The following is a 905746-nucleotide window of genomic DNA, read 5'->3' as shown; positions in this document are numbered from 1 at the left end:
CCGCCATCGGGTGGCCGTCGATGTCCAGCACCCGACCGCACAAGGTGCGCGCGGCCTCGATGCGCTCGCGCGGCAGGCGCAGCATGAGCGGCGTGCGCCGGGACAGGTGCAGCAGCCCCTCGCCCGGGTCCTCGGGTCGGTACCAGCCGTTGCCGGAGGCCGCCGGATGCACCGTATGGATGCCCGCGCGCGGCTCCTTGTCCAACCACGGCAAGGCGGTCAGCACCGCGCGGCTGAGTGCGTGCGCATGATCCACGGGCAACGTCCGGCATTCGATGCGAAATACCAGATCAACGACGTCGGGGGCGTATGCCGGGGCGCCGTCCTCCTCGATTTCGTCTTGCCAGAGCATGCGCGCCTAGGCCGCCACACCGACATCGACGCGTTCGTAGTAGCGCGCCCGATACATTCGGCGCACGCGCCCCTCCGCCGCGTCGTCCTCGAACGCGCTGCGGTTGTGCAGCACGTTGTTGCACACGATGCCCTCCCCGGCGCGCAGCGTGTACCGAAACCGATGGGGAAGCCCCTCGTCGCTCAGGATGCCCTGCAAGAAAGCCACGGCCGAGCGGGTCTGCGCGTCGTCGCGCCATGCGACCGAATGGCGCCGGGCCGTATACCGCATGTGCAACGCGCCGCGTTCATCGACCGAGAAGACGGGCCCGCTGCGCGCCGGGCGCAGCACCCGACCGTCCTGTTCGTGCGCCGGTATGGTCATCGCGCGCGGGTGCATCAGCGCCGCGACCAGCGCGGGGTCGTGGTCGCGCAGCCACAAATAGGCGAGTTCGGGGTCGAGCAGCGCGTTGTCACCGCCGGTGGCGGCGGGCTCGACGCAGAACATGATCAGGCCGCGGACCTGGCGCGCCGCGGTGTTGTAGTAGCCGTCGGTATGCCAACTCAAGGCACGCCGGGTATAGGGGATGAACTCGGGCCCGCCCGCCTCGTCCCGCGCCGACAATAGGCTGACGCCGTCCTCCCCCGCCTGGGGATTGCGATCCAGGCGGCGCAAGCCGAGCTGGCTTCCCAGCGCGCGCACCAGCGTTTGGTCCAGGGGATGGTCAGGGGGCAGGCGAACCACAGCCACGTTCGTCTTCGCGAGCAGTGCGCCCAGCGCGCGCCGCTCGCCGACGCTCACCCGCCACGCATCGTGCACCGGCACAGTGATATCCGCCGCACGCGCCGGGTAGCGGCGCAGCTTCGCCTCGCGCCAGCGCCGGTAGGCACGCTCGTCGTCCAAATCGAACGGGCCGCCGTGCCGCTGCCGGACGGCGGCTGTGTGCTTCGTTGCCGTGGCCATCCTCCCTCGCTCCCGGTGTGTCGACGGCGGTCGCCGCGCGTGTCGCGGCAACGCTGGACCAGCGCCGCAGGGAAGTCGCCCGACCGCTCAACTGGGATGTCTGACGCGATAGTTTAGTGTCAGCGCCGACGCAGGCTCATATCCCATTGTGGGTAATCCCCTGCCGACCTCGAACATCCCTTAGGTAGGGTGTTCGCCGTGCACCGCTGTTCATAGACTTCCATGAACGAACCACTGCGTCGACACGCCATGAAGGCGTGTCTCAGGGCACCGGCCGGGCCGCCGCATGAATGCGATCGATCCTGGTGCGCGGGGCCCACCGTTGATCGTCCCGGCTCGCGTTGACCGGACCCTATCTCAACAAGGAGTTTAGCCATGGCGAAGAAAGTCCACGAAACGCCCATGCTGGACGAGCTGGAGAACGGCCCCTGGCCCAGCTTCATTTCCGGCATCAAGCGCCTGCGTGATCAGCATCCCGACGAACGCATCCAAAGCGTCGCCAACTCGCTCCTGGGTCAGCTCGAGCACTCCTATGAAACCCGTAAGGGCTACTGGAAGGGCGGCACGGTCAGCGTATACGGCTACGGCGGCGGCATTATCCCGCGCTTCTCGGAAGTCGGCGCGGCCTTCCCCGAATCCAAAGAATTCCACACCCTGCGCGTGCAGCCGCCGGCCGGCAATTTCTACACCACCGACATGCTCCGCCAGCTCGGCGAAAGCTGGGAGAAGTGGGGTTCGGGGCTGGTGACCTTCCACGGCCAGACCGGCAACATCATGTTCATCGGCACCACCACCGAGAACACCCAGCACTTCTTCGACGAGATCAACGAGTACGGCTGGGACCTCGGCGGCGCCGGCCCCTGCGTGCGCACCGGCATGTCCTGCGTGGGCGCGGCGCGCTGCGAGCAGTCCTGCTGCAATGAGCACTCCATACACCGCTCGCTGCTGAACCGCTTCACCGACGATGTGCACCGCCCGGCGCTGCCCTACAAATTCAAGTTCAAGGTGTCGGGTTGCCCAAACGACTGCGTGAACTCCATCGAACGCTCCGACTTCGCCATCATCGGCACCTGGCGCGACGCGATGAAGATCGACCAGGACGAGGTCAAGGCATACGTGGCGCGCAAGGGTCGACAGTACGTGATCGACAACGTCACCACGCGCTGCCCCACCAACTGCATGACCCTGAACGACGACGACACCCTCACCGTCGACGACCACGATTGTGTGCGCTGCATGCACTGCCTGAACGTCATGCCCACCGCGCTCTCGCCTGGCGACGACAAGGGCATCACCGTGCTGATTGGCGGCAAGCGCACCCTCAAGATCGGCGACCTGATGGGCACCGTAGTCGTGCCCTTCATGAAGATGGAGACCGAAGAGGACTACCAGCGCCTCACCGAGATGGCCGAGAACATCATCGACTTCTGGGCGGAGAACGGCCTCGAGCATGAGCGCTGCGGTGAAATGATCGAGCGCATCGGTCTGGTCAATTTCCTCGAGGGCATCGGCGTGGACGTCGACCCGCACATGGTTTCCCATCCGCGCCAAAGCTCCTACGTGCGCACCGACGGCTGGGACGAACAGGCCGAAGAATGGTACCGGCGCAAACTGGAAGCGAAACAGCAGGCGTCCGTCTGAGATCCTGCACCCGGCGCCTGAGACAGAACGATAGGAGGCAGCACCCATGGCATTAGCGGATATGCGTACCCCGATTGAGTCCGGCTGTCCGGACGGCTTCCAGTACATGCACCCCGTGATGCGGCGCAACTATGGGCAGTGGAAGTATCACGACCATCCGCGCCCCGGTGTGCTGCGCCACGTCTCCCACCACGGCGACCAGATCTGGACCGTGAAGGCCGGCACGCAGCGCATCCTGGACGTGTTCACGCTACGCAAGCTGTGCGACATCGGCGACAAGTACGCCGAGGGTTACGTACGTTTCACCATCCGGTCCAACATCGAGTACATGGTCTCCGACGGCGCCAAGGTAGAGCCGCTGGTGAAGGCGCTCGAGGATGCCGGCTTTGTGGTGGGCGGTACCGCCAACTCGGTGAGCATGATCTCGCACACGCAAGGCTGGCTGCACTGCGACATCCCCGGCACCGACGCCTCCGGCGTGGTGAAGGCGATGATGGACGAACTGATCGACGAGTTCCGCACCTGCCGCATGCCCAACCGCGTGCACATCACCACCTCCTGCTGCCAGATCAACTGCGGCGGCCAGGGCGACATTGCCATCAACGTGCAGCACACCAAGCCACCCAAGATCAATCACGACCTGGTGTCCAACGTCTGCGAGCGCCCATCCGTGGTGGCGCGCTGCCCGGTGGCGGCGATCCGCCCCGCGCTGGTCAACGGCAAGCCCTCGCTGGAAGTGGACGAGAAGAAGTGCATCTGCTGCGGCGCCTGCTATCCGCCCTGCCCGCCGATGCAGATCAACGACCCCGAGCACACCAAGTTGGCCATCTGGGTCGGCGGCAACCACTCCAACGCCCGCGGCAAGCCGACCTTCCAGAAACTGGTCGCCGCCGGCATCCCGAACAATCCGCCGCGTTGGCCGGAGGCCACCGCGATCGTCAAGCGCATCCTCAAGGCCTATCAGGAGGGTGCGCGCGATTGGGAGCGCGTCAACGACTGGATCGAGCGCATCGGCTGGCCGCGGTTCTTCGAGGTCACCGGGCTGCCGTTCACCACCTACCACGTCGACAACTGGCGCGGGGCGCGCAGCAGCCTCAACGCCTCGACCCATATCCGTTTCTAGAGCGGGGGCGCCATGAAGTTCGGGATACTGGTCAACGAGGGTCCGTACACCCACCAGGCCTCGGATACTGCCTATCAGTTCACCAAGGCCGCCCTCGAGAAGGGTCACGAGATCTTCCGCGTTTTCTTCTACAACGACGGCGTTTACAACGGCTCCCGCTATGGCGTTCCGCCGCAGGACGATCGGAACCTCAGCGTTCTGTGGTCCGAGCTCGCCGCCGCGCACAATCTGGATATGGTGGTGTGCGTCGCCGCCGCCCAGCGTCGAGGCATTCTCGATGAGAGCGAGGCGAAGCGCCATGGCAAGGACGGCAACAATATCGCCCCTGGGTTTCGCATCTCCGGGCTGGGGCAGCTCATCGAAGCGGGCATACAGGCCGACCGACTGGTCGTGTTCGGCGATTAGCACAACTTAGGGGGAATCATGGCAGAACCCTGGGAGGAAGAGGACGGCGGACCGGTCAAGCGGTTCCTGTACGTCAACCGCAAGGCGCCCTACGGCACGATCTACGCCCTTGAATCGCTGGAGGTCGTGCTCATCGCGGCCGCGTTTGATCAGGACGTCAGCCTGCTGTTCCTGGACGACGGCGTCTACCAGCTCAAGAAGGGCCAGGAGACGGGCGGCATCGGCATGAAGAATTTCTCACCCACTTACCGGGCGCTGGAAGGTTACGACGTCGAGAAGCTCTACGTAGCGAAGGACTCCCTCACGCAGCGCGGGCTGACGCCGGAGGATCTGGTGGTTCCGGTCGAGGTGGTGACCCGGGAGCAGATCGTGGAGCTGATGGAACAGCAGGACGTCGTACTCAGCTTTTGAGGGAGATCCGTCATGACCATGCTGCACACAATCAATAAGTCGCCCTTCGAGCGCAACGCGCTCGGTACCTGCCTCGCGCACGCCGCCGAGGGGAGTGCCATTTTGCTCATCGAGGACGGCGTCTATGCCGCCTGCAAAGACAACGCACTGCAAGACAAGATGAGCGAGGCCGCCAAACGCTTCCGGCTCTTCGTGCTCGAGCCGGACGTGCGTGCGCGCGGCATGAGCCGGGAGCACATCATGGAAGGGATCAAGCCCGTGGATTACGGCGGCTTCGTGGACTTGGTCGCGGAGCACGACAACGTGCAGGCCTGGTTGTAAGGGGCGGCTCGTCCCCCGAGGTCCACTTTTACCGAGGAGAACGTACGATGGCGATTGAAGTGAATGGCAGAACCCTCGAGACCGACGAGGAAGGCTACCTGGCCAATCTGAGCGACTGGGATGCCGAGATCGCAGCGGAGATGGCCAAGCAGGATGGCTGCGATCTCTCCGACAATCACTGGGAGGTCATCAACTTCCTGCGTGAGTACTACGACGAGTATCAGATCGCTCCCGCGGTACGCGTATTGACCAAGGCCATCGGCAAGAAACTAGGTCCCGACAAGGGCAACAGCAAGTACCTCTACGAGCTGTTCCCTTACGGGCCCGCGAAGCAGGCGTGCAAATACGCGGGCCTGCCCAAGCCGACCGGCTGCGTGTAGCGTCACGGGCCGGGCTCTCGCGCCCGGCCCGCTTTTCCGTGAGTCTCCAAAGGGGACAGCGATGTCGTACCTGAGCGTTTTCTACGCGGTGCTGTTCTATCTGGCTACGCTGGTATTCGTGGCCGGCGTCGGGTATCGCATCTTTCTCTACGCCCGCACGCCGGCGCCGTTGAAGATCCCGACCACGCCCGCGCCGACCACGCGCCGCGGTGTCGCGCTGCGCATGCTTCGCGAGGTGACGCTGTTCTCCAGCCTGTTCAAGGCGAACAAATGGATCTGGCTGTTCGGCTGGCTGTTCCACGCCGCCCTGCTCCTGGTGCTGCTGCGCCATCTGCGCTATTTCCAGGAGCCGGTCTGGACCTGGGTCGTGTGGATCCAGCCATTCGGCATCTATGCCGCGTGGGCCATGCTCATCGGGCTGTTCGGCCTGTGGGCGCGGCGCATCCTGGTGGATCGTGTGCGCTACATCTCCTCGCCGTCCGATCACCTCATGCTTGGCCTCTTGGTCGCCATCGGCGTGAGCGGGGTGCTCATGAAGTACGTATGGCACACCGATATCGTGGCGCTCAAGGCCTTCACGCTGGGCCTGATGTACTTCGACTGGCAGCCCCTGCCCGCCGACGCGATGCTGCTCATCCATCTCACCCTGGTCGCCGCGCTGATGATCGTGTTTCCGTTTAGCAAGCTGCTGCACGCACCCGGGGTGTTCTTCAGCCCGACCCGTAACCAGGTCGACAACCCACGCGAGCGACGCCACCTCGCACCCTGGGCCGCCCGTCTGCAGTCGGGCGATGGTAGCTGAGCGCAGCGCGACGATACGGAGGAAAGGCCGTGGCTGATTTCGACGTCCCCGAATTGAAGGAGTACCCGGTCATCCCGCCCGTGCGCGTGGGGATGATGGCGCACAGCAAGCCGTACGTCGCCAAACCCGACTTCCAGACCCCGCTCGGCTTTCCCGGCGAGCTGGTCGAGAACTGGGAGCAGGTCGCGGTCGAGAAGATGGGGGAACTGGTCGGCAAGTACCGCGGCCTGCGGGTGTTCCTGGACTCGTGCGTGAAGTGCGGCGCCTGCACCGACAAGTGCCACTACTTCCTCGGCAGCTCCGACCCCAAGAACATGCCGGTGGCGCGTCAGGATCTGTTCCGCTCTGTCTACCGCCGTTACTACACCGTGGCGGGCAAGTACTTCCCCAAGCTCGTCGGGGCACGGGACATGACCAAGGAGGTGCTGGACGATTGGTACAGCTACTTCCACCAATGCTCCCAGTGCCGGCGCTGCTCGGTATTCTGCCCCTACGGCATCGACACGGCGGAAATCTCCATGGCCGCGCGCGAGATCATGGACACCGTCGGGCAGGGCCAGAAGTACTGCAACGAGATCATCGGCAAGGTGTTCAAGATCGGCAACAACCTCGGCCTGCCGGAGCCCGCGCTGCGGGATACCCTCGAGGGCCTCGAGGAAGAGGTCAAAGAGGATACCGGCGTCGACGTGCGCTTTCCCCTGGACGAGAAGGGCGCCGAGGTGTTGTTGGTCACGCCCTCGGCCGATTTCTTCGCCGAACCGCACGTGGATGGCCTCATCGGTTACGCCAAGGTGCTGCACCAGGCGGGCATCAGTTGGACGCTCAGCTCGCACGCCTCCGAAGCGGCCAACTTCGGCATGTTCATCGGCAGCTACGACAATATGCGCAAGCTCGCGCTGCGCATCCGTCAGGCGGCGCTGGACCTTGGCGTCAAGCGCATCGTATTCGGCGAGTGCGGCCACGCGTGGCGGGTGGCATACAGCTTCCTCAACACCTTGGCGGGACCGTTCGACTTCCTGGATCCCCGCTACCCGGTGCCGCAGCATATCTGCGAGGTCACCTACGATCTGATCCAACGCGGCGCGCTGACGCTCGACAAGTCGGCCAACGACCACCGCGTGCTCACCTATCACGACTCCTGCAATGTCGCGCGCGCCTCGCGTATGGGCGACAAGCCCGGCGGCCAGTTCGACATTCCGCGCGCCATCATCCGCGCCGCCTGCAATCACTTTCACGACATGCCGGCGGACACCATCGGCGAGAGCACGTTTTGCTGCGGCGGCGGCGGCGGCCTGCTGACCGATGACCTGATCGAACTGCGGGTCAAGGGTGCCATGCCGCGTATGGAGGCGCTCAAGCATGTCGTGGAACAGCATCAGGTGACCCATCTGGCCGCCATCTGCGCCATCTGCAAGAGCCAGTTCAGCAAGGTGCTGCCCTATTACGGATTCACCATGGACCAGATCGTCAGCGTGCACCAACTGGTGAGCGATGCGATCGTACTGGGCCCCAAAGACTGAGTGACCGCGCGCCGCGCCGCGGCGCCCTGCACAGGAGAATAGGTATGGCAACGTCGCCAGAGGACATGCAAGAAAAGAAACTGACCTTCCGGCGTTTCAAAGACGGCGATCACCGCGTCAAGCGCTGGCAGGAGCAGATTTTCGAGGCTGACCACTCGCACAAGTGCCCCACCTACGTGCACCGGACGCCGCCTTGCCAGGGCAGCTGCCCCTCGGGGGAGGATATCCGCGGCTGGCTGGACATCGTGCGCGGTATCGAGAAGCCCGCAGGCGACATGAGTTGGCAGGAATACGCCTTCCGCCGCTCCACGGATGCCAATCCGTTCCCCTCCATCATGGGCCGTGTGTGCCCCGCGCCTTGCGAGGCGGGCTGCAACCGCAACCAGGTGGACGACAAAGTCGGCATCAACGCGGTGGAACAGTTCATCGGCGACCATGCCCTCGCCCACAACTTCGCCTTCTCGCCCGCCGAACAATCCACCGGCAGGAAGGTGGCCATCATCGGCGGCGGCCCCGCCGGCCTGGCCGCGGCGTACCAGCTGCGCCGCCGCGGCCACGCGTGCACCGTGTTCGACGAACGGGCCGAGCTGGGCGGCATGATGCGCTACGGCATCCCCGGCTATCGCACGCCCCGCAACGTGCTCGCGGGCGAGATCAAGCGCATCCTCGACATGGACGTGGAAACCCGCTTGGGCGTGCGCGTCGGCCGGGATGTCCATATCGAGGACATCGAGCAGGAGTTCGACGCCGTGCTGTGGGCGGTGGGCACCTGGTCCGGCCGTCCCCTGCCGGTGCCCGGTGCCGACGCGCCCAACTGCCTGACCGGCGTCGCCTTCCTGGAGGCCTTCAATCAGGGCCGCCTGAAGCTCGTGTCCGAGAAGGTGGTGGTCATCGGCGGCGGCGACACCTCCATCGACGTGGCCTCCGTGGCGCGGCGCCTGGGCCATATCACCAACATCACCGAGAGCGACCGGCCCGAGTACGTGGTCATGAGCCACGCCGCGCACGACGTGGCCGCATCGGCCACGCGCAACGGCGCCAAGGTCATGCTGATCTCGCGCGCGCCGGTGCACAACATGACCGCCGCCGAGCACGAGGTGCAGGACGCGCTGCGCGAGGGCGTCGACGTGCAGGGCTGCCTGAGCCCGGTGGAAGTCATCAAGGACGAGAACGGCCGGGCCAAGGCGCTGCGCGTGATCCGCCTGCAGGAGGACGGCAGCACCCCGATCGAGGGTTCGGAGTTCGACATCGAGGCCGACCTCATCGTGGCGGCCATCGGTCAGAGCGGAGACCTCGTCGGCCTGGAGGCCCTGAACAATGGCCGCGGCCTGATCGACGCCGACGCCCACTATCAGGTGAAGGGCCGCCCCGGTCACTTCGCGGCCGGCGACATCGTGCGCCCGCATCTGCTCACCACCGCCATCGGCCAGGCCTCGGTGGCGGTCGACAGCATCTGCCATTACCTGGACAACAAAGACCTCGGCAAGCGGCCCAAGGTCGACAAACACCACTTCAACCTCCTCTCCAAGCTGCGCGAAGCCGGCCTGGAGCCCGAGTCCTACGATCATTCCCAAGCCTGGGGCACCAACGAGGCGAAGTTCGCGGTGCACAATTACGAGGACCGCTCCAAGCACGAGATCATCCCGTCGGACAAGCTGTTCCTGGGCCACTTTGGCTACGAGGCCCGCCTCAAGCGCACCGAGATTCCCATCATCGGCGACGCCGTCCTCGGCAACTTCGAGGAGCGCATGAAGGGCCTGGACGATCAGCAGGCGGTGACCGAGGCCAAACGCTGCATGAGCTGCGGCATGTGCTTCGAATGCGACAACTGCGTGGTCTACTGCCCACAGGATGCGGTGCATCGGGTCCCCAAGAGCGAGCGCACCATGGGCCGTTACGTGTATACCGACTACGCCCGCTGCATCGGCTGCCACATCTGCGCGGACGTTTGCCCGACGGGTTACATCGACATGGCATTGGGCGAGTAGCCCGTGCCGCGCGCCGCCTGCCTCGGGCGCGTAAAACAAACGGGAGGAAGCGAGACCGATGAAATCCTGGATCACCAAGATCGTCATCGGGGTGCTGGCGGCGGGTGTCGTACTCGCGACCGCCACCGCCCAAAGCCGCGTGACCCTGCCCGAGCTGCCGCCGGCGGCCGGAGAGGAGTGCGTGGAGCCGACGGACGTGATGCGCCGCGACCACCCGAAGTTCCTGTTGCACATCCGCGACGAGACGGTGCACGGCGGCATCCGCGGCGCGCGCCACAGCTTGGTGGAGTGCATCGATTGCCACGTGCAGCCGGTGGGCGGCAACGAGCCGCCGCGCTACAGCGATCCCCAGCATTTCTGCGCCAGTTGCCACGTATTCACGGGGGTGCGTGTGGACTGCTTTCAGTGCCACGCCGACCGGCCCGCGCGCGCCACCTATTTCCACAAACTCTCAGGGCACCGTCACCACATGGGCGACGGCACGCTGAGCGCGGCGGAACTGAAACTGCTCGCCGAGCAAGGAGAGAGCCATGAGTGATCAAGCGCATGATGGCGCGCGCCGCAAGTTTCTGGGGACGGCGGCCGCCGCCGCGGCGCTCGCCGCGGCGCCGGGCGTTTTCTTCTGGCAGGGCGTAGCGCGCGCGCGCGGCACCGACGGCGCCTCGTCCGAGGTGCGCTGGGGGATGCTCATCGACACCACCCAGTGCGCCAAAGGCTGCGACGCCTGCGTGCGCGCGTGCAATGAGGAGCACGGCATCACCAGCACCGGGCGCCCCACCACCGACGCGCAGTGGATACGCAAACTCGACGTACGCGACCCCGCCACCGGCCACGCCCACTCGCTGCCCATGATGTGCCAGCACTGCGAACAACCGCCCTGCGTGGACGTGTGCCCCACGGGCGCCTCCTTCAAGCGCGCCGACGGCATCGTGCTGGTCGACAAACACATTTGCATCGGCTGCCGTTACTGCATGATGGCCTGCCCCTACCATGCCCGCTCCTTTATCCACGAGCCGCTGCAAGACCAGCTCCCGCATGCGCCGCGCGGCAAGGGCACGGTGGAGAGCTGCACGATGTGCGTGCACCGGGTGGATGAAGGCCGCGTTCCCGCGTGCAAGGAGGCCTGCCAGGAAGCCGGTTACGGGGCCATTGTGTTCGGCAACCTGCACGACCCCGAGAGCGAGATTGCCCAGCGACTCGCGAAGGAAGGCGGCACCAAGGTGCGCGCCGATTTGCGACTCAACCAAGGCGTGCGCTACCGCGGGCTGACCTGAGCGAGGCCTCATTTCGATGCGAGACGAAGACTTCCGGGAGATCGAGGGGCGCAGCCCCGCCTATTACGCCCTGCTCCTCGGCCTGGGCGCGCTGGCCGCCGTGGGCTTGGCCGCCGCCTTGTACGTGTGGAACGTGGGACACTACGTGACCGGCATGAACAACCGCGTCGTGTGGGGCACGCCGCACGTGTTCGCGATCTTCCTGATCGTCGCCGCCTCCGGCGCGCTCAACGTGGCCTCGGTCGCCTCCGTCTTCGGGCGCACGGCATACAAGCCGCTCAGCCGCCTGTCGGCCCTGCTCGCCATCGCACTGCTGGTGGGAGGCCTGGTGATCCTGGTGCTGGACCTCGGGCGACCCGATCGCCTCATCATCGCCATGACCTATTACAACTTCCGCTCGATCTTCGCCTGGAACATCTTCCTGTACACCGGCTTCATCGCCATCGCGGCGGTGTACCTGTGGATGATGATGGAGCGGCGCATGAATGCCTATGCCAAGCCCGTGGGCTTGCTGGCCTTTGTCTGGCGCCTGGTGCTCACCACGGGCACCGGCTCCATTTTCGGCTTTCTGGTGGCGCGCCAGGCCTACGACGCCGCCATCATGGGCCCGATGTTTGTGATCATGTCGTTCGCCTTCGGCACGGCGGTTTTCCTGCTGGTGCTGCTGGCGGCTGCCCGCGGCACGGGCATCCCGCTCGGCGATGACCTGCTGCGCCGGCTGAAGAACTTGCTCGCGCTGTTCGTGGCGGCCGTGCTGTACTTCGTGCTGATCTACCACCTCACCAACCTCTACGGCGCCCAGCACCACGGCATCGAGCGCTTCCTGCTGGTGGACGGCGGGGTGTACCCGGCGCTGTTCTGGGGCGTGCAGATCCTGCTCGGCAGCGTGCTACCGCTGGCGCTGTTGTTCCACCCGCGCCTGTCGCGCCTGCGCGGCGTCATCGCCGCGGCGGCAGGGCTGGTGATCGTGGGCGGCTTCGCCCAGCTTTACGTGCTCATCATCGGCGGCCAGGCCTACCCGATGCCGCTGTTCCCGGGGCGCGAGGAGTCGAGCAGCTATTTCGACGGCGTGCTCGCCAGTTACGCACCGAGCTGGCCCGAGATCGCGCTGGGCGTGGGCGGCGTCGCCTTCGCGCTGCTCATCGTCGCGTTGGCGATCAAGGTGCTGCGCTTCCTGCCGACCACAATGGCCGACGCGCATGCGCTGCCGCAGCAGGCGCAGGGCGCCGTAGACGCCGCGACCGCTTGATCATCGCATCGCCGGAGCGCCCCGCCGCGGCGCCCGGCCCATGAGGCAAATGCATGGCCCACGTACTGCTGTCCGCGGCACACAAATCGTCGGGTAAGACCACTCTGGCCATCGGTGCCACCCGGGCGCTGGCCGCCCGCGGGTGCCCGGTGCAGCCGTTCAAGAAGGGGCCGGACTACATCGACCCCATCTGGCTGGGCCGCGCGGCGCATCGCCCCTGCTACAACCTCGATTTCAACACCATGAGCGGGGCCGAACTGCACGCTCTGTTCGCCGCGCGCCTGCATGCGCACGGCGACGCGCTGGGCCTGATCGAGGGCAACAAGGGGCTGCACGACGGCGTCGCCCTGGACGGCAGCAACAGCAATGCGGCGTTGGCCGCGCTGCTGGATGCGCCGGTGGCGCTGGTGGTCGACGCGCGCGGCATGACGCGCGGCGTGGCGCCGCTGGTGCTCGGCTTCCAGGCCTTCGACGCGCGCGTGCGTATCGGCGGCGTGATCCTCAACCGCGTCGGCGGCCCGCGCCACGAGGGCAAGCTGCGCGCCGCGCTCGCGCATTACACCAACATCCCGGTGCTGGGCGCCCTGCCCCAGGACCCCGCGCTCAGCATCGAGGAGCGCCACCTCGGCCTGGTGCCCGGCAACGAGGACGGCGCCGCCGAAGCGCGCATCCGCACCCTGGCACAGCGCGTGGCCGAACACGTTGACCTGGACGCGCTGTGCGCCCTGGCCGCCACCGCCCGCGCACCTGAGCAGGCCGCCGCGCACGCGCGGACGGCTGCGCCCGCGCCGCGCGTGCGCATCGGCATCCTGCGCGACAGCGCTTTCGGTTTCTATTATCCGGACGACCTCGAGGCGCTGGCCGAGGGGGGCGCCGAGATCGTCCCCATCGACAGCCTGCACGACGCGCGCCTGCCGCCGCTGGACGGCCTGTTCGTCGGCGGCGGCTTTCCCGAGACGCACATGCACGCGCTGCAGGCCAACGCGGCGCTGCGCCACGCGGTGCGCGCGGCCATCGAGGGGGGGCTGCCTGCCTACGCCGAGTGCGGCGGGCTCATGTATCTGTGCCGCAGCCTGCGTTGGGGCGAGCGGCGCGCCGAGATGGTCGGCGTGATCCCCGCCGAGGCGGTGATGCACTCGCGCCCGCAGGGGCGCGGCTACGTGCGCCTGCAGGAGAGCGCGCAACATCCCTGGCCTGGCGCCGCCGCGGCAGGCACCGAGATCGCGGCGCACGAGTTCCACTACTCGCGCCTGGAGGGTCTGCCCGAGGGCCTGGATTACGCCTACCGGGTGCTGCGCGGCACCGGCATCGCGGCGCAGCAGGACGGGCTCGTGATCGGCAAGCTGTTGGCGAATTACGCGCACCTGCGCCACAGTGCGGCCTATCCCTGGACGCAACGCTTTCTCGCCTTCGTGCGCGCGCAGCGCATCAAGGCACCCGACCGACCCGGTCCCACGACGCAGGTAATGGAGGGCAGCGCATGATCACCGTCACCCCACGTGCGGCGGAGCAGATCCGCGCCAACGCGCACGAGAACCGTCTGGAGGGCATACCGCTGCGCATCGCCGCGAAGCGCCTGGAGGACGGCGGCATTCACTACGGCATGGGCTTCGACGACCAGGGCCGCGAGGAGGACACGGTGTTCCGCTCCGAGGGCATCGAACTCGTGATCGCACCGGTGAGCATTGACCTGTTGAGCGGCACAGTGCTGGACTACGTGGAGATGGAGCCGGGCGAATTCCGTTTCATCTTCCTCAATCCGAATGACCCCAACTTCTCCCCCCCGCAAGAGGATGCGGCCTCCTGAGCGATCGGCGGCGATGGACAGCGCCCACTACGACCTGATCGTCATCGGCAGCGGCCCCGGCGGTTACAAGGCGGCCATGACCGCCGTGCGTCAGGGCGCGCGCGTGGCCCTGGTGGAACGCGGACGGCCCGGCGGCAATTGCCTGAACCACGGCTGCATCCCCAAGAAGACCCTGCTTTACCTCGCGCAGCTCATGGAAGACGTGGACGCGCTCAACGGTCGCGGCCTCGTGGGACGGCCGCGCGGCGACTTCGCTGCGGCACTGGCGCACAAGGACGCCGTCGTGACCGGCATCCGCGAGCAACTTCCCGCTTGGCTGCGACGCCTGGGCATCGTGCTGCACCGCGGGCATGCGCGTTTTCTGGCGCCCGAGCTACTGGAGGTGCTGCCGGTCGACGGCAACCACGTACGTCGTCTGGCCGCGCCGCGCGTGATCCTCGCCACCGGGGCCACCGTGCGCGGACATCCCGGCAGTCGCGTCGACGGGCGACGCATCCTCGACTCACAGCACCTGTTCGCCCGTCGCCGCCCCCTTCCGCGCCGTGCCGTGTGCATCGGCGGCGGCGCGATCGGCGCCGAGAGCGCTTTCCTGCTGCACCAATTCGGTACCCGCGTGACGGTCGTCGAGCGGAGTGAACGCCTACTCGACAAGCCCTGCATACCGGAGCGCGCCAGCCGCATGCTGGCCCGCAAGTTCCACCGCCTGGGCATCGAAGTGATCACCGGCGTCGGGGTGCGCGGTTGCGAGACCGGCGACGAAGGTGTCGCCGTGCTGCTCGATGACGGGCGCCAGTTGGCGTTTGACGAAGCCCTGGTCGCAGTTGGGCGCACCCCCAATACGCGCGGCCTGGCGCTCGATAAGGCCGGCGTGGCGCTGGACGATGAGGGCTTCATCGTCACCAATGAATATTTGGAGTCCACGGCCGCCGGCATTTACGCCGTCGGGGACGTCAAGCGCGGCCCGATGACGGCCAACGCCGCTTTGCACGACGGCAAACTCGCCGCGACCAATGCGCTGCAGGGCAACGCCATCACCCGCAACTACAATCGCGTGCCGATCGTCATCGATTCGGCGCTGGAGATCGCTGCGGTAGGCCTGACGGAAGAGCGCGCCGAGGCGGCGGGCTTCGAACCCGAGGTGGCACGCGCTAACTTGGCAGGCTCCGCCAAGGCCCGTGGGCGAAACGATGTGGAAGGTCTGCTCGAAGTCGTGCACGATGGAGAAACCGGTCAGATGCTGGGCGGTTGCATCGTAGGACCGGAAGCGGGCGAGCAAATCCAAATGCTGACTGCCGCCTGTCAGTCGCGACAAGGGCTGTGGTTCCTAAAGGAGCTCAACTATAGCCACCCCTCGTGGTGTGAGGAATTGGAGAACGCGGTCGACCCCTATACGGCCGAGTTTCTCCAATCCGGCCGAGAACTGTTCCGCCCCGGCATTTACGCCACGCGCGATTAGTGCGGAAAAACACGCAACTACGCCACTCTTCTGTTGTATGCTCGTAAAACCGATGGAACGGAGGGGGAGTTCCACCGGCACCGCCCCGCAGTGGTTGCTGGCCCCCTCGTGGCCTCGCCGGTCCGCTGGCCGGCGTCCTGCTGCGCGCTGTCGCGCGCGGTGGAGGTGACATGATCATGGTCCCCAAAGAGCAGCCCCAACGGCGCAGCGACGGCCGAGAGCTTGGCACCTGGATGATTCCGCCTGCCTCCGGTTGGCGGCATAAAGGCGGCGGCATCAGCGACAGTCGCCTGTTCCTGCCGTTGCTGGGCATCGCGCTCGCGCTCCTCCTCCTTGGCGGCGCCGGTCTGACCCAGAGCGGCGTCTCGACCCTTTACGTCATCGTCAACCTCGCGCTCATGTCGGCGGGGCTCGGGTGCGTGGCGCTGCTCACGCGGCTAATGCGGCGCGAACTCTTTCTACCGCTCGCCCACCTGCGCAATTGGGCGCTGCGCCTGCGCGGCGGCAACCTTGCCGCGCGCATTCCGGTGCCCGCACGCGGCGAGTTCGCCCAACTCGCGCACGATATCAATGAACTCAGCGAAGCCCTGCAGGTCCTGTCGCGCGACATGGAGGGCAAGGTGCGCGCCCAAACCGAACGGATCGCACACAAGACCGCGTCGCTGAAGATTCTGTACGACGTCGCCGCCAGCATTAATGGTTACCGCGATCTGGATGAGTTGCTCGAACGGTTTCTGCATGTGCTGAAAGACGTCACTGGCGCCCGCGCGGGCACCGTGCGCCTGCTCACGGACGACGCGCAGTTGCGCATGGTCGCCAGCACGGGTTTACCCGCGTTCGTGCTGGAGAGCGAGCGCCTGGTCCCGGTGGACCGCTGTTTGTGCGGCAGCGCGCTGGTGCACGGAGAAGTGTGCGGCACGAAGGCGACCGGTTGTGAGCGCTTCGTCGGCCAACCCATGTTCGACACGCCGGAGGTCGAGGTCATCGCGGTCCCCTTGGTGTACCGGGGACGCAAACTCGGCATCTACAATCTGTTCGTCGATGCGCCCGGGTTGGCGGGGGGCGAGGATTCCAAGGACCTGCTAACCACCATCGGCCAGCACCTCGGTATGGCCATCGAGAAGGCGCGTCTGGACGAGGAAGCGCGCCGCCTGGCGATACTCGAGGAACGGACACAACTTGGGCACGAGCTGCACGACTCTCTCGCGCAGACCCTGGCGAGCCTGCGCTTCCAGGCGGGGGCCCTGGAGGAGGCGCTGGACGGCCATCCCGCGCTCGACGAGGCGCGACAGATGCGAAACGGCGTGCAAGAAGCATATACCGAACTGCGCAGCTTGATCGCGCATTTCCGCTGCCCGGTCGACCAGCGTGGTCTACTCCCGGCCTTGGAGCAGTTGGTCGCCGGCTTTCGCACCAAGACCGGCATCGCCGTCTTCGTGCAGAGCGAATGGAATGACCTAAAACTACCGCCGGAACTCGAGCTGCAGGTGTTGCGCGTTGCGCAGGAGGCGCTATGCAACGTGCGCGCGCACAGCCAGGCGCGCAACGTTCGTATCCTGCTCAGCCGGGAGGCGCAGGGCATCTGCCAGATGCTGGTGGAGGATGACGGCGTCGGACTGACACTGACCGAGGAGAAGCCGTGCGTCGAAAGCAGCACCGGCGAACATATCGGCTTCAGCGTAATGAAGGAGCGGGCGCAGCGTCTCGGCGGCACACTCAGCATCGATAGCGAACCGGGTGAGGGCACACGGGTGTTGCTCACTTTTCGGGAGCCTCCGCCGCCGTCGCTGGCCGCCGCCGCTCCATAGGGGGAGAGCGTCATGCGTGTTTTGCTGATCGACGACCACGTACTTTTCCGCGCCGGCCTGCAAGGCCTGCTCGAGCGGCGCGGCATCGTGGTTTGCGGCGCGGCGGGCGACGGGCGCACCGGCCAGGACATGGCGACCCAACTCAGTCCCGACGTCATCCTGCTGGACCTGCGCATGCCGGACATGAGCGGCCTGCAGGTGCTGCGCAACCTGCGCAGCGCGGGTTTCACGACGCCGATTGTGATGCTCACGACCAGCGACGACGAGCGCGACCTGGTGCTGGCCCTGCGCAACGGCGCGCAAGGTTACCTGCTCAAGGACATGCAGCCGCAGGACCTCGTCGACCGCCTGCACGACATCCTCGCGGGCAAGACCGTGGTAGCGCCGGATCTGACCGGCGCCCTGGCGCGGATCATCCAAAGCGGCGAGGCGCCGTCGCGGGAACCGACGTCACCCTTCGCGGCCCTCACGCCGCGCGAAACCGAAATTCTTCACCATCTCGCCGACGGCCAGAGCAACAAGGTCATCGCGCGGGAACTCGGCATCTCGGATGGCACGGTGAAGCTCCACGTGAAGGCGATCCTACGTAAGCTGTGCGTGCATTCGCGAGTGGAAGCCGCGGTGCTCGCCGTGGAGCGCGGCCTCGCCCGCCATGGCTGACGATCCCGGCCGGGCGCTGCGCTTCAGCGAACTGGTTCAGGAGTGCGAGCGGCAGGTGCGGGAGATCTTCCCCTGGGACCTGCTCGAGCGCCGCGAGGCAGGGCTCGATGCACTGTTGCTCGACGTACGTGAACCGGCCGAATTCGAGGCCATGCACGTCGCAGGGTCGATCAACGTGCCGCGGGGCATCCTGGAGAGCGCCTGCGAGTACGGCTACGAGGAAACGCGACCCGAACTGGTGGAGGCCCGCCAACGTGACGTGGTGGTGCTCTGCCGGTCGGGCAAGCGCAGCGTGTTGGCTGCCCACGTGTTGGGCCGGATGGGTTACCTGCAGGTGGTGTCGCTGAAGACGGGTCTGCGCGGGTGGCACGAGTACGAACAGCCGCTGGTGACGCCCGATGGGCGGGTGGTGGACGAAGCCGCGGCAGAGGCGTACTTCACGCCGCGTCTGACGCCAGAGCAGCTGGGTTCATCCCGTCGTCAGACGTAGTGCTTGCGATCCCGGCGACGGCGCCCGGCCTTTTGCACCACCACGCCCATGATCGCTTCGACGCCCGGTACCTCCACCGCGTCATATTGCGCGTTCAGGGGGGCCAGAACGTAGCGCCCGTCGGGACGGCGCAACTGGCGTAGCACGTACTCTTCGGCATGTTGCGCCACCACGTACGCCCCGTCCTCGATGATCCCGCCGGGGTCAACGATGATGATGGCCCCGTGCTCGAACTCGGGGAGCATGCTATCGCCCAGGACCTGCAGGGCGAAGGGCTCGGCTGCTGAACATCCGCCTTGCATAAAGCTCCTTCAACCGCGCGCGCTAAAGATTGGCCGCCTGATCGTCCGCGAGCCCGTCCACGCCCTCGGCCACGCCCTCCTCGCCCAAGGGCTCGAACCAAGCCAAGCGGTTGTGCAGGCGGACGACGTCGCCGACGATGATGAGTGTGGGGGGCTCCACCGATTCGCGGCGCACCAGGGCGGCGAGCGTGTCCAGCGTCCCCACCAGGACGCGCTGGTTCTGCGTGGTGCCCTGCTGCACCAGCGCCGCCGGTGTGGCGGCCGGCAGGCCGTGCGCCACCAGTTCTCGACAGATCGACGTGAGGCCGTGCAGCCCCATGTAGAACACGACCGTCTGATTGGGCTGCGCCAGCGCGGGCCAGTTCAGGTCCACGCTGCCGTCCTTGAGGTGTCCCGTGACGAACACGCAGGCCTGGGCGTGATCCCGATGGGTGAGCGGGATGCCCGCGTAAGCGGCACAACCCGCCGCGGCCGTGATGCCCGGCACCACCTGAAACGGTATCCCTTGCTCCATCAGCGTGGCGATTTCTTCGCCCCCGCGCCCGAATATAAACGGATCGCCGCCCTTTAAGCGCAGCACCCGCTTGCCCTCGCGCGCGAGGCGCACCAACAGCTGGTTGATGGACTCCTGCGGCAGCGCGTGATTGTTCCGCTCCTTGCCGGCGTAGACCAGCTCGGCGTCGCGACGCACCAGGTCCATGATGGCGGGCGCCACGAGCCGGTCATACACGACCACGTCGGCCTGCTGCATCAGACGCAGGGCGCGGAAGGTAAGCAGATCGGGGTCACCGGGTCCGGCGCCCACGAGATAAACCTCGCCGCCGCTGACCTCGCCCGCCGCCACCGCCTGCTCCAAGGCACGGCGCGCGGCCTGATCCTTGCCCGCGAACAGCAACTCAGCGACCCGGCCCTCCAGCACCTGCTCCCAGAAGTAGCGCCGCTGCTCGGTGCTCGGAAAGCGGCGTTTGACCTGTTCGCGAAAGCCGTCGACCAAGCGGGCGAGCCGCCCGAAACCGGCCGGAATGTAGCTCTCCAGACGCGTGCGTAGCAGCCGCGCCAGCACCGGCGAGGCCCCGCCCGTGGAGACAGCGATCTGTACCGGCGAGCGATCGATGATGGACGGCATGATGAAGCCGCACAGGTCGGGGCGGTCTACCACGTTGACCGGCAAGTTGCGCGCCTGGGCGAGTTGCGAGACGCGCCGGTTGACGATCTCCTGATCGGTGGCCGCGATGACCAGAGCGCGGTCATCCAGATCCGCGGCCTGGAACTCGCGACCTAGATGTTCGATGAGCCCCTGCGCCGCCCACTCGGCAAGCTCGCGACCGAGTTCGGGGGCGACCACGGTCACCGCAGCGCCGGCCTTGCGCAACAAACTCACCTTGCGTGCGGCGACGTTGCCTCCGCCGACCACCAAGCAAGAGCGGCCCCGGATATTGACGAAGATGGGCAGGAAGTCCATTCGGAATGCCCTCAGGAGATTCTTTCACGTTAGTGCAGCGCAAATCGGCCGGCGGGGGTATATCCCCCATGGCTAGACCCGCCTATCCCTTATAGGCAGGTGTCGCCGCCGGCGCGGTCGGCGACGGCGCCCATCGCGGCGAGCAGTTCGTCGAGTTCTCCCTCTACGCTCAGCTCCACCAGTTCGTCGTAGCCGCCCACATGGCGCTCGCCGATGAAGATTTGCGGGACGGTGTCGCGCCCGGTGAGCGCTTCCATCTCCGTATAGCGCCGCCCGTCCTCGGCGACGTCGATCCTCTCGATGGTCGCCACGCCTTTGCGCGTCAACAGACGTTCAGCACGCTGGCAGAACGGACAGGTGGGTATGAGGTAGATGCGGATGGCGGCCATGACGCGACCCCGATTCGTGGGCGGACGACCAAAAACGTAGCAGCCGCTCGGCCGCGGCCCCATATCGCCTTGGGGGTACACCTCACGGGTGCGCCTGGGAGGCGGCCGTGAGATCGAGTCGCTCGAACGAAGGCTTCAGCCAGCGCGCCACCAAATGTTGGGCGTAGCGCTCCAGTCCGTGCGTGGGCGCCCCCTTCTGGAGCAGGGTGACCCACAGATCGGTCTTCACCTGCGTCGGCGTGTAATGGCGCGCCAGCAGCGCCACATTGTTCCGGTCGGCGGGGCGCACGGTCGGCATCGCGAAAGCCGTCGACTGCAGGGTATCGAAGCGCAGGCTGGCGAACACGGGGCGCAACTTGCGCAGCACTTCGTCGCGCACCACGCGGGTGGCGAGCCACCCCACCTCCTCCGCGTAGGCCATCAGGTCCGCGTCGACGCCACCCTGCGCGCGGAAGTAGCCCAAGGCCGGGTAGTACCCGAATTGGTGGGCCTCTGCATACGCGTGGACCTCGCGCGCCAGCGCCGCCCCCAAAGCGCTGGGCGGCGTGGCGAGGTGGGCCGCCAAATCCGACTCCGCCACGGTCACGCGCATGGACAAGGCCACCTGCGCGAAGTGCAGGTTCGGCATCTCAGCGCGCCCCCTGCAGGCACGCCATACGCGCCAGCAAGGGCGCGATGACCGGTTGGAGCTTGCGGCGCAACAGGGAACCCACCGCGTCCGTGCGCGCCAGGATCGGGGCGACGGCGCGCTCGCCGGCGCAGCCGAGGGTCAGCATGGCGGCGAGCGGGTCGCGCAGGGCGGGCACCGCGTCCAGCACGGCGACCAACTCGGGCGGTGGCGCGCGACACAAGGCCTCGGCCGCAAGAGCGACCTGCGCCAGCCCCGCCGCAGGGTCGGGCCGATCGCCGCCCGGCCACGGCGCCGCGGCGCCAAAGAAGCGGCCGATGGCGTCCAACAAGGCCACCGCCACGTCAGGGTCCCCGACGCGTTGCAATGCTTGCTCCGTCACGTGCAGGAAGGCCTGCCCGGGTGCATCGAGACTCCGACCCAGGCCCCGGGCATAGGGGTCGCCGCCGTCGCACAGGGGCGCGAGGCGCTGGCGCAATGCCGCCCAGTCGGGGTGCGGGGGGCGCGTTGCCGGCAGTGTCTCCGGTCGCGCCGCGAGAAAACCCACCTGACAGGCCACCCGATGCCTCCCTCCCTGCCAAAGGCGTAAGTGCACCTCGGGTTCCACGCCATCGGCCGCCAGCACCAGGCGCACGGTGTCCATGGCGGCGCGCGGCTCCTCCTCGAAGGGGAGGTACTCAAGCAGGTAGCGCGCCAGCACCGGCGCCATGGCGCTCGTCGCCACGCGGCGGGTGGCCAGCATGCGACGCGCGTTCTCCGGGCTGGGGCATGCCCACCACGCGCGCCGCGCGAGTTCCTCGGTCAGCCCGGGGGCGTGCACCACCGCCACCACCGCTTCGGGCTCACCCAACAGCAGCAGACGTTCCAGGATGCCGTCGCGCGCCTGGCCCATGCGCGTCCAGCGGCGCAGAAACACCGGGTAGCCGCCCGGCGAACCCAGCACCTGACTGGAGAGGAGTTCGCGCACCGCCCGCAGATACTCGTCGCTGCGGCCGCTGGGATGGAGTTCGACAGCGGCCGCGCCGCGCGCGGTCAAGGCCTCCACCCGCATCGCCGGCTCGTCGATGCGCACGGCCTGCGGCGCCTGGGTGAGCAACACCTGCAGGCGCAGTGCATCGTCATCGCGCAGCGCTACCGGCATCGTCGCCCGTCAGTTGAGTTGCACACGCTGCCCCCAGGGAACGGCGGCCTTACCCTTCACCAGCCAGACCACGGGGTAGTCCGGCGCGGCGGCGGGAAACTCACCCAGCGCGTCGGTGAAATAGATCAGCAACTCCGGCCGCAGGTCCTGGCGCTCCACCCACTCGAACACGGGCGTGAAGCGCGTGCCGCCTCCGCGCGGCACCAACGGCGGCGTCTGCAGCGGCTCCCAGGGCTCGACGTGCCAGGGCCCGTGCGGGGCCAGCGCCGCGTCGCACAGCAGCAGGGTGACCCGCGCGCGCATCTGGCCCTTGATGGCCTCCACTTCGCCGAGAAATTCGCGCAGCAGGGCGTCGTCGATCGACCCGCTGCTGTCCACCGCCACCACCATGTCGATCTGCGGGCTGCGCAGGCTCGGGAAGATGGCCTCGCCGCCGCGCCGGTTGGAGGGTCGGCTGTAGCTGTAGTCGTCGCGCGCGGTGGCGCTCACGAAGCGGGCCAGCAAGGCACGCCAGGGCACCCGCGGCTGCAGCACCGAACCCGCGAGTTCGGCCAGCGAGCCGTGCAGCTTGCCCGCCAGTGCCGCCTGCTGCGCCGCGCTGGTCAGCCGCTGGCGCCACTGCGCCTCCAGCGCCTCGCGCTCCTGCGCCGACAGCGGCGGCGGGCGCGGCACCTCGCCCTCGCCCTCGGGCTGCTGCCCCTCGGACTCGCTCTCCGAGCCCTCGGCCAGGTGGTCGTCCATGGGCTCCTCGTCCTCCAGATGGAGCACGTAGGGGTAGATCTCTTCGGCGCTCATCCCGGCGAAGCTCTGCTCCACCAGCGCCCCCGGCGGCGGCTCCAGGCCCTCCTCGAGCAGCAGCATGTTGACGGCGTACTCGCAGGCCAGATCCCAGCGCTGCTTGATGCGATGGCCGCGGCGCGCGAAGTGCGCCAAGCCGCAGTGCAAGGCCTGCTGCGCCAGCACGAACTGCGCCTGGCGCGCGTCGAGCGCGGCGATGTACTCGGGCTTGTAGAAGATACGCCGCGCATCGGTGCCGGCCGACTTGCACCAGGGCGCCGCCACCAGCGGCAGGCGCAGCACCAGTGCGCCGAGAAAGGGGCGCTCCAGAATCAGACGCGTGCGCGCGGCGCCCAGCTTGGCGTCGACCTCAGTCGGGTCCATGCCACCTCCATGTCTGCCCCTCGGCGGCGGGCCGCCGCCCTCAAGGCTCGTAAATCATCAGGTCGGCGACCGTGTCGGCCCAGGCGGAGAACTGCGGCAGCTCGAACAGCGCTGCGCCAATGGCGCGGTGCATATCGGCCACCAACATGACGCCCATCTCGCGCTGCGGGAAGCGCTGGGCGAAGTCCAGGATGTGCCCATGCACGCGCGCCGCCTCCGGCCGGGCGCTGGCCCGACGCGCGTAACCCACCAGGGCGGTCGCCACGGCGTACTGCAGGTCCAGCGACTCGGGGGCGGGCACCGGCTCGCCGCGGGCGATCGCCGCGGGGTCGGGCATGTGCTCCAGGTTGGTCAGAAAGGCGTGCAACTCGAGCCCCGTCGAGGCGCCCAGGCATGCCTGCAAGGCGCTCAGCAGCAGGTCCGGCTGCCCGCCGAACTTCTGCAAGGCATTGTGGGCAAACTCCCAGGACCGCGGGGTGGGAAAGGCGAGCGGATTGCGCGCCGGGTCGAACTCGTACAGCAGTTCGGGCCGAAAGCGCAGGAAGCCGATGATGCGCGCGTCGATGCCTCGCTCGTACGCCCAGGCGACCCAGTCGTCCAGGTGCACCTCCACCTCATAGTGTGAGAAGCGGTTGGCGAGCGGTGCCGGCATGACGTAGGTGACCCCGCGGTCGCCCTGGCGGTTGCCCGCCGCGAAAATCGCCCAGCCGTCCGGCACCCGATACGCACCCAGGCGTCGGTCGAGGATCAACTGGTAGGCGGCGGCGGAGACGCTGGGCGGCGCGGAGGTGATTTCGTCCAAAAACAGGATACCCTCGGCCCCGTGACGCTCCGCGTCCGGCAACATGGCCGGGATCGCCCACTCCACGCACTCACCGCTGCGAAAGGGGATGCCGCGCAGGTCACTCGGCTCCAATTGCGAGAGGCGAATGTCGATGACCGGCAAGTCGTGGCGCGCGCCGACCTGTGCCACCATCTGCGACTTCCCGACCCCCGGCCCGCCCCACAACATGACCGGCGTATGGTGCCCGCTGCGCGTGCTGCGGAACTCCTCCTCCAGGACCGTCTGTAAGTGTGCCGGACGCATCGTCAATCCTCGGCCGGTGGCGGGGTACGGCAGCTCGGCGCCGTCATTCCTGCAGACCCGCGAGGTCGAACCAGCGCTGCGCCTCGTCCGGATCCTGCTCGACGCCATCGCCCTGCTGGTAAAGCTGCCCGAGCGCGATCTGCGAGCCGGCCAGCCCCTGCTCCGCGGCGCGCCGGAACCACTGCGCCGCCGCACCGGGGTCGCGCGCGATGCCCTCGCCGATGAGATGGATGAAACCCATGCCGTGCTGCGCCAGGGCATGGCCCTGCTCGGCGGCGCGGCGCATCCACAGCAACGCCCGCGCCGGGTCACGCGTCACCCCCAGCCCGTTCTGGTACAGGATGGCCACACGGTGCTGCGCGTCGGCATCGCCCTGTTCCGCCAGGGGCGAGAGCAACTGCATGGCGCGCGAGAAGTGCTTCGCCTCGAACGCGGCCATACCGCTTTGGAAGTTCATTACCACATCGGACACGCAGCTCCCTCCACACGCCTAAGGGGTTCCAATACCATATTAGGAATAGGGGGCTACAGGTGCCTATATCCCCTATGGGTAAGCGCCCGCCCCAGAGTGGCACGGCGAACGTGGCTACCCCGATGGGGATATAAGCCGCCCCCGGCGCTCTGCGTATACTCTGGAAGCGCCGAGGAATTCTCGGAACCGCCGACACGGGAAGCGCGGCGCAGGTTCGTCGCAGCTACCGTGGCAACCCAGGCCGCGCGCAATTCGTGCAGGGCAGGAGCCATCTACCGCGGGGACTGTGAGCATGTTGACCAGCGTTACCGACGACGTGCAGGCGTCGCTGATCCTACGCAAGTGCATTCAAAAGGTCGCAACCGGCCCCGAGTACAGCAAGGACCTCAGCGTCGAGGAAGCGCAGGCCGCAATGGCGCTGGCGCTGACGGGGCGCGCCGACCCCGTGCAGTTGGGTGTATTCCTCATTGCCCTGCGTATGAAGCGCGAGACGAACGAGGAGAACATCGGCGTCTTGCGCGCCCTGCGCGCGACCTGCGTCCAGGTGCAGGCGCCGGTCGACGAGGTGTTCGACGTGGCCGACCCCTACGACGGCTTCGCCCGTGGGCTGCCGGTCTCCCCCTTCCTGCCCGCACTGCTCGCCGCATGCGGCGTGCCGGCAATTTGCCACGGCCTGGAGAGTGTCGGCCCGAAGTACGGCACCACGACGCGGCAGGTGCTGCGCGCCGCCGGTGCGGACGTGGACCTCAGCCCCGAACGCGCCGCCGCGCGACTGGCAGACCAGGGCTGGGCCTACCTCGATCAACGGGCTTTTCACCCCGCGCTGCACGACTTGGTCGGTCTGCGCGAACGCATCGTCAAGCGCACCTGCCTCACCACGTTAGAGGTGCTGCTGGGTCCGGTGCGGGGGAAGAAGCGGACCCATCTGCTCACCGGTTTCGTGCACAAGGCCTATCCGCCGGTATACGCGTCCATGGCGCGGGAGGCAGGCTTTGACACCGCGCTCATCGTGCGCGGGGCCGAAGGCGGGGTCATCCCCTCGCTCCAACAGCCCGCCGCGGTGCACTACTACCATGACGCCGGGCCCCAGCAGTTGATGAAGGCCAGCGCCATACAGCTTGGCATCCACCGCGACACACGCGCCGTCCCCCTGCCGCCGGATTTGCCGCTCGCGGCGCGCCCCGGCGACGAGATCGCGAACGCCGTCGACAGTCACGCGGCGGCGGCCGCGGCGGCCGAGGTCGGTCTCGCGGCGCTTGGCGGGGCCGAGGGGCCCGCGCGTGACAGCCTCGTCTATGCCGGCGCGCTGTGCCTGCACCATCTGCGCCGCCACGAGTCGCTCCCCGCCGCGGCCGACGCGGTGCGCAAGGTGCTGGACACGGGCAGCGCGCTGACACGTTTCCGGAGTTGATCCGGGCTCACACTCAAGACTGTTGACACCACGAGGGAGAACGCAGGATGAAGCAGGATTACTACAGCGCCGTGACCCAGATGGAACAGATGGGCGTTGATCCGGAGTACATCATGGGTTGGCAGTGCGGGTTTCTGCTTAACCCGAAACGCGAGGAGCAGCGGGTAACCGAACCCTATGAGGCGGGCTACCAGGACGGCAAGCAGCACAGCCTCGACAACATGGGGTCCTGGGCCAAGAGCGCCTAACGGACCCTCGCGTTCGGGCGGGCGGACCCCGGGTCGATCCGCCGTGGCAGGGACTAGGCGCCGGCCGGCATGACGTCGCGCAAGGCCTTGCGCAGCGTCTGCAGCGCCTCCGGCACCTCGATCGCCATGACCTGATCGAGTATCCAGCGATTGTCCCGGGGCCCCATCACCTCGGTGATGCAGGCGCCGAGGTAACGGTTGAAGGCGAAGCCGGGTTCACCGTCGCCGAAGGGCAGTTCGGCATACTCGCTCATGCGTGCATTGAGCCGCTCGGCCATGGCCTGCCGGTGGTCGCCGGGGCCGAGGGCGTCGCGCAGATTGTCGTGCCAGATGTTCAGCAGGCGCTGGGCCACGGCGCCGATAAAGCGCTCGCGCTCGGCGACACTCAAGCGCTCGAAGGTGAGCCGATCCACGACATGGAGCAGATAGGCCACCAATTCGCCGATGACATCCAGGCGCTGACGCTGCGTGTCGGTCTGAAACCCTTCGTTTTCCAGGTTGAGCACGGCGTTGCAGGCGATGCGCCAGATGATGAAGCCGAGCACACTCGCCTGTTCCTCCGGCGAGCGCTCTTTATCCTTACGATTCCATCGACTGCGGATGCGCATCGTTTCACGCCCTACCCCGCCTTTGCAGACTCGTATCAAAGCACTGTGACCGCGCGAGGGCAAGCCGGCCTCGCTCGCCGCCCTCCCGGCCGCATGCTAGCCTTGAAGACCATGACCGAGTAATCCACTCAGGTATCCCGTGTGCCTACCTTAGCAGCGCCCGCCCCCACCGCGCGGCACCTTCCCGATCCGCAGCTCGATCGTCTGCGCGCCGCGGTGCAGGAGAATTGCGACATCGCCGACGCCCGCCACGCGGGCGACTACACCTTGTGTGTCTATCTGCTCAAGATGCGCGAGTTCTACCGCTGGGAGCACGGCTATGCCTACACCGCGCGACTCCCCACGGATGCATTGACGGATTGGTTGTCCGCGCGCGAAGCGCGCTGGGACGGCCTCGCGCAGCGGGACTTCGGCCGGCTGCCGTGGGGTGAGGAGGAGTTGGACCCTTTCGACACCGCGCAGATCAACGACATCGTGCGCGGCCACGGGCTGGTGTATAGCGGCGGACTGGGCGTGCGCGGCCGGCCGCACTTCTTCTTGGCGCGCCTGCTGGAGCGGCGCGTGTATCGCGGACACACCGTGCTGATCGCGGGCGAGGAATACGCGCGCGATCTCGCCGCACCGCCGGCGATGACGCTGGGAGACAGCGTATTCGTGTGCCGCGAATCCCTGCAGCGCATGATCTGGGAGCGGTTTGAGGAATGGCGCTGGAACCGGCCCGATACACCCATGGGGCGTGCCCTGTCCGCCTACGATTTCGAAGAGCGGCCGGAGCAGGCCCTGGCGCAGATGACCGCGCACGAGACGAACACCGTGTTGTGGCACGAACTCGGCGAACTCGCCGCGGGCGCGCAGTTGGGAGAGGGCTGGAACGAGATGCTCGCGGTGACGGCCGGCACGCCCGCGGAGTTGTTCGGGCGCGCGGTGCGCGACCACCTGGCGGACTGCCTGGTTACCCTGCCGGCACTCATCGACGACACGGATAGCCCCAGCGCGCTGCACTTCTTCGTGGGCAATCTCGGGGGCATGCGCAAGCACGTGTTTCCCGCACTGCGTGAAGGCTATGACACCTGGGTGCAGCGCGGCACCACGACCCGTCTGCGCGAGATCGCCGAGCGCGGTGCGGCGCACTGGCGCGCCGTGGGCGCGGAGATGCTCGCCATCCATGAAGCCGGGGGCGGCGATCGCCTACCCCGTCTGGAAGCCTTGATCGACGCGCGCAGGCTGTAACAGAATCCGATCAGGGAGCCTTATCTGCGAGTTCCTTACGCGTCCGCCTGCCCGCGCTCCGCGAGGCAGCCGTTGACACCTAGCCTCAGCACGAGGGCCGCGACCATGTTCCAGCCCGACAGCGCGCGGGCCGCTATGGGCCGTATCCGCGAGGTCAAGCCCGGTAGTTTCCTGTTCGAGAAACGCGACGCCCTGAGCGCCGCCCTCTGCCGGGACGCGATTGCGCGCTTCGAGGCCGCGCCCCAAGAGCAGTACCCGGGGCGCATCGGGCAACTCGCGCAGCAGGACCGCTCCATCAAGCGCTCGACCGACCTGGTGGTCAGCGGCAAGCCGCACTGGCGCGACCTCGACCGCGCCTTGTTCCGCTCGTTGGGCGAAGCCGTGCTGGAATTTCGCGAGGCCTTCCCGTTTTTCAAAGGTCCGTTCAAGGACATGGGCTACGGCATCCAGCGCACGCTGCCCGGCGAGCACTATCACTGGCACATCGACGGCGGCAGTCATGAATTCAGTCACCGCCAGTTGGTCGCGCTCTGGTATCTCAATGACGTGCCCGGACCGGGTGGTGAGACGGAGTTTTTGTATCAACAGGTGAGTATCAAACCGGAGCAGGGCAAGCTGCTGCTGTTTCCGCCGTTCTGGACCCACGAGCATCGCGGCGTGACCTTGCAAACGGGCGTCAAGTACATCGCCACCACCTGGGTGGTGTTCGCCTAATCGGCGCGCCTCAACGGCTCGACGGCAGCGCCCGCAGCACCCCGTCCCAGAATTCCAGCCGCGCCTCGATGGCGCGCGCCGCGGCCGCCTCCGCCTCGGCGAGTCGTTGCGCGTCGCCTTCGCACAGGTGCTCGAGCAGGCGCAGCGACAGCGGCGCATGGAAATCCTCGTCGAGGTGGACGTGCCGCTGGAGGTAGTAGTGAAAGGTCGGCGCCTGCCGCTCCTGCACGGCCATCTCGCGCAGGAAGGCGCGGAACATGTTGGGGATCACGTGCTCGCGCCCCAGTGCGAGCGCGGCGGCCACCATGTGCGGCTTGTCCGCCTCGATGAAGTCGAAGGTCGTAGCAGTGAAGCGGCGCGAGGCGGGCGGCACGGACGGATGTTCCAGCGCCGCGCGCAGCCCCTGGGCACGCACACGTTCGACAAAGGCGCGCGCGCCGGCCGTGTCCGCGCCCACTTCGCGCATGGCGCCGAGATAGAGTTCAAAGTGGCTGCTGAATCCGGCCTGGTCCGGCGTACCCGGCGCGCCCTGGTCGGACTCCTCCTCCAGCACGAGCTCGTTGATGAAGCGCTGCACCGCAGGATCGCTTCCCGGCGTCCACGGCCAGCGCGCGGGCGCCACCTGGTGCTGCAGATACTTGATGAGGGACATGAAATCCCACACCGAATAGACGTGCTGCTCCATGAAGCAGCGCAGATCCTCCAGGCTGCGTACCGCCGCGTACACGGGATGCTGATCCAGGCGCGTGCGCAGCGCGCGAATGCCCTCGACGTTGAAGGTTGGCATGATCGGGCATACTCCGCAGGGGCGCGGCCGCGACGCCCCTAAGTGAATTCTGTTCGTCCTTTTCCCATATGCACCCGCGCGCGATCCGCTAGGGCTCCCAATCGAAACGCGGCAGCTTCTCGAACGCGCGGCGCAGGCCCTCGTTCCAGCGCTTTTGCAGTGACTTGTAATACGGCGAGGTGAGCTTGAGGGTCATGCGGCGCGCGAGCGTGAGCGCATCCTTCTCGTACAGCGCGAGCTCCAGCGGCGGACCTACGGAAATGTTACTGCGCATGGTGGAGTCGAGCGACACCAGCGCGCAGCGCGCCGCGTCCTCGAGTGCCGTGTCGGGCGTAATGATGCGGTCCAGGATCGGTTTGCCGTACTTGGTCTCGCCGATCTGCAGAAACGGCGTCTCGACCGAAGTCGCGATGTAGTTGCCCTGGGGATAGATCAGGAACAGGTCGTGCGGCTGCCCGGCGATCTGCCCCCCGAGGAGGAAACTCGCCTCCCCGGGAATACGCGCCTTGGCAAGCGCCTCGGCGTGCTCGCGCTGCACGCGCTGGCTGAGCGCCCCGACGTAATGCGCCGCGTCGAACAGGTACTCGACCGTGCGCAGGCTTTGCGCCGCGTCCGGGTGCGCCATGTCGCGCTCGATCAGGTTAACCACCGCCTGGGTGGTCGCCAGGCTCCCCGCCGAGAGCAGCACGAACAGGCGCTCGCCCGGCACCTCGAACACGTGCATCTTGCCGTAGGTGGTCACATAGTCCACTCCCGCATGGCTGCGCGAGTCGGACGCGAACACTAGGCCTTGGCTAAGCTTTACGGCGACGCAATAGGTCATGGGCGGCTCCGGCGGGAGTGGCGGAGGCGTATGGTACACTCCACGGCGAAAAGATGAACAACCGCGGGGGCTGTCATTGCCCACCGCCGCAGGACATGGCATGCCCATCCAGTGGAAGGACTACGACAGTAACGGATTTTACGACGAGCTGATGCGCGGCGGCGGGCGGCCGCGCCCGGCGGCGCGCGCGGTGGCACGCTACCTCGCGCAGCTCGACGATGACGAACTCGCCGCGCGCCGCGCCGCCTCCGAGCTCGCCATCCGCGTGATGGGCATCACCTTCACGGTGTACTCCGAGCAGGAGGGCTCCATCGACCGCGCTTGGCCCTTCGACCTCATCCCGCGCATCATCCCGAGCGACGAGTGGGCCCGCACCGAGGCCGGGCTCAAACAGCGCGTGCAGGCGCTCAATCTCTTCATCGACGACCTCTATCACGAGCAGCGCATCCTGCGCGACGGCATCGTGCCGCCGGACCTCATCCTCAACTCGCGTAACTTCCGTCCGCAATGCGTCGGCGTTAGCCCGCCGCTCGGCATCTGGGCCCACGTGTGCGGCTCGGACCTGGTGCGCGGCGCGGACGGCACGCTGTACGTGCTGGAGGACAACCTGCGGGTGCCTTCCGGGGTGTCCTACCTGCTGGAGAACCGCCTGGTGATGAAGCGGGTGTTCCCCGAGCTGTTCGAGGAGCACACCATTCTGCCGGTGGACGACTATCCCTCGCAGCTCTACGACACGCTGGCCTCGCTGTCGCCCGAGCCCAAGGAGCACCCCGAGGTGGTGGTGCTCACGCCGGGGATCTACAACTCGGCCTATTTCGAGCACGCCTACCTCGCGCAACAGATGGGCGCCGAGCTGGTCGAGGGCTCGGATCTCTTCGTGGACGACGACGATGTGGTCTATATGCGCACCATCGCCGGTCCGCAACGCGTGGACGTCATCTACCGGCGCGTAGACGACCTGTTTCTCGACCCCGAGGCCTTCAACCCCGATTCCATGTTGGGCGTGCCGGGCCTGATGCGGGCTTGGAAGAACGGCACCGTCGCGCTCGCCAACGCGCCCGGCGCCGGCGTCGCCGACGACAAGGTGATCTATGCCTACGTGCCGCAGATCATCCGCTACTATCTCGGCGAAGACCCGCTGATCGAGAACGTCGAGACCTTCGTCTGCCTGGACGATCAGCAGCGCGAGCACGTGCTCGCCAACCTCGACAAGCTGGTGATCAAGCCCGCCAACGAGTCGGGCGGCTACGGCATGCTGATGGGCCCGCAAGCGAGTCGCGCCGAGCGCGAACGCTTCGCCGAGCACATCAAGAAAGACCCGCGTAATTACATCGCCCAGCCGCTGATCGCCCTCTCCACCTGCCCCACACTGATCGACAAGCGCGTCGAGCCGCGCCACGTCGACCTGCGCCCGTTCATCCTCTCCGGCCAGCAGACCTACGTCACCACCGGGGGCCTCACCCGGGTCGCGCTGCGCGCCGGCTCCTACGTGGTGAACTCCTCGCAGGGCGGCGGCAGCAAGGACACCTGGATCGTCGAGGTGGGCGGCTGATGCTCTCGCGGGTCGCCGAACACCTGTACTGGATGGCGCGCTACGCCGAACGCGCGGAGAACAGCGCGCGCCTGGTGAATGTGAACACCCACCTGCTGCTCGACCTGCCGCGCGGCACGCGCTTCGGCTGGGAGCCGCTGATCGACATCACCGGCAACGACGCCCTGTTCAACGAGCTGTATCCCTCGCACGACGAGCGCAGCGTGGTGAAGTTCTTGCTCGCCGACACGCGCCATCCCGGCGCGCTGTTGAACTCACTGCAGCAGGCCCGCGAGAACGCGCGCACCGTGCGCGACATCATCCCGCGCGAAGCCTGGGAGCAGGTCAACGACCTCTACCTCAGCACCAAGGCTCAGCTACCGCAGGCCTTGGCGCGAGCGCGCCGCTATGACTTCCTGAAGGGCGTGATCAGCGGCGTGCAGCTACTCACGGGCCTGCTCGCCGGCACCATGAGCCACGACGCGGGCTACAGCTTCATCCGCCTGGGCCGCAACCTCGAGCGCGGCGACATGACCACGCGCATCATCGACGTGCGTTCGGCAACCCTGCTGCCGGAGGCCGGCGGCGAGTTGCCGCCCTTCGAGAGCATCCAGTGGATGAGCGTGCTGAAGTCCTTGAGCGCCTATCAAATGTACCGGCGCCTGCAGCAGGTGCGGGTGCAGCGCGGGCCGGTGCTGAACTTCCTCTTGCAGGACCGCGCCTTCCCGCGCGCCTTCTATCACTGCCTGTGCGAGGTGCAGGGCTGCCTGCAGGACCTGCCGCAGGGCGAGCCCGCGCTGCGGGTGGTCACCCACCTGCAGCGCGTGGTGCGCGACGCCAACCCCGAACACCTCGACCAGCAGGCACTGCACGCCCTCATGGATACCTTGCAGCTGGGGCTCGGCGACGTGCACGAGCAGATTCGGCAGCGGTACTTTATTGGAAGGTCTGAATGAATCCATCCTGGATTCCTCAGACCACGCGAAGCGAAAAGCGCGGTTTCCGCTTCGCTTCATGATCGGCGGCTGCACGCCGCCAATCATGGCGCCACATCCCTGTGGCGCGGGAAGGTCTGAATGAATCCATCCCTCGATTTCTCAGACCACGCGAAGCGAAAAGCGCGGTTTCCGCTTCGCTTCATGATCGGCGGCTGCACGCCGCCAATCATGGCGCCACATCCCTGTGGCGCGGGAAGGTCTGAATGAATCCATCCCTCGATTTCTCAGACCACGCGAAGCGAAAAGCGCGGTTTCCGCTTCGCTTCATGATCGGCGGCTGCACGCCGCCAATCATGGCGCCACATCCCTGTCGCACGAAGAGGACTTCCCCTGCCGCCGATGTTCGCCCGACCTGTCGGGCGGCCCGCCGCGCACCGCCTACTTGATCCAACTGAGCTTGTAGAGATCCAGGCGGCGATCGCTGATGTTGCGCACACTGCCGTGCAGGCGCAGTTCCTTGAGCTTGTCGAGATCGAGGTCGACGATCAGCGTCTGCTCGGTGCCGGGCGTCGCCTCGGCAACGATGGCGTCGTGCGGAAAGGCGAAGTCCGAGGGGGTGAACACCGCCGCCTGTGAATACTGGATGTCCATGTTCTCCACGCGCGGCAGGTTGCCCACGCTGCCGGCGATCACCACATAGCACTCGTTCTCGATGGCCCGCGCCTGGGCGCAGCGGCGTACGCGCAGGTAGGCGTTCTTGGTGTCGGTCCAGAAAGGCACGAACAGAATCTTCATGCCCTTGTCCGCCAGCAGCCGACTGAGCTCGGGGAACTCCACGTCGTAGCAGATCAAGATGCCGATCCGGCCCACGTCGGTCTCGAAGGTCACCAGTTTATCGCCGCCCGACAGCCCCCAGTAGCTCGCTTCGTCGGGGGTGATATGCAGCTTGTACTGCGCATCGGAGGTGCCGTCGCGCCGACACAGGAACGAGACGTTGTACAGCACGTTGTCGCGATACTCGGGCATCGAGCCGGCGACGATGTTGATGTTGTAGGCGAGCGCGAGTTTGACCATCTCCTCGCGCAGGCGATCGGTGTAACCGGCCAGGCCGCGGATGGCCTCGGGCGGGTTGTCCTGATTGAACTGGGTCATCAGCGGCGCGTTGAAGTACTCGGGGAACAGCACGAAGTCGGCGTTGTAGCCCGACACGGCGTCGACGAAGAACTCCATCTGCTGGAGCATGTCCTCGATGGTCTGCACGCTGCGCATCTGCAGCTGGACGGCGCCCACCCGCACCACGGTCTTCGCACCGCCGATCAGCTTGCCCTGATCGTCGTAATAGATATTGATCCACTCGAGCAGCGTGGCGTAGGCGCCGGAGGCCTTGTCTTCGGGCATGTAGCCCTTGATCACCTTGCGCACGTGGAACTCGTTGGCGAGCTGGAAAGACAGCACCGGATCGTAGATCTCCTGACGCTTGACCCGCTCGATGTACTGCTGGGGCGTCAGGTCGTCCTGGTAGGCCTTGTAGCCCGGGATACGCCCACCGGCCACGATGGCGCGCAGGTTGAGATTCTGGCACAGCTCCTTGCGCGCGTCGTACAAGCGGCGCCCCAGGCGCAGGCCTCGATAGTCCGGGTGCACGAATACGTCCACCCCGTACAGCGTGTCGCCGGTCGGATCGTGCGTGGTCAGGTAGCCGTCGCCGGTGATCTGCCGGTAGGTGTGCTTGTCGCCGTAACGGGCGTAGTCGACGATCACGCTGAAGGCGGCCGCCACCACCTTGCCGTTGTCCTCGATGCAGATCTGCCCTTCGGGGAAGCGCGCGAGTTGCGAGACGAACTGCTCGCGCTGCCAGGCCCCGCCCATGCCGGCATACACGCGGTCCATGATCTCGCGGATGTCGTCGTAATCGCTCAGGCGCATGTTGCGCGTCTGCAGGTGGTGTTCGGTCATGATGTCCTCAACTGTCACTCCGGTCAGATGGTACGCCAAGCGCCCGCCACACGGGCGGCGAGGGCAGGGCCGCCTCGCCGCTGAGCGGACCGTTGGTGTACAGTGGCTTCTATATTAAGCAGAAGGTGCCCCGCGGGCCGACGCCCGTCGCGCGCAACCCCCTACCGGAGGGCAGCCGCCATGGAGCTGCGTCAAAAGCTGTTTCTCGTGCTTGGCCTGATGGCGGTCGTGCCGCTGCTGTTCCTCTTGTTCAGCGTAGTGGATCGGGTGGAACGCCAGCTCGAGCAACAGGCCTCCGTGGAGATACACGAGCGCCTCGCCATGCTCTCTCGCGAGGTCACCACCCTGCTCGAGACTCAGAAGGCCGTGGCATTGGCGCTCGGCGAAGTACCCGAGGTGCGGGGCTACGGCGCGAGTTGGCCCGCCTCGGGCGGCGATGGCCAGCGCCTCGCGGAGTTCTTCCTGCGCTACCAGCATCAGATGCCGAGCATCCAGGCGCTGCGCTTCATCGACGCCGAGGGCAAGACCCGCGTCAAGGTGAAGGAGGGTCACCAGGAACCCACGCCGCACCGGGACGCACGCGGCGTGCCCTACGTGGAGGATCTGCAGGGTCGTCCCTTCCTCACCCATGCCATGCTGCCGGGCGTGAGCGTGGGCCTCTCCGACTTCGAGCTCGGCAAGGCACCGGGCGAGGCCGATTTCTGTCCGTCGATGGTCCGCTACACCGTGCCGCTGCGCGATGCCGGCGGCGACCTGCTCGGTATGCTGGTGGTCAACATGTGGGGCCGGCAGGTCGACGCGACGGTCCAGGCCTCGGTGAGCGGCCATCCGGGCGAGGCCTACATGGTCGAGATCAGCGAGGACCCGGCGCGCGACGGCATTTACCTCTACCACCAGAACGACGCGCGGCGCTTCGCCAACCAGCTCGGCACCGAGTACCGCTTTGCGCGTGACGTGGGCGAGACGCTGTGGAACCGCATGCGCGCCGACACCGGCGCCGGCACCCTGCGCACCGACGACGGGCGCATGCTGTTCTACCGTCATTACACCCCCGATCCGGCGCGCCCGGCCGGGCGCTGGCTGCTCGTGATCGAGGCCGAGCGCAGCGACGTCATCGCCCCGGTGGCGGCCCTGCGCCAGTGGATCTGGGGCCTGATGGCGGCGGTCCTGATCCTGGCCCTGCTCAGTGCCCGCTGGGTAGCGGCGCGCCTCGCGCGCCCGGTGCACGAACTGGCGGACATGATCATCCGTTACGCCGACGGCGATCACCGCGTGCGCTACCGCGACCGGCGCCGCGACGAGGTGGGCAGCGCGGGACGCGCCTTCAACTATTTGGCGCAGAACCTGGAACAGGCCGAACGGGGGCGCGAGGAAGCCGAACGGGTCGCGCGCCAGGCCGAACGCCTCGCCTCGGTGGGCGAACTGGCCGCCGGCATCGGCCATGAGATCAACAACCCACTGATGAACATCATGTCGCTGGCCGCGCTGGTGCAGGAGTCACTACCGGAGGACGCCGCGGAAGCCCGCGAGGATCTGCGCCTGCTGCAGGCCGAAGGCCAACGCTGCGCCCGCATCGTGCAGGGCATCCTCAATTTCGCCCGCGAGAACCCGCCCAGCTACCAGTGCTTCGATATAGCGGCCCTGCTGGAGGAGACGGCCGCGCTGCTGCGCCACCGCCTGGAGGCGGCACGCGTGCACCTGAAGCTCGACGTACAGGGGGCGCCTTTGCGCCTCGAGGGCGACCCCAACCAGCTGCAACAGGCGCTGGTTAACCTGCTCCTGAACGCGGTGCAGGCCTCGCCCGCCAACTCCTTCATTACGATGCGGGCGGCACGCGAGGACGCGCACCTGCGGGTGGACATCCTCGACAACGGCCCGGGCATCGCGCGCGAGGACATGGCACGGGTATTCGACCCCTTCTTCTCCACCAAGACCGACAGCGGCGGCACCGGACTCGGCCTGTCGGTGAGCTACGGCATCGTTAAGAGGCACGGCGGGGAGATCGTGCTGGCGAACCGCGACCACGGGGGCCTGCGCGCCAGCATCGAGCTGCCGGTTGCCGCCACGGCAGCGTCGCCCGCTTCGGAGGTACGCCATGCCGGCTGAAGGGCCACGCATCCTGCTCGTCGACGACGACCCGGTCACCGGCATCGTCATGCAACGCCAGTGCGCCCGCGCAGGGTATCACTGCCGCGTGTTTCAGAGCGCGCAAGCGGCCCTGGATGCATTCGCCGCCGAGCGCGCCGACCTCCTGGTGACCGACCTGCGCATGCCGCACATGAACGGCTTCGAGTTTCTGGAGCGGGTGCGCGCCGTCGATCCGGACGTGCCGATCCTCGTCATGACCGGCTATTCGTCCATCGAAACCGCCGTCGAATCCATGAAGCGCGGCGCCAACGACTTCATCAAGAAACCGTTCAACTTCGCGGAGTTGAACGTGATGATCGAACGCACGCTGCAGGCAAAGCGCGCCAGGGGACAGGGGGCCGGCCAGACGGCGACGGCGCAGCGGACCGACCGCTACCACATGATCGGCCAGGCTCCTGCGATGCAGCGCCTGTTTCACGCCATCGAGCGGGTGGCGCCCACCCAGTGCCCTGTATTGATCACCGGGGAGGCGGGCACCGGCAAGACGCTGGTGGCCGGCGCGCTGCACGCGCATGGCGCACGGCCCGACGGCCCCTTCGTCGCGCTCGATTGCGGCGCCGTACCCCGCTCGCTGATCGAGAGCGAACTGTTCGGTCATGAGCGCGGGGCCCTGCCCGGCGCGCAGCAGCGCAAGGCGGGAGTGTTGGAGCAGGCGAGCGGCGGCACGCTGTTTTTGGATGAGATCGCCGCGCTGCCCGCTACGCTACAGGCCGCGCTAGCGCGCGCCATCGAAACGCAGCGGCTTACGCGCCTGGGGGCGCGCGCGCCGGTGGCTATCGATGTGCGCATCGTCGGCGCCTGCAATCGGGACTTGTGGGACTTGGCCGCCGTGCGGGCGACCGATCAACTCGACCACCAGCTGTACCGCCTGCTGGATCGGGTGCGCATTGACGTGCCCGCGCTGCAGGAGCGGCGCGAAGATATCCCTGCCCTGGTACAGCATTTCGTCGAGCACTTCGCGGCACGCTACAACCGGCAGGTGCGCGGCTTCGACGCGGCCTCCCTCCAGCGGCTTTGCGCCCACGCATGGCCCGGCAACGTGCGCGAACTGCGCACGGCTGTGGAACGCTGCGTGATCCTCGCCGCGGGCACCGAACTGGCTTGGCCCGCCGGCGGGCAAGACACCGACGGTCCCGGACAGATCGTGTTCCCTGAGGACAACTTCCCCTCGCTGGACGAGATCGAGCGCCAGTACATCGAGCACGTGCTGGAGCGGGCCGGGGGGAAGAAGACCCGCGCCGCGCGCATCCTGGAGATCAACAAAACCACACTATGGCGCAAGTTGCGCCGCAATCAGCCGGACTCTTGACCGGCGGTCAGCGGGTGCAAATTGCACCCGGATCGCCCTCTTGAATGGCGACAACAATAACCATAACAAGTTGATTTCTAGGCGCTCGTTATTCTTCTTGCGCAGAATTCGGAAGCTTGCTACTAAGAATGACATGCTGGTTCCACAGCATGAACATAACCATATAAAGACGTACCCCAAAAGGACGGAGGATACACCCATGTCGAGCATCGCTAAGAAGTTGGCCGCAATCGCCACCGCAGGCTTTCTCGCCCTCGGTCTGGCCGCTTGCGCCGCGCCCCAAGCCCAAGACCGCGGCGCCGCCGCCAACGGCTACCAGAAGCAGAAGGCGGTCTATCACATCAATGACGCGGAGAACGCCTTCGCCGGTCTGCGTAACATTCAGAACCACCTGAACGCGGTGGGCGACGAGAACGCCGACATCGTGGTCGTCACTCACGGCCGCGGCATCGACTTCCTGCTCAGCGACTGGGCCGACAGCCAGGGCCGCTCCCTGGGCGATCCGGTGCACGAACTGGCCTCGCGCGGCGTGGAGTTCAAGATCTGCAACAACACCCTGGTGGGCCGCCAGATCGACGCCAACCGCATCAACCTCAACGCCGAGGTCGTGCCCTCCGGCGTGGCGAGCGTGTCCGAGTACCAGCACCTGGGCTACACCTACGTGAAGCCGTAAGGTCGCTCGATCGCGGCACGAAAAGCGCCGGCGCAAGTCGGCGCTTTTTTTGTGGGGAGCGGACAGGAAGGTGCGGCGCGGACGCCACCGCCCGCGCGTCAGTATCCCGCGAGGGGGTCCAGATAGTCGCCCACCCGCGTCGGCACGCCCTCGAAACAGGCGCGATAGGCGTCACTCTGCATCACCGCCTGCTGAGAGCGGAAGTTCTCGATGTCGATAGTCACCGCCTCGCCCTCGAACCGCCCTTCGCAGAATTCGTAGACGCGCCGCGCGGAGGCGTCGAACTGGCGAAACGCGCGCAACGCGCCGTTGTGGGCAAACAGGTTTATCAGGGTCTGCACCGGCGCGTTGCGGAAATAGGGCAGAAAGCCGGCGTAGTAATTGCGCTCCAGCACGCCCGCCTCGTCGTACACATTGACGTGCACGGCGTGGACCTTGTCCGGGTTCTCACGCTCCCACTGGATCCAGGTGAGCAATGCACCCGAGTCGGCATCGTAGAAGCGTAGCTCGCGATAATATTCGGGATCGCCATTGGGCCCGCCGTAGCCGCCGATCCGCTCTTCGGCGCGCACCGCGCGCCCCTGCAGGACGCGTTCGTGCAGCGCGTGGACGTCCTCCGCGAAGGCATTCCAGATACGCACCTGCTCGGGGTCCGCCCGCAGGTGGGTGCCGCCGGGGAAGCTCTGCGACCACGCCGGCGCCGACAGCGCGGCGCCCAAAGCCCCGGTCAGCGTCCAGACACAAAGGCGCGCGAGCTTGTCGCCTCGGCCCGCGCTCATTTCTGGTACTTCTGTTTCCATTCCTCGTAGGGCATGCCATACACGATCTGACGTGCCTGTTCGTAATCGAGCTCGACCCCCTGCTCCTCGGCGGCGGCCTTGTACCACTTGGAGAGGCAGTTGCGGCAGAAGCCGGCCAGGTTCATCAGGTCAATGTTCTGCACGTCCTTGCGCTCGCGCAGATGCTCGACCAAGCGCCGAAAGGCGGCGGCCTCGAGTTGGGTGCGGGTTTGATCGTCCATCGTTCACTCCTCAACGCATCAACAACACCAAGCCCGGAAGCGGGCGATCGGTCAGGATGCGGTCCACTTCTGCAGCGCGGCGATGAGCGCGCGCGCCTGATCGTCGCTCGATATGTTGAACTTCGACTTTTGGGTGTACACGCCGTTGCGCTTCTGATAACGGCGAATGGTGTACCGCGACGGACCGTACTCGTTGCTCTGCCGGTCGAGGTCCTGGTATTTGAAGATGACCGTCGCCCACGCCCCTTTGGTCAGGATGACCTTGTCCAGTTCTTTAACCAGTTCCACACCGTCTTCGCTGTACGCGACCGTCAAAGCCTCCGCATCGGATGCCATCACTTCCTCGCTTTGTTTTGATGAAAATCGCTTGGACACACCCGGGGCGCCTCCGGTGCCCCCGGAGACTCGCCGGCGGGTGCGGCTCACCCCGCACCAGACCGGCCTTGCGCCGTCCCCCGTCGCAAGGCCTCACCCGCACATCGAACACGCACGTGTTTGATGTGGCGTAGCCGCGCCCGGATTAGGGGGGCGGGGCGTTGAAAAGGCAGGTCGGCTTTTTCAGTATCCTGTCAGAGCTTGCAGACTTCCAGCTCCAACGCGGCGGCGCGCTCCAGACAACCCGCGTTGGAGACCACCGCCACACTCGCCTGCTCGGGGCGCAGATAGGTCTCGCCCACGCGCCGCAGGTCGTCCAGGCTCACCGCCAGTATGCGTTTGCGGAACTGCTGCAAACGCTCCGACGTGCGTCCGTAGAGTTTGTTGTGGAAGGCCTGCTTGGCCTCGCCGGCGGGCGAGCCCGGCTTGTCGAAACTGCCGATCACGCCGAGCACCGCCTCCTCCAGCGCGCGCGGCTCGTGGCGGGCGCTGAGCAGCCACTCGATCGAGCGGTCGAAGTCGGCCAAGGTCTCCTCCAGGCGAGGATCGCGATAGGAGAAGAAGCGGAACGCCGCGCTGTCCGAATCCTGTCCCGCCCCGCCGCCGTAGGCGCCGCCCTGCTCGCGGATCGCGCGGTGCAGAAAACCGTTGCGCAGGAACACCCCGAGCACCGCCAGCGCGGCGGCGTCCGGGTGCTCCATCGGCACCGTCGGGTAGGCCTTGGCGCAGAAGTTGACCTGCGTGGACGTAGACCAGAACTGACGCACGGGGTTACGCACCCCGGGCAAGGCCAACGCCTGAAAGGCGACCGCGCCCGCGGGCGCGTCGGCCCAACGCGCGGCGAGCCCTTGCGCCAACGCCTCGCCGCGCTCTGCCTCGCCCACCAGCAGGAACTGACGCGGGGCGGCCAGCACGCGCTCGTGCAAGCGCTCGAAGCGCTCCACCAGGCGCGCCACGCCGCCCTCGGCATCGAGTTCGGCATCCAGCGCCCGCAGCGCGCGAATACCCTCCAGCCCGCGCACGCGATGGGCGAACGCGGCGGTGGGGCTCATGCCGCTCGCCGCCGCCTTCATGGCGAGCGCGTGGCCGTTGCCGGTGATGCTGCGCTCCCGCGCCTCGCGCCGCTGCGCCATCAGCTCGCGGATGCGCCGGTGCTCATCGAAACGCACCTGCTCGAGCGTCTCCCGCATCAAGTCCGATAGCGCGTCGGCATTGCGCGCCAGCGCCTTGCCGGACAACACGAAGTAACCCTTGACCCGCTGTTCGTCGTCCACCGCGCCGCGCACGGTGGCGCGGGCACCGAGGCCGCCGGTCACCGCAAAGTGCAGCGACTGGGTCTCCAGGTAATCGCGCCCGCCCGAACCCACCTCGGTCAGGGAGGCGGTGTAATGGGTCAGCACCTCCAGCAGGTCGTCCTCCAGCTCGGGCAGCTCGATCACCAGATCCTGGTACACCAGTCCATTGGTGCCCTGCCCGTAGAAGGTCAGCGGCACGGGCTTCTCGCCCACCACGCGCCCCTCGGGAATGGCAAGCTCCGGCGGCACGTCCTCCAGGCCGACCTTGGGCAGTACGCCCGGGTCGTCGTGCTGTTCCTGGCGCGCCTTGAGTTCCTGCGCGCGATTCACCACAAACGCGCGCTCGGCCTCGCTTAGGCGCGCCTTGCGCGCCGCCAAGCGCTGGGCGACCGCCTGCTCGGCACGCGTCCCCATCTCGGCGTCGGGCTTGAGCGTCAGGCGCACGCGGTGCGGGTTGTCCAGCAGCCGCTCGCGCACCAGCCGCTGCACGAAATCGGGCTCCCGCACCTGCTCGCGCAAGCGCTCGAGCACGGGATCGAGGTTCAGCACCGCGACCGGATCGCCGCGGTGAATGCCGGCCGACAGGCCGGTCAGGATGAGGTGCAACCCGTACGGGTAGCTGCCGCCGGTGATCTCGCGCTGGCTCAACTCCAACTGGTGCAGGGCCGCGTCGAGCCGGTCCTGCGGCACGCCGTGTTCGGCCACCTCGCGCAGCACCTCGAGCACCAACTGCTCGAGCGCCTCGGCGCGTTCGGGGCGCGAGCCTTCCAGGCCGCACATGAGGCTCATCTCGCGGTTGGAGTCTTCCACCCCACAGAGCGGCGAGGGTGCGCGCCCAAGCTCGGTGGTCTCCAGCGCACGGCGCAGCGGCGAGGCGCTATTGTCCAGCAGCACACTGGAGAGCAGGTGCGCCTTGAGCATCTCCTCCAGGTCGGTGCTCGGGCCGAGCAGCCAGCCGAGCACGATATGGGTCTTGTCCCCTTCCGCGCCGTCCTCGGCCGGATAGCTCTCCTCCACGTTCACCGGCGCGTAATAGCGCTTTTCGTCGGGCACGGCGAGGTGCGTCTCCAGCCGCTCGAAGCGGTGCAAGGCGCGCTCTTCGAAGTGCGCCTGATGCTCGGCCGCCGGGATATCGCCGTAGGTCATGAACACCGCGTTGGAGGGGTGGTAATGCGTGCGGTAGAAGGCCTTCAGCGCCGCGTAGCTGAGATCGGGGATGTGGTCCGGCTCGCCGCCGCTGTTGTAGTGATACGTGGTGGTCGGAAACAGGTATTTGGTGAACGTGTGCCACAGGACGCTCGCCGGCGAGCTCATCGCGCCCTTCATCTCGTTGTACACCACGCCGCGGTAGACCAGGGGCGTAGTCGGATCGTCCGGCTGCTCGAACTCCAGGCGATGGCCCTCCTGCGCGAAGTCGAGCTCGTGCAGGCGCGAGAAGAACACCGCGTCCAGGTAGACGTCGAGCAGATTATTGAAGTCCTTGCGGTTCTTGCTCGCGAAGGGATAGGCCGTCCAGTCGCTGCTGGTGAAGGCATTCATGAAGGTGTTCAGCGAGCGGCGGATCATCATGAAGAACGGATCGCGCACCGGGTAGCGCTCGCTGCCGCACAGCACCGTGTGCTCGAGGATGTGAGCGACCCCGGTGGAGTCCTGCGGCATGGTGCGCAGCGCGACCAGAAACACGTTCTCGTCATTGTCCGCCGCGAGGTGGTAGTGGACCGCGCCAGTGTTGCGGTGCCGATACTCCTCGACCGCCAGATTGAGGGACTCGATACGCTCGGCACGCACGAACTCGAAGGCGGGATGGGCTTGGGTCGCTGCGGCCTGTGGCGCGCGGCGCAGGGTCTGCGCCGATTCCTTGCTCATGACGATGGTACCTTTGGTCGTCCAGGGGCTGACGCGCCGCCTCACCCCTCGGGGGAACGACGCGCCCATCGGGCCATTATAGAGGCCGCGGCCCGGCCTCGACACCGGGGAATGGCGCCCGCGGCATCTGGTCCCCTGCAGGGTACTGGCGCTATAGTGTCCGTTTGCGTCGGGCTTACTCGGGGTGAGCACCCCAAGTACCGGAGTCCCGACACGTTAACGACGGACGCGGAGCGAGCATGAGCGAACTGCAACTATCCCTACAATTGGTGCGCAAGGTGCAGGAGGCCGTGGTGAGCGCCGACGAGCGCGCCAAGGACCCCATGATCGCCGTGCAATACGTCGCTGCGGTCATGGGCTTCATGGTCGGACGCCTGGACCTGCCCGCGGAGGCTCAGCGCGAGACCATCGAGCAACTTGGCGACTTCGCGCAGCACGTGGCCGAACAGAGTCAGCCCAAACAGGCGCCGCCCGAATCGGCCTTCGGCGTGTGGCGCCCGGGCGATAACTGATATAAGTCCGAATAAGCCCCTCCTGGGCTTCTCGGACCACGCGACGCGAAAAACGTGGTTCTCCCGTCGCTTCGTCGTCAACGGCTACGCCGTTGGCGACGGCGGAGCCGCGCGCGGGCTGATCCGACCTTAGGCGCCGTCCAGCCCGCGTACCAGCTCGAGCACCTGGGCCGCATGCCCGTGCGCCTTCACGCCGTAGAGGGCATGACGCACGACGCCGTCCTTGTCGATGATGAAGGTCGAGCGCAACACCCCCATCCTCTTCACCCCGTCCTTTTCCTTCTCGCGCCATACGTCGTAGAGGGTGCAGGCCTCGAGGTCGGCATCCGAGAGCAGCTGCACGGACAAGCCATGCTTCTCGCGGAAGGCGTCGTGGCTGATGGGGTCGTCGGGACTGACGCCGAGCACCACCGTATCCAGGCGGTCGAAGTCGTCGATGAGATTGGAGAAGTCGATCGCCTCCAGGGTACAGCCGGAGGTGTCGTCCTTCGGATAGAAGTAGAGCACAACGTGCTTGGTTCCGCGGAACTTGGTCAGGGGGACCAAGCGCATGTCCGCATCGGGGAGTTCGAATTCGGGGGCGGCTTGCCCGTTCTCCAGCATAGGCGTGTCACCTGTTCCTGATGGTGGGGCGCGGCGAACGCCGCGCCTGTGCCGCCGGATGGTAAGCGATTGGGCGAGAGAATCAAGCGCCCTAAGAAAGGTCTGAATGAATCCATCCGGGATTCCTCGGACCACGCGTAGGGAAAGGCGTGGTTTTCGCGACGCTTCGTGCGCCACGGCCGGTGGCCGTGGCGCACGGCGGCACTGTTGGAGGGGCTGAATCCATCCATACCGGATGGCTCAGACCGCGCGGCACATGCCTGTGCCGCGGGTAACCGTAACCTTGAATGGATCAGGGCTTCCGGACGCGCTTGCCGGTGGCGCGGGCCCGGCGTTATGACGGCTTGCCTCGGCGCCTCAGGGCAACTCGAGCACGAAGCGCTCGCCAAGGGCGCCGCGCACCTCGTCGAGGGTGGGCACGCGTGCCCACTGCGGATCCATCCACTGCATGCAGCGCACGCGGGCGAACTCGGGCTGCTCGGCCGAGTCGAGTTCCAGCACCACGATCTCGATGCGCGAGGTCAGTGCGCCGCCGCCGGCGAACGCGCCGAGCCCTGCGACCATCACCGGCTGCTCGCCATGCTGCACCTGATCCCATTCGTAGCGCACCCGCGCGACGCGGAACTCGCCCGGCTGGAGCGTGTGAGCCTGTTCCCGCGCCCCATCCAGCTCGAGGCGGCAGTGGGTCTGGTACTGGTTGATGCGCCAATAGCTACGCGTCTCGCCGCCCTGGATATGCAGCCGCGTGTCGCCGGCGGGAAAGGTGAGCGGCTCGCGCAGCGTCAGGGTCGCGCCCTCGAGCACGTCCATCTCGCGCGTGGTCAGCGCCTGACAGGCGCTCAGCAACCACACGCTCAGCAGAGAGAGGAATAGCCAACGACGCTTCATAGCGATATCACCGAGCCAGAGAGGATGGCGCAGTATACGACCGCGGGACGGCGGCTTGCGAGCCGCCCATTACACCAACATGATGAGCAGCAGCACGAACAACACCACGAATGCGATGGGAACCAGAACACCCATCCAGTCACGCTCCTGGGCCTCGCTGCTCTGCTTGAACACGGCCTTGATACCCGGCCCGAACCACAGCAAAACCAGTAGCACGAGCACGCCCAGCAACAATTGCTCCCACAGCGCCAACCCCATCGTTCAGTCCCCCCGCCGTCGCGCGAGCAACAGGCCGTCGGCCAACGGCAGGAGACTGGTATCCACCCGCGCATCGTCGCGCACCTTGCGGTTCAGGGCGCGGATGGCCGCCGTGTCGGCATCCTCGACGCTCGGGTCGGCGACGCTGCCGCCCCACAGCACGTTGTCGACCGCGATCAAGCCGCCGGGGCGTACCAGGGCGAGGCAGTGCTCGTAATACGTGTCGTAGGACGCCTTGTCGGCGTCGATGAAGGCGAGATCGTAGCGCCCCTCCTCACCCAGGTCCCGCAGCTCCCGCAGCGTCTCGGCCGCGGGCCCCAGACGCAGCTCGACCCGCTCGCCGACGCCCGCCTGCTGCCAGTAACGGCGCGCCACCGCGGTCCACTCGTCGCTCAGGTCGCAGGTCACGACGCGGCCCTCGCCGGGCAGCGCCAGCGCCATCCACAGGGCGCTGTAGCCGGTGAAGGTGCCGATCTCGAGCACCCGTCGCGCGCTGAGCAGGCGCACCAGCAGCGCGAGAAACTGGCCTTGCTCGGGCGCGATCTGCATGTCGGCCATGGGGTCGCGCGCGGTCTCCTCGCGCAGTTCGGCCAGTAGCGGGGGCTCGCGCAGGGAGGCATCGAGCAGATAGGTGTACAGCCTGTCGTCCAGGCCCAGGGTACGGCGTGACATGGGGGCTATCCGTTGGCGTTGTCGTTCAGTTTAGCAAGCGCGGTTTCGTCCGCGGGAAGCGCCGGTCCGAGCACGGGGAAGCAGGCGTCGATGGGGCCATCGAGGCGCTGCGGGCGATGAATGCCGTAGCCCTGGGCAAAGTCCGCGCCGAGTTCGCGCAGGCGCAACAGCACGCGCTCGTCTTCCACGTACTCGGCAATGGTGCCGATGTTCATGATTCGGCCGATGCGAATGATGCCCTCCACGATGGCGTGGTCGACAGGGTCGGTGAGCATGTCGCGCACGAAGCTGCCGTCGATCTTGAGGTAGTCGACTTCCAGCTCCCGCAAGTAGCCAAACGAGGACATGCCGCTGCCGAAGTCGTCCAAGGCGAAGCGGCACCCGCGCGCGCGCAGGCCGCGGATCAACTCCAAGGCGCGCTCGAAGTTGGCGATGGCGGCGGTTTCCGTGATCTCGAAGCACAGCTGTTCGGGGGCCACGCCGGCCGCTTCGATCTCGTCGTAGATGAAGGTCAGCAGCCGATCGTCCGTCAAGGATTGACCCGAGAGGTTGATGGCCAGGTGCAGGCCGGGATCGCGGTGGGCGCGCAGGTGCGCGAGGGTCGCGCGGATCACCCAGCGGTCCACCGCGGGCATCAGGTTGTAGCGCTCGGCCGCGGGCAGAAATGCCAACGGCGGAATGAGCGAGCCGTCGCCGTCGCGCATACGCAGCAGCACCTCGTAATGACAGCGCTGCCCCGCCCGCTCGGCAATGGGCGCGATGGCCTGATAGTACAAACAAAAGCCGTCCCCCCTGAGCGCATGGCCGATCCGCTCCACCCAACGCATCTCGCCGCGGCGGCGCACCAGGGCGACGTCGTTCTCGTCGCTGGTGACATAGACACGATTGCGGCCGAGGTCTTTCGCGAGGTAGCAGGCGGCATCCGCCGCGCTCATGATCGCGGCAGGCGACTCGCTGTCGGGAAGCAGGGGAACCACACCGATGCTGACCCCCACTTCAAGCACCTTGTCGCGCCAAACGAAGCGATAATCGGCAATCACCTGACGACAGGTTTCGGCGATCTCCTTGGCGCGCGCCAGGGGGCAGTGCTCGAGCAGCAGGCCGAACTCGTCGCCGCCGAGGCGCGCAAGCATGTCGTCGGCGCGGAGGCTCTCCTGCAGGCGCTTGGTAAGCGCGCGCAACAGTTCGTCGCCGGCGGCATGACCGCAGCTGTCGTTGATCAGCTTGAAGCGGTCGAGATCGAAATAGAGCACGGCGTGCTGCTCGCCTTCCTGGCGCGCCTGCGCCAGGAGCTCCCGCAGCCGCGCGTCGAACTGGCGCCGGTTGGCCAGCCCCGTCAGCGCGTCGTGGGTAGCCGCCCAGGTCAACTGGCGCGCGAGCTCCTCGGTCTTGCTGACGTCGCGGAACACCAGCAGGGCGCCGATCGGTCGGCCGCGCGGGTCGCGCAGCGGCGCCGTGCCCTGTTCGATGGGCAGCCGCCTGCCGTCCCGTGCGCGCAGCCAAGCGTGTTCGGTCAACCCGACCACCGGCCCGTCCGGCATGCTCTCGAGATGCGAGCCGAGCGGCGAGCCCAGCGGGCGGCCCCGCTCATCCTCGATGCGGAAGACCTCCTCCAGCGCCCGTCCACGGGCGAAGGTCGCGCTCCATCCGGTGAGCGCCTGCGCCATGGGATTGAGGTATTCGATGCGCCCCCACGTATCGGCAGTAATCACCCCGTCCCCGATCGCGTGCAGGGTCACTTCGGCACGCTCCTTCTCGCGCGCAAGCTCCGCCTCCACGTCGGCCGTGCGGCGCATGACGTAGTATCCGATGAGGACGCCCAACACAAGCACCGCGAGCCCCACCACCTGCATGAAGGCGCGGGCGTAACGGTAGGCCTCCTCGGCCTCACCGACCGCTGCAGCCGCCGATTGGCTCTGGTAGGCCAGCAGTTCATGTAACACAGCCAGCACATCGTTCTGGGCCGGAATGGCGGCGTGGATGAGACGTTCGCGTGCGGGTTCCTCACGACCGGCCAGCACCAACTCGAGTACCTCCTCCTGGATCCGGGTGCCCCGCATCACGAGCCGGCGCGTCTCCTCCAGCAGAGCCGCCTCCGCCTCGCTAAGCGTAAGCTCGCGGAGCGCATCGCGCGCGACCATGAAGTCGGATGCCATCTGACCGAAACGCTGCAGGCCCGCCTCCCGATCGAACGGGTCGGCAGTGATGGCCAGGTGATGCAGGATGATCGAGCGCTCGCGGGCGGCGTTTTGCATGCCGGTGACCAACGCGATCTTCACGTTGTGCTCGTTGACCACCACGTCCATACGCTCGTAGATCGCCTGCATGCGGCTCAGCCCGATGGAGCCGAGGGCAACCGTAAGCGCCAGAACCAAACCAAAGCCGACCGCAATCAGGTGGCGCGAGTCCTGGATGGCCATGTCGTTATCCTTTTGGCGGCCCAATATCCGCCCTCGCAGCGGGGCGGTACGTCTCACACCAATACCGTGCCTGTGCCGCCTCGTCAACTGACCGAAGAGGCGGCGGCGGACCGACCGCTACAGCTGCCCGAGCGCCACCAGGACGACGACCATCAGCAGGAACGCCGCGATCACGCCGCCGGGCATGTAGCCCCAGCGCGCGCTGTAGGGCCACATGGGCAGGGCGCCGAGCAGCACGAGAACCAAGGCGACGATCAACAGCAACCCGACATCCATTCTTCTTTTTCCGTTGTCTCGATGAAGCGAGCGAACCAAGGGGGCGACAGCGCCGCCCCCATCGCCGCAGGGCGGTCAGTGTGCCTGGGTCGGCGGCGAACCGCTGTCGGCACCGAGTTCGCGGCGGGCCTCGTCGGCACCCGCGGCGCCGGCTTCCTCCACCACGTTCTGCACCTTCTCCACCTGCTCCTCGCCGAACGCCTTGGCACGTTCGCGCCATTGGTCGGCTGCATCGCCCATCAGCTCATCCTCCTGACGCGAGGCCGGCAGCGCCGCACCCAAGGCGGCGCCAGCGGCGACGCCCAGCAGCCCGAGCAATAACGGCTGCTCCTGAAACAGGTGCTCGATGCCTTGGCGCGCCCGCATGCCCTGGCCGCGCATCTCCTCGCGCCAGCGGGTGGCTTGATCGCGCGCCTGGTGCAGACCCCGCCGCCCGCGCTGCCCCACGTCCTCCAGCGTGTGGCGCAGATCCTCACCGGCCTGCTGGGCGCGTTCGCCCAGTTCGCCAACCTGTTCGCCCATGCGCGTGCCCAGCTCACCGGCGCGCTCGCCCATGTCGCCCATCTTCTCGCCCGTGCCGCCGGAGGCCTTGCCCCAACTGCGGGTGACGCCCGCCCCGGTGTAGCCGCCCTGGTCCGCGCGGCTCGCCAACGCCAGCCAGCCCATGCTGAGGCCGAGCATGGCCACCGGCAGAGGGTTGCGCTTCACCGATTCGCCGAGCTGGGTGAAATAGTCGCCGGGGCCGTCGCGCAGGTAATGCAGAGCTTCGTCGAGCACTTGCCCGGGCGAGAGCTTGCGCTGAATGGCGTCCAGAGTTTCGTGCATCTCGGCACGGGTGTGGGAGATCTCCGCTTCGATCTCGGCCGCGCTGCGACCGTTGCCGTTGCTCTTCATCGCACGTGCTCCTTGGCCAGGTCGGCGTCACGGCGCAGCGACGCTTCCGTGCGCCGCGGTTCCAAACGCTCGGCGCTGAGGTTGCGCCGCCCCTTGGTCAGCATGCCGATACCGATGGCAAGCACCACCAGCCCGACGATCAACGGCGCGACCCACGGCTGCTCAAACCCGACCCAGACATGCAGTCCCGCCGTGAGCGCCCACAGCAACACAAGGAAACCGGCGTAGGCGACGAACGCGCCCGCCGCCATCGAGGTGACGCCGCGTTGGGCCTGCTCGACCTTCTCGGAGATTTCAACCTTGGCGAGTTCCACCTCCTTGCGCACCAGCGCGAAGGTCTCGTCGCTGAGGTCGGTAAATAGCGTCGCGAAGGACTTATCTTCCTTCATCGGTACCTCCCGGAGTCTTGCTGGTTGATGTGCCGCTGGGTCCGCGACGGGGCTTGCCCGCCGCCTCGGAGGCGCGACCGGCGGGCCGGGCCTCGCTGGCGCCCGGCCGCGGCAGTTCGTCCCGCTTGCCCGCGCGCTCCGTTGGCAACGGCGCACCGGGCGGCTGGCTGCTGGCGTGATGGCTGGCTTGATGGCCGCGGGACTGTGGGCCGTGGGACTGATGGGCGCCGGACCGTTCGGGCCCATGGCCTGCGCCACTTCCCCGCATAGCCTGATCCTGGCGGCTGCTCTTCAGAAACCGCGACAGCATCAAACCTGCCGCCACGGCACCGCCGATGAACATTGCCGGCTGCCGACGAGCGTAGTCCTGCGCCTGGTGCAACAGGCTCTCGCCGCTACGCCCTTCGAGATTCTCCGCGAGGTGGTCGAGGCCCTGTGCGGCGCGTTCCACGTAGCTCGACAGGGGACGGTGCTCCTGCTCACCCAACTGCTGCGCCGTGCGGTGCAGCGCGTCGGCCAAACCGTGCACCTCGCGGGCCACCACGCCCTTCTGCTCATCGACCAGGGCGCGCGCCTGTTGGGACGCCTGCTGCCCGATGCGCTCGGCCTGCTCGCGCATCTCGCGACCGGCGGCCTCGGCGCCGGAATCGGCCTGTTGGGGATGAGGGTGGGCGCGGGCAGCGCGCATCTGGACGTCGGTATCGGTCTCGGGGGAGGCGCCGCCGCCCTCGAGTCCTCGGGGCGAACGACTGCTGCCGGACTCCGGGGGGCGCCCGGGTCCGTGTGGGGATTGTGCCATCCAAGCACCTCCTTGTGCTTTGGGAGCGTGTGGCCGGCGGCGCGCCGACAGCGCGCCCCCGGCCTCGACGTGCCGCGATGCCCTGCGGCAGGCATCGGCCGCGCGGTAGAACCGCTTGGCGTGAACCGGAGGTCCGACGCCGGTGGGACATCCTTGTCCCGCGGTCATGCTAGGCCGTATGCCGTTAGCTGGTTATAGGAGAGGGATGGGGGGGTGTCAAAAACACGACGAACCTCAGGAGGGCACGGCGAGCGGCATCACCACGATACCGAGGAAATTCTGCAGAAAGTGCATCACCATGGGCGCGACCAGGCTGCCACGCCAGAGGTACACCAGGGCGAGCACGGCGCCCACCGCGCCGATGGTGACCACGCCGGCACCACCTTGATAACCGTGACCCAGCGCGAAGATGATCGAGCCCACGATGACCGCTCCGACCGGGCTCCCCAGCACCACCCGCAGGCGCAACAGCAGATAGCCGCGGAACACCACCTCCTCGGCGATCGCCACCACCACCAGGAACACCAGCGCCAGCAGCATCTCCTCCGGGCCCACCGGCACCAGAAACGAGGGCGGCGCGTCCAGGCCGCTGAGCCCGGCCTCGCGCAGCAGGGCCTCCAGCAGCGCGGCGCCCACGTACATCGGCGCAAACAGCAGCACCCCCCACTGGACCTCGCGCCAATAGCGGCCGAAGCGCAGCCCCAGGGCCGCCAGCGGCTCGCCGCGCCAGCGCACCAGCCCGACCGCCACGGCCAGCAACACCGACTGCAGCACGATGGTATGCAGCGCCACTGTGGTGAAGGTGAGCTCGCTCGGGCGCAGCAACACCATCATCGCGGCCACCACGGGGAAGATCACCAGGAGAAACAGCAGCAGTTCGCCAAGCTGGCTCAAGCGACTGCCGCGCGCGTGCTTGCCCATGTCGAAGGTGTTCATACGGCGGCGGCGCCCTCCGAGCGCGCGAATGTGCAATGTGGGATGAAGGTCTTGCTCGAACGAACGATAGCAGAGGGAGGCCCGTGATATTCTGCGCAGCCTCCGGGGAGGATAAGCAGCATGTCCAAGATCAACATCCCGAGCCCGACCCAGGCCGACCTCACACACGACGCCCGCACTGCCCGTGGGACCCGCCGCCGCTGGGTGGGGCTGCGCCGGTGGCGTGTGCTCCTGCTCGCGGCGGTATTGGCCGCGGCGGCCCTGCCCCTGCTGCTGCAGGGGTGCGGCACCAGCGCCAAGCTGCCGCCTCAGGGCAAGGGCGAGCCGGTGCTCCACCGCGATTACGCCATCATGCCGGACAGCTACGAACTGCCCTTGGCCACCTGGCGCCCGCAGGGGGCGCCCACGGCCGTGGTGCTCGCCCTGCACGGCTTCAACGATTATCACAACGCGTTCCGCAATGTGGGGCCGCACCTCGCCCAATACGGCGCCATCACCTACGCGTATGATCAGCGCGGCTTCGGTGCCACCGCCACGCGCGGCGAATGGGCTGGCACCGAGGCCCTGGTCTACGACGCGCAGCAGATGATCGGCCTGTTGCAGGTCGAGTACCCCGATCTGCCGCTGTTCGTGATGGGCGAGAGCATGGGCGGCGCGGTGCTCATCACCACGCTGAGCCGTGCGGACGCGCCCGACGTGGACGGCGCCATCCTGATCGCGCCGGCGGTGTGGGCGCGTACTACCATGAACCCCTTCCAGCGCGCCGCCCTGTGGGTGGTCTCCCGCCTGCTGCCCGAACGCGAGGTGACCGGGCGCGGACTGAGCATCACCCCGTCGGACAATATCGCCATGCTGCGCGAGCAGGGCCGCGACCCGCTGGTCATCAAGCAGACCCGCATCGACGCCCTCAACGGCATCGTGACGCTGATGGACGAAGCGCTGGCCTCCGCGCGCAAGCTCAAGGCACCGGCGTTGATCCTGTATGGCGCGCGCGACGAGATCATCCCCAAGCGCCCGACCTGTCACATGATCGCCACGCTTCCGCGCGATCCGGGACCGCGCTGGCGCCTGGCCTACTACCCCGACGGCTACCACATGCTCACGCGCGACCTGCAGGGGCCCGTGGTGCTGGAGGACATCGGGGCCTGGATCGGCGACCCGGGCTCACCGCTGCCCTCCGGCCAGGAAGCGGCGGACGGCGGTTCCCCCACCTTCTGCTGAACGGCGGCGCGTTGCGGCGCGCAGACATCGCGTGTATACGTCAAACAGGGGCCGGCGCCGCGCCCGCCCCTCCGCGCCGCCCGATGTTGAGCGCGCGAGCACCGCGACGGCAGTCTGGGGGGAGATCATGCCGCAACCGCCGAACCTCGAGCACTTGCTGGAACGCCTGCGCCGTCAGGCCGCCGACGAGGGGGCCGAGGAGGCGCTGCCGGCGCCCTCCACCGCCATGCCGGAACAGGAGCTGACCTGCACCGGCCGTGTGGCCGATCTCGACACCGTCCAGCTGCAGCACGCCCAGGCCGCGCACAGCCGCCGCCTCGCCGAACGTGCCCGCCACGCCCTGCACCGCCATGCCCTGGGCCGTTACGGGGAGTGCGAAGGCTGCGGCGAAGCCATCGAACCGGCGCGGCTCGAGGCCGACCCGGCCGCCACCACCTGCACCGCGTGCGCACGTGAGGCCGAGCGCCGCATGCGCCGCGGGAGAGCGCATTGAACCTCCCGGACGACCTGCTGCCGGGCGGCCTGCTGTGGTGGGCCCATCTGCTGTTTCTGCCCATCCTGCTGTTCGCGGCACGCTATGCGCCCTGGCACTTGCTCCAGGCCGGTTTCCGGCAGAACGTGTTCCTGGCCGCCTGCGTGGCGCTCATGCTGTTGTGGAGCCTGAGCGCCGGCATGACGCCGGGGCTGCAATTCCATTACCTCGGCGCCACCGTGATGGTTCTCATGTTCGGCTGGCACCTGGCGATCGTCGGCCTGACGCTGGTGCTGGCGGGTGTGACGCTGTTTGGGCAGAGCGGGGTGGAAACCTTCTCGCTGAACGCGCTGCTGATGGCGGTGGTGCCCGCCACGGTCAGCCTGCTGGTCCTGCGTGTGGTGGAGCGGTGGCTCCCTACGCACTTCTTCGTGTACGTCTACCTGTGCGGCTTCGGTGCCGCCGTGCTCGCCATGGGCGCGACCGTGGCACTGGTGATCGGCACCCTCCACTGGGCGGGCGTGTACGAACTCGGCCGCATCGGCTACGAGTACGGCGTGTACGTGCCGCTCATGGTGCTCACGGAAGGCTTCTTCAACGGCATGTTGATCACCGCGCTGGTGGTATACCGGCCCGACTGGGTGATCACCTTCGACGACGCGCGCTACATCGAAGGCAAGTAGCGGAGGCGTCGCGTCGCGACGCGCGACGCCCCCGGCGACCTACTGCATCGCGTGCACGATACGCTCGCCGAATGCCTTCAGATCATCCGGCTTGCGGCTGGTGATGAGGTTACCGTCCACCACCACCTGCTCGTCCACCCAGCGCGCGCCGGCATTCTCGAGGTCCTTGCGCAGCGTGGGCCAGCTGGTCATCTGCTTACCCTCGGCCACGCCCGCATCGATCAGCAGCCACGGTCCGTGACAAATGGCGGCCAGCGGCTTACCGCTTTGTGCGAAGCGGCGCACGAAGCTGACCGCCGCCTCGCTCAGGCGCAGCATGTCGGGGTTGGCCACCCCGCCCGGCAGCACCAGCGCATCGTAGTCCTCCGGCGCGGCTTCGCCGACGTGACGGTCGGCCTGAAAGGTCTGATCGGGCGTCAGGTGATCGAAGCCCTGGATCTGCTCGCCGCTGCCCTTGGGAGATAGCACCTCCACCGCGGCCCCCAGCGCCTCGAAGGTCTCGCGTGGGCGGGTGTACTCAACCTCCTACACGCCGTCGGTGAACAGCATCGCCACGCGCTTGCCCTGCAGGCTTCGCTCCATCGTGCACCTCCTTGTGTGATTCGACGAATCGCTTAGTGCCCGCCCTCCATGGCGAGATGCGGCGCGGCGGGCATAAACCGCCCCGCCCGCACGTCCAGTAAGGCTAGAAGCCGGTAGGGCGAGAAGAAAGCGCCCGAACACTTGCGCCTCCCGGCGCACCCACCCAGACTGCGCCTATGCGCCGAGTACATCGCGGCGTCCTGCTGACCGGGGCGGCTGTCGTGGCCGTGGGCACCCTCGCCGCCTGCGGCGCGGTGCAGCACACGCCGCTGTTGCCCGCCGTGCAGGAGCCGGCACTGAACGAAGCCGACGTCGTGATGCGCGACGGGGTCGCACTGCCGCTGCGGGTATGGCAGCCCGCGGGTGCGCCGCGCGCGGTGCTGCTCGGCCTGCACGGCTTCAACGATCACGCCCGCGCCTACGCCCCCACCGGGGAATACCTCGCCCGCCATGGCATCATCACCTATGCCTACGATCAACGCGGCTTCGGCGCCGCGCCGTTCCGCGGGTTGTGGACCGACCACCGCCGCCTGGCGGCCGATGCGCGCACGGTGATCGACCTGCTGCGCGCGCGCCATCCGGGGCTGCCGGTGTACCTGATGGGCGAGAGCATGGGCGGCGCGGTGGCACTGATCAGCGCCACCGAGCAGCAGGCGTCGGTGGACGGCCTGGTGCTGGCGGCGCCGGCCGTGTGGGGCCGCGCCAGCATGAACCCGCTGCAGCGCCTGCTGCTCGGTACGCTGGTGCGCGTTGCGCCGGGCCTGACCGTGACCGGCGCGGGGCTGCGCATCACGGCGTCGGACAACGCCGAGATGCTGCAGGCCCTGCGCGACGATCCCCTGATCATCCGCCGCACGCGGGTCGACGCCATTCATGGCATGGTGAACCTGATGGACGCCGCGGCGGCGAGCGCGGCGCAGCTAAACCTGCCGACCCTGATCCTGTACGGCGCGCGCGACGAGATCATCCCGCCCGGCCCGACCTGCCACTTCCTGCGCGCGCTGCCCGCCCACACCCCCGCGCGCCTTGCGTTCTATCCCGAGGGCTACCATCTGCTGACACGAGACCTGCAGGCCGAGGTCGTGCTGGCGGACATCGCGCACTGGCTGTTGCGGGCCGACGCCCCGCTGCCCTCCGGCCTGGAACTGGACCCGCCGCGCTGGACCGAGGCTCTGTGCTGAGATGTACGCCCGCCACAAGCTGATCAACACCCTGCAGTCGCTACTGCTGCTCGGCGGCATGGGCGCGCTGCTGGCCGCGGTGGGCTGGCTGCTCGGCGGCGAGCTGTTCATGCTGTGGATGGTGGTGATGGGGGTGCTGCTGGTGGGCTTCTCGCCGCGCGTCCCGCCGGCCCTGATCATGCGCCTGCATGGGGCCCATGCGCTGTCGCCCTGGGAGGCACCGCGGCTGCACGCCCTCAGCGAGGAACTGGCGCGCCGCGCGGCACTGCCGGCGCCGCCCACGCTCTATTACCTGCCGAGCGCCGCCATCAACGCCTTCACCGTGGGTCCGCGCGAGGAAGCGGCCATCGGCGTGACCGACGGCCTGCTGCGCCACCTCACGCTGCGCGAGCTGACCGGCGTGCTGGCCCACGAGATCAGCCACGTGCGCCACAACGACACTTGGGTGATGGGCCTCGCCGATCAAGTCATGCGCATCACCGGGCTGCTGTCGCTCATCGGCCAGTTGCTGGTGGTGGCCAACATCCCGCTGCTGCTGCTGGGCGAGGCGCACATTCCGTGGCTCGCGGTGCTGCTGCTGGTATTCGCCCCCACGCTGAGCGCGCTGCTGCAACTGGCGTTGTCGCGTGCCCGCGAGTTCGATGCCGACCTCGGGGCGGTGGAACTGACCGGCGACCCGCACGGCCTGGCCGCCGCGCTGCACAAACTGGAGCACCAGACACGCGGACTCGCGGCGATGCTGCGTCGCAGCCGGGGAGACCCGGTGCCCGCCATCCTGCGCACGCATCCCGCCACAGGCAAGCGCATCGAGCGGTTGCTGGCGATGGCGCCGCCACCGCCGACTACGTGGGTGGAGACCGGGGACGTGCCCGTGCGCATGTCGCCGCGGCTGCGCGAGCTGCCACGGCTGCGCCGTCGGCCGTGGCTTTGGCCCTGAGGCGCGACGGGGACGGGCAGCCGTCCGCGTTAGGCCGTCCGAATAGAAAACGGGGGCCGGCGGCCCCCGCTCGTTGTGAGATGGTCGGCGGCTAGTGAATCTCGCCGCGCCAGGCGCCGGTCGCGCCACGCTCCTCGACCATCTTCTTGAACTCCTCGAGATCGCTGTGCACGCGCCGGCCGGTCATGCCCATGGCATCACCCACATTCTCCATCATGCCCTCGGGCTCGTACTCCATCTCGACGTGCACGCGCGTGGTGGTGTCGTTCATCGGCTCGAAGGTGACGATCCCGCCATTCTTCTGGCCCTTGATGCTGCGCCAGGCGATGCGCTGGTCGGGCACCTGCTCGATGATCTCCGCGTCCCACTCCACCTCCTTGCCGGCGACCTTGGCGCGCCAATGCAAGTGCTTGTCGTCCACCTGTCGAACCTCTTCGACATCGCCCATGAATTTGGGGAAGTCTTCAAACTGCGTCCATTGGTTGTATGCGGTGGTGACCGGCACATTGACCTCAATGGAATCGCGAACAGTCGACATCGTTAACCTCCTTGTCGTGAGCCCGCCGAGCGGGCAATCGGGGATCTAGTATCAGAACTTCGGGCCCATCCTTGGGCCCGGAGCAGCCTCGCGAGTAAGCTGAGGCGCATACGTCTTCGACTCAAAGTCTAGGCCATCGGTCGCATATTGCAGGCGGCCGCGTCAGGGCCGGGCGGCCTGTTCCGCCGTGCCTGCACGCACACCGGGCTTGTCGATGATCTGCACGGTGCTCGCCTGGGGACCATCCTCGCCCATGAACTCCACGAAGCGCACCTGCGTGCCCACCGCCAAACGCGTGTAGTCGTCGTGCAAGACCGCGTTGCGGTGGAAATAAATGTCGCGGCCGTCGGGCGTTTTCAGAAAGCCGTAGTCCTGGTCGGGAAACAGGCGCGCGACCAGCGCGACCGGTTCATCGTGCACCTTCACCTCGTGCCGCCGTGTGGCGACCGCGCGTTTGATCTGACGCTCCATGGCCTCGAACGCGTCGCGGATCACGGTGCGCAGTTCGATCTCCTGGTCGACGCGCACCGGCTCGGCCACGGCGACCAGATCCTTGCGCGACGGCAGCGTGATCTCGACGCGCACGTGGTAAGGCTTGCCGCTGTGCTGATGGCGGTGCGGCAGTTCCACCGCGACGCGGCAGCCGATCACACCGCCGCCGGCATAGCGCTCCATGCGCTCCACCTGCCGGCGGATGAAGGCCTCCGCCCATTCGGAACGGTCCACGCCGTGAAAGCTGATCTCCAGCGGTACCTGCATGCTCTCCTCCTAAGTCCATCCCTTGTCTTCCGCCCGAACGTCGCATCGACGCGCGTCGCCACGGGCGGACGCGCCAGGCGTCAGTGCCAAGATGACGTTCGGATCACGGCCCTCGAGGCGGTCGTACAAAGCGCTGTAACGATACATGTGGTCGAAGTCTTCCAGCATGCCGAAGCGGTAGACGGCCGCCATCTTCTCGTCCGGCTCGTTCATCGCCACCGCAGCGGTCACTTCGATCGCGACCTGCTCGAAGCCGAGCGTGGTTTCCAAGGGCGACTGATCGGGCGGCAGCAGCCAGTTGACCAGCGTCTGTTGATGCTGCTCGGTGCGCCGCACCCGCGCCAGATGCGGACGCAGGACTTTGTTCATGCGGGCGCAGGCGTGGGAAAAGCGCAGTGCCTCGGACTCGATGCCGTTCATGAGGATGATGCGTACGCGCGTAAACGCGTCGTCATCGAGTTTGCTGATGGGTTGGCGGACCATGTCCCGCCAAGTGAATTTCTGCCGATCCAGCGGCGTCCCTTTCTCTTTCCAAATATCCAGGGCCATAGCGATCTTCCTCCTTGAAGAAAGCGATGCGACCCCCGGCCGGGTTGTCGAAATGTGCGCGCGCCGTAAAGGCTAGACCACGTTCGGTGCGTCGTAGAGGGCGCGCCGCATAGAATTTTGCGATCCCGCGGCCAACCCACGGCGGGGCGCGGACTTGGCGCGCGCACCTCTGCCGCGGCTGGAGCAGCGCCCGCTAAGGGTGCGCTTGTAGGAGATTATCCAGCATGCGTTCGGCCAACTGACTCGGCAGCGTGAAGTGGCCATGCTCGGGCAGCAGGTGCAGCTTGGCGTGCGGCAGGCGCGCCGCGAGGCGCTGGGCATGATGGGCCGGGACGGTCACGTCGCGCGCCCCGTGCCACAGGGTGACGGGCACCTGCACATCCTCAGGCGCGAAACCCCAGGGGCGCGCGTACACCAAGAGGTCGCGCAGCGGCCCGCCCGCCCCCTGACGCACGCCCTCGCGTACCGCCTCGCACAGCAGGGCGCGCAATGTCGGCTCGCGCAGCGCCGCCTTATCCCCGGCCGGGCCGCCCCAGGTCATCAGCCGCAGCAGCGCCGGGGGGTGGCGTCGCGCGAGCGGCACGAACAACACCGCCAGCACCGCGTGCAGCAGCCAGGGCGCGTAGCGTGCCAGCAGCAGGCCCGCGCGGCCGAGCCACATCATGCCGCGGGTGTGCGCGAGCCTTTCCACCTGACCCATGCCGCACACCAGCACCGCGTGCTCGACGCGCGGACCGAGCCGCGCCGCGCAGGCCAACGCATACGGGCCGCCGCCGGAGATGCCGATCAGGGTGAAGCGTTCGACGCCGAGCCGGTCGGCGGCGTGGGCCACGTCCGCCGGCCAATCCACCAGACGCCGCTGCGGCAATGGGTCCGACAGGCCGTAGCCGGGGCGTTCCAAGGCAAGCAGGCGCAGACCGCGTTCCGCCGCCGCCTCGTGCGCCCAGCGCGCCTCCAAGCGGGAGCCGGGCAGACCGTGACAATAGAGCACGGGACGGCCCCGCGGATCGCCGTAGTCCGCGTAGCCCAGCCGGCGCCCGTCCGGCAACGTCAGGGTCGCGTTGCTCACGTCGCGGCGAGCAGCGCCTGCACCAGGTCGCGCCACTCCTCGTCCGGCGGACGGGTGCCCGGCGCACGCTGCGCGCGCGCATACCAGTAGGCGGCGTTGGCGCTGTCGCCTTCTTTACGGTGCAGGTAGGCATGCACCCAGGCCCCGGCGCGGCTGTCATCCGCTTGGGCCAGACGGTGGGCCGCGGCCCAGTCATCCTGCGCGTCGTACCACAGCGCCTGCAGCGCCGGGGTGAGCCCCGCCGGCGGCCGCTCGGCCACCAGACTGGCGTGAAAACGCTCGTAATCCATATTCTCGCCTCGCCATTTTGTTGTGCCGACGCCTGCGCCGGTCTCTTGCCTAAAGGGTATCAAGCGTTTCGAGCGGCATCAGGCGCCGGGGCCGAACCACCACGTGGTCAACTGCTAGAATCGGCCATCATGTCGCGATCAGTTCCCCAGCAGGCATCCGCGCCCGAGCACTGTCGGCTGCACACGCCGCACGGCCCGAAGGCGCCGGTATGGCGTTACATGAACTTCGCCAAGCTGATGTTCCTGTTCGAGTCGCGCGCGATGTTCTTCCCTTACAGCGAGGCATTTACCGACGTCATGGATGGGCGCCCGGCCGGTCTCGGCGATCACCTGCCCCGGCGCGCGGTCAGCAGCTGGCACATGAGCCCGCACGAATCGGAGGCCATGTGGCGGCTGTACAGCCCGCCCGAGGAGGCGGTGGCCCTGCATTCCACGTGGGGCCGGCTGCGCGAGGTGCTGCCCGCGTGCGTGCGCATCCACACCGTGCGCTACGCCGACCAGGCCGATCCGGCATGCCTGGCGCACGAGCCGCTGTACCACTACTTCATCAAGCGCCGGGCGTTCGAGCACGAGAAGGAGTTGCGCGCGGTGGTGGAGGAGCCGTGTCCGGCGGAGCGTGCCGGGGAAGCCCGGCACAGCGAGGCGGGCTGGTTGGTGCCGGTGGACCTGGAACACCTGATCACGCAGGTGTACGTCTCACCTACCGCCGCCGACTGGTACTACGAGCTGGTGCAGCGCCTCAGCGCACGCTATGGCCTGCAGTGCCCGGTGGAGCGCTCGGCACTCACCGGCACGTTACGCGCCTGAGCGGTACGCGCGCCGCCTCCGACTGCACCTCCCGCACCAGGGCGTCCAGACGCCGGTAGTGCGAGCCGGGCCAGTAGACCCGTCCGCAGCCCCGGCAGCGGGTGAACGCGCCATGCACGGCCGCCACTTGCGGCGGCAGCCGGTCCGCCACCGCCGCCTTACTCACCCCGTCCAGGGTTCCATTGCAGCGCAGACAGCGCGTGAAGGGCGCAACCTGTGGCCCGAGGTCGTAACGGCGCACGACCTCCAGCAACTGCTCGCGCGGGCGCTGCGCACGCACGTAGGCGCCGTGGGCGACGACGCGGTGCATCAAAAGATTGCGGTCGCGGGTCAGCAACACGCGTCCCTGCGCGGCGGCCAGGCGCGCCAGCGCGGCGTCGCCGGCCTCGGGCGGCAGCAGGGTATCGAAGCCCAGCAGGCGCAGGTGATTGGCCAAGCGGCCGAGGTGAGCATCGGCCGCGAACGCGGGGGGACGGGCGAGCGGCGGGTGCAGCAGCGCCCGCGCGTCGGGGTGGGCGTCCACGTAGGGATAAACATCCAACACCGCGTCCGCGCCCGGATGCCAGTCCCATCCGCGCGCCGCGCGCTCGACGCACAGGGCACCGATCTCGGTGTGGGGGATGCCGAGCGCCTCCAGTCGGTGCTTGAGGGCGTCGCCTGGACGCCAGTCGAGTGAAAACGGATCAGGGCGGCGGCCGACGAAGGCGCGCAGCGCGCCGTGGACGTGCAGCTCGAGGCGCCGCACGTCTCCCACCCTAACGCCCCGGCGGCGGCTCCAGCGCCTCGGCCAGCGCGCTGTAGTCTTCGTCGCCCAGTCCGCGCTCCAGGGCGTCCAGCAGCAAGGTGCGCACGCCATCCAGGCCCGCCGTGCCGAGCCCCGAGCCCGCCGCGGCGCGGCGGAACAGGTCCACGTCCTTGAGCAGGTGGCGGGTGGGGAAATTGGGATTGGTGAAGTCGCGGTTGAGGATGCGGTTCAGCTTTTTGTCGAAAGTGGGCGCGTACAACGCGCTGCCGCGCAGCACCTCCATGAACGTATCGACCGACACGCCCTCGCGCTGCACGAAGCGCAGACTGAGCGCGAAGCTGGCGGTGAGGCCGGCAATGAGCTGATTGAGAGACAGTTTGAGCGCGGCGGCATGACCGACCTCGCCGATGTGCCGCGGCTCGGGGCCGAACGTCGACAGCAGCGGCTTCCACTGCGCGTACAGCGCCCGCGTCGCACCGACCATCACGATCAGCGTGCCGTCGCGCGCCTCGGGGATGCTGCCCAGCACCGGCGCCTCGAGGTAATACGCGCCCGCCTGTTCGAAGTCGATGGCGAGGTCCCGACTCTCACCCGGCCCCACCGTGCCCATCTGGATCAACGTGCGCCCCCGCAACGCGTCGCTGCCCGGTTCACTCAGCAGGCAGTCGCGCACGGCCGCGGCGTCGGTCAACATCAGGATGGCGCAGTCGGCCTCGCGCACCGCCTCCAGCGGGCGTCCGCACACCGTGGCCCCCGCCGCACCGAGGTCCCGCGCGCGCGCGGCGGTGCGGTTGTACACGCACACCTCGTGCCCGGCGTGCAGCAAGCGGCGCGCGAGCGGCGCGCCCATCAGCCCGGTGCCCAGTACGGCGACTCGCATGGCGTAGTATCCTCACTCGTAATGCATCGTGGGCCGCAGCATAGGTAGCGGGCGCGGCAGTGTCAAAAAGCCCCCGCGGCAGGAGACAGCATGGTTCGTCAGGACGCTTTCACGCTCGACACGCGCGGGCGCGGCACGCAGGACATCACCGCGGCGGTGCGCGAGCGCGTGCGCGCGAGCGGCATCCGGACCGGGCTGTGTCACGTGTTCGTGCACCACACCAGCGCCTCGCTGATGTTGTGCGAGAACGCCGACCCGACCGTGCGCCGCGACCTCGAGGCCTTCATGGCGCGCACCGCGCCGGACGGCGACCCGGCGTTCCAGCACGACGACGAAGGCCCGGACGATATGCCCGCGCACGTGCGCACGCTGCTCACCGGCAGCGACGTCAGCGTGCCGATCGGGGGCGGCGACTTGGCGCTCGGCACCTGGCAGGGCATCTTCCTGTGGGAGCACCGCCACGCCGGCCATCGGCGTCGCGTCACCGTCACCGTGATCGGCGACTAGCCGGCGCGGCTTCCTCGGGCGGCGGATCCTCGGTGGCCGCGGCCCCCTGGGGGACGTCCTCCTCGCCGCTGGTCTCGGCCCCGGCCTCGGTGTCCATGTCGTCGCCGAGCGCATCCTCCACGTAGAGCATCTTGATCAGCACCATCAGCGTCACCAGCACCGGGGTCGCGAGCAGCAGTCCGAGGATGCCGGCCCACAGGGCCATCACCAACTGGAACACCAACAACAGCGCCGGCGGCACCGACACGATCCGCCGCTCGACCAGGGGCGTGATGATGTAGCCCTCCAAGTTCTGCACCGCAATGTACAGGCCGACCACCCACAGCGCGGTGATGGGGTCTTCGGCCAGGCCGAGCAGGATGGCGGGGATGGCCGCCACGATCGGTCCCAGCGTAGGAACGAAGGTCAGCGCGCCCGATAGCAGTCCCAGCGTACCTGCCATGGGCACCCCGAGCAGCAGCAGCCCGATCCAGGTGAGCACACCCACAATGGTCATGGTCATCAGGCGCGCGAGCAGCCACCACTGCAGGATCCAGCGCAGCGCCAGCAGCACCTCGCAGGCCCGCGCGCGCCGCGGGCGGGGCACCAGGTGCAGTATCCCCTGCGTATAGAGGCGGGGCTCGATGCTGAGGTAGATACCGGTGAAGAGAATAATGAAGAAACCCACCACGGCACCGATCAGGGTGGAGAAGATGCCGGTGAGATGCGTAACCACGTCCTCGGGCACCAGCGCGGCGCCGGCTTCCTCGCCGCGCTCCATCAGCCCCTGCAGCCAATCGATCTCGGCAAGGCGCTCGGACACCCCTTCCCAGGCCTCGGGAAGATTCTGAATCAGATCGATCGTGCCCTGCACCATCGCGGGGCCCCAGGCCGCCAGGGTGCCGCCCACCGCCCCGACGATCCCCAACAGTACCAGCGCCAGCGCCCAACCGGGGGACGCCGGCGTATAGTCGGCCACCAGGTCGGCCAGTCCGCGCAGGAGGATGGCCACCAGCACACCCGCAAACACCAGCAGCAACACCTCGGTCAGAAAGTGCAGGAACACGAACGCCAGCAGCGCGCCGGCGCCGATCGCAATCGCCACCAGCATGCGTCTGACAAACTGAATTTCCCGCCCTTGCATGAGCGGCAGTGTAGTCCGGCGGGGCACGCGCCGCCGTCGGAGCGGCGGCGGGCGGATCGGGGCGCTGGTCTATAGTTAGCCCTGAGTGCGCCGATTGAGCGGCGCAGCCGTGTCGAGAAAACAGGGAGGTTTTCTATGAGCGACGACCGCAGCAAAATCCAGGGCGAGGGCGACCGCGAGTCGGCCCGTAAGTACAACGAGGACACCGAGCGCTTCGCCAAGTCCGGCAAGGTGGACGAGGCGGCCAAGGAAGCCGCTTCGGTCAGCGAGGAACAGAAGCAGGATATCCGCAAGGCCGAGGAAGAGGCCAAGCAGCATTCGAAGGAAGACGATCCCCAGCTCAAGCGGGACTACGACAAGCCGACCCACTAGCGGACGGCTGCACGGCCACCTTTTCACAGGGCCGCCGAACGAGGCGGCGCGTAACGCGCCGTCCGTTCCCTCCTCCGGCGCCGCCGCGCCGCGCATGCCATGGATCTCACACGCCGCCGCTTTCTAACCTCCAGTACCGGGCTACTCGCCGCCGGGGGGTTGGCCGGCCTGTCCGCGCCCCTCGCGCGCGCGGCCGAGCGCGCGGCGGCCGGCGACTGGTCCGACTTCCAGCAGCGATTCAATGTCGACCACGAGCTCATCAACCTCGCCGGCATGCTGCTCGCGCCCCACCCGGCCGCCGTGCGCGCCGAGATCGACCGCCAGCGCGAAGCCCTGGATCGCAATCCGCCGGAGCACGTCGATGCCGAACGCTGGAACGCCGAGCACGCCGCCCGCCGCGCCGCCGCCCGCTATCTCGGCGGGCGGCGCGCGGACATCGCGCTCACCGAGAGCACCACCATGGGGATCGCTCTCGCGTACAACGGTATCCGCGTCGAAGCCGCGCAGGAACTGCTCACCAGCGAACAGGACTATTACGCGACGCACAAGGCGCTGGAGTACAAGCAACGGCGCAGCGGCGCCGCGTTGCGCACCTATCCGCTGTACGAGGACAGCGCCGACGTGCGTGAGGAGGCGCTCGTCGCACGGGTGGTCGGAGAGATCCGGCCCGAGACCCGCCTCCTCGCGCTAACCTGGGTGCATTCGCTGTCGGGGCTCAAACTGCCGGTGGCGCGCATCGGCGCCGAGGTGGCGGCGCTCAACGAGGGGCGCGCGGCCGACGAGCGCGTGCTGGTGTGCGTGGACGGCGTGCACGCCCTCGGTGTGGAGGACTTCCACCTCGAGGATCTGAACTGCGACTTCTTCTTCGCCGGGACCCACAAATGGCTGTTCGGGCCTCGCGGCACGGGCATCCTGTGGGGCCACCCGCGCAGCCAGGAGGCGCTGACGCCCACCATCCCCACCTTCACCGCGGACGGCACCTGGGGCGGCGAGATGACGCCCGGGGGCTTCAAGGCCTTCGAACACGTGTGGGCGCTGCCTGCGGCGTTCGAGCTGCATACGCGCCTCGGCAAGGCAAACGTGCAGGCGCGCATTCACGCCCTCAACCGGCGCCTGAAAGAAGGTCTCGCGGACATGGCGCACGTCGTGCTGCGCACGCCCATGGACGAGGCGCTGTCGGCCGGCATCACCTGCTTCGACGTAAACGGCATGGATGCCGAAGACGTGGTCGACCACCTGCGCACGCGGCGCATCATCGCCAGCATCACCCCCTACGCCACCCGCCACGCCCGCCTCACCCCGGGACTGCTCAACGACGAAGCGCACGTCGACGCCGCGCTGGCCGCGCTGGCGGAGTTGGCGTAGAAACAGCGAGCGTAGGGCGCGATGAATCGCAGCCCCCAGCGCGGGCGAGCCCTGATCCGCAGCCGGCGCATTGCGCTGCGCTTAATGCGCCCTACACCATCGACGGCATCGAGCGGCGGCGCGGCTCAGAGCTCGCGCGGCAGCGGCTGCGGACGATCGGGCGACGGCATGGGGCGCTGGGCAAGGGGGACCGAGAGGTCGAAGGAACTGCGGTCGCGGCCCGGCGGCACGGCGCCGTTGCCGTAGCCGAGCGCGTAGTCGTAGTAGAGCTTGATGTAATCCTCGTCACTCATGCCCGTTTCCCTCACCAGGGGATGGGGGAGCATCGCGTCGCGCCAGCGGCGCACGCGCGCGTAGCGCTCCTCGTTCGGCAACTCGAAGCCGCGGTAGTACGCGTTCAGGCAATAGCGCTGGAAGAAGGTGGCGTAGGACAACTCGGCCATGCCGAAGCCGCTGTCGTCCCATAGCCAGGTGCCTTCCGGGTTGTGGCGCATCAACAACGCGTCCACGCGCGCCCAGGTCTCCAACGCCTGGTCGGTGAGCTGCGCATCGCGCGCCGGGTTCTGGTTCATGAGCAGCGTGTACATCGCCGGGATGAACTGCTCATTGCAGTAGGCGATGAGCGCGCGCGCCACGGCCTTTTTATAAGGATCGGACGGGAACACCGGCGGCGCGGGAAAAACATCTTCCAGATATTCGTTAATGACGCTGGACTCGTTCAGCACCTTGCCCTGGTGCACGATCACCGGCACCTGCCCGGAGGGGTTCAGCGCGAGAAAGTCGGGATCGGACGGGCGCGTGAGATCTAGCTCGTGTAATTCGAAGGGGATGTCCTTCAGGCGCAGCAGGATGCGCGTGCGCTGTGCGAAGGGGCATACGGCGATGCTGTAGATGTGCAGGGTGTCCATGCGCCTAGATTAGCATTACACCCTGGATCAGGGCTGCGTTGATCCGGCCGTGGCCGGGGTCCTTCGAGTGTGTCGCGCGACGCTTATCGCTGCAAGGGTATGTACTCCCGCTCCAGGCATCGCCTTCGTCCGGCGCCCTCGCAGTCGCTCGGTACCACTGCAGCGTGCTGCGGGAGTCCGTCGATATAGAGAGTTGCCGGGAGTACGCAGGAGGCGATAGGCAGCGCTCAGCGCAGCTGATTGATGCGCGCCACGAGTTCGCTCAGGTGATGCACGTCGAGCTTGGCGTAGATGGCGCGGATCTGGGTACGGACGGTGCCCAGCGAGGCGCCGCGCCCGGCGGCGATGGCCTCCGGCGGCTGACCCTCGACCAGGCGCAGGGCGACGTCGGTTTCGGCATCGGTGAGGCCGAAGGCGGCCCGCAGCAGCATGCGCATCCGTGCCGGATCCGCTTGTTGGGTGCGCACCACCACCAGCGCGCGCGGCTCGAATCCGAAGGCGAACTCGCGCCGTGGCAGCGGCACCACCTCCAGCACCAGGGGCTGCGCCTGCTCGTTGCGCACCAGCAGCGTGCGAGCCGTCGGGGCGCCGGGGCGCACCAGCCCGTCCGTGGCGGCGCCGATCGCCTCGCGCAGCGCGCGGCTGTCGCCGGCCGAGGCGGTGCTGAGCAACCCATAGCGCAGCCGCAACGGCCCGCCGCCGCTCACCAGCGTCTCGGCGGCCGGCGTCAACGCCCTAACCGACCCGCCGCGGTCGCACACGAAGGCCGCCAGTGACACGGCCTCCAAGGCGCCGGCCATGAGCTGCGCGCCCTGGTTCTCCAGCGCCATCTGAGTGCGCACCGCGGCGCGCAGGTGCGGGGCGAGCGTGGCGAACACCTCGCGCTGTAGCGGGCCGATCTCGCCCTGGCGGGAGCTGCGCATCACGGCGAGTCCCACCAGGCCGTCGCGCTCCTTGATGAGCGGCGTGAGACAGATGTAGGGGATGTCGAAGCGACGGACGTGTTCGATCAGAAAGGGATTGCGGCGGCGCTCCTCGCGGGTGATGAAATCGGCGCTCGCCAGCACCGTCAGCGCAGGGATGTCCGCCCCCGCGCGCACGAAAGGATTGACGGCGGGATCGCCCCCGCCGATGGCGAGGAACTCCTCGGCCCAATCGGGTCCGAGCTCGCTGACCCAGTTGAAGGGGACCGTGTTCGCGGCGCCGAGGCCGATCAACTCGCCCGCGCGCGAGCCGGTGATCGCCGCCAGCGCCTCGAGGACCACCAGCCACGCGCCCGCCCCCACCGCCGCCGCTTGCGCGGCATCGGCTACGGCGAGCCAGTCATCGTTATTTGGAGTTGTCGCCACGCGCCTCGACCGGCTTGCGCAGCATCCCGCTGAGTTGCCGGATCCCCCGACCCGGTGGCGGCCGACCCGCCCAAAGCGCCTAAAGTGTGATGAAGTTAACATACTGAACCGGGCCGCGGAACAGCCGCAACCGCCCGCGCGCCGTCTAGGCTGTCATGCAGAGGGGGCGGCGTCGCGTCCGGCTTGGCGCAAGCCGGCGACAAGAAGAAGGAAGCAGTAATGCACAACCTGTTCTACACCGCGACCGGGGGACTGGTGCTCGTCCTGGAGGCCCTGAGCGTCGCCATCATCACGCTGGGCGTGGCGATCGCCATCGTCCTGTACCTGGTGCAGGGCCGACGGGTGGCCAGCCACGCGGCGTACATCGATTTCCGGCACCGTGTCGGCCGGTCGATCATTCTGGGGCTGGACCTGCTCATCGCGGCCGACATCATCAAGACCGTGCTGGTGCAGGAGTCTGTCACCAGTCTGGTCGCACTGGGGGTGATCGTGCTGATCCGCGCCTTCCTGAGCCTCACGCTGTTCGTCGAGGTGGAGGGCACCTTGCCCTGGCGGGCCGCCGCGCGACGGGAGGAGCGGGACTGACGGCCGCCCCCGAGCGGCACTCATCAAAGGAGGAAGCGTTATGAAGCTGGAAAGCCTCTCACTCACCGACGGCCAACCGATTTCCGAGACCTACGCGCTGGGCGTGCCGGGGCCAGACGGCCCGCAACCCGGGCCGAACAAGAGCCCGCACTTGGCGTGGTCCGAAGTGCCGGACGGCACGCGCTCGTTCGCGGTGATCTGCCACGACCCGGACGTGCCCTCGCGGCCCGACGACGTCAACCAGCCCGACCGCACGGTGCCCTACGACCTGCCGCGGGTGGACTTCTTCCATTGGGTGCTGGTGGATATCCCGCACGATGTGCGCGAGCTGCGCGAGGGGCAGGACAGCGACGGGCTGACGCCGCGCGGCAAGTCGGGCGGCCCGACCGACTACGGCGTGCGCGGTATCAACAGCTATACCGACTGGTTCGCGGGGGATGCCGACATGCAGGGCGACTATGGCGGCTACGACGGACCCTGGCCACCGTTCAACGACGAGCGCCTGCATCATTACCACTTCACGGTGTATGCCCTGGACGTGCCCTCGCTCGGCATGGGCGGGCGCTTCACGGGTCCCGAGGCGCTGCAGGCGATGCAAGGCCACATCCTCGACCAGGCCTCGCTGGTCGGCACCTACACGCTGTACGACGACGCCCGTTGAGGCGGCGGGCGGCGGGTACGCACCCGCCGCCCGCGCCGCTCAGGCGTGGTGCAACACGAAGGCCTGCTCCACGGTGTAATTACCGACGCCCTTGTAGTTGGTGGGCGTCCAGCCGTGCGCGTTGAGCCACTCGCTCATCTCGCGGTTCATGGTGGGGTTGCCGCACAGCATGACGCGGTCCTGCTCGGGATCGGCCGGCGGCAGACCGACGAAGTCGAATAATTCGCCGGAGCGGAACAGGTCCGCGCCGCGCTGGGTCACTTCGGCCGGCTCGCGCGTGACCGTCGGCACGTAGCGTAAACGGTCGCCGGCCCGCGCCTGCAGCTCCTCGCGGTAAGCCAGCTCGGCGACGGTGCGCACGCTGTGCACCAAGATCACCCGCTCGAAGGCCTCGTACACCTCCTTGCCGCGCACCAGCGAAATGAACGGCGCGAGGCCGGTGCCCGTGGCCAGCATGTAGAGGTTGCGACCCGGCCGCACGTGGCCGACCGTAAGCGAGCCGGTGGCCTTGGTGTTGACCCACACGGTGTCGCCCTCGCGCACCTGCGCCAGCCGGCTGGTGAGCGGCCCGTCCGGCACGTGGATGGAGAGGAACTCGAGATAGTCGTCGTCGTTGGTCGAGACGATGGAGTAGGCGCGCGCGATGAGCTTGCCCTCGGGCCGCAGCCCGATGGTCACGAACTCGCCGTTCTCGAACGCGAGATCGTCGGGCCGGGTGGTCGTGAACGTGAACGTGTGATCCGACCAGCGCCGCACGCCGGTAACGCTCTGCTCCCTGTATGGCACAACCTGTCCTCCACTGGCGCCGCCCCGCCGGCGGCCAACCATTCAAACTAACACAGCCGCGAGGCTGCTATAAACGCGCCACCGCCTGGAACTCCTGGATGGGACTGCAAGCGGCGGCGGGCGTTCCCGGCGGCCACCCTCAGCAGCCTGGACTACGATACCCGCCTTTCCCCGCGTGCGCGGCCGCGCCGGCGCTCGGTGTAGACTGACGGCTCGAGCCACGCCGAGGCTGCCCCGATGTCGTTCATCAAGCTCTTTCCCCTGACCGAAGAACACGTCCCGCCCGTCGAACACTTCGGCAAGGGGCATCCGGCCCGCTGTCGCCCGCAGACCAGCTTCGAGGCACGCGAGTGCTGGTTGAACGTGCACGAGATCGCCGCGTTCGAGGAGTGTCCGCTCTACCTCGTGACCGACGCCGATCCCAACGCGCTGGTCGATGGCATCCGCCTGCGGCTGCGTTCGGGGGAAAGCCTGTTAATCCCGGACGACGCCGCCGACGCGAACGAGAAGTTCCTCGCGCTGCTGGCGCGCGCGGTGCGCGGCGAACTGGTGGAAATGCGCTACTCGAGCTACCTCAGCGAGCTCGCCCGGCGGCGCTGAAGGCGCGCACCGATCCCGTCCGCGTCAGAAATGACCGGGACGTCGCCGGGTGTTGACCCCGAGCAGGGCCCAGCCGGGACACCAGCCGATGAACACCGTGACGATGGGGATGATGCCGATCAGGCCGATCCAGCGCGCCGGCCCTTCGAGCAGGAAGATCAGACTGAGGAGCGCGACGCCGACCACGATGCGCAGCGTCTTGTCCAGCGGATGACCGACGTTCTTTTCCATCTGCCACCTCCCTCGAACGGGTACTTTTTCAGGTTACATCAAGCACATCAGGCTCACCAGTGCCGCCCTGGGCTGCCGCGGGGGTTACGCCGCGCGGGAACAGGCGCTCGACGCGGAACAGCGCCTCGTCGGCCATGCGTCGGGCCTCGGCCTCCTCGATATAGGGAATCGAGACCGGGCCGCTCGGCAGGACGAGCTCAAGCGATGCCAGCCTCCGCCGGCGCTGAAACCAGCTCTGGCGCAACGTCACCGTCTGCACATGCTCGAGCGGAAACTGCACTGTGCGCCGCCCGAGCAGGCCGCGGCGCACCAGCGTGTAGCGAGCGCTCTGCCAAGCCAGCGCGCGCCACTGCAAGTGGGCCAGCCCCCACGCGAGCGGCGCAACCACCAGAAGCATCCACGCGGCGCGCGGCTCGCCGGTCAACGCCGCGACCAGCAACACGGTGCCCGTGATGCCGGCGCCGAGCCGCAGGGCCTGCACCCGGCGGTAGGCGGCGTGCACCGGGCGCCAAGCGCCGACCTCGAGCCCCGGCCAAAACTCGGCGCTCAGCCGCGTCGCCGAGGCGCGATCCAGTCCCGGCACCAGAAAACTGTGCCCCAGGTGCTCCACGCCCGGCGCGACCCCGCCGTATTGGTGACACACCAAGTGGCCCCGCCCCAGCAGACGGCCGAGCGCGGTCTGCACCCAGTCCACCGACTGCAGCTTGGCCGCCGGCAAGGCCTGTTCCTGGCGGCTCAGCAGGCCGCTGGTCTGTACGTAGCGACCCTCCTTGCGCAGCAGGCGGTAGTCGAAAAAGCGGAACCACGCTGCCAGTACCGAGGCGGTCACCATGGCGAACAGCAGGGTCGCGAGGGCGACCCCGGCAAACAGCACCGGATGGTCGCTCGCCCAGGCGAGCCAGGCGACCTCCTCCCACGGCCCGAACCGCGCGCGGGCGGCGCGCTCCAGCGGCTGCAGCAGCGGCGTGAGCGCGGCGGCGAGCACGTAGGCGTAGTTGCTCACCACCCCGTGCAGCGTGAGGCCGCCCCCGCCGAGACGAAACAGGGTCCGGGCGGGCGGCGCGGGCCGCGCCTCGCCCTCGTCATCGCCCGCCGCCGCGCGTGTGCGGGCCGCGCCCAAGGCGTCGCGCAGGGTTTCTGCATAGGCGCGCGCAATACCGGGCAATTCCACCTCGGTAGTGGCGCCGCCCGGCGTCTCGAGGCTGAAGCGCACGACCCCGAACGGGCGCATGTAAGCCGGTTGATCGATGGTCACGTGCTGCACGCGGTCCGCGGCGACTTTCAGCTCGCGCCGCTCGAACAGCCCGCGCTGCACGAACAGTACGTCGCCCTCGAGGCGAAAGCGAAAGCGGCGGTAGTACTGCAGACTCAGCAGGCCCGCGCCCGCGAGCAGCACCACGGCCGCCAGGGCCACCTCGCGCAACCCGACCGCCTCGATGAAGGCGGCGCCCGCGCCCGCGCCCACCACCAGCGGCAGGTTCTCGCGGACGAAATCGATCACCCCGCGCACCCACAGCAGCATCACCGCCCAGGGCGACAGGTGATGCCACTGCCCCGGCTCAGCCACCGGTGCCGTCCTCGCGCTCGGGAATGCGCGCCAACACGTATTGACGCACCGCGTCGGCCGACTCGCGCTGCAGCCCTTCCAGCACCAGGTCGGCGCTCGCGCCGCCCGCCGTGAAACAGCTCAGGCGCGCCAGCCCCAGCCCCCGCTCCAGCGGCCCACTGGCCGTCTCCATATGCTGCACGCGCGCGAGCGGCAGCACCGTCAGGCGACGGACCAGCAAGCCGCGCCGATAAAGTAGATCCCGCTCCCGCAGACCCCAGGCGCGGCGGCGCGCCTCCAGCCAAGCTAGGGCGGTGGCCGCCACGGCCGCCGCCCCCGCCAACGTCAGCAGCGCGGCGGCGGCCGCGACCGGCAACCCGTAGGCCGGCGGCACCACCGCGGCGAGGGCAACCAGCGGCGCCCAGCGCAGCGCGCTCCTCAGCGCGCGGTAGCGCGGATAGCTGTCCGCCACCGGCACCAGCGGTGCCTCCGCGAGACGGGGGAGCTCGGTGGGGTTCACCGGTGCGTTGTCGAATGCCATCGAAAACCTCGGATACGTCGGGCGCGTGTTTCAGCCTAGAGGATGTGGACGAAGGCGGTCCTGCCCGCTGCCAACGGGTTCCCGCCCCGCGTGAGCAGCCTGTTCTCCTGCGCGTGCTACACGTACTGGCCCGCGCACCAGCCCGAGGACCACGCCCACTGGAAGTTGTAGCCGCCGAGCCAGCCCGCGACGTCCAACACCTCGCCGACAAAATACAGCCCCGCTACGTCACGCGCCTCGAAGGTCTGGGACGACACGGCGTCGCAGTCCACGCCCCCGAGGGTGACCTCCGCCGTGCGATAGCCCTCGGTCCCCGCCGGCTGGATGCGCCAGCCGTGCAGCGCGCGGGCGACCTCGGTCAACTCGCGCGGTGCGAGGGTACGAAGCGGCCGCTCCGTCAGCGCGCCGTCGACGCCCGCAACCCCGAGCAGCGCGGGCACCGCACGCGCCGGCAAGTGGCGCGCGAGCACCGTCTTGAGCAGCACCGCCGCCCGCACCGCGCGCAAAGCGTGCAGTTCCGCCTGCAGGTCATGCTCGGGCAGCCAATCCACGTCGAGCCACGCGCCGGGGCGCCAGTAGCTCGAGATCTGCAGCATGGCCGGCCCGCTCAGGCCGCGGTGGGTAAACAGCACGCCGCCGCGAAAGGCCTGCGACCCGCACTGCACCTGGGCCTCGGCCGACACCCCGGCGAGCGGGGCGAGGAGGGTCTTGTGTTCCGGTTGCAGGGTGAAGGGCACGAGCCCCGCGGTGGGTGGGTGCACCGCCAACCCGAACTGCTCGGCGATGCGGTAGCCGAACGGGCTGGCGCCCATGGAGGGGATGGACAAGCCGCCGGTGGCGACCACCAGCGACGTGCAGGCCACGGCCCCGCGCCCGCTCTCCACGCGAAAGCCAGCCTCGGTGCGCGCGACGGTGTCGACCTCGGTGCGGGTATGCAGCCGTACCCCCGCCGCCTGGCACTCGGCCAGCAGCAGGTCCAGGATGGCCTTGGAACTCTCGTCGCAGAACAACTGCCCGTGTTCGCGCTCGTGGTAGGCCACCCCGTGGCGCTCCACCAAGGCGATGAAGTCCCATTGGGTGTAGCGACTCAGGGCGGACTTGACGAAATGCGGATTGGCGCAGAGGTAGTGCTCGGGGCCGACGTGATAGTTGGTGAAGTTGCAGCGCCCACCGCCCGACATGCGGATCTTGTTGCCCGCCTTGCGCGCATGCTCCAACACCAGCACGCGGCGCCCGCGCCGCCCCGCCTCGATGGCACACATCAAGCCGGCGGCCCCCGCGCCGATCACCACTACGTCCGCTCGTTCCATGTAGGCCCTCGTCCCGCGCTCGGCGCGGATTCTACGCGTTTCGGGCGCGTGCTTCAGCGTGGCGCCCCACGGCGCCATCGCCGACCTTCGTCTGCCTTATCAAGGGCTTGACGCGAACAGGGACACCACGGCGCCGCCCGCGCCGGTCCCGCCCCAGCATTCCGGAGCCGGAACTATACTGGAGTGGCCAGTATTACAATGACGCGTCACCTGCCACTGCGGCGGGGGTGAACGCAGGGAAGCGCAGGTTTGTACACACAGGGGAAGTGGTGTGCGGCGCCCGTCCGCCACAGGCGGTCGCCGGATAACACGCACGCGCGGTTTATCGGCTCGTTGGCGATTTGTCTGTTCCTCGCGCTCGGCGCGGGGCAGGTCGTCGCGCGCGACGAAGCCGCCGGCCCCGATGCCGTGCCCGCCGATGCACCCATCGCCGAGATCCGCCTGATCGGCAATCGCCGCACCCAAGACGAAATCATTCTCCAGGAGTTGTTGGTAGCGCCCGGCATGCGCCCCACGCCCGGCCTCATCGACCACTCGCGCCAAGCGCTGCTCGACCTCGGCCTGTTCCGCGAGGTGGACCTCCTGCTCGACCCGGCCCCGGGACGGGCGGAGCAGATCCTCACCGTACGGGTGCGCGAGCGCCACTACTTCCTGCCGGTGCCGCGCCTGGATCGCCGTCAGGAAGGCGATATCGTGTACGGCCTGCAGCTGCGCTTCGACAACCTGGCGGGGCTCAACCAGCGCCTGCGCGTAGGTTATCGGGTGCGCGAGTACGCCGACATGGACGTGGACGAGTACACCGCCAGCCTGGACTACTCCTACCCGCGCCTGCTCGGCACCGTCTACCGGGTCGACGTCGCCCTGCGGCACTCGGTCATGCCGCGGGTGACGCTGGCCGACCTGTTGGTGAACGGCGACGATGAATCGTTCTATCGGCGCGAATCGCAGGAGCTGGTCGTGATGGGGGTGCGCTGGCTGGATCCGAGCGGGCGCCCGCTAGGCCCGCAGTTTGGGCTGGGCTTGGCCTGGCGACTGGAAGACCTGGAGATGCGCAGCGAGGCGCCCATCCCGCAGGACGCCGACGGCCGTGCGGTGGGCCTGCTGACCCGCGTCGCGTACACCGACGTCCATGAGCTGCTGTTCAGCCGCGTCGGCAAGAGCTACGGCTATGAAGGCGAGTACGGCGACGAGGCGCTGGGCGATTTCGGTTATTCACGCCACCAGTTCCACTACCGGCGCTACCACCCCATCACCCGTCGGCCGCATACCAGCCTGGAGGTCAACATGGAACTGGGGCTTTCACACGGGCGGTTGTTCGGCCGCGAGACGTATGGGATCGGCGGCGGCGGCACCCTGCGTGGTTACCGGCGTGATTCGTTCACCGGCGAGGCCTATTTTCAGACCAACGTCGAGGTCCTGACCCCGGTGTTCGGCGTCAATGCGTTACGCGCCGCGACGTTTCTGGACCTGGCCAATACCTACCCCACCAACTCGCGGGTCGATCCGACGCGACTGCGCGCCGGCGGCGGCCTCGGCCTGCGCTGGCGCATCCAGGCCTTCGTGGACACGGAGCTCGGGCTGGACATCGCCTATGGCGACCGCGACAGCCCGCATGTCTACGGCTACACCTCCGCCACTTTCTAGGCGGCGGCGAGAGGCGCCCCCGAAACGCTCAATAGCGCTGGGAATACGCCGGCACCGGCGCGGGCGTGTGGCGCGGCCCGGCCTCCAGCCAGTGCAGCAGCGGCTGCCATTGGCTCAGATCGGCATCGAGCGACTCGGCCGCCATCTCGCGCGCGAGCTCGTGCACGCCGACGCCCAGATCGGCCGCCAGCAGGTAGTTCTCACCGTCGCGCAGTTCGGTCAGCAGCGGCAAGTCGAGCGCCGCCAGGAAACGCCGCAGGGCGTCGTACACCGCCGTGCTGCGGCGCACGCGGTTCGCCACCAGGCCGACCCGCACGCCGCGGCTGCGCACCTTGCACTTGAGCAGCAGATCGCGGATGAAATCGGCGGAGGCGCGGATGTCGATCGCCGACGGCAACACAGGGATCACGACCTCGTTGGCTTGGCGGACCATGTCCATCAACTCCAGGCCGGCCACCCCGGCCGGCGCGTCCATCACGATCCGATCGGTGCCGGGCGGCACGCGCAAGTGCCAGGCAGAGGTGACGCCACCCGGTCTCCGGTAGGCGGCCACGCCGTGGATCGGGGGAAGGTTTTCGGGCCGCTGCTGCAGCCACTGTGTGCTGCTGGCTTGAGGGTCGAAGTCCATCAAGACGGTACGCAGACCGCGGCAGGCGTAGTGGCTCGCGATATTGGTCGCAATGGTGGTCTTGCCGCAACCACCTTTGACATTCAGTACGAGGACTCGGCGCATGGCACTTTACCGGCCCGGCGCCGCGCCGCGAAGGCGAACACGCCGGGCAATGCTCTTCTTGGACATGGGGCTAGTGTACCCCTCAGAAACTGCTTGGGAAGTGCATCACAGCACACTCACGCGTATTCGGCCACCCATCGGCGAGCAAAAGTACGCGCGCGGCGGCTCAGTCGCGCGCGCGCCACGATTTCGATGATGTTTCCTTCGCTGTCGCGGAAATGGGCGAACACCTCGCGGGGATTCCAGGGCGCGGCTAGGGGCGGCTGGGTGAACTGCACCCCCTTGCCGTGCAGGGCGCGGTAGGTCGCATGCACGTCGTCCACGCTGATGATGAGGCTGGGTACGTCCCAGTCGTCGTCGTTAGGGCGCGGCGTGAACAGCAGGCCGGTCTGGGCGCCCGGGATGCACAGTTCGATCCACCGCCAGCCGTCCTGGTACGGTACGTTCTGCTCCACCTCCAGGCCGACCTTGGTGGTGTAGAAGCGCACGGCGCGGTCCTGGTCCGTCACCGGCAGCTCCGCAAATCGAATGAACTTGAGCATGCGCCCTCCTTTTGCAGTGGCCGACGCCGATCCAACACCTGCGTGCTCGATCGGCGGGCCAGGCAACCCTTGCCTCGCGTTTAGCAGGCAGTTTCAACAGCCTGCTAGGCCTCCCTCGACTCACCAGCGCGCAATGCGCCCCTCGTCGAATACCCGTCCCGAGCGCGCCGCCCGGCAGTTGATGAAGATATTCTCGCGCGGCAGCCGCGTGCGCTGCGCGAGGCTGGACGCGACGGCGATGAGCATGCGGCGCACGTCGTCGGCGCTGTTGAGATCCGGAACCAGCAAATCCACCAGCAAGGGATGGGACTGCCGCGGCTGGTGAGAGGCGGCCAGCCCCGCTACCGCGTAATGGCCCGGCGCGAAGAACGTCCAGGTCGCGGTGACATGCTGCAGGGCGATGCCGGTCGAGCCGGCGAAATCCTGGCTCAACCCCTCGATTACCGCCTGCACGTCGAGCGGCTGCTCGAACGGCAAGGATCTGACGTGGATGAACGGCATATCCGCCCCCTCTGCCACCGACCGCGCCCCCCATGCGGGTGCACTTTCAGCATATTCGATCAAACACCTGCGTACCGCAACATGACGGCCCCGGCGGCGCTGCCGAGGCGCGCATCCTCGCCTATGCTGGAACCATGATTTCACTGCTGCTCTCATGGCTCGTGCTCAGCCTGTCCGTGCTGGTGGTGGCCGCCCTGCTACCGGGCATGGAGGTGCGTCGGCCGCTGGACGCGGTCGTCATCGCCGCCATGCTCGGGGTCGTGAACTTCCTCATCGGGTGGCTGCTGTTCGTACTGATCGGCATCGTGACGCTCGGCATCGGCTTTTTGCTGGCTTTCATCACCCGCTGGGTGGTGAACGCCATCGTGCTGCTGCTGGTGTCGAAGCTGACCCATCGCCTGCACGTGCGCAGCTTCGGTACGGCACTGCTCGCCGCCCTGTTGATGAGCCTCATCGGCAGTGTGGCCGAGGCCCTTATCCGGCTGCCGGCCGCCTGAGGCCGCGGCGCACGTTCCGAAGGTGCCCGCCCATGCTCGGCTTTCTGCAAGGTTTCGCATACGGGCTCTGGCTTTCCTGCATCCCGTGGTTCGTGGTCGGTCTGGTCAAACCGCGGCTGGCGGTAGCGAGCGAGCCGCCGCGGCGCTGGAAGGCGCTGGTGCGCTACGGGCTGGTGGTGCCCTTCCTCGCCTTCGTGCTGTGGCTCACCTCGCTGTGGGGCGGGTTCTCGCCCACCCTCGCGGGTTGGTTGGCGGGCTTGGCGGCCATCGCGGTGACGCTGCCGGTGGAGCGGCGCTGGCATCGCTGGCGCGCGGGACGGGCCACCGCGCGGCGGGAGGCCGAACGCGAGGCGACGGCGGCGGCCGAGCGCGCCGCGCTCGAACGAGCCCAGCGTGAGGCCGGTGTGGCGGTGCTGGACCCGGCCCGGCCGCCGGCCGGCGCCGACGCCGTGGTGCAGGCGCTGGCGGCCGCCAAACAGCGCCTGCTGGATGCCCGCCGTCCGGACCTCGCGGTGCAGGCCGACCGCCTGTACACCCGCTATGCGCATGCGCTCGAGGTGCTGGATGCCAAGTTCGACCCGCGCGAAGTCACCTACACTCGCTCGCGGGAACTGGTGGCCGAGGTATGCCGCGCGGCGGTGGACAACCTGAACGCGATGGCGTCGCTGGCTCACGGGGTGCGCAGCATTGATCCGCTTTACGTGCGCCGTCGCCTGGATGCGCACGATCTGGCGCACGACGAGCGCGAGGCGCTCACGCGACGCCTCGCGCTGCTCGACGACACCACGCAGCGGCTGAATGGGCTCTCGGCGCGCAACGAAGGCATCTTGACCGCGCTGGACGACACCGCGGTGGCGGTGGCGCGCGTGTCGACCGAGCGGCCGCAGGCCTCGGTGGCCCTGGAACAGGCCGTCGGGGCGCTGCGTCGCTTCATCGACAAGGCCGAGGCGTATGGCCGTGGTGGCTAAGGACGGTCCGAATGAATCCCTCCTGGATTGCTCGGACCACGATTCAGAGCTTCCCTAACCGTACGCACGATCCGCGCGTCTGCCGCGGATCGTGCGCAGCCTGGCAGGAGGTACGCTTATGAGCAACGCCGACAAGCCGTCAGTCGACGCCCATCTGGGGCTGTCCGTACCGCCGTTGGAGAGCGTGGCGCCGACCGAGGCGGCCGCGCCCGAAACCGACGTCGCGGCGGCGGCGGAGCGTTTCGTGCGCGAACTGCTCGCGGCGGGTGCGCCGCCGCCGCGGGAGGCGGTGGACAGCATGGGCATCGAGGTCCAGCGTCAGGCGGCGCGCCGCAGCACCATGCTGCAGGCGCCGATCCGCAAGCTCGCCCACCAGGGCGACGAGGGCGGGCCGGTCGCCCAGGCGCTGCTCGACCTGCGCGCCAAGATGCAGGCGCTCGACCCCGGCCGCCATGATCTCTCCACCGGCACGCTCGCGCGCGCTCGCGTTCGTGCCGGGCGTCGGCAACCGCCTGCAGCGCTACTTCCACAAGTTCGAGACTTCCCAAGAGGCGCTGGACGCGATCATCCACGACCTGGAGGCGGGCCGGGACATGCTGCGCCGCGACAACCTCACGCTGGCCGACGACCAGGAGGCGCTGCGCGAACTGCTGGTGCAACTGCGCGGGCAGATCGCGCTCGGCCGGGCGATCGACACGCGCCTGGAGGCGGAGGCGACGCGCCTGGCCGAGGGCGACGAGCAGCGGCGCTTCATCGAGGAGGAACTGTTGTTTCCGCTGCGCCAACGCATCGTCGACCTGCAGCAGCAGCTCGCCGTCAGTCAGCAGGGCATCCTTGCGCTGGAGGTGGTGATCCGCAACAACCGCGAACTCATGCGCGGGGTCGATCGCGCCATCAATGTCACGGTGTCGGCGCTCAACGTGGCGGTGACGGTGGCGCTGGCGCTGGCCAACCAACGCCTGGTGCTGGATCGCGTCGAGGCGCTCAACACCACCACCGCGCAGCTCATCGGCGGCACCGCCCAGGCACTGCGCAGCCAGGGGGTGGAGATCCAGAACCGCGCCGCCACCACCGTGCTCGACATGGAAACGCTGCGCAAGGCCTTCGCCGATGTGCTCGGCGCCATCGACGAGGTGGCGCGCTATCGGCGCGAGGCACTGCCGAAACTCGACGAGCAGATCGACCGCATGGAGGCCCTGGCGCGCGAGGGCGACGCCGCCATCGCGCGCCTGGCGCAGGGCAACGCCGCCAAACCGGGGGATGCCGTGTAGCCCAGCTCAGCGCCCTTCACCTATGCTTGCGCGACACATGCTGCCGCACCTGCCCAAGGAGTCCTTCATGCGACGCAATGCGCTCCCGCTCGGTCTCATGCTCGCGCTGCTGCCCCCCGCGACCCTCAGTGCCGCGGAACCGGGCACGGTGAGCGTCGGCGGCGACGCGCGCGGCGGCTACTTCAGCCGTGAACGGGACGATCGCGACGGCGCCAGCAGCGACGACAGCGATTGGCGGGTGCGCCTGCGTGCCGGCGTCACCTGGCAGGCCACCGAGGCGCTGAGCACCAACGCACGCTTCGCGGGGCGCTATTCCACGCACGACACCAACAACGAGCACTTCGAGTTCTTCACCACCATTCCCGCCGATGACGGCCTGCGCTTCGGCGACTCGACGCTGGACGAGCTCTACCTCCGTTACCAGCCCAGCGCGCGCTGGGACCTGAAGCTGGGCCGCATGCAGACCAAGTTCGAGCTGGAGGGCGTGGCCAAGAAGTCTCTGAGCCGCAACGACTCGCCCAGCACCGACATCACCTGGACCGACGGCCTCCACCTGCGCTACACGGACCTCGGCGGCTGGGACTACCACGCCATCCTCCAATACAGCGAGGCGGAGGGCCCGACCACTGTGCGCCGCGCGCCGCTCGCGTTCACGGACGCGGCCAGCCGCGCCACCTATTACATCGGCATGGAGCACAAAGACCCCGAGGGGCTGCTGCTGCAGCGCGGCTGGGACATCACCTACATCCCGCAGGCCCTGCACTCGGAGGGCGTCGGTGCGGGGCCGACCGACGACTATGTGGCCCTGAGTGGCCGGCTCGCGCTGCAGTGGCCGCTGACGCACGGCATGCGTTTCGTCTGGGCCGGGGAAGCGGGCTACGCACCCACCCGGCCGACCGAGGCGGCGATCGGCCTGCCCGGCGTCGGCGACGCCAGCGGCACCGCCTGGCAGACCTCGGTCAATCTGATGGATCTGGCGCCGGGCCACAACATCGGCGTCGTCTACGGGCAGGTCGGCGGCGGCTGGCTGCTGTCGCCCGACTTCGGCAACAACCAGGAGCTGCTGGAGGCGCGCTATCAGTGGCGCCTGTCCAAGACGCAATCGTTCGAGGCGCGCATCCGCGGGCGCCGCGATCTCGAACGCCACGCCACCGCGCTGCGAAAGCGCGAGGACACCGACTACTACCTGCGCTACACGCTCACTTTCTGAGCGCGCGAGTACGGGCGGATCACAGTAGCCCGCCTAGTGCAGATTCTCGTTCCTCTCACCCGCTCCTGGGTCATGCATCCAGTTCGGGATAGTGCCGAAAGATCCCGTCTTCGTTGAACGGAATGCGCCGCTCGGAGGCGAGGTAAGCCGCCACACGTGGGCGCTCGGCCACGCGCGCATGCAGCGCCACCAGTGCCGGGATGGACGGCGCCAGGCGCGCCATCATTCGCGGGAACGCATAGCGCAGCCCGTCGATGATCTGGAACATCGACAGATCCACATAGCTCAGCCGACGGCCGCCCATGTAGCCGCGCCCCCCGCCGTTGCGCGCGAGTACCGTCTCGAAGTAGCCGAGCAGTTCGGGCGCGCGCTCGGCGGTGAAGTAAGCCGCCCGCCGGCGCGCCTCGCGCTTTTGCTCGTGGTAATAGAGGCTCGCGCCGGCCGGATGGTGCGTCTCGTGCACGTCCACCACCAGATCCTCCACGGTGAGCTGCAGCTGATGCAGCCATCGCCGCGTCGCCTCGCTCGGCGGGGCGAGTCCGAGGCGCGGCCCGAGGAAGTCGAGGATGTTGGCAGTCTGCGCAATCACCTGCCGCCCGGCGCGCAGAAACGGCGGCGCGAACGGCGGGCGCGGCGTGTCGGCATCGTTCATTATCGCGAGCATGGCGTCGATGTCGGTGCGGGCGACGTCCACGTAATCGGCGTCCGCCGCCTCCAAGGCGAGGCGCACGAACTCGCCGCGCCCCTGGATCTCCGGCCAGTAGTAAAGCTCGTAGCGCATCGCCCCCGCCCGTGAGAAACACCCGTCCCGAGGATTTCCAACTATAGACGCGGGGCGCCGCGCCTGGGCCCACGCCGCTGGCTGGCCGACGCACGCCGCGGCGGCTACCCTGAGCGCTCCCCACCGCAACCGGGACGATACGCACGAAATGACCGCCTTCTCCATCCTGGATCTGGTCCCCATCACGGCCGGTGGCGACGCCGGGCGGGCGCTGCGTGAGTCCTTGGACCTTGCTCGCCACGCGGAGGATTGGGGCTATCGGCGCTACTGGGTGGCCGAACATCACAACATGCCGGGCATCGCCAGCGCCGCGACCGCCGTGGTGCTCGCCCACCTGGCGGGCGGTACCCGCCGCCTGCGGGTCGGCGCCGGCGGCATCATGCTGCCGAACCACGCCCCGCTGGTGGTCGCCGAGCAGTTCGGCACCCTGGAGGCGCTGTTTCCCGGGCGCATCGATCTCGGCCTCGGGCGCGCGCCCGGTACCGATGCGGCCACGGCCCGCGCCCTGCGCCGCGACCGCCTGGGCGATGCGGACCGTTTTCCGGAGGACGTGGCCGAACTGCTGAGTTACCTGGCCGATCCCACCCCGGAGCAGGCCGTGCGGGCGATTCCCGGCGCAGGAACGAAGGTGCCGGTGTGGATTCTCGGCTCCAGCCTGTACGGGGCGCAGCTCGCGGCATCGCTGGGACTGCCTTATGCATTCGCCTCGCACTTCGCCCCGCAGCAGCTGATGGACGCGATCGCCCTCTACCGCGCACGCTTCCGCCCCTCGGCGTATCTCGAGCGCCCCTACCTCATGCTGGGTTTCAACGTGTTTGCCGCCGACTCCGACGAGGAGGCGCGGGTGCTCGCGACTTCGATGCAGCAGGCCTTCGTCAACCTGCGCCGCGGACACCCGACGCCGCTGCCGCCACCGATCGCCGACTATGAGACGCGGCTCGATGCCGCCGAGCGCGTGCTGCTCGACCACGTATTGGCCTGCTCGGCAATCGGCGCGCCCGCCACGGTCGCGCGCGAGCTGAGCGCGTTCATCGAGCGCACCGCGCCCGACGAACTCATCATTGCCACACAGATGTTCGAGCATCGCGCGCGCCTGCGCTCCTACGAAATCACCGCCGAGGTCCGCGACCGGCTTCAGACCTGAGTGCCGCCGCGCCTACGCGGCCGCGACCGGCGCTGCTCGACCTCGGTGACACGCCGCGCAAGAAAGCGCCGCAAGACTGCGAAGAAGGTGGGCACCCGCGAGGACATGTGACGCACGTCCTTGGTCGTCAGCTGCTTCTTGTACTACCTAGTGGATCGGGCGGACAGGGCGACGATGCGCAGCGAGTCACGCGGTGCCTTGTCCTTGACCACCACCAAGGACCAAGAGGATAACAATGCCATTCCACAAAAAAGCATGGATCGGCGCCTGCGCAGCCGGCGCGTTCGCCCTGTCGGGGCTGGCGCATGCGGATGGAAATCGCTATGAGCGCGAACGCAACTACCATTCCGAGGTGAGCGTATCCGAGGCCTATGTGCTCACCACCTACGGGCGGCAGAACGGCGCCGACAACGCCGGCACCCCCAACCCGGTACTGCTCGACGTGCGCAGCATCGGCGAGTACGTGGCAGGCCATCCCGACAAGGCTTTGCACGTACCGTACCCGCGCATCCACCCCACGGTCGATCCGACGCTATCGAATGAGGAAAAGGCCCGACTGCTGGTCGAGGGCGTGAAGGCCGCGGTGCCCGATCTCGACACCCCGCTGCTGGTGCTGTGCCGTACCGGGGCGCGCAGCATCGCTGCCGCGAACATCCTCACCGAGGCCGGCTACACGCATGTGCGCAACATCTGGGAGGGTTTCGAGGGCATGCCCAAGACGGGCGTCAACGGCAACCTGCTCGACCTCAACAACGACGGTGTCATCGACGAGCGCGACTGGGACGGCTGGAAGAATTTCGCCGGCCTGCCCTACAGCACCAAGCTGCGTCCGACCCTGATCTACCAGCCCCTGCAGCACCTCTACTACGAGTAATCACCGCGCGGCGGGAGGACGGCCTCCCGCCGCGTCACTCGCGCGCGGCCGGATCGAGCAGGCGTGGCCCCGCGCCCTCTGCGGCCAAGGCATCGTCCGGGTTCTGTAACGGGCAGACCTCCAGCGACAGGCAGCCGCAGCCGATGCACTCACTCATTTGATTGCGCAGGCGCGTCAGGCGCTCGATGCGCGCGTCGAGCTGCGCCTTCCAGGCCGCCGACAGGCGCCGCCAATCGGCGCTGGTCGGCGTGCGGCTCTCGGGCAGCGCGGCCAGCGCGGCACGGATCTCCTGCAGGGTAATCCCGGCCCGCTGCGCCACCTTGATCACCGCCACCCGCCGCAACACCTCGCGCGGATAGCGCCGCTGATTGCCCGCGTTGCGCCGACTATGGATCAAGCCCTTGCGTTCGTAGAAGTGCAGCGTCGAGACCGCCACGCCGCTGCGCGCGGCCACCTCGCCGACCGACAGTGCCTGCGCATGTTCCCGGTTCGGCATCGGCTCGCCCTCTCTTGACCTTAACCTTAGTTGAGGTTTTACAGTGCCCCACCAGACGACGCAACCGCAAAGCAGGAGACATCGCCGTGAAGCCACGCATCAAGCTCGCCATGATCTACGGCAGTACCCGTGAGGGGCGCCTGGTCGAGACGGTCGGCCGTTGGGCCGGCTCGCACATCGCCGCCCACGGCGCGTTCGAGCTGGACGTGATCGACCCGCTGGCGCTCGCGCTGCCGACCCATCCGGCCCCCGACGACCCCGCCAGCGGCGAGTTGCACCAGCGCCTGGAGGCGGCCGACGCCTTCGTGATCGTGGTGCCGGAGTACAACCACGGCTATCCGGCTCCCCTGAAGGCCCTTATCGACGCGGCCTACACGCCGTGGCAGGCCAAGCCGGTGAGCTTTGTTTCCTACGGGGGGTTGTCGGGCGGGCTGCGCGCGGTGGAGCAGCTGCGGCAGGTGTTTCCGGAGTTGCACGCGGTGACGCTGCGCGACGGGGTCTGCCTCCCCAACGTGTGGGAGCAGTTCGATGCCGCGGGCAACCTGCACGCGCCGGCGCGTTACGAGCGCGTGATGGCGACCATGCTGGAGCGTCTGCAGTGGTGGGCGCGGGCGCTGCGCGAGGCGCGCCACGCCGCGCCCTATGCGGAGGTAGCGGCGTAGCGACGCGCCGGAGGCGCGCCGCTCAGGTCGAGGCGGCGTGCTCCGGCGCCCACACGCGTCGGCGGTGATGCAGGATGACGCCCACGCCGTGGCGCTTGCCGCGCGGCAGGGCCCGCACGATGGCCTGACCCAGACGCCCCGGCAGGCGCTCGTACAGGCGCGCCACCGAGTAGGCGGGCAGACTGCCCGCCAGGCGGGCGGCATCCTGCACCCGGACGCGCTCCAGCACCTGCACGCGCGAATCCTCCGCCAACTGCAGAAAACGCATGCGCGCGGCCCCATAGGCGCCCTGGCGCACGGCGCGGTCGACGTTCTCCACGGCCGCTTCCACGTGCGGGTCGTGCGTAGCGCGATCGCCGCTGGCGATCCCCATTCCCTGCTTGCTCAATTCGGTCATTGCGTCGGCTCCTCTACCCGCGGACGGCGGGGGATCAGGTGCATAACGAAGTGCGAAGACCGTGGCTCGGCCGGACACGGCCGCCGCAGAATGCGGCAGCCGCGCGGTGTGGCGGGCATCGCCCGATCATGCCGTGGTACGGCACGTCGGAGCGCGCCCGAACGGTCACATGACCGCGGTGGGGGGCTGGCTCCGACGGACGCGCCGCCACGACGTGAGGCCGGCGGCCTTCGCGCGCGTAGGGCTGGTACTGCAACTGTCCATCGAAAAGCGATGCCTCTGTGGCCAGACAAGCGCCCGCGGCCGGAGCCGTGAGCGGGCGCAGAATATAGCGAACCACCGCGGCGGGTTCAACCAACCGGCGGCGGCGCGCCGGCCGCTTCGCCTCCCCGACCCCGGCAACTTGCAAGATTGGGAACCCGCCCGCAGTTTCGTCCCCGTCCGCCGAGCGGCTTGGTATCGCCGCCGCAGCCGCTATAAGATGCAGATGAGATACCTCTTTGATCGGCCCCCGCCCACCGGAGACGCCATGCCCGCTCCCAAGCCCGCTCCCGCTGCGCGCCCCCTTCGGCGCGTGCTTTTCCAGCTCGGCTTTCGGCCGTTCTTCCTGCTCGCCGGGGTGTTCGCGACGCTCGCGGTGGCGGTGTGGGGCGGGCTCTACTTCCAGCCCGCGGCCGCCGCCGGACTGCCGCTCGCCCCGCCGCTGTGGCACGCGCACGAGATGGTGTTCGGTTACACCCTCGCGGTCATCGCCGGCTTTCTGCTCACGGCAGTGCGCAACTGGACCGGCGTGGACACCTGGCACGGGCGGCCGCTGCTGGTGCTCGCCCTGCTGTGGCTCGGCGCGCGCGCGGCGGCCATGGTGCCGCATCCCGCCGCGCTGGGGGCGATGGCACTGCTGGACCTGGCCTTCAATCTCGCCCTGGTCGCGGCGGTCGTGCAGCCGGTGGTGAAGGCTCGCCAGTGGCAGCAGAGCGGCATCGTCGCCATGCCGGCGCTGCTCACCGTGGCACACGCGCTGTTCTATCTCGGCGCATTCGGGCTGCTCGCGGCCGGTCCCACCCTCGGACTGCACCTCGGCCTGTACCTGGTGGTGCTGTTGATCCTGGTGATGAGCCGGCGCGTGGTGCCGTTCTTCATCGAGCGGGGCGTGGAGGGGCCGGTGCAGCTCACGACGCGGCCGTGGCTGGAGCTCGCCGTCGTAGGGGCCATGGTGGCGTTTCTGCTGGTGGAGACGCTGCGGCTGTCGCCGGCGCTCGCGGGCAGCCTCGCGCTGCTGCTGTTCGCCCTGCAGGCCCTGCGCCTGTACGACTGGCACACGCCCGCGCTGTGGCGCAAACCGCTGCTGTGGAGCCTGTACCTCGCGCTCGTTTGGATCGCGGTCGGTTTCGCGTTGAAGGCGGCGAGCGTGTTCGCGGCGGTGCACCCCTCCCTCGCGCTGCACGCCCTGGCCTACGGCGGCATCGGGCTCATCACCCTCAGCATGATGAGCCGGGTGGCGCTCGGCCACACCGGGCGCGACGTGGCACGGCCGCCGCGCATCGTCGGGTGGCTGTTCGCGGCATTGATCGCCGGCGCGGTGGTGCGGGTGCTGCTGCCGCTGGCGTGGCCGGAGTTCTATGGCCTGTGGATCGGGCTCTCGCAGGTCCTATGGATCGTGGCCTTCGGGCTGTTCACCGCGACGTATGCGCCCATGCTGCTGCAGCCGCGGATCGACGGGCGCCCCGGCTAAGGTCACTGCCCCTCACTGGGCCAGATAGCCGCCATCCACCGGATAGTAGGCGCCGTTTACGAACGAGGCCTTGGGCGAACTGAGCCACACCACCAGTTCGGCGACCTCCTCAGGCTTGCCGAGCCGCCCGACGGGGTGCCGGTCGATCAAGGACTGGTAGACGGCCGGGTCCTCCTCCAACTGCGCGATCATGGGGGTATGGATAAAGGCCGGTCCGACGGCGTTGATACGGATACCGCGCGCGGCGTGATCGAGCGCCGCGGCCCGGGTTAGACCCACCACCCCGTGCTTGGCAGCGGTATAGGCAGGCGCACCGGCGAAACCCACTTGGCCGAGGATGGAGGCCATATTCACAATGGCACCGCCGCCGCCCTTCAGCATGGCGGGGATCTGCGCCTTCATGCAGTAGAAGACGCTGGAGAGGTTGATCCCGATCACCCGGTCCCAGCCGGCCACGCTGTAGTCCGCAGTCGGGTTCTGCTCGCCGGCGATGCCGGCGTTGTTGCAGGCCGCGTCGAGCCGCCCAAAGGCCGCCAGCGTCTCGTCCACCAGCGCCGCGCAGGCCGCGGGGTCGGCGACGTCGGTGCGCACGAACTGCGCCTCGCCGCCCGCCTCGCGCACCTGCCGCACGGTCCCCTCACCACCGTCCTCATCAAGATCCGACACCACCACCCGCGCCCCGGCGCGCGCATACAACAGCGCGGTGGCGCGGCCGATGCCCGACGCCGCGCCCGTCACCAACGCCACCTTCCCGTCCAGTTCTGCCACCTTGCTCCTCCTGATTCGCGGCGCCCGCGGCGCCCACACGCCGGGAAGCACGCGCTTCCCAATGCGTAAGTATGGCTAAGCTGCAGCGCCGCCGACGCCCGGCTTGCAATCCCGTCCCACGCGACCTGTTATGGAGGTAACGGGACCACGGACTCGAACTCATGCGCAAAACCCCGGACCCGCGCGTCCAGGCCCTCATCGAGTGCCTGGCGCGGGACTTCAAGGAGACCGCCGGCAGCACCGGCCTCGCGGCGCCCGACGCGCGCCTGGTGGCGGCGCTGCGGCGCGTGCCGCGCGATCGCTTCGTGCCGCCGGAAAGCCGCGCCTATGCCTGGGAGAACACCGCGCTTCCAATAGGGTACCGCCAGACCATCTCCCAGCCGTTCATCGTCGCGCTGATGACCCAGTTGCTCGACCTCGCCTACGGTGCGCGGGTGCTAGAGATCGGCACCGGCTCCGGGTATCAGGCGGCGGTGCTGGCCGAACTCGGGGCCGAGGTGTACAGCATCGAGGTGGTGCCCGAGCTGGCCGCCGAGGCCGACGCGCGGCTGAGCGAGCTCGGGTACGGGCGCGTACACGTGCGTGCCGGCGACGGACGCGAGGGCTGGCCGGAGGCCGCGCCGTTCGACGCCGTCATCGTCACCGCCGGCGGCGAGGGGGTCCCCCCCGCCTTGGTGCAGCAACTGAAACCGGGCGGGCGGCTGGTCATGCCGGTGGCGCGCGGCGGCTACGCCCAGGAGCTTGTGGTCGGGGTGCGCGAGCCGGACGGGGGGATGACCACTCGGGACGTGCTCGCGGTGGCGTTCGTGCCCCTGATCTGAGGGTGCGGCCCCTGGCCGGGCGGCGCCCCGGCGTCCCGCCTCACCCCACCAGCAATACGGTGCAGTCCAGGCGCGCGAGCAGCGGCCGCAGCGCCGCGAGCCGCTCGGCGGCCGCCCCTGCGGGCAGGATCAAGACCCGAGGCCGCAACGCCGCGATCTGCGGCATCAAGTTGTCCACCGTCGTCGGCACCATCATCGGGTTTGGATCCAGTGCCAGCGCCACCCGGCGCGCCAGCCGGCCGCGAGGGCCGTCCGCGTCGACCACGACCACGCGCTCCGCCGATTCGACCGGTGTCCGCACGACCAGGCGATGGCGCTCCTGATGGCCCACCACCAGCACGCCCGGCTCATCCGGCTCGGTCAACACGGTCTCCCAGCGGGAGCGGGTCAGGGTATGCAACGACCAGTTGATGCGCGCCGGCGCGGCCAGTTCGGCGAGCAGGACGTGCACCTCCGCCGCCACGGCATGCAGCTGACGCTGCATGGTCGGCGCGTTCAGACGCCGCTCAGCGCCCGCGAACAGGCTCACTTCGGCGGCGAACGGCAGGCCCGCGGCGCGGCCGAGGGCGACGTGCTGCACCAGCATCGCCTCGAGATCGGCCTGGAACTGCCTCGCCAGCGTGACGGCCGTCTGCAGCGCGGCGCGCGCGCCGGCGGCCCCATCGAGCGTAAGCCGGATGCGCCGCGGCGGCCGGTCGCCGTCGTCAACGAGGGGTGCCGTCGTCACCGTCGCGCCCTGCATAGGCCTGGCGCAGGCGCGCGAACTCGAGCAGCCGCGCCTGCACCCGACCGTTCACGCTGTCCGGCGGTAGCCGACCCTGGGCATCGGCGCGCCCTGCGGCCCGGTCCGTGAGCAGCGCCAGCGCCTGATCCACGTGCGCCACGGCGTGGACCTGGAAGCGCCCCTCGCGCGCGGCCGCCACCACGTCGCGACGCAACATCAGGTGCGGGCGATTAGCGGCGGGAATGATGACGCCTTGCCGGCCCGTGAGCCCGCGCTCGGCACAGACATCGAAGAAGCCTTCGATCTTCTCGTTGACCCCGCCGATGGCCTGCACCACGCCGTGTTGATTCACCGCACCGGTGACGGCCAGGCCCTGATCCACGGGCGCGCGCGCCAGCACCGACAGCAGCGCGCAAAGCTCGGCCACCGAGGCGCTGTCGCCTTCGACCGGCCCATAAGACTGCTCGAAGGTCAGGCTGGCCGCGAGCGACAGCGGCAGGTCGGTGCTGTAACGCCAGGCGAGGTAGGACGACAGGATGAGCACGCCCTTGGAATGTATGGCGCCGCCGAGCTCCACCTCGCGCTCAATGTCGACCACGTGGCCCTCGCCGAGGCGCGCGGTGGCGGTGATGCGCGCCGGACGCCCGAAACTGAAGTCCCCCAGGCTGTGCACGGCCAGGCCGTTGACCTGCCCGACTTTCGCCCCGTCCAGATCCACCAATTGGATGCCGCGCGCGATCTCCTCTTGCACGCGCTCGCGGATCCGACTCAGGCGCTCGATGGCGGCTTCCACAGCCCGCTCGACGTGCTCGGCCTCGATGCGCGCCGCCCCCGCGTGACCCGCCCAGTAGTCGGACTCGCGCAGCAGATCGGCCAAGCCGCCCATGTGCAAGGACAAGCGCTCGCCGTCGGCAGCGCGGCGCGCGGCCTGCTCGATGACCCGCGCCACCGCCGCGCGCGTGAGCGGGCGCAGGGCCCACGCCCGCTGCTGCATGGCGATCAAGCGGGCGTACTGGCGCGTGGCGTCGGCGTCGCGGTTGATGTGCTCCGAGAAGTCGGCCGCCACCTTGAACAGGCGGCCGAACTCGGGATCGTATTCCTGCAACAGGTAGTACAGCAGCCGGTCGCCGATCAGCACCACCTTGAGGTCGAGCGGTAGCGGCTCGGGCTCCAGGGTGGTGGTGCCGGCCAGACTGAGCATGGTCTCCAGGGACTCGATCCGCACTTCGTGCGCGCGCAGCGCGCGCTTTAGCGCCGGCCAGGCGAAGGGATGAGTGAGCAGCTTGTCGGCATCCAGGACCAGGTAGCCGCCGTTGGCGCGCGCGAGCGCGCCGGCCTTAATGAGGGTGAAGTCGGTGACCAGGGTGCCGAAGCGGGCGGTGTGCTCCACCCGCCCGACCAGGTTCTGATAGGTCGGGTTGTCCTCGTAGACCACCGGCGCGCCCTGGCTGCGGGCATGGTCGACCAGCACGTTGATCTTGTAGCGGTTGAGCTGGCGTGCCGCCTGGCCGGCCGGCTGCGGCCCCTCGCCCGCCTCTTCCCCGAGGCTGCGGATCTGCTCCGCGTTCTCCAACATGTCCCGGCGCATCGCGTCGATGTAGTGCAGCACGTCGGGCAGGTCGCGATACTTTCGACACAGCTCGGCCAGATGCTGATCCACAGTCAGTCCCGAAATGCTCAGATTCAGCTCTTTCTGGCGCTGACGCATCTCGCGCTGCCACTGGGGCTGCTGCGCGATGAGCTGCTTGAGCTCCTGTTTCAGTTCCTCGACCGCCGCCTCGATCGCCTGCTGGCGCGCCTCGGGCAGCTTGTCGAATTCGGCGGGACTCAGCACCTCGCCCTTGTGCAAGGGGGCGAGGGTGTAGCCGGAGGGGGTACGCAGCAGCGCCACTTGCCGCCCTTCGGCCTTCTCCCGCAGGGCGTCGAAGGCCGCCTCGTCACGCGCCTTCAGCTCGTCGTGGATCTCCTGCAACTGCGCGCGATAGGCCTCGCTCTGAAAGGCGGCCTCCAGCCCGGAGATGATGTCCTCCACCACCTGCTGCATATCCTGGCGCAACGCCTGCCCCATCCCCGGCGGCAGGCGCAAGGCGCAGGGGCGATGCGGGGCGTCGAAGTTGTTGATGTAGCACCAGTCGTTCGGCACCGGCCGCGAGGCGGCGGTGTCCGCGAGCAGACGGTTGACCAGCGTGCGTTTGCCGAGTCCGGTGGAGCCCAGCACGTACAGGTTGTAGCCCTCGTGGGGCATGTCGAGGCCGAAGTTCAACGCGTTCAAAGCGCGCGCCTGGCCGATGACGCCTTCCAGGTCGGTCAGTTCCTCGGTGGTCTCGAAGTGAAGCTGCGCGGGCGCGCAGGCGTGGAACAGGGCCTCCGGCGGCAACGCGGTGTCGCGGCCGTCTTGCGTGCGTGCGTGCTCCCCTCGACGGTTCGACATTGACGGCGGCGTTCCCTTCCGTGGCGTAGCCCTGCCCAGCAACATAGCAGATGGGCCGAAGCGTGCGGCGGATTGCGCGGGGCATGCAACTGACTAAGCTTCGCGGGTGGAGCAAGCCATGGATCGGGGAGGCTACATGCTCATTCGAACGCTACATCGGATCGGCGGCGGCCTGTCGCTCGCCACCGGCGCGCTGTTACTCGCCCTGCCGGGCACGGCGGTCTTCGCCCAGGCACTGGGCGACGGCGCCGGCGAGCCGGCCGCCGACGGGTACTGGGGGGAACCGCCGCCGAGCACCGAGGCGGAAGGGGATGCCGGGGCCGGCGGTTGGGACGAGGGGGCGGACACCCTGCCGGAGGAGCCCACCGGCGAGCAGGATCAGATGCGGGTGCCGTTCAGCGGCGGCCTGGACCCCGCGCCCGGCACCGAGCCCTATGAGCCGCCGAGCTATGCGACACCGCTACCCGAGGCCGAAGGCCCGGCCGACTATGGCGCGCCCAGCTGGGTGCCGGGCGGCGCCGAGGCTTACCCGGCGCCGGGCTCACTGGGCGGGCCGGGCACGCCGGCGATGCCCGACCCCATGGCGCCGCAGGGGAGCGACCCCGGCGAGACGGCCCCGGATGGAGACGCCGGAATGGCGACGCCCGGCGCGCCGCTCGGGGGCGATCCGCCTGCGGGCGGCCAACCGGGCGGGGCCGGAGACGCACCCGACGGGATGGAGGCACCGGGCGGAGACCCGGCAGGCGGTGCGTCTGGCGAGGACACGTTGCCCCGGAACCAACCGGCGGCGCCGTCCACCGAATCGTTCGACTTCGGCCCCTGAGGCGTGTCGCACCCGCCTCAGGAGCTGTCGCCGGAGGCGCGCTGATCGGGCTCGCCGGGGTGCCCCTCGGGCGCGGCCGCCAAGGTGCGGGTCAGCGCCTCCAAGGTGGGCGGCTTGACGAGGTGCTCGTCGAAACCGGCCTCCTTGGAGCGCGCCCGATACTCCTCCTGCCCGTAGCCGCTGACGGCGACTAACCGCGCGCCACTGCCCAAGGCCGCCCTTAGCGCGCGCGCCACTTCGAAGCCGCTGATGTCAGGCAGACCGAGGTCGGTGAGCACCACGTGGGGCCGGAACGCCTGCGCTTGCGCAATCCCGTCGTGACCAGTGGATGCGATCCGCACCTCGTGGCCGAGCGTCGCCAGCAACATCTCCATGGATTGCGCCACGTCGGCGTTGTCTTCGATGAGCAGCACCCGGCGGGGCGCCGCGACCGGTAACGCGGCGCTGCACGCGGCGGGGGGCCGCTCCAGCTTGGCGAGCGGCAAGGACAGGACAAACTCGCTGCCTTGGCCGAGACCGTCGCTGTGCGCGGCCACACTGCCGCCATGCATCTCGACGAGGCGTTTGACCAGATTGAGACCCAATCCCAGCCCGCCGCCCGATCGATCGAGACTCGCGTCGGCTTGTTCGAACAAATCGAAGATACGTGGCAAGTAGCTCGGCTCGATGCCGATGCCGCTGTCACGCACGCGGATGTTCAGCCGATCGGCGTCGCGCTCGAGCGAGAGATGCACCGTCCCGCCGCGCTCGGTGTATTTCGCCGCATTGTCGAGCAGGTTATCGACCACCTGGACCAGGCGACCCTCGTCGGCATCGACGACCAGCGCCTCTTGGGGCAGTGCCACCTCCAGGGTGACCCCGCGCGCTTCGAAACGCGGCCGCGCATGGTCAGCGCTCCGGCGCAGCACTGCGCCCACCTCGACCGGGGCCCGGCGCAGCTGGATGCGGCCGCGATTGATGCGCGCAATGTCGAGCAGATCGTCCACCAGATGAGTAAGGTGCGCCGCCTGGCGCTCGATCACGCCCGCGGCCCATGCCACGCGGCCGCCCGGCTCCACGCCCTCCATGCGCAGCACCTGCACGGCATTGGCGATCGGCGCCAACGGGTTGCGCAACTCGTGCGCCAGCATCGACAGGAACTGGTCCTTGCGCCGGTCATTCTCCCGCAGGGCCTCCTGCTGACGCTTCTGGTCGGTGATATCGGTCGAGATGCCGCACACGGCATAGATGTTGCCCTGTGCGTCGCGCAGGGGGAACTTGGTCGAGACGTAGGTGCGCGACTCGCCATCGATTTCCGCGCTCTCCTCGAAGTCGTGGGGCTCGCCCGACTCGATGACCTTACGATCGTTGGCCTGCATCTGAGCGACGGCCTCGGCGGGCAGCGCGCGCTCGCGGTCCGTCAAGCCGAGCAGTTCGTCGGCGGTCGTCTTGAACAGCTCGAGGTAGCTGCGGTTGGCCAGGATGTAACGGCCCTGCAGGTCCTTGATGAACAGCACCACTGGCGAGTTGTCGATGATGGCCTGTAGCCGCGCCTCACTCACCCGCAGGGCCGCTTCGGCCTGCTTGCGTTCCGTAATGTCGCGTTCGATGGCGGCCACCGCCGTGACCCGCCCCTCGGGATCGCGGATCGGCGCGGCACTCAGCAGGATGTCGATGAGGCGCCCGTCCTTGTGCCGGCGGACGGTCTCGTAGCCGTCGATCGCCCGCCCGGCGCGCGCTTCGTCAGATATCCACGCCGTCTCCGATTGGCGGCCGGGGGCGGTGAGGCATTCAATGGAGGCGCCCACCATCTCCTCGGCGGTGTAGCCGTACACGCGCTCCGCGCCCGGATTCCAGCTCGTCACCTTGCCATCGAGATCTTTGGTAATGATCGCTTCCTGGGCGGTGGTGACGATGGCGGCCAGGTGGGCGTCGCGTTCGTCGAGGCGCCGACGCTCGCTGAGATCGACGATCACCGCCGATACGCCTTCGATCTGCCCGCCGCGGCGCACCGGGAAAAAACGCACCCGGAGGAACCGTGTGCCGGCCTTCGCGAGCGGCACGTCGCGCTCGAACTCCACGGTCTCACCGGCGAGCGCCCGCTGGAGCTGCGGCTCGATGAACCGGTAGGCCGCCTCCCCCACCAACGTCTGCACGGGCCGGCCGCAGATCGCCTCGACAGGCTCGCCGAACCACTGCGCGTAGCCGGCGCTGACGTACCGATAGCGCAGGTTCCGGTCCAGATAGGCGAACAGCATGGGCGCCGCATCGGTGATCCGCCGCAGCAGATCCTCACGGTCCTCGATCTCGCGCCGGCTCTCGCCGACCGAGAGCATGCTGGCGCGCAGGCGCAGCACCAGCAGCACGATGAGGGCGGCGGCGAGGTAGAACAGCAGGATGCTCGCCCACAGCTCCGGCGGCCCGAAGGCCATCTGGTCTCGCGACGACAAGAACAAGCTTTCGGCCAACAGGCCGCCGACCAGCAGCGTGAAAACCGCCGGACCGACGCCCGCGTACAGACCGACGATCGCCACCGCGGCGAAATATGTGGAAAAGGTAACGCCTTGGCCCAGATAGGGATCCAGGACCCAACGCAGCACCGTGGCCACCACCAGCGCCGCCACGGCCAAGCCGTACCGCGCGAGGGGCCGCTGTAGTGTTTTCATGTTCCGCTCCCTGGTCCGCCGACCGCCATCCGCGCCGGCGGCCGGGCCTCGGCGGCGACGCCGCCGGAGGTGGGGATATGGTGTCATTCGGGATGCGCCATTGCAAAAACACGGCGCGCCGGGCGTACGACTGGCCAAGGCGGCGGGCACGCCGCGCGTACCAATCAGAAGATCAGGATCGGGTAACCCGCGGCCGCCAAGGCACGCAGGCTCGGCCGGCCGGCGTCTCGTTCACCCCGCGTTGCTATGGCTAAGCACGCTGCTACAATCACTTAGACTCGATTTGCCGACATCGAACATTGCTCCGGAAGCGCGATGGCGGCTTGGTTCCACCAGGTTCAGCGAGGCCCCCCCACCCGGTACAGAACATCCGAAAACCCGCCGCCGCAAGAAACCGTCGATAGAAGAAAGCGAGGTAGCCGATGAACAAGCCCGTCCTGTCCCCGAGCGCATCCCGAGACGCCTCCGGTCAGCTACAGGCGCTGGAGGCGCTGCTTGAACTCGCCGAGATCCGCTTGTACGGATCGCGTCCCTGGGACATCGAGCTCCACACGCCCGAGGTGGCCGCGCGGGTGTTCGCGGGCGGCAGCCTCGCGCTCGGCGAGAGCTACATGGCGGGTGAGTGGGATGTCCCGCAACTGGACGAATTCTTCTTCCGCCTGCTGCGCGCCCGCCTCCACGCGCGCGTGCATCCGCTGCGCCTCGCGTGGCACGCGCTGCGGGCCCGCTTGGTGAACCTGCAGACGCCGCAGCGCGCAGCCCAAGTGGGCGAGGTCCATTACGACCTCGGCAACGACCTCTACCGCGCCATGCTCGATCGCCGCATGACCTACACCTGCGGCTACTGGGCCGAGGCGCGCACGCTCGACGAGGCGCAGGAGGCCAAGCTCGATATGGTCTGTCGCAAGCTCGGCTTGCGCCCCGGCATGCGCGTGCTCGACATCGGCTGCGGGTGGGGCAGCTTCATCAAGTACGCCGCCGAGCATTACGACGTCGAGTGCCTGGGCGTAACCATCTCCAAGGAGCAGGCCGCGGTCGCGCGCGAGGTATGCGCCGGATTGCCCGTCGAGGTACGCCTGCAGGATTACCGTGACCTCGCGGGGCGCTACGACCGTATCGCGAGCATCGGCATGTTCGAGCACGTGGGGCGCAAGAATTACCGTACCTACATGCAAGTCGCCGCGCGTTGCCTGAAGGACGACGGGCTGTTCCTGCTGCACACCATCGGCAAGAACCGCCGCAGAAACGTGCCCGACCCGTGGCTGGACAAGTACATCTTCCCCAATGGCGACCTGCCCTCGCTGGACCAGATCGCCGAGGCGGTGGAGGACCTGTTCGTGATAGAGGACCTGCACAACTTCGGCGCCGATTACGACAAGACGCTGATGGCCTGGCATAGCAACTTCGAGGCGGCTTGGCCGCAGCTCGCCCACTACGGCGAGCGCTTCCGCCGCATGTGGCGCTACTACCTGCTGTCCTGCGCGGGTGCGTTCCGCGCGCGCGCGGTGCAGCTGTGGCAGCTGGTACTCGCCAAGCCCGGCCTGCTCGGCGGCTACCGGCGCCCGCAAGAACGCCGCACCTGACGACGCGCGGGAACGCTCCCGCGGCGCCGCCCCCTTGCACCTCGGGCGGCAGGGCCATACAGTTGTAAGCAATCAATCGCTTTCAAAGGGCCATCATGCGCAAGTCGAGCGAGGAGCGCCGCGAGGAGATCGTGCAGGCGGCGCTGGACCTGGCGGGCGAACGCGGGGTGAAGCAACTCACCACGCAGGCGATCGCGGAAAAGGTCGGCATAGCCCAACCCACGATATTTCGCCACTTCAAGACCCGCGATGCGATCCTGCGCGCGGCGCTGGAGTGGATCGGCAAGAGCCTGCTGGCGGCGCTCACCCCGATCCTGGCGGGCGGCGGGCCGGCCGACGCGCGGCTCAGGCAGCTGCTCGCGCGTCAGCTCCAGTTCATCAGCCGTCGCAAGGGCTTGCCGCGCCTGTTGTTCTCCGAGCGCCTGCACCTGGAGGATCCGCAGCTGAAGGCGGTGGTGCGCCGCATCATGGACGCGTACACGGCGCGCGTGGCGACCCTGTTATCCGAAGGGGTGGCCGAGGGGCGCTTCCGCGCGGATCTGGACCCGGAGGAGACCGCGCGCCTCATCGTCGCGCTGGTGCAGGGTCAGGTCATGCGCTGGTCGCTGACCGATTTCGATTTCCCGCTGGCCAAGCAGGGCGAGGCCTTGTGGCGCCTGCTGGGACCTGCCTTGCTGGCGCCCGGGGTCGCGTCCGATGAGTGATCGCACACCACCGCTGTCCCGCGCGCAGCGCATCGGCGCGGGTGCGCTGCTGTTGCTGTTGGCGTTGTGGGTGGGCTTGGCGGCCGCCCAGCGCATCGGCGACCGGCTCGACCCCGTGCCGGCGCGCGAGCGTCCGCCGCTGGCGGTAGAGGTGGTGGCCGTCCAGAGCCGCCCCTTGAGTGTGCAGCGTCATTACAGCGGCAGCGTGGAGAGCGACGTGCGGGCCGTGATCTCGGCGCGCGTGGCCGGCCAGGTCGCGGAGGTCGCGCACCGCGAGGGCGCGCGCGTGCGCCAGGGCGAGCCGCTGGTGCGCCTGGACGACACCGAGCTGCGCCACGAGCTCGCGCGCCTGGAGGCGGTAGCCGAGCGGCTGGCGGCGGAACTGCGCCACGCGCGCCAGGAACTCACGCGCGAGGAGGACCTGTATCGGCGCGACATGACGCCCGAGCGCGTGCGCGACGAGGCGCGGCGGGGGGTGACCGTGCTGGAGGGCCAGGCGCGCGAGAATCAGGCCGCCTTGGCGGCGGCGCGCACGCGCCTCGCCTACACGGTGGAGCACGCCCCCTTCGACGCGGTGGTGCAGACCCTGCACGCGCAGCCGGGCGAGTTCGCGGGCGCGGGCCGCGCCCTCATCGAACTGGTGGCAACCGAGCCGCTCAAGGCGGTGTTCGCCGTGCCGCAGCGGGACGCCGCCGCCCTGCAGGCCGGCTCGCGCGTCGAGCTCACGGTCCCCGCGCTGGACGGCACGTGGCCGGCCCGCGTCGACCGCGTGTACCCCGCGCTCGATGCCGCCACGCGCAGCGCGACCGCCGCGGCGCTGTTCCTCGAGGCGCCGCCCGGGCTGCGCCCCGGCATGGCCGTCACCGCCCGCGTCGAGTTGGAGTCGGTGGACGCCCTCGCCGTCCCTGCCCAGGCGGTGCACGGCAGCGCCGGCGACGCCTGGGTCTACATCGTGGAGGACGAGGTCGCGCACCGCCGCGGGGTCGTCACCGGTCCGACCCGTGACGGCCTGACCTGGATACGCGAGGGCGTGGAGCCCGGCGCCCGAATCATCGTCACCGCCGACCCCCGCCTGCGCGACGGGGAAGCGGTGCGCGCGACGGAAGCCCGCTGATGAACTGGCCGCAGTGGGTGCTGCGCTACAAGCACGCGGTAATCGCGCTGCTGCTTGCGGTGCTGGTGCTGGGCGTGCAGGCGCGTTTCGAGTTGCCGGTGCAGCTCTTTCCCGATACCGACCCGCCCACGGTGACCGTGATCACCGAGTATCCCGGCATGGCGGCCGCCGACGTGGACGCGGAACTCACCAAGCTGCTGGAGGAGGAGGTCGCCAGCATCGACGGCGTGGTGCGCATCGCCTCCAGCAGCCAGGCGGGGCTGTCGGTGGTGCGTGTGGAGTTCGTGTACGGACGCGAGGCGGCGCTCGCGGCGGTGGACGTGCAGAACGCCATCAGCCGCATCCGCCGCCAACTCCCGACCGGCATCGGCGAGCCGCAGGTGCTGGAGTTCTCCACCGCGGACAAGCCCATCGTGACCGCCGCGCTGCGCGGGCACGACCTCCCGCTGACCGACGTGCGCGAGCTCGCCGACAACGCGGTGCGCGAGCGCCTCGAGCGCGTGCCGGGCGTGGCCGCGGTCGACGTGTTCGGCGGCTACAAGCCGGAGCTGCACGTCGCCCTGCGGCGCGACCGCCTGGAGGCCTATGGGCTGGACATGGACCGTGTGGTGCGCGCGCTGGCCGATTGGAACCTCAGCGCGCCGGGCGGGCGTGTGCGCCACGGCACGCTGGAGAGCGTGGTGCGTTTCGACGCCCCCATCCGCGGGGCCGAGGACGCCGCGGGCATTGTGTTGGTCGCGGACGGCGGGCGCCGGGTGCGCGTGGGGGATGTCGCGGACGTGCGGCTGATGCCGGGCGAGGCGCGCGCCGCCTACCGCCACAACGGCGAGCCCGCCATCGCGGTGCAGATCCTGAAGCGCGGCGAGGCAAACACGGTGGAGGTCGCGCGCGCGGTGCGCGAGGCGCTGGCCGAGCTGCAAGACGCGCTGCCCGCGCTGGAGATCGCGATCGCCGATGACGACTCGGTATTCACCGAGCACGTGATCGCGGACATGACCCGTACGGTGATGATCGCCATCGCCCTCACCGTGCTCATCGTGCTGCTGTTCCTCGCCAATCTGCGTCAGGCCGCGATCATCGGCCTGTCGATCCCGGCCGCCTTCCTCGCCACCTTCGGCCTGATGCAGCTCGCGGGGCTGGACCTCAACATGGTCACGATGTCGGCGCTCATCCTCGCCATCGGCCTGCTGGTGGACGATGGCATCGTGGTGCTGGAGAACATCCACCGGCACATGGACGCCGACAAGCCGCCGCTGCAGGCGGCGGTGGACGGCACCGCGGAGATCTTGACCGCCAAGCTCGGCGGCTCCCTGACGACCTTGAGCGTGCTCATTCCGCTGGTGTTCCTGGGCGGCTTCGTGGGGGAGCTGTTCCGCCCGCTGGCCCTCACGCTGGGCTTTGCGCTGAGCGCCTCGTTCGTCATGTCGGTCACGCTCATCCCGCTGCTCGGCGCCTACTGGCTGAAGCCGACGAGCGCGCGCCCCAAGCGCCCGCTCGCGCTGCGCGTTGATCGCACCCTGCACGGCACGCGCGTGTTCTATCTGGCCGGCCTGCATGCGGCCATACGCCACCCGGTCGCGACGCTCGTGCTCGCCCTGCTGCTGCTCGCCGGCTCGCTCGTCATGCTGCGCGTGAACGGCAGCGAGATGCTGCCGCGTTTTGACTCCGGCAGCTTCCGCGTGCTGGTCGACCTCGCGGCGGGCAGCACCTTGCAGGACACCGCGCGGGCCGCGGCGCAGGTCGAGGCGCACCTGCTCGCGCAGGACTACACCACCGGCGTCAGCGTGCGCATGGGCCACGAGCCGGCGGCGCGCGCGCTCGGCGACCGCGGCGCGATGGCGGTCAACCAGGCCGAAATCACCGTCAATCTCACCCCAAGGACCGCGCGCGCGGTGAGCCAGTGGACCATCATGGATCAGGCCCGCGACGTGCTCGAAGCCATCCCCGGGGTCACGTTAGGTGCGCCCAAGGAGATGGGCGGCACCGCGCGCGCCGGCACCGCCGCGCCCATCGTGGTGCGCGCGAGCGGTACCGAGCCCGCCGCGCTGGACGCGATCGCGGACGCCCTGCTCGCGCGCCTGCGCGACGTGCCCGGCATCACCGACCTCTACAAGGACTGGGGCGTGGATACCCCCGAGCTGCATGTGCGGCTCGACAACGAGCGCGTCGCGGAGTTGGGCCTGACCGGCGTGCAGGTGGCCCAGGCCGTGCACCGCGCCGTGGACGGCCAGGTGGCGACGCCGTTTCGCCAGCCCCTGCGCCGCGACCTGCAAGTGGTGGTGCGCTACGCCGAAGGCGATCGGCGCTACGCCGAGCACCTGGAGGACGTGATGCTGCGCACACCCGTGGGCGCGGTCCCGTTGCGCGAAGTCGCCGCCTTGGAGCATCGCTTGGGGCCCCGGGTGATCACCCGCGAGGACGGTCAGCGTACGCTGGAGGTGCTGGGCTTCCATCTCGGTCGCCCGTTGTCCGAGGTCGTCGCCGACGTGCAGGCGCGCCTCGCCGCGTATACCCCGCCCCCCGGCTACACGGTGGTGCTGGCCGGTGAGCAAGAGGATTTCACCGAGGCGCAGGCCCGCATGGTGCGCGCCATGGCCTTCGCCGCGCTAGCGGTGTACCTGCTGCTGGTGATCCAGTTTCGCAGTTTCCGGCACCCGGTCACCGTGATGAGCGCGATCCCCTTGCAGTTCATCGGCGTGGCGGCGGCGCTGCTGATCGCCGGCAAGTACGTCTCCATGCCCGCGCTGCTCGGCATCATCCTGCTGGTCGGCATCGTGGTGAACAACGGCATCATCCTGCTCGACTTCGCGAATCAAAGACGCGCGGCGGGTCGCGCCTTGCAGGACGCCATCGCCGACGCGGTGGAGGCGCGTTTCCGTCCCATCATGATGACCGCGCTGTCCACCATCGCCGGCATGCTGCCGCTCGCGCTGGAGATGGCGGTCGGCGCCGAGCGCTTCTCGCCCATCGCCACCGTAATCATCGGCGGCGTGGCGGCGGCGACCGTGCTCACCCTGGTGGTGGTGCCCAGCCTGTACGTGCTGCTCGAGCGCCGCCGCGCGTCGGAGCCAGACGGCGAGGGCGCGGGCGCGTGATCCTGCGCACGGTGCACGCCGTGGCGGGGGCGCTGGTGTTCGTGTTGCTGCTCGCGTTCTTGGGGACGACGGTGGTCGCCGAGTTGTTGCTCACGGAGCAGGCCTTGGTGTGCGTCAAGCGCGCCATCGCCTGGGCCATGGCGCTCTATGTGCCGCTGCTCCTGCTCACCTGGGCGAGCGGCGCGGCCCTGGGGCCGGCGGACGATCCGGTGGTCGCGCGCAAGCGGCGGCGCACGCACCTCGTCGTGGTGAAAGGCGTGGTGGTGCTGGTGCCCCTGGCGATCTTTCTCTACCTGCGCGCGCGGGCCGGCGCGGTCGATGCCCTGTTCTACACCGTGCAGGCCGCCGAGCTGGTGGTGGGCGCGGCCAACGCGGTCCTGGTCGGACTGAACATCCGCGACGGCGTGCGCCTGCGCGCGCGGGATCGCCGGCTCGGCGGGCGGGCATGAACCGTTGGGGATGACTCCCGATATCAATTCAAACCACGAGAGGAGATCTAACGATGCGTAGCGGATTAGTCATGGCGTCGGTGCTGGCGGGCGCGTTGTGGACGGCGAGCGCGGCGGCCGCCGAGCGCCCGAGCTTCCAAGCGGTGATGCAGGGCCTCGCGGCGGACATGCAGCGGCTCAGCCAGGCGATCTTCATGGAGGACTTCCCGGCCATGGCCGAGGCGGCCGAGGCGGTGGCCGATCACCCGAAACCCGCGGACCAGGACCGGCGCCGCGTGATGGCGGCGGTGGGCCCCGACGTGGAGCGCTTCCGCGCGTACGACCACGCCGTGCACGAAGGCGCCGAGCGAATTGCGGAGGCGGCCCGCGCCACCGACATGGACGGCGTGCTGCGCTATCACGCGCAGGTCATGCAGGGCTGTGTCGCCTGCCACAGCACCTTCCGCGGGCGCATGACGCAAGCGCCGGCGCGCTAAGCGGGCGGCGCGCCACCCGCGCCGGATGTGCAGCGGCGCTGCGGGCGCTCCGACCGCAGGCCCAGGGCGCGCCCGCCCGCCGCGCTCAGAACACCGGCACCAGGTGGTAGCCCTGCGCTTGGTAGCCGACGAGCGAAATGAAGCCGTCGCGCACGACCTTCAAGGCGGGCAGCACGGTCTCGTTGTCCACCCCGAAGGCGCGCGTGGCCACGTCGCAGATCTCCTGGCGCACCCCCAGTTCATCGAGGGCCGCCACGTGCTCGGCTATGGCCTGCAGGGCGTTGGCATGGTCGAACGCCACCTCGTCGGTGGGCTCGGTGGTGAGATAGGGCACGCTCGGGCCGATGTAGACCAGGACGAAGTCCGGCTCCACCCCCTGATCGCGCATATTCGCGTGCGTGCCGCGGATCACCTCCAGGTAGAAGGCCAGCTTCTGCGGCTCACCGATATCCACCAGGAATACGCCCTTGCCCACTTTTAGGTCCTGCAGGGCAGCCGCATCGTTGATAGATGCGCCCTGCGCGGCGGCCGCCGCGAACCACAACATCAACAGGACGAAGGTGTACCGCGTCAGCCTTTGCATCTCAGGTTCTCCTTTGGTTGTCCGTCTCTCAGGTCCAGCAGATTGCAGTGCGTCTTGCGCGTCACGCGGCAAAGCGCATCGCCCGGCACGCAGTCATACGCGCAGGCGAGCGCCTGCAGGGCCTGCCAATCCACCGGGGCGTAGGCCGCGGGGGGCAGGTTGGGCTGGTGGTACACGCAGCCCCGGCACAAGGGATCGGTCTGCTCGGCCACCGCGCTCATCCGTGCTTGCGAATGAAGTAGTGCAGCACCTCGCCCTCCTGGCTCTGCCCCAGCAGCGCATGGCCGGTGCGCGTGCACCAGGAAGGGATGTCGGTGCGGGTGCCGGGGTCGGTGGCGATGATGTGCAGCACCTTGCCGGCAGTCAGCGTTCGCATGGCCAGGTTGGTCTCCACGATGGGCATGGGGCAGCACTTACCGGAGGTATCGAGGATCTGGTCGGGCTTGTAGGGCAGCATGGCGAGCCTCCTTTGCGTCTAGAAGTACTGGTAGTGGTCGGCCCGCGCGGCCTTCTCGTTCAGGAACCACGAGGCGCCGACGATGCCCTCAGCCTCCGGGATCAGATTGTTCTGATCTACGCCGAAGATCTGCGCCGCCAGGCTGCAGCCGTAGAAATTCACGTTGTCCGTCTCCTTGAGCGCCTTCTACACGTCGTAGATGTCCGGCGGCAGCCCGGCCTTGGCGACCTGGGCGCGCACCCACGCGTCCTGACCGGCGTGCTGCCCGTCGACCTTCAACTCCCGCGCCCCCGTCTCGGTGAGCGCGCGCACCGCCCAGTTCACGAACAGCATGTGGACCTCGGTGCCCTCCGCCGCCTGCAGATAGGCGAAGGCGAGCGGGGTGAGGATCTTGTCGTACGCGTCGTCGCGCACGACGATGGCCATGGACTTCATGCGAGCCTCCTTAGAACGAACGTTCGTTCTAGTCGTTGGCGAAAAAAAACGGCTAGGCCGCGACCGCGCGCCAGGCCGCCTCCCACAGCGGGTCCAGATAATCCTTCAGCGGGCGCTCGAGCAGCCCGTCCAGATGCAGCGACACCATGCGCAGCGGGCCGCCGAACAGCGCGCTGGCGGCCACCACCGGCTCCATCTCGCGCACCTCACCGCGCGCCATGCCGGTGCGCACCATGGCGCGCATCTGGGCAAAGGGCTTGGAGGAGCACACCGGCGAGCCGCCCGAGATGAATTCCTGGTGCTGCGCGCGCAGCATGTAGGCCATCACCTGTGGTTCGGCCGTGGCGATGTCCAACAGCAGCGCCACCACCGCCCGGCAGCGGTCATGGGTGGTCGTGTGCTCGGCCTCGATCGCGTCCAGTGCCGCCCCCATGCGCGCCACGAGTTGGTCGTAGAGGGCCTTGGCGATGCCCTCCTTGTCCTTGAAGTGGTGATAGATCGAACCGATGCTGACGCCCGCGGCGCGGCCGATGTCGTGCACCGAGGTATTGAAGTAGCCGTGCTCGGTGAACAGGCGCAGCGCGGTGGTCAGCACCAGCTCCGGGGTGCCGGTGCTCTGCGCGGTGACGTGTTTGACTTTGGCGTCCATGGCCCCAGACTAGAACGAGCGTTCGTTCTAGTCAACCCCCCGACCGGGGGGCTGCATCGTTCGCCTACTCCGTCGCCAGATCGTCCAGGATCGGACACTCCGGCCGATGGTCGCCGTGGCAGTGCTCGGCCAGCTCCTGCAGGGTATCGCGCATGGCGCTTAACTCCGCGATCTTGGCCTCGAGTTCGGCAATGTGCGCCAGCGCGATGCGCTTGACCTCCGCGCTCGAACGGCCGCGCTCCTGCCATAGGCTCAGCAGCTGCTGGATACGCTCCATGGAGAACCCGAGGGTGCGGGCACGCTTGATGAAACGCAGATTGTGCAGGTCGCGCGCCGAGTAGGTGCGATAGCCCGCGTCGGTGCGCGTCGCCGGCCGTAGCAGGCCGATGCTCTCGTAGTAGCGGATCATCTTGGCGGTCACACCGCTCGCCTTAGCCGCATCGCCTATGGTCGTCATTTCGCCCTCCCGGTCCGTCGCCCCGCCTGGAGGCGGCGGGGCCGTGCGGGGACCTCAAGTACATCGTTGGATCCATCCTACGCCACCGCCCCGCCCTCATTCGGCCTGCGCCACGCGGACGGGCACGAGTTCGTGGGAAGCCGTGCGGCCGACCTCGGCCGCCACCGGCGCCTGGAAGCGCCGCAGCCGCAGCGCGTTGCCCACCACGCAGACGCTGGAGGCGGCCATGGCCCCCGCCGCGAGCGCGGGCGAGAGCAGGATGCCGAGCGCCGGGTACAGCACGCCGGCCGCCACCGGGATCAGGCTGGTGTTGTAGGCGAACGCCCAGAACAGGTTCTGCTTGATGTTGCGCAGGGTCGCCTTGGACAGCGCGATGGCGTTCGGCACGTTGCGCAGGTCCCCCGACATGAGGATCACCTCCGCCGCCTCGATGGCGATATCGGTGCCCGTGCCGATGGCGATGCCCACGTCGGCCTGGGCGAGCGCGGGCGCGTCGTTGATCCCGTCGCCCACGAAGGCCACCCGGCGCCCGCCCTGCTGCAGGCCCTTGACCGCGGCGACCTTGCCCTCGGGCAGCACCTCGGCCACCACCTCGTCGATGCCGAGCCGCCGCGCGATGGCCTGCGCGGTGCGGGCGTTGTCGCCGGTGATCATCGCCACCCGCAGGCCCTCGGCGTGCAGGGCGGCGATGGCGGCGGCCGTGGTCGGCTTGATCGGATCGGCCACCGCGATGACCGCGGCGAGGCGGCCGTCGACGGCGGCGTAGAGCGGGGACTTGCCCTCGTCGCCGAGCCGCGCCGCCGTCGATGCGAACGCCCCCACGTCGAGACCTAGCTTGGCCATGTAGCGGTCCGCGCCCACCTCGACCCGGCGCCCGGCGACGTGCGCCGCGACGCCGAATCCGGGCTCGGCCGCGAACCCCTGCGCCTCGGCCAGCGCCGCGCCATCCCGGCGCGCCGCGTCCACGATCGCCTCGGCGATGGGGTGTTCGGAGTGCCGTTCCACGGCGGCCACCAGCGCCAGCACCGCCTGCGCGTCGTAGCCGTCGGTGGTGGCGAGGTCGGTCAGTTCCGGCCGCCCCTTGGTGAGGGTGCCGGTCTTGTCCAACGCGATGATGCGAGCATCGCGCAGGGTCTGCAGCGCCTCGCCCTTACGGAACAGTACGCCCAGCTCGGCCGCCCGGCCGGTGCCGACCATGATCGAGGTCGGCGTCGCGAGCCCCATCGCGCAGGGGCAGGCGATGATCAGCACCGCCACGGCATTCACCAGCGCGAAGGTCATCGCCGGTGCCGGCCCGAACAGCAACCACACCCCGAAGGTGAGCGCCGCGAGCGCCATCACCGCCGGCACGAATACCGCGGTGACCCGATCCACCAGGGCCTGGATCGGCAGCTTCGAGCCCTGCGCCTGTTCCACCAGGCGCACGATCTGCGCGAGCAGCGTGTCGGCGCCCACGCGGGTGGTGCGCAGCGTCAGGCTGCCGGACTTGTTGATGGTGCCACCAACCACCTGGGCGCCGGCGGCCTTGGCGACAGGCACCGGCTCGCCGGTGATCATGGACTCGTCGATGTAGGAGCTGCCGCTCACGACCTCCCCATCGACCGGCACCTTCTCGCCCGGGCGCACCAACACCGTGTCGCCCACGCGCACCTCCGCGACCGCGAGGTCGCGTTCCTCGCCCTCGCGGATCACCCGCGCGGTTTTGGCCTGCAGGTTCATCAGCCGCGTGATCGCCTCGCTGGTGCGGCCCTTGGCCAGCGCCTCCAGGTAGCGGCCGACCAGGATCAGCGTGACGATCACCGCCGAGGCCTCGAAGTACACGTGCACCGAGCCCGCCGGCAGGATGCCCGGCAGGAAGGTCGCCACCACCGAATAACCCCAGGCGGCCGAGGTGCCCAGCATCACCAGCGAGTTCATGTCGGGCGCCCCCCGCGCCAGCGCCGGCGCGCCCTTCACGTAGAAGCGCCAGCCCGGCCCGAACTGCACGATGCTCGCCAGCACGAAGAACAGGTAGTAGAGGTTCTGCTGGCCGAGGGTCTGCACCTGCCAGTGGTGGAACGGCGCGATGACGTGCGCGCCCATGTCGAGCACGAAGATCGGGATGGTCAGCGCCAGCGCGATCGCCACCGAACGTTTGAGGCGGCGCAGTTCCCGGGTGCGGGCCGCGCGCTCCCGATCGGGTTGCCCGGCGGCATCGCCCACCGGCTCCGCCTCATAGCCGGCCGCTTCCACGGCGGCGACCAGCGCCTCGACGCCGACCACGCCCGCGATGACGCGCACGCGCGCCCTGCCGGTGGCCAGATTGACGCTGGCGGACACCACCCCCGGCACCGCGCTCAGCGCCTTTTCGATGCCGCCCACGCAGGAGGCGCAGCTCATGCCCCGCACGGCCAGCTCCAGCGCGTCGGTGCCCACCGCATAGCCCGCCGCCTCCACGGCGTGCACCACCGCGGCCAGCCCCGCCCCGGGCCGCTCGAAGGTCACCTGCGCCCGCTCGGTGGCAAGATTCACCGACGCGGCCGCGACGCCGGGCACGCCCCGAATCGCCTGCTCGACGCGCCCGACGCACGAGGCGCACGACATGCCCTCGATAGCAAAGGTGCGGGTCTGTGCCCCGCCCTTGGCGCGCGTCACCGCAGGGACGGCCCGGTAATCCCCTAGCTTGTTGGTAGCCATGTTGGTTCTCCCGTTGTTGTCCGGCATGGGAGCAACCGTAGAGCTTCCCACCATGGGAAGGTCAAGGGGCTTGTGGCGGTGCCCGCCCTGGAGCACTCAAAACGCGCCGCCTTATCCGGCGGCGGCACGCTCCAGGGCCGCAATGTCGAGCTTCTTCATCTGCAGCAGGGCGCTCATCACGCGTTCAGCGCGCTGCGGGTCGCCGGTCAACAACTCGGTCATCCCCTCCGGCACCACCTGCCAGGACACGCCGTACTTGTCCGTCAGCCAGCCGCACTGCTGCGCCTGCGGGTCGCCGCCCTCGCCGAGGCGCGCCCAGTAATGGTCCACCTCCTCCTGCGTGGCGCAGTGGACCTCGAACGACACCGCCATGTTGAAGGCGAACGCCTGCGGGCCGCCGTTCAGCGCGGTGAAGCGCGTACCGTCGAGCTCGAACTCGACGGTCATCACCGAGCCGGGCGGGCGGCCGTGGATCTCCTGGCCGGCCTCGCCATAGTGCGTGGTGGCGAGGAGGCGGGCGTTCGGGAAGATGCCGACGTAGAAGGCGGCGGCCTCCTGCGCCTGATCGTCGAACCAGAGACAGGGCGAGATGCGTGTGCTGGGCATGACGTTTCCTCCGGTTGGTGCGCACCTGACAGGATGTCGCACGAGGTCGCGCGCAATCGACAGCGCAGCGCGAGGGCGACACACCTAAGCTTTGATCGAATGCCAGGCAGGAGCCAAACCGATGAGCGAACCCAAATCCCTACTGATGGTGGTCACCACCCATGACCGCATCGACGACAGCCACCCGACCGGGCTGTGGTTCGAGGAATTCGCCGCGCCGTATCGGCTGTTCCGCGAGCGCGGCTACCGCGTCACGGTGGCCAGCCCGCGCGGCGGGGCGGCGCCGATCGACCCCAAGAGCGCGCCTGAGGATCCCGACGCGCCCGAGGCCCGGGCGGCGCTGGATGCGCTGCGCGACACCCGGCCGCTCGCCGAACTCGACCCCGCCGCCTACGACGCGGTGTTCTTCCCCGGCGGGCACGGCACCATGTACGACCTGCCCAACCCCACCGTCGGGCGCGTGGTCGCGCAGTTCGCGGCGGCGGACAAGGTGGTCGCCTCCGTCTGCCACGGTCCGGCGGCGCTGGTCGACGCCACCCTGCCCGACGGCACGCCGCTGGTGCGCGGGCGCAAGATCACCGCGTTCACCGACGCCGAGGAGCGCGCCGTCGAGCTCGACCAGCGCATGCCCTTCCTACTCGAGACACGCCTGCGCGAACTCGGCGCGCGCTTCGAGCCCGCGCCCGATTGGGCCGAGCACGTGGTCGTGGACGGCAAGCTGATCACCGGGCAGAACCCGCAATCGAGCGCGGCGGCCGCCAAAGCGGTGATCGAGTTGTTGGACCAATAGGGCTACGGCGCGGCGACGGCGCACGCGAAGGCGTCAGCGCTATCGCCCCAGCCGCTCCTCGTCCAGAAAACGAAAGACGTGCATCAGCGTGGCGGCGGGCGCCTCCTCCTGCGGCATGTGACCGATCGCGTCGAGGATCACCAAGCGGGCGTGGGGCAGCGCCTCGTGCAGCTGTCGACCGACTTCCAGCGGAACGATGCGATCCTCGCGCCCCCACAGCAGCAGCACGGGCGCCTCGATGCTGGCGTAGCGCGCGGGCAGCGTGTCGAGGTCACTCGGTATGATCTGGCGCGCGGTGCGGAGCAAGGCGTGCCGCCCCGCCGTGCTCTGCAACGTGGCCGCATACTCGTCCACGGCCGCATCGCTGACAAGATCGTTGTCGTGGAACGCGCGGTTCATAATGGCCCGCACCTGCATGCGCGCGGGCAACAGCCGCATCCCCAGGGGGGCAACCAAGGGCGTCTTCAGCAGCTGGATGAAGACCGGCAGCGGCTGTTCGTAGCCGGTGCTGCCGATCAGGATCAGGGCCGCGAGCCGGTCTTCCTGCTGCAGGCGCAGGGCCGTCGCCAGGGCCACACCCCCGCCGAACGAGTGCCCGACCAGGATCACCTCCCCCAGGTCGAGGCGCGCGAGCACGTCCAACACCAATGCCGCCTGGTCGTACACCGAGTAGGCGTCGTCGCGCGGCTTGGGCGAGTCGCCCGATCCCTTCAGGTCGAGCGCGATCACCTGACCGCGCCGCGCCAACGGCTCTGCCAGATGGCGCCACGTGTAACGGCTCGCGCCCAGCCCGTGGATCAACACGATGGGCGTGCCGCTGCCCTGCGCCTCGTAAGCGAGGGTCTCCACGCCCGGGTCCACCGCACGCGCGAGAAACTCATCGACCGTCGGCGTCGGCTCGCGCATCACGGCGCAGCCGGTCAGCGCCGTCCAGAGCCACAGAATCAGGATCGAAGCGCCGGCGTCGCCGATCCGTCGGCGGTTCGCTGTCGTTATCAAGCCGGGCTTGATCGCCCGCCGCGTCATGGAGAGGTTCGGCATCGACGCGCTACCGGCACCGGTGGTACTTCGCGTCGATCCGCTACCTCAGTCGACCGGTTCAGCGTCCGTGACGTTGAAGCTGCCGTCGGGCTGCATCAGCACCTCCATACGCACCGCCTGGCCCTCGTCGAGTTCCTCGAACACGGCCATGTCCGCGACCGGAAAGTCCATGGTCATGGCCGGCCAGTCGAACTCCGGCACCGGACCATGAACTACCGTAACCAGCCCCGCCTCCCTGTCGACCGCCTGCAGGGTGCCTTCAACCGTGGCGCGCCCGCCCCCGTGCATGGGCATCTCGCCCTCGTGCATCGGCACCTGCGCGTGCAACATGCCGCGGTCCGCTGTGGCCGTATCGGCGGCCTCCGGCGCCGCATGCAGTGTGGCGGCGGGAGCCGCCGCCAGAGCAAGGGCCGCGACGGCGGCGAACAGGCGCTTGGTGTCCCGGTTCATGATCGTCCCCTCCCGGTTTGGTCACTGGCACGGTCAACCTTGATCGTGCTGCTCGCAGGGCGCGCGATACTCCTCCGGCACATTCGGCGGGCAGATACCGCAGCGCTGATTGCCCGGCACCGCGAAGTCGATCTTGCGCGGGTAGGGCAGGTCGAGGCCGTCCATGATGGCGACGAACTCCTCCAGCGACTTGCCCTGTCCGAGGCGGGGATTACGCGCCTTCTCCTGCGCCACCGTGGTGACGAAGCGCCCCTCGTAGTCGTGGCCGGGATAGATCAAGGTCTCGTCCGGCAGGCTGAACACCTTCTCGTGAATGCTGCGGTACAAGGCCTCGGCATCGCCCGACTGGAAGTCGGTACGCCCGCAGGCCTCGATCAACAGGGTGTCGCCGCTGAACAGCATCTTGTGGGTCCCGGTATCGACCAGGTACATGAAGTGATGCGCGGTATGGCCCGGTGTGTGCAGCGCGTGCAGCGGGATGTTGCCGATGCGGAACTCCTGGCCGTCCTCCAGGCCGATATCGGCGCAATCGGGCTTCTCGATCGCCGGGTAGACCACCTTGCAACCGGTGCGCTCGCGCAGGCGGTGCGCGCCGGTCAGGTGATCGGCGTGGATATGGGTGTCGATGGTGTAGCTGAGCTTGAGCCCCAGTTCATCCAACACCTTGAGGTCGCGATCCACGGTGTCGAGCACCGGGTCGATCAGGGCGGTGGCGCCGGTCTCGGTACAGGACAGCAGGTAGGTGTAGGTACTGGAGTCCGGCTCCAGGAGTTGGCGAAACAGCATGGCGTGCCTCCGGGCGTCCGCAAAGAAAGACCCAGCCGTGCGGTCCGAGCCGACCGCACAACCTCACTCCCTCAAGCGTAGACGCCACAGCCCACTCCCTGCAGCGCAGGCGTCAGTGGCCGCGCATCATCGGCTGGGCGATGTGGCGCACCGGCGCCTGCACCGTCTTCTCACTCCCGTCCTCGAAGGTGAGCGTCACGGGCACCTCGGTGCCGGGCTCCAGCACCTCGTGGAGCTCGATCAGCATGATGTGCAGGCCGCCGGGCTGCAGGAGCGTGCGCCCGCCCGCCTCGATGTCGAACCGCTCGACTTGGCGCATGCGCATCATGCCGCCGTCGTGAATGTGGGTGTGCAGCTCCACGATCTTCGACACCGGGCTGGCGGCCTCCACCACCGCATGCGCGCTATCGCCGCGGTTCTCCAGCACCATGAAGGCGGCCGTGTTGGGTTGCCCGGGGGGCATCGCGCGCACATAGGGGTCCAGCACCTCGACGTCGTCGGCCGCACCGGCGGCCAGCGCGGGTACGGCGGCCGCCACCAGCAGCACGGTCAACAGGGGACGCAATAGGGTCTTCATATCGGTTCCTTTCGGGTTTGGTCAGGGAATCAGGCGTCGCCGCCCGCCAGTGCGGCGCGCACCGCCGCGGCCACCGCATCCGGCGGCGTGCCGTGCGCAAGCACCTCGCGCAGGCGACCGTCGGGCGCGACCACGTAGGTGTACGAGGTGTGGTCGACGAGGTAGCCGGTGGCGGAGTCGCCCTCGTGGATCTGGTAGGCCGCGCCGTAGCGGCGCGCCACCTCGTCGATGACCTCCGGCGTGTCGCTCGCGCCCAGGATGCGTGGGTGAAAGTAGCCGGCATAGGTCGCGAGGCGCTCGGGCGTGTCGCGCGCGGGGTCGACGCTGATGAACACGCCCGTTACCTGCGCCGACTCCTCGGGCGCGAGCAAGCTCAAGCCTTGCGACATGAAGGCGAGCGAAGTCGGGCAGACGTCGGGGCAGTAGGTGTAGCCGAAGTAGATCAGGACGACTTGGCCACGCAGGGCCTGCAGCGCGAGCGGACCGTCGGCGGTACGCAGGGTGAAATCACCGCCGGCGGGCACACCCGCGACATCGAGTTGCGCATGGCTCGCCGGCGGCTCGGCGGCGGGTTCCCACACCACCAGCACCCAGACCAGTGCGACCGCCAGCGCCACGGCCAGCACGAGCAGGGCACCTTGCTTCCGGGCTCCTGTCAGCATCTATCTCTCCCTCCCCTTGAACGCTCAGCGGCGCGTGGTCTCGAACCGGAACGGCGCCGCGACCGGGCCCTGCGCCGTCTCCAACAGCACCTGCACTTCCCAGGTCATGCGCTCGGTCACGCACACCGGCAACATGCCCGTTCCCGCATAGAATCCCGGTGCCCTCTCGGTCAGAGGCACGCGGTTGTAGCCCATGAACATCTCCACCCCGCTGAAATCGACGGCGACCGCCGCGGGCTGTACGCCCTGCAGGCGCACCTCCAGCGCGAGCGGCTGCAGCATCTCGATGGGACGGGGAGCGAGGGACAGTTCGAGGGTGCCGCCGTAGGGCAGCGGCGTGCTACACGGGGCGCTGTGCAGATCGCAGTCGGGGTCCAGCGGCGCCAAGACGCCGGCCTGCTGCGGGGCGAGCAAGACCCGCCCCTTGAAGCCGAGGGCCAACAGCAGGGCGATGCTCAGCATCGCGACGATCCACACGAGATGGCGGGTGTTCGACACCGATCGAAGTCCTAGCGCTCCAGGGCGTGCAGCGGTCGATGGTGAGACCGCCGAATAGCCCTACGGTTCATAAGCGTATTCTAATATTCCGCATTATGCACGCTTTATGGCCGGGCGCTAGCAGGAGCCGGGTGGAGCCGGCGACTCGCGGGCCGGCGTGTCAGAAGCGCCGACCGGCGCCGATCTTCAGTACCCACGGGTCGATGTCCACGTCCACCGTGAGATCTCCCGGTCCGCCGCTCGCCGTGGCGGTGGTGTCGATGGCCATGTAGTACGCGGTCGCGCCGAGGAACCAGCGCTCGCCCAGGTCCACGTCCAGCCCCGCCTGCACCGACCATCCCCATGAGTCGTCCAGGCTCAGGCGGTCGTAACCCGCGTCGCGCAGCTCGCCACGGGTCTCGCTGTCGAAGAAATAGGTGTAGTTGATACCGGCGCCGACGTAGGGCCGCCAGTTGCCGGGGGTGGGAAAGTGGTACTGGAGCGAGAGCGTCGGGGGCAGATGCTTGGTCGTGCCGATGCGACCGGGTACCACGCCGGCCAAGTCGCCGCTGCTGTTGATGTCGTGCCTGAAGGGTGTGGCGGCCAACAATTCGAGGCCGAGGTGGGGGCTCATCATGTAGGTGAGGCTGATACCGAACGCCGCTGCGTCGTCGACCGAGACGCCTTCGACGCCCAGCGGTCGCACCTCGCCGCTGTCGTCGTTCGGCAGCACCCAGGTCGGCCCCCAGCGGAGCAACCAGTCCCCTCGGTCCAGGGCCAGCGCCGGCGTCGTCGCCAACACCAGGCAGGCCCCGGCGCCCGCTGCGAATGCCTGTTTCATGATGAGCCCCCTAAGCGCCGGCACGTCGGCGTATCGCATGGAGCCTAGTCAAGCCGCAGCGCGCCTTCCATGTGGATCATCCGCCACCTGCGGGCGCATGCCTTGTCTCAGTCGGGCTCGCCGATGTCCTCGTTCCACAGCTGGGGATGGCTGGCGATGAAGGCGTGCATCACGTCGACGCAGGGCTGGGCGTCCAGGACTTCCAGCGCCACGCCGCGGGCGCGCAGCCAATCCTCTTCACCGCGGAAGCTGCGGTGCTCGCCGATCACGACCTTGGGGATGCCGTAGAGAAGAATGGCGCCGCTGCACATGGCGCAGGGCGACAGTGTGGTGTAGAGCACGCTGGCGCGGTAGACCGCGGCCGGTAGCCGCCCGGCGTTCTCCAAGGCGTCCATTTCGCCGTGACGGATCACGCTGCCCGCCTGGATGCGGCGGTTGTGCCCGCGCCCGATGATGCGCCCCGCGTGCACCAGTACCGAGCCGATCGGAATGCCACCCTCCTCGGCCCCGCGCCGCGCCTCGTCCAGCGCGGCCTGCATGAAGGCGTCCACGACTGCCGCTCCTCCTTATCGACGCACGCGGTGCGCGCGGATCACCGCCGCGCAGGCATGTCAGATGTCCCCCGCGGGCCCCGGTCCCTGTACGCCCCGGATGCGATCAATCGGCCGCAGACTGGTTTGCACGCCGTCGCGCAGGGTGTCCAGGTTGGACGCGAAGGCCGCCACGAACTCCCGCGCATACTCGTCGCGCAACGTCTCGTGCAGGGCCTCCACGCTCGCATGCAGGGCCTGCTCCAGGTCGGGCCGGTTCAGCGCCTCGTCGGCCCGCAGCAGGCCCCATTCGGTCACCAGCGTCACCGTCGTGAACACCGCCACGCCGCAGCCGATCGCGAGCGGCCCGGTGCCCGCGCAGGCGGCGCTGCCGCTCGCGGCGGTGCCGCGGCTCGCAAGGCGGGCGGCGGCCCGCCCGCTGGCCGCCCGGGCATTGGCGCGGGCGATCGCACCGCGGGCAAGCAACGCCCCCGCGCCGACCCCGGCACCGACCTGCACCGCGACCGGATCGGCCCCAAGGCTCTCGGTCAACTGCGCGTGCAGGCGCTGGTTCACGTCGATCGCCTGCTGCCCCTCGGGCAGCGGCCCCTGCTGGCGATAAGGCGCCAGCTCCTGCGCCAGCCAAGCCAGCCAACGGCGTTCCAGGGCGGAGAACTCCGCGCTGTAGCGGGCGCTGAGGGCGCGCTCCAGCGCGTCCAGTTCACGCGGCCAGGCATCCGGCGGAAACAGACGCACCGTGACCGCCTCGGCCAGCTTGTCGCCTGTGTCGCGCGGGTACGGCATGGCTGCCAAAAAGCGCACCCCGACCCCCGGCGCCGAGTAGTACCAGTCGGCAAACGTCGGCACCCGCGCATGCACGCGCGCGAACAGGGCATCGAGCTCCTGGTCGATGCCCTGTTCGATGCGATCGAGCGCCTGCGCCTCGGCCTCCGACAGCCAAGCCGGGCGGGCACGCGCCAGACGCTCCAGCTGGGGCTCGGGGACCAGATACACCTGGCGGTCGAGCTCGACCGCGACGCGCTCGGGCGCCAGCCAGTCCCACGGCTCTTCCGCGGCAAGCGTCCACAGCAGCACGCCCATCACCGCTACCACCGCCAGCAGGTAGCGCAGGGTATGCCGGTTGGCGTCAGGGGCCGGCGGGGGCGGTTGTGTCGAACTCGCGATAGCCATGTCGATAGACTACATGAGTCAGGGCCTGACTGAGCAGCAGGTAGGGCCATACGAACAGCCACTCCTGCACCAGTACCAGTAGCCAAGCGACGACCTGCAGGGCGGTTCCCGGCAGGCCCTCCAGCCAGTGCTGCGCGAGCCAATGGCGCGCGCCGTCCAACGCGGCCGTCACTTCCAGGGCGTGCTGCAGCAGGCCGCTCTCCGCCTGCTGGCGGGCGGCGTAAAACTGCACCGCCTCATACAGCGTGACGCGGCCGAGGTCGGCGTAGGGCTGCCACAGCGCCCAACTCGCCAGCACCAGCAATAGCGCGACGCCCGCCACGCGGCGCAGCGCGCCCCCGGTCGCCATCGGCAGGAGGCGCGGCGCGGCGTGAACGGCGAGATAGCGCTGCAGCACCCGCCAGCCCAGGACCCATACCGGCACGAACAGCACCAGCACGATCCAACTCGCACTCGGCACGCCGCGCGCCAAGGACAGGAGCAAGGCCAAGGAAAGGGCGGCGGCCACGAAGACCTGACCGAGCAGCATCAGCCCGCCGCCGCGCAAGCGCCACTGCCAGGGACTGTCCTCGCGCAAGTAGACCGCCAGCCACGCGCGGCGCACCGCCCGCCGCCGGCGAAACAGGATCGCCAACATCGGCACTCCAAGCAGCACCCACAGCGCCACCACATAGCCGGTACCCAGCGCCGGCAGCGCCCGCGCCGCCCACAGCAGCACGACGATCAGCCCGAGCAGCCCCAGCATGAGCTGCAACTCGAGCGGTTTCACCCACCGCTGCATCGCCATCCCCTCATCGGCATACGCGCCCCCCCAACGCGCCCTCTCCCCGGACGATCCTACAGGATGTCGGCGCTAGCGCGCGCCGCCCGGCACGCGCCCCTCGCCGGCAGGGTAAGCCCCCGCGGGCGCACGATATTTGTGCTATGTCGCACAAATCGATTCGCCGACGGTTGACGCGAACCGCCGCAAGGATTGGGATGCAAGTCGCAAGCGGAAAGAGACCGTCTATGGACTTCAAGATCGAGACCATCAGCCTGAGCGGCACCGAGAGTGACCCCCCGAAGGCGCGCGCGCGCGCGGGGCGCCGGATCATCGCCTCGCTGGAGCAGACCCATCACCACGTGCCCGGCTACCAGCGCCTCAGCCTCTTCGACAACAACGTCCTCAAGCTGGAACGGCGCGGGCGGCGTTCCGGCACGACCTTCTACCTGGACCTCGGCTTCATCGAGCCGGTACCCGACCGGCAGCTGCATGTGCCGATCAACTACATGCTCGTGACCCTGGCGGCGCTCGGCGCCTTCGCGTTGCTCGCCTGGCGCGAGGGATTCGGACTGACCCAGACCATCTGGGAGCTGGCCGCCCTGCTCTCCACGGTCGCCGCGAGCGCGCTGGCCGCGGGCTGGATGGCGTGGCGGCGCTACGCGCGCCGGGCCCTGTTCCGCACGCGCCATGGCCGGGCGCCGCTGGTGGCGCTGGTGGAGAACCATCCCGACAAGAACGAGTACCAGGCGTTTGTCGCCGCGCTGGGCCATGGCATCGAGCAGGCCCTGGCCCGGTTGCCCGCGGATCCGCAGCGGTTTCTTGCCGCCGAACTCGCCGAACACCGACGTGCGGTAGAGGCCGAAGCCCTGAGCGGCGAGGATTACGAGGCGGCCAAACACCGCATTTTGGCGTGCCATACGCGCCCTTTCATGTTGCAACGTAAGCCGCGCCCCGAGAGCGACCCGGCCGACGCGTACGAATTGCAGTCGAGCGCCTGAGCTCGCCTCGTTAGTGGCGCCGGCGATGGCCGGCGCGCCCTGCCCCTGCTCCGGCTAGAGTTAGTCGCTGGAAGAGACGGTCGCCATCCGGAGGAACACCATGGCCCTGCCACGCTGGATCATCCTCACCGTCGGCGCCCTGGCGCTGCCGGCCGCCGCGGACGAAATCACCTACCGCACGCACGTCGCGCCGTTGTGGGAAGCGCGCTGCGCCGCCTGCCACGGCGCCAAGAGCCCTTACCTCGGCGAGTTCGAACAAGACGAGGAGCGCTTCGTCGCCTTGGGGCAGGGCCCGCGCATGGACAGCTACGCCGACCTCATCATGTTCGTCGGCTGGCCCGACACCGGCGCGTTGATGCGGCGGCTGGACGACGGCCGCAACCGGGACGACGGCGAGCCGGGCAACATGTACGAGCACTTGGGTGATGACGAGGCGGAACGGCAACAGAATCTCGCCACGTTCAAGGCATGGGTGGGCGGCGACGAGGCCTGGACGCTGAAGCGCTGGCGCGACATTTCGAAAGAGGAACTGGACCGCTTGGCGGTCCCTTACTAACGGGGTGGTCCGCGATGGATCCGCAGGGCCGGCACCTTGGGCGCCCGGTACGCCGCTGCCAGAACCTCCCGGGACAGCACCTGCACGCCGGAATGCGCGGAGGCTTCTCGGCCAGTTTTGTCGCGGCTGGGCCGGCACCCTCGCCGGCCTCTACGCAAGGGCGTCGGCATGCGGAGCACCCGGCGCAGAACCAAGGCGAACATCGCTCAGGCGGTGAACGCGGTTGCGGCCCGGTTGAGCAACACCTCCACCGTTAGCCGCCGCCCCTACATTCGCCCGGAACGGCTCGGGCAGTACGAAGCCGAGGAACCGTTCACGGACCGGCCCGATTTCGCTACGCCCGCGCGAGGACCTGGCCGGACGCGCACCCGAGGAGCACGCGGTACTCGCCTGCGCAAGCGGCGGCAAGCCTGAAGCGGCCGGCCCGCGCGGGCCGGCCTCAGGGGGCCGTCAGCGACTGTGGCAGCGATTGCTTGTATTCGCGCTCGACGCGCTCCATCTCTGCCTGACCGTGGGCCAGCTTGTTCCGGCCATCGGCGACATTCTGGTTGCCTTCCCGTTCGAGCCGCTCCGCCGCGGCACGCGCCTCGCGTGCCTCTTTGAGTTGCTGCTCGCCGTGCGCCATCTGCGCTTCCCCTTCGCCGACCAGCACCCTGGCCGCTTCCCACTGCTCGGCGAAATCGCTCGCAATGCCGGCCCGTGCCCGCATCTCGTCCGCCACGGTTGGCTCGGGCTCCGGGCCCGCACAACCCCCCATCAGCAACGCCAACGCCAGTCCCGCTGCCATGCGCTTCATGTCACTTCTCCTAAGGGTTGATTCCCCTTGAGAGTAGTAGAACCAGCCGATGCACACCGGTCACCACTAGGACCCCGGCGCGCGGTTTACGGCCCGTCATGGCGAGAACAAGATCAACGGAGCCTGAAACAGACAGTTCACCGGGCAAAGAGTCGAGCTTATCGCCCGAAAGACCGGCGCCGCAGCCGGCATCGGCCGCGCCACCGCCTTCTCCCATGCCGGTGCCCATCTCGCGCTCGCGGCCCCTGACCGCCCGCGCGGCGGTCGCCGAGGAGATCCGCGCTGGGTCGTGAAGCAGTGGCGAGAGAATTCGATGGCGGAGGGGACTAATACACAACGCGAAGCAGCGAGTCTCGTTTTTATCTCAGCCACCGCGACGCGGTTGAAACGGGCGGCACGTCCTCGTGTCGGACGGAGCCTCTGAATACCGTTCCCACAGGGAAGGACCCAGAAATCCATCCTCGATTTCCACTTAGCTCCGTGATCAATGACTTGCAGCCGTCGATGACGGCGGCACATCCCTGTGCCGCGGGAAGCCTTGAATTGATCAGAGCTTCCCTAGCGGTGGCCGGGCGGCACCTTGCCCTGCTTGGCCAGCCCCGGTGGGTGCCCGTGCGGGTGGCCGTGGCCATGATGCTTGTGCTTGTGCTCATGCCCGTGCTCATGCCCGTGCCCACCGTCGGGCTTGACCACCGTCGCGGGCGAGGACGAGGACCCGGCCTTGCTGCCGATCGCCGCGCCGGCGGCACCGCCGATCGCGCCACCCACGATGGCGCCGTCACGCCCGCCCATCTCGTAACCGACGGCGGCACCCGCCGCGCCGCCGATGGCACCGCCGATCGCCGCCTCGGTGGTGTTCCCCGCCAAGGCCAGACCCGGGGCCACCAGTCCGGCCAGCAACGCCGCCTGCAGTAATTGTTTTTTGATCATGTTCTTCTCCTGGTCGGCAACGCGTCACCCAGCGGCGCGTGCACTCGTCCCATCATAAGTGAGGCCCCTGCGGGCGAAGCGTGACCGGTATCACGCACCCGCTCCTGAAGGAGGGCTTGCGCCGTGGCTGGTCGAGGTGGCGCCGAGAACCGCGGCGTCGGGGGCGCAATGGTTATGCACGGTGGGCGGACTACGCTAAGGATTAGCGCGCGCGTCAGCTTGCATCGCGCGGTCCCCTTCGGCGCCCGCGCACCCAGGCATCGACCAAGGATCGCCCCCGTGCCCTCCGGAACTCCGCCGCCGACACCCTCCGCCGACCTGAACCCGCCGCTGCCGAGCGGGGCCGGATTGCGCTACGTCTGCGACCGCGAGGCCGGCATCGTGCGCGTGCGCTGCGGGCGCGGCTACACCTACCGCGACGCGCGCGGCAACAAGGTGGCCGATACCGAGACCCTGGAACGCATACGCGCCTTGGCCATCCCGCCCGCCTGGACCGAGGTCTGGATTTGCGCCGATCCCTGCGGGCACCTGCAGGCCACCGGCCGCGATGCCAAGGGTCGCAAGCAGTACCGCTACCACGCGCGCTGGTCGGAGGTGCGCAACGCGACCAAGTTCGAGCGCCTGGTGGCGTTCGCGGAGGCGTTGCCTGCGGTGCGCGCACGCATGGAGGCCGACCTCGCCGGCCCCGGCCTGCCACGCGAGAAGGTCATCGCCGCGGTGGTGCGCCTGTTGGAGGCGACCGCCATCCGCGTCGGCAATGCGGAGTACGCGCGGGAGAACGCCTCCTTCGGGCTCACCACGCTGCGTGACCCGCACGTGGACGTCAGCGGCGCGACCATCGCGTTTCACTTCCGCGGCAAAAGCGGCAAGGTGTTCGACCTCAGCCTGCAGGACCGGCGCCTCGCCCGCATCGTGCGCCGCTGCCAGGAGCTGCCCGGTCAGGAGCTGTTCCAGTACCTCGACGCGTCCGGCGAGCCGTGCGTGGTGAGCTCGACCGACGTCAACGACTATCTGCGCGCGACCATGGGAGACGATTTCTCGGCCAAGGACTTTCGCACCTGGTCGGGCACCGTGGCCGCTGCCGAGGCGCTGCGCCGGCTGCACGCGGACAACCCGAAGCGCGTGAAGAGCAACCTGGCCGAGGCGGTGAAAGCGGTGGCGGAACAGCTCGCCAACACGCCCGCCGTGTGCCGTCGCCACTACATACACCCCGACCTGCTCGAGGCCTACGAGGCGGGCGTGTTGTTCCATCACCTGCCCCACCCCGCGCGGCGCCGCCCGTCCTCGGGACTCACGGCCGAGGAGCACTGCGTGCTGATCTTTTTGCGCAAGCGACGCGCGTAAGGCGCAGCGCGTACAGCGTGGCGGCCGGCGTGCGAGCCGCGCTACCGCAGGCTTCGATGAGTAGGCGCGACAGGTATGCCGCGTGATCGAGGTCTGCCAGACTTTGATCACGACGCGCCGCGCTGATCCGGTGCGCGGCGCGCCTGGCCTGAGAGCGCTGACAAAGCGTTATCCAGGTCCTCCCGCGGCACAGGGATGTGCCGCCGTCATGACGGCCGAGACCGAGCGGGGCTGCAGCCCCGCTCGGCCATGCCATCGGAGGGCATGCCCGTGACCCAGAGATCGCCCTTTGCAGAACTACCGCTGCCCGCGCACTTCGATGCGCGGCGCGCCGGCGAGGTGTGGCGTGTGCCCTACGAGGAGCGCGCGCGGGAGGCGCGCGCCTGGGCCGCGCAGCACGCCGTTGCGCGCGCCACCGAGGACCACACCCGCATCGCCCTGGTGCTGGTCGACGTGCAGAACACCTTTTGCGCGCCGGGCTTCGAGTTGTACGTCGGCGGGCGCTCGGGCACCGGCGCGGTGGACGACACCCGCCGGCTGGCGGAGTTCATCTACCGCAACCTGCCCCACATCACCCGCATCGTGCCGACCATGGACACCCACCAGACGGTGCAGATCTTCCACGCCGCGTTTCTAACCGACGCGGCGGGCGAACCGCCGCCGCCCTACACCCTCGTCTCCGTCGACGACGTGCAACAGGGGCGCTGGCGCATCAATCCCGACGCCGCCGAGGCGCTCGGGCTGACCCCGAGCTACGCGCAGCGTCACTTGCAACATTACGCCGAGCAACTGGCCGCCAGCGGCAAGTACGCGCTCACCGTGTGGCCCTACCACGGCATGCTCGGCGGCATCGGCCACGCGCTCGCGTCGCTGGTGGAGGAGGCGGTGTTTTTTCACGGCATGGCGCGCATGAGCCAGCCGCATTTTCATGTCAAAGGCAGCAACCCGCTCACCGAGCACTACTCGGTGCTCGGGCCCGAGGTGCTGGACGGTCCCGACGGGCGCGCCATCGCCGAGAAGGATCACGCCATGGTGGACGAGCTGCTGAGCTTCGACGCGGTGGTGATCGCGGGGCAGGCCAAAAGCCACTGCGTCGCCTGGACCATCGCCGACCTGCTGAGCGGCATCGAGGAACAAGACCGGGAGCTCGCCCGTCGCGTGTACCTGCTCGAGGACTGCACCACGCCGGTGGTGATACCCGGCGTGGTCGACTACACCGAGGACGCCGACCGGGCGTTTCGCCGCTTTGCCGAGGCCGGCATGCACGTGGTGCGCGCCAGCGTAGCCATGGCGGACTGGCCGGGCTTGGCGCGCTGAGCGGCGGCCGCGGTCAGCGCGCGGCCAGGGCGCGCGCGTGCAAGGCGAGGTGTTCGCCGATGAAGCTCGCGATGAAGTGGTAGCTGTGGTCGTAGTCCTCCTGCATGCGCAGGTTCAAGGCGATGCCGCGCGCCGCGCAGACCGCTTCCAGGTTCTGCGGATAGAGCTGCTCGGCCAGAAACTCGTCGGCGGTGCCCTGATCGATCAGGTGCGGCGGCAGCTCCGCCCCGGCGCGAATCAGCTCCGTCGCGTCATACGCGGCCCAACGCGCGCGATCGTCGCCAAGATAGGCGGCGAAGCACGCTTCGCCCCACGGACTCACGCTGGGGTTGCAGATCGGCGCGAAGGCAGAAACGGAGCGATAGCGTCCCGGCGCCTTCAGCGCGCAGACAAGCGCCCCGTGCCCGCCCATCGAATGTCCGCTGATCGAACGCACCTCGGGCAACAGCGGCAGGTGCTCCTCGACCAGCGCCGGCAGTTCACGGATGACGTAGTCGTACATGTGGTAATGCTGCGACCAAGGCGGTTCGGTCGCGTTGACGTAAAAGCCCGCGCCCTGCCCCAGGTCGTAGCGCTCGGGCACGTCCGGCACGTCCGCCCCGCGCGGACTGGTGTCGGGAATGATGAGGGCCAGTCCCAGCTCGGCCGCATAGCGCTGCGCGCCGGCCTTCACGCGGAAGTTGTCGTCGGTGCAGGTCAGGCCCGACAGCCAGTACACCGCGGGTACTTCGCCGTGGCTCGCCTGCGGCGGCAGGTACACCGAGAAGGTCATGTCGCAGGCACAAGCCTCGGAGGCGTGGCGGTAGCGCGACAACCAGCCGCCGAATTCCTTGATGGTCTCGATTCTCTGCATCGAGGGCCTCTCCGTCACGGCGCCCTCAGAAGATGATCACGGAGCGGATGCTCTTGCCTTGATGCATCAGATCGAAGGCGGTGTTGATGTCCTCCAGCCCCATGGTGTGCGTGACCAGGCGGTCGATCTCGATCTGGCCGTTCATGTAGCGATCCACATAACCGGGCAGCTCCGTGCGGCCCTTCACCCCGCCGAAGGCCGAGCCCTTCCAGGTGCGGCCGGTGACGAGTTGGAACGGGCGCGTGCGGATCTCCTGCCCCTGGCCGGCCACGCCGATGATGGTCGACAGGCCCCAGCCCATGTGACAGCACTCCAGCGCCTCGCGCATCACGTCCACATTGCCGATACACTCGAAGGAGTAGTCGACGCCGCCGTTGGTCAGCTCGACAACCGCCTCCTTCACCGTGCCGCTCAGCGCCTTGGGATTGATGAAGTCGGTGGCGCCGAGCGCCTTGGCCATCTCGAACTTGTCGGGGTTGATGTCGACGCCGATGATGCGGCTCGCCTTGGCCATCACCGCGCCCTGGATGACCGATAGCCCAATGCCGCCCAGGCCGAACACCGCGACGGTGGAACCCGGCTCGACCTTGGCGGTGTTCAGCACCGCGCCGATGCCGGTCGTCACGCCGCAGCCGAGCAGGCAGACCTTGTCGAGCGGCGCGGCCTTGTTGATCTTCGCGAGTGCGATCTCCGGCACCACGGTGTATTCGGCGAAGGTCGAACAGCCCATGTAGTGGTAGATCGCCTCGCCGTTCTTCGAGAAGCGGCGGGTGCGGTCCGGCATGTAGCCGGTCCACACCGTGGCGGCGATGGACTGGCAGAGGTTGGTCTTGGGCGAGCGGCAGTACTCGCACTGGCCGCACTCGGGGATGTAGAGCGGAATGACGTGATCGCCGGGCTGCAGGGTCTTCACCCCGGGCCCGCACTCGACCACCTCGCAGCCGCCCTCGTGGCCTAGCACGCAGGGGAAGGCGCCCTCGGGGTCCTCGCCCGACAAGGTGAAGGCATCGGTGTGGCAGACGCCGGAGGCGACCACCTTCAACAGGACCTCGCCTTCCTTGGGACCTTCGACATCGATCTCTTCGATCGACAGGGGTTGCTTGGGAGCCCAAGCCACTGCGGCGCGCGCTTTCATGATCGATCGGCCTCCGTGCTGAACGACGTAGGGCACCAGCCGGCGCAGCCGCCCGACACGCCTTCGCGCATCACGCGCGGGCTGTCGCGACCGGCCGACCGGGCGCCTCAGAGCATAGCAGCCGACATACCGGCCAGCCGGGCGTGCCGCCCCTACAGCCGCGCGATGTACTCCACCATGCGGCGGCGCATGGCGGCATCGGGCAGCCGCCCGCGCGCGGCGCCCATGTTGTCGATCATGTGGCGAACGCGGCTGGTGGCCGGCGTGGCGGCGGTCACCGCGGGATGCGCGATGACGAACTTGAGGAAGAACTGCGCCCAGGAGTGGGCATCGAACTCCGCCGCCCAATCGGGCAACTCCCGGCCGCGCACGCGCTCCCACAGCCGCGTGCGCCCGAACGGGGCGTACACCAGCACGCCGATGCCGCGCTCCGCGGCGAGCGGCAAAATGATCTCCTCGGCGTGCCGGTTGTCCACCGCGTAATCGGTGCCGATGAAGTCCAGCGGCTCGCGGCGCATGACGTCGATCAACTGGGCGTACTGATCCTCGAAGGTGGTGGTGACGCCGATGTAGCGCACCCGTCCCGCGGCCTTGAGCTCCTTGAGGATCGGCAACTGGGTGGCGAGATCCCCCACGTTGTGCACCTGAATCAAATCGATCACCGGCGTCTTGAGGCGCGCGAACGAGTCCTCGATCTGCGCCCAGGCCGCCTCGGGGTCGGCCTTGCCGCCGCCGCGCGGCGCGACGTTCAGCTTGGTGGCCCAGAAGATCTCGTCGGTGAGGCCGAGCTGCTCGGCGATGCGCCCGGCGACCGCCTCCGAGGCGCCGTAGCCCGGAGCGGTGTCGAACACCGCGCCGCCGTGGGCGACCAGCGCATTCACCACCTCGCTCAAGGCCGTCACGTCTTCGCTGCGCGCCACCTGCGCGAAGGTCGCCGAGCTGCCCAGACCCACGACCGGGATCCGCTCGCCGCTGGAGGGAATCGGCCGGGTAATCGGCGTCGGCCGCGGCGGCATCCCCCACAGCAGGCCAGGCTTGACCGCCGACGCCGAGCCGGCGATCAGCATGAGCTTCAGGTATTGGCGCCGTGTCAGCATGGCAACTTCCCCCTCTAAGAGCGCGCACCGCGCGCCGTTGCGCGCGCGGAACCGCTAGGTCCGCCGGTGCGCGCCGGCCCGCCGGCACCGGGAAGAAGGGTACCACCCCGGCGCTTTCACCCACGACCCACCTCGAGCGCCGGCCCGCGCAGCCTGGCGCCGACCGGGAGCCCGGCGCGCGCAGCCCCACCGTGACACGGCGCGGCCGGGCGAGTAGCTTTAACACGACACGCCCGCACCCGGAACCAGATGGAGGTGACGCCATGGACGCCATGAGCCCGCAAGATCGCGGCCACCTGGCAACCCTGATCGTGACACTGCTCGGCAATTGGGGGCTCAGCCTGAACGACCAGGTCCGGCTGCTCGGCATGCCGGCGGGCACGCGCGCCCGGAGCATGCGTCGGCATTTCGAGGGTGAGCCGCTGCCGGACGACCCCGGCGTCAACGAGCGCATCGAACACCTGGTGGGCATTGCCGACGCCCTGCGTACCAGCTACCCGCAGAATCCTCAAATGGGGCCGATCTGGATGAACCGCGCCAACCGCCACCTCAACGGGCGCACCCCGGTGGCGGTGATGGTCGAGGACGACCTCCAGGGCATCCTCGCGGTGCGCAAGGAACTCGACTGCGCCTTCGGGTGGAGCGTGGATGAGGCGCGCCAGGATGCCGACGCCCGCTAGCGCGGGCCGCCCCTCAAGGAGCGTCCGGCTCCAGCCACTCCAGCAGGTAGTAAATGTACTGGCCCTCGGAGGATTTGGACGGACCGAGCACGCGGGCCGCGTAGCGTTTGGCCGCAGGATCGGCCGCGGCGCGCGCCGCGTCGGCGGACGCCATCAGTTCCACACAGCCGGCGGGGAAGCGGGTGCGCGCCCGCCCCGGCATGTACAACACCGCAAACCGCGTGTCGGAGACGGTGGTGTCCGGATCGGGGGGCACGAATCCGCGCATGGCGCCGCCTCAGCCTGGTGCGCCGGCGGGCACGGGGAAGGGATACTGCCGTGCCCACGCCCGTTTGCCGGCCGGCATCTGGACTTGCAGGCGTCGCGCCGCCCGCCTCGCCGTCCTGCGATCGGAGAACGGCTGCCCCCCCATCACTTGCGTGGGACGAAACGCGCGCATGGAGCGTTCCCCGTGGCCGGCTTGATGGGCCTTGCCGCGCTTCACGAAACCGTTGGTGATCCCGACGGCGCTTTTCCCGCCTGCGCAGGCGAGCCAGTACAGCAAGCAGGCGTCCGACACCGCACCACCTCTTCTCACGCAGCGACCGGCTGCGGGCAAGTGTCCTACGTTACGACCATCCGCTCCAGCCTCGCCCACGGACCGGCGCCCGGGCGGGGCTCGATGCGTCACGCTCACGATCGCCGACGCGCTGCGCACGCTCCCGCGGGGCACCGCGCGGGTTCTTCCCTGTCCCCGCGGCTGTTATGCTCATCCCGCGCATGCGGCCGCGCCGCGCGAAGGGAGCGAACGCCGTGGAACTGAAGGTTATCATCGACGAAGACCTCTACACCCTCAACGTGCCCGAGGCGCTGGTCCAGGATGCCACCGAGCTCTTCGACCGTCTCGACCGCGACATGGACAAGGGCTGGCAGATGGGCCGCGAGTGGGTGGAGCGGCCTGGGCTGGAGGATCGGATACGGATCGTCGGCGACAAGCTGCTCTCGGCGCTGGCGCGTGAGGATCACGACCTCGGCCGCCTCATGGCCGCCTACATCCTGAACCGCGCACCCACCCTGGACACCCTCACCTTGGACACCGGCGGCGAGATCCGCAACAGCGAACTCGCGTTCCGCTGATTCGGCCACCCGGCACCATCGCCCCAAACGCCACCCAAAGCCCGCGCAGATCAGCCGCGTGTTCGTGGGGGTGCTCGACGCGCATCTCGGCGAGGCTCGGTGGTGCGCCCGGGCGCGGGCCCGATGGTGCCCGCCCGCAGCGTTGCGCCCCCTCGCCGAACGCGGTCCCCGTGCGCCGATCCTGGGATTCCTCCGCTCGCCTCCTATCATTAGGGGCGCACACAGTAGTTTAGAGGGTTCACCAGGGGATGACGGACGGGACAGGGGCCACGGGGAGGCCCCCGGGGCACGGCAGTACCCCCGGCCGACTGGAGGTATGGGGGGCGGGCGAGGGCACGCGCCTGCTGGCAACCGGCGACTGGACGCTGGCGCACTATCGCGCCCTCCACCGCGCGGTGGCGGGCGTGCGCCTGCGCGACGAACCACAGCTGGACCTCACCGGCATCGGCGACCTGGATACGGCGGGCGCCACGCTGCTGGTGCACCTACTGGGCGGCGAGCGGGTGCGCACACTGGCCGACGCCACCCCCGGCCTGTCGCGCGAGCGCCGCGCGCTGCTCCAGGCGATCGGCGAGGCGGTTCATCGCGAGGCGCCCGCCGCGCCGGCGTCGCCCCACGTGGTGATCGACGTGCTGGCCCGCATGGGCCGCGCGATGGTGGCGGTGTGGCGCGAAGTGCTGTTGCTGCTCAGCTTCATCGGGCTCATCCTGACGACGCTCGCGCGCGGTGTGCTGCAGCCGCGGCGTTGGCGCATCACCGCCATCGTGAAGCAGATGGAGGAGACCGGCCTCAACGCCGTGCCCATCGTCGCCATCCTGACCTTCGCCGTGGGCGCGGTGGTCGCCTACCTCGGCGCCGCGGTGCTGTCCGAGTTTGGCGCCACGATCTACACCATCGACCTGGTCGCCTACTCCTTCCTGCGCGAATTCGGCGTGTTCATCGCCGCCATCCTGGTGGCCGGCCGTACCGCCAGCGCCTTCACCGCGCATATCGGCTCCATGAAGGCCAACGAGGAACTGGACGCGCTGCGCACCCAGGGCCTCGACGCCATCGAGCTGCTGGTCCTGCCGCGGGTGATCGCACTGATGGTGGTGCTGCCCATGCTGACCTTCATCGCCATGCTCTCGGGCCTCGCCGGCGGCGCGGTGGTCGCGGCGAACGTGCTCGACATCCCGCTGGCGCGCTTCTTTGCGGTGCTCGCCGAGGTGCCGGTAACGGACTACCTGGTCGGCCTGCTCAAGGCGCCGGTGTTCGCGTTCCTGATCGGCGCCATCGGCTGCCTGGAGGGCTTCAAGGCCGGCGCCAGCGCGCAGTCGGTCGGCGCCCACACCACCTCCAGCGTGGTGCAGGCAATCTTCGTGGTCATCCTGGTCGACGCCCTGGCGGCGATGTTCTTCATGGAGATCGGCTGGTGAGCGCGCCCGCGCCACACGCGCCGGAGGCGCCCCTCATCGAGGTGCGCGGGCTGGTGAACCGCTTCGGCCGCGCGGTGGTGCACGCGGGTCTGGACCTGGACGTCTACCGCGGCGAGATCCTCGGCGTGGTGGGCGGCTCGGGCAGCGGCAAGTCGGTCCTGTTGCGCTCCATCGTGGGCCTGCACCGCCCGAGCGCGGGCGTGGTCCGCCTGCGCGGCGAGACCGTCGACTACCGCGGCGATGAGACGGCGGCGCTGCTCGCCTACCGCAGCGGGGTACTGTTTCAGCATGGCGCGCTGTACTCCTCGCTAACCGCGGTCGAGAACGTCGCGCTGGCCCTGATCGAGCACTTCGGCCTGCCGCGCCGCGACGCCGAGCACCTCGCGCGCATCAAGCTGGCGCTCACCGGTCTGCCGCCCGAGGCGGGCGAGCGCTACCCCGCCGAACTCTCGGGGGGCATGATCAAGCGCGCCGCGCTGGCGCGCGCCCTGGCGCTGGACCCCGACCTGCTGTTGCTGGACGAGCCCACCGCGGGGCTGGACCCCATCGGCGCCGCGGCCTTCGATCAGCTGTTGCTGACCCTGCGCGACGCGCTCGGTCTCACCGTGTTCCTCGTCACTCACGACCTCGACACCCTGCACGCGGTCTGCGACCGTGTGGCGGTGCTGGCGCAGCGACGGGTGCTGGTGGCCGGCCCGGTGTCGCAGGTGGCCGCGGCCGATGACGCCTGGATCCGCGACTATTTCCACGGACCGCGCGGGCGGGCGGCGCAAACGGCCCGCGCACCGGTACAGGAGACCCGCTGAATGGAACCGCGCGCGCATCACGTACTGATCGGTCTGTTCACCGTCCTGATCGTGGCGGGCCTGTTGTGGTTCGGGCTGTGGCTCGCCGGCGGCGGCCTCGAACGCGAAACCGACTACTACGACGTGGTATTCAGCGAGGAAGTCTCCGGCCTCACCGCCGGCAGCAGCGTGCTGTACAACGGCATCCGGGTGGGCGAGGTCGCACGGCTCGCGCTCCACCCGAACGACCCGCGCCTGGTGGTGGCGCGCATCCGCGTGCAGCCCGACACACCGGTCAGGGAAGATACCCGCGCCGAGCTTGGCCTCACCGCCATCGTCACCGGCACCTATCACGTGGCCCTGAGCGGCGGCTCCCCGCAGAGCCCCCCGCTGCGCGCCCCTGCACGCCAAGTGCCGGTCATCATGGCGCACCCCTCGCCCATCGCGCGGCTGCGCCGCGAAAGCGACGAGCTGATCGACGGTGTCGGCTCGCTGGTCCTCAAGGCCAACCAACTGCTGTCGGACGAGAACCTGGCACGCTTCAGCCAGGTATTGGAGAACATCGAACGCACCACCGGCGTGCTCGCCGAACAACAGGATCACCTGCGCGAGGGGATGCAGGGGTTGGCGCGCGCCGGCGATCGCCTGGACCACACCCTGCGGGAGGCCGCCGAGGCCATGCAGCAGGCCCAGGCGCTGCTCGGCAACGCCAACCGCCTGTTCGATGAACACGGCGAGGCGGTGCTCGGCAGCGCGACGCGCGCCATCGGCTCGCTGGAGCGTTCCGCGGGCAACATCGAGGCCCTGCTGGCCGAGCACGAGGATGCGCTCGGCGGGGCCATGGAGGGTCTGGGCGAGGTGGCGCCCGCCATCCATGACCTGCGCAGCACGCTGGCGGCCCTGCGCGACCTCACTCGGCGCATCGAGGAAGACCCGTCCGGCGCGCTGCTGCGCCGCGACAGCGTCAGGGGCTTCTCGCCATGAGCGTCCAATACCCAAGCCGCCCGTGGCGGCTGCTTGCCGCGGCCGCGCTCGCGGGGGCGTTGGTCGGGTGCAACATCCTGCCCGAGGCGCGCACCTACGATCTGTATCGCCTGCCCCCGTCCGCGGTAGCCGATGCCGGCGAACCGCCGGTGGATTGGGCGCTGCGCATTACCCGCCCGGCGCACAACGACCTGCTCGGCACGGCCAGCATCGCCGTGCTGCCGGAGGGGCACCGCCTGAGCGTGTACGAGGGCGCACGCTGGACCTCGCCCGTGCCGATCCTGTGGCGCGACCACCTGCTGGAGGCCTTTCAGAACGACGGCCGCGTGCGCCAGCTCAGCACCGACGCGGACATGTTGCGCGCCGACCTGGAACTCGGCGGCGTGCTACGCGCCTTCCAGACCGAGTATCGCGACGGCGCGCCGCACGTCGTGATCCGACTCGACGCGCAGCTGGTGGACCTCGCCGGGCGGCGCCTGCACGCCGGTCGGCGCTTCGAGGTCATCGAGCCGACCCGCAGTGCCGAGGTCCCCGCCGTGGTGGAGGCGTTCGGGCGCGCCGGCGACCGCTTGGCGGCGGCGCTCATCGACTGGACGCTGCGCGAAGGGGCCGCGGCGCACTGACCACCCTCCCGGGCGCCGCGAGCCCGCACCGAACCTCCTGATCGGCCGCCGTTTCCCGCGCTTGGCCTCGGCCGCCGCGCGCGGTAACTTAGCGCCAAGGGGGGACACGATGCTCATTATTCCGCTCGAGCGGGCCATCGACTGGCGCCGGCCGCCGGTCGTCACGGTGCTGCTGGTGCTCATCAACGCGGTCGTGTTCTTCGGCTACCAGGCGGGCGACGAGGAACGCTTCGAGCGGGCGGCCGATTACTACTTCGCCTCCGAACTGCCCGAGATCGAGCTGCCGCTGTATCTCGAGGACCTGGAGCGGCGGCGCGCCCCCCACCTCGACCGCCTGCGCCGCGCGACCGCCGAAGACGAGTACGTGCTGCTGTTCGCCATGGAGTCCGACCGCGAGTTCATGGCGGCCCTGCGCGAGTCGCGCATCGTGACGGTCGACCACCCGCAGTACGCGCTGTGGCAAGGCGAACGCGCCGCCTTCGAGCAGCACCTGCACGCCGCGTCCTACTTCCGCTACGGCCTGGTGCCGCAAAAGGCCGAGCCGGTCACCTTCGTCACCCACATGTTTCTGCACGGCGACCTCGGCCACCTGATCGGCAACATGGTCTTTCTGGTTCTCGCCGGCCTCGCGGTGGAGCTCGCGCTGGGTTCGTTGGTGTACGCCGGGTTCTATCTGATCGGCGGGCTGGCCGCGGCCGGCTTGTTCTTCGCCTTCAACCTCGGCAGCGCCGTGCCGATGGTCGGCGCCTCGGGCGCCATCTCCGCGGTGATGGGCCTGTACGCCATCCTGTATGGGCGCCGGCGCATCCGCTTCTTCTATTGGGTGCTGTTCTACTTCAATTACGTGAAGGCGCCCGCCTACATCATGTTCATCCTGTGGCTGGGCCACGAGTTCTACCAGATCATGTTCGGCGGACCGAGCAATGTCGCCTACCTGGCGCACGTGGGCGGGCTGCTCGCGGGGGCGCTGCTCGCGCTGGGCGCCAAGGCCTGGCTGCCGGGTTTGAACGTCGCCTTTCTCGATGCCGGCGCCGAACAGGAGCGGCGCAAGACGGCCTTCGCGGAGGGGCTGCGCCTGCAGGCGGACCTGAAGATCGATCAGGCGCTCGCGGTGTTCGAGGACTTGCACCGCCAAGCGCCCGAGGACGAGGAGGTACTGACCCAGCTGTTCAACGCCGCCAGCCTGAAACCGGGCAGCGCGTTGCAACATTACGCCGCCACGCGCCTGCTGGCGCGCGCGGGGCTGCCGGTGGGCCAAAGTCATGACGTGTTCCGCCGCTATCTGCAAACCACCGGCGGCAAGGTGAAACTGTCCGCACCGGCGCTGCTGCGGCTGGCGACGCGTTACGCCAAGGGTGGCTTCCCGAGCACCGCGCAGGGCATCCTGGGCGCGCTCACGCGGCGCGGCGAGCCGCTGCCTGGCATTGCCGAGGCCTTCCTCGCCGTGGGCGAGGCCTGGCGGCGACAGGGGGACGAACAGCGATCGGCCGCCTGCCTGCACCAGGCCACCAAGTTCCAGTAGGCCTTTGGGAAGGTCTGAACTTGCCTGCTAGATCCACGCCAGGCGAAGCGTGATTGTCGCTTTGCTTCCTTACGAACTCGGCCCCGCTGACAACGGAGCCCCATCCCTATGCCGCGGGAAGCACAGATGAACTAGGGGGACGGCGCGCCCTCCAGACGTTCGACGAAGGCGAGGTACTGGCGGAATTGCTCGGCCATGGCGTGGCCGGGGAAACGGCCCGCCAGCGAACGCAGGATTTGCCTGGCCTGGCGGCAGTCGTTCTTGTGTTCGCAGAGCAGTTTGGCGGCCAGGAAGTACGCGGCCGGAATGTGCTCGCTGTCGGGAAAGCGGCCGGCATAGCCGCTCAGCGCCCGCAGCGCCACGTCGGGGCGCCCCAGCTCGGCCGCCGCAGTGCCCAGCGCAAAGGTGGCCTGCGGGTCCTCCACCGCGAAACCGGGCACGCGACGCGCCACGGCGGCATACACGTCGACCGCCTTGGCGCGCTCCTTGCGCTGCATCAGCAGCGCGACATAACGGCGCGCGTGCTTGGCGAGCGCGTCCTTGTCGCCGAGCGTCAACAGCAGCTTGTGGTAGCGGGCGTGCAGCGCGGGCTCGTTGGACCGGCGCACCTCGGCCGCGAGCCGCTGCTTGGCCTCCGCCGTCTTGCCCTCGGCGAGCAGGATGTCGACGGCCTGGAGCAGGGCCGCACTGGGCGACGGCGCCGCCGCAGGGGACGCCGCCGGCGTACTGGGCGCCGCGCCTGCGCCCGCGGGCTCCGCCTCGAACTCGCGCACGCCTTCGTAACCCAGTTGCTCATGGTACTGGTACACCACGTAGCCCATCAGGTGAAACATGATCAGCATGAAGTAACCGCCGACGAAGGTGCCGACCATCAGGAACAGCCATACGGGGATGGCGTTGGCCAGTATCTCCTGGGCAACGCCGGAGCTCACCGACAGTAGGATGAGAAAGGCGTACAGCACCAAGTAGGACCAGCCGATCTGGTGCATGACGGCGGCCAGACGCAGTGGGTTGATCGCCTCGACGAAGCTTTCGGTAGTGGCCAGCACGATGACCGAGGCCGGGATCGCCAACAGGAAGAACAGCCACGCGGGGAGCGCGAGCGGCGGCACGAAGTGAGCGATCGCCACCACGGCCATAATCATCACCGCGAACACCCCGATCTGTTTCAGCGGCAGGTGGTTGCCCGAGTCCAGGTGCTTCAGGGTCACGTGCTCGGGCGTGAGGTTGCCCTGCGCGGTCGACTCCAGGATTACATAGCCGTACTTCAGGATGGCGTAGGTCACCGCCAGCGCCACGACCAGACCGACCAGCGGCAGGCCCATGAAGATGCTGATCAGCGACAGCACGGCGAGATAGCCGAGCACGCCGGGGGTGGCGGGATAGGCGAAGATGCGCGGCAGGCGCTGCCAAAACGGCTGGATGGTGTTGCCGATCCCGAGCGAGGCCAGTGCATCGGTGCACACCGGGCAGCGGGGCTCGGCCGCGTCGCCGGTAACGCACTGGCGGCAGTACACGATGCCGCAGCGGCCGCAGCGGTGACGCCCCGGCACGTCGCGATGATATTTGCAGTAGAGCTTGGCCATGCCCCTCCCCTTATCGTTTTTGTGCGCGCGGGCATCGCCGCGGTGGGGCGGCCCAAGCGTAAGAGCGCGCGCGGCGCAGGGTCAAGCGCAAAACGGCGTGTGTGTCGTCGGTTTTTACGAACTACGCGGGAGGGTAGGGCCAGTCCCGCGCCCATGCCTGCTTGGCGGCGAGGGACTTCGCCTTCAGCAGGCGCTCGGCACGCGTGGCGGAGCCGCGATCCGGAAACGGTTGCACGGCGAGGATGTCGGTGGGGCGAAACGCCCGCGTGAACTTGCCGCCCAGGCCCGCCTGATGCTGCCGAAAACGCTGCGCGAGGTTGTTGGTAATACCCACGTAGGTCTTGCCGCGCTCGCAGGCCAACCAGTACAACACCCAGGAATCCGCCACCCGCTCTCCTTCGTCTCCTCAGCAGCCGTTGCCGCCGTCACCGCCCCCAATGTCCGGCCCATCGCCGCGGCGGGCGAGCTCCGGCGCCCGAACCGACACCCAGAGCAGCACGTAAATCACCGCGAACATCACGTACATCGGCAAATAGAGCGCGTACAACGCATCCTCGGCGGCAAGATCGCTGCGCACGGTGGCGATCACCCCGGTGGCGATCACGAAGAGGACGATACTTCCGACCGCCAAGTGAGACGCCACCGCCAATGCGAGCAGCGCCGTCACGCTCTCGACGCTGCCGAGTGCACTGCGAAACACGATCCAGAGACTGATCGCGACGCCCACCCAGCCCAGCACTCTGCCTCGGTCCACGGCAAACCCCCTATCGGGAGAAAGAAACTGCTGCTACCGGTGCCCGCCACTATGCCAAGCCGAATCCGGCAAGGGAACCCGCAGGGGATCGTGTAGCGCGGCGTGGGCCGCGGCCGCAAGGCGCAACCGCAGTTCCTCGGCGGGGCTGTCGAAACGCACGCACGCCCCGTTCGCCGCCACCGCGGCGGCAAAGGCGAGCAGCCAGACTGTCAGCGCCATCACATTCGAGCGGTGCACTTGATAAGCTTCCTAAGGGAACGGCGGCGGGTCGTTAGTCGCCGTGGGATACACGATGTCAGAGAGCGGGGAGCACAACAATGTCCACCACCACCTCCCGGATGGCGCGCATCCTCGTCGGGGCGCTGACCCTCGGCCTGTCGGCCGCCGCACCGGCCGCCGCGGCCAACGTGAAGATCACCCCGCTCGGCAGCCACGACGGCGAGTTCTGTCAGTTCGATCGCGCCATGATTTTCGAGGACCCGGACGGCACCCGGCTGCTGTACGATCCCGGCCGCACCGTGGCCGGCCCCAGGGACGAGCGCCTCGGCAAGGTCGACGCCGTGCTGATCACCCACATGCACGGCGATCACGTCGGCGACCGCCACATCGCGCGCGTCAATGCGGGTGCGTGCGACAAGGTCGAGGTCCCGCACCCCGCCACCCCGGACACCAACGCGGTGAACATCGCGCTGGAGAAAAAGGCGCTGATCGTTTCCGGCAGCGAGATGCCGCAGTTCTTCGCCGGCAAGCTGGCGGCACGCGGCGGCGACCCGAGCGCCTCACAGTTGGTGCGTTTCGGGGCCTCGCGTCAGGTGGGCGGCGTGGCGATCACCACCGTGCCCGCGGTGCACTCCAACGGTATCGCCGGCGCGATGGTCGGCGGCGACCTGGGCCACCTGTTGGACAGCGCGGGGCTGACGGCTTACGCGGGCCCGGCCACCGGCTTCGTGCTCACCTTCTCCAACGGCCTGGTGGTCTACCTCTCGGGCGACACCGGCATCACCGCGGAGCAGGATACCGTGGTGCGCGGACACTACGGCGCCCGGCTTGCGGTGATCAATATCGGCGACACCTTCACCACCGGCCCGACCGAGGCGGCCTACGTCATCAACGAGCTGGTGCAGCCCGCGGCGGTCATCCCCTCGCATGCCAACGAGGCGGCGACCAAGAACGGCAGGGTAATCGCGGGCACGCGCACGGCGCGCTTCATGGAGGCCGTCAAGGTACCGGTGCACCTGCCGCTCAGCGGGCGCACCATGGCCTTCGACGCGAGCGGCCGCTGTGTCAGCGGCTGCTAGGCCGCCGCACGCGCTACCGGTCTCGTCCTCCGCGACCGGGTAGCGCGTGAAGGCGCCCATCAAGGCGATGATGGGCGATTGAGCGAGCAGGGTGCCGTGGTCGGGTCCTTCCTATACTGCGCAGCATGCCACGCACCCTCTGGATGAAGCGGCTCGCCGAGACGCGCGTCGGGCGCGCGCTGCGCCGCACGCCGGTCGTGGTGTGGGTGCTGCTGGTGCCCTCGTGGGTCACCGCGCTGATCATGGACCGCGACGAGTTCGCCACCGACCACCTCCTGTACTACCACATTCCGGATCTGACGGAAGCGCCGCTGCGCATCCTGCCCAATCTGTTCGTCACGCCGCTGGTGAACACCCAGGTCGACCAGGTCATCCTGATCACGATCCTGATCGGCACATTCGGCGTGCTGGTGGAGCGACGCCTGGGCGCGCTCGCCGCGCTGGCGATCTTCTGGGGCACTTCGGCCGCGGCCGCGCTGGGGGCGGGCGTGCTGCTGCACCTGCTGTATCCCCTGTTCCCCGACGTGCACACCTTCGGCGAGGGCGGCTGGTACCGCGTGTTCAACGGCGCGAGCGCCGGCGGCTTCGGGCTGATGGCAGCCTACGCCGCGCTCAGCCCCCGACCCTGGTTGTGGATCGGGCTGTTCGCCCTCTGGGAGCCGACCTTCTGGCTGCTGGTGACCAACGACTACACGTTCGCGTTCCACTTCATCGCCTTCACCACCGGCTTCGTCGGCGTGCGCCTGTACCAGCGCCGTCAACGGCGCTCTGCGCCGGCAGGCAGCACGTAGAGCTTATGGCGATGGCGTAGCGGGTAGCGTGGGCTACCGCGCACTGACAGGGGACTACGAGGGCACGCTTGCCTCGCCCAACGACGTTCCAAAACGCGCCGCGACACGGTCGCGTGACATCGCCTCAAGATTGATCGGATCTGGTGTAACGCACGGGGGGCATGTGCCATGCCGACGCGTCGCTAGAAGTAAGAATGGCCCGGAGGGCGTGCTGCCTCCGGGCCGCTGGCACGCCGTCAGTCGTTGGCGGCGAAGCAGTAGAACAGCCCTGCGCCGCCGGTGCCCTGCAGGGCCTCCTGGCTGCAACCGCGGGTGCCGTGCGAGGAGTTCCACGAGGTCATGTGGCGGGTGTCCTTCAGCCCCACCCGGTCATGATGGCCGACGATGGCCGAACCCTCGCCGTTGCTGGTCCAGTTGCTGCAGGTCGTATCGCCGCCGGCGGTGGAGTACATGCCCTGCGGGTCCGAGCCGGTGAGAATGTCGTGCAGGTTCACCGCGTCGCCGCGGCCCATCACCACCTCGCCCTTCTCGTTCAGGGCGGTCTCTTTGGTGATGTTGTTGTCGTCCGAGTGCAACTGGTCCACGTCCTCGGCGATCAACGCGCCCTTGGCGTTGTGCCAGGGGCCGCTGCCGATGCGCTCGCGCGCGTTCACCCCCGCCGCGCCGCCGGGCGCGGTGGTGCTGAGGTAGGCGCGCCAGTTTTCCTGTTTCGAGCCGGCCGCCTCCGCCAGCGCCTGGCAGTGCGCGTCGGCGCCCTCGAGCCCGCCGAGATTGGCGCCGTCGCCCTTGCCCACGCTGGTAATGAAGAACGTCATCTCCGATTCCTGTGCCTGCAGCGTACCCAGCGCGCCGAAACCGGCGAGCGAAACAGCAATACCGGCTGCCACCACCCTTAACGTTTTCATCCTGTTCTCCTTATTGCTTGTTCGAGCCCGACGGCCCTGCCTTGATCAATGCCGCGCGAGCGCGAGCCTGCCAACTATATAGGCACTTGGAAGCGCCCGCCTACTGATGCAGCGGCTCCCGCGAGCGCGCCACGCGGCACCTATACTGAACGGCTACGGATGCCATCGCGTCCGCGCGCGCACTACCGCTCATCGCTCACCATCCGAGGAATCCCGCGATGCCTCAAGCTCCCGATGAAGCGACGCCGGACTGGCCGGCGCTGCCCTACGAGGCGTGGCGCGAGACCTGCACCACGCTCCATCTCTGGATGCAGATCGTCGGTAAGGTGCGCCTCGCGCAGACGCCCTGGGTCAATCACTCCTGGCACGTCACGCTGTACCTCAACGCGCGCGGGCTGACCACCTCGCCGATCCCGCACGGGGACCGGGCCTTCGAACTCACCTTCGACTTCCAGGACCAAACGCTGGTGCTCCAGGTCAGCGACGGCGGCACCGCCAAAGTGCCCCTGCAGCCCGGCTCGGTCGCCGACTTCTACGCCGCGGTGCTGCACGCGCTCGACGAACTCGGCGTGCCGGTGCGCATCCACGGCACTCCCAACGAGATCCCCGACGCCGTCCCCTTCAGCGAAGACCGCGCACCCCGCGCCTACGACCCCGAACAGGCGCTGAGCTTCTGGCGCGCACTGCTGCAGGTCGACCGGGTGTTCAAGCGGTTTCGCTCCGGCTTTGTCGGCAAGGTCAGCCCGGTGCACTTCTTCTGGGGCAGTTTCGATCTGGCGGTGACGCGTTTCTCGGGGCGCGCGGCGCCGCCGCATCCCGGCGGCATCCCCGGGCTGCCGGATGCCGTAACGCGCGAAGCGTACTCCCACGAGGTGAGTAGCGCCGGCTTTTGGCCGGGTGGCGGGGGGCTCGACTATCCCGCGTTTCTCTCCTACGCCTACCCGGAGCCGCCCGGCTTTCGACAAGCGACGGTGCAGCCGCAGGCCGCGTTCTTCGACGAGGCGCTCAGCGAGTTCATCCTGCCTTACGACGCCGTGCGCGCGGCCTCGGCGCCCGACGAGTTGCTGATGGCATTCTTGCAGAGCACCTACCAAGCGGCTGCGGACGCCGGGAACTGGGAGCGCCCGCTGCTCGAGTGCCCATTCGGTCGACCCAGGGTCCCGCGGCCGGTGTAGCGCGTCTTCCGGTCCTCCGACGACCGAGGTCGACCAGCGCGCCCGGCGAGCCCACTCGATCCCTGCTTGCAGCTACCCCTGCGGTTTCGCATACTGGCGGCGCCGAATAATAACCGTGCGCGCATGCTCGACAAACGCAACCTCGAACTCCTGCTCGACTCGCATTTCCCGATCGTGGTCATCGAGACGCACGAGGAAGCGCGCGGCCTCGGCCTGCTCAAGACCATCGCCGCCTCGCGCCCGGGCCGCTTGTTGAGCTGGTCGGCGGCGATCGGGCTCACCGACGCCCAGACGGGCCGCCCCTACGCGACGGCCGAGACCCTGCGCCTGCAGGGCGATAGCGAACAAGCCGATGCGTCGCTCGAGCCCGACGCGATGCTCGCCACCGTGAAGCGGCACGTGAAGAACGCGGTGGTCGTCCTGCTCGACTTTCACCCCTACCTCACCAACCCGCGCATCGTGCGCCTGGTGCGCGAGATCGCCCAGAACCGCGAGCTCAACCAGGTCACCCTGGTGCTGATCAGCCATGCGCTGGAGGTCCCGCCCGAGTTGCGTTCGCTTTGCGCGCGCTTCGAGCTCTCGCTGCCGGACGAGGAGCGCATCAAGGCGATCGTGCGCGAAGAGGCGCAGCTGTGGCAGATGAAGAACCCGGACCAGCGCCTCGCCGTCGACCGACGCGCGGCGGGCATGCTGGTGCGGAATCTGCTGGGCATGACCAAGAGCGACGTGCGGCGCTTGGTACGCAATGCCATTCAGCAGGACGGCGCCATCACCCAGAGCGACGTGCAGGAGGTGATGCAGGCCAAGTACCGGCTGGTCGCGCAGGGCGGCATGCTGTCCTACGAGTACGACACCGCGAGCTTCGCGGACGTGGGCGGTTTCGACCGGCTCAAACGCTGGCTGCAGGTGCGCCACTCTCACTTCGTCGGCACCGGCCGCGGCCTGCCCGACACGCCGAAAGGGATACTGCTGCTCGGCGTGCAGGGGGGCGGCAAGAGCCTCGCCGCGAAAGCGGTGGCGGGCGTGTGGGGCGTGCCGCTGCTGCGACTCGACCTAGGCGGGGTCTACAACAAGTACATCGGCGAGACCGAGCGCAACATGCGCGAGGCGCTCAAGTCGGCGGAACTGCTCGCGCCCTGCGTGTTGTGGATCGACGAAATCGAGAAGGGCATCCAGACCGAAAGCGACGGCGGGACCTCCCAGCGCGTCCTCGGCACCCTGCTCACCTGGATGGCCGAGAAGCAGGCGCGGGTGTTCACCGTCGCCACCGCCAACGACATCCAGGCGCTGCCGCCCGAACTGGTGCGCAAGGGCCGGCTGGACGAGATCTTCTTCGTCGACCTGCCCGATGCCCCCGTGCGCCGCCTGATCGTCGCCATTCACCTGCGCAAGCGCGATCTCGATCCCGAGCGCTTCGACCTCGACGCCATCGCGGCGCACAGCGCGAGTTTCTCCGGCGCGGAACTGGAGCAGGCGGTGGTGTCCGCCTGCTATACCGCCCACGCCGAGCAAACCGCGGTCACCACCGAGCACGTGCTCGACGAGCTCCGCAACACGCGCCCGCTGGCGGTGGTGATGGCCGAACAGATCGACGGCCTGCGCGCTTGGGCCGCCGCGCGCACCGTGCCGGCCCACTGAGCGCCCTACTCGACGCCGCGCCTATCCGCCCACCCGGCGACTCTGACTTCACTCCGGCGCGAGCTGCATCATCTGCATGCACCGCTCGGTGCGCTGCACCAGCCGCTGCACCATCGCCTCATCGGCGCTCAGGCCCTGCACCCGTGCGCGCAGCGCGGGGTCCAGTTGATCGCCCAGGCCGAGACGGTCGATGGCCTCGATCGCCGAAGCGATATAGGCGAGATAGCCCGGGTAACCCGGATCGAGCTCGGCGCGCAGGTCGTTGGCGAGCTCGAGCAGCTCATGCTCGTTGCGCGCCGCCAGTTCGTCGACGGGTAGGGCCAGCACGCGCTCGATGGCATCACAGGTGAAATGGTCCGGGTCCAGGGTGTACAAGGCGAGGTTGCGGATGCGCTGGACATTCTCCGCAAAGGCGGTGATGCGCCCACGCTCCTTGATGTGGCGCGCGAGCGCGTAGGCATCGGCGCCCTTCTCGTCCAGGTGGTGGTGATAACCGGCCCACAGCGGCTTGCCCGACATGGGCTGCGGACCGACGGTGTGCGCCTTCAGGCAATGGTAGACCTCGTGGTCCACCACGAACTCGAGGAAATCCTCCTTGCGGAGATAGGCGGCCTCGGGGACATTGCCGAACTCGCCGTCCGGCAGGTTGAGCAGCTGCCGGGTAGCCGCCAGATCGTCCGCTCCGGCCTGACAGGGATCGATAGTGAGCACGCAGACCAAGTCCGGAGGATCGCGCGGTCGATCGGCCTGGAACAGCGCCGCGGACGGTACTTGGTGCGTCAACATCAGGTGTATTCGCCCCAGGCTCGCGCGCATCAAGGTCTCACGCAGGTCCTCCGGGTGCTCGTAGTCGAGATTGACGGGCTCCGGCCCGAGCAGAGTGCGCAGGCGCGTGAGGTCCGCCCAGGTCGCGTCGCCGCCGGTCAGGTTGACGAAGCGCATGTCCGGATACAGCGCTGCATAGCTTCCAAGCCGCTGCTCCAATTGCTCCGCCGGACAGGCCTGCACCGCCGGCTCCCGTTCGGCGGCGAAGAGCGGCGGTGCGAGCAAGGCGGCCGCCAGCCCCATCAACCAGCGCAGCGCTCTGCCCGTGCGCACGGCGCGGTTCTTCTCCCGTTGGACATAGCGTTGGTCGTACATGGCGGAGAGGGTGGCGTGATCGCCCGCCAAGGTCAAACCTGCATTGCGGGCGCGGCGGCTTGAGGCAATGCGCCGGTCGGCGCGCGGCGGAATCGCCTAGACTCCTTGGTTTTTCTGGCGGTGCTGTACGAGCCCCGGATCATGACCATCGCGACGCTCAGGCCGACGGCTGGCCGGCAGGCGACCACCGTCGGCCACGTGAACGAAGGCCTCACCCCGTACTTCTTCTGCGGACAGTCAGAAGGCTCAGAACCTCGCCCGCAACGACCGGGTAACGCAGACCATCCTCACGACACGCCGGACATGGCCATCACCGACCTGTCCATGCCGGCGCGCGCCCATGCGGTGGAGTAACGGGCCGATGCCGAGAAGGTCCTGCGCCTGCTTACGCTGAAGTAACGCGAGCAACCCGATAAGGGCTTCGCCCGCACCGATCTCATGACCCTGTCACGCGCAAACATTCGAAAAGCCACGCTTAGGTCGGACGCCTAAGTGCAGTGCGCGCATGCATTCAGAGCCGCGTGCGTCATGCGGCCTTCGGAAAGAAGGCTGCCGCCTTGCAGCGGCGAGGAAGCCGCTACGCCGCCGCAGCAAAAGCGGGCACCGTGGGAAGCGAAACCAAACTGCGCCGATGCGCGTGGGCCGCAGCCGCTCCGCCGCGCGCGAGCTGCCCGCACCGGGTTTCTTCCGCCACGGCGGCCCTGCATTAATAAATTACCATGCGCTAATACAACATCCGCACCACACTGCAGGGCGATGATTTTTGCCGGTCATTCGTTCCTTCTATCCCCTCATTGGATTCTTTCCATACAGACTCCCCCCTCGCGAGACCACTAACCCATTGTCCGCCTCTTGTTTTTCCACTACCCTCGGGCGTGTGGTACGGATCGCCTCAAGCTATTGCCGGTCAGCCCCTGAATGTACGCGCATCACCACGGAGCGAAATGCCGCACCTTCATCGGCCCCGGATTGAAAAAAAGAACGCAGACCCAGGGCTGCATTACAAGCCGCCCGTCGTCTCATACTGACTACACCAGAGGAAGTGGCCTATGAATCCCTTCGCTGACCTCCCTATCCCTGCACTTGCCATGCAGATATTTATCGTGGCCATGGTCGTGCTTGTGATAGCCGGCACGATATTCGACGTCATTCACAAGCGGAGCGCGGAGTACTTCTTCGCCGCCGGAGAGAGAAGCCGCGCGGCGCGCAAGCGGGACGTCAACAAAGGCGCCATCGCCATGAAGACCCTCGCCCACGACGTGCTCGCCTCGGGCGAGTTCTGCAACCCGCAGCGCCGGGTCGCCCATCTGCTCACCATGTATGGCTTCGTTCTGTTCGTGGTGGCCACGGCCGTTCTGGTGTTCGGCTACGCCGAAGCCGCCGCTCCCGCCATTTGGCCGCTGCTTTGGTACGTCGGCGCGGCGATGGTGGTCGTCGGCGGCTTTTGGTTCTGGTTCAAGATTCGCGTGAACGTCGCCTCCGGGGGGAATCCCTGGTACCGCATCGTCCGCGCCGACTTGTTCATCCTGTCGCTGTTGGCGACGACGAGCTTCGCGATCCTGTGGGGCATCTTCGCGACCGCCGGCGGCGGCTGGTTGGCGCATCTGTTCTTCTGGCTCTTCATGATCTCCGCGGTGGTGCTGTTTGGCGGCGTACCCTGGTCGAAGTTCGCGCACATGTTCTTCAAGCCGGCCGCCGCGTATCAGAAGCGCGTGGCTGAAGCGGATGGTTCCAATCTGAATCTGCCTGCCGACTACGACCTGACGGACCCGGCGGTGCAGGCGCGATTCCCCGATATTCCGGAGTATATGGGTAAGAATCCCCCGAACATGGGGCCTGGCATCCGACGTGAACCTGCGAGCCACTACTAACAATAACGAACGCATCAGTAGAGTGAAGAGAGGACACTATGCCTACCTTTGTATATATGACTCGCTGCGATGGTTGTGGTCAGTGCGTAGATATCTGCCCGTCGGACATCATGCACATCGACAAATCGCTGCGGCGTGCATACAACATCGAACCCAACATGTGCTGGGAGTGCTATTCCTGTGTAAAGGCTTGCCCTCAGCACGCCATTGACGTACGCGGTTACGCTGATTTCGCCCCGTTGGGCCACTCGGTGCGTGTACATCGCGATGAAGAGAAAGGCATCATTGCGTGGCGCATCAAGTTCCGTAACGGCAAGAAGGACATGGACCTGGTGGCGCCCATCACCACCAAGCCTTGGGGCACGGCGATTCCCAAGTTGGCCGATGCAGCAGAGCCCAACAAGGAAATGCGTGACGGTGAGCTGTTGTTTAACGAGCCTAAGTACATCCGCATGGATGAGGGCGGTTTACGCAGCCTGAAAGCCGGCGGCTTGAAACTGAAGGCAGGAGTGTACTACTGATGGCCTACAAGACAATTATTGAAGACGATATCGACGTCTTGGTTGTTGGCGCGGGTTTGGGCGGCACCGGGGCAGCGTTCGAAGCGCGGTATTGGGGCAAGGACAAGAAGATTGTCATTGCGGAGAAAGCCAATATCGATCGTTCGGGTGCGGTAGCCCAGGGCTTGTACGCCATCAACTGCTACATGGGCACGCGATTCGGCGAGAACAATCCCGAAGACCACGTGCGCTACGCCCGCATCGACCTGATGGGCATGGTGCGTGAAGATCTGGCCTTTGATATGGCGCGTCACGTGGACTCGGCTGTGCACCAGTTCGAGGAATGGGGCCTGCCCTTGATGAGGAACCCCAAGACCGGCGCCTATCAGCGCGAAGGTCGTTGGCAGATCATGATTCACGGTGAATCCTACAAGCCGATTGTTGCCGAAGCCGCGAAGAAATCTGCGGACAAGGTTTTCAACCGCATCTGCGTGACCCACTTGCTGATGGACGAAGCCAAGGAGAATCGCGTCGCCGGCGCGGTTGGCTTCAACGTGCGCACCGGTAACTACCACGTCTTCAAGTCCAAGACGGTGATCTGCGGTGCGGGCGGCGCGTCCAATATCTTCAAGCCGCGCTCGGTCGGCGAAGGCGCGGGTCGCGTCTGGTACGCCCCCTGGTCCTCGGGTTCTGCCTACGGTCTGATGATCCAGGCGGGCGCGAAGATGACGCAGATGGAGAACCGTATCGTTCTTGCCCGCTTCAAGGACGGTTACGGCCCCGTCGGCGCCTACTTCCTGCACCTCAAGACCTACACGCAGAACGCCTACGGCGAAGAGTACGAGTCCAAGTGGTTCCCGGAGCTTCAGAAGATGGTGGGTAAGGAGTACCTGGACCCGGAGGCGTCGCATCGGACGCACCGCCCGATTCCCACCTGCCTGCGTAACCATGCGTTGATCAACGAGGTGAATGCCGGTCGCGGCCCGATCCACATGGTCACCATGGAGGCGTTCCAGGATCCGCATCTCGAGGAGATCGGCTGGCACAACTTCCTGGGCATGACGGTTGGTCAGGCGGTTCTTTGGGCTTCGACCGACGTCGACCCCAAGTACGAAAACCCCGAGCTGACCACTTCCGAGCCCTACGTCATGGGTTCACACGCGACTGGCTGTGGTGCCTGGTGCTCGGGTCCGGAGGATGTGTCTCCGCCGGAGTACTTCTGGGGCTACAACCGCATGACCACCGTCGAAGGCCTGTTCGGTGCCGGCGATGCCGTAGGCGGCACGCCGCACGCGTTCTCGTCCGGCTCCTTCACCGAAGGCCGCCTGGCCGCGAAAGCCGCCTGCAAGTACATCGACGACGGCAAGGCGGAAGGCATCCGCGTGTCGGAGGCGCAGATCAATCGCCGCCGGGAAGAGATCTACAAGCCGATGGAAACCTACAAGGTTTACCGCAACGAGGTGGTCGCCGGCACAGTTAACCCCAACTACATCAATCCCAGACAAGGGCTTGATCGCCTGCAGAAGCTCATGGACGAGTACTGTGGCGGTTTCGGGGTGAACTACATGACCAACGACAAGCTCCTTAACATCGGCCTCAAGAAGATGGCGGTGTTGGGCGAGGACTTGGAGAAGGTCGCCGCCGAGGACATCCATGAGCTGCTGCGCGCATGGGAGTTGAAGCATCGCTTCCTGACCTCGGAGGCCGTGTTCCACCATACCCTGTTCCGCAAGGAAACCCGTTGGCCTGGGTATTACTACCGCGGTGATGCCATGAAGCTCGATGATGAGAACTGGCACGTGCTGACGGTTTCGCGTCGTGACCCGGAAACGGGCGAGTACACCATGGAGAAGGCACCGCTCTACCACCTGGTGGCGGACGAACCGGAACCGACCGCTGTAGCGAGCTAAGAAGCCGGCGGCTTGATGTTGCAAGCCGCCTGACATTTTAGCTTTAATAGAGGACCGACACCTCGTGTGTCGGTCCTTTTTTTCCCCCCTGGGGAAATGTTCCTTCCCCGGCTGCTCGATGGCCTTAGAGAGTGAATGAGTTCCCGATGACCATTGTTGAAAAGACGGATGAAGAGATTTTGGCATTAGCGCACCCGATGTGGGCCGACCTCATCAAGTACTCGAACGAACAGAATTACGGCGCCTTCACGCGCAACTTCTCCAGCACCTTGATCAGAGGCGCGAACGAAATCGAGATGGGAAAGCAGTTCGCGCGCAGCAACCTAGCAAAGAACCTCTCGGACGATTACCAGTACTTGGGCATGATCCGACGTGGCGAGTACGTCACCGTGCTGTATAAGGTGAAGAACACCAAGGATAACGGCGAGTGGCTGGGCCGACTGGTGCTCGGCTACGAGAAGGACAAGGTGAAAATCTTTGGCTGTACGCTGTTTTGATTGGGAAGGTCTGAATCCATCCATCCGGGATGGCTCAGACTACCCACAGCGAAAAGCGTGGTTATTGCCAACACAGGGCGCTTGCGATGTCAGATACGATACAACACGAGAAGTTCGTCGAGCTGAAGTATAAGGTCGTCGACAACAAGAGCGGCGCCGTGCTCGTTACCGTGGATTATCCCCTGGGTTATGTGCACGGGGTGAACGACGTCCTGTCGGAAGACGTGACTAAGGCGCTCGACGGCAAGAAGGTCGGCGATGTCATCGAGGTCCCGGTGGACACGAAGATCCTCTACGGCGAGAGAGACGAGTCGCTGGTGTTCACCGACCGCATCGAGAACGTTCCCGAGGAGTATCGAGAAATCGGGATGACCATCACCATGGAGAACGAGAAGGGTGAGACGCGCAACTTCATCGTCACCCGGTTCGACGACAAGACCTTGACTGTCGACGGGAACAATCCCCTCTGCGGCCGAGAAGTCACCTTCATGCTGGAGGTCCTATCCATACGCGATGCCAGCGAGGAAGAAATCGCCCGCGGCGGGCCTGTGGACGGCGACCCCGATTTGAACGACATTCTCGACCGCGCGCGATGAAGCTCTCCAACGTCTATACCATCTATCCAGGCAATGAGCGCTTGGAGCAAGCCGTCGAACGTTACCTCTCGCTCATTCCTGATGTCGCGGAAACGTCGCTGGCGGATAGCGACCTCACGGTGATGGACAACTTCCGCCACACGCGGGGGAACTACGAGCAGCATCGCTTCAATGCCAATGTTTACGCTGAGGCGACCGAAGCATTTGAAGCCGCCCTGACCGACCAACTCAAGGAGCAGGACGTAGTGGCTTGGGTCGCGCTCCAGAACGATCTGGGCAACGTGCTGGCGGCGATCGGACAGCAACAGCGCGATGAGGATCTCTATAAGAGGGCCATCGCGGCGTTCAACAGTGCCCTCGGCGAGTTAAGCCAGGGCGCCTTGCCGACAGAATGGGCAACGACCCTCTATAACCTCGGCACGGCTAGCCAAGCGCTGGGTCGCCTGGCCCGGGACGCAAAGTCATTGAAGATCGCCGTGGATGCTTACACCAAGGCGCTCATGGTGTGGACGCGGGACGCCTCGCCGGAACAGTGGATGCGCACCATGCAGCAGCTCGGCCTGACGCTCCATGAGCACGGCAGGTACCTCAAGGGGAACCGGACGTTCCAGAAGTCTGTCGTTGCGTTCAAGAACGCCCTCGCCGTCCTCGATGCTGACAATTACGCCCTGGAGCTGACGGCGACGCACAACAACCGGGGTTCTGCGCTACTGCACCTCGGTGAGTCGGAGGAGAATCCGGAGCGCGTGAAAGAGGCCATCAAGGCCTATGAGAAGGCACTCACGGTCAGCATGGAGCAGCAGCTGCCCTTCCATCTGGCGGTCATCTGCCGGGTGAACAAGGCGACCGCGCAGAATGTCCTGGCGGCACTCACCGCGGATGTTGCGCTGGCAGAGGAAGTCGCCGACGAGTTCGATTTGATTCTCGAATGCTTCCCGCACGCTTTGCAGCCGTTGTGCGCGCAGCACTGTTCGGCGGAGTTAGGTAAAGCGCGCTTAGCACTAGGTAGGTCTGAATAACGGCATTGCTTGCGTATTAGCAACAGGAATGCGCGGCTAAAAACAATTAATCTATCGGCCGCTATGCGCCGGCTTCAATTGCGTTAAAATCTTGGCAAGAATAACATTTCAGCTATAGATGCTGGCAGCGATCCCAGTCAAGAGGAGGTTAACCATGAGTGGAGAAGGTCAGAAGACTCGACCGAAAGTACCCGAGGGTAAGACGCGTTTTGTGACCACCACGCAGAAAGAGATTACCCCGGGGGCGTTTTTTGTCGGTTACACGACCACCTGGGAACCGTTTCAGAAAGAGGTGCCGTACCAGACCCCCAAGAAGCCTTGAGGCTATCACTGCGCGAACCCAAACTCGCGCGGTTACTCAAGCAGACTTCGGAAAGCACGCCTCCGGGCGTGCTTTCTTCTGTGGACGCTTATTTTCTCTCGGCAAGCTCATAATCCACATTGATGAAGGCGCCGGTCTCCGCCAGGAAGCGGATCACCCGCGTGCCGAAGCCGACCTCCGGGGCTTTCTCGTCCTTATCGATGGACAAGGTCAGCACGACGCCCAGCCTGGGGGACAGGTTATGGCTCTTGCACACGGCGTTGATCTTGTCTTTGACCGGCTCCAGCTGCTTCAGAATATTCTCCGTCAGCTTATAGACATCCACCTCGCCCTCGTCACTGGTGACGGTCTCCGTGGATAGCTCCCAGGAACTGATCACGGGCTTATCCAGGCCGCTGCGCGCGCCGGCATCGTTGTACGTGGTCGGCGTTATCTCGAGCAGGCGTGTGATATCGGCGGGGTCGAAGTGATACCCCACAAGCGCGAAATAGGCCCGGCCTTTATTGGGTGTCACGATACGGTCCTCATCAACAAATGCCGCTGGAAACGTGAGATTGTAGCATCGGCAAGGCGGGAAAAGTCCCCGCACAGTCCGGTCTCCCGACGCTCGACACCGTCAAGGCGGCGGTCCAGGTAGTCGATGACGCGCGCCGCACACAGGACTACGATCTGACTGGGGGACAGGTGGCGTACGGCGCCGCGCGGCGCCGCCCGGACCCGCCCGGAACGGAACGGACATCGACGAGCCTATGCCTCTCTTCGACAGCACGCGCCGCTGGCTGCGCCGACTCCGGCGCGGGGCCGCGCCACCATCGCCCGCGCGCGACGAACGCGCGGAACCGCAGCTTGGGCCGCCGCGCCTCGTCACCGACACGGTGCGTCTGTACTCCAGGCGCCTGCTGTCACCGTTCGTGGGCCTAGTCCAGGTCGCCGAGATCCCCTGGGCGCGCGCCCTGAGCCTGGACGGCCGAAACTGGGCCATCCAGTACTCCCTGGCCGAGGACGGACGCTTCCCCAGCCACGCGAACGGGGCCCACCCCGACGTGCGCTATTCGTTGGTCGCAACCATCACGGGCGGACACCTCACGCGCCGGGCCGCGCATCCCATTCCCATCGCCGTGCACACCGCCACCGACCGCCTGTTCGAGGCGATAAACGGCGCCACGCCGCCCTTTCCCGCGGCCGACCGCTACGAGTACTGGCTGCTGGACAGCGCGGACGCGCGCCCCCTCGCGCTGCTGCAGTCCTGCGTCGAGCCCGAGGACATGGCGCTGCCGCCCCCGCGCCCCTCGTGGATCGCCATGCCCGCCGCGCAGCTCGATGTCCCTGAGCCCGAGCCGGTGCAGGACGTGTACGTACCGCCCGTAAACTACCGCCTGCAGCAGCTCATCGAGGAACGCGCGGGGTCCAAGCCGCGCGGCGCGTGGTTCGAGCGCCAGGACGACGCGGACGCGTTTCCACCCTGCTTGATCCGCGAGGACTGGGGAAGCGAGGAGGAGCAACGTCTTTGCGACCTGTACATCCGGCGCCTCGCACCGCGGCTGCTGATGATGCACGGTCTGCCCCGGCCCGTGCGCGAGCGGCTGGAACACGCCGCCCGCGCGCATGCCCTGGAGGTCGAGCGGTTCCACCCGCTGTACCCCGAGGTGGTCGACGACCGCCTGCTGACCGCCGCGCGAGTGGAAGCCCGCCTGCGCCGGGCGAACGAGGCGGCGCCGGACGATCGATCCCCCGAGTAACGTCCCCGCGCCCGCGCTGGGTAGCTGAGCGGTCGCCGGTCGCAAACCGGCGGCACACTGTTTATGCTTAACCGGATTTTGCATTCCCGGCCAAGGAGGAGGAGAACATGAAGGCTGCCATCGTGGTGATGTCCGACCCGGACGCCAACAACGACGAATCGCTCGGGCGCGTCTTTAACGCCTTGGGCGTGACCTACGACTTCAAGCAGGCAGGCGACGACGTGACGCTGATCTTCCTCGGCGCCGGCACCCGCTGGGCGGCGCGCATCGCCAAGGGCGACCACCCGCTGAACGGCCTCTACACCTCCGTGCAGGATAAGGTCGCCGGCGTGTCGGCCACCTGCTCGGATTTCTTCGGCGCCGCCGCCGATGCCCAGCAGGCCGGCTTCAAGCGCCTGGAAGACAACGCCGCCCCCGGCACCGCCGGGCTGCCCAGCCTGCGTGCCCTCGCCGCCGAGGGTTATCAGGTGATGATCTTCTGAGTCAGGCGTGCGGGCGCGCGCACCCTGCGCGCGCCCGCGGGCCGAGTCGCCGCGGGCGCCGAAGGCCGGGTGGAACGTGACCCTACCCTGCGGCACCCGCCCATCGAACGAGAGCGCGAGAAACACCTCCGACGGCACGCCTTCGTACACGAGCCCCGGCAGGTTATGGAACCCGAACTTGCGGTAGTACTCAGGGTGCCCGACCAGGCAACAGCCGCGCGCGCCCAAGGTCTTCAGGCGCACGAGCCCGGCCTGCACCAGCGCCGTCCCGATGCCCTGCCGCTGGTAATCCGGCAGTACGGAAAGCGGCCCCAGCCCGTACCAGGCGCGCGCCCCGTCCGAGACGGTCACGGGCGAGAACGCGATGTGCCCCACCACTCGGCCCTCCACCTCCGCGACCAGCGATACCGCCAGCGCCCCGGCCGCGCGCAGTGCCGCGATGATGTAATGCTCGGTTTGGTCGCTGATCTCCAGCGTCGCGAACGCGGCGACGGTCACGTCGCGGATCGCGGCGATGTCAGCGGCAGTCTCATTCCTTACAAGTGGTTTCAAAGGTCCTCGAATGCGCACAAGGTTTTGTTCCATCGGGTGGAGGACCCACCTCGGTTCCCATCATGATCCTCGGCAGGGCAGCCGGGCGCGGCTCCGGACTCGGCGGCGGCGGCTCGGGAGGCGCCCCGCACCGCTCGATGGTCCGCGCGTCGCGGCCCTGGTCCCTGACGATGCCCTCGGCGACGGCGCGCACATGGGCGTCGCGCGCCAGCATGTCGCACACACCGGCGTCCCGGGCGTCTAGCGCGCGGTAGAACGCGCGCTCGCCGTCGAGGCCCGCGGCATCGAGACCGTCGATCACGGAACCGTGCGCGCGCAGCCGATCCGCCGTGTCGGCGTTGAGGCGCGAGACGATCAAGCGACGATCATCGGCGTTTGCGGCCGCGAGCAGCATACGGTCCAGTGCGCTGATCTGCGCCTGCGCGTCCACCACCCGCGCGTCCAGCACCAGCATGAGCAGCCGGTCGTGCGTGTGCATGAACTGGCGGGGACGCTCCTCCGCTGGACGCGACAAAGCAGCCAGCAGCGCGTCGCGGTAGTGTGGCCACAAGGCCACCGAGTTGACGTGAATGTGCCACTCACGCAGGCGCGGCGCCGCGTGAAAGCCGGCGATGAAGGCGCCGCGGTCCAGGATGGGTAGCGCCAGCAGCGGCGACCAGAGGTCGTAGTCTTCCGCGGACATCGGCGCATCGCTCATGTGGAGTTCGATCTGCTGACCATCGTCACCCAGACGATAGCGCCAGTAGTGATGCCGCCAGCGGCGGGTCTCGAGGTCCAGGCGGTGCACCCCGACCGGCGAGACCGCCCACAGCGTGCGCTCGTCCGGTGCCAGCGCCAGCGCCGTAATCGCGCCGCCGCTGAGGTGATGACGCACCTGGAGCGGCTCGCCCGGCACCCGCACCATCTCCAGCAGCACCCCGGTGTCCGGGCCGTACTTCTCCACCGGCTCGTCGGTCCCCACCCACAGCGTGTCGCCGTGGATCAGCCCGGCGTTCGGCGAATGACATCGGGGTATGACGTTCAGCTCCTCGAGCACGCCAGCTCGCGAGAACCAGATGCGCCCGGTGATATTCTCGCCCTCCGGGCAATAGCCGCCCGTGAACAGCAGCCAGCGGTCTTGTGCACAGGCCAGCGCGCGGGGCGGCTGCGGCAGCGCCTCGGGCACCTTGACGCGTGTGGCGACGCAGGACGGCGGCGGACTGGCGGGATCGGGATACAGCGGACGCACCCACGGCGCGGTATCGTCCAAGGGCGGCGGGACGGGCCACACGCCACGTTCGAAGGCAGCGGCCGGCGCCCGGTAGCGGTCGTTCAGCACCACCTCGCCATCGTCGAAGGCGATGCGCGTGATGCTCGGCTGGATGTAGGCCTGCTCAAAGTAGGTACGCCCGCCGGAGAAATCCAGCCCATGCTCAGCCGCCCACGCGCAGCACGTGACGAGGGGCCACACCAACATGAATGCGTACGATGATCGCCGGCTGCTCATGACCCCCCCGATGCGACGTGTCGCGGCTGCGCCGTGCAACCCTCAGATATCACGTCATGTCACCTACAACAAGGGGATGGCTCCGCGCCCGCGCGACCGAGCAGCCCCCGGCTGTGCCGCTCGGCGGCTAGCGCGGGAAGGAAATGCCGCAAATGTCGTGCGCCCTGTCAACGGTCGGATCCCACCGCTCACGGCTCAGGCAAGGGGCCCCGCCCGTGACGGGCCGAAGCGCAAAATTCCTGGTACCCTCATACCCTTCCGGAAGGGACGTCATACCCTACCGAGCCTCAGCCCCCACAGCCAACGCGCGGCGGCGTCGACACAATGGGAGGAGCGCATGGGCGGATGCAGCGACAGCCGAAGGATTGAGGATCTCCACCGAGGACAGCATGCCTGCCTGCTGTATGGCGAGGGTGACGATCCGATCCAAATGGTCGCGCCGTTTCTCGCCGCCGGCCTGCATCGCACCAACGAGCGCAGCGTGTTCGTGGTGGGCGAGCACGGCGCGGACCCTGTACGCGCACGCCTCACCGAACTGGGCATCGATGTGCGGGGTGCAGAAGCGCGCGGCGCGCTCGTGCTGGTCGACCGCTGGGAGGTTTCGTTCCCCAACGGCAGCTTCGACCCCGTGGCGATGATCGGCTACGTGCGTCAGGCGATAAACGACGCGCTGCACGCGGGTTACGACGGCCTGAGGGTGGTCGCCGAGATGACCTGGGCGCTGCAAATGGGGGTCGGCCATAACAAGCTCATCCACTACGAGGCGCTCGGCAACGACCTCTACCCCGGCGAGCCATTGGTGGCCGTGTGCCTTTACGACCAAACGCGTTTTCCGGCGGGCGTGTGCCATGACGCGCTACGCGTCCACCCGGTGGTGGCGCTCGAGGACCAGACCTACCCGAATCTCTATTACGAGCCGCCGCAGGCCGTTATCGAAGGCACCGAGGCCGCAGAACGCGTCCAGTGGATGGTGAGCCAGTTGCGCCGACAGGGCGAGCTCGAACGAGAGCGCGCGGCACTTGCCGAGGAGCGCGCGGCGCGCGCCGAGGCCGAGGCAGCACTCGCCGCCAAGGACGAGATGCTGCAGATGCTGGGGCATGAGCTGCGCGGGCCGCTCGCGGGCGTGATGGGCTTCGCGGAGGCCGCGCTCGTGACCCTCCGCCGCAGCGCCGCTGCCCAGGATGATCAGCTTCACAGCGCGCTTCAGGGGATTCTCCGCCAGAGCGACAAGCAGGCGCGGTTGATCGAGCACCTCCTCGATGCAGCGCGCCTCGCGGAGGGCGCGCTCCCGATCGATCCCGAGCCGTGCGACCTCGAGGCACTCGTGCGCGACTGCGTCGACGCCGCGCAGGCCGCTGCACCGACCCACCGCATACGCCTGCGCGCTCATGCCGCGCCGCCTACCCTGGTGGACCGCCTGCGGATCGAGCAGGCGATGACCAACCTCCTGGACAACGCCATTAAGTTCAGCCCCTCCGGCACCGCCATCGAGGTCGACTTGGTCGGCGAGCAGGATTACGTACTCATCAGCGTGCGGGACTACGGCCCGGGCATTCCGCCTGCCGCCCGCGAGCAGGTATTCGAGCGGTACAAGCGTCTCCACCCCGAGAAGTCCGGCCTGGGGCTCGGCCTGCACTTATGCCGGGCGGCGATCCGCATGCACGGGGGCGACATCGCGGTGCACACGCCCGAAGACGGGCGAGGCACGCGCTTCGTCATCCGCCTGCCGTTAGCGCCGGCACAGCCCGCGGCGAGCACCGCTCCCTAGGCCCCGCATCCGGGCGCGGGGCGGCCTACAAGGTGGGGGCACTCCGATGCGGATCATGGCCCCCTTCTTGGCTGCCATACGTCTTCCCTAAACCATTAATTCGCAGGTGGAAAGTAGTCCCGCACTCGTTCAGCGCCCCTCTCTCCAGTAAGCAGCTACAGCTACGCTCCCTCCGTGAGGCGGCTCATTCTTCATCTCACGTAATGCGCGGCGCCGCTCGAGTTATGGCTCCGCTAGCTGCGGGCGCTCGGGCGATTCAGATCAACCGGCCGTGCGGAAGCGAATCAGCGAGCTTGCCAAGGGTTCATTGCAAATACGCCGCTCGGCGCTATGGTGAAGGGATTTCGCGATCCCCGGCGCGGCAGGATATACCCCTGATCCAGCGCTTCCGCTTGAGCAAGACGCTCTCTGGAGGGAGACCCAGCGATGACCAGCAAAGGACAGCACCACGGGGCAAACCTGAACATGAATCCGCTCACGGACGAGCGCCTTCCCGGTCCGCCACGCGCCCAGGTTCAAGAGTGGCCCGGGCTCGATTCACGCATGGACCCGCAGGCCGATCACGGCGAGGTGTCCTACCAGGGCGGCAACAAGCTGAAGGGCAAGAAGGCGCTCATTACCGGCGGCGACAGCGGCATCGGGCGCGCCGTGGCGATCGCATTCGCGCGCGAAGGTGCCGACGTAGCCATCTCCTACTTCAACGAGCACGAGGACGCCCGCGACACGACCGGGTGGATCGAGAAGGCCGGGCGCCGCGCGCTCGCGATGGACGGAGACCTTCAAGACCCGGCGCACTGCCGCAGCCTAGTGGCGCGCACGGTCGAGGCGTTCGGCGGGCTGAACATCGTGGTCAACAACGCCGCCTATCACGTCGAGACGAGCGAGTTCGCCGATATCTCGCCCGAGCAGCTCGAGCGAACGTTCCGCACCAACATCTTCTCGTACTTCTGGGTGACACAGGCCGCGCTGGAGCACCTGCACGAGGGCGACAGCATAATCAACACCGGCTCGGTGGTGGGAGCCACCGGCAACCCCTACCTGACCGACTACGCTGGGACCAAAGCGGCCATCGACAACCTCACCAAGTCACTCGCCCCCACGCTCGCCAAGCGGGGCATCCGCATCAACTGCGTGACACCCGGACCCGTGTGGACGCCGCTCATCCCCTCGACCCGCGACGAACAGTTCGTCGGCGAGTTCGGCAAGGACACGCTCTGGGGCCGCCCCGCCCAGCCGATCGAGATGGCGCCGAGCTACGTCTTTCTCGCGTCCGCCGATTCCCGCTACTACAGCGGGCAGATCTTCGCGCCCACAGGCATGGCGGTCTTCTCACGCTAGCAACACCGGCGGATATGAGGGTGGACATGAGGGTGCGTAGACGGCCCCGGCGGCCGCGGCCGCAGCCCGTGCGCAGAAAACCGCATCCGACTGCTACCCCGTATCAGACGGCCGAACGCGATGCCGCTGCCCTGCCGCCGCCCGGGCCGGCTGGCGGGGACTGCAGGCGTATGCCACGGTTACTCGCGTATCTCTTCAAGAAGGCGCCGTGCGGTAACGCGACAGCTGCGCAACAGCCTCTCTGTGACTTGTGCATCGTCCAAAGCGCGCCCAACCGCAACCCCGCCGATCATCAATGCGGTAACCGCCATAACGGTGTCGCGTCGGTCATGCGCCCGCATGTCGCCTAGTCGCTTGCTGATAAGCCGCACCAGGCTACGGTAGACCCTGGTGTAGGCCCTTCGAACCTTGCCATTGCGCGCGCCGACGTCGGTAACGAGAAACGCGAGCGGACAGGGCGTTTCGACGTCTTCGACGTGCGCACGGGAGAGATAGGTATTCAGGAAGGCGCCAAGGGACGCGGCCGAGGAGGTCGCACCGGCCTGCTCCGCCGCCCGCGGGCTCCGCGTGGCGGCGTACATGATGGCATCTGCGTAAAGTTCGGCCTTATCCTCGAAATGGTTGTAGAACGCCCCGCGTGTCATACCGGCATCGTGCATCAGCTCGTCAATCGACACCGAATCGTAGCCGCGGTGCGCGAACAGGCGGCTGGCGCTTTCGAGTATGCGCTCCCGACTCTTCTGCTTGTGCGCCTTGGTGTAGAACATTCCCCCCCTCCTTTTTATGTCGTTGAACATAAATTAAATGCATACCATCCTCGTCGTGTCGGCACGCGCCGGAACGACCGAGGGGCGATGATGGAACAGAAAATGATCTTATACCCCGTGCTCGCCCTGGTGGGCTGGAGCTTCGTGGTGACGGGGGTGATGTTAGCGCGCGCATTCAAAGCCGTGGGCGCGGGTCTGAGTGTGGAGTACTTTCGGTACGGCGCGGGGGCCGAACCGCCGGGATACATGCGCGCCGCCTACCAGCACTATTCGAATCTTTTCGAGATGCCGGTCTTGTTCTATACCGCCGCGCTGATCAGCTACGTCGCGGGGGTGGTCGACGCGCTGTTGGTCACTCTGGCGTGGGCTTACGTCGCCACCCGCCTCCTGCACGGGACGGTGCATATGCGCGATCGAAACGTCCTGATGCGTCGAAATACCTTCTTCCTGAGTATGCTCGTACTCGTCTCGCTATGGGTGCTCCTAGCTGCGCGGGTGCTGCAGATGTAGTGTGAGCGGGTGCCCAGGACAGGGCACCGGCCGGTACCGGCCGCGGTCTTTGTATGGCGTGGGGCTCTCGGCGAGAGCAGAGGCTGGCACCGCGCCGGATGGGGAACCGGTGGAGCATCTGGCGGGACGGCTCACGGAGCAGTGCAGCCTGGCACTGCGGCAGACCTTGATGCTCGGCGCGCATAGCTGGATCAACCCGCCAAGGCGCTCGACAGCGGGCCGGAACGGGCCGCGGAGTGGGAGTGCCGGGCGCGGGAGGCGGGATGACGGCGCTTCAGCCGCCGCGCATCCCGCCGATACCGCGCAAGGGGTTCAGTATCCGGACAGCATGTTGCCGTCGGGGCCGCGCTCGATGCCGCATCGCGCATCAAGGTCGGCGCCCTGGCCCTCCTCCACCGGGCTCATGAGCGGACCCTCCTCCGGTACGCCGAGGAACGTCGCGATGACCACGGTCGGTTCATCACGGCTGGGATTGAAGGACGTGTGCACGGTGTTGCCGGGATCGACCAGCGCCATGCCCGGCCCGTACTCGCGCTCCATACAGTCCTCCGCAAACAAGAACACGAAGTCACCCTCCGTGATGTTGATCAGCACGGTGCCGGGATGGGTGTGCCAGGGAAACACGGCACCGGGCTGGATGGTGAACTCCATCACGGCCACGTGCGAGCCGTCATCGATGTTCACGGTCTGCGCCGGCAGCCCTTCGAGCTCCTGGGTGATCTGAATCGAGACGTCGCCGACGAACACATGGCGCTGAGTCAGCGGCTTCGATGCGATCGGATCGGGTGCCGCGTGTACCGCCGTCGCCACTCCGAGCAGGAGCAACATCAGGACGGCTAGGGAGAAAGCGCCTGCCGTCCGAGCGAGGGAGTGCTGATTCTGCATGGCATCCTCCTATGGATCGGTGTGGTAATCGCGCTGTCGCCGCACCGTCAGTACCGCGTGCCGTGCACGATCCCGTGGTCGCGCGGTACGGTGGTGGCGCGCCCCTCGGCGTAGCGCTCGTGGAAGGCCGGGAAATCGGCCTGGAAGCGTGTGCCGCTCCGAATCGCGCGCGCCCGGCGCGGCGCCAGGCGGCGCAGCCTGTGCCCGCCCCCGGCGTGGTGCGGGCGGATTCGGCTGTCGATGGATCGGCGTGCTACTGTCATGGCTAGTCTCCTTCATGGTCTGAAGGGGCCGGGCGCGGCAGCGCGCCGGCAATTCAGCATCCCAAAGCGTCTGCCGTCCGCCTAGTTCAATAACTGAACCGGACAGCCGCCCCGCGTCGGGCACGACTGTGCGGACGCGGCAAGGGAGAAGCACCATGACGGACCGAACCGGATACGGTCAGTTCTGCCCCGTGGCCAAGGCCTCGGAGGTGCTGACCAGGCGCTGGACGCCGCTGATCCTGCGCGAATTGATCAGCGGGTCCTCCGGCTTCAATGAGATCCACCGCGGCGTGCCGCTGATGTCGCGCCCCCTCCTCGCTCGGCGCCTGCGGGAACTCGTCACCCACGGCATCGTGGAGCGCGGTGGCGGCGGCGCCTACCGCCTGACGGAGGCCGGCGAGGCGCTCGGCCCGATCATCATCGCCATGGGCCTGTGGGGCCGGCGCTGGGTGGAAAGCGCCGCCGACGGCCCGGACTGGGACGCGGGCGTGCTCATGTGGGATATGCGCCGGCGCATCGATACCGGGGTTCTGCCGCCGGGGCGCACGGTGGTGCAGTTCGACTACAGCGACGCGCCGCCGGAGCTGCGGCGCTGGTGGCTGCTCATCGAGGACGGCGACGTCGACCTGTGCCAGTCGGACCCCGGATTCGAGGTGGACCTTTACATCACCACCAGCGTGCGGGTGATGGGCCCTATCTGGATCGGCCAGCGACCGTTAGCCCCGGCGATCCAACGCGACGAGATCCGGGTCCATGGCCGGCACGATCTGGCGCGCAGCGTGGGGCGCTGGCTGAAGCTGTCGGCGATAGCGGAGCAGGCGGCGCGCGCCGACCGTCTGGACGTGAGGGCCGGCGCGACGTGATGCGCCCGCCTCTCGGCCGCGAGCGCGCGTGCGAGGAAGCAGTTTGAGGGAGACCAGTGATATAGAGCCAGGCCAGGCCTGACTCGCATTCCCGCTACCCCCGCGCCCTCTGAGGCGGGCGTCAGCCCGCGTTCTTGCCCATGAAGACGATCGACGCGCCGGGAGCACTGAACGTCCTCGCTCTGCTCAAGGCCGCGCAAGTCCTGCTCCTGTATAGCTTGGCGGCGACGGAGCCGCCATAGGCTCTCCTCGGTCTCTTACAACATCCCACTCGAGAGAAGTGACAGCTATTGTGGCGCGGGGGGGCCAGGTATTGACGGGCCTCCCCCCTTTCGGGAGTATCCCGGGAACTCTCGCGTGATTTCCAAACACAATGAAGCTGCTACTGGTCGACGACCACGCCCTTTTTCGCGCAGGCCTGAAGTCGGTGCTTCCCCGGCTCGATGGTTCACTCACGCTCGCCGAGGCCGGCAGTTGCGAGGAGGGCCTGCAGCGGCTTCGCGAGGCGCCGGACGCGGACTTGGTCCTGCTCGACCTGGGCCTCGGCGATGGGAAGGACCGGCTGCACTGCCTGCGGCGTTTCCGACAGGCCGATCCGACGCTCCCGATCGTGATCGTCTCCGCGCATGAGTCGCGCGACACCATCGCCGCAGCCGTCAACGCCGGGGCAAGCGGGTATATCCCGAAGTCCTCGGACAGCGCGCTGCTCATCGAGGCACTGCGACTGGTCCTTGCCGGGGGCATCTATCTGCCGCCGGCGCTCATCGCCGGCTCCGCTCCATCCGCGCAGAGGCCGCCGACGGGGCTCACCCCGCGTCAGCAGGAGGTGCTGGCACTACTTGCGGAGGGCCTGCCCAACAAGGCCATCGCCCGCCGTCTCGGGATGGCCGAAGGCACGGTTCGCATACACGTCACCGCCATCATCAAGCACCTGCACGCAAGCAACCGCACGGAAGCCCTCGCCAAGGCCATTCGGCTCGGCTACGTGGCGACCCTCGAGGAGGACTGATCGCTGCGCGGGGATCTCTGCTGAGTGCGCCCTGTCACGCCACACACCCCCGGCACGCCCTAGCGATACGTCCCGCCGACGGTCACCGCGACCGGACCCGAACCCGCTGCCACCGCGGCGGTTGTCATGGGGTCCAGGCTGCCATCGGAGGCAAGCCGGTATTGCGAGACATCGCCCCCGTTGTAGTTCGTGACGTAGGCGTAGCGGCCTGAAGGGTCGAGCGCAACGCCGGTCGGTCGGGCGCCGGCAGCCACCGTGGCGTTTGCCATCGCCGTCAAGCTGCCGTCGACGTCGATCCTGTACTGCCAGACGCTGTCTTCCCCGCTGCTTGTCACGTAGGCGTAACGGCCGGTCGGGTCTATGGCGATATCGCTGGCCCAAAGGCCGGTGGCCACGGTCGGTGTGGCCATGGGGTGAAGGCTCCCATCGCTGCCGATGGCGTACTGGGAGACGATGTAGCCATAGCTCGGCACGTAGACATAGCGACCCGTAGGATCGACGACGATGGCGGTCGGATTAACGCCCGTCGCGACGCTCGGGGTGGTCAGCGCGCTCAGGCTGCCATCCGCGCCTATGGCATATTGGGAGATGTTGGCCCCCGTATAGTTGGCGACGTACACGTAGCGCCCGGACGGGTCCACCGCAAGCGCCCGGGGCTGGGAACCGGCAAGGGCGTAGGCGGTTGCCATCGGGCTCAAGGTGCCGTCGCTGCCGATGGTGAACTGGGCGACGACCCCGTAATAACCCGTCGCGTAGGCATAGCGGCCACTCGGATCGACGACAATGTCGCTGGGCCCCGCGGCGGCGCTCACGCTCGCCGGAGTCAGTGGGCTGAGGCTTCCGTCGGCGGCGACCCGATACTGGGAGATGCTGGCGCTGCCGAGGTTGGCTGCGTACGCGTACGCGCCCGAAGGATGGAGGGCGACAGCCGACGGCGCCGACTCGGCCGCCACGCCGTGGGGCGACATGGGGGCGAGGGTGCCATCGCTGTCGACGTCGTACTGGGATAAATCGGCACCCTCGTTCGCCACGTATGCATGTTGTGGCACGCTCTCTACCGCGGCACCGCCGCTCACGGCCACGCCGATTGGGCCGCCATGTGCGGGGACGGTGCCCGGCGTTATCGCGGCGAGCGATCCGTCGTCGGTAATGACGTATTGCGCGACGCTGCTGTCAGCGTAGTTACTCACATAGACGTACTGCCCGGAAGGATCCACCGTGACCGCACGGGGCTGCGCGCCCGTTGCCACGCTGCCGGCGGCCATCGGGGCAAGTGTGCCGTCGCTGTCGATGGTGTACTGCGACACCGTGTCGTCGCCGCTATTGGCAACGTAGACGTAGCGCCCCTCGGGGTCGACGCTGACGGCGTGGGGCGAGGTGCCCGCGAGCACTGCGCCGGCGATCTCAGTCAGGCTGCCGTCGCTGCCGATGCGATACTGGGACACGCTGTTGTCACCGACATTGGCCACGTAGACATGACCCGCCGCGTCGAGAGCGATGGCACGCGGCTGCAAACCCGCCGACACGGCTGCCAACGCCATGGGTGTGAGCGTCCCGTCGCTCCCGACGGTGTACTGAGAAACGCTACCGTCGCCGTTGTTCACCACGTAGGCGTAGCGTCCTGAGGGATCCAGGCTGAGCGCGATGGGCCCCGCGCCGGTTTCCACTGTGGCCGCCCACAGTGGCGCGAGGCTGCCTTCCTCGTCGATGGCGTACTGCGAGACGGTGTTCGCATCGAAGTTAACCGCGTAGGCAAACTGGCCGGCGGGATCGATGGCGACGGTGACCGGGCCCGCTTCGGCCGCGACGGCGGCAGGCGCCATCGGGCTGAGACGGCCGTCGCTGCCGATCGAGTACTGCGAGATCGTGTCGCTCCCGTAGTTGGCGACATAGGCCCACCGGGCCGAGGGATCGACGGCAACGCCGCGCGGGCCGTTTCCGGCGTCAACCCTGCCTATCCACGCGAGACGCCCCGAGTCCGCATCGACCATGTAGGTGGAGACGGTATCGGCGCTCTCGTTGGCGACGTAGGCGAACCGGGGAGCGACGGGGGTTACCGGATCGCCTCCGCCGTCTCCTGTCTCCGCGCCGTCCCCTACCTCGGCGCCGTTCCCTGGCGGGTTACCGCCGCCTCCGCCGCAGGCGCTCAGGCCGAGAGTGAGGACGACGAGAACCGCCGCCCACAGCAGAATGCGGTACTGCGCCCGCACCGAAGGAATGCTAGTAGGGGTTTGCATGGTCATTGTCGTCGTCCGGCCCATTGCCCGCGAATCGCCCGGGGATGGTGCACGGCGCCGGCATGCATCGTAAATCGGCTGGATTGCCTAGCGCCTATGCGGATCCGCATAGGCGGGCCGTGTCGCCCGGGATCATTGTTGACCCAGGCATGGCCGACACAGGAATCAGTGCGGAGCGGCGACGGTGGCGAGTGCGGCGCGCAGACGCGCCGGCTGCAGGGGCTTGTGCAGGACCCTCAGACCGGCGGCGGCGATACGTCTCAAGGGTTCGGGAGCCGTTTCGCCGGTAATCACGAAGGCGGGTAGCGGACGTTTGAAGAAGGCGCGAAGCGCGGAAACGTCGGCGTCCCCGGTGCGGCCCTCGCGCAGCCGAAAGTCCACCAGCAGGACATCCGGAGACCACCCGCGCGCTGCATCCTCGATGCACTCGCGCGCAGACTCGTAACCCGCCACCCGACACCCCCAACCGCTCAGGACCGACTCGAGCCCGGCCCGAATCGCCGCGTCGTCGTCGACGACGACCACCCGCAACCCTCGCGGCCCGGTGGAAACCAGGGGGGCACTTTGCGGCACATCGCCGGGCGCGCTGCGCGGCAGCAGCAAGCGGAACACCGAACCGGCGCCCGGCCGCGAATCGACCTCCAGCTCGTGCCCGAGCCTGTCCGCCAGGCCCTTGACGATGGCCAGGCCGAGGCCGAGCCCCTTCGCGCTGTCGCGCTCCGGATTGTGCGCCTGAAAGAACTCTTGAAAAATATTCGCTTGCGCGGCGGGGTCGATCCCCACGCCCGTATCCCGGACCTCGATGGCGAGCCGGTCGCCGCGGCGCCGGCAAACCACCAGAATTGCCCCCTGGCGCGTGTACTTCAACGCATTGTCGAGCAGATTGCGCAGGATGCGTTCCAGGTGCTGCGGGTCACTCACGACCCAGTAGCGGCCCGCGCCGAGCCGCAGGCGCAGGCCCGCGGCCTCGGCGCGCGGCCCGAGCTCCGCCTTCAGCCTCTCGAACAGCGGCGCAAGCGCCAGTGGGCGCGGCGCCGCCTCCACGGTGTCGGCCTCGAGCTTCGAGACGTCAAGCAGACCGTTGATGAGCTCGCCGAGCGCGCTGACCGACGCCCCCATGCGCCGACGCAATTGCTCCGCGGGCGGCGCCAGCTGCTCCTGGCCCTGCGCCTCGACGAACAACTCCAACGCGTGCAGCGGCTGGCGCAGGTCATGGCTTGCCGAGGCGAGAAAACGGGACTTGGCCACGACCGCCTGCTCGGCACGCTGGTTCTCCTCGCGCAGCCGCTCGACCAGGTCGGCGTTTTCCGAACGCACCCGTACCCACTCTGAAACCATGCGCGACAAGTGGCGCCCGTGACCGAACTGTGACAAGAGGTAGACCAGCGTGAGCGCGCCGATCCACATCAACGCCGTCTCGGAGCGCAGCATCAGGCTGACGCCGAACGGGACCACCGCGAAGAACGCGAAAGTGGCGTAGGCGGGCGGGTAGGCGGATTGGGCGACGATGGCGCTGCCCACCGCACCGAAGATCAGCACTATGATGAAAATGACCTGGTAGGGATCCGCGTACGACACGAACAGCGCCCCGCCGAAGCCGAACAGGCTCCCCGAGAACACCCCGACCAGTGTCGTCTGGTGACGCCATCTGAGCACATCGGCGTCGTCGCGTTCGCGACTGAAGAAACGCCGCACGAGGAGCAGCCGCATGCCGGAGAGAAGCAGGAATAAAGCGGCCCAGCCGATCAGCAAATGCCGGGGGACGGTGCCCCATAGGACGATAACGGTTACGACCGCTACGATGAGCGCACCGTAATGCAGGGTTGGAATCTGCTTGTACAGCAGACGCACGCGGTCGGCCAGCAGGACCGAATCGGTGGAATCAGACACTCAGGCCACCATTTTCTTATTATGCGCGGCCGGCCCGGCCGCGCGATACTGCAGGCGCAAACCACCCCGACCACTTTTCTCTGTGGATCGATAACATACCGCCGGAAGGCCGACGACGACAAGGATTGCGAGGTGCTAAGCACCTTCACCTGACTTGCCTGCCCGAAGCAGTAAGATCCCGAGCAAGACACAGGCAATGCCCACGCCGGCGCCGATAGCAACGAGGTCCGCAATCTCCACGAGGGGTCGCCGCATTAACCACGGCATCGCCGCTGCGATGACCATCAAAAGCAGGCCGTTCAGGATCATTGCCCGCTTCAACCAGCTTGGATAGAGACGCCCCATGCGACGAATCACATCCCGTCCACCGGGTAGTTGCCCCCAAACAGGCAAGCCCTGCACCAGGCGTTCCACGCGCCATTGCAACAAGGAGGCAACGAGAAGCAGCACGAACAGGTCAATCAGCAGAGGCCCTCGCAGCCCCATCCACGCCCCATAAATCACAGCCACCGGCAAGACGTACCTGATGAAATCCTTGTGTTGCTTGACGATCCGGTCCTTGAGTTCAGGGTCGGCGACTACCCGCCCCCTGAACAACAACCCATAGGGATGGTAGAGGTCTTCACCGCGCGGCCCCTTCGTAAAGGATATTTCCGCCAGGGTATCCAGTAACGTTCCGGGAACACGACCGGGACCGGCGACAGCCTTAGCCTCGTCGGGCTCAGCCCCCTCATGGACAAGACGCTCCGACGCCATCGACAATCGCGCCTCCCTGGCTGCAACCCGCCGCCGCGCGTGGTTCCTATGCCCCAGGGCCAGTAGCGCCAACGCCGGCCCGAGAAAGAGCAGGGACGCCGTAAGTTTCACCCCCGCGGTCGCCTGGAACTTCAACGGATCCGTGAACGGGGCAAGAGTGACATAAACACCGATTCCAAAGAGAAACGCGCCCGTCACGGTCGCTAGACCACCCCGATATTGCGCCCTACGAGCCAAGAAGAGCGCACCGCCCCAGAGGACCAGAACGCCCCCGAGAACCATCTCCGTGCCAGCCACGCCCGTATCAGGGACACCACCTGGCAAAGGGATGAAACTGATCACTCCCAGTAGCATCAAGAGTCCGGCGAACAGATACGCCAACCAATTCATTGCCCAAACACCTTATGCGTGGAGAACACGAAAGAAGGCGGCTATGAGATCTGCTGGTTTGTCGCCGCCCCCTGTAGTTGCGCGAGATTGAAACTAGAACCCCTTTGCTGTCGTCGCGCGTCCGCGCTGAGCGCAGCGACTAGCGCTCCTTACGGACCACTGGCCCCGTCCTTTTGCGGGATCCCTCGATCGTGATCGTGCCGCGAATGGTCGATAGTAAGCGCCGGAGAGCACGTTCCGTAAGCTCGGTTCCATTCCAGGCACTCCAAGTAGCGCCACGGAACCTCCGAGAGTCTCCACCCGCCCCGTCACGTCAGTGACGGCGCCTCCTGCCACCGCCTGCGCTCGCGGGACTGCCACCGTAGCATAGAGAGCGGGCGGGACGCCCTAGTCACGCCGGGCGAGGTGCATTCGAGCATATAGGCGTCAACGGTCTCGGCGGAACATCCGGAGTGGGGGAGACGCTCGGCGCGCGGGCTACAAGAGGACCGGCAGGCGGCGCTCTCCGGAGTCACCGCCGATGCATGAGGCATGCGGGCCAGGGTGCATGCTGGGAATCCAACACGAGCGGCGCGAATACGCGCGGCGTCCCCGCCCCCTCGCCGACTTCCCTGGGCGAGATTAAAGTCGCTCCGCTAGCGGCCGATCTTAATACAGAGGCAGCCGATCCGGCCCTGGATGCTTGCCTCAGGAGGCGCCGTGAACGACCGCTATTTCCGACTTGCGCTCGGGCTGGCGCTGCTCATCGGCTTGTACTTTGAGCTCGCCGCGCTGGTACTTTTGCTAATTGTCCTGCTCGCCTTCGAGGGGCTCACCAATCTGCGGTTGTGTCGTGCGTTCTGCCCGCGCGATCCCCTCACCGAAGGGGCTGGCGCGTATGCCGCGCGGATTCCCTTTGACGCGGAGCGTGCCCTGCGCCTGCTCGTCGCTCTGTTCCTGTTCGTCGGTTACGTGCTGTATCCGCAGCATGCATGGGGCCTGACCTGGTTGGTGGGATTCGCGCTCGTCGGCGCCGGCATGAGCGGCATTTGCCCGATGGTGCTCGCGCTGCGCGGGATCGGATTCCGATGACGGCAGTCGAGCAGGCGGACGGGCAGGTCGGGCTGCCGGTCCGCATCACGGTCATCGTCTTCTGGGTGCTGGTGCTCACCGGTGTGCTCGTCTCGACCGTGCTGCTGAACAACGCCGAACGCCACCTGCTCGAGCGCTACGACACCAACGCCGATCGCGCGGCCTTTGCGGTGAGCCAGTGGCTGGGCAGCCATCCGGATGCTCAGCTTGGCGAACTCGCCCCCCTGCTGGAGGACGAAATCGGCCGGCTGAGTTTGGCCGGCCTCGAGGTCAGCCGCGGCGAGGAGTCGCTCGGCATCGGCGAGCGTGGCGCGACCCTGACGCTTGCCGTGCGGCAAATTCCCCGGGCCGAGAGGCCGATGCTAGAGCTGCGGGTTTTCCAGCCGCCCGCCCAGAAGGCGATCGGCGAGCAGCGCAAGCGACTGCTACTCGGGATGGCCTTTTCGCTGCTCGTGTTCGGACTCGGTCTGGTGTGGATCCTGCGCCGGGTGCTGAGCGCGCCTTTTCAGGCGATGGTCGATACGGCGCGGGCGATCTCCGCGGGCAGCGGCGAGGTGCGCTTCGATACCGCGCGCCGGGATGAGTTCGGGTATCTGGCGGGTTTCATGAACCGGATGCTCGACCAGATGCGATTGCATCAGAAGGAGTTGAGCGACGCCCTGGATCAGGTGCGCCGATCGCAAGCCGAGCTGTTCGCGGAGAAGGAGCGCGCCGAGGTGACGCTCGATGCGATCGCGGATGCCGTGGTCCGCACCGACGTCGCAGGACGCGTGGAGTTCCTCAATCCGGTCGCGCAGGAAATCCTCGGCGTTAGCGTCGAGCAGGTCGTCGGCCGCGACCTGGACGACGTGATGCGCGTAGTGAACGAGCACACAGGCGACCCACAGCCGAGTGCGGTCAAGCAGTGCATGCGCGACGGGGCACCCCTGCGGCGCGCCGAGGAGACTCTGTTGGTATGCGCCGACGGAAGGGAAGTGCACATCTCCATGGTGGCGGCGCCCATCCGGAACGCGTCGGGAGCGGCAGTCGGCGCCGCGATGGTGTTCCGCGACGTAGGCCGCGCCCGCGAGCTCGCACGCCAGCTTACCTATCAGGCGAGCCACGACGGCCTGACCGGGCTGCTCAACCGTCAGAGCTTCGAGCGCGCGCTGCGCCAAGCGGTGGATGAGGCCCGAAACGGCCAGCAGCACCATGCCTTGTGCTACCTGGATCTCGATCAGTTCAAGCTGGTCAACGACACGTGCGGCCACGTCGCAGGGGACGAGCTGCTACGCCAGATCGCGCAACTCATCCGCGAACACCTACGGGAATCGGACATCATCGCGCGCCTGGGCGGCGACGAGTTCGGGCTGCTACTTCGGGGTTGCGCGCTGTCCGATGCCGAACGGGTGGCGGACAAGGTGTGCCGGGCGATTCGCGCGTTTCGTTTCGTCTGGAAAGACCACAGCTTCCTGAACGGCGCGAGCATCGGCTTAGTGCCCATCGTGGAGGACAGCGGCACGGTCGCCGAACTGCTCAGCCTCGCCGACGTCGCGTGCTACGCAGCCAAGGATAGCGGGCGCAACAAGGTGCACGTCTATACGCCTGACGACGCCCAGCTCGGCGAGCGGCGCGGGGAGATGCGCCGCGTGCCGGCGATACGCAAGGCCATCGACGAGGATCGCTTCGTGCTCCACGCACAGCCCATTGCCGCCCTCGACCCCGACCGCGCGGGCCACTCCCCTCATGTGGAAGTGCTTGTGCGCATGCTGGACGAGGAAGGCGCCACGGTGCCGCCGATGGCCTTCATTCCCGCGGCCGAGCGCTATGACCTGATGCCGGAAATCGATCGCTGGGTAATTCGCTCCACCTTCTCGATGATCGAGGGCGGGAGACCGGACGGCCTGGTCTGCGCGATCAATGTGTCCGGCGCGTCCATCTGTGACGACGACTTTCTCGACTTCGTCCTGACCGAACTGGAACGCTCCGGCGTAGACCCGGAAGGCATCTGCTTCGAGATCACCGAGACCGCGGCGGTGGCCAACCTAAGCCGGGCCAGGCGCGCCATCACAGTCCTGCGCGGCGTGGGTTGCTGCTTTTCCCTCGACGATTTCGGCAGCGGCCTGAGCTCCTTCGCCTACCTGCGCGACCTGCCGGTCAACTACCTGAAGATCGACGGCAGCTTCGTCGCCGACATCGTCTCCGACCCTATCCATCGCGCAATGGTGCGCTCGATCAACGAGGTCGGGCATATCATGGGGCTTCGCACCATCGCCGAGTTCGCCGAGAACGACGCAGTGATCGCCGCCTTGCGGGAAATCGGCGTTGACTACGCGCAGGGCTACGGCATCGCGCGTCCATGCCCGCTCAACCAATTATTGGTAGAGCTGCGCAGCTCCGGGAAAGAAAGGGCCCTCCAAGGAATGTAGAACCGGGTTCCGATGCCGGACCACGCACGCGTCCTGGGACGTCGGGCGCCGGGCGCCGGTCGCGTGAGGCACCGCAGCTCGTGCGTGACGAGGGGTACCTCGATCACGCCGCGGGCGTGCCGCCCCCGCGGACGATCTCGATCAGCGCATTCAATGCGTCGCTGACCGTGAAGATGCCCAGAAACCGACCATCCTCATCATTGACGATCACGCTGCCAATCTTCTTTTCGGACATGACGTACGCCACTTCATCCAGCGGCGTGGTGGCAAGCACCGTCAGGGGGTCGGCCACCATGATGTCGGCGGCCCGCACTTGGTGCTTCTCCTCAAGCCGCAAACCCGCCACGATGCGTACGTCTCTATCGCTGATCACCCCCACGACGGTTTCGCCGCGGACCACGGGGAGATGGCGGATGCCGTGTGTCTCCATCAGATCCCGTAGATCGTCGACGGCCATGTCCTCCTTCGCGGTGATCGGATCCGGGGTGGTGAATTCCTCTACCGGCACACTCATTGACACCATGGTGGGTCTCCTGTGTTCGTCGCAGGCAGCAGATGCGGCCAGCCATCGTGCCCCAACTAGCAGTTACTAGGCGAAGTGACTCCGTATTCGAACCCGGGACGCACGCCGGCCTATTGATGATAGGCGGCCAGCGGACCTGCCTCCACAGAGGTCCGCCAGCGGCGGTGATGGCGCGTGGGTCGGCCCCTGAGAGGGCTCAGCCGCTGGCGCGCGCGACGCGCATGGCCCACGCCGAGGTCGCGAAGGAGACGCCCGCCATACGCACGTCACACCCGCTTTCCCTGCTCGTAACGGCAAAGAGCCAGACATGCCCCGTCTCCCCGCTGATCTACTTCGACTCGTTCGTGGGCGCGCGCGCACAGGACTGCCGTCCGGCGCCGCTTGGAGCCCCCCAGGGGCACTCGTTATCGGCCGCCCGCCCCCCGCCTGCGCCGCGTTGGCGTGGGCAGATTCTTCTACACTTGAATCGGCAACCAAGTCGCGTAGGGGGTGCTGCAATGGACATCTTCGGGAATGAGTTTGGCGACGATCCGCTGTTTCCGAACGCGCCGGTGCACTGGCGCCAGCAGGACGCAGCCGCGCAGGCCCGCGCTGAGGGGTTGGCGTTGGGGGCGGATCATTGGGACGCTGTGCGCGCGATGCAGGAATACTACGCTCGCCACGTCGACGGAGGCATCAACATGCGTGAGTTGCACGATGCGCTCGACGAGCGGTTCCACCCCCAGGGCGGCATCAAGTACCTATACCTGCTCTTTCCAGGCGGGCCTATCGCCCAGGGCTGCCGACTCGCCGGCCTGCATCCCCCCGCGGGCGCGCTCGATCGGGGCTTTGGAAGCGTCGCCTGAGGCGGCCACGCAGTAGCTCCGGTAGGTACGCCCGCCGGAACCGGGGCAGGCCCCGTGTTCCTGGTGTCGAGAACGAGCTCCCGGTTGCCGCGCTCAAGGTAGCCGCGCGCGCTGCAGCAGCAGTGCGCGCTCGCGATCATTGCGGGTGAGCCCGGCCGCGCGCTTGAACTCCTCGCGGGCTTCGTCGGCGCGCCCCAGCTTGGCGAGCAGGTCACCGCGCACGCTGGGCAGCAGGTGATAGTCGGCGAGTGAGGGCTCCGCGCGCAGGGCATCCACGATCCGCAGGCCCTCGGCGGGCCCGTAGGCCATGGCCACCGCCACCGCGCGGTTCAGCTCCACCACCGGTGAGCGCGCGAGCTGCGCCAGCGCGTCGTAGAGCGCGACGATGCGCGGCCACTCCGTAGCCTGCGGCGTGGGCGCCCGCGCGTGGCAGGCGGCGATGGCGGCCTGCAGCACATACGGACCCAGCGGGACGCCCAGCGCCTGCGCGCAGGCCTCGGCGCGCTCCAGTGCCGCCAAGCCGCGGCGGATCAGCAGGCGATCCCAGCGCGTGCGGTCCTGGTCCAGCAGCAGCACGGGCGCGCCCTGCGCGTCGACCCGCGCGGGCAGGCGCGAGGCCTGGACCTCCATCAGCGCCAGCAGGCCGTGCACTTCGGGCTCCAGCGGCGCGAGTTCGGCCAACACCCGCCCCAGGCGCTGCGCCTCCGCGCACAGCGCGGGGCGCGTCCAGTGCTCACCCGCTGTGGCGGCGTAGCCCTCGTTGAAGATGAGATAGATGACCTCCAGCACCGAGCCGAGGCGCTCGGCCAACGCCGCGCCCTGCGGCACCTCGAAAGGCACACGCGCCTCGGCGAGCGTGCGCTTGGCGCGCACGATGCGCTGCGCCACGGTGGCGGGGGCGCTCAGAAAGGCGCGCGCGATCTCCTCGGTGGTGAGCCCGCCGAGCAGGCGCAGCGTCAGCCCCACACGCGCGTCGATCGATAACAACGGATGGCAGGCGGTGAACATCAGACGCAGCAGGTCGTCGCCGATCTCCTCGTCGAAAGCGGCGCCGTCGGCGCTCTGCTGCGCGAGCTCCAACTCGCCGGCGAGTTCCGCGTGTTTGCGCGCGAGCAGCTTGTCGCGCCGCAGGTGGTCGAGCGCCCGGCGCTTGGCCACCACCATCAACCACCCGCCCGGATTGTCGGGCACGCCGTGCCGGGGCCAGCTCTCGAGCGCCGCCACCAGCGCGTCCTGCGCCAGTTCCTCGCCCAGACCCACGTCGCGCACCAAGCGCGTGAGCGCGGCGATGATGCGCCCCGCCTCGAGGCGCCACACGGCGGCCACGCGGGCGTTGACCTCGGCGCTCACCCGCCGCGCGGCTCCCCGCCGGGCAGCTCCACCATCACCTCGAAGCCGCCCCAGAACATGCGCATGCCGTCGAAGGGCATCGCCTCGCCCTCCATGCCGGCGATGCGCGGGTCCGCCATCACCGCGGCATTGACGCGGTCTCGCTCGGCGCGTGAGGCGTAGCGGATCCAGGCGAACACCACGGTCTCGCCCGGCGCGAGCTTGACGCTCTGCGGAAACGAGGTCTGCTCGCCCGGCTGCACGTCATCGGCCACGCACTCCACGTACTCCAGCGCGCCATGCTCGCGCCACACCGTGCCCGCCGTTTGCGCCAGCTTGCGGTAGGCGTCGAGTTTGTCCTTGGGCACCGGCAACACGAATCCGTCCACGTACATCGCGCACCTCCTAGCCGCTGTAACAGGGTGCGACCTCGCGCACCTCCACTGTGGCCCACTGCGCCGCGGGGCACTCGGCCGCCGCCGCGAGGGCCACCTCCCGGTCATCCGTGTCGAGCAGGAAGTAGCCGCCCACCATCTCCTTCGACTCGCTGAACGGTCCGTCCACCACGCTGCGCCGGCCCTCGCGTACGCTCACGCGCACGCCCTGCGCATCCGAGCGCAGCGAGTTCGAGCCCATCAGCAGGCCGCGCTCCGCCAGACCCTGGCCAAAGCGCACCATGGCGTCGTAGGCGGCGCGCCCCTCGTCCTCCGTGCGCTGCGCGCGCTGCCCGCGCGGCTCGACGATCAACAACATGTACGCCATCGAATAACCCTCCACGGTCCGACACTCTAATTCTTCCTTGCCGCTCAGCCCCATCCGGTCGGATGCGTGCGGCATCATCGCCAAACGTTCGCGCCCTGCGCGAAGCCGCCGCGATACGGGCTGCCAACACAAAACCGCTGGCCGCTCGGCGCGTGCATGACGACCCAACCCGCCTCGTGAGATACCACCCCCGCCCCCAGCCTTTCCAAGCGTGCCACCTCGGCTCCGATCGCGTCCGTCTCGATATCGAGGTGCGCGCGCGCCTCGTGGTGCACGCGCTGGAGGATGACCTGCACCTCGCCGGGGGGCGTCACGAGCTGGATGAAGTCGCTCGCTGGGTCCACTTCCCGCGGCATCGGAAAACCCAGCGCGGCGCTCCAGAACGCCGCGGCCGACGCCAGATCCTCCGTGGGACAGTCGATGACGATATTTCCCAACCTGCTCTTGTGCATCCGCAACTCCCTATGCCATCCGCCGTTCATTACGTCGCTCCGCGCCGTGATAACGCTGCGCAGCCAACCCGGCCCGAGCGTGCCGCGCTACTTCAAGCGCTCCAGCCTACCCCTGCGTTGCACCAGCCGCTTGTAGTCCCACTGGACGTCGCGCGCCTCGGCCAGCCAGCGCGCCAGCCGGTCCGCATCCACCTGATCCGCGTGCGTATAGCGGGCTTCCGCCGCCTTGAAGCTGCCCTCCGGTTTCAGTCCCGGCGCGACGAAGGACTGACCGCTCCAGAACAGTAAGCGTATGCAATCCTTGAGCTTGCTGTATCCCACGATCGGATTGCCGTCGATGAACCAGACCGGATGGCGGTGCCAGACCTTGTTCTCCGCCTCCGGCAGCGCGCGGTCGATGTGTCCCGCGAGCGCCTCGCAGATCGCGCGCTCGGTGGGTGCCTGCGCCTCGTGGTAGCGCCGCGTGTCCGGGTGCATGGGCCACCCCTCACGTCTCGGCCGACGGCGGTCGCGGCGCCTGCGCGACACGAACGGAGGCGTTCATTCGCGCGCCCCGGCGATAACCATCCACGGCACCCCGAAGCGGTCCGCGACCATGCCGAAGCGGCGCGCGAAGAAGGTCTTCGCCAGAGGCATCTGCACCGCGCCGCCCTCGCCCAGCGCCCCGAACAGCCGCTCGGCGGCGGCCTCGTCGTCGGCGTTGAGCGTCAGCGCGAAGCCGTTGAAGCTCGGGCGCCCCGTGCAGTTGCCATCGGACAGCATGAGGACGCTGTCGCCCACGCGCACTGCGGCGTGCATGATCTTCTCGTCCGATCCGGGCGGCACCTGATCGGGCGGCGGCGGCTCGGGCGACTCGCTGAAGCGCATCTTGGCGAGCAACTCCGCGCCCAGCGCCTGCTGATAGAAGGCGAGCGCCTCCTCGCAGCGCCCGTCGAGGAACAGATAGGCCTCCAGATTCATGCCGCACCTCCTTGTTCCAGTTCGCGCGCCAGCGCCCGGTGGCGCTCCACCGCCGCGCTGTCGCCGAAATCCTCCAGTTCGTACAGCCGCCGCACCTCGATCTCCGCCGCGCCGCCGTCGATCGCGGGGTTGGGGAAGCGCCGCGACCACTCCAGGGCCTCCTCGCGCGAGCCCACTTCGATTAGCGTGTAGCCCGCGATCAGCTCCTTGATCTCGGTGAATGGCCCATCGACTACGGTACGCCGCTCGCCCGCGTAGCGCACCCGCCAACCCTGCGCGCTGGGCCGCAGGCCCGAGCCGTCCAGCAGCACCCCGGCGCGCGCCAGCGCCTCGTGATAGCGGGCCATGTCGGCGATCAGCGCCTCGGGCGGCATCACCCCCGCCTCTGAGTCCGCGGTGGCCTTGACCATGATGATGAAGCGCATGTCCGATACTCCTCTTGAGTCGCCGCGTCAGCGCCTTACGCGCTGCCGATTTACGTGCTCCTACGCCTACGACGAACCGGTGGATCGGAAATCGACAGGCGTCCCGCACATTGCCGCAAAACCGGGGACACAAAACCGGGGACAGACTGAGCTAACCCGCTTTTCTCGGACACTTTTGAAGGTAGACAATACCTCAGGAGGTGTCCGATGGGAACGAAGAAGAATAAGGTGAATCCGGAGCGCCTGCGCACCCGGTATACGAAAGAGTTCAAGCTCGAAGCAGTACGCCTATTGGAGCTTGGCCAGAAGCCAGCGACCCAGCTCGCGCTGGAACTGGGAGTCGCGCGCAACCAGCTTTATAAATGGAGGGAGCAGCTCGACGTCGCTGGAACAGATCGCGCTTTCCGTGGACCAGGCCGCAAGCCCCTTGACGAGCAGAGCGAAATCGAACGCCTGCGCCGAGAGCTCAAGCGGGTCACCGAGGAGCGCGACATCTTAAAAAAAGCTGCGGCGTACTTCGCGAAGGATCTGACGTGAAGTACGCCTACATCGCAGTGTCGCGCTCGCAGTACTCCTTGGCCTCATTGTGCCGTGCCCTACAGGTCTCGCGCAGCGGCTTTTATGCTTGGCAGGGGCGCGGGACTAGCGCCCGCGCGCAGTCTGATGCCGCCCTCCTGATCGAGATCCGCCGCATCCACCGTGAACACCGACAGGCGTGCGGCGCGCTCAAGACTTGGCATGTTCTACGCCGCGAAGGCGTCCCCTGTGGCAAGCACCGTGTGGCGCGGCTGAGGAAGCGCGATGGCATCGAAGCCAACCGCAAGCGCCGCTTTCGGGTGATCATCGAGCACCACCAGACACCTCTGGCGGCGCCCGATAGACTGGAGCGTCGTTTCCTCGCGTCGGCGCCCAATCGTGCGTGGGTCGGGGATATCACCTTCATCCGCACCCGGGAGGGGTGGCTCAACCTCGCGGTGCTGCTCGACCTCTACTCCCGCAAAGTGGTGGGCTGGGCGATGGGAACGCGTCCGGACAAAGATCTCGCTCTAGCTGCGTTGAACATGGCGCTCGCGCACCGGGCGCCCCCACCGGGCCTCATCCACCACACGGACCGCGGAGCCACCTACAGCGCCGCTATGTATCGGGATCGCTTACAAGCAGCGGGCGCCCTTCCCAGCATGAGTGGTCGCAAGAGCGCTTACGACAATGCGGTCGCGGAGAGTTTCTTCTCGAGCCTAAAGAACGAGCTCGTGCACCACCGCGACTTCCCGACGCGGGACTATGCCAAGGCCGCGATCTTCGACTACATCGAGGTGTACTATAACCGGCAGCGATTGCACCAGACTCTGGGCTATCGCACGCCGGAGGAAGTTGATGGCGAATGGCGAAATGCTTAATTAACCTGTCCGAGGAATCCGGGTTAGCTCAGACCCCGGTTTCCGATCGTTCACCGCGCTCGCGCGCCCAAACGGGTACCGCCTCTGGTAGGATTTCGTACGCAACCCGAACGACAAGAGGGCACTCAATGCCCCGTCAAGCCCGAATCGCCATACCAGGCATCCCCTGGCACATCATCCAGCGGGGAAACAACCGCACGCCCTGCTTCTACGCCGACGCCGATTACCGCGTCTATCTGGACGTGCTGAAGGAGCAGGCTCTGAAGCAGGGTTGCCAGGTCCACGCCTACGTCCTCATGACCAACCACGTACACCTGCTGCTAACGCCCGAGCGGGCCGACAGCGTCGCGCTGCTGATGAAGCACCTGGGGCAGCGTTACGTCCAGTACGTCAATCGGACCTATCGGCGCAGCGGCACCCTGTGGGAAGGCCGCTTCCGCTCCTGTCTCGCCCAGAGTGATCAATACCTGCTGACCTGCCAACGCTACATCGAGCTCAACCCGGTCCGGGCCTGCATGGTCGATCATCCCGCCGACTATCCGTGGTCCAGCTATCGGACCAATGGCCAGGGAGAGCCCTCCCCCCTCATCTCCCCGCACCCCGACTACACGCGCCTTGGCAGAACCAAGCCGAGGCGCTTGGCGGCCTACCGAGAGCTGTTCCGCGCCCACATGGAGCCGACGCTAATCGACCAGATCCGCGCCGCCACAAACAGCGGCTACGTGCTCGGCAACGAGCAGTTCAAAGCAGAGATCGCCCGGATGGTGAAGCGGCGCGTCGCCCCGGGAAAGCCAGGGCGGCCGAGGAAGGAAGGGGCGTAGAAGGAAAAACCGGGGTCTGTCCCCGATTATGTGTCCCCGATTATGAGATCCCGGATGCAGCGCGCCGGTTACGGAATCTGCTTGTTAACGCGGCTTAGAAGCGAAAAGATGTGGGGAAACCTCAGGGTCTGTCCCCGATTATTCCGCCTGCCTAACCTATTGACTGGGCAGCGAGATATCCCGTATTGCGCCGCCGGGGTTGAGCGAGGTGGCCCTAGCAGGCTAGAATGAGTTGTCATTTGACAACCCCTGTAGGCGCCACCTAGTCTGGAGGAAAGCGCGTTGAGGCCGAAGCATCCAGACAAGGACATCGAGCGCGCCGTGCAGCACGCAGAGTCGGTGGGATGGAAATTCACCAAACGCCGGGGGCATGCCTGGGGCATCCTTCGATGCCCCAGAAATGATTCCGCTTGTCGCTGCGGGACCTTTTGCCAGCTGTCGATCTGGTCGACCCCCAAGAACCCTTCGAGTTTCGCCAAGCAGATGTGCCGCGTCGTCGACGGGTGCCTTCACGCCAATAGAGGCGAAGAGAAATGAACTATCAATTTACGATCACCTTCTCGCTTCCGAAACCCGGAAAGAACCCAGAGCAGTTTCTGGATGCATTGTATGAGGCTGGGTGCAGTGATGCGCTGATAGGAGTTGGCCAAATCGGCCTGATTTCTCTTGCGTTTGACCGGGAAGCTTCCGACGCAGTCGAGGCGATCGGTTCTGCCATTGAAGATGTCAGGAAGGCAATTCCCCAAGCGAACATTGCTGAAGTAAGTCCCGACCTTGTCGGCATGGGGGAGATTGCTGACGTGCTTGGAGTGTCACGCCAAATGGTGCGCAAATATGTCTTGTCAAAAGCAGAGTTTCCGAGGCCTGTACATGCCAGCGAGGCAGTAGCGCTCTGGCACTTGGTCGAGGTTGTCGATTGGGCAGAGACATACACCAAGACAGCGGTAATGAAGAAGGACCTTCTGCTCAGACCGTTGAAGGAGGTATCGGCCGCAGCATTCAAGCTGAATTTTGAGCTTCAACAGCTACGGCAGGAACGGTTGGCGCTCAATATCATTGGAGCCAAAAAAGCCAAAAAGTTGGCTGCCGCAGTTGTCAAGACAACGAACGCGCCTGACTCAAGGGCGGTAAAGAAACGCACCGCTACTCGAAAAGCAGAGAGAGCCGAATAAATTCGGGCCGGCCTGTTCTCTTTGATTCGGGCTGGCCTGTTCTCTTATGGCTGCCTCACACTTACGCGTGAAGTCAAAGGCTCATGCTCAATTAGGCTAGCCTCGACACGGCAGCTGCCCGGTTCTCACCGACCTACGCTAGAGGAAAAGGGTAGCGTCTGCTTTTTTCTCGTTTTTACACGACTGTTCGCGATTTCTAGACCCATTCATCTAAATCTATCCTGAACTGTCGTTCGCTCAAGAAGGCATCAACAAACAACTGACCAGCCTTCCTAGTATAAGAAATGTAGATCAGCATCCTTTCTCTATCTAAGCTAGTCTCGAGGTGCGCCGCATGGATGATCCGATGCCGCAGATCCAGCATTTCCATTATTACGTCCCTTACCACTCGCACTTTAGTGCCAGATTTTTTTCTTCTGTCTAGGACCTTAAAGATATCTACCCCGACATAGGTCTTGTACGCATTACTGGCGGAGTAAAGATTCTGAAATGTATAATTGTCTGCTTCATGCTGCGCTATCGTTTTTTCACCGCTTAACAGCTTTTTAAGCTCAGCATATTCAATTTTGCTTTTCTTTTCATAAATCTTTTCTTGAACATTTGGATGTGTCTCTACGTACGCAATGAAAAATTCTTTAAAAAATGATTCCAAGCTAGCCACTACGAATGGGAGGAGCGTATTGTTCCTTATAAGCCCAATATTCAGAGTTGGATCCCAGCCCAGCTTCTCCGATATATCAGACAGCGCCAACGACGCTCTGTTAAGATTGTGCTGGAAATCGATATATTTAAATCCGCAAGCTTTTTCCGCCGGGGAGAGCTTGGGAATGTCGTTCACCAAATATGATTGCTTTCCTTCCTGAGGGTTGTAGATACCGCCACCGAATGCCTTCCGGAGCGCCTTTATGACGCCATTCTGCGCAGCGTAGTCTTCATGACTCCTGCCCGCATTTGAATAAGCATGAAATACGAGCTTAGTGAACTTTGGGTCCGATTCGCCCGCCCTCCGAATAAACAGCCAACACCCTCTAATAGATTCGTAATTTTCGGTATGAAACCACCGATAGATACGCTCTTCACGATCAGAGCAATGTTGTTGCTTAACCCACCCGAGAGGAAGGATGACTCTTTCAATTTCTCCTATCCTAGGAGAACGCTTACACCTTAGAAACAGATCTATGCTCATCCACACTTCCTGTCCGCTTCAAAGCGCGATTCAAGAGCGTCCGCCAAATCGAACTTTTTCCGCCTTCGCATATGATTTCGTACGTGCGCGCTCTCTCGTGTACCCGGATATGAGCGCACATGTGATACCAATGGTTTGACGAAGGATGGTTGACCGTCTTTGTTGGCTTTCTAGAGGCTCGAACTCCTCTTGGTAGTAACTCTTCAGTACCGCATCAACATCTGCGGAAATATTTGGCACTTCTAGCGCGTGAGCCATTTTATTCCGAAGTGCATTGATGCTCTTTGTAAACTGCCAGACATGCGCAGGCAGTGAGTGCGCACCCAATGCGCGGGCTAGCCCCACTTTTTGCGCGAAGTTAAGCCGTAAGCCTTCTAGCTCGCTTGGGCGCTCGCAGCTGACCCTAATGAAGGCGATTAGCTGCTCCTCTATGAGTAGATGCCCTTTCAGCAGAACGAGCGTCAGATCCTTTGTCCGCGGAAGCAGAGTCTTGTATCGCTCGTATAAATCGCTTGCTCGTGCGCTTTGCATAGGCTAACGATACATCGAGCGGCTGCGGGCCGATCTACCTTTAGGACGCCCTGGAGTTTCCCCCCGGAGTCCGCTTGGATTTTTTGGTTTGTTTACCATGCCGAGACGTCCGGTGCTCCTGTTAAACGGTCCCGTCTCATCCTCATCGAGGAGGGATAATCGCGACCCACTGTGCGAAAGATACTGATGACATGTTCAATGGTTACGAAGTAGCAGCGCTTCCGGCTCGCTCGATCGGATGCAACATAGAATCCTGCAAGCTTATCGCAGCCCCCCGCGACCGGAGCGAACGCGAGACTATGAATGAATTGATTGCAGATGAACCCGATGTCTCTGATCTCTCGATGCGACTGTTCGAGGTCGTAGTTCTTCTCGACTCTATGGCTGTTCCACGCATCAACGGCTCTGATCGCGGGGTGCCAAATTAATGGGTAGACGAGGTTCCGAGTCTTGTCCGATATGGTGATGGACTCAAGCGCCCGCCGTACTGAGTAGAAGCCTAAGAAAAGCTCCTTCTCAAGACGCACGAAAGTGGACTCACGCGTTTGCTCCGTAATCCGGAAGCGGCGCAAGTACTCGGCCGCTTGAAGTAGTGGCTCCTTCCAGTAGAAAGACTCGGAGTGCACTTTCGGTAGATCTAGCGTTGTCTTCAGCGGAGCAGACGCGTTAGCGACTGCGTCCGCTGGAGGGCCTGGTCGGGCGTGACTTCACGCCGCACCCAGTAAATGAAGCTCAATAAACGCGACGCCAACCGTTCCCGCTGCATGCACCGCCAATTGAGCTAAACCGGGATCATCAATGCTTTGCCCTGCAACCAACCCATGACGATCGCCCGCTTTGTTGCTAATGGTGGCCAAGCCATTGACGACGCTAACCAACCCGCTAATTATTTGATGTGTTGGTTGCTCCTGCCCCCGGTCAAAGCCTACTGCGTCTTGAGCTTGCTTCATCAGCCGACCGAGATCACCAGATCCGTCGGGGACTGACCCACGCTCGGTAACTATTGTTTTTAATAGCGTTTCTAGAAGAGTTCTAGCGGCCGTTATTGCTGAGGCTGGATCATGTTGCAACCTAGTAATGCAGGTAGCCCAATCCTCACGGAACGCCGTTTCTCTGATTTGAGAAAACCTGATTCCTACCGGATCTGGAGAAATGAAGGTATGTAATTGCTGACGCAATTCGATGCGAGATTCGTTATTCGGGTAGTCATACCGGGACGGTTTTTCGTCCCAAGTAAGGTCATTTAAAGCGTAGTATTGCTGTTTTGGATTTAGCGAGTATGCGCTTTCAATAAATAGCTGCTTCCTCGTTGGATTCATACCGTAATGGTCATATGGCTTCACTAAATTGGAATACCGCGTGAAGTAATTCGTGATCTCTTTCGCAGAAAAACCAACGCGATTTCCAGCAAAAGATTCCGCGAACCGGTCGACCAGATTTCTTGGCAATGGGTGCATTTCGTTTTCACGCCCGACAGTTACTAGACCAAATAATCCCGGGTTCAAACACGATTTCGCCACCATACTGGTAACAGGCGGTGAAAGGGTAATGCTGCCGGTCAGCGCGGTACTGAACGGCGCGGCGTCTGGGGCGGGCCTCCGCGGAATGGTGGAACCGAGTTGGATCGCCCGAACTTATGGTTGTTTGGTGTCGGCACAGCCGACTGAACCTACCGTACCGCATGGCGGCGCCGGGGTCGAGAAGGGGAAGGAACGGAGCCGCGAGGGGGCAGCGCCCCGCGGGGCTGCTAGGTCGCCGAGCCCCCCGCTCCACACCCACCCACGTGCGGGCGGAGCCTGCACCTCGTTTGCTGCGTGAGGCACTCAAACTAGCGCCACCCGCTACAATTCCCCCCGCGCACGCGCAACAACCGCCGTCCAGCAACCCACTGAACCGAGGCCCCCATGCCCCCAACCCGCATCCGCCTGCGCGGAGCGCGCCAGAACAACCTGAAAGGCTTCGACCTGGACCTGCCGCTCGGTGAGCTGATCGTGATCACCGGGGTGAGCGGGGCGGGCAAGTCGTCGCTGGCCTTCGACACGCTGTACGCGGAGGGGCAGCGGCGCTACGTGGAGACCTTCTCGCCCTATGCGCGCCAGTTCTTGGAGCGCATGGACAAGCCGCGCGTGGACGCGATCGAGGGCATACCGCCGGCGATCGCTATCGATCAGGTGAACCCGGTGCGTACCTCGCGCTCCACGGTGGGCACCATGACGGAGCTGAACGACCACCTGAAGCTCTTGTACGCGCGGGCCACGCGGCTGCACTGCCGGGGCTGCGGGCAGGCGGTGGTGCGCGATACGCCGCAGAGCGTGGCGGCGGACCTGTTGGCGCGGGCGCGGGCGCTGGGGGCCGAGCGCGTGCTGGTGACCTTTCCGCTCGCGCTGCCCCAGGCGATGAGCGCGGCGGAGGTGACCGAGCTGCTGGCCCAGCAGGGCTACACGCGCGTGCACCGCGAGAGCGCGGAGCGCCTGGACGTGGTGCAGGACCGTGTTCGCCTCGCGGACGAGAACCGCGACCGCCTGGCCGAGGCGGTGGAGCAGGCCTTCGCGCACGGGCGCGGGCGGGTGGACATCTGGCCGCTGGTGGGCAAGGAGGCGGCGCAGCGGCCCTGGCCCTACTCGGCGGACCTGCACTGCCCGGTGTGCGACATCCACTACCGCGAGCCGACGCCGGGGCTGTTTTCGTTCAACTCACCGCTGGGGGCGTGCGAGACCTGCCGCGGCTTCGGGCGGGTGATGGGCATCGATCCGGGGCTGGTGGTGCCGGACGAGGGCAAGACCCTGGCCGAGGGCGCGCTGCGCACCTTCCAGACCGCGAGCTACGCGGAGGTGCAGGACGACCTGATGCGCTACGCGCGGCGGCGCAAGATCCGCACCGACGTGCCCTGGCGCGAACTCACCGAGGACGAGCGCCGCTGGGTATGGGAGGGCGAGGGCGACTTCGAGAGCGGGCGCTGGTACGGCGTGCAGCGCTTCTTCGACTGGCTGGAGAGCAAGAGCTACAAGATGCACATCCGCGTGCTGCTCTCCAAGTACCGCGCCTACACGCTGTGCCCCGCCTGCGAGGGCGCGCGCCTGAAGCCCGAGGCGCTGCACTGGCGCCTGGGGCAGCACGCGGAGGCGCTGGAGGCGCTGCCGCCCGCTGAGCGCCACCAGCCGGCCGACGCGGCCTACCCGCGCGCGGTGCTGGAAGAGCTACCGGGGCTCGGGATTTACGACCTGATGCGCCTGCCGCTGGCGCGCGCGGCGCGCTTCTTCGAGCGCCTAGCGCTGCCGGCGCCGCTGGACGCGGCCAGCGAGATGCTGCTGAAGGAGATCCGCGGGCGGTTGGCGTATCTGTGCGAGGTGGGCCTCGGGTACCTCACGCTGGACCGCCAGTCGCGCACGCTCTCGGGCGGCGAGGTGCAGCGCATCAACCTGACCACGGCGCTCGGCACCTCGCTGGTGAACACGCTGTTCGTGCTGGACGAGCCCAGCATCGGCCTGCACGCGCGCGACCTCAAGCGCGTGCTCGGGGTGCTGCAGCGCCTGAAGGCGGCGGGCAACACGCTGGTGGTGGTGGAGCACGACGCGCAGCTCATGCGCGGGGCGGACCGCATCGTGGACATCGGCCCCGGCGCGGGCGAGCGCGGCGGACACCTTCTATATAGCGGCACGCCGGGGGGCCTGGCGCGGCGCAAGGACTCGGTGACCGGCGCCTACCTCTCGGGGCGGCGCGCGGTGGGCGCGGGGCGCGAGGCGCGCGGGCCGGGCACGATCGCGCTGGAGCTCACGGGCGCGGCGGCGCACAACCTGAAGGGCGTGGACGTGCGCATCCCGCTGGGGCGGCTGGTGTGCGTGACGGGCGTGTCCGGCTCGGGCAAGAGCACGCTGGTGCACGAGGTGCTGTACCGCGCGCTGGCCAAGGCCAAGGGCAAGCCCACCGAGGCGCCGGGCGCGCACGCGGCGCTCGCCGGCCACGAGCACATCGCCGACGTGGTGCTGGTGGACCAGTCCGCCATCGGGCGCACCACGCGCTCCAACCCGGCGAGCTACGTGGGCGCGCTGGACCCCATCCGCAAGCTGTTCGCTTTAGAGCCCCTGGCGCGCGAGCGCGGCTACACCGCCGGCACCTTCAGCTTCAACGCGGGCAACGGGCGCTGCCCCACCTGCGGGGGCTGCGGCTTCGAGCACGTGGAGATGCAGTTTTTGAGCGACGTGTACCTGCCCTGCCCCGACTGCGGCGGCACGCGCTACCGCGCCGAGGTGTTGGACGTGAAGCTCGCGCCGCCCGGCACGCGCGAGGCGCCGCGCTCGGTGGCCGAGGTGCTGGAGCTGACGGTGGACGACGCCTGCGCGTTCTTCGCGGCGGTGCCCGAGGTGCAGCGCGTGCTGGAGCCGCTGCGCGCGGTGGGGCTGGGCTACGTGCGCCTGGGCCAGCCGGTGCCCACGCTCTCGGGCGGCGAGGCGCAGCGCCTCAAGCTCGCGGCGCACCTGGGCAAGGCCGACAAGACCGACCAGGGCCTGCTGTTCATCCTGGACGAGCCGACCAGCGGGCTGCACTTCGAGGACATCGCCACGCTGCTCGGCGCCTTCGACCGGCTGATCGACGCGGGCCACTCGCTGCTGGTGGTGGAGCACAACCTGGACGTGATCGCCGCGAGCGACTGGCTCATCGACCTCGGCCCGGAGGCGGGGGATGCGGGCGGCGCGGTGGTGGCGGTGGGCACGCCCGCGGCCGTGGCGCGCAGCGACACCCACACCGGCCGCGCGCTGCGCGAGCGCGCCGAGGCGCCCACGGGCGTGCGCGAGGCGGTGACGCGCGCGCGGCCCGCGCTGCCGCCCGCGGCCATCTGCATCCGCAACGCGCGCGAGCACAACCTGAAGGGCGTGGACATCGACATCCCGCGCGGCAAGCTCACCGCCATCACGGGCGTCTCGGGCAGCGGCAAGAGCACGGTGGCGTTCGACATCCTGTTCGGCGAGGGCCAGCGGCGTTACCTCGAATCGCTGAACGCCTACGCGCGCCAGTTCGTGCAGCCCTCGGCGCGCCCCGACGTGGACGCGGTGCACGGCATCCCGCCCACGGTGGCCATCGAGCAGCGCACCAGCCGCGGCGGGCTGCGCTCCACGGTGGCCACGCTCACCGAGATCTACCACTTCCTGCGCCTGCTGTTCGTAAAGCTCGGCGTGCCGCACTGCCCGGGCTGCGACATCCCCATCGCGCCGCAAAGCCCGGAGGCCATCGCCGCCGGGCTGCTGCGCGCGCGCCGCGGCAAGACCGTGACCCTGCTCGCGCCGCTGGTGGTGGGCCGCAAGGGCATCTACAAGGAACTGGCGGCCTGGGCGCACGGGCGCGGCTTCGAGACGCTGCGCGTGGACGGCGCGACGCTGCCCACCGCCGACTGGCCGCGCCTGGACCGCCACCGCACGCACGACATCGCGCTGCCGGTGGCGACGCTCAAGCTCACGCCCGCGAGCGAGGCCGAGCTGCGCGCGGCGCTGGACACGGCGCTCGGCTACGGCAAGGGCACGGTGCAGGTGCTGACCGAGGGCGCGCACGGCACGAACGACACCTACTCCACCACGCGCGCCTGCCCCGGCTGCGGCACGGGCTTCCCGGAGCTGGAGCCGCGGCTGTTCTCGTTCAACACCCCGCGCGGCTGGTGCCCGCGGTGTCTGGGCACGGGGCTAGCCATCAAGGGCGTGAACCCCGACACCGGCGAACCCGAGTTGCACGAGTCCGGTTCAGAAGAGGGGGACGCGCACGCGCCCTGCCCCGCCTGCCACGGCACGCGCCTCAAGCCCGAGGCGCTGGCGGTGCGCTTCGAGGGCCGCAGCATCGCCGAGTACACGCGCATGCCGGTGCGCGAGGCGGCGCAGGCCTTCGGCCGGCTGCGCCTGCGCGGGCGCGCCGCGGCCATCGCGGGCGACGTGGTGACGGAGCTGTGCGAGCGCCTGAGCTTTCTCGATCAGGTGGGGCTCGACTACCTCGCCCTGGAGCGCGCCGCGCCCACGCTCTCGGGCGGCGAGGCGCAGCGCATTCGCCTCGCCGCGCAGCTCGGCTCCAACCTGCAGGGCGTGTGCTACATCCTGGACGAGCCCACCATCGGCCTGCACCCGCGCGACAACCGCCGCCTGCTGGACGCGCTCGCCGCGCTGCGCACGCGCGGCAACACCGTGGTGGTGGTGGAGCACGACGAGGACACCATCCGCCGCGCCGAACACATCGTGGATCTGGGCCCCGGCGCGGGGCGGCGCGGCGGCGAGGTGGTCGCGGCGGGCACGCTCAAGCAAATCCTCAAGAACCCCGCCTCGCCCACCGGGCGCATGCTCGCCCACCCGCTCGCGCACCCGCTGGTGGCGCGGCGCAAGGTGCGGCGCGCCGACCCGGCGCTGGTGGTGCGCGGCGCGGACCTCAACAACCTGCGCGGCATCGACGTGCGCATCCCGCTGGGGCGGCTGGTGTGCGTGACGGGCGTGTCCGGCTCGGGCAAGAGCACGCTGGTGCGCCAGGTGTTGCACGCGAATCTGCGCAAGCTGCTCGCGCCCCGTAGGCGCAAGGCGGTGGATCTGGAGGGCTGCCAGGCCATCGAGGGCTGGGAGGCGGTGGAGCAACTACTGGAGGTGGACCAGACGCCCATCGGCAAGACGCCGCGCTCCTGCCCCGCGACCTACGTCGGCATCTGGGACCCCATCCGCCGCCTGCTCGCCAACACCGCCGAGGCGCGCCTGCGCGGCTACACCGCGAGCCGCTTCTCGTTCAACACCAAGGGCGGGCGCTGCCCGGTGTGCGAAGGCCAGGGCACGGTGCGCGTGGAGATGAACTTCCTGCCCGACGTGGTGGTGCCCTGCGACGCCTGCGCCGGCGCGCGCTTCGAGCCGCAGACCCTGGAGGTGACCTGGGGCGGCAAGAGCGTCGCGGAGCTGCTGGACCTCAGCGTCGAGGAGGCCGTGGAGCTCTTCACCGCCCACCCGCGCATCCACCGCGCGCTCGCGCTCATGCAGGACGTCGGCCTCGGCTACCTGCGCCTCGGCCAGCCCAGCCCCACGCTCTCCGGCGGCGAGGCCCAACGCCTCAAGCTCGTCACCGAGCTCGCCCGCGCCCGCGAGGGCGTGCAGGCGAAGGGCCCGCACGTGCTGTACGTGCTGGATGAGCCGACCATCGGCCTGCACATGGCGGACGTCGAGAAACTCATTCGCGTGCTGCACCGTTTGGTGGAGGCCGGCAACAGCGTGCTGCTCATCGAGCACAACCTCGACGTCGTCGCCGAGGCCGATTGGATCATCGACATGGGCCCCGAAGGCGGCAGCGGCGGCGGCAAGGTCGTCGCGCAAGGCGCGCCGGAGGTAGTGGCCAAGCGCCGCACCGAGACCGCCCAGGCCCTGGCCGCGTTCCTCGCTGGCCATCATCGTTAACGCCAGTACCGTAGCCCCGTAGGGCGCAATAAGCGCCGCGCATTGCGCCATCTGCGTAGAACGACACGGGGGACTCGGATACCCCCACGCGCGTATCCTGGGATGAGCGGACGTCACTTCTCGCACGGCGCACCCCCACCCGCTGCCGGCGCAATGCGCTGCGCTTATTGCGCCCTACAAGGCTGTGCTCTGGTACGTTGAACGGATGTAGCGGGCACGCTTCATCCCCCTCTCCCTTCGGGAGAGGACCGGGGTGACGGGGGTTCAATCCAATAAGCGCCGCGCATTGCGCCATCTGCGTAGAACGACACCGAGGAGGACTACCCCCACGCGCGTTCGATGCGATAAGTGGATGTCACTTTTCGCTCGTGCGAGAGCCGGCCCGCTGCCGGCGCAATGCGCTGCGCTTAGTGCGCCCTACGAGCTTTCAGGATTCCGTGCGCGCAACGCCGCCGCATACGAGTCCCCCCTCCCGCGTGCGGGAGGGTTAGAGGGCCGCGCGCAGGCGCGCGCGGTGTGGCATCGACGATTACACTTGACGCATGACCCGCCGCAACCAACTCATCATCTGGTTCCTCATCTGGATGGCCTTCGCCATGCTGCTGTTCAAGTCCGTGGTGACGGCGGTCGCCTGGTGGGAGGACCCCGGCTCGGTGAGCGGCTTCGATTGGTTCTGGGTGCTCGCCCTGCCCGTGCTGGTCGGCTTCTACCTGCGCTACTTCTCCATTCTCAGCGGCCGCTGCGTCAACAACGCCTGCGACTCGCACGACACGCGATAGTCCGCGCCCATTCCGCGCCTGCGACGCGGGCTGACGCCCGTGCGAACAGCGGCGCCGTCACGGGCGCTGCCTACGATCGGCATTTCCATCCCGCATGGTCGATGGTCATACGTCCTCCCCCAGTCCGGCGAGGAACCGGGGCGGAAGGATGTCTCGTACACGAGTGATGGACCACCCACGGCGCCGACGGCCATCGCGCCGGCTGCGTCTCCTGAAGAGAAACGTTTCCTGCCGCGGCCATACACGTTCAGGCTCCGCTCCGGAACAAAGCGCGCGCGTTGGCAACGCCCGGCGAGTTCTCACGCCTAATGCCAGAGGAAGAAAGTCGGAAGATTTCGACTATTCTCTGCCTATCGTCGTCGTCAAGAGTTCGCGAGGGATAGCTGCGGCAGCCGCCGTGCTGCGTGCGTCCACTGGCGGTCGGCCCCAGCCCAGGGACGGGTGGGTCGTTCAATTCCTTGCAGACAGACAAGCAAGCGTAAGCGTCGGGGAGAACGCAGATAATGAACGAGAATGTCACGCTCGCCGAGCGACCGGCTGCACCAGCCGTACCGCTTAGGATTCTGATGATCGGCGTCCATCCGCAGAAGACCCCTGGCGGCATGGCCACCGCCTATGAGTTGTATCGCGATGCGGGCCTTGATCAACGCGTCGCGCTGCGCTACCGCGCCAGCCACGCGGAAGGCAGCCTGGGCTATCGCTTGATGGTCGCGCTCTGGGCGACGCTGAGAGTGAGCGTCGACTTGGCGCTGTGGCGACCGGATGTGGTGCACCTGATGGTGGCGGCGAAAGGGAGTTTTTTCCGCAAGTCCATATACGTGTGGATGGCGTGGCTGTTCGGCCGCCGGAGTCTGTGCCACATGCAGGCCTCGAGCTTTCAAGAGTTCACCGCGGACCTCCCAAAATGGGCACTGAGCTACGTACGGGCCACGCTCGCCCGGGCGGAAGTGGTGGCCCTAAGCCCCAAATGGGCCGACTTCTACGCTCGGCTACGCGGCGACTCGCGCGGCGTACACGTGCTGGGGAATCCGGCGAGGCTGCCACCCGCACCGGTGCGCCACGGCGGGCTGGAGAAGATGCAGATCCTCTTCATGGGGCGGCTGGGGGCGCGCAAGGGGATTTGGGACCTGTTGAACGCGTTGGACCGCCTCCGCGACCGGGACGACTGGTACGCGTACCTGGCCGGCGACGGGGAACTCGATGCAGTACGGGAGAAGCTGTCCGCGCTGGGCCTAGCGGATCGGGTGGAAGTCGCGGGATGGCTCTCGCAGGAGGAGCTGGAACACGCCCTGGGTAGGCCGTCGATCGTCGTCTTGCCGTCGCATCGGGAAGGGCTGCCGCTGGCCCTCGTGCAGGGCATGGCGTGGGGCCACCCGGTCGTTTCGACGCGCATAGGCGGTATACCGGATCTCGTTGAAGAGGGTAGAAACGGCCTACTCGTGCCACCGGGAGAGCCTTCCGAATTGGCCGCGGCGATCGAGCGGCTGCTTGCCGATCCCACCGCCCGGCAGCGGTTCGGCGCAGCGAACCGGGAAAAGGTCGAGGCCGAGTATGCCGTCGGCGTGTTGTTGCAGGAGTTGTTGCAGATCTATCAGCGGGAGCCGAGCAAGGCGTGATGTAAGCGATACGCGGCCGCGCGCAGAACGACGATGCCAAGGCGCCCTGGCCAAAGACCGTGCGGCACATCGCCGCACCCTCGCAAGCAGTCTTGATCGCGCGCGCGGAAGGCTGTCGCGCCGGAGCGAGCGACTGCGCTGAATGATGGCATGGGGTTCTTGGCCTTCCCGCCGCGGAAATGGGGCGGACGCGGGCCCGCTCGGCACTTCGAGGGCGCAAGGCAGTTTGCGGCCCCCGGCCGCGGGCCATGAACCCGACAGGATGGCACAGCGAATAACGTGAAAGGGACGACATGGAAATTGGAAGCGATGACAAGAGGCACGGACTCCGACTGCTGATTATCTCGGCGGACAAGTACCCGCCGTTCCGGGTGGATGTTTCCGTTCTCTTCGGCCGCGAGCTAGCGTCGCGCGGCCACACCATCGACTGGATACTGCAATCGGGAGCTCCTTGTGAGCGCGCACAGCGTACCCAATGGGGCGGTGGAACGGCGTGGGTCGCTCCGGCTAATTCGGGCACGTCACGCTTTGCCCGGCTCATGAAACACTGCCAGGGGATTCTGCACGATATGCGCACGCTGTGGCGCGTTCGTTCGCAGCATTACGACATCATCCAGGTGAAGGACAAGTTTATTTCCGCCCTGCCTGCTTGGTGGGCCGCGAGGCGTCGGGGAAGCCGCTTCGTGTACTGGCTAGCCTATCCCTACCCCGAGGCATCCATCCACGCGGTGCGAGACGGCACGGCCCGCTATCCCTTGCTCTACTTGCTGCGGGGATGGATACAAAAAGTGCTCCTTTATCGGATCATCCTTCCAGTCGCCGACCATGTGTTCGTGCAAAGCGAGCAAATGAAGGTCGACGTGTGCCAGAACGGCATCGATCCGAAGAAGGTAAGCCCGGTGCCGATGGGAATCTCGCTGGAGATGTTTCCGGATCAGCCCGCCGGCGCCACGGCGAGCGCGGAGCCCCGAATTGTGTATCTCGGTACGCTGGTGCGCGTGCGGCGCCTGGAGTTTCTGCTGCGTGTGCTCGAACGGGTGGCTAGGTCCGTTCCGGAGGTCAAGTTGTACTTCATCGGAGAGGGTGATGCGCCGGAGGACCGGCACGCGCTCGAAGAGGAGGCAAAACGCATGGGGCTCGAGGACCGCGTGGTGTTCACGGGGCGTCTGCCGCAGGACGAGGCGCTTCGCCTGACGGCGACGGCAAAAGTATGTGTCTCCCCGTTCTATCCGACGCCGATTCTGAACTCCACATCGCCGACCAAGCTCATGGAGTACATGGCGCTCGGACGACCGGTCGTTGCGAACGATCATCCGGAGCAGCGTCTGGTCATCCAGCAGAGCGGCGGTGGGCTGTGCGTGCGCTACGACGAGGACGAGTTCGCCCAAGCCATCGAGTATCTATTGGACCATCCGCAAGAGGCGGAAGAAATGGGCGCCAAGGGTCAGCAGTTTGTCCGCCGCCACCGCACCTACGCGCACATCGCCGACTTCGTCGAGGAGAAATACCTACTCTGCGTGGGATCATCGAACTCGCGCGGCAAAACGGCGAAGAAGGGTCCGGGTACGACCGCGGCGCCTGAGCGAGTGCCCCTGGAGTGATGGGCGCCGAATCCAGGCGCGGCCGTTCATTGTCGTACACCCTGGGCTAGGGCACCGTATCGAGCACCTTGTCGAGGCCATCGGAAGTCCGTGAGCGCGCGTGGCCCGATTGATCGGCTTGCGTAGCGCCAGACGCAGGGGTGTGTTGAGCGCCTGATACAGCGCCCCCTCAGGGGAATGGTGCTGCGGCCAGATGCGCCGCGGCCGCAGTGCGCCACCCCGACCTATTCCCGCACGTAGCGGTCTCCGAATTGTGCGCGCATGAACGCGACGGTCGCGTCGCGCACCGCACTTTCGTACGAGAAGCCGAGAAGTCGCTCCGGTGAGATCGTGACCCGCGCCCCGCCCTCTAGCAGCACGTCGAAGCGCGCCCCGTCTGCGCCGGCGACCACACGCTCGACGGCCGCCCGCGAGAAGGTGAACCGCGGACGCCGGGCCCGCGCGGGGATGTGGACGTGAATGAGGCCGTCTTGCGCCAACAGGAAGACGTCGGAGCGCGCGCCCTTCCAATAGAGGCCCAACTGGGCGGTGCCTAGCAGCAATAGCACTGCCTCCAGCGCGTAGAACAGCGAAGGAGGGTGCTCGACCAGAAGTAGGAGCAATAGCGCTGCCCCGACCAGCGCCAGCAGGTAGAAAAGCCGCTGGCGACGAAAGTCGGCTTTCACCATAGCAGCCTCGATCATTCGCTGCTCCGTTTCCCATCGGTGAGATACGGTCGCGCCCGATGCCTCACGCTAGCGCCCTTCGCTTAAAGAAACGGGGCCGTCGCATTGATTTGATCAAGACGCAGCAAAACCGCACAGGGACGTAGCTAACGTTTCTGCCCCCTACGACGTAAGTCGCGCAAGTCCGGCACAGTCACCGCTACCAACGCGGTTAGACCCACCTTAAGAGCAAACGACAACTCACTCCACGAGGCGTAGGTCAGCGCGACCATGGCGGTCCACGCCGCCAGCCATCCCCATGCGACGGCTGCCGGAAGGCGCGGCGACAGCAGCGGCCCGATCAACACCGGGCGTCCCCCGCAGCCTGCGCGCCGATGGAACCCGCGACAAGGCACAACGCTTGGGTGGCCGGTCGGCCGGCCAGCTTAGCTCCTAGGCAGAAGGCACACACGTTCGCCCATACGAATCCCATCCGGCGCCGCCCTGTTGTGCCAAAGACGTGCACGCGGTTGGCGAACATGCACTGCCTTTCTGGCGCGACTTCTCTTAAGACCTGGAGCACACGCTCACCGGCTCGCTGCACCTTTGCTCTTGCTCTCGTCGAACGGCCAGACGATCAGGAACGCGACGAAGAAGTATATGCCGATCAAGGCCGCAAAGAAGCATGGCCTGAGTTCACAACCAGTGACCTCGACCAGCCACCGCGCCGCCCTACCCGATCCTAGGGCGATGCCGAACGCGATTCCGAGCCGGAGAGCTCTACCGAGTGACATGCTGTGCAACCACGCCGCTCACGAAGCCGACGCTCGCGCCAAGCACCCTCTCAAGACTCCCTGTCCAGCCCTTCACTTGGCTTCTCTTACGTACACACGAGTCCACCAACCCTTCATCGCTAGTGAGTATGCAGCGGTCACTACGATCTCCTCTAACATCCAGTACTCGATACCTGCCGCATTGACCAACAACGCAAGCAGGAATGACACGAACCCCGCAAACACCGCATATACAGCGCCATCCACGTTGCGTAGGTCCTTTGATGCAAACGTAACCATTGCCGCTGTGGTCACGCAAACAAGCAATGACAGAATCAAGGGAGCGTTCATGACGGTTAACCTTCTTCCATGTGCGGCGCCCAGCGCTTGCGTGTTCCCGCTGGCCCACTCCGCTCTTATGAGCGTCCCTCGATAGCCGCGGAATGCACGCCATTCGGCATCTTCTCTCGTGTACTTCTCATGATTCCGACAGGCACTACCGATATCGCTTATCGATGCAAAAGGGGCGCCATTAGAATCTACCTGATGATGCTGGCTCAGGGAATGGTCCTCCGGTGACCGTGCGATGCAACGATTTTCAGTTCACGTAGGTTGGGCTGACGAAGGAAGGCCGACGCCCCTGAAGCTCTCGACGTGGACGCCTCTCGCACATGCGCTCGCTGCAAGAGGCTGCCGGGCCCGAGCAAGCCCATCTGATGGAACGTGATCGGGAACATCGTTGGGCTTCCTTCGTCAACCCGCCGCCTACATGGGCTCATCCAATGCTTCGAGCACGTGTGCGATGCGCCGTGCATACTCCTCGCCCTCCCAGGTCCCTCCAGTGACGGTCACGGCGCATCCGCCCGCCGTTTGTTCAATCGCCACCTTGGGGTCGGACAAGAAGGGGAAAGTCGGCGATGGTCTCCTCGCTACAAAACGGACCGTTGAGCCGGAGAGCATCCGGCGCGACGGAATGGGCCACGCATCCCACACTGGATGGTCGAAGCGCGCTTCGACGACGACGCCTCTACTTGAGCGTCCTTGCAATCGCCGTCCTGTGGTAGTCACTCGGAAGCCGTGTTGCTCGAGCATTGCGACCAAGGTGGCCGGAGACAGCGTGAGTCTCTTCATCGAAAGAGCGATGATGACGGTAGCGATGAGAAACACGAAAAACAAAAGGATGGACCAGAACATCTCGTCGAGCGCGCGCTCGAGGGCATGCCACTCATAAACGGCGATGAACGCCATCAGTACGGCTAGGTACGGAGCGACGTACATTGCGAACCAAAGAAGCACCAACGACCAATAGCGTGTCATCATAGAGTCACTGCGTACCTTCCAGCCCTCCGCCGCCTGGCGGATCCTTGCCTGCGCCGTCTCACTCGTCAGTTCACGTAGGTTGGGCTGCCGAAGGAAGCCCAACACCCCTCAATCTCTCGATGTGAATGCCCCTCGTACGCGTGCTCGTCGCCTTTAGCGATGCAAAACGCTGATCATACCTAGTAGTTCGATCCGCCGCGATCGGGAACAACGTTGGGCTTCCTTTCGTCAGCCCAACCTACGCGGGCTGAGGAAGGAAGCCCGACGCCCTCAAGCTCTCGATGTAGCGCCCATCCGTTGTGAACCATCAATGGTTAGCAACCATCATAAGTAACGAGAAACCTGTGAACCAACCGATTGACACTGGACAGAGGCTGAGGTCGTCAACATCAGGCAATCGTGTACCCCACAGAAATCGCGCTTCGAGCATGTTGGTGACGAAGGCGGCCACCAACGCGACGGCGATATACAGCGCGTTGTGTGCGCCAACCAGACCGAGCCAGATTACGGCGGCATACACGCCAGCGCCCACTAACAAGCCGGCGGGGAAGAATACTATCGCGATGAAAAAGCGCATGCTATACCTGCTACCCGAACGCGTAACGATCACGGTTCCCTTTGCTAGCGACAAGAACCGTCAAAATGGCAAGCGTAATTGCGGCGATAGCAACTGCGACAACCGCGGCCACTAGAACCGACACTGGGAACACGAGAGCGGAGGCCATTATCCAAGAGGTCGCTTTCATTATGCCTATTGCAGCTCCGAGATTCGCCAATATCGTTATTACCTTCTGATCCGTTCCTAACTCATCACTCGCAACAGTTGAAAAGGTGGCGTAGGCAAATCCCAGCACCGTCAAAGCCTTGGCTGCGAAGTTAACCACTCTAGAGAACGTGATCTCATCACGTGGGCCGAACATCGAGGTTGGCGAACGGTATTTCGCGAGCAGACCATCTAAGACTGCGGAGAAGAACGCGCCGATTAACGCATATATCCACGACCCGGACGCACCGCCTTCAATCCGCCAGGCGCCGTCGCCGACCTGCGGGTCGAAGATCACGTAGCCCGAGCCGTGCCAGCCGGATACTTCGATGGGATCCGTATGCACAATCACTTCCCGCCCCATCGCCAGCGCACTGCGGATGTCGTTGAGGGTCTGGGCGCTGTGGCCCAGGTCAGCAAGAGCGGTATCCTGATTCGCGGGCGTGACGTGGTAGATGCGCTGGCCTTGCGCGGCAGCCTTTTGCAGAGCCTTGACAGCCGACACCGCCTCGCCTGGGTTCTCGGGCGTCACAAACATCTGCTCGGGCACGGCGTGTTCCAAGGCTGAGGACAGTTCACGTAGTCCTGCGTAGAACATGTCCCCCAGTAGGTCTTCGCGAGTGAGCCCGGCGAGCAATGTATCGTCCGTCGAGGCCAACGCGCCGCCGGTGGCTTCGAGGCGGGCCTGCGCCTCTCGTAGGCTGCCCGTTGCCACCCCGCCGCCGACCACCGCCACCGCGAGGTAGGAGCCCGACACGACCTTATTGGGATAGTGGCGCAGACCATGGATCGGCTCCCGCACGCTGTACCTGAACGCCAGCTCCTCGCCCAGGTTCATGGCTGCACCTGCGAGCACCGTCTCGCCCTCGACCTTTAGCTCGGGCACGACCTTGATGAGGTAGGCGGGGATGCTGCTCGGCAGCTGACTGATGTCGGTGATGTCGCCTTCGGGCAGTTCACGTAGGTTGATGTGATGGTCTCCTCCCCTTTCTAACCGGCGTCATGTGCGCCACGATGGAGATGTTAAGCAACCATCGAAACGAAAGAAGAGGAGACCGCCATGAAGATTACAACGGTCGGGCTGGACCTGGCAAAGAGCGTGTTCCATGTGGTGTGTTTTGATGCCTCACACCACGAGGTTGGCAAGCGGATGCTGCGTCGAAGCGAGGTCATGAAGTACTTTTCCCACCTGGAGCCCTGCCGGGTGGCGATGGAGGCCTGCGCCGGCGCTCATTATTGGGGACGTGAGCTGCAGCGGTTGGGTCACCGGGTAAAGCTGATTGCGCCGCAATTCGTGAAGCCGTACGTGCAGGGCAACAAGAATGACTACAACGATGCCCGGGCGATAGCGGAGGCCGCGACCCGGCCGGCGATGCGCGCAGTGAGCATCAAGAGCGTCGAGCAACAGGACATCCAGGCGCTACATCGCCTGCGGGCGCAGCGCATCAAGGAACGCACTGCCCTGTGCAACCAGCTGCGGGCGTTGGTGGCGGAGTATGGACTGGTGATGAACAAGGGTGGCCTCGGTACGACGTGCTGTGCCGCAGTTGCTGGAAGACGCTGAAAACGGCCTGAGCACCCTGTTTCGCGGCCTCCTGAAGCGGGGTTATGACCAGCTTGTCGAGTTAGAGGGCCACATTGACTTCTACACTGGTCAGATTGAGCAAACCAGCCGTCAGGACGAGCGTTGCAGGCGCTTGCAGGCCGTGCCGGGATTCGGACCGATCGTGGCCAGCGTCTTTGTCGGCCAGGTGGGCGATGGCAAGGCTTTCCGGCGGGGGCGCGACGTGTCAGCGGCGCTGGGTCTGGTGCCGCGCCAGCACAGCAGCGGCGGCAAGGAGGTATTGCTGGGGATCAGCAAGAAGGGCGACGGCTATTTACGCAGCCTGCTAGTCCACGGCGCGCGCAGTGTGGTGCTGCACGCCAAGGCCAAGGACGATAAATTGAGTCAATGGATTAACCGACTGTGCGAACGACGGGGCATCAACAAAACCGCCGTCGCGCTGGCCAACAAACTGGCCCGTATGGGCTGGGCGCTGTTACGGAACGACACCAAATATTGCCCCGCCTGAGCGGATACGATAACGATACTGAGTTTGAGGTAACCTGCCGACGATTGCGAAGATAACGTGAAGTGATGACATCACAGGTAAGACCGGCGTATTGAAAACCTGCTATGCCCATAGGCTGATTCAAGCCGATAGGTTGATGAGGACGATACGCGCAGCTCACATCAAGGCCAGAGAAGACATCTCCTCATCAACAGGCCGGATATATGGAAGCAATCCTGTCACTGTCTGAAACACACGGTATCTTGCAAGCGGGGAGGAGACCATATATGGGCTGACGAAGGAAGCCCAACACCCCTCAAGCTGTCGATGTGAATACATACCCCTCGTACGCGTGCTCCTCTCCTTTAGTGGTGCAGACAGGGACAACGTTGGGCTTCCTTCGTCAGCCCAACCTACGCGGGCTGAGAAGATTGCCCACTATCATCAGCGTCCCCGCCAACTCTATGGCTCGCCGAAGATCTACGCGGACCTGGTCGCCATGGCGCGCCTGATGAGGGCGGCGGACATCCAATCCCGAATGGCCCGCAAGTTCGTCATCACCACGGATTCGAAGTACACCCTCAAGGCCGCGTCAGACCTGCTACAGCGACAATTCACGGTCGGCCAGCCGGACACTGCCTGGGTGTCTGATACCACCTTCATCCCCAGCCGCGAGGGCTGGCTCTACCTCGCTGTCCTCCTGGACCTGTTCTCCCGTCAGGTGATCGGCTGGGCCATGGGCGAGCGCAACGACGCCGAACTGGTGCAGCAGGCCCTGACGATGGCGCTGTGGCGCCGAAAGAAGGTCGACAGCCTCATCGTCCACTCCGACCAGGGCAGCACCTATGCCTCGACAGCGTACCAGCAGCAGTTACATGAGAACGGTCTGCGCTGCAGCATGAGCCGCAAGGGCGAATGTCTCGACAACGCCGTGGCCGAAAGCTTCTTCGGCTCCCTGAAGAACGAACTGGTGCACCACGAGGACTACAACACGCGGGCAGAAGCCAAACAAAGCCTCTTCGAGTACATCGAGGTATTCTACAACCGGCAACGCCGGCACGCTTCGCTAAGGTATCTGACGCCGGTAGAATACGAAGCCCGGTACGCGAGCAATTAAACCGTCCGTTTTATTGGGGGAAGCTCATGATCTGGAACAACGTTGGGATTCCTTCGTCACCCCCAACCTACACGTGCTTATTATGGCTCTTTTAATTCAGGAATAAATCATTAGCGTCAATAACTGCAGAGCGAGGAACCCAATGATTGCGAGAAAGTAAAACAAACTTAACACCCAGGGCCACGAGTATGTCACGAACGATGACATTCCCTTCGCCGCCCCCATTATACAGGCTATCAACAAGCCCGCGACTGCGGCCGCGGGCACAGAAAAATCATCTGCGTTGTTCAACGCGATAATCGCAAGCAGTAGAACCAAGACGTGGGGAATGACTTTTACGATCACAGTGACCATAACGTCAAAACCTCGGCTATTATCAAACCCACCAGCGTCTTTACGGTGGCTGGCAGTGCGAAAAAGAACGTAGCAACAATGGCCGTGATAGCCAATACCTGAGACTTCACGTCGGTCCATTTCAGATCTGGGTTAAATGCGATCTCTAGGAGGATGATATGCAGCGCCAACGCAATTGTTAAAGCAATCAGCATCGGCGATATAAGAACGCCGGCGGCCGCCCCCATCAGCGCCACGAGCCCAATGCCGAGTATCGCGACACCGCCGACCAGCACTCCCCCGTTCGCCCCACCCCCAAGCTTCCAAGCCCCCGCTCCCGTCTCCGCATCAAAGATCACATACCCCGCGCCGCTCCACCCCGGGACGCTGATTGGGTCGGTGTGCACGATCACCTCCTTACCCACCGCCAACGCTGCGCGGATTTCGCTCATGGTCAGACTGTTCTGGCGGATGTTCGTGAGAGCCTCGGCCTGATTGGCCTGATTGACATGATAAACCCGTTGACCCCCTTGGGCGGCGATCTGCAGAGCCTTGACCGCCGAGACCGCCTCGCCGGGGTTCTCGGGCGTCACGAACATTTGCTCGGGCACGGCGTGTTCCAGCGCTGACGACAGTGCACCGAGCTGGAAGTTGAACTGACGCCATGCGTCGGCGCCCTGGACGTCAACACTGGAGGAGTGTGCCACCCTGTCCAGGTCCATCTCGACTCCCCCCGGTGTGATTGCGCGGGGCAGGCCGAAGAAATAGCTCACCTGGGGAACGTAGCCATAGGTCCCCGCCGAGGTTGCGAGTTGGAAGTGCGCGCTCTGGCTTAGGGCGGAGAGGCGTCCCAGGGCTTGGTACTGCGCGAAGTACCCCAGAAGTCCTGCGTAGAACATGTCCCCCAGTAGGTCTTCGCGAGTGAGCCCGGCGAGCAATGTATCGTCCGTCGAGGCCAACGCGCCGCCGGTGGCTTCGAGGCGGGCCTGCACCTCTTGTAGACTGCCCGTTGCCACCCCGCCGCCGACCACCGCCACCGCCAGGTAGGAGCCCGCGACGACCTTGTTCGGGTAATGGCGCAGGCCGTGGATCGGGTCGCGCACGCTGTACCTGAACGCCAGCTCCTCGCCGAGGTTCATCGCTGCGCCTGCAAGAACGGTCTCGCCCTCGACCTTTAGCTCGGGCACGACCTTGATGAGGTAGGCGGGAATGCTGCTCGGCAGCTGGCTGATGTCGGTGATGTCGCCTTCGGGCAGAAGTGCGTGCAGGGCATCCTCATCGGCCTGCGTGGCGGGACGGAAGGAGAGCGTTACCTTGCGGTTGTTGAGTTGCGCCCAGGGGAACTGGGCCTGGGCGAGTGGCGTGCCGAGGATGTCGGCGCCGAGACCGAAGGCGATGGTGGGCTGCAGGGCGGCCGGCAGCGCGGCGTAGCGGGCGCCATCGACGACGCGGTCATAGGGCATGGCGGAGGGCAGCACGGGCGCCTCGCGAATGATGACCTTGCGACCGCCAATGACGTCGCCCACGGTCGGGTCGGTCATTTGCTCGATATGGGCTTCCAGCGCCTGACGGGCGTCTTCCTGCGCGGCCTCGATAATGGAGGCGTCCAGCCCCTGCACCCAGCCGGCCGCCTCGTCTACGGCACCGCTGGCCATGAAGCTCGCGGCCAAGGCCTCGCCGTCGAGGTTGGCGATGGCGGCCACATCGAGCCCTTCCAGGTATTCGTACTGCTTGTAGCTCGCATCCAGCGCGAGCCAGGTGTCGGCCTCGCGCATGATGGCAGCGCGCGAGGGCAGAAAATCCACCGCCGCCTCGACCCAGACGTGCTCCATGCGCACCATCACGACGCTGCCGCCCTGGGTGAGGCTGGTGGCGGGGATCCCGCCCGAGGAGGCGTAGTCCATCGCCGCCTCGATGCTCTCGAAGCCGCCGGCCCAGTTCACGTAGGTTGGGCTGACGAAGGAAGCCCAACACCCCTCAAGCTCTCGATGTGCATGCCCCTCGTACGCGTGCTCGTCGCCTTTAGCGATGCAAAAAGCTGATCAGACCGAGTAGTCCGATCCGGCGCGATCGGGAACAACGTTGGGCTTCCTTTCGTCAGCCCATATATGGTCTCCTCCCCGCTTGCAAGATACCGTGTGTTTCAGACAGTGACAGGATTGCTTCCATATATCCGGCCTGTTGATGAGGAGATGTCTTCTCTGGCCTTGATGTGAGCTGCGCGTATCGTCCTCATCAACCTATCGGCTTGAATCAGCCTATGGGCATAGCAGGTTTTCAATACGCCGGTCTTACCTGTGATGTCATCACTTCACGTTATCTTCGCAATCGTCGGCAGGTTACCTCAAACTCAGTATCGTTATCGTATCCGCTCAGGCGGGGCAATATTTGGTGTCGTTCCGTAACAGCGCCCAGCCCATACGGGCCAGTTTGTTGGCCAGCGCGACGGCGGTTTTGTTGATGCCCCGTCGTTCGCACAGTCGGTTAATCCATTGACTCAATTTATCGTCCTTGGCCTTGGCGTGCAGCACCACACTGCGCGCGCCGTGGACTAGCAGGCTGCGTAAATAGCCGTCGCCCTTCTTGCTGATCCCCAGCAATACCTCCTTGCCGCCGCTGCTGTGCTGGCGCGGCACCAGACCCAGCGCCGCTGACACGTCGCGCCCCCGCCGGAAAGCCTTGCCATCGCCCACCTGGCCGACAAAGACGCTGGCCACGATCGGTCCGAATCCCGGCACGGCCTGCAAGCGCCTGCAACGCTCGTCCTGACGGCTGGTTTGCTCAATCTGACCAGTGTAGAAGTCAATGTGGCCCTCTAACTCGACAAGCTGGTCATAACCCCGCTTCAGGAGGCCGCGAAACAGGGTGCTCAGGCCGTTTTCAGCGTCTTCCAGCAACTGCGGCACAGCACGTCGTACCGAGGCCACCCTTGTTCATCACCAGTCCATACTCCGCCACCAACGCCCGCAGCTGGTTGCACAGGGCAGTGCGTTCCTTGATGCGCTGCGCCCGCAGGCGATGTAGCGCCTGGATGTCCTGTTGCTCGACGCTCTTGATGCTCACTGCGCGCATCGCCGGCCGGGTCGCGGCCTCCGCTATCGCCCGGGCATCGTTGTAGTCATTCTTGTTGCCCTGCACGTACGGCTTCACGAATTGCGGCGCAATCAGCTTTACCCGGTGACCCAACCGCTGCAGCTCACGTCCCCAATAATGAGCGCCGGCGCAGGCCTCCATCGCCACCCGGCAGGGCTCCAGGTGGGAAAAGTACTTCATGACCTCGCTTCGACGCAGCATCCGCTTGCCAACCTCGTGGTGTGAGGCATCAAAACACACCACATGGAACACGCTCTTTGCCAGGTCCAGCCCGACCGTTGTAATCTTCATGGCGGTCTCCTCTTCTTTCGTTTCGATGGTTGCTTAACATCTCCATCGTGGCGCACATGACGCCGGTTAGAAAGGGGAGGAGACCATCACATCAACCTACGCGGGCTTGGGTTGGGCTGACGAAGGAAGCCCCACGCCCCTCAAGCTCTTGATGTGAATGCCCCTCGTACGCGTGCTCGTCGAGCGATGCAGATAGTTGATCAGACCGAGTAATCCGATCCGGCGCGACAGGGAACAACGTTGGGCTTCCTTTCTTCAGCCCATCTACGCGGGCTCCCGCTGCAGCGCCAGGGCATGCGTGCTCCGGGCCGCATAAGCGTGGACGACTCTGTGCTCATGACTGTCTTCCAAGCCGAAGGCGAGCCATTCGGCATCTTCTCTCTTATGAGTCAGCGTTCATTTATCCATGCAGGGCGCTATCCGAAGCTACCGGATGCTGCTGTCTCAGGGCATGGTTTCTTGGGATGAACGCGCGATGCAACGATTTGCCGAAGGCGCGGGAGGTATTCAGAGATTCCACAGAAGTACGTCCACCCCCTTTGTATCGCCATGTATGCGGGGTTCTAGCCGGGGCGCACAAGAAGAACGCTAAGCATGAGGAGCGATATGCTGATTACGTAGCGCTGTCGCGGCGTTCGAATCGGCTTCATATCCACGTGATCAAGCGCTGGAATGAATAGCCCCCAACCGATGGAAGCGATCACGAACGCCACAGTTTGCCCCCCCGCCATCATCAACGCCAGTGGCCAGATGAAAAGCAATCCTGCCAGGATCCAGAGAATACTACGCAGTAGCAGCGGTCGAATCATTTTCGCTCCTCACTGCGACCAGACGACATATGTTCAACATGCTCCCAATCGCCCAATGAAATATTGACGAAACGAATATGCTCGCAGCGATAGCCGCAAACACACCACCCACCGCGGCGGCCGCCGCCACGAACGCAATTGAAATCAAAGTAGATGCAACGATCGCGAAAACGACGAGCGGCAAGGCATTCGATGGGCAACTAGTGATCGCTGAGTATACGTTCTCTATGAATTCTATTGCTTGGCTGAGCGCGCCGAGAGCGCGTAAAGCAGCATTCTCCGCATTGGAGATTAGGGCTTGCAGCAATATCCACAGCCCCACCCCCACATCCTCGAAGAAGCTACCCTTTGCTCCACCCCCAATCTTCCAAGCCCCCGCTCCCGTCTCCGCATCAATGATCACATACCCCGCGCCGCTCCACCCCGGCACGCTGATTGGGTCGGTGTGCACGATCACCTCCTTACCCACCGCCAACGCTGCGCGGATTTCGCTCATGGTCAGACTGTTCTGGCGGATGTTCGTGAGAGCCTCGGCCTGATTGGCCTGATTGACATGATAAACCCGTTGACCCCCTTGGGCGGCGAGCTGCAGAGCCTTGACCGCCGAGACCGCCTCGCCGGGGTTCTCGGGCGTCACGAACATCTGCTCGGGCACGGCGTGCTCCAGGGCTGAGGACAGCGCGCCGAGCTGGAAGTTGAACTGGCGCCAGGCATCGGCGCCCTGACCGTCAACGCTGGAGGTGTGTGCCACCCTGTCCAGGTCCATCTCGACTCCCCCCGGTGTGATTGCGCGGGGCAGGCCGAAGAAATAGCTCACCTGGGGAACGTAGCCATAGGTCCCCGCCGAGGTTGCGAGTTGGAAGTGCGCGCTCTGGCTTAGGGCGGAGAGGTGTCCCAGGGCTTGGTACTGCGCGAAGTACCCCAGAAGTCCTGCGTAGAACATGTCCCCCAGTAGGTCTTCGCGAGTGAGCCCGGCGAGCAATGTATCGTCCGTCGAGGCCAACGCGCCGCCGGTGGCTTCGAGGCGGGCCTGCGCCTCTCGTAGGCTGCCCGTTGCCACCCCGCCGCCGACCACCGCCACCGCGAGGTAGGAACCCGCCACTACCTTGTTCGGATAATGGCGCAGACCGTGGATCGGGTCGCGCACGCTGTACCTGAACGCCAGCTCCTCTCCCAGGTTCATCGCTGCGCCTGCCAGCACCGTCTCGCCCTCGACCTTTAGCTCGGGCACGACCTTGATGAGGTAGGCGGGGATGCTGCTCGGCAGCTGGCTGATGTCGGTGATCTCGCCTTCGGGCAGGAGCGCGTGCAGCGCATCCTCATCGGCCTGCGTGGCGGGACGGAAGGAGAGCGTTACCTTGCGGTTGTTGAGTTGCGCCCAGGGGAACTGGGCCTGGGCGAGTGGCGTGCCGAGGATGTCGGCGCCGAGACCGAAGGCGATGGTGGGCTGCAGGGCGGCCGGCAGCGCGGCGTAGCGGGCGCCATCGACGACGCGGTCATAGGGCATGGCGGAGGGCAGCACGGGCGCCTCGCGAATGATGACCTTGCGACCGCCAATGACGTCGCCCACGGTCGGGTCGGTCATTTGCTCGATATGGGCTTCCAGCGCCTGACGGGCGTCTTCCTGCGCGGCCTCGATAATGGAGGCGTCCAGCCCCTGCACCCAGCCGGCCGCCTCGTCTACGGCACCGCTGGCCATGAAGCTCGCGGCCAAGGCCTCGCCGTCGAGGTTGGCGATGGCGGCCACATCGAGCCCTTCCAGGTATTCGTACTGCTTGTAGCTGGCATCGAGCGCGAGCCAGGTGTCGGCTTCGCGCATGATGGCAGCGCGCGAGGGCAGAAAGTCCACCGCCGCCTCGACCCAGACGTGCTCCATGCGCACCATCACGACGCTGCCGCCCTGGGTGAGGCTGGTGGCGGGGATCCCGCCCGAGGAGGCGTAGTCCATCGCCGCCTCGATGCTCTCGAAGCCGCCGGCCCAGTTCACGTAGGTTGGGCTGACGAAGGAAGCCCAACACCCCTCAAGCTCTCGATGTGCATGCCCCTCGTACGCGTGCTCGTCGCCTTTAGCGATGCAAAAAACTGATCAGACTGAGTAGTCCGATCCGGCGCGATCGGGAACAACGTTGGGCTTCCTTTCGTCAGCCCAACCTACGCGGGCTGTTGCATCGACCGGTTGAACGCACCGCCCCCTTTTTCCACCCCTTTTTCCTCACGTTACCTATAGCCAAGCATCAATTATTACAGATGGGGGTAAAGTGCCTCGGGATAAACAGCGAACCGAATATACGCCAACACGATCACGAGAAAAACATAGCCGATAATCACTTGCCAATATGCAGATCTCCCCTCCGCGGCGGTGTACCAACGCCCTAACGCGTACGCTCTTCCTTTCAGCGCCCCAAAGATCGCCATGCCCGCGAAGACTACAATAGCCGCGTCGGTAAGAAACAGCAGAAAGTTGGCTAACCCAGATTGCAAGAATGTCTCCTCTAGTTTGCACAAACGCTAGATTTAGCGGTTGCTAAGGCTGCCCCTCCGGCGATTAGACCGACATACATGACAATTATCGCCCCGATACCCGACGCAAATATACCAGCAAACGCGGCCAGCACTGCGAGACCGATAAGGTAATCAAGACCCGAGCAGTTATGATCTACGGTTAAATATTCGAGGATTAGGTTAACGGCTATGATCATAGCGATAGCAGCTGCGAGAAACACGAGGATGGGCGCGCCAAATCCAGCGCCTATCATCCCGAGGGCAAACCCCATAAACCCAAGTATTCCTGCCGCATCTTCCGAGAGAAAGCCCCCATTTGCGCCTCCCCCGATCTTCCACGCACCGGCGCCCGTACTTGGATCGACAATCACATAGCCCGCACCAACCCAGCCTGGCACACTGATCGGGCTCGCGTGCACAACAACCTCTTTACCTACCGCCAGCGCCGCAGAAATGTCATTCATTACCACTTGGCTTTGCCGGACATCCGGCAACATGATGCCCTGATTTGCCTTGGTGATGTGGTAGATTCGCTGGCCCTGTGCGGCGGCAAGCTGCAGTGCCTTCACTGCAGAAACCGCCCCGCCGGTGCCGCCGTTCCTTTTGAACATCTGTTCGGGCAGTACATGCTCAAGTGCCGAAGCTACGGCGCCAACATGAAAGTTGAAGGCAGCCCACATGGAGGGGGGCTGTTGATCCACATTCGACACATGCGCCACCCGGTCGAGGTCCATTTCTACGCCACCAGGGATAACAGCACGAGGGACACCAAAAAAGTACGTGACGGTTGGCACGTAACCATAGCTTCCTGCCGAATTGACGAGCTGGAAATGACCCCCTCGACTCTGGGCAATCAGACGTCCTACAGCATTATACTGCGCGAAATAGCCTAATAACCCAGCATGAAACATCTCGCCCAGCAAGTCTTCGCGGGTCAACCCTTCGAGTTGCCCATCCTCTCCTGACCCAAGCTTCGTGCGGGTAGATTCCAGCTCACTCTGAGCATCCCGCAGACTGCTTGGGGCCACATTGCCGCCTATCACGCCTACAGCAATGTACGAACCGGCTAACACTTTATTTGGATAATGGCGCATGCCGTGGACCGGATCGCGCACGCTGTACCGGAAGGCCAGTTCTTCGCCCAGCTTCATGGCTGCGCCCGCAAGCTCCGTCTCGCCCTCGACCTTTAGCTCGGGCACGACCTTGATGAGGTAGGCGGGGATGCTGCTGGGCAGCTGGCTGATGTCGGTGATTTCGCCTTCGGGCAGGAGCGCGTGCAGCGCATCCTCATCGGCCTGCGTGGCGGGACGGAAGGAGAGGGTCACCTTGCGGTTGTTGAGCTGCGCCCAGGGGAACTGGGCCTGGGCGAGTGGCGTGCCGAGGATGTCGGCACCCAGACCGAAGGTGATGGTGGGCTGCAGGGCGGCCGGTAGCGCAGCGTAGCGGGCGCCTTCGACGATGCGCGCAAAGGGCATGGCGGAGGGCAGCACGGGTGCCTCGCGGATGACGACCTTACGGCCGCCGATGACGTCGCCCACCGTGGGATCGGTCATTTGCTCGATGTGGGCTTCCAGCGCCTGGCGGGCGTCTTGCTGCGCGGCCTCGATAATGGAGGCGTCCAGCCCCTGCACCCAGCCGGCCGCCTCGTCTACGGCACCGCTGGCCATGAAGCTCGCGGCCAAGGCCTCGCCGTCGAGGTTGGCGATGGCGGCCACATCGAGCCCTTCCAGGTATTCGTACTGTTTGTAGCTGGCATCGAGCGCGAGCCAGGTGTCGGCCTCGCGCATGATGGCGGCACGGGAGGGGAGGAAGTCCACTGCCGCCTCAGCCCAGACGTGTTCCATACGCACTGTGACCACGCGCCCGCCCTGAGTGATGCCAGTGGTGGGGATACCGCCGGAGGACGCGTAGTTCATGGCGGCTTCGATGCTCTCGAAGCCGCCGGCCCAATTGCGGAAGCGCGCTTCGGGGACCTCGATGGTGCCGTGAACATAGCGCGCCGGCACGCCGGAGGCGCGCAGCAGGGCAATGAGCAGGCTGGCGGTATCCATGGCGTTGCCGCGCTGCGCCGACAGCGTGAGGTCGGCGTCCTGCACCGCGCCCCAGGATGGGACCCATTCGACGTGATTGCGCACCCAGTGGTAGATGTTGACCGGCTCGTAACCGAGTTCTTCGGCCTTGGCGCGGATGGCGGGCGTGAGCGGCACCTCGACCGTCTCGCCCAGGTAGGCGGGATCGGCGGCGCCTGGCAGGGTGTCGAAGCGGTAGTTCTCCAGCGCCGCGAGCTGGACCAGGGGGTTGCTGTAGAGGCCGGCGGCGCGGAACTCGTGCTCCTCGAGCTTGGGGCGATTGTCCGGATTCGGGAGCTGCGGGCCGTGGGGCAGCTCGTTGGGATTGAAAGGGTGCTGACTGCGCTCGAGCTGACGCTCGGTCAGGCGTTGCTTGGCGCGCTCGAGGCCGCGCCGCACGCCCTCATCGGTATCCGCGGCCTCCACCTCGGCGAGTTCTTCGAGCAGGCCGTCCATTTCGGCATTGAACGCGGCCACCGCGTCGCGTTGACGCTGGTGGATGACCTCCGGGACCTCGCGCGCCTGCAGCATAGCGCCGACGGAGGCAAAGTCGGCCATGGCCTCGGCGCGCAGGTCCACCAGCTGGCGACGCAGCGTAGCGAGTTCGCGGCGCTCCTCGGCGATGGCCTGCCCGCGCGCCGCGCGGTCGACGGCCACGGCGGAGACGTCGCGCGCTTTCTGCAGCGCCCGCGAGAGTTGGTCCGCCTTGCTCGGGGGCACCGGTTGCGGCGCGGGCGGGGTTTGTGCTGCGCCCTGGAAGGCGGCCGCAACCGGCTGCGTGATGAGCATCGTGAACGCGACGATCACCAGCGCGGCCAGCGTTCGACTCAGGTAGCTCTGCCGCAGGAGCGAAAGGATAGCGGGCGCCTGGTAGGCCGGCGGTGCGCCGTCGCGGCAGTAGCGGAGCGAGGTCATAGCGATGTCCCTGTTATTGTTCTGGTCGTGGGTTCTTGTTGGTGTTCTGGGCGGCCGGCCGACGAGGCCGGCCATCGGTCATGGCAGCGGGACGATGACTGTGCCGTAGTCGACCAGCACGCCGCCGGTGGTCGTAATCCGCAGCAGCGCAGCGACTTCGTCGGGGCCATCCGGTTCGCGGCGCAGCCACAAGGGCAGACGGGCGATGCCCCCCTCTTCCAGGTGGAAGGCCCAGACGAGATTTCCGGCGCTGTCGAGGCGTGCCAGCCCGAGGTCGAGCACCTGCACGCCGAATGCTGCGGGCAGGATGAGTTCCCCGTCGGCCGCGTGGCCGTGGTTGCGGATCTCGATAGCAAGGCCGCGCGCGGCGGGCGTCGGTGGAACACCCACCACATGCATCAAGGCGGCGTCCAGGAGGCCCGCGTGGAACGCCGAGCCGGTGAGTGCGCCTTCGGCCAGCACATCGAAGCCGATGTAGGCCGAGCGCCCGTCCCCGTAGCTGTGATGCGCAGCGGCGGTTGCCTCACCATTCGGCGGCGGCGGCGTGTAGGTGGCCACGGGGGCGGCGCCCGCCAAGCGTGCGCGCAATGGCATCAGGCCGCTCAGGAACTCGGCGTTGCCGCCGGCGAAGGTGCCGTGGGGGTCGACTTCGATGCCGGCGATGTTCGGCAAGCGCCCGCGGAAGTCGATACCCAGCGACTGGTCGACACGCCCGTTGCGCTGATCATGCGCGCCGGCAACGAGCAGTCCCGCGCCTTGATCGACCGCGTCAACCAACGCGTGCAGGAGTGCTTCGGGCAGTTTGATGTGCTCGCTGAACAGGGCGTAGGCGGTATAGGTCGCCGCGTCGAACTGCTGCTCGAACGCCTCGGCACTGCTCACCAAGGTGTACGCCCAACCACGGGCGCGCAGCATGGCTTCCAGGTAACGGCGTTGGGTCGCCAGGCTCGCGGCGTCGCGCGGGCCGAGCGGATCGGCCGCATCGGCACCCCAGGCATTGATCAGCGTGAAGTCACCGTGGCTGTCGGCCTCCCCCGGCGCACAGGCATGCGTGAAGTAGCCGCTGTCGAACTGCAGATCGCCCTCCGGCCCCTGCACGGTGACCGCCACGCGCAACTGCGGCGTGACAGCCGGCGCCGATAGGTTCATCAGGCTCCACTGCAGACGCCCGGCGTCGAGGCGCGACAGGGCGAGGAACCGACCTTCGGCGCCGCGGTTCATCCAGGCGGAATGGAAACCGCCCACCACCGCCGTCTCCTGATCGAGCAGGCCGCCCGCGGCATCGTAGAGATCGACCGTAACGTGGTGGTCCGCGTGCAGCCCAACCGGGGCGCTCAAAGCGAACTCCAGCTCCTGCGCGCCGGGGCAGGCCTCGGCATCCATGAGCGCGGTGGGGCCATCGACCAGGGCCAGCAGGCGCCCCCGGTACTCGGGGAGGATAGCGGTCTCGAGCTTCTCGGCCACCAGCACGGGGGCTGTCGCAAGAATCCGTTGCTCGTCGCCGACCTGCGCGGTGAGCACGGCGACATACTGGCCGCCGGAGCTCGGCACCACCGCATCCCAGGCCTGGTCGAAATCGGCCGTGGCTCCCTGGGCCAAAGATGCCAGTTCGCGTGTCCAACTGGCATAGACCTGCTCGGTGGCCATGTCGAGGATCGACAAGGTGATCGGCAGGTCGCTCAGCGGCGCGTTGCCGTCGTTGGTGACGCGATACGCCAAGGCCACGCGCTCGGTGCGTAGCACCGGCATGGGATAGGCGCTGACATCGCCCGCAAGGCCGACGCCGGTCTCCGCCGTGGAGGCGACCTCGAAAGTGGTGATGTCGCGGGCAGCGAGCGCGCCGTCGGGATGATGCACGTCCAGCGTAATGCTGTAGGTGCCCGGGGCCGCGCGCCCCAACGGCAGGTTGTAGACTAGATCGCTGAAGGTGTTCGGGCGCAGCTGCGCGAGCGACGCGCTCGCCTCCCACAGCGCCTCGCCCGCGGGATCGCGAACGGCGGTGTCCACCCTCAGGTCCTGCATGAGCAGGTTCGCGGCGAGGTTGTGCACCCGGTCCCGGATCTCCACGGTCTCCCCGGCCTGGTACAGCGGGCGGTCGGTGCCGACCTGCGCCCCCACACTGGTGGCAAGGTCGGCGCGGATTTCAAACGGTGCGAACGCTTCGGCGACCTGGATGCCGGTCGCATCAAGAGCCCGCGCGCGCACTCCGTAGTGGCCCATGTACACCATCCCGGTCTCGAAGGTCAGATGCTCAAACGCGCGGCTCTCGCCCGAGAGCAGGTCCGGCGCATCGTACAGGCCGAGGTCCGCCACCAACGCGCCCACCTCGTCCACCACGGCGAGGTCGACCTGCGCCGTCGCCGTGAAGCGGCTGAGGTTGTCGAGCGTGGAGGAAATCTGCGCCGTCTCGCTGGCGCCGTATACCGGGCGGTCGGTGGCGACGTCGACAGCGAAGATGCCGGGCAACACGTCGACGTACTGGGGGTCCAACTCCTGACGAATGCGGTTGCCGTTGATGTCGGTGTACTCGAGGAACACCGTGCGGGTCACGAGCCGGCGCTCGCCGCCGATAGGCGCCTGCAGATCGACGGTGAAGTTGAGGTCCTCGGCATCCTGCGGCGTGAGGGTCGGGAAATACCACTCCACGCGTGTGAAACCGGCGTGCTGATCGATCTGGGTGGGTGGGCGTGTGAACGAGCCGCCGGCGATGCGGAGATTGTCGTCGTTCACCTCGGCGACCACCGAGACATCGCGGATGGCCGGGTCGATGACCGCAATGCGCAATTGATGCGGAAGAGCGGCACGCCCGCGGTTATCGATGGCGGTGAAAGTTACCAGGTGTTCGCCGAGCTGTGCCTCGGTCGGCGTCCAGCGGAAGGTTGCGGTCGCCGGATTGCCGGGCGCGGCGATGAACTCGGCGCCGTTGGGTAGTCCAACGTGATTGAGCGTGACATTATCGCTGAGGTCGGGATCGCCGGCCTGAACAACAAACTCAAGCGGCGCACCTATTGGAACGGAGATAGTCTCGTTTGCTTGAGGAGTGGGCGGCACGTCGAAGGCCGGCGGTTGGTTGACGTCCTCATCAACAACGTGCACCAGGAACTCGATCGCTGAGGCACTCGTAAGTACCCCATTATCCGAGCTCTCCATGGTGACCGCGGTGCTGTAGAGACCGAGCGGGGTCGTCGAATCGATCTCCCATGTCACCACGCCCGTCAGCGAGTCGACGGTCAGCGGGGCTTGTGAATAGGGAGGCCCGGGAGGAGTCGCGATGCCGGATTCCTGCCGCGTCGACAGCCTCCACCGCGTCGCGATGCCGACTTCCTGGGTCGCAGGCACATGAAACTGACACGTACGCCCACGACCGCACGAAACGATCGATGGCAGGTTGCTCCGCGGTGAGCGATGACTCGATGCAAGATTGACCTTCGTCTCGACTCGATAACGGCATGAGTAGTTCCGAATCGACGTAAGCCTGCAGTCGTCGCTGATGAACGCCGTCCATGGCGATCCGCCTGCCGCGGTTGGAGCAGCATACGTCTTCAGTATTCCTGGGCCGGCAGTGCCCGGAACCCTCCCTAGTCCGATCGCCCAATTCTCTTCCACGCTGTAGGCGGTCACTACGAATTCGAGAACACTGGAGACGGAGCCATCGCCGAAATTGAGGCGCGGCTTGATGAGTCCGCCGGTGGCGACAGACATGATATCGCCAACCTGAACGCGACCATCCGGAGCAGTACCGCGGTAACCATTGCGCCGGAACGCCACGACCACCATGAACTCAACCGTATTTGGACTCACTTCCGGTCGTGACTCCCAGTACACGTGGCCGAAGCGAAAGTGCGAGGCCTGCGCTTCCTGGGAGACCATGCCCAGCAGCACGGCCAGCGCCGCGAGGAGCATGACGATGCGGGCGTTCCTCATTGCGCTTGCCATCATTGATCCTTCCCTTCCAGCTTGATCTCGATGTCGATCGGGTTGCTGCCGTCCGGCGCGATGACGCCGGGCGTTCGGCGTTGTCGAATCTCGACGCGTGTGCCGGGCGCGACGTACAGGGGCTGTCCGTGCACCACCGCTGGCGCGTAGCCGGAGGTCTCGAACACCTCGATCGGGTGTGCGCCGGGTAACGCCGCGTCGACCGCGGTGCCCTCGAGCGTTTCCAGGCGATTCGTCTGCTCGGGGCGGAGTTCGAGCGCCACCGTGCCGGTGTGTAGCACCTGCGCCTGCGGATCGGCGAGCTGGAACGTCACCTCGAGCGGGAACGGCACGTTGGAGCGGTGTTGCACCAAGACGTCGAAGCCCACTTCCTCAACGGCACCCTGGGTGAGGTACAGCGGGTTCGGCCTGACCGACACGAGTTCGATGCGTCGGGTCTCGAGGATGCGCAGCACGAGCGAGCGCTCCCCCAGCAGCTCGCCGTTGAACGCCTGATAGGCGCGCAGGCTCAGCCGGTAGTCGCCCGGCGGATGCGCTTCGGTGAACCAGGAGAAGCGCTCGGTCAGCTGGCCACCCGGCTCGACGGTGACGTGGGCGGCATCGAGCGCCCCCTCCTCGCGCATTATCGGCGCGACGGGTTGCTCACCCAGCGAGTCCCCGCTGGGGTCGTTGACCTCCAGGTAGAGGCGCACGATCTGCGCTTCCTGCGCTGTGTTGGCCAGGTCGATCTCGAGCGACGCCTCACTGTGGGCCTCGTACGCGGGTTGTGCGGCGCGCAGGCCGCTCAGGCGCAGGCCGCCGCGGTCGTACGGCGTCAGTCCCACGGAGATCTGCAGGGTGCCGGGTTCCGGCAGCTGGATCGCATATTCGCGCGAGGCGAATCCGTCTGCCGTGACGAGCAAGCTGAAGTCTTGCTCGGTGATGCCTTCCAAGCGGAACTGCCCCTGCCCGTCGGTCGTGGTGGATTGGGCTCCTGCCGAGGCACGAGCGCCCGGCACGGGCGCTCCGTCGTCCGCATGAACGACCACACCGACCACGGTGCTAAGACCGGCGGACTCTTGAACGGGCGGGAGAGCGATGATGCCGAGATCCGCCGTAATGGAAGGCACCAGGCCCACCATGATGCTGGCGCCGTGGTAACCGTCGCGGCTTAGCGAGAAGGTGTAGCTACCGGCGACTAGCCCTTCAAAATGAAAACGCCCCGCCGCATCGGTGAGCACCACCAGCCCGGCGGCCGGTGCCTCCACCGATACGCCGGCAAGTGGCGCCCCGGTCTCGGCGTTCTGGACGACACCCATCACTGCCGCAGGTGTGCCGTCGAGCGGCTCGGATTCAGGAACCAGCACCGGCGCGAAATGGATCGCCTGCCCGACTTGCAGACTCAAGCTGCCCGCCACCGGGTGATAGCCCGGCGCTTCGACGGCGATGGCGTAGTTGCCGCCGGGCAACGCCACATCGAATGCGCCGTCGCCTCCTACCGGAGTATCCAGCGCGACATCCCCTGAGAGACGCAGCACCGCGGTGGCAAGCGCGGCGCCCGTGTCCTTTGCCGAAACCATCCCGAACAACCGGCCGTGGTCGGGCATGGGGGTGAGGCGCACGGTGCCGACGCTGGTGACCTCCCCCGGCGCGACCATCACCGGCTGCGTGGCCTGCAGATACCCCGCCGCCTGGTAAACCAGGGTGAGGGGCTCACCCGCGGGCAGGGCGAGCTCGAAGCGGCCGGTCGACAGGCTGGCGGCCTGCAGTTCCGGCAATTCCTGCACCGTGATCTGGGCGCCGCTCAAGGGGGCGCCGTCGGCGTCGCCGACCAGCGTGCCGCTCATCGTGCCGTGGGTGGGGGCCGGCGGTATCGGCGGGGCCTGGGGATCGGAGAGGCGCTCGGCCAGGGAGAGGGCGCGTACCGCCAGCGCCGTCGGATACGGATCATCCGACCAACTGCCGTGGAGGTCTTGTGCGTCGTCGAGCGCGCGCAAGGTGGTGCCGTAGCGTCCCGGGTCGGCGAGCACCGGCATGAGGGCGAGCAAGGCGTGCGCGGTCTCCCAGTCGGACGCATACGCTCCGCCGCCGACGCGCTGGTTCAGCAAGTAGGTGACGGCGCCATCGATGGTCGCGACGAGGTTGTAGCGCCCCGCCAAGGGCGCCAGCGCCTGGAGGGCGAGCGCGCTCGTATAGACGGTGGAGATATTGGTGCCCACCGCCCAACCGCCGCTGCTGCGCGCGCGGCTCATAAGAAAACCGACCGCAGGGCCTAGCACGGCGCCGCTGTCCACGCCGGCGGCGTGCAGCGCCTGCAGCGCAAAGGCCGTTGCCAACACCGTGCTGGGGCCGTCAGGTTGGTCGGCAAAGCCGCCGTCTTCGTTCTGGCGCGCGCGCAATTGGCCGAGCGCTACGGCATGGTCATGGCCTGCGGCAGCCGCCGCGCGGATCCAGCCCGCGAGAAATTCGGTATCTGCCTCGGCCCAGGCGCTGAACCGGGTCCAGATCGAAGCGGGCGTCGCGGCAAGGTCATCGCCGTGTGCCGCGCGCGCGAGCAGGATTTCGGTCAGCACCTGGGGTTCGAGCGCCACCGAGTCTGCTGTGTGGTAGATGCCGTCGGCCTGGCGTTGCGCATCCAACCAGGCGAGCGCCTGGGCACTTGCGGCAAGCACCGGTGCGGCCGTAAGCAGCAGTAGAAGAGTAACCAGCACGCGTGCTGGCTCGATGAAAAGCCGACCCATGGTCGCCGCCCTTTGTTGTTATTGTTCGACCGGCGGGGTGCGCGCCCTTTTGAGTTGGGCGCGCGGCGTCCTCATCACACGCGGTTCCGACAGTCGTGGAAGGCGGCTTTTTACAGTGCCGGTAGCGCAGTGGGCAACCAACAGGATTTCGGGGGGTTCATGCGCGGGCCGGAGCATTAATCCGGCACGTCAATCACCTACGTGCCGCATGAGCTCCAGTGTAAGCATTGGCCTACAAACATTGACCGGCGAGACTGACGTGGCTCCTGAACCCGCCCGACGCGGCGAGTCGGCGGGAACGGCAGCGCAGGGGCCGTTCGTTAGCGGCTGCCCCCCGCGCTGACGTGGCGCCGGGGCATGCCCTACAATAGCCGCTTCACCAACCCGGGGGCCTCCATGAAACTCAGCGCGCGCGAGTTCCGCGACAGTCCGCACAAGTGCATCACCCTGCTCGGCATGTCGGGCGTGGGCAAGACGCGCCTGGCGCACATGCTGCGCCGTAACGACTGGTTCCATTACTCGGGCGACTACCGCATCGGCACCCGCTACCTGGACGAGCCGATTCTGGACAACATCAAGCAGCAGGCGATGCAGGTGCCGTTCCTGCGGGATCTGTTGCGCTCGGATTCGATCTATTTCTGCAACAACATCACAGTGGACAACCTGCACCCGGTGTCGAGCTTCCTCGGCAAGCTCGGCAATCCCGAGCAGGGCGGCCTGCCGCTGGCGGAGTTCAAGCGCCGCCAGGCGCTGCACCACGCGGCCGAGGTCGAGGCCATGCGCGACGTGCCGGAGTTCATCCGCAAAGCGCAGGCGATCTACGGCTACCGCCACTTCGTGAACGACGCCGGCGGCAGCGTGTGCGAGCTGGACGACCCCGAGGTGCTGCGCGAGCTCGCCGAGCACACGCTGATCCTCTATATCAAGGCGACCGAGCACGACGAGCACGAACTGATCCGCCGCGCCGAGAGCGACCCCAAGCCGCTCTACTACCGCGAAGAGTTCCTGGACGAGCAGCTCGCGATCTATATGAAGGAGCGCGAGCTGCCGTATGTCGCGATGATCGACCCGGACGATTTCGTGCGCTGGATGTTTCCGCGCCTTTTCTACGCGCGCATTCCGCGCTATCAGGCGATCGCCGCGCAATACGGGTATACGGTCACCACGCAGGAGATGGCCGCGGTGCGGAGCGACGAGGATTTCCTCGCGCTGATCGAGCGCGTGCTCGAGCGCGAGGACGGCCCGCCGCGCGCGGTCTGAACGAGGGAGCGATTCATGCCATTGGTTGCCAACACCGATCTGCCGGCCTTCGAGCGCCTGCGCCAGGAGGGCGAGACGGTCGTCCCGCGCGACGTCGCGCTGCACCAGGACATCCGCGAGATGCACATCGGGCTGCTCAACATGATGCCCGACGCGGCGCTGGCCGCCACCGAGCGTCAGTTCTTCCGCTTGGTGGGTGAGAGCAACCAGATCGCGCAGTTTTACGTGCACCCCTTCACGCTGCCCGAGCTGCCGCGCGGCGACGAGGCGCGCGCACATGTCGAGCGGTACTACGAGACCTTCGACCAAGTGCGCGAGCAGGGCCTCGATGCGCTCATCATCACCGGCGCCAACGTGGTCGGGCCGGAGCTGGCCACCCAGCCGTTCTGGGAGCCCTTGATCCGGGTGATCGACTGGGCCTACGAGAACGTCACCTCCACCCTCTGCTCCTGCCTCGCCACCCACGCCGTGATGCAGTTTCGTTACGGCGAGCGGCGCCGTCCCATGGGCTACAAGCGTTGGGGCGTGTACAGCCATCGGGTGGCCGCGACGCACCCGCTGGTGGCCGGCGTGAACACCCGCTTCGACGTGCCGCACTCGCGGTTCAACGACATCTCGCGCGCCCAGTTCGAGGCCGCCGGGCTGCACGTGCTGGCCGAGAGCGCCGAGGCGGGCGTGCACCTCGCGGTGAGCGAGGACGGCTTTCGCCTGGTGTTCTTCCAAGGCCACCCCGAGTACGACACCATCAGCCTGCTGAAGGAGTACAAGCGCGAGGTGGGCCGCTACGTCGCCGGCGACCGCGCCGACTACCCGCCCTTCCCCGAGAACTACTTCACCCTGCAGACGCAGGCCATGCTGGACGAGTACCGCGACCAGCTCGATGCCGCGCTCGCGCGCGGCGCGACACCGCCCGCGCTGCCCGAGGCCTTGATGGCGCCGCGCCTGGACAACACCTGGCACGACACCGCCGAGGCCATCATCAACAACTGGGTCGGCAAGGTGTACCAGACCACCAACAACGACCGGCGCGTGCCGTTCATGGCCGGCGTGGACCCGGCCGACCCCTTGGGCTGGCTGGCGCGGCGCGCCCGGCGCTAGGCCCCGCGCCCACCCGCACCGGGACCGACTTGCCTACACTGAAGGTTCGTACTCCGTAGCCACAAGGAAGGGCCATGGACAAACGACCCGACAAGGATCAGGAACAGACGCCGGACCCCGGCATCGGCGGCACCAGCCGCCCCGCCTCCGGCGCGGGACTCGGCCCGGGCGGCGCCGCCCCGCCCGGCGGCACCGGCGGCTCGGCGGCGGCCACCCAACCCGGCGAGCCGTTTGGCACCGCCGCCCCGGAGGAGGAGCGCGAGCGGGCCGGGGTACGCAAGGCGCCGGCGGCGCCGCCCGTCCAGCAGGGCGACACGCGCCCCGGCGACCCGCCGCGCGAGCCGCCGGAGGCGCTGCCGAGCAAGGACGAGGAGTGAGGCGCCGGCCTCTTATCGCCGCAAGGACATAAGGGAAATTTTGGCAAATAATGCTTGTGCATCCGGCCCTTGACCGGGCTAACGCAGAGGGCGTATTCAGAAGGACCCCCCGTCTGCGACGCAAGGAGGCCGGTCATGCAACAGGCCGCACAGCAGAGTCAGAACGAACGCACCGAGGCGTTCGCCAATCGCCTCATCGGCACCTTCAATGAGGCCGCGCTGAGCTTGATGATTTCCCTCGGGCACCGCAGCGGCCTGTTCGACACCATGGCCGCCGCCCCGCCCGCCACCAGCGCCGAGATCGCGCAGCGCGCGAACCTGAACGAGCGTTACGTGCGCGAGTGGCTCGGCGCAATGACCACCGGGCGCATCGTCAGCTACGATCCGGTCACCGGCCGCTATGCGTTGCCCCCGGAGCATGCGGCCTCTCTCACCCGCGGCGGCGAGAATATTGCCGTGTTCATGCAGTACATCTCGGTACTGGGTTCGGTGGAGGACGATGTCCTCGCGTGTTTTCGCGATGGCGGCGGTGTGCCTTACGAGCGCTATCCCCGTTTCCACGACGTGATGGCGGAAGACAGCGGCCAGACCGTGCTCCCCGCGCTCATGGACCACATCCTGCCGCTCGCCCCGGGACTGACCTCACGGCTGCAGGAGGGGATCGATGTGCTGGATGCCGGCTGCGGCAGCGGACGCGCGCTCAACCTCATGGCGCAGCAGTTTCCGCGCAGCCGCTTCGTGGGCTACGACCTTTCCGATGAGGCGGTACAGCGGGCACGCGGCGAGGCCTTCTCGCGCGGACTCGGCAACGTCCACTTCGAGGCGCGCGATCTCAGCCGCTTCGCCGAGGAGGCACCGGCGCAGGCCTTCGACCTCATCACCACCTTCGATGCCGTGCACGACCAGGCCCAGCCGCTCGAACTGTTGCGCGGGATCTATCGCGCCCTGCGCCCCGGCGGTGTGTACCTCATGCAGGACATCCACGGCTCCAGCGACCTGCAGAACAACATGGAGCACCCCATCGGGCCGGCGCTATACGCGATCTCGTGCATGCATTGCATGAGCGTCTCGCTCGCGCAGGGGGGCGAGGGCCTGGGTACCATGTGGGGACGCGAGAAGGCGACCGACTACCTGCGCCGCGCCGGCTTCGAGGACATCCAGGTGCATCAGCTCGAGCATGACTTCCAGAATGACTACTACGTCATGCGCAAACCGAACGGCAGCTACGACCCGCGCCTGCGGGCCCACTGATCGGCGGCGCCGTTAGGCGGCTGCAAAAGGGCCGTCTCGCCGTGTTCAAACAGCCGCGTCCGGCGTGTGTCCGGGCGCGGCGGCACTGACTCCAACCCCACCTGCGAGTTGCGGGCGCGGCCTTCGTGCCCCGCCGCTGCTTAAGGCGCGCGCCTGGCCAGAATCTGGATCACCGCGCCGGGGCCGGTGTGATAGCGGCCCTCGCGCACCTCGCGCTCGAGCGCCTGTGCGCTGACGATCTCCAGATCACCGAGCTCCGCGAGCAAGGTGTCGAGATCGGGTAGGAAGGCGAGGTCGCGCGGCCCGCCCGTGCCGTGCTGCAGCTGCTCGGGCCCGTAGGCCTCGAAGACGAACAGGCCGCCCGGTGCCAGGGCACGCGCGAGGGCCCCGTGCACGCGCCGGCGCACCGGCGGCGGCACATGGCAGAAGATGGACACGATGGCGCTCCAGGCGCCCTCGCCCAGCTCGAAGTCGGCGAGGTCCGCGACCTCCGTCGCCACCGTCACCCCCGCCTCGGCGGCAAGCTGCCGCGCCTTGGCCAGACCGACGTCCGAGGCATCCACCGCCGTGACGTCGTGGCCGCGCCCGGCCAGGTACACCGCGTTGCGCCCTTCGCCCTCCCCCAGCGACAGCACCGGCCCCGGCGGGATGCGGTCGGCCACGCTGACCACAAAGGTATTGGGCTCGGTGCCGTATGCGTAACCCGGCTCGGCGTAGCGTTCGTTCCAGCTCAGGCTCATCGGGCGCGGTCTCGCAGCCGCACCACCGGCGCGGGGGGCGCCGGGCGGGCACGGTCCTTATGATGCCGCAGCCGCAGCGCCGGGCCGAGTTCCGCGAGCAAGCGCTCCATGGTGCGCGCTGCGCCCGCGGCGTAATACACCACTTCGAACGGCACGGGTTCATTGAGGCCGGCGCGGCGTTGCGGGCGAAACCGCTGCCAGGCGATCTCGATGATGCGCGGCCCCATACCGTCCACGAACAACATCTCCTCGGGGTCGATAACGGCGAGGTACTGCATGGAGCGGAGGGGAAGAAAGGCGTAGCCCTCGGGGGCGCGCTGCTGCAACAGCCTCAGGCCGTTGTACAAGGCGGCGGGCAAGCAGCGCGGTTCACGGCCTGTCTCGGCCGGGCGGTAGAAGCGTTCCTGAGTCCGCATGAGACCTCCTCGCGTGCGGCCGCGGCGATCGGGGCGCCGCGTACAGCGGATGCAGGCGCTCGGGCCCGCATCCTCATTCTAATCCGCGCCGCGCGAATTGCCTCAGGCCGCCCTAAAGGTGCTTGACGAGAGGAGCGGGCGCGGGAGCCAAGGGCGCGCACTGGCGCGCCGCGCGCTTGGCGTGCTTGTGGCGGTACATGCGCGCATCGGCCTGGTCGAGCAGGGTTTCGAGGTCGAGCGCGTCGCCCGCGCTGTAGGGCACCACGCCGATACTGAGCGAGAGGGTAAAGCCGAGCTCGCTGTGGCGATTGAAACGGCGCACCGCCTGCTGCACACGGCTGCAGGCGGCGCTCGCGTCGCAGCCCTCGACCACCAGCACGGCGAACTCGTCGCCGCCGATGCGGCCCACCACGTCGCTTTGACGAAAGGTCTGCTGCAACACGCTCGCGGCAGCCCCCACCAGCTTGTCGCCGGCCTGATGGCCATGGGTGTCGTTGACCGCTTTCAGGCCGTCGACGTCCACGAACAGCAGCGCGCAGTCGAGCCCGTGACGCTCGGCGAGTTCGAGTTTCTGCCGCGCGTCGTGGAAGAAACCGCGCCGGTTGGCCAGACCGGTCTGTGAGTCCGTGAGTGCCAGCTTGCGCACCGCGGCCTCGGCACGCTGACGCTCGGCCACCTCATGCTGCAAGCGCCGATTGGAGGCCTCCAGCTCCGCCGTGCGTGCGCGCACACGCTCTTCCAGCGAGCGGTAGACGCGAATGTTCTCCATCGCCACGGCGGTGGCATCGGCCAAGGCTTGCAGCAGGCGCATCTCGGGGGGTGTGATGTGGTGCTGAGTGCGCCAGTAGGCAGCCATGGCGCCCAGCGGCTCGGCCGAGCGCACCGGCACCATGGCCAAGCTCTTGACGGAGCGGCAGACGTCGGACTCGGCCGCGATGCGCGGATCGGCCTGCACATCCTCGATGGCGCAGGCCGTGCGCTGCTCGATGACCCGGCCGCTGATGCAGCTGTCGAGCGCGAAGCGCTTGGCACTCCAGTCGGCGGGCATCGCGGAGGCTTCGAGGAAGTAACAGGCGCTGCCCTCGCGCAGCACCACGGTCGCCCCTTGCGCGCCGATGAGCTCCCGCGCGGCGGCGGCGACGATGCGTCCGATGGCGCTTACGTCGCGCGCCAGGGACAAGGCCTGCACGGCCTCCACCAAGCGCTCGAGCGCCTGCTGATAAGAGAGTGGCGCGTCCTGCGCCGCCGGCTGTCCCTGCCCTTTGCGTTGTTCGTCCATGTACCCGACCTCCTGTCGTGACGGCGAGTATAAGGGAGCGCCGCAGACGGGACGATTAGATGTTTCCCGTAGGCGTCTTGCGGTATTGCGCCATGTGTTCGCGTCCGGCGTGCACGCGTTTTCGCAACACGGCCATCGAGACCACACAAGCATCCTCGATGCAACGCAAGAGTGTGTGCGCAATATTCCAAAGCGCTCACGAAAGAAAGCGAAAATCCTTTCGTAATCGCCCCGCAGGCATCAAAATGCGATGCTCGTCACGTTTTCGAGCACACATGAAGCACCGAACGCGCGGAGCGGCGGCCGAAGGCCTCCATAAGTTCACCCTGCAGTTCGCCGAGCGGCGGATGGAAGCGACCTACGCCTCGCACCATGCCGAACGGCTGCGTCCGCACGCGCGCGTGGCACTGGTGATCGGACTGGCGCTGTATCTCGCCGCGGGCGTGTTGGATCCTTGGCTGGCGGCCGGCGTGTCGCCATGGTACCTGTGGGGCACCCGCGCGGTAGTGATGCTGACGGGTCTGGGCATCCTCGCCCTCAGCTACACTGCCCACTTCGTACGCTGGAACCAGCTCGCCCTGGGGCTGGGCGCGATCGCAGCGGGGGCCGGCGTCGCGCTCAAGGCCGCCATCCTGGGCGCAGATGCCGCGCCCTATTACCTCGCACTGCTGTTGCTGGTGCTGTTCTGGAGTTACCTGCTGTCGGGGCTCGCGTTCGTCTACGCCCTGGCGACCGGCCTGATCACGAGCGTCGCGTACAACGCGGCGCTGTTGCTACAACAACCGCCGGACCTCGCGCTGCTGGCGACACAGAACTTCCTGCTGCTTGGGGCCCACGTGATCGGCGGCGGGGCATCCTACCTGTCGGAACGCCAGCGCCGACTGATGGTGCGCGACACCTTGGCCCTGGAGGCCGAGCGTCAGCACCACGAGAAACTCTCCCTGCATGACCTTCTCACCGGCTTGCCCAACCGCGCCTACATCCGCCGACGGCTGAGAGAGACAATCGCTCAGGCACAGCGCGACGGCAGTCTGCACGCGGCAATGTTCATCGACCTCGACCGTTTCAAGCCGATCAACGACACCTACGGGCACGTGGTGGGCGACCGCGTGCTGTGCGAACTCGCGCGCGCCCTGCGCGCCTGCCTGCGCCTGGGCGACACGGTAGGGCGCGTCGGCGGCGACGAGTTCTTCGTGATCGTGCGCAATCTACACGGCGTCGAGGAGGCGGAGCTCGTGGCGCGCAAGATCCTGCAGGCGCTCGCTCAACCCATCGCCATCGATCCCGCGCGTCCGGAGCAGACGGTGACGGTGAGCGCCAGCATCGGCATCTACCCATTTACGGGCGCCGCCGATGTCGATGCGGACGCCTTGATGCGGCGCGCCGATGCCGCCATGTACGCCGCCAAGCGTGCCGACGGGGACCGCTATGGGTTGTACCACGCCTAGGCGGCGCGGCGAGGCCCGCGCCTCATGGCTCATTCCGCAGGTGTAGCGGGGCACCCGGGGCAAGCCCAAGGCGCGCCGCCTCGCCGGCGGGCAGTTCCAGCACGTAGCGTACCGGGCCGGGGCTGGGGTAGACGGGACACGGACGGCGGCGACACGGCGGCACCTCGGCGGCCACCTCCACCAACCGCCCCCGGTCATCGAAGTACAGAATGTCGAGCGGGAAGCGGACGTTCTTCATCCAAAACGCGACGGGCTCACTCGGGTCGATCACGAACAACATGCCGGTGCCCGGCGGCAGCGTGTCGCGGAACATGAGGCCGCGCTCGCGGTCGGGCGGCTCGCGCACCACCTCCACCCGGAACTGCGTGTCCGCGAGCCCCACCACGGCCCGCTCCGACGCCGCCAGAGCGTTGGCGCCGAGCCCGAGCAGCAGCGCCAGCAGCAGCGCGGCGGCCCTGTTGCGCTCAACCACAACGCGCCAGCAGCCGGTCGAGCGCATTGGCGAAGGCCTGCCGCTCACGCGGCCCGAGCGGCGGCGGCCCACCGGTCGCCACGCCCGTGCCGCGCAGTTCGTCCATGAAGTCCCGCATGCCGAGCCGCTCGCCGATGTTCTCGGTGGTGTAGAGTTCGCCGCGCGGGTTGAGCGCGTGCGCGCCCTGGGCGATCACCGCGGCCGCGAGCGGAATATCGGCGGTCACCACCAGGTCGCCCGGCGCGGCCTCCGCGGCGATGTGGTTGTCGGCTACGTCGAAACCGGCCCCCACCTGCACCGCCTTGATGTAGGGCGAGCGCGGCACGCGCAACGCGCGGTTGGCGACCAGCGTCACCGCTAACTGTCGGCGCTGCGCGACGCGGTACAAAATCTCCTTGATCGCGCCGGGACAGGCGTCCGCATCCACCCAGATATTCATTTCACCTTACCGTCCCAATGCTTAGGGCAGCCGTGCCCGGAAGTTTAGGGTTAGTCTACGGGCTTTGCGGTGCATCGGCACCTTAAGCGCGCGCCAGTCTTTGGAGTGCGCTTCACAGCGGCGGCCGGCGGCCGACTCTAAAGTACGACGCGCACTTGCACAGGTTTCAAAAGGTTCGACCCATGCTGATCGCGCGTGTCCCGGAAGTGTTGTTCGAAGCGCTGGCTTACGCCTCCAACGCCTTCCTCTTGGTGATGGTCCTGCTGCTATGGGGCTACCTCGGCGACGCATTGCCCGTGGCACCGGAGATGGTCATCCAGGCAGCGGCGGTGTTCGGCGGGCTCGGCGCGCTGGGGGTCTGGGCCGGCCGTCGGCTGCGGATGCGCCGCGAAAAGGAAGACTGGATCGTGGAGACCGATCTGCGGCTGGCGTCCGCGGACGTGGTGCGGGCGGTGCGCAACACCGAGGCTGCCACACATCCGCAAGTAGCGCGCGCCCTGCGCAGCTATGAGGAGGCACGCGAGTTGGAGCGCGCCTGGCGGCGCGGTCAGCAAGTGCCGTCTCACCGGGTGGTACCCAAGGGCGAGCTGGAGGACTAGTCCCCTCAGCCCGCCGCCCAATCGGGCGCGGATCCTTCCACGATGGCGTGCAGGCGCTCGCCGAGCAGGGGCTTCATCAGGTACACGTCGAACCCCGCATCGTGGGCGCGCTGCGCCGCATCCTCGCCGCCATAGCCGGTCAGTGCGATCAGGCGCACGCGCCGCCCCAGCAGCGCGCGCAGTTCGCGCGCGACCTCATAACCGCTGAGGTCCGGCAGATCGATGTCCAGGAACACCACCTCGGGCTGCTGCGCGCGTGCGCTCTCGCACGCCTCGACGCCGGTCAGCGCGACCTCCGCCTGATGCCCCAGGCCGTTCAGTAGCATGGCGAGGGATAGCGCCCCGTCCTCGTTATCGTCCACCACCAGGATGCGCCGCGATACCCGCGCGCGCTCGGCCGACGTACCGCCCACCACCACCGGCAGCGGGTCGGCCTGCAAGATCGGCAGGCTCACGGTGAACTCGCTCCCGTGGCCGGGACCCTCGCTCACGACATCCACGCGCCCGCCGTGCAGTTCCACCACGCGCCGGACCAGGGTCAGGCCGATGCCCAAGCCCGGCGACTGCGCGGCCGCGCCGGGCGCGCGCGTGAAGAGCTCGAACACGCGCGTGAGGTCCTGTGGCGCAATGCCGATGCCGTTGTCGCGTACCCGACACACCAGACGGCCGTCCTCCTGCGCCACCTGCAGGCCGATGCGCCCGCCTTCAGGCGTGTACTTCACCGCGTTGTTGAGCAGGTTCAGCAGCACCTGCACCAAGCGGTGCGGATCGACGTAGACGCGCATCGGCTCCGGCGGAAGTTCGAGCTCCAGGGTATGGCCGCGCGCCTTGAGCAGCGGCGTGACGGTCTCGGCCGCCTGGCTCGCGAGCTCGCGCGCATCCACCGACTCGCGGCGCAGCTCCAGCGTGCCGCGGCTGACGCGCGACAGGTCGAGCAGGTCGTCGACCAGGCGGCCGATGTGTTTGAGCTGCCGCTGGATGAGATCCGCCGCCCAACGCACGTCGGGCTCCTGACCGCGCTTGACCAGGAGCAACTCCACGGCATTGGCGATCGGGGCGAGCGGATTGCGCAGTTCATGACCGAGCACCGCGAGGAATTCATCCTTGCGGCGGTGGTCGTCGCGTAGCGCCTGTTCCACGCGCTTGAGGGCGGTGACGTCCACGAAGGCGGCCACGGCACCGCGAGGTTGGCCCGCCTCGTCGAACAGCGGCGCGGCATTGCCCAGCATCTGGCGCACCTCGCCGTCGTCGAAGCGGATCTCCTCCTCGAAGTTGCGGATGTACTCGCCGCGCGCCGCCCGCTGCACCGGCAAATCCTCGGGCGCGAGTTCCGCGCCGTCGCGGTACACGCGAAAGTTGGCGGGCCGCTCGCGGGGATCGGCCGCCGTCTTGGAGGTATTGTCGCCCGGCGGCACGCGCAGGAGCTCGTGCCCCGCCCGGTTGGCGCGGATCAGGTGGCACTCCGGGTCGTCGGCGATGAACACCACCGCCGGCACCTCGTCCATCAGCGTCTGCAGTTCGGCCGCCCGCGCCGCGAGGCGCGCCTCGCGCTCGCGCAGCGTGGCCTCGGCGGCCCGCCGCTCACGGATGTCGCGCGCAATCTTGGAGGCACCAATGGTGCGCCCCGCGGCGTCCTTGATCGGGGAGACGGTGAGGGAGATGTCGATCCGCGTGCCGTCCTTGGCCACGCGCACCGTGTCGAAATGCGCCACGCGCTCGCCGGCCTTGATGCGCGTCAGGATTTGCGTGGGCTCGTCCGCCCGCTCGGGCGGTATGATGATGAAAATCGGCTGGCCGATCGCCTCGGCGGCGGTGTAGCCGAACAGACGTTCGGCGGCGCGGTTCCAGGTGAGGATGCGCCCGCTGAGGTCCTTGCTGATGATGGCGTCGGTGGAGGAATCCACGATGGCGGCCAACAGGGCTTCCGCGCCTGCAGGATCGAGCGGTGCCCCCGCGGGATCGAGCGCTGCCCCTGCGGGATCAAGCAAAGAATCGTCCGACATGGTCTGTTCCTTGTCCATCGAACTTCTTCCGGCGCCGTGCCGGCGCACACAAGCCTAAGCAGGCGGCCAAGGTACCACAAGAGGCGCCAACCTCCCCAGGGCGAACGAGAACGCAAAGCGATAGCCGATCAAGCGGGAGCGGCTCGCCATAGCCTGACGTTGATGCGGATTGGCCGTCGCTCGCCCCACGTGCACCTCGAAAGCACGCGCAGGCCGGCCGTGCCTGGGTCAGTGGCGGCTGCTTGCCGCGCCTATACTTTGAAATGAGCGTTCCGCCGGCGGGCCGAGCGGGACCAAGGGGCCCGCCGCGCGGGGTGTGCCCCCCACTCACCCTGAGGACCTCCCCATGAACACCCAATCGATCTGTCAGTCGCTGCACACCGCGCTCGAGTCGCGGGATATCGAGCAGATGCTCTCGCTGTACGCCGATGACGCCGAACTGAAGGTCGTCGACCGCGATCATCCGCCCAGCCGGCCGATGGAGCTGCACGGCAAGCGCGCCATCGAGACTTACCTGCGCGACGTGATGGGCCGCGACATGCAGCACCGCGTGCTGGACGAAATCGTCAGCGACAAGGGCTTCGCGCTCACCGAGGAATGCCGCTACCCGGACGGGGCGCGGGTCTTCATGAATAGCACCATCCACCTGCGGGGCGGCAAGATCTCACGCGAGGTGGATGTACAGGCCTGGGACGAAGGGCCGACGGCGTAAGATCCCGCCCGCGCGGGCGCCGGGGCGCGGCGGCTACCCGGCGAGCGCGCGGGCGAGCAGGCTCACCAGCGGCGCGCCGGCTTGGTCGGCGGTGCGCCCGAAGGCGACGAGGCCATCCTCGTGACCGCCCATGGCGAACACGCGCGCCCGGCGAACCGCCGGGTCGTCAAAGAGCGCCGCCACGGCTTCGGCCATCGCCACGGTTCCATAGGGGATCGCTGGGTCGGTGCTCGGCATCCCGAGGGAGGCGCGCCGGGCCCAGATGCAGGGCGCGTGCACGTGGAACACGTAGCCGATCCGCGGGTCGAGGCGGTAGAGCATGTCATGGGTCAGAGATTCGGACGACGGCGCCACGGGCCCTTGCGCCACCACGCGATTGCGGGCCGCGTCGCAGTCGGTGACCACCGCGTAATGCGCGGGCGCGAGCGTCGGCAGGTGCCCCGTCTGGCTGCCGCTGATCGCAAAGCGCGGCGGGCGGCCGGCGCCGAGGCGCCGGCTCACGTTGCCGTAGCCCGCGCCATCGTAGCGCGCCGGGTCGCGGCCGATCAGTCCGAGCCGAAACAGCAGGCTGCGCCAACCGTTCAGCGCGCGCAGGGTCGGTGCCGGCAGCGGCGGCGCCGACCGATGGCGCAAGTCGAATTTGATCACACCCTCGTCGGGCTGCATGACGAGCCTCGTTGTCCGGCGGCCGCCCTGGCGGCGGCTGGCTACCTATACTTCGGCTGGTCCACAACGACATGGAGGTGCGCATGAAACCCTGGCGCCAGTCGATGCGGGACGCCGCCGCGCCCACCGCGCTCGCGACCGTGACCACGCTGCTCACGGTCGCGCTGCGCGGGCGCCACGACAGCGGCAGCGCGCTCGCGCCCATCAACGCCACCAGCCACGTGCTGTGGGGGCCGCGCGCTGCGGCCAGCGGCCGCGTCACCGTAAACCATACACTGCCGGGCCTGCTCATCAATGCGGGCGCGACGGGCTTCTGGGCGCTGGTCATGGAGCGGCTGTTCGGGGCCCGCCTCGACGCGCGCGGCAAGGCCGCTGCCCCCGTCGCGGCGGCCGCCACCGCGGCGCTGGCCTATTTGACCGACTATCACCTCGTGCCCCGCCGCCTCACCCCCGGCTGGGAGCACCGCATCTCCCACCGCTCGCTGGCGCTGGCCTTCGGGGCCCTGGCGCTGGGCCTCGGCGCCGGCGCGGCGCTCGCCCGCGCGCAACGCTGAGGAAGCCATGGCCATCAGCGTCTTCGAACTGTTTCGGATCGGCATCGGGCCCTCCAGCTCGCACACCGTGGGCCCTATGCGCGCGGCGCGGCGCTTTGCCGAGGCGCTGGACAGCGAGGGTTTGCTGCCGCGCACGCGACAGGTGCGCATCGCCCTGTACGGCTCGCTGGGCGCGACCGGCAAGGGGCACGGCACGGACCGCGCGGTCATCCTCGGCCTGCAGGGCGCCGACCCGGAGACGGTGGCGGTGGCGGACATCCCGCAGCGTCTCGCCGCCGTGGACGACGAGCAGCGCCTGTCCTTACTCGGCCGTCACCCGGTCCGCTTCGAGCGCGGGCGCGACATCGTCTTCCACCGCCGACAGGGACTGCCCGGCCATCCCAACGGGCTGCGCCTGCAGGCCCTGGCGGAGGACGAGACGGTGCTCGACGAGCGCACCTACTACTCGGTGGGCGGCGGCTTCGTGGCGGAGGCCGATGCCGACGGTCGGCCGCGCATCGTGGAGGATCGGACACCGCAGTCCTACCCGTTCCACTCGGCGACCGAGCTGCTCGCGCACTGCGCCGAGCACCAGCGGCCGATCAGCGCGTTGATGCTCGCCAACGAACAGGCGTGGCGCAGCGAGGAGTCGATCCGTGCCGGGCTGCTGCGCCTGTGGGCCGTGATGCAGGACTGCGTCGCGCGCGGCTGCCGCCACGAGGGGGTGCTGCCCGGGGGGCTGAAGGTCAAGCGCCGCGCGCCCGGCCTCCATCGCCAGCTCACCGCCGACACGACGCCGAACGAGGGCGCCCTCGGCGCGCTCGACTGGGTCAATCTGTACGCGCTGGCGGTCAACGAGGAAAACGCCGCCGGCGGACGCGTGGTCACCGCGCCGACCAACGGCGCGGCGGGTATCGTGCCGGCGGTGCTGCACTACTACTGGAAGTTCTCACCCGGCGCGAGCGAGGACGGCGTGGTGCGCTTCCTGCTCACCGCCGGCGCGATCGGCATTTTGTACAAAGAGAACGCCTCGATCTCCGGCGCCGAGGTCGGCTGTCAGGGCGAGGTGGGCGCGGCCTCGTCCATGGCCGCCGGCGCACTCACCGAGGTGCTGGGCGGCACGCCGGCTCAGGTCGAGAACGCGGCCGAGATCGCCATGGAACACAACTTGGGGCTGACTTGCGACCCGGTCGGCGGACTGGTGCAGGTGCCGTGCATCGAGCGCAACGCCATGGGCGCGGTCAAGGCGATCAACGCCGCGCGCATGGCGCTGCGCGGCGACGGGCGCCACACCGTATCACTGGACCGGGTGATCAAGACCATGCGCGAGACCGGCGCCGATATGAAGGACAAATACAAGGAAACCGCCCGCGGCGGGCTGGCGGTAAACGTCATCGAGTGTTGATCGATTTTTGACCAACTTCCGCCGGCGTGGTTATAGTGTGGCTTCCTCACGCCGGAGTAAGCGGATGATCGAGCCAGGGCAGGCCGCGGTATCCGTCGACGACGCGCTCACGCTCGCCGATATGCTGCAGCAAGTGGCCGGGGCCACCGACACCGCGGAGCTCGCACGCACCGCTTGCCACGGCGTGCGCCGCCTGCTCGGCGCCGATGGCGTCACCTTCGTGCTGGCCGAGGGCACGCAGGTCTATTACGCGGAAGAGGACGCCGCCAGCCGACTCTGGAAGGGACGGCGCTTTCCCGCCGCCGCCTGCATCTCCGGCTGGGCCATCGAGCACCGCGTCGCGGCCGTCATCGAGGACATCGAGGCGGACCCTCGCATCCCGCTGGAGGCCTATCGGCCCACCTTCGTGAAGAGCCTCATCATGACGCCCCTCGACCGCGACGAACCGCTGGGGGCGCTGGGCGTCTACTGGGCGCACCGCCATCAGGCGACGCCGCGCGAGCGCTTTCTCGTGGAGCGCGCCGCGCGCGGCATCCACGCGGCGCTGCGTCGCTGCCTCACGGCCGCCGCCACCGATGTTGCGCAGGCCCGCGAGAACGACCTGCACGCCCTGGCAACGGTGGCGCACGATCTGCGCAACCCGCTGGCGGCGGTGGCCAACTCCAGCCAAGCGCTGGCTTACGGCGCGGCCAATGGGGCGCAGCGCAAGGCGGCGCTGCGCATCATGCACAGTACCGCCCATGCCGCGCACTTGGTCGATCAGCTCCTGCAGTACGCCAAGCTCGGGCGCGGATCGCTCGATTTGTCGGTGCGCGAGGCGCGGGTGGATGCCATCTGCGGCGCCGCGGCCGACGAGGTACGCGCCGCGCATCCGGATCGGCTCATCCGCGTCCACGGCGTGGAAACAGCCGCCCTGTGCGACGCCCACCGGCTCACCGACGCCATCGGCAATCTGCTGCGCAACGCCGTGGAGCACGGCGCCCAAGACGCGGCCATCGACATCCACGTCGAGTCTGGAGACGAAGAATGCCGTATCCGGGTACACAACAGCGGCCCCGCCATTCCGGTCGACCAGCTCCCGCATTTGTTCGACGCCTTTCATCACGGCCCGGCGGCGGGTAACACCTCGCTGGGGCTCGGCCTGCACATCGCCGCGCAGATCGTGCGGGCGCACGGCGGGCGCATCGAGGTGGCCTCCTCGCCGCGCGACGGCACCCAGTTCATCGTACGGCTCCCTCAGCGGCACGGCGTGCTGGAGCCGGAACACGCTACGCCACCCGCCCAAAGCCAAGTCTGAGCGGCTCGCTCCCCGGCGCATAGCGCAGGCGCGGCAAAACGACCGGCGACGAGCGCAGGATGCGGCACGCACGACATTGACCCCGGCTTGACGCGCGCATATCGTGAAATACATCACACTTTGAAAGCTCGCCGAGGGCGCTTCCGTGCCAAGGACGGCCACAGAGATCTCCACCGAAGATGCATTGGCGCTGGCAGACGTCCTGCACAGTCTCGCCGAAGCCACCGACACCGCCGGCCTCGCGCATCGTACCTGCCGCTGCACCCGCTTGCTGCTAGGAGTGGACGGGGTCAGCTTCGTGCTAAGTGAAGGAGAGCGGGTCCACTACGCCGACGAGGACGCCGTCGGCCCGCTCTGGAAGGGGCGGCGCTTCGACGCCTCGCAATCCATCTCGGGCTGGGTGATGCACCACCGGGCCGCCACCGTGGTCGAAGACGTGTTCGCCGACCCGCGCATCCTGGTCGACGCCTACCGGCCGACCTTCGTGAAGAGCCTGGCGGCGTTGCCGCTCGGTTGGGATGATCCGCTCGGCGCGCTGGGCGTCTATTGGGCGCAGCCCCATCGGGCGACCCGTCGCGAGCTGTTCCTGCTGGGCCGCATCGCCCAAAGCGCCCACCTCGCGCTGCGTTGCTGCCGCGCCCGAGCGGCGGCCGACATGGATGGTGCGAACGGCGGACTGCGCGTGCTCGCCATGGTGGCGCACGACCTGCGCACGCCGCTGGCGGCGGTCAGCAATACGACCGAAACCCTCGCGCGCAATGCCGTAGCCGGTTCAGAGGGCGAGATGCAGGCGGCGCTGACGCGCATTCGACGCAGCACCGCGCACGCGACCCACCTGGTCAACCACCTGATGCACTACGCCAAGCTGCAGCGCGAGGGCTGGCCGCTCAGCGTGCACACCGCGCGCCTCGACGAGGTGTGCGCCGCCGCGGCGGACGAGGTGCGCGCGGCCTATCCCCAGCACAGCATCCAGGTGTGCACCGAGCCCGCACCCGGCGTGTGGGATGCCCAGCGCCTGACCGACGCCATCGGCAACCTGATTCGCAATGCGGTGGAGCACGGTGCCGGCGGCGTGGTCGAGGTGCGGGTGGTCAACGCGGCGGAGGACGACTGCCGCATCGAAGTGCACAACGATGGCCCGCCCATCCCGTCGGACTGCATGCCGCACCTGTTCGAGGCCTTTCGGCAGGGTTCGGGCGGCAGCTGTGGCTCGCTCGGGCTGGGGCTGCATATCAGCGATCAGATCGTGCGCGCCCATGGCGGCGCTATCGAAGTGGAGTCGGGGGAGGAGCTGGGGACGGTGTTCCGGGTGCGCCTGCCCCGCCATGCGTCAGGGCCGGGGGCATCGACTGAAGCCAGCCACCCGCCACCGCCGCTCGACGTGCGCGCACCGCAGCAGGTTGGCTGAACAACAGCGTGTCGGCGGCTACTGGGGCGGCAGCCGGCAGGCCGTCTCGGCGTCCAGCGGCACGTCGTGCACCACCAGCACAGGCAGTTTGGCATGACGCACCAGCCACTCGGTGGCCGAGCCGGACAGGAAGTTGGCGATGCCGCGGCGCCCGCGGGTGCCGATCACAATCATGTCGGCGTTCCACTCCTCGGCGTGCTTCAAGATCGCCTCGGCGGCATTACCGACCGCCAGCGCCACCTCGTCGGAGTCCAGCGCCCAGCGGCGCAGCTTCTCGAAGCCGGCCTCTTCGGCCTCGCGCCGGATGTCCTTGGCGTGGATGGGCGACAGGCGCGGATTAGCCGTGTCGCTCGCGAGCGTCTTGGGATCGAGCACATGCAGCAGGCGCTTGGTGCCGCCGGGGCAATACTGGCGCGCGATGGCCAAGGCCTCGGCGGAGGCGGAGGAAAAATCGACCGGAATCAGGATGCGACGCAACATGGTTGATCTCCGCGGGACGGACGTCCCGCGCGCGCCGTGCGCGGAACTTGATACTCAAGAATAAGATAATTAGTATATTCGCACATCTTTATTGAGATAAACACCGTCTCCCCTGCATGGTTTCGGTTGCGGTGCAGGGTTGCAAGGATTCCCTCTACGGCGTGCCCCTCCGGGTTGCGCCTCCCCGCCGACAAGGCGGGCGCTGAATATCCCGAGTTTCGAGTTTTCCGGCAGCGCCGCGTCGCGGGACGAGGTGGCGGGGCCGGTGTTTCGCTTTTCCGAGGGGTGATAGATGCACAAGGCGATACGCCGCACGTGGGGCTCGATCCGCGAGACGTGGTTCTTCAACGTTCGCGGGGACCTGATCGCCGGCGTGGTGGTCGCCCTGGCGCTGATCCCCGAAGCCATCGCCTTTTCCATCATCGCGGGCGTCGATCCCAAGGTCGGCCTGTACGCCTCGTTCTCCATGGCGGTGGTGATCGCCTTCGCGGGTGGGCGCCCCGGCATGATCTCCGCCGCCACCGGCGCCATGGCGCTGCTCATGGTCACCCTGGTGGCCGAACACGGGCTGCAATACCTGCTCGCCGCAACGCTGCTCACGGGCGTCATCCAATTGCTGTTCGCCTGGTTCCGGCTCGCGCGCTACATGATGTTCATCCCGCGCACGGTGATGGTGGGCTTCGTCAACGCGCTGGCGATCCTCATCTTCATGGCACAGCTGCCGCACTTCGTGGACGCCGGCTGGATCATGTATGCCATGGTCGCGGCGGGGCTCGCGCTCATCTACGGCCTGCCCTACCTCCCCGGCTACCCGCGCATGCTGCCGCCGCCGCTGATTGCCATCGTACTGCTCACCGCCGCCGCCTTTTTCTTCGGCCTGCCGCTGTCCAACGTCGGGGACATGGGCGAGTTGCCGGACGGGCTGCCCTTCTTCCTGCTGCCGGACGTGCCCCTCACCTGGGAGACGCTGCAGATCATCTTCCCGGTGTCGCTCACCCTGGCCATCGTCGGCCTGCTGGAGTCGCTGCTGACCGCCTCCATCGTGGACGACCTGACCGACACGCCCAGCGACAAGAACCGCGAGGCGCAGGGGCAGGGCATCGCCAACATCGCCACCGGCTTCCTGGGCGGCATGGCGGGCTGCGCGATGATCGGCCAGTCGGTGATCAACATCAAATCGGGCGGGCTGGGGCGGCTCTCCACGCTCGCCGCCGGTCTCTACCTGTTGTTCTTCATCCTGGTGCTCGGAGACCTCGTGTCCATGATCCCCATGGCGGCGCTGGTCGCGGTGATGATCATGGTGTCCATCGGCACCTTCGACTGGACCTCCATACCGGCGCTCGCGAAGCTCCCGCGCACCGACGCCTTCGTGCTCATCGTGACCGTGGGCACCGTGGTCGTCACCCACGATCTCGCCAAGGGCGTGTTCGCCGGCGTGCTGCTGTCGGCGGTGTTCTTCGCGCGCAAGATCGCGCAGAGCATCGACATCGAAACCGAACGCGCGCCCGGCAGCCCCGAGCGCACTTACCGCGTACACGGCCAGTTGTTCTTCGTGGCGGCCGACAAGTTCATTGCCGCCTTCGACTACGACGAAGACGTGAAGCGCGTGGTGATCGATCTACGTCACGCTTGGCTGTGGGACAGCTCCGCGGTGGCCGCCATCGACAAGGTGGTCGGCAAGCTGCGCCGCAACGGCATCGCGGTGGAGGTACTCAGACCCCGGCAGGAGAGCGGCGGCGACCTGCACGACCGCCTCGCGCTACACGACAAGGGCGTCGATCTCTCGCCCGGCGGGCACTGACTCCTGACTGCGCGGTGTAGGCGCAAAGCGCAGTGCATTGCGCCGTGGGCCGTGACGTTCGACACACAGCGGGGCATTGCGCTCCGCTTCGTGAGCGGCAGCTTGCTGGCGTCGCTCACCGCCGAGGTCAGGCGCGTAGCGCCAGCAGCGCCGCACCGGCGACCACCAGCGCCACGCCCGCCACCTGCCACGGCGCGAACACCTGGCCGAGGAACGTCGCCTCCAGCAGTGCGGTGAGCACCGGCGCAGTGGCCACCAGCGCGCCGACCACGCCGGCCTTCTGCACCCGCAGCGCGCGGTAGAGCGCGAACACCCCCAGCGCCGTCATGGCCCCGCCCAGCGCGGCCCAGGGCCAGGCAACCCCGAGCGCGTCCCAATCCCCGGCGCGCGCCATGGGGAACAGCAGCACCAGCAGCAGTGCGCCGAAGGCGAACCGTCCCACCGCCACCTGGTCCGGGCCCACCTGCGCCATGGTGCGCTTGGCGTAGGCGTCGCAGAATCCCATGATCGGCAGCGTCGCGAGCAACAGCCAGAAGCCGGCGCCCAGCGCCAGCGCACCGTCGTCGCTGTTGACCAGCAGCACCCCGAGGCTCATCACCACGATCATGGCGTAGTGCGCCGGTCGCAGGCGCTCGCCGAGCACCAGCCAGGCGAACAATAAGGTGGAACTCGGGTACATGGCCTGGAACAGACTTTGATTGGTGGCGCTGGTGCTGGTCAGCGCGAGCGCATTGATCAACACCACCACCCCGGCCGCCAGCACGCCGATCAGCGCGAGGTGCGGCCAGACCCGGCGCGGCAGGTAGGCGGGCGCGCCGGTCGCCCGCACCAGGACCCAGGCGCCGAGCGCGGCGGCGAGCGCCACCACCAAGGCAAGCGGATAGGCGCCCAGCCCCGCCTCCACCGCCGCCTTCTTGAAGAACGGCATGGCGCCGAGGGCGAGCACGGCGACGCCCATATAGCCGTAGTACGCCCTGCGGGTCATGGGCCTCCCTAACGTAGCGCGCCGCGCTGGACGCTCGAACTCCACCAAGGCTAGGCGACGCGGCGCCCCTGATATACTCGCGCTCCATGCGTCCCTCCGCCTCGCCGCGCGACGATCTGCACCGCACCCGCCGCGACTGGCACAACCTCCGCAATCTGCTGCCCTACCTGTGGGAGTACCGCGGCCGCGCGGCGCTCGCGCTCGGTTTCCTGATCCTGGCCAAGGTGGCCAACGTGGGCGTGCCGCTGGTGCTCAAGGAGATCGTCGACGCGCTGGATGCCACGCTGACCCCCGAGGTGGTGCTGCCGGTGGCGCTGCTGATGGGCTACGGCGCGCTGCGCCTGGCCAGTGCCGGATTCAACGAACTGCGCGACGCGCTGTTTGCGCGGGTGCGCTATCGCGCCATGCGGCGCCTCACCCTGCGCACCGTCGAGCACCTGCACCGACTCGCGCTGCGCTTCCACCTGGAGCGCAAGACCGGCGCCATCGGGCGCGACCTGCAGCGTGCCGCCGGCAGCCTCAGCAGCCTGCTCAACTACCTGGTGTTCAGCATCCTGCCGGTGCTGGTCGAGCTCGGGTTGGTGCTGGGGGTCTTGCTGTGGCGCTACGAGGCGGTGTTCGGGCTTATCGTCATCGCCAGCATCGTCGCCTACGTGCTGTTCACCATCGCAGTCAGCAACTGGCGCATGGAGCACCGCCACGCGATGAACCGCCTGGAGTCGCAAGCCAACAACGAGGCCATGGACGGGCTGATCAACTACGAGACGGTGAAATACTTCGGCAACGAGGCGCTGGAGGCGCGCCGCTGCGACGACACCCTGCGCCAGTGGGAGGACACGGCGGTGCGCGCCACCACGTCGATGTCGGTGCTGAACTTCGGCCAGGCGGCCATCATCGCCGTCGGCGTGACGCTCATCATGCTGTTTGCCGCCGCCGGCGTGCGCGCCGGCACCATGACCTTGGGCGACCTGGTGCTGGTCAACGCCATGCTGCTGCAGCTGTTCATCCCGCTCGGCATGCTGGGCATCGTGTACCGGCAGATCAAGTACGCGCTGGTCGATATGGACCGCCTGGTGACGCTGCTGGACGAGCGGCCGGAGATCCGCGACCGCCCCGACGCGCCGCCGCTGCGCGTGACACGCGGCGAGGTCCGCTTCGAGCACGTGGACTTCGACTACCGCGGCGACCGGGTCAACCTGCGCGACGTGGACTTCACCATTCCGCCGGGCGGCAAGCTCGCGGTGGTGGGCCCGAGCGGGGCGGGCAAATCGACCCTGGTGCGGCTGCTGTTCCGCTTTTACGACGTGAACCGCGGCCGCATCCTGATCGACGGGCAGGACATTCGCGAGGTCAGCCAGTCCAGCCTGCGCGCAGCGATCGGCATCGTGCCGCAGGACACCGTGTTGTTCAACGAGACGCTGTACTACAACCTCGCCTACGCACGCCCCGACGCGACCCGCGCGGAGATTCGAGAAGCGGCGCGCCTCGCGCACATCGACCACTTCATCGCCAGCCTGCCGCAGGGCTACGACACCGTGGTGGGTGAGCGGGGCCTGAAGCTCTCCGGCGGCGAGAAGCAGCGCGTCGCCATCGCCCGCGCGCTGCTCAAGCGCCCGCGCATCCTGGTGTTCGACGAAGCTACCTCGGCGCTCGACAGCACCGCCGAGCAGGGCATTCTGCAAGCCCTACGAGAGGTCTCGGCCGACCACACCACGCTGGTGATCGCCCACCGCCTGTCCACCGTGGTGGACGCCGACCGCATCCTGGTGATGGAGCACGGGCGCATCGTCGAGGTGGGCGACCATCAGGCGCTGCTGGCCGGCGGCGGCCATTACGCCCGCCTGTGGGCGGTTCAGCAACAGACGCGGCACAGCGACGCGTCGACCGAGGGACGGGACTGAGTCCACCCGCCGGGCCGTACGCCGCATCGCCGGGCAGAAAGGCGGCGCTCGGCGCAAGCCGCTGATTCACAGCCCCCCCGGGCGTCGTGCCGCTATCAGGTATTTCCCCAATGCCCGCGCCCGGCGCTCTGCGGCAGAATCCTTTCCCCTGACGCTTTGCCCGCGCCTCCCCCGCGTGCTCACCCCGCCTTTCGGAAATCTCTTCCGGCGTCGCCGGCAGGGTGCGCGCTGGGCGCAGGAAAGCCCGTGCACGGAGACCAGATGAGCGAGATAGGGAACGAATCCGCCGAAGCGGTGGAGGGCGCGGCCCCCGACGCGACCTCACCGGACACCCCCGCCCCGCAGCCCAGCACCAACGTTCCGGCAGCGCCGTTCGTGGTCGCCATCGGCGCCTCCGCCGGCGGCTTGGAGGCGCAGCGGGCGCTGCTCGCGCGCCTGGATCAGGAGGTCGGCGCGGCCTTCATCGTCGTGCAGCACATGGCGCCCCATCACCGCAGCATGCTCGCGGAGCTGCTCGCGCGCGACAGCCGCATGGAGGTGCGCGAGGCGGTCGATGGCGAGGCGCTCAAGGTCAACGTACTCTACGTGACCCCGCCCAACTACGACATCGTGCTGCGCGACGGGCGCCTGCGTCTGTTGGACCTGCACGACCGCATCGGGCCCAAGCCCTCCATCGACCGCTGCTTCAGCTCGATGGCCGAGGAGCTCGGGCCCCGCTGCGGCGGGATCATCCTGTCCGGCACCGGCAGCGACGGCGCGCAGGGCGCGCGCGCGATCCGCGCCGCCGGCGGCTTCGTGATCGCCCAGGATCCCACCACCGCCAAGTACGACAGCATGCCCCGCGCCGCGATCAACACCGGGGTGGTCGATCTGGTGCTCGCCCCGGGCGATATCGCGGCGCAGCTCGGCGGCATCCTGGAGCATCTGCGTCAGAACCGCTTGGACGACCTCACCGAGGCGCCCGACGCGGACGAGCCCTTTCGACGCATCCTCGATCGGCTCAAGCAACACTCCCAGGTAGACTTCGCGCTGTACAAGCCGAACACGCTCCACCGCCGCATCCAGCGGCGGATGAATGCCAACCGGATCAAGAGCCTGCCGGACTACCTGAAGTTTGTGGATGAGAACGACGCGGAGGTCAAACGGCTGTTCCAGGACGTGCTGATCTCCGCCACCTCGTTTTTTCGCGACCAGGAGCAGTACGAGTCGCTGCGCGAGGCACTGCGCCGCACGCTACCGCACCGCGGACTGGACACGCCGGTGCGCGTATGGAGCGCCGGATGCGCCACGGGCGAAGAGCCCTACTCTCTGGCCATCATGCTGCTCGAGCTGCTGGACGAGTTGAAGCTCAACCTCGATATCCAGATCTTCGCCACCGACATCGACGAGGAGGCGATGAGCGCGGCGCGGCGTGGCATCTACTCCGAGACCTCGCTGGAGAACATGCCCAAGGCGCTGGTGACGCGCTACTTCGAGAAGCTGGACGGCGTCTACCAGATCAAGCGCCTGGTGCGTGAACGGGTGGTGTTCTCGCGCCACGACCTGACCCGCGACCCGCCGTTTCTACGCATGGACCTGATCTCCTGCCGCAACGTGTTCATCTACTTCAGCGGCGCCCTGCAGGAACGCATCATCAAGCTGTTCCACTACGCGCTCAGTCCGAACGGGCTGCTGTTCCTCGGCAAGGCGGAGTCGCTCGGCAGCACCAAGGCCTACTTCCGCCCGGTGGACAACAAGCTCTATCAGCGTAGTGATCGCCCGGTCGATCCCGAGATCTCCTTTTCCAGCCTGCCGCTCGAGCGCAGCGCGCGCCGCGCCGCCGAGCGCTTCCACCAGGCGCGCGCCACCCAGGAGCAGCTCCTCGCGCTGATCCGCGCCTTCGCGCCCGATTCGCTGGTGCTCGACGAAGACCTGATGGTCCGGGAGATCTATGGCAACGCGCGCCAATACTTGCGCTTTCCCGAGGGCACGGTCACCCATTCGGTGGAGAGGCTGCTGGCCGACGACATCAAGAACAAGATCGTTACGCTGCTGCACCGCGCCAAGCGCAGCAGGCGCATGGCGCTCGGCACGCATCTCGAGATGGCGTGCGCGGACGGTCGGCGCATCGTGCAGCCCCGCGTCTACCCGGTGCAGATACAGGATGCAGGGCGGCTGGTCCTGAGCTTCGACGCCCTGCCGAGCACACCGCAGCATGCCCCCACCTCGGCTGGCGAGCCCGCCGGAACCGGTGAGATCGAGGAACTCGAGCGGGAGCTGGCCGCCACCCGCGAGCACCTGCAGACGGTCATCCAGGAGCAGGAGACCGCCAACGAAGAGTTGCAGGCCCTGAACGAGGAACTGCACTCGGCCAACGAGGAACTGCAATCGACCAACGAGGAACTCGAGACCTCCAATGAAGAACTACAGTCGACCAACGAGGAACTGACCACGCTCAACGAAGAGCTCAACATCAAGTCGAACGAACTGCTCGACATGAACAACTACCTGCACGCGGTGCAGGACGCCACGCAGTACCCGATTCTGATGGTGGACAAGAACCTCAACCTGGTCGACTTCAACCGCGGCGCCGAGAAGCTGCTCGAGGTCCATCCGCACCACAAGGGCAAGAGCGTCCACCTGATTCCGAACAAGGACTCGTTGCGTGACGCCCTGGCGGCGATAGAGCGCAGCCTGCACGACGACCGGCCGCAGACGGTGGCGGTGCAGAGTGAACAGTACGACCTGGAGGTCACCTGCCGCCCTATTCGGGGCCACACCGGGCGCGTGGACGGCGTGGTCGCCTCGTTCATGGACTACACCGCAATCGCCGCGAGCCTGCGCCGCGCGGAGGCCTCGGAGCGCACGCTCGCGACCATTTTCGAGAACGTGCCCGCGGTGCTGACGGTGAAGGACGCCTCAGGCCGTTACACCTACGTGAACGACCACTTCGCGCGCGCCTTGGGCCGCGACAAGGAACAGATTATCGGCAACACCGACCGCGATTTGTTCGACACCCATACCGCGGACCTGATGCACAAACGCGACCTCGAAGTCCTGAGCGCACTGCGCGCCCGCAGCTACGAGGAGCGCGTCCCTTATCCCGGCGGTGCGCGCATGAAGCTCGCCACGCGTTTCCCGCTGGTCGAGGGTGAGCACGATACCTCCCACGCCCTCTGCACCATCGCCGTGGACATCACCGAACGCGTCGAGGCGCACCGCACGCTTAAGCTGTTCCACGACGTCATCGCCGCCTCCAACCAGACCATCCTGATCTTCAATCGCGGCCGCGGCCGTCAGGGCTACCGCGCCGATTTCATCTCGCACGCCTTTGGCAGCACCTTCAATGCACCCGAGGTCGACCTGCACGGCGCCTCGCTGCGTGATGTATTGGCGGCGGCCTTTGGCGATACTCAAGCGGACGCATTGACCACCCGCCTCGCCCGTGCGGGCGGCGGTCCCATCGAGGTCGAGGCACGTGGCGAGCAGACCCGTTACTTCGAGATCCGCGCCACACACCATCCGCGCGGGCGCCGGCCCGCACGCCACCTCATCCTGGTGATCGTGGAGTCGACCGAGCGTCGCGCGCAGGAGACGCAAATCCGTAGCAAGCAGGAAGAGGTGTTGAAGACCGCTCGCCTCGCCTCGTTGGGCGAGATGGCGGCGGGCATCGCGCACGAGCTCAACACCCCGCTCAACACAATCCAGAATTACGTCGACCTTATCCGCAAGACGCGGGTGGAGGGAAAGCTGCACCCGGAATACACGGATAAGGCCATCGATGCTATCGAGGACACCGTGGCGCGCATTTCGGAGATTGTGGTGGGGCTACGCTCTTTTGCACGCGTGGACAGCAACCACGACACGCGCCCCTGCGACGTGATTGCACTGATACGCGACGTGATCACCATGTGCGACTTCCACCTGCGCAACAAGGGTGTGCGTCTCGAGTTCGACCCCGCTCGCGAGGCGCTGCCGGTCCGTTGCCATCCGACGCAGCTCAGCCAGGTGTTCGTGAACCTGATCAACAACGCCATCGACGCGGTACGCAACCTCGAAGACAAGTGGATTCGAATCGAGATCGAGGAGGAGGATGATACGGCCGTGGTGCGGGTGATCGACAGCGGCGGTGGCATTTCCGGCAAGATCGCCGCGATGGTGATGACGCCGTTCTTCACGACCAAGGAGGAAGGCACCGGGCTCGGCCTCAGCCTCGCGCGGTCTATCATGAAGGCGCACCGTGGCGACTTGCGGGTCGACACCCAGCACCACAACACCTGTTTCGAACTCACCATTCCCAAAGTCGGGAGGAAGGATGGCGCCGCCTCGGAATGAGACGCACCTGTTGGTCGTCGAGGACTCGGACGACCTGGTTGCCATTTGGAAGATTCTGTTCCGGGAGGCCGGCTTCAAGGCGCGCTACGCGTCCACCGGCCGGGCGGCCATCGCGCTGGTGGAGCAAGGCTTTCGCCCTGACGTGGTCCTCACCGACTACTACCTGCCGGACAAGACCGGGCTCGAGGTGATCGAAGGCATACGCGCCCACGCCGACACCCAGTGCCTGATGATCACGGGCAACAAGGACGTGGCGTTTGCCGAAGCGGCCAAGTCCCACGGGGTGCGCATCCTGCACAAGCCGGCGAAGTTCGACGAGATCGAGGCCTGCATCCAGGCCCTGGCCTCGGCGTCGCACGCCCGCTGAGACTCGCGGCACGCGCGATCGCTCGGGTATGCTGGGCGTTTCGTCGCCCCTTGTCGCGCCCGGGAGCCGTGCGGTGCCCACACTTCTATTCAGGCTCAACAGCGTCCCCGAGGACGAAGCCGACGCGGTGCGCGCGCTGCTGAGCGAGCACGGTATCGACTTCTACGAGACCCAAGCCGGGCCGTGGGGCATCTCGGTGGCCGCCATCTGGCTACGCGACGGGGCGGACGTGGCCGCGGCGCGGCGCCTGCTGGACGACTGGCAGGCCGAACACGCGCGGCGAATGCAGACCGAGTACGCCGAGCGGCGCCGCCGCGGCGAGCACGAGACCCTGGTCGCGCGGCTCATGCGCCACCCGCTGCGCAGCCTGCTCTACCTCGCCGGCGCGGCCGGCATCCTCTACTTCAGCCTGATGCCGTTCGTGCGCTTCCTCGGCGCGGCCTGACCGCACCGCTCAGTAATGCGGCGGCGGCCGCTCCTCCGCCTCGGGCGCAATGTCGGAGGGCGCCACCGCGCGCAACAGCTCACGCAGCCGCTCCAACTGCGCTTCGAGGGCGTCCAGACGCTGCTGTTGCGCCGCGACCTGCTCCGACAACTGCTCCAATGCGCGCTCCTGATGGGCCGAGCGTATCTCCAATTCTTCGATGCGCGCCTGCGCGTCCATGTCACCCTCCCGCCACTCGAATCATGTCCCATGGTAACCGTTCGCGCCCCACCACAGGAGCACGAGCAGTGTTGCGCCGATGGCTGCCAGCAGCTTGCCGACCAGGCGCCACTCGTGCAGCAGCGGCTCGACACGCAGCACGCGCCGAGCGGCCGATGCGAAGCGCGTCGCCAGGCCGCGGCTCGCAGCCCGCGCGAGTGCGGCAATGGCGCGCAGCGGACGCCAGCCGCCGCGCGCCATCCGCGCCATCCGCGCCGCGAGCGGGGCGCCCGCGGCGCCCAGCAGCACCGGCCAAGCGGCGCCCCACAGCTCCGCCGGCCGCCATGCCTGCGCCCGCCACTGCGCCTCGGGCGCCCACCACCACGGCACCGCCGCGGCCGCGACGACCAATACGCCCCAGCCCCACCACAGCGCGCGCGCCTCGCGCGCAGGATTCGGGGCGCGATACGCGCGCAACACGATCAGGAAGCGCGTCATGAGCAGCGCCGTGGCCGCCGAGGCCAAGCTGAACGCCCCGCCGAGCAACTGCGGATGCGGCGCGCGGTCCAGTACCTCGGTGGCCGCCACTTTAACGAGCGCGCCGCCGGTGCCGGGCGCGCCCGCGAGAGCCAACGCCAAGAACAGGACGCCGAGCCCCAGCAGCATGCGGCCGCCGCCCGCGACCGCCACGGCATGACCCACGCTGAGGAACAAGGCGCCCTTGGCGAGGGCGTGGTGCAGCGCGAACAGCGCGGCCGCCGCCAGCGCCACCGCACGCGCCTCGGGCACCGCCAGCGCCACGCCGCTCAATGCCGTGATGAGGCCCATCTGACTGATGCTGGAGTACGCCAGCAGCGCCTTGGGGTCCTCGCGCAGCGCACCGACCAGCGCGGCATAGAAGGCGCCCGCGAAACCCACCGCCACCAGCACCCAGCCGACCGTTTCCAACGCAGGAGCCGCATCCGCCACGCGCAGCCAACCGAGCAGGCCCGCCTTGATCATGGTGCCGCTCAGCACCGCACTGGCCGGCACCGGCGCGGCCGGATGCGCCAGCGCCAGCCAACGGTGCGCGCCGAACAGACCGAATTTGATCCCGAAGCCCAGCACGAACAACAGCAGCGCGACCGGGCCCGCCGCCGCCACGTCCAGGCCGGAGAAGGCCAGCGCCGGGCCACGCAAGGCAACCAGCGCAACCGCCGTGAACAGGCACGCTTCGCCCAGCACCATCATCAGCACGTACATGCGCCCCGCCTGCCGCGAGGCGCGCCGGCCGTCGTGCACGATCAAGCCGTACGCGGCGAAGCTCATCAACGCGAAGAACACATAGAAGGTGAGCAGGTCTTGCGCCAGCGCCAGGCCGAAGTTGGCGCCCATGCACAGCACAAAGAAACCCATGAAGCGCGCGGGCCGCGCGCCGGGCGGCAGCCATCCGCGCGCGAACAACGCGGCCGCCGCCCACACCAGCGCGGCGAGCAGCAGGAACGCACGTCCCAGCGGGTCGATCCCGAAACGTGCCGCGTACAGCGGGTGCCCGAGCGTGAACGCGCCATCCGGCAACCACAGCGCGACGCCCAGTGCGGGCACGGCCGCCAAGGCGCCCCAGCGCGGGAGATAGCCACGCGTGCGACGGCCCGCGAGCAGCAGCAACGCGACCCAGGGCGCGGCCACGGCGAGCAGGAGCGCCCAGGCGTGCTCCGTCACGGGCCGCCGCTCCCGTAGGGCGCGTCCAGCGTGAGCAGGTCGCCGAGGGGGGCCATGAACAGCCCCAACAGGAAGGCGCCGGCGGCGGGGATCACCGCCAGCGCCAGCATAGGCGCCGGCAGCGGGCGCACCTCCCGCACCCGCGGGCCGGGCCGCAGGGCGCGCTCCAGGATGCGGAACAGGTACAGCGCGGTCAGCAGCGTGCCCGCCACGATGACGCCCGCCCACAGCCACGCCTCGGTGGCGATCGCCGCCTGCAGCATGAGCCACTTGCCGGCGAATCCGCCGCTCGGCGGCAGCCCCACCAGGCTCGCGGAGGCGAGCGCGAAGGCGAGCCACGCCCACGCCACCGAGCCCCACATGCCGAGCAGGCGCTCAATGCGGTCGTGGCCGTAGTGCAGCGCGATGCAGCCCGCGGCGAAGAACAGCCCCGCCTTCGCCAAACCATGGGCGAACACCACCAGCAAGGCGCCGGACCAGGCCAGCCCGGCCTCGGCACCGGCCGCGGCGAGCGGAAACAGCAGCATGCCGTAGCCGAGCTGGGAGACCGTCGAGTAGGCGATCAGCATCTTGAGGCGGCGCTGGCGCAGGGCCTGCATAGCCCCCCACACGATGGCCACCGCGCCCAGTGCGCCCAGCAAGTTGGCCGCCGGCGTCCGCAACAGCGCGTCCAAGGGGCCGAACCACAAGCGCACCAGCAGGTAGAAGGTGGCCGCCACCACCACCGCCGAGAGCACCGCACTCACCGGCGTGGGCGCGCGGCCGTGCGCGGCGGGCAGCCAGAAGTGCAACGGGAAGATGGCCGACTTGAGCAGCAGCGCCAGGGTGATCAGTGCGGCCGCGAGCACTCCCGGCCAGTCGAGCACGAAGCGCTCGCCCAGCAGACCGATGTCCAGCACGCCATAACGCCCATACAACAGCGCCACGCCGAGCAGATACGCCAGCGACCCGAGCAGGCTCGCGAGGAAATAGCGCATGGCCGCGCGCAGGGCCTGGTCCACCCCCGGCAGCGCGGTTAGTCCCACGGCCGCCAGGCCGGTCAGCTCCAGCGCGAGGTAGAGGTTGAACAAGTCCGCCGACATGAACATCGCATTGAGCGAGGCCCACAGGAACAGCCACAGCGGCCAGAAGAAACGCGCCTGACGGCTGCCCGCGGTATGCTCGCCGCGCGGCGAGTAGTAGCCCAGCGCGTACACCACGCCGGCCCAGCCCACCGCCGCCGACAACAGGAGCATCCACACCCCGAGGGGGTCTACGTGCCACTGGATGCCGAGCGGCGCGGGCCATGCGCCGACGGCGTAGGCGACGCTTCCCGTGCGCGCCACGGCCGCGCTCAAGAACACCGCGGCAACGGCCGTGAGCGTGGCCGCGCCGAGCGCCACCGCCCGCGCCCAGTTCGCATGGGCGAAGCACAGCAGGGCGCCGGCGAGCGGAATCACCAGCAGGAGCACCAGCCACGGCTCGCCGCCGTGCCACCATGCCGCGCCGCTCATTCGGCGGCGCCGCGGTGTCCGCTGTGCAGGCGCACCAGCAGCGCCAGCGCCGCCGCGGTCGTGCTCACGGTCACCACGATACCGGTGAGCACCATCGCGTGGGGCACCGGATCGACCACCGGCGCGGCGTGGGCGACAACGACCAGCATCAGGAACACCGCGCTGGTCATCACGTTCAGGGCGAGGATCTTGCGCAGCAGATGACGGTTCGCCACCAGGCCGTGCAAGCCCAAGCCGAACAAGGCCGCCGCGAGGAACGCATAGATCACGACCACCGCCTGCGCCGCAGCGCGGGTTCACCGCCCACGTACAAGGCGATCAACATGAAGCCGATGGCGAGGCTGATGGCCACTTCCAGCGCCGCGATCAGGCCGCGCGCGTGCGCGGGCGGATAGCTGAAAAAGCTTTGGCCGGCGAGCATCACACCCAGCGCGACCAGCAGGAAGGCGAGGACGCCGGAAGCGAGCGCCCAGCGCAGGGGCGGCCCGTTCTCGAGCGCCGGTGCGGCCCCCGCGAGCAGCAGCAACACCCCGCCGGCGGCGATCACGGCGCCGGCGGGGAAGGCGCCGCCCGGCGCGTGGGTGCCGGCCCACAACAGGTAGCCCGCGGCGAGCAGGAACACCGGAAACACCAGGCGCGCGAGGGCGGGCAGGGCCGGGGACGGGACGCGTGCCGCGGCGGCGGAGACCGAGGAGCGGAACGACCAACCCACCACCACCGCGAGCAGCAGGATGGTCACCTCCAGCAAGGTGTCCAAGGCGCGGATGTTCATCAGCACCGCGGTCACGGGATTCTCGGCGCCCGCGCGCGCCAAGGCCTCGTGCACTTCATGGCCGAGGCCGGGCGCCGGCAAGCGCACCGCCGTGATCCCGAGCGCGAGCACGAACAGCGCGCCGAGCGGGCCCCACACCAGCACCTCCTGCCATCCGACACGCAGCGGGGGACGCGGCCCACCGCTCGGCAGGCGACCGAGCGCCGACAGCAGCAGCGCACCGGTGATCCCGGCGCTGATCGCGGCCTCCGCCAGCGCGATGTCGGGCGCCTGCAGCCGCACCCACGCCACCGCCATCAGCACGCCGAAGACCATGAAGCTGATCACCGCGCGAAACAGGTCGGCGCTGTGCAGCGCCTGCCACGCGACGGCCAACAGACCCAGGGCGAGTACGCCGTCGAACGCCAGCGCCAGCACGTCGGCTCACACGCCCCAGGGGCGCACGCCGCGCGCGAGTGCCGTACGGGCGATGAGGCTGGTGGCGGTGGCGCCCGCCAGCAACACCAGCACCCAGATGAGCACGAACTTCAGCCCCAGCGCGAGGCTTTCGGCCTGCAGGGCGAGGCCGGCGCACACCAGACCCAGACCCAGGTTGTCGGCCTTGCTCAAGGCGTGCAGCCGGGTGTAGACGTCGGGAAAGCGCAGCAGCCCGACGGTGCCGGCGAAGAAGAACCCGATGCCGGCCAGAACCAGCAGCGTCCCGAGGTTATGCAGCAGGGCCATCGTCCCGCTCCTTCTCGCGCTCTTGCTCGGACCATAGACGGCTCACGAACGTGACCGCCGCCAGCACCGACACCAGCGCGAACACCAGCGCCACGTCCACCAGCGCCGGCTCCGCCGCAACCACCGACAACAGCAGCATGATGGCCACCGCGGCGGTGGCGAACAGGTCCGCCGCCAGCATGCGATCCGCGGCCGTGGGCCCGCGCAGCACCCGCAACAGGCCGACCACGATGTTCACCAGCAGGAACACCACCGCGCCCGCATAGATCCCGCTCATGGCCGCACCTGCACGCCGAACAACTCCGCGACGCGCCGCTCCAGGGCGTCCAGATGCTCCAGCGCGCGCTCGGGGTCGTGGAGGACGTGCACCGTGAGCGCGCGGGCTTCGATGCGCGCGCTCAGCGTCCCCGGCACCAGGTTGATGGCGTTGGCCAGAAACAGGCGGGCGGGGCCCGCCGGCACGCGCCACAGGTAACAGACCAGTGCGGGCCGCAACGCACGCCGCGGGTATAGCGCGCGCCAACCGACGTCGGCGCCGCTGCGCAGTGAGAACAGGGCGAACATCGGCAGAAAGCGCAGCAAGCCGCGCACCCGCCAGCGCCAGGGCGCCGCACGCGGTAAGCCCGGATTGACGAGGGCGGCGGCCAGCACCAGGGGCAGGCCCCATAACCAGGATTCCGGCTTGCCCCCGCTCAGCACCCACCACAGAAAGGCGAACAACACCAGCCGCGCGGTGAGGCCGGCGCCGCGCCGTTGGCCGCCCAGGAAGCTAGTGACTCGGATTGGGTCTTGGTCGGACATAGTCGTTAAACGCTTCCGCCCAGTATGGCTCAAGTTTCGCGGCCGGCTCGATCCGCCGCCCGCGCCCGGCCCGGCCGGTACGTCGGCTGAGATCGCGCCGGCGATGGGGCGCGTTAAGCGGAACACGGGCACAAGAGTGAGATGTGGCTGTGAACTGAACGGGGTGGCACCCGCTGGACTCGCGAAACGGAGGGCGGTATCTGCAACCGCCGCGTCATTCCTTACTTCGGCGTGATGCTGCCCGCGCGCGCTTCTCGTGCGTTGCCTGATGGACGAGCTCGGAGACGCGCCCTTCTAAATGCGGCGCCGGCTTCTAATGGAATGTGGCTTCAGAAGGTGGCGCCGGAACCCGTCCGCACCAGATCGCCGGCGGCTGCACCTGCACCGTCATACCTTGCCCCGCTACCGCGCGATGAGCAGCGATGACCTGTCGTCGAATGTTCACTCCGGACGTAAAACACGCATCTCCAGCCCCTCAAATCACGATTCCATCCCATTTTGCAAGCTCGCAACGCGGTCGCGAGCCCTCGCCTGGCGTTCGGGGATGCCGGCACTGACGCAAATTCTGATTCCGCCACAAAGGCTTGCGTGCCACCGCAGACGAAAACGGTGAGTGCGTCGCCGCGCGCCGACACTTGCGGGGCCACCCCCCACTGCTAACCTTTTCTCCGAGTTCACGCTCGCCGGCAGACGCTATGGCGAGCATCGAGTGACGACCCACAGGGAGTAGTGGCTATGAAACTGAAGACTTGGCTAATTGCCGTTTCCGCCGCGGGCACGCTGGCCGCGGCCCCCGTCATGGCCGACCAGACGATGGGCGGCGGCTCCGCGGACTATCCCGGGGCGCAGGACCAGACCACTGAGCCGGGCATGATGGGCGGCCAGGACATGGGGGCTCAGGAGCCGGGGATGATGGGCGATGAAGGTATGGGCGCTCAGGACGGCATGATGGGGCAGGAGGACCACACCGCCGGCGCGAGCGAGGACATCGTCCGTTCCGTGCAGGAGGCCCTCAACGAGCAGGGCAAGGATGTGTCCGTGGACGGCATCCAGGGCCCGGAAACCTCGCAGGCGCTGCAGGAGTTCCAGGAGAACGAGGGCCTGCAGGCCAGCGGCGAGATCGACGAGGACACCCTGCGCGCGCTCGGCCTGGAGGACGAGGCCGCTGAGTTCGCTGCGGCCGAGGAAGAGGCCGGCATCGGCGCCCAGCCCGAGAACGGCATGGGCGCGCCCGAAGGAGAAGGTGACGTCGGCGTGCAGCCCGAGGGCGACACGGGCGGCATGGAAGGCGGTGGCGACACCGGCATGGGCGGCGGTTTGTAAAGAGCACCGCGCCGTGCGCGACAGACGGGGAGCTGCGGCTCCCCGTTTTTTTTGCGTGGAGGCAAGGGCTTGGGTGCGTCGGCCGTTTCCGTTACGCTGGGGCACCGGCCTGCTTCCCGCGGCACGCGCCGCGCCTGGGGCCGGCGACGTCGAACAAGAATGCCGCGTCACCTGCCTATGGAGGTTGCTATGTCAGTCCCGCTCTCCCGCCCCCTTTCCGCCGCCGCGGCGGCCCTTCTGGCCGCCACGGTCGCCGCCCCCGCCGCCTGGGCGGATGCCACCGCGGTGTTCGCCACGCCCGAAGGCGAAGTCACCATCGAGTACCGCGACGATGACCATGTCCGTATGCGTGCCGGCGACGATGCGTTTTTCGTGATTCGAGAAGGCAAGGCTTACATGGTGGGCCGCGAGGGCTCGCGATGGCATGTCGTGGCGATGGACGACATGGCCGCTTGGGTGGGCGCCGCGGGGGGCGGCGGTAAGCGCGACGGCGCCGGCGTCGACACCGAGGTGCGCCTGCGCGACACCGGGCGCCGCGAGACGGTGGCCGGCATCCCGGGCCAGGTGTACACCTACGCCGAGCGCGATGCCCGGACCGGCCAATGGGCCGCCGAGGAAGAGATCGTGCTTTCCGATCACGCCGACGCGCGTGCCGCCTACCGCGGCCTGGTGCGCATCACGGAGGTGCTCGGCGCCATGGCGGGCGAGCAGGGGCTGGACAAAGGACCGGGCGACGTGCCGGAACTGGCCGACAAGGCGGTGCTGCGCTACGGCGCCCAGTGGCGCCTGACCAGCCTGAACCGCGACCGCATTCCTGACCGCCACTTCACGCTGCCCGCCGAACCGATGGCGATGCCCGGCGCCCGCGCCCCCGCGGCCCAACCGCCGAGCGCGCCGGAGGGTGGGCACTGGGCGACCGAAGAGGCGCGCGACATCGGCCGCGAGGCCGCCGACGAGGCGCGCAGCGAAACGCGGCGCGGCGTCTCCGAGGGAGTCCGCGAGGGCGTGCGGGACGGGGTGCGCGGCTTGTTCGGCCGCTGAGGTCCCGGCTGGGGCGGGCGTTGCCGCCCCGGCGCTACTGCGGCGCTTGTCCGCGGAATTGGTTCAGCTCGGGCCAGTAATAGAAACCCGCCGCCGCCAGCCGCCGCTCCAACACCGCGCGGTCGAGTTCCATCGCCGACACCAGTTCGTCGAGGTCGCGGTACTCGTTGCGCAGCTTCGTGTTCACCAGGCTGTACAGCATATTCGGGTCCATGGCCTGGTAGTTCGTGAGGCTCATACGCCCTCCCCGGCGCGGTGCCGATTCAGGCCGCCACAGGCGGGTGCGCGTGTGCGCGGGCGCGCCTCCCGCGGCGGCTCCAAAGCTTCTCGTGCACATGGTAGCCCACGGCGTTGACCAGCGGTTCCACCAGCGCCACGGCGCCCCCCACCCACACGTCCCCCGTCAGCGCGTAGGCGACGCCGAACGCGATGCTCATGTGCATAGCGGTAAAACTAAGTGTCTTGGCCATGGCTCTCACCTCCTCACGTTGCTCTCGGTTTGAGCCTACGCCGCGGCGTTTATTAGTTTAAATGAATTATATTGATCAGAAAGATTGGTCGATCCTATTGAATACAGTTGCGCCGTTTACGCCCCCTGCTACGCTGTGAGAAGAAGCAGTTAAGCACGCCACGGCGATCGGAGCGCCTGTCACGGCGGGCGCCGCCGACGGCACGGCGACGTTTCACGGGTTGAGAACCACAAGGAGGTGGACCGATGAAACGCAACAACAAAGCATGGCTGGTCGTCCTACTCGCAGCCGGATCCCTGGGGTTCGGCACGGCGCTCGCGGAGCGACAGGGCCAGGGGCCCGGCGTGCGCGGGACACCTTTTGAGGCCGGCCCCGGCGCGCAACAGCAACCGCAACAACAGGCCGGGCCGGCGCAGCAACAGACCGAAACGGCGCGCGAGCGGACCGCGGTGACCGAGCAGGCGCAGGATCGCGAGATGATTCGTGCTGTGCAGCAGGCGCTCAACGAGCGGGGGCACGAGGCCGGACCGGTGGACGGCATCAAGGGGCCGCGCACCGAACAGGCGCTGCAGCGCTTCAAGGAAGCCGAGGGCCTGCAGGCGGACGCGCAGATTGACGAACAGACGCTGCGCGCCCTGGGTCTGGAACAAGAAGCGGGCGAATTCGCAGCCGTCGAGGAACCGCCGGCCGAACCGGCCCGCCAACCCGGCGAACCGGGTGTCGGCGGCGGACCCTTCGCACAGTAACTACGGCTGGGGGCGGACGCCGCGGCGTCCGCCCCCTTTTCATGCCTCCGAGGGCGCGAGGGTGGTCAGTGCGCGGTTCAGCGCCGCGTCGCAGCCGCCGTTCGCGGCGCAGTAGAACGTCAGGCGAAAGCGCGCCCGCCCCAACGGTTCGACCACATAGGGGTGGCCGGGGGGCACGGGGCCCGCGTCGCCCGCCGCCAGCATCCATTCGGGCCGTGTCCCGCTACGCAGTCGGTACCGCACCCGCCCCTGCTCCACCGTGATGCATACCCAAACACCGGCCTCCGTGACATGACCCAACCGCAGGGCCTGGGGCAGATCGGTCTCGGTGTAAGGCGCGGTGACATGACGAGCCGCTACGCCCGGCGGCAGTGCGGGTTGCGCCGGCTCCGGCAGGCGCCGCGCCTCCATCGCCGCCCCGATGCGCGCCAGTTCCGACGCGCTCAGCAGCGCGGCGACGCGCGGCAGGATCTCGGTCTCCTCGCGCTCCATGTGCCGGCGGTAGGCCGCGAGCCACGCGGTCACGGTCGGCGCCTCCAGCGCCGCGGCACAGCCCGCGGCCAAGGCGTGTAAGTCCAGGCGCAGCGTCTCCCACCCTTGCTCCAAGACTTCGTGCTCGGCGGCCAGTGCCTCCAATTGCCCCGCCAGCGAGGGCAACCATCCGGGACGCCCGGCGCAGGCGCGCAAGGCGGGGAACAGATCGTCCTCTTCGTCGGCGTGGTGGCGCGGGGCCGCCCGTTCGAAATAGGCCACCACCGCCTGCGCCGCCTCCTGCGCGGCGCGATCCACGCCATGACGCACGAGGTGCGCGGGCAAGCGCTCCAGGGTCGCCAAGCGCGCGCGCATGCGCTCGTGGCAGGCGCGCAGCATACCCACGGGGTCGGCGAAGCCGGGGGCGGGGGTGCGTGACAATTTCATCGGGGCCTCCAGGCCAACGTCGCGCCTCGGATGCGCGGCCGTTGATGTCGGTCAAGACAAGCGACGCCGGCTTGGTGCACACTGCCGGTCAAGCTCGCCGGACGAAGACCCATGCATCCTCGAAATCGAATGTTCATTTTAGCGGCCCTCGTCTACAGCCTGCTCGGCGGCCTGTTGGGACTGACCTGGGTGGCCGACCCGCTGCTCATACCGGGCAACGTGCCGCGCATCCACGGGCACGTGATGCTGCTCGGTTTCATCATGATGATGATCTACGGCGTGGGCCTGCACGTGCTGCCGCGTTTCTCGGGGCGGCCGCTCTACTCCGAGCGGCTGGCCAACATCCAACTCTACGCGGCCAACCTCGGCTTGTGGCTCATGGTCGCGGGCTGGATGCTGTGGCACAACCCCACGGTGATCGTGGGCGGCGTGCTGGTGTGGGGCGCGATGGGCTTGTTCGCGGCCAACATCGCGCTCACGGTACGTCATTACGGACCGAAGGGGGCCTGACATGAGCGCGCAGGAGTACCGCGGCTGCGAACTGCCCGACGACCTGTTCTTCGACCTCGACTACGTGTGGGTGCGCCCCGAGGGCGACGGCACCTACGCCATCGGCATCACCGATCCCGCGCAGACCATGGCGGGGCGCGTGCAGTATTTTCGCCCGCGCGCGGCCGGTACCCACCGCGCCGCGGGCAAGCCGGTGGCGCGGCTGGAGTCGGGCAAATGGGCCGGCGGCATTCCGGCCCCCTTCGACGGCACCATCGAGCGCGTCAATCCGGCGGTCGAGCAGGACCCGGGCTTGGTCAACGTGGCCCCCTACACCGACGCCTGGGTGGTGGTGATGCGGCCCGACGACCCCGAACGCGCGCTGGACAAGCTGCACACCGGCCCCGAGGCCATCGAGGCCCTCAAGCGCTGGATCGAGCAGTACGACATCCACTGCATGCGCTGCGCGCAATAGGAGCGAAGCGGCGATGAAAGTGGAACTGCTGGTTTCCGAATGGTGCGCCTCCTGCCATCAGGCCGAGCGCATCTGGCGCCAGGTGGCCGAGGCCAAGGACATCCAGTTCGCGGTGGTCGACATGGCGCAGCCCGAGGGCCGCGCGTTGGCCTCGCGGCTGCGGGTGCGCTCCATCCCCGCGGTGGTGGTCGACGGCGCCCTGCGCCACATCGGCGTGCTCGACCTGCCGGCGGCCACCGAGTTGGTGGCCGAGGCCCCGGCGCGCGCCAACCGCGGGCCGCGCCACGTGGGCCTGGGCCTGTCGGCCTCGAGTCGCGCGGCGGTGTTGGCGGCGGTCGGCTATCTGCTGGTGGCCGGGCTCGCGCTGCCCCTCAGCGGCACGCTGCTCCCCGACGGCCCGGCGCGCCCGGCCCCGCTGCATCTGTTCAATCTCGGCTTTCTGACCCTGCTCATCATGGGGCTCGGCGAGCACATGCTGCCGCGCTTCACGGGACACCCCATTGCCGGCGGGCTGCTATGGGCCTGGATGCCGCAGGGACTGATTCACCTGGGTATGCTGACCATGGTGTTCGGCTGGCTGGTAAGCGTGCACGGCGCGGTGTTCCTCGGCGGCGCACTGGCCCTGAGCGGGCTCGCGCTGTTCCTGCTGCGGGTTTGGCCGCTGCTGGTGCGGCCCTCGCCGGGCACGCAGGCGGCGGACCCCGCGCCCTGAACCCGGCCGGGCGCGGTTCGTTTAGCTGACACACGGCGCAAGCGAGCGGGAGGGCCCCATGAGCCACACAGATCCCCACCTCATCGCGGAGGCGGTGCGCACGGCCTGCCTGCACGCGGCACGCGAGGCGCACGAGCAGGCGTCCATCAGCGGGCTGTGCGGCGAGGGCGCCTGGGAGGCGGCCCTCGGCGCGATCCAGACCCTCGACCTCGACGCCCTGCTGAGCGACCTCACGGCATCCTCGCCACCGCCGCGCTGAGGGCCCGCGCCGGCGGGCGCCGGCGCCGGGCGGGCACCACCCATTTGCTAAGCTTTCGACGGGTAACGTTTTTACTCGCGCGCATCCGCGGGCGCGCCCGTCTCGAAGGACACTCATGGACGACCGCCGCCATTCGCCGCCTTCATCCACGCGGCCGCGCCACGGCGCGCTCGCTTCCCCACAGCGTCGGCGCCTGCTCGGCGCGGCAGCCGGCGCGCTCGCGCTCACCGCCGGCACGGTGCTCGCGCGGGCCGTCGCGGCGCAGGCCCCCGCCCGCGTATCGCCGCCGGACGAGTCCGCCTTTCGCCGCGTCTGGACGGAGGTCGACGGGCAACGCATGCACGCGCGCGTGGCGGACCACGCGCCGGGGAACCGCACGCCGGTGGTGCTGGTGCATGGCATGGCCCTGTCCGGCACCTACATGATGCCCACCGCCGAACTGCTGGCCGAGACGCACCCGGTGTACGTCCCCGACCTGCCCGGCTTCGGCGACAGCGACAAACCGGGACGGGTACTGGACGTACCGGCGCTGGCCGACGCCTTGCACGCCTGGATGGCGGCCGTGGACCTGCCGCGCGCCAGCCTGCTCGGCAACTCCTTCGGCTGCCAGATCATCGTCGATTTCGCCGCGCGTTATCCCGAACGCGTCGCCCGCACCGTGCTGCAGGGGCCGACCACCCCGCCCGAGGAACGCAGCTGGTTCTGGCAGTTCGTGCGCTGGCGCCAAAACTCGCCTTACAACCCGCCCAGCATGGAGGAGATTGCCGACGCGGACTATGCCAAGACCGGCCTGGTGCGCGCGTTGCGCACCTTTCAGGTCTCGCTGGACGACGCCGTGGAGGACAAGCTCCCGCAGGTGCAGGCGCCCAGCCTGGTGGTGCGCGGCAGCGAGGATCCGATCTGCAGCCAAGCTTGGGCCGAAGAGGTGACGCGCCGGCTGCCGCGCGGTCGCCTGAACGTCATCCCGGACGTCGCGCATACCCTGGTGTACACCGCGGCCCCGGAGTTGGTGGAGGTCAGCCGTCCGTTCCTGTTCGAGGACGGGCCGACGTGATGCGCCGCCTGACCGACCTGCGCCCGACGGTTACGCGCACGATGGGGGCCCCCGTGCGTATCGACCTCGTCTCGCTGGTACTGCTCGCACCGCTGGTCTGGACTCTGGCCCAGTGGGTCCTGCCGCCGCTGGCGCCGGAGCTCGGCGCCGGCGTCTACTGGGGCATGGCCCTCGTCGCCACTCTTGGCCTCGTAGTCGGCACCGTGATCCGCGGCGCGGCGCTGCTGCTCGCGGCGCGCGCGTTGCACACCGAGGGCGTGCTCACCCTGTACCTGTTCGGCCCGGCGTTCGACACGCCCGCCGCCGCCACGCGGCCGCGCACGGAGGCGCTGTTGGCGGTGCTGCACCTGCTGGTGACCGCGCTGCTCGCGATCCTGTGCTTCGTGCTGTTCTCGCGCGGCTTCGGCACCACCCCCCCGCTGCCCGCGATCGGCGTGGCGTTCGTGCTGATGCTCGGCCACGGCGCACTGATGGTGTTCTATCTGCTGGCCGGCTATCCGCTGGACGGCGGGCGTCTATTGCGCGCGCTGCTGGCCCGGCGCGGCGACATGCGCCGGGCAACGCGCTGGAGTGCGGCCTGGCGCTACGTGGTGGCGGTAGCGCTGCTCGCGGGGGCGGTGGCGCTGCTGCTCGCACACTGGCTGGCGGCGCTCTGGGTGGCGGTGTTGGCGCTGCTGCTCGCCAGCGCCCGGCCCACATCGCCGACTAAAACAACAAGCCGGTGAAGAGGAAGTAGAAACTCGTCGCGTTGAGGCCGAACGCGGTGATCGGCGCCGTGGTCACCAGCCCCCTTTGAGGGGGCTCAGCGGTGTGTCACCCGGCGCATGCCGCCGGTTTCCGGTACGCCGTCGCGGACCCCTTTTCGGATCCATGGGTCGTCGAGCACGCGCCGCTCGCCGTGCAGGGTGAGCAGCGCATCCTTGGCAATGCCGTATTCCGGTGCGCCGAGGTCGTGGCCGGCGCGGTAGTGGGGCGTCTCGATGCCCATGATGCCGAGCAAGGTGTCGTACATGATGTCGTTGGTGAACGGCCGCGCGGCACGGGCACGCAGTCGCGCCACCCGCTCGGGGCGCTGCGCCCGATAGTCCTCTGAGAACCACGCGTACAACGGTATGTGCATCATCTCGTAACGGAAATTCCCCACGTAGTGCCCCAGCCCGGACTCGACGCTCTCGCCGTGGTCGGGGAAGTAGACCAGGCCCGCGAAGTTCTCGAAGCCGCGCGCGGTCTCGTACAAGGCGCGCATCACGTAGTCGTTGTAGCGCACGCTGTGGTCGTAGCAGTCCAGCCGTTCCTCCTGCGCCCAGTCGCCGGGCACGAAGGCCGCGTAGGGCGAGTCCCCGTCGCGGGGGAAGCGGTTGCAGTAGATCCAGTGGCTGCCCATGAGGTGCACCACGATCAGGTTGTGGGCCTGCGGATCGAGGGTCTCCAGCGCGCGCGCGAGCTGCGGCACCGTGGCCTCGTCGAAGTGTGTGGTGCGGGTGGTCTGGCCGACATGGCGGTTGAGGCGGTACTGGCGGTCGGCGTACTCGGCGATCGCGGTGACCTGATTGTCCCAGCTCCCGTAGGCCACCTGGTTGCTGATCCAGGTGGTGGTGAAGCCGGCGGCCTTGGCGATGTCGACGAGTGACGCCGAGTTCACGTAGTCCTGTTCGTTGTACTGGCTGGCTTCGGTGAGCGCGAGCGTGAGCGCGGGCATGGTGTGGGGGTGATTGGCGTACGCATTGCCGAACAGGATCAAACCGGGGTCGGCGCGCATCCGGTCGAGCCACGGGGTGGTGGGACGGGCATAGCCGTACGCGCTCATGTGGTGGCGGCTGTGGGACTCGCCGATCACCACCAGGTAGGTGCGCGGCGCGCCGCTCGTCGAGGCGGTGAATTCTGGCAGGCGCTCGCCGCGTTCGGCACGCACCGCGCGAAATGCGCGCAGCTCGGCACGGTAGTCGCTGTAGGTCGCGCCGCCCATGCCGAGCAGCGGCGACTTCTCGTACACCACCCCGAGGTGCAGCACCGACAGCGAGCCCGCGAGCGCGAGCAAGAAGACCGGCGCCGGCCGGCGGGGGGCGGTCTCGCCCGCCACCTGCACGCGGTTGGCCGCGTACAGGACGACCGGCAACCCCACCACCAACAGCAGATAATGCAGCGGGATGAACTCGCGCGCGAACGCTAGCGCCTCGCCGGGATTGGTCTGGTAGATCGCGAGCAGGGAGTCATCGCTCAGGGTCGCGCCGGTGGCGCCGTTGTAGGCAAGCACCGCAAGCGGCACACCGAACAGCGGGAGCTGCACCAGGGTGTAACCGGCCGCGCGCCATGTCTGACTGCGTGGACTGGTCAGCAGGCGCTCGCGCAGGGCGGTCTCGGCGACCAGCGCGAGCACGGCAAGGGTGGTCCACGCCACCGGCGCCCACAGGGAGAACTCCTGGAAATTGCGCGCCTCGGCGTACAAGGCGAGGCCGAGCGCCACGCAGTACAAGGCCGCGCGCGGTCCCTGGCGCGCGGACACCAGCAGCAGCGTGAGCGAACTCCACAGGAGCAACAGCAGGGTGTATTTCGCGCTGGTAACGAGCTGTAGTCCACCGGCATAGGGCGCACCGAAGGGCTGCAGCGCGAGCAGCACGCCGAACAGGACGAGCATGGATCCGAGTACGGGCCAGTGTTCCCGCAGGCGAACAAAGACAGGCGAACGGCGTGCCCCCTCCATGGCGATAAACTCCTGCGCACGTCACTCTGGAGCGCGTACGGTGGTAAGTCGAAAGGAGCCATCCATGGAAGAACCGGCGCCGAAGCGCCGGCGGCACGTCCGTGTGCCCACAAACTGGCGCGGTGGGTTCCCCCGCGCATTGTTAGTGATTAATCAGCCACTTCTTGTAGTCAGTCTGTACTGCGAGGCGCGCGTGTCAAGGCGAGCGGCCTAGAACAGCAGCCCCGTGAACAAAAAGTAGAAGCTCACGCCGGTGAGGGCGAACGCGATCAGCGCGAGCACACCGTCATACGCCACCAGTGCGAGCCCGAAGGCAGAGATGGCGGCGGCCGTGACCACATTGGCGAACGGGATCGCCTCCAGCGGGGGCATGGAGACGGCGATGAGCACGCAGGTCGCGGCGATCACGTAGTTGAATGGTGCCTGGACCAGGAAACTGAGGCGCGGCTTGACCACCTTGTCCACCACGCGCGCCACCGCCATCAGAAAGCGGCCCGCCTGTTTCATGCGCTTGCGGCTGATCGCGCGGCGCTGGATCATCTGCGGCACCCAGAAGCACTGGCGCCCGATCAGGAGTTGCCCCGCGATGAGCAGCACCACGATGCCGCCCAGGGTGGGCACGCCCGGGATGCCGCTGATCGGTGACAGCACGATCAGCCCGGGCACCAGCAGCATGGGACCGAACGAGCGCTGCCCCACGGACTGGAGAATCTCCGCCACGCTGATGTCGCCCTCGCCATCGCCCGCGCCGGTGATCTCGTCCACCACCTCGGCCAGGGTCTTGGCCTCATCGCTCGCCGTCATAGCGTTCCTCGTCTGCGGGTTCCGCCACAAGCTTAGCGCTTGGCGCCGCGGGCGCGGCGACGTCAGGGTCCGCGCGCAGGGGCCTCGGGCAGCGGTGGCAGAATCCCCCGCTCGACGTACACCTCCCGCACCTGCGCGCGCAGCCCCGGCAGGCGGTAGCCGAAGGCCGCGCCCGCCGCGATACAGGCCAGGCCGCCCACCATCACCATGGCGGGCGCGCCGGCCAGCCGCGCCACCTTGCCGGCCAGCAGCGTACCGAGCGGCATGGCGCCCATGAAGGTCATCGCAAACAGGCTCATCACCCGGCCGCGCAAGGCGTCTCCCACCAGGGTCTGGATGATGGTGTTGGCACCCGCCATGGCCAACATGGAGCTCAGCCCCGCGACAACCAGCACCAACACGGAGAACCACAGCACGTCGGATAGCGCGAGCAGTACCAGCGCGGCGCCGAAGGCCGTAGTGGCGCCGGCGATCAGGCGGCCGAGGCCGAGCACGGAGGTACGCGCGGCGAGGTAGAGCGCGCCGAACAGCGCGCCCGCGCCGCTCGCGGCCATGAGCAGGGCGTACGTCCGCGCGCCGCCGCCCAACACCGCATCGGCGAACACCGGCAGCAGCGTGCCGTAGGGCAGCCCGAGCAGAGCCACCAGCGCCACCAGGCCCATCAGGGCTCGCACCGGCCGGAAGCCGAGGACATAGGCCAGGCCCTCACCCACCTCCTGCAACAACGGGCGCGGCGGCGGCGGTGGCAGCCGGCGCGCCAGGCGCAACAACAGCAGCGAGGCCATCACCGGCAGATAGCTCAGGGCGTCGAGCAGAAAAATCAGCCCCTCGCCGGCGACCGTCAGCAAGGCGCCGGCCATCATCGGCCCCACCAGGCGGGCGCCGTGGAACAGCGAGGAATTGAGCGCGATGGCGTTGGCGAGGTAGCTGCGCTCTTCCACCACCTCGACCACCAGGGCGTGGCGGGCCGGGATCTCGAAGGCCTTGGTCAGCCCGAGCGCCACGCAACCGAGCAGCAAGTGCCAAACCTCCACTGCGCCGCTCAGGGTGAGGCCGGCGAGACCGAGCATCACCACGAGATCCAGGCCCTGGGCGGTGACCAGCACGCGGCGGCTGTCCCAGCGATCGACCAGCGCGCCCGCCACCGGCGAGAGCAGAAAGGTGGGCACGTGCAGGCAGAAACCGACCAGGCCCAGCATGAGCGGATCGCCGGTCAGGCGGTACACCAGCCAGCCGAGCGCGACGAAGCTCATCCAGGTACCGGCCAGCGAGATCAGCTGACCGGTGAAGTACAGTCGGTAGTTGCGAAATCGCAGCGCACGAAACAGGTGGCGCAGCCCTTGGGGTTCAGGACGGCTCTCGGACATAGAGGTCCAGTGTAGGCCAGTCACGGCGGGCGCCGGAACGGTCGGCGCCTGTCGGGCGCGAATCTGGGAGCGCGTCGCCGCTCTCCAGGCCGCGCCGGGGCTAGATGTCGAGCCAGGCGCCCAGCGCGATGTAGCGTTCGGTATGCTCAAAGAACTCCGTCATGGGCGGGCGGCCCTCGTACAACTCCAGGCCGACGCGCCACAGGCGGTGCCCGCTCGGGATGCTGAGCCCGACCTGTAGCGCCACGTCGACCCGCCAATCGCGCTCTTCCATGCCCTGCAGGTCGAGACCCGCATACCAACCGAGGCGCTCCCACTGCGGGGGGCGGCGCTCGACCTGCACGCCGGCCTGAGCCCGCCAGCGCTCGAGCAGCGGGCTGCCCCGATGGTAGGCGCGGCCGGTCTCGGCGTAGGCGGTCCAGTGAGGATCGGGCGACCAGGCGATACCCGCGACCCACTCCTCGCGGGTGTAGTTGATGCGTGGGCGCCCCACCCGCTCCATGTACTCGTCGCCGACGTGACCGGACACGTGTAGCGCGCCCAGCTTGTAGGCAAAGGGCCCGCGGCGGGTGGTGAGCAGCAGGCCGTAATGGCCGTCCCAGCCGATGTTGTCCTGGCGTCGGTCATTGTCGAACTGGGCGTCGTAGCCACCTTCGAAACTCAGCTGCCAAGCCTCGTCGGGGCGATCGACAGGGGTGAAGCGCAACAGGCCGAAGCGCATGCCGGCGCGCACCAACAGGCGACTGGAACCCGTGTCCGGGATGTCGACCCGGTCGAATCCGAGCCATTTCAGCGACAGCGCGCGCCGGTGTGGATCGGCGAGATAGGGAGGATACGGCTCGCCGATCGGCAAGGCCTCCAGGCGCACACCGAGCCACTCGGTGCTCGGCCCTTGCGCCGCTGCCGCCAGCGGCCAGCCCAGCAGCGCGATCCCTATCCAGTTCAGCAGACTGCTCCGCACGCGGCCTCCCTGCCGGGCCAGGGCGCGCGGCGCGCGGCGCGCCGCTGCTAGGCGGTGGCGGCCATGGCCTTGAAGCGCTGGCTGTTAGCCAGCAGTTGATTGTAGGTTCCGGACTCGCTCACGCGACCGTGCTCCAGTAAGAAGATAGTGTCGCACTCGCGAACCGTGGTGAGGCGGTGCGCGATCAAGATGATGGTCTTGCGGTGGCCAAGGTTGTGGACCGCGTCCATCACGGCCCGCTCGGTCAGGTTGTCCAGCGCGCTGGTCGCCTCGTCCAGGATCAACACGTCGGGGTCGTGGTAGAGCGCGCGCGCGATCCCGATGCGCTGGCGCTGCCCGCCCGACAGGCGCACCCCGCGCTCGCCGATCTCGGTCGCATAGCCTTCCGGCATGTCGTTGACCACGAGATCGTGCAGCTCGGCGATACGCGCAGCGCGCTCCACGGCCGCCATGTCGATCTGATCCGGTGGCACGCCGAAGGCGATATTGCCGGCCACGGTATCGTCGGTGAGGAAGATGCTCTGCGGGACGTAGCCCAGTGACTGCTGCCAAGCGCGGACACGCTCGGGCGTGATGACGCTGCCGTCCACCCGCAGCTCGCCCGCATCCGCCGAAAGCAGCCCGAGGATCAGGTCCACCACCGTGGTCTTGCCGGCGCCGGTGCTGCCCACGATGCCCACCGTGGTTCGCGCCGGGATGCTCATCTCGATCTTGCTGAGCGCGGGGCGCGCGGCGCCCGGGTAGGAGTAGCTCACCTCGCGCAGTTCCAGCTCCTTGCGCAAGCGGATCGGCTCGGGCGGCGGGGGCAGCGGCGCGGCATCTACTGCGCGTTGGATGATGCCGGTGGCCACCACGTCGTCATGGAGCGCCTTCAGCGGGGCCTCGCCGAAACGCAGCTTGGTCATGGAGCGGTACACCTTCTGCAACGCCGGCATCAGGCGGTAGCCGGCGAAGGCGTACAGCGCGAGCAGCGGCAGGGCGGCGGTCAGGTTGCCGTCGCGCGCGGCGAGCATGGTCAGCAGCAGGATCACCATGCCGCCGAACACCAGCGCCTGCAGCGCGAAGTGCGGCAGTTCGGAGATGATCTGGTTGGTGGCCTGACGCCGAGCGAAGCGCAGAGCAGGCTTGCGGAAGGCACGCAGCTGCGCATTCTCCAGGCCGAGCACCTTCACCTCCTTGATGCCGCCAAGCGCCTCATGCGCGATGCGGAAGCGCTCGCGATTGGCGATCAGGCGGTCTTCGCCGATCCAGCGCAGGTACTTGCGCAGGGCGAGGTAGATCAAGGCATAGGTGCCGCCCAACACGACAAGGGCGACCAGTGCCACGGTCGGCTCGACCACCACCACCAGCGCCACCAGGAAGATGGCCGCGATGAGACTGGCGACCAGCTGCAGCGCCGGCATCAGCGCATGGCTGATGACCTGCTGTACCTCATCCAGCACCGTCTTGCCGAGATCGGAACTGTGACGGCGCAGAAACCAGCTATAGGGCCTAGCCAGATAGCCGCTCAGCAGGCGGCTACTGATGCTGAAGTTGCGCATGTTGGCAAAGCGCGCCATGACCCAGTGGGTCAAGGCCTGGAAGCTCAGGCTGCCGACAACCACGGCGAACACGATGAAGCCAAGGAACATGAGAAACGTATGGGTATTGCTGAAGCCCAGCGCAACGTACACCGCGTTCAGCACCGGGTTGGTGTTAATCAACTCCGGGTTAGCCAGCACGGCGATGAAGGGCATGATCGAAGCAACCCCCAAAGCTTCGAGCAGCCCCATGACCAGCATCATCATGAACAGCAGCAGGGCCTGCCGGCGTTCGCGACGGTCCAACAGATCGTGCAGTTTGCGGTAGGTGTCGAGCATGTGATTGGTTACTTGTGATTGGTATGGTCACTAAACATAGCTTGGAGCTAGGCGCGCGCCACCGGATACGCCGGAGACGAGGGATAACCCGGAAAGGGAATGCCGATTTTGGGACGCACGTCCAACATGCGCTCTCTGAAACGGTCAGCCGCCGAACGCAAGGCGACCGCCGGGGCGCGGCCGCCGCACGGGAGGACGGACCCGATGAAGGACGTCAGCCCTGGGGGCGCAGCGGCCGGGTGGGACCGATCGGGCCGGGACCGGGAGTGCGACCGCGCGGCCGGCGTGGCGCCCGGCTCTGGCCATTCGGGCTCAAGGCGCCGGCGCCTGACAGCGCGGGTGCGGGCGTTACGTGGGCCGTCGGCATAGGCTGTGCCGACGCCGCGCGGGCGGCCACCTGGGCGCGGTATAGCGACGCGGCGACATAACCCGAAAAGTACCAGAACAGGTAGTTCACGTTGCGCATGGTGTAGGAGTTGTACGCCAGCGCGACTGCCAGGATCACGATCACGCCGAGCCAACCGAGCGCCACCGCCCCCGCCAGCGAGTCCTGGCGACTGAGCCGCATGGCGTCTCGGAACACCATGAAATAGAAGAACAATAAAAGGCCCACGCCCACGAAGCCGAGCTCGAACAGATAGGGCGCGAGCGCGCCGCCGCCGATCAACTCCTGGTAGTGCACATATTCGCCGGAGAAGCGCGGAATGAACGAGGGCGAGATGTTGCCCATACCCAGGCCCACCATCCAGCGCACCGGCTCTTCGCTGAGGATCTCGTTGGCGGAGACCACACCGTCGATGCGGCCCACACGTTCCGGGCGCAGACCGCTGGTGCTCGGCGCGAGGTAGCCCGCAACGCGGTTCTCCATCAAGAAGAAGTCGACCAGTCCGTAGCCCCAACGCGGTTTCTGATAGTGATCGTAGATCGGGACGAAGATAGCCAGGGCGAGCGCGCCGACCACGGTCACCGTAACCAGCTGCTTGCGCTTCTTGACCCGCGCCGCCCAGTCCTTGGCGTGGTAGAAAACCACGGGCACCAACAGGGCCAGCGGCAAGAAGAAGATGGTCGCCTTGGTCTCGCTGATGGCGATGGGTATGAGGAGCACGATGATGGTGATCGCCGCGACGCCCGGGCGCAGCCGCCCCTTGATCACGAAGGCCACCAGCACCGACATGATGCACACCAGAAACAGCATCTTGGTCGAGTGGGTGTTCAGGGTACCCACGACCCAGTCGCCGGTCATGGCCCGTGCGCGGATGGTCTCCAGGCGCTGCCAGACCGAGAACGGAAACTGCAGGAAGGCAAAGCCCATCAACCAGTAGAGCTGTCGGCGCATCTGCTGGTCGCTGTACGCGTACATCGCGGGCAGCAGAAAGAACGGAAGATATTTTAGATAGTTACGAAACCCTGCGACGAGTACGCCGGGCTCGACGGCGTTCACTAGTACGCCCACCAGCATATGCAGAAAGAAGATGGCGAAGAAAATGCCGTACTTGGCCGGCAGCGAGACGGTGCGCACGATCGCCAGGCGCACCAGCAGCACCACGATCAGGATGACCGAGAACAGCTCCGGCAGCAGGGTGAGGAAGCGGCCGGGGCTGCCGCCGTACTTCACGGCCACGTGCTCCACCAGCAGCGCCACGATGAACAGCGCGATGACTAGCTTGTGCATGCCAAAGGCATTCCGTTTCCTTCGGTGAGTCGGACAAAGGGGCGGCGCTGCTGCTGAGCCTTGGCGAGGCGTCGTCCGCCCATCCGGGCCGGGGCGCCCCCGCTTCCCTTATTCTTATCTTGGCGGCCAAGCCGCCATGACGGTCCCGTAAGTCAAGCAGCGGCGGGCAGCGTGTCAAGCAGCGGCCGGTGGCGGGTCAGTCCCGCGGGGCGCTGAGCCGATCGATGCGCAGCCGCTGGCGCCGATCGAACAGGCGCCGGGAGCCGACCCATACTGCGGTCATGGTGCCGAAGCCGGTCCCGGCAGCGATCAGGAACATCACGAGGATCTGATACTTGACCGCCTCCATCGGCGGGGCGCCCGCCAGGATCTGTCCGGTCATCATGCCCGGCAGGCTGACGATGCCGGCCGCAGCCATGGCGTTGATAGTGGGGATCATGCCCACCCGCACCGCCTCGCGGCGGGTATGCCCGACCGCGCGGCTCCACTCCTGCCCGAGCATCAGACGACTCTCGATCTGCATGCGCTGCTGCCAGGCGTCCTGGGTGAGGCGGTCCACCCCGAGCGCGATGCCGCTCATGGTGTTGCCGAGCACCATGCCGAGCAGCGGAATTGCGTATTGGGGGGTATACCAGGGCTGCGGGCCGATGAAGACGAGCAAGGCCAGGACGGTCACCGTGAACGAGGACACGAACATCGACAGGGTGCCGACCCCATAGCCCCACCAGCCGCGCAGGCGCCGGCGTTGGCGCGACATCACCTCCCAGCCGGCCACCGACAGCATGATGAGCGCCAGCAGGCCGACCCAGGCCAGATGCACGTGGTCGAACAAGGCACGCAGCACCAAGCCGATCAGCGTGAGCTGGATGACGGTGCGCAGCGCGGCGACGATCAGCCGCCGCTCGACGCCCAGCCGTGTCCACAGCGACAGCCCGGCCAAGGCGAGTATCAGCAGGGACGCGAGCCCCAGGTCCCACGGCGAGAGGTAGATCAGGCTGTCCCGGGGGCTCACGCCGCCTCCTCGTGCAGACGCCCATCGGCAATCCGGAAGCGGCGCCCGGCCACGCGCCGCGCCTGCTCGGGGTCGTGACTGACCCACAGCACCGGCGCGTGCGCGGCTTGGCGATACTCCCCCACCAGGGCCTCCACCGCCCGCACCCCCGCCGGGTCCAGGCTGGCGGTCGGCTCGTCCAGCAGCAGGGCGCGCGGGCGGTTGACCAGCAGGCGCAACAGCGCCAGGCGCTGGCGCTCGCCGGTGGAGGCGCGCGCCACCTGCCAGTCCATGGCGCCGACCTCGAGCCCGAGGCGCGCGAGCCAGGCCTCCGGCACCGGGGCGTCGAAGTGCTCGCCCACGGTTTCGTACCACCACTGGCTCTCGCTGGGCAGCAGACCGACCTGCCGTCGCCACTGCGGCGCGGGCATCGCCTCGCACGCCTCACCGTCGAGCAGTACACCCCCCTCGTGCGGGTCGAGGTCGACCAGGGCGCGCAGCAGCAGCGTCTTGCCCGAACCTGACGGCCCGGCCAGCGCGACGCATTCGCCCGCTTCCACGGCGAGGTCCACGGGGCCGACGTGGTGGGTGCGCAGATTTTGGATATGCAGACGTGACACGCGGGCACCCCCGGCGGCCTGGCGAAAACAGCCCGGCAGTATAGCGGCTTAGGCGCAAGGTGCCTAAGCGCGACCCGCTTCCGCGGGCGCGCGCACCCGTTCGTATTGTCGGGTCATCCGGAGGGAGGGGCGGCGATGCGCGGACACAAGTCGGTGATGACCGGGCACTTGCGGGCTTGGCGATGCTGATGTTCGCTAGCGGGGCGTCCGCGCAGACCGGCACCCTGCGTATCGAAGTGCTGGCGGACGAGGCGGAACTGGCGGCCACGCCGGGGGTGCTGCGGGTGGGCGGCGGCCTGCCCATCGAGGTGGCGGGGCAGTTCTACGGCGCGATCGGCGCGTCCGGGGTGCCGCGGCGTCAGACGGCCGGCGAACGGACGAGGCCTGCGCCCGCGCGGGGGTGGAGGCGGTGCAGACCTTGAGCGAACTCGGCGGCTGATTAACGCGAACCGCCCCCGGCGGCGGCCGGTAGCGTCTGCACCGCAAGCCGCTCCAGGACCTCGGCCAGGGCCGCGGAATCGAGGTCTCCCGCGCCGCCTTCCACCAGCGCATCGACATGCTGCGCCGTCAGGCTCGCGCCGGGTAGTTCCACGCCCGCCTCGCGCGCCGCCTCCAGGGCGATGCGCAGGTCCTTTTGATGTAGGCGCGCCTTGAAGCCGGGCGCGAAGTTGCGCACCAGCATGCGCTCGCCGTGCACCTCCAGCGCGCGGCTGGCGGCCATACCGCCGAGCAGCGCCTCGCGTACCCGCGCCGGATCGGCCCCCGCCGCCCGCGCGAGCAGCAGTCCCTCGGCCACCGCGGCGATGGTCTGCCCGACCACGATCTGGTTGCAGGCCTTGGCGACCTGACCGGCGCCGTGGTCGCCCACGTGCACGATGTTCTTGCCCAGCAGATTCAGCAGCGGGCGCACGCGTTCGAGCACGTCCGGCTTGCCGCCCACCATGATCGACAAGGTGCCGGCGATGGCCCCGCGCTCACCGCCCGACACCGGGGCGTCGAGCATGTCCACGCCGCGCTCGGCCAAGCGCCGCGCCACCTCCCGCGTTACCTTGGGCGAAATGGTACTCATGTCCACCACCACGCTGCCGGGGCGCGCGCGTTGGATGAAGCCGGTGGCACCGACGGTGACCTGCTCGACGTCGGGGGTGTCGGAGACGCACACGAACAGGACGTCGGCGTGCTCGGCCACGGCCGCACAGGTCTTGCAGCGGGTGGCGCCCGACTCGACCAGCGGCTTCATCACCTCCGGCTGGCGCGCATGCACCCAGAGGCGGTGACCGCCACGCAACAGGTTGAGCGCCATGGGGCGCCCCATGATCCCCAATCCCACGAATCCGACGTTGGCCATGCTGGACCTCCCCTGGCGGGCTGTATTCGGGCTGGCCGCCGTTGCGGCCCTAGCAAACCCTGATCAATTCAGGGTTTCCTGCGGCACCGGGTGCCGCCGTTATCAATGGCGCCAAGCCGTGGATAACGAAGCAAAGCGCACAATCGCCTCTTCGCCTTGCGCGGTCTGATGAATCCAGCACTGGATGTCTCAGACCCTCCCCCTGGTTCTTATGCGCGCCGCGGCACTGTGTTGAACGTCGTCACAATTCTGCGGGCATGCTAGTTAGCGTAGCACCCAATTTCGCCACGTCAGGCACCCCGCGCTGCGGCTTCAGGCGAGCTGCTCGTCCAGCAGTTCCAGCCAGTGGCGCACCGGCAGCTCGGTGGCGGCCGCAAGGTGGGTCAGGCAGCCGATGTTCGCGGTGGCGATGACCTCCGGCTCGCCGCTTCGAAGCGCGGCCAGCTTGTCGGCACGCAGGCGCTCGGCAAGCGTCGGCTGCAGCAGGGAATAGGTCCCGGCCGACCCGCAGCAGAGATGGCTGTCCGGCACCGGCGTGAGCGCAAAGCCCGCCGCCCGCAGCGCCGCCTCCACCTCAGCGGCGCGGCGCAGGCCGTGCTGTAGCGTACACGGGGCTTGGAAGGCCACCCGCGGCCGGGGGCCCGGCCGCAGCGCGAGCCCCGCCACCGCCTCGGCGCCGATCAGCTCGCCCGGGTCGCGCAGCAGTTCGCTGATGCGCTGCGCCTTGGCGGCATAGGCGATGTCGTGGCGCAGCAGCGTCCCGTAGTCCTTGACCATCACCCCGCAGCCGCTGGCGGTGACCAGCACGGCCTCGGCGCCGGCCTCGATATGCGGCCACCAGGCGTCGATGTTGGCGCGCGCGTAGGCCAGCGCGGCCTCCTCCGCACTCAGGTGATGGCTGAGCGCGCCGCAGCACCCGGCGCCCGCCCGCACCACGCTGATCCCCAGACGATCCAGCACCCGCGCCGCGGCCGCGTCGATGTTCGGCGCGAGCGCCGGCTGCACGCAGCCCTCTAGCAACACCACCTTGCGCGCATGCACCGCGCTAGGCCAGTCGGCGGCGCGGCCGGCGGCGGGCGCCGCGGGCACCTTGGCCCGCATGCGCGTCGGCAACCAGGGCCGCAGCCAGCGCCCCAGCGTCAGCCCGCTCGCGACCAAGCGCCGGCGCGGCAGCAGGCGCCGCAGCAGCGTGCGCTTGATGCGCGTGCCCAGCGGGCGCGGCACCCGCGCTTCCACCACCTCGCGGCCGATGTCGAGCAGGCGCGCGTAGCGCACCCCCGAGGGGCAGGTCGTCTCGCAGGCCCGGCAGGTCAGGCAGCGGTCCAGGTGGCGCTGCGTGCGTTCGGAGACCGCCTCCCCCTCCAGCGCCTGTTTGATCAGGTAGATCCGCCCGCGCGGGCCGTCCAGCTCGTCGCCCAGCAGCTGATAGGTCGGGCAGGTGGCGGTGCAGAAGCCGCAGTGCACGCAGGCGCGCAGGATGGCCTCCGCCTCCTTGCCCTTGGGGGTGTCCTTGATGAAATCGGCGAGACGCGTCTGCATTCAGAGATCCGGGTAGAGGCGGCCGGGGTTGAGGATCTCGGCCGGGTCGAGCGCGGCCTTCACGCGCCGGTGCAGGGCGGCGAGCGCCGTCGGCAGGGGTTGGAACGGCTCGGCGCCGCGCCATCGGGTCGCATGGCCGCCGGCGCGCAGCGCCGCGGCGCGCACCTGCTCGGCGGACGCGCTGCCGCGATACCAGCGCTGCGCCCCGCCCCACTCGTACAGCCACCGGCCCTCCAGCGGCAAGACGGGCGTGGCGGGCGGCACCGACAGGCGCCACAGCGGCGTGCCGCCGCGGAAATAGCCGTGGGTCTGCTCGCGCAGACCGCGCCAATAGGCCTCGGCGTCCGGCACCGGCTCGCCGCCGAGCCGCCGCGCGGCCGCCTGCACGGCACTCGGCGCCCCCGAGAGGCGGAAGCTGAGCGCCTCGCCGTCGTAACAGGTGGCACTCAGCGGCAGCGGCCGACCGGCCCATTGGTTCATCAGCTCCAGCGCCTCCTCCGCCCCGGCCGGACGGCGCAGGGTGCGCTCCTCGGCCGGGCGCGGCAGGACCTTCAGCGAGAGCTCGAGCAGCACGCCTAGCGTCCCGTGCGCGCCGCACATCAGGCGCGCGAGGTCGTAGCCGGCCACGTTCTTCATGACCCGCCCGCCGAAGCGCAGCACCTCCCCCCGGCCGTTCACGATCACGGCACCGAGTACATGGTCGCGCAACGCGCCGGCATAGGGGCGGCGCGGGCCCGACAGGCCGCAGGCGACGGTGCCGCCGAGCGTGGCGCCCGCGCCGAAGTGCGGCGGCTCGAAGGCCAGCATCTGCCCCTCGTCGGCCAGCGCCGTCTCGAGTTCCGCGAGTGGGGTACCGCTGCGCGCGGTCACGGTGAGCTCGGTGGGCTCGTAGTCGACGATGCCCCGGTGCGCGGCGAGCGACAGCGGCGCGCCCTGCACCGCCCGTCCCAGCGCGGCCTTGGTGTCACCGGCCACCAGCCGCAAGGCGTTGCCCTGCGCGGCCGCCTCGGCGACCCGCGCCGCCACCTCGGCGGCGAGATCGGCATCGGCGGCGCGCATCAGAAACGCTCCAGTTCGGGGTGCGGCAGGCGCCCGCCGTGCACGTGCATGGCGCCGAACTCGGCGCAGCGGTGCAGGGTCGGCACGGCCTTGCCGGGATTCAACAGGCCCGCAGGGTCGAAGGCCGCCTTCACGGCATGGAACTGGGCGAGCTCGGGCGGCGCGAACTGCACGCACATCTGGTCGATCTTCTCCATGCCGACGCCGTGCTCGCCGGTGATGGTGCCGCCGACCTCCACGCACAGCTCGAGGATCTTGGCGCCGAAGGCCTCGGCGCGCGCGAGCTGCCCCGGCAGATTGGCGTCGTACAGGATGAGCGGGTGCAGGTTGCCGTCTCCGGCGTGGAACACATTGGCCACCGGCAGACCGAACTCGCGCGCCAGCGCGCTGATGCGCGCGAGCACCTGCGCCAAGTGCTTGCGCGAGATGGTGCCGTCCATGCAGTAATAGTCTGGCGCGATGCGCCCCACCGCCGGAAACGCCGCCTTGCGCCCCGCCCACAGACGGGCGCGCTCCTCGGCCGAGCGGGCGGTGCGAAACTCGGTCGCCCCGCAGGCCTGGATGAGCTGCTGCACTTGGAAGATCTGCTCGGAGACCTCCTCGTTGGTGCCGTCGAGCTCGCACAGCAGAATGGCCTCGGCCTGCGGGTAGCCCGCGTGCACATAGGCCTCGGCCGCCTGGATGGCGAGCCGGTCCATCATCTCCAGGCCGGCGGGGATGATGCCGGCCGAGATGATGCGCGCCACCGCGGTGCCCGCCTGCTCCACGCTGTCGAACGCGGCCAGCACCACCTGGGCGCGCTCGGGGATCGGCAACAGCCGCACCGTCACCTCCACGATCACGCCGAGCAGCCCCTCCGAGCCGTGCATCAGCGCGAGCAGATCGTAGCCCGGCCCATCCAGGGCGGCGCCGCCGAGCTCCAGCAACTCGCCCTCCAGCGTCATGACCTTGAGCCCCAGCACGTTGTGCACCGTGAGGCCGTACTTCAGGCAGTGCACGCCGCCGGAGTTCTCGGCCACGTTACCGCCGATGGTGCAGGCGATCTGCGAGGAGGGGTCGGGCGCGTAGTACAGCCCGTGCGGCTGCGCGGCCTGTGAGATGGCGAGGTTGCGCACCCCGGGCTGCACGCGCGCCACGCGGTTCCGCGGGTCGATGTCCAGGATGCGACTGAAGCGCGCCAGCGAGACCACCACCGCGTCTGGCCGCGGCAGGGCGCCGCCCGAGAGCCCGGTCCCGGCGCCGCGCGCGATGACCGGCACCCGCGCCGCGTGACACACGCGCAGCACCGCGCGCAACTGGTCGAGGTCTTGCGGCAGAACCACCGCCCCCGGCAGCGCGCGGTAGGCGGACAGACCGTCGCACTCGTAGGGGCGCAGTTCCTCGGGCTCGGACAGCAAGGCCTCGGCGGGGAGCGCCGCGCGCAGGCCCGCCAACACCTCCGGCGCGAGACCCGCGGGCGGCGGCTGACTGTGGTCGTGAGCGTGCGTCATGGACGTCTTGGCCGAGGGCGAAAGGGGAAACTAGCTTAGCACGCGGGCCCGGTGCGGCTCAGGGGCGCGCGGCCCGGGAGTCAGGGCTGGAAGCGGTCTCGAACGGGCGGATGAGGCGCCGCACCACGTCGTATTCGGCATCGTCGATCGGCGCAAAGCCGGTGTACTCGGGGTCCATCGCCGCTACCACCGGGACATGGGCGGGATCGGCCACATCCAGTGCAAGGAACGCCGCGCGCAGCCGCGCCACCAACGCGGGATCGAGGCCGGGGCGCGCGCTGATGTTATAAGGCGGCAGCGCGGGCGAGGCGTAGAGGATGCGAATGCCGCGCGCCTCCCAATCGAACGCCATGGTGTCCTTGAGGATGCCGGCGTCGAAGTCGCCGGCGATCACCCCGCGCACGATGTTGTCGTAGTGCCCGATGAACTTGTAATCGGCGAACTCCTCCAGCGCGAGGCCGGCGCCGACCACCACCGCGCGCTGCAGGACCGCGCCACGATCGCCGAACGCGAACACCTTGCCGCGCAAGTCATCGACCTCGCGAATGAGGCTGTCCTCACGCACCACGATCATTAACTGAAATGAGGCCTTGCCCTGGGTGACGGTCTTCACCACCAATTCGGCGCCACGCTCGCGCGCCCGCAGGTAGGCCACCGGGGTGAGGTAGGCCAAGTCCACCGTGCCGGCGGCGAGGGCGTCGATGGCATCCTCCATGTTGGGCGAGAGACGCAGCGAAACCGGCCGCTCGACCGTCTCGCTCAGATAATCGGTGAGCGGCAGCAGACGCCGGTGCATGATGGCGGGGATATCCATAGCGACGGATCCGAGCACCAGCTCCTCGCGCGGCGCCTCGGCGCGGACCCCGAATGGCGTGAGCAGGACGAGCAACAGCAGGAGAATGAGGCGTCGCGTCGCCATCAATCGGCCCGCACGTCGTGCGTGCCGGCCGAGGTCACGCAGTCCCGGCCTTGCTTCTTACTCAAATACAGCGCCGCATCGGCGCGCTGATAAAAGATATCCGCCCGCAGCGTCGGCGTGTCCGCCGGCACGGTCGCCACACCCGCGCTGATGGTGATGCCCAGCTCCCCCTCCGGCAAAGCAAACACGCGCTCGGCCACTGCGGCGCGCAACTTCTCCGCGAGGCGCATCGCTTCGGCCTCCGTGGTGCGCTTGCACAGGGCGCTGAACTCCTCGCCGCCGATGCGACACAACACGTCCGTCTTACGAAACTGCTGACGCAGCAGCTCCGCCAGCCCCTTCAATACAGCGTCGCCGGCGGCGTGTCCGTAGGTGTCGTTGATGCGCTTGAAGTGGTCGATGTCGATCAGGACGAGGCTGCTCTGGTCGCCGTAGCGATCGCACAGCGCGAGCTCGGTCTCGAGGATCTCCTCGAAGTGGCGGCGGTTGTACAGGCCGGTTAGCGCATCGGTGATCGAGATGCGCTTCAGCTCGGCGTTCATGCGCTGCAGTTCCTGTGCCTGGACCGTCAGCTCGCGGTTGCTTTGGCGCAGGCGCTCGTCGGCGGCGGCGATGCGCGAGCGCAGGCGACGGTTGGCACGATTGAGCTGGTCGGCGAGGCGGTTGAACTGCGCGGCCAGCACGCCGAACTCATCCCGCGACACCTCGGGCAGCTTGGCGATGATCGCGCCCTCCTCGTCCAGCCGGCCTGCCAAGGCATTCGTCATCCGCCGCGCGGGCCGCACGATGATCAAGGACAAAGCGATGAACTCGGCGACCGCGATCAGCAGGATGATGACCGCCTCGCGCTGCAACAGTGCAACGGTCTGTGCCTGCAGGCGACTGACAGTCGGCTGGGCGCTCAAGTGGAGCTCCAGATGGCCTAGCGGCATGCCATCCAGCACGATCGGCTCTTCGAACAGCAGCCGCCGCTGCGCCGGGTCGCGGCGTAGTCCGGCCTCGGCCATGGTGTTGCCGCGCGCGCCGACCACGCGCGCGTAGTCCACGTCGGCCGTCCCTGTAACGGAATCGAGGAGGAGTTGCAAGGTGTGGTAGTCGTAGCCGACCACGTTATACGCGAGCGACTTGGCCACGAAGCGACTGATATCGGCGCCGCGCTGCTCGGCCTCGGTCCATACATCCTCGCGCGCCTGTTCGAGCGCCCACCAGCCGCTGACGGTCATGGCACCGAGCAGCACGCTCACCAGGATGAGGATAACCTTCTGCCGAATGCCGAAGCGCGGATGGACGCGGGTCACTCGATTCGGCGCCGCCATGGCTCGCTACGGCATTGCCCGCGCGAGGGCGGGTGAATGCAGGCTGTGCGGCGCCGCTGCGCCGGACTTTGTCGGGTTCAAGTACGCCACCGATGTCCTCGCTAGCCCGCCGAGGCGGCAGCTGCGCCTTGGGAGTGCTGCACGCCGGCGCGTACGCGCCTCGGAGCGGGGGAAAGGTCAAGGGATCACTTTAACCCGCCGCGACGGCTTTGCACAGCCGCGGCAAGGCCTTGAGTTTGCTCGCAGTTCCGCGCGAGTGAAAGCGAAAGCCACGTTCTTCGCTAGCGTTGGGCTGAGAAACCGAGCTGGATTTATTCAGATCTTCTCTAGCGGGCGCCGCGTAGCAGGCGCTCGCTGATCTCCGCTACGTGCCGTCCTTGGAAGCGCGCGATGTCCAGTTCCACCTCGCTGGGCCAGCGGCTGCCGTCGTTCTTGGCGATAGTGGTGGCGCCGTAGGGCGAGCCGCCCGCCATCTCGTCCACGTAGTTCAGGCCGTCGCAGGTGTACGGCACGCCGACCACAATCATCCCCTGATGGAACAGCGTGGTATGGATCGAGGTCAGCGTGGTCTCCTGTCCGCCGTGCTGCGTGGCGGTGCTGGTGAACGCGCTGCCGACCTTGCCGACCAGGGCGCCGCTGGCCCAGAGATTCCCGGTGCGATCGAGAAAGTTGCGCATCTGCCCGGCCATGTTGCCGAAGCGGCTGGAGGTGCCGAGGATCAGCGCGTCGTAGTCCCCCAGCTCGTCGGGCTCGGCCACCGGCCAGCTCTGGTCGGTCTTGGCGCCGATACGCTGCAGCGTCTCGGCGGGCATCACCTCGGGTACGCGCTTGATGGTGACCTCGGCGCCCTGCACCGCGCGCGCACCCTCGGCCACCGCCTCGGCCATGCGCTCCACGTGTCCCCAGGTGCTGTAATACAGAACGAGTATCTTGCTCATGCCGTTGTCTCTCCATCCATGGACGTGCACTAAGCAACCATTGTAGATAAGTGTCGCGGGGTGGCCGCACTTGCGCCCGCCCCACGCGCGCGCGACCATGAAGGCGACGCGGCCACGGGAGGGGTCACATGAGCGACTTCAACGTGTTGGGGCGGCCCGTGCGGGTCGAGCTCACGCCGGCCGCACAAGCCACGCTCGCCGAGCGGCGCGCGCCGCTGGCGGTGGAAATGGAGCTCTATTTCAGCTGCCTGATCCGCAAGGCGGTGCGCTTCGCCGACGCCGCGCCCGAGGACGCCGCCGAGCAGGGCCTGGTGTTGCGATTTCGGCCGGTGATGAGCCAAGGCTGCCCGGTGGACGCGGGGACGCCACCGCTGGTGGCCATGCCTATCGCGGGCGACCCGGCGCGCTTCGTGCCGCACTGGCTCAAGCTGGACTACCGCGGCGGTACTTGGCAGGGCGAGTTCGGCTATGCCGCGCGCACCTGAAGCGCCCGCCGCCGCACCGCCCTTCGTACGCCCCGGCGCAGCGGGTGTGGAGCTGCACCTCAAGGTGGTGCCCGGCGCCTCGCGCACCGAGCTCGCGGGAGCGCTGGGCGCTCACCTCAAGGTGCGCGTGGCGGCCCCACCCGAAGGGGGCAAAGCGAACCGCGCGGTGCTCGCCCTGCTGGCCGAGCGGCTCGGCACCAAGGCGCTGGAACTGGTGGCGGGCCACAGCCATCCCGAGAAGGTGGTGCGCGTATGCGGTTGCGCGGCGCTCAGCGCGGCGCAACTGGCGCGCCTGAGCGAGCGGCGCGCGCGCCGCTCGGCGTAGAATGACCGCCTGAACAAGAACAACGCCCTGCCGCGGAGGCTACCCTTGTCCATGCTCAACCGGCGCACCGGCCTCAACTCGCTCAAGATGGTGGAGCACGCGGCGCTCGTGATCATCGCGCTGGCCACCGTCGTCGCCATCATCCAGGAGGTGGTGGTGATGATCGAGCAGCTCGAGGTCCGCCTGGCCGACCTGCTGCTGCTGTTCATCTACCTGGAAGTGCTCGCCATGGTCGGCATGTACCTGCGTTCCGGGCAGCTGCCCGTGCGCATGCCGATTTATATCGCCATTGTGGCGCTGGCGCGCTACTTGGTGCTGGACATGAAGGGCATGGATTTCTGGGAACTGGTGGGGGTCACCCTGGGGATCCTGCTGCTCGCGGCGGCCGTGCTGGTCATCCGCTACGGTCACGTGCGCTTCCCTTACGAGAGCTATACGGACGAGGCGCCGGCCGTCAAACCCCCCGAACCGCCGCAGCGGCCCGGCGGCTGATGGCGGGCGGCCGTCCCTGGCCGCCCCCTTGCCGGGCCCTTAGGCCGCGCCCTTGCCGGTGAACTCCGGATAGGCCTCCAGGCCGCACTCCACCAGGTCCATCCCCTCGTATTCCATCTCCGGGTCGACGCGAATGCCCATGGTCGCCTTGAGGATGGCCCACACGATCAGACTGGCGACGAACACGAAGCCGAAGATGGCCAGGATGCCCACGATCTGCCCGAAGAACGTGGCCTCCGGGTTCGACAGCAGCACCGCGAGGATGCCCCAGATACCCACCGTGCCGTGCACCGAGATGGCGCCCACCGGATCGTCGATGCGCAACTTGTCGAGCCCCACGATGGAGAACACCACCAGCACGCCGCCGATTCCGCCGATGATCGCGGCGAGCAGCGCCGAAGGCGTGTCGGGCCCCGCGGTGATGGCCACCAGGCCCGCCAGCGCGCCGTTCAGGATCATGGTCAGGTCCGCCTTACCGAACATGAGGCGCGCGGTGATGAGCGCGGCAATCACGCCGCCCGCGGCCGCGAGGTTGGTGTTGACGAACACGCTCGCCACGGCGTTGGCCGAATCGACATCCGACACCTTCAGCTCGGAACCGCCGTTGAAGCCGAACCAGCCCATCCACAGGATGAAGGTACCCAGCGTGGCGAGCGGCAGGTTGGCGCCGGGAATCGGGTGCACCGCACCATTGGGGCCGTACTTGCCCTTGCGCGCGCCGAGCAGCAGCACCCCGGCCAGCGCGGCGGTGGCGCCCGCCATGTGCACGATGCCCGAGCCCGCGTAGTCGGCGTAGCCGAGTTCGTCCAGGAAGCCGCCGCCCCAGCTCCAGTAGCCCTGGATGGGATAGATGAAGCCGGTGAGGATCACCGCGAACACCAGGAAGGCCCACAGCTTCATGCGCTCCGCCACCGCGCCCGAGACGATCGACATGGCGGTGGCCACGAACACCACCTGGAAAAAGAAGTCGGCCATGTTCGAGTAGTAGGGCGCATCCTCGCCGCCCGCCGTGACCTCGGCGACGCTGTTGTCACCGCCGATCAGGAACGACAGGCCGGGGATCACCGCGCCGCCCTCGCCGTACATGATGTTGTAGCCGACCAGCATGTACATGATGCAGGCGACCGAGTAGAGGGCGATGTTCTTGGTGAGGATCTCGGCGGTGTTCTTCGAGCGCACCAGCCCCGACTCGAGCATGGTAAAGCCCGCGGCCATCCACATCACGAACGCGCCGGCGATGAGAAAATAAAAGGTGTCGAGCGCGTAGCTCAACTGGGCGAGTTGTTCTAATGCTTCCACGTTTTTGTCCTCCGCCGGTTACAACGCGTCCGCGCCGGTTTCGCGCGTCCGGATACGAATTGCCTGCTCGAGATCGAACACGAAGATCTTGCCGTCGCCGATCTTGCCGGTCTGCGCCGCCTTCACGATGGCCTCCAGCACCGAGTCGACCTGGCTCGTCTCCACCGCGACCTCGAGCTTCACCTTGGGCAGAAAATCCACCACGTACTCGGCGCCGCGATAGAGCTCGGTGTGACCCTTCTGCCGCCCGAAGCCCTTCACCTCGGTCGCCGTGATGCCCTGCACGCCGATGTCCGACAAGGCCTCGCGCACGTCGTCGAGCTTGAAGGGCTTGATGATCGCCACCACCATTTTCATGACTCACCTCCTGGGGCCGGCGGCGCGGCCGGTCGGGGATACGAGGGGGACGCCGCGCGGGCGCCGTGTAAGACTTCGTCGCTGGAACACATCGCTGTTTCGCACCTCTGCTGTAAGGGGGCCGCGGACGGGGGCCACACCCGGGCAGAGCAGGCACCGTGCCAACCAAGGAATATCTTGTTATTTCGGCGGCTTGCGAGCGTATCGGCGGCGCGCCTTGACACCCGGCGCACCGTCATGCACCGCCCGTTGCCGCAACGCGCACCTATTTGGTGCATGGAGCCAAGGCGCGATGCACCACCGCGGACGCGGTACACTCAGGACATGCGAAACAGCCGGATAGAAGGAGACAGGCAATGGATTTGAAGATGTTTGACGACCTGGCGCGGCGGGTACTGCAAGCCGTCCCCTCGGGGGCGGAGCTCAAGGCCGATGTGGACAAGAACGTGCGCCAGGCGCTGCGCAGCGGCCTGGCCCAGCTCGACGTGGTCACCCGCGAGGAGTTCGACGTGCAGATGGAAGTGTTGGCGCGCACCCGCGCCAAGCTCGAGGCCTTGGAGGCGAAGGTGATGGAGCTGGAGGCACGGCTGCTTCCGACCGCGGCTCCCAACAAGAGCACCAAGACCTCGGGCAAGGCGGCCCCCAAGGCCGCCCCCAAGTCCGATAGCTGACCGCCGGGCGGCGGAGCTACACGCGTGACGCTCGCCGTCAGCTACGGCCGCGCGCTGGCGGGCGTGCAGGCGCCGCTGGTCAGCGTGGAGGTGCACCTGGCCAACGGGCTGCCCAGCCTGTCGATCGTGGGATTGCCCGAGGCGGCGGTGAAGGAGAGCAAGGACCGCGTGCGCGGCGCCCTGTTGAACTGCCGTTTCGATTTCCCCACCCGACGCATCACCATCAACCTCGCGCCCGCCGACCTGCCCAAGGAAGGCAGCCGCTTCGACCTGCCCATCGCCATCGGCATCCTCGCCGCCTCCGCGCAGATTCCCAGCGAGGCACTGGAGCACTACGAGTTCGTGGGCGAGCTCGCGCTCGGCGGCGCGCTGCGGCCGGTGGCCGGTGTGCTGCCCACCGCGCTGCACGCGCGCGACGCCGGGCGCACGCTGGTGGTGCCGGAGGACAACGCCGCCGAGGCCACCCTGGTCGAGGGCCTGAAGGTGCTCGCCGCGCCGGACCTGCTGGCGCTGTGCGCCCACCTGAACGGCCTCGGCGAACTGGCCCCCGTGACGCGTAGCGAAGCGGCCGCGCCGCCGGCGCTGCCCGACCTGCGCGACGTGCGCGGCCAGCCGCACGCGCGGCGCGCGCTGGAGATCGCCGCCGCCGGCGCCCATCCCCTGCTCATGCTCGGCCCGCCCGGCACCGGCAAGACGCTGCTCGCCTCGCGCCTGCCGAGCATTCTGCCGCCCATGAGCGAACAGGAGGCGCTGGAGTCAGCCGCGGTGCGCTCCCTGAGCAGCCAGGCGTTCCGGATCGAGGCTTGGGCCCAGCGCCCGTTTCGCGCCCCGCACCACACCGCCTCCGGCGTGGCGCTGGTCGGCGGCGGCACGCAGCCGCGCCCGGGCGAGATCTCACTCGCCCACCACGGCGTGCTGTTTCTGGACGAACTGCCGGAGTTCGATCGCAAGGTGCTGGAGGTGTTGCGCGAGCCGCTGGAGAGCGGCAACATCACCATCTCGCGCGCCGCGCGCCAGGCCGAGTACCCGGCGCGCTTTCAACTGGTGGCCGCGATGAACCCCTGCCCCTGCGGTTATCTCGGCCACCCCAGCGCGCGCTGCCGCTGCACCGCCGAGCAGGTACAACGCTACCGCGCGCGCATCTCCGGTCCGCTGCTCGACCGCATCGACATGCACGTGGAAGTGCCGCCCGTGCCGCCCGGCGCGCTGCACGCCGCCGAACCGGGCGAGGACTCCGCCGCCGTGCGCGCCCGCGTGATCGCGGCCCGCGCCCGCCAACTCGCCCGCGCCGACAAACCCAACGCCCAACTCGAGGGCGCCGAAGTGGAACGCCACTGCATCCTCGACGGCAGCGACCGCGCCCTGCTCGACAGCGCCGCCGACCGCCTGGGGCTGTCCGCGCGCGCCTACCACCGCATCCTCAAGGTCGCGCGCACCATCGCCGACCTCGCCGAGGCCGAGCACATCGAAACATCCCACCTCGCCGAGGCCATCGGCTACCGGCGGCTGGACCGCACCGCACCCTAAGCCAGGTCCGAGTGACTCCACGCGAAGCGAGGGGCGTCGGTTTGCCCTTGCTTCGCCGGCGCGTCCTGCAATGCGTCTAGTGGCCCACGCCTGCAGGCGCGGTTTCGACCACCAGCGCCCGATAAGCCGCCGACAGCGCCACGACCTCCAGCACAACCAGCGGCGCGGCCAGCACGGCGGCGACGAGCGCGGAGTTCGCGGCGGTCGCGACCACGGAAAACGCGAGCGGCAAGACGGCCACGACGAGGACCAAGCGCCAGCCATTGCCTGCGCTTCGCGCCCATGCCCAGCCGAAGTCCACAGGCCTATCCAGGGCGACGGCCGGAAAGATCAGACTCAACCGCGCCAAGAGGTATGCGGCGGGGAGTACGGCAACCACGACCATTAACTGAAAAGGACCGCTAGGAACGACCCACATGATCGCCAGCCCCAACATCGCAAGCAGTAAGCCGAGCAACGCCACCTGAAAGTAGATGACCAGCAGCCAGCCGAAGAACCGCGTCTCCCGCCACGACCAGCGCAGGGAAGCCTTGGCCATCTGCTCCTCATCCTTGGCCAGCACCAAGCGGTGAGTCCGAACGGCAATCACTACAAAGAGCGCCCACCACGCGACGGACAGGACCACAGACCGCCATCCCCCAAGGGCATGCTCGGCCCACTCCACCACGAGGTCCATCACCACCAACGCGACCACGGGCGCGGCGAGCACGCGCACGAACGCAGCCCGGTTTCGCCACGGGATCGCGACGGTCGCGCGGAGCACGCGGCGCAGCGCGAGCTTCGGCGGCATAGGCGTGGGGACGTTCAGCCCGTCGCCCTCTGCGCCTCGTACAGGCGCGCGAGCAAGAACACCACCAACGCGAGCACCCCGAACGTCGCCCCGAACAGGGACCACAACGCACGCGAGCCCCCAACCTTGCGGGCGGCCTTCAGCAACCACAGAGCCACCGCGAGGTTCACAAGCAGACCGAGCGCCATGCCGCCGGTGGTCAACACGCTGAGCGTTTCAGCGGGCGAGAGCCCCAGCAACCCATCGCTCGCCAGGACATGCCTGAACCCACCCGCAACCAGCGCGTGACCCAGCGCCTGCAGGATCGCCAGGGGCACAATCCACACCAGCAAACGCTCGAGTTCCTTCATCGGCCGCGCGCCGACCGGAACCCCGCCGTCAACCGACTACTCCTTCGGCCGCGCCCGTCGACGAAGTCGCTGACGACCTGCACGTGCTCGCCAAGGTTCTCGTGAAACCGAAGGGGGCGTCGCGCTCATCGGCCACGGCACCGACCAGCATATTCTTCAGGTGGCGGCGCGTGGCGAACAGAAGCACCACGCTCAGCACCGCGAACCCGGCGAACTGCGCCGCCGGCGCCTCGACCACGCCCGTCAGCATCAACAGCCCCACCTCGATGGCGGCGATGCCGATAAACACGGCGACGACCTGCGTTGCTACCAGCTCCGCCAAGATCAGCAAGATGCCGACCACGATCCAGATCATCTCGGTATTCATCACGCCCCCTTCGGTACAGGCGCGCGTCCCTGCGGCCGACAAAGCGGACCTTCGAGCAAGGTCCGCAAGCCCTGCTGAAAAAGGCGCGACGCACCCTTCTTCAACAGCGCGCTAGCGTACCCCAAGCGCCGCATCGGCGTCACCGTCGAGACGCAGCTTGGCACGCCAGACCGAGCAGAAGCGCCGGATGTGCGGAATGCTGGCGGCCGAGCTTACGTCTGCCTGCGATCAAGAGGGGGAATTAACCAAAGGCGCTGCCCGGCAGCGCCGGCATGGTGCGTGCGATCTGCGTCGGTTCTGTAGCGGACCGGGACTTCGTGCAAGTTGCGGGCGCGCGCTCAGGCCAAGCTTCGGGCTTCTTCGCCTGCCCACTGCTCCGCCTACTCTTGTTCTACGAACATCCCTTCCCGGAACTGGCCCCGAAGCACCTTGCCATCTGAGAAGGTGTAAGTCCCGCGGCCGTGAAACTGCCCTTCACGGAACTCTCCCTCGTACTCATCGCCCTCGGCTTGCACGAGCGCCCCTTTGCCGTGAGGGAGACCCTGCAAGAACTCTCCCATGTAGATATCCCCGTTCTGGTACGTGAGCGCACCATGTCCCTGCCAGAGACCAAGGTGATACTCCCCTTCGTAAACGAGCCCACCGGGTCCTTCGTACCGCCCCCATCCGTGCGCAAGCCCGTGCTGAAAAGAGCCCTTGTACACGCCGGCGTCCGCAAACCCCTCAACGCCTTCACCATGGGGTAGCCCGTCAACAAACTCGCCTGTGTAATACCCTCCAGCGGGAGACTTCTCCGTCCCGCGCCCGTGCGCAAGCCCGTCCTTAAACGTGCCCGTATACGACCATCCGTTGCGCAACGTATAGCTTCCCTCTCCATGCTTCAATCCGTCCTTAAACCCTCCCTCGTACCGGGCCCCGTCGCGCCACGTTAAGATCCCAAGGCCACTGAACAGCCCGTTCTCTAACTCGCCGGCATAGACCGAGCTGTCCGGCAGGCGAATTCCTGATTCCTGTGCACTGGCCATCTCGGCCGTACCATGCGCAGATGCAACGAGCGCGATTAGCATCCACAATACCCTCTCATGGCCTACACGCTTGAGCCGACTCCATCCGCTCCTGCAACCACCTTCTGTATTCATTTTCATGCCTCAGGTCAGGGAGGTTCTCGAGATTTCTGTGCAACACGGTATCAATGAGGATGCGATCCCGCCTTAGCTGCTCCTGCGACCGCGGGACGTATCGGTTGAGGAACTCAGCTTTACGGGCTGCTGCCTCACGGTCACGGTGAAAATTGTCTGATCGAAGTACCGGCCCGCGGCGCGCCGTAGAATTGTATGCCTGAGGGTTCGACCGGCCACCCGTGCTCCGCTGCCCCCTCTGCCCCTCGGGATCGACATATCCAATTGGCGAGCCTCCCACATAGGCATAGAAATTCAGGCCTCCTCCGAGCCCAATTGGATCCCGCGACACAAACCGCTTCAACACCGGATCGTAATAGCGCGCCCGGTAGTAGTACAGCCCCGTCTGGTCGTTCTCGCGGCCGGTGTATTGGAGCGGGTTGTCGCTCGCCTCACCTGCAGACAGCACCTCGCCGTAGGGGCTGTAGTGGTAGCGGGTGCTCACACTGCCGTCCTCGTCCGTCAAGGCAAGCACACTGCCCAGCAGGTCGGTCAGGTGCGCGCGGTCGCCTTCTGCGCTGTAGCGGGCTAGCACCTCGTCGATCATCAGTCCGGTGTGGTAGACGGCGCCGAGCGCGCCGCCCTGCAGCTCGGCCACGGCCTGCAGGCCATCGTAGAGGTACTGGACGCTGTGCCCGTTCACGGTCTTCTCGATGCGCCGCCCGGCGTGGTCGTAGCGGAACGCGGCGTAGCCGTGGGGGCCTTGGATGGCGATCAGGCGGTCGCCGGCGTCCCAGGTGTAGTAGACACTGCCCGCGTCGGTCTCGCGCTCGACGAGGTTGCCGTTGGGGTCGTAGTGCAGCGCGTGGCCGTTGAAGTGGGTCAGGTCGACGCGGAAGGTGGCCGTGAAGAGGCTGTCGGCGACTGAGTTGGCATGCCGTGACGGCACCTGATGCACGCGCCGACCAGCGACCTAACATTCAATCAAATAACGCGGGGCTTCCTTCGTCAGCCCACGCTACGCGGGCTGAACCTGTTACTAAGCGGGCTTAAATATGCCAGTGCTAGAATTGCACCATCCATCATCGAAAGAACCGACTCCAGAAAGGCAATACCTTCAATAGTCACTACCGTCCCAGAAACAAGCACCATTACCTGTGAAATTACAATCAGAAGAGTGAATATCGCACGGGCAATCGCTTGAAAGAAAAGCATTCCGATTGAGGATAGAACAAAGCCGACGTATGTCACCGCATCAAAAATGAGAAAGAATGTTGAATGCTGCTCATGGGGAAACACCGCCCCATACCCTCCGTAAATAACAAGCATTTCTACTACATTCTCATCCATCCATAAATAACTGAAATATGGCGAGAACCATACAAACGTGTACAGAAATACAGAAGCAAGCACAAGTTGCCTAAACACTTTGTCCACAACGGCAGCGTGTTCCAAGGTCTATTCAAGTAAATTGTTATCGGCACTCAACCCGACAACTCGTCATATAAGGCGTTCCTGAAGCAGGGCATGACATTAAGCCCGCGCGATCACAAACTACCTTACAGTTTTCCCCAAAATCAATATTCTTATAGAAATGATGCCAGTCAGACGGCGAGGGTAGTATATCTGCAATAGAATACTCTTGTCGCGGCACCTTACTGACTGGCTCAAGCTTCCTTTCAATCTGTCGCTGGTAGTGTCGAATTATGCTTTGATTTGTCCCTCTGCTCCTAAGACCATCCGGATCAACAAAGTTAATTGGATCGCCCAACACATACCCATAGAAATTCAAACCTGCTTCAAGCCCAATTGGATCCCGCGACACAAACCGCTTCAACACCGGATCGTAATAGCGCGCCCGGTAGTAGTACAGCCCCGTCTGATCGTTCTCGCGGCCGGTGTATTGGAGGGGGTTGTCGTTGTCCTCGCCTGCGTGGTGCACCTCGCCGTACGGGCTGTAGTGGTAGCGGGTAAGGAGGCTGCCGTCCTCGTCCGTCAGGGCAAGCACACTGCCCAGCAGGTCGGTCAGGTGCGCGCGGTCGCCTTCTGCGCTGTAGCGGGCTAGCACCTCGTCGATCATCAGTCCGGTGTGGTAGACGGCGCCGAGCGCGCCGCCCTGCAGCTCGGCCACGGCCTGCAGGCCATCGTAGAGGTACTGGACGCTGTGCCCGTTCACGGTCTTCTCGATGCGCCGCCCGGCGTGGTCGTAGCGGAACGCGGCGTAGCCGTGGGGGCCTTGGATGGCGATCAGGCGGTCGCCGGCGTCCCAGGTGTAGTAGACACTGCCCGCGTCGGTCTCGCGCTCGACGAGGTTGCCGTTGGGGTCGTAGTGCAGCGCGTGGCCGTTGAAGGTGGTGAGGCGATTGTCGGCGTCGTAGGTGGCCGTAAAGGGGGTGTCGGCGACCGTGAGGCCGTGGCTGTGGCGGCGCTGGATGATCCGGCCGCTGGGGTCGTAGCCGTACTCGATGGCGTCGACTTCCTGACCTTCCGCGAGATAGCGGATAGCGGTCAGGCGGCTGGCGGCATCGTATTCGTAGGCCTGGGTGAGTCCGTTGGGCAGGTGCTTGTTGTTGAGCCGGCCTGCGGCGTCCCAGTCGTAGCGCGCGGTGCGCCCGTTGTGCGTGATGTGTGTCACGCGGCCCGCGCCGTCGTAGCTGAAGGCGGTGATCTCCGTCCCGTTGATGCGTCGTTCGGCGACTTGATCGGCGTCGTCATAGGCGTACTCGATCATCCCGCGGTCGGAGATCTCCCGCACGAGCCGATCCAGATCGTCGTACTCGTAGCGGGCTTCGCCGCTTTCGTTGTCGAAGACGTGCGCGAGGCGCCCGGCCGCGTCATAGACGTAGATGGTGGTCCGTCCGTCGGGATACGACGCCTGCGTGAGGCGGTTCATCGGGTCGTACTGGAAATGCGTGCTGCGGCCCTGCGGGTCGCGGTAGGTGGTGATGTTGCCCACTTGGTCGCGCTCGTAGTGCCAGGCGTTTCCGGCGGCGTCGCGCCGTTCGATCAGGCGGTCGAAGACATCGTAGGTATTGGTCTCGATCAGGGCGCCGCTCGGGTTGCGCACTGTGGCGAGTTTGTGGCGCGGTGTGTAGGTGATCGTGGTGATGCCGCCGCGGGCGTCCTGGATCTGGATGAGGCGGTCCAGATCGTCGTAGGTGTAGCGCGATGTGTGGCCGAGGGGGTCGGTCTCGGCCACCAGACGCCCGGCGGCGTCGTGCGCGAAGCGCCAGGCGTGTCCAAGGCTGTCCGTGAAGGAGGACAGGTATCCGCGCTCGTCGTACTGGAAGTGCAAAGCGTTGCCCAGCGGGTCGGTGGCCTGCGTCATCAAGCCGCGCGAATCGTATTGGTACTCATGGACGTTGCCGAGCGGGTCGACGGCGCGTCGCAGGGCGCCGTCGCTCGTATAGTCGAAGCGGAAATCGCGGCCCGCGGTGTCGACGATGCGTGTCGGTTTGTCGAAGCGGGGGTGATACTCGAACGAGGCGACGCGGTCACGCACGTCGCGTATGCCCGTCACGTTGCCGCGCTCGTCGTGCGAGAGGTAGGTGGTTCTGCCGGTGGCATCGCGCCGCCACAGGGGCACGTTCCGCGTATTGTCGTAGCGCGTCTCGGTCACGCCGCCGAGGGCGTCGGTGACGCGCGTGATGTAGCCTTGCCCATTGAACCGATACGAAGTGATATGACCCTTCGGGTTGCGCACGGTGGTGCCCATCACGGTGCGGCCGACCAGCTGATACTCGAAATCGTAAAGCACCGAAGAGGCGTCGCCAGAGGGAAGTCGCTGGCTGATCACCCGGCCATCATCGTCGTATTCATACCGCAGGGGACGGGCGGCGGGGCCGCCCGTTTGGTTGATACGGCTCGCGGCGTCCCAATGGTAGGTGGTCGTCTGGCCGAGAAAATCCGTAATGCTGCGCAGGCGTCCGAGGTTGTCGTAGTCGAACGCCTGCACGCGGCCCAGGGGGTCACGAATGGCCGCCAGTCGGTTGATCGACTCGTAGTCGAACCGGTAGCGCTGGCCGGCCGGGTCACGGATCTCCAGCAGGCGCCCTGCGCTATCGGCGCTGTCGCGCACGAGGGTGGTACGGTTGCCACGCGCATCCACCATCGCCGTGAGCAGCCCGTTCGTCACCCCGATGCGGCTGAACTCGAACCGTCTTCCATCGGGAAAGCGCAGCACCGTCTGACCATCAAGCACCGTCGCTTCCATGCCAAGGCCAGCCGCGCGCCCGGAGGCGGCGCGGTAGGCGCCGTCCGCGCCCCTGCTAAGCGTGTACCGGATGCCTTGCGGCGTGACGACGGTGGCGGCGGCGCCGGCAAGAATCATGCGCCATTCATAGCTCGCCCAGGTGCCGAGGCCCAGCGGTCCGTCGCGGCCGGTCATGCCCGAGTAGCCGAATGAAAGCTCGGCGGAGAACGGGCCATGCGTACGAAGACCCTTGTCCCGTAGGAGCGACCCAATGCCGCTGGCAAGGTCTACGGGATTGCCGCCGGAAGGCCCACATCCGTCGCCGCCCGGGGCATCGTCGGGCGGCGACGGCGGGCTGGGGAAGGACGCGCCGCAGCAGAACCTGGGAATGCCTACGCCAGGGTCGGAGACAATGCGCTTGCCGTCTTCCGAGACCGTGCCCTGACCCATGATGCGCCATTGGTTCGAATCGGGATCCGGTTCCGGCGTCTCGTCGTAGTACCAAAGGTCCGCCTTCTCGCCCGGCAGCAGGCCGACGTCGTTCGCCATCGTAACGGGGATCGGGACTGTCGGCTCCGCGCCGCCCGCGCGGAAGAAGTAATAGAGATAAACACTGCGTGTGGTGACACCCTCCGGTACAGGGCGGATCGGAAGTCTGTCGGGTGGACTCACCCGGACATTGATCTTATCGATGGGCGTGCCGTCCCATCCCCAAAGCACCGCCCCCTCCGGGATGCGTAGCTCATAGTTCTCGAGCGCGGGATGGGTGACGCTGGCCGCCTGGCCGGGGGCGATCTCCGTATAGGAGGTGGCGTCCACCGCGGATAGATAGCTGGTGATGGCGCGGTTGGCCTTGCCGGGCTCGATCATGACCGGCATGACGATGCTCGATGCGTAGTGCACGGCGTCGGTGTTGCGCGTATGGCCGTCGATCAAGATCACCTGGTCGCCGGTAAGCTGGGGCTCCAGGAAGAGGTAACGCCCGCTCGCGTCGGTCACCGCGACCTCCTCGCCAAGGCGGATGAGGGCGCCTTCGAATGGCGTGTCGTCGTCGGCCTGCAGCACGCGGCCTGTCAGGGTGGTCGTACCGGGCGGAAGCAGCGCCACCTCGACATCGAAGTGCCGGTGCACGAGCCGCCCGTCGATGAGGCCCGACGCGGTCACGGTCACTTGATATGTTCCCGGCGCCACATCGCCGGAAGCTTGCAGGGTGATGACGGTCGGCTGATGGAGGGACAGCTGCCCGTGACTCAGATGTGGCGTCAAACCTGCAGGCAGACCTTCGAAAGAAAGATCCACCAGATGGCTGTACTCGTGCGCGCCCAAACTCTCCAGGAGGAGCTGGAGGCTTCCGTCGCCGCCGGCGGGCACGGTGAGCGAATCCGCGGACGGGACCACGTCGAAAGACTCTCGTGCCTGCAGGAGGAACTCGTCGTCAGAGGTGGCGCTTCCTCGGGAGGTGGAAACGGTAATCGGTCCGCTGACCGCCGCAAGCGGGACCACGACGCGCAGCTGCTCGCCGCTGGCGGAGGCCACCACGGCAGAGGTGCCGGCGAAGCGCACGGTGTTGGCACCCGGCTGAATCGCGTCGAAGTTGCTACCGCGGATGGTGACCAACGTCCCCGCCGATCCGCTTTGGGGAGAGAAGTCCGCGACGGTCGGCGCGCCGCCGGAGACAGTGAGGTCGGCAACGTTCGAAGCGCCGCCACCGGGCGGCGGATTGACCACCATCAAGGGCAGAGTCCCGGTATCCTGCCTCAGACGGGACGGGATAACAGCTTCCAGCATGTGTTCGCTGACATAGACCGTTTCGAGGGCTTCTGCGCCCGCATACACGTTCGACTCCCCGATGAACCCACTGCCTGAAAGGGCGATACTGACCGGTATCTCGCCGGTTTCAATCTCCGAAGGATGGAGGGCATCGATTACAGGAACCGGGTTGGGCGCACGCACCGTCAGGACGAGCGCATTCGATGGTGCGGGAACCGGGCCAGGATTCTCGACGCTGACATTCCGCACGCCGGCGGTAGCGACCGCGTCGGCGGGCACCTCTACGGTCAAGTACGTCGCGTCCATCCAGCGAGACGCCATGCGCTCTTCGTCGAGCATTACTTCCGCCCCGTCGACGAAGCCGCTGCCATGGAGGTGCAACTCGAAGGGCTGGGCGCCCTCCAGAACCTCGTCCGGATCGATCCACGACAGGGACGGCGCGCGGCTCGGCAGTGCGAGCGACACGACCCGGTGATGCTTGTGACTCACGGCGAAAAGGGCCTGGTTGTAGCGCGCCGAGACGCCAACGCCCACCCACTCGGGAAGTTTGCCGTAGGCGTGAACGTCACCGGTCTCCAGGTCGAGGACCGACACGTACCCACCGCGCTCATCCAACAACAGCGCATAGTTGCCGCCGGCAAAAAGGATCAGATCGCTTACCTGGTGGGCTGTATCATACGAGCGCATCACCTGGCGGGATGCCAGGTCCAACAAGTCCACACGGCGCGCGTCACTGACGGCCATGACAGCTGCCTGCTGCGTGTCGCTGACCGCTATGGCCGCATATCTTTCGGCCAGGGCGGTCCTGACGTCGACCGTTTGCGTCGCGATGTCCACGACGACAATTCGGTCGGCAAGCCGCGCTCCTCCTCGGGGCCGCTCGAGCAGTAGGACTTTGCCGCTTTCTGGGTGGACATCGAAGTGCTGGAGCGTTCCGTCCAGGCGCAACTCCGACACGGCCATGCCGGAGACGGCATCGACGAAGAAGATGGTGCGCCCGTTGCGCCGCGGCGCGACGACCATGCCGCGCTCCGGATCGAGCCTCAACATCGGCGCTAAGGGCGCAAGCTTGAGCGGCGGGTGAATGGGTTGGAGATCCTGGGCGCTGACGAAGTGGATGCGGTTGCCTTGATCGGCAATGACGAAACTACCGCGGCCCCTATCGGCGACGGCCGCCAGTGCGGGACTGCCCGCCCAATCCACGGACGTGCCGGCGTCAGCGCTTAGATCAACGAGGTGAACACGCTCGTTCGCCAGCACCAGGGCCCGTTCTCCAGGCTGATCGAGGGCGAGCCCTTTCAGCGGCTCCGCGAACGTGGCGACGAGCTGCGCTTCAGGCGCCAACGACCAGCCAGAAGAACCGGCGAGCACCGCGACTGCGGCCAGCATCAGCACTGCTAGCCTGCGCCAGGCCCTCTGCATGCAAGTACGCCCCACCGACATCGTAAGCCCTCGCTAGCTGTGGTCGGACTCAGGTGCCGCGGGCATCGCCGGCAATCGGCCGGGAAGCGCATACTCCTTTCCCGAAACCGTGATGAGCGTGATGCTCGAGCCGCCGTCCGAGGAGGTGGCCAGACGCACCTGCTCCACACGTTCGCCACTCGCGAAGGGTGCAAGCGCGTCGCCCACCGACGCGATCACCGTGTAAGTCGTCTGGGCGGTCAAGGTGCTGGGGCCATCGGGGATGTTGACCGACACGCTCGCCGTCGCACTGTCGGTGCTACCGGTCAGTGCCGGGCTCACGACAGTGGTACTAGGGCCATAGGCGGGCGTGACCGTGAGTCGCACCGTGTTACCCACTGGAACTCCGGTGGTAGCGAAAGCGACGGTTACCGGATTGGGCGCGTCGGACGGCAGTGTCACGTCGGCGTAGCCGGTCGGAAATTCCGGGACTTCGACGCCGGCCACGCTGTGGATGCGCAACGATGGCAGCCCGGCCACGAACACGGCCGTGGGCTGAGAGAAGCTGAAAGGGGGTGTCGTAGCCGCCGTGCGATTGAACACCTCCGCTTCGAGACGGACACGCCCCACGCCGCCGTTGCCACCCCGCATGTATGAGGTGCTTACACCAGATTGGCTGGTTTGCGCGCCGCTCTGCCCGCCGCGGGCATCTATAACGCCATTCCCGGTAATCGCCGTGGCAACGATGCGAATCGCCCCGCCGCTGCCTGCGCCGCCCGTTCCGCCGACCCCGGCGCCGGCAGCGGCCCCGGAATTGCCGCCGACGGCGAGGATGCGCCCCGATACGGTGACCGTGCCGGACGCGGCGATCAGCAACCCGCCGCCTCCGCCGCCGCCGCCGGAGCCGTGGAACAAGCTTCCCCCCATCCCGCCCCCGCCGCCGGATCCACCGATGAGCGGCAGAAGAAGTTCCGAGCCGTATGCGCCACCCCCGGCCGCTTGGGTCGCGTGACTGCTGAGCTGTGCGGCCCGCGCGCCAGCCACTCCATACCCGCCGCCACCGCCACCACTCGGAACCCCGTAGGCGGAGTAGTACCGGCCTCCTTGGCCACCGCCGGGGCCAAGCCCGGACCCTCCCCGCCCAGCGAACGAGGGATCAATCTCGCCCCCGCGGCCTCCCGCGAATCCACCCGGTCCCGCTTCCCCCGGCAGCCCATCGTCGCCGATATTGCCGTCACCGGCAGCGCCCACGGCAGTCGACCAACGACCGGAGACGCTGACCGTCCCGGCGATGTTCACATCGCCCGCCACCAACCACGTTACCGGTGTGTTGGTGGTGTTCTTCTCGAAGGTAACGGTCACGTCGGCGGGGATATTGACGTTGGTGAAATTGAACACCCCGCCCGGCGGCAACGCGAGTCGGGTGTTCACCGTGGGGTTGAAGGCGCCGTCTGCGCCGGTACTCCCGCTCTCGAAGGCCGACGCCGTCAGCGGCATCATGAGCAGCGCGACCGCTGCCGACCACTTGTAGCGATTGTAGGTTGTGGCAGTTTTCATGGTTCCTCTCCCGTTCACTCTGGGCGTTTGTTGCGTCGCGAGGCTGTTCATGGCACGGCCTCATAAATCGTGAAGGTGTTGGCCGGCTCCGCCGGTCCCTCGGATACCGCGCCGGGCACCACGACGCGTATGACGCGTGGGCCAAGCGGGGCTGTGGCTTCGATCTGCACCGGGACACGCACCTCTGTGCCCGCGGCGTTTACCGTCGTATGACTGTCGAACACCACACCTTCGCCAGGCTCCGCATAGACGCGCCATGCGCCATTCAGGCTCTCGCCACGGATCAGCAGATCAACGAGATCGCCGCGCCCACCCAGGATGGGCTCGATGGAATGGATTGCCGGCGAACCGTACCCAACTTCGAACAGCATCTGTGCGGGCTTGGCGTGGTGTACGGCGCCTTGCTCGCCCTCGATCGTGAGCGAGTGCACGACGGGCGGGGCGTCTGCTTCGAGCGTGACCCGGATGAGGATGCCGCCTGCGTCGTGCGCTTGACTCTCTTCCACGACGATGCCCGTGCCCGGTTCAAACCGAACGTCCATCGGCTCCGTCAATCCGTGCCCGGTGATGTGCAAGTCAACCTGCTGCCCGGGAAGTCCCGCCACGGGGGAGAGGCCGAGTGCGACTGGACCTTTCGCAACACCGGCGCGCGCAGCGCTCACCAATCGCGGAATCTCACTGGGATCGACGGCCTCCTCTTTCAGAACGCCGACCGTGACGGCGTGCGTGCTGCGAGACTCCGGGGGTGAGTCCTGCGGAACCTGCTCGCGAAGAACGCCCACAGAGGGGCCCGCGAGTGCGCTGACGTCCGTGCCCGGCGATTCGGTGATGTAGACGCGATTGGATGGGCCGGGTAGGGGACTGGTCGCTCCGGCCGGCGTACGCACCCGGATTGTCCTTTCGCCAAGCGAGGCGTCCTGCGCGACCGACACGACCGTGCTCAACCAGGTGCCGTTTCCGCCGGGGACGAGCTCGCCGATGCTGATTCCATTCTGCGGCACGAACTCCACCTCGAAGGCATCCTCCAGATGCACGCCCCGCAGCGTAATCGGCACGACCTCGCCGGCGACGAACACGAGCGGCGACACCGACTGAACCTGAGGCGCGCCGCTCGCGATCCAGATGCGATCGGCGTCCGCGCGAACGGGCGGGACGCGCTGCCCGGCGCTGTGGAGAACGATCTGGCGGCGCGTCGTTACCGCATCCGGCGCGACGGTGACCTGAACAGACACCGCAGTTCCGTCGCCGGACGCCAGTACCGCGCTGTCCAAAGCGATGCCCTCGTCCGGCATGAACGCAAGTTGATCGACGTTCTGCAGGCCGCGGCCGCTCACCGTCAGCAGGCGGGTCTCTCCGACCATCAGCGCGCTGGGCTCCGTCGCGGCCAAAACGGCGCCACGCGTGACGCCGACGGGTACCGTTTGCGCGGCGCTTGCACGCTCCGCATCGGCTATCTCCACCTCACGCCGCACGCCGACCTGAGCGGCCAGGAGATTGGGGATATCGGCGTCGATATCGGGAACGATGCGAACGGTGTTGAACGGCGTCGGCGTGACCGAGGTGGACCCGCCGGGCGTCACGATGCGGACCACCCGCTCGCCGTAGCTCGCGGTCGGGGAAACCGAGAGCGTGGTCGTCGCCATGGTGCCATCCGCGCTGATGACGGGCGACTCCCCGACGGCGATTCCCTCTGGCGGCACAACGTCGACGCTCAGGGCATCATGGAAATTCGCGCCGCGCAAGACCACCTCCATGCCTGACGTCCCAGGAACCAGATTGATGGGACTGACGGAGTGCAGGACCGGCGCGCGCAGCGTCACGCGTAGCCGGTCCGCACCAGGCTGAGCTGGGATGGCAGCGCCCTCATCCGTGTGCAGCACGATGCGCCGCAAAGTGGTCGGTGCCGCTTCGTCGACATCCAGCAGGAAGCTGATGCCCGCACCGTCCGGGAGCGGCGCGGGTGCGCTCCATACAAGCCCGTCGTGGGGCACGATCGTCACATGCGCCACTTCGTAGAGGCCGACCCCCCGCACATGCACCGGCACCTGCTCGCTGCCCAGCGCCACGGTGGACGGGTCCACGCCCGTCACAGCCGCCCCTAGCACGACACCGATAGCGCTTGCAGGTATCGCGACATCGGCCTCGTCGGGCGCCTGTTCTGCGATCGGGATAACGACACCAATGACGGGCGTATAGCTCGTATTGATGCCTGCGAACTCGGCGGTGACGAAGACCGGAACCGCGATATCTTTCAGCGCATCGGCGGAAACGCGCAGCGTGGTGAAGCCGGCTGAGAGTCCGCGCAGGGCTCCCACCACTTCGGTCTCGCCCGGAGGAATCACCAGCTCCCCCTCACCCGCTGCGGCCACATCCGGCGCATCCGTCGCGAGCGCTATCGCATGTTGGATGGTGTCGGGCGACGACAAGCGAATGTAAAACTGCCGGGTACTGCCGTCGGGCGGAACCGCGAGCGGCGTGGGATGGACCGACAGCGTGGGCAGCTTAGGCCCAAGACTGAGCGGCACTTCGGTGCTTCCCGCAATCCCAATGATGGTAATCCGGTGGTCCCCGTGCGGCGCGGAGCAAAGAGGGGTCAGGGTGAACATCAACACCCCCTCGACGAGGCGGACCTCGTCGATGAGGATGTCGGGATCGGAGGCCTCCAACCGCACGCCGTCAAAGCCTGACCCACTGATCGACATCTCAACCGAAGCGCCACAACGGAGATGCGCCACTTCTTGATCGTCTACGTTAGGAGGAGCCGCCCCCTGATACCTGTTTACGCCGATCAGGTTACCCGCAGGATCATAGGTATAGCGGGTCAGACCTGTGGCGGTATCGAACGCTTCGATCAGGCGCCCCAGCTCGTCGTATGAATAGCGGACATCGCTCGCTGCGAGGGGCAAAGTGAGCAGCACGCCCATCATCGCAAGGGCCGCGAACAGGACGCGCCGCCCACGCGCTCCCGCGTTCACGGACGATCACTTATTGACTGGAGCAGGCCGGGAGGCGCGCTAGCGGACACGGAATTTCCCCGGTCGGATTGGAAGGAGACTCTCGTTCCGCAGCCGACGAATGGCTAAAGTTGATTACTCGTTTTCAGGTTCTGCTTGCTGGTCGACCGCCGGCGCGCCGTAGCCTCGTTCGCGCGCTCGAATCGACCACATAGCTGCTTTCGCGTCGTCGCGCGCCACGCCTTGTCCGTAGGCGTACATCGAAGCGAGCGCGTACTGAGCATCGGGTTCGTCTTGCTCGGCCGCCCGTTTGAACCACTGGTATGCCGCGCGATAGTCTTGATTCACGCCATGCCCGTCGGCATAAAGCTGGCCGAGCATGTACTGCGCCGCGGCACGGCCTCGCTCCGCTTCTTCGGAGAGGAGTGCAAGCGCGGCCATGTAATCGCCCGCCCTCACGGCTTCGGCGGCACGTTCCGTCGCGCCCATAGCTTCCACAGCCTGAGCTGGAGTGGGTGTGACACGACTCATATTGATCACGCCGACAATCCCCGACAGGAGCAATAGCACCGACACGACGGCCACGCCCTTCCACCACCGTAGGGCGGCTCTGAGCGACTCCAGTTCTGCGTCCGTGTTTTCCATGAATCCGCACCCCCTCATTTGCGCTCCGGACGCTACCGGGTTCGACAAGGGGAGCGCAAGCATGAACCACGACGTGTCGCTGTTTCCCTACACGTTCGGGGGCAACGCTTACGCGTCAGGCGCCGCTAGGAGATGAGTTCAACGATTGCAGGTTGAATCGAACAGGAACTGCCGAATGTGCGGGATGCTGTCGTCGAGATGCTGAAAGGCGTGGTCGCCGCCGGGGAACACGATGACCTCGGCGGCGTCGCGATAGGCCGCCACCGCCATGCGGTAATCCAATACCTCGTCGGCCTCGTCGAGCAGCACCAGGGTGGGAAAGGTAAGCGGGGCGTCGTAGCGCTTCAACTCCTCGACGTCTTCGGCGCGCCACTCATAATGCTCGCCGGTGTAGTAGTTCTCGACCGGGCCGATCAGCGCGCGCATGAGTTCGGCGCGCACCACCGGGTTGATGAGCACCGCCTTGGCGGCGAAGCGCGTGGCGAGATAGCGCGCGAACAGGCCGCCGAGCGAGGCGCCGATGAACACGCACGGTTGGTGACCGGCGCCGTGCTCGCTCGCCTGATGCACCAGGGCGCGCGCGGCCTCGAATGGCGGATAGGGATAATCGAGACACACCACGCGGTGCTCGGGCAGCAGGCGCTTCAGCGCCTGGCCTTTGCGGCTTTGCGAGGTACTGCTGAAACCATGCAGATAAAAGATCAACATCGGCGCATGGTATCAAACGGGTAGCCGCTCGCACCGCGCCGCAGGGACCGCGGACGCTCCCTCCCGTCAGCGGGAGGGAGTTCGCGCTACTCAGGCCGCGTCGCGCGCGCGGGCGATGCGGGCGGTCTTGAGGGTGACCAGTTCCTCGGCGCTGGTCGGGTGGATCGCCACGGTGTTGTCGAAGTCGGCCTTGCGCGCGCCCATCTTCACCGCCACGGCGAAACCCTGCAGCATCTCGTCGGCGCCGTCGCCCACCAGATGGATGCCGACCACGCGCTCCTCCTCGCCCACGCACACCAGCTTCATGGCGGTCGGCATCGCGCCCTTGGCGAGCGCATAGCGCATCGGCGTGAACGCCGTTTCGTAGATGCGCGCCTCGCCGTGGCGCTCCACCGCCTGCGCCTCGGTGAGGCCCACGGTGCCGATGGGCGGGTGGGCGAACACCACGGTGGGGATGTTTTCGTAATCGAGACGCGCCTCGGGCCGGTCGGCGAACAGGCGATCGGCGAGACGCCGCCCCGCGGCGATCGCGACCGGCGTGAGCGGCGCGCGGCCGGTCACGTCGCCCACCGCGTACACGCCGGGCACGTTGGTGTTCTGGAAATCGTCCACCGGAATGAAGCCCGCACGATCGGTGGCCACCCCCGCGGCATCGAGCCCCAGGTCGTTATTGGGCAAACGTCCCACCGCCCAGATCACGGCGTCGAAGCCGCTCAGGCGCTCGCCGCTCTTGGTGCTCACCACGATGCCGTCATCGGCGCGCGTCAGCGCGCCGATCTCCTCGCGTACGCGCAGCGTAATGCCCTGCTCGGTCATGGCCTGGGCCATGGTCTCCGACACCATGGTGTCGAAGCGCGGCAGCACCGCCCGGTCGCGCGCGAACAGCGTCACCTCGCTGCCCAGCGCGCGCAGCACGCCGGCGATCTCCACGCCGATGTAACCGCCGCCGGCCACCGCCACCCGCATCGGGTGCTCCTTGAGGTGGAAGAAGCCGTCCGAGTCGATGCCGAGTTCGGCGCCTTCCACCTCGGGCACGCGCGGGCGGCTGCCGGTGGCGATGACGATGTGCTCGGCGCGGTAGGTCTTGTCGGCCACGCGCACCGTGTGGGCGTCCTCGAAGCGCGCCTGACCTTCCAGCCAGTCGATGCCGAGACCGGCCACGTAGTCCTTCCAATAGGTGTTGATGTTGGCGATGTACTGATCGCGGCCGTCCACCAGGTGCGGCCAGTCGATCTCGCCGGGCTCGGCGAGCACGCCGAATCCGGCCGCGTCGTGGACCGCGTGCGCGAGCTGGGCGGCGTACCACATGACCTTCTTGGGCACGCAGCCGGCGTTGACGCAGGTGCCGCCGAGGGGACCCGGGTCGACCAGCGCCACGCGCTTGCCGTACGCCGCGGCGCGCTCCGCCACGGCCAGCCCGCCGCTGCCGCCGCCGATAGCGATCAAATCGTAGTGCGTCATTGCATGCTCCTTGGGCTGCGCGTGCTGCTCTGAAGAATCCCGGAAACGACCCTCAACCTTCTCTTAAAAATACCCCTCCCCTGCCGGGGAGGGGGTGTAGGGGCTGCGTGCTTACGCCGCCTTGCGCTTGCGCTCGGCAATCCAGTCCGCCAAGCGGTCGGAGTCGCCGATGTGATCGCCATCGATGTAGACCTGCGGCACCGACTCCGCGCCGGCCACCGCGCGCAGCGTGCGCTGGCTCACCTTGCGGTCGATCACGATCTCCTCGTAGGTGAGGCCCTGCTCGTGCAGCATGCCCTTGGCGCGGGCGCAGTAGGGGCAGCCCTCGCGGGTGAACAGCGTCACGTCCAGCGGCTTCTCGGCCTTGGGGTTGATGTACTCGAGCATGGTATCGGCGTCGGAGACCTCGAACGGGTCGCCGGGCTTCTGCGGCTCGATGAACATCTTCTCGATCACCCCGTCGCGCACCAGCATGGAGTAGCGCCAGGAACGCTTGCCGAAGCCGAGGTCGTCCTTGTCCACCAGCATCCCCATCCCGGCGGTGAACTCGGCGTTGCCGTCGGGCAGGAAGGTGATCTTGTCCGCGCCCTGCTCGCGCTGCCACTCGTCCATCACGAACGCGTCGTTGACCGAGATGCACACGATCTCATCCACCCCATTGGCGCGCAGGGTATCGGCCAACTCGTTATAGCGCGGCACGTGCGTCGACGAACACGTGGGCGTGAAGGCGCCCGGCAGGGCGAACACCACCACGGTCTTGCCGGCGAACACGTCGCGGCTGGCGACGTCCACCCAATCGTTGTTACGGCGGGTCTTGAAGGTGACCTCGGGTACCCGCTGACCTTCGCGATTCTGCAACATGTGTAGCCTCCGTCTGTCTCGATGTCTTCCGCGGGGGCCGTTCCCCCACCACGGTGACTACCTTAGACGTCGGGCATTGATCTGTGAAATGAATTGTTTGTATTGAAATGATAGCGTACGCCTATCACAAGCCGCGCGTGCAGGGCGGGCGCGCCTCGGCCAGCGCCTCCCCCAGCACCTCCAACACCGCCGGGCGGTTGAACGAACGCCGCCAGGCGAGGGCCACGCGGCGGGTAGGCTCGGCGCCGGAGAGCGGCCGGTAACGCAGCAGGCCCTGGTCGGAGCGGTCGGGGCCGGCCGCGCCGCAGGGCAGCACCGTGACGCCGGCGCCGCTCGCCACCATGTGGCGGATGGTCTCCAGCGAGCCGCCCTCCAGGGTCTGTTGCAGGCGCCCGGCGGCGGCGCGCTGCAGCGGGGGGCAGAAGCTGATCACCTGTTCGCGGAAGCAGTGACCGGGGCCCAGCATGAGCAGCTCCGCGCCGTCGAGCTGATCGACCGGCACCGCCTGCCGGGCCTCCCAAGGGTGGCCGGCCGGAAACGCCGCCATGAAGGGCTCGTCGTAGAGCGCCCGCACCTCCACCCCCGGCTCCTGGAAGGGCAAGGAGAGGATCACCACGTCCAGCTCGCGCTGCTTGAGGCGCACGGCGAGTTCGGCGGTGTAGTTCTCCTCGATCAACACGCGCATCTGCGGCGCGCGCTTGTGCAGCGCCGGAATGAGGCTCGGCAGCAGGTACGGGCCGATGGTGTAGATCGCCCCCAGGCGCAAGGGCTCGGCGAGCGGGTCGCCGCCCTGACGCGTGAGCTGCTCGATGCGCTCGACCTCCTCCAACGCGCGCCGCGCATGCTCCACCACCTCGCGCCCCAGGGGCGTGATGCTCACCTCCGCGCGCGAGCGCTCGAACAGCGGCGCGCCGAGCTCCTCCTCCAGTTTCTTGATCGCCGTGCTGAGGGTCGGTTGGCTGACGTAGCACGCGGCGGCCGCGCGGCCGAAGTGGCGCTCGCGGGCAAGGGCGACGACGTAACGCAGTTCGCTGAGGGTCATAGGCTCATAGTAATGTCCTATGGCGGTCCGGGCTATCATAGGTCGGCGAACCCTCGAGCAGGACGCGTGTCAGAACACAGGCCGCTCCCGTTCGGGGTCGGCTGCCCCATTGCGCTCACAGACCAAAGGATGCGACCCCGCACCATGGCCAAGCTATTGTTCGTCTTACTGTTGGTCGCCGCCGTGCCGGCCATGGCGGCGCCCCAGCCGCTGGAGGACGCGGCCGAGATCCCGCTGGAGATCTATCAGGCGGACGAGCGCTACGAGGCGCCGGCGGTGCTGCTGTGGGTACCGCAGGAGCGCGGCGTACTGGAGGCGGAGCGGCGGGTCGCCGAGCAACTCGCGCGCGCTGGCATGGAGACCTGGCTGGCGGACCTGTTCGCCGCCCACTTCGAACCGCCCAGCCGCAGCGTGCTGGAGCGCCTGCCGCCGGACGACGTCGCCAACCTCATCGAATACGCCCACCTCGAGACCGGCAAGCCGGTGTTCCTGCTCGCCTCCGACCGCGGCGCGGTGCCCGCGCTGCGCGGCGCGCGCGCCTGGCAGGAGGCCAATCCCGAGCGCGCGGGGGTGCTCGGCGGCATCGTGCTGATGCATCCGATCCTGTACGTGGAGACGCCGGACCCGGGGGTTGAGCCGGAGATCCTGCCGATCGTGCGCGCCACCAACCTGCCGGTGTTCCTAATCCAGCCCGAGCTCTCGCCCTGGCGCTGGCGGCTGAACGAGACGGTGCCCGCACTGCGCGAGGGAGGCAGCGACGTGTTCGTGCTGTTCGTCGACGGCGTACGCGACCGGTTCTTCTACCGCCCCGACGGCGAGGGCCACGAGCACCAGCAGGCGCGCAAGCTGCCGTGGATGGTCGGCCAGGGCCTGCGCCTGCTCGCGGCGGTCGACCAGGACGCGGGCCCGCGCGCCGCGGCGCCCGTGCCCGAGCAACGCACCGTGGCGCGCGCCGGCCCCGAGGAGCGCACGCTCAAGCCCTACCGGGGCGATCCCACGCCGCCGCCGCTGGTGCTGCCGCGCCTGGAGGGCGGTGAGATGGACCTCGCCGACTACCAGGGCCAGGTGGTACTGCTCAACTTCTGGGCCAGTTGGTGCCCGCCCTGCGTGCACGAGATGCCGTCCATGCAGCGCCTGCAGGACACCCTGGCCGAGGAACCCTTTACCATCCTCGCCGCCAACATGGCCGAGGACGAGGCCACGGTGCGCACCTTCCTCGACGAGAAGGTGGATGTGGACTTCCCGATCGTGATGGACGAGAAGGGGGCCGCGCTACAGGCCTGGAACGTGTTCGCCTTCCCCACCACCTTCGTGATCGACAAGGCGGGCCGGATCCGCTACGCGCTGTTCGGAGCCATCGATTGGGACCAACCCGCCGTGGTCGAGCAGCTGCGCGCCCTGGCCAACGAGTAAGGCGCGCGCGGCCGCTGGTGAGGGCGCGGGCGAAGGTGTTTAAATAGCCGCCACTGTTTACGACCGGGAGAGCGCACGCGGTGGAAACCTTCGTCCGCTGGTGGGGAGACTTCGAGTTGCGGCCGGGCGAGGTGGGCCACTGGCGGCTCAGCGACACCCACATCTGGATCGAGCACCTGACGCACGAGTGGCGCATCGGGGTGCGCGAGGGCAAGAACCCGCGCGACACCACGGTCGAGGTCCATATTCCGGCCGCCGAGCCCTTCCCGGATGAAGACGTCACGGTGACGCGCTACGCGCTCGCCGCGATGGGCAGCGGCCTGCGCCTGCTGCCCATGCTGGCCGATCGCTCGGTGGTGACCCGCCCCGAAACCGCGTTCCAGATCCTGCCGGGCGAGGAGGTCACGCTCTACCTCAGCACGCCGCTGTGGGTTCGTATCGAGCTGGCCGCCGGCAACCGCCTGCTGCAGGAAGTGCCCGTGTATACCCCCTCGGACACCTGGTTCGGGTCCTCCACCATCGAGGGCGAGCTGTGTTATGCCAGCCGCACGCACTGCCGGCAGGACCTTGCCGCGGTGGAGCGCCGCCCGCATCGGGTGATCACCGCGGTCGCGCTCGGTAACGGCGCAGCGGACGCCCTCTGGCTGGAGCGGCTCAACCTGCCGGTACCCAACCTCTCCATCTACAGCGACGACCACGGGCACCTGTGGACCCAGGGCGTCACGCTGGAGCGCAAGCCGGGCATGGAGATGGCGGCGCTGCGCCTGGAAGCGGCCCCGCCGTCGGCGGCCAAGCGCGCCACGCTGGTCAACGGACCGCGGCAGGCCTCCAACCGCAGCTTCATGACACGCGCCTTCAGCGCGCTGTTTAGTTGAGCGGCACACGCAAGCGACAGCGCCGCCCGGACAGCGCCCGCACCTGGTGCCTCGCGTCAGGCTGCGAATTCGCCGGACCGCTAACGACGAGGACAACCAGACATGAATGATTGGTGGGACGGCATGCTGGCCGTGATGGCCAGCGAGGTGGTGCTCGGCGTGGTGCGGGCGGTGATCATCGTGTTCGTCGGCTGGGTGCTGGCGCGGGTGGTGTCGCGCAACCTGGTGCGGGTGACACGCCGCTACACCGACGCGCAGCAGTCCATGCTGATCCGGCGCATCAGCTACTGGGTCATCCTCGGCCTGGCGCTGGTGTCCGGGTTGCGGGAACTGGGCTTCAACCTCACCGTGCTGCTCGGCGCGGCGGGCATCCTGACCGTCGCGGTCGGTTTCGCCTCGCAGACCTCCGCCTCCAACCTCATCAGCGGCCTGTTCCTGATCGGCGAGCGCCCCTTCGCGGTAGGTGACGTCATCAAGGTGGGCAACACGACCGGCGAGGTGTTGTCGGTCGACCTCCTGTCGGTGAAGCTGCGCACCTTCGACAATCTGATGGTACGGCTGCCGAACGAGACCCTGGTCAAGTCCGAGATCACCAACCTGACGCGTTTCCCGATCCGCCGCCTGGACGTGAAGGTGGGCGTGGCCTACAAGGAAGACGTCGCGCGGGTGCGCAAGGTGCTCGAGGGGGTGGCCGACACCAACCCGTTGTGTCTCGAGGAGCCGCGCCCGGTGTTCATCTTCCTCGGCTTCGGCGATTCCGCGCTCGACCTGCAGTTCTCGGTGTGGGCCAAGCGCGAGAACTTCCTCAGGCTGCGTAATTCCATCCACGAAGAGATCAAGAAGGCCTTCGACGCGGAGGGCATCGAGATCCCCTTCCCGCACCGCTCGCTGTACGCCGGGGAGGCCACCGAGCCGTTCCCCATCCGCCTGGTGAACGACGCGCCGACGCGCCCCGCCGCCGACACGGAGCCGTCATGAGCACCCTCGAGAGCTACGACGAGATCCCCTACGAGAGCGTCCCGCTTACGGACACCCATCCCGACCACCTGTACGTGATCGGGCGGCTGTTCGGCCTGCCCGCGGCCGATCCGGCGCGCTGCCGCGTGCTCGAGCTGGGCTGCGCGGCGGGGGGCAATATCACCCCGATGGCCTATTACCTGCCCGACAGCCGCTTCGTGGGCGTGGACCTCTCCGCGCGCCAGGTCGAGGACGGCCGGCGGCTGATCGAAGGGCTTGCTCTCGACAACGTGCAGCTAATGCACGCAAACGTGATGGATCTCGGGCGCGAACTCGGTGAATTCGACTACATCATCGCGCACGGGCTGTACTCCTGGGTGCCGGCGCCGGTGCGCAGCAAGATCCTCGCCCTGGCACGCGAGTTGCTCGCCCCGCACGGCATAGCCTACATCAGCTACAACACCCGTCCGGGCTGGCACGTGCGCGGCATGGTGCGCGAGATCCTGCTGTACGAGACGCGCGGCGTCACCGGCCACCGCGCCCGCCTCGCGCGCGCCCGCGAGGTGATCGCGCTGCTCGGCGCCGCCAGCGCCGGTAAGCAGAGCCCGATGATGGGCCTCATGCACGCCGAGGTGCAGCAGCTCACCCAGGCCTCGGACAGCTACCTCTACCACGAGTACCTGGAAGACACGAACGAGGCCTTCCTGTTCAGCGACTTCGTGGCCGACGCGCGTGCCGCCGACCTGCAGTACCTGGCCGATTGCGAGTTGCACACGCTGTTCTCCAGCACCCTGCCGCCGGCGGCGGCGGCGCAGGTCGATGCCCTGGACGAGCTGCTCGAGCAGGAGCAGCTGATGGACTTTCTACGCGCACGCCTGTTCCGCAAGTCTTTGTTGTGTCGGGCCGATGCGCCCGCGTCGCGGGATATCGACCTCGCCGGCATGTTGGGCTGGTACGCCTACGCCGATCTCGCCCCGGAAAAGGGCAAGCCCGATCTGGCCCGCCGACGCCCGCAGACCTGGGTCGCCCCCACCGGCGGACGCTTCGAGGTGCAGGAACCGCTCACCAAGGCGGCGCTCACGCTGTTGGCCGAGGTCTATCCTGACGCGGTGCGGGTGGAGGAGCTCGCGCAGCAGGCCGCGCAGCGCGTGCCCGGCAATGGCGGCGGGCGCGGCGCGCCGCAGGCGGCCGCCCTGGATGCCTTCTACGGCGAGCTGTTCGAGTTGTTCGCCGCGCAGGCACTGCGGCTCACGCCGCGTGCTACCGGCTACCGGACCCGCCCGGACCAGCAGCCGCGGGCCACCGCGCTCGCCGCGGCGCAGGCCGCGCTGGGCTTCGGCTGCGCCGCCTCGCCGCGGCACGTGGGCGCACAACTCGACGCCTTCGCCACGCGCCTGCTCGGCCTGTTGGACGGCTCCCGCACCCTGGACGAGGTGGCCGCCCACCTGCTCGAGGAGGCCGAGCGCGGACAGCTTGCGATTCCGACGGAAGGTGCGCCGGACGCGAGACTGCGCGGCGTGCGCCGCAATGTCACACGTCTCGTTCAGACCTTTGTAAGGCACGCATTACTGGCGCCCTAAGACCGACCGCCTAGACCTTCGAGCGCTCCGTACCGCTCTCCACGACGTGGCCGCTGCGCTCGATGAGCTCGGCGATAATGGGTTTGCTCGCCTCGCCGAAGTAAATGGATCGGTGCGGGAACGGGATCTCGATCCCCGCCGCGTCGAAGGCCTTCTTGAGCCGGCGCCGGTATTCGCGCCCCACCGCCCACTGCTGGATCGGCAGGGTCTTCAGGCGCGCCTTGATGACCACGGCGGAGTCGGCGAAGTCGTCCACGCCGAACACCTCCATCTCCTGCAGGATACTCGGCCCCCACTCCTCATCCTTGCGCATCTCCTCGGCCACCTGGCGCATCACCTCCACCACGTGATCCGTGTCCTCCTTATAGGCCACGCCGATGTCCATCACGTAGCCGGACCAGCCGGTGGTCATATTGGCCATGGAGCCGATGGTGCCGTTCGGAAAGATATGCACCGTGCCCGACAGGTCGCGCAGCACCAGGGTGCGGAAGTTCACCTCCTCCACCAGGCCGCCGGTGCCGTTGATCACCGCCACGTCACCCACGCGCACCTGGTTCTCGAGGATGATGAAGAATCCCGCGATCACGTCGCGCACCAGATTCTGGGCGCCGAAGCCGATCGCCAGGCCCGCCACGCCGGCGCTGGCGAGGATGGGCGCGATCTCCACCCCCACCTCGCGCAGCACCACCAGCGAAGCGGTGACCCACACCATGATCACCACCGCCTGGCGCAACAAGCGCACCAGGGTCTCGGCCCGCTTGGCCGATTCGCTGGCCGGCTGCCCCTCGACCACGCCCTGGCGCACCAGGTGCCGCTCCAGTCGCCGCAGCGCGTGCTTGATCACCATCACGCCGATCCATGCCAGCAGCAGGATGAACAAAATGCGCAGTGACGAGCCGATCACGGTCGCCCAGGTGATCTCGCCGAGAATCTGCTCCACGACGTCCATCGCTCAGGGCCTTAGGCGGCGGCGCCCTTCATGCGCCGGTACTCGGGCGCAAAGAAGAACTCCGGCTCGCCGAACGCGGGCTTGAGCTGCTCGAGCCACGTGGCCTCGGGGTCGAAGCGCGCGAAGAACGGCCGCTGCACCCAGTCCGGATTGCGGGCCTGGATAAAGCGCAACACGAACACCTTCTCGCCGGCGATCTCGGCCACACCCTGGATCTCCACCTTGCCGGGGCCGGCGCTCATGGACGGCCCGCGCGCGGTACGCCCCAGCCCCGAGACCTGCTGCATGGCGTCGCGGTAGATCTCCCAGGCGCGCGCGAGCGGTACCTCGAAGTAGCGCCGCGCTCCCGTGTCGCGCTCGACGAACAGGTAGTACGGCACCAGCCCGAGGCGCACCTGCGTGCGCCACATGCGGGCCCACACCGCCGCGTCGTCGTTGATGTGCGCGAGCAGCGGCGCCTGGGTGCGGATCACGGCGCCGGTGTCGCGCACGCGGCGAATCGCCTCGCGCACGATCGGGGTTTCCATCTCGCGCCAGTGGTTGAAGTGCGCCATCAGCGCCACGTGCTTACCGCCCTTCACCAGGCGCTCGAGCTGGAACAGCAGCAGGTCGGCGTCCTTGTCGCTGACGTAGCGCTGCGGCCAGAAGGTGAGCGACTTGGTGCCGATGCGGATGGTCTGCACGTGCTCGAAGCGCGGCTCGAGCAGCGGGTCGAGGTAATCCACGAGGTGCTGGCTCTTCATCACCATCGGATCGCCGCCGGTGAGCAGCAGATCGGACACCTCGGGGTGGGCGGCCAAGTAGTCGTGCAGGTGCGAGGCCTCGCGCGCCGAGAAGCGCAGCTCCTTGTCGCCCACGAACTGCGCCCAGCGGAAGCAGAAGGTGCAATAGGAGTGACAGGTCTGGCCCTGGCTGGGGAAGAACAGCACCGTCTCGCGGTACTTATGCTGCAGCCCCTCCAGCGCCTCGCCGTCCACGCTCGGCACGTTGAGTTGCTGCTGACCGGCCGGGTGCGGGTTCAGGTCGGCGCGCAGCTCGCGGGCGATGGCGCGCAGCTCCTCGCGCGGGGCCTCGCGGCGCAGCGCGTCGGCCATGCGATCGAAGGCCTGCGGGTCGAGCATCTCGGGCTGCGGAAACACCAGTTGGAAGATCGGATCCGCGGGCACGCGGTCCCAGTCGATGAGTTCGTCGATGACATAGCGATTGACCCGAAACGGCAGCACGTTGGCCACCACCCGCATCGCGAAGCGCTGCTCGGCCGACAGCACCTTGAGCGGCTCGATTTGGTCGAGGTGCCGTTCGGTGTAGACCTCGAAGCGGGTGTGGGAGCCGAGCGCGCCCGCGCCCGTGTGCTTGATCTTGGCAATGGTGTTCATACCTGAGCCTCGCTGTTGCAACCGTCCGCGCGGCGGGCGCGGCGGCCGGTGTTGTCTCGTCCTTCTCGGAGCAAAAGGGGGCCGCGGCCTCGCGTGGAGACCGCGACGCGCCATCGCGTGACTCACCCCTCTGGTGCGGCCCGGCCCTCTCCCTGGCCGGGCGAATGAAAAGCATCGGCGGCCTGCCGTCAGGCGGAGCGAGCCTCCCAACCCAACTCCCGCGCCCGCTCGCGCGCCTGGCGCGGCACGTCGGTGGCCACGAAGTGGCGGTGCAGGATCTGCACCCCCAGCATGTGATTGATGATGGCGTCGAGCTGCACCTGAGTGCCGGCACTCGCCTCGGGATCCTCGTGCACGGCGAACAGCTCCTGTACGCCCTTGGGATCGAGCAGCCCCGCATCGGCGATCGCCTGATCGGACAGGAACTCGGACGCCAGCGCCTTCATGGCCGCGTACTTCTTGGGATCGGTATGCGCGGGCGGCGCCATAAAGGCGAACTTTTGGCGTTCGTACAGCACCTTCGGCAGCAGGCCGCGCATGGCCTCGCGCAGCACGTACTTCTCGGTGCGGCCCTTGATGCGCATCCCCGGCGGCAGCTGGGTGGCCGCCTCGGCCAGGTGATGGTCGAGGAACGCCGGGCGCGCCTCCATCGAATTGGCCATGTCCACGCGGTCGCCGCCCCAGGTGAGGATCTGTCCCTCGAGCATAGTCTTGATCCACACGTACTGCGCCTTGTCGAGCGGGTGGCGGTCGTGGAGCATGTCGCCGTCGAGCACGCTGGCGATGCCCGCGCCCGGGGAATAGCCCTCCACCTCGCGGCGCAACTCGGGCGCCATCAGCGCCGGTACGCGCTCGCCGGCGCGCAGCCACGGCTGCAGGCAGCTCGGGGTGAAGCCGCACAGCTGGTCCAGCGCCGGATCGGCCAACGCCTCCTCGGCCAGCATGGCGCCGCGGAACAACTGGTTGCCCTCGTCCAGCAAGGCCTGCCAGTCGGCGCGCTCGGCGTCGCTCAAGGTATCGAGCCCGTACAGGAACATGTCGCGCCGAAACGCCGGATAGCCCGCGAAGAGCTCATCGGACCCCTCGCCGGTCACCACCACCTTGTAGCCGGTCTCGCGCACGTGGCGGCTCATGAGCAACTTGGCCACGCCCAGGGTGTTGTAGATGGTGCGCTCGGCGTGCCACAGCGTTTCGACCAGGTTGTCGTACAGGTGGTCGGCGCTGAGCATCATCACGTCTTGCTCGGCCTCCACCGACTCGGCCATTTCGCGCGCGATGGCGGTCTCGTCGTAGGCCTTGTCGTCGAAGCCGATGGTGAAGGCCTTCACCGGGTCCTGGCGGCAGGCCGCCGCCAAGCCGATAATCGAACAGGAGTCGATGCCGCCCGAGAGGTAACAGCCCACCGGCACGTCGGCCTCCAGGCGCAGGTTCACCGCCTCCAGCAGGCCCGCGCGCACCTCCTCCACGCACTCCTCCTCGGGGCGGTTGTCGTCGCGCTCCCCCATCACCGGGAAATCCATGTCCCAGTATTTTTCCTGGCGTAGGTGGAAGCGGCCGTGACGGCGCTCGACGATCAGCACGCAGCCGGGCTGCACCTGCTGGATGCCGTCGAATGCCGTGGTGCCGGGCACCACGGTCTGCATGAGCTGGTGGTACAGCCCCTGCGGATTGAAGCGCCGGGGCACCTCGGGGTGCGCAAACAGCACCTTCAGCTCGGAGCCGAACACGAAGGTGTCGCCGGTCTGCGTCCAGTACAGCGGCTTGACGCCGAAGCGGTCGCGCACCAGCATCAGGCGGTCGCGCTCGCGGTCGTACAGCGCGAAGGCGAACTCGCCGCGCAGGTGCGGCAGCATGCCCTCCAGGCCGTAGCGCGGGTACAGGTGGAGCACCAGCTCGGAATCGCTCTTGGCGCGAAAGCGCGCACCGCGCGAGGTGAGATCGGCGCGGATGCGCTGGTAGTCGTAGAACTCGCCGTTGTGCGCCATCATCAGCTTGCCGTCGTCGGAGACGAACGGCTGGCGGCCGCGGTTCTCGTTCAGGTCGACGATGGTCAGGCGCGCGTGCGAAAAGCCCACGCCGCGATCCTCCATGCGCTTCCAGCCGAAGCCGTCGGGGCCGCGATGATGCTGGATCGCCACCATGGCGACCAGGGTCTCGGGGTCGATGGGTTTCGCCGGATCGGCGTTCATGTAACCAGCAATTCCGCACATAAAGAAGCGTCCTCGTAAAGCGGGGGCGCGCGACCGCGGCGCGCCAGGTCCATTTCGGTCGGGCGTGTCAGTCCTGCGCGTCCATCACCTGCCCGATGCGTTGCACCAGACAGGTGAGCAGCGCCATGCGCACGAACACGGCACCGCGCGCCTGCGCGAAGTACCAGTTGTGCGGCGTGTCATCGAGATCGGTGGCCAGCTCGGCACCGCGCGCCAGCGGATGCAGCACGATCGCGCCGGACTTGAGCGGCGAGTCGGCCGACAGGCGCATGTCCACCCCGAGTTGCTCGTAGGTATCGCCCACCCAGGCGATGGAGTTGATGTACACCACGTCGAGCGCGGGCAGGGTCTCGTCCAGGCGCTTGGAGACGCGCACGCGCAGTCCGCGCTGTTCGAGCTCCTCGCGCTGGCCTTCGCGAAACAGCCCCTCCTCGGGGCTGATGATCACGATCTCGGCGATCGCCTCGGGGAACAGGCTCAACATCAGCAGCAGACTGCGCACGGTGCGCATGCGGTCCGGTACCCCGATCACGCCGATACGGATGCGCTGATCCTCGGGCAGGTCCTCGTCGAGCAGCTCCGGGCGCCACTTGAAGATGGCGTACAGATCGGCGAGCGCCTGCGTGGGATGCTCGTCCACGCCGTTGCCCGCATTGATGATTGGGATGCGCAGCGCGGGTAACATCTCGTACACCGACTGGTCGTGCGAGTCGCGCAGCACGATGACGTCGCCGTAGTTGTTGAACATCTCGGCGATGTCGGGCAGCGACTCGCCCTTGGCGATGCCGGTCGAGCCACGATCGGTGATCGACATGATGTCGCCGCCTAGCCGATGCCACGCGCTCTCGAACGACAGGCGCGTGCGCGTGCTCGGCTCGTAGAACGCGCTGATCAAGATCTTGTTGGCCAGCGGCCGCGCCATCAGCGCCGGGGTAGACTCGTACTGTGCCGCCAGGCGAAACAACTGCACGCAGGTGGCGCGGTCGAATTGGCGCGCCGAGACGATGCAGCGGTTGGCCAGATCCACCAGCGGCGCGGCATCCTCTTCGATGTGATTCAGCAGGGCGGTGGGGCGTTCGATGCCCGCCGTCCCGTCCTTGGGCTGCAAAGGGTGTTCCAGCAGCGGATTCAGCTCGCTCACCATAGTCTCCCCGATTTCCTGTCCCTGATCCAAAGTGTAATCAGCACCACCGGCGCCACCGCCGCCGCGCCGATCGCGACGCTCACCAGCACCGTGAGAAATTCGATACTCGCCGTCATGCCACGCCCCCGCCCAGGTTAGGGCTCGGACTCGGCGCCGAACCACCGCTCGGCGGCGTCTCGTTCAGGCGCCGCCAGTCGAAGTCTTCGGGCCACAGCCAGGTGCTCACCAACACCAGCGTCATCGACACCGCGGCGCCGACCAGCGCGGCGACGTAGAACCCGATGATGAAATACGCGCTCAAGCCCGCGGCGCTGCCCAGCACCATGGCGAGGATCGCGCCGGTGCGATTCGTGCGCCGCCAATACAGACCGGCCGCCACCGGCCAGATGGTGCTGGCCACAAACGCGCCGGTGAAATGCAGCAGCGCCGCGAGGTCGGTGATGCGCGGCAGACACAGCAACCAGGTCAGCACGCCCAAGCCGAGCACCGTGTAGCGCGCCGCACTCTGCAACTGCTCGGGCGTCATGTGCTGACGCACATGCCCCTGATAGATGTCGCGCGTGACCAGGTCGCTGGTCGCCGCGAGCAGCGAGTCCAGGCTCGAGGCCAGCGCCGCGAACACCACCACGAAGACGATCACCGCGCCGGCCACGCCGAGCAGCTCGGCGGCCACCATCGGCCCGACCATGTCGGCGTCCGGCACGTTCAGCGCCAGCGCCGGCGCGGCCAGTGCCACGAAACCGGCGACGATCGGGATCGGCATCCAAAAGATGCCCGACAGCAGATAGGCGCGCCGCCCGACGTCGCCGCGAAACGCCAGCGCGCGGCTCCACCACACGTTGGAGTGGAAGATCTCGCCCACCCCGAACAACAGGTTGTTGAACAGAAACATCAGCGCGGCCGGCATGAGCATGTTCAGCAGCTCGGGACGCTCGCTGAGCAGCGTGCCGTGCATCTCGTCGAAGCCCACGCGCCCCACCGCCAGCACCGCCAGCACCACCACGCCGACCACGATCAGGATGGTCTGAATGAAATCGGTGCCGATCACCGCACGCAGCCCGCCGAGCAGGGTGTACGCAACGCACACCGCGAGAATGACACTCATGCCGATGCGGTAGTCGATGCCGGACAGGGCATGAATCAACACGCCGCCGGCCATGCCCAGGCTGATCAGCCAACCCAGACCGTAGAACAGCGAGATGGCGAGAAACACCCGCCAGCCGGTCTTGCCGTAGCGCAGGCGGAAAAAATCGCCGCTGGTGTAGCCGCCCGGCATCAAGGTACGGATGCGGTGCGCGAGCGGCGCGAACAGCAACAGCCCGATCGAGCCCAAGGAGTAGCCGATCATCCCCCACAGGCCGAGCTGCAGCGCAAGCTGCGGCGCGGCCATGGTGGTATTGCTGGTCACCCAGGTCGCCATCGCGGTGGCGGTGGCGAGCGCCATGCCGACGTTGCGCCCGGCCAGCATGTAGTCGTCCGCGGTGCGCGCCCCGCGGCCCCAATACCATCCGAGCGCAATCCACAGCGCGCTCAGGATTACCAGTAATAGGCCGGCGAGCCCCGGATCCAGAATGGCATCGCCGACCACATTCACGCGAAGACCAGCCCCTTGATGTCCTGCAGGGCGTCCTCGGTGGACTGCACGCGGGCGTAACGATCACGCAGGGTGCGGATGGTGGCCTCGTGCAAATCCGGCGTCACCGTGGCACACGCATCGTCGATCAGCGTGACGTAAAAGCCGAGGTCGCAGGCGTCGCGCACCGTGGTGGACACGCATTCGTTGGTGTACACGCCGGTGACGAACAGCCCGGTGATCTCGAGGTTACGCAGCACGTACTCCATGTTGGTGGAGGTGAACACGCCGCTCGCGGTCTTGTTGATGACGATCTCGTCGCCCTGCGGGGCGACCTGTTCCAGGAATTGCGCCTCCTTGGAACCGGGCGCCGCGTGTACGCCGAGGCGCTTGTGACCCGGGCTGCGCTCGCGCCCGTCCTGGGTGAGCGACTGGATACGCGTGTGGATCACCTCCAGGCCACGCGATCGAAACGCGTCCTGCAGCAAGCGGATGTTGGGCAGCACCATGTCGTGCAAACGCGAGAAGTAGTATTCCTGCGCCTCACGCGGCACATCGTTCTCTTCCAGGTTGGCGAACACGCCGTGGCCGGGCGCGGCGTCCAGGTACTGCACGTCGATGACCATCAGCGCGGTGTGATGTTCACCGAGCGAGCGCCGAAAGGCCTTCGGGTCGGTAATGCTCTCCCGATATGCCTCCTCGAGCGGATCGACGTTCAGAAATTGCGGATCGAGCTTGTCTTCCATGGGCGCTCCTAGGCGGCCAAGCGGGCGAGCGTGGCCAGGGCCAAGTTCGCGCCGCGTTCGATGTCTTCCCACGCCGTCCACTCCGCCGCGGAATGGCTGCGGCCCTCTTTGCTGGGCACGAAAATCATAGCCGCGCGGGTAATGCCCGCCATGATCTGCGTGTCGTGCGCCGCGCCGCTCACCATGCGCAGCGCCCGCAAGTCCAGTGCATTGGCGTGTTCTTCGATCAGGTCCGCGATACCCGCATCGCATTTGACCGGTTCGATCTCGCTCAGCACCTCGAACTCGAACATCAGGTCGCGCCGCCGGGCGATGGCGGACAGCGCCCGGCGGAAGGCGTGACCCAAGCCCGCGAGCACCTCGGGCGCCGGGTCGCGCACGTCCAGAGAGAATTCCACCCGCCCCGGCACGGTGTTGGCCGCGCCGGGATAGAGCTCGGCGCGGCCGATGGTGGCCACGCTGCGCGCACTGCCGTGCTCCTCCAGAATGCGGGCGATCTCGCCGGCGAACTCGGCCAGCCCCTGGAAGGCGTCCTGGCGCATGTCCATGGGCGTGGTGCCGGCATGATTGGCGACGCCGATCAGGCGCACGTTCCACTTGAACAGCCCGGTAATGGCCTCCACCACGCCGACACTGATTTTCTGGCGATCGAGCACCGGGCCCTGTTCGATGTGCAGTTCCAGAAAGGCATGCAGGCTGTCCGGCCGGCGCTGGGCGCTGAGGGCGTCCATCGGATCGAGTCCGTAGGCCTGCATGGCCTCGACCAGCGAAATGCCGTCGAGATCGTGCGCGGCGTAAATTGTCTGCGGGGTGAGGCGCCCGGCGATGGCCTGCGAGCCGAGCATGCCGCCGAAGCGGCCTTCCTCGTCGGTGAAGGCGACCGCCTCGACCGGGCGCGCGAGCGCGGTGCCGGCCTCCTTCAGACGGCGCACGCACTCCAGCGCGACCAGCACGCCGAGCGCACCGTCCAGGTGGCCGCCGCCCGGCACGGTGTCCATGTGCGAGCCCATCATCACACTGGGCGTGCGCCCTTCGTCCCAGCCGAGACGGGCATGGATGTTGGCCGCGCCGTCCACGTGCAGGTCGAGGCCCGCGGCGCGGATGCGCTCGGCGAGCCAGGCGCGCGCCTGCATATCGCCGTCTGAGAAGGCCATGCGGTAGAGGCCCTGCCCCTCGCCGAGGCCGATGGTGGCGAGGGTCTGGATATCGGATTTCAGTCGCTCGAAGTCGACCGTCAAACTCATGCAGGCTCCTTTGCCGCGGCGCGGGCACCGCTGACGATCAGTCCCAGCGTCATCAGGAATACGAGCAGCCCCACGCCCAGGAAACCCAGCGCGCGGGGCAGTGGGTGATGAGCCACCTCGACGCGTCGCGGTGCGCTCCATGGACCCGCCCCTTCGGGGCCCTCCACCCGCACACGGTAGTAATAGGTGCCGTCCGGCACGCCACTCTGCACCCGGGCGGAGTCGAGGCCGCGGTAGACCGTCTGCGCCTCGGCGAATGTGGCGTCCGCCGCCCGCTGGAGCACGAAGCGCGCGCCGGCGCCCGCGACGGCGCCGGACCAATCGAGCCGGTAGTACCCGGCCCGCGCCACGTCCTCACTGACCGTGAGGACGGGCACCTGCGCTACTGCGGCCGGCGGCAGCAGGAGCAGCAGGCAAAAACACCAGCACAAGAATCCCCGCAAACCGGACCTCAGGCGCGGCGCTTGGGCAGCTCCGCCGCCTCCGGGCGCGCACCGTTCAGATAATCGGCGAGCGAGACGGTTGGCACGTCGCCCGCGTCGACCAAGGGGTACAGCGAGCAGCGCTCGCAGGCCTTCAGGCGCGGCTGGCTGCCCATGGGCGCCTTGCCGATCGGACGTTCACGCAGTTCCATGCAATCAAAGGTACTGAGATACGCCCGCTGCGGAGCACAAAAGAACATCTGCTTATCCACGTCTTTTCCTCCACTCGCTCATGCGAGTTGCCACAGCCCCCGACGGATCATGTCGCTCCCTCGTCGGCCGTTCGTCAATCGGCACCCAACGGCCGCAAGGCCGCCTGCCGATCCGTCACACCCATGGCCTGCACCAGGCGATCCAGATGCCGATGCAAGCCCTCCAACTCCGCGTCCGGCAGACTCTGCAGGGCGCTGCTGATCGCCCCCTGTGCCGGCCGCGGCGCATCCTGCAGCAGGCTCATGCCCGCTTCCGTGAGGTACAGGCGCACCACCCGTTGATCGGGTCCGCCCCGTACGCGCTCCACCAACGCTTTGCGCTCGAGCTTGTCGAGCATATTGCTGGCCGTGGATTGATGAATGGTCAGCGCGCGCGAGAGCTCCGACACACGCATCCCCGGGGCTGTGGCCAGCTCCCACAAAGCCCATAATTGCGCGGCGCTCACGCCGCAGTGCGATTCGACCCAGCGCGAGTGCTCGCGGATCGCGCCCAACACCAGGCGCAGGTCGCGGATGATGGCGTTCAGGCGCGTACTGCGCAGACCGTCATCGGGGCGCGGACCGGAAACGGATTCGTTCGGCATGTGCATGCGGGGCCTGCCATCGCGAAGGAAGATCGGACCCACGGCCCCCTCAGGCTGTGCGATCCGCCGGAATATTTTTGTACAATACCATTTTTCGGGAAATGTTTCAAAACGGGGCCAGGTGCGGCTTGGAGCGCGCGGGGCGCCTGCTACAATGCGCAGCCCGATCGCGAAGCCGCCCCATGTCCGATTTGAATCCCCGCCAACGCGAGGCCGTGCGCCATATCGACGGCCCCCTACTGGTGCTGGCTGGTGCCGGCAGCGGCAAGACGCGCGTGATCACCCACAAGATCGCCTACCTGGTGCGCGAGTGCGGCTATAAGGCGCGCGACATCTATGCCGTGACCTTCACCAACAAGGCCGCGCGCGAGATGAAGGCGCGCGCCGGCGCGCTGATGCAAGGGAAGGAAGGGGCCGGACTCAAGGTATCCACCTTCCATACCCTGGGTCTGTCCATCCTGCGCCGCGAGGCCGCCGTGCTCGGCTACCGCAGCGGCTTCACCATCTTCGACGCCGCCGACAGCGCCGCGCTCATCAAGGAGCTGGCCAGCAAGGGCCTGGAGCTCGACAAGGACCAGGTCGCCGAACTGCAGCAACGCATCTCCACCTGGAAGAACGACGGCGTGTCGCCCGAGCAGGCCGCCGCCGGCGCACAGGCGCACGAGGTTGCGGCGGCCAAGGTCTACGCCCAGTACCAGCGCCACCTGAAGAGCTACAACGCGGTCGACTTCGACGACCTGATCACCGTGCCGGTGCGCCTGTTCGAGGAGAACGCCGAGGCGCGCGAGCGCTGGCAGAACCGCGTGCGCCACCTGCTGGTGGACGAGTACCAGGACACCAACGCCTGCCAGTACCGCCTGGTGCGCCTGCTGGTCGGGGCGCGCGGCGCGCTCACCGCGGTGGGCGACGACGATCAGTCGATTTACGCCTGGCGCGGCGCGCGCCCGGAGAACCTCGCCCAACTCGCCGAGGACTTCCCGCAGCTCAAGGTGGTCAAGCTCGAGCAGAACTACCGCTCCAGCGGGCGCATCCTCAAGGCCGCCAACCAGCTCATCCAGAACAACCCGCACGTGTTCGAGAAGCGCCTGTGGAGCGAGCTCGGCTACGGCGACCCGCTGCGGGTGCTGGCCGCCAACGACCCCGAGCACGAGGCCGCCAAGGTCGTAAGCGAGATCCTGCACCACCACTTCACCCACCGCGGCGACTACCGCGATTACGCCATCCTGTATCGGGGCAACCACCAGTCGCGCCTGTTCGAGCAGGCGCTGCGCGAGCACCACATCCCCTACCGGCTGTCGGGCGGCACCTCGTTCTTTGCCCACACCGAGGTGCGCGACCTGATGGCCTACCTGCGCCTGCTGGTCAACCCGGACGACGACGCCGCCTACCTGCGCGCGGTGAACACCCCGCGGCGCGAGATCGGCCCGACCACGGTGGAGAAGCTCGCCAACTACGCGCAGGGGCGGGGCACGTCGCTGCTGGCCGCCTCGCTCGAGCTCGGGCTCGCACAGCACCTGCCCGAGCGCGCGGTCACGCGCCTGCAGCAGTTCGGCGAATGGCTGGTGGACGTAGGCGATCGCGCCGCGCGCGGCGACACGCTGGGCGTGGTGCGCGACATGATCAAGCAGATCGACTACTACGCCTACCTCACCGACAGCGCGGCCACGCCCGCGGCGGCCGAACGCCGCGTGGGCAACGTCGAGGAACTGCTGGCCTGGATGCAGCGCATCATCGACGCCGCCGAGGGCGAGAAATCGCTCGGCGAGGTGGTGGCGCACATGAGTCTGATCGACATGCTGGACCGCAACGAAGACGAGGCCGAGATGGACGCCGTGCACCTCCTTACCCTGCATGCCGCCAAGGGGCTGGAGTTCCCGCACGTGTTCCTGGTCGGCATGGAGGAGGAGCTGCTGCCCCACCGCGTGAGCCTCGCCGAGGAGAGTCTCGAGGAGGAACGGCGCCTGGCCTACGTGGGCATCACCCGCGCCCAGCGCACGCTCACTTTCACGTACGCGCGCAAGCGCAAGCGCGGCGGCGAGTTGATCGACACCGAACCCAGCCGCTTCCTCCAGGAACTGCCTGCCGACGACCTCAAGTGGGAAGGCAAAGGCGAACAGGTCGACCCCGAAGAGCGCCAGTCGCGCGGCCAGGCGCATCTGGCCAACCTGCGCGGGCTGCTCGGGCAGTAGCCGCCATCGCCGCTGGGCGCGGGGCCCAGGTTGTTATCCACGGTGCGGCAGGCCCTCCTGCCGACGCGGTGTACCTGTCACCCATGTGCCCGGTCCAAGGTGTTACCTATGTAGCCGGTTTGCACACTCCCCAGCCCTCCCCCACTGACGCGGGGGAGGGAGTAAAGGTGCGCGGGTGCGGCCGGCGTCCGCATGTTGTTTCAATTCCCCCTCCCGCGCCTACGGCCCGGCCCCCTCCCCGCCCTCCCGCACTGGCGCGGGGGTAGGGAGTAAAGGCGCGCGGGTGCGGCAAGCGTCCGCATGTTTCAATTCCCCCTCCCGCGCAGTGGGAGGGGGTTAGGGGGAGGGCCGCCTGCGCAGCAGGCGGGGAAACTTGAAGCCGGCACTGCCCTGCACTGCCCAGTGAGCGGCGCAAATGCACCAGCCGCAATGGCTCCGCGGCGGCTCAGCCGCGCTGGTGCCCCGGCACCCCAAGCCACGCCGCCCATTCCTGGAACAGCGCCTCGTCCAGCGCGGCCACCGAGGAGCGGGGGGCAAGCGAGGGGCGGGAGACGCTCTCGCCATCGAGGGTGGCGGAATGCCCGCCCGCTTCGCGCAGGATCAGCTCACCGGCGGCGTAGTCCCACAGCTTCTGTTTGCCGTGCAGATAGACGTGCACGCGCCCGGCGGCGACCCAGCACCAGTCCAGCGCCACCGAACCGAGGCTGCGCTGCGAGGCATAGGGGGGCTCGCGCACCAGGCGCTCGGCGAGCGCGCGCGGCAGGCGCTTGAGGTCGACCAGCCCGACGCCGCCCCGCAAGGGGGAGGCGGGGCGCACGGTGCCAAGCCGCACACCGTTCAACGACGCACCGCGGCCTTTTTCGGCCGCATAGCACTCGTCGCGCAGCGGGTCGTACACGACGCCCTGCACCACCTCCCCCTCGTGCAGCAAGGCGAGCGAGGTGCAAAAGAAAGGCAGCCCGACGGCGAAGTTGCTGGTGCCGTCCAGCGGATCGAGGCACCACAGCGCACTGGCGGAGTGCTGGATCAGCCCCGCCTGCTCCTCGCACGCCATCTCCTCGCCGAGCAGCGCGACCTCGGGCCAGCGCCGGTGCAGCTCGGCCTGCAATGCGGCCTGCACGGCGTGATCGGCCTCGGTCACGAGGCTGCCGTCGGCCTTGCGGGTGCTGCGCACGTCCTGCGCGCGGGGCAGGATCTCTCGGCGCGCGATGTCGCGCACCACCTCGACGACGGTAGCCAAATCGGGGAGGGTCTTCATCGGCGGGAGTGTTGCAAAAATTCGGTACGCACGCCAGCGGCGGGGCTGAAGCAACCTGCGCAAGGGGCGAAGAAAGCCAAGACCAGTGCCTCGAAGGTGACCTGGAGGAACGCGCGCATCGCTTACGGGGCGGCTCGCGGGTCCGAGACGCTCAGGTCGTGCGGGCAGTCGCTGCTCACCAGCGGGTCAATGGCCTCGATCGGCACGCCGATAGCGTAGCCCTGCACGAGGTCGACGCCTGCGTGGCGCAAGCGTGCGATGCGGGCGCAGTCCTCCACGCACTTGGCGATCACGCGCGCACCGAGTCCGTGGCTCACTTCTACCAGGCTGGTGACCAAACGTTCGCTGGCCTCCTGACTGACCTGGTGCACCAGGCGCGCGTCGAGCTTCACGAAATCGACGCGGAAGCGCTCCAGGGCGTACAGCGCGGAGATACCCACGCCGAAATCGTCGAGGATGACGCGGCAGCCCAGCCCGCGTAGACGCTCCATCAACTCCATGGCCTCGACCTCCTGCAAGGCGGCCATGGTCTCGCTGACCTCGAAGCTCAGGCGGGTCAGATCCACCCCCACCTTCTTTGCCAACTCCTTCACCTCGTCGGCAAGGGCCGGTTCACGCAGCGCCCTGCGCGAGAGGTTGACGGACACCCACACCCGGCTGTCCTGCTCGGCCAGGGAGGCGAGGCGGTGCATCGCCTTGCGGATCACCATGCGGTCGATGGCCACCGAGAGGTCGAACTGATCGGCGTAGTCGAGGAACAAGCGCGCCTCCACGAGCGCCCCATCGCTGGCCTCCATCCGCAGCAAGGCCTCGTAGCCGACGGTCTCGCCGCTGACCAAGTCCAGCACCGGCTGGTAGTGCACGATGAACTGGTCGGTTTCGAGCGCACGGCGTAGCCGCGCCTCCCAGCGCACCCGCTCCTGCACGCGCGCAAGCTCCTGCGAGGAACTGCTGTAGTGGCGCCAAGTGCCCCCGCCGGCGCCCTTCGCTTGGTACATGGCCGCGTCGGCGAAGACGATCAATTCGTCGGCGTTGCGCGTGTCCTGCGGCATCACGGCGATACCGACGCTGGCCGACACGCACCACTCCTGCCCGCCGGCCATCAGCGGCGTCGCGCGCAGGGTCTCGATCAGCTTGTCGCCGACCTCGCCCGCCCGCTGCGCGTCGGTCTCGGGCAGCACCACCGCGAATTCATCGCCGCCCCAGCGGCCGACCGCGTCCGTGTTGCGTAGGCTGGCGCAGATGCGCTCGGCCACGCCGCGCAGGTACTCATCCCCCGCCGCATGCCCGAACCCGTCGTTTACCTGCTTGAAGTGGTCCAGATCCACGAACATCAACGCCACCGGACGGCTGTAGCGGCGCGCGTGCTCCGCCCAACGCGCGAGGTCCTTTTGGATGCGGGCTCGGTTAAACAGGCCGGTGAGGGCGTCGTGTTCGGCGAGATGCAGAATGGTCTCGTTGGCGCGCCGGGTGTCGGCCAGCGCCTGCTGCAGATCGCGCGTCTTGGTTTCGACCTCGGCCTGGATACTCGCCGAGAAGCGCTGGATGCGCACCTGCTGGACGCCCACCAGCCAAGCGAACAGGCCCAGCACCCAGGGGGCGAAGTGAATGATGTAGAGCAGCGGCTCGCTGCGATGCGCCGCGGCCAGCCCTGCGAGCAATCCATTGTGGATCACCAGCCGGCCCGTGGCGCCGAGCACGAGGAAGGCCGCGAGCACGAAACCCGCGCCGAGGACGACACCAGCGATCGCGTAGCGACCGGCCCCCGGGTCCCCTCTCATCGACTGCCTCCCGCCGCCACTGCTGTTAGTTCTTCTTTTACCGCCGCTTGATACCGAATTACAACCGCCGCGGCGCTAAAGTTGGGAAGTGGGCCCCGGAGGCACGGCCGAAACGCCTGGCGGCAGGGCAGGGGGTACCGGGTGCCGAGAGGCGGCGACGTTCGATAGGCCACTCTCGCCAACGATCGACCGCGCAACAAAAACGCCGGCCCCGCGTCGCGGTGGCCGGCGTTCGTGCTACGGGCGCTGAAGCGAACTACGGAGAGACGCCGCTCTCCTGCAGCATGTGCTCGATGGCCGCCTGCAGCTCCTCGTCGGTGACGTTGGGGGCGCCGCCGCGCGGGGGCATGCCGCCGATGCCGGTGATGGCGTTCTGGAGCAGCCCGTCCATGCCGCGCTCGTCGAGGCGTGGCTGCCAATCGCCCGCCTGACCGGTACGCGGCGCGCCGGCCACACCCGCCGTATGGCAGGCGGCGCAGCTCGCGGCGTACACGTCGGCACCGGCGCGGACCTCGCCTTCACCGGCGGCAACCTGGGCCACCTCACCGCTCTGCACGGTTCCGAACGGCGCGATACGCTGCTCGACGGCGGCCTGCTGGCGGGGATCCGGCTCGCGGTCGGGACCGCCGCCGAACAGTGCGTGCATCACCCACAACACCACGGCCGCAACAACACCGAGGATTAGGACCCACTTCAGGATATCGGCCATGGCGTTATCTTGCTGGCTCACGACTACCTCGCTCGAAGGCTCATTAGAAATTGGGGCGCAAGCTACGCGCGAAGGCCGGCATTATAACGGCAAGCGCTAATATAGATAAAGAACCCGTCCCCAATGCGCGCCGGGACGCGCAAGGCCTTACCAGCAGAAAGAAAAAAGCGGCGCGACGTTCACACGCCGCACCGCAAAGCTCCCGACGGAGGGGCTCCCCGACTCAGAAGGCGTAGTGCAGGCCGAGCACGACCGCGTTGTCCTGGCTCACGCCGTCGCGGTCCTTACCACCCAGAATGCCGGTAATGCTCATCTCGGCACCGGTGGTGCCCAAGGTGCGCGACAGGGTGAGATTGAAATGCCGGAAAGCCGAGCTTTCGGCCGTGGCGGGGATGAAGTCGCCGCTGTCGCTGTAGGTGTAGTAGCCGAGCAGCGCGCCGAGGCTGAAGTCGCCCGGCAGCGCCGTCTCGTAGCCGAGGGTCCAGTAGATGTCGCCCCGGTTGCCCCAGGTCACGTCGTCGGCGAGGTAGGCGGCGCCGAGCATGAACGGCCCGTAGGACAGGCTGGCGTAGATCTCCGGGGCGTCCACGTCGTCGCCGGCGTTCAGGTAGGCGTAATACAGCACCCCGAGGTCATAGCCGAAGGCGCCCGCCTCGCCCGCATAGCCCGCGTAGAGGTTGTTCTCCACACCCTGCGCGCCATCCTCGCCGTAGCCGAGGTTGGAGGCCCAGTAGCCGGCGTACATGCCCGAGGCGTGGCCGTACTCCAGCCCCGCCTGCACGGCGACGTTCTCGTTCTCGGGCGCGTTCACGATGCCGCGCAAGACATACTGCGAGAGCACGTCGACCGACCCGCTCACCTCCGCCTGCGCCAGCGAGCTTGCGCCCGCGGCCGGGAATGCCAATACCATGGCCAGCGCCAGCGGTCGCATGGTCGATACTCGTACGTTCTTCATTGCGTCTGTCTCCCAATCACTACCATCGATACACATCGGGCGAACTCACCCGGCCTGAGCACGTCCCTGCACAGCGCCACCAGCTGTGGCTCCCGGGCACAGCACTGCACCCACCGTGCCAATGCGCAGAATCGATGAGAGAACAAAGGGATAACTTGAAGTAGTAACGGCGACCGCGGCCGCCTGCCTCGCCGCAGTGCGCGCGCGTCCACAGCGCGCCCCATGTTGGGGCAGCCCCTCAAGCCAAAGCGGCGGCGCATGGACGTCGCGCGGGGCGAAGAGTATCCTATGCTCCCTTCGCGCGCCCCCGCGCCCGTAGCTCAGCTGGGCGAGGCGGAACCAGGCGAAGATCCAGTGAATCTTCGCCCCGCCGAGCGGGCGAGGCAGGAGCCGAGCCCTGGCGTTTGCGCGCGGTGCTCGACGCAAGGAGCGCGCAAGCGGGTGTTGGCCGCCAACACGACCCGAATGGCGGCACGGTGGTGATCAGAACCACCAGACAATCAGTTCATAGCGCCCGTAGCTCAGCTGGGCGAGGCGGAACCAGGCGAAGATCCAGTGAATCTTCGCCCCGCCGAGCGGGCGAGGCAGGAGCCGAGCCCTGGCGTTTGCGCGCGGTGCTCGACGCAGGAGCGCGCAAACGAGTGTTGGCCGCCAACACGACCCCAATGGCGGCACGGTGGTGATCAGAACCACCAGACAATCAGTTCATAGCGCCCGTAGCTCAGCTGGATAGAGTGTTGGCCTCCGAAGCCAAAGGTCACAGGTTCGAATCCTGTCGGGCGCGCCATTTTTCTTCGCGCCGGCGATGCGCCGGCAGCGACGCATCCCCCTCACCGCCTAGTTTCCACCATTGTCCGCGCCCGCCGCGCGGTGAATCGGTTGAGTTGGTTCATCGCCATACCCGCGGCGCCCGACAGCAGCACGATCACAAAGAACACGGCTAAGCGGGCATCCGACAGCCAGAGCACACCCGCGCAGGCCAGCATGAAGCCGACCTTGATCCCATCTTCGACGATCGATTCGCCGAGGAGCACCAACAGCCCCGCAAACAGCGCCGCGCCCCCTGCCAACCACCAAAGCGCTTTCGGCGCGATCGAGAACCCCATCCACGGCACCAGCCACAGAACAACCGCAGCAACCAGCGCCAAGGTGATGCTGATAAACAGTCCGTCCCGCATTCGCCCCCCCCTCGAGTGATCGTCACCCATAGCCACGTAATCCCCACGGGCGGCTTTCGGCCCGGCGCCGGCCTCCCGCGCGAGCGAGCTCGGCTTGCAGGTGCGCGCCCCCTGCCGCGCGCGGTAGACTCCGACGTGCCCACCACATGCATGGGCGGACATCCTGCCCGACACGGCGACCAGGGTTGATATGAGCCCAAACAACAAACCGCGACGCCGCCTTTACGCGCGCACGAGGGGGGCGAGCATCGTGCTCGCGCTCGCAGCGGCCGCCTTGGTCGCCGGCTGCGGCGGGCCGCAGTTCCTCGTGCACGGCTATCCGCCGCGCGGCGCGGAGATGCCGGAGGTCATGCTCGGCGTCGGCGAGCGCCAGGCCATCGTGCGCCATCGTCTGGGGCCGACCTCCATCGGCGGCGGCTACCACTGGGGGCTGATCGCGGACGATCCCACCGTCGCCGCCATCGGCTATGCCGACGAGGGCGGCCGCTCCACCGCGGTGCTGACGGGTCTCGCGCCGGGCGCCACGCGCGTGTATTACGTCAACCGCCACGCCTATCCCGATCCCACGCGCGCGCGCGGCGCCTACGTGACGGACGAGGAGGCGCCGCCGCACCATGCCGGTTTTCGCGTCACGGTGACGGCGGCTCCCCGCTAGGCCGTGCCGCTCACGCAAGGGCCGGTCTAGCGCCAGGCCGCGCTGACCGGTGTGCAGGTGCCCGATTCGATGACGCGCACGCTCACCGGGCGACGCTCCCCCACGGACACCGACTCGGTGGGCGCGCGCAAGATCAGTTCGCCGCCCGCAACCAGGGGCGCCGGGAGCGGACCCGGCAACAGGCGCGCGCGCACCTCGCCATCCTCCACCCCTGTGACGATCACCTCGGCCTCGAACGGCGGGCCGTAGTGGCATGAGCCGCCCACCTGCCCGTTGCAGGCGGCCAGCATTAGCACGCCCAGCGAAGCCAGTACGAACCATGCCGCGACCCCCGCACACTTTTTCAACGACATCGACTTCCTCCGCATGTCCGCGCGCGGTCGGTCCGCGCCACCCTGCGCGCACCGCGCATCGCGTTCTCTAACCCGCCGCTCCCACGAACCCATCCGGCATACCCAATGTTGAAGATGCGTTCACCCTTTCCCGGCATTAACGTCACGCGACACCCACAGTCCGAAGAGAATCGTCAGGAGGTTCCGCCATGCCGCATTCCAATGCCGTCCGTCCGCTGGCAGTTCTGGCCATGGTCATTGTGCTGTCGCTGACCAGTGGCTGCGCAGGTTTCGGGGAGTTCATGACCGGCCTCGCGGAGGCCATGGAACAGCAAGCCGCCGAGGAAGCGCCGCGGCGCTCGTCCGACAGCTCGGCCGCCGGGATCCGCTAGGCCACCCGTTCAAGCCGCGAAGCGCCGCGTAGCGCGGGCGAAAGCGGGGACAACACCCCCCGCCCGTCCGCCACACCATTCCAAGGCCACGGATGGCCCTGTGTCGGCGGTCGATGGCGCTTGCCGCACCTTCCGCCCGTGGGCGCCGGCCCGTGTAGTGAGAACGCTCGCCCCGACGCCTCACTGTCGGGCCGGCCTCTTGAAAACCTCTTCCTCGTGCCACTTCAGAAAGTCCGCCGTGGGCAGAAACTGCTCACTCTGCGGCGGGATGAGCGCCGCCCCATGGTATGCGAGTAGCCGCGCCTGAATCTGCGGGCTGCCGACGACATGGCGGCTGAACACCACCTCCAAGGTGCGCGGGCGCACGGTGAAGGCGCCGAGGTCAAAGATCTTGTGGTGCAGGGAGCAGAGGGCCAGCCCGTTGCTCTCGACGTCCGGCCCGCCTGCCTGAAACCACTTGATGTGGGCAGCTTCCAGACCGATGACCTGGTTGTTCAACCGAATGTCGTGACCGCAGAGGCAGCAGCGGTACTCGTAGGCCAACAGGACCTTGTCTCGAAACCGAGGATCCCGCCGCCGCTGCGTACGCTCGTCGACACCCGGCGCGACCGGCACCGTGAGACCCACGGCGTCGAGGACATCCCGCTGGATGGAAGCCGGGAAATGGGCGCTGACGATCCGCTGCGCAACCTCGGCGAGCAGGTCAGGATGGGCGGTGAGGGCGTCGCGCACGCGGGGCGCCAACTGACCGCTGATGTCATGCTCGCGCAGCTCGCCGATATTGGGCGTCGCGCCCGCCGGTCGATCGAGCACGCGATCGGGACCATGGAGCTCCCACAGACCATCGCTCTGCAAATGCCAGAACGGGTAGTGGCGGCTCTTCACGGCCCCGCTCGGGCCGAACTCGGCAAGTAGCCGCATGAGCTGGGGTTCGGCCTCGGCATAGGAAATGCGGGCCGGTTCACCGCGCGCGATTCTCCCGAGCTCCATAAGAATCAGCAGCGGCTTGTGGACCGCGCGCCGCTCCTGTTTGCGCCACACGCGAACGCTTTCGAACGCCTGCAGTATTTCGTCGCGAATCACGTCCAATACTTGGCCTTGTCGGGAAGTATCCAGCGCACCCCGCCGCGCGGATCGTCCTGGTCGCCTCGGTAGCGCGGTATGAGGTGGATGTGGAGGTGGGGGATGCTCTGTCCGGCGGCGGGCCCGTCGTTGATGCCGATGTTGTAGGCATCGGGCGCGTGCTCGAGCTGCAGCGCCGCGCGGCACTCGTCCAGCAGCCGAAAGAGCGCGATGCGTTCGTCCTCGTTGGTCTCGAACCATGAACCGATGTGCCGCCGCGGGACGACCAGAGTGTGGCCGGGCGCGACCGGAAAGCTGTCGCGTGCGGCGAGGGCGTAGGCGTTCGACGCCACGATGCGGGACGCCCGCAGCTTGCAGAAAATGCAGTTGCTCATGAGCTTAGCTTACGTGCCCCGGCGGCGGCCTCCAAAGCCCCCGCGTACTTGAGTAGCAGCCGGACGTCAGCGGCTCCGGCGCGCTCGGGTTCGCGCCGATCGCAGATCGGGTCGATGCGCAGATTCACCACCCTTTCGTCCGCGTGGCGTCGAAGCCCCCGCACATGATGTCCACGTGGAAACTCACTGCGGCCCCGTTCTCGCGCGCCTTGCAACTCAGCGCCAAGTACCGCTCGAAGTCCTCGCCGCTGTCCATCAGCTTCTCGGCCGCCCATGCGACCATGTCCCAGTCCCGGCGCTTCTGCGCCGTGGCGACGATCTCTTGCAGGAGCTGCGCCGCCCTCGGCCGGTCTTGGGCAATCCCCTCTCCCCAGTCCAACATCTGGTAGGTCTTGCGCATGGACGGCAAGTGGCCCTGCGCCGCGGCGAGCTCGTACAGGCGGAAGGCCGCTTCGAAGTCCATGCGCGGCCGGCTCCCGAAGCGCTCGGGGCCGCCCGCCAAGGCGAACCTCATCGGAAGCTCGTCGTAAGCGCCGCCCCATCCGTTGCTGTAGGCTTCGGCGAGCATCAAGGTTTCGGTCAAGTGCCCGCGCGTGTAGGCGACGCTCTGCGCGTCGAGCAGGCGCTCGGCGAGTGCCGCCCGCTCGCGGAAGACCTGGCTCGGCTTGGCGGCATTTGCCTCGCGATAGTGGTGCGCGGCCTTGGCGAAGTCCACTGGCAAGCCGCCTCGCCCCTCCATGTACGCCGCGCCGAGGTAGCCGTGGATGTCATCGTAGAGGTTCACCAACGGCGGCAGATAGTCGATCAACCCCTCGTAGCGGCCGGTCCCGTCACTGGTGAAACCGATCATGCCGAGCAGCCGGAAGGCAGGCCCGTAGCCCTGTTCCGCCGACTTCTTCAGGTACTCGATCGCCAGCGCCTCATCCCTCGCCACGACGATCCCGTCGTAGTACATGTCGCCGACGTGGTGCTGCGAGTCGCGCTCGCCCTGGTCGGCCGCCAGCTTGAACAGGCGGAAGGCCTCCGCCGGATCCTTGGACACCCCGCGACCCTGCTGGTACAGGTGACCGAGCAGGTGCTGCGCGTCGCGGTCCCCGCGCTCCGCCGCCAAGCGGTAGAGCCGCGCCGCTTCGCTGAAGTTGTTCTGCGCAAACGCCGCGCGCCCCTGCTGCACGAGTTCGGCGCTCCCGCCCGCCGCCTGCGCATGCACTGCCCCGGCCATAACCAGGGATAGAAAGAAGGTCACCGCGTTGAAATAGCGCATCTTCGTGCACCTCGTTGTTGTTGGAAAAGGCCGTGGGGCAGGTGCCGCCGCTCCGCGCGAGCATGCCGCAAGGGGCGGCGCAAGGGAATCACGCCGCTAAAGACACTCGACCGTTACCTCGATGCCGCGCCCCGGAGCGGTACCGCCCTGCACCGTGGCCGCCTCGTATTCCCAAAGCGCCAAATAGCGAAAATCGCCCCCGCACAATGCGCCTGCCCGCTCCTCCGCCAAGTCGCTCAGCATCAGCGCGGACGCCGCAGCCTCATACCGCAGCCAGAGCGACGACTCCTGCCGCCGCTCCTCCGCATGCCACATCTCCAGCCCCGGAACCTCGACGCACCCCACCGCCGGCGCGGGCGCCAGCGCGCCCGTCGTGAGCGTCATCAGCGCCAAGACGTACAATAAATGCGGCGCCGCCGCCCGCCGTGCCAAGTTCATAGATCGCCCCAAGCCCATCCGCGCATGATCGAATCATGCCCTGCTCAAGCCCGACGCGCATACCCCACATTGGGGATGCCCGACACGCAGCGCGCTGCAAGGTCCGGCAGTGTTAGCTGAATGTTTGCCGGTAATAGTGCGTGCGTCGGCAGCCCCAATGACCAACGTTGAAGGGCAGAGCGGCCCGCAGCCAACCAAGTGGTGACTGCATCCCTCCGAAACCCGGCGCAACTAGGTGCTCAGCAACTTAGGCGCAGTGGCAGGCTCTACAGTTGGCCGTTAAGCGGATCGCTTCAGTTATGCGCGCGTTCGCGCACGTAACGCGCCGAAAGCGCTTTTGTGTGCGCATTCGCTCACCAGCGAGCGGTTATTCCCGATCGGGAAGGCGCTCCGGGCCGCTCTACAGATCCGGTCCGACCGTGAAGCGTGCGTTTGCACCGCGTATTCGCTTCAGATTCTGAAGCGATTGGCGGGCATATTCGCTCCGCGTTACGCGCAGCCCCCATCCCGGCGGCGCGCCGGCTTCGTGCGACGCTCCGTGCCCTACGGAGACGCGGGTGCCTACACTGGCAGGAAGGCGGGCATGGAGCGCGGTTCATGTTGCAGGGTACGGCGGTACGGCGGGGCGGGTCGGGGATTTGGCTGCTCGTGATGATGGTGGTCGCGGCGCTGGCGGTACCGGCGTCGGCGGCGGCTGAGGCGGCGGCGCCGATTACGCTGGACACCCACGGCGGGGACACCTGGACCTTCAGCCAGACGATTACCGGCCAGGTACGCGGCGAGGCGTGCGCGCAGGTGATGGTGCGCGCGCCTCGCGGCGTGGTGGCGGCGGCGCGGGAAGGGGCGCGCTTTGCCGCCGAGGTGGCGCTGCGGGAAGGCGAGAACGCGGTGCAGGCGGTGTGCCTGGACGCGAGCGAGGCGGTGGCGGCGCGCTCGGAGGTCGCGACCTGGACGGTGCGTGCGCCGGACGTGCCGGTGGCGCGGGTGGCGGTGCGCGCGGGCGAGGACGTGGTGGCGCTGGATGCCTCGGGCAGCGATGAAGCGCCGGGCGAGGCGGCGCCGCTGGTGGGTTATGCCTGGGCGGCGCGGGCGGATAACCCGGCGCCGCTGTTGGTGGCGGGGGACGTGCGCGGGCTGCCGGTCGAGCGCGATACGGACGCCGCGCTGCACGTCGAGTTGCCCACGGTGGACGGGGAGTATTTCGTCACCCTGCGCGTGACCGATGCGCGCGGGCGCAGCGACGAGAGCACGGCGGTGTTCGTGGTGGAGGACGGCGCGGCGCGCGCGGTGGACCTCGCGGTATGGGCGCCGGGCTGGGTGGACGAGGCCGTGGTGTACGGCGCGGTGCCCTACTTTCTCGGCGGGGGCTTCGAGGACGTGCGTGCGCACCTCGACGACATCGCCGCGCTGGGGGTGACGACGCTGTGGCTGTCGCCGGTGAGCGAGCCGGCGCCGGACGATTTCGGCTACGCGGTGCGCGACCACTTCGCGGCGCGCGCGGACTACGGCGGCGAGGCGGCGCTGCGCGCGCTGATCGCCGACGCCCAGGCGCGCGGCCTCCGCGTGCTGCTGGACTTCGTGCCGAGCCATTTGTCGGATCGCCACCCGTATCATCTGGATGCCGCGCGCCATGGGAGACGCTCGCCCTACCACGCGTGGTTCGACCGCGACCCGGTGGGCGAGATCACCCACTATTTCGACTGGTACAACCTCAAGAACCTCGACTACGACAACCCGGAGGTGCGCGCCTACGTCATCGCGGCGGCGGCGCACTGGCTGCGCGCGTACGGCATCGACGGCTTCCGCGTGGATGCAAGCTGGGCGGTGAGCGATCGGGCGCCGGGCTTCTGGGCCGCGTTTCGCGCCGAGCTGAAGCGCATCGACCCCGACATCCTGCTGCTCGCCGAGGCCTCGGCGCGCGCGCCGCCGCACCGGGCGCACTTCGACGCCTGGTACGACTGGACGGGGCGCCTGGGCCAGTGGGCCTGGGATGAGGCCTTCGCCGACGGCGCCGTCGAGCTCGCGCGGCTGCGCGCGGCGCTGACGCACCCGGCCGTGCCGCCCGCGGCGGCGGCGCGCACGTTGCGCTTTTTGAACAACAACGACACCGGCGCGCGCTTCATCTCCCGCCATGGCCTGGCGCTGACGCGGGTCGCCGCGGCGCTCACCTTCACGCTGCCGGGCATCCCGCTGGTCTATACCGGCGACGAGGTGGGCGCGGAGTTCGAGCCTTACGGCCCGCGCCCGCCGATCGACTGGGACGACCCGCGCGCACTGCGCCCCTATTACGCGCGGCTTGCGGCGACGCGGGCCTCGCTGCCGGCGCTGCGCGGCGCCGCGCTCCAGGTGCCGGCGCACGACCAGGACGACGCGGTGCTGGTCTTCCTCCGCCCGGCGGTGAAGGGAAGCGAGGCCGCATTAGTGGCGCTGAACTTCAGCGGGGAGGCCCTCGCGGTGACCGTGGACGGTGTGGATCTCGCGGACGCGCACCCGATCTCGCTCGCCGGCGATGCCGACGGGGTCGTGCTCGATGGCGCGACGCTGCACCTGCCGGCCTACGGCGCGGCGGTCCTGCGCGGGCGCTTCTGAGCGCAGCGGCGTTTGGCGCCGCGGCGCCTTTCCGATAGGCTGGCGGCGCACCGCTCCTAACAAGAATCCGCACATGGACATCACGCTGTTACCGCCGCTGTTCGGCATTCTCGGGCTGCTGGCGGCCTACGGGCTCTACCTGCGCGTGCGCCGCTACCCCGCCGGCGCCGGCAAGATCGCCGATATCGCGCAGGCCATCCACCTCGGCGCGATGGTGTTCCTACGCCGCGAGTACTCCATGCTCGCGCTGTTCGTCGCGGTGGTGTTCGCGCTGCTGTGGGTATTTCTGGATGGCGCCTCGGCGATGGCCTTCCTGGCCGGGGCGGGGGCCTCCGGCCTCGCTGGCTACGCGGGCATGTACGCCGCCACCCAGGCCAACGTGCGCACCACGGTGGCGGCGCACACGCGCGGCAGCGCGGCGGCGCTGACGGTCGCCTTCTACGGCGGCTCGGTAATGGGGCTGTCGGTGGCGGCGCTCGGGCTGGTGGGGCTGGGCACCCTGTTCTGGTTCTATTCCGATCCGGCGAGCGCCTACGTGATCCACGGCTTCGGCATGGGCGCGGGCAGCGTGGCGCTGTTCTCGCGCGCGGGCGGCGGCATCTACACCAAGAGCGCGGACGTGGCCGCCGACCTGGTCGGCAAGCTGGAGGCGGGCATTCCCGAAGACGACCCGCGCAACCCCGGTGTGATCGCCGACAACGTGGGCGACAACGTCGGCGACGTGGCGGGCATGGGCTCGGACATCTTCGAGTCCTACGTGGGCGCGATCATCGCCACCATCGCCTTGGCGGCGACGTTGTCGGGGCCCGCGCTGGAGGCGCTCGGCGCGCGCGCGGACCTCATGTTCCTGCCGCTCGCGCTGGCCACCGCGGGTCTGGTGAGCGTGCTGGTCGGCATCGGGCTGGTGCGCGCCTTCGCCGCCCAGGCACCGGCCGCGGCCTTGCGTTGGGGCACCATCGGCTCGGCGGTGCTGTTTATGGCGCTGGCCTGGTTCGTCATCCGTGCGCTCGGCATCGCGCCGGGGGTGTGGGGCGCGGTGCTGGCGGGCGCGGTGGGCGGCGTGGTGATCGGCCTGGTCACCGAGTACTACACCAGCGGGCGCACGGTGCGCCGCATCGCCGAGGCGGGCGAGACCGGCGCGGCCACCGTGGTCATCGCGGGGCTGGCGGCCGGCATGCGCTCGGTGGCGATACCGATCGGCATGATCATCCTCATCATGCTGGTCAGCACCGAGTTCGCCGGGGTGTATGGCGTGGGCATCGCTGCGGTGGGCATGCTGGCCACGGTGGGCATCACCATGTCGGTGGACGCCTACGGGCCGATTGCCGACAACGCCGGCGGCATCGCGGAGATGGGCGGGCTCGGCATCCGCACGCGCCTGATCACCGACGAGCTCGATGAACTCGGCAACACCACCGCGGCGATCGGCAAGGGCTTTGCCATCGGCGGCGCGGCGCTGGCGGCGCTGGCCCTCATCACGGCCTACGTGGAGACCGTCGCGCTGCACGTGCCGGACTTCAACCTCTACCTCGGCGACCCGCGCGTACTGGCGGGGGTGTTCATCGGCGCGGCCTTTCCGTTCATTCTGAGCGCGGTGACCATGACCGCGGTGGGCAGCGCCGCGGTGGAGATGATCCAGGAGATCCGGCGCCAGTTCCGCGAGATCCCCGGGCTGATGGAAGGCACCGCCGCGCCGGATACGGCCCGCTGCGTGGACATCGCCACCACCGCCGCGCTCAAGAAGATGCTGCTGCCGGGGATACTCGCGGTGGCCGCCCCGCCGCTGGTCGGCTTCACCCTCGGCCCGCACGCGCTCGGCGGCATGCTGGGCGGCGCCCTGGTCAACGGCGTGGCGTTGGCGCTGACCATGGTCAATTCCGGCGGCGCCTGGGACAACGCCAAGAAGTCCATCGAACGCGGCGCCCTCGGCGGTAAGGGCTCGCCGGCGCACCACGCCGCGGTGGTCGGCGACACGGTGGGTGACCCGTTCAAGGACACCTCCGGGCCCTCCCTGAACATCCTCATCAAGGTGCTGGCGATGGTCAGCCTGGTGATTGCGCCGCTGTTGCAGTAGGCGCCCGGCGCGCGAGCAACGACCGCCCCCCGCGGCTGCGCCGCGGCCCCCTCCCCAGCCCTTGTCTGTTACAACTTGTCCCACGGCGCGGTAGATCGTCCAAAACCCTTGGACGGTACGAGTCCGTGGGGGAGCTAGGAGCGCCGCGCCATTCTATCCAAGAACCCGTACAGTTGCCGGGGCCTCGAGCCCGCATGACAAGGCTGGGAGTTGGTGGATGAGCGATAACAGACCGTTTGTGGGGATTGACGTCTCCAAACAGTGGTTAGACGTGGCGCTGCAATCGCAGGAGCGGGCTTGGCAAGTACCTAACGATGAGGCAGGTGTGGCGCAACTCGTGGCGCAGCTTGGCGATCTGAGCCCCGCCTTGATCGTTCTGGAAGCCACAGGCGGGCTTGAGACCGCGGCCGTCTCGGGACTCGCCGCTGCCGGCTTGCCCGTGGTGGTGGTCAATCCGCGCCAGGTACGGGACTTCGCCAAGTCGCTCGGGCGCCTCGCCAAAACCGATCGGCTAGATGCATACGTCCTGGCGCGCTTCGCCGAAGCGGTGCGCCCCGAGGTGCGCCCTCTGCGCGATGCGCAGGCCCAGGAGCTCGAAGCCCTACGGGCACGACGGGCCCAGTTGGTGCAAATGCTGGCGATGGAGAAGAACCGCTTAAGCGGCGCACCTAAGAGCGTGCGTCCCAGCATCAAGGCGCTTATTCGCCACCTCGAGCAGCAACTGCGCGAAACCGACCATCGGCTGCGGGCCCTGCTGCGCGAGAGCCCCCTGTGGCGCCAGCTCGACGATCTGCTCCAAAGCGTCCCAGGCATCGGCAAGGTGTGCTCGATCACCCTCGTGTCGGCGCTGCCCGAGCTCGGGCGCCTGAACCGGCGCCAGATCGCGGCACTGGTGGGCGTAGCCCCCCTGAACCGCGACAGCGGCACCCTGCGCGGGCGACGCACCATCTGGGGCGGACGGGCCGCCGTGCGCTCTGCGCTTTACATGGCCACGGTGACCGCCGTGCGCTGCAACCCCATCATCCGCACCTTCTATCAACGGCTCGTTGCCGCTGGAAAGAGGCCCAAGGTCGCGCTGGTCGCCTGCATGCGTAAACTGCTGACCATCATCAACGTCATGGTGCGCACGCAGACGCCTTGGAGAGTCGTCGATGGCGGGCCTTGACTACACAGTTGCTCCCCCGCTGGCGCGGGGGAGGGAGCACGCCGAGCGCGCTACGACGACGCGCCCCGCGGAAGCGCGCGCTCAGTCGGCGAATAGGCTCTGCTCGACCTGCGCGTAGACGGCAGCGACGGAGCGGCTCATCTTCTCGTCGTAGCCGGCGTAGTGCGGGCGGAATGCGGCCAAGCGCTCGCTGGCGACGGGCACCACCTCGAAGTCGGCGAGGCCCTGGTCGACGCCCTCGGCGACCACTTCCCACATCTGGTCGATGAAGGCCTGCAGGCGCTTGAGGCCCTGAACGTCGCTCACGCTGCCGTGGCCGGGAATGACCACCGCGGGCTCGAGCGCGATCAGTTCGCCGAGGAAGGCGGACCACTGGCGCGCGTCGCCGTCCCACAGCGAGGGCGCGCGATCGGAGTACAGCACGTCGCCGGTGATCAGTGCGCGCGCCTCGGGCAGCCACACCACCAGGTCGCCTTCGGAGTGGCTGTCGCCGGAAGGGATCAGCTCCACGCGCGTCCCGCCCATGTCGAACACGCGGTGCTCGTCGACCAAGGTGTCGGGCAGGCGCACGCGGGAGGCGCCGGTGGCGCCCTCGGTCATGGTGTCGAACAGGGTGATCCAGCGCTCGGCCTCCTGCTCGATGCGGGCGCGCACGGGCGTGGAGGCGATCACCGCCGCGTCGGTCTCGAAGGCGGCGTTGCCGAGCCAGTGGTCGCCGTGGGCGTGGGTGTTGACGATCCAGCGTACCGGCTGATCGGTGACGCCGGCGACGGCCTCGCGCAGGGCGCGGCCGATGGTCTCGGACGAGCCGGTGTCGACCACCAGCACGCCGTCGCCGGTGACCACGAAGGCGAGGTTGGCGTTCCAGCCCTTGTTCTCTGGGTTGGGCAGGTCTCGCGCCGCGGAGGGGACGGCGTAGACGCCCGGCCCGACCTCCACCGGCTGCATCGCGTAGTCGCCCGGCGCGGCGGGCGTCGCCAGGACCACCAGTGCCACGGCGCCGAGCACCAGCACCCCCATCGAACCCAGCAGCCAAGCGCGCATCGGCGGATCCTCGTGTAGGAAGAAGCCTATATAGCCACGTCCGCGGCGCGCGCGCTAGGGGGTCGGTGAGGTGACCGGTGCGGGGTCGGGGGCGGGTCGGGGGCGGCGTCAGGCGCGCGCCCAGACCGCCGCGAGTCCACGCTCGCCGCCGGCCTGGCCGCGCAGCAGCTGGGCACGGACTTCATTGAGCGCCTCGGCGTTGAAGCGCCGCCCGCAGGCCTCGTGCGCGTCCGCCAAGAGTTGCCGCTCGCCGCGGCGCACGCGCCCGTCCAGCACCACCGCCAGCGCCAGCACCTCGAGCACCGCGTCCTGCGCCGGGGCATCCAGTTCGCCGAGCGCGCGCTCGGCGCCGGCCCAGTCGCAATCGAGCTCCTCGGGGTGCACGTCGAGCACGCGCGCGAGCTGCGCGAGCAGCATGACGAAGTTCGGGTGCGCATCCTCGCTGCGCACCATGGTCTCGGCCACCGCGGCCAGCAGCACGGGCCGCGCAGCGGTGTCGAGCTCGCGCTCGGCAAGCCGTGCCACCAACGCCTCGATGGCGTGCGGCCCGTAGGCGCGCACCCGCACCTCGCGCAGGATGCGGTAGGTGATGACGGCGTTCCACACCGCGTACAACGGGCCCGCCACCAGCGGGATGATGGTGCGCAACGCGGCGCGCCCCAGCATGCGCCGCAGCAGCACGCGCAGGATGAAGCTGGTGACGCCCACCTTCATGCGGTACATCGCAGCCCAGGCGAGCAGCTTCCAGCGCGGGGTGCGTGCGTAGGGATCGATGCCGTAGACGGGTTCGTGCGGATTGGGAAACTCCAGCGCGGCGCGCGCGAGGCCGCGCACCATGATCTCGCCGCGCGCGTCGCGCGGCACGCCCGTCAGGGACGCCGCCCGCGCGGTGCCGTTCAGGGCGTTCCAGTACAGGAACAGGATCTCCAGCCCGCTGATGACCAGCGCGATCACGCCGTACACGGCCCAGTACGGCAGCTGCTCGCGCAGGCTGGCGACTTCGGCGTTGCCGATGAACTCCTGGCGCAGGATCACCTCGCCGATACCGAGCAGCCCGCCGGAGATCGCACCCGCCAACGCGGCCCAGGCGACCGCGCGCCGCTGCACACGCTTTAGCACGTGCACGTCCTCGGGGGCGAGTGCCGCCACCTGGGCCGGCTCGCCGCCCACCCGCTCGCGCAGGTAACGGGCCGCAGCGTGTTCCAGGCGGTTGGACTCGGGGGCGTATTCCTCTTCAAGCCGACGCTCGGCCACAGCTCAGGGGCGCGGGCGCGGGCGGGACTGAGTGGGCGAGGGGTTCGAGTGCATGCGGGCCTCCTTGGCGTGAATGCCGGTCCGCAAAGTCTAGCTCGCCGATCTCAGCGGACCGACACGGCCTGCCGCACAAGCGATTGAGCGTGCGCTGAAAGTACGAGGGGCGCAGGAACGCAAGGGTGACAGCGTTGCCGGACTGTCCTACCGCGGTGCGGGGGGTGTGCGGCAGTTCCCGCGATCAAGTTGGGAACAGCGGGCAGCCTTGGGCCGGCGGGGCGGCCCGCCCTGCCTACAGCGGGGACTCGTCCTCCAGGCTGTCGTAGACGTACTCGGGGAGGATCAGGTCGGGCGGGAGCACGATCTCGGTCGAGATCGGCAGATGGTCCGAACAGATGTGGTTCAAGACCCGTGCCTCGCGCACCTCGAGCTCGGGCGAGACGAGGATGTGGTCGATGTTGCGGATCGGGCACCAGCTCGGGAAGGTGTGCAGCTCCGGCAGCGGCTCGACGAGGTGGGTGCGCTTGAACAGGATGTCCATCTCCCGCGCGCGGGGCGTGCAGTTGAGGTCGCCCATCAACGCGACGTGCTTGTGTTCGTTCACTAGTTCGCTGATGAAGGCGAGCTGGTTGGCGCGGGCCCGCTGGCTGAGCGCGAGGTGAATGAAGAACAGCACCAGCGGGTTCTCGCGCGGGCCGTAACTCGCCATGATCGCGCCGCGGCCCTTGATGAACCCGGGCAGGCTGTACTCCACGATCTCGGTGGGCTTGTAGCGCGACAGCAGGCCGTTGGCGTGCTGGGCGAGCTTGCCGAGCCGGCGGTTTACCTGGTGGTGCCAGTAGGGGAAGCCGGCGCGCAGCGCGAGGTACTCGGTGAGGTTGATGAACCCGCTGCGCAGGCTGCCCGCGTCCAGCTCCTGCAGGCCGACGATGTCGAAGTCGCCCAGGATGTCGGCGGTGCGATCGAGATTGCGCAGCCGCTCGGAGTGCGGCAGCACGTGCTTCCAGCTCGCGGTGAGGTACTCGTGTGCGCGCGCGGTGGCGATGCCGACCTGCACGTTATAGCTCAACAGACGCAGGCGCTGGCCTGCGCCAGGGCTCGGCAGTCGCTGCTCGATGGGGCCTGCGTCTTGGCTCATAATCTCCGGCGCTATATCGGACAGATCATGTCTCCCAGCGAACTGGTGAGCTTGAGGTTCTCGCGGTAGTCCACCGGGCAGTCGATGATGGTCACCGCGTCATCGGCCAGCGCCTCCTTGAGGGTCGGCAGCAGGTCCTCCACGCGTTCGATGCGTCGTCCCTTGGCCCCGAAGGACTCCGCCAACTTGATGAAATCGGGGTTGGTGAAGTCCACGTGGGCGGCCCGGCCGAAGCGCGTCATCTGCTTCCATTCGATCAGGCCGTAACCGCCGTCGTTCCAAATGAGGACGACGATGGGCAACTTCAAGCGCACCGCCACCTCGAGCTCCTGCACGTTCATCAGGAATCCGGCGTCGCCCGTTACCGCCACCACCGCACGGTCGGGCAGCGCGAGCTTGGCCGCGATCGCGCCCGGCACCGCGATCCCCATGCTGGCGAAGCCGTTGGAGATGATGCAGGTGTTCGGGAACTCGCAGCGGAACATCCGCGCCATCCACATCTTGTGCGCGCCCACGTCACACACTACGACGTCCTCGAGATCCATGGCCGTGCGCAAGTCCCAGATGATCTTCTGCGGCTTGACCGGCATGAGGGCGTCGTCCTTGTGGGCGTCCATCTCGCGGATCAGCGCCTCGCGCAGCGGTCGCAGGGTATGACCTTGATGCGGCGTGGCCAAATCCGCCAGGCGCAGCAGGCTGTGCTTGATGTCGCCCACCACGCCGACCTCGACCATGTAATGCGCGTCGACCTCGGCCGGCGTGGAGTCGATGTGCACGATCTTGCGGTCGCGCGTCGGGTGCCAGGCCTTGGGGTGATATTCGACCAGGTCATAACCCACGCAGATGATCACGTCGGCGCGGTCGAAGCCGCAGCTGACGAAGTCCTTGGCCTGCAGGCCGGCGCTGCCGAGCGCCATCGGGTGCTTGAAGGGAATCACCCCTTTGGCCATGAAGGTGTTGGCCAGCGGGATGTTGAGCCGCTCGGCAAAGGCCGCGAGCTGGCGCCATGCGCCGGCGCGCACCACGCCGTTGCCCGCCAGGATGATCGGGTACTTGGCCTGGGAGATCAGCTGCGCCGCGGCCTCCACGCGCTCGGCGGCGGGCTCGGGCGGCGTGGGTTGCTGCCGCACCAGCGGCTGCTCGTTGACGGTAAGCGCGGCGAGGTTTTCCGGAAACTCGATGAAGCAGGCACCGGTCTTCTCGGTCTGGGCGAGCTTGAAGGCCTTGCGCACCACCTCGGGGATGATGTCCGGGGTCAGGATGCGCGAGGAGTACTTGGTGACGAGGCGGAACATCTCCTCCAGGTCCAGCACCTGGTGCGATTCCTTGTGCAGGCGCTGGGTGCTGGCCTGGCCGGCGATGGCGACCAGCGGGGCGTGGTCCATGTTGGCATCGGCCACGCCGGTGATGAGGTTGGTGGCGCCGGGGCCGAGGGTGGACATGCACACCCCGGCGCGGCCGGTGAGGCGGCCGTAGACGTCGGCCATGAAGGCGGCGCCCTGCTCGTGGCGCACGGTGACGAATTGGATAGGGGAATCGATCAGCGCGTCGAGGACGTCGATATTCTCTTCGCCCGGCAGGCCGAAGATGTACTCCACACCTTCGTTTTCAAGACACCTGACGAACAGCTCGGCTGCCTTCATCGATTCTCCCCCGGGCCGCAACCCGGGAGGCTGCGGCTCCTGCTACTGTTGCGCGGCACGCGCCTGCGCCCGCTCCTGCTCCACCAGCGCGTTCACCACTTCGAGCATGCGGTCCTGGCCGCCGGCCATGGCGCCATCCGTATAGTACTTGCCGTTCACGACCATCGACGGGACGCTCGTCGCACCGTAGCGTCGGCCGAGAGCGTCGGCGCGACGCACCCGCGTCTGCACGGCGAACGAATTGAAGGTCTGGTCGAACTGGGCCGGCTCGACGCCGTGCTCGGCGAAGAAGTTGCGCAGCGCCTCCCGCGAGTTGAGCGCGCGGCGCTCGCGGTGAATCGCGTCGTACATCGGCTGATGGATGCGGTCCAGCACACCCAGCACCTCCGCGGTGTAGTACGCCTGCGCGTGCAACACCCAGTTCGGGTTGAGCACCGCCGGCACGGCGCGGAAGGTGACGTCTTCCGGTAGATCGGCCTTCCACCGCTGAAGTTTAGGCTCGAGCGTGTCGCAGTGCGGGCAGCCGTACCAGAACAACTCGATCACTTCGACATGTCCGGCTGGTACGTCCGTGGGCTGCGCCGGGGACAGGCGCCGGTAGTCGATCCCTTCGTCCACCGCCTGCGCCACGCCCACCCAGGACAGGGCGAAGACGAGCGCAAACGCCCACAGTCTAGTGCACTTCATTGGATGTCGACTCCTCTGTGCCGGGCTCGCGCCGGCCTTGAAAAACGTTCGGCGGGCCCGCGTCCGCAGGCCCGCCGGGCGTCGGGGGCTTACAACTCGCCGTAGGAATGCAGGCCGGCCAGGAACATGTTCACGCCGATGAACGCGAACAAGGTGATGAACAGGCCGACGATCGCCCACCAGGCGAGCGGCACGCCCCGCCAGCCCTTGGTGAGCCGCAGATGCAGCCACGCGGCGTAGTTCAGCCACACGATCAGCGCCCAGGTCTCCTTCGGATCCCAGGACCAGTAACCGCCCCAGGCCTCGGCCGCCCACATGGCGCCCAGCACCGTCGCGATGGTGAAGAACGCGAAGCCCAGCGCAATGGCCTTGTACATCACGTCGTCCATCACCTCGCGGCTCGGCAGCCGGTTGGCGAGGTAGCCGCTCGGGTTCACCCGCTCGGCGCGCGCCTTCAGCAGATAGGCCACGCCCACCATGGCGGCGATGGTGAAGGTGCCGTAGCCGATGAAGTTGGCCGGCACGTGGATGGTCATCCACCAGCTGCGCAGCGCCGGCACCAGCGGCTCGATTTCGTGCGCCTGCCGGTCGAAGGTGTACCACAGGATGAAGGCCACCATGGAGCTGATGGAGGCCAGCACGAACACGCCCAGCGTGCGGTTATTGAAGCGGCGTTCGTAATGCAGGTACAGCAGCGCGGTGACCACCGCGAACTGGATGAACACCTCGTAGAGGTTGCTGACCGGGATATAGCCCATGTCGGGCCCGGCGAGGTAGGTCTCGCGCCAGCGTACCAGCAGCGCGATGAGCCCGAAGCCGGCGGCGGTCCAGGTCATCGCCGAGCCGACCCGCAGCGCGAAGTCCGAACGCGCGACAAGGCCCAGCAGGTAGCTCCCGGTAGCCATGACGAACAGCGCACTCATCCACATCACGGCGGCTTGGTTGGAAAGCAGGTACTTCAGGAAGAAGTTCTGTTGCGCGTTGGCGAGGCTGTCTCCATAGAAGCCAATCGCTGCCAGCGACGCGACGGCCGATGCCAGGATCAGGACGCGGGTCGCCTTCCAGTACCAGCCGAGGGCCACCAGGCCGAGGCCGGTGCCGAACAGGATCATCACGTCGTAGATGCCCATGTACTGGCCGTACAGGACGTAGGCGGTGGTGGTCGCGGCCATCACCAGCAGCGCCCAGGACCAGTCCCAGACGTTGCGGCGCTTGAAGTAGGAACGCGTATCCAGGCTTTGTTCGATAACGTCTTTGGGGACAGACATGGCTCCCACCTCCTCGCTTACTCGGTGCGTTCCGGGGTGCGCGGCGCCGTGTGCGGCGCAGGCTGACCCGGGTTGCGCGTCGTCTCTTCGGCCGGTCCGACCAAGTCGGTCAACCGGGCGTCCACGCGCTGGCGCAGACGCTCGAACTCGCGGGCGAATTCCCGCTGGTGACGGTTGTCGCTGCCCGCCAGCAGGACGCTGACCTCGCCGTCGCCCTGACGGCGCACCAATAGCCAGACTCGCCGGTGCGCCACGTAAAACATCAGGAAGATGCCGACGATCAGCATCAAGCTACCAAAGTACACGATATTTTGGCCGGGCGCCCTGGCGATCTGCAAGCCGGTGGCCTCGCGGTGCTCGTAGTCGGTCACTTGCATATACACATCGGCGCCATAACGCGACAGCGCGGTGATGGCGTTGACCGCATCCTCGAAGAACCAGGCCTCCGCCTCGGGCACCCCCGCGCGCAGATCCACGCCCTCGTCGTCGAGGACGTCGAGGTAGACCGCCTGCAGGATGCTCTCCAGCACCTTGAAGTACGCGTTGGTTACGTCTTCGTGACGCTCCTCGGGCACCGTCTCGCGCACGAAGTTCACCACCGCATCGAAGCCGCCACTGTTGAACAAGCCCACCAGACGCGTCATGGACGCGGTGATGTTGTCCAGCACGCTGAGGTCGGTCATGTTGGCCGCGGCGATGGTGCTGCGCGCATGCTGCTCGGCGATGTCGGCCACCTGGGCGGGGTTGCCCAGGCGCGCCCGGTAACTGAGGAAGCGATCCAGGGTGCCATCCGGGCCGACCGGCAGGTGCAGATACCGGAACTCATCGCCCGGGATCTCGGAGCGCACGCCGCTCAAAAAGAACAGGCGTCCGTCCTGCTCGACCGGGTTCACATAGTTGAGGTACTCGCGCGCCATGCCGCGCGCGTCGCGCAGGCGGAACACCACGCTCGGACCGAAATCGACGAAGTCACGCTGGATGCCGCGCCCTTCCTGCACCGGGAAGACGTTCAGCGGCTGGAAGTCGACCAGTTCCACGCGCACCTGGCCGGCACTGGTCTGCAGCGGAATGGGGTCGCGCTCCACGCGGCCCTCGATCGGCGCCGGCTCGCCCGTGCCGCTGAGCGGCACGACGTTCATCGCCACGCGCGAGCCGCCATCGGCGAAACTCGCCTGGTAGATCGCGTAGCCGCGGTGGATCAGCGGGTGATTGACCTTGATGGTGCGATGCAGCGGCTCGTCGAGCTGCGGATCGTGAATCACGAGATCACTTTCGTACGAGGAAGGCTCGCCGTTGGGATAGCGGCGGATGCGAAACTCCTTGACCTCGATATCGAACGGCAGCTCCTGGATCACGTAGCCGTCGCGAATATTGAGGAACACCAGCCCGGCGCGCGCGCCCTCGGGAATGGTCACGTTGCCGCGGAAGGCGGACGACTCGCCGGCCGCCAGGCGCGACTCGGCCGGCACGTCGCGCGCCAGAATGTCGCGCGTCTCGACCTGCAGGCGGCCGCTCATCTCCTTGAACTTAAGGCCGATGTTGCCGTCGATCAGGCCGCCGATACAGATCACCACGATGGCAAGGTGGGTGAAGAGGTAACCCAGGCGGTTGCTCGCGCCGCGCATGCCGGCCACCAGGTGGCGGTCGGGTTCGGCCTTGCTGCGCACACGGTAGCCATCCTGCGTGAGCGCCTCGCGCGCGGCGGCCACCACCGCCTCCGGTTCGCCGCGCCCCCGCCATTCGTGGGAGTTGCGCAGCGCGCGCAGCGAGCGCTCCTGGGTGCGCGTGCGGAACTGGCGCATCTCGCGCAGCATGCCGGGCGCGTTGCGGTAGACGCAGACGCTGGTGGAGACCAACAGGAAGCCCAGGATGATCATGAACCACCAGGCGCTGTACACGTCGTACAGGCCGAGACGCTCGAACAGCTCGAACCAGTAGGGGCCGAACTGCATGACGTATTCGGGATAGGGCAGATTCTGCTGCAGAACGGTGCCGATGATGGAGGCAATGGCCAACGCCACCAGCAGCGTGATGGCAAGGTTCATGGAGCCGAGGAACTCGAGAAGGACCTTGCCGGTTGTTTTGCGCGGACGCGAGATCGAACTGCTCATGGGGCTCCGGTGGGGGCGAACTCAACCACTTGTATGATAAGTGGTTAGTCAGAAAGTTCCGCCCGACTGATGCCAAAAAAAAACGGCAGGGGCGACGGTCCGCCCCTGCCGCCTTAGGCGGCTACCGCAGGCCGGCCATGTACTGCGAAACGGCCTCGATCTCCTCGTCGGTCATGCGAGCAGCGATGTTGCGCATCATCTGCCCGGCATCGTTGGCCCGACGGTTCTCGCGGAAGTCGCGCAGCGTCTTGGCAGAGTATGCCGCATGCTGACCCGCCACGCGCGGGAAATTGGCCGCCGGGTTGCCGGCGCCGCCGGGACCGTGGCAGCTGATGCAGGCCGCGACGCCCGAGGCGGGATTACCGCCGCGGTAGATGCGTTCACCCAGCGCAACGACCTCCTGGTCGGCGGTTTCGGCCTGGATGCGCTGCTGGGCGTAGAAGGCCGCCACGTTGCGCATATCCTCTTCGGAGAGCGGCTGCGCCTGGGCGCTCATCAGCTGATCCTGGCGCGCGCCCCCCTTGAAGTCGGCGAGCTGCTTGACGAGGTAGCCTTCGTGCTGAGCGGCCAGCTTCGGCCATTCCGGGTTCTGGCTGTTGCCGTCGGCGCCGTGGCAGGCGGCACAGTTTTGCGCGATCGCGCGGCCGGCTTCCACATCCGCGGCCACGGAAGCGCCCGAGAAGCCGAACATCAGCAGGGCTGCGATAGCTGTCTTTTTCATCAAACCTTCCAGAATTATTAGGTGATGCGACGTGGTGTTACTGGCTCGCCTGCACCATGTAGACCACGGCGTTGCGAACCTGCTCGTCGCTCAGGTGAGTGGCGCCACCCTTGGGGGGCATGAAGCCTTTGTCACCCCGGAAACCCTCGATGGCGTGCTTGACCAGCGTGTCCATCCCCTGCTCGATGCGCGGGGCCCACGCGGCCTTGTCTCCGGTACGCGGCGCGCCGGCGGCGCCCGTGCCGTGGCACGCGAAGCAAGCCTGCTGGTGCACCTGCTCGCCCGCCTTCACATCATCCGCGTGAACGGCAGCCATCATCCCCGCGCCGAGCACACAAACGCCTACAGCCTGCATCAAGGTCTTCATTGTCGAACTCCTAAGTAGCAGATTGGTTGGTCTTTTAATCCGTCGACGCAAGTATACATGGTACAATCGCCGCCCGCCGCACCCCCCCGCGGGGCGGGGTGCCGGAAACGGACGCCACTGTATACCAGCCCGCGCTAATATAGGTCAACCGATGACGGCCCCGCCGCCGCCGCCCCATCAACACTATGCACTCTATATATCGCGAGGCTCAATTCCTTTTAAGCGCCGAGGCCTGGGCTCACCTGCCGCCGGACGAGGGCGCCGAGGTGGCCTTCGTCGGCCGCTCCAACGCCGGCAAGTCCAGCGCGCTGAACGTGTTGACGCGCACCGGGCTCGCGCGCACCAGCAAGACCCCGGGGCGTACGCGCCAGATCAACTTCTTCACCTTGGACGCCGAGCGCCGTCTGGTGGACCTGCCGGGCTACGGCTATGCCAAGGTGCCGGCACCGATACGCCGCCGCTGGCAGGCGTTCATCGAGCAATACCTCACCGGCCGTCGCTGCCTGCGGGGACTGGTGGTGGTGATGGACGCGCGCCGGCCGCTGACCGAGCAGGACGTGCAGCTGCTGGAGTTCGCCGCACATCACGGCCTTGGCTTGCACGCGCTGCTCACCAAGGCCGACAAGCTGAGCCGCGGCGCGGCTGCCGCCACCCTGCAGCGGGTACGCGCCGCGCTGCCGCCGGGTACGCAAGCGCAGCTGTTCTCGGCCTTGCGACGCGAGGGCTTGGAGACCTTGACCGCACGTTTGGACGCTTGGCTGGCTTTCCCGCCCTCCGAGGAGCGGCAGCAGGATTAGGTCCCACGTGCGATCAACCGTTTAGACAGTCATACTGAACGCCTAGCATCTTCAACCCGCGCGCAAGCATCGGAATACTAAGCCCTCACGAAGCGAGATGGCTGAGCAGGGTGAGTTTCTGGACTCCAGAAGAACCGCGGCTATACTTCAGAGGCAAAAAAAAGCCCCGGAGAATTTGAGGGGGGGAGAGTTCCGGGGCCACAAAGTGCCCGGCTTGGGGATTCCGGGCATTCAGTTTCCCGTCGGAGGGTTCGACGGGGGGCGCGCCTAGCGCGCCTGCAACTGATATGACTGGCGCTCGCGGTGTTAGTTCATTCACCGGTGATAAAAATTCGAAGCGACTTCCCTAAGTCGCCCAGCGCCTCTTTGCGCGTCTGTAACCCAGCGCCGTTGCGCGTCTGTAATCCAGCGCCGTGGTGCGCTGCGGGGTCCGAGCCAGTCCGTATCGGCGCGGGCCAACAACACCTCCACGCCGCCTCGGCGCTCAGTGCGCCTCATCCCAGCTGTCGCCGACCCCGACGTCCACCGCCAGCGGCACACGCAGTTCGGCCGCGCCCGCCATGCGCTCGCGCACCCCGCTCACCAGCGCCTCCACCGAGGCCTCGGCCACCTCGAACACCAATTCGTCATGCACCTGCATGATCATGCGCGCCTCGACCTCGCCCCGCTCCAGCCAGCGGTCCACGTCGATCATGGCGCGCTTGATGATGTCCGCTGCGGTGCCCTGCATGGGCGCGTTGATCGCGCTGCGCTCGGCATACTGGCGACGCTGGCCGTTGCGCGAGTTGATCTCGGGTATGTGCAGCCGCCTACCAAAGACCGTCTCCACATAGCCGAGTTCCCGCGCGGTGTCGCGGCTGCGGTCCATGTACGCCTTCACGCCGGGATAGCGGGCGAAATAGCGGGTCACATACTCCTGCGCCGCCTCACGGGTGATGCCGAGCTGGCGCGCCAGCCCGAAGGCGGACATGCCGTAGATCAGGCCGAAATTGATCGCCTTGGCGCTGCGCCGCTGGTCGGGGGTGACGACCTCGCGCGACAGGCCGAACACCTCGGCGGCGGTGGCGGTGTGGATGTCCTCACCCGCGGCGAAGGCCTGCAGCAGCCCCTCGTCGCCCGACAGGTGCGCCATGATGCGCAGCTCGATCTGCGAGTAATCGGCCGCCACCAGCTTGTGCCCCGGCGGGGCAATAAAGGCCTGACGGATGCGCCGCCCCTCGGCGGTGCGCACCGGGATGTTCTGCAGATTGGGTTCGGAGGAGGACAGCCGCCCGGTGGCGGCCACCGCTTGATGGTAAGAGGTGTGGACGCGGCCGGTATCGGGGTCGACCTGTTCGGGCAGGCGGTCGGTGTAGGTGGACTTGAGCTTGGCCAGCGCGCGGTGCTCGAGCAGGATGCGCGGTAGCGGGTAGTCGAGCGCCAGCTCCTGCAGCACGTTCTCGGCGGTGGAGGGCTGACCCTTGGGCGTCTTGGCGATCACCGGCAGACCGAGGCGGCCGAACAGGATGTCCTGGATCTGCTTGGGCGAACCGAGGTTGAAGGGCTCGCCCGCGAGGGCGTGGGCCTCGGCCTCCAGGGCGGCCATGCGCTCGGCGAGCTCGCCGCTCTGCACGCGCAGCGCCGCCGCGTCCACCAGCACGCCGCGGCGCTCCATGCGCGAGAGCACCGCCACCAGCGGCAACTCGATCTCCTCGAACAGGCGCTGCAGCGCCGGTACGCCCGCCAAACGCGGCCACAGGTGCTGGTGCAGGCGCAGCGCGATGTCGGCATCCTCGGCCGCGTAGGGCGCGGCCTGCTCCAGCGGCACCTGGTCGAACGTGAGCTGCTTGACCCCCTTGCCGGCCACGTCCTCGAAGGCGATGGTCTTGTGGCCCAGGTACTTGAGCGCGAGCGCGTCCAGGCTGTGCACCGTGGCGGTGCTGTCGAGCACGTAGGACTCGAGCATGGTGTCGTAGGCGATGCCGCGCAGCGCGATGCCGTGGCGCGCGAACACGCTGAGGTCGTACTTCAGCCCCTGGCCCAGCTTGGGCCGGTCGGGGTCTTCGAGCAACGGGCGCAGCGCCGCCAGCACCGTCTCCATCGGCAGCTGGTCGGGGGCATCCATATAGGTGTGACCGAACGGCACGTAGGCCGCCTCGCCGGGCGTGACGGCGAACGACACGCCGACCAGGCGCGCCTGCATGTAGTCCAGGCTGGTGGTCTCGGTGTCGATCGCGAACAGCTCCGCCGCGCGCAGGCGCTCCACCCAGCGCGCGAGCGCCGCCTCGTCGAGCACGGTTTCGTACTGCACCGGCGGCGCCTCGGCGGCCGGGGCCGCGGCGCCGCTACCCTCCTCCAGCAGCTCGGCGAGCCAGGTCTTGAACTCCAGGCGCATGAACAGCTTGCGCAGCGCCTCGCGATCGGGCTGCTGGCGCACCAGCTCGGCCGGCCCCACCTCCAGCGGCACGTCGCAGCGGATGGTGGCGAGCTGGCGCGACAGCGGCAGCTGGTCGAGGCAGGCGCGCAGGTTCTCGCCGACCTTGCCCTTGATCTCGTCGGCGTGCGCGATCACCCCATCCAGCGTGCCGTAGGCCTGCAGCCATCTCACCGCGGTCTTGGGCCCGACCTTGGGCACGCCGGGGATGTTGTCCACCGTGTCGCCGATCAGGGCGAGGTAGTCGATGATGCACTCGGGCGGCACGCCGAACTTCTCCACCACCCCGTCGCGGTCGAGCACCGTGCCGGTCATGGTGTTCACCAGCGTCACGTGACCGTTCACCAGCTGGGCCATGTCCTTGTCGCCGGTCGAGACCAGCGTGTGCATGCCGAGCTTGGCGGCCTCCACCGCCAGCGTGCCGATCACATCGTCGGCCTCCACACCCTCCACCATCAAGAGCGGCAGCCCCATTCCACGCACGACCTCGTGCAGCCGGTCCACTTGGCCGGCGAGCTCGTCGGGCATGGGGGGGCGGTGCGACTTGTACTCGGCGAACAGGTCGTCGCGGAAGGTCTTGCCCTTGGCGTCGAACACCACCGCCACGTGCAGCGGATCGTAGTCGGCCAGCAGGCGGCGCAGCATGTTGGTGACGCCGTAGATCGCGCCGGTGGGCTCGCCCGCCGAGTTGGTCAGCGGCGGCAGGGCGTGGAAGGCCCGGTAGAGATACGACGAGCCGTCCACGAGCACCAGCCGGCGTTCCTGCGCTTGGGTCATTATGGGATTCCTGTCGCTGCGCCGCCTTGCCCGACTGCCGGGCAGGGCGATAATAGGTGTTGTCCGGGGGCATTATGTCTAAAATGGCGCGGCGCGCGCAGCCGCCGGACGATCGACGACACCGCCTCCGCTCTCTTCGAAGCCCTGCGCGCCGCCCGCATCAGGCGCTTGTGCGCCGCGTCGCGCCCTGCGCGGCGCCCGAATCGAGGATTCTATGGACGAACACAGCAGACCGCCGCATTCGGCCCTCCAGCCCATCAACGACTCGCTGCTCACGCGCGAGTCCTGGAAGATCTTCCAGATCATGGCGGAGTTCGTGGAGGGCTTCGAGCGCCTGGCGCAGATCCGCCCCTCGGTCAGCATCTTCGGCTCGGCGCGCTTCGAGCCCGATCACCCCTACTACAAGCTCACCGAGGAGATCGCCCGACAGCTGTCCGAGGCGGGGTTCAGCGTGGTGAGCGGCGGCGGCCCCGGGCTGATGGAAGCGGCCAACAAGGGCGCCTTCAACGGCAAGTCGCCCAGCATCGGCCTCAACATCCAGCTGCCCCACGAGCAGGTCGGCAACCCCTACCAGGACATCTCGCTCAACTTCCGCCACTTCTTCGCCCGCAAGGTGATGTTCGTAAAGTACGCCGCGGCCTATGTGGTGCTGCCGGGCGGCTTCGGCACCCTGGACGAGCTGTGCGAGATCCTCACCCTGGTACAGACCGGCAAGACACGCCGCATCCCGATCATCCTGGTGCACGCGCCGTTCTGGAAGAATCTGGTCGAGTGGTTCGAGGAGGTGCTGGTGAAGGAGGGCACCATCAGCCCGGAAGACATGGGGCTGTTCACCATCATCGACGAACCCAAGGAGGTGGTGGACGCCATCTTCGCCCATTACGAGTACCGCGGCTTCGAGCCCTCCGCCGATGAAAAAGAAATCCTGCTGGATCTTTAGCCTCCTGTTGCTGGCCGGCGCCGCCCAGGCGCAGGCCCCGCAGGAGCCCCCCGAGCGCCCGCAGGCGCCGACCGCCCGCGAGTTGGAGGAGGGTCTGCCGGGCTCGCAGATCACCATCATCCGGCGCGAGCACGACGTGGTGGAGGAGTTCCGCCTCGACGGCCGGCTGTACATGGTGCGCATCACGCCCAACCGCGGCTATCCCTACTACCTCGTCGACACCACGGGTGACGGGCTGCTGGACACCCGCACCACCTACGACGCCTCGAGCACCGTCAACCGCTGGCGGTTTTTCAGCTGGTAGGCGCCGTGCGCGCCCTGCCCGCACCGGCGGCGCTGTGCGCCTGGCTGGCGGCCTACGGACTCGCGCCTGACGGCGCGGTCGATGGGGTGCCCTCCGGAGAGGTGGCGCCCGCGCCGCTCGGTTGGCGCGTGGAAACCGACGCCGGCGTGCGCTGGATCTGGGACCTGGGCGAGGCGCCCCTCGCGCTGGTCACTCAGCTGCTCGACGCGGGGATACCCTGCCCCCGGCCGCTGCCAACCCGCGACGGCGCCCTGGGCCTGGCGCTGGAGGGCGCGACCGCGGCCCTGGTGGCACCCCTCGCCGGCGCGCCGCTCGATCGCCCCACCGTGGACGCCGTCGCCCAGCTCGGCGAGGCGCTCGGACGCTTGCATGGCACGAACCTCGCCCCGGCACGGGTGCGCCCGCACGGCGGACGTTGGGCCAAGGATAGCGCCGCGGCCGTGGCGCCCCCGCCGGAGCCCGACGACCAGGCCTTGATCGAGCGCGAGCTGTTCTTCCAATCCCTGTTTCGCTTCCACGACCTGCCGCGCGGCCTCGTGCTGGGCGGCGTGCCCCGCGCGCGCACCCTGTTCGACGGCGGGCGCCTCAGCGCGCTGACCGCCGTCGAACTGGCGGGCGAGGAGGTGCTGCTGTACGACGTGGCGGCCGCCGCGCTGGAATGGTGTTGGGGCGAGGCGGGGCTGGACGAGGCGCGCACCCGGGCACTGCTCGCCGCCTACCGCGCTGCGCGGCCCACCGAACCCATCGAACGCGGCGCCTGGCCGGTGCTGGTGCGCGCCGCCGCGCTGGAGGCGTGGCTGGAGGCCCTCCTGCAGGGCGCGGGCGAGGCCGACCAGGCGCGCGCGCGCCTGCAGACGCTGATCGCGGACGAGGCGCGCGTACGCCGCCTGTGGGAGGTCGGCGGCGCCGGTTGAGGCCGGCGCGCAGAGTCCGTAGCATGTGGCGGCCGCCATTCCATCGAAGAACATGAACGCGCACCGACCCTTACCCACCGTAGGCCGCCTCCGATGAGCGCCGTGCGCGCCCTGCGGCGCGTGGCCGACATCTGCGACGGCATCAACGAATGGACCGGCCGCCTGGTGGCCTGGTTCACGCTCGCCATGGTGCTGGTCACCTTCACCGTGGTGGTGCTGCGCTACGCCTTCAGCACCGGGCGCATCTGGCTGCAGGACTCGGTGACCTACATGCACGCGCTGGTGTTCCTGCTCGGCGCGGGCTACACCCTCAAGCACGGCGGCCACGTGCGCGTGGACATCGTCTACCGGGCCCTGTCCCAACGCGGGCGTGCCTGGGTGGACCTGCTCGGCACGCTGCTGCTGCTGTTCCCGGTCGGGGTGTTCATCGTGTGGATCAGCTGGGAGTACGTGGCGGCCTCCTGGTCGGTGCGCGAGGGCGCGCGCCTGTCCGGCGGGCTGCCGTGGACCTACCTGCTTAAGAGCGCGATCATCGCCATGGCCGCGCTGCTGCTGGTCCAAGGCGTCTCGCTCCTGATCCGCAACGCCCTCATCCTCGCCGGGCATCCCGAAGCGGCGCCCGCCGACGAAGCGCCGGACCGGGAGCTGTAGCCGATGGAATGGCTCGCGCTGGTCATGTTCGCGGTGGTCTGCCTGGTGCTCATCGCCGGCTATCCGGTCGCCTTCACGCTGGCCGGCACCGCGCTCGCCTTCGCCCTGGGCGGCGCGGCGCTGGGGCTGTTCGACCCGATCTTCCTCGAGACCCTGCCGAACCGGGTGTTCGGCATCATGACCAACGAGACCCTGATCGCGGTGCCGCTGTTCGTGTTCATGGGGGTGATGCTCGAGCGCTCGCGCGTGGCCGAGAACCTGCTCGACACCATGGCCATGCTGTTCGGCCCGCTGCGCGGCGGGCTGGGCATCTCGGTGATCCTGGTCGGCGCGCTGCTCGCGGCCAGCACCGGCATCGTGGGCGCCACGGTGGTGACCATGGGGCTGCTCTCGCTGCCGGTGCTGCTGCGCCGCGGCTACAGCCCACAGCTCGCCACCGGCACCATCTGCGCCTCCGGCACCCTGGGGCAGATCATCCCGCCCTCCATCGTGCTGATCCTGCTCGGCGACGTGCTCTCGGCCTCCTACCAACAGGCGCAGCTCAGCATGGGCATCTTCGCCCCGGAGACGGTGTCGGTGGGGGACCTGTTTGCCGGCGCGCTGATCCCCGGGTTGGTGCTGGTGGGGCTGTACGTGCTGTATATGCTCGCGCTCGCGGTGTTCAAGCCCGAGGCGGTGCCGGCGCTGCCGGCGAGCGAACGCCCCGTGGGCGGCGCGGCGCTCGCCAAACGCGCGCTGGTCGCGCTGCTGCCGCCGCTGGGGCTGATGGTGGCGGTGCTCGGTTCGATCATCTTCGGCTTCGCCACGCCCACCGAGGCGGCCTCGGTCGGCGCGGTGGGCGCCACGCTGCTCGCGCTCGGTCAGCGCCAGCTCGACCTGGCGCGGCTGAACGAGGTGATGCGCGCCACGGTACGCATCACCTCCATGGTGTTCCTGATCTTCATCGGCGCCTCGCTGTTCTCGGTGGTGTTTCGAGGCTTCGGCGGCGATGACCTGGTGCACGAACTGTTGAGCGCGCTGCCCGGCGGCGTGGTGGGCGCGGTGGTGGTGGTGATGCTGGTGATGTTCGTGCTGGGCTTCATCCTCGACTTCATCGAGATCACCTTCGTGGTGGTGCCCATCGTCGCGCCGGTGCTGCTGCTGATGGGCGTCGACCCCGTGTGGCTCGGCATCATGATCGCCATCAACCTGCAGACCTCGTTCCTCACCCCGCCGTTCGGCTTCGCGCTGTTCTATCTGCGCGGGGTGGCCTCCGACGCGGTGCAGACCTGGCACATCTACCGCGGCGTGCTGCCCTACATCGCCATCCAGGTGCTGATGCTCGGCCTGCTCGCGCTGTGGCCGCAGCTCGCCACTTGGCTGCCGCAGCTCGTCTACGGCAGCCCGGAGCCGGCCTACTGGTAGCGCGCCCCCCACGGCGCTTACGCGCGGGGCCCGCTCACACCCGCTCCTTACCGTTGAAGTACTCGCGAGTGCCGCGTTCGGAGATCGCCCCCGCGATGCGGTGCAAGGCATGCACGTAGGCCGCCGTGCGCAGCGGGATCTCACGGTGCTCGGCCATGGCGAAGACCTGGTTGGCCTGCGGTTCCATCATCTGCTTGAGGCGGTCGTAGATCTCCTCCGCGCTCCAGTAGTAGCCGCTGCGGTTTTGCACCCACTCGAAGTAGCTCACGGTGACGCCGCCCGCGTTGCACAACACGTCGGGCAGCACGGGGATGCCGCGCTCGAACAGCAGCGTATCGGCCTCGGAGGTGACGGGCCCGTTGGCCAGTTCGATGATGTGTTTGGCGCGCACGCGGGGGGCGTTCTCGATGGTGATCTGGTTCTCCAGCGCCGCGAGCGCGAGCACATCGACATCGAGCTCCAGCAGCTCCGCATTGCTCAGCGTCACACAGCTCGGGTCGTCCAGATCGCAGATGGCGCCATCGGCGTACATCATCTCGTGCATGCTGCTGCGCTGGCGCTTGAAGTACATGATCCGGTCCGGGTCGATGCCTTTGCGCGTGTGGATGGCGCCGGAGGAATCCGACACCGCGACGATCTTGAAGCCGGCCTCGCGCGCCAGGCGCGCAAAGTGATAGCCCGCGTTGCCGAAGCCCTGCACCGCGACGGTGGTGGCCGAGGGCTTCATGCCGCGCCGCTCTGCCCATTGCAGCAGGGTGTAAAGCGCGCCGCGCCCGGTGGCCGACTCGCGGCCCTGCGAGCCATGCAGGCGCACCGGCTTGCCGGTGATCACGTCCGGCACCTGGCGGCGCTGGATCTGCGCATATTCGTCCGCCATCCAGCCCATCACCGTCGCGTTGGTGTACAGGTCCGGCGCCGGGATGTCGCGCGAGGGCCCGATCACGTCCGCGATGTGGCGGATGTAGCCGCGCGACAGGCGCTCCAGTTCCATGCGCGAGAGCGCCTTGGCGTTGACCTTCACCCCGCCCTTGGCGCCGCCGTAGGGCAGCCCCACCACCGCGGTCTTGATGGTCATCCAGAAGCTGAGCGCGGTGACCTCGTCCATGTTCACGCCCGGGTGAAAGCGGATGCCGCCCTTGTAGGGACCGATGGTGTCGTCGTACTGGACGCGGTAACCCTTGAAGATCTCCAGGCGCCCGTCGTCCATGCGCACCGGGATGCTCACCGAGAGCGCGAGCTTGGGCACCGACAGGCGCGAGCGCACGTCCTCGGGCACGTCCATGTATTGGAAGATGTCGTTCAGGTGGTGTTGGATGTCGTCGAATATTTTCTGTGCCATAGGGTGTCCATGCCGCGCGTCTACCTAGAAAGGGTAGCGGCCGCGTGCGGGCGGTACTGCAGTTCAGTCGGCGGCGAAGTTCTGGTAGAGGGTCATGCCGCCGTCCACGAACAGCGTGGTGCCCGTGATGTAGCGGGCCGCGTCCGAGGCGAGAAACACCGCGGCATCGGCGATCTCCTCGGGCTCGCCGACGCGCCCGGCGGGGATCTTGGCGGCCACCTGTTGCTGACGCTCGGGGGTGTGCAGCCAGTCGCGGTTCATGCGCGTGGCGATCGCGCCGGGCGCGATGTTGTTGACGCGCACGCCGCGCGACGCGAGCTCCAGCGCGAAGGTCTTCATCAGCATCTTGAGCCCGCCCTTGCTGGCGCAGTAGTGCGCATAGCGCGCGTGGGGGATGTGCTCGTGCACCGAGGAGATGTTCAGGATGACACCGGCGCCCTGCGGCACCATGCGCCGCGCCGCCTCCTGCGCGCACAGGAACGGCCCGCGCAGGTTCACGTCCAGCACCCGCTCGAAGTCGCCGAGCTCGAGGTCCAGCACCGAGGCCGGGTTCTGCACCCCCGCGTTGTTGACGAGGATGTCGATGCCGTGCAGCTGGCGGTCCATGAACTCGAACATGGCCGCGACCTGGCCCGGCGCGGACACGTCGGCCTGCAGCGCGAGCGCCCTGCCGCCCTCTTGCTCGATATCCGCCACCACCGCGGCGGCATCGTCCGGCCGCGAGCGGTAGTTCACCACCACCTGCGCGCCGGCCCGCGCCAATGCCCGCGCCACCTCCGCGCCGATGCCCGAGTTCGCGCCCGTCACCAGCGCGCGACGCCCCTTCAATGCCGGCTCCGCCACGTTCACCTCCGTGTGCACGTTTGGCCTCTGCCACAAAGATAGCGGCTTGACACCGCGGCGTGGGTCGGCAAACATACGACCACGCATATATATGCGCGCACGAATATAGAGGAACCGCGATGAAACGCCTGCACGTACACCTCGCCGTGGCCGACCTGGAGGCCAACATCCGCTTCTACAGCGGCCTGTTCGGCGTCGCGCCCACGGTGCGCAAGGACGACTACGCCAAGTGGATGCTGGACGACCCGCGCGTGAACTTCGCCATCTCCAACCGCAGCGACAAGCGGGGGCTGGATCACCTCGGCATCCAGGTCGAGGACGAGAGCGAACTGGGCGAGCTGAAGACCCGCCTGGAGCGGGCCGAGGCGCCCATCGAGGAACAGACCGGCACCGCGTGCTGCTACATGCGCTCGGACAAGTACTGGACGCTGGACCCGCAGGGCGTGCCCTGGGAGACCTTCCACTCGCTGGAGGCAATCCCGACCTTCAACGAGGCGCCCGCCGAGTCCCAAAGCGCCTGCTGCGCCCCCCAGCCGGCGAAGAAGAATGCCTGCTGCTGAGGCCCTGACCACACCCGCGCCGCTGGACGCAGAGCTGCTGCTGCGCACGCTGGCCGACGGCACGCGGCTGCGCACGCTCGCCCTGCTCCTCACCGAGGGCGAGCTGTGCGTGTGCGAGCTGACCCACGCCCTGGAAGTCTCACAACCCAAGATGTCGCGCCACCTCGCCGTGCTGCGCGAGGCGGCCCTGGTGCAGGACCGGCGCGCGGGGCGTTGGATGTATTACCGTCTGCCGGAGGGCCTGCCCGCCTGGGCGCGCCAGGTCCTGGAAGGGGCGCGCGGCGGGCTGGCGGCGCAACACGCGGCGGACCGCGCGCGCCTCGTGCGCATGTCCGGCCAACCGTCCGCCGCCTGCTGCGGCTGACCACATGCGCGCCGCCCCCGGCATGTGGCGCAACTACGCGCTGGTGACCGCCGCCTACTGGGGCTTCACCCTCACCGACGGCGCGCTGCGCATGCTGGTGCTGCTGTACTTCTACCAGCTCGGCTACTCGCCGTTCACCATCGCGCTGTTGTTCGTGCTGTACGAGTTCTTCGGCGTGGTGACGAATCTCCTGGGCGGCTGGATCGCCTCGCACACCGGGCTGCGCGCCACGCTGTTCGGCGGGCTGGCACTGCAAGTGATCGCCCTCAGCCTGCTCGCGCTCATGAATCCCGACTGGGCGGCGGGGCTCGCGGTGGCCTACGTGATGCTCGCCCAGGCCCTGTCCGGCATCGCCAAGGACCTCACCAAGATGAGCGCCAAGAGCGCCATCAAGCTAGTGGTGCCGCAAGGGTCGGAGTCCGCGCTGTTCCGCTGGGTGGCGGTGCTCACCGGTTCCAAGAACGCGCTCAAGGGCGCCGGCTTTTTCCTCGGCGGCGCGCTGCTCGCCGCGTTCGGCTTCCACACCTCGCTGTGGCTGATGGCCGCCGGGCTCGCGCTGGTGCTCATCGCGAGCGTGCTCGCGCTGCCGCGCGCGATGGGGCGCGCCAAGGTGAAGGTGAAGTTCAAGCACCTGCTCTCCAAGAGCGCCGAGATCAACCGCCTGTCGGCCGCGCGCTTCTTCCTGTTCGGCGCGCGCGACATCTGGTTCGTGGTCGCGCTGCCGCTGTACCTCGCGGCGACGCTGGGCTGGGCGCACCCGCAGGTGGGCGCCTTCCTGGCCGCCTGGGTGATCGGCTACGGCGCCGTGCAATCGCTCGCGCCCGCCTTCGTGCGCCGCGGCCAGGCCGACGGGCGCCTCGCCACGCGCTGGGCCGCCCTGCTCGCGCTCGCCACCGCCGCCATCCCGCTCGCGCTGCTCGCGGGTGCCCCGCCCACGCTCGCCGTCACCCTCGGCCTCGGCCTGTTCGGCATCCTGTTCGCGCTGAACTCCGCGCTGCACTCGTATTTGATCCTGAGCTACAGCAACGCCGATCAGGTGACGGTGAACGTCGGCTTCTACTACATGGCCAACGCGGCGGGACGGTTGGTCGGCACGCTGCTGTCGGGCCTGGTGTTTCAGCTCGGCGGCCTGCACGCGGCGCTGTGGGCCGCGGCGCTGTTCATCGCCGCCGCGACCGTGCTGTCGCTGCGCCTTCCCGCGGCGGCTCCGCCGCTGGCGGAGGCGCGCACGCCGCCGCGATAATGTGTCTCCCGGCGCGGCGCACGGACCCACCCGTCCGTCCGCAGCGAGGCCCCGCACAGGAGATCGGACGTGAGCAATAAACAACATTGGGAGCAGACCTACACCGAGCGCACCCCGGACGATCTCGGCTGGTACACGCCGCACCTCGCGCAGTCGCTGGCGTGGATCGAGGCGCTGGGTCTTCCGCCCGAGACGCCCATCATCGACATCGGCGGCGGCGCGTCCACCTTGGTGGACGATCTGCTCGCGGCGGGCCACCAAGACCTCACGGTGCTCGACCTCTCCGCCCAGGCGCTGGCGGTGGCGCAGGCGCGCCTGGGCGAGCGCGCCGACGCGGTCACCTGGCGCATCGGCGACATCACCGACATTGCACTGCCGGCGGGGCACTACGCGCTGTGGCACGATCGCGCCGCGCTGCACTTTCTGACCGAGCCCGCGCAGCGCGCGCGCTACGCCGCGCAGCTGCGCCATGCGCTGCGCGCCGACGGCGAGGTGATCATCGGCGTGTTCGCGCTGGAGGCCCCGCCGCAGTGCGCAAACCTGCCCGTGCACCGCTACGACATCGAGGCGCTCGGCGCGCTGCTGGGCGAGGGCTTCGCGCTGCAGCGGCACATCAAGCAGATGCACCACACCCCGCGCGGCAAGGAGCAGATGTACCTGTACGCGCACTTTCGGCGCAGCCGCTGATGGGGTTCAAGCGCCGTGCACGCGTGCTGTTTCTGTGCACGCACAACAGCGCGCGCTCGCAAATGGCCGAGGCCTGGGCGAGGCGCCTGGGTGCCGATTGGGTGGAGGCACACTCCGCGGGCACCGCGCCCGGCGCACTGCACCCGCTCGCGGTGCGGGTGATGCAGGAGGCGGGCATCGACCTTGCCGACCATCACCCCAAACCCGTGTCCGACGAACGGCTCGCCTGGGCGGACTTGGTGGTGACGGTGTGCGCCGAGGCCGAGCGCGCCTGCCCGGCGCTGCCGGGACACGTTCAGAAGAAGCACTGGGCCGTCGACGATCCGGCCGCCGTGGCGGGCGACGCGGCGACCCGCATCGCCGCGTTCCGCGCGGCGCGGGATGCCCTGCGGGCGCGCGTCGAGGGCCTGCTCGGCGGTTTGCGCATGCTGGCACGCAGCGACGGGGGCGCCCCACCGGCGCGTTAGCCGTGCTTAGGGACGCCAGGGACGGATCGAGTCGGGTGCGGGCGCGGCTCAGCCCGCGGCGGTCTGCAGGTAGTGCACGCTGAACAAGCCCTGCGGGTCGGTCCATACCTGCACCGGCGCAAAGCCCGCCCCGCGCGCCAGTGCCTGGAACTCGGCCACGCTGTATTTGTACGAGTTCTCGGTGTGGATGTGCTCGCCGGCGGCAAACCGCACCGTGCGGCCCGCCATCCGCACCTGCTGGTCACGCCGGCTCACCAGATGCATCTCCACCCGACCCCGCGCGGCGTTGTAAAAGGCACAGTGCTCGAAGCCGTCCAGGTCGAAGTCGGCGCCAAGCTCGCGGTTGATGCGCGCGAGCAGGTTCAGATTGAAGGCGGCGGTGACGCCCTCGGCGTCGTTGTAGGCCCGGTCGAGCACGCGCGCGTCCTTTTTAAGGTCGATGCCGATCAAGAGCCCGCCGTCGGGACGCACCGCGTCCGCCACCCGCTTCAGAAAGGCCTGCGCCTGATCGGGCTCGAAGTTGCCCAGACTGGAGCCGGGGAAGAAGGCCACGCGCCGCGCGCCCGGCGGGCAGGGCGGCAGGGTGAGGCTGCTCGAGTAATCCACGCAGGCGGCGTGCACCTCCAGCCAGGGGTAGTCCTCGGCCAGCGCATGGGCCGCCCGCAGCAGGTGCTGCTCGCTGATGTCCAGCGGCATGTAGGCCGCCGGCTGCAGGGCCTCCAACAGCAGACGCACCTTCTGGCTGCTGCCGCTGCCGAGCTCGATCAGCAGCGCGTTAGGCCCCATGAGTCCGGCCATCTCGCCGGCGTGACGCCGCAGGATGGCGATCTCGGTGCGTGTGGGGTAGTACTCGGGCTGCTCGCAAATGGCGTCGAACAGCGCCGATCCGCGCGCATCGTAGAAGAACTTGGGCGGGATTGCCTTGGACCGCGCGGCGAGCCCCGCCAGCACTTCCTGCTCCAGGCGCGCCGGCGCGGGCCGGTGATTGTAGAAGTGGACGCGGGGCGCTCTCATGCGTCGTCCGCCAGCCGGATGCCGCTGAACTGCCAGCGGTCGCCCGGGTAGAAGAAGTTGCGGTAACTGGCACGCACGTGGCCCGCGGCCGTGACGCAGGAGCCGCCGCGCAGCACGAACTGGCCGCACATGAACTTGCCGTTGTACTCACCGAGCGCGTTGGCGTTGGGGCGGTAGCCGGGATAGGCGCCGTAGGCGCTCTGCGTCCATTCCCACACATCGCCGTAGAACTGGTGGCCCTGGCCGCTCGCCGCCCGCGGGTGCAAACGCGCGCTGGCGGCGAAGTTGCCGCGCGGCGGCTCGGCGCGCGCCGCAACCTCCCATTCGGCCTCCGCGGGCAGGCGTTTGTCGGCCCAGCGCGCGTAGGCATCGGCCTCGAAATAGCTCACGTGACACACCGGCGCCTCGGGGTCCACCGGCCGCATGCCACCCAAGGTGTAGTGCCACCATGCCCCGTCGCGCTGCTCCCAGTACAGGGGCGCCTCCCAGCCGTGGCTGCGCACCGCATTCCAGCCCTCGGCCAGCCAATGGGCCGGCTCGCGGTAGCCGCCGTCCTGCATGAACGCGAGGTACTCGCGACACGTGACCGGCCGCGAGGCCAGCCGGTAGGGCGCAAGGTACACCCGGTGCGCCGGGCCCTCGTTGTCGAATGCGAACCCCGCGCCGGTCGCGCCCACGGTCTGCAGGCCGCCGGGGTAATCCAACCAGCGCAGCGGCGCGGCGGGGCCACCTGCCGTCTCACCGCGCTCGGCGCGATAAGGCGGGCGCAACGGGTTCATGCCGAGGATGTGCTTGATGTCCGTGTACAGCAGTTCCTGGTGCTGCTGCTCGTGGTTGAGCCCCAACGTGACGCGCCGCGCGATCTCCTCCGCCGCCTCGGCGGGTGGCGCGCTCAAGAGCTCGGTCATGCCCGCGTCCACGTGCGCGCGGTAGGCCATCACCTCGTCCAGCGTGGGGCGCGAGAGCAGGCCCCGCTGCGGGCGCGGAAACGGCCGTCCCACGCGCTCGTAATACGAATTGAAGAGGTAGCCGTAGCGGGGGTGGAATCTCTGGTAGGATGCGGCGTATGGCGCCAGCAGGAAGTTTTCGAAGAACCAGCTGGTATGCGCCAGATGCCACTTGGGGGGGCTGACGTCGGGCATGGTCTGCACGACGGTATCCTCCACCGCGAGCGGTGCGCACAAGGCCGCCGTGGTGGCCCGCACGTCGCGGTAGGCGTGGATCAGTTCCGCCGGCGCCGCGGCGGGCCCGGCACCGGCACGCGCGCCGGCGGCTCGTGGAGTCGACATTGATTCGTGAAACCTCTTTTCCCTGTCCGCGTAGTGGCCGCGCGTCCAGCGCGCGCCCCCCCGTGCTGCAGGCGCGGCGGCCAATGGGCAGTTTAGCAGGCCGCTAGGGCGGGAGCCTGCGCCTTGGGCGGCGCGCGGAGGCGCCGCCGTAACAACCGGAGACAGCTGAGGCTCGTGCCACGGATGCTGCGAGCGCCGCTCATTGAGAAACGGCGTGAACAAAACGAACAAGCTCGTGGCCCTGGGGTGTCTGTTGTGGATCCTGTCGGCGGGCGTGCCGCTGGCCGCCGCGCCGCCGGCCTCGGCGGCACCGCTGGAGGTCGGCATCCTGCCCTACCTCAGCGCGCGCGGTGTCATTCAAACCTATGAGCCGCTACGCGAAGGCCTGCAACGGCGCCTGGGGCGGCCGGTCATCGTCGTCAGCGCACCGAACCTCGCCACCTTCCTGGAACGCACCCAGCGCGGCGACTACGCGGTCGTCATCACGGCCGCCCACCTGGCCCGTCTGGCGCAGCGCGACGCCGGCTACGTACCCCAACTGGCCACCGAGGCTCCGCTCGGCGGCCTGCTGGTGAGCAGCAAAGCGCGTCCGTTCGCGGCCGTGGGCGATCTCGCGGGTGAAACGGTACTCGCGCCCGACCCGCTGGCCTTGGTGACGCTGCTCGGACGCGAGCTCCTCGAGGCGCACGGCCTCACGCCGGATCGAGGCGTCGCGCTGCGCTACGCCGGCAACCATGCCGCGGCGGCGCTCGCCGTGACGCGAGGCGAAGCGGGCGCCGCCATCATCGCGCGCGGCGCGCTGCCCCAACTCCCACGCGAGGCGCAGCAGGGGCTGCAGGTGATCGCCCAGACCCGCGAAGCACCACAGGCGGTGCTGCTGACGCATGCCACGCTGAGCGCGCGCGATGCGGCACATGTGCGCTCGGCCGTGCTCGCGTTCGCGCACGACACCATCGAGGGGCGCGAGGTCTTCGGCGGGTGGGAATGCGCGAGTCTGCTCGCCGCGCCGAGCGACCTGTCGGCCTTGGACGGCTACGTCGAGCGCCTACGCGAGGCCATCGACGAGGGACAGCAGCTTTGAGCGGCGCCCGCCTCAGTTCCCTGCGCGTGAAGCTGGTGGCCCTCACGGTCGGCGTACAACTGCTGATGCTGGGCCTGCTCACCGCCGATCACGTGCGGACCAACGAGCAACAACTGCGCGCCCAAGCCGAGCTGCGCGTGCAGGCCTTCAAGCCGCTGCTCAACGCGGCCCTGGCCGAGCCGCTGGCGCAGCGCAACCTGCTCACCCTGCACGAGGTCATCGACGAGCTGCATCGGGAGGAGGGCATGACCTACCTGCTGCTGTTCGACTACCGGGGCGAGCGCCTCGCCGCGGCCGGCTGGCCGGCGGGCTTGCCGCTGCCGGAGTACCATCCGCAGCGCACGGACGCCGTCGGCGGGCCGTTCGATACCGTCATGCCGATCCAGGTCGCCGGTCAGACCTACGGCTGGCTGCGTTTCGGGGTCGACGACGGCTTCCTCACCGCGGCGCGCGGCGAGGTGATGCAACGCAGCGTGCTGATCGGCGGCAGTGTGCTGATGCTCTCCACGCTGCTGCTCGCCCTGCTCGGCTACTGGCTCACCCGCCACTTGGCGCGGCTCAGCGAGGCGAGTCACCGGCTGGCGCAGGGCGAACTCGACCTGCAGCTGCCCGAAGCGGGGCGCGACGAAGTGGGCCAGCTCACGCGCGCCTTCAATGCCATGTCGACCGCGCTGCGGGCGCGCATCGAGGAGCTGAACCGCAGCGAGGCCAAGTTCCACGCGATCGCGGACTACACCTACGATTGGGAGTCGTGGTTCGACCCGCGGGGGCGCCTGCTGTGGGTCAACCCGTCGGTCGAGCGCATGACCGGCTATGCGCCGGCCGAGTGTCACGCGATGGAGCGCTTCCCGCTCGACATCATAGACGCCGAGGATCGTGCGGGGGCCGAGGCCGCTTTCTTCGATGCGATGCGCGGCCATCCGGGCAGCGGCTTCGAGTTCCGGGTGCGGCGCAAGGATGGCGAGGTGTTCTGGGCGGCCGCCAATTGGCAGCCCATCTACGGTACCGACGGCGCCTACCAGGGCATCCGCGCCGGCATCCGGGACATCACCGACCGCAAGCGCGGTGAGGGGGAGCTGCGGCGCGCGGTGGAGGACCTGCGCCACGCCGAGCGCCTGCAGCGTACCTACCTCGCCCAGGTGCAGGACGAGCGGGCGCGCTTGGTCGCGCTGTTGTCCGCCATGAACATCGGCATCCTGTTCCTCAGCGTCGACAACCGCATCATCCACCACAACCCGGCCTTCCAGCGCATCTGGCTGATCCCCGACGACCTCGACTTGATCGGCCGCCCGGCGTACGACGTGCTGGCGCACTCGGAAAACGTCATCGCGCGCCCCGACCACTTCTCCAAGCACATCCTGAACGTGCTCAGCACCCATGAGGTGAGTGAGAGCTTCGAGCTGGTCATGGCGGACGGTCGCGTGGTTACGCAGGTCTCTTACCCGGTGCGCGACGAGGAAGGGCGACTGATCGGCCGACTGTGGATCTACGAGGACGTGACCCGCGAACGCCAGACCGCCGAACAGCTCATCTACCTCGCCGAACGCGACTCGCTCACCGGGCTGTACAACCGCCACCGCTTTCAGGAAGAGCTCGCGCGCATGATCGCCAAGGCCGACCGGCACGGCGCCCAGGGCGCCCTGCTGTTCTTCGACCTGGATGAATTCAAGTACGTCAACGATACCTTCGGCCACCGCGCGGGCGACGCGATGCTGATCCGCGTGGCGGGCGAGGTCAACACCATGCTGCGCCGCGACGAGATCTTCGCGCGTCTGGGCGGCGACGAGTTCGCGGTGCTGCTGCCGGATGCCCCCGAGGCGGCGGCCGCCGCCCTGGCCGAACGCATCACGCGCGCCATCGCCCAGATTCCGTTCCGCTACGAGGGCCAGAATCTGCGCCTGACCTCCAGCCTCGGCATCGCCCTCTACCCGCAGCATGCGGCGACCTTGGAGGAGTTGGTCGCGCACGCCGACGCGGCGATGTACCAGGCCAAGGAGGCGGGCAAGAACGCCTGGCGCGTGTACCGCCCCGATCTCGACGCCTCGCGCGAGATGCTGAACCGCCTGTCGTGGAACGAGCGCATCGCGCACGCCCTGGAGGCCGGGCTGCTGCGCCTGCACTACCAAGGCATCTACGACGCCCAGAGCGGCGCGCTGCGCCACGTGGAGGCGCTGGTGCGCATGGTCGACATGGGCGCGTCGGAGCGGCTGGTCATGCCCGGGCACTTCATCGCCATGGCCGAGCGCACCGGCAAGATCCTCGACATCGACCGCTGGGTGATCCGCGAAACCATCGCCACCCTGGCGCGCAGCCCTGCGCTGCCGGGTATCGCGGTGAACATCTCGGGCCGCTCGTTCGACGACCCCACCCTCCCGCAGTACATCACCGAGGCCCTGCGCGAGGCGGGGGTCGCGCCGCAACGCCTGCTGGTCGAACTCACCGAGACGTCGGCGGTATCCGACCTGCACGACGCACAGCGCTTCATCGAGGCCCTGCACCAGGCCGGCTGCCGCACCTGTCTGGACGACTTCGGCACCGGCTTCTCGTCCTTCGCCTACCTCAAACACCTGCGCGCGGATATCCTCAAGATCGACGGGCTGTTCATCCGCGACCTGCCCAACGACCGCGACAATCAGGTGTTCGTGCGTGCCATCGTGGAAGTGGCGCGCGGCATGCGCAAACACACGGTGGCGGAGTTCGTGGAGGACGAACCGAGCCTGCGCATGCTGCGCGAGTTCGGGGTGGACATGGTGCAGGGCTATCATCTGGACATGCCGCGCGCGGACCACCCCGCGCTGGGCACCGCCATCACGGAATGAGCGCCCCCTGGCGGAGCACGGACGGGTCGGCCGGCGTGTGTTAATCTCGAGGCCGAAGCGATCACCCTAAGGACAGCACACGGATACAGGGAGGAGCCAGCATGATCTTTCGACAACTGTTCGAACCGGTCTCGTCGACCTACACCTACCTGATCGGCTGCCCCGAGACCGGCGCGGCGGCGCTCATCGACCCGGTGCTGGAGACGGCCGAGCGCGACGTGCAGGTGGTGCGGGAGCTGGGCCTCACGCTGCGCTACAGCGTCGACACCCACATCCACGCCGACCACCTGACCGGCGCGCTCAAGCTCAAGGCCCTGGTGGACAGCCGCATCGCCGCGCCGGCCACCGACGAGCTCCCCTGCGCCGAGATCAAGCTGCGCGAGGGCGAGCCGTTCAAGGTCGGCAACGTGACGCTGCACCCGCTGTTCACGCCCGGCCACACCGATCACCACCACGCCTATCTGATCGACACCGGCACCCACACCCTGGTGTTCTCCGGCGACGCGCTGCTCATCGAGGCCTGCGGGCGCTCGGACTTTCAGTCGGGCGACGCCGCCACGCTGTACCGCTCCATCCACGACAAGCTCTTCAGCCTGCCGGACGAGACGCTGGTCTATCCGGCTCACGACTACGAGGGCCGGTTCATCACCACCGTCGCGCAGGAGAAGACGCGCAACCCGCGGCTCAAGGACGACAAGCCGCTGGAGGACTTCGTCGCCATTATGGACGGCCTGGATCTGCCGTATCCGCGCATGATCGACATCGCCGTGCCGGCCAACCGGCTGTGCGGCCAGTGCCCGCCCGAGCTTCCCGATGAGCTGCGCCAGGCCTGCGACAATCTGCAGGGCTGAGGCGCCGATGCACCACGAGAAGCCCTATGCCCCGGCGTGCGACCAGAACAAGGCGCCGATCCTGGCGGTCCTGCGGCGCCACCTGCCCGCGCAGGGCACGTTGCTCGAGATCGGCAGCGGCACCGGCCAGCACGCGGTGCACTTCGCCGCGGCCTTCCCCCGCCTGACCTGGATCACCAGCGACCTGCCCGAGCATCACCCCGGCATTCGCGCCTGGCTGGACGAGGCGGGGTTGCCCAATCTGCGCGGTCCCCTGGCGCTGGACGTCAAGCACGCCGACTGGCCGATCGGCGCCTTCGACGCGGTATTCAGTGCCAATACCGCGCACATCATGGATTGGCCGTCGGTCGAGTCGCTGTTCCGGGGCGTCAGCCGCTCACTGCGCCGCGGCGGGGTGTTTTGCCTGTACGGCCCGTTCCACTACGGCGGCCGGCCCAGCGCCGAGAGCAACGCCCGCTTCGACGCCTGGCTGCGCGCGCGTGACCCGGCCAGCGGGGTGCGCAACTTCGAGGATCTCGACGCCCTCGCCGAGGCCGGCGGCCTGCGCCTGCGCGAGGACGTGCCCATGCCCGCCGACAACCGCACCCTGGTCTGGACCCGCCCCTAACCGAGCCCCCGCTCACCGCCGCGGCGCGCCGATGGTCTAAACCTTGTAGGTAAGGTTGCGACCGCGCGCGGCTCGTGCGCGCCGGCGCGCCGCGACACACGGACGTGTCGCCCACACGGCTCAACAGGGAGGAGGCATGCCGAACCATCTGCAACGCCTGCGCGAATTCGGCCAGAGCCCCTGGCTGGACTTCATCGACCGCGCGCTGCTCGCCAAGGGGGAGTTGAAGCGACTCATCCAGGAGGACGGCATCTGCGGCCTGACCTCCAACCCGACCATCTTCGAGAAGGCCATCGGGGGCGGCACCGACTACGACGAGGACATCGCCCGACTGCTCCGCGAACACCCCGACGCAATGCCGCGCGAGATTTTCTACCGCCTTGCGGTGCAGGACATCCGCGCCGCCGCCGACACCCTGTGGCCGGTGTACGAGGCCGCCGAGGGGCACGACGGCCTGGTCAGCCTGGAGGTCTCGCCGGACCTCGCGCACGACACCGAGGCGACCGTGGAGGAGGCGCGCCGGCTGTTCCGCCACGTGGATCGGCGCAACCTGATGATCAAGGTGCCCGCCACGCGCGCCGGCCTGCCGGCCATCGAGACCCTGATCGCCGAAGGCATCAACGTCAACGTCACGCTGCTGTTCTCGGTGGAGCGCTACCGCGCGGTGGTCGGCGCCTACCTGCAGGGTCTGCAGCGGCGGCGGGCGGCGGGCGAGCCCTTGGACCACGTCGCCTCGGTGGCGAGCTTTTTCGTCAGCCGCGTCGACACGCTGGTCGACGACCTGCTCGCCAAGCGGGCGGCAGAAGACCCCGAGCGGCGCGAGGACTACGAGGCGCTGATGGGCACCCTCGCCATCGCCAACGCCAAGGCCGCTTACCGGCACTACCAAGCGGCCTTCGACGGGGAGGACTTCGCGCCGCTGCGGGCGGCCGGGGCGCAGACCCAGCGCCTGCTGTGGGCCAGCACCGGCACCAAGAACGCCCGCTACAGCGACGTGCTGTACGTCGACAATCTGATCGGTCCGGATACGGTGAACACCCTGCCGCCGCAGACGCTCAAGGCGTTTCGCGAGCACGGCGACCCGGCGCCGCGCTTGATGGAGGGCATGGATGAGGCCCTCGACCGGCTGCGCCGGCTCGACGCACTGGGGGTGGACCTCGGCGCCGCCACCGATCGCCTGGAGGCCGAGGGGGTGGAGGCCTTTGCGCAGTCGTTCCGCTCGCTGCTCGACACCGTCGCCGCCCACAGCCGGCGCCTTGAGCAGCGCGCCCGCGCCTGAGGGTGAGCGAGCATGCGTAAGTTCGCGCGGGCGCTGGCGGCGAGCGGGCTGAAAGGCGCCGGTCGGCGGCCGCCTTGGCGCTACAAACTCAGCCACCCGGGGCGCATGATCTTTCGCGGGCTGGTGGCAATCCTGCCCGTGCTGCTCACCATCTACATCATCCTGTGGTTGGCGAGCGCGGCCGAGAGCTTGTTCGCGGACATCATCGTCGGAGTGCTGCCCGAGGGTTACGAGCACTGGTATTACCCCGGCATGGGGCTGGCGCTCGCCCTGGTGGTGCTGTACCTGGTGGGCTGGCTGGCCCACGGCTGGATGGTGCGACGCGCCATCGCCACCACCGAATCGATGCTGACGCGCATCCCCATCGCCAAGAGCGTGTACGGCGCCATCAAGGACTTCACCGCCTTCGTGGCCGCCGACCGCAGCAAGCAGTTCGCGCAGGTGGTGACCATCAATCTGCAGGTCGGCGGCGTGTCGATGCGCATGCTGGGCTTCGTCACCTGCGACGACTTCTCCAAGCTACCCGAGGGCCTGGGCCGGAGCGGCGAGGTCGCGGTCTACCTGCCGATGAGCTATCAGATCGGTGGCTACACCGTGGTGGTGCCGCGCGAGGCGGTGCAGCCGGTGGACATGTCGCTGGAGGATGCGATGCGCTATGCGGTGACGGCCGGCATGTCGGTCGAGAAGGCGGCCAAGCCGGCCGCCGAAACGCCCGCGCCGGCCGCCGGGGTGGGCGCGGCGAGCGGCGCGGCGGCGCGCACGCCGCCCGCGCCGCCCAAGGAACTCCGCTAGGCGTGCCGGCTCAACGCCAGCGCACGACCAGCCGCGAGTCCTCCACCGGCCACACCCCGCGCTCGCCGACCCGCCCCTCCTCCCACACCAGGTAGCTCTCGTTGGCGTAATGGCGCAGCACCCGCCCCAGCGCGGCCAGCGCCTGCGCGTCATCGCCCTCCACGAACAGACGGGCGGGCGCCTCGGGGTCCATCCAGGCGCGCGCCGCTCCTGCGCCCGCCACCGCCTCGGGGCGCGTCCAGCCGCGGTCGGCCAGCAGCGCGTCGAGTTCCGCGCGGGTGCCGACCACCAGCAACGGTGCCTCCGCCGGCGCCTCAGCGGCCTCGCCCGCCGCGACCGGCAGCAGCCGCATGCCGAGCTGCGCGGCGACCGTACGCGCCACCTCGCGGGCGGCCTCGTCGGCGGCAGCCACCAGCAGCCTGGTCTCCGGCGCCAGCGTCACCGCGCGCACGATGGGCGGGATCTCCTCCGGCCACAGGCGGCGGAACAACTCGGCGTCGGGATCGACCGCCAGCGTACCCTGCGCCGCCGGCGCCTCGAAGCTGACGGTGCGACTGCGCCCCTCCAGCGCCACGGCCCGGCGCTGGCGCTCATCGCCCCAACGCAGTTCGAGCGGCACCAGCAACGGGTAGGGCGCCTCGCCCTCCGCGACCGCCTGGCCGAGGGTCACGCTCAGGCGCCCGTCGCGGTGCGCCACCTCGACCGTCAGGCGCGGCGCCCCGGCGCGGTCCACCCAGTGGGCGAAGAAGGCACCGAGATCCTGTCCCGAGGCGCGCTCGAAGGCGCGCCGCAGGTCCCCCCAGGCGGCGTGGCGCAGGCGATGCTCTTGCCAGAAGTGGCGCAGGCCTTCGTGGAAGGCCGACTCGCCGATGCGCGCGCGCAGCATGTAGAACACCATCGCGGCCTTGTGGTAGCCGATCACCTGCGAGGCCTGGTCCTCGCGCGCCACGAAGGCGCGCAGGGGCACGTCGCGCGCCTCGGGCAAGGCGGCGTAGTCGCGCAGCCAGGCGGCGCGCTGCGCCGCGGCGGCCGCCGGGTCGCGCGCTTCGACCAGACCGTAGTCGGCCAGGAAGGTGGTCAGGCCCTCGCTCCAGTTGCCGCGCTCGTAGTGCACGTACACCCCGTTGCCCCACCAGTTGTGCAGGATCTCGTGCGGAAGCGAGGTGTGCGGGATGAACGGCAGGCGCAGCACCTGCTCGCCGATGTAGGTCGCGCCGGCAAAGCCGTAGCCGACCGGCAGGGGGCTCGCGATCACCGAAAAGTCGGGGTAAGGGTAGCGGCCGATCAGCCCGCTGTAGTGGGCGAGATAGCGCGCGCTCGCGCGCAGGTAGGTGTCCGCCAGTTCCGGCGCCAAGGCCTCGGTGAAATAGGTGCGGATGGTCACGCCGTCGCGGCGCAGGGTCTGCACCCGGTAGGGGCCGCTGAACAGGTCGATGCCGAGCACCGGCTCGCTGCTGGCGAAGCGGGTCTGCCGGCGTCCCTCGCGCTCGCTCTCCTCCACCAGCCCCAGCGCTGCGACGCGCTGCGCCGACGGGGTATCGACGGTGAGGCTGTACGTGTAGCGCGTGTCCTCGTCGAAATAGGGGTACCACCCGGCGTCGCGCGGGAAGAACCCCCCGTCGGCATCGAGGAACACGCGCGCCTCGCCGGCCTGCGCCGCCGCCAGGCTCGGCAGCCGCCCCTCGTACGCCAGCTCGATGTCGGCGCCGTGGCCGTTCAGCAGCAGGCGCCAGTGGTTGTCCTCCCCGAGCGGCGCGGGCTCGCCGTTGACGCGCAGCGAGGTCACCCGGTAGCCCGGCGCAAGCCCGAACGCGGCCGTCTCCAGCCCCTCCACGCGCACCCGCGCCTCGCCGCGCAGGCGCCGCTCGTCGGGGTCGAGGACGATATGGAGCTGCTGATGGACCGCCGGCGCGAGGGCCTCGGCGTGCGTCTCGGCAACCGGCCCGCCCAGCAGCAGGCCCAACAGCAGGGGAGTCGACCACCTCATGGAACAGGGAACTTCGCGATCAGTTGCTCATGCGCTTCCTCGCGCAACACCTCCAGCGGCAGCCAGCTGCCCGGCGGCTGTTCGCGCACGATGGCGATGATGTCGCGCGGCGCGCGCACCTCCCGCCCCCCCGCGCGCACGATCACGTCGGCCTCGCGCAGCCCGGCGGCCTCGCCCACGCCCTGCGGCTCCACGCCCTCCACGCGCACCCCGGCCTCGTCCTGCGAGAGCAGAATGCCCAGGCGCTGGGGCGGCGGGGTCTCGCGGCGCTGGATGCCGAACACCGCATCGGCCAGACCGGCGACCACGCCTTCGCAGCGCGCGTCCTCCGGCCAGGCCAGCAGCACCCGCACCTTGGCCACCTCGAGGTCCGCCAGCTGGGCCGGCACCCCGTGGCCGTGTTCCACATGCCCGCTACCCATCAGGCCTACCACCAACGGGCGCTCGTCCCGCTGCAGCGCGGTGTGGATGCCCTCGGCCATGGCGCGGTCCCAGGTCAACTGCGCCTGGATAAAGCGCTCCACACCGCGGGCCAGCATCTCCTCCGCGGCGCCGCCGTGCTCCGGGCGTGCGTGGCGGCGGAAGGCCCGCTCCAGCGCCTCGCGATACGCCGGGCTCGCGGGGGCCGGCTCGCCGACGCCGTCGCGCTCCGCGCGCGGCACCTGATCGAAGCCCCGCTCGCGGATGCGACCCATGACCGCGCGGTCCACGTTCAAGGCCACCATGGGGATGCGGTGCATCCGCGCGTAGTGAAACAGGGGCAGGTAAGCGGCGGGATCATAGCCCCAGACCGTGTCCCACTCGCTCTCGCGCAGAAACTCCGCCTCGTCCAGCTCGCCCGCCACCCAACGGTCCAGCACCTCCTGCACGCGCCGCGGGAACATCTCCAGGCCCAATACGAGATTCGGGCGCCGGGCGTGCAGGCCCGCCAGGGTGTGCAACTGCCAGCGCTGGTGCTCGGCTTGCGCGTGGCGCTCGCCCAGCAAGACCACGTCCTCGCGCGCGAGCCGGGCCAGCAAGGCATCGTGCGCCACGGCCTCGCCCGAGGCCGGGTCCATCCACGCCCCGCGCGGCGGGCAGCCCGCGTCGGCCGCGACGACGCCCGGCCATGCGGCGAGCAGCGCCAGCGCCGCCCCCAGCAGCGCCGCCCCATGCCGACCCGTCCCGCGATCACGTGACCGGCACGCACCGGCCCGCCGGGCTGTTACGACCTCGATCCCCATGCTTCGTCCTCTGGATATGGCGCCTTCGGCGGTCCCCTCCATCCTAGCCGAACGCCCTGCGCGGGCGACTGGCTGCGGCATCTTCCGCCTGCGGCTTGGAGGCGCGCGCGCGGCGGGGTTCCGCCGCGCTCAGATTGACTGCAATTGCTGCTCGGTCGGTTCGGCGCAGCAGTACCACGGCTCGGACAGCCGCGGGATGAGCGGGCCGAAGCGCGCCGGATCGAGCGTCGGCGCCGGCTCCCCGAGCGCGGCGTGGGCGGCCCGCCAGATGTCGGCGAAGATCTCCCCGCGCGGCCGCCCCTCAGCCTCGCCCGCCGCGGCCAGACGCTGCACCTCGGCCTGCAGGGCATCCACCCGCGGGTCGCGGTGCCGCCACGGGTAGCCGAGCGTCGCCGGATCGAACGGCTGCAGCATCTCGGCGAAACCGGGCAGATCGAGCAGGTAGGAGCCCGCCGGCACCAGCAGGCGGATGCTGAGTTGCACCGGCGGCACGCTGTGCACCAGCCCCAGCGCGAGCAGGGTGTGCAATAGCTGCCGGTAGCCCGCCAGGGTGCTCCAAGGCGTGAACGGCACGAAGGTGGGCGCCGTGGCGATGCCGGCGGCACGCGTCAGGCGAACGGCCGTCTCGAGATCCGCCTGCGTGTGACCCTTGGCCAGACGCTCGAGCACCGCGTCTTCCACCGACTCGGCCGCGGTGGTGATGAACAGACAGCCCGTGGCGCGCAACTCCGGCAGCAGGGCGCGGTGCGCGAGCAGGTGCTCGACCTTGATGGTGGCGTCGTAGCTGAGCGCCGGGAAGCGCGTGTGCAGCGCCCGTACCACGCGCAAGGCGTGCGTCGGCCCGTTCAGGAAATCGGGGTCGCCGAAGGAGATGTGCTTAGCGCCCGCCGCGACCTGCTGCGCCACGTCCGCCAGCACCACGTCCACCGGCACCGCGCGGAAGCGCCCCTGGTACACCGGCACCACGGGGCAGTGGCGGCACAGGTGCTTGCAGCCGCGGCTGGCCTCGGCGAACCCGGCCTGCCGCGTGGTCCCGTCGGGCAGCACCAGGTGGGCGTAGCGGGCGAGCGGCGGCAGTCCGCTGCGCATGGGTACCATAAAGCGCACCCCGCTGCGGCGCACGCCGCCCGCCGCCGGGCGCACGCCGGCGCCCAGCGCCTGCGCCACCGCCACCAGGTCCGGCTCCGACTCGCCGCCGAACACGCTCCCGACGCCGAGGCTGCGCAGCAGCCCCTCGTTCACCGGCGCGTACAGCCCGAACGCGCACAGCCAGGCATCGGGCGCCCGTTCCCGGATGCGCGGCAGGGCCTCGACGGCGATGCGGGTGGCCGTGTGCATACCGAGCGACAGCACGATCAGATCGGCGTCGGCCAGCGGGGCCTCCACAAGACGTTGCTGCGCAAGATCGACGCAGCGGGTGTGCACCCCCGCCGCCTCCAGCACGGCCGCGAGATGGGCCAAGGCGAACGGCTGGCGCCCCAGCTCGTAGGGACTGATCAGTACGGCCCGCAGCGGGGGCTTGGCGCGTGGAGGCGTGGCTGGAGTAGGCGTCTGCATGTCGGCTCTGGCTGAAGTTGGGTGGCGCAATCCCCCACCATACAACCGCCCCGGCGCCGCATCCACCGGCGGCGCCGCACCGTGCCTTCCTATACTCGAGCGCAGGCGCATCAGCGGGAGAGGGCAATGAACATGGAGGAGGAGCACGAGGAGCTGAACCGCACACGACGTGAACTGCTCGAGCAGGTCGAGGAGTGGATGGAGATGCCCATGTTGGTGCTCGGCTTCGTCTGGTTGGTACTGCTGGTGGTGGAGTTCACCGCGGGGCTCTCGCCCATCTGGCAGCAGGTCGTCACGGCGATCTGGATCACCTTCATTTTCGAGTTCGCCTTGCGCTTCGTGCTCGCTGACCGGCGCCTGCGGTATCTGCGCAGCAACTGGCTGACGGCAATCGCCCTGCTGCTGCCCGCGCTGCGCATGCTGCGCGTGGTGCGGGTGCTGCGCGTGGCGCGCGCCGCGCGGGGGCTGCGCCTGGTGCGTGTCCTGAGTTCGCTCAACCGCGGCATGCGCAACCTGCGCACGAGCATGAGCCGGCGCGGCTTCGGCTACGTCATTACGTTAACGGCCATCGTCGTGCTGGTCGGGGCGGCCGGCATGTATACCCTCGAGCCGGAGCTACGCAATTACGGCGAAGCGCTGTGGTGGACGTCCATGCTGATCACCTCGCTGGGTTCGGACTTCTGGCCGCAGACCCCGGAAGGACGCCTGCTCACGCTGGTGTTGGCGGCCTACGGCTTTGCCGTGTTCGGCTACCTCACCGCCGCGTTCGCCGCGTTCTTCATCGGCAGCGACGCGCGCGCCACCGTGGCGACCGCCGGCGCCGCCGAGAGCATCAACGCGCTCCACGCCCAAATCCAAGCCCTGCGCCGGCAACTCCCGCCGGCGCCCGAGGGGAGCGAGTAAGCTTTTGGATTATGTCGGCATAGCCACCTACACTGAGGCCGGCAGTGGACGCACATGGAGGGTCATCCGTTGAAAGTGCTGTTATGGATCGCATCGGTAATCTTCGTCATCGGGCTGCTGGTCGTGCTCGGCGTTCTGGGCCTCATCTTCTGAGACGGACGCGCGGTCGACCGCCCAGGAGATAGAGCGCGGCGCTGAGCACCAACGTGAGCAGGATGGCGTCTGTGCGCTGGGGAGCGCCCGCGGTGCATCCCGCCTGCGCCGCCGGTGCGTTCACGTCCGGCAACCCCGCAGGGTCCGGCGGGGGTGTCTCCGATTCCTCGTGCGGCTGGCCGGTCTCGCCGGCCTCGTACGCCCCTGCCTGCAGGATGCGCTCGTAGTCGCCCACGCCGATCAAAGCGCCGCCCGCTGCGACCAGCGAGCGGACCTGATTGGCAAGAAGGGAATGGGTGTGCCATTGCGCGCCGTCGGGGCTTACGTGCAACGCGATGTCTCCTCCGCGCGCCACGCCACTGGCAACGAACTGCTCGGCGTCGCCGTCGTAAGCCAACTCCTGAAGTTCCCCCCCGACCTCTGCCACGATGTTCCACAAGCGGCCATCCTCCGAGTGCAGCACCTGCGTGAAGCCGTTGTCGGGCGCCAGCGCGAGGTACCGGCCGTTGCCCCAGGCGACCCGCGTCAGGGGGCCCCAGGTCCCGCTCGAACGACGCTCCCAGGCGGCACCATCGGCGGCGTGCAACAGCACGCCGTCCTCGCCCACTGCGACGTAGCCCTGCGCGCCGTAGGCCACGTCGAACAGCCGCGCGCGGGTGTCGCTTGCGACTTCCTCCCACTGCACGCCGTCCGCCGATCGCTCGATGCGCCCGCCGCCGCCCACGGCCACGAACCCCGGCGCGCCATGCACCACCGAGGCCAGTTCGCCGCCGGCGCGGTGCAGGGCCCAGGTCAGCCCGTCGACCGAGCGCAGTACCGCACCCGCGGAGCCGACCGCCACGTAGGCGCCGTCGCCGTAGGCCACGCCCCACAGATCCGCCTCGGTGCCGACCCGGCGCGCGCTCCACGCCGAGCCGTCGGCCGAGTGCAGCACGGTGGCGGCGCTGCCCACCGCGACCAAGCCGCGGGGGCCGGCGGCCACGCGACGCAGGTGGCGATAGGGGGTATCGGCGCCGCTCGCCTTGTGCGTGCCGGCGCGCCAAGGGTCGGCCGCGCGGTGGGTGTAGATCTCGCCGGCCTCGCCGACCGCCACCAGGGCGTCGCCGTCGCCGGCCAGCGCATACAGCGTGGCGCCGCGCGCCAGCCGTTCGCCGGACCACGCCAGGCCGTCGCGCGACTCCAGCACCACGCCCTCGCTGCCCACCGCCACGAAACGGTCCTCGGCGTAGTGCACGGCGTAGAGCGTCTGCTCGGTGCCACTGTCCACCGCCTGCCACTGCTCGCCGTCGGCCGAGGCGAGCACGGTACCGGCGGCCCCCACCGCCACGAAGCGATCCACGCCGTAAGCCACGGCGTACAACCAGTGGTCGGTGCCACTCTCGGCCGGCGCCCAGGCCACCGTATCGGTGGAGGTGAACACCGCACCGGCGCCGCCCACCGCCACATAGCGGCCCGCGCCGGCGGTCACATCGCGCAGCGGCGCCTCGACGTCGACCGGCGCATCCCAATGCGCGCCATCGCCCGAGGTGGCGATCATGCCCTGCGGCTCGACCCCCGGCTCGCGCGACTCGGAAGGCCGTTCGCCCACCGCGATGAACTGGCCGTCGTGATGCAGCAGACCATGGAATTGACCCTCGGCGGCGGGCGCCCACGCCCGCCCGTCGGCCGAGTGGAACAGCCGGCCGCGTTGATAGCCCTCCTGCAGCGCGACCAACCAGCGGTCGGCACCCTGCGCCATCGCCGTGCAATGCCGGGCGGCGGGAAGCTCGTGGTCGTCAGCGAGTTGCCAGGCGGCGGCGTCGGGTTCGGCCCGCAACAAGGCGCCGCCCTCGGCCACCGCCAGCCAGCCCTCGGGGCCGCTCGCCACGCAGCCGATTGCGCCGCCCTGGGGCAGCGGGTTGCGCCACTCCCAGCGCGGATCCGGGGCATGCTCGGCGCTCGCCTGCCCCAGGGCCAGCAACGCCCCCAACACCAGTCCGCCCGCGCACATGCGCGCCTTGGCCTGCTCCATGGCCCATCTTCCTCCTCACGTCGTTTGCGCGGCGCGAGCGCGCCGGCCGATGATGCTGCGGATGGGGTGCTGCGCGCCGTCCGCCAGGGGAAGCCAAGCGGAACCACGCTACTCGCTTCGCTTGGGCTGAGAAATCCAGAAGAGATTGTTTCAGACCTCTGCCCGGCCCCCGCCAGGCTTCTGCCAGACTGCTGCCAGACTGCTGCCAGACTGCTGCTAGCGCCGACGACCCGTGTCGACGGCGACGACCTGGCCGTCGACCAGGCGCACCACCCGGTAGAACTGGCCGGGACCGAATTCGTAGTACCAATCCTCCACCGGCACGGCCACGCTGATCGGCGGGTGACGCCGATGATCGAACAGGTATTGCTCGCTGCGGAGCTCACGGTGGTCCGGTTCGCCGCAGCGTCCCAGCAACTCGATCACGCTCAAACCGCGGCGCAGGGTCTGCGGCGGGCAGCGCTCACGCGCCGGCGCGTGGTAGCCATAACCGCCGGTGCGAATCTGCGTCAGGCGCCCGTCCTGAAAGCGCAGGATGCGGATGAAGCGATGCGGGCCGAAGTTGTACTGCCACTCCTCCACCTGCGGCACCAGCAGATACGGGTGCGCCGAGGCGTAGAGCGGCGTCTGGTAGTCCGGCTCCCCGCACAGACTCAGCACGTCGTACTGACGGTCGCCGAGTTGCACCAGCCGTCCGTCGCAGCGCAGACCGGCCTCCGCCGCGGCGCTGAACGCCCAGCCCAAGAGCCCCAGCAGCGCAATTGCCAACCTGCGATGCATCGCCCTCTCCGTCCGGTGCACGGGGGGCCGCCGCCTGTGCGGCTTCCCTGCTCAAAACGTAGCCTATGCGCGCTGCCCCCGCCGTACGAAGCCGTGACATTCATCACGCATCCGCAACGACGTGCATGGCGCTACAGCAGGCGGCGGCGAAACCAACCGGTGAGACTGAGCCGCGGCGCGGCGGTGGGCCGCACCTCGTGGTAGAACTGCCCGCTCAGGAAACAGGCCAGGGTACCCGCGCGCGGTTCGACGTCGACGTACGGCGTGCGGTCGGGCGCCTCCAGATACAGGCGCAGGCCGCCGCCGTCGGCCGGCCGCCAATCCCGATTGAGGTACACCACGCAGGAGACGAGGCGCTCCTCCACGCCGCGAAACTGATCGAGGTGGGTGCGGTAGAACGCCCCCGGGGGATACAGCGCGAAATGACCCTCGAACTCGAACAAGCCCAGCAGCAGCCGCTCGTTCAGGGTGCGGCGCAGGGTCTCCATGCGCGCCAGATAGCGCCGCTGCGCGGGGGTGGCGTCCTCCGGCACCAGCCAGTGCACGTGGTCCTGACGCACGTCCGTGCGCAGACGTAGCTCCGCGCCATGGCCGACGCCGGCGGGGCGAAACTCGCCCTGCGCCCAGTAAGCCAAGACCTCGTCGGCCAGCGCCGCCACCTCGTCCGCGGGCAGAAAATCGGGCTGCACCGCCCAGCCTGCGCGCTCCAGTTCGGCCGCCACCGCCGCGCAGGCCTGTGCCGTTTCCGCTTCCATGTTGGGATTGACTCGCAGCAGTGAGGGGGCGTGCCTGGCCCCGACGGGAGAACCCGACCGGGCCGACGCGCGCCCCGAAGAACACGAAGGACAGGCAGCCGAGGATGGCGGCGGCTACCGGTGCTTGGTGACCTTCGCGCGGCTAGCCTACTCCTCGTCCTCGGGTGCCGGGGCGGGGGCGGCCGCCGCCTTGCGCCGCGCACGTGGATGGGCGCGGTCGTACACGCGCGCGAGATGTTGGAAGTCGAGGTGAGTGTAGATCTGCGTGGTGGCGATATCCGCGTGGCCCAGCAGTTCCTGCACCGCGCGCAGATCGCCGCTGGACTCGAGCACGTGACTGGCCATGGAGTGGCGCAGCATATGGGGGTGCACGCGCAGCTCCAGGCCCTGCGCGGCGGCCCGCGCCTCCAGGCGCTGCTGCACCGCGCGCGGCGACAGGCGCCGCCCGTGGGCGCTCACGAACAATGCGGTTTCGGCGGCGCCCGCCATCACCGGCCGCAGCGCCAGCCAGCCTTTGAGTGCCTGGCGGGCGGCACGGCCCACCGGCACCACCCGGGTCTTGGCCCCCTTGCCGCGCACGCGCACCAGCCCCTCGGCGAGGTCCAGATCGTCGAGATTCAGGCCGACCAGCTCGGCGAGGCGCAGCCCGGAGGAATAAAACAGCTCCAGCAGCGCGGCATCGCGCGCCGCCAGCTCCGGACGCGTCCCGCCGGGCACCGGCGCCAGCAGACGCCCGACCTGGTCGACATCCAGCGCGCGCGGAAGCTTGCGCGGCGACTTGGGTGCCGCCACGTCCGCGCCGGGGTTGCGCGTGGCCGTCCCCTCGCGCATCAGATAGACGTAGAAGGAACGCAGCGCGGAGAGGGCGCGCTGCACGCTGCGACCGCCCTGGCCGCTGCGGTGACGCCAGCCGACGAAGCCGCGCACGTCGTGCACGCTGAGCGCGGCCCAGTCCGCGCGCCCGATGCTGTCGCAGTAGGCGACCAGGGTGTCGAGGTCGCGCCGGTAGGCCGCTTGGGTGTGCGGCGAGAGGCGCCGCTCGACCCGCAAGTGGGTGATGAAGCGTTCCACCCAGGCCCGCTGACTGGGCTCCACGTCAGCTCCAGTACGGGGCCAGGCCCCGCGCGATCAAGCGGCCGAGCTGGGCGATGAAGTCGGTGCTCTTGCGCGGGTTGAAGCGCTCGGCATCGGGGCTCGGCAGCGCGAGCAGGGCCAGCGTGCGCTCGCCGTCGACCAGGGGGACCAGGGCGGCCGAGGCCACGGCCGTGCTGCGCTCGCGCCCGAACACGTATTGCACCTGCTCGGGTTGCAGGTAGCCGCACACCGGCACGCCGCCCTTCAGCACCCGGGTATACCATTGGTGCGCCGGGCTGTCGGGCTCGGCGATCTGCACCCGCGGCGCAAGCTCGGGGTGCGCGGGGCGCGCCGGCGCGAGCAGCACCACCGGCTCGGCCTCGAACAAGCGCTGCAGCCCGCCGCTCAGGGCGTCGATCAGGCTGCGCGGGCCGCGCGCCCCGAGCAACAGCAAGGTGAACTCGTGCAGGCGGGAATGCAGGCGGTCGTTCTCGGCGGCGATGGCGAGCAGGCCGTCGAGGCGCCGCTTCAGCTCCGTGCGCTGCTCCTGCAGGATGGCGACCTGGTGTTCGATGAGCGACACCGCCTTGCCGTTGACGGCGTGCGGCAGGGTGAGCTCGGTGAGCAGCTCGCTGTGACGGGCGAAGAAGTCCGGCGTCTGGCGCAGATAGCGCACCACCTCTTTGTCGCCGATCGGTGGCGCGGCGGTCGCGGGTTCGCTTGCGGGTTTGCTGCTCATAGTTCGATACGCCCCTCGTAGACATGCACGGCGGGGCCGGTCATCCATACCGGCGCCGCGTCCCCTTGCCACCGTATCCGCAGCCGCCCCCCCGGCAACTGCACCTCCACTGTCTCGTCAAGCAGCCCCTGCAGCCGGCCCGCCACCACCGCGGCGCAGGCGCCGGTGCCGCAGGCGCGGGTCTCACCCGCGCCGCGCTCGTAGACGCGCAGGCGCAGGTGCGTGCGGTCCAGCACCTGCATGAAGCCGACGTTGACGCGGCGCGGGAAGCGCGGATGCGCCTCGATGCGCGGACCCAGCGTCGGGACCGGCGCCGCCTCGAGGTCGTCCACCCGCAGCACGGCGTGCGGGTTGCCCATGGAGACGGCGCCGATACGGTAGCTGCGCCCGTCCACCTCGAGTTCATAATCGGGCGCCTGGGCCTCGGCCTTGAACGGAATCTCGGCGGGCGCGAGCCGCGGCGCGCCCATATCGACCGTGACCTCGCCGTCGTCCTCGAGGATCAGGGTGATCGGCCCGCCGGCGGTCTCGACGCGCAGGCGGTGCTGGGTCGACAGGCCCTCGCGCTGCACGAAGCGGGCGAAGCAGCGGGCCCCGTTGCCGCACTGCTCCACCTCCCCGCCGTCGGCATTGTAGATGCGATAGCGGAAATCGGCGTCCGCCGTGCGCGCCGGCTCGACCACCAGCACCTGGTCGCAGCCGATGCCCTCGTGCCGGTCGGCGAGGCGGCGTACCACCTCCGGCGTGAGCTCGAGGCGCTGGCGCACGGCGTCGAACACCACGAAGTCGTTGCCCAGGCCGTGCATCTTGCTGAAGCGCACCGCGCTCATGACGCGGCCTCCGGCAGCCGGCCCCAGGCGACCCAGTGCCGGTCGCTGACGGCCTCCACCGTGAAGCCGGCGAGGCCCGCCGCGGCCAGCTGCGCGCGCACCTCGTCGACCCGGTAGGCCGCCGCCAGCGAGGCGGCGAAGTCGCGCCGCAGCACGGGCGGGGCATCGGCGGCGTAGCGCGCCACCAGGGCCTCCAGCTCAGCGGGGTCGGCCGGGCGCAGCAAATCCATCACGAACAGCGGCGCGCCCGGTGCACCGAAGCGCCGCGCGCTGGCCCACAACACGCCGGGCTCGGCCAGATGGTGCAACAGGCTGTTGCTGATCACGGCGTCATACCGCGGGCGCGGCAGCGACGCGCCCGGCAGATGCCCCTGTAGCAGCGTCACCCGCTCGCCCAGGCCCGCGGCCTCCACCGCCGCCGTGCCCAGGCGCAGCATGGCGGCGGCGCCGTCCACCCCGTGCACCCGCACCTGCGGACAGGCGCGCGCGAAGCGCAGCGTCACGTCGCCGGGGCCGCAGCCCAGATCCAGCACCCAGCCGTCCGGCGCCGCGCCGAAGCGCTCGAGGTACAGGCGCACGAAGGCGTCGTGCGCCTCGGCGAAATCGGCCTCCGCGTAAGCCCGCGCCTGCGCCGCATCGTCCATCAGCTCCGGTTCGGGTACGCGCTGCATCAGGCCTCCGGGAGCAGCGACTCGCCCGCCCAGAGGTCCTCCAGGCGTTCGCGGCGGCGCACCAGGTGGTGGCGCTCACCGTCCACCATCACCTCGGCGGCACGCGGGCGGCTGTTGTAATTGGAACTCATCGAGAAGCCGTAAGCGCCCGCCGAACGCACCGCGAGCAGGTCGCCCGCCGCAATCGCGAGCGCGCGCTCCTTGCCGAGGAAGTCGCCGGTCTCGCACACCGGCCCGACCACGTCGTAGGTCCGGGTCTCGACGTCCGCGCGCGCCTCCACCGGCTCGATGGCCTGCCAGGCGTTGTACAGCGCCGGGCGCATCAGGTCGTTCATGGCCGCGTCGACGACGGCGAAGTTCTTGTGCGGCCCGCACTTGAGGTATTCCACGCGCGTCAGCAGCACGCCCGCGTTGCCCGCGATGGCGCGTCCGGGTTCGATGAACAGGGTGAGGTCGCGCCCCGCCAGTCCCTCGCGCAGGGCACGGGCGTAGTCCGCCGGCGAGGGCGGTGCCTCGTCCTGGTAGCGAATGCCCAGGCCCCCGCCGACATCCAGGTGGCGGATCGCGAAGCCCTCCTCGCGCAGCCGGTCGACCAGCGCGAGCACCCGTTGCAGCGCGTCCTGGAAGGGCGCGAGTTCGGTGAGCTGCGAGCCGATGTGACAGTCCACGCCCACCACCTCCACGCTGGAGAGCTGGCGCGCGCTGCGGTACAGCGCCAGCGCCTCCTCGATGGCCACGCCGAACTTGTTGTCGCGCAGACCGGTCGATATATACGGATGGGTGCGGGCATCGACGTCCGGATTGACGCGGATGGAGATCGGCGCCCGGTAGCCGAGGTGCGCCGCCACCCCGTCGATGCGCGCCAGTTCGGCGGCCGATTCGACGTTGAAACAGCGGATGCGCGCGGCGAGCGCGCGCTCGATCTCGTCCTCGCGCTTTCCCACCCCCGAGAACACCACGCGCCGCGGGTCGCCCCCGGCGCGCACCACGCGCTCCAGCTCGCCGGCCGAGACGATGTCGAAGCCGGCGCCGAGGCGCGCCAACACGCCCAGCACCGCGAGGTTGGAATTGGCTTTGACCGCATAGCAGACCAGGTGCGGCTGATCGCCCAGCGCCGACTCGAAGGCGCGGTAGTGGCGCTCCAGCGTGGCGCGGGAGTAGACGTAGCAGGGCGTGCCGTAGGTGCGCGCGAGGGCGCTCAGCGGCACTTCCTCGGCATACAGGCGTCCTGCGCGGCGAATGAAATGGTCCATGGAATGGCTTCTCAACGCGCGGTGGCGGGGCTTTCGGGGTCGGGCAGGTAGAGCGGGCCCTTTTGTCCACAGCCGGACAAGGCCACCAGGCACAGGGCGGCGAGCAACAGGGGGCGCAGCGCATGCATGGCGGGTACCTTATATGGAATGGGCGGGTCTTAGCGGCCCAGTATACGGTTTCGCTCCAGCGGGCTAAAGCGGTGCGGCGCGAACATCGGGACGCCGCTTAGCACTGCAGTACACTGAGGGGCGGCGTAGCGATCGCCGCCAGGGCGATGCAGTCCGGACGGGCTCGAGAAGGTGAGCTTTGACACTTAGGTCGAACATATTCTGGTGGGTGTTCCTGTCCACGGTGGTGCCGCTCATTGCGCTGGTGCTGGCGGCGACCTACTACGCCGAGCACAGCCACCGCAACGAAGTGAGCCGCGAGGTAGACTCGGGGCTGCGCGCCGTGGTGTCCGAGGTCGGGCGGCGCCTGCAGGGCGAGCGCGAGATAATTCTCGGCCTGGCCGAGTCGCCCGCCCTGACGGACTATCTGCCGGTGCTGGCCGACGCCGCCGACAGCCGCCTGCATGCCGAGTACGGCGCGCGCTCCGAGCGCCTCAACGCCTTTCTGGAAGACGTGCAGAACGTGCTGACGGGCATCTACAGCATGCGGGTGCTGGACGTGCGCGGCAACACGCTGCTGATGGTGCGCAATGCGCGCCGCAGCGAGGCGGCCTACGACAGCCTGGACGGCATCCCGCTGGTGGAGCAGGAGGTCCAGGACGCCGAGTTCATGCGCACGCTCGCGGCGCTCCCGCCGGGGCAGCTCGGCTACGCCCTGCTGCCGCAGCGCCGCGAGACGCAAAGTGCCGCGTGGCGGCCCGCGATGCTGGATTACGTGGTGCCGCTGGCGGGCGCCGGCGAGGTGATCGGCTACCTCGCGATCAACGTGCAGGGCGCCCAACTCGACCGCATCCTGGATTTCGCGCCGCGCCCCTACCAAGGACGGCTGTTCATCGCGGAGGTGAACCCCGAGGACCCGGCGCGCCACGGCGCGCTGCTGTACGACGACCATACCGGGGTGCGCTTCGGGCGGCTGCTCGACGAGCCGCGCCGCCTGAATCCCGACCACCCGCTGCTCGCGGCCCTGGACCTGCGCCCGCACGGCATGGTGCGCGACCAGTACCAGTACCACTTCGTGGAGTATTACCCGTACCCGACCCTGCTGGTGAGTTGGGTGGTGGCGAGCCGCGTGGACCCGGGCCACATCGGCGCCCCGTTCAACCGCATCCGCATCGCCATCGTGCTGTTCGCGGTGATCGCCCTGCTCGCCGCGCTGGGGCTCGCGCAGATCGGCGCACGGCGCCTGGCCGGACCGGTGAGCCGCCTGGCACACAATCTCAAGGCCTACGCCGACAACGGCCGGCGCCTGCGCCTGGAGCGCCAGGGGCTGCGCGAGATCGACGAGTTGCAGAACGCCTTCACCTACATGGCGGATACGCTGGAGAAGGCGCGCGCCGAACGCGACAAGGCGCAGGCGATGATGCTGCACAACGCCAAGCTGGCCAGCATCGGCCAGCTCGCGGCGGGCATCGGGCACGAACTCAACAACCCGCTCAACAACATCCTGTCGCTGTCCAAGCTGGTCGGACGCACGCTGCCCGACGACGCACCCGCGCGCCAGGACCTGGACTCGCTGCGCGAGGAGACCCTGCGCGCCGGGCGGATCGTGCAGGGCATCCTGAACTTCGCACGTCAGGTGCCGCCGCAGGTCAGTGTGTTCGAGGCCGACGCCTGGCTGGCCGAGACGGTGGCCTTGGTGGAGCACGAGGCGCAGGTGCGCGAGGTGGTGGTGGCGGCTAGCAATGAGGGGGTGGCGGCGCTGGAGGGGGACCGCGGCCAGTTGCAGCAGGCCCTGATCAATCTGCTGCGCAACGCGATCCAAGCCAGCCCGACGGGCGCCGTGGTGCGGGTAACGCTGGGGCTCAGCGGCGAGGACGTGCGCCTGGAGATACAGGATCAGGGCCCCGGTATCGATCCCGGCCTGCTCGAGCGGGTGTTCGATCCGTTCTTCACCACCAAGGACGTCGGCGAGGGCAGCGGCCTCGGCCTGTCCATCAGCCTGGGTATCGTGGAGCGCCATGGCGGCAGCCTGCAGATCGAGAACACGGCGCCGCGCGGGGCACGTGCCACGCTGCGGCTGCCGGCCGCGGCGCACCCTGCGCCGCCGGCGGCGGCGGCACGCCAGTCAGCGGAGACCAAGTCATGAGCGAACATCCGACCATCCTGTTCGTGGACGACGACCCCAAGGCGGGCGCGCTGATGCAGCGCTTCAGCGCCGGTGCCCATTACGCCTGCCTGCCCTTTCAGGACCCGCGCAAGGCGCTGGCGCACTTCGAGGCACACGGGGCCGCCATGATCATCACCGACCTGCGCATGCCGGGCATGAGCGGCATCGACCTGCTGGCGCGGGTGCGCGAACAGGACCCGGACGTGCCGGTGGTCATCATCACCGGCTACTCCAGCGTCGACAGCGCCGTGGAGGCCTTGCGTCTCGGCGCCACCGACTTCATCAAGAAACCCTTCGACATGGAGGAGTTGCACCTCCTCATCGAGAAGAACCTCGAGCACACCGCGCTGGTGCGCGAGAACCGCGCGCTCAAGCACCAGCTCTCGCAAGAGCAGCGTGAGCGCTACGGCATGGTCGGCCATGCCGAGTCCATGCACCGCGTGCACCGCACCATCGAGAAGATCGCCGACATCCGCTGCAACGTGATCATCGAGGGCGAGTCGGGTACCGGCAAGGAACTCGCCGCGCGCGCGATCCACTTCCAGAGCCAGTTCGCCGAGCGCCCGTTCATCACCATCGACTGCGGGGCGCTCACCGACACCCTGCTCGAGAGCGAGTTGTTCGGACATGAGAAGGGCGCCTTCACGGGTGCGGTGCAGGCCAAGCAGGGGCTGCTGGAAGTGGCCTCGGGCGGCACGGTGTTCCTGGATGAGATCTGCAACATCTCCGACGCCATGCAGACCAAGCTGCTGCGCGTGGTGCAGGAACAGCAGGTGACGCGCGTGGGCGGCGTGCGCCCCATCGACATCGACGTGCGCTTCATCGTGGCCACCAACCGCGACCTGGACGCCATGGTGGCGCAGGGCAAGTTCCGCCACGACCTGTACCACCGCCTCAATGTGGTGAAGATCCGCATGCCGCCGCTGCGCGAGCGCCGCGAGGACATCCCGCTGCTAATCCAGCACTTCGTGGACCGCTTTGCCGCCCAGTATCATCGTGACGTGGCCGGCTTCGATCCCCAGTCGGTGGCGCGGCTATGCGACTACGATTGGCCCGGCAACATCCGCGAGCTGAGCAACCTGGTCGAGCGTCACGTGGCCCTGGTCGAGGGACCGCTCATGCACCTCGACGAAGAGCTGTCCGAAGGATCCGCGAGCGGCGCCGCGGCGATCGACGCCGACCTGCCGAGCCTGGCCGAACTCGAACGCCGCTACGTGCTCAAGGTGCTCGCGCACTTCGATCAGAACCGCGAGCAAACCGCGCAGGCCCTCGGCATCAACAAGTCCACGCTGTGGCGCAAGCTGCAGCAGTGGGCCGAGGCGGAGCGCGGCGCCCAGGGCGAGGCCTGATTGCAAAATGCACGGCGCGCACGTTGCAGAATGCGACCCCCACGTGCCGCGCGCGGACCGGGTGCGCCGCAAGTCATTGAAAAGACGACCGCCGTAACTTGGCACGCGGCTTGCTGCCTTATCGGGTGAGAACTCTTATTCCACCAAAGCAGAGGAGCACGCACATGCAGCGTCGAGTCTTTCTGAAGGGCACCCTCGCGGGTAGCGCAGTGGCTGTGGCGGCGGGCGCGGGCCTGCTGGCCCCGCAGGCGGTGCTGGCCGAGTGGCCGAAGGGCGCATTCGAGGCCGATTCCATGGATGCCGTCTTGCAGAACCTGTACCAGGGTGCCGGCACCGAACAGAGCGGCGACATCGAGATCACCGCCCCGGACATCGCCGAGAACGGCGCCGTGGTACCGGTCACTATCAACACCGGCATTGCCAACCCGGAGTCCATCGCCATCATCGTGGAGAAGAACGACTCCCCGCTGGCCGGCAAGTTCGACCTCTCCGCCAACGCGGAAGGCTTCGTGGCCACCCGCATCAAGATGGCCCGCACCTCCGACGTGGTGGCCGTGGTGCAGTCCAACGGCAAGCTGCACACCGCGCGCCGCGAAGTGAAGGTCACCATCGGCGGCTGCGGCGGCTAAACGCCCTCGGCCCATTGGCTTAGTGTTCAGCTCGAGAGGATTCTGATATGTCGACGATTCGCGTTCGTACCGCTGTGCAGGGCGATTCCACCACCGTGCGCGCCCTGATCCAGCACCCGATGGAAACCGGCCAGCGCAAGGACGGCAAGACCGGCCAGCGCATCCCGGCCCACTACATCACCGAGGTCGTGACCGAGCTCAACGGCGAGCCGGTGATGACCGCCCATTGGGGTGCCGGTATCGCCGCCAATCCCTACCTGTCCTTCCAGTTCCAGGGCGCCAAGAAGGGCGACACCCTGAAGATGAGCTGGGTCGACAACAAGGGCGAGAGCGACTCGACCGAGACCGAGATCGGCTGAGGCGACCCGCCGCGATCCCGAGGGCCCCTTTATGGGGCCCTTTTTTTTCAGCACGTTGCGACACACCGCAGCGCCGCTACAATGATGGCTGGCACATCTGAGGCAAGCGCCTCCTGGCGCCCGCGGCCACGCAGAACGTGCGGTTTTCCGCACGGCGATCGCTCGACGGCGCCGTCCGCCGGCATAACGGTGGCGGCCAGCCTTGACCGCCGGGGCCGATCGAGCCGCCTGCAGGGATCTTCGCCCCGACGCCCGCAGAACGATAACGCCGCATCCGCGACCGGCGGATGCTCCACGGTAAGGAGACCGGTATGAATGACACCCACGCCGAAGCGCCCTACGTCGTGCACGAACCCGCCGGCGGCCAGGCGCACGCCTGCGTGATCTGGTTGCACGGCCTCGGCGCCGACGGGCATGACTTCGACCCGCTGGTACCGACCTTGGCCCTGCCGCGCGAGCTCGGCGTGCGCTTCGTGTTTCCCCATGCGCCGCGACGGCCGGTGACGATCAACAGCGGCTACGTGATGCGGGCCTGGTACGACATCACCACGCCGGACGTCGTGGGCCAACCCGACGCCGACGGGCTCGTGGCCTCGGCCGAGATTCTGACCCGCTTGATCGGCGAGCAGGCGCAGCAAGGTATCGCGCCCAGCCGCATCGTGGTGGCGGGTTTCTCGCAAGGCGGCGCGGTGGCGCTCCACACCGGCCTGCGCTATCCCGAGCGGCTGGCGGGCGTGCTGGCCTTGTCGAGCTACCTGGCGCTACCCAACCGCCTGCACGACGAGGCGGCACCGGCCAACCGCAGCGTGCCGATCCTCATGGTGCACGGCACCCAGGATCCGGTGGTGAATTTCGCGCACGGCAAGCGCAGCGCGGACTGGCTGACGCAGGCGGGTTACCCGGTCGAGTTTCATCCCGACGCGGGCGCCGCGCACACGATCAGCGCGCGCGCCGTGCCGGTGATCCGCAATTGGCTGGCGCAGGTGCTCGGCGAGGCGGTGCTCCCGCCGCATCGCTGATTGAAGGTCTGAATCCATCCATCCATGGATGGCTCAGACCACGCAACGCGAAAAGTGTGATTTCCGCGTTGCTTCATGATCGGCGGCCTGCGGCCGTCGACCATGGCGGCACGTCCCTGTGCCGCGGGAAGGCCTGAATCCATCCATGGATGGCTCAGACCACGCAACGCGAAAAGTGTGATTTCCGCGTTGCTTCATGATCGGCGGCCTGCGGCCGTCGATCATGGCGGCACATCCCTGTGCCGCGGGAAGGCCTGAATCCATCCATCCATGGATGGCTCAGACCACGCAACGCGAAAAGCGGGGTTTAAAGCGGTCTGAAGCAATCCATTCTGGAGCGCGGGCCACGCACAGCCGCCGGAGGCCGGTCGCCGACCTGAAGTTTTTTCCGTAGCGGTCGATACTGGCCGTAGGCGACGGCGCGGGCGCTGCCGCCGATGATCTCGGGAGGCTTTTGCCATGGACACCGCCGTACCCGCCGCTCGGCTGTTGGACCACGTACCGGCCGGTCTCGTCTTCCTCGACGGGCGCGGGGTCGTGCGCTGGTGCAATCCCCCCTTGGCCGATTTGCTCGGCCGCGCGCCGGACGCGCTGCTGGGACAAGACGCGCAGGGCGCCGACGAAGACGGCGTCAAACTGCTGTTGGGCGGGGCCGAGACGGTCTATCTGCCGGCCGCGCCGGGTCGGGAGGAGCGCTGGCTCATGTGCCGCTGGGAGGCCGTCGATGACGGACGGCTGGGCCACTGCTGCGACGTTACGGAGGCGCACCAGCTCGAGATGGAGCTCGCGCAGCTGCGCCGCCAGCTCGAGGACTGCCGCACCACCGACCCTGCCACCGGCCTGCTGAACGAGCGCGCCCTACTGCAGACGCTGGAGCCTCAACTCGCGCGGTGCCGCCGCTACGGCACGGAGCTGTCGCTGGTGGTGCTGCACCTGGACGGTTGCGATCGGGCTCCGCAAAGCGACCAGGAGGCCGCCGGCGCGCTGGTGGTCGTCGCGCGCGTGTTGCGCGACCAACTGCGCTGGGCCGACATCATCGCGCGCCTCGCCCCCGAGCCCCAGTTCGTCATCGCCCTGCCCGAGACGCCGACCGAGGGCGCCCTGAGCCTCGCGCGGAAGCTGCGCACCGCCTTCGCGGCCCTCACCCTCAGCCCGGCTCAGCGCGCCTGCCTCGAGCCGAACAGCTTCGGCGTCACCGCTTGGCAGCGGGGCGACGACGCCAAGGGTCTGTTGCGGCGCGCGCAGACGCTCCGGCTCACCGCCCGCGGCGCGGGCGGCGAGCAACTGTTACTCGGTTGACATACCCACGTCGCATTCGCGTGTCATAATGCGGGCTCGCCTAGACCATGCGGAGTGGACATGGAAAAGTGGTTGCAAATCAAAGGTGACCCGTCGGTGCGCGCGCAGGTGTTCGACCAGACGCGCCACACCAGTCTGTTCGACCAGCGCATGGATCAGCTGCTCGACGTGGTCGAGGAGTTGCTGTGCATGCGCGGCGTGTTTCACGCCAAGCTGCATTTTTCCAGCAACCAGCTCACCTGCTGGCTGTTCAACGACCCCTACCGCTACCGCGTATTCGTGGGCGAGGAGATCTTCGCGCCCAACTTCCTCGACACCCTGCCGCGGGTGGTGGCCATCGAGAAACCCGAGATCGAGTCCGACCAGGTGCGGCCCATCCTGGAGCAGTTCCGGCGCCTGCGTCTGAAGGACCAGACCATCTACCTGCGCAACGCCTCGATCAACCGCATCAACGGCACCATCGGCATGACCTTCTCCTGCGACGGCAGCCATTACATCCCGTTCGACGAGTTCTTCGAGACGGTCGGGCACTTTTGAGCCGATGAGGGGGCGCGGCCGGGCATGATCGCGCGCCTCAGTCACGGCATCACCGCCGCGCTCGCGCCGCTCACCGTGGGCGGCGCGGTGCTGGCCTACCTGTATCCCCCGCTGTTCCAACCCATCGGCAGCGTCTTTCTATGGCTGTTCGGCCTCACCATGTTCGCGCTCGGGCTGGTGCTGCAGCCGGCGGAGCTGGGCGCCACCTTGCGCCGCCCCGCCCGCATCGGCGCAGGCGTCGCCACCCAGTACAGCGTCATGCCGCTGCTCGGCTTCGCCGCCGCCTGGCTGCTGCCGCTGTCGCCCGAGGTGGCGCTCGGCTTCATCCTGGTGGCCTCCGCGCCCGGCGCCATGGCGAGCAACGTGCTGGTGTACCTGGCCGGCGGGGTGGTCGCCTATTCGATCGCGCTGACCACGGTGGCGACCTTGCTCGCGCCGCTGGTCACGCCGACCCTGGTGCACTGGCTGGGTGGGGTGTTCGTGCCGGTGGAGTTCTGGCCCATGGTGCGCACCATCCTCTTCACGGTGCTGCTGCCGCTCGCCGGCGGCATGACGCTGGCGCGCCTGGCGGGGCCGCGCGTCGCGCCGCTGCGCGCGCTCGCGCCCGCCCTGGCGGCGCTCGCCATCATCCTGATCTGCGCCTACGCGGTGTCGATCAACCACGGCCGCATCGCCGACGCGGGACCGTGGATCCTGCTGGCGGTGGTGTTGGTGAACGGCCTCGGTTATCTGGCCGGCTGGCAGCTGGCGCGCTGGTACGGCTTCGATGCGCGCCACCGGCTGACGCTGTCGATCGAGATCGGCATGCAGAACGCGGGGCTCGGCGTGGCGCTCGCGCTGGCGCACTTCCCGCCCGAGGCCGCGCTGCCGGGGGCGCTGTTCGCGGTCTGGTCGGTGATCACCGCCACCGGCGCCAGCGCCTGGCTGCGCCGGCGCGGGCGGGGCGGCGGGGTGGCCGGTCCGCTGGCGGCCGGTTAGCCCTTTCCCGCCAGCCGCGCGCGGGCCCGCTGCACGGCGGCGCGCACTTGGCCTGGGTCGGTGCCGCCGAAATGGCTGCGCGCGGCCACCGAACCCTCCAGGGTGAGCACCTCGAACACATCCTGTTCGATGGCCTCGGAAAACTCGCGCAGCTCCGCCAGCGGGAGCTCGCTGAGGTCACGGCCGGTGTCCACGCCGCGGCGCACGGCGCGCCCCACCACCTCGTGCGCGTCGCGGAACGGCATGCCCTTGCGCACCAGGTAGTCGGCGAGGTCGGTGGCGGTGGCGTAGCCGCGGCGCGCGGCCTCGCGCATCACCTCCTTCTTCACCTGGATGCGCGGCACCATGTCGGCGTACACGCGCAGACAACCCTTGAGCGTGTCCACGGTGTCGAACACCGGCTCTTTGTCTTCCTGGTTGTCCTTGTTGTAGGCCAGCGGCTGGCCCTTCATCAGGGTGAGCAGAGTGACCAGGTTGCCGTGCACGCGCCCGGCCTTGCCGCGCACCAGCTCGGGCACGTCGGGATTTTTCTTCTGCGGCATGATGGACGAGCCGGTGCAGAAGGCATCGCCCAGGTCCACGAAGTCGAACTGGGCGCTGGACCACAGCACCAGCTCTTCGGAGAAGCGCGACAGGTGCATCAGGATCAGCGCGCCGGCGCTCACGAACTCGATCGCGAAGTCGCGGTCACTGACCGCGTCCAGCGAGTTTTCGCACGGGGCGTCGAAGCCGAGCAGCTGGGCGGCGTAGTGCCGATCGATGGGGTAGCTGGTGCCCGCCAGCGCGGCCGCACCGAGCGGCATCTGGTTCACCCGCCGGCGGCAATCGACGAGGCGCGCGCGGTCGCGTTCCAGCATCTCGTACCAAGCCATCATGTGGTGCCCGAAGGTCACCGGCTGCGCGGTCTGCATGTGGGTGAAACCGGGCATGATGGTGTCGGCCTCACGCTCGGCAAGCGCCACCAGGCCCTGCTGCAGGCGCATCAGTTCCTTGGCGATGAGGTCGATCTCCTCGCGCAGGTAGAGGCGGATGTCGGTCGCCACCTGGTCGTTGCGCGAGCGCCCGGTATGCAGCTTCTTGCCCACCGCGCCGAGGCGCTCGGTGAGGCGCGCCTCGATGTTCATGTGCACGTCCTCGAGCGCGATCGACCACTGGAACGCGCCCGCCTCGATCTCGCGTTCGATGGCGCGCAGCCCCTCCTCGATGGCGCGCGCCTCCTCCGGGGTGAGCACCCCGACATGCGCCAGCATTTGCGCGTGGGCGATGGAGCCGGCGATGTCGTGACGGTAGAGGCGCTGGTCGAAGCCGACCGAGGCGCCGAAGGCCTCCACGAAGGCATCGGTGGGTTCGGTAAAGCGCCCGGTCCAGGGCTTCTCGACGGTCTTATGCTCGGACATGGAAGGGCACGCTCAGGGGGCGGTTGGGAAAGCGCTGAGTATAACGAAACGCCCAACGGCGCGCAGGCTGTGGCGGGCGTCTCGCCAGGGCAGGGCAAGCGGCGTTATAGTCCGAGCATCAGAAGTCGTTGATGCGCAATAACCATAATCGAGGTGTCATCCGTGGGGGGAGACGCACACAGCCCAGCGGCCACGCCGCGCGACACCCTGTTTCTGCCCAACTTCTGCGGCGTGCGCATGGTGTTCGTGGTGGTGGTGATCGCGCAGTTGCTCGCGTTCGTGATCGCCCTGGCGCCGCTGCAGAGCAGCATCTCGCGCTGGGACGAACTGGCGCGGGTGTCGCTGCTGGTGCAGTGGATGGCGCTGGCCTGCGCCGCCGTCCTGTGCGCCGCGCGGCCGCTGCTGCGACGCCTGCCGCCGGCCCCCGCCGGCGCCGCCGCCTATCTGCTGCTGCTGGCGGTCATCCTGCTGGTGTCCGAGGTCGCCCTGCGCGTGGGCGGGCACGCCGGGCTCGGCCCGGGCCCCGAGTACCGCTTCGAGTTCCTGTGGCGCAACCTGTTTATCGGCGCCATCGTGGGCGCGCTCGCGCTGCGTTACTTCTACGTGCAGCATCAGTGGCGCGTCAGCGTCGAGGCCCGGGCGCGCGCGCGCCTGGAGGCGCTGCAGGCGCGCATCCGCCCGCACTTCCTGTTCAACAGCATGAACACCATCGCGAGCCTCACGCGCAGCGACCCGCCGCTCGCCGAGGAGGCGGTCGAGGATCTGGCGGACCTGTTTCGCACCAGCCTCTCGGAGGCGCAGACCCTGGTCCCGTGGCGCGAGGAGCGCGCGGTGGCCGAGCGCTATCTGCGCATGGAGGGCTTGCGGCTCGGACCCCGCCTGCAGGTCGCGTGGCAGGTCGGCGACCTCGACCCCGAGGTCCTGCTGCCCTCGCTGACCCTGCAGCCGCTGGTGGAGAATGCGGTGTACCACGGCGTGGAGCCGCGCCGTGAGGGCGGCACGGTGTACGTCAGCGCGCAGCGGCGGGGCGCCGAGTTGGTGGTGGAGGTACGCAATCCGCTGCCCCGTCAGGCCCCGGCGCGGGGCGGCCACCAGATGGCGCTGGACAACCTGCGCGAGCGTCTGCAGGCGCACTATGGCGCCCAGGCGGCGCTGCAGTCCGGCGAGGACGGCGGCGAGTGGCGGGTGTGCGTGCGCCTGCCCTACCGTGAGGCGGTGCCGGCATGAGGGTGCTGATCGCCGATGACGAACCGCTGGCGCGCGCGCGCCTGCGCCGCTTGGTGGAGGACCTCGGCGAGCACGTGGTGGTGGCCGAGGCGGCCGACGGCGAGGAGGCCCTCGCGCTCGCCGAGCAACTGGCCCCCGAGCTGATCCTGCTCGACATCCGCATGCCCGGTCTGGACGGGCTGGCGGCCGCCGAGCGCCTCAAGGCCCTCGCGCGCCGCCCGGCGGTGATCTACACCACGGCCTTCGCCGAGCACGCGCTGGCCGCCTTCGAGGCCGAGGCGCTGGACTACCTGGTCAAGCCGGTGCGCCGGGAACGTCTGTTGCAGGCCCTGGAGCGGGCCGCGCGCCGAGCGGCCGCGGCGCCGCTCACGCCCACCCACGTGGTGGCGCACCACCTGGGCGGCGTACGACGCATCCCCATCGAGGAGGTGTTGTTCTTCCGTTCCGAGCAGAAGTACGTGGTGGTGCGCTACCGCCAGGGCGAGGTGGTGCTGGAGACCTCGCTGCGCGCGCTGGAGGAGGAGTTCGGGCCGCTGTTCGTGCGCGTGCACCGCAACGCCCTGGTGGCCCTGGCGCAGGTCGCGGCCCTGCGCCGCACCCCGGGCGGGCGCCACGAAGTGGTGTTACGGGATTGGCCGGAGGCGCTGGAGGTGAGTCGGCGACACCTGGCCGCCGTGCGCCGCTGCCTGGGCCAGGTCGGCTGACAGGGGTGGGCTGGTCCGGGCGCGCCGGCGCCCGGTCCGACGCGCCGTTACTGCGCGGCGCGCGCCTTGCTGAGCGTGGACCCTTCGCCGCGCACCTCGACCAGGGCCTGGTCGATGACGCGGTCCAGATCGCCGCCGTAGTAGTCGCGCGTGGCGATGCCCTCCAGGCTGGGGGCGAGTTGGCGGCCCTTGGCGTCCACCATCACCACGGTGGGGGTGATGCGCACCCCGTAATTCTTGGCCAGTTCGTCCACGCGCACCTCGCGCCCCTCGAAGTCGCGGATGCGGCTGTAGCCGTCGAGCTTCACCTTGCGCATGACGACCTTGTCGTCGTACTCGCCGCTGATCAGCATGGGGCGCAGGAACTCGTCCTCGACGATGCGGCAATAGGGGCAGGGTTCGGAGGAGAACATCAGCAGCAGGGGCTTGTCATCGGCGGCCGCGCTACGGGCATCGGCCACCAGATCGTGCGCATGCACCAGCGCCGGGCGCGGATCGGACGCGGCGCCCGCCCAGGCCATGTAGAACAAGCCCGCCACTAGGCCAAGTACCAATGTCCTCAACACCATTTCGCTGCTCCTCGACATGAACGCGCCCAACCAAGCTGTTACCATGACAGGTCATTCGGCGCGACGGCAGATAATCCGGCAGCCCGGGCCGGTTGTCCAGCGTTCGGCGGGGCGCCATAAGCTGCGCTTATCTTCAGTCTAGGACAGCGGCTCCGGCGCCGCGTTCCATAAACAGAGCCTATACCCCTATGCAAGACAGCACCTTGCGCATCGCCACCCGCAAGAGCCCGCTGGCCCTGTGGCAGGCCGAGCACGTCGCCAGCCTGCTGCGCGCGCTCTACCCGGACCTGACCGTGGAACTGGTCACCATGACCACCCAGGGCGACAAGATCCTCGACACCCCGCTCGCCAAGGTGGGCGGCAAGGGGCTGTTCGTGAAGGAGCTCGAGCAGGGGTTGCTGGAGGGCCGCGCGGACATCGCGGTGCACTCCATGAAGGACGTGCCGGTGGACCTCCCCGAGGGGCTGCACCTCGGCGCCATCGGCGCGCGCGAGGACCCGCGCGATGCGCTGGTGTCCAACGCCTACGACAGCCTCGACGCCCTGCCCCAGGGCGCCAGGGTCGGCACCTCCAGCCTACGCCGCCAGTGCCAGCTGCGCGAGCTGCGCCCCGACCTCGAGCTGCGCGACCTGCGCGGCAACGTCAACACCCGCCTGGCGCGCCTGGACGCCGGCGATTATGACGCCATCGTGCTGGCCGCGGCCGGCCTCACGCGCCTGGGCATGGCCGCGCGCATCCGCGCCTACCTCGGCCCCGAGGTGCTGCTGCCGGCCATCGGCCAGGGCGCGCTCGGCATCGAGTGCCGCGCCGACGATGAGCGCATCAACACCCTGATCGCCCCCCTGAACGACGCCAAGACCGCGGTGCGGGTGCGTGCCGAACGGGCCCTCAACGCGCACCTGCACGGCGGCTGCCAAGTGCCCATCGGCGGCTATGCCGAACTCGAGCACGGGGTCATCGTGCTGCGCGGCCTGGTCGGTCGCCCCGACGGCACCGAGGTGGTGCGCGGGGTGATCAGCGGCCGACCCGACGACGCCGAGGAGCTCGGCGTGGTGCTCGCCGAGGACCTGCTCGGCCGCGGCGCCGACGTCATCCTGCGAGAGCTCTATGAGCGCGACTGAGGCCGACGGCGCGCTGGCCGGCCTGCACGTGCTGGTCACCCGCCCGGCCCATCAGGCCGAGCCGCTGTGCGCGGCGCTCACGGCCGAGGGCGCGCTGCCGGTGCGCTTCCCGGTGCTGGAGATCCTGGATCCGGTCGACAGCGGGCCGCTGCTCGCGGTCATCGACCGCCTGGATGAGTACGACATCGCCGTGTTCGTGAGCCCCAATGCGGTGGTGAAGGCCATGAACCTGATCATGGCGCGCCGCACCCTGCCGCCCACGCTGCAGTTCGCCGCGGTCGGTCGGGTCAGCGCCAAGGAACTGCGCCGCTTCATCGGCCGCGACGCCGACATCTTCCCGCCGCGCAAGTTCGACAGCGAGGCGCTGCTCGAACAGCCGGCGCTGCAACAGGTGGCCGGCAAGCGCATCATCATCTTTCGGGGCGGCGGCGGCCGCGAGCACCTGGGTAACGTCCTGAAGGAGCGAGGCGCGCAGGTTGACTATGCTGAAGCCTACCGGCGCGGTCGGCCGCGCGCGGATGTCGACGTCCTGCTGCGCGCCTGGGCGCGCGGCGAGGTGGACATCATCGCGGTGACCAGCGGAGAGGGGCTCCGCAACCTCTTTGACATGGTGGGCAAGCTCGGCCAGCACTGGCTACGCAAGACGCCGCTGGTGGTGGTACACGAGCGCATGGCGCAACTCGCCGAGGAACTCGGGTTCAAGGAGCCGCCGGTGGTGGCGGCCGAAGCCAGCGACGCGGCGATCGTGGAGGCGATAAGGCAGTGGCACAAGAAAAGGACGTAACCAAGGGGGGACGGGGACGCAGACCCCGCAAGTCGACCCAAACACGGACACCGGGCGCCGAGGAAGGCGCGGACCGCCCCGCCGGTCCGCCGCCCGAGCCAGCACCGCCGGCGGGCAGCAAGACACCCGCGCCGGCCGAGACCCCACCCACCGAACCCGCCGCGCCCGCGGACGATGGCGGCGCTTTGCGTAACCCCGCGCCCGAGGCGCCCGTCGCCCCCGGCCTGGTCGCACGGGACGGCGAACCCGTAAGCGCCGCACCGCCACGCGCGCCAGATGAGCCCCCCTCGAGCGCGGCGGCGCCGGCATCCCCGCCGCCGCCCGGCGATGTCCCGCACGAGGACCCGAAGCAGGATCCCGAGCCCGAGCCGGCACCGCCCGGGCAACCGCCGGTCGCCCCTAAGGGCGGCGGCGAACCTCCGCGCGGCCAAGGCGGCCGCGGCGCGGCCGCCTTGGCCGCGCTGGCAATCCTGATCGCCCTGCTCGCGCTGGCCGCCGCGGCCTATCTCTGGTTCGCCCTGGATCAGGCCGAGGCGCGCAACGCGGCGGCGCGCACCGAGGTCCAGCGCGAGGTCGGCGCGCTACGCCAAGAGCTGACTGCGGCCGACCGGCTCGAGGCCGAGCGCCTGGAGACCTTGGAACAGGGGCTGGAGCAGGCCCTCGCCGCGCTACAACAGAGCGACCAAGAGGCCGCCGAGGAGCGGCGCCGGCTCGCCGGGGCCCTGGCCGAGCAACGCGCGCTCGTCGAGGACGACCGCGAGCAGCTGAACGCCGCCCTGCAGTCGGTACAAGAGGATCAGCGCCGCCTACGCGCCGCGCTGGAGGAGGCCGCCCGGCCCATGGCGGCGGCGCGCACCCGGCGCGCCGTGTCGGAAGCCTTATCGCTTGCCACCGCTGCCAACGAGCGGCTGCTGCTCGCCCGCGACGTGAACGCCGCCGTCACTGCCCTGCGCCTGGCCGACGAGCGCCTGGCCGAGGTGGACGACCCGCGGCTGCACAGTGCGCGTGAGGCGCTGGCGGCCGACCTGGCCGCACTGCGCCAAGTGCCGCGCGTGGACCGCGAGGGCATCGCACTGCGCCTGACCGCCCTCGCGGGGCAGACCGACGAGCTGCCGGTGGAACGCGCCGAGATCCCCGGCCGACCGACCGCCACGGGCGAGCGCCCCGCGCGCGACGCCGTCGACTGGCGCGACTGGCGCGCGCTGCTGGAGGCCGTGTGGGACGACCTGCGCGCCCTGGTGGTGGTGCGCCGCGGCGGCGAGGCGGTGGAGCCGCTGCTGCCGCCCGAGCAGCACTACTTCCTGCGCCAGAACCTGCAGCTCAAGCTGCAGCAGGCCCGGCTGGCCCTGCTGATGAACGACGGGGAGACCTACCGGCGCACGCTCGAGGAAGCGCAGATCTGGCTGGAGCAGCACTTCGCCGACAGCGACCCGGTGCGCGCGGCGCGCGAGGCGCTGGCCGAACTCGCCGCGCTCGACGTGCGCGCCGAACTGCCGGAACTGGCCGCCTCGGTCGAGGCCCTGCGCAATCTGCGCGCGCGGCTGGAGCGCGAGGACCGCGGCGCATGAAGAAGCTCGCCCTGCTGCTCGCCGTCCTGGTCGGCGCCGTGGTGCTGGCGCTGATCGCCCACCGCGACCCGGGCTACCTGCTGATCGCCTACCGGGACTGGTCGGTGGAGACCTCCCTCGCCCTCGCGGTGGTGATGCTGCTCGTGCTGTTCGCGCTCGTCTACGGGCTGCTCGCCGGCCTGCGCGGTACCGCGCAGCTACGCCGCCGCGCCTACGAGTGGCGGCGCGCACGCCGCGTCAAACGCGCCCGCGCCAGCTCCAACCGCGGCCTGATCGCGCTCGCCGAGGGGCATTGGGAGGCCGCCGAGAAGTACCTGCTCAAACACGTCGCCGACAGCGACAACCCACTGTTCAACTACCTGTCCGCCGCCCGCGCCGCGCAAAAGCGCCACGCCCACGACGCGCGCGACCGCTATCTGCTGCTTGCCCACCAGAGCATGCCCGCCGCCGACGTGGCGGTCGAACTCACCCAGGCCGAGCTGCAACTCGCCCACGGCCAGTTCGAGCAGGCACTGGCCACCTTGCAGCACCTGCGCTCCATGACGCCGCGCCACCCCTATGTGCTGTACCTGCTGATGCAGCTCTACGAGCGCCTGCGGGACTGGGACGAGCTGGTGGCGCTGCTGCCGGAGCTGCGCAAGCGCAAGGTGGTGAGCGCCGAACAGGCCGAGCAATTGGCGCTGCACGCGCACCTGGAGCGGCTCGGGCACGCCGGCCGCAGCGGCGAGCGGCAGCAGCTGATGGCCGCCTGGGACCAGATCCCGCGCGAGCTGCGCTACCAGGAGGCGATGGTCTACGCCTATGCCCGGCATCTGGTTGGGCTGGACGAGCCGCGCGCCGCCGAACAGATGGTGCGCGACGCCCTGCGCCGCCAGTGGAGCTCGCGCCTGGTGCAGCTTTATGGCCTGATCCCGGGGCCGGAGCCGGATGCCCAGCTCGCGCAGGCCGAGCGTTGGCTCAAGGAGCATCCCGGGCAGCCCGCCCTGCTACTGAGCGCGGCGCGCATCGCGCTGCGCGCGGGGTTATGGGGCAAGGCGCAGCACTACCTCGAGTCCAGCCTACGGGCGGGGCCGCGGCCCGAGGTGCACTACCTGCTGGGGCGGCTGCTGGAGCAGCTCGGGCGGCCGGACGAGGCGCGCGCACATTTCCGCGACGGGCTCGGCGCGGCGAGCGCGGTGCTGGAGGGGTCGGTGCTGGAGCTTGCGCCGGAGCGCATCCAGCGCGCGGACGCGACGCTGGATGCGGTGACCCCGGAGGTCGAAGGCGGCCGTCAGTCCTTGGCGAACTCGAAGGCGTCGGAATAGTAGTGCTCGGGATCGGCGCCCTTGGTCATCAGTAGGTCGCGCCCCTCGTAGACCATGCGCGGCGGTCCGCTGGCATACAGCTCGTAAGCGGACAGATCCTCGAAATCCTCCATGACCTTGTCCTGCACGTAGCCGGTGCGGCCGTCCCAGTGATCGTCCGCCAACGGCGCGGAGAGCACCGGCACGTACTCGATGTGCGGGTGCTCCTCGGTCCAGCGCCGCACCAGCGCGTCCATGTACAAGCCCTGGCGGGTACGCGCGCCCCAATAGAGGTGCATGGGCCGCGTGAGCCCCTCGGCGATGGCGTGCTCGACGATGGCCTTGATCGGCCCGAAGCCGGTACCGCCCGCCATCAAGATGATCGGCCGGTTGGAGTCCTCGCGCAGGTAGAAATTGCCCAGCGGGCCCTCGATACGCAGGATCTGCTTCTCCTTCATGCTCGAGAAGACCTCGTGCGTGAAGCGCCCGCCCTCGATGTGCTTGATGTGCAGCTCGATGAACTCGTCGTCGTGCGGCGCATTGGCGATGGAGAAACTGCGCCGGCGCCCGTCGCGCAGCAGGATGTCGAGGTACTGCCCGGCGAGATACTGCAGGCGCTCGTTCATCGGCAGCTTCAGGTACACCGCCATCACGTCGTCGGCCAGGCGCTCGAGCTTGGCGACCCGGCACGGCATGGTCTTGATGGGGATGTCCTTGGCGGCGCCGATCTCGCGCACCTCGATGGTGACATCGCCCAGCGCATGGGCCTGGCAGAACAGGGCCTGGCCGGCCTCAGCCTCGGCCGCGCTGAGCGCGGGGGGCAGCTCGCCGCCGTAGTCCACACCGCCCTCGAGCACCTTGCCCTTGCACGAGCCGCAGGCGCCGTTACGGCAGCCGTAGGGAAACGCGAACCCCTGTCGCAAGGCGGCCTCGAGGATAGACTCGTCGTCTTCGACGCGAAATTCGTGGCCGCTCGGCTCGATTCGGACTTTGAAACTCATGCGCCTTCCGGGAAAGTGAGAAAAGGAAGCCCTGATCAAATCAGGGTTCCTGCGGCACAGGGCCGTGCCGCCGTCATCAATGGCCCCAAGCCGTTGATGACGAGCAAAGCAAAAACCGCGCTTTGCGCTACGCGTGGCCTGAAAGATCCAGCCTAGACTTACGTAGACCTTCCAAAAGCTTTGTATTATCGCGCATCCGGTACGGCAGGAAAACCGCATGGTACCTGTGCTAATCGTGGGCTGCGGCGACATCGGACGCCGCGTGGGCGCGCTGTGGCGCCAGCGGGGCGTGCCGGTTACGGCGCTGACGCGCCGCCCTGACGCGCAGAACGCCGCCGATCTCGACTGGCGGGCGGTGGATCTCGACGCGCCGCTCGCGCCGCACCGCGTGGCGGGCCGCTTGGTGTACTACTTCGCGCCGCCGCCGCCGCAGGGCACCGTCGACACGCGCCTGCGCCGCTGGCTGGCCGCCGCCGAAGGCCGGGCGACGCGCCTGGTGTACCTCGGCACCTCGGGGGTTTACGGGGATTGCGGCGGCGCCTGGGTGGACGAGTCCCGCTCACCGGCACCGGCCACCGATCGCGGCCGCCGCCGGCTGGATGCCGAACATGCGTGTGAAGCGTGGGCGCGCAGGCATGACGTGCCGCTGACCGTGTTGCGCGTCAGCGCCATTTACGGGCCGGGGCGCCTGCCGATCGGCCGTCTGCAGCGCGGCGAACCGGTGGTCCGCGCGGCCGAGGCGCCGTGGACCAACCGCATCCACGCCGACGATCTGGCGACGGCGTGCATGGCCGCCGCGGACGCTCCGCCCGGGATCTACAACGTCAGCGACGACCACCCCGGCACGCTGCCCGAATACCTCGACGCGGTGGCCGACCGCCTCGGCCTGCCCCGCCCGCCGCAGATCTCTCTTGCCGAGGCGCTCGCGCAGGCCTCACCCGCGCGGCGCGAGTACCTGCGCGAATCGCGGCGCTTGTGCAACCGCAGGCTTCACGACGTGTTGGGGGTGCGACTCGCCTATCCCTCGCTCGCCGAGGGGCTGCGACGGCTAACTCCTGAGTAAACCACCCCTGACTTTCGCGAACCACGCGTCGCGCACGGCGGGTTTCGATCCTCAAGGGCGACACCTAGCGGCCGTCGCTCTCGGAGGCACAGCCCTGTGCCGGGAGCAGCGCAGAGCCTCCCGCCAGCGGCGCCGGCGGGAGGCAAAGCTCAGCCGCCCGACTTGGCCTTGCGCTTGGCGCGGCGGCGCACGGTCTTTTTCTTGGCCACGGCCTTCTCGGCCGCCTTCTGCAGCTTGGACAGACCGCTGTCCACCAGCTTGAACTTCTTCTGCGCCGCCTTCACCTGCGCCTGCTCTTCCTGCGCGGCGCGCAGCGCCTCCGTCGCGCTCTGCTTGTCGGCCAGTGCCACGCGGCGCGCCTCGACGGCCTTGGTCTTGGCCGCCGGCCCCTTCGCACTGCGCGAGCGCTCCAGCGCCTTCGCGGCCTTCGACTGCGCCGCGGCGGTCTTCTTCTTCGCCGCGTCCACGGCCTTGTTGCTCGCCGTCAAGGCGCGATCGAGGGCCTTGGCCCAAGCCTCGTGAGCACGCTGCACATCGCGTTCGGCGGCTTGAACCAGAGCGGAAGGATTGTCGGCCATATCGTTATTCTCCTTAGGGTGGAAAAAGGTTGCGTAGCCCATAGCGACCGCTGTCGCGAAAACTGTTGCGTGCGCGAGCGTTCGCACGCATCAGCGTATCACTTCTACCTGCCCCGGGCGCCGCCGGGTGCGCACCGCGCGCGGGCCTTTTTGCGCCGCACGGCGCACCAGCGGATCTTCGTCCTGCAACAGGCGCGCGCGCTGCTCGTCCGCCAGGCGCCGATTGCGTGCTACCGCATAGCGTACGTTCGGCTCGCGGTCGCTCACGCAGCGCTCGATCTGTTCGGGGGTCAGGTCCTCCCGCTTGGCGATGCACAGGCGGATGACGTAATCGTCGTCTTCGAGCAGCGCCGCCACTTCCGCGCCCGTGAGGTCCATGCGGCGCGCGAAATAGCACTTCACGTGCATCCACTGCTCGCGCACCATGAAAGGGCGCACCGCGCGCGGCAGGTCCTCCGACAGCGCGAGCTCCAGGCGCTCGCCGATGGGCAGCGCCTTATAGGTCTGCTCGTCCATCAGTCGATACCCAGATCCTGCCACATGGCATCGACGCGCGCCTTCACTTCGTCGCTCATGCGGATCGGGCGGCCCCACTCGCGCGTGGTCTCACCGCGCCACTTGTTGGTGGCGTCGAAACCGATCTTGGATCCGAGCCCCGACACCGGCGAGGCGAAATCAAGATAGTCGATGGGCGTGTTCTCCACCATCACCGTATCGCGCGCCGGATCCATGCGCGTGGTCATGGCCCAGATCACATCCTCCCAGCTGCGCGGGTTCACGTCCTCGTCCACCACGATGACGAACTTGGTGTACATGAACTGACGCAGGAAGGACCACACGCCGAACATGACACGCTTGGCGTGGCCCGGATACTGCTTTTTCATGCTCACCACCGCGACGCGGTACGAGCAGCCCTCGGGCGGCAGATAGAAATCCAGAATCTCGGGAAACTGCTTTTGCAGAATCGGTACGAACACTTCGTTGAGGGCCACGCCGAGCACGGCGGGCTCGTCGGGCGGGCGCCCGGTGTAGGTGCTGTGATAGATCGGATCGCTGCGGTGCGTGATGCGCTCGATGGTGAACACCGGAAAGCGCTCGACCTCGTTGTAGTAGCCGGTGTGATCCCCGAACGGCCCCTCGTCGGCCTCCTCGCCCGGGTGGATCACGCCCTCCAACACGATCTCGGCCGAGGCCGGCACCTGCAGGTCCGAGCCGAGGCACTTCACGACTTCCGTTTTGCCGCCGCGCAACAGGCCCGCGAAGCCGTACTCGGACAGCGTATCCGGCACCGGCGTGACCGCGCCGAGGATGGTAGCCGGATCGGCGCCGAGCGCCACGGCGACGGGGAACGGCTCACCCGGGTGCGTCTCCTGCCACTCGCGAAAATCGAGCGCGCCGCCGCGGTGGGCGAGCCAGCGCATGATCACCTTGTTGCGCCCGATCACCTGCTGGCGATAGATGCCGAGGTTCTGGCGTGCCTTGTGCGGGCCCTTGGTGACCACCAGCGCCCAGGTGATGAGCGGGCCGGCGTCGCCCGGCCAGCAGGTCTGGATCGGCAGGCGCGCCAGATCCACCTCCTCGCCCTCCCACACGTGCTGCTGGCAGGGCGCGCGCGACACCACCTTGGGCGACATGTTGAGCACCTGCTTGAACACCGGCAGCTTGTCCCACGCATCGCGCATACCCTTGGGCGGGTCCGGCTCCTTCAAAAACGCGAGCAGCTTGCCCACCTCGCGCAGCGCCGCCACCGAGTCCTGCCCCATGCCGAGCGCCACGCGGCGCGGCGTGCCGAACAAATTGCCCAGCACGGGCATGCGGTGTCCCGTGGGATTCTCGAACAGCAGCGCGGGACCGCCGGCGCGCAGCGTGCGGTCGCACACCTCGGTCATCTCCAGGCGCGGGTCCACCGGCGCGCGTACGCGCTTGAGCTCGCCCTCGGCCTCGAGCTTGGCCATGAAGTCGCGCAGGTCGTGGTATTTCATCCGTCTCCGCCTGGGGCCGTGTCCGCAAAACAGGGAAAACTAACACATTCGACCGGCCGCCCGCACCGTCGCTGGAAGTTCAGCACCCGGCAAAACCCGCTTCTCCGCTTCGGTTGCGGCGGCACCTCGCAGCCAAAACAACGCTTCGTACTGCGCTGAACCCGCGCGCTGCGTTCGGCCTCCGCGCGGGTCGTGGCGCGTTATGGGAAAAGCCGCTGGGCCGACTCCTACCACGGTAAGACGAGGCCGTCACCCAAGTGGCATACACCACGTCGGTGCGGGGCCTTTGTTCATCACGGGCCGAGGTGCGCAGGACGCGTATGCGCGCGTCCGATCGGTGGGAATGAGGGCGGATGGTGGGCGGCCCGCGCTGCGCTGGAAACGCACCGCTATCGGTGACATCGCGCTAGTTCGATCCGGCTTCCTGCTCCAACAGATCGGCGAGGTCGGGGGCGGACACGTAACCGAAGCGCACCTCGCCTTTCGGCGTGACGATGGCGGGCGTACCGAAGAAGCCCATTTCCTGGGCGAGCACCAGGTGGTCGGCCACGGGGTTGTCACACGGTTCGGCTGCCACGGGGCGCCCGGCCTTGGCCTCGTCCAGCGCGCGATGGGGGTCTTCGCTGCACCACACCGCCTCCATCTGGGGAAGGGAGTCGGGGTGCACCGAGGGGAACGCCGCGTAGCGAATACGGATGTCGAACAGGTGGTAGTCCTCGATCTCGTTGTGCATCTGGCGGCAGTAGGGGCAGTTGACGTCGGTGAACACGGTCACCGTGTGCTTGGCGTCGGATGGCCCGTAGACGATGAATTCTTCTTCGGGCAGCGCGTCCACCGCCGCTCCTACGTCCCCGCGTGGATCGGCGACCAAACTCATGGGCATGAGGAGAAGCGCAGAAAGCAAAAGTACGGTCGTGCTTGGCTTGATGTTCATGATGATGGTGATTGTTTGCAGGGCGATGCTCGCCCATACGTGGATGTCTTAGCTCCACAACGATGGGCGATTTCGGCGGTGGCGGCAAGCGAATGGGCAAACGCCCTAGCCGATCTCCGGGTTTCCATTAACGTCCTGTTGGGCCCGGCTGCCGCGCTGCGAACACGACCGCCGGCGAGGCGGCATTCAACCGACACCGAGGGTCCGCGCGTCGTCTGGTAGAGGGTTCGCGCTGAGTTGATCCATGGTCGCGCGCGCACCCGCAAGCGGTCAGTTCGACGAGGCGACCTCGGAGTGGTCCGACAGCGACGCGAGGATGGTGGCGACGGTGGAGAGGTCGCCCGGTTTTAAGAGGAAGTGGTCGAACAGGCGGCGCTCGTCGTCCTCGGCCCCCGGGCGGCGGCCGTAGCCGGTGAGCGCGACCAGATGCGGGGTCGGGCTGTCCTTGCGCGCGCGCAGGCGGCGCGCGACCTCGTAGCCGTCCATGCCGGGCAGGCCGATGTCGAGGAAGATTACCTCGGGCCGAAAATCAGTGGCGGCTCGCAGCGCGCTGGGGCCGTCCGCGGCGGTCTCGACTTCGTGGCCCAGCACCTCCAGCAATTGCGCAAAGCTATCGGCGGCGTCGTGATTGTCGTCCACCACCAGCACGCGGCGCTGCACCACCTCGGCCGCGGCGCCGGCCAGTTCGAGATCCGGCTCGGGGACCTCAACCGCCGCGAGCAAGGGCAGGTGGACGGTGAACTCGCTCCCGCGGCCGAGCCCGGGACTGCGCGCCTCGACGCGCCCGCCGTGCATCTCCACCAGAGTGCGCACCAGGCTGAGGCCCACCCCGAGCCCGCCGCGCACGGGGCGGTGCTGGCCCTCGGCCTGGGTGAAGAGATCGAACACGCGCGGCAGCATGTCGGCGGCGATGCCGATGCCGTTGTCGCGCACGAGGATCACCGCGTGCTCGTCGATCGCGGTGACGCGCAGCGTGATCTCGCCGCCCTCTTCGGTGTACTTGGCGGCGTTGTGGAGCAGATTGGCCGCCACCTGAGCGAGGCGCACGGGGTCGCCGTCCACCCACAAGGGCTCGCCCGCGAGGTCCAGGGCGAGGGCATGACGCTTGTCGTCGATGAAAGGGGTGACGGTCTCGATGGCGCGCCGGACGATGTCGGTGAGGTCGAGGCGCTCGCGCTGAAGTTCGATCTTGCCGCGCGTGATACGCGCGACGTCGAGCAGGTCGTCGACCAGGTGGGTCATGTGGGTAACCTGTCGCCCGATGGTGTCCAGCCCCCAGCGCGTGCGCTCCTCCGTGGGGCCTTGCAGGCGCAGCAACTCCACGGCGCTTTGGATCGGCGCGAGGGGGTTACGCAGCTCGTGGCCCAGCATGGCGAGGAACTCGTTGCGGTGACGGTCGGCCAGGCGCAGCTGCTCGGCCTGCTCCTCCAGGCGGTGCTCGGTGGTCTTGTGCGCGGTGATGTCCACCATCACGCCGCGCAGGCGGGTGCGCACGGCGGCCTCGCGCACCACGTGCACGTGGTCGCGCATCCAGGCCAGGGTGCCGTCGGCGCGTGTGACGCGGTATTCGATGATCGTGCCGGTGGTGCCGCGCGCGGTCGCCTCGTAGGCGTGCAGGGCGGCCTCGCGGTCCTCCGGGTGCATCAGCTTGGCGCGAAACTCGCGCGCCGCAAACCAGCGCTCGACCGGGTACCCGAGGATGGCCTCGGCGCGCCGGCTCACGAAGGTGAACACGTGTTCGGGGTCGCCCTCCCACACGATGGCGTCGAGGCCTTGGACGAGGTCGTAGAAACGCTCGGTGGAGCGCTGGGCGAGCGCGCGCAGCTTCTCCTTGTGGGCCTCGATCTGGGCGTTCTTGTTGTACAGGTCGACGAACACCACCACCTTGGATTTGAGGATCTCCGGCACCACCGGCTTGACGATGTAATCCACCGCGCCCACCTCGTAACCGCGGTACATCCAGGTGGAGTCGGGGTGCTTGCCGGTGAGGAAGATGATCGGCGTCTGGTACGAGCGGCGGCGACGGCGCACCAACTCGGCGGTCTCGAACCCGTCGATGCCCGGCAGCTGCACGTCGAGCAGGATGACCGCGAACTCGCCGCCGAGCAGGCTGCGCAGGGCCTCCTCGCCCGAACTGACGGCGGTCACCTCGAAGCGCGCGTCCTCCAGCACGGCGCACAACGCCGCGCGGCTGCGCGCATCGTCCTCCACCAGCAGGACGCGGGCTTTGCTTCTCGGCTGCATGGCAGCTTCGGTGCTCACCGCTTCAGCCAGATGCGCAGCAGCGACAGCAGCTGCATGACGTCGATGGGCTTGGCCATGTAATCCGAGGCGCCCACCTCGATGCACTTCTCGCGATCGCCCTTCATCGCCTTCGCGGTGAGGGCGATGATGGGCAGGTCGCGGAAGCGTTCACGCTCGCGGATCATGCGCATGGTGTCGTAGCCGTCGAGCTCGGGCATCATCACGTCCATGATCACCAGGTCGATATCCTCGTGGTCCTCCAGCCTACGGATCCCGTCACGGCCGTTCTCCGCATACAAGACCTCCATGTCGTACTCCTCCAGGATGCTGGTCAGGGAGTAGATGTTGCGGATGTCGTCATCGACCACCAGCACCGTGCTACCGGCCAGTTCGTGGTCCACGCGGCGGCGTTCGCTGAGCATGTCGCGCGCATGCTCGGGCAGGTCGGCCATCCGTCGGTGCGCCATGAGCGCGATCTCGTTGGCGAGGCGCGCGCGCAGGTTTTCGTCCTGAACTACCACGGTGCCGACCAGGGCCTCGAGCTCGCCGCGCCCTTCGTCGGTCGGTTCCTTACCATAGGCGATGATCGGCAGGTGCGCGCCCTTCTCCCTGGCGCGCAACCGACGGATGAAGCCCACGGCGTCGGGCAGATCGAGGTTCACCACGAGGCTGACATACCCCCCCACTTCGAGGGCGCGCTCGGCGGCTTGGGCGCTCGGCACCTCGCGGATTTCCAGCGGCGGCTCGCCGAGCAACTCGGCGAGTTGCGCGCCCAGACCCTCGGCAGGGCCCACCCACAGCACGGCGCGGTTCGGCGCGCGGATAAAGGCGAGGGTGTCGTCCAGTATCGGCGCCAGCTCGGACGGATCGCGCGGCTTCAGGTGACAGCCGAGCGCGCCGCGGCACAGGCCGCGGTGGCGCGGCAGGCGCGACACCAGCATGTGGACCGGAATGTGGCGCGTATCGGGGTCGTGCTTGAGCAGGTCGAGCACCCCCCAGCCGTGCATGTCGGCCAACTCGGCGTTGAGCAAGATGGCATCCGGTCCGGCTTTGCGGGCCATGGCGAGACCCGCGTCGCCGCGCAATGCGATAAGGCCCTTGAAGCCGATCCCGCGCGCGAGCGCGAGCGCGGCGCGGGCGTAGTGCGCGTCGGGCTCGACGATGAGCAGGATACGGTCGTCGTCCTGGATGCTATCGCGGTCATCGCTCACCTCGTTCTGTTCCAGCAACGAGAGGTAGGCACCACCCGCGGTATCCTCGGCGATCGCGTCGGCCGGCTCCTTGCGCGTCGGCTGCGGACGCCAAGCGGCGGCCTGCACCCTACTGGACGAGGGCAGGTAGAGCGTAAAGGTGCTCCCCTCCCCGGGTCGGCTGTCCACCACGATCTCGCCGCCGAGGCGACGCGCGATCTCGCGGCTGATCGACAAACCGAGCCCGGTGCCGCCGTATTTGCGGCTGGTGGTGCCGTCGGCCTGCTGGAAGGCCTCGAAGATGATCTTCTGCTTGTCGGCGGGGATGCCGATGCCGGTATCGGACACCGAGAAGGCGATCACCGAGTCGGCGCGGTTCAGGGTCTCGAGGCTCGTGTTCCAACCCGAGGTGACGCGCTGCATGCGGAAGGCCACGCGGCCCTTCTCGGTGAACTTGAAGGCGTTCGACAACAGATTCTTGAAAATCTGCTGCAGGCGCTTGGCGTCGGTGTAAATGCTTTGCGGCAGGTTCGGATCGACCTCGATGGGGAACGCGATGCCCTTGTCCTGCGCCATCTGCTGGAAGGTGCGCTCCACGTAATCGCGCATGTCGGCCAGGCGCTCCTTGCCGATGTCCAACGTGACGGTGCCCGACTCGATCTTGGACAGGTCGAAGATGTCGTTGATCAGCGAGAGCAGGTCGGACCCGGCGGCATGGATGGTCTTGGCGAACTCGACCTGCTTCTCGCTGAGGTTCTTGTCGGAGTTCTCCGACAGCAGCTTGGCGAGAATGAGCAGGCTGTTGAGCGGCGTGCGCAGCTCGTGCGACATGTTGGCCAGGAACTGCGACTTGTACTTGGAGGCGGCGGATAGCTGCGCCTTCTGCTCGGAGAGCAGGCGCGCCTTCTCCTCCAGCTCGCTGTTGGTCTTCTGCAGCTCCTCCTGCTGCGCCTTCAGCAGCTCCTCGGACTTGCGCAGGTTCTCGGCCTGCTGCTCGAGACGGTCGTTCGTCTTGCGCATCTCCTCCTGCTGGCTCTGCAGCTCGCCCGTGAGCGACTGCGACTGCTTGAGCAGGTCCTCGGTGCGCATATTCGCCTCGATGGTGTTGAGCACGATGCCGATGCTCTCCATCAATTGGTCGAGGAACAGCTGGTGGGTCTCGCTGAAGCGGTGGAACGAGGCGAGTTCGATGACGGCCTTGACCTCGCCCTCGAACAACACCGGCAGCACGATGATATTGAACGGCGCCGCCTCGCCGAGCGCCGAGTTGACCGCGATGTAGTTGGGGGGCACGTCGCTGACCACCATCGGCGCGCCCTCGTAGGCGCACTGGCCGACCAGGCCCTCGCCGAGGCGAAACCGCTTGGGCACGCCCTGGCGCTCGCGGTAGGCGTAGCTCGCCATCAGGTCCAGCACGGGTTCCTCGGCGTCGGGCTTCATGACGTAGAACACCCCGTGCTGCGCCTCCACCAGCGGGGCGATCTCGGACAGGATCAGGCGCGAGACGGTGAGCAGATCGCGCTGCCCCTGCAGCATCTTGGTGAGCTTGGCGATGTTGGTCTTGAGCCAGTCCTGCTCCTTGTTCTTGAGCGTGGTGTCCTTGAGGTTGCGGATCATCTCATTGATGTTGTCCTTGAGCGCCGCCACCTCGCCCGAGGCCTGCACCATGATCGAGCGCGTGAGGTCGCCCTTGGTCACCGCGGTGGCCACCTCGGCAATGGCGCGCACCTGGGTGGTGAGGTTATCCGCGAGCTGATTGACGTTGTCGGTGAGGTCGCGCCACAGGCCCGCCGCGCCCGGCACCTTGGCCTGGCCGCCCAGCATGCCCTCGCTGCCCACCTCGCGCGCCACGCGCGTCACCTCGGAGGCGAACGAGCCGAGTTGGTCCACCATGGTGTTGATGGTGTTCTTCAGCTCCAGGATCTCGCCGCGCACGTCCACGGTGATCTTCTTGGACAGGTCGCCGTTGGCCACCGCGGTGGTCACCTCGGCGATGTTGCGCACCTGGCCGGTGAGGTTGGCGGCCATGGAGTTCACGTTGTCGGTGAGGTCCTTCCAGGTCCCGGCCACCCCCTTTACCTCGGCCTGGCCACCGAGCTTGCCCTCGGTGCCTACCTCGCGCGCCACGCGCGTCACCTCCGAGGCGAAGGAGTTGAGCTGATCCACCATGGTATTGATGGTGTTCTTCAACTCCAGGATCTCGCCCTTCACGTTCACGGTGATCTTCTTGGAGAGGTCGCCGTTGGCCACCGCGGTGGTCACCTCGGCGATGTTGCGCACCTGGCCGGTGAGGTTGGCGGCCATGGAGTTCACGTTGTCGGTCAGGTCCTTCCAGGTGCCCGCCACGCCGTCCACCTCGGCTTGGCCGCCGAGCTTGCCCTCGGTGCCCACCTCGCGCGCCACGCGCGATACCTCCGAGGCGAACGAGCCGAGCTGGTCCACCATGGTGTTGATGGTGTTCTTCAGCTCCAGGATCTCGCCGCGCACATTCACGGTGATCTTCTTGGAGAGGTCGCCGTTGGCCACCGCGGTGGTCACCTCGGCGATGTTGCGCACCTGGCCGGTGAGATTGCCGGCCATCGAGTTCACGTTGTCGGTGAGGTCCTTCCAGGTACCGGCCACGCCCTTTACCTCGGCCTGACCGCCGAGCTTGCCCTCGGTGCCCACCTCGCGCGCCACACGCGTCACCTCCGAGGCGAAGGAGTTGAGCTGATCCACCATGGTGTTGATGGTGTTCTTCAGCTCCAGGATCTCACCCTTGACGTCCACGGTGATCTTCTTGGACAGGTCGCCATTGGCCACCGCCGTGGTGACGTCGGCGATGTTGCGCACCTGGCCGGTGAGGTTGGCGGCCATGGAGTTCACGTTGTCGGTGAGGTCCTTCCAGGTACCGGCCACGCCCTTCACCTCGGCCTGGCCGCCGAGCTTGCCCTCGGTGCCCACTTCGCGCGCCACGCGCGTCACCTCGGAGGCGAAGGAGTTGAGCTGATCCACCATGGTGTTGATGGTGTTCTTGAGCTCCTGAATCTCGCCGCGGGCATCCACCGTGATTTTCTTGGACAGGTCGCCGGTGGCCACCGCGGTGGTCACCTCGGCGATGTTACGCACCTGGCCGGTGAGGTTGGCGGCCATGGAGTTCACGTTGTCGGTGAGGTCCTTCCAGGTGCCGGCCACGCCCTTCACCTTGGCCTGGCCGCCGAGCTTGCCCTCGGTGCCCACCTCGCGCGCCACGCGCGTCACCTCCGAGGCGAAGGAGTTGAGCTGATCCACCATGGTGTTCACCACGCGCCCGATGCGGCGGAACTCGCCGCGCAGCGGGCGCCCGTTGATGTCCATCACCATGGTCTGCGACAGGTCGCCCTTGGCCACCGCGCCGATCACGCGCGCGACCTCGGTGGTCGGCTGTACCATGTCGCCGATCAGCGTGTTCACCGAGTCGATGCTCGCCGCCCAGGCCCCGGTCACCGTCCCCAGGCGCGCGCGTTCGGCGATCTTGCCCTCCTTGCCGACCACCGCGCTGACCCGCGCCAGCTCCTCGGTCATCATGGCGTTCAGCTCGATCACCTCATTGAAGGTCTCGGCGATCTCTTCGGCGATGCCGCCGCCGCTCACCTCGAGGCGCGCGGAGAAGTCGCCGCGCCGGAAGGCCTTCAGCGCTTTCAATAATCTGCGGGCGTCGATGTCCTGTGCGGCGTGCTCGGCGATGGCGGCGGGCATGTACGCTCTCCTGCGCTGCTGGATGCTGTAATAAAGGTGTTCCGGACGATAGCTCCGGACGGGACTACGAAAATGCGGAATAATCCGTAATAAGGCAACCGTTTAGGGGATCGCCCGAGTTGACATCGGGAATGACCCCAATAGCGAGACCCGAGATTATCCGACTCGCGCCGTCGGAAATAAGGCGACTGAGCCGGCGCGCGGGCAACAGGTGCCAATATTGCGACGCCGGCACGCGCCGGCCTTAGCCGACCGCCTCCGCGAGATCGAAATCGGCGAACGCGGGGGCGTGGTCCGACGGCCGCTCCAGGGCGCGCGGGGCGGTGTCGATCGCCCCGGCGCGACAGCGCGCAGCCAAGGGGCCGCTGGCGAGCACGTGATCGATGCGCAAGCCCCAGCCCCGCTGAAAGGCGTTCAAGCGGTAGTCCCACCAGCTGTAGTGGCCCTCGCCATCCTCGAACAAGCGGAAGGTGTCGACCAAGCCCAACTCGAGCAGCTGGCGAAACGCGGCCCGCTCCGGCTCGCTGAACAGCACCTTGCCCTCCCAGCGCTTGGGGTTGTGCACGTCGCGCGGCTCGGGGGCGATATTGAAGTCGCCCACCAGCACCAGGTGCGGGAACTGGGTCAACTGCTCCGCCAAGTAGCCGCGCAGACGCGTCAGCCAGTCGAGCTTGTAGGCGAACTTGTCCGACTCGACGCTCTGCCCGTTGGGCACGTAGACATTGACCACCCGCACCGGCCCCGTCGGGCTCTGGTAGGTGGCCGCCAGCAGGCGCCGCTGGGGGTCGGGGGTGGCGGCGGTGCCGGGCAGGTCCACGCAAGGGTCACGCACGCCTTCCCGGGTGATGATGGCCACGCCGTTGTAGGTCTTCTGTCCGGAGTACACCGCCTGGTAGCCACGGTCGAGGAAGGCCTGCAGGGGAAACTCCTCGTCGGGCAGCTTGGTCTCCTGCAGGCACAACACGTCCGGCCGCTGCGCGTCCAGCCAGTCGAGGACGTGCGCCAGGCGCACGCGCAGGGAGTTGACGTTCCAGGTCGTGACTCTCATAGGCCGCTCACTCGTGCCGGGAAAAAGCAGAGGCCCCCGTGGGGGCCTCGTGCCGCTGGGCCGGTCACCGGTTCAGGTGGCCGCGATCATAAGTAGCGCGTCGCGCGGGGTCAAACGAGCCCGTCCCACGCGCCTTCTCACCGACGCTAGGCGGCCAACCCGTTGTGGCGCAGCAGGGCGTCGATGCGCGGTTCGCGGCCCCGGAAGGCCACGAACAGCTCCATCGGCTCGCGCGAGCCGCCCTGTTCGAGCACGGTCTCGAGGAAACGCCGCCCGGTGGCCTGATCGAAGATGCCGTGCTCCTCGAACTGGCTGTAGGCGTCCGCGGACAGCACCTCGGCCCACTTGTAGCTGTAGTAGCCCGCCGCATAGCCGCCCGCGAAGATGTGCGAGAAGCTGTGCTGGAAACGGTTGTACGGCGGCACCGGCACCACCGCGAGCTTGTCGCGCACGTCGTCGAGCAAGGGCTGCACGTAGCGCCCCTGCCAGGCGGGGTGGTACTCGTGGTGCAGGCGAAAGTCGAACAGCGCGAACTCGAGCTGGCGCACCGTCTTCATCGCCGACTGGAAGTTGCGCGCCGCGCGCAACTTGTCGAACAGCTCCCGCGGCAGCGGCTCGCCGCTCTCGACGTGGCCGCTGATCAGCGCCAGCGCCTCGTACTCCCAGCACCAGTTCTCCATGAACTGGCTGGGCAGCTCCACCGCGTCCCACGGCACGCCGTTGATGCCCGACACCGGCGCGTAGTCCACCCGCGTGAGCATGTGGTGCAGGCCGTGGCCGAACTCGTGGAACAACGTGACGACCTCGTTGTGCGTGAGCAGCGCGGGGGTGTCGTCCACCGGCGGGGTGAAGTTGCAGGTCAGGTAGGCGACCGGCACCTGCAGGCCCTCGGCGCTACGGCGCCGGCGCACACACTCGTCCATCCACGCGCCGCCGCGCTTGTGCGGGCGCGCGTACAGGTCGAGATAGAACCGCCCGCGCACCGTGTCCTCGGCGTCGCGGATCTCGTAGAAGCGCACGTCCTCGTGCCAGCTATCGACGCCGTCGAGCGCCTGCACGCGCAGGCCGTAGAGGCGCTCGACCACCGCGAACAGCCCCTGCACCACGCGCGGGGCGGGGAAGTAGGGCTTGAGCTCCTCCTGCGAGAGGTCATGGCGCTGTTTGCGCAGCTTCTCGCTGTAATAGGCGACATCCCACGGCCCGAGCTCCGCCAGGCCGTGATGCTCGCGCGCGTAGGCGCACAGCGCGGCGAACTCCTCGCGGGCGCGGGGTACGGCGCGCTCGGCGAGGCCGTTCAGGAAGCTCAGCACATGCTCCGGGTCGCCGGCCATCTTGGTGGCGAGCGACAACTCCGCGTAGTTGGGGAAGCCGAGCAGCTCGGCGCTCTGGTGGCGCAGCGCGAGGATGCGGTCGATCACCTCGGTGTTGTCGTAGCGCCCCGGCACCGGGCCTTGATCGGAGGCGCGCGTCACGTAAGCCTCGTACATGGCCTCGCGCAGCGCCCGATCGTCGGCGTAGGTCATCACCGCGATGTAGGTCGGCGGCTCGAGGTTGAGCAGCCAGCCCTCCAGCCCGTTGCGCTCGGCCGCTTGGCGCGCCAGCGCGCGGGTGGACGGGGGCAGGCCGGCGAGGCCCGCTTCGTCGGTGATATGCCGGGTCCAGGCCTGGGTGGCGTCCAACACGTTGTCGGCGAAACGGCTGCACAGCGCTGTGAGCTCTTCCTGCACCGCCTTGTAATTGGCCTTGATCTGCGCGGGCAAATCCACGCCCGCCAGGCGGAAGTCGCGCAGGGCGTTGTCGATCACCTTGCGCTGAGCCGCATCGAGGCGCTGGTACTCGCGCCCCTCCCGAATCGACTGGTAGGCCGCGAACAGCCGACTGTCGTGGCCGAGTTCGGTGGCATAGGCGCTCAGTTTGGGCAGGCAGGCGTTGTAGGCCGCGCGCAGCGCCTCGGAGTTGACCACCGCGTTGAGGTGGCCGACCGGCGACCAGGCGCGTTCCAGGCGATCCTCCAGCGCCTCCAGCGGCGCCACCAAGTTGTCCCAGGTGTAGGGCCCGGCCTGGGCGAGCAGCGCCTCGCGCGCGGCGCGGTTGTCGGCCAGGATCTGGTCGATGGCGGGCTCCACATGCTCGGGTCGGATCTGGCTGAAGGCCGGCAGCCCGGCGGTGTGCAACAAGGGGTTGTCCATGGACGCTCGGTTCTCCTGTGCGGCAAGACGAATCATTCTGCGGGGCGGCGCGGCGTCGGTCAAAGGACCGCGCCTGTGCACACGCCGGGGGTAAGACGTCGAACGCGGCAGGCCCCCTGGTTTCAAGGCCCTGCTAGAATCCCCGGGATGAACGCCCCTGCGCACCCTTATGACGCGCTCACTCCCGACCGGGTGCTGGACGCGGTGGAGGCCCTGGGGCTGCGCCCCGACGGGCGGCTGCTCGCGCTCAACAGCTACGAGAACCGCGTCTATCAGATCGGCATAGAGGATGACCGCTTCGTGGTGGCGAAGTTCTATCGTCCCGCGCGCTGGGACGATGCCGCCATCCTGGAGGAGCACGCCTACGCCCTGGCGCTGGCCGAGGCGGAGATCCCCGTGGTCGCGCCGCTGATGCTGGAGGGGCGCACGCTGCACCACGACGGGCCGTTCCGCTACGCGGTGTTCCCGCGCCGCGGGGGGCGCGCGCCGTCGCTGGACAATCCCGAGCACCTCACCTGGCTGGGCCGCTTCCTGGGGCGCATCCACCTGCTCGGCGCGGCACGACGCTTCGAGCATCGCCCGCGCGTGAGCCCCGCGGATGGGCGCAGCGCGCTCGCCTACCTGCTGGCCGAGGCCGTGCCCGACGCGTTGGCGCACAACTACCGCGCGGCGGCCGAACCCCTGCTGGACGCGGTGGAGGCCGCCTTCGAGCGCGTCGGGCCCTATCGCACCCTGCGCCTGCACGGCGACTGCCATGCCGGCAACGTGCTGTGGACCGATGCGGGCCCCCATTTCGTGGACCTCGACGACTGCCGCAACGGCCCCGCGGTGCAGGACCTGTGGATGCTGCTCTCGGGTACACGTGAGGAGATGGAGGGCCAGCTGCGCGCCCTGCTCGAGGGCTACCGGGAGTTCTACGACTTCGACCCGCTGGAGCTGCACCTCGTCGAGGCGCTGCGCGCGCTGCGGCTCATCACCTACAGCGCGTGGCTGGCCCGCCGCTGGGACGATCCCGCCTTTCCCATGCACTTCCCCTGGTTCCACACCGCCCGCTACTGGGAGGATCAGCTGCAGACGCTGCGCGAGCAGCGGGAGCGGCTCGCCGAACCGCCCTTGGCGCTGTAGGCGCACCCACCGCCGCCACGCGCACCGGGGAGTGACTTGCAGCCGTCACCGGCAGGGTCCATTATGTCAATGGTTTGACAGAAGGAAGCGCGCATCGATTCAGCGTTTCCGGCGGCACAGGGGGTGCCGCCGTTATCAGCGGCCCCACCGTTGATAACCACGCAGGGGGAGAATCACGCTGTCTCGCGCTGCGAGGCCTGAGAGATCCAGGATGGATTTACTCAGACCGTCCATAACACCAATAACAATGGGGGTGGTGATGCAGATTTACGTCGGCAACATCCGCGGCACCAAAACGGACCTGCACGGCTTCTTCGGCACCTATGCCCGTCGCGCCGAGACCTTCCGCATCCTGCAACGCACCGGGCGACGTCCCGGGGTGCGCTATGCGGTCATCGAGCTCGAGCCCGACCGGCTGGCCGAGAAGGCCATCGCCGGGCTGAACGGCAAGCGTCTGCTCGGCACACCGGTGACCGTGCGCGAGTTCGTGTACCGCTACTGCGCCAACGAGCGCCGCGCGCTCAACTGGCGCCAGCGCCCGTGGCCGCACGCTGAGCGGCGACAGACCGAGCGCCGGTTCAACCCGGTGAATATACCGCCCGAACCGGAGGAGAAGGCGGTGGAGGGGGAATTCCTGTGGGACAAGGAGGCCTACCTGCGCTGAGCGCGCCGCGATGAGCCTGCGCGCCTTCGACGGCCGGCACCCCGAGCTGGCGACGGGCGCGTGGGTGGACGCCAGCGCGCTGGTCGTCGGCGCGGTGAGCCTCGGCGCCGATGCCTCGGTGTGGCCCATGGCGGTGGCGCGCGGGGACGTGAACCGCATCGAGATCGGGGCGCGCACCAACATCCAGGACGCCAGCGTGTTGCACGTCACGCACGCGCACGGCGACGCCCCCGGCTATCCGCTCAGCATCGGCGCGGAGGTGACGGTCGGTCACCGCGTCGTGCTGCACGGCTGCAGCATCGGGGAGCGCTGTCTGATCGGCATGGGCGCGGTGGTGATGGACGGCGCCGTGCTGGAGCCCTATGTGCTGCTCGGCGCCGCCAGCGTGGTGCCGCCCGGTAGGCGGCTCGAAGGCGGTTATCTCTGGCTCGGCAGCCCCGCCCGCCGCGTGCGCCCGCTGCGCGCCGAGGAGCGCGCCTGGATCGAGTATTCCGCGGGTTTCTACGTCGAGCTCAAGAACCGGCACGCCGCCGGCTAGAGGGTCTGCATCAATTCAGCCTGGATCTTTTACACCACGCACATCCCTGTGCCGCGGGACGCGCTGCATCGCGCGGCGCTTCCGCAAGGCCCGCGTCACGCCCCCGCCCGCAGCGCGGCGATGACCGGCGCCGTGGCAGGGCGCACCTTGCGCCAGATGGAGAACGACTCGGCCGCCTGCTCCACCAACATGCCGACGCCGTCCAAGGCCTGCGCCGCGCCGTGGGCCGCCGCCCAGCGCAGAAACGGCGTGGGTTCCTTGCCGTACATCATGTCGTAGCACCAGCCGCCGGGCGCCAGCGCGTCGTCCGGCAGCGGCGGCAGCTCGCCGCCGAGGCTCGCGCTGGTGGCGTTGATGATGAGGTCGTAAGCCCCTTGCAGACCCCCGTAGCCTCCGCCGCGCACCCGCCCCGTCGCCGCAAAGGCCTCCGCGAGCACCTCCGCGCGGTCGGCGGTGCGGTTGGCGATGTGGAGCTCGGCCGGGCCTTCGGCGAGCAGCGGGCCGAGCACACCGCGCGCCGCGCCGCCGGCGCCGAGCAGCAGCACCCGCTTGCCGGCGAGCGGCGCGGCGTGGTTCTGGGTGAGATCGCGCACCAGGCCCACGCCGTCGGTGTTGTCGCCGATCAGGTAGCCGTCGCGCCGGCACACGAAGGTGTTCACGGCCCGCGCCTCGCCGGCGCGCTCGCTGAGCTCGTCGGCGAGCGCGAAGGCCTCGCCCTTGAAGGGCACCGTGATGTTGAGGCCCTTGCCGCCGTTGGCGGCGAAATTCCCCACGGCCTGCGCGAAGCCGCCGAGGTCGACGTGGATCGCGCTGTAATGCACGCGCTGGCCGGTCTGCTGCGCAAACAGGGCGTGGATACGCGGCGACTGGCTGTGCGCGACCGGATTGCCCATCACAGCGTATTCGTCCGGCCGGGTATCGAAGTCGAACAGATCCGCCATACCGGCGCTCCTCGTAAAACGGCCCGCGCGCGCCTCAGTCGAAGATGCCGCGCCCGAAGCTGCCGAGCAGGATGAAGAAAAACAGGATAGACAACACCGCGCCCGCCGGCAGGGTGATGATCCAGGACAGGAAGATGGTGCGCACCACGCGCAGGTCCAGCGCCGCGATACCGCGCGCGAGCCCGACACCGAGCACCGCACCTACCAGGGTATGGGTGGTGGAGATCGGCAGTCCGGTGCCGGAGGCGAGCACCACCGTGCCGGCCGCGGCCAGCGTGGCGGCGAAGCCGCGGCTGGGCGTGAGTTCGGTGATGCGCGAACCGACCATGGCGATCACCTTCTTGCCGTAGGTCACCAGACCCAGCACGATGCCGAAGCCGCCGAGCAACAGGATCCACGACGGCATCACGGTGCGCGTGTCGATCTCCCCGCCCGACTGCACCACGCCCACCACCGCGGCCAGCGGTCCCACCGCGTTGGCGACGTCGTTGGAGCCGTGGGCGAAGGCCATGGCACACGCGGTGACCAGCATCAGGACGCCGAACACCTTCTCGACGTTCGCGAAATGGAAGTCGCGCTCGGCGCTCGGGTCGAACTTCAGCCGGCGGATGGCGAGGATGCCGATGCCCATGATGATCAGGCCGACCAGGGTCGCGATGGCGTAGTTCTGACCCGTGGTCAGGTCGATGCCGATGTGGGTGAGGCCTTTGAACAGCGTGACCAGCGAGACGATGAAGCCGACCAGGAAGATGTACATCGGCACATACCGCTTGGCGCTGGCCAAGGGATTGGGCGTATCCAAGATGAGGCGCTGCACGCTGAAGAACAGCGCATAGGCGATCGCCCCAGCGAGCATGGGCGAGACCACCCAACTCATGGCGATGTTGACCACCTTGCCCCACTGCACCGCCTCCACGCCCACGCCCACGGCGGCGAAGCCGACGATGGCGCCGATGATCGAATGGGTGGTGGAGACCGGCCAGCCGAAGCTCGACGCGACCAGGAGCCAGATGCCGGCGGCGAGCAGCGAGGCGAGCATGCCGTACACCAGCAGCTCGGGGGCCTGCGCGAACAGCCCCGCGTCCACCATCCCGCTGCGCACCGTGGCGGTCACCGCGCCGCCGGCGAGATAGGCACCGGCGAACTCGAACACCGCGGCGATGATGATGGCTTGTTTGATGGTGAGCGCGCGCGAGCCGACCGAGGTCGACATCGCGTTTGCCACGTCGTTGGCACCGACGCCCCAGGCCATGAACAGGCCGAACGCGACCGCCAGCAGGATCAGGATCAGTCCATATTCCATCGATTGTCGGCTAGCTTCTTGTTTTAACGGGCGAGCATCAGCTGCAGGCGGCTACCCACCTGCTGCGCGAGGTCGGCGATGTCGCCCACCCAGGCGATGATCTGGTAGGTAAACATCACATCGACCGGGGGAAGATCCCGCTCGATGGCGAACAGCCCCTCGCGCACCTTGACCTGGATCGTGTCGGTCTCGCTCTCGATGGCGTCGAGCTTGCGCAGCATCTCCTCCACACGCACCACCTCGCCGCCGCTGAAACCCGTGTCGAGCAACTCGTCGAGTTCGTCCACCGCGACATGCGCCTGGGTCACCGCATCGAGGCAGCGGGCCACGAAGGCGCGAAACGGCTCGGCGATGGGGCCGGGGATCTGCATACGCCGCCCCAGCATCAGGCCGGCGATGTCCTTGGTCTTGTTGGCGATTTGGTCCTGGCGCCACAGCACCTCGAGCACGTCGGGGCGCGACACGGGCATGAACAGCCCCTTGGGCAGGTGCATGCGCAGGTCCTTCTTGAGCGCGTCGGCCTTGTGCTCGCAAGTCGTGATCAGCCGCTGCTGCGCGGCCGCCGTTTCCCAATCGCCGGCCAGCGCGGCGTCGACGAAGCGGATCAGTTCGCGCGCGCATGACTCGACCTGCGCCATGTGCTGCTGCAGCGGGCGAATGGGGGAACTGCCGAAGAGGTCCGTGATGTAGCTACGCGGGGCCATGAGCTGTTTCGATCCGTGTTAAACGCTGGATTGTAGCGCAGACAGACAGCGCCGCGCAGCAGGCGCGTTCAGGACTCTTCGCGCAGCCACTGGGCGGCCTGTTTCGCGTAGTAGGTCAGCACCGCGTCGGCGCCCGCGCGCCGAAAGGCGAGCAGTGCCTCCATCACCGCCTTGCGCTCGTCGAGCCAACCGTTCTGGGCGGCGGCCTTGAGCATGGCGTATTCGCCGCTCACCTGGTAGGCGAAGGTCGGCACGCCGAAGCGCTGCTTCACGCGCCACACGATGTCGAGATAGGGCATGCCCGGCTTGACCATCACCATGTCGGCCCCCTCGGCGAGGTCCAACTCCACCTCGCGCAGCGCCTCGTCGCCGTTGCCGGGATCCATCTGGTAGGTGTGCTTGTCCGCGGCGCCCAGGGCGGCGGCCGAGCCGACCGCGTCGCGGAACGGGCCGTAATAGCTGGAGGCGTACTTCGCGGAATAGGCCAGGATGCGCGTGTGGATGTGGCCGGCGCTCTCCAGCGCGCGGCGGATGGCGCCCACGCGGCCGTCCATCATGTCCGACGGCGCCACCACGTCGGCGCCGGCCGCGGCGTGGGACAGGGCCTGGCGCACCAGCACCTCGACGGTCTCGTCGTTGAGCACGTAGCCGGCGGCGTCGATCAGCCCGTCCTGACCGTGCGTGGTGTAGGGGTCGAGGGCGACGTCGGTGATGACCCCGAGTTCGGGCACCGCAGCCTTGAGCGCACGCACCGCCCGTTGGGCCAGGCCGTCGGGATTGTAGGCCTCGCGTGCGTCCTCGCTCTTGGTGGCGGCATCCGGCACCGGAAACAGGGCGAGCGCGGGGATGCCCATCGCCGCAAGGTTCTCGGCCTCGCGCACCAGCTCGTCCACGGCGAGGCGTTCCACGCCCGGCATGGACGGCACCGGCTCGCGCCGACCGTTACCCTCCAGCACGAACACCGGATAGATCAGGTCGTCGACCGATAGGCGCGCCTCGCGCATCAAACGCCGGCTGAAGGGATCGCGGCGCATGCGCCGCGGTCGGATGGAAAGCTCCGCCATGGTTTGGGACTCCTGCCTCACTGCCGGACCGGGCCGCCATCATACCGTAAGGGTGGCGCGCCGGCGGCCTCCGTCGCCATCAGTAATTGACAATCATTCGCATTCGCGCTTACATGGAACTCAGAGGACGAGGAGCAACCATGTACGTTTGCCTGTGCCAAGGTGTCACCGACCGCCAGATTCGCGCCGCCGCCGAGGACGGTGCCCGCACCGTGCGCGACCTGAACCGGCGCCTGGGCGTCGGCACCGGCTGCGGCAAGTGCACATCCTGCGCACGCGAAGTGCTCGCGGCGCACCCGGCGGTGCGCGTCGCGCCGCCGACCCGCCCCGCCCGACGCCCCGCCGCCGAGCCCGCGTGCCCGTTTCCGGACCCCGAACCGGTGCCCGCCTGAGCCCGCCGCCGCCTGCTAGACTTCGCGCCATAACAAGCTGCTTGCGGCCACGGAGGGCGAGGCATGAAAGGCGATCCCAAGGTCATCGACTACCTCAATCGCGTGCTCACCAACGAGCTCACCGCGATCAACCAGTACTTCCTGCACGCCCGCATGTACAAGAACTGGGGCCTGACCAAGCTGGACGACAAGGAATACGAGGAGTCGATTGACGAGATGAAGCACGCCGATCGGCTGATCGAGCGCATCCTGTTCCTGGAGGGTCTGCCCAATCTGCAGAACCTCGGCAAGCTGCTCGTCGGCGAGCACGTCCAGGAGATGCTCGAGTGCGACCTCAAGCTCGAACAGGACGGGCTGGCGCTGCTGCGGGAGGCGATCGCTTATTGCGAGCAGGTGCAGGACTACACGTCGCGGGAACTGTTCGAGGACATCCTGGAGAGCGAGGAGGAGCACATCGACTGGCTGGAGACCCAACTCGAACTCATCCAGCGCATCGGGCTCCAGAATTACCAACAATCGATGATGTAGTACGGGGCGGCCCGGCGCGCGTCGCCACCGACGCCCGCGGCTTTTGCACCACGTTGCCCTACACCTAATCCTCGCCCTCGGCACACGGGTCGGCCGACCACGTGCCCACGCGGTTGAGCGGCGCCATGAGTGCGGTCCCCCACCGGGCGCCGCATCGCGTCGTGGGGGCGCGCTCACCCGTGCCACGCCTTCGATCGGGTGCCCCTTTTTCAGGAACGGCCAGCATGCGGCGCCCAGAATCGGCGCCGCGACCGTCTGCAAGACCCTACGGGCCATACGTTATACTTGCGGCGGGTAGGCACTACCTCGATATCAAGGAGTCTGTAATGCGTGAGTATCGGCGAGCCACACACCCATGGGGCGCCTGGTTGGTCGCGCTGCTGCTGGGGCTGGCTGGAGGCGCGGCGTGGGCCGAGGACCCGCAGCGCCAGTTGGAGGAGGCCTCCGATCGCATGTTCGACGCGCTGGAGCGCGAGCAGGAGCGTCTGCGCGAGAACCCCGAGCACATCTATACGATAGTCGACGAGATCCTGGTCCCGCTGGTCGATTTCGAGCGCGCCTCGCAGTGGGTGCTGGGTCCGCATTGGCGCCAGGCCTCACCTGAGCAGCGCGAGCGCTTCATGCGCGAATTCCGCACCCTGTTGGTGCGTTTCTACGGCCAGGCACTGGCCGAGTTCGTGGTGTCCAACGGCGTGCCGCCGCGCGACGTGGTCCGCTTTCAGCCGATGCGCGGGGAACCCGAGGGCGGCCAGGCCGTGGTGCGCTCGCAGATTCGCCCGCCGGGCGGCGGCCAGCCGGTGTCGGTGGCCTACCGCATGAGTCAGCGCAACGACGAGTGGCGCGTGTTCGATGTCGCCGTCGACGGCATCAGCATGATTGCCACCTATCGCTCGAGCTTTGCCGCCGAGATCCGCCAGGGCGGCATGGACGGGCTGCTGCGCACCCTGGCCGAGCGCAACCGGCGCCTCGCCCAGCCGCAGTAACCCGTGGACGAGGCGGCGCGCGTGCGCATCGACCGATGCGTATGCAAGGGGCGCACGTTTGCGGAGTTGCTTGCGCTCGGCGCGACGATGGACTTCGATCCGGACCTCGTGGCGCTGGCCACCGGCGCCAGCCTCGACTGCGGCACCTGCCGGCCGTGGCTCGAGCGCGCGCTGCGCGAGCGGCGCCCCTGCTTCGAGCCCGCGGTCGGGAGCCATCCGCAGGGCGCGGCCCTGCTCGCGCATTTCGGCGCGGGCCGCTGCGGCTGAACGGCAGTCGCGCGCCGTGCGGACTACTTAACAATCCACCACCTGAGCTTGCTCCCGCCGGCGCGGTGATACAATGGCCGGTCGGGCGGAAACCCGCGCAGGGAATCGAGGGAACACATCCGTGGAGCAATTCCGAGGAACCACCATATTGTCCGTCCGCCGCGCCGGCGAAGTCGTGCTGGGTGGCGACGGCCAGGTCACGCTGGGCAACACCGTGATGAAGGCCAATGCGCGCAAGGTGCGCCGGCTGTATCACGATCGCGTAATCGCGGGCTTTGCCGGCGGCACGGCCGACGCCTTCACGCTGTTCGAGCGCTTCGAGGGCCGCCTGGAGAAGCACCAGGGGCACTTGGTGCGCTCCGCCGTCGAGCTGGCCAAGGACTGGCGCACCGACCGCATGCTGCGCCGCCTGGAGGCGCTGCTGGCGGTGGCCGATAAGGAGACCTCGCTGATCATCTCCGGCAACGGCGACGTGATCGAGCCCGAAGAGGGCCTGATCGCCATCGGCTCCGGCGGGCCCTTCGCCCAGGCCGCGGCGCGTGCCCTGCTGCACAACACCGAGCTGTCGGCGCGCGATATCGTGGAGAAGTCGCTCAATATCGCCGCCGACATCTGCATCTACACCAACACGAATCTCGCCATCGAGACCCTCACGGACTGAGGCACCGCCATGTCGAACATGACCCCACGGGAAATCGTCCAGGAGCTGGACAAGTACATCATCGGCCAAGCGGACGCCAAGCGCGCCGTCGCCGTCGCCTTGCGTAACCGGTGGCGCCGCGGCCAGGTCGACGAGCCGCTGCGCGGCGAGATCACGCCCAAGAACATCCTGATGATCGGCCCGACCGGCGTCGGCAAGACCGAGATCGCACGGCGCCTGGCCAAGCTCGCCAACGCGCCGTTCATCAAGGTCGAGGCCACCAAGTTCACCGAGGTCGGCTACGTGGGGCGCGACGTCGAGTCGATCGTCCGCGACCTGGTCGACGTGGCCATCAAGATGACCCGCGAGCAGGAGATGAAGAAGGTGCGCCACCGCGCCATGGACGCGGCCGAGGAGCGCGTGCTCGACGCCCTGCTGCCGCCCCCGCGCGGCTTCACCGGCGAACCGCAGGCGCAGGAGAGCAACACCCGCCAGACCTTCCGCAAACGCCTGCGGGAAGGTCAACTCGACGAGCAGGAGATCGAGATCGAGGTCAGCGCCACGACGGGGGTGGAGATCATGGCCCCGCCCGGCATGGAGGAGATGACCAGTCAGTTGCAGAGCCTGTTCCAGAACATGGGCGGCGGGCGCACCAAGGCCCGGCGCCTGCGCATCAAGGAGGCGCTCAAGCTGCTCACCGAGGAGGAGGCGGCCAAGCTGGTCAACGAGGACGACATCAAGACCCGCGCGCTGACCAACGTGGAGCAGAACGGCATTGTGTTCCTGGACGAGATGGACAAGATCGCCAAGCGCGGGGAGCACGGCGGGCCCGACGTCTCGCGCGAGGGCGTGCAACGCGACCTGCTGCCGCTGGTCGAGGGCTCCACGGTGAACACCAAACACGGCATGCTGAAGACCGACCACATCCTGTTCATCTGCTCGGGCGCGTTTCACCTGTCCAAACCCTCGGACCTGATCCCCGAGCTGCAGGGCCGCCTGCCGATCCGCGTCGAGCTCTCCCCGCTGGGCGTGCAGGAGTTCGTGCGCATCCTCACCGAGACCAACGCCTCGCTCACCGAGCAGTACAGTGCCCTGCTGCACACCGAGGGCGTCGGCGTGCGCTTCACGGAGGACGGCATCGCGCGCATCGCCGAGGTGGCCTGGCAGGTCAACGAGAATACCGAGAACATCGGCGCGCGGCGCCTGCACACGGTGATGGAACGGCTGCTGGAGGAGATCTCCTTCACCGCCGCCGACCACAGCGGCGAGACGCTGACCGTCGATGCGGCCTACGTCGATAGTCAACTCGGCGAACTGGCCCAGAACGAAGACCTGAGCCGTTACATCCTGTAGTTAGCCAGGCGCACGCCGTAGGAGACTCCATGGCAACCGGCAATCAACGACCCCGTCCGACGGACATCAAGCTGCACCAGAAGTCGCGCGTGCTGGAGGTGGCATTCGACGACGGCAGCCGCTTCCAGCTGCCGTGCGAGTACCTGCGCGTGTACTCGCCCTCGGCCGAGGTGCGCGGCCACGGCCCGGGTCAGGAGACCTTGCAGCTCGGCAAGGAGAACGTGAACATCACCAACATCGAGCCGGTGGGCACCTACGCCGTGCAGCTGCACTTCGACGACGGGCACAACACCGGCATCTACTCCTGGGAGACGCTGTACACCCTCGGCGTGAACCAGGAACGCCTGTGGGACGAGTACCTGCAGAACCTGGCCAAGGCCGGCTATCCGCGTAAGGAGCCCACATGAGCGAGCGGCGCGAACCGCCCGTGTCGGGCGCCCCCCCCGACGACAACACCGACTTCGGCTTCCAGCGCGTACCGCTGGAGGAGAAGGTGCGCCGCGTCGGCGACGTGTTTCACTCGGTGGCCGCGCGTTACGACCTCATGAACGACCTCATGTCGCTCGGCATCCACCGCTGGTGGAAGTACTACACCACGCTCACCGCCAATGTGCGCCGCGGCCAGCGCGTGCTGGATCTGGCCGCCGGCACCGGCGACCTCGCCATGCGCCTCGCCGAGCGCGTGGGGCGCGACGGTCAAGTGGTGCTCTGCGACATCAACGACTCCATGCTGCGGGTGGGGCGCACGCGCCTGCTCGATGCCGGCGTGGCGGGCAACGTGCAGTATGTGCAGGCCGACGCCGAGCATCTGCCCTTTCCCGACAACAGCTTCCACACCATCACCATCGCCTTCGGACTGCGCAACGTCACGCGCAAGGCGGAGGCGCTGGCCTCCATGCGCCGCGCGCTGCGCCCCGGCGGGCAGCTGTTGGTGCTCGAGTTCTCCAAGCCCACGCTGCCGGGCCTGGCGCCGCTGTACGACGCCTATTCGTTCAACCTGTTGCCGCTGATGGGCAAGCTGGTGGCCGGCGACGCGGAGAGCTACCGCTACTTGGCCGAATCGATTCGCATGCACCCCGACCAGGGCACCCTGCAGGGCATGATGGAGGGCGCCGGGCTGGAGCGCTGCAGCTACACCAACCTCAGCGGGGGCATCGTCGCCCTGCACCACGGCTATAAGCTGTAATCCCGCCGTGCGACACCCGGTCCGCGCGGCATGAACCGCCCCGACTCCACGCCCTGGCTGCGGCCCGCCGCGCAAGCGGTCAATGCCGCGCTGCGCCTGGATCCCGCCGCCCCGCGACGGCTCGCGCGCCTGGCCGGCAAGACCATCGCGCTGGAGCTGCGCGGCACGCCGTGGACCGTGTATTGCGTGCCCGCCGAAGGGGGGCTGGCGCTGCGCGACCACAGCGACGCGCCGGCCGATGCGCGTATCCGCGCCACCCCGCTCACCTACCTGCGGCTCGCCCTGAGCGACGACAGCACGGACTTGGTGTTCGCCGGCGAGGTGCAGGTGGAGGGGGACGTGGAGCTCGGGCAGCGCTTTCAGCGCCTGCTCACCGGGCTGGACATCGACTGGGAAGAGCGGCTCGCGCAACTGATCGGCGATGTGGCGGCCCACCAGCTGATGCGCGCGGCGCGCGCCACCGGCGCCTGGAGCAAGGCGACGGCGCACAACCTCGCGCTCGACCTCGGCGAGTACCTGCAGGATGAGACCCGCCTGCTGCCGCCGCGCGCGCTGGTGGAGGACTACCTCGCCGCGGTCGACCGCACCCGCTCGGACGTGGACCGCCTCGAGCAGCGGGTGCGGCGGCTGGCGCAGCGCCTCGCGGGGGAGGATACGCCGTGAGGCCGGGGCAGATCGTACGACTGTTCTACATCGGCTGGGTGCTGCAAAAGCATGGCGTGGACGAACTCCTGTTCGCCCTGCCGCTGTTTCGCCAACTGCGGTTCTTGGTGTACCTCTCGCCCGCCTACTGGGTGGGACGGCGCGACCGCCTGCGGCTCACGCGCGGCGTGCGCATCCGCCAAGCCCTGATCGATCTCGGCCCGCTGTTCGTAAAGTTCGGGCAGCTGTTATCCACCCGTCGCGACCTGTTGCCGGACGACCTCGCGCGCGAGCTCGCGGCGTTGCAGGATCGCGTGCCGCCCTTCGCCGGCCGCCAGGCGCGCGCCATCGCCGAGCGCGCCTACGGCACCACCCTCGACACGATTTTCGCCGAGTTCTCCGAAGAGGCGCTGGCCTCGGCCTCCATCGCTCAGGTGCACGCGGCGCGCCTGCACGACGGCAGCGAGGTGGTGGTCAAGATCGTTCGGCCCGACATCGAAAGCACCATTCGGCGCGACATCGGGCTGCTGCGCCTGGTGGCCGACAACCTGCAGCGTTACTGGCCCGACGCGCGGCGCCTGCGCCCGCGCGAGCTGGTGGACGATTACGAGCGGACGCTGATCGACGAACTCGATCTGCAACGCGAGGCGGCCAATGCCTCGCTGCTGCGGCGCAACTTCGAGGACTCGCCGCTGCTGTACATCCCCGCCGTGCACTGGCCCTATACGCGGCGCGAGGTCATGGTGATGGAGCGCGTGCACGGCACCCCCATCAGCGACGTGGGCGCCCTGCGTGCGCAGAGGATCGACTTGAAGCGCCTGAGCGAGATGGGCGTGGAGATATTCTTCAGCCAGGTGTTCCGCGACAGCTTCTTCCACGCCGACATGCACCCGGGCAACATCTTCGTCTCGCCCGAGGGCCAGTACATCGCGGTGGACTTCGGCATCATGGGCACCCTCTCGCGCGAGGACCAGCGCTACCTCGCCGAGAACTTCCTCGCCTTCTTCGAGCGCGACTACCGGCGCGTGGCCGAGCTGCACGTCGAATCGGGCTGGGTGCCGGGCGGCACCCGCGTGGAGGAGTTCGAGGCGGCCATCCGCACCGTGTGCGAACCGATCTTCCAGCGCCCGCTCAAGGACATCTCCTTCGGGCACCTGCTGCTGCGCCTGTTCCAGACCGCGCGGCGCTTCAACATGGAGGTGCAGCCGCAACTCGTACTGCTGCAGAAGACGCTGCTCAACATCGAGGGCCTGGGGCGACAGCTCTACCCGGACCTCGACCTGTGGCAGACGGCCAAGCCGTATCTGGAACGCTGGATGGAGGATCAGGTGGGGCCGGCGGCATTCTTCCGCCACCTGCGCGAGGAGTTGCCGCGCTGGGCCGAGCGGCTGCCGCACCTGCCCTCGTTGGTGCACGACGTGCTGGAGCAGCAGCGCCGCGAGCGGGTGGGGCAGGCGAGCCAGGCAGACGAGCTGCGCAAGATCCGCCGCGATCTGCGCCGCTACCAGCGCCGCGCCTACGCCGGTGCCGCGGGCGGCGCGCTGATGCTGTCGGCCGCCTTACTGGTCGGGCTGGGCCATCCGCCCCCTTACGTGGCGCAGGCGCCCCTGCTCGCCTGGCTGCTCGCGCTGAGCGGCGCGCTCGTGCTCTGGATCGGCTGGCCGCGGCGCGACTGAGACCTGCGCCGACCGAGCAGTGACCGTCTGATGGAGCGGTGTGGGGCGCCTGGACCGCAACCCGAACGCGCTAGGGTTTGGGCGGCGCCGGAGGGGACTGCCCCCCGGTCGACATGCGCTCAGGCCGCGCGCTGCAGGGCGCCCTCGACCCGCTCTCGTCGGTCACGCCCCACCAGCTGCTCGATCAACGTGAGGGCGAAATCCATCGCCGTCCCCGGGCCTTTCGAGGTGATCACCCGGCCGTCCACCACCACCGGCTCGTCGGTCAGCGCGGCGCCGCCCGCGTCCTGGTCCAAGGCGCCGGGAAAGCAGGTGGCACGGCGGCCGTCCAACAGACCGGCGCGCGCCAGCACCTTGGGACCGGCACAAATGGCGGCCGTGTAGCGCCCGCGTTCGGCGTGCGCGCGCAGCAGGGCGAGGAGACGCTCGTCCTGCGCCAGGTGGTCGGCCCCCGGCAGCCCGCCGGGCAGGGCGATCAGGTCGAAATCCTGCTCCAGCACCTGGTCGAGCGTCACATCCGGCACCAGCACCGTGCCGCGGCTCGCGCGCACGGGTCCCGGGCGCAGGCCGGCGGTGACCACCTCCACCTCGGCGCGACGCAGCAGGTCGATGATGGTGACCGCCTCGAGTTCTTCGCAGCCCTCCGCTAGGGGGACAAGGACACGCGCCATGGCTCCCTCCTTTGGTCCGTGACCTGCAGTAAGTCTGACACAGGCACCAGCCGCACGCCGGTGCCCTCCAACTCGGGCAGCACCGCTTCCAACACGTCGAGCGTCTCGGGATAGGGATGCCCGATACCCACCGCCGCACCCGTGCGCCTGGCCTGCGCCAGTAGCCGCCGCCACTGGGCCTCGATGGCGATCGGACGTGGATCGTGGTCGAGAAACACATCGCGGCCCAGGGTCGGCAGGGCCTGCTCGCGTGCCATCTGCTTGGCGATGGTGGCGTGCGTGGTGCGGCTGTCGACAAAGTAAAGCCCACCCAGCGTGCGCAGTTCCTCCATGAGCCACAGCATGTGGCCGGGGTGGCGGGTAAGCAGGCTGCCCATGTGGTTGTTGATTCCGACCACATGCGGAACCGCCGCCACGTTGGCACGCACGGTGGCCGCCAGCTCCTCGCGGCTCATGTCGAGGAGCAGCGCGCCGCGGCCCGGCTCGCGCTCGCCGACCGGCTGCATGGGCTGGTGGAGCATGACCTCCTTGCCGGCCGCGTGGGCGCGCTCGGCGAGGGTGCGGGCGTGGGGCGTATGGGGCAGGACGGCGACGGTCACCGCGCCCGGCAGATCCACCGCGCGCCGGCCCTCCAGCCAGCGGTCCCCAAGGTCGTCAATGATGAGCGCAACATAAGCCGGGCGCGGCGGCTCGAACCCGGCGGCGACCGACGGGGCGATGAGCAGCAGCGCGCACAGCAGCGCGAGTGGAAGCGTTCGGTACATTGTTTTTCTTGTTCAAAATAAAGCGGCGCCCGCAGGCGCCGCTCAGTGTCGCTCAAGCCCGCATGGATCAGGAGCGGCTGTTCATGAGGTACATCCCCTTCAAGAGGTTCAGCGCCTCGTACAGCGGGTAGTCGGTGGTGGCCAGCTCCAGGCGCTCGCTGTCGCCCGCCCGGTTGCGGCGATTGCGCGGCACCTCGGCGCCCTCTTCGTCCGCCGGCGCGGCCTCTTCCAGCTGGCCGTTGCGCAGGTGACGGTTGAGATCGGACTCGCGCAGACCCTGGAAGCCGCCCTCCGCCTGGGCGAGCTGCACCGACTCGAGCGGGATGTCCGGGGTGATGCCGTGCGCCTGGATGGAGCGGCCCTTGGGCGTGAAGTAACGCGCCGTGGTCAGCTTCAGCGCGGTCTCGTTGCCCATCGGCATGATGGTCTGTACCGAGCCCTTGCCGAAGGTGTCCTCGCCCATGACGATCGCGCGGCGGTGATCCTGCAACGCGCCGGCGACGATCTCGGAGGCCGAGGCGGAACCGCCGTTGACCAGCACCACGATGGGCGCCCCTTCCAGCGTATCGTTCGGGTTGGCGTGGAACTTGAGTTCCGAACCCGGCACGCGACCCTCGGTGTACACGATGAGTCCCTGGTCGAGGAAGGCGTCGGCCACCGCCACGGAGGCGTTCAGCACGCCGCCGGGGTTGTTGCGCAGGTCGAGCACCAGGCCCTTGAGCGCGCCGTCGTTCTCATTCTTCAAGCTCTGCAACGCCCTGACCACGTCCTCGCCGGTACGCGACTGGAACTGCGTGATGCGCAGGTAGCCGAAGCCGGGCTCCAGGGTGCGCGAGCGCACGCTCTGCACCTTGATGATGGCGCGCGTGATGGTGATGTCGAGCGGCCGGTCCTCGCCGTCGCGCACCACCGTCAGGGTGAGATCGGTGTTGGGCTTGCCGCGCATCATCTTGACCGCGTCGGACAGGCTCATGCCCTTCACCGGGGTCTCGTCGAGGCGGATGATGGTGTCGCCCGCACGGATGCCGGCACGCGCAGCCGGCGTCTCGTCGATGGGCGCGACCACCTTCACGAAGCCGTCTTCCATGCTGACCTCGATGCCGAGGCCGCCGAACTCGCCGGAGGTGCCGACCCGCAGGTCCTTGTATTCGTCCGTATCGAGATACGCGGAGTGGGGGTCGAGCCCGGTGAGCATGCCGCGGATGGCGTGCTGCAGCAGGGTGCGGTCGTCGACTTCTTCGACGTAATCGTTTTTGATGCGCGCGAAGACCTCGGTGAACGCACGCAACTCCTCCACCGGGAGGACGACCGTCTGTGGCTCACTGCGATCGGCCAGGACGCTGCCGCCCAAGGCCAGCAACACGCCCATCAAGAGTCCGGTCGAAAGGATCACGGCTTTATGGAACATCGGCTTCATAGTCGTCTCCCAGGGCTTCGCCCCAATACGTCCCTGCATCTGGCTCGATACTAAACTAAAGTGCTGCGCGGCGCACGATCAACCCCGCGGTCGGCACCAGGTTTTGGCACTGATTGGGCGACCGTTGTGACGAAGCTCAAAGTACACGCCGGAGGCCTCCGTGCCCGCGCCGGCGCGGCTGATCACCTCGCCGCCTTCGACCCAGTCCCCTGCATTCTTATATAGCTGCTGATTGTGGCCGTAGAGGCTCATGTAGCCCTCGCCGTGGTCGACGATGAGCAACAGCCCGTAGCCGCGCAGCCAGTCGGCGAACACCACCCGCCCGTGCGAGACGGATTCGACCGGCGCGCCCTCGGCGGCGCGGATCAGGACGCCATGCTCGCGCCCGCGCTCACCGCTGCCGGCGCGCTGCACCGCGCCAGGTGCCGGCCACGGCAGCCGACCCTTGAGGCGCCCGAAGTCCTGCGCAGGCACACTGCGCGGCGCCTCGGCTACCGCCGCGCGCAGATCCTCCAACAACGCCTCCAGCCTTCGTTCGTCCTCGCGCAGGCGTGTTAGTTCCGCATCGCCCGCGCGCACTTCATCCCGAAGCCGGGCGACCAGCGCGGCGCGGGCCGCGCGGGCCTGCTCGAGTTCCCCCTGCTCGCGGCGCTGGCGCTCGCGGCTCGCCTCCAGGGTCTGGAGCTCGCTCTGCAGCGATGTCTGCACCGCATGCAGCGCGCGGGTACGCGCCGCGAGCTCCTCCAGCGAGGCCTGGCGGGCGCGGTTGAAATAGTCGTAGTAGCGCAGCACGCGCCCGAGGCTGGCGGGGTCTTCCTGGTTGAGAAGCAACTTCAGGTAGGGCTGGCGCCCCATGAGATAGGCCGCCCGCATCTGAGCCGCGAGCGCCTCGCGCTGCGCGTGCAGGTCCTCGTGGAGGGCCGCCTCTTCGGCGCGTAGCACCCGCAGCCGGGCCTGGGCCGCCTTCATGTCGGCCTCCAGCTGCTCGAGTGCCCGCAGGCGCCGGGCGATGTCGCGCTCGACATCGCGCAGCGCCGCGGTGGCGGCCTGGCTCTGGTCACGCACGCTGTCGAGCCGGCCGCGCACCTGCTCGATGCGCTCGCGCAGCGTGTCGAGTTCGCGCTCACGCGCCGCACGCTCCTGCGCGGTATCGGCGCCGAGCGCGGGTGCGGCGGAGAGCACCAGCAGGAGCAGGAGCAGCGGCCAGGGCCTCAACCGGTGCGCCCCGCGGCCACGCCCATCGCCGTCAGGCCCCGCGCGCCTCGGGCTGGGCATGCTCCTCGACCAGGCGCAGCAGCGGCCGGCCGTTCATCTCGGAGGGCTGCGGCAGATCCAGCAGGTAGAGCATGGTGGGCGCCACATCGCACAGCGCGCCGGTCGGCTCCATCTCCACCGCCCGGCCCATATAGAGGAAGGGCACCGGATTGCTGGTATGGGCGGTGTGCATCTGCTGCGTCTCGTCGTTGCTCATCAACTCGGCGTTGCCGTGATCCGCGGTGATGAGCAACTCACCGCCAGTACGCCGCACGGCATCGGCCACGCGGCCGAGACACCCGTCCAGCGCCTCGATGGCCTGTACCGTCGCCTCCATATTGCCGGTGTGGCCGACCATGTCGGGATTGGCGTAGTTGCAGATGATGACCTCGTAGCGGCCGCTTTCGATGGCCTCGACCAGGCGGTCGGTGACCTCCGGCGCGCTCATCTGCGGCTGCAGATCGTAGGTAGCGACGTTGGGCGAGGGCACCAGGATGCGGTCCTCGCCGTCGAACGGCACCTCTTGCCCGCCGTTGAAGAAGAAGGTGACGTGCGCGTACTTCTCGGTCTCGGCGATGCGCAGTTGGTGCAGGCCGAGCTTGGCGATGTACTCGCCGAACACGTTCGTCATGCGCTCGGGCGGGAAGGCCACCGGCACGTCGAAGTCCTCGCTGTACTCGGTGAGGGTCACGAAGGCGCCCAGCTTGGGCGTGGCGGCGCGCTCGAAGGCGTCGAAGTCCGGGTCGATGAAGGGCCGGGTGATCTGGCGCGCGCGGTCGGAGCGGTAATTCATGAACACCACCACGTCGCCATCGACGATCTCCACCGGCGCCTCGCCCGGCGGCACCACGGCGGTCGCCTGCACGAATTCGTCGCTCTCGCCGCGCTCGTAGGCGGCCTCCAGGCCGGCGGCGGCCTCGGGGGCCCTGAACTCGGCGGCCCCGCGGGTCATCAGGTCGTAGGCGGCCTGCACCCGCGGCCAGCGGTGGTCGCGGTCCATGGCGTAGTAGCGCCCGATCAGGGAGGCGATGCGCCCGCCGCCCACCTCCTGACACTTGGCTTCCAAGGCGCGGATCGATTCCAGCGCGCTCTTGGGCGCGGTATCGCGGCCGTCCAGGAAGGCGTGCACATAGACCCGCGTGGCGCCGCGCTTGACCGCCAACTCGACCATCGCGTGAATGTGCTCTTCATGGCTATGCACCCCGCCGGGGGACAGCAGCCCGAGGATGTGCACCGCCCGATCACTGTCGCGCGCCTGGTCCACCGCGTCGGTCAGCGTCTGGTTGGAGTAGAACGAGCCGGTCTTGATGGCGCGGCTCACGCGCGTAAACTCCTGATAAACCACGCGTCCGGCGCCTAGATTCAGGTGGCCCACCTCGGAGTTGCCCATCTGTTCGGCGGGGAGGCCGACCTCGGCGCCGGAGGCGCGGATCAGGGCGTGCGGGTAGGCGTTCCAGAGTCGGTCCCAGTTCGGCTTGCGCGCCTTATGGATCGCGTTCGCATGGGGAGATTCGCTGTAGCCCCAGCCATCGAAGATGACCAGCACCAGGGGTTTGCGCTCAGGCATGAAGATCTTTTCGGTTCCGTCGGGTTGGCGTACGTGATTTAGACTCAGTCTATCGCAGCACGGGGGCGGGCTTCCAGCAAATTCCGCGCCTTAGCAGGCGCGCCCGCGACCATCACAGTATTAGAATAAAACACTTCTCAAATGAAGGATTATTGTATATGGTTTGGCCGAGGATGGGCAGTACTGTTCCCACATCAAAACAAGATCCCCGCATGGAGCGCGACACTTGATAGGAACTTGCGGTATGACGCAGACCGAAACTGTAGATCTCATCACGCGTGATGAAGACATCGACCGCGCCTCCCGTTCGTTGAAGGCCATGTCCCATCCGCTGCGGTTGAAAATCCTCTGCACCCTCGGCGATCGGGAGGTGAGCGTACAGGATATCGTCGACGCGGTCGGCACGTCCCAGAGCAATATCTCCCAGCATCTGGCCATCTTGCGCGACAAGGGCATCCTCGCCTCGCGCAAGGACGCCAACCGCGTGTTTTACCGCGTTGGCGATGCGCGCACTTTGCGCCTGATCAGCATGATGCGCGAGGTGTTCTGCTCGATGGCCGCGGCCTAAGCGCGCCGACCATCGATCCGCGCGCGGGCCCGCGAGGCCCGCGCCGGCTGCCTTTGTTCCCACCACCCCCTTCGAGGGTTTCATCATGTGCAATGAGCAAATCGTCCGTATCGTTGCCGGCAGCTTCGTGTTGATCTCCCTGGCGCTCGGCGTCGAGGCCAGTCCGGTGTTTCATCACGTGTATTGGCTGTGGTTCACCGCCTTCGTCGGCTTCAACCTGCTGCAGAGCGGGTTCACGCGCTTCTGCCCGCTGGACTCCATGCTGGCGCGACTGCGCGGGCCGCAGCGCGCCGCCTGACCGCCCGCGGATGCCGGGCGGCCTCCCCGCTTGAGCCGGGGCGCGCCGCCCGGCACACTATGCCGCTGTCATCCGCCACGCCCCTACCGGACGCCCATGGACTTCTTCAGCTTCGTTCTCAACAACTGGTACCTCTTCCTTGCGCTGATCGTCATCCTGGTGCTGCTCTTGATGCCCAGCCTGGGCGGGCGCCTCGGCGGTTATCAGGACCTGGAGCCGTCCGACGCCGTCAAGATGATCAACCGCGAGAACGCGGTGGTGGTGGACGTGCGCGACCAGGGCGAGTGGAACACCGGCCACATCCTCGGCGCCAAGCACGTGCCGCTCGGCGAGCTGCCGCAGCGGCTGAAGAAACTGGAGAAATTCAAGGACAAACCGCTGATCGTGAACTGCCGCAGCGGGGCGCGCTCGGCGCGCGCCTGCGCGCAGCTGCGCAAAGCGGGCTTCGAGAAGGTCTATAACCTTAAGGGCGGAGTCACCGGCTGGCTGAACGCGGGCTTCCCGCTCACCAAGGAGTGAGCGGCATGCCCGCGCCAGGACCGACGCGAGGGTAGCAACACGCATGGAAGAGGTCACGGTCTACGCCACGGCGGCCTGCCCCTACTGCATACGGGCGCGCATGCTGCTCCAGCAGAAAGGGGTTTTGGTGCAGGAGATCCGCGTCGACCGCGACATGACCATGCGCCGCGAGATGATCCAGCGCAGCGGTGGTCGCACCAGCGTGCCGCAGATCTTCATCGGCACGCTGCACATCGGCGGCTGCGACGAGCTCTATGCTCTGGAGCGCGCCGGCCGCCTCGATACCCTGTTGAGCGGAGACGGCTGAGGCCATGCATCTGGTCTGCCCGCACTGCGACAGCATCAACCGCGTGGCCACCGGCAAGCCCGCGCAGACCGCGCGCTGCGGACGCTGCCACCAGGCGCTGTTCGACGGCAAGCCGCTGGCGCTGGACGCGCAGCGCTTCGCGCGCCACATCGAACGCAACGACATTCCCGTGTTGGTCGACTTCTGGGCCCCGTGGTGCGGGCCCTGCAAGATGATGGCGCCGAACTTCGAGCGTGCCGCCCAACAGCTCGCCCCCGCGGTACGGCTGGCCAAGGTCGATACGGAGGCGCAGCCGACCTTGGCCAGCCGCTATGCGATCCGCAGCATCCCGACGCTGATCCTGTTTCGCGGCGGGCAGGAGCGCGCCCGCGTCGCCGGTGCCTTGGATCTCGCCGCACTGGTGGGCTGGACCCGGCAGCACCTCTAAATAGGCGCTGAGTAATTCAGCGCTTCCCGCGGCACACGGTTGTGCCGCGGTGAGCGACGGCTGCAAGCCGGTTAAGCACGAAGCTAAGCGAAGACCGCGTTTCGCTTCGGGTCGTCTGAGAACTCCGGGATGGAGTTTTTTCAGACCTAGCCTAATTCTCGCGCGGGCGCACCGACGCCCGCTCCGCACCTTCGCAACGACTAAGGAAGACACCGCATGGCCACCGAGAACACCGACGCACGCGGCAACGGCGCCGCCACCGGCGAAGCCGCCACCGGCCGCCAGTTCTCCATCCAGAAGATCTACGTCAAGGACGTCTCCTTCGAGGCGCCGAACGCCCCGCGCATCTACACCGAGCAGTGGGAACCGAGCGTCAACGTGGAGTTGAACACCACCGGCGAGACCCTCGGCGACGGCGTCTACGACGTGGTGCTGGCGGTGACGGTCACCACCAAGCTCAAGGACAAGACCGCCTTCCTGGTCGAGGTGCAGCAGGGCGGCGTGTTCAACGTGGCGAACTTCCCCGAGGAAGAGCGCAACGCCATGCTCGGCAGCTATTGCCCCAACGTGCTGTTCCCCTTCGCGCGCGAGGTGATCGCCGACCTGGTCACCAAGGGCGGGTTTCCGCCGCTGCTGCTCGCGCCGGTGAACTTCGACCAGCTCTATGCGCAGCATCGCGAGAAGCAGAAAGCGGCGGCGCAGCAGGACGCCCCGGAGTCGGGCGCCAGCGCGAGCTGAGTATGGCCGGGCAAGGCTACACACCGGGCTCGGTCAGCGTCCTGGGTGCCGGCTCCTGGGGCACGGCGCTGGCGGTGCTGCTCGCCCGCGGGGGCCGGCCCGCGGTGTTGTGGGGCCGCGATCCCGCCCAGATTGCGCAGATGCGTGAGACGCGCGTCAATGCGCGTTACCTGCCGCAGACCACCCTGCCCGATACCCTGGTATTGGAAGACGACCTCGGTGCGGCGGTGCGCCGCTCGCGCGATGTCCTGGTGGCGGTACCGAGCGGCGCCTTTCGCGGCACGCTCGAGGCGATCGCGCCGCATTGCGCCCCGGACCAGCGCCTGCTGTGGGCCACCAAGGGCTTGGAGGCCGGCAGCGGCAAGCTGCTTCACCAAGTCGCCGAGGAGGTGCTCGGTCGGCAGGTGCCGCTCGGGGTGGTGTCGGGACCGACCTTCGCCGCCGAGGTCGCGCGCGGCTACCCCACGGCCGTCACGCTGGCGGTGCCGGACGAGGCGTTCTGCAGCGAGATGGTCGAGCGCTTTCACGACGATCACTTTCGCGCCTACCGCACGCACGACATCGTCGGGGTGGAGGTCGGCGGCGCGGTCAAGAACGTGCTGGCCATCGCCACCGGCATCTCGGACGGCCTCGGCTACGGTGCCAACGCCCGCGCCGCGCTGATCACACGGGGCTTGGCCGAGGCCACCCGCCTCGCGGCGCAGCTCGGCGGCGAGACCGAGACCCTGATGGGCCTCGGCGGCCTGGGGGACCTGGTGCTGACCTGCACCGACGACCAATCCCGCAACCGGCGCCTGGGCCTTGCGCTCGGGCGCGGCCGCTCGATGGCCGAGGCGGTGGCGGAGATCAAGCAGGTGGTCGAGGGCATCGAGACCGCGCGCGTGGTGTGGGAAGTGGCGCAGCGCGAACACGTGGAGATGCCGATCACCGAGCAGGTCTACCGCGTGCTGCACGAGGGCGTCGCGCCCCGCGAGGCGGTGCAGGCCCTGCTGGAGCGCGACCCGCGCCACGAGCACCCGCTCGCCGAGGGCTGACCTTCGCTTGAGCGAGTGTAGGGCGCAATAAGCGCAGCGCATTGCGCCAGGGGCGTACCAGCCGGAGACGCGGCCGGCGCATTGCGCTGCGCTTAATGCGCCCTACGACACCCTACCGCCGCCAAGGGTGCCCGGGGGGGCCTCAGTCGGCGCGCCCCGCGAAGCCGAGCTGCCCCCAAGCCTCGTACACCGCGACCGCCACCGCGTTGGACAGATTCAGGCTGCGGCTGCCGGGCACCATGGGCAGGCGCAGCACCTGCCCGGCGGGCAAGCCGGCGAGCAACGCGGCGGGCAGGCCGCGGGTCTCGGGACCGAACAACAAGGCGTCCCCCGCCTGGTAGCTCACCTCGTGATGAAAGCGGGTGCCGCGCGTGGAAAACGCAAACAGGCGCGGCGGCGCGACCGCGGCGCGAAACGCCTCCAGATCGGCGTGTTCCTCCACGCGCGCGTATTCGTGGTAGTCCAGACCCGCGCGGCGCAGGCGCGCGTCCTCGAGCCGAAACCCCAGCGGGTGAATCAGGTGCAGGCGCGCGCCGGTATTGGCACACAGGCGGATCACGTTGCCGGTGTTGGGCGGGATCTCGGGCTGGTAGAGCACGACGTGCAGCATGGGCGGCGGACACTCCGCTGGTATAATCGGGCGATTCGTCTGTTAGGAATGGTCTGAATCAGACCATCCTGGACTTCTCAGACCACGCGTACGCTCAAGCCTTTTGGGGGCCTATGGATCCGCAGGACAAAGCAATGCTGGCCGTCGACTTCTGCGGCATGCGCTTCGACACGCCCCTGGTGCTGCTGTCGGGCTGCGTGGGCTTCGGCGAGGAGTATACCCGCGTCGAGGGCTTCTCCAATCGCGACGTGGGCGCCGTCTGCCTGAAGGGCACCACCCTCGCACCGCGCCTGGGTAACAAGCCGCACCGCGTGTTCGAGACGCCCGCCGGCATGCTGAACGCGATCGGCCTGCAGAACCCGGGCACGCGCCACGTGGTCGACAGCATCCTGCCCACGCTCGACTTCGGCGAGACGCGCTTCATCGCCAACCTCTCCGGCTCCACGGTAGAGGAGTACGCCGAGATCACGCGCATCTTCGACGACTCGCCGATCGACGCCATGGAGATCAACATCTCCTGCCCGAACGTGAAGGAAGGCGGCGTGGCGTTCGGCAACGACCCGGACATGTCCGCGCGCGTGGTCGAGGCCTGCCGCGCCCAGACCGACAAGCCGCTGATCACCAAGCTCTCGCCCAACCAGACCGACATCCAGGAGAACGCCCGGCGCTGCATCGAGGCGGGGACCGACGGCTTTGCGGTGATCAACACCCTGATGGGCATGGCGATCGACATCGAGAGCCGTACCCCCATCCTCGGCAACGGCCAGGGCGGGCTGTCGGGGCCGGCGATCAAGCCCATCGCGCTCTTGAAGGTGCACCAGGTGTATCAGGTGTGCCGCCCGCACGGCATCCCCATCATCGGCCAGGGCGGCGTGTTGACCGCCGAGGACGCGCTGGAGTTCCTCATCGCCGGCGCGAGCGCGGTGGGCGTCGGCACCGCGCTGTTCTACGACCCGCTGGTGTGTCCGAAGATCAACGCCGGCATCGTCGACTACCTCAAGCGCCACGAGCTCGCCGAGGTCGCCCAGCTCACCGGCAGCCTGCTGCGCGAAGAGGCCCCGGGGACCGGCTGCGGGGTCTAGCGCGGGCCCGACCCGCGCCTTCGTGCACTGACGGCGACGCGCATAGAATCGCCGGGCGGCGGCAAGGAAGATGCCGCGCCCCGTGCGCCGTTATTGCGCGCCACCAGGGCTTTCTGTAATCCTTGACCCCCGAAGCCGGGGGGAACAGGGCGTGTCACAACAAAAGAAGCTGCGCATCGGCGATCTGCTGGTCGAGCACAAGGTTATCTCCGAGACGCAGCTGCAGACCGCGCTCGCCGATCAGACGAAAAGCGGCCGCAAGCTCGGGCGGGTGCTGATCGAGCACGGCTACATCACCGAAGACCAGCTGCTCGATTTCCTCTCACGCCAGCTGCGCCTGCCGCTGGTGGACCTCAAGCACTACCAGTTCAATCCCGCCACCGTGCGCCTGCTGCCCGAGACCGTGGCGCGCCGCTACCGCGTGCTGGCACTGAAGGACGGCGCCGACGGCGTGCTGGTGGGCATGGCCGACCCCACCGACATCTTCGCCTTCGATGAGCTCTCGCGCCTCCTGCGCCGCCCCGTGCTGCAAGCGGTGGTGCGCGAGGCAGACCTGCTGCGTACCCTGGACCTCGTCTACCGGCGCACCGACGAGATCAGTCACCTCGCCGAAGAACTCGGCGAAGAGATCTCTCAGGGCGACTTCGACCTCGCGCACTTGGCCGACAACGTCAGCGACACCGACGCCCCGGTGGTCAAACTGCTGCAGACGCTGTTCGAGGACGCGGTGCAGGTGGGCGCCTCGGACATCCACATCGAGCCCGACGAGAAGGTACTGCGCGTGCGCCAGCGCATCGACGGGCTGCTGCACGAGCACGTGGTGCAGGAGCGGCACATCTCACTGGCCGTGGTCTCGCGCCTCAAGTTGATGGGGGGGCTGAACATCTCCGAGAAGCGTCTGCCGCAGGACGGACGGTTCAACATCCGGGTGAAGGGCCGCAGCATCGACGTGCGCCTGTCCACCATGCCGATCCAGTGGGGCGAGTCGGTGGTCATGCGGCTGCTTGACCAGAGCCACGGCGCGCTCGACCTCGAGTACGTCGGCATGCCGCCCGCGCTGCTGGCCCGCTTCCGGCGCATCATCCGCAAGCCTCACGGGCTGGTGCTGGTCACCGGTCCGACCGGCAGCGGCAAGACCACCACGCTGTACGGCGCGCTGACCGAACTCAACACCCCCGCGCAGAAGCTCATCACGGTCGAGGACCCGGTCGAGTACCGGCTGCCGCGCGTCAACCAGATTCAGGTGCATCCGCGCATCGGCCTCACCTTCGCCACCGTGTTGCGCGCCGCGCTGCGTCAGGACCCCGACATCGTGCTGGTGGGCGAGATGCGCGACCACGAAACCGCCGAGATCGCCCTGCGCGCCGCCATGACCGGCCACCTCGTGCTCTCCACCCTGCACACCAACGACGCCATCAGCACCACGCACCGCTTGCTGGACATGGGCGCGCCCGGCTACCTGGTGGCGAGCGCGCTTACCGCCGTGGTCGCGCAGCGCCTGGTGCGACGGGTGTGCGAGAGCTGCGCACGCCCGCACGAGCCGAGCGCCAATCAGCTCGCGTGGCTGCGCAGCCGCCTCGGCGAGCGCGACGAGGGACCGCGCTTCCTGCGCGGACAAGGCTGCGCGCACTGCAACAACACCGGCTACCGCGGCCGCGTCGGCGTGTTCGAACTGCTGGAGATCGACCGTGCCCTGGCCGATGCGCTGCGCACCGGCGACACGGTCGCCTTCGGCGCTGCGGCGCACGCGCAGGAGGGCTTCCAGACCCTGGCCGATACCGCGCTGGAGCTGGCGTTGAACGGCGTCACCAGTCTGGATGAGGTACTGCGCATCGCCGGTGAGATCGATCTCGAGGTGACGGACGGCGCGCCGGCCGAGGCGCCGCCGCAGGGCCGCGCGGCCGGCGAGGCCGGCGCCTGATGCCGCAGTTCCGCTACAAGGGGCGCGACCTGCGCGGCGCGGCCATCGAAGGGCGCATGGAGGCCGCGTCGGCCGATGCGGTGGCCGACCTGCTGATGAACAGCAGCATCACCCCGATCGATATCCGCGAGGCACACGGCGACGACCGCAACGTGTTCGCCGCCCTCAACCGCCGCCTGCAGGAACAGCCGCCCGACCTGGGCGAGCTGATCCTGCTCAGCCGCCAACTGCACACCCTCACCCGCGCCGGCGTGCCGCTCACGCGCGCGCTGCGCGGGCTCATCGAGTCGAGCCGCAACGCCGTGCTCGCGCGCGCGCTGCAGCAGGTGCTCGACGACCTGGAGGCCGGCCGCGAACTCGCCGTGGCGCTCGCGCGCCACGAAGCGATCTTCACCCCGCTGTACGTCAGCCTGGTGCGCGTGGGCGAGCAGAGCGGGCGCCTGGACGACGCCTTTGCGCAGATCGCCCGCTACCTCGAGCAGGAGAAGGACACGCGCGAGCGCATCAAGTCGGCGCTGCGCTATCCGACCATCGTGCTGATCGCGCTGGCGGTCGCCATCGGGGTCATCAACGTGCTGGTGATCCCCGCCTTCGCCGGTATCTTCGAGCGCGGCGGCACCGATCTGCCGCTGGCCACCCGCGCGCTGCTCGCCACCTCCAACTTCTTCGTCGTCGCCTGGCCGTACCTCATCGCCGCGGGCGTAGCGGGCTACCTCGCCGTGCGTCAGTACGTGCGCACCGAGGCCGGGCGCTACCGCTGGGACCGCCTCAAGCTGCGCCTGCCACTCATCGGCCCCATCATCCTGCGCGCCACGCTGGCGCGCTTCGCGCGCACCTTCGCCATGACGCAGCGCTCGGGCGTGCCGCTGATCCAGGGCCTCACCGTGGTGGCGCGCGCGGTCGACAACGCCTTCGTCGAGGAGCGCATCCTGCAGATGCGCAACGGCATCGAGCGCGGCGAGAGCCTGTCGCGCACCGCCACCGCGACCGCCATGTTCACCCCCCTGGTGCTGCAGATGATCGCGGTGGGCGAGGAGACCGGCGCCGTGGACGAGATGATGGACGAGGTCGGCGCCGCCTACGAGCGCGAGGTCGACTACGACCTCAAGAGCCTCGCCGCCAACATCGAGCCGGTGCTGCTGCTCGCCGTCGGCGCGCTGGTGCTGATCCTCGCGCTCGGCGTGTTCATGCCCATGTGGGACATGGCCACCGCGGTCCGGCGCTAGGCACCGCATGCCTCTGCTCACCGACCTCGCCCGGCGCCAACTCACCCGCCTGGAACTCGCCCTGGTGGCGATGGTGTTCGGGGCGTTGGTGTACGGCGGCCACCAGCGCCTAGATGCCCTGGGTGCCCAGGCCGAGGAGGTCGCCCTGCAGGTCACCATCAACAATCTGCGCACCGCGCTGTTGGTCGAGGCCCTGGTCGCCCATGCCCAGGGCGACATCGCGCGCATCCCGGCCTTGGCCGGCTCCGACCCGATGCAACTCATGCAGACCGGGCCGCGCCACCCCTTGCTGGGGCCCGCCGAGCCGGGCGCGCCGCCGCGGCGCCACTTGGGCACGCTGCACGACGCCGATCCCGCGGCGGTGGACGGCGGCCTGTGGTATTTCGACGGCGACCGCCGCGAACTCGTCTACCGCGTGCGCCATGCGCACTATTTCGAAAGCGAGGCCGAAGGGCCCGCGCGCGTGCGCCTGCGGGTGGAAGTGGCGGACGGCGAGGGCGTGCACGGCGTGCGTCTGCGCACGCTGGACGCCTACCGCTGGAACCTCTAACTCGGCCCGTAGGGCGCAATAAGCGCAGCGCATTGCGCCAGCAGCCGGTGGGTATGCCACGCGCCCATGGCGCATTGCGCTGCCGCTTAATGCGCCCTACGAGCGTGACGATTATTCGCCCCTCCCTCGCAAAGCGGAGGAGGGATGAGGGGGCCGCCGCAGGCGGTAACAGCGCCCGCGGTGAGCCCCACATCCACCGGCCGCGCCCGCTAGCGGGAGGGAGAAGCGCACAGACACCGTAGGGCGCAGTAGGCGCCATCGCATTGCGCCAGGGGGCGGTACGGACACCCACCCGCCGCCGGCGCATTGCGCTGCGCTTAATGCGCCCTACGAGCGTACGAACGAGGCGATCATTCGCCGCTTAGCTGGAGCGACACCGTGCAATTCGGCGCCACCCTCGGACATTGGCTGCTCGCCCACTGGGGCGCACTCGCGCTCGCCATCGGCGCGTTGTCGGCCGCGCTGGGCGTGTGGCTCGCGCTCGCCCCCGCCGCCGCGCTACGCCTGGATCGTCGGCTGAGCGTGTGGGTGTCCGCCGACCGCCTGGCCGAGCAGCTCAACCGCCGGCGCCATTCCGGCCGTTTCTTCTATCGTCACCACCGCGCGGTGGGCGCGCTGCTCGTACTGGCCGGGGCGGTACTGCTGTACACCCTGCTCGTCCAACGCACCGCCGGCTGGGACGACGCCATCGCCGCCGCCTTCGGCCTCTCGCCGCTGCTCGCCGCCCTCAGCGCCCAGGTCCTGCTGGTGCTCGTTGCGCTCGCGGCGGGCCTCGCGCTGCTGCTCGGCCCGCTGCTCTACTTGCGGCCCAGCCTGCTGCGGCCGTTGGAGGCGGTGGCCGACCGCTGGATCAACACCGACGCGGCGCTCGCCGCGCTCAACCGCCCGCGCGACGGCCCGACGCGTTGGGTCGAGCGTCACCCGCGCGCGACCGGGGCGGCGCTCATTCTGATCGGGCTGCTGATCGCGGTTGCCGGCACCGCCGGCCCGTAGGTGCGCCGAGGTGCTGACGCATCAATGCCGGACCTTTCGGGCGCTTCGCGTCGAGCGAGTGGCGCTGGCAAGGGCGCAATTTCCCCAACTAGAAACGTGCGGCGTTTCCTTGCTTTTTTGGGTCCGTTACGCTTGTCCCACTTGCGAAAACTGGGTATAAGTCGTCCGTAACCGCAAAGGCGGGACAACGATCCACCGGGCGCATGCACGAGGCATCGCGGTGCCAAGGCCGGCGCACCGGCGGCGAATAACGAAAAGGCGGGCGCGCCCGCCTCACCTGGGGTTCCAACAATGAAGAAACAGCAATCGGGCTTCACCCTCATCGAACTCATCATGGTCATCGTCATCCTCGGCATCCTGGCCGCGGTGGCGATTCCGAAGTTCATCGACCTGTCGGACGAGGCCGAAGTTGCCGCCGTGAAGGCGACCGCCGGGGCTCTCGGGGCCGGCTCGGCCCTCAACTTCGCGCAGAACAAACTCGACAGCGCGAAGGGCACAAGTATCGGCGACTGCGACGAAATTTCCGCGCTTGTCGAGGGTTGGGATCCGGCCAAGTATGACATCGATCCGGAAGCTCTCGCTGCGGGCGAATCCAAGGAGTGCACTGTCAACCGTACCGGCACCGGTCACCAGGCCACCTTCATCGGCCACGGTGTTAGCTAAAGCGCCGCTCTGCAAGGCGCCCACTTCGGTGGGCGCCTTGCTTTGCTCCCCTTGTTCGGCGCGTCGTCGTGCCATCTTCGTCTGACACCAGCCTTCCCCCGCCTTCGTTCCGGACCACGGTCGCCTCCGCCGCCGCGCTACTGCTGCTGACGATCGGCATCTGGTTTGCCGTCTTCCACACGGGACAACGGCATGACGTCCTGGCGGCGGCGTTCGTGCTGGTAGTAACTGCTTTGATCGCAGCACACCTGCGCGGGCGGCATACCCGGTGGACCCCGCCCACCGCGCTCGATGTCCTCATGCTGCTGTTCGGCGGGTGGCTGGTGATGGCCGCGCTGGCCTCGCCCATACCCCTGGTGAGCGGCGCCGAGATGCTGAGGCTGGGCTTGCTGTTCTTGGGCTATGCGCTCGCGCGCGCGCTCGCGCCTCACGCCGGCCTCACCACCTTACTTTTTCTGGTGGTCGGCGCCACCGGCAGCGTGTTTGCACTGCTCGCGGTGCGCGCGTTTTTTCTTGGGGATCCACTGCCGAGCGGACCGTTCCTCAACCGCAACAACTTCGTCGCGTTCCTGTTTCTTACCAGCATGTTCTGGGGCGCCGCGCTGCATTGTTTCGAAGCACGGCTGCGGCCACGCCCGCTTGTACTGGCGGCCTTGGCAGGCGCCGCGGCGGCGCCTGTGTTCTGGGTGCTGGGCCTGGTCGGAAGTCGCGGCGCCATACTGGGCGCCTTGGCGGGCCTGATCGTCCTTGCGCTGCTGCGGCCCGCCTACCGCCGCTCCCCGGTCCTGTTAGGGTTCCTGGGCGGCGCGGTGCTCGGTTTCCTGCTCGCCAGCGCCACCACGAGTGGCTTCATGTTTGCCCGCATCGCCACCTTGGGCGAACCGGAGCTGGCGGGCGCTTCCCGGTTCGTCATCTGGCAAAGTCTCCTTCCGCTGATTGCGGAGAGCCCATGGCTCGGCCATGGGCCGGGTACCCTGTTCATGCTGTGGCCCCCGCATCGGGATCCACTGGACGCGAGCGCGGGCTTCCACGCACACAACGACGTGCTCGCGTTCGCCTACGCCGGAGGCATTCCGGCCGCCTTGCTGTTCATGGGCGTGCTCGCGCTGGCCCTCGGGACGGTCTTCCGGCAGAAAGAGACGCCCGCGCCGTCCGGCAGCGCGTGGCTGATAGCGGGCGTGATCGGGGTGGCGGTCCACGCGCTGTTTACCTTTAACTTTTCCATCGCGGTCATACTCTTACTGTCCGGCCTCGCGCTCGGGCTCGTCGCGCCCGCGGCACGCGGCGTCACGCTGCAACCCATCCGCAGCGCGACGCGCATTGGCGCGCTAGTCGCCGCAGGCCTGGGGCTGTTGCTGACCGCGCATGCAGTAACGACCGCCGTAGGCTTTCGCTACCACATGAGCGCGTCCGAGGCCGAGCGCGCGGGAGACTACTCAGCAGCGTTCGGCGCGGCCACGCAAGCCATTGCCTGGTGGCCGGGCGCAGACGCCTTGCGTCTACATCGGGGGCAAATCCTTTACCGCAGCGTCCTCGCGCCCGACGATGCGGCGGACAATCCTATGGCTCCCGACGCCTACCGCTTTGTCGTCGCCGACACCGAAGCGGCGCTGCGCTTGAACCCCTATCGCCCTTGGGGGTACGAGCTGAACGCGCAGTTGGCGCTCGCCGGCGGACGCCTGGGGCTGGTGTCGGAGCCTGAACTGGCTGCCGAGCAGCACTTGCGCGCTGCCCTGGCGCGCGATCCCCGGACGCTTTCCGGGCGCCTTCTGTTGGCCGAACGGCTGGAGGCACGAGGCGATCCGGAAGGCGCACTGCAGGTTCTCATGGCCGCCAGGCACTTCTGGTATCCTCGCCACACACGCAAGGAATATCTGGACGTCACCCGCGCACTCGCGCAGCGGCTAGGGGATGACCAGGCACTAGAGCGTATACCCGCCGACTGAGGCGCAGGTCCGCTGCACGGATGCTCGATCTTTCCGAGTTCGATGACTCGGAAGTTCAGGTGGTAATCAGGGCACAGATGCAAGACCGACGTCCACAACGCGGCTTCACGCTCGTCGAGCTGATCACGGTCCTCGTCATCTTGGGGATCTTGGCAGTGGTGGCCATGCCGAGGTTCTTCGACAGGACCGCGTTCGAAGCGCGCGGTTTCTACGACGAACTGGTGGCGGCCACGCGCTACGCACAGAAGCTCGCAGTCGCGAGCGGCTGCGACGTCCACGTCAACATCGGCGCCGGCGGCTATAGCCTCGCCTCGGACTGCTCGGGGCCGGTGCCGCACCCCGCGCGCGCCGGCACGTTTGCGGGCAGCGCCCCCAGCGGCGTTGCGCTCAGCGCCGCGAACATCACCTTCGATGCGCTGGGCGCGGCGGGCGGCGACGTGGCGGTGACCGTCGGCAGCCGCAGCTTCAACGTCATCGGCGCCACCGGCTACGTGCAGACCAAATGAGCGCGCCCCGCCTTCAGCGAGGCCTTACCCTCGTCGAGCTGATCATCGCCATCGTCGTGATGGGCGTCGCCGTCTCCGGCGTACTGCTGGTCTTCACCACCACCGTGGCGCGCAGCGCCGATCCCATGATTCAGCAGCAGGCCGGCGCCATCGCCGAGGCGTATATGGAGGAGGTGCTGCTTCGCCCTTTCACGGTCGGACCCGAAACTGGGGTGCGCGCGAACTTCGACGACATCTTCGACTACGACGGACTGGACGAACCACCGACCGACCAGTTCGGCAACGCGCTCGGTCTGGCAGGATACAACGTGCGAGTGGAGGTCACCGCAGATCCGTCGGAGGGTTTGGGGGGCATCCCGGGCAGTGATGTCGCGCGCATCGACGTGAAGGTCAGCCACACTAGCGGGCACTCCGTGCAATTGACCGGCTACCGGACGAACTACGAATGAGCAGGGGCACGCTTTCGGCGCCGCGCCTGCGCAAGGGCGGCCGCGCGACCACGCCGCGCGGCTTCACACTCGTCGAACTGGTGATCGTCATCGTGATCGCCGGCATCATCGCCGCCGGGGTCTCGGTGTTCATCCGCGGACCGGTTGAGGCATGGGAGGCGCAACATCGGCGCGCGGAATTGGTCGACGCGGCGGAGATGGCGCTGCGGCGCATGGCGCGCGACGTACGGCGCGCGGTCCCGAACAGCGTGCGGATCACGGGCGACGACACCTTGGAAATGCTCAATACCCTGGCCGGTGGGCGCTATCGCTCGAGCCCGGGGCCCGGTGCGGCGTCCGCCGACAAGCGTCTGCAGTTCAACCAGGCGGATACCGCGTTTAATATCCAAGGTCCCTTTCCGACGATCGCGAGCGCGGACAACTATCGGCTGGTGGTTTACAACCTGGGCATTCCCGGCGCCGATGCCTGGACCGGCGATGCGGTTGTCACTCCACCCGGAACGATCATCAACATAGAGGCCGACGATGTACCCGGCGAACAGGCCGTCACGCTCGCGCCCGGTCACCAGTTCGCGCTGCAGTCTCCCTACCGGCGTATCTTTCTGGTTGACACCGCGGTGCGTTACAGCTGCGGCGATGGGGAGATGCGCCGCCACGTCGGTTATCTGCCGCCCGATTCACCGCCTCCCGGCGCATTGGTGACCGAGAACGTGGGCGGCTGCGCATTCAGCTATTCGCCGGGCACGGCGACACGCTCTGGGCTTGTGACCGCACGCATCACCCTCACCGACGCCGGCGAGACCATCACGCTGTTGCATCAGATGCACGTGGACAACGCGCCATGAGGCATCACGGCTTCGCGCTGGTCTCCGTTCTTTTCCTGGTCGTCGTGCTGACCGGGCTCGGCGCGTACATGGTCACGCTTTCCAGCACCCAGCACTACACCACGCTGCTGGGCGTGAAGGGGGCGCAGGCCTACACCGCCGCCCACGCGGGCATCGAATGGGGCACCTACCAAGCGCTGGTCGGGGGCAGCTGCGCCGCCAGCAGCGCGCTGTCGCTCATGCACGGGGGGGTGGCGGGTTTTGCGGTCACCGTCTCCTGCGAAAGCAGCCCGCACACGGAGGCGAACAACACGTTCAACATCTACACGATCGGCGCGGTCGCCACCTCCGGGGTTCCCGGCGACGCCGCTTATGTCTCCCGCAGTATCAGCGTGGTGGTGACCGATGCACCTTAGGCTCGCGCTGTTGATCGCGCTGTTATGGCTCGGCGCGCCGCTTGTCGCCGGCGCCGAGACAACCGAGATCTTCACCGTCAGCGGGCCGTGGACCGTCCCTGAGGGCGTCACCGAAGTTACCGTGGAGGTATGGGGTGGCGGTGGCGGCGGCGGCACAAACGGGAACCATGGCGGCGGCGGCGGTGGCGGTGGTGCTTATGCGGCGGCGACGGTGCCCGTGGTCGCCGGCGACATCTATAGCATCATCGTGGGTGCCGGTGGGGGTGCCGGCGCGGCGGCGGGAACGTCGCAATTCGGCCCTGACGGAGGTGCCGCGCCCGTGATCGCCCCGGGCGGTCAGGGGGGGGCGGACAACTCCACCGCCGCAGGCGTAGGGGGCAGCGGGGCATTTGGCGCTGTTACTGCGAATGGGTGCAGTGGTGGCACGGGGCAGCAGGGCGGGGGAAACATGCGCGCCGGCGGCGGCGGGGGCGGTTCGCCCCTCAACTGCTCGGTCGGTGGCGACGGTTCGGCGAACGTTCCCGGCAGCGGCGGCAGCGGCGAGGGTGCGGGCGGCGCGGGCGGCGCATCGGGAGCGAATGGCGCCGACGGCGCGGCGCCGGGTGGCGGGGGCGGCGGCAGTGGGGACGGTGGCAGCGGCGGCAGCGGCGCGCGCGGCGAGGTGAGGCTCAGCTACGTGATCACCACCTACACGATCTCGGGAACGGTCACCAACGCCAATGGCGAGCCGCTCGCTAACGTGCTGGTTACTGCCGAGGGCGGTCATACGCAGGAAGTGTCGACCGATGCCGGAGGCGTTTTTTTGTTCGACGGCGTGACGCACGGCTCATCTAGCATCGCCGTTACCCCGGCGCTACAAGGTTACACCTTCGATCCAGACAGCCATCTCGTACCCGGCCCCGTAGACGCGGATGTCGTCAATGTGGACTTCACGGGAATGCCCGCGCTCGACCACGTTCGCCTGGAGCATCCCGGCAGCGGCTTAACGTGCCAAACGACGCCAGTGGTGGTCAGGTTGTGCGCCAACGCGGACTGTACCAAGCTACATACCGATCCGACGGAGGTCAGCCTCAGCCCGCCACAGGCATGGCCTGACGCCACCGTCACCGTCAGCGCAGGCAGCGCCCTGCTCGCACTCCGGCATCCGACGCCCGGCGTGCTCACCTTGGGCGCGAGCGCCGCCGGCGCGGCCTCCGCGAGCCAATGCGTTTCCGGGAGCGGCTGCCAGTTCACCGTGCATGAGGCGGGCTTTGCGCTCGAGCTTCCCAACATCGCGGCGTGCTCGGTCGGCGAGGGAATCATCCGTGCGGTGCGGGCCGATCCCAGCAATCCGGAACGCTGCATCGGCGACGGCGGTTTTGCGTCACGCACGGCCAGTCTCGGCTTTTGGTACACGTACAGCGATCCGGCGGACGGCCTACGGGGCGTGCATGTTCACACGGAGAGCCCGCCGATCGAACTCGGTGGCGTCTCGCCCGGCACACCCGTCGAGTTGGAGTTCGACGAAGCGGCCGAGGCGACGTTTAGCTTCAGCTATGCCGATGCCGGACGCATTGCGCTGCACACACGATTCGCCGACGACGAATTGCTGATGGAGGGTGCCGGTACCTTCGTGGCGGTGCCCGAACTGGTCATCGAGGCGCATGCGAGTGGCGGGGGTGGCGCGATGACCGCGGCCGGCTTGCCCAGCCCGCCTGATCGGCGGCACGCGGCCGGGTATCCCTTCGACATGCACGTGCGCGCCCAATGCGCAGATGGAAGCATCTCGCCCGGCTTGCACACACCGAGTTTCGCGCTCGACGACATCCAGATCGAACACGTGCTAGCCGAGCCCGCGGGTGGTGAGCCGGGGTCGCTGGCGGTGACTGCCTTCGCTGTCGAGGGTGGCCAGGCGACCGTGGTCGATCAGGCCGTGTCGGAGGTGGGTCGACACATCCTGCGTGTCGTGCCGCCGGATTACTTGGATGTGCCGATGAATTCGGTTGATCTCGTACCGGCGGCGCGCTTTACTCCGGGCTACTTCGACGTGTTGGTAATGGATCACGGGTGCAGCAACAGCCCCGGCATGACCTACAGCGGTCAGGCGCTCGGCGAGGTAGTCGTTAATGCCCAGCGCCACGGCGGGGGGCTGACCAGGAACTACGACGGCGCGTTGGGTTACGCCCAGGAGGTTCGTCTCGTGGATGCAGCAAACGATGCCGAAACAGGACTCAGCGGCCATGTGCTCGCGGCCAGCATATTCGCAAACGGTACCGCCTCCGTCATCAGGGACACCGGCACCGGCGCCGGTGTGACGTACACCTTCGACGACGTGGAGACCCTCCCCTACGACCTAACGTTACGCGCCGTCGACGCGGACGGAATCAGCTCAGCAACCGGTCTCGAAGACAAAACCGAGGTGCGCAGCGCACGCCTGCGCGTTGCCAACGCGCACGGCACCGATCAACTCGGCCTGCCCGTGCCACTGCGCATCGAGAGTTGGCGGGATCTGGGCGGCGGTCTCGCGACCTGGCTGATCGAACAAGACGATCAGTGCACGGACATCGTCCTCGGCGCGGTCAAGGACGAAGCCTACCAGGAAGACCTCAGCAGCATCACCATTGACGGAATCGCATTGGTCAATGGAGAAGGTGCGATTGAACTTGCAGCGCCACACGCCTACGGCAGCGTGGATCTCGTTGTGGATCTCGACAACGCCGGCGCACCTTGGCTCAAGTTCGACTGGGTCGGTAGCGGGAGTGCCGAGAATCCAAAGGGACGGGCGAGCTTCGGCATTTTCGGCGGCAATCCGAAGCGGTTGTACATGCAGGAGCGTTATTGAAGGGCGACTGCGTACGCGGAGGCGGTCGTCAGGGCTCATCCTCCCAACACACCCCCTGGGGGGGGCTTGCGCGTGGGGCCGCCAAGGCCCGTCACTTGGTTGAATCCCGTACAACGTGCGTTTTAACTTTTGGGGCGTGGCGGCCACTTGACCGCGCTTCCCGCGCGGCATGTGACCAGGTCCAGCCGTCCATAGTCTGTGCGCAGACTCGCGTGCGCCTTTCTCAGGACCACGCCCGCCACCATCACGGCATGGGCGGGGCGCGCATGTAGTGCAGCGTGAACGGCGCGCGCTGAGGCCCGGTCAATCGGCCTCGGCGCCGACCTCCATGCCGAGTTCCTTGATCTTGCGGGTGAGGGTATTGCGCCCCCAGCCGAGCAGGCGCGCGGCGTCCTGGCGGCGCCCGCCGGTGTGGGCGAGCGCGGTCTCGATCATGATGCGCTCGAAGGCGGGCGTCGCGACATCGAGCAAGCCCTGATCGCCGCGTGCGAGACTCTGGTCGGCCCACTCGCGCAGCGCCTGTTGCCAGCCGGTGGGGGCGGCGACCGAGGCCTCGCCGGGCGCGAGTTCGGGCGGCAGATCCTCCATGTGCACCACCTTGCCCGGCGACATGACGGTGAGCCAGCGGCAGGTGTTCTGCAGCTGGCGCACGTTGCCGCGCCACTCGAGACGCGTGAGGTAATCCTCCACCTGCGCGTCGAGCGTCTTGGCCTCGACGTTCAACTCGCGCGCCGCGGCCGCCAGGAAGTGGCGCGCGAGCAGGGGGATGTCCTCGCGCCGCTCGCGCAGCGGCGGCACGTGCACGCGGATCACGTTCAGACGGTGGAACAGGTCCTCGCGAAACTGGCCCTGCGCGACGCGCGCCTCCAGGTCCTGATGCGTGGCGGCGATGATGCGCACGTCCACCTTCACCGGCGCGTGCCCGCCGACGCGGTAGAACACGCCGTCGGACAGCACGCGCAGCAGCCGCGTCTGCAGCTCGGCCGGCATGTCGCCGATCTCGTCCAGGAACAGCGTGCCGCCGTCGGCCTGTTCGAAACGTCCGCGGCGCTGGGTCTGCGCGCCGGTGAACGCGCCGCGCTCGTGACCGAAGAGCTCCGATTCCAGCAGATCGCGCGGGATGGCCGCGGTGTTGAGCGCGATGAACGGCTTGTTCGCGCGCGGGCTGTGGCGGTGCAGCGCGGCGGCCACCAGTTCCTTGCCGGTACCCGATTCGCCGTTGATGAGCACGGTGATGTTGGAACGCGCGAGGCGGCCGATGGCGCGAAACACCTCCTGCATGGAGGGCGCCTCGCCGATGATCTCCAGCGGGGCCAGGGCCTGCGGCGCGGCGGCGCCCGCCTCATCGTCGCGGTGCGCCACCGCGCGGCGCGCGAGTTCCACGGCCTGATCCACGTCGAAGGGCTTGGGCAGGTATTCGAAGGCGCCGCCCTGATAGGCGGACACCGCGCTGTCGAGGTCGGAGTGCGCGGTCATGATGATCACCGGCAGCTCAGGGTAATCGCTGCGGATGCGCTCCAGTAGCGCGAGCCCGTCGGTACCCGGCATGCGGATGTCGCTGATGATCGCGTCGGGTCTCTCGCGCGCCAGGGCGCGCAGCACCGCGCCCCCCTCTTCGAACGCGGTGACCTCGAACTGCTCGTCGCGCAACGCGCGCTCCAGCACCCAACGGATGGAGCGGTCGTCGTCGACCACCCAGATGCGGCTCTGCCCGCTCATGCCGGCCCTCCTGGCTGTGTATCGGTTCGGGTATCGACGCCCTGGTCCGGCTTTAACGGCAACAGCAGGGTGAACACCGTCTGCCCCGGCCGGCTGCGGCACTCGACCAGCCCGCCGTGTTGCCCGATCAGGGACTGGGCGATCGGCAGGCCGAGGCCGGTGCCTTCGGCGCGCGAGGTGACCATGGGAAAGAAGATGCTCTCCTGCATGTCGGCCGGGATACCCGGGCCGTCGTCGATGATGTCCACGCGCACCACCAGCTTGTGGCGCACGTGGCCGATGGTGTACTGGCGCAGCGTGCGCGTGCGTAGCGTGATATGCCCCTCGCCTTCCACCGCCTGCGCGGCGTTGCGCACGATGTTCAGGACCGCCTGCACCAGCAGGTCGCGGTCGCCGTAGAGCTCGGGAATGCTGGGGTCGTAATCGCGCCCGATGGCGACGCCGCGCGGCACCTCGGCCGCCACCAGGCTGCGCACGTGCTCCAACACCTCGTGGATGTTGAGCGCGCACTTTCTCGGCAGGCTGTTGGGCCCGAGCATGCGGTCGACGAGCGCCTGCAGGCGATCGGCCTCGCGGATGATGACCTGGGTGTATTCCTTCAGGTCCTCGGCCGGCAGCACCCGTTCCAAGAGCTGGGCGGCGCCGCGCAGGCCGCCGAGCGGGTTTTTCACCTCGTGCGCGAGCCCGCGCACCAGCGCGCGGGTGGCCGACTGCTGCGCGAGCAGCTGCTCCTCGCGCGAGATGCGCAGCTGGCGATCGACCTGGGTCAGCTCGATGAGCAGTTCGTCGCCCGCGCCCACTTCCCGCAGCGGCGTTACGGTAAGGTCCACGGTCATGCGCTGGCCGGCGGGAATGTGGAGCACGCGCTCGCGCACGGTGAACGGGTGGCCGGAGGCCAGCGCCCCGCGCAGGCTCTCGGCAAACTCGGCGTCCGGGAGTAGTTCGGCGAAGCTGGTGCCCGTCACGCGCCGCCGGCTGGCGGCGAGCAGGATCTCGGCCGCGGGGTTCAGGTAGCGCAGGCGCAACGCCGCGTCCACCAACAACACGGCGGTGTGCATGTGGTCCAACGCGCGGCGCTGCGGTTCCTGCATCTCGTCCATAGTCCCGCTGTAGCAAGAAGTGGTCCAAAGCCCCGCGATGGTGCGCGACCGCTGCCGCAGCGGGCAGTTAGCGTGGCCACCGAGCCCACAGCATACCGCGCGCGCGGGCACGGATGCACCAAAATAGTGCGCGCTTCGGCGCGCCGGGCGCGCCGCGCACCAAGGGAGGACGAATCGGCGCACGCTGGACAGGGACGCCATACCGTAGAGGGCATGAAGGAATCTCTGGTTGAGCCTCGGCCGCCGCGCAGGCGCTCGAGACCAGCACCAACATGTACGGCTCACTCCCGCTCGCTGCGGAGTTCCACGCGAAGCAGCTCCCCAACGCCCACCTATGACTGACGGACGGCGCTGCAGATCTCCACCGGCGGTTCAACGAACGCGCCCACACTCAGCAGCGCGCGCTTGCCATCGAACCGCACCCCGTAAAACAACGCCTCCCGCGATCCGCCGAGGTAACGCTCGAATACACTCGGCATCCGCTTGTACACGGTGCCTGTGAACTGCACCGCAGCGTCCCCGCGCAGCGGGGGGATGTCTCGGACAATCGGGCCATCAAAGATCGACCCGTCCATCCCAAGCTCGCGTTGCAGCAACGCATCCGTGGACCGTCTGATGCTTTCCACGGGAATGAAGTACAGCTCCGGTCCGCGAGCGCGCCTTCAGCCACGACCCCGTCACCTCGACCGCGTCGGTGCAGGCCTCATAACGCTCCATATGAGGCTCGAGGATGCCGGCATGCACGTCCTTGTGCATCACGCCGAGCGATGACTTGCGTTCGTCGGGCAATCGGAGCAAATGCGCGAACAACCTGGCCGCTCCCGCCGAGCAGGTAGGCAGGATTGATTCCTTGCTCGGCTGTCGGAAAGAACCGCTGGCGGGGGGCTTGCAAACTCTCCAAAACGCCCGCGCGAAGGCAGAAACTCGCGGTTGAGTTACGTCTTCGGTGCGCCCTTGTACTCCTGCGCGAACTGCTCGCGCAGCGAGGCCCAGTGCAGGATGACCGATTCGCCCTTCGATGCAGTGCAAGCGCTGCATGATCCAGGTTAGAGGTCCAGCGGGAGCGACGAGCCCTTCAACGCCTGCAGCCCGGTTGTCCACTGGCACCGCGCCGTCGATAAACGATACCCTCGGAACGCACCATGGACGCCGTCGTAACCGACGGCTTCGAGCCGTTCGTCACGCAGCATCGCGAGGACCACGTTTCTCGCTGCGGTATGATGAATCCAGCATGGTGTTCTTTAGGCTTCTTTGATCAGCCGAGATCAAAAAAAAGCGCCCCCGAAGGGGCGCTTGCACGGCTGCGTCGACGTCCTTACAGGCTGTAGTACATGTCGAATTCGACCGGATGGGTGGTCATGCGCAGGCGCGTGACGTCGGCCATCTTGAGGGCGATGTAGGCGTCGATCATGTCGTTGCTGAACACGCCGCCCTGGGTGAGGAACTCGCGGTCGCGGTCCAGCGCCTCGAGGGCCTGATCCAGCGCGTGGCACACGGTCGGGATCTCCTTGGCCTCTTCCTTGGGCAGGTCGTAGAGGTCCTTGTCCATCGCCTCGCCGGGGTGGATCTTGTTCTGGATACCGTCCAGGCCGGCCATCATCAGCGCGGCGAAGGACAGGTAGGGGTTGGCGGTGGAGTCCGGGAAACGCACCTCGATGCGGCGCGCCTTCGGGTTGGTGATGTACGGGATGCGGATCGAGGCGGAGCGGTTGCGCGCCGAGTAGGCCAGCATCACCGGCGCCTCGAAGCCCGGCACCAGGCGCTTGTAGCTGTTGGTGGAGGCGTTGGTCAGCGCGTTCAGGGCGCGGGCGTGCTTGATCACGCCGCCGATGTAGTACAACGCGGTGTCGGACAGGCCGCCGTACTTGTTGCCGCTGAACAGGTTCTGGCCCTCTTTGGCCAGCGACATGTGCACGTGCATACCGCTGCCGTTGTCGCCCACCAGCGGCTTGGGCATGAAGGTCGCGCTCTTGCCGTAGGCGTGCGCCACGTTCTGGATCACGTACTTGAGGATCTGGACCTCGTCGGCCTTCTTGGTCAGGGTGTTGAAGCCCACGCCGATCTCGCACTGGCCGGCGGTGGCCACCTCGTGGTGGTGCACCTCGACCTTCATCCCCATCTCCTCCAGCGCCAGGCACATGGCGGCGCGGATGTCGTGCAGGGAGTCGACCGGCGGCACCGGGAAGTAGCCGCCCTTGACCGTCGGGCGGTGGCCCATGTTGCCGTCCTGGAAGACCTTCTCGGAGTTCCAGGAGGCCTCTTCGGAGTCGATCTTCACGAACGAGCCGGACAGGTCGGCGCCCCAGCGCACGTCGTCCAGGATGAAGAACTCGTTCTCGGGGCCGAAGTAGGCGGTGTCGGCCAGGCCGGTGCTCTTCAGGTAGGCCTCGGCGCGGCGCGCCAGCGAGCGCGGGTCACGGTCGTAGCCCTGCATGGTGCTGGGCTCGATGATGTCGCAGCGGATGTTGAGCGTGGGCTCGTCGAAGAACGGGTCCATGATTGCCGTCTCGGCGTCCGGCATCAGGATCATGTCGGACTCCTGAATGCCCTTCCAGCCCGAAATCGAGGAGCCGTCGAACATCTTGCCGTCGGTAAACACGTCGGCGTCGACGGTGCTGGCCGGCACGGTGACGTGCTGCTCCTTGCCGCGCGTGTCCGTGAAGCGGAAATCCACGAACTTCACGCCCTTCTCTTCGATCAGCTTCAAAACATCCTGAGACATGGCTTCGCCTCCAACTGGCGTATATCGATCGGTGTGTAGCGTGCCGCGGGTGGCGGCACCTTGCGCCGAGACGTAGCAGGTTCCGTGCCAGCGTCTAAGCGCTTAATCCTGGGGCGCCCGAGCGGGCCGCTGCCGCCGCCCACGCACCAATGTGGTGCATGTGGCGCCCGCGCGCCCCGATGTAGTGCGTGCGGCGTGGGGCGGGCACTGCGGCGGTGCGCCTAGCTGAACATCACCTCCACGGGTCCCACGTAGGGCAGCCGCGCCGCGCGCTCGCGCAGCGCCTCGGCGATGCGCTCGGCGTGCGCGGCGTCGCGCGTGGCGTCCAGCGGCAGGATAACCTCCACGTGCACGCGCCCATCCAGATAGTGCAGCACAAGGCGGCGCGCGGTGCGCGCCTCAGGCACGTCGGCCCAGGCCGCATGCAAGGCCGCGCGCACCGCATCGCGCTCGGGCAGGTCGAGGCACGGGGCGGCGCTGGCATCGTCCTCGGGGTCGACGTGCACCGTCACGTCACTGACCTCCTCCATCGCGTCAATCACCCGCGCGCGGACGGTCTCGCCGATCTGATGACCCTCGGAGACGCTCACCCGCCCGTCCACCAACACGTGCACGTCGACCAGCGCCTCGGCGCCCATGCGCCGCGTGCGCAACTGGTGCAGCGCGCGCACGCCCGGGGTATCCAACATCACCTGCCGAATCTCGTCCAGGCGTGCGGCGTCGAGACCGGTATCGACCAACTCGCGCAGGCTGTGCCAGGCGAGGTGCCAGCCGATCTTGATGATCATCAGCCCCACCGCCACCGCCGCCACGGCGTCCAGCCATGGGTAGCCGATCATCACGCCGAGCACGCCGAGCACCACGATCACCGAGGAGATGGCGTCGGTACGGTGATGCCAAGCGTTGGCGCGCAGCAGGTTGGAGCGGATGCGCCGGGCGACGCGCACGGTGTAGTGGTAGAGTGCCTCCTTGGCGAGCACCGAGAGTACCGCCACGGCCAACGCGAGCAGGCCGGGATGCAACAGCAAGGCGGGGTCGAGCAAGCGCCGGGCGGCGTCCCACATGATGCCCAGCGCCACCGCGATCAGCAGCAGGCCGACGCCCACCGTCATGGCGGTCTCGATGCGGGCGTGCCCGTAGGGGTGCTCCGCGTCGGCGGCGCGGCTGCCGTGCTTGGCGGCCAGCAGGACCATCGCGTCACTGATGAGGTCCGACAGGGAGTGCACGCCGTCGGCGACCAGCGCCGCCGAGTTGCCGATGACACCGAACACGATCTTGGCCGCCGCGAGCAGCAAATTGACCGCGCCGCCGACCACGGTGACGCGCCGCGCGGCGGCATAGCGGGCCCCGCCCGCGTGCGCCGCGCCCGTGGGCGTGACCGTCGCGGAACGGGGCTCGGCGTCCATCAGCAGACCTTGAGGGTGATGATCAGTTCGCGGTCGCGCTCGGCGATGTCGAGCACCTGGTGGCCGTGCACGCGGCACCAAGCGGGCACGTCGCTGGCCGCGCCGGGGTCGGTGCAAACCACCTCGAGCGTATCACCCGGCGCGAGTTCCTTGATCTTGTCCTGCACCCGAATCACGGGCATCGGACAGAGCAGACGACGGGCATCGAGCACCACGTGGCTCACACGTGCCACTCCTGCGGAATGGCGTCGGCGGCGAACGGCGGCACCTCGAACTCGCGCTCCTCGCCGGTGTCGCGGGTGACCGCCACGCGCACCGCCGCGGCGCTGCGTCCCTGGCTGTAGCGGGCCGTTACCCGCGCCGCGAGCTCCAGGTCGGCATCGTTGGCCACGCCGTCCAGCAGCACCAACGGGCCGCTGTGGCTGACCGGGCGCAGGTGGGTGAATTGCTTGCGGTAGCCCTCGAGGAAGTTGTTCTCGCCCTCTTCGCGCCCGATGATGAGCTTGAAGTGCGGGCGCGGGCGCAGGTGGCGGCCGACCTTGAGCAGCATGATGTCGTCCACTTCGTAGTCGCGCTTACCGCGCGCACGCCACAGGTCGGCGAGCTTGTGCGAGTAGGCCTCGTCGGTCAGAAAGCAGCAGCCGCCCGCCGGCTGCGCGTACTCCTCGATGCCGAACTGCGCGGCCAGCGCCATCTGCGGCTTGCGCGAGCGGCCGTTGAAGTCGTACAGGCGCTCGCGGTCCACCCAGCCCTCCCGCTCGGGCAGCGTGGGCGGCAACAGCTTGGCGCACAACGGACGCAGCAGGCGCTCGCCCGCACCGGACTCGCGCGCTACCACCGGCATGGTGTCGCGGCGCTGGCTCTTGGGCCGCTGGCCGATCACCTCGCCGGTGATGATGAAATCGAAGCCGTTCTCCTCCATCCACGCCACGGCCTTGCTCACCATGAAGCCCTTGCAGTCCAGGCAGGGATTCAGGTTGGCGCCGTAGCCGTGCTTGGGATTGAGCACGACGTCCTTATAGGGTTCGGAGATGTCGACGATGTGCAGCTTGATGCCGAGTTGCTCGGCGCTCCACAGTGCGTTGTTGCGCTTGGGACGCTCGCGGTCGCGCTTGCGAATCGCGTGGGTGTGGCCCTCGACGCAGAATCCGGTGAAGAAGTTAATGCCCTCGACGTGTATGCCCTGCTCGAGCATCACGCGCGCGGCGAGCATCGAGTCGAGCCCGCCGGAGATGAGGGCGACGGCCTTGCGCTGCTTGTCCATGGCACTGCCCTGATCGGTGAGGCCGCCGGCGGCGGCGATTCGCGGTCATCGAACAGATTATCTTACCGGAAGGGGCGTAGCGCCGGTAGCGGCGGTAAACCGAAGGTCGGGGCGCCCGACGGACCCGGCCGACCTTAATGGCGCGCGTCGCTCGGCGCCTCGAAGGGCTCCGCGTCGGTGACCTCGCGCAGCATGCGCCGGGCGCCGGCACTGCCGGTGTCGCGCAGCAGTTCGAGCGCGGCGATCGGGTCGAGCGGGGCCTCGCCGCCGCGCAGCCGACGCATGATCTGCAGCACGTCCATGAGGTTGACGAAACCCTCGGCCAAGGCCTCGTAGGTGTCGGCGTGCTGATGGGCGGTGTTCTGGGCAAGGGCGTGGTAGGCGCCGCGACCGAGGTCCACGTAGTAGCTGAGGCGCACACGTCGGCGCCGCGCGCGCTGTGGGAACAGCCCGGAGTAGAGCAGGCACTTGTCGCCCACATCGCGCAGGCGCTCGTGGCGCAGCCCGCCGCCGCTTGCCTGGCCGGCGAGGTATTCGAGCGCGAGCACGCTGTGCGCCATCTCCGGCTTGGCGACAAAGCGCATGAGCAGGAAAACGAGGTAGCTTTCCAGCTCTTCGGCCAAGGCGCAGCCGGCCGCCTGTTCGGCGTCGCGCACCAGTGTGTGCCACTGGGCGGTGGAGTTCGGACCCAGAACCAAATCGCTCATCGATGCCCTCCACGGCAGGCCACCGGCGCGGCTTCCCGGCACACGCCGGTGGCATGTCACCCCGACTCCGACCGGCGCGGCACGGAGCCACCTCAACATCAACTTCTTCCGGCGCGCAGACCGCCGCCTTATCAGCCGTGGCCGCCAAGGCTATAATGCCTGCCTTTTCTCGACCTCCACGACCGGGCACGAAAGGGCTACTTCTTGACTGAAAATCGGCAATCCGCGGCAGGACTTGAGGGCGGCGCCCCGCGCACCTTCCAAGACCTCATCCTTGCGCTGCAGAACTATTGGGCGGCGCGTGGCTGCGTATTGCTGCAGCCGTACGACATGGAGGTCGGTGCGGGCACCTTCCACCCTGCCACCTTTTTGCGCGCCATCGGCCCCGAGCCCTGGGCGGCGGCCTACGTTCAGCCCTCGCGGCGCCCCACCGATGGGCGCTACGGGGAGAATCCCAACCGTCTTCAACATTATTACCAGTTTCAGGTGGTGATCAAACCGTCGCCGGACGACATCCAGGAGCTCTACCTCGGCTCGCTGCGCGCACTCGGCATCGACCCGCTGGTGCACGACATCCGCTTCGTTGAGGACGACTGGGAATCGCCCACCCTGGGCGCCTGGGGCCTCGGTTGGGAGGTGTGGTTGAACGGCATGGAGGTGACCCAGTTCACCTACTTCCAGCAGGTGGGCGGGCTCGATTGCCGGCCGGTCACCGGCGAGATCACCTACGGCTTGGAACGCATCGCGATGTACCTGCAGGGCGTGGAGAGCCTGTTCGACCTGGTGTGGGCCGATGGCCCGTTGGGGCGCATCACCTACCGCGACGTGTTCCATCAGAACGAGGTCGAGATGTCCGCCTACAACTTCGAGCACGCCGACACGCAGACCATGTTCGCGTGGTTCGACAGCTGCGAGCGGGCCAGCCAGGACCTGATCGCCGCCGGGCTGCCGTTGCCCGCTTACGAGATGGTGCTCAAGGCCTCCCATACCTTCAACCTGCTGGACGCGCGCCGCGCCATCTCCGTCACGGAGCGCGCGCGCTACATCGGCCGCGTGCGCGCCTTGGCGCGCGCCGTGGCCGAGGCCTATTACGCGCGCCGGGAGGCGCTCGGCTTTCCGATGCTCGCGCAAGGGGAGGCCACGGCATGAGCGCGCCCCGCGACCTGTTGATCGAACTCGGTACCGAGGAGCTGCCCCCCAAGGCGCTCAAACGCCTCGGCGAGGCCTTCGCGCAGGGCCTGCGCGACGGGCTCGAGCGCGCCCAACTCGGCTTCGAGGCGCTGACCCACTACGAGACCCCGCGCCGACTGGCGGTCCTGATCGCGGGGCTGGAGACCCTGCAGCCCGACCGCCCCTTCGAACGGCGCGGCCCGGCGCTGCGGGCCGCCTTCGACGCCGAGGGCAAGCCCACCCGCGCCGCGCAGGGCTTCGCCGGCTCCTGCGGGGTGGCGGTGGAGGCCCTGGAGCGGCTGGAGAACGAGCAGGGCGCTTGGCTGGTGTACCGTGGCGTGGAGCCCGGCAAGGCGGCGGGCGAGTTGGTGCCGGCGCTGGTTGGCGAGGCGCTCGCCGCGCTGCCGATTCCCAAGCGCATGCGCTGGGGCAGCTCCACCGCCGAGTTCGTGCGGCCTGCCCATTGGCTGGTGCTGCTGTTCGGCGATGAGGTGCTGGACGCCGAGGTGCTCGGCCTGCCTGCCGGACGCACCACGCGCGGCCACCGTTTTCACGCCCCCGAGCCGATCGAACTCGCGCGCCCCGGCGACTACGCCGCGGTGCTGGAGGAGCGCGGGCGGGTGGTGGCGAGCTTTGCCGAACGGCGCGAGCGTGTGCGCCGCCAAGTGTTGGCCGCGGCGCAGTCGTTGGGCGGGGAGGCGGTGATCGGTGAGGACCTGCTCGACGAGGTCACCGGCATGGTCGAGTGGCCGGTCGCGCTCGCGGGCAGCTTCGATAAGCGCTTCCTCGAGGTCCCGGCCGAGGCGCTGGTCTCGTCGATGCGCGGGCACCAGAAGTATTTCCATGTGGTGGACGGCGCGGGCCGGCTGCTGCCGCACTTCATCGCGGTGGCCAACATCGAGAGTCGGCAGCCCGACGCGGTGCGCCACGGCAACGAGCGCGTGATCCGCCCGCGCCTGGCGGACGCCGCGTTCTTCTGGGCGCAGGACCGCGCGCAGCCGCTGGAGGCGCAGCTCGAGCCGCTCAAGGCCGTGGTGTTCCACAAGCGCCTCGGTTCCCTGTACGACAAGAGCACGCGCGTCGCCGCGCTGGCGCGGCGGGTCGCGGAGCAGATCGGCGCCGAACCGGCCGAGGCCGAGCGGGCCGGGCTGTTGTCCAAGTGCGACCTGCTGACCCACATGGTCGGCGAGTTCCCCGAGCTGCAGGGCATCATGGGGCGTTATTACGCGATGGCCGCGGGCGAGCCCGAGGGCGTGGCCCAGGCGCTCGACGAGCAGTACATGCCGCGCTACGCGGGCGATGCGCTGCCCCAGGATCCGGTCGGCCAGGCGGTGAGCATCGCCGACAAGCTCGACAGCCTGGTCGGCATCTTCGGGGTCGGCGAGGCGCCCACCGGCGACAAGGACCCCTACGCGCTGCGCCGCGCCGCGCTCGGCGTGCTGCGCATCGCCATCGAACAACGCCTCGCGGCGCTGGACGTGCCCGCGCTGTTGGACGCGGCGGTGGCGGCCTTCGGCGACGCGCTGGAGCGCGCGCCGGTCGAGGCGGTGTACGACTTCATGCTGGAGCGGCTGCGCGGTTACTACGCCGAGGCGGGCGTCACCGCGGACGTGTTCGACGCCGTGCACGCCTTGCGCCCGGCGCAGCCGGCGGACTTCGACGCGCGCGTGCGCGCCGTCACGGCGTTCCGCGCCTTGCCGGAGGCCGAAGCGCTGGCGGCAGCCAACAAGCGCTGCGCCAACATCCTGCGCCAAGCAGGCGAACGGCCCGAGCAGCTGGACGCCGCGCGCCTGGTGGAGCCGGCCGAACGCGCCCTCGCCGACGCGGTGGAGCGCATGGCCGCCGAGGTCGAGCCGCGGCTGGCGGCACGCGATTACGAGGCCGCGCTGCGCGCCTTGGCCGGGCTGCGCGCGCCGGTGGACACCTTCTTCGACCAGGTGATGGTGATGGCCGAGGACGCGGACTTGAAGCGCAACCGCCTGGCGCTGCTCGCGCGCCTGCAGGGCCTGTTCCTGCGCGTGGCCGACATCGCGCGCCTGCAAAGCTGAGGAGACCCACGATGGCCGAACGCGACGACAGCTTCAGCGCCATGATGGCCGCGGTGCAGGCCTTTCACGACAAGCACGACTTCAAAAACACCGGGGGCGAGGACATGACCTACCGCGTCGCCCTCATGGCGGAGGAGCTCGGCGAGATCGCCGCCTGCGTGACCAAGGGCAAGGCGCCCGAGGCACTCGCGGAGGAAGTGGCCGACTTGTTCATACTGGTGCTCGGCACCGCCATCTCGGCCGGCTTCAAGTTGGACGAGGCCTTCTGGCGCAAGATGGACAAGCTCGCCACGCGCGAGTCGCGCATGATCAACGGGCGCATTCGGGTCTCGGAGTTCCGGGACGCCTGATGGAAGCTCAGCGGCTGATCATCCTCGACCGCGACGGCGTGATCAATTACGACTCCGACGCCTACATCAAGAGCGCGGACGAGTTCGTGCCCTTGCCCGGCAGCCTGGAGGCCATGGCGCGGCTGCGCCGCGCCGGCTACCGCATCGCGGTGTGCACCAACCAGTCCGGCTTGGCGCGCGGGCTGTTCAGCCTGGACGACCTGCACGCCATGCACCAGAAGCTCATCCGCCTGCTGGCCCAGCACGGCGGGGGCATCGATGCGCTGCTGTATTGTCCGCACGGCCCGCACGCCGGCTGCCGCTGCCGCAAACCGCGCCCCGGGCTGCTGGAGGAGGTGGGGGCGCGGTTACGCATGCCGCTCACGGGGGTCCCCGCCATCGGGGATTCGGCCCGGGATCTGGAGGCCGCACGCGCGGTGGGCGCCCAGCCCATCCTGGTGCGCACCGGCAAGGGCACCCGCACCCTGGCCGCCGGCGTGGACCCCGCGGTGGCGGTCTACGACGACCTCGCCGCCGCGGTCGACGCGCTGCTGGCAAGCGCGGCGTGAGCGCCTGGTTGCGCGGGCTCGCCTTCATGGCGGGCATCAGCCTCATGGCGGTGGTGATCGGCACCTCCGGGCTGCTCACGGCCGTCCTGCCCTATCGCCTGCGCTACCGCTATCTCACCAATTGGGGCCGTTTCACGCTGTGGTGGTTGCGCGTGACGTGCGGCGTCAATTTCCGCGTACAGGGCATGGAACACTTACCGCAGGAGCCCGCCGTGGTGCTGGCCAAGCATCAATCGGCCTGGGAGACCATCGCCTTGCCCTTCTTGCTGCCACCTCAGACCTGGGTGCTCAAGCGTTCGCTGTTGTGGATCCCGGTATTCGGTTGGGGTCTGGCGCTGTTGCGCCCGATCGCCATCGACCGCAGCGCCGGGCGGCGCGCCCTCGCCCAGATCATCGAGCGCGGGCGGCGGCGGCTCGAGCAGGGCATCTGGGTGGTGGTGTTTCCCGAGGGCACGCGGGTGGCACCGGGGACGCGCGGGCGTTACGGCATCGGCGGGGCCATGCTCGCGGCGCGCAGCGGGGTCCCGGTGGTGCCGGTGGCCCACAATGCCGGCGAATTCTGGCCGCGAAACGGCTTTCGTAAACGCCCGGGGACCATCGAGCTGCGCATCGGCCCGCCGATCCCCACGGCGGGGCGCAGCGCCCAGGAGGTCAACGCGGCCGCCGAGGCATGGATCGAGGACACCATGGCGGTGCTGGCCGACGGCGGCGGCGCCTCCGCGCCCGAGGCGGAGCTCGCCAAGTTCTGACCCGCTGACCCGTTCACATCCCCCAAGTCCGCGCAGCCCGCCGGGCGGCTGGCTTAGTCAATCATGATATAGTGATATGTTTATTCAGCCTGCGCAGCCGTAGGCGCGCGGCACCGATTTCCTTACCAAGCTCGAGGACACTATGCACAACGGCAAGAGCATTACGCAGTTCATCATGGAGGAGCAGCGGCGGGTCAAGGGCGCCTCGGGCGACTTTACCGCGCTGCTCAACGACATCGTCACCGCCTGCAAGGTCATCTCCAGCTACGTGAACCACGGCGATCTGATGGGTGTGCTGGGTAGCGCCGAGAGTGAGAACGTCCAGGGCGAGACCCAGAAAAAGCTCGACGTGCTGTCCAACGAGGTGTTTCTGAAGTCCAACGAGTGGGCCGGCCACACCGCCGCCATGGCGTCGGAGGAGATGGAGGACATCTACTCGATCCCCGGCAAGTATCCCAAGGGCAAATACCTCCTGGTGTTCGATCCCCTGGACGGGTCCTCCAATATCGACCTGAACGTGTCGGTGGGCACCATCTTCTCCATCCTGCGCTGCCCGGACGGCGTGGAGAACCCCAGCGCCGAGGACTTCCTGCAGCCCGGCACCAAGCAGGTGTGCGGCGGCTACGCGCTGTACGGGCCGGCCACCATGATGGTGCTGACCACCGGCAGCGGCGTGAACGGCTTCACCCTCGATCAGAATATCGGCGAGTTCGTGCTCACCCACCCCAACATGCAGATCCCGGAGGACACGGCGGAGTTCGCCATCAACATGTCCAACCAGCGCTTCTGGGAGGCGCCGGTGCAGCGCTACGTCGAGGAGTGCCTGGCGGGCAAGACCGGTCCGCGCGGCAAGGACTTCAACATGCGTTGGGTGGCCTCCATGGTGGCCGAGGTGCACCGCATCCTGACCCGCGGCGGCATCTTCATGTACCCCAAGGACACCAAGGATCCCTCCAAGGAGGGCAAGCTGCGCCTGATGTACGAGGCCAACCCGATGTCGTTCATCGTGGAGCAGGCCGGCGGCGCCAGCAGCACCGGGCGTGAGCGCATCATGGACATGCAGCCGAAGGGCCTGCACCAGCGCGTGCCGGTGATCCTGGGTTCCAAGAACGAGGTCGAGCGCGTGGTTGGCTACCACCGCGAAGACTGATTCGCCCCGCGGCGGCGGGCAGAAACGGAACGGGCGGCCTAGGCCGCCCGTTTTATTTTATATATCAATTAGTTGATCTGATTATACGTCCAGATTGGTCGCCGCCAGCGCGTTTTGCTCGATGAATTCGCGACGCGGCTCCACCTGGTCACCCATCAGGGTGGTGAAGATCTCATCCGCCGCGATGGCGTCGTCGATGCGCACGCGGAGCAAGCGCCGCGTCTCGGCGTTCATGGTGGTTTCCCACAGCTGTTCCGGATTCATCTCGCCCAGGCCTTTGTAACGCTGAATGTGTTGGCCGCGCTTGGCCTCCTCCAGCAACCACTCCAAGGCCTGCTTGAAGCTCACGATCGGGCGCGAACGCTCGCCGCGCGCGACCGCGGCGTCCTCGCCGATCAGCCCCTCGAGCTGGCGGCCCAGGGTCTGCATGTTGCGGTACTCGCCGGAGGCGAAGAAGTCCGAATGCAGCAGGTAGTCGGTGTCGACGCCGTGGCGGGTCACCGTGACCTGCACGGCGTGGCCTTCCAACTCGGCGTCCTCCACCAGCGCGAAGCTGTAGCGCGCGGTGCCGGCCGCATCGGCGTTCAGACGTGCGACCAATTCATCGAACCAACGCTCCGCGGCCGCCGGATTACCGAAATCCTCCAGCGATAGCGGCGGCATGTAGACCATTTTCTCCAACAGCGCGGCGTTGTAGCGGCGCGCCAGGCGCTTGATACCCGCCATCACCGCCAGGTAGTCGTTGGCGAGGCTCTCCAGTGCGGGGCCGGTAATCGCCGGCGCCTCGGCGTTGACATGCACGCGGGCGCCCTCCAGGGCGCTCTGCAGCAGGTAGGCGTTAAGCTGCAGGTCGTCCTTGACGTAATGCTCCTGCTTGCCGCGGCGGATCTTGTACAGCGGCGGCTGCGCGATGTAGACATGGCCGCGCTCGATCAGCTCGGGCATCTGCCGGTAGAAGAAGGTCAGCAGCAGGGTGCGGATGTGGGAGCCGTCCACGTCCGCGTCGGTCATGATGATGATGCGGTGGTAGCGCAGCTTGTCCGGGTTGAACTCCTCGCGTCCGATGCTGCAACCGAGCGCCGTGATCAGCGTCGCGACCTCGGCCGAGGACAGCATCTTGTCGAAGCGCGCGCGCTCGACGTTCAGGATTTTTCCCTTCAGCGGCAGGATGGCCTGCGTGCGCCGGTCGCGACCTTGCTTGGCGGAGCCGCCGGCCGAGTCACCCTCGACCAGGAACAGCTCCGACTGGCTCGGATCGCGCTCCTGGCAGTCGGCCAGCTTGCCGGGCAGCCCGGCGAGGTCCAAGGCGCCCTTGCGCCGGGTCATCTCGCGGGCCTTGCGCGCCGCCTCGCGGGCGCGCGCGGCGTCCACCACCTTGCCGGCGATGGCGCGGGCGTCCGGCGGGTTCTCCAACAGGAACTCACCGAGCTTCTCCGCCATCACCGATTCCACCACCGGTTTGACGTCCGAGGAGACCAGCTTGTCCTTGGTCTGCGAGGAGAACTTCGGATCCGGCACCTTCACCGACAGGACGGCGGTCAGGCCCTCCCGGGAATCGTCACCGGTCGGCGACACCTTGGCCTTCTTGGCGATGCCCTCGCGCTCGATGTATTGGTTCAAGGTGCGCGTCAGCGCGCTGCGGAATCCGGCGAGGTGGGTGCCGCCGTCGCGCTGCGGGATGTTGTTGGTGAAGCAGAAGATGTTTTCCTGATAGGAGTCATTCCACTGCAGCGCCACCTCGACCACGATGCCGTCGCGCTCGGACTGGCAATAGAAGACGCTGGGATGCAGCGGTGTCTTCTTGCGGTTGAGGTGTTCGACGAAGGCGCGGATGCCGCCGACATACTCGAATACGTCGCGCTTATCGGCGCGCTCGTCGGCCAGCGCGATGCGCACCCCGGAATTCAAGAACGACAGCTCGCGCAGGCGCTTGGCGAGGATGTCGTAGTGGTACTCGGTATCGCCGAAGATCTCGGCGCTCGGCTTGAAGTGGATCTCCGTGCCGGTATCCTTCGCGTCGCCCACCACCTCCAGCGGCGCCGCGGGCACACCCATGTGGTAGTGCTGCTCGTAGAGCTTGCCCTCACGGCGGATGGTGAGCTTCAGGTGCTCCGACAGGGCGTTTACCACCGAGACACCCACCCCGTGCAGCCCCCCGGACACCTTGTAGGAGTTGTCGTCGAACTTCCCGCCGGCATGCAGCACGGTCATGATGACCTCAGCGGCGGAGCGCCCCTCTTCCTCGTGGTAGTCGACCGGAATCCCACGTCCGTCGTCGCGCACGCTAATCGAGTTGTCGGCATGGATGATGACGTCGATACGGCTGCAGTGGCCGGCGAGGGCCTCGTCGATGGAGTTGTCGACCACCTCGAACACCATGTGATGGAGGCCGGTGCCGTCGTCCGTGTCGCCGATGTACATGCCCGGGCGCTTACGCACTGCATCTAGGCCTTTCAGCACCTTAATACTGCGGGAATCGTAGCTGTTCGTACTCATGAGGGGACTCCTGTCGAGGCGGCCATTATACCAGTTCCGTGAATTGCCCGTGTTCCACGTGGAACGTCCGCACCTCGGCGTCAGGCACGGGAATGACGCCTACCTCGGTGGCGGTTACGAACACTTGGGCACCGCTGGCGAGCAGGGCGTCCAACACCTGCCGCCGATGCCCGGGGTCGAGCTCGGCCGCGAGGTCGTCCGCGAGGACCACACACCGGGGCCCGCTGCGCTCATGCAGCAACCGCACCTGCGCCAAGCGCATCGCGGCCACCAGGGTCTTCTGCTGCCCGCGCGAGAGCGCCTGCGCGACCGGCTGCCCGCCCCAGCGAATGACGAGGTCGGCGCGGTGCGGCCCCTGCCGGGTGTGGCCAAGCTCGCGGTCGCCCTCGCGCCCCTGCTCAAGACTACTCAGCAGGGCCCGCTCACTGGCCCAGCCGCGCTGGTAGCTGAACACCAGCTCATCCAAACCGGCCAGTTCCGACGCGGTGCGCTCAATCGTGCGCGCGGCCGCCTCGGCGTAATGGGCGCGTGCGGCCGCCACGGCCTCCCCGCTCTGCGCAAGCTCCGGCTCCCACGCCGCCGCCTCGCGCATGCGCCCCGTACGCAGCGCGGCGTTCCGTTGGCGCAGCGCGCGCTGGTAGCGCTGCCAGTGCTCGAGAAATCCATGTTCCACGTGGAACGCACCCCAATCGAGAAACTGGCGCCGCAACCTCGGCCCTTGCTCGAGTAGGGCATGGCTATGGGGATCGAGTACGACCACCGGCAGGCGCTCGGCGAGCGCAGCCGCGCTAGCCGCCACGGCGCCTTGCACCTTGATGCGGGTGTTCTCGAGGGACTTTTCTATGCCGAGCGTTGTGAGCCCACCGGTCGGCTCCGCGACCTCCCCGAACACGGTGAGTGTCGCCTGCCCGTACCGAATGATCGCGCGCAGCTGCGTGGTGCGGAACGAGCGCCCGAGCCCGAGCAAATGCACCGCCTCAAGCAGGCTGGTCTTGCCGCTGGCATTGTGACCGACGATGAGATTGAGCCCCGACCCCGGGCGCAGCTCGACGTGCGCCAGATTACGCACGTCGCGCACGACCAAGCGTTGCAAGGTCATGCGCGCGCCCCGAGCAGAGGAGGGAAGGCGATCCGCGCCTACAGGCGCATCGGCATGATGACGTACTTGCTGCTTTCGTCACCGTCGCCTTGGATCAAACAACTGCTGTTGGCGTCGGACATCACCAAGCGGACCTGATCGCTACGCACCGCGGCCAAGGCATCGAGCAAGTATTGCACGTTAAACCCTACCTCAAAGCCTTCGCCGTCGTAGCTCACCGGCATCTCGTCCTCGGCCTCTTCTTGTTCGGGGTTGTGCACCAGCGCCCGCAAGGCGTCGTTCCCCAATTGCAGGCGCACGCCGCGGAACTTCTCGTTCGACAAGACCGAGGCCCGCCCCAAGCCCGCGATCAGCGTGCTGCGGTCGCCCAGCACGATCTTGTCGCCGCCTTGGGGCACCACGCGGTTGTAGTCGGGGAAGCGCCCGTCCACCAGCTTCGAGGTAAAGGTGATCGGCCCCACCGTCACCCGCAGATGATTGCTGGCGAGCTCCAACTGCGCCGGCTCGTCGGTATCGCCCAGCAACCGCACCAACTCCAACACGCCCTTGCGGGGAACGATGATCTGCCGCGGCTCGGCCACGTCCACCGAAAGCGCCGCGTCCGCGAGGGCCAAGCGATGACCGTCCGTGGCGACCGCCCGCAGCCGCTCTCGACTGAACTCCAGCAATAGCCCGTTCAGGTAATAGCGCACGTCTTGCTGTGCCATGGAGAAGTGCGTTTTCTCAATGAGCGACTTCAGCTCGCGCTGCGGTAGCACAATGCGCGTCGGCATCTTGAGTTCGTCCAGCGACGGGAACTCCTGCGCCGGCAAGGTGGTAAGCGTATAGCGGCTGCGCCCCGAACGAATCAACGCGCGATCGCCCTCGACGTTGATCTCGACCTCCGCCCCCTCGGGCAGCGCGCGACAGATGTCGACGAACTTGCGTGCCGCGAGCGTGGTCTCGCCCCCGTTGGCGCCCTCGAGCGGTGTGCGCGTGATGATTTCCACTTCGAGGTCCGTACCGGTCAGGGCCAGCTCACTCTCCGTCACCCGCATCAGCACGTTCGAGAGGATAGGCAACGTCTGGCGCCGCTCCACCACGCCCGTGACGACCTGCAGAGGCTTGAGTAGGGCTTCTCGTTGTATGGTCAACTTCATGTGCACACCCGTTTTAATTAGTCGGTTTATATATAAAGCCGCTTGTGATTATTACTGGGCCGTCCTGCCCGGGATAACCTATTTAATCCCTTGTATATCAATCTATTACCCATCATCTAAACCCCGTGCACAAGTCCCGTAGCACCTGTGGATAAACTGTGCGCCGAACTGGCGTTTTGGCGCGGCTCAATTTTATCCACAGGCTGCCCACATCATGTCGTCAGGGTCCTCAACAGGTTGGACAGATCCTCCGCCATGCGGGCATCGGAGCGGCGTAATTCCTCCACCTTCTTGCAGGCATGCATCACGGTGGTGTGATCGCGCCCGAAGGCATTGCCGATCTCGGGCAGGCTGTGGTTGGTCAGTTCCTTCGCCAAGGACATCGCCACCTGCCGCGGGCGGGCAATGGAGCGGCTACGCCGTTGCGACAAGAGGTCGCTCACGCGCAGCTTGTAATACTCCGCGACCGTCTTCTGGATGTTCTCGATGGTGACCAACTTGTCCTGTAGCGCCAGCAGATCGCGCAGCGCCTCCTTGGCGAAGTCGACCGTGATCGGGCGGCCGGTGAAGTTCGCATTCGCGACCACGCGGCGCAGCGCCCCCTCCAGCTCGCGCACGTTGGAGCGGATGCGCTTGGCGACGAAAAACGCCACCTCGTCCGGCAGCACCACCCCCGTGTGGGCGGCCTTACTCTTCAAGATCGCCACGCGCGTCTCAAGCTCGGGCGGATCGATCGCCACGGTGAGGCCCCAGCCGAAGCGCGACTTGAGCCGTTCTTCCAGCCCGTTGACCTCCTTGGGGAAGCGATCGCACGTCAGGATCACCTGCTGCTGGCCTTCGAGCAGTGCGTTGAAGGTGTGGAAAAACTCCTCCTGGGAGCGCTCCTTGCCGGCGAAGAACTGAATGTCGTCGATCAGCAGCGCGTCCACGCTGCGATAGCGGCGCTTGAATTCGTTGATGGCATTGTGCTGCAGCGCCTTCACCATGTCCGCGACGAAGCGCTCCGAATGCAGATACAGCACGTTGGCGCCCGGTTTGTGCTGCAGCATGAGGTTACCGACCGCGAGCATCAGGTGGGTCTTGCCGAGGCCCACCCCGCCGTAGATGAACAGCGGGTTGTACGCGCCGCCTGGATTCTCGGCCACCTGCATGGCCGCCGCCCGCGCGAGCTGGTTGGACTTGCCCTCCACGAAGTTGTCGAACGTGGCTTGCGGGTTCAGGGCGTTGCCGCGTTGGGCGGGATGACACTCCGCGGGCTCCGCGCGCGCGCGACCGTTGGCGGCCGGCGCGCGGGCGGCACTGTGCTGAGCGCTTGGCGAGGCACTGGGGCGGGAGGTGCTGGGGCGGGAGGTGCTGGGGCGCGCGCTGACCGGGGCACTGCCGATCTCGAGGCGCACCTTCGGTGCTTGCCCGTCGCAGTACTGGCCCACGAACTCGCAGATCTGCTGCAGAAAGCGCTGACTCACCCAGTCCAGCACGAATTGATTGGGGGCCAGCAAGCGCAGCTGCTCGCGTTCCTCCACCACCTGCAGGGGCCGGATCCAGGTGTTGAACTGTTGCGCCGGAAGTTCGTCTTCTAGGCGCCGCAGACACTGCTGCCAGACTGTGCCCAAAACGCGTCCTCGCCGTGCAGGTGAACCAGTGTTGATCGCCCGCGGCGACCGGTGCGCGCCCGAGGCGCGGCAGGGCGATCAGTCTATACCCGTGCGCGCGAGTTATCCACATCCCCGTTCGCCCGCTTTCGGTTGACAGGGCAGGCCCTGAGCAAGTACTTTTACGCACTTTTGACGGCACGCCTGCTCGACGGGTGCGTGGCCGTATCCCCAAGCTCAAGTGGAACTTCAGCCATGAAAAGAACTTTCCAGCCCAGCGTCCTCAAGCGCAAGCGTGTCCACGGCTTCCGTGCGCGGATGAAGACCCGCGGCGGCCGACTGGTCCTCAAGGCGCGTCGCGCCAAGGGCCGCGCCCGCCTCAGCGCCTGATCGCAGTAACACGGGGCATGCCCACGGGTGGCGCTGGCTTCGGCCGGTGCCGGCGCTTACTTAACCCCGCGGAGTATCGGCGGGTTTTCGAAGCGCCCTGTCGGCGCTCGCGCGATGGCCTCACCGTGCTGGCGCGCCCCAACGGGCTCGACCGCGCCCGCCTCGGCCTGGCGGTTTCCAAACGCCAGCTCAAACACGCGGTCGCCCGCAATCGAATCAAGCGCTTGGCGCGCGAGAGCTTTCGCCATCACCAGGCCGAACTGGTCGGCTGGGACGTGGTGGTCAGCGCGCGGGCCTCGGCGGAGCAGGCCGACAACTCCCTCTTGCGCGCCGCGTTCGCGCGGCTCTGGGCGGACGTAGCGGAACGATGCAAAAGATCCTGATCTGGCTGGTGTGGGGCTATCGCTACGCGATCAGCCCGTTTCTGCCGCAGACCTGCCGCTTTCATCCCACCTGTTCCTGTTATGCCGAGCAGGCTTTGCGCGAGCACGGCGCCTTGCGCGGCCTGTGGCTGACCGTGCGGCGCCTGGGCCGGTGTCACCCCTGGGGAGGCGCGGGTTACGACCCGGTGCCGGAGAAGAAACACTGATGGATATCCAACGTGTCCTGCTGTTCATCGCGCTCACCTTCATCCTGCTGCTGATTTGGCAGGCCTGGTACGACGAGCAGCGCGCCACCGCGCCGCAGCCCGTGCCCACCGAAGAGGCCGGTCCGCCCGCCGCCGGCGATGTGCCCGAGCGGCCGCGCGCCGAGGCGGCTCCCGATCAGGACACCGTGCCCACCGTCGCCGCGCGCGGGGCGCTGCCGCGCGCCGAGCGCGTCCGCGTGCGGACCGACGTGTACGACCTCACCATCGACACGGTGGGTGGCGATATCCGCGAGGTGTTGCTGCTGGAGTATCCGGTGTCGCCGCGCGAGCCGGACAACCCGTACCGTCTGATGAACGACACCGGATACTGGCTGTTCGTCGCCCAGAACGGGTTGCTGCCCGGCGCCGAGGGCGTAACCGCGCCGGACCACTACGCCCAGTTCCAGGCGGAGCAAAGCCAGTACACGCTCGCGCAAGGCGCCGACACCCTGCAGGTGCCCCTGCGCTGGGAGGGCGACGGCGTGGCGGTCACCAAGACCTACACCTTCCGCCGCGGCAGCTATCTGGTGGACGTGGACGTGCGCGTCGAGAACGCCGGCGCCGAGCCCTGGCGCGGGCACTTCTATCGCCAGCTGCAGCGTACCGAGCAGGTGGGCGAGGATACGCCCTGGTTCATCTACACCTACTCGGGCGGGGTGATCTCCACCGCCGAGCGCCGTTACGAGAAGATCAGCTTCTCCGACATGCGCGACGACCTCAGCCTGACCACCCAGGGCGGCTGGACCGCGATGATCCAGCACTACTTCCTGGGCGCCTGGATCCCCGAGCAGGAGCAGCGCAACCACTTCTACACCCGCACCCTGAACGGGGCGCGCTATGTGATCGGCATGGTGAGCCCCGAGGCGGTGGTCGAGCCGGGCGGGGAACACAACTTCCACTCCGAGCTGTTCGTCGGCCCCAAGCTGCAGGATCAGCTGCGCGAGGCCGCGCCGCACCTCGAGCTGACGGTGGACTACGGCTTTCTCACCCTGCTGTCCAATCCGCTGTTCTGGCTGCTGGAGAAGATCTACAACCTGGTGGGTAACTGGGGCTGGGCCATCGTCATCCTGACGGTGATGATCAAGCTGCTGTTCTACAAGCCCTCCGCCATCAGCTACCGCTCCATGGCCAAGATGCGTCGGGTGCATCCGCGCCTGTTGGCCCTCAAGGAGCGCTTCGGCGACGACCGCCAGAAGCTCAACCAGGCCATGATGGACCTGTACAAGACGGAGAAGATCAATCCGCTGGCGGGCTGCCTGCCGATCCTGATCCAGATCCCGGTGTTCATCGCGCTGTACTGGGTGCTGCTCGAGAGCGTGGAGTTGCGCCAGGCCGACTTCGTCCTGTGGATCAACGACCTCTCGGCGCGCGATCCGTTCTACGTGCTGCCCATCCTGATGGGGCTGACCATGCTGGTGCAGCAGAAGCTGAACCCGGCGCCGCTCGACCCGATCCAGGCCAAGGTGTTGATGATCCTGCCCATCGTGTTCACCGTCTTTTTCGCCTTCTTCCCGGCGGGCCTGGTGCTGTACTGGGTGGTCAACAACACAATCTCTATCGCGCAGCAGTGGTACGTCACGCGGCACGTGGTCAAGGCATAAGCCGAACGGCCATGGACCCGGCCGGCACTGACACCATCGTCGCGATCGCCACGCCCCCCGGCCGCGGGGGCGTGGGCATCGTGCGCTTATCCGGTCCAGCCGCGGCGGCCATCGCCGCCAGCCTCGTGGGTGAGCTGCCCCGGCCGCGGTATGCGGCCCACCGCGCATTTCGCGATGCCGCCGGCGCGGTGCTCGACGACGGTCTCGTGCTGTACTTCCCCGCCCCCCATTCCTACACCGGCGAAGCGGTGGTCGAACTGCAGGGCCACGGCGCGCCCGTGGTGCTGGATCTCATCGTCGCGCGCTGCGTGGACCTCGGCGCGCGCCTCGCGCGCCCGGGAGAGTTCACCGAGCGCGCGTTCCTGAATGGGCGCCTGGACCTCGCCCAGGCCGAGGCGGTGGCCGACCTCATCGACAGCGCCACCGAGCAGGCCGCGCGCGGCGCGCAGCGTTCCTTGCAGGGGGAGTTCTCGGCGCGCATTCAGGCCCTGGTCGACGCCTTGATCGAACTGCGCGCCTACCTCGAGGCGGCCATCGACTTCCCCGATGAGGAGGTGGACATCCTCGCCGAGGGACAGGTCGCCGAGCGGCTGACGGCCCTCGCCGCGCAGCTCGACGCGGTGCAAGGCGCGGCGCGCGTCGGCTCGCTGCTGCGCGAGGGCCTCACGGTGGTCATCGCCGGCCGCCCGAACGCCGGCAAATCCAGCTTGCTGAACGCCCTCGCCGGCTTCGACGCCGCGATCGTCACCGACGTGCCCGGCACCACGCGCGACGTGCTGCGCGAGCACATCCACCTCGATGGCATTCCGCTGCGCATCCTCGACACGGCCGGCCTACGGGTCACCCACGATGCCGTCGAGCAGGAAGGAGTACGGCGCGCGCAGGCCGAGGTCGCCCACGCCGATCATATGGTGCTGGTGGTCGACGACAGCCTGGGCGCCGGCGCGCCCGAGCAGGCCTTGCTCGACCTGGTGCCCGAGCGCCCGCCGCTGACGGTGGTGTACAACAAGATCGACTTGAGCGGCCGGTCGCCGCGCACCGGCCGAGGCGAACTCGGCACCGAGGTGTGGCTCTCGGCGCGCACGGGGGCGGGCATCGACTTGCTGCGTGCGGCGCTCAAGCAGGCCGCCGGCATCGATGCAGGCGCCGGCGACGGGGCGTTCATGGCCCGGCGGCGCCACCTCTCGGCGCTGACCGCGGCGAGTGCGCACATCGGCGTGGCGCGGCGCTCGTTAGACGAGGGCGCGGGCGTGGAACTGGTGGCCGAAAACCTGCGCCTCGCCCAGCTTGCCCTGCAATGCATCACCGGCCTCTACACCAGCGACGAACTGCTTGGGGAGATCTTCGGCCGCTTTTGTATCGGCAAGTAGGTGCCGCCGCCGCGCGCCGTCGTGGGGCATCGCGCGCCTTCTACGCTTGCACAAGCGGGGCTTGGCGCGCCTTCAGTGCCCCTCCTTCACCTCGAAGATCTCCTGCGCCACCAGGCCATGCGATTCCTTATGCACCGCCTCGGCGGCCTCGCGGCTCGGTGCCTCCGACAGACAAAACACCGTCCCGGAGTCTGCGTCATACCAGTACTTCAGATACTGCACGCCGTGCTTCGCCTGCACCTCCACGTCGCGCGCATGCGCCGCCGCCACCGCCTCCGGGGTTAGCCCCGCCACCCCACGGTGAATGTCCATGTAGTACGGCATATCGGCTCCCTCCTCCTGCTGCTACCGCGTGATCGGATCCCGACCCAATTCCGGGTGACCTAAGCGCCCGCGGCAGTGAGAGACGCGGCGCCGGCTTTTCCGATAAGCTTAGTTTTCTCGGGCCCAGGGCGCTCGTCATCGCCGCTTGGCGTGGACGACACTGCCCGCCGCCGCCGCCATGTACGGATCGCCATGTCACCCCATTTGGCCTCACTGCGCTACACCAACGCCTACGCCGCGCTCGGCGAACCCTTTTCAACGCCCGTCGCGCCGACGCCGTTTACGGCGCCGCCCCGGGTGCTGCATTTCAACCCCGCCGCTGCCGCGCTGCTCGACCTGGACCCCGCCGTGGCGGCCGACCCGCAGCTTCCGACGGTGTTCAGCGGCGCGCAGGCCTTGCCGGGGATGGCACCGCGCGCCGCGCTCTACGCCGGCCACCAGTTCGGGGTGTACGTCCCGCAACTCGGCGACGGCCGCGCCCTGCTGCTCGGCGAGGTGCGCAACGAGGCCGGCGAGCGGTGGGAGATCCAGCTCAAGGGCAGCGGCCCCACCCCCTACTCCCGCGGCGGCGACGGGCGGGCGGTGCTGCGCTCGAGCATTCGCGAGTACCTGTGCAGCGAGGCCATGCACGCACTGGGCATTCCCACCACCCGCGCCCTGTGCCTGATCGGCGCGGACGAACCCGTGGTGCGCGAGCGCGTCGAAACCGGCGCCATGGTGACCCGCCTCGCGCCCACGCACGTGCGTTTCGGCTCGTTCGAGGTGTTCTATTACCGCGAGCAGCACGACCACACCCGTACCCTCGCCGACTTCGTGCTCGCGCACCACTACCCTGAGATCGAGCCCGGCGATCCCGCGCGTTACCAGCGCTTGTTCGAGACCGTGGTCGGGCGTACCGCCCGCCTCATCGCCCAGTGGCAGGCGGTGGGTTTTGCGCACGGCGTGATGAACACCGACAACATGTCCATCCTGGGGCTGACGCTCGACTACGGCCCGTTCGGGTTCATGGAGGTCTACGACCCGGGCTACATCTGCAACCACTCCGATCATCACGGCCGCTACGCCTTCGAGCGCCAGCCGCAGATCGCCCTGTTCAACCTCAGTTGCCTGGCCCAGGCGATGCTGCCGCTGATGGAGTTCGATGCGGCGAAGGCCGCGCTCGATGCCTTCGACCCCCAATACCAGGCGCACTACGGGGCGCTGATGGCGCGCAAGCTCGGTTTCGACAGCGAGCACGGCGCCGACCCGGCCGTCACCGCCTTGCGCGAGACCCTGCTCCAGCTCATGCGCGCCAGCCGCGCCGATTACACGCGCGTGTTCCGTGCCTTGGCGGGCGTAGCGTGTGAGGGGCCGGTACCGCCTGCGCTGCGCGATCAGTTCATCGACCGCGAAGCGCTCGACCGCTGGGTCGCCGACTGGCGGGCACGCCTGAGGGCCGCGGCGCGCAACGACGCCGCGCGGGGCGTCGCCATGCGGGCGGCCAACCCGCGCTATGTGCTGCGCAACTACCTCGCGCAACGCGCCATCGAGCAGGCCGAGCGGGGCGATTACCGTGAAATCGACAACTTGATGCGGGTCTTGGCCCGGCCCTACGACGAGCAGCCCGAGGCGGCCCATTACGACGCGCCGGCGCCCGATTGGGCGCAAAATCTCCAGGTGAGCTGCTCGTCCTGAGCCCCGCGCTGTCGCCGTTCCCCTACATTGGGGCGATTCCCAACGCGCTGACAGCGCGAGATTTTCGGCTACGCTTCTTAGCAGGTAGATGCTCCGCTCGGAACGGAGGCCGTGTGGACCTGGGAACCATACTGTTGCTGGTGTTGATCCTGCTGTTGTTGGGCGCCATACCGGCTTGGCCGCACAGCAGGGCATGGGGCTACGGCCCCAGCGGGATTCTCGGTGTACTGCTAGTCCTCGTGATCGTCCTGTTGCTCGCCGGACGCATTTGATGCGCGACATCTTCCCAAGAGCTTATTAGGAAGCAACTCACAAGGAGAGGACTCATGATCAAGCGACTGCTGGCGGTACTTATGGTGCTGGGTATGGTGGGCGGCATCGCAGGCTGCAACACCATGGAAGGCGCGGGCGAGGACGTCGAGCGCGGCGGCGAGGCCGTGCAGGAAGGCGCTCAGGAAGGCCGTGAAAGGATGCAGTAAGAGGTCTGTGCGCCGGTCCTCGACAGCCTGTCGCTGACCGGCGCATCCCTTTCGTTCCCCCAAAACCACTTGCCCCTCGGCGCACTTCCCGCTGCCGTCTCACTCCTCGAGCACCCGCACCCGTCCGCGCATGCCACGCCCCTCGTGGGGGAGGCACACGTACTCGTACGTGCCGGGGACCTCGAAGGTGTGTCGGAAAACACTGCCCGCCCGCAGCCGCCCGGAGTGAAACGGCTCGGCCCCGGCAGGCAATTGCGCATGGACGGGGTCCTTTACCCGCGCGGGGTCCGCGGTCACGGTATGGGTGAAAAACGAGCGGTTGCGCCACTCGACCGTGGCACCGCGCGGTACCACCACCTCCTCCGGATCGAAACCGAAACCGTGCGTCATGTTCACCACCGCCGCGGCATCCTCCGGGGGCGGGTCGTAGGCCCGGCCGCCTAGCCCGCAAGCCGCGAGGCTCGCCGCGCCAAGCAGCGCCGCGACGATGTATGCCGGCGTCCGTGCGAGCATGTTGGCCTCCTTCTAACCGCCTGCTGAAACCGCTTGTAGCCGGGAAGTAGGGCGATCGTGGTGAAATACGGGCTGGGCGCCCCTTCCTCAAGCGAAGCCTAGCAGAGCCTCAGGCACGAAAGCGGGTGACGTGGTGCGCCAGGCGCAAGAGCCCGTTGCGCGGGGGGCGCGGGGTGTAGCGCAGCTTGCAGTACAACCGCGTGATCAACATCGTGTGGCGCGCGAGATCCGGCCGCGCCGCGCCCACGCGTTGGGCGTAGGTGAGCGGGGCTTCGCCCGGGGCCCGCACAAGGCCCCGGCGCGCCAGTTTGCGCGTGAAGCGGCCATACAGCCGGCTGGCCGGATCCCCCACCGGCGGCTCGCGCACCGCCAGCCACAGCGCAACGCCGAGCAGCAGTACCACCACGATGCCGCCGATCACCCCCGCCATGGCGCGTCGACTGAGCCCGTCGAGCCCGAGCGCGTCCAGTACGCGCGCCTGACGCTGGGCGGTGTAGCCCAGCACCCAGCGGTTCCAGCGGTGATTCACCGTATCGCGGGCATGGCGCGCCTGACGCAGCGCCGCGCCGAGCCAGCCCGGCGCCTGCTCCAGCACGCCAGCGTCGCTGAGCAGCGCCGAGCGTCGCGAACTCGTGTCCACCCGCTCGGGTGCAACCGCGTGGGTAGGATCCACGCGGGTCCAACCGCGTCCGTCCAGCCACACCTCGGCCCAGGCGTGGGCATGCGATTGGCGCACGACCAGATAATCCCCCACTGGGTTGTATTCGCCGCCGAGGTAGCCGGTAACCACCCGCGCCGGCACGCCGGCGGCGCGCATCAAGGCCACGAAGGCGCCGGCATAGTGCTCGCAGAAGCCGCTCTGGGTCTCGAACAGGAACTCGTCCACCGGATCGTTGGGCAACAGCGGCGGTACGTGGGTGTAGAAGAAGGGCTGCTCCCGGAACCATTCCAGCGCCGCCCGCACGCGCGCGCTGTCGTCGGCGTGCTGCGCGCGCCACGCGTCGGCCAGCGCCTGGGCGCGCGGATGCGCCCAGCCGGGGAGCTGCAGATACAGCGCACGCTCACCGGCGCTCAGTTCTTGTCCCTGCCAACGCGGCCAGGCGGTGAGGCTCAGCGCGGTGCGCCGGCGCAGCGGCTCTTCGGCCAGCAGCTCGTGGCTGGAGGACATGCGCGCGCCCGCGGGCACGGATGCCGCCATCTCCAGCGCCGGGAGCCAGCGCCCGCTGTGGGGTTCGAGCACGAGCTCGTAGTGCAGCGCCTCGCCCGCCGGCTCCAGTGGCGGCGCCTCCGCCTGCTGCACCGGCAGGCGGTGCCACTGGCGCCCGTCCGTTCCCCCCAGCACCAACGCGCGGAAGTAGCGCTCCTCTTCGGGCGGCGGCGGGCCCGCAAACTCGGCACGAAACACCACGGCCTGCGACTCGTACAGCCGGCTGATGTCGCCGGGGCTCATGGTGTCGGACAGCCCCGTCAACGCCCCCTCCCCGCCCAGGCCCATCAAGGGTTGCGGTGGGCGGGGAAACAGCACGAACAGCACCACCATGATGGGCACCGCCTGCAGCGCCAGAGAGCCGGCCAGGCGCACCTGCTGGCGCGTGGCCGGCCCACCGTCGCTGTGATGATGCAGCCCGATCACCGCTGCGGTAAGCGCGACCACCGCCGGGATGGTATACAGCGAAATAAGAAAGGACTGGGTGTGCAGGTATAGCGCGGCAAGCAGGAAGTAGCCGAGCAGGAGGGCCACCAGCGCGTCGCGCCGCCCCTCCAGTTCCAGCAGCTTGAGGCTGATCATCGCAACCAGCAAGGCGGTGCCCGCGGCCTTGCCGAACAAGGTGTCGTAGCTCATCAGCACGGCGAGCACCGCCGCCGCGGTCAGGGTCAACCGCAGCCAGCGCGGCGGCACCTTCGCCCGCCCGCGGCTGATCGCCACCCGCCACAGGAACAACACGAGCGCGCCGGCGCTCAGCCACAGCGGGATGTGGACCGCGTGCGGGACCAACACCACCGCCAGCGCCACGAGCACCAGCGGGGCGTCGGCGCGAACCGGCGGTTCCCCGCGCCGAGCGCCGTTCATTCGTCGCGTCCGTACAGCGCCAACGCCCGCAGACAGCGGGCGCGGTGATCATCCCCCGCGCCCGGCTCGATGCACTGGTCCGGCAGGCGCAGGCCGAACGGCCGACCCGCGCGATGTGCGGCCAGCACCGCCGCGGTCAGTTCGGACAGGCGTGCCTCCAGGTCCGCCGGCTCGCGTTCGAGTTCCAGCCACAACACCTGCGCCTCGGGCTCCACGGCCTCGCGCGTGAGCAGGCCCCGCCCGGCCGCCAAGCCCTTCCAGTGCACCGCACGCAGCGGATCCCCCGGGCGGTAGGCGCGAAAGCCCTGGAAGTCGTCGCCGCCGAGGCGTGGCCGACCGCCGCTATCGGCGGCCGGCGCCGCCTGTGCCGCGGGCTTGGGGTAGACCACGCCCGAGCCGAGCGGGCGCAGCCGCACCAGGCAGCGCCAGATGCCGAGCGGAAAGCGCGTCGCCAGGGTGATGCGACCGGGCGCGAGCCGTCCGCGCTCGGGCGCCGGCACGTCCAGTTGCACCCACACCATGCCGTCGGCCGGCACATCCACCGCGATGGGCGCGGAGGCGCGGTGCGCGCGCACCTCCACGCCGTAGCGGGCGCGGCCGCCGCGGTTGTCGAGCGGCAGGGAAAAGCGTGCGTGCTCGCCCGCGAACACCGGCAGGGCGCTGGCCTCGCCCACCTGCAGGCCCGACAGATTGCGGTAGGCGTGCACCAGGGAAACCAAGCCCATGCCGACCAGGAGGAAGGCGAGCATATAACCGAGGTTGTTGTCGTAGTTGACCGCGCCGATCAGGGTCGCCAGCGCGAGCGCGGTGAACAGCGCCCCGGCGCGGGTCGGCAGCGCATACAGGCGCGCGGCGCGGGTACCGGCCGGGGGCTTGCTGCGATGGGTGACGACGATGCCGCCTTCGGGATGGCGCGCCATCAAGTCACCGGCACGTGGGCAAGTTCGGCCATCACCTCCTCGCTGCCGGCACCGCCGCCTTCGAGCAGCTGCAGACGATGGCCGGCCGCGCCGGGCAACACGGCCTGCACGTCCTCGGGCAGCACGTAATCGCGCCCCGCCATGAAGGCCCAAGCGCGCGCGCAGGCGAGCAGCGCGAGACCGGCGCGCGGCGACAGCCCGCAGCTGAAACGCTGCGACTCGCGCGAGAACTCGAGCAGGCCCTGCACGTAGTCCAGCACCGCATCGCTGGCATGCACGGTGGCGGCCTCCCGTTGCGCGACCAGCAACTCGCGCGGCGTGAGCACCGGCTGCAAGTCCTTGAGCAACACGCGCCGGTCCATCCCTTGCAGCAGCGCGCGCTCGGCGGCGCGGTCCGGATAGCCCAGCTCGAGGCGCATCAGGAAGCGGTCGAGCTGCGACTCGGGCAAGGGGAAGGTGCCGATTTGGCAGACGGGGTTCTGGGTGGCAATGACGAAGAACGGCTCGGGCAGCGCGTGGGTCTGGCCTTCGATCGAGACCTGCCCCTCGGCCATCGCCTCCAGCAGCGCGCTCTGGGTCTTGGGCGTCGCGCGGTTGATCTCGTCGGCCAGCAGCACCTGCGCAAACACCGGGCCCGGGCGAAACGAAAAGCCCTCTTTGGCGTCGTACACCGTGAGGCCGAGGATATCGGCCGGCAGCAGGTCGCTGGTGAACTGCACGCGCTTGAAATCCAGACCCAGGGACAGCGCCAGCGCCTGCGCGAGGGTGGTCTTGCCAACCCCCGGTTGGTCTTCGATGAGCAGATGACCGCGTGCCAGCAGGCAGGCCAAGGCCAAGCGAATCGGGCGCTCCTTCCCAAGTATGACGCGCGCCGCCTGGGCGACCACCTGATCCAGTTGCGATTTCATTCGATTTCCGCTCCCCTGGGCGGTGCCGCTGGCCAGCCAGCGCCCCGCAGTCGTACAATTTTTGTTTTCGCATGCCCGGCTCAGCGGCGGCGCAAGCCGGTCAGGCGGGCGGGCCGGGCCCACCCGGCCGCGGCGGGATGCCGCAAGTGCCCGCATCCAGGGCATATCGGCCGCGATTCGCGGGAGTGAAGGTGCAGTACGCAGACGACTTCGATGTCATTGTAGTCGGGGGTGGCCATGCCGGCACCGAGGCCGCCTTGGCCGCGGCGCGCATGGGTCGGCGCACCCTGCTGCTTACCCAGGCGATCGAAACCCTGGGCCAGATGAGCTGCAATCCGGCCATCGGCGGGATCGGCAAAGGGCACCTGGTCAAGGAGATCGACGCGCTCGGCGGGCTGATGGCGCACGCCACTGACCGCGCCGGCATCCAGTTCCGCATCCTGAACGCGAGCAAGGGCCCCGCAGTGCGCGCCACGCGCGCCCAGGCCGACCGCGTGCTGTACCGCCAGGCGGTGCGCGCGGCGCTCGAGCATCAGACCAATCTGCGCCTGTTCCAGCAGACGGTGAGCGACCTGGTGGTGGAGGGCGAGCGCGTGGTGGGCGTGGTGACTCAGATGGGGCTCGCCTTCCACGCCCGCGCGGTGGTGCTCACCGTCGGCACCTTTCTCGGCGGGCGTATCCACATCGGCGAGTCCAATTATTCCGGCGGGCGCGCGGGGGATCCGCCCGCCAATGCCCTCGCCGCGCGCCTGCGCGAGTTGCCGCTGCGCGTCGCGCGCTTGAAGACCGGCACCCCGCCGCGCCTGGACGGGCGCAGCATCGACTACAGCTGCCTCGAGGCGCAGCCCGGGGACGAGCCCATGCCGGTGTTCTCCTTTCTAGGCAGTGCCGCCGAGCACCCGCCGCAGGTGGCCTGCCATATCACCTACACCAACCCCGACACGCACGAGATCATCCGCGGCGGCCTGGACCGCTCGCCGATGTACAGCGGCGTGATCGAGGGCGTGGGGCCGCGCTACTGCCCCTCCATCGAGGACAAGGTGGTGCGCTTCGCGCACAAGGACGCCCACCAGATCTTCGTCGAGCCCGAGGGGCTGGACACCCACGAGGTCTACCCCAACGGCATCTCGACCTCGCTGCCCTTCGACGTGCAGCACGCCCTGGTGCGCTCCATCCCCGGCTTCGAGCGCGCCCATATCACCCGGCCCGGCTACGCCATCGAGTACGACTACTTCGATCCGCGCGATCTGCAGCCGACGCTGGAGACCCGCGCCCTCGCCGGCCTGTTCTTCGCCGGGCAGATCAACGGCACCACCGGCTACGAGGAGGCCGCCGCGCAGGGGCTGCTCGCCGGGCTGAACGCCGCGCGCGTGGCGGCGGATGAGGCGCCCTGGTGGCCGCGCCGCGACCAGGCCTATATCGGCGTGCTGGTCGACGACCTCATCACGCGCGGTACCAGCGAGCCCTACCGCATGTTCACCAGCCGCGCCGAGTACCGCCTGCTGCTGCGCGAGGACAATGCCGACCTGCGCCTGACCGCCATCGGGCGCGAACTGGGCTTGGTGGACGACGCGCGATGGAGCGCGTTCTGCGCTAAACGCGACGCCATCGAGCGCGAACAGGCGCGATTGCACGACATCTGGCTGCGGCCCTCCGATGCCGCGGCGGACCAGGCCGCGCGTCTGCTGGGGGCGCCGCTGGCGCGCGAACAGCGTGCCGCCGAGCTGCTGCGCCGCCCCAATGTCCGCTATGCCGAGTTGACCGCCCTCCCCGGGGTCGGGCCGGCGGTGACCGACCCCCAGGTGGCCGAGCAGATCGAGATCCAGGCCAAGTACGCGGGCTACATCGAGCGCCAGCACGACGAGATCGCCCGCCAGCGCCGCCACGACGACCTCGCCCTGCCGGCGGACCTCGATTACGCCGCGGTGCGCGGCCTGTCCGCCGAGGTGCGCGAGAAGCTGGCGCACCAGCGCCCGGCCACCCTCGGTCAGGCGGCGCGGGTGCCGGGGGTGACCCCGGCGGCGGTGTCGCTGCTGCTGGTGCACCTCAAGAAGCAGACGCGTGCCGCCCGCAGCGCCTGAGCAGGCGGCGCGCCTCGCGCACGGGTTGCAGGCCCTGGGGCTCGCCGTGGATGCCGACGCCCAGGCCAAGCTGCTCGACTACGTGGCCCTGCTTGCGCGCTGGAACCGCACCTACAACCTCACCGCGGTGCGCGATCCGCTGGAGATGGTCACCCGTCACCTGCTGGACAGCCTCGCGGTCTTGCCTTACCTGCGCGGACCGCGCATCGTCGACGTGGGCACCGGGGCGGGGTTGCCGGGCATCCCGCTTGCCATCGCCGCCCCCGATCATCGCTACACCCTGCTCGACAGCAACGGTAAGAAGACCCGCTTCGTGACGCAGGCGGCGGCGCAGCTTGGACTCACGCAGGTGGAGGTGGTGCAGGCGCGTGTGGAAGACTATGTGCCGGACGCGCCGTTCGACACGGTGGTGACGCGCGCCTTCGCCGAGCTGCCGCGGGCGCTCGCGGTGGCGGGGCATTTGTGTCGCACGGGCGGCACGTTCTTGGCCATGAAGGGCGCGGCGGCGCACGCCGAGGCGGAAGGTCTGCCCGCCGGTTATCGATTGCGCGGGGTGCGCGCGCTCACGGTGCCCGGGCTGGATGCGCAGCGCTATGTGGTCGAGGTGACGGCGGCGGACCCCACGGCTTAAGGTCTGCATATCCAGCCTGGATCTCGCAGACCAGTATGCCGCTAAAGAAGGCGTCGGATCATTCCACGCTTCCATAGCTACGGCACGACACACCGAAGGCGGCGCGGGCCGTCGACGATTTCGACAACGGGCGGCGTCGCGCCGACCGGGAGGGGGGTAGATGGGACGCATCATTGCGGTGGCGAATCAGAAGGGCGGGGTGGGCAAGACCACCACCTGCACCAACCTGGCGGCCTCGCTTGGCGCACGCGCCCAACGCGTGCTGCTGGTCGACCTCGATCCGCAGGGCAACGCCACCATGGGCAGCGGGGTCGATAAACACGAATGCGATCCCTCGGCCTACGACGTGCTGCTCGGCCACGCGCCCGCCGCCGAGGCGGTGGTCAACATCGAGCAGTCGGGCTATCACCTGCTGCCCACCGGCGGCGACCTGACCGCCGCCGAGGTCGAGTTGATCGCCCTGGAGGGCCGCGAGCGGCGCCTGCGCGAGGCGCTGACGCCGCTGCGCGACAACTACGACTACGTCCTCATCGACTGCCCGCCGTCGCTCAATATGCTGACGGTCAATGCCCTGGTGGCCGCCGACTCGGTGCTGATCCCCATGCAGTGCGAGTATTACGCGCTGGAAGGCCTGTCCGCATTGCTCGACACCATCGAGCGCATCGCGCGTGCCGCCAACCCCGAACTCACCGTCGAGGGCGTGTTGCGCACCATGCACGATGCGCGCAACAATCTGGCCACCGACGTCTCCCGCCAGCTCGAGACGCATTTCGGGAACCGCGTCTACGAGACCATCGTGCCGCGCAACGTACGCTTGGCCGAGGCGCCGAGTTACGGCCTGCCGGCGCTTTATTACGACAACACCTCGCGTGGCGCGCAGGCCTACCAGGCGCTGGCCGACGAGATGCTGGCGCGGGCGGGCATCGCCGCGCCGGCCGAGGCGTGAGACGCCGGGCCGGCGTCGCGGCCGCCCGCCTGACGGCACATGTGCGGCGCCGCGTTCGGCGGCCCGGTTCCGGCGGGGATGCCCGCCGTCTGCGACAACAGGGACAAAGGTAACCAACATGGCGGTGAAAAAGCGCGGTCTGGGCCGCGGTCTGGAAACCCTGCTCGGCGGCAGCGCGCCCACCCGCGCCGAGGATCGCGCGCGCGAGGACGGCGACCTGCGCCACCTCGGCGTCGACCTGATCCAGCGCGGCAAGTACCAGCCGCGCCTGGACATGCGCACCGAGGCGCTGGAGGAACTGGCCGCCTCGATCCGCGCCCAGGGCGTGGTCCAGCCCATCGTGGTGCGCCCGCTGCCCGAGCGCCCCGGCCGCTACGAGATCATCGCCGGCGAGCGCCGTTGGCGCGCCGCGCAGATGGCCGGCCTGCACGAGATCCCCGCCGTGGTGCGCGACGTCCCCGATCGCGTGGCGATCGCCATGGCGCTCATCGAGAACATCCAGCGCGAGGGTCTGAACGCGATGGAGGAGGCGCGCGCCCTGCAGCGCCTGGTGGACGAGTTCGAGATGACCCACCAGATCGCGGCCGACGCGGTGGGCCGCTCGCGGGTGGCGGTCAGCAACCTGCTGCGCCTGCTCACCCTGAACGAGGACGTCCAGACGCGCGTCGAGCAGGGCGAGCTGGAGATGGGGCACGCGCGCGCGCTGCTCGCGCTGTCGGGCGAGCTGCAGAGCCGTGCCGCCCGCATGGCGGTGGAGCGCAAGCTGTCGGTGCGCCAGACCGAGGCCCTGGTGCGTCAGCTCGCGCAGAACCCGGACGGCGCCAACAAGCCCATGGCGCCGCGGGTCGACCCGGACATCCGCCGGCTGCAGGAACAGCTGTCCGAGCGCTTGGGGGCGAAGGTGGTGTTCCAGCACGGTCCGAAGGGACGCGGCAAGGTGGTGATCCAGTACAATAGCTTGGAAGAGCTGGACGGAATTCTTGACCATATCAAATAGCCGTAGACCGCCCACAAACAATTCTCTTTATCGGCCCATCATTGACCGCTGCCACAGCGTTCTCTATACTGCGCGGCCCTGAGAGGTCGTGCGCGAACGCGCCTCGATCGGGCTCGATTCGCTGAGGGGCGGACGCCGCATCGCGGCCCAGCCAAACCAATCCGGCGCTCGCTCGATCCCGCTCGCGCCGCCTCACTCGCCCAGAGTGGCTAACCACCAAGACGCAGACGCCATGAGTCATGCCGCCACTGTCCTGCGCGGGGCGCTGCACCGCTTGCTGGGCGTGCAACTACTGCTGACACTCGCCGTCGCCGGCGCCTATTTGGCGATGGTGGGCGCCGCCTCCGCGCTGGCCGCCCTCTATGGCGGCGGCATCGCGCTGGTGGGCAGCCTGATCGCCGGCTGGCGCATTCTGCGCGCCGGTGCCCTGGCGGGCCAGAACCCGCGCGTGGGCGAGGTCGAGATTTATATGGGTGCCGCGATGCGCTTCATCGCGACCCTGGTGCTGTTGGCAATTGGTATGGGGCTCCTGCGGCTGGACCCCCTGGCGATCATCGCCGCCTTTGCCGCCGCGCAAATCGGATACATGTTCAATCGGGTGGATACGAGTTGGACCCCACCCAAATAAAACTTGGAGCGTTCCGTGAGCCAGCCGCTAAGTGAACAGACACCGGGCGACAATCCTGTTTATTACATCACCCACCACTTAACCAACCTCAGTGTCAGTATCGGCGAGGGTCCTTTCTGGACTCTGCACCTGGACACTATTTTCTTTTCCCTGCTGACCGCCGCCATTCTGGTCGGGGTGAGCTACGTGGTGGGCCGCAATCTGAACCCGGACCGCCCCACCGGCATGCAGAACGTGCTCGAGACGGTGGTCGAGTTCGTCGACCAGCAGGTCAAGGACATCTTCCCGGGGCGTGACCCGCTCATCGGACCGCTGGCCATCACCATCTTCCTGTGGGTGTTCCTGATGAACTCCCTCAAGCTGATCCCGGTGGACCTGCTGCCCGCCGCCGCCAACCTGGTCGGCATCTACTACCTGAGCCCGGTGCCCACCACCAATCTGTCGGCGACGGTCGGTCTGGCGTTGGTCGTGTTCGCGCTGATCATCGGATACAACATCAAGATCCGCGGCGTGGGCGGCTACCTGAAGACCTTCCTCATGCATCCGTTCGGCATCTGGCTGTTCCCGGTGAACATCGTCATGACGCTGGTGGAGGAGATCGCCAAGCCGGTAAGTCTCGCGCTGCGACTGTTCGGCAACATGTTCGCCGGCGAGCTGATCTTCCTGCTCATCGCGCTGCTACCGTGGTGGATTCTGTGGCTGCCCAACCTCGGCTGGGGCATCTTCCACATCCTGGTCATCACGCTGCAGGCGTTCATCTTCATGCTGCTCACCATCGTCTACCTCGGTATGGCGAGCACGGCAGACGAACACCACTGACCGAATTCCTTTTTTGGGTTTGTTCTTTACAACTTGTGCGTCATCAACTTTAGGAGAAGACCTCGATGAATCCTGAAATCATTGCCAGCGTGTACAGCTTCACCGCGATCGGCGTCGGCATCATTCTGGCCGCGGCCGGTCTGGGTTCCGCGCTGGGCTGGGGCCTGATCTGCTCGAAGTACATCGAGGGTATCGCCCGTCAGCCGGAAATGCGTCCGCAGCTCATGGGTCAGATGCTGTTCACCGGCGGCCTGATGGAAGCCTTCCCGATGATCGTGCTCGGTATGGCCATGTGGTTCGTGTTCGCCAACCCGTTCGCCGGAGCCGTCGCCGCCGCGCTGGGGCAGTAACAGGGGAAACGCCCCGCCCACGCGGTACCGCGATAAAGGAGTGCTCCAATGAACATTACAGCTACGCTTTTCGCCCAGATCTTCAGCTTCGTGCTGCTGATCTGGTTCATGAAGCGTTTTCTGTGGGGCCCGCTCACCACGATGCTCGAAGACCGCAAGAAGCGTATTGCGGACGGGCTGGCACAGGCCGAGCGGGGTCGCCACGAGCAGGAATTGGCGGAGAAGCGCGCCAAGGAAATCCTGCAGGACGCCAAAAACCAGGCCGCCGAGATCATTGCCCAGGCCCAGCGCCGCGCCAATGAGATCGTCGAAGAGTCGAAGACGACTGCCCGCGACGAAGGTCAGCGGCTGATCACCGCCGCCAAGGCGGAGATCGAGCAGCAAGCCAATCAGGCGCGCGAGCAGCTGCGCGGTCAGGTGGTGAATCTGGCGGTGGCCGGTGCCGGTCGGGTCTTGAAGCGTGAAGTGGATCAGAAGACCCACGAAACGCTGCTCAAGGACCTGGCGGCTCAACTCTAAGGGGCTCCGACCATGGCCGAATCAACCACGATAGCCCGCCCCTACGCGCAGGCCGCGTTCGAGGTGGCGCGCGAGCATAATGCGCTCGCGCGTTGGTCCGAGATGTTGCAGTGGGCGGCGCAGGTGGCCGCCGACGCGCAAATGGCCGCGCTCATCAAGAGCCCGCACGTGAGCCGCGAGGATCTGGTGCAGATCATCCTGGACGTGTGCGGCGACAATCTCGACGAGCAGGGCCGGAACCTCATCCGGACTTTGGCCGCCAACGGGCGCCTCGAACTGCTGCCGGACATCGCGGCGCTGTTCGAGATGCTACGCGCGGACGCCGAGGGCACGGTCGAGGCGGAGGTGGTTTCGGCCCTTCCGGTCTCGGACGCACAGCAGGCGATCATCGCCGACGCGTTGGCCAAGCGCCTGGGCCGCAAGGTCGCGCTGCGCTGCCGCACCGACGAGGCACTGCTCGGGGGCGCCATCATTCGCGCGGGCGATCTGGTGATCGACGGCTCGGCGCGCGGCCATCTGAATAAACTCGCCACTGCGCTGCTCCGATAGCGGCGTCGGCAAGAGGATTGCAACCATGCAACTGAATCCAGCGGAAATCAGCGATCTCATCAAGCAACGCATCGAGAAATTCGAGGCGGTGACCGAGGCGCGTAACGAAGGCACGGTGGTCTCCATCACCGACGGCATCGTGCGCATCCACGGCGTCGCCGACGTGATGTACGGTGAGATGATCGAGTTCCCCGGCAACACCTTCGGCCTCGCGCTCAACCTCGAGCGTGATTCGGTCGGCGCGGTGGTGCTGGGTCCTTACGAGCACATCGCCGAGGGCGACAGCGTCAAGTGCACCGGCCGTATTCTGGAAGTGCCGGTGGGCGAAGAGATGCTGGGTCGCGTCGTCGACGCGCTCGGTCTGCCCATCGACGGCAAGGGCCCGATCACGGCGGCCCAGACCTCGCCTATCGAAAAGATCGCCCCGGGCGTTATCGCCCGTCAGTCGGTCGACCAGCCCATGCAGACCGGCCTCAAGGCGGTGGACGCGATGGTGCCGATCGGCCGCGGTCAGCGTGAGCTGATCATCGGCGACCGCCAGACCGGTAAGACGGCGGTGGCGGTGGACGCGATCATCAATCAGAAGGGCACCGGCGTTAAGTGCATCTACGTGGCGGTCGGCCAGAAGGCCTCCTCCATCGCCAACGTGGTGCGCAAGCTGGAAGAGAACGGCGCGATGGAGCACACCATCATCGTGGCCGCGACCGCGTCCGACTCGGCCGCCATGCAGTACATCGCCCCCTACGCCGGTTGCGCGATGGGCGAGTACTTCCGCGACAAGGGCGAAGACGCCCTGATCGTGTACGACGACCTCACCAAGCAGGCCTGGGCCTACCGCCAGGTGTCGCTGCTGCTGCGTCGTCCGCCGGGCCGCGAAGCCTACCCCGGTGACGTGTTCTACCTGCACTCCCGTCTGCTGGAGCGCGCCGCGCGCATCAACGCCGATGAGGTCGCCAAGCTGACCGGCGGCAAGGTCACCGGCAAGACCGGCTCGCTGACGGCGCTGCCGATCATCGAGACGCAGGCCGGCGACGTGTCCGCGTTCGTGCCGACCAACGTGATCTCGATCACCGACGGTCAGATCTTCCTGGAGACCGACCTGTTCAACGCCGGTATCCGCCCGGCCATCAACGCCGGTCTGTCGGTATCGCGCGTCGGTGGTGCGGCGCAGACGAAGATCATCAAGAAGCTGGGCGGCGGCGTGCGTCTGGACCTCGCGCAGTACCGCGAGTTGCAGGCCTTTGCGCAGTTCGCGTCCGACCTGGACGAGGCCACCCGGCGTCAGATCCAGCGCGGCCAGCGCGTGACCGAGCTCATGAAGCAGCAGCAGTACCAGCCGCTGAGCGTCGCGCAGATGGCGGTGTCGCTGTTCGCGGCCAACCAGGGCTTCCTGGATGACATCGAGGTCAAGAAGGTCGTGGACTTCGAGCAGGCGCTGCAGTCGTACATGAAGGCCGAGCACGTCGCGCTGCTGGACAAGATCAACCAGAGCGGTGACTACAACGACGACATCGCGGCCGAATTGAAGGCAGCGATCGAGAAGTTCAAAGCCAGCCACACCTGGTAAGGGAGCCGAGCGATGGCGAGCGGCAAAGAGATTCGCGGACAGATCCGAAGCGTAAAGAACACGCAGAAGATCACCCGCGCCATGGAAATGGTGGCGGCGTCCAAGATGCGTAAGGCGCAGGACCGCATGGCGTCCGCGCGCCCCTACGCCCAAAAGATACGCAACGTGATTGCGCATCTGGCGCAGGCGCATCCGGAGTACCGCCACCCGTACCTCGAGCAGCGCGAAGCGAAGAACGTCGGGTACATCCTGATCTCCACCGATCGCGGCCTGTGCGGCGGCCTGAACGTGAACATGTTCAAGGCCGCCATCGGCAGCATGCGGGAATGGGACGCGCAGAAGGCCGGCGTGCAGGTCTGCACCGTGGGCCAGAAGGCGAGCGGTTTCTTCAAGCGGCTGGGGTCCAACATCGTGGCGCAGGTCTCCGGCCTGGGCGACGCCCCGCGCATCGCCGATCTGATCGGCAGCGTGAAGGTGATGCTCGACGCCTACGACAACGGCGAGATCGACCGGCTGTACCTGGTGTACAACGAGTTCGTGAACACCATGACGCAGAGTCCGCAGGTCATGCAGCTGCTGCCGGTCAGCGCGCCGGAGCCCGAACAGGCCCTGGCCCATCACTGGGACTACCTGTACGAGCCCGACGCGGCGGAGGTGCTGGATCAGCTCCTGATGCGCTACGTCGAGTCGCAGGTCTACCAGGGCGTGGTGGAAAACATCGCCTGCGAGCAGTCGGCCCGCATGGTCGCCATGAAGGCTGCCTCGGACAACGCCGGCAACCTGATCGGTGAACTGCAGCTTGCCTACAACAAGGCGCGCCAGGCGGCGATCACGCAGGAGCTCTCGGAGATCGTCGCGGGCGCCGCTGCCGTTTGAGCGCGGCTGCCGAAAGGTTTCAGGAAATTTCGAGGAAGACACAATGGCTACGAATGCTGGAAAGATAGTGCAGATCATCGGCGCGGTGGTCGACGTCGAGTTCCCGCGCGGCTCGCTGCCGACGGTGAACCAGGCGCTGCAGGTCGACGACGGTGGCCTGGTGCTGGAAGTGCAGCAGCAGCTGGGCGACGGCGTGGTACGCACCATCGCCATGGGCAGCACCGAAGGCGTGCGTCGTGAGGCGGCGGTGACCAATCTGGGTCGCCCGATCTCCGTGCCCGTGGGCACCAAGACCCTGGGCCGCATCATGAACGTGCTGGGCGAGCCCATCGACGAGCAGGGTGAGGTGGGCGCCGAGCAGACTTGGGCGATTCACCGCCAAGCGCCGAAGTACGAAGACTTGGCCGCGAGCACCGAGCTGCTCGAGACGGGCATCAAGGTCATCGACCTGATCTGTCCGTTCGCCAAGGGCGGTAAGGTCGGCCTGTTCGGCGGCGCCGGCGTGGGCAAGACCGTCAACATGATGGAGCTCATCCGCAACATCGCCATCGAGCACTCCGGCTACTCGGTGTTCGCCGGCGTGGGCGAGCGTACCCGCGAGGGTAACGACTTCTATCACGAGATGAAGGAGTCGAACGTTCTCGACAAGGTGGCGCTGGTGTACGGTCAGATGAACGAGCCGCCGGGCAACCGTCTGCGCGTGGCGCTGACCGGCCTGACCATGGCCGAGTTCTTCCGCGACGAAGGCCGCGACGTGCTGCTGTTCGTGGACAACATCTACCGCTACACCCTGGCCGGTACCGAGGTGTCCGCACTGCTCGGTCGTATGCCGTCGGCGGTGGGTTACCAGCCGACCCTCGCCTCGGAAATGGGTGCTCTGCAGGAGCGCATCACCTCCACCAAGACCGGCTCCATCACCTCCATCCAGGCCGTGTACGTGCCGGCGGACGACTTGACCGACCCCTCGCCCGCCACCACCTTCGCGCACTTGGACGCCACCGTCGTGTTGTCGCGTCAGATCGCCGAGCTGGGTATCTACCCCGCCGTGGATCCGCTCGACTCCACCAGCCGTCAGCTCGACCCGCTGGTCATCGGCCAGGAGCACTACAACGTGGCCCGCGCGGTGCAGAACACCCTGCAGCGCTACAAGGAGCTGAAGGACATCATCGCGATTCTGGGCATGGACGAGCTGTCCGAAGACGACAAGCTCATCGTGGCCCGTGCGCGTAAGATCCAGCGCTTCCTGTCGCAGCCGTTCTTCGTGGCCGAGGTGTTCACCGGCTCGCCCGGCAAGTACGTCTCGCTCAAGGAGACCATCCGCGGCTTCAAGGGCATCGTGGAAGGCGAGTATGACCACCTGCCCGAGCAGGCCTTCTACATGGTCGGCACCATCGACGAAGCGGTGGAAAAGGCCAAGACCCTGTAAGCCGCTGCGGCGGAAGGAGTTAAGTTATGGCCATGACCATGCACGTGGACATCGTGAGCGCCGAGGCGGAGATCTTCTCAGGCACGGCGGAGGCGGTGTACGCCCCCGCCCTGATGGGCGAGGTCGGTATCCTGCCGCGCCACAGCCAGCTGCTCACCCAGCTCAAGCCGGGTGAGGTGCGTGTCATCACCCCGGGCGGCCAGGAGGAGTTCTACTACGTCTCCGGCGGCATGCTCGAGGTGCAGCCGCACACCGTGACGGTGCTGGCCGACACGGCGCTGCGGGCCAAGGACGTCGACGAGGCCGCGGCGATCGAAGCCAAGCAGCGGGCCGAGCAGGCGCTCAAGGACCGCAAGGCGGATGTCGACTACGCGGCCGCGCAGGCGGAGCTCGCCGAGGCCATCGCCCAGCTGCAGACCATCCAGCGGCTGCGTAAGAAGATGGGCCAGCACGGACGTAGTTGACCGGCGGTGCAGTAACAGGCGTAATCGGAAAGGGCAGCGTAGGCTGCCCTTTCTTCGTTGCGGGGGAAACGCCAGCGCTAGCGCGGAACCGCGCCGGCGTGCACGCGGGGCTCGCCTAGTGCACGAGGACGAATCGGGACGCATGCTCGAGCGGGTGAACATACGCGTGAGCTATATTCTACGAACGAAACCGGCGCTCCATGTGCTCAAGCTGACGCCGCCCGCGAAGGGCAGGCCAACGTGCCTCAGGCGCGCCGCACGAGCCCCTCGGACGTATCGCGAGGAAGCCTGCGCAACCGGGCCCTCTGCCACCGCAGCGTCGGTGCCGAGGCGCGTTTCGAGAACGAGCGGGGCGACCAGCTCACACTGGTCGTCACCGTGCGCGAAGACAATCAGATTACGCTGGACGGCAACCGCCCCCTGGCCGTGCGCCCCTTGGTGTACCGCCTGCGGGTGGCGTCGGTGAAGCTATCGCCGGCGCATTGACCGCCGTTTCGTGAGGGAGAGATTCGCTACATGGCCTCCGCGCTTTCCGTGGTTGTATTGGCTGCCGGCCAGGGCACGCGCATGCGCTCGCGCGTGCCGAAGGTGCTGCACACGCTGGCCGACCGGCCGCTGCTCGCGCACGTACTCGACACCGCCGCCGCACTCCAACCCGCCGCGATCTACGTGGTGCACGGCCACGGCGCCGAGGCCGTGCGCGCGCACTTTGCTACCCGCGACGACGTGCACTGGGTGCTGCAGGCCGAGCAGCACGGCACCGGCCACGCGGTGGCGCAGGCCCTGCCCGCCATTCCGCGTGAGCACCGCGTGCTGGTGCTCTACGGCGACGTGCCGCTGGTCGAGGTGGACACGCTGCGCCGCCTGCTGGCCGCCGAGGGCGCGCTCGCGCTGATGACCGCTACACTCAAAGACCCCACCGGCTACGGCCGTATCCAGCGCGATGCGGACGGCCGCGTGCACGGCATCGTCGAGCAGAAAGACGCCGGCCCCGAACAGCTCGCCATCCGCGAGGTCAACACCGGCATCCTGGCGGCCGACGCGGCGCGCCTCGGCGACTGGCTCGCGCGCGTGGACAACAGCAACGCGCAGGGCGAGTACTACCTCACCGACGTGGTGGGCCTGGCCGCCACGGAAGGAGTGGAGGTCGCGAGCGCGCAGCCCGACAGCATCGACGAGATCCTCGGCGTCAACGATCGCAGCCAGCTCGCGCACCTCGAGCGCGTGTACCAGCGCCGTGCGGCCGAGCGGCTGATGCGCGCGGGCGTGACCCTGCGCGACCCGGCGCGTTTCGACCTGCGCGGCACGCTCGAGGCCGGGCAGGACGTGACCATCGACGTGAACGTGATCATCGAAGGGCGGGTGGTGCTCGGCAGCGGAGTGAGCGTCGGCGCGCACTGCGTGCTCAAGGACGTCACCATCGCCGACGGCGCGCAGATCGCCGCGCACAGCGTGCTCGACGGCGCCGAGGTCGGCGCCGGCGCGCGCATCGGCCCGTTCGCGCGCCTGCGCCCCGGCGCGCGCCTCGCCGCCGCGGTGCACGTCGGCAACTTCGTCGAAGTGAAGGCGAGCGAGGTGGGCGAGGGCAGTAAGATCAATCACCTCAGCTATGTCGGCGACGCCCACGTGGGCGCGGGCGTGAACATCGGCGCCGGCACCATCACCTGCAATTACGACGGCGCCAACAAGCACCGTACCGTGATCGGCGACGGCGCCTTCATCGGCTCCGACACGCAGCTGGTCGCCCCGGTGACCGTGGGCCCGGGTGCCACCATCGGCGCGGGCAGCACCATCACGCGCGACACCCCGGCGGACGAGCTCACCCTGAGTCGGTCGCCGCAGAGAACCGTCAAAGGCTGGCAGCGCCCGGTGAAGGCGCCCAAGCCGAGCGAGGAGAGATAAAGGTATGTGCGGAATCGTGGGAGCCGTGGCCGAGCGCGACGTGGTGCCGATTCTGTTGGAAGGGCTGCGTCGCCTCGAGTATCGGGGCTATGACTCGGCGGGCGTGGCCGTGCTGCGCGACGGTTGCGTCGAGCGCGTGCGCGCGCCGGGCAAGGTCGCCGCGCTTGCCGAGGCGGTGCGCGAGGAGCGGCTCAGTGCGCGCACCGGCATCGCGCACACGCGCTGGGCCACGCACGGCAAGCCCACCCAGAACAACGCCCATCCGCACGTGTGCCGCCACACCATCGCCGTGGTGCACAACGGCATCATCGAAAACTACGAAGCGCTCGGCGAGGTGCAGCGCCGCAACGGCCACGCCTTCACCTCCGAGACCGACACCGAAGTCGTGGTGCATGCCATCTACGACGAAACCGAGCGCGGCGCGGATCTCCTCGAAGCCGTGCGCCGCACGGTGGCCGAGCTGCGCGGGGCCTACGCGCTCGGCGTGGTGAGCAAGAACGAGCCCGGGCGCCTGATCGCCGCGCGGCGCGGCAGCCCGCTGGTGATCGGCGTCGGCATCGGTGAGCACTTCATCGCCTCGGACGTCGCGGCGCTGCTGCCCGTCACGCAGCGTTTCATCTTTTTGGAAGACGGTGATATCGCCGACCTCAGCAAGGACGGCTTGGTCATTTACGACCTGGACGGCCACGAGGTACAGCGCCCGGTGCGCGAGTCCGAACTCTCCGCCGACGCGGTGGAGCGGGGCGAGTACCGCCACTACATGCAGAAGGAGATCCACGAGCAGGCGCGCGCCGTGGCCGAGACGCTGGAGGCGCGCCTCAGCGATTCGCACGTCCTGGAGCAAAGCTTCGGCCAGAACGCCGGTGAGATCTTCGACACCGTCGAGCACGTGCACATCGTCGCCTGCGGCACCAGCTACCACGCCGGCATGATCGCCCGCTACTGGATCGAGTCCCTGGCCGGCATCCCCTGCGCCGTCGAGGTCGCGAGCGAGTTTCGCTACCGCAACCCGGTGGTGCGCCGCAACTCGCTGCTGGTCACCATCTCCCAATCGGGCGAGACCGCCGACACGCTGGCCGCGCTGCGCGCCGCCAAGGGTCTTGGCTTTCAGCACACCCTCGCCATCTGCAACGTGCCCGAGAGCGCGCTGGTGCGCGAGTCCGACCTGGTGCTCATGACCCGCGCCGGCCCCGAGATCGGCGTCGCCTCCACCAAGGCCTTCACCACCCAACTCACGGCGCTGCTGCTGCTGGTGCTCGTGCTCGGCCGCCGCCACCGCCTGGAGGACGCGCAAGAGGCGCGCATCGTCGATCAACTCAAGCGCCTGCCCGGCATGATCGAAGACGTGCTGAAGATGGACGACGCCATCCGCGAGCTCGCCGTGCAGTTCGCCGACAAACAGCATGCCCTGTTCCTCGGCCGCGGCGCGCACTACCCCGTCGCGCTAGAGGGCGCGCTCAAGCTGAAAGAGATTTCCTACATCCACGCCGAGGCGTACCCCGCCGGGGAACTCAAGCACGGCCCATTGGCTCTCGTCGACGACGCCATGCCCGTGATCGCCGTCGCCCCCAACGACGAGCTGCTCGAAAAGCTGAAGGCCAACCTGCAAGAGGTCCGCGCCCGCGGCGGCGAGCTCATCGTGTTCGCCGACGCAGGCGCCGAGATGCAGGCCGGTCCCGGCGTGCAGGTCTACAACATCGCGCCCACCGATCAGGTCGTCTCACCCATCGTCCACACCGTGCCCCTGCAGCTCCTCGCTTACCACGCCGCGGTGATCAAGGGGACGGACGTGGATCAGCCGCGGAATCTCGCCAAGTCGGTGACGGTGGAGTAGGTAGTTCCGCTGACCACGCGGGGCGGACGGCGTGCCTGTTCCCATTGGGCGTCCGTCGCGTCACCTTAGGTCCAGATACGGAGGTACGCTATGAACCATACCCTGCGCGATCTGAGCGTTGAGCAGCGCATTCGCCTCGTCGAGGAGCTTTGGGACAGCATCGCCGCCGATCAGTCCGCACTGCCGCTGACCGACGAGCAGCGAGCCGAGCTGGACCGGCGTCTCGACGCCTTCGAGACTGACCGCGACCCGGGACGTCCGGCAGCGGACGTGCTCGCGAGAATCCGCAAGCGCCTGTGACGCAGGATGTCCGCCTTCGGCCCGAGGCCGAGCGAGACATCGAGGAAGCCGCCAGGTGGTACGAGCACCAGCGAAGCGGTCTCGGCCAGCAGTTCCTGGACGAAGTCTCGCAGGCGCTGGCGAAGCTTGCCGAACGCCCTCGCTGTATCCCGCCCTGTACCGCAACACGCGACGTGCCTTGATCCACAAGTTCCCCTTCGGCATCTACTATCGACTCGAGCGAGAGGCCGTAGTTGTAGTTGCCGTCATGCACGCCAGCCGTAACCCGCGGCGTTGGCGCATAGGCGGTAGCGCGCGCTGCGGTCCGCGTTCACCCGCCTTACGGCAAAGCTTGAACTAGCGCCCCTCACGCGGGAAGATGCCCCAATAGGTCCCAAAGAAGGACTCCAGATGGCATTCAAGCGCCCACCGCCCCGTTCCGCTTCGCCGCTTATCTCCAATATGGCGGCCAGTATCCGTATATCACGCAAGCCCAAGAACGCGGGCACGCCGTTAGCCATTCATTCAACGGAAGAAGAGGCTCGTCTCCTGCCCGGCGATGCGCGATAGGCGGAAAGTTTCCGTGTTTAACCACGGATTCTTTCCGTCTAGTACTGTTAGGAGCTGACACGTTGGAAATTATCTTGCATCCAACCGCGATTGCCACATTTGTGTTCATCGCCGGACTCCTAGTGGAGAGTTGGTATTCGTGGCGATTCTTAAAGGGGCTGAAGAATTACCCTGACTTATGGGAGCACAGCGGCTATCGGTCGCTGGCAACCGATTCCAACCTGATCGGCGCATGGGAAACGATCAAATACCTGAAAGAACGTGAATACGTGAAGCGAGAGGAATCAGAAGAGGTCGAGTTCTGTGAAGCACATCGGAAACCGGTCATATATTCATATTTTTTCGGCGTTGTTGGGGTGTGCTCGTTCTTTATGTCAATCTTTGTTTTCGGATGGCCGCCCGCATGGTGAGGAACGCTCCTAACAACTGCTTTGAGAGCGACCTCGTAAAGCGCTGCGCGCTTTTCTCGGCGCCTCAAGCAGAACGTTAGTCAGTGAGGGGAACGGATGTCGCTGCAAGCGTCGTGGGAAAGAACGACTGGACACCTGCTGGAAGCGAGAAGCATGTTGGCTGTGTCTGACGATTTTCTGCTGTACTTCGCCGAATATCTCGAACACAACGACTTGGAGTTGGCGCTCGCCGAGCTTGAAGGCGTGGCGCTCGAAAGCGGCGCTCCAGAAGGGTTCTGGAAGAAAGCAAATGAGGCGGCTCGGGAGATGGGCCTACTTGATCATGTGTGGCGCTACAGTGCGCGGATTAGTGGAAAGACCACGGATGGCGAGTAACCGCTTTGAGTCCGACGGCTTCCCCTTCCGCTGCGCTGCAGGGAAAGCGGCGGCTCAAGCGGAGCGTTAGAATAGCTGTGAACCCTGCTGTCGCTAAATTGGCGCTATTCACCCTCTTCGCTGTTAACGGAGCAGTGTTCTCGTGGCTCGCGGGCTTTGAAGCATATAGCTGGTGGCTAATGGGTCACGATAGAGTAGTCATCCATGCGGAAGTAACGTCTGCACGTTTTCATCCTTGCACGGGCCGGGGCTGCACGGGCGTAGATTATCCGTACCAAGTGCGCTATCGCTTTTCTCCACCTGGATCGGGTCAAAGCTACTCATACACTGGCCAGTGGCTTTTATCAGAAATGTGGGCGCGAGTGCCCGAATCCGACTATGTCGCGGCGCAAAGGGGTCACATGATTGAGGTGGCATACGCAGGATCGGATCCTCGAATCAACCAGCCTGCTGTTAAACCAGCAAAGTCTGCCTACGAATGGATAGGCTTTGGCGTTTTCGCACTTCTCAGCTTGGGGTTCGGTTTGTATGTCGCAAGAATCTAACATGGCCCCCCAAGCTCGCTTGGGTAACGGTTATGTATCGAAGACTAAGGAGAGTGTTGTGTGTCCGCACTTTTGGAGAAAGGTTCTTGGGCTTATTGGCGTAGCCTGCGCTCTATCTGCTCACGGCGGGGAAAGCGGCGTTCCGGAGTGGCTTGGCGGGGTGCCTGATATCGATATTAAAGCGGATAGATGCGGAGTCTATGAGTGGTTCTTTGACAAAGCCGATAGCCAGACTGAGAGGATGGCTAGTAAGGAGGATTTGGCATCGAAGCGTCTGATCAATATCGTCAACAAGCTTGTGGATCACCATCTCTCTGACCCCGCCGAGAGCTACGGTGCCGAAGTCAAATACTTCGTAGTCGGTTCTCATGAGCCATTGCATTTCGAATTCCAGATCAGCCGTGCAACACTTGAGCGACTCATGAGCAAGGAATGTGGATAGTGAACACATAACGGGAGACGCTATGAACCTCCCCCCGTTTAACGGACACGGTGCTGGCGACAGAGAACGCGACCATTGCCGACTGGCTGGTGCGCCTCACCCGGAAAACTGGTCCGCTCCCGAGCATCTCAATCAAACCACATCGCGCCGCGACGGCGCTTCCGTTGCCATGTGCCGTCGGTGGTATCGCGGCACATGCCGAACACGAAGGATGGGGGTAGCGCCGGCAGGCTGAAGCGCAGGTCTTTGAACCAAGCGCACTGTCGCGCGTCATCACCATCGGCATCCACGTCGTGGAGCGCCGGAAGACGCGCGAAGCGACGAAAGTACCGGAACTCGTCCTGCCGCCACGCTTCCGTGGCCACCTCGATCTCATCCGGGGTGCGGCCAAAGCGCGGATGGCGTTGCCATTCGGGCGCATGGCTGTAATGGGCGGGCATGCGCTGAAAGGGCGGCGGCAGGGGCAGGCGTTCGGCCAGGCTGCGTCCTGGCAGCAGACGCGCCCAGGCCGTGTGGTGCGCCGCGCCATCGCTCACCACCAACATCCAGTGAGCGGGCGAGAATGGCTGGGGCAGCGCGCGGCCGCGCTCCGCCGGCAGCTCCATGGCCGCGGCATACGCCTCGGCCATGCCCACCGCCCGCTGATGTAGGAGCCCCAGCATGCCCACGTAGGTGACGAGCGCCGCCAAGGCGGCGACGGCGGCCGTTTGGGCGTGCGTCGGCCAGCGCCAGGCGGCGAGCAGTCCGGCGAGGAGGATGACCGTGAAGTAGGGATCCACCACATAGGTCCAGGACAGCGCCGGGCGCCAGCTGGAGAGCGGGTACAGCACCATGGTGCCGTAGGCCGTGATCAGATCCCCCGCAATGTGAATGCCGATGCCGAGCGCCGCCGGTACGAAGTAGCCTCGCCAGCGCAAACCCGACGCGCGGCCGAACAGCCAGGCCACGGCGACGGCCCACAGGGGCAGCAGCACCAGCGAATGCGTCGCGCGCTGGTGCACCTCGCTCAGGTACCAGAGGGTGTCGACCGCGCGCGTGACCACGTCGATGTCGGGGAAGGCGCCGCCGACGAAGCCGGCCGCCATGCGGCCGCTCACGCCGGGCGTGCCCGGCGCGGGGCGCGCGGGGGTGGCGGCACGTGCCAGCAGGGCACCGCTCAGTGCATGGGTGAGGGTGTCCACGAACGGCGGTGCGGGTCAGGATTTGGGGGTGGCGGGCGCGGTTGCCGGGCGGCCCGCATCCGCAGCCGCGGCGGGCGCGGCGTCGACGGCGCGCACGGTTTGCTCCGGCACGAACATGAAGGGCGGCAGCCACTCGGCGCCGCGCAGCAACCGGTCCAGCAGCCGCCGCGTGGCGGCCGCGTCGGTGGAGTCGTCGTGCAGCCAGCGGAAGAACGTCGCGAGGTAGATGCTGGTCAGTACGGTCTCCTCCAGCGCGCGGGTCAAAAACGCCGCGTCACGCCGCGCACCTTCGCGGATCCACTGCACGGTGCGGCTCACGCGTAGTAGACCACGTACCTGCATGTGCACATGCCCGGGCTCCAGGCGCCCATAGATCATCTGGCGTGTCACCCGCCGGTGGCCCGCCAAGGCCTCCAGCCACGCCATGATCAACCGGTGCAGCCGCACCCGCGCGGGGAGCGCCTTGAACGCCGGCGCGGCGCTGGCCGCGAGTACCGCCTCGTCGGCACGATCGAACCAGGCGTCGATCAGGTCTTCCTTCTCGCGGAAGTGTCGGCGCACCTCGTTGAGGTCGACCCCTAGCGTCTCCGCGACTTCGAAGAGTCGCACCTCTTCCCAGGAACGCGCCTCCGCCAGTGCCACGGCCGCGTCGACTATCTTCTCCCGCAGATCGGCTTTGCGCGCCATGTTGGACCCTCCCGCGCTTCCTTCCGTTGCTTTCCAGTGTATAGCAGCAGTCGGCATGGGTCCGGTGGCGGCACGAGCCCGAACACTGGCTCCGACTCCGTCCAGAACTCGCGGCGCCAACGTGTGCAGGCATTCTCCATTAGGTGGATCAAGGGAGACGGCGGCGCTACCCTTTCCTACGCGACCCGCAGACATCGGGGGCGACCTCTCTGGGCGCGGGCCTATCAGGCGGCGGGCTTTAGCCCCTTGATCGAACCGACATAGTCCGGCAACCCGAAGCCCCCAATCCTCTCGAACCTCGGCAATAGATAGAAGATGGTTCTTTCAGTTCACCAAGGGGCTGTCCCGTCAGGCGTTAAGGATCTGCTCGAACGTACCGTCCAAGAGCTGGCGGATCTTCGGGATATCCGGCACGTCATTGTTGGGGTCGAGCCGCGCGACCGCTCTTACTGTTGGGTCGGTGCTGCCGGTGTCGCCGATCCAACCGGAACCCCGATGACGCCGGAAACGCCCTACTGCCTAGCGAGCGTCACCAAGCTCTATATCGGTGCGGCGGTGCTGCGCCTCCAGGAGCGAGGGCAGCTATCCATCGACGATCCGCTAACGGATCATCTGCCTGCCCGCCTGGTGTCGGGTCTTCATCGGCGCCGAGGCGTGGACAGGACGGCGGAGCTCACATTGCGCCACCTCATGGGCCATGCCTCCGGGCTTCCCGAGTACCTTTCCGAAGCGCCGAAGGGGAAGAAGGCACTACTGGATCTGGTCGTAGAGCAGGGGGACCGGAGCTGGGATATATCCGATATTCTTGAGATGGTCCGCGTGACGCGGGGCGCGCACTTCGCCCCCCGGCCGCTCGACGGTCGTCGCCACACGGTCCGGTACTCTGACACCAATTTTCAACTTCTCATTGCAGTGATCGAGACGGTGACGCGGCAACCACTCCATGAGGTGTTCGCCACACTCATTTACGAGCCGCTAGGCCTGACGCGGACGTGGCATCCGGGTACGCCTCCGGAGGCATCCATGCCGCCAGCCGCGGTGCCATGGGCAGGTGACGCGCCCATGGACAGGCCGCTCGCACTGGCCTCGTTCCGGGATCTCTTCAGCACGGCCGACGAGACGCTCACATTCTTGCGGGCCCTGATTACCGGGGAACTGTTCGATGACCCTGCGACGGCAGAACTGATGTGGCGCCACTGGAACCCCTTTGGGTTCTCACTCATACCCATAGCCCCCGGGTGGCCGATCGAGTACGGGTTGGCCATGATGCGCTTCCAGACTCCGCGCGTCCTGAAGCCGTTTCTCTCCATGCCGACCCTCATCGGTCATACTGGAGCTACCGGCTCATGGCTGTTCTACGCCCCCCAACTCGATATCTACATTACCGGGACAGTAGACCAGTTGACGGCTCCGGCGGTACCGTTCAAGAAGGTGCCACGATTGCTCCAAGGGCTTCGCACCGTTGCTGTTGATCGCGACAATGCGAACAAAGCGTTCCCGCTGGGATAGCTGGGGACGGCGACGCTCTCCTCTGCTGAGCGGTTCGAGCAAGCTCTCCTGCATGCCGCGCCTTGCCTGAGAACCCGGGTAAGAGAACAATGCTTGCTGGGTGAAGAACCGGGTCGGAGAACACTGATCGCGCTACGCTGCAGGAGCCGCGATAAGAACTGATGGCAACGTCCGTGGTCCCGGGAAACGGCGGCGCGAGTGAGAGTAACAGCGATAGTTTCGACAGGGGGGGGACAGAGACATGCGCTACGGTCCGCAGCACTACGACGGCGTTTACATCGTTGGAACTGGCAGCTTCCTCCCGGGCGAACCCGTCGATAACGAGGCGATGGACCGTTACATCTCGCCGCTGGACCCAGGATCAGTGCGCCTCAAGCGGCGGGTGCTCGCCGACAACGGCATCACCACGCGCCATTACGGAATCGATCCGGAGGGAGAGGCTCGCTACACGGCCGCCCAGATGGGGGCGCTCGCCGTTGAGTCGGGTCTGGCCCATGCGGGCGTAAAACTATCGGATATCACGTTCCTTGCGGCAGCCACCTCCGGTGGAGATGTGCTGATGCCGGGGTTCGCCAACATGTTGCAAGGGGAGCTTCGTGGTCCGCCAATGTCGACCCGTAGCCACCATGGCATCTGCGGCGCCGGCATCGGAGCGCTTACGGATGCCGCGAACCACGTCGGGACGGGGAATCATACCCGTGCGGTTGTCGCCGCGGTGGAGTTTCCCTCCCGTCTGCTTCGCAAGTCTCGTTACACATCGCTGATTGGTCGGCCTACCTTCGACGCAGAATTTCTCCGCTGGATGTTATCCGACGGCGCCGGAGCGTGCGTTCTATCTTCGCACTCCGAGGCGGCGTCTGGTACCGCGTTACGTGTCGACTGGATACACACGAAGTCATTCTCGGGAGATTATCCCCCGTGTATGCAGCTGGGGACCGCGACCGAAGCATCCAAGCGCTCGTTCATGGACTATGAGTCCTTTGCATCAGCGGAGCGAGCAGGAGCACTGCTCCTGCGCCAGGATCTGCGGATCCTTCCCCAGTTGTTCGAGGTCGCGGTGCACGAGTATGCCGAGTTGGTGCGCGCCGGGCACGTGATTCCGGAGAAAGTCACGCATTTCTTGGCACACTATTCCTCGGAAAAGCTAGGCAAGGTCTGCGACGAGTTGATGCGTACTGCAGGTTTGCATATACAGCGCGAGCGCTGGTTCTCTAATCTCACCCGCCGCGGGAATACGGGCTCTTCTGCGATATTCATCCAGCTCGCCGACCTCATGCGCGAGAGGAGCCTGCTGCCTGGAGAGCGGGTGCTATGTTTTGTCCCCGAATCCGGTCGCTTCTCCGTGTCGTTTGTTATGCTCACTGTGGTCCCGGGTAGCGGCAAGGGCAGCCCCAAGCGGGGCGGCAGTGCGCACGCGCCGGTCGCGCCGCCGCACGACCCCGGCGGTTCAACAAAGGGTTTGATCAAGGATACGCTCCAAGGGTTAGCGTCGATCTGGCATGAGTATCGTTCAGGGATTTGGCATACCCCTTTCGTGGCCAAGATCCTGGGCGGGAAGTTGACTCGCCAGGATTACCTCCGCTGGATGGAGACCTGGATTCCACAGGTGCAGGAAGGTACGCGGTGGATGCGGCAAGCGGTCGCCGATCTGCCGGACGCGTATGCCGACCTACGGGATCTCATCCACCAGCATGCCGATGACGAGCATGGTGACTTCATGATGCTATTTCAGGATTATCGCCGAGCGGGGGGAACAATAGCATCCGTGAACGATCTGCGCCGAAACGCAGGTGGCGAAGCGCTGAACGCCTATATGCACGGCCTAGCACGCGAGCCCCTGCCGGTCGGGCTCCTAGGCGGCGTCTACATCATCGAGGGCACCGGCCAACGCATCATCCCCGCTCTCTTGCCGAGCATCCGTCAGCAGCTCGCGCTTCCGGAGGAGTGTTATCGGTTTTTGAGGTATCACGGGGAGAACGACCCTAGTCACCTGGCTCGCTGGCTGAATGCAGTCGAGCTGGTGCTGGCGACGCCGAACGAAAACGCGCGTGAGCATGCACATAGCATCATGACAACCGCTAAGCATGTCGCAGCACTATACACGCTGCAATGGGAGTTACTATGAGCCAGCCGTGGTTAGAGGACCCAAATCGGGAACACGATCCGGCAGATCCAAGCCCGTGGCACGCACTGCTACTCGATCAAAGCATCCCGTTAGATGCTGAAGTGAAACGACGGTGGCTAAGGGATGCCAGTAGTCCAAGCCGGCAGTATCTCCTCCCCATCGTCAGGCCCATGGCGCGGCTCGGCCTGGTCGCCGTGCAGTTGCTCAAGCTCATCCTCCCAAAACGTCTACGCGCAGTGAGCCTTTTGCATCGTGTGTTGGTCGGTGGAATGCGCCATTTCGTGAGTCCGGATGCGAACTGGCTGGTGATGCGCCACTTTCATGTGGGCTCGGAGATCCAGCAGTTCATCCTCAAGAACCTTCCTGACATCCAGATACCGGAGCTGCACTTCATGCGATTTCGAAATCTGGAGGATCTGAAGCCGGACGGCTTCGTGAAACACGACTTGAATCTATTCAACTTCGTTATCTGGGTGAACCGCGAGCTCGCTCGGCAGGAAAGGACGATAAAACCTCCTTCTTCCCCCCTGGATTTCAGCATGATAACGGACGGTCCATTGCCCATTGAACCGATGCCCGACGGTTGGACTAATAAAATAGACCTGCTGACGGCCATTGAAGTCTTCACACCGATCTTCCAGTTGTTCCTGACCGACAGCGACTTTTGGCGCGCCTCGAACTCACTCCAGCTGGATGAGACCGTCGCTATCTATACGAGCCAGCTTTTGGACGATCCATTGCCAATGCTGCTGGTCAACAATAAGCACCCAATGGTCGCCATGAGCACGCTTCGTGCGGGTTATCGGCTAGTACTTCATGGATTGGCAAGCGAGATGTTGCACGCGTACCTCGTGCAACGTAAGCGCCAAGCTTCGGCATCCCGCCGTACCCGAGCCCACTCCGACGCCGGGGAGGTGGCGGAACGCAGCGGCGCTGAGTGAATGCCGGGAGAGCGATGATTATTGCTATTTCAGGGTATGAGTTCGCTGTGAGGTTCACGCACGACCAAGCGCGCACGGGGCCGGCATGCGCGGACGCGGTCCCACCTACTGACCACGCGCGTCGGGCGCCGCTTTCTGTGTGTTATGGTAGCCGTAATCCATTGATATCGTGCTGTTCGCCCCGGTTGCGGTAAGCGAGGGGCGCTCTGCGCGTCGTCCGCCCGTCGCAAGAGGCCGGTAGAACATGTCTTACCCCGAATGGTTCATTACGTGGGCCGACGGTCAGCCCTGGGTCTACACGCTCATCGCCATCAGCCTGCTCTTGCTGGCGGTGTGGTTCGCGAACTTCATCACCAAGCACGTGCTGATGCGGGCGGCGCGCCGCATGTTGCAGGCGACCACTCTGGGGCAGGATGCGGATCTCGGGCTGGGCACGGTACTGGTCCGCCTGGCGCACGTCGTGCCCGCCCTGGTGCTGTGGGCGGGTATCGGCGCGGTGCCCGGCTTGGCGGACGCGGCCGTGGTGGTGGTGCGCAACGTCAGCAACGCCTACATCGTTTTGACCCTCGCGCTGGCGATCGGCGCCTTGTTGCACAGCGTCAACGCGATCTACTGCCGTCGACCCGACGCCAAACATCGGCCGATCAAGGGCTACCTGCAGGTGGTCCAGATCGTCGTGTACGCCGTCGCGGCGATTCTGATCATCGCCTCGCTACTCGACCGTTCGCCGCTGATTCTGCTCTCCGGCTTGGGCGCCATGGCGGCGGTGTTGATGTTGGTGTTTCAGGACACACTGCTATCGCTGGTTGCGAGTGTGCAGCTCTCCTCGAACGATATGGTGCGCGTGGGCGACTGGATCGAAATGCCGCAGCTCAACGCGGACGGCGACGTTATCGACATCGCTCTGCATACGGTCAAGGTCCAGAACTGGGACCGCACCATCACCACCATTCCTACCAAGCGCTTGATCTCCGATTCGTTCAAGAACTGGCGCGGCATGCAGGAGAGCGGCGGACGACGGATCAAGCGCGCGCTGTACATCGATCAGAACAGCGTCCGATTTCTGTCCGAGTCCGAACAGGACAACCTGCGCCGCTTTGCGGTGCTGGCGGACTATCTGGATGCAAAGGAGCTGGAGTTGCGCGCATGGAACGACACCCTGATGGCGCAGGGGCTCGACCCGATCAATCGCCGCCAGGTCACCAACATCGGCACCTTCCGCGCCTACACCGAGCGCTATCTGCGCAAGCATCCCGACGTCCATCAAGGGATGACCCTGATCGTGCGCCAGCTGAACCCCGGGCCGCAAGGGCTGCCACTGGAGGTCTACTGCTTCACCCGCTCCACCGCCTGGGCGGTCTACGAAGGCATCCAGTCGGACATCTTCGACCACCTGCTCGCCATCCTGCCCGAGTTCGGCCTGCAGGTGTTTCAGCAGCCGAGCGGCCCCGACGTGCGACTGGCACTCCAGCAGCTTGGTGCGCCGGCGGACGCGCCGCGCCTGCCGGTGGGTTTCTGAGCGTCGCGCGCGTGCGCAGCCGCAGCGCCGTAGAAGAGGTTCGACATGCACGCCAAGAGTCAAGTCTTCGAAAAGTTCAAGAACCTCGAAGGCGCGCTCGTGGCGGGCATCGTCCGCGAGCAGGTGCAGGGTGCGCTGCACGTCGATCTGGGGGAGGTGACGGGGGTGTTGCCCGAGGCGGAGGCGATCCCGGGTGAGCGCTTCCAGCCGGGCGAGCGCATCGATGCCTACCTGGTCGAAGCCGTCGTGACGCCGGCGGGCGTGACGGCGCGTCTGTCGCGCGCGGCGCCGATGTTCCTGGTGCGGGTGTTCGAGAACGCGGTGCCCGAGATCCGCGAGGGCGCAGTCGCCATCCAGGCGGTCGCGCGCGAGGCGGGCAGCCGCGCCAAGCTGGCGCTGCGGGCGCTGGTGCCGGGACTGGACCCCATTGAAACCTGCGCGGGCGTCGGCGGCGCGCAGGTGCGGCGCGTGACCGAGCAACTCCATGGTGAGACCGTCGACCTCGTGCGCTTCAGCGAGGACATCGAGGCCTTCGCGCGCGAGGCGCTCCTGCCGCTGCGCGTGCGCACCGTTTCGGTAGATCACGAAGCGCACGCGCTGCGCGTGAAGCTTGCCCTGCTGCAGCGCCCCATGTCGCACGCGCAGCGGAGCCAGCACGTGCGCCTGGCGTGCAGCCTGACGGGCTGGAACATCGAGCTTCAGTCCTAGAACGTGCGTGAAATCCATCCAGAGGGAAGTCCAGCTACGGGAGAAACTCGGCTGGTAGCGGTGAGCAACCGGGCGCCCCCCTCGCCAAGCGGCACGGGTCCCGTGCACCCCGAGGCTGTAGCAGAAGTACTCGGCGGCGCGTCGTCAGGAACGCAGCGCGGTGGTTAGGAGATAGGTGTTCTCGATGACCGCGGTTCCATCGGTCGCGCGGTTGTACTTGCGGAACACCGCACTGAGGTCGTCGTGCAGCGTTTGTTTGGCAGCCACTGCGGAGGCCCGTACCACGGGGCCGAAATAGGTCATGAAGACGTCCACCGCATGATCGATGGAGCGGTAGTACTGCAGCGCGGTACGCTTCTGACTGCTGATCGATACCGTATCCGCCCCGAGTAGGGCCTCCAACCCTTGATCGGTGCCCCAGCGCAGGGGTGGCTCCACGCCGGGCGGTGGCGGCACGTGCTTGGCATTGACCGCGAAGAAGTCACCGCTCCAGCCTTCGGGCATGGGGCTGGCCAGGCCAATCTTCCCGCCGGGACGACAGACGCGCAGCATCTCCTGGGCAGCCTGTGCTTGGTTGGCGGCGAACTGCACGCCATACACGGACACGACCGCGTCGAAGCTCCCAGCGGAGAATGGCAACGCCTGCGCGTCACCGACCTGAAATTCGGCATCCAGTCCGTCCGCCTCCGCTCGCCGCTTCGCGCGCTCGATCAAGGCGGGGACATAATCGATGCCTGCTACATCGCAATACCGTCTCGCCGCCACCAGCGCCGCCGTGCCGCTGCCGCAGGCCACGTCGAGCACCCGCTGCCCGGCGCGCAGATCCAGCGCGTCACACAGCGCTTCGGCCATACACACGTTCTGTCGCGCCACCTGATTGAAATCGCCCGTGGCCCATGCTTCCTGCTGGCGCGCGGTGATGGCTTCATAATTCGCAGGTTGGTCGCTCATTCGCGGCTCCCGTCGTCGGAGCGGGGTGCGTCCGCAGCGTCCCGACGCGCCCTGATCGCCTTGAGGCGATCCATTCAGTCTAGCGCAACAGGAGTCAATGGCGTGCATCCGGCGCGGGGCAGCCCCCGCCTCACGGCGGGGCGGGAGGGCGCAACATCGACACCCGCCGCGGACGCGCGTGGATCCCCCGTACACATGGCTACCCGGCGCGTCCGCGTCAGTTGGAGCGCCTCATGCATGCAAAAGCATGAGCGCACGCCTCACGTTATGATAGACAGCGGCGGGTCAAGCGCTTTGCGCTTCATGCTGCTCCACGAGCTCAAGAAGAGGGTTGAGAATGTGGCTATTTCGCAAGAAGGATGAGAAGAAAACCATCTTCGCCGAGGTTCTTCGGCTCGATGACGGACGCGTGTCCATCGACGTACGCGGGCAGACGTGTCCGGGTTACCTTCTGTCGATCAACAACGCGATGGACGCGCTCGACGTGGGCACCTCCGCGGTGCTTGTTACCACCTACGCGCCGTGTGGCGATGACGTGAAGGCCTGGTGCAAGGAAAAGGGATACACCTTCAAGGGGATGCGTCAAGACGGAGACGCATGGACGATATCGGTCGTGAAGTAGGTCGGCCGCGAAGCACCAGGGCTTGAGGGGAACCACCTCGAACTACAAGTACGTCAGGATCTCGGGCGGGCACTCCTTGGCGGCGCCATCGCTCTCGTGCGTTTCAGCAACGGCATCGAAGACTTCGTGCACGTGGCGCTCGTTCCGATGCGCATCCGCGACCTTTCGGTGGCTCACCACGCGCCGGCGCTGCGCAGGTCGCGTGACGTGCGCATGGCAAGCAACCCCGTCGTCTGGGCCATTGACCTCCTGTCTCAGTTCCGGCAGAAAGGGCCTAGGGCGCAGTCAGCATTGGGCACAGGAGTCCGCGCGAGCATGATTTGGATCGACTGTCTGATGAACCGAGAGGCGGTGGCCACGCTGTATGCCTCTAGCCATGGCCTGGAGCGCATGGACGTACTGGAAGTCACGCTGCACCGCGAGGGCCCCACCATGCGCCTTCGCGCTGACTTGGCGCGGTTTCCCGACCGTCCGCCCAGGCGGTGGGCGCCGAGCGCGAATACCGCGCAGGTCACCCTCGATTTCTTGGCCGTCACTGACCTAGCGTTACGGGGCTTCGGCGTGTCCACCGCGGCCGCATTGACGGTGGAGCAGGCCGAGGAAGGCAGGTTGCGATTCAACGTGGGCGGTGCCGATACCCACGTCTCTGGCACCTGCGCCGGCCTGCGGCTTGTCGGCATTTCCGCCTACGCCGTCGAAGTGGACGCGCCGCGACCGTAGTTGGGACTCAGCCTGCGGATTCTGTGCTCCCGCGCGCGTCCGGTATCCGTGTCGCGGCAATCCCTCCGTCAAGCTGCGCGCACCGATTCACTCGCGGTGTGTCTCGGCTAACTCAAGGGCCGGCGAACGGCTACATCACGGCGCCGCGAAACCGAGCATGTGCCATAGTAGGACCCCGGCATACACCGCCACCATGGCCCCGGCAAAAATGGCAATCGGGCGGATACCTTGCGGCTCAGGTCTCTTTATCCCCTGCTTCTGCAGGGTCCTGCCGTAGAGAAAGCGCCGTAGGCGCCACCAGGCGAAGCCGACCAGGGCGAGGAACGTGAGGATCTTGAGCGTCATAGGACCTGAGTAATAGCGAGCTGCGGTCCATGCTACGCGATTGACCGGCATGCTTCACGCCCGCGCAGATGTATAATGCCCGGGTCCTTCCAGGTCCGAGAGAATAACAATAATGCAAACACTGATCTCGAGAGCGGCCACGCTGTGGTGCTGTATGGCCCTCGCCTTACTCCTGTCGTCGACGGCCCACGGGTCCGAGCGAGTCATCGGCAAACTGACCTCTGCGCAGGTGGTCAGCGTGCTCAAGGGCGAGGGCGTCGCCGACGCCCGCGCCGACGATGACGACGACATTCTGTTCAGCCTGAACGGTTACAACGTGGTGGCCTTCGTGCGCGAGAACGACTATACGGTGCTGCGTTTTTACTCCGCCATGGCCGACACCGCCGTTACGCTGCAGGACGTCAACGAGTGGAACCGCACGCGGCTGTTCACCAAGGCCTTTCTGGATAGTGATGGTGATCCGGCGTTGGAGATGGATGTGGACGTCGCCGGCGGCATCACCAGGGCGCGTTTGCGCGACGCCGTACGCACCTACCTCCAGGTGCACGGTCAGTTTCTGGCCGAGGTCGTCGACGCGCAGTAGCGACCGGCGGGCTCGGCGAGCCATCGCCTGCTGGAGGACCGTATTGACGACGCGGAAAGCAGATTCGCCCTCGCCCAACGGGCGCGGTCAGTCCGAGCCTTCGTACTCCGCCAACGTCTCCATGAGCAGCGCCCTGTGGCGGCTATCCTCCGGCAGTTCCTCGGCGAGGGCGCGGTACTCCGCGATGTTCTCGGGCGTCAGAAACGGGCCGAGTTGGCGCGCGATGGTGCGCGCCGGGAACTGGGCGCCGCGGCGTAGGTTGGACTGCAGAAATTCGTCCACCTCATCGCGGCGGCCCTGTTCGGCATAGCGTTGCAGATCGGGCAGAGCGAGCTCGAACAGTTTCTCGTCGTGATGCTGATCCAGCGTGGTGAGGAGTGCGTCGAGGTGCGCGTCCGAAGGCGGTAGCGCGCGTAGCGCCTGAATGGCCTCGGCGCGTGCGGGCCCGCTGTCGTACGCCAGGACCTCCAGTGCCGCGGCGGCGAGTTCGGGATCGCTGATCCGGTGGTCGCGGTGTTGTTCATTAAGGGCGCGCATGGCGGCGGCGAGACGCTCCCCCGCCTCGAAGTATTCGGCACGCGGGTCGGTGTCCGCGCCCAGGGTGCAGTCGGCGTTCGCATAGCATTCCCATACTGCGCGCATGTGGGCGAGGACTTCGTGCGCTTGGAGTGCATCCCACGCGATCTCGTCCGCCTCCTCGGCGGGGGCCGCATCCTCGAACGGCGGGGCCTCGCGCGTCGGGTCCACTTCCTGCTGTGGTCCGTCCGGGGGCCGGTCAGCCGGTCGCACCGTTTCCGTACGTGCGGCCTCGTCGGGCGCGCCGTCATCGCGCGGCCCCCAGGCCTGCCACCCGGCGTACAGTAGACCGAGCACGACGACCGCGACGCCGAGCCCGATGATCAGTCGCCGGCTCCCGCGCTCCTTAGCCGGCGACATAGTTTAGCCATTCCTGCCGCTGGTACTTGTCGTGGAAGCCTGCGTCGTTCTGTGACCAGCGATGGTTCGGGTCGGTCCAGCGGCAGATCTGCGCGGGGCCGCCGTTGTAGGCCGAGTAGGCGGCGCGGGCGCGTGCCTCCCAATCCTCCGCGAAGCTAACGCAATCCGCCGTCTCCGCGCGCCGCCAGCCGTCGTAGTAGATATCCAGGGCGTAGATCAGGTTGTCTTCGAGGTGCCAGCCCACCCCGGAGCGGATGGGGTCGGTATGCCAGCGGTCATCGATCTGCATCAGCCCATGGCCGTGGCCGTTGTCGCCGCGCAACATGGTGAGCAGGCGGCGCAGCCCCGTGTGCGCCTCGCGGTAATGGGTCCAGAAGCTCTCCTGGTGGGCGGTGGTATAGACGGCGTGGCGCCACGCCTCCACCTCGGCGTCGCTCACGCCGCTGCGGCGGTCGCGTAAGTAGGCGGCGGCCCGGTCGCCGAGAAAGGTGTATAACCCGCCCATGTAGCGGACGCGCTCCACCTCCTGTGACTGCTCGTCATCGAAGATGTGTGCGCCGAACTGTGCGCGCACGGTCGCGGCGCTGGCAAACTGCTCGACGTCGCAGCCGTAGGGCGCGCGGCCGAAGGTCCAGCTCCCGCCGAGGCGTTCCGGGCACTTCCACCAGTCGGACGGCGTGACGTCGGACGACCCGCCGCCGCCGATGATGAACTCCAGGTCGCAGCCGCTAAGCGCGATGAGCAACACCGCGCTTCCGATCACTCGTGTCCAACCCGCGAAGCCCATTGCCGGTCTCCATACGCTCCAGGTGAGGCTGCATCATAGAAGATAGGCAACCCCCCCTTCTGCGAGCAATGTCGCTCCCGGCGGTCCTGTCTCGGCCCACCGGCGAAAACATCACGAAGCGCATGCGGCCCCCGAGGAAGGCCAACGGGGGCAAAAGCCGACGACAGGATGTGAACGGTTTCCGGTACCGCCGCGTCTACTGCCGCCAGCGCGTACTGACGCCGGGCGGATGGGTCTGGATCATGCGCTCGGCATCGGCCGTGGACGCGAACTTGAAGCAGGTGGGGGCGTGGATGCGCCCTATCGCGCCGTAGCTCTGACGGACGAATGCCTCGAACTTGGGCATCACGTCATAGCCGGACTCATTGGTCGCGAAGATGTCCGACCAGTACGGCGTATCGCCCTTGCCGGGCACGCTGATGAACGACCGGCAGGCCATCTGACCGTGACCGGTGTGGTTAAAGGGCAGGTAGTTGCTCGCGTGGGCCGGTGCCATAAGCGCACAGGCGGCGAGAGCAGCAAAGAAAGGTCTACGCATGTTGCTTCTCCGGTGCCAGTGGAATAGCCGCGCCCGGCCATGTACCGCGCGCGACGACTTGATGCGGGAAACTACGCCAAGTTCCGTGCGCCCGCATCCCCAAGGTTGGGTATGCCGGTGTTGAAGACGATCCAGGCGCACGCGTTGTGCCGGATCAGCGAGTTGGCGAGTCGTTTGCGGAAGTGCGTGTCGCCGGGGCGAATACGCCCACCGCGGTTCCGCATCGTCCCGCACGGCCGCCCGCGCGCAGGAAGGACGTCATTTGCCCACGAGGAGTACCTTTGTACTGCGGGAGGGGCCGGGGATGACGATCTGCGCGCCAAACGCGGTTGAAGAGGCTCAAGCAAGAGCGCGGCGCTACGATCTGATCAGCTCGGGAGCGCGCCGGCGCCAGCCTGTCGTGACGCCCGTCGCTCGTCCGGCAGCTAAAGCTGTGCGGACGCAGGCTTGGCGCTTGCGTTAGCGTCGTTCAGGCTTGCACGCAATTTGTGCGAAACTGGGCACCATGGACGGCGTCTCTGATCACAACATCCATCTCGCGACAGTCTGAGCAGCCATGCCGCATGACGTCTGACCGTTCTCGGCGATTCAGCGACATTTTCTTCGAAGTGTTCGAGGCCTTGCCACGCCAAGGCCCCGGCGAGCGCGCGAGCGCCGAGCGGGCGCTCAGCCTTTGTCGAGCCTTGCCACCCTCGCCCCTGATCCTCGACCTGGGTTGCGGCGTGGGCGCGCAGACCCTCTATCTCGCGGAACTTACCACCGGACGCATCGTGGCTGTCGACAACCACGCGCCCAGCATCGAGCGCCTCAACGCCAGCATTGCCAGGCACCGCCTTGCGGATCGCGTTGTGGCCCTGGTCGGCGACATGGCTCATCTGCACCAGCCACCCGAGAGCTTCGACCTCATTTGGTCCGAAGGCGCGCTCTATAGCATCGGGCTCGAAAATGCGTTGCGGGTCTGTCATGGCCTTCTGCGCCCCGGCGGTCAGCTCGTATTCACCGACGCGGTATGGCGCAAAGACGATCGGCCACCTGAACTGGCATCGGCTTTCGCCGAGGAGTATCCGACCATGGGTCGGGTGGAAGATGTGCTGGCAACGCTTGCGGCGTCCGGATTCGATGTGCTCGGCCACTTCACCCTGCCGGAAGCGGCGTGGTGGCGTGACTTCTATACCCCGATGGAGGCGCGCATTGATGCTCTGCGTGGAAAGTACGCGCGGGATCCAGAGGCCCTCGCCCTACTCGAGCAAATCGCCGAGGAGCCGAAGCTGCACCGGCGCTACTCGGCCTACTATGCCTATGAGTTCTTCATCGCGCGCCGACGCGAGGCGCCGCCCCGACGGGCGTCGACATGACGGGCGAGCGCTGGCCATCGGGTTGTTTTGATCGCGCCGCCCACGTTCAGCCGCGCGTTTCTTCGGATTCCTGCTTCCCGAGCTGCCGTAGTAGCTTCTTGCTCTGTTTCTTCAGCACCTCGGTGCGCTCGAAGCGGCTTCTGCCGTTTCGGGAACCCTGCATGCCCCGCTTCACGTTACCGACCTTGCTGCCCACGCTCGCACCTGCTCCTGCTCGGATCTGCGGCACCCGGTGGCTTGCGTTCGCCTCCGCTCGTGGCTGCGTGCGGCGGGCGCGTGGTCCTGCTCCATGCCCCGGCATCGCTGCAGCCTTGGGCGAAGGTAGGCGAGCGAGCGCTGAGGCGCAAGCCGAGCTCGCGTGGGGCGTTGCGTGCCTGATGACTCGCCTCGCCTTTGTACGCAGAGGGGCGGCATGCTCTCGGGTCTCGCGCTGGTGGTGGTGACGGTGCTGTCCATGGGGTTGTGGGACGGTGGAAGTGGACGACACCTACCTCGTTACCTCGTCGGGCCTTTTGCTCGCGATCGCGCGCGGGCGCGCGTGGCACCGCCGCATGCATGCGGCGGCGCGAATGACGTGAGTGCACTGCGGCCTGATCGCCGTGGGCGCGGCGCTGCTGGCTTAGCTCCTCGGCTGAGACGATGAACGACGATCCGACGCCCCATACGTTCATCCGCGTCGCGAAAGGGCTGGGCGTGGCCCTCGGGCTGTTGGCCGTGGCGGCGCCGGTCGTGTTCGCCTTCCCCGCGCAGGCGCATCACCTGGCCCTGGTGCTCGCGCTGGGGCTGGTCGGCTGGGGCGCACGCGGCCTGTATCCGTACTTCCGTGCGCGCCGTTGGCCGCAGACCGTCGCCACACTCGAGCGGCTGGAGGAAACCTGGGTGACGATCCCCACGGGCGGAAGCTACGTCCCGCGGTACTTCTATCCCCTCGCCGAATACCGCTACACCGTCGGCGACACCCCGTACGCGAGCACCCGCGTGAGCTTCGAGCGCGAAAACCTGTGGCGCGGCGAAACCGAGCCGCGCGATTGGCAGCGCTGGGGCACTACGATCCCGATTTATTACGACCCGGCGCAGCCGGGCAGCGCGGTGATCTGCCGGACGCTCAGCAAGCGCCGGCGGGCGCACCACGTGAGCGTGATCGCCGCCGGCTTCGTTTGCCTTGCGCTGTGGTTGGGCCTGTTGCACATCAACTAACGCGCTCGGCGGCACCGCCCAGGCGGTTTCGACGCCACGCATTTTGCCGATCTTTGCGGCGTGCGTATGATCGATAAGGCGCGCCTTGGCACAGCTCGCAACGCGCCGGTGCCTGCCGCCAGTTCGCATACGAGACGGAGAAAGGGCACACGCCATCTTCGCGATAAGAACAACCGGACGAGGAGGACTGTTATGCGCCGGATTGTGTGGGTTGCGTTATTCGCTTTGCTGCTGTTGTTCTTGCAGGGCTGCGCGCCGCCCAACAGCTTCAGTGGACGGTACGTGGCGCCGACCTCGGGCCCGACCGCCCACTTCCTGATCGCCAACGACAGCTCCCACGAGATGCAGGTCTCCACCTATCGGTCGGCACAGAACTGCTACCACAAACTCGGCATCGTCGCCCGCCCGGTGGGCACCAGCGAAGCGCCCACCACGGTGCTGATTCCCGCCGGGCGTCCCGCCTCGTTCACCCTGTACTTCCGCCACCGCGGCGGCCAGTGGCGCAACTCTACGTTCACCATGCCCCACATCGAGCCGAACGAGCGATACGCGGTGCACGTGGTCGACGATTCCGAACGTGCCGACCGGGTCGGGTGGCGACTGCTGACCGGCCACCCGCTGGACACACCCGCGCGGGGCGCCGAGTTTTCGCTGCGTACCGGGCTGCCTTCGCCGACGCGCGAGGGGCTTTGGTGCCGTTGACGAACCGCGCGTCATCCCGTTGATCAAGAACTCCAACAGTAAAGGTAATGCCATGCCCTCTGCTCATGATCCCGCGTCAGCGCCCGAAACCCTGCCCACGCTCGAGATCGCGGCGGGCGAAACACTGACCCTGCCCGCGCGCACCTACCGCTACGCGAACATCGCGATCGCGCCCGGCGGCATCCTGAGCATCGCCGAGAATGCCCGCCAGTGGTTGATCCTGCACTGCGAGGGCGATGCGCGGGTGTACGGCACGATCGTGTTTCGGGGCTTTCATTCCACCACCGACCCCGTCGAGGCGCAGGCGCCGGACGGCGAACGGATGCGCCACCGCTTCGTGCAGGACAACCTGGGCGGTGACGGAGGCGACGGCGGGTCGAAGGGCGTCGGCAATCGGGGCGGGCGCGGCGCCCACGGCACCGCGGACCACGGCGGGGGTGGCGGCGGCGCCGGATTCAACGGCCGACCCAACATGCAGCCCGGCGGCGATGCCTCGGCCTGGCGCGGCGGCCGCAGCGGGGGGCATCGCCCGCACGGCGACGGCGGCGATGGCGGCCGGCGCCTGCGCGCGGGCAACGGCGGATTGCTGTACCTCTACGTCGGTGGCAGCTTCGACGCCACCGGCGGGCGCATCGAGCTGGCCGGCTTGGATGGACCCGCCGGGGTGAACGGCGGGGCCGGTACCGGCGGCGGCGCGGTGGGGACGGGCCCGGCGGGTGGGGGCGGCGGGGCACCCGGCGGCGAGGGGGGCCGCTTGGTGGTCAAGGCCGCGCGTATCGCGGGTGATCTGCCGACGGTGAATGTGCAAGGCGGTGCCGGCGGTGCGGGCGGCCGCGGATATCGCAACGGCCGTGCGGGCGAAGCGGGACTCGCCGGCATGGTCGACTACCTTTAGGCGCAGCGGTCGAGAGAGGCACGTTCATGATCGAACCGAACAACTCGTTTCCCGTGTTCATCGTCACGGATCTGGGCGCCGCTCGCGCGTTCTACACCGGGCACTTCGGGTTCACGCCGGTGTTCGCCAACGATTGGTATCTGCACCTGGTGTCCCGCAGCGGCGTGCAGCTCGGTTTCCTGCTGCCGGAGCAGCCGACCCAGCCCCCGATCTTCCACACCGCCTACAGCGGTAACGGGGCGATCTTCAGTCTGGAGGTCGATGACGCCGAGGCGGCGTATGCCTACGCGCAGGAGGCCGGCTTGAACATCGTGTTGGCGCTGCGCAGCGAGGACTGGGGCCAGCGCCACTTCTGCGCACGTGACCCGAACGGCGTGCATCTCGACATCGTACAGGCCACCGCGCCCAGCGCTGAGTACCGCGGCGACTACGCGACCTAGCGTGCCGCGCCCGGACTAGACTCCCGTAGACGGTCGCGGCGCGGGCGGCCGCGAGGAGGCACAGTGGCGGTGGTACGCATCGGAACCTCGGGATACCAATACGACCACTGGCGCGGCGTGTTCTATCCGCAGGACGTTCCCAAGCGCGGGTGGTTTGCGCATTACGCGCAGCACTTCGATACGGTCGAGATCAACAACACCTTCTATCGCTTGCCCGAGGCCGAGACCTTCGATGCCTGGCGCTCGCAGGCGCCGCCGGGCTTCTGCTACGCGGTGAAGTTCAGCCGCTACGGCACGCACATGAAGCGCCTCAAGGACCCGCAGGAGCCGATCCAGCGTTTCATCGGGCGCGCGCGCCATCTGCGTTCGTCCCTCGGCCCGATCCTGGTACAACTGCCGCCGCGCTGGGGACTGAATCTCACGCGCCTGGAGGGCTTTCTGCAGGCGCTGCCGCCGGGCCAGCGCTGGGTGCTGGAACTGCGCGACGCGCGCTGGTTGACCGATGACGTGTACGCGCTGCTGGCGCGCCACCGGGTCGCACTGTGTATCCACGACATGCTGGAAGATCACCCCTGGCGGCTGACCGCGCCCTTCGTGTACCTGCGCTTCCACGGCCGGGCCACCCACGACGGGAACTACAGCAGCCAGTACCTCTCTGCACAGGCGCGCCGCATCGCGGCGCTGCGTGCCGACGGGCACGATGTGTACGCGTACTTCAACAACGACCTGTACGGCTACGCCGTCGCCAATGCGCGGGATCTGAAACGCTACGTGGCGCGCGCGGGTTGAGCCCGCCGCCGGCGTTGGAAAGCCTCCCCCGCGCTTCCTAAGCTTTGCGATGCGGCCTGGTGATCTCGCCCCGGCCCATTCTTCGCGCCGCGGCAGACGCGCCGCCGTGCGTCTCACGCGGCGCGTCTGCTGTCGCGCCGTCTTGGCTTCGAGGAACCAGGGTCATGAGCACGTCGAGCGACCGCACCGGCGCACCGGGGGATTACAACCACCAGGAGACGCGCGACCTGGTCGCCCTGGTGGAGGCGGCCGCCGCGCGCGTGGCCGCCGACGGCGAAGCCGCCTTCGCCGCGCTCGCCGTGCCCAGCAGCCGCTGGCGGCAAGACGAGACCTACGTGTTCGTGCTCGACCCGGAAGGGCACATGCACGTACACCCTGACTCGGCGCTAGCCGGGCATAACACACTGGCGCTGAAGGACGTGCAGGGCAAGCCGATCGTCGGCGGCTTGATCCGTGCCGCCACCGCGTTCCCCGACCGACCCGCAGGCTGGTACCACTATCAGTGGCCGGTGCCCGGCGGCCTGCTGCCGCGCTGGAAGAGCAGCTATGTGCGGCAGGTGCAGGCGCCGTCGGGGCGGACGTATATCGTCGGCGCCGGCATGTACGACGACCGTATGGAGCGCGCCTTCGTGGTCGACATGGTCAGCGACGCCGTGGCCGCCCTGGAGCGGGGCGGCGAATCCGCCCTGGCGCAGCTACGCGAGCCCGCCGGGCCGTTCATGGCGAAGGACGCCTACGTCTTCGTGCTCGACCTGCAGGGGCAGGCGCTGGTCCATCCGGGGTTTCCGACGCTCGAGGGGCGTGACCTTTCGTCGGTGCAGGATACCCAGGGCGAGTACATCGTGCGCGAGATGCTCGCGCGCGTGGCCGAGGAGGGGGCCGGTTGGGTGGACTACCTGTGGCCGAAGCCGGGGGAGAGCGCGTCCACGCAGAAGTCGACCTACGTGGCGAAGGCCAAGCTGAACGGGCAGTGGGTGCTGGTCGGCTGCGGCGTCTATCTGGCTGACGCGCCCAAGCAGGCGGCGCCGGCGCCGAAGATCTCCGCGGCGGAGGTCATCGCGCTGGTGCGGGAGGCGGCGGCCAAACTGGAGGCCGAGGGTGAAGCGGCCTATGAGGAGCTGCGCCGTCCGGGCTCCAAGTGGTTCTACGATGACGTCTACGTGGTCGTGGTCACCCTGGACGGAATCCGGGTCGTCCTGCCACCCGATCCGACGGGCGAGGGCGTCGACGTGCGCGATCTCACGGACGGACTCGGGCGGCCCTACGGTCGCATGATCCTGGACGTCGCGCGCAGCGAGGCGGGGCAGGGGTGGACCCATTACATGTTCCCCCTCCCGGGCGGCCTCTTCCCGACCTGGAAGTCGACCTTCGTGCAGCGGGTGACGTTCCCGTCCGGACAGCCGCACGCCATCGGCTGTGGGATCTACAACATGCAGATGGACCGGGCCTTCGTCGAGGACGTGGTGCAGCGCGCGGCGAGCCTGATCGAGGCGCAGGGACGGGCGGCGTTCGACGCGCTACGCGACCCCACCGGCCCGTTCGTGTTCATGGATACCTACGTGTTCGTGCAAAGCCCCGACGGCACCGAGCTCGTCAATGCCGGCCTGCCCAGCCTCGAAGGCCGCAATCTGCTCGCCTTGCGCGACGCACACGGCCGTCCGGTGATCCGCGAGCAGATCGACGCGGTAATGCGCGCGGGCGCCGCCTGGCGCGAGATGTATTGGTACAAGCCCGGCGACAATACCCCGGCGCGCAAACTGACCTATGTGCGTAAGGTCCAGGCGGGACCGGAGACCTTTATCGTCGGTTCGGGCATTTACTCGGATTAATAGGCTGGGCACGCGCGAAGCGTCGGCCAAGGAAGCACGGTTTACGCGAATACCCGCCATGCCGCCAGGGCCGCGAACAGAAGGAACACGCCGCCGCTGAGGCGGTGCAGCCAGACGATCGGCAGCCGCTTCAGTATGGTCTGGCCCGCCCAGATGCCCAAAGCGGAAATCGCGAGCAGCGCGCCGGTCGCGCCCAGCCAGACCGGGACGGGCGAGAGGCTGCCGGCCAGCCCGGCGACCGCGAGCTGCGTCTTGTCACCGAACTCCGCGACGAAGATCAGCAGCAGGGCGCTGAGGAAAATGCTCCGCGCCGGACGCTGTACCGGCACGTCCTCGCTGTGCGCCGGATCTTGCTGACGCAGCGCATGAATCCCGAACGCCGCGAACAGCACCGCCACCAGGGCCGCCAACACCCGCTCCGGGACCCACGCCGCCAGCCCGGCGCCGAACAGCACTGCCAGGGTATTCAGCACGACGAAGGCCGCCGACGCGCCGAGCAGCACCGGCCAGGCGCGGTGGCGCGCCGCCAGGGTCATGCAAACGAGTTGGCTCTTGTCGCCGATCTCGGCGAGGGCGATCAGGGCGAAGGTGGAGAGCGCAACGGATAGCACTTCGGGATTGAGCACGCGAGCGGATTCCAAGCCTGGGCCGCCGCCGAGCGGCCTATCGATGGCGCCCGGGATGATACACGACCCGGCACCGCGAACCGCGCGCCTTCGCCCGGCGCGGCGAGGCTGATAGCATCGCGTAACGAAATGGGGGAGGGGGCAACATGAATAGCATAGGTATGCGCAAGCTCGGCACGGGCAGTATCTACAAATTGACCTTGATCGGTCTCACCTGCGGCTTCGTGCCGATTTTCCTGTTGCTGGGTGTGATGGGCGCATTCGGTCTCGCCACCCTCAGCTGGAACGAGCAGCCGATCACCGGTCCCATTGCCGTGATCGCCGGACCGTTGATGGGGCTGTTCATGGCCTTCGTATTCACGGCCGTGCTCGGCAGCGTGATGGCGCTCGGCCTGTGGCTTTATGCGATGGCGAGGCCCATGACCCTCCTGTATCGTCCCTTGGAGGCGGATTGCGCCGCACCCGCCGCGGCCACTCGGGCGCGCGAGGCCTGAGCGTGCGACGCGCGCCGCACCGGCGCCGTGTGAGCGTCGTCGAACCAAAAAACCATGCTCGGCATCCGACCGAGCGAAGCCGATAAGAAGGAAAACAAGATGGCTCAGTGGGTGAAGGCGGCCGGCGCCGCCGTCGTTTCGGCGGGCACCGGCATCGGTGGCCATTTCGTCAACCAGCGTTGGGACCGCGTCATCCTCTTTTTCGCGCTCGGTCTGCTGTGGTTAGGGTTCGGCCCGACCATCGGGATGTGGCTGATCGAACCCTTCGAGGCGCAGCGCTACGTGCGCCTGCTCGCCATCGGCATGCTCGTCATCTGGGGGGTGAGCGTCGCGGTCACGGTGTGGGACGGCTACCGGGGGACGCGCGCCACCATCGCCCGCTGGACGCCGACGGGCATCGTAGGCGCCTTGCTGTTGAGCCTGATCGGGATGGGCGTCGGGCTGCAGTACGCGAACTACTACCTGCGCGCGAACGCCGGGCCGACCGAGTTCGGCGAGGCGGGGAGCCCGTCCGCCTCCTTGCCGTTCTTCCACGCGAGCGTCCGCTACGGGGGCAACACCGTCTACGGCGACGAGCCGCCCCCGCCGGGGGACGGCGCCCTGGTCGGGCGCGTGCTCTACGAGGGGAAGCCGGCGGCGGGCGTGGAACTGCAGCTTTTTCTCGACGAGCGTTATCAAAGCGCGGCGGTCACCACGGATGCGGACGGCCGCTACCGGCTGGCCGTGGAGCCGGGCGCCTGGCGCGTGAACGGGATTCAGGCCACGGCGTGGCGAGCGAAGCCCGCCGGTGAGTTCCTGATGGTCAGCGGCCGGGAGCCCGCACTGGGCGCCGACGGCGTGGCGCCACGTCCGACATTCCCGGATCGGGGCCTAGCGGTGGAGGTCACGGCCGACCAGCCCGGCACGGTACCGGATATCGAGATCCGCCCTCGGGTGCGCTTGCTCGTTCCCGACGACACCACGCCGAGCGTCTCCTGGTCCGAGGACGCGCTGGGCTGGGAGCCGTACCCCGGGGCCGCAACCTATGTGCTGTCGCTGTGGCACGTATCGCACGAGGGACAGACCACCACCTACCGTCCGGTGCTGTCGCGCCCCGTGGCCGAGACGTCGCTGCCCCTCATGGCATTGCCCAGCGTGGAGGCGGAGGCGGTGGAGACCGAGTACAGCGTGACGGTCAAGGCCTACGACGCGCAAGGGCGTTTCCTGAGTGAGACGCCGCGCTTTCGAACGACCTTCACGGTGGATGACCGCATGTTGCTGGCCGATGAAGGGGGTTGGCCGCAAGCGGGCGATGCGGTCGACGCCGAGACCCTGGCACTCCGACGCACGAACATGGATCGCATAAAGCTGATCGCGCTACTCATCGACGAGCGCATGTGGGAGCCCGCGGAGACGCTGCTCGCGCGCCTCGAGGGGCCGGTGGATCCGGGCGAGCGCGAGGCGCTGGAGGGTTACCTGCGCGCCGAGCAGGGCCGCTGCGCCGAGTCGCAAACCCTGTTCGAGGCGGCCAAGGCCGCCGGCAAGCGGTGCATTCCCGAGCGTTATGAAGCCGCCTGCGCGAACCGTCCCCCGTGCTGACGCGGTGCTTGGTTCCGGGCGTCGGTCGCTCACCGCCCGGTGGCGGCGCCGCGCCTCGCGCCCTCTTGTAGATCGCCGTCACGCGCGCCGGCGTTTGTTGTTCTTCATCAGCACCTTCAATTCCACCGATACGTCCAGCCCGACCCACGCCCCCAACCACCCGCTACTCCGCATCCAGCTCCATAAGGTCGCCGCTGCATCCGACCGCTCGGGCGCCGTGGGGTCGGTAGCACCCCGACAGACGGACCGCGCGGCGAAACCACGCAACGCGCTCCGGCGGTAGCAAAAGGTGGAGGATGCGGCGCGAAATGGTCCTCGGTGCAAACTCGTGGTATGCGCTGCGTGCGTTCGCATCTGATCCGGTCCCGGGGACGCGAACCGGCGCCGGATATCGTAGGGGATGACACGGCAAGAGGTTGAATATCGTGATGATCGACACCCTTTATATGCGATTCCGCAGCTAGACTGCCATCTCTATAGCGGGGTGCTTAACAAAACCAACATTCATGATCGATCCATTGACGCTGCCCGCCCTCTCAGCCTGCTGCATATCAACCTTTATGCGTCGTGATCATGACGCCGTAGGGGCCGTCGCTCGTGTTCCGGTTCCTTCCGGTCAATGTCGCCGGCCCACCGCACGCGCCGTCCCCTGGGGAGTCACGCCTACCTGCTTCTGCGGGCGCCGATGCAGCGATTCATGCGGTTCTGGTTTTATTGGCCCACGCGCAGGCAGCCCACGGGTTGATGCCCTTGGCAGCGTCGCCGCGCGCGGGGAGATACCCGCGCGCGCAAGGCCGCACGGCCACAACGACAAAAACTAGAAACGTCTCCGCGCGGCGCGCGCGTCGCCGCGCCTTTGGGGGATCGGGGGAAGTCCATGGCGGAGCGGATATACGGCGTCGTGTACGATGGCGCGCTCGTGGAGGGTGCGGACCCTGCGGCGGTAAAGCAGCGCTTGGCCGCGCTGTTGAAGGTCTCGCCACAGCAGGTGGAGCGGCTGTTCCAGGGGCCGATCACGCTCAAGAAGGGTTTGAGTCTCGAAGCGGCGGGGCGCTTGGCGGGTGGATTGCGCCGGGCCGGTGCGGTGGGGAAGGTGGTGCGGCTCGGCGGCGCGCCCGCGCCGGCAGGGCTTGCGGCCCAGGACATCGCGCGCGCCTTTGCCGGCGAGTTCGTGCCGCGCGCGCCGGCGCGCGCTTATCTCGCGGGTCTGGCGGCCGTGTCGCTGCTGATGTTACTGCTGCCCTTGCTGTACCTCGGCCTCATCGTCGGCCTGATCGCGGCGTTGCTTTGGTACGGCCTGAGCGGCCCCCTCGCCGCCACCCATAATCCGGTGCTGCTGTTCTTGCTCGCGCTACCCCTCGTGGCCGGCGTGGTGATGGTGCTGTTCCTGCTCAAGCCGTTCTTCGCGCCTCGGGCCCCGGCTCCCTTCGCACTCCACCTGCGCCGCTCCGAGCAGCCGCTGTTGTTCGCCTTCATCGATGCCATTGCCGACAAGGTGGGCGCGCCGCGCCCGCGCAGCGTCGAGGTGGACTGCCTGCCCAATGCCGCTGCGTCTTACCACCACGGGCTGCGCGGCCTGCGCGGCAACGAACTCTCCTTGGTGGTGGGCCTGCCGCTGCTCGCGGGGATGAACACCCGCCAACTGGCCGGCGTGCTGGCGCATGAGTTCGGTCACTTCTCGCAGCGCGCGGGCATGTCGGCCACGTACATCATTCGCCGCATCAACTACGAGTTCCACCGCGCCGTGGCCGAGCGCGACGCGTGGGACGAGCGCTTGAGCCGCTGGGTCGAGGAGCAGGCGGGTCCGCTCGCCGCGGTGGCGGGCGCGGCGCAGCTGGGGGTCGGCCTGGTGCGGCGGATCCTGGCCGGCTTTCTATGGGTGGGGGAGGCGATCAGCGCCTACATGCTGCGCCAAATGGAGTTCGACGCCGATACCTACGAGGCCCGCCTCACCGGCAGCGCGCAGTTCCGCGCGACATCGCTGCGCCTGCGCCACTTGGGCTGGGCGTTCGGCGCCACACAGTCCGAGCTCGGCGCGTTATGGGACCGTCGCCAGCTGGTGGACGATCTGCCGACCGCCGTGGCCCGTAAGGCGGCCGAGGTGCCGCCCGACGTCGCGGAGGAAATCGAGGCCTCGCTGGCTGAACACACCGGCGATCTCTTCGCCAGCCACCCGCCCGACGAGGCACGTATCGAGGCCGCCGAGGCGCTCCAGGCGCCGGGCATTTTCACCCTGGAGCGGCCCGCTCATGCGCTGCTGGCCAACCGATCCGAGATCGCGCGGCAGGCCACGCTGCGCTATTACCGGCACACCCTCGGCGTGGACGTGACGCCCGCGCAGCTCGTCTCGCTCGAGACCATGGCCACAGTGGTCGCCGAGACGCGCCGCCAGGAGCGCGCGCTGCGTGACTATTGGCGGTCGGTGTTCGTGCGCAGCCGTTACCTCACGCCCGCGCGGGTCGAGTCCATGGACGAGGTGGCACGGCGCCACGAATTGGACGACCTGGTTCGACGCTTGCGCCGCATGCTTCCGGAGGTGGATCTGCTGAAGGAGAGACGCGAGCGCGTCGAGGCTCAACTACCGCCCGCCTTCGCCGCGCAGGTGCTGACCCAAGCGGCCCCGTCGCTGCGATCCGTGTTGGCGCGCCTCGCCGAGCGCGGCCACGCCGAGCTGCAGGTCGAGGCCGAGCGTTTGCATGGCGAGGCCGCCAAGGCGGAGACCATGCTGCGGCGCCGATTCAGCCTCGCACTCGAAGGCGCGCGCGAGTGGGCGGGCCTCGACGCCGCGGCACGTGACACGCTGGCGCGCGTGCTGCGCACCGCCCAAGCCTTGCGCAAGCTGCAGTCGGTGCGTGATGAGCTTCGCCTGTCGGCCGCCGTCTTACACTACGGGCTGCAGGCCGATGCCGCCGCGCGACGCGAGTCGCGGGGCGCCGAAGGACTCCCAGGCTCGTTGCTGGAGTTATGGTATCGGCGTACCCGCCAGGGCACCGGCGAGATCGAGGCCGCGTTAAAACGGGTGCCCTACCCGTTGCCCTCGTCCGTCGGCGTGCGCAGCGCTTGGGTCCACATCGGTGATCAGCTGCCGGCAGGACACAACCGTCCCCACGAGTTGGTGGACTACGCGCTCGCGCTCGTGGAGGCGCTGGACGCACTCCACCAACGCCTGATGGGTTACCTTGCCGATGTGGCCGGCCGCTACGAACAGGCGCTCGGTGTGGAGCCGCTCAGTCTCGCGCGTGCGCTGCCCGATCCGCGCGCCGTCGCTCCTCAACGGACCCACGCCTGACAGGCGCGCTACCGGGCGTGCATGTCGGGGCTGCCGGTCTCCTTCAGCGCCCAGGCGGCCATGGCCACCACCAGGATGCCGATCACCACCGCGTTCCACAGTGCAGCCGTCAACCACGCGAAGCCGAGCAGCCACGGCGACGCGATCAACAACAGCGCCAGCACGATGTAGTTGAAGCGCTCCTGGTAGGGAAAGCGGATCGACGTGAACAACGCGACCAGCGCGAAGGCCAGCAGCGCGATGCCGACGACGTAGGACACGCCGGCGGCCGTGCCGGTGCCCGCGTAGCCCAATAGCCAGGGCGAGATCACCAGCCATGCGCCCAGCAACACGACCACCCAATCTGCGGTTCGTCTGTTCATGTCACCCTCCTTGGGCTTCGCTCCGAAAAGTGTAGTCAATGCAGCCACTTCCACATGCGCGTGCCGGTGTGCGCGATGAACTGGCGCACAGCGCGCTCCGCGGCACCGTGCATCTGCCGAACGGATAACGATGGTCACACGCGCTTGAAGCGCTTCCAGCGCGTTTGGGCGGGGGAAAAGTAGCATGTTACGCCTCGGATCGTGATAGCGTGGATTGATGACGCAGCGCGTGTGCGGTCCTATGGGCCAGGGAGAGCGCTTGAGCAAGAGCTTGGAGCAAAGAGACAGCGCGGAACGCGCCCGACAGCCGGCGCCCATGCTCGTGGTGGGCATCGGCGCATCCGCCGGCGGACTCGACCCCTGCAAGCGCGTGCTCAAGGGCGCCCCTGTCGACAAGAACATCGCATACGTAATCGTGCTGCACCTGGCGCCTGCACAGGAAAGTCATGTCGCCGGAATCCTGCAGACGGTCACGACCATGCCGGTCACGCAGGTCGCGGAGACGGGCCGCCTCGAACCCAATCACGTTTACGTCATCGCACCGGCGACGTCGCTGGGCGTGCGCGACGGCGTGCTGGAGGTCGGTGCGCCGGTGGAGCCTCACTACAAGGCCAAGCCGATCGATGATTTCTTCGCCGCGCTCGCCGCGGACCAGCGCGAGCGCGCGGTTGGCGTCGTGCTCTCCGGCACCGGTGACGATGGCGCCGCCGGCCTGAAGGCGATTCGCGCGATTGGCGGCATGTGCATGGTTCAGGCCCCTGAAACGGCCGAGTTCGACGGCATGCCCCGGAGCGCCCTGGGTGCGGCTGACGCGGTGGTGTCCCCCGACGAGATGGGCCGTGTCCTCACCGACTACGCCGCGACGGCGGGCGAGCGCTCACAGTCGCGCCCGCCACGTGAGGACCACCCTGCGCCCGTCGCGGCTGACGACGCCCCCAATACGGGGCTGGGCGCTATTCTGGCCTTGCTCGGCAAGCGCTACGCGGTGGACTTTCGCGACTATAAGCTCAACACCCTCAAGCGCCGGACACAGCGGCGTATGGACCTCAAGCAGATCGCGCACTGGGATGACTACATCGCGTATCTGCGCGCGCATCCCGACGAACTCGAGGCGCTCTACGGCGACGTGCTCATCGGGGTGACGGGGTTTTTCCGCGATCCCGAGACGTGGGCATACCTCGAACAGCACATCCTCCCGGATCTGCTCGCGAGTCACGACACGGGCGCGCCGGTACGGGTCTGGAGCGCGGGCTGCGCGACGGGCGAGGAGGCCTACAGCCTCGCGATGGTTTTCTTGGAGCACATGGAGCGCAGGGGACTGCGCAGCAAGCTGCAGGTGTTTGCCTCCGACATCAGTCACGAAGCGCTCGCCATCGCGCGGCGCGGCGTGTATCCGGGCAGCATCAAGAATGACGTGTCGCCCGCGCGCCTGGGCCGCTTTTTCAATCCCGTGGGTGAGCATTTCGAGGTGGACCGGGAGCTGCGCGATCGCGTGACCTTTGCGGCGCACAATCTGTTGTCCGACCCCCCGTTCGCCGGTCTCGATCTGGTGAGCTGCCGCAACGTGCTTATCTATCTGGAGCCGCGCGCGCAGGAAGGCTTGCTCGACCTGTTTCACTTTTCGTTGCGGCCACACGGCGTGTTGATGCTCGGCAGCGCCGAGACGATCCGCGGTCGCGACAGCAGCTTCCACGAGGTGTCTGGAAAACAACGCATCTACCAGTCCATCGGACGCGGGCGTCCCGAGCGCCACCGCGTCCCGCAGTGGGTCACTGAGCGGGTATCGATTCAGGGTTCCAGCCGAGAGGCCGGGCCGCAGACCGGACCGCAGCTGGCACGCCGCCTGGAGCAGTTGGTGCTGGCACGCTACAGCGCCGCCTGCGTGATCGTCGATCGTAGTCTGCGGATCCTCTACTCCTTCGGGCCGACCGGCGAGTACCTCACGCAACCGATGGGCGAGGCGCGCATGGACTTGCTCGCCTGGGTCCGGCCAGGCCTGTACGCGAAGCTACGCACGGCGCTTACGGAGGCGGTGGAGCAGGGACAGAAGGTGTCGGTTACCGGCATGCGGTTGGATAGTACGGACTCGGCAGCGCGCGTCGAGGCCACGGTCGAGCCGGTGAGCGGCGTGGCCGGCGCCGATGGCTTGTTTCTCGTTAGCTTCCGCGATGTCCCCAAGGCGGTCGAGCACCCCACCGGCGCGGCGGCTGACAGCGGCGACAGCGCCCATGAGGGCGCCGCACCGTCCATCGTGCTTCAACTCGAGCAGGAGCTTACGGAGACGCGTCAGGAACTGCAGGCCGCTGTCGCGCAGCTCGCCATCGTGAACGAAGAGCACTATGCCGGGCACGAAGAGCTCCTGTCGCTGAACGAGGAGTTCCAATCGAGCAATGAGGAACTCGAAACCTCCAAGGAAGAGCTGCAGTCCCTGAACGAAGAGCTCATCACTATCAACCACCAGCTCGAGGAGCGAAACACAGACCTGCGCACGCTCACCCTGGACCTCAATAACCTGCTGGTAAGCGCGGATGTCCCCACCCTGTTCCTCGACCCGGCGCTCGGCATCAGACGCTACACGCCGGCGTGCTCCCGCGTCATGCACATCGTCCCGACGGATCTCGGTCGCTCCATCGAGGACATCAAGATGCAAGTCGATGACGCCGAACTGCTCGCCGATGCGCGGCGCGTGCTGGCGCAGAGCACACCCATCGAGGCCGAGGTACCGGCGGACGACGGGCGATGGTTCCTGCGCCGGGTGCTGCCCTACCGCTCGGAAGAGGAGCGCGTGGACGGGGTGTGCATCACCTTTCACGACGTCACCGCGCAAAAACGCGCGGCGGGCGAGATCGAGGACGCGCGGCTTTTTGCCGAGGCGGTGATCCGCACCTCGCGCACGCCGCTGCTGGTGCTCGATGCGCAGCTGCGCGTGGTGTCGGCCAACGAGGCCTTCTACGAGGCCTTCCAAGTCACCCAGCAGGACACCCAGGGACAGCGCATCTACGAGCTTGGCAATCACCAGTGGGACATCCCCGCGCTGCGCGGGCTACTGGAGGCCCTGCCCACGGAGCGCTCGGTGCGCAATTACGACGTGGAGCATGTGTTCGACACGATCGGGTGGCGCACCATGCGCCTGAATGCCGACGTGATGGCGCGCAGCGGCCAGCCTGATCTCCTCTTGGTATCCATTGAAGATGTCACCGATCTACGTAAAGCCGAAATGGCGGCGCAGCGGCGCGCGGACGAATTGTCGCAGGACCACCGGCGCAAGGATGAATTCCTCGCCATGCTGGGTCACGAACTGCGCAACCCGCTGGCTGCGCTCGCCAACGGTCTCTCGGTTCTGGAGGTGGCGCGGGGCGATGCCGCGGCCGTGGAGCGAGTGCGCGGCATGATGGCCCGCCAGGCGCGGCGCATGACCGTGATGCTGGACCAGTTGTTGGACGCCGCGCGCATCAGCGCGGGGAAGTTTGAACTGACGCAGGAGGCGGTCGACTTGGTGGAGGCCGCCGACGCGGCGGTTGAGGCCACGCAGCCGATGTTCGAGGCCGCGGGTCAGGAGCTGACGATATCGGCCCCCGAGCTCGGGGTCGCACTGGTGCTGGGCGATCCCGTCCGTCTGATGCAGGTGGTCGAGAACCTGTTAGGGAACGCAGCGAAGTACACCGAGCCCAAGGGCCGCATCTGGCTCACGATTAGCGTGACGGAGACGTCGGTGCTGCTCACGGTGCGGGACACGGGCGTCGGTCTGGAGCCCGAAATGCTCGACCACGTCTTCGACCTGTTCAGCCAGGCGCCGCAGGGTTTGCATCGGGCCAATGGCGGACTCGGCCTCGGGCTTGCGCTGGTGCGCAGCTTGGTGGAGGCGCATCGCGGCCGGGTGGACGCCTACAGCGCAGGTGCGGGTGCAGGCAGCGAGTTCGTGGTCACTTTGCCGCGCCTGCACCTCGGCCATATCGTCCGCGCCGCCGATGCCGACGCCGAGCTTCCTGCCGGTGCGCCACGTCGCGTGCTGGTGGTGGAGGACGAGGAGGATGCGGCCCAGTCGCTGGTAGAGATCCTGACCTTTCGCGGCCACGACGCGCATGCCGTGGGGGACGGCCCGGAGGCCCTGGACGCAGCGCGTACCTTCAGGCCGGAGGTCGTGCTCCTCGATGTGGGGCTGCCGACCCTGGACGGTTATGAGGTGGCTCGCAAGCTGCGCGAGGAGCACGGTACCAAGATGTTGATCGTCGCGATGACGGGCTACCAAAAGGACGCGGCACGCCTGCAGGCGGCGGGGATCGATGAGCACTTGCTGAAGCCGCTCGATCTTGAAAAGTTGTTCGTACTGCTCGCCTCGCACCCGGCGCAGTAACCGATAACTCTCCCCTCCTGCAACATCGCGGCCTGCCCTGGGGCTACCTGGCCGTGGTGCTCGAACGCGAGCGTCGCCGGGGGTTGACACGGCCACTCCCGGGCGCGTTCAATACTCCAACGTTCGTTGGAGTGTTTCAATGTCTGAGCGAGCTCTCAAGAATTTGCTGTACGAGCAAGTGGCGCGTATCGCCAAGGCGGCGGCCAGCCCCAAGCGGCTGGAGCTCCTGGAGGTGCTGTGCCAGGGCGAGAAGAGCGTCGAACAGCTCGCCGCCGATGCCGAGATCAGCCTCAAGCTCGCCAGCGCGCACCTGAAGGAGCTGCGCCTCGCGCGCCTGGTGGAGACCCGGCGCGAGGGCAAGCACGTCTTCTATCGCTTGCTCGACGCGCATGTTGCCGACTTTTGGGTGATGCTGCGCGTGCTCGCCGAGGAGCGTCTGCTGGAGCTGCAGGCTGCCACCCAGAGCCTGGTGTCGCGCCCCGACGAGCTCTCACCGCTGGACGGTAAGCGCCTGCTCGAACAGGCACGGCGCGGCGAGGTGGTGGTGATCGACGTGCGCCCCGGCGCCGAGTACGCGGCCGCCCACCTACCGCACGCGCGCTCCCTGCCACTCCCCGAGCTCAAGGCGCGCCTCGGCGAGCTGCCCCAGGACAAGCCAGTGGTCGCTTACTGTCGCGGGCCGTTCTGCCTGATGGCCAAGCAGGCCGTGGAACTGCTCGCCCGGGCGGGCATCCGCGCGGGCCGCATCGAAGACGGCGTGGCCGAGTGGCGCGCGCGCGGCCTGCCGCTCGAGGCGCCGGCGATACCGAGCGACCGAACCTGACAACCGCAACAACGAACCGCTCCAAAGGAGACGCCCCATGTTCTTCAAGCAACTTTCCACCACGGAATCTTCTCTGTCCTACTTCTTCGGCTGCGGCGGCAAAGGCAAGGCCGTGGCGGTCGATGTGGTGGCGGGCGACGAACAGTGGTTCCTCGACGAGGCGCAGAAGGCCGGCGTGGCCATCACCCACGTCATCGACACGCACGTGCACGCCGACCATTACTCCGGCGGGCGCAAGCTCGCCGAACTCGCCGGCGCGCCCTACTGCCTGCACGAGAACGCGCGCGAACTGGTGCAGTTCGACTTTCAGACGCTGCACGACGCCGAGGTGATCGAAGTGGGCAATGTCGAGGTCAAGGTGCTGCACACCCCCGGCCACACGCTCGACAGCATCTCGCTGGCGGTGAGCGACCAGCGACGCGGACCGGAGCCCTGGTTCGTGCTGACCGGCGACACGCTGTTCATCGCCAGCGTCGGCCGTCCCGACCTCGCCGGCCGCGAGCAGGAGATGGCGGGCATGTTGTACGACAGTCTGCACGGGAAGCTGCTCACTTTGCCCGAGGTCACCGAGATCTACCCCGGCCACTACGCCGGCAGCGCGTGCGGGGCGGGCCTGTCCGGGAAGCCGTCCTCCACCATCGGCTTCGAGAAACGCTTCAACCCCGCGCTGACGCTCGACAAGGATGGCTTCGTGCGCGAGTTGACGACCAACATCCCGCCCCGCCCGGCCAAGATGGAGCAGTACGTCGCGGCCAACGTGGCGGCCTGAGGGGCGCTGGGAGACAACGGTGAGCAAACCCTCACATACCGCCGGACTGTACGCGGAGTACCGCCACGGCATCGGCGACAATCTCGCGCAGTTCACGCACCAGCTGATCCAGGTGTTCCTGGTCGGCCTCACGCTGGGCATGCTGCGCACCGTGGTACCGGCGCTGGCCGAAACCGAGTTCGGCGTGCCGCAAGGCTCGTTCATGTTGCTGACCGCGTTCGTGGTCGCGTTCGGCTTCGTGAAGGGCACGCTCAACTTCGTGGCGGGGCGCCTGTCCGAGCGTCTCGGCCGCAAGGCGGTGCTGATGCTCGGCTGGCTGGCCGCAGTGCCCATCCCGTTCATGCTCCTGTACGCGCCGACTTGGAGCTGGATCGTCGCGGCCACCGTGCTGCTGGGTGTGAACCAGGGCCTCACCTGGTCCATGACCCAGACCGCGAAGCTCGACATCACGCGCGCCGATCAGCGCGGCCTGACCATGGGGCTGAACGAGTTCTCCGGTTATGTCGGCGTGGCCGTCGCCGGTATCGTGACCGGCTACATGGCCGCGGCCTACGGCGCGCGCGAGGGCCTCCTGATCTTCGGCGTGGTGACCATCGCGCTCGCCATGCTGCTCACCGCGCTATGGGTGAAGGAAACCCTCGCGTGGGCCAAGGCCGAGGGCGCGCGCCACGCCGCCGGAATCGCGCAGGGTCCGCGCGCGCGCTATCCGCGCAACATCGCCGAGCGGCCCACCACCTGGGCGGTGTTCACGCTCATGTCGTGGCGCGACCGGCGCATGGCCGCGTTCAGTCAAGCCGGGCTGGTGGAGAAGTTCGTCGATTCGCTGGTGTGGGTGTTCTACCCCGTGTACCTCTACCAGCAGGGCCTGAGCCTCGCGGGCATCGGCTGGGTGGTCGGCATCTACGGCTTTGTGTGGGGCGGCTCGCAGCTCTTCACCGGCCGCCTGTCCGATCACGTCGGGCGCATGAAGCCGATTGTGTGGGGCATGTGGATCTGCGGCGCGGGCGTCGGGCTCACCCTGCTCGGCGAGAGCGTGTGGTGGTGGTCCTTCGCCGCCGCGATCACCGGCTTCGGCATGGCGCTGCTGTACCCCAACCTCAGCGCCGCGGTGGCCGACATCGCGCATCCCAACTGGCGCGGCTCGGCGATCGGTATCTACCGCTTCTGGCGGGACCTCGGTTACGGCATCGGCGCGCTCGCACTGGGCCTCGTGGGCTACCTCTCCGGCAGCGTCACCGCCGGTTTCTGGTTCGTCACCGTCGCCATGTTCCTGTCGGGCCTGTTGGTGGTGATCTGGGGCGAGGAGACGCACCCGCGCCTAAATCCGGCGCATGACAGGTGAGTAACGCAAATCGACTGCCAACTTGGTGCTGAAAACCGTCACGAGCGCGGGAGGCATGCAAACTGAACTGGTTACCCCTCAATCTCTAAGGAGACACGATGAAACTGAATGTCTTGCGCGCCGCCGGTGTGCTGTTGATGTGCGCCTTCATCTCCGCGGCGCATGCCGCGGACGATGGGGTGGTGGATGCGATGGAAGAGTACATGATGTTCGTGGACTACAGCGGCTCGACCATCCGACCCGAGCAGATCCCGGCGGCGGACTGGAAGAACATCTACGTGATCGACGCGCGGGATGCGGACCAGTACGCAAGCGAGCACATCCCGGGCGCGGTGAACATCGAATGGCGTCAGGTACTCGATCATCGGGACGAGTTGCCGCGCGACCGTTCGGTGCTGATCTACTGCAACAGCGGCACACTCTCCGCCCAGGCCGGTTTCGCGCTGCGCCTCGCGGGCCATGAAAACGTGCGCATCCTGCAGGGCGGCCTCGACGAGTGGAAGCGCCTGGGCGGCTTCGAGGCCTATGAACGCGCCGTGGCTGAGGAAGCACGCTGAACCGCCCCGCGATCGTTCATTGTGCGCCGTCATCTACGGTCTCCGCGATGTGGGTGACGGCGGCACATCACCGTGCCGCGGAGACTTGCCGAACGAAACTCTTGTAGCGGGCGTTGGCTCTCGATGACGCCGGCCGCCTATGAAGCTTGGTACCACACGCCGCGCGGCAGGTGGATCGCGCAGCGCGAGGCGGATCTCGTCAGCGCCCTGCTGCGGCCGCGTGCGCCCTGCACGGTGCTCGACGTCGGGTGTGGAACCGGTCACTTCAGTCGCCGGTTCTCCGCCTGGCCCGCCGAGGCTACCGGATTGGATCCGGACCGGGCGTCGCTTCTGTTCGCACGCGCCCAGGGTGGTGACGTCCATTATGTGTGCGGCGACGCACGTGCGCTCCCGTTTGCCGACCGACGGTTCACCTATGTCACCGCAATGACCAGCCTCTGTTTCGTCGAACCGCCGGAGCGCGCCGTGGGTGAGCTTTGGCGGGTGGCCGATCGCGCCGTGGTGCTGGGGCTGTTGAACCGGCATAGCCTGCTGTACCGCCGCCGGGCAGGCCGTGGCGGTTACCGCGGCGCACGCTGGGATACCGTGCGTGAGGTACGCGCCTGGGCCCGCACTTTGAATCCCCGCCCCCGCGTCTCGGTGCGCAGCGCGGTGTTCCTAGCCGGCGGAGGCGGCATCGCGCGATGGATCGAGACCGTGCTTCCGCAACGACTGCCATTCGGCGGCTTCCTCGCGGTGCTGCTCCAGCGCTAACCAGGAAATCGCTTTCTACAGCTCCAGCGGCGGTCGCCGGGCACGGCGGCGCAGCCAGTTCACCGGGCGCAGCACCGGCCGGCGGCTCACCACCCAACGCTCCAGGCGGTACTTGCCGGGGAAGTTGAGCAGCATGATGCCGAACAGCAGGGTGATGAGGCCCTGACCCGGCAGCACCAGCATCAATAGCCCCATCAGGATGAACACCGCGCCCAGCGCGTTCTTCCCCACTAACAGCAGCGCCTGCAGCACCCGGTTTTGTCCGGTGGTGCCTCGCACCCGATGCTTAGGGTCGGCGAAATAGTGCGTCGGGATGCGCGCAACCAGGATCGGCACGGCGATCAGCGTCCCCACGAACGCCACCGCCGAGAAGGCTGCGAGACTCCACATCAACGCTTCGTACTGCCCCAGCCATTCCATGGATAGAACGTCCTGCCCTGGTGCGTGAGACGTGGCGACCGCTGCGCCAACGGGCTAGCAGCCTAGCACGCAAGTCGCGGCTTCGCTGTCTGAGCCGGCGCCGCGGCGTGGTAGAGGCGCTGCAAGGCGCTGGCCAAGGCGGATGTTGCGGCCCGCATGCGTCCCCCGGTCGGCGGACCGCCAAGTCTCGACGTCGGTGTCTCTCGGGAGTTGGTGTCTTTCGGCGCGCCGCGAAGGCACAGGGCTATGGCGCTACGCCCCGCGGCCGATCATGCGGCTTGACGGCGCGCCATCACGGTGCGAGGTATTGCAGCCGTTCGGCGGTGGGGGGATGGGTCGACAGGTAACCGCTCCACTCCCCGGGCTCCTCGCCCTCACCGCCCAGGCGCTGCAGGATGGCGGCAAGGTGTGCGGCGTCGATGTCGTGGCGCGCGAGGGTGGCCAGGGCGTAGCGATCAGCCTCGCGCTCGAAGTTGCGGGTGTAGCCGAGTTCGGTGAGCAGCAGCGGCAGGGCGATCACCGCGGAGGAGACCGACGAGACGTCGCCCACCACCAGTACCGCCAGCAAGCCGAGCGCCGAGGCCTGCAGGGTTTGGCGCATGCCGTGACGGCCCACCACATGGCCGATCTCGTGCGCCAGCACGCCGATCAGCTCCTCGTCGCGCTCGGCCAGTTCCACCAATTGGTCGGTGAAGATGACCGTACCGGAGGGCAGTGCCAGCGCGTTCGGCCCGATGCTGTGGCCCGCGTCGCGAAACAGCACGCGCAGCCGGTAGGCCGGGTCCACTTCGTCGAGGAAGGGCGCGAACACGGTAAGCAGCCGCGCCTGTTCGTCCTCGTCGAGCGTGCTAGGGTGCAGCAACTGGCGGTCCAGGGCGCTGAGCACGGCGCCGTCCATGTGCTGGTTGACGTGCGGCGGCAACGCCTCCGCCGCGACCTTGGCGAGCGCCGGAACGCCCCACTGGATGGTGCCCCACACAAAGGCGATGGTGACCACCAGGCCGAGCAGCACCACGCGCAGGCGCGACTCCAGCCGATGCGCCAACCCGCGCCCGAGGCGCCGGGCCGCGAGAGCGCGGTCCACCGCGTCATTGTCCGCGGTCTCGAAGCTTCCCCCGCTCGGGAAGCGCAGGAACCGCGGCGTGTTGCCGATACGCGAGGAGACCTCGATGAGTTCGAGGGGGGTAGGGGGCTCGAGTTCGCGCCCGTCGACCTGCACCCGCACGGCGCCGCCCGCGAGTTGCGCCTCGGCCGGTCGGCGGCGCGAACTCGCCCCGTCGAAGTAATTGCCGGCGAGGGTGGTCAAAACCCGATATCGATATCGAACAGGTCGCCCACCTCGGAGCCGACCGCCGACATCTCTTGGTGCTGCGTGGCCACGAAGCCGTCCAGGTTGCCGGCGGCGTGTACGCGGATGTGCTGGGAGGCGTAGCGCGCGGTGCGCACCTTCGCCCAGGGGTAGAACAGGCCCAGCGTGAGGATCATCCCCAGGGTGTTCACCGCCATGAGCTTGGCGTAGGAGCCGATCGCGTAGTTCGCCTCGAGGCGGTGACCTGCCAGGGCGGTGTGGTTGAAGCGCAGGTTGGTCATCAGCACGCTGAACGCGACGAAGGCGCCGAGGTAGGCGACCATGATCAGCAGGGGCATCATCACCACGCTCAGCCCCGCCGCGCCGGCGGCGGCCAGGATGCCGGAGAAGATGCCCGCGGCGATCGCCCCGCCCACCACCACCCCGATGGTGATCAGGAACACCTTGTAGAAGCCGCGCACGGTGGCGCTGAACTCGAACGGCGCATTGCCGTAGCGGCCGTTGCCGATGATGAAGTGCTGCTGGCGATGAAAGGCCATCGGCATGAGCACGCCGAGGGTGAGCAGCCCGAGCAGCGGCCAGAGCAGGAACACCTTGGCCGCCTCGCGCCACTGGCCGTCGAAGCCGAAGCGCACGCCGCGGTATGCGCTGTAGTGGTTACGGAAGCGCAGCGCACGCACCATCACCCAGGGCAGCAGGGCGAGGAACAGCAGGAAGAAGGTAAAGCTGAGCAGCGGCGACACCAAGTCGGAGAGCGTGTAGGCCACTAAGAAGGCGAACGCGATGAGGCGCCCCTTCAGAATACGGATCGGATCGGCCAGGTATTCGAACGCCGCCCCGTCCAGTTGCGTGTTGCCGTAGAAGTAGCGCTTGGTGCGGACCTTTGCCCACGCCGAGTAGATGCCCAGCGTGACGATGGTCAGCAGGATGTTGACGATCCAGATCTTGAAGAACTCGAACCCCTCGCCGTAGAAGCGAAATGCGACGGTGCGGGCGGCGTCGGACGCGGGTGTCGCGACGGCGGCGTCCGTCACGGGGGCGGTCGGAGCGGCGGGTGCTGTAGCAGGTAGGGGCGCTGCGGCTTGGGCGGCCTTCGCCGCCGCACCGGGCTCGAGCTGTACGACCAGTCCCATGCGCTGCAGCACCTGGCTGAAGCGGGTGGCCTCTTCCAGGCTCAGGCCGCGTTTCAGAACCACGCGCGGCAGGGTGAACATCTCGTCGAGGCGTTCCGGGGTGAGTTTGAACACCTTGGCCGCCTGGACCTTGACCGCGCTGGGCTCGAACCCATCGAGGATCTCACCCTCGAAAATCAACGTATAGGCCGCGGCCGTCATAACGCCCCCTTATTGTTATTCTGCGTTGTTATCGTTCTTCGTCGCGCGCGAGGGCGCGCGTGAGCGTCACAATAACCGAAAACGGGGCAGGACGACCAGCACGGCTGTGCCGGCCGTGGCTCAGCGGCTCACGATCACCCAAATGGCATGGATGATGCCCGGCACATAGCCGAGCAGCGTCAGCAGGATGTTGATCCAGAAGTGCAGGCCGATGCCGACCTGCAGAAACACCCCGAGGGGGGGCAACAGAATGGCGATCAGGATACGCAGTACGTCCATGTACGGTCTCCATGGGAGCGGCGGGCGCGCCGCGCCCTCGCCAGAAGCATAGTCGGGCGGCCGGCCCCGTGGCATACTGCGCCGCCTTTTCTAACCGGAGCGGGCGCATGTTCAAGATCAACGAGTACTTCGACAGCAAGGTCGTGTCGATCGCCTTCCAGACCGAGCGCCTGCCCGCCACGGTGGGCGTGATGGCGCCGGGGGCGTACGAGTTCGGCACCGATGCGCCGGAGACCGTGCAGGTGGTGAGCGGCGCGCTCACCATCCGCCAGCCGGGCGAGAGCGAGTGGCGCACCTACCGCGAAGGCGAGCGTTTCCAGGTGCCCGGCAAGGCCAAGTTCGGCGTGCAGGTCGAGGTCGAGACGGCGTATCTCTGCCTGTACGGCTGAGCGGTTGCGCGCAGCCCTCCGCACGCGCGGGCGGCCCTCCCCCTCGCCCCCTCCCGCTCGCGGGAGGGGGATAAGAATGAAGGCGGCGCGCTCCCTCGCGCGCGAGGGGGCCCAATGAACGCGAGTTAGCCGTCACGCACACGCGCGGGCCGCGCGCAAGGAAGCGCTCAGTGCGGCTTCAATACCACCTTGGTGCAGCCGTCCTGCTTGTCGCGGAACAGGCGATAGGCTTCCGGCGCCTGGTCTAGCGGGACCTCGTGGCTGATCACGAACGAGGGGTCGATCTCCTCACGCTCGATGCGTCGCAGCAACTCCGGCATGAAGGTGGGCACATGGGTCTGCCCCATCTTGAAGGTCAGGCTCTTGTTGAACGCCGCGCCCATCGGCAGCTTGTCGATGAAGCCGCCGAACACGCCGGGGATCGATACGGTGCCGCCCTTGCCGCAGGCGAGGATGGCCTGGCGCAGCGCGGTGGGCCGGTCGGTCTCCAGCATCAGGCCTTGCTTGGTCTTGTCGTACCAGCCGGTCAGACCCATGCCGTGCGCCTCCATGCCCACCGCCTCGATGCAGGCATCGGGGCCGCGCCCGCCGGTGATCTCGTCCAGGGCCTCCAGCACGCTGTCGTTCTCGTAGTGCAGGGTCTCGACCTGGCCGTTGCCCAGGGCCTTCGCTTGCGCCAGGCGCTCGGGCACCAAGTCGATCGCCACCACCCGTTCGGCCCCGAGCAGCAGTGCGCTCTGGATGGCGAACAGCCCGACCGGCCCGGCGCCCCACACCGCCACTGCATCGCCATCCTTGATGTCGCAATTCACTGCCGCCTGGTAGCCGGTGGGCAGAATGTCGGACAGAAACAGCACCTTCTCATCCGGCAGGCTCTCCGGCACCTTCAGCGGACCCGAGTCGGCGAAGGGCACGCGCACGTACTCGGCCTGCCCGCCGGCGTAGCCGCCGAGCACATGGGTGTAGCCGTACAGCCCGGCCGGTGAGTAGCCGAACGCCTTCTCGGCCATCCAGGCGTTGGGGTTGGAGTTGTCGCACAGCGAACCCCGCCCGGTCGCGCAGTAGTGGCAGCGCCCACAGGTGATGGTGAACGGCACCACCACCCGGTCGCCCTTGGCAAGGTTCTCCACGTCCGGCCCCACCTCCACCACCTCGCCCATGAACTCGTGGCCGAGGATGTCGCCGCGGCGCATGCCGGGCATGAAGCCGCCGTACAGGTGCAGGTCCGAGCCGCAGATGGCGGTGCTGGTGATCTTCAGGATGGCGTCGCGCGGATGCAGGATGCTCGGGTCGGGCACCTGCTCGACGCGCACGTCCTCGGGCCCGTTCCAGCAGACCGCCCTCATGCCGCACCCCCTGCCGCGGCCTGCTCGCGGCCCACCGGTTGGCCCTGGGTGGTCGGCAGTTTGCCGAGCTCGACCATGCGCTTGAAGCGGCGCAGGTCCTCGGCCAGGACGCGCTCGCTGAGCGGCACCATCAGCTTGGACAGCGTCACCGTGCCGCGCGGCGGCCGGTACTCGAGTTCCAGGAGCACCTCGGTGCCGCGGTGGCCGGGTGCGGGCCGGAAGCTCACGCTGCCGGTGTTGTACAGTCCGCCGCCCTCGAGCGAGCGCCAGACGATGCGCTGGTTGGGCACGTCCTCGATGATCTCCGAATCCCACTGCGGGCCGGTGCGCCCGGTCGGCGTCTCGGTAATCCAGTGCGAGCGGGTGTTGCTTAGCGCGCGCACCTTGCGGATATGGCTCAGAAAGCGCGGGAAGTTCTCCACGTCGCGCCAATAGCCGTACACCTCGCCCGGCGGTGCGTTCACGGTGACCGCCTTGCTGAAGCGGATCTCCCGGGTGTCGGTGAGGGTGTCGATGTGCAGCCGGCGATAGAGCGCCGAGTGACCGGTGCTGCCGCGGTAGAGCAGCGTGGCGCCCGCGGCGGCCAGCAAGGTGCCGGTCAGCGAGCGGCGCCGCAGTCCCTTCAGCGCGAGCCAGCCGCCGCCGGCGAGTGAGAAGATCCGCTCCGGCGTGCCGATGTTGCGCGCGTGCCGGTCCTGAGCCTGTTTGGCCATCGCCTTGCCTCCCTGCATAGCGTCATGGGTCCGAAAGCTATAGGCGGGGCGGGCGAGGGGGTCAAGGCGGCCCGGCGGCGCCTGCGCGCCCTGCCATACTGAGCGAGAGAGACGGAGGCTGCCGAGGATGTTTCGACCGATCGCGGTGACACTGCTGGTGGGTGCGGGGCTCTGGCTGGCGGCCTGCGGGCGGGGCGATGGGCCACCGCCCACCGCGGTAGAGCAGGTCGATCTCGACCGCTACGCGGGCGAGTGGTACGAGATCGCGCGCATTCCCAACCGCTTCCAGCGCAAGTGCGTGCGCGACGTCACCGCGACCTACACCCGCTTGCCCGACGACCGCCTGGTGGTACTCAATCGCTGCTACACGGCCGAGGGCGAGGAGGACAGCGCCAGCGGCACCGCGCGTCCGGTGGAGGGCGCGGAGGCCGGCAAGCTCGAGGTCAGTTTCGTCAGCTTCCTCGGCCGGCCGCTCCTGTGGAACGACTACTGGATCCTCGAACTCGGCGACGACTACGAGTACGCCGTGGTCGGCAACCCCAACCGCCGCTACGGCTGGATCCTGGCCCGCCGCCCGGCGCTCTCGTCCGAGCTGCGCGCGCACATCGACCGGCGCCTGCGCGCCCAGGGGTACGACCCGGCCGCATTCGAGAACACCCGCCACACGAATCCATAACTTTTCTGCGCCTGCCGTGCAGTCGCTGCTGCCGCACCCTCTATACTCAAAGACGATTCCCCGACCCCGCGCGCAGACGACCTTTCGCCTGTGCCCCCGCCGAGGAAGCGTTGCCGCTGAATCCCGCGCACCCTGCGCGGCGCGAGCGTCGGCCAGGGTGCCTGGATCACCCACAATCGTCCCCGCAGAGGAGGATTGGCGATGGCTACGCGCTTACGCCCCGATCCCACGTTCTACCCCTCGCCCAAGCTGGCGATGGAGGCTCCCCGCGAGACCTTCGGCTACACCGCCAACCTGTGCACCGACGGCTCGCGTCCCGACGCGCTGTCCGTCGTCGACCTCAACCCCGACTCCGCCCAGTACGGCCAGATCGTGCACCAGGTGGTGCTGCCGCACGTCGGCGACGAGCTGCACCACTTCGGCTGGAATGCCTGCAGTTCCATGCTGTGCCCGCTGAGCGGGCACCCGTTCGTCGAGCGCCGCTACCTGGTGGTGCCCGGCATTCGCTCCTCGCGCATCTACATCATCGACACCAAGCCCGATCCGACCCAGGCACGCATTGTGAAGACCATCGAGCCGGAGGAGGTGATGCGCAAGACCGGCTACTCGCGCCCGCACACCACCCACTGCGGCCCCGAAGGCATCTACGTCAGCTGCCTGGGCGGCAAGGGCCCGAACGGCGACGAAGGCCCCGCCGGCATCTTCCTCATGGACTGCGAGACTTTCGACATCCTCGGCCCGTGGGAAATGGACCACGGCGAGCAGCGCCTCGCCTACGACTTCTGGTGGCACATCGCCCAGCACGTCGCCATCTCCAGCGAGTGGGCGCTGCCGCCGCAGTTCGAGGGCGGGCTGGTGCCCGAGGACCTGCTCAGCAACAAGTACGGCCACCGGCTGCACTTCTGGGACCTCGGCACCCGCCGCATCACGCAGACCCTGGACCTCGGCGCCAACCACCAGATGGCGCTGGAGGTGCGCCCCGCGCACGAGCCGGCGCAGCAGTACGGTTTCGTCGGCGTGGTGGTGAACACCGAGAACCTCAACGGCGAAATCTGGCTCTGGTACAAGGATCAGCCCACCGATCGCGAGTTCCAGGCCAAGAAGGTGATCGACATCCCGCCCGCGGCGGCCTCGCCCGACGAGCTGCCCGAGCTGCTGAAGGGCTTCTCGGCGGTGCCGGCGCTGATCACCGACATCGACCTCTCGCTGGACGACCGCTTCCTGTACGTCTCCTGCTGGGGCCTCGGCGAGCTGCACCAGTACGACGTGAGCGACCCGCATCACCCCACGCTCGCCGGCAAGGTCGAGATCGGCGGCATCGCGCGCCACGCCAAGCACCCCAACGGGCGCGCGTTCGGCGGCGGGCCGCAGATGGTGGAGATCAGCCGCGACGGCGAGCGGGTGTACTTCACCAACTCGCTGTACAGCACCTGGGACGAGCAGTTCTATCCCGAGGGCATACCGGGTGTGCAGGTGATGTGCGATGCCGACCCGAACGGCGGGCTGCGCCTGAACGAGGACTTCTACGTGGCGTTCCCCGACGGCTACCGCGCGCACCAGGTGCGCCTGGAGGGCGGCGACAGCTCCACCGATTCGTTCTGCTACCCCTCGGTGCATTGAGGCGCGCCGGCGAGGGCGACGGCCGTGTGGCACGCCTGGCTCGCCATCGTCGGGCTGGGCGTGTTCCATGGCCTGAACCCGGCCATGGGCTGGCTGTTCGCGGTCTCGAACGGCATGCAGGCAGGGCGCGCCGGCGGCGTGTGGCGCGCCCTGCCGCCGCTCGCCGCCGGGCATCTGCTGGCCATCGGCGTGGTGCTGCTGCCGCTGTCGCTGCTGTCGCTCTACATGCTGAACCTGCGCCCGCTCGCCATCGCGGTGGGTGTGCTGCTCATCGGCCTCGGGCTCTACAAACTCTTAGTGCCGCGCCACCCGCGCATCCTGGCGCGCATCGGCCCGCGCCACCTGGTGCTGTGGTCCTTCCTCATGGCCACCAGTCACGGCGCGGGCCTCATGGTCGCGCCCTTTCTGCTCGACCTCGAACACGCGCACGCGGCAGGCGACGAGAGCCTCGGCCACCTCGGCCACCTGCCGCACCTGATGCCGCCGGGGCTCGGCAGCGCCGCGCTGGTCACCCTGGTGCACACCGGCTTCATGATCCTCACCGCCGGCGCGCTCGCCTGGGTGGTGTACCGCTACCTCGGCCTGCGCCTGCTGCGCCAGAGCTGGTTCAACATCGATGTGGTGTGGGCCGTGTTCCTGATCCTGGTCGGGGTCATCGCGCTGCTGCCCTGAGCAGACCCGATCACTCACCGTCTTGTTGTTCAGCTTCACTTCAGCTTGCCTCGCCACAATGCGCTCCATGGTCGACAAGGCGGAGGGCAAGGCGATGCAACGGAACGCGGAGATTCGGGTGTGGGACCCCTTGGTGCGGACGCTGCACTGGGGGCTGGCCCTGGCATTCACCATCGCCTACCTCTCGGGCGACGAGTTACTCGATCTGCACACGCTGGCCGGCTACGCCGCCTTCGCCATCGTGCTGGTGCGCCTCCCCTGGGGCCTGATCGGTTCGCGTCGCGCGCGCTTCTCAGATTTCGTGCGCCCGCCGCGTGTGGCGCTGCGCTACCTCGGTGACCTGCTGCGCGGTCGCGCCGCGCGCCACCTAGGCCACAACCCCGCCGGTGGCCTGATGATCCTTGCGCTGCTGGTGGCGATTCCCCTCATGGCGCTCACCGGCATGGCGACCCTCGCGGTGGAGGAGGGCGCCGGGCCGCTGGCGGGCCTGCTCGCGGGCAGCCCGCACTGGCTCGCCGAGACCCTGGAGGAAACGCACGAGGTGCTGGCCAATCTGCTGCTGGTGCTCGTGCTGCTGCATATCGCCGGTGTGCTGGTGGAAAGCCTGCTGCACCGCGAAAACCTCGTCCGCGCGATGTTCACGGGCAACAAGCCGGCGCGCGGCGATGCGAAGTCAAAAAGCACCACGCTTTGCGTGGTCTGAAAAATCCAGGATGGATTTATTCAGACCTTCCCTAGAGCAGTGACCGGCTGCCCGTTTCCAACCCGATCCATTCAATGGAGAATGCCACGATGAAAGCGAAGACCCTGTTGGTTGCCACCCTCACCGCGTCCCTGCTCGCCGGCGGTGCCGCGCTCGCCAGCGACCTGCGCCACAACGAGGTGTATCAACTGCGCGAAAGCGGCCAGATCCTGGCAATGGAGGACATCCTGGCGCACGCCCGCAAGGCGCAGGCCGGGCACTTGATCGAGGCCGAGCTCGAGCGCGAGGACGGCCGCTACGTTTACGAACTCAAGATCCTCGACGCGCAAGGCCAGGTGCACAAGCTGGAGCTGGACGCGGCCAGCGGCGAGGTGCTGAAGCGTAAGATCAAGGACTGACCGATGCGGGTACTCCTCGTCGAGGATGATGCAGACCTGGGGCCGCGGCTGCGCCAGCGCCTCACCAAGGAAGGCTTCGCCGTCGATCTCGCCAGCGGCGGCATCGACGGCCGCCACCTGGGCGAGACCGAGCCCTACGATCTGGTCATCCTCGACCTGGGCCTGCCCGAGATACCCGGGCTCGACATCCTGCGCGCCTGGCGCGGCGCAGGCCTTACCCTGCCGGTGTTGATCCTCACCGCGCGCGACGGCTGGCGCGAGCGGGTGGAGGGCCTGCAGGCCGGCGCCGACGACTACCTCGGCAAACCCTTTCACACCGAGGAATTAATTGCCCGCGTCCACGCGCTGCTGCGCCGCGCCGCGCCGGTGCACGACGTGCAGCTCACGGTCGGCCCCTGGCGCCTGGACGAGACGCGTCAGTGCCTGCTGAACGCGCACGATGAGACCCTGGCGCTCACCGCCACCGAATACCGCCTGCTGCGCTACTTCCTGCGCCACCCGGGGCAGGTGCTGTCCAAGACGCGGCTCTCCGAACACCTGTACGAGTACGACAGCGAGCGCGACAGCAACGTGCTGGAGGTCTACGTGCGCCGCCTGCGCGAGAAGCTCGGCCCCGGGCTGATCGAAACCCGCCGCGGGCAGGGCTACGTGCTCCGGGCGGACGCCTGATGCGCTCCCTCAAGGGCCACCTCACGCTGCTGATCGGCGCCGGCCTGCTGGCGCTGTTGGCGCTGCAGGCGGCGGGCCTGCGCGTGATCCCGGGCGCCCTGGTCGAGGACTACGTGCTCACCCGCCTGGAGCACGACGCCGACACGCTGTACGCGCGCCTGTTGGCCGCCGCCGAGCCGGTCGAATTGTTCGCCGGCAGCGTCGGGATCATCTACGAACGCCCCCTGTCGGGGCATTACTTTCGCATCGACACGGGCGATGCCGTGCTGCGTTCGCGCTCGCTGTGGGACGAGGACCTGCCGCTCGCCGCGCTCGTGCCGGGTGAAGCGCGCACCGCGCGCCTGCCCGGGCCGCTCGATCAGACCCTGCTGGTCCTCAGCCGCGGCTACCAAGTGGCGGGGCAGGCGGTCACCATCGCCGTGGCCGAGGACGTGAGCGCCATGGAGCGGACCGTGGCGCGCCTGGAGCGGCAACTGCTCGGCGCCATGCTGGCGGCGGTGGTGCTGGTGCTGTTGTTGCAGCTGCTGGTGATCCGCCGCGCGCTGCGCCCGGTGGATGCCGCGGTGGCCGCCTGCCGCTCGCTGGAGCGCGGCGCGCCCGCCCCGGTCGAGCTGCGGGCGCCGCGCGAGATCGAGCCGCTGGTGGAGGCCATCAACCGCCTGGTGCGCCACCACGGCCGGCGCCTCGCGCGCCAGCGGCGCGCGCTCGGTAACTTGAGTCACGCGCTCAAGACGCCGCTCGCGGTGCTCGGTCAGATCGCCGACGAGACCGCTGCGCGCGGCGACCACGCCACCGCCGAGGCGCTGCGCGCGCCCTTGGCGACGATGCACCGCACGGTCGAGCGCGAACTGCGCCGCGCGCGACTGGCCGGTCGCGACCAACCCGGCGCGGGCTTCGATGCGCGCGCGGAACTGCCGCCGCTCGCCGAGGCCCTGCAGCGCCTGTACGAGGGGCGCGTGACCATTGACCTGGACGTGCGCGGTGAGCCCGCGCCGCTCGACGCCGAAGACATGCTCGAGCTGTTCGGCAATCTACTCGACAACGCCTGCAAGTGGGCCGCCGCACGCGTGCGGGTGAGCGTGCGCCAGGGCCGAGATCTGGACGCGGTGATCGAGGATGACGGCCCGGGCGTGGCGCCGGAGGCCTACGCGCGCCTCGGCCAGCCCGGCGTGCGCCTCGACGAGCAGACCCCCGGCCACGGCCTCGGCCTCGCGATCGTGCACGACGTGGTCGATCAGTACGAAGGCCGCGTCGCGTACGGCCGCTCGTCCGCGCTTGGCGGCCTGTCCGTCACGCTGCATATCTCCGGCGCGGGACGGTAGGCGCCCGCAGGCGGGGCACGTCACAGGACCCCCCGCGGCTACGCCGCGGCCCCCCCCGACCCTCCCCCGCGAACGCGAGGGAGGGCGCAAATCGTCGTGCCTTTGAACGCGCGAATTCCCCGAAGTAGCCGCCTCCCATTCTGCATCCCCCTCGCGTCACGGTAGGGGACAGTCCAGGGCGCCTGCAGCTTTGATCCCCCCTCCCGCTGGCGGGAGGGGGTGAGGGGGAGGGCCGCCTGCGCCAGCAGGCGGGGGGCGCAAATCGTCGCGCCTCGGCGCAGGCGAGCTCCGCGAACGAGCGCCTACGCGGCCCTGCCGATCTCGGTCGCCTTACTCACTTCCTGCAGCTGCCCGCTCTTGCAGTCGTAGATGTAGCCGTACACCGGAATGTCGTGCGGCACCAGCGGGTGCGCCTTGATGCGCTTGACGTCCTCCACCACGCTGGCCGCCTGGTCCTTGATGGTCAGCCAATTGATGTAGCGACCCTCGATCGAGCCGGGGCCTTTGCCCGTGTCGTGCCATCCCTGCGCATCGATGCTGGCCGTGTCCAGGCTGTTCGTGAGCAGCTCGGCCATCACCTCGTTGGTGAAGGTCTCCATGCCACAGTCGGTGTGGTGGATCACGAACCACTCGCGCGTGCCGAGCAGCTTGTGCGAGATCACCAGCGAGCGGATCGCGTCATCGCTCGCGCGCCCACCGGCGTTGCGAATCACGTGCGCGTCGCCCTCGGCGAGACCCGCGTACTTGGCCGGGTCCAGGCGCGCGTCCATGCAGGTGAGGATGGCAAAGTGGCGCGCCGGCGGCATGGCGAGTTTGCCCTTGTCGCCGAAGTCCTTGGCATAGGCCGCGTTGGCGGCCATTACTTCCTCTACGATCTGGCTCATCGGACGTTCCTCCCGCGGCTGGCCCACCTTCCTAGCATAGGCGAGCGCCCACCCGTCGACGGGCGGAGTAGCGGCGCTTGGCTATGGGCTTATGGGGAAAGTGGGGAGTGCATCGGGCGGCGGCTCGACGCTCCGCCGGGCCGAGCCGTTGCGCGTGCGCGCAACAAAAAATAGCGCTGTTGCGGTGTGAAGAGTCCGACCATCCGCGCCGTGTTGGGCGGCCCTAGGAGCAGGCTTTGTCGCGCGTCCGGGACGCGACCAGCAGCGCCGGGATGTCCGTCGCCGGTAGCGGGCGGCTGAGGAAGTAGCCCTGAACCTCGTCGCAGCCGGCGTCCTTGAGGAACTGCAACTGCTCGTCGCTCTCCACGCCTTCGGCGATGACCTGGCGGTGCAGGCTGTGGCCGAGGGCGATGGTGGCCGACACGATCGCCGCGTCGTCGGGGTTGGTGGTGAGGTCGCGCACGAAGCCGCGGTCGATCTTCAGGCGCCCGATCGGCAGGCGCTTGAGGTGCGCCAGCGACGAATAGCCGGTGCCAAAGTCGTCGATGGCGAGCTGCACGCCCTGCGCCCGCAGTGCGTGCAGCACCGCCACCGACTCGTCCACGTTCTCCATCAGCGCGGTCTCGGTCAGCTCCAGTTCCAGGCTTTGCGCGGGCAGACCGGTCTCGTGCAGCGCGCGGGCCACCACGTCCGCGACGTCCTCGTGGAGGAGCTGGCGCGGCGAGAGGTTGACCGCCAACCGCACCAACGGCAGACCGCGCGCCCGCCACGCGGCGACTTGCGCGCAGGCGGCGCGCAGCACCCAGTTGCCCAGCGGCACGATGAGGCCGTTGGCCTCCGCGGCGGCAATGAACTCGGCCGGGCCCACCAGCCCGCGCTCGGGGTGGTTCCAGCGCACCAGCGCCTCCAGCCCGACCAAGGCGCCGCTGGCCAGATGCCACTGCGGTTGGAAGTGCAGGCAGAACTCCTCGCGCGTCAGCGCCGCGCGCAGTTCGTGCTCGATGCGCAGACGGGCCTGCGTGCGTGCGTTCATGTCCGCGGTGAAGTAGTGCGCAGTGTCGCCGCCCGCTTCCTTGGCGCGGTACATGGCCACGTCGGCGTGCTTCAGCAACTCGGCCGCGGTGGTGCCGTCGTCGGGAAACACGCTGATGCCGATGCTGCCCTTCACGGCGAACTCGTGACCGCCCAGCACCAGCGGCGGCGCGAGGGTGTCCAGCAGCTTGTCGGCCACCGCGCGTCCGTCGCCCGAATGCGCCAGCTCGCACAGCACGGTGAACTCGTCGCCGCCGAGGCGGGCAACCAGGTCGTGGCTGCGCAGCGGCGCCTGCAGGCGGCGGGCGACCTCCTGCAGGAGCTGATCGCCCGCCTCGTGGCCGAGCGTGTCGTTGACCAGCTTGAAGTTGTCCAGATCCAGAAACAGCAGCGCCGCGCGCACGCCCTGCCGCCGTGCGGCACCGAGCGCCTGGTCGACCCCCGCCAGGAAGGCGGGGCGGTTCAGCAGGCCGGTCAGCGGATCGTGGTTCGCCAGTTGGTAGAGCCGCTGCTCGTCGCGTTTGCGCTCGATCGCGATGCCCGCGAGGTGCGCCGCTCCGCCGAGCAACTCGAGCTCGAACGGCTCGGGACCCCGCGGCTGGCGGTAATAGAGCGCGAAGCTGCCGAGCACCGCGCCGTCCTGCGCCTTGATCGGTTCCGACCAACAGGCGCGCAGCCCGGCCCGGGCGGTCAGCTCGCGCAGCCCCGCCCAGTAGGGGTGGCTGGCGATGTCGGCGATGACCACGCGGGCGCCGGTCGCCGCCGCCGTCCCGCAGGAGCCCACCCCCGGCCCGATCTCGATCCCGTCGATCGCGCGGCGGTAAAACCCCGGCAGGCTGGGCGCAGCGGCGTGATGCAAACGGCGCCCGTCCGCATCCAGCAGCAGGATGGAGCACAGCACGCCCGGCGCCGCCGCCTGCGTCTCGGTGCACAGCCGGTGCAGCACATCCTCCAGCGGGCGGCCGGTGGCGAGCAGCTCCAATACCCGCGCATGGCCGCTGCTGATGCGCTGCGCGCGGGCGCGTTCGGCCATCTCGGTGTGCAGCGAGCGGTTGGCCGCACGCAGCGCGTCGGTACGCTCGTCCACCCGCCGTTCGAGATCCCGCACCGTGCGTTGCTGGAGGTGGCGCACCCGCTCGTTCTCGCCGATCACCGCCGCGAACATCAAACCGAGGAAGCTGGTAATGCCCACGTAGGTCTGCAGCAGCAGCATGCTCGCGATGCCGTTCTCGTGCATGAAGGGGCCGCGCCCGGCCGCGGTGTTCCATGCCGCGATGAAGGTCAGCGTGAGGATGACCGCCGCCGTGCCGCCGAGCCCTAGGCGAAACGCGGCCCACACCAGCAGCGGGACCGTGGCGAAACTAAGCGGTAGCGCCCCCGAGGCGGTCCAACCGCCGAACATCGCCTGTGCGCTTAGCACCGCGAGGCCGACAATGAGCACCGCCTCGGCGCCGTTCACCTTTTCCACGCGCGGGCTGCGCTTCCAGGCGAGCAGCAGCGGCGCGAGCACGAACACCCCGGCGACGTTGCCGAACAGCCACTGCCACCACATCAAGCCGATTGCGGTGCTTGTGGCGAGGCCGCCGGCGAGCAGCGCCGCCAGCCCGAGCGACGCGCTGAGCGCGGCGCCCACCACCGCCGCGGCCGCGAAGGCGAGCACGCCGCGCACATGCGCCAGCAGGAGCGGCCCGCCCAAGCGCCGTACCAGATACACCGCGACCAGCGCCTCGACAACGTTGCCGAGGCCGATCAGCGCTGCGACAAGCGGCGGCACGGCAGCCCACAGCCCCGTCACCAACGCGCCGAGGAAGATGCCGGGCCAGACACGTGGGCCCCATGCATAGACCGCCGCAAAACCGACCCCCGCGGGGAACCAGATGGGCATCCAGTTGTTGAGTTCGGTCGGCTGCACGATGAGCAGTGCGCCGAGCCGCGCGGCAACCACGAAGCCGGCGGCGACGGCCAACCAGCCAAGCAGGTCTTTTAGAAAGCGGGGAGGTGTAGCAATAGCCGATCGAGCCAAAGCGCCCCCTGGGCTTGCGGGGCCTCCTGCCCGGAATCAGAAACGGTCAGTGCTCAGACTATCGTTTCGCAAAAGGGCGGGCAACGCGTATGCGCGCGCGGCCCAAATCGGGCGCCTGCGCGGCCCGGCGATGTGCCGCCATGACGATCGCCGCGCGCCACCGGACGCGAGCCAAAGCATCAACCGCGCGTGGCGCCGCTCGGCTGGAACGCTAAGGTCCTACTAGCGCGCCTCGGCCGGCACGATATCCACCACCAGCGCGCGCACCGGCGTGTTCGAGCGGTTCTCCCACCAGTGCACCACGCCGCTCCACTCGAAGGCCGCCTCGCCCGCGCGCCGCAGCAGCGGTTCCTGCGCATCGCTGCGGTGCTCCACGATCTCACCTTCCAGGATGTACGCCATGCCCGGGCGTCGGTCGTGTTCGTGCACGCCGATCACCCCGCCCGGCGCGATCACGATCTCGCGCGCGCGCAGCTCGCGCCCCGCCAGCCCCTCGAACTCGCGCCCGAGGTCCACGCCCCCCAGCCGCGACACATCCTCGATGCCCCGGTTCTCCGCCGGCCCCTGCGCCGCCAGCGCCGCCGCGCGCTCGCGCTCGGCGGGCGGCACGACTTCGGGGCCGGGGTGGGCCATGCTGGCCGTGGAAACGAGAACCAAGGCTAGCGACATGCTCCTCGGTATGGCAGCCGTGAGGGTTCTGCGAGTGATCATTCCGTGGAACCTCCGTTCTCAAGCTGGGCGAGGGCGGCGAGTCGCCCGCGCACCGCGTCAAGGCGGTCCTGATAAATATCGTCGAACGTGATCAAGCCCGGGAGCGCGTGGGCAAAGCCTCTGTCCTGAACCAGGTCGGCCACCTGTTCCTTAATGTATTCGCGCACGGCGGCATCTGATGCGCCCACTTCCGCGATAATGTTCCGCCGCGCTTCGATGATGTTGATGATGTCTTCAAGGTCGTGGCTCTGAAGTGCGTCGCTCTTGCCGCGCGAGCGGAATGCCTCGAATTTCGTGGCGAGCAGTCCCGGGGCTGAGATCAGCCGTATCCCTCGCCCGCTCGGAAGCCGGACCAAGAAATGTTCCCTCGAAACAACCGTGGCGTACCAGCGGTTCGAAAAGCCGAGGACGGTCGGGTCCGAGGGCATTACATCGACCATGACCTCTCCCAGGCGCCAGCGGCAAATCGGCGCATCCGGGTCGTCATCCCGTTTGAAACCGCTGCGTTCGAGCTCGCGCTCCAGGGCATAGTAGGCCGGCAGCGCAACCACCTTGACCACAAGGTCCACATCATGCGTGACCCGAGCCGGCGCCGCCGAAGGCGAGTCCATGAGCAAGCTCACGGCACAACCGCCCACGAACACAAGTTCCTCGCAAAGATCGCCCAAGCCTCCAGCGACAGCCTCCACGAGCACAACGTTGGGATCGTCCGCTCTCATAGCCGGGCATCCAGCAGGTCACGCGCCAACGCCCGTTCCCGCGCGTTCCCGCTGCGCAGCGCGTCGAAGAGCGCGAGGTACTCGTACAGAGCTTGGTTGCGCTGCGCGGCCGCGGGTACCGAAGGATAGAGCGGATACAGTGCGATGCCGCGAACGGTGCCATCGGCATAGGGCCATACCGGCGGCGGCTCCCCGCCGGACACGATGTGCTCAACCAGCGGCGGCGCCGCGTGCGCAGTCGGCATGCCCGCGACCATGCTTCCACGAGCCGCCGGAAAGGCATAGCGCGCGCCGTGCAACAAAAACTCGCGCAACGCCGGCGCGATCAAAGTGGGCCGACGGTCGTCGAAATACAGGAGTTGAGCCTGGTGCGCGCGCTTGAGCGCGCCGTGCACTTCGGACATGGAGAGTCCAGTGAAGGCCGCCAACTCAGGATAGGACGAGGGGGTGGGGCCTCGCGCGGCGAGCGCCAGGACCAGATAGAGGTCCTGCGCCTTCAGGGCGGGTTGTGGGTTGCGGGCGCGTGCCATGTGGTAGTCCGCGGTTTATTCGCATGATTCGCGTTTCGCGAAATGCGAAAATATCCGCTCCGCCGGTCATGTGTCAAACGAAATGTGGATCTGGGGTGGGCTCACGCCGCCGGCGTAGCCGTGGCGGCCGAAGCGCCAGCGGAGCCCGGCGCGGCCGGAGCCATCTTCAGCAACTGCGCGCCGTCGATCAGTCCGATGTGTTTGCCGCTGGCGTAGTGGCGTGCCTCGCCCGTGAAGCGCCCGGTGGTCACCACATAACCCCCGTCGGCGCGCTGCGCCGCCATCACGTCGAACAGCTCCCGCACCACGTCGGCGTCCACGATCCCCGCCTGCCATGCCTTGCACTGCACCACCCGCAGCCGCCCGTCCGCGGTCAGCACCAAACAGACCTCGCGCTGGCCGAGCCCGCGCTCGGTGAGTCCCTGGCGCCGAAACCACTCGCGCGCCAGTGTCTCGAACTGCGGCCGCTCGATGCCGACGAGGCTGGCGAGTTCATCGGCCGCTACGGCCGAGCGGCGCAGTAGGCGCGTGCGGATGGCGACGCCTGCGGCCAGCAGGCAGAGCGCGGGGATCGCATATTGCAGGGCGGTCAAACCCGTGAGGAGCGGTGAGGCGGCGTCGCCGAGGGCGGGTAGGGCGGGGAGGGCGGAGGGTGACGTGAAACTATCGAGGCCGAAATAAGCGGCGGGGGCGAGGAGCAGATACACCCACCATGGAAACCAGGTGGGCGCCTCGCTGCCCTCCTCGGTTGTCGGTTCTCGCCGCTTGCCCATGCGCACTCCCTGTGGGACGCGCGCGGTGTGTTGTGCGTTCTCTTGTCGCAAGCGCACGCCCTAGCCTTCATCCTGCCACAAGGCGGGACGGTGTGCGCAAGCGCTGGAAAAAAAAGAATGGGTGACGTGCCGCTAGGCATGGCGCCACCCTCTTGCTGCGCCGCGACGCCTGGCGGTCGCTGATCTAGGGCAGGTCAGCATCGCCGCCTGGGCGCAGCGGGCTAAAGGTCCCTCAGGTTCTTGAGCAGCACAGGGACGTCATCGCGAATAATGCTCCACAGCGTATCGCTGTCGATGCCCAGATAACCGTGGATGAGACGGTTTCGCGTAGCGATGATGCGCCGCCACCCAATATCGGGATGCGCTGTGCGAATATCGTCGGGTATACGCGTCGCTGCCTCCCGATCAGTTCGCGGTTGCGCAGCGTTGCATCGTGAACGAGATCATTGGAGAAGAAGTCGCTCTGACTAAGCCCGTCGGAGTACTTCAGCACTCGCTCGCGAAGCGGATCATGTCCTGCACGTAAAAATGCCACGCGCGCTCGGGAGGTCGCTCAGACACGAACCGCCTCCTTCTCGATGAAGGGGCGTAACTCCGGGCGTAGCGCCTTCTCGGTAACGAGGTCGACCGGCGCCCCGAGCAAATCCTCCAGAAAGAACTGAACGCCGAAGTAGCGGTCGGAGGTGGCCGGGCCGTCGAAGGCAACCAATACGTCGACATCGCTGTCGGCGCGCGCGCCGCCACGAACCGTGGAGCCGAACAGGGCCAAGCCGGTAACGCCGTATCGGGCGGCGAGTACCGGTTTGCTTCGACTAAGGAGGTCGAGTGCGCGCTCGCGGACCATGAGGCCCTTCGCCAGTCAGAGGGGGTGGTCGTATCCAGTGCACCTCAGTCGCCGCAACCGGTTGAATCGATGGCGATGCCCGGGTCCGTCCCTTCGCATGCGTAGCGCCACCCCTCCTGCTGCGCCGCGATCACGATCTGCGCGCAGGCCTCGGCGTCCGAGCCCGCGTGGTGGTGGTTGAGGCGGATGCCGAGGTAGCGGCACACGTCGGGCAGTTTGGTGGGGCGGACGTTCCACTGCGCGCGCGCCAGGCGCACCGTGCACACGAACTCGGGGGCGGGGGCCGGCAGCCCGTAGCGCGTGCAGCAGGCCGCGAGCACGCCCCGGTCGAACGGCGCATTGTGCGCGGCGAAGAACGCGATGCCCTCCAGCGCCTGCGCCATGCCCTCCCACACCGCGTCGAACGCCTGTGCGTCCTGCACGTCGGCCCAGGTCAGCCCGTGGATATGTGTGAACGAAAACCACCGCGTCGGCGGCCGGATCACCTGGTACAGCCGCTCCACGATGCGCCCGTCCTCCACGATCACGATGCCCACCGCGCAGGCGCTGTCGGCCCGGTAGCAGGCGGTCTCGAAGTCGATGGCGGCGAAGCGGGTCATGGGGTGGGACGTACCGTAACGATGAAGTCAGGGCGAACGGCAAACTCGCGCATCAATGTCCCGGCTCCGAAATCTCCTCGACCGCCACGTCCATCCGCGAGGGGATCACGAGCGGGCCGAACTGGGCGAACACCGGCACATCGGCCGCGTCCCGGCCGCGCGCGAGGTACACGCGCGCTCCGCTCAGGGTCGGCTGGGTCGGGTCGAAAGGGTACCACTGGCCGCCGACGAAGGCCTCGAACCAGGCGTGCAGGTCCATCGGCTCCAGGCGATGGCGGTAGCCCACGATGATGCGCGCCGGGATGCTCAGGCTGCGGCACAAGGCGATGCCCAGGTGCGCGAAGTCGCGGCATACGCCGTCGCGCCGCGCCACCACCTCCACGGCCGAGACGGGCACCGGGTCGGAGTCGGTGCGGTAGGCGATCGAGCGGTTGATCCAGCGCGAGATCGCCAGCACCTGCTCGTAGCCCGGCGCGCAGTCGGCCACGATCTGCGAGGCCAGCGCGTCCAGCTTGTCGGACTCGCAGTAGCGGCTGGGGGTCAGATACATCAGGGTATCGTCGGGCAGATCCTGCACCGGGACGTAAGGGGCATCGGGCCGCTGCTCGGTCAGCGCCGCCACCTTCACATCCGAGCTGACGTTCAACTCGAAGCGGCCCGGCGGGGCCAGCAGGCGCTGACAGCGGTTGCCGTACATGTCCGTGTACTCGGTGATCGGCAAGGCCGGCGAGACAGCATAGCGATCGCGCGCCACCCACTGCCGCGCGTCGCTGCGCGGACGCAACAGCAGGATCATCGGGCTCTCCACCTCGAAGTCCATTTCGATGCTACAGCTGACCCGCAGCCACATGCCTCTACCTCAACTCGCGCCGGATCGGTCCAGATGCCGGATGGTCGGCCGGCTGCTCGTCCCCGCGCAGCGCCCGTCTGTCCACAGTATCACGAGTCCGGCGCGCGACACGCCGCGCAGGGCCGCGGGGTCCACGACGCGCGGCCGTTTCGAATATTGCGAGTTGCGTTTATTGCGTTTATGCTGAGTTGGGATGCACGCCTAGCCGACCGAAGGTCTCGCACCATGAGCGCTGAACGGAGTCACCAGGAACTGCCGGACACTGAAGCTTCACGCTTAGCACACGCCGGGGCAGGTGAACTGAGTCGCCTGCTGGCCGAGAAGCCGAAGGCAGATCGCGCCCACGTCCGCCTCGACGGCCATGACCTGATTCTTCCCCGCCAAGCGCTAACGCTGCTGCGTGACCTGCTGGCCGAGATGGCTCAAGGCCACGCCGTCACCGTCGTGCCTACGCATGCGGAGTTGACCACCCAGGAAGCGGCCGACCTCCTCAACGTGTCGCGCCCGCATCTGGTCAAGCTGCTGGAGGCAGGCGAACTCGCGTTCACGAAGACGGGTACACATCGCCGCATTCGTTATCAGGACCTGATGGAGTACAAACGGCGTCGCGATGAACGAAGCAAGGCGGCGCTCGACGAACTGGCAAAAGAGGCCCAGGACCACGATATGGGTTACTGATGCGGTTCGTCGTACTGTTCGACGCCTGCGTGTTGTATCCCGCTCCACTGCGGGACTTTCTGCTTCGCTTGGCGACCACAGGCCTCTTCGCCGCCCGCTGGACGGACCGCATACATGACGAATGGATTCGGAACCTACTGAAGGTGCGACCGGACCTGGAGCATCAACTCGCCCGGACGCGCGAACTGATGAACGAGGCGGTCCCAGACTGCCTGGTCAGCGGCTACGAGCCGCTGATCGATGGGCTAACGTTACCCGATGCGGGCGACAGACATGTACTCGCGGCGGCGATCCGGTGCAACGCCCAGATCGTTGTCACGTTCAACCTCAAGGATTTCCCGGTCGCCGCGCTCGACCCCTTTGGCATAGAAGCCATGCACCCGGACCGATTCGTCGAGCATCAACTTGATCTGCACCAGGGTCTGGTCATCGGCTCAGCCAAGACACATCGTGCCTCCCTCAGACACCCGGCGAAGTCGCCGGAAGAGTATCTCGAAACGCTCGCTGCACAGGGGCTGGTAGTCACGGCGGACCGCTTGCGGGAGTTCGCAGACTTGCTGTAGATCGGGCAACAGTTTCCAGGATGAAACTGTTCGAAGCGGCCGGACCCATGTGCGCGTGACTAATGGGCAAGGGGTTAGAAGGGGACTGGCGGCCCGCTCGGTTACTCCGTGCCGTTTCATTTGCGCTGCGGCTAGGCAAGACAAGTCGTTGGCTTGAAAGGAGCAGCCGCCATCTCCCTGTCGACGGTCGGGTGGATTCAGTAGAATCGCACGCCTAGCGAACAAACCGGGCCTATTCGATGACCATCGCCTCAGCCGACCCGAACTGCTACTTCTGCCGGGTGTCCGCCGGTCTGGCCGACCCGTTCATCTTCGAGAACCGCTCGTTCGTCGGCGTCTTCGATACCCACCCGGTCAATCCGGGCCACGCCCTGATGATCCCCCGGCGGCACGTCGTCTCCCTGTTCGAGTTGGACGCAGCGGAGCAGGCGGATTACTTCGACGCCCTCCACGGCATCCGGCAGGTGATCGAAAGCACCGACCTGGCCGAGCTCTACCGCAACATGCTGCACCGGGAAGACCTGCGGGACCGACCGAAGGACCACATCGAAACCGTGCTGGAACTCCCCTTCCTCGGCAGCCGCCCCGACGCGTACACCCTCGGCAACAACGACGGCCGCGCCGCCGGGCGCAGCATCGACCACCTGCATGTCATCCTCCTGCCGCGCTACCAAGGCGACGTCGAAGATCCGAGGGGCGGCATCCGCAACGTCATCCCGGAGCGCGCGAATTACCACAGGCGCTGATCTGCCCCGCAATGACAGTGCACCTCATGGTATAACTCTCAGGTTATCGATGGGGTATCGCGAAATAACCTTTATGCTATTATCGATACCTTCGATAATTGCTTAGGGGTTATTGATATGCGCTCGGAAGATCGTGCCACGGCACGCCGAAAACTCGATACCAGGTTGAATCCGCTACGCGATTCCGAGTCCCTTCTGCGCCCTCCGCGCGGCTGGGTCAAGGCCATCCGCGAGGCGTTGGGCATGACCACCGCGCAACTCGGACGGCGCCTGGGCGTGAGTCAGCCCCGCATCGTCGCCCTCGAGAAGGCGGAAGCCAGGGGCGCGATCACGCTCGAAAGCCTTGAAAAGGCCGCGCATGCGTTGGATTGTCGGCTCGTGTACGCGCTCGTTCCCCGGCAGCCGCTGGAGGAAACGATCAAGGAGCGCGCGGCCCATAAGGCCAGGCAAAGACTCGCGTCCACGCGGCACAGCATGGCGCTGGAAGCGCAGCGCGTAGACGCGGCCGACGAAGACGCGCAGCTCAAGGGCCTAGTCGACCGCATGCTGCAAAAGGCGGGGTCCGAGCTTTGGGAGGAGGGGGAATGACGGACCTGCTCGAGGACCAGGACGACGCCGCCACGCCGCTCACGGAAGAAGAACGGGCGGACCTGATTCCCTCCTACATCACGCTGTGCTCGGAGCTTAACGAAGCCGAACAGGCCAACATTATGGAGGCGGAGGAATGGGCCTACGCGCGCAAGCGCGCGGTGCTCGACGAGCGCTTCCTGATCGACCTGCACAAGCGCATGCTCGGGCGCGTCTGGCGCTGGGCCGGAAAGTTTCGCCAGACGGAGCGGAACATCGGCGTCGATGCCTACCGCATACGGATGGCGCTTCGCCAACTACTGGACGACTCCCGGTTCTGGGTGGAGCACCAAACCTACCCGCCTGACGAGATCGCCGCGCGCTTTCACCACCGGCTGGTGCAGATCCACCCGTTTCCCAACGGCAACGGCCGCCATGCGCGCACGGCAACCGACTTGCTGCTGGTCTCGCTGGGACGCCCCCGTTTCTCCTGGGGCCGGGTCAATCTGGTCGATGCGGGCGAGACGCGGCGGCGTTATGTGGAGGCCCTGCGTGCCGCCGATAATCATGATCTGAGGCCGTTGCTCGCGTTTGCGCGTTCGTGATGGCGCGAAGTTCGTGGCGAAGCAGGCGAAGCTCACCCAAGGCGGTTCACGCGGAGCTGTGCTCATGATTGTCGCTAGATCCCCGCACCTAGATCTCCGCGTCCACGGGCGCACCGAAAGAACAGTTCATTGAGATAGCCGTCCACGCTTCCCTGCGCGGCCGGAGAGCACGACGATGGCGGTCGGTGAAACCAAATTTCTGGGCACAACCTTTTAATCCAGTCCATCTCGATGTGACTGATTAGGGCGCAGCGGTCGCCACCGCCCCCCGATTCAGCGACGTCACCCAGCAGGTAGTCTTTAGCGCGCTTCAGCACTCTGAGCCTGACGGAAAAATCCTGAACTCCTGCCGCGTAGAGGACGTTAAGGAAATCCACCTTTAGGATTCCCTGGCCCGAGTGGAGCGGCTGAATACCGGTGACAAAGATGGGCGAGCAGTAGGGGACGAAGCGCTCCCCAGTGTAACCCGGATTCATCTGCCATCCATACCAGCGGTCCCTGGTGATAGTGAACGCTGTCATATCGGCCAGTAGATCCGCCGCAAGGGAAGCAGCGCGCGCGTTTCGGAATCCGCGTTCTCGTAATGCTCCATGAGGGCGGTCACCAGCCCGTCCAAGTCCATGAGCATCAGCGGGATCTTGGCGCGGTCCGCTTCATAGCGTGCGTCCTTGGTAAAGCCCCCGGTACTTACGTACAGGCCCTTGTCATCCGCGTGCCGCCCACCGAGAAAGCTGCGAACCTGTTGTGCGCCGATCGCGCCATTGCGGTGCTTCACTTCCGCCACAATGCGCGGCGACTCAAAACCGAAACCATCGGGAGAGGCAAGCAGGTCAATACCGCGATCCGGACCGGGGTCCGACTGCCGCGTCTTGTACCCCATCGATCGGAGTAGACCGGCAACCAGCTTTTCCATCTGGTCAGCGTCCAAGCGGTTCACGCGGTCCTTGATGATCTCGAACGCCTCCTTACGGTAGCCCTCGAGCAGTGTCTCTTCATCGTCGGCTTCTTCGGCCTCCGTCTCCTCCTCGGGGCGAGGCTGTAGCGTTACCTGCGTCTCGCCGGAAAGACGCTTCGCGATCTCGTCCGCTGCGAAGTCCGGCACCCGAAAAAGCGTGAGCGTGGAACCCAACGAGTTACGTGTCGCAGTGGAGAGGACGTCGCGGTCGATATTGCCGAGCCATCGGACCGGCCGTACGTTGGGTAGCGTAGGAATCAAGGCCGGCTCGTGCCGGTACGGGCCTGTTATCTCGCCCACGTGGTAAATCCGCCGGCCGGAGTCGTACGTAAGTACACGATCACCTGCCTGAGGTTCTTCGCGAAATCGGTAGACTTGGCTCGCGCCGTTCTGTTGGTTGCCTGGCCTTCCATCCGGACGAAGCTCCTTGAGCGCGCGTAAGATGGCTGCCTTATCGGGGTAATGACCGAAATCCCCGAGAGAGCGCCAACCGATACCAACGACGCCCTTCTCTACAAACTCATCCGCCAAGCGGCCCCCGGTGGAAGCTCGTACCATCCATGTCGTTCTGGTCATCGTTCTCTCCACTGAGATCTAAGCGTTCACGCCGAGGATGCAGGCCGTCACTCGTTCGTCCGGCGACGGAAGCACAGGAAAACTCTGGAACTGCGCGATGATCCGCGGACCCAGTGATTCCTCCTGCGCGAGGACATAGGCACGAATGTCCGCGAGCAGTAGCGGCTTGTTACGGCGTTGCTTCAAGCGTTCGTACCAAATAGGTCGTATGAGATCTAGCCATCGGGCGGCAACTTCGTCCCATGCCGGCTGGCGATGTGGGTCAGGCGAGCGGAGGCAGTCCAACAGCGCGTGGTAGTGATCGACGGCCTCCTGGTCCTGGCGCGCGGACGCCTTATCGATGTATTTAGAAAGCGCCCGCTCCATTTCTTCGAGAGCACGCTGCTTCTTGCGCGGCAGCAGTGCGCGCTCCGCCTGGCTCAGTTGGGCGACGAACTCTGCGAGGAGATCAGCTGCCCGTTGGTCCATGCGCAGCCGCTCGGTCCCACCGTTCAGGCGCTCGCGCAGGCGGTCGCATATGGGGCCAAGCTCCGCGATTGGCGGTGCGGTAGGGCTGGTGAACAAGATCCAATGCGGCGCCTGGAAGCTGCCTCCCGAGAGACTGAAGAACGCCCAGGGTTTGGTGGTTCGCACGACGCTTACGCGTGCGAGCACGCGTGCAGTGACGGTTCGTAGCGCCTCGTACGTGGCGGGAGGCACCAACGCGTCGTCGCCCTCCACCAGTCGTCGCACCGGCTCAAAGGCGTCACGGATGCCGTCCCACTCGGCTTGGCGGGTCTGTTCTTCATATTCCTTGATGATGTCCTGGGTGCTCACCCGCTTCTCCTTGCCGTTGAGCATCTCGGTCGGCAGGGGCATGTTCGAGCCCAACAGGCTTTCGACGGTTTCATAGCGTTCCACGAAACGCTCATCCGAGGTCAGCGCGAACTCCGGTGCATCCTGGGGCCACCAAGCCTCGACGGTCTGGTGAGGGCTGTCCATGCGATCCACGCGCCCGGCGCGCTGTTCGGCAATGCGCACCACGCTCGGCATATCGAGATGCACCATGCAGGAGGCCTGCTGCAGATTCACGCCCTCGGCCAGGCTGTCGGAACACAGGCCGATGATGGCGCGCTCCGCCGAACCCCATTGAAACGCCTTCATCAGCTTTGCACGCTCCGAGCCACTGTCACCGGTGCCGGTCAGGGTCTTCTGCTCGGGCGCGAGCAGGGCGATGTGCCGGCGGATCTCCGCCAGAGTAATGGGGCTGCGGTCGAAGGCCAGCAGCAGGGAATGGCGCGTGGCCAGATCCAGGAGCCGCAAGGCCTTGCCGCGTTCCCGGGCGTCGGTCATGCGGGTCAGAAGTTGATAGATGCGTACATAGATCTCCCGGTCGTGCGCGCAGGCCTCGGCATGGGCCGCCGGATCGGAGAGCCAGTCGGGAAGGGCGATGCTGAGTTTGTTCTTGGGCGGTTTGCCGGCAAGCGCCTCCAGGCCGGCGAGCATGTTGCCGGTCTCCGTGTGCTTCTGGAAACCCGCTAGGTCGAAGTCCCGGGTGGCCTGCTCCGTTCCCGCGATATGCTCGGCCAGGGCCAGCCGCGAGGAACGCAGGGTGGCCATGATGAGGTAGCGCGCGATCTTCTTGGCCGAATGCAGGCGCCCCTGGAGGTAGCTCTCCTCGCTGCGTCCCAAGCGAGCGAGGAAATCGGGCATCTCCACCGGGCGGCGGAAATGGGACACGGCGAAAAGCTGGTCCGCGTGGGCGCGAATCTCGGCCGCCAACTCGCGATCCTCGTCCGGCTCGTCGAGCGTGTAGATCTGGGGCTGATGCTTGGGAAAACGGCAGGGTTTGCCGTTCTTGTCCCGATAGGCCTCCGGATCCCGGTCGATCAGGTCATTGAGCATACGCTTGGTGCGCCGCACCGTGAACTTCTGGATCTCCGCGCGCAACAGGTCGATCTCCTCCTCTTCCAGCGAGCGGTTGATGTCCCGCACGCCCAGCATCTTCTGGAAGGCTTTGAGTGTGGAGGGCTGCAAGTTGTCCGCCCCCAGCATGTCGACAATCCGCAGCAGGTCCACCACGCTGCGGTTGATAGGCGTGGCGGTGAACAGCAACACATGGTCCGCCATGTTGCGAAGCAGGTTCTGAGTGCGATTGGACTTGACGTTGAGGAAGTTGTGGCCCTCGTCCACGCACAGGATCTGCGCGCGCCGCAATGACTCGATGACTAGTTCATGCCGCCCGCTGCCCGCGTGGCTCAACATGCCGTGGGAGAAGGTCTCCAGCTGCGCACCCGCAAACGTCGCATCCCGGCGCCAGTTCTCCTCCACGGCGGGCGGGCAGACCATCAGCGCCTTACCACGGCGCAGCCGCCCCGAATGGACGATCTGCTCGCCGATGGCGCGAACCAAGTGTGTGCCCATGAGCGTTTTGCCTGAGCCGGTGGCATCGGCCACCAGCACGCTGCCCTGGCGGGACAACACATACAACGCCTGAGCGATGCCCTGGCGTTGGGAGGGCCACAAGCTGGTCTCCCCTGGGAGCACGTCATCCCTCAAGAAGCCCTCCGCCCAGTCGCCCTCCAGCAGTTCCGCGCAGGCACGTGCAAGCGCCTCCTGCCAAGACACCTCGCGCAACAGCTCACGTAGCAGGGCGATAAGGTTGGCACTATAGTCCACGCCCATGGACCAGTAGTTCTCCGCGATGCCCTTCAGCTCCCCGTAGCGCTTGCGCTCTGTGGCCGCCTCAAATCGGGCGTTGGCTTCCCATTGGTTGTTCAGGCCCGGCGAGGTGAAATTGCTGGAGCCGACAGTGGCCGCCCGGTCGCCCACGTAGATCTTCGCATGCAGTCGGCGGCTGACACTGGACAAGTGTCGCGCCTGCACCGGCCCGCGCTCCAGCCGGTCAATGCACTGAATAATCTTCGCGCTCAGCAGCAGGGAGATGTTGCGGCCGAGCCAGTAAGTCTCCACCTCTTTGGGAAAGCTGTAGCCGCGCACGTGAAAGCTCTCCCGCCGAGACGGGAACGGCTCGAAGCCGAGCAGGAGGCGTACCTGCGTGTCCTCGGGGCAGTCGGCGATGAAGTCGATGAGCTTGTCCAGAGAGGCATAGCCGGCGACGATGAGGGGCTCACGCGAGCCGCGCAGATCGGCTAGCACTTGGTCCCCGACGTGCTGGCGATTGACGTTGAGGGGGAAGCGGCTGCTGGCTGGCCAGTCCTCCGCTCCGCCTCCAGCAACCGACGGCGCGTCATCGGCGAAAAGATCGAGGTTGCGGAACCCGTTGCTCAAGTCCATTCACCCGCTTGTTGTTGTAGTGATGATGGGCGAGGAAATGCCGCCGACCCGTGCGACGCGGCGCCGCGGCCACCCGCTGTCAGGCGCGATGCGCGAATCCCTGCCATGAGGCGGTCAACGCCTCTGCCTGTTGCAGCACGTTGCGTACGGCCGCGTCCTGCAGGTCGGGCGGGTAGCCGTACTTGCGCAGGATGCGCTTGACCAGCACGCGCAGCCGCGCGCGAGCGGACTCGCGGTGCGCCCAGTCGACGGCGACGTTCTCGCGCAGGCTCACCAGAAGTTCGTGCGCGATCACGCGCAGCTTGTCGTCGCCCATCACCTGCATGGCGGACTCGTTCTCGGCGAGCGCCTGGTAGAACGCCACTTCCTCTTCCGACAGACCTTGCTCCTCGCCGCGCGCGCGTGCCGCCCGTAGGTCCTTGGCCAGCTGTATCAGCTCTTGCAGCACCTCGGCCGTGGTGATGGCGTTGGCGTGGTAGCGGGCAATGGCGTCTTCAAGGCGTTCGCTGAACGCGCGCCCCTCGACGATGTGGGTGCGGGTGCGCGAGCGGATGTCGTCGTTGAGCAGCTTGCGCAGCGCCTCCAGGGCGAGGTTCTTGGTCTCCATCTGTTGAACTTCGGCCAGAAACTCATCCGATAGGATGGAGATATCCGGCGTCTTGATGCCGGCGGCGGCGAGGATGTCGACGATCTCGGTGGAGACTACCGCGCGGCTGACGATCTGCTGGATGGCCATATCGCGATCCTGCTGCGAGCGGCTACCGCCGCCTGCGGTCTTCGCCAACGCAGCCCGCACAGCCTGGAAGAAAGCCACTTCCTCACGAATGCCGCGCGCCTCGTCCGAACTCGCCGCCAGCGCGAAGGCGCGGGAGAGGGCGAGCACCGCGTCGGCGAAGCGGCGCCGTGCCTGCTTCTTGGCCTCGGGTGTCTTCTCCGCGGCGGCCCACTGCTGCAGCTTGCCCAGAATCCACTCGATCGCCGCTGCCAGCACCGCGAGACGCTGGCCGGGCGTACCGGTGAGTCCGACGCGATAGTCGAAGCCGTGAAACATATCCCGCACGATCTCGTACTTCTCCAGCAACACAGCCACCGCTTCGGCCTCGTCGATGCCGGTCTTGTCCTGATCGGGCTTGGAGTACTGCGCCAAGGCGGACTTCAGGTTCTGCGCGATGCCGATGTAGTCCACGATCAGCCCCGCCGGCTTGTCGCGGAACACGCGGTTCACGCGGGCGATGGCCTGCATGAGGCCGTGCCCGCGCATCGGCTTGTCGATATACATGGTGTGCATGCAGGGGGCGTCGAAGCCGGTGAGCCACATATCACGCACGATCACGAGCCGCAGCGGATCTTCGGCATCGCGCGCGCGCTTGGCGAGCAGGTCGCGCCGCGCCTTGTTGCCGATATGGGACTGCCACTCGGGCGGGTCGGACGCCGAGCCCGTCATCACGATCTTCACGCTACCCGTCGCGTCGTCGTCGCTGTGCCAATCGGGGCGCAGCTTAGTGATGGCGTCGTAGAGCTTCACGCAGATACGCCGGCTCATGCACACCACCATCGCCTTGCCGTCCAGCGCGCCGACGCGGTCCTCGAAGTGCTGCACCAGGTCCGCCGCCACCAGGGCCAGGCGCTTGTCGCTGCCGACCAAGGCCTCCACCGTCGACCACTTTCGCTTGGCACGCTCCGCGCTGGGCTCGTCCTCGTCCTCCAACAGCGCCTCAATCTCAGCGTCGATATGCGGCCGTTCGTCCTCGTCGAGTTCGATGCGTGCCAGACGCGATTCGTAGTAGATGGGCACGGTCGCCCCGTCTTCCACGGCGCGGCTGATGTCGTAGATGTCGATGTAGTGGCCGAACACCGCCGGGGTGTTCACGTCGCTCGCCTCGATCGGCGTGCCGGTGAAGCCGATGAAGGAGGCGTTGGGCAGCGCGTCGCGCAGGTACTTGGCGAAGCCGTAGGAGACTTCCCCCGTCTTCGCATCGACCTTTGCGCGAAAGCCGTATTGGCTGCGGTGCGCCTCGTCCGCGATCACCACCACGTTGGCGCGCGTGGTCAGGGGTTCGGCCACCTCGCCGAACTTCTGCAGCGTGGTGAATATGACGCCGCCAGAGGCCCGCTGCAGCAGCTCCCGCAGGTGCTCGCGGCTCTCGGCCTGTACGGGCGTCTGGCGGATCAGGTCGTGGCACTGCGCGAAGGTGCCGAACAGCTGATCGTCGAGATCGTTGCGGTCGGTGAGCACCACCAGCGTCGGGTTCGCCATGCGCGGCTCGAACACCAGCAGGCCGGCGTAGAAGGCCATCAGCAGGCTCTTGCCGGAGCCCTGGGTGTGCCAGATCACGCCCGCCTTGCGATCCCCTGCCGGTTGGCTCGCCACGCTCGGCAGGCCGTACTCGGCCGGGTCCTCCGCCTGCCAGTTCTTGCGGCTGGCGCGCAGCGTCGAGGCCACGGCCTTCCTCACTGCATGAAACTGGTGGTAGCCGGCGATGATCTTGACCAGCCCGTCGCCGCGCTCGGCGAACGCGGTGAAATGCCGCAGCAGCTCAAGAAAGCGCCGCTGCTCGAATACGCCCTCGACGAGCGTGGCCAGCTCCGGCGTCCCCTTGGACTCGATGCGCCGCCCGTCGGTCGTGCGCCACGGCATGAACCGCTCCAGGTCCGCGGACAAGGAGCCGACCCGTGCCGCCAGCCCGTCCGAAGTCACCAGCAGCGCATTGGCGTGAAACAGCACGGGGATCTGCTGCTTGTAGGTCTGCAACTGATTGAAGGCGCCGGCAAGGGTGGCGTTCTCGCCGCCGGGAGCCTTCAGCTCGATCACCGCCAGCGGCAGGCCGTTGACGAACACCACCACGTCCGGCCGTCGCTTGTATTGCCCCCCGACCACGGTGAACTGCTGCACCGCCAGCCACTCGTTGCGCTCCGGCTGCTCGAAGTCGATCAACCGGACCTTGCCGGCGGTCAGTACCCCGTCCTCGGCGTAATACTCCACATCCGCCCCCTCCGTGAGCAGGCGGTGGATACGCCGGTTCTCTTCCAGCAGGTTGGGCAGTTCCGATTGGGTGAGGCGGCGCGCGACCTCGGCGCGGGCCTCGGCGGGCAGCGCCGGATTCAGCCGAGCCAGGGCGGCCTGCAGCCGCGCCTTTAGTACGACTTCGTCGTAGGCCTCGCGCTCCGGCTGCGCGCCATCAGGCCCGATCGCGTCGTCCGAGGCCGTGCCGTAGCCCAGCGCCGCCAGCTGCTCCAGCAGCGCCGTTTCGAGCTGCGCTTCGCTGAGGAAGGCCATCAGTCGCGCGCTCCCGCGTCGCCTTCTTTTAGCAGGATGAAATGCTCGGTGAGCCGCACCATCAGCTCCTTCTGGTCCGGCTTGCTCTCCGCCACCAGCAGCGCCAGTGCGACCAGGGTGTTGTCGTTGATCAGGCGCTCCACCGGCCGGGCCAGTAGGTGCTGGTTCAGGCGCAGATACCACAGAAACAGGAAGGAGCCAGTGCGTTTGTTGCCGTCCGCCAGCGGGTGGTTCTTGATCACGAAGTACAGCAGGTGGGCCGCCCGGCTAGCGACATTGGGGTAGAACAGTTCATCACCAAAGCCCTGCTCGATGGTGGCGATGGCCGAGGCCAGCCCGTCGCCGCGCAACTGGCCGAACAGCTCGGTGGCCTCGCCCTTGGCGATCAGCTCTGCCTTGAGCTGGTCAATCGCCGCCAGTACTTCGCCCAGATTCAGCGAACGCATGTCGCCCTGCTTGCCGATCTGGCCGGTCAGGCTCTGTTCATCGTAGCTCTGCAGCAGACTCCAGCTGCGGGCGTAATCCGCGATCACGCCCAGCACCGCCTCACCCTCGGGGCTAACCAGTTGCTGGTTGGCCAGAGTGCGCGAGAGCAGGTCCAGCGCTTGCTCGAACTCGATGCCGCGTTCCTTCAGCCGCTGCTGGTTCAGGCTGTAGCCTTCCACCAGATGCTGGCGCAGCACGCCGGTTGCCCACTGGCGGAAGCGGGTGGCACGGGTGGAGTTGACCCTGTAGCCGACGGAGATAATGGCGTCGAGGTTGTAGAACTCGACCTGCCGTACAACCTCTCGCTCACCCTCCTGTTGAACTGTTGCATTTTTTGCAACAGTTCGGGAGCGCTCCAACTCGCCGGTTTCAAAGATGTTTTTAAGATGACGCGAGATCACCGACTTGTCCCGCCCGAACACCTCGGTCAGTTGCTGAAGGCTCAACCAGACCGTCTCCCCCTCCAGCCGTACCTCCACCTGCCGGTCACCCGTTTCGAAGATCACGATGTCGCTCATGTGATAAATCCCGCTGGTTGGGTGAGTCCGCGATCCCCAACATTCGCCAACATCCCCAGGCACCGGTCGCTGTGCCCTGCTGAACCCCTAGCAGAAGCGCCCCCAGTCGTGTTCCGGCCGGTTTCCTAGCCTCTTCTCCAGGAAAGGCTTAAATAAGCATCCATTTGAATTTATTGGTTTTTAGATCGCGTGAAGACGTAGGGCATCCTCGCGCATTAAATAAGCCTCAGGCCCAAAAAGGCAAGTACCGCGCGTACTTGCGCGACCTGCCGACCGACTCGTCCGGCTTGATCCACCGGCACAGTGCAGTGCCGCAGCAGCTCCAGGACAACTGCGCCATCGGTCAGCAGCCTGTGGATACGGCGGTGCTCTTCCAGCAGGTTGAGCAATTCGGACTGAGTCGGGCGGCGTTGGACGTGCGACAACGCTCGGCGCAGACGGCGAGAAAGGGCCGGTTGCCGTTGGTATGACAAGCCGATATACTTTGTTCGACTGATCAAGGACTGGGGACTCCCGGTCGGCAACTGGCCTCGGCGGATGCGTCGGGGCCTTTTGCTTTTCATGGAAAGCATTTCAATCCCCAACCCATCCGTTTGCCGCCGGGGCTTGTGTAGAACTTGCCATCCAAGACCTCGAAAGCGCGGTTGGGTTGTTCAGGTCGTAAAATGCTCATGCCCACCGGTCTGGCAACTAGATCGGCCAGTTGCAGGCCGGGCAGGTTGGCCTTCTTGTCGACGAAAACGATCTCCAGCGGTAACTGTTCCCCGTTGTAGTTCCCGCCGTCGCAGATTCGGCGAAATTCGAGCTCCAGCTCCGCGTCCTCCTTCTTGCCTCGACGCTCAACCATGACGTGGGATTTTGCCGTGCCTGTTCCCTGTGCCTGAAGGAAGTAATGCACCCGCTCCAGTCCGAAGCCCAAGGCGACATGGTAAGGATTATCCGGGTTCGCATAGCGCTGCTTCAGAGCTTCTTTCCGGATCACCGAGCAGACCAGCGTGAACGGCGCGGCGGCGACGATCCGGGTCAGCTCGTCAAGAAAGGCCGATTTTCTCTCCTTCGACTTCAGAAAAGCGAACGCACCTATGTCCTTGCGGACGTCACGTTCGTGCAGGATGACGTTGTCGTGGCCAAAGTGCTTGAACTTGAAAGCCTGAACCGCCGGGGCGATGTGCGAGATATAGTCCGCCTTACGCATGACGCAGAACGCGAGTACGAAGATCGGATAACCGGGATCAATGCTATCCAGGCCGTGATCGCCGCTCTCGTCGACGAATACCAGGTATTCGGAAAACCCGTCGGTCACGCTGACACCCCCGGCTCGCGCGTCCAGGTCAGCAGCTCTGGATTGGCGGAGCGGTGGGTCATGTCTTGTCTTCCTTCATTGTGAAGCAGGATTGCACCAGCTCGCAGAATCCAGTCAGATTTGCATTGTCGATTTGATTGGTAGCGTAGCAATACAGCAGATGCTGGGGCTTTCGGTGCCTGGAGCCTGGCGGCGGCACACCGAGGTAACCTTCTAGATCCTTCGGTATCGTGATGACCGAATGCGTAAAATCTGCGTTCTTCGAATCCACCAACAGCTGATTGAGTTCCTGGTGCTCGTTCGCATTGTTGTCGTCATCGTGCAGCACCGCATGTACCACGCCAAGACTACTCAGCAGATTCATGAAGCGGTGTATGTTGTACTTACCGAGACAGTCGAGGACATAGGTCCCTTGAGGTAAGGCGATTCTGCCATCGTCCAACAATCGGTTGATCAATGCAGTCTCGGTGGGGCCTTCGACGAGCAATACATGTTGTGCAAACAGCATTCCGGCGCGATCTGGATTGAGCCACAAGAAGTACTTCACCGACTCCATTTCAGGCTTGAGGTCATCAGCCTGCATGGTTTTCTGTACCCTTGGGTACTTGGCGGCAACCTGCTGAATGACGTGGTTGGCATCAACGATGTCATTCCATTGAGCCTCGTCGATCTGGAAGGTGGATACGACCCCGTCTACCCGTCGCGCCCGGATAATGGCAGGAATTCGCATGGCATTCTTGCTCACGAAGTGAGCGGAGTGGGTGGAGCAGACAATTTGCCAGTCGGCGGTTTCGCTGATCGTGGTCAGGTTACGGGCCAGGTCCTCCTGTTGCGGCGGGTGTAGAAATGCCTCCGGCTCTTCGAAAAGCACCAGGTTCAATGAGGGTGCAAAGTCTTTCGCCTTCTTTGAAACCTTCTGTGGCACGTACTTAGCGCCAAGTTGAATCAGTGAATAGATGAAGTGTCGCTGGAATCCGGAGCCGAAGTACTCGACACCTTGCGGCTTCTCGTGATGATTGTCCCGGATGTCCCACCCGAGCATGGACTTGATGATCTCCGCCGTGGATGGCACCGTGAACTTGAGATTGAAGTTCGTCTGCCACGGGGCAAGTAGTGCGTTCAGGTCATTCTCGAAATTCGATAACGAGCGTTTGTCCTCGGTTTCGACTTCCCGGACAACCCCCGCGAAGGTGGTGACACTGTCCGCCAATTGCTTATAGGCGTCGCTCGCTTCAACGACGTCCGACATAATGTTGGTGATCAAATCACGGAGCGCCGAGGGCCCGCTGAGCTTGGTGTGCTCATCGACCTTGCTGATGGCCGGGATGTAGATCAGATCGCCGAACTTACCGCTCTGGACATTCTTCGCGCCGTAGAATGGTTCGTTCGACAAAAGGCCGTCAGCCTTATATCCAAGGATCCATCCTGCGGCGCTCTTGCCGTCGTGCAGCTTCTGGTCGGTCTGAAAGTACTTCCTGACCCGAAGTGTTTTCGCGCCTGTCTTGTACTCATCCTTCAGAGAGTCGTGCTCTTCGTCGTTCAGCGAGAACGTCAACTCCACCCACGATTCCTGGTCTGCCGCGCCCTTAAGCGGAAAATCCGCTTCCTTCTTGAACTTGAACCCGTCCTTCTCGTAGAAAGCCCGGATGCAATCAATGATGGTGCTCTTGCCGGCATTGTTCGCGCCAACGACAAGCGCATAGGGATGGAACGCCATCGCGGCATCGATGATGCCACGAAAATTGTGTATCGAAATGTGCGTCAATTTCATGCGACGCGCTCCAGTAATCTACCAGCGTCCTTGACGCGCAGCTCGCCGGAGATCAGTTTCGGCAGCAGGGTATCTCGGAGTTGGGCTAGGGTTTCGCTCTCTCCAGACACCGCCGCGATGGTCTCGCGGAAGCGCGCGGCAGTCGCGGCGAAAGCGGCGATTAGCGCGGTCGGTGACGCGGAAACCTCGAGTCGATAGACATTTTCACGATTCAGTCCAGGCACTGCGGCGTCAGTGTTCATGTCCCGAAGTGGCAACCTTTCGAGCAGGTAATAGCAGAAAGATAACGGGGCCTTGGGCTGTACATAGAAAACAGTGTCGATGGGAAAGCAGGGGCGATCTTCCCAGTACAAACTTCCAACAGTGCCCTTGCGTCCGACAATAACCGCAGGTCCGTTGACTAGAGATTCGTTGTGAAATCCGGTGATTCCGCCGGAACCGTATACTGGTACGCCTCCTTGGTGGCGCTTTCCTGCCGGCAATGATTTCCCGTACGCAAGACTCAGGTAGTCGGAAACACGCTTCGTCTCCCACCCCTCCGGCTTCCCCTCAACATCAAGCCGATCGGGGAAAAGCTCCCAGATCTCGGCGGTCAGGTAGGGTGCGCGGCCCTCCATCTTGGCGCGGACGGGGCCGAAGTCGACGAACCAGTCCTTGAACAGGGCGCGGGCCATGGCCTCCAGGGTCTGGTTGCGGCGGCGGTTGAGTTCGATCTTGTCGTCCAGCGTGCCGAGGATGTGGGCGATGGCGCGTTGTTCGGGGAGGGGTGGTAGCAAAAAGGGCGTACCTCGAAGTATTCCGAGATTCGTGTGAGGCACGCCCGTTTGAATTGCATTCTTTCGGATGTAGTCTTGCTGATCTTCTGAACAAAACTGGTAGTAGCAAAAAATAGGATCAGCAATCCCCCTGTTCACAGTCAGCTTCATCTGACTCTGTGACACAAGATAACGATCGAACTGTGCCTCAGGAACCAAGCTGACTTGGCCTAGTGTGCCGCGCTGTGTGAACACGATGTCGCCAGGGCGAGCTAGGTTCCCGTTGAGGGAGTCTGCCTTTCCATCAGACACATAAGCGAAGTCGCCAGAAACCCAGCGCCCGCCCATGTTTTGGCCACGAATGACAGGAACACCTTCGGCAACGTAATCGGCAGAGACGAGGTTTGACCCGAATGGACCTCCGACAAGAGCATTTCGAACTGGAGCGGCTATCTCAGTAATCGTGACCTCTCTCCAGTCACCCACCATACCCAAGCTCCCTCAAGTTCGCCTCAATCGCCGCATCCAGCCGCGCCGCTTCGGCCTGCTGCTCGCGCCACTGGGCGCTGAGCCGCTGCATCTTGTCGGCGAAGGCTTCGCTGTCATCCTCGGCGGCTTCGGCGCCGACATAGCGGCCGGGGGTGAGGACATGACCGTGTTTGCGGATTTCTTCGAGACTGGCGCTTTTGCAGAAGCCGGGGATGTCTTGATAGATCCCCTCACCCCGGCCCTCTCCCTGAGGGAGAGGGGGACGACTGCCGCGCCAGGCATGGTAGGTGTCGGCGATCTTTTGGATGTCTTCGTCGGTGAGTTCGCGCCGGGTGCGATCCACCAGCGCGCCCATGTTGCGGGCGTCGATGAACAGCACTTCGCCGCACCGGTCGCGTAGCGTCTCCTTGCCGCGCTTGCCGTTGGACTTGTCGCGGGCCAGGAACCAGAGGCAGGCGGGGATCTGGGTGGAGTAGAACAACTGGCCGGGCAGGGCCACCATGCAGTCCACGGCGTCGGCTTCGACCATGGCCTTGCGGATCTCGCCTTCGCCGCTCTGGTTGGAGCTCATGGAGCCGTTGGCGAGCACCACACCGGCGGTGCCGTAGGGGGCCAGGTGCCAGTAGATGTGTTGCAGCCAGGCGTAGTTGGCGTTGCCCACGGGCGGGACGCCGAACTGCCAGCGCGGGTCTTCGCGCAGGCGGTCGCCGCCCCAGTCGGAGATGTTGAAGGGCGGGTTGGCGAGGATGTGGTCGAAGCGCAGGTCGCGCAGCTCGTCCTTGTGGAAGCTGCCTTCGTTGTTCCAGCGGATGTCGGCGTCGATGCCGCGCACGGCGAGGTTCATCTTGGCCAGGCGCCAGGTGGTGTAGTTGCTCTCCTGGCCGTAGATGGCGATGTCGCCGATGCGCCCGCCGTGCTCCAGCACGAACTTCTCGCTCTGCACGAACATGCCGCCGGAGCCGCAGCAGGGGTCGTACACGCGGCCCGTGTAGGGTTCGAGCATCTCCACCAGCACCCGCACCACCGAGCGCGGGGTGTAGAACTCGCCGCCGCGCTTGCCCTCGGCGCCGGCGAACTGGCTGAGGAAGTATTCGTAGACCCGGCCGAGCACGTCCTTGGACTTGTCGGCGCCTTCGCCCAGTGCAATGCCGGAGATGAGGTCGATCAGTTCGCCCAGCATCACCTTGTTGAGCGCGGGGCGGGCGTAGTCCTTGGGCAGCACGCCCTTGAGCGACTCGTTGTCCTTCTCGAGGGCGCGCATGGCGTCGTCGATCAGGGTGCCAATCTCGGGGCGCTTGGCGCTGGCCTTGAGGTGGGACCAGCGGGCTTCCTTGGGTACCCAGAAGACGTTATCCGCCAGGTACTCGTCCTTGTCCTCGGCCGCCTGGGCATCCTCGGCCAGCAGCGCGGCATGCTTGGCCTCGAAGGAATCGGAGATGTACTTGAGGAAGATCAGGCCCAGGGCGACGTGCTTGTAGTCGGAGGGCTCCATGTTGCCGCGCAGCTTGTCCGCGGCCTTGAACAGCTCCGCCTCGTAGCCGAGGCTGGCGCCGTTGTGGTTGGTCTTGGCGGCGTTCTTGCGGGGACGTGCCACGATGCGGGTTACTCCTGCTTCATTCTTTAAGTAATCGGACGGCTGCGCGCGCGGCGCTGTGCAGCGAGGGGGAGCAGGGCGGAAGATGATCGCGAGCGGCGCTTGTGCGCGGCGGCACGCGCAAGGCCTTGATTGAAAGGACCTCTGCTGAGGTCTTCTGTTGTGCTCATGCCTGCGCCCCCCTCTGTCGGGAATCCTACCACAGGGGGACGGCGAGGCCGCCGGGGCCTAGTGTCACTAGCGATAATAGGCGCGGCCGTTATTAACATTTGGAGCCCCAACTGATAATAACGTCCCGATCGGGCGCCGTTTGCAAGCGGCCGATAATGCGAACTGCTAAGGAATCCTTACCAGTTGCCCCTGGCCGCGGCGGGTCCTTAGTCCTCGTCGTACTTCTTCGCACTCCCCCGCACCTGCTCCACCGGGTACTTCTGTTCGTTCAGGTCGATCTTGTCTTCGGCGGCCTGCATCAGGTCGATGCCCAGGCGGTCGGCGAGGCGCAGGAGGTAGATGAACACGTCGGCCATCTCCTGGCGCACGGCTTCGTGCTTGTCGGGGGGCAGGGCGGCGCTTTGCTCCTCGGTGAGCCACTGGAATTGCTCGATGAGTTCGCCGGCCTCGCCGCTGAGGGCCATGGCGAGGTTCTTGGGGGAGTGGTAGCGCTCCCAGTCGCGTTCGGTGGCGAAGGCGCGGATGCGGCGGGTGAGGGCGTCGAGGTCGGTGGGCATGGGGGGGCTCCGGTCGCTTGTTGGGGGGAGATGGTAGCGCGGGGTGGGGGATGTTTGGGCGGTGGCTTGGTCGGGTCGAGCCTTCCGCACCCTTTGGGTGCGGCCCCCTCCCCAGCCCTCCCCCACGGGTGGCGTGGGGGAGGGGGATGTTCGCGTGGGGGCGGGGGAAGATCCAAAAAGGTGTATTGACGAAGCATCTTCTTGCGCCTACTGTTGCCCCATTTTGGGGCATTGCTTGGGCGGGCTTGCCCGCGACAAGTGCATAGGAAGCTCTGAGTCGTTCGGATGCTTCCCGTGGCATAGCGATGTACCGCCGTGATCGACGCCGCAAGCCGTGGATCACGAAGCAAAGCGAAAACCACGCTGTTCTCTTTGCATGGTCGGAGACGTCCGGGATGGACTGATTCGGACCAGCACCCGTAAGGGGGTCGCGTTGAAGCGTCTGTTCGAGGTCTTGGGCGTCGAGCATGTGCCCGCGGGGCACACGGAAAAGCTGGTGTCGGCCGTGGGCGGGCTGCTCGCGCTGAGTCTGCTGGCGGTGTTCCACGGTGCCTGGAACGGTTCGGCGGCCTCGGCCCTGCTGCTGAGCTCCATGGGGGCCTCGACCGTGCTGCTGTTTGCGGTGCCGCACGGCGCCTTGTCCCAGCCCTGGCCGCTGGTCGGCGGGCACACGCTGTCGGCCCTGGGCGGCATCGGCAGCGTCGCGCTGCTGGGCGACCCGGTGCTGGCCGCGCCGCTGGCGGTGGGCTTTGCCATCGCGTGCATGTACTACCTGCGCTGCATGCACCCGCCGGGCGGTGCGACCGCGCTGGCGGCGGTGGCCGCCGGGGCGTCGGGGCAGGGCATCGGCTTCGTGTTCGATCCGGTGCTGGCGAGCGCGCTGGTGCTGCTCGGCGTGGCCCTGCTGTTCAACTACCCCTTCCCCTGGCGCCGCTACCCCGCCTACCTCGCGCGCCATCGGGCCACCGCGCGCGCGGGAGTGAGCGAGGAGGACATTACCTACGCGCTGGAGCACGTCGGCTCGTTCGTGGACGTGACCCCCGAGGACATGGCGGACCTCTACCGCCTGGCGCGCGAGCACGCCAAGCTCGACCAGGATAGCCCCGAAGGGAGCGTGTGCTGCGTGGAGCGGGGCACGGGGGCGATCGGCCTCGCGCGCGGCCTGGAGCAGTGCGCCGAGGGGCCGGTGTTCTTCAAGGTGATGTCGCTGGCGCGCCGGAACGGCAAGCCGATGCTGGTGTGGAGCAAATACCAGGTGGACCCCGACAAGGCGCCGGCCGCGGACGACCCGCAGTCGGCCGAGCGCGGCTGAGCCGCGCCCCTGGGGCGGGGCCGGCTTCTACCGGTGCCCGTCGCCGCTGGTGGCGGCGGTGGGAGCAGGCGTGTGCAACGTTATCGACTTAAAGTTGCGCAAGGGGCTCACACTGCGCCATACGCAACGTTCGTCGGGTAACGCGGTCTAGGTCGCGCGACGGCTAGGCGGTCTGCCCGCCGACACGCTCCACTAGCAGCGCCTTTTGTATCCCCAACCAACCCCTGCGCCCCTGGCGCCGGCACGTCTCGGTGCATAGGCTGCTGCTATGTGCGGACGATTCTCCCAGGCGCCCTCGGCGCGCGAGCTGGCGGCGCAGTTCGATCTGGTGGTGGTGCCGGAGGACCTGCCGCCGCGCTACAACGTGTGCCCGTCCCAGCCGGTGGCGGCGGTGCGCGAAGGCGAGGCCGGACGGCGGCTGGTGCAGTTGCACTGGGGGCTGATCCCGCACTGGGCCAAGGACGCCAAGGCCGGCTACCGCATGATCAACGCCAAGGCGGAGACCCTCACCGAGCGGCCGGCCTACCGCGATGCCTTCCGGCGCCGCCGCTGCCTGATCCCGGCCAACGGCTTCTACGAGTGGCGCGGCACGGGCACGGGGCGCAAGCAGCCCTACTACATCCACCGCCGCGACGGCGGCCTGCTGGCGCTGGCGGGGCTGTGGGCGCGCTGGCGCAACCCGGCAGGCGAGGTGATCGACTCCTGCACCATCGTGACCACCGACGCCAACGCGCTGGTGGCGCCGCTGCACGACCGCATGCCGGTGATCGTGCCGCCCGAGCAGTACGGCCTCTGGCTGGACCCCGACTGCACCGACCCGGCGCGCCTCGCGCCGCTGTTGCGGCCCATCGACCCCGCGGGGCTGGTGGCCGAGCCGGTGAGCCTCGCGGTGAACAGCCCGCGCAACGAAGGGGCGGACCTTATCCGCCCGATCGAGCCCGACGCCGACGCGTGATGCGCGTGCCCCGCGCCGGGATAACGGGCGTGTATCGCGCACGGCATTAGGGGCGGGGTTAGCAATCAGCTTGTCAGCTTCCTCGCGCGGGTGACGGAGGCGCTGTTGGTGTCGTGCGGATGAAGTGTGCGGCGGGGCGCCGTGCTGAAGGGGGGAAGGCGGCCCCGGATGCGGGGCCGCCGGGCATCACTCGTCTTCGCCGAGTTCCGGGTCCCAGCCTGCCGCGCGGGCGCGCTCGATCGCCTCGCGGTGGACGCGCTCGTGGCGCTCGCGCATCTCCTCGGGCAGGTTCGCGACGCGAAAGCCGTACTCCGCCCACGCCGCGTGACACTTGTCCTGCAGCGCGTCGAGTTGATGCAGGCTCCAGCCTTCGCCGGTCTCCGTCTCGGGAATCAGGCCGAGTATCCACCCGTCCTTGATGATCGCGCCCAGCGACGTCATGCCGCCGTGCTTGTCGTTGTAGATGCCGGAATAGGTCTTCGGTTTCATGGTGCGATGGCCGTGTGCAGTGCGGCGCCCGAATGCGCGCGCGGAGGGGGATGCTAGCACAGCGTGCGCCTTCAAGCTTGCCCTGGCGCGATGGTTTGCGTTCGCCGTCGCGTAGCTCCGCTCCCTCGCTCGGGTCAGAAGGGGGACGCCCGCAAACCGCCGCGCCGTTTGTCTCCCTCCCTTGCGCCAGCGGGGGAGGGTCGGGGAGGGGGCCGCGCCGTCAGGCGCGGGATGGATGGTTCAACGCCGGCTTCGACGCCCCCCGCCTGCTGGCGCAGGCGGCCCTCCCCCTAGCCCCCTCCCACCTGCTGTGGGAGGGGGGATAACAACTGCGCGGTGCCTGCGGCGTGCTCACGCGGCGGCGATGGCGGCGCCGTGCCCATCTTCTGTTGCGTCAGCGGCGGACGGCTGCAAGCGGCCGCGCCGTCAGGCGCGGGGGGTTCAACGCTAGGCTCGACGCCCCCCCGCCTGCTGGCGCAGGCGGCCCTCCCCCTAGCCCCTCCCACCTGCTGTGCGAGGGGGGATAAAAATCGCGTGCGGGGCGCCGCGCTTCCGACAGATTCAGCGGCCGAGCTTCTCCAGCCGCGCGGGCTCGATGATCTCGATCCAGTAGCCGTCGGGGTCGGTGACGAAGGCGACGTCCTTGAGCGCGCCCTCGTCGGGGCGCTTCACGAACGGCACCTCGTTTTGGTCGAGCCAGCGCACGGCGGCGTCGAGGTCGGGCACCGAGAAGCAGATGTGGCCGAAGCCTTGCGGTTCGGCGTTGCCGTCGTGGTAGCGGAAGTCCGCCTGCGTCTCGGTGCCCCAGTTGTGGGTGAGTTCCAGGATGCCACGCTGTTCGAAGGTCCAGCGGGTGCGCGCGCCGGGGTCCTCGGGCGGCTGCTCGTCCTCCTCCAGACGCGCGAGGAAGTACAGCGAGAACTCGAGCTCGGGAAAATCGAGCTTGCGCAGCAGGCGCATGCCGAACACGCGGGTGTAGAACGCGAGCGCGCGCTCGGGGTCCTTCACGCGCAGCATGCTGTGGTTGAGGCGAAAGCCCTGCGTTTCCGGCGCGCGTGCGGGCTGCACGCCCGGCTGGCGTTCGGTGTCGAAGCCCATGGGATCTCCTTGATCGGTTCTGCTCGGCGCGCACGCGGCGCGCGCGGGTAACGTGTGCCGAAAAAGCCTATCACGCCCGCGCGGGCCTACCGCGCGTCGCCCCCGTTGCGGTGCAGGCGCGTGATGCTCTCGAGCACGCCGATCACCTCCTCGTCCGCCAGCGGCGGGCGACAGCGCACGCGGTTCCAGCACAGCAGCAGCTCCAGCGCGACGTCGGGGTCCACCCCGTGCCACAGCAAATGCCCCGCGAAGGAGGCGAGGGTGCTGTTGCGCGCGCCTTCGGCCACGCCCTCGCGCGCCAGGTCGCGCCAGTAGCTCACGGGGTGACCCAGGCGCCCGCCGCGGCCCGCCTCCCGCGCCGGCAGCCAGCGCGGCAGCGGCGCCAGCGCCACCGCCTCCGGCGCGCTGCCCGGCACCCACGCATACCAGCCGCCCGCGGGGTGGCGCGAGGGCGGCGCCACGATGTAGCCGCCGTCGCCGCGCAGGTCGATGCCGGGCGCGACGCCCGCGCGGTTATGTACCGGGCGCCCCGCGTGCGCGAAGTAGAGGTGCCGCCCGCCGCCGCCGGTGACCGCCTCCGCGGTCTGCGGCAACGGGCCGTAGGTGTGCACCAGCTCGGCCAGGCTGTCCTCGCCGCCGTGGCGCGGGTCGACGTCCACCACCACCAGCCCGGAGATCGCGCCGGTGACCACGCCGACGTTGGCCTCCGGCCAGTGGCGGTACCAGCCGCGCACCTCGTCCGGGTCGGGGTGCCGGTGCTGGAAGTCCTGCCAGCGCAGGATCGGGCGCTTGTCCCGCGGGCGCAGCGGAACGACGGACCAACCGCGTGCGAGATAGCCGAGTGCCGCCTGTTCGATGCGTGTGTCCATGGTCGCCTCGCCTGCCGCTCCCTCGGAAGGTCTGAGTAAATCCATCCTGGATATCTCAGACCACGCGCAGCGAAAAGCGCGGTTTCCGCTTCGCTTCGTGATCAACGGCTTTTAGCCGTCGATCACGGCGGCACCGTTTGTAGGTCTGAATCCATCCATCCTGGATGGCTCAGACCACGCGGAGCGAAAAGCGCGGTTTTCGCTCTGCTTCGTGAGCAACGGCTTGCAGCCGTCGATCACGGCGGCACCGTTTGTAGGTCTGAATCCATCCATCCTGGATGGCTCAGACCACGCAGAGCGAAAAGCGTGGTTTTCGCTCTGCTTCGTGAGCAACGGCTTGCAGCCGTCGATCACGGCGGCACCGTTTGTAGGTCTGAATCCATCCATCCTGGATGGCTCAGACCACGCGGAGCGAAAAGCGCGGTTTTCGCTCTGCTTCGTGACCAACGGCTTCCAGCCGTCGATCACGGCGGCACATCCTGTGCCTGTGTGCCTCTGTGCCTCTGTGCCTCTGTGCTGCGGGAAGCTCCGCATTGATCAGAGCTTGCCTTCAGTGATAGCAGAGCCCCGTACCGCGCCTCGACAGTGAGCACCCGGCGGACGACAGTTTGAGGGATCGCCAAGGGGAGCGCGGGCATGGATGCGAAGCGGCCGACGGGGGCGAGCGGCAAGGCGAGGACGGGCCGATGAGGCACCCGTGGGCCGTGTTCGCGCTGCCGCGCGTGGTGGTGGTGCTGGGGCTGGCCTCGCTGCTGAACGACGCGGCCAGCGAGATGATCGCGCCGCTGTTGCCGGTGTTCCTCACCCTGGTGCTGGGCGCCGGGCCGGCGGTGGTGGGGCTGGTCGAGGGCGTCGCCGAGGCCACCTCCAGCCTGATGAAGCTCATCGCCGGGCGCCTGGCCGACCGTGGCTGGCGCATCAAGCCGCTGGTGGTGGGCGGCTACGGCTTGTCCAACGCGGTGCGCCCGCTGATCGCGCTGGCCTTGAACTGGGGCTGGGTGCTGGGGCTGCGCTTCATGGACCGCATCGGCAAGGGGCTGCGCACCGCGCCGCGCGACGCCTGGCTGGCTGCCTCGGTCGCCCAGGCGCACCGCGGCCAGGCGTTCGGCTTCCACCGGGCGCTGGACCATACCGGCGCGATGCTGGGCCCGCTGCTCGCCTTTGCGCTGCTCGGCCTCGGCCTGGAGATGCGCGAGGTGTTCCTCGCCTCGGCCGTGCCGGGCCTGCTGGTGATCCTGCTGCTAATGTTCGGCACCGCCTCGCCGCCGGCGCCGCCGCCCAGCGCCTACGCGCCGCTGCGCTGGCGGGTGCTGGATGCGCGCGTGCGCGGCATGGTGGTGGCGGCCGGGGGGCTCGCGCTCGCCACCGCGCCCGAGGCCTTCCTGGTGCTTTGGGCCAGCGCGCGCGGGCTGGAGCTGGTGTGGGTGCCGCTGCTGTGGGCCGCGGCGCATGCGGTCAAGGCGCTGGTGGCCTACCCGCTGGGCGGCCTGTCCGACACGCTCGGGCGCCTGCCAGTGGTGCTGGGCGGCTGGAGCGCGCGCCTGCTGGTGCTGGTGGCGCTGGCGCTCGCGCCGCCGGGCGCGGCGTGGACCTGGGGGCTGTTCCTGCTATACGCGGCCACACTCGCCGCCACCGAGGGCGCCGAGCGCGCCCTGATTGGCGACTACACCCCGGAAGGCCAGCGCGGCACCGCATTCGGCGTGTACCACATGCTGAGCGGCCTCGCCGCGCTGCCGGGCGCGGTGCTGTTCGGGGTGCTGTGGGAGTGGGTGAGCATGGAGGTCGCGTTCCTCACCTCGGCCGGGCTGACCGGCCTCTCCGCGCTGTTGCTGCTCATCTTCGCGCGCCGCGCCGCGCGTGCACCGGGCTGAGCGCCGCGCTGCCCGCGTCTGATCACTGCATCGAGTGCAGCCCGATGATGTTGCCTTCGGTGTCGTTCACGATGGCGATGTGACCGTAGGGGCCGATCGCGAACTTGTCCTGCACGATGCGCCCGCCGTGTTCTGCCGCGCGCCGGGCCTCGACCGCGCAGTCCTCGCAGGAGAAATAGATCAGCGTGCCGCCGCCGCCCGGACGGACGCCGTCCATCTTGGACAGGGCGCCCGCGGCGCCTGTCCCGTTCTCCTGCATGGGGAAGGCCCACATCTCCATGTCGGCGTCGGGGCTGTCGAGCTTCTCGAGTTCGACCCCGAGCATGTGCTGGTAGAACGTCTTGGCGCGCGCCATGTCGTCCACGTAGATCTCGAACCAGATAACCGGATTGGCGGTTCGCATGATGTCCTCCCGGGTGTCGTGCATTGACCGGCGTTTTCACTATAGGCGCTGCGATCGGCGCCGGATCAGGCGCGGCGCACCAGGGCGGGGCGCACGCCAATCGGCGCTGCACCGACACGGTGCGCGCGCATCCGGTATTGATCCCCGCATGTGGCGCCAAGGTACCGCGACGGCGTGCCGGTGCCGGTTGGCCCCGATCTTGCTCCGCTTCGACTGAGCAAGAGAATCACTGTGCGTCGCTTGCTTCATAACAGCTTGGCAATGGGTGGCTAGGGTTCCGGTCCGCGGCGCGGATGGCTGGTCCGAGAGCTGCCGACCTCGCAGGAGGTTACACGGAGGGATAAAAGCCCGGGAGATCGATAGTGATTCTCCTTGCGCTTCGACGCCCGACAACCCTGAGGAGGGACCATGAGCCAGCGTCACCGCTACAACCCCGTGCGTCTGCTTACCGCCGGACTACTCGCCCTTACCCTCGGTCTGGGCGGCGCGGCCCACGCGAACGAGCGCGACAGCTTCCGCATCGCATGGAGTATCTACGTCGGCTGGATGCCCTGGGGCTACGGCGACGTCTCGGGCATCGTCGACAAGTGGGCCGAGAAGTACGGCATCGAGATCGAGGTCGTGCAGATCAACGACTACATCGAGTCGATCAACCTATACACGGGCGGGCGCTTCGACGGCGTCACCGCCACCAACATGGACGCGCTGACGATTCCCGCTGTCGGCGGGGTGGATACCACGGCGCTCATCGTCGGTGACTTCTCCGACGGCAACGACGGCGTGGTGCTCAAGGGCGCGGACAGCCTCGCGGCCATCGAGGGCAAGCGCGTGCACCTGGTCGAGCTGTCGGTCTCGCACTATCTGCTGGCCCGTGGGCTGGAGAGCGTCGGGCTGCGCGAGCGCGACATCCGCGTGGTCAACACCTCGGACGCCGATATCGTCGGCGCCTTCTCCTCGTCCGGCGTGCAGGCGGCGGTGACCTGGAACCCGCAGCTCAACGAGATGCGCCGGACGCCCGATGCCAACGTGGTGTTCGACTCGGCGCAGATCCCGGGCGAGATCGTCGATCTTTTGGTGGTCAACACCGAGACGCTCAAGGCCAATCCGAAGCTCGGCAAGGCGCTCGCCGGTGCCTGGTACGAAATCATGGGCATCATGCGCGAGGAGGGCGCCGAGGGACGCGCGGCACGCACCGAGATGGCCGAGGCGTCGGGTACCGATCTGGCCGGTTACGAGGCCCAGCTGGCGTCGACGCGCATGTTCTACAGCGCCGAGGAGGCCGCGGCCTTCACCGAGGGTGATCAGCCGCGCATCACGATGGACCGCGTGCGCCAGTTCGCCTTCACGCATGGCCTGCTGGGCGAGGGCGCACGCAACCCGGACTTCGTCGGCATCGAGTTTGCCGACGGCTCGATTCTGGGCAGCCCGGACAACGTGCGCTTGCGCTTTACCTCCGAGTACATGCGCCTCGCCGCCGAAGGCAAGCTCTGACGGGCCGGCCCCGTGCCCCGCTCACCTGCCGCCTACGCCACCGGAACGCTCCCATGAAGCGCTTGATCAATCGCCACCCGACGCGGCCGCTGAGCCTCGCTCTCGGTCTGTTGCCCTTCGTGCTGGTGCTGCTGGTCTACCTGAGTGCCTCGACGGCGCGCCTGGCCGAGAACCCCGACGATCGCCTGCTGCCCTCGCTGAGCGCGATGGGGGAGTCCTTTCATCGCCTGGCAACGGTGGAGAACCGACGCACGGGTGACATCGTGCTGTGGGTCGACACGCAGGCGAGCCTGTCCCGCCTGGGCCTCGGGGTGCTGATCAGCGCGCTGCTCGGCCTGGCGGTCGGCGTCGCGACCGGGCTGATTCCGTTCGTTCGGCGGACCTTCTCTCCCTTCGTGGCGGTGGTCTCCATGATCCCTCCGCTCGCGGTGCTGCCCATCGTGTTCATCGCCTTCGGGGTGGGGGAGCTGTCGAAGGTGGTGCTGATCGTGCTCGGCATCGCGCCCTTCATCATGCGTGACATTCAGCAGCGGGTGGAGGAGCTGCCCCGGGAACAGCTCACCAAGGCGCAGACGCTCGGCGCGTCGACTTGGCAGATCGGTTTGCGCGTGGTGCTGCCCCAGGTGCTGCCGCGGCTGCTCGACGCGGTTCGGCTGTCGCTGGGGGCGGCGTGGCTGTTCCTGATCGCCGCCGAGGCCATCGCCGCGACCGAGGGGCTCGGTTACCGCATCTTCCTGGTGCGCCGCTACCTCGACATGGAGACGATCCTGCCCTACGTGATGTGGATCAGCCTGCTGGCCGTCCTGCTCGACCTCACCCTGCGGCTCGCCACGCGCATGCTCTTTCCCTGGTATCGCGGGGGGCGGTCCTGATGAGCGCGATCACCCTCAAGCACGTGTGGAAGGAGTACGGCGATCAGGTGGTGCTGGAGAACATCAACCTGAACGTCAAGAAGGGCGAGTTCGTCACTATCGTCGGCGCCTCGGGCTGCGGCAAAACCACCTTCCTGCGCATGCTGCTCGGCGAGGAACAGCCCACCCGCGGGGAGATGCTGCTCGACGGTGCGCCGCTGCCGGCCGAGCCCGGCCCGGACCGCGGCGTGGTGTTTCAGAAGTATTCGGTCATGCCGCACCTGACGGCACTCGGCAACGTCATGCTGGGCGCCGAGCTGGAGGGCTCGCCGCTGTTCGGCCGCTTGTTCGGCCGCCGCCGCCGCGAGGCGCGCGCGCGGGCCATGGAGATGCTGGAGGCGGTGGGGCTGGCGCAGGCCGCGGACAAGTATCCGGCCGAGCTGTCCGGCGGTATGCAGCAGCGCCTGGCGATCGCGCAGGCGCTGATGAAAAACCCGAAGGTGTTGCTGCTCGATGAGCCGTTCGGCGCGCTCGACCCCGGGATTCGCAAAGACATGCACGCGCTGATCCTGGAGCTATGGCAGCGCACCGGCCTCACCATCTTCATGATCACCCACGATCTGAAGGAAGGCTTTTACCTCGGCACCCGGTTGCTGGTGTTCGACAAGCTGCGTGACGATCCCCACGCGCCGGGGGCCTACGGCGCGCAGATCACCCACGACATTCCGCTCGGGCACACCGAGCACGCGCTGTACCGGAACATCCGCACTGCCGTGGGCCTGCCGCCGGAGCCCGATGCCGATCATCCCGGCGGCCTGGCCGCCTGCGTCATACCAAGGAGCAAGAAATGAACTCGCAGACTACAGGAGAGGCGCTCTACAGCGAACTCGTGCCCGGCGGCCGTGCCTGGTCGATGGTCATCAAGCGCGGCTACAGCTTGCGCCTCGTCGACGCCGAAGGCGGCGCCAACGTCAGCATGCTGCTGTTCAATCCGCACAACCTGATCGAGCGCTACAACATGGCCGACGTGCTCAAGGCGCAGCACACCTTCAAGCTGACGCGCGGCCACATGCTGTACTCGGACATGGGGCGCGTCATGCTCTCGATCATCGAAGACAGCTGCGGTTGGCACGAGAGCGTGGGGGGCGTATCCGACGCGGCGCTGGTGCAACAGAAATGGGGCGAGGCCGACTACCAGCAGGCGCGCAACGCGTTCTACCGCAACGGTCGCGACCTGTTCCTGATCGAGCTCGCCAAATGGGGGCTCGGCAAACAGGATCTCGTGCCGAATCTCAATTGGTTCAGCAAGGTGTTCGTCGACGCGTTGGGCAACCTGCAGTTCGATCCGAACAATTCGCGCCCCGGCGCCGCGGTGACCTTGCGCGCGGAGATGGACACCCTGGTCGTGCTGAACACCGCCCAGCACCCGCGCGACCCCGCGCCGGATTACCTGCCCCGCCCGGTGCGCCTGGAGATCGCCCGCGCGGCGCCGGTGGCCGAAGACGACTACTGCCGTCGCCTGCGCCCGGAGAACGAACGGGCCTTCCAGAACACCGCCATTTACCACTGCCAAGGGTGAGCGCCATGAGCGGACCGAACATCATCAAGAGCCGACGCAATATCGAGGATGCGGTGTATCGGGAGGTGGTGCCCGGCGGCGACCCGTGGATGAAGGCGTTGAAGAAGGGCCAGACCCTGCGCATCCTCGATCTGGAGGGTAACCAAGCGGTCGATACCCTGTTCTTCAATCTGGCCGATCCGAAGGAACGCTACAGCGCCATCGACACGATCAACGCCCAGGGCAACGTCTACCTGAGCACCGGCACGCGGTTGATGTCGAACGAAGGGCGCGTGATGCTGACCATCACCGCCGATACCTGCGGTCGCCACGACACCCTGGGCGGCGCCTGCGCCGCCGAGTCGAATCAGGTGCGCTACGGCCTCGACAAGAAATTCATGCACAGCTGCCGGGACAATTTCCTCAGCATCATCGCCGAGCACGACGACTGTGGCATCACCAAACGCGACCTGAGCAGCAACATCAATTTCTTCATGAACGTACCGGTGACGCCGGACGGCGGCCTGAGCTTCGAGGACGGCATCTCCGGGGCCGGCAAGTACGTGGAGATGCGCGCCGAGATGGACGTGCAGGTGTTGGTGTCCAACTGCCCGCAATTGAACAACCCCTGCAACGCCTATAACCCGACGCCGGTGGAGATGATCATCTGGGATTGAGGCCCACACGCCTCGCCGCGGTCTCCACCGCGCGTGACGCCGCCGGGCGCCGATCCCGGCCCCTCGAGGACGACCTCGAGCGGAATGCCAAGCAGGCGGGACGCCCCGCCGACATCCGAGACACCCGCATGTTCAAAAAGGTCCTGATCGCCAACCGCGGTGCCATCGCCTGTCGCATCATCCGTACGCTGAAACGCCTCGGCGTGCACGCGGTGGCCGTGTACTCCAAGGCCGACGCCCATTCGCTGCACGTGGCGCAAGCTGACGAAGCGGTGTGCATCGGCGAGGCGGCGGCCGCCGAATCGTATCTGGTGGCCGAGCGCATCCTGGAGGTGGCGAAGCAGACCGGCGCCGAGGCCGTGCACCCCGGCTACGGTTTCTTGTCCGAGAATGCCGACTTCGCGGCTGCGTGTGAGGCCGCCGGCATCGCCTTTATCGGGCCGACCCCGCAACAGATGCGCGACTTCGGTCTCAAGCACACCGCCCGGGATCTCGCCGAACAGTGCGGCGTACCGATGTTGCCGGGCACGGGTTTGCTGCCCTCGGTGGACGAGGCGCTGGAGGCCGCCGAGCGCATCGGCTATCCGCTCATGCTCAAGAGCACGGCCGGCGGCGGCGGGATCGGCATGCAGTTGTGTTACGACGCCGCCGCGCTCAGCGATGCCTACGCGTCGGTGAAGCGGCTGTCGCAGAACAACTTCGCCAACAGCGGCATCTTTTTGGAGAAGTACGTCGAGCAGGCGCGGCACATCGAGGTGCAGCTGTTCGGCGACGGGCGCGGGCAGGTGATCGCGCTCGGCGAGCGGGACTGTTCGCTGCAGCGGCGCAACCAAAAGGTGGTCGAGGAGACCCCGGCGCCCAACCTGCCGGAGGCCGTGCGCGAGGAACTGTTGGCCACCGCCGAGCGCTTGGGGCGGAGCGTGAACTATCGCTCGGCGGGCACCGTGGAGTTCATCGTCGATGCGCGCAGCGGCGCGTTCTATTTTCTCGAGGTGAACACCCGGCTGCAGGTCGAACACGGTGTGACCGAAGCGGTGACCGGCGTCGATCTGGTGGAGTGGATGGTGCGCGGCGCGGCCGCCGACCTGCCCGATCTGGAAAGCCTGCGACCGGCGCCGCCGCGCGGCCACGCGATACAGGTGCGCCTGTATGCCGAGGACCCCGGCAAGAATTTCCAACCCTCGACCGGCATCCTCACCGAGGCGGCCTTTCCGCCCGAGGTGCGGGTCGACACCTGGGTCGAGCGGGGCACCGAGATCTCGCCCTTCTATGACCCGATGATCGCCAAACTGATCGTGCACGGAGCGGATCGCGCGGCGGCCCGAGATCGGCTCATCGAGGCGCTGGACGCGACGCGCTTGGCGGGGCTGGAGACCAATCTCGCCTACCTCGGCCAGGTGGTGCGCGACCCGGTGTTTGCCGAGGGCCGCCAGACCACGCGCTACCTCAATGGCTTCGCCTACCGCGCCGCGACCATCGAGGTGGTGAGCGCCGGCACGCAGACCAGCGTGCAGGACTGGCCGGGCCGGGTGGGCTACTGGGACATCGGCGTCCCGCCCTCGGGCCCCATGGACAGCCTGGCGTTTCGGATCGGCAACCGCTTGCTGGGCAATGCGGAAGGGACGGCGGGGCTGGAACTCACGGTCAACGGCCCGACCCTGAAGTTCAACTGCGACACGGTGATCGCGCTGACCGGCGCGACCATGTCGGCGAGCCTGGACCAGAAGCCCGTGCCCTATTGGCAGGCGGTGCCGGTGCGGCGTGGCCAGACCCTCAAGATCGCTGCGGTCGAGGGCGCCGGTGTGCGCGCCTACCTGCTGGTGAAGGGGGGGATCGAGGCGCCGATGTACCTCGGAAGCCGCGCGACCTTCAGCCTGGGCCAGTTCGGCGGTCACGGCGGCCGCACGCTGCGGCCGGGCGACGTGCTGCACATCAGCGAGCAAACGCGCGGCGGCGAGCGGTCGCTGAAGCCGGGGCTGGTGCCGGCGTACACCGACCGTTGGGAGATTCGCACCATCTACGGGCCGCACGGCGCCCCGGATTTTTTCACCGACGCGGATATCGACACCTTCTTCGCCACCGATTGGGAGATTCACTACAACTCCAGTCGCACCGGCGTGCGCCTGATCGGCCCCAAACCGACCTGGGCGCGCGAGACCGGCGGCGAGGCCGGCCTGCACCCGTCCAACATCCACGACAACGCCTACGCCATCGGCACCATCGACTTCACCGGCGACATGCCGGTGATACTCGGGCCGGACGGACCGAGCCTGGGCGGCTTCGTGTGTCCGGCCACGGTGGTGACGGCGGACCTGTGGAAACTCGGTCAGCTGCGTCCCGGGGACCGCGTGCGTTTTGTGCCGGTGAGCATGGCCGACGCCAACCGCCTGGAGCGCGACCTCGACCGGGCCGTCGCCGAGCTGAGCCCGGTCCGCGACGCAGCCGCGCCGATCGCCCTCGTCACGCCGGTGCTGAAGGAGAAGAGCGCCGCCGAACATCCGGTCGGCGTGAGCTACCGGCCGTCGGGTGACAAGTACTTGCTGGTGGAGTACGGGCCCCTGGTACTCGATCTGAACCTGCGCTTCCGCGTGCAGGCCCTGCTCGAGTGGCTGGCGGAGCAGCGCATCACGGGCATCGTCGACATGACGCCCGGGGTGCGCTCGTTGCAGATCCATTACGAGTCCAAGCAGTTGCCGCTGGCGCGCCTGCTCGACCTCCTCGAACAGGCCGAGGCCGAGCTCAAGGACCTCTCCGACGCCGAGATGCCCTCGCGCATCGTCCACCTGCCGCTGGCCTGGGACGACAGCCAGACCCGGCTCGCCACCGAGAAGTACATGCAGTCGGTGCGCAAGGACGCGCCGTGGTGTCCGCGCAACATCGAGTTCATCCGGCGCATCAACGGGCTCGACAGCGAGGAGGCGGTCAAGCGCATCGTGTACGACGCCTCGTACCTGGTGATGGGCCTGGGCGATGTGTACCTCTCCGCGCCGCTGGCCACCCCCGTCGACCCGCGCCACCGCCTGGTGACGACCAAGTACAACCCGGCGCGCACCTGGACGCCGGAGAACGCGGTGGGCATCGGCGGCTCCTATATGTGCATCTACGGCATGGAGGGGCCGGGCGGTTACCAGTTCGTCGGCCGCACCCTGCAGGTGTGGAGCCGCTACCACCAGACCCGGGAATTCGAAAAGCCCTGGCTGCTGCGCTTCTTCGATCAGATTCGTTACTACGAGGTCTCCGAGCAGGAACTGCTCGCCATGCGCGAGGATTTCCCGCGCGGGCGCGTGCACATCGACATCGAGGAGACCACCTTCTCGCTGCGCCGCTACAACCAGTTCCTGCGCGAAAACCACGCCAGCATCGACGCCTTCCAACAGACACAGCAGGCCGCGTTCGAGGCCGAGCGCCGGCACTGGATCGCCACCGGCCAGGCCAACTACGCCTCCGAGAGCGAGGCCGTGGCCGAGGAAGCCGACGCGCTCGCGCTGGCGCCCGATGAGTCGGCGGTGGAGAGCCATGTCCACGGCAGCGTCTGGCAGATCCCCGTGAAGGAGGGCGAACGGGTGCGCGCGGGCCAGCCGGTGATCGTCATCGAGTCGATGAAGATGGAGGTCACCGTCGTCGCCGACAGCGACGGCGTGGTCACGCGCGTGTTGTGCGCCGAGGCCGGCCAGGTGACGCCGGGTCAGCCGCTGTTGGTGATCGATACCTCACGCTCTGTAGCCCGTACTGCCTAGGAAGCGACCCATGCCCGATATGACCCTCAGCACGCTCAAGGCCGCCTACCGCGCCGGTGTCGCCACGCCGGCCGAGGTGGTCGCGCGCGCCGCCGCCGCGGCCCGCGCCGACACCCGCAACGGCTGGATCACCGTCCTCAGCGACGCCCAACTGCGCCCCTACATCGAGCGCCTGACCGCGGCCGACCCGAGCCGCCTGCCGCTCTACGGCATTCCCTTCGCCATCAAGGACAACATCGACCTGGCCGGGGTGCCCACCACGGCGGGGTGTCCGGACTATGCCTACACGCCGAGCGAATCGGCCTTCGTCGTCCAGCGCCTGCTCGACGCGGGGGCGGTGCCCATCGGCAAGACCAACCTCGACCAGTTCGCCACCGGCCTGGTGGGTACGCGCTCGCCCTATGGCCCCGGGCGCAACGCCTTCGATCCCGACTACATCGCGGGCGGCTCGAGTGCCGGCTCGGCGACCGCGGTCGCCTTGGGGCAGGTCAGCTTCTCGCTCGGCACCGACACGGCCGGTTCGGGGCGCGTGCCGGCGGCGTTCAACAATCTGGTGGGGCTCAAGCCGAGCAAGGGATTGCTCAGCACGCGCGGCGTGGTGCCCGCCTGCCGCAGCCTGGATTGCGTGTCGATCTTTGCGTTGAACGGTGCCGATGCGCAGGCCGTGCTGCGCGTGGCGCAGTGCTACGACCCGGCCGACGCCTACGCGCGTCCCGTGCAGGCGCCGCGCCGCGGGCGCGGTGCGTTCGCCGAGGCCGGTTTTCGATTCGGGGTGCCGCGCGCGGCGCAGCTGAGCTTTTTCGGCAATGCCGACGCCGAGGCCTTGTACCGGCAGAGCGTGGAGCGCTTGCAGTCGCTCGGGGGCGAACGGGTCGAGCTCGACTTCGAGCCGTTTCTCGCCGCCGCCCGGCTGCTCTATGAAGGCCCTTGGGTGGCGGAGCGCTACCACGCGATCAAGGACGTGATCGAGACGCGCCCCGAGATCCTTCACCCGGTCACGCGCGCCATCATCGCCGGCGCTGCCGAGTTCTCCGCCGTGGACGGCTTCGACGGCCTTTACCGGCTGGAGGCGCTGCGCCGTGCGGCCGAGGCGAGCTGGCAGCAGGTCGACGTGGTGGTGACGCCCACCGCCGGCACCATCTATCGGCTCGACGAGGTCGCGGCCGAGCCGATGCGCCTGAACAGCAACCTCGGCTACTACACCAACTTCATGAACCTGCTCGACCTCGCCGCGATTGCGGTGCCCGCCGGGTTTCAGTCGGACGGTCTGCCATTCGGGGTCACGCTGTTCGCGCCCGCCTTCTATGACGACGATCTGCTGCAACTCGGCGACCGCCTCCACCGCAGCGCCGGGCTGGCCCTGGGCGCGGGCGACGCGGCTCACCCTGCGCAGGCCCCGGCGCCGCCGAGCGGACGAGGCCGGGTGCAGGTCGCGGTGTGTGGCGCGCACATGGAAGGTCTACCGCTGAACCACCAACTCAGCGAGCGCGGGGCTCGCCTGCTCTGCCGCACGCGCACCGCGCCCGCCTACCGCTTGTACGCGCTGCCGGGCGGGCCGCCCTTGCGGCCGGGCCTGGTGCGGGCAGGCCACGGCGGCGAGGCGGTCGAGGTCGAGGTGTGGGAGCTGGCGGTGGAGCATTTCGGCAGTTTCGTCGCCGCCATCCCCGCGCCGCTCGGTATCGGCAAGATCGAACTCGGCGACGGCAGCTGGGTGCCAGGCTTCATCTGCGAGGCCTATGCGGCTGAAGGTGCCGAGGAGATCACCGCGCTCGGCAGCTGGCGAACCTTTCTTGATAAGGGCGCGTGTCTTCCGCCTCAGGCGACGGCCACGGCCTCGCGCTCATAGACCTGCGTGAGCCAGATGAAGGTGGTGGCCTGGTAGCGTTTGCTGAAACCGGCCGCGCGGATCCAGCCCTCGATGGCGGCCGGGCTGTGCGCATAGGGGCGAAAGTCCGAGCGCAGCAGCTTCATTCCCAGGGCGCCGAGGGCGATGCCGGCGCGCACGTACCAGCGGTCGCGCGGGTAGGTGAGGGCGATCACGCGGCGCGTGCCGGCCAGCGCGCGGTGCACCATGCCGTGCGCGTCCGGGTAGCAGCACACCACCTTGTCGAGCACGGTCACATCGGCCGCGCCTAGCGTCTCCTGCATGAAGTCGCCGACCACGTAGCGCGTGCGGTCGGCGAGGCCGCGCTCGCGCGCCCATTGTTCGGCCTCTTCGATCATGCGCGGCGCGAGGTCGATGCCGGTCGCGCGGCCCGCGCCGCGCTCGAGCAGCGTCTGGTGCAGGTGGCCGACGCCGCTGCCGATCTCCAGCACGTGGGCGCCCTGGTAGCCGGCCTGTGCCAGGCCCTCCAGCAACTGGCGTTGGGAAGGCTCGAAGCCGCGGCGCTCGAAGCGCTTGCGGTAGCGGTGCGCGAACAGCGAGAAGACGCGGCTCGCGGACTGGGCATGGGGGCAGCAGCAGGGCATGGAGACCCCCTGACATAGGGCGAAACGAGCGGGCTGTTCGAAGTCTAGCAGGGCCCGTCCTGCACCATGTTCAACCGCGCGGCGCCCGCGCCGCAGGTGCGTCGGCTATCTTCATTGAAGACCCTAATTGCCGACCAATCACGCCATGAATCGCCGCACACTTTCTCTGACGCCTGCACTGCTCTTGCTCCTGGTTACCGGCTGCGGTGGCGACGGCTTTACCAGCGAGACGGTGCAGGTCGGCGCCGTGTACCCCTTCTCGGGCGACAGTGCCGATGTGGGCGCGGAGATCCAGCAGGGGCTCGAACTCGCCCGCGACATCATCAACGGCGAGCACCCCGAACTGGACCTGCCGCTGGCCCCGGGACGGGGCCTGCCCGGTCTCGACGGGGCACCCCTGCAGGTCCTGTACGCCGACACCGGCGGCACGCCGGGCGGCGCGCGGGAGGCCGCGCGTAGCGTGATCGGCAGCACCGTGGCGCTGCTCGGCGCCTATCAGAGCGTTGCCACCGCCTCCGCCTCCGAGGTGGCCGAAACGGCCGGGCTGCCGTTCCTGAATCCGGAGTCCACCGATCCAAGCCTGACCGAGCGGGGGTACGCGTGGTTCTTCCGTACCACGCCCGACGATCGGACGTTCGTGACCAATGCGTTCGCGTTCATCACCGATCTGAACGCCGAGCGCGACGCGGGCCTTGCGCGCCTCGCCGTGGTGCACGAGGGCACCGGCTTCGGCCGCGGCTTCATGAACCTGGTGGAGGAGGGGGCGCCGCAATACGGACTGGAACTGGTCGGCGAAGTGGTCGCCGACGGTCTGCCGGACAACGTACCGGCCGGGGTGGCCGCGGTGCGGGCGGCGGAGCCCGACGTGGTGCTGTTCGCGGTGTACGAAGAGGACGCGGTGCGCTACATGCAGGAGTTCAAGCGTCAGGACTATGCGCCGCCGCTGATCTGGGCCAACGACGCCGGCTTCGTCTCGCCGGCGTTTCAGGAACGGCTCGGCGCCGATGCCGCCTACGTCACCTCGCGCGAGGTGTGGTCGGCGGCGCTCACCCAGACCAATCCGCTCGCCGCCGAGGTGAACGACCTCTACCGGGCGCGCTACGGGACCGACTTGAACGGCAACTCGGCGCGCGCCTTCATCGGCCTGCTCACCTTGGCCGAAGCCATCGACCGCGCCGCCTCCACCGAGCCCGACGCCATACGCGCGGCGCTGACGGAGACCCACATCCCCGCCGAGCAGCTCATCGTCCCGTGGCAGGGCGTCCGTTTCGATAGCTCCGGCCAGAACACCCTGGGCGACGGCATCGTGGTGCAGATGTTCGAGGACGGTTACGCGGTCGTCTGGCCCCACGCGCTCGCGCTCGAGCCGGTGGTGTTTCCGTTTCCCGCCTGGGGAGCGCGCTAGGACAGGGCTGAATGACGCGCTCTAGGCTTGCTCAGACCGCGCACCGTGTAACGCGCGTTAGCGCGCCGCCGTCGCGAGCAGCCGTCCGTCGGCTTGCAGCGTGATGCACGTGCCCAAGGGCGCGCTCTCGCGCGCCAGCACGCGCTGCAGCCACTCGCGCTCCGCCGGTGCGGCGCGATGCAGGCGAAAACGCCGCGTGCAGGTGGGCAGCAGGACCAGGCGCCGCAGGCGCCCGTCGGCGGGGTCGAGGGTGGCGAGATACAGCAGGCCGAGTTCGCCGCGAAACGCCTGGTAGCCGCCGATGCCCTCGTAATCGTTCAACAGGTCGCCGCAGCCGTACAGGATCAGGTGGCCGCGGTAATGCTCGATCCCCAGCGGGTGGTGCGAGGAGTGGCCGTGTACCAGGTGCACGCCGGCCGCGTCGATCAGGGCGTGGGCGAAGCGCCGGTGTGCCGGCGGGATGCGGTAGCCCCAATTGCCGCCCCAATGGAGGGAGGCGATCACCACGTCGCCCGGCTGCGCGGCGGCGCGCACCTGCGCCGCGATCGCCTCCACCGCGTCGCCCGACAGGTCTTCCAGGTACTGCACGCCCGGGCGCTGGGCGCCCGCCGCCCACTCGAGCGGCACGCCGCTGGTGCGCACGCCGTAGGCGAACACCAGCACGCGGCCCTTACCGGGGACGGCCAAGGCCCCGGGCTGCGCGGTGGCCACGGCATTGCGCCCCGCGCCGGCCACGTTGATCCCCGCCGCGGCCAGCGTGTCGAGGGTCTCGAGCAGGCCCGCCTCGCCCCAGTCCAGCACATGGTTGTTGGCGAGGACGCAGCAGTCGATGTGCGCCGCCGTGAGCACCGGCACGTTGGCCGGGTGCATGCGGTAGTTGATGCCCTTGGCGGCGGGCACCTCGTGGCGCGTGACGCTGGTCTCGAGGTTGATGATGCGCAGGTCCGGGGCGGCGGCGTCGAGCAGCGCCAGCGCGTCGCCCCAGGGGTAGGCGAACGGGACCGGCCGCGGAATCCGGCCGTGCACCTCTTCGGCCAGACGCAGGTAGTCGCGCGCATCGCCGATATAGGTCTCGTACAACTGCGGCGCGCTGGGATGGGGCAGGATCTGGTCGATGGCGCGCCCGGTCATCACGTCGCCGCTCAGAAACACGGTGAGTTCGGCCCCGGCCCGGGCGCTGGCGTGCTCGATGGATGCCATGCCCCTCGCTCCCTCCTCAGCCGGCGATCGCCTTGCGCACCGCGTCCTGGTAGGCGCGCAGCGCCGCGCTGACCGCTACCGGATAGGGCGGTTCGGCCGGCGCATTGGCCTGCACCGCGTCGGGCAGGCGCGCGATGCGCTGCCGGGCCCGCTCGCGCAGCGCGGTGAGCGGCGCCGCGGCCTGCGTGCGCCGCCCGCCCCGCATCACCGGTTCGAGCAGCGGGCGGCCGGGCAGGGGCTCGTCGGCGCGGGCGATGACGTCGCGCACGTCGCGGCCGTCTTCCTCGACGCGAAACACCTGTTTGCGCCCGGGCAGCACCGGTTTGCCGGTGGAGAGCTTCAAGCGTCCCTCGCCGGCGTACTCGCACAGCTTGTAGGCCATGTCGAGGTCGGGCGCGTCGCGCGCCACGCCCATGCGCGTGCCCACCCCGAACCGGTCCACCGGCGCACCCGCCGCCAGCGTCGCGGCGACCGAGTCCTCGTCCAGCCCGCCGCTCGCGATGATCTGCACGCGCTCGAGGCCCGCCGCGTCCAGGCGTGTGCGCGCCGCCTTGGCCAGCGCGACCAGATCGCCGGAGTCGAGCCGCACCGCGCGCACCCGAAACGCCGCGCCCAGGCGCTGGGCGAGCGCGATCACCCGGTCGATGCCGGCCAGGGTGTCGTAGGTGTCGACCAACAGCACGGTCTCCGGATACAGGCGCGCGAAGGCCGCGAAGGCGCCGCGCTCATCGCCGTGCGCCTGGATGTAGCTGTGCGCCATGGTGCCCGCCACCGGGATGCCGTAGCGCCGTCCGGCGAGCAGGTTGGAGGTGGCGGCCACCCCGGCGATGTATTGCGCGCGTGCGCCCTGCACGGCGGCGTCGATGCCGTGCATGCGCCGCGCGCCGAAGTCCATCACCGGCCGTCCCGCCGCGGCGCGCACCACGCGCACGGCCTTGGAGGCGAGCACGGTGGCGAGATGGACTTGGTTGATGACCAGCGTCTCGATGAGTTGCGCCTCCGGCAGCGGCGCCACCACCTCCAGGATCGGTTCGTCGGCGAACACCGGCGTCCCTTCCGCCACGGCATAAACCTCGCCGGTGAAGCGCAGGCGGGCGAGGCGGTCCAGAAAAGCCTCGCGGAACAGGCCGAGCGAGGCGAGGTAGTCGAGGTGGCGCGCCTCGAACCGTAGCCGCTCCAGTTGGCCGAGCAGCTCGTCGATCCCGCAGGCGAGCAGGAAGTTGCGCCCGGGGGGCAGGGTGCGCACCGCGAGGCTGAAGGCCGCCGGTTGGGTCAGGCCCTCCTCGAAGTAGGCCTGCAGCATGGTGAGTTCGTACAGGTCGGTGAACAGCGCCAGGTCGTGCGCGTTGCCGTTGCTCGGGTGCGTTGGGTTCTGCTCAGCGTCCATGCCGAGGGCTCCTCGCGGGGTGGCGTTCAGGTGGGCGCGGTGAGTTGCTCCAGGGTCTGCGCGTACAGCCGAGCGCCGGCGCCGCCGTGCAGGACGAAGCGCACCCGCTGGAGCGCCGTGCCCGCGCGCAGTTCGTCGATCACGGTCTGCAGCGCGATGCGCGCCGCTTCCTGCGCCGGATAGTCGAACGCGCCGGCGGAGATGGCCGGAAACGCGATCGAGGCGATGCCGTGCGCGCCGGCGAGGCGCAACGCATTGCGGTAACAGTCGGCGAGCAACTCGGCGGCCGGCTCGTCCTGCCCGTACACCGGCCCGAGACAGTGGATCACATGCCGATTGGGTAGCCCGTGGGCGCCGGTGATCACCGCCTCGCCGGGCCGGATGGGCGCCAGCGGCCGGCACTCCTGCGCCAGGCCCGGCCCGGCGGCGCGGTGCAGCGCGCCGGCCACGCCGCCGCCGCTGCGCAGCTGGGCATTGGCGGCGTTGACCACGGCGTCCACGTCGCCCTGCTGCGCGATATCGCCCTCGCGACACTCGAGCGTCGTGCCGCCGATGGTGCGCGTGCTCATGCGTCGCGCGCCTCGGCGCAGGCGATGCACAGCGGGGCGGCCGGGTCCAGGGCCAAGCGCCGTGGGTCGATGGGCTCCTCGCAGCTCACGCAATAGCCGTAGCTGCCCTCGTCGCACCGGCGCAGCGCCGCCTCGATGCGCCGCAGCGCCAGCTCGGCGCGGCGGCGGGTGTCCTGCGCCACGGCCTGCATCTGCAGTGCGTCCATGCGCGACAGGCGCCCGACGCTCTGCTGGTCCAGGTGCACGGTGGCGGTGGAGGCCTCGCGTGCCTCCTGCACGGACAGCAGCTCGGCGCGCGCCTGCCCCAGTAGGCGGCGGTAGTGCGCCACGTCATAGGTCTCGGTCATTCTGCTTGGCTACCTCGTCGGGACGTGCCTTCATCCTACGTCGCTCCCCGCGGCCTTGCCACGCCGCCCCGTTACCCCCGCCGGCGTGGCTCCTTGATCCGGAACTCGCGCTGGGTGCCGTGTGCGACCTCGTACACCGCGCCGTCGAAGCCGATGCGCGCCGGCCCGGCATAGCCGCGCTCGCAAGCCACGCGCAGCCGGCGGTGGTTCATCTCGATGGTGAGCCAGTGGGTGTGGTAGCGCATGCGCACCCGCAGGCGGCGCATCTCCTTGGGCAGGCGCGGGGTGAGCCACAGCACGTCCTCGCGTACCTCCAGGCCGGTATAGCAGCGCTGGGCGAGGTCGACGGTGCCCGCCATGGCGCCGAGGTGGATGCCTTCCGGGGTGGTGGAGCCTTGGATGTCGGCCACGTCGCTCTCCAGCGCCTCGCGAAACAGGCGCCAGGAGTGCTCGCGGTCGGCGCGCGAGAGCACCCAGGCGTGCACCACGCGGCTCAGCGTGGAGCCGTGCGAGGTGCGCTTGAGGTAGTACTCGATGTTGCGCGGGATGCTCTGCGGATCGAAGGCGTAGCCCAGGTGCGCGAAGCGGTGCGCGAGTTGCTCGGTGGAAAACAGGAAATACAGCATCAGCACGTCGGCCTGCTTACTCGCCTTGTAGCGGTCGGGCGCGTCGCCCTCGGCGCCGAGCAGCCGGTCCAGCCGGTGGATGTCGCCGTACTTCGCGCGGTAGCCGTCCCAGTCGAGCTCCTCGAGCCGCTCGTAGCCCTCGAATTGGCTGATGATGTCGCCGTCGTGGAACGGCACGTACAGGCGGCGGCTGATCGCGTCCCAGCTCGCCAGCTCCTCCGGCTCGACGTGCAGAGCCTCCAGCAGTTCCTCGCGCCGGTCGGCGCCGATCACCTCCAAGGCGCGTGCCGCGCACTCCAGCACCCAGGAGGCCATGACGTTGGTGTAGGCGTTGTTGTCGATGCCGGCGCGCTCGGCGTCGGGGTAGCGGGTGTGGAACTCATCGGGGCCGACCACGCCGTGGATCTCGTAGCGGTCGCGCCGCGCGTCGTAGTGCGCGAGGCTGGCCCACAGGCGCGCGATCTCCACCAGCATCTCGGCGCCGTAGTACTCCATGAACTGGCAGTCGCCGGTGCTCTCGAAGTAGTGCCACACGTTGTAGGCGATGGCGGCGTTGACGTGGCGCTGCAGGTGCGTGTCGTCCGGCACCCACTCCCCCGCGCGCGGATTGAGGTGGATCACCTGACTCTCGTCGCGCCCGTCGCTGCCGCTTTGCCAGGGGTACAGCGCGCCGCGCAGCCCCGCCGCCCGTGCCGCGTGGCGGGCCTCCGGCAGGCGGCGAAACCGGTACAGCAGCAGCTCGCGCGTGAGCTCGGGGATGCGCAGATTCAAAAACGGAAAGATGAACAGCTCGTCCCAGAAGATGTGGCCGCGGTAGGCCTCGCCGTGCCACCCGCGGGCCGGCACGCCGACGTCGCGGTCCACGGTGTTGACCGACACCGTCTGCAGCAGGTGAAAGATGTGAAAGCGCAGCACGAACTGGGTGCGCGCATTGTCCTCCATCGCGACGTCGCACCACCGCCACAGGTGCGACCACGCCAGGGTGTGGCCGGCGAGCAGGCGCGCGAAGTCGCCGGCGCGCGCGATGAGTTTACGGGCCTGCAGGCGCGGCTCGCTCATCGCCCAGTCGCGCGAGGTGTACAGCGCCACCACCTTCTCCACGCGCAGCGCGCGCCCCTCGCTGCAGCGCACGCGCAGGCGCTGGCCGACCCGCGCCGCCTCGGTGTACGTGCTGCGCGTGGCGGGCGCCGGGCGCTCGTCCTCGCCATGGAAGACGCGGGTGCGCGCCACCTGGGCCATCTCCACACGCGACTGCACGGTGCGCGCGAACAACTCGACCACCTCCTCGTCGAGCTCGCCCGCCTCGAGGACCTCCACGTGCCGGCCGTTCAGCGCCCGGTAGCGCGCGACGCCGTCGTTGCTGACCGCGCCGTCGAGCGCACTGTCGATCTCGATCTCGCCGGACCAGTTGTGCGGCGTCAGGGTCCACTCGATGGCGGCCAGGTGGGGATCGCCCATGTGCACGATGCGCCGGCTGAGCAGCGTCGCCTCGCGCCCGTCCGCGTCGCGAAAGCGCAGCTCGCGGGTGAGCACGCCGCGGCGCACGTCGAGCGCCTGGCAGTAGTCCAGCACCTCCACCTCGTCGAGATCGAACCACGCTGCGTCGGGGTGTCGAAAGCGCAGCACCAACCAGTTGGGCCAGTTGACCAGGTCCTCGTTCTCGACGCGGCGTCCGGCGATCTCCGAGGTGAGGCGGTTGTAGCCGCCGGCGAGGTAGGTGCCCGGGTAGTGCGCGCCGCCGGCGCGGGCCTCTTCCGCCGCACCCCGGGTCATGAAGTGCGCGTTGCCCAAGGCGCACAGCGCCTCGCGCAGCGGCTGCTGTGCCGGATCCCAGCCCCGGTAGACCAGGCTCCAGCTGTCGGTCTCGAAGGCGCTCACGGCGCGCCCCCGTCGAGGCGCTCGGCGAGGCGAGTTAGAAAGGCCTGCACCGCGTCGGTGTCGCGCAGGCTGTAGTGGGCGCGGGTGCCGTCGGGTGCCTCGCCCACCCGGATGCCGAACCCGGCGTCGGCCTCGTCCAGCGCGCGAAACGCGTCCTCGTCGGTCACATCGTCGCCGAGGTAGAGGGTGAGCGCCGCCTCCAGGTCCAGCGCCGCGCGCAGCCACAGCACCGCGCGCCCCTTGTCCCAGCCGACGTCGGGCTGCAGCTCGAAGATTTTCTTACCCGCCATCAGGCGCAGCCCGCCGAACTCGTTCTGCAGTGCGCGCACGCGGCGCTCGATTAACGGCACGTCGCTCGTCTGCGCCGCGCGGTAGTGCACCGCGATGGCATAACGCTTGCGCTCCACCAGCACGTCCGCCACGTCGGCCAGCGCCGCGCGCAGCGCCGCTTCCGCCGCATCCAGTGCCGACAGGCGGTGCTGCGCCTCGGGGTGTTCCTCGCGCAGGCCGTCGGGGCCGGCGATGTCGAAGCCATGGCTGCCGGCGTACACCAACGCGTCGAGGTCGACCATCGCGCGCACGTCGGCGAGGTCGCGCCCGCTCACGATGGCGACCGTACAACTGACGTGGCCGGCGAGCCGCGCGAGCAGCGCGCGCATCTCGGGTGCCAGGGTGGCCAGTTCCGGGCGCGCCACGATGGGGGTGAGGGTGCCGTCGTAATCGAGGAACAGGGCGAGCGGTCGCCCGCCGAGGTCGGCCGCCAGCGCGTCGAACTGCGCCAGGGCGTCCGGCGGCGCGTCGAGTTCGCGCAGGTCGCGCACTACCCGGTCGGCGCCGTGCGCGCGCAACTCCTCGCCGTGGCCGTTGCGCGCCACGCCGACCACCAGCGCGAAGCCTCCCGCGCGCCCCGCCTCCACGCCGGACAGGGCGTCCTCGACGATCAGCGCGCGCGCCGGCGTCACGCCGAGCTTCGCGGCGGCATGCAGGAACATGTCGGGCGCGGGCTTGCCGGGGAGCCCGAGGCGGTCGAGGTCGCGCCCGTCCACCTGGGCGTCGAACAGGTCGCGTACGCCGGCCGACTCCAGCACCTCGCTGCAGTTACGGCTGGAGGAGATCACCGCCACCTTGAGCCCGCGCGCCTTCCAGGCGCGCACCTGCGCCACGGCGTCGGGGTAGGCCTGGGCGCCCTGCTCGCGCAGCAGGGCATGGAACAACGCGTCCTTGCGGTTGCCCAGGCCGCGCACGCTCTGCGCCTCGGGCGGGTCGTCCGTGTGCCCCTCCGGTAAGGCGATGCCGCGTGCCTCGAGAAAGCTGCGCACGCCGTCGTAGCGCGGCTTGCCGTCCACGTAGCGCCGGTAATCGTGGTCGCTGTCGAACGGGCGCAAGTCCTCGCCCGCGCGCGGAGTGCGCTCGGCGAGGAAGGCATCGAACAGGCGTTTCCAGGCCCGCGCGTGCAGCGTGGCGGTCTGGGTGATGACACCGTCCATGTCGAGGATCGCCGCCTCGTAGGGCTCCGTCTGCATAGGCTCCTGCGCGCGCGGTGCGCCGCCGGATCCGACGCGAGCGGCCGGCGGCGCTGGGTTTTGCCCTGGGTTCTTGCTCAGAAGGGACCGAACCAATCCATCCTGAATGACCAGAGTTCTCTAACAGGTTAGACGGCGTCTGCGGGCGGGTTAGCCGGCGGCTGCCGGCGCCGAGCGGGCGCCGCCGGGCAGCCGCCGGGGCAGTACGATCTCGACGCACAGCCCGCCGTCCGCGCGGTTACGCGCCGTGATGCGCCCGCCGTGGGCCTCCACCGCGCGCCGCGCGATGGCCAGCCCCAGCCCGAAGCCGCCGCGGTGCCCGGCGGAGGCGGCCCGGTAAAACGGCTCGAACAGGGCGGTGAGCTCCGCGGCGGGCACACCCGGGCCGTGGTCGCAGACCGTCACCGTGTGCGCGTGCCCGTCGGAGGCGAGGCCGACCTCCACCGCGGTGCCGGGCGGGGTGTGCTGCAGGGCGTTGCGGATGACGTTCTCGAAGGCGCGGTGCAACAGCTCGGCACGCCCGCGGCTCTCGGCCTTCCCGTGGGGTGACAGCGTGACCCGCCGCTGCGCCGCCTCGGCCTCGAAGCGGGCGTCGGCGACCACCGCCTCCAGCAAGTCGCCGAGGTCCACCGGCGCCTCGGGCGAGCCCTGCACCCCGGCCTCCAGGCGCGACAGGGTAAGCACCTCGCCCACCAGGGTGTTCAGCCGTTCGGCCTCTTGTTCGATGCGGTCCAGGCTGGCGCCGGTCTTGGCCGGGTTCTGGCGTGCGAGGCCGACCGCCACCTGCAGGCGCGCGAGCGGCGAGCGCAGCTCGTGCGAGACGTCGTGCAGCAGGCGCTGCTGCGCGCCGACCACACTTTCAAGGCGCCCCGCCATGTGGTCGAAGTCGCGCCCCAGGTCGGCGATCTCGTCCCGTCGCCGACCGATGTCGGCGCCGACGCGGGTGTCGAGCCGACCCTCGGAGAGCCGGCGCGTGGCGCGGCGCAGGTGGCGCACCGGACGGCTCAGATACCAGGCGAGCCCCCCGCTGAACAGCAGGCTGGCCAGCAGCGCCACCGCGAGCTGGATGGAGAAGGTGTGCACCGGATCGGGCGCGGCGAGGCGCCGCCCCTGGCGGGTCTCCGCAGCGGGTACGAACAGCGTGTAGCGCGCGCCGTCCGGTGCCCGCACGGAGCGCACCGCACGGGTCGCACCGTGCTGTGCGAGCTCGGCTTGCGCCTGGGCCAGCGCCGCCGCCGGCACCCGCCGCCCCAGCACATCCTGGCCGCGCTCGTCCACCACCAGCACCGGCGGCGCATGCGGGCCCGGCCACTGCTCGAACAGCGCCCGCAGCCCGGGCGGCCCGCCGTGGCCGAGCGCCGCGGCGGCCGAGGCCACCATGAACTCGGTGCGCGGACTGCCGGCCAGGTCCGGCAGGGCGTCCAGGCGTGCCTGCTGATAGAGATGCACCGCGAGGCCGACCGCCAGGCTCAAGCCGACCAGGGTCAGCCAGAAGGCGAAGAAGATCTTCCAGAACAGGCGGCCCACCCGCTCAGTCGCCCAACAGTTGGTAGCCCAGGCCGCGCACGGTCTGGATGGGCGAGCGCCCGTCGGCGAGGCTGCCGAGCTTGCGCCGCAGGTTGCTGACGTGCATGTCGATGCCGCGGTCGTAGCGCTCCAGCGGGCGGCCGAGGCCCTGCTCCGACAGCTCGGCCTTGCTCACCACCCGCCCGGCGTGGCGCGCCAGCACCTCCAGCACGTTGAACTCGGTACTGGTCAGCTCCAGCGGCGTGCCGCCCCATTCGGCGCGGCGCTCGCGCGCGCGCAGCAGCAGCGGCCCCACGTGCAGCACTTCGCCCTCGGGGGCGGTGTGCGGTGCCGCGCGGCGCAGGATGGCGCGCAGGCGGGCCACCAGCTCGCGCGGGTTGCAGGGCTTGGGCAGGTAGTCGTCGGCGCCGAGTTCCAGGCCGACGATGCGGTCCACCTCGTCGCCCTTGGCGGTAAGCATCAGCACCGGCACCTGGCTGGTGCGGCGAATGGCGCGCAGCGCGTCGATGCCGTTCAGTCCGGGCAGCATGACGTCGAGCACCACGACGTCGTGGTGGCCCTCCACCGCGCGGCGAGCGCCCTCGGCGCCGTCGTGCGCGGTCTCGACCACGAAGCCCTCCGCCGGCAGGTACTCGGCCAGCATGGCGCACAGCTCCACGTCGTCATCTACCAGCAACAGCTTGCTCATGCATCGTCCCGCGTATCTCTCTGTCCGCATGGTGCCACGAGCGGCAGGGGCACAGAAATTCTTCCCGATCGGCGGCCGCTGCGCGCGTCCCTTTACAGTTCTTTACACAGCTTTACGCGCGCTATACCCACCTTGGCGCAGCGGGGCCGCACAATCGTTTCGCAAGGGGTGACGCCGCGGGGTGAGGCGGCAGCGCCCCGCGAGACAAGACTGATCGGGCCTCGCGCCCGCCACGGACAAAGGATGATGCGATGACCAAACGAAACGCTCTAATGGGTGCGCTGTTGAGCGCGGGCCTGCTGACCGTCACCAGCGGCGCCGCCCTGGCGGCGCCGCACGAGCGTCATGGCGCGATTTACCAAGAGCTTGCCATGGCCCAGCACGCACACGCCCACGAACGCGGCGAGCATCCGCGCGGCGCCATGCAGGGCAAGCGCGGCATGCAGCATGGCGGCGGCATGCGCCACCTGCTGCAGGGCCTGGACCTGAGCGACGAACAGCGGGCGCAGATCCAGGAGATCGTGCGCGAGCACAAGGGCGGCACCGGCGAGATGCGCCAGCAGATGCGCGAGCACCAGCAGGCCATGCGCGAGGTGATCACCGCCGACCGCTTCGACGAGGTGCAGGCGCGCGAACTGGCCAAGGCGCAGTCCGAGCGCATGCAGGAGATGATGGTGCGGCGCGCGCAGATGATGCACAAGATCCACGCCGTACTGACGCCGGAACAGCAGGCGCAGGTGGCCGAGCGTCTGGAGCAGTGGGGTGAGCACGGCAAGCCGCGAGGCGAGCGCCCGCGCGGCTGACAGGAACGAGACTGACCCGGGTTGCCCGGTTTGGGCGGCGCATGAAGCGCCGCCTTTTTTTTGCGCGCCGCGGCTCGCGTTTGGCGTGGTGCGGGCCATAGTTGAAGCGATAAACCTTCTTCCTCGCCTCGAGGTGCACCATGCTGCATCCCGATGATCGGCGCACCGCGCTGCTCGTGGCCAAGGCCCTCAGCCTGCTGGCCGTGGTCGTGGCGGTGTTCGCCCTGGTTGCGCGCCTGGTGAGCTGAGAGCCGGGCGGGACGCCCCTCCCGCGGCTGAACGTGCCGGAGTACCATCGATAGCCCAACGCACCGTTCAGCCGCAGGAGGGCGATTTGAAGACCTTGCATGCCTGGCTTGTTTTGCTCGTTCTGAGTCTCGCGGCGGCCGAGCTCGGCGCGGCGCAGCCCCCGCAGGAGCCGGCGCTGCCGTTCGTCGTGCAGCTCACGCGCACCACGAGCGACTTCGGCCACCGCCGCGTCATGCTGCAACTGGACAAGGTGCTGGACGACCTGGGTGACCACGCGGTGAACTTCACCGTGGTGGCCTACGAAGAGGGTATTCACGCCCTCCTGGCCGACAACGAGCAGACCGCGCAATTGGTGACCAAGCTCGCGCACCGCGGCGTGGTGTTCAAGGCGTGCCGCATCAGCATGCGGGCGTGGCAGCTCAGCGAGGACGACTTCCCGCTGGAGGTCGAGTTCATCGATGCCGGTGCGCCCGAGGTGGTACGCCTGCAGATGATCGGCTACCGCTACTGGCGGCCGTAGCGGCGCTTGCAGCCGGCCGGGGCCGCCGATGTCAGCCGCGACCGTGAGGAGCAAGCGAACGGCGCGACCGCGTCCCTCTCAGCCCTGGGGTGAACCCTTGCGCAGGCGCTTGAGGAACACCGTCATCTCTTTGCTGGCCTGCACGTCGCCGCGCGCCTGTGCCACGGCGATGCCGCGCTCGAAGGCCTCGGCGGCCTCCTGGGCGCGGCCGGCGCCGACCAGCGCCTTACCGTAGAGCTTCCAGGCGGCCGAGTACTGCGGGTCGTGTTCCACCGCCTTGGCGAGGTGCTCGGCGGCTTTGGCGTGCTGCTCCTGCTGCAGGTAGGCGTTACCCAGCCCATAACGCAGCAGGGCGTTGTCCTGGCCCTGGGCGAGCAGCCCCTCGAGGTTCTCGATCATGCCCATCAGGCGCTTGGTGCCTCGGGCGGGCGCTGCGCGACCAGCAGCGCCTCGTCACGCAACCCCTCGGCGGCGCCCGCGACCGCGCCTTCCTCCCGGTAGGCCAGCACGCGCAGCGGCGCGAACAGGCGCAGCAGCTCGTTGTCGCCGAGGCGAAATTGCGGGTTCGTGGGGCCTTCCTCGACCTCCGGGTCGCTGGCGCGCGTGCGGGTGTAGGTCTGGTAGAACAACAGCCCGCCCGGGCGCAAGGCCGCGACCAGCGCGGGCGCGAGGTCGCGCTCGAGAAAGCGGCTCACCACGATGACGTCGAAGGAGGCCGGAGCGGGCGGGGCCACGGTGACGTCGCGGATGTTGGCGTGCACTGTGACGCCGCGCTGGGCAGCGAGTTCGCGCACCCGTTCCACCGCCACCTCGGAGATGTCCCAGGCGTGGGTGGTCAGCCCGTGTTCGGCCAAGAAAAACGCGTTGGCCGCCAGGCCGCAGGCGAGATCCAGGGCGAGGCCGTGTTCGGGTAATAGGTGCGCGTGGTCGCGCAGCACGCGCGCCGGGCTGCCGAGCTCGCCGCCCTTGCGCCGGTAGCGCTCGTCCCACTTCTCGCGGATGTGGTCGCCCTCGTGGTTCATTTTCTCCAGTACGTCGCGGTGAACAGCACCAACAGGGTGAAGATCTCCAGCCGCCCGAGGACCATGGCCAGCGAGAGGAACCACTTGGCGGCATCGGGGATGTCGGCGAAATGCGCCCCCACCTCGCCGAGGCCGGGGCCCAGATTGTTCAGGGTCGCGGCGACGGCCGAGAAGGCCGTCACCTGGTCGAGCCCCATGAACAACAGTATAAGCATGAGCACCACGAACACCGCGATGTACACCGAGAAGAAGCCCCACACCGCGTCCACCACCCGGTAGGGCAGCGCCTTGTTGCCGATCTTGATGGGGATCACGGCGTTGGGGTGGATGATGCGCTTGAGTTCGCGCGCGCCCTGCTTGACCAGCAGCAGGAAGCGGATGACCTTCATGCCGCCGCCGGTCGACAGCGCACAGCCGCCGATGAAGCTGGTGAAGATCAGCATCACCGGCAGGAAGCCCGGCCAGATGTAGAAGGCCTCGGTGGTGAAGCCGGTGGTGGTGCCGATGGAGACCGCCTGGAACACGCCATGCAGCGCGGCGGTGGTCGGGTCGGCGAACACGCCGGCCCACCACAGATAGAGCACGGTGACCGTGGCCGAGACGCCGAGCACCAGCAGGTAGGTGCGCCACTCGGCATCGCCCGTGTAGGGGCGTACGCTGCGCGAGCGCCAGGCGAGGAAGTGCAGCGCGAAGTTCATGCCCGAGAGCAGCATGAAGATGATCGCCACCACCTCGATCATGGGGCGGTCGAAGAAGTGGCCCATGCTCGCGTCGTAGGTGGAGAAGCCGCCGATGGCCACGGTGGAGAAGGCGTGTCCGATGGCGTCGAAGGCTTCCATGCCCGCCGCCCAATAACCCAACGCGCAGGCGATGGTGAGGCCGAGGTAGAGGTACCACAGCGCCTTCGCGGTCTCGGTGATGCGCGGCGTGAGCTTGGTGTCTTTCATGGGGCCGGGCGTCTCGGCCCGGTAGAGCTGCATGCCGCCGATGCCCAGCATGGGCAGGATGGCGACCGCCAGCACGATGATGCCCATGCCGCCCAGCCACTGCAGCTGCTGGCGGTACCAGCGGATCGCGTGGGGTAGGTTCTCGATCCCGCTGAGCACCGTGGAGCCCGTGGTGGTGAGGCCCGACACGGACTCGAACACCGCGTCGTGCACGCTCATGTCGGGGCGCTCGGACATCAGGAACGGCACCGCGCCGAACAGTCCCAGCACCGTCCAGAACAGCACCACCACCAGAAAGCCGTCGCGCAGGCGCAGCTCGGCGCGGTTGCGCATCACCGGCAGCCAGATCACGAGGCCCGCCCCGGCGGTGATCGCGAAGCCGATCAGGAAGGCCGCTACCGCGCCGTCACCGTAATACAGCCCGACCAGCGCTGGCGGCAGCATGCTGATGCTGAACAGCATCAGCAGCAGACCGAGGATGCGTTGAACGGGAGCGAAGCGGCGCATCAGATGAAGGTCACGCCGACCTGGAACAGGCGCTCGACTTCGCGGATCTGTTTCTTGTCCACCACGAACAGGATGACGTGGTCGTCGGCCTGGATCAGCGTGTCGTGGTGCGCGATCACCACCTCGTTGTCGCGCACGATGGCGCCGATGGTGGTGCCGTAGGGCAGCTTCAGTTCGTCGATGGCGCGCCCCACCACCTTCGAAGAGCGTGGATCGCCGTGCGCCACCGCCTCGATGGCCTCGGCGGCGCCGCGGCGCAGCGAGTGCACCATCACCACGTCGCCCCGGCGTACGTGGGCGAGCAGGGTGCCGATGGTGGCCTGCTGCGGCGAAATGGCGATGTCGATGTCGCCGCTCTCCACGAGGTCCACGTAGGCGCCGCGATTGATCAGCGCCATCACCTTGCGCGCGCCGAGGCGCTTGGCGAGCATGGCCGACAGAATATTGTTCTCGTCGTCGTTGGTCAGGGCGCAGAACACGTCAGTGTTCTCGATGTTCTCCTCCACCAACAAGTCGGCATCGGCCGCCTCGCCGAGCAGCACGATGGTCTTCTCCAACTCCTCGGCGATGGCCAGCGTGCGCGTGGTGTTGTGGTCGATGATCTTGACCTGGTAGTCGTTCTCCAGCGCCTGCGCGAGGCGTTTGCCGATGTTGCCGCCGCCGGCGATGATGATGCGCTTGTTGGGTTTGTCGAGGCGGCGCAGTTCGCTCATCACCGCGCGGATGTGCTTGCGCGCGGCGATGAAGAACACCTCGTCGTCGGCCTCGATGACGGTGCTGCCCTGGGGGATGATCGCGCGTCCGCGCCGATAGATGGCCGCCACGCGCGTCTGCACGCCGGGCATGTGGTCGCGCAAGGTGCGCAGTTCGTGGCCCACCAGCGGTCCGCCGTAATAGGCGCGCACCGCGACCAGCTGCGCCTTGCCGCCGGCGAAATCCAGCACCTGCAGCGCACCGGGGTGCTGGATCAGGCGCTGGATGTAGTCGGTGACGAGTTGCTCGGGGCTGATCAACACGTCCACCGGCAGCGCCTCGGCGGCGAAGAGTTCGGGGTGGCGCGTGTAGTCGGCGGCGCGCACGCGCGCGATCTTGGTCGGCGTGCGGAAAATGGTGTAGGCGACCTGGCAGGCGACCATGTTGGTCTCGTCGCTGGAGGTCACCGCGATCACCATGTCGGCGTCGTCCGCGCCGGCGCGGCGCAGCACGTCCGGGTGCGAGGCGCGTCCGACCAGGGTGCGGATGTCGAGCCGGTCCTGGAGGGCCTGCAGCGCGCGGGCGTCCAGGTCCACCACGGTGATGTCGTTCGCTTCGCTGGACAGGTGGGCGGCGAGTGAGGAGCCGACCTGTCCTGCCCCCAGGATGACGATCTTCATGCGTGCGTTTTCCTTAAGTGGCGCGGCGGCGCCGTCCCCGCGGCGGGTTGTTTACTTGTCGCCGTCCTTGCCTTCGCGCGGATCGATGCCCAGCGCGCGCAGCTTACGGTAGAGATGCGTGCGCTCGATCTTTACCGCCTGCGCCAGCTTGCCCACGCTGCCGCCGGCCTCGCGCAACTGGTACTCGAGGTAGGCGCGCTCGAACTGCTCGCGCGCTTCGCGCAGCGGCAGGCGGAAGTCTACCCCAAGCTGTCCGGCGACGGGGCGCGGCGCTTCGCCGAGCACCGCCTCCACCTCGGCCTGCGCGATTTCCTCGTCGCCGCCGGTGATCAGCAGGCGCTGCACCAGATTCTGCAGCTCCCGCTCGTTGCCCGGCCAGGCGTGGTTGCGCAGGCGGTTCTGCGCGCCGACGCTGAAGTTGCGATAGTGCAGGTGGTCACGCGCGGCGTACAGACCCGCGTAATAGTTGAGGAGTTCGGGCACGTCCTCGCAATGCGCGCGCAGCGGCGGCACCGCGATCGGCACCACGTTGAGATGGTAGTAGAGGTCGGGGCGAAAGGTGCCGGCCTGCACGGCCTGGGCGAGGTCGTGGCGGGTGGCGGCCACCACGCGCACGTTGAGCGGCACCGCCTCGGTGCCGCCGGCGCGGTGAAAGGCCCGCGCCTGCAAGGCCCCCACCAGCTTGGCCTGCATGGCGAGTTCCATGTCGGCGATGTCGTTCAGGTACAGCGTGCCGCCGCTGGCCTGTTCGAGCAGGCCGAAGTGCACGCGCTCGCCGTCCTCGCGGCCGAATAGCTCCAGCGCGGCGTTGTCGGCGGTGACGGCGCCGACGCCGACGTCCACGAACGGCCCGTCGGCGCGCGTGCTGTTGGCGTGCAGGTAGCGCGCGACCACCTCCTTGCCGGTGCCGGGTTCGCCCACGATCAGCACCGGCGCGTCGTGTTGGGCGACGCGGCGCACCTGTTCGCGCAGGCGCTGCATGGTCGCACTGCGCCCGAGCGGCTCCTGCGCCGGCTGGACCCGGCGCTTGAGACCCACGTTTTCGCGCGTCAGCCGGTCGGCCTCGAGCGCGCGCTCCATGGTCACCAGCAGCTTGGCCAGCGACAGCGGCTTTTCGATGAAGTCGTAGGCGCCGAGGCGCGTCGCCTCCACCGCGGTCTCCACCGTGCCGTGCCCCGACATCATGATCACCGGCGAGCTGGGGCCGCGCTCGTCCACCCACTCCTTGAGCAGCGTGATCCCGTCCACGTCGGGCATCCAGATGTCGAGCAGAATCAGATCCGGGCGGCGCGCGCGGCGCAACTCACGCGCCGAGGCGGCATCCTTGGCGGTCTGCACCTCGTAGCCCTCGTCCTCCAGAATCTCCTGCAGCAGGCTGCGGATGTCCGGCTCGTCGTCCACCACGAGCACGTACGGTGCACTCATCGGTTCTCCTTGGCCACGGCCGTGGCGGACTGCGCGTCGGGGGCGGGCGGCTCGCCCGCTTCGACGCTGTGGCCGGGCAGGCGGATCACGATGCACGCCCCGCCCGCCACGTTCTCGGCCCACAGCATGCCGCCGTGTTCCTCTACGATCTTTTTCACGATAGCAAGTCCGAGTCCGGTGCCCTTGGGCTTGCTGGTCACATAGGGCTCGAACAGGCGATCCATCATCGCCTCGGGGATGCCGGGCCCGGTGTCCTGCACGCGCAACTCGACGAAGCGGCAGGAGGCATCGCGCATGCAGCGCGTGCTCACCGACAGGCGCCCCTTGTCGGCGCGACCCATGGCCTCCAGCGCGTTCTTGACCAGGTTGTGTAACACCTGGCGCAACCGCCCGACATCGGCCTCCACGCGCGGCACCTTGGGATCCAGGTTGACCAGAATCTGCAGCCGCTCGTCGCCGCGGTACAGATCCAGCACCTCGTTCACCAGCGCGTTGAGATCCACCGGTACGGACTGCATGTGGGGCGTGTTGGCGTACTCGGAGAAGGCCTTCACCATCTCCTTCATGGCCTCGACCTGGGCCACGATGGTGTGCGTGGCGCGGTCCAGGATGTCCGCCTCGCGCGCGTCGAGCTGACCGAGGACCTGGCGGCGCAGCCGCTCGGCCGAGAGCTGGATGGGCGTGAGCGGATTCTTGATCTCGTGCGCCAGGCGCCGCGCCACCTCGGCCCAGGCCGCGTCGCGCTGCGCCTGGATGAGCGCGGTCACGTCGTCGAACACGACCACCTGACCCCCCGCCATCGGGCCCACGTGCGGCAGGCGCTTGCCGCGACACATCAATACCTGGCGTCCGCCGGAGCCGAACAGGGTCACCTCCTCGCGCCAGCCGTCGGCCGCCGCGGCGAGATGCGGCGCCAGCGCCTCCACGAAGTGGCCGAGGTACGGGTAGCGCTCGGCCAGTTGCGCCAGCGGCAGGCCCAGATGCTGGCGCAGCGGGCAGGCCAGGATGTGCTCGGCCACCGCGTTGGCGGTATGCAGCCGGCCCTTGTCGTCCACGGTCAGCACGCCGGAGGACAGGTGACCGAGCACCGCCTCCAGGTAGGTGCGCTGCGCCTCGGCCTCCTCCTGGCTGCGCGCGGCCTCGTCGCGCGCCATCGCGATGCGCCGCGTCATCTCGTTGAAGGACTTCACCAGTTGGCCGATGTCGTCGCGCCCGGACAGCGGTAGGCGCTTGTCGTAGTTGCCGGCCGCCACCGCGCGCGTGCCTTCGGCGAGGTCGCTGAGCGGGGCGACCAGGCGCCGCGCCATGAAGAAGGCCGCCCACACCGCCAGCAGCACCGACAGCAGCAACACCAGGGAGAGCGTGAGGGTGAAGCTGCGGATCAGGGGCTCGCGCAGGAACACCAGCTCGCGGTGTTGCGCGAAGGCGTTCTGCACCCCCTCTGCGAGGGTGTTCATGCGCGGCGAGACGGGATAGAGCGCCTGCAGCACCCGCGCCTCCCCACCGCCGGGATCGGCCACCGCGACCGCGACGCGCACGTGCAGGTCGCCCTCGCGCACCGGATCCAGGCTCACGTAGCTCGAGCCGGCGCGCAACTGCAGCAACACCGTCTCGTGCGGGCGGCTGGGTAGGATGCGCAGCGGATCCACGCTGCTGGTGGCGATGGCGCGCCCCTGGGCGGTGAACAGCGAGAGCTCCGAGGCGCCGCTGCGCGCGCGCAGCCCGCGCAGGGCCGGCGCGGTCATGCCGTCCGACAGCCCGCTCAGTTCGTCGCCGAGTTGTTCGGTCTGACGCAGCAGCTCGCGCATGCGGATGCCGAGCGAGGCGCGCGAGAGCTCGAGCGCGTCGTCCAGCGCGGCCTCGATGCGCACGTCGTACCAACTATCGATGGCGTCGTGCAGAAAGCCGAGCGAGAAGTAGTACAGCACCGACGCCGGGGCGCCGGCGAGGATCACGAACATCACCACCAGGCGCGCCGTCAGGCGGCTGCCCGGTTCGCGCCGCTTGTAGCGTCGGCGCAGGCGCACCAGGTTGGTCGTAATCAGACCGACCAGCAGCGCCAGCGCCGCGACGTTGATGCCCAGCACCAGCGAATACAGCCGACTGAACTGCTCGGAATTCTGCGTGGCCGCGCTCATCAGCCACAGCGCCGCCAACAGCAGGACGAGGAGCACCGCGAGGGCGCCGGCCTCCGAAAACAACCGCCTCAGGAGACGAAGCGCCATTCGTACCAGGCGCTGCTCATGCGCCATTGGGGCGAGAGGTAGGCCATGGGCCGCAGGGGCGCCGGCAGGGCCTCGATGTTCAGCGCGGCGCGCACCCGCCCGATATGCTCGCCGCTGCCGAGCAGTTTGACGTCCAGCAGCGGCAGGTCGCGGACGCGACCGAGTGCCTCCAGCGCCGGGCCGAGCTCGGCGAAGGTCTGCTGCGCGCCGCTATTGAGGTTCTTGACCACGTAGCGCTCGGTGAGGGCGTGGTGCTGGAGCTGATAGGACTGGGTGAGTTCGGCCACGATCTCGTCCCACCACCACCAGCGCGGGTTCACCAGTTGGATCTCCAGCTCGATGGTGAGCGGCACGCCCATGTCGAGCGCGCCGAGGGTGTCCGGGGACAAGGTGTAGCGGATGTCGCTGTCGAGGACGTAGACCCGGTCGACCAGGCGCATCTCGGCCCGTTCCACCACGAAACCGGGGGGCTCTTCGGCGAACGCCGGCGCCGTGAGCAGGGCGAGCCCCGCGAGCGTCAGCACGAGCAAGACCAGCGGGTGCCTCATGCGGTGGCGCCGCCCTTGCACAGACGCGCGTAGTAAAAGCCGTCCATCGAGTCTGCCCCCGGTAGTATCTGTCGCCCGGCGCCCGCCGGCGCGCCCCAGGCGGCATCGAGGGGCAGCGGGCGGGCCTCCGGATGCTGCGCCAGAAAGCGCGCGACCTGCTCCGCGTTCTCGACCGGCAGCACCGAACAGGTGGCGTACACCAGCATACCGCCGGGGCGCAGCAAGGGCCACAACCCTTCCAATAACTTAGCCTGTTGCGCGGCCAGCGCCGGCAGGTCCTCCGGGCGCCGCAGCGTCTTGATGTCGGGGTGGCGACGGATCACGCCGCTGGCCGAGCAGGGGGCGTCCAGCAGGATGCGGTCGTAGGGCCGCCCGTCCCACCACGTCGGGTCGGCCGCGTCGCCCGCCACCAGGTGTGCCTCGAGCCCGAGGCGCGTGAGGTTCTCGCGCAGCCGCGCCAGGCGCTCGGCGTCCACGTCCACCGCCGTCAGCGCGATGTCGGGGCAGCGCTCGAGCAGGTGCGCGGTCTTGCCGCCCGGCGCGGCGCAGGCGTCCAGCACCCGCTCGCCCGGCGCGGGGGCCAAGACGTGGGCCGCCAACTGGGCGGCGGCGTCCTGCACGGAGACGTCGCCTGCCGCGAAGCCCGGCAGGGCCTCCACGCCGAGCGGTGCGGCGAGCACGATGGCTTCCGGCGCGTGCGCGCCCGGGCGGGCCTCGATGCCGGCCGCGGCGAGCCGCGCCAGGTAGTCCTCGCGCGTGCCGCGCCGGGCGTTGACGCGCAGCGTCATGGGCGGATGGGCGTTGTTGGCCGCGCAGATCGCCTCCCACTGCTGCGGCCAGGCCTCGCGCAGCGCCTGGACCAACCAGCGCGGATGGGCCCAGCGCGCCGCCGGGTCGCGATCGACCTCGGCCAGCAGCGCCTCCTGCTCGCGCCCGTAGCGCCGCAGCACCGCATTCACCACGCCGCGCGCCCAATCCTTGCCCAGCGCCGCGGTCGCGCTCACCGTCTCGGCGACGGCGGCGTGCGCCGGCACGCGCATGTATGTGAGTTGGTACAGCCCCGCCAGCATCAGTGCCTCGACGTCGGCGTCGCGGCGCTTGAGCGGGCGGCGCAGCAGGCGCGCGAGCGCGGGCGCCAGGCGCGGCCGGTAACGCAGCGTGCCGTACGCCAGCTCCTGCGCGAGGGCGCGCTGGGCCGGTGCCAACTTGGCCAGTTGCGGGGGCAGCGCGGCGCTCAGGGAGCGCCCCTGGGCAAGGACCTCGGCGAGGCAGGTGGCGGCCGCGGCGCGCGGGTCGCCGCTCATCGTGCGTCCTGTCCGAGCAGGCGCCCGTGGAGCGACCGGCCGTGCGCGAGCGCGGCGGCGCTCATCGGCCGCTTGCCGGCCGGTTGCACCTCCAGCAGGCGCAACACCCCGGCGCCGGTGGCGACCTCGATGCCTGCCTCCCCGGTGCGCAGGATCTCGCCCGGGCGTCCCTCTGCGCCGCCCCCCACGGCCTCGGCGCGCAGCACGCGCAGCGGCGCGCCGTCGAGGGTGGTATGGGCCATCGGCCAGGGGTTATAGGCCCGCACCGCGCGCGCCAGGTGTTCGGCGCTCGCCTGCCAGTCGAGCCGTGCCTCGCCCTTGTCCAGCTTGGGCGCGTAGGTCGCCAGCCGTTCGTCCTGCGGCTCGCCGTGCAGCGGCCCCGCGGCGAGCGCCTCGAGCACCTCCAGCAGCGCTGCCGCCCCCAGGGGCGCGAGCCGGTCGTGCAACTCGCCGGCGGTCTCCCGCGGGTCGATCGGGGTGGCCACGCGCCGGAGCATGGCGCCGGTGTCGAGCCCCGCGTCCATTTGCATGATGGTGATGCCGGTCTCGGCATCGCCGGCCAGCATGGCGCGCTGAATGGGCGCGGCGCCGCGCCAGCGGGGCAGCAGCGAGGCGTGGATGTTGAGGCAGCCCAGGCGCGGCGCCTCAAGCACCGGCTCGGGCAGCAGCAGCCCGTAGGCGGCCACGATCATGGCGTCGGCGTTCAGCGCCGCCAGCGCCTGCTGGGTCTCGGCCTCGCGCAGCGTCGGCGGCTGGCGCACCGGCACCGCGTGCGCCTCGGCGAGCTGCTTGACCGGCGAGGCGACCAGGCGCCGGCCGCGCCCCGCCGGGCGGTCGGGCTGGGTGTAGACCGCGCACACCTCATGGCGCGAGGCGAGCAGCGCGTCCAGGGCGACGGCGGCAAAGGCCGGCGTGCCGGCGAAGATCAGGCGCAGGGATGACATCGGGAGAGCGACGGGGGGCCGTCAGAGCGTCTGACGACGCAGCTTTTCAAGCTTCTTGCGGATGCGCTGGCGCTTGAGCTCGGAGAGGTAGTCGACGAACAGCTTGCCTTCCAGGTGATCCATCTCGTGCTGGATGCACACCGCGAGCAGACCGTCGGCGTCGATCTCGAAGGGTTCGCCGTCGCGTCCCAGGGCACGCACCTTGACGCGCTCGGCGCGCTCGACGGTCTCGTACACGCCGGGTACCGACAGACAGCCCTCGTCCATCTGCTCCACGCCGTCGCGCCCCAGGATCTCCGGATTGATCAGGCACAGCGGCTGGGAGCGATCCTCCGAGACGTCGATCACGATCACCCGCTTGTGCACGTTCACCTGGGTGGCCGCCAGGCCGATCCCCGGCGCGTCGTACATGGTCTCGAGCATGTCATCGACCAGCGTACGCAGGGCCTCGTCCACCTGCTGCACCGGTTCGGCCCGGGTGCGCAGACGAGGATCGGGAAAGTGCAAGATGTTCAACAACGCCATGTGAAATCCGTCCGGGTTTACAAGACCATGTGCCGCCTATAGTACGCTGAGACGCGCCCGCCGACGCCCGCTCAGTTCGCGCCCCGCGATCTGCGTGGCATGCGTTGTGAACCGGCGCCGCTGCGCGGTACACTCGGTCCAAGCATCCAGGGGCAGCACCGCATGCATATTATAAGAAAGACCCGGCGCCGTCTGCCGCTGTTCGCGACGGCTCTCGCCACGCTCGCTTTGGCCGTCTCCGTGTCGGCCGCCGACGCACCGCCGCCCGCTGAAGCAACGGCGATGGCGCCCGCCGCCGCGCCCGAGCTGCGCTCCGACCCGCCCAATCGCTACACCGTGGTGCGCGGGGACACGCTGTGGGACATCTCCAGCCGCTTCTTGCGCGATCCCTGGCGCTGGCCGGAGGTCTGGCATGTCAATCCGCAAGTCGAGAACCCGCACCTGATCTATCCGGGCGATGTCATCACGCTCCGGTATATAGACGGCAAACCGGTCCTCGAGGTTCAACGCGGGCGGCCCGTAGTGCGGCTGTCGCCGGAGGCGCGCGAGATGCCGCGCGATGCCTCCATCGCGGCCATCCCGCTGGAGGCGATCCGCCCCTTCCTGAGCCGGCCGCGGGTGTTGAACCCCGGTGAATTGGACGGTGCGCCCTATGTACTGTCCATGGAGGAGGGGCGCTTCATGGGCGCGGCCGGCACGCGCTTCTATGCGCGCGGGCTGGCCGAGGACGTGGGGCGCTACACGGTGCTGCGCGAGGGCCAGGTGTACCGACATCCGGTCACCGACGAGGTGCTCGGGCTCGAGGCGCTGCACGTGGGGGACGCGCACGTGCAGCGGGTCGGCGATCCCGGCACGCTGCACATCGACAGCGCGCGCCGCGAGGTATTGCGCGGTGACCGCTTGCTGCCCGCCGAGGCCGATCCCTGGGATCACCGCTTCGTGCCGCGCGCGCCTGAGCGGGCGGTGGAGGGGCACATCATCGCGGTCATGGACGGCGTCACGCAGATCGGCCAGCACCAAGTGGTGGTCCTGGACCTCGGCGAGCGCGAGGGCATGGAGCCCGGCCACGTGATGGCCGTGTATCAGCGCGGCGCGGTGATGCGCGACGAGATCGCCAGGGAGAACGTACGCCTGCCCGACGAGCGGGCGGGTGAACTGATGGTGTTCCGCGTGTTCGATCGGGTGAGCTATGCCCTCATCATGCGGGCAAGCGGGCCGATGCGGGTGCTGGACAACGTGCGCATGCCCTGAGGGCGGTGGCGCGTTCGGTGGTCGGGCGAAGGGCGCTGCGGCGCCCTTCGTCGTGAGGGGCGTTGGATGAAGCCGGCAAGGGGGGCCGACGTGGTGGCGAAGGACCTGAACGAGTTGAAGTATTGGCTCGCCTTGTGGCGCGCGCCGGGCCTGGGTCCGGCCGGCTTCAGCGCGCTGGTGGAGGCCTTCGGCAGTCCGCGCACGGTCCTGGAGGCCGCCCCGGGTACGCTGCGCGGCGAGCCGGGGCTCTCCACCGAGTTGTTGAACTACCTGACGGCCCCGGACTGGGCGGGCGTCGATCGGGATCTGGCCTGGGCCGAGCAGGCCGAGAACCACATCGTTACGCTCGAGGACCCGCGTTACCCGCCCTTGCTGCGCGAGATCCCACGCCCGCCGCCCTTGCTGTACGTGTGCGGGCGTGCCGAGCTGCTGGCGCGCCCGCAACTGGCCATCGTCGGCAGCCGCAATCCCACCCGGCCGGGGGCGGACACGGCGCGCGAGTTCGCCCGCCACTTGGCGGCGACGGGGCTGGTGATCACCAGCGGGCTGGCGCTCGGCATCGACGCGGCGGCGCATCAAGGGGCCATGGAGCAGGGCGTCACGGTGGCGGTGGCCGGCACCGGCCTGGATCGGGTGTACCCGGCGCGCCATCGCGAGTTGGCGCACGCGTTGGTGGAGCGTGGCGCTCTGGTGAGCGAGTTCCCCGTCGGCACGCCGCCGATACCGGCGAACTTTCCCCGGCGCAACCGTCTAATCTCCGGTATGGCCTTGGGTACCCTGGTGGTCGAGGCGGCGCCGCGCAGCGGTTCGCTGATCACCGCCCGCCTGGCGGCGGAGCAGGGGCGCGAGGTGTTCGCGATCCCCGGTTCCATCCACAACCCCTTGGCGCGCGGCTGCCATGCGCTGATCCGGCAAGGGGCGAAACTGGTCGAGACCGCGCAGGATGTGCTTGAGGAGTTGGGGCCGCTGGGCATCGGCGGCGCGGCTGCCGCGGCGTCGCCATCGGGCGACGAAACGGCCCCCCAAACGCTGTCGGAACATGAGGATAAGATTCTGAATTGTATGGGTTTTGATCCGTCATCCGTGGATGAACTGGTGGTGGGCAGCGGATTGACGGCGCAACAGGTTTCCTCCATTCTTGTTTCCATGGAGCTCCGCGGCTTAGTCGCGTCCGCCGCGGGCGGCCGTTATTGCCGGGCCTGCGAAGGGGACACCCGATGATGAAAGAGAACGTGTTGGATCTCTTGATGTATCTGTTCGAGAACTACATGTCGGACGACGTGGAGTTCGATCCCGATCAGGACGCGCTGCGTGTGGAACTGCTCGAGGCAGGGTTCCATCAGGGCGAAATCACCAAGGCGTTCAAGTGGTTGGAAGGTTTGGCCAGTCTCAACGACGGCTCCATCGAGGGCCGTGCTCCGGCGACTACTACGGCCACGCGGGTGTATGCGCGCCAGGAGTGCGAGAAGCTGGATGCGGACTGCCGGGGCTTTCTGATGTTCCTCGAGCAGGTGGGCGTGCTCGATGCGGCCACGCGTGAGATGGTGGTCGATCGGGTGATGGCGCTGGAGGCGGACGACATCGATCTGGACCAGTTGAAGTGGGTCGTGTTGATGGTGCTGTTCAACCAGCCCGGCCAGGAGGCCGCCTTCGCCTGGATGGAGGATCTGGTATTCGACGAGATGGCCGGCAACTTGCACTGAGTTGCATCGACCCTCTCGCCCTTCTAGTATCAAACGCCCGCGTCAAGCGGGCTTTTTCTTAGTGGGCCTATGAGCAAAAACATCGTCATCGTGGAATCGCCGGCCAAGGCGAAGACCATCAAAAAGTACCTCGGCAAGGATTTCGAGGTGATGGCTTCCTATGGCCATATCCGTGATCTGCTGCCCAAGGAGGGTGCGGTCGACCCGGACAGCGATTTCGCCATGAAGTACCAGGTGATCGACAAGAACGAGCGCCACGTGGCGGCCATCGCCAAGGCGGTGGCCAAGGCCGACGCGCTCTACCTCGCGACCGACCCGGATCGCGAGGGCGAGGCCATCTCCTGGCATCTGTACGAGCTGCTCAAGGCGCGCAAGCTGCTGAAGGACAAGACCGTCGCGCGCGTGGTGTTCCACGAGATCACCAAGCGCGCGGTCAACGAGGCGGTGGCCCACCCGCGCGAGTTGTCCATGGATCTGGTCAACGCGCAGCAGGCCCGCCGCGCGCTCGATTACCTGGTGGGCTTCAACCTCTCGCCGCTGCTGTGGAAGAAGATCCGCCGCGGCCTGTCCGCCGGGCGCGTGCAGAGCCCGGCGCTGCGCATGATCGTCGAGCGCGAGCAGGAGATCGAGGCGTTCCAGACCCGCGAGTACTGGACCATCGAGGCCGACAGCAGCAAGCGCGGCCAGAACTTCTCCGCCAAGCTCACCCACTTCCAGGGTGAGAAGCTCAGCCAGTTCAGCATCACCGACGAGGAGCAGGCGGCGCGCACCGAGAAGGCGCTGCTCGCCGCCGCGGGCGGGCGCCTGGTGGTCAGCGCGGTGGAGAAGAAGCAGCGCAAGCGCAACCCCGCGCCGCCGTTCACCACCTCCACCCTGCAGCAGGAGGCCTCGCGCAAGCTCGGCTTCACCGCGCAGCGCACCATGCGCACCGCGCAGCAGCTCTACGAGGGCGTGGACGTGGGCGGGGAAACCGTCGGTCTCATCACCTACATGCGTACCGACTCGGTGAACCTCGCGCAGGAGGCGCTGGAGGCGATCCGCGCCCTGATCGGCACGCGCTACGGCACCGACAACGTGCCCGAGCAGCCGCGCCTGTTCAAGACCAAGGCCAAGAACGCCCAGGAGGCGCACGAGGCCATCCGCCCGACCTCGGTCGAGCATGTCCCCGAGTCCCTCGCCAACGTGCTGACGCGCGATCAGCACCGCTTGTACGAACTCATCTGGAAACGCGCCGTGGCAAGTCAGATGATGCACGCCACCATCGACACGGTGAGTATCGACCTCGCCGCGGGCGAGGGGAACACCTTCCGCACCACCGGCTCGACCATCGTGCACCCGGGCTTCATCGCGGTGTACCAGGAGGGCCAGGACGAGGTCGCCAAGGACGATGACGAGGGCCGCGTGCTGCCGCCGCTGCTCGAGGGCGAGCGTGTCGATCTGCTCGGGGTGCGCCCGCAACAGCACTTCACCGAGCCGCCGCCGCGCTACTCCGAGGCGAGCCTGGTGAAGGCGCTCGAAGAGCACGGCATCGGCCGCCCCTCGACCTACGCCTCCATCATCTCCACGCTGCAGCAGCGCGAGTACGTGGTGATGGACAAGAAGCGCTTCGTGCCCACCGACGTGGGCCGGGTGGTGAACAAGTTCCTCACCGAGCACTTCACCAACTACGTGGACTACGACTTCACCGCGCGCCTGGAGGACGAACTCGACGCGGTGTCGCGCGGCGAGAAGGACTGGGTGCCCTTGATGCGCGAATTCTGGGTGCCGTTCAAGCAGCTCACCATCGACAAGGAACAGTCGGTGCAGCGCAAGGACGTCACGCAGGAGAAGCTGGACGAGTCCTGCCCCAAGTGCGGCAAGCCGCTGTCCATTCGCCTGGGGCGGCGCGGGCGCTTCATCGGCTGCACCGGCTTCCCGGACTGCGATTACACCCGCAACCTTAACGAGTCGGCCGGGGAGGCCGAGCCGGAGGTGGTGGAGGGGCGCCAGTGCCCCGAGTGCAGCGGGCAACTGGTGGTCAAGTCCGGCCGCTACGGCAAGTTCATCGGCTGCGCCAACTACCCCGACTGCCGCCACATCGAGCCGCTGGAGAAGCCGCAGGATACGCACGTCGAGTGCCCCGAGTGTCACAAGGGCACGCTGCTCAAGCGCAAATCGCGCCAGGGCAAGATCTTCTACTCCTGCTCGGGCTATCCGAGCTGCAAGTACGCGGTGTGGAACGAGCCGCTGGCCGAGGCCTGCCCCAAGTGCAGCTGGCCCATCCTCACGCTCAAGACCACCAAGCGCCGCGGCACGGAAAAGGTCTGCCCGCGCAAGGAGTGTGGCTACGCCGAGCCGGTGGAGGCCGCCGAGCCGGCCGAGGTCGACTAGCGCATGGCGCACCCGTGGCAGCTGCGCCGCGCCGTGCAGGTCCTGCGCGGCGGCGGGCTCATCGCCTACCCGACCGAGGGGGTGTACGGCCTCGGTTGCGATCCCTTGGACGCCGAGGCGGTTACCCGCCTGCTGGACCTCAAGGGCCGCCCCATGGCCAAGGGGCTGATCCTCATCGCCGCCGCGCTGGACGCCCTGGAGCCGTACCTGCTGCCGCTCAGTGAGGCGCACCGCGCCCAGGTGGAGCGTACCTGGCCCGGCGCGGTGACTTGGCTGTTGCCCGCCCGCCCCGAATGCCCCGCCTGGCTGCGCGGCGCTCACGACACCCTGGCGGTTCGCGTGCCCGGCCATGCGGAGGCACGCGCGCTCTGCGCGGCGTTCGGCGGCGCGCTGGTGTCCACCAGCGCCAACCGCGCCGGGCATCGGCCGGCGACCTCGCCGCTGGGGGTGCGCCTGCAGTTCGGCGCACGCGTAGACTACATCCTGCACGCCCCGCTCGGCGGGCGCCGCGCGCCGAGCGAGATCCGCGACCTGCGCACGGGCGAGGTGCTGCGCGCCGGCTGAGCCATGCCCCAGGCTTGTCCTGGATCAAGGTGGCGCGGCCGGGCTCGGCTACCATCGCAGCTACTGAGCCGACCGCCAGCGCGCGGTGTAACCATTCGAGAGCGAGAGGGACCATGAGCCAACCCGACTTGAACGCCGTCAAGGCCTACCTGCTCGACCTGCAGGACCGCATCTGCGCCGGGATCGAGGAGGAGGACGGCGCCGCCCGCTTCATGGAAGACGCCTGGGAACGGCCCGCCGGCGGCGGCGGACGTTCGCGCGTGCTGCAAGAGGGCGCGGTCTTCGAGCAGGCGGGTATCAACTTCTCCCATGTGTACGGTGAGGGGCTGCCGCCCTCGGCCACCGCGCAGCGCCCCGAACTCGCCGGGCGCCGCTTCGAGGCCATGGGCGTGTCCTTGGTGATCCACCCGCGCAATCCTTATGTGCCGACCTCGCACGCCAACGTGCGCCTGTTCGTGGCCGAGAAGGAGGGCGCCGAGCCGATCTGGTGGTTTGGCGGCGGCTTCGACCTCACGCCTTACTACGGCGAGGAGGAGGACTGCGTGCACTGGCACCAGACGGCGCGCGCGGCGTGTGCGCCGCTCGGGGAGGGGGCCTATCCGCGCTACAAGCAGTGGTGCGACGAGTACTTCTACCTGCGCCACCGCGACGAGCCGCGCGGCATCGGCGGCCTGTTCTTCGACGACCTGAACGAGGGCGGCTTCGAGCAGAGCTTCGCCTTCCTGCGCAGCGTGGGCGATCACTACCTGCCCGCCTACCGGCCCATCGTCGCGCGGCGCAAGGAGACGCCTTACGGGGAGCGCGAGCGCGATTTCCAGCTCTACCGGCGTGGGCGCTACGTGGAGTTCAATCTGGTGTACGACCGCGGGACCCTGTTCGGGCTGCAGAGCGGGGGGCGCACCGAGTCCATCCTGATGTCGCTGCCGCCGCTGGTGAAGTGGCGCTACAACTGGCGGCCGGAGCCGGGCACGCCGGAGGCGCGTCTGTACGAGGTATTTCTCAAGCCGCGCGACTGGCTGGCCGCGGACTGAGGCCGGGGCGGGGCAGGCGGCGTGCCTGCCCCGCGTCCGATCTCGGCGCCTTCCACGAGGGGGCCCGGTTGGAGCGTCCTCAGAGGTTGCGCGCCTGCAGATAGGCCAGTTCCGAGACGTCGTGCCAGGGCACGACCTGGTCGCGGAACTGGGTGAAGGAGTCCCACACCTTGCGCGACTGCCGGTCGCGGCGCGCGATGCCGTTCATCACGTCCTCCGACAAATCGCGCAGGCGCTTGAGCACCGGGTCGGGGAACTTGCGCAGGTTGACCTTGTGGCGGTTCACCAGCTGGTGCAGGGCGCTGTTGTTACGCGCGGTGTAGTCGGCCAGCACGTCCTGGTTGGCGACCTTGCAGGCGTTCAGCACGATGGCGCGCAGGTCGGCCGACAGCGCGTCCAGCGCCTTCTGGTTGATGATGCACTCCAGCGTGGTGCCGGGCTCGTGCCAGCCGGGGTAGTAGTAGTACTTGGCCGCGCGATGCAGGCCGAAGGCCAGGTCGTTGTAGGGGCCGACCCACTCCACGGCGTCGATGGCGCCCGAGCGCAGCGAGGTGAAGATCTCGCCGCCCGGCAGGTTCACCGGCGTGCCGCCGGCGGCCTTGAGTACCTCCCCGCCCAGGCCCGGGATGCGCATGCGCAGGCCCCGGAGGTCGTCGACCGTGTTGATCTCCTTGTTGAACCAGCCGCCCATCTGCACGCCGGTGTTGGCCGCCGCGGTGGGCACCACGCCGAACGGGGCGTAGGTCTCGCGCCACAGCTCCATACCGCCGCCGTGGTACAGCCAGGCGTTCATCTCCTGTGCGGTGAAGCCGAACGGCACCGCCGAGAAGAACTGCGCCGCTTCGCTCTTGCCGGTCCAGTAGTAGCTCGCGCCGTGCCCCATCTCCACCGTGCCGCGCGCCACGGCGTCGAAGATCTCGAACGGCGGCACCAGCTCGCCGGCGCCGAACACGCGCACCTCGATGCGCCCGCCGCTCATCTCGGTGATGAGCTTGGCCAGGGCGGTGGCGCCGGTGCCCATGCCGGGGAAGTTGGCGGGCCACGCGGTGGCCATGCGCCAGCGGTGCTTGACCTCCTTGTCCTTGGCGACGGCGGCACCGGCCAGCGTGCCGCCGGCCAGTAGGCCGCCGGCCGACAGGCCCTTGATGAATTCGCGACGTTTCATGGAAGGTGCTCCTCGATACGATACGTGTTGGCTGAACAGTCCCTTCCGTGGTCCCTCGTGGGGGGCTCCGTGCCCCGTACTGGCGGGTCCGCCGCGTGGGCCGTGCCGCGGGGTTACACCGGCTCCAGCTTGGCGTAGGCCAGCACCAGCCACTTGCTGCCCACGCCCTCGAAATTGACCTGCACGCGCGCCTGCGGGCCGCTGCCCTCGGCGTTCAGCACCACGCCGTCGCCGAACTTGGCGTGATGCACGCGTTGGCCAAGGCGCAGCGGAAAGTCCTCCGCCAGGGCGGCGGCGCCGAAACCGCCACCCGCCGCCACCGGCCGGCTGACGGTCCCGCGTACGCGCACCTCTTCCAGCAGCTCCCCCGGCATCTCGGCCAGGAAGCGCGAGGGGCGCCCGTAGTTCTCGCGCCCATACAGGCGGCGCACCTCGGCGTAGGTGATGTAGAGGTGGCGCATGGCCCGCGTCATGCCGACATAGCAGAGGCGGCGCTCCTCCTCCAGGCGACCCGGCTCCTCCATGGACATCTGATGCGGGAACAGCCCCTCCTCCATGCCCACCAGGAACACCAGCGGGAACTCCAGGCCCTTGGCCGAATGCAGCGTCATGAGCTGCACGCAGTCCTCCCAGGACTCGCCCTGCGCCTCGCCGGCCTCCAGCGCGGCGTGCGCCAGGAACTCCGCGAGCGGCCCGCCGCCGGCGCCCTCGGGCGGCTCCTCGCCGGTGTCGACGTACTGGCGCGCGGCGTTCACGAGTTCGTCTAGGTTCTCCAGGCGCGCCTGCCCGCGTTCGCCCTTCTCCTTGGCGTAGTGCTCGCGCAGGCCGCTGCGTTCGATGGCCGCCGCGACCTGTTCGTGCAGCGCCAGTCCCGCCGTCTCCTGCGCCAAGCCGTCGATGAGCGCGAGAAAGGCGCGCAGGGCGTTGGCGGCCCGTGCGGCCAGCGCGTCCGCCGCCAAGGTCTGCAGCGCCGCGTCCCAGATCGAGACGCGCTGCGCGCGCGCGGTCTCGCGCAGCCCGCTCACGGTGCGCTCGCCGATGCCGCGCGTGGGCGTGTTGATTACCCGCTCCAGCGCGCCGTCGTCGTGGCGGTTGGCGATCAGGCGCAGGTAGGCCAGCGCGTCCTTGATCTCGGCGCGCTCGAAAAAGCGCAGGCCGCCGTACACGCGGTAGGGCACGCCGTGCTGCACCAGCGCCTCTTCGATCACGCGCGACTGGGCGTTGGAGCGGTACAGGATGCCGATCTCGTCGCGCCGCCCGCCCTCGTCCACCCACTGGGTGATGCGTTGCACCACGAAGCGCGCCTCGTCGAGGTCGTTGAACGCGGCATACAGGCGGATGGGCTCGCCCTCGCCGCCGGCGGTCCACAGGTTCTTGCCGAGGCGGTCGGCGTTGTGCGCGATGAGCGCGTTGGCCGCCGAGAGGATGGTGCCGGTGGAGCGGTAGTTCTGCTCCAGGCGCAGGGTGTGCACCGCGCGCAGATCTTTCGAAAAGCGGTGGATGTTCTCGATGCGCGCGCCACGCCAGCCGTAGATGGACTGGTCGTCGTCGCCCACCGCGAACACGTGGCCGGTCTCGCCGGCGAGCAGGCGCAGCCAAGCGTATTGGATGGTGTTGGTGTCCTGGAACTCGTCCACCAGGATGTGGCGAAAGCGCTGCTGGTAGTGCGCCAGCAGCTCCGGGTTGTGCAGCCACAGCTCGTGCGCGCGCAGCAGGAGCTCGGCGAAGTCGACCATGCCGCCGCGTTGGCACAGCGCTTCGTAGGCCTGGTAGATGGCCAGCATGGTGCGCTGGTAGGGATCGTGACCCGGCTCGATGTGCTGCGGGCGCAGCCCCTCGTCCTTGCGCGCGTTGATGTAGCTCTGTGCCTGGCGCGGCGGCCAGTGGGTGTCGTCCAGGTCCAGCTCGCGGATCACGCGCTTCACGGCGCGCTGCTGATCGTCGCTGTCCAGGATCTGGAACTGCTGCGGCAGCCCGGCCTCCCGCCAGTGCGCGCGCAGCAGGCGGTGGGCGAGGCTGTGGAAGGTGCCCACCCACATGCCGCCCGGCGGCATGCCCACCAGGCGCTCGATGCGCGCGCGCATCTCGCCGGCGGCCTTGTTGGTGAAGGTCACGGCGAGGATGGCGTAGGGCGACACCCCCTGCGCCTGGATCAGCCAGGCGATGCGGTGCACCAGCACGCGGGTCTTGCCGCTGCCGGCGCCGGCCAGGATGAGCAGGTTGCCGGGCGGGGCGGCGACCGCCTCGCGCTGGGCCTCGTTGAGCGGGTCGAGCAGGTGGGAGACGTCTTCCATGGGGGTCCGAGTTTAACAGAACCGCCTCGGAAGCTTTGCGGGATTCGGCGCGCCGGGATAGTGCGGCGGGGGGCCGGGGTGGCTCCGCTCGGTAGCGTCAACGCGGGCGGGGACGCCCGCCGGCGCGGATCATGAGCCCGCCGACCACGATCAGCCCGACGCCGCCCAGCAGTACGAAGCCCCAATCCCAACCGGCATGTGGTTCCCCGATGACGTGATGCAGCCCGAGGATCTGATGGTTGATCAGGCCTTCGATCAGGTTGAACAGCCCCCAGCCGAGCAGCAGCAGGCCCACGAACCAGACGCTGCTCGGCAAGGCCTCGCGCCGACGTGCAGCGGCCCACAGCAGGAACATGGCCGCCACGGTGACGAACCAGGTGAACGCGTGGAACAGGCCGTCGCCCAGCATATTGATGTGCATGGCCTCCAGCGTGTCGGGCGGCAGCACGCTGGAAAGCATCTGATGCCACTGCAGGATCTGGTGCAGCAGGATGCCGTCGAAGAACCCGCCCAGGCCGACGCCGAACAGTATGCCGGCCGCCGCGGCCTTGCGCCGGCTCGGATTAGGGTCCGAATTGCCCGCCATGCGCATCCTCCCTGTGCACGTCAGGGCGCGGTGCTGGCGCGCGCGCCCATCGCCCACTAAACCGATAAAGGTAGACCACCAGCCGCCGCACAACGGAGAGCCTATGTTCCTGCACACGCTGAAGTCCGAGGGCCTGGCCCATCTGTCGTACATGCTGGGCGCGGGCGGCGAGGCCGCCGTGATCGACCCGCGCCGCGACGTGGACGCCTACCTCGAGCTTGCCGAGCGCGAGGGCGTGCGCATCGCGTACGTGTTCGAGACCCATCGCAACGAGGACTACGTCATCGGCTCCGTGGACCTGGCGCGCCGCACCGGCGCCCGCATCCTGCACGGGCGCGACCCGGACGAGCCGTTCCGTTACGGCGAAGACGTGCGCGAGGGCGAGTGCTTCAAGCTCGGCGACCTGCGCCTGCAGGTGCTGGAGACGCCCGGTCATACCCTGAACAGCATCTCGCTGGTGCTGTTCGACGAGGCCACCGGCGAGGCGCCGGTGGGCGTGTTCACCGGCGACGCGCTGTTCATCGGCGACGTGGGGCGCACCGATTTCTATCCCGGGCGGGCGCGCGAGGTGGCGGGCCTGCTGTACGACAGCCTGCACAACAAGCTGCTCCCGCTCGGCGATCACGTGATCCTGTACCCCGCGCACGGCGCCGGCTCGGTATGCGGCTCGGGCATGGCCGACCGCGAGTTCTCCACCCTGGGGTACGAGCGCCGCCACAACCCGCGCCTGCAGCTCGACCGCGACGCCTTCATCGCGTTCAAGTCGCAGGAGCACCACTACAAGCCGCCGTACTTCGATCAGATGGAGCGCGTGAACCGCGACGGCGACGCCCCGCTGGTCGAGTTGCCGCTGCCCGCGCCGCTCGGCGTGGACGCCTTCGCCGAGGCGCAGGGCGAGGGCATGGTGGTGTTGGACGTGCGCAGCCCCGAGGCGATCGCGGCCGCCGCGGTGCCCGGTAGCCTCGGTATCCCGCTGGACATGATCCCCGCCTTCGTGGGCTGGTATGTGCCCTACGACAAAGACATCGGCCTCGTGGTGGAGGAGGCCGCGCAGCTCGAGCCGGCCGTACGCCACCTGGTGCGGCTCGGCTATCGGCGCGTGAGCGCCTGGCTGCGCGGCGGCATGACCGCCTGGGCCACCAGCGGGCGGCCCTACGACACCATTCCCGCGGTTCATGCGCAGGAGATCAAAGCGCGTACCGAGGCGAAGGCCGATTACACGCTGCTCGACGTGCGCGGCGTGGACGAAGTGGCGCAGGGCTACGTGCCGGGTTCCACGCAGCTCTACGTGGGGGAACTCGGTCGGCGGCTGGAGGAGGTGCCGGACGCCCGCCCCATTACCACCTTCTGCGGCAGCGGCCAGCGCGCCATCATCGCGGCCAGCGTGTTGCGCCGCGCGGGTTATCAGAACGTCGAGGTGGCGCTGGGCTCGATGGCGGCGTGCCGCGCCATCGGCTGCCCGATCATCGGCGGCTAGCGTGCGCTGCACCAAGCGAGCGCCTGCCATCGCCGGGCAATGGCGCGCGCCGCGCAGCGCTCCGCGGGGCTCACCCTGAACTGCGGGTGGGCAAGCAGCTCGTGCAGGTGAAGGGCCGCGGCGGCCGCATACGTGCCCACGCCCAATCGCTCGTAGGCGCGCATGGCGAGACCTAGACGACGACGAAGCTGCGCGAGCGAGGCGACCGAGGCGCGAGGCGCGGATCGAGCGGGGGTGGCGGGCATGGCAATCATCCTTGTGTGAGACTCGAGTAAATGATAAGCATTCGCATTGGTGAGTCAAGCAGCGGGAGCGGCGATGGCGACGCGTTCGGCGCGTGAGGTCCTGGCGGATCATCTGCGCCTGGCCCAGGCAGGCGAGGTGGAGGCGGACCTTGCGCGCAATTTCGCGCCCGACGTTGTGCTGCTGAGCGCTTACGGCGTGTTCCGTGGTCACGAGGGCGTGCGCCGGGCAGCGCGTCTGCTGGCAGCGCAGTTGCCCGGCGGCCGCTGGGAGTATCGCACCGTGCTGGTGGAGGGCGAACTCGGATTCCTGGAGTGGGGCGGCCGAGGCACCGATGGCGTGCGGGTGGAGGATGGCGCCGATTCCTTTGTCATCCGCGACGGGCGTATCCGCGCCATGACCATGCACTACACCGTGTTGCCGCCGGCCACCTCCCGCTCTTGATCCGCGCCCGCGCGGGCACGGAAGGCCACGCTTGGCCCCGCAGCCCGGCGCACCGTCATTCGCTCGCCGGGTGCGCATGCAGTTTCGCTCTCCCTGCTGCCTCGTACGGCGCACACAGTCGGCGCGCGCGAAAAGCCCGCACGGTGCAGTGGCCTGACCGCTCTGCGGCGACGCCGAACCTGACAGTGACCACCGCCGCGGCCGACGAGCCGGCGTGCTCAAGGGCCTCGTGCAGTGCCTGCAGTTCCTGCTCGAGCGCTGCAGGGCGGCGCATCCAGCCGAGTTCATCCGTCAACCGCTGTCCTCCATACCCTTGCCGTCGCCCAAAACGGTCGCGCGTGGGGAGAAAGCTCAAGCAATAACGGTGCGCTTGCGGCCGGCGTGAATCGTATTCATAATTCGACGTCGATTCGCCAAAGGAATCGCCGTGGGCACCAAGGAGCGCAAGCAGAGGGAGTTCGCCGAGCGGGAGGAGCGCTTCCTGCGGGCCGCCGCGGAGTACATCCGCGAGGACGGTTTTCTGAATCTGCAGATGGCACGGCTGGCGCGGGCCTGCGACTACGCCACCGGCACCCTGTACCAGCATTTCACGTCCAAGGAAGACCTGCTGCTCGCGCTGGCCAACCGCCAGCTCGACGCCCAGGTCGAGGTGTTTCGCCGCGTCGAGCGCCTGCGCGCCACCGGCACCCGCGAGCGCATGTTCGCCATCGCGGTGAGCGACCTGGAGTTCGCGCGCCGGTTTCCGGACCACGTCAAGCTGCTGCACTACGTCCACACCGAGGCGGTGTGGGAGAACACCTCGCCCGCGCGCCGCCGCACAGCCTTGGCCGCCGGCGAGCCCATCGGCGAGATCGTCACCGGCATCATCCGCGAGGCGCTGGCGCGTGGCGAGTTGGACAGCCGGGGACTCTCGCCCATGGAGTTGGCCTGCGGCCCCTGGAGCGTGAGCGAGGGAATGCATGCGCTGTCGCACGTGCAAGGTCTATTCGAGTCCCTGCAGATCGACAACCCTGAGCGGCTCCTGTTCCAACAGGTGCAGACCTATTTGAACGGCATGGGTTGGCGGCCCCTGGCCGACCTGGAGGACGCGGCCGCTACCGAAGCCTTGGTGGCACGCCTGCGCACCGCGCTGGCGGACGATGACGGGCCGCGGCAGTCGAGCCCGCGAGTGTAGGAAACGATGATGAACAAGCGCATGATCCTGATGCTGCTCGGTGTGGGCGTGGTGTTCGGGGGCATCTTCGGCTTCAAGGCGTTCGTGAACGCCATGATCACCGAGGTGTTCGACACCATGCCGCCGCCGACCGCGACCATCACCGCGGCCGAGGCGCGCGAAGTGACCTGGACGCGCCGCCTCGAGGCGGTGGGCAGCTTCGCGCCGGTCGAGGGCGCCATGCTCACGGCCGAGGTGGGCGGCATCGTGCGCGAGATCCGCTTTCAGAGCGGCAGCGCCGTGGAGGCGGGTGCGGAACTGGTGGTGCTCGACTCCGAGAGCGACCGCGCTCGGCTCGCCAGCCTGGAGGCCGCGCAGCGGCTGGCGCAGACCGAGCTGCGCCGCGCGCGGCGCCTGGTGGAGGCGAACACGGTGACCGAGGCCGAGCTGCAGCGTGCCGAGAGCGAGTTCGAACAGGCGAACGCGGCGGTGGCCGAGCAGCGCGCGCGCATCCGGCAGAAGACGGTGCGGGCCCCGTTCGCGGGCGCGGTGGGCATCCGCCGCGTGAACGTCGGTCAGTACGTCTCGCCGGGCGATCCGGTGGTGTCGCTGCAGACCGTCGATCCCATCTACCTCAACTTCAGCGTGCCCGAGCGCCGCGTGGGCGACATCCACCCGGGCCAGGCGCTCGAGGTGCGCGTCGATGCGCGCGCGGCGGTGTGGCAGGGCACGGTGAGCGCGGTGGAGCCCGCGGTCAGCGCGGCCACGCGCACCTTCGAGGTTCAGGCGCAGGTCGCGAACCCGGACGGGGCGTTGCGCGCCGGGATGTTCGGGCGCGTGAGCCTGCCCCTCGGCGCGCCGGAGACCGTGGTCACCGTGCCGCTCAGTGCGGTGCGCTTCAGTCCCTACGGCGACGCGGTGTGGATCGTCGCCGAAGATGCCGAGGGCGTGCTGCGCGTCACCCAGCGCTTCGTGCAGACCGGCGCCCGGCGCGGCGATCTGGTGGAGGTGCGCGCCGGCCTCGCGCCCGGTACGCGCGTGGCCACCAGCGGACTGCTCAAGCTGCGTAACGACGCCGCGGTGCTCGTCAGCGACGACCCCGCCGTGCAGCCCGGCATGAACCCCGACGCTCGTCCCGACAACGCCTGACGCCGCCCATGCGCTTCACCGACATCTTCATTCGCAAGCCGGTGCTGGCCACGGTGGTCAGCCTGTTCATCCTGCTGCTCGGTATCCGCGCCGCGTTCGACCTCAACGTGCGCCAGTTCCCCGAGGTGAAGAATGCGGTGGTGACGGTGAGCACGGCCTATATCGGCGCCGACGCCGATCTCATCCAGGGTTTCATCACCACCCCGCTGGAGCGCGAGATCGCCGCCGCCGAAGGCATCGATTACATCACCTCCACCAGCGTGGCGGGGGTGAGCATCGTCACCGCCCACCTGCGCCTGGACTACGACCCCAACGAGGCGCTCACCCAGATCGCCGCGCAGGTGAACAAGGTGCGCTCGGATCTACCGGAGGACGCCGAGGAGCCGGTGATCGATCTGTCGGTCGGCGAGACCATCGCCGCGATGTACATGAGCTTCTACTCGGAACTCTTGGACAACAACCAGATCACCGATTACCTGGTGCGGGTGGTCGAGCCGCAACTGTCGACCATTCCCGGCGTGCAGCGCGCCGAGATCCTCGGCGACCGCACCTTCGCCATGCGCGTGTGGCTCGACCCCGAGCGCATGGCCGCGCAGGGCGTCACCGGCGCCGACGTGAGCCGCGCGCTGCGCGCCCAGAACGTGCTGTCGGCGGTGGGGCGCACCAAGGGCGACTCGGTCAGCATCGACCTGCGGGCGAGCACCGATCTGCACAGCCCCGAGCAGTTCGAGCAACTGGTGGTGCGCAGCGAGGCCGGCGCCATCGTGCGCCTGATCGACATCGCGGAGGTCGAACTGGGCGCCGAGAACTACGACGTCTCGGTGAGCTTCAACGGCCAGTCGGCCACCTTCATCGGCGTCGAGGTGGCCCCCGACGCCAACGTCCTGGACGTGATCGCCGAGGTGCGCGAGGTCTGGCGTACCCGGATCGCGCCCGAGTTCCCGCAAGGGCTTGCGGGCGAGATCGTGTACGACTCCACGCGCTACATCCAGAGCGCTATCGACGAGGTGCTGTTCACCATCGTGCTCGCGCTGGTGATCGTGGTGGGGGTGATCTACCTCTTCCTGGGTTCGCTGCGCAGCGTGCTCATTCCCGCGCTGGCGGTGCCGCTGGCGCTGATCGGCACGATGTTCCTGATGTTCCTGATGGGGTTCTCGCTCAACCTGCTCACCCTGCTCGCCATGGTGCTGGCGATCGGCATCGTAGTCGACGATGCCATCATCATGGTGGAGAACATCCACCGCCACATCGAGGAGGGCATGCGCCCGTTCGATGCCGCGCTGCGCGGGGCGCGCGAACTGGCCTGGCCGATCGTGGCGATGTCCACCACGTTGGTGGCGGTGTTCCTGCCCATCGCGTTCGTGGGCGGGATTACCGGCACGCTGTTCATCGAGTTCGCCTTCACCCTGGCCGCCTCGGTGATCATCTCCGGCCTGGTCGCGCTAACGCTCTCGCCCATGCTGAGCGCCCGCTTGCTGAAGTCGCGCGCCGAGGGGCGCCAGCCGCGGCTGGAGGCGTGGCTGGATGCGCGCTTCGACGGCCTGCGCCACCGCTATCAGCGCCGCCTGCACGGCGCGCTGAACGACAAGCACGTGGTGCTCACCTTCGGCCTGATCGTGCTGGCCTCGACCTACTTCCTGTTCATCACCAGCCCGAGCGAACTGGAGCCCGCCGAGGATCAGGGCTTCGTGTTCTCCATCGCCGAGGCCGACGCGCCCACCACCCTCGACCACCTGGAGCGCAACACCGCGGTGATGAACCGCTACCTCGACGAGATCCCCGAGTTGGAGAACGTGTTCATCGTCAACGGCTTCGGCGGCGCGGGCGCCGGCAGCACCAACGCCGCGATCGCGGGGTTCGTGCTCGCGCCCTGGGATCAACGCTCGCGCAGCACCGCCGAGATCCTGCAGGAGGACCTGCAGCCGCGCCTCGATCGGATTCCCGGCCTGAGCGTCTTCGCACTGGTGCCGCCCTCGCTGCCGGGGGCGGGCGGCGGTCCGCCGATCGAGTACGTGATCCGCAGCACCGAACCGGCCGAGAGCCTGGTGGAGGTCGCCCAGGAGATGGTGGGCCGCGCCATGGCGAGCGGACGCTTCATCTTCATCGACGGCGACCTCAAGATCGACATGCCGCGCACCGAGATCCGCATCGACCGCGACAAGGCGGCCCTGATGGGGGTGGACATGCAGACGCTGTCGGCCGATCTCGCCTCGCTGTTCTCGGGCGCGCCCGCCGGGCGGTTCTCGCTGGAGAACCGCTCCTACCGCGTGATCCCGCAGCTCGAGCGCGTGCAGCGGCTCAACCCCGACCAGATCGAGGACCTCTACACGCGCAACCGCGACGGCGATCTGGTGCCGCTGTCCACCTTGGTGACCCTGGAGCACACGGTGCAGCCGCAGCAGCTGAAGCGCTTCCAGCAGCTGAACGCGGTCACCTTGTCCGGGGTGCCGCGTCCCAACGTGACCCTGGGCGAGGCGCTCGAGCTGATCGACGAGATCGCCGCCGAGGTGCTGCCGCCCGGCTACAGCGTCGACTACGCGGGCCAGGCGCGCCAGTTCGTCGCCGAGGGCCAGCAATTGCTGCTGACCTTCTTCTTCGCGCTGATCGTGATCTACCTGGTGCTGGCCGCGCAGTTCGAGTCGTTCCGCGACTCGATCATCATGCTGGTGACGGTGCCCATGTCGATCGCCGGCGCGCTGGTGTTTGTCAGCCTCGGCTTCGCCACCCTGAACATCTATACCCAGGTGGGCCTGGTGACCCTGATCGGCCTGATGGCCAAGCACGGCATCCTGATCGTGGAATTCGCCAACCAGTTGCAGGCTCAGGGCCGCGACAAACGGGCCGCCATCGAGGAGGCCGCCGCGCTGCGCCTGCGGCCGATCCTGATGACCACCGCCGCCACCGTGCTGGCCATGGTGCCGCTGCTGATCGCGGGCGGGCCGGGCGCCGGCGCGCGCTTCGCGATGGGCTTGGTGATCGCCGCCGGCATGAGCATCGGCACGCTGTTCACCTTGTTCGTGGTGCCGGCGGTGTATCTCTACCTCGCCCGCGAGCGCGGCCCCGTCGCAGCGCCGCACGAGCACGCCGCCCCGCGCGAGGCCTAGCCGCGCCCGGACAGGCGCCGGGCGCGGCCGTGGTCACGTTGCGTGGTTTCAAGAAGCCGGTTCGGAGTGAGGCAACCCGTTTCTAGGCCGCGGCCGGGCGCCCCAACGCCGCCCGTGGCCGCCGGTAGTGCTCCTGGGTCATGAGGTCCACACCGCACTCGAGGTGCTCGAACCAGTCCAGGAAGCGCCCGACCATCTCCCGCCCACGGAACGAGGGACCGTGCTGCGGGACGATCCAGTCCACGTCCAGATCGCGCACCATGTTGACCCACAGGCGGCACACCCGGTTGCTGTTCATATAGCGGCGGTGAAAGCCCAGCATGCGCGGGATGTGGGTGGCCATGTCCCGCACCGGCGCGCTCAGCTCCTCCGGGTCCACGCTCGAGGCGCCGACGTCGCCGGAGAACAGGATGCGGCTCTGCGGGTCGTAGAAGTGGAAGTTGCCCTCCGAGTGCAGAAAGTGGGCGGGCAGCGCCACCAGCGTGGCGCGCCCGAGCTTGATCTCGGCGCCGGCGTCGGGGATGCCGATCAGCCGGCCTTCGGTGGCGCCCGGGCTGCAGAAGTGAGGGATGAAGCGTTTCCAGATCTCCGGCACGATCACTTGGCAGTCGGTGCCCACCAGCCACTTGTTCAGCGAGGCGACGATGTCCGGGTCCTGGTGTGAGGCGATCACGTAGTCCAGGTTCTTGATCACCACGTGGTTGCTCGCCTGCATGAACAGCCGGTTGTAGGTCAGGTTGCCGCCGGGATCGAGCAGCGCGGCGTGGCCGTCGTCGACGATGAGAAACTGATTGGATTGGATGCTGTCGCAGGCGTCCCGGCCGCTCGCGCCGGGCTTGCCGCAGGTCACCAGATCCTCGAACGCCACGCACTTGTGGCCCCCCTGGTCAAACAAAGTGATCATGCTCGCCTCGTTTTTCTGTACGAATGAACGCAGGGGCGAAGCATAACGGCGGGGCCGGCGCGAGGAACTGATCTCGATCAATGCCGACCAGGCGCCTCGCGGGTCGCTCCTGCGGGGCCGTACTAGACTGTTGGAGTAGCAAGAAAAAAACCGCGCGGCTGCGCCGGGTTCACCGGTGATCGGGCTGCGCCGTCTCGCCACGCAAGGAGGCCCTGTCATGCTCAAGCTCACCGCCCCGTTCGCCCTCGTCCTGCTCGTGCTCTCGTTCGCCGTGGGCGCCGTCCAGCAGCAGGAGCGCGGTACGTTCAATTATCCCGTGCTGATTCCCGAGCTCGCGCTCAAGGCCGCGCAGGCGGCGCTGGAGGCCTGCCGTGAGCAGGAGGCGCAGGTCGCCGTTGCCGTGGTGGACCGGGGCGGCAACGTCCAGGTCCTGCTGCGCGATCGCTTCGCCGGCGCTCACACGCCCGACACCGCCATCGGCAAGGCGTGGACCGCGGTGAGTTTCCGCCGCAACACCACCGACATGCTGGATATGACCCGGCCGGGCGAGGCCGGGGCGGGCATCCGCGACTTGCCGGGCGTGGTGGTGCTGGGCGGCGGCTTGGTGATCGAAGAGGCCGGACGGATCCTGGGCGGCATCGGCATCTCCGGCGGGCCGAGCGGTGAGGTCGACGACACCTGCGGCAAGGCCGGCATCGAGGCGATCCGCGAGGAACTGGTGCCGTGATCCACGGGGGTCTGAGTCAGTCCGTCCTAGGAGGACTCAGACCCCGCTCCCACCTACCAGCCGCTCGGCGTGCGCCTAACGACAGAACGGCCAGAACTGGTAGAAGCGTCGGCAGCGGAAGTCGCGTTCACAGCCGGCGAGTTGGCTGCTGTAGCGCTGCGCGCGTTGATCCACGCGGCTCGCCACGCGCATCACTTGCGGTTTGGCCCGGTAGGTGCCGCGCGAGTAACCGCCGTGCCCCTCGTGATAGGCGAGGTACAGGCGGTGGGCGTCGTGCTTGGGGATGTTCAGCCGCCGATGACTCACGTCGTTGTACCAGCCGATGAAGTCCAGTGAGTGCGCCATGTTGCTGCGCCGCGCGGTGGAGTGGCCGGTCGCCTTGCGGTAATCGCTCCACGCCGGGGACTGCGCCTGCGCGTAGCCGTAGGCGCTCGATCTACGCGGTTTGGGGATGACGCCCAGCAAGTAATCGCGCGGCGGGCGCACGTTGTGCCGGAAGCTCGATTCCTGCTGCACGAACGCGATCTGTACCGGGATCGGGGTACCCCAGCGATCCTCGGAGCGCTTGGCATGATCGTACCAGCGCGGATTGTGCTCGAAGATGTGACAAATGTTGTCCTGGTTGGCCGGCGGCTTGGTCGCGCAGCCGGAAACCAGCAGCGTAAGCAGCGGCACGAACAGGGCGATGAGGCGCGATGTCGTCATTGTTGTGCGTTGTGTAAGTTTGATTTGGGTCGCCGATGCCCATCATACCTGCCCGGCGTCCCTCGCGTTCACCACCCGATCACCGTTGTGCGTTCCGGTCGGTGCCGGGCGGGATATCGCTCTGAGGGGCGGATGAGGCCGAACTGGAAGCGGCGGCGCGCGGTGCGGGCGCTGTGGGTGTCCGGTCAACGTCGCCGTACGCGCCTCGCCTTACGGGTGAACTTGCGCATGAACGCTCTAGTCATGAACGCTCTAGTCAAGCGCCGCGCGTTTCCTACAGAGGGTCCGCGGCGGGGAGGAGGGGAATGCTTCGAGGATTGCCTGCGCGTCACCCTCTGCCGTCGGCGCGCATGTTGCTGCGGCTGACCTGGCCAAGCCTCGCTCGACTTAGCATCATCCATCGGCGCGCCCCAGCACGCTCCTGTCCACGGCGTGCGTCGATGAGCAGAAACGGGCGTGTCATCCACCGGCGTTCAGGCGGAGGCGAGCTCTCCCTGGCTACCTTGATAGGCCCACTCGAGTGCGGCTTCGAAGGTCAAGGGCGGATCGAGCAGTAGGCGATGGGAGTATTCCGTCCCTTCCGTGCGCAGCGTTTCGTCCAAGGCCTCGTCATCGAGCACGCGATACAGCGCTTGCGCGAGCGCCGGCACCGATTCGGGTTCGTACAACAGGCCGTTGCGTTCGTGCACGATGAGGTCGGTGAACGGGCGCAACGCTGGGGCGATCACGGGCGTGCCCAGCACCAGTGCTTCGTTGGCCGCCTTGCAGCGACCTTCGGGCAGGCGCCGTCGTGTGGGAAGTATCACGGCGCGCGCCTGTTGCACCACAGCGTGCAGCATCCGCTCTTCCAGATGGCCGAGTAGCGCGACCTGGTCGCCGAGCCCCAGCGCCTGCACGTCCGCCGCCAGGCGCTCGCGGGCCGGCCCGTCGCCCGCGTAAGCCAAGCACAAGGAGGAATCTTCGCGCAGGCGCGCCGCCAGCGCTGTCAGCAGATCGAAGATGCCTTTGTCCTCGACCAGGCGGCCCATGAAGAGCAGCACGGTGCGGGTTCCCTCGCGGGTGAGGTCCGGCGTCGCCTTGTTCGCCTTCGGCGGAGCGAGCAGGTGACGATAGTTGAGGTTGAACTCGCGCAGGCGCGCCGCGGGGATGCCGGTGGCCGCCAACTCTTGCGCGAGAAATGGTCCATGCGCGATCGCCGCGGAAACATGCCTGATGACCGCGGCGTTGACGCGGGTCTCCCACGCCGCCACTCCGCCGGCGGCCCGCTCCAGGCGATTGTGGCGCGTGTGCACGATGGGCGCCCCATAAATGCGCGCGGCGAGAAAGCAGGCCCAGAGCGCCGGGCCCGATGCAGCGCAGAATACCCAGGTGGGACGAAACGCCATGACCCGCGCGAAGGTCGATGCGAAGATGCGTATCTTTTGGAGTGTGGCGGTTAGCCGCCACCGCCGCTGACGGCGCAGCAGCACGTGCGCTTGCACCGAGCCGCTGCGGTACGCCTTGGGCTGCTCGTCGTAGGACAGCAGCAGCACCTGGGCGCCCGTGGACCACTTGAGGAACGTCGCGATGTAGTGGTACGGGCCGCCTTTCGTCCCGCGGCCGGGGTCCGCTTCCAGCGTGGCCAGTTCGTCCGCCACACTGCCGTTCTTGCAATACACGAAGCGGTCCCGTCCACTCATCGCGAAATCCCCCTTGTACGGCGCAGATTCGTGTGCCTGCGGCGCGCGCTCGTTCGGCTGCCCCTAGCATAGTAGATGATGATCCGCCGGCCACTTGCGGGCGTGGGTTACGCGGGCGCAGGTGACGCGGCTTGCACTGGGACTTGGGTAGGACGCGGTACGGCAGGGCGCTGGCTGTCGCTTGATCGAAGTGCCGCGATCCAAAAGGTCGCGTGGGGTGCGATGGAGCAGCCATAGACCGGTCGATGCGCAGTGGCTGAACGCTGCGGTCGAACAGGTAGAGCGGTGCGGCGGCAGCGCAAGCTGCGCCTCATCCACCGCGTCGGCGGCACCGCCTAGTCCTGCGTTTCGCGAAAACCAGCACTGGGGCACGCGGGGACTCGCTTTGCCCACCGGACGTCGACCACGCGTCCGGGGCGGCTGGAGTAGTCCCTTTTCCGGGCGGATCCGGCTTGGCCGCCGGCGGTCAAGCATCCCGCGCGGACAGCAATTGCAGCCGTTCCAGCGTTTTGAGCCTGTGCAGGGCGCGGTCGGGATGGCATAGGGCGCTCGCCTTACCCCGATCCGGTGCGCAGCCAAGTGCCTAGCAGGCGGTCGAAGCACGCGGACTCCTCGAGTTGCGGGGTGTGCCCGCTGCGCTCGAACAGGTGATAGGTATGGGGGGGCAGGGTGGGGCGCGCCGCATCCCACAGGGTGGGCGGCACCACGTAGTCGTGGCGCCCCGCCACCACCAGGACCGGCGCGCGCAGTTCGCCGGGATTCCAGCGCATCACATAGTCGACGAACAAGGCGCGAAAGCCCGGCAGGGCCTGGGTCGCGATGGGGACGTCCTGCCACAGGCCGCTCGCGTCATAGGCGGGGTCGTACCAGTACTTGGGCCCGTCGGCGACGTACCCGGCCACGAAGCCCGCCGCCGCGGACATCCTCCCGAGCGCTGCGGGCGTGAGGCGTGCCCAGTTCCGCTGCAACGCGGCGCGCCGGTCGGCCGAGGCGTGCGCGGCCCAGTAGGCCACGCCGGCGGCCAGGGTGTCGGCCACGCCGACGGGGGTGGCGCCGATCAGCACCAAGTGCGTCACCCGTTGCGGATACCGCTTGGCGTATTCGAGGGCGAGGTTGCCGTGGTGGGAGTGGCCGATCAGCGCCATGCGCTCGAAGCCGATGGCCGCACGCAGCGCCTCGATGTCCGTCAGGTAGGTCTCGAGGGGGTCGCCCGCCGCCGCGTCCGCATTCTGGGCAAAATGGCGCTGGTCGACGAATGCCATGCGCAACTTGGCGCGCAAGTCTGCCGCGAAGGTGCGCGGGTAATAGACGGACGATCCGAGCACCAGGGTCGGCAGGCCGCTGCCTTCGATGCGGTAGCCCAGCGTGGCGCCCGGGACGCGCACCACCCCGCTGGGCGACGGGCGGCGCTGGACGGAGGGCGGATCCATGGCGGCGCATTATACGCGCAGTGGCGCGCGCCGGCCCGCCACCGCCCCACCGCTCTCAGGCGCCGGGGCTGGGTGCGCCGACGGCCGCCTCGCGGCGCCGGATCATGCGGTTCATCCACTTGACCACCACGAACAGCGTGAAGGCGATGATGAGGAACTCGATGATGGTGTTGATGAACGCCCCATAGCGCACCGCCACCTCGGTGACCTCTGCCGTGCCGGGCTCCAGGGTGCGGACCAGTACGACCTGCAGATCCTTGAACTCGACGCCGCCGATGAGGTAGCCGATCGGCGGCATGATGACGTCGTTGACCAACGAGTCGACCACCTTCTGGAAGGCGATGCCGAGCACGATGCCCACCGCCATGTCGATGGCGTTGCCCTTGACCGCGAACTCCTTGAACTCCTGCAGCATGCCCATGTCGTGCCTCCTCCTTGAGGGACCGGCCGGCGCGGGACGGGCGTGGCCGTCCACCGCCTTTCAAAGATATACGCTGCCGCACGTTGCTGCCGCCGAGCGGCCGCGCGCGAGGTGAGCGCCCGCGCCGGCGCGACGGCGGACCGCTTTCCTGGCAAACTGTGCGGCCTTCAACCTAAGGAGAGACGCAATGGCTACCGCATCCGCCCGCCACATCCTGGTCGACTCGGAGGCGCTCTGTAATGAACTGAAGGCGCGCATCGAGGGCGGCGAAGACTTCGCGGCGCTCGCCAAGCAGTATTCCTCCTGCCCGTCCGGCCAGCGCGGCGGCGAGCTCGGCTCGTTCGGTCGCGGCCAGATGGTGCCCGAGTTCGATCAGGTGGTGTTCAGCGCGCCGGTGAAAGAGGTGCAGGGCCCGGTGCGCACCCAGTTCGGCTTCCATCTGCTGGAAGTCACCGAGCGTCACGACTGAGGCGCTGCCCGCGCCGATGCCCGCGCCGATGCCGATGTCGGCCTGCTCCACGGTGGACGTCGCCGCCGCCCTCGCGCGCCTGGAGGCGCTGCTCCCTTTGCGGGCACGCCAACGCGCCCTGCCGCCCGCTTGGCAGGCCGTGCACCGCGCGCTGCTGCGAACGTTCGCCGAACGGGGGCGTCCGCCGAGCCGCGCCGAGCTGGCCGCGCGGCTGCCCGCGGGCGAGGCGGCGGCCGCACTCGCTCGTTTGGTGGCGGACGACCTGGTGGTGCTCGATGCGCACCGCGAGCCGGTCGGGGCCTATCCGTTGACGCTGGAGGCCACGCCGCACGCGCTCTTGCTGGGCGGGCATCGCCTTCACGCCATGTGCGCCCTGGACGCGCTGTCGGTGGCGCCCTTGTTCGCCACCGAGGTGCGCATCGCATCGCGCTGTGCGCTCAGTGGCGCCCCCATCCGGATCGACCAGCGCGGCAGCGAACTGCTCGCGATCACGCCCGCCCCGGACGTGCGGGTGGGGATCCATTGGCAGACGCCCTGCGGCGCCGCCGCCCACAGCCTGTGCCGCGAGATGGTCTTTCTACGCGACGGCGGGTTGGCGGCGCAGTGGCAGCAGGGCGATGCTGACGGGCGCGCGCTGTTGACGCCCGCCGACGCGGTAGCGGTCGGTGCCGGCTTCTTCCGGCCGCTGCTGCACGACTGACGGCGGCGCAAGGATCGGGTGGGCGACCCCGCGCCGTGGCGGGCACAATGGCGGCATGAGCGACTATGACCGCATCGCCTGTGCGATCCGCTATCTGGAGGCGCAGCGCCGCGCGCAGCCGGATCTGGCGGCGTTGGCCGCGCACGTCGGTCTGAGTCCCTACCACCTGCACCGCCTGTTTCGCGCCTGGGCGGGCATCACCCCCAAGGACTTCCTGCAGTGCCTCACCCTGGAGCACGCCAAGGGGCTGCTGCACGCCGGTGCGAGCGTGCTGGACGCGGCGCTCGACGCCGGGCTGTCGGGCCCGGGGCGCCTGCACGATGCCTGCGTCGCGCTGGAGGCCGCCTCGCCCGGTGAAGTGAAATCGGGCGGCGCCGGCTGGACGCTGCATGCGGGGGTGGCCGACACCCCCTTCGGGCCCTGTCTGATCGCGGAAGGCCCGCGCGGGGTGTGCCATCTCGGGTTTCTCGACGCCGCGCGCTCCGCGTCGGTGGCCGACGAACTGACCCAGCTGCAGGCCGCCTGGCCGGCCGCCCGGCTGCGGCGCGACGACGCGGGGGCCGCCCGTGTGGCGCGGCGCATCTTCGTGCGCACCCCACAGGGCGCGCCGCCGCTGCGCGCCCTGGTGCGCGGCACCGATTTCCAGGTGCGTGTCTGGCGGGCTCTGCTGCGCGTGCCGCCCGGCGCGGCCGTCAGCTACGGGCGCTTGGCCGCGGCGCTCGGCCGCCCGGGCGCGGGGCGCGCGGTGGGGGCGGCCGTCGGGCGCAATCCGCTGGCCTACCTGATTCCTTGTCACCGGGTGATACGCGAGACCGGCGTCATCGGCGACTACCGCTGGGATGCGACGCGCAAGCGCGCCATGCTGGCGTGGGAGGCGGCGGCGTCGGACGGGGCCGCGCCCGGCTCTGATATGCTGTGAGGCCTCCGGTCCATGCCGGAGACCGGAACCGATAGCATTCACGGACACCCTATGGCCCCTTGGTTGATTCCCGCTCTCAAGGTGGTGCTGCCGCACGTCGGCACCATCATCTCCGCCGCCGCGCCTGCCTTCACCAAGCGCGGCGCCGACGCCAGCGTCCCGCCGCCGCAACTGGTGCAGCAACAGATCGCCGAACTGCAGGCCGCCGCCTCCCAGAACGCCGCGCACGTCAAGGAGCTGGCCGCCCAGCTGCAGCGCACGGTGGCGGCGCTGGAGCAGGCCGCCGAACTTGCGCAGGCGCGCATGCGCCGCACGCTTGTCCTGGCCGCCGGGGCAGCGGGCGTGTCGGTGATCAGCGCGGGGTTCGCCTTGCTGGCGCTGCTGGGAAACTGAATAACCCAGAGTCCCGCGCCACAGGGATCACGACGCGAAGCGAACACCCCCGCTCTTGATACGCGACGCCTGAGAACGCCAGGCTGGAGTGACTCACCTCTCCCCGGCGACCCAACAAGCCTTTCCTGCTCCCTTCTCCCCGCGCGACGCCGCCAAACTGCGGGCCGCGTCGCAGTCAGGCGGCGCGCGAGGACGTAACGTCTGCCGCGTCCCAACACAGCTCAGGACGAGGGAGAATATGAAAACAAAAGCATGGGTAACGGGCGGGGCGGTCGCGGTGCTCCTCGCCGGGTGCGGCGGCGGTTCCGACGGCGGGCCGTCGACCGGGCATTTGACGCTCGCGATCACGGACGCCCCGGTGGACGAAGCCAGCGCCGTGGTGGTCGCTTTCACCGGGGTGAGCCTCAAGCCGGCGTCGGGCCCGGCGCTGGCGTACCACTTCTGCGCCGAGGACGAGGAGGTGGTGGCCCGCCGCGAGGCATGCGACGAGCCGGTGGTGCGCCAGATCGACCTGCTCGCCCTGCAGGGCGAGGCGCGCGAGACGCTGCTGGACGGCGTGGAACTGCCCGCGGGCCGCTACAACTGGGTACGCCTGCACGTGCTCGCCGACGGCGACGCCGATGACTCCTATCTGGAAGACACGCTGGGCGGGAGGCATCCCCTGTACGTGCCCAGCGGCGACCAGACCGGCCTGAAGCTGGTCAGCGGCTTCGTGGTGCCGGCCGGCGGCCAGGCGGACTTCACGATCGACTTCGACCTGCGCAAGTCGATCCACCGTCCGGCGGCCGCAGGTCAGGGCTATCGGCTGCGGCCCGCGCTGCGCCTGATCGACACCGCCGAGAGCGGCACCCTGGCCGGCGAGGTGGACGCCGACCTGATGCTGGATGAGGCCTGCACCGGCGGCGACGCGGTGTACGTGTTCGCCGGCCACGACGCCGAGGTGCAGGACGTGCGCGGCGACGCGGGCGATCCGCTCATGAGTGCGCGGGTGAGCATGGACGAGGATAGCGGCGCGTTCGGGTACCGCGCGGCGTATCTGGCCCCGGGCGACTACACCGCGGCATTTACCTGCCAGGGCACGGACGACGATCCCGAAACGGCCGACGCGATCGAGTTCCGCGCCGTCGCCAATGCGACGGTGACGGCTGGCGCGGTTACCGTCCTCGATCTGCCGTAGAGCCCGCGGGCGGGGCGGCGCACGCCGCTCCGCCCAATCCGCCGGTTGACAGGGCGGCGGCCGATCCGGAGGCTTAGGGCTTTCCAAGATCGGGCCCGCCCGCAGCGGTCCCTGCCGTTCAACGAGTGTGGCGCGCCGGGCGGGCGCGTTGCGGAGAATATGTGTGAAGAAAAAGCGATTCTGGTTCGCGGGTTTGATGTTGGCGTTGGTCGGGGCCGCGGGCGCCGCGCCAGCGGGGACTGCGCAGGTCGGCATCACCGAGATCGCGCCCGGCGAGGGGCGCGAGGCGGTGCGCAACACGACCGTCCAGGTGCACTACACCGGTTGGTTGAGCGATGGCACGAAATTCGATTCCAGCCACGACCGTGGTCAGCCGCTTGCCTTTGTGCTGGGTGCGGGCCAAGTGATTCCGGGCTGGGAGATGGGCCTGATGGGCATGCGCGAGGGCGGCAAGCGCGAACTGGTGATCCCGCCGCACCTCGGCTATGGCCCGGCGGGCGCCGGTGATGTGATTCCCCCCAACGCCACGCTGCGCTTCGAGGTCGAACTGGTGGCGGTCGAGCCGCCGCCCTTCAGCGACATCGACAATGCCGAACTGAGCGAACTCATCGAACAGGGGGTGAAGGTGGTGGACATCCGCCGCCCCGAGGAGTGGCGTCAGACCGGGGTAGTGGAGGGCAGTTACCTGCTGACGGCCTTCGACGCCAACGGTCGCTTCGTACCGAGTTTCCCCGCCGAGCTTGAGCGCATCGCCGCCAAGGACGAGCCGGTGGTACTGATCTGCCGTACCGGCAGCCGCACCGGCGTGCTGGCGCGTGCGCTCGCCGAGCAGGGCGGTTATCAGGACGTGTACAACGTGGAAGACGGCATCGTGCGCTGGCTGGGTGAGCGGCGCCCGGTACGCAAGGACTGCGAGGCCTACCGCGCCGGCGCCCAGTGTTAGGGAAGCTCTGATCAACTCAGTCGGGCGCATTAAGCGCAGCGCAATGCGCCGGCAGCGGGAGGATGCCCGTACCGCCCCATGGCGCAATGCGCTGCGCTTATTGCATCTGCAAGCCGTGGATTACGAAGCGAAGCGAAAGCCACGCTTGTCACTTCGCTTAGTCTGAAAACACGGGATGGTGTGTTCAGCCCGCCATGTGACGCTAGCGGCCGAGAAGGCCGGGCAGCGGCCGGCGACACGCGTCGTGTGACGCGGGTCCCAAAAATGTGCGGCGCGCCGCGTTCTCCGCGTTTGCCCCAATTGGCGCGCGAAGCGGCGAACGGGTAACCTGCCCCGCATGCATGTGTCACGGAAGATATCAGGCAAGGTCCCGAGCGGCCTCCCCGCCCTGCAAGACGTCGCGTGGGGCACCCACGTTTGCCACTTCTATCGCTCCGAGGCGGAGCTGCGCGAGCCGCTGGTGGCGTTCTTTCGCGTCGGGCTGGCGCAGGGGGACAAGTGCCTCTGGGTGTGCGGCCAGCCGCTGGAGGTCGATCAGGCCCGCGCCGCGCTTGCCGAGGTGGTGCCGGACCTCGCCGAGCGCGAGCGGAGCGGTCAGATCCGCTTGCTGGATCACGCCCGCTGGTACGGGGAGATCGCCGCCGGCTCGAAGGTCTTGCAGGCCTGGCTCGATCTCGAAGAAGAGGCGCTGAGCGAGGGTTACAGGGGGCTGCGCATTACAGGCAATGTCTTCTGGCTAGAGCGCGGCGACTGGGCGAGCTTCGCCGAGTACGAGGCGGCCGTGCACGAGGCATTCCACAGTCGCCGCATCCTCGCGCTGTGCAGCTATCCCCTCGACCGGTGTAGCGCCGATGACGTGCTCGAGGTCCTGCAGAATCACGAGTGCGCGCTGGTGTCGCGCGGCGGACGCTGGGAGCCGGTCCATACCGCCACGCAGCTGCTGGCGGCGGTCAACCAGCGGGAAGCGAGCAGCCCCCCGCGCCCCGATCATGAGGTCCACTTCTTTCGGGAGGCGGCCTATCCGGCCGACTGCATCGCCGCCTTCCTCGCCGGCACCGCCCCCGGGGCCCGCGCCGTGCTCGTCCCGCCATGTCGGCTGGCGCCGCTGCGCGACGCGCTCCATGCACGCGGCGTCGATCCCGCGAGCGTACAGTTCATCGATGCCGAGCAGCTGCTGGCCGAGTTGGGTTGGCCGGAGGCGGTCGACGTCGCGCGTCTACGCCCGGCGCTGGAGGCGCTGGTGAAGCGTCTCCAGGGCAGCGGCCACCAGGCGCGCCTTTATGGCGAGGTGGTCGATGTGCTGGTGCGCGGCGGGCGGACGCCGAGCGCGCTCGAGTTGGAGGATATTTGGAACCACCTCCAGCGTCGTTACGACTTCGCGTTGTGGTGCGGTTACGAGCAAGCTGCCTTCGAGCGCGGGGACACGCGCGCCTACGCCAGCGTGTGCGCCGCCCACGGCGAGTTGCATGCCGTGGCCGCGACCGATGACAAGCTGCTCTCGAGGGCCTACCTGGCCGAGGTGCGTGAGCGCCAGGCGCACGAGGATGAACGACGGCGCTTGCTGCGCTTGGAGCGCGACGCCAGCACGCGGCTCGCGCTGCTGCAACACATCACCTCCGAGCTCTCCAGCGCGGCGTCGGTGTTCGACATCGGCGTCGTGATCTGCAACACCCTGCGCGAACGTGTCGGCGCGACGGCCGTGCTGATGGTTGCCCCCTATGGGGAGGAGTTGCGCACGGTGAAGTACGACGGGCTCGCACCGGCCGTCGCCGAACGCTTCGTCACCGGGCCGCTCCACGCGCCGCTGCCCGTTACCGACGCCTTTCATGCTTCCGAGGCCGTGTGGCTGCACAACGCCGCCCAGATCAAGGCGCACTATCCGGGGTTGCCGACCGAGTCCCGCGCGATAGCGGCCCTGCCGCTGATGGTCGGCGGCCGAACGCTGGCGGCGATCGCGATGGGGTTTGCGACGCCGCAAGACTTCGATGCGGCACAACGCGCCCTGCTGGAGGACATCGCGGTGCAGGCGGCCCTGGCCGTGGAGCGCGCCCAGTTGTACGAAGAGGCCGCCCGCGAGCGCCAGCGTGCCGAGCACGCCGCCCAAGCCAAGGATCGCTTTCTGGCCATGCTCGGGCACGAGCTGCGCAATCCGCTCGCCGCGCTCAGCAGCGCGGCGGAAGTGCTGGTACGCACCGGGCTGAGACCCGACGTGGTGGCGCGTACCCAGTCGGCGCTGCAACGCCAGGTGGCGCATATGACCCGGCTGGTGGACGACTTGCTCGACGTCCAGCGCATCGTCGCGGGCAAGGTCTTCCTGGAAGTGGCGACGGTGGATCTGCGCGACCTGCTCACGGAAATCCTGCAGGACCGGCGCGCCCCGGTGCAGGCGCGCGAGCTGCAGCTCGTGGCGTCGCTCCCGGACGAGAGCGTCTGGGTGACCGGCGATCGTGTGCGCCTCGCGCAGGTGTTCGACAATTTGCTCACCAACGCGATCAAGTTCACCGATCCGGGCGGCACGCTCACGGTCGCCATGGACCGCGCGCAGGACGAGGTGACGGTGACCGTGCGCGACACCGGCGCCGGCATCGAAGCGGAGCTGCTGCCACATGTCTTCTCGCCCTTCCGGCAGGTGCGCCAGGGCCTCGCCCGCACCGCCGGTGGGTTGGGGCTGGGTCTCGCGCTGGTGAAGGGGCTGGTGGAACTGCACCGCGGCAGCGTGACCGCCGCGAGTCCCGGCCCTGGCGCGGGCAGCGAGTTTGTGGTGCGCCTGCCGCTGACCCAACCGGGGCAGGTCGCCGCGCCGCAGACCCCGCGATCCCACGAGGCGGTCCAGGTACTGGTCGTGGAGGACAACCCCGACGCGGCTGAGATGCTGGCCGAAATGCTCCGGCTCGGCGGTCACGAGGTCAACCTGTGCGACAACGGCGAGGATGCCATGCGGCGCCTGCGCCAGGAGCCCCCGCAGCTGCTGCTCTGCGACATCGGCCTGCCGGGCGCCCTGAACGGTTACGACATCGCGCGTGCGGTGCGGGGCGACCCCCGCCTGGGGGGTATGTTCCTGGTCGCGCTGACCGGCTACGGCGGGCCCGGCGATGTTGCCGAGGCGCTCGACGCGGGTTTCGACATGCACCTCACCAAGCCGATGCGCGCCGAAGCCGTCGAAGAGGTTCTGAGCCGCATGCAGGCCCGCCAGAGCCGCGCGTCCTGAACGGGGGGCGGCGCCACACGCCCGCGGCGGGCGTGAGCGATCAGCCTTCCACGCCCCCGACCGGCTTGGCGCCCGCCGGCGCGGACGCGGGGGCTTTGCCCTCGTAGGCGTATTCGACGACCTCGAGCAGCCCCTCGATGCCCTCCGCCGTTTCGAGTTCGCGCTCCGGACGGAAGGTCAGCAGCGCATTGCGACGCACCTCCACGTACACCCCGGGATAGCTTTGCAGAAAGCCGCGCAGGCGCGTGGCGGCGGCCAGCGCCTCGGCGTCGGCCCCGCGCGTGTAGAGCCGATAGCCCTCGGGAAAGCCGATGTCCGCGGACGGTTGTAGCTCGCGGTAGTCGACCAGGTAACGTTTGAGGTAGTGGCCGGGAGCCAGTACCAAGTCGGGCAGCGCCGGGCTCTCCGCCGGCGGCTTGACGATGATCAGCGTGTGCCGGTGCTCGGCGTAATAATCGGGTGCCGCGGTGTGACTGTAATCGAACACCTTGAGTTCGCAACCGCGATAGGCCCCGCTCATTACGTTGCGCTCCTGCTTGCGGTCGCCGCGGCGCAGGTACACGAAGCCGTGGGTGTCGAGCGCCGCCAGGGTGGCGGGATTGAACGCCAGGCCAAGCTGTTGGGCCACGCCCAGCATGAGGGTGGCACGCGCCGAGAGGCTCGCTTCGCGCTTGACCAGCGCCGCGTCGTGCATGCGCGCCGACAGCGAGTGCTGGGTGAATTGATAATAGTTTTCCAGCCCCAGCAGCTCGAAGGGCCGCCCCTCGCGCACCGCGTCCTCCTGGATCTGGTGCAGGTACTCCATGGCGGTGTGGTCGATGATGCGGCCCGATTCGGTGACGATGATCGACAGCCCCGCGTCGGCCGGCAGGGCCTGCAGCAGCTTGTCCAGCGGCAGCAGGTTGAAGCACACCAGCGTGCCCAGCGAGACCTCGTAATGCGGGCGCTCCTGCCGCGTGTCGTTGTGCACCTTGATGATGGGATTGTGGAACAGGCCGACCAGGTTCTTGGCGAGCAACTCCAGCGACTGGGTGAAACTGAGACGGCCGGTGAGCACGGTGCGGAACGAGGGGGTGAGCAGGTAGCCCAGCATCAGGATCTCCGCGGCGATGCCGATGAGGATCCCCCACAGCAGGTCGGTGGCCAGGATGGCGGCGACGGTAATGAGGAAGATCACCATCTGGTCGCGGCCGATGGCGTAGGTCTTGCGGAATACCCGGTACTCGCACAGCCGCCAGCCGACATAGATCAGAATCGCGGCGATGGCCGCCAGCGGGATGAGCGCGATGAGGTCCGTGGCCACGACCAGGAACAGAATCAGGAACACCGCGTTGTAGAAGTTCGCCCACAGCGTGCGCCCGCCGGCGTCGATGTTGGCGCGGCTCTTGACGCCGCCGGGAATGATGGTGAGGCCTCCCGCCATGCTGGAGAGCACGTTGGAGACACCCATCGCGCGCAGCGTCACGTTGGGATGGGACTTGCGCTGGAAGGGATCGATCTTGTCCACCGCCGCGATGGTGGCCAGTGACTCGATGCCGTCGATCAGTGTCAGGGTGATCACCACGATGAGCAGATTCACCCACAGTTCCGGGCGGCTCGCGACTTCGGCGAAGGCGGGAGGGGTGATGCCGCCCTCCAGGATGCTGTCCGGCATGGTGATCAGGTAGGGTGCCTCCAGCCCGAGGGCCGCGGCCAGCACCAGTCCGAGCAGCGCGACGAACAGCGGCGGCGGGATGCGCCGCAGCCACTGCTGGCGCGCGGTGTTGAGGTAGAACATCAGGATCAGCCCCACCGCGCCGATCAGGAACACTGTCGGCTCGATGCGCAGCAGCGTGTCGGGCAGCTTGGCGATGGAGGCGAGCGTGGTCGGCGCCACCGGCGAGAGATCGCCCACCAGCGGTGGGATCTGCTTGAGGATGATCATGATGCCGATCGCGGCCAGCATCGCCTCCACCACCGTCACGGGCAGGAAGATGGCGAAGCGTCCGGCGTTCATGAACGCCAGCAGGATCTGCAACAGCCCGGTGAGGCAGATGGCAACCAGGACCAGCGGGTAGCCCGCGGCCAGATCACCGCCCCCTAGCAGCAGCATGCCCGACAGCAGCGCGGGCGCGAGCCCGGCGGCCGGGCCGCTGATGGTGACGTAGGCACCGCCCAGAAAGGGGAAGATCAGCCCCGCGATGATGGCTGACACCACGCCCGTGACCGGCGGGGCGCCGGAGGCGATGGCGATGCCGAGGGAGAGCGGCAGCGACACGAGCGCGACCTGCAGACCGGCGCTCAGGTCGTAGCGCCAGTGCCTCAGGCCCTTGATGCCGTTGCTCGGCTTTTCCTGCATTCTGAGGTCTCGCGGCGCGCTCGCTCGCCCCGGGGCGCGCGCCGCTCGCTGTCGCCACGTTGTTGTTGTCCGCCCCGAGGAGCGCCCGGCGGTGCGGCGGGAGGCCGCTCAGGGGCGACTATAGGTCAACGTGGATCACAATGCCAAGTGGCTGATAGTATTAGATTTTCAGACTATTCGCGCTTGCTCATGAACCCGCGCAACGCCCGCCACCCCGCTAGAAGGTGACCAGAAAACTGGCCGACAGCATGTCCACGTCGTACTTGCCGAAGACGCCTTTCTCGATGTTCAGGTAGCGCTCCCATTCGACGCGCACGCGCATGGCGCGGTCGAGCTCGAACTCGAGCCCGCCGCCCACCAAGGGGCTGGCGCCGGTCTTGCCGCCCGACTCGCGCGCGCGCTCGTCGTCGATGGTGACGTCGGTATTCCAGTACAACAGACCGCCGCGCGCATAGGCCGAGCTGCGCTCGCCAATGGGCCAGCGCACCACGCCCGAGCCGGAGACACCCAAGGTGCTGGCCTTGCCGCGCACGTCCCCGCTCAGCCAGAAGTCCCCGCCGTCCGACCTTCCTTCGAAGCTGTGTTCGCCCAGACTGACGAACGCGGCCTCCCACGCCAGACGTGGGTTCATCTCATAGCTCGCGATCAGCTTGAAACCGAAGTCGCTACGGCTCACGCCGCCATCGATCAGGGAACCGTCGTCCCAGTCGGCGGCGCTGGTGTCGTGCCGGGTGAAGCCCATGCCGAAGCCCCAATACAATTGCTGGGCGGCGGCGGTGGCCGGCCAGAGGGTGAGGGACAGCGCACTAACGATCAACCACGCCGCGACGCGCGCCGGCACGCCACGACGAGCCCCTGGGTAAGGTCGTTCCATCATTATTGTTGCGAGGGCCGCGAGGCCCCGCCTCCTTGCACTCGTCAGTGGCGTCAACTATAGCTCAAGCAGCCGGTGGGGGGCGCCGGCCTCGCGAGAACGATGTCCGCAAGCTGCGGAAAAGCTGACGATTTGCCCGTGCATGCGCCGTGGCGTATGACCAGCCCAAGGAGCCAGCCCAAGGAGGGGGAATGCGCATGAGCGTATCACGACTCGCATTCATTCGCGCGTGCGTCGGCCGACGCATCCTCGCCTGTGGTCTGGTCCTCTGCGTGCTGAGCGCCGGCGCGGTGGCCGCCGAGTTGCACCTGAGTAGCCCCGACGGCGCTCCGCTGGCAAGTCCCTACACCCTCGCACCGGGCCAGACGCTCGAGTTGCGCGTGCAGGGTGCCAGCGGTGCCGCCACGCTCACCCCTTACCCGAACGAGGCGGGCGTCCTCGGTGACCTGCAGGCGACGGGCGAGGACACCTACCGCTATACCGTACCCCCTACGGGCGCCTTCGCGGGGGCCCACCGCATCGAAGTGCGCGATGGCGAAACCGCGTTCGACTTCACGGTGCGCGTCCCCTTGCAGGCGAGCTGGTCGGCGAGCGAGGCGCTGGGCGGACCCGACAGCGTGCAGCTCACCGTGCGTGGTGCGCAGGCCGGCGAGAGCCTGAGTCTCGCGGTGCAGGATGAGCGCGGTTTGCCGAGCGAAGCGCTCGCGCTGCCGACTCCGGTGCCGCCCGTCACGAGTGAGCCGAGCGACGGCAACCCGCTGCGCGTCGAAATCGGCACTGCGCGCGTGTCCGAGACACAACGGGTGCGGGTGGCGGTGCGCGCGACCTCTGCCGAGGCGACGAGTCCCATCGTCGCCGTGTTGCCGGCGCAGGAGTATGCGGGCGTCGTGTACGGCACGGGCGGGGCTGCGCTCGAAGGCGCCCGGGTGGAAATGCTGGACGTGAGCGTCGCGGGCCGCGGCTATGAGACCGTCACGGATGAGGCCGGCCGTTTTGGCATGCTGGCCCCGCGCGCCGACGCCGACTTGCGCGCGGTGGCCGACGGTTATACCGCGCAGGCTATCGCGGCAGGCGGATGTGCGAGCGACGCAAGCTACGCGTCTGCATGCACCTTCACGCTTTCGCCGCCGGAACTCGAGCAGGTGCGGACGCCCGGATTCGACCCCGACGGCGGCACGCTCAGCACCGACGCAAGCGGTGTGCGCATCAGCAGCGCCACGCCGGGCGCGCTGATTCGCTACACCGTGGATGGCACGGCGCCCAGCCGCGAGCACGGCGAGGTGTTGGAGAACGGTGGGGAGGTGGCGCTGGAGCACAGCGTCACGCTGAAGGCGATCGCCTACCTGAACGGCATGGCCGACTCCGAAGTCGCCAGCGCCGAGTTCGACATTACGACGGACCGGATGCACGCACCGAGCATCGACCCCCCCGGCGGTCTTTTCGCGGGATCGGTGACCGTGACGCTGCGCACGCCGACCAAGAACGCGACCATCGCGTACACCTTGGACGGCTCGCCGCCCTCACCGACGCACGGCGTTCAGGTGAGCAATGGTGGGAGCTTCGAGTTACGCGAGGTCGCGGAGTCGTTTGTGCTATTACGCGCCATTGCCTTCCGGGGCGCGCACAGTTCCGAGGAATCAATGCTGTTGCTGGCGGCAGCGGCCGACGACGACGAGTACGAGCTGTCCGATGAGGTCAGCGCGAGTTTCCACATCACGCCTGGCGAGGATGACGGTGACGACGGCAACGGCGGCGATGACGGCAGCGGCGGCGACGACGGTAACGGCGGCGACTACAGCAACGGTGGCGATGACGGCAACGGCGGCAATGACAGCAACGGCAACGGCACCGACGACGGCAACGGCACCGACGACGGTAACGGCAACGACGACGGCAACGGCAACGACGACGGTAACGGCAACGACGACGGCACCGGCAACGATGACGGCAACGGCAACGGCAACGACGACGGTAACGGCAACGACGACGGCAACGGCAACGACGACGGAAACGGCACCGACGACGGCAACGGCAACGACGACGGAAACGGCACCGACGACGGAAACGGTAACGACGACGGAAACGGTAACGACGACGAAAACGGCAACGACGACGGCAATGGCGGTAACGGCGGCACGCCTCCGCCGCCCCCCGGCGACGATGACGGCAACGGCGGCACGCCTCCTCCGCCCCCCGGCGACGATGACGGCAACGGCGGCACGCCTCCGTTGCCTCCCGACGACGATGACGACGACGACGGCAACGGTAACGGCGGACTGCCTCCGTTGCCTCCCGACGACGATGACGATGACGACGACAATGGCGGCACGCCTCCACCGCTCCCGGGGGATGACGACGACAACGGGGGCGATACTCCGCCGCCGGGCGACGACGATGACAATGGGAACGGCAACGGCGAGGCGCCGCCGGAAGACGGCGAGCCGACTGCCGACGGGCCGCGCATCGGCGGCGGTGGTGGCTGCGCGCTGGGAGCCGGCGACGGACGCCCCGATCCGCTGCTGCCACTACTGATGCTGCTGGCGGTATGGCGCTTGCGCCGTGGTGTGCGCTGCTAGCCGACGGCCCGGTGGCCGATAACATCAAGGACGACGCGCGGCAGTGACGCTGCGCAGGGGTGACTCATGAGCGACAAGGAAGGCCGCTTAAGGCGGTGCGCGCCTGCGTGGGCGTGGCAGATGATGCTGGTGCTGGTGTGGGGCGCGTGGACCACCGCCGCGCTCGCGGACACGCTCCATCTGCAAACAGGCCAAGGTGTTCCTCTGCCGAGTGAGTTGAGTCTCCAAGCGGGCGCCCAACTCGATTTCCAGGCGGTGGGCGGCAGCGGTGCCTACCTTGCCCATGTCGAGCCGAACGCGGCGGGTGTGGCCGGTACGCTCGAGCGCCTGCGGGACGGGGGCTGGCGCTACACCGCGCCGACCGACGGCGCCTTCGCCGGCCTGCATCGCGTCGCCGTGACCGATGTCGCGCTCGGCTGGCGTGTCGAGTTGGCGGTGGAGGTACTCCTGGATGCGACCCTCAGCCCTGACGAAGTCCTCGCGGGTGCCGATAACGTCCGGTTGACGCTACGGGGCGCCGTGCCGGGCGCGACACTGCATCTCGACGTCCTCGATGCCGAGGGTCTGCCCACCGAAGCGGTGGTTTTGCCGCCAGAGCCGCTCCACGTGCCGCCGTCCGGCGAACTGCAGGTCGATCTCGCCACCCGCGATGTGCCCGACGACACGCGCGTGCGCCTGGCTGTGAGCGCCGATGGCCTGCAGGGCGTTTCCAATCCCGCGCAGCTGTGGGTGGCTCAGCCTTTCGCGGGTCACGTGTTCGGCGAGGCGGGCGAGGCACTGGACGAGGCTGAGGTGCGGTTTGCCGGCCTGATCCTGAACGGTCGGCGCATCGAGGCCGTTACCGATGCCGTCGGACGCTTCCAGCTGCTGGCACCGCGGCACGCCCTGGAGGGCCTGCTGCTGGTCGCCGCTGCCGGCCATGAGGCGGGCGAGTTTGCCGCCGCCGCCTGCGCCAGCGATGCCGACTACGCGCCGGCGTGCACCTTGTCGCTGAGCGCGCTTACCCTGGAGCAGGCCGCCAAGCCACGCATCGAAGCGGACGGCCCCTTGGTGCAGGGAGAATCGGTGAGCATCTCCACGGCGACCGAGGGCGCCATCATCCGCTACACGCTGGATGGCAGCGACCCCAGTCGGGAGCACGGTGACGCCCTGGGGGACAGCGGGGAGATCGTCCTCGATGACGATGCGAGCATCCGCGCGATGGCTTATCAGGACGGCCTGGCGGACTCGCTGATCGCCAGCGCCGACTACGAACTCAGTGCTGGCCAAGTCGACCCGCCGACGTTCGATCCGCCCGCCGGGACCTACGAGCGCGAGGTGAAGGTTCGCCTGTCGACCGACACGAGTCACGCCAAGATTATGTACACCCTCGATGGCAGCACGCCGACGCGGCGCAACGGCAAGAAAATCGACAGCGGCAAGCGCATCACGCTAAAAGAGTCCGCGCTGCTGCGCGCGATGGCCTATCGCGACCGCGGCAACTTCGAGGACTCGCCGGTGGTGAACGCCCATTATTTGATCGTCCCCGAGATGAGCGACGACAAGGACGACGATCAGAAGGACGACGACAAGAAGGACGACGATAGGAAGGACGAGGATAGGAAGGACGAGGACAAGAAAGACGACGACCGCGACGAACGCGGCGGCGACAGCGACCAGGGCGACCAGAGCGAGCAGCGCGACGATCCTGCGCCCCGCGAACCCTCTGACGGTGGCTCCGACGGCGAAGAGACGCAGGAGGCCGGGGAGGCCCAGCGGCTGGCCGGCGGCGGCGGATGCACACTGCGCGGGGCGGGGACGCCCGATCCGCTACACCCCCTGATGATCTTGGGCGCGCTGGCCGTCCTGGGGTGGCGTCTGCGTCAAGGCCAGCGCTGAATCGCGGTACCGATTTTCGCCGCGCGACGCTTTTCGGTACCGTAGCGCTCTTGCTCATCCATTCGTAGGGTTGCTTCCGTTCATCGGGGTCGGCCTCGGAGATACTGTATGCGTTTGCTGGTCATCGGCCTGAGTCTCGCCCTTCTTGCGGCCTACGTCGGCCTCATGCTGTGGAAGACGCAGCGGCGCGCGGCACAGATCCTGTTCGGCGCCGCCGGCTTGATCGTGCTTCTGATGCTGGGCGGACTCTTCGGCCTGTTGGGCGGCATCTAGCCGCCGCAAGGGCAAGTGCGCCGGCCTCGGCCCGGCGAATTGGCTTGACTGTCGTACAGCGGCGACGCTTCGCGGCCGCCCGGCGGCGCGGCCGGGGATGCCACCCCCCTCCATCGCCTTGAAATCGCCCCGTTCCTGAAGCTTGGCGCAGCGCTTGCTACGCTTAGCTCAGCCATATCGGCGCAGCGGGTGCGGCCATGCCGCGACAGCCCGCCAGGTAAGGAAACCTACAGCGAATGGAGGAAACAACTATGGCGATCAAAGACAAGGCGGCCTTGGTTCTGGCCCTGTCGATGTTCACCGGCGCCTCGATGGCGACCGATGCCGGCGCGGGTGCCGCGCAGGGCGACGCCGTGGAAGGCGACTCGCCGATCACTCAGCAGGATGGCGCCTACGGCGCCGTGGGTGGCACCGGTCCCGACGAAGCGGCCGAGGCGCCCGGGGCCTCCCCGCCTCCGGGCGCGGACGGCATGCGCGAAGACGAGGTGGCGACCTGGGCCTCCGACGAGCACCGTGAGCGCTTCGAGCAACTCGACACGGCCGGCACCGGCTATTTGACGCGCGAAGAGGTCGAGGGTGATGCCGAACTCGCCGAGCGCTTCGATGAGATCGATCGCGACCAGACCGGCGTGATCAGCGAGGCGGAGTTCGCGCAGTTCATGGAGGAGCAGGAAGGTGGCGCGCCGGGCGTCGAGGGTGACGTCGGCGCCCCGGGTGCCCCCGAGGGAGTCGAGGTGCAGCCGGGTGAGGAGACCACCTCCCCCGAAGGCACCGAGGGCGGTCTTTAAGCCCCACGCCTCAGCGGGCGTTTGACCGCGCCCTAGTTAGGAGGTAAGGCGCGGCGCCGTAGGGCGCCGCGCCTTTTTCGTGTCGGGGCGACCCGACCATCGCCTCCTCACCGGCGCCGCTGCCTGCCCCCGAGCCATAGGGCCAGAATGATCAGCACCATGCCCGTGCCGCCGAGCAAGGCGACGCCGAGGCGATCGCTACGACTGACGGCCCAGCCGTACACCGGGCCGGCTGCCAGATACGGCTCCCCGTCGCTCACCACGACCCGCGCCACCGGTTTCGCCAGCGGAACCAAGGTATCGGTGGCCTGCCACCAGGCATCCGGCTGGTCGACCGGCAGGCGCCACAGCGCCTCGTCCGACGCGGCCAGCAACACGTCGGTATTGCCCTCGCGATAGGTGGTGAGGTCGAGGACCCGTTGCCGATCGAGGCCCACCCCCAGGCGGCGCCACTGCCCGCCCTCATCGAGCCGCCACGCACCGGCGTCGGTGCCGGCCACCAGGCCGCGTTCGGTCAGCGGCCATAGCGCAAATACCTTGGTGTCCTCGGGCAGTCCCGTGCCGAGCGGGGTCCAGGGTTCGTCGTCGCCGAGCGTGTAGACCCCTGCGCCCACCGTGCCCGCGTGCAGGCGCCCGCCGTGGACGAGCAGACGATACACCGGTACGCCATCCGGCAAGCCCGCGCGCGGCACGCGCCGCCACGCCTCGCCTGCGGCGGCATGGTAGATATCGCCCTGGACCTCGGCCAACAAGACGCCGCCGGCGCCATCCCGGATCAGCTCGCGGACCGCCAGGGCCGGCAGCGCGGCGACCGGCGCGGCCTGGTTGCCGTCCAGGGTGTAGAGGCCTTGTGTGGTGCCGATGAAAAACGGCTCGCCCGGCAGTAGCGCCGTGATCGGGTGCGCGACGAGGCGCGCTTCGCGCGCGGTGGCGCGCCAGCTGTCGTCGGTCCGCGTATAGAGTTCGCCATCCTGCGTGCCCGCATACAGGCGGCCACGTTCGTTCACCGCGAGCGCGGCCACATGCCCCTCGGCCTGCGGGCCGAGCGGCAGCCAGCCCTCGTCGGAGACCTGGGCGAGGTGGGCGGCGGCGCCGAGCGTGAGGCCGCCGAGGATCAGTAGCAGGAAGCGCATCAGTGGAAACCGTGCCGGGGCGCCGTGCGGGCGCAGGAAAGGAGGGTAGCGGACATAAGGTTCGTCGAAGTACGGGCGCGGGCCTATCGGTCGCCGAGCGCGCCCCCCGCGCTGAGTTGGCTGGGGCAGTAGCCGTGGCTGGTGGCCTGCTGGTACCAACCTTCCGCGGCCCAATAGTCGGGCTCGACGCCGATGCCCAGCTCCAACATCAGGGCGTACTGGTACTGCGCCTCAGGGACACCCTGCTCGGCGGCTTTTCGGTACCAGCGGGCGGCCTGGCGGGGGTCTGCACTCACCCCGATGCCCTGACGATACATGTAGCCGACGTAGAGCTGCGCCTTGCGGTGACCCTGTTCGGCCAGCGGCTGCCAGGCGGCCAGTGCCGCGCTGTAATCGCCCGCGCGGTAGGCGGCGTAGCCGGCGTCCAGGACGTCCTCGGCCGCCGCCGGCAGCGATAGCGCAAGGACAACGACCAGCCCGCCCAAGATGTTGAACCGCATGCCCATAGCTCGGATTTTAGCGTCCGCTAGGGGCTGGGGCCAGTGCCCTCAGGCCAGCAATCGGCCCCGCGCGCTCAGGCCGGCGCGGCCTCGCGGTCGGCCCCGAACAGCGTGGTGTCGAACGCGGCCTTGATGAGCTGGCGGGTGTATTCGTCGGTGGGCGCCTCAAAGATCCGGTCGCCCGAGCCGTGCTCCACCACCCGGCCGCCGCGCATCACGATCACCTCGTGCGAGAGGGCGCGCACCACGCGCAGGTCGTGGCTGATGAAGATGTACGCGAGCTGGTGCTTGGCCTGCAGCGCGCGCAGCAGCTCGATGATCTGCGCCTGCACCGACACGTCCAGCGCCGAGGTGGGCTCGTCCAGCACCACGAGCTTGGGCTTGAGGACCATGGCGCGTGCAATCGAGATGCGCTGGCGCTGCCCCCCGGAGAACTCGTGCGGGTAGCGGTGGCGCGCCTCGGGGTCCAGCCCCGTCTCGCGCAGCGCCTCGGTGATGCGCTGTTCGCGCTCGAAGGCCGGCATGCGGGGCTCATGTACCCGCAGGCCCTCTTCGATGATCTGCCCCACGGACATACGCGGCGAGAGGCTGCCGAAGGGGTCCTGAAACACGATCTGCATGGCGCGGCGCAGGGGGCGCAGCGCCTTGCTGCGCTCGCCACTGATGGTGCGGCCCTGGAACACGATGGTGCCCTCGCTGCCGGTCAGGCGCAGCAGCGCCATGCCGAGCGTGGTCTTGCCCGAGCCGCTCTCGCCCACGATGCCGACGGTCTGGCCGCTGCGCACCTTGAGGCTGACGCCGTCCACCGCCTTGATGTAGTCCTTGGGGCGGCGCAGCAGCCCGCCGAGGATGGGGAACCACACCTTGACGTCGCGCGCCTCCATCACCACAGGTGCGCGCTCGTCGGCCGGTCCTGGCCGACCCTTGGGTTCGGCCGCCAGCAGGCGCTGCGTGTACTCGTGGCGCGGCGCGGCGAACACCTCCGCCACCTCGCCGCGCTCCACGATCTTGCCCTGGTTCATGACGCACACGCGCTCGGCGATGCGGCGCACGATGCCGAGATCGTGAGTGATCAGCACCAACGCCATGCCGAGGCGCTGCTGCAGGTCTTTCAGCAGCTCGAGGATCTGCGCCTGGATGGTGACGTCCAGCGCGGTGGTCGGCTCGTCGGCGATCAGCACGTCGGGCTCGTTGGCCAGTGCCATGGCGATCATCACGCGCTGGCGCTGACCGCCGGAGAGCTCGTGCGGGAAGGCGTTCAGGCGCGACTCGGCGTTGGGCAGTCCGACCAGGCGCAACAACTCCAGGGTGCGCTCGCGCGCCGCCTTCTTGTTCATCGCCTTGTGCAGCACCAGCGTCTCGCGAATCTGCTTCTCGATGGTGTGCAGCGGGTTGAGCGAGGTCATCGGTTCCTGGAACACCATGCCCACGCGGTTGCCGCGCATGTCGCGCAGCACCGGCTCCGGCGCGCCGATCAGCTCGCGTCCGCGGTAGCGGATGCTGCCGGTGGGGTGATGCGCGCCCGGCGGCAGCAGTTGCAGCAGCGACAGCGCGGTGAGCGACTTGCCGGAGCCGGACTCGCCCACCAGGGCGAGCGTCTCGCCGGCGCGGACGTCGAACGACACGCCGTCCACGGCGCGCGCCGCGCCGTTGCCGAACGCGACCGCCAGATCCCGCACTTCGAAGAGGGTTTGCTCAGGCATGGGCCATCGCCTTGGTCGGTTCACCCGCTGCTACGTTGCTGCGCGCCATCGCCTTGCGTGGGTCGAAGGCATCGCGCACCGCCTCGCCGATGAAGATCAGCAGGCTCAACATCACCGCCAGGACCAGGAAGGCGCTGATCCCGAGCCACGGCGCGTGCAGGTTGTTCTTGCCCTGCGCCAGCAGCTCCCCGAGCGAGGGCGAGCCGGGCGGCAGCCCGAAGCCCAGGAAGTCGAGCGAGGTCAGGGTGGTGATGGAGCCGTTCATGATGAACGGCAGGAAGGTAAGGGTGGCCACCATGGCGTTGGGCAGCACGTGGCGGAACATGATGCCGATGTTGCTCACCCCGAGCGAGCGGGCCGCGCGCACGTAATCGAAGTTGCGCACCCGCAGTACCTCGGCGCGCACCACGCCGACCAACGCCACCCAGCTGAACAGCAGCATCAGCCCGAGTAGCCACCAGAAGTTGGGCTCGATGATGGCCGCCATGATGATCAGGATGTACAGCACCGGCAGCCCGGCCCATATTTCGACCATGCGTTGGCCGAGCAGGTCCACCCAGCCGCCGAAGTAGCCCTGGGTGGCGGCCGCGATCACCCCGATGATGGAGCTCAGTACGGTCAGCGCCAGGCCGAACAGGATGGAGATGCGAAAGCCGTAGATGATGCGCGCGAGCACGTCGCGCCCCTGATCGTCGGTGCCCAGCCAGTTGTCCGCGCTCGGCGGCGAGGGGGCGGGTTGTGCCAGGTTGTAGTTCACCGTCTGGTAGCTGTAGGGGATCAGCGGCCAGATCATCCAACCCCTCTCCTCGATCATCTCCTGCACGTAGTGATCGCGGTAATAGGCCTCGATCGGCAGCACCCCGCCGAAGGTGGTCTCGGGCAGGTACTGCACCACCGGGAAGTACAGCCGGCCGTCATAGTTCACCACCAGCGGTTTGTCGTTGGCGATGAACTCGGCGCCGAGGCTGATCACGAACAGCGTCAAGAAGATCCACAGCGACCACCAGCCGCGGCGGTTGGCACGGAAGTTCTCGAAGCGGCGTTGGTTGAGCGGGCTCAGGCGACGAAACATGGCTCAGACCTCCCGCGATTCGAAGTCGATGCGTGGGTCGATGACCACGTACATCAGGTCGCCGATCAGGTTCAGTACCAGCCCGATCAGGGTGAAGATGAACAAGGTGCCGAACATCACCGGGTAGTCACGGTTCACCGCCGCCTCGAAACCGAGCAGGCCGAGGCCCTCGAGCGAGAAGATCACCTCGATCAGCAGCGCGCCGGTGAACAGCACGCCGATGAACGCGGCGGGAAAGCCGGCGATCACGATCAGCATGGCGTTGCGGAACACGTGGCCGTAGAGCACATGGCGCTGCGCCAGGCCCTTGGCGCGCGCGGTCACCACGTACTGTTTGTTGATCTCGTCCAGGAAGGAGTTCTTGGTCAGCATGGTCAGTCCGGCGAAGCCGCCGATCACCATGGCGAGCACCGGCAGGGTGATGTGCCAGAAGTAGTCGGCGATGCGCGCCGGCCAGGACAGCTCCTCCCAGTGTTCGGAGACCAGGCCGCGTAGCGGAAAGATGTCGAAGAAGCTCCCGCCGGCGAACAGCACGATGAGTAGAATGGCGAACATGAAGCCCGGAATGGCGTAACCCACGATGACCACTGCCGAGCTCCACACGTCGAAGCGCGAGCCATCGCGCACCGCTTTGGTGATGCCGAGCGGGATGGAGATCAGATACACCAGGAGCAGCGTCCACAGCCCCAACGAGATGGACACCGGTAGCGCGTCGACGATGAGTTCGATCACACTGCGATCGCGATAGAAGCTGTTGCCGAAGTCGAGCCGCATGTAGTTCCACAGCATCTGCCCGAAGCGCTCGTGCGCCGGGCGGTCGAAGCCGTAGTGGCGTTCGAGCTCCGCGATCAGTTCGGGGTCGATGCCGCGTGCGCCGCGGTAGCCCGTGTCGGTGCCACGCGCGACCTCGCCCTCGGCTGCGCCGCCGATACGCGCGGTGGCCTCCACGCCGTGCCCGCGCATCTCCGCCACCACGCGTTCCACCGGGCCGCCCGGGGCGGCCTGCACCACGATGAAGTTGATGATCATGATCCCGAGCAAGGTGGGGATCATGAGTAGCAGACGACGCAGAATATACGCGGGCATCAGCGATTACCTCCGCGCACCGAGCGCGGGCCGCCCTGGCGCCGTAGTGCGGCCTCGCGTTCGGCGTCCACCCACCAGGTTTCGAACCCAAGCGCATAGGGCGGGCTGACCGCCGGTCGGTCGAACTTATCCCAATAGGCGACGCGGAACACCCGCGTGTGCCAGTTGGGCACCACGTAATGGCCCCACAGCAACACGCGGTCGAGCGCGCGCGCGGCGGCGACGAGATCCGCGCGCGTCTCCGCCGCGATGAGCCGGTCGACCAGCGCGTCCACCGCCGGGTCGCGGATGCCGGCGTAGTTGCGCGAACCGGGCATGTCGGCCGCGGCACTGGTCCAGTAATCGCGCTGCTCGTTCCCGGGCGAGAGCGACTGCGGCAGCACGATCACCGTCATGTCGAAGTCGAAGTGGTCCAAGCGGTGCTGGTACTGCGTGCTGTCCACGGTACGCACGCGCCCCTCGATGCCCAGGCGGCGCAGGTTGCGCGCGTAGGGTAGCGCCACGCGCTCGAAGCTCGGGTTGACCAGCAGGATCTCGAAGGTGAGCGGCTGCCCGGTCTCGGCGTGGACCATGCGTCGGTCGCGGATCTCCCAACCGGCCTCGGTTAGCAGCTCGTAGGCCTGCACCATGTTCGGCCGGATCGAGCCGGTGCCGTCGGTGGCGGGCGGCACGTACTCGCGCTCGAACACCGCGTCGGGGATCTGGCCGCGGAAAGGCTCGAGCAGGGCGAGTTCCGCCTCGCTCGGCAGGCCCTCGGCCGCCAAGTCGGAGTTGGAGAAATAGCTGGTGGTGCGCGCATAGGCGCGGTGGAACAGCGCGCGGTTGGTCCACTCGTAGTCGAACAGGTAGGCCATCGCCTTGCGCACGCGCGGGTCGGCGAACACGGGATGGCGCGTGTTCATCACGAAGCCCTGCATGCCGCTCGGTTGCTGGTGCTCGATTTCCTCCATGCGGATCAGCCCGCGCGCGAGCGCCGGGCCCTCGTAGCCCTCCGCCCAGTTACGCGCCACGTTCTCCGCGCGAAAGTCGTACTCCCCCGCCTTGAAGGCCTCCAGGGCGACCGTGCTGTCGCGGTAGAAGTCGTAGCGCATGCGGTCGAAGTTGTGCTGGCCGCGGCGCACCGGCAGATCGGCCGCCCAGTAATCCTCCACGCGCTCGTAGATCAGCGACCGCCCGGGGTCGACCCGCGCGACGCGGTACGGGCCGTTGCCGAGCGGCGGCTCCAGGGTGGTGCGCGCGAAGTCGCGCTCCGACCAGTACGCCTTGGACAGCACCGTCATCTGGGCCGCGATCAGCGGCAACTCGCGGTTGCCGCGCATGTTGAAGTGGATCTTTACCCGGCGCGGGCCGACCGCCTCGGCGCGCTCGAGATTTGCGTAATAGGAGCGGTAGAAGGGATGCCCGTCCCGCTTGAGGGTCTCCAGGGTGAAGATGACGTCCTCGACCGTGATCGGAGTGCCGTCGTGGTGGCGAGCCTCCGGGCGCAGGGTGAAGATCACCCACGAGTCATCGTCGGCCACCTCCATGGACTCGGCGATCAAGCCGTACACCGAGAAGGGCTCATCACTCGAACTGACCATCAAGGTGTCGAACACATTGGTCATGTTCGGCGGCGTGGTGCCGCGCAGTATGAAAGGGTTGAGGCTGTCGTAGGTGCCGACGGCGCCGAGGCGCACGATGCCGCCCTTGGGCGCGTCGGGGTCGGCGTACTCGAAGTGCTGGAAGTCGGGGCCGTACTTGAGGTCACCGTGCAGCGCCATGCCGTGGAACGGACCTTCCACGCCGGGCGCGTCTTCCTGGGCGTGCGCGTAGGGCAAAACGGCGAGCAGCAAGGCCGCGAAGGCGGCCAGTTCCATGCGGGCCCTCAACAATTCGGCTGTCCTCATTCCTTGAACGAACGCCCCGTTACGACCGGCGTGGGGGCGGCGGGTTCCCAACGACCTGGGTGAGCGCAGGCACTGTAAAGGCTAGCGGCGGCTTCGTCATGCCGCCGCCGCGACTGTTGGAGATTGCATCACATTTTGCCGGCAGGGTCATCCGCCTGCCAGCCCGCGCGGCGTTCGCCCTTTATCGACCGCGCTAGCCGTAGGGACGCGCAGCAGACAACGGCAACGTAACGCGCAACAACGCGGCGCGTCCGCCGGGCCCGATACGGGCGCCCTGAGCCCACAACAGGTGGGCGGCGAGGATCACGTCCGGACGTGGGCGCACCTCCGCGGTATCCGGCGACAGCAGGGCCGCGAGCGGGCCGGCCGGCGTCGCGTCCGGCACCCCGATATCGATCACCGCTTCGCCGCGCGTCAGGCTCAGCGTGACGCGCGCCTCGCCTCCATCGCTCTCCACCAGCGCAAGGCGCAACAGGGTGTCGAGCGCCTGGCGCAGCCGAGCCTCGTCGGCCCACACGGTCAGCGGCCCCGGTGTCGCGCGGTGCAGCGTGGGGCGGGTGCTCGCGCCCACGGCATCCAGCGCCTGCTGCACGACGCGCTCCAGCTTGATCAGGCCGCGCGCGAGGCGCACCCGCCCCGCCCGCAGTTGCGCGATCGACTCCATTTCGTCGATCAGTTGCCCGAGATAGCCGACCTGGGTTTCGATCAGCGCCAAGTTCCAGCGCAACTCCTGTGCGGAACGCGATCCATCGGCCAGCAGGCGGGCGACGTTGCGGATCGGCGCGAGCGCGTCGCGCGCGGCATGAGCGACCGCCCCTATCGGTGCCTCCGGGCTGGGGGCGCGGCGCGAGAAGAACAGCTGCACGGCGCTGGGTTCGTAGCGACCGGGCTCGCTAATCGGCAGGGCCGTGCATGACCACGAGGGCGCTGTGGACGCCGGCTTCAGCAAGAAGTCCGCGATGGCATGCCGGCTGGCCAGCACGGTCTGCACCACGTGCACCAGTGGGTCCCGCACGGCGGGCGGCAACCCGCGCAGCGAACTGGTTGCCGCCGGAATGGGCGTCGGGCCCGCGTCAACCGCCACGATGTGGAGGTGTCGGGTGACGAGCGCGCTGCCGAGATGTGGGTGTTGTCTGAGCATGAGCCGCCTCGTCGGGTCACCGCAGCGGCGCGGTGGGGGAAGCCGCGGGGTGGTGCGCGTGCGGCGCGCGTCCCCCGTCGAGGAGGCCGATCAAGGTGCCGCGCCTCATGACGCCGCGTGTTCGGAAGGGTTGGGCACGAGGAAACTGCGCCACTCACCGCATGGCATGCGGGAGCGGGGAGCACGCGCGTGGAGGGGGTCGATAGGCGGCATCGGATGAGCAGACGGACGGACTACGCTGTCGTATGGCAGCGGCTTCGCGGCGCGTGGTATCCTCACAAATTGTACGGGTAAGCGCGCCGTGGCACGCGAGCGCGATTGTCGCATAAGTGGCATATTTACGCCAGGCAAGGCCGAGAAATTTCGCATAAATGGTCCATCAAAGGCGCGAGGGCGAACATGGCATCGGCTAAGGGCTGCGGCGGGTCGGCGTCCGGCGTGCGCGAGCACGCCGCCGCCAAGTATGTGTCGGAGAATTATGGCCCGGCGGGTGTAAAAGGGCTTCCTCAGCGGATCGCCATGGTCGCGGATGTGATGGGCAAGAAGGAGCTGGCGCGCCGAAGCGGTATCTCGGAGTCGCAGCTGTACCGCTACATCGGCGGCCAGTCGCAGCCCACCGTCGAACCCTTGGTGGCGCTTGCCGCGGCGGCCGGCGTGTCGATACGCTGGCTGGTGAGCGGTGAGGGTCCGGTGCGGGAAGACGCGGCGGCCGCCCATGTGCCCGCGCCCCTGGAGGGGGACCGGCTGTCGGCGGTGTTGGAGGCGGTGGAGCGGGCGCTGGCGGTACGCGAGACGCCGCTTACTCCGCACAAGAAGGCCGAGTTGGTGGTGCTGCTGTACGAGGCGGGTTTCGGCGATCCTCAGGGGGCGGCGCTGGCGCCGGCCGTGCTGGGGCGCCTCATCCGGTTGGTGCACGCCCGCTAGCGCGGGCGCGTGGCGCGCAAGCGCACGGGCGCCGGCGATTACATTCGGTTAGACGCCGTCGCCGCGTGGTCTGCTGTCGGCTTCACTGCCGTGGGTGCGCAGCAGTAGTTGGATGGTGTGGACCAGACGGTCGATGCGGGCGGGCTTCTGCAGGAATGCGTCGGCCACCTCCAGGGGATCCAAATCGGCGGGTAGTGCGCCACTCATCAGGAGCACGGGCACGTCCGCCAGAGCCGGGATGGCGCGCATCGCGCGGATCATCGCCAAACCGTCCAGGCCCGGCATCATATAGTCCGTGATCACCAGGTCGGGGCGCTCGGCGTCCATGTGGGCCAGCCCCGCGTCCCCGTTGTCGGCGGTGCTCAGGCGATAGCCCTCCAACTCCAGCAGCAACGAGAGGGACGTGCGGATCCCGGGCTCGTCTTCCACGAGGAGGATGTGCGCTTTGGCGGCGTCCATGTCAGCCTCTACCCGGGGGCCGTGGGTGCCCGTGGCCCGCGAGGATGTCGTCCACACCTTCGAACTGTTCGCCGATATCGAGGCCCTCTTCCGTGAAGACCAGTTCCCGTATGGTGGCGTCAAACGCGCCCTGGCGCGCCTTCATGATAGACAGGGCGCGCCGCATGCAGCCCTTCAGTTCGACATAGCGCAGTACGAGGATGTTCTGCGACACCGCCGAGACGGGTCCGAACTCGACGTGAACCTCGCCGCCGATGAGTTTGGGAATCTCCATCGTATACAGCGTGGTGACTCCGGCGGCCCGCAGGATGTTGGCCATCGCGGTCAGATAGCGCCCCAGACGTTCGGGGTGTTCGGCGCTTTGCTCGAAGGCCTCGACGCCGTCGACGAACAGACGCTGCGCGCCGCTCCTTTGCACGGCCTGAAGCAGGGTCTGGCCGAGCTCGTCCAGAAAGTACTCGACCGCGGGGTGGACCACGACCGTCACGGCGCCGCTTGCCATCATCGCGTGCAGGTCGAGGCCGTTACCCCGCGCCTTCTCGATGAGATCGGATTCGTCCTCGTAGAAACCGAACAGGACGCCGGGTTCTTCGGGGGTGCACCGGCTGAGGAACTTCAGCCCGAGCGAGGTCTTGCCGATGCCCGTGGGACCCACCACCAGCGTCGTGGAGCCGGCCCGCAGTCCGCCCCCGAGGATCTCGTCGAGCTTCGCCATGCCGCTGGACAGGCGTTGGCCTTGATCGCGCGGCGGGGTGCGTACCGGGTGCAGTTCGCTCTCGAGGCGCGGGTACACCGCCAGCCCGCCGTTGCTGATCTTGAGCACATGCCGTCCCGATAAGAAATCGCTGCCGCGGGTCTTGTGTACCTGCACGTAGCGTAGCGCCCGGTAGGCGAGTTGCTCGCGGCCGAGTTCCAGCCAGCCGTCAACCATCGTGTACTCGGCACTGCCGGCGCCGCGCTTGCTGTTGGTGAGTAGCAGTATCGTGCAGTTGCTGAGGTGCGCCAGCGTGGCCAAGTCGTGCACGAAGCGGCGGAAGTCGCGCTCGCAGCCGGCGTGCTCTTCCAAGACGAACAGTCCGTCCAGGACCACCACCGACGCATCGCGCCGGCGCCGCTCCAGGCTGACGAGACGCAGCACCCCGGCCAGCCCCTCGCGCTCCAGCGCGCCGAAGCCGCTGGCGTAATAGATCATCTCGGGGATGCGGGTGGCGTCGAAAAACTGCATCTGTCCCATGTGGCGCAGCAGCCGGTCATGCGACTCGGACAGCAGCGTCAGGTACAGGCAGCGCTCGCCCTCGGCCGCGCGGTGAAAGCAAAACTGGTTGGCGAGTATCGTCTTCCCGGCACCGGGCGGGCCCTGCACGATATAGACCGCCCCCGCGACAATGCCGCCGTCCAAGAGCTTGTCCAACCCGGGGATCCCGGTAGTCTTGCGGCCCAAGGGTTCGGGCGGCTGGTGTGACTCCATGCGCGTCCTCGTCTCTGATGCCGGGGAGCGGGGGGCGAAGCGCTCTGTTCGGGCGGCCCGATCGCTCCGACCGGTTTCCGACGCGAAGGGGGCATGGCGCGCCCGGCCGGCAGGCGTCGGTGGAAGGATGTTGTCGTGGTGGAGGCCCTGCGTTCCCCAGGCGCCGCCGCTCCCGCGGCCGCTACCCGACCCCCCGCAAGACCCGGAGGATAGGGGAGCGGAGCGGCGGAGTAAAGCGCCGCCCGCGGCAGCGTCGCGATGGCGGCATCAGGCACGTACAATGGCGGCCCCCAGAAGAGGAGTGTTGCCATGACCGAGCGTGCCTTCATTCCCGTAAGCGTCGCCGTGCTCACGGTATCGGACACGCGCAGCGAGGCGGACGACACCTCCGGCCGCTACCTCGCCGAGGCCGTGCAGCAGGCAGGGCACCGCTTGGCGGAGAAGCTCATCGTGCCCGACGATGTGTACCGCATTCGCGCCGAGGTGTCCCGCTGGATCGCCGACCCCGACGTTCAGGCGGTGATCGCCACCGGCGGCACGGGCCTGACGGGGCGCGACGGCACGCCGGAGGCGCTCGTCCCGCTATTCGACAAGACCATCGAAGGCTTCGGCGAGGTGTTTCGCCACGTCTCGCTCGCGGAGATCAACACCTCGACCATCCAGTCGCGCGCGGTGGCGGGCGTGGCCAATGGCACGTATGTGTTCGCGCTGCCCGGCTCGAGCGGGGCCTGTCGCACGGCATGGACCCAAATCCTGGCCCATCAGCTGGACTACCGCACTCGCCCGTGCAACCTCGTTGAGTTGATGCCGCGCTTGTTGGAACGCTGAGCCGCCTGTGTTGAGGGTGCTTCGCATGCGGGGCCTCGGCTTCGCGCTGGCGCTGCTCGCGCTGACCGGCGGGGCGGCGGGCGCCCGCGAATGTCCGCCCCTCGCGACGGCGCCGCTGGCCGAGGTCAAGACGCAGGCGCCGGGCCAGCGCGTGACGGTCGAAGGCGTGGTGACGGGGGTGTTCCTCGGGCGTGAGGCCCTGGGCGGCTTTTATCTTCAGCAGGCGGGCGCGCCGGAGCCGGCCGCCGTGTTCGTGTTCGCCCCCCGCCTGGGCGCGCGCGAGCGCCGGGGGATCGAGCCGGGGGTGCGCGTGCGCCTGGCCGCCGAGACCGCCGAGCACCGCGGGCGCTTCCAGCTGAGCGCGCCGGCGCGCGTGGAGGTGTGCGGCCGTCCCGGGCTGCCGGACCCCGTGCCGCTCGAGTTGCCCGCCGATGCCGATCGCCTGGCGCGACTGGTGGACGTCAAGGTGCGCTTCGATCAGCCCCTCACCGTCACCGGCAACTATCTGCTCGCACGTTACGGCTCGCTGGATCTGGCGGCCGGCGGGCGCCTGTTTCGGCCGACCAACGCGCCGGACGGCGACCCGGCGGCCAACGCGCGGCGGCGCATCGTGCTGGACGACGGCAGCTACCGCGCGCAGCCCGAGCCGATTCCCTACCTCGACGCCTACGGCAGCCGGCGCAGCGGCGCGGTGATCGAAGGTCTGACCGGCATTCTCGCGCACGCCTTCGAGGAATACCGCGTGCACCCCATTCGCGCGGTGCATTTCGACGACGCGAATCCGCGTCCGGCGGCCCCGCCGCCGGTGCCGGGGCGGGTGCGTGCGGCGGCCTTCAATGTGGAGAACTATTTCCTCAGCCTTGGGCAGCGCGGGGCGCGTCATGCACAGGAACTCGAGCGTCAACGCGCCAAGCTGTTGGCCGCGGCCCACGGGCTGGAGGCCGACCTGCTGGCGCTGGTGGAGGTCGAAAACCGCGCCGAGGCCCTGACCGACCTGGTCCGCCAGTTGAACCGTGGCGCGGAAGAAGCGCATTGGCGCGCGGTGCCGGTGCCCCAGCCGCTCGGTACCGATGCCATTCAGGTCGCGCTGGTGTACCGCGCCGACCGACTGGAGGTGGTGGGCGCACCGCGCGTCGACACCGACCCCATCCATGAGCGTCCGCCGGTGGCGGCCGTGTTCCGCGCGCGCGCCGGCGGCGCGCCGTTCCTGGCCGTGGCGGTCCACTTCAAGTCCAAGACCGGCTGTCCCGCGCGCGGCGACATCGATCGCGGGCAGGGCTGTTGGAACCAGCGGCGCACGGCGCAGGGCGAGGCGCTGGCGGGCTTCGTGCGGCGCGCCGCACACGAGGCCGCGGTGGAGGACGTGCTGGTGCTGGGCGACCTGAACGCCTACGGCGCGGAGGACCCGCTGCGGGTATTGGACGAGGCCGGGTTGGTGGACTTGGTGGCCGCGCGGCTGCCGCCCGAGCGGCGCTACACCTACGTATTCCGGGGCGAGGCCGGCTATCTCGACCACGTTCTGGCGAGCGCCGGCATGGCCGAGCGGGTCCGCGGCGTGGCGATCTGGCACATCAACGCGGATGAGCCGCCGCACCTGGCGTTCGACGGGCGCCGCGACTGGTACGCGCCTGACCCCTACCGCAGTTCGGACCACGACCCGGTGTTGGTCGGCTTCGACTGAACGGCTTCCGTGGAGGCCCTGCGGCGGTGGTGCCGCGCGGTGCAGGACACCGGCGTCTCGTACACCTCGAGCCGCGGTCGTGGAGATCGATTGGTGCGTGGCGTGCGCGCTGTGCCGAATCGAGTCCCGCCATCTCGCGGCCTCAAAGGCCTCATCGGCCGGGCGCGCCGGCGCCGACGTCAGGCTGCAACACGCTTGACCCTCAATTGCCGAACGCGGCCTCCTCGCTCTGCACGTAGGCGGCGTGGGCGTTGCGCGCGTGGAGATCCTCGAAGTTCTCGAGCGGCGCCCAGGGGGAGGCGTCGAAGCTTTCGATCGCGCTCTGCATGTCGACGCCCATGTCGACCTGCGCGTCCATGTGCTCGCGCAGCGCGGTGAGGTAGCCGTGCACGGGGTGTTCGAACTTCTCCAGTGGACCGGGCTTGCCGTGTCCCGGCACGAAGCTCGCGCCCGTATGCGCCCGCAGGCCCTCGTAGGCGGCGATCCAGCCGGCCACGTCGCTGACGCCGGGGAGGATCGACAGCAGCCGCTCGCCGTACAGCACGTCACCGGCATACACCAGCCCTTGCTCGGCGATGTTGACCACCAGGCTGCCCGGCGTGTGGGCGTGGCCGGCCGGCAGGAGTTCCAGGGTCACGCCGCCGAGGTCGAGCTTGGCGGGGCCGTCCACCACCTCGGTGGGCGGTGCCGGCGGCTGCACGCTGTCGGCCGCCAAGCCGAGGGTCCGCTCCACGGCGCCGGCGAAGTTCTGCGCCTCGCCGGTGAGGCGCGGCAGCGCATCCCGGTGCGCGACGATCTCGGCGCCGGCGTCTCGGAACACGTCGTTGCCCATATGGCGGGCCGCCTGGGAATTGGTGTTGACCGCATAGCGGATCGGCCGGTCGGTTCGCGCGCGAATGGCGGCCAGCATCTCCTGCGCCATCGCCTCGGTGTAGCCGGTGTCCAGCACCGCGACGGCGTCGTCGCCCACCACGTACAGCAGGTTCATGCGAAACCCGCGGTTCTCTTGCGTCGGCCCGCCATAGGGGCCGATCCACGCCCAGACGCGTTCGCTGAGTTGCTCCGGCGCGGGCAGGATGCGTTCGGCCAGCGCCGCCGGCGACACGGCGATCAGGAGCAGGATCAAGGCACTTCGCGCACGCACCATGGCAGGACCTCCGATTCGATGTTTCCCGTCATGCTACCACTGCCCGGCGTGGGTCGTGGTGCCCTTGGCTATACTTCCCTGGCAGGCGCCGCTCTGGCGCTGCACGGCACCTCGGGAGGGATCCCCATGCCACTAGCAGAGACGGTGAAGCGCTACCTGGACCAGAGCGGCGCCGACTACGAGATTGTCGAGCACCCGCGCACCCTCGCCAGTACCCACACCGCGCGCGAGGCCCACGTGCCGGGCCAGGATGTGGCCAAGGCGGTGGTGTTGCAGGACGATCAGCGCTTTCTCATGGTGATCGTGCCGGCCACCCACGAGGTCGAGCTTGGCGTGCTGCACGAGGAACTCGACCGTCCGGTGGGACTCGCCACCGCCGCCGAGGTCAACCAGCTGTTCCCCGATTGTGATCCTGGCGCGGTGCCGCCGCTCGGGCCGGCCTATGGATTGGAGACGCTGATCGACGAGAGCGTCGGCACAGACCCGGAGATCTACTTCGAGGGTGGCGATCACCAGTCACTGGTGCGCATGCGGGCCGAGACCTTCCTCGACCTGCTGCGCGACGCCCGCGCCGGCCAGTACAGCCACCCCATGCAGTCCAACCACAGCCGCGGCAAGAGGATGCATTGATGCCCGACGACGCTCTGATCCGCCAAGTGCGTGCTGCGCTCGAGCGCGAGCCGCACGTGGACCTGCACCATCATCCGATCAAGGCGCGCATGGACCACGATGCGCTGGTGCTGGAGGGCGAAGTCGGCAGCGTGGCGGCCAAGAAGCTGGCGCTGGCGTGTGCCGCCGCCGTGCCCGGCATCGCGGCGATCATCGACCGCCTGCACGTCGAGCCGCTCGAACGCCCCGGCGACGGCGCGGTACGCGATCGGGTGCTCGCCAACCTGGAGCAGGATCGCGCGTTACAAGTCAGCGGGTTGCGCGTGCTGGACGGCAACGGGCGCGGTACCTTGGTGCGCGCCACGCCGCCGGAGTCGAACGACGAGATCGTGGTGCGCGTGGAAGAGGGCGTGGTGACCTTGAGCGGGCAGGTCAACAGCCTGTCGCACAAGCGCTTGGCGGGCGTGCTGTGCTGGTGGGCGCGTGGGGTGAGGGACGTCGTCAACGGGCTGGAGGTGGTCCCCGACGAGGCCGACAACGGCGCCGAACTGACTGACGCGCTGCGCCTGGTGCTCGACAAGGATCCGTCGGTGGATGCCACCCAGATCCGCGCGCACGCCGAGGATGACCACACCGTGGTGCTGGAGGGGCTGGTGGCGGCCGAGGGTCAGCGCCACGCCGCCGAACGCGACGCGTGGTTCGTGTTCGGCGTGGACCGCGTGGTCAACCGCATCGAGGTCCAGTCCTAGGCGCGTTGTCCGCTATGCGTGCTCTGCGCCGTCGCGGATCAGACGTCCCTAGCGCAACGCGTTGAAGTCGATGGCGTGGAAGTTGCGCACCGCCGTGTGGTCGGCCGCCAGGTCGGTCTCCTCGTCGCGCACCAGCCACAGCGTGCGCATGCGCGCCGCGCGCGCGGCATCCAACTCGGCCGGTACGTCGGACAAGAACAGCACCTGCTCGCCGGGCAGGCCGATGGTCTGCAGGATGCGCCGGTAGGCGCCCGCTTCACGTTTGTTGCCGATGGTGGTGTCGAAATAACCGCTGAACAGCGGCGTGAGGTCGCCGTAGGCGGTGTGTGCGAACAGCAGCTTCTGGGCCTGCACGGAACCGGAGGAGTACACGTACAGCTTGAGCCCGGCGGCATGCCACTCGCGCAGGCGCCGTGCGGCGTCCTCGTAGATGTGGCCCTGAAAGTCACCTTGCGCGAAGCCGCGCTCCCAAATCATGCCCTGTAGCGTCTTAAGCGGGGTCGCCTTGCGGTCCTCGTCGATCCACTGGAGCAAGGTCTGGATGGCCGCCTCGTCGTCCACGGCGCCGGTTTCCGCCTGCACCTGATTGAGCTCGCGGCGCACATCGGGCCGCTGCGCGTTCGCGCGCACGAACGCGGGCAGGTGTTCGCGCGCATAGGGGAACAGCGCGTCCTTGACGAACGAAAGCGAGGACGTCGTGCCCTCGATGTCGGTGACGATCGCGCGGATCATACGAGCTCGTCGTAGGCGGGGTAGCGGCGCGCGATGTCGCTGCCCGTGAAGTCGGCCACCCAGCCCTCGGGCGAGCAGAACAGCCGGATGGCCTTGAAGAACGGCCGCTCGCCCATGTCGAACCAGTGCGGGGTGCCGGCCGGCACGCTGATCAAGTCGCCGCGCTCGCACAGCACGGTGTACACCTTGCCGCGCCCGGCCTCGTTCTGCGGGTGCAGATAGAACAGGCCGCTGCCGTCGACGAAGAAGCGCACCTCGTAGTCGCTGTGGGTGTGCTCGTCGAGAAACTTCTTGCGCAGCGCCTCCCGGTCGGGGTGGTCGGGATACATGCTCACCACGTCGACGGATTTGAAGCCGTTGTCGCGCATCAGGCGCTCGATCGGGCCGCGGTAGGCCTCAATCACCTCGTCCTGGGTCGCATCGTCCGGCAGCACGCGCTCGGCCTCCCAGGCCTCGAACAGCACGCCGATTGCCGCCAGCTCGCGCGCGATGTCCTCGCGCGCCTGCACCACGCGCGGCTCGCCCGCCGGCGCGCCGTCGGCCCCCGCCTCGCGGTAGATACGCAGTTCGCTCATCGCACCAATCCTCGCTTCAGCAGCTCGCATTCGAACAGGAACTCCAACGCCTCGACATGGCGCACCGCATCGGCCACGGTCTCCCCCCAGGTATAGCAGCCATGCCCGGCGATCAGGTAGCCGACACCGAGTCCGGCCGCGTCCATGCGCGCAGCGACCGCGGCCGCCAGCCGCGTGATGTCCTGGTCGTTGTCGAACACCGGTACGCGCACGCTGGCGCTGTGGGTCGCGATCCCCGGAAAGGCCTTCAGCACTTCGTACTCGGCCAGTTCCAGGTCGCCCCCCCGCGTAAGTTGGGACAGTACCGTGGCGTGGGGCGAGTGGGTGTGCAGCACCGCACCGATCCCGGCGTCGCGCCGGTACAGGGTGGTGTGCAACTCGGTCTCGGCGGACGGGCGCCGATCCGCATCCAGGCTACGACCGTCGAGGTCCACGCGCAGAAAGTCCGCCTCCGGGTCGAGATGGCCCTTGTGGCGGCCCGAGACGGTGAGCAGGGCCTCATCGGCCGACAGACGCGCTGAGAAGTTCCCGCTGGTCGCGGGGACCCATCCGCGGGCGAAGAAGAACCGCCCGGCCTCGGTCAGCGCGCGCGCGGCGCTTCGTCTATCCTGTGCCTGACCCATGACGCTCGCCCCGGTTAAAAACGCGACACTTTAAGGGAACCGGGGGGCGTGCGTCCACGCCGCGTACTGCCTTGGCAAGGCCGGGGCCTTTACTGTCTAATGGGAACCCGTTCGCGGCCCCCGGCCGCACAACAATCGACAATCGCGCACATCCTGCCAACGGAACAATAACCATTGGGAACTCGCTCAGCCGCCAAGCCGGGCGTCGGCGCACGCCGCACGTCGGCCGCGCTCGCCTTCACGGGACGCAGCTTCACCTTCAGCGTACTGCGCATCTTCAGCAGTGAGCTCACCGCGCTGAACGACGCCTTGCGCACCCACCTGGCAAAAGGCGCGGATTTCTTCCAGAACGCGGCCGTGGTGCTGGACCTCAACGAGGTCGAGGCACCGGAGCGCCTGAACCTGCGCGCCCTGCTCCAGGGGCTGCGCACCCACGGCTTGCGCCCGGCCGCGCTGCTGGCCGGGGCGCCGGCGCCGCTGGCTGCTGCCGCGCGCGAGCTCGGCTTGGGCGTGGTCGGCGCGGGCGCGGCACGCGAGGCCGCGCCCGCGCCACCGGCCTATGCGCCGGCCAAACTGGTCACGCAGCCGGTGCGCTCGGGCCAGCAGGTGTATGCGCCCGGCGGCGACCTGGTGGTGGTCGGGCCGGTCAACACCGGCGCCGAGTTGCTCGCCGACGGCAGCATCCACGTCTACGGCACCTTTCGCGGCCGTGCGTTGGCGGGCGTCCAGGGGGATGAAAGCGCGCGCATCTTCTGTCAGGATTTCGCGGGCGAGTTGGTGTCAATCGCCGGGGTCTACCGGGTGGTCGAAGAGGGCACACGCCCGCCGCGGTCGGTACAGGTGCGCCTGGTGCAGGGCCAACTGGTCATTGAGGCCTTGTAACGACCCGTCGCGGGGTAGACTCGACCGCGTAACAAGGTATGGGGCCGTGGCGCAGGCCGCGGTTGGAGGGAAAGGGGGCGGCATGCCCCGGACTCTGGCGCATCGATGGATCGCTCAGGGTCATGCAGGAGCGGCGCCCGCGCGTGCGGGTCCGGCGGACGTGGGTCCGCCACATAATGAACAACCGGAGGTTCTGCCTTGGCAAAGATCATCGTAGTCACATCCGGCAAGGGGGGCGTGGGCAAGACGACCACCAGCGCCAACTTCGCCATGGGTCTCGCGCTGCAGGGGCACAAGACGGCGGTTATCGATTTCGACGTCGGCTTGCGCAACCTGGATCTGGTGATGGGCTGCGAGCGCCGCGTGGTGTACGACTTCGTCAACGTCATCAATGAAGAAGCGACGCTGCACCAGGCGCTGATCCGCGACAAGCGCTGCGACAAGCTGTACGTGCTGCCCGCCTCGCAGACGCGCGACAAGGACGCGCTCTCGCGCGAGGGGGTGGGGCGCGTCCTGAAGGCGCTCGCCGAGGACCAAGGTTTCGACTACATCGTGTGCGACTCACCCGCCGGCATCGAGGGCGGCGCCATGATGGCCATGTACTACGCCGACGAGGCGTTGGTGGTAGTCAATCCCGAGGTCTCCTCGGTGCGCGACTCCGACCGCATTCTCGGCATCCTCGCGGCCAAGTCGCGCCGTGCGGAGGACGCTGGCGAGCCGGTGCGCGAGCATCTGATCGTTACGCGTTACTCGCCGCGGCGGGTGGCGAGCGGCGAGATGTTGAGCGTGGAAGACGTGTGCGAGATCCTCGGCATCCCGCTGCTCGGGGTGGTGCCGGAGTCGCAGGACGTGCTGCAGGCCTCGAACGCCGGCGTGCCCATCGTGCTGCAGGAACGTAGCGAGGCCGGCGATGCCTACAGCGACATCGTGGCCCGCTTCCTGGGCGAGGAGCGCCCGCAGCGTTTCCTCGAAGAGGCCCGCAAGGGTATCCTCCAGCGCCTGTTCGGGAGCTGAGCCATGGGTCTTCTCGATTTGCTGCGTGGGCGCCGCAACGGTTCAGCCAAGACCGCCAAGGAACGCCTGCAGATCGTCATCACGCACGAACGTGCCAACCGCAACGCGCCGGACTACCTGCCGTTGCTCAAGAAGGACTTGATGGAAGTGATTGCCAAGTACGTGGATGTCGACAACGACAGTGTGTCGGTAACGCTCGAGCAGGAGGCTGAGCTGGGTGTACTGGAGCTCAACATCACGCTGCCCGACAAGGGACGCGTGGCCGCCCGCTGACATGGGGGCCGTCGCGATTGCGGTGGCGGTCAACGACCGCCGGGTAAACGCTTGCGTGGAAGCCCTGTGTCAGAACGGCTGCAAGGCGGTGCGCGCCACCATCGGCGCGCTGCGCCTTGGCTTGCCGGTGCCGCAGACCGAGGGGCTGACGGACGACGAACGTCTCCGCGTACTCTGCGAGCTCGAGACCATCATGTCGGTGTACGACACGCGCTCAGCGGGGTGATCCGTGAGGCGCGCCAGCGCGCCTCACGGCGTTCACGAGCCGTGCGCGATGGGGCGCGGGCGGGCCCCGGCGGGCTCCGCCTCCAGATACTTCGACCAGTCGACCTGATTCGCGCCGTAGGCGAAGAAGTGGGGGTTCAGCAGGCTTTCCTTGGTGTTGTAGCGCAGCGGGCGCATGGCGGTGTCGGTCACGTGCCCGCCGGCCTCCTCGACCACGGCCTGGGCCGCCGCGGTGTCCCATTCCGACGTGGGCCCGAGGCGCGGGTAGACGTCGGCCTTGCCTTCGGCCACCAGGCAGGACTTGAGCGCGCTGCCCATGCTCACCAGCTCGTGCGTGCCGAGGCGGGCCAGGAAGGCGCTGAGCGAACGGCCGGCGTGCGAGCGGCTGCCGGCGACCGTCGGCGGGCCGTCCGGCAGGGGGCGCGCGTGAATTGCCTGCGTCGCCCCTGCGCTGTCGGCGCGCCAGGCGCCGCCGCCGCGACGGGCGTAGTACGCGACGTTTTTCACCGGTACGCCGACCACGCCGAGCACGGGCTCGTGGTTATCGATCAGGGCGATGTTCACCGTGAACTCGCCGTTGCGCTTGACGAACTCGCGCGTGCCGTCCAGCGGGTCCACCAGCCAGTAGCGGCGCCAGCGCGCCCGCTCTTCGAACGGGATGGCGGCCGACTCCTCGGACAGCACCGGCAGCTCGGGGGTCAGGGCTCGTAGGCCGCCGACGATGGTGCGGTGGGCGGCGAGATCGGCGTGGGTCAGCGGGCTGTCGTCGCCCTTGATCTGTACTTCGAAGTCGGTCTCGTAGACCTCGAGGATGCGCTCCCCGGCCTCGCGCGCGAGCGCCACCACCTCGGGCAGCAGCCCGTTCAAATCCAGTCCCTGTTCAGCGTTCACCCGCCATTGCCTCCCTGGCTAAAAAGAGGGCCGCGATGCTGCGGGCCTCAGTGCAATCCTCTTGTTCTAACAGTGCCGACAGCTCGGACAGGCGCCACGGCACCACCTCGATCTCTTCCGGCTCGTCGCCTTGCGCGCGCTGCGGGTAGAGCTCCTGGGCCAGCACGATGTGCGTGGTGTGGCTCAGATAACCCGGGGCGGCCGTCACCGCGCGCAGCACCTCCAGGCGCCGCGCCGCGTAACCCACTTCCTCCATGATCTCGCGGTTGGCCGCCGCCAACAGTTCTTCGCCGGGCTCGACGCGTCCCTTGGGCAGCGCAAGCTCGTAGCGATGCACCCCCGCGGCGTACTCGCGGATGAGCAGCACCGTCTCGGGATCGAGCATCGGCACGATGAGCACCGCCCCCCGCCCCGAGCCGGCGAGGCGCTCGTAACGGGCCGACACGCCGTTGGAAAACTCGAGATCCAGTTCCTCGATGTGGAACAGGCGCGAGCGGGCGACGGTGCGGGAACGGCGGATAACCGGAATCTTGGCCATGTTTCGACCCTAAGCGTAGATGATCGGTGGCGATGTCGCCCGCTGCGGCCGGGGCAGCAGGCGCGCCTCCGGCGGCGCCTCAGTGTACCGTCGCGCCGCTGCGGCTCAAAGTTCGGCTTGCGGGGTGCACGCCGGAGCAAAGATACTGACAGGAGCGGTGGACGCGCCGCTGCCTGATGCCCCACATGCCCTGGGAGGTCACATGCTCGCCTGGAGCGAGATCGAGAACGTCCTGCTCGACATGGACGGTACCCTGCTGGATCTGCACTTCGACAACGAGTTCTGGCGGGAGCTCGTGCCCGCACGCTATGCGCAGCTTCACGGCATGTCGGTGGAGGAGGCCAAGGCGCACCTGTACCCGGTGTTTCGCGCGGCGGAGGGTACGATGAACTGGTACTGCCTCGACTATTGGAGCGAGCAGCTGCAGCTCGACATCGCCTTGCTGAAGCGGGAGATCGAGCACCTGATCGCCGTGCATCCCCACACGGTGGATTTCCTCGACGCGCTGCGCGCGGCGGGCAAGCGGGTGTTGCTGGTCACCAACGCTCACCCGAAGAGCCTCGCCCTGAAGATGGAACGCACCCGCCTGGAGGGCCACTTCGACGTGGTCGTGAGCGCCCACCACTACGGGCGCCCGAAGGAGGACCGGCGCTTCTGGCAGGGGCTGCGCGGGGATCACCGCTTCGATCCCGAGCAGACGCTGTTGGTGGACGACAGCCTGCCCGTGCTGCGCTCGGCGCGCGCCTACGGCATCGCCCACCTGTTGGCGGTGCTGCGGCCCGACAGTCGGGGGCCGGTGCGCGATGTGGCGGAGTTCCGCGCCATTGAGAGTTTCGCCGACATCATGCCGACGGGCCCGGTCACAGGCCGTCCTGGTGGCGTTGATCCCAGCGCTTGAAGCGGCGGCGGCAGTAGCGCAGCAGCGCCTCGTAATCGGGAAAGAACAACTCGAAGCCTTCGTCGGCGGGGGCGTCGTATTCGCAATAGTCGTTGCTGTGCTCGCGGCAGATCGCCGGCCGGCTGTGGTAGATGCCGCAGCGCCCGTCGGGCTGCAGGTGCCGGCAGGGGGTGTTGACCAGCAGGTACCAGCCGTCGCTGTCCTTGTAGGCCTGCACGCCGTGGTGGGAGAGCTGCCAGAGTAGGTGATCGAAGTCGCGCTTGGAGCGCGGGCCGGGGATGCGCTGCGTAATGTACGTGCAGCACTTCGAGCCCACGCAGCGGCCGCACTTGTCGGCCGGCTCTACCGGGATGACCGGCCGACGTCCGGCGGGCGCCATCGGCGGACGCCGTCTCAGTTCGGGGTGGGGTCCGCCGGGCGCGGCTCGCCGCCCGTGCGTCGCCGGCCGCCGCTACGGCGCCCATCGCGGCGATTGCCTTTGGCCTCGCCGCCCCGCCCGCGATCCTGGGGACGCGCCTCACGCCGCGGCCGGCGCACCGGCGGGGCGAGATCCGCCAGCAGGTCCTCGTCAATGCTTTCCACCGGGATCTTGTGGCCGATGTACTGTTCGATGTCCATCAGCGAAAACGCGTAGGTCTCGCAAGCGAAGCTGATCGCCTCGCCGCTCGCGCCGGCGCGCGCAGTGCGGCCGATGCGGTGCACGTAATCCTCGGCGTCCTGCGGCAGGTCGAAGTTGAACACGTGGGACACCGCCGGGATGTGCAGTCCGCGCGCCGCCACGTCGGTGGCCACCAGCACCGGCAGGTCGCCGCGCGCGAAGCCCGCCAGCAGGCTCTGGCGCTTGGTCTGCGGCACGTCGCCCGACAGCACGGCGGCGTGGATGCCGTTGCCCTCCAGGTGCGACCAGACCATATCCGCCGCGCGCTTGGTGTTGATGAACACGATGCTGCGCGCGGGCGCGAGCTTGCGCATCAGCCCCACCAGCAGGCGGATCTTCTCGTGGTTGGCGGGGTAGTACACCCGTTCCCGCACCCCCTCGGAGGTCACCCGCTCGGGCTCCACCTCCACCAGTTCGGGGTTGTTCATGTGCTCGTAGGCCAGCTCCATCACGCGCATCGACAGGGTGGCCGAGAACAGCATGTTCAGGCGCTGTTCGGGCGGCGGCATGCGCCGCAGCAGGAAGCGCACGTCCTTGATGAAGCCGAGATCGAACATGCGATCGGCCTCGTCCAGCACCATCGCCTCGCAGGCGCGCAGGTCGAACACGTGCTGCTTGAAGTAGTCGATGATGCGCCCGGGGGTGCCGATCAGCACGTCGACGCCCGTCTGCAGCGTGTTGCGCTGCGACTCATAGCCGGTGCCGCCGTAGACCAGCCCCAGGCTGAGCCCGGTGCGCGCACCCAGCGTCTCGGCATCCGAGTGGATCTGGATGGCCAACTCGCGCGTCGGGGCGAGCACCAGCGCGCGCGGCTGGTTGGCGCGGCGCTTGGGGTCGGGAGGCGTGCGCATCAGGCGATTGAACAACGCGATCAGGAAGGCGGCCGACTTGCCGGTGCCGGTTTGTGCCTGTCCCGCCACGTCCTTGCCCCCCAGCGCCAGGGGCAGGGCCTTGGCCTGGATCGGGGTACAGTGCTTGAAGCCGGCGGCCTCAATGCCTTGCAGGAGTTCGGAGGGAAGGTCTAGGCTATCGAATAAGGTGTCACTCAGATGTTTATCGGTCATAGCGACTGAGCATATCAGAATCGGCATGCTTGAAATACGGTCATACTTCAGCTCAAATGAAAAGCTGCGTGATCAGGTTCACGCTGCTGCGGCATAACAAGGCCGGTAACGAATAAGGGGAGACAGCAATTGAGCGACGAAATCGTTCATGTCACCGATGACACTTTCGAGGACCAGATCATCAAGGCCGACGGCCCCGTGCTGGTGGACTACTGGGCGGACTGGTGCGGCCCCTGCAAGATGATCGCGCCGGTGCTCGATGAGATCGCCCGGGACTACGCCGGACGGCTCAAGGTGGCGAAACTGAACATCGACGAGAATCCGGCCACGCCTCCCAAGTACGGGATTCGCGGCATCCCGACGCTCATGCTGTTCAAGGGCGGTAATGTCGAGGCCACCAAGGTCGGTGCGGTCTCCAAGTCCCAATTGACCGCCTTTATCGACAGTAATCTGTGATTCATGGAGGCGTCCGGCCCTAGCGGCTGGACGCCTTGCCTGTTTGGTGTTACTTTGAGAAGCAACGCTGCGGCAACAACAGCACTCACCGTCGCGCCGTCACTGCCACCCCCGTTCATTTCCTAAACGTGTCCCCACCTGCACGCCCCGCCGGTGGCACGTCCGAATGCCATAGTTGACCCTATCCGACGATGAACCTGACTGAACTGAAAAAGAAGCCCGCGGCCGAACTGATCCAGCTCGCGCAGGGCATGGGTATCGAGGGTATGTCCCGCTCACGTAAGCAGGACATCATCTTCTCCATCCTGAAGGTACACGCCAAGAGCGGCGAGAATATATACGGCGACGGAGTGCTGGAGATCCTGCAGGACGGATTCGGGTTCTTGCGCTCGGCAGACAGCTCCTATCTGGCCGGCCCCGACGACATCTACGTCTCGCCCAGCCAGATCCGACGTTTCAACCTGCGTACCGGCGACACGGTGTCCGGCAAGATCAGGCCGCCCAAGGAAGGGGAGCGCTACTTCGCGCTGCTCAAGGTCGCGGAGATCAACTTCGAGCCACCTGAGAACGCCAAGAACAAGGTTCTCTTCGAGAACCTCACGCCGCTGTTCGCCAACGAGCGCCTGACCCTGGAGCAGGGTAACGGCAGCACCGAGGACATCACCGCGCGGACCATCGACCTGGTTGCGCCCATCGGCAAAGGTCAGCGCGGACTGCTCGTCTCCCCCCCGAAGGCGGGTAAGACGATGATGTTGCAGAACATCGCGCAGTCCATCACCCACAGCCACCCCGAGTGCGATCTCATCGTGCTGCTCATCGACGAGCGCCCGGAAGAGGTGACCGAGATGGCGCGCTCGGTGCGCGGCGAGGTGGTCTCCAGCACCTTCGACGAGCCGGCCAGCCGCCATGTGCAGGTGGCCGAGATGGTGATCGAGAAGGCTAAGCGCCTGGTCGAGCACAAGCGCGACGTGGTGATCCTGCTCGACTCCATCACGCGTCTGGCGCGCGCCTACAACACCGTGATCCCGTCCTCGGGCAAGGTGCTCACCGGCGGCGTGGACGCCAACGCCCTGCACCGCCCCAAGCGCTTCTTCGGTGCCGCGCGCAACATCGAGGAGGGCGGCTCGCTGACCATCATCGCCACCGCGCTCATCGACACCGGGTCGCGCATGGACGACGTGATCTTCGAGGAGTTCAAGGGTACCGGCAACATGGAGATCCACCTGGATCGGCGCATTGCCGAGAAGCGGATCTATCCCGCCATCAACATCAACCGCTCCGGCACCCGTCGCGAAGAGTTGCTCACCAACCCCGAAGAGCTGCAGAAGATGTGGATTCTGCGCAAGCTGCTGCATTCCATGGACGAACTGGCCGCCATGGAGTTCCTGTTCGACAAGATGAAGGCGACCAAGACCAACGCGCAGTTCTTCGACTCGATGAAGCGCTGAGCCCGGCCCGCGCGGGCCGTGTGTCCCGCGTGGAGGCCCTCGCCCGCGTGTGCTATAGCTTGAGCAGCACGATGCGCGGGAGGGGTGATGCAGACCGATCGCTGGCAGATGGCCGACTTCGACGAGTGGGCGCGCTTGGCCCAGCGTGACCCGGCCGCGTTCGAGTGCCGGCGCGCCGAGGTTCTCGAGGCGCATATCCGGCGCGCCCCGCCGCACCGCCAGCTGCGGCTGCGGCGTCTGCAGTGGCGGGTGGATGCGACCCGCCGCCGCACCCGTAACCCCTTGGTTGCCTGTAGCCGCCTCTACGCGCTGATGTGGGATGCCGTGGCCGGCGCGGGTGGGCTGGTGGAAACCTTGCGCGGCGGCGCGCCTCGCCGGCCCGCCCCGCGACCGCCGGCGCCCGTCCTCCCCCTGCGCCCCGGCAAGCCCCGTCAAAACCCCACCTGATCCGCCGACGCACACGGCGCACACGCCCATGCCGGCGCCCGCGCGCCCGCTTGCCGACGGCCCATCAGGGCGCGTATACTTGCGCGTTCTCTGTGTGCGGTGCCCGAGTAGCAATCGGGTGGCGGCATGCGCTATCAGACGAGGTCTCCAGATGAAAGCGGACATCCATCCGTCCTACACCGAAATCACGGTTACCTGCAGCTGCGGGAACACGTTCAAGACCCGTTCCACGGCCGGTCGCGACCTGTCGCTGGAAGTCTGCTCGGAATGCCACCCGTTCTATACCGGCAAGCAGAAGATCGTGGACACCGCGGGCCGCGTGGACAAGTTCCGCCAGAAGTACGGCCGCAAGTAACCTCGGGCCGCGTCGCGCGTCCTGCGCGACGCGCCGCCTCCCTTCCCAGCACGGGGCTCCACCATGTCAGACCCGCAAGCGCCGGCCGCCGATGCCTTGGCGCAGGCGGCCCTGGCCTATCACGCCGAGCCGCGGCCCGGCAAGATTGCCACCGCCGTCCACAAGCCGTGTACCTCCCAGCAGGACCTGAGTCTCGCCTACACGCCGGGCGTGGCCGCCCCGGTGCGCGCCATCGCCGCGGACCCGGCGGCCGCCTACCGCTATACCGGCAAGGGCAACCTGGTCGCGGTGATCACCGACGGCACGGCGGTGCTCGGACTCGGTAATGTGGGGCCGTTGGCGGGCAAGCCCGTGATGGAAGGCAAGGGCGTCCTGTTCAAGCGCTTCGCCGATATCGACGTGTTCGACATCGAGGTCGAGGCCGAATCGCCCGCGGCGTTCATCGACACCGTGCGCCGCATCGCACCCACCTTCGGCGGCATCAATCTCGAGGACATCGCCGCGCCGCACTGCTTTGAAATCGAGCGGGCGCTCGCCGAGCAACTCGATATCCCCGTGTTTCATGACGACCAGCACGGCACCGCCATCATCATCGCCGCGGGCCTGCTGAACGCGCTCGAGCTGCAGGGCAAGCGGCTCGCGGATGCCAAGGTGGTGTGCCTGGGTGCGGGCGCGGCGGGTATCGCCTCCATGCGCCTGCTCGTTGCCTTGGGCGCGCAGCGCGAGCGTTTGCGTCTGGTCGACCGCCGCGGGGTGATCCACAGCGGCCGCGAGGATCTCAATCCCTACAAGGCGGAGTTTGCGGTGGCGACCGAGGAGCGCTCGCTGCTCGACGCGATGCGCGATGCCGACGTCTTCATCGGCGTGTCGGGTCCCGATCTCGTCGACGAGGCCGCGTTGCGGGCCATGGCGCCGCGGCCGGTGGTCTTCGCGCTGTCCAATCCCGACCCCGAGATCCACCCCGAGCGCGCCCACGCGGCACGCGATGACCTGGTGATGGCGACCGGCCGCAGCGATTTCCCCAACCAGGTGAACAACGTGCTCGGCTTCCCGTTCATCTTCCGCGGCGCGCTCGACGTGCGGGCCCGTGGGATCGACACCGGGATGCAGCTCGCTGCGGTGCACGCGCTGCGCGACTTGGCGCGCGAGCCGGTACCCGGCGAGGTGTTGGCGGCCTATGGGCTGGAGGCGCTCGCCTTCGGTCCCGAGTACATCATCCCCAAGCCCTTCGATCCGCGACTGCGTACGACAGTAGCCGGCGCCGTGGCGCGGGCGGCAGTGGCGGCGGGGATGTCCCGCGTGCCCCTGCCCGCAGAATACGCCCGCGCCGACGACTAGAGCGCGCCGGCCTCGCCGTCTGCGGCCAACAGGGCCTCCACCGCGGTGGCGCCGGCCCGTTGCATGGGGCGACCGTCGACCGGACTCAGGGGTGCTTGGCGCAGGCCGCGCCGCGGGAACACCGTCAATTCCAGCACCGCCTCGCCCGCCATGAAGCGGAACACGGGGAAGTTCTCAGTCCGCTCGGCATCCAGGCGCACGCGCCGCTCGTCCAGTTCGAACGGAATATTGCGCTCCATCAGGAACAGGCTGACCTCTTCCGTGGTATCGGCGAAAAGGTGCAGGTGGACAGGGGAGTGGATGTCGGCGGTGCCCGCGAGCACGGGCCCGACCAGGCGCGGCTCGAAGCGCTCGGTGAGGCGCATGGCCCGCAACGCGGCCGCGCGCAAGTCGCGCAGTGCATCTAGGTGGCTGGTGCGGCGGAACAGGCGCAGGTGAGTATGCAGGGCCTCTTCGACCTCCACGTTGCGCGGCATATTGCGGGTGTCGGGCGCACCGAGCAGCGTGGCGGCCTTACGCTTGGCGGCGTAGTAATCGGTGAGGCCGGTCTCGGCGATCAGGCGCGCCGCCTCCTGGGCGATGCGGTGGCGCATCTGGCGGTCCTTGGTTCCCTGGTTCTGGGGCATGGCGTCCTTCCTCATGCGTCGGCCCGGAAGCCCGGGAGGTGTGGGGCGGCCACGGCTTCGCCTTCGCGGTGTTACCGCCGGGCGCGCCGTGGCGTGCTCAGAACAACTGGTCCATCACGCTGGGCGTCGAGCCGCCGGCTTCGTCACGCGCGGCCGGCGCCGCCGCCTGCTGCGGGACTTGGTCCGCTGGGAAGGTTTCGAAGATCGCATCGCCGCTGCCCGGCGTGCTCAACAGCCCGCTGGCGGGATCGATGCGCACGGTCACCAACCCGGGCGGTTGGGTAAACGGTTGTTCCTCCACGCCGTCAAGCACGCGCCCCATGAAGTCCATCCAGATGGGTAGCGCCGTACGGCCGCCGGTTTCCCGCGCGCCGAGCGAGCGGGGCGTGTCGAAGCCCACCCAGGCGCTGGCGACCACTTGGCCGTTGTAGCCGGCGAACCACGCGTCGCGCAGATCGTTGGTGGTGCCGGTCTTGCCCGCCAGGTCGGCGCGGCGCAGCTGGCGCGCCGCGCGTGCGGTGCCGCGATCGATCACGTCGCGCATCATGGAGGTCATCAAGTAAGCGTTCTGCGCGCTGATGACCCGTTCGGCGGGGCGCGGCGGCGGGCTCAGGTCCAGCGGTGCGATCAGCGGATACCCGTCGTCGGTCTGCAGCGCTGCCGTGTCGCTTACCGGCAGTAGTCCGCGGGCCGCCGAATCCGAGGGGCACTCGGGGCAGACCGTGGGCGGATCGGCGCGGAACACCTCGTCCCCGGCGGCGTCGACGATGCGCTCGATGAAGTGCGGCTCGACCCGATAGCCGCCGTTGGCGAACACGGCGTAACCGGCGGTCAGTTCCAGCGGCGTCACGCTCCCGCTGCCGAGCGACAGCGACAGGTCCCGCGGTAGGCGGTCGCGGTCGAAGCCAAACGGCACGGTGTGGTTGATGGTGTAGGGAATGCCGATCGACCGCAGCAGGCGAATCGAGACCAGGTTGCGCGAATGCACCAGCGATTCGCGCAACCGCGTCGGTCCATAGAAGCGCCCCGTGTAGTTCTCCGGGCGCCAAGTGGCTTCCAGGCCCGGGTCGTCGAACACCACCGGGGCGTCGTTGACCAGGCTGGCGGGGGTGTAGCCCCGCTCCAGGGCCGCGGAGTAGACGAAGGGCTTGAACGCCGAGCCTGCCTGGCGCTGGGCCTGGAAGGCTCGGTTGTAATGACTATGGAAGAAGTCGAATCCGCCCACCAGCGCAGTGATGGCCCCATTGCGCGGGTCGAGTGCCACCAGCGCCGCACCGGCATCCGGTACCTGGGCGAGATGCCAAGCCCCATCCTCGTCCAGGCGCACACGCACGCGATCCCCAACGGCTACTATCTCGCTAGCCGCCTGCGGCGCCGGACCCTGGGCATTGGCGTTGATGTAGCGACGCGCCCAGGACAGGCCCGGCCATTCGAGGCGCACGGTTTGGCCGCGGCCGATGTAGGCGATCGCAGCGCGCTCCTCGACGTCGACGATCAGCGCGCTGCGCAGGCCGCCGACGGCCGATACCAGGTGGCGGTCCCACCCGTCCGGCTCATCGGGATCGACATCGACTTGAGCCTCGGGGCCGCGGTATCCGTGGCGCGTGTCGTAGGTCATCAGCCCGGCGCGCAGCGCCTGGTTGGCGGCCCGCTGCGCGTTGCCGTCCAAGGTGGTATAGACCCGGTAGCCCGCGGTGTACGCCTCGTTGCCGAAGCGCGCGAGCATGTCCGCCCGTACCATCTCCGCCACGTAAGGCGCCTCCAGTTCGGCGACCGGGCCGTGCGCGCGTGCCTGATCCTCCTCCGCCATCGCCGCCTGGTAGGTCTCGTCGTCGATGTAACCGAGCAGGTGCATGCGCCCGAGCACGTAGTTGCGGCGCAGCAGGGCGCGTTGGGGGTTTACCAGCGGGTTGTAGGCGGCCGGGGCCTTGGGCAGCCCGGCGATCATCGCGGTCTGCGCGACGCTAAGGTTCTCGAGCGTGGTGCCGTAATAACCCAAAGCGGCGGCGCCGACGCCGTAGGCCCGGTTGCCGAGGAAGATCTTGTTGAGATAGAGCTCGAGAATCTGCTCCTTGCTGAGCTCCCTCTCGATCTTCAGCGCCAGCAAGATCTCGTTGATCTTGCGAAGATAAGTCTTCTCGCGCGAGAGGAAGAAGTTCCGCGCGAGCTGCATGGTGATGGTGCTGCCGCCTTGCGCCTTCTCGCCGGTGCGGGCGAGGTGCAGCGCGGCGCGGGCGATGCCCTGGTAGTCGACACCGGGATGGCTGAAGAAACGATCATCCTCGGCGGCGAGCACGGCCTGGATCATCTGCTCCGGCATCTCCTCGTAGGAGAGCGGTGAACGCCGCTGCTCGCCGAACTCGGCCATCAGCGCGCCGTCGCGGGAGTACACGCGCAGCGGCACCTGGAAGCGAACGTCGGTGAGGACTTCGATGGAAGGCAGCTGCGGCGCCAGATAAAGGTAGGTGCCGACCGCCGCCACCGCGCCGGCGGTTACCAGGGCGAACAAGGTCGCCAGGCCGTAACGCAGCAGGGCGTAGAAATATTTCATTCGAGCGAGCCGTGTGAGAATTAAGTCAAGGATTCTTCGACCCAGGAAGTATAAAACCCTTACCTAGGCCAGGCCATGATCGGTTACGCAATTAAATGTATTGACCGTCCGATTCTGTCTGGTATTTAATGCAGAAAAATAATTATCGCGCGCAAGCGTAGGTCCGATAAAAGAAAATGATACCAAAGCTTTCGCGAATCTTTCGGCCCCGCACCGTCCCGCTCGTCGGCCTGGACATCAGCTCGACGTCGGTCAAGCTGCTCGAGCTCGCGCGCAGCGGCAACCATTATCGCGTGGAGAGTTACGCGGTCGAGCCGCTGCCTCCCAACGCGGTGGTCGAGAAGAATATCACGGACCTGGAGGCCGTCGGGGAGGCGGTCAAACGCGCGGTCAAGCGTTCCCGCACCCGTGCGCGCCACGCGGCGGCGGCCGTCGCCGGATCGGCGGTCATCACCAAGGTGATCACCATGCATTCGGCGCCCGAAGATGAGCTCGAAAATCTCATCCAGATCGAGGCCGACCAGTACATTCCTTACCCCCTCGAGGAAGTGAACCTCGATTTCCAGGTGCTCGGGCCGTCGGACGCCGATCCGGACATGGTCGACGTGCTGCTGGCCGCCTCGCGGAGCGAGAATGTGGACCTGCGCACCGGCGCCACCGAACTCGGCGGACTCACTCCGAAGGTGATCGACGTCGAGGCCTATGCCATGGAGACCGCCTTCACGCTGATCGCCCCGTCCCTGCCGAGCGGCGGGCTGGGGCAGACGGTGGCGGTGGTCGACGTCGGCGCGACGACCACCACGCTCAACGTCCTGCACGACATGCGTTCCATCTACACCCGCGACCAATCCTTCGGTGGCAAACAGCTGACCGAGGAGATCCAGCGCCGTTACGGCCTGTCCTACGAGGAGGCCGGCATGGCCAAGCGCCAGAACGGCCTGCCGGAAAACTACGCCGGCGAGGTGCTGCAGCCCTTCAAGGAGGCCATGGCCCAGCAGGTTAGCCGCGCTCTGCAGTTCTTCTTCTCGTCGAGTTCCCACGACAGCGTGGACCATCTGGTCCTTGCCGGCGGTTGCGCCTCCATCGCCGGAATCGACGAGCTCATCGCGCAGGAAACCGGCATCAACACCCTGATCGCGAACCCCTTTGCGCATATGACGGTCAGTTCCCGTGTCAAGGCGCAGGGACTGATGAACGACGCGCCCGCCCTGATGATCGCCTGCGGGCTGGCGCTGAGGAGCTTCGACTGATGGCGCGCATCAACCTCCTTCCTTGGCGCGAGGCGCAACGCAAGGAGCGCCAACGCCAGTTCGTGGGCATGGCCGGCGGCGTGGTTTTGCTGATGGGGATGGTGATCGTGTACGCGCACTTCCACATCGCCGGCCTGATGGAGACGCAGCAGTCGCGCAACACCCTGCTGGAGCGCGAGATCGCCGATCTTGACCGCAAAATCCGCGATATCCGCGCGCTGGAGAGTCAAAAGGAGCGGTTGCTCGCGCGCATGAACGTCATTCAGCAGCTGCAGGGCAACCGCGCCGAGATCGTGCATCTGCTGGAGGTGTTGGCCGAGGCCCTGCCCGACGGCGTGCACTACACGGACATTCGTCAGCAGGGGAACGCTTTGGTGCTGCAGGGCGTCGCGCAGTCCAACGCGCGCGTGTCGGCCCTGATGCGCAACCTCGATGCCTCCCCCTGGTTGACGAACCCGCGCCTGGACGTGATTCAGGCGGACCGTCAGGGTGGCGCGCGCACCAGCACTTTCACGTTGCGGGTGACCCAGGTGCGTGGCGCGGCGGCGAAGGTGGCCTCATGAAGAACCTCGACCTCAACGATATCGATTTCAGTCAGATCGGTTCCTGGCCGCTGGCCGGGCGCCTGTTCGTCATCGCCTTGTTGGGCGGGGCCATTCTGTTCGCGGGGTACTGGTTCCACATCAAGGGTCAGATCGAGCAGTACGAGCGCGTCGTTCAGCGCGAGCAGGACCTGCGCCGCAACTTCGAACAGCGCGCCGCCCAGGCCGCCAACCTGGACGCCTACCGCGCGCAGATGGAGGTCATGGAGGATTCGTTCGGCGCCATGTTGCGCCAGCTGCCGAGCCGCACTGAAGTTGCCGAGCTGCTGGTCGATATCTCTCAGACGGGCCTTGCGAGCGGACTCGAGTTCCGATTGTTCCGCCCGCAGCAGGAAAGCCCCAAGGAGTTCTACGCGGAGCTGCCGATTCAAATGAGCGTCGTAGGCACGTATCACGAGTTCGGTCGCTTCGTGAGCGGTATCGCCGCGCTGCCGCGCATCGTGACGCTGCACAATGTCAGCATCAGCGGCCCCGGGGCACAGTCCGGCGGCAAGCTCACCATGGACATCGTCGCGCGCACTTACCGTTATCTGGACGAGGACGAAGTCGCCGCGCAGCAGCGCAGCCAGCAACCGGCCGCGCGGCGCCGGCGTTGACGCGTGGAGATCGAGATGAGCGAAACGCGAAACGGACATTACCGCATCCTGGCAGTGCTGCTAGGCGGCCTGCTGCTTGGCGGGCTCGCCGGCTGCGCGCAGCAGCAGCACGAGGACCTGGTGCAGTACATGAACGCGTACAAGGCCAAGCAGCAGGGGCGCGTGGACCCGCTACCGGAGATCCAGCCTTACGTGACCCACCACTACGGCGCCGAGGACCTGCGGGACCCGTTCAGGCCCGTGGTGGCACGTGCTCAGGCAGCGCCGGACGACAATGGCGTGCGGCCGGATCCGAACCGCACGCGCGAGGTGCTGGAAGAGGTGCCGCTCGACGCCCTAAGGTTCGTGGGCAGCGTCCAGCGGGACGATGCGCACTGGGCTATCGTGCGGGCCCCCGACGGTCGGGTGCACCGCGTGCGCCGCGGCAACTACATCGGACAGAACGACGGTCGCATCCACAACATCACCGAGCGCAGCCTGCACCTGACCGAACTCGTACCCACCGGCACCGGTAGCTGGCTCGAGCGCGAAGCCAGCCTGGTGCTGAGCGAATGACACAAACCAAGGGGCACACGATGAGCGTCCGAAGCTTTTCCTCGACCATCCTGACGGGATGCGCGCGCCACACCGTGGTCGGCCTGCTGGTCCTGCTGTCGGGCGTGCTGCTTGCCGGCGGGACGGCCATCGCCGCCGACGAGGTGGCGCTGCAGGACGTCAGCGTCGCGGCGCTGCCCGGCAATCGCGTCGAACTGAAGTTCACCATGAGCGGCCCCGCGCCATCGCCCAACACCTTTACCATCGACAACCCGGCCCGCCTCGCGCTGGACCTGCCGGGCACGCGCAATGCGCTGGCCACGCGTAGCCGCACCATCGGCACCGGGGCGGCGCGCAGCATGACGGTGGTCGAGGCGGGCGGGCGCACCCGCGTGGTGCTCAACCTCGCCCGCCTCGTCCCCTTCGAGACGCGTACCGAGGGCAATCAACTCTATCTGGTGCTGGAGGCCGCCGGGGGCGGCGCCGGGGTGCCGGCCACGGCTCGGCGCGAGGTGCGGGTGAACGACATTGATTTCCGCCGCGGCGACGCGGGCGAGGGCCTGGTCGTGGTGCGCCTGGGCGACCCGAACATGGCGGTGGACGTGCAGCGCACCGGTAACCGCCTGGTGGCCGAATTTCAGAATGCCACCCTGCCGCAGGAACTCGAGCGCAGCCTGGATGTGGCGGACTTCGCCACGCCCGTGAAGTCCATCGACACCTACGCCCAAGGCAACAACGTGCGCATGGTGGTCACGCCCGACGGGCCCTTCGAGTACGGTGCCTACCAGGTCGAGGACCGCTTCACGCTGGCGGTGAAGGTGCTGCCGAGCGGGCCCTCGCAGGACGGCGTCGTGGGGCAGCCCAAGTACACTGGGGAGCGCCTGTCGCTCAACTTCCAGGACATCGAGGTGCGCGCCCTGCTGCAGGTGCTGGCGGATTTCAACGACGTGAACCTCGTGACCACCGACAGCGTCTCCGGCAGTCTCACGCTGCGCCTACAGAACGTGCCGTGGGATCAGGCCATGGACATCATTCTCAACAGCCGCGGCCTCGGCATGCGCCAGCACGGCAATGTGTGGATGGTCGCGCCCGCGGCGGAGATCGCCGCGCGCGAGCGGGCCGAACTGGAGGCACGGCAGGGTATGTCCGAGCTGGTGCCGCTGATGAACGAGGCGATCCAGATCAACTACGCCCGCGCTCAGGACATCGCGTCGCTGCTGCGCAACGAGCAGAATACCTTGTTGTCCGGTCGCGGTAACATCGCGGTCGATGCCCGCACCAACCAGCTCCTGCTGCTCGACACCCCCGACCACATCGAGGCGGTGCGCAATCTCGTCGCCCAGCTCGACGTGCCGGTGCGCCAAGTGCTGATCGAGTCGCGCGTGGTGCTCGCCAGCAACGACTTCAGCCGGGAGTTGGGCGTGAAATTCGGGGTGTCGGGGGACCGCACCACCGGTAGCCACCAAGTGGGTGTCGGCGGCAACATCGGCGGCGCCGATACGGCCCGTCGCAGCGGCATCGATGCCACGACTCCCCCGGATCGTCTCAACGTCAACTTCCCGGTGACCAGCCTGTCGGGCAGCGCCGGCACCATCGGCCTTGCCGTGGCCAATCTGCGCCGCGGCATCCTGCTCGACCTCGAGCTGTCCGCCGCGCAGGCCGAAGGACGCTCGGAAACCGTATCCAGCCCGCGCGTCATCACCGCCAATCAGCGTGAGGCGGTCATTAAGCAGGGCGTGGAAATCCCCTTCACCGTGCCCGGCACCGCCAACAATCCGCCCACGGTGCAGTTCAAGGAGGCCCTGCTGGCGCTGACCGTGACGCCGCAGATCACCCCCGACGACCGCATCATCATGAGCCTGCAGATCAACAAGGACAGCCCGGACTTCGGTAGTGCCGTGCAGGGCAACCCGCCCATCAACAAGCAGGAAGTGCAGACCCAGGTGTTGGTGGACAACGGCGAGACGGTGGTGCTGGGTGGTATCTACGAGCAGACCAAGGCCACCAGTGTCCGTCGGGTTCCCTTCTTCAGCGATCTCCCTCTGATCGGTGTCCTGTTCCGCAACACGTTCAACCAGGATGACCGGTCTGAGTTGCTCGTGTTCGTGACGCCGAAAATTCTGAGCGAAAGCCTTAGCGGCCAGTGACCGGCGCCAGCCCGGCTCGCGCGCGAGCGGGCGGCCCGTATAATCGCCGGGACGTTCCCAGGCAACTGAATGATGGCAGACGCGCAGCAGGCGCCTTCGGCGCGACGGATATTCCTGGTCGGACTCATGGGCGCCGGCAAGACCACGGTCGGCCGGCGTCTCGCCGAGGCGCTGCAGCTCGAGTTCGTGGACAGTGACCACGAGATCGAGCGGCGCACGGGTGCCAGCATCCCGCTGATCTTCGATGTGGAGGGTGAGGCGGGTTTCCGGCGCCGCGAGGCGGCGGTGATCGATGAACTCACGCAGCGACGCGGCGTGGTGTTGGCGACGGGCGGCGGCGCGGTCCTGGATCCGGCCAACCGCCGCCACCTGGCGGAACGCGGTTTGGTGATCTACCTGAGCGCCTCGCTGGAGCAGCTCTGGCGGCGCACCTCGCGCGACCGCAACCGCCCGCTGTTGCAGACCCAGGACCCGCGCGCCAAGCTGAAGCAGCTCATGGTGGAGCGCGACCCCCTGTACCGGGAGATCGCCGATGTCGTGGTGGCCACGGACAAGCGCGGGGTCCGTCATGTGGTCGCCGAGATCCTCGGCCATCCCGCCCTGAGCGCCAAGTCGTAGGCCATGGTCGGCTATACTGCCGGTCCAGGCGCTTACGCAATGAACGACTCGCTCATGAAGACACTGCAGGTAGACCTCGGCGCGCGCAGTTACCCCATCCACATCGGCCCGGGGCTGTTGGCCCGCCGCGACCTTATCGCGCCGGCCATCGCCGGCCGCCAGGTGCTGGTGGTCACCAACGAGACCGTTGCCCCCCTTTACCTCGATGCCGCTCTGCGTTTGCTCGACGGCTTCCAGTGCCATACCTGCATCCTGCCCGACGGTGAGCGCTACAAGACGCTGGACACCGTCACCACGATTTTCGATACCCTGCTGGAGAACCGCCTCGACCGGCGTTGCACTATCGTCGCGCTCGGCGGGGGAGTGATCGGCGACATGGCGGGTTTCGCGGCGGCCTGTTATCAGCGCGGCGTCGCCTTCGTGCAGATCCCGACCACCTTGCTCGCTCAGGTCGATTCCTCGGTGGGCGGCAAGACCGGCGTGAATCATCCGCTCGGCAAGAACATGATCGGCGCCTTCCACCAACCGAACTGCGTGCTGATCGACACGGAGACCCTGCGTACCCTCGATCAGCGCGAATTGGCCGCCGGCATCGCCGAGGTCATCAAGTACGGACTGATCCGCGACCCCGAGTTCTTCACGTGGCTGGAGGAGAACATGGCGCGCCTGCTCGCGCGCGACCACGAGGCGCTCGCGTACGCCATCGAGCGCTCCTGCCGCAACAAGGCGGAAGTGGTAGCGGCCGACGAGCGCGAGGCGGGCCAACGCGCCTTGCTCAATCTCGGCCATACCTTCGGTCACGCGATCGAGACCGGGGTCGGTTACGGCGCCTGGCTGCACGGCGAGGCAGTGGCCACGGGGATGCTGATGGCGGCCGATCTGTCCGGTCGGCTGGGCTGGCTCAACGCGAACGATATACACCGTGTGGAGAACCTCATCGACCGGGCCCAGCTGCCCACCCGCGCGCCGGCGCAACTCGATTGCGGCCGTTTCGCCGAGTTGATGGCGGTCGACAAGAAGGTTCAGGACGCCCGTCTGCGCTTGGTGTTGTTGAAGGGCATCGGCGAGGCGGTGATCGCCGATGGCGTCGCACCGGATCTGATCTGCGAGACGGTGGTCGCGCACCGCGCATTGGCGTGAGGCGCCCACTCATTCGCCCGTCTGCTGTACGCTGCTGAACCATGCGCATCTACATGCAAACGCCGCCGACGGCCGAGGGTCCGCCCCGTTTTTGCCAGCTCATGCTTCAGCAGGACCTGCTGGAGGGTTGGACCTTGATCCAGGAGGCAGGTGCCCCGAACGGTGCGCGCCGCATCAAGCGCGTGCATTACCCGAGCTTCGATGCGGCCGAGGCGGCCCTCGTCCGGGCGCGCGACGCCCAGATCGCGCGGGGTTATCGGGTGATGTTCGTCGAAGGCGTAGGTCGCCAGTGAATACGGACCCGGCGCATTCCGGCGCACTCGCGGGCGCGGCCCTGCCGCCGTCGCCGCGGCCCTTCCTCGATCAGGGGCGGAGCCACCTGCTCGACATCCTCCAGCACCTCGTCGACTACAGCGCCCAGGTCTTGTTGGTGGCGGCACCCGCCGGACGTGGCAAGTCCGTGTTGGCCGCCGAACTTGCAACGCGCTGCAGTGCCCACGGCCGGGTGTGTTGCTTCCAGGCGGAGCCGGACCTCACCGCCGAGCTTCTGCTCCAGCACCTTGCGCATACGCTGGTCTTGAGCGAGGCGGAGGCGGTCAGCGGCGCGGCGTTGGAAGCGGCGCTTTTTCGGATGGGCGAGCAGGCGGTATTGGTCGTCGACGATGCGGACCGTCTGCCGCCGGAGGCGCTCGCCGTACTGCTCGCGTTCGGGCGCGAGGCCGACGAGGAGCCGCCGCCGGCCGTGCGCGTCGTGCTGTTCGCCGACGAGCATCTCGAGCTGCCGCCGATCTGCGTCCAGCGCCTCACCCTGGCGCCCTTCACGCCGGCGCAGGTCGCTGCCTATGTCGAACACCGCCTGGAGGTGTTGGACGACCCGCCGGTCTTCGATCGGGCGCAGATCGCGCGCCTGCATCACCTGACCGGGGGCAACCCGGGCGATATCGAACGCGAGCTTGCCGAGATTGTGGCCCGCGGAGGCGCTGAGCCGTATGGCCGGCTCGACCGCCTGCGCGATGCCGGCGCGCTCGTGCTGGCGCGCGTGCGGGCGTGGCGTGACCGTCTGCCGGTCGGTGCGCTACGCGGTGCTAGGAGTCCTGGCGGGGCGCGCGACGTAGCGCCCGTCGGGACGGCGGTGCAGTCGGCGTCTACCGTGCGCGCTGCGATTGATCTTTCCGCGGCGAAGGCGTGGTTGCACGCGCGGGCGAGCGTCGGCGTCGGGGCGGCCATCACATTCGCCATCCTCGTCGCCGTCGTCCTGATTCTCCCCCGAGGGGCGGTCGAAGAGCCGGCCGTGCCGGTCGCCCGGGCGCCCGACGCGACCACGCCCGAGCGGCCCGAGGCGCGCGTGGCACCGGCGGTGCCCGAGGCTGCGCCGCGCCGCGCCCCGGCCGGGCCGCCCATCGTGCAGGAGTTGCCGCTGCCGCCACGGGCCGACGCGCCGGCGCAACCGCGTCCGGCGCAGCCGACGGTGGCCGCGCCGGGCCACGCGGCCGCTGCCCAGCCCGAACCAGCAGCCACGGATCCTGACCCCGCGTCGGCCGTCGCGGAGCGGCCGATGCGCGCCGCGGGCGGTTGGCTCGCCGAACGCGACCCCGAGCATTACACGCTCCAGCTCGCCGCCGGCGGTCGGTCGGAGGCGCTGCGTGCCTATGCGGCGCGCCAGCCTCTAGACGGTGAGGCGGCGTTGATCGCCGGGATGCGCGACGGTGCGCCATGGTACACCCTGGTGTTCGGCGCGTTTGCCGACCGCGCGGCGGCCGAGGCCGCGCGCGATCGCCTGCAGACACAGTTGGAGATCCCGCCGTGGCCGCGTCGGATCGGGAGCTTGGAGGGAGAGGGCGAGGTGGTTGCGGTGTCCGCTTCGAGCCCATCCCCCGGCCCGCGCCCCACGTCCGCCTCGGCCGGTGGCGCGGCGCCGGGGGAGCCCGCGCCCGACGCGGGCGCGATCACCGGAGGCTCCGAGCCGGCCGCCTCGTCGGTCGGCTCGGCCGGCCGCGGCATGGTCTGGCTGTGGGCGCAGGATCAGGCCCATTACACCCTGCAGCTCACCGCGTCGGGCAGCGAGGCGGCGGTGCGCGAATTGATCGCCCGCGAGGGGATCGAGCGTCACGCCGCCTACTTCACCACCGCGCGCGACGACCAGCCGTGGTATGTGTTGATCTACGGTAGCTACCCCAGCGCCGAGGCGGCGCGCGCGGCGGTCGCCGATCTGCCCGCCGCCCTGCGTGAGGCAGGGCCCTGGCCACGCACCTTCGCCAGCGTGCAGCGTTCGGTCCGGCTGGACTGAGTTCGCGTTTGCCCCACGGTGCTGCTGCGGCCGCGTGCCGCGCGTTGATCCCGCTTCCCTCGCGCCTGTATACTGCCTGACCATTTGGCCGCTCGCTCGGCCCTCCCGCTCGACGCACGCACGCGAGCGCCGGCTCGCCCCGCGCTAGCCGACAAGCGCCCATGCACGGCAGAAAGGTTACGGCAGAAGTGACTGAACGACAGACCCCCGCCGGGTTGTACCAGCCCGCCTTCGAAAAGGATAACTGCGGCTTCGGCCTCATCGCGCAGATGGACGGCACGCCGAGTCATTGGCTCGTGCAGACCGCCATCGACTCGCTGGCCCGCCTGACGCATCGCGGCGCGGTGGCGGCCGACCGCAAGACCGGCGACGGCTGCGGACTGCTGATGAAGCGCCCCGACGCCTTCTTGCGCGCGGTGGCCGAGGACCAGGGCTGGCGCCTCGGCGAGAACTTCGCCGCGGGCGCGGTGTTCCTGAACCAGGACGCCGCGCTGGCGCAGCGTGCGCGCGACACGCTCGCGGGCGAACTCGCCCGCGAAGGACTCGAGGTGCTCGGCTGGCGCCCGCTGCCGACCGACCCCGCCGCTTGCGGTGCCGAGGCGCTCAAGAGCCTGCCGGTCATCGAGCACGTGTTCGTGAACGCGCCGGCCGACATGGACGGCGACGCCTTCGAGCGCCACCTTTATATTGCCCGCCGCCGCGCCGAGAAGGCCCTGGAGGCGGACGATCCCACCTTCTACGTGCCCAGCCTGTCCAGCCGCGTGCTGGCGTACAAGGGCTTGGTGATGCCGGCCAACCTGCCGCTGTTCTACCAGGACCTGAACGATCCGCGTCTGGAGTCCGCGCTGTGCGTGTTCCACCAGCGCTTCTCCACCAACACCTGGCCGCAGTGGCGCCTCGCGCAGCCGTTCCGCTTCCTGGCGCACAACGGTGAGATCAACACCGTGCAGGGCAACCGCAACTGGTCGATGGCGCGCGGCTACAAGTTCCAGACGCCGCTCATCCCGAACATGGAAGATGTGCGCCCGCTGGTGTCCATGACCGGCTCCGACTCGAACAGCCTCGACAACATGCTGGAGGCGCTGCTCGCCGGCGGCATGGACATCTTCCGCGCCATGCGCCTGCTGGTGCCGCCGGCGTGGCAGAACATCGAGACCATGGACTCGAACCTGCGCGCGTTCTACGAATATAACTCCATGCACATGGAGCCGTGGGACGGCCCGGCCGGCATCGTGATGACCGACGGGCGCTACGCGGCCTGCAGCATGGACCGCAACGGCCTGCGGCCCGCCCGCTACGTGATCACCCAGGACCGCCACATCACGCTGGCCTCCGAGATCGGCGTGTATCCGTATCAGCCCGAGGACGTGGTGGCCAAGGGCCGCCTGAAGCCCGGCCAGATGATCGCGGTCGATACCGACACCGGCGAGTTGCTGCTGCCCGAGGACATCGATCAGCGTCTCAAGGAGCGCCGACCCTACCGCGAGTGGCTCAACAAACACGCGCGCCGGCTCGATGCCATCCTGGATGAACCCCCGCGCGCGCCCGCGTTCGACGACGACACCCTGCTCGCCTACGAGAAGCAGTTCCAGGTGAGCTTCGAGGAGCGCGACCAGGTGCTGCGCGTGCTGGCCGAGGCCGGCCAGGAGGCGGTCGGCTCCATGGGTGATGACACCCCGGTCGCCGTGCTGTCGCGTCAGCAGCGCTCCTTGTACGACTACTTCCGCCAGCAGTTCGCGCAGGTCACCAACCCGCCCATCGACCCGCTGCGCGAGCAGATCGTGATGTCGCTGGAGACCTGCCTGGGCCGCGAGAAGAATCTGTTCGAGGAGACGCCCGAGCACGCCGCGCGTCTGCTGGTGGACTCGCCGGTGCTGTCCACCCACAAGTTCGAACAGCTGCTCGCGCTCGACGAGGCGGACTATGCGCACGAGCGCATCGACCTCAACTACACCCCCGCGGCCGAGGGCGAGCCCTCCCGCCTGCGCGCCGCGGTAGGAGCCGTCTGCGAGCAGGCGGTGGCCGCGGTGCGCGCCGGCAAGGTGGTGATCGTGCTGTCCGACCGCGCGATCACGCCCGGCAAGCTGCCGGTGCACGCGCTGCTGGCGGTGGGCGCGGTGCATCACCGCCTGATCCGCGAGGGCCTGCGCTGCGATGCCAATATCATCGTGGAGACCGGCAGCGCGCGCGATTCGCACCACTTCGCGGTGCTGATCGGTTACGGCGCCACCGCGGTCTACCCCTACCTCGCGTACGAGTCGCTGCGTCACATGCTGCGCACGCGCGAGATCGCCATGCCCCTGGAAATCGCCACGCACGAGGACGCCCAGGCACAGGCGGCGCTGCGCCTGGAGAGTAACTACCGCAAGGCGATCAACAAGGGTCTCTACAAGATCATCTCCAAGATGGGCATCTCGACCATCGCGAGCTACCGCGGCGCCCAGCTGTTCGAGTCGGTCGGCTTGCACGAGGAGGTGGTGGAGCTGTGCTTCAAGGGCACCACCAACCGCCTGTCGGGCGCGCACTTCGACGAGCTCGAGGCCGATCAGCGGGTGCTGGCCCAGCGCGCCTGGAACCTGCGCAAGCAGCGTGAACAGGGCGGCCTGCTGAAGTTCGTGCACGGCGGCGAGTATCACGCCTACAACCCCGACGTGGTCACCGCGCTGCGCGAGGCCTGTCGCACGGGCAGTATCGAGAGGTTCCGCGAGTACAGCCGCTTGGTGAACGAGCGGCCGATCTTCGCCTTCCGCGACATGCTGCGCCTGCGCAAGGACGTGCAGCCGATCGCGGTGGACGAGGTCGAGCCCCTCGAGGCGATCACCAAGCGCTTCGACAGCGCGGGCATGTCGCTCGGCGCGCTCTCGCCGGAGGCGCACGAGGCGCTCGCCATCGCCATGAACCGCCTCGGCGGGCGCTCGAATTCGGGCGAGGGCGGCGAAGACCCCGAGCGCTACGGCACCGAGCGCATGTCCAAGATCAAGCAGGTCGCCTCGGGCCGCTTCGGCGTGACGCCCGCGTATTTGGTGAACGCCGAGGTGCTGCAGATCAAGATCGCGCAGGGCGCCAAGCCCGGCGAGGGCGGCCAGCTGCCGGGCGACAAGGTCAATCCGCTGATCGCCAAGCTGCGTTATGCCAAGCCCGGGGTGGCGCTGATCTCGCCGCCGCCGCACCACGACATCTACTCCATCGAGGACCTGGCGCAGCTCATCTTCGATTTGAAGCAGGTGAACCCCAAGGCGCTGGTGTCGGTGAAGCTGGTGGCCGAGGCGGGGGTGGGCACCGTGGCGGCGGGCGTCGCCAAGGCCTACGCCGACCTCATCACCATCGCCGGCCACGACGGCGGCACCGGCGCCTCGCCGCTGACCAGCGTGAAGTACGCCGGCAGCCCGTGGGAGCTGGGCCTCACCGAGACCCACCAGACGCTGCGCAAGAACGACCTGCGCGACAAGGTGCGCGTGCAGACCGACGGCGGCCTGAAGACGGGGTTGGACGTGGTGAAGGCCGCGATCCTCGGTGCCGAGTCCTTCGGCTTCGGCACCGGGCCGATGATCGCGCTCGGCTGCAAGTATTTGCGCATCTGCCACCTGAACAACTGCGCGACGGGCGTGGCCACCCAGGACAAGGTGCTGCGCATGGAGCACTTCATCGGCCTGCCCGAGATGGTGATGAACTACTTCAAGTTCATCGCCGAGGAGACGCGCGAGATCATGGCGAGCCTCGGCGTGCGCACCATGGAGGAGCTGATCGGCCGCACCGACCTGCTGGAGCTGCTCGAGGGCGACACGCCCAAGCAGCGCCGCCTGGTGCTCGAGCCCATCGTCTCCGACGCGGGCGTGCCGGCCGACAAGCCGCGTTTCTGCACCGAGCCGCGCAACGAGCCCTTCGACAAAGGGGAGCTCGCCGAGACCATGGTGCACGAGTGCCTGCCCGCCATCGAGGCGCGCAGCGGCGGCAGTTACACCTTCCACGTTGAGAACGTGCACCGCTCCATCGGTGCGCGCCTGTCGGGCGAGATCGCGCTGCGTTACGGCAACCTCGGCATGGAGGATGCCCCCATCGAGGTGCGCCTGACCGGCACCGCGGGGCAGAGCTTCGGCGTGTGGAACGCGGGCGGTCTGCACATGTACCTCGAGGGCGACGCCAACGACTACGTGGGCAAGGGTATGGCCGGCGGCAAGCTGGTCATCTATCCGCCGCGCGCGAGCCGCTTCGCGTCCAACGAGACCACCATCATCGGCAACACCTGCCTGTACGGCGCGACCGGCGGCAAGCTGTTCGCCGCGGGGCTCGCCGGTGAGCGTTTCGCGGTGCGCAACTCCGGCGCCTGCGCGGTGGTGGAGGGCGTGGGTGACCACGGCTGCGAGTACATGACCGGCGGTGTGGTGACCGTGCTCGGCTCCACCGGCGTGAACTTCGGTGCCGGCATGACCGGCGGCTTCGCCTACGTGCTGGATGTCGAGAACCGATTCGTGGATCGTTACAACCACGAACTGATCGATATCCACCGCGTCGCGCCCGAGAACATGGAGGCGTACCGCAACTACCTCATGGGCATCATTCGCGAGTTCGTGGCCGAAACCGGCAGCGCCTGGGGCCAGCAGATACTGGACAACTTCCCCGAGTACGCGGGCAAGTTCTGGTTGGTCAAACCCAAGGCGGCGGAACTCGCGACGCTCCTGGACAGCCTCCTGAACGCGGCGTAAGCCGCGCTCACGCACCGACACAGAGTGATGGCAAAGAACAACTTTCAGTTTATCCAGCTGCCGCGCAAGGATCCGAAGAAGTTTCCGGTGGACGTGCGCGTGGAGAGCTTCGGCGAGATCTACGGCGGCTTCGATCCGGAGGGGGCGGGCGCGCAGGCCGCCCGCTGCCTGCACTGCGGCAACCCGTATTGCGAGTGGAAGTGCCCGGTGCACAACTACATCCCCAACTGGCTCAAGCTGGTGGCCGAGGGCAACCTGTTCGAGGCCGCGGAGCTCTCGCACCGAACCAACTCGCTGCCCGAGGTGTGCGGCCGCGTGTGCCCGCAGGACCGGCTGTGCGAGGGTGCCTGCACGCTGAACGACGGCTTCGGCGCGGTGACCATCGGCTCGATCGAGAAGTACATCGCCGACGAGGCCTTCAAGCAAGGCTGGCGCCCGGACCTGTCCAAGGTGAAGGCCACCGGCAAGCGCGTGGCCATCATCGGTGCCGGTCCGGCTGGCCTTGGCTGCGCCGACATCCTGGTGCGCAACGGCGTGGAGGCGGTGGTGTACGACCGCTATCCCGAGATCGGCGGCCTGCTCACCTTCGGTATTCCCGAGTTCAAGCTCGAGAAGAACATCATCCAGCGACGCCGCGAGGTGATGGAGGGCATGGGCGTGCGCTTCGTGCTCAACACCGAGGTCGGCAAGGACATCCCCCTGCAGCGGCTGCTCGACGAGTACGATGCGGTGTTCCTCGGCATGGGCACCTACAACTATATGAAGGGCGGCTTCCCCGGCGAGGACCTGCCCGGCGTGTACGACGCCCTGCCGTTCCTGATCTCCAACACCCGCCGTGTGATGGGGCTGGAACAGGAGCCTGGCGAGTTCATCGACATGCGCGGCCAGCGCGTGGTGGTGCTGGGCGGCGGCGACACCGCAATGGACTGCAACCGCACCTCCATCCGCCAGAAGGCCGCCAGCGTGACCTGCGCCTACCGCCGCGACGAGGCCAATATGCCGGGCTCCAAGCGCGAGGTGGCCAACGCCAAGGAAGAGGGCGTGCAGTTCCTGTGGAACCGTCAGCCGGTGGAGATCGTCGGCGTGGACCGCGTGGAGGGCGTGAAGGTGGTGACCACCGCCCTCGGCGAGCCCGACGAGCGCGGCCGCCGTCGTCCCGAGCCGGTGCCGGGCTCCGAGGAGATCCTGCCCGCCGACCGGGTGATCATCGCGTTCGGCTTCCGCCCCAACCCCGCGCCCTGGTTCGCCGACTTCGGCATCGAGACCGACGAGCGCGGGCGCGTGAAGGCCGGCGCGCAGGGCCACAAGTTCCAGACCACCAACCCCAAGATCTTCGCCGGCGGTGACATGGTGCGCGGCTCGGATCTGGTGGTCACCGCGGTGTTCGAAGGCCGCGAGGCGGCCGACGGCATCCTCGACTACCTGGACGTCTAGCGTGAGCCAACTCGCCAACGACCTGCTGCTGCGCGCGCTGCTCCGCCAGCCGGTGGAGCGCACGCCGGTGTGGATGATGCGCCAGGCGGGGCGCTACCTCCCCGAATACCGCGCCACGCGCACGCGCGCCGGCAGCTTCATGGACCTGTGCCGCAACGCCGAGCTCGCCTGCGAGGTCACGCTGCAGCCGCTCGCGCGCTACCGGCTCGATGCGGCGATCCTGTTCTCCGACATCCTCACCGTGCCCGACGCCATGGGCCTCGGGCTCTATTTTTCAGAGGGCGAGGGGCCGCGCTTCGAGCGCCCGGTGCGCAGCGAGGCGGACGTCGCGCGCCTCGGCGTGCCTGATCCCGAGGACGAACTCGGCTACGTGATGGACGCCGTGCGCACCATCCGCCGTGAGCTGCACGGCCGGGTGCCGCTGATCGGCTTTGCCGGTAGCCCCTGGACGTTGGCCACCTACATGGTGGAGGGCAGCTCCAGCAAGGAGTACGCGCACGTCAAAGGCATGATGTTCGACCGCCCCGAGTTGATGCACCGGCTGCTCGGTACGGTGGCCGATGCGGTGACCGCCTACCTGCGCGCGCAGATCGCGGCGGGTGCCCAGGCCGTCATGATCTTCGACACCTGGGGTGGCGTCTTGAGCCCGCGCGACTACCGCGCCTTTTCGCTGGCCTACATGCAGCGCATCGTGGCCGGGCTGCCGCGCGAACACGAGGGGCGGCGCGTGCCGGTGATCCTGTTCACCAAGGGCGGCGGCGCCTGGCTGGAAGGACAGGCCGACGCCGGTCCCGATGCGCTGGGGGTGGACTGGACGGTGGACCTCAGCGAGGCGCGGGCGCGCGTGGGCGATCGTGTCGCGCTGCAGGGCAACATGGACCCCTGCGTGCTGTACGCCTCGCCCGAGCGCATCCGCCAAGAGGTCGGGCTGATCCTGGAGAGCTACGGCCACGGCAGCGGGCACGTGTTCAACCTCGGCCACGGCATCCACCAGCACATCGAGCCCGAGCACGTCACCGCCTTCATCGAGGCGGTGCACGAACTGTCGCCGGCCTACCACACCGCCGGCGCGTAGGCGGGCTTACCCGCTGAACGAAGAAAGCCGCTCCTAGGAGCGGCTTTTTTTCTGCCGCGCGCCGCGCCGCCCTCAGAGCAGGGCGTCGAACAGGAAGGTCGGCGCGGTCATCGCGGCGCTGTGGATGCCGTGGTTGTAATAGCGGGTCTTGAACGGGCGCTCGACCACCGCCTCCTCGCGAAAACCCGACAGCGGCATGTCCTTGCAGGCCATGGTGCAGCTCCACCAGCCCGAGGGGTAGGTGCACTGCGGGAAGTTGAGCGTGAGGATGTCGAGGAACTCGGCGGCGCGCATCTCCCCGTGCATTTCCTTGAGCAGGTCGAGGTGGAACAGCGGTGATTCGCTCTGTCCCACGATGATGCCGTTGGTGCCCAGCGCGCGCCGGCAGTCGCGGTAGAAGTCGCGTGAGAACAGGCCCTTGGCGGGGCCGACCGGGTCGGTGCTGTCGACGATGATGACGTCGTAGAAGCCGTCCTCGGCATCCTTCACCCACTTGATGCCGTCCACGAAGTGCAGCTCGGCGCGCGGGTCGTCGTTGGACTCGCACAGCTCGGGGAAGAATTGCTCGGAGACGCGCGTGACGCGCTCGTCGATCTCCACCTGCTGTACGCGCTGCACGTCGGGGTGCTTGAGCACCTCGCGCAGGGTGCCACAGTCGCCGCCGCCGATGATCAGCACGTTGCGCGGATGGGGGTGAGCGAACAAGGCGGGGTGCGACATCATCTCGTGGTAGATGAAGTTGTCGCGGTCGGTCAGCATGACCAGGCCGTCGATGGTCATCAGGCGCCCGAAGGTCTCGGTCTCGTACACCTCGATACGCTGGTACTCGGACTGCTCCTCGTGGAGTTTCGCCTTCACCTTCAGCGACATGGCAAAGCCGTTCGACGTGTTGATCTCGGTGAACCAGCCGCTGTCCAGAGCCATACTTACCCCCGTGTCCAATTGGATTACGATGCAGACGAAAAACCGCTATTATCGCAGATTTTCGCGGCGGGCTCGAAACCCGCCGCCGACGGCTCGCGGATGCCGCGCGCAGCCACGGTTTGGGAGACGTGCATGACCGAATGGAGCATCAAGCAGGCGCGCGAGCAGTACAACATCGCCCACTGGGGCGGCGGGTACTTCGACGTCAACCCCGCCGGGCACGTGGTCGCGCGTCCCAAGCGCGACCCCGACCACGCCGGCGTCGACCTCTACCGGCTTGCGGAAGACATTCGCGCCGCGGGCCTCACGCTGCCGGTGCTGGTGCGTTTCACCGACATCCTCCACGACAGGGTCAACACCCAGTGCCAAGCCTTTGCCGAGGCCATGGACGAAGACGGCTACACCGGCGGCTTCACCGCCGTCTATCCGATCAAGGTGAACCAGCAGCGCCGCGTGGTGGAGGAGATACTCGGCTCCGGCAACGGCAATGTCGGCCTCGAGGCCGGCAGCAAACCCGAGCTGATGGCGGTGCTCGGCATCGCCCCCTCCGGCGGCGTGATCGTCTGCAACGGCTACAAGGACCGAGAGTACATCCGCCTTGCCCTCATCGGGCGCCAGCTCGGTCACCGCGTGTACATCGTGGTGGAGAAGCTCTCCGAGTTGCAGCTGGTGCTGGACGAGGCGTCCGCGATGGGGGTCGAACCGCTGCTCGGCGTGCGCGTGCGCCTGGCCTCGATCGGCGCGGGTAAGTGGCAGAACACCGGCGGCGAGAAGTCCAAGTTCGGCCTCTCCGCCGCGCAGGTGCTCACCGTGGTCGAGCGCCTCAAGCAGGCCGGCAGGCTCGAGGCCTTGCAGCTCCTGCACTTCCACCTCGGCTCGCAGATCGCCAACATCCGCGACATCCAGCGCGGCATGCGCGAGTGCGCGCGCTATTACGCCGAGCTGCATCGGCTGGGGGCGTCTATCGGCACCGTGGACGTCGGCGGCGGCCTGGGCATCGATTACGAAGGCACCCGCTCGCGCAGCTATTGCTCCATGAACTACAGCGTGCAGGAGTACGCCCGCAACGTGGTCCACGCACTGTGGGAGACCAGCGTCGAGCACGAGCTGCCGCACCCGCACATCATCACCGAGTCCGGGCGCGCCCTGACCGCGCACCACGCGGTGCTGCTCGCCAACGTGATCGACATGGAGCGCGCCCTGGAGCGCGCGCAACTCGAGCCCGTCACCGACGACGAGCCGCTCATCATCCAGGACCTGTGGCACGGGGTCGCCGCCCTGCAGGAGCCCGACGCCTCCGCCCGCAGCGCCATCGAGGCTTACCACGACGCGGTGCATTGGCTGTCGGAGGCGCACACCATGTACACCCACGGCGTGCTCGGCATCGAGCAGCGGGCGCGTGCCGAGGAGCTTTACTTCGCCACCTGTCGGCGGGCGCGCGAATTGCTGCAGCCCGCGGCGCGCGCGCACCGCGAGGTGCTGGACGAGCTCGACGAGAAGCTCGCCGACAAGTATTTCTGCAACTTCTCGGTGTTTCAGTCGCTGCCCGACGTGTGGGCCATCGACCAGATCTTCCCCATCATGCCGGTCCACCGCCTGGACGAGCCGCCCACGCGCCGCGCCGTGCTGCAGGACATCACCTGCGACTCGGACGGGCGCATCAGCAGCTATGTGGACGGCCACGGCATCGAGCCGAGCCTCGCGGTGCATCCGCTGCGCGAGGGCGAGCCGTATCTACTCGGCATCTTCCTGGTGGGCGCCTACCAGGAGATCCTCGGCGACATGCACAACCTGTTCGGCGACACCGACTCGGTGCATGTGACCCTGACCGAAGACGGCGGTCATCGCCTCGTGGAACCGCAGCGCGGCGACACCGTGGATTCGGTCCTGCGCTACGTACATTTCAGCGCCGACGTGCTGCTCGAGCGCTATCGGCGCAAGATCAAGGACGCCGCGGTGACCGAAGCGCAGCGCCTGGATTATCTGGAGGAGTTGCGTGCCGGTCTCACCGGCTACACCTATCTGGAGGACTGACGTGCCTATGAGCGAGATCCGCCTCGAACGCGAACCCGCGCCGGAACGCCTGGACCAATTGGGCGTATCCGGTTGGTCGATCTGGACCAAGGAGGTGTCGGATTTTCCCTGGCGTTACGAGGACTCGGAGACCTGCTACTTCCTGGAGGGCGACGTCACGGTCACGCCCGAGGGCGGCCCGCCGGTGCGCATGGGGCGCGGCGACCTGGTCACCTTCCCCGCCGGTATGGCCTGCCGTTGGCAGGTGCACGCGCCGGTGCGCAAGCATTACGTCTTTGGTGTCCCGACTGAGGGGTGCCGGTCATAGCCGCATCGTGTCCGGCAATGGGTGCCGGCGCATTGCGCTGCGCTTAATGCGCCCTACAGCCAAAGGCGCAGCGTTGCCGAGTAGATAGTAGGGTTAGAAGCGAAGCGTGTTGCCCGGCGGCGCCCACGACACCGCGCGGTCGAGGCGGAGGAGGGACTATCGGCGTAACAAGATCGCCGCCCAACGCGCCACGTTCAGCAGGCTGGCCAGCGACACCGCGACGTAGGTCAGCGCCGCGGCGCGCAGCACGCTCTGCACCGCCGCTTCCTGCTCCGGCTGGATGTAGCCGCCGCCGCGCAAAATGGGCAGGGCCTTGCCGAAGCTCGCGTCCCACTCCACCGGCAGGGTGACCAGGTGCACCAACGCCATGAAGGCGAGGCTTAGCAGCCCCGCCGCCACCAGCATCAGCCCCGCCCCCGGCGCCCGGGTGGCCAGCGCGATGACGGGTATGGCCACCATGGCCAGTGCCCCGAGCCGCTCCACCGGCCGGGCCAGTTGCACCATCCGGCTGCGCAGGTGCAGCATGCGGTCGCCGCTATGGTGCTGTAGGGCATGGCCGACCTCGTGCGCCGCAATGGCCACGGCGGTGAGCGATTTGCCGTCCAGGTGCTCGGGCAGCAGCCGCACCGCGCGTGCCTCGGGGTCGTAGTGGTCGCCGCGTGGGGTGGCTTCCACGCGCACGTCGTTCAGCCCGAAACGGTTCAGCAGATGCCGCGCCAGCTCACCGCCCGTGCCCGGTAGTTCCGGCAGCGGCGCGCTGTGGCGCCGCATCTGGTAACGCACCCACAGTTGCGGGCCGAATACCAGCGCCAGAATCAGCAGCAGGGGCAGGGCGATGTGCATCGACGGTCCTCATCAGAAGCTCATCTGGACGCCGACGGTGGTGTTGGCGATGTCCGTCCCGATCACGGTGTGGTCGGCGATGAGGCGCAGATTGTTCTGCAGCTGGTAGGTGAATCCGACGCTGCCGCTGCCGGCGATGTTGGAATCGCTGGCGGCGCCGATTTCGACCCGCTCGTAGGCGAGACCCAGTCGCGTCCGAATCGCCAGCTCCTCCCCGATCGGTAGCGCGTAGACGCCATAGCCGGCAAAGGTATCGTACGAGACCTCGAAGCCCCCGAGCTCCGGGTCGGACAGCGTGGTTGAGTACTCGGCCTCGAAAGCGACGTTGTCGCCGAACTGACGCAGTGGCATCCCGAGCGTGGCCACGGCGGAGAGTCCGTTGGACTCGGTGAACACGAAATCGGCGATACCGACCTGCAGGCTGCCGTAGAAGTCCTGCTGCGCCGCGGCGGGGGCGGCAGTGACCGCCATAGCCGCAAGGGCTGTGGCCGTGAAGATTCCTTTCTTCATCATGCTCTCCTTAGCGTGTGATTGCGCATAAGGATACGCAAGTGGCTGCTAACACACAAGAAACACGGAAGGAGGGCCGGCAGCGGCACGGCGCGCCGAGAAGCTAGAAGCGGTACTGCAGACCGATGGAGGTGTTGGTGATGTCGGTGCCGATCAAGGTGTGGTCGGCGACCAGCCGCAGACCGTCTTGCAGTTCGTATGCTAGGCCGAGGCTCAGACTGCCCGAAAGGCTGCTGTCGGCGATCTCATCCCCGAAGTCCACCCGCTTGTAGGTCATACCGATGCGCGTGCGCAGGTCGAGCTTGGGGCCGATGCCCAGCGCGTGTACCCCGTAACCGCCCGCTGTGGTGTACGAGATACCCCCGAACTGCGCGGTATCGGGGCGCCACAGGGTGCGCGTCATCTCGCCCTCGATGGCGAATTTCTCGCCGAGTTGCGGGAGCGCCAGGCCGACGGTGGCGACGGTGACGATGCCTTCCGAGTCCGCGAAGCTGTAGTCGGCGATGCCGAGTGAAATCCCGCCGTAGAAGGTATCCTGTGCCAAGGCGGGGCAGGCGAACGTGAGCGCCCCGGCCATGGCCAATATGATTCGCTTCAAACTTGCCTTCTCCTTGGCCCTGGGGAAGCGCACAAGGATAAGGAGGAGGGCGCGAAAGACCCGGACGTGGCTCCCAGTCCGGCGCGCGGCGCGAATTGGGTGGTGGTCGGAGGCGGCGGGTTCGCGGCGAGGAGAAGGTAATCGGGCGATCCCTCGCCCGCGGGGAACGGCTAGAAGCGGTACTGCACGCCCGCCGAGAGGTGGTTCACGTCCGAACTAATGCGGGTGTACTCGCCGACGATGCTGAGATTGGGGTTCACCGCGTAAAGGACACCGAAGCCGAAGCTCAGCTCGATGTCCGAGTCGGAGCCGGACATCGTGCTCACGACATCGCCCTCAAAGGATTCCGTCCACTCCACCTCATATTTGTGATAGAGCAGGCCTGCACGCGCCCGAAGGCTCAGCTGTTCATTCAGAGCATGTCTAAAGGCGCCATATCCGCCGATTGACCAATACGAGACCGAGAAAGTGTCCGTCCAAGGGCCATTACGGAACGTGACGTCCGGGTCAGAGAGCGTGGTCGTGAACTCGCCCTCGATGGAGAATCCAGGGGTAACGTCCGACCTGTCCTGACCGAGCGTGAGTATCAGTGCAGTCCCGTCGCTGAATCCGGACACGTCCGCGATACCCAACTGCGCCCCAAAATACGTTTCCTGCGCACCCGCGTGCAGAGAGAACGTTGCCCCAGCGGCGACCAACGCGGCCGCCAAAATCTTCTTCTTCATGATGTTCCTCGTGCGTTTTTTTTCGGAAAGGTGCCTCTGGTTATAAGAGGCGAGCGCGCCAGAGGCCTACGTGCTCACCTTGAGTAGCATGGCTTCGATCTGGTTGTCCTTGAGGCGCGAACGAATGGTTTCCAGGCGCTGCAGATCGCTGAGCGGACCCACTCGCACGCGGTGCCAGGTCTCGTCGTTGGCGGCACGTACCGTTTGGATGGTGGCCTCGACGCCGAGCAGGGCGAGGTTGGCCTTCAGGCGATCGGCTTCCTCGAACTGGCGGAACGCGCCCACTTGCAGGACGTAACTGCCCGGCGCCAGGCGGCCGGCTGGCGCGGAGGGTTGCAGCTCCTCGGGCTGGCGGGCGCGTGCGGTGGTCTCGGGCGCCTCGGTCTGGGTGGGGCGCGGGCGGCTATCGGGCGGCTCGACGCGCGTGGCCTCCATCTCCGGCAGGATGCGGTAGAAGTCGAAGCGCGGCTCCGAGGCCGGCGGTTCGGGGGCGGTCGGTGCGGGGCTCTTGCGCACGCCGCGCGCCTCCTGCGAGCCGCCGGCGGGTGCCTGCGCCGGTGTCTGCGTGGTCGTGGTCTCGGAGGCATTGCGCGGGCCGGTGCCCTGCAGATAAATCAGAAACGCCACGAACAGGCCGATCGCCAGGCCGGCGCTCAGCCACACCCAGCCCGGCGTTCCCGTGCGGGTGCGGCGGCTGGCAGGTTTCTTGGCGTAGTCTCGCGCCATGGTTCACATCGCCTCGGGTGCCGATACTCCCAGCAAACCCAACCCGTTGCGTATCACTTGCCGAGCCGCCAGGATCAAACAAAGGCGAGCGTGACGCAAGTCCGCATCATCCACCAGGAACTGGTGCGCGTTGTAGTAGGTGTGGAAGGCATTGGCGAGCTCGCGCAGGTAGTGCGCCAGCTGATGCGGCTCGTGCTGCAGCGCCGCGGCCTCCACCACCTCGGGATAGCGCGAGAGGGCGACGATCAGATCCTGCTCGTGCGTCTCGCCGAGGCGGCCGAGTTGGGTCAGGCCGCGCGCCTGGTCGAAGTCGAGCCCCTTCTCCTCGAGTTGGCGCAGCACGCTGTGGATGCGCGCGTGGGCGTACTGAATGTAGTACACCGGGTTGTCCGAACTCTGCGATTTGGCCAGATCGAGATCGAAGTCCAGGTGCTGCTCGCACTTGCGCATGACGTAGAAGAACCGTGCCGCGTCCTTGCCCACCTCGTCGCGTAGTTGGCGCAGGGTGACGAACTCGCCCGAGCGGGTGGACATCTGCGCGCGTTCGCCGCCGCGGTAGAGGATGGCGAACTGCACCAGCAGCACGTCCAGCTTGCTCGGGTCGCCGCCGAGCGCCTGCAGCGCGGCGCGCACGCGCGGCACGTAGCCGTGATGGTCGGCGCCCCAGACGTTGATGATCTGCTCGAAGCCGCGCTCGAGCTTGTCCATATGGTAGGCGATGTCGGACGCGAAGTAGGTGCGCTGACCGTTCTCGCGGATGACCACGCGATCCTTCTCGTCGCCGAAATCAGTCGAGCGGAACCACAGCGCGCCCTCGCGCTCGTACAGGTGCCCGGAGGCCTTGAGGCGCTCGATGGCGCGCTCCACCGCGCCGCGCTCGGTGAGCGAACGCTCGGAGAACCACTCCTGGTAGGTGACCCCGAACTCGGCGAGATCGTCGCGGATGTCGTCCAGGATCGCGTGCAGCCCGAAGTCGAACACGATGCGGTAGTGCTCGGCGCCGAGCAGCTGCTTGGCGCGCGCGATCACCGCGTCGATGTAGACCTCCTTGTCGCCGCCGGCCGGCTCGTCCGCGGGCAGTCCCTCCAGCACCTCGGCGACCGGGTGGCGCAGGCGCTCGCCCTCGACGCGGTGCAGGTCGCCGGCGATGTCGCGCACGTAGGCGCCTTTGTAGGCGTTGGCGGGAAAGGGCAGCGTCTCGCCGCAGCGCTCCAGATAGCGCAGCCACACGCTCGCGGCCAAGATGTCCATCTGCCGCCCGGCGTCGTTCACGTAATACTCGCGGTCCACCTCGAAGCCGACCGCCTCGAGCAGGTCGGCCACCGAGGCGCCGTAGGCCGCCCCGCGGCCGTGCCCCACGTGCAGCGGTCCGGTGGGGTTCGCCGAGACGAACTCGACCTGCACGCGGCGCTGCGCACCCACTTCGGAGCGGCCGAAGGCCGCGCCGACCTCGAGGATCTCGCCCACCGCCCGGTGCCATGCCGTGGGCGTCAGGTAGAAGTTGATGAACCCGGGTCCGGCGATCTCCACCTTCGCCACCTCATCGGAGGCGGGCAGGTGCGCCACCAGGAGCTCGGCCAGCTCGCGCGGCTTACGGCGCGCCACCCGCGCCAGGGTCATGGCGAGGTTGCTCGCGAAGTCGCCGTGTTGCTTGTCGCGCGCGCGCTCCAGGTGGATTTCGCGCGGCACGTCGGGCGGCAGCTCGCCCTGGTCGACGAGGGAGGAAAGGGACCGATCGAGCAGCTGTTGCAGGTGGGGTTTGAGCAAGGGTTCGTTCCGCGCGTGGATGATTTCGGGCGAGCGCCGATTCTACCAGTTGCGGCGGGTGGGAAACAGGCGACCGTCGCCGGTGGACGGTCGCCCAGGTCTATGTGCGGGCGGATCTCCTCGACTTAGTCGAGGTTCTCTAGGAGCTAGTCGAGGTTCTCGAGAAAAGGCTGGCAGCTCGAATAGGATGCGAACGGTTCGCCGTTCAGGTGGATATCGACGGCGCCGGTCGCATCCTCGCCATAGAGCACCTCCAGTACACTGCCCTGCGCACCGTCGGCCCGCACGATGCCGCCGAGCGGGCACGCCTCGTGCGCGTCGCCAGTGACCGGCGTGGGCGTCGCGAGATCCACGTACCCGCCGAGGGCGCTGCTCGCGGTGCGCATGCTGCGCACGGTGTTTTCCCAGTCGAGCAGGCCGCCCCACTGAGCAGTCCAGTTCTCGACAGTGATGCGTTCGGCGTCCTGAAAACCGGCAAACTCCTCGCCTAACTGCAGGACCAGTGTGCCGGCGAAGCGGTCGGTGGCCTGCCAGGTGTTGCTGTCCTCGTGCCACGCGAGTTCGAGCGTCCCGTTGCCGATCTGTGTGGGTCGCTCATCATGGAAGGTGATTTGCAGGTCCTCGTATACCACGGTTGCCGTGCCGTCCACGACACCGGGGGCCGTCTCATCCAGTTCGAGGTCGCGCAACTCGACCACGCCGTGCAGCACTTCGCCTTGCCCGTCGTCGCATTGGTCGTAGCGTATGCGCACGCCGGTCGAGGTCAGCGTGGCCTCGACCTCGCCGCCGACGTCACAGGGAATGGTGTTACTGACTTGCGCGCCGCCGAAGCCGATCGCGTGCCAGCGATCGAGCTGGCGCAGCGTGCGCTGGTGAACATCGAGGAACCAGGACGCACCGGCATCCGCGTTGACGTTGTCTTCGAGCAATTGCTCGGTCTCACCGCCCACTTGACCGTCGACCGATAAATGGTGGGCCGCGCCCGCGACACTTAGCGCATTGTCCGCGTCGATGAGCGCTGCTTCTTCGAAGATTTCCTCCCCGGGTAGCGGCGCCTCGCTCGCCAGGGCGGAATTGCCGCTAGTGGTGCCTCCGCCGCAGGCGTACAGGACGAAGGTGAACGGCAACACTACGCTCAAGCGAGTACGTCGAAAGGCGCCTTCCATGGCAAATCTACCTCCCTGGTGAGGGCGAATTTCGCCTCAGCATAGGTGAAGCATCCGCCCCTTGCGATAGGCATTTCACGCAGGAATTGCCGAGTTTTCGGTAGGTATTTGTTTCCTGGTGCTGCAGGCGGAGCGTCTTGCGGAGAGAGTGGCGTGCAAGTCCCGCGGCCACTCCGGAGTCCGTCGTCCGATCCATGCCGAGCCCCTGTTCAGGTCTCGGCGGGGTCGACGTCCAGCGACCAACGCACGCGCCGCGCGGCGGGCAGGGCTTCCAATTGTGGAATCAAATTGTTGAGCAATGCGTGCAGCGGGGTGCGCTGGGCCGCTTGCAGCAGGAGTTGGGCGCGGTAGCGGCCCGCGACGCGTTCGAGCGCGGCCGGCACGGGGCCGAGGGCGTAAACGCCGTCGCCGTCGGCAGCGTCGGCACGTTCGGCGGCCTGCTGCAGAAAGTCGTGCGCGGCGGCGCGCTGCGGGGCCTCGGCGCGCAGTAGCGCGAGGTGGCTGAACGGCGGCAGTTCGGCCTGCTCGCGCTCGGCGAGCGCTTGGTTGGCGAAGGCGCCGTAGCCGGCGCGCAGCAGGATCTGCAGCAGCGGATGGTCGGGGTGGCGGGTCTGAATGAGGAACTCCCCGGGGGCGTCGGCGCGCCCCGAGCGCCCGGCCACCTGCACGATGAGCTGGGCGAGGCGCTCGGCGGCACGAAAGTCCGTGCTGAACAGTCCCGCGTCGGCGTCGAGCACCGCTGCCAGCGTGACGTTGGGCAGATGGTGGCCCTTGGCGAGCATCTGGGTGCCGACCAGGATGCGCGGCCCATCCGCCGCGGCCTCGGCGAAGGCCTGTTCCAGGCTGCCCTTGCGGCGCATCGCGTCGCGGTCGATGCGCACCACCGGCACGTCGGGGAAGTGGGCTTGCAGCGCAGGTTCGAGCCGCTGTGTGCCATAGCCGACGGCGCGCAGGTCCACGCTGCCGCAACGCTGGCAGTGGTGCGGTACCGGCCGCTCGCTGCCGCAGTGGTGGCAGCGCAGGCGGCCGCTGCTGCGGTGCAGGGTGTAGCTCACGTCGCAGCGCGCGCACTCGCCCATCCAGCCGCAGTCGTGGCACAGGAGCAGCGGCGCGTAGCCGCGCCGGTTGAGGAACAATAGGGCCTGGCGGCCCGCGTTCAGGTGCCGCGCCAGCGCGTCCAGCAGCGGCGGCGACAGACCCTCCTCCAGCACCGCACGGCGAATGTCCAGCACGCGCGTGGTGGGCGGCTGGGCCGTGCCCGCCCGCTCGGGCAGCACGAGGTGGCGGTAACGTCCCACGCGCGCGTTGTGCAGGCTCTCCAGCGACGGGGTGGCCGAGCCCAGTACCACCGGTATGCCCAATTGGCGGCCGCGCCAGATGGCCAGATCGCGCGCCGAATAGCGGAAGCCGTCCTGCTGCTTGTACGAGGCGTCGTGCTCCTCGTCGATGATCAGCAGCCCCGGCCGCGCCAGCGGGACGAAAATGGCCGAGCGGGTGCCGATCAGCACGCCGGCGCGCCCCTCGCGTGCCGCCTGCCAGGCACTCAGCCGCTCGCCCTCGGCGAGCCCGGAATGCAACACGGCGATGGCGCAGCCGAGCCGGGCGCGAAAGCGCTGCACCAGCTGCGGGGTGAGCCCGATCTCGGGCACCAGCACCAGGGCCTGCTGCCCGCGCGCCACCGCGTCCTCGATGAGTCGCAGGTAGACCTCGGTCTTGCCGCTGCCGGTCACGCCGTCGAGCAGGTACACGCCAAACTGCTCGGCTTGCGCGCGCACCGCGGCCACGGCGGCGGCCTGCGCCTTGCCGAGCGGGGGGGCGTGCGCCGGTGTTCCACCCTGTAGGCAGCGCGCCGGGGCGGAGGCGGCCTCCGCCCAGCCCTTGTCCAGCAGCCGGCGCAGGGTGGGGCGCCAGTTCTCGAACTGCGCGTCCAGATCGGCCGCGGCGGCCGCGCCGCGGGCCAGCGCCTGCAACAGTGCCGCTTGTTTGGCCGCGCGGGCGGGCGGGTCGGCCAGCGCCGCGCGGCCGGCGTCCGTGAGCGCCCAGGCCTGCGGCGCGGGCACGCGCGGCGCCCGCGCCTGGCGCAGCAGGGGCGGCAGCGCGGTGGCCACCGCATCGCCGAGGGGGTGGTGGTAGTAGTCGGCGGCCCAGCGCAGCAGGGCCAGGACATCGGGCGGCACGAGCGGCGCGTCGTCCAGCACCGCCAGTGCGGGCCTCAGCCGCTCCGCCGGCACCTCGCTCTCGGCGACCCGCTCGAGCAGCAGCCCCACCACGCGCCGGCGCCCGAAGGGCACGTGCAGCCGCACGCCGGGCGCGAGTTGCTCCGCCGCCGCCCCTGGCGGTGGCAGGTAATCGAAGGTGCGCCGCAGGGGCGAGGGGATGGCGAGGCGCAAGATCGGGGCCGGCATGGGGGCGAATGTATCACGCCCCGAGGGCAAGGCGGCCCCGCGCGAGCGGGGCTGATTTGGCTAGGGAAGCTCAGAAAATTTCTAGGTGGAATGCCGTAAGTATATGTCCCGAGAGCCGTCGCCGTATTATCCACAAAACCTGTGGATAACTTTGTGGAACAATTGCGGGAAAGCCCGCGGAAGGCCCGTCCCGCCTAGCTTCCTGACACTTTGGCCAAAAAGTAGCCGCCCAAAAAACACCTTTCGTAACAATTACTTAATGATTATTAGCGGTTTCTGATGAAGTTCGGGTGTGCGCTGGGTCTCATTTCAGGCGGGAGCCCGGTAATTGTGTATAAGCGCAATCAGGGAAATCCCTAAAGAGGCTGCTGCTCGCCAAATCGTTGGCGCGTCGCGGTCGGTCGGGGCGGGGGGCGTGGCGCCACCGTCACAGGTTTGGCGGGGCTAGCGCTCAGCGTCCTCGGCGGGCGTAGGCGTGGGCAGATCGTCGAGGCTGCGCGCGTTCTTCTCCGCCCAGTAGGCCCGGATGCCATCGGGGCCCTTGCGCTCCGCCCAGCGCGGCAACACGTCCCGCTGGCCTTGATAGGCCATCAGTGGCACGCCGAAGCCACAGGAGGTCTGCACCCGCTGTACGTCGATGCGCACGATCTGGCGTTCGCCGGGCACGGGCGCGCCGAAGTGCGCGCGCAGGGCGCCCCATCGCGCGTCGCGAGGCGTGACGACCTCACCGCGACCGTATAGGCGCAGAATGCGCGGATCGCCTTCGAAAGCACAAAGCATCAGGGTGATGCGGCCGTTCTCGTGCAGGTGGGCGGCGGTCTCGTTGCCGCTGCCGGTCAGGTCGAGGAAGGCCACTTCGCGCGGGGCGAGCACGCGCAGCGTATCGAGCCCGCGCGGCGAGAGGTTGACGTGTTCGCCCGCGCGTGGCGCCGTGCCCACGAAGAACAGCGGCTGGGCGGCGATCCATTGCGCGAGGCGGGCGTCGATCTCGGGATAGGTCTTGGCCATAGCGGGTCTGCGGCAGTGGGACGACGGCCCGTGATGCGTTAGCTGATAGAATCCGGGCGAGGAGGCATTATGGCACGCACCCCTTACCGACCGGTACCCAACTTCGTTCGCGAGCGCTTCACCATCGCGATTCTGTGCGACGAGCGCCTGCAGCTGCATTGGCGTGACGAGGAAGGCGCGATGGCCCATGTCGCCGCGCTCCACCCGCGCGAGTTGGTCTCGCGCGACGGCATGGACTACCTCGCGGCGGAGACGGCCGAGGGGGAGTGCGTCGAGATCCGTCTGGACTTGATCGAGAACCTGCCGACGCCGGTGAAGTAGGCGGCAACCGAGGGGCGAACGGGGCCCTAGCCCCCGAGTCCCAGCCGATTGCGCAGCGTGCCGCCGATGCCGTGTGCCATGTGCGACCACTCGCGCGCGAGTTCGGGCGGGAGCTCCGCCTCCAGCGCAGCGTCGAACAGCGCCAGCCAGCGCTCGAGCAGCGCCGGCGTCACGCCCACGGGCCGGTGTACGCCCACCATGTCCACGTAATCCGGCCGGCTGCAGCGCCCGCCCATGGCCAGCCACCAGAACTGAATGACGCGCTGTTGATGCGCCTCGAAATCCGCGATCCGCGCGAACACCGGGCCCAGTTCCGGGTCGGCGTGCAGTCGTTCATAGAACGCGCGTACCACGGCCTCGACCCGCTCGGCGCCGATCTTGTCGCACAGTGGAATCAAGCGCCGTGGCGGCGCGCCCCCGCTCGCAGCGATCATGCCCGCCCCGGCCCGTGGTGCGCGAGCCGGTCGGCGCGGGTGGCGCGGCGCAGCAGGGGCGCGCTGTCGGCCGAGGCGTCGCGCACCGCATCGAAGCGATGCACGTGACCCTGCTGCAACAGGGCCTGTACGGCTTCGCCCGAGCGCGGACGGCTGAACAAAAAGCCCTGCCCTTCTTCGCAGTCCCGGCGGCGCAGGAACTCGCATTGCGCGTCGGTCTCCACGCCCTCGGCGATCACTTTCATGCTAAGCCCTTTGGCCATGGTGAGTATGGTATCCGTGATGGCCGCGTCGTCGCCGTCGTGCGGCAGCCCGCTGATGAATGACTTGTCGATCTTTAGATAGTGGATCGGGAACTGCTTGAGATAACTCAGCGACGAGTAGCCGGTGCCGAAGTCGTCGATCGCGATCTGCACGCCGGCGTCGGCCAGCTCCCGCAGGATGCGCCCGCCGTGATCGGCCGAGCGAATCATACAGCTTTCGGTGATCTCGAGCTTGAGCCACTCCGGGGCGAGGCCGGTCTCCTCCAGGATGTCCAGCACGCGCGCCACGAGCTTGGGCCGATGGAACTGCCGTGCGGAGAGATTCACCCCCATGGGTATCGGCGCAAGGCCCGCGTCCTGCCAAGCCTTGGCCTGGCGGCAGGCGGTGCGCAGCACCCAGTCGCCGGTGACGCGGATGATGCCGGTCTCCTCGGCCAGGGGGATGAAGCGCTCCGGGGCGACCAAGCCCAATGTGGGGTGACGCCAGCGCAGCAGGGCCTCCACCGAGTTGATGCGCCCGCTCCGCAGGTCGATGCAGGGTTGGTAATCGAGTTGGAATTCGCCGCGTTCCAGCGCCTGGTGCAGGTGCGAGGCCATCAAGAGGTGATCGAGCGCGCGCGCGTTCATCTCCGGCCGGTAGTGGCGGAACGTGCTGCGGCCCTGCTCCTTTGCGCGGTACATCGCAACGTCGGCGTTCTTGAGCAGCTCGTCGACATCGCGCCCGTCGCTCGGATAGCCGCTGATACCGATGCTCGCGGAGACGTACAGCACATGGCCCGCCACCGTGAACGGCTCGCTCAGGCTGTCGATCAAGGCCTGCGCCATCGCCCCCGCCTCGTGCGGCGGCAGACCGTTCAACAGGATGGCGAACTCGTCGCCGCCGAGGCGCGCGACGGTGTCGTGCTCGCGCACCCGCTCGGCGAAGCGCCGCGCGACCGCCTGCAACAGTGTGTCGCCGGCGGCGTGGCCCAGCGAGTCGTTCACCGCCTTGAAGCCGTCGAGGTCGATGTACAGCAGCGCCATCGGTCGCTTACGGGCGCGTCCCCGGTTGCCGGCCGCCGCCTCGGCGAAACGCTCCTGGAGCAGCAGCCGGTTGGGCAGTTCGGTCAGCGTGTCGTGGTGCGCCATGTAGGCCAGGCGCTGCTCGTCTTCCTTGCGCTGCGAAATGTCGGAGATCACCGCCACGTAATGACGCGCGCCCGAGGCCTCGTCGCAGACCGCGCTCACGCTCAGGGAGATCGGGAAGCGCCGCCCGCTCTTGTGGCGCGTCCACACCTCGCCCTGCCAGCGACCGCTGTTGCCGAGTTGCTGCCACATAGCCTCGGGCAAGCGGTCGCGCCGCCCCGTGTAGGCGAGCAGGCGCTGCCCGACCACATCCTCGGCCCTGTAGCCGGAGATGTCCGTGAACGCCTTGTTCACCGTGACCACGGCGCCGGCGCGGTCGGTGATCACCACGCCGTCGGCAGTGTTGGCAAGCGCGTTGGCCGCCAGGCGCAGCTTCTCCTCGGTGCGTTTGAGCGGCGTGATGTCGGACAGCGAAACCACACACCCGACGATCGCCCCCGCCTCGTCGCGCAGCGGCGCGGCGCTGACCAGCAAATGGCTCACCAGCGTGTCGAGGCCGCCGACGCGCGGGCGCATCATGCGCGCGTCGGCGCCGCGGATCAGGTTGCCGCTCAATACGTAGTCCAGCGCGAGCGAGCGCCCGCGCAGCGTGGAGCTGTCGAAGTGCAGGGGAAAGGCCGCCTCGAAGCGCTTGAACATCGGGCTGTAGCCGCAGAGTTCGTGCGCTTTGGCGCTGGCGCGGATGATGCGCCCCTCCGGATCGCACACCACCACCGCCTCCGCCGCCTGCTCGAGTATGGAGCGGGCCAGGCGCTCGGCGGCCAGCGCTTCCGAATGGCGCCGCTCGTGGCTGAGGTCGGTCACCACCAGGCACAGCGGCGCGCCCGGGTTCTCCAGGGGCGCGAACGACAGCCGCGCGTGTAACACGCTGCCGTCGCTGCGCCGTAGCATCGCCTCGGCGGTGTGCTCGGCCAAGGCAGCCTGCTCCAGCAGGTCGGCGGTCAGTTCCCGGTCCTGCACCAGATACTGATGCAGCGAGGAGCCACGCAACTGACTCACGCTGCGCCCGAGCATGGTGCACAGTCCGCGGTTGCAGTAGTGGAGGGTGCCGTCGATACCGAGCGAGGCGGCGCCTTCGCGCATGGTTTCAACGACGCGCTGGAAGAGGCCCGCGCCCGCCAGGGTTGCGTGGCCCTCGTTTGCTCGCAGCGGGGCGGATTCGAGACGCGGCGGGTTATGCATGGCGGCCGCCTCCCTGGCCGAGCGGTGGGCGGTGGCGGTGCGGCCGGGATGCAGTGCGCGTGCGGGGATCTTCGGCCATTGAATACCTCGTTCCTTGATTCTTCGCTACCGGCCCCGTCCTTCGCCGGCTGCACGGCAGCGGCGGTGGGCGCGGCGCATCGTTGCGCGGGCCGGTGCGCACTGCCGATGCCGTTATCGCCCGAGGAGCCCCCATGCGGAGCCCAAGTGGCGTTTAGTATCGGTGCCCGCGCCGCGTCGGTCGAGTCGTGGAATTCCCTTAGGTGATCACTGAGTTACCCGCGTGCAGCGCGCCCGCGAAGCCGGTTCGGGGCGGCTCGTTTAGACTGAGGCGAAGGGAGATGTGGACGATGGGGGCGACAATGGATTGGACGACGGTCGAGCAGGCGATCAGCCGGGCATCGGGTGCGCCATACACGATCCGCCGCCACCGCGCCGTGGGCGGTGGGTGTATCAACGCCGCTTGGCGCCTGGAAGGTGAGGATGGACGGCGCTACTTCGTCAAGACCAATGCCCCGGCGGAGACAGCGATGTTCGACGCCGAGGCGGCGGGCCTGGAGGACATGGCGCGTACCGAGAGCGTCCGGGTCCCGCGCGTGGTGTGCCAGGGCGCCGACACGCAGGCGAGTTTTCTGGTGCTGGAGTGGTTGGATCTGCGCGGCGCCGACGCGGCGGCCCTGCGCCGGCTCGGGGCAGCGCTGGCCGAGATGCACCGCGTGCGCCAGCCGTTCTTCGGCTGGCATCGGGACAACACCATCGGCTCCACACCGCAGCCCAATCCCCGCGCCGAGGCGTGGGTGCCCTTCTACGCCGAGCACCGGCTGGGCTTCCAGCTCGCGTTGGCGGCACGCAACGGCTACGCCGCACTGCGCGCCAAGGGCGAGCGCCTGATCGAGCATCTGCCGGTGTTCTTCGCCGACTACCATCCCTATCCGAGTCTGCTGCACGGCGACCTGTGGTCCGGCAATGCCGCGGCGGACGCGGACGGTCGGCCGGTGATCTTCGATCCCGCCTGCTATTACGGCGACCGCGAAGCGGATATCGCCATGACCGAACTGTTCGGCGGTTTCGGCGCCGACTTCCTGGCCGCCTACAATGAGGTGCTGCCGCTGGATGCCGGCTACGCCGTGCGGCGCACCCTGTACAACCTCTATCACATCCTTAACCACCTCAACCTGTTCGGCGGCGGCTACCGCTCCCAGGCCGAGCGCATGCTGGACACCCTGCTCGCCGAGCTGCGCGCGTAGCGATTTTCTTCAGCAGCAGCAGGTGCTTGCAGTGCCTGTCGACGTGGCGCGGCAGGCACCATGAACTACGCTAGAGGATGGGTCGCCGGTTCTTGTCGCGCGAGGCAGGGGCGGCGCTCCGCTCTTCGGCAAGCCCGCGAACGGACACCCGCCGCTCCCTGGCTTGCGGTTCGGCCGCGCGGAACGCCCCGCCGGGCGCCCCGCCGTTCCAGGGAGGATTGCGTCATGCGCAGCGGCGTCCTGGTTTCCCTTTTCTCTCTCCCCCTGCTGTTGATGAGTTCTGCCCTGCTTACCGCCGAGGAGCAGGAGCGGGACGTGCAGCGCGTCGAAGGCGAGATTCCCCCGCCGTGGGAGTCGCGCGCGATACCTGAATCGCAAGGCCGTGTGGTGGAGGTCGACGGCGAGCGCGTGCAGATGCGCTACCAGACCGGCGGTTTCGCGCGCGAGACCGGCAACTACGAGGATTACCCGACCCACGCCTACGAGACGGTCACGTTCCCGGGGCCGCGCAAGGTGGAGATGCCGGCGCTGGCGGGCGACGCGGAGCGCGGCCATGAGTTGTTCCGCTCGCGCGATCACGGCCCGTGCGTCGCGTGCCATCTGATCCCGGACCCCGAGGTCTGGCCGATGGGCAATGTAGGGCCGGACATGCGCACCTACGGCCATCGCGAGATGTCCGACGAGCAGATCTACCAGATCATTTACGATCCGCGCGCCGTGTTCGGCACCGACACGCCGATGCCCCCGCTCGGGCTGATCGGCGTGCTGAGCGAGCAGGAGATCGTCGATATCGTGACCTACCTGCAGCAGCTTACCGGCGATCCGCCCGGCACGCCGGAGGACGTGACCGACGACAAGCAGTGGAACCCGTTCACGCGCGACGTGGTGCGGCCCGACTACGGCGATCCGCTCGACCCGTTCGAGAATCCCGGGCTCTCGGTGACCGAGGACGTCGCGGTGCCGCTGTGGGACGCGCGCGGACCAAAGGGACAGTCGTGCGCCGATTGCCATGGGGCCCTCGGACCCGCGGACGAACTGCGCCCGCTCGGCGTGATCGCGACGCTGGAGGATGTGGGCGCACGCTACCCGCGCTGGTTCGACGACCACGAGCGCATGATGTCGGTCGAGGATTTCCTCGCGGTGCACTCGCCGCAGACCACCGGTCACGAGCTGCCCGCGCAGGGGCTGGAGAACATCACCATGTCGGTGCTGGTGCGCATGCAGGCCAACGGCCAGCCCTATCAGCTCGAGACCGATGACCCCAACGTGCAGGCGGCGATCGACCGGGGTGAGCAACTTTTCCACCGCCCGGTGGGCCAACGTCAGCACGCCTGCGCCGACTGCCATACCGAGCGCGGCGGAGCCGACAAGTTCCTGGGCGGACGCATGCTCGCCAACGTGAACGACGGCATGATCAACCATCCCTACTGGCGCACCAACGAGCAGGCCTTATGGGACATCCGCGTGCGCATGCAGTGGTGCATGACGCCGCTCGGCACCAATTACCTGCCGGGCGACTCACCCGAGTACGCTGATCTGGAGACCTACATCATTTCGAAGCAGCAGGGCATGGAGGTGCTGGTGCCGCGCCAAGCGCACTGAGGCGTCAGGAAGCGCGCGTAGCCAGGCGAGCGCGACCCGCGCCTACGTGGGGGCGTGAGCGCGGCCTCAGCCGCGTGACCAGGACCTCGGCGCCGGCCCGCCTGGCGGCCGAACGGCGTACCGGTACCCAAGCGGTGCTCAATAGAGCCGTGGCTCACCCTCGGGCCGGCGGCGAAAGCGCTTGTAGCTCCACCAATACTGCTCCGGCAGCGCGCGGATGCAGGCCTCGAGACCCGCATTCAGGGCCGCGGCGCCGACCGCGGCATCGCGCGCGCCCACCTCCGCCGGCGCGCGCTGGAAGCGCAGCCGCCAGCCGCGCCCCCAGGGCAGGCGCTCGGCGAACACGAACAGCAGCGGCGCGCCGGTCTTGGCCGCGAGTCGTCCGGGCAGCACCGGGGTGTTGGTCTGGATGCCGAAGAAAGGTGCGAACACGCCGGTGCCCTTGCCCGGGTTCTGGTCGGGCAAGAGCCCCACGATCTCCCCGCGGCGCAGGGCCTCGAGTTGACGGCGCACGCCGCTCGCGTCGCTCGGCACCAGCTTGGCGCCGAAGCGCTCGCGCGCGGTGAGCATCAGCGTGTCGAGCGCCTTGGAGCGTTGCGGGCGGAACATGCTGGTGATGGGGTAGTGGTGCGACAGCCACAGCCCCACCACCTCCCAATTGCCGAGATGCGGGGAGGCGAGGATCACCCCCTTGCCCTCGGCCAGCGCCGCGTCCAGTCGCTCGCGGCCCTCCACCGCGCGCACCTTGCCGAGCAGCGTCTCGCGCCCGGCGCGCCATACCCAGGGACATTCCAGCGCCACCTTCACCGTCTCCTGCAGGCTGCGGCGCATCAGCCGCCGGCGCGCGCGGCGCCCCATGCCAGGGAAGCACAGCCGCAGGTTGATGTCGCTGATGCGCCGATGGCCGTTGGGCAGCAGCGCGCCGAGCCAGCCGGCGGCGGCGCCCAGGCCCTGCAACAGCGACAGGGGCAGCAGCCCGGTGGCGCGCAACGCCGCGCGCGTGAGGGTGTCGTTCATTTGTAAAAGTCGGTCTCGCCGGGGGGGCGGGAGCGGAAGCGCTTGTAGCCCCATTGGTATTGTTCGGGCAGCGCGCGCACGCACGCCTCGACGCCGCGGTTCATCGCCGCCGCGGCGGCCTCGATATCCGCGTCGGGTGCGATCGCCACCGCCGGCGGCGTGAAACACAGCCGATAGCCGGCGCCGCGCGGCAGGCGCTCGGCGTAGGCGAACACCACCGCCGCGCCGGTACGATGCACCAGGCGCGGCAGCAGCACCATGGTCTTGGCCGGCACGCCGAAGAACGGCACGAACACCCCCGCCCCGCGGCGCGGGTCCTGGTCGGGCAGGATGGCCACAAGTTCGCCCCGCTTCAACGCGTGGGCCGCGGCGCGCACCCCGCGCGCATCGGCCGTGACCAGCCGCGCCCCCAGGCGCTCACGCCCGCCGCGCACAACCTCTTCGAGTTCGGGCACCTTCAGACTGCGATACAGGCTGGTCATCGGATAGCGGGGTGAGCAATACAGCCCCACGATCTCCCAGCAGCCGAGGTGCGGCACCGCCAGGAGCACGCCGCGCCCCGCGTCCATCGCCTGCTGCAGGTGTTCCTCGCCGCGCACCTCGCGCACCAACTCCAAAGCGCGCGCGCCCTCCCACAGCAGCAGCGGCGCCGCCTCGGCGCCCGCCTTACCGGTCTCGTACAGGCTGCGCCGCGCCAGGCGCCGGCGTTCGACCACCGGCAGCTCAGGCAGGCACAGGTCCACATTCACCCGCGCGGCCCGCTTCTGGCGGTTGGGGAAGGTGGCCAGACACCAGCCGCCGAACGCCCCCACCGCGTGCACGGCGCGCAAAGGCAGCCGGGCCAGGGCGCGCAGCGCCCAGCTGATCAGCCGCGCGCGCATCAGTGGGGCCGCCGTGCGGTTGCGGTTGCGGCGGCGCAGGGTTTGCTCCCTCCCCCGCACAGGCGGGGGAGGGCTGGGGAGCGGGCCGCGGCCCAGCCGCGGTGGCCGCGCAGGGTTTGCTCCCTCCCCCCCAAGGGCGGGGAAGGGCTGGGGAGGGGATCGCGGCGCAGCCGCGGTGAGACGCTAGAGATTCCCCCCTGCAGCAAGACGCTAAAGGCCCCCCGCTTGCGTGCGCAAGCGGCCCTCCCCCCAGCCCCCTCCCACGGGCGCGGGAGGGGGCGTTGGACGGCGCAGGGTTTGCTCCCTCCCCCGCACCGGCGGGGGAGGGCTGGGGAGGGGGCCGCGGCGCAGCCGCGGTGGCCGCGCAGGGTTTGCGCCCTCCCCCGCACGGGCGGGGAAGGGCTGGGGAGGGGGCCGCGGCGCAGCCGCGGGGGGATGTTCAAGCTCCGCATGCGCTGCTCCTTCATCGCGCGAGCAAGGGCTGCATGGCGGTGAGCAGGCTCTTGAACAGCCCGTGGTGGCGCGCCTCTTCCTGCGCCAGAAGACCTTTTATATGGGCGCGTTCGGTGGGCATGGCGAAGCAAGCGGGGCAGTTGTCGCCGATCACCGGCAGTCCGGCGTCGGCGGCGAAGGCGGCGGTCTGGCGCTCGCGCACGTAGGCCAGCGGGCGAATCACGCGCAGGTCGCCGGCGTCCACCGTGTAGTGCGCCTTCATGGTGCCGAGCTTGCCGCCGTGGAAGGCGGACATCAGAAAGCTCTCGGCCAGATCGTCGAGGTGCTGGGCGAGCGCCAGCACGTTGTAGCCGTGCTCGCGCGCCACGCGGTACATCGCGCCGCGCTTCATGCGCGCGCAATACGCGCAGAAGGAGTCGTTGCCCATGGTGTCGGCCGCGCGCTCGGCGATGTGCTGACGCTCGTAGAAGTACGGGATGCCGAGCGCCGCGACGTAGTCCTGCAGCGGCGAGGGGTCGAAACCGTCGATGCAGGGGTCGATGGTCACCACGCCCAGGCGAAAGCGCACCGGCGCGCGGCGCTGCAGGTGCGCGAGGATGTGCAGCAGCGCGAGCGAGTCCTTGCCACCGGACAGACCCAGCAGGATACTGTCGTCATCCCGAATCATGTCGAAATCGGCGATCGCGCGCCCCACCGGCCGCAGCAGGGCCTTGGGGGGTGTAATAGGGCGTGTTTCCATGGCCGGGCAAGTTTACCGCAACGGTCGGCGCGGGCGTATGCGCGCCGCCCCAATCCCTCGGGTCGGCGTATGAGCCAGCAGCAGACAGAGGTCCACAGCATCTCGGCGCAGGACGCTTACGACCTGATCCAGCGCAATCCCCGCACCGTGTTCGTCGACGTGCGCTCCACCATGGAGTACCTGTTCGTCGGACATCCGGTCGGAGCCGTGCATGTGTCATGGATTGACGAGCCCGATTGGGTGCACAATCCCAACTTCGTGAAGGAGATCCGCAAGCTGGTGCTGGGCGGACAGGCCTGCGAGGCGGAGGAGGAGTGCGTACCGATTCTGCTCATCTGCCGCAGCGGTAAGCGCTCGCTCGAGGCCGGCCGCGAGTTGTTGCGCCACGGCTTTCAGCACGTTTACAACGTGACCGAGGGCTTCGAGGGCGAGCTGGACGAGAACCACCAGCGCAGCACGATCAACGGCTGGCGCTTTCGCGGCCTACCGTGGGAGCAGTCTTAGCAGTCTGTTGAAGAACAGCCCGCTAACGCCAAGGTAGGAAGCCTTGCGCGCGGATCACGTTCACAGGCAGCGCGTACGCGCGCCGGACAAGCAGTCCATGTCGGTACCCAAGGACGGGTCTTCAGCAACCTGGACCTTTCGGGGGAAGTATGGAATCGGCGTTGAGAATCGTAGGTTGGATGTTGATGGTGGTCGGCTTCCTGGTGCTGTTGGCGGCGGCCGTAACCGCCGCGGGCGCGCCCGACGCGGTGCAATGGGGCACCATCGCCACCACCCTCGCGCTGAGCGGCGGGCTGTTCATCACCGGCCTGATCGTCGCCGGCCTCGGCAAGCTGGTGGCCCTGGCGCAGGAGCAGGTCGATCTCTTGCACGACATGCTCGACCGGCGCCTGCCGGCCCATGAGGTGGCCGTGGAGCCCGAAGCCGCTTACGAAGAGCAGCAGCCCGAGGAAGCGGTCGCGGAGCCGCTGCCGCCGCCCGGCCGTCGCCGCGAGCCGCGCATCGAGGTGCTGCCGCCGCTGGCCGGCTGAGACTCCCCGTCCGTTTTACGGGCGGTTTCGCCTTCCGCGTTGTTCCTTGCCCCGCCCGGGGCGCCGGGCGCCCGCGTGCTACAATCGCGCGTTTAACTTCAAGTTATTGCGCCCACTATGACCAGCCCGCTCGAACAAGCCCTTAAAGAACGCATCCTCATCCTGGACGGTGCCATGGGCACCATGATCCAGAGCTACAAGCTGGAGGAGGCGGACTACCGCGGCGAACGCTTCGCCGACTTCGGCCGCGACCTCAAGGGCAACAACGACTTGCTGGTGCTCACCCAGCCGCAGGTGATCCGCGACATCCACACCGCCTACCTGGAGGCGGGCGCGGACCTGCTCGAGACCAACACCTTCAACGCCACGCGCATCGCCATGGCCGACTACGCCATGGAGGACCTCGCCTACGAGATCAACGTGGCGGCGGCGCGCTTGGCGCGCGAGGCGGCCGACGCGGTTAGCGCGAAGACCCCGGACAAGCCGCGCTTCGTGATCGGCGTGCTGGGGCCGACCAACCGCACGGCGAGCATCTCGCCCGACGTGAACAACCCCGGCTACCGCAACGTCACCTTCGACGAGCTGGTGGCGGCCTACACCGAGTCCGCGCGCGGGCTGATCGAGGGCGGTGCCGACGCGCTCATGGTGGAGACCATCTTCGACACCCTGAACGCCAAGGCCGCGCTGTTCGCCATCGAGACGCTGTTCGAGGACACCGGCGCGCGCCTGCCGATCATGATCTCGGGCACCATCACCGACGCGAGCGGGCGCACGCTCTCGGGCCAGGTCACCGAGGCGTTCTGGAACTCGCTGCGCCACGTGCGCCCGCTCAGCATCGGCCTGAACTGCGCGCTGGGCGCCAAGGAGCTGCGCCAGTACGTGGAGGAGCTCTCGGGTATCGCCGACACCTACGTGTCGGCGCACCCCAACGCGGGCCTGCCCAACGCCTTCGGCGAGTACGACGAGTCGCCCGAGGCCATGGCGGCCGAGATCGCCGAGTGGGCGCAGAGCGGTTTCTTGAACATCATCGGCGGCTGCTGCGGCACCACCCCCGCGCACATCCGCGCCATCGCCGAGGCGGTGGCCAAGTTCCCGGCGCGCACCATCCCCGACATCGAGCCTCAGTGCCGCTTGTCGGGCCTGGAGCCGCTCAACATCGGCCCCGAGTCGTTGTTCGTGAACGTGGGCGAGCGCACCAACGTCACCGGCTCGGCGGTGTTCAAGCGCCTCATCCTGAACGGCGAGTTCGACAAGGCGCTGGATGTGGCGCGCCAGCAGGTGGAGAACGGCGCGCAGGTTATCGACATCAACATGGACGAGGGCATGCTCGACGGCGAGCAGGCCATGATCGAGTTCCTGAACCTCATCGCCAGCGAGCCGGACATCTCGCGCGTGCCTATCATGCTCGACTCCTCCAAGTGGAGCATCCTGGAGGCGGGCCTGAAGCGCATCCAGGGCAAGGGCGTGGTGAACTCCATCTCCATGAAGGAGGGCGAGGAGGAATTCATCCGCCAAGCGCGCCTGGTGCGCCGCTACGGCGCCGCCGTCATCGTCATGGCCTTCGACGAGCAGGGCCAGGCCGACACACTCAAGCGCAAGGTCGAGATCTGCGCGCGCTCGTACAAGCTCCTCACCGAGCAGGTGGGCTTTCCGGCCGAGGACATCATCTTCGACCCGAACATCTTCGCCATCGCCACCGGCATCGAAGAGCACAACAACTACGCCGTCGATTTCATCAATGCCACGCGCGAGATCAAAAAGGCGCTGCCGCACGCGCTGGTCTCCGGCGGCGTGTCCAACGTGTCGTTCTCCTTCCGCGGCAACGACGCCGTGCGCGAGGCCATCCACTCCGTGTTCCTGTATCACGCCATCCAGGCCGGCATGGACATGGGCATCGTCAACGCCGGCCAGCTCGCCGTGTACGACGAGCTCGAGCCCGAGCTGCGCGAGCTGGTGGAAGACGTGGTGCTGAACCGCCGCGACGACGCCACCGAGCGCCTGCTCGACGCCGCCGCGCGCTACAAGGGCGAGGGCGGCGCCGCCAAGACCGAGGACCTCGCCTGGCGCGAGTGGCCGGTGCAAAAGCGCCTGGAGCACGCGCTGGTGAAGGGCGTGGACACCTACGTGATCGACGACACCGAAGAGGCGCGCCAGCAGGTCGGCCACCCCATCGAGGTCATCGAAGGCCCGCTCATGGACGGCATGAACGTGGTCGGCGACCTGTTCGGCGCCGGCAAGATGTTCCTGCCCCAGGTGGTGAAGTCCGCGCGCGTGATGAAAAAGGCCGTCGCGCACCTCATCCCGTACATCGAGGCGCAAAAGGGCGAGCACGCCCGCGCCGTGGGCAAGATCGTCATGGCCACCGTGAAGGGCGACGTGCACGACATCGGCAAGAACATCGTCGGCGTGGTGCTTGCCTGCAACAACTTCGAGGTCATCGACCTCGGCGTCATGGTGCCCGCGCAAAAGATCCTCGACACCGCGCGCGAGAGCGGCGCGAACCTCATCGGCCTGTCGGGCCTTATCACCCCCTCGCTGGACGAGATGGCCCACGTCGCCAAAGAGATGCAGCGCCAAGGCTTCGAGCTACCGCTCTTGATCGGCGGCGCCACCACCTCGCGCGCCCACACCGCCGTGAAGATCGAGCCCCACTACGACCACCCCACCGTGTGGGTGAAAGACGCCTCGCGCGCCGTCGGCGTGGCCCAAAACCTCATCAGCCACGAGCACAAGGCCAGCTTCGTCGCCGGCATCAAGGCCGACTACGAAAAGGTGCGCGAACAACACGCCGGCCGCCAGCGCCACACCAAGTGGCTCAGCATCGAACAGGCCCGCGCCAACAAGGCCAAGATCACCTGGGAGGGCTACACCCCGCCCAAGCCCGCCGTCCTGGACGCGGCAGCGTCAAACGACGCCCCCGCTTCTAATTCCCTCCCCCTCACCGGTGGAGAGGGCCCCGCTTCTAATCCCCTCCCCCCCACTGGCGGGAAGGGCCAGGGAGGGGGGGCAGCGCGCGAAAGCGCGTACCCCGTCATCACGCGTGCCCAAGACACCGAAGCCGCCATCCTCCTCCGCTGGAACAACTACCCCCTGGCCGAGCTGGCCCAGTACATCGACTGGACCCCCTTCTTCCACGCCTGGGAGATGCGCGGCAGCTACCCCAAGATCCTCGACGACGAAGCCCTCGGCGCCGAGGCGAAGAAGCTCTTCGACGACGCCCAGGCGATGCTCAAGCGCCTCATAGCCGAGCGCTGGCTCACCGCGCGCGCCGTCATCGGCCTATTCCCCGCCAACAGCGTGGGCGACGACGACATCGAGCTTTATAAAGACGACGCCCGCACCCAGGTCCACATGACCCTGCACCACCTGCGCCAGCAGCAGGAAAAGCCGCCCGGCCGCCCCAACCAATGCCTGGCCGACTTCGTCGCCCCCAAGGAGACGGGCCTGCCCGACTACATGGGCGCCTTCGCCTGCACCGCCGGCGAGGGCATCGACGAACACGTCAAGCGCTTCGAAGCCGACCACGACGACTACAGCGCCATCCTGCTCAAGGCCCTCGCCGACCGCCTCGCCGAGGCCTTCGCAGAACGCCTGCACGAGCGCCTGCGCAAAGAATTCTGGGCCTACGCCAAGGACGAGGCGCTCGACAACGACGCCCTCATCCGCGAGGAATACAAAGGCATCCGCCCCGCCCCCGGCTACCCCGCCTGCCCGGACCACACCGAAAAGGCGCTCTTGTGGCAGCTCATCCAGCCTGATGCAAACGCAGGTATCACCATCACCGACCACTACGCCATGGTCCCCACCGCCGCCGTCAGCGGCTGGTACTTCGCCCACCCCGAGTCCAAGTACTTCGCGGTCGGCAAGATCAACCGGGATCAGGTGGAGAGCTACGCCGAGCGCAAAGGGATGACGCTGGAGGAGGCGGAGCGGTGGTTGGCGCCTGCGTTGGGATATGACGTCTAGCTAGAGGCAGTGTTTGTCGCGCGACCAGCCGAACAGTGCGGTATTCGAACCTGCCCCTGACATTCACTGCAACGGCATCGACATCCCGGGCAAACCACAACAGAACGCTTACATCGAGCGCTACAACCGCACGGTGCGTGACGACTGGCTCGCCCAGCACCTCTTCGACACGCTGGATGAGGTGCGCGAGTATGCGACCCACTGGCTTGGGACCTACATCAATGAACGGCCCAATATGGGCGTGGGAAGTATCACCCCGAAGAAAAAATGGCCTTAGCGGCCTAGTCTACTTCTGGACGTTGCCAAGAACGGGGAGGATTACCCTTCCACCCGCGAGCCACTAAGTCGCGGGCCTGAATGCCAAGATGTGAGAGGCCTCGGCGCGCGCAAGAGCCTCAAGCCTGGAAAGGTCAACATCGAAACGAATATTCGAGATGGGATCGTTCTCCACGATAGTCGGTACTGGGAGCATACTCGCGTGGAATAACATAAATGAGTCCGCTTCCGGAAAAGGAAGAAGCCGCAAATCGCTACGATATATGTCGCGGCCACCCTTAATCACGCATACGCGGAAGAAATTACCACGCAGTTCCGGATCGGTGATCTTTTCGGCGATACGATCCATCAATTCGCCAACGGTCAAGCCGCCGTGCTGCTCGACGAGGCGAAGGGAAAAGACGTAGGCTTCATAACCTCCTACTGGCCTTAGTTGCTCAAGCGAAAAATGATGCTTTGGCACATGTGACAGTGTCGTCTTGACATCAAGGACATAACGAGTTGTGACGAAATCGTATTTCGCGAGCTTTTTCGAACTCCAACACTTTACTGCGGCTTCGACATCGGAGGAACACTCTATCGCGAAAAGCTCGCCCCAAAGTCCGACAACATCACGCGCGTCGAGAGAAAGCTGACTGAACAGCGACGCGATTTCCAGAACATTCTCGGCGATTACTGCATTCGTGCTTGGAGGTGGCGCAACACAGAACCTCTCTTCGAGAATGCGCAGGAAGAGCCGAACGATATCTACATCAGCATCTTTAAGTCGGATGATCGAATAGCAGCCCTCATGCGCCGCCCCATCCGCAGCCTGGATGGCACATAATCGCGAAAACTCCACATCTACGGACCGGAGGGCGATGTCCGAGCGAATATCGTCAGGTCTGGCCGGGAGTAGAAGTGCAGGATACCTCTTCTCGTCAATGCCTAACCAACGCACATCATTCGCTCCCAACGGGAGACCAAATATCTGGCCCTCCCGCTGAGGCACATTATCGCAAAGGCTAATATAAAGGTCAGAAAGCATAGGGAGCTATCGCTCGATCCAAAAACGCTCCATAAGGGCGTCAGGGATATGCACAGCGAGGATAGGCACGTCGCGAATGGTTCTCCTCTTGTCAGCAGTTTGGACGTGATACCGGTGAAGTTGAAAGGTCACCGTCTCGGCAGAGATCAGAGCGCGAGCTCCTGGATAGTTTGTACGAGCGTTCGAGCCTTGGAAGAGAGCTCTGATTTTTGACGGCTCTTTATCGGTAAGCGTACGCTTCGACTCTACACCTGACCAAGGACCAGAAAACGCGTAGAAGGTACACCGCATCGCCGGGTCGTCGGCGATCATGCGCTCCAAGTTCAGCATAAGCGCGCTATGCTCCAGGGTGTCGTCCGGCCACTTGTAGCGGAACTGACCGATCATAGGAACAATGTCAGATAGCACAATGTCTTTACTAAAAGCCGGGATGATCTGTAACTCGTTCCAACCATCCTCGCCGTAAGGAGAAAACGCAAAACTTTCTAGAATTCGATCCACTGTCTCACGGTTCTCCGATACAACATCACCGTCGTCGAATGGATGCTTAGGAACGATCCACCCACCCTTTCCCCTTGATTGATACATTTCAAGCAAAATGACTGATGATCTTGTTGGTTTCAGGCTGGCGTCGAGCGGATAGGTTCGTACCCATTCTTTCAGCGTCTTGCCGCTATCCAAATGCTTTCGGATGTGACTGCGGATGGCTTCTTCATGGCGGACATAATCAGTGAAAGCGTTTATATTCTCCTCGGTCAGATAAATGCGGCATAGGCCAAGATAACGCTTCTTATATCCAAAAAATCGCGCGCGCTGCTGGATATTATCAGCGTTTCCAACCCCGGTTGAGCGAGGAATGTAGCTTACAGTGAGACCTTCGACCGTGAAGCCCCGGTCAAGGCCGATGCCGCCGACCAATATCCAACTATACTCGCCTGCCCACTCAACCGGTGCTATCCGGTCCTTTTCTCGTGTATTGAGTTCGGCGACGGTCGTTTCCTCCATAGCCTCAAAGAGAACCGGTTCGATGTCCTCAAACGTCAGCGTTGTGTCGTAGGTTTCGAGGAGATCTCTCGTGGCTGCGCGGAAATCTTCGATTAAATCCGTATGCTCCGGATGGGACGGGTCTTGGAGTATGGTAGCCCAATGATCCTTGATTTGGCGCGCCCAGCGCGCATACATCAAGTGATCATCTTTGCCAACCGCTGGATGAATCATCATTGAGCGGTTTCGACCTTTCTTGAACTCGTCCTCTAAAAAACCAATCGCAACGCCGATGAAAAAGTCACGAAGCGCATCTTTGAGGCTTTCTGGCGGGTGCAGGGGCGGATCATTTTTGTCCGGTACATCTGAACTTGGTATCAGTTCGATGTACCGATCGTGACCATCGACAAAAAACTCTTGCCCGCCAACATAGTTCGTTCCGGGAGTAATTACTCTGCCGAAGTCCGGTGATAGGGCGTCGATGCGGCTGATCAGCAGCGGTGCCTGGGGCGTGGCTGTATAGAGCACATAGCTATGGTGCGGGAATAAGGCGCGAAGCGCTTTGATCCTCTCATAGGTGGTACTCTCGTCGTCTTGCTTGGCCTTGGTGTTCAAGCCAGCTTGGTCGCCCTCATCGTCGATGATGAGCGTCGGAACATCGGAGAAGTCGGAACCCGCTAGCAGCTTGGTGAGGTTGTCTAGATGCTGATGCTGCTTCATCGAGACGATGATGATCGTCCTTGCCCGGGCGCTTTTCCTACGCCATGCTCCGAGTTCCTTGTCGACACGCCTGACTTCGCTTTCCTGGAACGCCTTCATCTGAGTGGTAAAGACGTTCCACTCGCGCGCGCCCGCAACGTCAAGGTCGTTCTTCAGACGGTCAAACGACTGCTCAACGAGGTTGTTAGTGGTGCCCGCCAGCAGGATCACGAGCCTGTAACCATTATCTCGCGCCAAAGCGGTCAAACTTGTGAAGGAAAGCGTCTTGCCGCTTTGGACATAGCCAATCACTAGACCCGTGTTGGTCTCGTCGCTGGCGTCCGGTGCGACGCACTCGCTCAAGATCGACGTTGTCTCTTGAACGAGCCTTTCCTTTTCCTCCGGCGAGAGATCGCGATTGGACTCAAGGAGGTCAGTTAGCGCGGACCTCTGTATGGGCGACCACTTGCCATTATGGGTCACGGAAGCAGGGGAAACAGCTATCACGTTGGGCTTACTAGTCATTGGAGATTGGCTTCGAAAGTTGATCTCGGAGAATTTCGTTCGTGAAGCGGCGCACGGCAGAGGGATGTCTTTCGGCGCGCTCACCTGCCGCGACCTCCGCGAGAGCCATGGCGGCTGCCACGTTAAGCACGGCGAGGAAGCTTTCGGAGTCGAGCGTTGGGAACTGCGCCATGAAGGGGTGAAGCATGGAGATGCGAATTGTAACCTGACGTGGTTCGGGGTCCGTGAACGAGGGCCGGTTACTGATCTCCACCCAGTTGCTGTTTTCATCTGCGTAAGACAACTCGATGGAGACGATCCACAACTCATCTCGGAACCGCATCTTAAACTCAACCCGCTCCTGCTCGGCGTCCGCGATCTTGGGAAGCTGTGTTGGGGCGGGGTTGGTTTGCCCGGATGTGTCCGACAGGGCCGGAGGTTGCGGTTCTTCTGAGTATGGGTTCGACACATCCTTGCCGTGCAGTCGCGCGGCCATGGTCTTGAGAGCGGTAGCTGCATCCTTACGTGTTGTCTTGACATCTCTTTTGCTGCGGTACTCCCGGACTTGCTGAAGCAGCGGAAAATCGTCTTTCGAAAGCTCTCCGCGGAGCTTGATTAAAAACCTCTCCTCGGTCTCCTCCCACTGAATGCCGTCTTTGGTATGGCTGACTTGGAAACCCTTAAGGTGGATTTCCCCGAAGACACGCAAATACGCGTAAGTATTCGAGGCACCGAAAATGTCTTTTGGCCTATAAGTCTCATCATAGCTGCCGAGGATCAGTCTCTTTCGGCGAAACAGTGCTAATCCCGCAAACTGATTGCTAATGGTTCTCCTAATGGCGACGAAACCAACCGCTGACTTGTTGCCTCCGAGGTCGATCTCAATTTCCTTCTTCCACTCGATCTCCGGTCCATCGGGGTCCCGGTAGGAGGGAGCCACTAAGATCTCGGGTTCTTCGTAGACCAACGCTTCGCCATTGATGCGAAGGATCAAGCTTCGTTCTCGCAGGAATATCCTATAGATGCTCGCGAGGTGACTCTTAATCTTCTTGATCGTATTGCCCTGCGGGAACCGCCGGATGTTGTCTAGCCTTACTTCGGTGAAATGCTTTTCCGCCGATACGTGCGTATGAATGACATGGAGTTCTTCGATGCGGTCTTCAACAATTGTGTCGATGTCAAAGTAAACGGCTCTCTGAACGTTCTCGCCGAGAGCCGTTGTCGTGACACTCCAGTTGGGAGAAAACCAACAGGCCGCACTTTTCATCCCCATGCCAAACTCGGAAAGCCCCGAGGCGTTGGGTGGAATTTCTGCGGGCCGGAAGGCCCGTGCGTAGTCGTTTGCCGAGATGCCTGCAGCATTATCTCGGATCGTTATGCTTCCTTCATGAGGGTAGACGTCTATGTCAATGGTGAGTCTATAAGTGTCCTTGTGCGCGGCCTGTAGCTCTTTCTGACGATCAATGCTGCTCTGAATCGCATTGTCAACGAACTCCGCGATTGCGAACCAGGCCTTGTAGTTGAGGTGAGGCAGCACAGAAAGGACGTTAACGCCAGGGAGTATATTTATTGACTGTAGAAGGGCCATCACTCGGCCGCCATGACCTGATCGATGTCGCGCATTTCTGCCGTCCGCCGGACGAGTGCATCGTAAATGTTCTGCACAACGTCAACGTTTACCGCATTGCCGAATGCCTTGTAAGCATCGCCCTTAGAATCGGGAAGATGCTTCAACTCCCCCATGCTTTGGAGACGACTGCATTCGCGCGGTGTCATAAAACGCTTCTTCCAGGCAATGATCGGGACCTGGCTGGTCGTCATAGCAATCAGCGATGGTGCTGTGTCCTCTTTCTTAACACGTATACCACTCGCCCTAAACTGCAGGACATGTTGCCAGATGTTTCGCTCGCTCCCTTTGCAGTTCCACTCTAGCTTCTGGAAGCTGGGCGGGAATGTTCTAATCTTCTCGATCAGCCTATCTATGAGCACCTTGTGGTTCTTGTAGAGTTCCCGATTCTTCAGGATAAAGTCTACCTTCCAGGCCGGAAATGTGTTGATGGCAGTATGGGCGTAACCAGGGAGAGCAGAACGCACTTGATCCGGCGTTAGCCCTTTGAGCGGTTGCCCGAATGCTCCTTTGTATTTGTCAAGTCCGATGTAGCCCCGCTTGTGGGGAGTAGGTCCATCTAGGGGATATGTTGCTCCGAACTCCATGGCCCATATAGGAAAGGACGGCAGCTCTACGTCTTTGGGAAACCCAGTTAAAAATTCTTGCCAGGTTTCCAGGTAGCGGACGTGATTGTCATTGAGGCTATGGGCATCAGCCGGTTCGTCGTCGAGCACGTCCCTTATGGAAGTTTTGGGGAAAGTCGCTGGCTCTGGCCATTTAAACCCGTTAAGCCCAAGACGGTCTCCGACGATGAACGCCCGTTCCCGCTTTTGAGGAATTCCGAACATGTGCGGCGATAGCATGTGATAGCTGATGTCGTAATCTTCGGATAGTTGGTCGCAAATAGTTTCCCAAGTCTTCCCGTTGTCGTGCTTCACAAGGTTGGGAACGTTCTCGATGATGAAGTAACGTGGTTCCTTGAACTTGAGAATCTTTACAACATATCCGAACAGATTACCCCACTGTGGACATTCTAGCCCCTTTTGATCTCCTGCCTTAGAAAAAGGCTGGCAGGGGAATCCAGCGCATAAAACGTCGTGGTCCGGTATGGTTTTGAGATCTACTTTGCGTATATCACCTGCGGGCTTGATGCCAAAGTTCTTCTCGTACAGATTGGACAGTTGCGGATTGAGTTCGGACGCAAACACGCATTCTGCCCCGCGCGCGCTGAGTGCCTGATGGAAGCCTCCCAGGCCTGCAAACAGATCAATAAACCGATGTGCGCTCAACCTTAACGTCCTCTATTTCCGGTCGAGCGGCAGAAGAAGTTGTTTGCCTTTGTGGTAGTCAATAAACCTTTGCAATGCGCAACGGATGACATACTGAAGGGAAAGCGGTTGCCGATGTGCGGCAGCGATACGGCGTAACTCTTCACACTCGTCAAGGTCTAGGGACACGCTGAAACGCTTCATGTCTGGCATTCTTATTCATCTCGGCATGTGCGGGACCCTCGCGCGATCATATTACACCGTTTAGCACCAAGGATACCAGAGAACCAAGAACCAGAGGGGTCAAACCAGAGGGGTCGAATTGAGCTAACCCGCTTTTCTCGGACACTTTTGAAGGTAGACAATACCTCAGGAGGTGTCCGATGGGAACGAAGAAGAATAAGGTGAATCCGGAGCGCCTGCGCACCCGGTATACGAAAGAGTTCAAGCTCGAAGCAGTACGCCTATTGGAGCTTGGCCAGAAGCCAGCGACCCAGCTCGCGCTGGAACTGGGAGTCGCGCGCAACCAGCTTTATAAATGGAGGGAGCAGCTCGACGTCGCTGGAACAGATCGCGCTTTCCGTGGACCAGGCCGCAAGCCCCTTGACGAGCAGAGCGAAATCGAACGCCTGCGCCGAGAGCTCAAGCGGGTCACCGAGGAGCGCGACATCTTAAAAAAAGCTGCGGCGTACTTCGCGAAGGATCTGACGTGAAGTACGCCTACATCGCAGTGTCGCGCTCGCAGTACTCCTTGGCCTCATTGTGCCGTGCCCTACAGGTCTCGCGCAGCGCTTTTATGTTGGCAGGGGCGCGGGACTAGCGCCCGCGCGCAGTCTGATGCCGCCCTCCTGATCGAGATCCGCCGCATCCACCGTGAACACCGACAGGCGTGCGGCGCGCTCAAGACTTGGCATGTTCTACGCCGCGAAGGCGTCCCCTGTGGCAAGCACCGTGTGGCGCGGCTGAGGAAGCGCGATGGCATCGAAGCCAACCGCAAGCGCCGCTTTCGGGTGATCATCGAGCACCACCAGACACCTCTGGCGGCGCCCGATAGACTGGAGCGTCGTTTCCTCGCGTCGGCGCCCAATCGTGCGTGGGTCGGGGATATCACCTTCATCCGCACCCGGGAGGTGGCTCAACCTCGCGGTGCTGCTCGACCTCTACTCCCGCAAAGTGGTGGGCTGGGCGATGGGAACGCGTCCGGACAAAGATCTCGCTCTAGCTGCGTTGAACATGGCGCTCGCGCACCGGGCGCCCCCACCGGGCCTCATCCACCACACGGACCGCGGAGCCACCTACAGCGCCGCTATGTATCGGGATCGCTTACAAGCAGCGGGCGCCCTTCCCAGCATGAGTGGTCGCAAGAGCGCTTACGACAATGCGGTCGCGGAGAGTTTCTTCTCGAGCCTAAAGAACGAGCTCGTGCACCACCGCGACTTCCCGACGCGGGACTATGCCAAGGCCGCGATCTTCGACTACATCGAGGTGTACTATAACCGGCAGCGATTGCACCAGACTCTGGGCTATCGCACGCCGGAGGAAGTTGATGGCGAATGGCGAAATGCTTAATTAACCTGTCCGAGGAATCCGGGTTAGCTCAAATCTCGTTTTGCATAGCATTCCTTCGTAGCCTCCCGCCATGGCCAGACCTCTCCGAATCGAGTATCCCGGTGCGTGGTATCACGTGATGAACCGTGGGGCGGGGCGCAAGCGGGTGTTCAAGACCGATGCGCAGCGGGAGTATTTCCTTCAGTTGCTCGCCGCGACGGCGGAGCGCTATCGGGCGGAGTGGCATGCCTACTGCCTGATGGACAACCACTACCATCTGTTGCTGCGCACCCCGGAGGGGAATCTCCAGCGGGTGATGCGGCACGTCAACGGGCTGTATACCCAGTTCTTCAATCGCGCGGAACGGCGCGACGGGGCGCTGTTCCGGGGGCGCTACAGGGCGGTGCTGGTGGACGCGGATGCCCATTGGCTGGAGCTCTCGCGCTACATCCACCGCAATCCGCTGGAGGCGGGCATGGTGCGCGATCTGGACGACTACCCCTGGTCGAGCTACCGCGCCTATGTAGGCCTGGAGCCGCGCCCGCCGTGTTTGCGTACCGACGACGTGCTCAAGGCGATCGGCGCGCGGGATCGCCAGCGGCGCTACCGGGCGTTCGTGGCGGGCGATACGGACGAGGCGTTGCGGGCGTACTATGAGCAGCGCTCGGGCAGCGGCATCCTGGGTGACGAGGCGTTTCGCGCGCGGGTGCTGGCGGGCAAGGCGCCGGACCCCGATCGGCCGGCGGTGCGGGCGGCGCAGGTGCGTCCGTCGGTGGATGAGATCGTGGCCGCCGTGTGCCGGCGCATGGGCGTCGACGAGCAGGAGGTGTGGGTCGGTCGCCGTGGGCGCGCAGTGCGCACGCCGGCGCGCCCGTTGGCGATGTACCTGTGTCAGGAGGTCGGCGGCCTCACCTTGGCGGAGATTGCCGAGCGCTTTGGCCTGAGCGGCTATGCGGGTGCCGGCTCGTCGGTGCGCCGCATCCGCGGACTGCTGCAGAACGACGCGGGCCTGCGCAAGGTGGCGGAGCGGGTCAGGCGCGATCTCGAGACCGGCGCCACCGGCGGCTAGAAGAGCAGGGGCCGGCAGAGGTAGCCCGATCCCCGCGCCGGCGCGTGGCGCCCCTCCACGAGAACGACAAGCTCCGGCGCTTGGTACAGGATGACCACGGCATGGCATCCGCCGGGCGTACGCGATGATCACGCAGGGCAGACCGGGTGTGGTTGCTGCACCTCGCGCGGCTATCCTTTCGGATGGGCTCGCGGCGATGGCCGCCTCGGAACTACGCAGCAGATAGAGCAGCAGGATCGCTCCCTCAGGCGCGCAGAGCCGGAAGTGCGGGCCGTCGTGCGGTTTTAACGGGCAGTCGGTCGGGACCAGCTCGGGACGGTCCCGCCCATGTGATACCCACGCAGAGGACGCATCGACATGAACAGAACGGCCTTGTTTGCCTTGGCTTTCGGTGGCCTTACGGTGGGCGCCGGCGGCGCGGCCTTCGCCGACACCGACGAGACAGCAACAGAATGCTCCGTTTCCAGCCTGGACGGCAGCTATGTCTACTCCGCAATGGGCACCCTGGCAGGGGAGCCGTATGCCTCCGCCGGCATCATGTCCTTTGATGGGGACGGCAACCTCGCGATCCTGGCTAGCCGCTCCGTGGAACGGGAGCAGCTCACTCAGAGCGGGACTTACAGCATCGAGAGCAATTGTTCCGCTTCCATGGAGGTTGCCGACGGGACGATAAACGACCTTTATCTGGGGCCGGCCGGACAGTCCTTCAAGTTCGTACGCGTCTCCGGCGAGGATGTTGTTGTCGGGGAAGCGGAGCGCGTGACCACCGGGTTTGTCGGGGAACCGCCCGGTCCGTAACACGGCGCGTCGCCTGGATCCGAGTGTAAGGGACGATCTGGCAGGGCATACCCGGGGCGGTTGCTGCACCTCGCGGACCTATCCTTTCGGGTGGCCTGGCGGATAGAGCAGCAGGATCGTCCGGAACGGCAGGGCGTGGCGTGTGGGATGGCATGTGAACGCTGCGGGCGTCCGCTCCCGCGCGATGACCGCGTCACACTGCGCGCTGCCCACGGCCCGTGCTCCCACGGAGGGAACGGCATGCGTGCGTTGTTAAGCACACTCGTCGGACTGACATTGGGGGTCTTTGCTCGGCGTGCCGGCACCAAATACGGAAGGCAGCGGCATCAGCGAGGAGACCGTTGACTTCTACGCTGGTGGAACACGTAAGCGGCGGATTCGCCTCGCTCGATCCCACTACGCTACCCCTGGACGAACTGGACGTGAGCCAGCCGGGCGTAGGTCCTTAGCGTGGTAGAGCGGTTGGCGGCTCGTCGCACGCTGCAGCGTGGCCTTTTGCGGCGGACGGCGCTGAGACAGCCTGCCGCGCTGAGCACGAGCGGCCCTCGCAGCTCGCGTCGCTGCGTGTGACGTGTGCCGGATGCACCCCCCTGGAAGTGGTCAAGGCGAGGGAATGCGTGCAACAATCGGGGACAGACCCCGCAAACAATCGGGGACAGACCCCGGTTTTCGAGCGTTCCGACGCGCCCAACTGCTGTGAGCAGTCGGCCGAACGCAAAAACAATCGGGGACAGGCCTCTGCATTGCTCTGTGCGCGTTCCAGGCTAGTCAGCATTCCATTGATGTAACCGATATCCAGCTGCGACCCGTTCTCGGGGCATGATGCGGCGCTGGATCCGACGTAAAGTCCGACTAGCCCGGTGGGCAATCCATTGGCGTAGTGGTTTCATGTCGCGTCTCGAATCTTGGTCAGATGTGCGAACAGTCGCTTACGCCGTTGCCGCGAACGGGGATGCTCGTTCCGCCGACTGCCTGTTTGTCAACTGAGAGCTTGGCGGCCCACCTCTGTGGCGTGTTCATAATGAGGTCGGTGAGCCGGAGTAAGCGTTCGACGCCGTCACTCGATAGATAAGCGACGCAGCGCACATTAGCGGTGACGATCTCTACATATCCGGCTGGTGGCGGATCGCCGAGCTCGAACGCCTGGAAAGCTTCCTGGATCGTTGCCGCATGAAGCATCAATGGCGGAATGAGCTCCAGCTTGTCCGTATGCTCGAGCAGAATGTAGCGCTGGACATCATCCCGTACGCCACTGCCGTCACTGTCGATGCCGACAAGGGTTGCTTTGCCAGCCGGACCCGGATCGGGCGGTAGATTGGCGCCGGCGCATCGAGTTAGAAGCGGATGAAGGGGCTCATCTCCAGGTGATTTGCCGGTGGTGCGCTCGCCCGCGCGCGCATGTCCCGTGTGACTCGTGTTCTCTGCTAGCTTTGCGCATACGTGATTCTTGGCAGCGATGTGGATGATAGACTTCTTCCCCCTGCCAACTGTCTGCTGTTCAACGAGCCAGCCATCTGGAACCAAGGCTTGTTCGTCGACGACCACGCGAGTTCCGTAAGTGGCGGTACCTAGATGCTGGATACTAACTGTGGTTTCGCTCAGTCGTGCGGTGGTGGCCCATTGATGATGGATCTGGGGTTCAGCGGGGGTTGCCCGCACATCGCTAGGTGCGTTCGCCCAAAGACACGGACTCACGAGTAGGAGTGCCGCTGCCATAGGCGCTAAGGTCCGTTGGGCTTGTTGCATGTCCACATCCAATTCTCGCGTTGATGATTGCGGGTGGATCATTCACGCCAAGGGCACAGATGTAAACGGGCATCGCGACGTGTCCGCACTTGCTCACGGCTTTTGACTGGGATTGCTTGCAGAAGGCGACGTATATCGCCAATAGAGTGCAGGGAATCCATTGACGGCAGCGCGCTGGAGGCGCTCATACTGGCGGTGGCTTACGTACTCCTCCCCTGCGTAGGTTCCCGCCGGGCCGGCGAGCTTGTCGCGGTGGGCGTTGGCTGGCTGGCCCTCACACTGGTGTTCGATTTCTCGTTCGGCCTCACGCAGGGCAAGTCCTGGCCTGTGCTGTTAGAGGCGTACACGTTCCGGGGAGGCATCATCTGGCCCATCGTCTTGCTCGTCACGGCGGCGGCGCCCTGCGTGGTGGGCAAGCTGCGGGGTTGGCCGGGTATTCGCGACAGATCCTCTTTTGCGTCAAAACGATAAATGCGCGACAAAAGAGCTCTTAATATGTCGCGAATATGGCTTTTCGTGACATATAATCCGCCCCATGCCGAAGCGAATCCCGGAAAAAGAGCTCGATGCCATCGTCGCGGTTGTAGCTGCACAGCCAGAGGGCATGCCGGTCAGTGCCATCCTCGAGGCTCTGCCCGCCGAACTGGAGAGACGCACGCTGCAGCGTCGCCTCGCCCTGTTGGTCGATAAGCAGCGGCTGATCGCGGAAGGCGAGGGCAAGGGCCGGCGCTATTGCGCGCCTGTCGCCATTACCGGCGCAGCAAATCTGATCGTGGGCAAAGCAACGGTTGAGGCGCGGGGCGAGCTTTACGTTCCTCTCTCTCCCGAGGGGGAGGACATCAGGCAGGCGGTGCGCGCGCCCATACAGAGCCGGAAACCGGTCGGCTACCGGCGCGACTTTCTGGATGATTACCAGCCCAACGTTACCTACTATTTGCCAGCAGAAACGCGCCAGCGCTTGCTGATGATAGGTCGCCCGCCGGGTGGTGAGCGCCCGGCGGGAACCTATGCGCGCACAATCTACAGCCGCCTGCTCATTGACCTGTCCTGGAACTCCAGCCGCTTGGAGGGTAATACCTACTCACTGTTGGAAACCGAGCGTCTGCTGGATCTGGGGGAGCCCGCCGAAGGCAAGGACGCGCTGGAAGCGCAGATGATCCTGAACCACAAGGCGGCCATCGAGCTACTCGTGGACCAGGTTGACGAGATCGGTTTCAATCCATACACCATCCTGAACCTGCACGCCTTGCTTGCGGAAAACCTGCTTGCCGACCCGCAGGCCGGCGGTCGCTTGCGGCACATTCCGGTGGGTGTCGGTGGCACGGTCTACCATCCGCTGGAGGTGCCGCAGCTCATCGAAGAATGCTTTGGGATTATTCTGGAGACCGCGGCGGCGATAGTCGATCCGTTCGAGCAGGCCTTCTTCGCCCTGGTGCACCTCGCCTACTTACAGGCCTTCGAGGACGTCAACAAACGCGTATCTCGCCTAGCGGCGAATATCCCGCTGATACGCGGAAACCTCTGTCCACTATCTTTCGTGGATGTCCCGGAGCGTGCCTATGTCGAAGGCGTGCTGGGAATCTATGAGCTGAATCGCGTCGAGCTGTTGCGCGACGTCTTCGTATGGGCGTACGAGCGCTCCAGCGCCCGCTACTCGGCGGTCCGCCAGTCCCTGGGTGAGCCCGATCCTTTCCGCCTGCGTTACCGCGCGCTGATTGCGGAGATAGTCGCCGCCGTGGTCCGGAGCGGGATGGACAGAAAGCGCGCGGCTGCACGAGTGCGGCAAAGCGCAACAGAGCAGGTGCCGGCAGTGGACCAAACACGATTCGTCGAAGTCGTGGAGACCGAGATCATGAGCCTCCATGAAGGAAACATTGCGCGCTACCGGCTGCGGCCGGTCGAGTACCGGGCTTGGCGGGAAAGCTGGCGCTGACAGTTCGATGAACGAATTCGACATGGAGCCGCGAGAGCGATGAGTCACGCAATTCGCACGGAGAGGCTAGTCAAGCGCTACGGGAACGTCACTGCGCTCGATGGCGTGGACCTCGAGGTTCGGCGCGGGGCGATCCTCGGCTTGCTGGGGCCGAACGGGGCGGGCAAGACCACCATCGTGCGTATCCTCGCGACGCTGATCCGCCCCGATGGCGGCTATGCGGAGGTGGCGGGCTACGACGTCTGCAAGCAGGCCCACCAGGTGCGGCAGCTGGTCGGGCTGACCGGGCAGTATGCTTCGGTCGACGAGAAGCTGACGGGGCGGGAGAATCTGCTGCTGTTCGCGCGCCTGCTCGGCTACTCGCATGGCGCGGCGCGGCGGAGGGCCGCGGACCTGCTGGCCGAGTTTCGCCTGGAGGAGGCGGCCAACCGGGCGGTGGGCCTCTACTCGGGCGGCATGCGCCGGCGGCTCGATCTGGCCGCCAGTCTGGTGAGCCGGCCGGCGATTCTGTTCCTCGACGAGCCGACCACCGGGCTAGACCCGCGCGCGCGGCTGGAACTGTGGAGCCTGATCCGGGAGCTGGTGGGGCAGGGCACCACGGTGCTGCTGACCACCCAGTACCTGGAGGAGGCCGATACGCTGGCGGACGACGTGATGGTGATCGACCGCGGGCGGGTAATCGCCGCGGGTACGCCGAGTGAGCTGAAGGCGCGTGTCGGCGCGCGGGCGCTGGTGGTGCGCGCGGCGCGCGAGGCGGACGTCGCGCCCATCGCGGCCGCGATGCACGAGGTGACCGGCGTGGCGCCCGAGGTAGGCGGCCTGCGGCTCAGCGTGCCGATGAGCGCGTCCGATCAGCTGCCCGCACTGGTGCGCCGGCTCGATTCGGCGGGCATCGTGGTCGAGGAGCTCATGCTGCGCAGCGCCAGCCTGGATGATGTGTTTCTCGCCATCACGGGGCAGCGCCGGGAGCACGAAGAGGAGCGGGAGGCATGAGGGGCCCGCAGGAGCTTACGCCGCGGGTCGGCCTGGGCCGCGCGCTGCAGCAGACCTTCACCCTAGCCTGGCGCACGCTGCTGCAGATCCGCCACAATCCGATGGAGCTGGCGGATTTCAGCATCCAGCCGATTCTGTTCCTGCTGCTGTTCCTGTTCGTGTTCGGCGGCGCCATCGCGGGCTCGCCCGCGGACTACCTACAGTTCATGCTGCCGGGCCTGATCGTGATGAACATGATGTTCGTCACCGTCTACGTCGGCTACGGACTCAATGCCGATCTCACCAAGGGCGTGTTCGACCGCCTGCGCGCGCTGCCCATCGCGCGCTGGGCGCCGCTGGCCGGCCGCATCCTGGCCGATATGGTGAAGCAGGGCTGGTCGATACTGCTGCTGCTCGCGGTGGGGTTCCTGCTCGGCTTCCGACTCGAGGCACCGTTCGCCGGCGTGCTGTTGATGAGCGCGCTGCTGCTGGTCGCGGCGCTCGCCTTCTCCTGGACCATGATCCTGGTGGGCGTGATGGCGCGCGAGCCCGAGCACGTGCAGATCTTCGGCTTCACCGTGCTGTTTCCGGTGACCTTCGTCAGCAATGTTTTTGTGCCGGTGGAGACCCTGCCGCCCTGGCTGCGCGTAGTGGTCGAGCACAACCCGGTCTCGCACCTCGCCGATGCCGCGCGCGGCCTGCTGCTGGGCGGGTCGGTCCTGGAGCCCGCCCTCTGGTCGCTGCTGTGGGCGCTCGCGGTGATGGCGGTGTTCGCGCCGCTTTCCTTGTGGGCGCTGAATCGGCGTCTGGCGCGCGGCTAGCGCCGGCGGCGGCGCGGTGGCCCCTTCGTCGCCATCCATCCTGACGGCGTTCGTGCCCCGGCTGTTCGCTGCTGACGCACCACCAAGCCCCTGCGGCTAGAATGCCCCTCCATGGAAGCGACCGTTTTGATGTGGGTGTTCGCCGTTCTGCTGGTCTTCGCGGGCCTGGCGGGATTGATCTTGCCGGCGCTGCCCGGACCGCCGCTGTTGTTCGTCGGCTTGTTGTTCGCCGCATGGGCCGAGGACTTCGCGCACGTGGGGGCGGGCACGCTCATCGCCCTCGGGATCCTCGCGGTACTGATGTACCTGGTGGATCTCGCCGCGACGGCGTACGGCGCGCGCCACTTCGGGGCCTCGGGGCGCGCCATGATGGGCGCGGCGGTGGGCGCGCTGGTTGGGCTGTTCTTCGGACTGCCGGGCGTACTGATCGGCCCCTTCGTCGGCGCGGTGATCGGCGAGCTGTCCATGCGCCGGCCGATCGGCTCGGCCGGCCGCGCCGGTGTCGGCGCTTGGCTCGGCATGGCCATCGGCGCGGCCGTGAAGCTCGCACTGGGCTTCGTGATGATCGGCGTATTCTTGGTCGTGCGATTTCTCTAGCACCAGACGCGTTTCAGCCCCGAGCGGGCACCCTGTCGCCCGCACGCCATTGCGGTTCAGCGGGCGGGCGAGGCTGGCGGTGTGTTCGCGCGCAGACGGCGCCGGCATCGTTCGACTAGGCTTCCGGTAGCACAGCGGCCGGGGGCTGGCCATGCGGGAGATCGACGGCACAAGCGCGGGCAGCACGCGCGGTTGGAGTTAATGGACGCGCTCGTTTTCGACGGCTGGACGCAGCTGCTGCGCACGGCGGTGGTCGGGGTGCTGGCCTACGTGACCCTGATCGCTTTGCTGCGCGTATCGGGCCGCCGGACGCTGTCGAAGATGAACGCCTTCGACTTCGTGGTGACGGTGGCGCTCGGTTCGACCCTGGCCACGATCCTGCTCAACCAGGACGTCACCCTGGCGCAGGGTACGCTCGCTCTCGCGCTGCTCATCGGACTGCAATACGCGGTGGCGTGGGCGAGTGTCCGCGCGAGATGGGTGCGCCGCGTGGTCACGGGGGAGCCGGCGCTGTTGCTGTACCGCGGCGAGCTGTTGCCGACCGCGCTGCGGGCGGCGCGGGTGTCGGTCGATGAATTGCGCGCGGCGGTGCGTTCGGCGGGCGCGGTGGATCTGGGCGAGGTGGAGGCGGTGGTGTTGGAAACCGACGGCTCGTTCAGCGTGGTGCGCGGCGCGCCCACCGCCGTGCGTGCACGCTCGAGCCTGCACGGCGTGTCCTCGCCTGGGGCGGCGGATACCGAGCCGCCTTGAAGCGCAGGCAGCCCTGTGGCAGCGGGGGCAGGCTTGGCGTGTAGGCACTAATCCGCGACACCGGCCAGCGCGCCCCTTTGTGCGGGAGAGACCGGCGTGGTCGCTCGGCCCGCCAACCCTTCACCCGCTACACGGGCGGCGAGCGAGACGTGGTTGCTGCACCTCGTGTCGCTATGCTTTCTCATGGGCATCCTTACGATGACGGTTGTCCTCCGTCTCGGAGGCCGCTGGGGAGGCGTGTAGCGGGATCGCTCGCTGCGCCGCGGGCCCCAATCCCAAGGCCGAACCAGCCATCGTGTAGGACCACACCCCCTCGCCGCGGGCGGCCGCTCCGGCTAGATACGTGCGTCGCCCACGGCCCTTCCTAAGGAGGAAACGTCATGCGCGCGTTGTCGAGCACACTGGTCGGGCTGACGCTGGCAGCGCTCGCCCTCGGCGTCCCGGCTCAAGCCCCAGCCGAGAGCCAGGTCGAGCGCAGCGTCATCACGGACGCCAGCTTCGACTTCTACCCTGCCGTGCTAGTGGAAGGTTATGCCAGCACCTTGATCATCTCGACCCTCTCGGACGAAGGAAACTATGAGGTCTGCAGCCTGCAGGGGCCCGGGGAGGGGGCCTGCGTGGAGGTGCGGGGGTTGCCGCGCGGTGTCGTTCAGCGCCCGGTTGCCGACTTCGGACTGGCGGCGAACGGTATGCTGGTCGTGCAGAGCACCGATGCACAGACGGTCGGCGTGACGTCGCTGTTGGTGGAGCATGCGAGCGGCGCGTTCGACCTGATCGATCCCTATACGCTGCCCCGTGGGGCGCTGGGCATGAGCGTGCCCGGCGCGGATCGGTAGCGCCGCGGCGGGTGGCGGCGAGACTCGTCGCCGACCGACGCCCTCGGCCTCTCGGAAATGATAAGCGGGGCGCATCGCGCCCGCCGAAGTTACGCGTCCTTGCTCCGCTTGCCCTTTTTATCCCGTCGCTTTTCCTTGAGCGACTTCTGGGCCACCTTCTTCGCCTTTTCCTTACTCATGCGGGGCACTCCCATTTCGATCGTTCGTCCGATGCCGGGCGGCTCCCGGCTGTACGTTCACGGTTTCCGTCAACAGCGACGTTCGCTCATAGCGCCTCCTTGTCCGGGGCCGGGTCGACGTGGAGCACGTAGAACCGGCTGCTCAGGTTATTCAGGGCGACATCGACCACATCGCCCGGCTCGGCGCCGATCAGCCCGCGACCGAGCGGCGACAAGCAGGAGATGCGGCCCCGCTCGGGGTCGCTGTCGGCAGGCCGGGTGACCACCAGCGCAATCTGCTCCATGCTCTCGCGCTCGAGGAGCGTGACGCGGCAGCCGAGGCGCACGCGGCGGGGCAGCGATCCACGCTTGGCGCGGTAGGCTCGCTCCACTTGGTTGAGCGCCTGGCGGACCTCGGCGCGCTTGGGTGTACGCGCCGATTTCGGCGCCGGTGCAGGAATGCAATCACCCCCCGGGTGTAACAGAGACACAACATGCGTGCGTGCCACTGCGACGCCTCCATGTCTGGTGAAGTACGTGCTTCGGAAAAAAACGGTGCTGGAAACAGCGAGCAGGCCGGGGGCGACGGCGCGCCGCCCGGCTTAAACCGGAAAGGTGAGGGTGCTGCGTGGCGTGGGGCTGGATTGGATCTGCAACATGGCGATAGGGCTCGCTATGGCTGCCGTATGGGAACTGCGTACGCCTCAGACCATACCCGTTAAAAAATAAAAGGCAAGCCGGCCTGGCACGCGCGCAGCTGCTGGTTTGCTTTTTCCAACGCGGTATGTCTCAATCTTGGAAACGGGCGCCGAGGTGGTGCCCGTTCGTCGTTGGAGTTCGCGATCCGTCATGGCCAAGCGTCGCCTTTTCATTGTTCGCCCCCGCCTTCCCACCCGCTAGTCACGGGATGCGCGGTGCGCGCATCCCGTTCTTCTGCAAACCTCACGTTGTTCGTTTCACCGGGTCCCGCTTCAGAGGAGGTTCGGGTATGGAACGTTACTTGCCTTTTGCGCAACGCATGGCGAGCCGCTCCGAGGTCTTTCAGTTGCGCTTCGCGCGTGCCGCGGCGCGTCACTTGCAGCGCTCGGCTTCACTGGACTGGCTCTGCGACGGTCATGGATTGGAGCTGCTGGCCGATAACGAGGATGTGCTTGCCGAGGCCGGTGCGCAGCTGTGGAGGGTGTACGGCGATGACCTGAAGGTGGGCGAGGTGCGCGCCCGCTACCGATGGGACCCCATGCCGCTGGAGCCGGTGATGAACGTGGTGGTGACGGTGCCGAGTGCCTTCGGTACCCGCGCGCAGGCGCTGCTGCGCGCGCGCGGTGTGAGCGTCGGGGTGTACGACAGCGGGCGCCGCGAATGGCGTTTTGTCGGCGACGCGCCCGCCGCGCGCATTATCGGCCTGCGCGACCAGCTCGACCTGCTGACCGACGGCACCGCCAAGACGCAGACCACGTTGCTCGGGTACTTCGCGCCGCCGCCGGGCCCGGGCGGCGACGCCGCTTGACCGGCGGCGCCGCTGAGGCGAGGGCGTAGGCGTCCGCCAGACGCCGTGACTAGGAGTCGAATCAATGAGCGGTACCGGATTGTTGGTGAACTTCATCGGCGGCGTCGCGCTGCTGGTGTGGGGCGTGCGGATGGTGCGTACCGGCATGATGCGTGCCTTCGGGGCGCGGCTGCGCCAAGTGCTCGCGGCGTGCACGGGAAACCGCTTCGCGGCCGCGGGCACCGGCCTGGGTGTGACCGCGGCCCTGCAGAGCAGCGCGGCGACGGCGTTGATCGTCTCGCCGCTGGTTGCCCGCGGCATGCTCGGCGGCGGCGTCGCGCTGTCGGTGATGCTGGGCGCGGACATCGGCTCGGCGCTGGTCGCGCAGGTGTTCGCCTTGGATCTGCGCGGGTTGGCGCCGCTCGCGGTCGCGGTCGGTGTGATCACCTTCATGACCGCGCGCGCCGACCGAGCGCGCAACATCGGGCGCATCGTCATCGGCGTTGGGCTGATGCTGCTCGCGCTGGGCTCGATCACCGCGGCGTCCGCGCCGCTGCGCGACGCCCAGGGCTTCGGCGTGCTGCTCGCAGCCCTCGAGGGCGAACCGCTGCTGGCAGTGCTGTTCGCGGCCATGCTGACCTGGCTCGCCCACTCGAGTCTGGCGATGGTGTTGCTGGTCGCGGCCTTGGCCGCGTCGGGCGCGTTGCCGCCCGCGCTCGCGCTGGTGTTGGTGCTGGGCGTGAACGTGGGGGGCGCGATTGCACCCTACACGCTGCAGGCCGGCGCCCCGGCGTCGGCGCGCCGGGTGCCGCTCGGCAACCTGCTCATGCGCGGCGCGGGCGCCCTCGCGCTGTTGCCGCTGATCCCGGCGGCGACGGAGTGGCTGCTGGCGCTGGATCCCTCGCCCGGGCGCGCGCCGGTGCATGCGCACTTGGCCTTCAACCTGATGGTGGCGGCGCTGTTCCTGCCGTTCACGGACCGGGTCGCGCGGGCGACCGCGCGGCTGTTGCCCGACGCGCCCGTGACGCCCGATCCGGCGGCACCTCAGCACCTCGATGCGGCGGCGCTGGACACGCCTTCGGAGGCGCTGGCCTGCGCCGCCCGCGAATGCCTGCGCCTCGGCGATCTGGTCGACCACATGCTGCAGCGCAGCATTCAGGTCCTCGAGCACGACGACACCGATCTGCTGAAGCAGGTGGGCGCGGACGACGACGAGGTGGACCGTCTGCACGAGGCGATCAAGCACTATCTGATTCAACTCTCGCGTACCCACATGACGCTGGACGAGAGCCGGCGTTGCATGGAGATCATCCGCTATACGGTGAACCTGGAGCACGTGGGCGACATCATCGAGAAGAACCTGATGGAGATCGCCGCCAAGAAGGCGCGCCACGGCTACCGCTTCTCGCCCGAGGGGCTCGCGCAACTCAAGGCGATCCACGCGCGGGTCGGCGAGAACCTGCAGCTCTCGCTCAACGTGCTGCTGTCCCGCGACCCGCTACTCGCGCGTCGCTTGCTCGACGAGAAGGGCATGTTGCGTGCGTTGGAGCAGGCGGCGGTGCAGGCCCACTTCGAGCGGCTGCGCGCCGGCGAGGCGGAGTCGATCGAGAACAGCGCCGTCTATCTCGACGTCATCCGCGACCTCAAGCGGATCAACGGGCACTTGGCCGCGGTCGCCCATCCGTTGGCGAGTCAGGAGGGTGACGCGCCGGCGGCCGCCGTGCCGCAGCGGGAACTGGGGGATCGGGCGGCGCCGCGCGCGGGCCTGCCAGTGGAGCACGGGCCCTGACTGGCCGGGTCAAGCTTGTGCCCGCCTTGGACGTGTTCTAGACCTGTGGGGTGCCGGCTCGCCCGGCACCCCGCATCGACCCTCGATGCTCACCCCTCGCAGATAAGGAGATCGCGATGGCGGAACGTTACACCACCAAGGACGCGTCGGCCGGTAAGGGCGGCGAGCTTCATCAACCGGCGGGGGGCGACTCGCCCACGCTGACCACCCAGCAAGGCGCGCCGATCAGCGACGATCAGAACTCGCTGCGCGTGGGCCTGCGCGGTCCCACGCTGATGGAGGACCAGGTCCTCCGCGAGAAGCTGTTCCACTTCGACCACGAGCGCATCCCCGAGCGGGTGGTGCACGCGCGCGGCTTCGGGGTGCACGGCTATCTGGAGACGCTGGAGGAGCTCTCCGACATCACCCGCGCGCACCTCTTCCAGCGCAAGGGCGAGCGCACGCCCGCGTTCGTGCGCTTCTCCACGGTGGCGGGCAACAAGGGCTCGACCGATCTCGCGCGCGACGTGCGCGGCTTCGCGGTGAAGCTCTACACCCAGGAGGGCAACTGGGACATCGTGGGAAACAACATCCCGGTGTTCTTCATCCAGGACGCGATCAAGTTTCCCGACCTCATTCACGCCGCCAAGGACGAGCCCGATCGCGGCTTCCCGCAGGCGCAGACCGCGCATGATAACTTTTGGGACTTCGTGTCGCTGACGCCCGAGAGCACGCACATGCTCATGTGGACGATGTCGGACCGCGCCATCCCGCGCTCGTTCCGCTTCATGGAAGGCTTCGGGGTGCACACCTTCCGCATGGTCAACGCGCAGGGCAAGTCGACCTTCGTGAAGTTCCACTGGAAGCCCAAGCAGGGCCTGCAGTCGGTGATGTGGAACGAGGCGCTCAAGATCAGCGGCGCCGATCCGGACTTTCATCGCCGCGACCTATGGGATGCGATCACCAAGGGCGACTACCCGGAATGGGAGCTCGGTCTACAGGTGTTCGACGAGGCGTTCGCCGAGCGCTTCGAATTCGACGTGCTGGACCCGACCAAGATCATTCCCGAGGAGCAGGTGCCGGTGCGCGTGGTCGCGCGCCTGGTGCTCGACCGCGTGGTGGACAACTTCTTTGCCGAGACCGAACAGGTGGCCTTCTGCACGCAGAACATCGTGCCCGGCATCGACTATTCCGACGACCCGCTGCTGCAGGGGCGCAACTTCTCCTACCTCGACACGCAGTTGAAGCGCCTGGGCAGCCCGAACTTCACGCATCTGCCGATCAACGCGCCCAAGTGCCCGATGCACCACTTCCAGCAGGACGGGCACATGGCGATGCACAATCCTACGGGGCGCGCCAACTACGAGCCCAACAGCTGGGGCGCCGAGGCGGGGCCGCGCGAGAACCCCGCGCAGGGCTTCACCAGCTTTCCCGCGCCCGTGGCCGGCGAGAAGCTGCGCGCGCGCTCGGAGACCTTCGCTGACCATTACAGCCAGGCGCGCCAGTTCTACATCAGCCAGACGCCCGTCGAGCAGAAGCACATCGGCGACGCCTTCGTGTTCGAGCTGAGCAAGGTCGAGCGCGAGGACATCCGCACGCGCATGGTCTCGCACCTGCGCAACGTCGACGAGGGCTTGGCCAAGAAGGTGGGCGTGGGCCTCGGGCTGGAGGCGATGCCGGACCCCGCCGAGGCCGCGCGCAAGCCGCGCACCGATCTGCCCGCCTCGCCCAAGCTCAGCATCCTGAAGAACGGCCCCCAGTCCTTCGCGGGCCGCAAGGTGGGCGTGCTGATGAGCGACGGCGCGGACGCGGCGCTCTACGCCGCGCTCGCCAAGGCGGTCGAGACCGAGGGCGCGCTGCTCGAAGTGGTGGCGCCGACCGTCGCCGGGGTCAAGGACAGCAAGGGCGCCCGGATCAAGGCCGACCAGAAGATCGGCGGCGGCCCCTCGGTGCTGTATGACGCGGTGGCGGTGTTGCTGTCGGCGGAAGGCGCCAAGACCCTGGCCAAGGACGCCACCTCCCGCGACTTCGTCAACGACGCCTTCGCGCACTGCAAGTTCATCGCCTACACCGCCAGCGCCAAGCACTTGTTCGAGAGCGCCGGCATCGCCGGGCTGCTCGACGCGGGCTGTATGGAGCTCAGCGACGAGGCGGCCGCGACCAGCTTCATCGAGGCCTGCCGCGCGGTGCGCCACTGGGAGCGCGAGGCGTCGATCGACCAGACCTGACGCCGGGGCGGACGGGGCGCGCGGCGCGTCCCGTCGGCACGTTCAGTCCCATGCCGGTCCCATGCGGCGCGGTCGCGCGCGGGTGCGCGTCACCTTCTACAGTTGAAGAAGAACCCGCCAAGCGTGCCGTGCGGCTCCGGGGACTGTCGTTGGCACGTCCAGTCCTCCCCCGGAGGGAAATCAGAATGAGAAAGTTCTTCGTACTTACCGGCGTGATGTGCCTTGGCCTCACGGCGACTCTGCACGCCTCACCCCCGGCCGCCGACGACCTGCTGGCGCAGGCCACGGAGCGGGCGCAAACGCAGGTGCAGGCCCAGGATCGTATCTACGGCGCCGAGTTGATGACGCCCCGGGAGCGCGCCGCGTATCAGGAGCGCATGCGCGCCGCGCGCACCGAGCAGGAGCGCGCGGCGATTCGCCAGGAGCACCACCAGCAAATGCAAGAGCGCGCCAAGGCGCTTGGCAAGACGCTGCCCGATGCGCCGCCCGCGGATCGCCCGCGCGGCGGGATGGGACCGGGCGGGGGCATGGGGCCCGGTCGCGGCATGGGCGGCGGTGGCGGCGCGGGTGGTCAAGGGGGCGGCGGCCGCTGACCGGCTTGCCTTGCCGGCACCGGTTGGTGCGGGCGGGACGGCGCGACGCGGCGGATGCGCAGCCGACGGGGTGTCCGAGATGGCCCGCCTACTGGAACTGCGCCCAGGCCGGCGCGCCGCACTCGGGGCACTGCATCTCCAGGCGGATGATGTGGTGCACCAAGTCGCGGTGGTTCGGCCCGTCCGGCCACGGCCCCTCGTGGCGCGCCTGCAGCTCGCCGTAGCTGTCGAGCAGGAGGACCGTGGGTGTGCGCTCAGCCAGCCGCGCGGTCACCTGCCCGTCCGCGTCACGCACGAGCGGAAACGGCGGCGGCATCCCCTGGGGCGGCTTCTGCACCACGGCGAGCACCTCCGCGCCCGCCTCGCGGTACTCCGCGTAATGCCGCGCGAAGCCGTCCAGCAACGCTCCGCACTCCCGGCCGCACAGCACCAGCACCACGGGTTTGATCTGGCGGTAATCGAGCAGCGAGCACGATCGCTGGGCGCGTATCGCGGGGAGCAGCCGGAAGTTCGGCACGATGGCACCCAACTCGGGGCGGTTCATGGCGCATACCTCCATGTCGATCACAGGGCGGCGCGCGGCCGCGTTCCATTAAGCGTAGCGAGTGGCGCGCAGGGCTGATCGGCTCCAAACGCGGCGGCAAAGCTCCCAACCACGGAGCGATGGCCGCGACGGGCATGCGGCCGGCTCGCCAAACAGGCCCCCCCCAGTCCGTCACTTGGGCCGCCGCTACCGGACAGACCGTCGGCGCCGAACGGACGAACCACCCCGCGCCCACTGCCGAAATGTTCAATCTGGGCTACACGTTAAGCACCATGTCGCAGCCATCGTCCACTGCACGCCACGCCGCGGCGCGGCGCCGGAGCTCTGTCGGTCGCTACCTGCTGATCGGCTTGACGGTGATGCTTGGCCTGTTGGTGGTGAGCTGGGCGCTGGGGCGCGCGTTCTTGGAGGTGCAGATTTCGCCCCACCAACCCCCGGCGGCCAGCCCGGAGCCGGCCCCCGGTGCGACGCTGCGCGAGGTGTACGAGACGCTGCAGGCGGCGGGCAACGGCACGCCCGAGTTGCGGCTGCTGGAGGGCAACGTGGAGGCGTGGGTGGCGCGCTGGCGCCTGATCGCCTCGGCGGAGCGGCGCCTGGACGTCAACTATTTCATTCTGAAGCCCGACGTGTTCGGCGCGGCGTTCCTGGGCCACTTGCAGCACAAAGCGCAGCAGGGCGTGCAGGTGCGCGTCATGCTCGATGGCATGGGCGTACGCATGTCGGGTATCCGCGGCTTCAACGGCTACTTGGATGCGCTGGCCGACACGCCCAACCTCGAGGCGCGCATGTACCGCCCGCTGCGCACCCGCATGCTGGACATGTTCCTGACCCTGAATCCGGCGGCGCTGGCGGCGGGGGAGCACGCCAAGCTCTTGCTCGCCGACGACCTGCACGGGCTGACCGGCGGGCGCAACATCTCCGACGAGTACTTCGCCCCGCCGCAGGACAACCCGCTGACGTTCCGTGACACGGATGTACGCCTGTCGGGCAGGGATACCGCCGCTTCCCTGCGGCGCGTGTTCGAGGCGCGTTACGAGGCCCCGGAGTCGCGGGGTGTGGTGCGCCGCCAGCTCGCCGATCACGACGACGGCCCCGCGCTGCGGCTGGCCTACCTGGCGATGGACGCCTGGCTGCACGACGCGCCGCTGCCAGCGGCGGTGCGGGCGGAGATCGAGCGCCTGGGCCTGCCCTGGCTGAAGGAACTCGAGGCGATGCCCACGCTGCGCGGGGCGGCGGCGCTGCCGCCGACCGGCGTGACCCGCGCCGAGGTGCGCCTGCTCGACAGCGGGACGCGCCTGCTACAGGGCGACGACCCGGTGAACCGCGACCTCGCGCGTCTCGTGGGCGCCGCGCAGCAGGATGTCTTCATCCAAAGCCCCTACCTGATCCTGCCGGATCGGGCCGTGGAGGTGCTGGCCGAGGCGGCGGAACGGGGCGTACGCATCGTGCTCTATACCAACGGTCCGACCTCCACCGATCTGCCGTTGACGCAGGCGCTGTTCCTGGAGCGCTGGCCGGAGTTGCTCGCGCGGGTGCCGACGCTGCGCCTGTACGTGGCGGGCGACCGGCGCAACGTGCACGGCAAGCTCGCGGTGATCGACGGCGAGCTGCTGCTGGTGGGTACCTACAACCTCGACCCGATCAGCATGGCGCTCAACAGCGAATTGATCGCCGCGGTGTGGTCGCGCGAGCTGTCGGCGTTGGTGATCGGCGCGCGGCGCGCGCTGCTCGCGGGCGAGGGGGGCAATGTGCGCGAGTACCGCATTGCGCGCCACCCCGACGGCACCCCGCAGCGCGACGCCCGTGGGCGGGTGCTGATCGCCGCGGGGTCCGACGAGCACGTCGAGGCACCGCCGGCGGTCGGGCGCTACCGGGCGATGCTGCGCGCCGTGCAGACGATGCCGGGGAATCTGCCGTTCTACCTGAGCGGGCCGGGGCCGGGTCCGCTGGCGCGCCAGGAGGCCGCCGCCGACTAGGCGGCCGCTCGGCGGCGCTGCCCGTGCCATAATCCGGCGCTGTGCACTTCGAGGATTCTCAATGAACGGATGGATGCGATGGGCGGCGGCCGCGGGCCTGCTGGCGCTCGGCGGCTGTGCGGCCGTGCAGGAGTACGTGCAAGACCCGCAGGTGGAACTGCGCGACGTGCGTGTGGTGTCCATGTCGCTGGCGCAGGCGCAGGTTGCGTTCGATTTCGACGTGCACAACCCCAACCGGCTCGGGGTCTCGTTGCGGACGCTCAGCTACCAACTCGAGCTGCAGGATCGGCCCTTTATCAGCGGCTCGCATGACCAGCGCCTGCACGTCGGTGCCAACGACACCTCGCGTCTGACGCTGCCGATCACCTTGAACTACGCGGAGATGCTCGACTCGCTGCGCGCGCTGGGCCGGGAGGATCGGGTGAGTTACCGGCTGAGCGGCGAGGCGCAGCTGGGCCCGTTCAAGGTGCCCTACAGCCAATCGGGCACGCTGCCCGTGCCGCGCCTGCCGGAGGTGTCGGTGCGCAGCCTGCAGGTGGAGGCCCTGGGTCTGGCGGGCGCGCAACTCGCGCTCGGCGTGCAGGTGAAGAACGCCAACCAGTTCCCACTTCGCCTGAACGGCTTCAACTACGATCTGCAGTTGGCCGGCGCGTCGCTCGCGCGCGGCGAGAGTAGCCAGCCGCTCGACATCGCGCAGAACGAGGCGGGCATGGTGCAGCTGCGCGTGTGGCTCGACTACAGCCAGCTCGGCGAGCTGACGCAGCTGTTGCGTCAGGCGCGGGCCCTGCCGGTGGCGGTGGCCGGCAACGTGCGCATCCCCGGCCCCACCGGGGAGGTGGTCGTACCCTACAGTTGGAACGGCGAGGTGCCGTTAACCCGTCGATAGGCCTCCGGCGTCTGCGGAGCCGCCTCTGATACCACAGCCCGATCAGGGCTGAAGAAGAACAAGGGACCCGAAACGGGCCCGAACCTTCCACCGCGGCGCGGTTCGGCGGCAGCCGGGCCGAGGCGCGCGCGGTGGTTTGCAGGAGGGCGGATGAACGCCGCGATCTTGTTCCTGGCTTTCCTGGCCGTTGCGGCCATTCTGTACGCCTTGCTCGCGCGGCGCTGGCGCCCGTCCGGCGAGGGGCAGTCGGATTACATCCGCCGCGGCGCGCTGTTCAGCCCCGCCGAACGCTCCTTTCTCGGCGTGCTGGAACAGGCCGTCGGCAGCGACTACCGCATCCTCGGCAAGGTGCGCGTGGCCGACGTGCTCGAGGTGATGGCGCGCGATCGCGCCGCGCACCTGCGCGCCTTCAATCGCATCTCGGCCAAGCATTTCGACTTCCTGCTCTGCACTCCCGACGAGATCGTGCCGTTGTGCGCCATCGAGCTCGACGACCGCTCCCACCGGGGCGCGGCGCGGCGCCGACGCGATGCCTTTCTCGAGCACGCGTGCCGCGACGCCGCGCTTCCCCTGCTGCGCATCCCGGCCACCCGCAGCTATTCCGTCGAGGCGCTGCGCGACGCGGTGCTGCGGGCGACCACCGTCGCGCCGCCGCCCGCGGTTCGCCGCGAGCCGGTGTTCGACGAGGGGGAGGTGGAGCCGGACCCGCCGCCGGGCCGCGTGGAGCCGACCATCGGGCCGCTGGTCGCGGGCGCGGCCGAGGCAGCGCCGCCGTGCCCCAAGTGCGGCGGCGGGATGCGCCGTCGGCGCGCGGTGTCGGGGCCACACGCGGGGCGCGAGTTCTGGGCCTGCGCCGCATTCCCGGACTGCCGTACCGCGGTGCCGGTGCGCGCCGAGGGCGCCACCGCCTGAGCGGCGCCCGGCTGTACCCCGGCGCCGCGCAGCGGATATAGTGCGCCCAAACAAGTACCCGGGGGGGGCGGACATGACAACACGCGACTTTTTCCGGCGGCTGGCCTACCTGTGCACACCCGCGGCCCTGTTGGCGGTAGCGGCCTTGTCGCAGACCGGCTGCAGCTCGGAGGAGTCCGCCGCGGAGCGTGAGCGGGCAACGGCGCAGCAGACGCCGCTGCGCGTCATCACCCTGCGCCAGCTCGACGGCCCGGACTTTCTGCCGCGCAGCGGTCTGCCGGATGCGGCGGAACGCGAACTGTTGGGCGAGTACGCCGCCGGCGAGGGCCGCGCCATCGAGTGGGTGCTGGTCGACTCCCTCACCGAGCTGTTCGCGGCGCTCGAAGCGGGGCGAGGCGATCTCGCCGCGGCCAACCTGACCATCACCGAGACACGCATGGCGCGCTTCGCGTTCTCCGCGCCGATCGCCTTCGTGCGCGAGGTGGTGATCGGGCGCACGGACGTGCGGCTCGAGTCGCCGCGCGATTTGCGCGGGCAGCGTGTGGCCGCGTTCGGCGACAGCAGTTTCCAGGAGACCCTGCAGCGCATCCACGCCGAGCGCTTTCAGGAGCCGTTCGAGATCGTGACCGCCGAGGGTGGCTCGGACGAGGCGCTGCTCGACGGCGTGGCCAACGGCAGCTACGAGCTCGCGGTGCTGGACAGCAACACCGCCCTGGCGCTGCTGCCGGGCCGCGAGGACCTGCACGTCGCGCTCACGCTGCCCGACGTGCGGCCGGTGGGCTGGGCGGTACGGCGCGACGCCCCGCAGCTGCTGGCGAGCGTGAACCGCTTCCTCAGCAGCCATCAATTGCTGAGCACGCCGAACGAGATCCATACCGACGACCTCGACGGCATCGCCGCGCGCGGGGTGCTGCGCGTAGCCACGCGCAACAACGCCGCCAACTACTTTCTGTTCCGCGGCGAGTTGATGGGTTTCGAATACGAACTGGCCAAGCGCTTCGCCGACAGCCGCGGCCTGCGCCTGGCGGTGGTGGTGCCGCCGAGCCATGCCGCGCTGCGCGATTGGGTGCGCGACGGCCACGCCGACCTCGCCGCGGCCTCGCTCACCATCAGCGCCGAGGGGGGCGGCGAGGGCATGGTGTTCTCGCGCCCCTACCATCGCGTCACCGAATTGCTGGTGACGCGCGCCGATGACCTCGGTATCCAGTCCGCCGACGACCTCGCCGGGCGCACGGTCGTGGTGCGCCGCAACAGCAGCTATTGGCGCACCCTGAGCGCGCTGCGCGAGGCGGGTTACGCCTTCGAACTGGTGGCCGCGGCGGAGGACCTGGAGACCGAGCAGATCATCGATCGGGTCGGGCGCGGCGAATACGACCTGACGGTGGCCGACAGCCACATCGTCGAGATCGAGCAGACCTACCGCGACGACATCCGCGCGGCCTTTGCGTTGACCGAGGAGGGCGCGCACGGATGGCTGATGCGCGCCGACAACCCGCAACTGGTGGAGGCGGTGAACGGGTTTTTGCGGCGCGAGTACCGCGGCGTGTTCTACAACCTGACGCGCGCCAAGTACTTCGGCAACGACCGGACCATCCAGGCGCACGTCGGCGAGCGGGTGGACGGCGCCTCGGCCGCCGCGCTCTCGCCGTACGACGAGCTCGTGCGCCGCTACGCCGAGCGCTACGGCTTCGACTGGCGTTTGGTGGTGGCGCAGATGTATCAGGAGAGCCGCTTCGATCCGGCGGCCCGTTCCTGGGCCGGCGCGCTGGGGCTGATGCAGGTGCTGCCGCGCACCGGCCGCGAACTCGGCTTCGACGATCTGCACGACCCGGACTCCGGCATCCACGCCGGCGTGCAGTACATGGACTGGCTGATGCGCCGCTTCGAGCCGGAACTGAACATGGCCGACCGTACCTGGTTCGCGCTGGCGGCCTACAACGCCGGTATCGGTCACGTGCGCGACGCGCGTCGGCTGGCCGCGCAAAAGGGCTGGGCCTCGGACCAGTGGTTCGACAACGTCGAGCACGCCATGCTGCTGCTCGCGCAACGCGAGTATCACCGCCACGCGGCGCACGGCTACGTGCGCGGCCAGGAACCGGTCAACTACGTGCGCCACATCCGCGATCGCTTCGAGGCCTACGCGCGCCTCACCGAGCAGTAGTCGCTGCGACTGTCGGCGGGCGCGTGGCGGCGCCCGCCGCAGCCGCTTCAACCCCGCCACTTGCCTAAACTTTCCGATGTTATCCCAGGGCGCTCGCGGTATCGCCCGGGCGTGAGTTTCTTGTACGCGAGGACGCTGCCATGAACTGGACCTTCGCCTACGCTGTCGGCTTCCATCCTTGGGAGGACGCCGTCGAAGATGAACCCTTCGTGCACACCGCCCAGGCGCTGTTCGCGCGCGAGGAGCAGGGTCGCCGCCCGCCTTTTGGACGCGCGCTGGATCTTGGCACCGGCAGCGGGATCTGGGGGATCGAGCTCGCCCGCCGGGGCTGGGACGTGACCGGCGTGGACATCGTGGAGAAGGCCTTGCGCCGCGCCCACGTGCGGGTGGAACAGGCCGGTGTGCCCATGCGGCTGATCCAGGGCGACGTCACGGCGCTGCGGCAGGCGGGCGTGGGCAGCCACTACCGGCTGGTGCTCGACACCGGCACCTTCCACGACCTGCCCGATGCCGCGCGCCGGGCGATGGGGCGTGAGGTGAGCGCAGTGGCCGCGCCCGACGCCTCGGTGCTGTTGCTGGTATGGCCGCGCCGGCGCCGGCCCTTGATCCGCGGTGCCGACCGCAGCGAGATCCTGGCCGCCTTCCCGGGCTGGCGGATCACCCACGTGGAGCCCTCGCACTTCCGACTACCGCGCCTGCTGCAGTCGATCATGCGGCCGGACGAGCAGTGGTACCGCCTGCGGCGGGCGTAGCCGGTGCGTTGGGAGGTCGGATCAATCCAGCCTGGACATGATTAGCGGCCTGCGGCCGCGATCATGGCGCCGCGTTTCTGGATGGCGCTGCGTGCGCGGACTCGGGGCCGAAACGGCGCTCGAGATAGGCATTGATTTCGGACGACTCGTACATCCAGCGCACGGCGCCGTCCGCCTCGGCGATGCGCAGGCAGGGCACCTTCACCTGACCGCCGCCGCGCAGCAACTCCTCGCGACTGACCGGGTCGTGCTGTGCGTCGCGCAGCTCGATGTTCAGCGCCAGACGCCGGATGGCGTGGCGCGTCTTGATGCAGAAAGGGCAGGTGCGGAACTGGTACAGCTTCAGGGCGCGCGTCGCCTCGTCCACGCGCTGCTGCTCGGCCGCGGGCCGCTCGATGGGCGTGGGCGCCTTGACGAGGTCGTACAGCACCATCACGGGCGCGAGCGCGAGGCGTACGCCCCGGAAGAAGAATCGAATCAGGGTTCTCATGGCGGACCTGGTTGGTTTCAAGGTAGGTCTGGCCGCGTCCATCCTGGATCGCTCAGACTGCGGCACATCCTGTGCGGCAGGGCGCGCCGAATGGGCCGGCGCCTGCCAAAGCGCGCTAGCTTAGCAAGCCGCGGCGGCCGGTGTCAGGGCCCGCCCGCGTGTCCGGCGCGTGAGCCTGGGAGCGAGTTGGCCCGCGCGGCCGCGCCCGCCCCGCTTGCGCCGTGTGGCCGCGGCCGCCAGGATGCGTGCACGGGAGACATAACAAGAAGAGGCGCCGGTGAAGATCATCGAGGTGGTGGCGGACGCGGGACATGTCGACACGCTGCTCGGCATCGCGCAGCAGCACGAGGCGGTGGATGCGTGGGCGGGGCCCGCGGGAGAGGACGGTCGTGTGGCGGTGCGCATGCTGGTGGCCCCCGACGCGCGTCAGAACGTGATCGATGCCCTGCAGAGCATCCTGGGCGCGGCCGATGCGCGCATCGTGATCCTGCCGGTGGAGGCGACGCTGCCGGCCCCCAAGGCGGGCGAGAAGCCGGCGCCGGCGGGCACCACGCGCGAAGAGCTCTATAGCGACATCGAGCGCGGCGCGCGGCTGGACCTCAACTTTCTGCTGTTGGTGTTCCTCTCCACCATCGTGGCCAGCGTCGGACTGCTGGAGGACAGCGTGGCGATTGTGGTGGGCGCCATGGTGATCGCGCCGCTCCTCGGGCCGAACCTCGGCCTCGCCCTCGGTACCTCGCTGGGTGATACGCAACTGGTGGTGCGCTCCTTGCGGACCAACTTCGCGGGCCTCGGGCTCGCGGTGGGCTTGTCGGTGCTGATCGGCCTGTTCTGGGAACTCGATTACACCTCCGCCGAGTTGATGGCGCGCACCGTGGTGGGCCTGGACAGCATCATCCTCGCCCTGGCCTCGGGGGCCGCCGCGGTGTTGTCGCTCACCACCGGCCTGTCCACCGCGCTGGTGGGCGTGATGGTCGCCGTGGCACTGATGCCGCCGGCCGCGACCTTGGGCATGATGCTGGGCGCGGGGCGCTGGGACTTCGCGCTGAGCGCGGGGCTGCTGCTGGCGGTCAACATCGTGTGCGTGAACCTGGCCGCGAAGGTGGTGTTCCTGTTCAAGGGCGTGCGCCCGCGCACTTGGCTCGCGCAGCGCAAGGCGCGCCAATCGATGCTGATCTACGGCGCGTTCTGGCTCATCAGCCTGCTGGTGCTGCTTGGGGCCATCGTGCTGCGCCATCGCTTCGGCGTGAACACGGGGGCCTGGTGAAGGCGGCGCGCCCGCACGTTAACCGCCCATCAGCGGCCGGGCCGCGCCCACTGGCAATACTCGGTCGGATCGAGCAGTGGTGTTCCGCCGTGTCGATGCCGTCCACTCGGCGAGGTGCGGGGTCAAGCCCCGCCCGGCACCAATAGCACCAGCCGGCGCGCGGTGCGGCACACTTCTTCGGCCGTGCTGCCGAGCAGCAGTTCCTTCATGGGATTGGCGCCGCGTTTGCCTACGATGACGATGTCGGCGCCGCTCTCCTCGGCGGCGCGGGCGATCTCCGCGGCCGGCCTGCCTTGCCCGGGGAGTCGGATGTCGAATCCCGGCGCTCCCGCCCGCCGCCCCAAGGCAGCCAAGTGCTGCTCGACCCGCAAGCGTTCGCCCTTTTCCTCGCGCTCGTCCCAGCGGCCGACGGACACCACCATGCCCCTGCTGCACTGCGGCGCAAGGTGCAGAAACGCCGCTTCGGCGGCCGCGGCAGCGAGGGAGGCGTCGGTGGCGAGCAGCGGCCGGCACACCGGTTCGGGCGGCAGGTGCGCGTCGGCGTCGGTCGGTGCCAGCAGCAGCGGGCGGTCGGTGAGGCGGGCGAGATCCAGCACGGTGCTGCCGAGCAACAGATCGCGCAGGGTGCTGTGGCCGCGCGTGCCGACCATGATGACGCCGCAGCCGTGCGCGCGCGCCGCGCTGAGGAGCTCCTGGGCGACGGCGCCGACGCGTACCTCGGTGTCCACCGTCAACCCGAGCGGGCGCAGTGTCGCGGTCGCCTGCTGGAGTTGTGCTTCGTAATGCGCGCGATGGCCCACACCCGGCGCACGGGCGTAGCCGGTGGGCATCACGTGGACGAGGGTCACCGCGCGGCATCCGAGTACCCGCAGCCGATGCACCTGGGCCTGAAGTCGTGGCCAGGCAGGGGAGAAATCGGCCGCCACCAGAATATGCTCGAGCATGTCTTACTCCCGCATCATCCAACGCCCGGGGTGTGCGGATCCGCGTGGGCGCGTCTCACTCCCGGCGCCACGTGCTTAGGGCGCCCTCCACCCCCAGGCGCTGCCAGCCCCAGAGGCCCTCCAGCGTGATCCGGTAGGGCTCTCCCTCCAGCGCGCGTGCGACGAAGACGTCTACCCCGTCGATGTTCGTACGCGCATAGTCTTCGCTCGCCTCCGGTGCACCGAGCGTGGCCACCGGCACCGCCGCATGGCCGCCGGCGCAGCCGTGGCGCGGCGAGGCCCGCAGCGTGACGCTCCCTCGGTTGGCCAGGATCCACTCCCGCGCCTCGGCGCTCAGGGTGATGTGCGTCATCGGCGATGCGGCGCCTCACGTGCGGGAAACCAGTGCCGGGTGCGATTGGCGATGCGCACCAGCGCGAGCATCAAGGGCACCTCCACCAGCACCCCCACCACGGTGGCGAGCGCGGCGCCCGATTGCAGGCCGAACATCGCAATGGCGGTGGCCACGGCCAGCTCGAAAAAGTTGCTCGCGCCGATCATCGCCCCGGGGGCGGCCACCGCATGGCGCACCCGCCAGGCGCGCGCCCAGTAATAGGCGATGAAGAAGATGAGAAAGGTCTGGATGATCAGCGGCACCGCGATGAGGCCGATGTGGAAGGGGTTGGCGAGGATGCGCTCGCCTTGGAAGGCAAACAGCAATAGCAGGGTGATCAGCAGTCCCGTGGGCGTGACCGGCCCCAGACGCTTCATGAACACGTTGTCGAACCACGCGATTCCGTTGCGCCTGATCAGCGCGGTGCGGGTGAGGTACCCCGCCGCGAACGGGATGACGAGGTAGAGCAGCACGGACAGCGCGATGGTCTCCCACGGGACGAGGATGTCGGAGATCCCGAGCAACAGCATCACGATGGGCGCGAAGGCGAACAGCATGATGATGTCGTTCACCGCCACCTGGACCAGGGTGTAGGCCGCATCCCCGCGCGTGAGATAGCTCCATACGAACACCATCGCGGTGCAGGGCGCCGCCCCCAGCAGGATCGCGCCGGCCAGGTACTCGCGCCCGATGTCGGGTGGGATGAACGGTTCGAACACGACCAGCAGGAAGAACCACGCGATGGCGAACATGGTGAAGGGCTTGATGAGCCAGTTCACGCTGGTGGTGATGCCGAGCCCCTTGGGCTCGCGGCGCACGCCGAGGATGGCCGCGAAGTCGATCTGCACCATCATCGGGAAGATCATGGCCCAGATCAGGAGGGCCACCGGGATGGACACCGAGGCGTACTCCATGCGCGCGAGGGTCTCCGGCACGATGGGCAGAAGCTGCCCCAGCGCGACGCCCGCGACGATGCACAGCGCCACCCACACGCTCAGATTGCGCGCGAAAGGACCCATCGCCTCGCGGGTGGAGACCAGGGCCTCGCCGGACATCGACTCGCTCATGGTGAGGGTCCTTGCATCCCGTGGGTTGTCGACGTTGCGCAGGGCGAACTCGCCCTGTACAGCTCTCCGCACGCGGGAAGCCGTTCGTTCCTGCGCAGCGGCGGCCGGGCTTCCAGTGCGGCCCGGCGCCGGCGCGGCCGGCCATGGTAAAGCGCTACGGGATGAAAGAGTAGGGGCGGCGCACGCCCGTGTCACCCGTCCCGACGGATGTTTCAGAACGCTTCGGTGAGCGCGAAGTAGACGGCGGTATCCTCTTCGCTCACCGCGACGTCGAGGCGCAGATTGATGCGCTCGGTAGCGCTCACGCGGTAGCGAAGTCCGGCACCGCCGGTCCATTTGAAGTCCGAGGGTGACAGCTCGGTCAGCCGCGGCGCGACATCCCCGGTGGCCAGGAATGCCACCGCGCTGATGCGACGCCAGATCGGAAAGCGCAGCTCGCTTTGGAGCGTTAAGCCGTCGCGGTCGCGGAAGCGCCCCGTCAGGTAGCCGCGCAAGCGGGCCGGAGGCGCGGTGTTGGCGAGCAGCGAGAGCTCCTGGAACGGCACGTCCCCGCGCGTCAGACGCGCGTGCTGATGCAGGGCGAGCACCCAGCCGGGGCGCAGCGGCACGAACTGGCGCGTGTCGAGCACCCACTCGCGGAAGCGGTAGTCGCTACCGAACGCCGATCCGTACGCGGTGATACCCAGGTTCAGATACAGACCCTGTTCGGGTGCGAACACGTCGTCGCGGCTGTCGTAGCTCGTCACCAGCCCCGCACCGGCGACGAGACCGCCGTCGAAGCCGGGCGGGCGCGTGCGATCGAGCAGGCCGCCGCGGACGACCTCCTGCAAGCGGTAATGCCGTGCCGCGAGCCGCGGCCCGATCCAGAAACGCGCGCCGGTGCGCCGCTGCAGATTGAGGTCCGCTTCCAGATTGCGGGACTCGTAGGTCTCCTCGTCCGCCTGGCGCGTGTCGGCGCCCAACCCGAAGTAGTCGGTGGGCCAGTCCGCCGCGGCGAGGCGCCCCTGCAGCAGCCAGCCCTCTTCGAGGTAAATGCGCGGATCCAGGCTCAGGCTTCGCTGTTCGCGTTCCGACCAGGCCGCGCTGGCGACCAGGCTCGAGGCGGGCGCCGCGCCGAAGCGCGTGCTGCCGATGGCGGACACGGTGAGGGCCCAGCACGTCTCGGGCGCATAGATGGGGAACGGCACAAAGATCCATTCGGTGTCGCGCGCGGCGGCGGACAGCGGCTGGACCCCGGCGAGCGTCGCCACGGCGGCGATTGCCGCGGCACGGGCGTGGCGGCGCCGGCGGGACACCGGCACTAGCATGGCGCCCGGGCCGGCGCGCCGACCGCGTGGCAGGGTGGCGCGCCGTCCGTTCGGCAGAACAGCACCCTCTCGGGCCCGGGTTCCAGGTCCGGCAGCGTCAAGGCATCGCGCTCCACGGCATGTGCGGACGCGGCCGCAAGCGGGCCGCACGACGTCTCACAGTGTAGGTGCGCGCGCCCGTGCCCACGCCTGCACCGTCATCCTGCGCGCGACGCCGATCGCCACCCGCGGACGAGCGGGGCGAGCGGAACGCCGAGCCGCGCGTTCCGCTCACGCGCCGCGTACGGCGCGCGAGTTGTCGCCCCGCCCGCGCTGCGGTCTGGCGCGGGTTTAGCCGGCCTCACGCGTGGCTTTGCTCGTCACTCCTTGAGCGCCAGCAGCGAGATGCTCTTCACGCCATAGGTGGCGCTGGCGCCCTGCGCCGCTTCGGTCAGGAAGCGGTACTGCGGGTTCTGGCGCACCTGTTGGATGCGCAACCCGCCCGCGGCAATGGCCGTCTGATAGGCGTCCTCCTGCATGGCGCCGCCGATGCACGCCGCCCACAGGGTGGCGTCGCAGGTCACCCCTTCCGGCAGCGGCTGTTCGGTCACGATGTCGGAAATCGCCAAGCGCCCGCCGGGCTTCAACACCCGGGCCGCTTCGGCGAACACCTGTGCCTTGTCGGCGGACAGGTTGATCACGCCGTTGCTGATCACCACGTCCACGCTCGCATCCTCGAACGGCGGCGCCTCGATGTAGCCCTCGTGGAAGGAGACCATGTCGATGCCGGCCTCCTCGGCGAGGTGCCGGGCCTTGGCGCGCTGTGCCTCGGTCATGTCGAGCCCCAGCACCCGACCGTCGGCGCCGACTTTCAGTGCCGCGATGAAGGTGTCCATGCCGGAGCCGCTGCCGAGGTCCAGCACCACATCGCCCGCGCGTATGTCCGCGAGGTCCATGTGATAGCCGACCCCCGCGAACGAGGCCACGGCCGGTGTGGGAATGCGGTCCAGGTCCTCGGGCGGATAGCCCAGGCGCTCGGCGAGCCCGCGTCCCATTTCGAAGTGGAAATCGCCCTCGGGTTCTTCCGCCACGCGGCGGTACATATCCTTGACCTTATGCTCAAGGGCCTGTCGATCGACCGCCGCGCCGGCGGTTGCTGCGGTGGTTGCCATAGGGTGTACCTCCTTGTCATGCGCCGAGATGGAACCTGCGGCGTGGGTCTCATTGAATGCCCAGTTCGTCGAGCATCGCCTCGAAGGCCGGCTCGGCGCGCTCGACCGCGCGTGCGAGGTTGGGGTCGGGGTGCAGCACGGTCATGAAGCGGGGATGCAGCATGGACATGCGGGTCGTGCCGTCCTCTTCGTACACCGCGATGTGCCCACAGGGCATCATCGCACCGACGTGCAGTCCGGCGGCGAAAATGTCCTCGCCGATGGGCAGGTAGCAGATTTTCACCGCGGTCAGTTCGCCGCCCTTCAGCGGAAACTCGGCGAGGAAGATCCAGTCTTCTTGTGCGGTGGCGTACTGCTGGATGCGGGCCGCGAGCTCGGCCGGCGAGCCGGCGACTTCGTGCACGATGAACAACTCGTCCGACTCGGCGACGCTGTGCTGCGCGAAGCCCAGGAGCAGGACCGTGAACGATAGGCAGGTGACGAGTTTCTTCATGGCGTATGCCTCCCTATGCCGCGCCGCGGCCGGGGCGTGTGCCTCGGGTGCCGGTCCGCTGCCGCGGTCGCGGGGGCGGAGTGTTCAGCCGGACCGGCGAACCGACTCGGTGAACATAGTGCTAGGGAGGGTGTGCGTCTTGAACAAATGTTACCCGCCTTGCCGCGTGCTCCAGGTGGTGCCGGTACGCCCGCGGTGTGCAGCCCCCTAGCGCCCGGAATTCGCGCGTGAAGTGACTCTGGTCGGCATAGCCGCACGCAGCGGCGACGCCGCCAAGGGCAACCCGCGGGTCCTGACGCAGCAGTTCGGCGGCGCGCCCGAGACGCAACCAACGCGCGGCGGCTTTCGGCGTGAGCCCGGTGTGTTCTCGAAAGCGGGCAACGAAGTGGCGATGGCTCCAGCCGAGCGTCCGCGATAGATCCGCCACCGGCAGCGCGCCGCCCGCGGCCGCCAGCCGCGCCCAGGCCCACCGGATTTCGGCGCGGGCCTCACGGCCGGCACGCGCCGCCCGGCGCCGGAAAAAGCTGTCGAGCAGGGCGAAGCGCTCGCTCCCGCTGCGGGTGGCGGCGAGTTGTAGGCCGAGGCGCTGCGCCTCCGCGCCAAGCAACTCATCCAGCGGGGCGGGGCGCCCGCCAAGCTCCAGCACCGGCTCCCCCAGAAGCTCGCGCGCCGCCCAGGGTGGGAGGATGATCTCGATGCAGGCCCGCGGGCCGGTGAACTCGGCGAATAGCGGCCGGTGGTCGGGACCGACCACGAAGGAGTGGTGGCCTTGCACGGCACCTTCGCTCTGCAACCGCAGCGGGGCCCCGGACCCGATGACCATGACGACCTGCCCGCGCGCGAGTTCCAGGTGCCGGTAAGGCGGCGCGAAGGTCTCGCTGTAACTGCGGTATTGCACTACCCGGTCGCGCAGCGCGACCGCCGGCGCCTGCATGCAGGAGGCCGCGGTGCCGCTCGGCGGTGTAAGGACAGGGTGTGGCTGGATCACCTCATGGGCCCATCACGGGTGCCGTCTGACGCTACGCCCAAGTCTAGTCGGGATTGGACCTGAACCTGCCGCTGCTCGCAGTGCTCGCCACTGACTGCTCTCGATCGTGAGCGATGACGCTGCGGCGAAGCTGAGGGACACCAGCCGGGGCTGGCGGAGGCTATCCTGTATCGCCGATCTTCGGCTCTCGGGCACCGTGCGTGCGTCCCGCGCGTGCAGCTCGGCTGCGTGGCCCCTTGACGCGCCGGCGTGTTGCGGTTCCGGTTTCGTGGCGCGCGCCGTGAGCTTTCTTTGCGCGACGCGCGCCGCGCGCCATACTGCACGATGATCCAGGCGCAGAGGCGCGCCCGGCGCTGGCCGGACGACCTCGCGCGTGCCCGCTGTCAGGCCGTCGCGCGGGCGCGGGCACCTGCCGATCCGGTGATCGACGGCCGACACGGGCCGCCGCGCGCGGCCGCAGGAGGAGGCTATGAAGCGTATTGCACTGCAAGCGGGGGTCGTCTCGGTGTTGACCGGCGCGCTGGCGCTGTCCGGTTGCGCCGGCGGCTATGACCAGGCATCGCGGGCGGGTACCTACGAGGGTCCCCCGACCGCGGTGGGCGAGGGCGAGGCGCGCAGCTTCGTGACCCTGGACGCGCAGGGCGAGCCCATCGCGCTCGGCGTGCGGCTGTCCCCCGCAGCATTGACGGGCCTGCCCTCCGATGTGGGCCACGCCGGTCCGGCGGTGGAGTATCGTCTGGACCTGCCACCGGAGGCCGCCGCGACCGGCTATGACCACGTGACCGTGGACTGGAATCCGCACGGGCATTTTCCGCCGGGCGTGTACGACGTGGCGCATTTCGATTTTCATTTCTACCTCATCGATGACGAGGCGCGGAACCGCATCACCGGCGAAGGCGAGGACCGCGCGCGGGCGAGCAAAGCGCCGGCGACGGAATTCATGCCCGCGGGGTATGTGCTGCCCGAGGGCACCGATGAGCCGCGCATGGGCGCGCACGCCATCCACCCCGGTGCGCCCGAGTTCAACCAGCAGCCGTTCACCAAGACCTTCATCTACGGCTTCTACGATGGCGAGATGGTGTTCGTGGAGCCGATGGTGACCAAGGCATTTCTCGAGACGCGCGCCGACGTGCGCGAGGCGATCCCGCTGCCCGAGCGGTATCACCGCACCGCGTACTACCCGACCGAGTACCGCGTCGGCTATGACGCGGAGACCGAAGCGCATGTCGTGGTGCTCGAAGGCCTCGTTCGGCACTAGCCCGGCTATCTCACCGGCCTAGCCGTTGCGCAGATGGTCCCGGCGGGCGCCGTCGCCGGGACCTATTACCTGCTCCTTCCTTCCTCCCGAAGCTGTTGCCGCTCGACGACAGCGAGCCCCGGCGCGCGTGCCGCCGTGCGGGCCCCTTCACGCTTGTGCGCCCGGCGTCATCCGCACGATCCGAAAACGTGAACCAAGTCCCTAATCTGCGTTCGCGGCGCACCTATGCTGCATCGCAATGGAACCTTTTCCAGGCGCCGTTCGTGTCAGGGAGCAACGGTCGCTAGTCGCCGCAAAAAGAACAGGGAACGATGGGCTGGTTGGCACACAACGTATGGAAGCGTAACGCGCACGATCACACCTTCGTAACGCTGATGCGTCCTCACCTCGATTACCTGTACCGCATGGCCTACCGCTTCAGCGGCAATGCCGAGGATGCCGAGGACTTGTTGCAGGAACTCACCATCAAGCTGTTTCAGCGCGTGGACGAACTGCGCGCCGTGGAGCAGTTGCGCCCGTGGCTCACGCGCGCCCTCTACCGCCTGTTCGTCGACGCGCGGCGGCGTGTGGCGCGCTCGCCGCACGGCTACTTGGTCGAGCCGAGTGAGTCGGACGATGGTCTCGATGCCTTGGTTGGCGAGACGGCCTCGCCCGAGGCGGAGACGGAGCTGTGGCTGACCGGCCAACGCCTGCAGGCGGGCTTGGCGGCGCTGAGCGACGACCACCGCGCGCTGCTGGTGCTGCACGATGTGGAAGGCTACACGCTGACCGAACTGGTGGACCTGCTGGAGACGCCGCTCGGTACTCTCAAGTCCCGCCTGCACCGTGCGCGTGCGCAGCTGCGCCGGCATCTGGAAAGGGAACCTTTTGCGCGGCGTGAGCGTGTTAGTGCGTGAGGAGGGCACATGAACTGCCGTGACATCAAATCGGAACTCGACGACTGGCTGGACGGCTATCTGCCGCCAGCGCGGCGGCAACGGGTTTCGGCGCACCTGAAGCGTTGTACGGCCTGTGCGGGGGCGTTGGCCGATCGCCAGGCGCTGGATGCGGCGCTGCGGGCGATGCCGGTACCGCCGCCCCCGCCAGGCTTTGCCGACCGCACGCTGGCGCGGGCGGTCGCGGCCCAGCCGCGGCGGCGCCCGCTGGGCGGCTTGGCGCTGGCGGCGAGCCTGATGATCGGTGTCGCGGTCGGTGCCTTGTTGACCCTCCCGCAGCAGGCCGAGGTCGGGCCGGCGGCCCTGGCGGGCGTCACCGTCACGGCGGCCGAGCCGCGCAACGTCAAGCTGATGTTCGAAGCCGGGCAGGCTCTGCAGGCGGTGACGCTGACGGTGCGCCTGCCGGAAGGGGTCGAACTGCACGGCTACCCGGAACAGCGCACGCTGAGTTGGGTAACCGACCTCGAGCGCGGCACCAATCAGCTGACCCTGCCGCTGGTGGTACGCAGCGGCGCGGGCGGCGAGGTGGTGGCCGAGATGGAGTACGGCGGACAGCGCCGGCTGTTCAACCTGCAGGTGCGGGCACAGGAACCTGCGGGCACAGCGGCCACCGCCCCTGGTGTAGCCATTTGAAGATCACAATGAGGAGAGACAACATGAAGATGGTACCGAAGATGCTGGCTTTCACGATGGCCCTGAGCGCCGGTCCGGTGTTGGCCGCGGGCGCCGAGGCAGACCTCGACGTCACCATGAGCGTGATCTCGGACGAAGGCAGCGTGCCCGCGGCAGTGGATCGCGTGATCGAGCTGCCGCCGCAGGCCGCCGAGATGGCCAAGGAGCGCGCGCAGCGCGGCCTGGACAACGCGAACCACGTCCGCGAGCACGCCCAGAGCGCCGGCAGCCACGCGCAGGAGCATGCCCGAGGGGCGGCCGCGCACGCCCGCGAGCACGCCGAGAGCATGGCGCAGAACGCCAAGTCCGTCGGCCGCGAGGCGCGTGAGGAGGTATCCGAAGAGGCCCGTCAGCTGAGGGAGGAGGCGCGTGCCGGGTTTGGGGCCGAGGTCTCGGCGGAGGCGCGCGTGATGCGCAACGAGTTGCGCACCGACGTGGGGGCGGAGGTCCGCACCCGGTGATGGCGCAATCCATCACCGCGTAAGCGGGCTACCCGTAGCGGCCGACGGCAGAGCTCTGCCGCCGGCCGCGTTTTTGTTTGTTCCATCGGTGGATGTCCATTTCCCAGGGGAGTCGGCCATGAGGGCGTGGCAGTACCTTTGTATTTCCATCGGGTTCTTCGCCGCGGCCGCGGTCGCGGCCGATGCGCCAGCAGAGGCGGCGTCGGCGGCCGGCCGCGAGGCCTTTGCGCAGGGCGATTACAGCGGTGCCCTGCAACACTTCATCGATGCGCGGCGCGCCGGCCTCGATTCGCCGCAGCTCAGTTACAACCTCGGCGTCACCTACTACCGCTTGGGGCGCTATCACGAGGCGCGCCAGGAGTTCGAGGGCCTGCTGGGCGATGCCGAGCAGGCGGCGAACGCCCATTACAACCTCGGCCTGATCGCGCTGAAGCTGAACGATACGCGCGCGGCGCGCGAACATTTTCAGCAGGCGCACGACACCACCGATTCGGAGGCCTTGCGGGCACTGGCGGCGCGCGCGCTGGTTCAGGCGCAGCCGCGCGCCGTGGCTAGTCGCCGCACCGCCGGCGTGCTGTCGCTGGGTGCGGGATACGACTCCAACGTGGCGCTGGTGCGCGACGCGGATCAGATCGGCACGCGCGATGAGGGCGACGCCTTCGGCGAAGTGCTGGCCGGCGTGCGCCACCCTTTGGGTGAGTCGTGGGAGTTGGACGCGGCGTTCTACTTGCGGCATTACGCGGACGTGGATGCGTTCGATCAGTCCTCGCTGCGCCTCGGCATGATGCACCGCACCACGGGCGAGGTGTGGCGTAGCGGGATCGGCGCGCACGCCGAGCGCCTGTTTCTCGGCGGGGAGGTGTTCCAGTCCGCCGGCACGCTCACCCTGGAGGCGGCCCGGCCTTTTCAAGATGGCGCGGAGCTGCGCCTGCGCTACCGGCCGAGCCGAATCGTTGCCGAGGCGCCCTATGAGTACCTCACCGGCTGGCGCCACCGCGCCGGTGTTCAACTGCGCTCACCGCTGGCGGAGGCTTCCCTCACACTGGGGTATGAGTTGGAGCTGAACGATCGGGACGACTTGCCGCAGGATGAGCCCTTCGCCAGCCGCTCGCCGCAGCGCAATGCCCTCTCGGCGCAGCTCGGCTACCCGCTGTCGCGCGCGTGGGACCTGACCGTGGCGGGGCGCTACCGCTACAGCCGCTTCGAACAGGAAACGATCGGCCCGCCGCGCCTAGGCATCAGCACCAACCGCCGCCGCGTGGACGAAGAGTACGAGATGGAGTTGCGCCTCGATCGTATCCTGACCAGACACTGGTACCTGTTCGGCCGCCACCTCTACACCCACAACCAGTCGAACGACCCCGAGTTCGACTATTCCCGCCACGAGACCATGCTCGGGCTGGAGCGCCTGTTCTAAGAGCAGCGCCCCGACGTTCTCCGACCGTCGCGCGGCCGGGTTCAGTCGACGAGGCCTGGGCCGGGCGCTGTCTCGAATGGCGGTGACCTGAGCCGCTGCCTCAGGCCCGAGGATGTAATCGCGCTGCAGCCCTCGGCGGCAGCAGGTCGGTGAGCCTGGCCGCGCGGGCGTTGCCGGGTATCACCGCCGGCGGTGGATGAGCGTACCGCCGCAGTTTCCTTGGCAGGGAGGTGATACGCAAGCTCCCGATCAACGGCACGGAGGTCTACTTGCGCACCGCCGGATCTCAACGTCGCCATCAGCAGCCTGTACCGTAAAGAGTGCGCCGGCATACGCTGCCGCGACCCGAAGGTGATTCTGGATACCGGCGCCAACATCGGCACCTCGGCGCTCTACTTCGCGCAGCGCTACCCCAGGGCACGGCTTGCGGTCGAACCCGAAGACGGCAACTTCGCGCTGCTGGAAACGAACACCCGGCACCTGCCGAACGTCACGGCGCTGAAGGCTGCGGTGTGGGGCAGCACCGAGAAACGCGTCATCAAGAACCGCGCCAGGGCACGTTTCGCCGCATTCGGCGACGGGCCGGCGCCATACCTAAGATCCACCAGCCCTTCGCCGCATTGGTCCGAGTTGAAGTTCCGACCCGGTGACCTATCTTGAAATTCAAGGGCGCTAGAAGGAGCCGGCGGAAGCCCGGCGGCGCCCGAACTCCAAGGTAGGAGGCCGAACGCGCGGGAGCCCGAGTCCCGCCGTTTGGAAGGTCAAGGGGGGGAGATCATGAAGACCACGGCGTTACGCTCGGCCATCACCCAGCTGTTGCCACCCAAGGTCCGGGAGGACTATCGCGCCACGCGCGGACTCGCGCGCGCCCAACAGGCGTTTCGCGCCCGCTTTCCCACCGCCACAGGGCTGTTCCTGCGGCGCCTGCGGATCCAGTTTGCGCCGAAACGCACCGTACTGTTCTATCCGCAGCTGCCGATCGACAATTACGTGATCTACAAGCTGTGCGGCATCCTGGGCTACAAGCTCGTCAACGACCCGCGTCGGCGCCACGACGTGGCGGTGCACCTTTTTTCGAGCACGCGCGCCGAGCCGGGCGACGTGCTACGTCTGCCCAAGGGCGGTCCGCTGATCAACGGGCGCTTGCGCGATACCAGCAAGACCGCCGTCGCCGCGGCCTTCGAGCGCAGCTTCGGCTACGCCTTGAAGGTCGACCCGACCCGCTATGAAGGTAAAGCCGTGGAGAAGGCGGAGGACAACGGCGTACACGATGCGCGCGTGGTGGATTGCCCGTTGCCGCCGGAGGCGGTGCGCGCCTGCTACACGTACCAAAAGGCAGTGGACAACACGCTGCCCGACGGCGGTTTCCTGGACTACCGCGTGCCGGTCCATGGCTATTCCGTGCCGCTGGTGTTTTGCAAGCACGTCATGCCGGGGGCACAGTTCCAGTCCTGCTATTCGCGGGTGGACGTGCGTGCCCCGCATCAGGTGTTCGATCGGGAAGAACTGGCGAAGATCGTCGCCTTCGCGCGCGACTTCGGGCTGGAGTTCGGCGAACTCGACGTGCTGCGCGACCGTACGGACGGGCGTATCTACATCGTGGACGTGAACAACGTGCCGGTCGGCCCGCGCGCTCAGTCGGGCGAGCTGATCAAGGCGCGACCTGGCCCCTCGCTTAGCGAGGTGGACCGCAAGACTATGCTGCAGATGGCGGCATCGTTCGATCAGCTGGTGGAGGAGTCGTTGATGCGCGCGCAACGGGTGTTACAGCCAGCGCGCCAGGTGCCGTTGCCGAAGCTCCGCGGTCCGCGGGCCACCGGCCTCTGATGTAGCGGCACCGGTCCCGGGCTATAACTATATGTAACGCCCGGGTGCGGTGACGGCGGTCCCCACTGGATGGGCGCGTGATTGGCTGCAGTAGGAGCGCATCATGCAACACGTCGGCCTGTACACGCGGCTATTCGCCGTTCTCGTTCTCCTCGCCAGCGGCTTCGCGCAGGCGGAGGAACGAAGGCCGGCGGAGTACACCCCCGACGTGCGCTTCACCCTCGAGACCACGCTGGCCGAGGGTCGCATGGTGTTTCGCGGCATCGGCGGCGCGATCGACGGAGTGGTGAATCCCGAGCTGCGCGTGCAGCCGGGGGCGGTGGTGCAGATCACGCTGGTCAACAGCGACGGCGTGCAGCACGACATCGCAGTGCCGGAACTGAAGGTCCAGTCCGAGATCATCACGGCGCGCGGCTCGAGCACGGCGGTGTCGTTTCGCGCGCGCGACGAGGGCAGTTTCACCTATATCTGCACCCTGCCGGGCCACCAGGCGGCCGGCATGGAAGGGCTGCTGGTAGTGGGGGACGCCGCCGAGGCCGAGGCCGCCGCGCCCAGTATCTCGCAAGATCCGGCCAACGTGCCGCCGCCGCTCACCCGGCGCGCGCCCGAGACCGTGCGCGTGGAACTCGAGACGGTGGAGCTCGAGGGCCATCTCGCCGACGGCACCAGCTACCGCTTTTGGACCTTCGACGGCAAGGTGCCGGGGCCGTTCGTGCGCGTGCGCCAGGGCGATACCGTCGAGGTGGTGATGAAGAACGCCGCGGACAGTATGCACATCCACTCCATCGACCTGCACTCGGTGACCGGTCCCGGCGGCGGGGCCGAGGCCACCCAGGCGCTGCCCGGGGAGACCAAGGGCTTCACCTTCAAGGCCCTGCGCCCCGGCCTGTACGTCTACCACTGCGCCACGCCCATGGTCGCGCACCACATTACCAACGGGATGTACGGCCTGATCCTGGTCGAGCCCGAGGAGGGCCTGGAGCCGGTGGATCGCGAGTTTTACGTCATGCAGGGCGAGCTCTATACCGAGCGCCCTTATGGTCAGCGCGGCGCGCAGGAGTTCAGCGTGCAAAAGCTGCTCGACGAGCGCCCGGAGTACGTGGTCTTCAACGGCGCGGTCGATGCCCTGACGGACCAGTTCCCGATGCGCGCCAGGGTGGGCGAGCGGGTGCGCATCTATTTCGGCGTGGGCGGCCCGAACCTCGTGTCCTCCTTCCACGTGATCGGCGAGATCTTCGAGCGCGTGTACGATCAGGGCTCGCTGACCGCGCCGCCGCTTACCGACGTGCAGACCACGCTGGTGCCGGCGGGCGGTTCATCCGTGGTGGAGTTCACCCTGGACGTGCCGGGACGCTACATCCTGGTCGATCACTCGCTGTCGCGCCTCGAGCGCGGCCTGGTGGGTTTCCTGTACGCCGAGGGTGAGGAGCGCCCCGAGATCTTCCGCGAATCGGTCGACTGAGCAGCCTCTGCTTTCGGACGTGGGTTCCCGGCCATGCCGCGCCGAATGTAGAAAATGGCCTGTCCTGCCCTTTTTCAGCGGGCGAAGCCTCCCTGTCTAACGTTAGGCGTCATTTTTTCAACAACCTGCGAGCGCGGTGTCATGCATCTTGGCACCGCGGTGCCGTGCACACGCGCCCCGCCGGCTACGCCCTGCGGCGCCGCGCCGACGCGGCGGGCGGGGCGGCGGATTGCCCCCGGGGCCTCGCTAAGGTATTGCCATCCGGGCTGTTCTGTCCCGGAACTGTGAACTTGATTACGCGCCCGCTTCTGCACGCTTGAGCCGTTTCCGCGGAACAGATACCGTTGTTTGTCGGATTGTCGACCGCGTCGGGCGGCGACAAGTGGTCCAGCTACGGGAGAGAGCCGACCCACGATGGGTATACCGCTGCGAGTGCTGATACTCGAGGACACGCCCACGGATGCGGAGCTGGAGGTCTACGCGCTCAAACGTGCGGGCTTCGAGCCCGATTGGACGCGCGTCTGGTCGGAGGAGGACTTCGTCGCGGCGCTCTCGCCCGATTTCGACCTGATCCTCGCCGATTACCAGCTCCCGCAATTCGATGGCGCTCGTGCCTTGCAGATCGTGCAGGAGCGGGGGCTGCAGATCCCCTTCATCATCGTGTCGGGCGCGATCGGCGAGGAACTCGCCGTGTCGCTGATGAAGCAGGGCGTCACCGACTATCTGCAGAAGGACCGCATGGCGCGCCTCGGCCAGGCGGTGGTACGCGCTCTGGAGCAGAAGCGCGACCACGAGGAGAAGGCGCGCGCCGAGCAGGCCCTGCGCGAACGCGAGGCGAGCTATCGCGAACTCGCCCAGCGCATGGAGCGCCAGGCGACCATGTTCGACACGCTGCTCTCGTCGGTGCCCGATCTCCTCTACCTGTTCGACACCGATCACCGCCTGACCTACGCCAACCGCGCGCTGCTCGAACTGTGGGGTAAATCCCTGGACGAGGCGGTGGGCAAGACCTACGCGGAGCTCGGACAGCCGGACGAGCTGGTGCGCAAGCTGACCGCGGAGATCGATGACGCCCTCAAGGGCAGCGTCGTGCGCAGCGAGCTCGGCTACACCAACACGGCGGGGCGCAGCAGCCACTACGAGTATTACCTCGCGCCGGTGTTCGACCCCCACGGCCAGGTCGTCGCGGTGGCGGGCACCTCGCGCGACATCACCGCCCGCAAGGAGACCGAGGACCTGCTGCGCAACGCGCGCGAGGCGGTGGAGCGCCAGCAGCGTTGGCTGGAGATGGTGCTCGACTTGCTGCCGCTGCCCATCATCATGGTGGAGCCGGGCGCCGGGCGCATGCTGTTCTCCAACAAGGCGGCCGATCGCGTGTACGGCGCGCCGATTCCCAAAGAGCCGGTGGATGCGGTGGCGACGCAGGTGTTCACCTTCACCGACACCGCGGGCAAGCCGGTGCCGGCCGAGAACATACCCCTCGCCCGCGCGGCGCGGGGCGAGCGCCTCGGCGGCGAGGAAGCCGTGTGGCACACGCGCGCCGGCACCTTCCACATGAACTTCTATTCCGAGATGCTTCCCGCTACCTACGGCCACGCGCCGGTGGCGGTGCTGCTCTGTCAGGACATCGGACATCTCAAGGGCATCGAGAGCTCGCTGCGCGAGTCCATCGAGCTGCTCAAGCGCGAGCGGGAACTGCGCGAGATGTTCGTCTCCACGCTCTCGCACGACCTGCGCACGCCGCTGATGGCGGCGCGCATGAGCGCCGAGCTGCTGGCGCGCCGTGCACCCACCCACAGCACCGTGCCCATGCTCCAGGGGCGTATCATCGAGAACATCGACCGCTTGGACGGCATGCTGCAGACCCTGCTGGACGCCAACCTGGTGCGCGCCGGCGAGCGGTTGCCGCTGCAGGTGCAGCCGTGCGCCCTGCGGCGCATCGTGCGCGAGGTCATCGACGACCTCACCACGGTGCACGGCGACCGTTACCGCCTGGAGACCACCGATGAGTTGGAGGGTTTCTGGGATCCGCACCTGCTACGCCGCATCATCGAGAATCTGCTCAACAACGCCGTTAAGTACGGCGACCCCGTTGCGCCGGTGGTGGTGACGGCCGAGGGTGGTTACGAAGAGGTGCGCCTGCACGTACACAACGAGGGCGAGCCCATCGACCCCGAGATCCAGGCGGTGCTGTTCGAGCCTTTCCGGCGCGAGCCGGCCCGCTCGCACGAGAAACGCGGCTGGGGCATCGGCCTGACCCTGGTGCGCGGTGCTACCGAGTCGCATGGCGGCTACGTGACGGTGGACAGCGCCCCGGGCCGTGGCACCACCTTTACGGTCACCCTGCCGCGCGATGCGCGCGACCTGCAGCCGGGCGGGCGGCACCACGGCGGTACGCGCGTGGCGCGCACGGGCGACTGACGACCGCGCACTGGCATTTCCGGCCGGCGGACGCTACGGTATCCGCGCCCTAGCGGCGCAGCCTCGCCGTCACGGGCATCGCCGTGATGGGCCGCAAGAAGAAAGAGAATCGCATGACCCACGCCCTAATCCAGCGCGGCGCAACGCGCGGTGCCGTCCTGCTGTTCGCGCTGAGCCCTTTGGCGGTCAGCGCGCAGAGCGCGCGCCTGCTCGAGCTCAGTATCGAAGAGTTGTCCGACATCCCGATTACCACCGTGTCGCGCCGCCCCGAGCCGCTGGCGGGCAGTGCGGCGGCGGTATTCGTGCTCAATGCCGAGGACATTCGCCGCTCCGGCGCCACCAGCATTCCCGAGGCACTGCGGCTGGTACCGGGGCTGCAGGTCGCGCGCATCAACAGCCGCACCTGGGCGATCAGCGCGCGCGGCTTCCAAGGTCAGTTCTCCAACAAGATGCTGGTGCAGATCGACGGGCGCAGCGTCTACACCCCGGTGCACTCGGGCGTGAACTGGGAGGCGGTGGATACCGTGCTGGCGGACATCGACCGCATCGAGGTGATCCGCGGCCCCGGCGCCACGCAATGGGGCGCCAACGCGGTGAACGGCATCATCAACATCATCACCAAACCCGCCGCGGCCACTCAGGGCGGGCTGGCCAAGGGTATCGTCGGCACCGCGCATGACACCGCCGTGGCGCGCTGGGGCGGGGAACTCGGCGAGCACGGCCATTACCGCGCCTACGGTAAGTATCGCGACTACGACGAACTGGTGGACCGCACCGGCGCCGGCCGGGGCGACGACTGGTGGCAGGGGCGTGCCGGCTTCCGCGCCGACTGGGGTCCCGACGCGCGCGACGGCTTCACCCTGCAGGGCGACGTGTACCAGACCGCCGAGGACCGCAGTCAGCCCACGCGCGCCCTCATCCCCGAGCCGTTGCAGCCCCAGCACGAGGTGGAGAACCGCGGCGCCAACCTACTCGGCCGCTGGACCCGCGAGCAGAGCGACGACAGTCGCTACGAGTTGCAGACCTACGTCGACTGGTACGAGGCCGACCCGCTGTTGATGCGCGAGCAGGTGCTGACCGTCGACCTCGACTTCCATCAAACCTATCGGCTCGCCGAGCGCCACCACCTGGTGTGGGGGCTGGGTTACCGCCACATCCGCGACCGCTTCGACGGCAGCCCGGGCATCGACATGGTGCCCGATCGCCGCGACGTGGACACCTACAGCGGCTTCCTGCAGGACACGGTGCGGCTCACCGACGCGCTGGAGTGGACGCTCGGCAGCAAGCTGGAGCACAACGATTACACCGGCTGGGAGTTCCAGCCCTCGACGCGCGTCGCCTGGGTCCCGAACACCCGCCATACGGTGTGGGCTGCGGTTTCGCGTGCGGTGCGCATCCCCAGCCGCGGCGAGCGCGACATCCATGCCGTCGTCCAGGGGCTGGGCACACTTCGCGGCGGTGGCGACGCGCTGCGGGCCGAGCGGCTCTGGGCCTACGAGCTGGGCTATCGCGTGGCACCGGTACCGGGACTGTTTCTGGACGCCACGGTGTTCCACAACGAGTACGACCGCATCATCGGCGACCGCGCGTTCGCACCGGAACAGTTCGAATACACCAACGGTGTGGAGGCGACCGCCAACGGCCTGGAACTCGCGCTCCGCTGGCAGGCGCGTCCCGACTGGCGCCTGGACCTCGCCTACGCCTACCTCGACCTGCGGGCAACGGCGGCGCCCGATATGGAACCCCGCTCGGCGGGGCACGGGGACAACTATCCCGAGCAGACTATCAGCCTGTTCTCGCGCTACGACCTCACCGAGCGCGTGCAGCTCGATGCCTGGCTGCGCTACGTGGATAACGTGCCGGGGCATACCGCGCCACGCGCGGTGGCCAGCTACACCGAGCTCGACCTGCGCGTCGGCTGGCGGCCGCGCCCGCTGTTGTCCATCGACCTGGTCGGCCAGAACCTCCTGAACGGCGACCACGCCGAATTCACCGAGGCCAATCGCGTCGAGCGTTCGGTCTACCTCACCGCGGAGCGGCGCTTCTGATGCGCGGCGTCACACGCAGCCGCCGGATGGCCATGCTCGCCCTTGGGCGCCGCTGGTGCGCGCGCGGCCTGCTTGCGTTGCTGCTGGCGGCCGTGGCGGGCAGTGCCGTGGCGCGCTCCGGCGCGAGCGAGTACGAGCTGAAGGCGGCCTTCCTGCTGCAGTTCGCCGACTACGTCGAATGGCCGGCGCCGGTCCCTGTGCCGATGCGCGTGTGTGTGCTGGGCCACGATCCCTTCGGCGGCGTGCTGGATGAGCTCGCCGCCGCGGGCAGCCGCGCGGTGGTAATCGAGCGTCCGCGTTCGGCCGAACAAGCGCGCGGCTGTCAGATCGTGTACCTCGGACACCGCGATGAGAAGGCGCTCCGGCGCGATCTGCAGCGTTTGGGCTCCGGTCCGGTGCTGACCGTGGGCGAGGGCGAACCGTTCGCGCTCGACGGGGGCGTGATCGCCTTCCGCGTCGAGCACGAGCGCGTCCGCCTGACGGTGAACGTGGGCGCGGCCCAGCAGCGCGAACTGCGCATCAGCTCGCGTCTGCTCGGGATCGCGCGCGTGGTGGGCGAGAGCGGCCGCGGGCCCTGTGGCTATGAGGAGGGCGGGCGTCTCGCCGCCGCCACCGGGAACTGCATCGCACGGCGGCCGGCGCTGCCGAGTTGGCAACCGGGCGGCGCGGACGCTATGGTAGGCGGCCGCCGCGGCACCCGCTGCGGGATCAAGGACGGTATTCGCCAAATAGGATGATGATGCACCAGCATGCCCGCCGCTCGGCGCCCCCATCGCCACGGGCGCTCTCCCGGGCGCTCGTGATGATGTCGCTGATGCCGATGAGCGTCGCTGCCGCCCCGCGCCTGCTCGACCTGAGCATCGAGCAGCTCGCGGAGGTGCAGGTCACCACCGCCTCGCGCCGTGCCGAGCCGCTGGCGACCAGTGCTGCCGCTGCCATCGTGTTGACTGCGGAGGACATCCGCCGCTCGGGTGCGACCAGCATTCCCGAACTCCTGCGCGACATCCCGGGGCTGCATGTCGCGCGCATCGGCAGCAACCGCTGGTCCATCAGCGCGCGTGGCTTTGCCGGTGAGTACTCGAACAAGCTGCTGGTCCTGATCGACGGCCGCAGCGTCTACACGCCCGTGCACGGAGGCGTGAACTGGAGCGCCCAGGACACCCTGTTGGAGGACATCGAGCGTATCGAGGTCATCCGCGGGCCGGGCGCCACGCAGTGGGGCGCCAATGCCGTGAACGGCGTCATCAACATCATCACCAAGGACGCGCGGGAGACCGAGGGCGGCTTCGTGGGCCTGATCGGCGGCACGGAGGAGCGGGTCGCGGGCGCCCGCTGGGGCGACGCGCTCGGCGAGCGCGGCAGCTATCGCGCGTTCGCCAAGTTCCGCGACGCCGACGCGGCCCGTCTGGCGGCCGGCGGCAGCGCCGAGGACGACTGGTCGCAGGGGCGTGTCGGCGCGCGCGCGGACTGGACCACCCCGGAGCGGCACCGCTACACCCTGCAGGGCGAGGCGTACGACGGTGAGGTGAGCCGCATCTTTCCGCCCGAGTCGCCCGCCGATCCGATCCCGCGCCGCCACGATATGACCACCCGCGGCGGCCACCTGCTCGGGCGCTGGAGCCGTCCGCAGGGAGAGCGGGGCGACGTGACGGTGCAGGCCTACGCCGATTGGTACGAGGCCCATCCGCTGTTCACCCGCGAGCAGGTCGCCACCTACGACCTCGATTTTCAGCACCACTACCGCCTCGACGATCGCCACGATCTGGTGTGGGGGCTGGGTTACCGCCATATCCGCGACCGCTTCGAGTCGACCTACCTGGTCGACTTCCAGCCCACGCGTGACAGCACCAACGTCTACAGCGCGTTCGTACAGGACACCATCGCGCTGCGCGAGACGCTGAGTCTGACGCTGGGCGCCAAGCTCGAGTACCACGATTACACGGGCGCCGAGCCGCAGCCCTCAGTGCGCCTGGCTTGGTCGCCGGCCCCGCACCAGACGCTGTGGGGCGCCGTGTCGCGCGCGTCGCGCGTGCCGAGCCGCGGTGAGCGCGACGTCATCATCAACCTCACCCAACCGGGCGATCCCGACGAGCCGACGGTGGCGCGGCTGCTCGGCAGTCGCGCGCTGGACGCCGAGCGCCTGACGGCCTACGAGCTCGGCTACCGGGTCTCGCCCACGCGCAGCCTGCACGTGGACGCGACCGTCTTCTATCACGACTACCGCGAGCTCGTTACCTGGCGCGCCGAGGCGCCCTACGTCGAGACCGACCCCGCGCCGCCGCACGCGGTACTGCCCTCGCGCCTCGACAACGCGATGGCAGGCGAGTCCTACGGGCTCGAGCTGGCGACGCGCTGGCAGGCGAGCCCGCGCCTGGGGTTCGATCTCGCCTATACCTACTTCCGTCTGCAGCTCGAGGCCGAGCCCGGCACGGTCGCAACGGCGGAGGCGGCCGAGGGCGCAAGCCCGCGTCACCAGCTCAGCCTGCGCCCGCGCTTTGACCTCAGCCCGCGGCTGCAGTTGGCCGGCGCACTGCGCTATGTCGATGCCCTGCCGGGGCGCGGCGTGCCTAGCTACACCACCGCCGACCTGCGCATCAACTGGCAGGCGCGGCCGGACCTCTCCCTCAGCCTGGTCGGACGCAACCTGCTCGGGTCGCCGCATAGCGAGTTCGATCCCGAGATCGAGTTCGAGCGCGCTGGCTACCTGCGCCTCGAGCAGCGGTTCTGAGGGGGCGGGGTGCGGGCAATGCGCTTGTTCGTCGGGCTCACGGGGTGCGCGTGGGTGATGCTGCTGGCGACCCTGGGCGTGAGCGGCGCCGCGCAGGCACAGTCGGTAGCCTCGGAGTACGAGATCAAGGCCGCCTTCCTGCTGCATTTCACCGATTACGTCGAGTGGCCGCACGATGCGCGCGCCGAGTCCGCGCCGGTCGTGGGTATTTGCCTGCTCGGTGAAGATCCGTTCGGCGCCATGCTGGATGAGCTGGTCGCCGTGCGCCGCGCCAACGGGCGTCCGGTGCGGGTGCAGCGGATCGGCAGTGCCGACGCGGCCCGTAGCTGCCACATCGTGTTCGTGCGCCATGCGCAGCGCGCGGCGGAGCAGCGCGATCTCGCGCGCCTGCAGGACTGGCCGGTGCTGACGGTGGGCGACCACGAGGCGTTTGCGGCCGAGGGCGGCGTGGTTGCCTTCCGGGTCGAGAACGACCGCGTGCGCTTGACCATCAATCAGACCGCGGCCGAGCGCGCGGGACTGCGCATCAGCTCGCGGCTGCTTGACTTGGCCAGGGTGGTGCAGTGATGCCGAGACTCCGGGACCTGCCCATCCGCCTCAAACTCACCGGCATCATCCTGCTGGTGAGCAGCCTCACCTTGGTCGCTGCGGCGATGACCATCATCGGCTACGAGGCGAGCACCGCGCGCGATCGTATGGCCGCCGACCTGCGCGGGATCGCACAGCTGATCGGCGTGAACTCGCGCGCGGCGCTGCAGTTCGCCGACGCCGACGCCGCCACCGAGAATCTGCAGGCGCTGTCGGCGCGTTCCATCGTCATCAGCGGCGCGCTGTACACCGCCGACGGTGAACTGTTCGCCACCTACCAGCGCCGTCGAGAGTCGCCGATCCCGGCCAATCCGGACGGTCCCCGCCAGCGCTTCGTCGATGGTGCGCTCGAGCTTTATCACGACATCGGTCACGGCACCGAGCGCGTCGGCACGGTGTACCTGCGCGCCGACGTCTCGCCGCTGGACGAACTGCTGCGCCGTTACGCCCTGATCGTCGCGGGTCTGTTCGCCAGCGTGCTGCTGCTGAGCCTTCTCCTGGCGATGGTGTTCCAGCGCGCCATTTCGCGGCCGGTATTGGACCTCGCGGGCGTCGCCCGTGCGGTGACCGAGCGCCAGGACTACACCCTACGGGCGCGCAAGCACGCCTCGGACGAGATCGGGCTGCTGACCGACGCGCTCAATCAGATGCTCGCGCAGATCCACGATCAGGACGATGCCCTGCGCCGCGCCTACGGCGAGCTCGAACAGCGCCACCAGGAACTCGAGCGCGAGATCGCCGAACGTCGCCGCGCCGAGGCCGCGGTGCGTGCCCTGAATGCCGAGCTCGAGCAGCGCGTGGCGGCGCGCACGGCGCAGCTGGAGGCAGCCAACGCGGAGCTCGAAGGTTTCAGTTACTCGGTGTCGCACGACCTGCGCTCGCCGCTGCGCGCCATCGATGGCTTCTCGCGCATCCTGGCCGACGAATACGGCCCGCAGCTCGACGCGGAGGCGGGGCGGCTGATCAAGGTGGTGCGCGACAACTGTCGTAACATGGGGCAGCTGATCGACGATCTGCTGGCCTTCTCGCGCCTCGGCCGCGCCGCGGTCAGCACCAGTTTGACGGACATGCAGGATCTGGTGGCCGAGGTGATCGAGGAAATGGCCAACGTGCCGGGCGAGACTCTGCCGCCGATCGAGGTGGGCGACCTGCCACCGGTGCGCTGCGATCGCGCGTTGCTGCGCCAGGTCTGGGTCAACCTGATCAGCAACGCGGTGAAGTTCAGCGGCCACAACCCCCGGCCGCGGGTGCGGATCTGGGCCGAGGAGGCCGAGGGGGAGACCGTCTACGCTGTGAGCGATAATGGGGTGGGGTTCGATATGCAATATGCGAACAAGCTGTTCGGCGTGTTCCAGCGCCTGCACCGCCCCGACGAGTTCGCGGGGACCGGCGTGGGGCTCGCCATGGTGAAGCGCATCGTCGTGCGCCACGGCGGTCGCGTCTGGGCCCAAGCAGCGCTCGACGAGGGCGCGACCTTCTATTTCGCCTTACCGACGGGAGCCGAGGACGATGCCCGATAGCGGCCGTATCGAAGTACTGCTGGTGGAAGACAACCCGAACGACGGCGAGTTGACGCTGCGCGCGCTGCGCAAGCACAACCTCGCCAACGACATCGTGTGGATGCGCGACGGTGCCGAGGCCCTGGATTATGTGTTCGGCACGGGCCCCTACGCGCACAAGCCGCGCGGCAAGCTGGTGCTGGTGTTGCTCGACCTCAAGCTGCCGAAGGTGACCGGGCTGGAGCTGCTGGCGCGACTGAAGGCGGACGAGCGAACCAAATGCGTGCCGACGGTTGTGCTGACCTCGTCGGCCGAGGATCGGGATCTGGAGGAGGCCTATCGGCTCGGCGCCAACAGCTATCTCGTCAAGCCGGTGGAGTTCGGCGCGTTCGCCGAGGTGGTCGGTCGTGCCGGCTTCTACTGGCTGATCGAGAATCAGTTGCCGCACCACCATTGACGCCGCAGGGCGTCGCTAGAGGGCCGGGCGCGTCGCCCGTTGCGCCGCGCGCGGCGCCGGTTCATCGGCGGGGCCGACGCCGCTCATCCGGCCCCCTTTCTCCCCAGTTCGAGAATCGCGCCGCACAACGCGTCGTAGCGCGCCGGCTTGGGCAGATGGGCCTGATAACCCGCTTCCAGCACCTGCCGCCGGTAGTCCGCGCCCGCATAGGCGGTGAGGGCAAGCGCCGGTAGCGCACGCGCGTCCACCCCCGCGGCTCGAATGCGCTCGATGAGCACCAGGCCGTCCACATCGGGCAGGCCGAGGTCGCTCACCAGCACGTCGAAGGTGTCGCCCTGTACCGCCCGTAGCGCCTCGTCGGCGGTGGCCGCGGTCGTGACCCGCGCGTGCGCGCCGCGCAGCCACTCCGCCAGCGTCTCGCGGGCCTGATCCTCGTCCTCGACCAGCAGTATCCTTAGGCCGTCGAGATGCGCCGTGGCAGCGCGTTCCCGCTCAGCGCGCGTTGGTGCCTCGCTGTCGGGCCGTGGTAGCCGCACCCGCGCCGTGGTGCCGCGGCCCTCGCCGTCGCTGAGCAGGCGCACCTCGCCGCCGTGCAGTTCCACGAGTTGCTTGACGATGGCCAGCCCCAGCCCCAGGCCGCCGCCGCGGCGGCGCGTCCCCGTCTCGACCTGCTCGAACAGGCCGAACATCCGCGGAAGGTCGTTCGGCGCGATGCCGACGCCGTTGTCGGCCACTTCGACCTCGACGGCGTCCGCGTCCTCGCGCAGCTCGACGCTCACCTCGCCGCCCTCGGGCGTGTATTTGATGGCGTTCACGACCAGATTGCTGATGATCTGACGCAGGCGCGCCACGTCGCCCTGCACCACTACCGAGTGGTCGCCGAGGCGCGGCACCAGGCGAATGTCCTTGGCGTCGGCCTGCGGCTGCGCCGAGGCGATGGCGGCGGTGGCAACCGCGGCCAGGTCGACCGGGGCCGTCTCCAGGCGTAGCTTGCCCGCAAGGATGCGCGACACGTCGAGCAGGTCGTCGATCAGCTGGGCCTGCGCCCAGCCGCTGCGCTCGATGATCTCCAGCCCCCGCATGGCCGCCTCGGGCAGATCCTTGCGCAGACCGAGCACCTGCACCCAGCCGGTGATGGCATTCAAGGGCGTGCGCAGTTCGTGGCTGATCATGGCGAGGAAGCGGTCACGTGCGGTGTTGGCCTCCTCGGCGGCCTTGCGTTCCACCTCGAGGCGCTTGGCCTCCTCGCGCGCCGTGAGGTCGGTGACCACGGCCCCGATAAGGGTCACCGACGAGGGCAGGACACTGAAGGCGAACTCCACCAGCACCGCCTTGCCCGCACGCGGCGCGAGTCGGCACTCGACGCGGCTCGGCTGCGTGGGGGCTGCCCGCATCGCTTCGCGACACGGCGCGTGGGAGTCGGCCGTGAGGAACGCCTCGAGCCGCGCGCCCATCACCTGCGAGGCGGGTCGCTGCAGCAGTTGTGCGAAGTAGGGGTTGCAGTACAGAAGGGTGCCCTCGGCGTCCAGGGTGATGGCGCCTTCCTGCATGCGCTCGACGAATATGCGAAACGGCTGGTCCGCGCTTTCCAGGGTGTAGATCTGCTGGCCGTGCGGGCCGTCCACCACCACCGCGTCCACCGCCCCGCGCCGAAGCGCATCCAGCGTGTCGTCCGCCTCACGCAACCGGCGGCGCAGCTCCTCCACGCTCGCTGTCCCGTCCGGTGCCCTCATTGCAGGCCGAGCCCGGCCAGAACCCGTGCCTCATCCAACCGGCCCACGGTACTGAGCACCGGTTCCGGACGGCGGCGCACCAGCGTCGGCACCGCCATCACCCCGGCCGCGCGCACCCGCTCCGGCTGCGTGGCGATGTCGATGACCTCCAACGAATAGCCGAACGGCATGTGCGTCTCGCACACCCGGCGCACCAACTGGATCGCCTCACGCGAATGAGGAGACTGGCCGCGTACGAACAGTTCGAGCGCTACCGGGGCCTGCGTCGCCTTCATCGCTCACCCCTCGATCGCGCTAAGATCGAGGGCGATCAGTGCGCGGTCGGCATCGGACAGGTCGCCGATCACGCGCTTCATGGGTTCGGGGATACGCCGCACCAGGGTGGGGATGGCCAGGATCTGGTCCGCCTTGGCCAACTGCGGGTTCTTCATGAGATCGATGACCTCGATCTCGTAGCGGCCTGTGCCCAGGTGCTTCTCGCACAGCCGCGTAAGATTGGTGAACGCCGCGCGCGACTTCTGGTTCTCGCCCGCCACGTACAATCGAAGGGTCCAGACATCGTCGCTGCCGTTATGCGGTGACCGATCGTCCGTCATGAGAGTACTTGCTCCTCGCGCCGGTTCCGGCGGTTAATCAGAAGTATCCGCGCCGCGGCGGCTGGCGATGCCGCTGCGATCCTGAAGCAGCTGCTCTTCGACCGCTTGTTCCTGTTCGATGATGCGCGCCATCTCGGCCTCCTGGGCCTCGAACTCGGCACGCAGTGCCGCGATCTGGTGCTCCATGGCATGGCGCTGACGCTCGAGCTCGCGCTGCTTGCGCTCGATCTCCTGCGCTCGTCGGACCGCGGCCGCCCGCTCGCGATTCTCCTGCTGTACGCGCGCCGAGCCGGTGAGCACCCCCTCCGCACCAATATAGACATCGACCAGATCGATACCCTCCGAGGTGATGACGAACTCACGTACCTGGTGCGAGTGCGCCATGCCGCGCGACTTGAGGATGTACAGGCCGCGATTGCGCTCACCGCTCGCCTCGATGCTTTTGACCAGCAGCCAGGTGTCGACGATGGACGAGATGGCGATCTCGGTGGCCTCGGCCGCCGCCCCGCCCGAGGTCAGGCTGGTCATCACGGACGTGATGCCGTGCAGCTTCAGAAAGTCCACCAGGCGTACCACCATCAGGTGCGCCTCCTCCTGATTCGCCGCCGCGATCAGGTTGCCGACCGGGTCGACCACCACCGCCGTAGGCTGGAAGTCGCGGATTTGCTTGTGCATGACGGCGAGGTGGGTCTCCAAGCCGTGCATGGTCGGGCGGGCGGCCACGAAGCGCAGCAACCCGGCCTGCTCGTGGGCGCCGAGGTCCACGCCGATGGAGCGCATGTTGCGCTTGATCTGCTGCGGGGATTCTTCGAAGGCGAAGTAGATGCAGCGCTCGCCGCGGGCGCAGGTGGCGTCGGCGAAGTGCGCCGCCAGGCTGCTCTTGCCGGCGCCCGCCGTCCCCGACACCAGCACGGTGCTGCCGCGGTAATAGCCCTCGCCGCCCAACATGGTGTCCAGGCGCGGCACGCCGCTGCTGACGCGCTCGTCGCTCACGTCGTGGTGCAGGCCGGCGGCGGTGATGGGCATCACCGTGATGCCGGCCTCGTCGATCAGGAAGGGGTATTCGTTGGTGCCGTGGGTGGTGCCGCGGTACTTCACCACACGCAGGCGCCGGGTCGAGATCTGCTCCGAGACGCGATGATCGAGCAGGATCACGCAGTCCGAGACGTACTCCTCCAGCCCGTGGCGGGTAAGCGTACCCTCGCCCCGCTCGGCGGTGATGACGGCGCTCACGCCGCGATCTTTCAGCCACTGGAACAGGCGTCGTAGCTCCGAGCGCAAGATGGCGTAATTGTCCAGACCGCCGAACAACGTCTCCAGCGTATCGATCACCACCCGCTTGGCGCCCACCGACTGGATGGCCAGTTCCAGGCGCAGGAACAGCCCCTCCAGGTTGTACTCGCCGTTTTCCTCGATCTCGTTGCGCTCCACCCGGATGTGGTCCATCGCGAGCTTGCCCGCGTCCACTAGGGCGTTGAGGTCGAAGCCCAAGGAGGCGACGTTCTGCACCAGATCCTGTTCGGTCTCCTCGAAGGCGATGAACACCCCCGGTTCGTCATGATCCAGCGCCCCGCGCACCAGGAACTGCATGCCGAACAGCGTCTTGCCACAGCCGGCGGCACCACATACCAGGCTGGTGCGCCCGCGTGGCAGACCGCCTTCGGTGATGTCGTCGAAGCCGGGGATCCCCGAAGGGACCTTGGTGAGCCCGAGGAGGGCCGGGGCCTCCTGCGCAGTGGCGGGGGTCCCGCGTGTTGGGGTGTTAAGCATGCCGGTTCCTATCGCTAGACGTTCGCGTGGCCGGCCGCTGCAAGAGGTACAACAGAACGCACCGCTTGCGGGCGGAGCGCACCGTCAAGCGATGGGGCATGGCGGCGCCGGCCGTATGGGCAGCATAGACCGCGCGTGGGCTTGTCGTTGCAGGGAGATGGTGGCCAGGGACGGAATCGAACCGCCGACACGGGGATTTTCAATCCCCTGCTCTACCAACTGAGCTACCTGGCCATGAGGCAATGCGGAAGACACCTTCCCTGGTCTTGCGTCGCGAGCGCGTTCACCTCCTGTGAACGCTGCGCCTTACAAGCGGGCGCGCGCGTGGCTGCGGCAAGGCCCGCTATTAGACCTGCGCGGGCGCGGGGCGTCAAGCCGTGCGCGGCATCGCCGCGGCCGCGGTTCAGTCGCTGCTGCCGCCCGCGCTCGGGGGCACATAACCCTCGGGCGTCTGCGCTCCGCCGGTGAAGAAGAACTTCTCCATCTCGTCCTCGAGGAACTTGCGGTGCTTCGGGTCGATGGGAGTGAGGCGGTACTCATTGATGAGCATGGTCTGCTGACGCAGCCAGGCCTGCCAGGCCTCTTTGGAGACATTCTCATATAGGCGCTTGCCCAACTCGCCCGGGTAGGGCGGGAAGTCGAGCCCTTCGGCCTCTTTGCCGAGTTTTACACACTGCACCATACGCGCCATCGTGAATCTCCTTAGCTCTTTGTAACGGCCTCGCCCGCAGTGGTCAGGGCGCCCAACAAACGCACCACCGGCGCGGGCAGCCCGCGTCGCGGGTCGGCCGGGTCGCACCAGGCGAGGCGACAGCCGTCCATTATACCAGCGGCGGCCGGGGCCGCATGGCCGGTGTCGACCGGCAGGCGCCACGGGTCGATATCCAGATGAAAGTGACTGAAGGTGTGACGCAGCGGCGGCAGCGCCACCGCGCGGCCGGGTTGTACGCCGTAGCGTTCGCGGCACCAGTGGGCGAGTTCGGCCTCGGGCGGGCATTCGGGCAGCGACCACAGCCCGCCCCACAGCCCCGCAGGGGGCCGCTGCTCCAGCAGCACCGCGCCGCGCGGATCGACCAGCAGCAGCATGCGCGTGCGGCGCACCGGTAGCGTCTTGCGCGGCCGGGCGCCCGGGTAGGCGGTGGGTTCGCCCGCGCGCCACGCGGCGCAGCCGGCTTGCAGCGGGCAGGCCGCGCAGCGCGGGCGGCTGCGGGTGCACACCGTGGCGCCGAGATCCATGATCGCCTGGGTGTAGTCGGCGCAGCGCGTGCGCGGGGTGTGCTGCTCGGCGAGGGCCCACAGCCGTTTCTGTACCGGGCCGCTGCCCGGCCAGCCTTCCACGGCGTGGTAGCGCGCCAGCACGCGCTTGGCGTTGCCGTCCAGGATGGCATGCGGCAGGTCGTGCGCCTGGGCGAGGATGGCGGCGGCCGTGGAGCGCCCGATGCCCGGCAGCGCCGCCAGTCCTTCCAGGCTCCTGGGGAACGCGCCGCCGTGCGCGGCGCAAACCTCCTGCGCCGCGCGGTGCAGATTGCGCGCCCGGGCGTAGTAGCCAAGCCCGGTCCACAGGTGCAACACCTCATCCAGCGGGGCCGCGGCCAAGGTCTGAACATCGGGGAAGCGCGCCATGAAGCGCGCGAAGTAAGGAATCACCGTCGCCACCTGGGTCTGTTGCAGCATGACCTCCGAGACCCATACCCGGTACGGGTCGCGCGGCTGCTGCCAGGGCAGGCCGTGGCGCCCGTGGCGGGCGTGCCAGGCAAGCAAGGCCGCCGCGACGGACGGGGGGCTCATGGCGCGCGGCCTTGTTCGAGCGCGACCAGCGTCTGGCGCGCCTCCTGACGCAGCTTGCGCGTCAGCAGCCAGGCTCCGATTACCGGCGGCACCCAGAAGTCGGGCTGGAGGTGGGCGTGCATCGCCACTTCGGTGCCCGCCTCGACGGGCGTGAAGCGCCAGAGCAGGGTGCCGCCGCGGAAGTCGCCCGCGCCCGGCACCAGACGGGCGGCGATGTCGCCGCTCGACAGCTCGGTGACCTCCTGCTCCTGCACCAGCGTGGCGCAGAAGGCCAGCACGCAGGCGTGACTGACCAAGCGCACCCGGAACACGGGCGGGCGTGCCTCGAGCAGGGTGCTGGCGCGCAGGGTGTCGTTCAGGCGGTGCAGATTGGCGTAGTCGGTGAGCCGGGCGCGCACCTGCTCGAGCGGCGCCTCCACGCGCAGCGCGAGCGTCAGCGTGTAGCCGTCGCTGCTACGCTGCGCCTCGGCGCGCAGTACCTCGCCGGCCTGCGCCCCCGGCAGTGCCAGCAGCCCGACCAGCGCCGCGGCCGCGGCTCGCATCAGCGCCGCAGCAGGTCGCGCAGACGGTCGCGCGTGCCTTCCTCGAGCTTCTGCTTGAGCTCTTCCTCGCGCTGCTTCAGTTCCTGCTCGACTTGCTCTTCGCGCTTCTTGAGCTCTTGCTCGATCTGCTGCTCGCGTTGCTTCAGTTCCTCGCGCGCGCGTTGCTCGGCCTCCCGGCGCAGCTTGTCCGCCTCCTCGCGGACCCGGCCCTCGAGCAGGGCGCGCAGCTCCACCGACACGCTGGGGTCGGTGTAGGTGCCGCTCACGCGCACCGGCAGCGTGAGCCCGCGCAGCACCTCTGCCTCCGCGGCGTCCTGACCCTCCAGGGTCGCGACGACGATGGTGTTCAGGCGGTAGTCGATCTCCTCGGTGTTCAGGTCCAGCGTACCGGCACCGCGCACGCGCAGCAGGGGCGAGTTGATCTGCAGGTCCTGGCTGCTCACCAGCCCCGCCTCGATCTGCGCGCTGGCGCTCAGCTCGGCGAAGTCGGTGCTGCGCTCGCGTTCCTCGGCGGACAGGCGCTGGCCCTGATAGCGTGCGTAGCCCTCGCGGATCGCGCCGGCGATGTTGAGGTTTTTGATCGCCCCGTCGCGCACTTGCACCCGCGCCTCGCCGGTCAGGGTCTGCATGATGGCCTCGGGCTCCAGCCCCACGCCGCCCACGTTCACCGCGAGGTTGGCGGTGCCGCGCACCAGGTCATCGCCCATGAAGTCCTCCAGCAGGGCGCCGATCTGCACATCCTGCAGGCGGTCGTTGACCGCGATGCGCGGTTCCTCGCCGCGCACGTCCAGGCGCAGGTCGCCTTGGTAGCGGCCGCCATAGAGTGCGGCGTTGACCGGGTGCAGGCGCAACTCACCGCCGCGCCCCGTGAGTGTCGCCTGCAGGTCGCTGGCGCGCAGCTCCATCACCTTCACCTCGCCCAGCGTCACGCGGCCCTCCACGTCCAGGGCGCGCAGCAGGTCCAACGGCAGCTCGGTGGCACCGGCCGCGGCGGCGCCCGTGGGCGAGGGCGCGGCGTGTTCGGTCTCGGGCCCCAGGTAGCGGTCCATGTCGATGCGGTCGGCGGCGAAGTTGAAGCGCACCACCGGCGCCTCGAAGTCACGCACGCTCGCCTCGCCGCGCAGCGTGGTGTCGTCGAGGCTGGCCTGCAGCCCCTCGACATCAAGGTGCGCCGGTGAGGCGGAGAACGCGAGGCGCAGGGCGGCGCGTCCCAGGGCCTCGGCATCCTGCATCTCGGGCAGTTCCACGCCGAGGCGCTCCAGCACCGCGCGGGGGGCAAACTCGGCGATGGCGAGCTCGCCCGTGATATTGGGCTGCTCGAGCAGTTGGGTGACATGAGCCCGGCCCTCGCCGCGCACGCCCGCCAGGTTCAGCACCAGACGGGGGACGCTGGCCGTCTGCGCGTCGAGGTCCATTTCGAACTCGCTCTCCAGGGTGCTGCCGCGCAGGGCGTTGCCGTCGAGGTCCTCCTCGGTGAGGCCCAAGGTGCGCACCAACTGGGCGCCGTCGGTCACGCGCGCCCCGGCGCTGCCGCTGAATCGGGGGGCGTCGACGATGTTCGCGCCGCGCGCCTGCACGGCCAGGCTGATGCCCGCCGCGTCCACGTCCAAGCGGCTCACCTCGAGGGTCTGCTGCTCCACGTCCACGGCGGCATCAAGGGTGATGCGCCCGTTGAAGCGCTCACCGGGAAGGGCCTCGCCCTCGGCCTCCACCGCCAGGGCGAGCGCGTGTGCCGCGTAGCGGCCGCGGTCGGGCTCCAGGGTGGCGCTGCCCTGTAGGAAGAAGGTCGCATCCAGCGCCGGCTCGCTGGCGGCCACCCGCCCGGAGGCCGACAGCGGCACCGGCCGTCCCATCACCACTTCGCCGGTGGTCAGGCGCAGCTCGCTGAGCTCGTAGCGCACGCCCTCCATGGCGTCGTCCCACACCACGCGCCCGTCGCGCAGATCCAGCCCGCCCACCGCCAGCGCCGCCAACGCGCGCGGCTCGGTGGTCTCGTCCGGCTCCTCGTCGGGCTGTGTCTGCACCAGATCGTCCCAATTGGTGGTGCCGTCCGCGCGGCGCGCCAAGTGGGCCTGTACCCCATGCAGCACCACCGTCCCGACCTGTACCTCGCCGCGCAGCAGCGGCAACAGACGCACGCGCACCACGCTGCGCTCCACGCGCGCGAAGGGCTCGGGACCGAAGCCGGCGGCGTTGCCGAGCACCACCGTGCCGGTCTCTACGCCCAGCCAGGGAAAGAAGGTCAGCGCGAGGTCGCCCTCGATCTGCAACTCGCGGCCGGTCTGCTTCTCGACCGCTTCGCTGATCTGGTCCTTGTAGTCGTTGGGGTCCACGAACACGGCGATCGCGACCGCCGCGGCGACCAATAGTAGGACTAGGCCGCCGAGTACGGCGGCGATGATGATGAAGGCCTTCTTCACGGCGTCGGGGTCTCTGCGCAGGCTCTAGGAAAGTGCGCAGTTACGTTACTGCAAAGCGTGGACCGCCGCTACATAAGGGGCCGCGAGACGGTACCATCGGCGCATGAGCGAGGAGGAGACGACGATGGGCGGCAGCCACAGTTTGCGACTGCGCATCCTGGTCGGCCAGGACACCGCCATGGGCCCCGGTAAGGCGGATCTGCTGGAGGCGCTGGGTCGCACCGGTTCCATCTCGGCGGCGGCGCGCAGCCTGGGGATGTCCTATCGGCGCGCCTGGCTGCTGGTGGACACCATGAACCAGTGCTTCCCGGGCCCCTTGGTGGAGAAGGTCGTGGGCGGGGAAGGAGGCGGCGGCGCGCGCGTCACCCGCTTGGGTGAGGAGGTGCTGCGTCGCTACCGCGACATGGAGCGCAAGGCCGGCGCGGCGATCGCCGACGAACTGGCCGACTTCGAGGCGATGCTCGGCCCGCCCCCCGGCGCGGCGCCTTGACAGCGGCGCGCCGCGTCCACACAATCGACCTCGCTATATCCGGCCGTATATAACGCTAACGAGAATCAAACGATGCGACGATCCCTGGTGCCGCTGGCGCTGCTCTTCCTGCTCTGCGCACCCATAACGGCCGCCGCCGCCGATCTGCGCATCGCGGCGGCCGCCGACCTCAAGTACGCCATGGACGAGATCGTGGCGCGTTTCGCCGAGGCGCACCCTGAAGCCAAGGTGGAGGTGATCTACGGCTCCTCCGGTCGCTTCCGCGCCCAGGTGGCGCACGGCGCGCCCTTTGACCTCTACTTTTCGGCGGACATCGAATACCCGCGCTCGCTGGCGCGCGACGGCCATGCGGCCTCCGAAGTGATCCCCTACGCCGTGGGGCGCATCGTGCTATGGAGCACGCGGCTGGACGCCGCCGGCCTCGCGCTGGCGGATCTCGCCAAACCCGAGATCCGGCGGGTGGCCATCGCCAACCCGCGGCATGCGCCCTATGGCAAGCGCGCACAGGAGGCCCTGGAGGCGGCGGGGGTATGGGACGCGGTGCGGCCCAAGCTGGTGTTCGGCGAGAACATCGCGCACGCCGCCCAGTTCGTCGAGAGCGGTGCGGCGGAGGTGGGCATCATCGCGCTGGCGTTGGCGATCAACCCCCATCTGCGCGAGCAGGGCGCCTACCGGCTCATCGACGACGATCTGCACGGGCCTCTGGAGCAGGGCTTCATCGTCACCCGCCGCGCCGCCGACAACCCTCTGGCATTCGCGTTTGCCGCCTTCCTGAGCGAGCCGCCGGCGCGCGCGATCATGGCGCGCTATGGCTTTATGGCGCCGGACGCCTGAGATGATTTCCGATCAGGACTGGGTGGCGCTCGGCATCACCCTGCGCCTCGCGCTCATCACCATGCTCATCCTGCTGGTGCTCGCCACGCCGCTGGCGTGGTGGTTGGCGCACACGCGCAGCCGCTTCAAGACCGCCATCGAGGCGGTGGTCGCGCTGCCGCTGGTGCTGCCGCCCACGGTGCTCGGCTTCTATCTGCTCATCGCGCTGGGGCCGCAGGGCTTCGTCGGCGGTAGCTTGGAGGCGCTGGGCGCCACGCACCTCGCGTTCACCTTCACCGGCCTGGTCATCGGCTCGGTGCTGTACTCCATGCCCTTCGCGGTACAGCCCCTGCAGGACGCGTTCACCAGTCTCGGGCGCCGCTCGATGGAGGTTGCCGCCACGCTGCGCGCCTCGCCGTTGGATCGCTTCTTCACCGTCGCGGCGCCGCTCGCGCGACGAGGATTCCTGACCGCCGCGGTGCTGTCCTTCGCCCACACCTTGGGTGAGTTCGGCGTGATCCTGATGATCGGTGGCAACATCCCGGGCCAGACCCAGGTCGCCTCCATCGCCATCTACGACCACGTCGAGGCGATGGATTACGGCAGCGCCCACGCCCTGTCGGCCCTGCTGCTGGTGTTCTCGTTCCTCATTCTGTTCGCGGTCTACTTCATGAACCGGCGCTTTCACGTGGTGCGTTTGTGAGCGGCATCGAAGCGGCCTTCGCGCTGCGCCTCGGCGAGTTCGATCTGGATGTCGCCCTGACCGCCCCGGGGCGGGGGGTGACCGCCCTGTTCGGCCATTCGGGCTCGGGCAAGACCACCGTGCTGCGCTGCATGGCCGGGCTGGAGCGGGCCCCGGCGGGGCGCTTCCGCGTCAACGGCGAGCTTTGGCAGGGCGACGAGCGGTTCATGCCGACTCACCAACGCCCGCTGGGCTACGTGTTTCAGGAGGCCAGCCTGTTCCCCCATTTGTCGGTGCGCGGGAACCTCGACTACGGCCTGCGGCGCGTGCCGGCGGCCCAGCGGCGGGTGCGCTTGGAGGAGGCGGTGGATCTGCTCGGCGTGGGGCCGCTGCTCGCGCGCGCGCCGGACCGGCTGTCGGGCGGCGAGCGCCAGCGCGTCGCCATCGCCCGCGCCCTCCTCACCAGCCCCAAGCTGTTGCTGATGGACGAGCCGCTGGCGGCGCTGGACCTCAAGAGTAAGCACGAGATCCTGCCCTATCTCGAGCGCCTGCACGACGAACTGTCGATCCCGATGGTGTACGTCAGCCACGCCCCCGAGGAGGTGGCGCGCCTCGCCGACCACATGGTGGTGCTGGAGCGCGGGCGGGTACAGGCGGCGGGCCCCGCTCTGGAGATCCTCGCCCGCCTGGACCTCACGCTGGCCCACGCGCCCGATGCCACGACCGTGCTGCGCGCCCGGGTGGCGGGCCACGACGAGCGCTTTCATCTGACCTACCTCGACACCGGCGCCGGGCGCTTCACCGTGCCGCGCCGCCCGCTCGCGCCGGGACAGGTGGTGCGCCTGGCGATCCACGCGCGCGACGTCAGCCTCGCGCTCGGCCACGCGACCGACACGACCATCCAGAATATCGTCGCCGCCGAGGTGGTGGAGGTGGCGCCGGACAGCGAGCCCGCCCAGGTCATGGTGCGCCTGGCGGCAGGCGGCGAGACGCTGCTCGCGCGCATCACGCGCCGCGCCTGCGAGACCCTCGACATCGCGCCCGGACGCCGCGTTTACGCCCAAATCAAGAGCGTCGCGCTGGCGGATCTATAACGGCGCGAAGTTTCCCCGCGGGAGGCTTTCGGTGATCCGTGCATCATGGGATAGTGAATCTTGAGTCCGCTCGTGCACGGACCCACAGGAGGATGTATGGCAGCCGGAAGCCCCACCGACACCGTGTCCGACGCCGTACCCGGCGAGCCCCGGTCCTCGGCGCCGTCCGAGCTGGGTTTGCGCCAGTGGCTGACCTTGCTCGACAACCTCACCGAAGGTCTGGTGATCGCGGACGCCGACGGCAGGCTGGTGAGCATGAACCGCGCGGCGCTGGACCTCCTCGGCTTCGAGGACCTGGCGGACGCGCGCCGTCACATCAGCGAATTTACACAGATCTTCCGGCTGTACGCACTGGACGGGCGCGAGCTTGCGCTGGAGGAGTGGCCGCTTGCGCGGGCGTTGCGCGGCGAACGGTTCGTGGACTTCGAGCTGATCGTGCACCGCACGGATTGCCGCGAAGGCTGGATCGCCAATTGCGGCGGAGCGGCCGTACGCGGGCCGGACGGGCAAGTTCAGTTCGCCATGCACACGCTACGCAACGTCACGGAGCAGCGCCGCGCCCAGCAGGCGCAGCGCGAGCATGCCGGCCAGCTGCGGCGCCTGCTCGACAGCCTGAACGTCTTCGTGGGCCTGCTGAGCACCGACGGTGTCGTGCTGGAGGCCAACCAAACCCTGCTCGATGCGATGGGCTACCGGAAGGAGGACGTGGTCGGGCGCCTGCTTTACGCGAGTCCCTGGTGGCGCCACTCTCCGGACCTCGACCGCTTGCGTGAGGCGGTGCAGACCGCCGCCGGCGGCGCGCGCCAAACCGTCGAAGCGTGCGCGGTATTGCCACGCGGCCAACGCATCATCGAGTTCCACGTCGCGCCGCTGTTCGATGCGCAGGGGCGGGTGACCAACATCGTCGCGTCGGGCATCGATCTCACCGAACGCAAGGCCCTCGAGACGCAGCTGCGTGAACAGGCCGATGCCCTGGCGCGCGCGGACCGGCGCAAGAACGAGTTTCTGGCCATGCTGGCGCACGAGTTGCGCAACCCCCTCACGCCGGTGCAGAACGCGGCCGAGCTCCTGCACTTGCACGCCGATGGGCTGGACGACCAGCTGCGCTGGGCCACCGAGGTGATCGGACGCCAGGGGCGGCACCTGGTCCGTCTGGTCGACGACCTGCTGGACGTGGCGCGCATCACGCAGGGGCGCATACGCCTGAAGGTGGAGCGCGCGGATCTCGCCGAACTCGTGAATGCGGCGCTGGAGACGGTCGCGCCCCTGATTCACGAAGCCCAACACCGGCTCGAGGTTGAACCGCCCCGCGAGCGCTTGATGGTCGATGCCGATCCTGCCCGCATCAGTCAGGTGTTTGCCAATCTGCTGCACAACGCCGCGAAATACACCGCGCCAGGCGGGCACCTACACGTGAAGCTGGAGCGCGAAGGCGACTGCGCGGTGGTCAGCGTGCGCGACGACGGCCAGGGCATCGCCCCGGACATCCTGCCCCACATCTTCGACCTGTTCGCGCAGGAGGAACGCGCGCTCGATCGTTCCCAGGGCGGCCTGGGCCTCGGCCTCACCCTGGTGCGGCGGCTGGTGGAAAAGCACGGCGGTAGCGTCAGTGCGCAAAGTTCTGGGCCCGGCTGCGGCAGCGAGTTTCGCGTGCGGCTGCCGCTGGCCGAAGGCACGCACGCGCCGGTGGCGAAGGCACGGCCCGCACTCGTCGCGACGGTCAGCGGCAAACGCGTGCTGGTGGTCGAGGACAACGCGGACGTCGCCGAGTCCCTGGCGGTGCTGCTGGAAACGATGGGGCACCGCGTGCGTGTGGCGGCAGACGGCGAGCAGGCGCTGCAGGTCGCGGAGGAGTTCCGTCCGCAGGTGGTATTGCTCGATGTGGGGCTGCCGGGTATGGACGGCTACGAAGTGGCGAGGCGGCTGCGCGCCGCCCACCCGGATCGCCGCATGGTTTGCGCGGCCCTGACCGGCTACAACGCAAGCGGCGCGGCGCGCGAAGCCGCCGTGGACCGCCACCTGCTCAAGCCACCGCGCCTGGAAGACCTGCAGCAAGTGCTGGCCGCCTACGACGCCGGCGCGCCAGAAACCTGAACCGGCGCGGCGGTGGAGCGGGTGAAAGTTGGAGCGGGTGATGGGAATCGAACCCACGTCATCAGCTTGGGAAGCTGAGGTTCTACCATTGAACTACACCCGCGTGCGGCCGCCTATTATTGGCGCCGCGGGGAGCGCTGTCAAAGCCCCGTAGGTTTCACTCCCGCCCGTCGAACAGCGGCGCGATGCGCTCGCGGTAGCGGGCCTCGATTTGCGCGCGGCGTACCTTCAGCGTCGGCGTGATGAGCCCGTTGTCCACCGTCCACGGCTCGGGGCTGACGGCGACGCGGCGCACACGCGCCCAGCGCGGGAAGCCGCTGAGGGCCGTCCTGGCCCGCTTGAGCAGTTCGTCGTGCAGGCGCTTGTCGTCCAGACTGGCGGGGTCGGCGGAGTCGAGGCCCCAGGCGGCGGCCTGTTGCTCCCAGGCCTCCGGATTCAGTTCCACGATCGCGGCCAGATACGCGTGTCCCTCGCCCAGCACCACGGCGCGTTCGATCAGGCTGTCCATGGACAGCGCCGCCTCGGCCTCGGCGGCGGGGACCTTCTCGCCGTTGGACAGCACCAGGATCTCCTTGATGCGGCCGGTGATGTAGATGCGCCCGTCGGCGAGGCATGCCTGATCGCCGGTGTGCAGCCAACCCTCGGCGTCGATCATCTCGGCGGTGGCCGAGTGGTTGTTCCAGTAGCCCATCATCACGCCGGGGCCGCGCACCAGCAGTTCCTGATTCGCGCCGATGCGCACCTCGATGCCGTCCAACGGTCGCCCCACGCTGGCCGGGTCGTTGTCCTCCAGGGCGTTGACGCTGATTACCGGGCTGGTCTCGGTGAGCCCGTAGCCCTGCAGCAGGGGGATGTCGAGGCCGAGGAAGAACTGCGACACCGGCAGCGGCAGCGGGGCGCCGCCGCTGACCGCCACGCGCAGGCGCCCGCCGAGCGCCTCCTTCACCGGCGCGGCGACCTTATGGCCCGCGAACTTCCAGATCATCAGCGAGGGATCGCGCCGCGCGCGCCCTTGCTCGACCAGGAAGCGGCGCCAGCCCGCACGCACCGCGATATCCAGCGCCGCCCGCGTGAGCCGCCCCTCGCGCGCGGCGCGCTCGCGGATGCGCAGGTACACGCGCTCGAAGATGCGCGGCACCGCCACCAGCACGGTGGGGCCGAGCTGCTTGATGTCCTCCGCGAGCTGCGGCACCGAGCGGGCGTAGGCCACCGTGCTGCCCGCCATCATGGGCAGGTAGTAGCCGGCGGTGCGCTCCAGGGTGTGCGACAGCGGCAGGAACGAGAGAAACAGGTCGCTGGTGTAGCAGTGAAAGCGCTGCAGCGAGGCGCGCGTGACGCTGAGGATGTTGTGGTGACTCAGCATCACCCCCTTGGGTCGCCCGGTGGTGCCCGAGGTGTATACGATGGTGGCGAGCGCGTGGGGGTCGCCCGCGTGCGCCTCCGGCGCGGTGGCCTGCTCCGGTAGCCAGCTCGCGACGCTGCGCAGGCGCGGGTCGGGCAATTCGCTGTCGGCGGCGGTGTTCAGCAGCAGCACCCGCGCGAGGCTGGGATGCTCGTGCAGCGCGGGCGCGAGGCGTCGCCACTGCGGCAGGTCCTGCACCAGCAGCACCCGCGCGGCGGCGTCGCGCAGGATGTAGTCCACATTCTCGGGGCGGTCGTTGGGGTACAGCGGCACCACCACCAGGCCGAGCCGCATGGCGGCCTGGTCGAAACAGACCCACTCCGTGCAGTTGCGCAGCGCGAGTGCCACGCGCTGCCCGGGCTGCAGGCCCTCGGCCGCGAGTGCCGCGGCCCAGCGCTCGACCGCGCGCCCCACGTCCAGCCAGCGCGTGTCCTGCCAAGTGCCCTGCGCTTTGTCGTAGCTGCGGTAGGCCACGGCCTCCGGCGTGCGGCGCAGGCGCGCGCGCAGCAGCCCGTCCAGGGTGCCGGCCTCGTCCAGCGCAATGGTGTCCAGGCTTGGGTCGTCCACGGTCGGCTATTTAGGCGGAGCCCGACTCCAAAAGCAAGCTGGTGTACAATTGCGGGTTCCGTTTGGTGGGCGAGTAAGTCATGGAAATCGTGTTGAACGGCGAGCCGCGCGATGTCGCGGAGGGCACCAGCGTGGCCCAGCTGCTCGGCGACATGGGCCTTGCGCAGAAGCGCCTGGCCCTGGAGATCAACCGCGAGATCGTGCCCCGCAGCACCTTCGAGACGCGCCGGCTGGCGGCCGGCGACAGCGTAGAAATCGTACACGCCATCGGCGGCGGTTAGCCGCCCGGGAGCCCCTAATGAGCGTACAGAACACCGCCGCGCTGGCAGCCGGCGCCGGCGCCGACGAACTGGTGGTCGGCGGCCGCCGCTACACCTCGCGCCTGCTGGTCGGCACCGGCAAGTACCGCGACCTCGAGCAGACGCGCGCCGCCATCGAGGCGAGCGGCGCGGAGATCGTGACCGTCGCCATCCGGCGCACCAACATCGGCCAGAACCCGGACGAGCCCAATCTGCTCGAGGTGATCCCGCCCGAGCGTTACACCATCCTGCCCAACACCGCCGGCTGCTACACCGCCGAGGACGCGGTGCGCACCTGTCGCCTGGCGCGCGAACTGCTGGACGGGCACGACCTGGTGAAGCTCGAGGTGCTGGGCGACCAGAAGACTCTGTACCCCGACGTGACCCAGACCCTGGCCGCCGCCGATACGCTGATCAAGGACGGCTTCAAGGTCATGGTTTACACCACCGACGACCCGCTCATCGCCAAGCGCCTGGAGGAGATGGGCTGCGTGGCGGTGATGCCGCTGGCCGCGCCGATCGGCTCGGGGCTGGGCATCCGCAATCCCTACAACATCCGCCTCATCATCGAGAACGCGAACGTGCCGATCCTGGTCGATGCGGGCGTGGGCACCGCCTCCGACGCCGCCATCGCGATGGAGCTCGGCTGCGACGGCGTGCTGATGAACACCGCCATCGCCGCCGCGCAGGATCCGGTGCTGATGGCCTCGGCCATGAAGAAGGCGGTGGAGGCCGGGCGCGAGGCCTATCTGGCGGGCCGCATGCCGCGCAAGCTGTACGCCAGCGCGTCCTCGCCCATCGACGGAACGTTCTTTTAACTAGGGCCGTGGCCTTGGCTACCGAGAGCGGCCCCGACGCCACGGCGCGCGGCGCCCGTCCGGTGCGCAGCTTTGTGCGCCGGGAGGGCCGCATGACCGTGGGCCAGCAGCGCGCGCTCGAGGCGCTGCTGCCGCGCTACGGCGTGCCGGCCGGCGACGCGCCGCTCGACCTCGACGCGCTGTTCGGGCGGCGCGCGCCGCGTGTGCTGGAGATCGGCTTCGGCATGGGCGCGACGCTCGCGGAGCTGGCCGCGCGCCATCCCGAGCGCGATTATCTCGGCATCGAGGTGCACCGCCCCGGCGTCGGCAGCCTGTTGATGCAGGTCGCCGAGCAGGGACTCACCAATGTGCGCGTATGGGGCGACGATGCGGTGGCCTTCCTGGAGCGGCGCATCCCGCCCGCGAGCCTCGACCAGATCCTCATCCTGTTCCCCGACCCCTGGCCCAAGAAGCGCCACCACAAGCGGCGCATCGTGCAGCCGCCGTTCGTGGCGCTGGCCGCCTCGCGGCTCGCGGCGGGCGGGCGCCTGCAGCTGGCCACCGACTGGGCGCCCTACGCCGAGCACATGCTGGCGGTGCTCGGCGCCGAGCCCACGCTGCGTAATGTGGCGCCGGACGGGGGCTATATTCCGCGTCCCGAGGAGCGGCCGGTCACCAAATTCGAGCGCCGTGGGCAGCGCCTCGGGCACGGCGTGTGGGACCTCGCCTTTGAAAAGCGCTGAGGGCTTCGCGCTGGACCCGCGCCTCGCGCGCGACACCGTCCCGCTCGGCCGCGGCGAGCTGTCTCTGCTGCTGCTCATGAACGACGCGCGCTATCCCTGGTTCATCCTGGTCCCCGAGCGGGCGGACGTGCGCGAGCTGCACGAACTCGCGCCCGCGGATCAGCACATGCTGCTGCGCGAATCGACCGCGCTCGCGGGCGTGCTCAGCCAGCTTTTCCAGCCCACCGCCCTCAACGTCGCCAAGCTCGGCAACCTGGTCCCGCAACTGCATATCCATCACATCGCGCGCTTCGAGGGCGACCCCGCCTGGCCGGGGCCGGTGTGGGGGCAGGGGCCGGCGCAAGCTTATTCGGCCGACGCATTGTCCGCCTTGCGCGCGCGCCTCGCGCCGGCGCTCGCGCCGCACTACAAAGCCGGCTGACCGAACCCAGTGCCCGCGCGCCCGCGTATGCGGGATACGGTAGTATGTGAACAGACCAGCGAGAGTCCGCCCCATCATGTTCCGCTTCTCGGCGCTGCCGCCCCTCAGCCTGTACCTGCACGTGCCTTGGTGCGTGCGCAAGTGTCCCTACTGCGACTTCAACTCCCACGAGGCGCGCGGCCCACTGCCCGAGCGCGAGTACGTCGACGCCTTGTTGCGCGACCTGGAACAGGACCTGCCGCGCATCTGGGGCCGGCCCATCGTCAGTGTGTTCATCGGCGGCGGCACGCCGTCGCTGCTGTCGGCCGAGGCGCTCGACCGTCTGCTGTCGGGCCTGCGCGCGCTGCTCAAACTCGCGCCGGACGTGGAAGTGACGCTGGAGGCCAATCCGGGCACCGCCGAGCAAGCCAAGTTCAGTGAGTTTCGCGCCGCGGGCGTGAACCGCCTGTCGATCGGCGCGCAGAGCTTCGACGACGGGTCCCTGCAGCGCATCGGGCGCATTCACGGCCGGCGCGAGGCGGTGCGCGCCGCCGAGATGGCGCACGCGGCGGGCTATGAGAACTTCAACCTCGACCTGATGTACGGCCTGCCGAACCAGAGTCCCGCGCAAGCCGAGGCGGACCTGCGCACGGCGCTCGACCTCGAGCCCACGCACCTGTCCTATTACCAGCTCACGCTGGAGCCCAACACCTGGTTCTACCGGCACCCGCCCCCGCTGCCCGAGGACGAGGCCCTGTGGGCGATGCACAGCCAGGGTGTCGAGCGGCTCGCGGAGCGCGGCTATGCTCAGTATGAGGTCTCGGCCTATGCCCAGGCCGGGCGTCAGTGCCAACACAACCTCAACTATTGGCGCTTCGGGGACTACCTTGGCATAGGCGCCGGCGCCCACGGCAAGATCACCGATGCGCGCGAGCAGGCGATCGTGCGCCTCTGCAAGGCGCGCGGCCCGGACGATTATCTCGCCCGCGTCGCCGAGGGCACGCACGTGACGCAGGAGCGGCGCCTCGGCCGCGAGGAGGCGCCTCTGGAGTTCATGATGAACGCCCTGCGCCTGAACGGCGGCTTCGAGACGGCGCTCTTCAGTGAGCGGGTCGGGCTGCCGATCACCGTAGTGGAAGCGCCCTTGCGCGCCGCCGAGGAACGCGGCCTCATTGAGTGGGCTCTTACGGACATCCGCCCCACGGAACGCGGCCGCCTGTTTCTGAACGATCTGCTCGGCTTGTTCGTTCCGGCGCAGGGCGAAGGGGAGGAAGAGGTGTGATCGAGGAGATCGAAATCGATTGCCCTTATTGCGGGGCGCGCTTCATTACCACCGCCGACAGCTCGGCGGGCGAGCAGGACTATGTCGAAGACTGCCAGATCTGCTGCCGGCCGATCGAGTTCGCCCTGCGGGTGGATGCCGAGGGTCGCCTACAGGGTGTGGAGGTGCGGCGCGATGATGATTGAGCAGGACGTGGATGGTTACGTCTCCATGCCGTGCGAGCAGTACGCCGAGCTGGAGTTGGCGATCATGCACCGCGAGCGGCTGCGGGTGGCGTGGCGCGGCGACGACGGCAGCAGCTTCGTGGGCCTGCTCGATCCGCGCGATCTGCAGACCGAGAGCGGCGCGGAGTTCCTGCTCGGCGTGCTGCCCGACGGGAAATCGGTGCGCCTGCGTCTGGATCACATCCTCGGCTTCGAGCGGGTCTGATGCGCCGGTGGTTCGCGCTCGCCCTCGCGCTGCTGCTGGCCGCCTGCGCCGCCCAGGCCTTGCCCATGCATGAAATCGCCGTCGGCCAGCACAGCCAATTTCATGAGCCGGCCCACATCGTGGTGCGCGATGCGCAGAGCTGGCGGGACCTGTGGGAAGAGCGCCTGCACGGTGCACCACCGGCGATCGACTTCGAGCGCGAGATGGTGGTGGGCGCGGCGCTCGGCACCCGCCCGAGCGGTGGCTACGGGATCCGTATCGAGCGGGCCGTGCTCGATGAGGAGGGCACGCTGGTGGTCACGCTGCGCGAACTCGCGCCCCCGCCGGGCGCCATGCTCAGCCAAGCGTTTACCCAGCCCTTCCACTTCGTGCGCGTGCCGCGCGTGGACGCGCGGGTGGCGTTTCGCGTAGCCTCCGACCCATGAGGACGCGCTACACCGACATCCCTCCCTACCGCACCAAAGACGGCTCCGAGATCCGCGAGTTGATGCACCCCGACCAGCACGGCAATCGCGCTCAGAGCCTGGCCGAAGCCACCGTCTCGCCGGGCGGACGCACCCTGCTGCACCGCCATCATCTCAGCGAGGAGATCTACCATGTCGCGGCCGGCCGCGGGCGTATGACGCTCGGCGACCAACGCTTCGACATCGAAGCCGGCGACACGGTCTGCATCCCGCCCGGCACCGCCCATGCGCTGCACAATACCGGCAGCGAGCCGCTGCGCGTGTTGTGCGCCTGCAGTCCGGCCTACGCACACGGCGACACCGAACTGCTGGAGAGCGCATGAGCGGCGTGCGCATCGGCATCGACCTCGGCGGGACCAAGATCGAGGCGGCGACGCTGGATGCGCGCGGCAGGATGTTGGCGCGCGAGCGCGTGCCCACGCCCGCGAATGACTACGACGCGACGCTCGACGCGATCTGCGCCCTCGTGCGCCGGATGGCCGGGCGCTTCGGCGCCGCCAGCGTCGGGGTCGCGATCCCCGGCTCGCCTTCGCCCGCCAGCGGCCTGATTCGCAACGCCAACTCCCAGTGCCTGAACGGGCGCCCCCTGCAGGCCGATCTGGAGGCGCGCCTCGGCCGCCCGGTGCGCCTCGCCAACGACGCCAACTGCTTCGCCCTCTCCGAGGCCGTGGACGGCGCGGCGGCCGGCGCGCGCAGCGTCTTCGGCGTGATCATCGGCACCGGCACGGGCGGCGGCTTGGTGGTCAATGGAGAGTTGGTGCCGGGGGCGGGCGGCATCGCCGGTGAATGGGGCCACAACCCGCTGCCCTGGATGACCCCGGAGGAGTTTCCGGGCCCTGCCTGTTGGTGCGGGCAATACGGCTGTATCGAGACGTATCTGTCGGGGCCGGGGCTGGCGCGGGACTACGCGGCCGCCAGCGGGGTCGAATGCACCGGCGCCGAGGTCGCGCGCCGCGCCGCGCAGGGCGATGCGCAGGCCGAGGCCGCCCTGGAACGCTATGAGTCGCGCCTCGCGCGCGGCCTGGCGGCCATCATCAACGTCTTCGATCCGGAAGTCATCGTGCTGGGGGGCGGGCTGTCCCAACTCGAGCGCTTGTATAGCCGCGTGCCCGCGCTGTGGGGGCAGTGGGTATTCAGCGACCGCGTCGCCAGCCGCCTGGTGCCACCCCGGCATGGCGACAGCAGCGGCGTGCGTGGCGCGGCATGGTTGTGGTCATCCGCAGCGAGAGTTGAGGCCTGAGTTAAGGCCATCCCGAACGTCGACAGGTTCCGCTTGCGCACGACGCAAGGCGTGGCGACACCTCCCTGTGTCGCACCAACCGCCGTACGGAGGTTCCTCAGCGCGCCGCGGTCTCGCGCAGCGGGTTGGGATAGGACTTGGTGCCCAGCACGTGGCCGTCAATTTCCTTGCCGTAGTAGCACTGCTCGTCGGCATGGAACACGTCGTGCGTGTGCGCCAGGGTCTTGTCGAAGCGTGGGTCCTGCGGGCGCTCGTGGCTGTTGATGTAGGCGGCCACGTCCCAGGCCTCCTGATCGCTCAGCGTGCCCGGCTTGCCCAGCGGCATGTTGTGCTTGATGAAGCTCGCGGCGGTGTTGATGCGGTGCATGCCGGCGCCGAAATTGTAGGAGTTCTCACCCCACAGCGGCGGGAACACCACCTTGCCCTCGACCTTCTGGCCCTCGCCGTCGGCCCCGTGGCAGATCGCACAACTGGCTTCATACACGCCCTTGCCGCGCCGGATATCCGGTTCCTGCGCGGGCTTGGCGACCGTCGGATAGCCGCGGCCCTCGAGCGGAATGCCGGTCGGCGCGCCGGTGGACATCCAATACATGTAGGTCATCAACGCCGTCATCTCCTTGCTCGAGGGCGGCGGCGGTGTGCCGTTCATGCTGAACTCGAAGCAGCCCGCGACACGCTCTTCGTTGGTGTTGACCTTGTCGTTCTTGCGCCGGTAGGCCGGATACATCGTGTAGGCGGCCCACATCGGCGAGGAGTCGGCCTTGCGGCCCCGGTCCAGGTGGCAGTTGACGCAGTTCATGTCGTTGCCGACGTACTTGCCGCGCAGCTGCTGCGTGTCCACGAACAGGCTCTCGCCGTAACGCACCATCTCGCCGAATCCGTCGTCCGGGATTCTGTCATCGCTGATGGGCTTGAACTTGACGGCCCCGTCGGGCGTCTCGGGCAGTTCCACCTGGTAGTCGAGAACCTGCTCCTCGTCGGCGTGCAGGGGCGCCTGCAGCGCCAGGCCGAGCACGCCGACGACCAAGGCGCGAAAGGTGAGGTTGTTTACGCTCTTCATGCTTGCTCCCGAATCGGTGACCATCAGCGCCGTGCCTCGAGACTGGCCAGGTAGTTGGCCACCGCCTCGATCTCCTCGTCCGACAGCCGCTCGGCCACCACTTTCATCAGCTCATCCGGATCATTGGTCCGCTGTCCGTTTTTCCAGGCCTGGAACTGGGCCTTGATATAGGCCGCATGCTGTCCGGCGAGCGCCGGGAAGGACTTGCCGACGCCACGCGCCCCCGGGCCGTGACAGGCAACGCAGGCGGGAACGTCTTTGTCCCAGTTGCCGATCAGCGTCAGGCGCTCGCCGAGTGCCGCCGCCTCGCCCTCGGGCTTGGCCGCGGTCACCGGCGCCTGCTGCGCGGCGTAGTAGGCCGAGACGTTGGCCATCTCCTCGTCGGTGAGCGCCGCGGCGAACGGCGCCATCACCGGGTTCTTGCGCGTGCCCGCCTTGTAGTCCTGCAGCTGCTTTACCATGTGCTCTGCATCGAGGCCCGCCAGTCGCGGAAAGCCCGCCGCGGCGTTGCCGGCCCCCTGCGCGCCGTGGCAGCTTACGCACGCGAGTGCGCCCTTGCCGTTACCCTGCATCACGATCTGCTCGCCGGCGGCCACATCTGCGCCCACCGCCGGCCCTGCCAGCAGAAGGCTCGCGCCCGCCGCTGTCAGCCAGTACTTGAACATAGAGAGGAACCTCTTCGGTTTCTTGCCCCGCCGGCGCGCGGTCGACGAGGGCGCGGGAGAGAAGCACCCGTACAAGGGCTGCCGAATATTAGCAAATTATGATACTGCTCGCGTGGCCGCAGCCGGGAAAACGACGGGCGAATTGACGGCCGGCGGCAGAACATCTGCCGCCGGCGCCCGACGGTCAATGTGTGGTCTGGATTCCACTGCTAGCGACTGCATCTCGCGATTGGCCGTAGGGCTGGCCACGGGCGGAGCAGACGCACCCGATGCGCCTCCGGGATTTGTTGTGTGGGTCATGAGGTGGATCAGCACCACTGGATGATCGCCGCGGGCGCCAATCTGAGCACCATCGCCGACCGCATGTCCCTGAGTGCCAAGACCATCAGTTCGTACAAGGCGCGGGTGATGCGCAAGCTCGGGGTAAACAGCAATGCCGAACTGATCCGCTACGTGCTCGACCACGGCTTGATCACCGACTGAAGGCGGGCGCGGCACCAGCGCTCGCCGGCGCCGGCCGCCGTTGAGGCTGCGTCAGCGCGCCTCGAAGGTCAGGCAGTTGATGGAGGCGTCGCGGTGGCCGACCTGGATGGCGTCGGCGCCGCACTCGTAATCGTCGTTGTAGCGGCAGGCCTCCACCTTGCAGGCACCCACGCCCGCCGCCGAGGGACCGCTGCGGGTGTGGCGGCTGCTCTGCAGGAAGGTGTCGCAACCGGGGTGGATGCCGTCGCCGACCGTGATGGCGCGGGCATGGCAATGGGTATCGACGTTGTAGGCGCAGTCGTTTACCGAACAGGTTTCGACCGCGGGCATCTCGACGCTGATCTTCATAGTGCCCTCCTTGGCGCGTATAAATCATCGGCGGGCAGGGGGCCCGCCAGAGAAGTTTAGTCTCTGGTGGGCGGCCGGGCCGGGCGGTGTCCCGCCCGGCGGGGGTTTGTTAAGGTCTTGCGCCAGGCACTGGACGAAGGAGGGCGGGGTGGGGGCGTTGTTCGAGTATCTGATCATCACGATCATGGCGGTCTTCGTGATCGTCAATCCGCTGACCACCGCGTTCGTGTTCGCCGCCTTGCTGCCACGGGCCGCCGAGCCGCGTCGCCGCCTAGTGGCCAAACGCGCCACCATCGTCGCTACGGTCATCTTCTTCGTGTTCGCCACCCTCGGCGGCGTGATCTTCCAGCTGTTCGGTATCACCCTCGCCGCGTTTCGGATCGCGGGCGGGGTGATCCTGTTCGGGATCGCGATGAACATGATCCGCACGCGGAATCATTCGGCCGAGGAGGAGGCGCGCGAGAAGAAGGGCGATCTGGTGGACGACGTCTCGGTGGTGCCGCTGGCGATTCCCTTCATCAGCGGCCCGGGGTCCATCGCGACGGTGATGATCCTCACAAGCGAGGCGCCCGACGTTTACCACTTGGCGTTGGTCTACCTGGCCGTGGTGATCACCACGGCGACCTGTTACCTGACCATGGTGCACTCGCGCTACATCGTGCAGCGCCTGGGGGATACCGGCATGGATATTATGACCAAGGTGTTCGGCCTGATCCTGGCGGTGATCGCGGTGCAGTTCCTGATCAACGGCATCGGCGAGGCCGTCGGCGACTTTATGGCGCGGCGCATGTTGGCCGCCTGAGCGGCTCGCTATGCGGCGGGGGGCGGGGCAGCGCCGAGCGCGGCGGCGAGCTTACGCAAGGCCTGCCCCCGATGGCTGAGGGCGTTCTTCTCCTCGGGCGTCAGTTCGGCGGCCGAGATACCCCGCCCCAGCACCTCGAACACCGGGTCGTAGCCGAACCCGGCCGCGCCGCGCGGGGCCGGCAGGATGCGCCCCTCCCAGGTGCCTTGGCAGATGACGGGCGTCGGGTCCTCGGCATGGCGCAGGTATACCACCAGGCACTGAAAGCGCGCGCCGCGCCGCTCCGGCGGTACCCCCTCCAGGTCGGCGAGCAGCTTGGCGAGGTTGTCCGCGTCGCCGGCGCCGGGGCCGGCGTAGCGCGCCGAATAGATGCCGGGCGCCCCCTTAAGGGCGTCGACCTCGATGCCGGAGTCGTCCGCGAGGGCGGGCAGCCCCGTGTGTGCGGCGGCTTGGCGCGCCTTCAAGATGGCGTTCTCGACGAAGGTCAGGCCGGTCTCCTCGGCCTCCGGCACCGCGAGCTCGGTCTGCGGGACGATGTCGAGGCCGAGCGGTGTCAGCAGGGCGGTGAGCTCCTGCACCTTGTGGCGATTGCCGCTGGCGAGGACGACGCGCATCCAGCCAGCCGCTAGCCGGCTGCCAGCGCGGCGCGCTGCAGGTCGAGTAGCTGCGCGATGCCGCGCGCGCCCAGCTCCAGCATGCCGGCCAGATCTTCGGCGCTGAAGGCGACACCCTCGGCGGTGCCCTGGATCTCGATGAAGCCGCCTTCGGCATTCATCACCAGGTTCATGTCGGTGGCGCAGCTCGAGTCCTCGGCGTAATCGAGGTCGAGTACCGGTTGGCCCTGGTGCACGCCCACCGATACCGCGGCGACCTGGGTATGAAAGGGGGACTGCTTGAGCTTGCCCGCCTTGATGAGACCGGCGACGGCATCGGCCAGCGCCACATAGCTGCCGGTGATGGCGGCGGTGCGGGTGCCGCCGTCGGCCTGCAGCACGTCGCAGTCGAGGACGATGCTGCGCTCGCCGAGGCGCTTGAGGTCGACCGCCGCGCGCAGTGAGCGGCCGATCAGGCGCTGGATCTCCAGCGTGCGCCCGCCTTGCTTGCCGCGCGCGGCCTCGCGCCCGGTGCGCTCGCCCGTGGCGCGCGGGAGCATTCCGTATTCGGCCGTAACCCAGCCCTGGCCGGTGCCCTTGAGCCAGCGCGGGGTGCGCTCGTCCACCGTCGCGGTGCACAGCACGCGCGTGTCGCCGAACTCGATGAGTACCGAGCCTTCGGCGTGCTTGGTGTAGTGGCGGGTGATGCGGACGGGGCGTAGCTCGTCGGGGGATCGGCCACTTGGGCGCATAAGCTCCTCACTGGGATTTCGCGGGAAACCGGCCATTATACGCACCCGCGCCGACGGATGTCCGGCGACAGCGGGCGATGTCGCGGTCAGGTCGGGGTGGCGTGACGCAGGCCTTCCCTTCAGTCCTTCTTCATCTCGCGCGCATAGCGTCGGATGGCGTTCTCGATCTCCTCGATCGCGCCGTCGAGCTCGCGTGGGTCGGGGGTGGGCTTGCCATGCCGATCGGTGCGGCGCGATGGGGCGGCGCCCTGCCAGCGCAGCGCCAGCGCGCTGATGTTGTCGCAGCGCGGGTAGGCGTGCTGCTCGGCCTGCTCGGCCATGCGGTCCAGGGCAAGCTCCAACGGGCCTTCGGCGAGCATGGCGCCCATCCGCGCGTCGTCCACGCCGCCCCACAGCCCGTCCGAGCACAGCAGCAGCACGTCCCCCGGTTCCACGCGTACCGGCGCGTGGAACTCGATCACGGGCTGCTCGGCGCATCCGATGCACTGCGTCACGTAGTTGCGCATCGGATGGCTGTGACGGCGCTCGCGCGAGATGAGCCCGTCGCGGTAGAGCTTCTCGACGTAGGAATGGTCATCGGTGCGGTACAGCGGCAGGCCCTTGCGGAACAGGTACAGCCGACTGTCGCCCGCATGCGCCCAGCAGGCGTGGCCTTCGCGCAATAGGCACAGCACGGCGGTGCTGCCCGGGCGCACCGGCGGCTGCTGACTCTCGCCCCAGGCCACGATGCGCCGGTGGGCGTCCTCGATGATGCCGGTGAGAAAATCCTCCGGGGCCTGCAGCAGATCCTGGCCGGTGAGGAAGTCCCGCCGCGCCACATCCACCAGCAGTTGCGCCGCCAGTTCGCCGCCTACCTGACCGCCCATGCCGTCGGCGAGTACCAATAGCACCCCGTCATCGCGTTCGATGTAAGCGAAGCGGTCCTGGTTGGCGGCGCGGTTGCCCAGGCGGCTCGCTTGGCCGAGTTCGTAGCGCATGCGGCTCAGCCCTTGATCCAGGAGAAGCTGCCGGCCAGGCGCCCGAGCATAGTGTCCGGCTCCTCGGTCTGCGGTAGCGTATCGACCGGGAGTACCTCCAGCAGTTCGTCGACGTTCTGCGGGCGCAGCATGGGGTCGACCTCCATCGCCCAGTCCACCGCGCGCAGCAGATCACCGCTGTAGCGGCGGCGGTACAGCTCGGCGGCGGGACGCATGGTGTCGTGTTCGAAGCGCTCCTTGGACGAGGGCGGCGTTTGTCCCGCCATGCAGGTGCGCAGGGTGGCCCCAATGGCGTAGATGTCTGACCAGGGCCCGAGATAGCCGCTCGGGTCGAGCTGCTCGATGGGGGCAAAGCCCGGGGTGAGTACCTGGGAGGCCTGATGGCGGCGGCTGTGCATCATCTCGTGCACCGCGCCGAAGTCGAGCAGCAAGGGGCTGCCCCCCTGGCGCAGGTGGATGTTGCCGGGCTTGATGTCCAGGTGCAGCAAGCCGCGCGAGTGGATCACCTTCAACCCTTCCAGCAGCGGCGGGAACACCGTGCGCAGAAAGGTCTCGCTAAGGCCCTTGCGGCGCTTGATATAGTGCTGCAGATTGTGGCCCGGCATGTAGGTCATGACCATATACACCGTGCCGTTGGCGCGGAAGCAGCTGGTCACGTCTACGATGTTGGGGTGCTTGAGCTGGGCCAGCGTGCTGGCTTCCTGGAAGAACAGGCGGCGCCCGTGCGCGAGGCGCTCGGCGGTGGCGTCGTCGATCGGTGCCACCGAGAGGTCCGGGGCGCGCGTGGCGAGCTTGCTCGGCAGGTATTCCTTCAGCACCACCTCGGTGCCCTGCGCGTCCAAGGCCAGATAGACGACGCTGAAACCCCCGCCGCCCAGCGTGCGTTGCACCGTGTATTGATCGACTTGGGTTCCTGCGGGGAGGCTGAGATTGTTCATGTTTGCGCGTGCGGCTATTTTCGCGGAGAGTACCACAGCGCGGGGGCCGCGGGCGGGGCCGGCACCCGGATCTCGATCGAGGAGCTCGGATGGTTCACAGCATGACGGCGTTCGCGCGCGAGGAGGCGCAGGGCCCCTGGGGGGCGCTCGCGCTGGAGTTGCGCGCGGTCAATCACCGTTATTTGGAGGTGGCGCCGCGCCTGCCCGATGAGCTGCGTCTGCTGGAACCCGAACTACGTGCCCGCATCCAGGCGCGTCTGGCACGCGGCAAGGTGGATTGCACGTTGCGCTACAGCCCGCCGGATGCGCTGGCGGTCGGAGCGCCCGCTCAGGCGCTCGATACCGACCATGCCGAGCGCGTTGCGGCGTTGCTCGCCGAGTTGCAGCGTATCGTCCCCGGGCTCACCGCGCCCGACGCGCTCGCCGTGCTGCAGTGGCCCGGGGTGCTGAAGCCGCCCACACCGGATCTTGCGACGGTGCAGGCCGCGGCCCTGGCGCTGCTCGACCGGGCCCTGGAGGGTCTGCGCAGCGCGCGCGCCCGCGAGGGCGCGGAGCTTGCGCGCCACATTCAGGCGCGCTGCGCCGCCATGCGGGAGGTGGCCGAGGACGCGCGTGCCCGCTTGCCGGCGGTGTTGGCGGCGGCGCGCGAGCGCCTGCGCGCCCGGCTGGAGGAGGTGCGGGGCGAGCTGGAGCCGGGGCGGCTCGAGCAGGAGATGGTGCTGATGGCGCAGCGCCTGGACGTGGACGAGGAACTGGCGCGCCTAGCCACTCATCTCACCGAGGTCGAGCGGGTACTGGGCGAGGAACGCCCCGTCGGGCGGCGGCTCGATTTCCTCATGCAGGAGCTCAATCGTGAGGCCAATACGCTCGGCTCCAAGTCGTCCGACATCGCCATGACGCAGGCCGCTGTCGAGCTCAAGGTGTTGATCGAGCAGATGCGCGAGCAGATACAGAACATCGAATGAGGAATCCCTACGCATGAACGTCGCAGCCGAGTCGACTCACGCCCCCGGCGTGCTGTTCATCGTGGCCGCACCGTCAGGCGCCGGCAAGACCAGTCTGGTCCACGCCCTGCTGCGGGCGACGCCCGGGCTGTCGTTGTCGGTCTCGCACACCACGCGCGCGGCGCGCCCGGGCGAGCAGGACGGCGTGCACTACCACTTCGTGGATCAGGCGCGCTTCGACGCCATGGTCGCGGCGGGGGAGTTTCTCGAGCACGCCCGCGTGTTCGACAATTGCTACGGCACCTCGCGCCAGGCCGTGGCCGACGCCCTGCAGGCCGGCCAGGACGTGGTGCTCGAGATCGACTGGCAGGGCGCGCGTCTGGTCCGCGCGGCCTTGCCCGCGGTCGGTATTTTCGTCCTGCCGCCCTCGCGTGAGGCGCTGCAGGCGCGCCTGCGCGGCCGCGGCCAGGACAGCGAGGACGTGATTGCGCGGCGCATGCAGGATGCGGTCAACGAGATGTCACACCACGACGAGTTCGACTACCTGGTGGTGAACGACGATTTCGACATCGCGCTCGCCGAGCTGCAGGCCATCGTGCGTGCCGCGCGCCTGCGTGCCGATGCCCAGCGCGTGCGCCATGCCGCCCTGATCGCCGAGCTGCTGAGTTAGTTGAAGGTCTGAATCAATCCGTCGGGGATTGCCCAGACCACAAGCGTGGTTTTCGATCGTCTTCGTGATCCACGGCCTGCGCGCTCCGGTCTGCTGCGTTCAGGACGGCGCGGCGTGCCCCCTGGCGGCGCGGCGGCGCTTTCAGTACACTTTGCTGCCATTTTAAGTCCGTGCCCGTCCGCGGCGCGCGAACACCGGAGGTTCAATGGCCCGCATCACCGTCGAAGACTGTCTGGATAATGTCGATAACCGCTTCCAGCTGATCCTGGTCGCCACCAAGCGCGCCCGTCAGCTCGCCATGGGACAGGACGCGCACATCGACTGGGAGAACGACAAGCCCACCGTGGTGGCCCTGCGTGAGATCGCCGAGGGTTACGTCGGTCCCAAGATCCTCGATGAGGACGACGCCCCGGTCGTGGAGATGGAAGAGAGCGAGCCGGAGGAGCTGCTGCCCCAGCCGCCGCAGGAATCCTGACGCGGCTGCCATGAACCACCCGCGGGCGCCCGTCTTCTATATCAGCGATTTATGCGCCATGCTCGAGACCTATCTCGAGCCGGCGCAGGTCGCGGATGTATACCGGGCGTACCTGTTCGGCGCCGAGGCCCACGAGGGCCAACACCGGATGTCGGGCGAACCCTACATCTACCACCCGCTGGAGGTCGCGCGCACGCTCGCCGAGATGCGCATGGACCACCAGAGCATCATGGCGGCCATCCTCCATGATGTGATCGAAGACACCCCCACCGCCAAGGAGCACCTTGCGGACGAGTTCGGCGAGGAGGTGGCGGAACTCGTCGACGGGGTCAGTAAGCTCACCACCATTCGCTTCGAGAGTCGGGCCGAGGCGCAGGCGGAGAACTTCCGCAAGATGATGCTGGCGATGGTCAAGGACATCCGCGTGATCCTGATCAAGCTGGCCGACCGCCTGCACAACATGCGCACCCTGGGCGTGATGCGCCCGGAGAAGCGCCGCCGTATCGCGCGCGAGACGCTGGAGATCTACGCGCCGATCGCCAACCGCCTCGGCATGAACCGCATGCGCCTGGAGCTCGAGGAGCTCGGCTTCGCCGCGCACTATCCGTTGCGCTACCGCATCCTGTCCGATTCCCTGCGTCGCGCGCGCGGCAACCGCAAGGAGATCGTCACCCGCATCGAGGACTCCATCAAGGAGCGCCTGCGCCAGGAGGCGGTGGAAGGGCAGGTGATCGGGCGCCAGAAGCACCTCTACAGCCTGTACCAGAAGATGGTGAAGAAGCGTCTGTCGCTGGCGGAGGTGACCGACGTGTACGCCTTTCGCATCGTCACCGACAGTGTGGACGCCTGCTACCGGATCCTCGGCGTGGTGCACAACCTTTATAAACCGGTGCCGGGCCGCTTCAAGGACTACATCGCCATCCCCAAGGCGAACGGCTACCAGTCGCTGCACACCTCGCTGTTCAGCCCCTTCGGCGTGCCTATCGAGGTGCAGATCCGCACCCGCGAGATGGACAAGGTGGCCGAGGCGGGCGTGGCGGCGCATTGGCTGTACAAGAGCCGCGAGGCCGGTACCAGCACCGCCCATGCGCGCGCCCGCGAGTGGCTGCGCGGCCTGCTGGAGATGCAGCAGAACGCAGGCAACTCGCTGGAGTTCCTGGAAAACGTCAAGATCGATCTGTTCCCCGACGAGGTCTACGTGTTCACGCCCAAGGGCGAGATCATGGAGTTGCCGCGCGGTGCCACCGCGGTGGACTTCGCCTACGCGGTGCACACCGACGTCGGCAACGCCTGCGTGGCGGTCAAGATCGACCGGCGCCTGATGCCGCTGCGCACCGCACTGCACAACGGCCAGACGGTGGAGATCATCACCTCGACGGGGGCGCGCCCCAACCCGGCGTGGCTGCATTTCGTCACCACCGCCAAGGCGCGTTCGACCATCCGCAGCTTCCTCAAGAACCTGAAGCGCGATGAGTCGGTGATGCTGGGCCGGCGCCTGCTCGACAAGAGCCTGTCAGCGTTCGCCACCTCGCTGGAGGACGTGCCCGAGGCGCGCGTGTTCGCGGTGCTGAAGGAGCTTCAGATCAAGGGACTGGACGACCTGCTGGAGGAGATCGGTCTCGGCAACCGCATGCCGGTGCTGGTGGCGCGCGCCATCGCCGCCGGCCAGCCGGAGGAGGCGGTCGCGCCGCCGGCCTCGGGCGAGCCGCTCGCGATCAAGGGCACCGAGGGCATGGTGCTGACTTACGCCAAGTGCTGTCGGCCCATCCCCGGCGACCCGATCCTCGGTTTCCTGAGCGCCGGGCGCGGCATCGTGATCCACACCCAGAACTGCAAGAACATCGCCGACTTCCGGCAGCGGCCCGAGAAGTGGATCGACGTGCAGTGGGAGCCGCAGGTGACCGGCGAGTACCCGGTGGAGCTGCGCGTCGAGGTGATGAACCAGCGCGGTGTGCTCGCCACGGTGGCCGCGGCCATCGCCGACATGGACGCCAACATCGACACCGTCAACGTCGAAGAGCGCGACGGCACCCACAGCACGCTCACCTTCACCGTGCTGGTGCAGGGCCGTGCGCACCTGGCGCGTATCATGCGCCGGATTCGTCACATCGAGCACGTCGTGCGCCTGACGCGCGCGCGCGGCTAACCACGCACCACGATAAGCAGAACGCCGGAGGCCTCAGCCATGTCCCAGCGCCAGATCATCCAGACCGACCGCGCGCCGAGCGCCATCGGCACCTACTCGCAGGCCGTGCGCCACGGCAGCACCGTCTATTTGTCCGGTCAGATTCCGCTCGATCCTGCCACCATGAACCTGGTGGGCGGCGACATCGGCGCGCAGATCCGGCGCGTGTTCGACAACCTCGCCGCAGTGGCCGAGGCCGCCGGCGGCAGCCTTGCCGACCTGGTCAAGCTCAACGTCTATCTCACCGATCTGGCCCATTTCCCGGTGGTCAACGAGGTCATGGCCGAGTACTTCAGCGCGCCGTATCCGGCGCGCGCGGCCATCGGCGTCGCCGCCCTGCCCAAGGGCGCCGCGGTGGAGATGGACGGGATCCTCGAACTCGGCTGAGGCCGTGCACACCGCGGCGCTGGACGCGGCCGCGGCGCCCGTCACACAGCTGAAGGGCGTCGGCCCGCGCATGGCCGAGCGCCTCGCCCGGCTCGATCTGCACACCGTGCAGGATGTGCTGTTCCACCTGCCGCTGCGCTACCAGGACCGCACCCGCGTGGCCCCCATCGCCACCCTGCGGCCCGGCGATCAGGCCGTGGTGCAGGGCGAGGTGCGCGCGGCGCAGGTGCGCTTCGGGCGTCGGCGCATGCTGCTGGTGCGCATTCAGGACGGCTCGGCGCTGCTTACCCTGCGCTTTTTCCACTTCTCCGCCGCCCAGCAGGCCAATCTCGCGCGCGGCGTCACGGTGCGCTGCTACGGTGAGGTGCGCGCCGGTGTCGCGGGGCTGGAGATGATCCACCCGGAGTATCGTCGCGTGGCGCCCGACCAGGAGGCGCCGGTCGAAGAGCGGCTGACCCCGATCTACCCGGCCACCGAGGGGCTCAGCCAGCCCGCCTTGCGCGCCTTGGCGGGGGAGTCGCTGCGCTTTGGCGGCGGCCCGGCGCACAGCCTGGTCGAGTGGCTGCCTCCCGTGGTGCGGGCCGAGCTCGCGCTGCCCTCGTTGGCCGAGGCGGTCGCGCTGCTGCACGGCCCACCGCCCGACGTGAGCGTGCAGGCGCTGGAGGAGGGCCGCCATCCGGCCCAGCAGCGCTTGGCTTTCGAGGAGCTGCTCGCCCAGCACTTGTCGTTGCGCGCGCTGCGCGATCGGGTGGAGCGGCTGACGGCGCCCGCTTTCGGGGCCCCCGGCGAGGTCACTCGGGCCTTCCTGGCGGGCCTGCCGTTCGCGCTGACCGGCGCCCAGCGGCGGGTGATCGACGAGCTCGCGCGCGACCTCGCGCGCGCGGTGCCCATGCACCGCTTGGTGCAGGGCGACGTCGGCTCCGGCAAGACGGTGGTGGCGGCGGCGGCGCTGGCGCGCGCGGTCGATGCCGGCTGGCAGGGCGCGCTGATGGCCCCCACCGAGCTGCTGGCCGAGCAGCACGCGCGCAACCTGCGCGCCTGGTTCGAACCGCTGGGGGTGCCGGTGGCGTGGCTGGCGGGTCGCGCCCGCGCGCGTGAACGCCAAGCCGCGCTGGCGGCGCTGGCCGAGGGCGCGGCGCCGCTCGCGGTGGGCACCCACGCGCTGTTCCAGGAGGAGGTCGCCTTTGCGCGCCTCGGCCTGGTGGTGATCGACGAACAGCACCGCTTCGGCGTGCATCAGCGCCTCGCGCTGCGCGAGAAGGGCGCGCGCGAGGGGCTGCACCCACACCAGCTGATCATGACCGCCACCCCCATCCCACGCACCCTGGCCATGACCGCCTATGCCGATCTGGAGGTCTCCGTGATCGACGAGCTGCCGCCGGGACGCACGCCGGTGGAGACCGTGGTAGTGCCGGACGCTCGCCGCGAGGACGTGGTGGCGCGCGTGCGCGAGGCGTGCGCGGCCGGGCGCCAGGCGTACTGGGTGTGCACGCTCATCGAGGAATCCGACGCCCTGCAGGCGCAGGCCGCCGAGGCGACCGCCGCGCTGCTCACCGAGGCCCTGCCGGAGCTGCGCGTTGGGCTGGTGCACGGGCGGCTGAAGAGCGCCGACAAGGAAGCGGTGATGGCGCGCTTCAAGCAGGGCGCGCTGGATCTGTTGGTGGCCACCACCGTGATCGAGGTCGGTGTCGATGTGCCCAATGCCAGCCTGATGATCATCGAGAACGCCGAGCGTCTGGGGCTGGCGCAGCTGCATCAGTTGCGGGGGCGGGTGGGACGCGGCGCCGCGGCCAGCGCGTGCGTGCTGATGTATCATGGCCCACTTTCCGCGCTGGCGCGCGAGCGCCTCAGCACCCTGCGCGAGACCAATGACGGGTTTGCCATCGCCCAGCGCGACCTGGAGCTGCGCGGGCCGGGCGAGGTGCTCGGCACCCGCCAGACGGGGATGCTACAACTGCGCATCGCGCGCCTGGAGCGCGACCAGGCCTTGCTCGAGCGGGTGCCGGCGGTCGCCGAACGGCTGCGCACCGAGTATCCCGCGCACGTGCCGCCGTTGGTGCGGCGCTGGGTGCCCGGCGCGGTGTACGCCGGCGTGTAAGCCGGCATCCGCGATACTGACATCGACGACACGGTTTCCCTGACACCGCATGAGCACCTTCCGCGACGGGCGGTCTGCCCGCTGGTCTCCTCCCTCCCGGCTGCCGCGCCGGCGGCTGCCCGCCGGCGCCGAGGGCTGGTTGACCAGTACCGACTCGCTCACCCGCCGCGTGGCGGAGGCCTGCGGCGGCGCGGGATTTCGGGTCGCGCTGCTCGGCCAACGACGGGTGCGCCCGCGCGAGGACGAGCGGCGCCTGCTCGGCATGGGCCGTGGCGAGCAGGCCTTGCTGCGCGAGGTGTTCCTGATGTGCGGCTCGACCCCGTGGGTGTACGCCCGCACCGTGATCCCGCTGCGCAGTCTGCGCGGCGGCCTGCGCCGCCTCGCGCATTTGGGCGAGCGATCCCTCGGCAGTGTGCTGTTCGCCGATCCGGCCACGCGCCGCGAGCGGGTGGAGTACGGCGCGCTGGCCGGCGCCGATGCGCCGGCGGGGGCCCGGCATGATGCCGCACTTTGGGGCCGCCGCTCGGTGTTCGTGCTGCGCGGACGCCGGTTGTTGGTGAGCGAATTCTTTTTGCCGGTGGTGTGGGAGGGCAGGCGTGAGAACTAGTGTATGGGCCGCCAAGAGCAAGCAGTGGCGGCGCAACGCGAAGCTGACTTGGCGGGCGCACGGACAACCGCGCTGGGAGGTGGCGCGCGAACGGCTGGGCCAGTACGGGCGGCTGATGCGTTTGGACCGCCCGATCGGCATCTACCTATTGCTTTGGCCCACCCTCTGGGCGCTGTGGATCGCCGGCGAGGGGCGGCCCGACCCCTGGGTGCTGCTGGTGTTCGTGGCGGGCGTGGTGCTGATGCGCTCGGCCGGCTGCGTGATCAATGATTACGCGGACCGCAATATCGACCCCCACGTGGCGCGCACCCGCGAGCGCCCGCTCGCCACCGGCGCGGTGAACGGGCGCGAGGCGCAGATCCTGTTCATCGTGCTCGTCGTCACCGCGTTCGCGTTGGTGCTGACCCTCAACCGCCTGACCATTCTGCTGTCCGTCGGCGGCCTCGTGCTGGCCGCGGTGTACCCCTTCATGAAGCGCTACACGCATTTGCCGCAGGTGGTGCTGGGCATGGCCTTCGCCTGGGCGGTGCCGATGGCCTACGCGGCCCAGACCGGCGCCGTCGCGCAGGAGGCGTGGTTGCTGTACTTGGCCACGGTGGCGTGGACCGTGGCCTACGACACCGCCTACGCGATGGTGGATCGGGCCGACGATGCACGGATCGGGGTGAAGTCCACGGCCCTGCTGTTCGGCGACATGGATCGGGTCGCGATCGGCGTGCTGCACGCCTTCGCGTTGCTCACGCTGGCGGTTGTCGGGCTGCGTGTCGAACTCGGGGGGTACTACTACGCGGGGCTCGCCGTGGCCGGCGCGCTCGCCGTGTATCAGCAGTTTTTGATCCACCAGCGGCAGCCTAAGGGTTGTTTCGCCGCTTTTCTCAACAACCACTGGTTGGGGCTGGCGGTGTTTGCGGGCTTGGTGCTGGATTATCTGCGCGGCTGACCGGAACTGTGAACCAGTTCCTGTAATTGACAGGCCGCGGCCGCTATGGAAACCTACGCCGCATCGGACGGAGTAAGTTTTCTTTCGCTGGGACGCGCAAGGCATTGACTCTCATTCGGAGGCGCGTCTGTCCGTCTTTTCCCAATCCAAGCGGCACCGTCACACCCAGGTCGGCGTCGCCTTGCACCCCGACGGGGTGGCCCTGGTCCAGTTGGGGGCCCGCCAACACCCGCCGCGTCTGCTGAACACCCATTTCGAGAGCTGCGCGCCGCAAGATCGTCCGGCGGTCCTGCGGCAGACGGTGCGTGCCTTGCATCTGAATGGGGCGCCGTGCGTCTGCGTGCTCGCGCCGGGAATGGCCGGCGTGCTGCGGGTGGAGGCCCCCGACGTGCCGCCCGATGAGATCAGGGCGGCGGTGCGTTGGCGGGTGAAGGACATGCTCGAGTTCCACGTCGACGACGCGGTGCTCGATGTGTTCGACGTACCGGGCCAGAAGGTGCGCGGCCCCGGGCGCGTCATGTATGTGGTGGCCGCGCGCCGCGCGCTCGTCGAGGCGCAGATCGAGGCCGTGCATGGGGCGGGACTGCAGCTCACCGCCATCGACATTCCCGAGATGGCGCAGCGTAACGTCGCGGCGGCCTTGCCCGACGACGCGGGCGGCGTGGCGATGCTGTCGCTCGGTGCGCGCGCGGGACTGATCACCCTGACCCAGGGCGGAACGCTGTACCTCGCCCGCAGCCTCGAGTTCGGCTATGCGGACCTGAACGCCGCCGAGCGCGGTACGGCGGCTCGGGAGCAACTGGTCCTCGAGGTGCAGCGTTCCCTGGACTACTACGAAAGCCACTTCAGCCAGCCGCCGATCGGCAGCTCAGTGCTTGCGCCCACCGAGGAGGCCGTGGATGGGCTGGCCGAGGCCATGGGGGATGGGCTCGCGGTGCCGGTGCGCGGCTTGGCGCTGGATGAGTTGGTCGCCGCCGACCAGGCGCCCCCGGCGCGTGATCAGGCGCGCTGCCTGGCGGCGCTCGGCGGCGCTTTGCGCAGCGAGGCGCGCGTGCTGTGACTACCCAACAGATCAACCTCTACCAGCCGGTGTTGCGCAAGCAGCGCAAGCTGCTGTCCGCGGCGACGCTGGTGCAGGGCACCGCATTGGTACTGGTCGGCCTGCTCGCGATTTATGGCTACGGGCTATGGCAGGTGCGGGCTCTCGAGCAGCAGGTCGCGCACGCGGCGCAGCAGCAGGGCGAGCGCGCGCGCCAGCTCCAGGCCCTGGCGGCCCTGGCCCCGGCGCGCGGCGAAGACACCCTGGCGCGCTCTGTGGAGGCCGCTCAAGCGGATACCGCCGGCATGCGGCGCCTGCTCGAGGTGTTGAGCGGCACGACGCGCGAGGGGCGCGGCTTCGGCGATCACCTCGAGGGCTTGGCCCGTCAGCGGGTGGACGGCCTGTGGATTACAGCCGTGCGGGTGCGCCAGGGGGGCGCGGCGCTGGAGGTGCGCGGCAGCGCGGTGCGCCCTGAACTGGTGCCGCGCCTGGTGCAGCGCCTCGGTCGCGAAGCGGCCTTCCGTGGCATGGAGTTCGAGGTGTTCAGCCTGCAGCGCGCCCCCGACGGGGGGCATGTCGATTTCGTGCTGCGCACCCATGCAGGAGAGGCAGGATGAAGCCGAGCCATCTCTTACAGCGTTTCGAGGCCTGCACCCTACGCGAGCGCGCCTTGATCGCGCTCACGGTTCTGGTGCTGCTCTATGTCGCGTGGCATGGCTGGCTGATGGCGCCGCTGAACGCCCATCAGGCCACCCTCAGCACGGAACTCAAGCGCTTGCAGGGCTCCATCGCGGCAACCGACGCGGAAATCGCGCGCTTGGCGCGCGGCGACAACGGCACGCGTGAGGCCATGCGCGAGCGCCTGGCGCGCGAGCAGGCCGTGCAGGCACAGCTCGAGGCCCGCCTGGAGGCGCGCTTTGCGCATATGGTCGATCCGGTGCAGATGGCGCGCCTGGTGGAGGAGGTGTTGGCCCGCCAGAGCGACCTCACGTTGCTCGGTCTTCAGAGCCTGCCGGTGCGCGCCCTGGGGCGGGGCGAGGCGGACGGGGCCCACGTGTACCGCCACGGTCTCGTGGTGGAGTTTGAAGGCTCCTACCTCGGGGCGCTGCGCTACCTGCGCGCCTTGGAGGGGCTGCCTTGGGGCTTCCATTGGGAAGCGGTCGAATTCGAGGTGTTGGAGCATCCGCGCGGGCGCATGCGCATCACCCTGCACACGCTCAGTCTGCGCGAAGGGTGGATCGGTGTTTAGCGTGCGGGTCTGCCTCATGGTCGCCCTGCTGCTCGGCGCCCCGGGAAGCGTCGGTGCCCAGAGCCTGCAGGATCCGACCCGCCCGCCGGCGGGCGAGCGCGCCGGTGGGGCGCCGGCCGCGGTGCCGGCACCGGCCGGCGATTGGGTACTCAGTTACACCCTGGTCAGCGGGGAGCGCGCGGTCGCCATCATCAATGGCGAGCGGGTGCGCCCGGGCCACCGCGTGGCGGGGGCGCGTGTCGAGCGCATCCTGCCGGGCGAAGTACAGCTGCGACACGACGGCCGCCTGATCACGTTGCGGCTCACCCCTTCGGTCAAGACGTCGCCGAACAACAAGTAGGAACAGAGACTCATGACCCTGCCCAACCCCAAGGAGCTGCCGTCCGTGCCGGCCCCCGCGCCAGCGTCGACGTCATACCAACCGCACCGCGTCGGCATGGCGTTGGCGCTCGGCGGGCTGCTGCTCGCCGGCTGCCAGACCGTTCCCGAGCGGGAGGCCCCGCGCGGCGCGCAGGCTGTGCTGGCGGAGATCGACCAAGCCCTCGAGCGCCCGCCGGCGCCGGAAGGCGGCACCGAGCCGCCGCCGGAGGTGAGCCAGGCGCTGTTGCCGCCGCTGCAACTCGCCACCCCCGGCGCGCGCAGCGAGGAGGTCGAGAGTCGCTTCGACATCAAAGTCAGCCGGGCCCCGGCGGCGGAGTTCTTCATGGGGCTGGTGGAGGGCACGCGCTACAACATGGTGGTCCATCCGCAGGTCGCCGGGGAGATCACCATCGACCTGAAGGACGTTACCGTCCCCGAGGTGATGGAGCTGGTGCGCAGCGTGTACGGTTACGAGTTCCAGCGCACGGCGAACCACTACCAGGTGCTGCCGGCAGGCTTGCGCTCGCGCGTGTTCCAGGTCAATTACCTCGACATCACGCGTGCGGGCAGTTCGCAGACCCGCGTCAGCTCCGGGCAGGTGTCCGATACGCGGCGCAGCCGCGGGCGGGGGCGTCCCTTCGGCGCACTGACCGCCGACGACCTGGACGATGATCGCGGCACGCTGTCCGGCAGCCGCATCGACACTCAGAGCGAGTCCAATTTTTGGCTGGAGCTCGAGCGGGCGCTGGCGGCGCTGGTGGGTAACGGCGACGGCCGCAACGTGGTGGTGAACCGCAAGTCCGGGGTGGTGGTGGTACGCGCGCTGCCGGAGGACTTGCGGGCGGTGGAGGAGTTCCTGCAGGCCACCCAGGCGACCGTGCAGCGCCAGGTGATCCTGGAGGCCAAGATCATCGAGGTGGAGCTCTCGGAGGGCTTCCAGACCGGCATCAACTGGGCCGCCATCGGCACCAGCCGCGGCCGCACCGCGGTCGGCGGGCAGACCGGCGGCAGCACCATCTTCAATCTGGGCGAGAGCAACACCGCCGGTCAGAGCGGCGTGTTCAATCCCAACGACCCGACGCTCCCGCGTGACTTGGTGGCCAGCGCCTTCGGCGGCGTGTTCGCGCTGGGGCTGAACACCAACAGCTTCACCGCCTTCCTGGAGATGCTGGAGACGCAGGGGCAGGTGCACGTGCTCTCCAGCCCGCGCGTCTCCACCGTGAACAACCAGAAGGCGGTGATCAAGGTCGGCTCCGACGCCTTCTTCGTCACCGACGTGCAGACCAATACCTTCCTCGGCACCACCACGGCCACCAGCCAGAACGCGAACGTGGAGCTCACGCCGTTCTTCTCGGGCGTCGCGTTGGACGTGATTCCACAGATCAGCGCCGACGGGGACATCATCCTGCACATCCACCCCACGGTCAGCGAAGTGAGCGAACAGATCAAGGATATCGGCATTGCGACCGACACCACCTTGAGCGTGCCGCTCGCGATCAGCAGCATCCGGGAATCGGACACCGTGGTGCGGGCGCGCAACGGTCAGGTGATTGTGATCGGCGGCCTCATGCAGACCAGCACGCGCAACGAAGTGGCCGGCGTGCCAGGCCTCAGTCGCCTGCCGGTGGTGGGCGGGCTGTTCCGGCACACGCGCCAAGTCGCCCGCAAGAGCGAGTTGGTGATTCTTCTGCAGCCGACCGTGGTGGAGGGCGATGCACAGTGGGCGCAGGAACTGCAGCGCTCCTCGGACACCATCCGCGGCCTGCATCGGCGCTAGGCGAAGCCGCCGTGCGCCGGCGCGCGGCGCATCCCCGGCAGGATTGGCATGATGTACCTTGAGCACTTCGGGCTGCGTGAGCAGCCCTTCCGCCTCACCCCGGACACCGCGTTCTTCTTCGCCTCCGGTCCGCATCAGGAGGCCTTCAATACCCTGCTGGTCGCGGTGCAGTCGGGCGAGGGTTTCGTGAAGGTTACCGGCGAGGTGGGCACGGGTAAGACGCTGCTGTGCCGCAAGCTGCTCGATGCCTTGGGCGACGGATTCGTTACCTGCTACGTGCCCAACCCGCAGTTGACCCCCAAGGGGTTGCATCTGTCGGTGGCGCAAGAGCTCGGCCTGGCCGTGGACAAGGCGCAGAGCCAGCACCGCCTGGTGCAGCGACTCACCGAGCGCCTGCTGGCGCTCTGCCAGGCGGGGCGGCGCGTGGTGGTGGTGCTGGACGAGGCGCAGTGCATGCCGCTCGAGACCTTGGAGGCCCTGCGTCTGATGACCAACCTGGAGACGGAGAAGGCCAAGCTGATGCAGGTCGTGTTGTTCGGCCAGCCGGAACTGGACGAGCGTCTCGCCGCGCGCAGCGTGCGCCAGATCCGTCAGCGCATCACCTTTTCGTACGCCCTGCGACCGCTGGACCGCGCGGCGGTCGGCAGCTACGTCGCCCATCGCCTGCTGGTGGCCGGCTCGCATGGCCAGGTGCAATTTCGCCCGGCGGCGCTGCGTGAGCTGCATCGGGCGAGTCGCGGCCTGCCGCGTCTGGTGAACGTGTTGGCACACAAGGCCTTGATGGTCGCCTACGGGCGCGGCGAGCAGGCGGTGCGGCGTACCGACGTCCTGCTGGCGGTACGTGACACCGAGTCCGCGCGTCAGCCCCGGCCGATGTTGGCGTGGACCGTGCTGCTCGCCGGCTGCGCCGCCGCGGCCACCGCCACGGCGGTTTACCTGTCATGAGGATGCGATGAGCGTCATCAACCAGATGCTCCAAGACCTGCAGCGGCGCCAGGGGCCGGCCGGTGTCGCCGGTGCCTTGCCGCCGGCGCGACCCGTCGCGGCGCGGGCAGCGGCGGGGTGGTGGGGCTGGGCGGCGGCCGCCGCCCTGGCGGCTGCGCTGGTCTACGTGAGCTGGGGGGCAGGCTCCGCCCCGCCGCCCACGGCGGCGCTTGCCCCGCCGGCCCCCGCGCCACACGATGCGCCGACCGTAGCCACCGTGCCCGCGGTGGTCGCGGCGGCCGAGCTCCCCGCCAGGACGGAATCGCCTGGGGATGAGCGCGCCCCTGCACCGAACGCGGAACCGGTAGCGCGGGTGGTCTCGACCCTGCCCGAGCCCGACTCCGGCATTGCGGCGGCGCATACCACGACGCCGCTTGCTTCGGCGTCTACCCCCTCGAGGCATGAGGCCGAGGCGGCACCGCGCATGGAGGCGGTGGTTGCGCCGGAAGCCGGTCCGGCGGATGAAGCTCGCGCTGTTGCGGCGGGAACGCCGCCCTCGACCGCGTCGACGATGCAGCGGCGGGCGCGGCCCTTGAGCGACGTCGAGCGCGGGGAGCTTGCCTACCGGCGCGCCTTGGCCGAACTCGATGCAGGGGAAGAACAGCCGGCCCGAGCGGCGCTGCGTGAGGCGTTGGTGTTGGCGCCCGCGCATCGCTACGCGGCCGAATTGCTCGCGGCCCTGCTGGTGCGCGCCGCCTACCACGAGGAGGCGCAACGGGTCCTGGAGGCGGCGCTGCGCCATCGCCCCGGCGACCCGGGCCTCACGCAGCTGTTGGCGCATGCCCATGTGCACGCGGGCAGCGTCGAGGCGGCCGTAGCCGTCCTGGAACGACAGCCGCCGCCGTTGGCGGCCCAGCCGGAGTACCACGCCTTGCTCGCCGCGCTGTACCAGCAGCTGGGCCGCCATGGCGCGGCCGCGCAGGGGTATCGGGCGTTGCTGCAGGTCGATCCCGAGCACGCGCCCTGGTGGGTGGGGCTGGCCATTTCTTTGGAGGGGCGGGGGCATTGGAGCGAAGCGCTGGGTGCCTACCGCCGCGCGCTGGAGCTGGGTACGCTCGCCGCCGATTTGGCCCGTTACGCTGAGAACCGCGTCACAGTACTCGAACGTGCTCGCCGTTAGCGTTCACTTATGGGCCGCCTCCCGTCCCAACAATCAATAACCAAACCTATAAGGAGTACGTCTTTTGAAGCCAAGAACAATTGCCTACGCCGCCGCCGGCCTGTTGATGACCCCCGCCGCTCACGCCGACTTTCTCGGCTTCGGAGCCGGCGCCGCCCTGTGGCAGCACACCCCGAGCGGTAGCGTGCAGTACCGCGGCGATGAAATCGACATGCGCGATAGCGGCAACGGGCTCGGCCTCGATCGCGACCGCGATGCCATGATCTGGGCGCACCTCGAGCACCCGGTACCGCTGCTGCCCAACGTGCGGCTGATGCACACCAGCGTCAGCAACGCCGGGAGCGGTACGCTGAACCACAGTTTTGGCTCCTTTAATTTCAGCGAAGCCGTGGACTCCAGCATGGACCTGCGCCAGCTCGACGCGGTGCTGTATTGGGAGCTGCTGGACAACTGGGTGGAACTGGACCTCGGCCTGCAGGTGAAGGCCCTGGACGGCGAGATCGAGGTGCGCGGCCGTACCAGCGGCCGACAGGAACGCGCCGAGTTCAGCGGCGTGCTGCCGATGGGTTACGCGCGCGCGGCCTTCCATCTGCCGCTGAGCGGGTTCGCGGTGGAACTGGCCGGGGCCGGGATCAGCTACGATGGCCATCGACTCACGGACCTGATGGCGCAGGTCAGCTACCGCTCCTCGTTCGGCCTGGGCGTCGTCGCGGGCTGGCGCGAGCAGCGCCTGAAGCTCGACGACCTCGACGACGTCACCGCCGATGTGACCATCGACGGCCCCTACGCGGGCCTGTTCTACCGCTTCTGAGTGCCCGCGCGGCCGGCGCTCCGCGCCGGCCGCGCTTTCTATCGCCGGCACGCTGTACCGGCCGCTTGCGGCTGCAGAAACTCGCCGCCGCCTCCCGCTCTTCTTCTCGCCTCGCCCGCCGTGGCCGACCCCACGCTAGACGACCCCGCGCCCGCGCGCTTTGCAAGCCCGGAATCCGCTGTTAACATCCGGATTCTTGGGGAATTACATCAGCCAATAACAACGATAATGAGGAGTGAACATGGCTACTCTTACCCCGCTTGTACGTCTCCTGCCGCTACTGTCCCTCCTGCTCCTGATCGGTTGTGCCAAGCCGCTCGTCATCGTGCCCGACAATGTGGGTGAGCGCGGCCTGCTGGTGGCCCAGGTCGCCTCGCAAAGCATGCCCGAGGTGCTGCGCGGCGATCCCGTCATCAAGCACCCCGATGGCGAGCATCGCACGCACATCGGCGGGATTCGCGGCGACACCCTCATCGTTCCGCTGCATCCGGGCGAGTACGAGCTCTCGTACCTGCAGCAGATGACGGGTAGCTCTTCCATCCCCACCGCCGTGGGCACCATGCACCAGACGAGCTACCGCAACTATCCCGTGCATCGCCGCTTCACCATCGAGAGCGGGCGGGCCACCAACCTCGGCATGCTGATCATCGAGGACGCTGGTTTCCGCCGCGTGCTCGTGCGGCAGGCGAACAACCAAAACGAGATCGAGCGGTTCCTGCAGGACCGCTATCCCGCCACCTACGCGTCCTTGCGCGCCGAGCCGCGCATCGTGGACGCGCCGGGGCAGCGTCTAGACCAACCCGAACTCGCGGCACTGCGGCGTCACATCGCGGACCAGCGCGCCCGCGACGCGGCATGGGACCTCGAGGAGGGGGCGACGCGCCTCATCGCCGGACCGGCGGGTACCTTGGCGCACGTACGCCGTGGTGCAGACGGCGTGTCGGTCGAACAGCTCGTGGAAGCGCCCACGGTAACGGATCTTTCCGGCTGTAGCGGCACCGCGCGGCGGCTCGCGTGTGTCTCCGGACCGCATCACTACCTTCTGGTGGAAGGGGACCGCGCGCAGGAACGTAACGCACCGGCGGGCGTCGTCATCAACAGCGCACACGCCTTCGGCGAGCGCGGCGTTGTACTCGCCGATGACAACATGCGCCTGCACCTCTCCCGCGACGGTGGCCGTTCGTGGAGCGTGGTCGAAGAAGCGGTCCGCGCGAAGCCGTTCGACCGCAGCCGCTATCGTGGCATCGCCTTGAACCATGTGGTGTTTACCAACGGCAGTCGTGGCTTTTACGCGTTCGAGAGTGGGGGCGGGTCCAACACCGGCCTGGTCCACGTGAGCTTCGATGGCGGCACACCGAAGTCGATTCCCCTGCCGCGCTCGCTGTCGCGGCTCCGAAACCTCGTGGAAACGCCGAGCGGGGTCTATCTCACCCCGGCCTACACCGAGATGGCAAAAGGCAAGGTGCACTTCCTGCCGCGCGAGGATGCCGAGTGGCAGGTCTACGACTTGCCTGTGGCCGGCTGTCGCGATATGCGCGTCGCCGCCGCTGCACCGCGCATCATGGACGTGTCCTGCCGGAGCGGGTACTACCGTTCCGAGGACGGCGGCCGCCATTGGGCGCCGCTGTTCCAGGCCCAGTCGCTGTTTCGCTAGGAGGCGCACATGTCGAGACGCGCAGTGGCGGCGGCCGGCTTGCTCCTGTGCGCCACGGGGTTGGTCACCGGTTGTAGCACGACGGCGCACAGCGTGAGCGCCGACTATCGCTTTCAGGCGGGGGGCACGAAGGGCCTGGCGGTGTACTCGACGCGCCTAGAAGATCACTGCGGCGCCGGCATCACCACGACCATGCTCAGCGTCGAGGGGATAGCCGCGCAGCGCAGGGTGCGGGATCAGTTCATCGTGTCGAACGCCTTCATCAAACGTGATTTCGAGGACCCGCCGGGCTATTTCTTCGTCCAGGAGCTGGCGGCGGGCGACTACAGGGTGAGCCAATTGGAGGTCTACAGTTCCAGAGGGGGCGGTACGGCGCAACTGGATCGCCATTTCACGCTCGCGCCCGGCGCGGTGCACTATCTCGGCGAGTTCTATGTCACCCGCCCCGACTGCAGTCGTTATCGCTTCGAGGTCAACGACGAGTGGGCGCGCGATCAGGCCCTGCTCTTCGAGCGGGTAGGGAGTCTGCGCGGTGCCGCGGTGGTCAGTCACGTCGAACGCTTGCGCGAGGTGGGCGTACCGCACGCGCAGTGAGGCGCGGGCGGTCGGTTAGGCGCGCGCCAGCACCCATGCCTCGACGCGCTCTACGCCCGCGCGGAGCAGGGCCTCGGCCATCGCCTCCAAGGTGTGGCCGGTGGTCATGACGTCGTCCACCACCGCCACATGCCTGGCGGGCAGCGGGCGCGCGAGCTCGAATGCGCCGCGCACGTTGGCGCGGCGCGCCTTGGCCGACAGCCCGGTCTGTTGCGCGGTGGGGCGGATGCGTCGGCACGCGTCGGCCACCAGCGGCAGTGCGAGATGTCGCGCGGCCGGCCGGGCCAATTCCAAGGCCTGGTTGTAACCGCGGCCGCGCAGGCGGGCGGGATGCAGCGGCACGGGAACAATCAGCTCCGGCCAGGGCTCGCTGCGGCGGGTGTCGAGGTGCTCGGCCAACAGCCGCCCGAGACCGCGCGCATGCTGAATCTGCGCGCGAAACTTGAGTCCTTGGATCAGGTGGTCCAACGGCGCTGCGTAGCGGAACGGGGCGTGCACGGCGCTGACCAGCGGCGCGCGGCGCTGGCAGGCGCCGCACAGGCTCGTAGGGTTGGCCAGCGGCCGCGCGCAGCGGGCGCAGGCCGGACCGAGGCGGGGCAGGTCGCCGAGACAGCCGGGGCAAAGGCCCGCGCGGGCGGGCGCGAGACACAGGGCGCAGCGGCCCGCCAGCAGCCAGTGGCCGATCGATGACCACATGTAAACCCCTCCCTCGTCGCTCGGTTGACAGCCGATCCGCGCGCCGTATCATCGTCCACCTCTGAGCGCCCGGCTCGCGGTCGGGCTCACCACCCCCAAAGGGGAGACGAGCATGACCGATTCTTCTTCGCATGTGGTAACGGCGCGCAGCGCGCGCAGTGCGGCCGCGCTGTTCAACTATGGGAACATCGTGGCGGCGCTGGTGCCCTTCCCGCTGGGCATCTTCTGGTTGGGCGGCTCCATGCTGGTGTACGCCATGAATCGCCACAACCCCAACCCCAAGGTCGGATACTACACCCAGATCGCTGCCTATCGGCTGTACGGGGTGGCGGGGTTCATCGTGGTGGTCGCGGCCTTCTTCGGCACCGACCCGACCTATTGGTTGATCACCTGGGCGGTGGCCGCCGCCATACTCATACCCTGGTCGGTCTACGACCTTTACCGCATTCGGCAGGACCACTGGACCGACGTCGCGATGCACCTGGATGGAGACGAACAATGAGCGCTGTGCGCAACGATTGGACACGCGATGAGGTGCTCGCCCTGTTCGAGCTCCCGTTCGCGGACTTGATGTACCGCGCGCAGCAGGCGCATCGCGCCCACTTCGACCCCAACCGCGTCCAGATCAGCACGCTGCTGAGCATCAAGACCGGAAAATGCCCGGAGGACTGCGCCTACTGTCCGCAGAGCGTGCGCTTCGACACGCCGGTGGAGCCCGAGGCCCTGATGGACGCCGAGGCGGTGCTGGCGCAGGCACGCGCGGCCAAGGCGCAGGGCGCGACCCGTTTCTGCATGGGGGCCGCTTGGCGGCGGCCGAAGGGACGGGATCTCGAACGGGTGGCGGAGATGGTGCGCGGCGTCAAGGCGTTGGGCTTGGAGACCTGCGCCACCCTGGGCATGCTCGACGCCGGGCAGGCCGAGGAGTTGGCCGACGCGGGGCTCGACTACTACAACCACAACCTCGACACCTCGCCCGAGTTCTACGGCAGCATCATCAGCACCCGCACCTATCAGGACCGGCTGGAGACGCTGGAGCACGTGCGCGGCGCGGGCCTGAAAGTCTGTTGCGGCGGCATCGTCGGTATGGGTGAGGCGCGTGCAGACCGGGCGGGGCTGCTGGTGCAACTGGCGACCCTGGACCCGCATCCCGAGAGCGTGCCGATCAATATGCTGGTGCGGGTGGAGGGCACGCCGCTGGCCGACCAGGCCGCGCTGGACGGCCTGGAATTCGTGCGCACCGTGGCCGTGGCCCGTGTGCTGATGCCGGGCTCGCACGTGCGCCTGTCCGCCGGCCGCGAGGCGATGAGCGACGAACTGCAGGCGCTGTGTTACTTGGCGGGCGCCAACTCGATCTTCTACGGCGAGAAGCTGCTGACCACCGACAATCCGGCGGCCGCCGCCGACCGCGCCCTGTTTGCGCGCCTGGGTATCGAGCCCGAGGCGCCGCGCTCCGAGGCGCCCCTCAGCGCTGAGGCGTGAACGCGCGCCACGCCGCCTTGGCGCGCGCGTTGACCGAGCGCGCGCAGCAGGGCCTGTACCGGCGTCGTGAGGTATTGAGCGGTGCGCAGGGACCCGAGGTGGTGATCGGCGGCCGGCGCTACCTCAATTTCCGCAGCAACGACTATCTCGGCCTAGCGGCGCACCCCGCGCTGCGCCAGGCGCTGGCGGAGGCTGCCGAGCGCTACGGGACGGGCGCCGGTGCCTCGCACCTCCTGGGCGGTCACAGCGCCGTCCACGAGGAACTGGAAACGGCCTTGGCGGCCTTCGTGGGCCGCCCGCGTGCGCTGCTGTTCTCCACCGGCTACATGGCCAACCTGGGCACCGTCACGGCGCTGGTGGGCCGCGGCGAGACGGTACTGCAGGACCGGCTCAATCATGCCTCCCTGCTGGATGCCGCGGTGCTGGCACGCGCCCGCCTGGTGCGCTACCGCCATGCCGATGCCGCGGCACTCGGGGACGCCATCGCCCGCGCCGAGCGCCCCGCCTTGGTGGTCACCGACGGGGTATTCAGCATGGACGGCGACATCGCGCCGCTGCCGGCCCTGGCGCAAGCGGCGCAGGCCGCGGGGGCGTGGTTCATGGTGGACGACGCTCACGGCTTGGGGGTGTGCGGTTCGGGCGGGGAGGGCAGCGTGGCGCAGCACGGTTTGACCGGCGAGGCCGTGCCGCTGCTGATGGGCACGCTCGGCAAGGCGCTCGGGACCTTCGGCGCGTTCGTCGCCGCCGACGAGGTGCTGATCGAGACCCTGATTCAGCAGGCGCGCCCGTATGTGTACACCACCGCACTGCCCCCCGCGATCGCAGCCGCCGCCCTGGCCGCGGTTACGCTGGTGCGCGAAGAGCCCTGGCGCCGCCGCCGCCTCGCCGAGCGCGTCGCCCAGTTTCGCACCGAGGCCGCCGCGCACACGCTGCCGCTGCTCGCCTCCGACACCGCTATTCAACCCGTACCGGTCGGCGACGTGACGCGTGCGCTCGCCCTTGGCGAGCGTTTGCGCGCCCGGGGCGTCTTGGTCGGAGTGATCCGCCCGCCCACGGTACCGCCGGGCGGGGCACGCCTACGCGTGAGCCTGAGCGCCGCGCACGAACCGGAGCAGGTCTCGCGCCTGGTGCGCGCGCTGGCCGACGCCTGGGCGCAGGAGGGTGGTCGTGCCCCGTCCTGAGCCCCTGGTGCTGCTGCATGGCTGGGGCATGCACCCGGGCTTTCTCGCGCCGCTCGGCGCGACGCTGCCCGAGCGCGCGGTGGCCGCGCTCGCGCTGCCGGGGCATGGTCCGCGCGCTGCCGAGCCGGTCCAAGACGGGGCGGGCGCGGCGCTACTCTCCAACTGGGCACAGGATGCCGCGGCACAAGCGCCGCGCGGGGCCGATTGGTTGGGCTGGTCGCTGGGCGGGATGGTGGCGCTCGCGGTCGCGGCAGCCGCGCCGGATGCCGTGCGCCGCTTGGTGCTGGTGGCCTCCAATCCCCGCTTTGTGAGCGCCGACGATTGGCCGCACGCGGTGGCGCCGGCGGTCCTAGAGGCCTTTGCGGCCGAGCTGGCGCAGGACCATCGCGCCACGTTGCTGCGCTTCCTGGCGCTGCAGGCGCGCGGTGCGCGCGCCGACGTGCGCGACCTGCGGGTGGCCCTGGATGCGGCGCCCACACCGGCGCCGGGCGCCTTGCGCGCGGGCCTGTCGATTTTGCGCGGGGCCGATCTGCGCGGGCTGCTCCCCCGCGTGCGCCAGCCGGTGCTGTTGATCGGCGGCGAACGCGACACGCTGGCGCCGCCCGCCGCGCTGGAGGCCGTCGCCGCGGCGCTCCCCGATGCGCGGCTGCGGCTCCTGCGCGGCGCGGGCCACGCCCCCTTTGTGAGCAATCCTGAACAGGTGAGCGCGTGGATACGGGAGTTTCTCGATGAGTGAGCGCGACGACGTATACCGGGTGGACAAGGCGCGCGTGCGTCGGTCCTTCGACCGGGCGGCGCCGGCCTACGAGGGGGTTGCCGTGTTGCAACGTGAGGTGCGTGGCCGGCTGCTGGAACGCCTCGACCTCGTGCGTCTGCGGCCGGCGGCCGTGCTGGACCTGGGGGCGGGCACGGGGCCGGCGGCCCGCGCCCTGGCCGGTCGCTACGGCGACGCCCACGTGTACGCGCTCGACCTCGCACCCGGGATGCTGCGCGAGGCGCGCGGCGCGCGTCCGCTCTGGCAACGCTGGTTCGGCCGCCAGCATTTCGTATGTGGCGATGCCGAGGCGCTGCCGCTCGCCGCGGGGAGTGTGGATCTGGTGTTCTCCAACCTGGCGCTGCAATGGTGCAACGACCTCGACCGCACGTTCGCCGAAATCCGCCGCGTGCTGCGCCCCGACGGCCTGCTGCTGTTCAGCACCTTCGGGCCGGATACCCTCAAGGAGCTGCGCGAGGCGTGGCGCGCGGCCGACGCGCACACGCACGTGAACGCCTTCATCGACATGCACGACATCGGGGACGCGCTGTTGCGCGCCGGTTTCGCGGATCCGGTGATGGACATGGAGTCCCTGTGCGTCACCTATCCCGAGGCGCTCGACCTGATGCGCGACCTCAAGACCCTTGGGGGACGCAACGCCACCCTGGGGCGGCCGCACGGGCTGACCGGCCGCGGGCACCTGCGCCGCGTGGTCGAGGCCTACGAGCCGCACCGCAGCGCCGGGCGCCTGCCTGCCACCTACGAGGTCGTGTACGGCCACGCCTGGGTGCCCCGTGCCGCGCCAGCCGACGCGGCCGGTGTGGCGCGTGTGTCGCTCGATGACCTGCGCCCGCGCCGCCGATGAAAGGCTGGTTCGTGGCCGGTACCGACACCGGCATCGGCAAGACGCGGGTGGCTTGCGCCCTGGTGCATCGGCTGCGCGCGCAGGGGTACCGCACCGTGGCGATGAAGCCCGTGGCCAGCGGGTGCCTGCGTAGCGCGCACGGCTTGCGCAACGAGGACGCCCTCGCTTTGATCGAGGCGAGCGCGACCGCGGCGCCCTACGGCGACGTCAACCCCTATGCCTTCGAGCCCGCCATTGCCCCGCACATCGCCGCCGCCGAGGCGCACGTGACCGTCGAGCTCGAGGTGGTGCGGGCGGCGTACTCGCGGCTCACGCGCGACGCCGACGCCGTGGTGGTGGAAGGATTGGGCGGGTGGCGCGTGCCCCTGGCGCCTGAACTGGAAGCGGGCGATCTCGCGGCCGCGTTCGGTCTGCCGGTGGTGCTGGTGGTGGGCATGCGCCTCGGTTGCCTCAACCATGCGCTCCTTACCGCCTCGGCCATCGCAAGCGGTGGCTGTCGCCTGGCCGGCTGGGTCGCCAACTGTATCGAGCCCGCCATGCCACGGTTGCACGAGAACATCGCCACGCTGTGTGAGCGCCTGCCGGCGCCGCTGCTCGGCACGCTTCCCTTCGAACCCGCCCCCGCCGCGCTTGCGGCATCCGCCGCGAGGCTTCGCCTCCCCGATTGAACGGCCGTTAGACGACGCCTGGACCCCAAGCTACTTTTATCAGCAAAGGGCGTACGCAGGCGCGTAATGCTGCTTCATAAGCCGAATGTGCGGGAGCCCCATGTTTTTTTGATGGGATACCTATTGACATTTTGCTGCACCAAAGGCGTAAAGTAGCCCTCAGTGCCAAAAGTGATACCTATTGCATTGCAACGCTTTGATATAAAGCCACTTAATCGCAGCAAATTAGAATAAACTGATTCTGCGATGGAGGTCGGGAATGGCGGCACGGATCAGCAGGCCATGCGGTAAGCCATCTCTCCCGCTACGGGGAACGAGTCATGGTCGATGCCTATTGTGATGCGGACCATGACGACTGCCGCTTCGTGCTGCGGCCCGATCGTTCGTTGCCCTGGCGCACGCTGATGCTCGTGTACGCCGGCATCGCTACCGTTTGCCTCGGCGTCGGTGTGTTCTGGGCCTTGCAGGGGGCGTGGCTGGTGCTGCCGTTCGCGGGGATCGAAGTGCTGGCCCTCGGCGCCGCCTTCTACCTGTCCGCCCTGCGCGGGCGTGACTGCGAGATTGTTTCCGTCGCCGAGGAGACGGTCGCGGTGCAAAAAGGCCGCGCCCGCCCTACCGAATCCTATTCCTTCCCGCGCCGTTGGGCGCAGGTCATCCTCAAACATCCGTCCGCGCGCATCCATCCGCTTCGGCTCGCCATCCGCTCGCATGGGCGCGAGGTCGAGTTGGGCGCCTTCTTGCGCGACGACGAACGGGAAAAGTTGGCACAGGCGTTGGCACGCGCGATAGGGGTTCCGCTGGGACGCAGCGCAGCGGCAGTGAGGCCCCCGGCGTGACGCCACGCGTAACAACCAAGAACGACAAATCGAGAAGGAGCCATTGGCATGACCGCAAGCACTTATAACAAGCCATGGTCGGGCCTGCTGTTGCTGCTGCTACTGCTGCCCGGCGCGGCGTCGGCCTACGAGGACCTGCCGGCTTGGGCCTTCAACATGCAAGCGGCCGCCAGTCCCATGGCCGAGGAGATCTTCGCGCTGCACATGCTGATCTACTGGATCTGCGTGGCCATCGCGGTGCTGGTCTTCGGCTTCATGTTTTTCTCCATCTTTCGCTATCGCAAGTCCAAGGGGGCAGTGGCGGCCCAGTTCCACGAAAGCACCACGGTGGAGATCGCCTGGACCATCGTCCCCTTCCTCATCTTGGTCGGCATGGCGGTGCCCGCCACGCGCACCCTTATCGCGATGGAGGACACCAGCGGCTCGGAACTGTCGGTGGTGGTCACCGGCTACCAGTGGTACTGGAAGTACGACTATCTCGGGGAGGACGTCAGTTTCTTCAGCCGATTGACCACCTCCGAGGAGGAACGGCTCGGACAGGTCGAGAGGAGCCCAAACTACCTCTTGGAAGTGGATAACCCGGTGGTTATTCCCACCAACACCAAGGTCCGCTTCCTGCTCACCTCCAACGACGTGATTCACGCCTGGTGGGTGCCGCGGTTCGGCGTGAAGAAAGACGCCATCCCGGGCTTCGTCAACGAAGTCTGGGCCGATGTGAGCGAACCAGGCGTGTACCGCGGCCTGTGTGCCGAGCTGTGCGGGCGCGGCCATGCGTTCATGCCGATCGAGGTGCACGTCGTGCCGCAGGAAGAGTACGTCGCCTGGCTGGACGAGCAGCGCCAGCTGGCCGCCGCGGAGGCCGAAGCGGCGGAGCAGGAATGGAGCCAGGAAGACCTCATGACCCGCGGGCAGCAGGTGTACAACACCAACTGCGCGATGTGCCACCAAGCGAATGGACAGGGCGTGCCGGGCGTATTCCCGGCGCTGGCAGGGAGTGACAAGGTGACGGGCGACGTCGAGCAGGCGGTCGACATCGTCATGAACGGCGTGCCGGGAACGGCGATGCCCGCCTTCGGTCCGCAGCTGAACGACGTGGACCTGGCCGCCGTCGTCACCTACATCCGCAACGCTTGGGATAACAACGCCGGTGACGCTGTGCAGCCGGCCGACATTCAGGCCGCGCGCTAGCGCCGGACGGGAGGAGAAGAGCAATGAGCAACGCTACGGTTGCACACGAGTCCCATCACGACGAGCCGCCGCGCGGGCTGACCCGCTGGCTGTTCAGTACCAACCACAAGGACATCGGTACCCTGTACCTGTTCTTCGCGCTCATCATGTTGTTCGTGGGCGGCGCCATGGCGCTGGTGATCCGTGCCGAGCTGTTCCAGCCCGGCCTCAGCATCGTCGACCCGCACTTCTTCAACCAGATGACCACCATGCACGGCCTGGTGATGATCTTCCTGGTCATCATGCCGGCCTTCGTGGGCTTGGCGAACTGGCTGGTACCCATGATGGTGGGGGCGCCGGACATGGCCTTCCCGCGCATGAACAACTGGAGCTTCTGGATCCTGCCGTTCGCCTCCGCGCTGCTCCTCGGTACGCTGTTCATGCAGGGCGGTGCGCCGGCGTTCGGTTGGACGGCCTACCCGCCGTTGTCGGCGGTGGCGCCGCAGAGCACCGACTTCTTTATCCTGTCCGTGCACATGATGGGTATCTCGTCGATCATGGGCGCGATCAACATCATCGCCACCATCCTCAATATGCGCGCGCCGGGCATGACGTTGATGAAGATGCCCCTGTTCGTGTGGACGTGGCTGATCACGGCGTTCCTGCTGATCGCCGCCATGCCGGTGCTGGCGGGCGCGGTGACCATGCTGCTCACCGACCGTCACTTCGGCACCAGTTTCTTTGACGCCGCGGGCGGTGGCGACCCGGTGCTCTATCAGCACATCTTCTGGTTCTTCGGACACCCGGAGGTGTACATCCTGATTCTGCCGGCGTTCGGCATCGTCTCGCACATTATCCCCACCTTCTCGCGCAAGCCGCTGTTCGGCTATAGCTCGATGGTGTACGCCGTGGTGAGCATCGCGGCGCTGTCGTTCATCGTGTGGGCGCACCACATGTTCACGGTGGGCATGCCGCTCGGGGCGTTGCTGTTCTTCATGTACACCACCATGCTGATCGCGGTGCCGACCGGCGTGAAGGTGTTCAACTGGGTGACGACCATGTACCGCGGCTCGCTCACCTTCGAGACGCCGATGCTGTTCGCCATCGCGTTCGTGTTCCTGTTCACCATCGGCGGTCTGTCCGGCCTGATGCTCGCCATCGTGCCGGCCGACATCCAGTACCACGACACCTACTTCGTGGTGGCCCACTTCCACTACGTGCTGGTGCCGGGCGCGCTGTTCGCCATCATGGGCGCGGTGTACTACTGGCTGCCGAAATGGACCGGCCACATGTACAACGAGACCCTCGGCAAGTGGCACTTCTGGCTGTCGGCGATCTCGGTGAACATCACCTTCTTCCCGATGCACTTCGTCGGGCTGGCGGGTATGCCGCGCCGCTACGCCGATTACCCGCTGATGTTCGCCGACTGGAACATGATCTCGTCGGTGGGCGCCTTTATCTTCGGGTTCTCTCAGCTGCTGTTCGCCTACATCGTCATCAAGACCATCCGCAGCGGCGCACCCGCTACCGATCGCGTCTGGGAAGGTGCGCATGGGCTGGAGTGGACGCTGACCTCGCCGCCGCCTTACCACAGCTTCACCGAGGCGCCGCAGGTCAAGTAGTCATAACTCGGGCGGCCTCTCGAGGCCGCCCCCTTCAGGAGTGTCGATGACCGAAGAAGACGAGCAGCGGCGCCGCCGCGCGAACTGGCGGGTGTTGATCATCCTCGTCGCGGTGGTGGCGAGTCTCTATCTGCTGATGGTGTTGCGAGGGACATGATGAAAAGCGAGGTGCAGAAGGCAAATCGGCGCATGTTGGGTCCGCTGGTGTTGGTGGTGCTCGGCATGTTCGGGTTTGGCTTTGCGCTGGTCCCGCTTTATCAGGTCTTTTGCGATATCACCGGCTTCGACGGCCGTACCGGACGCATCGCGGCCGATGCGGAGTACACCGCGGTGGATACCGATCGCTGGGTCACGGTGGAGTTCGTCGGGCTGGTCAACGGCGAGCTGCCCTGGGATCTGCGGCCGGAAGTGACGCGCATGCAGGTGCGGCCGGGGGAACTGATCAGCACCAATTACGTCGTGACCAACCGGGCGCCCGAGCCGACGGTCGGCCAAGCGGTTCCCAACGTCGCCCCCAACGTATGGTCGCGTTTCTTCAACAAGACGGAATGTTTCTGCTTCACGCAGCAGACCCTGGAGGCGGGGGAGCAGCGCACCATGCCGGTGCGTTTCGTGGTCGATCCCCGCCTGCCGCAGGACGCGGTGCAGCTCACGCTCTCGTATACCTTCTTCGAGGCCGGGGCAAAGCCGCGTCAACGGGACGAGGATCGGATGGCGAAGGGGCGCCGACAGGCATCGACCGAGGTATTGAACTGAGGCGCCGGCGGCTCCTCGACACCAACAACCACAACATAAGGAGTTACTGATGGCACACGCGCATGGTGGAGGCTATTACGTGCCGCAGCCAAGCCATTGGCCGTTGGTAGGGTCGATTGCGCTGTTCTTCCTGGCCCTGGGCCTGGTGAATACCCTGCACGACGCCACGGCCGGTCCTTGGCTGATGCTGATCGGCGCCGCGATCCTGATCTACATGCTGTTCGGCTGGTTTGGCACGGTAATCCGCGAGAGCCTGAGTGGGTTTTACAACGATCAGGTCGACCGCTCGTTCCGTTGGGGAATGAGCTGGTTCATCTTCTCGGAGGTGATGTTCTTTGCGGCGTTCTTCGGGGCGCTGTTCTACGTGCGTATGTGGGTGCTGCCGTGGCTGGGGGGCGAGCCCAATAACGAGATGACGCATCTGTTGTTGTGGCCGCAGTTCGAGGCTGCCTGGCCGACGGCTGGCCCGGGTCTGGCGCAGGACTTCGAGATCATCGGTGCTTGGGGCATTCCCGCACTGAACACGCTAATCCTGTTGACCAGCGGCGTGACCATCACCATCGCCCACTGGGGCCTGAAAGAGAACAACCGCCGCAAGCTGATCACCTGGCTGGCCGCCACCATCGCCCTGGGTCTGGTGTTCCTGGGCTTCCAGGCTTACGAGTATGCGCACGCCTATCAGGACCTGAACCTGACCCTGCAGAGCGGCATCTACGGTTCAACCTTCTTTATGTTGACCGGCTTCCACGGGCTACACGTCACGCTTGGGGCGATCATGCTGATCGTGATCCTGGCGCGCAGCATTAAGGGCCACTTTACCCCCAAAAACCACTTCGGGTTCGAGGCGGTGGCATGGTACTGGCACTTCGTGGACGTGGTCTGGCTGTTCCTGTTTATTTTCGTGTACTGGCTGTAAAGTCGACAGGCGAGGGGCGCTGCCTGCGCGTCGGGCAGCGCCCCTCGTTTTCCATGCAGCAAGCGCTGCCATGCCAGCGCCCCTGGGTAGGGGCTAGACCATCGGGGTGTTGCCGCTGATCAGGCCGGTCGCGAAAGCGAGCATCAGCAGCGCAAATAGGGCGACGGACAGCGCGACGCGAACCGTCAGCGCGCGCACCGCGCGGGTGGAGTTACCCTGATCACGGACAACGTAGAACAGCCCTGAAGCCAGGCTGGCGAAAATCCCGAGTAGCAGGACGATGATGATGGCTTTGACGAACATGGCCGGTTACCGAGTCACAGGGATAGTTGAGTATAACCCAGTGCGCCCGCGAATGATTTGCCGATGCGGCTAGGCTCCTGGTGCTTCACGCCGAGCTGGTTCCCAACCCTGGTGACCCTGGTTTTGTTGCCGATTCTGGCGGGCCTCGGATTCTGGCAACTCGACCGGGGCGCGCAGAAGAGCGCCCAGGCCGATGCCCACGCCGCCCGTGCCGCCGCTCCGCCCGTCCCCTTGACCGCGCTGCCGCTGGATGTGGAGGCCGTGCGTTACCGCTCGGTTATGGCGCGCGGCCGCTACGACGGCGAACAGCAGATCGTGCACGCCTATCAACCAAACGCCGGCCGACTTGGTTTCAACGTCTACACCCCTCTGGAGTTGAGCGCCGGCGGGCCGCCGCACACCGTGCTGGTGCATCGCGGATGGGTGCCGCATGGCCCGGAGCGGCTCGACGTGCCACCGCTCCCGGTGCCCGATACGGAAGTGGCGGTGCGCGGCATGCTCGATCGATATCCGGCGGTGGGCCTGCGCCTCGGTCCGGCGGACGACGGCCATGCGGGCTGGCCACGCGTGGTGCAGTATATGGAGCAGGCACACCTGGAAGGGGCGCTGCATCGCGAGCTGCGTCCCTACGTCCTGCGCCTCGAGGAAGGGCAGCCCGGCGCGCTGACGCCGAACTGGACACTGTTTCATTTCGGTCCCGAACGCCATTACGGCTACGCGCTGCAGTGGTTCGGGCTGACGTTGGCATTACTGGTGATCTATATCGCGGTCAACACGCGCCGCTGTGCGCGAGCCGAACGCAAAGGGGGGTAGCGAATGATTCGTGAGCGGCGGGTAAAAGTGCTAACCCTGGGGGGGCTGTTCTTGTTGTTCGTCGGACCGTTACTGCTGGCGACGGTGCTTTATCTCAACCCCTCGTGGGTGCCCGAGGGGCGCACCAACCACGGCTATCTGCTCGAGCCGCAGGTGAGTTTGCAGATGCCGCCACTGCAGGCGCTGGACGGAGATGCCGTCACCGCCGACGTGCTGGAGGGTCGATGGACCTTCCTGTACCTGGACCATGCCGCCTGCGACGCCGCCTGCGAGCACAACCTCTACAAGATGCGTCAGGTGCGCCTTGCGCAAGGCAAGGACATGAATCGGGTGCAGCGTCTGTTCGTGCTCACTCAAGGGGAGAGCGACGCGCGCCTGCAGGATCTTCTGCGCGAGCATCCCGGACTGCTGGTCGCCCGGGCGCCGGGCGAGGGCGTGGCGGCCTTCCGGCGCCAGTTGCCTGCGGCGGACGGGCATATCTTTCTCGTGGACCCGCGCGGAAACGTGGTGCTAATGTATCCCTCAGATGCTGATCCACGCGACATCCTGGACGATCTAAAACACCTACTAAGAGTGTCCCGCATCGGATAAGGCATGCAGAACCCAACCTTCTTACGCCTGGCCCAGTTCGCGGTAGTGCTCACGCTGATCGTGGTGGTGCTTGGGGCGTATGTGCGTCTCTCCGACGCCGGCCTGGGCTGTCCCGACTGGCCCGGTTGCTATGGCTACATGATGGTCACCCAGGCCATCGCTAACGAACCCGTCGCCACCGAGGCCTTTCCCGAGCGACCGCTCGAGGCCGACAAGGCCTGGAAGGAGATGGTGCACCGCTACGCGGCCGGTCTGCTCGGTTTGACCGTGGCGACCATGGCCTGGCTGGCGTGGCGTCGCCGGCGTGATCCCGGCCAACCGCTGGGCCTGCCCTTGTTCCTGGTCGGCCTGATCGTGTTTCAAGCCCTGCTGGGCATGTGGACGGTCACGTTGCTGCTCAAGCCCGCCATCGTGATGCTCCACCTGTTGGGGGGCTTCGCCACCCTCGCGTTGCTGTGGCTGCTGGTGCTTACCCAATGGCGCCTGCCGGCGGTGCCGGTCGCGGGTGCCCTGCGCGCCATGGCGGCCGGGGCGTTGCTGGTGCTGGTGGGCCAGATCGCCCTCGGCGGCTGGACCAGCGCCAATTATGCCGCCTTGGCCTGCCCGGATTTCCCCACCTGCCAGACCGAGTGGTGGCCCGAGATGGACTTTCGGGAGGCATTCGTCCCCTGGCGCGGCATCGGCGTGGATTATGAGGGCGGTATCCTGGAGAACGACGCCCGCGTCGCCATCCATATGACGCACCGACTCGGCGCCTTGCTCACTACCTTCGTGTTGGCTCTGCTCGCCTTCCTCGTGCTGCGCGCGGACAGCCGCGCGCTGCGCGTGGCCGGCTGGGCGATGTTGGGACTGTTGGCCCTCCAGGTCAGCCTGGGGCTCGCCAACGTGCTGCTGTCCCTCCCATTGAGTATCGCGGTCGCCCATAACGGCGTGGCCGCCTTGCTGCTATTGTCGCTGGTAACCCTTAATTTCCTCATGCGACGGAGACCCGCTTGATGAGCCAGCCCATCCTGCTCGATCGCCAGTCGCTGCAGTGGTGCCGCGACTATCTCGCCTTGTGCAAGCTCAAGGTGGTTAGCTTGATTGTGTTCACGGCGGTGGTGGGGATGTTCCTCGCTACCCCCGGGATGGTGCCGTGGGACGTGTTGGTGTTCGGGACCCTCGGGATCGGTATGGCGGCCGCCGCGGCGGCCGCCATCAACCACATCGTCGATCGGCGGGCCGACGCCCTGATGGCGCGCACCCGGAATCGGCCGCTCCCGACGGGGCTGCTGACGGCAGGGCAGGCGATGGCGTTCTCGCTGGTGCTGGCCGGCGCCTCCATGGTGGTGCTCATCTACCTGGTCAATCCCCTGACCGCGGCACTGACCTTTTTGTCCCTGATCGGTTACGCGGTGATCTATACGGTGTTCCTGAAGCGCGCCACACCGCAGAATATCGTGATCGGCGGGGCCGCCGGTGCGGCGCCGCCCGTGCTCGGCTGGGTCGCGGTGACCGGGCAGCTCGACCCGCCCGCGTTCGCGCTGTTTCTGCTGATTTTCACCTGGACGCCGCCGCACTTCTGGGCGCTGGCGATCCACCGCCGCCACGAATATGCCCGGGCCGATATCCCGATGCTGCCGGTCACCCACGGGGTCTCTTTCACCGCCCTGCAGGTGTTGCTCTATACGGTGCTGCTGGTGGCGGTCAGCTTGCTGCCGTTTGCGATCGGCATGAGTGGGCTGTTCTATCTGGGCGGAGCGCTGGCCCTGGGTGCCGGCTTCCTCTACTACGCCTGGCGTCTGAAGCGTACCGAGGACCCGCAGATCGCCATCCGCACCTTCGGCTACTCGATCTTCTACCTGATGTGGCTATTCGCCTTCCTCCTCATCGACCACCACATCCCCACCCTGCGCGCCCTGCTCTGGTGAACGGCTGGGTCAGCTGATTCAGCTCGTTAGGTCAGAAAGGGCCGGTCGACGCCCGGCGGCGCGCCTCCAACTCCCTTCGTTCTTGACCCACGTCAAGCCTGCGCACCCCCGCCCAGGTTAGTCTGATGCCCGCGTCAAGGCTTGCCTTCTACTGCAAGTTACGGAACAATTGCCGCCCTGGAATATCAGCATATTTTAATGTCGCCTAGCCGCCTCGAGCTCCCGTCCTGCGGACGTTCGATCCAGTGGCGACCTTCTTTGGCTGCGTAGGGCTGCCTGGGCTGAGGACCAAAATGGCTACAACCACCACCGCAACTGCCGCGCCGGCGCAATACAACTACGATATTGTCCGGAAGTTCACCATCATGACCCTCGTGTGGGGTGCCCTCGGCATGCTCACCGGGGTGTTCATCGCCGCCCAGCTCGCTTGGCCGGCGCTCAACTTCGGCATCCCCGAGCTCACCTTCGGCCGGGTTCGTCCCGTGCACACCACGCTGGTGATCTTCGGGTTCGGCGGTAGCGCCTTGTTCGCGACCTCCTACTACGTCGTGCAGCGCACCTGCCAGACTCGCCTGTACAGCGACTCGCTCGCCAACTTCACCTTCTGGGGCTGGCAGGCGGCGATGGTGCTGTCGGTCATCACCTACGTGAATGGCTACACCATGGGTCGCGAGTACGCCGAGCAGGTGTGGCCGATCGCCATCCTGATCGCCGTGGTGTGGGTGGCCTACTTCTGGGTCTACCTGCAGACCCTGCTGCGCCGCTCCCAGCCGCACATCTACGTGGCCAACTGGTTCTACATGGCGTTCATTCTCGCCACCGGTATCCTCCATATCTTCAACAACATGGCGGTGCCGGTCAGCGTGTTCAGCCTGCAGTCCTACAGCCTGCACTCCGGCGTGCAGGACGCCATGACGCAGTGGTGGTACGGTCATAACGCGGTGGGCTTCTTCCTGACCGCGGCCTTCCTCGGCATGATGTACTACTTCGTGCCCAAGCAGGCCGGCCGCCCGATCTACTCCTACCGGCTGTCCATCATCCACTTCTGGGCGCTGGTGTTCCTGTACATGTGGGTGGGCGCCCACCACCTGCACTGGACCGCGCTGCCGGACTGGACCTCGACCCTGGCGGCGACCTTCTCCATCCTGCTGCTGTTGCCCTCCTGGGGCGGCATGATCAACGGCATCATGACCCTGTCGGGCGCCTGGCATAAGCTGCGCACCGATCCCGTCATGCTGTTCCTGATCACGGCGCTGTCGTTCTACGGCATGTCGACCTTCGAGGGTCCGCTCATGTCGCTGAAGAGCGTGAACGCGCTGTCGCACTACACCGACTGGACGGTGGGCCACGTGCACTCGGGTGCGCTCGGCTGGGTGGCGATGATCACCTTCGGGTCGCTCTATCACCTGATCCCGCGTCTGTACGACACCAAGATCTACAGCCTGCGCCTGGTGTACGTGCACTTCTTCCTGGCCACCATCGGCATCCTGCTCTACATCAGCGCGATGTGGGTGGCGGGTATCGGTCAGGGCCTGATGCTGCGTGCCTTCGATGAGTACGGCAACCTCGCGTACAGCTTCATCGAGACGGTCGTGTTCCTGCACAAGCCCTATGTGGCGCGCTTCATCGGCGGTGCCTTCTTCCTGGCGGGCATGCTGCTGATGGTGTTCAACGCCTACATGACCATCCGCAACGCCAAGCGCGAGCAGGCGGCCCTGGAGGCCAAGCTCGCGACCAAGATGGCGCGCGCCTGATCCAGCGGAGAGAGTACTGATCCATGAAGCATGAACGTATAGAAACCAACGCCGGCCTGCTGATCGTCCTGACGCTGGTCGTGATCAGCATCGGCGGCCTGGTGGAGATCGTGCCGCTGTACTTCATCGATGACACCATCGAGCAGGTGGAGGGCGTGCGGCCCTACACCCCGCTGGAGCTGCGTGGTCGCGACATCTACGTGCGTGAAGGCTGCTACACCTGCCACTCGCAGATGGTGCGTCCGTTCCGTGATGAAATGCTGCGCTACGGTCACTACTCGCTGGCCGCCGAGTCCCAGTACGACCATCCGTTCCAATGGGGCTCCAAGCGGACCGGGCCCGACCTGGCGCGTGTCGGCGGCAAGTACTCCAACGAGTGGCACGTGCAGCATATGGTCGAGCCCCGGTCGGTGGTGCCCGAGTCCATCATGCCGGCCTACCCCTGGTTGCTTGAGAACCGCCTGGACATCGGCGACATCGAGAATCGCATGCGCGCGCTGCGCCGGGTGGGCGTGCCGTACTCCCTTTACGAAGACGAGTACAACGCCAACGTAGAGCGCTTCGGGCGGGAAGTGGCCGACATGCTCGACATCAATCGCGCGCAGGAGAACCTGATCCGCGAAGCGCAGGCGGGCAACTTCGACGGCAACCAGGGCCGCATCAGCGAGATGGACGCGCTGGTGGCGTACCTGCAAATGCTCGGCACGCTGGTCGACTTCACCAAGTATGACGAAGGCCACTTTGTCGAGTACCGCTAACCGGGTTGTACAGAGCGCGCACGGATCGCGCGCAGCGCAAGACTCGGACGGACCGCTCCAGCGGCGGTCCGCTCCAGCGCAAGGAGGAGCATGGCCATGTTCGATTGGCTGATGTGGTTTACGCGACTGGATAACAGCAAGATGTTCGCGTTGGTGCTGTTCTTCGTCACCTTCGTGGTTATCCTGCTGTACGTGTTCTCCGGTAAGAAACGCGGTCAGCGGCTCGAATCGTACAAGTACATTCCGTTTGAGGATGACGAGGACCGGGTGCCCGGTCGTCATCACAAGGGTCCGAAGCATGAGCGAAACGAATAAGCGCAACGAGCATGGCAAGCGCGCCGTGCAGACCACCGGTCACTCCTGGGACGGCGACCTCCAGGAGTACAACAACCCGATTCCGCGTTGGTGGCTGTGGGCGTTCTATGCCACCGTCGTGTTCGCGGTGGTGTACTGGTTCCTGTACCCGGCTTGGCCGGTGGGCGGGACCTACACCAAGGGCGTGATGAACACCATTACCTACACCGGGCCCGGTGGCGAGGAGCGGACCACGCACTGGAACACCCGCGCGCTGCTGATGCGCGACATGCAGGAGGGCACCCACGCCGTGCGTCAGCGTGAGTACCTCGAGCGGGTCGCGGCGATGTCCTACAACGAGATCGCTGACGATCCCGACATGATGGCCTTCAGCCGTTCGGTGGCGCGTGGCCTGTTCGCGGACAATTGCGCGGCCTGTCACCAGGTCGGGGGCGGCGGCGTGCCCGGCGTGTACCCGAATCTGGCGGACGACGACTGGCTGTGGGGCGGGACGTTCGAACGCATCGAGGAGACCATTCGCGAGGGCCGTCGCGGTTTCATGCCGGCCTTCCCGCAGTTCAACGCCCGTCAGCTCGATGATCTGGCGAGTTACGTACTGAGTCTCTCGGGCCACAGCGTAGACGCCGATGCGGCGGCGCGCGGAGACGACATCTTCAATGGTCCGACCGGCGGCTGCATGTATTGCCATGGCGAAGGTGGCACGGGCGGTCCGGCGCAGGGCGCGCCCAACCTGACCAACGGCCTCTGGCAGATCGTCGACGTGCCCAGCGCCCCCACCCTGGAGGGGAAGAAGGCATTGGTCAAGCGGGTGGTGAGCGAAGGGGCGCAGCGCCATATGCCCACCTTCCAAGATCGTCTGTCTGATGCCGAGATTCGCGCCCTCGCGGTGTACGTGCACTCGCTGGGTGGCGGCCAGTAGGCCGCCGCTAGCCCCTCCGGCGACTGAACCGCCGCGCCGCTCGTTCTCGGGCGGCGCGGATCCCGTTGCCCCGCGCCCGCGGTGCAGCGGCCTCGCGAATCATTCGGGCAGCAGATTGTCTTAGGTGTAGCTCCCGGCCCGCATGGATGCGACCGGGCGGTGACGACCACTTCGTGAGGTGACGATGCCCCAATCCGGGAGTGCAATGACGGGAAGTACGGTTGCACGCGTTGCAATCTATCCGCGCTCGGTCAAGGGTCGTTTCCGTAACCTGAAGTGGGGTATTCTCGGCCTCGCCTACGGCGTCTACTTCCTGCTGCCCTGGCTGCGCTGGGACCGGGGGCAAGGACCCTCGCAAGCGGTGCTGTTCGATATTCCGGGGCGGCGCTTTTACCTGTTCGATCTGGTCGTTTACGCGCAGGACATCTTCTGGCTGGCGGGCCTGCTGATCATCGCGGCGCTGCTGCTGTTCTTCGTCACCGGCATCCTCGGCCGCGTGTTCTGTGGCTACTTCTGCTTCCAGACCCTGTGGACCGACGTTTTCTTGTTCGTCGAGCGCTTCGTGCAGGGCGAACGGCCGGCGCGCATCCGCCTCGCCAAGGCCCCGTGGTCGGTCGGCAAGGCCGCCAAGCTCAGCCTCACCCACTTGTTATGGCTGCTGATCGCCATGGCGACCGCGGCCACCTTCGTCCTCTATTGGGGCGATGCTCCCAGCCTGCTGGTAGCGATGGTGACGGGGGAAGCCCCGTCCGCCGCCTATGTAACGGTCTTCTTCCTGACCGCCACGACCTATGTGATGGCCGGTTGGGCGCGCGAGCAGGTATGCACCTATATGTGCCCCTACGCCCGCTTCCAGAGCGTGATGTTCGACAGCGACACGCGCATCGTCGGCTACGATACCGGCCGTGGTGAAGGGAAGGCCGGCCGTGCCAAGCTCGCGCCGGGGCTCAAGACGCGCGAGGAACGGCACGCGAAGGGCGTCGGTGACTGCGTGGACTGTGGTTACTGCGTGCAGGTTTGCCCGACCGGTATCGACATCCGCAACGGCCTCCAGATCGAGTGCATCTCCTGCGCGCTGTGCATCGATGCGTGCAACAACATCATGGACCACGCCGGCTTCCCGCGCGGGCTGATCGGCTACACCTCCGAGAAAGAGCAGAGCGGGGCGCCGGTCCGTGTGCTCAAGCCCAAGACTTACGGTTATGGGTTGGCGCTGTTGGTCGCGGTGGGTGCACTGACCTGGAGCGTCGCGGCGCGCGAGCCGTTCGAGTTGTCCGTCACGCAGATCCGCCAGCCGCTCGCGGTAACCCTGAGCGATGGACGTGTGCAGAACAACTACGAGCTCAAACTCACGAACAAGACCAATGAAACGGCCCGGTACGCGATCGGCATCACGGGGCTACAGGGGGCGGAGCTCGAGATCGGTCGTTTCGAGACGGTCAGCCTGGAGCCGGGCCGCAGCGTGACGCTGGTGGCGCACGTGCGCGTCGATCCCGACGAGGCGCGTCAGGCACAGCAGGACTTCAAATTCGTGGTCGAGCCGGTGGATGGCGGTGACGGTCGCGGGGAACCCAGAACCTGGCGTTCGGTCTTCTACATACCGAGCCTGGAACGCGCGGAGGTCAGCCTTGTTCACTAACGTTGCATTGAGTCTGCTGGGCGGAATCGCCGCGCTGGTGGTGTTGTTCATGGTGCTCACGCGCCTGCTGCGCCAGGATGGCGACCGGGCGGCAGTGCTCTCCGGCGTCATTGTGCTCGGCGTCTACATTCCGGTCGCCCTGGTGTACTGGCCGGGTGCGGACGTGTTGGCGATCCACCTCGCCGTGTTCGGCATCGCGGCCTATATCCTGCACGTGATCGCTGACGAACAGACGGAAATGGGGGCGGACGGTGAGTTGCACGTCAAGCGCTTTCGCTTCCACTGGGGCCCGGCCGTCATCATGGGATTCTTCGTCGTGCTGTGGACCATCCTCGCCGGGCTCGTGATGATCGCGCAGAACGGTCTCAGTCCCGAGTTGGCCGCGCGCGTTTTGCCGGAACCGACCGGCGGCAGCCAAATCCAGTCCATGTTCCCGGGCACCGTGGCGCGCGATTTTCACAAGAAGGAAGAGCTCTACAACCGTTACCTCGAGCAGGTCGAGCGCCAGCGGGCGCGCGGTTGGCAGGTCAGCTACGGTTGGGTCGAACCGAGCCATCCGATGGCCGGCGAGGAAGCGGTGTTCCAGTTGCGCGTGCGCGACCGTGACGGGCACCCCGTATCCGGTGCCGATGTGCTCGGCCACTTCATGCGGCCGGCCGACTTTCAGCGCGACAAGCACGTCGTCCTGGAGGAAGTGGATCGCGGCCTGTACCGCGTCGCCGTCACGCTGCCGGAGGCGGGCGCCTGGCACGTGCTGATCGAGATCCGCCGCGGCGAGGACTTGCACGAGATCCAGGCTGCCACCACCCTGGCTGCGAAGCGCGCGGCGTTGTCCGGAGGACGCTAAGCGTGAGCGGCGCGCCGGCGGCGGACGCGTCGTGTTTTCACTGCGGGCTGCCGGTGCCGCCTGGTAGCGACTTCCGGGCGCAGATCGACGGGGAGCCGCGCGCCATGTGTTGTGCGGGCTGCCAAGCGGTGGCCGAGGCCATCGTCGAGGCCGGGCTCGACGACTTCTACCGTCACCGCAGCGGCGCCGCGCCCGGTGCCCGCGAACGGGTGCCCGAGGCGCTGCGCCGGGTGCAGCTTTACGACCAGCCGGCCGTGCAGGCCAGCTTCGTGCGCGAGGCCGGTGAGTACGCGCGGGAGGCCGACCTGATCCTGGAAGGCATCACCTGTGCGGCGTGCGTGTGGCTCAACGAGCGTCACGTCAGCCAGATCCCGGGGGTGCTGGAGTTCCGGGTCAACTACACCACCCACCGTGCGCACCTGCGCTGGGACGAGCGCCAGGTACGGCTCAGCGATGTTCTGCGCGCCATCGCCGCCATCGGCTATGTCGCCCACCCCTACGATCCGCAACGTCAGGCCTCCGTGCATCAGCGCGAGCGTCGTCTGGCGCTGCGTCGCCTCGCCGTGGCCGGTGTCGGCATGATGCAGGTGATGATGCTGGCGGTGGCCCTTTACGCCGGGCCGGCGCAGGGGATGGATGCCTCCATGGAGGCCTTCCTGCGTTGGATGAGCCTGCTCATCGCCACCCCGGTGGTGTTCTACGCCGGGCTGCCATTCTTCCAGAACGCCTGGCGCGACGTGCGCCGACGGCGCGCCGGTATGGACGTCCCCGTGGCGCTGGCCGTCGGGAGCACCTATGTGGCCAGCGCGTGGGCCACTTATAGCGGCGGCGGCGAGATCTATTTCGAGTCCGCCACCATGTTCGTGTTCTTCCTGTTGATGGGCCGCTTCCTGGAGATGAACGCCCGGCACCGGGCGGGCCAGTCCGCCGAGCACTTGGGCGGGCTGTTACCGGTCACAGCGACGCGTCTGCTGCCGGACGGCGAGCTCGAGATCGTCGCGCCCGCGCAGCTCCAGGTCGGCGATCGCGTGCAGGTGCTGCCGGGCGATACCGTCCCGGCCGACGCGCGGGTGGTGGAGGGCCGCAGCGCCCTCGACGAGTCGCTGTTGAGCGGTGAGAGCCTGCCGCGTACGCGCGGGGTCGGCGACGCCGTGGTCGGGGGCAGCATCAATACCACCAGCCCGTTGATCCTGGAAGTGGAGAAGGTCGGCCAGGACACCACCCTCTCGGCCATCCAACGCCTGCTCGACCGCGCCCAGACCGAGAAGCCGCGCCTGGGCCGCTTGGCCGAGCGGGGCACCGGTCGCTTCGTGGTTGCGGTCTTGGTGTTGACCGCCCTGGTGGGGCTGGCTTGGACCTATCACCAACCCGAGCACGCCTTCTGGGTGATGGTGGCGATGCTGGTGGTCAGTTGTCCCTGCGCGCTGGCGCTGGCGACCCCGGTAGCGGTGACGGCGGCCACGGGCGCCCTGACGCGCCGCGGCGTGCTGACCACCCGCGGCCACGCGCTGGAAACCCTGGCCGATGTGAGCGACGTGGTGCTCGACAAGACCGGGACGCTGACCGAGGGTCGCCTGCGGCTGCAGGACATCCAGCCGCTAAGCCTCGAGGTAGACCCCGAACAGGCATTGGCGCTGGCGGCGCGTCTGGAGGCGGCCTCGGAACACCCGCTCGCCCTGGCCCTGCGCGCCGCGGCCGATGAGCGCGGTTTGCGCGGCGCCGCTGCTCACACCGTGGAGGCCTTCGCCGGCGAGGGCGTCGAGGGACGGGTCGATGACCGCACACTGCGCATCGGCAGCCCGGCGTTCGTGCTCGGCGAGCAGGCGCTGCCGCCGCGTCTAGCGACGCTCCTGGACGAGCGCCCCGATGCGAGTGTGGTGTTATTGGGCGAACGACACCGGCCACTGGCCGCCTTTGTGCTCGCCGACACGCTGCGCGCCGGGGCGATGGAGGCGGTGGCGGGGCTGCTCGCCGACGGGCTGCAGGTGCATGTGCTGAGTGGCGACCGCCCCGCGACGGTGGCATGGCTCGCCGACCGTCTCGGCATTGCGCAAGCGCGCGGGGGGCTAAGCCCCACGGGCAAACTCGAGTATCTACGCGATCTGCAGGCGCAGGGCCGCGTGGTCGCCATGGTGGGCGACGGCGTCAACGACGCGCCGGTGCTGGCCCACGCACACGTCTCGCTCGCCATGGCGGGCGGCACGCGCATCGCACAGGCCAGCGCGGATATGATCCTGTTCTCCGAGCACCTGCCGCATCTGTTGGAGGCGCGCAACAAGGCACGCGAGGCGGTGCGCATCATCCGCCAGAACATCTACTGGGCGATTGGATATAATGTGGTCGCCCTGCCGGTCGCCGCGGCGGGCGTGTTGACGCCGTGGCTGGCGGCGCTGGGCATGTCGGCCAGCTCGTTGCTGGTCGTCCTGAATGCACTGCGGCTGCTGGACCGCCGCGGGCCCCGGCCACGCCCCGGCGCCTCCGCCGCCGGAGCTGCCGTGCGCGCGGGCGACGTGTGAGCGCCGCGCGCGGGCAAGGTAAGGGAGGATCGGGCCATCAACATCCTGTACGTACTGATTCCACTCGGGGTGGTGCTGATGGCGCTGGCCGTCTGGGGATTCATGTGGGCCGTGCGCAGCGGCCAGTTCGATGACATGGAAGGTCCTGCGCATCGCATCCTCATGGACGACGATGATCCGCGGATCCCGCGGCGGCGCCGCGAGCGGGAGAGGGACGATTCCGACGCCGATTAGGCGGGGGATGAGCTTTGTATGGCGCCGCCCGGCGGGGCGGCGCCAAGCTGTTCTTAAACTCAAGAGGCTAGAAGCATGAAAGACATGTTCACCTTCGAAAATCTGCCGATGGTGTTTATCGTGGCGCTGGTCGCCGTATCGTGGCTGAGTTTCTTCTCGGTGATTCTGTTCGGCTGATGGGACCGGGCCCCGTCTCCGGCGCTGCCGGGGGCGGGCCTACCAATGACTGAACTCCTCCAGTTCCCGCATCACGTCGGTGAGCTGCCCCTCCGCGTTGTCCATCAGGCACACCAGGTTGCCGACGCTGCATACGGTGGCGGTTTCGCCGCGCACGATCCAGCCCCGGGGCGGGGTCCAGCCGCGTAGCTGCGTGAACATCGACAGCTGATCGGCATTGGCCTGGACTAGGCGCTTGTATTCCAGCGCGAAACGCGCGAGTCGCACCATCGCGTCGTCGTCGAGCAATCCATACCCTTCGTCGAGGGTCCCGTCATCGCGGAAGTGACACACCGCGTCGACCCCGTCGAGCAGCAACAGGCGCTTCAGCACGGGTGGCCCTCGGCCTCGCCGAGTAGGGTGTAGGCGGCTTGATAGTCGGCGCGCTCGTTATCCATCACGAGTCCGGTGTGGCCGCAGGTTATGGCCGACCAGTCGAAGCCGATGAGGGTGAAGCCGTGGATGGGGTAGAACCCTTCGCTGCCGGTCAGGGTTTGCCAGCCGCGGGCCTGCATCGTTGCGATGGCCGTATTGGCGACGCAGACGTGGCACAGGAGATCAAGTACCGACGGGGTGAGTGTCGCGCCGTCCGCGACACGGTGCTCCTGCAATTCCCCGAGATCCGAGAAGGTAAAGGCGGCCAGCGCCCCCGGCAGCTTCATGAGTTGGTCCAGCTCCGCCATGCTTCCTCCTTCACAGCGCGTTGCCGCCCCCCATCCTCGTCTCCGCTACACCATGTCGAGCGGGACGTCGGCCAGGACGCGACGCATATAGGCAACGATGTCGTTGATGTCTGCGGTGTCGTTGTCGACGAAGCAGAACACGTTTGCGACCACGCATACGCTGAAGCGGGGACCGCGCACGATCCACCCGCGCGCGGGCACGGCCCCGCAGCGGTCGCATAGATCGGACAGGATATCGGTCTGCATGTGGACGCCGAGCGTGGTGGCCCGGCACATGATGGAGGCCATGCGTGCCTGTTCGCGGTCCAGGCGGCCTTCGTAGGAAAAGCGGTCCCCGCGCCAGCTGTACTCGCCGGCGGCGAACACACCAGGACGGGAGTTAAGTGTGCCGAGGATGCTCACATCGCCCCCCTGGTCTTGTTATTGGTTGTGGTGCGGAACGTGGCCAGCCCCCCTTTTGGTTTGACATTTACCACAGGAAGGACGGGATGGCTACCGCTTTTTGCGGGGAATGTGACAAAAAAATCGCGCCGGGCCGGCGTGGCCCGGCACTGTTCAGGCGGCCAGGTGGGCCTTGAGTTGCTTGAGCGCGCTCTGCTCCAGCTGGCGGATGCGTTCGGCCGAGACACCGTAGGTGTCGGCCAGTTCTTGCAGCGTCGCCTTGCCGTCACTCAGCCAGCGGCGGCGCATGATGTCGCGGCTGCGCGCGTCAAGCCGCTGCAAGGCCGCAGCGAGGCGCTCGTGGCTGTCGGCCTCCCAGTCGGCCTCCTCGAGCTGCAGAGCCGGGTCGGCGCGGCGATCCTCGAGATATGCCGCCGGCGCCGGGGGCGCGTCGTGCTCGTCCTCCGTGGGCGCATCGAAGGCCAGGTCCTGCCCGGCCAGACGCTGCTCCATCTCGAGCACCGCCTCGGGCGCCACGCCCAGCTCCCGCGCGACCGACTCGACTTCCTCGCGATTGAACCACGCCAGGCGCTTCTTGGACGAGCGCAGGTTGAAGAACAGCTTGCGCTGGGCCTTGGTGGTCGCAACCTTCACGATGCGCCAGTTGCGTATCACAAACTCGTGAATCTCGGCGCGTATCCAATGCACCGCGAAAGATACCAGCCGGACGTTGAGCGAGGGATCGAACCGCTTCACGGCCTTCATCAGGCCGATGTTCCCCTCCTGGATGAGGTCGGCCTGCGGCAGGCCGTAGCCCGCGTAACCGCGCGCGACCCGTACCACGAAGCGCAGGTGCGCCAACACCAGCTTACGCGCGGCATGGATGTCGCGCTCGCGCTGCCAGCGCTCGGCCAGTTCACGCTCCTCGTCGGCGCTGAGCATGGGGATCCGGTTGACCGCCTGGACATACGACTCCAGGCTGCCGATCGGACTCCCGACCGGTAGATTGGTGCGCAGTTCTAGGGCTGTGCTCATGCTGGGAATCTCCTGTTGCAGTAGCAACTTAGACCCCAGTTTAGCACTCTGGTTCAGGGAGTGCTAGAAGCTGAGGCGCCGCCGTCGGCGGCGGTGCCCTGTGGCCCGTCGACGTCATACAGGCTTACCCGATCGCGCCCCTGCGCCTTGGCGTGATACAAGGCCTTATCGGCGAGCGCGAGGAGCTCGCCGAAACTCCCGTCAGGATGGTCCAGCGTCCCCGCCAGCCCCACGCTGACGGTAATGCGTACCGCGTCCACCGACACACCGTGTGCTGCCGAGCGTAAGGCCTCGGCAGCGGCGAGCGCCTGATGCCGGTCCGCGTCGCGCAGCAAGGCGCAGAACTCCTCCCCGCCGAAGCGCGCGACAAGGCCGCGCGCCAGCGCGTGCGTCAGGGTCTGGCCGACCGCCGCCAGCACCCGGTCCCCGACCAGGTGTCCATGCTCATCGTTCACGCGCTTGAAGTGGTCGATGTCGATCAGCAGCACCCAGGCTGACCCTGGCCGCGCGGCGCGTAGGAAGTCCTCGCCGTGATCGAGCAGGTAACACTTGTTATAGGTCCGCGTCAGGCTGTCGGTGGTCGCCAGCAGGTGCATCGCCTCGGCTTGGCGCTTGAGCATGTCGTACTGGTGTTTGACCAACAGCAGCGAGCGCACGCGCGCCAGCAGGATCGCCTCGACGATGGGTTTGTTCACGAAGTCGTTGGCGCCCAGATGAAACAGTTCGACCTGCTTGCGCAGGTCCTCGTGACCGGTCAGCACCAGCACGGGCAATTCCTGCTGCGAGTAGTGGTGGCGGGCGCGCAGTGCGTGCAATAGTTCCTCGCCGCTGAGCCGGCCCTTGAGCGTGAGGTCGGTCACGACCAGGTCGAACCCGGGTCCCTCGTGTAGCTTGCCGGCCGTTTCCGTGAGGCGCGCGAGCGCCTCCTCGCCGCTGGCGGTGTGTTCCACCTCCAGTCCCTGCTGCTCGAGCAGCGGGCGGATGACGGCGGCGGTGGTGCGGCTGTCTTCGACGTAGAGCAGTCGCCCTTCCAGGCGTGCGTGGCGGCGGATGAAAATCCGGACGAATTCACCGAACGCCTTATAGCCGCGGGACTTGTCGAAATAGTCGGTGACGCCGGCCTTGAGTCCCTTGCGCAGCAGGTCAGGATCGTCCTGGCTGGAGACGAGCACCAGCGGCGTGTAACGGCGCCCCTGCAGGCGCCGTACTTGCGCCGCAAAGTCCAGGCCGTCCATATCGGGGAGCATGAGCGAGGTGCTGACCAGGTCGACATGGCCCTGGGCGAGCGCGGCGAGCGCCTCCGCGCCGGTGCCGCAATCCAGCACCTCGACGTCCTCCAGTTGTTCGCGGAGCACGCCGATCAGTAGCCGCCGCGACGCCGAGGAGCCGTCGACCAGCACGATGCGCGAGCGAGGTGGCACAACGCGATGCGAATCCATACACGTCTCCTGTCGCCCGGCCCGTCACGGCGTCAATTCGCCGCCTTCCCGAAGAATCCCTGATCAGCTCAGAGCCCCCGCGGCACAGGGATGTGTCGCCGCGGTCTGAGAACTCGGGGATGACCGAGCCTAGTCGGGCTCGATCGCGCGCAAGTGACGCCCCACGGCCAGCCACGAACCGAGCAGACCGAGTCCGGCGCCGACCGCCGCCAACCCAAGCCCCTGGGTGAGACCTAAGCCGCTGAGGGTAAAGGCGCTTTGATACAGGCCCGCCAGTTGTCCAACCGGCCCGCGCAGCGCGGCGAGCGCAAGTTCCAGAGCCAGCCAGGCCAGCAGACCCCCAGCAGCACCATACCACAGGCCCGTGTACAGGAAAGGACGCCGAATGAAGACGTCCGTGCCGCCGATCAGCTTGGTGATCTCGATCTCTTCGCGCCGGTTTTCGATCGCCAGGCGAATGGTGTTACCCACCACCAGCAGGACCGCAAGACCGAGCAGCGTGCCGAGCACCAGCACCGCGCGTCGGGCGATCTCCATCACCAGGTGCAGGCGCTGCACCCACTCCAGGTCCAGTTGTGCCGAGTCGACCTCGGGTAAGGTTTGGAGCTGGGCGGCCAGCGCGGAGGCGCGCTCCGGCGCGCCGTGGGCGTCCGCAGGCTGCACCACCACCAGCGCGGGCAGCGGGTTGGCGTCCAGTGTGCCGACGGCGTCGGCGAAGCCGGACAGGCGCTCGAACTCCGCCAGGGCCCCGCTGCGGGAGAGGAACTCGACGCGGGCGACACCGTCGCGGGTACGCAGCGCCTCGGCAAAGCGCGCGCCCTGGGCGTCGTCGACCTCGTCGCGCAGGAACAGCGATATCTGGGCCCCGCTGTCCCAACTGCCGCTGAGCTGCTGCACGTTCTGAGTGACGAGGTAGAGGCCCGCCGGCAGCGCGAGCGCGATGGCCACTACCGCCGCCGTCAGCAGCGAGGCGAGCGGCGCGCGCGCCAGCCGGCCGAGCGTACCGACGGCGGCGCGGCCGTGGTGGGCGGCCCAGCCCGCGATCGGCAGACGGGTCGTGCGCCCGCGCCTCATGCCGCAAGGCCGGTGTCGTGCGCGAGCCGTCCGTGCCGCAGGGTCAGAATCCGGTGTTGCAACCCCTGGATGAGGGCCAGATCATGCGTGGCGATCAGTACCGTCACGCCCACCTGATTGAACTGCTGGAAAAGGCCCATGATCTCGCGTGAGAGCTCCGGGTCCAGATTGCCGGTCGGTTCGTCGGCCAACAGCACGGCGGGGCGGTTGACCACCGCCCGCGCGATGCCCACGCGTTGCTGCTCGCCGCCCGAGAGGGTGATGGGGTATTGGCGCTCCTTGCCGAGCAGGCCGACCTTGTCCAGTGCCGCGCGCACCCGGCGCCCGATCTCCTGCGGGCTGTGCCCGGCGATCACCAGGGGCAGCGCCACGTTGTCGAACACCGTGCGGTCGTGAAGCATGCGGTGATTCTGAAAGATGATGCCGATATTGCGTCGGAAATAGGGAATGCGCCGGCGCGAGAGCTTGGCCAGGTTCTGGCCGGCCACCACCACTTGGCCGCGCGTGCTGCGCTCGAGCAGAGCGACGAGCTTGAGCAGGGTGCTCTTGCCCGCCCCCGAGTGGCCGGTGAGGAACACGATCTCGCCCGGATCGATGTGGAAACTGAGATCGCTGAGCGCCTCCCCGGCCTCGGGATAGCGCTTGCTGACGTGCGTGAACCGGATCATGCCGCTGCCGTCCCCCCCTCAGCCGCGCACGCTTCGACGTGGCGGCCCGGCGTCAGTTCGCGCCCTGTTGAGCGCCGTTCTCGGGCGGCATTAGCGCGTCCACGAACTCCTCGGCGTCGAAGGGGCGCAGGTCGTCGATGCCTTCGCCCACGCCGATGAAACGGATGGGCAGCGCGGTGCGCCGGGCGATGGCGAACAGGATGCCGCCCTTGGCCGTGCCGTCCAGTTTGGTGAGGGTGACGCCCGTGACGCCCACCGCCTGCTGGAACTGCATCGCCTGGTTGAGGGCATTTTGCCCGGTGGTGGCGTCCAGCACCAGCATCACCTCGTGCGGCGCATCCGGATCCAGCTTGCCCATGACGCGGCGAACCTTCTTGAGCTCCTCCATGAGGTTGGCCTGGGTGTGCAGGCGCCCGGCGGTGTCCGCGATGAGGATATCGGCGCCACGCGCCTTGGCGGCCTGCATGCCGTCGTAGATGACCGAGGCGGCGTCGGAGCTGCGCTCCTGCGCGATCACCGGGATGTTGTTGCGCTCCCCCCAGACCTTGATCTGCTCGACCGCCGCGGCGCGAAAGGTGTCGCCCGCCGCCAGCATGACGTTGTGGCCGTCGGCTTGGAAGCGCTTGGCCAGTTTGCCGATGGTCGTGGTCTTGCCCGCCCCGTTGATGCCGACCATCAGGATCACATATGGACGGGGCCCGGCTGGAATCGTCAGCGGGTGGTTGCTGGGCGCCAGTAGCGCCAGCATGTCCTCGCGCAGGGCATCGCGCAAGGCGGCAACGTCCCCCAGTTGCTTGCGCGAGACGCGCGCGGTGAGGTCGTCGATGATAGTCTGAGTAGCCTCGATGCCGACATCGGCCATCAGCAGGCGCGTCTCGATCTCGTCCAGGATCTCCTGGTCGATCTCCTTCTTGCCCAGCATCAGGGTGGCCAGGCCTTCGGTCAGCTCGTTGCGGGTGCGCGACAGGCGCTCCTTCAGGCGCTGGAAGAAGGCGGGCTTCTTCGCGGGCTCGGCGGCCGGTTCTTTGGGCGCCTGCTCTTCGGGCGGGGTTGGGACGTCCTTGGGGTTCTTCCAGAAACCAAACATGGTGGCATGTGTCCTAGCAGTGACTCGACGGTACAAGGCGCGCGCGCGCAGCCAAGAGCCCGAGTTTATACAATGGCGCGCGGCCTGCCGAGGCCGGCCGCCACGCGACGGCATGGCGGTGCGATGTCACGTCCAGGAAGCGCTGATTAATCCAGAGCTTCCCGCGGCATACGGATGTGCCACGTGATCGCGAAGCAAAACGACAACCGCGTTTCGTGGTTGAGAATCCAGGCTGGCATTATCCAGGCCTTACTTTACTAGAAGGGCGCCGTGGCGCCCTGTTCGGACAGCGAGGGAGCGAGGATGTTCATACGCATCGCCCTGGTGGCGCTGCTGGTCGCCGGTGCTTGGTCGGCCGCGCAGGCCGCGCCCAAGATGGAAGTGGACCTTAAGGTGCACGAGTACACCCTGGACAACGGGCTCAAGGTGCTGGTGCGGGTGGACCGGCGTGCGCCGGTGGTGGTCTCGCAGGTCTGGTATCGGGTCGGCTCCAGCCACGAGTTCGGTGGCGTGACGGGCATCTCGCACGTGCTCGAGCACATGATGTTCAAGGGCACGCCGCGCTATCCGGCGGGTGAGTTCTCGCGCCTCATCCAGAAGGCGGGCGGGCGCGACAACGCCTTCACCTCGCGCGATTACACGGCCTATCACCAGCAGCTCGAGCGCTCGCGCCTGCCGCTGGCGATCGAGCTGGAGGCCGATCGCATGCGTAACCTGACGCTGCCCGAGGACGAGTTCGAGAAGGAGATCGAGGTGGTGAAAGAGGAGCGCCGGCTGCGCACCGAGGACAATGCGCGCGCGCTGACCTTCGAGCACTTCCGCGCCACGGCGTTCACCAGCAGCCCCTATCGCCAGCCGGTGATCGGCTGGATGGACGACCTGGATAACATGACGGTGGCCGACCTGCATACCTGGTACCGCCGCTTCTACGTCCCCAACAATGCCATCCTGGTGGTGGCGGGCGATGTGGACCCGCAGGCGGTATTCAACCTCGCCGAGCTGCACTTCGGCCGCCATGCGCGCGGCGACCTGCCTGAGATCAAGCCGCGCACCGAGGCGCCGCCGCGCGGCCCGCGCCGCAGCGTGGTGCGGGCGCCGGCCGAACTGCCCTACGTGCTGATCGGCTATCACGTGCCAACCCTGATGACCGCCGAGGACGACTGGGAGCCTTACGCGCTGCAGGTCCTGGCGGGGGTGCTGTCGGGCAGCACCACGGCGCGCCTCAACCGCGAACTGGTGCGCGAGGCGCGCGTCGCCGCCGGCGCCAGTGCAGGCTACAACCTCTATGCGCGCCTGTCCGACCTGTTCGTGCTGAGCGGGACACCGGCGGAGGGACGCGAGGTGCAGGAGCTCGAGGAGGCGCTGCTCGCCCAGATCGAGCGCCTGCAACGCGAGCCGGTCGATCCCCAGGAACTCGAGCGCATCAAGGCGCAGGTGGTCGCCTCCGAGGTGTATCAGAACGATTCGGTGTTCGCGCAGGCGATGCGCATCGGCGCCCTGGAGACCGTCGGCCATCCGTGGCAGTTGGCCGAGGAGTTCGTCGAGCGAATCCAGGCCGTCACCCCCGAACAGATCATGGCGGTGGCGCGCAAATACTTGGTGGAGAACAGCCGCACCGTCACGAACCTGGATCCCTTGCCCCTGGCGCCGGGCGAACGGGCGGTCGCCCCGTCCGCAGAGACGCCCGACGCCCTCGAGCTGACGCACTGAGCGGAGGAATGACTATGCAAAGCTGGAAGACGTGGGGCCGGGCGTGGCTTGCGGCGGTGCTGACTGTGACGGGCGGCGCCGCCATGGCACAGGGGCCCGCCATCGAGCACTGGGAGACCGAGAACGGCGCGCGGGTACTGTTCGTGGCCGCGCCCGAGTTGCCCATGGTGGATGTGCGCGTAGTGTTCGATGCGGGGAGTGCGCGCGACGGCGATCGTCCGGGCTTGGCGCTGATGACCAACGCCATGCTGCGTGAAGGCGCGGGCGAGTGGGACGTGGACGAGATCGGCAACCGCTTCGAGAGCGTGGGCGCCCAAGTCGGCACCAGCGCGCTGCGCGACATGGCGGTCGCCAGCCTGCGCAGTCTCACCGAGCCCGCGCTGCTTGCACCGGCGCTGGAGACCTTTGCGGCCGTGCTGCGGGAGCCGACCTTTCCGGAGCCGGCGCTCGAGCGCGAGCGCAGCCGCACCGTGACCGCCCTGCGTGCGCGCGAACAGGACCCGGGGCCGATCGCGCAGCGCAACTTCTACGAGGCGCTGTACGGCAGCCATCCCTATGGCCATCAATCGCTGGGGACGCCCGCCAGCGTGCAGCAGCTCACGCGCGAGGTCCTGCAGGCGTTTCATGCCCGATACTACGTCGGCCGCAACGCCACGGTGGCCATTGTGGGCGCGCTCGACCGCGCCGAGGCCGAGGCGGTCGCCGAGCACGTGGTAGGAGGATTGCCGAGCGGCGAGCCTGCCCCGGCTTTGCCGGCGCCGCCGCGCGCGAGCGACGGCCAGGAACGGCGCGTGAACTTCCCGTCCAGCCAGACCCATATCCTGGTCGGCCACACCGCGATCGAGCGGGGCGACCCCGACTTCTTTCCGCTGATGGTCGGTAACCACATTCTGGGCGGCAGCGGCTTTGGATCCCGCGTGGTGCGCGAGATCCGCGAGGAGCGCGGCCTCGCCTACAGCGCCTACAGCGGGTTTCGCTCCATGCGCGTGGCCGGCCCGTTCGTGATGGGTCTGCAGACCCGCAACCGCGAGGCCGACCAGGCGCTCGGCGTATTGCGCGCCACGCTCGAGAAGTTCGTGGAGCAGGGCCCCACGGCGCAGGAGCTGCGCGCCGCCAAGCTCAGCATCACGGGGGGCTTTCCGCTGCGCCTGGACAGTAACAGCAAGATCGTCGAGCAGCTGGCGGCGATCGGGTTCTACGACATGCCGCTCGACTGGCTGGCACGTTACAACGAGCGGGTGGAGGCGGTGACTCTGGAGGACGTGCGCGACGCCTTCCGTCGGCGGGTGCTGCCCGAGGCGCTGACCGTGGTCCTGGTCGGCGGCGGCGCCGCCGATACGGCGGCCGATGCGCGCTAGAGGTCCCCGTTCGAGCCGCAGCGCCGCGCGTCCGGGCAGTTTGCGCATTATCGCGGGGCGCTGGCGGGGCCGGCGCCTGCCTATCGCCGAGGTGGAGGGCCTGCGTCCGACACCCGACCGGGTACGAGAGACGCTGTTCAACTGGCTGCAGCCGGTGGTCGCGGGGGCCCGCTGCCTGGACCTCTACGCGGGCAGCGGCGCGCTCGGCCTGGAAGCGCTGTCGCGTGGCGCCGGGTTGGTGGTGATGGTGGACAGCGAGCCGCGCGTGGTCGCGCAGCTGCGCGCGCATGTTGCGGCTCTGGGCGCGCTGGAGCAGGCCGAGGTGCACCTGGCCAGCGCGGAGAGCTACTTGGCGGGCGGCGCCGCGCAGCCGTTCGACCTCGTGTTTCTCGATCCCCCGTTTCGCCGCGACCTGCTGGTCCCGACCTGCGCGTGTCTGGAGCAGGGCGGCTGGCTCGCGCCCGGCGCGCGCATCTACCTCGAGGCCGAAGCCGACGCACCGGCGCCGGCGCTGCCTGCGGGCTGGGAGTTCCTGCGCGCAGGCAGCGCCGGCCAAGTGCGTTATTATCTGGCTGTTCGCCCCGGGGCAGAGCCCGACGGGCGCGGCAGCGAGGGGGCGGTATGACAATCAGGGCGGTGTACCCGGGCACCTTCGATCCCATCACCAATGGGCATGTGGACCTGATCCATCGGGCCGCGCGCCTGTTCGACACGGTGATCGTGGGGGTTGCGCAAAGCGCGGGCAAGCAGCCGTGGTTCGAGCTGGAGCAGCGGGTGGCGTTGGCGCGCGGCGCCGTCGACGATCTGCCGAACGTCGAGGTGCACGGTTTCGGCGGGCTGCTGGTGGACTTTCTGCGCGAGCAGCGCGCGCGTGTGGTGTTGCGCGGGCTGCGCGCGGTCTCCGACTTCGAGCGCGAGTTTCAGCTCGCCAGTATGAACCGACGCCTCGCGCCGACGGTCGAAACCCTGTTTCTCACTCCCGCCGAGGAGCACGCCTTCATCTCGTCCAGTTTGGTACGCGAGTTGGCCGGACTGGGCGGGGACGTGTCGCCGTTCGTCCCACCGCTGGTGCAGGCCGCCTTGAAGCAGCGCGGCCCTTAAGGGACCGCGCCGACGCCTGGCGGTCAGGCGCAACAGAATGCGCTAATATAGTCGCCGGCGCGGCGCCGTTGGCGCCGGCACTAGCCTACAGGAGGTGACTGTGTCACTGCTCATTACCGACGAGTGCATCAACTGCGACGTGTGCGAGCCGGAGTGCCCGAACACCGCGATCGCTCAGGGCGACGAGATCTACGAGATCAGTTCCGACCTGTGCACCGAATGCGTGGGCCATTACGACACCCCGCAGTGCATCGAGGTCTGCCCCGTGGACTGCATCATCGTCGACCCGGACAACACCGAGAGCCGTGAGCAGTTGCAGGCCAAGTACGAGGGCTTGATGGCCAAGGCCTGAGGAGGTGAGCATGCGCGTCCAGTCCGCCATCGAGCGCAAGGTCCGCGAGGCGCTGCACCCGCAGCACCTGGAAGTGATCAACGAGAGCGACAACCACAACGTGCCACCTGGCTCGGAGTCGCATTTCAAACTGGTGGTGGTGTCCGAGGCCTTCGCGGGCAAACCGCTGGTCGCCCGTCATCGCCAGATCAATGCCGTGCTCGCGCAGGAGTTGCGTGAGGACGTTCATGCCCTCGCGTTGCATACCCTGACGCCGGAGGAATGGGCCGCGCGGGGCGGTGCGCCCACCTCGCCGCCTTGCCTGGGCGGCGGTAAGCGCTGAGTCGCGACTGAGTCGCAGAGCGGGGCGGCAGCGCCGCCGCCGCGAGTATCGCCGCCGGTTCTCCTAGTCGAGCGGCTGCACGATGGTAAACGCCCCGCGCAGTTCGCCCGGGCCGTAGCCGCGCGCCTCGTCCTGCGGATAGAGGCGCTTGAGGGTGCCCGCCACCGATTCGTCGAGATTGGCGCCGTGGCAGCTCAGGCAGACCTCGCCGACGCCGATACCGCGCATATAGCGAAAGGCCTCCTGCCCCTCGTACTCCGCAACCTCGGCGTGCTCGAGTTCGCCGGGCGCCTCGCCGGCCGCCGCGCGGCGTTCGAAGTCCTCGAGAACGGCGCGCTCCCAGGCGTCGGGGGCGTTATCGGGGTTGCGCAGCTTGGTCGTGGTGCGGCCCACGATCCAGCCGTGTTCTTCGCTCAGATCGGCGGCAATGCGCGGTGCCACACGGTGACAGACCTCGATGGCCTGCACCGGACCGCCTTCCTGCATGGCCGCCCGCAGCTCGCCCTGTAGTTCCTTGCCGAAGGCCTGCACCGCCGCGCGGCTCTCTTCGATCCGCTGTTGCTGCTCGTCGGCGATCGCGCCACCGGCTACCGCCAGACCGACCAGCACTCCCAGGAGCTTGTTCATGTCCAATTTCCTCCCCTTCGTCGTCAATCTCAGGTTAGCAGCCGCGTATCGACCGGCCAGTTTAGCCGCCGGCGCCGCGCGCGTTGAAACGCGCAGCACAGCCCGTTTTCAGCATCCTGTTAACGGAACGACGCAGCCTGCGGGTGGCAAGCTGCTAGAATACGCCGCGACCCGCAAGGGAAGAAACCAACGAGAAGGAGCACACGATGACGTGGCGAGTAGTGGCGATGGCCGGGGCCCTGGCGGGCGCAAGCGTGCTGGCGGCGCCGGGTGCCATGGCGCGGTCCCTGGATGTCAACCTGAGCGATGAGAGCGCGCGCGTGTTGTACTCCACGCGTATGGCAACCGGCGAATACGGTCACAGTGACGTCGAGTTCGGCTTCATGTACAACGAGGACAGCAACGCGGCGGTGACGGCGGGGCTGCACATCTTCAATCACGGGCTGGCCGGGCCGAACTATCTCGGCCTCGGCGGGCGCATCTATGGCATTCAAACCGACGACGCGGACGGCCTGGCGCTGGCGCTCGGTGGACAGGGACGCTGGGCGCCGCCCGAACTCGGCGGCGTGGGTCTCGGCGGACACCTCTACTACGCCCCGCGTATCGTCTCGTTTCTGGATGCCGACCGCGTGCAGGAAGTCGGGGTGCGGCTGGACTACCAGCTCATTCCACATGCCTTCATCTATGTAGGACACCGCGACATCCGCATGAAACTGTCGAACGGTACCGAGCGCGTTGACCGCGGTGCGCACCTCGGCTTCAAACTATTGTTCTGACGACGGCGCCGGGCCGATGCCCGGACGGTCGTTGTAGCAAAAAAGACGCCGGCCTTGCGCCGGCGTCTTTTTCGTGGGGCGTCGCGAACTCAGGCCGGTGCGGCGATGGCCGACTCCAACTCCGCGAAGGTCTTGGCGATCTCCGCCGGCTCGACCTGCACGCCAAGCTGCTTGCCGATCTGCGTCGCCGAGAAGATGCCGCGCACCGCGGGCCGGCGGGTGTATTCGTCCACGTCCACCACCAGCGCGTGCTGACGCCCCATGTGCTTGAGGGTCGCCACCACATCGCCGACGCGCGCACGCAGCACGTCCACCCAGTGCAGCACCTCCAATTCGTCACGGGGGGTCATGATGTGCTCGACCAGGATCTCGTCGCGCGTCCCCCCCATGCGCTGCATGTAGAGCATCGGTTTCTCGCCGAGGATGTCGCGCGAGGTAATCAGTCCTTGGACATCGTTGTGTTCATCGGTGACCAGCAGCAGACGGACGCCGCTGGCGATCATCTTCTGGTTCGCCTGTTCGATGGTGGCGCGCCGGCCGATGGTGACCGCCGCGACCTTGTCGAGGTCGGTCATGACGCTGACCGCAGGATCGTCAGGCTGCACCTCGTCGGGCAGGCGCTGCGGCGGGCGGCGGAATGACATGCCATCCGGCAGCGTGGTGTACGGCAGTGGAGCAAACGCGGTCATGTGTACCTCCTTCGTCGTTTGGGAGGGCCGTGATTTCTTGATACCCCATGGGGGACGCGTTTGCAAATAAACGGGGTCGCTGACCCCATAACGAAAAACGCCCCGTGGACTCCCACGGGGCGTCGGGTACCGCGTGCAGGACGAGGTCTACTTGACCATGTCCTTGAGGCCCTTGAGGGGCTGCAGTTTCACGACGTTGCGCGCGGGCTTGGCCTTGAACACCGTTTCCTCGCCGGTGAAGGGGTTGACGCCCTTGCGCGCGCGCGTGGCGGGCTTGCGCACGACCTTGATCTTGGCCAGACCCGGCAGGGTGAACTGACCGGCGCCACGCTTCTTGACGTGTGCGTTGATGACGTTGGCCAGTTCGTCGAACACGGCGGCCACGTCTTTACGCTTGAGCTCGGTCCGCTCGGCGATGTGGTTGAACAAAGCAGACTTGGTGAACGGGTCCGACACCGCTTTCAGCGGAGCCGCCGCTTTGGGGGCTGCCGCCTTGGGAGCTACCGCCTTGGCAGCAGCGGGTTTCTTGGCGCGGGCAGCGGTTTTTTTCTTGGGCGCGTTCTTGGACGCGGCTTTCTTTTTGGTGGTGGCCATTCGCTTGCTCCTGCTTCGGTGTGGTATGGGTGGCTATAAAATATCAAAACGCATCACGAACACCAGAGGCTTTTGCGCTGCGGAAGCGATTTTTCTCGGGTTTTTAGGAGGCGAGCGATGCTGCAGCAGGCATTTGAGAGCTCCGAGGCGGCAGAACGGGCCTTTTACGCGGCCTTCGAGCGCGGCGACGTGCAGGCGATGATGGCGGTGTGGGCGCCCGATGAGACCATCGAGTGTATCCACCCGCACGGGCCGCGCCTGCGCGGGCAAGAGGCCGTGCGCCGCAGCTGGGAGGCCATCCTCGGGGCCGCCGGGGGCGCGCGCTTCACGCTAGCTGACCGCCAGATCGTGGTCGATGGCGCCGTGGCGCTCCATACGCTCACCGAAACGCTGCAGGTGCCGGCACAGCCGGCGGCGCAGGTGCTGGCGACCAATGTCTACCGGCGCTCGGGCGCCGGTTGGCACCTCATTCTGCACCACGCCTCGCCGCCGTTTCGCAGCGGTCGCGCGGCGCGCGCGGGCCTGCATTGATGGCGGTGCTGTGCGCGTTGGACGAGATCCCGGAGGAGGGGGCGCGCGCGTTCAGCACCTTCCTCGGCGACATCTTCCTGGTGCGGCGCGGCGGGCGCGTATGGGGTTACCGCAACAGCTGCCCGCATACCGGGGTCGCGCTCAACTGGCAGCCGCACGACTTCATCAATCCCGAGTACCGGATGATCCAGTGCGCCATGCACGCTGCGTTGTTCCGTCTGGAAGACGGCTACTGCGAATGGGGTCCCTGCCGGGGGCGCAGCCTCACCGCGATCCCGGTGCGGGTGCGTGACGGTCGGGTGGAGCTCGAGGCGAGGTGTCAGACGTAGTGGTGCGCACCGCGCTGAGCATGCAGGGCGGCGCGAAAGCGTTCGGCGAAGTCCGCCTCCGCCGCCGCGCGCGTGGACGCGCGCCGGGCGAGTGCCGCCAACCATGACGTGATGCGCGGCAGGCCCTCGCGCAGATCCGCCTCGGCACGATCCCGCCGCCACGCCTCCAGCAGCGTGAGTCGCTGGGCATAGGGCGCATAGGCCGCGTCCACCAAGCGGTAACCTTCGCCGCCGAAGTACCGCCCGGCGAGTTCGCGCTCCAGGTGCTCGAGCACGCGCCGCTCGGTGGCGCGCGCCGCCTCCCACGCCTCCTCGTCGATGGCGTCCATGGCCCGGTACTGCGCCGCGAGCAACTCGTCGGCGAGCGCCGCGTAGGCGCGTTCGCGCGCCTGCTGCCACGCGGCGGGCGGCGCGAGTGATGGCCTCGCCAGCGCATCGAGGTAGTCGCAAATCACCAGCGACTCGAACAGCGCGCGTTCGCCGTCCAGCAGCAGCGGCACCCGCAACAGCGGCGAGCGCGCGAGAAACCAGTCGGGCGGCCACTTGAGATCGATGTCCACCCGCTCGTACGCCAGCCCCTGCTCGTGCAGCACGATCGCCACGCGCTGGACATAGGGACAGAGCGGCACCCCCACCAGGCGTAGCGTCATGCGTGCCCCCGCCCGTAGCGGACGCCGGGCTCCGCGACGCCCGCGGCAGCGAATGCCGCGCGGCGTTTGCTGCACTGGGGGCAGGCCCCGCAAGGGTCGGCGTAGCCGAGCAGGCAGGAGTAGGTCAGCGACCAGGGCACCCCCAAGGCCTCGCCGCGCCGCACCACCTCGGCCTTGTCCCACGCGATCAGCGGCGTGACCACCGCCACCTGCGGGCTCAACGTTTGGGCGAGCGCGCGAAAGCGCGCGATGAAGTCGTCGCCGGCCGAGGCATAGGCGTCGCGGTCGTCGCGGTTCAAGCCCAGCGCGAGGCGCCGCGCCCCGCACTGTTCGGCGTAGCTGAGCCCCAGGCTCAGGGCGATCAGATTGCGGTGGGGGATGGGCACATGCAGCTTCTTGCTCTGGTCACGGCGAAAGCGCTCGCCCACCGCAGCCAGATCCAGCGCGACCAGCGCCGCGCCCACCCGCGCGCACAGCGCCTCGGACGCGGCCCGCTCGCGCGCGGCGGCGCGCTGGCCGTAGTCGAGAAACAGCGCGCGCGGCGCCGCGTCGCGCAGCGTGTACAACAGCGTGGCGCTCTCGACGCCGCCGCTCAGTAACAACAGGGTTTCGCTCATAATCCGGGCGTACAAAAACTGTTAGACTACCACGCGTGTCCGAGCCCAATCTCCAACACCTGCTGAGCGTCCCCGGCCGCGAGATCTATCTCGTGGCGGGCGGCGTGGACGAGCCGGCCTGCTATCTGGTGCAGGACAAGGAGGCGGGCGGCATCCTCATCAACACCCCGGCGTTCGACGAGGCCCTGCTGGCCGCCATTCAGGCCGCGGGCGGTGCGCGCTTCGTGTTTCTGCCGAGCCGCCTCGGCGTGCGCGATCTCGATCGCTGGCGCGCCGCGCTCGAAGCCGAGGCGATGGCGTATGAGCCGGAGGTGGAGGCCATCGCCGGTAGCATCGACATCACGCTGGACAACAAGTCCAAGCTCACCCGCACCATCGACTTCCTGCCCATGTCGGGGCGCACGCGCGGCAGTTGCGCGCTGCGCCTGAAGAACCTGCCCGGCGTGGTGTTCTTCGGCCCCATCCTCGAACCCGGCCCCGACGGCTGGCCCACGCTGGTCCAGCACGCGGACGACCATTCGTTCGAGAGCCGCATGTTCGGCGCCCTGGGTCTGCAGGACGTCACCTTCGACTACGCCTTCACGGACGACTTCGTGCCCGGCGCGACCCGCTTCGGGCCCGGCGCCGCCGCCGCCGTCAACGCCGCCGTACACGCGGCGCTCGAACTCTAAGTACTCTCCGCTAGCCGCTGATGTCGGGTGTGTCCGCGCTGCTGCTCACGCTCACCGCGGCGAGCATTGCCGCCGCGTGGCTGCCCGCACGGGTGCGCCTGCCGGCGGCAGGGGCGTTGGTGCTGGCGACCTTGGCCGTCGCGCTCGCGTTCGGCGCCCTGGCGCCGGTGGGCTTGCTGTGGCTCACGCTGCTATTCGCCAGCGCCTGGTGGGCGGCGCACGGTGCGCGCCTGCGCGCCGCGGGGTGGGTCGGTTTCGTGCTGCTCGGGCTCGCGCTCGGCTTCGGGCTGTTACCGGGCTTTTTCCCCGTGGCGTTGAGTGAGGCCGCCGTGCTCAAGCCCGAGAGCGCGCCGTTTGCCTTACGTCTGCGCCTGGACAAGGCACTCATCGCCGTGCCCCTGTTGTTGTGGCTGGTGCCGCTGGCGCGCGACGCGGCGGCGTGGCGGCGGGTGGCGGGGGTGGCGTTGCCGGTCGGCGGCGTGACCCTGGCGGTAGTGGGCGCGGCGGCGCTGGCCGTCGATTACGTCGCGTGGATGCCCGGGCTGCCGCCGTGGCCGCTCACGCTGGCCTGGATGGTGATGAACCTGCTGGTGGTGTGCGCCGTGGAGGAGGGTTTCTTTCGCGGCCTGCTGCAGCGCGGGCTGGTGCGGGTGCTGCCGGGCGCGGTGGCCATCGGGGTGGCGGCACTCGCCTTCGGGCTGGCACATGTCGGCGGCGGTTGGTGGTACGTAGGGCTGGCCACGGCCGCCGGCGTGGGCTATGGGCTGACCTATCAACTCGCGGGCGAGCGTCTGGAGGCGGCCATGTTGGTCCACTTCGGCCTCAATCTCGCGCACTTGGCGCTGTTTACCTACCCTTATGCCCAAGCCGGGTGACCGCGTGTGCATGGACGTTCGTGTCGTGCTGCCGTTGCCTCGGGATGACGATCAGGAGAACCGCATGCGCGTTTGGTTGCCGCTCGCCCCGTTAGTGTTGCTGCTCGGCGGGCCCGCCTGGGGCCAGGCGACGGCCGACGAGGCACCGGGCGATACGCTGGCCGGCCCGGAGGCCTTGCAGGGGCACCGCTTCGAGCACCCGCGGCTGACCCTGCGCCTCACGCCGCGCACGCCGCAGCAGGTGGCGGCGTTCTACGAGGCGCGCGGTTTCCCGCCCGCCATGGTGGACGCGCTGAAGGCGCGCTGCTTCATCACCGTCGGGGTGCGCAACAAGAGCGACGACATTTTGTGGCTGGCGCTCGACAACTGGCGGTTCACGAGCACCGACGGCGCGGTACGACGTTATGACCGTGCCTACTGGCGGACCCGCTGGGACGAGCTCGATGCCCCTATGCCCGCGCAATCGACCTTCCGCTGGACATTGATGCCCGAGACGCACGACTTCCTGCCCGGCGAGGCGGAGGGCGGCAACGTGGTGCTCGCGCGCAGCGCCGCCGCCATGTCGCTGCAGGCCACGTTCGTGGCCGGCAAGGAGCAGGACGGCGAGCGCATCGCGGTGCGCATCGACGACATACGCTGCGCGGAGGATCCGAACCCATGAGAGCCTTTTTGCTCGCGGTGATGGTGGCGCTGGCCGGTGCCTGGCACGGCGCGGCGGCGGCCGAGGCGGCGCTGCCGCCCGGGGTGATCGCGCTGGAGGAGCCGAGGCCCGCACCGTCCCTGCGTCTGAGCGACATGGACGGCAATGACTATGACCTGCAGGAGGCGCGCGGGCGCTGGGCGTTCGTGCACTTCTGGGCCAGTTGGTGCGGCCCCTGCCGCCGCGAACTGCCGGCGCTGGAGCGCATGGTCGCGGCGCTCGAGGGGGAGCCCCTGGAGATCGTGATGATCAACACCGCCGAGGACGACGACACGGTGTGGACCTTCCTCGGCGGGGTGGCGCCCGAGCTGCTGGATACCCTGATGGACTACGACGGCCTGGTCACTGAAGACTGGCAGCCGCGCGGCCTGCCCGCGACCTACTTGGTCGACCCGCGGGGACAGGTCCGCTACCAGGTGCTGGGCGGGCGCGAGTGGGATACCGCCCCTTACCTGGCGTTCCTGCGCAGCCTCTCAAACTGAAACGATTCGCCCCCAACCAGTGCACGTTCTGCGCTCGTTGGTGACTGCTTAGCCGGGGGGCCAGCCCATCGCGCGGCCGCCCAGCAGGTGCAGGTGGATGTGGAAGACCGTCTGCCCGCCGTGCCCGTTGCAGTTCATCACCACGCGGTAGCCCGCCTCGGCAAAGCCGAGCTCGTTGGCCAGGCGTTGGGCCGTGAGCGTGAGCCGGCCGGCCACCTCCGCGTCGGCCGCCTCGAGGGCGTTGAGCGTGGCCAGGTGGCGCCGCGGGACGATCAGGATGTGGTGCGGTGCCTGCGGGTTGATGTCACGGAAGGCGGCCACGTGCTCGTCGCGGTACAGCAGCGAGCCCTCGTCGCCCTCGGCCAAGCGGCAGAAGATGCAGTCCATGGGATCTCCGTTTTGCTGATGCCGGAACGCGCGCTCCGCCCCGTCAGGGGCTGGGGTTCGGATAGCGTTGATGAATGCCCTCGATGGCCTCCAACACCGCCGGCGTCAGCGTCACGTCGATGCTGGCGATGTCGGACTCCAGCTGCGCCAGGGAGGTCGCGCCGATGATGTTGGCGGTGAGGATGGGGCGGGTGTTCACATAGGCCAGCGCCATCTGCGCCGGGTCCAGGCCGTGCTCGCGCGCGAGCGCCACATAGGCGGCCGTGGCGGCCTCCGCCTGCGGGTTGCTGTAGCGGGAGAAATGCGGGAACAGGGTCAGGCGCGCGCCGGCGGGACGGGCACCGTCCAGGTACTTGCCGCTCAGGACGCCGAAGCCGAGCGGCGAGTAGGCCAGCAGGCCGACCTGCTCGCGGTGAGCGATCTCGGCGCTGCCCACCTCGAAGGTGCGGTTCAACAGGCTGTAGGGGTTTTGCACGCTGACCACGCGCGGCAGGCCGAGCCGTTCGGCGGCCGCCAGGAAGCGCATGATGCCCCACGGCGTTTCGTTGGACAGGCCGATATGGCGCACCTTGCCCTCGGCCACCAGGTCGCCCAACACCTGTAGCGTCTCCTCGATGGGCGTGGCCCGCGGGTCGTCCTGCGGCTCGTAGCCCAGACGGCCGAAGAAGTTGGTCGGGCGGTCGGGCCAGTGCAGCTGGTAGAGGTCCAGATAGTCGGTGCGCAGGCGCTTCAGGCTGGCGTGCAGGGCCTCGGTGATGTTGGCGCGTGTGAAATAGGATTCCCCGCCGCGGATATGCGCCGCGCTTTGCGCCGGCCCCGCGACTTTGCTCGCCAGTACGATGCGCTCGCGGCGGCCGCCGCGCGCCAGCCAGGACCCGATGTACTGCTCGGTGAGGCCGTAGGTCTCCGGCCGGGGCGGCACCGCGTACAGTTCGGCGGTGTCGACGAAGTTGACGCCGCGCTCCAGCGCGAGATCGAGCTGCGCATGCGCGTCGGCTTCGGTGTTCTGCTCGCCCCAGGTCATGGTGCCGAGGCAGATGACGCTGACTTGTACGTCGGTGCGTCCGAGCGGCCGGTACTCCATAAGAGGCAATCCTCCAGTTGCAACAAACAGGGTGACGCGCGGTGGCGTCAGCTGAATACGGTCAGTACGCCGGTGTAGCCGTACAGGCGCTCGCCGCAGATCTCGCCGTTGGCATAGAAGCCCGCGAGCGGGATGTCGCCCAGCGCGTCGCGCACGATGCCGAGCTCCACCGAGCCCTCGCCGAACAGGCTGCGGCCGCGCCCGAGGCAGGTGTGGTAGAGCGCCGCGCGCGGCGGACCCGGCAGGCGCGCCTTGACGTCGGCGAGCATCGCCTGCAGGTCCTCGGTGGCGGCGGGTGCGTCGCGCCGGGCGAACATGATGGGCGCGCCGGTCTCGACCTGATCGCCGATGCCGACCAGGTTGTTGTGCGTGTCCACGCCGATGACGTTGCGCACCAGGTAGTCCCCGCGCCCGCCCCGGCCCTCCGCGCCCGGCACCGGTAGCGCGGCGAAGATGTACCCGGCCGCGCGGCGCAGGTCACGGGCGAGGATCTCGCCGATGTCCTCCTTGAACACCTCCAGCGCGGGCCGCCCGTCGATGCTGACCAGGATGTTGCGCTGCGCCTGGGTGATGGTGCGCACCGGGCCGATCGGGGTGCAGCCCTGGCTGAGACCGACCGTGACCGGGACGTCGCCCGCGAGCATGACCCCTGAGATCTGTCCCTCGTTCAGGAAATCCGCGACCTGGTAGTAGGTGTGGCGCGAGGAGCTAAGCCCCCCGACCGCGAACACGCCTGGCACCAGTTGGGGCAGGCGCGCGACGACATCCGCCAGGTGGGCATTACGCGGGTCGCCATGGAGTACCGCGAGGTGGCGCTCGCCGAGCGCCCGCCACGGTTGGTCGTCGGGTGTGTGCAGCCGCTCGCCGTCCACCGCCCCGATGACGCGGTATTGGTTCGGGCCGAAATCGGCCACCAGCGCGGCGGCGGCGGGCCGATCGTAGTACTCGATACCGCTCGCGCACACCCCGAGCCCGACAGTGCCCACCCAGTGGCCGACACCGGTGCCATCGCGTAAGCCGTGCAGCAAGGGTCCTAGCTGCGCGGCGAGATCGTCGGTGACGTACAGAAAGCCCAGGGCGTCGGCGCCGTGGTCGGTGCCGAGCTGCGCGAGACAGGCGCGCATCACGTCCTTCCAGTCGGTCCCGCTGGCATGTCCGGCACGAAAGGCACTCATTCGAAGTCGTCGCATCCGATGCTTGAGAGTGTCTCTACTATAGGCGGGCCCATGTCCCGATCACACCCCCGGCCCTGGTTTACAATGGAACCAGATCGGATCTTGGAGGAGGCGCAGTGCTCGGACTGTTCAGGCGCAGCAAGGGCGATCGGCGCACCCGCTTCATGCGCCGCTACAGCGGACGCAGCATCATCGTGCACTCGGGGTTCCCCGACGAGTGGTTCGAGGAATTGTTGAAGCAACCGGGCGGTGGCGGCCACTTTCGGCTCGATGCCCGCCGCGTGCCCGAGGGCGAGCCCACGCCGATCGAGTGGGTGGTGCATGAGTTCGTGCTGCCGCTCGGTCTGCCCCACCCGTTGTTTATCCAGGTGCGCGAGGAGGCGCTGCGCGTGCGTCACCTGACGCGCTACGACATGGCCATGCATCCGAGCGAGATCGCCTGGATCCTCGATGAACTCGAGCAGCGCTACCACGCCATCCTGTATCCGGACGGCGGCGGGTTCCGGGTCGAGCGCGGTCTGCCGCCTGAGGAGAACAGCGTGGAGACGCCGTACGGTTTTTCGCTGTAAGTAGGTCTGAACCCGTCCATCCATCGTGGAGGGCTCAGACCACGCGCCGCGAAAAGCGTGGTTTTCGCTTTGCTGCGTGACCCACGGCCTGCGGCCGTCGATCACGGCGGCGGCTGTTTGAAGGTCTGAATCCGTCCATCCTGGACGGCTCAGACCACGCAAAGCGAAAAGCGTGGCGGCACATCCCTGTGCCGCGCCGCGGCGGGGCGTCGCGCGGCACAAAAAACGAAGGCCCGCGCGAGGCGGGCCTTCGGGTGCCGGTGCGCGGCGTTTAGCGCACGCGCTTGGCCTTCTCCATCATCTCGTGGATGAGCGGAGTCAGGATGATCTCCATCGCGAAGCCCATCTTGCCGCCGGGCACCACGATGCTGTTGCGGCGCGACATGAACGAGTCCTTGATCATGTTCAGCAGGTAGGGGAAGTCGATCCCCAGGGCCTTGGGGTCGCGGAAGCGGATCACCACGAAGCTCTCGTCCGGCGTCGGCACGTCGCGCGCGATGAACGGGTTGGAGGTATCCACCGTCGGCACGCGCTGGAAGTTGATGTGCGTGCGGGAGAACTGCGGCGTGATGCAGGTGACATAGTCCGGCATACGGCGCAGGATGGTGTCGACGATGGCCTCGGCGGAGTAGCCGCGCTCGCCCGCGTCACGGTGGATCTTCTGGATCCACTCCAGGTTGACGATGGGCACCACGCCGATCAGCAGGTCCACGAACTGCGCGACGTTGACCTCGCCGGTCACCACGCCGCCGTGCAGGCCCTCGTAGAACAGCAGGTCCGTGCCGGGACCGACCTCTTCCCACTGGGTAAACTCGCCGGGCTTCTGGCCGTACGGCTTGGCCTCTTCCTCGCTGTGCAGGTAGTAACGGCGCAGGCAGCTACCCGTTTCGCCGTACTGGCGGAAGGTCTCCTCCAGCTTGTCGAACAGGTTGGCCTCGGGGCCGAAGTGCGACAGGGTCTTGCCTTGGGTGGCGTATTCCTTGATCGCTTCCTTCATGGCGGCGCGATCGTAGCGGTGATAGCTGTCGCCCTCGATCACGGTGGGGTTGATGCGCTCGCGGAAGAAGATGTGCTCGAAGGCGCGCTTGACCGTAGTCGTGCCGGCGCCGGAGGAGCCGGTGACGGCGATGACGGGATGCTTCTCAGACATTTGCGATCCTCAACAAGACAAGACAATTCGGTAGGGAAGCGCCGCGCGCTTCCGGCCTGCGCCGCGCGGCGCCTCTTGCGGGGCAGCCTGTCGCGGCGCGGTTCCTCAGGCGAGGAAAAGGCGGTCAAGGATAGCACGGCCGGCAGCCGTGCCCAAGCACGCGCCGGCGGTCAGCCGGCGGCGGTCTCGCGCGCAATGGCCCGGTGGCCGATGTCGCGCCGGCAGTAGGCGCCGTCCCAGTGGATGGCATCGACCAGGGCATAGGCGCGCCGGGCCGCCGCCGCGACGGTATCGCCCAGCCCCACGCAGCAGAGCACGCGCCCGCCCGCGGTAACGACCTCCCCGTCGCGCTCCGCCGTGCCGGCGTGGAACACCTTGACGTCGTCGGCCGCGGCCGACGGCAGCCCGGTGATCCGGTCGCCCTGGCGATAGGCGGCCGGATAGCCGCCAGCGGCCATTACCACGCCGAGCGCGGCGCGCGGATCCCACTGTGCCTCGACTTCGGCCAGGCGACCGTCGAGCGCCGCCTCGCATAGCTCGGTCAGGTCCGAGCGCAGTCGCATGAGGATGGGCTGCGTCTCGGGGTCACCGAAGCGGCAGTTGTACTCCAGCACCTTGGGGCTGCCATCGGCCGCGATCATCAAACCGGCGTACAGGAAGCCCGTGTAGGGGATCCCTTCAGCGGCCAGGCCCTGCACGGTCGGCTCGATCACCTCGCGCATCACCCGCGCGTGTACCGCGGGCGTCACCACCGGGGCCGGCGAGTAGGCGCCCATCCCGCCCGTGTTGGGACCGGTGTCGCCCTCGTCGCGGGCCTTATGGTCTTGCGAGGAGGCCAGCGCGAGGACCTGCTCGCCGCCGACCATGACGATGAAGCTGGCCTCTTCGCCTTCGAGGAACTCTTCCACCACCACGCGCCGGCCGGCGCTGCCGAAGGCGCCGCCGGCGAGCATGTCACGCGCGGCGGCCACCGCCTCGTCCGTGTCGTGCGCGATGATCACGCCCTTACCGGCCGCCAGACCGTCGGCCTTGACCACCAGCGGCGCGCCCTGGGCGCGGATGTAGCGCTCGGCTTCGTCGGCATCGGTAAACACCGCGTAGGCGGCGGTAGGGATATCGTGGCGGGCCAGGAAGTCCTTGCTGAAGGCCTTCGAGCCCTCGAGCTGTGCCGCGGCGGCGGTGGGGCCGAAGCAGCGCAGGCCCGCCGCCCGGAAGGCATCCACCACGCCGGCCACCAGGGGGACCTCGGGACCGACGATGGTCAGCGCGACCTGTTCGCGCTGCGCCAGCGCGCGCAGCTCTTCGACGTCATCGGCCGCCACCGGCACGTTGCGCACCCGCGCCTCGCGCGCGGTGCCCGCATTGCCCGGCGCGACCAGCACCTCCGTGACGCGCGGCGACTGTGCCGCCTTCCAGGCGAGGGCGTGCTCGCGCCCGCCGCCGCCGATGATCAAGACCTTCATCGCAATCCTCTCGTGCGAAAACGTGCGCGCGTCAGTGGCGGAAATGGCGCATGCCGGTGAAGACCATGGCGATGCCGTGTTCGTTCGCCGCGTCGATCACCTCCTGATCGCGCAGCGAGCCGCCCGGCTGGATGACCGCCGTGACACCCGCCTCGGCCGCGGCGTCCAGCCCGTCGCGAAACGGGAAGAAGGCGTCGGAGGCCATCACCGTGCCGCGCACCTCGAGGCCGGCGTCCTGCGCCTTGATCGCGGCGATGCGCGCGCTGTAGACGCGGCTCATCTGCCCGGCGCCCACGCCGATGGTCTGCGCGTCACGCGCATAGACGATGGCGTTGGATTTGACGAACTTGGCGACCTTCCACGCGAACAACAGGTCGCGCCGTTCGGCCTCGCTCGGCGCTCGCTCGGTGACCACCCGAAGTTGATCCAGGCCCACCATCGCGATGTCGCGCTCCTGGGCGAGCACGCCGCCGGTGACCCTCCGCAGGTCTAACCCCGCCACGGCGCTGTCCCAATGGCCGCAGTTCAGCACGCGGACGTTCTTTTTCTCGCCGAGAAAGTGCAGCGCCTCGGCCTCGACCTCGGGCGCGATGATCACCTCCACGAACTGGCGGTCGATGATGGCACGTGCGGTGGGTGCGTCCAGCGGCCGGTTGAAGGCGATGATGCCGCCGAAGGCCGAGGTCGGGTCGGTGGCGTAGGCGCGCTCATAGGCCTCCTGCAGGGTGGCGGCGGTGGCCACGCCGCAAGGGTTGGCGTGTTTGACGATCACGCAGCTCGGCTGCTCGAACAGCTTGACGCACTCCAGCGCCGCATCGGTGTCGGCGATGTTGTTGAACGACAACTCCTTGCCCTGCAGCTGCCGCGCCGTGGCGACCGAGGGCTCCGCGGGCAGGTGATCGACATAAAAGGCCGCCTGCTGATGGGGGTTCTCACCGTAGCGCAGCGGCTGTGCGCGGCGAAACTGCAGGTTCAGGGTGCGCGGGAAGGGCGTGCGGCTACCGTCGGGCTGGATCGCCCCCAGATAGGTCGCGATGGCGGCGTCGTAGCGCGCGGTGTGCTCGAAGGCCTTGATGGCCAGATCGAAACGCACCGCCGGCTGGAGCGTGCCGCTGCCGGCGCGCAGCTCGGCGAGTATCAGGGGATAGTCGGCCGCGTCCACCACCACCGCCACGTGCGCGTGGTTCTTGGCCGCCGCGCGCACCATGGTGGGCCCGCCGATGTCGATCTGCTCGATCGCTTCGGCGAGGGTGCAGTCCGGGCGCGCGGTGGTGCGTTCGAACGGGTAGAGGTTGACCACCACGAGGTCGATGCCGTCGATCCCGTGCGCCTGCATGGCCGCGTCGTCGGTGCCGCGGCGGCCCAGGATGCCGCCGTGGATCTTGGGGTGCAGGGTCTTCAGGCGCCCGTCCATCATCTCCGGAAAACCGGTGTAGTCGGAGACCTCGACGACCCGGACGCCGGCGTCCGCCAGCAGCTTGGCCGTACCGCCAGTGGAGAGGATCTCCACGCCCATCGCGGCGAGATCCTGGGCAAACTCCACCACACCGGTCTTGTCCGACACACTGATCAGGGCGCGTTTCACGACGCTCATAGCTATCCTTTGACGTCCATTAAAGTTCCAAGGCCCCCTGCGGGCCCCGGCCGAATCCAGTTAACCCGTCGACGCGGGCTTATGCAACAGGAGCTTAAGGGAGTTGGACCGTGCGACGTGCTGCGGCGGCCGTCGTGAGGCGCATCACTCGATGCCGTAGCGCGCGAGTTTCTTGCGCAGCGTCCCGCGGTTGAGGCCCAGAATGGCGGCGGCGCGGCTCTGGTTGCCGCCGGTGTAGCGCATCACGGTCTCCAGCACCGGTCGTTCGATCTCGATCATCACCATCTGGTAGAGATCGCCCGGCGGGTGCCCGTCCAGGTCGCGGAAATAGTTCTCCAGCGCCGCGCGCACGCAGGCGTGCAGGGGTTGCTCGTTGGCGCTTTCGGCGGACACCGCCAGGGTGGGGACGTTGCCGGTCATGCGGCCAGCTCCTTGCCCTCGGCAAGGCGGTCGAAGAACTCCCGAGTCATGGCCAATTGCTCCTTCACGGTTTCGACGCGGTTGACCGCCTGGCGAAAGGCGCCGCCGTGGGGCTGGCCCTTGCTGTACCAGGAGATGTGCTTGCGTGCCACGCGCACTCCCGTATGTTCGCCGTAGAAGGCGTACAGATTCTCCAGGTGCCCCAGGAGAATCTCGCGCACCTCGGCGGGGCTCGGCTCCGGCAGGTGCTCGCCGGTGCGCAGGTAGTGATCGATCTCGCGGAAGATCCACGGCCGCCCCTGGGCGGCGCGGCCGATCATCACCGCGTCGGCCCCGGTCTCGGCCAGCACCCGTTGGGCCTTCTCGGGCGTGGTGATGTCGCCGTTGGCGATCACCGGAATGCGCACCGCCTGCTTCACCGCGGCGATGGTGGCATATTCTGCCTCGCCCGTGTAGGCGCAGGCGCGCGTGCGGCCATGGATGGCGAGTGCCTGCACGCCGGCCTGTTCGGCGATGCGTGCGACCTCGACCGCGTTGCGATGCGCCGTGTCCCAGCCGGTGCGGATCTTGAGGGTGACCGGCACCTCCACGGCGCCGACCACCGCCTCCAGAATGCGACCCACCAGCGGCTCGTCGCGCAGCAGCGCGGAGCCGGCCATGACGTTGCAGACCTTTTTGGCGGGGCAGCCCATGTTGATGTCGATGATCTGGGCGCCGTTGTCGGCGTTGAAGCGCGCGGCCTCGGCCATCATGGCCGGATCCGCGCCGGCGATCTGCACCGAGCGCGGTTCGGTCTCGCCGGCATGATTGGCGCGGCGCAGGGTCTTCTCGCTGCCCCACAGCAGGGAGTTGGAACTGACCATCTCGGACACGGCCATGCCGGCGCCCAGGCTCTTGCACAGCTGCCGGAAGGGCCGATCGGTGACACCGGCCATCGGCGCCAAGACGAGATTGTTACTGGGCGTAAAGCAGCCTATCCGCATGGAAACGGCTCGGGTGGTGACACGGAGCGAGCGTTGCATCATACCCGCTGCGGCGTGAGAGGGTAAAGCCGCATCCCGACCCCGGCGGGCCGGCGGAACGCGGATGGGGGGTGGATCGTTGAGCCCATTGCGCGGTATGGCACCGCGGCACAGGGATGTGCCGCCGTGGGCGACGGCCGCAGGCCGTTGATCACGAAGCCAAGCGAAAACCACGCTTTTCGCTTGGCGTGGTCTGAGCCATCCAGGGATGGATGGATTCAGACCGACAAACAGCCGCCGCCGTGAGCGGCGGCCGCAGGCCGTTGATCACGAAGCCAAGCGAAAACCACGCTTTTCGCTTGGCGTGGTCTGAGCCATCCAGGGATGGATGGATTCAGACCGCCAAACAGCCGCCGCCGTGGGCGACGGCCGCAGGCCGTTGATCACGAAGCCAAGCGGAAACCACGCTTTTCGCTTGGTGTGGTCTGAGCCATCCAGGGATGGATGGATTCAGACCTTCCCGCGGCACAGGATGTGTCGCCGTGAGCGACGGCCGCAGGCCGTTGATCACGAAGCCAAGCGGAAACCACGCTTTTCGCTTGGCGTGGTCTGAGCCATCCAGGGATGGATGGATTCAGACCTTCAAATCAGTACAGCGCAATCTCGAAGCCGTGCGCGCGGCGGCCCGGGTCCATGATCTCGATGGCGACGTCGACCTCCGCGTCGGCCGCCATGGGCGCGTGGCCGCGTCCTTCGCGCAGGTAGGTGGCGGGCGTGAAGCGCCGACTCGCCACGGGCCGTCCGGTGAGGTCGAAGAGGGTGAGTTCGAGGGCGGGCAGCGGCTGCGCGTAGCCCGCCTGGTTGCGCAGCATCGCGGTGACCAGCAGCGCGTTCTCGACCTCGGGGTGCTTGCGGATCTCGGGGCGCAACACGGCGATCGCGCCGACGTCACGCTGCGGCGGCAGGGTGCAGTTCAGCGTCAGGCAGGCCCGCTCCAGCAGCGGCCGGCTGTCGGGCCACCACGCGGCGATCTGCCCCGCTTGGTGGCGGATCACCTGTGCGCTCGCCCCAACGGCCAGCACCACGGTGAGCAACGCCCACAGCAGGGTGCCGAGGCGCAGCCGGCGCCGCCGTGGGCGGCCCTCCAGGTCGGCGATCAGGAGGTCGCGCGCGCGCGGCGACGGGGCCTTGAGTTTCGGGCGGCGGGTTTTGCGCATGGCGAGATCGTCACTCATAAGCGGCATCTTGCCGAGGATCGGCGCACGCGTGGCTGAACCCCGTCACGCTTCAGGGGCGGGCGAGACATAGGCGGACCCAGCCCTCGCGCGTTGTTTCCGAGACCGGATCGCAACCGGCCGCGACATAGGCGGCTAGCACGTCGCGCGCCTGGTCGGCGAGTATGCCCGACAAGACCAAGCTGCCGCCTGGTGCGGTGAGCGCCGTGAGGCGGGGTGCGAGCGCGATCAGCGGGCCGGCGAGGATGTTGGCGACCACCGCCTCGGCCTGCACCGGCGGCAGATCCTCCGGTGCCACGGCCTCGAGCGAGTCTTCGAGCGCGTTCTTGCGCGCGTTGGCGCGGGTGGCCTCCAGCGCCTGTGGGTCGTTGTCCACCGCGACCACCCGCTGCGCGCCGAGCCGCAGCGCCGCCAGGGCAAGGATGCCGGAGCCGCAGCCGTAGTCGATGACCGTCGCGTCCCGCGGCGGATGGGCGTCCAGCCACTCCAGGCACAGCGCCGTGGTGGGATGACTGCCGGTGCCGAAGGCGAGCCCGGGGTCGAGCAGCAGGTTCAGCCCCTGCGGATCGGGCGCCTCGAAGCCGCTCGGCACGATCCACAGCCGCCGCCCGAAGCGCAGCGGCCGAAAGTGCTTCAGCCAGGCGCGGCTCCAGTCCTGATCCTCCAGCGGTTCCACCTGCCAGATCGGCAGAAAGCCCAAGCGGGCGACCAGCGCGGCCAGCACCGGTTCGGGTGCGGTGTCGTCGGGGAACAGGCCCACCGCCTCGGTGGACGCCCACAGGGGCGTCGTGCCGGGTGCGGGCTCGTACAGCGGTTGGTCGGCCGCGTCACGCAGCGTCACGGCCGCGGCGCCGGCCAGTTCCAGCGCCTCGGCCGCGGCCTCGGCGTGCGCCTGATCGACCCGCGCGATGATGTGCAGCCAGCCCATGCGCTTACCTCAGGAGCTGAGCTTCTTCTCCAGGTAGTGGATATTGGTGCCGCCGGCGATGAAGGCGGCGTCGCGCACCATATCCTCGTGCAGCGGGATGTTGGTCTTGATGCCCTCGATCACCATCTCGGCCAAGGCGTTGCGCATGCGGGCGATGGCGCTCTCGCGCGTCTCGCCGTGGGCGATCAGCTTGCCGATCAGGGAATCGTAGTACGGCGGCACCACATAGCCGTTGTACAGGTGCGAGTCGATGCGGATGCCCGGCCCCCCCGCGGTGTGGAACGCGGTAATGGTGCCGGGTGAGGGCATGAAGCGCTTGGGGTCTTCGGCGTTCAGGCGGCACTCGATCGCGTGACCGCGGATGACGATGTCCTCCTGGCGCCAGGCGAGGCGCTCGCCTGCGGCGATCCGCAGCTGCTCCTTGACGATGTCCACGCCGGTGATCATCTCGGTGACCGGGTGCTCGACCTGCACGCGGGTGTTCATTTCGATGAAATAGAACTCGCCGTCCTGGTAGAGGAACTCGAAGGTACCGGCCCCGCGATAGCCGATGGCCCGGCAGGCAGCCGCGCAGCGCTCGCCCATGCGCTCGCGCAGCTCGTCGCTGATGCCCGGTGCCGGCGCCTCCTCGATGACCTTCTGGTGGCGCCGCTGCATGGAGCAGTCGCGCTCGCCCAGGTGCACCGCATTGCCGTGCTCGTCGGCCAGCACCTGGAACTCGATGTGGCGCGGGTTCTCGAGAAACTTCTCCATGTAGACCGTGTCGTTGCCGAACGCCGCGTGCGCCTCGCTGCGGGTGAGCGAGATGGCGGTGATCAGGGCGGCCTCGCTGTGCACCACGCGCATGCCGCGCCCGCCGCCGCCGCCGGCGGCCTTGATGATCACGGGATAGCCGATCTCCTGCGCGATGCGCAGGTTCTCTGCGTCGTCGTCGCCGAGCGGACCGTCGGAGCCGGGCACGCAGGGCACCCCGGACTCTTTCATGGCCCTGATGGCGGAAACCTTGTCGCCCATCAAGCGAATGGTGTCCGGGCGCGGGCCGATGAACACGAAGCCGCTCTGTTCCACGCGCTCGGCGAAGTCGGCGTTCTCGGACAGGAAGCCGTAGCCCGGGTGGATGGCGGTGGCGTCGGTGACCTCGGTGGCGGCAATCACCGCCGGGATGTTGAGGTAGCTCTGCGCGGAGGCGGCCGGGCCGATGCACACGGACTCGTCCGCGAGGCGCACATGCTTGAGTTCGCGGTCGGCGTCCGAATGCACGGCCACCGTCTTGATACCGAGTTCGCGGCAGGCGCGTTGGATGCGCAGCGCGATCTCACCGCGGTTTGCAATGACGATCTTCTCGAACATGACGGCCCGACTATTCGATGATGAACAGCGGCTGCCCGTACTCGACGGGCTGCCCGTTCTCGACCAGGATGGCCTTGATGACGCCCGCCTTATCGGACTCGATCTGGTTGAGCAGCTTCATCGCCTCGACGATGCACAGGATGTCGCCCACCCCGACGCTGTGACCGATCTCGACGAACGGTTTGGCGGTCGGTGAGGGCGCGCGGTAGAAGGTGCCCACCATCGGCGACTTGACCACGTGGCCGCTGATCTCGGGGGCGGCCGGCGCCTCGGCGGCGGGTGCGGCGGCAGGCGCCGCGGCCGGAGCGGCCATGGCCGGCGCAGGCGCCGGCGCGTAGGCCGCAGCGGCCGGCATCTGGCTGTGCCGGCTGATGCGCACCGACTCCTCCCCCTCGCGGATCTCGATCTCGGCGACCCCCGACTCGTCCAGCAGTTCTATGAGTTTTTTGACTTTGCGGATATCCATGTGGGACTAACCTGCGGCAGCTTGTTGTTGATGCAAATGGTGCACTGCCGCCTGCAGCGCAAGGCTGTAGCCCTGCGCGCCCAGCCCGCTGATGACCCCCACCGCCAGATCCGAAAAATAGGAATGGCGGCGGAAGGCCTCGCGGGCATGAATGTTAGACAGGTGCACCTCGATGAACGGGATGCGCACGGCCGCCAGCGCGTCACGCAGGGCGACGCTGGTATGCGTGTAGGCGGCCGGGTTGATAATGAGAAAATCGACCCGCTGCGACTGCGCCGCGTGCACGCGCTCGATCAGCGCGTGCTCAGCATTGCTCTGGAAGGTCGCGAAGTCCAACCCGGCCGCGGCGGCCGCCTCGGCCAATTCGCCATCGATGTCGGCCAGCGTGCGCGCCCCGTACAGGTGCGGCTCGCGCGTGCCGAGCAAGTTGAGGTTGGGGCCGTTCAGCACCCAGAGCGTGGCCATGGTGGAAAACCTCGTTGCGGGCCGGCCGCGGCGGCGGGCGCCGGGCAGATCGCGCCATTGTGCACGAACGGCGGGAACTTGTCTATTCCTTGCGTGTTCGGCGCAGATGCCCGCAAAGTTTACCGCTGCCAGTGACTTCCTGACGCTACAGCAGCGGTAAGACCATCGTCTCGGCCGCCTTGAGGTCCAGTTCGCCGGCGTGGGTGTGGGTAATGCGCCCGTTCCGATCGTACACCACGGTGTAGGGCAGAATCCCGTGACGGTTCCCGAATTCCTGCGCCAGGGCGATGCCGCCCTGGCGCCCGAGTAGGATCGGGTAGTTCACGGCCATGTCGGCCAGGAAGGCCTCCACGGCCTCGGGTTCGTCGATGGCGATCCCGAGTACCACTAGCCCGTTCTCGTGATGCAGCTCCTGCAGGCGCACCAACTCCGGGATCTCGCGCACGCAGGGCGGGCACCAGGTTGCCCAAAAGTTGACCAATACCACCTGGCCGTCCCACTCGTCGGCGCTGCGCATGTTGCCGGACAAGTCGGGCAGGTGAAAGTCGGGTCGCGTCTCGGGCGCCTGCGGCGAGCGAGGCGCTTCCGCGAGCGGGGCCGGCGGCGCGGTGAGCCATTGGTGGAAGGCAAAACCGCCACCCGCGCCAATCAGCGCGACCAGGATGAGCAGCAGTACGAATCGAGCCGACATGGAACTCCTTGGCGCGCAAGTGGTAAAAGATACTAATAGGCATTTGACCAGATTAACGACACCGCGTTGCGCCAGATCAAAGCGTGGCGTGGCGGTCCGCGATAGATAGGTCGGCAGTGCGCAATCGTGCGCTACGTTAGGGGGAAACGGCGGGCCGCTCAAGGGGTGGCGTGTGCAAACCGCCCGTTCGGTGTGACGGAGGTGTGGCATGGCAAGGTGTAGCAGTGTGTGGGCAGGGGTGATGGCGCTGGCGCTCGCCGGCGCTGTGGGCACGGTACAGGCGGAACCGCCGGCCGGCTATCCCTTTGTGACATATGAAGAAGGTGTGCGCCAGGCGCAGGCCGAGGACAAACCCATCTTTCTCTACTTCGGCCGCGAGGGCTGCGGCTGGTGCGACAAAACCAACAAGGAGACCTTCTCCGACGCGGCGCTGCGCGAGCGCTACACCGAGAACTACGTGTTGGTGTATGTCGATGCCGAAAGCGGCCGGCGCCTGACCTTGCCCACGGGGGAGCGCATCACCGAGATGGAGCTGGGGGTGCGCCTGCGCGTGTTCGCCACGCCGGTGTTTGCCTACCTCGATTCGCAGGGCGAGCGCCTGTATTCCGCGCCGGGCTTCAAGACGGTGGAGGACTTCAAGGACATCGACCGCTATGTGCGCGGCGGCCACTACCAGCACCTCAGCCTGACTGAATTTCTGGCCGCGGAAGAGGCGGGCACGCTTTGATGCGCGTCCTCGGATGGTGTACGGGCGCGCTGCTGGTGCTGAGCGTCCATAGCGTCCCGGCGCAGGCCGAGCCCTGGCAGTTCGACAGCGCCATGCCGGTGACTGCCGCGCAAGGGGCCGCGTTGTTTCATCAACTCGAGGCCGCCGGGCGGCGCAGCGTGGCCGCTTCGGGCGCGACGGTGGCGGTCGCCTGGACGGACAACCGTGACGGCGCGCCGCGCGCCTATGTCGCGTTTCGCCAGGGTGGCGCCTTTACGGGTGAGCGCCGCGTGAGCGGTGAGCGCGATGCCTACGAGCCGGCCATTACGGGGCTCGGCGATGGGCGCTTCGTGGTGGTGTGGGAGGAGGATGATGCGGTGTGGGCGCGCGTGGTCGGTCCGGAAAGCGCCGGCGCGCCGCTGTCGCTCTCGAAGCAGCCCGCGGCCTATCCCACGGTGGCGGCGCGCGCAGGGCGCGTGTACGCCGCCTGGGCCGAGCAGGCGGGGCGGCACAAGCAAATCGTGGTGGCCGAACTCGGCGTGCAGGACGACGCCGCGATGGATCTCGTGCGCCGCGCGCCGGCCGACGCCGAGGTGCCCGCGGCCGAACAGTCTTACCCGGCCTTGGCGGTCACCGAGAGCGGTGTCGCCGTGGCCTGGGAAGACCGCCGCCACGGCCACACGCGTCTGTTCCATGCCTACGCGGCGACCGCCGCCGAGGCGCTGACCTTCTCCACCCACCGCCTGCTGAACGAGCAGCCGCCGCGCCAGAGCGAGATCTACGGACAGGGCAGCGGCGTGGCGCGGGTGAGCCTTGCGGCGCGCGACGAGCAGGTGCTCGCGGTGTGGATGGACAAGCGCGTGTTCGAGTTCGGTTACAAGATCTACGCCGCCCTCAGTACCGACGGTGGGCGTCGCTTCGGGGCCAACGAGGCGGTGCAGGACGTCTTCGGCGGGACCGCCGCCCAATGGCATCCCGCGGCCGTGCTCGGCCCCGAGGGCGCGGTGGCGGTCTGGGAGGATACGCGTGACGACGTGTCGGACATCCTGCTGTCGTGGCGCGAGGGCGCGGACAGCTGGAGCGACGATCTGTACGTTCCGCCCGCCAGCGGGGGCGGTTATCAGGGTGCGCCTGCCATGGCGGCCGATGCCGAAGGTAATCTGCACCTGGTGTGGCTCAACCGCGAGAGCCAGAACGGCCCGACCGAACTCCTGTACAGCTTCGGAAAACGGGCGCGGTGAACCGGGACGGCGGCAGTTCGGCTGCCGCCGTCACCTCAGCCTCGGCTCAGCGGTTACCGCCGGCGCGGCGCACCGCGGGTCGGCGCGGCGCCGCCTGGCCGGCGGGACGGCCGCCGCGGCCCGGACCGGGGCGCCGCCCGCCACGATTCTGGCCGTTGGGGATGGGTTCGGGCTGGGCGTTGAGGTCCGGCTCGAAGCCCGGTAGCACCAGCTTGGGCAACTCGCGCTTGAGCAGGCGTTCGATGTTGGCCATCAGCTTATGTTCGTCCACACAGACCAGGGAGGTTGCCTCGCCCTCGGCGCCCGCGCGGCCGGTGCGCCCGATGCGGTGCACGTAGTCCTCGGCCACGTTCGGCAGCTCGAAGTTCACCACGTGCGGCAGTTCGCTGATGTCGATGCCGCGCGCCGCGATGTCGGTCGCCACCAGCACCTGTAGCGTTCCCGCCTTGAACTCGGTGAGCGCGCGCGTGCGCGCCGTTTGGCTCTTGTTCCCGTGGATGGCCAGTGCGGGAATGCCGTCCTTGCCGAGCTGTTCGGCCAGGCGATTGGCGCCGTGCTTGGTGCGGGTGAAGACCAGCACCTGGTGCCAATTGTGCTGGCGGATCAATTCGGCCAGCAGCTGGCGCTTCTTGTCGCGGTCCACCAGATAGACCTTCTGCTCGACGGTTTCGGCCGCGGCGTTGCGGCGCGCCACCTCGATCATCGCGGGGCTGTCGAGCAGGCGGTCGGCGAGCGCCTTGATCTCGTCGGAGAAGGTCGCGGAGAACAGCAGGTTCTGCCGCCGGGGCGGCAACAGGGCCAGGACCTTGCGGATGTCGTGGATGAAGCCCATGTCGAGCATGCGGTCGGCCTCGTCCAGCACCAGAATCTCGACGTGCGAGAGGTCCAAGGTGCCCTGCTGCACGTGGTCGAGCAGGCGCCCCGGCGTCGCCACCAGGATGTCCACGCCGCTGCGCAGGCGCTGGATCTGGGGGTTGATGCCCACGCCGCCGAACATGGCCATGGACTTCAGCGCGACGTGCTTGCCGTACACCCGCACGCTTTCCTCCACCTGCGCGGCCAACTCGCGCGTCGGGGCGAGGATCAGGGCGCGCACGTGGCGGCGCCCGGCGCGCGGGGTGTCGCTCAGGCGCTGCAGGATGGGCAGCGTGAAACCGGCGGTCTTGCCGGTGCCGGTCTGGGCGCCGGCGAGCAGGTCGCCGCCGCCCAGCACGGCAGGGATGGCCTGGCGCTGGATCGGCGTCGGGGTGGTGTAGCCGTGTTCATTGACGGCGCGCACGATCGCGGGGGACAGGCCGAGTTCGGAAAAGCTCATAGCACTCCTAGAGACAAAAGTCGGCCCGCGCCCGCCCGGCGCCAGCCTTATCGATACGGGAAGATTTGCGCGGCGGGGCAGGTATTTGAGGTCGCCGCGGGCGCCATTGTAACAGAGCCGGCAGGGGGCCGGCGTGCGATTGTGTTACCACAGCAGCATGCGCAGCCCCACAAGGGCCAGTACCAGCGCGAACACTCGCTTCAAGATGCGGGTAGGCAGCGCATGCGCGAAGCGGGCACCGAGCGGTGCGAACAGCAGGCTGGTGAACGCGATGCCGATAAACGCCGGCCAGTAGACATAGCCCGTGCTCCCGGCGGGCAGCGCCTCGGCGCCGCGCCCGGCCGCCATGTAGCCCAAGGCGCCCGCCAGGGCGATGGGCAAGCCGCATGCGGCCGAGGTGGCGACCGCCCGCTGCAGGGCGATGTTGCACCAGGCGAGGTAGGGCACGGTGAGCGAGCCCCCGCCGATACCGACGAATGCCGACACGCCGCCGATGAGCGCGCCGGCGCCCACTTGGCCGCCCGTGCCGGGCAGGGTGCGGTGCGGTCTGGGCGGCGCGCCGAAGGCCATTTGTGCCGCCACGCTGAGGGCGAACAGGCCCACGATGACGGTGAGGGCCCGCGTCGGCAGGTGATCGGCCATCAGGGCGCCGACAAACACGCCCACGACGAGGCCCGGCGTCAGGCGGGCCACCACGTCCCACAACACGGCGCCGCGCCGGTGATGGGCATAGCTTGAGGAGGCGGCGGTGACCACGATGGTGGCCAGCGAGGTGCCGAGCGCGAGGTGCATGATCACCCCGGCATCGACCTCCTGCGCGGCGAACAGGAAGGCCAGTGCCGGTACCACCACCAAGCCGCCGCCGACGCCGAGCAGGCCCGCCAAGGTGCCCGCCAGAGCGCCGATCATGAGGTAAAGAAAGAGGGTCATCGCGTGCGCGCTGGGTCGTTGTGCTTAGACTTGGCAACCGCGAGACGCGGGCGCGTCAGCCTACCATAGCCGCCAGCGGGGAAGGGGAGAAAGACGCCTCCGGCACCGGCGTGGGCCGGTGCCGGAGGCGGGTCGCTCAGCGCTGCGCGGCGCGCTCCAGGTGCGGGCGGAAGTTAGCCGCGTCCATGTAGCCCACCACGCGGTAGTTGCGCATCTCCTCGCCGTTGCTGTCGAAGAACAGCATCATGGGCGGGCCGATCAGGCCGAAGTGGCGCAGCAGTTCGCGGTCCTGCGCGTCGTTGGCGGTCACGTCCGCCTTCAGCAGCGTGAAATTGGACATGGCCTGGATCACGCCCTGATCGCGGAAGGTGGTGCGTTCCATGCGGATGCAATCCACGCACCAGTCGGCGTAGAAGTCCAGCATCACCGGGCGTCCGGCCTGTGCCGAGGCGGCGACGGCGCGCTGCACGTCCTCCACGCTCTTGACCTTCTGGAACTCGACCTGCTGGGCCTGGACGGCCGCGCCGCCGCCGCCGGCGAAGCCGACGTCGCGCATGGGCTGCAGCAGGTCGCCGCGCCCGCCCAGGGCCGCGCCGATCAGCATCAGCACGCCCCAGAGGATGAGCAACCAGCCGATGCCCTTCCACAGGCGCCGCCAGCCCGAGGCGCCCTCGCGGATCGGCTCCAGGGCGCCCATGTAGATGGCGGCGATGATGAACAGCGAGGCCCACAGCAGGAGCGCCACGGTCGCCGGCAGCACACGCTCGACGAGCCAGATCGCCACCGCCAGCAGCAGCACGCCGAACACCGCCTTGATGGCGTCCATCCACGGCCCCGCCTTGGGCAACAGCTTGCCGGCCGAGGTGCCGATGGCGAGCAGCGGCACGCCCATGCCCAGGCTCATGGCGAACAGTGCCGCCCCGCCAAGCACCGCGTCGCCGGTCTGGCCGATGTAGATCAGCGCGCCCATCAGCGGCGCCGCCACACACGGCCCGACGATCAGCGCCGACAGGAAGCCCATGATCCCCACGCCCACCAGAGTGCCGCCCTGCTGGCGGTTGCTGACCTCGGCGAGCTTGCTCTGCAGGGCGCTCGGCAGCTGCAGGTTGTAGAAGCCGAACATGGCCAGCGACAGCAGCACGAAGATCAGCGCAAAGGTGCCGAGGATCCACGGGTTCTGGAAAGTGGCCTGCAAGTTGGCGCCGAACAGGCCGGCCAGCACGCCGGCAATGGTGTAGGTGACGGCCATGGCCAGCACGAACACCAGGGACATGGTGAACGCGCGCCGCGTGGTGATGGTGGCGCCCTGCCCGGCGATGATGCTGGACAGGATGGGGATCATCGGGAACACGCACGGCGTGAAGGCGAGCAGCAGGCCCAGGCCGAAGAACACCAGCACGTTGAGCCACAGGCGCCCGTCGGCGAGGCTAGCCGCGATGCGATCCTGTTCCGAAAGCGGCGGCGCGTCGGTCTCCGCTGGTGCCGCGGCCGGGGCCTGCGCGGGCGTGGTCGGCTGCGCCGGGGCCGCCTGTGCCGCGGGCGCCTCGCCGGTCAGCGCGGCAAGGTCCACGCGCGCCTCGCGCGTCATGGGCGGATAGCAAATGCCCGCGTCGGCACAGCCCTGGAAGGTGGCCTCCAGCAACGCGGCGTCGGCGGAGCTGGCGCCCTGCACCGGCAGGCGCACCTGCACGGCGTTGTAGTAGACCTCGGTCTTGCCGAAGAACTCGTCTTCCTTCGCCTTACCCTCGGGCAGCTGCGGCTCGCCGAGGCGCGCGCCATCGGCGTCCTTCAGGTTGAACTTGAACTGCTCGCGGTAGAGGTAGTAACCGTCCGCGATCTGGAAGTCCACGACGAGCGCATCACCGTCGGGCTGCACGGTGAAGCGGAAGGCGTCGTCGGGATCGAGGAAATCGTCCTGGCTCTGGAGGCCGAGGCGGTCGCCGAGGCGACTCAGGGCGGCGAGGGGATTGCTGCGCTGCTGGGGCTGGGTCTGCGCGGGCGTCTCTGCCGCGGCGGGCGGGGCGCGCGGCGCGGCCGCGCCGTCGGCGGCCGCGAGCGTGACCTCGACCTCCTGGCGATGCGGCGGGTAGCAGACCCCGAGGTCCGCGCAGCCCTGGGAGGTGGCCAGCAGCGTGAAAGTGTCGGACGCACCCTGCTCGCGCTCGACGGGGATCTCCACCGCAACGCTGTTGCGGTAGGTCTCGACCTCGCCGAAGAACTCGTCGGTGGTGACCTTGCCCGGTGGGATGTTCGGCTCGCCGAGCCGCACGCCCTGGGTGTCGGTCTCGAACTTGAAGCGCTCGCGGTACATGTAATAGCCGTCCGCGATGGTCCAGGTCGCGCGCACCGTATTGGCATCCACGGCCTCGACCTCGAGCGCGAACGCCTCATCCGGGTCGAGCAGCTCGTCTTCCTGGGCACCGACACCCGCCGCGAATCCCGTCGCTAGCACCAGGCACAGCACCGCCATCACGGCCCGCCAGGGCCAGTGGTACGCTTTCGTCATCGTTCTATTGGTCCAGGTTGTCGTCGATCCAGCGAAGGTAGGGGCGCAGCCCTCTGGCCATTGGGACTGCGATAACTTCGGGAAGTTCATAGGGATGCTGCTCGCACACCGCGGCTTCCACGGCAGGGTACCGATCCGCGCGGGTCTTGATCACCAGCAGCAGTTCCTCGTCACGCTCGACCGCGCCCTTCCAGTGGTACACCGACTCGAGTCCCGGCACGATGTTCACACAGGCGGCGAGGCGTTGTGCGACCAGGGCGTCGGCCACCTGGCGCGCGCTGTCGCGGTCCGGGCAGGTGGTCAGTACGAGTAGATGGGTCGTTGTTTCGTCCATGTTCGAACATTAACGTCCCCCGCGCGGCCGCACAATGGGCGCGCCCCCGCCCCGCCCCTTATACTGGCGGGATGCGATCCCTACGTGCGTTGTTTCTACTGTTTCTCATCGTTCCCCTGGTCGAGATCTACGTCCTGATCCAGGTCGGCGGCATCATCGGCGCCTGGCCGACGGTCTTCCTGGTGGTATTCACGGCCCTCCTCGGCGCGGTGATGCTGCGCTATCAAGGCATTGCGACGTTTCTGCGGGTGCGCGCGGCCTTGATGCGCGGCGAGGCGCCTGCCCAGGCCATGCTGGAGGGGGTGGTGCTGCTGGTCGGCGGGACCTTGCTGCTGACGCCGGGCTTCGTCACCGATGCGATCGGCTTCCTCTGCCTGCTGCCGGTCACGCGTCGCGCGCTGGTGCTGTGGGCGATGGGGCGGGTGTTGGCCGGCGTGTGGCAGCGCCCGGCGGGGCGTTCCGGCCCGCGCACCATCGAGGGCCAGTTCCGCCGCGAAGACGATCGCTAGCCCTGCCGACGCCCCTTCCCAGCCCCTGTCCTAACTGACTGTGCCGGCGTTCAAAACCCGCACCGGGAGACGCTTGACTCTCGGTTGACCCTGGGTATTATTAGCACTCGTAACGAGTGAGTGCTAACAAGCGACAGCTGGGCGCCCTCGTGACTCACGTTTCCACTCTGCTTTGGGGAGAAAGAGGATAATGAACATTCGTCCGTTGCATGATCGCGTGATCGTTCGCCGCATGGAGGAAGAGCGCACCTCCGCGGGCGGCATCGTGATTCCGGACACGGCCAAGGAGAAGCCGGCTCAGGGCGAGGTTGTCGCTGTGGGTAATGGCAAGATCCTGGAGAACGGCGAGGTGCGCAAGCTCGACGTCAAGCCCGGTGACAAGGTGCTGTTCGGCAAGTACGCCGGGAGCGAAGTGAAGATCAGCGGGGAAGAGCTGCTCGTGATGCGCGAAGAAGACATCATGGGCGTCATCGAAGGCTAAAGGCCGCCGCGTTTTCGGGAATCAGGTAAGAGGAATACGAGTATGACCGCGAAAGAAGTGAAGTTTGCCGAAGAAGCCCGTCACCGCATGCTGCGCGGCGTGAACACGCTCGCGAACGCCGTGAAGGTGACCCTGGGCCCCAAGGGCCGCAACGTCGTCATCGACAAGAGCTTCGGTGCCCCCACGATCACCAAGGACGGCGTCTCCGTCGCCAAGGAGATCGAGCTCAAGGACAAGTACGAGAACATGGGCGCGCAGATGGTGAAGGAAGTCTCCTCGCAGACCTCCGACGTGGCCGGTGACGGCACCACCACGGCGACCGTGCTGGCGCAGAGCATCCTGACCGAGGGCATGAAGGCGGTCGCCGCCGGCATGAACCCGATGGACCTCAAGCGCGGTATCGACAAGGCGACCCACGCCGCCGTCGAGGCGCTGCAGAAGCTGTCCAAGCCCTGCGCCGATGACAAGGCCATTGCCCAGGTGGGCACCATCTCGGCCAACTCCGACGAGTCCATCGGCAGCATCATCGCCGAGGCGATGAAGAAGGTTGGCAAGGAAGGCGTGATCACGGTCGAAGAGGGTTCCGGCCTCGACAACGAGCTGGACGTGGTCGAGGGCATGCAGTTCGACCGCGGCTACCTGTCGCCCTACTTCGTGAACAATCAGCAGAACATGAGCGTCGAGTTGGACGAGCCGTTCATCCTGCTGTGCGACAAGAAGATCTCCTCCATCCGCGAGCTGCTGCCCGTGCTGGAAGGCGTCGCCAAGGCCGGTCGGCCGCTGCTGATCATCGCCGAGGACGTCGAGGGCGAGGCGTTGGCCACCCTGGTCGTGAACACCATCCGTGGCATCGTGAAGGTTGCCGCCGTGAAGGCGCCGGGCTTCGGCGACCGCCGCAAGGCCATGCTGCAGGACATCGCCATCCTGACCGGCGGCTCCGTGATCTCCGAAGAGGTCGGCCTGTCCCTGGAGAAGGCCACCCTGGATGATCTGGGCAACGCCAAGCGCGTCGTGATCACCAAGGAGAACAGCACCATCATCGACGGTGCCGGCAACTC

869 protein-coding genes, 3 tRNA genes, 14 pseudogenes and 1 other gene (2 of these 887 running past the window's edge) are annotated in these 905746 nt (G+C 68.0%); 465 read left to right on the top strand and 422 right to left on the bottom strand.

Translation table 11 applies throughout. The features are described 5' to 3' along the window. Both cas6 and HUS23_09565 read right to left on the bottom strand, forming a co-directional pair. Positions 1 to 352 carry the 5' portion of a type I-MYXAN CRISPR-associated protein Cas6/Cmx6 gene (gene cas6 / locus HUS23_09570; GenBank protein QKT04047.1) on the bottom strand. Its footprint begins 338 nt before the window's first position, so only the first 352 of its 690 coding nucleotides appear in the window; the start codon lies at positions 350 to 352; the stop codon falls past the left edge of the window. 6 nt (positions 353 to 358) lie between these two features. Beyond that, a complete protein-coding gene (locus HUS23_09565; GenBank protein ID QKT04046.1) occupies positions 359 to 1294 on the bottom strand; it encodes a TauD/TfdA family dioxygenase in 936 nt (311 codons plus the stop codon). A 375-nt stretch (positions 1295 to 1669) separates the two neighbouring features. On the opposite strand from HUS23_09565, the gene dsrA reads away from it, so the two are divergent. The 18 genes from dsrA to HUS23_09475 all read left to right on the top strand — a co-directional run bounded on the left by dsrA (position 1670) and on the right by HUS23_09475 (position 18629). Continuing rightward, the gene (dsrA, locus tag HUS23_09560) at positions 1670 to 2935 is read left to right on the top strand and encodes a dissimilatory-type sulfite reductase subunit alpha (protein ID QKT04045.1); all 1266 of its coding nucleotides are present in this window, start codon (positions 1670 to 1672) and stop codon (positions 2933 to 2935) included. Positions 2936 to 2981: 46 nt separating this feature from the next. After that, a complete protein-coding gene (dsrB, locus tag HUS23_09555) occupies positions 2982 to 4058 on the top strand; it encodes a dissimilatory-type sulfite reductase subunit beta (protein QKT04044.1) in 1077 nt (358 codons plus the stop codon). 12 nt (positions 4059 to 4070) lie between these two features. Next, positions 4071 to 4463 carry a sulfurtransferase complex subunit TusD gene (gene tusD, locus HUS23_09550; GenBank protein ID QKT04043.1) on the top strand — a complete coding sequence of 131 codons (393 nt, stop codon included), beginning with the start codon at positions 4071 to 4073 and terminating at the stop codon, positions 4461 to 4463. Positions 4464 to 4481: 18 nt separating this feature from the next. After that, a complete protein-coding gene (gene tusC / locus HUS23_09545) occupies positions 4482 to 4874 on the top strand; it encodes a sulfurtransferase complex subunit TusC (protein ID QKT04042.1) in 393 nt (130 codons plus the stop codon). Positions 4875 to 4886: 12 nt separating this feature from the next. Then, complete coding sequence (dsrH, locus tag HUS23_09540; GenBank protein ID QKT04041.1) at positions 4887 to 5195, top strand: sulfurtransferase complex subunit TusB; 309 nt, start codon at positions 4887 to 4889, stop codon at positions 5193 to 5195. Positions 5196 to 5242: 47 nt separating this feature from the next. Beyond that, complete coding sequence (locus HUS23_09535; GenBank protein ID QKT04040.1) at positions 5243 to 5575, top strand: TusE/DsrC/DsvC family sulfur relay protein; 333 nt, start codon at positions 5243 to 5245, stop codon at positions 5573 to 5575. Between the two features lie 61 nt (positions 5576 to 5636). Beyond that, positions 5637 to 6377, top strand: a complete 741-nt coding sequence (locus HUS23_09530; protein QKT04039.1) for a respiratory nitrate reductase subunit gamma — start codon at positions 5637 to 5639, stop codon at positions 6375 to 6377. A gap of 29 nt (positions 6378 to 6406) precedes the next feature. Beyond that, on the top strand, positions 6407 to 7897 hold the full coding sequence (locus HUS23_09525) for a (Fe-S)-binding protein (protein QKT04038.1): 1491 nt from the start codon (positions 6407 to 6409) through the stop codon (positions 7895 to 7897). Between the two features lie 44 nt (positions 7898 to 7941). Further along, complete coding sequence (locus HUS23_09520) at positions 7942 to 9885, top strand: NAD(P)-binding protein (GenBank protein QKT04037.1); 1944 nt, start codon at positions 7942 to 7944, stop codon at positions 9883 to 9885. A gap of 58 nt (positions 9886 to 9943) precedes the next feature. Then, a complete protein-coding gene (locus HUS23_09515) occupies positions 9944 to 10423 on the top strand; it encodes a hypothetical protein (protein ID QKT04036.1) in 480 nt (159 codons plus the stop codon). Further along, positions 10416 to 11159, top strand: a complete 744-nt coding sequence (locus HUS23_09510) for a 4Fe-4S dicluster domain-containing protein (protein ID QKT04035.1) — start codon at positions 10416 to 10418, stop codon at positions 11157 to 11159. Before HUS23_09515 ends, HUS23_09510 begins: the two co-directional genes overlap by 8 nt. A gap of 16 nt (positions 11160 to 11175) precedes the next feature. Next, positions 11176 to 12408: a polysulfide reductase NrfD gene (gene nrfD, locus HUS23_09505; protein QKT04034.1), complete on the top strand. Its 1233-nt coding sequence runs from the start codon at positions 11176 to 11178 to the stop codon at positions 12406 to 12408. A 53-nt stretch (positions 12409 to 12461) separates the two neighbouring features. Continuing rightward, on the top strand, positions 12462 to 13892 hold the full coding sequence (locus tag HUS23_09500) for a cobyrinate a,c-diamide synthase (protein ID QKT04033.1): 1431 nt from the start codon (positions 12462 to 12464) through the stop codon (positions 13890 to 13892). After that, the gene (locus HUS23_09495; GenBank protein QKT04032.1) at positions 13889 to 14215 is read left to right on the top strand and encodes an iron-sulfur cluster assembly accessory protein; all 327 of its coding nucleotides are present in this window, start codon (positions 13889 to 13891) and stop codon (positions 14213 to 14215) included. The genes HUS23_09500 and HUS23_09495 overlap by 4 nt, the downstream gene beginning before the upstream one ends. Positions 14216 to 14228: 13 nt before the next feature. Further along, positions 14229 to 15671, top strand: a complete 1443-nt coding sequence (locus tag HUS23_09490; GenBank protein ID QKT04031.1) for an NAD(P)/FAD-dependent oxidoreductase — start codon at positions 14229 to 14231, stop codon at positions 15669 to 15671. 233 nt (positions 15672 to 15904) lie between these two features. Beyond that, positions 15905 to 17479: a GAF domain-containing protein gene (locus HUS23_09485; GenBank protein QKT05032.1), complete on the top strand. Its 1575-nt coding sequence runs from the start codon at positions 15905 to 15907 to the stop codon at positions 17477 to 17479. Positions 17480 to 17491: 12 nt separating this feature from the next. Beyond that, on the top strand, positions 17492 to 18139 hold the full coding sequence (locus HUS23_09480) for a response regulator (GenBank protein QKT04030.1): 648 nt from the start codon (positions 17492 to 17494) through the stop codon (positions 18137 to 18139). After that, complete coding sequence (locus tag HUS23_09475; GenBank protein QKT04029.1) at positions 18132 to 18629, top strand: rhodanese-like domain-containing protein; 498 nt, start codon at positions 18132 to 18134, stop codon at positions 18627 to 18629. The genes HUS23_09480 and HUS23_09475 overlap by 8 nt, the downstream gene beginning before the upstream one ends. Here HUS23_09475 and HUS23_09470 read toward each other — a convergent pair. The 8 genes from HUS23_09470 to HUS23_09435 form a co-directional block, all read right to left on the bottom strand. Then, a complete protein-coding gene (locus tag HUS23_09470) occupies positions 18620 to 18931 on the bottom strand; it encodes a S24 family peptidase (GenBank protein QKT04028.1) in 312 nt (103 codons plus the stop codon). The genes HUS23_09475 and HUS23_09470 overlap by 10 nt on opposite strands. Before the next feature lie 22 nt (positions 18932 to 18953). Next, complete coding sequence (gene cobA / locus HUS23_09465) at positions 18954 to 20393, bottom strand: uroporphyrinogen-III C-methyltransferase (GenBank protein QKT04027.1); 1440 nt, start codon at positions 20391 to 20393, stop codon at positions 18954 to 18956. A gap of 89 nt (positions 20394 to 20482) precedes the next feature. Beyond that, complete coding sequence (gene grxC, locus HUS23_09460) at positions 20483 to 20782, bottom strand: glutaredoxin 3 (protein ID QKT04026.1); 300 nt, start codon at positions 20780 to 20782, stop codon at positions 20483 to 20485. Positions 20783 to 20864: 82 nt separating this feature from the next. Next, a complete protein-coding gene (locus HUS23_09455) occupies positions 20865 to 21410 on the bottom strand; it encodes a hypothetical protein (GenBank protein QKT04025.1) in 546 nt (181 codons plus the stop codon). Position 21411: 1 nt separating this feature from the next. Beyond that, on the bottom strand, positions 21412 to 22551 hold the full coding sequence (locus HUS23_09450) for a sulfur reduction protein DsrS (GenBank protein ID QKT04024.1): 1140 nt from the start codon (positions 22549 to 22551) through the stop codon (positions 21412 to 21414). Positions 22552 to 22560: 9 nt separating this feature from the next. Beyond that, entirely contained in the window at positions 22561 to 23712 is a 1152-nt protein-coding gene (locus HUS23_09445) for a hypothetical protein (protein QKT04023.1), read from the bottom strand. 40 nt (positions 23713 to 23752) lie between these two features. Then, complete coding sequence (locus tag HUS23_09440) at positions 23753 to 24799, bottom strand: AAA family ATPase (GenBank protein ID QKT04022.1); 1047 nt, start codon at positions 24797 to 24799, stop codon at positions 23753 to 23755. Between the two features lie 43 nt (positions 24800 to 24842). Then, entirely contained in the window at positions 24843 to 25256 is a 414-nt protein-coding gene (locus HUS23_09435) for a sel1 repeat family protein (protein QKT05031.1), read from the bottom strand. 307 nt (positions 25257 to 25563) lie between these two features. On the opposite strand from HUS23_09435, the gene HUS23_09430 reads away from it, so the two are divergent. Further along, positions 25564 to 26682, top strand: a complete 1119-nt coding sequence (locus HUS23_09430; protein QKT04021.1) for an anthranilate phosphoribosyltransferase — start codon at positions 25564 to 25566, stop codon at positions 26680 to 26682. A 47-nt stretch (positions 26683 to 26729) separates the two neighbouring features. Beyond that, a complete protein-coding gene (locus HUS23_09425; protein ID QKT04020.1) occupies positions 26730 to 26930 on the top strand; it encodes a hypothetical protein in 201 nt (66 codons plus the stop codon). A 53-nt stretch (positions 26931 to 26983) separates the two neighbouring features. Here the strand turns inward: HUS23_09425 and HUS23_09420 are convergent, their stop codons facing one another. Beyond that, the gene (locus HUS23_09420) at positions 26984 to 27538 is read right to left on the bottom strand and encodes a hypothetical protein (protein QKT04019.1); all 555 of its coding nucleotides are present in this window, start codon (positions 27536 to 27538) and stop codon (positions 26984 to 26986) included. A gap of 204 nt (positions 27539 to 27742) precedes the next feature. Here HUS23_09420 and HUS23_09415 point away from each other — a divergent pair, with 204 nt between their 5' ends. Together HUS23_09415 and HUS23_09410 are read left to right on the top strand one after the other, a co-directional pair. Continuing rightward, positions 27743 to 28768, top strand: coding sequence for a hypothetical protein (locus tag HUS23_09415; protein QKT05030.1), 1026 nt, complete (start codon positions 27743 to 27745; stop codon positions 28766 to 28768). A 105-nt stretch (positions 28769 to 28873) separates the two neighbouring features. Next, the gene (locus tag HUS23_09410) at positions 28874 to 29482 is read left to right on the top strand and encodes a 2OG-Fe(II) oxygenase (protein QKT04018.1); all 609 of its coding nucleotides are present in this window, start codon (positions 28874 to 28876) and stop codon (positions 29480 to 29482) included. Between the two features lie 10 nt (positions 29483 to 29492). On the opposite strand, the gene HUS23_09405 is transcribed toward HUS23_09410, so the two are convergent. Both HUS23_09405 and HUS23_09400 read right to left on the bottom strand, forming a co-directional pair. After that, on the bottom strand, positions 29493 to 30269 hold the full coding sequence (locus tag HUS23_09405; GenBank protein ID QKT04017.1) for a DUF3050 domain-containing protein: 777 nt from the start codon (positions 30267 to 30269) through the stop codon (positions 29493 to 29495). An 88-nt stretch (positions 30270 to 30357) separates the two neighbouring features. Next, a complete protein-coding gene (locus HUS23_09400) occupies positions 30358 to 31092 on the bottom strand; it encodes a proteasome-type protease (protein QKT04016.1) in 735 nt (244 codons plus the stop codon). A 100-nt stretch (positions 31093 to 31192) separates the two neighbouring features. On the opposite strand from HUS23_09400, the gene HUS23_09395 reads away from it, so the two are divergent. Both HUS23_09395 and HUS23_09390 read left to right on the top strand, forming a co-directional pair. After that, the gene (locus tag HUS23_09395) at positions 31193 to 32644 is read left to right on the top strand and encodes a circularly permuted type 2 ATP-grasp protein (GenBank protein QKT04015.1); all 1452 of its coding nucleotides are present in this window, start codon (positions 31193 to 31195) and stop codon (positions 32642 to 32644) included. Continuing rightward, positions 32644 to 33579 carry an alpha-E domain-containing protein gene (locus HUS23_09390; protein QKT04014.1) on the top strand — a complete coding sequence of 312 codons (936 nt, stop codon included), beginning with the start codon at positions 32644 to 32646 and terminating at the stop codon, positions 33577 to 33579. The genes HUS23_09395 and HUS23_09390 overlap by 1 nt, the downstream gene beginning before the upstream one ends. A gap of 420 nt (positions 33580 to 33999) precedes the next feature. On the opposite strand, the gene HUS23_09385 is transcribed toward HUS23_09390, so the two are convergent. Next, complete coding sequence (locus HUS23_09385; protein QKT04013.1) at positions 34000 to 35517, bottom strand: GNAT family N-acetyltransferase; 1518 nt, start codon at positions 35515 to 35517, stop codon at positions 34000 to 34002. A gap of 180 nt (positions 35518 to 35697) precedes the next feature. On the opposite strand from HUS23_09385, the gene HUS23_09380 reads away from it, so the two are divergent. The 3 genes from HUS23_09380 to HUS23_09370 all read left to right on the top strand — a co-directional run bounded on the left by HUS23_09380 (position 35698) and on the right by HUS23_09370 (position 39647). After that, positions 35698 to 37623 (top strand): sensor histidine kinase, encoded by a 1926-nt coding sequence (locus HUS23_09380; protein ID QKT04012.1) that lies wholly within the window; start codon positions 35698 to 35700, stop codon positions 37621 to 37623. Next, entirely contained in the window at positions 37613 to 38974 is a 1362-nt protein-coding gene (locus HUS23_09375; protein QKT04011.1) for a sigma-54-dependent Fis family transcriptional regulator, read from the top strand. The genes HUS23_09380 and HUS23_09375 overlap by 11 nt, the downstream gene beginning before the upstream one ends. Positions 38975 to 39173: 199 nt before the next feature. Beyond that, a complete protein-coding gene (locus HUS23_09370) occupies positions 39174 to 39647 on the top strand; it encodes a DsrE family protein (GenBank protein QKT04010.1) in 474 nt (157 codons plus the stop codon). A gap of 98 nt (positions 39648 to 39745) precedes the next feature. Here HUS23_09370 and HUS23_09365 read toward each other — a convergent pair whose 3' ends face one another. The 4 genes from HUS23_09365 to HUS23_09350 form a co-directional block, all read right to left on the bottom strand. Further along, a complete protein-coding gene (locus HUS23_09365) occupies positions 39746 to 40426 on the bottom strand; it encodes a hypothetical protein (GenBank protein QKT04009.1) in 681 nt (226 codons plus the stop codon). Further along, complete coding sequence (locus HUS23_09360) at positions 40423 to 40668, bottom strand: DUF1244 domain-containing protein (GenBank protein ID QKT04008.1); 246 nt, start codon at positions 40666 to 40668, stop codon at positions 40423 to 40425. Before HUS23_09360 ends, HUS23_09365 begins: the two co-directional genes overlap by 4 nt. Before the next feature lie 51 nt (positions 40669 to 40719). Next, complete coding sequence (locus HUS23_09355) at positions 40720 to 41004, bottom strand: hypothetical protein (protein QKT05029.1); 285 nt, start codon at positions 41002 to 41004, stop codon at positions 40720 to 40722. A gap of 233 nt (positions 41005 to 41237) precedes the next feature. Continuing rightward, positions 41238 to 44204 (bottom strand): insulinase family protein, encoded by a 2967-nt coding sequence (locus HUS23_09350; GenBank protein QKT04007.1) that lies wholly within the window; start codon positions 44202 to 44204, stop codon positions 41238 to 41240. A gap of 239 nt (positions 44205 to 44443) precedes the next feature. Between HUS23_09350 and HUS23_09345 the strand changes: the two genes are divergently transcribed. Continuing rightward, positions 44444 to 44716, top strand: coding sequence for a hypothetical protein (locus tag HUS23_09345; GenBank protein ID QKT04006.1), 273 nt, complete (start codon positions 44444 to 44446; stop codon positions 44714 to 44716). A 129-nt stretch (positions 44717 to 44845) separates the two neighbouring features. Here HUS23_09345 and HUS23_09340 read toward each other — a convergent pair whose 3' ends face one another. The 10 genes from HUS23_09340 to HUS23_09295 all read right to left on the bottom strand — a co-directional run bounded on the left by HUS23_09340 (position 44846) and on the right by HUS23_09295 (position 52851). Beyond that, positions 44846 to 45319, bottom strand: coding sequence for a peroxiredoxin (locus tag HUS23_09340; protein ID QKT04005.1), 474 nt, complete (start codon positions 45317 to 45319; stop codon positions 44846 to 44848). A gap of 357 nt (positions 45320 to 45676) precedes the next feature. Continuing rightward, complete coding sequence (locus HUS23_09335; protein ID QKT04004.1) at positions 45677 to 46207, bottom strand: hypothetical protein; 531 nt, start codon at positions 46205 to 46207, stop codon at positions 45677 to 45679. Positions 46208 to 46276: 69 nt separating this feature from the next. Then, the gene (locus HUS23_09330) at positions 46277 to 46465 is read right to left on the bottom strand and encodes a hypothetical protein (GenBank protein ID QKT04003.1); all 189 of its coding nucleotides are present in this window, start codon (positions 46463 to 46465) and stop codon (positions 46277 to 46279) included. A gap of 3 nt (positions 46466 to 46468) precedes the next feature. Next, positions 46469 to 47137, bottom strand: coding sequence for a class I SAM-dependent methyltransferase (locus HUS23_09325; protein QKT04002.1), 669 nt, complete (start codon positions 47135 to 47137; stop codon positions 46469 to 46471). A 5-nt stretch (positions 47138 to 47142) separates the two neighbouring features. After that, on the bottom strand, positions 47143 to 49557 hold the full coding sequence (locus tag HUS23_09320) for an EAL domain-containing protein (GenBank protein QKT04001.1): 2415 nt from the start codon (positions 49555 to 49557) through the stop codon (positions 47143 to 47145). A gap of 117 nt (positions 49558 to 49674) precedes the next feature. Beyond that, the gene (locus tag HUS23_09315) at positions 49675 to 49833 is read right to left on the bottom strand and encodes a DUF3309 family protein (protein ID QKT04000.1); all 159 of its coding nucleotides are present in this window, start codon (positions 49831 to 49833) and stop codon (positions 49675 to 49677) included. 75 nt (positions 49834 to 49908) lie between these two features. Then, positions 49909 to 50727 (bottom strand): DUF3618 domain-containing protein, encoded by an 819-nt coding sequence (locus HUS23_09310; protein QKT03999.1) that lies wholly within the window; start codon positions 50725 to 50727, stop codon positions 49909 to 49911. Further along, the gene (locus tag HUS23_09305) at positions 50724 to 51116 is read right to left on the bottom strand and encodes a phage holin family protein (GenBank protein ID QKT03998.1); all 393 of its coding nucleotides are present in this window, start codon (positions 51114 to 51116) and stop codon (positions 50724 to 50726) included. Before HUS23_09305 ends, HUS23_09310 begins: the two co-directional genes overlap by 4 nt. Further along, positions 51103 to 51915: a hypothetical protein gene (locus HUS23_09300; protein QKT03997.1), complete on the bottom strand. Its 813-nt coding sequence runs from the start codon at positions 51913 to 51915 to the stop codon at positions 51103 to 51105. Before HUS23_09300 ends, HUS23_09305 begins: the two co-directional genes overlap by 14 nt. A 234-nt stretch (positions 51916 to 52149) precedes the next feature. Then, a complete protein-coding gene (locus tag HUS23_09295; protein QKT03996.1) occupies positions 52150 to 52851 on the bottom strand; it encodes a CPBP family intramembrane metalloprotease in 702 nt (233 codons plus the stop codon). 120 nt (positions 52852 to 52971) lie between these two features. Here HUS23_09295 and HUS23_09290 point away from each other — a divergent pair, with 120 nt between their 5' ends. The 3 genes from HUS23_09290 to HUS23_09280 all read left to right on the top strand — a co-directional run bounded on the left by HUS23_09290 (position 52972) and on the right by HUS23_09280 (position 55227). After that, the gene (locus HUS23_09290) at positions 52972 to 54072 is read left to right on the top strand and encodes a lysophospholipase (protein ID QKT03995.1); all 1101 of its coding nucleotides are present in this window, start codon (positions 52972 to 52974) and stop codon (positions 54070 to 54072) included. 127 nt (positions 54073 to 54199) lie between these two features. Continuing rightward, complete coding sequence (locus HUS23_09285) at positions 54200 to 54565, top strand: TraR/DksA C4-type zinc finger protein (GenBank protein ID QKT03994.1); 366 nt, start codon at positions 54200 to 54202, stop codon at positions 54563 to 54565. Continuing rightward, on the top strand, positions 54562 to 55227 hold the full coding sequence (locus HUS23_09280; protein ID QKT03993.1) for an energy-coupling factor ABC transporter permease: 666 nt from the start codon (positions 54562 to 54564) through the stop codon (positions 55225 to 55227). Before HUS23_09285 ends, HUS23_09280 begins: the two co-directional genes overlap by 4 nt. A gap of 39 nt (positions 55228 to 55266) precedes the next feature. Here HUS23_09280 and HUS23_09275 read toward each other — a convergent pair. Then, a pseudogene (locus HUS23_09275) lies at positions 55267 to 55809 on the bottom strand (type 1 glutamine amidotransferase). Between the two features lie 176 nt (positions 55810 to 55985). Here HUS23_09275 and HUS23_09270 point away from each other — a divergent pair. Both HUS23_09270 and HUS23_09265 read left to right on the top strand, forming a co-directional pair. Further along, positions 55986 to 56990 carry a lysophospholipase gene (locus tag HUS23_09270; GenBank protein ID QKT03992.1) on the top strand — a complete coding sequence of 335 codons (1005 nt, stop codon included), beginning with the start codon at positions 55986 to 55988 and terminating at the stop codon, positions 56988 to 56990. Between the two features lies 1 nt (position 56991). Continuing rightward, positions 56992 to 57927, top strand: a complete 936-nt coding sequence (locus HUS23_09265) for a M48 family metalloprotease (protein ID QKT03991.1) — start codon at positions 56992 to 56994, stop codon at positions 57925 to 57927. 91 nt (positions 57928 to 58018) lie between these two features. Here the strand turns inward: HUS23_09265 and HUS23_09260 are convergent, their stop codons facing one another. From HUS23_09260 to HUS23_09240, 5 genes and pseudogenes are all read right to left on the bottom strand, one after another. Further along, positions 58019 to 58465, bottom strand: a complete 447-nt coding sequence (locus HUS23_09260; GenBank protein QKT03990.1) for an SRPBCC family protein — start codon at positions 58463 to 58465, stop codon at positions 58019 to 58021. A gap of 162 nt (positions 58466 to 58627) precedes the next feature. After that, complete coding sequence (locus tag HUS23_09255; protein ID QKT03989.1) at positions 58628 to 59224, bottom strand: HPF/RaiA family ribosome-associated protein; 597 nt, start codon at positions 59222 to 59224, stop codon at positions 58628 to 58630. Positions 59225 to 59311: 87 nt separating this feature from the next. Beyond that, a pseudogene (locus HUS23_09250) lies at positions 59312 to 59773 on the bottom strand (hypothetical protein). Between the two features lie 193 nt (positions 59774 to 59966). Beyond that, positions 59967 to 60842: an alpha/beta hydrolase gene (locus tag HUS23_09245; GenBank protein ID QKT03988.1), complete on the bottom strand. Its 876-nt coding sequence runs from the start codon at positions 60840 to 60842 to the stop codon at positions 59967 to 59969. Then, the gene (locus HUS23_09240) at positions 60839 to 61132 is read right to left on the bottom strand and encodes a hypothetical protein (GenBank protein ID QKT03987.1); all 294 of its coding nucleotides are present in this window, start codon (positions 61130 to 61132) and stop codon (positions 60839 to 60841) included. Before HUS23_09240 ends, HUS23_09245 begins: the two co-directional genes overlap by 4 nt. A gap of 129 nt (positions 61133 to 61261) precedes the next feature. Between HUS23_09240 and HUS23_09235 the strand changes: the two genes are divergently transcribed. Then, a complete protein-coding gene (locus HUS23_09235) occupies positions 61262 to 61939 on the top strand; it encodes a hypothetical protein (protein ID QKT03986.1) in 678 nt (225 codons plus the stop codon). Here HUS23_09235 and HUS23_09230 read toward each other — a convergent pair. Both HUS23_09230 and HUS23_09225 read right to left on the bottom strand, forming a co-directional pair. Continuing rightward, positions 61917 to 62684, bottom strand: coding sequence for a twitching motility protein PilT (locus tag HUS23_09230; GenBank protein QKT03985.1), 768 nt, complete (start codon positions 62682 to 62684; stop codon positions 61917 to 61919). The two genes, HUS23_09235 and HUS23_09230, sit on opposite strands and share 23 nt — an antisense overlap. 10 nt (positions 62685 to 62694) lie before the next feature. Beyond that, positions 62695 to 63564 carry an NAD(P)-dependent oxidoreductase gene (locus HUS23_09225; protein ID QKT03984.1) on the bottom strand — a complete coding sequence of 290 codons (870 nt, stop codon included), beginning with the start codon at positions 63562 to 63564 and terminating at the stop codon, positions 62695 to 62697. Positions 63565 to 63654: 90 nt separating this feature from the next. On the opposite strand from HUS23_09225, the gene HUS23_09220 reads away from it, so the two are divergent. Beyond that, positions 63655 to 64071: a YjbQ family protein gene (locus HUS23_09220; GenBank protein QKT03983.1), complete on the top strand. Its 417-nt coding sequence runs from the start codon at positions 63655 to 63657 to the stop codon at positions 64069 to 64071. Here the strand turns inward: HUS23_09220 and HUS23_09215 are convergent. Then, on the bottom strand, positions 64052 to 65161 hold the full coding sequence (locus tag HUS23_09215; protein QKT03982.1) for an AI-2E family transporter: 1110 nt from the start codon (positions 65159 to 65161) through the stop codon (positions 64052 to 64054). The two genes, HUS23_09220 and HUS23_09215, sit on opposite strands and share 20 nt — an antisense overlap. 168 nt (positions 65162 to 65329) lie before the next feature. Here HUS23_09215 and HUS23_09210 point away from each other — a divergent pair, with 168 nt between their 5' ends. After that, the gene (locus tag HUS23_09210; GenBank protein ID QKT03981.1) at positions 65330 to 65566 is read left to right on the top strand and encodes a hypothetical protein; all 237 of its coding nucleotides are present in this window, start codon (positions 65330 to 65332) and stop codon (positions 65564 to 65566) included. Between the two features lie 99 nt (positions 65567 to 65665). Next, a complete protein-coding gene (locus HUS23_09205) occupies positions 65666 to 66931 on the top strand; it encodes an aminotransferase class V-fold PLP-dependent enzyme (protein QKT03980.1) in 1266 nt (421 codons plus the stop codon). 125 nt (positions 66932 to 67056) lie between these two features. On the opposite strand, the gene HUS23_09200 is transcribed toward HUS23_09205, so the two are convergent. Then, on the bottom strand, positions 67057 to 67839 hold the full coding sequence (locus HUS23_09200; GenBank protein QKT03979.1) for a glutathione S-transferase family protein: 783 nt from the start codon (positions 67837 to 67839) through the stop codon (positions 67057 to 67059). Between the two features lie 227 nt (positions 67840 to 68066). After that, entirely contained in the window at positions 68067 to 69188 is a 1122-nt protein-coding gene (locus HUS23_09195) for a helix-turn-helix transcriptional regulator (GenBank protein QKT03978.1), read from the bottom strand. A gap of 219 nt (positions 69189 to 69407) precedes the next feature. Here HUS23_09195 and HUS23_09190 point away from each other — a divergent pair, with 219 nt between their 5' ends. Next, entirely contained in the window at positions 69408 to 69773 is a 366-nt protein-coding gene (locus tag HUS23_09190; GenBank protein QKT03977.1) for a DUF1622 domain-containing protein, read from the top strand. Between the two features lie 40 nt (positions 69774 to 69813). Continuing rightward, positions 69814 to 70434 (top strand): YbhB/YbcL family Raf kinase inhibitor-like protein, encoded by a 621-nt coding sequence (locus tag HUS23_09185; GenBank protein ID QKT03976.1) that lies wholly within the window; start codon positions 69814 to 69816, stop codon positions 70432 to 70434. 39 nt (positions 70435 to 70473) lie between these two features. Here the strand turns inward: HUS23_09185 and HUS23_09180 are convergent, their stop codons facing one another. Continuing rightward, a complete protein-coding gene (locus HUS23_09180; protein ID QKT03975.1) occupies positions 70474 to 71220 on the bottom strand; it encodes a ferredoxin--NADP reductase in 747 nt (248 codons plus the stop codon). 237 nt (positions 71221 to 71457) lie between these two features. Between HUS23_09180 and HUS23_09175 the strand changes: the two genes are divergently transcribed. After that, positions 71458 to 71820, top strand: coding sequence for a hypothetical protein (locus HUS23_09175; protein QKT03974.1), 363 nt, complete (start codon positions 71458 to 71460; stop codon positions 71818 to 71820). Positions 71821 to 71844: 24 nt separating this feature from the next. Here the strand turns inward: HUS23_09175 and HUS23_09170 are convergent, their stop codons facing one another. The 4 genes from HUS23_09170 to HUS23_09155 all read right to left on the bottom strand — a co-directional run bounded on the left by HUS23_09170 (position 71845) and on the right by HUS23_09155 (position 75448). Further along, a complete protein-coding gene (locus HUS23_09170; GenBank protein QKT03973.1) occupies positions 71845 to 72051 on the bottom strand; it encodes a DUF2892 domain-containing protein in 207 nt (68 codons plus the stop codon). A 28-nt stretch (positions 72052 to 72079) separates the two neighbouring features. Continuing rightward, positions 72080 to 73618 carry a PH domain-containing protein gene (locus HUS23_09165; protein ID QKT03972.1) on the bottom strand — a complete coding sequence of 513 codons (1539 nt, stop codon included), beginning with the start codon at positions 73616 to 73618 and terminating at the stop codon, positions 72080 to 72082. After that, positions 73611 to 74138 carry a PH domain-containing protein gene (locus tag HUS23_09160; protein ID QKT03971.1) on the bottom strand — a complete coding sequence of 176 codons (528 nt, stop codon included), beginning with the start codon at positions 74136 to 74138 and terminating at the stop codon, positions 73611 to 73613. Before HUS23_09160 ends, HUS23_09165 begins: the two co-directional genes overlap by 8 nt. A gap of 116 nt (positions 74139 to 74254) precedes the next feature. Further along, entirely contained in the window at positions 74255 to 75448 is a 1194-nt protein-coding gene (locus HUS23_09155; protein QKT03970.1) for an NAD(P)/FAD-dependent oxidoreductase, read from the bottom strand. 333 nt (positions 75449 to 75781) lie between these two features. On the opposite strand from HUS23_09155, the gene HUS23_09150 reads away from it, so the two are divergent. Further along, the gene (locus HUS23_09150; protein QKT03969.1) at positions 75782 to 77092 is read left to right on the top strand and encodes a BamA/TamA family outer membrane protein; all 1311 of its coding nucleotides are present in this window, start codon (positions 75782 to 75784) and stop codon (positions 77090 to 77092) included. Between the two features lie 28 nt (positions 77093 to 77120). On the opposite strand, the gene HUS23_09145 is transcribed toward HUS23_09150, so the two are convergent. From HUS23_09145 to HUS23_09135, 3 genes are all read right to left on the bottom strand, one after another. After that, positions 77121 to 77825, bottom strand: a complete 705-nt coding sequence (locus HUS23_09145; protein QKT03968.1) for a ParA family protein — start codon at positions 77823 to 77825, stop codon at positions 77121 to 77123. Between the two features lie 116 nt (positions 77826 to 77941). After that, on the bottom strand, positions 77942 to 78367 hold the full coding sequence (locus HUS23_09140; GenBank protein QKT03967.1) for a VOC family protein: 426 nt from the start codon (positions 78365 to 78367) through the stop codon (positions 77942 to 77944). 120 nt (positions 78368 to 78487) lie between these two features. Next, positions 78488 to 78868, bottom strand: coding sequence for a hypothetical protein (locus HUS23_09135; GenBank protein ID QKT03966.1), 381 nt, complete (start codon positions 78866 to 78868; stop codon positions 78488 to 78490). Between the two features lie 134 nt (positions 78869 to 79002). Here HUS23_09135 and HUS23_09130 point away from each other — a divergent pair, with 134 nt between their 5' ends. The 4 genes and pseudogenes from HUS23_09130 to HUS23_09115 all read left to right on the top strand — a co-directional run bounded on the left by HUS23_09130 (position 79003) and on the right by HUS23_09115 (position 82814). Beyond that, positions 79003 to 79365, top strand: a complete 363-nt coding sequence (locus HUS23_09130) for a phage holin family protein (GenBank protein ID QKT03965.1) — start codon at positions 79003 to 79005, stop codon at positions 79363 to 79365. Between the two features lie 32 nt (positions 79366 to 79397). Then, positions 79398 to 80333 (top strand): cobyrinic acid a,c-diamide synthase, encoded by a 936-nt coding sequence (locus HUS23_09125; protein ID QKT03964.1) that lies wholly within the window; start codon positions 79398 to 79400, stop codon positions 80331 to 80333. Positions 80334 to 80451: 118 nt separating this feature from the next. Next, positions 80452 to 81604 (top strand): annotated as a pseudogene (locus HUS23_09120) (toxic anion resistance protein). Between the two features lie 67 nt (positions 81605 to 81671). Then, positions 81672 to 82814 (top strand): hypothetical protein, encoded by a 1143-nt coding sequence (locus tag HUS23_09115; protein QKT03963.1) that lies wholly within the window; start codon positions 81672 to 81674, stop codon positions 82812 to 82814. A gap of 70 nt (positions 82815 to 82884) precedes the next feature. Here the strand turns inward: HUS23_09115 and HUS23_09110 are convergent, their stop codons facing one another. Further along, positions 82885 to 83595, bottom strand: coding sequence for a glutathione S-transferase (locus HUS23_09110; protein ID QKT03962.1), 711 nt, complete (start codon positions 83593 to 83595; stop codon positions 82885 to 82887). Between the two features lie 148 nt (positions 83596 to 83743). On the opposite strand from HUS23_09110, the gene HUS23_09105 reads away from it, so the two are divergent. Further along, positions 83744 to 84739, top strand: a complete 996-nt coding sequence (locus HUS23_09105) for an LLM class flavin-dependent oxidoreductase (GenBank protein QKT03961.1) — start codon at positions 83744 to 83746, stop codon at positions 84737 to 84739. Positions 84740 to 84974: 235 nt separating this feature from the next. Next, on the top strand, positions 84975 to 85613 hold the full coding sequence (locus HUS23_09100; GenBank protein QKT03960.1) for a hypothetical protein: 639 nt from the start codon (positions 84975 to 84977) through the stop codon (positions 85611 to 85613). 34 nt (positions 85614 to 85647) lie between these two features. Here HUS23_09100 and soxR read toward each other — a convergent pair whose 3' ends face one another. After that, complete coding sequence (gene soxR / locus HUS23_09095) at positions 85648 to 86109, bottom strand: redox-sensitive transcriptional activator SoxR (protein QKT03959.1); 462 nt, start codon at positions 86107 to 86109, stop codon at positions 85648 to 85650. An 86-nt stretch (positions 86110 to 86195) separates the two neighbouring features. Between soxR and HUS23_09090 the strand changes: the two genes are divergently transcribed. Next, complete coding sequence (locus tag HUS23_09090; GenBank protein ID QKT03958.1) at positions 86196 to 86771, top strand: NAD(P)H-dependent oxidoreductase; 576 nt, start codon at positions 86196 to 86198, stop codon at positions 86769 to 86771. Positions 86772 to 86793: 22 nt separating this feature from the next. Here HUS23_09090 and HUS23_09085 read toward each other — a convergent pair whose 3' ends face one another. Next, a complete protein-coding gene (locus HUS23_09085) occupies positions 86794 to 87144 on the bottom strand; it encodes a hypothetical protein (GenBank protein QKT05028.1) in 351 nt (116 codons plus the stop codon). Between the two features lie 553 nt (positions 87145 to 87697). Between HUS23_09085 and HUS23_09080 the strand changes: the two genes are divergently transcribed. Further along, a complete protein-coding gene (locus HUS23_09080) occupies positions 87698 to 88900 on the top strand; it encodes an NnrS family protein (protein QKT03957.1) in 1203 nt (400 codons plus the stop codon). A 12-nt stretch (positions 88901 to 88912) separates the two neighbouring features. On the opposite strand, the gene HUS23_09075 is transcribed toward HUS23_09080, so the two are convergent. Continuing rightward, positions 88913 to 89659, bottom strand: coding sequence for an SDR family oxidoreductase (locus tag HUS23_09075; GenBank protein QKT05027.1), 747 nt, complete (start codon positions 89657 to 89659; stop codon positions 88913 to 88915). A 170-nt stretch (positions 89660 to 89829) separates the two neighbouring features. Here HUS23_09075 and HUS23_09070 point away from each other — a divergent pair, with 170 nt between their 5' ends. After that, entirely contained in the window at positions 89830 to 90489 is a 660-nt protein-coding gene (locus tag HUS23_09070; GenBank protein ID QKT03956.1) for a protein-L-isoaspartate(D-aspartate) O-methyltransferase, read from the top strand. 40 nt (positions 90490 to 90529) lie between these two features. Here the strand turns inward: HUS23_09070 and HUS23_09065 are convergent, their stop codons facing one another. Beyond that, positions 90530 to 91216 (bottom strand): hypothetical protein, encoded by a 687-nt coding sequence (locus tag HUS23_09065; protein QKT03955.1) that lies wholly within the window; start codon positions 91214 to 91216, stop codon positions 90530 to 90532. Further along, complete coding sequence (locus tag HUS23_09060; protein QKT03954.1) at positions 91194 to 93644, bottom strand: AAA family ATPase; 2451 nt, start codon at positions 93642 to 93644, stop codon at positions 91194 to 91196. The genes HUS23_09065 and HUS23_09060 overlap by 23 nt, the downstream gene beginning before the upstream one ends. A gap of 136 nt (positions 93645 to 93780) precedes the next feature. Between HUS23_09060 and HUS23_09055 the strand changes: the two genes are divergently transcribed. After that, complete coding sequence (locus tag HUS23_09055; protein ID QKT03953.1) at positions 93781 to 94467, top strand: hypothetical protein; 687 nt, start codon at positions 93781 to 93783, stop codon at positions 94465 to 94467. A 17-nt stretch (positions 94468 to 94484) separates the two neighbouring features. Here the strand turns inward: HUS23_09055 and HUS23_09050 are convergent, their stop codons facing one another. Further along, on the bottom strand, positions 94485 to 97112 hold the full coding sequence (locus HUS23_09050; GenBank protein QKT03952.1) for a PAS domain-containing protein: 2628 nt from the start codon (positions 97110 to 97112) through the stop codon (positions 94485 to 94487). 422 nt (positions 97113 to 97534) lie between these two features. Between HUS23_09050 and cfa the strand changes: the two genes are divergently transcribed. The 6 genes from cfa to HUS23_09020 all read left to right on the top strand — a co-directional run bounded on the left by cfa (position 97535) and on the right by HUS23_09020 (position 104533). Beyond that, positions 97535 to 98695 (top strand): cyclopropane fatty acyl phospholipid synthase, encoded by a 1161-nt coding sequence (gene cfa / locus HUS23_09045; protein ID QKT03951.1) that lies wholly within the window; start codon positions 97535 to 97537, stop codon positions 98693 to 98695. 92 nt (positions 98696 to 98787) lie between these two features. Continuing rightward, entirely contained in the window at positions 98788 to 99399 is a 612-nt protein-coding gene (locus HUS23_09040) for a TetR family transcriptional regulator (GenBank protein QKT05026.1), read from the top strand. Beyond that, a complete protein-coding gene (locus HUS23_09035; protein ID QKT03950.1) occupies positions 99392 to 100513 on the top strand; it encodes an efflux RND transporter periplasmic adaptor subunit in 1122 nt (373 codons plus the stop codon). The genes HUS23_09040 and HUS23_09035 overlap by 8 nt, the downstream gene beginning before the upstream one ends. After that, the gene (locus tag HUS23_09030; protein ID QKT03949.1) at positions 100513 to 103608 is read left to right on the top strand and encodes an efflux RND transporter permease subunit; all 3096 of its coding nucleotides are present in this window, start codon (positions 100513 to 100515) and stop codon (positions 103606 to 103608) included. The genes HUS23_09035 and HUS23_09030 overlap by 1 nt, the downstream gene beginning before the upstream one ends. Then, positions 103608 to 104057, top strand: coding sequence for a hypothetical protein (locus HUS23_09025; GenBank protein ID QKT05025.1), 450 nt, complete (start codon positions 103608 to 103610; stop codon positions 104055 to 104057). The genes HUS23_09030 and HUS23_09025 overlap by 1 nt, the downstream gene beginning before the upstream one ends. A gap of 53 nt (positions 104058 to 104110) precedes the next feature. Next, positions 104111 to 104533 (top strand): cytochrome c, encoded by a 423-nt coding sequence (locus HUS23_09020; protein QKT03948.1) that lies wholly within the window; start codon positions 104111 to 104113, stop codon positions 104531 to 104533. 85 nt (positions 104534 to 104618) lie between these two features. On the opposite strand, the gene HUS23_09015 is transcribed toward HUS23_09020, so the two are convergent. From HUS23_09015 to HUS23_08980, 8 genes and pseudogenes are all read right to left on the bottom strand, one after another. Beyond that, positions 104619 to 105116, bottom strand: a complete 498-nt coding sequence (locus HUS23_09015; protein ID QKT03947.1) for a DsrE family protein — start codon at positions 105114 to 105116, stop codon at positions 104619 to 104621. Continuing rightward, complete coding sequence (locus tag HUS23_09010) at positions 105104 to 105337, bottom strand: hypothetical protein (GenBank protein QKT03946.1); 234 nt, start codon at positions 105335 to 105337, stop codon at positions 105104 to 105106. Before HUS23_09010 ends, HUS23_09015 begins: the two co-directional genes overlap by 13 nt. After that, positions 105334 to 105573, bottom strand: coding sequence for a sulfurtransferase TusA family protein (locus HUS23_09005; protein QKT03945.1), 240 nt, complete (start codon positions 105571 to 105573; stop codon positions 105334 to 105336). The genes HUS23_09010 and HUS23_09005 overlap by 4 nt, the downstream gene beginning before the upstream one ends. An 18-nt stretch (positions 105574 to 105591) precedes the next feature. Then, positions 105592 to 106008 (bottom strand): annotated as a pseudogene (locus HUS23_09000) (DsrE family protein). 52 nt (positions 106009 to 106060) lie between these two features. Further along, the gene (locus HUS23_08995; GenBank protein QKT03944.1) at positions 106061 to 106657 is read right to left on the bottom strand and encodes a TetR/AcrR family transcriptional regulator; all 597 of its coding nucleotides are present in this window, start codon (positions 106655 to 106657) and stop codon (positions 106061 to 106063) included. A gap of 64 nt (positions 106658 to 106721) precedes the next feature. Beyond that, positions 106722 to 107114 carry a Cu(I)-responsive transcriptional regulator gene (gene cueR, locus HUS23_08990; protein ID QKT03943.1) on the bottom strand — a complete coding sequence of 131 codons (393 nt, stop codon included), beginning with the start codon at positions 107112 to 107114 and terminating at the stop codon, positions 106722 to 106724. Between the two features lie 96 nt (positions 107115 to 107210). Next, positions 107211 to 109790, bottom strand: a complete 2580-nt coding sequence (locus HUS23_08985) for a copper-translocating P-type ATPase (GenBank protein QKT03942.1) — start codon at positions 109788 to 109790, stop codon at positions 107211 to 107213. A 111-nt stretch (positions 109791 to 109901) separates the two neighbouring features. Then, on the bottom strand, positions 109902 to 110396 hold the full coding sequence (locus tag HUS23_08980; protein ID QKT03941.1) for a VOC family protein: 495 nt from the start codon (positions 110394 to 110396) through the stop codon (positions 109902 to 109904). Positions 110397 to 110517: 121 nt separating this feature from the next. Between HUS23_08980 and HUS23_08975 the strand changes: the two genes are divergently transcribed. Next, complete coding sequence (locus HUS23_08975) at positions 110518 to 111186, top strand: type 1 glutamine amidotransferase domain-containing protein (protein QKT03940.1); 669 nt, start codon at positions 110518 to 110520, stop codon at positions 111184 to 111186. A 39-nt stretch (positions 111187 to 111225) separates the two neighbouring features. Here HUS23_08975 and HUS23_08970 read toward each other — a convergent pair whose 3' ends face one another. The 10 genes from HUS23_08970 to HUS23_08925 form a co-directional block, all read right to left on the bottom strand. Then, positions 111226 to 112227, bottom strand: coding sequence for an alpha/beta hydrolase (locus tag HUS23_08970; GenBank protein ID QKT03939.1), 1002 nt, complete (start codon positions 112225 to 112227; stop codon positions 111226 to 111228). A 45-nt stretch (positions 112228 to 112272) separates the two neighbouring features. Next, positions 112273 to 112677: a copper-binding protein gene (locus HUS23_08965; protein QKT03938.1), complete on the bottom strand. Its 405-nt coding sequence runs from the start codon at positions 112675 to 112677 to the stop codon at positions 112273 to 112275. Between the two features lie 33 nt (positions 112678 to 112710). After that, on the bottom strand, positions 112711 to 113463 hold the full coding sequence (locus HUS23_08960; protein QKT03937.1) for an MBL fold metallo-hydrolase: 753 nt from the start codon (positions 113461 to 113463) through the stop codon (positions 112711 to 112713). Positions 113464 to 113575: 112 nt separating this feature from the next. Continuing rightward, positions 113576 to 114040 (bottom strand): copper chaperone PCu(A)C, encoded by a 465-nt coding sequence (locus tag HUS23_08955; protein QKT03936.1) that lies wholly within the window; start codon positions 114038 to 114040, stop codon positions 113576 to 113578. Between the two features lie 29 nt (positions 114041 to 114069). Continuing rightward, on the bottom strand, positions 114070 to 114702 hold the full coding sequence (locus HUS23_08950) for an SCO family protein (protein ID QKT03935.1): 633 nt from the start codon (positions 114700 to 114702) through the stop codon (positions 114070 to 114072). A gap of 24 nt (positions 114703 to 114726) precedes the next feature. Next, positions 114727 to 115200 (bottom strand): hypothetical protein, encoded by a 474-nt coding sequence (locus HUS23_08945; GenBank protein ID QKT03934.1) that lies wholly within the window; start codon positions 115198 to 115200, stop codon positions 114727 to 114729. A gap of 160 nt (positions 115201 to 115360) precedes the next feature. Further along, positions 115361 to 116020 carry an outer membrane beta-barrel protein gene (locus tag HUS23_08940; GenBank protein ID QKT03933.1) on the bottom strand — a complete coding sequence of 220 codons (660 nt, stop codon included), beginning with the start codon at positions 116018 to 116020 and terminating at the stop codon, positions 115361 to 115363. A 107-nt stretch (positions 116021 to 116127) separates the two neighbouring features. Then, a complete protein-coding gene (locus HUS23_08935; GenBank protein ID QKT03932.1) occupies positions 116128 to 116571 on the bottom strand; it encodes a nucleoside deaminase in 444 nt (147 codons plus the stop codon). A gap of 60 nt (positions 116572 to 116631) precedes the next feature. Then, positions 116632 to 117651 carry a hypothetical protein gene (locus HUS23_08930; protein QKT05024.1) on the bottom strand — a complete coding sequence of 340 codons (1020 nt, stop codon included), beginning with the start codon at positions 117649 to 117651 and terminating at the stop codon, positions 116632 to 116634. Positions 117652 to 117697: 46 nt separating this feature from the next. Continuing rightward, positions 117698 to 118528 carry a hypothetical protein gene (locus tag HUS23_08925; protein QKT03931.1) on the bottom strand — a complete coding sequence of 277 codons (831 nt, stop codon included), beginning with the start codon at positions 118526 to 118528 and terminating at the stop codon, positions 117698 to 117700. A 221-nt stretch (positions 118529 to 118749) separates the two neighbouring features. Between HUS23_08925 and HUS23_08920 the strand changes: the two genes are divergently transcribed. Further along, positions 118750 to 119502, top strand: coding sequence for a hypothetical protein (locus HUS23_08920; GenBank protein QKT03930.1), 753 nt, complete (start codon positions 118750 to 118752; stop codon positions 119500 to 119502). 100 nt (positions 119503 to 119602) lie between these two features. Next, positions 119603 to 120058 (top strand): cytochrome C, encoded by a 456-nt coding sequence (locus HUS23_08915; protein QKT03929.1) that lies wholly within the window; start codon positions 119603 to 119605, stop codon positions 120056 to 120058. A gap of 439 nt (positions 120059 to 120497) precedes the next feature. On the opposite strand, the gene HUS23_08910 is transcribed toward HUS23_08915, so the two are convergent. Both HUS23_08910 and HUS23_08905 read right to left on the bottom strand, forming a co-directional pair. Further along, positions 120498 to 120854 (bottom strand): hypothetical protein, encoded by a 357-nt coding sequence (locus HUS23_08910; protein ID QKT03928.1) that lies wholly within the window; start codon positions 120852 to 120854, stop codon positions 120498 to 120500. A gap of 558 nt (positions 120855 to 121412) precedes the next feature. Continuing rightward, positions 121413 to 121784: a hypothetical protein gene (locus HUS23_08905; GenBank protein QKT03927.1), complete on the bottom strand. Its 372-nt coding sequence runs from the start codon at positions 121782 to 121784 to the stop codon at positions 121413 to 121415. Between the two features lie 174 nt (positions 121785 to 121958). Between HUS23_08905 and HUS23_08900 the strand changes: the two genes are divergently transcribed. Continuing rightward, positions 121959 to 123128, top strand: a complete 1170-nt coding sequence (locus tag HUS23_08900) for a DNA topoisomerase IB (GenBank protein ID QKT05023.1) — start codon at positions 121959 to 121961, stop codon at positions 123126 to 123128. Positions 123129 to 123392: 264 nt separating this feature from the next. Further along, positions 123393 to 124445 carry an isochorismatase gene (locus HUS23_08895; protein ID QKT03926.1) on the top strand — a complete coding sequence of 351 codons (1053 nt, stop codon included), beginning with the start codon at positions 123393 to 123395 and terminating at the stop codon, positions 124443 to 124445. 13 nt (positions 124446 to 124458) lie between these two features. Here HUS23_08895 and fghA read toward each other — a convergent pair whose 3' ends face one another. From fghA to HUS23_08880, 3 genes are all read right to left on the bottom strand, one after another. After that, complete coding sequence (fghA, locus tag HUS23_08890) at positions 124459 to 125298, bottom strand: S-formylglutathione hydrolase (GenBank protein QKT03925.1); 840 nt, start codon at positions 125296 to 125298, stop codon at positions 124459 to 124461. A 25-nt stretch (positions 125299 to 125323) separates the two neighbouring features. Continuing rightward, entirely contained in the window at positions 125324 to 126433 is a 1110-nt protein-coding gene (locus tag HUS23_08885; protein QKT03924.1) for an S-(hydroxymethyl)glutathione dehydrogenase/class III alcohol dehydrogenase, read from the bottom strand. A 152-nt stretch (positions 126434 to 126585) separates the two neighbouring features. After that, a complete protein-coding gene (locus tag HUS23_08880) occupies positions 126586 to 127530 on the bottom strand; it encodes an aldo/keto reductase (GenBank protein ID QKT03923.1) in 945 nt (314 codons plus the stop codon). A 263-nt stretch (positions 127531 to 127793) separates the two neighbouring features. On the opposite strand from HUS23_08880, the gene HUS23_08875 reads away from it, so the two are divergent. Continuing rightward, positions 127794 to 128210 (top strand): DUF2384 domain-containing protein, encoded by a 417-nt coding sequence (locus HUS23_08875; protein ID QKT03922.1) that lies wholly within the window; start codon positions 127794 to 127796, stop codon positions 128208 to 128210. A 13-nt stretch (positions 128211 to 128223) separates the two neighbouring features. Here HUS23_08875 and HUS23_08870 read toward each other — a convergent pair whose 3' ends face one another. Continuing rightward, on the bottom strand, positions 128224 to 128478 hold the full coding sequence (locus HUS23_08870) for a hypothetical protein (GenBank protein ID QKT03921.1): 255 nt from the start codon (positions 128476 to 128478) through the stop codon (positions 128224 to 128226). A 524-nt stretch (positions 128479 to 129002) separates the two neighbouring features. Between HUS23_08870 and HUS23_08865 the strand changes: the two genes are divergently transcribed. From HUS23_08865 to HUS23_08840, 6 genes are all read left to right on the top strand, one after another. Continuing rightward, positions 129003 to 129326, top strand: a complete 324-nt coding sequence (locus HUS23_08865) for a hypothetical protein (GenBank protein ID QKT03920.1) — start codon at positions 129003 to 129005, stop codon at positions 129324 to 129326. Positions 129327 to 129574: 248 nt separating this feature from the next. After that, positions 129575 to 130741: an ABC transporter permease gene (locus HUS23_08860; protein ID QKT03919.1), complete on the top strand. Its 1167-nt coding sequence runs from the start codon at positions 129575 to 129577 to the stop codon at positions 130739 to 130741. Continuing rightward, entirely contained in the window at positions 130738 to 131547 is an 810-nt protein-coding gene (locus tag HUS23_08855) for an ATP-binding cassette domain-containing protein (GenBank protein QKT03918.1), read from the top strand. Before HUS23_08860 ends, HUS23_08855 begins: the two co-directional genes overlap by 4 nt. Continuing rightward, complete coding sequence (locus HUS23_08850; GenBank protein QKT03917.1) at positions 131548 to 132510, top strand: MCE family protein; 963 nt, start codon at positions 131548 to 131550, stop codon at positions 132508 to 132510. Next, a complete protein-coding gene (locus tag HUS23_08845) occupies positions 132507 to 133133 on the top strand; it encodes a membrane integrity-associated transporter subunit PqiC (GenBank protein QKT03916.1) in 627 nt (208 codons plus the stop codon). The genes HUS23_08850 and HUS23_08845 overlap by 4 nt, the downstream gene beginning before the upstream one ends. Positions 133134 to 133242: 109 nt before the next feature. Then, positions 133243 to 134655 carry a rhomboid family intramembrane serine protease gene (locus HUS23_08840; protein ID QKT03915.1) on the top strand — a complete coding sequence of 471 codons (1413 nt, stop codon included), beginning with the start codon at positions 133243 to 133245 and terminating at the stop codon, positions 134653 to 134655. A gap of 131 nt (positions 134656 to 134786) precedes the next feature. Here the strand turns inward: HUS23_08840 and HUS23_08835 are convergent, their stop codons facing one another. The 4 genes from HUS23_08835 to HUS23_08820 all read right to left on the bottom strand — a co-directional run bounded on the left by HUS23_08835 (position 134787) and on the right by HUS23_08820 (position 137232). Beyond that, positions 134787 to 136241 (bottom strand): hypothetical protein, encoded by a 1455-nt coding sequence (locus tag HUS23_08835; GenBank protein ID QKT03914.1) that lies wholly within the window; start codon positions 136239 to 136241, stop codon positions 134787 to 134789. Positions 136242 to 136362: 121 nt separating this feature from the next. Further along, positions 136363 to 136629, bottom strand: a complete 267-nt coding sequence (locus HUS23_08830; protein ID QKT03913.1) for a GIY-YIG nuclease family protein — start codon at positions 136627 to 136629, stop codon at positions 136363 to 136365. 18 nt (positions 136630 to 136647) lie between these two features. Next, on the bottom strand, positions 136648 to 136995 hold the full coding sequence (locus HUS23_08825) for a hypothetical protein (protein QKT03912.1): 348 nt from the start codon (positions 136993 to 136995) through the stop codon (positions 136648 to 136650). A 33-nt stretch (positions 136996 to 137028) separates the two neighbouring features. Beyond that, the gene (locus HUS23_08820) at positions 137029 to 137232 is read right to left on the bottom strand and encodes a hypothetical protein (GenBank protein ID QKT03911.1); all 204 of its coding nucleotides are present in this window, start codon (positions 137230 to 137232) and stop codon (positions 137029 to 137031) included. 80 nt (positions 137233 to 137312) lie between these two features. Here HUS23_08820 and HUS23_08815 point away from each other — a divergent pair, with 80 nt between their 5' ends. Both HUS23_08815 and HUS23_08810 read left to right on the top strand, forming a co-directional pair. Continuing rightward, a complete protein-coding gene (locus tag HUS23_08815; protein QKT03910.1) occupies positions 137313 to 138293 on the top strand; it encodes an MBL fold metallo-hydrolase in 981 nt (326 codons plus the stop codon). A 125-nt stretch (positions 138294 to 138418) separates the two neighbouring features. Further along, complete coding sequence (locus tag HUS23_08810; GenBank protein QKT03909.1) at positions 138419 to 139084, top strand: rhomboid family intramembrane serine protease; 666 nt, start codon at positions 138419 to 138421, stop codon at positions 139082 to 139084. Positions 139085 to 139320: 236 nt separating this feature from the next. Here the strand turns inward: HUS23_08810 and HUS23_08805 are convergent, their stop codons facing one another. Beyond that, the gene (locus tag HUS23_08805; GenBank protein ID QKT03908.1) at positions 139321 to 139989 is read right to left on the bottom strand and encodes a hypothetical protein; all 669 of its coding nucleotides are present in this window, start codon (positions 139987 to 139989) and stop codon (positions 139321 to 139323) included. Positions 139990 to 140207: 218 nt separating this feature from the next. On the opposite strand from HUS23_08805, the gene HUS23_08800 reads away from it, so the two are divergent. Both HUS23_08800 and HUS23_08795 read left to right on the top strand, forming a co-directional pair. Then, a complete protein-coding gene (locus tag HUS23_08800) occupies positions 140208 to 141164 on the top strand; it encodes a hypothetical protein (protein QKT03907.1) in 957 nt (318 codons plus the stop codon). A gap of 123 nt (positions 141165 to 141287) precedes the next feature. Continuing rightward, a complete protein-coding gene (locus HUS23_08795; protein ID QKT03906.1) occupies positions 141288 to 142802 on the top strand; it encodes an AAA family ATPase in 1515 nt (504 codons plus the stop codon). Between the two features lie 48 nt (positions 142803 to 142850). Here the strand turns inward: HUS23_08795 and HUS23_08790 are convergent, their stop codons facing one another. Further along, positions 142851 to 143972, bottom strand: coding sequence for a hypothetical protein (locus HUS23_08790; GenBank protein QKT03905.1), 1122 nt, complete (start codon positions 143970 to 143972; stop codon positions 142851 to 142853). A 111-nt stretch (positions 143973 to 144083) separates the two neighbouring features. On the opposite strand from HUS23_08790, the gene HUS23_08785 reads away from it, so the two are divergent. From HUS23_08785 to HUS23_08750, 8 genes are all read left to right on the top strand, one after another. Beyond that, positions 144084 to 144296 (top strand): hypothetical protein, encoded by a 213-nt coding sequence (locus HUS23_08785; protein QKT03904.1) that lies wholly within the window; start codon positions 144084 to 144086, stop codon positions 144294 to 144296. 734 nt (positions 144297 to 145030) lie between these two features. Next, on the top strand, positions 145031 to 145813 hold the full coding sequence (locus HUS23_08780) for an adenylyl-sulfate reductase (GenBank protein ID QKT05022.1): 783 nt from the start codon (positions 145031 to 145033) through the stop codon (positions 145811 to 145813). 38 nt (positions 145814 to 145851) lie between these two features. Beyond that, entirely contained in the window at positions 145852 to 146334 is a 483-nt protein-coding gene (gene aprB / locus HUS23_08775) for an adenylyl-sulfate reductase subunit beta (GenBank protein QKT03903.1), read from the top strand. Next, positions 146334 to 148223 carry an adenylyl-sulfate reductase subunit alpha gene (locus HUS23_08770; protein ID QKT03902.1) on the top strand — a complete coding sequence of 630 codons (1890 nt, stop codon included), beginning with the start codon at positions 146334 to 146336 and terminating at the stop codon, positions 148221 to 148223. The genes aprB and HUS23_08770 overlap by 1 nt, the downstream gene beginning before the upstream one ends. A gap of 146 nt (positions 148224 to 148369) precedes the next feature. Beyond that, positions 148370 to 148720, top strand: coding sequence for a hypothetical protein (locus tag HUS23_08765; GenBank protein QKT03901.1), 351 nt, complete (start codon positions 148370 to 148372; stop codon positions 148718 to 148720). A gap of 86 nt (positions 148721 to 148806) precedes the next feature. Then, positions 148807 to 149316, top strand: a complete 510-nt coding sequence (locus HUS23_08760; protein ID QKT03900.1) for a peptidylprolyl isomerase — start codon at positions 148807 to 148809, stop codon at positions 149314 to 149316. Further along, positions 149313 to 150335 (top strand): hypothetical protein, encoded by a 1023-nt coding sequence (locus HUS23_08755; GenBank protein QKT03899.1) that lies wholly within the window; start codon positions 149313 to 149315, stop codon positions 150333 to 150335. The genes HUS23_08760 and HUS23_08755 overlap by 4 nt, the downstream gene beginning before the upstream one ends. Positions 150336 to 150489: 154 nt before the next feature. Further along, positions 150490 to 150657, top strand: a complete 168-nt coding sequence (locus HUS23_08750; protein ID QKT03898.1) for a hypothetical protein — start codon at positions 150490 to 150492, stop codon at positions 150655 to 150657. Positions 150658 to 150745: 88 nt separating this feature from the next. Here HUS23_08750 and HUS23_08745 read toward each other — a convergent pair whose 3' ends face one another. Next, positions 150746 to 151171: a DUF4279 domain-containing protein gene (locus HUS23_08745; GenBank protein QKT03897.1), complete on the bottom strand. Its 426-nt coding sequence runs from the start codon at positions 151169 to 151171 to the stop codon at positions 150746 to 150748. Between the two features lie 361 nt (positions 151172 to 151532). Between HUS23_08745 and HUS23_08740 the strand changes: the two genes are divergently transcribed. Continuing rightward, entirely contained in the window at positions 151533 to 152396 is an 864-nt protein-coding gene (locus HUS23_08740; protein ID QKT05021.1) for a hypothetical protein, read from the top strand. 107 nt (positions 152397 to 152503) lie between these two features. Next, complete coding sequence (locus tag HUS23_08735) at positions 152504 to 152878, top strand: DsrE family protein (protein ID QKT03896.1); 375 nt, start codon at positions 152504 to 152506, stop codon at positions 152876 to 152878. Positions 152879 to 152932: 54 nt separating this feature from the next. Here the strand turns inward: HUS23_08735 and HUS23_08730 are convergent. Both HUS23_08730 and HUS23_08725 read right to left on the bottom strand, forming a co-directional pair. Then, positions 152933 to 153463, bottom strand: a pseudogene (locus HUS23_08730) (N-acetyltransferase). Next, complete coding sequence (locus tag HUS23_08725; GenBank protein QKT03895.1) at positions 153408 to 154886, bottom strand: hypothetical protein; 1479 nt, start codon at positions 154884 to 154886, stop codon at positions 153408 to 153410. Before HUS23_08725 ends, HUS23_08730 begins: the two are co-directional and overlap by 56 nt. A gap of 367 nt (positions 154887 to 155253) precedes the next feature. Here HUS23_08725 and HUS23_08720 point away from each other — a divergent pair, with 367 nt between their 5' ends. Both HUS23_08720 and HUS23_08715 read left to right on the top strand, forming a co-directional pair. Continuing rightward, positions 155254 to 156684 (top strand): MEDS domain-containing protein, encoded by a 1431-nt coding sequence (locus tag HUS23_08720; protein QKT03894.1) that lies wholly within the window; start codon positions 155254 to 155256, stop codon positions 156682 to 156684. Positions 156685 to 157149: 465 nt separating this feature from the next. Further along, the gene (locus HUS23_08715; GenBank protein QKT05020.1) at positions 157150 to 158022 is read left to right on the top strand and encodes an SDR family oxidoreductase; all 873 of its coding nucleotides are present in this window, start codon (positions 157150 to 157152) and stop codon (positions 158020 to 158022) included. Between the two features lie 179 nt (positions 158023 to 158201). On the opposite strand, the gene HUS23_08710 is transcribed toward HUS23_08715, so the two are convergent. Then, positions 158202 to 158789, bottom strand: coding sequence for a TetR/AcrR family transcriptional regulator (locus HUS23_08710; GenBank protein ID QKT03893.1), 588 nt, complete (start codon positions 158787 to 158789; stop codon positions 158202 to 158204). Between the two features lie 90 nt (positions 158790 to 158879). Here HUS23_08710 and HUS23_08705 point away from each other — a divergent pair, with 90 nt between their 5' ends. Next, positions 158880 to 159299: an MAPEG family protein gene (locus HUS23_08705; protein QKT05019.1), complete on the top strand. Its 420-nt coding sequence runs from the start codon at positions 158880 to 158882 to the stop codon at positions 159297 to 159299. Positions 159300 to 159611: 312 nt separating this feature from the next. On the opposite strand, the gene HUS23_08700 is transcribed toward HUS23_08705, so the two are convergent. Continuing rightward, positions 159612 to 160184: a cupin domain-containing protein gene (locus HUS23_08700; protein QKT03892.1), complete on the bottom strand. Its 573-nt coding sequence runs from the start codon at positions 160182 to 160184 to the stop codon at positions 159612 to 159614. Between the two features lie 47 nt (positions 160185 to 160231). Then, on the bottom strand, positions 160232 to 160447 hold the full coding sequence (locus tag HUS23_08695) for a hypothetical protein (protein ID QKT03891.1): 216 nt from the start codon (positions 160445 to 160447) through the stop codon (positions 160232 to 160234). 155 nt (positions 160448 to 160602) lie between these two features. Here HUS23_08695 and HUS23_08690 point away from each other — a divergent pair, with 155 nt between their 5' ends. Then, complete coding sequence (locus HUS23_08690) at positions 160603 to 161310, top strand: helix-turn-helix transcriptional regulator (GenBank protein QKT03890.1); 708 nt, start codon at positions 160603 to 160605, stop codon at positions 161308 to 161310. Positions 161311 to 161683: 373 nt separating this feature from the next. Next, on the top strand, positions 161684 to 162319 hold the full coding sequence (locus HUS23_08685; GenBank protein QKT03889.1) for a response regulator transcription factor: 636 nt from the start codon (positions 161684 to 161686) through the stop codon (positions 162317 to 162319). 59 nt (positions 162320 to 162378) lie between these two features. On the opposite strand, the gene HUS23_08680 is transcribed toward HUS23_08685, so the two are convergent. The 3 genes from HUS23_08680 to HUS23_08670 form a co-directional block, all read right to left on the bottom strand. Beyond that, a complete protein-coding gene (locus HUS23_08680; protein QKT03888.1) occupies positions 162379 to 164562 on the bottom strand; it encodes a beta-propeller fold lactonase family protein in 2184 nt (727 codons plus the stop codon). Positions 164563 to 164721: 159 nt separating this feature from the next. Further along, entirely contained in the window at positions 164722 to 166407 is a 1686-nt protein-coding gene (locus HUS23_08675; GenBank protein ID QKT03887.1) for a response regulator, read from the bottom strand. A gap of 174 nt (positions 166408 to 166581) precedes the next feature. Next, positions 166582 to 167592, bottom strand: coding sequence for a hypothetical protein (locus HUS23_08670; protein ID QKT03886.1), 1011 nt, complete (start codon positions 167590 to 167592; stop codon positions 166582 to 166584). A 699-nt stretch (positions 167593 to 168291) separates the two neighbouring features. On the opposite strand from HUS23_08670, the gene HUS23_08665 reads away from it, so the two are divergent. Next, positions 168292 to 168663: a DUF2892 domain-containing protein gene (locus tag HUS23_08665; GenBank protein QKT03885.1), complete on the top strand. Its 372-nt coding sequence runs from the start codon at positions 168292 to 168294 to the stop codon at positions 168661 to 168663. Next, positions 168660 to 171071, top strand: a complete 2412-nt coding sequence (locus tag HUS23_08660) for an EAL domain-containing protein (GenBank protein QKT03884.1) — start codon at positions 168660 to 168662, stop codon at positions 171069 to 171071. The genes HUS23_08665 and HUS23_08660 overlap by 4 nt, the downstream gene beginning before the upstream one ends. Before the next feature lie 103 nt (positions 171072 to 171174). Here HUS23_08660 and HUS23_08655 read toward each other — a convergent pair whose 3' ends face one another. Continuing rightward, complete coding sequence (locus HUS23_08655; GenBank protein QKT03883.1) at positions 171175 to 171594, bottom strand: CBS domain-containing protein; 420 nt, start codon at positions 171592 to 171594, stop codon at positions 171175 to 171177. A 497-nt stretch (positions 171595 to 172091) separates the two neighbouring features. Between HUS23_08655 and HUS23_08650 the strand changes: the two genes are divergently transcribed. Then, complete coding sequence (locus tag HUS23_08650; protein QKT03882.1) at positions 172092 to 172439, top strand: TusE/DsrC/DsvC family sulfur relay protein; 348 nt, start codon at positions 172092 to 172094, stop codon at positions 172437 to 172439. A 93-nt stretch (positions 172440 to 172532) separates the two neighbouring features. On the opposite strand, the gene HUS23_08645 is transcribed toward HUS23_08650, so the two are convergent. The 7 genes from HUS23_08645 to HUS23_08615 all read right to left on the bottom strand — a co-directional run bounded on the left by HUS23_08645 (position 172533) and on the right by HUS23_08615 (position 176367). After that, complete coding sequence (locus HUS23_08645) at positions 172533 to 173789, bottom strand: RNA polymerase sigma factor (GenBank protein ID QKT03881.1); 1257 nt, start codon at positions 173787 to 173789, stop codon at positions 172533 to 172535. Then, positions 173786 to 174163: a DUF1428 domain-containing protein gene (locus tag HUS23_08640; GenBank protein QKT03880.1), complete on the bottom strand. Its 378-nt coding sequence runs from the start codon at positions 174161 to 174163 to the stop codon at positions 173786 to 173788. The genes HUS23_08645 and HUS23_08640 overlap by 4 nt, the downstream gene beginning before the upstream one ends. Positions 174164 to 174173: 10 nt before the next feature. Beyond that, positions 174174 to 174530, bottom strand: coding sequence for a dehydrogenase (locus HUS23_08635; protein QKT03879.1), 357 nt, complete (start codon positions 174528 to 174530; stop codon positions 174174 to 174176). 74 nt (positions 174531 to 174604) lie between these two features. Further along, complete coding sequence (locus HUS23_08630) at positions 174605 to 174982, bottom strand: VOC family protein (protein ID QKT03878.1); 378 nt, start codon at positions 174980 to 174982, stop codon at positions 174605 to 174607. A gap of 87 nt (positions 174983 to 175069) precedes the next feature. Next, positions 175070 to 175459: a DUF1801 domain-containing protein gene (locus tag HUS23_08625; protein QKT03877.1), complete on the bottom strand. Its 390-nt coding sequence runs from the start codon at positions 175457 to 175459 to the stop codon at positions 175070 to 175072. Between the two features lie 63 nt (positions 175460 to 175522). After that, on the bottom strand, positions 175523 to 175942 hold the full coding sequence (locus HUS23_08620; protein ID QKT03876.1) for a VOC family protein: 420 nt from the start codon (positions 175940 to 175942) through the stop codon (positions 175523 to 175525). After that, positions 175939 to 176367 (bottom strand): YciI family protein, encoded by a 429-nt coding sequence (locus HUS23_08615; protein QKT03875.1) that lies wholly within the window; start codon positions 176365 to 176367, stop codon positions 175939 to 175941. The genes HUS23_08620 and HUS23_08615 overlap by 4 nt, the downstream gene beginning before the upstream one ends. A 207-nt stretch (positions 176368 to 176574) precedes the next feature. Here HUS23_08615 and HUS23_08610 point away from each other — a divergent pair, with 207 nt between their 5' ends. From HUS23_08610 to HUS23_08595, 4 genes are all read left to right on the top strand, one after another. Beyond that, on the top strand, positions 176575 to 176904 hold the full coding sequence (locus HUS23_08610; GenBank protein ID QKT03874.1) for a transposase: 330 nt from the start codon (positions 176575 to 176577) through the stop codon (positions 176902 to 176904). Then, positions 176901 to 177764 carry an IS3 family transposase gene (locus HUS23_08605; GenBank protein ID QKT05018.1) on the top strand — a complete coding sequence of 288 codons (864 nt, stop codon included), beginning with the start codon at positions 176901 to 176903 and terminating at the stop codon, positions 177762 to 177764. Before HUS23_08610 ends, HUS23_08605 begins: the two co-directional genes overlap by 4 nt. A gap of 128 nt (positions 177765 to 177892) precedes the next feature. After that, complete coding sequence (locus tag HUS23_08600; GenBank protein ID QKT03873.1) at positions 177893 to 178585, top strand: transposase; 693 nt, start codon at positions 177893 to 177895, stop codon at positions 178583 to 178585. 533 nt (positions 178586 to 179118) lie between these two features. Further along, positions 179119 to 179757, top strand: coding sequence for a DNA-binding protein (locus HUS23_08595; protein QKT03872.1), 639 nt, complete (start codon positions 179119 to 179121; stop codon positions 179755 to 179757). A gap of 196 nt (positions 179758 to 179953) precedes the next feature. Here the strand turns inward: HUS23_08595 and HUS23_08590 are convergent, their stop codons facing one another. After that, positions 179954 to 180943: a hypothetical protein gene (locus HUS23_08590; GenBank protein ID QKT03871.1), complete on the bottom strand. Its 990-nt coding sequence runs from the start codon at positions 180941 to 180943 to the stop codon at positions 179954 to 179956. A 1238-nt stretch (positions 180944 to 182181) separates the two neighbouring features. Beyond that, positions 182182 to 182979 (bottom strand): abortive infection family protein, encoded by a 798-nt coding sequence (locus HUS23_08585; protein QKT03870.1) that lies wholly within the window; start codon positions 182977 to 182979, stop codon positions 182182 to 182184. 399 nt (positions 182980 to 183378) lie between these two features. Between HUS23_08585 and uvrA the strand changes: the two genes are divergently transcribed. The 4 genes from uvrA to HUS23_08565 all read left to right on the top strand — a co-directional run bounded on the left by uvrA (position 183379) and on the right by HUS23_08565 (position 192870). After that, positions 183379 to 188874, top strand: coding sequence for an excinuclease ABC subunit UvrA (uvrA, locus tag HUS23_08580; protein ID QKT03869.1), 5496 nt, complete (start codon positions 183379 to 183381; stop codon positions 188872 to 188874). Positions 188875 to 189416: 542 nt separating this feature from the next. Continuing rightward, positions 189417 to 189653, top strand: a complete 237-nt coding sequence (locus tag HUS23_08575) for a hypothetical protein (GenBank protein ID QKT03868.1) — start codon at positions 189417 to 189419, stop codon at positions 189651 to 189653. Between the two features lie 503 nt (positions 189654 to 190156). Beyond that, positions 190157 to 191269: a glycosyltransferase gene (locus tag HUS23_08570; protein ID QKT03867.1), complete on the top strand. Its 1113-nt coding sequence runs from the start codon at positions 190157 to 190159 to the stop codon at positions 191267 to 191269. 293 nt (positions 191270 to 191562) lie between these two features. Continuing rightward, complete coding sequence (locus HUS23_08565; protein QKT03866.1) at positions 191563 to 192870, top strand: glycosyltransferase family 4 protein; 1308 nt, start codon at positions 191563 to 191565, stop codon at positions 192868 to 192870. A gap of 224 nt (positions 192871 to 193094) precedes the next feature. Here the strand turns inward: HUS23_08565 and HUS23_08560 are convergent, their stop codons facing one another. The 5 genes from HUS23_08560 to HUS23_08540 all read right to left on the bottom strand — a co-directional run bounded on the left by HUS23_08560 (position 193095) and on the right by HUS23_08540 (position 197208). Continuing rightward, a complete protein-coding gene (locus HUS23_08560; protein QKT03865.1) occupies positions 193095 to 193553 on the bottom strand; it encodes a hypothetical protein in 459 nt (152 codons plus the stop codon). Positions 193554 to 194380: 827 nt separating this feature from the next. Beyond that, a complete protein-coding gene (locus HUS23_08555) occupies positions 194381 to 194638 on the bottom strand; it encodes a hypothetical protein (GenBank protein QKT03864.1) in 258 nt (85 codons plus the stop codon). A 414-nt stretch (positions 194639 to 195052) separates the two neighbouring features. After that, on the bottom strand, positions 195053 to 195535 hold the full coding sequence (locus HUS23_08550; GenBank protein ID QKT03863.1) for a hypothetical protein: 483 nt from the start codon (positions 195533 to 195535) through the stop codon (positions 195053 to 195055). Positions 195536 to 195914: 379 nt separating this feature from the next. Continuing rightward, a complete protein-coding gene (locus tag HUS23_08545; GenBank protein ID QKT03862.1) occupies positions 195915 to 196184 on the bottom strand; it encodes a hypothetical protein in 270 nt (89 codons plus the stop codon). 10 nt (positions 196185 to 196194) lie between these two features. Next, entirely contained in the window at positions 196195 to 197208 is a 1014-nt protein-coding gene (locus HUS23_08540; GenBank protein ID QKT03861.1) for a hypothetical protein, read from the bottom strand. A 222-nt stretch (positions 197209 to 197430) separates the two neighbouring features. Between HUS23_08540 and HUS23_08535 the strand changes: the two are divergent. Both HUS23_08535 and HUS23_08530 read left to right on the top strand, forming a co-directional pair. Continuing rightward, positions 197431 to 198442, top strand: a pseudogene (locus tag HUS23_08535) (IS110 family transposase). 331 nt (positions 198443 to 198773) lie between these two features. Continuing rightward, a complete protein-coding gene (locus tag HUS23_08530) occupies positions 198774 to 199538 on the top strand; it encodes an IS3 family transposase (protein ID QKT03860.1) in 765 nt (254 codons plus the stop codon). Positions 199539 to 200038: 500 nt separating this feature from the next. Here the strand turns inward: HUS23_08530 and HUS23_08525 are convergent. From HUS23_08525 to HUS23_08495, 7 genes and pseudogenes are all read right to left on the bottom strand, one after another. Continuing rightward, positions 200039 to 201817 (bottom strand): annotated as a pseudogene (locus HUS23_08525) (hypothetical protein). Between the two features lie 426 nt (positions 201818 to 202243). Continuing rightward, positions 202244 to 203255, bottom strand: a pseudogene (locus HUS23_08520) (IS110 family transposase). A gap of 563 nt (positions 203256 to 203818) precedes the next feature. Continuing rightward, positions 203819 to 204064, bottom strand: a complete 246-nt coding sequence (locus HUS23_08515) for a hypothetical protein (GenBank protein ID QKT03859.1) — start codon at positions 204062 to 204064, stop codon at positions 203819 to 203821. Between the two features lie 352 nt (positions 204065 to 204416). Next, positions 204417 to 206054: pseudogene (locus tag HUS23_08510) on the bottom strand (hypothetical protein). A gap of 502 nt (positions 206055 to 206556) precedes the next feature. Beyond that, the gene (locus tag HUS23_08505) at positions 206557 to 209550 is read right to left on the bottom strand and encodes a hypothetical protein (GenBank protein QKT03858.1); all 2994 of its coding nucleotides are present in this window, start codon (positions 209548 to 209550) and stop codon (positions 206557 to 206559) included. Positions 209551 to 209628: 78 nt separating this feature from the next. Continuing rightward, positions 209629 to 213453 (bottom strand): hypothetical protein, encoded by a 3825-nt coding sequence (locus HUS23_08500; GenBank protein QKT03857.1) that lies wholly within the window; start codon positions 213451 to 213453, stop codon positions 209629 to 209631. A 32-nt stretch (positions 213454 to 213485) separates the two neighbouring features. Further along, on the bottom strand, positions 213486 to 216206 hold the full coding sequence (locus tag HUS23_08495) for a carboxypeptidase regulatory-like domain-containing protein (GenBank protein ID QKT03856.1): 2721 nt from the start codon (positions 216204 to 216206) through the stop codon (positions 213486 to 213488). Positions 216207 to 216602: 396 nt separating this feature from the next. Here HUS23_08495 and HUS23_08490 point away from each other — a divergent pair, with 396 nt between their 5' ends. The 4 genes from HUS23_08490 (at position 216603) to HUS23_08475 (ending at position 220192) form a co-directional block, all read left to right on the top strand. Continuing rightward, positions 216603 to 217466, top strand: a complete 864-nt coding sequence (locus tag HUS23_08490; protein QKT05017.1) for an ATPase — start codon at positions 216603 to 216605, stop codon at positions 217464 to 217466. Positions 217467 to 217481: 15 nt separating this feature from the next. Further along, complete coding sequence (locus HUS23_08485; GenBank protein ID QKT03855.1) at positions 217482 to 218564, top strand: homoserine O-succinyltransferase; 1083 nt, start codon at positions 217482 to 217484, stop codon at positions 218562 to 218564. Between the two features lie 74 nt (positions 218565 to 218638). Further along, positions 218639 to 218941 (top strand): hypothetical protein, encoded by a 303-nt coding sequence (locus HUS23_08480; protein QKT03854.1) that lies wholly within the window; start codon positions 218639 to 218641, stop codon positions 218939 to 218941. A gap of 135 nt (positions 218942 to 219076) precedes the next feature. Continuing rightward, positions 219077 to 220192 carry a methyltransferase domain-containing protein gene (locus HUS23_08475; protein ID QKT03853.1) on the top strand — a complete coding sequence of 372 codons (1116 nt, stop codon included), beginning with the start codon at positions 219077 to 219079 and terminating at the stop codon, positions 220190 to 220192. A gap of 140 nt (positions 220193 to 220332) precedes the next feature. On the opposite strand, the gene HUS23_08470 is transcribed toward HUS23_08475, so the two are convergent. The 3 genes from HUS23_08470 to HUS23_08460 all read right to left on the bottom strand — a co-directional run bounded on the left by HUS23_08470 (position 220333) and on the right by HUS23_08460 (position 222627). Beyond that, the gene (locus HUS23_08470; GenBank protein QKT03852.1) at positions 220333 to 220932 is read right to left on the bottom strand and encodes a class I SAM-dependent methyltransferase; all 600 of its coding nucleotides are present in this window, start codon (positions 220930 to 220932) and stop codon (positions 220333 to 220335) included. Further along, a complete protein-coding gene (locus HUS23_08465; protein ID QKT03851.1) occupies positions 220929 to 221348 on the bottom strand; it encodes a hypothetical protein in 420 nt (139 codons plus the stop codon). The genes HUS23_08470 and HUS23_08465 overlap by 4 nt, the downstream gene beginning before the upstream one ends. Before the next feature lie 112 nt (positions 221349 to 221460). Further along, on the bottom strand, positions 221461 to 222627 hold the full coding sequence (locus tag HUS23_08460; protein ID QKT03850.1) for a diguanylate cyclase: 1167 nt from the start codon (positions 222625 to 222627) through the stop codon (positions 221461 to 221463). A 275-nt stretch (positions 222628 to 222902) separates the two neighbouring features. On the opposite strand from HUS23_08460, the gene HUS23_08455 reads away from it, so the two are divergent. After that, positions 222903 to 224075 carry a GGDEF domain-containing protein gene (locus HUS23_08455; protein ID QKT03849.1) on the top strand — a complete coding sequence of 391 codons (1173 nt, stop codon included), beginning with the start codon at positions 222903 to 222905 and terminating at the stop codon, positions 224073 to 224075. Between the two features lie 22 nt (positions 224076 to 224097). On the opposite strand, the gene HUS23_08450 is transcribed toward HUS23_08455, so the two are convergent. Continuing rightward, positions 224098 to 224574, bottom strand: a complete 477-nt coding sequence (locus HUS23_08450) for a DUF192 domain-containing protein (GenBank protein QKT03848.1) — start codon at positions 224572 to 224574, stop codon at positions 224098 to 224100. Beyond that, entirely contained in the window at positions 224540 to 224986 is a 447-nt protein-coding gene (locus HUS23_08445; GenBank protein QKT03847.1) for a YaiI/YqxD family protein, read from the bottom strand. Before HUS23_08445 ends, HUS23_08450 begins: the two co-directional genes overlap by 35 nt. Before the next feature lie 182 nt (positions 224987 to 225168). On the opposite strand from HUS23_08445, the gene HUS23_08440 reads away from it, so the two are divergent. Then, the gene (locus HUS23_08440; GenBank protein QKT03846.1) at positions 225169 to 225585 is read left to right on the top strand and encodes a hypothetical protein; all 417 of its coding nucleotides are present in this window, start codon (positions 225169 to 225171) and stop codon (positions 225583 to 225585) included. A gap of 5 nt (positions 225586 to 225590) precedes the next feature. Here HUS23_08440 and HUS23_08435 read toward each other — a convergent pair whose 3' ends face one another. Further along, entirely contained in the window at positions 225591 to 227606 is a 2016-nt protein-coding gene (locus HUS23_08435; GenBank protein ID QKT03845.1) for a PAS domain S-box protein, read from the bottom strand. 328 nt (positions 227607 to 227934) lie between these two features. On the opposite strand from HUS23_08435, the gene HUS23_08430 reads away from it, so the two are divergent. Further along, positions 227935 to 228300 carry a nuclear transport factor 2 family protein gene (locus HUS23_08430; GenBank protein ID QKT03844.1) on the top strand — a complete coding sequence of 122 codons (366 nt, stop codon included), beginning with the start codon at positions 227935 to 227937 and terminating at the stop codon, positions 228298 to 228300. 33 nt (positions 228301 to 228333) lie between these two features. Here the strand turns inward: HUS23_08430 and HUS23_08425 are convergent, their stop codons facing one another. Further along, the gene (locus HUS23_08425) at positions 228334 to 228966 is read right to left on the bottom strand and encodes a class II aldolase/adducin family protein (protein QKT03843.1); all 633 of its coding nucleotides are present in this window, start codon (positions 228964 to 228966) and stop codon (positions 228334 to 228336) included. Positions 228967 to 229049: 83 nt separating this feature from the next. Between HUS23_08425 and HUS23_08420 the strand changes: the two genes are divergently transcribed. The 4 genes from HUS23_08420 (at position 229050) to HUS23_08405 (ending at position 233609) form a co-directional block, all read left to right on the top strand. After that, entirely contained in the window at positions 229050 to 229520 is a 471-nt protein-coding gene (locus HUS23_08420; GenBank protein QKT03842.1) for a hypothetical protein, read from the top strand. A gap of 7 nt (positions 229521 to 229527) precedes the next feature. Continuing rightward, complete coding sequence (locus HUS23_08415; GenBank protein ID QKT03841.1) at positions 229528 to 230904, top strand: L-serine ammonia-lyase; 1377 nt, start codon at positions 229528 to 229530, stop codon at positions 230902 to 230904. Positions 230905 to 230968: 64 nt separating this feature from the next. Further along, positions 230969 to 232201, top strand: a complete 1233-nt coding sequence (locus HUS23_08410) for a HAMP domain-containing histidine kinase (GenBank protein QKT03840.1) — start codon at positions 230969 to 230971, stop codon at positions 232199 to 232201. A 184-nt stretch (positions 232202 to 232385) separates the two neighbouring features. Continuing rightward, positions 232386 to 233609 (top strand): GAF domain-containing sensor histidine kinase, encoded by a 1224-nt coding sequence (locus HUS23_08405; GenBank protein ID QKT03839.1) that lies wholly within the window; start codon positions 232386 to 232388, stop codon positions 233607 to 233609. An 18-nt stretch (positions 233610 to 233627) separates the two neighbouring features. Here HUS23_08405 and HUS23_08400 read toward each other — a convergent pair whose 3' ends face one another. After that, positions 233628 to 234089, bottom strand: coding sequence for a universal stress protein (locus HUS23_08400; GenBank protein ID QKT03838.1), 462 nt, complete (start codon positions 234087 to 234089; stop codon positions 233628 to 233630). 292 nt (positions 234090 to 234381) lie between these two features. On the opposite strand from HUS23_08400, the gene HUS23_08395 reads away from it, so the two are divergent. Continuing rightward, on the top strand, positions 234382 to 235890 hold the full coding sequence (locus tag HUS23_08395) for a SulP family inorganic anion transporter (protein ID QKT03837.1): 1509 nt from the start codon (positions 234382 to 234384) through the stop codon (positions 235888 to 235890). 127 nt (positions 235891 to 236017) lie between these two features. Here the strand turns inward: HUS23_08395 and HUS23_08390 are convergent, their stop codons facing one another. Continuing rightward, positions 236018 to 236875 (bottom strand): EamA family transporter, encoded by an 858-nt coding sequence (locus HUS23_08390; protein QKT03836.1) that lies wholly within the window; start codon positions 236873 to 236875, stop codon positions 236018 to 236020. Between the two features lie 86 nt (positions 236876 to 236961). On the opposite strand from HUS23_08390, the gene HUS23_08385 reads away from it, so the two are divergent. The 4 genes from HUS23_08385 (at position 236962) to HUS23_08370 (ending at position 243902) form a co-directional block, all read left to right on the top strand. Beyond that, positions 236962 to 238776 (top strand): ABC transporter ATP-binding protein/permease, encoded by a 1815-nt coding sequence (locus HUS23_08385; GenBank protein ID QKT03835.1) that lies wholly within the window; start codon positions 236962 to 236964, stop codon positions 238774 to 238776. A 261-nt stretch (positions 238777 to 239037) separates the two neighbouring features. After that, positions 239038 to 243090 carry a PAS domain-containing protein gene (locus tag HUS23_08380; protein QKT03834.1) on the top strand — a complete coding sequence of 1351 codons (4053 nt, stop codon included), beginning with the start codon at positions 239038 to 239040 and terminating at the stop codon, positions 243088 to 243090. Next, positions 243071 to 243457 carry a response regulator gene (locus HUS23_08375; GenBank protein ID QKT03833.1) on the top strand — a complete coding sequence of 129 codons (387 nt, stop codon included), beginning with the start codon at positions 243071 to 243073 and terminating at the stop codon, positions 243455 to 243457. Before HUS23_08380 ends, HUS23_08375 begins: the two co-directional genes overlap by 20 nt. Positions 243458 to 243530: 73 nt before the next feature. Continuing rightward, positions 243531 to 243902, top strand: coding sequence for a hypothetical protein (locus HUS23_08370; protein ID QKT03832.1), 372 nt, complete (start codon positions 243531 to 243533; stop codon positions 243900 to 243902). Positions 243903 to 243911: 9 nt separating this feature from the next. Here the strand turns inward: HUS23_08370 and HUS23_08365 are convergent, their stop codons facing one another. From HUS23_08365 to HUS23_08330, 8 genes are read right to left on the bottom strand one after another with little or no spacing between them, the layout of a single operon-like run. Further along, complete coding sequence (locus HUS23_08365) at positions 243912 to 244121, bottom strand: SlyX family protein (GenBank protein ID QKT03831.1); 210 nt, start codon at positions 244119 to 244121, stop codon at positions 243912 to 243914. A gap of 21 nt (positions 244122 to 244142) precedes the next feature. Beyond that, complete coding sequence (locus HUS23_08360) at positions 244143 to 245801, bottom strand: hypothetical protein (protein QKT03830.1); 1659 nt, start codon at positions 245799 to 245801, stop codon at positions 244143 to 244145. Next, complete coding sequence (locus HUS23_08355) at positions 245798 to 247294, bottom strand: NADH/ubiquinone/plastoquinone (complex I) (protein ID QKT03829.1); 1497 nt, start codon at positions 247292 to 247294, stop codon at positions 245798 to 245800. Before HUS23_08355 ends, HUS23_08360 begins: the two co-directional genes overlap by 4 nt. After that, positions 247291 to 247569, bottom strand: coding sequence for an NADH-quinone oxidoreductase subunit K (locus tag HUS23_08350; GenBank protein QKT03828.1), 279 nt, complete (start codon positions 247567 to 247569; stop codon positions 247291 to 247293). The genes HUS23_08355 and HUS23_08350 overlap by 4 nt, the downstream gene beginning before the upstream one ends. Continuing rightward, positions 247560 to 248483, bottom strand: coding sequence for a DUF4040 domain-containing protein (locus HUS23_08345; protein QKT03827.1), 924 nt, complete (start codon positions 248481 to 248483; stop codon positions 247560 to 247562). The genes HUS23_08350 and HUS23_08345 overlap by 10 nt, the downstream gene beginning before the upstream one ends. 6 nt (positions 248484 to 248489) lie before the next feature. Next, positions 248490 to 248789, bottom strand: coding sequence for a monovalent cation/H(+) antiporter subunit G (locus tag HUS23_08340; GenBank protein QKT03826.1), 300 nt, complete (start codon positions 248787 to 248789; stop codon positions 248490 to 248492). Next, entirely contained in the window at positions 248773 to 249066 is a 294-nt protein-coding gene (locus HUS23_08335; GenBank protein ID QKT03825.1) for a multiple resistance and pH regulation protein F, read from the bottom strand. The genes HUS23_08340 and HUS23_08335 overlap by 17 nt, the downstream gene beginning before the upstream one ends. Next, entirely contained in the window at positions 249063 to 249623 is a 561-nt protein-coding gene (locus tag HUS23_08330; protein ID QKT03824.1) for a Na+/H+ antiporter subunit E, read from the bottom strand. The genes HUS23_08335 and HUS23_08330 overlap by 4 nt, the downstream gene beginning before the upstream one ends. Positions 249624 to 250325: 702 nt before the next feature. Between HUS23_08330 and HUS23_08325 the strand changes: the two genes are divergently transcribed. Continuing rightward, a complete protein-coding gene (locus tag HUS23_08325; GenBank protein ID QKT03823.1) occupies positions 250326 to 250913 on the top strand; it encodes a peptidoglycan-binding protein in 588 nt (195 codons plus the stop codon). Positions 250914 to 251102: 189 nt separating this feature from the next. Continuing rightward, positions 251103 to 251954, top strand: coding sequence for a hypothetical protein (locus HUS23_08320; GenBank protein ID QKT03822.1), 852 nt, complete (start codon positions 251103 to 251105; stop codon positions 251952 to 251954). A gap of 34 nt (positions 251955 to 251988) precedes the next feature. On the opposite strand, the gene HUS23_08315 is transcribed toward HUS23_08320, so the two are convergent. Both HUS23_08315 and HUS23_08310 read right to left on the bottom strand, forming a co-directional pair. Further along, a complete protein-coding gene (locus tag HUS23_08315) occupies positions 251989 to 252192 on the bottom strand; it encodes a DUF4250 domain-containing protein (GenBank protein ID QKT03821.1) in 204 nt (67 codons plus the stop codon). A 25-nt stretch (positions 252193 to 252217) separates the two neighbouring features. After that, positions 252218 to 252424: a DUF2061 domain-containing protein gene (locus HUS23_08310; GenBank protein ID QKT03820.1), complete on the bottom strand. Its 207-nt coding sequence runs from the start codon at positions 252422 to 252424 to the stop codon at positions 252218 to 252220. Positions 252425 to 252669: 245 nt separating this feature from the next. Between HUS23_08310 and HUS23_08305 the strand changes: the two genes are divergently transcribed. Further along, positions 252670 to 253170, top strand: coding sequence for a peptidoglycan-binding protein (locus HUS23_08305; GenBank protein ID QKT03819.1), 501 nt, complete (start codon positions 252670 to 252672; stop codon positions 253168 to 253170). Positions 253171 to 253209: 39 nt separating this feature from the next. Here HUS23_08305 and HUS23_08300 read toward each other — a convergent pair whose 3' ends face one another. Continuing rightward, positions 253210 to 254088 carry a hemerythrin domain-containing protein gene (locus tag HUS23_08300; GenBank protein QKT03818.1) on the bottom strand — a complete coding sequence of 293 codons (879 nt, stop codon included), beginning with the start codon at positions 254086 to 254088 and terminating at the stop codon, positions 253210 to 253212. Between the two features lie 111 nt (positions 254089 to 254199). Between HUS23_08300 and HUS23_08295 the strand changes: the two genes are divergently transcribed. The 6 genes from HUS23_08295 to HUS23_08270 all read left to right on the top strand — a co-directional run bounded on the left by HUS23_08295 (position 254200) and on the right by HUS23_08270 (position 257802). After that, positions 254200 to 254598: a hypothetical protein gene (locus HUS23_08295; GenBank protein ID QKT03817.1), complete on the top strand. Its 399-nt coding sequence runs from the start codon at positions 254200 to 254202 to the stop codon at positions 254596 to 254598. Between the two features lies 1 nt (position 254599). Further along, the gene (locus HUS23_08290; protein ID QKT03816.1) at positions 254600 to 255052 is read left to right on the top strand and encodes a glycine cleavage system protein H; all 453 of its coding nucleotides are present in this window, start codon (positions 254600 to 254602) and stop codon (positions 255050 to 255052) included. A 13-nt stretch (positions 255053 to 255065) separates the two neighbouring features. Beyond that, a complete protein-coding gene (locus HUS23_08285) occupies positions 255066 to 255764 on the top strand; it encodes a thioredoxin family protein (protein ID QKT03815.1) in 699 nt (232 codons plus the stop codon). Positions 255765 to 255822: 58 nt separating this feature from the next. Further along, a complete protein-coding gene (locus HUS23_08280) occupies positions 255823 to 256023 on the top strand; it encodes an acetyltransferase (GenBank protein QKT03814.1) in 201 nt (66 codons plus the stop codon). Between the two features lie 337 nt (positions 256024 to 256360). Beyond that, entirely contained in the window at positions 256361 to 257077 is a 717-nt protein-coding gene (locus HUS23_08275) for an alpha/beta hydrolase (protein ID QKT05016.1), read from the top strand. After that, positions 257074 to 257802 (top strand): hypothetical protein, encoded by a 729-nt coding sequence (locus tag HUS23_08270; GenBank protein ID QKT03813.1) that lies wholly within the window; start codon positions 257074 to 257076, stop codon positions 257800 to 257802. Before HUS23_08275 ends, HUS23_08270 begins: the two co-directional genes overlap by 4 nt. A gap of 77 nt (positions 257803 to 257879) precedes the next feature. On the opposite strand, the gene HUS23_08265 is transcribed toward HUS23_08270, so the two are convergent. The 8 genes from HUS23_08265 to HUS23_08230 form a co-directional block, all read right to left on the bottom strand. After that, positions 257880 to 259712 carry a phosphoethanolamine transferase gene (locus HUS23_08265; protein ID QKT03812.1) on the bottom strand — a complete coding sequence of 611 codons (1833 nt, stop codon included), beginning with the start codon at positions 259710 to 259712 and terminating at the stop codon, positions 257880 to 257882. 276 nt (positions 259713 to 259988) lie between these two features. Further along, positions 259989 to 260582, bottom strand: coding sequence for an exopolysaccharide biosynthesis protein (locus HUS23_08260; GenBank protein ID QKT03811.1), 594 nt, complete (start codon positions 260580 to 260582; stop codon positions 259989 to 259991). Between the two features lie 62 nt (positions 260583 to 260644). Beyond that, the gene (locus tag HUS23_08255; GenBank protein ID QKT03810.1) at positions 260645 to 261949 is read right to left on the bottom strand and encodes an MFS transporter; all 1305 of its coding nucleotides are present in this window, start codon (positions 261947 to 261949) and stop codon (positions 260645 to 260647) included. Between the two features lie 100 nt (positions 261950 to 262049). Then, positions 262050 to 262910 (bottom strand): DUF1207 domain-containing protein, encoded by an 861-nt coding sequence (locus HUS23_08250; protein ID QKT03809.1) that lies wholly within the window; start codon positions 262908 to 262910, stop codon positions 262050 to 262052. 47 nt (positions 262911 to 262957) lie between these two features. Continuing rightward, the gene (locus HUS23_08245) at positions 262958 to 264769 is read right to left on the bottom strand and encodes an ABC transporter ATP-binding protein (GenBank protein QKT03808.1); all 1812 of its coding nucleotides are present in this window, start codon (positions 264767 to 264769) and stop codon (positions 262958 to 262960) included. 214 nt (positions 264770 to 264983) lie between these two features. Beyond that, on the bottom strand, positions 264984 to 266441 hold the full coding sequence (locus HUS23_08240; GenBank protein ID QKT03807.1) for a hypothetical protein: 1458 nt from the start codon (positions 266439 to 266441) through the stop codon (positions 264984 to 264986). A gap of 196 nt (positions 266442 to 266637) precedes the next feature. Beyond that, on the bottom strand, positions 266638 to 267435 hold the full coding sequence (fetB, locus tag HUS23_08235) for an iron export ABC transporter permease subunit FetB (GenBank protein QKT05015.1): 798 nt from the start codon (positions 267433 to 267435) through the stop codon (positions 266638 to 266640). Between the two features lie 14 nt (positions 267436 to 267449). Then, a complete protein-coding gene (locus HUS23_08230) occupies positions 267450 to 268052 on the bottom strand; it encodes an ATP-binding cassette domain-containing protein (GenBank protein ID QKT03806.1) in 603 nt (200 codons plus the stop codon). A gap of 182 nt (positions 268053 to 268234) precedes the next feature. Here HUS23_08230 and HUS23_08225 point away from each other — a divergent pair, with 182 nt between their 5' ends. Further along, positions 268235 to 268474, top strand: coding sequence for a heme-binding protein (locus HUS23_08225; GenBank protein QKT03805.1), 240 nt, complete (start codon positions 268235 to 268237; stop codon positions 268472 to 268474). Positions 268475 to 268491: 17 nt separating this feature from the next. Here HUS23_08225 and HUS23_08220 read toward each other — a convergent pair whose 3' ends face one another. The 7 genes from HUS23_08220 to wrbA all read right to left on the bottom strand — a co-directional run bounded on the left by HUS23_08220 (position 268492) and on the right by wrbA (position 276661). Next, complete coding sequence (locus HUS23_08220) at positions 268492 to 269400, bottom strand: 2-hydroxy-3-oxopropionate reductase (GenBank protein QKT03804.1); 909 nt, start codon at positions 269398 to 269400, stop codon at positions 268492 to 268494. A gap of 312 nt (positions 269401 to 269712) precedes the next feature. Continuing rightward, complete coding sequence (glcF, locus tag HUS23_08215) at positions 269713 to 270939, bottom strand: glycolate oxidase subunit GlcF (GenBank protein QKT03803.1); 1227 nt, start codon at positions 270937 to 270939, stop codon at positions 269713 to 269715. Then, complete coding sequence (glcE, locus tag HUS23_08210) at positions 270940 to 271998, bottom strand: glycolate oxidase subunit GlcE (GenBank protein ID QKT03802.1); 1059 nt, start codon at positions 271996 to 271998, stop codon at positions 270940 to 270942. Further along, positions 271998 to 273488: an FAD-binding protein gene (locus tag HUS23_08205; protein ID QKT03801.1), complete on the bottom strand. Its 1491-nt coding sequence runs from the start codon at positions 273486 to 273488 to the stop codon at positions 271998 to 272000. The genes glcE and HUS23_08205 overlap by 1 nt, the downstream gene beginning before the upstream one ends. Before the next feature lie 58 nt (positions 273489 to 273546). Continuing rightward, positions 273547 to 274407: a PhnD/SsuA/transferrin family substrate-binding protein gene (locus HUS23_08200; protein QKT03800.1), complete on the bottom strand. Its 861-nt coding sequence runs from the start codon at positions 274405 to 274407 to the stop codon at positions 273547 to 273549. Beyond that, positions 274407 to 275723: a diguanylate cyclase gene (locus HUS23_08195; protein ID QKT03799.1), complete on the bottom strand. Its 1317-nt coding sequence runs from the start codon at positions 275721 to 275723 to the stop codon at positions 274407 to 274409. The genes HUS23_08200 and HUS23_08195 overlap by 1 nt, the downstream gene beginning before the upstream one ends. 326 nt (positions 275724 to 276049) lie before the next feature. Continuing rightward, a complete protein-coding gene (wrbA, locus tag HUS23_08190; protein ID QKT03798.1) occupies positions 276050 to 276661 on the bottom strand; it encodes an NAD(P)H:quinone oxidoreductase in 612 nt (203 codons plus the stop codon). Between the two features lie 128 nt (positions 276662 to 276789). On the opposite strand from wrbA, the gene HUS23_08185 reads away from it, so the two are divergent. Genes HUS23_08185 through HUS23_08175 form a run of 3 tightly spaced genes read left to right on the top strand, consistent with a single transcriptional unit; the run spans position 276790 to position 277963 of the window. Further along, the gene (locus HUS23_08185) at positions 276790 to 277146 is read left to right on the top strand and encodes a hypothetical protein (GenBank protein ID QKT03797.1); all 357 of its coding nucleotides are present in this window, start codon (positions 276790 to 276792) and stop codon (positions 277144 to 277146) included. Beyond that, a complete protein-coding gene (locus HUS23_08180; GenBank protein ID QKT03796.1) occupies positions 277130 to 277471 on the top strand; it encodes a DUF167 domain-containing protein in 342 nt (113 codons plus the stop codon). Before HUS23_08185 ends, HUS23_08180 begins: the two co-directional genes overlap by 17 nt. Positions 277472 to 277522: 51 nt before the next feature. Further along, the gene (locus tag HUS23_08175) at positions 277523 to 277963 is read left to right on the top strand and encodes a phosphate-starvation-inducible PsiE family protein (GenBank protein QKT05014.1); all 441 of its coding nucleotides are present in this window, start codon (positions 277523 to 277525) and stop codon (positions 277961 to 277963) included. 39 nt (positions 277964 to 278002) lie between these two features. Here HUS23_08175 and HUS23_08170 read toward each other — a convergent pair whose 3' ends face one another. Both HUS23_08170 and HUS23_08165 read right to left on the bottom strand, forming a co-directional pair. Next, positions 278003 to 279262, bottom strand: coding sequence for an ammonium transporter (locus HUS23_08170; protein ID QKT03795.1), 1260 nt, complete (start codon positions 279260 to 279262; stop codon positions 278003 to 278005). A gap of 18 nt (positions 279263 to 279280) precedes the next feature. Continuing rightward, positions 279281 to 279619 (bottom strand): P-II family nitrogen regulator, encoded by a 339-nt coding sequence (locus HUS23_08165; GenBank protein QKT03794.1) that lies wholly within the window; start codon positions 279617 to 279619, stop codon positions 279281 to 279283. Positions 279620 to 279975: 356 nt separating this feature from the next. Between HUS23_08165 and HUS23_08160 the strand changes: the two genes are divergently transcribed. Beyond that, entirely contained in the window at positions 279976 to 280290 is a 315-nt protein-coding gene (locus HUS23_08160) for an accessory factor UbiK family protein (GenBank protein ID QKT03793.1), read from the top strand. Between the two features lie 24 nt (positions 280291 to 280314). Next, positions 280315 to 281817 carry a YifB family Mg chelatase-like AAA ATPase gene (locus tag HUS23_08155; protein QKT03792.1) on the top strand — a complete coding sequence of 501 codons (1503 nt, stop codon included), beginning with the start codon at positions 280315 to 280317 and terminating at the stop codon, positions 281815 to 281817. Between the two features lie 76 nt (positions 281818 to 281893). On the opposite strand, the gene HUS23_08150 is transcribed toward HUS23_08155, so the two are convergent. Beyond that, entirely contained in the window at positions 281894 to 282607 is a 714-nt protein-coding gene (locus HUS23_08150) for a hypothetical protein (GenBank protein QKT03791.1), read from the bottom strand. Between the two features lie 14 nt (positions 282608 to 282621). Continuing rightward, positions 282622 to 282957 carry a hypothetical protein gene (locus HUS23_08145; protein ID QKT03790.1) on the bottom strand — a complete coding sequence of 112 codons (336 nt, stop codon included), beginning with the start codon at positions 282955 to 282957 and terminating at the stop codon, positions 282622 to 282624. Positions 282958 to 282985: 28 nt separating this feature from the next. Continuing rightward, positions 282986 to 283324, bottom strand: coding sequence for an NfeD family protein (locus HUS23_08140; GenBank protein ID QKT03789.1), 339 nt, complete (start codon positions 283322 to 283324; stop codon positions 282986 to 282988). Positions 283325 to 283704: 380 nt separating this feature from the next. After that, positions 283705 to 283884: gene (locus tag HUS23_08135) on the bottom strand. Further along, the gene (locus tag HUS23_08130; protein ID QKT03788.1) at positions 283705 to 284391 is read right to left on the bottom strand and encodes a hypothetical protein; all 687 of its coding nucleotides are present in this window, start codon (positions 284389 to 284391) and stop codon (positions 283705 to 283707) included. The genes HUS23_08135 and HUS23_08130 overlap by 180 nt, the downstream gene beginning before the upstream one ends. 13 nt (positions 284392 to 284404) lie before the next feature. Continuing rightward, positions 284405 to 285400: an RHS repeat-associated core domain-containing protein gene (locus HUS23_08125; protein QKT03787.1), complete on the bottom strand. Its 996-nt coding sequence runs from the start codon at positions 285398 to 285400 to the stop codon at positions 284405 to 284407. A 50-nt stretch (positions 285401 to 285450) separates the two neighbouring features. Further along, positions 285451 to 285879, bottom strand: a complete 429-nt coding sequence (locus tag HUS23_08120; protein QKT03786.1) for a hypothetical protein — start codon at positions 285877 to 285879, stop codon at positions 285451 to 285453. A 37-nt stretch (positions 285880 to 285916) separates the two neighbouring features. Then, complete coding sequence (locus tag HUS23_08115; GenBank protein QKT03785.1) at positions 285917 to 291793, bottom strand: IPT/TIG domain-containing protein; 5877 nt, start codon at positions 291791 to 291793, stop codon at positions 285917 to 285919. A 66-nt stretch (positions 291794 to 291859) separates the two neighbouring features. Next, the gene (locus HUS23_08110; protein ID QKT03784.1) at positions 291860 to 293362 is read right to left on the bottom strand and encodes a hypothetical protein; all 1503 of its coding nucleotides are present in this window, start codon (positions 293360 to 293362) and stop codon (positions 291860 to 291862) included. A 47-nt stretch (positions 293363 to 293409) separates the two neighbouring features. Beyond that, positions 293410 to 296289 carry a hypothetical protein gene (locus tag HUS23_08105; protein ID QKT03783.1) on the bottom strand — a complete coding sequence of 960 codons (2880 nt, stop codon included), beginning with the start codon at positions 296287 to 296289 and terminating at the stop codon, positions 293410 to 293412. Between the two features lie 162 nt (positions 296290 to 296451). Further along, entirely contained in the window at positions 296452 to 296961 is a 510-nt protein-coding gene (locus tag HUS23_08100) for a sel1 repeat family protein (GenBank protein QKT03782.1), read from the bottom strand. Between the two features lie 138 nt (positions 296962 to 297099). Then, positions 297100 to 297669: an alpha/beta fold hydrolase gene (locus HUS23_08095; protein ID QKT03781.1), complete on the bottom strand. Its 570-nt coding sequence runs from the start codon at positions 297667 to 297669 to the stop codon at positions 297100 to 297102. A 90-nt stretch (positions 297670 to 297759) separates the two neighbouring features. Next, positions 297760 to 299130, bottom strand: coding sequence for a glutathione-disulfide reductase (gene gorA / locus HUS23_08090; protein QKT03780.1), 1371 nt, complete (start codon positions 299128 to 299130; stop codon positions 297760 to 297762). Positions 299131 to 299241: 111 nt separating this feature from the next. Continuing rightward, positions 299242 to 299991 (bottom strand): glutathione peroxidase, encoded by a 750-nt coding sequence (locus tag HUS23_08085; protein QKT03779.1) that lies wholly within the window; start codon positions 299989 to 299991, stop codon positions 299242 to 299244. 124 nt (positions 299992 to 300115) lie between these two features. Then, the gene (locus tag HUS23_08080) at positions 300116 to 301033 is read right to left on the bottom strand and encodes a hydrogen peroxide-inducible genes activator (GenBank protein QKT03778.1); all 918 of its coding nucleotides are present in this window, start codon (positions 301031 to 301033) and stop codon (positions 300116 to 300118) included. 144 nt (positions 301034 to 301177) lie between these two features. On the opposite strand from HUS23_08080, the gene HUS23_08075 reads away from it, so the two are divergent. The 4 genes from HUS23_08075 (at position 301178) to HUS23_08060 (ending at position 305858) form a co-directional block, all read left to right on the top strand. After that, complete coding sequence (locus HUS23_08075; GenBank protein ID QKT03777.1) at positions 301178 to 302446, top strand: TlpA family protein disulfide reductase; 1269 nt, start codon at positions 301178 to 301180, stop codon at positions 302444 to 302446. 80 nt (positions 302447 to 302526) lie between these two features. Then, complete coding sequence (locus HUS23_08070; GenBank protein ID QKT03776.1) at positions 302527 to 303321, top strand: hypothetical protein; 795 nt, start codon at positions 302527 to 302529, stop codon at positions 303319 to 303321. A gap of 102 nt (positions 303322 to 303423) precedes the next feature. Next, positions 303424 to 304299: a mechanosensitive ion channel family protein gene (locus HUS23_08065; GenBank protein QKT03775.1), complete on the top strand. Its 876-nt coding sequence runs from the start codon at positions 303424 to 303426 to the stop codon at positions 304297 to 304299. After that, positions 304296 to 305858, top strand: coding sequence for a methyltransferase regulatory domain-containing protein (locus HUS23_08060; GenBank protein ID QKT03774.1), 1563 nt, complete (start codon positions 304296 to 304298; stop codon positions 305856 to 305858). Before HUS23_08065 ends, HUS23_08060 begins: the two co-directional genes overlap by 4 nt. A 10-nt stretch (positions 305859 to 305868) precedes the next feature. Here the strand turns inward: HUS23_08060 and HUS23_08055 are convergent, their stop codons facing one another. The 10 genes from HUS23_08055 to HUS23_08010 form a co-directional block, all read right to left on the bottom strand. Further along, positions 305869 to 306807, bottom strand: a complete 939-nt coding sequence (locus HUS23_08055; protein QKT03773.1) for a mechanosensitive ion channel family protein — start codon at positions 306805 to 306807, stop codon at positions 305869 to 305871. An 11-nt stretch (positions 306808 to 306818) separates the two neighbouring features. Further along, entirely contained in the window at positions 306819 to 308183 is a 1365-nt protein-coding gene (locus tag HUS23_08050) for a lysine 2,3-aminomutase (protein ID QKT03772.1), read from the bottom strand. A gap of 188 nt (positions 308184 to 308371) precedes the next feature. Further along, on the bottom strand, positions 308372 to 310393 hold the full coding sequence (gene asnB / locus HUS23_08045; GenBank protein QKT03771.1) for an asparagine synthase (glutamine-hydrolyzing): 2022 nt from the start codon (positions 310391 to 310393) through the stop codon (positions 308372 to 308374). Positions 310394 to 310460: 67 nt separating this feature from the next. After that, positions 310461 to 311537 carry an aspartate carbamoyltransferase gene (locus HUS23_08040; GenBank protein ID QKT03770.1) on the bottom strand — a complete coding sequence of 359 codons (1077 nt, stop codon included), beginning with the start codon at positions 311535 to 311537 and terminating at the stop codon, positions 310461 to 310463. Between the two features lie 112 nt (positions 311538 to 311649). Continuing rightward, positions 311650 to 313131 (bottom strand): urea transporter, encoded by a 1482-nt coding sequence (locus tag HUS23_08035; GenBank protein ID QKT03769.1) that lies wholly within the window; start codon positions 313129 to 313131, stop codon positions 311650 to 311652. After that, the gene (locus tag HUS23_08030; protein QKT03768.1) at positions 313128 to 313856 is read right to left on the bottom strand and encodes a cysteine hydrolase; all 729 of its coding nucleotides are present in this window, start codon (positions 313854 to 313856) and stop codon (positions 313128 to 313130) included. The genes HUS23_08035 and HUS23_08030 overlap by 4 nt, the downstream gene beginning before the upstream one ends. 8 nt (positions 313857 to 313864) lie before the next feature. Then, the gene (locus tag HUS23_08025) at positions 313865 to 315100 is read right to left on the bottom strand and encodes a Zn-dependent hydrolase (GenBank protein ID QKT03767.1); all 1236 of its coding nucleotides are present in this window, start codon (positions 315098 to 315100) and stop codon (positions 313865 to 313867) included. Next, positions 315097 to 315543 carry a fibronectin type III domain-containing protein gene (locus HUS23_08020; protein ID QKT03766.1) on the bottom strand — a complete coding sequence of 149 codons (447 nt, stop codon included), beginning with the start codon at positions 315541 to 315543 and terminating at the stop codon, positions 315097 to 315099. Before HUS23_08020 ends, HUS23_08025 begins: the two co-directional genes overlap by 4 nt. A gap of 8 nt (positions 315544 to 315551) precedes the next feature. Next, positions 315552 to 315794 carry a hypothetical protein gene (locus HUS23_08015; protein QKT03765.1) on the bottom strand — a complete coding sequence of 81 codons (243 nt, stop codon included), beginning with the start codon at positions 315792 to 315794 and terminating at the stop codon, positions 315552 to 315554. A gap of 74 nt (positions 315795 to 315868) precedes the next feature. Next, positions 315869 to 316384 carry a MarR family transcriptional regulator gene (locus HUS23_08010; protein QKT03764.1) on the bottom strand — a complete coding sequence of 172 codons (516 nt, stop codon included), beginning with the start codon at positions 316382 to 316384 and terminating at the stop codon, positions 315869 to 315871. Between the two features lie 176 nt (positions 316385 to 316560). Here HUS23_08010 and rep point away from each other — a divergent pair, with 176 nt between their 5' ends. Continuing rightward, the gene (gene rep / locus HUS23_08005) at positions 316561 to 318567 is read left to right on the top strand and encodes a DNA helicase Rep (protein ID QKT03763.1); all 2007 of its coding nucleotides are present in this window, start codon (positions 316561 to 316563) and stop codon (positions 318565 to 318567) included. A 445-nt stretch (positions 318568 to 319012) separates the two neighbouring features. On the opposite strand, the gene HUS23_08000 is transcribed toward rep, so the two are convergent. The 4 genes from HUS23_08000 to HUS23_07985 all read right to left on the bottom strand — a co-directional run bounded on the left by HUS23_08000 (position 319013) and on the right by HUS23_07985 (position 323270). Next, positions 319013 to 319825, bottom strand: coding sequence for an inositol monophosphatase (locus HUS23_08000; GenBank protein ID QKT03762.1), 813 nt, complete (start codon positions 319823 to 319825; stop codon positions 319013 to 319015). A gap of 122 nt (positions 319826 to 319947) precedes the next feature. After that, on the bottom strand, positions 319948 to 321606 hold the full coding sequence (locus tag HUS23_07995; GenBank protein QKT03761.1) for an EAL domain-containing protein: 1659 nt from the start codon (positions 321604 to 321606) through the stop codon (positions 319948 to 319950). A 256-nt stretch (positions 321607 to 321862) separates the two neighbouring features. After that, complete coding sequence (locus tag HUS23_07990) at positions 321863 to 322336, bottom strand: cytochrome c5 family protein (GenBank protein QKT03760.1); 474 nt, start codon at positions 322334 to 322336, stop codon at positions 321863 to 321865. Positions 322337 to 322538: 202 nt separating this feature from the next. Next, on the bottom strand, positions 322539 to 323270 hold the full coding sequence (locus HUS23_07985; protein QKT03759.1) for a hypothetical protein: 732 nt from the start codon (positions 323268 to 323270) through the stop codon (positions 322539 to 322541). 710 nt (positions 323271 to 323980) lie between these two features. Between HUS23_07985 and HUS23_07980 the strand changes: the two genes are divergently transcribed. Next, a tRNA-Arg gene (locus HUS23_07980) sits at positions 323981 to 324057 on the top strand. 43 nt (positions 324058 to 324100) lie between these two features. Here the strand turns inward: HUS23_07980 and HUS23_07975 are convergent. Next, the gene (locus HUS23_07975; protein ID QKT03758.1) at positions 324101 to 324448 is read right to left on the bottom strand and encodes a hypothetical protein; all 348 of its coding nucleotides are present in this window, start codon (positions 324446 to 324448) and stop codon (positions 324101 to 324103) included. Between the two features lie 250 nt (positions 324449 to 324698). On the opposite strand from HUS23_07975, the gene HUS23_07970 reads away from it, so the two are divergent. Beyond that, positions 324699 to 325103 carry a hypothetical protein gene (locus HUS23_07970; protein ID QKT03757.1) on the top strand — a complete coding sequence of 135 codons (405 nt, stop codon included), beginning with the start codon at positions 324699 to 324701 and terminating at the stop codon, positions 325101 to 325103. Positions 325104 to 325129: 26 nt separating this feature from the next. On the opposite strand, the gene HUS23_07965 is transcribed toward HUS23_07970, so the two are convergent. After that, the gene (locus HUS23_07965; protein QKT03756.1) at positions 325130 to 325456 is read right to left on the bottom strand and encodes a hypothetical protein; all 327 of its coding nucleotides are present in this window, start codon (positions 325454 to 325456) and stop codon (positions 325130 to 325132) included. Positions 325457 to 325644: 188 nt separating this feature from the next. Between HUS23_07965 and HUS23_07960 the strand changes: the two genes are divergently transcribed. After that, positions 325645 to 325827: a hypothetical protein gene (locus HUS23_07960; protein QKT03755.1), complete on the top strand. Its 183-nt coding sequence runs from the start codon at positions 325645 to 325647 to the stop codon at positions 325825 to 325827. Positions 325828 to 326007: 180 nt separating this feature from the next. Here the strand turns inward: HUS23_07960 and HUS23_07955 are convergent, their stop codons facing one another. From HUS23_07955 to HUS23_07940, 4 genes are all read right to left on the bottom strand, one after another. Beyond that, the gene (locus tag HUS23_07955; GenBank protein ID QKT03754.1) at positions 326008 to 326910 is read right to left on the bottom strand and encodes an HNH endonuclease; all 903 of its coding nucleotides are present in this window, start codon (positions 326908 to 326910) and stop codon (positions 326008 to 326010) included. After that, on the bottom strand, positions 326907 to 327284 hold the full coding sequence (locus tag HUS23_07950; GenBank protein QKT03753.1) for an HIT family protein: 378 nt from the start codon (positions 327282 to 327284) through the stop codon (positions 326907 to 326909). Before HUS23_07950 ends, HUS23_07955 begins: the two co-directional genes overlap by 4 nt. Positions 327285 to 327408: 124 nt before the next feature. Further along, the gene (locus tag HUS23_07945; GenBank protein QKT03752.1) at positions 327409 to 328548 is read right to left on the bottom strand and encodes a sel1 repeat family protein; all 1140 of its coding nucleotides are present in this window, start codon (positions 328546 to 328548) and stop codon (positions 327409 to 327411) included. A gap of 96 nt (positions 328549 to 328644) precedes the next feature. After that, a complete protein-coding gene (locus tag HUS23_07940) occupies positions 328645 to 328986 on the bottom strand; it encodes a hypothetical protein (protein ID QKT03751.1) in 342 nt (113 codons plus the stop codon). 597 nt (positions 328987 to 329583) lie between these two features. Here HUS23_07940 and HUS23_07935 point away from each other — a divergent pair. The 3 genes from HUS23_07935 to HUS23_07925 all read left to right on the top strand — a co-directional run bounded on the left by HUS23_07935 (position 329584) and on the right by HUS23_07925 (position 334814). Beyond that, positions 329584 to 331575: an alpha-amylase gene (locus HUS23_07935; protein ID QKT03750.1), complete on the top strand. Its 1992-nt coding sequence runs from the start codon at positions 329584 to 329586 to the stop codon at positions 331573 to 331575. Positions 331576 to 331648: 73 nt separating this feature from the next. Next, positions 331649 to 333649 (top strand): sodium-translocating pyrophosphatase, encoded by a 2001-nt coding sequence (locus HUS23_07930; GenBank protein ID QKT03749.1) that lies wholly within the window; start codon positions 331649 to 331651, stop codon positions 333647 to 333649. Between the two features lie 217 nt (positions 333650 to 333866). Further along, a complete protein-coding gene (locus HUS23_07925; GenBank protein ID QKT03748.1) occupies positions 333867 to 334814 on the top strand; it encodes an IS110 family transposase in 948 nt (315 codons plus the stop codon). Between the two features lie 81 nt (positions 334815 to 334895). On the opposite strand, the gene HUS23_07920 is transcribed toward HUS23_07925, so the two are convergent. The 9 genes from HUS23_07920 to HUS23_07880 form a co-directional block, all read right to left on the bottom strand. Continuing rightward, positions 334896 to 335858 carry an MBL fold metallo-hydrolase gene (locus HUS23_07920; protein ID QKT03747.1) on the bottom strand — a complete coding sequence of 321 codons (963 nt, stop codon included), beginning with the start codon at positions 335856 to 335858 and terminating at the stop codon, positions 334896 to 334898. A 108-nt stretch (positions 335859 to 335966) separates the two neighbouring features. Continuing rightward, positions 335967 to 337112 (bottom strand): hypothetical protein, encoded by a 1146-nt coding sequence (locus HUS23_07915; GenBank protein ID QKT03746.1) that lies wholly within the window; start codon positions 337110 to 337112, stop codon positions 335967 to 335969. 289 nt (positions 337113 to 337401) lie between these two features. Then, positions 337402 to 338247 carry an endonuclease/exonuclease/phosphatase family protein gene (locus tag HUS23_07910; protein QKT03745.1) on the bottom strand — a complete coding sequence of 282 codons (846 nt, stop codon included), beginning with the start codon at positions 338245 to 338247 and terminating at the stop codon, positions 337402 to 337404. 11 nt (positions 338248 to 338258) lie between these two features. Further along, positions 338259 to 339890 (bottom strand): acetolactate synthase large subunit, encoded by a 1632-nt coding sequence (locus tag HUS23_07905; protein ID QKT03744.1) that lies wholly within the window; start codon positions 339888 to 339890, stop codon positions 338259 to 338261. Between the two features lie 42 nt (positions 339891 to 339932). Next, positions 339933 to 340577 carry a thiol:disulfide interchange protein DsbA/DsbL gene (locus tag HUS23_07900; protein QKT03743.1) on the bottom strand — a complete coding sequence of 215 codons (645 nt, stop codon included), beginning with the start codon at positions 340575 to 340577 and terminating at the stop codon, positions 339933 to 339935. 89 nt (positions 340578 to 340666) lie between these two features. Next, positions 340667 to 341845 carry a c-type cytochrome biogenesis protein CcsB gene (gene ccsB / locus HUS23_07895; protein ID QKT03742.1) on the bottom strand — a complete coding sequence of 393 codons (1179 nt, stop codon included), beginning with the start codon at positions 341843 to 341845 and terminating at the stop codon, positions 340667 to 340669. Between the two features lie 17 nt (positions 341846 to 341862). Beyond that, positions 341863 to 343956, bottom strand: a complete 2094-nt coding sequence (locus tag HUS23_07890) for a cytochrome c biogenesis protein ResB (GenBank protein QKT03741.1) — start codon at positions 343954 to 343956, stop codon at positions 341863 to 341865. A gap of 121 nt (positions 343957 to 344077) precedes the next feature. Continuing rightward, positions 344078 to 344677: a cytochrome c4 gene (locus HUS23_07885; protein ID QKT03740.1), complete on the bottom strand. Its 600-nt coding sequence runs from the start codon at positions 344675 to 344677 to the stop codon at positions 344078 to 344080. A gap of 37 nt (positions 344678 to 344714) precedes the next feature. Next, positions 344715 to 345044, bottom strand: a complete 330-nt coding sequence (locus tag HUS23_07880; GenBank protein ID QKT03739.1) for a cytochrome c5 family protein — start codon at positions 345042 to 345044, stop codon at positions 344715 to 344717. A 185-nt stretch (positions 345045 to 345229) separates the two neighbouring features. On the opposite strand from HUS23_07880, the gene HUS23_07875 reads away from it, so the two are divergent. Beyond that, entirely contained in the window at positions 345230 to 345841 is a 612-nt protein-coding gene (locus HUS23_07875; protein QKT03738.1) for a YihA family ribosome biogenesis GTP-binding protein, read from the top strand. 484 nt (positions 345842 to 346325) lie between these two features. Here HUS23_07875 and polA read toward each other — a convergent pair whose 3' ends face one another. Next, a complete protein-coding gene (gene polA, locus HUS23_07870) occupies positions 346326 to 349031 on the bottom strand; it encodes a DNA polymerase I (protein ID QKT03737.1) in 2706 nt (901 codons plus the stop codon). Between the two features lie 214 nt (positions 349032 to 349245). Here polA and HUS23_07865 point away from each other — a divergent pair, with 214 nt between their 5' ends. The 5 genes from HUS23_07865 to HUS23_07845 all read left to right on the top strand — a co-directional run bounded on the left by HUS23_07865 (position 349246) and on the right by HUS23_07845 (position 353244). Next, on the top strand, positions 349246 to 349971 hold the full coding sequence (locus HUS23_07865; protein QKT03736.1) for a TIGR00730 family Rossman fold protein: 726 nt from the start codon (positions 349246 to 349248) through the stop codon (positions 349969 to 349971). Continuing rightward, positions 349943 to 350275 carry a DUF2782 domain-containing protein gene (locus tag HUS23_07860; protein ID QKT03735.1) on the top strand — a complete coding sequence of 111 codons (333 nt, stop codon included), beginning with the start codon at positions 349943 to 349945 and terminating at the stop codon, positions 350273 to 350275. The genes HUS23_07865 and HUS23_07860 overlap by 29 nt, the downstream gene beginning before the upstream one ends. Positions 350276 to 350280: 5 nt before the next feature. After that, the gene (locus HUS23_07855) at positions 350281 to 351189 is read left to right on the top strand and encodes a homoserine kinase (protein QKT03734.1); all 909 of its coding nucleotides are present in this window, start codon (positions 350281 to 350283) and stop codon (positions 351187 to 351189) included. Between the two features lie 186 nt (positions 351190 to 351375). Then, entirely contained in the window at positions 351376 to 351840 is a 465-nt protein-coding gene (locus HUS23_07850; protein QKT05013.1) for a TRAP transporter small permease subunit, read from the top strand. Positions 351841 to 351843: 3 nt separating this feature from the next. After that, positions 351844 to 353244 (top strand): TRAP transporter large permease subunit, encoded by a 1401-nt coding sequence (locus HUS23_07845; protein ID QKT03733.1) that lies wholly within the window; start codon positions 351844 to 351846, stop codon positions 353242 to 353244. A gap of 34 nt (positions 353245 to 353278) precedes the next feature. Here HUS23_07845 and HUS23_07840 read toward each other — a convergent pair whose 3' ends face one another. Next, complete coding sequence (locus HUS23_07840) at positions 353279 to 354583, bottom strand: Glu/Leu/Phe/Val dehydrogenase (GenBank protein QKT03732.1); 1305 nt, start codon at positions 354581 to 354583, stop codon at positions 353279 to 353281. A gap of 63 nt (positions 354584 to 354646) precedes the next feature. Beyond that, positions 354647 to 355501 carry a glucose 1-dehydrogenase gene (locus HUS23_07835; GenBank protein ID QKT03731.1) on the bottom strand — a complete coding sequence of 285 codons (855 nt, stop codon included), beginning with the start codon at positions 355499 to 355501 and terminating at the stop codon, positions 354647 to 354649. A 44-nt stretch (positions 355502 to 355545) separates the two neighbouring features. Here HUS23_07835 and HUS23_07830 point away from each other — a divergent pair, with 44 nt between their 5' ends. The 5 genes from HUS23_07830 to HUS23_07810 all read left to right on the top strand — a co-directional run bounded on the left by HUS23_07830 (position 355546) and on the right by HUS23_07810 (position 358747). Continuing rightward, positions 355546 to 355986: a VOC family protein gene (locus HUS23_07830; protein QKT03730.1), complete on the top strand. Its 441-nt coding sequence runs from the start codon at positions 355546 to 355548 to the stop codon at positions 355984 to 355986. Then, positions 355973 to 356350, top strand: coding sequence for a metalloregulator ArsR/SmtB family transcription factor (locus tag HUS23_07825; GenBank protein QKT03729.1), 378 nt, complete (start codon positions 355973 to 355975; stop codon positions 356348 to 356350). The genes HUS23_07830 and HUS23_07825 overlap by 14 nt, the downstream gene beginning before the upstream one ends. 4 nt (positions 356351 to 356354) lie before the next feature. Beyond that, a complete protein-coding gene (gene arsJ / locus HUS23_07820) occupies positions 356355 to 357593 on the top strand; it encodes an organoarsenical effux MFS transporter ArsJ (GenBank protein ID QKT03728.1) in 1239 nt (412 codons plus the stop codon). A 69-nt stretch (positions 357594 to 357662) separates the two neighbouring features. Beyond that, on the top strand, positions 357663 to 358280 hold the full coding sequence (locus HUS23_07815) for a class I SAM-dependent methyltransferase (GenBank protein ID QKT03727.1): 618 nt from the start codon (positions 357663 to 357665) through the stop codon (positions 358278 to 358280). Further along, positions 358280 to 358747, top strand: a complete 468-nt coding sequence (locus HUS23_07810; GenBank protein ID QKT03726.1) for an arsenate reductase ArsC — start codon at positions 358280 to 358282, stop codon at positions 358745 to 358747. Before HUS23_07815 ends, HUS23_07810 begins: the two co-directional genes overlap by 1 nt. Before the next feature lie 48 nt (positions 358748 to 358795). On the opposite strand, the gene egtD is transcribed toward HUS23_07810, so the two are convergent. Both egtD and HUS23_07800 read right to left on the bottom strand, forming a co-directional pair. Then, positions 358796 to 359761: an L-histidine N(alpha)-methyltransferase gene (gene egtD, locus HUS23_07805; GenBank protein QKT03725.1), complete on the bottom strand. Its 966-nt coding sequence runs from the start codon at positions 359759 to 359761 to the stop codon at positions 358796 to 358798. Further along, positions 359758 to 361050: an ergothioneine biosynthesis protein EgtB gene (locus HUS23_07800; protein ID QKT03724.1), complete on the bottom strand. Its 1293-nt coding sequence runs from the start codon at positions 361048 to 361050 to the stop codon at positions 359758 to 359760. The genes egtD and HUS23_07800 overlap by 4 nt, the downstream gene beginning before the upstream one ends. Positions 361051 to 361264: 214 nt before the next feature. On the opposite strand from HUS23_07800, the gene HUS23_07795 reads away from it, so the two are divergent. The 6 genes from HUS23_07795 (at position 361265) to HUS23_07770 (ending at position 368479) form a co-directional block, all read left to right on the top strand. Beyond that, positions 361265 to 362131, top strand: coding sequence for a PhnD/SsuA/transferrin family substrate-binding protein (locus HUS23_07795; protein ID QKT03723.1), 867 nt, complete (start codon positions 361265 to 361267; stop codon positions 362129 to 362131). Beyond that, the gene (locus tag HUS23_07790; GenBank protein ID QKT03722.1) at positions 362035 to 364950 is read left to right on the top strand and encodes an EAL domain-containing protein; all 2916 of its coding nucleotides are present in this window, start codon (positions 362035 to 362037) and stop codon (positions 364948 to 364950) included. Before HUS23_07795 ends, HUS23_07790 begins: the two co-directional genes overlap by 97 nt. 101 nt (positions 364951 to 365051) lie before the next feature. Further along, positions 365052 to 365801, top strand: a complete 750-nt coding sequence (locus HUS23_07785) for an MBL fold metallo-hydrolase (protein ID QKT03721.1) — start codon at positions 365052 to 365054, stop codon at positions 365799 to 365801. 7 nt (positions 365802 to 365808) lie between these two features. Beyond that, complete coding sequence (locus HUS23_07780; protein ID QKT03720.1) at positions 365809 to 366408, top strand: DUF938 domain-containing protein; 600 nt, start codon at positions 365809 to 365811, stop codon at positions 366406 to 366408. 136 nt (positions 366409 to 366544) lie between these two features. Beyond that, the gene (tal, locus tag HUS23_07775) at positions 366545 to 367687 is read left to right on the top strand and encodes a transaldolase (GenBank protein QKT03719.1); all 1143 of its coding nucleotides are present in this window, start codon (positions 366545 to 366547) and stop codon (positions 367685 to 367687) included. Positions 367688 to 367699: 12 nt separating this feature from the next. Beyond that, entirely contained in the window at positions 367700 to 368479 is a 780-nt protein-coding gene (locus tag HUS23_07770; GenBank protein ID QKT03718.1) for a DUF502 domain-containing protein, read from the top strand. 10 nt (positions 368480 to 368489) lie between these two features. On the opposite strand, the gene HUS23_07765 is transcribed toward HUS23_07770, so the two are convergent. From HUS23_07765 to HUS23_07755, 3 genes are all read right to left on the bottom strand, one after another. Beyond that, positions 368490 to 370466 (bottom strand): M1 family peptidase, encoded by a 1977-nt coding sequence (locus HUS23_07765; GenBank protein QKT03717.1) that lies wholly within the window; start codon positions 370464 to 370466, stop codon positions 368490 to 368492. Beyond that, positions 370463 to 371605, bottom strand: coding sequence for a ChaN family lipoprotein (locus HUS23_07760; protein ID QKT05012.1), 1143 nt, complete (start codon positions 371603 to 371605; stop codon positions 370463 to 370465). The genes HUS23_07765 and HUS23_07760 overlap by 4 nt, the downstream gene beginning before the upstream one ends. 213 nt (positions 371606 to 371818) lie before the next feature. Further along, positions 371819 to 373201, bottom strand: a complete 1383-nt coding sequence (locus tag HUS23_07755) for a radical SAM protein (GenBank protein ID QKT05011.1) — start codon at positions 373199 to 373201, stop codon at positions 371819 to 371821. 171 nt (positions 373202 to 373372) lie between these two features. On the opposite strand from HUS23_07755, the gene HUS23_07750 reads away from it, so the two are divergent. Further along, positions 373373 to 374149 carry an ion transporter gene (locus HUS23_07750; protein QKT03716.1) on the top strand — a complete coding sequence of 259 codons (777 nt, stop codon included), beginning with the start codon at positions 373373 to 373375 and terminating at the stop codon, positions 374147 to 374149. A gap of 142 nt (positions 374150 to 374291) precedes the next feature. Here the strand turns inward: HUS23_07750 and HUS23_07745 are convergent, their stop codons facing one another. From HUS23_07745 to HUS23_07705, 9 genes are all read right to left on the bottom strand, one after another. Beyond that, positions 374292 to 376313 (bottom strand): hypothetical protein, encoded by a 2022-nt coding sequence (locus tag HUS23_07745; protein ID QKT03715.1) that lies wholly within the window; start codon positions 376311 to 376313, stop codon positions 374292 to 374294. 216 nt (positions 376314 to 376529) lie between these two features. Continuing rightward, positions 376530 to 377093 carry a DUF2845 domain-containing protein gene (locus tag HUS23_07740; GenBank protein QKT03714.1) on the bottom strand — a complete coding sequence of 188 codons (564 nt, stop codon included), beginning with the start codon at positions 377091 to 377093 and terminating at the stop codon, positions 376530 to 376532. Positions 377094 to 377224: 131 nt separating this feature from the next. Further along, complete coding sequence (locus HUS23_07735; GenBank protein ID QKT03713.1) at positions 377225 to 377848, bottom strand: 2OG-Fe(II) oxygenase; 624 nt, start codon at positions 377846 to 377848, stop codon at positions 377225 to 377227. Positions 377849 to 377995: 147 nt separating this feature from the next. Next, positions 377996 to 378943 (bottom strand): tyrosine recombinase XerC, encoded by a 948-nt coding sequence (gene xerC / locus HUS23_07730; protein QKT03712.1) that lies wholly within the window; start codon positions 378941 to 378943, stop codon positions 377996 to 377998. Between the two features lies 1 nt (position 378944). Next, positions 378945 to 379661: a DUF484 family protein gene (locus tag HUS23_07725; GenBank protein ID QKT03711.1), complete on the bottom strand. Its 717-nt coding sequence runs from the start codon at positions 379659 to 379661 to the stop codon at positions 378945 to 378947. Next, the gene (gene dapF, locus HUS23_07720) at positions 379658 to 380491 is read right to left on the bottom strand and encodes a diaminopimelate epimerase (GenBank protein ID QKT03710.1); all 834 of its coding nucleotides are present in this window, start codon (positions 380489 to 380491) and stop codon (positions 379658 to 379660) included. Before dapF ends, HUS23_07725 begins: the two co-directional genes overlap by 4 nt. Next, the gene (locus HUS23_07715; GenBank protein QKT05010.1) at positions 380488 to 381165 is read right to left on the bottom strand and encodes a class I SAM-dependent methyltransferase; all 678 of its coding nucleotides are present in this window, start codon (positions 381163 to 381165) and stop codon (positions 380488 to 380490) included. The genes dapF and HUS23_07715 overlap by 4 nt, the downstream gene beginning before the upstream one ends. After that, complete coding sequence (gene lysA, locus HUS23_07710; GenBank protein QKT03709.1) at positions 381162 to 382415, bottom strand: diaminopimelate decarboxylase; 1254 nt, start codon at positions 382413 to 382415, stop codon at positions 381162 to 381164. Before lysA ends, HUS23_07715 begins: the two co-directional genes overlap by 4 nt. 11 nt (positions 382416 to 382426) lie before the next feature. Further along, on the bottom strand, positions 382427 to 382543 hold the full coding sequence (locus HUS23_07705; GenBank protein ID QKT03708.1) for a lipoprotein: 117 nt from the start codon (positions 382541 to 382543) through the stop codon (positions 382427 to 382429). A gap of 179 nt (positions 382544 to 382722) precedes the next feature. On the opposite strand from HUS23_07705, the gene HUS23_07700 reads away from it, so the two are divergent. From HUS23_07700 to HUS23_07665, 8 genes are all read left to right on the top strand, one after another. Next, the gene (locus HUS23_07700; protein ID QKT03707.1) at positions 382723 to 384669 is read left to right on the top strand and encodes a sensor histidine kinase; all 1947 of its coding nucleotides are present in this window, start codon (positions 382723 to 382725) and stop codon (positions 384667 to 384669) included. Continuing rightward, positions 384666 to 386039 (top strand): sigma-54-dependent Fis family transcriptional regulator, encoded by a 1374-nt coding sequence (locus HUS23_07695; GenBank protein ID QKT03706.1) that lies wholly within the window; start codon positions 384666 to 384668, stop codon positions 386037 to 386039. Before HUS23_07700 ends, HUS23_07695 begins: the two co-directional genes overlap by 4 nt. A gap of 164 nt (positions 386040 to 386203) precedes the next feature. Further along, on the top strand, positions 386204 to 386668 hold the full coding sequence (soxY, locus tag HUS23_07690) for a thiosulfate oxidation carrier protein SoxY (GenBank protein ID QKT03705.1): 465 nt from the start codon (positions 386204 to 386206) through the stop codon (positions 386666 to 386668). Positions 386669 to 386715: 47 nt separating this feature from the next. Then, a complete protein-coding gene (soxZ, locus tag HUS23_07685) occupies positions 386716 to 387027 on the top strand; it encodes a thiosulfate oxidation carrier complex protein SoxZ (protein QKT03704.1) in 312 nt (103 codons plus the stop codon). A gap of 311 nt (positions 387028 to 387338) precedes the next feature. After that, the gene (locus tag HUS23_07680; protein ID QKT03703.1) at positions 387339 to 388046 is read left to right on the top strand and encodes a prolyl oligopeptidase family serine peptidase; all 708 of its coding nucleotides are present in this window, start codon (positions 387339 to 387341) and stop codon (positions 388044 to 388046) included. Between the two features lie 459 nt (positions 388047 to 388505). Next, on the top strand, positions 388506 to 389345 hold the full coding sequence (locus HUS23_07675) for a diguanylate cyclase (GenBank protein ID QKT03702.1): 840 nt from the start codon (positions 388506 to 388508) through the stop codon (positions 389343 to 389345). A 60-nt stretch (positions 389346 to 389405) separates the two neighbouring features. Continuing rightward, positions 389406 to 389882, top strand: a complete 477-nt coding sequence (locus HUS23_07670; protein ID QKT03701.1) for a hypothetical protein — start codon at positions 389406 to 389408, stop codon at positions 389880 to 389882. Positions 389883 to 389906: 24 nt separating this feature from the next. Beyond that, a complete protein-coding gene (locus tag HUS23_07665) occupies positions 389907 to 390860 on the top strand; it encodes a bile acid:sodium symporter family protein (GenBank protein QKT03700.1) in 954 nt (317 codons plus the stop codon). Here HUS23_07665 and argH read toward each other — a convergent pair. After that, a complete protein-coding gene (gene argH, locus HUS23_07660) occupies positions 390857 to 392257 on the bottom strand; it encodes an argininosuccinate lyase (protein QKT03699.1) in 1401 nt (466 codons plus the stop codon). The genes HUS23_07665 and argH overlap by 4 nt on opposite strands. Positions 392258 to 392494: 237 nt before the next feature. On the opposite strand from argH, the gene HUS23_07655 reads away from it, so the two are divergent. Together HUS23_07655 and HUS23_07650 are read left to right on the top strand one after the other, a co-directional pair. Beyond that, positions 392495 to 393484: a sensor histidine kinase gene (locus HUS23_07655; protein ID QKT05009.1), complete on the top strand. Its 990-nt coding sequence runs from the start codon at positions 392495 to 392497 to the stop codon at positions 393482 to 393484. Next, a complete protein-coding gene (locus HUS23_07650) occupies positions 393481 to 394188 on the top strand; it encodes a response regulator transcription factor (GenBank protein QKT03698.1) in 708 nt (235 codons plus the stop codon). The genes HUS23_07655 and HUS23_07650 overlap by 4 nt, the downstream gene beginning before the upstream one ends. A gap of 47 nt (positions 394189 to 394235) precedes the next feature. Here the strand turns inward: HUS23_07650 and HUS23_07645 are convergent, their stop codons facing one another. Beyond that, entirely contained in the window at positions 394236 to 394757 is a 522-nt protein-coding gene (locus HUS23_07645; GenBank protein QKT03697.1) for a thioredoxin family protein, read from the bottom strand. Between the two features lie 188 nt (positions 394758 to 394945). Between HUS23_07645 and hemC the strand changes: the two genes are divergently transcribed. The 4 genes from hemC to HUS23_07625 all read left to right on the top strand — a co-directional run bounded on the left by hemC (position 394946) and on the right by HUS23_07625 (position 399534). Next, positions 394946 to 395878, top strand: a complete 933-nt coding sequence (gene hemC, locus HUS23_07640; GenBank protein ID QKT03696.1) for a hydroxymethylbilane synthase — start codon at positions 394946 to 394948, stop codon at positions 395876 to 395878. Next, the gene (locus HUS23_07635) at positions 395865 to 396662 is read left to right on the top strand and encodes a uroporphyrinogen-III synthase (GenBank protein QKT03695.1); all 798 of its coding nucleotides are present in this window, start codon (positions 395865 to 395867) and stop codon (positions 396660 to 396662) included. The genes hemC and HUS23_07635 overlap by 14 nt, the downstream gene beginning before the upstream one ends. A 452-nt stretch (positions 396663 to 397114) precedes the next feature. Further along, on the top strand, positions 397115 to 398230 hold the full coding sequence (locus HUS23_07630) for a uroporphyrinogen-III C-methyltransferase (protein QKT03694.1): 1116 nt from the start codon (positions 397115 to 397117) through the stop codon (positions 398228 to 398230). After that, positions 398227 to 399534 (top strand): tetratricopeptide repeat protein, encoded by a 1308-nt coding sequence (locus tag HUS23_07625; GenBank protein QKT03693.1) that lies wholly within the window; start codon positions 398227 to 398229, stop codon positions 399532 to 399534. The genes HUS23_07630 and HUS23_07625 overlap by 4 nt, the downstream gene beginning before the upstream one ends. On the opposite strand, the gene HUS23_07620 is transcribed toward HUS23_07625, so the two are convergent. Beyond that, positions 399501 to 400514 (bottom strand): CDP-6-deoxy-delta-3,4-glucoseen reductase, encoded by a 1014-nt coding sequence (locus tag HUS23_07620; GenBank protein QKT03692.1) that lies wholly within the window; start codon positions 400512 to 400514, stop codon positions 399501 to 399503. The two genes, HUS23_07625 and HUS23_07620, sit on opposite strands and share 34 nt — an antisense overlap. Positions 400515 to 400731: 217 nt before the next feature. Here HUS23_07620 and HUS23_07615 point away from each other — a divergent pair, with 217 nt between their 5' ends. Then, complete coding sequence (locus HUS23_07615; protein ID QKT03691.1) at positions 400732 to 401577, top strand: NAD-dependent epimerase/dehydratase family protein; 846 nt, start codon at positions 400732 to 400734, stop codon at positions 401575 to 401577. 149 nt (positions 401578 to 401726) lie between these two features. Here HUS23_07615 and HUS23_07610 read toward each other — a convergent pair whose 3' ends face one another. From HUS23_07610 to prlC, 8 genes are all read right to left on the bottom strand, one after another. Continuing rightward, positions 401727 to 402155 carry a hypothetical protein gene (locus tag HUS23_07610; protein ID QKT03690.1) on the bottom strand — a complete coding sequence of 143 codons (429 nt, stop codon included), beginning with the start codon at positions 402153 to 402155 and terminating at the stop codon, positions 401727 to 401729. A gap of 90 nt (positions 402156 to 402245) precedes the next feature. Further along, complete coding sequence (locus HUS23_07605) at positions 402246 to 402671, bottom strand: hypothetical protein (GenBank protein QKT03689.1); 426 nt, start codon at positions 402669 to 402671, stop codon at positions 402246 to 402248. Beyond that, positions 402671 to 404137 (bottom strand): 4-hydroxy-3-polyprenylbenzoate decarboxylase, encoded by a 1467-nt coding sequence (ubiD, locus tag HUS23_07600; protein QKT03688.1) that lies wholly within the window; start codon positions 404135 to 404137, stop codon positions 402671 to 402673. The genes HUS23_07605 and ubiD overlap by 1 nt, the downstream gene beginning before the upstream one ends. A 406-nt stretch (positions 404138 to 404543) precedes the next feature. Next, positions 404544 to 405020, bottom strand: coding sequence for a DsbC family protein (locus HUS23_07595; protein QKT03687.1), 477 nt, complete (start codon positions 405018 to 405020; stop codon positions 404544 to 404546). A gap of 321 nt (positions 405021 to 405341) precedes the next feature. Beyond that, positions 405342 to 407315: a response regulator gene (locus HUS23_07590; protein ID QKT03686.1), complete on the bottom strand. Its 1974-nt coding sequence runs from the start codon at positions 407313 to 407315 to the stop codon at positions 405342 to 405344. 14 nt (positions 407316 to 407329) lie between these two features. Then, positions 407330 to 412222, bottom strand: coding sequence for a HAMP domain-containing protein (locus tag HUS23_07585; GenBank protein ID QKT03685.1), 4893 nt, complete (start codon positions 412220 to 412222; stop codon positions 407330 to 407332). Positions 412223 to 412466: 244 nt separating this feature from the next. After that, a complete protein-coding gene (xth, locus tag HUS23_07580) occupies positions 412467 to 413270 on the bottom strand; it encodes an exodeoxyribonuclease III (protein QKT03684.1) in 804 nt (267 codons plus the stop codon). Positions 413271 to 413416: 146 nt separating this feature from the next. After that, a complete protein-coding gene (gene prlC, locus HUS23_07575; protein QKT03683.1) occupies positions 413417 to 415459 on the bottom strand; it encodes an oligopeptidase A in 2043 nt (680 codons plus the stop codon). Positions 415460 to 415606: 147 nt separating this feature from the next. Between prlC and HUS23_07570 the strand changes: the two genes are divergently transcribed. The 3 genes from HUS23_07570 to HUS23_07560 all read left to right on the top strand — a co-directional run bounded on the left by HUS23_07570 (position 415607) and on the right by HUS23_07560 (position 417786). Further along, positions 415607 to 416584, top strand: coding sequence for a serine/threonine protein kinase (locus tag HUS23_07570; GenBank protein QKT03682.1), 978 nt, complete (start codon positions 415607 to 415609; stop codon positions 416582 to 416584). Between the two features lie 259 nt (positions 416585 to 416843). After that, the gene (locus HUS23_07565; GenBank protein QKT03681.1) at positions 416844 to 417248 is read left to right on the top strand and encodes a hypothetical protein; all 405 of its coding nucleotides are present in this window, start codon (positions 416844 to 416846) and stop codon (positions 417246 to 417248) included. 10 nt (positions 417249 to 417258) lie between these two features. Next, a complete protein-coding gene (locus HUS23_07560) occupies positions 417259 to 417786 on the top strand; it encodes a gamma carbonic anhydrase family protein (protein QKT03680.1) in 528 nt (175 codons plus the stop codon). A 95-nt stretch (positions 417787 to 417881) separates the two neighbouring features. Here HUS23_07560 and aroE read toward each other — a convergent pair whose 3' ends face one another. From aroE to hemB, 4 genes are all read right to left on the bottom strand, one after another. Continuing rightward, positions 417882 to 418727: a shikimate dehydrogenase gene (gene aroE / locus HUS23_07555; protein QKT03679.1), complete on the bottom strand. Its 846-nt coding sequence runs from the start codon at positions 418725 to 418727 to the stop codon at positions 417882 to 417884. 34 nt (positions 418728 to 418761) lie between these two features. Next, complete coding sequence (locus HUS23_07550) at positions 418762 to 420030, bottom strand: inorganic phosphate transporter (GenBank protein ID QKT03678.1); 1269 nt, start codon at positions 420028 to 420030, stop codon at positions 418762 to 418764. Positions 420031 to 420053: 23 nt separating this feature from the next. Continuing rightward, the gene (locus HUS23_07545; GenBank protein ID QKT03677.1) at positions 420054 to 420734 is read right to left on the bottom strand and encodes a TIGR00153 family protein; all 681 of its coding nucleotides are present in this window, start codon (positions 420732 to 420734) and stop codon (positions 420054 to 420056) included. Between the two features lie 68 nt (positions 420735 to 420802). Beyond that, entirely contained in the window at positions 420803 to 421798 is a 996-nt protein-coding gene (gene hemB / locus HUS23_07540) for a porphobilinogen synthase (protein ID QKT03676.1), read from the bottom strand. A gap of 140 nt (positions 421799 to 421938) precedes the next feature. Here hemB and HUS23_07535 point away from each other — a divergent pair, with 140 nt between their 5' ends. The 10 genes from HUS23_07535 (at position 421939) to ubiB (ending at position 429465) form a co-directional block, all read left to right on the top strand. After that, complete coding sequence (locus tag HUS23_07535) at positions 421939 to 422190, top strand: bacterioferritin-associated ferredoxin (protein ID QKT03675.1); 252 nt, start codon at positions 421939 to 421941, stop codon at positions 422188 to 422190. A gap of 63 nt (positions 422191 to 422253) precedes the next feature. Then, positions 422254 to 422718, top strand: a complete 465-nt coding sequence (gene bfr / locus HUS23_07530; protein ID QKT03674.1) for a bacterioferritin — start codon at positions 422254 to 422256, stop codon at positions 422716 to 422718. Between the two features lie 326 nt (positions 422719 to 423044). Continuing rightward, complete coding sequence (locus tag HUS23_07525; GenBank protein ID QKT03673.1) at positions 423045 to 423701, top strand: ABC transporter substrate-binding protein; 657 nt, start codon at positions 423045 to 423047, stop codon at positions 423699 to 423701. 21 nt (positions 423702 to 423722) lie between these two features. Then, positions 423723 to 423968: a hypothetical protein gene (locus HUS23_07520; protein QKT03672.1), complete on the top strand. Its 246-nt coding sequence runs from the start codon at positions 423723 to 423725 to the stop codon at positions 423966 to 423968. A gap of 121 nt (positions 423969 to 424089) precedes the next feature. Continuing rightward, positions 424090 to 424629 carry an ATP-dependent protease subunit HslV gene (gene hslV, locus HUS23_07515; protein QKT03671.1) on the top strand — a complete coding sequence of 180 codons (540 nt, stop codon included), beginning with the start codon at positions 424090 to 424092 and terminating at the stop codon, positions 424627 to 424629. A gap of 9 nt (positions 424630 to 424638) precedes the next feature. Next, a complete protein-coding gene (gene hslU / locus HUS23_07510; GenBank protein ID QKT03670.1) occupies positions 424639 to 425961 on the top strand; it encodes an ATP-dependent protease ATPase subunit HslU in 1323 nt (440 codons plus the stop codon). A gap of 29 nt (positions 425962 to 425990) precedes the next feature. Then, positions 425991 to 426368, top strand: a complete 378-nt coding sequence (locus tag HUS23_07505; GenBank protein QKT03669.1) for a DUF971 domain-containing protein — start codon at positions 425991 to 425993, stop codon at positions 426366 to 426368. Further along, positions 426365 to 427147, top strand: coding sequence for a bifunctional demethylmenaquinone methyltransferase/2-methoxy-6-polyprenyl-1,4-benzoquinol methylase UbiE (gene ubiE, locus HUS23_07500; GenBank protein ID QKT03668.1), 783 nt, complete (start codon positions 426365 to 426367; stop codon positions 427145 to 427147). Before HUS23_07505 ends, ubiE begins: the two co-directional genes overlap by 4 nt. A 30-nt stretch (positions 427148 to 427177) precedes the next feature. Next, positions 427178 to 427810, top strand: a complete 633-nt coding sequence (locus HUS23_07495; GenBank protein QKT03667.1) for an SCP2 sterol-binding domain-containing protein — start codon at positions 427178 to 427180, stop codon at positions 427808 to 427810. After that, a complete protein-coding gene (ubiB, locus tag HUS23_07490) occupies positions 427807 to 429465 on the top strand; it encodes a ubiquinone biosynthesis regulatory protein kinase UbiB (GenBank protein ID QKT03666.1) in 1659 nt (552 codons plus the stop codon). The genes HUS23_07495 and ubiB overlap by 4 nt, the downstream gene beginning before the upstream one ends. Positions 429466 to 429584: 119 nt before the next feature. Here the strand turns inward: ubiB and HUS23_07485 are convergent, their stop codons facing one another. The 5 genes from HUS23_07485 to HUS23_07465 all read right to left on the bottom strand — a co-directional run bounded on the left by HUS23_07485 (position 429585) and on the right by HUS23_07465 (position 435138). Further along, positions 429585 to 430136 (bottom strand): DJ-1/PfpI family protein, encoded by a 552-nt coding sequence (locus HUS23_07485; GenBank protein QKT03665.1) that lies wholly within the window; start codon positions 430134 to 430136, stop codon positions 429585 to 429587. Then, positions 430112 to 430900 carry a divergent polysaccharide deacetylase family protein gene (locus HUS23_07480; protein ID QKT03664.1) on the bottom strand — a complete coding sequence of 263 codons (789 nt, stop codon included), beginning with the start codon at positions 430898 to 430900 and terminating at the stop codon, positions 430112 to 430114. Before HUS23_07480 ends, HUS23_07485 begins: the two co-directional genes overlap by 25 nt. A 67-nt stretch (positions 430901 to 430967) precedes the next feature. Further along, positions 430968 to 432308 (bottom strand): S41 family peptidase, encoded by a 1341-nt coding sequence (locus HUS23_07475; GenBank protein ID QKT05008.1) that lies wholly within the window; start codon positions 432306 to 432308, stop codon positions 430968 to 430970. Positions 432309 to 432395: 87 nt separating this feature from the next. Next, positions 432396 to 433532, bottom strand: coding sequence for a peptidoglycan DD-metalloendopeptidase family protein (locus HUS23_07470; GenBank protein ID QKT03663.1), 1137 nt, complete (start codon positions 433530 to 433532; stop codon positions 432396 to 432398). Positions 433533 to 433563: 31 nt separating this feature from the next. Next, positions 433564 to 435138, bottom strand: a complete 1575-nt coding sequence (locus HUS23_07465; protein QKT03662.1) for a 2,3-bisphosphoglycerate-independent phosphoglycerate mutase — start codon at positions 435136 to 435138, stop codon at positions 433564 to 433566. 244 nt (positions 435139 to 435382) lie between these two features. Here HUS23_07465 and HUS23_07460 point away from each other — a divergent pair, with 244 nt between their 5' ends. The 7 genes from HUS23_07460 (at position 435383) to HUS23_07430 (ending at position 439029) form a co-directional block, all read left to right on the top strand. After that, complete coding sequence (locus HUS23_07460) at positions 435383 to 435706, top strand: winged helix-turn-helix transcriptional regulator (GenBank protein QKT03661.1); 324 nt, start codon at positions 435383 to 435385, stop codon at positions 435704 to 435706. Between the two features lie 85 nt (positions 435707 to 435791). Next, on the top strand, positions 435792 to 436004 hold the full coding sequence (locus HUS23_07455; protein ID QKT03660.1) for a DUF2892 domain-containing protein: 213 nt from the start codon (positions 435792 to 435794) through the stop codon (positions 436002 to 436004). 96 nt (positions 436005 to 436100) lie between these two features. Then, on the top strand, positions 436101 to 436523 hold the full coding sequence (locus HUS23_07450) for a rhodanese-like domain-containing protein (GenBank protein ID QKT03659.1): 423 nt from the start codon (positions 436101 to 436103) through the stop codon (positions 436521 to 436523). Between the two features lie 43 nt (positions 436524 to 436566). Further along, the gene (gene grxC, locus HUS23_07445) at positions 436567 to 436830 is read left to right on the top strand and encodes a glutaredoxin 3 (protein ID QKT03658.1); all 264 of its coding nucleotides are present in this window, start codon (positions 436567 to 436569) and stop codon (positions 436828 to 436830) included. A 4-nt stretch (positions 436831 to 436834) separates the two neighbouring features. Then, a complete protein-coding gene (gene trxC / locus HUS23_07440; GenBank protein ID QKT03657.1) occupies positions 436835 to 437257 on the top strand; it encodes a thioredoxin TrxC in 423 nt (140 codons plus the stop codon). A gap of 216 nt (positions 437258 to 437473) precedes the next feature. Then, positions 437474 to 437995, top strand: a complete 522-nt coding sequence (secB, locus tag HUS23_07435) for a protein-export chaperone SecB (protein ID QKT03656.1) — start codon at positions 437474 to 437476, stop codon at positions 437993 to 437995. A gap of 2 nt (positions 437996 to 437997) precedes the next feature. Then, on the top strand, positions 437998 to 439029 hold the full coding sequence (locus tag HUS23_07430; GenBank protein QKT03655.1) for an NAD(P)-dependent glycerol-3-phosphate dehydrogenase: 1032 nt from the start codon (positions 437998 to 438000) through the stop codon (positions 439027 to 439029). Between the two features lie 142 nt (positions 439030 to 439171). Here HUS23_07430 and trmL read toward each other — a convergent pair whose 3' ends face one another. Next, positions 439172 to 439639, bottom strand: coding sequence for a tRNA (uridine(34)/cytosine(34)/5-carboxymethylaminomethyluridine(34)-2'-O)-methyltransferase TrmL (trmL, locus tag HUS23_07425; GenBank protein ID QKT03654.1), 468 nt, complete (start codon positions 439637 to 439639; stop codon positions 439172 to 439174). A gap of 113 nt (positions 439640 to 439752) precedes the next feature. On the opposite strand from trmL, the gene HUS23_07420 reads away from it, so the two are divergent. The 12 genes from HUS23_07420 to HUS23_07365 all read left to right on the top strand — a co-directional run bounded on the left by HUS23_07420 (position 439753) and on the right by HUS23_07365 (position 453036). Next, complete coding sequence (locus HUS23_07420; GenBank protein QKT03653.1) at positions 439753 to 440721, top strand: dihydroorotate dehydrogenase; 969 nt, start codon at positions 439753 to 439755, stop codon at positions 440719 to 440721. Positions 440722 to 440872: 151 nt separating this feature from the next. Further along, on the top strand, positions 440873 to 442642 hold the full coding sequence (tadA, locus tag HUS23_07415; GenBank protein ID QKT03652.1) for a Flp pilus assembly complex ATPase component TadA: 1770 nt from the start codon (positions 440873 to 440875) through the stop codon (positions 442640 to 442642). Continuing rightward, positions 442642 to 443868, top strand: a complete 1227-nt coding sequence (locus HUS23_07410) for a type II secretion system F family protein (protein QKT03651.1) — start codon at positions 442642 to 442644, stop codon at positions 443866 to 443868. The genes tadA and HUS23_07410 overlap by 1 nt, the downstream gene beginning before the upstream one ends. Positions 443869 to 443875: 7 nt before the next feature. After that, positions 443876 to 444418, top strand: coding sequence for a hypothetical protein (locus tag HUS23_07405; protein QKT03650.1), 543 nt, complete (start codon positions 443876 to 443878; stop codon positions 444416 to 444418). A 378-nt stretch (positions 444419 to 444796) separates the two neighbouring features. Beyond that, positions 444797 to 445411 carry a hypothetical protein gene (locus HUS23_07400; GenBank protein ID QKT03649.1) on the top strand — a complete coding sequence of 205 codons (615 nt, stop codon included), beginning with the start codon at positions 444797 to 444799 and terminating at the stop codon, positions 445409 to 445411. Positions 445412 to 445702: 291 nt separating this feature from the next. Then, entirely contained in the window at positions 445703 to 446074 is a 372-nt protein-coding gene (locus HUS23_07395; protein ID QKT03648.1) for a type II secretion system protein, read from the top strand. A gap of 68 nt (positions 446075 to 446142) precedes the next feature. Continuing rightward, the gene (locus tag HUS23_07390; GenBank protein ID QKT03647.1) at positions 446143 to 448020 is read left to right on the top strand and encodes an O-antigen ligase family protein; all 1878 of its coding nucleotides are present in this window, start codon (positions 446143 to 446145) and stop codon (positions 448018 to 448020) included. Between the two features lie 77 nt (positions 448021 to 448097). After that, positions 448098 to 448526, top strand: coding sequence for a prepilin-type N-terminal cleavage/methylation domain-containing protein (locus HUS23_07385; GenBank protein ID QKT03646.1), 429 nt, complete (start codon positions 448098 to 448100; stop codon positions 448524 to 448526). Then, the gene (locus HUS23_07380; GenBank protein QKT03645.1) at positions 448523 to 448975 is read left to right on the top strand and encodes a prepilin-type N-terminal cleavage/methylation domain-containing protein; all 453 of its coding nucleotides are present in this window, start codon (positions 448523 to 448525) and stop codon (positions 448973 to 448975) included. The genes HUS23_07385 and HUS23_07380 overlap by 4 nt, the downstream gene beginning before the upstream one ends. Before the next feature lie 80 nt (positions 448976 to 449055). Then, positions 449056 to 449820, top strand: coding sequence for a pilus assembly protein MshO (locus HUS23_07375; GenBank protein QKT03644.1), 765 nt, complete (start codon positions 449056 to 449058; stop codon positions 449818 to 449820). Next, the gene (locus tag HUS23_07370) at positions 449817 to 450215 is read left to right on the top strand and encodes a pilus assembly protein MshP (protein ID QKT03643.1); all 399 of its coding nucleotides are present in this window, start codon (positions 449817 to 449819) and stop codon (positions 450213 to 450215) included. Before HUS23_07375 ends, HUS23_07370 begins: the two co-directional genes overlap by 4 nt. A gap of 10 nt (positions 450216 to 450225) precedes the next feature. After that, on the top strand, positions 450226 to 453036 hold the full coding sequence (locus HUS23_07365; protein QKT03642.1) for a carboxypeptidase regulatory-like domain-containing protein: 2811 nt from the start codon (positions 450226 to 450228) through the stop codon (positions 453034 to 453036). Between the two features lie 303 nt (positions 453037 to 453339). Here HUS23_07365 and ntrC read toward each other — a convergent pair whose 3' ends face one another. From ntrC to HUS23_07325, 8 genes are all read right to left on the bottom strand, one after another. Then, the gene (gene ntrC, locus HUS23_07360) at positions 453340 to 454755 is read right to left on the bottom strand and encodes a nitrogen regulation protein NR(I) (protein ID QKT03641.1); all 1416 of its coding nucleotides are present in this window, start codon (positions 454753 to 454755) and stop codon (positions 453340 to 453342) included. After that, entirely contained in the window at positions 454752 to 455855 is a 1104-nt protein-coding gene (glnL, locus tag HUS23_07355; protein QKT03640.1) for a nitrogen regulation protein NR(II), read from the bottom strand. Before glnL ends, ntrC begins: the two co-directional genes overlap by 4 nt. A 332-nt stretch (positions 455856 to 456187) precedes the next feature. Continuing rightward, the gene (locus HUS23_07350) at positions 456188 to 456451 is read right to left on the bottom strand and encodes a hypothetical protein (GenBank protein ID QKT03639.1); all 264 of its coding nucleotides are present in this window, start codon (positions 456449 to 456451) and stop codon (positions 456188 to 456190) included. A 719-nt stretch (positions 456452 to 457170) separates the two neighbouring features. Next, on the bottom strand, positions 457171 to 458577 hold the full coding sequence (glnA, locus tag HUS23_07345) for a glutamate--ammonia ligase (GenBank protein QKT03638.1): 1407 nt from the start codon (positions 458575 to 458577) through the stop codon (positions 457171 to 457173). 221 nt (positions 458578 to 458798) lie between these two features. Then, a complete protein-coding gene (locus HUS23_07340) occupies positions 458799 to 459983 on the bottom strand; it encodes a cation transporter (GenBank protein ID QKT03637.1) in 1185 nt (394 codons plus the stop codon). Beyond that, positions 459983 to 460207, bottom strand: a complete 225-nt coding sequence (locus HUS23_07335; GenBank protein ID QKT03636.1) for a sulfurtransferase TusA family protein — start codon at positions 460205 to 460207, stop codon at positions 459983 to 459985. Before HUS23_07335 ends, HUS23_07340 begins: the two co-directional genes overlap by 1 nt. Next, a complete protein-coding gene (locus HUS23_07330) occupies positions 460204 to 461247 on the bottom strand; it encodes a tRNA (5-methylaminomethyl-2-thiouridylate)-methyltransferase (protein QKT03635.1) in 1044 nt (347 codons plus the stop codon). Before HUS23_07330 ends, HUS23_07335 begins: the two co-directional genes overlap by 4 nt. Positions 461248 to 461381: 134 nt before the next feature. Continuing rightward, entirely contained in the window at positions 461382 to 461954 is a 573-nt protein-coding gene (locus tag HUS23_07325) for a hypothetical protein (protein QKT03634.1), read from the bottom strand. Between the two features lie 204 nt (positions 461955 to 462158). Between HUS23_07325 and glyQ the strand changes: the two genes are divergently transcribed. From glyQ to HUS23_07295, 6 genes are all read left to right on the top strand, one after another. After that, positions 462159 to 463103: a glycine--tRNA ligase subunit alpha gene (gene glyQ, locus HUS23_07320; protein ID QKT03633.1), complete on the top strand. Its 945-nt coding sequence runs from the start codon at positions 462159 to 462161 to the stop codon at positions 463101 to 463103. Further along, positions 463100 to 465172: a glycine--tRNA ligase subunit beta gene (locus HUS23_07315; protein ID QKT03632.1), complete on the top strand. Its 2073-nt coding sequence runs from the start codon at positions 463100 to 463102 to the stop codon at positions 465170 to 465172. The genes glyQ and HUS23_07315 overlap by 4 nt, the downstream gene beginning before the upstream one ends. Before the next feature lie 11 nt (positions 465173 to 465183). Next, positions 465184 to 465522 carry a nucleoside triphosphate pyrophosphohydrolase family protein gene (locus HUS23_07310; GenBank protein ID QKT03631.1) on the top strand — a complete coding sequence of 113 codons (339 nt, stop codon included), beginning with the start codon at positions 465184 to 465186 and terminating at the stop codon, positions 465520 to 465522. Next, a complete protein-coding gene (gmhB, locus tag HUS23_07305) occupies positions 465522 to 466070 on the top strand; it encodes a D-glycero-beta-D-manno-heptose 1,7-bisphosphate 7-phosphatase (GenBank protein ID QKT03630.1) in 549 nt (182 codons plus the stop codon). The genes HUS23_07310 and gmhB overlap by 1 nt, the downstream gene beginning before the upstream one ends. A 26-nt stretch (positions 466071 to 466096) precedes the next feature. After that, positions 466097 to 466819 (top strand): 1-acyl-sn-glycerol-3-phosphate acyltransferase, encoded by a 723-nt coding sequence (locus tag HUS23_07300; GenBank protein ID QKT05007.1) that lies wholly within the window; start codon positions 466097 to 466099, stop codon positions 466817 to 466819. Positions 466820 to 466961: 142 nt separating this feature from the next. Continuing rightward, complete coding sequence (locus tag HUS23_07295) at positions 466962 to 467969, top strand: class 1 fructose-bisphosphatase (protein ID QKT03629.1); 1008 nt, start codon at positions 466962 to 466964, stop codon at positions 467967 to 467969. An 81-nt stretch (positions 467970 to 468050) separates the two neighbouring features. Here the strand turns inward: HUS23_07295 and gyrB are convergent, their stop codons facing one another. From gyrB to dnaA, 4 genes are all read right to left on the bottom strand, one after another. After that, complete coding sequence (gyrB, locus tag HUS23_07290) at positions 468051 to 470465, bottom strand: DNA topoisomerase (ATP-hydrolyzing) subunit B (protein ID QKT03628.1); 2415 nt, start codon at positions 470463 to 470465, stop codon at positions 468051 to 468053. 25 nt (positions 470466 to 470490) lie between these two features. Next, positions 470491 to 471564, bottom strand: a complete 1074-nt coding sequence (gene recF / locus HUS23_07285; protein QKT03627.1) for a DNA replication/repair protein RecF — start codon at positions 471562 to 471564, stop codon at positions 470491 to 470493. 38 nt (positions 471565 to 471602) lie between these two features. Beyond that, positions 471603 to 472703, bottom strand: a complete 1101-nt coding sequence (gene dnaN, locus HUS23_07280; GenBank protein ID QKT03626.1) for a DNA polymerase III subunit beta — start codon at positions 472701 to 472703, stop codon at positions 471603 to 471605. Between the two features lie 212 nt (positions 472704 to 472915). Then, entirely contained in the window at positions 472916 to 474352 is a 1437-nt protein-coding gene (gene dnaA / locus HUS23_07275; GenBank protein ID QKT05006.1) for a chromosomal replication initiator protein DnaA, read from the bottom strand. A 198-nt stretch (positions 474353 to 474550) separates the two neighbouring features. Between dnaA and rpmH the strand changes: the two genes are divergently transcribed. From rpmH to mnmE, 5 genes are read left to right on the top strand one after another with little or no spacing between them, the layout of a single operon-like run. Beyond that, positions 474551 to 474685: a 50S ribosomal protein L34 gene (gene rpmH / locus HUS23_07270; GenBank protein QKT03625.1), complete on the top strand. Its 135-nt coding sequence runs from the start codon at positions 474551 to 474553 to the stop codon at positions 474683 to 474685. A 17-nt stretch (positions 474686 to 474702) separates the two neighbouring features. Continuing rightward, positions 474703 to 475068 (top strand): ribonuclease P protein component, encoded by a 366-nt coding sequence (gene rnpA, locus HUS23_07265; GenBank protein ID QKT03624.1) that lies wholly within the window; start codon positions 474703 to 474705, stop codon positions 475066 to 475068. Then, the gene (gene yidD / locus HUS23_07260) at positions 475053 to 475274 is read left to right on the top strand and encodes a membrane protein insertion efficiency factor YidD (protein QKT03623.1); all 222 of its coding nucleotides are present in this window, start codon (positions 475053 to 475055) and stop codon (positions 475272 to 475274) included. The genes rnpA and yidD overlap by 16 nt, the downstream gene beginning before the upstream one ends. Continuing rightward, positions 475274 to 476914: a membrane protein insertase YidC gene (yidC, locus tag HUS23_07255; protein ID QKT03622.1), complete on the top strand. Its 1641-nt coding sequence runs from the start codon at positions 475274 to 475276 to the stop codon at positions 476912 to 476914. The genes yidD and yidC overlap by 1 nt, the downstream gene beginning before the upstream one ends. An 11-nt stretch (positions 476915 to 476925) precedes the next feature. Further along, a complete protein-coding gene (gene mnmE / locus HUS23_07250; GenBank protein QKT03621.1) occupies positions 476926 to 478284 on the top strand; it encodes a tRNA uridine-5-carboxymethylaminomethyl(34) synthesis GTPase MnmE in 1359 nt (452 codons plus the stop codon). A gap of 72 nt (positions 478285 to 478356) precedes the next feature. Here the strand turns inward: mnmE and HUS23_07245 are convergent, their stop codons facing one another. Continuing rightward, positions 478357 to 478608: a DUF4242 domain-containing protein gene (locus tag HUS23_07245; GenBank protein QKT03620.1), complete on the bottom strand. Its 252-nt coding sequence runs from the start codon at positions 478606 to 478608 to the stop codon at positions 478357 to 478359. 192 nt (positions 478609 to 478800) lie between these two features. Between HUS23_07245 and HUS23_07240 the strand changes: the two genes are divergently transcribed. From HUS23_07240 to HUS23_07230, 3 genes are all read left to right on the top strand, one after another. Next, complete coding sequence (locus tag HUS23_07240; protein QKT03619.1) at positions 478801 to 480282, top strand: YdiU family protein; 1482 nt, start codon at positions 478801 to 478803, stop codon at positions 480280 to 480282. Positions 480283 to 480395: 113 nt separating this feature from the next. Continuing rightward, positions 480396 to 480554 (top strand): DUF3309 domain-containing protein, encoded by a 159-nt coding sequence (locus tag HUS23_07235; protein ID QKT03618.1) that lies wholly within the window; start codon positions 480396 to 480398, stop codon positions 480552 to 480554. Positions 480555 to 480608: 54 nt separating this feature from the next. After that, positions 480609 to 480761, top strand: coding sequence for an entericidin A/B family lipoprotein (locus HUS23_07230; GenBank protein ID QKT03617.1), 153 nt, complete (start codon positions 480609 to 480611; stop codon positions 480759 to 480761). Positions 480762 to 480860: 99 nt separating this feature from the next. On the opposite strand, the gene HUS23_07225 is transcribed toward HUS23_07230, so the two are convergent. The 4 genes from HUS23_07225 to HUS23_07210 all read right to left on the bottom strand — a co-directional run bounded on the left by HUS23_07225 (position 480861) and on the right by HUS23_07210 (position 485173). Beyond that, positions 480861 to 481274, bottom strand: a complete 414-nt coding sequence (locus tag HUS23_07225; GenBank protein ID QKT03616.1) for a hypothetical protein — start codon at positions 481272 to 481274, stop codon at positions 480861 to 480863. Between the two features lie 109 nt (positions 481275 to 481383). Then, the gene (locus HUS23_07220) at positions 481384 to 483345 is read right to left on the bottom strand and encodes a DUF3488 domain-containing transglutaminase family protein (GenBank protein QKT03615.1); all 1962 of its coding nucleotides are present in this window, start codon (positions 483343 to 483345) and stop codon (positions 481384 to 481386) included. After that, positions 483342 to 484265, bottom strand: a complete 924-nt coding sequence (locus HUS23_07215) for a DUF58 domain-containing protein (protein ID QKT03614.1) — start codon at positions 484263 to 484265, stop codon at positions 483342 to 483344. Before HUS23_07215 ends, HUS23_07220 begins: the two co-directional genes overlap by 4 nt. Next, positions 484265 to 485173: a MoxR family ATPase gene (locus tag HUS23_07210; GenBank protein QKT03613.1), complete on the bottom strand. Its 909-nt coding sequence runs from the start codon at positions 485171 to 485173 to the stop codon at positions 484265 to 484267. Before HUS23_07210 ends, HUS23_07215 begins: the two co-directional genes overlap by 1 nt. 137 nt (positions 485174 to 485310) lie before the next feature. Here HUS23_07210 and mnmG point away from each other — a divergent pair, with 137 nt between their 5' ends. The 21 genes and pseudogenes from mnmG (at position 485311) to HUS23_07105 (ending at position 503383) form a co-directional block, all read left to right on the top strand. Continuing rightward, complete coding sequence (mnmG, locus tag HUS23_07205) at positions 485311 to 487254, top strand: tRNA uridine-5-carboxymethylaminomethyl(34) synthesis enzyme MnmG (protein QKT03612.1); 1944 nt, start codon at positions 485311 to 485313, stop codon at positions 487252 to 487254. After that, the gene (rsmG, locus tag HUS23_07200; GenBank protein ID QKT03611.1) at positions 487235 to 487885 is read left to right on the top strand and encodes a 16S rRNA (guanine(527)-N(7))-methyltransferase RsmG; all 651 of its coding nucleotides are present in this window, start codon (positions 487235 to 487237) and stop codon (positions 487883 to 487885) included. The genes mnmG and rsmG overlap by 20 nt, the downstream gene beginning before the upstream one ends. A gap of 160 nt (positions 487886 to 488045) precedes the next feature. Further along, entirely contained in the window at positions 488046 to 488831 is a 786-nt protein-coding gene (locus tag HUS23_07195) for a ParA family protein (GenBank protein QKT03610.1), read from the top strand. Positions 488832 to 488949: 118 nt separating this feature from the next. After that, positions 488950 to 489828, top strand: a complete 879-nt coding sequence (locus HUS23_07190) for a ParB/RepB/Spo0J family partition protein (GenBank protein ID QKT03609.1) — start codon at positions 488950 to 488952, stop codon at positions 489826 to 489828. 232 nt (positions 489829 to 490060) lie between these two features. Next, positions 490061 to 490456, top strand: a complete 396-nt coding sequence (locus HUS23_07185) for an ATP synthase subunit I (protein QKT03608.1) — start codon at positions 490061 to 490063, stop codon at positions 490454 to 490456. Positions 490457 to 490471: 15 nt separating this feature from the next. Beyond that, complete coding sequence (gene atpB, locus HUS23_07180; protein ID QKT03607.1) at positions 490472 to 491275, top strand: F0F1 ATP synthase subunit A; 804 nt, start codon at positions 490472 to 490474, stop codon at positions 491273 to 491275. Positions 491276 to 491340: 65 nt separating this feature from the next. Then, on the top strand, positions 491341 to 491625 hold the full coding sequence (gene atpE / locus HUS23_07175) for a F0F1 ATP synthase subunit C (protein ID QKT03606.1): 285 nt from the start codon (positions 491341 to 491343) through the stop codon (positions 491623 to 491625). Between the two features lie 48 nt (positions 491626 to 491673). Then, positions 491674 to 492144 (top strand): F0F1 ATP synthase subunit B, encoded by a 471-nt coding sequence (locus HUS23_07170; protein ID QKT03605.1) that lies wholly within the window; start codon positions 491674 to 491676, stop codon positions 492142 to 492144. A 12-nt stretch (positions 492145 to 492156) separates the two neighbouring features. After that, complete coding sequence (locus tag HUS23_07165; protein ID QKT03604.1) at positions 492157 to 492693, top strand: F0F1 ATP synthase subunit delta; 537 nt, start codon at positions 492157 to 492159, stop codon at positions 492691 to 492693. Positions 492694 to 492718: 25 nt separating this feature from the next. Beyond that, complete coding sequence (locus tag HUS23_07160; GenBank protein QKT03603.1) at positions 492719 to 494260, top strand: F0F1 ATP synthase subunit alpha; 1542 nt, start codon at positions 492719 to 492721, stop codon at positions 494258 to 494260. A gap of 12 nt (positions 494261 to 494272) precedes the next feature. Beyond that, positions 494273 to 495136 carry a F0F1 ATP synthase subunit gamma gene (gene atpG / locus HUS23_07155; protein QKT03602.1) on the top strand — a complete coding sequence of 288 codons (864 nt, stop codon included), beginning with the start codon at positions 494273 to 494275 and terminating at the stop codon, positions 495134 to 495136. A gap of 43 nt (positions 495137 to 495179) precedes the next feature. Beyond that, positions 495180 to 496562, top strand: coding sequence for a F0F1 ATP synthase subunit beta (atpD, locus tag HUS23_07150; protein ID QKT03601.1), 1383 nt, complete (start codon positions 495180 to 495182; stop codon positions 496560 to 496562). A gap of 26 nt (positions 496563 to 496588) precedes the next feature. Then, positions 496589 to 497026, top strand: a complete 438-nt coding sequence (locus tag HUS23_07145) for a F0F1 ATP synthase subunit epsilon (protein QKT03600.1) — start codon at positions 496589 to 496591, stop codon at positions 497024 to 497026. A gap of 240 nt (positions 497027 to 497266) precedes the next feature. After that, positions 497267 to 497512: a hypothetical protein gene (locus HUS23_07140; GenBank protein ID QKT03599.1), complete on the top strand. Its 246-nt coding sequence runs from the start codon at positions 497267 to 497269 to the stop codon at positions 497510 to 497512. 30 nt (positions 497513 to 497542) lie between these two features. Next, entirely contained in the window at positions 497543 to 498928 is a 1386-nt protein-coding gene (gene glmU, locus HUS23_07135; protein ID QKT03598.1) for a bifunctional UDP-N-acetylglucosamine diphosphorylase/glucosamine-1-phosphate N-acetyltransferase GlmU, read from the top strand. Between the two features lie 4 nt (positions 498929 to 498932). Then, positions 498933 to 500762: a glutamine--fructose-6-phosphate transaminase (isomerizing) gene (glmS, locus tag HUS23_07130; GenBank protein ID QKT03597.1), complete on the top strand. Its 1830-nt coding sequence runs from the start codon at positions 498933 to 498935 to the stop codon at positions 500760 to 500762. Positions 500763 to 500852: 90 nt separating this feature from the next. After that, positions 500853 to 501062 carry an addiction module protein gene (locus HUS23_07125; protein ID QKT03596.1) on the top strand — a complete coding sequence of 70 codons (210 nt, stop codon included), beginning with the start codon at positions 500853 to 500855 and terminating at the stop codon, positions 501060 to 501062. Further along, a pseudogene (locus HUS23_07120) lies at positions 501059 to 501402 on the top strand (type II toxin-antitoxin system RelE/ParE family toxin). The gene HUS23_07125 and the pseudogene HUS23_07120 overlap by 4 nt, the downstream one beginning before the upstream one ends. A gap of 271 nt (positions 501403 to 501673) precedes the next feature. Then, complete coding sequence (locus HUS23_07115; GenBank protein ID QKT03595.1) at positions 501674 to 502021, top strand: hypothetical protein; 348 nt, start codon at positions 501674 to 501676, stop codon at positions 502019 to 502021. A 96-nt stretch (positions 502022 to 502117) separates the two neighbouring features. Then, positions 502118 to 502396: a hypothetical protein gene (locus HUS23_07110; GenBank protein QKT03594.1), complete on the top strand. Its 279-nt coding sequence runs from the start codon at positions 502118 to 502120 to the stop codon at positions 502394 to 502396. Positions 502397 to 502942: 546 nt separating this feature from the next. Beyond that, entirely contained in the window at positions 502943 to 503383 is a 441-nt protein-coding gene (locus HUS23_07105) for a hypothetical protein (GenBank protein ID QKT03593.1), read from the top strand. 128 nt (positions 503384 to 503511) lie between these two features. Here HUS23_07105 and HUS23_07100 read toward each other — a convergent pair whose 3' ends face one another. Then, entirely contained in the window at positions 503512 to 504564 is a 1053-nt protein-coding gene (locus tag HUS23_07100) for a metal-dependent hydrolase (GenBank protein ID QKT03592.1), read from the bottom strand. A gap of 15 nt (positions 504565 to 504579) precedes the next feature. Beyond that, entirely contained in the window at positions 504580 to 505251 is a 672-nt protein-coding gene (locus HUS23_07095; protein ID QKT03591.1) for a TetR family transcriptional regulator, read from the bottom strand. Between the two features lie 315 nt (positions 505252 to 505566). On the opposite strand from HUS23_07095, the gene HUS23_07090 reads away from it, so the two are divergent. The 5 genes and pseudogenes from HUS23_07090 to HUS23_07070 all read left to right on the top strand — a co-directional run bounded on the left by HUS23_07090 (position 505567) and on the right by HUS23_07070 (position 512053). Continuing rightward, positions 505567 to 506760, top strand: a complete 1194-nt coding sequence (locus HUS23_07090; GenBank protein QKT03590.1) for a beta-lactamase family protein — start codon at positions 505567 to 505569, stop codon at positions 506758 to 506760. A 241-nt stretch (positions 506761 to 507001) separates the two neighbouring features. Beyond that, positions 507002 to 508885 (top strand): iron-containing redox enzyme family protein, encoded by a 1884-nt coding sequence (locus tag HUS23_07085; GenBank protein QKT03589.1) that lies wholly within the window; start codon positions 507002 to 507004, stop codon positions 508883 to 508885. Then, positions 508882 to 509760, top strand: a pseudogene (locus HUS23_07080) (hypothetical protein). The gene HUS23_07085 and the pseudogene HUS23_07080 overlap by 4 nt, the downstream one beginning before the upstream one ends. Before the next feature lie 310 nt (positions 509761 to 510070). Continuing rightward, on the top strand, positions 510071 to 511345 hold the full coding sequence (locus tag HUS23_07075; GenBank protein ID QKT03588.1) for a mechanosensitive ion channel family protein: 1275 nt from the start codon (positions 510071 to 510073) through the stop codon (positions 511343 to 511345). Between the two features lie 45 nt (positions 511346 to 511390). Further along, positions 511391 to 512053: a hypothetical protein gene (locus HUS23_07070; protein QKT03587.1), complete on the top strand. Its 663-nt coding sequence runs from the start codon at positions 511391 to 511393 to the stop codon at positions 512051 to 512053. 144 nt (positions 512054 to 512197) lie between these two features. Here the strand turns inward: HUS23_07070 and HUS23_07065 are convergent, their stop codons facing one another. Next, on the bottom strand, positions 512198 to 513004 hold the full coding sequence (locus HUS23_07065) for a class I SAM-dependent methyltransferase (GenBank protein QKT03586.1): 807 nt from the start codon (positions 513002 to 513004) through the stop codon (positions 512198 to 512200). A 337-nt stretch (positions 513005 to 513341) separates the two neighbouring features. On the opposite strand from HUS23_07065, the gene HUS23_07060 reads away from it, so the two are divergent. Together HUS23_07060 and HUS23_07055 are read left to right on the top strand one after the other, a co-directional pair. After that, a complete protein-coding gene (locus HUS23_07060; GenBank protein QKT03585.1) occupies positions 513342 to 513626 on the top strand; it encodes a sulfurtransferase TusA family protein in 285 nt (94 codons plus the stop codon). A gap of 315 nt (positions 513627 to 513941) precedes the next feature. Next, positions 513942 to 514346: a hypothetical protein gene (locus HUS23_07055; GenBank protein QKT03584.1), complete on the top strand. Its 405-nt coding sequence runs from the start codon at positions 513942 to 513944 to the stop codon at positions 514344 to 514346. A gap of 135 nt (positions 514347 to 514481) precedes the next feature. Here HUS23_07055 and HUS23_07050 read toward each other — a convergent pair whose 3' ends face one another. Continuing rightward, positions 514482 to 514691, bottom strand: coding sequence for a hypothetical protein (locus tag HUS23_07050; GenBank protein ID QKT03583.1), 210 nt, complete (start codon positions 514689 to 514691; stop codon positions 514482 to 514484). 112 nt (positions 514692 to 514803) lie between these two features. On the opposite strand from HUS23_07050, the gene HUS23_07045 reads away from it, so the two are divergent. After that, on the top strand, positions 514804 to 515274 hold the full coding sequence (locus HUS23_07045; GenBank protein ID QKT03582.1) for a YbjN domain-containing protein: 471 nt from the start codon (positions 514804 to 514806) through the stop codon (positions 515272 to 515274). 87 nt (positions 515275 to 515361) lie between these two features. Here the strand turns inward: HUS23_07045 and HUS23_07040 are convergent, their stop codons facing one another. The 3 genes from HUS23_07040 to HUS23_07030 all read right to left on the bottom strand — a co-directional run bounded on the left by HUS23_07040 (position 515362) and on the right by HUS23_07030 (position 517535). After that, entirely contained in the window at positions 515362 to 516210 is an 849-nt protein-coding gene (locus tag HUS23_07040; GenBank protein ID QKT03581.1) for a hypothetical protein, read from the bottom strand. After that, positions 516197 to 516997 carry a hypothetical protein gene (locus HUS23_07035; protein QKT03580.1) on the bottom strand — a complete coding sequence of 267 codons (801 nt, stop codon included), beginning with the start codon at positions 516995 to 516997 and terminating at the stop codon, positions 516197 to 516199. The genes HUS23_07040 and HUS23_07035 overlap by 14 nt, the downstream gene beginning before the upstream one ends. A gap of 196 nt (positions 516998 to 517193) precedes the next feature. Continuing rightward, the gene (locus HUS23_07030) at positions 517194 to 517535 is read right to left on the bottom strand and encodes a hypothetical protein (GenBank protein ID QKT03579.1); all 342 of its coding nucleotides are present in this window, start codon (positions 517533 to 517535) and stop codon (positions 517194 to 517196) included. A 563-nt stretch (positions 517536 to 518098) separates the two neighbouring features. On the opposite strand from HUS23_07030, the gene HUS23_07025 reads away from it, so the two are divergent. Beyond that, positions 518099 to 518890, top strand: coding sequence for a methyltransferase domain-containing protein (locus HUS23_07025; protein QKT03578.1), 792 nt, complete (start codon positions 518099 to 518101; stop codon positions 518888 to 518890). 46 nt (positions 518891 to 518936) lie between these two features. Here HUS23_07025 and HUS23_07020 read toward each other — a convergent pair whose 3' ends face one another. After that, complete coding sequence (locus HUS23_07020; protein ID QKT03577.1) at positions 518937 to 519086, bottom strand: hypothetical protein; 150 nt, start codon at positions 519084 to 519086, stop codon at positions 518937 to 518939. Positions 519087 to 519529: 443 nt separating this feature from the next. On the opposite strand from HUS23_07020, the gene HUS23_07015 reads away from it, so the two are divergent. The 6 genes from HUS23_07015 to HUS23_06990 all read left to right on the top strand — a co-directional run bounded on the left by HUS23_07015 (position 519530) and on the right by HUS23_06990 (position 524742). Continuing rightward, a complete protein-coding gene (locus tag HUS23_07015; GenBank protein QKT03576.1) occupies positions 519530 to 520087 on the top strand; it encodes a DUF3592 domain-containing protein in 558 nt (185 codons plus the stop codon). A gap of 192 nt (positions 520088 to 520279) precedes the next feature. Continuing rightward, positions 520280 to 520789 carry a hypothetical protein gene (locus HUS23_07010; GenBank protein QKT03575.1) on the top strand — a complete coding sequence of 170 codons (510 nt, stop codon included), beginning with the start codon at positions 520280 to 520282 and terminating at the stop codon, positions 520787 to 520789. Between the two features lie 52 nt (positions 520790 to 520841). After that, positions 520842 to 521684 carry a hypothetical protein gene (locus HUS23_07005; protein QKT03574.1) on the top strand — a complete coding sequence of 281 codons (843 nt, stop codon included), beginning with the start codon at positions 520842 to 520844 and terminating at the stop codon, positions 521682 to 521684. A gap of 26 nt (positions 521685 to 521710) precedes the next feature. Continuing rightward, entirely contained in the window at positions 521711 to 522124 is a 414-nt protein-coding gene (locus tag HUS23_07000) for a VOC family protein (protein QKT03573.1), read from the top strand. Between the two features lie 63 nt (positions 522125 to 522187). Then, a complete protein-coding gene (locus tag HUS23_06995) occupies positions 522188 to 522913 on the top strand; it encodes a DUF72 domain-containing protein (GenBank protein ID QKT03572.1) in 726 nt (241 codons plus the stop codon). Between the two features lie 164 nt (positions 522914 to 523077). Next, entirely contained in the window at positions 523078 to 524742 is a 1665-nt protein-coding gene (locus HUS23_06990; protein ID QKT03571.1) for a cache domain-containing protein, read from the top strand. Positions 524743 to 524783: 41 nt separating this feature from the next. Here the strand turns inward: HUS23_06990 and HUS23_06985 are convergent, their stop codons facing one another. Then, positions 524784 to 525368 carry a TMEM165/GDT1 family protein gene (locus HUS23_06985; protein ID QKT05005.1) on the bottom strand — a complete coding sequence of 195 codons (585 nt, stop codon included), beginning with the start codon at positions 525366 to 525368 and terminating at the stop codon, positions 524784 to 524786. Positions 525369 to 525514: 146 nt separating this feature from the next. On the opposite strand from HUS23_06985, the gene HUS23_06980 reads away from it, so the two are divergent. The 3 genes from HUS23_06980 (at position 525515) to HUS23_06970 (ending at position 530729) form a co-directional block, all read left to right on the top strand. Continuing rightward, positions 525515 to 525862, top strand: coding sequence for a hypothetical protein (locus tag HUS23_06980; GenBank protein ID QKT03570.1), 348 nt, complete (start codon positions 525515 to 525517; stop codon positions 525860 to 525862). A 99-nt stretch (positions 525863 to 525961) separates the two neighbouring features. Beyond that, positions 525962 to 527440 carry a hypothetical protein gene (locus tag HUS23_06975; GenBank protein ID QKT03569.1) on the top strand — a complete coding sequence of 493 codons (1479 nt, stop codon included), beginning with the start codon at positions 525962 to 525964 and terminating at the stop codon, positions 527438 to 527440. 877 nt (positions 527441 to 528317) lie between these two features. Next, the gene (locus HUS23_06970; GenBank protein QKT03568.1) at positions 528318 to 530729 is read left to right on the top strand and encodes a M48 family metalloprotease; all 2412 of its coding nucleotides are present in this window, start codon (positions 528318 to 528320) and stop codon (positions 530727 to 530729) included. Positions 530730 to 530737: 8 nt separating this feature from the next. On the opposite strand, the gene HUS23_06965 is transcribed toward HUS23_06970, so the two are convergent. Beyond that, a complete protein-coding gene (locus HUS23_06965; protein ID QKT03567.1) occupies positions 530738 to 531091 on the bottom strand; it encodes an SPW repeat protein in 354 nt (117 codons plus the stop codon). Between the two features lie 259 nt (positions 531092 to 531350). Between HUS23_06965 and HUS23_06960 the strand changes: the two genes are divergently transcribed. From HUS23_06960 to HUS23_06935, 6 genes are all read left to right on the top strand, one after another. Further along, positions 531351 to 535445 (top strand): PAS domain-containing protein, encoded by a 4095-nt coding sequence (locus HUS23_06960; GenBank protein ID QKT03566.1) that lies wholly within the window; start codon positions 531351 to 531353, stop codon positions 535443 to 535445. Between the two features lie 139 nt (positions 535446 to 535584). Then, complete coding sequence (locus HUS23_06955; GenBank protein ID QKT03565.1) at positions 535585 to 536268, top strand: metalloregulator ArsR/SmtB family transcription factor; 684 nt, start codon at positions 535585 to 535587, stop codon at positions 536266 to 536268. Positions 536269 to 536305: 37 nt separating this feature from the next. Next, on the top strand, positions 536306 to 537037 hold the full coding sequence (locus HUS23_06950) for an MBL fold metallo-hydrolase (protein QKT03564.1): 732 nt from the start codon (positions 536306 to 536308) through the stop codon (positions 537035 to 537037). Positions 537038 to 537056: 19 nt separating this feature from the next. Beyond that, positions 537057 to 538379 carry an MFS transporter gene (locus HUS23_06945; protein QKT03563.1) on the top strand — a complete coding sequence of 441 codons (1323 nt, stop codon included), beginning with the start codon at positions 537057 to 537059 and terminating at the stop codon, positions 538377 to 538379. A gap of 98 nt (positions 538380 to 538477) precedes the next feature. Beyond that, entirely contained in the window at positions 538478 to 538936 is a 459-nt protein-coding gene (locus HUS23_06940) for a rhodanese-like domain-containing protein (protein QKT03562.1), read from the top strand. A gap of 123 nt (positions 538937 to 539059) precedes the next feature. Then, positions 539060 to 539689 carry a class I SAM-dependent methyltransferase gene (locus HUS23_06935; GenBank protein QKT03561.1) on the top strand — a complete coding sequence of 210 codons (630 nt, stop codon included), beginning with the start codon at positions 539060 to 539062 and terminating at the stop codon, positions 539687 to 539689. A gap of 15 nt (positions 539690 to 539704) precedes the next feature. Here HUS23_06935 and HUS23_06930 read toward each other — a convergent pair whose 3' ends face one another. The 4 genes from HUS23_06930 to HUS23_06915 all read right to left on the bottom strand — a co-directional run bounded on the left by HUS23_06930 (position 539705) and on the right by HUS23_06915 (position 543031). Next, positions 539705 to 540109: a hypothetical protein gene (locus HUS23_06930; protein QKT03560.1), complete on the bottom strand. Its 405-nt coding sequence runs from the start codon at positions 540107 to 540109 to the stop codon at positions 539705 to 539707. Positions 540110 to 540401: 292 nt separating this feature from the next. After that, positions 540402 to 541415, bottom strand: a complete 1014-nt coding sequence (locus HUS23_06925; GenBank protein QKT03559.1) for a M48 family metallopeptidase — start codon at positions 541413 to 541415, stop codon at positions 540402 to 540404. Next, on the bottom strand, positions 541412 to 542752 hold the full coding sequence (locus HUS23_06920; GenBank protein ID QKT03558.1) for a DUF898 domain-containing protein: 1341 nt from the start codon (positions 542750 to 542752) through the stop codon (positions 541412 to 541414). The genes HUS23_06925 and HUS23_06920 overlap by 4 nt, the downstream gene beginning before the upstream one ends. A 120-nt stretch (positions 542753 to 542872) precedes the next feature. Continuing rightward, positions 542873 to 543031 (bottom strand): YqaE/Pmp3 family membrane protein, encoded by a 159-nt coding sequence (locus tag HUS23_06915; GenBank protein QKT03557.1) that lies wholly within the window; start codon positions 543029 to 543031, stop codon positions 542873 to 542875. Between the two features lie 107 nt (positions 543032 to 543138). On the opposite strand from HUS23_06915, the gene HUS23_06910 reads away from it, so the two are divergent. After that, a complete protein-coding gene (locus tag HUS23_06910) occupies positions 543139 to 543420 on the top strand; it encodes a pyrimidine/purine nucleoside phosphorylase (protein QKT03556.1) in 282 nt (93 codons plus the stop codon). A gap of 167 nt (positions 543421 to 543587) precedes the next feature. Here the strand turns inward: HUS23_06910 and HUS23_06905 are convergent, their stop codons facing one another. Together HUS23_06905 and HUS23_06900 are read right to left on the bottom strand one after the other, a co-directional pair. Continuing rightward, positions 543588 to 544766 carry a glutathione-dependent formaldehyde dehydrogenase gene (locus tag HUS23_06905; protein QKT03555.1) on the bottom strand — a complete coding sequence of 393 codons (1179 nt, stop codon included), beginning with the start codon at positions 544764 to 544766 and terminating at the stop codon, positions 543588 to 543590. Next, positions 544763 to 545479, bottom strand: coding sequence for an SRPBCC family protein (locus HUS23_06900; protein QKT03554.1), 717 nt, complete (start codon positions 545477 to 545479; stop codon positions 544763 to 544765). Before HUS23_06900 ends, HUS23_06905 begins: the two co-directional genes overlap by 4 nt. Positions 545480 to 545606: 127 nt before the next feature. Between HUS23_06900 and HUS23_06895 the strand changes: the two genes are divergently transcribed. The 7 genes from HUS23_06895 to HUS23_06865 all read left to right on the top strand — a co-directional run bounded on the left by HUS23_06895 (position 545607) and on the right by HUS23_06865 (position 551539). Further along, on the top strand, positions 545607 to 546155 hold the full coding sequence (locus HUS23_06895) for a lipocalin family protein (protein ID QKT03553.1): 549 nt from the start codon (positions 545607 to 545609) through the stop codon (positions 546153 to 546155). 201 nt (positions 546156 to 546356) lie between these two features. Then, positions 546357 to 547775 (top strand): selenium-binding protein, encoded by a 1419-nt coding sequence (locus HUS23_06890; GenBank protein ID QKT03552.1) that lies wholly within the window; start codon positions 546357 to 546359, stop codon positions 547773 to 547775. A gap of 24 nt (positions 547776 to 547799) precedes the next feature. Beyond that, complete coding sequence (locus HUS23_06885) at positions 547800 to 548447, top strand: hypothetical protein (GenBank protein ID QKT03551.1); 648 nt, start codon at positions 547800 to 547802, stop codon at positions 548445 to 548447. 94 nt (positions 548448 to 548541) lie between these two features. Next, the gene (locus HUS23_06880; protein QKT03550.1) at positions 548542 to 549150 is read left to right on the top strand and encodes a cytochrome b/b6 domain-containing protein; all 609 of its coding nucleotides are present in this window, start codon (positions 548542 to 548544) and stop codon (positions 549148 to 549150) included. Positions 549151 to 549239: 89 nt separating this feature from the next. Beyond that, positions 549240 to 549548, top strand: coding sequence for a PepSY domain-containing protein (locus HUS23_06875; protein QKT03549.1), 309 nt, complete (start codon positions 549240 to 549242; stop codon positions 549546 to 549548). 3 nt (positions 549549 to 549551) lie between these two features. Further along, entirely contained in the window at positions 549552 to 550217 is a 666-nt protein-coding gene (locus tag HUS23_06870; GenBank protein QKT03548.1) for a response regulator transcription factor, read from the top strand. After that, on the top strand, positions 550217 to 551539 hold the full coding sequence (locus HUS23_06865) for a sensor histidine kinase (protein ID QKT03547.1): 1323 nt from the start codon (positions 550217 to 550219) through the stop codon (positions 551537 to 551539). Before HUS23_06870 ends, HUS23_06865 begins: the two co-directional genes overlap by 1 nt. A gap of 302 nt (positions 551540 to 551841) precedes the next feature. Here HUS23_06865 and HUS23_06860 read toward each other — a convergent pair whose 3' ends face one another. From HUS23_06860 to HUS23_06815, 10 genes and pseudogenes are all read right to left on the bottom strand, one after another. Further along, positions 551842 to 552423: a carbonic anhydrase gene (locus tag HUS23_06860; GenBank protein QKT03546.1), complete on the bottom strand. Its 582-nt coding sequence runs from the start codon at positions 552421 to 552423 to the stop codon at positions 551842 to 551844. Positions 552424 to 552646: 223 nt separating this feature from the next. Further along, complete coding sequence (locus tag HUS23_06855) at positions 552647 to 555478, bottom strand: EAL domain-containing protein (GenBank protein ID QKT03545.1); 2832 nt, start codon at positions 555476 to 555478, stop codon at positions 552647 to 552649. 222 nt (positions 555479 to 555700) lie between these two features. Next, complete coding sequence (locus HUS23_06850) at positions 555701 to 556147, bottom strand: cupin domain-containing protein (protein ID QKT03544.1); 447 nt, start codon at positions 556145 to 556147, stop codon at positions 555701 to 555703. Positions 556148 to 556185: 38 nt separating this feature from the next. Next, positions 556186 to 556908 carry a nucleotidyl transferase AbiEii/AbiGii toxin family protein gene (locus HUS23_06845; GenBank protein ID QKT03543.1) on the bottom strand — a complete coding sequence of 241 codons (723 nt, stop codon included), beginning with the start codon at positions 556906 to 556908 and terminating at the stop codon, positions 556186 to 556188. Further along, positions 556905 to 557438 (bottom strand): hypothetical protein, encoded by a 534-nt coding sequence (locus HUS23_06840; protein ID QKT03542.1) that lies wholly within the window; start codon positions 557436 to 557438, stop codon positions 556905 to 556907. Before HUS23_06840 ends, HUS23_06845 begins: the two co-directional genes overlap by 4 nt. Positions 557439 to 557539: 101 nt before the next feature. Then, on the bottom strand, positions 557540 to 558211 hold the full coding sequence (locus tag HUS23_06835; protein ID QKT03541.1) for a restriction endonuclease: 672 nt from the start codon (positions 558209 to 558211) through the stop codon (positions 557540 to 557542). A gap of 221 nt (positions 558212 to 558432) precedes the next feature. After that, positions 558433 to 558724: pseudogene (locus HUS23_06830) on the bottom strand (DUF86 domain-containing protein). 40 nt (positions 558725 to 558764) lie between these two features. Further along, on the bottom strand, positions 558765 to 559055 hold the full coding sequence (locus HUS23_06825) for a nucleotidyltransferase family protein (GenBank protein ID QKT03540.1): 291 nt from the start codon (positions 559053 to 559055) through the stop codon (positions 558765 to 558767). Between the two features lie 44 nt (positions 559056 to 559099). Next, positions 559100 to 559654, bottom strand: coding sequence for a 3'-5' exonuclease (locus HUS23_06820; GenBank protein QKT03539.1), 555 nt, complete (start codon positions 559652 to 559654; stop codon positions 559100 to 559102). A 52-nt stretch (positions 559655 to 559706) separates the two neighbouring features. Next, a complete protein-coding gene (locus tag HUS23_06815) occupies positions 559707 to 560504 on the bottom strand; it encodes a transglutaminase family protein (protein QKT03538.1) in 798 nt (265 codons plus the stop codon). Between the two features lie 225 nt (positions 560505 to 560729). Between HUS23_06815 and HUS23_06810 the strand changes: the two genes are divergently transcribed. From HUS23_06810 to HUS23_06790, 5 genes are all read left to right on the top strand, one after another. Then, positions 560730 to 561182 (top strand): helix-turn-helix domain-containing protein, encoded by a 453-nt coding sequence (locus HUS23_06810; protein QKT03537.1) that lies wholly within the window; start codon positions 560730 to 560732, stop codon positions 561180 to 561182. Then, positions 561182 to 561745, top strand: a complete 564-nt coding sequence (locus tag HUS23_06805) for a PIN domain-containing protein (protein ID QKT03536.1) — start codon at positions 561182 to 561184, stop codon at positions 561743 to 561745. Before HUS23_06810 ends, HUS23_06805 begins: the two co-directional genes overlap by 1 nt. Before the next feature lie 239 nt (positions 561746 to 561984). After that, positions 561985 to 562491 carry an HIT family protein gene (locus tag HUS23_06800; GenBank protein ID QKT03535.1) on the top strand — a complete coding sequence of 169 codons (507 nt, stop codon included), beginning with the start codon at positions 561985 to 561987 and terminating at the stop codon, positions 562489 to 562491. Between the two features lie 117 nt (positions 562492 to 562608). Further along, complete coding sequence (locus HUS23_06795) at positions 562609 to 563079, top strand: mobile mystery protein A (GenBank protein ID QKT03534.1); 471 nt, start codon at positions 562609 to 562611, stop codon at positions 563077 to 563079. Then, positions 563076 to 563663 (top strand): mobile mystery protein B, encoded by a 588-nt coding sequence (locus HUS23_06790; protein ID QKT03533.1) that lies wholly within the window; start codon positions 563076 to 563078, stop codon positions 563661 to 563663. The genes HUS23_06795 and HUS23_06790 overlap by 4 nt, the downstream gene beginning before the upstream one ends. 517 nt (positions 563664 to 564180) lie before the next feature. Here the strand turns inward: HUS23_06790 and HUS23_06785 are convergent. The 9 genes from HUS23_06785 to HUS23_06745 all read right to left on the bottom strand — a co-directional run bounded on the left by HUS23_06785 (position 564181) and on the right by HUS23_06745 (position 579391). Then, the gene (locus HUS23_06785) at positions 564181 to 565194 is read right to left on the bottom strand and encodes a restriction endonuclease (protein ID QKT03532.1); all 1014 of its coding nucleotides are present in this window, start codon (positions 565192 to 565194) and stop codon (positions 564181 to 564183) included. 18 nt (positions 565195 to 565212) lie between these two features. After that, complete coding sequence (locus tag HUS23_06780) at positions 565213 to 568470, bottom strand: helicase (GenBank protein ID QKT03531.1); 3258 nt, start codon at positions 568468 to 568470, stop codon at positions 565213 to 565215. A gap of 79 nt (positions 568471 to 568549) precedes the next feature. Next, a complete protein-coding gene (locus HUS23_06775; protein QKT03530.1) occupies positions 568550 to 571747 on the bottom strand; it encodes a type I restriction endonuclease subunit R in 3198 nt (1065 codons plus the stop codon). After that, positions 571747 to 572751 carry a virulence protein RhuM/Fic/DOC family protein gene (locus tag HUS23_06770; GenBank protein ID QKT03529.1) on the bottom strand — a complete coding sequence of 335 codons (1005 nt, stop codon included), beginning with the start codon at positions 572749 to 572751 and terminating at the stop codon, positions 571747 to 571749. The genes HUS23_06775 and HUS23_06770 overlap by 1 nt, the downstream gene beginning before the upstream one ends. A 559-nt stretch (positions 572752 to 573310) precedes the next feature. Further along, positions 573311 to 574054, bottom strand: coding sequence for a DUF3800 domain-containing protein (locus tag HUS23_06765; GenBank protein ID QKT03528.1), 744 nt, complete (start codon positions 574052 to 574054; stop codon positions 573311 to 573313). 58 nt (positions 574055 to 574112) lie between these two features. Continuing rightward, complete coding sequence (locus HUS23_06760; GenBank protein ID QKT03527.1) at positions 574113 to 575825, bottom strand: AAA family ATPase; 1713 nt, start codon at positions 575823 to 575825, stop codon at positions 574113 to 574115. After that, entirely contained in the window at positions 575822 to 577066 is a 1245-nt protein-coding gene (locus HUS23_06755; GenBank protein ID QKT05004.1) for a restriction endonuclease subunit S, read from the bottom strand. Before HUS23_06755 ends, HUS23_06760 begins: the two co-directional genes overlap by 4 nt. Further along, positions 577059 to 578663, bottom strand: coding sequence for an SAM-dependent DNA methyltransferase (locus HUS23_06750; protein ID QKT03526.1), 1605 nt, complete (start codon positions 578661 to 578663; stop codon positions 577059 to 577061). Before HUS23_06750 ends, HUS23_06755 begins: the two co-directional genes overlap by 8 nt. A gap of 377 nt (positions 578664 to 579040) precedes the next feature. Beyond that, positions 579041 to 579391 (bottom strand): nucleotide pyrophosphohydrolase, encoded by a 351-nt coding sequence (locus tag HUS23_06745; protein ID QKT03525.1) that lies wholly within the window; start codon positions 579389 to 579391, stop codon positions 579041 to 579043. A 433-nt stretch (positions 579392 to 579824) separates the two neighbouring features. Between HUS23_06745 and HUS23_06740 the strand changes: the two genes are divergently transcribed. Both HUS23_06740 and HUS23_06735 read left to right on the top strand, forming a co-directional pair. Next, positions 579825 to 580703 (top strand): HPP family protein, encoded by an 879-nt coding sequence (locus HUS23_06740; protein QKT03524.1) that lies wholly within the window; start codon positions 579825 to 579827, stop codon positions 580701 to 580703. 268 nt (positions 580704 to 580971) lie between these two features. Then, positions 580972 to 581658, top strand: a complete 687-nt coding sequence (locus HUS23_06735; protein ID QKT03523.1) for an SOS response-associated peptidase — start codon at positions 580972 to 580974, stop codon at positions 581656 to 581658. Positions 581659 to 581844: 186 nt separating this feature from the next. On the opposite strand, the gene HUS23_06730 is transcribed toward HUS23_06735, so the two are convergent. The 3 genes from HUS23_06730 to HUS23_06720 all read right to left on the bottom strand — a co-directional run bounded on the left by HUS23_06730 (position 581845) and on the right by HUS23_06720 (position 584114). Further along, the gene (locus HUS23_06730; protein QKT03522.1) at positions 581845 to 582147 is read right to left on the bottom strand and encodes a hypothetical protein; all 303 of its coding nucleotides are present in this window, start codon (positions 582145 to 582147) and stop codon (positions 581845 to 581847) included. A gap of 561 nt (positions 582148 to 582708) precedes the next feature. After that, entirely contained in the window at positions 582709 to 583245 is a 537-nt protein-coding gene (gene gloA / locus HUS23_06725) for a lactoylglutathione lyase (protein QKT03521.1), read from the bottom strand. 86 nt (positions 583246 to 583331) lie between these two features. Then, positions 583332 to 584114: a bifunctional DNA primase/polymerase gene (locus HUS23_06720; protein QKT03520.1), complete on the bottom strand. Its 783-nt coding sequence runs from the start codon at positions 584112 to 584114 to the stop codon at positions 583332 to 583334. A gap of 686 nt (positions 584115 to 584800) precedes the next feature. On the opposite strand from HUS23_06720, the gene HUS23_06715 reads away from it, so the two are divergent. After that, complete coding sequence (locus tag HUS23_06715) at positions 584801 to 585985, top strand: MFS transporter (GenBank protein QKT03519.1); 1185 nt, start codon at positions 584801 to 584803, stop codon at positions 585983 to 585985. Positions 585986 to 586007: 22 nt separating this feature from the next. Here the strand turns inward: HUS23_06715 and HUS23_06710 are convergent, their stop codons facing one another. Next, positions 586008 to 586388, bottom strand: a complete 381-nt coding sequence (locus HUS23_06710) for a VOC family protein (GenBank protein ID QKT03518.1) — start codon at positions 586386 to 586388, stop codon at positions 586008 to 586010. Positions 586389 to 586796: 408 nt separating this feature from the next. On the opposite strand from HUS23_06710, the gene HUS23_06705 reads away from it, so the two are divergent. The 7 genes from HUS23_06705 to atzF all read left to right on the top strand — a co-directional run bounded on the left by HUS23_06705 (position 586797) and on the right by atzF (position 596548). After that, positions 586797 to 587879 carry an ABC transporter substrate-binding protein gene (locus HUS23_06705; GenBank protein ID QKT03517.1) on the top strand — a complete coding sequence of 361 codons (1083 nt, stop codon included), beginning with the start codon at positions 586797 to 586799 and terminating at the stop codon, positions 587877 to 587879. Between the two features lie 53 nt (positions 587880 to 587932). Continuing rightward, positions 587933 to 588751, top strand: a complete 819-nt coding sequence (locus tag HUS23_06700) for an ABC transporter permease subunit (protein ID QKT03516.1) — start codon at positions 587933 to 587935, stop codon at positions 588749 to 588751. Next, positions 588751 to 589581 carry an ABC transporter ATP-binding protein gene (locus tag HUS23_06695; protein QKT03515.1) on the top strand — a complete coding sequence of 277 codons (831 nt, stop codon included), beginning with the start codon at positions 588751 to 588753 and terminating at the stop codon, positions 589579 to 589581. The genes HUS23_06700 and HUS23_06695 overlap by 1 nt, the downstream gene beginning before the upstream one ends. After that, a complete protein-coding gene (locus HUS23_06690) occupies positions 589578 to 590309 on the top strand; it encodes an urea carboxylase-associated family protein (protein ID QKT03514.1) in 732 nt (243 codons plus the stop codon). The genes HUS23_06695 and HUS23_06690 overlap by 4 nt, the downstream gene beginning before the upstream one ends. Positions 590310 to 590314: 5 nt before the next feature. Continuing rightward, complete coding sequence (locus tag HUS23_06685) at positions 590315 to 590965, top strand: urea carboxylase-associated family protein (GenBank protein ID QKT03513.1); 651 nt, start codon at positions 590315 to 590317, stop codon at positions 590963 to 590965. 128 nt (positions 590966 to 591093) lie between these two features. Beyond that, positions 591094 to 594702, top strand: a complete 3609-nt coding sequence (uca, locus tag HUS23_06680) for an urea carboxylase (GenBank protein QKT05003.1) — start codon at positions 591094 to 591096, stop codon at positions 594700 to 594702. A 10-nt stretch (positions 594703 to 594712) separates the two neighbouring features. Next, positions 594713 to 596548 (top strand): allophanate hydrolase, encoded by a 1836-nt coding sequence (gene atzF / locus HUS23_06675; GenBank protein QKT03512.1) that lies wholly within the window; start codon positions 594713 to 594715, stop codon positions 596546 to 596548. Here the strand turns inward: atzF and HUS23_06670 are convergent. Next, a complete protein-coding gene (locus HUS23_06670) occupies positions 596518 to 597171 on the bottom strand; it encodes a methyltransferase domain-containing protein (protein QKT03511.1) in 654 nt (217 codons plus the stop codon). The genes atzF and HUS23_06670 overlap by 31 nt on opposite strands. 145 nt (positions 597172 to 597316) lie before the next feature. Here HUS23_06670 and HUS23_06665 point away from each other — a divergent pair, with 145 nt between their 5' ends. Continuing rightward, positions 597317 to 598576, top strand: a complete 1260-nt coding sequence (locus HUS23_06665) for an ABC transporter substrate-binding protein (protein ID QKT03510.1) — start codon at positions 597317 to 597319, stop codon at positions 598574 to 598576. Positions 598577 to 598633: 57 nt separating this feature from the next. Here the strand turns inward: HUS23_06665 and HUS23_06660 are convergent, their stop codons facing one another. The 8 genes from HUS23_06660 to HUS23_06625 form a co-directional block, all read right to left on the bottom strand. Further along, the gene (locus HUS23_06660) at positions 598634 to 599776 is read right to left on the bottom strand and encodes a CapA family protein (GenBank protein ID QKT03509.1); all 1143 of its coding nucleotides are present in this window, start codon (positions 599774 to 599776) and stop codon (positions 598634 to 598636) included. Positions 599777 to 599792: 16 nt separating this feature from the next. Next, the gene (locus HUS23_06655; GenBank protein ID QKT03508.1) at positions 599793 to 601163 is read right to left on the bottom strand and encodes a nicotinate phosphoribosyltransferase; all 1371 of its coding nucleotides are present in this window, start codon (positions 601161 to 601163) and stop codon (positions 599793 to 599795) included. Positions 601164 to 601189: 26 nt separating this feature from the next. After that, complete coding sequence (locus HUS23_06650) at positions 601190 to 601732, bottom strand: macro domain-containing protein (protein QKT03507.1); 543 nt, start codon at positions 601730 to 601732, stop codon at positions 601190 to 601192. Next, complete coding sequence (locus tag HUS23_06645; protein ID QKT03506.1) at positions 601729 to 602079, bottom strand: TraR/DksA C4-type zinc finger protein; 351 nt, start codon at positions 602077 to 602079, stop codon at positions 601729 to 601731. Before HUS23_06645 ends, HUS23_06650 begins: the two co-directional genes overlap by 4 nt. A gap of 71 nt (positions 602080 to 602150) precedes the next feature. Further along, positions 602151 to 604583 (bottom strand): glycoside hydrolase family 65 protein, encoded by a 2433-nt coding sequence (locus HUS23_06640; GenBank protein QKT03505.1) that lies wholly within the window; start codon positions 604581 to 604583, stop codon positions 602151 to 602153. Beyond that, the gene (gene otsB, locus HUS23_06635; GenBank protein ID QKT03504.1) at positions 604580 to 606106 is read right to left on the bottom strand and encodes a trehalose-phosphatase; all 1527 of its coding nucleotides are present in this window, start codon (positions 606104 to 606106) and stop codon (positions 604580 to 604582) included. Before otsB ends, HUS23_06640 begins: the two co-directional genes overlap by 4 nt. Positions 606107 to 606256: 150 nt before the next feature. Continuing rightward, positions 606257 to 607633: a HAMP domain-containing protein gene (locus HUS23_06630; GenBank protein ID QKT03503.1), complete on the bottom strand. Its 1377-nt coding sequence runs from the start codon at positions 607631 to 607633 to the stop codon at positions 606257 to 606259. Positions 607634 to 607637: 4 nt separating this feature from the next. Beyond that, a complete protein-coding gene (locus HUS23_06625; protein QKT03502.1) occupies positions 607638 to 608321 on the bottom strand; it encodes a response regulator transcription factor in 684 nt (227 codons plus the stop codon). Between the two features lie 251 nt (positions 608322 to 608572). Here HUS23_06625 and HUS23_06620 point away from each other — a divergent pair, with 251 nt between their 5' ends. Together HUS23_06620 and HUS23_06615 are read left to right on the top strand one after the other, a co-directional pair. After that, positions 608573 to 609124 carry a Spy/CpxP family protein refolding chaperone gene (locus tag HUS23_06620; GenBank protein QKT03501.1) on the top strand — a complete coding sequence of 184 codons (552 nt, stop codon included), beginning with the start codon at positions 608573 to 608575 and terminating at the stop codon, positions 609122 to 609124. A gap of 334 nt (positions 609125 to 609458) precedes the next feature. Further along, positions 609459 to 609893: a DsrE family protein gene (locus HUS23_06615; GenBank protein QKT03500.1), complete on the top strand. Its 435-nt coding sequence runs from the start codon at positions 609459 to 609461 to the stop codon at positions 609891 to 609893. Between the two features lie 78 nt (positions 609894 to 609971). Here the strand turns inward: HUS23_06615 and HUS23_06610 are convergent, their stop codons facing one another. From HUS23_06610 to HUS23_06565, 10 genes are read right to left on the bottom strand one after another with little or no spacing between them, the layout of a single operon-like run. Next, positions 609972 to 610292, bottom strand: coding sequence for a tetratricopeptide repeat protein (locus HUS23_06610; GenBank protein ID QKT05002.1), 321 nt, complete (start codon positions 610290 to 610292; stop codon positions 609972 to 609974). Positions 610293 to 610297: 5 nt separating this feature from the next. Then, positions 610298 to 610915, bottom strand: a complete 618-nt coding sequence (locus tag HUS23_06605) for a class I SAM-dependent methyltransferase (protein ID QKT03499.1) — start codon at positions 610913 to 610915, stop codon at positions 610298 to 610300. Further along, positions 610912 to 612369 (bottom strand): potassium transporter, encoded by a 1458-nt coding sequence (locus HUS23_06600; protein ID QKT03498.1) that lies wholly within the window; start codon positions 612367 to 612369, stop codon positions 610912 to 610914. The genes HUS23_06605 and HUS23_06600 overlap by 4 nt, the downstream gene beginning before the upstream one ends. Next, complete coding sequence (gene trkA, locus HUS23_06595) at positions 612369 to 613742, bottom strand: Trk system potassium transporter TrkA (GenBank protein QKT03497.1); 1374 nt, start codon at positions 613740 to 613742, stop codon at positions 612369 to 612371. The genes HUS23_06600 and trkA overlap by 1 nt, the downstream gene beginning before the upstream one ends. A 51-nt stretch (positions 613743 to 613793) precedes the next feature. Further along, positions 613794 to 615167 (bottom strand): sigma-54-dependent Fis family transcriptional regulator, encoded by a 1374-nt coding sequence (locus HUS23_06590; GenBank protein ID QKT03496.1) that lies wholly within the window; start codon positions 615165 to 615167, stop codon positions 613794 to 613796. Beyond that, positions 615164 to 617392: a HAMP domain-containing protein gene (locus HUS23_06585; GenBank protein ID QKT03495.1), complete on the bottom strand. Its 2229-nt coding sequence runs from the start codon at positions 617390 to 617392 to the stop codon at positions 615164 to 615166. The genes HUS23_06590 and HUS23_06585 overlap by 4 nt, the downstream gene beginning before the upstream one ends. Next, on the bottom strand, positions 617374 to 617940 hold the full coding sequence (locus tag HUS23_06580) for a DUF4390 domain-containing protein (GenBank protein ID QKT03494.1): 567 nt from the start codon (positions 617938 to 617940) through the stop codon (positions 617374 to 617376). The genes HUS23_06585 and HUS23_06580 overlap by 19 nt, the downstream gene beginning before the upstream one ends. Further along, positions 617937 to 619244, bottom strand: coding sequence for a 16S rRNA (cytosine(967)-C(5))-methyltransferase RsmB (gene rsmB / locus HUS23_06575; GenBank protein ID QKT03493.1), 1308 nt, complete (start codon positions 619242 to 619244; stop codon positions 617937 to 617939). Before rsmB ends, HUS23_06580 begins: the two co-directional genes overlap by 4 nt. After that, positions 619241 to 620188 carry a methionyl-tRNA formyltransferase gene (gene fmt / locus HUS23_06570; GenBank protein QKT03492.1) on the bottom strand — a complete coding sequence of 316 codons (948 nt, stop codon included), beginning with the start codon at positions 620186 to 620188 and terminating at the stop codon, positions 619241 to 619243. The genes rsmB and fmt overlap by 4 nt, the downstream gene beginning before the upstream one ends. Positions 620189 to 620209: 21 nt before the next feature. Beyond that, entirely contained in the window at positions 620210 to 620713 is a 504-nt protein-coding gene (locus tag HUS23_06565) for a peptide deformylase (protein QKT03491.1), read from the bottom strand. 282 nt (positions 620714 to 620995) lie between these two features. Between HUS23_06565 and HUS23_06560 the strand changes: the two genes are divergently transcribed. The 6 genes from HUS23_06560 (at position 620996) to hemF (ending at position 627632) form a co-directional block, all read left to right on the top strand. After that, positions 620996 to 621964: a LysM peptidoglycan-binding domain-containing protein gene (locus HUS23_06560; protein ID QKT05001.1), complete on the top strand. Its 969-nt coding sequence runs from the start codon at positions 620996 to 620998 to the stop codon at positions 621962 to 621964. Between the two features lie 66 nt (positions 621965 to 622030). Next, positions 622031 to 623185: a DNA-protecting protein DprA gene (gene dprA, locus HUS23_06555; GenBank protein QKT03490.1), complete on the top strand. Its 1155-nt coding sequence runs from the start codon at positions 622031 to 622033 to the stop codon at positions 623183 to 623185. Further along, positions 623185 to 623667 (top strand): DUF494 domain-containing protein, encoded by a 483-nt coding sequence (locus tag HUS23_06550; protein QKT05000.1) that lies wholly within the window; start codon positions 623185 to 623187, stop codon positions 623665 to 623667. The genes dprA and HUS23_06550 overlap by 1 nt, the downstream gene beginning before the upstream one ends. Before the next feature lie 69 nt (positions 623668 to 623736). Continuing rightward, positions 623737 to 626037 (top strand): type I DNA topoisomerase, encoded by a 2301-nt coding sequence (gene topA, locus HUS23_06545; GenBank protein QKT03489.1) that lies wholly within the window; start codon positions 623737 to 623739, stop codon positions 626035 to 626037. A gap of 3 nt (positions 626038 to 626040) precedes the next feature. After that, on the top strand, positions 626041 to 626601 hold the full coding sequence (locus HUS23_06540) for a threonylcarbamoyl-AMP synthase (GenBank protein ID QKT03488.1): 561 nt from the start codon (positions 626041 to 626043) through the stop codon (positions 626599 to 626601). A gap of 113 nt (positions 626602 to 626714) precedes the next feature. Continuing rightward, positions 626715 to 627632 (top strand): oxygen-dependent coproporphyrinogen oxidase, encoded by a 918-nt coding sequence (gene hemF, locus HUS23_06535; protein QKT03487.1) that lies wholly within the window; start codon positions 626715 to 626717, stop codon positions 627630 to 627632. A 79-nt stretch (positions 627633 to 627711) separates the two neighbouring features. Here hemF and HUS23_06530 read toward each other — a convergent pair whose 3' ends face one another. The 3 genes from HUS23_06530 to HUS23_06520 all read right to left on the bottom strand — a co-directional run bounded on the left by HUS23_06530 (position 627712) and on the right by HUS23_06520 (position 631677). Continuing rightward, the gene (locus HUS23_06530; protein ID QKT03486.1) at positions 627712 to 628797 is read right to left on the bottom strand and encodes a TRAP transporter substrate-binding protein; all 1086 of its coding nucleotides are present in this window, start codon (positions 628795 to 628797) and stop codon (positions 627712 to 627714) included. Between the two features lie 113 nt (positions 628798 to 628910). Continuing rightward, on the bottom strand, positions 628911 to 631091 hold the full coding sequence (gene uvrD, locus HUS23_06525) for a DNA helicase II (GenBank protein QKT03485.1): 2181 nt from the start codon (positions 631089 to 631091) through the stop codon (positions 628911 to 628913). A 97-nt stretch (positions 631092 to 631188) separates the two neighbouring features. After that, complete coding sequence (locus tag HUS23_06520) at positions 631189 to 631677, bottom strand: DUF2243 domain-containing protein (protein QKT03484.1); 489 nt, start codon at positions 631675 to 631677, stop codon at positions 631189 to 631191. A 103-nt stretch (positions 631678 to 631780) separates the two neighbouring features. On the opposite strand from HUS23_06520, the gene HUS23_06515 reads away from it, so the two are divergent. Further along, the gene (locus tag HUS23_06515; GenBank protein QKT03483.1) at positions 631781 to 633154 is read left to right on the top strand and encodes an MBL fold metallo-hydrolase; all 1374 of its coding nucleotides are present in this window, start codon (positions 631781 to 631783) and stop codon (positions 633152 to 633154) included. Here HUS23_06515 and HUS23_06510 read toward each other — a convergent pair. After that, positions 633151 to 633399, bottom strand: coding sequence for a hypothetical protein (locus tag HUS23_06510; GenBank protein QKT03482.1), 249 nt, complete (start codon positions 633397 to 633399; stop codon positions 633151 to 633153). The genes HUS23_06515 and HUS23_06510 overlap by 4 nt on opposite strands. A gap of 73 nt (positions 633400 to 633472) precedes the next feature. Between HUS23_06510 and HUS23_06505 the strand changes: the two genes are divergently transcribed. Beyond that, on the top strand, positions 633473 to 633841 hold the full coding sequence (locus HUS23_06505) for a nuclear transport factor 2 family protein (protein QKT03481.1): 369 nt from the start codon (positions 633473 to 633475) through the stop codon (positions 633839 to 633841). Positions 633842 to 633896: 55 nt separating this feature from the next. Here HUS23_06505 and HUS23_06500 read toward each other — a convergent pair whose 3' ends face one another. After that, a complete protein-coding gene (locus tag HUS23_06500) occupies positions 633897 to 634136 on the bottom strand; it encodes a hypothetical protein (GenBank protein ID QKT03480.1) in 240 nt (79 codons plus the stop codon). Between the two features lie 132 nt (positions 634137 to 634268). On the opposite strand from HUS23_06500, the gene HUS23_06495 reads away from it, so the two are divergent. From HUS23_06495 to HUS23_06485, 3 genes are read left to right on the top strand one after another with little or no spacing between them, the layout of a single operon-like run. Continuing rightward, a complete protein-coding gene (locus tag HUS23_06495; protein QKT03479.1) occupies positions 634269 to 635015 on the top strand; it encodes a TetR/AcrR family transcriptional regulator in 747 nt (248 codons plus the stop codon). Between the two features lie 9 nt (positions 635016 to 635024). After that, positions 635025 to 636143, top strand: coding sequence for an efflux RND transporter periplasmic adaptor subunit (locus HUS23_06490; GenBank protein ID QKT04999.1), 1119 nt, complete (start codon positions 635025 to 635027; stop codon positions 636141 to 636143). An 8-nt stretch (positions 636144 to 636151) separates the two neighbouring features. Further along, complete coding sequence (locus HUS23_06485; protein ID QKT03478.1) at positions 636152 to 639247, top strand: efflux RND transporter permease subunit; 3096 nt, start codon at positions 636152 to 636154, stop codon at positions 639245 to 639247. 82 nt (positions 639248 to 639329) lie between these two features. Here the strand turns inward: HUS23_06485 and HUS23_06480 are convergent, their stop codons facing one another. Next, positions 639330 to 640151, bottom strand: a complete 822-nt coding sequence (locus HUS23_06480) for an FprA family A-type flavoprotein (protein ID QKT03477.1) — start codon at positions 640149 to 640151, stop codon at positions 639330 to 639332. Positions 640152 to 640368: 217 nt separating this feature from the next. Here HUS23_06480 and HUS23_06475 point away from each other — a divergent pair, with 217 nt between their 5' ends. Continuing rightward, entirely contained in the window at positions 640369 to 640878 is a 510-nt protein-coding gene (locus HUS23_06475) for a heme-binding protein (protein ID QKT03476.1), read from the top strand. A 75-nt stretch (positions 640879 to 640953) separates the two neighbouring features. On the opposite strand, the gene HUS23_06470 is transcribed toward HUS23_06475, so the two are convergent. The 4 genes from HUS23_06470 to mscL all read right to left on the bottom strand — a co-directional run bounded on the left by HUS23_06470 (position 640954) and on the right by mscL (position 645113). After that, a complete protein-coding gene (locus tag HUS23_06470; GenBank protein QKT03475.1) occupies positions 640954 to 641583 on the bottom strand; it encodes a hypothetical protein in 630 nt (209 codons plus the stop codon). 473 nt (positions 641584 to 642056) lie between these two features. After that, complete coding sequence (locus tag HUS23_06465; GenBank protein ID QKT03474.1) at positions 642057 to 643262, bottom strand: glycosyltransferase family 4 protein; 1206 nt, start codon at positions 643260 to 643262, stop codon at positions 642057 to 642059. Positions 643263 to 643816: 554 nt separating this feature from the next. Then, positions 643817 to 644692 (bottom strand): alpha/beta hydrolase, encoded by an 876-nt coding sequence (locus HUS23_06460; protein ID QKT03473.1) that lies wholly within the window; start codon positions 644690 to 644692, stop codon positions 643817 to 643819. Positions 644693 to 644747: 55 nt separating this feature from the next. Next, complete coding sequence (gene mscL, locus HUS23_06455; GenBank protein ID QKT03472.1) at positions 644748 to 645113, bottom strand: large-conductance mechanosensitive channel protein MscL; 366 nt, start codon at positions 645111 to 645113, stop codon at positions 644748 to 644750. Positions 645114 to 645300: 187 nt separating this feature from the next. On the opposite strand from mscL, the gene HUS23_06450 reads away from it, so the two are divergent. The 7 genes from HUS23_06450 (at position 645301) to HUS23_06420 (ending at position 652922) form a co-directional block, all read left to right on the top strand. Next, the gene (locus HUS23_06450) at positions 645301 to 645582 is read left to right on the top strand and encodes a peptidylprolyl isomerase (GenBank protein QKT03471.1); all 282 of its coding nucleotides are present in this window, start codon (positions 645301 to 645303) and stop codon (positions 645580 to 645582) included. A gap of 16 nt (positions 645583 to 645598) precedes the next feature. Then, complete coding sequence (locus HUS23_06445) at positions 645599 to 646282, top strand: hypothetical protein (protein ID QKT03470.1); 684 nt, start codon at positions 645599 to 645601, stop codon at positions 646280 to 646282. Positions 646283 to 646337: 55 nt separating this feature from the next. Further along, positions 646338 to 647201 (top strand): methylated-DNA--[protein]-cysteine S-methyltransferase, encoded by an 864-nt coding sequence (locus HUS23_06440; GenBank protein QKT03469.1) that lies wholly within the window; start codon positions 646338 to 646340, stop codon positions 647199 to 647201. 51 nt (positions 647202 to 647252) lie between these two features. Then, positions 647253 to 647594: a hypothetical protein gene (locus HUS23_06435; protein ID QKT03468.1), complete on the top strand. Its 342-nt coding sequence runs from the start codon at positions 647253 to 647255 to the stop codon at positions 647592 to 647594. Positions 647595 to 647832: 238 nt separating this feature from the next. Further along, positions 647833 to 648771, top strand: coding sequence for a DUF4382 domain-containing protein (locus HUS23_06430; GenBank protein QKT03467.1), 939 nt, complete (start codon positions 647833 to 647835; stop codon positions 648769 to 648771). 196 nt (positions 648772 to 648967) lie between these two features. After that, positions 648968 to 649714 (top strand): FKBP-type peptidyl-prolyl cis-trans isomerase, encoded by a 747-nt coding sequence (locus tag HUS23_06425; protein ID QKT04998.1) that lies wholly within the window; start codon positions 648968 to 648970, stop codon positions 649712 to 649714. A 337-nt stretch (positions 649715 to 650051) separates the two neighbouring features. Beyond that, positions 650052 to 652922 (top strand): MEDS domain-containing protein, encoded by a 2871-nt coding sequence (locus HUS23_06420; GenBank protein ID QKT03466.1) that lies wholly within the window; start codon positions 650052 to 650054, stop codon positions 652920 to 652922. Between the two features lie 40 nt (positions 652923 to 652962). Here HUS23_06420 and HUS23_06415 read toward each other — a convergent pair whose 3' ends face one another. Together HUS23_06415 and HUS23_06410 are read right to left on the bottom strand one after the other, a co-directional pair. Then, positions 652963 to 655260, bottom strand: a complete 2298-nt coding sequence (locus HUS23_06415) for a SulP family inorganic anion transporter (GenBank protein QKT03465.1) — start codon at positions 655258 to 655260, stop codon at positions 652963 to 652965. A gap of 217 nt (positions 655261 to 655477) precedes the next feature. Next, positions 655478 to 656101: an outer membrane beta-barrel protein gene (locus HUS23_06410; GenBank protein ID QKT03464.1), complete on the bottom strand. Its 624-nt coding sequence runs from the start codon at positions 656099 to 656101 to the stop codon at positions 655478 to 655480. A 224-nt stretch (positions 656102 to 656325) separates the two neighbouring features. Between HUS23_06410 and HUS23_06405 the strand changes: the two genes are divergently transcribed. The 4 genes from HUS23_06405 to HUS23_06390 all read left to right on the top strand — a co-directional run bounded on the left by HUS23_06405 (position 656326) and on the right by HUS23_06390 (position 661649). Then, positions 656326 to 658710, top strand: a complete 2385-nt coding sequence (locus HUS23_06405) for a chitobiase/beta-hexosaminidase C-terminal domain-containing protein (GenBank protein QKT03463.1) — start codon at positions 656326 to 656328, stop codon at positions 658708 to 658710. Positions 658711 to 658776: 66 nt separating this feature from the next. Further along, positions 658777 to 660588, top strand: a complete 1812-nt coding sequence (locus HUS23_06400) for a chitobiase/beta-hexosaminidase C-terminal domain-containing protein (GenBank protein ID QKT03462.1) — start codon at positions 658777 to 658779, stop codon at positions 660586 to 660588. Positions 660589 to 660696: 108 nt separating this feature from the next. Further along, complete coding sequence (locus HUS23_06395; GenBank protein ID QKT03461.1) at positions 660697 to 660861, top strand: hypothetical protein; 165 nt, start codon at positions 660697 to 660699, stop codon at positions 660859 to 660861. Between the two features lie 251 nt (positions 660862 to 661112). After that, positions 661113 to 661649 carry an EF-hand domain-containing protein gene (locus HUS23_06390; protein QKT03460.1) on the top strand — a complete coding sequence of 179 codons (537 nt, stop codon included), beginning with the start codon at positions 661113 to 661115 and terminating at the stop codon, positions 661647 to 661649. 107 nt (positions 661650 to 661756) lie between these two features. Here the strand turns inward: HUS23_06390 and HUS23_06385 are convergent, their stop codons facing one another. The 7 genes from HUS23_06385 to HUS23_06355 form a co-directional block, all read right to left on the bottom strand. Further along, positions 661757 to 662782 (bottom strand): hypothetical protein, encoded by a 1026-nt coding sequence (locus HUS23_06385; GenBank protein QKT03459.1) that lies wholly within the window; start codon positions 662780 to 662782, stop codon positions 661757 to 661759. An 83-nt stretch (positions 662783 to 662865) separates the two neighbouring features. Further along, entirely contained in the window at positions 662866 to 663282 is a 417-nt protein-coding gene (locus HUS23_06380; GenBank protein ID QKT03458.1) for a sel1 repeat family protein, read from the bottom strand. 74 nt (positions 663283 to 663356) lie between these two features. Further along, a complete protein-coding gene (locus HUS23_06375) occupies positions 663357 to 664985 on the bottom strand; it encodes an ABC transporter ATP-binding protein (protein ID QKT03457.1) in 1629 nt (542 codons plus the stop codon). Then, positions 664978 to 666057 (bottom strand): ABC transporter permease, encoded by a 1080-nt coding sequence (locus tag HUS23_06370; GenBank protein QKT03456.1) that lies wholly within the window; start codon positions 666055 to 666057, stop codon positions 664978 to 664980. The genes HUS23_06375 and HUS23_06370 overlap by 8 nt, the downstream gene beginning before the upstream one ends. Positions 666058 to 666060: 3 nt before the next feature. Next, positions 666061 to 667143, bottom strand: a complete 1083-nt coding sequence (locus tag HUS23_06365; GenBank protein ID QKT03455.1) for a microcin C ABC transporter permease YejB — start codon at positions 667141 to 667143, stop codon at positions 666061 to 666063. Beyond that, positions 667143 to 668999, bottom strand: a complete 1857-nt coding sequence (locus HUS23_06360; protein QKT03454.1) for an ABC transporter substrate-binding protein — start codon at positions 668997 to 668999, stop codon at positions 667143 to 667145. The genes HUS23_06365 and HUS23_06360 overlap by 1 nt, the downstream gene beginning before the upstream one ends. A gap of 223 nt (positions 669000 to 669222) precedes the next feature. Beyond that, positions 669223 to 670170 carry a HAMP domain-containing histidine kinase gene (locus HUS23_06355; GenBank protein QKT03453.1) on the bottom strand — a complete coding sequence of 316 codons (948 nt, stop codon included), beginning with the start codon at positions 670168 to 670170 and terminating at the stop codon, positions 669223 to 669225. 399 nt (positions 670171 to 670569) lie between these two features. Here HUS23_06355 and HUS23_06350 point away from each other — a divergent pair, with 399 nt between their 5' ends. Then, a complete protein-coding gene (locus tag HUS23_06350; protein QKT03452.1) occupies positions 670570 to 671094 on the top strand; it encodes a helix-turn-helix domain-containing protein in 525 nt (174 codons plus the stop codon). A 48-nt stretch (positions 671095 to 671142) separates the two neighbouring features. Here the strand turns inward: HUS23_06350 and HUS23_06345 are convergent, their stop codons facing one another. Continuing rightward, positions 671143 to 671532 (bottom strand): response regulator, encoded by a 390-nt coding sequence (locus tag HUS23_06345; protein QKT04997.1) that lies wholly within the window; start codon positions 671530 to 671532, stop codon positions 671143 to 671145. A 22-nt stretch (positions 671533 to 671554) separates the two neighbouring features. After that, the gene (locus tag HUS23_06340; protein QKT03451.1) at positions 671555 to 673021 is read right to left on the bottom strand and encodes an AAA family ATPase; all 1467 of its coding nucleotides are present in this window, start codon (positions 673019 to 673021) and stop codon (positions 671555 to 671557) included. A 309-nt stretch (positions 673022 to 673330) separates the two neighbouring features. Here HUS23_06340 and moaB point away from each other — a divergent pair, with 309 nt between their 5' ends. Together moaB and HUS23_06330 are read left to right on the top strand one after the other, a co-directional pair. Beyond that, positions 673331 to 673849, top strand: a complete 519-nt coding sequence (gene moaB / locus HUS23_06335) for a molybdenum cofactor biosynthesis protein B (protein QKT03450.1) — start codon at positions 673331 to 673333, stop codon at positions 673847 to 673849. A 25-nt stretch (positions 673850 to 673874) separates the two neighbouring features. Next, positions 673875 to 675530, top strand: a complete 1656-nt coding sequence (locus HUS23_06330; GenBank protein QKT03449.1) for an ExeM/NucH family extracellular endonuclease — start codon at positions 673875 to 673877, stop codon at positions 675528 to 675530. A 202-nt stretch (positions 675531 to 675732) separates the two neighbouring features. Here the strand turns inward: HUS23_06330 and HUS23_06325 are convergent, their stop codons facing one another. After that, positions 675733 to 676677 carry an MBL fold metallo-hydrolase gene (locus HUS23_06325; protein ID QKT03448.1) on the bottom strand — a complete coding sequence of 315 codons (945 nt, stop codon included), beginning with the start codon at positions 676675 to 676677 and terminating at the stop codon, positions 675733 to 675735. A gap of 126 nt (positions 676678 to 676803) precedes the next feature. On the opposite strand from HUS23_06325, the gene HUS23_06320 reads away from it, so the two are divergent. Continuing rightward, complete coding sequence (locus HUS23_06320) at positions 676804 to 677307, top strand: YbaK/EbsC family protein (GenBank protein QKT03447.1); 504 nt, start codon at positions 676804 to 676806, stop codon at positions 677305 to 677307. Then, positions 677304 to 678035 (top strand): BON domain-containing protein, encoded by a 732-nt coding sequence (locus tag HUS23_06315; protein QKT03446.1) that lies wholly within the window; start codon positions 677304 to 677306, stop codon positions 678033 to 678035. The genes HUS23_06320 and HUS23_06315 overlap by 4 nt, the downstream gene beginning before the upstream one ends. Positions 678036 to 678083: 48 nt before the next feature. On the opposite strand, the gene mtnC is transcribed toward HUS23_06315, so the two are convergent. The 3 genes from mtnC to HUS23_06300 are packed head-to-tail and all read right to left on the bottom strand — an operon-like array spanning position 678084 to position 679965. Beyond that, positions 678084 to 678767 carry an acireductone synthase gene (mtnC, locus tag HUS23_06310; GenBank protein QKT03445.1) on the bottom strand — a complete coding sequence of 228 codons (684 nt, stop codon included), beginning with the start codon at positions 678765 to 678767 and terminating at the stop codon, positions 678084 to 678086. After that, entirely contained in the window at positions 678764 to 679342 is a 579-nt protein-coding gene (locus tag HUS23_06305; GenBank protein QKT03444.1) for a cupin, read from the bottom strand. The genes mtnC and HUS23_06305 overlap by 4 nt, the downstream gene beginning before the upstream one ends. After that, on the bottom strand, positions 679339 to 679965 hold the full coding sequence (locus tag HUS23_06300) for a methylthioribulose 1-phosphate dehydratase (GenBank protein ID QKT03443.1): 627 nt from the start codon (positions 679963 to 679965) through the stop codon (positions 679339 to 679341). The genes HUS23_06305 and HUS23_06300 overlap by 4 nt, the downstream gene beginning before the upstream one ends. A gap of 174 nt (positions 679966 to 680139) precedes the next feature. On the opposite strand from HUS23_06300, the gene minC reads away from it, so the two are divergent. The 4 genes from minC (at position 680140) to HUS23_06280 (ending at position 682360) form a co-directional block, all read left to right on the top strand. Beyond that, positions 680140 to 680847: a septum site-determining protein MinC gene (minC, locus tag HUS23_06295; GenBank protein ID QKT03442.1), complete on the top strand. Its 708-nt coding sequence runs from the start codon at positions 680140 to 680142 to the stop codon at positions 680845 to 680847. Positions 680848 to 681045: 198 nt separating this feature from the next. After that, positions 681046 to 681861, top strand: a complete 816-nt coding sequence (gene minD / locus HUS23_06290) for a septum site-determining protein MinD (protein QKT03441.1) — start codon at positions 681046 to 681048, stop codon at positions 681859 to 681861. Positions 681862 to 681864: 3 nt separating this feature from the next. Then, positions 681865 to 682134 (top strand): cell division topological specificity factor MinE, encoded by a 270-nt coding sequence (gene minE / locus HUS23_06285; GenBank protein ID QKT03440.1) that lies wholly within the window; start codon positions 681865 to 681867, stop codon positions 682132 to 682134. A 1-nt stretch (position 682135) separates the two neighbouring features. Next, positions 682136 to 682360 (top strand): hypothetical protein, encoded by a 225-nt coding sequence (locus HUS23_06280; GenBank protein QKT03439.1) that lies wholly within the window; start codon positions 682136 to 682138, stop codon positions 682358 to 682360. Between the two features lie 32 nt (positions 682361 to 682392). Here HUS23_06280 and cysQ read toward each other — a convergent pair whose 3' ends face one another. Further along, positions 682393 to 683232: a 3'(2'),5'-bisphosphate nucleotidase CysQ gene (cysQ, locus tag HUS23_06275; GenBank protein ID QKT04996.1), complete on the bottom strand. Its 840-nt coding sequence runs from the start codon at positions 683230 to 683232 to the stop codon at positions 682393 to 682395. Positions 683233 to 683239: 7 nt separating this feature from the next. Then, a complete protein-coding gene (nudE, locus tag HUS23_06270) occupies positions 683240 to 683788 on the bottom strand; it encodes an ADP compounds hydrolase NudE (GenBank protein ID QKT03438.1) in 549 nt (182 codons plus the stop codon). A gap of 202 nt (positions 683789 to 683990) precedes the next feature. Here nudE and yrfG point away from each other — a divergent pair, with 202 nt between their 5' ends. Further along, the gene (yrfG, locus tag HUS23_06265; protein ID QKT03437.1) at positions 683991 to 684686 is read left to right on the top strand and encodes a GMP/IMP nucleotidase; all 696 of its coding nucleotides are present in this window, start codon (positions 683991 to 683993) and stop codon (positions 684684 to 684686) included. On the opposite strand, the gene HUS23_06260 is transcribed toward yrfG, so the two are convergent. Together HUS23_06260 and rhlB are read right to left on the bottom strand one after the other, a co-directional pair. Beyond that, positions 684649 to 685065, bottom strand: coding sequence for a YkgJ family cysteine cluster protein (locus HUS23_06260; protein QKT03436.1), 417 nt, complete (start codon positions 685063 to 685065; stop codon positions 684649 to 684651). The genes yrfG and HUS23_06260 overlap by 38 nt on opposite strands. Positions 685066 to 685079: 14 nt before the next feature. Next, positions 685080 to 686408: an ATP-dependent RNA helicase RhlB gene (rhlB, locus tag HUS23_06255; GenBank protein ID QKT03435.1), complete on the bottom strand. Its 1329-nt coding sequence runs from the start codon at positions 686406 to 686408 to the stop codon at positions 685080 to 685082. Between the two features lie 129 nt (positions 686409 to 686537). On the opposite strand from rhlB, the gene trxA reads away from it, so the two are divergent. The 5 genes from trxA to HUS23_06230 all read left to right on the top strand — a co-directional run bounded on the left by trxA (position 686538) and on the right by HUS23_06230 (position 690452). Next, on the top strand, positions 686538 to 686864 hold the full coding sequence (gene trxA / locus HUS23_06250; GenBank protein ID QKT03434.1) for a thioredoxin TrxA: 327 nt from the start codon (positions 686538 to 686540) through the stop codon (positions 686862 to 686864). A 191-nt stretch (positions 686865 to 687055) separates the two neighbouring features. Then, on the top strand, positions 687056 to 688312 hold the full coding sequence (gene rho / locus HUS23_06245) for a transcription termination factor Rho (protein ID QKT03433.1): 1257 nt from the start codon (positions 687056 to 687058) through the stop codon (positions 688310 to 688312). A gap of 87 nt (positions 688313 to 688399) precedes the next feature. Continuing rightward, positions 688400 to 688759, top strand: a complete 360-nt coding sequence (locus tag HUS23_06240) for a DUF3135 domain-containing protein (protein ID QKT03432.1) — start codon at positions 688400 to 688402, stop codon at positions 688757 to 688759. A gap of 151 nt (positions 688760 to 688910) precedes the next feature. Continuing rightward, entirely contained in the window at positions 688911 to 689114 is a 204-nt protein-coding gene (rpmE, locus tag HUS23_06235; GenBank protein QKT03431.1) for a 50S ribosomal protein L31, read from the top strand. Between the two features lie 63 nt (positions 689115 to 689177). After that, positions 689178 to 690452, top strand: coding sequence for a malate dehydrogenase (locus tag HUS23_06230; protein QKT03430.1), 1275 nt, complete (start codon positions 689178 to 689180; stop codon positions 690450 to 690452). On the opposite strand, the gene HUS23_06225 is transcribed toward HUS23_06230, so the two are convergent. Beyond that, the gene (locus HUS23_06225) at positions 690449 to 691078 is read right to left on the bottom strand and encodes a hypothetical protein (protein ID QKT03429.1); all 630 of its coding nucleotides are present in this window, start codon (positions 691076 to 691078) and stop codon (positions 690449 to 690451) included. The two genes, HUS23_06230 and HUS23_06225, sit on opposite strands and share 4 nt — an antisense overlap. Before the next feature lie 97 nt (positions 691079 to 691175). Beyond that, positions 691176 to 693629: a penicillin-binding protein 1A gene (locus HUS23_06220; GenBank protein QKT03428.1), complete on the bottom strand. Its 2454-nt coding sequence runs from the start codon at positions 693627 to 693629 to the stop codon at positions 691176 to 691178. A 176-nt stretch (positions 693630 to 693805) separates the two neighbouring features. Between HUS23_06220 and HUS23_06215 the strand changes: the two genes are divergently transcribed. The 12 genes from HUS23_06215 (at position 693806) to hemE (ending at position 710015) form a co-directional block, all read left to right on the top strand. Continuing rightward, positions 693806 to 694879, top strand: coding sequence for a pilus assembly protein PilM (locus HUS23_06215; protein QKT03427.1), 1074 nt, complete (start codon positions 693806 to 693808; stop codon positions 694877 to 694879). After that, a complete protein-coding gene (locus tag HUS23_06210; protein ID QKT03426.1) occupies positions 694879 to 695442 on the top strand; it encodes a PilN domain-containing protein in 564 nt (187 codons plus the stop codon). The genes HUS23_06215 and HUS23_06210 overlap by 1 nt, the downstream gene beginning before the upstream one ends. Beyond that, positions 695439 to 696077, top strand: coding sequence for a type 4a pilus biogenesis protein PilO (locus HUS23_06205; GenBank protein QKT03425.1), 639 nt, complete (start codon positions 695439 to 695441; stop codon positions 696075 to 696077). The genes HUS23_06210 and HUS23_06205 overlap by 4 nt, the downstream gene beginning before the upstream one ends. Before the next feature lie 15 nt (positions 696078 to 696092). Further along, entirely contained in the window at positions 696093 to 696632 is a 540-nt protein-coding gene (locus HUS23_06200; GenBank protein QKT03424.1) for a pilus assembly protein PilP, read from the top strand. A gap of 20 nt (positions 696633 to 696652) precedes the next feature. Beyond that, positions 696653 to 698758, top strand: coding sequence for a type IV pilus secretin PilQ (locus HUS23_06195; GenBank protein ID QKT03423.1), 2106 nt, complete (start codon positions 696653 to 696655; stop codon positions 698756 to 698758). A 69-nt stretch (positions 698759 to 698827) separates the two neighbouring features. After that, entirely contained in the window at positions 698828 to 699376 is a 549-nt protein-coding gene (gene aroK / locus HUS23_06190) for a shikimate kinase AroK (GenBank protein ID QKT03422.1), read from the top strand. Between the two features lie 54 nt (positions 699377 to 699430). Next, on the top strand, positions 699431 to 700516 hold the full coding sequence (aroB, locus tag HUS23_06185; protein QKT03421.1) for a 3-dehydroquinate synthase: 1086 nt from the start codon (positions 699431 to 699433) through the stop codon (positions 700514 to 700516). Positions 700517 to 700557: 41 nt separating this feature from the next. Next, positions 700558 to 700809, top strand: coding sequence for a WGR domain-containing protein (locus tag HUS23_06180; protein ID QKT03420.1), 252 nt, complete (start codon positions 700558 to 700560; stop codon positions 700807 to 700809). Then, positions 700806 to 702803: an SPOR domain-containing protein gene (locus HUS23_06175; GenBank protein ID QKT03419.1), complete on the top strand. Its 1998-nt coding sequence runs from the start codon at positions 700806 to 700808 to the stop codon at positions 702801 to 702803. Before HUS23_06180 ends, HUS23_06175 begins: the two co-directional genes overlap by 4 nt. Positions 702804 to 702964: 161 nt before the next feature. Further along, complete coding sequence (gene gltB / locus HUS23_06170) at positions 702965 to 707506, top strand: glutamate synthase large subunit (protein QKT03418.1); 4542 nt, start codon at positions 702965 to 702967, stop codon at positions 707504 to 707506. Between the two features lie 27 nt (positions 707507 to 707533). After that, the gene (locus HUS23_06165; GenBank protein ID QKT03417.1) at positions 707534 to 708940 is read left to right on the top strand and encodes an FAD-dependent oxidoreductase; all 1407 of its coding nucleotides are present in this window, start codon (positions 707534 to 707536) and stop codon (positions 708938 to 708940) included. 1 nt (position 708941) lies between these two features. After that, complete coding sequence (gene hemE, locus HUS23_06160) at positions 708942 to 710015, top strand: uroporphyrinogen decarboxylase (GenBank protein ID QKT03416.1); 1074 nt, start codon at positions 708942 to 708944, stop codon at positions 710013 to 710015. 72 nt (positions 710016 to 710087) lie between these two features. Here the strand turns inward: hemE and speE are convergent, their stop codons facing one another. Further along, positions 710088 to 710939, bottom strand: coding sequence for a polyamine aminopropyltransferase (speE, locus tag HUS23_06155; protein QKT03415.1), 852 nt, complete (start codon positions 710937 to 710939; stop codon positions 710088 to 710090). A 132-nt stretch (positions 710940 to 711071) separates the two neighbouring features. On the opposite strand from speE, the gene speA reads away from it, so the two are divergent. Continuing rightward, entirely contained in the window at positions 711072 to 712973 is a 1902-nt protein-coding gene (speA, locus tag HUS23_06150; GenBank protein QKT03414.1) for a biosynthetic arginine decarboxylase, read from the top strand. A gap of 7 nt (positions 712974 to 712980) precedes the next feature. Further along, positions 712981 to 713280 carry a cupin domain-containing protein gene (locus HUS23_06145; GenBank protein ID QKT03413.1) on the top strand — a complete coding sequence of 100 codons (300 nt, stop codon included), beginning with the start codon at positions 712981 to 712983 and terminating at the stop codon, positions 713278 to 713280. A 156-nt stretch (positions 713281 to 713436) separates the two neighbouring features. On the opposite strand, the gene HUS23_06140 is transcribed toward HUS23_06145, so the two are convergent. The 9 genes from HUS23_06140 to HUS23_06100 all read right to left on the bottom strand — a co-directional run bounded on the left by HUS23_06140 (position 713437) and on the right by HUS23_06100 (position 723028). Continuing rightward, complete coding sequence (locus tag HUS23_06140; protein QKT03412.1) at positions 713437 to 714123, bottom strand: zinc metallopeptidase; 687 nt, start codon at positions 714121 to 714123, stop codon at positions 713437 to 713439. Positions 714124 to 714135: 12 nt separating this feature from the next. Beyond that, positions 714136 to 714636, bottom strand: coding sequence for an outer membrane beta-barrel protein (locus tag HUS23_06135; protein ID QKT03411.1), 501 nt, complete (start codon positions 714634 to 714636; stop codon positions 714136 to 714138). Positions 714637 to 714736: 100 nt separating this feature from the next. Continuing rightward, positions 714737 to 715231, bottom strand: a complete 495-nt coding sequence (locus HUS23_06130; protein ID QKT03410.1) for an outer membrane beta-barrel protein — start codon at positions 715229 to 715231, stop codon at positions 714737 to 714739. Positions 715232 to 715401: 170 nt separating this feature from the next. Further along, entirely contained in the window at positions 715402 to 715956 is a 555-nt protein-coding gene (locus tag HUS23_06125) for a porin family protein (GenBank protein QKT03409.1), read from the bottom strand. Between the two features lie 66 nt (positions 715957 to 716022). Continuing rightward, on the bottom strand, positions 716023 to 716682 hold the full coding sequence (locus HUS23_06120) for an SPOR domain-containing protein (GenBank protein QKT03408.1): 660 nt from the start codon (positions 716680 to 716682) through the stop codon (positions 716023 to 716025). Between the two features lie 3 nt (positions 716683 to 716685). Continuing rightward, complete coding sequence (locus HUS23_06115) at positions 716686 to 718449, bottom strand: arginine--tRNA ligase (protein ID QKT03407.1); 1764 nt, start codon at positions 718447 to 718449, stop codon at positions 716686 to 716688. Between the two features lie 146 nt (positions 718450 to 718595). Beyond that, positions 718596 to 719615, bottom strand: coding sequence for a hypothetical protein (locus tag HUS23_06110; protein QKT03406.1), 1020 nt, complete (start codon positions 719613 to 719615; stop codon positions 718596 to 718598). 209 nt (positions 719616 to 719824) lie between these two features. Further along, a complete protein-coding gene (locus HUS23_06105; protein ID QKT03405.1) occupies positions 719825 to 722020 on the bottom strand; it encodes a primosomal protein N' in 2196 nt (731 codons plus the stop codon). A gap of 444 nt (positions 722021 to 722464) precedes the next feature. Then, positions 722465 to 723028, bottom strand: a complete 564-nt coding sequence (locus HUS23_06100) for a pyridoxamine 5'-phosphate oxidase family protein (protein QKT03404.1) — start codon at positions 723026 to 723028, stop codon at positions 722465 to 722467. 69 nt (positions 723029 to 723097) lie between these two features. Between HUS23_06100 and HUS23_06095 the strand changes: the two genes are divergently transcribed. Then, positions 723098 to 723349, top strand: coding sequence for a hypothetical protein (locus tag HUS23_06095; protein ID QKT03403.1), 252 nt, complete (start codon positions 723098 to 723100; stop codon positions 723347 to 723349). A gap of 26 nt (positions 723350 to 723375) precedes the next feature. Here the strand turns inward: HUS23_06095 and HUS23_06090 are convergent, their stop codons facing one another. Both HUS23_06090 and HUS23_06085 read right to left on the bottom strand, forming a co-directional pair. Further along, positions 723376 to 723783, bottom strand: coding sequence for a group III truncated hemoglobin (locus HUS23_06090; GenBank protein QKT03402.1), 408 nt, complete (start codon positions 723781 to 723783; stop codon positions 723376 to 723378). After that, positions 723780 to 726353: an EAL domain-containing protein gene (locus tag HUS23_06085; protein QKT03401.1), complete on the bottom strand. Its 2574-nt coding sequence runs from the start codon at positions 726351 to 726353 to the stop codon at positions 723780 to 723782. The genes HUS23_06090 and HUS23_06085 overlap by 4 nt, the downstream gene beginning before the upstream one ends. A gap of 380 nt (positions 726354 to 726733) precedes the next feature. On the opposite strand from HUS23_06085, the gene HUS23_06080 reads away from it, so the two are divergent. Further along, positions 726734 to 727618, top strand: a complete 885-nt coding sequence (locus HUS23_06080; protein QKT03400.1) for a fructosamine kinase family protein — start codon at positions 726734 to 726736, stop codon at positions 727616 to 727618. 225 nt (positions 727619 to 727843) lie between these two features. Continuing rightward, positions 727844 to 729220, top strand: a complete 1377-nt coding sequence (soxA, locus tag HUS23_06075) for a sulfur oxidation c-type cytochrome SoxA (protein QKT03399.1) — start codon at positions 727844 to 727846, stop codon at positions 729218 to 729220. Positions 729221 to 729358: 138 nt separating this feature from the next. Here the strand turns inward: soxA and HUS23_06070 are convergent, their stop codons facing one another. From HUS23_06070 to HUS23_06060, 3 genes are all read right to left on the bottom strand, one after another. Then, positions 729359 to 730237 carry a lysophospholipid acyltransferase family protein gene (locus tag HUS23_06070; protein QKT03398.1) on the bottom strand — a complete coding sequence of 293 codons (879 nt, stop codon included), beginning with the start codon at positions 730235 to 730237 and terminating at the stop codon, positions 729359 to 729361. Next, positions 730234 to 731118, bottom strand: coding sequence for a lysophospholipid acyltransferase family protein (locus HUS23_06065; protein ID QKT03397.1), 885 nt, complete (start codon positions 731116 to 731118; stop codon positions 730234 to 730236). The genes HUS23_06070 and HUS23_06065 overlap by 4 nt, the downstream gene beginning before the upstream one ends. A gap of 463 nt (positions 731119 to 731581) precedes the next feature. Further along, positions 731582 to 732310, bottom strand: a complete 729-nt coding sequence (locus HUS23_06060; protein QKT03396.1) for a tRNA 2-thiocytidine biosynthesis protein TtcA — start codon at positions 732308 to 732310, stop codon at positions 731582 to 731584. 69 nt (positions 732311 to 732379) lie between these two features. On the opposite strand from HUS23_06060, the gene HUS23_06055 reads away from it, so the two are divergent. The 4 genes and pseudogenes from HUS23_06055 to HUS23_06040 all read left to right on the top strand — a co-directional run bounded on the left by HUS23_06055 (position 732380) and on the right by HUS23_06040 (position 737587). Then, complete coding sequence (locus HUS23_06055) at positions 732380 to 732814, top strand: rhodanese-like domain-containing protein (GenBank protein QKT03395.1); 435 nt, start codon at positions 732380 to 732382, stop codon at positions 732812 to 732814. A 161-nt stretch (positions 732815 to 732975) separates the two neighbouring features. After that, the gene (locus tag HUS23_06050; GenBank protein QKT03394.1) at positions 732976 to 733344 is read left to right on the top strand and encodes a hypothetical protein; all 369 of its coding nucleotides are present in this window, start codon (positions 732976 to 732978) and stop codon (positions 733342 to 733344) included. A gap of 117 nt (positions 733345 to 733461) precedes the next feature. Continuing rightward, positions 733462 to 737310: a methionine synthase gene (gene metH / locus HUS23_06045; GenBank protein ID QKT03393.1), complete on the top strand. Its 3849-nt coding sequence runs from the start codon at positions 733462 to 733464 to the stop codon at positions 737308 to 737310. Between the two features lie 85 nt (positions 737311 to 737395). Then, positions 737396 to 737587: pseudogene (locus HUS23_06040) on the top strand (transposase). A 63-nt stretch (positions 737588 to 737650) separates the two neighbouring features. Here HUS23_06040 and HUS23_06035 read toward each other — a convergent pair. From HUS23_06035 to HUS23_06015, 5 genes are all read right to left on the bottom strand, one after another. Further along, a complete protein-coding gene (locus HUS23_06035) occupies positions 737651 to 738613 on the bottom strand; it encodes a PD-(D/E)XK motif protein (GenBank protein QKT03392.1) in 963 nt (320 codons plus the stop codon). Positions 738614 to 738619: 6 nt separating this feature from the next. Beyond that, positions 738620 to 740659, bottom strand: a complete 2040-nt coding sequence (locus HUS23_06030; GenBank protein ID QKT03391.1) for a hypothetical protein — start codon at positions 740657 to 740659, stop codon at positions 738620 to 738622. A gap of 154 nt (positions 740660 to 740813) precedes the next feature. Continuing rightward, entirely contained in the window at positions 740814 to 742388 is a 1575-nt protein-coding gene (locus tag HUS23_06025) for an ATP-binding protein (GenBank protein QKT03390.1), read from the bottom strand. Continuing rightward, positions 742388 to 743698, bottom strand: a complete 1311-nt coding sequence (dcm, locus tag HUS23_06020; protein QKT03389.1) for a DNA (cytosine-5-)-methyltransferase — start codon at positions 743696 to 743698, stop codon at positions 742388 to 742390. Before dcm ends, HUS23_06025 begins: the two co-directional genes overlap by 1 nt. Before the next feature lie 12 nt (positions 743699 to 743710). Next, the gene (locus HUS23_06015; GenBank protein QKT03388.1) at positions 743711 to 743881 is read right to left on the bottom strand and encodes a ribbon-helix-helix protein, CopG family; all 171 of its coding nucleotides are present in this window, start codon (positions 743879 to 743881) and stop codon (positions 743711 to 743713) included. A 179-nt stretch (positions 743882 to 744060) separates the two neighbouring features. Here HUS23_06015 and HUS23_06010 point away from each other — a divergent pair, with 179 nt between their 5' ends. The 5 genes and pseudogenes from HUS23_06010 (at position 744061) to HUS23_05990 (ending at position 747092) form a co-directional block, all read left to right on the top strand. Beyond that, positions 744061 to 744390 carry a transposase gene (locus HUS23_06010; protein QKT03387.1) on the top strand — a complete coding sequence of 110 codons (330 nt, stop codon included), beginning with the start codon at positions 744061 to 744063 and terminating at the stop codon, positions 744388 to 744390. A 54-nt stretch (positions 744391 to 744444) separates the two neighbouring features. Then, positions 744445 to 744681 (top strand): annotated as a pseudogene (locus tag HUS23_06005) (IS3 family transposase). Between the two features lie 142 nt (positions 744682 to 744823). After that, positions 744824 to 745246 carry an IS3 family transposase gene (locus HUS23_06000; protein ID QKT03386.1) on the top strand — a complete coding sequence of 141 codons (423 nt, stop codon included), beginning with the start codon at positions 744824 to 744826 and terminating at the stop codon, positions 745244 to 745246. A 70-nt stretch (positions 745247 to 745316) separates the two neighbouring features. Next, the gene (locus tag HUS23_05995; GenBank protein ID QKT03385.1) at positions 745317 to 746294 is read left to right on the top strand and encodes a transposase; all 978 of its coding nucleotides are present in this window, start codon (positions 745317 to 745319) and stop codon (positions 746292 to 746294) included. 357 nt (positions 746295 to 746651) lie between these two features. Beyond that, on the top strand, positions 746652 to 747092 hold the full coding sequence (locus HUS23_05990; GenBank protein QKT03384.1) for a hypothetical protein: 441 nt from the start codon (positions 746652 to 746654) through the stop codon (positions 747090 to 747092). 909 nt (positions 747093 to 748001) lie between these two features. Here the strand turns inward: HUS23_05990 and HUS23_05985 are convergent. After that, entirely contained in the window at positions 748002 to 748637 is a 636-nt protein-coding gene (locus tag HUS23_05985) for a hypothetical protein (GenBank protein QKT02341.1), read from the bottom strand. Between the two features lie 736 nt (positions 748638 to 749373). Between HUS23_05985 and HUS23_05980 the strand changes: the two genes are divergently transcribed. The 6 genes from HUS23_05980 (at position 749374) to HUS23_05955 (ending at position 754747) form a co-directional block, all read left to right on the top strand. After that, positions 749374 to 750771: a Fic family protein gene (locus tag HUS23_05980; protein ID QKT03383.1), complete on the top strand. Its 1398-nt coding sequence runs from the start codon at positions 749374 to 749376 to the stop codon at positions 750769 to 750771. Positions 750772 to 750810: 39 nt separating this feature from the next. Continuing rightward, a complete protein-coding gene (locus tag HUS23_05975) occupies positions 750811 to 751764 on the top strand; it encodes an ATP-binding cassette domain-containing protein (GenBank protein ID QKT03382.1) in 954 nt (317 codons plus the stop codon). Further along, the gene (locus tag HUS23_05970; protein QKT03381.1) at positions 751761 to 752564 is read left to right on the top strand and encodes an ABC transporter permease; all 804 of its coding nucleotides are present in this window, start codon (positions 751761 to 751763) and stop codon (positions 752562 to 752564) included. Before HUS23_05975 ends, HUS23_05970 begins: the two co-directional genes overlap by 4 nt. Before the next feature lie 111 nt (positions 752565 to 752675). Then, positions 752676 to 753161 carry a DUF456 domain-containing protein gene (locus HUS23_05965; GenBank protein ID QKT03380.1) on the top strand — a complete coding sequence of 162 codons (486 nt, stop codon included), beginning with the start codon at positions 752676 to 752678 and terminating at the stop codon, positions 753159 to 753161. Positions 753162 to 753362: 201 nt separating this feature from the next. Further along, positions 753363 to 753911, top strand: coding sequence for a DUF421 domain-containing protein (locus HUS23_05960; protein ID QKT03379.1), 549 nt, complete (start codon positions 753363 to 753365; stop codon positions 753909 to 753911). A gap of 389 nt (positions 753912 to 754300) precedes the next feature. Beyond that, the gene (locus HUS23_05955; protein ID QKT03378.1) at positions 754301 to 754747 is read left to right on the top strand and encodes a hypothetical protein; all 447 of its coding nucleotides are present in this window, start codon (positions 754301 to 754303) and stop codon (positions 754745 to 754747) included. Positions 754748 to 755012: 265 nt separating this feature from the next. Here the strand turns inward: HUS23_05955 and HUS23_05950 are convergent, their stop codons facing one another. Beyond that, complete coding sequence (locus tag HUS23_05950) at positions 755013 to 755297, bottom strand: GreA/GreB family elongation factor (protein ID QKT03377.1); 285 nt, start codon at positions 755295 to 755297, stop codon at positions 755013 to 755015. A gap of 596 nt (positions 755298 to 755893) precedes the next feature. On the opposite strand from HUS23_05950, the gene HUS23_05945 reads away from it, so the two are divergent. The 4 genes from HUS23_05945 to HUS23_05930 all read left to right on the top strand — a co-directional run bounded on the left by HUS23_05945 (position 755894) and on the right by HUS23_05930 (position 760980). Beyond that, entirely contained in the window at positions 755894 to 756412 is a 519-nt protein-coding gene (locus HUS23_05945; GenBank protein ID QKT03376.1) for a hypothetical protein, read from the top strand. A gap of 64 nt (positions 756413 to 756476) precedes the next feature. Then, on the top strand, positions 756477 to 758180 hold the full coding sequence (locus HUS23_05940; protein QKT03375.1) for a Na/Pi cotransporter family protein: 1704 nt from the start codon (positions 756477 to 756479) through the stop codon (positions 758178 to 758180). 116 nt (positions 758181 to 758296) lie between these two features. Continuing rightward, positions 758297 to 760387: a catalase gene (locus HUS23_05935; GenBank protein ID QKT03374.1), complete on the top strand. Its 2091-nt coding sequence runs from the start codon at positions 758297 to 758299 to the stop codon at positions 760385 to 760387. Between the two features lie 215 nt (positions 760388 to 760602). Beyond that, positions 760603 to 760980, top strand: a complete 378-nt coding sequence (locus tag HUS23_05930; GenBank protein QKT04995.1) for a hypothetical protein — start codon at positions 760603 to 760605, stop codon at positions 760978 to 760980. A gap of 88 nt (positions 760981 to 761068) precedes the next feature. Here HUS23_05930 and HUS23_05925 read toward each other — a convergent pair whose 3' ends face one another. After that, a complete protein-coding gene (locus HUS23_05925) occupies positions 761069 to 761524 on the bottom strand; it encodes a redoxin domain-containing protein (protein ID QKT03373.1) in 456 nt (151 codons plus the stop codon). A gap of 272 nt (positions 761525 to 761796) precedes the next feature. Between HUS23_05925 and HUS23_05920 the strand changes: the two genes are divergently transcribed. From HUS23_05920 to HUS23_05900, 5 genes are all read left to right on the top strand, one after another. Then, on the top strand, positions 761797 to 763500 hold the full coding sequence (locus tag HUS23_05920) for a phosphatidylserine/phosphatidylglycerophosphate/cardiolipin synthase family protein (GenBank protein QKT03372.1): 1704 nt from the start codon (positions 761797 to 761799) through the stop codon (positions 763498 to 763500). 61 nt (positions 763501 to 763561) lie between these two features. Then, entirely contained in the window at positions 763562 to 764386 is an 825-nt protein-coding gene (locus tag HUS23_05915; GenBank protein QKT03371.1) for an LEA type 2 family protein, read from the top strand. Between the two features lie 150 nt (positions 764387 to 764536). Next, positions 764537 to 765298, top strand: a complete 762-nt coding sequence (locus HUS23_05910) for a DUF2726 domain-containing protein (GenBank protein QKT03370.1) — start codon at positions 764537 to 764539, stop codon at positions 765296 to 765298. A gap of 73 nt (positions 765299 to 765371) precedes the next feature. Next, positions 765372 to 767459: a transporter substrate-binding domain-containing protein gene (locus HUS23_05905; protein ID QKT03369.1), complete on the top strand. Its 2088-nt coding sequence runs from the start codon at positions 765372 to 765374 to the stop codon at positions 767457 to 767459. Between the two features lie 140 nt (positions 767460 to 767599). Beyond that, entirely contained in the window at positions 767600 to 768211 is a 612-nt protein-coding gene (locus HUS23_05900; GenBank protein ID QKT03368.1) for a class I SAM-dependent methyltransferase, read from the top strand. A 61-nt stretch (positions 768212 to 768272) separates the two neighbouring features. Here HUS23_05900 and HUS23_05895 read toward each other — a convergent pair whose 3' ends face one another. Beyond that, positions 768273 to 768701: a glutaredoxin gene (locus HUS23_05895; GenBank protein QKT03367.1), complete on the bottom strand. Its 429-nt coding sequence runs from the start codon at positions 768699 to 768701 to the stop codon at positions 768273 to 768275. 277 nt (positions 768702 to 768978) lie between these two features. Between HUS23_05895 and HUS23_05890 the strand changes: the two genes are divergently transcribed. After that, positions 768979 to 769968 (top strand): TIGR00341 family protein, encoded by a 990-nt coding sequence (locus HUS23_05890; protein QKT03366.1) that lies wholly within the window; start codon positions 768979 to 768981, stop codon positions 769966 to 769968. 122 nt (positions 769969 to 770090) lie between these two features. Here the strand turns inward: HUS23_05890 and HUS23_05885 are convergent, their stop codons facing one another. The 7 genes from HUS23_05885 to HUS23_05855 form a co-directional block, all read right to left on the bottom strand. Continuing rightward, positions 770091 to 770912, bottom strand: a complete 822-nt coding sequence (locus HUS23_05885) for a universal stress protein (protein QKT03365.1) — start codon at positions 770910 to 770912, stop codon at positions 770091 to 770093. 55 nt (positions 770913 to 770967) lie between these two features. Then, complete coding sequence (locus HUS23_05880) at positions 770968 to 771264, bottom strand: hypothetical protein (GenBank protein QKT03364.1); 297 nt, start codon at positions 771262 to 771264, stop codon at positions 770968 to 770970. Continuing rightward, positions 771261 to 772352 carry an ACR3 family arsenite efflux transporter gene (gene arsB, locus HUS23_05875; protein QKT04994.1) on the bottom strand — a complete coding sequence of 364 codons (1092 nt, stop codon included), beginning with the start codon at positions 772350 to 772352 and terminating at the stop codon, positions 771261 to 771263. Before arsB ends, HUS23_05880 begins: the two co-directional genes overlap by 4 nt. A 212-nt stretch (positions 772353 to 772564) precedes the next feature. Continuing rightward, a complete protein-coding gene (locus tag HUS23_05870) occupies positions 772565 to 773659 on the bottom strand; it encodes a BamA/TamA family outer membrane protein (protein QKT03363.1) in 1095 nt (364 codons plus the stop codon). A gap of 359 nt (positions 773660 to 774018) precedes the next feature. Then, complete coding sequence (locus HUS23_05865) at positions 774019 to 774810, bottom strand: methyltransferase domain-containing protein (GenBank protein ID QKT03362.1); 792 nt, start codon at positions 774808 to 774810, stop codon at positions 774019 to 774021. A gap of 49 nt (positions 774811 to 774859) precedes the next feature. Continuing rightward, a complete protein-coding gene (locus HUS23_05860) occupies positions 774860 to 775303 on the bottom strand; it encodes a DUF302 domain-containing protein (GenBank protein QKT03361.1) in 444 nt (147 codons plus the stop codon). A 121-nt stretch (positions 775304 to 775424) separates the two neighbouring features. Next, positions 775425 to 776237, bottom strand: coding sequence for a helix-turn-helix transcriptional regulator (locus HUS23_05855; protein QKT03360.1), 813 nt, complete (start codon positions 776235 to 776237; stop codon positions 775425 to 775427). A gap of 523 nt (positions 776238 to 776760) precedes the next feature. On the opposite strand from HUS23_05855, the gene HUS23_05850 reads away from it, so the two are divergent. The 15 genes from HUS23_05850 to HUS23_05780 all read left to right on the top strand — a co-directional run bounded on the left by HUS23_05850 (position 776761) and on the right by HUS23_05780 (position 794064). Continuing rightward, positions 776761 to 777549, top strand: coding sequence for a DUF5602 domain-containing protein (locus tag HUS23_05850; protein ID QKT03359.1), 789 nt, complete (start codon positions 776761 to 776763; stop codon positions 777547 to 777549). Positions 777550 to 777860: 311 nt separating this feature from the next. Further along, a complete protein-coding gene (locus HUS23_05845) occupies positions 777861 to 778445 on the top strand; it encodes an RNA polymerase sigma factor (protein ID QKT03358.1) in 585 nt (194 codons plus the stop codon). A 9-nt stretch (positions 778446 to 778454) separates the two neighbouring features. Beyond that, on the top strand, positions 778455 to 779117 hold the full coding sequence (locus HUS23_05840; GenBank protein QKT03357.1) for a zf-HC2 domain-containing protein: 663 nt from the start codon (positions 778455 to 778457) through the stop codon (positions 779115 to 779117). 23 nt (positions 779118 to 779140) lie between these two features. Then, entirely contained in the window at positions 779141 to 779617 is a 477-nt protein-coding gene (locus HUS23_05835; protein ID QKT03356.1) for a hypothetical protein, read from the top strand. A 118-nt stretch (positions 779618 to 779735) separates the two neighbouring features. Then, complete coding sequence (locus tag HUS23_05830) at positions 779736 to 781034, top strand: tetratricopeptide repeat protein (protein ID QKT03355.1); 1299 nt, start codon at positions 779736 to 779738, stop codon at positions 781032 to 781034. 351 nt (positions 781035 to 781385) lie between these two features. Then, entirely contained in the window at positions 781386 to 781694 is a 309-nt protein-coding gene (locus HUS23_05825; GenBank protein QKT03354.1) for an FkbM family methyltransferase, read from the top strand. 117 nt (positions 781695 to 781811) lie between these two features. Then, positions 781812 to 782861, top strand: coding sequence for a hypothetical protein (locus HUS23_05820; GenBank protein QKT03353.1), 1050 nt, complete (start codon positions 781812 to 781814; stop codon positions 782859 to 782861). Between the two features lie 103 nt (positions 782862 to 782964). Then, positions 782965 to 784323, top strand: a complete 1359-nt coding sequence (gene nirK, locus HUS23_05815; GenBank protein QKT03352.1) for a nitrite reductase, copper-containing — start codon at positions 782965 to 782967, stop codon at positions 784321 to 784323. Between the two features lie 414 nt (positions 784324 to 784737). Beyond that, positions 784738 to 786744, top strand: coding sequence for a PAS domain-containing protein (locus tag HUS23_05810; GenBank protein QKT03351.1), 2007 nt, complete (start codon positions 784738 to 784740; stop codon positions 786742 to 786744). Positions 786745 to 786857: 113 nt separating this feature from the next. Then, positions 786858 to 788792 (top strand): TonB-dependent receptor, encoded by a 1935-nt coding sequence (locus tag HUS23_05805; protein QKT03350.1) that lies wholly within the window; start codon positions 786858 to 786860, stop codon positions 788790 to 788792. Next, positions 788792 to 789529, top strand: a complete 738-nt coding sequence (locus HUS23_05800; protein QKT03349.1) for a YfiR family protein — start codon at positions 788792 to 788794, stop codon at positions 789527 to 789529. The genes HUS23_05805 and HUS23_05800 overlap by 1 nt, the downstream gene beginning before the upstream one ends. A gap of 77 nt (positions 789530 to 789606) precedes the next feature. Next, entirely contained in the window at positions 789607 to 791520 is a 1914-nt protein-coding gene (locus HUS23_05795; protein ID QKT03348.1) for a TonB-dependent receptor, read from the top strand. 18 nt (positions 791521 to 791538) lie between these two features. After that, positions 791539 to 792087, top strand: coding sequence for a YfiR family protein (locus HUS23_05790; GenBank protein QKT03347.1), 549 nt, complete (start codon positions 791539 to 791541; stop codon positions 792085 to 792087). After that, positions 792087 to 793628, top strand: a complete 1542-nt coding sequence (locus tag HUS23_05785) for a HAMP domain-containing protein (GenBank protein ID QKT03346.1) — start codon at positions 792087 to 792089, stop codon at positions 793626 to 793628. The genes HUS23_05790 and HUS23_05785 overlap by 1 nt, the downstream gene beginning before the upstream one ends. After that, entirely contained in the window at positions 793618 to 794064 is a 447-nt protein-coding gene (locus HUS23_05780; GenBank protein QKT03345.1) for a response regulator, read from the top strand. The genes HUS23_05785 and HUS23_05780 overlap by 11 nt, the downstream gene beginning before the upstream one ends. Before the next feature lie 83 nt (positions 794065 to 794147). Here HUS23_05780 and HUS23_05775 read toward each other — a convergent pair whose 3' ends face one another. The 9 genes from HUS23_05775 to HUS23_05735 form a co-directional block, all read right to left on the bottom strand. Beyond that, on the bottom strand, positions 794148 to 795770 hold the full coding sequence (locus HUS23_05775; protein ID QKT03344.1) for a response regulator: 1623 nt from the start codon (positions 795768 to 795770) through the stop codon (positions 794148 to 794150). Between the two features lie 23 nt (positions 795771 to 795793). Continuing rightward, a complete protein-coding gene (locus tag HUS23_05770) occupies positions 795794 to 796072 on the bottom strand; it encodes a circadian clock protein KaiB (GenBank protein QKT03343.1) in 279 nt (92 codons plus the stop codon). 3 nt (positions 796073 to 796075) lie between these two features. After that, entirely contained in the window at positions 796076 to 796393 is a 318-nt protein-coding gene (locus HUS23_05765; protein QKT03342.1) for a circadian clock protein KaiB, read from the bottom strand. A gap of 33 nt (positions 796394 to 796426) precedes the next feature. Then, complete coding sequence (gene kaiC, locus HUS23_05760) at positions 796427 to 798163, bottom strand: circadian clock protein KaiC (GenBank protein QKT03341.1); 1737 nt, start codon at positions 798161 to 798163, stop codon at positions 796427 to 796429. Positions 798164 to 798321: 158 nt separating this feature from the next. Next, a tRNA-Phe gene (locus HUS23_05755) sits at positions 798322 to 798397 on the bottom strand. A 169-nt stretch (positions 798398 to 798566) separates the two neighbouring features. Then, entirely contained in the window at positions 798567 to 798854 is a 288-nt protein-coding gene (locus HUS23_05750) for an oxidative damage protection protein (protein ID QKT03340.1), read from the bottom strand. A gap of 11 nt (positions 798855 to 798865) precedes the next feature. After that, positions 798866 to 799951 (bottom strand): A/G-specific adenine glycosylase, encoded by a 1086-nt coding sequence (mutY, locus tag HUS23_05745; protein ID QKT03339.1) that lies wholly within the window; start codon positions 799949 to 799951, stop codon positions 798866 to 798868. After that, the gene (locus HUS23_05740) at positions 799948 to 800493 is read right to left on the bottom strand and encodes an SRPBCC family protein (protein ID QKT03338.1); all 546 of its coding nucleotides are present in this window, start codon (positions 800491 to 800493) and stop codon (positions 799948 to 799950) included. Before HUS23_05740 ends, mutY begins: the two co-directional genes overlap by 4 nt. After that, complete coding sequence (locus HUS23_05735) at positions 800493 to 802913, bottom strand: AsmA family protein (GenBank protein ID QKT03337.1); 2421 nt, start codon at positions 802911 to 802913, stop codon at positions 800493 to 800495. The genes HUS23_05740 and HUS23_05735 overlap by 1 nt, the downstream gene beginning before the upstream one ends. A 124-nt stretch (positions 802914 to 803037) precedes the next feature. Here HUS23_05735 and HUS23_05730 point away from each other — a divergent pair, with 124 nt between their 5' ends. From HUS23_05730 to HUS23_05710, 5 genes are all read left to right on the top strand, one after another. Beyond that, positions 803038 to 803403: a LysR family transcriptional regulator gene (locus tag HUS23_05730; GenBank protein ID QKT04993.1), complete on the top strand. Its 366-nt coding sequence runs from the start codon at positions 803038 to 803040 to the stop codon at positions 803401 to 803403. Between the two features lie 72 nt (positions 803404 to 803475). Further along, complete coding sequence (modA, locus tag HUS23_05725; protein ID QKT03336.1) at positions 803476 to 804237, top strand: molybdate ABC transporter substrate-binding protein; 762 nt, start codon at positions 803476 to 803478, stop codon at positions 804235 to 804237. A gap of 1 nt (position 804238) precedes the next feature. Next, a complete protein-coding gene (modB, locus tag HUS23_05720) occupies positions 804239 to 804919 on the top strand; it encodes a molybdate ABC transporter permease subunit (protein QKT03335.1) in 681 nt (226 codons plus the stop codon). Then, the gene (gene modC, locus HUS23_05715) at positions 804916 to 805992 is read left to right on the top strand and encodes a molybdenum ABC transporter ATP-binding protein (GenBank protein QKT03334.1); all 1077 of its coding nucleotides are present in this window, start codon (positions 804916 to 804918) and stop codon (positions 805990 to 805992) included. Before modB ends, modC begins: the two co-directional genes overlap by 4 nt. A 96-nt stretch (positions 805993 to 806088) precedes the next feature. Next, entirely contained in the window at positions 806089 to 808086 is a 1998-nt protein-coding gene (locus tag HUS23_05710; GenBank protein ID QKT03333.1) for a PAS domain-containing protein, read from the top strand. Between the two features lie 29 nt (positions 808087 to 808115). Here HUS23_05710 and HUS23_05705 read toward each other — a convergent pair. Next, positions 808116 to 808189: transfer RNA gene (locus tag HUS23_05705), tRNA-Gly, on the bottom strand. A gap of 54 nt (positions 808190 to 808243) precedes the next feature. Beyond that, a complete protein-coding gene (locus HUS23_05700; GenBank protein ID QKT03332.1) occupies positions 808244 to 810055 on the bottom strand; it encodes an AMP-binding protein in 1812 nt (603 codons plus the stop codon). Positions 810056 to 810135: 80 nt separating this feature from the next. On the opposite strand from HUS23_05700, the gene thiS reads away from it, so the two are divergent. The 10 genes from thiS to HUS23_05650 all read left to right on the top strand — a co-directional run bounded on the left by thiS (position 810136) and on the right by HUS23_05650 (position 815709). Continuing rightward, complete coding sequence (gene thiS / locus HUS23_05695) at positions 810136 to 810336, top strand: sulfur carrier protein ThiS (protein ID QKT03331.1); 201 nt, start codon at positions 810136 to 810138, stop codon at positions 810334 to 810336. Positions 810337 to 810353: 17 nt separating this feature from the next. After that, complete coding sequence (locus HUS23_05690; GenBank protein QKT03330.1) at positions 810354 to 811172, top strand: thiazole synthase; 819 nt, start codon at positions 810354 to 810356, stop codon at positions 811170 to 811172. Positions 811173 to 811180: 8 nt separating this feature from the next. Beyond that, on the top strand, positions 811181 to 811894 hold the full coding sequence (gene trmB / locus HUS23_05685) for a tRNA (guanosine(46)-N7)-methyltransferase TrmB (GenBank protein QKT03329.1): 714 nt from the start codon (positions 811181 to 811183) through the stop codon (positions 811892 to 811894). After that, positions 811776 to 812315, top strand: a complete 540-nt coding sequence (locus tag HUS23_05680; protein ID QKT03328.1) for an HIT domain-containing protein — start codon at positions 811776 to 811778, stop codon at positions 812313 to 812315. The genes trmB and HUS23_05680 overlap by 119 nt, the downstream gene beginning before the upstream one ends. Before the next feature lie 76 nt (positions 812316 to 812391). After that, positions 812392 to 813576 (top strand): oxygen-independent coproporphyrinogen III oxidase-like protein, encoded by a 1185-nt coding sequence (locus HUS23_05675; GenBank protein QKT03327.1) that lies wholly within the window; start codon positions 812392 to 812394, stop codon positions 813574 to 813576. Continuing rightward, a complete protein-coding gene (locus tag HUS23_05670) occupies positions 813573 to 813761 on the top strand; it encodes a CPXCG motif-containing cysteine-rich protein (GenBank protein ID QKT03326.1) in 189 nt (62 codons plus the stop codon). Before HUS23_05675 ends, HUS23_05670 begins: the two co-directional genes overlap by 4 nt. Then, positions 813751 to 814005, top strand: a complete 255-nt coding sequence (locus HUS23_05665; protein QKT03325.1) for a transcriptional antiterminator, Rof — start codon at positions 813751 to 813753, stop codon at positions 814003 to 814005. Before HUS23_05670 ends, HUS23_05665 begins: the two co-directional genes overlap by 11 nt. Next, positions 814005 to 814430: a protease complex subunit PrcB family protein gene (locus HUS23_05660; protein ID QKT03324.1), complete on the top strand. Its 426-nt coding sequence runs from the start codon at positions 814005 to 814007 to the stop codon at positions 814428 to 814430. Before HUS23_05665 ends, HUS23_05660 begins: the two co-directional genes overlap by 1 nt. After that, positions 814427 to 814792 (top strand): cupin domain-containing protein, encoded by a 366-nt coding sequence (locus HUS23_05655; protein ID QKT03323.1) that lies wholly within the window; start codon positions 814427 to 814429, stop codon positions 814790 to 814792. Before HUS23_05660 ends, HUS23_05655 begins: the two co-directional genes overlap by 4 nt. After that, complete coding sequence (locus HUS23_05650) at positions 814789 to 815709, top strand: ROK family protein (protein ID QKT03322.1); 921 nt, start codon at positions 814789 to 814791, stop codon at positions 815707 to 815709. Before HUS23_05655 ends, HUS23_05650 begins: the two co-directional genes overlap by 4 nt. A gap of 97 nt (positions 815710 to 815806) precedes the next feature. On the opposite strand, the gene HUS23_05645 is transcribed toward HUS23_05650, so the two are convergent. Further along, on the bottom strand, positions 815807 to 816769 hold the full coding sequence (locus HUS23_05645; protein QKT03321.1) for a c-type cytochrome: 963 nt from the start codon (positions 816767 to 816769) through the stop codon (positions 815807 to 815809). Between the two features lie 23 nt (positions 816770 to 816792). After that, positions 816793 to 817434, bottom strand: a complete 642-nt coding sequence (locus tag HUS23_05640) for a cytochrome c4 (protein QKT03320.1) — start codon at positions 817432 to 817434, stop codon at positions 816793 to 816795. A gap of 321 nt (positions 817435 to 817755) precedes the next feature. Between HUS23_05640 and HUS23_05635 the strand changes: the two genes are divergently transcribed. Continuing rightward, positions 817756 to 817917 carry a response regulator transcription factor gene (locus tag HUS23_05635; protein QKT04992.1) on the top strand — a complete coding sequence of 54 codons (162 nt, stop codon included), beginning with the start codon at positions 817756 to 817758 and terminating at the stop codon, positions 817915 to 817917. 51 nt (positions 817918 to 817968) lie between these two features. Here the strand turns inward: HUS23_05635 and HUS23_05630 are convergent, their stop codons facing one another. After that, positions 817969 to 818265 carry a DUF1540 domain-containing protein gene (locus HUS23_05630; protein ID QKT03319.1) on the bottom strand — a complete coding sequence of 99 codons (297 nt, stop codon included), beginning with the start codon at positions 818263 to 818265 and terminating at the stop codon, positions 817969 to 817971. A gap of 148 nt (positions 818266 to 818413) precedes the next feature. Between HUS23_05630 and HUS23_05625 the strand changes: the two genes are divergently transcribed. Further along, on the top strand, positions 818414 to 819067 hold the full coding sequence (locus tag HUS23_05625; protein QKT03318.1) for an NAAT family transporter: 654 nt from the start codon (positions 818414 to 818416) through the stop codon (positions 819065 to 819067). 8 nt (positions 819068 to 819075) lie between these two features. Here HUS23_05625 and rdgB read toward each other — a convergent pair whose 3' ends face one another. From rdgB to HUS23_05605, 4 genes are all read right to left on the bottom strand, one after another. Then, on the bottom strand, positions 819076 to 819681 hold the full coding sequence (gene rdgB / locus HUS23_05620) for an RdgB/HAM1 family non-canonical purine NTP pyrophosphatase (protein QKT03317.1): 606 nt from the start codon (positions 819679 to 819681) through the stop codon (positions 819076 to 819078). A gap of 11 nt (positions 819682 to 819692) precedes the next feature. Next, positions 819693 to 820412, bottom strand: a complete 720-nt coding sequence (gene rph, locus HUS23_05615) for a ribonuclease PH (protein QKT03316.1) — start codon at positions 820410 to 820412, stop codon at positions 819693 to 819695. Between the two features lie 119 nt (positions 820413 to 820531). After that, a complete protein-coding gene (locus HUS23_05610; protein QKT03315.1) occupies positions 820532 to 821389 on the bottom strand; it encodes a serine/threonine-protein phosphatase in 858 nt (285 codons plus the stop codon). A 5-nt stretch (positions 821390 to 821394) separates the two neighbouring features. Next, positions 821395 to 822327, bottom strand: a complete 933-nt coding sequence (locus tag HUS23_05605) for a serine/threonine protein kinase (GenBank protein ID QKT03314.1) — start codon at positions 822325 to 822327, stop codon at positions 821395 to 821397. Positions 822328 to 822416: 89 nt separating this feature from the next. On the opposite strand from HUS23_05605, the gene HUS23_05600 reads away from it, so the two are divergent. The 18 genes from HUS23_05600 (at position 822417) to HUS23_05515 (ending at position 840221) form a co-directional block, all read left to right on the top strand. Beyond that, the gene (locus HUS23_05600) at positions 822417 to 823292 is read left to right on the top strand and encodes a YicC family protein (protein ID QKT03313.1); all 876 of its coding nucleotides are present in this window, start codon (positions 822417 to 822419) and stop codon (positions 823290 to 823292) included. Positions 823293 to 823305: 13 nt separating this feature from the next. Continuing rightward, positions 823306 to 823941, top strand: a complete 636-nt coding sequence (gene gmk, locus HUS23_05595) for a guanylate kinase (GenBank protein ID QKT03312.1) — start codon at positions 823306 to 823308, stop codon at positions 823939 to 823941. Between the two features lie 205 nt (positions 823942 to 824146). Further along, the gene (gene rpoZ, locus HUS23_05590) at positions 824147 to 824416 is read left to right on the top strand and encodes a DNA-directed RNA polymerase subunit omega (protein QKT03311.1); all 270 of its coding nucleotides are present in this window, start codon (positions 824147 to 824149) and stop codon (positions 824414 to 824416) included. Between the two features lie 10 nt (positions 824417 to 824426). Beyond that, a complete protein-coding gene (gene spoT, locus HUS23_05585; protein ID QKT03310.1) occupies positions 824427 to 826562 on the top strand; it encodes a bifunctional GTP diphosphokinase/guanosine-3',5'-bis pyrophosphate 3'-pyrophosphohydrolase in 2136 nt (711 codons plus the stop codon). A gap of 39 nt (positions 826563 to 826601) precedes the next feature. After that, positions 826602 to 826988 carry a RidA family protein gene (locus HUS23_05580; GenBank protein ID QKT03309.1) on the top strand — a complete coding sequence of 129 codons (387 nt, stop codon included), beginning with the start codon at positions 826602 to 826604 and terminating at the stop codon, positions 826986 to 826988. 19 nt (positions 826989 to 827007) lie between these two features. Beyond that, a complete protein-coding gene (gene recG, locus HUS23_05575; GenBank protein QKT04991.1) occupies positions 827008 to 829086 on the top strand; it encodes an ATP-dependent DNA helicase RecG in 2079 nt (692 codons plus the stop codon). 49 nt (positions 829087 to 829135) lie between these two features. Further along, positions 829136 to 829693, top strand: a complete 558-nt coding sequence (locus tag HUS23_05570; protein ID QKT03308.1) for a chorismate lyase — start codon at positions 829136 to 829138, stop codon at positions 829691 to 829693. Between the two features lie 115 nt (positions 829694 to 829808). Further along, positions 829809 to 830633: a 4-hydroxybenzoate octaprenyltransferase gene (gene ubiA / locus HUS23_05565; GenBank protein ID QKT04990.1), complete on the top strand. Its 825-nt coding sequence runs from the start codon at positions 829809 to 829811 to the stop codon at positions 830631 to 830633. 181 nt (positions 830634 to 830814) lie between these two features. Next, positions 830815 to 831693, top strand: coding sequence for a pilus assembly protein PilM (pilM, locus tag HUS23_05560; protein ID QKT03307.1), 879 nt, complete (start codon positions 830815 to 830817; stop codon positions 831691 to 831693). Beyond that, on the top strand, positions 831690 to 832289 hold the full coding sequence (locus HUS23_05555) for a PilN domain-containing protein (GenBank protein QKT03306.1): 600 nt from the start codon (positions 831690 to 831692) through the stop codon (positions 832287 to 832289). The genes pilM and HUS23_05555 overlap by 4 nt, the downstream gene beginning before the upstream one ends. Further along, positions 832286 to 832921 carry a type II secretion system protein M gene (locus HUS23_05550; protein QKT03305.1) on the top strand — a complete coding sequence of 212 codons (636 nt, stop codon included), beginning with the start codon at positions 832286 to 832288 and terminating at the stop codon, positions 832919 to 832921. The genes HUS23_05555 and HUS23_05550 overlap by 4 nt, the downstream gene beginning before the upstream one ends. Before the next feature lie 28 nt (positions 832922 to 832949). After that, a complete protein-coding gene (locus HUS23_05545; GenBank protein QKT04989.1) occupies positions 832950 to 833261 on the top strand; it encodes an MSHA biogenesis protein MshK in 312 nt (103 codons plus the stop codon). 12 nt (positions 833262 to 833273) lie between these two features. Beyond that, complete coding sequence (gene mshL / locus HUS23_05540) at positions 833274 to 835058, top strand: pilus (MSHA type) biogenesis protein MshL (GenBank protein ID QKT03304.1); 1785 nt, start codon at positions 833274 to 833276, stop codon at positions 835056 to 835058. A gap of 51 nt (positions 835059 to 835109) precedes the next feature. After that, positions 835110 to 836003 (top strand): AAA family ATPase, encoded by an 894-nt coding sequence (locus tag HUS23_05535; GenBank protein ID QKT04988.1) that lies wholly within the window; start codon positions 835110 to 835112, stop codon positions 836001 to 836003. Positions 836004 to 836010: 7 nt separating this feature from the next. Continuing rightward, entirely contained in the window at positions 836011 to 837162 is a 1152-nt protein-coding gene (locus tag HUS23_05530) for a tetratricopeptide repeat protein (GenBank protein QKT03303.1), read from the top strand. Positions 837163 to 837226: 64 nt separating this feature from the next. Beyond that, positions 837227 to 837973: a TIGR04219 family outer membrane beta-barrel protein gene (locus HUS23_05525; protein ID QKT03302.1), complete on the top strand. Its 747-nt coding sequence runs from the start codon at positions 837227 to 837229 to the stop codon at positions 837971 to 837973. 241 nt (positions 837974 to 838214) lie between these two features. Further along, positions 838215 to 839627: a hypothetical protein gene (locus tag HUS23_05520; protein ID QKT03301.1), complete on the top strand. Its 1413-nt coding sequence runs from the start codon at positions 838215 to 838217 to the stop codon at positions 839625 to 839627. Between the two features lie 9 nt (positions 839628 to 839636). Then, positions 839637 to 840221 (top strand): hypothetical protein, encoded by a 585-nt coding sequence (locus tag HUS23_05515; GenBank protein ID QKT03300.1) that lies wholly within the window; start codon positions 839637 to 839639, stop codon positions 840219 to 840221. Positions 840222 to 840236: 15 nt separating this feature from the next. On the opposite strand, the gene HUS23_05510 is transcribed toward HUS23_05515, so the two are convergent. Further along, entirely contained in the window at positions 840237 to 840917 is a 681-nt protein-coding gene (locus tag HUS23_05510) for a ComF family protein (protein ID QKT03299.1), read from the bottom strand. A gap of 112 nt (positions 840918 to 841029) precedes the next feature. Here HUS23_05510 and HUS23_05505 point away from each other — a divergent pair, with 112 nt between their 5' ends. From HUS23_05505 to HUS23_05455, 11 genes are all read left to right on the top strand, one after another. Further along, positions 841030 to 841419 (top strand): hypothetical protein, encoded by a 390-nt coding sequence (locus HUS23_05505; GenBank protein QKT03298.1) that lies wholly within the window; start codon positions 841030 to 841032, stop codon positions 841417 to 841419. Beyond that, complete coding sequence (gene bioB, locus HUS23_05500; GenBank protein ID QKT03297.1) at positions 841416 to 842396, top strand: biotin synthase BioB; 981 nt, start codon at positions 841416 to 841418, stop codon at positions 842394 to 842396. Before HUS23_05505 ends, bioB begins: the two co-directional genes overlap by 4 nt. A gap of 17 nt (positions 842397 to 842413) precedes the next feature. Beyond that, the gene (gene bioF / locus HUS23_05495) at positions 842414 to 843577 is read left to right on the top strand and encodes an 8-amino-7-oxononanoate synthase (protein QKT04987.1); all 1164 of its coding nucleotides are present in this window, start codon (positions 842414 to 842416) and stop codon (positions 843575 to 843577) included. After that, entirely contained in the window at positions 843564 to 844313 is a 750-nt protein-coding gene (gene bioH, locus HUS23_05490) for a pimeloyl-ACP methyl ester esterase BioH (GenBank protein QKT03296.1), read from the top strand. The genes bioF and bioH overlap by 14 nt, the downstream gene beginning before the upstream one ends. Beyond that, positions 844306 to 845196 (top strand): malonyl-ACP O-methyltransferase BioC, encoded by an 891-nt coding sequence (gene bioC / locus HUS23_05485; GenBank protein QKT03295.1) that lies wholly within the window; start codon positions 844306 to 844308, stop codon positions 845194 to 845196. The genes bioH and bioC overlap by 8 nt, the downstream gene beginning before the upstream one ends. Further along, the gene (gene bioD, locus HUS23_05480) at positions 845193 to 845864 is read left to right on the top strand and encodes a dethiobiotin synthase (GenBank protein QKT03294.1); all 672 of its coding nucleotides are present in this window, start codon (positions 845193 to 845195) and stop codon (positions 845862 to 845864) included. The genes bioC and bioD overlap by 4 nt, the downstream gene beginning before the upstream one ends. Positions 845865 to 846184: 320 nt before the next feature. Next, a complete protein-coding gene (locus tag HUS23_05475; protein QKT03293.1) occupies positions 846185 to 846700 on the top strand; it encodes a DUF2244 domain-containing protein in 516 nt (171 codons plus the stop codon). A 156-nt stretch (positions 846701 to 846856) separates the two neighbouring features. Beyond that, positions 846857 to 847888, top strand: coding sequence for a cytochrome c oxidase subunit II (coxB, locus tag HUS23_05470; protein ID QKT04986.1), 1032 nt, complete (start codon positions 846857 to 846859; stop codon positions 847886 to 847888). A gap of 23 nt (positions 847889 to 847911) precedes the next feature. Continuing rightward, positions 847912 to 849489, top strand: coding sequence for a cytochrome c oxidase subunit I (ctaD, locus tag HUS23_05465; GenBank protein QKT03292.1), 1578 nt, complete (start codon positions 847912 to 847914; stop codon positions 849487 to 849489). 156 nt (positions 849490 to 849645) lie between these two features. Beyond that, entirely contained in the window at positions 849646 to 850245 is a 600-nt protein-coding gene (locus HUS23_05460; GenBank protein ID QKT04985.1) for a cytochrome c oxidase assembly protein, read from the top strand. A gap of 49 nt (positions 850246 to 850294) precedes the next feature. Beyond that, the gene (locus HUS23_05455) at positions 850295 to 851161 is read left to right on the top strand and encodes a cytochrome c oxidase subunit 3 (GenBank protein ID QKT03291.1); all 867 of its coding nucleotides are present in this window, start codon (positions 850295 to 850297) and stop codon (positions 851159 to 851161) included. Positions 851162 to 851254: 93 nt separating this feature from the next. Here the strand turns inward: HUS23_05455 and HUS23_05450 are convergent, their stop codons facing one another. Next, positions 851255 to 851464 (bottom strand): twin transmembrane helix small protein, encoded by a 210-nt coding sequence (locus tag HUS23_05450; GenBank protein ID QKT03290.1) that lies wholly within the window; start codon positions 851462 to 851464, stop codon positions 851255 to 851257. Between the two features lie 63 nt (positions 851465 to 851527). On the opposite strand from HUS23_05450, the gene HUS23_05445 reads away from it, so the two are divergent. From HUS23_05445 to ccoS, 12 genes are all read left to right on the top strand, one after another. Further along, entirely contained in the window at positions 851528 to 852277 is a 750-nt protein-coding gene (locus HUS23_05445; GenBank protein ID QKT03289.1) for an SURF1 family protein, read from the top strand. A 3-nt stretch (positions 852278 to 852280) separates the two neighbouring features. Further along, entirely contained in the window at positions 852281 to 852868 is a 588-nt protein-coding gene (locus HUS23_05440; GenBank protein QKT03288.1) for an SCO family protein, read from the top strand. 3 nt (positions 852869 to 852871) lie between these two features. Then, positions 852872 to 853864 (top strand): COX15/CtaA family protein, encoded by a 993-nt coding sequence (locus HUS23_05435; GenBank protein ID QKT03287.1) that lies wholly within the window; start codon positions 852872 to 852874, stop codon positions 853862 to 853864. Then, positions 853864 to 854778 (top strand): protoheme IX farnesyltransferase, encoded by a 915-nt coding sequence (locus HUS23_05430; protein ID QKT03286.1) that lies wholly within the window; start codon positions 853864 to 853866, stop codon positions 854776 to 854778. Before HUS23_05435 ends, HUS23_05430 begins: the two co-directional genes overlap by 1 nt. 293 nt (positions 854779 to 855071) lie before the next feature. Next, complete coding sequence (ccoN, locus tag HUS23_05425; protein QKT03285.1) at positions 855072 to 856532, top strand: cytochrome-c oxidase, cbb3-type subunit I; 1461 nt, start codon at positions 855072 to 855074, stop codon at positions 856530 to 856532. 23 nt (positions 856533 to 856555) lie between these two features. Beyond that, the gene (gene ccoO, locus HUS23_05420) at positions 856556 to 857290 is read left to right on the top strand and encodes a cytochrome-c oxidase, cbb3-type subunit II (GenBank protein ID QKT03284.1); all 735 of its coding nucleotides are present in this window, start codon (positions 856556 to 856558) and stop codon (positions 857288 to 857290) included. 96 nt (positions 857291 to 857386) lie between these two features. Continuing rightward, positions 857387 to 857605: a cbb3-type cytochrome c oxidase subunit 3 gene (locus HUS23_05415; GenBank protein QKT04984.1), complete on the top strand. Its 219-nt coding sequence runs from the start codon at positions 857387 to 857389 to the stop codon at positions 857603 to 857605. Next, on the top strand, positions 857589 to 858524 hold the full coding sequence (gene ccoP, locus HUS23_05410) for a cytochrome-c oxidase, cbb3-type subunit III (protein QKT03283.1): 936 nt from the start codon (positions 857589 to 857591) through the stop codon (positions 858522 to 858524). The genes HUS23_05415 and ccoP overlap by 17 nt, the downstream gene beginning before the upstream one ends. Positions 858525 to 858729: 205 nt before the next feature. Continuing rightward, positions 858730 to 860163, top strand: a complete 1434-nt coding sequence (gene ccoG, locus HUS23_05405; protein ID QKT03282.1) for a cytochrome c oxidase accessory protein CcoG — start codon at positions 858730 to 858732, stop codon at positions 860161 to 860163. After that, the gene (locus HUS23_05400) at positions 860153 to 861010 is read left to right on the top strand and encodes a FixH family protein (GenBank protein QKT03281.1); all 858 of its coding nucleotides are present in this window, start codon (positions 860153 to 860155) and stop codon (positions 861008 to 861010) included. Before ccoG ends, HUS23_05400 begins: the two co-directional genes overlap by 11 nt. A 2-nt stretch (positions 861011 to 861012) precedes the next feature. Further along, entirely contained in the window at positions 861013 to 863526 is a 2514-nt protein-coding gene (locus tag HUS23_05395; protein ID QKT03280.1) for a heavy metal translocating P-type ATPase, read from the top strand. A gap of 36 nt (positions 863527 to 863562) precedes the next feature. Beyond that, a complete protein-coding gene (gene ccoS, locus HUS23_05390) occupies positions 863563 to 863760 on the top strand; it encodes a cbb3-type cytochrome oxidase assembly protein CcoS (GenBank protein ID QKT04983.1) in 198 nt (65 codons plus the stop codon). 216 nt (positions 863761 to 863976) lie between these two features. Here the strand turns inward: ccoS and HUS23_05385 are convergent, their stop codons facing one another. From HUS23_05385 to ftsY, 8 genes are all read right to left on the bottom strand, one after another. Next, positions 863977 to 864309, bottom strand: a complete 333-nt coding sequence (locus HUS23_05385) for a DUF2173 family protein (protein ID QKT03279.1) — start codon at positions 864307 to 864309, stop codon at positions 863977 to 863979. Continuing rightward, positions 864303 to 864638, bottom strand: a complete 336-nt coding sequence (locus HUS23_05380) for a DUF2173 family protein (protein QKT04982.1) — start codon at positions 864636 to 864638, stop codon at positions 864303 to 864305. Before HUS23_05380 ends, HUS23_05385 begins: the two co-directional genes overlap by 7 nt. A gap of 66 nt (positions 864639 to 864704) precedes the next feature. After that, positions 864705 to 865061, bottom strand: a complete 357-nt coding sequence (locus HUS23_05375; protein ID QKT03278.1) for a DUF2173 family protein — start codon at positions 865059 to 865061, stop codon at positions 864705 to 864707. Between the two features lie 153 nt (positions 865062 to 865214). Next, a complete protein-coding gene (gene rpoH, locus HUS23_05370) occupies positions 865215 to 866075 on the bottom strand; it encodes an RNA polymerase sigma factor RpoH (protein QKT03277.1) in 861 nt (286 codons plus the stop codon). 53 nt (positions 866076 to 866128) lie between these two features. Continuing rightward, positions 866129 to 867514: a diguanylate cyclase gene (locus HUS23_05365; GenBank protein QKT03276.1), complete on the bottom strand. Its 1386-nt coding sequence runs from the start codon at positions 867512 to 867514 to the stop codon at positions 866129 to 866131. A gap of 129 nt (positions 867515 to 867643) precedes the next feature. Next, positions 867644 to 868588 (bottom strand): cell division protein FtsX, encoded by a 945-nt coding sequence (ftsX, locus tag HUS23_05360; GenBank protein ID QKT03275.1) that lies wholly within the window; start codon positions 868586 to 868588, stop codon positions 867644 to 867646. Then, positions 868585 to 869256 carry a cell division ATP-binding protein FtsE gene (gene ftsE / locus HUS23_05355; protein ID QKT03274.1) on the bottom strand — a complete coding sequence of 224 codons (672 nt, stop codon included), beginning with the start codon at positions 869254 to 869256 and terminating at the stop codon, positions 868585 to 868587. The genes ftsX and ftsE overlap by 4 nt, the downstream gene beginning before the upstream one ends. A gap of 52 nt (positions 869257 to 869308) precedes the next feature. Next, entirely contained in the window at positions 869309 to 870343 is a 1035-nt protein-coding gene (gene ftsY, locus HUS23_05350; protein QKT03273.1) for a signal recognition particle-docking protein FtsY, read from the bottom strand. 303 nt (positions 870344 to 870646) lie between these two features. Here ftsY and HUS23_05345 point away from each other — a divergent pair, with 303 nt between their 5' ends. The 6 genes from HUS23_05345 to HUS23_05320 all read left to right on the top strand — a co-directional run bounded on the left by HUS23_05345 (position 870647) and on the right by HUS23_05320 (position 875186). Beyond that, entirely contained in the window at positions 870647 to 872053 is a 1407-nt protein-coding gene (locus tag HUS23_05345; GenBank protein ID QKT03272.1) for an insulinase family protein, read from the top strand. A 14-nt stretch (positions 872054 to 872067) separates the two neighbouring features. Then, positions 872068 to 873411 carry an insulinase family protein gene (locus HUS23_05340; protein QKT03271.1) on the top strand — a complete coding sequence of 448 codons (1344 nt, stop codon included), beginning with the start codon at positions 872068 to 872070 and terminating at the stop codon, positions 873409 to 873411. Beyond that, positions 873401 to 874036: a 16S rRNA (guanine(966)-N(2))-methyltransferase RsmD gene (gene rsmD / locus HUS23_05335; protein QKT03270.1), complete on the top strand. Its 636-nt coding sequence runs from the start codon at positions 873401 to 873403 to the stop codon at positions 874034 to 874036. Before HUS23_05340 ends, rsmD begins: the two co-directional genes overlap by 11 nt. Next, positions 874033 to 874512: a pantetheine-phosphate adenylyltransferase gene (gene coaD, locus HUS23_05330; protein QKT03269.1), complete on the top strand. Its 480-nt coding sequence runs from the start codon at positions 874033 to 874035 to the stop codon at positions 874510 to 874512. The genes rsmD and coaD overlap by 4 nt, the downstream gene beginning before the upstream one ends. A 100-nt stretch (positions 874513 to 874612) precedes the next feature. After that, positions 874613 to 874864: a YfhL family 4Fe-4S dicluster ferredoxin gene (locus tag HUS23_05325; protein QKT03268.1), complete on the top strand. Its 252-nt coding sequence runs from the start codon at positions 874613 to 874615 to the stop codon at positions 874862 to 874864. 10 nt (positions 874865 to 874874) lie between these two features. Then, complete coding sequence (locus tag HUS23_05320; protein ID QKT03267.1) at positions 874875 to 875186, top strand: BolA family transcriptional regulator; 312 nt, start codon at positions 874875 to 874877, stop codon at positions 875184 to 875186. Positions 875187 to 875249: 63 nt separating this feature from the next. Here the strand turns inward: HUS23_05320 and HUS23_05315 are convergent, their stop codons facing one another. Then, a complete protein-coding gene (locus HUS23_05315) occupies positions 875250 to 875813 on the bottom strand; it encodes a DUF3365 domain-containing protein (protein QKT03266.1) in 564 nt (187 codons plus the stop codon). A 206-nt stretch (positions 875814 to 876019) separates the two neighbouring features. Between HUS23_05315 and HUS23_05310 the strand changes: the two genes are divergently transcribed. Beyond that, on the top strand, positions 876020 to 876589 hold the full coding sequence (locus HUS23_05310; protein ID QKT03265.1) for a hypothetical protein: 570 nt from the start codon (positions 876020 to 876022) through the stop codon (positions 876587 to 876589). Positions 876590 to 876678: 89 nt separating this feature from the next. Here HUS23_05310 and HUS23_05305 read toward each other — a convergent pair whose 3' ends face one another. Continuing rightward, complete coding sequence (locus HUS23_05305; protein ID QKT03264.1) at positions 876679 to 877278, bottom strand: CBS domain-containing protein; 600 nt, start codon at positions 877276 to 877278, stop codon at positions 876679 to 876681. Positions 877279 to 877425: 147 nt separating this feature from the next. Beyond that, positions 877426 to 877872 carry an HU family DNA-binding protein gene (locus HUS23_05300; protein ID QKT03263.1) on the bottom strand — a complete coding sequence of 149 codons (447 nt, stop codon included), beginning with the start codon at positions 877870 to 877872 and terminating at the stop codon, positions 877426 to 877428. A gap of 117 nt (positions 877873 to 877989) precedes the next feature. Here HUS23_05300 and HUS23_05295 point away from each other — a divergent pair, with 117 nt between their 5' ends. Both HUS23_05295 and HUS23_05290 read left to right on the top strand, forming a co-directional pair. Further along, positions 877990 to 878403 (top strand): nuclear transport factor 2 family protein, encoded by a 414-nt coding sequence (locus HUS23_05295; GenBank protein QKT03262.1) that lies wholly within the window; start codon positions 877990 to 877992, stop codon positions 878401 to 878403. Then, complete coding sequence (locus HUS23_05290) at positions 878403 to 878732, top strand: Rieske (2Fe-2S) protein (GenBank protein QKT03261.1); 330 nt, start codon at positions 878403 to 878405, stop codon at positions 878730 to 878732. The genes HUS23_05295 and HUS23_05290 overlap by 1 nt, the downstream gene beginning before the upstream one ends. Here HUS23_05290 and HUS23_05285 read toward each other — a convergent pair. Both HUS23_05285 and HUS23_05280 read right to left on the bottom strand, forming a co-directional pair. Beyond that, positions 878723 to 879382, bottom strand: coding sequence for a glutathione S-transferase (locus tag HUS23_05285; protein ID QKT03260.1), 660 nt, complete (start codon positions 879380 to 879382; stop codon positions 878723 to 878725). The genes HUS23_05290 and HUS23_05285 overlap by 10 nt on opposite strands. Next, positions 879379 to 879999: a 7-cyano-7-deazaguanine synthase gene (locus tag HUS23_05280; GenBank protein QKT03259.1), complete on the bottom strand. Its 621-nt coding sequence runs from the start codon at positions 879997 to 879999 to the stop codon at positions 879379 to 879381. Before HUS23_05280 ends, HUS23_05285 begins: the two co-directional genes overlap by 4 nt. Before the next feature lie 59 nt (positions 880000 to 880058). Here HUS23_05280 and HUS23_05275 point away from each other — a divergent pair, with 59 nt between their 5' ends. The 4 genes from HUS23_05275 (at position 880059) to HUS23_05260 (ending at position 882727) form a co-directional block, all read left to right on the top strand. Continuing rightward, entirely contained in the window at positions 880059 to 880670 is a 612-nt protein-coding gene (locus HUS23_05275) for a hypothetical protein (protein QKT04981.1), read from the top strand. A gap of 20 nt (positions 880671 to 880690) precedes the next feature. Further along, entirely contained in the window at positions 880691 to 881545 is an 855-nt protein-coding gene (locus HUS23_05270; GenBank protein ID QKT03258.1) for a CPBP family intramembrane metalloprotease, read from the top strand. A 64-nt stretch (positions 881546 to 881609) separates the two neighbouring features. Beyond that, positions 881610 to 882206: a hypothetical protein gene (locus HUS23_05265; GenBank protein ID QKT03257.1), complete on the top strand. Its 597-nt coding sequence runs from the start codon at positions 881610 to 881612 to the stop codon at positions 882204 to 882206. Further along, complete coding sequence (locus HUS23_05260) at positions 882203 to 882727, top strand: TlpA family protein disulfide reductase (protein QKT03256.1); 525 nt, start codon at positions 882203 to 882205, stop codon at positions 882725 to 882727. The genes HUS23_05265 and HUS23_05260 overlap by 4 nt, the downstream gene beginning before the upstream one ends. Before the next feature lie 48 nt (positions 882728 to 882775). Here HUS23_05260 and HUS23_05255 read toward each other — a convergent pair whose 3' ends face one another. Genes HUS23_05255 through HUS23_05245 form a run of 3 tightly spaced genes read right to left on the bottom strand, consistent with a single transcriptional unit; the run spans position 882776 to position 885373 of the window. Further along, a complete protein-coding gene (locus HUS23_05255) occupies positions 882776 to 883114 on the bottom strand; it encodes a histidine triad nucleotide-binding protein (protein QKT03255.1) in 339 nt (112 codons plus the stop codon). 43 nt (positions 883115 to 883157) lie between these two features. After that, positions 883158 to 884198: an NADP(H)-dependent aldo-keto reductase gene (locus HUS23_05250; GenBank protein QKT03254.1), complete on the bottom strand. Its 1041-nt coding sequence runs from the start codon at positions 884196 to 884198 to the stop codon at positions 883158 to 883160. Positions 884199 to 884245: 47 nt separating this feature from the next. After that, complete coding sequence (locus tag HUS23_05245; protein ID QKT03253.1) at positions 884246 to 885373, bottom strand: FIST C-terminal domain-containing protein; 1128 nt, start codon at positions 885371 to 885373, stop codon at positions 884246 to 884248. A gap of 164 nt (positions 885374 to 885537) precedes the next feature. Between HUS23_05245 and HUS23_05240 the strand changes: the two genes are divergently transcribed. Further along, positions 885538 to 885942, top strand: coding sequence for a hypothetical protein (locus tag HUS23_05240; GenBank protein ID QKT04980.1), 405 nt, complete (start codon positions 885538 to 885540; stop codon positions 885940 to 885942). A 271-nt stretch (positions 885943 to 886213) separates the two neighbouring features. Here HUS23_05240 and HUS23_05235 read toward each other — a convergent pair whose 3' ends face one another. The 11 genes from HUS23_05235 to HUS23_05185 all read right to left on the bottom strand — a co-directional run bounded on the left by HUS23_05235 (position 886214) and on the right by HUS23_05185 (position 896666). Next, a complete protein-coding gene (locus HUS23_05235; protein QKT03252.1) occupies positions 886214 to 887092 on the bottom strand; it encodes a phosphoribulokinase in 879 nt (292 codons plus the stop codon). Positions 887093 to 887262: 170 nt separating this feature from the next. Beyond that, positions 887263 to 888555, bottom strand: coding sequence for a phosphoribosylamine--glycine ligase (purD, locus tag HUS23_05230; GenBank protein ID QKT03251.1), 1293 nt, complete (start codon positions 888553 to 888555; stop codon positions 887263 to 887265). A 31-nt stretch (positions 888556 to 888586) separates the two neighbouring features. Then, positions 888587 to 890149, bottom strand: a complete 1563-nt coding sequence (gene purH, locus HUS23_05225) for a bifunctional phosphoribosylaminoimidazolecarboxamide formyltransferase/IMP cyclohydrolase (protein QKT03250.1) — start codon at positions 890147 to 890149, stop codon at positions 888587 to 888589. A 144-nt stretch (positions 890150 to 890293) separates the two neighbouring features. After that, a complete protein-coding gene (fis, locus tag HUS23_05220) occupies positions 890294 to 890569 on the bottom strand; it encodes a DNA-binding transcriptional regulator Fis (GenBank protein QKT03249.1) in 276 nt (91 codons plus the stop codon). Next, positions 890566 to 891552, bottom strand: coding sequence for a tRNA dihydrouridine synthase DusB (gene dusB, locus HUS23_05215; protein ID QKT03248.1), 987 nt, complete (start codon positions 891550 to 891552; stop codon positions 890566 to 890568). Before dusB ends, fis begins: the two co-directional genes overlap by 4 nt. A gap of 626 nt (positions 891553 to 892178) precedes the next feature. Beyond that, positions 892179 to 892766, bottom strand: coding sequence for a DUF3426 domain-containing protein (locus tag HUS23_05210; GenBank protein QKT03247.1), 588 nt, complete (start codon positions 892764 to 892766; stop codon positions 892179 to 892181). Positions 892767 to 892818: 52 nt separating this feature from the next. Next, positions 892819 to 893694 carry a 50S ribosomal protein L11 methyltransferase gene (prmA, locus tag HUS23_05205; GenBank protein ID QKT03246.1) on the bottom strand — a complete coding sequence of 292 codons (876 nt, stop codon included), beginning with the start codon at positions 893692 to 893694 and terminating at the stop codon, positions 892819 to 892821. A 9-nt stretch (positions 893695 to 893703) separates the two neighbouring features. Beyond that, positions 893704 to 895044 (bottom strand): acetyl-CoA carboxylase biotin carboxylase subunit, encoded by a 1341-nt coding sequence (gene accC, locus HUS23_05200; protein QKT03245.1) that lies wholly within the window; start codon positions 895042 to 895044, stop codon positions 893704 to 893706. Between the two features lie 10 nt (positions 895045 to 895054). After that, the gene (locus HUS23_05195; protein ID QKT03244.1) at positions 895055 to 895510 is read right to left on the bottom strand and encodes an acetyl-CoA carboxylase biotin carboxyl carrier protein; all 456 of its coding nucleotides are present in this window, start codon (positions 895508 to 895510) and stop codon (positions 895055 to 895057) included. Positions 895511 to 895516: 6 nt separating this feature from the next. Next, positions 895517 to 895975, bottom strand: a complete 459-nt coding sequence (aroQ, locus tag HUS23_05190) for a type II 3-dehydroquinate dehydratase (GenBank protein ID QKT03243.1) — start codon at positions 895973 to 895975, stop codon at positions 895517 to 895519. A gap of 145 nt (positions 895976 to 896120) precedes the next feature. Continuing rightward, positions 896121 to 896666, bottom strand: coding sequence for a TlpA family protein disulfide reductase (locus HUS23_05185; protein QKT03242.1), 546 nt, complete (start codon positions 896664 to 896666; stop codon positions 896121 to 896123). A 208-nt stretch (positions 896667 to 896874) separates the two neighbouring features. On the opposite strand from HUS23_05185, the gene HUS23_05180 reads away from it, so the two are divergent. Both HUS23_05180 and HUS23_05175 read left to right on the top strand, forming a co-directional pair. Continuing rightward, positions 896875 to 897393 carry a thioredoxin family protein gene (locus tag HUS23_05180; protein QKT03241.1) on the top strand — a complete coding sequence of 173 codons (519 nt, stop codon included), beginning with the start codon at positions 896875 to 896877 and terminating at the stop codon, positions 897391 to 897393. Beyond that, complete coding sequence (locus tag HUS23_05175) at positions 897393 to 898613, top strand: hypothetical protein (GenBank protein QKT03240.1); 1221 nt, start codon at positions 897393 to 897395, stop codon at positions 898611 to 898613. Before HUS23_05180 ends, HUS23_05175 begins: the two co-directional genes overlap by 1 nt. Before the next feature lie 46 nt (positions 898614 to 898659). On the opposite strand, the gene HUS23_05170 is transcribed toward HUS23_05175, so the two are convergent. The 4 genes from HUS23_05170 to HUS23_05155 all read right to left on the bottom strand — a co-directional run bounded on the left by HUS23_05170 (position 898660) and on the right by HUS23_05155 (position 903698). After that, entirely contained in the window at positions 898660 to 899928 is a 1269-nt protein-coding gene (locus HUS23_05170; protein ID QKT03239.1) for a DEAD/DEAH box helicase, read from the bottom strand. 144 nt (positions 899929 to 900072) lie between these two features. Continuing rightward, positions 900073 to 900858 (bottom strand): sulfite exporter TauE/SafE family protein, encoded by a 786-nt coding sequence (locus HUS23_05165; protein ID QKT03238.1) that lies wholly within the window; start codon positions 900856 to 900858, stop codon positions 900073 to 900075. Between the two features lie 136 nt (positions 900859 to 900994). Next, entirely contained in the window at positions 900995 to 903328 is a 2334-nt protein-coding gene (locus HUS23_05160; protein ID QKT04979.1) for a protein-disulfide reductase DsbD, read from the bottom strand. A 40-nt stretch (positions 903329 to 903368) separates the two neighbouring features. Then, positions 903369 to 903698 (bottom strand): divalent-cation tolerance protein CutA, encoded by a 330-nt coding sequence (locus HUS23_05155; protein ID QKT03237.1) that lies wholly within the window; start codon positions 903696 to 903698, stop codon positions 903369 to 903371. Positions 903699 to 903769: 71 nt separating this feature from the next. On the opposite strand from HUS23_05155, the gene HUS23_05150 reads away from it, so the two are divergent. The 3 genes from HUS23_05150 to groL all read left to right on the top strand — a co-directional run. Continuing rightward, positions 903770 to 904207, top strand: a complete 438-nt coding sequence (locus HUS23_05150; protein ID QKT03236.1) for an FxsA family protein — start codon at positions 903770 to 903772, stop codon at positions 904205 to 904207. Between the two features lie 190 nt (positions 904208 to 904397). Continuing rightward, entirely contained in the window at positions 904398 to 904688 is a 291-nt protein-coding gene (gene groES, locus HUS23_05145) for a co-chaperone GroES (protein ID QKT03235.1), read from the top strand. Between the two features lie 42 nt (positions 904689 to 904730). Further along, positions 904731 to 905746: the 5' portion of a chaperonin GroEL gene (gene groL, locus HUS23_05140; GenBank protein QKT03234.1), read on the top strand. The gene runs 628 nt beyond the window's last position; only the first 1016 of its 1644 coding nucleotides appear in the window; its start codon is at positions 904731 to 904733; its stop codon lies beyond the right edge, outside the window.

The organism is Ectothiorhodospiraceae bacterium 2226 (assembly GCA_013348725.1).
Taxonomy (GTDB): Bacteria; Pseudomonadota; Gammaproteobacteria.
The sequence above is the reverse complement of the archived record's forward strand: the minus strand, read 5'-3'. Positions and strand labels throughout refer to the sequence as shown.

What these genes read in the sequence shown, in the direction of transcription:
- HUS23_09100 (QKT03960.1), top strand. Translation starts at nt 84,975, where the DNA reads ATGCCATTCCACAAAAAAGCATGGATCGGCGCCTGCGCAGCCGGCGCG.
- ccoP (QKT03283.1), top strand. Translation starts at nt 857,589, where the DNA reads ATGAGCGAAACGAATAAGCGCAACGAGCATGGCAAGCGCGCCGTGCAG.
- HUS23_05535 (QKT04988.1), top strand. Translation starts at nt 835,110, where the DNA reads ATGTACCTTGAGCACTTCGGGCTGCGTGAGCAGCCCTTCCGCCTCACC.
- ubiE (QKT03668.1), top strand. Translation starts at nt 426,365, where the DNA reads ATGAGCGAGCGGCGCGAACCGCCCGTGTCGGGCGCCCCCCCCGACGAC.
- HUS23_06865 (QKT03547.1), top strand. Translation starts at nt 550,217, where the DNA reads ATGCGCTCCCTCAAGGGCCACCTCACGCTGCTGATCGGCGCCGGCCTG.
- HUS23_09155 (QKT03970.1), bottom strand. Translation starts at nt 75,448, where the DNA reads ATGGAACGAGCGGACGTAGTGGTGATCGGCGCGGGGGCCGCCGGCTTG.
- HUS23_09435 (QKT05031.1), bottom strand. Translation starts at nt 25,256, where the DNA reads ATGAACTTCCAAAGCGGTATGGCCGCGTTCGAGGCGAAGCACTTCTCG.
- HUS23_06125 (QKT03409.1), bottom strand. Translation starts at nt 715,956, where the DNA reads ATGAAGAAGAAGATTTTGGCGGCCGCGTTGGTCGCCGCTGGGGCAACG.
- HUS23_07835 (QKT03731.1), bottom strand. Translation starts at nt 355,501, where the DNA reads ATGTTTGCCGACCCACGCCGCGGTGTCAAGCCGCTATCTTTGTGGCAG.
- HUS23_08960 (QKT03937.1), bottom strand. Translation starts at nt 113,463, where the DNA reads ATGCTGTTTCGCCAACTCCTGGAGCCGGACTCCAGTACCTACACCTAC.
- HUS23_09370 (QKT04010.1), top strand. Translation starts at nt 39,174, where the DNA reads ATGTCGAGCATCGCTAAGAAGTTGGCCGCAATCGCCACCGCAGGCTTT.
- aroK (QKT03422.1), top strand. Translation starts at nt 698,828, where the DNA reads ATGATGGCAGACGCGCAGCAGGCGCCTTCGGCGCGACGGATATTCCTG.
- HUS23_09010 (QKT03946.1), bottom strand. Translation starts at nt 105,337, where the DNA reads ATGAGCGCGGTGGCCGAGCAGACCGATCCCTTGTGCCGGGGCTGCGTG.
- HUS23_05260 (QKT03256.1), top strand. Translation starts at nt 882,203, where the DNA reads ATGAGAGCCTTTTTGCTCGCGGTGATGGTGGCGCTGGCCGGTGCCTGG.
- HUS23_09565 (QKT04046.1), bottom strand. Translation starts at nt 1,294, where the DNA reads ATGGCCACGGCAACGAAGCACACAGCCGCCGTCCGGCAGCGGCACGGC.
- grxC (QKT03658.1), top strand. Translation starts at nt 436,567, where the DNA reads ATGGAAGAGGTCACGGTCTACGCCACGGCGGCCTGCCCCTACTGCATA.
- HUS23_06620 (QKT03501.1), top strand. Translation starts at nt 608,573, where the DNA reads ATGACCAAACGAAACGCTCTAATGGGTGCGCTGTTGAGCGCGGGCCTG.
- HUS23_08475 (QKT03853.1), top strand. Translation starts at nt 219,077, where the DNA reads ATGCAACAGGCCGCACAGCAGAGTCAGAACGAACGCACCGAGGCGTTC.
- HUS23_07810 (QKT03726.1), top strand. Translation starts at nt 358,280, where the DNA reads ATGGGGTTCAAGCGCCGTGCACGCGTGCTGTTTCTGTGCACGCACAAC.
- HUS23_06305 (QKT03444.1), bottom strand. Translation starts at nt 679,342, where the DNA reads ATGAGCGAACTGCGTATCTACCGCGAGGCGGGGGCCGACGGCGCGCCG.
- HUS23_08595 (QKT03872.1), top strand. Translation starts at nt 179,119, where the DNA reads ATGAACTATCAATTTACGATCACCTTCTCGCTTCCGAAACCCGGAAAG.
- HUS23_08880 (QKT03923.1), bottom strand. Translation starts at nt 127,530, where the DNA reads ATGCTGACACGGCGCCAATACCTGAAGCTCATGCTGATCGCCGGCTCG.
- HUS23_08910 (QKT03928.1), bottom strand. Translation starts at nt 120,854, where the DNA reads ATGAAGCGCATGGCAGCGGGACTGGCGTTGGCGTTGCTGATGGGGGGT.
- lysA (QKT03709.1), bottom strand. Translation starts at nt 382,415, where the DNA reads ATGGACCATTTCATTCGCCGCGCAGGACGCCTGTATGCCGAGGAAGTG.
- HUS23_05970 (QKT03381.1), top strand. Translation starts at nt 751,761, where the DNA reads ATGAGGGGCCCGCAGGAGCTTACGCCGCGGGTCGGCCTGGGCCGCGCG.
- HUS23_07725 (QKT03711.1), bottom strand. Translation starts at nt 379,661, where the DNA reads ATGAGCAGCAAACCCGCAAGCGAACCCGCGACCGCCGCGCCACCGATC.
- HUS23_07845 (QKT03733.1), top strand. Translation starts at nt 351,844, where the DNA reads ATGGAATGGCTCGCGCTGGTCATGTTCGCGGTGGTCTGCCTGGTGCTC.
- HUS23_08925 (QKT03931.1), bottom strand. Translation starts at nt 118,528, where the DNA reads ATGGCGATGCAGCGGTGGGTGAAACCGCTCGAGTTGCAGCTCATGCTG.
- HUS23_08040 (QKT03770.1), bottom strand. Translation starts at nt 311,537, where the DNA reads ATGGTGAGCGAGCTGAATCCGCTGCTGGAACACCCTTTGCAGCCCAAG.
- HUS23_06200 (QKT03424.1), top strand. Translation starts at nt 696,093, where the DNA reads ATGAGCGAAACGCGAAACGGACATTACCGCATCCTGGCAGTGCTGCTA.
- HUS23_05195 (QKT03244.1), bottom strand. Translation starts at nt 895,510, where the DNA reads ATGGATATCCGCAAAGTCAAAAAACTCATAGAACTGCTGGACGAGTCG.
- HUS23_07240 (QKT03619.1), top strand. Translation starts at nt 478,801, where the DNA reads ATGTCACCCCATTTGGCCTCACTGCGCTACACCAACGCCTACGCCGCG.
- HUS23_05280 (QKT03259.1), bottom strand. Translation starts at nt 879,999, where the DNA reads ATGAGCGAAACCCTGTTGTTACTGAGCGGCGGCGTCGAGAGCGCCACG.
- HUS23_08765 (QKT03901.1), top strand. Translation starts at nt 148,370, where the DNA reads ATGACCATTGTTGAAAAGACGGATGAAGAGATTTTGGCATTAGCGCAC.
- HUS23_07010 (QKT03575.1), top strand. Translation starts at nt 520,280, where the DNA reads ATGCGCCGGATTGTGTGGGTTGCGTTATTCGCTTTGCTGCTGTTGTTC.
- bioD (QKT03294.1), top strand. Translation starts at nt 845,193, where the DNA reads ATGAAAGGCTGGTTCGTGGCCGGTACCGACACCGGCATCGGCAAGACG.
- fghA (QKT03925.1), bottom strand. Translation starts at nt 125,298, where the DNA reads ATGCAGAGAATCGAGACCATCAAGGAATTCGGCGGCTGGTTGTCGCGC.
- HUS23_08085 (QKT03779.1), bottom strand. Translation starts at nt 299,991, where the DNA reads ATGTTGCAGAATCGCGAAGGTCAGCGGGTACCCGAGGTCACCTTCAAG.
- HUS23_07370 (QKT03643.1), top strand. Translation starts at nt 449,817, where the DNA reads ATGAGGCATCACGGCTTCGCGCTGGTCTCCGTTCTTTTCCTGGTCGTC.
- HUS23_08870 (QKT03921.1), bottom strand. Translation starts at nt 128,478, where the DNA reads ATGCGCGGATTCGTGCCCCCCGATCCGGACACCACCGTCTCCGACACG.
- aroB (QKT03421.1), top strand. Translation starts at nt 699,431, where the DNA reads ATGAAGACACTGCAGGTAGACCTCGGCGCGCGCAGTTACCCCATCCAC.
- HUS23_08550 (QKT03863.1), bottom strand. Translation starts at nt 195,535, where the DNA reads ATGGCGTTCATCGCCGTTTATGAGTGGCATGCCCTCGAGCGCGCGCTC.
- HUS23_08450 (QKT03848.1), bottom strand. Translation starts at nt 224,574, where the DNA reads ATGCGCTCGACCGGCTGCTGGCGCGTTGTGGTTGAGCGCAACAGGGCC.
- HUS23_09185 (QKT03976.1), top strand. Translation starts at nt 69,814, where the DNA reads ATGAAGCTGGAAAGCCTCTCACTCACCGACGGCCAACCGATTTCCGAG.
- HUS23_07935 (QKT03750.1), top strand. Translation starts at nt 329,584, where the DNA reads ATGTTGCAGGGTACGGCGGTACGGCGGGGCGGGTCGGGGATTTGGCTG.
- HUS23_07075 (QKT03588.1), top strand. Translation starts at nt 510,071, where the DNA reads ATGTCTTACCCCGAATGGTTCATTACGTGGGCCGACGGTCAGCCCTGG.
- tusD (QKT04043.1), top strand. Translation starts at nt 4,071, where the DNA reads ATGAAGTTCGGGATACTGGTCAACGAGGGTCCGTACACCCACCAGGCC.
- HUS23_07865 (QKT03736.1), top strand. Translation starts at nt 349,246, where the DNA reads ATGGACGAACACAGCAGACCGCCGCATTCGGCCCTCCAGCCCATCAAC.
- HUS23_05855 (QKT03360.1), bottom strand. Translation starts at nt 776,237, where the DNA reads ATGCAGGCGCCGGCGGTCGCGCTGCGCGACCGGGTAGTGCAATACCGC.
- HUS23_09355 (QKT05029.1), bottom strand. Translation starts at nt 41,004, where the DNA reads ATGGCATCCGATGCGGAGGCTTTGACGGTCGCGTACAGCGAAGACGGT.
- HUS23_07025 (QKT03578.1), top strand. Translation starts at nt 518,099, where the DNA reads ATGACGTCTGACCGTTCTCGGCGATTCAGCGACATTTTCTTCGAAGTG.
- coxB (QKT04986.1), top strand. Translation starts at nt 846,857, where the DNA reads ATGCAAGCGGCCGCCAGTCCCATGGCCGAGGAGATCTTCGCGCTGCAC.
- rpoH (QKT03277.1), bottom strand. Translation starts at nt 866,075, where the DNA reads ATGAGCACAGCCCTAGAACTGCGCACCAATCTACCGGTCGGGAGTCCG.
- HUS23_05255 (QKT03255.1), bottom strand. Translation starts at nt 883,114, where the DNA reads ATGGACTGCATCTTCTGCCGCTTGGCCGAGGGCGACGAGGGCTCGCTG.
- HUS23_05610 (QKT03315.1), bottom strand. Translation starts at nt 821,389, where the DNA reads ATGCGCTACGAACTCGGCCAAGCGAGCCGCCTGGGCAACCGCGCCGCC.
- HUS23_07925 (QKT03748.1), top strand. Translation starts at nt 333,867, where the DNA reads ATGAGCGATAACAGACCGTTTGTGGGGATTGACGTCTCCAAACAGTGG.
- HUS23_07145 (QKT03600.1), top strand. Translation starts at nt 496,589, where the DNA reads ATGGCCATGACCATGCACGTGGACATCGTGAGCGCCGAGGCGGAGATC.
- HUS23_08240 (QKT03807.1), bottom strand. Translation starts at nt 266,441, where the DNA reads ATGCACAAGCTAGTCATCGCGCTGTTCATCGTGGCGCTGCTGGTGGAG.
- HUS23_07245 (QKT03620.1), bottom strand. Translation starts at nt 478,608, where the DNA reads ATGCCGTACTACATGGACATTCACCGTGGGGTGGCGGGGCTAACCCCG.
- HUS23_06520 (QKT03484.1), bottom strand. Translation starts at nt 631,677, where the DNA reads ATGGCGGGCAATTCGGACCCTAATCCGAGCCGGCGCAAGGCCGCGGCG.
- HUS23_05505 (QKT03298.1), top strand. Translation starts at nt 841,030, where the DNA reads ATGACCGATTCTTCTTCGCATGTGGTAACGGCGCGCAGCGCGCGCAGT.
- ubiA (QKT04990.1), top strand. Translation starts at nt 829,809, where the DNA reads ATGCGTTTGGACCGCCCGATCGGCATCTACCTATTGCTTTGGCCCACC.
- HUS23_05185 (QKT03242.1), bottom strand. Translation starts at nt 896,666, where the DNA reads ATGTCGGCTCGATTCGTACTGCTGCTCATCCTGGTCGCGCTGATTGGC.
- HUS23_09350 (QKT04007.1), bottom strand. Translation starts at nt 44,204, where the DNA reads ATGAGCAAGGAATCGGCGCAGACCCTGCGCCGCGCGCCACAGGCCGCA.
- HUS23_06600 (QKT03498.1), bottom strand. Translation starts at nt 612,369, where the DNA reads ATGCGCCGCTTCGCTCCCGTTCAACGCATCCTCGGTCTGCTGCTGATG.
- HUS23_07960 (QKT03755.1), top strand. Translation starts at nt 325,645, where the DNA reads ATGCCGCATTCCAATGCCGTCCGTCCGCTGGCAGTTCTGGCCATGGTC.
- HUS23_08380 (QKT03834.1), top strand. Translation starts at nt 239,038, where the DNA reads ATGAGCGAGATAGGGAACGAATCCGCCGAAGCGGTGGAGGGCGCGGCC.
- mnmG (QKT03612.1), top strand. Translation starts at nt 485,311, where the DNA reads ATGCCGCAAGTGCCCGCATCCAGGGCATATCGGCCGCGATTCGCGGGA.
- HUS23_09190 (QKT03977.1), top strand. Translation starts at nt 69,408, where the DNA reads ATGCACAACCTGTTCTACACCGCGACCGGGGGACTGGTGCTCGTCCTG.
- HUS23_06815 (QKT03538.1), bottom strand. Translation starts at nt 560,504, where the DNA reads ATGTGGCTGCGGGTCAGCTGTAGCATCGAAATGGACTTCGAGGTGGAG.
- HUS23_08275 (QKT05016.1), top strand. Translation starts at nt 256,361, where the DNA reads ATGCACGCGCGCGTGGCGGACCACGCGCCGGGGAACCGCACGCCGGTG.
- gmk (QKT03312.1), top strand. Translation starts at nt 823,306, where the DNA reads ATGAACGTCGCAGCCGAGTCGACTCACGCCCCCGGCGTGCTGTTCATC.
- HUS23_08810 (QKT03909.1), top strand. Translation starts at nt 138,419, where the DNA reads ATGCCACGCACCCTCTGGATGAAGCGGCTCGCCGAGACGCGCGTCGGG.
- HUS23_06860 (QKT03546.1), bottom strand. Translation starts at nt 552,423, where the DNA reads ATGAGCCAGATCGTAGAGGAAGTAATGGCCGCCAACGCGGCCTATGCC.
- HUS23_08095 (QKT03781.1), bottom strand. Translation starts at nt 297,669, where the DNA reads ATGTTGATCTTTTATCTGCATGGTTTCAGCAGTACCTCGCAAAGCCGC.
- purD (QKT03251.1), bottom strand. Translation starts at nt 888,555, where the DNA reads ATGAAGGTCTTGATCATCGGCGGCGGCGGGCGCGAGCACGCCCTCGCC.
- HUS23_08545 (QKT03862.1), bottom strand. Translation starts at nt 196,184, where the DNA reads ATGCGCTTTTTCATCGCGATAGTATTCTTCCCCGCCGGCTTGTTAGTG.
- HUS23_06610 (QKT05002.1), bottom strand. Translation starts at nt 610,292, where the DNA reads ATGATCGAGAACCTCGAGGGGCTGCTCGCCCAGGGCCAGGACAACGCC.
- aroE (QKT03679.1), bottom strand. Translation starts at nt 418,727, where the DNA reads ATGGCGGATCTGTTCGACTTCGATACCCGGCCGGACGAATACGCTGTG.
- yidC (QKT03622.1), top strand. Translation starts at nt 475,274, where the DNA reads ATGGATATCCAACGTGTCCTGCTGTTCATCGCGCTCACCTTCATCCTG.
- HUS23_05435 (QKT03287.1), top strand. Translation starts at nt 852,872, where the DNA reads ATGCAGAACCCAACCTTCTTACGCCTGGCCCAGTTCGCGGTAGTGCTC.
- atzF (QKT03512.1), top strand. Translation starts at nt 594,713, where the DNA reads ATGCCCGATATGACCCTCAGCACGCTCAAGGCCGCCTACCGCGCCGGT.
- HUS23_07535 (QKT03675.1), top strand. Translation starts at nt 421,939, where the DNA reads ATGTACGTTTGCCTGTGCCAAGGTGTCACCGACCGCCAGATTCGCGCC.
- HUS23_07705 (QKT03708.1), bottom strand. Translation starts at nt 382,543, where the DNA reads ATGCATGCGCTGCGCCCCCTGTTGCTCGCCGCCCTGTGCCTGGTGGCC.
- HUS23_08285 (QKT03815.1), top strand. Translation starts at nt 255,066, where the DNA reads ATGAAAGTGGAACTGCTGGTTTCCGAATGGTGCGCCTCCTGCCATCAG.
- HUS23_07450 (QKT03659.1), top strand. Translation starts at nt 436,101, where the DNA reads ATGGACTTCTTCAGCTTCGTTCTCAACAACTGGTACCTCTTCCTTGCG.
- HUS23_06100 (QKT03404.1), bottom strand. Translation starts at nt 723,028, where the DNA reads ATGGCCAAGACCTATCCCGAGATCGACGCCCGCCTCGCGCAATGGATC.
- HUS23_06420 (QKT03466.1), top strand. Translation starts at nt 650,052, where the DNA reads ATGCATGTGTCACGGAAGATATCAGGCAAGGTCCCGAGCGGCCTCCCC.
- HUS23_08445 (QKT03847.1), bottom strand. Translation starts at nt 224,986, where the DNA reads ATGAATATCTGGGTGGATGCGGACGCCTGTCCCGGCGCGATCAAGGAG.
- prmA (QKT03246.1), bottom strand. Translation starts at nt 893,694, where the DNA reads ATGGGCTGGCTGCACATCATCGCGCGGGTCGATCAGGCGCACGCCGAG.
- HUS23_06080 (QKT03400.1), top strand. Translation starts at nt 726,734, where the DNA reads ATGGATTGGACGACGGTCGAGCAGGCGATCAGCCGGGCATCGGGTGCG.
- HUS23_08575 (QKT03868.1), top strand. Translation starts at nt 189,417, where the DNA reads ATGACCCGCCGCAACCAACTCATCATCTGGTTCCTCATCTGGATGGCC.
- HUS23_09085 (QKT05028.1), bottom strand. Translation starts at nt 87,144, where the DNA reads ATGGGGATCGCCAGCGGCGATCGCGCTACGCACGACCCGCACGTGGAA.
- dsrH (QKT04041.1), top strand. Translation starts at nt 4,887, where the DNA reads ATGACCATGCTGCACACAATCAATAAGTCGCCCTTCGAGCGCAACGCG.
- rsmB (QKT03493.1), bottom strand. Translation starts at nt 619,244, where the DNA reads ATGAGCGGCGACCCGCGCGCCGCGGCCGCCACCTGCCTCGCCGAGGTC.
- HUS23_08700 (QKT03892.1), bottom strand. Translation starts at nt 160,184, where the DNA reads ATGCAGAATCAGCACTCCCTCGCTCGGACGGCAGGCGCTTTCTCCCTA.
- HUS23_08325 (QKT03823.1), top strand. Translation starts at nt 250,326, where the DNA reads ATGAAACTGAAGACTTGGCTAATTGCCGTTTCCGCCGCGGGCACGCTG.
- HUS23_08620 (QKT03876.1), bottom strand. Translation starts at nt 175,942, where the DNA reads ATGAATCTGGAGGCCTATCTGTTCCTCGACGGGCGCTGCGAGGAGGCG.
- gmhB (QKT03630.1), top strand. Translation starts at nt 465,522, where the DNA reads ATGGAAGCTCAGCGGCTGATCATCCTCGACCGCGACGGCGTGATCAAT.
- HUS23_06605 (QKT03499.1), bottom strand. Translation starts at nt 610,915, where the DNA reads ATGAACCACGAGGGCGACCACATCCGCGAGAAGTGGGACGAGCGCTAC.
- HUS23_09030 (QKT03949.1), top strand. Translation starts at nt 100,513, where the DNA reads ATGAACTGGCCGCAGTGGGTGCTGCGCTACAAGCACGCGGTAATCGCG.
- HUS23_05310 (QKT03265.1), top strand. Translation starts at nt 876,020, where the DNA reads ATGACGTGGCGAGTAGTGGCGATGGCCGGGGCCCTGGCGGGCGCAAGC.
- HUS23_06955 (QKT03565.1), top strand. Translation starts at nt 535,585, where the DNA reads ATGTCTGAGCGAGCTCTCAAGAATTTGCTGTACGAGCAAGTGGCGCGT.
- HUS23_07465 (QKT03662.1), bottom strand. Translation starts at nt 435,138, where the DNA reads ATGCCTGAGCGCAAACCCCTGGTGCTGGTCATCTTCGATGGCTGGGGC.
- HUS23_06320 (QKT03447.1), top strand. Translation starts at nt 676,804, where the DNA reads ATGCCACTAGCAGAGACGGTGAAGCGCTACCTGGACCAGAGCGGCGCC.
- HUS23_05770 (QKT03343.1), bottom strand. Translation starts at nt 796,072, where the DNA reads ATGAAGGCGACGCAGGCCCCGGTAGCGCTCGAACTGTTCGTACGCGGC.
- HUS23_06145 (QKT03413.1), top strand. Translation starts at nt 712,981, where the DNA reads ATGAGCGAGATCCGCCTCGAACGCGAACCCGCGCCGGAACGCCTGGAC.
- HUS23_06720 (QKT03520.1), bottom strand. Translation starts at nt 584,114, where the DNA reads ATGGACACACGCATCGAACAGGCGGCACTCGGCTATCTCGCACGCGGT.
- HUS23_08850 (QKT03917.1), top strand. Translation starts at nt 131,548, where the DNA reads ATGGAACCGCGCGCGCATCACGTACTGATCGGTCTGTTCACCGTCCTG.
- HUS23_07070 (QKT03587.1), top strand. Translation starts at nt 511,391, where the DNA reads ATGCACGCCAAGAGTCAAGTCTTCGAAAAGTTCAAGAACCTCGAAGGC.
- HUS23_06405 (QKT03463.1), top strand. Translation starts at nt 656,326, where the DNA reads ATGCGCATGAGCGTATCACGACTCGCATTCATTCGCGCGTGCGTCGGC.
- HUS23_07585 (QKT03685.1), bottom strand. Translation starts at nt 412,222, where the DNA reads ATGCCCGCCGCCATCGCCGAGCACGCCGCACAGGACATCGACGCCCGC.
- HUS23_07740 (QKT03714.1), bottom strand. Translation starts at nt 377,093, where the DNA reads ATGCATCGCAGGTTGGCAATTGCGCTGCTGGGGCTCTTGGGCTGGGCG.
- HUS23_06385 (QKT03459.1), bottom strand. Translation starts at nt 662,782, where the DNA reads ATGCGCTTCCTGCTACTGATCCTCGGCGGCCTCACGCTCGGCGCCGCC.
- HUS23_06515 (QKT03483.1), top strand. Translation starts at nt 631,781, where the DNA reads ATGTTCCTGCACACGCTGAAGTCCGAGGGCCTGGCCCATCTGTCGTAC.
- HUS23_07110 (QKT03594.1), top strand. Translation starts at nt 502,118, where the DNA reads ATGTCGCTGCAAGCGTCGTGGGAAAGAACGACTGGACACCTGCTGGAA.
- HUS23_08310 (QKT03820.1), bottom strand. Translation starts at nt 252,424, where the DNA reads ATGGCCAAGACACTTAGTTTTACCGCTATGCACATGAGCATCGCGTTC.
- HUS23_07330 (QKT03635.1), bottom strand. Translation starts at nt 461,247, where the DNA reads ATGGACAAGCAGCGCAAGGCCGTCGCCCTCATCTCCGGCGGGCTCGAC.
- HUS23_05900 (QKT03368.1), top strand. Translation starts at nt 767,600, where the DNA reads ATGAACTGGACCTTCGCCTACGCTGTCGGCTTCCATCCTTGGGAGGAC.
- HUS23_08835 (QKT03914.1), bottom strand. Translation starts at nt 136,241, where the DNA reads ATGGCCAAGCTCTACTGCAAATATCATCGCGACGTGCCGGGGCGTCAC.
- HUS23_07940 (QKT03751.1), bottom strand. Translation starts at nt 328,986, where the DNA reads ATGAACTTGGCACGGCGGGCGGCGGCGCCGCATTTATTGTACGTCTTG.
- HUS23_06400 (QKT03462.1), top strand. Translation starts at nt 658,777, where the DNA reads ATGAGCGACAAGGAAGGCCGCTTAAGGCGGTGCGCGCCTGCGTGGGCG.
- HUS23_07050 (QKT03583.1), bottom strand. Translation starts at nt 514,691, where the DNA reads ATGACGCTCAAGATCCTCACGTTCCTCGCCCTGGTCGGCTTCGCCTGG.
- HUS23_06805 (QKT03536.1), top strand. Translation starts at nt 561,182, where the DNA reads ATGCGGTTCGTCGTACTGTTCGACGCCTGCGTGTTGTATCCCGCTCCA.
- modB (QKT03335.1), top strand. Translation starts at nt 804,239, where the DNA reads ATGATTTCCGATCAGGACTGGGTGGCGCTCGGCATCACCCTGCGCCTC.
- rho (QKT03433.1), top strand. Translation starts at nt 687,056, where the DNA reads ATGAACCTGACTGAACTGAAAAAGAAGCCCGCGGCCGAACTGATCCAG.
- mscL (QKT03472.1), bottom strand. Translation starts at nt 645,113, where the DNA reads ATGGGCATGCTGCAGGAGTTCAAGGAGTTCGCGGTCAAGGGCAACGCC.
- HUS23_08050 (QKT03772.1), bottom strand. Translation starts at nt 308,183, where the DNA reads ATGAACACCATTGCCAAGATCAAGCACACGGGCGCGGGCGCGCTCGGC.
- HUS23_09515 (QKT04036.1), top strand. Translation starts at nt 9,944, where the DNA reads ATGAAATCCTGGATCACCAAGATCGTCATCGGGGTGCTGGCGGCGGGT.
- HUS23_06965 (QKT03567.1), bottom strand. Translation starts at nt 531,091, where the DNA reads ATGAACAGACGAACCGCAGATTGGGTGGTCGTGTTGCTGGGCGCATGG.
- HUS23_05415 (QKT04984.1), top strand. Translation starts at nt 857,387, where the DNA reads ATGTTCGATTGGCTGATGTGGTTTACGCGACTGGATAACAGCAAGATG.
- HUS23_07380 (QKT03645.1), top strand. Translation starts at nt 448,523, where the DNA reads ATGAGCGCGCCCCGCCTTCAGCGAGGCCTTACCCTCGTCGAGCTGATC.
- ctaD (QKT03292.1), top strand. Translation starts at nt 847,912, where the DNA reads ATGAGCAACGCTACGGTTGCACACGAGTCCCATCACGACGAGCCGCCG.
- cueR (QKT03943.1), bottom strand. Translation starts at nt 107,114, where the DNA reads ATGACGACCATAGGCGATGCGGCTAAGGCGAGCGGTGTGACCGCCAAG.
- HUS23_08625 (QKT03877.1), bottom strand. Translation starts at nt 175,459, where the DNA reads ATGCACCCGGACACGCGGCGCTACCACGAGGCGCAGGCACCCACCGAG.
- HUS23_08995 (QKT03944.1), bottom strand. Translation starts at nt 106,657, where the DNA reads ATGGACGCCAAAGTCAAACACGTCACCGCGCAGAGCACCGGCACCCCG.
- HUS23_06135 (QKT03411.1), bottom strand. Translation starts at nt 714,636, where the DNA reads ATGATGAAGAAAGGAATCTTCACGGCCACAGCCCTTGCGGCTATGGCG.
- HUS23_07695 (QKT03706.1), top strand. Translation starts at nt 384,666, where the DNA reads ATGAGCGAACATCCGACCATCCTGTTCGTGGACGACGACCCCAAGGCG.
- HUS23_08225 (QKT03805.1), top strand. Translation starts at nt 268,235, where the DNA reads ATGCTGATGTTCGCTAGCGGGGCGTCCGCGCAGACCGGCACCCTGCGT.
- HUS23_09470 (QKT04028.1), bottom strand. Translation starts at nt 18,931, where the DNA reads ATGCAAGGCGGATGTTCAGCAGCCGAGCCCTTCGCCCTGCAGGTCCTG.
- HUS23_06810 (QKT03537.1), top strand. Translation starts at nt 560,730, where the DNA reads ATGAGCGCTGAACGGAGTCACCAGGAACTGCCGGACACTGAAGCTTCA.
- HUS23_07220 (QKT03615.1), bottom strand. Translation starts at nt 483,345, where the DNA reads ATGAACGGCGCTCGGCGCGGGGAACCGCCGGTTCGCGCCGACGCCCCG.
- HUS23_09500 (QKT04033.1), top strand. Translation starts at nt 12,462, where the DNA reads ATGGCCCACGTACTGCTGTCCGCGGCACACAAATCGTCGGGTAAGACC.
- HUS23_06530 (QKT03486.1), bottom strand. Translation starts at nt 628,797, where the DNA reads ATGAAACGTCGCGAATTCATCAAGGGCCTGTCGGCCGGCGGCCTACTG.
- HUS23_05175 (QKT03240.1), top strand. Translation starts at nt 897,393, where the DNA reads ATGCGCGTCCTCGGATGGTGTACGGGCGCGCTGCTGGTGCTGAGCGTC.
- HUS23_05150 (QKT03236.1), top strand. Translation starts at nt 903,770, where the DNA reads ATGCGATCCCTACGTGCGTTGTTTCTACTGTTTCTCATCGTTCCCCTG.
- HUS23_08260 (QKT03811.1), bottom strand. Translation starts at nt 260,582, where the DNA reads ATGACGGCGAGCGATGAGGCCAAGACCCTGGCCGAGGTGGTGGACGAG.
- mutY (QKT03339.1), bottom strand. Translation starts at nt 799,951, where the DNA reads ATGAGCCCCCCGTCCGTCGCGGCGGCCTTGCTTGCCTGGCACGCCCGC.
- HUS23_08055 (QKT03773.1), bottom strand. Translation starts at nt 306,807, where the DNA reads ATGGACGTCGTGGAGCAGATTCTCGGCGAGATCACCTGGGCGACCGTG.
- HUS23_06970 (QKT03568.1), top strand. Translation starts at nt 528,318, where the DNA reads ATGGCGGAGCGGATATACGGCGTCGTGTACGATGGCGCGCTCGTGGAG.
- HUS23_06870 (QKT03548.1), top strand. Translation starts at nt 549,552, where the DNA reads ATGCGGGTACTCCTCGTCGAGGATGATGCAGACCTGGGGCCGCGGCTG.
- HUS23_09285 (QKT03994.1), top strand. Translation starts at nt 54,200, where the DNA reads ATGCCGCAACCGCCGAACCTCGAGCACTTGCTGGAACGCCTGCGCCGT.
- HUS23_09410 (QKT04018.1), top strand. Translation starts at nt 28,874, where the DNA reads ATGTTCCAGCCCGACAGCGCGCGGGCCGCTATGGGCCGTATCCGCGAG.
- HUS23_06440 (QKT03469.1), top strand. Translation starts at nt 646,338, where the DNA reads ATGAGCGACTATGACCGCATCGCCTGTGCGATCCGCTATCTGGAGGCG.
- HUS23_05880 (QKT03364.1), bottom strand. Translation starts at nt 771,264, where the DNA reads ATGACGCACATCACCCTGAGCGCCGAGGCGCGGGAGTGGATCCTGGCC.
- HUS23_05785 (QKT03346.1), top strand. Translation starts at nt 792,087, where the DNA reads ATGCCGAGACTCCGGGACCTGCCCATCCGCCTCAAACTCACCGGCATC.
- HUS23_09170 (QKT03973.1), bottom strand. Translation starts at nt 72,051, where the DNA reads ATGGAAAAGAACGTCGGTCATCCGCTGGACAAGACGCTGCGCATCGTG.
- HUS23_07770 (QKT03718.1), top strand. Translation starts at nt 367,700, where the DNA reads ATGCGTAAGTTCGCGCGGGCGCTGGCGGCGAGCGGGCTGAAAGGCGCC.
- HUS23_05605 (QKT03314.1), bottom strand. Translation starts at nt 822,327, where the DNA reads ATGAACAATCTCAGCCTCCCCGCAGGAACCCAAGTCGATCAATACACG.
- HUS23_06735 (QKT03523.1), top strand. Translation starts at nt 580,972, where the DNA reads ATGTGCGGACGATTCTCCCAGGCGCCCTCGGCGCGCGAGCTGGCGGCG.
- HUS23_07945 (QKT03752.1), bottom strand. Translation starts at nt 328,548, where the DNA reads ATGCGCTATTTCAACGCGGTGACCTTCTTTCTATCCCTGGTTATGGCC.
- HUS23_06700 (QKT03516.1), top strand. Translation starts at nt 587,933, where the DNA reads ATGAAGCGCTTGATCAATCGCCACCCGACGCGGCCGCTGAGCCTCGCT.
- gyrB (QKT03628.1), bottom strand. Translation starts at nt 470,465, where the DNA reads ATGAGTACGAACAGCTACGATTCCCGCAGTATTAAGGTGCTGAAAGGC.
- HUS23_06665 (QKT03510.1), top strand. Translation starts at nt 597,317, where the DNA reads ATGAATCGCCGCACACTTTCTCTGACGCCTGCACTGCTCTTGCTCCTG.
- glmU (QKT03598.1), top strand. Translation starts at nt 497,543, where the DNA reads ATGGCCTCCGCGCTTTCCGTGGTTGTATTGGCTGCCGGCCAGGGCACG.
- HUS23_06510 (QKT03482.1), bottom strand. Translation starts at nt 633,399, where the DNA reads ATGCCCGCCACCCCCGCTCGATCCGCGCCTCGCGCCTCGGTCGCCTCG.
- HUS23_08140 (QKT03789.1), bottom strand. Translation starts at nt 283,324, where the DNA reads ATGAATACCGAGATGATCTGGATCGTGGTCGGCATCTTGCTGATCTTG.
- HUS23_08660 (QKT03884.1), top strand. Translation starts at nt 168,660, where the DNA reads ATGACGGCAGTCGAGCAGGCGGACGGGCAGGTCGGGCTGCCGGTCCGC.
- bfr (QKT03674.1), top strand. Translation starts at nt 422,254, where the DNA reads ATGAAAGGCGATCCCAAGGTCATCGACTACCTCAATCGCGTGCTCACC.
- HUS23_05990 (QKT03384.1), top strand. Translation starts at nt 746,652, where the DNA reads ATGAACAGAACGGCCTTGTTTGCCTTGGCTTTCGGTGGCCTTACGGTG.
- HUS23_08355 (QKT03829.1), bottom strand. Translation starts at nt 247,294, where the DNA reads ATGAGCGGCGCGGCATGGTGGCACGGCGGCGAGCCGTGGCTGGTGCTC.
- HUS23_08630 (QKT03878.1), bottom strand. Translation starts at nt 174,982, where the DNA reads ATGCACAAGAGCAGGTTGGGAAATATCGTCATCGACTGTCCCACGGAG.
- HUS23_08500 (QKT03857.1), bottom strand. Translation starts at nt 213,453, where the DNA reads ATGCTCCTCGCGGCGCTGGCCGTGCTGCTGGGCATGGTCTCCCAGGAA.
- soxY (QKT03705.1), top strand. Translation starts at nt 386,204, where the DNA reads ATGCAGCGTCGAGTCTTTCTGAAGGGCACCCTCGCGGGTAGCGCAGTG.
- HUS23_08845 (QKT03916.1), top strand. Translation starts at nt 132,507, where the DNA reads ATGAGCGTCCAATACCCAAGCCGCCCGTGGCGGCTGCTTGCCGCGGCC.
- HUS23_08600 (QKT03873.1), top strand. Translation starts at nt 177,893, where the DNA reads ATGCCCCGTCAAGCCCGAATCGCCATACCAGGCATCCCCTGGCACATC.
- asnB (QKT03771.1), bottom strand. Translation starts at nt 310,393, where the DNA reads ATGTGCGGAATTGCTGGTTACATGAACGCCGATCCGGCGAAACCCATC.
- HUS23_08480 (QKT03854.1), top strand. Translation starts at nt 218,639, where the DNA reads ATGGACAAACGACCCGACAAGGATCAGGAACAGACGCCGGACCCCGGC.
- gloA (QKT03521.1), bottom strand. Translation starts at nt 583,245, where the DNA reads ATGGGCTTCGACACCGAACGCCAGCCGGGCGTGCAGCCCGCACGCGCG.
- HUS23_09490 (QKT04031.1), top strand. Translation starts at nt 14,229, where the DNA reads ATGGACAGCGCCCACTACGACCTGATCGTCATCGGCAGCGGCCCCGGC.
- HUS23_08635 (QKT03879.1), bottom strand. Translation starts at nt 174,530, where the DNA reads ATGGCGTACATGTTGTTGATCGTCGAGCCGCGCGGGCAGCGCGCGCAG.
- HUS23_08300 (QKT03818.1), bottom strand. Translation starts at nt 254,088, where the DNA reads ATGAAATTGTCACGCACCCCCGCCCCCGGCTTCGCCGACCCCGTGGGT.
- HUS23_07560 (QKT03680.1), top strand. Translation starts at nt 417,259, where the DNA reads ATGAGCCTGCGCGCCTTCGACGGCCGGCACCCCGAGCTGGCGACGGGC.
- uca (QKT05003.1), top strand. Translation starts at nt 591,094, where the DNA reads ATGTTCAAAAAGGTCCTGATCGCCAACCGCGGTGCCATCGCCTGTCGC.
- dusB (QKT03248.1), bottom strand. Translation starts at nt 891,552, where the DNA reads ATGCGGATAGGCTGCTTTACGCCCAGTAACAATCTCGTCTTGGCGCCG.
- HUS23_06370 (QKT03456.1), bottom strand. Translation starts at nt 666,057, where the DNA reads ATGTTTCGTCGCCTGAGCCCGCTCAACCAACGCCGCTTCGAGAACTTC.
- rep (QKT03763.1), top strand. Translation starts at nt 316,561, where the DNA reads ATGTCCGATTTGAATCCCCGCCAACGCGAGGCCGTGCGCCATATCGAC.
- HUS23_09080 (QKT03957.1), top strand. Translation starts at nt 87,698, where the DNA reads ATGCCCGCTCCCAAGCCCGCTCCCGCTGCGCGCCCCCTTCGGCGCGTG.
- HUS23_08685 (QKT03889.1), top strand. Translation starts at nt 161,684, where the DNA reads ATGAAGCTGCTACTGGTCGACGACCACGCCCTTTTTCGCGCAGGCCTG.
- HUS23_06670 (QKT03511.1), bottom strand. Translation starts at nt 597,171, where the DNA reads ATGCCCTGCTGCTGCCCCCATGCCCAGTCCGCGAGCCGCGTCTTCTCG.
- HUS23_05860 (QKT03361.1), bottom strand. Translation starts at nt 775,303, where the DNA reads ATGAAGAAACTCGTCACCTGCCTATCGTTCACGGTCCTGCTCCTGGGC.
- HUS23_09495 (QKT04032.1), top strand. Translation starts at nt 13,889, where the DNA reads ATGATCACCGTCACCCCACGTGCGGCGGAGCAGATCCGCGCCAACGCG.
- HUS23_06015 (QKT03388.1), bottom strand. Translation starts at nt 743,881, where the DNA reads ATGAAGCGTTTCAGCGTGTCCCTAGACCTTGACGAGTGTGAAGAGTTA.
- HUS23_06430 (QKT03467.1), top strand. Translation starts at nt 647,833, where the DNA reads ATGAAAACAAAAGCATGGGTAACGGGCGGGGCGGTCGCGGTGCTCCTC.
- HUS23_06895 (QKT03553.1), top strand. Translation starts at nt 545,607, where the DNA reads ATGTTTCGACCGATCGCGGTGACACTGCTGGTGGGTGCGGGGCTCTGG.
- HUS23_07230 (QKT03617.1), top strand. Translation starts at nt 480,609, where the DNA reads ATGATCAAGCGACTGCTGGCGGTACTTATGGTGCTGGGTATGGTGGGC.
- thiS (QKT03331.1), top strand. Translation starts at nt 810,136, where the DNA reads ATGGAAATCGTGTTGAACGGCGAGCCGCGCGATGTCGCGGAGGGCACC.
- HUS23_08145 (QKT03790.1), bottom strand. Translation starts at nt 282,957, where the DNA reads ATGAAGGAACTCGAGCGTTTGCTGGTGTGGATTGTGCCCCTGGCGATC.
- HUS23_05165 (QKT03238.1), bottom strand. Translation starts at nt 900,858, where the DNA reads ATGACCCTCTTTCTTTACCTCATGATCGGCGCTCTGGCGGGCACCTTG.
- HUS23_07665 (QKT03700.1), top strand. Translation starts at nt 389,907, where the DNA reads ATGATCGCGCGCCTCAGTCACGGCATCACCGCCGCGCTCGCGCCGCTC.
- HUS23_09115 (QKT03963.1), top strand. Translation starts at nt 81,672, where the DNA reads ATGCGACGCAATGCGCTCCCGCTCGGTCTCATGCTCGCGCTGCTGCCC.
- HUS23_08680 (QKT03888.1), bottom strand. Translation starts at nt 164,562, where the DNA reads ATGACCATGCAAACCCCTACTAGCATTCCTTCGGTGCGGGCGCAGTAC.
- HUS23_05170 (QKT03239.1), bottom strand. Translation starts at nt 899,928, where the DNA reads ATGAGCTTTTCCGAACTCGGCCTGTCCCCCGCGATCGTGCGCGCCGTC.
- yidD (QKT03623.1), top strand. Translation starts at nt 475,053, where the DNA reads ATGCAAAAGATCCTGATCTGGCTGGTGTGGGGCTATCGCTACGCGATC.
- HUS23_09145 (QKT03968.1), bottom strand. Translation starts at nt 77,825, where the DNA reads ATGCGCCGAGTCCTCGTACTGAATGTCAAAGGTGGTTGCGGCAAGACC.
- HUS23_05925 (QKT03373.1), bottom strand. Translation starts at nt 761,524, where the DNA reads ATGAACCGCCCCGAGTTGGGTGCCATCGTGCCGAACTTCCGGCTGCTC.
- HUS23_06690 (QKT03514.1), top strand. Translation starts at nt 589,578, where the DNA reads ATGAACTCGCAGACTACAGGAGAGGCGCTCTACAGCGAACTCGTGCCC.
- HUS23_07830 (QKT03730.1), top strand. Translation starts at nt 355,546, where the DNA reads ATGAAACGCCTGCACGTACACCTCGCCGTGGCCGACCTGGAGGCCAAC.
- HUS23_05580 (QKT03309.1), top strand. Translation starts at nt 826,602, where the DNA reads ATGTCCCAGCGCCAGATCATCCAGACCGACCGCGCGCCGAGCGCCATC.
- HUS23_08695 (QKT03891.1), bottom strand. Translation starts at nt 160,447, where the DNA reads ATGACAGTAGCACGCCGATCCATCGACAGCCGAATCCGCCCGCACCAC.
- ccoO (QKT03284.1), top strand. Translation starts at nt 856,556, where the DNA reads ATGAAGCATGAACGTATAGAAACCAACGCCGGCCTGCTGATCGTCCTG.
- HUS23_05235 (QKT03252.1), bottom strand. Translation starts at nt 887,092, where the DNA reads ATGTCTGAGAAGCATCCCGTCATCGCCGTCACCGGCTCCTCCGGCGCC.
- HUS23_06880 (QKT03550.1), top strand. Translation starts at nt 548,542, where the DNA reads ATGCAACGGAACGCGGAGATTCGGGTGTGGGACCCCTTGGTGCGGACG.
- HUS23_06565 (QKT03491.1), bottom strand. Translation starts at nt 620,713, where the DNA reads ATGGCGTTGTTGAACATCTTGCACTTTCCCGATCCTCGTCTGCGCACC.
- HUS23_06590 (QKT03496.1), bottom strand. Translation starts at nt 615,167, where the DNA reads ATGAGTGCACCGTACGTGCTCGTGGTGGACGACGAGCCGGACATCCGC.
- HUS23_06910 (QKT03556.1), top strand. Translation starts at nt 543,139, where the DNA reads ATGTTCAAGATCAACGAGTACTTCGACAGCAAGGTCGTGTCGATCGCC.
- mshL (QKT03304.1), top strand. Translation starts at nt 833,274, where the DNA reads ATGACCCTGCCCAACCCCAAGGAGCTGCCGTCCGTGCCGGCCCCCGCG.
- HUS23_09475 (QKT04029.1), top strand. Translation starts at nt 18,132, where the DNA reads ATGGCTGACGATCCCGGCCGGGCGCTGCGCTTCAGCGAACTGGTTCAG.
- kaiC (QKT03341.1), bottom strand. Translation starts at nt 798,163, where the DNA reads ATGCTTAACACCCCAACACGCGGGACCCCCGCCACTGCGCAGGAGGCC.
- HUS23_09060 (QKT03954.1), bottom strand. Translation starts at nt 93,644, where the DNA reads ATGTCGAACCGTCGAGGGGAGCACGCACGCACGCAAGACGGCCGCGAC.
- HUS23_07605 (QKT03689.1), bottom strand. Translation starts at nt 402,671, where the DNA reads ATGGACGAGCAGACCTATAAGGCGCTGCCCATCGGCGAGCGCCTGGAG.
- mnmE (QKT03621.1), top strand. Translation starts at nt 476,926, where the DNA reads ATGGACCCGGCCGGCACTGACACCATCGTCGCGATCGCCACGCCCCCC.
- HUS23_05445 (QKT03289.1), top strand. Translation starts at nt 851,528, where the DNA reads ATGCGGCTAGGCTCCTGGTGCTTCACGCCGAGCTGGTTCCCAACCCTG.
- HUS23_07930 (QKT03749.1), top strand. Translation starts at nt 331,649, where the DNA reads ATGGACATCACGCTGTTACCGCCGCTGTTCGGCATTCTCGGGCTGCTG.
- HUS23_05910 (QKT03370.1), top strand. Translation starts at nt 764,537, where the DNA reads ATGAACGCCGCGATCTTGTTCCTGGCTTTCCTGGCCGTTGCGGCCATT.
- HUS23_07225 (QKT03616.1), bottom strand. Translation starts at nt 481,274, where the DNA reads ATGCTCGCACGGACGCCGGCATACATCGTCGCGGCGCTGCTTGGCGCG.
- bioC (QKT03295.1), top strand. Translation starts at nt 844,306, where the DNA reads ATGAGTGAGCGCGACGACGTATACCGGGTGGACAAGGCGCGCGTGCGT.
- HUS23_06780 (QKT03531.1), bottom strand. Translation starts at nt 568,470, where the DNA reads ATGGACTTGAGCAACGGGTTCCGCAACCTCGATCTTTTCGCCGATGAC.
- HUS23_09015 (QKT03947.1), bottom strand. Translation starts at nt 105,116, where the DNA reads ATGCAAAGGCTGACGCGGTACACCTTCGTCCTGTTGATGTTGTGGTTC.
- HUS23_05270 (QKT03258.1), top strand. Translation starts at nt 880,691, where the DNA reads ATGTCGGGTGTGTCCGCGCTGCTGCTCACGCTCACCGCGGCGAGCATT.
- HUS23_07455 (QKT03660.1), top strand. Translation starts at nt 435,792, where the DNA reads ATGTGCAATGAGCAAATCGTCCGTATCGTTGCCGGCAGCTTCGTGTTG.
- HUS23_09295 (QKT03996.1), bottom strand. Translation starts at nt 52,851, where the DNA reads ATGAACACCTTCGACATGGGCAAGCACGCGCGCGGCAGTCGCTTGAGC.
- HUS23_07300 (QKT05007.1), top strand. Translation starts at nt 466,097, where the DNA reads ATGGCGGGCATCAGCCTCATGGCGGTGGTGATCGGCACCTCCGGGCTG.
- HUS23_06490 (QKT04999.1), top strand. Translation starts at nt 635,025, where the DNA reads ATGAACAAGCGCATGATCCTGATGCTGCTCGGTGTGGGCGTGGTGTTC.
- HUS23_07485 (QKT03665.1), bottom strand. Translation starts at nt 430,136, where the DNA reads ATGGCGCGTGTCCTTGTCCCCCTAGCGGAGGGCTGCGAAGAACTCGAG.
- HUS23_08900 (QKT05023.1), top strand. Translation starts at nt 121,959, where the DNA reads ATGCACGGTGGGCGGACTACGCTAAGGATTAGCGCGCGCGTCAGCTTG.
- spoT (QKT03310.1), top strand. Translation starts at nt 824,427, where the DNA reads ATGAACCACCCGCGGGCGCCCGTCTTCTATATCAGCGATTTATGCGCC.
- HUS23_08395 (QKT03837.1), top strand. Translation starts at nt 234,382, where the DNA reads ATGCACAAGGCGATACGCCGCACGTGGGGCTCGATCCGCGAGACGTGG.
- HUS23_07295 (QKT03629.1), top strand. Translation starts at nt 466,962, where the DNA reads ATGCACAACGGCAAGAGCATTACGCAGTTCATCATGGAGGAGCAGCGG.
- HUS23_06760 (QKT03527.1), bottom strand. Translation starts at nt 575,825, where the DNA reads ATGAAATTGACGCACATTTCGATACACAATTTTCGTGGCATCATCGAT.
- HUS23_06775 (QKT03530.1), bottom strand. Translation starts at nt 571,747, where the DNA reads ATGGCCTTCCTCAGCGAAGCGCAGCTCGAAACGGCGCTGCTGGAGCAG.
- HUS23_08420 (QKT03842.1), top strand. Translation starts at nt 229,050, where the DNA reads ATGAAACCCTGGCGCCAGTCGATGCGGGACGCCGCCGCGCCCACCGCG.
- rpoZ (QKT03311.1), top strand. Translation starts at nt 824,147, where the DNA reads ATGGCCCGCATCACCGTCGAAGACTGTCTGGATAATGTCGATAACCGC.
- HUS23_08735 (QKT03896.1), top strand. Translation starts at nt 152,504, where the DNA reads ATGAAGGCTGCCATCGTGGTGATGTCCGACCCGGACGCCAACAACGAC.
- HUS23_08615 (QKT03875.1), bottom strand. Translation starts at nt 176,367, where the DNA reads ATGCGCTTCATCATCATGGTCAAGGCCACCGCGGACTCAGAGGCGGGG.
- HUS23_09345 (QKT04006.1), top strand. Translation starts at nt 44,444, where the DNA reads ATGAGCGAACTGCAACTATCCCTACAATTGGTGCGCAAGGTGCAGGAG.
- HUS23_08410 (QKT03840.1), top strand. Translation starts at nt 230,969, where the DNA reads ATGATCGAGCCAGGGCAGGCCGCGGTATCCGTCGACGACGCGCTCACG.
- ftsX (QKT03275.1), bottom strand. Translation starts at nt 868,588, where the DNA reads ATGAGGCGCGGGCGCACGACCCGTCTGCCGATCGCGGGCTGGGCCGCC.
- HUS23_08965 (QKT03938.1), bottom strand. Translation starts at nt 112,677, where the DNA reads ATGAACCGGGACACCAAGCGCCTGTTCGCCGCCGTCGCGGCCCTTGCT.
- HUS23_05845 (QKT03358.1), top strand. Translation starts at nt 777,861, where the DNA reads ATGGGCTGGTTGGCACACAACGTATGGAAGCGTAACGCGCACGATCAC.
- HUS23_08590 (QKT03871.1), bottom strand. Translation starts at nt 180,943, where the DNA reads ATGAGCATAGATCTGTTTCTAAGGTGTAAGCGTTCTCCTAGGATAGGA.
- HUS23_08375 (QKT03833.1), top strand. Translation starts at nt 243,071, where the DNA reads ATGGCGCCGCCTCGGAATGAGACGCACCTGTTGGTCGTCGAGGACTCG.
- HUS23_06355 (QKT03453.1), bottom strand. Translation starts at nt 670,170, where the DNA reads ATGCTCAGACAACACCCACATCTCGGCAGCGCGCTCGTCACCCGACAC.
- glcE (QKT03802.1), bottom strand. Translation starts at nt 271,998, where the DNA reads ATGCGCGCCGCCGATGCCGATCTCGCCGCCGAGGTGGCGGCGCGGGTC.
- HUS23_06120 (QKT03408.1), bottom strand. Translation starts at nt 716,682, where the DNA reads ATGGCGCGAGACTACGCCAAGAAACCTGCCAGCCGCCGCACCCGCACG.
- HUS23_06060 (QKT03396.1), bottom strand. Translation starts at nt 732,310, where the DNA reads ATGGAAACACGCCCTATTACACCCCCCAAGGCCCTGCTGCGGCCGGTG.
- HUS23_05870 (QKT03363.1), bottom strand. Translation starts at nt 773,659, where the DNA reads ATGCTAGTGCCGGTGTCCCGCCGGCGCCGCCACGCCCGTGCCGCGGCA.
- HUS23_07475 (QKT05008.1), bottom strand. Translation starts at nt 432,308, where the DNA reads ATGTTCCATAAAGCCGTGATCCTTTCGACCGGACTCTTGATGGGCGTG.
- HUS23_07430 (QKT03655.1), top strand. Translation starts at nt 437,998, where the DNA reads ATGGCCGGGCAAGGCTACACACCGGGCTCGGTCAGCGTCCTGGGTGCC.
- HUS23_09305 (QKT03998.1), bottom strand. Translation starts at nt 51,116, where the DNA reads ATGAAGGAAGATAAGTCCTTCGCGACGCTATTTACCGACCTCAGCGAC.
- HUS23_09430 (QKT04021.1), top strand. Translation starts at nt 25,564, where the DNA reads ATGTTGACCAGCGTTACCGACGACGTGCAGGCGTCGCTGATCCTACGC.
- HUS23_06745 (QKT03525.1), bottom strand. Translation starts at nt 579,391, where the DNA reads ATGCCCACCGACCTCGACGCCCTCACCCGCCGCATCCGCGCCTTCGCC.
- HUS23_08770 (QKT03902.1), top strand. Translation starts at nt 146,334, where the DNA reads ATGGCCTACAAGACAATTATTGAAGACGATATCGACGTCTTGGTTGTT.
- HUS23_08760 (QKT03900.1), top strand. Translation starts at nt 148,807, where the DNA reads ATGTCAGATACGATACAACACGAGAAGTTCGTCGAGCTGAAGTATAAG.
- HUS23_08875 (QKT03922.1), top strand. Translation starts at nt 127,794, where the DNA reads ATGGACGCCATGAGCCCGCAAGATCGCGGCCACCTGGCAACCCTGATC.
- HUS23_07060 (QKT03585.1), top strand. Translation starts at nt 513,342, where the DNA reads ATGTGGCTATTTCGCAAGAAGGATGAGAAGAAAACCATCTTCGCCGAG.
- HUS23_05285 (QKT03260.1), bottom strand. Translation starts at nt 879,382, where the DNA reads ATGACGCTACGCCTGGTGGGGGTGCCGCTCTGTCCCTATGTCCAGCGC.
- HUS23_05180 (QKT03241.1), top strand. Translation starts at nt 896,875, where the DNA reads ATGGCAAGGTGTAGCAGTGTGTGGGCAGGGGTGATGGCGCTGGCGCTC.
- HUS23_05450 (QKT03290.1), bottom strand. Translation starts at nt 851,464, where the DNA reads ATGTTCGTCAAAGCCATCATCATCGTCCTGCTACTCGGGATTTTCGCC.
- HUS23_08705 (QKT05019.1), top strand. Translation starts at nt 158,880, where the DNA reads ATGGAACAGAAAATGATCTTATACCCCGTGCTCGCCCTGGTGGGCTGG.
- HUS23_06800 (QKT03535.1), top strand. Translation starts at nt 561,985, where the DNA reads ATGACCATCGCCTCAGCCGACCCGAACTGCTACTTCTGCCGGGTGTCC.
- yrfG (QKT03437.1), top strand. Translation starts at nt 683,991, where the DNA reads ATGCTCGCCTGGAGCGAGATCGAGAACGTCCTGCTCGACATGGACGGT.
- HUS23_07900 (QKT03743.1), bottom strand. Translation starts at nt 340,577, where the DNA reads ATGAAGTGCACTAGACTGTGGGCGTTTGCGCTCGTCTTCGCCCTGTCC.
- HUS23_08780 (QKT05022.1), top strand. Translation starts at nt 145,031, where the DNA reads ATGCAGATATTTATCGTGGCCATGGTCGTGCTTGTGATAGCCGGCACG.
- HUS23_08340 (QKT03826.1), bottom strand. Translation starts at nt 248,789, where the DNA reads ATGGCCCTGCTGCATAACCTCGGGACGCTGCTGGTTCTGGCCGGCATC.
- HUS23_07910 (QKT03745.1), bottom strand. Translation starts at nt 338,247, where the DNA reads ATGAGCCAAGACGCAGGCCCCATCGAGCAGCGACTGCCGAGCCCTGGC.
- HUS23_08460 (QKT03850.1), bottom strand. Translation starts at nt 222,627, where the DNA reads ATGGACGAACAACGCAAAGGGCAGGGACAGCCGGCGGCGCAGGACGCG.
- HUS23_06220 (QKT03428.1), bottom strand. Translation starts at nt 693,629, where the DNA reads ATGAAATATTTCTACGCCCTGCTGCGTTACGGCCTGGCGACCTTGTTC.
- HUS23_08400 (QKT03838.1), bottom strand. Translation starts at nt 234,089, where the DNA reads ATGTTGCGTCGCATCCTGATTCCGGTCGATTTTTCCTCCGCCTCCGCC.
- HUS23_07920 (QKT03747.1), bottom strand. Translation starts at nt 335,858, where the DNA reads ATGCGCGCTTGGCTGCTGGGTTCGATGGGGGTGCTGGTGCTCGGCGCC.
- modA (QKT03336.1), top strand. Translation starts at nt 803,476, where the DNA reads ATGCGACGATCCCTGGTGCCGCTGGCGCTGCTCTTCCTGCTCTGCGCA.
- HUS23_05865 (QKT03362.1), bottom strand. Translation starts at nt 774,810, where the DNA reads ATGGCAACCACCGCAGCAACCGCCGGCGCGGCGGTCGATCGACAGGCC.
- HUS23_06380 (QKT03458.1), bottom strand. Translation starts at nt 663,282, where the DNA reads ATGCGGTTCAACATCTTGGGCGGGCTGGTCGTTGTCCTTGCGCTATCG.
- HUS23_07965 (QKT03756.1), bottom strand. Translation starts at nt 325,456, where the DNA reads ATGTCGTTGAAAAAGTGTGCGGGGGTCGCGGCATGGTTCGTACTGGCT.
- HUS23_09510 (QKT04035.1), top strand. Translation starts at nt 10,416, where the DNA reads ATGAGTGATCAAGCGCATGATGGCGCGCGCCGCAAGTTTCTGGGGACG.
- HUS23_06975 (QKT03569.1), top strand. Translation starts at nt 525,962, where the DNA reads ATGGCTCAGTGGGTGAAGGCGGCCGGCGCCGCCGTCGTTTCGGCGGGC.
- HUS23_08080 (QKT03778.1), bottom strand. Translation starts at nt 301,033, where the DNA reads ATGACCCTCAGCGAACTGCGTTACGTCGTCGCCCTTGCCCGCGAGCGC.
- HUS23_05250 (QKT03254.1), bottom strand. Translation starts at nt 884,198, where the DNA reads ATGGAGTACCGGCCGCTCGGACGCACCGACGTACAAGTCAGCGTCATC.
- HUS23_06890 (QKT03552.1), top strand. Translation starts at nt 546,357, where the DNA reads ATGGCTACGCGCTTACGCCCCGATCCCACGTTCTACCCCTCGCCCAAG.
- HUS23_06180 (QKT03420.1), top strand. Translation starts at nt 700,558, where the DNA reads ATGCGCATCTACATGCAAACGCCGCCGACGGCCGAGGGTCCGCCCCGT.
- rnpA (QKT03624.1), top strand. Translation starts at nt 474,703, where the DNA reads ATGCCCACGGGTGGCGCTGGCTTCGGCCGGTGCCGGCGCTTACTTAAC.
- moaB (QKT03450.1), top strand. Translation starts at nt 673,331, where the DNA reads ATGACCGAGCGTGCCTTCATTCCCGTAAGCGTCGCCGTGCTCACGGTA.
- HUS23_07210 (QKT03613.1), bottom strand. Translation starts at nt 485,173, where the DNA reads ATGAAATCGCAACTGGATCAGGTGGTCGCCCAGGCGGCGCGCGTCATA.
- HUS23_09440 (QKT04022.1), bottom strand. Translation starts at nt 24,799, where the DNA reads ATGCGTCCGGCACACTTACAGACGGTCCTGGAGGAGGAGTTCCGCAGC.
- HUS23_06195 (QKT03423.1), top strand. Translation starts at nt 696,653, where the DNA reads ATGAGCGTCCGAAGCTTTTCCTCGACCATCCTGACGGGATGCGCGCGC.
- HUS23_07950 (QKT03753.1), bottom strand. Translation starts at nt 327,284, where the DNA reads ATGAGCAACTGCATTTTCTGCAAGCTGCGGGCGTCCCGCATCGTGGCG.
- HUS23_06205 (QKT03425.1), top strand. Translation starts at nt 695,439, where the DNA reads ATGAAGAACCTCGACCTCAACGATATCGATTTCAGTCAGATCGGTTCC.
- HUS23_05160 (QKT04979.1), bottom strand. Translation starts at nt 903,328, where the DNA reads ATGGCGGTGCTGTGCCTGGTGCTAGCGACGGGATTCGCGGCGGGTGTC.
- HUS23_08265 (QKT03812.1), bottom strand. Translation starts at nt 259,712, where the DNA reads ATGCTCGTCCTGTTCGGCGTGCTGCTCGCGCTGCAGCCCTTCGGTGCG.
- HUS23_06795 (QKT03534.1), top strand. Translation starts at nt 562,609, where the DNA reads ATGCGCTCGGAAGATCGTGCCACGGCACGCCGAAAACTCGATACCAGG.
- HUS23_08610 (QKT03874.1), top strand. Translation starts at nt 176,575, where the DNA reads ATGGGAACGAAGAAGAATAAGGTGAATCCGGAGCGCCTGCGCACCCGG.
- HUS23_07550 (QKT03678.1), bottom strand. Translation starts at nt 420,030, where the DNA reads ATGGAATATGGACTGATCCTGATCCTGCTGGCGGTCGCGTTCGGCCTG.
- HUS23_07890 (QKT03741.1), bottom strand. Translation starts at nt 343,956, where the DNA reads ATGAGCAGTTCGATCTCGCGTCCGCGCAAAACAACCGGCAAGGTCCTT.
- HUS23_09535 (QKT04040.1), top strand. Translation starts at nt 5,243, where the DNA reads ATGGCGATTGAAGTGAATGGCAGAACCCTCGAGACCGACGAGGAAGGC.
- HUS23_05640 (QKT03320.1), bottom strand. Translation starts at nt 817,434, where the DNA reads ATGTTCAAGTACTGGCTGACAGCGGCGGGCGCGAGCCTTCTGCTGGCA.
- topA (QKT03489.1), top strand. Translation starts at nt 623,737, where the DNA reads ATGAGCAAAAACATCGTCATCGTGGAATCGCCGGCCAAGGCGAAGACC.
- HUS23_08690 (QKT03890.1), top strand. Translation starts at nt 160,603, where the DNA reads ATGACGGACCGAACCGGATACGGTCAGTTCTGCCCCGTGGCCAAGGCC.
- HUS23_05830 (QKT03355.1), top strand. Translation starts at nt 779,736, where the DNA reads ATGAGGGCGTGGCAGTACCTTTGTATTTCCATCGGGTTCTTCGCCGCG.
- HUS23_07750 (QKT03716.1), top strand. Translation starts at nt 373,373, where the DNA reads ATGAACATGGAGGAGGAGCACGAGGAGCTGAACCGCACACGACGTGAA.
- HUS23_08540 (QKT03861.1), bottom strand. Translation starts at nt 197,208, where the DNA reads ATGAACCTGGGCGAGGAGCTGGCGTTCAGGTACAGCGTGCGGGAGCCG.
- HUS23_05960 (QKT03379.1), top strand. Translation starts at nt 753,363, where the DNA reads ATGGACGCGCTCGTTTTCGACGGCTGGACGCAGCTGCTGCGCACGGCG.
- HUS23_05245 (QKT03253.1), bottom strand. Translation starts at nt 885,373, where the DNA reads ATGAGTGCCTTTCGTGCCGGACATGCCAGCGGGACCGACTGGAAGGAC.
- HUS23_07735 (QKT03713.1), bottom strand. Translation starts at nt 377,848, where the DNA reads ATGGAAGCGGAAACGGCACAGGCCTGCGCGGCGGTGGCGGCCGAACTG.
- HUS23_07215 (QKT03614.1), bottom strand. Translation starts at nt 484,265, where the DNA reads ATGGCGCGCCATCCCGAAGGCGGCATCGTCGTCACCCATCGCAGCAAG.
- HUS23_07460 (QKT03661.1), top strand. Translation starts at nt 435,383, where the DNA reads ATGACGCAGACCGAAACTGTAGATCTCATCACGCGTGATGAAGACATC.
- HUS23_08755 (QKT03899.1), top strand. Translation starts at nt 149,313, where the DNA reads ATGAAGCTCTCCAACGTCTATACCATCTATCCAGGCAATGAGCGCTTG.
- HUS23_06070 (QKT03398.1), bottom strand. Translation starts at nt 730,237, where the DNA reads ATGAACGACACCCTCACGCGCGCGGCGTTGCGCGCCACCGGGCTGCTG.
- HUS23_06140 (QKT03412.1), bottom strand. Translation starts at nt 714,123, where the DNA reads ATGCACATCGCCCTGCCCCTGCTGCTGATTCTGGCGCTGGTATTCGGC.
- HUS23_06730 (QKT03522.1), bottom strand. Translation starts at nt 582,147, where the DNA reads ATGAAACCGAAGACCTATTCCGGCATCTACAACGACAAGCACGGCGGC.
- HUS23_06240 (QKT03432.1), top strand. Translation starts at nt 688,400, where the DNA reads ATGCAGACCGATCGCTGGCAGATGGCCGACTTCGACGAGTGGGCGCGC.
- HUS23_06930 (QKT03560.1), bottom strand. Translation starts at nt 540,109, where the DNA reads ATGGAATGGCTGGGGCAGTACGAAGCGTTGATGTGGAGTCTCGCAGCC.
- HUS23_09110 (QKT03962.1), bottom strand. Translation starts at nt 83,595, where the DNA reads ATGCGCTACGAGCTTTACTACTGGCCGGAGATCCAGGGGCGCGGCGAG.
- HUS23_08885 (QKT03924.1), bottom strand. Translation starts at nt 126,433, where the DNA reads ATGAAAGCGCGCGCCGCAGTGGCTTGGGCTCCCAAGCAACCCCTGTCG.
- HUS23_08025 (QKT03767.1), bottom strand. Translation starts at nt 315,100, where the DNA reads ATGAGTTTGACGGTCGACTTCGAGCGACTGAAATCCGATATCCAGACC.
- HUS23_05440 (QKT03288.1), top strand. Translation starts at nt 852,281, where the DNA reads ATGATTCGTGAGCGGCGGGTAAAAGTGCTAACCCTGGGGGGGCTGTTC.
- HUS23_09125 (QKT03964.1), top strand. Translation starts at nt 79,398, where the DNA reads ATGCTCGGCTTTCTGCAAGGTTTCGCATACGGGCTCTGGCTTTCCTGC.
- HUS23_08720 (QKT03894.1), top strand. Translation starts at nt 155,254, where the DNA reads ATGGGCGGATGCAGCGACAGCCGAAGGATTGAGGATCTCCACCGAGGA.
- fis (QKT03249.1), bottom strand. Translation starts at nt 890,569, where the DNA reads ATGACCGGCAACGTCCCCACCCTGGCGGTGTCCGCCGAAAGCGCCAAC.
- HUS23_05315 (QKT03266.1), bottom strand. Translation starts at nt 875,813, where the DNA reads ATGAACAAGCTCCTGGGAGTGCTGGTCGGTCTGGCGGTAGCCGGTGGC.
- HUS23_05520 (QKT03301.1), top strand. Translation starts at nt 838,215, where the DNA reads ATGGCTACTCTTACCCCGCTTGTACGTCTCCTGCCGCTACTGTCCCTC.
- dapF (QKT03710.1), bottom strand. Translation starts at nt 380,491, where the DNA reads ATGAGCGCGGTGCGCTTCAGCAAGATGCACGGCCTGGGCAACGACTTC.
- HUS23_05295 (QKT03262.1), top strand. Translation starts at nt 877,990, where the DNA reads ATGCTGCAGCAGGCATTTGAGAGCTCCGAGGCGGCAGAACGGGCCTTT.
- gltB (QKT03418.1), top strand. Translation starts at nt 702,965, where the DNA reads ATGCACGGCAGAAAGGTTACGGCAGAAGTGACTGAACGACAGACCCCC.
- HUS23_06095 (QKT03403.1), top strand. Translation starts at nt 723,098, where the DNA reads ATGGCACGCACCCCTTACCGACCGGTACCCAACTTCGTTCGCGAGCGC.
- rsmD (QKT03270.1), top strand. Translation starts at nt 873,401, where the DNA reads ATGCGCGCTAGAGGTCCCCGTTCGAGCCGCAGCGCCGCGCGTCCGGGC.
- HUS23_08940 (QKT03933.1), bottom strand. Translation starts at nt 116,020, where the DNA reads ATGAAACAGGCATTCGCAGCGGGCGCCGGGGCCTGCCTGGTGTTGGCG.
- HUS23_06950 (QKT03564.1), top strand. Translation starts at nt 536,306, where the DNA reads ATGTTCTTCAAGCAACTTTCCACCACGGAATCTTCTCTGTCCTACTTC.
- HUS23_05945 (QKT03376.1), top strand. Translation starts at nt 755,894, where the DNA reads ATGGAACGTTACTTGCCTTTTGCGCAACGCATGGCGAGCCGCTCCGAG.
- HUS23_06505 (QKT03481.1), top strand. Translation starts at nt 633,473, where the DNA reads ATGGCGACGCGTTCGGCGCGTGAGGTCCTGGCGGATCATCTGCGCCTG.
- HUS23_05570 (QKT03308.1), top strand. Translation starts at nt 829,136, where the DNA reads ATGAGCACCTTCCGCGACGGGCGGTCTGCCCGCTGGTCTCCTCCCTCC.
- HUS23_06835 (QKT03541.1), bottom strand. Translation starts at nt 558,211, where the DNA reads ATGGGCAAGCGGCGAGAACCGACAACCGAGGAGGGCAGCGAGGCGCCC.
- ftsY (QKT03273.1), bottom strand. Translation starts at nt 870,343, where the DNA reads ATGTTTGGTTTCTGGAAGAACCCCAAGGACGTCCCAACCCCGCCCGAA.
- HUS23_09455 (QKT04025.1), bottom strand. Translation starts at nt 21,410, where the DNA reads ATGCCGAACCTGCACTTCGCGCAGGTGGCCTTGTCCATGCGCGTGACC.
- HUS23_05835 (QKT03356.1), top strand. Translation starts at nt 779,141, where the DNA reads ATGAAGATGGTACCGAAGATGCTGGCTTTCACGATGGCCCTGAGCGCC.
- HUS23_07825 (QKT03729.1), top strand. Translation starts at nt 355,973, where the DNA reads ATGCCTGCTGCTGAGGCCCTGACCACACCCGCGCCGCTGGACGCAGAG.
- rdgB (QKT03317.1), bottom strand. Translation starts at nt 819,681, where the DNA reads ATGCGCGTCGTCCTCGCCAGCGGCAATCGCCACAAGGTGCAGGAGCTC.
- HUS23_07000 (QKT03573.1), top strand. Translation starts at nt 521,711, where the DNA reads ATGATCGAACCGAACAACTCGTTTCCCGTGTTCATCGTCACGGATCTG.
- HUS23_05790 (QKT03347.1), top strand. Translation starts at nt 791,539, where the DNA reads ATGCGCTTGTTCGTCGGGCTCACGGGGTGCGCGTGGGTGATGCTGCTG.
- purH (QKT03250.1), bottom strand. Translation starts at nt 890,149, where the DNA reads ATGAGCGTCGTGAAACGCGCCCTGATCAGTGTGTCGGACAAGACCGGT.
- HUS23_06360 (QKT03454.1), bottom strand. Translation starts at nt 668,999, where the DNA reads ATGGAACTGGCCGCCTTCGCGGCCTTGCTGCTCGCCGTTTTGCCCTAC.
- HUS23_05730 (QKT04993.1), top strand. Translation starts at nt 803,038, where the DNA reads ATGGGCGGCAGCCACAGTTTGCGACTGCGCATCCTGGTCGGCCAGGAC.
- arsB (QKT04994.1), bottom strand. Translation starts at nt 772,352, where the DNA reads ATGAGCGAGTCGATGTCCGGCGAGGCCCTGGTCTCCACCCGCGAGGCG.
- HUS23_06010 (QKT03387.1), top strand. Translation starts at nt 744,061, where the DNA reads ATGGGAACGAAGAAGAATAAGGTGAATCCGGAGCGCCTGCGCACCCGG.
- HUS23_05940 (QKT03375.1), top strand. Translation starts at nt 756,477, where the DNA reads ATGAGCGGTACCGGATTGTTGGTGAACTTCATCGGCGGCGTCGCGCTG.
- HUS23_06920 (QKT03558.1), bottom strand. Translation starts at nt 542,752, where the DNA reads ATGACGGCCGCGGCCTATACGTTGATTTTCGAGGGTGAGATCCTCGAT.
- speE (QKT03415.1), bottom strand. Translation starts at nt 710,939, where the DNA reads ATGGCTCTGGACAGCGGCTGGTTCACCGAGATCAACACGTCGAACGGC.
- HUS23_06825 (QKT03540.1), bottom strand. Translation starts at nt 559,055, where the DNA reads ATGGTCCGCGAGCGCGCACTCGACCTCCTTAGTCGAAGCAAACCGGTA.
- HUS23_06415 (QKT03465.1), bottom strand. Translation starts at nt 655,260, where the DNA reads ATGCAGGAAAAGCCGAGCAACGGCATCAAGGGCCTGAGGCACTGGCGC.
- HUS23_05635 (QKT04992.1), top strand. Translation starts at nt 817,756, where the DNA reads ATGATCGCCGCGGGCGCCAATCTGAGCACCATCGCCGACCGCATGTCC.
- HUS23_05840 (QKT03357.1), top strand. Translation starts at nt 778,455, where the DNA reads ATGAACTGCCGTGACATCAAATCGGAACTCGACGACTGGCTGGACGGC.
- HUS23_05510 (QKT03299.1), bottom strand. Translation starts at nt 840,917, where the DNA reads ATGTGGTCATCGATCGGCCACTGGCTGCTGGCGGGCCGCTGCGCCCTG.
- nudE (QKT03438.1), bottom strand. Translation starts at nt 683,788, where the DNA reads ATGGCCAAGATTCCGGTTATCCGCCGTTCCCGCACCGTCGCCCGCTCG.
- HUS23_08930 (QKT05024.1), bottom strand. Translation starts at nt 117,651, where the DNA reads ATGGGCGTGCTGCTGTGGACGCTTGCCGCGGAAGAGCCGTGGGACTGG.
- aroQ (QKT03243.1), bottom strand. Translation starts at nt 895,975, where the DNA reads ATGGCCACGCTCTGGGTGCTGAACGGCCCCAACCTCAACTTGCTCGGC.
- HUS23_07645 (QKT03697.1), bottom strand. Translation starts at nt 394,757, where the DNA reads ATGGTGTTGAGGACATTGGTACTTGGCCTAGTGGCGGGCTTGTTCTAC.
- HUS23_05430 (QKT03286.1), top strand. Translation starts at nt 853,864, where the DNA reads ATGAGCCAGCCCATCCTGCTCGATCGCCAGTCGCTGCAGTGGTGCCGC.
- HUS23_09050 (QKT03952.1), bottom strand. Translation starts at nt 97,112, where the DNA reads ATGAAAACACTACAGCGGCCCCTCGCGCGGTACGGCTTGGCCGTGGCG.
- nirK (QKT03352.1), top strand. Translation starts at nt 782,965, where the DNA reads ATGCAACACGTCGGCCTGTACACGCGGCTATTCGCCGTTCTCGTTCTC.
- HUS23_09405 (QKT04017.1), bottom strand. Translation starts at nt 30,269, where the DNA reads ATGCCAACCTTCAACGTCGAGGGCATTCGCGCGCTGCGCACGCGCCTG.
- HUS23_06445 (QKT03470.1), top strand. Translation starts at nt 645,599, where the DNA reads ATGCCCGCGCCGATGCCGATGTCGGCCTGCTCCACGGTGGACGTCGCC.
- HUS23_09105 (QKT03961.1), top strand. Translation starts at nt 83,744, where the DNA reads ATGACCGCCTTCTCCATCCTGGATCTGGTCCCCATCACGGCCGGTGGC.
- HUS23_06940 (QKT03562.1), top strand. Translation starts at nt 538,478, where the DNA reads ATGAAACTGAATGTCTTGCGCGCCGCCGGTGTGCTGTTGATGTGCGCC.
- HUS23_05800 (QKT03349.1), top strand. Translation starts at nt 788,792, where the DNA reads ATGCGCGGCGTCACACGCAGCCGCCGGATGGCCATGCTCGCCCTTGGG.
- HUS23_08860 (QKT03919.1), top strand. Translation starts at nt 129,575, where the DNA reads ATGACGGACGGGACAGGGGCCACGGGGAGGCCCCCGGGGCACGGCAGT.
- HUS23_09365 (QKT04009.1), bottom strand. Translation starts at nt 40,426, where the DNA reads ATGAGCGCGGGCCGAGGCGACAAGCTCGCGCGCCTTTGTGTCTGGACG.
- HUS23_09480 (QKT04030.1), top strand. Translation starts at nt 17,492, where the DNA reads ATGCGTGTTTTGCTGATCGACGACCACGTACTTTTCCGCGCCGGCCTG.
- HUS23_07975 (QKT03758.1), bottom strand. Translation starts at nt 324,448, where the DNA reads ATGCGGGACGGACTGTTTATCAGCATCACCTTGGCGCTGGTTGCTGCG.
- glcF (QKT03803.1), bottom strand. Translation starts at nt 270,939, where the DNA reads ATGCAGACGCGTCTCGCCGATTTCATCAAGGACACCCCCAAGGGCAAG.
- HUS23_07570 (QKT03682.1), top strand. Translation starts at nt 415,607, where the DNA reads ATGAACGCCCCTGCGCACCCTTATGACGCGCTCACTCCCGACCGGGTG.
- HUS23_08165 (QKT03794.1), bottom strand. Translation starts at nt 279,619, where the DNA reads ATGAAAATGGTGGTGGCGATCATCAAGCCCTTCAAGCTCGACGACGTG.
- HUS23_07615 (QKT03691.1), top strand. Translation starts at nt 400,732, where the DNA reads ATGGTACCTGTGCTAATCGTGGGCTGCGGCGACATCGGACGCCGCGTG.
- glnA (QKT03638.1), bottom strand. Translation starts at nt 458,577, where the DNA reads ATGTCTCAGGATGTTTTGAAGCTGATCGAAGAGAAGGGCGTGAAGTTC.
- HUS23_06110 (QKT03406.1), bottom strand. Translation starts at nt 719,615, where the DNA reads ATGGAAGGCGCCTTTCGACGTACTCGCTTGAGCGTAGTGTTGCCGTTC.
- HUS23_06770 (QKT03529.1), bottom strand. Translation starts at nt 572,751, where the DNA reads ATGAGCGACATCGTGATCTTCGAAACGGGTGACCGGCAGGTGGAGGTA.
- HUS23_08305 (QKT03819.1), top strand. Translation starts at nt 252,670, where the DNA reads ATGAAACGCAACAACAAAGCATGGCTGGTCGTCCTACTCGCAGCCGGA.
- HUS23_05305 (QKT03264.1), bottom strand. Translation starts at nt 877,278, where the DNA reads ATGACCGCGTTTGCTCCACTGCCGTACACCACGCTGCCGGATGGCATG.
- HUS23_08570 (QKT03867.1), top strand. Translation starts at nt 190,157, where the DNA reads ATGAACGAGAATGTCACGCTCGCCGAGCGACCGGCTGCACCAGCCGTA.
- HUS23_08950 (QKT03935.1), bottom strand. Translation starts at nt 114,702, where the DNA reads ATGCTGACAGGAGCCCGGAAGCAAGGTGCCCTGCTCGTGCTGGCCGTG.
- HUS23_06580 (QKT03494.1), bottom strand. Translation starts at nt 617,940, where the DNA reads ATGAGGCACCCGCTGGTCTTGCTCGTGCTGACGCTCGCGGGGCTCGCC.
- trkA (QKT03497.1), bottom strand. Translation starts at nt 613,742, where the DNA reads ATGAAGATCGTCATCCTGGGGGCAGGACAGGTCGGCTCCTCACTCGCC.
- HUS23_08985 (QKT03942.1), bottom strand. Translation starts at nt 109,790, where the DNA reads ATGGCTACCAACAAGCTAGGGGATTACCGGGCCGTCCCTGCGGTGACG.
- HUS23_08485 (QKT03855.1), top strand. Translation starts at nt 217,482, where the DNA reads ATGCCATTGGTTGCCAACACCGATCTGCCGGCCTTCGAGCGCCTGCGC.
- HUS23_08150 (QKT03791.1), bottom strand. Translation starts at nt 282,607, where the DNA reads ATGCCGCCGAAGCTCGCGCTGCGCCGCGTGCTCCGCGCGACCGTCGCG.
- HUS23_07185 (QKT03608.1), top strand. Translation starts at nt 490,061, where the DNA reads ATGAGTCATGCCGCCACTGTCCTGCGCGGGGCGCTGCACCGCTTGCTG.
- HUS23_06465 (QKT03474.1), bottom strand. Translation starts at nt 643,262, where the DNA reads ATGAGTGGACGGGACCGCTTCGTGTATTGCAAGAACGGCAGTGTGGCG.
- HUS23_05710 (QKT03333.1), top strand. Translation starts at nt 806,089, where the DNA reads ATGGCAGCCGGAAGCCCCACCGACACCGTGTCCGACGCCGTACCCGGC.
- HUS23_05210 (QKT03247.1), bottom strand. Translation starts at nt 892,766, where the DNA reads ATGAGTGACGATCTCGCCATGCGCAAAACCCGCCGCCCGAAACTCAAG.
- rph (QKT03316.1), bottom strand. Translation starts at nt 820,412, where the DNA reads ATGCGCCCAAGTGGCCGATCCCCCGACGAGCTACGCCCCGTCCGCATC.
- accC (QKT03245.1), bottom strand. Translation starts at nt 895,044, where the DNA reads ATGTTCGAGAAGATCGTCATTGCAAACCGCGGTGAGATCGCGCTGCGC.
- HUS23_08905 (QKT03927.1), bottom strand. Translation starts at nt 121,784, where the DNA reads ATGATCAAAAAACAATTACTGCAGGCGGCGTTGCTGGCCGGACTGGTG.
- HUS23_06435 (QKT03468.1), top strand. Translation starts at nt 647,253, where the DNA reads ATGGCCCCTTGGTTGATTCCCGCTCTCAAGGTGGTGCTGCCGCACGTC.
- HUS23_07480 (QKT03664.1), bottom strand. Translation starts at nt 430,900, where the DNA reads ATGTACCGAACGCTTCCACTCGCGCTGCTGTGCGCGCTGCTGCTCATC.
- HUS23_08160 (QKT03793.1), top strand. Translation starts at nt 279,976, where the DNA reads ATGGATTTGAAGATGTTTGACGACCTGGCGCGGCGGGTACTGCAAGCC.
- HUS23_05850 (QKT03359.1), top strand. Translation starts at nt 776,761, where the DNA reads ATGAAGCGTATTGCACTGCAAGCGGGGGTCGTCTCGGTGTTGACCGGC.
- HUS23_07525 (QKT03673.1), top strand. Translation starts at nt 423,045, where the DNA reads ATGCGTGAGTATCGGCGAGCCACACACCCATGGGGCGCCTGGTTGGTC.
- HUS23_07410 (QKT03651.1), top strand. Translation starts at nt 442,642, where the DNA reads ATGCCGCAGTTCCGCTACAAGGGGCGCGACCTGCGCGGCGCGGCCATC.
- HUS23_09360 (QKT04008.1), bottom strand. Translation starts at nt 40,668, where the DNA reads ATGGACGATCAAACCCGCACCCAACTCGAGGCCGCCGCCTTTCGGCGC.
- HUS23_05895 (QKT03367.1), bottom strand. Translation starts at nt 768,701, where the DNA reads ATGAGAACCCTGATTCGATTCTTCTTCCGGGGCGTACGCCTCGCGCTC.
- HUS23_08065 (QKT03775.1), top strand. Translation starts at nt 303,424, where the DNA reads ATGAATGATTGGTGGGACGGCATGCTGGCCGTGATGGCCAGCGAGGTG.
- HUS23_08490 (QKT05017.1), top strand. Translation starts at nt 216,603, where the DNA reads ATGAAACTCAGCGCGCGCGAGTTCCGCGACAGTCCGCACAAGTGCATC.
- HUS23_05645 (QKT03321.1), bottom strand. Translation starts at nt 816,769, where the DNA reads ATGAAGAGCGTAAACAACCTCACCTTTCGCGCCTTGGTCGTCGGCGTG.
- HUS23_07885 (QKT03740.1), bottom strand. Translation starts at nt 344,677, where the DNA reads ATGAAAAAGACAGCTATCGCAGCCCTGCTGATGTTCGGCTTCTCGGGC.
- HUS23_07610 (QKT03690.1), bottom strand. Translation starts at nt 402,155, where the DNA reads ATGGCCGACAATCCTTCCGCTCTGGTTCAAGCCGCCGAACGCGATGTG.
- HUS23_08100 (QKT03782.1), bottom strand. Translation starts at nt 296,961, where the DNA reads ATGGAAAACACGGACGCAGAACTGGAGTCGCTCAGAGCCGCCCTACGG.
- bioB (QKT03297.1), top strand. Translation starts at nt 841,416, where the DNA reads ATGAGCGCTGTGCGCAACGATTGGACACGCGATGAGGTGCTCGCCCTG.
- HUS23_07790 (QKT03722.1), top strand. Translation starts at nt 362,035, where the DNA reads ATGCGCGAGTCTGCTCGCCGCGCCGAGCGACCTGTCGGCCTTGGACGG.
- mtnC (QKT03445.1), bottom strand. Translation starts at nt 678,767, where the DNA reads ATGATCCGCGCGATCGTCACCGACATCGAGGGCACGACGTCCTCGCTT.
- HUS23_05980 (QKT03383.1), top strand. Translation starts at nt 749,374, where the DNA reads ATGCCGAAGCGAATCCCGGAAAAAGAGCTCGATGCCATCGTCGCGGTT.
- HUS23_06065 (QKT03397.1), bottom strand. Translation starts at nt 731,118, where the DNA reads ATGCGCGCGCGGCTGATCAGCTGGGCGCTGCGCGCCCTGGCCCGGCTG.
- HUS23_08180 (QKT03796.1), top strand. Translation starts at nt 277,130, where the DNA reads ATGCCGCGCGCACCTGAAGCGCCCGCCGCCGCACCGCCCTTCGTACGC.
- HUS23_06695 (QKT03515.1), top strand. Translation starts at nt 588,751, where the DNA reads ATGAGCGCGATCACCCTCAAGCACGTGTGGAAGGAGTACGGCGATCAG.
- HUS23_07875 (QKT03738.1), top strand. Translation starts at nt 345,230, where the DNA reads ATGCACTCTATATATCGCGAGGCTCAATTCCTTTTAAGCGCCGAGGCC.
- HUS23_09420 (QKT04019.1), bottom strand. Translation starts at nt 27,538, where the DNA reads ATGCGCATCCGCAGTCGATGGAATCGTAAGGATAAAGAGCGCTCGCCG.
- ccsB (QKT03742.1), bottom strand. Translation starts at nt 341,845, where the DNA reads ATGTCTGTCCCCAAAGACGTTATCGAACAAAGCCTGGATACGCGTTCC.
- trmL (QKT03654.1), bottom strand. Translation starts at nt 439,639, where the DNA reads ATGCTGCACGTCGTGCTCTACCAGCCCGAGATCCCGCCCAACACCGGC.
- HUS23_08895 (QKT03926.1), top strand. Translation starts at nt 123,393, where the DNA reads ATGCCCGTGACCCAGAGATCGCCCTTTGCAGAACTACCGCTGCCCGCG.
- HUS23_05935 (QKT03374.1), top strand. Translation starts at nt 758,297, where the DNA reads ATGGCGGAACGTTACACCACCAAGGACGCGTCGGCCGGTAAGGGCGGC.
- HUS23_08185 (QKT03797.1), top strand. Translation starts at nt 276,790, where the DNA reads ATGAGCGACTTCAACGTGTTGGGGCGGCCCGTGCGGGTCGAGCTCACG.
- HUS23_08715 (QKT05020.1), top strand. Translation starts at nt 157,150, where the DNA reads ATGAATCCGCTCACGGACGAGCGCCTTCCCGGTCCGCCACGCGCCCAG.
- HUS23_07985 (QKT03759.1), bottom strand. Translation starts at nt 323,270, where the DNA reads ATGAAGAACGTACGAGTATCGACCATGCGACCGCTGGCGCTGGCCATG.
- coaD (QKT03269.1), top strand. Translation starts at nt 874,033, where the DNA reads ATGACAATCAGGGCGGTGTACCCGGGCACCTTCGATCCCATCACCAAT.
- HUS23_05675 (QKT03327.1), top strand. Translation starts at nt 812,392, where the DNA reads ATGTTCCGCTTCTCGGCGCTGCCGCCCCTCAGCCTGTACCTGCACGTG.
- HUS23_07670 (QKT03701.1), top strand. Translation starts at nt 389,406, where the DNA reads ATGGAAAAGTGGTTGCAAATCAAAGGTGACCCGTCGGTGCGCGCGCAG.
- HUS23_05995 (QKT03385.1), top strand. Translation starts at nt 745,317, where the DNA reads ATGGCCAGACCTCTCCGAATCGAGTATCCCGGTGCGTGGTATCACGTG.
- HUS23_07325 (QKT03634.1), bottom strand. Translation starts at nt 461,954, where the DNA reads ATGAGCGATTTGGTTCTGGGTCCGAACTCCACCGCCCAGTGGCACACA.
- ccoG (QKT03282.1), top strand. Translation starts at nt 858,730, where the DNA reads ATGACGGGAAGTACGGTTGCACGCGTTGCAATCTATCCGCGCTCGGTC.
- HUS23_09530 (QKT04039.1), top strand. Translation starts at nt 5,637, where the DNA reads ATGTCGTACCTGAGCGTTTTCTACGCGGTGCTGTTCTATCTGGCTACG.
- HUS23_09380 (QKT04012.1), top strand. Translation starts at nt 35,698, where the DNA reads ATGGAGCTGCGTCAAAAGCTGTTTCTCGTGCTTGGCCTGATGGCGGTC.
- HUS23_06425 (QKT04998.1), top strand. Translation starts at nt 648,968, where the DNA reads ATGTTGGCGTTGGTCGGGGCCGCGGGCGCCGCGCCAGCGGGGACTGCG.
- HUS23_06550 (QKT05000.1), top strand. Translation starts at nt 623,185, where the DNA reads ATGAAAGAGAACGTGTTGGATCTCTTGATGTATCTGTTCGAGAACTAC.
- HUS23_05550 (QKT03305.1), top strand. Translation starts at nt 832,286, where the DNA reads ATGAAGCCGAGCCATCTCTTACAGCGTTTCGAGGCCTGCACCCTACGC.
- gorA (QKT03780.1), bottom strand. Translation starts at nt 299,130, where the DNA reads ATGACGCACTACGATTTGATCGCTATCGGCGGCGGCAGCGGCGGGCTG.
- HUS23_07545 (QKT03677.1), bottom strand. Translation starts at nt 420,734, where the DNA reads ATGGCCCCGCGTAGCTACATCACGGACCTCTTCGGCAGTTCCCCCATT.
- cfa (QKT03951.1), top strand. Translation starts at nt 97,535, where the DNA reads ATGAACAAGCCCGTCCTGTCCCCGAGCGCATCCCGAGACGCCTCCGGT.
- HUS23_08560 (QKT03865.1), bottom strand. Translation starts at nt 193,553, where the DNA reads ATGATCGAGGCTGCTATGGTGAAAGCCGACTTTCGTCGCCAGCGGCTT.
- HUS23_09160 (QKT03971.1), bottom strand. Translation starts at nt 74,138, where the DNA reads ATGGCATTCGACAACGCACCGGTGAACCCCACCGAGCTCCCCCGTCTC.
- HUS23_06475 (QKT03476.1), top strand. Translation starts at nt 640,369, where the DNA reads ATGCTCAAGCTCACCGCCCCGTTCGCCCTCGTCCTGCTCGTGCTCTCG.
- HUS23_07310 (QKT03631.1), top strand. Translation starts at nt 465,184, where the DNA reads ATGGCCGAACGCGACGACAGCTTCAGCGCCATGATGGCCGCGGTGCAG.
- HUS23_06375 (QKT03457.1), bottom strand. Translation starts at nt 664,985, where the DNA reads ATGCCTGAGCAAACCCTCTTCGAAGTGCGGGATCTGGCGGTCGCGTTC.
- HUS23_05630 (QKT03319.1), bottom strand. Translation starts at nt 818,265, where the DNA reads ATGAAGATCAGCGTCGAGATGCCCGCGGTCGAAACCTGTTCGGTAAAC.
- HUS23_08970 (QKT03939.1), bottom strand. Translation starts at nt 112,227, where the DNA reads ATGCCGAACCTCTCCATGACGCGGCGGGCGATCAAGCCCGGCTTGATA.
- HUS23_08430 (QKT03844.1), top strand. Translation starts at nt 227,935, where the DNA reads ATGAACACCCAATCGATCTGTCAGTCGCTGCACACCGCGCTCGAGTCG.
- HUS23_07765 (QKT03717.1), bottom strand. Translation starts at nt 370,466, where the DNA reads ATGAGGTGGTCGACTCCCCTGCTGTTGGGCCTGCTGCTGGGCGGGCCG.
- HUS23_09205 (QKT03980.1), top strand. Translation starts at nt 65,666, where the DNA reads ATGGATCTCACACGCCGCCGCTTTCTAACCTCCAGTACCGGGCTACTC.
- HUS23_06710 (QKT03518.1), bottom strand. Translation starts at nt 586,388, where the DNA reads ATGCGAACCGCCAATCCGGTTATCTGGTTCGAGATCTACGTGGACGAC.
- HUS23_05515 (QKT03300.1), top strand. Translation starts at nt 839,637, where the DNA reads ATGTCGAGACGCGCAGTGGCGGCGGCCGGCTTGCTCCTGTGCGCCACG.
- HUS23_08555 (QKT03864.1), bottom strand. Translation starts at nt 194,638, where the DNA reads ATGAACGCTCCCTTGATTCTGTCATTGCTTGTTTGCGTGACCACAGCG.
- dprA (QKT03490.1), top strand. Translation starts at nt 622,031, where the DNA reads ATGAAGCCGGCAAGGGGGGCCGACGTGGTGGCGAAGGACCTGAACGAG.
- arsJ (QKT03728.1), top strand. Translation starts at nt 356,355, where the DNA reads ATGCGCGCCGCCCCCGGCATGTGGCGCAACTACGCGCTGGTGACCGCC.
- HUS23_09135 (QKT03966.1), bottom strand. Translation starts at nt 78,868, where the DNA reads ATGCCGTTCATCCACGTCAGATCCTTGCCGTTCGAGCAGCCGCTCGAC.
- HUS23_07420 (QKT03653.1), top strand. Translation starts at nt 439,753, where the DNA reads ATGGATCCGCAGGACAAAGCAATGCTGGCCGTCGACTTCTGCGGCATG.
- minE (QKT03440.1), top strand. Translation starts at nt 681,865, where the DNA reads ATGGGTCTTCTCGATTTGCTGCGTGGGCGCCGCAACGGTTCAGCCAAG.
- aprB (QKT03903.1), top strand. Translation starts at nt 145,852, where the DNA reads ATGCCTACCTTTGTATATATGACTCGCTGCGATGGTTGTGGTCAGTGC.
- glnL (QKT03640.1), bottom strand. Translation starts at nt 455,855, where the DNA reads ATGGACGAGATGCAGGAACCGCAGCGCCGCGCGTTGGACCACATGCAC.
- HUS23_09265 (QKT03991.1), top strand. Translation starts at nt 56,992, where the DNA reads ATGTACGCCCGCCACAAGCTGATCAACACCCTGCAGTCGCTACTGCTG.
- groES (QKT03235.1), top strand. Translation starts at nt 904,398, where the DNA reads ATGAACATTCGTCCGTTGCATGATCGCGTGATCGTTCGCCGCATGGAG.
- HUS23_08980 (QKT03941.1), bottom strand. Translation starts at nt 110,396, where the DNA reads ATGCCCAGCACACGCATCTCGCCCTGTCTCTGGTTCGACGATCAGGCG.
- HUS23_07405 (QKT03650.1), top strand. Translation starts at nt 443,876, where the DNA reads ATGCCTCTGCTCACCGACCTCGCCCGGCGCCAACTCACCCGCCTGGAA.
- HUS23_05820 (QKT03353.1), top strand. Translation starts at nt 781,812, where the DNA reads ATGAAGACCACGGCGTTACGCTCGGCCATCACCCAGCTGTTGCCACCC.
- HUS23_06915 (QKT03557.1), bottom strand. Translation starts at nt 543,031, where the DNA reads ATGGACGTACTGCGTATCCTGATCGCCATTCTGTTGCCCCCCCTCGGG.
- HUS23_05750 (QKT03340.1), bottom strand. Translation starts at nt 798,854, where the DNA reads ATGGCGCGTATGGTGCAGTGTGTAAAACTCGGCAAAGAGGCCGAAGGG.
- otsB (QKT03504.1), bottom strand. Translation starts at nt 606,106, where the DNA reads ATGCAGACGGAGCCCTACGAGGCGGCGATCCTCGACATGGACGGTGTC.
- HUS23_09395 (QKT04015.1), top strand. Translation starts at nt 31,193, where the DNA reads ATGCCCATCCAGTGGAAGGACTACGACAGTAACGGATTTTACGACGAG.
- HUS23_05365 (QKT03276.1), bottom strand. Translation starts at nt 867,514, where the DNA reads ATGGATTCGCATCGCGTTGTGCCACCTCGCTCGCGCATCGTGCTGGTC.
- HUS23_06365 (QKT03455.1), bottom strand. Translation starts at nt 667,143, where the DNA reads ATGCCCGCGTATATTCTGCGTCGTCTGCTACTCATGATCCCCACCTTG.
- HUS23_08440 (QKT03846.1), top strand. Translation starts at nt 225,169, where the DNA reads ATGCTGATCGCGCGTGTCCCGGAAGTGTTGTTCGAAGCGCTGGCTTAC.
- HUS23_08640 (QKT03880.1), bottom strand. Translation starts at nt 174,163, where the DNA reads ATGTACGTGGACGGATTCGTGTTGCCGGTGCCCAAGGACAAACTCGAC.
- HUS23_06840 (QKT03542.1), bottom strand. Translation starts at nt 557,438, where the DNA reads ATGGCACGCGCCCGCAACCCACAACCCGCCCTGAAGGCGCAGGACCTC.
- soxZ (QKT03704.1), top strand. Translation starts at nt 386,716, where the DNA reads ATGTCGACGATTCGCGTTCGTACCGCTGTGCAGGGCGATTCCACCACC.
- HUS23_07015 (QKT03576.1), top strand. Translation starts at nt 519,530, where the DNA reads ATGAACGACGATCCGACGCCCCATACGTTCATCCGCGTCGCGAAAGGG.
- HUS23_05600 (QKT03313.1), top strand. Translation starts at nt 822,417, where the DNA reads ATGGTTCACAGCATGACGGCGTTCGCGCGCGAGGAGGCGCAGGGCCCC.
- HUS23_08515 (QKT03859.1), bottom strand. Translation starts at nt 204,064, where the DNA reads ATGATTCGACCGCTGCTACTGCGTAGTATTCTCTGGATCCTGGCAGGA.
- uvrD (QKT03485.1), bottom strand. Translation starts at nt 631,091, where the DNA reads ATGGAAGACGTCTCCCACCTGCTCGACCCGCTCAACGAGGCCCAGCGC.
- HUS23_08320 (QKT03822.1), top strand. Translation starts at nt 251,103, where the DNA reads ATGTCAGTCCCGCTCTCCCGCCCCCTTTCCGCCGCCGCGGCGGCCCTT.
- HUS23_05320 (QKT03267.1), top strand. Translation starts at nt 874,875, where the DNA reads ATGCGCGTCCAGTCCGCCATCGAGCGCAAGGTCCGCGAGGCGCTGCAC.
- HUS23_08195 (QKT03799.1), bottom strand. Translation starts at nt 275,723, where the DNA reads ATGGCGGCGCCGAATCGAGTGACCCGCGTCCATCCGCGCTTCGGCATT.
- HUS23_07195 (QKT03610.1), top strand. Translation starts at nt 488,046, where the DNA reads ATGGGACGCATCATTGCGGTGGCGAATCAGAAGGGCGGGGTGGGCAAG.
- HUS23_08415 (QKT03841.1), top strand. Translation starts at nt 229,528, where the DNA reads ATGGCCATCAGCGTCTTCGAACTGTTTCGGATCGGCATCGGGCCCTCC.
- HUS23_09210 (QKT03981.1), top strand. Translation starts at nt 65,330, where the DNA reads ATGAGCGACGACCGCAGCAAAATCCAGGGCGAGGGCGACCGCGAGTCG.
- HUS23_06625 (QKT03502.1), bottom strand. Translation starts at nt 608,321, where the DNA reads ATGAGCAAGCTGTTGCTGGTAGATGACGACGTGGAGCTGTGCGCCATG.
- HUS23_09225 (QKT03984.1), bottom strand. Translation starts at nt 63,564, where the DNA reads ATGCGAGTCGCCGTACTGGGCACCGGGCTGATGGGCGCGCCGCTCGCG.
- HUS23_08495 (QKT03856.1), bottom strand. Translation starts at nt 216,206, where the DNA reads ATGGGTCGGCTTTTCATCGAGCCAGCACGCGTGCTGGTTACTCTTCTA.
- HUS23_05530 (QKT03303.1), top strand. Translation starts at nt 836,011, where the DNA reads ATGAGCGTCATCAACCAGATGCTCCAAGACCTGCAGCGGCGCCAGGGG.
- rpmE (QKT03431.1), top strand. Translation starts at nt 688,911, where the DNA reads ATGAAAGCGGACATCCATCCGTCCTACACCGAAATCACGGTTACCTGC.
- HUS23_06850 (QKT03544.1), bottom strand. Translation starts at nt 556,147, where the DNA reads ATGTCGCTAGCCTTGGTTCTCGTTTCCACGGCCAGCATGGCCCACCCC.
- HUS23_05660 (QKT03324.1), top strand. Translation starts at nt 814,005, where the DNA reads ATGCGCCGGTGGTTCGCGCTCGCCCTCGCGCTGCTGCTGGCCGCCTGC.
- HUS23_05905 (QKT03369.1), top strand. Translation starts at nt 765,372, where the DNA reads ATGACAACACGCGACTTTTTCCGGCGGCTGGCCTACCTGTGCACACCC.
- HUS23_08245 (QKT03808.1), bottom strand. Translation starts at nt 264,769, where the DNA reads ATGCTCGACACCTACCGCAAACTGCACGATCTGTTGGACCGTCGCGAA.
- ubiD (QKT03688.1), bottom strand. Translation starts at nt 404,137, where the DNA reads ATGAAATACCACGACCTGCGCGACTTCATGGCCAAGCTCGAGGCCGAG.
- xth (QKT03684.1), bottom strand. Translation starts at nt 413,270, where the DNA reads ATGAGAGTCACGACCTGGAACGTCAACTCCCTGCGCGTGCGCCTGGCG.
- HUS23_09235 (QKT03986.1), top strand. Translation starts at nt 61,262, where the DNA reads ATGTCGCGATCAGTTCCCCAGCAGGCATCCGCGCCCGAGCACTGTCGG.
- HUS23_09140 (QKT03967.1), bottom strand. Translation starts at nt 78,367, where the DNA reads ATGCTCAAGTTCATTCGATTTGCGGAGCTGCCGGTGACGGACCAGGAC.
- HUS23_08295 (QKT03817.1), top strand. Translation starts at nt 254,200, where the DNA reads ATGCATCCTCGAAATCGAATGTTCATTTTAGCGGCCCTCGTCTACAGC.
- HUS23_05460 (QKT04985.1), top strand. Translation starts at nt 849,646, where the DNA reads ATGAAAAGCGAGGTGCAGAAGGCAAATCGGCGCATGTTGGGTCCGCTG.
- atpG (QKT03602.1), top strand. Translation starts at nt 494,273, where the DNA reads ATGGCGAGCGGCAAAGAGATTCGCGGACAGATCCGAAGCGTAAAGAAC.
- HUS23_08280 (QKT03814.1), top strand. Translation starts at nt 255,823, where the DNA reads ATGAGCCACACAGATCCCCACCTCATCGCGGAGGCGGTGCGCACGGCC.
- HUS23_08670 (QKT03886.1), bottom strand. Translation starts at nt 167,592, where the DNA reads ATGAATTGGTTGGCGTATCTGTTCGCCGGACTCTTGATGCTACTGGGA.
- HUS23_06085 (QKT03401.1), bottom strand. Translation starts at nt 726,353, where the DNA reads ATGCATAACCCGCCGCGTCTCGAATCCGCCCCGCTGCGAGCAAACGAG.
- rhlB (QKT03435.1), bottom strand. Translation starts at nt 686,408, where the DNA reads ATGACCGATAAACATCTGAGTGACACCTTATTCGATAGCCTAGACCTT.
- HUS23_08205 (QKT03801.1), bottom strand. Translation starts at nt 273,488, where the DNA reads ATGACGCACGCTCACGACCACAGTCAGCCGCCGCCCGCGGGTCTCGCG.
- HUS23_06585 (QKT03495.1), bottom strand. Translation starts at nt 617,392, where the DNA reads ATGGCGCTTCGTCTCCTGAGGCGGTTGTTTTCGGAGGCCGGCGCCCTC.
- HUS23_08200 (QKT03800.1), bottom strand. Translation starts at nt 274,407, where the DNA reads ATGGCGACGCGACGCCTCATTCTCCTGCTGTTGCTCGTCCTGCTCACG.
- HUS23_09255 (QKT03989.1), bottom strand. Translation starts at nt 59,224, where the DNA reads ATGCAGGTACCGCTGGAGATCAGCTTTCACGGCGTGGACCGTTCCGAA.
- tal (QKT03719.1), top strand. Translation starts at nt 366,545, where the DNA reads ATGCCGAACCATCTGCAACGCCTGCGCGAATTCGGCCAGAGCCCCTGG.
- HUS23_08130 (QKT03788.1), bottom strand. Translation starts at nt 284,391, where the DNA reads ATGCTAATCGCGCTCGTTGCATCTGCGCATGGTACGGCCGAGATGGCC.
- HUS23_09175 (QKT03974.1), top strand. Translation starts at nt 71,458, where the DNA reads ATGTCGTTCATCAAGCTCTTTCCCCTGACCGAAGAACACGTCCCGCCC.
- HUS23_07850 (QKT05013.1), top strand. Translation starts at nt 351,376, where the DNA reads ATGGTGCTGGTCACCTTCACCGTGGTGGTGCTGCGCTACGCCTTCAGC.
- HUS23_06480 (QKT03477.1), bottom strand. Translation starts at nt 640,151, where the DNA reads ATGATCACTTTGTTTGACCAGGGGGGCCACAAGTGCGTGGCGTTCGAG.
- HUS23_07095 (QKT03591.1), bottom strand. Translation starts at nt 505,251, where the DNA reads ATGGCGCGCAAAGCCGATCTGCGGGAGAAGATAGTCGACGCGGCCGTG.
- hemF (QKT03487.1), top strand. Translation starts at nt 626,715, where the DNA reads ATGAGCCAACCCGACTTGAACGCCGTCAAGGCCTACCTGCTCGACCTG.
- HUS23_07055 (QKT03584.1), top strand. Translation starts at nt 513,942, where the DNA reads ATGATTTGGATCGACTGTCTGATGAACCGAGAGGCGGTGGCCACGCTG.
- HUS23_05455 (QKT03291.1), top strand. Translation starts at nt 850,295, where the DNA reads ATGGCACACGCGCATGGTGGAGGCTATTACGTGCCGCAGCCAAGCCAT.
- rpmH (QKT03625.1), top strand. Translation starts at nt 474,551, where the DNA reads ATGAAAAGAACTTTCCAGCCCAGCGTCCTCAAGCGCAAGCGTGTCCAC.
- HUS23_05915 (QKT03371.1), top strand. Translation starts at nt 763,562, where the DNA reads ATGAACGGATGGATGCGATGGGCGGCGGCCGCGGGCCTGCTGGCGCTC.
- HUS23_08425 (QKT03843.1), bottom strand. Translation starts at nt 228,966, where the DNA reads ATGCAGCCCGACGAGGGTGTGATCAAATTCGACTTGCGCCATCGGTCG.
- HUS23_07105 (QKT03593.1), top strand. Translation starts at nt 502,943, where the DNA reads ATGGCCCCCCAAGCTCGCTTGGGTAACGGTTATGTATCGAAGACTAAG.
- HUS23_08115 (QKT03785.1), bottom strand. Translation starts at nt 291,793, where the DNA reads ATGCTGGCCGCAGTCGCGGTGCTCGCCGGTTCTTCTGGCTGGTCGTTG.
- HUS23_09035 (QKT03950.1), top strand. Translation starts at nt 99,392, where the DNA reads ATGAGTGATCGCACACCACCGCTGTCCCGCGCGCAGCGCATCGGCGCG.
- HUS23_06560 (QKT05001.1), top strand. Translation starts at nt 620,996, where the DNA reads ATGGCGCCCGCCGCCGCGCCCGAGCTGCGCTCCGACCCGCCCAATCGC.
- HUS23_07385 (QKT03646.1), top strand. Translation starts at nt 448,098, where the DNA reads ATGCAAGACCGACGTCCACAACGCGGCTTCACGCTCGTCGAGCTGATC.
- HUS23_07035 (QKT03580.1), bottom strand. Translation starts at nt 516,997, where the DNA reads ATGGGCTTCGCGGGTTGGACACGAGTGATCGGAAGCGCGGTGTTGCTC.
- HUS23_08725 (QKT03895.1), bottom strand. Translation starts at nt 154,886, where the DNA reads ATGTTGGTGTGGCCCCTCGTCACGTGCTGCGCGTGGGCGGCTGAGCAT.
- HUS23_09335 (QKT04004.1), bottom strand. Translation starts at nt 46,207, where the DNA reads ATGAAGCGTCGTTGGCTATTCCTCTCTCTGCTGAGCGTGTGGTTGCTG.
- HUS23_07590 (QKT03686.1), bottom strand. Translation starts at nt 407,315, where the DNA reads ATGCAGCCGAGAAGCAAAGCCCGCGTCCTGCTGGTGGAGGACGATGCG.
- HUS23_08385 (QKT03835.1), top strand. Translation starts at nt 236,962, where the DNA reads ATGCGTCCCTCCGCCTCGCCGCGCGACGATCTGCACCGCACCCGCCGC.
- HUS23_05650 (QKT03322.1), top strand. Translation starts at nt 814,789, where the DNA reads ATGAGCGGCGTGCGCATCGGCATCGACCTCGGCGGGACCAAGATCGAG.
- HUS23_09340 (QKT04005.1), bottom strand. Translation starts at nt 45,319, where the DNA reads ATGCTGGAGAACGGGCAAGCCGCCCCCGAATTCGAACTCCCCGATGCG.
- HUS23_06215 (QKT03427.1), top strand. Translation starts at nt 693,806, where the DNA reads ATGATACCAAAGCTTTCGCGAATCTTTCGGCCCCGCACCGTCCCGCTC.
- HUS23_08750 (QKT03898.1), top strand. Translation starts at nt 150,490, where the DNA reads ATGAGTGGAGAAGGTCAGAAGACTCGACCGAAAGTACCCGAGGGTAAG.
- HUS23_09270 (QKT03992.1), top strand. Translation starts at nt 55,986, where the DNA reads ATGCGCCGAGTACATCGCGGCGTCCTGCTGACCGGGGCGGCTGTCGTG.
- HUS23_06660 (QKT03509.1), bottom strand. Translation starts at nt 599,776, where the DNA reads ATGGCATCCATCGAGCACGCCAGCGCCCGGGCCGGGGCCGAACTCACC.
- HUS23_07650 (QKT03698.1), top strand. Translation starts at nt 393,481, where the DNA reads ATGAGGGTGCTGATCGCCGATGACGAACCGCTGGCGCGCGCGCGCCTG.
- HUS23_09315 (QKT04000.1), bottom strand. Translation starts at nt 49,833, where the DNA reads ATGGATGTCGGGTTGCTGTTGATCGTCGCCTTGGTTCTCGTGCTGCTC.
- HUS23_09055 (QKT03953.1), top strand. Translation starts at nt 93,781, where the DNA reads ATGCTCATTCGAACGCTACATCGGATCGGCGGCGGCCTGTCGCTCGCC.
- fmt (QKT03492.1), bottom strand. Translation starts at nt 620,188, where the DNA reads ATGTCATCCCTGCGCCTGATCTTCGCCGGCACGCCGGCCTTTGCCGCC.
- HUS23_08060 (QKT03774.1), top strand. Translation starts at nt 304,296, where the DNA reads ATGAGCACCCTCGAGAGCTACGACGAGATCCCCTACGAGAGCGTCCCG.
- HUS23_06325 (QKT03448.1), bottom strand. Translation starts at nt 676,677, where the DNA reads ATGGTGCGTGCGCGAAGTGCCTTGATCCTGCTCCTGATCGCCGTGTCG.
- HUS23_07840 (QKT03732.1), bottom strand. Translation starts at nt 354,583, where the DNA reads ATGGCACAGAAAATATTCGACGACATCCAACACCACCTGAACGACATC.
- HUS23_06685 (QKT03513.1), top strand. Translation starts at nt 590,315, where the DNA reads ATGAGCGGACCGAACATCATCAAGAGCCGACGCAATATCGAGGATGCG.
- HUS23_08455 (QKT03849.1), top strand. Translation starts at nt 222,903, where the DNA reads ATGAAGCACCGAACGCGCGGAGCGGCGGCCGAAGGCCTCCATAAGTTC.
- HUS23_05805 (QKT03350.1), top strand. Translation starts at nt 786,858, where the DNA reads ATGACCCACGCCCTAATCCAGCGCGGCGCAACGCGCGGTGCCGTCCTG.
- ntrC (QKT03641.1), bottom strand. Translation starts at nt 454,755, where the DNA reads ATGAGCGGGCAGAGCCGCATCTGGGTGGTCGACGACGACCGCTCCATC.
- glmS (QKT03597.1), top strand. Translation starts at nt 498,933, where the DNA reads ATGTGCGGAATCGTGGGAGCCGTGGCCGAGCGCGACGTGGTGCCGATT.
- cobA (QKT04027.1), bottom strand. Translation starts at nt 20,393, where the DNA reads ATGGACTTCCTGCCCATCTTCGTCAATATCCGGGGCCGCTCTTGCTTG.
- HUS23_07315 (QKT03632.1), top strand. Translation starts at nt 463,100, where the DNA reads ATGAGCGCGCCCCGCGACCTGTTGATCGAACTCGGTACCGAGGAGCTG.
- HUS23_06450 (QKT03471.1), top strand. Translation starts at nt 645,301, where the DNA reads ATGGCTACCGCATCCGCCCGCCACATCCTGGTCGACTCGGAGGCGCTC.
- HUS23_09240 (QKT03987.1), bottom strand. Translation starts at nt 61,132, where the DNA reads ATGGATTACGAGCGTTTTCACGCCAGTCTGGTGGCCGAGCGGCCGCCG.
- HUS23_08335 (QKT03825.1), bottom strand. Translation starts at nt 249,066, where the DNA reads ATGAGCGGGATCTATGCGGGCGCGGTGGTGTTCCTGCTGGTGAACATC.
- HUS23_06300 (QKT03443.1), bottom strand. Translation starts at nt 679,965, where the DNA reads ATGGGTCAGGCACAGGATAGACGAAGCGCCGCGCGCGCGCTGACCGAG.
- prlC (QKT03683.1), bottom strand. Translation starts at nt 415,459, where the DNA reads ATGGACAACCCCTTGTTGCACACCGCCGGGCTGCCGGCCTTCAGCCAG.
- HUS23_06055 (QKT03395.1), top strand. Translation starts at nt 732,380, where the DNA reads ATGAGCCAGCAGCAGACAGAGGTCCACAGCATCTCGGCGCAGGACGCT.
- HUS23_06820 (QKT03539.1), bottom strand. Translation starts at nt 559,654, where the DNA reads ATGACCCGCTTCGCCGCCATCGACTTCGAGACCGCCTGCTACCGGGCC.
- HUS23_08975 (QKT03940.1), top strand. Translation starts at nt 110,518, where the DNA reads ATGAGCGAACCCAAATCCCTACTGATGGTGGTCACCACCCATGACCGC.
- HUS23_07880 (QKT03739.1), bottom strand. Translation starts at nt 345,044, where the DNA reads ATGAAGACCTTGATGCAGGCTGTAGGCGTTTGTGTGCTCGGCGCGGGG.
- HUS23_06340 (QKT03451.1), bottom strand. Translation starts at nt 673,021, where the DNA reads ATGGAGTCACACCAGCCGCCCGAACCCTTGGGCCGCAAGACTACCGGG.
- dsrB (QKT04044.1), top strand. Translation starts at nt 2,982, where the DNA reads ATGGCATTAGCGGATATGCGTACCCCGATTGAGTCCGGCTGTCCGGAC.
- HUS23_08220 (QKT03804.1), bottom strand. Translation starts at nt 269,400, where the DNA reads ATGGCCAACGTCGGATTCGTGGGATTGGGGATCATGGGGCGCCCCATG.
- HUS23_06395 (QKT03461.1), top strand. Translation starts at nt 660,697, where the DNA reads ATGCGTTTGCTGGTCATCGGCCTGAGTCTCGCCCTTCTTGCGGCCTAC.
- HUS23_09390 (QKT04014.1), top strand. Translation starts at nt 32,644, where the DNA reads ATGCTCTCGCGGGTCGCCGAACACCTGTACTGGATGGCGCGCTACGCC.
- HUS23_08920 (QKT03930.1), top strand. Translation starts at nt 118,750, where the DNA reads ATGGACTTCAAGATCGAGACCATCAGCCTGAGCGGCACCGAGAGTGAC.
- HUS23_06230 (QKT03430.1), top strand. Translation starts at nt 689,178, where the DNA reads ATGTCAGACCCGCAAGCGCCGGCCGCCGATGCCTTGGCGCAGGCGGCC.
- HUS23_05155 (QKT03237.1), bottom strand. Translation starts at nt 903,698, where the DNA reads ATGGACGAAACAACGACCCATCTACTCGTACTGACCACCTGCCCGGAC.
- HUS23_07635 (QKT03695.1), top strand. Translation starts at nt 395,865, where the DNA reads ATGAGCGCGACTGAGGCCGACGGCGCGCTGGCCGGCCTGCACGTGCTG.
- HUS23_05795 (QKT03348.1), top strand. Translation starts at nt 789,607, where the DNA reads ATGCCGATGAGCGTCGCTGCCGCCCCGCGCCTGCTCGACCTGAGCATC.
- HUS23_08105 (QKT03783.1), bottom strand. Translation starts at nt 296,289, where the DNA reads ATGATGGGCGTGCTGCTCACTTTGCCCCTCGCAGCGAGCGATGTCCGC.
- HUS23_06330 (QKT03449.1), top strand. Translation starts at nt 673,875, where the DNA reads ATGCGGGGCCTCGGCTTCGCGCTGGCGCTGCTCGCGCTGACCGGCGGG.
- HUS23_06225 (QKT03429.1), bottom strand. Translation starts at nt 691,078, where the DNA reads ATGCCCCAGAACCAGGGAACCAAGGACCGCCAGATGCGCCACCGCATC.
- polA (QKT03737.1), bottom strand. Translation starts at nt 349,031, where the DNA reads ATGACCCAAGCGCAGGAACGCCGGCTGGTGCTCGTGGACGGCTCGTCG.
- uvrA (QKT03869.1), top strand. Translation starts at nt 183,379, where the DNA reads ATGCCCCCAACCCGCATCCGCCTGCGCGGAGCGCGCCAGAACAACCTG.
- HUS23_06935 (QKT03561.1), top strand. Translation starts at nt 539,060, where the DNA reads ATGACGCCGGCCGCCTATGAAGCTTGGTACCACACGCCGCGCGGCAGG.
- HUS23_09005 (QKT03945.1), bottom strand. Translation starts at nt 105,573, where the DNA reads ATGCTGCCCTACAAGCCCGACCAGATCCTCGATACCTCCGGTAAGTGC.
- HUS23_08000 (QKT03762.1), bottom strand. Translation starts at nt 319,825, where the DNA reads ATGAAGACCCTCCCCGATTTGGCTACCGTCGTCGAGGTGGTGCGCGAC.
- HUS23_05300 (QKT03263.1), bottom strand. Translation starts at nt 877,872, where the DNA reads ATGGCCACCACCAAAAAGAAAGCCGCGTCCAAGAACGCGCCCAAGAAA.
- HUS23_05345 (QKT03272.1), top strand. Translation starts at nt 870,647, where the DNA reads ATGTTCATACGCATCGCCCTGGTGGCGCTGCTGGTCGCCGGTGCTTGG.
- HUS23_05920 (QKT03372.1), top strand. Translation starts at nt 761,797, where the DNA reads ATGTCGCAGCCATCGTCCACTGCACGCCACGCCGCGGCGCGGCGCCGG.
- soxR (QKT03959.1), bottom strand. Translation starts at nt 86,109, where the DNA reads ATGCCGAACCGGGAACATGCGCAGGCACTGTCGGTCGGCGAGGTGGCC.
- HUS23_07785 (QKT03721.1), top strand. Translation starts at nt 365,052, where the DNA reads ATGATCTTTCGACAACTGTTCGAACCGGTCTCGTCGACCTACACCTAC.
- HUS23_07675 (QKT03702.1), top strand. Translation starts at nt 388,506, where the DNA reads ATGGACACCGCCGTACCCGCCGCTCGGCTGTTGGACCACGTACCGGCC.
- HUS23_09290 (QKT03995.1), top strand. Translation starts at nt 52,972, where the DNA reads ATGTCCAAGATCAACATCCCGAGCCCGACCCAGGCCGACCTCACACAC.
- hemC (QKT03696.1), top strand. Translation starts at nt 394,946, where the DNA reads ATGCAAGACAGCACCTTGCGCATCGCCACCCGCAAGAGCCCGCTGGCC.
- HUS23_05810 (QKT03351.1), top strand. Translation starts at nt 784,738, where the DNA reads ATGGGTATACCGCTGCGAGTGCTGATACTCGAGGACACGCCCACGGAT.
- HUS23_05740 (QKT03338.1), bottom strand. Translation starts at nt 800,493, where the DNA reads ATGCGAGCCGCGGCCGCGGCGCTGGTCGGGCTGCTGGCACTGCCGGGG.
- HUS23_08565 (QKT03866.1), top strand. Translation starts at nt 191,563, where the DNA reads ATGGAAATTGGAAGCGATGACAAGAGGCACGGACTCCGACTGCTGATT.
- HUS23_09220 (QKT03983.1), top strand. Translation starts at nt 63,655, where the DNA reads ATGGTTCGTCAGGACGCTTTCACGCTCGACACGCGCGGGCGCGGCACG.
- HUS23_06540 (QKT03488.1), top strand. Translation starts at nt 626,041, where the DNA reads ATGGCGCACCCGTGGCAGCTGCGCCGCGCCGTGCAGGTCCTGCGCGGC.
- HUS23_06470 (QKT03475.1), bottom strand. Translation starts at nt 641,583, where the DNA reads ATGACGACATCGCGCCTCATCGCCCTGTTCGTGCCGCTGCTTACGCTG.
- HUS23_09520 (QKT04037.1), top strand. Translation starts at nt 7,942, where the DNA reads ATGGCAACGTCGCCAGAGGACATGCAAGAAAAGAAACTGACCTTCCGG.
- HUS23_06655 (QKT03508.1), bottom strand. Translation starts at nt 601,163, where the DNA reads ATGGACGCTGAGCAGAACCCAACGCACCCGAGCAACGGCAACGCGCAC.
- HUS23_06845 (QKT03543.1), bottom strand. Translation starts at nt 556,908, where the DNA reads ATGAGAGCGGACGATCCCAACGTTGTGCTCGTGGAGGCTGTCGCTGGA.
- egtD (QKT03725.1), bottom strand. Translation starts at nt 359,761, where the DNA reads ATGAGAGCGCCCCGCGTCCACTTCTACAATCACCGGCCCGCGCCGGCG.
- HUS23_07045 (QKT03582.1), top strand. Translation starts at nt 514,804, where the DNA reads ATGCAAACACTGATCTCGAGAGCGGCCACGCTGTGGTGCTGTATGGCC.
- HUS23_09310 (QKT03999.1), bottom strand. Translation starts at nt 50,727, where the DNA reads ATGAAGAGCAACGGCAACGGTCGCAGCGCGGCCGAGATCGAAGCGGAG.
- HUS23_07800 (QKT03724.1), bottom strand. Translation starts at nt 361,050, where the DNA reads ATGTCGACTCCACGAGCCGCCGGCGCGCGTGCCGGTGCCGGGCCCGCC.
- HUS23_08805 (QKT03908.1), bottom strand. Translation starts at nt 139,989, where the DNA reads ATGAAAACGTTAAGGGTGGTGGCAGCCGGTATTGCTGTTTCGCTCGCC.
- HUS23_08650 (QKT03882.1), top strand. Translation starts at nt 172,092, where the DNA reads ATGGACATCTTCGGGAATGAGTTTGGCGACGATCCGCTGTTTCCGAAC.
- HUS23_09200 (QKT03979.1), bottom strand. Translation starts at nt 67,839, where the DNA reads ATGGACACCCTGCACATCTACAGCATCGCCGTATGCCCCTTCGCACAG.
- HUS23_09020 (QKT03948.1), top strand. Translation starts at nt 104,111, where the DNA reads ATGCGTAGCGGATTAGTCATGGCGTCGGTGCTGGCGGGCGCGTTGTGG.
- HUS23_07655 (QKT05009.1), top strand. Translation starts at nt 392,495, where the DNA reads ATGGTGTTCGTGGTGGTGGTGATCGCGCAGTTGCTCGCGTTCGTGATC.
- HUS23_09485 (QKT05032.1), top strand. Translation starts at nt 15,905, where the DNA reads ATGATTCCGCCTGCCTCCGGTTGGCGGCATAAAGGCGGCGGCATCAGC.
- HUS23_08030 (QKT03768.1), bottom strand. Translation starts at nt 313,856, where the DNA reads ATGGAAGACAAGCTCGATCCGCAATTTCTGAACGTCGATCCGCTCGAG.
- HUS23_07090 (QKT03590.1), top strand. Translation starts at nt 505,567, where the DNA reads ATGGTTCTTTCAGTTCACCAAGGGGCTGTCCCGTCAGGCGTTAAGGAT.
- HUS23_08955 (QKT03936.1), bottom strand. Translation starts at nt 114,040, where the DNA reads ATGAAGACCCTATTGCGTCCCCTGTTGACCGTGCTGCTGGTGGCGGCC.
- hemB (QKT03676.1), bottom strand. Translation starts at nt 421,798, where the DNA reads ATGGCGGAGCTTTCCATCCGACCGCGGCGCATGCGCCGCGATCCCTTC.
- HUS23_06350 (QKT03452.1), top strand. Translation starts at nt 670,570, where the DNA reads ATGGCATCGGCTAAGGGCTGCGGCGGGTCGGCGTCCGGCGTGCGCGAG.
- HUS23_06650 (QKT03507.1), bottom strand. Translation starts at nt 601,732, where the DNA reads ATGAGCACGCGCACCATCGGCGGCACGACGCTCGAGTGTCGCGAGGGC.
- HUS23_06260 (QKT03436.1), bottom strand. Translation starts at nt 685,065, where the DNA reads ATGGCGCCCGCCGGACGTCGGCCGGTCATCCCGGTAGAGCCGGCCGAC.
- HUS23_07595 (QKT03687.1), bottom strand. Translation starts at nt 405,020, where the DNA reads ATGCCCATGAGTTTGGTCGCCGATCCACGCGGGGACGTAGGAGCGGCG.
- HUS23_06035 (QKT03392.1), bottom strand. Translation starts at nt 738,613, where the DNA reads ATGCTTTCTGACCTTTATATTAGCCTTTGCGATAATGTGCCTCAGCGG.
- HUS23_05380 (QKT04982.1), bottom strand. Translation starts at nt 864,638, where the DNA reads ATGAAGCTGCCGGGGGCGCTGGCCGCCTTTACCTTCTCGGATCTCGGG.
- wrbA (QKT03798.1), bottom strand. Translation starts at nt 276,661, where the DNA reads ATGAGCAAGATACTCGTTCTGTATTACAGCACCTGGGGACACGTGGAG.
- HUS23_08795 (QKT03906.1), top strand. Translation starts at nt 141,288, where the DNA reads ATGCTCGACAAACGCAACCTCGAACTCCTGCTCGACTCGCATTTCCCG.
- HUS23_07170 (QKT03605.1), top strand. Translation starts at nt 491,674, where the DNA reads ATGAACATTACAGCTACGCTTTTCGCCCAGATCTTCAGCTTCGTGCTG.
- HUS23_07780 (QKT03720.1), top strand. Translation starts at nt 365,809, where the DNA reads ATGCACCACGAGAAGCCCTATGCCCCGGCGTGCGACCAGAACAAGGCG.
- HUS23_05240 (QKT04980.1), top strand. Translation starts at nt 885,538, where the DNA reads ATGCGCCGCTACAGCGGACGCAGCATCATCGTGCACTCGGGGTTCCCC.
- HUS23_09070 (QKT03956.1), top strand. Translation starts at nt 89,830, where the DNA reads ATGCGCAAAACCCCGGACCCGCGCGTCCAGGCCCTCATCGAGTGCCTG.
- HUS23_05655 (QKT03323.1), top strand. Translation starts at nt 814,427, where the DNA reads ATGAGGACGCGCTACACCGACATCCCTCCCTACCGCACCAAAGACGGC.
- HUS23_07745 (QKT03715.1), bottom strand. Translation starts at nt 376,313, where the DNA reads ATGGAGCAGGCCAAGGCGCGCATGTGCGCGGGCGGACTGGTGTTGGGG.
- HUS23_06105 (QKT03405.1), bottom strand. Translation starts at nt 722,020, where the DNA reads ATGCCGGCCCCGATCTTGCGCCTCGCCATCCCCTCGCCCCTGCGGCGC.
- HUS23_08800 (QKT03907.1), top strand. Translation starts at nt 140,208, where the DNA reads ATGCCTCAAGCTCCCGATGAAGCGACGCCGGACTGGCCGGCGCTGCCC.
- grxC (QKT04026.1), bottom strand. Translation starts at nt 20,782, where the DNA reads ATGGCCGCCATCCGCATCTACCTCATACCCACCTGTCCGTTCTGCCAG.
- HUS23_05265 (QKT03257.1), top strand. Translation starts at nt 881,610, where the DNA reads ATGCGCGTTTGGTTGCCGCTCGCCCCGTTAGTGTTGCTGCTCGGCGGG.
- HUS23_09300 (QKT03997.1), bottom strand. Translation starts at nt 51,915, where the DNA reads ATGGCACAATCCCCACACGGACCCGGGCGCCCCCCGGAGTCCGGCAGC.
- HUS23_09450 (QKT04024.1), bottom strand. Translation starts at nt 22,551, where the DNA reads ATGCCGGTAGCGCTGCGCGATGACGATGCACTGCGCCTGCAGGTGTTG.
- HUS23_05680 (QKT03328.1), top strand. Translation starts at nt 811,776, where the DNA reads ATGTGGCGCCGGACGGGGGCTATATTCCGCGTCCCGAGGAGCGGCCGG.
- recF (QKT03627.1), bottom strand. Translation starts at nt 471,564, where the DNA reads ATGACCTTGCAACGCTTGGTCGTGCGCGACGTGCGTAATCTGGCGCAC.
- HUS23_05340 (QKT03271.1), top strand. Translation starts at nt 872,068, where the DNA reads ATGCAAAGCTGGAAGACGTGGGGCCGGGCGTGGCTTGCGGCGGTGCTG.
- HUS23_07165 (QKT03604.1), top strand. Translation starts at nt 492,157, where the DNA reads ATGGCCGAATCAACCACGATAGCCCGCCCCTACGCGCAGGCCGCGTTC.
- ccoN (QKT03285.1), top strand. Translation starts at nt 855,072, where the DNA reads ATGGCTACAACCACCACCGCAACTGCCGCGCCGGCGCAATACAACTAC.
- HUS23_05765 (QKT03342.1), bottom strand. Translation starts at nt 796,393, where the DNA reads ATGACGGACGATCGGTCACCGCATAACGGCAGCGACGATGTCTGGACC.
- HUS23_07495 (QKT03667.1), top strand. Translation starts at nt 427,178, where the DNA reads ATGAACCGCCCCGACTCCACGCCCTGGCTGCGGCCCGCCGCGCAAGCG.
- HUS23_07005 (QKT03574.1), top strand. Translation starts at nt 520,842, where the DNA reads ATGCCCTCTGCTCATGATCCCGCGTCAGCGCCCGAAACCCTGCCCACG.
- HUS23_07625 (QKT03693.1), top strand. Translation starts at nt 398,227, where the DNA reads ATGAAGAAGCTCGCCCTGCTGCTCGCCGTCCTGGTCGGCGCCGTGGTG.
- tusC (QKT04042.1), top strand. Translation starts at nt 4,482, where the DNA reads ATGGCAGAACCCTGGGAGGAAGAGGACGGCGGACCGGTCAAGCGGTTC.
- HUS23_07995 (QKT03761.1), bottom strand. Translation starts at nt 321,606, where the DNA reads ATGAGAGGGGACCCGGGGGCCGGTCGCTACGCGATCGCTGGTGTCGTC.
- HUS23_09260 (QKT03990.1), bottom strand. Translation starts at nt 58,465, where the DNA reads ATGTCGACTGTTCGCGATTCCATTGAGGTCAATGTGCCGGTCACCACC.
- HUS23_07160 (QKT03603.1), top strand. Translation starts at nt 492,719, where the DNA reads ATGCAACTGAATCCAGCGGAAATCAGCGATCTCATCAAGCAACGCATC.
- HUS23_08110 (QKT03784.1), bottom strand. Translation starts at nt 293,362, where the DNA reads ATGAAAACTGCCACAACCTACAATCGCTACAAGTGGTCGGCAGCGGTC.
- HUS23_06705 (QKT03517.1), top strand. Translation starts at nt 586,797, where the DNA reads ATGAGCCAGCGTCACCGCTACAACCCCGTGCGTCTGCTTACCGCCGGA.
- HUS23_09445 (QKT04023.1), bottom strand. Translation starts at nt 23,712, where the DNA reads ATGGACCCGACTGAGGTCGACGCCAAGCTGGGCGCCGCGCGCACGCGT.
- HUS23_08175 (QKT05014.1), top strand. Translation starts at nt 277,523, where the DNA reads ATGCTCAACCGGCGCACCGGCCTCAACTCGCTCAAGATGGTGGAGCAC.
- HUS23_07065 (QKT03586.1), bottom strand. Translation starts at nt 513,004, where the DNA reads ATGAGCGACCAACCTGCGAATTATGAAGCCATCACCGCGCGCCAGCAG.
- HUS23_06280 (QKT03439.1), top strand. Translation starts at nt 682,136, where the DNA reads ATGGGGGCCGTCGCGATTGCGGTGGCGGTCAACGACCGCCGGGTAAAC.
- HUS23_05690 (QKT03330.1), top strand. Translation starts at nt 810,354, where the DNA reads ATGAGCGTACAGAACACCGCCGCGCTGGCAGCCGGCGCCGGCGCCGAC.
- HUS23_07860 (QKT03735.1), top strand. Translation starts at nt 349,943, where the DNA reads ATGAAAAAGAAATCCTGCTGGATCTTTAGCCTCCTGTTGCTGGCCGGC.
- HUS23_06025 (QKT03390.1), bottom strand. Translation starts at nt 742,388, where the DNA reads ATGGCCCTTCTACAGTCAATAAATATACTCCCTGGCGTTAACGTCCTT.
- HUS23_05965 (QKT03380.1), top strand. Translation starts at nt 752,676, where the DNA reads ATGGAAGCGACCGTTTTGATGTGGGTGTTCGCCGTTCTGCTGGTCTTC.
- HUS23_07030 (QKT03579.1), bottom strand. Translation starts at nt 517,535, where the DNA reads ATGCGTAGACCTTTCTTTGCTGCTCTCGCCGCCTGTGCGCTTATGGCA.
- HUS23_07040 (QKT03581.1), bottom strand. Translation starts at nt 516,210, where the DNA reads ATGTCGCCGGCTAAGGAGCGCGGGAGCCGGCGACTGATCATCGGGCTC.
- HUS23_07620 (QKT03692.1), bottom strand. Translation starts at nt 400,514, where the DNA reads ATGAGTTTCAAAGTCCGAATCGAGCCGAGCGGCCACGAATTTCGCGTC.
- HUS23_08710 (QKT03893.1), bottom strand. Translation starts at nt 158,789, where the DNA reads ATGTTCTACACCAAGGCGCACAAGCAGAAGAGTCGGGAGCGCATACTC.
- HUS23_08010 (QKT03764.1), bottom strand. Translation starts at nt 316,384, where the DNA reads ATGCACATGCCGAACGAATCCGTTTCCGGTCCGCGCCCCGATGACGGT.
- HUS23_08655 (QKT03883.1), bottom strand. Translation starts at nt 171,594, where the DNA reads ATGGTGTCAATGAGTGTGCCGGTAGAGGAATTCACCACCCCGGATCCG.
- metH (QKT03393.1), top strand. Translation starts at nt 733,462, where the DNA reads ATGACCAGCCCGCTCGAACAAGCCCTTAAAGAACGCATCCTCATCCTG.
- HUS23_09325 (QKT04002.1), bottom strand. Translation starts at nt 47,137, where the DNA reads ATGTCACGCCGTACCCTGGGCCTGGACGACAGGCTGTACACCTATCTG.
- HUS23_08785 (QKT03904.1), top strand. Translation starts at nt 144,084, where the DNA reads ATGACCATCGCGACGCTCAGGCCGACGGCTGGCCGGCAGGCGACCACC.
- HUS23_08315 (QKT03821.1), bottom strand. Translation starts at nt 252,192, where the DNA reads ATGAGCCTCACGAACTACCAGGCCATGGACCCGAATATGCTGTACAGC.
- HUS23_06785 (QKT03532.1), bottom strand. Translation starts at nt 565,194, where the DNA reads ATGACCAGAACGACATGGATGGTACGAGCTTCCACCGGGGGCCGCTTG.
- soxA (QKT03399.1), top strand. Translation starts at nt 727,844, where the DNA reads ATGCGCAGCGGCGTCCTGGTTTCCCTTTTCTCTCTCCCCCTGCTGTTG.
- HUS23_06980 (QKT03570.1), top strand. Translation starts at nt 525,515, where the DNA reads ATGAATAGCATAGGTATGCGCAAGCTCGGCACGGGCAGTATCTACAAA.
- HUS23_08470 (QKT03852.1), bottom strand. Translation starts at nt 220,932, where the DNA reads ATGAGCCTGAGCTGGAACGAACGCTACGCCGAGCCGGGTTACGCATAC.
- HUS23_06905 (QKT03555.1), bottom strand. Translation starts at nt 544,766, where the DNA reads ATGAGGGCGGTCTGCTGGAACGGGCCCGAGGACGTGCGCGTCGAGCAG.
- HUS23_08465 (QKT03851.1), bottom strand. Translation starts at nt 221,348, where the DNA reads ATGCGGACTCAGGAACGCTTCTACCGCCCGGCCGAGACAGGCCGTGAA.
- argH (QKT03699.1), bottom strand. Translation starts at nt 392,257, where the DNA reads ATGTCCGAGCATAAGACCGTCGAGAAGCCCTGGACCGGGCGCTTTACC.
- HUS23_06900 (QKT03554.1), bottom strand. Translation starts at nt 545,479, where the DNA reads ATGGCCAAACAGGCTCAGGACCGGCACGCGCGCAACATCGGCACGCCG.
- HUS23_09425 (QKT04020.1), top strand. Translation starts at nt 26,730, where the DNA reads ATGAAGCAGGATTACTACAGCGCCGTGACCCAGATGGAACAGATGGGC.
- atpD (QKT03601.1), top strand. Translation starts at nt 495,180, where the DNA reads ATGGCTACGAATGCTGGAAAGATAGTGCAGATCATCGGCGCGGTGGTC.
- HUS23_07085 (QKT03589.1), top strand. Translation starts at nt 507,002, where the DNA reads ATGCGCTACGGTCCGCAGCACTACGACGGCGTTTACATCGTTGGAACT.
- HUS23_06875 (QKT03549.1), top strand. Translation starts at nt 549,240, where the DNA reads ATGAAAGCGAAGACCCTGTTGGTTGCCACCCTCACCGCGTCCCTGCTC.
- HUS23_07340 (QKT03637.1), bottom strand. Translation starts at nt 459,983, where the DNA reads ATGGACGCCGAGCCCCGTTCCGCGACGGTCACGCCCACGGGCGCGGCG.
- HUS23_09330 (QKT04003.1), bottom strand. Translation starts at nt 46,465, where the DNA reads ATGGGGTTGGCGCTGTGGGAGCAATTGTTGCTGGGCGTGCTCGTGCTA.
- HUS23_08840 (QKT03915.1), top strand. Translation starts at nt 133,243, where the DNA reads ATGCTCATTATTCCGCTCGAGCGGGCCATCGACTGGCGCCGGCCGCCG.
- nrfD (QKT04034.1), top strand. Translation starts at nt 11,176, where the DNA reads ATGCGAGACGAAGACTTCCGGGAGATCGAGGGGCGCAGCCCCGCCTAT.
- HUS23_08365 (QKT03831.1), bottom strand. Translation starts at nt 244,121, where the DNA reads ATGGACGCGCAGGCGCGCATCGAAGAATTGGAGATACGCTCGGCCCAT.
- HUS23_07190 (QKT03609.1), top strand. Translation starts at nt 488,950, where the DNA reads ATGGCGGTGAAAAAGCGCGGTCTGGGCCGCGGTCTGGAAACCCTGCTC.
- HUS23_08505 (QKT03858.1), bottom strand. Translation starts at nt 209,550, where the DNA reads ATGACCTCGCTCCGCTACTGCCGCGACGGCGCACCGCCGGCCTACCAG.
- HUS23_08075 (QKT03777.1), top strand. Translation starts at nt 301,178, where the DNA reads ATGGCCAAGCTATTGTTCGTCTTACTGTTGGTCGCCGCCGTGCCGGCC.
- HUS23_07680 (QKT03703.1), top strand. Translation starts at nt 387,339, where the DNA reads ATGAATGACACCCACGCCGAAGCGCCCTACGTCGTGCACGAACCCGCC.
- atpE (QKT03606.1), top strand. Translation starts at nt 491,341, where the DNA reads ATGAATCCTGAAATCATTGCCAGCGTGTACAGCTTCACCGCGATCGGC.
- HUS23_06460 (QKT03473.1), bottom strand. Translation starts at nt 644,692, where the DNA reads ATGGATCCGCCCTCCGTCCAGCGCCGCCCGTCGCCCAGCGGGGTGGTG.
- HUS23_07565 (QKT03681.1), top strand. Translation starts at nt 416,844, where the DNA reads ATGCAGATTTACGTCGGCAACATCCGCGGCACCAAAACGGACCTGCAC.
- HUS23_06165 (QKT03417.1), top strand. Translation starts at nt 707,534, where the DNA reads ATGGCAAAGAACAACTTTCAGTTTATCCAGCTGCCGCGCAAGGATCCG.
- HUS23_05665 (QKT03325.1), top strand. Translation starts at nt 813,751, where the DNA reads ATGATGATTGAGCAGGACGTGGATGGTTACGTCTCCATGCCGTGCGAG.
- HUS23_07905 (QKT03744.1), bottom strand. Translation starts at nt 339,890, where the DNA reads ATGAAGGCAGCCGAGCTGTTCGTCAGGTGTCTTGAAAACGAAGGTGTG.
- HUS23_08915 (QKT03929.1), top strand. Translation starts at nt 119,603, where the DNA reads ATGGCCCTGCCACGCTGGATCATCCTCACCGTCGGCGCCCTGGCGCTG.
- HUS23_05475 (QKT03293.1), top strand. Translation starts at nt 846,185, where the DNA reads ATGGTCGATGCCTATTGTGATGCGGACCATGACGACTGCCGCTTCGTG.
- dnaN (QKT03626.1), bottom strand. Translation starts at nt 472,703, where the DNA reads ATGAAGTTGACCATACAACGAGAAGCCCTACTCAAGCCTCTGCAGGTC.
- ftsE (QKT03274.1), bottom strand. Translation starts at nt 869,256, where the DNA reads ATGATCCGGTTCACGCACGTCAGCAAGCGCTATCCCGAGGCCGGGGAG.
- HUS23_07505 (QKT03669.1), top strand. Translation starts at nt 425,991, where the DNA reads ATGGCAACCGGCAATCAACGACCCCGTCCGACGGACATCAAGCTGCAC.
- HUS23_06390 (QKT03460.1), top strand. Translation starts at nt 661,113, where the DNA reads ATGGCGATCAAAGACAAGGCGGCCTTGGTTCTGGCCCTGTCGATGTTC.
- dsrA (QKT04045.1), top strand. Translation starts at nt 1,670, where the DNA reads ATGGCGAAGAAAGTCCACGAAACGCCCATGCTGGACGAGCTGGAGAAC.
- HUS23_09215 (QKT03982.1), bottom strand. Translation starts at nt 65,161, where the DNA reads ATGCTGGTGGCGATTGCGATCGGCGCCGGCGCGCTGCTGGCGTTCGTG.
- HUS23_06210 (QKT03426.1), top strand. Translation starts at nt 694,879, where the DNA reads ATGGCGCGCATCAACCTCCTTCCTTGGCGCGAGGCGCAACGCAAGGAG.
- speA (QKT03414.1), top strand. Translation starts at nt 711,072, where the DNA reads ATGACCGAATGGAGCATCAAGCAGGCGCGCGAGCAGTACAACATCGCC.
- HUS23_06485 (QKT03478.1), top strand. Translation starts at nt 636,152, where the DNA reads ATGCGCTTCACCGACATCTTCATTCGCAAGCCGGTGCTGGCCACGGTG.
- HUS23_05885 (QKT03365.1), bottom strand. Translation starts at nt 770,912, where the DNA reads ATGCTCGAGCATATTCTGGTGGCGGCCGATTTCTCCCCTGCCTGGCCA.
- hslU (QKT03670.1), top strand. Translation starts at nt 424,639, where the DNA reads ATGTCGAACATGACCCCACGGGAAATCGTCCAGGAGCTGGACAAGTAC.
- HUS23_08390 (QKT03836.1), bottom strand. Translation starts at nt 236,875, where the DNA reads ATGACCCGCAGGGCGTACTACGGCTATATGGGCGTCGCCGTGCTCGCC.
- HUS23_09400 (QKT04016.1), bottom strand. Translation starts at nt 31,092, where the DNA reads ATGACCTATTGCGTCGCCGTAAAGCTTAGCCAAGGCCTAGTGTTCGCG.
- HUS23_05780 (QKT03345.1), top strand. Translation starts at nt 793,618, where the DNA reads ATGCCCGATAGCGGCCGTATCGAAGTACTGCTGGTGGAAGACAACCCG.
- secB (QKT03656.1), top strand. Translation starts at nt 437,474, where the DNA reads ATGGCCACCGAGAACACCGACGCACGCGGCAACGGCGCCGCCACCGGC.
- HUS23_09385 (QKT04013.1), bottom strand. Translation starts at nt 35,517, where the DNA reads ATGACCGAACACCACCTGCAGACGCGCAACATGCGCCTGAGCGATTAC.
- HUS23_05930 (QKT04995.1), top strand. Translation starts at nt 760,603, where the DNA reads ATGTGCCTTGGCCTCACGGCGACTCTGCACGCCTCACCCCCGGCCGCC.
- HUS23_05290 (QKT03261.1), top strand. Translation starts at nt 878,403, where the DNA reads ATGGCGGTGCTGTGCGCGTTGGACGAGATCCCGGAGGAGGGGGCGCGC.
- HUS23_07125 (QKT03596.1), top strand. Translation starts at nt 500,853, where the DNA reads ATGAACCATACCCTGCGCGATCTGAGCGTTGAGCAGCGCATTCGCCTC.
- HUS23_06790 (QKT03533.1), top strand. Translation starts at nt 563,076, where the DNA reads ATGACGGACCTGCTCGAGGACCAGGACGACGCCGCCACGCCGCTCACG.
- HUS23_09320 (QKT04001.1), bottom strand. Translation starts at nt 49,557, where the DNA reads ATGGCCATCCAGGACTCGCGCCACCTGATTGCGGTCGGCTTTGGTTTG.
- HUS23_06645 (QKT03506.1), bottom strand. Translation starts at nt 602,079, where the DNA reads ATGACCGAGACCTATGACGTGGCGCACTACCGCCGCCTACTGGGGCAG.
- HUS23_08815 (QKT03910.1), top strand. Translation starts at nt 137,313, where the DNA reads ATGTCCACCACCACCTCCCGGATGGCGCGCATCCTCGTCGGGGCGCTG.
- HUS23_09375 (QKT04011.1), top strand. Translation starts at nt 37,613, where the DNA reads ATGCCGGCTGAAGGGCCACGCATCCTGCTCGTCGACGACGACCCGGTC.
- trxC (QKT03657.1), top strand. Translation starts at nt 436,835, where the DNA reads ATGCATCTGGTCTGCCCGCACTGCGACAGCATCAACCGCGTGGCCACC.
- HUS23_08255 (QKT03810.1), bottom strand. Translation starts at nt 261,949, where the DNA reads ATGTCCGAGAGCCGTCCTGAACCCCAAGGGCTGCGCCACCTGTTTCGT.
- HUS23_08290 (QKT03816.1), top strand. Translation starts at nt 254,600, where the DNA reads ATGAGCGCGCAGGAGTACCGCGGCTGCGAACTGCCCGACGACCTGTTC.
- HUS23_06715 (QKT03519.1), top strand. Translation starts at nt 584,801, where the DNA reads ATGAGGCACCCGTGGGCCGTGTTCGCGCTGCCGCGCGTGGTGGTGGTG.
- HUS23_05975 (QKT03382.1), top strand. Translation starts at nt 750,811, where the DNA reads ATGAGTCACGCAATTCGCACGGAGAGGCTAGTCAAGCGCTACGGGAAC.
- HUS23_08435 (QKT03845.1), bottom strand. Translation starts at nt 227,606, where the DNA reads ATGGACAAGGAACAGACCATGTCGGACGATTCTTTGCTTGATCCCGCA.
- HUS23_07395 (QKT03648.1), top strand. Translation starts at nt 445,703, where the DNA reads ATGAAGAAACAGCAATCGGGCTTCACCCTCATCGAACTCATCATGGTC.
- HUS23_09130 (QKT03965.1), top strand. Translation starts at nt 79,003, where the DNA reads ATGATTTCACTGCTGCTCTCATGGCTCGTGCTCAGCCTGTCCGTGCTG.
- HUS23_06990 (QKT03571.1), top strand. Translation starts at nt 523,078, where the DNA reads ATGAGCACGTCGAGCGACCGCACCGGCGCACCGGGGGATTACAACCAC.
- HUS23_06090 (QKT03402.1), bottom strand. Translation starts at nt 723,783, where the DNA reads ATGATCGCTGCGAGCGGGGGCGCGCCGCCACGGCGCTTGATTCCACTG.